Origin of the sequence: Blautia obeum ATCC 29174 (assembly GCF_025147765.1) — a bacterium.
In the GTDB taxonomy this organism is placed as follows: Bacteria; Bacillota; Clostridia; order Lachnospirales; family Lachnospiraceae; genus Blautia_A; species Blautia_A obeum.
The window spans coordinates 1480343-2403088 of sequence record NZ_CP102265.1 but is presented as its reverse complement, the minus strand read 5'-3'; the positions used below and the strand labels follow the sequence as shown (position 1 = coordinate 2403088).

Annotated in this window: 914 protein-coding genes, 5 tRNA genes, 3 other RNA genes, 14 pseudogenes, 2 riboswitches and 3 other annotated features; of the genes and pseudogenes, 477 read left to right on the top strand and 459 right to left on the bottom strand. The window is 41.3% G+C overall.

Annotated elements, in window-relative coordinates:
- Positions 1-30: 30 nt before the first annotated feature.
- Positions 31-1101 carry a 3D domain-containing protein gene (locus tag NQ503_RS11660; RefSeq protein WP_044926096.1) on the top strand — a complete coding sequence of 357 codons (1071 nt, stop codon included), beginning with the start codon at positions 31-33 and terminating at the stop codon, positions 1099-1101.
- Between the two features lie 73 nt (positions 1102-1174).
- Here the strand turns inward: NQ503_RS11660 and NQ503_RS11655 are convergent, their stop codons facing one another.
- Positions 1175-2359, bottom strand: coding sequence for an iron-containing alcohol dehydrogenase (locus NQ503_RS11655; RefSeq protein WP_005427292.1), 1185 nt, complete (start codon positions 2357-2359; stop codon positions 1175-1177).
- A gap of 257 nt (positions 2360-2616) precedes the next feature.
- Here NQ503_RS11655 and NQ503_RS11650 point away from each other — a divergent pair, with 257 nt between their 5' ends.
- From NQ503_RS11650 to trmL, 5 genes are all read left to right on the top strand, one after another.
- On the top strand, positions 2617-3522 hold the full coding sequence (locus tag NQ503_RS11650; RefSeq protein WP_044926097.1) for an NAD(P)/FAD-dependent oxidoreductase: 906 nt from the start codon (positions 2617-2619) through the stop codon (positions 3520-3522).
- A gap of 72 nt (positions 3523-3594) precedes the next feature.
- Positions 3595-3897, top strand: a complete 303-nt coding sequence (trxA, locus tag NQ503_RS11645) for a thioredoxin (RefSeq protein WP_005427296.1) — start codon at positions 3595-3597, stop codon at positions 3895-3897.
- 24 nt (positions 3898-3921) lie between these two features.
- Positions 3922-5568, top strand: coding sequence for a B12-binding domain-containing radical SAM protein (locus NQ503_RS11640; protein WP_055066565.1), 1647 nt, complete (start codon positions 3922-3924; stop codon positions 5566-5568).
- A gap of 255 nt (positions 5569-5823) precedes the next feature.
- Entirely contained in the window at positions 5824-6438 is a 615-nt protein-coding gene (locus NQ503_RS11635) for an AIR synthase-related protein (RefSeq protein ID WP_005427307.1), read from the top strand.
- A complete protein-coding gene (gene trmL / locus NQ503_RS11630; protein WP_005427313.1) occupies positions 6425-6925 on the top strand; it encodes a tRNA (uridine(34)/cytosine(34)/5-carboxymethylaminomethyluridine(34)-2'-O)-methyltransferase TrmL in 501 nt (166 codons plus the stop codon). Before NQ503_RS11635 ends, trmL begins: the two co-directional genes overlap by 14 nt.
- Positions 6926-6965: 40 nt before the next feature.
- On the opposite strand, the gene NQ503_RS11625 is transcribed toward trmL, so the two are convergent.
- Genes NQ503_RS11625 through NQ503_RS11615 form a run of 3 tightly spaced genes read right to left on the bottom strand, consistent with a single transcriptional unit; the run spans position 6966 to position 11471 of the window.
- On the bottom strand, positions 6966-8375 hold the full coding sequence (locus NQ503_RS11625) for a sensor histidine kinase (RefSeq protein WP_005427315.1): 1410 nt from the start codon (positions 8373-8375) through the stop codon (positions 6966-6968).
- Positions 8372-9073: a response regulator transcription factor gene (locus NQ503_RS11620; RefSeq protein WP_005427317.1), complete on the bottom strand. Its 702-nt coding sequence runs from the start codon at positions 9071-9073 to the stop codon at positions 8372-8374. The genes NQ503_RS11625 and NQ503_RS11620 overlap by 4 nt, the downstream gene beginning before the upstream one ends.
- 16 nt (positions 9074-9089) lie before the next feature.
- The gene (locus tag NQ503_RS11615) at positions 9090-11471 is read right to left on the bottom strand and encodes an endonuclease MutS2 (protein ID WP_005427319.1); all 2382 of its coding nucleotides are present in this window, start codon (positions 11469-11471) and stop codon (positions 9090-9092) included.
- 306 nt (positions 11472-11777) lie between these two features.
- On the opposite strand from NQ503_RS11615, the gene NQ503_RS11610 reads away from it, so the two are divergent.
- From NQ503_RS11610 to NQ503_RS11580, 7 genes are all read left to right on the top strand, one after another.
- On the top strand, positions 11778-12062 hold the full coding sequence (locus NQ503_RS11610) for a DUF7724 family protein (RefSeq protein WP_005427327.1): 285 nt from the start codon (positions 11778-11780) through the stop codon (positions 12060-12062).
- The gene (locus tag NQ503_RS11605) at positions 12052-12273 is read left to right on the top strand and encodes a DUF7723 family protein (RefSeq protein ID WP_005427329.1); all 222 of its coding nucleotides are present in this window, start codon (positions 12052-12054) and stop codon (positions 12271-12273) included. Before NQ503_RS11610 ends, NQ503_RS11605 begins: the two co-directional genes overlap by 11 nt.
- A gap of 2 nt (positions 12274-12275) precedes the next feature.
- Entirely contained in the window at positions 12276-12557 is a 282-nt protein-coding gene (locus NQ503_RS11600; protein WP_005427331.1) for a DUF4160 domain-containing protein, read from the top strand.
- Entirely contained in the window at positions 12544-12924 is a 381-nt protein-coding gene (locus tag NQ503_RS11595) for a nucleotidyltransferase domain-containing protein (RefSeq protein WP_005427333.1), read from the top strand. Before NQ503_RS11600 ends, NQ503_RS11595 begins: the two co-directional genes overlap by 14 nt.
- Before the next feature lie 317 nt (positions 12925-13241).
- Entirely contained in the window at positions 13242-13700 is a 459-nt protein-coding gene (locus NQ503_RS11590) for a Panacea domain-containing protein (protein WP_005427335.1), read from the top strand.
- Positions 13697-14023, top strand: a complete 327-nt coding sequence (locus NQ503_RS11585; protein WP_055066564.1) for a hypothetical protein — start codon at positions 13697-13699, stop codon at positions 14021-14023. The genes NQ503_RS11590 and NQ503_RS11585 overlap by 4 nt, the downstream gene beginning before the upstream one ends.
- A 231-nt stretch (positions 14024-14254) precedes the next feature.
- The gene (locus tag NQ503_RS11580; RefSeq protein WP_005427338.1) at positions 14255-14734 is read left to right on the top strand and encodes a hypothetical protein; all 480 of its coding nucleotides are present in this window, start codon (positions 14255-14257) and stop codon (positions 14732-14734) included.
- A gap of 150 nt (positions 14735-14884) precedes the next feature.
- Here NQ503_RS11580 and NQ503_RS11575 read toward each other — a convergent pair whose 3' ends face one another.
- The gene (locus NQ503_RS11575; protein ID WP_005427339.1) at positions 14885-15526 is read right to left on the bottom strand and encodes a hypothetical protein; all 642 of its coding nucleotides are present in this window, start codon (positions 15524-15526) and stop codon (positions 14885-14887) included.
- Between the two features lie 127 nt (positions 15527-15653).
- Positions 15654-16034, bottom strand: coding sequence for a helix-turn-helix transcriptional regulator (locus tag NQ503_RS11570; protein ID WP_005427340.1), 381 nt, complete (start codon positions 16032-16034; stop codon positions 15654-15656).
- A gap of 131 nt (positions 16035-16165) precedes the next feature.
- Between NQ503_RS11570 and NQ503_RS11565 the strand changes: the two genes are divergently transcribed.
- The 15 genes from NQ503_RS11565 to NQ503_RS11495 all read left to right on the top strand — a co-directional run bounded on the left by NQ503_RS11565 (position 16166) and on the right by NQ503_RS11495 (position 28110).
- Positions 16166-16357: a helix-turn-helix domain-containing protein gene (locus tag NQ503_RS11565; RefSeq protein WP_005427342.1), complete on the top strand. Its 192-nt coding sequence runs from the start codon at positions 16166-16168 to the stop codon at positions 16355-16357.
- 18 nt (positions 16358-16375) lie between these two features.
- Entirely contained in the window at positions 16376-16570 is a 195-nt protein-coding gene (locus NQ503_RS11560; protein ID WP_005427344.1) for a DUF6462 family protein, read from the top strand.
- Positions 16571-16583: 13 nt separating this feature from the next.
- Entirely contained in the window at positions 16584-18860 is a 2277-nt protein-coding gene (locus tag NQ503_RS11555; RefSeq protein ID WP_081017312.1) for a phage/plasmid primase, P4 family, read from the top strand.
- Positions 18861-19018: 158 nt separating this feature from the next.
- Positions 19019-19219, top strand: a complete 201-nt coding sequence (locus NQ503_RS11550) for a hypothetical protein (RefSeq protein WP_154648358.1) — start codon at positions 19019-19021, stop codon at positions 19217-19219.
- Between the two features lie 3 nt (positions 19220-19222).
- Entirely contained in the window at positions 19223-19474 is a 252-nt protein-coding gene (locus NQ503_RS11545) for a hypothetical protein (RefSeq protein ID WP_005427349.1), read from the top strand.
- A gap of 222 nt (positions 19475-19696) precedes the next feature.
- On the top strand, positions 19697-19960 hold the full coding sequence (locus NQ503_RS11540) for a hypothetical protein (RefSeq protein ID WP_154648359.1): 264 nt from the start codon (positions 19697-19699) through the stop codon (positions 19958-19960).
- Positions 19960-20373 carry a hypothetical protein gene (locus tag NQ503_RS11535; protein WP_005427351.1) on the top strand — a complete coding sequence of 138 codons (414 nt, stop codon included), beginning with the start codon at positions 19960-19962 and terminating at the stop codon, positions 20371-20373. Before NQ503_RS11540 ends, NQ503_RS11535 begins: the two co-directional genes overlap by 1 nt.
- Positions 20370-20942, top strand: coding sequence for a Gp15 family bacteriophage protein (locus tag NQ503_RS11530; protein ID WP_005427352.1), 573 nt, complete (start codon positions 20370-20372; stop codon positions 20940-20942). The genes NQ503_RS11535 and NQ503_RS11530 overlap by 4 nt, the downstream gene beginning before the upstream one ends.
- Before the next feature lie 18 nt (positions 20943-20960).
- Entirely contained in the window at positions 20961-24878 is a 3918-nt protein-coding gene (locus tag NQ503_RS11525; protein WP_005427353.1) for a hypothetical protein, read from the top strand.
- Positions 24879-24932: 54 nt separating this feature from the next.
- Positions 24933-25235: a hypothetical protein gene (locus tag NQ503_RS11520; RefSeq protein WP_005427354.1), complete on the top strand. Its 303-nt coding sequence runs from the start codon at positions 24933-24935 to the stop codon at positions 25233-25235.
- Between the two features lie 77 nt (positions 25236-25312).
- A complete protein-coding gene (locus NQ503_RS11515) occupies positions 25313-25723 on the top strand; it encodes a hypothetical protein (RefSeq protein WP_005427355.1) in 411 nt (136 codons plus the stop codon).
- Positions 25723-25977: a hypothetical protein gene (locus tag NQ503_RS11510; RefSeq protein ID WP_005427356.1), complete on the top strand. Its 255-nt coding sequence runs from the start codon at positions 25723-25725 to the stop codon at positions 25975-25977. Before NQ503_RS11515 ends, NQ503_RS11510 begins: the two co-directional genes overlap by 1 nt.
- Before the next feature lie 148 nt (positions 25978-26125).
- Positions 26126-26608 (top strand): hypothetical protein, encoded by a 483-nt coding sequence (locus tag NQ503_RS11505; RefSeq protein ID WP_005427358.1) that lies wholly within the window; start codon positions 26126-26128, stop codon positions 26606-26608.
- 194 nt (positions 26609-26802) lie between these two features.
- Positions 26803-27087, top strand: a complete 285-nt coding sequence (locus NQ503_RS11500; protein ID WP_005427359.1) for a hypothetical protein — start codon at positions 26803-26805, stop codon at positions 27085-27087.
- Between the two features lie 351 nt (positions 27088-27438).
- Positions 27439-28110, top strand: coding sequence for a Rha family transcriptional regulator (locus NQ503_RS11495; protein ID WP_005427360.1), 672 nt, complete (start codon positions 27439-27441; stop codon positions 28108-28110).
- A gap of 345 nt (positions 28111-28455) precedes the next feature.
- Here NQ503_RS11495 and NQ503_RS11490 read toward each other — a convergent pair whose 3' ends face one another.
- From NQ503_RS11490 to NQ503_RS11480, 3 genes are read right to left on the bottom strand one after another with little or no spacing between them, the layout of a single operon-like run.
- Positions 28456-29169 (bottom strand): hypothetical protein, encoded by a 714-nt coding sequence (locus tag NQ503_RS11490; RefSeq protein ID WP_005427367.1) that lies wholly within the window; start codon positions 29167-29169, stop codon positions 28456-28458.
- Between the two features lie 45 nt (positions 29170-29214).
- On the bottom strand, positions 29215-29400 hold the full coding sequence (locus NQ503_RS11485; RefSeq protein WP_005427369.1) for a hypothetical protein: 186 nt from the start codon (positions 29398-29400) through the stop codon (positions 29215-29217).
- Between the two features lie 30 nt (positions 29401-29430).
- On the bottom strand, positions 29431-29619 hold the full coding sequence (locus NQ503_RS11480; RefSeq protein WP_005427370.1) for a hypothetical protein: 189 nt from the start codon (positions 29617-29619) through the stop codon (positions 29431-29433).
- Between the two features lie 320 nt (positions 29620-29939).
- On the opposite strand from NQ503_RS11480, the gene NQ503_RS11475 reads away from it, so the two are divergent.
- From NQ503_RS11475 to NQ503_RS11425, 11 genes are all read left to right on the top strand, one after another.
- A complete protein-coding gene (locus tag NQ503_RS11475) occupies positions 29940-30263 on the top strand; it encodes a hypothetical protein (RefSeq protein ID WP_005427371.1) in 324 nt (107 codons plus the stop codon).
- 229 nt (positions 30264-30492) lie between these two features.
- Complete coding sequence (locus NQ503_RS11470) at positions 30493-30840, top strand: hypothetical protein (protein ID WP_005427372.1); 348 nt, start codon at positions 30493-30495, stop codon at positions 30838-30840.
- Entirely contained in the window at positions 30827-31123 is a 297-nt protein-coding gene (locus NQ503_RS11465) for a hypothetical protein (protein WP_005427373.1), read from the top strand. The genes NQ503_RS11470 and NQ503_RS11465 overlap by 14 nt, the downstream gene beginning before the upstream one ends.
- A 269-nt stretch (positions 31124-31392) precedes the next feature.
- On the top strand, positions 31393-32616 hold the full coding sequence (locus NQ503_RS11460; RefSeq protein ID WP_005427376.1) for a tyrosine-type recombinase/integrase: 1224 nt from the start codon (positions 31393-31395) through the stop codon (positions 32614-32616).
- A gap of 266 nt (positions 32617-32882) precedes the next feature.
- On the top strand, positions 32883-34175 hold the full coding sequence (locus NQ503_RS11455; protein WP_005427377.1) for a S1C family serine protease: 1293 nt from the start codon (positions 32883-32885) through the stop codon (positions 34173-34175).
- A 20-nt stretch (positions 34176-34195) separates the two neighbouring features.
- Positions 34196-35143, top strand: a complete 948-nt coding sequence (locus NQ503_RS11450) for a 3'-5' exoribonuclease YhaM family protein (RefSeq protein WP_005427378.1) — start codon at positions 34196-34198, stop codon at positions 35141-35143.
- A gap of 5 nt (positions 35144-35148) precedes the next feature.
- Positions 35149-36519: a 23S rRNA (uracil(1939)-C(5))-methyltransferase RlmD gene (rlmD, locus tag NQ503_RS11445; RefSeq protein ID WP_005427379.1), complete on the top strand. Its 1371-nt coding sequence runs from the start codon at positions 35149-35151 to the stop codon at positions 36517-36519.
- A 282-nt stretch (positions 36520-36801) separates the two neighbouring features.
- Positions 36802-36987, top strand: a complete 186-nt coding sequence (locus NQ503_RS11440) for a MerR family transcriptional regulator (protein WP_044926134.1) — start codon at positions 36802-36804, stop codon at positions 36985-36987.
- 98 nt (positions 36988-37085) lie between these two features.
- Entirely contained in the window at positions 37086-37505 is a 420-nt protein-coding gene (locus NQ503_RS11435; protein ID WP_005427382.1) for a hypothetical protein, read from the top strand.
- Positions 37506-37901: 396 nt separating this feature from the next.
- Positions 37902-41408, top strand: a complete 3507-nt coding sequence (locus tag NQ503_RS11430) for a hypothetical protein (RefSeq protein ID WP_044926137.1) — start codon at positions 37902-37904, stop codon at positions 41406-41408.
- Positions 41405-43444, top strand: a complete 2040-nt coding sequence (locus NQ503_RS11425; RefSeq protein WP_005427393.1) for a hypothetical protein — start codon at positions 41405-41407, stop codon at positions 43442-43444. The genes NQ503_RS11430 and NQ503_RS11425 overlap by 4 nt, the downstream gene beginning before the upstream one ends.
- Here NQ503_RS11425 and NQ503_RS17770 read toward each other — a convergent pair.
- Positions 43433-43540, bottom strand: a pseudogene (locus tag NQ503_RS17770) (Crp/Fnr family transcriptional regulator); the annotation flags it as partial. The gene NQ503_RS11425 and the pseudogene NQ503_RS17770 sit on opposite strands and share 12 nt — an antisense overlap.
- A gap of 144 nt (positions 43541-43684) precedes the next feature.
- Between NQ503_RS17770 and NQ503_RS11420 the strand changes: the two are divergent.
- A complete protein-coding gene (locus NQ503_RS11420) occupies positions 43685-43990 on the top strand; it encodes a type II toxin-antitoxin system RelB/DinJ family antitoxin (protein WP_005427397.1) in 306 nt (101 codons plus the stop codon).
- Positions 43987-44316 (top strand): type II toxin-antitoxin system RelE/ParE family toxin, encoded by a 330-nt coding sequence (locus NQ503_RS11415; RefSeq protein ID WP_005427399.1) that lies wholly within the window; start codon positions 43987-43989, stop codon positions 44314-44316. Before NQ503_RS11420 ends, NQ503_RS11415 begins: the two co-directional genes overlap by 4 nt.
- A 41-nt stretch (positions 44317-44357) precedes the next feature.
- Here NQ503_RS11415 and NQ503_RS11410 read toward each other — a convergent pair.
- Positions 44358-44547, bottom strand: a pseudogene (locus tag NQ503_RS11410) (terminase large subunit); the annotation flags it as partial.
- Positions 44548-45070: 523 nt separating this feature from the next.
- On the opposite strand from NQ503_RS11410, the gene NQ503_RS11405 reads away from it, so the two are divergent.
- The 7 genes from NQ503_RS11405 (at position 45071) to NQ503_RS11375 (ending at position 53337) form a co-directional block, all read left to right on the top strand.
- Positions 45071-45793 (top strand): alpha/beta hydrolase, encoded by a 723-nt coding sequence (locus NQ503_RS11405; protein ID WP_005427406.1) that lies wholly within the window; start codon positions 45071-45073, stop codon positions 45791-45793.
- Positions 45794-46023: 230 nt separating this feature from the next.
- On the top strand, positions 46024-48945 hold the full coding sequence (locus tag NQ503_RS11400; RefSeq protein WP_005427408.1) for a leucine-rich repeat domain-containing protein: 2922 nt from the start codon (positions 46024-46026) through the stop codon (positions 48943-48945).
- Positions 48946-49098: 153 nt separating this feature from the next.
- Entirely contained in the window at positions 49099-49266 is a 168-nt protein-coding gene (locus NQ503_RS11395; protein ID WP_005427410.1) for a hypothetical protein, read from the top strand.
- A gap of 176 nt (positions 49267-49442) precedes the next feature.
- The gene (locus NQ503_RS11390) at positions 49443-50102 is read left to right on the top strand and encodes an SDR family NAD(P)-dependent oxidoreductase (protein ID WP_005427413.1); all 660 of its coding nucleotides are present in this window, start codon (positions 49443-49445) and stop codon (positions 50100-50102) included.
- A gap of 36 nt (positions 50103-50138) precedes the next feature.
- A complete protein-coding gene (locus NQ503_RS11385) occupies positions 50139-50747 on the top strand; it encodes an NUDIX hydrolase (RefSeq protein WP_005427424.1) in 609 nt (202 codons plus the stop codon).
- Positions 50728-52092 (top strand): MATE family efflux transporter, encoded by a 1365-nt coding sequence (locus NQ503_RS11380; RefSeq protein ID WP_044926140.1) that lies wholly within the window; start codon positions 50728-50730, stop codon positions 52090-52092. Before NQ503_RS11385 ends, NQ503_RS11380 begins: the two co-directional genes overlap by 20 nt.
- A 159-nt stretch (positions 52093-52251) precedes the next feature.
- A complete protein-coding gene (locus tag NQ503_RS11375) occupies positions 52252-53337 on the top strand; it encodes an NAD(P)H-dependent flavin oxidoreductase (protein WP_055065525.1) in 1086 nt (361 codons plus the stop codon).
- Here the strand turns inward: NQ503_RS11375 and NQ503_RS11370 are convergent.
- Complete coding sequence (locus NQ503_RS11370) at positions 53319-53990, bottom strand: restriction endonuclease (protein ID WP_055065524.1); 672 nt, start codon at positions 53988-53990, stop codon at positions 53319-53321. The genes NQ503_RS11375 and NQ503_RS11370 overlap by 19 nt on opposite strands.
- 145 nt (positions 53991-54135) lie before the next feature.
- Between NQ503_RS11370 and NQ503_RS11365 the strand changes: the two genes are divergently transcribed.
- The gene (locus tag NQ503_RS11365) at positions 54136-55125 is read left to right on the top strand and encodes a nucleotidyltransferase family protein (RefSeq protein WP_005427434.1); all 990 of its coding nucleotides are present in this window, start codon (positions 54136-54138) and stop codon (positions 55123-55125) included.
- Between the two features lie 22 nt (positions 55126-55147).
- Here the strand turns inward: NQ503_RS11365 and ilvN are convergent, their stop codons facing one another.
- Together ilvN and ilvB (NQ503_RS11355) are read right to left on the bottom strand one after the other, a co-directional pair.
- Entirely contained in the window at positions 55148-55657 is a 510-nt protein-coding gene (gene ilvN / locus NQ503_RS11360; RefSeq protein ID WP_005427439.1) for an acetolactate synthase small subunit, read from the bottom strand.
- Positions 55658-55669: 12 nt separating this feature from the next.
- Positions 55670-57388: a biosynthetic-type acetolactate synthase large subunit gene (ilvB, locus tag NQ503_RS11355; RefSeq protein ID WP_044926103.1), complete on the bottom strand. Its 1719-nt coding sequence runs from the start codon at positions 57386-57388 to the stop codon at positions 55670-55672.
- Between the two features lie 316 nt (positions 57389-57704).
- Here ilvB (NQ503_RS11355) and NQ503_RS11350 point away from each other — a divergent pair, with 316 nt between their 5' ends.
- The 4 genes from NQ503_RS11350 (at position 57705) to NQ503_RS11335 (ending at position 61731) form a co-directional block, all read left to right on the top strand.
- The gene (locus NQ503_RS11350) at positions 57705-58622 is read left to right on the top strand and encodes a radical SAM protein (protein WP_005427443.1); all 918 of its coding nucleotides are present in this window, start codon (positions 57705-57707) and stop codon (positions 58620-58622) included.
- On the top strand, positions 58623-59915 hold the full coding sequence (gene rlmD / locus NQ503_RS11345; protein WP_259892545.1) for a 23S rRNA (uracil(1939)-C(5))-methyltransferase RlmD: 1293 nt from the start codon (positions 58623-58625) through the stop codon (positions 59913-59915).
- A 164-nt stretch (positions 59916-60079) separates the two neighbouring features.
- Positions 60080-60859, top strand: a complete 780-nt coding sequence (locus tag NQ503_RS11340; protein ID WP_005427446.1) for a hypothetical protein — start codon at positions 60080-60082, stop codon at positions 60857-60859.
- Between the two features lie 35 nt (positions 60860-60894).
- Positions 60895-61731 (top strand): hypothetical protein, encoded by an 837-nt coding sequence (locus tag NQ503_RS11335; RefSeq protein WP_005427447.1) that lies wholly within the window; start codon positions 60895-60897, stop codon positions 61729-61731.
- Positions 61732-62157: 426 nt separating this feature from the next.
- Here the strand turns inward: NQ503_RS11335 and NQ503_RS11330 are convergent, their stop codons facing one another.
- The 4 genes from NQ503_RS11330 to NQ503_RS11315 are packed head-to-tail and all read right to left on the bottom strand — an operon-like array spanning position 62158 to position 65433.
- Positions 62158-62676, bottom strand: a complete 519-nt coding sequence (locus tag NQ503_RS11330; RefSeq protein ID WP_227234964.1) for a nucleoside-triphosphatase — start codon at positions 62674-62676, stop codon at positions 62158-62160.
- Positions 62677-62690: 14 nt separating this feature from the next.
- Complete coding sequence (locus NQ503_RS11325) at positions 62691-63575, bottom strand: class I SAM-dependent methyltransferase (RefSeq protein ID WP_005427450.1); 885 nt, start codon at positions 63573-63575, stop codon at positions 62691-62693.
- A gap of 12 nt (positions 63576-63587) precedes the next feature.
- The gene (locus NQ503_RS11320) at positions 63588-64385 is read right to left on the bottom strand and encodes an ABC transporter ATP-binding protein (protein ID WP_005427454.1); all 798 of its coding nucleotides are present in this window, start codon (positions 64383-64385) and stop codon (positions 63588-63590) included.
- A gap of 4 nt (positions 64386-64389) precedes the next feature.
- Entirely contained in the window at positions 64390-65433 is a 1044-nt protein-coding gene (locus NQ503_RS11315; protein WP_005427456.1) for a FecCD family ABC transporter permease, read from the bottom strand.
- Between the two features lie 169 nt (positions 65434-65602).
- Here NQ503_RS11315 and NQ503_RS11310 point away from each other — a divergent pair, with 169 nt between their 5' ends.
- On the top strand, positions 65603-66727 hold the full coding sequence (locus tag NQ503_RS11310) for an ABC transporter substrate-binding protein (protein ID WP_044926106.1): 1125 nt from the start codon (positions 65603-65605) through the stop codon (positions 66725-66727).
- 90 nt (positions 66728-66817) lie between these two features.
- Here NQ503_RS11310 and NQ503_RS11305 read toward each other — a convergent pair whose 3' ends face one another.
- From NQ503_RS11305 to NQ503_RS11290, 4 genes are read right to left on the bottom strand one after another with little or no spacing between them, the layout of a single operon-like run.
- Positions 66818-67678: a TylF/MycF/NovP-related O-methyltransferase gene (locus NQ503_RS11305; protein ID WP_005427460.1), complete on the bottom strand. Its 861-nt coding sequence runs from the start codon at positions 67676-67678 to the stop codon at positions 66818-66820.
- The gene (locus NQ503_RS11300; protein ID WP_005427463.1) at positions 67675-68700 is read right to left on the bottom strand and encodes an XdhC family protein; all 1026 of its coding nucleotides are present in this window, start codon (positions 68698-68700) and stop codon (positions 67675-67677) included. Before NQ503_RS11300 ends, NQ503_RS11305 begins: the two co-directional genes overlap by 4 nt.
- 27 nt (positions 68701-68727) lie before the next feature.
- Positions 68728-69801, bottom strand: a complete 1074-nt coding sequence (locus NQ503_RS11295; protein ID WP_055056401.1) for a histidine phosphatase family protein — start codon at positions 69799-69801, stop codon at positions 68728-68730.
- Complete coding sequence (locus tag NQ503_RS11290) at positions 69794-70723, bottom strand: NTP transferase domain-containing protein (protein WP_005427467.1); 930 nt, start codon at positions 70721-70723, stop codon at positions 69794-69796. The genes NQ503_RS11295 and NQ503_RS11290 overlap by 8 nt, the downstream gene beginning before the upstream one ends.
- 168 nt (positions 70724-70891) lie before the next feature.
- On the opposite strand from NQ503_RS11290, the gene NQ503_RS11285 reads away from it, so the two are divergent.
- From NQ503_RS11285 to NQ503_RS11250, 8 genes are all read left to right on the top strand, one after another.
- The gene (locus NQ503_RS11285) at positions 70892-71152 is read left to right on the top strand and encodes a hypothetical protein (RefSeq protein ID WP_005427469.1); all 261 of its coding nucleotides are present in this window, start codon (positions 70892-70894) and stop codon (positions 71150-71152) included.
- A gap of 36 nt (positions 71153-71188) precedes the next feature.
- Positions 71189-73951, top strand: coding sequence for a molybdopterin-dependent aldehyde oxidoreductase (locus NQ503_RS11280; RefSeq protein ID WP_118036952.1), 2763 nt, complete (start codon positions 71189-71191; stop codon positions 73949-73951).
- 109 nt (positions 73952-74060) lie between these two features.
- Positions 74061-76355, top strand: coding sequence for a pyridine nucleotide-disulfide oxidoreductase/dicluster-binding protein (locus tag NQ503_RS11275; RefSeq protein ID WP_044926109.1), 2295 nt, complete (start codon positions 74061-74063; stop codon positions 76353-76355).
- On the top strand, positions 76355-76576 hold the full coding sequence (locus NQ503_RS11270) for a DVU_1557 family redox protein (protein WP_005427475.1): 222 nt from the start codon (positions 76355-76357) through the stop codon (positions 76574-76576). The genes NQ503_RS11275 and NQ503_RS11270 overlap by 1 nt, the downstream gene beginning before the upstream one ends.
- Positions 76577-77110: a class I SAM-dependent methyltransferase gene (locus NQ503_RS11265; protein WP_005427477.1), complete on the top strand. Its 534-nt coding sequence runs from the start codon at positions 76577-76579 to the stop codon at positions 77108-77110.
- A 3-nt stretch (positions 77111-77113) separates the two neighbouring features.
- Entirely contained in the window at positions 77114-77548 is a 435-nt protein-coding gene (locus tag NQ503_RS11260; protein ID WP_005427480.1) for a DVU_1555 family C-GCAxxG-C-C protein, read from the top strand.
- A complete protein-coding gene (trsS, locus tag NQ503_RS11255) occupies positions 77545-78870 on the top strand; it encodes a radical SAM (seleno)protein TrsS (RefSeq protein WP_005427481.1) in 1326 nt (441 codons plus the stop codon). The genes NQ503_RS11260 and trsS overlap by 4 nt, the downstream gene beginning before the upstream one ends.
- Positions 78867-80066 (top strand): DVU_1553 family AMP-dependent CoA ligase, encoded by a 1200-nt coding sequence (locus NQ503_RS11250; protein ID WP_227234966.1) that lies wholly within the window; start codon positions 78867-78869, stop codon positions 80064-80066. The genes trsS and NQ503_RS11250 overlap by 4 nt, the downstream gene beginning before the upstream one ends.
- Positions 80067-80099: 33 nt before the next feature.
- Here the strand turns inward: NQ503_RS11250 and NQ503_RS11245 are convergent, their stop codons facing one another.
- Positions 80100-80831, bottom strand: a complete 732-nt coding sequence (locus NQ503_RS11245) for a DUF5714 domain-containing protein (protein WP_044926112.1) — start codon at positions 80829-80831, stop codon at positions 80100-80102.
- 333 nt (positions 80832-81164) lie between these two features.
- On the opposite strand from NQ503_RS11245, the gene NQ503_RS11240 reads away from it, so the two are divergent.
- The 4 genes and pseudogenes from NQ503_RS11240 to NQ503_RS17765 all read left to right on the top strand — a co-directional run.
- On the top strand, positions 81165-83786 hold the full coding sequence (locus NQ503_RS11240) for a cation-translocating P-type ATPase (RefSeq protein WP_005427485.1): 2622 nt from the start codon (positions 81165-81167) through the stop codon (positions 83784-83786).
- Complete coding sequence (locus NQ503_RS11235; protein ID WP_243007180.1) at positions 83786-84997, top strand: AI-2E family transporter; 1212 nt, start codon at positions 83786-83788, stop codon at positions 84995-84997. The genes NQ503_RS11240 and NQ503_RS11235 overlap by 1 nt, the downstream gene beginning before the upstream one ends.
- A 62-nt stretch (positions 84998-85059) precedes the next feature.
- On the top strand, positions 85060-85473 hold the full coding sequence (locus NQ503_RS11230; protein ID WP_005427490.1) for an EamA family transporter: 414 nt from the start codon (positions 85060-85062) through the stop codon (positions 85471-85473).
- A 142-nt stretch (positions 85474-85615) separates the two neighbouring features.
- Positions 85616-86590 (top strand): annotated as a pseudogene (locus NQ503_RS17765) (5'-nucleotidase C-terminal domain-containing protein); the annotation flags it as partial.
- 221 nt (positions 86591-86811) lie between these two features.
- Here the strand turns inward: NQ503_RS17765 and NQ503_RS11220 are convergent.
- Together NQ503_RS11220 and NQ503_RS11215 are read right to left on the bottom strand one after the other, a co-directional pair.
- On the bottom strand, positions 86812-87006 hold the full coding sequence (locus NQ503_RS11220) for a mobility-associated LCxxNW protein (protein ID WP_005427493.1): 195 nt from the start codon (positions 87004-87006) through the stop codon (positions 86812-86814).
- A gap of 12 nt (positions 87007-87018) precedes the next feature.
- Positions 87019-87243 carry a transposase gene (locus NQ503_RS11215; RefSeq protein ID WP_005427494.1) on the bottom strand — a complete coding sequence of 75 codons (225 nt, stop codon included), beginning with the start codon at positions 87241-87243 and terminating at the stop codon, positions 87019-87021.
- Between NQ503_RS11215 and NQ503_RS11210 the strand changes: the two genes are divergently transcribed.
- The 7 genes from NQ503_RS11210 (at position 87242) to NQ503_RS11180 (ending at position 94994) form a co-directional block, all read left to right on the top strand.
- On the top strand, positions 87242-87889 hold the full coding sequence (locus NQ503_RS11210) for a DUF6040 family protein (RefSeq protein ID WP_005427495.1): 648 nt from the start codon (positions 87242-87244) through the stop codon (positions 87887-87889). The two genes, NQ503_RS11215 and NQ503_RS11210, sit on opposite strands and share 2 nt — an antisense overlap.
- An 82-nt stretch (positions 87890-87971) precedes the next feature.
- The gene (locus NQ503_RS11205) at positions 87972-88565 is read left to right on the top strand and encodes a type IV toxin-antitoxin system AbiEi family antitoxin domain-containing protein (RefSeq protein WP_005427496.1); all 594 of its coding nucleotides are present in this window, start codon (positions 87972-87974) and stop codon (positions 88563-88565) included.
- Positions 88566-89363 carry a nucleotidyl transferase AbiEii/AbiGii toxin family protein gene (locus NQ503_RS11200; RefSeq protein ID WP_005427497.1) on the top strand — a complete coding sequence of 266 codons (798 nt, stop codon included), beginning with the start codon at positions 88566-88568 and terminating at the stop codon, positions 89361-89363. It begins immediately after the preceding gene.
- 407 nt (positions 89364-89770) lie between these two features.
- Positions 89771-90460 (top strand): response regulator transcription factor, encoded by a 690-nt coding sequence (locus NQ503_RS11195; protein WP_005427500.1) that lies wholly within the window; start codon positions 89771-89773, stop codon positions 90458-90460.
- Positions 90436-91701, top strand: coding sequence for a sensor histidine kinase (locus NQ503_RS11190; protein ID WP_005427502.1), 1266 nt, complete (start codon positions 90436-90438; stop codon positions 91699-91701). The genes NQ503_RS11195 and NQ503_RS11190 overlap by 25 nt, the downstream gene beginning before the upstream one ends.
- A 177-nt stretch (positions 91702-91878) precedes the next feature.
- Entirely contained in the window at positions 91879-92553 is a 675-nt protein-coding gene (locus NQ503_RS11185) for an ABC transporter ATP-binding protein (protein WP_006426335.1), read from the top strand.
- Positions 92550-94994, top strand: coding sequence for an ABC transporter permease (locus NQ503_RS11180; protein WP_005427504.1), 2445 nt, complete (start codon positions 92550-92552; stop codon positions 94992-94994). Before NQ503_RS11185 ends, NQ503_RS11180 begins: the two co-directional genes overlap by 4 nt.
- A 594-nt stretch (positions 94995-95588) precedes the next feature.
- Here the strand turns inward: NQ503_RS11180 and NQ503_RS11175 are convergent.
- A complete protein-coding gene (locus tag NQ503_RS11175; protein WP_005427505.1) occupies positions 95589-96026 on the bottom strand; it encodes an Rrf2 family transcriptional regulator in 438 nt (145 codons plus the stop codon).
- Between the two features lie 154 nt (positions 96027-96180).
- On the opposite strand from NQ503_RS11175, the gene NQ503_RS11170 reads away from it, so the two are divergent.
- Genes NQ503_RS11170 through NQ503_RS11160 form a run of 3 tightly spaced genes read left to right on the top strand, consistent with a single transcriptional unit; the run spans position 96181 to position 98924 of the window.
- Positions 96181-97050 (top strand): SIR2 family NAD-dependent protein deacylase, encoded by an 870-nt coding sequence (locus NQ503_RS11170; protein ID WP_005427514.1) that lies wholly within the window; start codon positions 96181-96183, stop codon positions 97048-97050.
- A 5-nt stretch (positions 97051-97055) separates the two neighbouring features.
- Positions 97056-97898: an SIR2 family NAD-dependent protein deacylase gene (locus tag NQ503_RS11165; protein WP_233435773.1), complete on the top strand. Its 843-nt coding sequence runs from the start codon at positions 97056-97058 to the stop codon at positions 97896-97898.
- Between the two features lie 48 nt (positions 97899-97946).
- Complete coding sequence (locus tag NQ503_RS11160; RefSeq protein WP_233435774.1) at positions 97947-98924, top strand: SIR2 family NAD-dependent protein deacylase; 978 nt, start codon at positions 97947-97949, stop codon at positions 98922-98924.
- Between the two features lie 100 nt (positions 98925-99024).
- Here NQ503_RS11160 and NQ503_RS11155 read toward each other — a convergent pair whose 3' ends face one another.
- Together NQ503_RS11155 and NQ503_RS11150 are read right to left on the bottom strand one after the other, a co-directional pair.
- Positions 99025-100023: a helix-turn-helix domain-containing protein gene (locus tag NQ503_RS11155; RefSeq protein WP_005427519.1), complete on the bottom strand. Its 999-nt coding sequence runs from the start codon at positions 100021-100023 to the stop codon at positions 99025-99027.
- Positions 100004-100402, bottom strand: coding sequence for an ArsR/SmtB family transcription factor (locus NQ503_RS11150; RefSeq protein ID WP_005427521.1), 399 nt, complete (start codon positions 100400-100402; stop codon positions 100004-100006). Before NQ503_RS11150 ends, NQ503_RS11155 begins: the two co-directional genes overlap by 20 nt.
- 34 nt (positions 100403-100436) lie before the next feature.
- On the opposite strand from NQ503_RS11150, the pseudogene NQ503_RS17760 reads away from it, so the two are divergent.
- The 3 genes and pseudogenes from NQ503_RS17760 to NQ503_RS11135 all read left to right on the top strand — a co-directional run.
- Positions 100437-100571: pseudogene (locus NQ503_RS17760) on the top strand (heavy-metal-associated domain-containing protein); the annotation flags it as partial.
- A gap of 338 nt (positions 100572-100909) precedes the next feature.
- Positions 100910-101398, top strand: coding sequence for a DNA-deoxyinosine glycosylase (locus NQ503_RS11140; protein WP_005427530.1), 489 nt, complete (start codon positions 100910-100912; stop codon positions 101396-101398).
- Complete coding sequence (locus NQ503_RS11135; protein ID WP_117638637.1) at positions 101365-101523, top strand: diguanylate cyclase domain-containing protein; 159 nt, start codon at positions 101365-101367, stop codon at positions 101521-101523. The genes NQ503_RS11140 and NQ503_RS11135 overlap by 34 nt, the downstream gene beginning before the upstream one ends.
- Before the next feature lie 44 nt (positions 101524-101567).
- Here NQ503_RS11135 and NQ503_RS11130 read toward each other — a convergent pair whose 3' ends face one another.
- The 3 genes from NQ503_RS11130 to NQ503_RS11120 form a co-directional block, all read right to left on the bottom strand.
- On the bottom strand, positions 101568-102869 hold the full coding sequence (locus tag NQ503_RS11130; RefSeq protein ID WP_070100232.1) for an HlyC/CorC family transporter: 1302 nt from the start codon (positions 102867-102869) through the stop codon (positions 101568-101570).
- Between the two features lie 27 nt (positions 102870-102896).
- Positions 102897-103769 (bottom strand): phosphoribosylaminoimidazolesuccinocarboxamide synthase, encoded by an 873-nt coding sequence (locus NQ503_RS11125; protein WP_022388390.1) that lies wholly within the window; start codon positions 103767-103769, stop codon positions 102897-102899.
- 135 nt (positions 103770-103904) lie between these two features.
- A complete protein-coding gene (locus NQ503_RS11120; protein WP_005427538.1) occupies positions 103905-105641 on the bottom strand; it encodes a putative bifunctional diguanylate cyclase/phosphodiesterase in 1737 nt (578 codons plus the stop codon).
- Positions 105642-105805: 164 nt separating this feature from the next.
- Here NQ503_RS11120 and NQ503_RS11115 point away from each other — a divergent pair, with 164 nt between their 5' ends.
- Positions 105806-106225: a C-GCAxxG-C-C family protein gene (locus NQ503_RS11115; protein WP_005427539.1), complete on the top strand. Its 420-nt coding sequence runs from the start codon at positions 105806-105808 to the stop codon at positions 106223-106225.
- A 101-nt stretch (positions 106226-106326) separates the two neighbouring features.
- Here NQ503_RS11115 and NQ503_RS11110 read toward each other — a convergent pair whose 3' ends face one another.
- On the bottom strand, positions 106327-108090 hold the full coding sequence (locus NQ503_RS11110) for an ABC transporter ATP-binding protein (protein ID WP_005427540.1): 1764 nt from the start codon (positions 108088-108090) through the stop codon (positions 106327-106329).
- Positions 108087-109868, bottom strand: coding sequence for an ABC transporter ATP-binding protein (locus NQ503_RS11105; protein ID WP_022388388.1), 1782 nt, complete (start codon positions 109866-109868; stop codon positions 108087-108089). Before NQ503_RS11105 ends, NQ503_RS11110 begins: the two co-directional genes overlap by 4 nt.
- 143 nt (positions 109869-110011) lie before the next feature.
- Here NQ503_RS11105 and NQ503_RS11100 point away from each other — a divergent pair, with 143 nt between their 5' ends.
- Positions 110012-110683, top strand: a complete 672-nt coding sequence (locus NQ503_RS11100; RefSeq protein ID WP_055065505.1) for a YkgJ family cysteine cluster protein — start codon at positions 110012-110014, stop codon at positions 110681-110683.
- A 33-nt stretch (positions 110684-110716) separates the two neighbouring features.
- Here the strand turns inward: NQ503_RS11100 and folK are convergent, their stop codons facing one another.
- Genes folK through folE form a run of 4 tightly spaced genes read right to left on the bottom strand, consistent with a single transcriptional unit; the run spans position 110717 to position 113426 of the window.
- A complete protein-coding gene (gene folK / locus NQ503_RS11095; RefSeq protein WP_005427543.1) occupies positions 110717-111544 on the bottom strand; it encodes a 2-amino-4-hydroxy-6-hydroxymethyldihydropteridine diphosphokinase in 828 nt (275 codons plus the stop codon).
- The gene (folP, locus tag NQ503_RS11090) at positions 111545-112360 is read right to left on the bottom strand and encodes a dihydropteroate synthase (protein WP_005427544.1); all 816 of its coding nucleotides are present in this window, start codon (positions 112358-112360) and stop codon (positions 111545-111547) included.
- A gap of 17 nt (positions 112361-112377) precedes the next feature.
- Positions 112378-112857 carry an HD domain-containing protein gene (locus tag NQ503_RS11085; protein WP_044926148.1) on the bottom strand — a complete coding sequence of 160 codons (480 nt, stop codon included), beginning with the start codon at positions 112855-112857 and terminating at the stop codon, positions 112378-112380.
- Between the two features lie 11 nt (positions 112858-112868).
- On the bottom strand, positions 112869-113426 hold the full coding sequence (gene folE / locus NQ503_RS11080) for a GTP cyclohydrolase I FolE (protein WP_005427546.1): 558 nt from the start codon (positions 113424-113426) through the stop codon (positions 112869-112871).
- A gap of 163 nt (positions 113427-113589) precedes the next feature.
- A riboswitch (THF riboswitch) is annotated at positions 113590-113686 on the bottom strand.
- A 259-nt stretch (positions 113687-113945) separates the two neighbouring features.
- Between folE and NQ503_RS11075 the strand changes: the two genes are divergently transcribed.
- The 6 genes from NQ503_RS11075 (at position 113946) to pap (ending at position 122109) form a co-directional block, all read left to right on the top strand.
- On the top strand, positions 113946-114533 hold the full coding sequence (locus tag NQ503_RS11075) for an anthranilate synthase component II (RefSeq protein ID WP_005427547.1): 588 nt from the start codon (positions 113946-113948) through the stop codon (positions 114531-114533).
- A gap of 68 nt (positions 114534-114601) precedes the next feature.
- Positions 114602-115966 carry an aminodeoxychorismate synthase component I gene (pabB, locus tag NQ503_RS11070; RefSeq protein WP_005427550.1) on the top strand — a complete coding sequence of 455 codons (1365 nt, stop codon included), beginning with the start codon at positions 114602-114604 and terminating at the stop codon, positions 115964-115966.
- Between the two features lie 21 nt (positions 115967-115987).
- Positions 115988-116734, top strand: a complete 747-nt coding sequence (locus NQ503_RS11065; protein WP_005427551.1) for an aminotransferase class IV — start codon at positions 115988-115990, stop codon at positions 116732-116734.
- A 128-nt stretch (positions 116735-116862) separates the two neighbouring features.
- Positions 116863-118596 carry an ABC transporter ATP-binding protein gene (locus tag NQ503_RS11060; protein WP_005427552.1) on the top strand — a complete coding sequence of 578 codons (1734 nt, stop codon included), beginning with the start codon at positions 116863-116865 and terminating at the stop codon, positions 118594-118596.
- Positions 118589-120478 (top strand): ABC transporter ATP-binding protein, encoded by a 1890-nt coding sequence (locus NQ503_RS11055; protein WP_005427553.1) that lies wholly within the window; start codon positions 118589-118591, stop codon positions 120476-120478. The genes NQ503_RS11060 and NQ503_RS11055 overlap by 8 nt, the downstream gene beginning before the upstream one ends.
- A 158-nt stretch (positions 120479-120636) precedes the next feature.
- Positions 120637-122109, top strand: a complete 1473-nt coding sequence (gene pap, locus NQ503_RS11050) for a polyphosphate:AMP phosphotransferase (protein ID WP_044926118.1) — start codon at positions 120637-120639, stop codon at positions 122107-122109.
- A 60-nt stretch (positions 122110-122169) separates the two neighbouring features.
- Here the strand turns inward: pap and sigG are convergent, their stop codons facing one another.
- Together sigG and NQ503_RS17755 are read right to left on the bottom strand one after the other, a co-directional pair.
- A complete protein-coding gene (sigG, locus tag NQ503_RS11045) occupies positions 122170-122949 on the bottom strand; it encodes an RNA polymerase sporulation sigma factor SigG (protein WP_005427557.1) in 780 nt (259 codons plus the stop codon).
- A 108-nt stretch (positions 122950-123057) separates the two neighbouring features.
- Positions 123058-123321 carry a PRC-barrel domain-containing protein gene (locus NQ503_RS17755; protein ID WP_081017183.1) on the bottom strand — a complete coding sequence of 88 codons (264 nt, stop codon included), beginning with the start codon at positions 123319-123321 and terminating at the stop codon, positions 123058-123060.
- Between the two features lie 124 nt (positions 123322-123445).
- Between NQ503_RS17755 and nrdR the strand changes: the two genes are divergently transcribed.
- Positions 123446-123898 carry a transcriptional regulator NrdR gene (gene nrdR, locus NQ503_RS11035; RefSeq protein WP_022388378.1) on the top strand — a complete coding sequence of 151 codons (453 nt, stop codon included), beginning with the start codon at positions 123446-123448 and terminating at the stop codon, positions 123896-123898.
- An 82-nt stretch (positions 123899-123980) separates the two neighbouring features.
- Here the strand turns inward: nrdR and gdhA are convergent, their stop codons facing one another.
- Complete coding sequence (gene gdhA, locus NQ503_RS11030; protein WP_005427562.1) at positions 123981-125315, bottom strand: NADP-specific glutamate dehydrogenase; 1335 nt, start codon at positions 125313-125315, stop codon at positions 123981-123983.
- 291 nt (positions 125316-125606) lie between these two features.
- On the opposite strand from gdhA, the gene NQ503_RS11025 reads away from it, so the two are divergent.
- The 10 genes from NQ503_RS11025 (at position 125607) to NQ503_RS10980 (ending at position 133914) form a co-directional block, all read left to right on the top strand.
- Entirely contained in the window at positions 125607-126824 is a 1218-nt protein-coding gene (locus tag NQ503_RS11025) for an aminotransferase class I/II-fold pyridoxal phosphate-dependent enzyme (RefSeq protein WP_022388376.1), read from the top strand.
- Positions 126825-126927: 103 nt separating this feature from the next.
- Positions 126928-128289, top strand: a complete 1362-nt coding sequence (locus tag NQ503_RS11020; protein WP_005427564.1) for a citrate/2-methylcitrate synthase — start codon at positions 126928-126930, stop codon at positions 128287-128289.
- Between the two features lie 24 nt (positions 128290-128313).
- Positions 128314-128817 carry a YqeG family HAD IIIA-type phosphatase gene (locus NQ503_RS11015; protein WP_005427565.1) on the top strand — a complete coding sequence of 168 codons (504 nt, stop codon included), beginning with the start codon at positions 128314-128316 and terminating at the stop codon, positions 128815-128817.
- Positions 128814-129335, top strand: coding sequence for a shikimate kinase (locus NQ503_RS11010; RefSeq protein ID WP_005427566.1), 522 nt, complete (start codon positions 128814-128816; stop codon positions 129333-129335). The genes NQ503_RS11015 and NQ503_RS11010 overlap by 4 nt, the downstream gene beginning before the upstream one ends.
- A 66-nt stretch (positions 129336-129401) precedes the next feature.
- Positions 129402-129959, top strand: coding sequence for an elongation factor P (gene efp, locus NQ503_RS11005; RefSeq protein WP_005427567.1), 558 nt, complete (start codon positions 129402-129404; stop codon positions 129957-129959).
- 180 nt (positions 129960-130139) lie between these two features.
- Positions 130140-131147 carry an aldo/keto reductase gene (locus NQ503_RS11000; RefSeq protein WP_005427568.1) on the top strand — a complete coding sequence of 336 codons (1008 nt, stop codon included), beginning with the start codon at positions 130140-130142 and terminating at the stop codon, positions 131145-131147.
- A 2-nt stretch (positions 131148-131149) separates the two neighbouring features.
- Positions 131150-131731: a nitroreductase family protein gene (locus NQ503_RS10995; protein WP_005427569.1), complete on the top strand. Its 582-nt coding sequence runs from the start codon at positions 131150-131152 to the stop codon at positions 131729-131731.
- A gap of 425 nt (positions 131732-132156) precedes the next feature.
- Complete coding sequence (gene tnpA / locus NQ503_RS10990; protein ID WP_005423698.1) at positions 132157-132627, top strand: IS200/IS605 family transposase; 471 nt, start codon at positions 132157-132159, stop codon at positions 132625-132627.
- Positions 132628-132866: 239 nt separating this feature from the next.
- Entirely contained in the window at positions 132867-133229 is a 363-nt protein-coding gene (locus NQ503_RS10985) for a CidA/LrgA family protein (protein ID WP_022388372.1), read from the top strand.
- The gene (locus NQ503_RS10980) at positions 133222-133914 is read left to right on the top strand and encodes an LrgB family protein (protein ID WP_005426018.1); all 693 of its coding nucleotides are present in this window, start codon (positions 133222-133224) and stop codon (positions 133912-133914) included. The genes NQ503_RS10985 and NQ503_RS10980 overlap by 8 nt, the downstream gene beginning before the upstream one ends.
- Before the next feature lie 94 nt (positions 133915-134008).
- Positions 134009-134089, bottom strand: a riboswitch (cyclic di-GMP riboswitch).
- A gap of 67 nt (positions 134090-134156) precedes the next feature.
- Here NQ503_RS10980 and NQ503_RS10975 read toward each other — a convergent pair.
- The gene (locus NQ503_RS10975; RefSeq protein ID WP_022388371.1) at positions 134157-134477 is read right to left on the bottom strand and encodes a hypothetical protein; all 321 of its coding nucleotides are present in this window, start codon (positions 134475-134477) and stop codon (positions 134157-134159) included.
- Positions 134478-134790: 313 nt separating this feature from the next.
- On the opposite strand from NQ503_RS10975, the gene putP reads away from it, so the two are divergent.
- A complete protein-coding gene (putP, locus tag NQ503_RS10970; RefSeq protein WP_044925860.1) occupies positions 134791-136332 on the top strand; it encodes a sodium/proline symporter PutP in 1542 nt (513 codons plus the stop codon).
- Positions 136333-136430: 98 nt separating this feature from the next.
- Here the strand turns inward: putP and ssrA are convergent.
- Positions 136431-136779, bottom strand: a transfer-messenger RNA (tmRNA) gene (ssrA, locus tag NQ503_RS10965).
- Between the two features lie 251 nt (positions 136780-137030).
- Here ssrA and NQ503_RS10960 point away from each other — a divergent pair.
- The 12 genes from NQ503_RS10960 to NQ503_RS10905 all read left to right on the top strand — a co-directional run bounded on the left by NQ503_RS10960 (position 137031) and on the right by NQ503_RS10905 (position 152006).
- Positions 137031-137513 (top strand): transcriptional repressor, encoded by a 483-nt coding sequence (locus NQ503_RS10960; protein WP_022388369.1) that lies wholly within the window; start codon positions 137031-137033, stop codon positions 137511-137513.
- A gap of 161 nt (positions 137514-137674) precedes the next feature.
- A complete protein-coding gene (locus tag NQ503_RS10955) occupies positions 137675-137980 on the top strand; it encodes a DUF6110 family protein (RefSeq protein ID WP_005422135.1) in 306 nt (101 codons plus the stop codon).
- A 60-nt stretch (positions 137981-138040) separates the two neighbouring features.
- Complete coding sequence (locus NQ503_RS10950; RefSeq protein WP_005422136.1) at positions 138041-140113, top strand: heavy metal translocating P-type ATPase; 2073 nt, start codon at positions 138041-138043, stop codon at positions 140111-140113.
- Between the two features lie 174 nt (positions 140114-140287).
- Entirely contained in the window at positions 140288-140839 is a 552-nt protein-coding gene (locus NQ503_RS10945; protein WP_005422137.1) for a DUF3793 family protein, read from the top strand.
- A gap of 24 nt (positions 140840-140863) precedes the next feature.
- Positions 140864-141286, top strand: coding sequence for a flavodoxin (locus tag NQ503_RS10940; protein ID WP_005422138.1), 423 nt, complete (start codon positions 140864-140866; stop codon positions 141284-141286).
- A 195-nt stretch (positions 141287-141481) separates the two neighbouring features.
- Positions 141482-142165: a response regulator transcription factor gene (locus tag NQ503_RS10935; RefSeq protein WP_005422140.1), complete on the top strand. Its 684-nt coding sequence runs from the start codon at positions 141482-141484 to the stop codon at positions 142163-142165.
- Positions 142162-143694: a sensor histidine kinase gene (locus NQ503_RS10930; RefSeq protein ID WP_005422142.1), complete on the top strand. Its 1533-nt coding sequence runs from the start codon at positions 142162-142164 to the stop codon at positions 143692-143694. Before NQ503_RS10935 ends, NQ503_RS10930 begins: the two co-directional genes overlap by 4 nt.
- Positions 143695-143794: 100 nt before the next feature.
- Complete coding sequence (gene hisH, locus NQ503_RS10925) at positions 143795-144415, top strand: imidazole glycerol phosphate synthase subunit HisH (protein ID WP_022388827.1); 621 nt, start codon at positions 143795-143797, stop codon at positions 144413-144415.
- A gap of 1 nt (position 144416) precedes the next feature.
- Positions 144417-145175: an imidazole glycerol phosphate synthase subunit HisF gene (gene hisF, locus NQ503_RS10920; RefSeq protein ID WP_022388826.1), complete on the top strand. Its 759-nt coding sequence runs from the start codon at positions 144417-144419 to the stop codon at positions 145173-145175.
- Between the two features lie 14 nt (positions 145176-145189).
- Entirely contained in the window at positions 145190-145885 is a 696-nt protein-coding gene (gene ung, locus NQ503_RS10915; protein WP_055055142.1) for a uracil-DNA glycosylase, read from the top strand.
- A gap of 2 nt (positions 145886-145887) precedes the next feature.
- Positions 145888-147504, top strand: coding sequence for a putative polysaccharide biosynthesis protein (locus NQ503_RS10910; RefSeq protein WP_055055143.1), 1617 nt, complete (start codon positions 145888-145890; stop codon positions 147502-147504).
- Positions 147505-147773: 269 nt separating this feature from the next.
- Complete coding sequence (locus NQ503_RS10905; protein ID WP_022388823.1) at positions 147774-152006, top strand: 2-hydroxyacyl-CoA dehydratase; 4233 nt, start codon at positions 147774-147776, stop codon at positions 152004-152006.
- A gap of 265 nt (positions 152007-152271) precedes the next feature.
- Here the strand turns inward: NQ503_RS10905 and NQ503_RS10900 are convergent, their stop codons facing one another.
- The 3 genes from NQ503_RS10900 to NQ503_RS10890 all read right to left on the bottom strand — a co-directional run bounded on the left by NQ503_RS10900 (position 152272) and on the right by NQ503_RS10890 (position 153308).
- A complete protein-coding gene (locus NQ503_RS10900; RefSeq protein WP_005422163.1) occupies positions 152272-152553 on the bottom strand; it encodes a type II toxin-antitoxin system YafQ family toxin in 282 nt (93 codons plus the stop codon).
- Complete coding sequence (locus NQ503_RS10895; RefSeq protein WP_005422165.1) at positions 152550-152819, bottom strand: type II toxin-antitoxin system RelB/DinJ family antitoxin; 270 nt, start codon at positions 152817-152819, stop codon at positions 152550-152552. The genes NQ503_RS10900 and NQ503_RS10895 overlap by 4 nt, the downstream gene beginning before the upstream one ends.
- Positions 152820-152981: 162 nt before the next feature.
- The gene (locus NQ503_RS10890) at positions 152982-153308 is read right to left on the bottom strand and encodes a helix-turn-helix domain-containing protein (RefSeq protein ID WP_044924801.1); all 327 of its coding nucleotides are present in this window, start codon (positions 153306-153308) and stop codon (positions 152982-152984) included.
- Between the two features lie 135 nt (positions 153309-153443).
- On the opposite strand from NQ503_RS10890, the gene NQ503_RS10885 reads away from it, so the two are divergent.
- From NQ503_RS10885 to NQ503_RS10835, 11 genes are all read left to right on the top strand, one after another.
- Complete coding sequence (locus NQ503_RS10885; protein WP_005422168.1) at positions 153444-154592, top strand: permease-like cell division protein FtsX; 1149 nt, start codon at positions 153444-153446, stop codon at positions 154590-154592.
- A gap of 44 nt (positions 154593-154636) precedes the next feature.
- Positions 154637-154963 carry a hypothetical protein gene (locus tag NQ503_RS10880; RefSeq protein ID WP_005422170.1) on the top strand — a complete coding sequence of 109 codons (327 nt, stop codon included), beginning with the start codon at positions 154637-154639 and terminating at the stop codon, positions 154961-154963.
- Positions 154964-154987: 24 nt separating this feature from the next.
- Complete coding sequence (locus NQ503_RS10875) at positions 154988-156751, top strand: YARHG domain-containing protein (protein ID WP_005422171.1); 1764 nt, start codon at positions 154988-154990, stop codon at positions 156749-156751.
- A 21-nt stretch (positions 156752-156772) separates the two neighbouring features.
- Entirely contained in the window at positions 156773-157678 is a 906-nt protein-coding gene (locus NQ503_RS10870) for a hypothetical protein (protein ID WP_005422173.1), read from the top strand.
- A 90-nt stretch (positions 157679-157768) separates the two neighbouring features.
- A complete protein-coding gene (tgt, locus tag NQ503_RS10865; protein WP_055065497.1) occupies positions 157769-158905 on the top strand; it encodes a tRNA guanosine(34) transglycosylase Tgt in 1137 nt (378 codons plus the stop codon).
- A 143-nt stretch (positions 158906-159048) separates the two neighbouring features.
- Entirely contained in the window at positions 159049-159345 is a 297-nt protein-coding gene (yajC, locus tag NQ503_RS10860; RefSeq protein WP_005422177.1) for a preprotein translocase subunit YajC, read from the top strand.
- A 220-nt stretch (positions 159346-159565) separates the two neighbouring features.
- Positions 159566-160651: a 3-isopropylmalate dehydrogenase gene (leuB, locus tag NQ503_RS10855; protein WP_005422179.1), complete on the top strand. Its 1086-nt coding sequence runs from the start codon at positions 159566-159568 to the stop codon at positions 160649-160651.
- 60 nt (positions 160652-160711) lie between these two features.
- Complete coding sequence (gene ilvD / locus NQ503_RS10850) at positions 160712-162385, top strand: dihydroxy-acid dehydratase (protein WP_005422180.1); 1674 nt, start codon at positions 160712-160714, stop codon at positions 162383-162385.
- A gap of 40 nt (positions 162386-162425) precedes the next feature.
- Positions 162426-164117, top strand: a complete 1692-nt coding sequence (ilvB, locus tag NQ503_RS10845) for a biosynthetic-type acetolactate synthase large subunit (protein WP_005422181.1) — start codon at positions 162426-162428, stop codon at positions 164115-164117.
- Positions 164101-165183: a 3-phosphoserine/phosphohydroxythreonine transaminase gene (serC, locus tag NQ503_RS10840; protein ID WP_005422182.1), complete on the top strand. Its 1083-nt coding sequence runs from the start codon at positions 164101-164103 to the stop codon at positions 165181-165183. Before ilvB (NQ503_RS10845) ends, serC begins: the two co-directional genes overlap by 17 nt.
- A complete protein-coding gene (locus tag NQ503_RS10835) occupies positions 165183-166346 on the top strand; it encodes a phosphoglycerate dehydrogenase (RefSeq protein WP_005422183.1) in 1164 nt (387 codons plus the stop codon). The genes serC and NQ503_RS10835 overlap by 1 nt, the downstream gene beginning before the upstream one ends.
- A gap of 79 nt (positions 166347-166425) precedes the next feature.
- Here NQ503_RS10835 and NQ503_RS10830 read toward each other — a convergent pair whose 3' ends face one another.
- Positions 166426-167397: a carbohydrate kinase family protein gene (locus NQ503_RS10830; protein ID WP_005422194.1), complete on the bottom strand. Its 972-nt coding sequence runs from the start codon at positions 167395-167397 to the stop codon at positions 166426-166428.
- 171 nt (positions 167398-167568) lie between these two features.
- On the opposite strand from NQ503_RS10830, the gene glgB reads away from it, so the two are divergent.
- On the top strand, positions 167569-169854 hold the full coding sequence (gene glgB, locus NQ503_RS10825) for a 1,4-alpha-glucan branching enzyme (RefSeq protein WP_055065496.1): 2286 nt from the start codon (positions 167569-167571) through the stop codon (positions 169852-169854).
- Between the two features lie 51 nt (positions 169855-169905).
- On the opposite strand, the gene NQ503_RS10820 is transcribed toward glgB, so the two are convergent.
- Positions 169906-169978 (bottom strand) — tRNA-Thr (locus tag NQ503_RS10820).
- Between the two features lie 227 nt (positions 169979-170205).
- On the opposite strand from NQ503_RS10820, the gene NQ503_RS10815 reads away from it, so the two are divergent.
- The 7 genes from NQ503_RS10815 to NQ503_RS10785 all read left to right on the top strand — a co-directional run bounded on the left by NQ503_RS10815 (position 170206) and on the right by NQ503_RS10785 (position 178273).
- Positions 170206-171507 (top strand): M20 family metallopeptidase, encoded by a 1302-nt coding sequence (locus NQ503_RS10815; RefSeq protein WP_154648299.1) that lies wholly within the window; start codon positions 170206-170208, stop codon positions 171505-171507.
- 62 nt (positions 171508-171569) lie between these two features.
- On the top strand, positions 171570-172667 hold the full coding sequence (locus tag NQ503_RS10810) for an ABC transporter ATP-binding protein (RefSeq protein ID WP_005422198.1): 1098 nt from the start codon (positions 171570-171572) through the stop codon (positions 172665-172667).
- Positions 172664-173518 carry an ABC transporter permease gene (locus tag NQ503_RS10805; RefSeq protein ID WP_055055150.1) on the top strand — a complete coding sequence of 285 codons (855 nt, stop codon included), beginning with the start codon at positions 172664-172666 and terminating at the stop codon, positions 173516-173518. Before NQ503_RS10810 ends, NQ503_RS10805 begins: the two co-directional genes overlap by 4 nt.
- On the top strand, positions 173515-174303 hold the full coding sequence (locus NQ503_RS10800) for an ABC transporter permease (RefSeq protein ID WP_055055151.1): 789 nt from the start codon (positions 173515-173517) through the stop codon (positions 174301-174303). The genes NQ503_RS10805 and NQ503_RS10800 overlap by 4 nt, the downstream gene beginning before the upstream one ends.
- A 129-nt stretch (positions 174304-174432) precedes the next feature.
- Positions 174433-175464 carry a polyamine ABC transporter substrate-binding protein gene (locus NQ503_RS10795; RefSeq protein ID WP_005422203.1) on the top strand — a complete coding sequence of 344 codons (1032 nt, stop codon included), beginning with the start codon at positions 174433-174435 and terminating at the stop codon, positions 175462-175464.
- A 20-nt stretch (positions 175465-175484) separates the two neighbouring features.
- Positions 175485-177125, top strand: a complete 1641-nt coding sequence (gene ptsP, locus NQ503_RS10790; protein WP_005422205.1) for a phosphoenolpyruvate--protein phosphotransferase — start codon at positions 175485-175487, stop codon at positions 177123-177125.
- 8 nt (positions 177126-177133) lie between these two features.
- Positions 177134-178273: a DUF362 domain-containing protein gene (locus NQ503_RS10785; protein WP_055065493.1), complete on the top strand. Its 1140-nt coding sequence runs from the start codon at positions 177134-177136 to the stop codon at positions 178271-178273.
- Between the two features lie 165 nt (positions 178274-178438).
- Here NQ503_RS10785 and NQ503_RS10780 read toward each other — a convergent pair whose 3' ends face one another.
- Positions 178439-179308, bottom strand: a complete 870-nt coding sequence (locus NQ503_RS10780) for a homocysteine S-methyltransferase family protein (RefSeq protein ID WP_005422212.1) — start codon at positions 179306-179308, stop codon at positions 178439-178441.
- 364 nt (positions 179309-179672) lie between these two features.
- Here NQ503_RS10780 and NQ503_RS10775 point away from each other — a divergent pair, with 364 nt between their 5' ends.
- The 6 genes from NQ503_RS10775 (at position 179673) to NQ503_RS10750 (ending at position 187025) form a co-directional block, all read left to right on the top strand.
- Entirely contained in the window at positions 179673-180413 is a 741-nt protein-coding gene (locus NQ503_RS10775; RefSeq protein ID WP_044924808.1) for a DUF3825 domain-containing protein, read from the top strand.
- 174 nt (positions 180414-180587) lie between these two features.
- Entirely contained in the window at positions 180588-181661 is a 1074-nt protein-coding gene (locus NQ503_RS10770; RefSeq protein ID WP_005422216.1) for an ABC transporter ATP-binding protein, read from the top strand.
- The gene (locus NQ503_RS10765; protein WP_044924810.1) at positions 181651-182466 is read left to right on the top strand and encodes an ABC transporter permease; all 816 of its coding nucleotides are present in this window, start codon (positions 181651-181653) and stop codon (positions 182464-182466) included. Before NQ503_RS10770 ends, NQ503_RS10765 begins: the two co-directional genes overlap by 11 nt.
- Positions 182463-184346, top strand: a complete 1884-nt coding sequence (locus tag NQ503_RS10760; protein WP_044924812.1) for an extracellular solute-binding protein — start codon at positions 182463-182465, stop codon at positions 184344-184346. The genes NQ503_RS10765 and NQ503_RS10760 overlap by 4 nt, the downstream gene beginning before the upstream one ends.
- A gap of 125 nt (positions 184347-184471) precedes the next feature.
- The gene (locus tag NQ503_RS10755; RefSeq protein WP_044924815.1) at positions 184472-184711 is read left to right on the top strand and encodes a hypothetical protein; all 240 of its coding nucleotides are present in this window, start codon (positions 184472-184474) and stop codon (positions 184709-184711) included.
- Between the two features lie 64 nt (positions 184712-184775).
- Positions 184776-187025, top strand: a complete 2250-nt coding sequence (locus NQ503_RS10750; RefSeq protein WP_044924817.1) for a glycoside hydrolase family 95 protein — start codon at positions 184776-184778, stop codon at positions 187023-187025.
- Here NQ503_RS10750 and NQ503_RS10745 read toward each other — a convergent pair.
- Positions 187013-187846 carry a helix-turn-helix transcriptional regulator gene (locus NQ503_RS10745; protein ID WP_005422221.1) on the bottom strand — a complete coding sequence of 278 codons (834 nt, stop codon included), beginning with the start codon at positions 187844-187846 and terminating at the stop codon, positions 187013-187015. The genes NQ503_RS10750 and NQ503_RS10745 overlap by 13 nt on opposite strands.
- Positions 187847-188038: 192 nt before the next feature.
- On the opposite strand from NQ503_RS10745, the gene gnpA reads away from it, so the two are divergent.
- Positions 188039-190201: a 1,3-beta-galactosyl-N-acetylhexosamine phosphorylase gene (gnpA, locus tag NQ503_RS10740; RefSeq protein ID WP_005422239.1), complete on the top strand. Its 2163-nt coding sequence runs from the start codon at positions 188039-188041 to the stop codon at positions 190199-190201.
- A 96-nt stretch (positions 190202-190297) separates the two neighbouring features.
- On the opposite strand, the gene NQ503_RS10735 is transcribed toward gnpA, so the two are convergent.
- Positions 190298-191476, bottom strand: coding sequence for a response regulator transcription factor (locus NQ503_RS10735; RefSeq protein WP_005422240.1), 1179 nt, complete (start codon positions 191474-191476; stop codon positions 190298-190300).
- 24 nt (positions 191477-191500) lie between these two features.
- On the bottom strand, positions 191501-193285 hold the full coding sequence (locus NQ503_RS10730) for a cache domain-containing sensor histidine kinase (protein WP_005422242.1): 1785 nt from the start codon (positions 193283-193285) through the stop codon (positions 191501-191503).
- 233 nt (positions 193286-193518) lie between these two features.
- Here NQ503_RS10730 and NQ503_RS10725 point away from each other — a divergent pair, with 233 nt between their 5' ends.
- The 4 genes from NQ503_RS10725 (at position 193519) to NQ503_RS10710 (ending at position 198089) form a co-directional block, all read left to right on the top strand.
- Positions 193519-194865, top strand: coding sequence for a carbohydrate ABC transporter substrate-binding protein (locus NQ503_RS10725; protein WP_005422245.1), 1347 nt, complete (start codon positions 193519-193521; stop codon positions 194863-194865).
- A gap of 126 nt (positions 194866-194991) precedes the next feature.
- Positions 194992-195873 (top strand): carbohydrate ABC transporter permease, encoded by an 882-nt coding sequence (locus NQ503_RS10720; protein ID WP_044924820.1) that lies wholly within the window; start codon positions 194992-194994, stop codon positions 195871-195873.
- Positions 195874-195884: 11 nt separating this feature from the next.
- Positions 195885-196712: a carbohydrate ABC transporter permease gene (locus tag NQ503_RS10715; RefSeq protein ID WP_044924823.1), complete on the top strand. Its 828-nt coding sequence runs from the start codon at positions 195885-195887 to the stop codon at positions 196710-196712.
- A 30-nt stretch (positions 196713-196742) separates the two neighbouring features.
- Positions 196743-198089, top strand: a complete 1347-nt coding sequence (locus tag NQ503_RS10710) for an alpha-L-fucosidase (RefSeq protein WP_005422251.1) — start codon at positions 196743-196745, stop codon at positions 198087-198089.
- A gap of 22 nt (positions 198090-198111) precedes the next feature.
- On the opposite strand, the gene NQ503_RS10705 is transcribed toward NQ503_RS10710, so the two are convergent.
- Together NQ503_RS10705 and NQ503_RS10700 are read right to left on the bottom strand one after the other, a co-directional pair.
- Complete coding sequence (locus NQ503_RS10705) at positions 198112-198906, bottom strand: ABC transporter permease (RefSeq protein ID WP_005422252.1); 795 nt, start codon at positions 198904-198906, stop codon at positions 198112-198114.
- Positions 198899-199666, bottom strand: coding sequence for an ABC transporter ATP-binding protein (locus NQ503_RS10700; RefSeq protein WP_044924826.1), 768 nt, complete (start codon positions 199664-199666; stop codon positions 198899-198901). The genes NQ503_RS10705 and NQ503_RS10700 overlap by 8 nt, the downstream gene beginning before the upstream one ends.
- A gap of 180 nt (positions 199667-199846) precedes the next feature.
- Here NQ503_RS10700 and NQ503_RS10695 point away from each other — a divergent pair, with 180 nt between their 5' ends.
- From NQ503_RS10695 to NQ503_RS10665, 7 genes are all read left to right on the top strand, one after another.
- Positions 199847-200506: an epoxyqueuosine reductase QueH gene (locus tag NQ503_RS10695; protein ID WP_044924828.1), complete on the top strand. Its 660-nt coding sequence runs from the start codon at positions 199847-199849 to the stop codon at positions 200504-200506.
- A 99-nt stretch (positions 200507-200605) separates the two neighbouring features.
- Positions 200606-201985, top strand: coding sequence for an argininosuccinate lyase (argH, locus tag NQ503_RS10690; protein ID WP_044924829.1), 1380 nt, complete (start codon positions 200606-200608; stop codon positions 201983-201985).
- A gap of 105 nt (positions 201986-202090) precedes the next feature.
- The gene (gene asd / locus NQ503_RS10685) at positions 202091-203176 is read left to right on the top strand and encodes an aspartate-semialdehyde dehydrogenase (protein WP_005422257.1); all 1086 of its coding nucleotides are present in this window, start codon (positions 202091-202093) and stop codon (positions 203174-203176) included.
- Between the two features lie 163 nt (positions 203177-203339).
- On the top strand, positions 203340-204371 hold the full coding sequence (gene selD / locus NQ503_RS10680) for a selenide, water dikinase SelD (protein ID WP_005422259.1): 1032 nt from the start codon (positions 203340-203342) through the stop codon (positions 204369-204371).
- 166 nt (positions 204372-204537) lie between these two features.
- Positions 204538-205296 carry a formate/nitrite transporter family protein gene (locus NQ503_RS10675; RefSeq protein WP_005422262.1) on the top strand — a complete coding sequence of 253 codons (759 nt, stop codon included), beginning with the start codon at positions 204538-204540 and terminating at the stop codon, positions 205294-205296.
- 1 nt (position 205297) lies between these two features.
- Positions 205298-207346 carry a DNA topoisomerase gene (locus tag NQ503_RS10670; RefSeq protein ID WP_117627737.1) on the top strand — a complete coding sequence of 683 codons (2049 nt, stop codon included), beginning with the start codon at positions 205298-205300 and terminating at the stop codon, positions 207344-207346.
- 2 nt (positions 207347-207348) lie between these two features.
- Positions 207349-208017, top strand: coding sequence for an acyltransferase (locus tag NQ503_RS10665; RefSeq protein ID WP_005422268.1), 669 nt, complete (start codon positions 207349-207351; stop codon positions 208015-208017).
- An 18-nt stretch (positions 208018-208035) separates the two neighbouring features.
- Here the strand turns inward: NQ503_RS10665 and NQ503_RS10660 are convergent, their stop codons facing one another.
- Positions 208036-208776: a TraX family protein gene (locus tag NQ503_RS10660; RefSeq protein ID WP_005422270.1), complete on the bottom strand. Its 741-nt coding sequence runs from the start codon at positions 208774-208776 to the stop codon at positions 208036-208038.
- A gap of 203 nt (positions 208777-208979) precedes the next feature.
- Here NQ503_RS10660 and NQ503_RS10655 point away from each other — a divergent pair, with 203 nt between their 5' ends.
- The gene (locus tag NQ503_RS10655) at positions 208980-209672 is read left to right on the top strand and encodes an iron-sulfur cluster assembly scaffold protein (RefSeq protein ID WP_005422272.1); all 693 of its coding nucleotides are present in this window, start codon (positions 208980-208982) and stop codon (positions 209670-209672) included.
- Between the two features lie 33 nt (positions 209673-209705).
- Entirely contained in the window at positions 209706-210716 is a 1011-nt protein-coding gene (locus tag NQ503_RS10650) for a GGGtGRT protein (protein ID WP_005422274.1), read from the top strand.
- Positions 210717-210787: 71 nt separating this feature from the next.
- Here NQ503_RS10650 and NQ503_RS10645 read toward each other — a convergent pair whose 3' ends face one another.
- Positions 210788-212269 (bottom strand): nucleotide sugar dehydrogenase, encoded by a 1482-nt coding sequence (locus NQ503_RS10645; protein ID WP_005422276.1) that lies wholly within the window; start codon positions 212267-212269, stop codon positions 210788-210790.
- Between the two features lie 145 nt (positions 212270-212414).
- The gene (locus NQ503_RS10640; protein ID WP_416795041.1) at positions 212415-213980 is read right to left on the bottom strand and encodes a glycosyltransferase family 2 protein; all 1566 of its coding nucleotides are present in this window, start codon (positions 213978-213980) and stop codon (positions 212415-212417) included.
- Positions 213981-214188: 208 nt separating this feature from the next.
- On the opposite strand from NQ503_RS10640, the gene NQ503_RS10635 reads away from it, so the two are divergent.
- The 14 genes from NQ503_RS10635 to NQ503_RS10570 all read left to right on the top strand — a co-directional run bounded on the left by NQ503_RS10635 (position 214189) and on the right by NQ503_RS10570 (position 230248).
- Positions 214189-214902, top strand: coding sequence for a glycosyltransferase family A protein (locus NQ503_RS10635; protein WP_022389364.1), 714 nt, complete (start codon positions 214189-214191; stop codon positions 214900-214902).
- Between the two features lie 23 nt (positions 214903-214925).
- A complete protein-coding gene (locus NQ503_RS10630; RefSeq protein ID WP_044924834.1) occupies positions 214926-216068 on the top strand; it encodes a glycosyltransferase family 2 protein in 1143 nt (380 codons plus the stop codon).
- Between the two features lie 16 nt (positions 216069-216084).
- Positions 216085-217074, top strand: a complete 990-nt coding sequence (locus tag NQ503_RS10625; RefSeq protein WP_005422288.1) for a glycosyltransferase family 2 protein — start codon at positions 216085-216087, stop codon at positions 217072-217074.
- A gap of 130 nt (positions 217075-217204) precedes the next feature.
- Positions 217205-218647 carry a L,D-transpeptidase family protein gene (locus NQ503_RS10620; protein WP_005422289.1) on the top strand — a complete coding sequence of 481 codons (1443 nt, stop codon included), beginning with the start codon at positions 217205-217207 and terminating at the stop codon, positions 218645-218647.
- Between the two features lie 173 nt (positions 218648-218820).
- Positions 218821-219984, top strand: coding sequence for a cobalt-precorrin-5B (C(1))-methyltransferase CbiD (gene cbiD / locus NQ503_RS10615; RefSeq protein ID WP_044924837.1), 1164 nt, complete (start codon positions 218821-218823; stop codon positions 219982-219984).
- A 39-nt stretch (positions 219985-220023) separates the two neighbouring features.
- Positions 220024-220782, top strand: coding sequence for a precorrin-4 C(11)-methyltransferase (gene cobM, locus NQ503_RS10610; protein ID WP_005422295.1), 759 nt, complete (start codon positions 220024-220026; stop codon positions 220780-220782).
- 42 nt (positions 220783-220824) lie between these two features.
- A complete protein-coding gene (locus NQ503_RS10605; protein ID WP_044924841.1) occupies positions 220825-221868 on the top strand; it encodes a cobalt-precorrin 5A hydrolase in 1044 nt (347 codons plus the stop codon).
- Entirely contained in the window at positions 221861-222592 is a 732-nt protein-coding gene (cobJ, locus tag NQ503_RS10600) for a precorrin-3B C(17)-methyltransferase (RefSeq protein ID WP_044924844.1), read from the top strand. Before NQ503_RS10605 ends, cobJ begins: the two co-directional genes overlap by 8 nt.
- Positions 222585-224579: a bifunctional cobalt-precorrin-7 (C(5))-methyltransferase/cobalt-precorrin-6B (C(15))-methyltransferase gene (locus NQ503_RS10595; RefSeq protein WP_005422298.1), complete on the top strand. Its 1995-nt coding sequence runs from the start codon at positions 222585-222587 to the stop codon at positions 224577-224579. Before cobJ ends, NQ503_RS10595 begins: the two co-directional genes overlap by 8 nt.
- Positions 224576-225949 (top strand): cobyrinic acid a,c-diamide synthase CobB, encoded by a 1374-nt coding sequence (locus tag NQ503_RS10590; protein WP_005422299.1) that lies wholly within the window; start codon positions 224576-224578, stop codon positions 225947-225949. The genes NQ503_RS10595 and NQ503_RS10590 overlap by 4 nt, the downstream gene beginning before the upstream one ends.
- Positions 225946-226920: an adenosylcobinamide-phosphate synthase CbiB gene (gene cbiB / locus NQ503_RS10585; protein WP_330368350.1), complete on the top strand. Its 975-nt coding sequence runs from the start codon at positions 225946-225948 to the stop codon at positions 226918-226920. Before NQ503_RS10590 ends, cbiB begins: the two co-directional genes overlap by 4 nt.
- Positions 226921-226944: 24 nt before the next feature.
- Positions 226945-228033, top strand: coding sequence for a threonine-phosphate decarboxylase CobD (gene cobD / locus NQ503_RS10580; RefSeq protein WP_055055179.1), 1089 nt, complete (start codon positions 226945-226947; stop codon positions 228031-228033).
- A gap of 23 nt (positions 228034-228056) precedes the next feature.
- Complete coding sequence (locus NQ503_RS10575; protein WP_005422302.1) at positions 228057-229610, top strand: cobyric acid synthase; 1554 nt, start codon at positions 228057-228059, stop codon at positions 229608-229610.
- Complete coding sequence (locus NQ503_RS10570; protein ID WP_005422303.1) at positions 229607-230248, top strand: precorrin-8X methylmutase; 642 nt, start codon at positions 229607-229609, stop codon at positions 230246-230248. Before NQ503_RS10575 ends, NQ503_RS10570 begins: the two co-directional genes overlap by 4 nt.
- Before the next feature lie 48 nt (positions 230249-230296).
- Here NQ503_RS10570 and pdxR read toward each other — a convergent pair whose 3' ends face one another.
- Positions 230297-231607, bottom strand: a complete 1311-nt coding sequence (pdxR, locus tag NQ503_RS10565) for a MocR-like pyridoxine biosynthesis transcription factor PdxR (protein WP_005422304.1) — start codon at positions 231605-231607, stop codon at positions 230297-230299.
- Between the two features lie 104 nt (positions 231608-231711).
- Here pdxR and NQ503_RS10560 point away from each other — a divergent pair, with 104 nt between their 5' ends.
- Positions 231712-232581, top strand: a complete 870-nt coding sequence (locus NQ503_RS10560; protein ID WP_044924845.1) for a pyridoxamine kinase — start codon at positions 231712-231714, stop codon at positions 232579-232581.
- 266 nt (positions 232582-232847) lie between these two features.
- Here NQ503_RS10560 and NQ503_RS10555 read toward each other — a convergent pair whose 3' ends face one another.
- From NQ503_RS10555 to cobI, 3 genes are read right to left on the bottom strand one after another with little or no spacing between them, the layout of a single operon-like run.
- Positions 232848-233579, bottom strand: coding sequence for an ABC transporter permease (locus NQ503_RS10555; RefSeq protein WP_005422310.1), 732 nt, complete (start codon positions 233577-233579; stop codon positions 232848-232850).
- A gap of 14 nt (positions 233580-233593) precedes the next feature.
- Entirely contained in the window at positions 233594-234436 is an 843-nt protein-coding gene (locus NQ503_RS10550) for an ABC transporter ATP-binding protein (protein ID WP_005422312.1), read from the bottom strand.
- Positions 234433-235119, bottom strand: a complete 687-nt coding sequence (gene cobI, locus NQ503_RS10545) for a precorrin-2 C(20)-methyltransferase (RefSeq protein WP_005422314.1) — start codon at positions 235117-235119, stop codon at positions 234433-234435. Before cobI ends, NQ503_RS10550 begins: the two co-directional genes overlap by 4 nt.
- A gap of 192 nt (positions 235120-235311) precedes the next feature.
- On the opposite strand from cobI, the gene NQ503_RS10540 reads away from it, so the two are divergent.
- Positions 235312-235833, top strand: a complete 522-nt coding sequence (locus NQ503_RS10540; RefSeq protein ID WP_005422318.1) for a hypothetical protein — start codon at positions 235312-235314, stop codon at positions 235831-235833.
- Between the two features lie 37 nt (positions 235834-235870).
- Here NQ503_RS10540 and bioA read toward each other — a convergent pair whose 3' ends face one another.
- From bioA to NQ503_RS10520, 4 genes are read right to left on the bottom strand one after another with little or no spacing between them, the layout of a single operon-like run.
- Positions 235871-237055: an adenosylmethionine--8-amino-7-oxononanoate transaminase gene (bioA, locus tag NQ503_RS10535; protein ID WP_005422319.1), complete on the bottom strand. Its 1185-nt coding sequence runs from the start codon at positions 237053-237055 to the stop codon at positions 235871-235873.
- A complete protein-coding gene (bioD, locus tag NQ503_RS10530) occupies positions 237052-237750 on the bottom strand; it encodes a dethiobiotin synthase (protein WP_005422321.1) in 699 nt (232 codons plus the stop codon). Before bioD ends, bioA begins: the two co-directional genes overlap by 4 nt.
- Positions 237751-237757: 7 nt before the next feature.
- A complete protein-coding gene (gene bioB / locus NQ503_RS10525; protein ID WP_005422323.1) occupies positions 237758-238741 on the bottom strand; it encodes a biotin synthase BioB in 984 nt (327 codons plus the stop codon).
- Positions 238738-239328, bottom strand: coding sequence for a biotin transporter BioY (locus NQ503_RS10520; RefSeq protein ID WP_005422324.1), 591 nt, complete (start codon positions 239326-239328; stop codon positions 238738-238740). Before NQ503_RS10520 ends, bioB begins: the two co-directional genes overlap by 4 nt.
- A gap of 115 nt (positions 239329-239443) precedes the next feature.
- On the opposite strand from NQ503_RS10520, the pseudogene NQ503_RS10515 reads away from it, so the two are divergent.
- Positions 239444-239935 (top strand): annotated as a pseudogene (locus NQ503_RS10515) (hypothetical protein); the annotation flags it as partial.
- 157 nt (positions 239936-240092) lie between these two features.
- Here the strand turns inward: NQ503_RS10515 and NQ503_RS10510 are convergent.
- A complete protein-coding gene (locus NQ503_RS10510) occupies positions 240093-240890 on the bottom strand; it encodes a sirohydrochlorin cobaltochelatase (protein ID WP_005422332.1) in 798 nt (265 codons plus the stop codon).
- 193 nt (positions 240891-241083) lie between these two features.
- On the opposite strand from NQ503_RS10510, the gene cysK reads away from it, so the two are divergent.
- From cysK to NQ503_RS10345, 33 genes are all read left to right on the top strand, one after another.
- Positions 241084-242016, top strand: coding sequence for a cysteine synthase A (gene cysK, locus NQ503_RS10505; protein ID WP_022389383.1), 933 nt, complete (start codon positions 241084-241086; stop codon positions 242014-242016).
- 217 nt (positions 242017-242233) lie between these two features.
- Positions 242234-243544, top strand: a complete 1311-nt coding sequence (locus tag NQ503_RS10500; RefSeq protein ID WP_005422338.1) for an O-acetylhomoserine aminocarboxypropyltransferase/cysteine synthase family protein — start codon at positions 242234-242236, stop codon at positions 243542-243544.
- A complete protein-coding gene (locus NQ503_RS10495; protein WP_005422340.1) occupies positions 243545-243988 on the top strand; it encodes an RrF2 family transcriptional regulator in 444 nt (147 codons plus the stop codon). It begins immediately after the preceding gene.
- 93 nt (positions 243989-244081) lie between these two features.
- Entirely contained in the window at positions 244082-245158 is a 1077-nt protein-coding gene (locus NQ503_RS10490) for a LacI family DNA-binding transcriptional regulator (protein WP_005422341.1), read from the top strand.
- A 22-nt stretch (positions 245159-245180) separates the two neighbouring features.
- Positions 245181-246332 (top strand): PP-loop family protein, encoded by a 1152-nt coding sequence (locus NQ503_RS10485; RefSeq protein WP_022389385.1) that lies wholly within the window; start codon positions 245181-245183, stop codon positions 246330-246332.
- A gap of 178 nt (positions 246333-246510) precedes the next feature.
- Positions 246511-247533, top strand: a complete 1023-nt coding sequence (locus tag NQ503_RS10480) for a sulfate ABC transporter substrate-binding protein (RefSeq protein WP_005422347.1) — start codon at positions 246511-246513, stop codon at positions 247531-247533.
- A 19-nt stretch (positions 247534-247552) separates the two neighbouring features.
- A complete protein-coding gene (cysT, locus tag NQ503_RS10475; protein ID WP_022389386.1) occupies positions 247553-248389 on the top strand; it encodes a sulfate ABC transporter permease subunit CysT in 837 nt (278 codons plus the stop codon).
- Positions 248389-249213, top strand: coding sequence for a sulfate ABC transporter permease subunit CysW (gene cysW, locus NQ503_RS10470; protein ID WP_117627725.1), 825 nt, complete (start codon positions 248389-248391; stop codon positions 249211-249213). Before cysT ends, cysW begins: the two co-directional genes overlap by 1 nt.
- The gene (locus NQ503_RS10465) at positions 249213-250271 is read left to right on the top strand and encodes a sulfate/molybdate ABC transporter ATP-binding protein (protein WP_005425532.1); all 1059 of its coding nucleotides are present in this window, start codon (positions 249213-249215) and stop codon (positions 250269-250271) included. The genes cysW and NQ503_RS10465 overlap by 1 nt, the downstream gene beginning before the upstream one ends.
- Positions 250272-250330: 59 nt before the next feature.
- Positions 250331-250762, top strand: a complete 432-nt coding sequence (locus NQ503_RS10460) for an RrF2 family transcriptional regulator (RefSeq protein WP_005425531.1) — start codon at positions 250331-250333, stop codon at positions 250760-250762.
- A 226-nt stretch (positions 250763-250988) separates the two neighbouring features.
- Positions 250989-252242 (top strand): O-acetylhomoserine aminocarboxypropyltransferase/cysteine synthase family protein, encoded by a 1254-nt coding sequence (locus tag NQ503_RS10455; RefSeq protein WP_005425528.1) that lies wholly within the window; start codon positions 250989-250991, stop codon positions 252240-252242.
- The gene (locus NQ503_RS10450; RefSeq protein WP_022389389.1) at positions 252229-253092 is read left to right on the top strand and encodes a 4Fe-4S binding protein; all 864 of its coding nucleotides are present in this window, start codon (positions 252229-252231) and stop codon (positions 253090-253092) included. Before NQ503_RS10455 ends, NQ503_RS10450 begins: the two co-directional genes overlap by 14 nt.
- Positions 253085-253333: a sulfurtransferase TusA family protein gene (locus tag NQ503_RS10445; RefSeq protein WP_044925765.1), complete on the top strand. Its 249-nt coding sequence runs from the start codon at positions 253085-253087 to the stop codon at positions 253331-253333. The genes NQ503_RS10450 and NQ503_RS10445 overlap by 8 nt, the downstream gene beginning before the upstream one ends.
- A gap of 1 nt (position 253334) precedes the next feature.
- Positions 253335-253652 (top strand): thioredoxin family protein, encoded by a 318-nt coding sequence (locus NQ503_RS10440; protein ID WP_022389391.1) that lies wholly within the window; start codon positions 253335-253337, stop codon positions 253650-253652.
- Between the two features lie 60 nt (positions 253653-253712).
- Positions 253713-253922, top strand: coding sequence for a sulfur carrier protein ThiS (gene thiS, locus NQ503_RS10435; RefSeq protein WP_005425524.1), 210 nt, complete (start codon positions 253713-253715; stop codon positions 253920-253922).
- Positions 253922-254728 carry a HesA/MoeB/ThiF family protein gene (locus tag NQ503_RS10430; RefSeq protein ID WP_005425523.1) on the top strand — a complete coding sequence of 269 codons (807 nt, stop codon included), beginning with the start codon at positions 253922-253924 and terminating at the stop codon, positions 254726-254728. Before thiS ends, NQ503_RS10430 begins: the two co-directional genes overlap by 1 nt.
- A gap of 459 nt (positions 254729-255187) precedes the next feature.
- A complete protein-coding gene (locus tag NQ503_RS10425) occupies positions 255188-255607 on the top strand; it encodes a M67 family metallopeptidase (RefSeq protein ID WP_005425522.1) in 420 nt (139 codons plus the stop codon).
- Positions 255608-255625: 18 nt separating this feature from the next.
- Positions 255626-257320, top strand: a complete 1695-nt coding sequence (locus tag NQ503_RS10420; protein WP_005425521.1) for an adenylyl-sulfate reductase subunit alpha — start codon at positions 255626-255628, stop codon at positions 257318-257320.
- The gene (locus tag NQ503_RS10415) at positions 257301-257612 is read left to right on the top strand and encodes a 4Fe-4S dicluster domain-containing protein (protein WP_005425520.1); all 312 of its coding nucleotides are present in this window, start codon (positions 257301-257303) and stop codon (positions 257610-257612) included. Before NQ503_RS10420 ends, NQ503_RS10415 begins: the two co-directional genes overlap by 20 nt.
- 28 nt (positions 257613-257640) lie before the next feature.
- Complete coding sequence (gene cysD / locus NQ503_RS10410; protein WP_005425519.1) at positions 257641-258543, top strand: sulfate adenylyltransferase subunit CysD; 903 nt, start codon at positions 257641-257643, stop codon at positions 258541-258543.
- 1 nt (position 258544) lies between these two features.
- Positions 258545-260236: a sulfate adenylyltransferase subunit 1 gene (locus NQ503_RS10405; RefSeq protein ID WP_005425518.1), complete on the top strand. Its 1692-nt coding sequence runs from the start codon at positions 258545-258547 to the stop codon at positions 260234-260236.
- A 256-nt stretch (positions 260237-260492) separates the two neighbouring features.
- Complete coding sequence (locus tag NQ503_RS10400; RefSeq protein ID WP_005425515.1) at positions 260493-261062, top strand: glycerol-3-phosphate responsive antiterminator; 570 nt, start codon at positions 260493-260495, stop codon at positions 261060-261062.
- Positions 261063-261094: 32 nt separating this feature from the next.
- Positions 261095-262597 (top strand): glycerol kinase GlpK, encoded by a 1503-nt coding sequence (glpK, locus tag NQ503_RS10395; RefSeq protein ID WP_005425514.1) that lies wholly within the window; start codon positions 261095-261097, stop codon positions 262595-262597.
- A gap of 122 nt (positions 262598-262719) precedes the next feature.
- Complete coding sequence (locus NQ503_RS10390; protein ID WP_154648336.1) at positions 262720-264180, top strand: NAD(P)/FAD-dependent oxidoreductase; 1461 nt, start codon at positions 262720-262722, stop codon at positions 264178-264180.
- A complete protein-coding gene (locus NQ503_RS10385) occupies positions 264177-265454 on the top strand; it encodes an NAD(P)/FAD-dependent oxidoreductase (RefSeq protein WP_005425512.1) in 1278 nt (425 codons plus the stop codon). Before NQ503_RS10390 ends, NQ503_RS10385 begins: the two co-directional genes overlap by 4 nt.
- Positions 265455-265457: 3 nt before the next feature.
- Entirely contained in the window at positions 265458-265817 is a 360-nt protein-coding gene (locus tag NQ503_RS10380; RefSeq protein WP_044925762.1) for a DUF1667 domain-containing protein, read from the top strand.
- Positions 265818-265955: 138 nt separating this feature from the next.
- The gene (hemA, locus tag NQ503_RS10375) at positions 265956-267185 is read left to right on the top strand and encodes a glutamyl-tRNA reductase (RefSeq protein WP_129796101.1); all 1230 of its coding nucleotides are present in this window, start codon (positions 265956-265958) and stop codon (positions 267183-267185) included.
- Complete coding sequence (locus NQ503_RS10370; RefSeq protein WP_005425427.1) at positions 267175-267660, top strand: precorrin-2 dehydrogenase/sirohydrochlorin ferrochelatase family protein; 486 nt, start codon at positions 267175-267177, stop codon at positions 267658-267660. The genes hemA and NQ503_RS10370 overlap by 11 nt, the downstream gene beginning before the upstream one ends.
- Complete coding sequence (gene hemC, locus NQ503_RS10365; protein WP_005425429.1) at positions 267635-268573, top strand: hydroxymethylbilane synthase; 939 nt, start codon at positions 267635-267637, stop codon at positions 268571-268573. Before NQ503_RS10370 ends, hemC begins: the two co-directional genes overlap by 26 nt.
- On the top strand, positions 268570-270072 hold the full coding sequence (gene cobA, locus NQ503_RS10360) for a uroporphyrinogen-III C-methyltransferase (RefSeq protein ID WP_005425431.1): 1503 nt from the start codon (positions 268570-268572) through the stop codon (positions 270070-270072). The genes hemC and cobA overlap by 4 nt, the downstream gene beginning before the upstream one ends.
- A 30-nt stretch (positions 270073-270102) precedes the next feature.
- The gene (gene hemB, locus NQ503_RS10355) at positions 270103-271086 is read left to right on the top strand and encodes a porphobilinogen synthase (protein ID WP_055055201.1); all 984 of its coding nucleotides are present in this window, start codon (positions 270103-270105) and stop codon (positions 271084-271086) included.
- On the top strand, positions 271086-272360 hold the full coding sequence (gene hemL / locus NQ503_RS10350) for a glutamate-1-semialdehyde 2,1-aminomutase (RefSeq protein ID WP_005425435.1): 1275 nt from the start codon (positions 271086-271088) through the stop codon (positions 272358-272360). Before hemB ends, hemL begins: the two co-directional genes overlap by 1 nt.
- 129 nt (positions 272361-272489) lie before the next feature.
- Positions 272490-273602: a lactonase family protein gene (locus NQ503_RS10345; RefSeq protein ID WP_044925751.1), complete on the top strand. Its 1113-nt coding sequence runs from the start codon at positions 272490-272492 to the stop codon at positions 273600-273602.
- 87 nt (positions 273603-273689) lie between these two features.
- Here the strand turns inward: NQ503_RS10345 and aroC are convergent, their stop codons facing one another.
- The gene (aroC, locus tag NQ503_RS10340; RefSeq protein ID WP_044925752.1) at positions 273690-274784 is read right to left on the bottom strand and encodes a chorismate synthase; all 1095 of its coding nucleotides are present in this window, start codon (positions 274782-274784) and stop codon (positions 273690-273692) included.
- Positions 274785-274987: 203 nt separating this feature from the next.
- Between aroC and NQ503_RS10335 the strand changes: the two genes are divergently transcribed.
- From NQ503_RS10335 to NQ503_RS10255, 17 genes are all read left to right on the top strand, one after another.
- Entirely contained in the window at positions 274988-275929 is a 942-nt protein-coding gene (locus NQ503_RS10335; protein ID WP_044925753.1) for a magnesium transporter CorA family protein, read from the top strand.
- Between the two features lie 63 nt (positions 275930-275992).
- Positions 275993-276874, top strand: a complete 882-nt coding sequence (locus tag NQ503_RS10330) for a rhomboid family intramembrane serine protease (RefSeq protein ID WP_005425441.1) — start codon at positions 275993-275995, stop codon at positions 276872-276874.
- 26 nt (positions 276875-276900) lie between these two features.
- Entirely contained in the window at positions 276901-278193 is a 1293-nt protein-coding gene (locus NQ503_RS10325) for a diaminopimelate decarboxylase (protein WP_005425443.1), read from the top strand.
- Positions 278194-278275: 82 nt separating this feature from the next.
- A tRNA-Leu gene (locus NQ503_RS10320) sits at positions 278276-278355 on the top strand.
- Between the two features lie 202 nt (positions 278356-278557).
- Positions 278558-280450, top strand: a complete 1893-nt coding sequence (gene ftsH / locus NQ503_RS10315; protein WP_005425447.1) for an ATP-dependent zinc metalloprotease FtsH — start codon at positions 278558-278560, stop codon at positions 280448-280450.
- Positions 280451-280592: 142 nt separating this feature from the next.
- Complete coding sequence (locus NQ503_RS10310) at positions 280593-280949, top strand: anti-sigma factor family protein (protein WP_022389410.1); 357 nt, start codon at positions 280593-280595, stop codon at positions 280947-280949.
- Between the two features lie 22 nt (positions 280950-280971).
- Positions 280972-283611, top strand: a complete 2640-nt coding sequence (gene polA, locus NQ503_RS10305; protein ID WP_055065414.1) for a DNA polymerase I — start codon at positions 280972-280974, stop codon at positions 283609-283611.
- 13 nt (positions 283612-283624) lie between these two features.
- Positions 283625-284215, top strand: a complete 591-nt coding sequence (coaE, locus tag NQ503_RS10300) for a dephospho-CoA kinase (RefSeq protein ID WP_005425454.1) — start codon at positions 283625-283627, stop codon at positions 284213-284215.
- Positions 284212-285009, top strand: coding sequence for an MBL fold metallo-hydrolase (locus tag NQ503_RS10295; RefSeq protein ID WP_005425456.1), 798 nt, complete (start codon positions 284212-284214; stop codon positions 285007-285009). Before coaE ends, NQ503_RS10295 begins: the two co-directional genes overlap by 4 nt.
- A gap of 17 nt (positions 285010-285026) precedes the next feature.
- Positions 285027-285299 carry an ACT domain-containing protein gene (locus NQ503_RS10290; protein ID WP_005425458.1) on the top strand — a complete coding sequence of 91 codons (273 nt, stop codon included), beginning with the start codon at positions 285027-285029 and terminating at the stop codon, positions 285297-285299.
- A 28-nt stretch (positions 285300-285327) separates the two neighbouring features.
- On the top strand, positions 285328-286692 hold the full coding sequence (locus NQ503_RS10285; RefSeq protein WP_005425460.1) for a PFL family protein: 1365 nt from the start codon (positions 285328-285330) through the stop codon (positions 286690-286692).
- Between the two features lie 220 nt (positions 286693-286912).
- Positions 286913-287851 carry a hypothetical protein gene (locus NQ503_RS10280; protein ID WP_005425461.1) on the top strand — a complete coding sequence of 313 codons (939 nt, stop codon included), beginning with the start codon at positions 286913-286915 and terminating at the stop codon, positions 287849-287851.
- Between the two features lie 33 nt (positions 287852-287884).
- Positions 287885-288132, top strand: a binding site (T-box leader).
- A gap of 208 nt (positions 288133-288340) precedes the next feature.
- Positions 288341-288811, top strand: a complete 471-nt coding sequence (gene tnpA, locus NQ503_RS10275) for an IS200/IS605 family transposase (RefSeq protein ID WP_005423698.1) — start codon at positions 288341-288343, stop codon at positions 288809-288811.
- Positions 288812-289007: 196 nt separating this feature from the next.
- Positions 289008-290033 carry an ABC transporter substrate-binding protein gene (locus NQ503_RS10270; protein ID WP_005425396.1) on the top strand — a complete coding sequence of 342 codons (1026 nt, stop codon included), beginning with the start codon at positions 289008-289010 and terminating at the stop codon, positions 290031-290033.
- A 37-nt stretch (positions 290034-290070) separates the two neighbouring features.
- Positions 290071-290982, top strand: coding sequence for an ABC transporter permease (locus NQ503_RS10265; protein ID WP_005425398.1), 912 nt, complete (start codon positions 290071-290073; stop codon positions 290980-290982).
- Positions 290983-290985: 3 nt separating this feature from the next.
- On the top strand, positions 290986-291774 hold the full coding sequence (locus NQ503_RS10260; RefSeq protein WP_005425401.1) for an ABC transporter ATP-binding protein: 789 nt from the start codon (positions 290986-290988) through the stop codon (positions 291772-291774).
- A 7-nt stretch (positions 291775-291781) separates the two neighbouring features.
- Positions 291782-292321 (top strand): hypothetical protein, encoded by a 540-nt coding sequence (locus NQ503_RS10255; RefSeq protein WP_005425402.1) that lies wholly within the window; start codon positions 291782-291784, stop codon positions 292319-292321.
- Between the two features lie 54 nt (positions 292322-292375).
- On the opposite strand, the gene NQ503_RS10250 is transcribed toward NQ503_RS10255, so the two are convergent.
- Complete coding sequence (locus tag NQ503_RS10250) at positions 292376-293659, bottom strand: nucleotidyltransferase (RefSeq protein ID WP_044925748.1); 1284 nt, start codon at positions 293657-293659, stop codon at positions 292376-292378.
- A gap of 272 nt (positions 293660-293931) precedes the next feature.
- Here NQ503_RS10250 and pta point away from each other — a divergent pair, with 272 nt between their 5' ends.
- The 28 genes from pta to queA all read left to right on the top strand — a co-directional run bounded on the left by pta (position 293932) and on the right by queA (position 323688).
- Positions 293932-294939: a phosphate acetyltransferase gene (pta, locus tag NQ503_RS10245; RefSeq protein WP_022389420.1), complete on the top strand. Its 1008-nt coding sequence runs from the start codon at positions 293932-293934 to the stop codon at positions 294937-294939.
- A gap of 42 nt (positions 294940-294981) precedes the next feature.
- Positions 294982-296172, top strand: coding sequence for an acetate kinase (locus NQ503_RS10240; protein WP_005425411.1), 1191 nt, complete (start codon positions 294982-294984; stop codon positions 296170-296172).
- A gap of 248 nt (positions 296173-296420) precedes the next feature.
- Positions 296421-297449 (top strand): LacI family DNA-binding transcriptional regulator, encoded by a 1029-nt coding sequence (locus tag NQ503_RS10235; protein ID WP_005425412.1) that lies wholly within the window; start codon positions 296421-296423, stop codon positions 297447-297449.
- A gap of 199 nt (positions 297450-297648) precedes the next feature.
- Entirely contained in the window at positions 297649-298698 is a 1050-nt protein-coding gene (locus NQ503_RS10230; protein ID WP_005425413.1) for an autoinducer 2 ABC transporter substrate-binding protein, read from the top strand.
- A gap of 111 nt (positions 298699-298809) precedes the next feature.
- The gene (locus NQ503_RS10225) at positions 298810-300294 is read left to right on the top strand and encodes a sugar ABC transporter ATP-binding protein (protein ID WP_005425414.1); all 1485 of its coding nucleotides are present in this window, start codon (positions 298810-298812) and stop codon (positions 300292-300294) included.
- Positions 300295-300305: 11 nt separating this feature from the next.
- Positions 300306-301328 (top strand): ABC transporter permease, encoded by a 1023-nt coding sequence (locus NQ503_RS10220; protein ID WP_005425415.1) that lies wholly within the window; start codon positions 300306-300308, stop codon positions 301326-301328.
- A complete protein-coding gene (locus NQ503_RS10215; RefSeq protein ID WP_022389422.1) occupies positions 301328-302320 on the top strand; it encodes an ABC transporter permease in 993 nt (330 codons plus the stop codon). The genes NQ503_RS10220 and NQ503_RS10215 overlap by 1 nt, the downstream gene beginning before the upstream one ends.
- 15 nt (positions 302321-302335) lie before the next feature.
- Positions 302336-303079, top strand: a complete 744-nt coding sequence (locus NQ503_RS10210) for a glutamine amidotransferase (RefSeq protein WP_005425417.1) — start codon at positions 302336-302338, stop codon at positions 303077-303079.
- A 53-nt stretch (positions 303080-303132) separates the two neighbouring features.
- Complete coding sequence (locus NQ503_RS10205; protein WP_005425418.1) at positions 303133-303720, top strand: RpiB/LacA/LacB family sugar-phosphate isomerase; 588 nt, start codon at positions 303133-303135, stop codon at positions 303718-303720.
- Between the two features lie 67 nt (positions 303721-303787).
- The gene (locus NQ503_RS10200) at positions 303788-304684 is read left to right on the top strand and encodes a ribokinase (RefSeq protein WP_005425419.1); all 897 of its coding nucleotides are present in this window, start codon (positions 303788-303790) and stop codon (positions 304682-304684) included.
- Between the two features lie 75 nt (positions 304685-304759).
- Complete coding sequence (locus NQ503_RS10195; protein WP_005425420.1) at positions 304760-305287, top strand: YceD family protein; 528 nt, start codon at positions 304760-304762, stop codon at positions 305285-305287.
- 3 nt (positions 305288-305290) lie between these two features.
- A complete protein-coding gene (gene rpmF / locus NQ503_RS10190; protein WP_005425421.1) occupies positions 305291-305473 on the top strand; it encodes a 50S ribosomal protein L32 in 183 nt (60 codons plus the stop codon).
- Positions 305474-305547: 74 nt separating this feature from the next.
- On the top strand, positions 305548-306897 hold the full coding sequence (locus NQ503_RS10185) for an MATE family efflux transporter (protein ID WP_055065413.1): 1350 nt from the start codon (positions 305548-305550) through the stop codon (positions 306895-306897).
- Positions 306898-306908: 11 nt separating this feature from the next.
- Positions 306909-308753, top strand: coding sequence for an ABC-F family ATP-binding cassette domain-containing protein (locus NQ503_RS10180; RefSeq protein WP_117638569.1), 1845 nt, complete (start codon positions 306909-306911; stop codon positions 308751-308753).
- A gap of 106 nt (positions 308754-308859) precedes the next feature.
- On the top strand, positions 308860-309894 hold the full coding sequence (gene plsX / locus NQ503_RS10175; protein ID WP_005424334.1) for a phosphate acyltransferase PlsX: 1035 nt from the start codon (positions 308860-308862) through the stop codon (positions 309892-309894).
- Between the two features lie 20 nt (positions 309895-309914).
- Positions 309915-310586, top strand: a complete 672-nt coding sequence (gene rnc, locus NQ503_RS10170; protein ID WP_005424335.1) for a ribonuclease III — start codon at positions 309915-309917, stop codon at positions 310584-310586.
- Positions 310587-310631: 45 nt separating this feature from the next.
- Positions 310632-314192, top strand: coding sequence for a chromosome segregation protein SMC (gene smc, locus NQ503_RS10165; protein WP_005424336.1), 3561 nt, complete (start codon positions 310632-310634; stop codon positions 314190-314192).
- 50 nt (positions 314193-314242) lie between these two features.
- Entirely contained in the window at positions 314243-315196 is a 954-nt protein-coding gene (gene ftsY / locus NQ503_RS10160) for a signal recognition particle-docking protein FtsY (RefSeq protein ID WP_022389428.1), read from the top strand.
- A gap of 15 nt (positions 315197-315211) precedes the next feature.
- Positions 315212-316423, top strand: coding sequence for a threonine ammonia-lyase (gene ilvA, locus NQ503_RS10155; RefSeq protein ID WP_005424339.1), 1212 nt, complete (start codon positions 315212-315214; stop codon positions 316421-316423).
- Between the two features lie 49 nt (positions 316424-316472).
- On the top strand, positions 316473-318401 hold the full coding sequence (locus tag NQ503_RS10150; RefSeq protein ID WP_005424340.1) for a BMP family ABC transporter substrate-binding protein: 1929 nt from the start codon (positions 316473-316475) through the stop codon (positions 318399-318401).
- 9 nt (positions 318402-318410) lie between these two features.
- Entirely contained in the window at positions 318411-319031 is a 621-nt protein-coding gene (locus NQ503_RS10145) for a metallophosphoesterase family protein (RefSeq protein ID WP_005424341.1), read from the top strand.
- 75 nt (positions 319032-319106) lie between these two features.
- Positions 319107-319430: a YlxM family DNA-binding protein gene (ylxM, locus tag NQ503_RS10140; RefSeq protein WP_005424342.1), complete on the top strand. Its 324-nt coding sequence runs from the start codon at positions 319107-319109 to the stop codon at positions 319428-319430.
- A gap of 3 nt (positions 319431-319433) precedes the next feature.
- Positions 319434-320780, top strand: coding sequence for a signal recognition particle protein (gene ffh, locus NQ503_RS10135; protein WP_005424343.1), 1347 nt, complete (start codon positions 319434-319436; stop codon positions 320778-320780).
- A 47-nt stretch (positions 320781-320827) separates the two neighbouring features.
- Positions 320828-321073: a 30S ribosomal protein S16 gene (rpsP, locus tag NQ503_RS10130; RefSeq protein ID WP_005424344.1), complete on the top strand. Its 246-nt coding sequence runs from the start codon at positions 320828-320830 to the stop codon at positions 321071-321073.
- Positions 321074-321097: 24 nt separating this feature from the next.
- A complete protein-coding gene (locus tag NQ503_RS10125; protein WP_005424345.1) occupies positions 321098-321328 on the top strand; it encodes a KH domain-containing protein in 231 nt (76 codons plus the stop codon).
- A gap of 51 nt (positions 321329-321379) precedes the next feature.
- Positions 321380-321886 carry a ribosome maturation factor RimM gene (gene rimM, locus NQ503_RS10120; protein ID WP_005424346.1) on the top strand — a complete coding sequence of 169 codons (507 nt, stop codon included), beginning with the start codon at positions 321380-321382 and terminating at the stop codon, positions 321884-321886.
- Positions 321887-322651 (top strand): tRNA (guanosine(37)-N1)-methyltransferase TrmD, encoded by a 765-nt coding sequence (gene trmD / locus NQ503_RS10115; protein WP_005424347.1) that lies wholly within the window; start codon positions 321887-321889, stop codon positions 322649-322651.
- An 11-nt stretch (positions 322652-322662) separates the two neighbouring features.
- Entirely contained in the window at positions 322663-323688 is a 1026-nt protein-coding gene (gene queA, locus NQ503_RS10110; RefSeq protein WP_005424348.1) for a tRNA preQ1(34) S-adenosylmethionine ribosyltransferase-isomerase QueA, read from the top strand.
- A 109-nt stretch (positions 323689-323797) separates the two neighbouring features.
- Here the strand turns inward: queA and NQ503_RS10105 are convergent, their stop codons facing one another.
- The 3 genes from NQ503_RS10105 to NQ503_RS10095 all read right to left on the bottom strand — a co-directional run bounded on the left by NQ503_RS10105 (position 323798) and on the right by NQ503_RS10095 (position 326174).
- On the bottom strand, positions 323798-325540 hold the full coding sequence (locus tag NQ503_RS10105; protein ID WP_005424349.1) for a recombinase family protein: 1743 nt from the start codon (positions 325538-325540) through the stop codon (positions 323798-323800).
- A gap of 54 nt (positions 325541-325594) precedes the next feature.
- Positions 325595-325759, bottom strand: coding sequence for a hypothetical protein (locus tag NQ503_RS10100; protein ID WP_005424350.1), 165 nt, complete (start codon positions 325757-325759; stop codon positions 325595-325597).
- A gap of 61 nt (positions 325760-325820) precedes the next feature.
- Positions 325821-326174 carry a transcriptional regulator gene (locus NQ503_RS10095; protein ID WP_005424351.1) on the bottom strand — a complete coding sequence of 118 codons (354 nt, stop codon included), beginning with the start codon at positions 326172-326174 and terminating at the stop codon, positions 325821-325823.
- A gap of 184 nt (positions 326175-326358) precedes the next feature.
- Between NQ503_RS10095 and NQ503_RS10090 the strand changes: the two genes are divergently transcribed.
- From NQ503_RS10090 to NQ503_RS09795, 60 genes are all read left to right on the top strand, one after another.
- A complete protein-coding gene (locus tag NQ503_RS10090) occupies positions 326359-326568 on the top strand; it encodes a helix-turn-helix domain-containing protein (protein ID WP_005424354.1) in 210 nt (69 codons plus the stop codon).
- 38 nt (positions 326569-326606) lie between these two features.
- On the top strand, positions 326607-327095 hold the full coding sequence (locus tag NQ503_RS10085; RefSeq protein ID WP_044925494.1) for a helix-turn-helix domain-containing protein: 489 nt from the start codon (positions 326607-326609) through the stop codon (positions 327093-327095).
- 19 nt (positions 327096-327114) lie between these two features.
- Positions 327115-327267 carry a hypothetical protein gene (locus tag NQ503_RS10080; RefSeq protein WP_005424357.1) on the top strand — a complete coding sequence of 51 codons (153 nt, stop codon included), beginning with the start codon at positions 327115-327117 and terminating at the stop codon, positions 327265-327267.
- Positions 327260-327847 (top strand): cell wall hydrolase, encoded by a 588-nt coding sequence (locus NQ503_RS10075; RefSeq protein ID WP_049940401.1) that lies wholly within the window; start codon positions 327260-327262, stop codon positions 327845-327847. Before NQ503_RS10080 ends, NQ503_RS10075 begins: the two co-directional genes overlap by 8 nt.
- 9 nt (positions 327848-327856) lie before the next feature.
- Positions 327857-328066, top strand: a complete 210-nt coding sequence (locus NQ503_RS10070) for a hypothetical protein (RefSeq protein ID WP_005424359.1) — start codon at positions 327857-327859, stop codon at positions 328064-328066.
- On the top strand, positions 328045-328263 hold the full coding sequence (locus NQ503_RS10065) for a hypothetical protein (RefSeq protein WP_005424360.1): 219 nt from the start codon (positions 328045-328047) through the stop codon (positions 328261-328263). The genes NQ503_RS10070 and NQ503_RS10065 overlap by 22 nt, the downstream gene beginning before the upstream one ends.
- A gap of 20 nt (positions 328264-328283) precedes the next feature.
- Entirely contained in the window at positions 328284-329168 is an 885-nt protein-coding gene (locus NQ503_RS10060) for a hypothetical protein (protein ID WP_005424361.1), read from the top strand.
- Positions 329165-329902, top strand: coding sequence for a PD-(D/E)XK nuclease-like domain-containing protein (locus NQ503_RS10055; RefSeq protein WP_005424362.1), 738 nt, complete (start codon positions 329165-329167; stop codon positions 329900-329902). Before NQ503_RS10060 ends, NQ503_RS10055 begins: the two co-directional genes overlap by 4 nt.
- Before the next feature lie 4 nt (positions 329903-329906).
- Entirely contained in the window at positions 329907-331466 is a 1560-nt protein-coding gene (locus NQ503_RS10050) for an ATP-binding protein (RefSeq protein ID WP_044925495.1), read from the top strand.
- Positions 331467-331476: 10 nt separating this feature from the next.
- Positions 331477-331935 (top strand): hypothetical protein, encoded by a 459-nt coding sequence (locus tag NQ503_RS10045; protein ID WP_044925496.1) that lies wholly within the window; start codon positions 331477-331479, stop codon positions 331933-331935.
- Between the two features lie 6 nt (positions 331936-331941).
- Entirely contained in the window at positions 331942-332679 is a 738-nt protein-coding gene (locus NQ503_RS10040; protein ID WP_005424365.1) for a hypothetical protein, read from the top strand.
- Between the two features lie 15 nt (positions 332680-332694).
- Positions 332695-333549, top strand: coding sequence for an ATP-binding protein (locus NQ503_RS10035; RefSeq protein WP_005424366.1), 855 nt, complete (start codon positions 332695-332697; stop codon positions 333547-333549).
- Positions 333550-333568: 19 nt separating this feature from the next.
- On the top strand, positions 333569-333982 hold the full coding sequence (locus NQ503_RS10030) for a helix-turn-helix domain-containing protein (protein WP_005424367.1): 414 nt from the start codon (positions 333569-333571) through the stop codon (positions 333980-333982).
- Positions 333983-333999: 17 nt separating this feature from the next.
- A complete protein-coding gene (locus NQ503_RS10025; protein ID WP_044925499.1) occupies positions 334000-334278 on the top strand; it encodes a hypothetical protein in 279 nt (92 codons plus the stop codon).
- A 4-nt stretch (positions 334279-334282) separates the two neighbouring features.
- Positions 334283-334714 carry a RusA family crossover junction endodeoxyribonuclease gene (locus NQ503_RS10020; protein ID WP_005424369.1) on the top strand — a complete coding sequence of 144 codons (432 nt, stop codon included), beginning with the start codon at positions 334283-334285 and terminating at the stop codon, positions 334712-334714.
- A 22-nt stretch (positions 334715-334736) separates the two neighbouring features.
- The gene (locus NQ503_RS10015; RefSeq protein WP_044925501.1) at positions 334737-335330 is read left to right on the top strand and encodes a hypothetical protein; all 594 of its coding nucleotides are present in this window, start codon (positions 334737-334739) and stop codon (positions 335328-335330) included.
- A gap of 15 nt (positions 335331-335345) precedes the next feature.
- Positions 335346-335624, top strand: a complete 279-nt coding sequence (locus NQ503_RS10010) for a hypothetical protein (RefSeq protein WP_005424372.1) — start codon at positions 335346-335348, stop codon at positions 335622-335624.
- A 14-nt stretch (positions 335625-335638) separates the two neighbouring features.
- Positions 335639-335971 carry a nucleoside triphosphate pyrophosphohydrolase family protein gene (locus NQ503_RS10005; RefSeq protein WP_005424373.1) on the top strand — a complete coding sequence of 111 codons (333 nt, stop codon included), beginning with the start codon at positions 335639-335641 and terminating at the stop codon, positions 335969-335971.
- 112 nt (positions 335972-336083) lie between these two features.
- Entirely contained in the window at positions 336084-336536 is a 453-nt protein-coding gene (locus tag NQ503_RS10000) for a hypothetical protein (protein ID WP_005424374.1), read from the top strand.
- A gap of 346 nt (positions 336537-336882) precedes the next feature.
- On the top strand, positions 336883-337635 hold the full coding sequence (locus tag NQ503_RS09995; RefSeq protein ID WP_005424375.1) for a ParB N-terminal domain-containing protein: 753 nt from the start codon (positions 336883-336885) through the stop codon (positions 337633-337635).
- Entirely contained in the window at positions 337628-338470 is an 843-nt protein-coding gene (locus NQ503_RS09990) for a GREB1-related protein (RefSeq protein WP_049940403.1), read from the top strand. The genes NQ503_RS09995 and NQ503_RS09990 overlap by 8 nt, the downstream gene beginning before the upstream one ends.
- Positions 338460-339317, top strand: a complete 858-nt coding sequence (locus tag NQ503_RS09985) for a GREB1-related protein (RefSeq protein ID WP_022389448.1) — start codon at positions 338460-338462, stop codon at positions 339315-339317. Before NQ503_RS09990 ends, NQ503_RS09985 begins: the two co-directional genes overlap by 11 nt.
- Before the next feature lies 1 nt (position 339318).
- Positions 339319-340278 (top strand): radical SAM protein, encoded by a 960-nt coding sequence (locus tag NQ503_RS09980; RefSeq protein WP_044925514.1) that lies wholly within the window; start codon positions 339319-339321, stop codon positions 340276-340278.
- 37 nt (positions 340279-340315) lie between these two features.
- The gene (locus NQ503_RS09975) at positions 340316-340810 is read left to right on the top strand and encodes a hypothetical protein (protein WP_044925519.1); all 495 of its coding nucleotides are present in this window, start codon (positions 340316-340318) and stop codon (positions 340808-340810) included.
- Positions 340797-342206 (top strand): hypothetical protein, encoded by a 1410-nt coding sequence (locus NQ503_RS09970; RefSeq protein ID WP_005424380.1) that lies wholly within the window; start codon positions 340797-340799, stop codon positions 342204-342206. Before NQ503_RS09975 ends, NQ503_RS09970 begins: the two co-directional genes overlap by 14 nt.
- Before the next feature lie 3 nt (positions 342207-342209).
- Complete coding sequence (locus NQ503_RS09965; protein ID WP_005424381.1) at positions 342210-343793, top strand: phage portal protein; 1584 nt, start codon at positions 342210-342212, stop codon at positions 343791-343793.
- Complete coding sequence (locus tag NQ503_RS09960; protein WP_005424382.1) at positions 343783-344820, top strand: hypothetical protein; 1038 nt, start codon at positions 343783-343785, stop codon at positions 344818-344820. The genes NQ503_RS09965 and NQ503_RS09960 overlap by 11 nt, the downstream gene beginning before the upstream one ends.
- Entirely contained in the window at positions 344817-346244 is a 1428-nt protein-coding gene (locus NQ503_RS09955) for an XkdF-like putative serine protease domain-containing protein (RefSeq protein WP_005424383.1), read from the top strand. Before NQ503_RS09960 ends, NQ503_RS09955 begins: the two co-directional genes overlap by 4 nt.
- 23 nt (positions 346245-346267) lie before the next feature.
- Positions 346268-347206 carry a hypothetical protein gene (locus NQ503_RS09950; protein WP_005424384.1) on the top strand — a complete coding sequence of 313 codons (939 nt, stop codon included), beginning with the start codon at positions 346268-346270 and terminating at the stop codon, positions 347204-347206.
- 15 nt (positions 347207-347221) lie between these two features.
- Positions 347222-347629, top strand: coding sequence for a hypothetical protein (locus NQ503_RS09945; RefSeq protein WP_044925520.1), 408 nt, complete (start codon positions 347222-347224; stop codon positions 347627-347629).
- 15 nt (positions 347630-347644) lie between these two features.
- Positions 347645-348037, top strand: coding sequence for a hypothetical protein (locus tag NQ503_RS09940; RefSeq protein WP_005424387.1), 393 nt, complete (start codon positions 347645-347647; stop codon positions 348035-348037).
- Between the two features lie 19 nt (positions 348038-348056).
- On the top strand, positions 348057-348446 hold the full coding sequence (gene yqbG, locus NQ503_RS09935; RefSeq protein ID WP_005424388.1) for a protein YqbG: 390 nt from the start codon (positions 348057-348059) through the stop codon (positions 348444-348446).
- A gap of 10 nt (positions 348447-348456) precedes the next feature.
- A complete protein-coding gene (locus NQ503_RS09930; RefSeq protein WP_005424389.1) occupies positions 348457-348816 on the top strand; it encodes a DUF3599 family protein in 360 nt (119 codons plus the stop codon).
- A complete protein-coding gene (locus NQ503_RS09925; RefSeq protein WP_005424390.1) occupies positions 348816-349301 on the top strand; it encodes an HK97 gp10 family phage protein in 486 nt (161 codons plus the stop codon). The genes NQ503_RS09930 and NQ503_RS09925 overlap by 1 nt, the downstream gene beginning before the upstream one ends.
- 202 nt (positions 349302-349503) lie before the next feature.
- Entirely contained in the window at positions 349504-349986 is a 483-nt protein-coding gene (locus tag NQ503_RS09920; RefSeq protein WP_005424392.1) for a hypothetical protein, read from the top strand.
- Position 349987: 1 nt separating this feature from the next.
- A complete protein-coding gene (locus tag NQ503_RS09915; RefSeq protein WP_005424393.1) occupies positions 349988-350236 on the top strand; it encodes a YqzN/YkzM domain-containing protein in 249 nt (82 codons plus the stop codon).
- On the top strand, positions 350236-351582 hold the full coding sequence (locus NQ503_RS09910; protein ID WP_005424394.1) for a phage tail sheath family protein: 1347 nt from the start codon (positions 350236-350238) through the stop codon (positions 351580-351582). Before NQ503_RS09915 ends, NQ503_RS09910 begins: the two co-directional genes overlap by 1 nt.
- An 18-nt stretch (positions 351583-351600) precedes the next feature.
- Complete coding sequence (locus NQ503_RS09905; protein WP_005424395.1) at positions 351601-352038, top strand: phage tail tube protein; 438 nt, start codon at positions 351601-351603, stop codon at positions 352036-352038.
- A gap of 80 nt (positions 352039-352118) precedes the next feature.
- The gene (locus NQ503_RS09900; protein ID WP_022389465.1) at positions 352119-352595 is read left to right on the top strand and encodes a phage tail assembly chaperone; all 477 of its coding nucleotides are present in this window, start codon (positions 352119-352121) and stop codon (positions 352593-352595) included.
- Complete coding sequence (locus NQ503_RS09895; RefSeq protein WP_259892477.1) at positions 352592-352798, top strand: hypothetical protein; 207 nt, start codon at positions 352592-352594, stop codon at positions 352796-352798. Before NQ503_RS09900 ends, NQ503_RS09895 begins: the two co-directional genes overlap by 4 nt.
- Positions 352799-352815: 17 nt before the next feature.
- On the top strand, positions 352816-357453 hold the full coding sequence (locus NQ503_RS09890; protein ID WP_005424397.1) for a phage tail tape measure protein: 4638 nt from the start codon (positions 352816-352818) through the stop codon (positions 357451-357453).
- Positions 357443-358171 carry an SH3 domain-containing protein gene (locus NQ503_RS09885; RefSeq protein WP_005424398.1) on the top strand — a complete coding sequence of 243 codons (729 nt, stop codon included), beginning with the start codon at positions 357443-357445 and terminating at the stop codon, positions 358169-358171. Before NQ503_RS09890 ends, NQ503_RS09885 begins: the two co-directional genes overlap by 11 nt.
- 13 nt (positions 358172-358184) lie before the next feature.
- Entirely contained in the window at positions 358185-359153 is a 969-nt protein-coding gene (locus NQ503_RS09880; protein ID WP_005424399.1) for an XkdQ/YqbQ family protein, read from the top strand.
- Positions 359154-359174: 21 nt separating this feature from the next.
- Positions 359175-359417, top strand: coding sequence for a hypothetical protein (locus NQ503_RS09875; RefSeq protein WP_005424400.1), 243 nt, complete (start codon positions 359175-359177; stop codon positions 359415-359417).
- Positions 359418-359433: 16 nt separating this feature from the next.
- Entirely contained in the window at positions 359434-359859 is a 426-nt protein-coding gene (locus NQ503_RS09870; protein WP_005424401.1) for a DUF2634 domain-containing protein, read from the top strand.
- Complete coding sequence (locus tag NQ503_RS09865; RefSeq protein WP_005424402.1) at positions 359852-361054, top strand: baseplate J/gp47 family protein; 1203 nt, start codon at positions 359852-359854, stop codon at positions 361052-361054. The genes NQ503_RS09870 and NQ503_RS09865 overlap by 8 nt, the downstream gene beginning before the upstream one ends.
- Entirely contained in the window at positions 361038-361817 is a 780-nt protein-coding gene (locus NQ503_RS09860; protein ID WP_005424403.1) for a putative phage tail protein, read from the top strand. Before NQ503_RS09865 ends, NQ503_RS09860 begins: the two co-directional genes overlap by 17 nt.
- A gap of 18 nt (positions 361818-361835) precedes the next feature.
- Positions 361836-362156 (top strand): hypothetical protein, encoded by a 321-nt coding sequence (locus NQ503_RS09855; protein WP_005424404.1) that lies wholly within the window; start codon positions 361836-361838, stop codon positions 362154-362156.
- An 18-nt stretch (positions 362157-362174) separates the two neighbouring features.
- Positions 362175-362663, top strand: coding sequence for a hypothetical protein (locus NQ503_RS09850; RefSeq protein WP_005424405.1), 489 nt, complete (start codon positions 362175-362177; stop codon positions 362661-362663).
- A 1-nt stretch (position 362664) separates the two neighbouring features.
- The gene (locus NQ503_RS09845; protein WP_005424406.1) at positions 362665-362835 is read left to right on the top strand and encodes a hypothetical protein; all 171 of its coding nucleotides are present in this window, start codon (positions 362665-362667) and stop codon (positions 362833-362835) included.
- Entirely contained in the window at positions 362835-363200 is a 366-nt protein-coding gene (locus NQ503_RS09840) for a hypothetical protein (RefSeq protein ID WP_005424407.1), read from the top strand. Before NQ503_RS09845 ends, NQ503_RS09840 begins: the two co-directional genes overlap by 1 nt.
- Before the next feature lie 3 nt (positions 363201-363203).
- Complete coding sequence (locus NQ503_RS09835; RefSeq protein WP_005424408.1) at positions 363204-364250, top strand: SUMF1/EgtB/PvdO family nonheme iron enzyme; 1047 nt, start codon at positions 363204-363206, stop codon at positions 364248-364250.
- Between the two features lie 67 nt (positions 364251-364317).
- Positions 364318-364770: a four helix bundle protein gene (locus tag NQ503_RS09830; RefSeq protein ID WP_005424409.1), complete on the top strand. Its 453-nt coding sequence runs from the start codon at positions 364318-364320 to the stop codon at positions 364768-364770.
- Between the two features lie 349 nt (positions 364771-365119).
- A complete protein-coding gene (locus NQ503_RS09825) occupies positions 365120-366259 on the top strand; it encodes an RNA-directed DNA polymerase (RefSeq protein WP_005424412.1) in 1140 nt (379 codons plus the stop codon).
- Positions 366216-366419, top strand: coding sequence for a hypothetical protein (locus NQ503_RS09820; protein ID WP_044925527.1), 204 nt, complete (start codon positions 366216-366218; stop codon positions 366417-366419). The genes NQ503_RS09825 and NQ503_RS09820 overlap by 44 nt, the downstream gene beginning before the upstream one ends.
- Positions 366412-366720 (top strand): hypothetical protein, encoded by a 309-nt coding sequence (locus NQ503_RS09815; RefSeq protein ID WP_044925529.1) that lies wholly within the window; start codon positions 366412-366414, stop codon positions 366718-366720. Before NQ503_RS09820 ends, NQ503_RS09815 begins: the two co-directional genes overlap by 8 nt.
- Positions 366721-366907: 187 nt before the next feature.
- Positions 366908-367252 (top strand): hypothetical protein, encoded by a 345-nt coding sequence (locus NQ503_RS09810; protein WP_049940404.1) that lies wholly within the window; start codon positions 366908-366910, stop codon positions 367250-367252.
- Positions 367249-367563: a hypothetical protein gene (locus NQ503_RS09805; RefSeq protein ID WP_005424415.1), complete on the top strand. Its 315-nt coding sequence runs from the start codon at positions 367249-367251 to the stop codon at positions 367561-367563. Before NQ503_RS09810 ends, NQ503_RS09805 begins: the two co-directional genes overlap by 4 nt.
- A 54-nt stretch (positions 367564-367617) precedes the next feature.
- Positions 367618-367773, top strand: a complete 156-nt coding sequence (locus NQ503_RS09800; RefSeq protein WP_022389478.1) for a hypothetical protein — start codon at positions 367618-367620, stop codon at positions 367771-367773.
- Positions 367770-369275 carry a peptidoglycan-binding domain-containing protein gene (locus NQ503_RS09795; protein ID WP_005424417.1) on the top strand — a complete coding sequence of 502 codons (1506 nt, stop codon included), beginning with the start codon at positions 367770-367772 and terminating at the stop codon, positions 369273-369275. Before NQ503_RS09800 ends, NQ503_RS09795 begins: the two co-directional genes overlap by 4 nt.
- Before the next feature lie 703 nt (positions 369276-369978).
- Here the strand turns inward: NQ503_RS09795 and NQ503_RS09790 are convergent.
- Positions 369979-371004 carry a hypothetical protein gene (locus NQ503_RS09790; RefSeq protein ID WP_259892476.1) on the bottom strand — a complete coding sequence of 342 codons (1026 nt, stop codon included), beginning with the start codon at positions 371002-371004 and terminating at the stop codon, positions 369979-369981.
- Positions 371005-371208: 204 nt separating this feature from the next.
- Here NQ503_RS09790 and NQ503_RS09785 point away from each other — a divergent pair, with 204 nt between their 5' ends.
- The 44 genes from NQ503_RS09785 (at position 371209) to NQ503_RS09570 (ending at position 407343) form a co-directional block, all read left to right on the top strand.
- Positions 371209-371505 carry a hypothetical protein gene (locus NQ503_RS09785; protein WP_195656514.1) on the top strand — a complete coding sequence of 99 codons (297 nt, stop codon included), beginning with the start codon at positions 371209-371211 and terminating at the stop codon, positions 371503-371505.
- A 97-nt stretch (positions 371506-371602) separates the two neighbouring features.
- Positions 371603-371669: hammerhead ribozyme type II (locus NQ503_RS09780), an RNA gene on the top strand.
- Positions 371670-371986: 317 nt separating this feature from the next.
- Positions 371987-372238: a hypothetical protein gene (locus tag NQ503_RS09775; RefSeq protein ID WP_022389482.1), complete on the top strand. Its 252-nt coding sequence runs from the start codon at positions 371987-371989 to the stop codon at positions 372236-372238.
- Between the two features lie 20 nt (positions 372239-372258).
- Positions 372259-372744: a transposase gene (locus NQ503_RS09770; protein WP_022389483.1), complete on the top strand. Its 486-nt coding sequence runs from the start codon at positions 372259-372261 to the stop codon at positions 372742-372744.
- Complete coding sequence (locus tag NQ503_RS09765; protein ID WP_005424429.1) at positions 372741-373130, top strand: beta barrel domain-containing protein; 390 nt, start codon at positions 372741-372743, stop codon at positions 373128-373130. The genes NQ503_RS09770 and NQ503_RS09765 overlap by 4 nt, the downstream gene beginning before the upstream one ends.
- Positions 373127-373384: a hypothetical protein gene (locus NQ503_RS09760; protein ID WP_005424430.1), complete on the top strand. Its 258-nt coding sequence runs from the start codon at positions 373127-373129 to the stop codon at positions 373382-373384. The genes NQ503_RS09765 and NQ503_RS09760 overlap by 4 nt, the downstream gene beginning before the upstream one ends.
- Before the next feature lie 164 nt (positions 373385-373548).
- On the top strand, positions 373549-373791 hold the full coding sequence (locus NQ503_RS09755) for a hypothetical protein (protein WP_005424431.1): 243 nt from the start codon (positions 373549-373551) through the stop codon (positions 373789-373791).
- 2 nt (positions 373792-373793) lie between these two features.
- Positions 373794-373934: a hypothetical protein gene (locus NQ503_RS09750; protein WP_005424432.1), complete on the top strand. Its 141-nt coding sequence runs from the start codon at positions 373794-373796 to the stop codon at positions 373932-373934.
- A gap of 19 nt (positions 373935-373953) precedes the next feature.
- A complete protein-coding gene (locus tag NQ503_RS09745) occupies positions 373954-374469 on the top strand; it encodes a hypothetical protein (RefSeq protein ID WP_044925532.1) in 516 nt (171 codons plus the stop codon).
- A gap of 59 nt (positions 374470-374528) precedes the next feature.
- Positions 374529-374975 carry a defense against restriction DarA-related protein gene (locus NQ503_RS09740; RefSeq protein ID WP_207635531.1) on the top strand — a complete coding sequence of 149 codons (447 nt, stop codon included), beginning with the start codon at positions 374529-374531 and terminating at the stop codon, positions 374973-374975.
- Positions 374968-375147: a hypothetical protein gene (locus NQ503_RS09735; RefSeq protein WP_005424436.1), complete on the top strand. Its 180-nt coding sequence runs from the start codon at positions 374968-374970 to the stop codon at positions 375145-375147. The genes NQ503_RS09740 and NQ503_RS09735 overlap by 8 nt, the downstream gene beginning before the upstream one ends.
- Before the next feature lie 21 nt (positions 375148-375168).
- Complete coding sequence (locus tag NQ503_RS09730) at positions 375169-375465, top strand: hypothetical protein (protein ID WP_259892474.1); 297 nt, start codon at positions 375169-375171, stop codon at positions 375463-375465.
- Between the two features lie 8 nt (positions 375466-375473).
- Positions 375474-375839, top strand: coding sequence for a helix-turn-helix domain-containing protein (locus NQ503_RS09725; RefSeq protein WP_005424438.1), 366 nt, complete (start codon positions 375474-375476; stop codon positions 375837-375839).
- Between the two features lie 76 nt (positions 375840-375915).
- Positions 375916-376071 carry a hypothetical protein gene (locus NQ503_RS09720; RefSeq protein ID WP_022389492.1) on the top strand — a complete coding sequence of 52 codons (156 nt, stop codon included), beginning with the start codon at positions 375916-375918 and terminating at the stop codon, positions 376069-376071.
- Positions 376072-376192: 121 nt separating this feature from the next.
- Positions 376193-376417, top strand: a complete 225-nt coding sequence (locus NQ503_RS09715) for a hypothetical protein (protein WP_044925536.1) — start codon at positions 376193-376195, stop codon at positions 376415-376417.
- Entirely contained in the window at positions 376399-377529 is a 1131-nt protein-coding gene (locus NQ503_RS09710; protein ID WP_005424441.1) for a hypothetical protein, read from the top strand. The genes NQ503_RS09715 and NQ503_RS09710 overlap by 19 nt, the downstream gene beginning before the upstream one ends.
- A complete protein-coding gene (locus tag NQ503_RS09705; RefSeq protein ID WP_005424442.1) occupies positions 377526-378434 on the top strand; it encodes a V-type ATP synthase subunit I domain-containing protein in 909 nt (302 codons plus the stop codon). Before NQ503_RS09710 ends, NQ503_RS09705 begins: the two co-directional genes overlap by 4 nt.
- 1 nt (position 378435) lies before the next feature.
- A complete protein-coding gene (locus NQ503_RS09700; protein WP_005424443.1) occupies positions 378436-378639 on the top strand; it encodes a hypothetical protein in 204 nt (67 codons plus the stop codon).
- Between the two features lie 2 nt (positions 378640-378641).
- Positions 378642-378950: a hypothetical protein gene (locus tag NQ503_RS09695; protein ID WP_005424444.1), complete on the top strand. Its 309-nt coding sequence runs from the start codon at positions 378642-378644 to the stop codon at positions 378948-378950.
- Complete coding sequence (locus NQ503_RS09690; protein WP_005424445.1) at positions 378910-379467, top strand: hypothetical protein; 558 nt, start codon at positions 378910-378912, stop codon at positions 379465-379467. Before NQ503_RS09695 ends, NQ503_RS09690 begins: the two co-directional genes overlap by 41 nt.
- Before the next feature lie 20 nt (positions 379468-379487).
- Entirely contained in the window at positions 379488-379802 is a 315-nt protein-coding gene (locus NQ503_RS09685) for a hypothetical protein (RefSeq protein WP_005424446.1), read from the top strand.
- 15 nt (positions 379803-379817) lie between these two features.
- Positions 379818-380093 (top strand): hypothetical protein, encoded by a 276-nt coding sequence (locus tag NQ503_RS09680; RefSeq protein WP_005424447.1) that lies wholly within the window; start codon positions 379818-379820, stop codon positions 380091-380093.
- 14 nt (positions 380094-380107) lie between these two features.
- Complete coding sequence (locus NQ503_RS09675) at positions 380108-381268, top strand: SUMF1/EgtB/PvdO family nonheme iron enzyme (RefSeq protein ID WP_005424448.1); 1161 nt, start codon at positions 380108-380110, stop codon at positions 381266-381268.
- Between the two features lie 45 nt (positions 381269-381313).
- Entirely contained in the window at positions 381314-381955 is a 642-nt protein-coding gene (locus NQ503_RS09670; RefSeq protein ID WP_005424449.1) for a hypothetical protein, read from the top strand.
- 208 nt (positions 381956-382163) lie between these two features.
- Positions 382164-382613 carry a single-stranded DNA-binding protein gene (locus NQ503_RS09665; RefSeq protein WP_005424452.1) on the top strand — a complete coding sequence of 150 codons (450 nt, stop codon included), beginning with the start codon at positions 382164-382166 and terminating at the stop codon, positions 382611-382613.
- Positions 382614-382843: 230 nt separating this feature from the next.
- The gene (locus NQ503_RS09660) at positions 382844-383422 is read left to right on the top strand and encodes a DUF6553 family protein (protein ID WP_005424454.1); all 579 of its coding nucleotides are present in this window, start codon (positions 382844-382846) and stop codon (positions 383420-383422) included.
- Positions 383423-383446: 24 nt separating this feature from the next.
- The gene (locus NQ503_RS09655) at positions 383447-386398 is read left to right on the top strand and encodes an insulinase family protein (protein WP_005424455.1); all 2952 of its coding nucleotides are present in this window, start codon (positions 383447-383449) and stop codon (positions 386396-386398) included.
- A gap of 41 nt (positions 386399-386439) precedes the next feature.
- Positions 386440-387348: a GTPase Era gene (gene era, locus NQ503_RS09650; protein WP_005424456.1), complete on the top strand. Its 909-nt coding sequence runs from the start codon at positions 386440-386442 to the stop codon at positions 387346-387348.
- Positions 387349-387366: 18 nt separating this feature from the next.
- A complete protein-coding gene (gene recO / locus NQ503_RS09645) occupies positions 387367-388119 on the top strand; it encodes a DNA repair protein RecO (protein WP_005424457.1) in 753 nt (250 codons plus the stop codon).
- Positions 388120-388240: 121 nt separating this feature from the next.
- Positions 388241-389635, top strand: coding sequence for a glycine--tRNA ligase (locus NQ503_RS09640; RefSeq protein ID WP_005424458.1), 1395 nt, complete (start codon positions 388241-388243; stop codon positions 389633-389635).
- A gap of 828 nt (positions 389636-390463) precedes the next feature.
- The gene (locus NQ503_RS09635; protein ID WP_022389504.1) at positions 390464-391714 is read left to right on the top strand and encodes a 6-phosphofructokinase; all 1251 of its coding nucleotides are present in this window, start codon (positions 390464-390466) and stop codon (positions 391712-391714) included.
- A 154-nt stretch (positions 391715-391868) separates the two neighbouring features.
- Complete coding sequence (gene ppdK, locus NQ503_RS09630; RefSeq protein WP_055055221.1) at positions 391869-394499, top strand: pyruvate, phosphate dikinase; 2631 nt, start codon at positions 391869-391871, stop codon at positions 394497-394499.
- A 159-nt stretch (positions 394500-394658) separates the two neighbouring features.
- Positions 394659-396059 carry an MATE family efflux transporter gene (locus NQ503_RS09625; protein WP_005424463.1) on the top strand — a complete coding sequence of 467 codons (1401 nt, stop codon included), beginning with the start codon at positions 394659-394661 and terminating at the stop codon, positions 396057-396059.
- A 23-nt stretch (positions 396060-396082) separates the two neighbouring features.
- Positions 396083-397015 carry an AEC family transporter gene (locus NQ503_RS09620; protein WP_005424464.1) on the top strand — a complete coding sequence of 311 codons (933 nt, stop codon included), beginning with the start codon at positions 396083-396085 and terminating at the stop codon, positions 397013-397015.
- Between the two features lie 37 nt (positions 397016-397052).
- On the top strand, positions 397053-398264 hold the full coding sequence (locus tag NQ503_RS09615) for a PucR family transcriptional regulator (RefSeq protein ID WP_005424465.1): 1212 nt from the start codon (positions 397053-397055) through the stop codon (positions 398262-398264).
- 199 nt (positions 398265-398463) lie between these two features.
- A complete protein-coding gene (locus tag NQ503_RS09610; RefSeq protein WP_005424467.1) occupies positions 398464-400140 on the top strand; it encodes an OPT/YSL family transporter in 1677 nt (558 codons plus the stop codon).
- A gap of 51 nt (positions 400141-400191) precedes the next feature.
- Complete coding sequence (locus NQ503_RS09605) at positions 400192-401274, top strand: S-methyl thiohydantoin desulfurase domain-containing protein (RefSeq protein ID WP_044925541.1); 1083 nt, start codon at positions 400192-400194, stop codon at positions 401272-401274.
- A gap of 18 nt (positions 401275-401292) precedes the next feature.
- Positions 401293-402231: a DUF1177 domain-containing protein gene (locus NQ503_RS09600; RefSeq protein WP_005424469.1), complete on the top strand. Its 939-nt coding sequence runs from the start codon at positions 401293-401295 to the stop codon at positions 402229-402231.
- Between the two features lie 15 nt (positions 402232-402246).
- Entirely contained in the window at positions 402247-402921 is a 675-nt protein-coding gene (locus NQ503_RS09595) for an AroM family protein (protein ID WP_005424470.1), read from the top strand.
- A gap of 107 nt (positions 402922-403028) precedes the next feature.
- Complete coding sequence (locus NQ503_RS09590; protein ID WP_005424471.1) at positions 403029-403973, top strand: aminopeptidase; 945 nt, start codon at positions 403029-403031, stop codon at positions 403971-403973.
- Between the two features lie 40 nt (positions 403974-404013).
- Positions 404014-404667 carry an aspartate/glutamate racemase family protein gene (locus NQ503_RS09585; protein WP_154648330.1) on the top strand — a complete coding sequence of 218 codons (654 nt, stop codon included), beginning with the start codon at positions 404014-404016 and terminating at the stop codon, positions 404665-404667.
- Between the two features lie 54 nt (positions 404668-404721).
- On the top strand, positions 404722-405264 hold the full coding sequence (locus NQ503_RS09580; RefSeq protein WP_022388787.1) for a nitroreductase family protein: 543 nt from the start codon (positions 404722-404724) through the stop codon (positions 405262-405264).
- A complete protein-coding gene (locus tag NQ503_RS09575) occupies positions 405257-405523 on the top strand; it encodes a DUF6092 family protein (protein WP_005424475.1) in 267 nt (88 codons plus the stop codon). Before NQ503_RS09580 ends, NQ503_RS09575 begins: the two co-directional genes overlap by 8 nt.
- Before the next feature lie 143 nt (positions 405524-405666).
- On the top strand, positions 405667-407343 hold the full coding sequence (locus NQ503_RS09570; RefSeq protein ID WP_227190231.1) for a hypothetical protein: 1677 nt from the start codon (positions 405667-405669) through the stop codon (positions 407341-407343).
- Between the two features lie 60 nt (positions 407344-407403).
- Here the strand turns inward: NQ503_RS09570 and NQ503_RS09565 are convergent, their stop codons facing one another.
- A complete protein-coding gene (locus NQ503_RS09565; RefSeq protein ID WP_044925543.1) occupies positions 407404-408090 on the bottom strand; it encodes a YoaK family protein in 687 nt (228 codons plus the stop codon).
- Positions 408091-408220: 130 nt separating this feature from the next.
- Between NQ503_RS09565 and NQ503_RS09560 the strand changes: the two genes are divergently transcribed.
- On the top strand, positions 408221-409135 hold the full coding sequence (locus tag NQ503_RS09560) for a LysR family transcriptional regulator (RefSeq protein ID WP_005424478.1): 915 nt from the start codon (positions 408221-408223) through the stop codon (positions 409133-409135).
- Here the strand turns inward: NQ503_RS09560 and NQ503_RS09555 are convergent.
- Complete coding sequence (locus NQ503_RS09555) at positions 409098-410360, bottom strand: CapA family protein (RefSeq protein ID WP_005424479.1); 1263 nt, start codon at positions 410358-410360, stop codon at positions 409098-409100. The two genes, NQ503_RS09560 and NQ503_RS09555, sit on opposite strands and share 38 nt — an antisense overlap.
- A gap of 172 nt (positions 410361-410532) precedes the next feature.
- Here NQ503_RS09555 and NQ503_RS09550 point away from each other — a divergent pair, with 172 nt between their 5' ends.
- Complete coding sequence (locus NQ503_RS09550; RefSeq protein WP_005424480.1) at positions 410533-411372, top strand: deoxyribonuclease IV; 840 nt, start codon at positions 410533-410535, stop codon at positions 411370-411372.
- On the opposite strand, the gene NQ503_RS09545 is transcribed toward NQ503_RS09550, so the two are convergent.
- The 3 genes from NQ503_RS09545 to NQ503_RS09535 form a co-directional block, all read right to left on the bottom strand.
- Entirely contained in the window at positions 411363-412349 is a 987-nt protein-coding gene (locus NQ503_RS09545) for a 2-hydroxyacid dehydrogenase (protein ID WP_022388792.1), read from the bottom strand. The two genes, NQ503_RS09550 and NQ503_RS09545, sit on opposite strands and share 10 nt — an antisense overlap.
- A 165-nt stretch (positions 412350-412514) precedes the next feature.
- On the bottom strand, positions 412515-413792 hold the full coding sequence (gene aroA, locus NQ503_RS09540) for a 3-phosphoshikimate 1-carboxyvinyltransferase (RefSeq protein WP_005424483.1): 1278 nt from the start codon (positions 413790-413792) through the stop codon (positions 412515-412517).
- Between the two features lie 8 nt (positions 413793-413800).
- Positions 413801-414892 (bottom strand): prephenate dehydrogenase, encoded by a 1092-nt coding sequence (locus NQ503_RS09535; protein ID WP_005424484.1) that lies wholly within the window; start codon positions 414890-414892, stop codon positions 413801-413803.
- Positions 414893-415100: 208 nt separating this feature from the next.
- On the opposite strand from NQ503_RS09535, the gene NQ503_RS09530 reads away from it, so the two are divergent.
- The 3 genes from NQ503_RS09530 (at position 415101) to leuS (ending at position 419941) form a co-directional block, all read left to right on the top strand.
- Entirely contained in the window at positions 415101-417188 is a 2088-nt protein-coding gene (locus NQ503_RS09530; protein WP_005424485.1) for an elongation factor G, read from the top strand.
- A gap of 92 nt (positions 417189-417280) precedes the next feature.
- Entirely contained in the window at positions 417281-417499 is a 219-nt protein-coding gene (locus NQ503_RS09525; protein ID WP_005424487.1) for a helix-turn-helix transcriptional regulator, read from the top strand.
- 39 nt (positions 417500-417538) lie between these two features.
- Positions 417539-419941: a leucine--tRNA ligase gene (gene leuS, locus NQ503_RS09520; protein WP_005424488.1), complete on the top strand. Its 2403-nt coding sequence runs from the start codon at positions 417539-417541 to the stop codon at positions 419939-419941.
- A gap of 33 nt (positions 419942-419974) precedes the next feature.
- Here the strand turns inward: leuS and NQ503_RS09515 are convergent, their stop codons facing one another.
- The gene (locus tag NQ503_RS09515) at positions 419975-421729 is read right to left on the bottom strand and encodes an Rqc2 family fibronectin-binding protein (RefSeq protein ID WP_005424489.1); all 1755 of its coding nucleotides are present in this window, start codon (positions 421727-421729) and stop codon (positions 419975-419977) included.
- 36 nt (positions 421730-421765) lie between these two features.
- Positions 421766-422608 carry a YitT family protein gene (locus NQ503_RS09510; protein ID WP_005424490.1) on the bottom strand — a complete coding sequence of 281 codons (843 nt, stop codon included), beginning with the start codon at positions 422606-422608 and terminating at the stop codon, positions 421766-421768.
- Positions 422609-422791: 183 nt separating this feature from the next.
- On the opposite strand from NQ503_RS09510, the gene NQ503_RS09505 reads away from it, so the two are divergent.
- The 6 genes from NQ503_RS09505 to pgsA are packed head-to-tail and all read left to right on the top strand — an operon-like array spanning position 422792 to position 426823.
- Entirely contained in the window at positions 422792-423670 is an 879-nt protein-coding gene (locus tag NQ503_RS09505; RefSeq protein WP_005424491.1) for a YicC/YloC family endoribonuclease, read from the top strand.
- Between the two features lie 18 nt (positions 423671-423688).
- On the top strand, positions 423689-423961 hold the full coding sequence (locus NQ503_RS09500; RefSeq protein ID WP_022388800.1) for an extracellular matrix/biofilm biosynthesis regulator RemA family protein: 273 nt from the start codon (positions 423689-423691) through the stop codon (positions 423959-423961).
- Positions 423954-424586, top strand: a complete 633-nt coding sequence (gmk, locus tag NQ503_RS09495; protein ID WP_005424494.1) for a guanylate kinase — start codon at positions 423954-423956, stop codon at positions 424584-424586. Before NQ503_RS09500 ends, gmk begins: the two co-directional genes overlap by 8 nt.
- 1 nt (position 424587) lies before the next feature.
- A complete protein-coding gene (rpoZ, locus tag NQ503_RS09490; RefSeq protein ID WP_005424495.1) occupies positions 424588-424908 on the top strand; it encodes a DNA-directed RNA polymerase subunit omega in 321 nt (106 codons plus the stop codon).
- Between the two features lie 54 nt (positions 424909-424962).
- A complete protein-coding gene (gene rimO / locus NQ503_RS09485; RefSeq protein ID WP_005424496.1) occupies positions 424963-426300 on the top strand; it encodes a 30S ribosomal protein S12 methylthiotransferase RimO in 1338 nt (445 codons plus the stop codon).
- Positions 426284-426823, top strand: a complete 540-nt coding sequence (pgsA, locus tag NQ503_RS09480; protein ID WP_005424497.1) for a CDP-diacylglycerol--glycerol-3-phosphate 3-phosphatidyltransferase — start codon at positions 426284-426286, stop codon at positions 426821-426823. The genes rimO and pgsA overlap by 17 nt, the downstream gene beginning before the upstream one ends.
- Before the next feature lie 56 nt (positions 426824-426879).
- Here the strand turns inward: pgsA and NQ503_RS09475 are convergent, their stop codons facing one another.
- The 3 genes from NQ503_RS09475 to NQ503_RS09465 all read right to left on the bottom strand — a co-directional run bounded on the left by NQ503_RS09475 (position 426880) and on the right by NQ503_RS09465 (position 428054).
- Positions 426880-427158, bottom strand: a complete 279-nt coding sequence (locus NQ503_RS09475) for a hypothetical protein (protein ID WP_005424498.1) — start codon at positions 427156-427158, stop codon at positions 426880-426882.
- A 24-nt stretch (positions 427159-427182) separates the two neighbouring features.
- A complete protein-coding gene (locus tag NQ503_RS09470) occupies positions 427183-427509 on the bottom strand; it encodes a hypothetical protein (RefSeq protein ID WP_005424499.1) in 327 nt (108 codons plus the stop codon).
- Positions 427510-427790: 281 nt separating this feature from the next.
- Positions 427791-428054 (bottom strand): hypothetical protein, encoded by a 264-nt coding sequence (locus tag NQ503_RS09465; protein WP_005424503.1) that lies wholly within the window; start codon positions 428052-428054, stop codon positions 427791-427793.
- A gap of 216 nt (positions 428055-428270) precedes the next feature.
- On the opposite strand from NQ503_RS09465, the gene NQ503_RS09460 reads away from it, so the two are divergent.
- The 25 genes from NQ503_RS09460 to rpsA all read left to right on the top strand — a co-directional run bounded on the left by NQ503_RS09460 (position 428271) and on the right by rpsA (position 455315).
- Positions 428271-429014 carry a CpsB/CapC family capsule biosynthesis tyrosine phosphatase gene (locus tag NQ503_RS09460; protein ID WP_005424504.1) on the top strand — a complete coding sequence of 248 codons (744 nt, stop codon included), beginning with the start codon at positions 428271-428273 and terminating at the stop codon, positions 429012-429014.
- Between the two features lies 1 nt (position 429015).
- Positions 429016-429765 carry a YveK family protein gene (locus NQ503_RS09455; protein WP_044925546.1) on the top strand — a complete coding sequence of 250 codons (750 nt, stop codon included), beginning with the start codon at positions 429016-429018 and terminating at the stop codon, positions 429763-429765.
- A gap of 2 nt (positions 429766-429767) precedes the next feature.
- Entirely contained in the window at positions 429768-430472 is a 705-nt protein-coding gene (locus NQ503_RS09450; RefSeq protein WP_173908052.1) for a polysaccharide biosynthesis tyrosine autokinase, read from the top strand.
- A gap of 16 nt (positions 430473-430488) precedes the next feature.
- Positions 430489-431298, top strand: a complete 810-nt coding sequence (locus NQ503_RS09445; RefSeq protein WP_005424508.1) for an immunoglobulin-like domain-containing protein — start codon at positions 430489-430491, stop codon at positions 431296-431298.
- A gap of 19 nt (positions 431299-431317) precedes the next feature.
- Positions 431318-432844, top strand: coding sequence for an LCP family protein (locus NQ503_RS09440; protein ID WP_005424509.1), 1527 nt, complete (start codon positions 431318-431320; stop codon positions 432842-432844).
- A gap of 88 nt (positions 432845-432932) precedes the next feature.
- Positions 432933-433150: a binding site (T-box leader), on the top strand.
- Between the two features lie 88 nt (positions 433151-433238).
- Positions 433239-434468: a tyrosine--tRNA ligase gene (tyrS, locus tag NQ503_RS09435; protein WP_005424510.1), complete on the top strand. Its 1230-nt coding sequence runs from the start codon at positions 433239-433241 to the stop codon at positions 434466-434468.
- 37 nt (positions 434469-434505) lie between these two features.
- Positions 434506-437145 (top strand): alanine--tRNA ligase, encoded by a 2640-nt coding sequence (gene alaS, locus NQ503_RS09430; protein WP_173908054.1) that lies wholly within the window; start codon positions 434506-434508, stop codon positions 437143-437145.
- Between the two features lie 160 nt (positions 437146-437305).
- On the top strand, positions 437306-437482 hold the full coding sequence (rpsU, locus tag NQ503_RS09425; RefSeq protein ID WP_004222305.1) for a 30S ribosomal protein S21: 177 nt from the start codon (positions 437306-437308) through the stop codon (positions 437480-437482).
- Positions 437483-437583: 101 nt separating this feature from the next.
- Positions 437584-439146, top strand: coding sequence for a cardiolipin synthase (cls, locus tag NQ503_RS09420; RefSeq protein WP_005424515.1), 1563 nt, complete (start codon positions 437584-437586; stop codon positions 439144-439146).
- A 143-nt stretch (positions 439147-439289) separates the two neighbouring features.
- On the top strand, positions 439290-440489 hold the full coding sequence (locus NQ503_RS09415; RefSeq protein ID WP_207635533.1) for a D-alanyl-D-alanine carboxypeptidase family protein: 1200 nt from the start codon (positions 439290-439292) through the stop codon (positions 440487-440489).
- 124 nt (positions 440490-440613) lie between these two features.
- Positions 440614-441642, top strand: a complete 1029-nt coding sequence (locus tag NQ503_RS09410; RefSeq protein WP_044925549.1) for a molybdopterin-binding protein — start codon at positions 440614-440616, stop codon at positions 441640-441642.
- 21 nt (positions 441643-441663) lie between these two features.
- Entirely contained in the window at positions 441664-442482 is an 819-nt protein-coding gene (locus tag NQ503_RS09405; RefSeq protein ID WP_005424518.1) for a metallophosphoesterase, read from the top strand.
- Positions 442483-442484: 2 nt separating this feature from the next.
- Positions 442485-443270 carry a segregation and condensation protein A gene (locus NQ503_RS09400; protein WP_005424519.1) on the top strand — a complete coding sequence of 262 codons (786 nt, stop codon included), beginning with the start codon at positions 442485-442487 and terminating at the stop codon, positions 443268-443270.
- Between the two features lie 42 nt (positions 443271-443312).
- Positions 443313-443882: an SMC-Scp complex subunit ScpB gene (scpB, locus tag NQ503_RS09395; protein WP_005424520.1), complete on the top strand. Its 570-nt coding sequence runs from the start codon at positions 443313-443315 to the stop codon at positions 443880-443882.
- An 18-nt stretch (positions 443883-443900) separates the two neighbouring features.
- Positions 443901-444695, top strand: coding sequence for a zinc dependent phospholipase C family protein (locus NQ503_RS09390; protein WP_005424521.1), 795 nt, complete (start codon positions 443901-443903; stop codon positions 444693-444695).
- Positions 444696-444753: 58 nt separating this feature from the next.
- Complete coding sequence (locus NQ503_RS09385) at positions 444754-445947, top strand: D-alanyl-D-alanine carboxypeptidase family protein (RefSeq protein ID WP_055065384.1); 1194 nt, start codon at positions 444754-444756, stop codon at positions 445945-445947.
- A 235-nt stretch (positions 445948-446182) separates the two neighbouring features.
- Positions 446183-447619 (top strand): acyl-CoA carboxylase subunit beta, encoded by a 1437-nt coding sequence (locus NQ503_RS09380; protein ID WP_005424523.1) that lies wholly within the window; start codon positions 446183-446185, stop codon positions 447617-447619.
- 13 nt (positions 447620-447632) lie between these two features.
- Entirely contained in the window at positions 447633-448379 is a 747-nt protein-coding gene (locus NQ503_RS09375; RefSeq protein ID WP_259892452.1) for an OadG family transporter subunit, read from the top strand.
- Between the two features lie 22 nt (positions 448380-448401).
- Positions 448402-448770, top strand: coding sequence for a biotin/lipoyl-containing protein (locus NQ503_RS09370; RefSeq protein WP_005424526.1), 369 nt, complete (start codon positions 448402-448404; stop codon positions 448768-448770).
- A gap of 16 nt (positions 448771-448786) precedes the next feature.
- Positions 448787-449935, top strand: coding sequence for a sodium ion-translocating decarboxylase subunit beta (locus NQ503_RS09365; RefSeq protein ID WP_005424527.1), 1149 nt, complete (start codon positions 448787-448789; stop codon positions 449933-449935).
- A 50-nt stretch (positions 449936-449985) separates the two neighbouring features.
- Positions 449986-451398, top strand: coding sequence for an oxaloacetate decarboxylase subunit alpha (locus tag NQ503_RS09360; RefSeq protein WP_005424528.1), 1413 nt, complete (start codon positions 449986-449988; stop codon positions 451396-451398).
- 58 nt (positions 451399-451456) lie between these two features.
- On the top strand, positions 451457-452710 hold the full coding sequence (locus NQ503_RS09355) for a BaiN/RdsA family NAD(P)/FAD-dependent oxidoreductase (protein ID WP_022389291.1): 1254 nt from the start codon (positions 451457-451459) through the stop codon (positions 452708-452710).
- Complete coding sequence (cmk, locus tag NQ503_RS09350; protein ID WP_005424534.1) at positions 452710-453399, top strand: (d)CMP kinase; 690 nt, start codon at positions 452710-452712, stop codon at positions 453397-453399. Before NQ503_RS09355 ends, cmk begins: the two co-directional genes overlap by 1 nt.
- On the top strand, positions 453389-454255 hold the full coding sequence (gene ispH, locus NQ503_RS09345) for a 4-hydroxy-3-methylbut-2-enyl diphosphate reductase (protein WP_005424541.1): 867 nt from the start codon (positions 453389-453391) through the stop codon (positions 454253-454255). Before cmk ends, ispH begins: the two co-directional genes overlap by 11 nt.
- Positions 454236-455315, top strand: coding sequence for a 30S ribosomal protein S1 (gene rpsA, locus NQ503_RS09340; RefSeq protein ID WP_005424543.1), 1080 nt, complete (start codon positions 454236-454238; stop codon positions 455313-455315). Before ispH ends, rpsA begins: the two co-directional genes overlap by 20 nt.
- 91 nt (positions 455316-455406) lie before the next feature.
- On the opposite strand, the gene NQ503_RS09335 is transcribed toward rpsA, so the two are convergent.
- Complete coding sequence (locus NQ503_RS09335) at positions 455407-456429, bottom strand: ribonuclease H-like domain-containing protein (protein WP_044925551.1); 1023 nt, start codon at positions 456427-456429, stop codon at positions 455407-455409.
- Positions 456430-456667: 238 nt separating this feature from the next.
- Between NQ503_RS09335 and rsxC the strand changes: the two genes are divergently transcribed.
- The 17 genes from rsxC (at position 456668) to NQ503_RS09250 (ending at position 471652) form a co-directional block, all read left to right on the top strand.
- On the top strand, positions 456668-457990 hold the full coding sequence (rsxC, locus tag NQ503_RS09330) for an electron transport complex subunit RsxC (RefSeq protein WP_005424546.1): 1323 nt from the start codon (positions 456668-456670) through the stop codon (positions 457988-457990).
- A 14-nt stretch (positions 457991-458004) separates the two neighbouring features.
- Positions 458005-458985 (top strand): RnfABCDGE type electron transport complex subunit D, encoded by a 981-nt coding sequence (locus tag NQ503_RS09325; protein WP_117738784.1) that lies wholly within the window; start codon positions 458005-458007, stop codon positions 458983-458985.
- Positions 458982-459602, top strand: a complete 621-nt coding sequence (locus NQ503_RS09320) for an RnfABCDGE type electron transport complex subunit G (RefSeq protein ID WP_005424550.1) — start codon at positions 458982-458984, stop codon at positions 459600-459602. The genes NQ503_RS09325 and NQ503_RS09320 overlap by 4 nt, the downstream gene beginning before the upstream one ends.
- The gene (rsxE, locus tag NQ503_RS09315) at positions 459599-460309 is read left to right on the top strand and encodes an electron transport complex subunit RsxE (protein ID WP_005424551.1); all 711 of its coding nucleotides are present in this window, start codon (positions 459599-459601) and stop codon (positions 460307-460309) included. Before NQ503_RS09320 ends, rsxE begins: the two co-directional genes overlap by 4 nt.
- Entirely contained in the window at positions 460306-460881 is a 576-nt protein-coding gene (gene rsxA, locus NQ503_RS09310; RefSeq protein WP_005424554.1) for an electron transport complex subunit RsxA, read from the top strand. Before rsxE ends, rsxA begins: the two co-directional genes overlap by 4 nt.
- Before the next feature lie 12 nt (positions 460882-460893).
- Positions 460894-461685, top strand: coding sequence for an RnfABCDGE type electron transport complex subunit B (locus NQ503_RS09305; RefSeq protein ID WP_005424562.1), 792 nt, complete (start codon positions 460894-460896; stop codon positions 461683-461685).
- 193 nt (positions 461686-461878) lie between these two features.
- Positions 461879-462490, top strand: a complete 612-nt coding sequence (ruvA, locus tag NQ503_RS09300) for a Holliday junction branch migration protein RuvA (RefSeq protein WP_005424571.1) — start codon at positions 461879-461881, stop codon at positions 462488-462490.
- A 19-nt stretch (positions 462491-462509) separates the two neighbouring features.
- Complete coding sequence (gene ruvB / locus NQ503_RS09295; RefSeq protein WP_005424574.1) at positions 462510-463508, top strand: Holliday junction branch migration DNA helicase RuvB; 999 nt, start codon at positions 462510-462512, stop codon at positions 463506-463508.
- A gap of 90 nt (positions 463509-463598) precedes the next feature.
- Positions 463599-464006: a cell division protein ZapA gene (locus NQ503_RS09290; protein WP_022389301.1), complete on the top strand. Its 408-nt coding sequence runs from the start codon at positions 463599-463601 to the stop codon at positions 464004-464006.
- A gap of 78 nt (positions 464007-464084) precedes the next feature.
- On the top strand, positions 464085-466253 hold the full coding sequence (locus NQ503_RS09285; RefSeq protein ID WP_049940405.1) for a U32 family peptidase: 2169 nt from the start codon (positions 464085-464087) through the stop codon (positions 466251-466253).
- A 6-nt stretch (positions 466254-466259) separates the two neighbouring features.
- The gene (locus tag NQ503_RS09280) at positions 466260-467630 is read left to right on the top strand and encodes an FtsW/RodA/SpoVE family cell cycle protein (protein WP_005424583.1); all 1371 of its coding nucleotides are present in this window, start codon (positions 466260-466262) and stop codon (positions 467628-467630) included.
- Positions 467631-467691: 61 nt separating this feature from the next.
- Positions 467692-469035 carry a peptidoglycan D,D-transpeptidase FtsI family protein gene (locus NQ503_RS09275; RefSeq protein ID WP_005424589.1) on the top strand — a complete coding sequence of 448 codons (1344 nt, stop codon included), beginning with the start codon at positions 467692-467694 and terminating at the stop codon, positions 469033-469035.
- Between the two features lie 132 nt (positions 469036-469167).
- Positions 469168-469620 carry an NUDIX hydrolase gene (locus NQ503_RS09270; protein WP_005424591.1) on the top strand — a complete coding sequence of 151 codons (453 nt, stop codon included), beginning with the start codon at positions 469168-469170 and terminating at the stop codon, positions 469618-469620.
- Positions 469621-469735: 115 nt separating this feature from the next.
- Entirely contained in the window at positions 469736-470047 is a 312-nt protein-coding gene (locus NQ503_RS09265) for a hypothetical protein (RefSeq protein ID WP_005424593.1), read from the top strand.
- 4 nt (positions 470048-470051) lie between these two features.
- Positions 470052-471032, top strand: coding sequence for a DUF2953 domain-containing protein (locus tag NQ503_RS09260; protein WP_005424595.1), 981 nt, complete (start codon positions 470052-470054; stop codon positions 471030-471032).
- A 12-nt stretch (positions 471033-471044) separates the two neighbouring features.
- The gene (locus NQ503_RS09255) at positions 471045-471419 is read left to right on the top strand and encodes a GerW family sporulation protein (RefSeq protein ID WP_022389304.1); all 375 of its coding nucleotides are present in this window, start codon (positions 471045-471047) and stop codon (positions 471417-471419) included.
- A 95-nt stretch (positions 471420-471514) separates the two neighbouring features.
- The gene (locus tag NQ503_RS09250; protein ID WP_154648331.1) at positions 471515-471652 is read left to right on the top strand and encodes a hypothetical protein; all 138 of its coding nucleotides are present in this window, start codon (positions 471515-471517) and stop codon (positions 471650-471652) included.
- Between the two features lie 96 nt (positions 471653-471748).
- Here NQ503_RS09250 and rpmB read toward each other — a convergent pair whose 3' ends face one another.
- The gene (gene rpmB / locus NQ503_RS09245) at positions 471749-471937 is read right to left on the bottom strand and encodes a 50S ribosomal protein L28 (RefSeq protein ID WP_015542684.1); all 189 of its coding nucleotides are present in this window, start codon (positions 471935-471937) and stop codon (positions 471749-471751) included.
- A 155-nt stretch (positions 471938-472092) separates the two neighbouring features.
- Here rpmB and NQ503_RS09240 point away from each other — a divergent pair, with 155 nt between their 5' ends.
- From NQ503_RS09240 to NQ503_RS09195, 10 genes are all read left to right on the top strand, one after another.
- The gene (locus NQ503_RS09240) at positions 472093-472452 is read left to right on the top strand and encodes an Asp23/Gls24 family envelope stress response protein (protein ID WP_005424603.1); all 360 of its coding nucleotides are present in this window, start codon (positions 472093-472095) and stop codon (positions 472450-472452) included.
- A gap of 21 nt (positions 472453-472473) precedes the next feature.
- Positions 472474-474138 carry a DAK2 domain-containing protein gene (locus NQ503_RS09235; protein ID WP_044925558.1) on the top strand — a complete coding sequence of 555 codons (1665 nt, stop codon included), beginning with the start codon at positions 472474-472476 and terminating at the stop codon, positions 474136-474138.
- Between the two features lie 4 nt (positions 474139-474142).
- Positions 474143-476194: an ATP-dependent DNA helicase RecG gene (gene recG / locus NQ503_RS09230; RefSeq protein ID WP_259892449.1), complete on the top strand. Its 2052-nt coding sequence runs from the start codon at positions 474143-474145 to the stop codon at positions 476192-476194.
- A gap of 101 nt (positions 476195-476295) precedes the next feature.
- Positions 476296-476667, top strand: coding sequence for a DUF6465 family protein (locus NQ503_RS09225; protein ID WP_005424611.1), 372 nt, complete (start codon positions 476296-476298; stop codon positions 476665-476667).
- A gap of 188 nt (positions 476668-476855) precedes the next feature.
- Entirely contained in the window at positions 476856-478259 is a 1404-nt protein-coding gene (locus NQ503_RS09220; RefSeq protein WP_005424614.1) for an alanine/glycine:cation symporter family protein, read from the top strand.
- 127 nt (positions 478260-478386) lie between these two features.
- A complete protein-coding gene (locus NQ503_RS09215; protein ID WP_005424616.1) occupies positions 478387-478614 on the top strand; it encodes an alpha/beta-type small acid-soluble spore protein in 228 nt (75 codons plus the stop codon).
- 287 nt (positions 478615-478901) lie between these two features.
- Positions 478902-479297, top strand: a complete 396-nt coding sequence (locus tag NQ503_RS09210; protein WP_022389309.1) for a methylglyoxal synthase — start codon at positions 478902-478904, stop codon at positions 479295-479297.
- Positions 479294-479848 carry a 16S rRNA (guanine(966)-N(2))-methyltransferase RsmD gene (gene rsmD / locus NQ503_RS09205; protein ID WP_005424619.1) on the top strand — a complete coding sequence of 185 codons (555 nt, stop codon included), beginning with the start codon at positions 479294-479296 and terminating at the stop codon, positions 479846-479848. Before NQ503_RS09210 ends, rsmD begins: the two co-directional genes overlap by 4 nt.
- 8 nt (positions 479849-479856) lie before the next feature.
- Positions 479857-480366 carry a pantetheine-phosphate adenylyltransferase gene (gene coaD, locus NQ503_RS09200; protein WP_005424620.1) on the top strand — a complete coding sequence of 170 codons (510 nt, stop codon included), beginning with the start codon at positions 479857-479859 and terminating at the stop codon, positions 480364-480366.
- Entirely contained in the window at positions 480363-480995 is a 633-nt protein-coding gene (locus NQ503_RS09195) for a hypothetical protein (protein ID WP_005424621.1), read from the top strand. Before coaD ends, NQ503_RS09195 begins: the two co-directional genes overlap by 4 nt.
- Here the strand turns inward: NQ503_RS09195 and NQ503_RS09190 are convergent.
- Positions 480972-481805: a hypothetical protein gene (locus NQ503_RS09190; protein ID WP_154648332.1), complete on the bottom strand. Its 834-nt coding sequence runs from the start codon at positions 481803-481805 to the stop codon at positions 480972-480974. The genes NQ503_RS09195 and NQ503_RS09190 overlap by 24 nt on opposite strands.
- A gap of 205 nt (positions 481806-482010) precedes the next feature.
- Between NQ503_RS09190 and NQ503_RS09185 the strand changes: the two genes are divergently transcribed.
- From NQ503_RS09185 to mgtE, 31 genes are all read left to right on the top strand, one after another.
- A complete protein-coding gene (locus tag NQ503_RS09185; protein ID WP_044925560.1) occupies positions 482011-483462 on the top strand; it encodes an aminoacyl-histidine dipeptidase in 1452 nt (483 codons plus the stop codon).
- 278 nt (positions 483463-483740) lie between these two features.
- Positions 483741-484385: a M23 family metallopeptidase gene (locus NQ503_RS09180; protein ID WP_233435655.1), complete on the top strand. Its 645-nt coding sequence runs from the start codon at positions 483741-483743 to the stop codon at positions 484383-484385.
- A gap of 99 nt (positions 484386-484484) precedes the next feature.
- Positions 484485-485291, top strand: a complete 807-nt coding sequence (locus tag NQ503_RS09175) for a GTP pyrophosphokinase (RefSeq protein WP_005424627.1) — start codon at positions 484485-484487, stop codon at positions 485289-485291.
- A gap of 9 nt (positions 485292-485300) precedes the next feature.
- A complete protein-coding gene (locus tag NQ503_RS09170) occupies positions 485301-487196 on the top strand; it encodes a YgiQ family radical SAM protein (protein WP_005424628.1) in 1896 nt (631 codons plus the stop codon).
- A 20-nt stretch (positions 487197-487216) separates the two neighbouring features.
- Positions 487217-487840: a hypothetical protein gene (locus NQ503_RS09165; RefSeq protein WP_005424629.1), complete on the top strand. Its 624-nt coding sequence runs from the start codon at positions 487217-487219 to the stop codon at positions 487838-487840.
- Between the two features lie 9 nt (positions 487841-487849).
- Complete coding sequence (locus NQ503_RS09160) at positions 487850-488842, top strand: RluA family pseudouridine synthase (RefSeq protein WP_022389314.1); 993 nt, start codon at positions 487850-487852, stop codon at positions 488840-488842.
- Positions 488826-489383 (top strand): signal peptidase I, encoded by a 558-nt coding sequence (gene lepB / locus NQ503_RS09155; protein ID WP_005424631.1) that lies wholly within the window; start codon positions 488826-488828, stop codon positions 489381-489383. The genes NQ503_RS09160 and lepB (NQ503_RS09155) overlap by 17 nt, the downstream gene beginning before the upstream one ends.
- A 14-nt stretch (positions 489384-489397) precedes the next feature.
- Entirely contained in the window at positions 489398-489931 is a 534-nt protein-coding gene (locus tag NQ503_RS09150) for a Holliday junction resolvase RecU (RefSeq protein ID WP_022389315.1), read from the top strand.
- Positions 489932-490023: 92 nt separating this feature from the next.
- On the top strand, positions 490024-491142 hold the full coding sequence (hisZ, locus tag NQ503_RS09145; RefSeq protein ID WP_005424634.1) for an ATP phosphoribosyltransferase regulatory subunit: 1119 nt from the start codon (positions 490024-490026) through the stop codon (positions 491140-491142).
- Between the two features lies 1 nt (position 491143).
- Entirely contained in the window at positions 491144-491785 is a 642-nt protein-coding gene (gene hisG, locus NQ503_RS09140) for an ATP phosphoribosyltransferase (RefSeq protein ID WP_005424635.1), read from the top strand.
- 24 nt (positions 491786-491809) lie between these two features.
- Complete coding sequence (gene hisD, locus NQ503_RS09135; RefSeq protein WP_044925566.1) at positions 491810-493111, top strand: histidinol dehydrogenase; 1302 nt, start codon at positions 491810-491812, stop codon at positions 493109-493111.
- Positions 493112-493123: 12 nt separating this feature from the next.
- Positions 493124-493714 (top strand): imidazoleglycerol-phosphate dehydratase HisB, encoded by a 591-nt coding sequence (gene hisB / locus NQ503_RS09130; RefSeq protein WP_005424637.1) that lies wholly within the window; start codon positions 493124-493126, stop codon positions 493712-493714.
- A gap of 12 nt (positions 493715-493726) precedes the next feature.
- Positions 493727-495010: a bifunctional phosphoribosyl-AMP cyclohydrolase/phosphoribosyl-ATP diphosphatase HisIE gene (gene hisIE / locus NQ503_RS09125; protein WP_005424638.1), complete on the top strand. Its 1284-nt coding sequence runs from the start codon at positions 493727-493729 to the stop codon at positions 495008-495010.
- A 35-nt stretch (positions 495011-495045) separates the two neighbouring features.
- The gene (locus NQ503_RS09120; RefSeq protein ID WP_044925568.1) at positions 495046-495777 is read left to right on the top strand and encodes a glycosyltransferase family 2 protein; all 732 of its coding nucleotides are present in this window, start codon (positions 495046-495048) and stop codon (positions 495775-495777) included.
- 166 nt (positions 495778-495943) lie between these two features.
- Positions 495944-497518 carry an Ig-like domain-containing protein gene (locus NQ503_RS09115; protein WP_005424640.1) on the top strand — a complete coding sequence of 525 codons (1575 nt, stop codon included), beginning with the start codon at positions 495944-495946 and terminating at the stop codon, positions 497516-497518.
- Positions 497519-497571: 53 nt separating this feature from the next.
- Positions 497572-497961: a PH domain-containing protein gene (locus NQ503_RS09110; protein WP_005424641.1), complete on the top strand. Its 390-nt coding sequence runs from the start codon at positions 497572-497574 to the stop codon at positions 497959-497961.
- Positions 497962-498045: 84 nt separating this feature from the next.
- Complete coding sequence (locus tag NQ503_RS09105; protein WP_005424642.1) at positions 498046-498198, top strand: hypothetical protein; 153 nt, start codon at positions 498046-498048, stop codon at positions 498196-498198.
- The gene (locus NQ503_RS09100) at positions 498199-498669 is read left to right on the top strand and encodes a nucleotidyltransferase family protein (RefSeq protein ID WP_242650148.1); all 471 of its coding nucleotides are present in this window, start codon (positions 498199-498201) and stop codon (positions 498667-498669) included.
- Positions 498641-498871, top strand: coding sequence for a DUF6718 family protein (locus NQ503_RS09095; protein WP_044925569.1), 231 nt, complete (start codon positions 498641-498643; stop codon positions 498869-498871). The genes NQ503_RS09100 and NQ503_RS09095 overlap by 29 nt, the downstream gene beginning before the upstream one ends.
- 205 nt (positions 498872-499076) lie before the next feature.
- A complete protein-coding gene (locus NQ503_RS09090) occupies positions 499077-499922 on the top strand; it encodes a hypothetical protein (RefSeq protein ID WP_129795702.1) in 846 nt (281 codons plus the stop codon).
- A gap of 36 nt (positions 499923-499958) precedes the next feature.
- The gene (locus NQ503_RS09085) at positions 499959-500885 is read left to right on the top strand and encodes a DUF4428 domain-containing protein (RefSeq protein ID WP_005424647.1); all 927 of its coding nucleotides are present in this window, start codon (positions 499959-499961) and stop codon (positions 500883-500885) included.
- Between the two features lie 42 nt (positions 500886-500927).
- Positions 500928-502025, top strand: a complete 1098-nt coding sequence (locus NQ503_RS09080) for a TFIIB-type zinc ribbon-containing protein (RefSeq protein ID WP_044925570.1) — start codon at positions 500928-500930, stop codon at positions 502023-502025.
- An 18-nt stretch (positions 502026-502043) separates the two neighbouring features.
- On the top strand, positions 502044-502955 hold the full coding sequence (locus NQ503_RS09075; RefSeq protein ID WP_005424651.1) for a TPM domain-containing protein: 912 nt from the start codon (positions 502044-502046) through the stop codon (positions 502953-502955).
- A 705-nt stretch (positions 502956-503660) separates the two neighbouring features.
- Entirely contained in the window at positions 503661-504740 is a 1080-nt protein-coding gene (locus NQ503_RS09070) for a hypothetical protein (protein WP_422666788.1), read from the top strand.
- Complete coding sequence (locus tag NQ503_RS09065) at positions 504713-506014, top strand: sensor histidine kinase (protein ID WP_129795700.1); 1302 nt, start codon at positions 504713-504715, stop codon at positions 506012-506014. Before NQ503_RS09070 ends, NQ503_RS09065 begins: the two co-directional genes overlap by 28 nt.
- A gap of 25 nt (positions 506015-506039) precedes the next feature.
- On the top strand, positions 506040-506666 hold the full coding sequence (locus NQ503_RS09060) for a response regulator transcription factor (RefSeq protein ID WP_022389326.1): 627 nt from the start codon (positions 506040-506042) through the stop codon (positions 506664-506666).
- Positions 506667-506688: 22 nt separating this feature from the next.
- Entirely contained in the window at positions 506689-507591 is a 903-nt protein-coding gene (locus NQ503_RS09055; RefSeq protein ID WP_005424661.1) for a hypothetical protein, read from the top strand.
- A 199-nt stretch (positions 507592-507790) separates the two neighbouring features.
- Positions 507791-509662: a TIGR03960 family B12-binding radical SAM protein gene (locus NQ503_RS09050; RefSeq protein WP_005424665.1), complete on the top strand. Its 1872-nt coding sequence runs from the start codon at positions 507791-507793 to the stop codon at positions 509660-509662.
- Entirely contained in the window at positions 509646-510353 is a 708-nt protein-coding gene (locus NQ503_RS09045) for a TIGR03936 family radical SAM-associated protein (RefSeq protein ID WP_044925576.1), read from the top strand. The genes NQ503_RS09050 and NQ503_RS09045 overlap by 17 nt, the downstream gene beginning before the upstream one ends.
- Positions 510337-511560, top strand: a complete 1224-nt coding sequence (locus NQ503_RS09040) for a ribonuclease E/G (RefSeq protein ID WP_044925579.1) — start codon at positions 510337-510339, stop codon at positions 511558-511560. Before NQ503_RS09045 ends, NQ503_RS09040 begins: the two co-directional genes overlap by 17 nt.
- A 420-nt stretch (positions 511561-511980) precedes the next feature.
- On the top strand, positions 511981-513375 hold the full coding sequence (mgtE, locus tag NQ503_RS09035; RefSeq protein WP_005424668.1) for a magnesium transporter: 1395 nt from the start codon (positions 511981-511983) through the stop codon (positions 513373-513375).
- A gap of 57 nt (positions 513376-513432) precedes the next feature.
- Here mgtE and NQ503_RS09030 read toward each other — a convergent pair whose 3' ends face one another.
- From NQ503_RS09030 to NQ503_RS08980, 11 genes are all read right to left on the bottom strand, one after another.
- Entirely contained in the window at positions 513433-514491 is a 1059-nt protein-coding gene (locus NQ503_RS09030; protein WP_022389331.1) for a tyrosine-type recombinase/integrase, read from the bottom strand.
- Positions 514492-514719: 228 nt separating this feature from the next.
- Complete coding sequence (locus NQ503_RS09025; RefSeq protein WP_005424681.1) at positions 514720-514950, bottom strand: hypothetical protein; 231 nt, start codon at positions 514948-514950, stop codon at positions 514720-514722.
- Between the two features lie 40 nt (positions 514951-514990).
- Positions 514991-515437 carry a D-aminoacyl-tRNA deacylase gene (gene dtd / locus NQ503_RS09020; protein WP_005424683.1) on the bottom strand — a complete coding sequence of 149 codons (447 nt, stop codon included), beginning with the start codon at positions 515435-515437 and terminating at the stop codon, positions 514991-514993.
- Positions 515438-515566: 129 nt separating this feature from the next.
- Positions 515567-516208, bottom strand: coding sequence for a cytidylate kinase-like family protein (locus tag NQ503_RS09015; protein ID WP_005424685.1), 642 nt, complete (start codon positions 516206-516208; stop codon positions 515567-515569).
- A gap of 63 nt (positions 516209-516271) precedes the next feature.
- Positions 516272-517186 carry an RluA family pseudouridine synthase gene (locus NQ503_RS09010; protein WP_005424689.1) on the bottom strand — a complete coding sequence of 305 codons (915 nt, stop codon included), beginning with the start codon at positions 517184-517186 and terminating at the stop codon, positions 516272-516274.
- 10 nt (positions 517187-517196) lie between these two features.
- Complete coding sequence (lspA, locus tag NQ503_RS09005) at positions 517197-517703, bottom strand: signal peptidase II (protein ID WP_022389334.1); 507 nt, start codon at positions 517701-517703, stop codon at positions 517197-517199.
- Positions 517700-518791 (bottom strand): 3-dehydroquinate synthase, encoded by a 1092-nt coding sequence (gene aroB, locus NQ503_RS09000; RefSeq protein ID WP_005424703.1) that lies wholly within the window; start codon positions 518789-518791, stop codon positions 517700-517702. Before aroB ends, lspA begins: the two co-directional genes overlap by 4 nt.
- Before the next feature lie 19 nt (positions 518792-518810).
- On the bottom strand, positions 518811-519563 hold the full coding sequence (locus NQ503_RS08995) for a YlmH family RNA-binding protein (protein ID WP_044925583.1): 753 nt from the start codon (positions 519561-519563) through the stop codon (positions 518811-518813).
- 23 nt (positions 519564-519586) lie between these two features.
- Positions 519587-520216, bottom strand: a complete 630-nt coding sequence (locus NQ503_RS08990; RefSeq protein ID WP_005424705.1) for a cell division protein SepF — start codon at positions 520214-520216, stop codon at positions 519587-519589.
- Between the two features lie 30 nt (positions 520217-520246).
- Complete coding sequence (locus NQ503_RS08985) at positions 520247-520939, bottom strand: YggS family pyridoxal phosphate-dependent enzyme (protein ID WP_005424706.1); 693 nt, start codon at positions 520937-520939, stop codon at positions 520247-520249.
- Between the two features lie 52 nt (positions 520940-520991).
- Positions 520992-522407, bottom strand: a complete 1416-nt coding sequence (locus tag NQ503_RS08980; protein WP_022389338.1) for a biotin/lipoyl attachment domain-containing protein — start codon at positions 522405-522407, stop codon at positions 520992-520994.
- Positions 522408-522597: 190 nt separating this feature from the next.
- Here NQ503_RS08980 and lexA point away from each other — a divergent pair, with 190 nt between their 5' ends.
- Complete coding sequence (gene lexA / locus NQ503_RS08975) at positions 522598-523233, top strand: transcriptional repressor LexA (protein ID WP_044925585.1); 636 nt, start codon at positions 522598-522600, stop codon at positions 523231-523233.
- Between the two features lie 117 nt (positions 523234-523350).
- On the opposite strand, the gene tnpA (NQ503_RS08970) is transcribed toward lexA, so the two are convergent.
- From tnpA (NQ503_RS08970) to NQ503_RS08855, 24 genes are all read right to left on the bottom strand, one after another.
- Positions 523351-523821 carry an IS200/IS605 family transposase gene (gene tnpA, locus NQ503_RS08970; protein ID WP_005423698.1) on the bottom strand — a complete coding sequence of 157 codons (471 nt, stop codon included), beginning with the start codon at positions 523819-523821 and terminating at the stop codon, positions 523351-523353.
- Positions 523822-524094: 273 nt separating this feature from the next.
- Positions 524095-524451, bottom strand: coding sequence for a ribosome silencing factor (gene rsfS, locus NQ503_RS08965; RefSeq protein WP_022389340.1), 357 nt, complete (start codon positions 524449-524451; stop codon positions 524095-524097).
- A gap of 20 nt (positions 524452-524471) precedes the next feature.
- The gene (yqeK, locus tag NQ503_RS08960; RefSeq protein ID WP_005422786.1) at positions 524472-525077 is read right to left on the bottom strand and encodes a bis(5'-nucleosyl)-tetraphosphatase (symmetrical) YqeK; all 606 of its coding nucleotides are present in this window, start codon (positions 525075-525077) and stop codon (positions 524472-524474) included.
- Positions 525070-525717 carry a nicotinate-nucleotide adenylyltransferase gene (nadD, locus tag NQ503_RS08955; RefSeq protein ID WP_005422787.1) on the bottom strand — a complete coding sequence of 216 codons (648 nt, stop codon included), beginning with the start codon at positions 525715-525717 and terminating at the stop codon, positions 525070-525072. The genes yqeK and nadD overlap by 8 nt, the downstream gene beginning before the upstream one ends.
- A 23-nt stretch (positions 525718-525740) precedes the next feature.
- Positions 525741-526031: a ribosome assembly RNA-binding protein YhbY gene (yhbY, locus tag NQ503_RS08950; protein WP_005422788.1), complete on the bottom strand. Its 291-nt coding sequence runs from the start codon at positions 526029-526031 to the stop codon at positions 525741-525743.
- A gap of 14 nt (positions 526032-526045) precedes the next feature.
- Positions 526046-527338 (bottom strand): GTPase ObgE, encoded by a 1293-nt coding sequence (obgE, locus tag NQ503_RS08945; RefSeq protein WP_005422789.1) that lies wholly within the window; start codon positions 527336-527338, stop codon positions 526046-526048.
- Positions 527339-527413: 75 nt separating this feature from the next.
- On the bottom strand, positions 527414-527701 hold the full coding sequence (rpmA, locus tag NQ503_RS08940; RefSeq protein ID WP_005422790.1) for a 50S ribosomal protein L27: 288 nt from the start codon (positions 527699-527701) through the stop codon (positions 527414-527416).
- A gap of 4 nt (positions 527702-527705) precedes the next feature.
- The gene (locus NQ503_RS08935; RefSeq protein ID WP_005422791.1) at positions 527706-528026 is read right to left on the bottom strand and encodes a ribosomal-processing cysteine protease Prp; all 321 of its coding nucleotides are present in this window, start codon (positions 528024-528026) and stop codon (positions 527706-527708) included.
- 12 nt (positions 528027-528038) lie between these two features.
- Positions 528039-528344 carry a 50S ribosomal protein L21 gene (gene rplU / locus NQ503_RS08930; RefSeq protein WP_005422792.1) on the bottom strand — a complete coding sequence of 102 codons (306 nt, stop codon included), beginning with the start codon at positions 528342-528344 and terminating at the stop codon, positions 528039-528041.
- A gap of 276 nt (positions 528345-528620) precedes the next feature.
- Positions 528621-529040 carry a hypothetical protein gene (locus tag NQ503_RS08925; protein ID WP_005422793.1) on the bottom strand — a complete coding sequence of 140 codons (420 nt, stop codon included), beginning with the start codon at positions 529038-529040 and terminating at the stop codon, positions 528621-528623.
- 145 nt (positions 529041-529185) lie between these two features.
- The gene (locus tag NQ503_RS08920) at positions 529186-530319 is read right to left on the bottom strand and encodes a D-alanyl-D-alanine carboxypeptidase family protein (protein WP_118050906.1); all 1134 of its coding nucleotides are present in this window, start codon (positions 530317-530319) and stop codon (positions 529186-529188) included.
- On the bottom strand, positions 530316-531476 hold the full coding sequence (locus tag NQ503_RS08915; RefSeq protein ID WP_022389345.1) for an FtsW/RodA/SpoVE family cell cycle protein: 1161 nt from the start codon (positions 531474-531476) through the stop codon (positions 530316-530318). Before NQ503_RS08915 ends, NQ503_RS08920 begins: the two co-directional genes overlap by 4 nt.
- A complete protein-coding gene (minE, locus tag NQ503_RS08910) occupies positions 531470-531724 on the bottom strand; it encodes a cell division topological specificity factor MinE (RefSeq protein WP_005422796.1) in 255 nt (84 codons plus the stop codon). The genes NQ503_RS08915 and minE overlap by 7 nt, the downstream gene beginning before the upstream one ends.
- A 33-nt stretch (positions 531725-531757) precedes the next feature.
- Positions 531758-532546 carry a septum site-determining protein MinD gene (minD, locus tag NQ503_RS08905; protein ID WP_005422798.1) on the bottom strand — a complete coding sequence of 263 codons (789 nt, stop codon included), beginning with the start codon at positions 532544-532546 and terminating at the stop codon, positions 531758-531760.
- An 88-nt stretch (positions 532547-532634) separates the two neighbouring features.
- Entirely contained in the window at positions 532635-535544 is a 2910-nt protein-coding gene (locus NQ503_RS08900; protein WP_044924996.1) for a penicillin-binding transpeptidase domain-containing protein, read from the bottom strand.
- Complete coding sequence (mreD, locus tag NQ503_RS08895) at positions 535529-536056, bottom strand: rod shape-determining protein MreD (RefSeq protein WP_005422801.1); 528 nt, start codon at positions 536054-536056, stop codon at positions 535529-535531. Before mreD ends, NQ503_RS08900 begins: the two co-directional genes overlap by 16 nt.
- Entirely contained in the window at positions 536053-536937 is an 885-nt protein-coding gene (gene mreC, locus NQ503_RS08890) for a rod shape-determining protein MreC (protein WP_005422803.1), read from the bottom strand. Before mreC ends, mreD begins: the two co-directional genes overlap by 4 nt.
- Before the next feature lie 36 nt (positions 536938-536973).
- On the bottom strand, positions 536974-537987 hold the full coding sequence (locus NQ503_RS08885; RefSeq protein WP_005422804.1) for a rod shape-determining protein: 1014 nt from the start codon (positions 537985-537987) through the stop codon (positions 536974-536976).
- 12 nt (positions 537988-537999) lie between these two features.
- The gene (gene radC, locus NQ503_RS08880; protein WP_005422805.1) at positions 538000-538710 is read right to left on the bottom strand and encodes a RadC family protein; all 711 of its coding nucleotides are present in this window, start codon (positions 538708-538710) and stop codon (positions 538000-538002) included.
- A gap of 146 nt (positions 538711-538856) precedes the next feature.
- Positions 538857-539906 carry an IS30 family transposase gene (locus NQ503_RS08875; RefSeq protein WP_005422806.1) on the bottom strand — a complete coding sequence of 350 codons (1050 nt, stop codon included), beginning with the start codon at positions 539904-539906 and terminating at the stop codon, positions 538857-538859.
- A gap of 77 nt (positions 539907-539983) precedes the next feature.
- Positions 539984-540148, bottom strand: coding sequence for a helix-turn-helix domain-containing protein (locus NQ503_RS08870; RefSeq protein WP_005422807.1), 165 nt, complete (start codon positions 540146-540148; stop codon positions 539984-539986).
- A 13-nt stretch (positions 540149-540161) separates the two neighbouring features.
- On the bottom strand, positions 540162-540440 hold the full coding sequence (locus NQ503_RS08865) for a hypothetical protein (RefSeq protein WP_005422808.1): 279 nt from the start codon (positions 540438-540440) through the stop codon (positions 540162-540164).
- 113 nt (positions 540441-540553) lie between these two features.
- A complete protein-coding gene (locus NQ503_RS08860) occupies positions 540554-540685 on the bottom strand; it encodes a hypothetical protein (RefSeq protein ID WP_005422810.1) in 132 nt (43 codons plus the stop codon).
- Between the two features lie 111 nt (positions 540686-540796).
- Positions 540797-541054 carry a helix-turn-helix domain-containing protein gene (locus NQ503_RS08855; RefSeq protein ID WP_005422811.1) on the bottom strand — a complete coding sequence of 86 codons (258 nt, stop codon included), beginning with the start codon at positions 541052-541054 and terminating at the stop codon, positions 540797-540799.
- A 136-nt stretch (positions 541055-541190) separates the two neighbouring features.
- On the opposite strand from NQ503_RS08855, the gene NQ503_RS08850 reads away from it, so the two are divergent.
- Entirely contained in the window at positions 541191-541514 is a 324-nt protein-coding gene (locus NQ503_RS08850; protein ID WP_044924999.1) for a hypothetical protein, read from the top strand.
- A gap of 119 nt (positions 541515-541633) precedes the next feature.
- Here NQ503_RS08850 and NQ503_RS08845 read toward each other — a convergent pair whose 3' ends face one another.
- From NQ503_RS08845 to NQ503_RS08535, 63 genes are all read right to left on the bottom strand, one after another.
- Entirely contained in the window at positions 541634-541792 is a 159-nt protein-coding gene (locus NQ503_RS08845; protein WP_005422814.1) for a hypothetical protein, read from the bottom strand.
- Between the two features lie 2 nt (positions 541793-541794).
- Complete coding sequence (locus NQ503_RS08840) at positions 541795-542331, bottom strand: hypothetical protein (RefSeq protein WP_005422815.1); 537 nt, start codon at positions 542329-542331, stop codon at positions 541795-541797.
- A 15-nt stretch (positions 542332-542346) separates the two neighbouring features.
- On the bottom strand, positions 542347-543990 hold the full coding sequence (locus NQ503_RS08835; RefSeq protein WP_005422816.1) for a hypothetical protein: 1644 nt from the start codon (positions 543988-543990) through the stop codon (positions 542347-542349).
- Positions 543990-544421: a phage holin family protein gene (locus NQ503_RS08830; protein WP_005422817.1), complete on the bottom strand. Its 432-nt coding sequence runs from the start codon at positions 544419-544421 to the stop codon at positions 543990-543992. The genes NQ503_RS08835 and NQ503_RS08830 overlap by 1 nt, the downstream gene beginning before the upstream one ends.
- Position 544422: 1 nt before the next feature.
- On the bottom strand, positions 544423-544650 hold the full coding sequence (locus NQ503_RS08825; RefSeq protein WP_005422819.1) for a hypothetical protein: 228 nt from the start codon (positions 544648-544650) through the stop codon (positions 544423-544425).
- A 12-nt stretch (positions 544651-544662) separates the two neighbouring features.
- Positions 544663-544824, bottom strand: coding sequence for a hypothetical protein (locus NQ503_RS08820; protein ID WP_167531105.1), 162 nt, complete (start codon positions 544822-544824; stop codon positions 544663-544665).
- A gap of 52 nt (positions 544825-544876) precedes the next feature.
- The gene (locus tag NQ503_RS08815; RefSeq protein WP_005422823.1) at positions 544877-545143 is read right to left on the bottom strand and encodes a hypothetical protein; all 267 of its coding nucleotides are present in this window, start codon (positions 545141-545143) and stop codon (positions 544877-544879) included.
- Complete coding sequence (locus NQ503_RS08810) at positions 545130-546524, bottom strand: hypothetical protein (RefSeq protein ID WP_259892432.1); 1395 nt, start codon at positions 546522-546524, stop codon at positions 545130-545132. The genes NQ503_RS08815 and NQ503_RS08810 overlap by 14 nt, the downstream gene beginning before the upstream one ends.
- A gap of 417 nt (positions 546525-546941) precedes the next feature.
- Positions 546942-548651, bottom strand: coding sequence for a hypothetical protein (locus NQ503_RS08805; protein ID WP_005422828.1), 1710 nt, complete (start codon positions 548649-548651; stop codon positions 546942-546944).
- Between the two features lie 17 nt (positions 548652-548668).
- Entirely contained in the window at positions 548669-549475 is an 807-nt protein-coding gene (locus NQ503_RS08800; protein WP_044925002.1) for a BppU family phage baseplate upper protein, read from the bottom strand.
- A gap of 15 nt (positions 549476-549490) precedes the next feature.
- Positions 549491-551005: a DUF859 family phage minor structural protein gene (locus NQ503_RS08795; protein ID WP_005422834.1), complete on the bottom strand. Its 1515-nt coding sequence runs from the start codon at positions 551003-551005 to the stop codon at positions 549491-549493.
- On the bottom strand, positions 551002-552708 hold the full coding sequence (locus tag NQ503_RS08790) for a phage tail protein (protein ID WP_005422837.1): 1707 nt from the start codon (positions 552706-552708) through the stop codon (positions 551002-551004). Before NQ503_RS08790 ends, NQ503_RS08795 begins: the two co-directional genes overlap by 4 nt.
- Before the next feature lie 14 nt (positions 552709-552722).
- Positions 552723-553421, bottom strand: coding sequence for a phage distal tail protein (locus NQ503_RS08785; protein WP_005422839.1), 699 nt, complete (start codon positions 553419-553421; stop codon positions 552723-552725).
- A gap of 3 nt (positions 553422-553424) precedes the next feature.
- A complete protein-coding gene (locus NQ503_RS08780; protein ID WP_005422841.1) occupies positions 553425-557111 on the bottom strand; it encodes a phage tail tape measure protein in 3687 nt (1228 codons plus the stop codon).
- Positions 557112-557128: 17 nt separating this feature from the next.
- Positions 557129-557644 (bottom strand): hypothetical protein, encoded by a 516-nt coding sequence (locus tag NQ503_RS08775; RefSeq protein WP_005422843.1) that lies wholly within the window; start codon positions 557642-557644, stop codon positions 557129-557131.
- Entirely contained in the window at positions 557644-557994 is a 351-nt protein-coding gene (gpG, locus tag NQ503_RS08770) for a phage tail assembly chaperone G (protein WP_005422846.1), read from the bottom strand. The genes NQ503_RS08775 and gpG overlap by 1 nt, the downstream gene beginning before the upstream one ends.
- Positions 557995-558011: 17 nt before the next feature.
- Entirely contained in the window at positions 558012-558623 is a 612-nt protein-coding gene (locus NQ503_RS08765) for a major tail protein (protein WP_005422847.1), read from the bottom strand.
- Positions 558624-558625: 2 nt separating this feature from the next.
- Complete coding sequence (locus tag NQ503_RS08760; RefSeq protein ID WP_044925009.1) at positions 558626-558982, bottom strand: hypothetical protein; 357 nt, start codon at positions 558980-558982, stop codon at positions 558626-558628.
- 4 nt (positions 558983-558986) lie between these two features.
- Complete coding sequence (locus NQ503_RS08755; protein ID WP_005422849.1) at positions 558987-559418, bottom strand: HK97-gp10 family putative phage morphogenesis protein; 432 nt, start codon at positions 559416-559418, stop codon at positions 558987-558989.
- A 15-nt stretch (positions 559419-559433) separates the two neighbouring features.
- Positions 559434-559757 carry a phage head closure protein gene (locus NQ503_RS08750; RefSeq protein ID WP_005422850.1) on the bottom strand — a complete coding sequence of 108 codons (324 nt, stop codon included), beginning with the start codon at positions 559755-559757 and terminating at the stop codon, positions 559434-559436.
- Between the two features lies 1 nt (position 559758).
- Positions 559759-560046 (bottom strand): head-tail connector protein, encoded by a 288-nt coding sequence (locus NQ503_RS08745; protein WP_005422851.1) that lies wholly within the window; start codon positions 560044-560046, stop codon positions 559759-559761.
- A gap of 20 nt (positions 560047-560066) precedes the next feature.
- The gene (locus NQ503_RS08740) at positions 560067-561308 is read right to left on the bottom strand and encodes a phage major capsid protein (protein ID WP_005422852.1); all 1242 of its coding nucleotides are present in this window, start codon (positions 561306-561308) and stop codon (positions 560067-560069) included.
- 13 nt (positions 561309-561321) lie between these two features.
- A complete protein-coding gene (locus NQ503_RS08735; protein WP_005422853.1) occupies positions 561322-562080 on the bottom strand; it encodes a head maturation protease, ClpP-related in 759 nt (252 codons plus the stop codon).
- Positions 562070-563443, bottom strand: coding sequence for a phage portal protein (locus tag NQ503_RS08730; protein ID WP_005422854.1), 1374 nt, complete (start codon positions 563441-563443; stop codon positions 562070-562072). The genes NQ503_RS08735 and NQ503_RS08730 overlap by 11 nt, the downstream gene beginning before the upstream one ends.
- Positions 563444-563491: 48 nt before the next feature.
- Positions 563492-565246, bottom strand: a complete 1755-nt coding sequence (locus NQ503_RS08725) for a terminase large subunit (RefSeq protein WP_242650125.1) — start codon at positions 565244-565246, stop codon at positions 563492-563494.
- Positions 565239-565766 carry a phage terminase small subunit P27 family gene (locus tag NQ503_RS08720; protein ID WP_005422857.1) on the bottom strand — a complete coding sequence of 176 codons (528 nt, stop codon included), beginning with the start codon at positions 565764-565766 and terminating at the stop codon, positions 565239-565241. The genes NQ503_RS08725 and NQ503_RS08720 overlap by 8 nt, the downstream gene beginning before the upstream one ends.
- Positions 565767-565889: 123 nt before the next feature.
- Complete coding sequence (locus tag NQ503_RS08715) at positions 565890-566357, bottom strand: hypothetical protein (protein WP_022426993.1); 468 nt, start codon at positions 566355-566357, stop codon at positions 565890-565892.
- A 231-nt stretch (positions 566358-566588) separates the two neighbouring features.
- Positions 566589-567089: a hypothetical protein gene (locus NQ503_RS08710; protein WP_049940368.1), complete on the bottom strand. Its 501-nt coding sequence runs from the start codon at positions 567087-567089 to the stop codon at positions 566589-566591.
- Between the two features lie 15 nt (positions 567090-567104).
- The gene (locus NQ503_RS08705; protein WP_005422860.1) at positions 567105-567722 is read right to left on the bottom strand and encodes a hypothetical protein; all 618 of its coding nucleotides are present in this window, start codon (positions 567720-567722) and stop codon (positions 567105-567107) included.
- A gap of 23 nt (positions 567723-567745) precedes the next feature.
- Positions 567746-568180: a single-stranded DNA-binding protein gene (locus NQ503_RS08700; protein WP_005422861.1), complete on the bottom strand. Its 435-nt coding sequence runs from the start codon at positions 568178-568180 to the stop codon at positions 567746-567748.
- 108 nt (positions 568181-568288) lie between these two features.
- The gene (locus NQ503_RS08695; protein WP_259892426.1) at positions 568289-568834 is read right to left on the bottom strand and encodes a type II toxin-antitoxin system PemK/MazF family toxin; all 546 of its coding nucleotides are present in this window, start codon (positions 568832-568834) and stop codon (positions 568289-568291) included.
- Positions 568806-568997, bottom strand: coding sequence for a hypothetical protein (locus NQ503_RS08690; RefSeq protein ID WP_005422874.1), 192 nt, complete (start codon positions 568995-568997; stop codon positions 568806-568808). Before NQ503_RS08690 ends, NQ503_RS08695 begins: the two co-directional genes overlap by 29 nt.
- Positions 568994-569371: a hypothetical protein gene (locus NQ503_RS08685; protein ID WP_005422875.1), complete on the bottom strand. Its 378-nt coding sequence runs from the start codon at positions 569369-569371 to the stop codon at positions 568994-568996. The genes NQ503_RS08690 and NQ503_RS08685 overlap by 4 nt, the downstream gene beginning before the upstream one ends.
- Before the next feature lie 14 nt (positions 569372-569385).
- Positions 569386-569658, bottom strand: a complete 273-nt coding sequence (locus tag NQ503_RS08680; protein WP_005422876.1) for a hypothetical protein — start codon at positions 569656-569658, stop codon at positions 569386-569388.
- Positions 569658-571025, bottom strand: a complete 1368-nt coding sequence (locus tag NQ503_RS08675; protein WP_259892423.1) for a ParB/RepB/Spo0J family partition protein — start codon at positions 571023-571025, stop codon at positions 569658-569660. Before NQ503_RS08675 ends, NQ503_RS08680 begins: the two co-directional genes overlap by 1 nt.
- Before the next feature lie 2 nt (positions 571026-571027).
- On the bottom strand, positions 571028-571408 hold the full coding sequence (locus tag NQ503_RS08670) for a hypothetical protein (RefSeq protein ID WP_005422879.1): 381 nt from the start codon (positions 571406-571408) through the stop codon (positions 571028-571030).
- A 2-nt stretch (positions 571409-571410) separates the two neighbouring features.
- Positions 571411-572190: a ParA family protein gene (locus tag NQ503_RS08665; RefSeq protein WP_005422881.1), complete on the bottom strand. Its 780-nt coding sequence runs from the start codon at positions 572188-572190 to the stop codon at positions 571411-571413.
- A gap of 12 nt (positions 572191-572202) precedes the next feature.
- Positions 572203-572496 carry a hypothetical protein gene (locus tag NQ503_RS08660; RefSeq protein ID WP_226861596.1) on the bottom strand — a complete coding sequence of 98 codons (294 nt, stop codon included), beginning with the start codon at positions 572494-572496 and terminating at the stop codon, positions 572203-572205.
- The gene (locus NQ503_RS08655; protein ID WP_005422884.1) at positions 572432-572644 is read right to left on the bottom strand and encodes a hypothetical protein; all 213 of its coding nucleotides are present in this window, start codon (positions 572642-572644) and stop codon (positions 572432-572434) included. Before NQ503_RS08655 ends, NQ503_RS08660 begins: the two co-directional genes overlap by 65 nt.
- Positions 572623-573090 (bottom strand): VRR-NUC domain-containing protein, encoded by a 468-nt coding sequence (locus tag NQ503_RS08650; protein ID WP_242650126.1) that lies wholly within the window; start codon positions 573088-573090, stop codon positions 572623-572625. The genes NQ503_RS08655 and NQ503_RS08650 overlap by 22 nt, the downstream gene beginning before the upstream one ends.
- Positions 573091-573202: 112 nt before the next feature.
- Entirely contained in the window at positions 573203-574063 is an 861-nt protein-coding gene (locus tag NQ503_RS08645; protein ID WP_005422889.1) for a transglycosylase SLT domain-containing protein, read from the bottom strand.
- On the bottom strand, positions 574044-574952 hold the full coding sequence (locus tag NQ503_RS08640; RefSeq protein WP_005422891.1) for a rolling circle replication-associated protein: 909 nt from the start codon (positions 574950-574952) through the stop codon (positions 574044-574046). Before NQ503_RS08640 ends, NQ503_RS08645 begins: the two co-directional genes overlap by 20 nt.
- A 252-nt stretch (positions 574953-575204) precedes the next feature.
- Entirely contained in the window at positions 575205-575987 is a 783-nt protein-coding gene (locus tag NQ503_RS08635) for a hypothetical protein (protein ID WP_005422892.1), read from the bottom strand.
- A gap of 280 nt (positions 575988-576267) precedes the next feature.
- On the bottom strand, positions 576268-576624 hold the full coding sequence (locus NQ503_RS08630) for a hypothetical protein (RefSeq protein WP_005422894.1): 357 nt from the start codon (positions 576622-576624) through the stop codon (positions 576268-576270).
- Positions 576625-576636: 12 nt separating this feature from the next.
- Positions 576637-576840: a hypothetical protein gene (locus NQ503_RS08625; RefSeq protein WP_005422896.1), complete on the bottom strand. Its 204-nt coding sequence runs from the start codon at positions 576838-576840 to the stop codon at positions 576637-576639.
- A complete protein-coding gene (locus tag NQ503_RS08620) occupies positions 576837-577157 on the bottom strand; it encodes a hypothetical protein (protein ID WP_005422897.1) in 321 nt (106 codons plus the stop codon). The genes NQ503_RS08625 and NQ503_RS08620 overlap by 4 nt, the downstream gene beginning before the upstream one ends.
- Before the next feature lie 49 nt (positions 577158-577206).
- Positions 577207-577407, bottom strand: a complete 201-nt coding sequence (locus NQ503_RS08615; protein ID WP_022426977.1) for a helix-turn-helix domain-containing protein — start codon at positions 577405-577407, stop codon at positions 577207-577209.
- 100 nt (positions 577408-577507) lie between these two features.
- On the bottom strand, positions 577508-579127 hold the full coding sequence (locus tag NQ503_RS08610) for an NAD(P)/FAD-dependent oxidoreductase (RefSeq protein ID WP_005422899.1): 1620 nt from the start codon (positions 579125-579127) through the stop codon (positions 577508-577510).
- Entirely contained in the window at positions 579124-580311 is a 1188-nt protein-coding gene (locus NQ503_RS08605) for a BaiN/RdsA family NAD(P)/FAD-dependent oxidoreductase (RefSeq protein WP_005422900.1), read from the bottom strand. The genes NQ503_RS08610 and NQ503_RS08605 overlap by 4 nt, the downstream gene beginning before the upstream one ends.
- A gap of 48 nt (positions 580312-580359) precedes the next feature.
- Positions 580360-581637 carry a methionine gamma-lyase family protein gene (locus tag NQ503_RS08600; protein ID WP_005422901.1) on the bottom strand — a complete coding sequence of 426 codons (1278 nt, stop codon included), beginning with the start codon at positions 581635-581637 and terminating at the stop codon, positions 580360-580362.
- A gap of 54 nt (positions 581638-581691) precedes the next feature.
- Positions 581692-582639 carry a tRNA (adenosine(37)-N6)-dimethylallyltransferase MiaA gene (gene miaA, locus NQ503_RS08595; protein WP_005422902.1) on the bottom strand — a complete coding sequence of 316 codons (948 nt, stop codon included), beginning with the start codon at positions 582637-582639 and terminating at the stop codon, positions 581692-581694.
- Positions 582640-582658: 19 nt separating this feature from the next.
- Positions 582659-584728, bottom strand: a complete 2070-nt coding sequence (gene mutL, locus NQ503_RS08590) for a DNA mismatch repair endonuclease MutL (protein WP_044925020.1) — start codon at positions 584726-584728, stop codon at positions 582659-582661.
- A 36-nt stretch (positions 584729-584764) separates the two neighbouring features.
- Entirely contained in the window at positions 584765-587383 is a 2619-nt protein-coding gene (mutS, locus tag NQ503_RS08585; protein ID WP_005422904.1) for a DNA mismatch repair protein MutS, read from the bottom strand.
- A 168-nt stretch (positions 587384-587551) separates the two neighbouring features.
- On the bottom strand, positions 587552-588829 hold the full coding sequence (locus NQ503_RS08580) for a tyrosine-type recombinase/integrase (protein WP_005422907.1): 1278 nt from the start codon (positions 588827-588829) through the stop codon (positions 587552-587554).
- 70 nt (positions 588830-588899) lie between these two features.
- On the bottom strand, positions 588900-589097 hold the full coding sequence (locus tag NQ503_RS17905) for a helix-turn-helix domain-containing protein (protein ID WP_005422911.1): 198 nt from the start codon (positions 589095-589097) through the stop codon (positions 588900-588902).
- A 97-nt stretch (positions 589098-589194) separates the two neighbouring features.
- On the bottom strand, positions 589195-590754 hold the full coding sequence (locus tag NQ503_RS08570) for a hypothetical protein (protein WP_044925023.1): 1560 nt from the start codon (positions 590752-590754) through the stop codon (positions 589195-589197).
- 638 nt (positions 590755-591392) lie between these two features.
- The gene (locus NQ503_RS08565; protein ID WP_154648306.1) at positions 591393-593582 is read right to left on the bottom strand and encodes a PcfJ domain-containing protein; all 2190 of its coding nucleotides are present in this window, start codon (positions 593580-593582) and stop codon (positions 591393-591395) included.
- 102 nt (positions 593583-593684) lie between these two features.
- Positions 593685-595877 carry a PcfJ domain-containing protein gene (locus NQ503_RS08560; protein WP_005422921.1) on the bottom strand — a complete coding sequence of 731 codons (2193 nt, stop codon included), beginning with the start codon at positions 595875-595877 and terminating at the stop codon, positions 593685-593687.
- Positions 595874-596416 carry a DUF7666 domain-containing protein gene (locus NQ503_RS08555; protein ID WP_005422922.1) on the bottom strand — a complete coding sequence of 181 codons (543 nt, stop codon included), beginning with the start codon at positions 596414-596416 and terminating at the stop codon, positions 595874-595876. The genes NQ503_RS08560 and NQ503_RS08555 overlap by 4 nt, the downstream gene beginning before the upstream one ends.
- Before the next feature lie 11 nt (positions 596417-596427).
- The gene (locus NQ503_RS08550) at positions 596428-597147 is read right to left on the bottom strand and encodes a Cas9 inhibitor AcrIIA9 family protein (protein WP_022214981.1); all 720 of its coding nucleotides are present in this window, start codon (positions 597145-597147) and stop codon (positions 596428-596430) included.
- Between the two features lie 67 nt (positions 597148-597214).
- Positions 597215-597628, bottom strand: coding sequence for a hypothetical protein (locus tag NQ503_RS08545; protein WP_005422924.1), 414 nt, complete (start codon positions 597626-597628; stop codon positions 597215-597217).
- On the bottom strand, positions 597594-597929 hold the full coding sequence (locus NQ503_RS08540) for a hypothetical protein (protein ID WP_005422925.1): 336 nt from the start codon (positions 597927-597929) through the stop codon (positions 597594-597596). The genes NQ503_RS08545 and NQ503_RS08540 overlap by 35 nt, the downstream gene beginning before the upstream one ends.
- A gap of 45 nt (positions 597930-597974) precedes the next feature.
- Entirely contained in the window at positions 597975-598355 is a 381-nt protein-coding gene (locus NQ503_RS08535; protein WP_259893504.1) for a DUF4313 domain-containing protein, read from the bottom strand.
- A gap of 126 nt (positions 598356-598481) precedes the next feature.
- Between NQ503_RS08535 and tnpA (NQ503_RS08530) the strand changes: the two genes are divergently transcribed.
- From tnpA (NQ503_RS08530) to NQ503_RS08520, 3 genes are all read left to right on the top strand, one after another.
- The gene (gene tnpA / locus NQ503_RS08530) at positions 598482-598880 is read left to right on the top strand and encodes an IS66 family insertion sequence element accessory protein TnpA (RefSeq protein ID WP_005422927.1); all 399 of its coding nucleotides are present in this window, start codon (positions 598482-598484) and stop codon (positions 598878-598880) included.
- A gap of 14 nt (positions 598881-598894) precedes the next feature.
- The gene (gene tnpB, locus NQ503_RS08525; RefSeq protein WP_158526524.1) at positions 598895-599245 is read left to right on the top strand and encodes an IS66 family insertion sequence element accessory protein TnpB; all 351 of its coding nucleotides are present in this window, start codon (positions 598895-598897) and stop codon (positions 599243-599245) included.
- A gap of 66 nt (positions 599246-599311) precedes the next feature.
- Positions 599312-600847, top strand: a complete 1536-nt coding sequence (locus NQ503_RS08520) for an IS66-like element ISRob1 family transposase (protein WP_005422931.1) — start codon at positions 599312-599314, stop codon at positions 600845-600847.
- A 722-nt stretch (positions 600848-601569) separates the two neighbouring features.
- On the opposite strand, the gene NQ503_RS08515 is transcribed toward NQ503_RS08520, so the two are convergent.
- The gene (locus NQ503_RS08515) at positions 601570-602199 is read right to left on the bottom strand and encodes a site-specific integrase (protein WP_242650128.1); all 630 of its coding nucleotides are present in this window, start codon (positions 602197-602199) and stop codon (positions 601570-601572) included.
- Between the two features lie 295 nt (positions 602200-602494).
- Here NQ503_RS08515 and NQ503_RS08510 point away from each other — a divergent pair, with 295 nt between their 5' ends.
- Positions 602495-603067, top strand: coding sequence for a transposase (locus NQ503_RS08510; protein ID WP_005422936.1), 573 nt, complete (start codon positions 602495-602497; stop codon positions 603065-603067).
- The gene (locus tag NQ503_RS08505; RefSeq protein WP_227191367.1) at positions 603031-603885 is read left to right on the top strand and encodes an IS3 family transposase; all 855 of its coding nucleotides are present in this window, start codon (positions 603031-603033) and stop codon (positions 603883-603885) included. The genes NQ503_RS08510 and NQ503_RS08505 overlap by 37 nt, the downstream gene beginning before the upstream one ends.
- A 93-nt stretch (positions 603886-603978) precedes the next feature.
- Here the strand turns inward: NQ503_RS08505 and NQ503_RS08500 are convergent, their stop codons facing one another.
- From NQ503_RS08500 to NQ503_RS08465, 8 genes are all read right to left on the bottom strand, one after another.
- Positions 603979-604938 carry a D-alanyl-D-alanine carboxypeptidase family protein gene (locus NQ503_RS08500; protein ID WP_005422939.1) on the bottom strand — a complete coding sequence of 320 codons (960 nt, stop codon included), beginning with the start codon at positions 604936-604938 and terminating at the stop codon, positions 603979-603981.
- 44 nt (positions 604939-604982) lie between these two features.
- Positions 604983-605474 carry a hypothetical protein gene (locus NQ503_RS08495; protein ID WP_005422940.1) on the bottom strand — a complete coding sequence of 164 codons (492 nt, stop codon included), beginning with the start codon at positions 605472-605474 and terminating at the stop codon, positions 604983-604985.
- Positions 605475-605503: 29 nt separating this feature from the next.
- Entirely contained in the window at positions 605504-606691 is a 1188-nt protein-coding gene (locus NQ503_RS08490; protein ID WP_005422943.1) for an ABC transporter permease, read from the bottom strand.
- Positions 606681-607394 (bottom strand): ABC transporter ATP-binding protein, encoded by a 714-nt coding sequence (locus tag NQ503_RS08485; RefSeq protein WP_005422944.1) that lies wholly within the window; start codon positions 607392-607394, stop codon positions 606681-606683. Before NQ503_RS08485 ends, NQ503_RS08490 begins: the two co-directional genes overlap by 11 nt.
- A gap of 8 nt (positions 607395-607402) precedes the next feature.
- Entirely contained in the window at positions 607403-608239 is an 837-nt protein-coding gene (locus NQ503_RS08480) for an efflux RND transporter periplasmic adaptor subunit (RefSeq protein WP_005422947.1), read from the bottom strand.
- A gap of 146 nt (positions 608240-608385) precedes the next feature.
- A complete protein-coding gene (locus tag NQ503_RS08475; protein WP_005422949.1) occupies positions 608386-609474 on the bottom strand; it encodes a sensor histidine kinase in 1089 nt (362 codons plus the stop codon).
- The gene (gene vanR / locus NQ503_RS08470) at positions 609461-610159 is read right to left on the bottom strand and encodes a VanR-ABDEGLN family response regulator transcription factor (RefSeq protein WP_005422951.1); all 699 of its coding nucleotides are present in this window, start codon (positions 610157-610159) and stop codon (positions 609461-609463) included. The genes NQ503_RS08475 and vanR overlap by 14 nt, the downstream gene beginning before the upstream one ends.
- Positions 610152-610334: a helix-turn-helix domain-containing protein gene (locus NQ503_RS08465; protein ID WP_005422953.1), complete on the bottom strand. Its 183-nt coding sequence runs from the start codon at positions 610332-610334 to the stop codon at positions 610152-610154. Before NQ503_RS08465 ends, vanR begins: the two co-directional genes overlap by 8 nt.
- Positions 610335-610494: 160 nt before the next feature.
- Here NQ503_RS08465 and NQ503_RS08460 point away from each other — a divergent pair, with 160 nt between their 5' ends.
- From NQ503_RS08460 to NQ503_RS08450, 3 genes and pseudogenes are all read left to right on the top strand, one after another.
- Complete coding sequence (locus NQ503_RS08460) at positions 610495-610854, top strand: helix-turn-helix transcriptional regulator (RefSeq protein ID WP_173907081.1); 360 nt, start codon at positions 610495-610497, stop codon at positions 610852-610854.
- 244 nt (positions 610855-611098) lie between these two features.
- Positions 611099-611428: a plasmid mobilization protein gene (locus tag NQ503_RS08455; protein WP_005422959.1), complete on the top strand. Its 330-nt coding sequence runs from the start codon at positions 611099-611101 to the stop codon at positions 611426-611428.
- Positions 611389-611859, top strand: a pseudogene (locus tag NQ503_RS08450) (relaxase/mobilization nuclease domain-containing protein); the annotation flags it as partial. The gene NQ503_RS08455 and the pseudogene NQ503_RS08450, both read left to right, overlap by 40 nt.
- Here NQ503_RS08450 and NQ503_RS08445 read toward each other — a convergent pair.
- The 6 genes and pseudogenes from NQ503_RS08445 to NQ503_RS08420 all read right to left on the bottom strand — a co-directional run.
- Positions 611827-612252: pseudogene (locus tag NQ503_RS08445) on the bottom strand (PcfB family protein); the annotation flags it as partial. The pseudogenes NQ503_RS08450 and NQ503_RS08445 sit on opposite strands and share 33 nt — an antisense overlap.
- Positions 612253-612349: 97 nt before the next feature.
- Positions 612350-612568, bottom strand: coding sequence for a DUF5348 domain-containing protein (locus NQ503_RS08440; RefSeq protein ID WP_005422968.1), 219 nt, complete (start codon positions 612566-612568; stop codon positions 612350-612352).
- Positions 612569-612591: 23 nt separating this feature from the next.
- On the bottom strand, positions 612592-613575 hold the full coding sequence (locus NQ503_RS08435; protein ID WP_044925032.1) for a DUF6017 domain-containing protein: 984 nt from the start codon (positions 613573-613575) through the stop codon (positions 612592-612594).
- Positions 613576-613785: 210 nt separating this feature from the next.
- A complete protein-coding gene (locus tag NQ503_RS08430; protein ID WP_005422970.1) occupies positions 613786-614148 on the bottom strand; it encodes a hypothetical protein in 363 nt (120 codons plus the stop codon).
- A gap of 816 nt (positions 614149-614964) precedes the next feature.
- A complete protein-coding gene (locus tag NQ503_RS08425) occupies positions 614965-615816 on the bottom strand; it encodes an IS3 family transposase (RefSeq protein ID WP_227231694.1) in 852 nt (283 codons plus the stop codon).
- The gene (locus NQ503_RS08420; RefSeq protein ID WP_005422936.1) at positions 615783-616355 is read right to left on the bottom strand and encodes a transposase; all 573 of its coding nucleotides are present in this window, start codon (positions 616353-616355) and stop codon (positions 615783-615785) included. The genes NQ503_RS08425 and NQ503_RS08420 overlap by 34 nt, the downstream gene beginning before the upstream one ends.
- Before the next feature lie 243 nt (positions 616356-616598).
- On the opposite strand from NQ503_RS08420, the gene NQ503_RS08415 reads away from it, so the two are divergent.
- Complete coding sequence (locus NQ503_RS08415) at positions 616599-617708, top strand: adenosylcobinamide amidohydrolase (RefSeq protein WP_005422974.1); 1110 nt, start codon at positions 616599-616601, stop codon at positions 617706-617708.
- A gap of 90 nt (positions 617709-617798) precedes the next feature.
- Here NQ503_RS08415 and NQ503_RS08410 read toward each other — a convergent pair whose 3' ends face one another.
- The 54 genes and pseudogenes from NQ503_RS08410 to NQ503_RS08155 form a co-directional block, all read right to left on the bottom strand.
- A complete protein-coding gene (locus NQ503_RS08410) occupies positions 617799-617972 on the bottom strand; it encodes a hypothetical protein (RefSeq protein WP_005422976.1) in 174 nt (57 codons plus the stop codon).
- A 79-nt stretch (positions 617973-618051) separates the two neighbouring features.
- Positions 618052-621612: a trypsin-like peptidase domain-containing protein gene (locus tag NQ503_RS08405; protein ID WP_005422979.1), complete on the bottom strand. Its 3561-nt coding sequence runs from the start codon at positions 621610-621612 to the stop codon at positions 618052-618054.
- On the bottom strand, positions 621599-622735 hold the full coding sequence (locus NQ503_RS08400; protein WP_005422980.1) for an MBL fold metallo-hydrolase: 1137 nt from the start codon (positions 622733-622735) through the stop codon (positions 621599-621601). The genes NQ503_RS08405 and NQ503_RS08400 overlap by 14 nt, the downstream gene beginning before the upstream one ends.
- 639 nt (positions 622736-623374) lie before the next feature.
- Complete coding sequence (locus NQ503_RS08395; RefSeq protein WP_005422984.1) at positions 623375-624136, bottom strand: Rpn family recombination-promoting nuclease/putative transposase; 762 nt, start codon at positions 624134-624136, stop codon at positions 623375-623377.
- Between the two features lie 217 nt (positions 624137-624353).
- A complete protein-coding gene (locus NQ503_RS08390; protein ID WP_005422985.1) occupies positions 624354-624566 on the bottom strand; it encodes a hypothetical protein in 213 nt (70 codons plus the stop codon).
- Positions 624563-626995, bottom strand: coding sequence for a hypothetical protein (locus tag NQ503_RS08385; RefSeq protein ID WP_005422986.1), 2433 nt, complete (start codon positions 626993-626995; stop codon positions 624563-624565). Before NQ503_RS08385 ends, NQ503_RS08390 begins: the two co-directional genes overlap by 4 nt.
- Positions 626995-629133, bottom strand: coding sequence for a hypothetical protein (locus NQ503_RS08380; protein ID WP_005422989.1), 2139 nt, complete (start codon positions 629131-629133; stop codon positions 626995-626997). The genes NQ503_RS08385 and NQ503_RS08380 overlap by 1 nt, the downstream gene beginning before the upstream one ends.
- Positions 629134-629195: 62 nt before the next feature.
- The gene (locus NQ503_RS08375) at positions 629196-629666 is read right to left on the bottom strand and encodes a hypothetical protein (protein ID WP_005422991.1); all 471 of its coding nucleotides are present in this window, start codon (positions 629664-629666) and stop codon (positions 629196-629198) included.
- Positions 629656-630336 (bottom strand): hypothetical protein, encoded by a 681-nt coding sequence (locus NQ503_RS08370; RefSeq protein ID WP_005422993.1) that lies wholly within the window; start codon positions 630334-630336, stop codon positions 629656-629658. Before NQ503_RS08370 ends, NQ503_RS08375 begins: the two co-directional genes overlap by 11 nt.
- A gap of 2 nt (positions 630337-630338) precedes the next feature.
- Positions 630339-632153 carry a cobaltochelatase CobT-related protein gene (locus tag NQ503_RS08365; RefSeq protein ID WP_005422997.1) on the bottom strand — a complete coding sequence of 605 codons (1815 nt, stop codon included), beginning with the start codon at positions 632151-632153 and terminating at the stop codon, positions 630339-630341.
- Positions 632154-632337: 184 nt separating this feature from the next.
- On the bottom strand, positions 632338-632493 hold the full coding sequence (locus NQ503_RS08360; RefSeq protein ID WP_154648307.1) for a hypothetical protein: 156 nt from the start codon (positions 632491-632493) through the stop codon (positions 632338-632340).
- Positions 632494-632512: 19 nt separating this feature from the next.
- Positions 632513-633784, bottom strand: coding sequence for a P-loop NTPase family protein (locus NQ503_RS08355; protein WP_005423001.1), 1272 nt, complete (start codon positions 633782-633784; stop codon positions 632513-632515).
- Entirely contained in the window at positions 633769-634302 is a 534-nt protein-coding gene (locus NQ503_RS08350; protein WP_154648308.1) for a hypothetical protein, read from the bottom strand. Before NQ503_RS08350 ends, NQ503_RS08355 begins: the two co-directional genes overlap by 16 nt.
- Before the next feature lie 97 nt (positions 634303-634399).
- On the bottom strand, positions 634400-641320 hold the full coding sequence (gene recD2, locus NQ503_RS08345; RefSeq protein WP_242650133.1) for an SF1B family DNA helicase RecD2: 6921 nt from the start codon (positions 641318-641320) through the stop codon (positions 634400-634402).
- 388 nt (positions 641321-641708) lie between these two features.
- A complete protein-coding gene (locus NQ503_RS08340; protein WP_005423007.1) occupies positions 641709-642974 on the bottom strand; it encodes a DNA primase in 1266 nt (421 codons plus the stop codon).
- Between the two features lie 64 nt (positions 642975-643038).
- The gene (locus tag NQ503_RS08335) at positions 643039-644199 is read right to left on the bottom strand and encodes an ERF family protein (RefSeq protein ID WP_005423009.1); all 1161 of its coding nucleotides are present in this window, start codon (positions 644197-644199) and stop codon (positions 643039-643041) included.
- Between the two features lie 36 nt (positions 644200-644235).
- On the bottom strand, positions 644236-644949 hold the full coding sequence (locus NQ503_RS08330) for a hypothetical protein (protein WP_005423011.1): 714 nt from the start codon (positions 644947-644949) through the stop codon (positions 644236-644238).
- Positions 644950-644965: 16 nt separating this feature from the next.
- The gene (locus NQ503_RS08325) at positions 644966-645484 is read right to left on the bottom strand and encodes a hypothetical protein (protein WP_173903351.1); all 519 of its coding nucleotides are present in this window, start codon (positions 645482-645484) and stop codon (positions 644966-644968) included.
- A 56-nt stretch (positions 645485-645540) separates the two neighbouring features.
- Positions 645541-646653, bottom strand: coding sequence for a hypothetical protein (locus NQ503_RS08320; protein WP_005423018.1), 1113 nt, complete (start codon positions 646651-646653; stop codon positions 645541-645543).
- An 18-nt stretch (positions 646654-646671) separates the two neighbouring features.
- Complete coding sequence (locus tag NQ503_RS08315; protein WP_005423021.1) at positions 646672-646803, bottom strand: hypothetical protein; 132 nt, start codon at positions 646801-646803, stop codon at positions 646672-646674.
- A gap of 476 nt (positions 646804-647279) precedes the next feature.
- Entirely contained in the window at positions 647280-647507 is a 228-nt protein-coding gene (locus NQ503_RS08310; protein ID WP_005423033.1) for a cold-shock protein, read from the bottom strand.
- Between the two features lie 113 nt (positions 647508-647620).
- Positions 647621-648124 carry a hypothetical protein gene (locus NQ503_RS08305; RefSeq protein ID WP_049940373.1) on the bottom strand — a complete coding sequence of 168 codons (504 nt, stop codon included), beginning with the start codon at positions 648122-648124 and terminating at the stop codon, positions 647621-647623.
- Entirely contained in the window at positions 648084-648773 is a 690-nt protein-coding gene (locus NQ503_RS08300; protein WP_173772259.1) for a hypothetical protein, read from the bottom strand. Before NQ503_RS08300 ends, NQ503_RS08305 begins: the two co-directional genes overlap by 41 nt.
- A gap of 68 nt (positions 648774-648841) precedes the next feature.
- Positions 648842-649498, bottom strand: a complete 657-nt coding sequence (locus tag NQ503_RS08295; protein ID WP_259893497.1) for a hypothetical protein — start codon at positions 649496-649498, stop codon at positions 648842-648844.
- Positions 649499-649516: 18 nt separating this feature from the next.
- Entirely contained in the window at positions 649517-649969 is a 453-nt protein-coding gene (locus NQ503_RS08290; protein ID WP_118235520.1) for a zinc-finger-containing protein, read from the bottom strand.
- 91 nt (positions 649970-650060) lie between these two features.
- Positions 650061-651023 (bottom strand): S1 RNA-binding domain-containing protein, encoded by a 963-nt coding sequence (locus NQ503_RS08285; RefSeq protein ID WP_154648310.1) that lies wholly within the window; start codon positions 651021-651023, stop codon positions 650061-650063.
- A gap of 660 nt (positions 651024-651683) precedes the next feature.
- Positions 651684-652391 carry a hypothetical protein gene (locus tag NQ503_RS08280; RefSeq protein WP_242650129.1) on the bottom strand — a complete coding sequence of 236 codons (708 nt, stop codon included), beginning with the start codon at positions 652389-652391 and terminating at the stop codon, positions 651684-651686.
- Entirely contained in the window at positions 652388-653686 is a 1299-nt protein-coding gene (locus NQ503_RS08275) for a COG1361 family protein (RefSeq protein WP_005423053.1), read from the bottom strand. Before NQ503_RS08275 ends, NQ503_RS08280 begins: the two co-directional genes overlap by 4 nt.
- A gap of 2 nt (positions 653687-653688) precedes the next feature.
- On the bottom strand, positions 653689-654339 hold the full coding sequence (locus tag NQ503_RS08270; RefSeq protein WP_044925097.1) for an ATP-binding cassette domain-containing protein: 651 nt from the start codon (positions 654337-654339) through the stop codon (positions 653689-653691).
- Positions 654340-654382: 43 nt separating this feature from the next.
- A complete protein-coding gene (locus tag NQ503_RS08265; protein WP_242650130.1) occupies positions 654383-655111 on the bottom strand; it encodes an ABC transporter permease in 729 nt (242 codons plus the stop codon).
- Between the two features lie 18 nt (positions 655112-655129).
- The gene (locus NQ503_RS08260) at positions 655130-655903 is read right to left on the bottom strand and encodes a hypothetical protein (protein ID WP_242872571.1); all 774 of its coding nucleotides are present in this window, start codon (positions 655901-655903) and stop codon (positions 655130-655132) included.
- A 118-nt stretch (positions 655904-656021) separates the two neighbouring features.
- Positions 656022-657506 carry a DUF6034 family protein gene (locus NQ503_RS08255; RefSeq protein WP_005423060.1) on the bottom strand — a complete coding sequence of 495 codons (1485 nt, stop codon included), beginning with the start codon at positions 657504-657506 and terminating at the stop codon, positions 656022-656024.
- Positions 657507-657605: 99 nt separating this feature from the next.
- A complete protein-coding gene (locus NQ503_RS08250) occupies positions 657606-659027 on the bottom strand; it encodes a sensor histidine kinase (protein ID WP_005423063.1) in 1422 nt (473 codons plus the stop codon).
- Positions 659024-659689, bottom strand: coding sequence for a response regulator transcription factor (locus NQ503_RS08245; protein ID WP_005423065.1), 666 nt, complete (start codon positions 659687-659689; stop codon positions 659024-659026). The genes NQ503_RS08250 and NQ503_RS08245 overlap by 4 nt, the downstream gene beginning before the upstream one ends.
- Before the next feature lie 45 nt (positions 659690-659734).
- A pseudogene (locus NQ503_RS17900) lies at positions 659735-660030 on the bottom strand (hypothetical protein).
- Complete coding sequence (locus NQ503_RS08240; protein WP_005423073.1) at positions 660014-660490, bottom strand: family 20 glycosylhydrolase; 477 nt, start codon at positions 660488-660490, stop codon at positions 660014-660016. Before NQ503_RS08240 ends, NQ503_RS17900 begins: the two are co-directional and overlap by 17 nt.
- A 314-nt stretch (positions 660491-660804) precedes the next feature.
- On the bottom strand, positions 660805-661560 hold the full coding sequence (locus NQ503_RS08235) for an ATP-binding response regulator (protein ID WP_256147679.1): 756 nt from the start codon (positions 661558-661560) through the stop codon (positions 660805-660807).
- A 318-nt stretch (positions 661561-661878) separates the two neighbouring features.
- Positions 661879-663417, bottom strand: coding sequence for a L,D-transpeptidase family protein (locus NQ503_RS08230; protein ID WP_005423082.1), 1539 nt, complete (start codon positions 663415-663417; stop codon positions 661879-661881).
- A gap of 22 nt (positions 663418-663439) precedes the next feature.
- Positions 663440-664879: a DUF4179 domain-containing protein gene (locus NQ503_RS08225; protein WP_259893495.1), complete on the bottom strand. Its 1440-nt coding sequence runs from the start codon at positions 664877-664879 to the stop codon at positions 663440-663442.
- The gene (locus tag NQ503_RS08220; protein WP_005423085.1) at positions 664879-665397 is read right to left on the bottom strand and encodes an RNA polymerase sigma factor; all 519 of its coding nucleotides are present in this window, start codon (positions 665395-665397) and stop codon (positions 664879-664881) included. The genes NQ503_RS08225 and NQ503_RS08220 overlap by 1 nt, the downstream gene beginning before the upstream one ends.
- Before the next feature lie 288 nt (positions 665398-665685).
- The gene (locus NQ503_RS08215; protein WP_005423087.1) at positions 665686-666318 is read right to left on the bottom strand and encodes a PBECR4 domain-containing protein; all 633 of its coding nucleotides are present in this window, start codon (positions 666316-666318) and stop codon (positions 665686-665688) included.
- A gap of 398 nt (positions 666319-666716) precedes the next feature.
- Positions 666717-666884 (bottom strand): hypothetical protein, encoded by a 168-nt coding sequence (locus NQ503_RS08210; RefSeq protein WP_005423089.1) that lies wholly within the window; start codon positions 666882-666884, stop codon positions 666717-666719.
- Positions 666881-667144, bottom strand: a complete 264-nt coding sequence (locus NQ503_RS17895) for a glycosyl hydrolase family 95 catalytic domain-containing protein (RefSeq protein WP_005423091.1) — start codon at positions 667142-667144, stop codon at positions 666881-666883. Before NQ503_RS17895 ends, NQ503_RS08210 begins: the two co-directional genes overlap by 4 nt.
- 20 nt (positions 667145-667164) lie before the next feature.
- Positions 667165-667587, bottom strand: a complete 423-nt coding sequence (locus NQ503_RS17890; protein ID WP_005423092.1) for a group II intron maturase-specific domain-containing protein — start codon at positions 667585-667587, stop codon at positions 667165-667167.
- Between the two features lie 262 nt (positions 667588-667849).
- Positions 667850-669040: a tyrosine-type recombinase/integrase gene (locus NQ503_RS08200; protein ID WP_005423096.1), complete on the bottom strand. Its 1191-nt coding sequence runs from the start codon at positions 669038-669040 to the stop codon at positions 667850-667852.
- 78 nt (positions 669041-669118) lie between these two features.
- A complete protein-coding gene (locus NQ503_RS08195) occupies positions 669119-669322 on the bottom strand; it encodes an excisionase (protein WP_004613735.1) in 204 nt (67 codons plus the stop codon).
- A gap of 271 nt (positions 669323-669593) precedes the next feature.
- Positions 669594-670001 (bottom strand): annotated as a pseudogene (locus NQ503_RS08190) (ABC transporter ATP-binding protein); the annotation flags it as partial.
- Positions 669995-670264, bottom strand: a pseudogene (locus NQ503_RS08185) (hypothetical protein); the annotation flags it as partial. The pseudogenes NQ503_RS08190 and NQ503_RS08185, both read right to left, overlap by 7 nt.
- 285 nt (positions 670265-670549) lie before the next feature.
- Entirely contained in the window at positions 670550-671005 is a 456-nt protein-coding gene (locus tag NQ503_RS08180) for a hypothetical protein (RefSeq protein ID WP_005423102.1), read from the bottom strand.
- A gap of 21 nt (positions 671006-671026) precedes the next feature.
- The gene (locus tag NQ503_RS08175; protein WP_005423104.1) at positions 671027-671266 is read right to left on the bottom strand and encodes a hypothetical protein; all 240 of its coding nucleotides are present in this window, start codon (positions 671264-671266) and stop codon (positions 671027-671029) included.
- On the bottom strand, positions 671259-671675 hold the full coding sequence (locus tag NQ503_RS08170; RefSeq protein WP_022387879.1) for a hypothetical protein: 417 nt from the start codon (positions 671673-671675) through the stop codon (positions 671259-671261). Before NQ503_RS08170 ends, NQ503_RS08175 begins: the two co-directional genes overlap by 8 nt.
- A gap of 131 nt (positions 671676-671806) precedes the next feature.
- The gene (gene asnB / locus NQ503_RS08165) at positions 671807-673666 is read right to left on the bottom strand and encodes an asparagine synthase (glutamine-hydrolyzing) (RefSeq protein ID WP_055065704.1); all 1860 of its coding nucleotides are present in this window, start codon (positions 673664-673666) and stop codon (positions 671807-671809) included.
- Between the two features lie 521 nt (positions 673667-674187).
- Positions 674188-675294: a DUF4179 domain-containing protein gene (locus tag NQ503_RS08160; protein ID WP_055065703.1), complete on the bottom strand. Its 1107-nt coding sequence runs from the start codon at positions 675292-675294 to the stop codon at positions 674188-674190.
- A complete protein-coding gene (locus NQ503_RS08155) occupies positions 675288-675827 on the bottom strand; it encodes an RNA polymerase sigma factor (protein WP_005424137.1) in 540 nt (179 codons plus the stop codon). The genes NQ503_RS08160 and NQ503_RS08155 overlap by 7 nt, the downstream gene beginning before the upstream one ends.
- Before the next feature lie 543 nt (positions 675828-676370).
- Here NQ503_RS08155 and NQ503_RS08150 point away from each other — a divergent pair.
- A complete protein-coding gene (locus NQ503_RS08150; RefSeq protein WP_005424139.1) occupies positions 676371-677048 on the top strand; it encodes a hypothetical protein in 678 nt (225 codons plus the stop codon).
- Positions 677049-677259: 211 nt separating this feature from the next.
- On the opposite strand, the gene NQ503_RS08145 is transcribed toward NQ503_RS08150, so the two are convergent.
- The 3 genes and pseudogenes from NQ503_RS08145 to NQ503_RS08135 all read right to left on the bottom strand — a co-directional run.
- Complete coding sequence (locus NQ503_RS08145) at positions 677260-677478, bottom strand: helix-turn-helix domain-containing protein (protein WP_005424142.1); 219 nt, start codon at positions 677476-677478, stop codon at positions 677260-677262.
- A 354-nt stretch (positions 677479-677832) separates the two neighbouring features.
- A complete protein-coding gene (locus NQ503_RS08140; protein ID WP_005424144.1) occupies positions 677833-678474 on the bottom strand; it encodes a hypothetical protein in 642 nt (213 codons plus the stop codon).
- Positions 678475-679087: 613 nt separating this feature from the next.
- Positions 679088-680149 (bottom strand): annotated as a pseudogene (locus NQ503_RS08135) (IS110 family RNA-guided transposase); the annotation flags it as partial.
- Between the two features lie 58 nt (positions 680150-680207).
- Here NQ503_RS08135 and NQ503_RS08130 point away from each other — a divergent pair.
- Entirely contained in the window at positions 680208-681665 is a 1458-nt protein-coding gene (locus tag NQ503_RS08130; protein WP_005424145.1) for a DDE-type integrase/transposase/recombinase, read from the top strand.
- 467 nt (positions 681666-682132) lie between these two features.
- Here the strand turns inward: NQ503_RS08130 and NQ503_RS08125 are convergent, their stop codons facing one another.
- From NQ503_RS08125 to NQ503_RS08055, 15 genes are all read right to left on the bottom strand, one after another.
- A complete protein-coding gene (locus NQ503_RS08125) occupies positions 682133-682522 on the bottom strand; it encodes a HEPN domain-containing protein (RefSeq protein ID WP_022388711.1) in 390 nt (129 codons plus the stop codon).
- On the bottom strand, positions 682515-682856 hold the full coding sequence (locus NQ503_RS08120; RefSeq protein ID WP_022388712.1) for a nucleotidyltransferase domain-containing protein: 342 nt from the start codon (positions 682854-682856) through the stop codon (positions 682515-682517). Before NQ503_RS08120 ends, NQ503_RS08125 begins: the two co-directional genes overlap by 8 nt.
- Before the next feature lie 217 nt (positions 682857-683073).
- Positions 683074-683394, bottom strand: coding sequence for a hypothetical protein (locus tag NQ503_RS08115; RefSeq protein WP_005424155.1), 321 nt, complete (start codon positions 683392-683394; stop codon positions 683074-683076).
- A gap of 4 nt (positions 683395-683398) precedes the next feature.
- Positions 683399-685300 (bottom strand): VirD4-like conjugal transfer protein, CD1115 family, encoded by a 1902-nt coding sequence (locus NQ503_RS08110; RefSeq protein WP_227235201.1) that lies wholly within the window; start codon positions 685298-685300, stop codon positions 683399-683401.
- Positions 685297-686292 carry a DUF6017 domain-containing protein gene (locus NQ503_RS08105; protein ID WP_005424157.1) on the bottom strand — a complete coding sequence of 332 codons (996 nt, stop codon included), beginning with the start codon at positions 686290-686292 and terminating at the stop codon, positions 685297-685299. The genes NQ503_RS08110 and NQ503_RS08105 overlap by 4 nt, the downstream gene beginning before the upstream one ends.
- A 26-nt stretch (positions 686293-686318) precedes the next feature.
- Positions 686319-687389 (bottom strand): hypothetical protein, encoded by a 1071-nt coding sequence (locus NQ503_RS08100; RefSeq protein ID WP_207635526.1) that lies wholly within the window; start codon positions 687387-687389, stop codon positions 686319-686321.
- A 138-nt stretch (positions 687390-687527) separates the two neighbouring features.
- A complete protein-coding gene (locus NQ503_RS08095; RefSeq protein WP_259893492.1) occupies positions 687528-688274 on the bottom strand; it encodes a DUF6100 family protein in 747 nt (248 codons plus the stop codon).
- Positions 688237-688782 (bottom strand): DUF5697 family protein, encoded by a 546-nt coding sequence (locus NQ503_RS08090; protein ID WP_227222833.1) that lies wholly within the window; start codon positions 688780-688782, stop codon positions 688237-688239. Before NQ503_RS08090 ends, NQ503_RS08095 begins: the two co-directional genes overlap by 38 nt.
- Positions 688783-688975: 193 nt before the next feature.
- Positions 688976-691639 (bottom strand): VirB4 family type IV secretion system protein, encoded by a 2664-nt coding sequence (locus NQ503_RS08085; RefSeq protein WP_005424165.1) that lies wholly within the window; start codon positions 691637-691639, stop codon positions 688976-688978.
- Positions 691563-692186 (bottom strand): hypothetical protein, encoded by a 624-nt coding sequence (locus NQ503_RS08080; protein ID WP_005424166.1) that lies wholly within the window; start codon positions 692184-692186, stop codon positions 691563-691565. Before NQ503_RS08080 ends, NQ503_RS08085 begins: the two co-directional genes overlap by 77 nt.
- A 15-nt stretch (positions 692187-692201) precedes the next feature.
- Positions 692202-692993 carry a hypothetical protein gene (locus tag NQ503_RS08075; RefSeq protein ID WP_154648323.1) on the bottom strand — a complete coding sequence of 264 codons (792 nt, stop codon included), beginning with the start codon at positions 692991-692993 and terminating at the stop codon, positions 692202-692204.
- Between the two features lie 10 nt (positions 692994-693003).
- The gene (locus NQ503_RS08070; RefSeq protein ID WP_154648324.1) at positions 693004-695091 is read right to left on the bottom strand and encodes a transglycosylase SLT domain-containing protein; all 2088 of its coding nucleotides are present in this window, start codon (positions 695089-695091) and stop codon (positions 693004-693006) included.
- A 10-nt stretch (positions 695092-695101) separates the two neighbouring features.
- A complete protein-coding gene (locus tag NQ503_RS08065) occupies positions 695102-697228 on the bottom strand; it encodes a hypothetical protein (RefSeq protein WP_005424169.1) in 2127 nt (708 codons plus the stop codon).
- Between the two features lie 69 nt (positions 697229-697297).
- On the bottom strand, positions 697298-697693 hold the full coding sequence (locus NQ503_RS08060) for a hypothetical protein (RefSeq protein WP_226844683.1): 396 nt from the start codon (positions 697691-697693) through the stop codon (positions 697298-697300).
- A gap of 223 nt (positions 697694-697916) precedes the next feature.
- Positions 697917-698528, bottom strand: coding sequence for a hypothetical protein (locus tag NQ503_RS08055; protein WP_005424171.1), 612 nt, complete (start codon positions 698526-698528; stop codon positions 697917-697919).
- Positions 698529-698622: 94 nt separating this feature from the next.
- Between NQ503_RS08055 and NQ503_RS08050 the strand changes: the two genes are divergently transcribed.
- Positions 698623-698868, top strand: coding sequence for a helix-turn-helix domain-containing protein (locus NQ503_RS08050; RefSeq protein WP_015525038.1), 246 nt, complete (start codon positions 698623-698625; stop codon positions 698866-698868).
- A 311-nt stretch (positions 698869-699179) separates the two neighbouring features.
- Here the strand turns inward: NQ503_RS08050 and NQ503_RS08045 are convergent, their stop codons facing one another.
- The 10 genes from NQ503_RS08045 to NQ503_RS08000 all read right to left on the bottom strand — a co-directional run bounded on the left by NQ503_RS08045 (position 699180) and on the right by NQ503_RS08000 (position 705063).
- Positions 699180-699401 carry a hypothetical protein gene (locus NQ503_RS08045; RefSeq protein WP_005424177.1) on the bottom strand — a complete coding sequence of 74 codons (222 nt, stop codon included), beginning with the start codon at positions 699399-699401 and terminating at the stop codon, positions 699180-699182.
- Between the two features lie 255 nt (positions 699402-699656).
- On the bottom strand, positions 699657-699872 hold the full coding sequence (locus NQ503_RS08040; RefSeq protein WP_022388724.1) for a helix-turn-helix domain-containing protein: 216 nt from the start codon (positions 699870-699872) through the stop codon (positions 699657-699659).
- Entirely contained in the window at positions 699865-700305 is a 441-nt protein-coding gene (locus NQ503_RS08035) for a sigma-70 RNA polymerase sigma factor region 4 domain-containing protein (RefSeq protein WP_005424179.1), read from the bottom strand. Before NQ503_RS08035 ends, NQ503_RS08040 begins: the two co-directional genes overlap by 8 nt.
- 358 nt (positions 700306-700663) lie before the next feature.
- Entirely contained in the window at positions 700664-701065 is a 402-nt protein-coding gene (locus tag NQ503_RS08030; RefSeq protein WP_044925420.1) for a zinc ribbon domain-containing protein, read from the bottom strand.
- Positions 701066-701076: 11 nt separating this feature from the next.
- A complete protein-coding gene (locus NQ503_RS08025; protein ID WP_005424182.1) occupies positions 701077-701505 on the bottom strand; it encodes a hypothetical protein in 429 nt (142 codons plus the stop codon).
- A 2-nt stretch (positions 701506-701507) separates the two neighbouring features.
- Positions 701508-702455, bottom strand: a complete 948-nt coding sequence (locus NQ503_RS08020) for a ParM/StbA family protein (protein ID WP_005424183.1) — start codon at positions 702453-702455, stop codon at positions 701508-701510.
- 118 nt (positions 702456-702573) lie between these two features.
- Positions 702574-703137 (bottom strand): hypothetical protein, encoded by a 564-nt coding sequence (locus tag NQ503_RS08015; RefSeq protein WP_005424184.1) that lies wholly within the window; start codon positions 703135-703137, stop codon positions 702574-702576.
- Complete coding sequence (locus NQ503_RS08010) at positions 703110-703289, bottom strand: hypothetical protein (protein ID WP_226844680.1); 180 nt, start codon at positions 703287-703289, stop codon at positions 703110-703112. The genes NQ503_RS08015 and NQ503_RS08010 overlap by 28 nt, the downstream gene beginning before the upstream one ends.
- Before the next feature lie 375 nt (positions 703290-703664).
- Positions 703665-704027, bottom strand: a complete 363-nt coding sequence (locus NQ503_RS08005; protein WP_044925425.1) for a hypothetical protein — start codon at positions 704025-704027, stop codon at positions 703665-703667.
- 85 nt (positions 704028-704112) lie between these two features.
- Positions 704113-705063 carry a DUF1848 domain-containing protein gene (locus NQ503_RS08000; protein WP_005424189.1) on the bottom strand — a complete coding sequence of 317 codons (951 nt, stop codon included), beginning with the start codon at positions 705061-705063 and terminating at the stop codon, positions 704113-704115.
- Between the two features lie 577 nt (positions 705064-705640).
- Between NQ503_RS08000 and NQ503_RS07995 the strand changes: the two genes are divergently transcribed.
- On the top strand, positions 705641-706192 hold the full coding sequence (locus NQ503_RS07995) for a hypothetical protein (RefSeq protein ID WP_005424193.1): 552 nt from the start codon (positions 705641-705643) through the stop codon (positions 706190-706192).
- A 94-nt stretch (positions 706193-706286) separates the two neighbouring features.
- Here the strand turns inward: NQ503_RS07995 and NQ503_RS07990 are convergent, their stop codons facing one another.
- From NQ503_RS07990 to NQ503_RS07855, 28 genes are all read right to left on the bottom strand, one after another.
- Complete coding sequence (locus NQ503_RS07990; protein WP_005424194.1) at positions 706287-707237, bottom strand: tRNA dihydrouridine synthase; 951 nt, start codon at positions 707235-707237, stop codon at positions 706287-706289.
- 3 nt (positions 707238-707240) lie between these two features.
- A complete protein-coding gene (locus NQ503_RS07985) occupies positions 707241-707687 on the bottom strand; it encodes a DUF6465 family protein (RefSeq protein WP_022388731.1) in 447 nt (148 codons plus the stop codon).
- A 140-nt stretch (positions 707688-707827) separates the two neighbouring features.
- A complete protein-coding gene (gene miaB / locus NQ503_RS07980) occupies positions 707828-709258 on the bottom strand; it encodes a tRNA (N6-isopentenyl adenosine(37)-C2)-methylthiotransferase MiaB (RefSeq protein ID WP_117592276.1) in 1431 nt (476 codons plus the stop codon).
- A gap of 133 nt (positions 709259-709391) precedes the next feature.
- Positions 709392-710297, bottom strand: a complete 906-nt coding sequence (locus NQ503_RS07975) for a M14 family zinc carboxypeptidase (protein WP_005424201.1) — start codon at positions 710295-710297, stop codon at positions 709392-709394.
- Positions 710298-710414: 117 nt separating this feature from the next.
- On the bottom strand, positions 710415-712919 hold the full coding sequence (locus NQ503_RS07970) for an autotransporter adhesin family protein (protein ID WP_259893485.1): 2505 nt from the start codon (positions 712917-712919) through the stop codon (positions 710415-710417).
- A 364-nt stretch (positions 712920-713283) separates the two neighbouring features.
- Positions 713284-714534: a glutamate-5-semialdehyde dehydrogenase gene (locus tag NQ503_RS07965; RefSeq protein WP_171030258.1), complete on the bottom strand. Its 1251-nt coding sequence runs from the start codon at positions 714532-714534 to the stop codon at positions 713284-713286.
- A 58-nt stretch (positions 714535-714592) separates the two neighbouring features.
- Entirely contained in the window at positions 714593-715141 is a 549-nt protein-coding gene (locus NQ503_RS07960; RefSeq protein WP_259893484.1) for a 5-formyltetrahydrofolate cyclo-ligase, read from the bottom strand.
- Positions 715119-715340, bottom strand: a complete 222-nt coding sequence (locus NQ503_RS07955; protein ID WP_119199543.1) for a DUF896 domain-containing protein — start codon at positions 715338-715340, stop codon at positions 715119-715121. The genes NQ503_RS07960 and NQ503_RS07955 overlap by 23 nt, the downstream gene beginning before the upstream one ends.
- 16 nt (positions 715341-715356) lie before the next feature.
- Complete coding sequence (proB, locus tag NQ503_RS07950) at positions 715357-716211, bottom strand: glutamate 5-kinase (protein WP_117592269.1); 855 nt, start codon at positions 716209-716211, stop codon at positions 715357-715359.
- Positions 716212-716280: 69 nt separating this feature from the next.
- Positions 716281-717294: a DUF3048 domain-containing protein gene (locus tag NQ503_RS07945; RefSeq protein ID WP_005425995.1), complete on the bottom strand. Its 1014-nt coding sequence runs from the start codon at positions 717292-717294 to the stop codon at positions 716281-716283.
- A 27-nt stretch (positions 717295-717321) separates the two neighbouring features.
- Positions 717322-717816 (bottom strand): rRNA maturation RNase YbeY, encoded by a 495-nt coding sequence (gene ybeY / locus NQ503_RS07940; protein ID WP_259893483.1) that lies wholly within the window; start codon positions 717814-717816, stop codon positions 717322-717324.
- Positions 717800-718828, bottom strand: a complete 1029-nt coding sequence (locus tag NQ503_RS07935) for a PhoH family protein (protein WP_005423357.1) — start codon at positions 718826-718828, stop codon at positions 717800-717802. Before NQ503_RS07935 ends, ybeY begins: the two co-directional genes overlap by 17 nt.
- A complete protein-coding gene (locus NQ503_RS07930) occupies positions 718821-720047 on the bottom strand; it encodes a sporulation protein YqfD (protein WP_055065686.1) in 1227 nt (408 codons plus the stop codon). Before NQ503_RS07930 ends, NQ503_RS07935 begins: the two co-directional genes overlap by 8 nt.
- Positions 720048-720056: 9 nt before the next feature.
- Positions 720057-720332: a YabP/YqfC family sporulation protein gene (locus NQ503_RS07925; RefSeq protein WP_022388743.1), complete on the bottom strand. Its 276-nt coding sequence runs from the start codon at positions 720330-720332 to the stop codon at positions 720057-720059.
- A 66-nt stretch (positions 720333-720398) separates the two neighbouring features.
- Positions 720399-720947: a DUF2284 domain-containing protein gene (locus NQ503_RS07920; protein WP_005423366.1), complete on the bottom strand. Its 549-nt coding sequence runs from the start codon at positions 720945-720947 to the stop codon at positions 720399-720401.
- A gap of 19 nt (positions 720948-720966) precedes the next feature.
- Positions 720967-721293: a cupin domain-containing protein gene (locus tag NQ503_RS07915; protein WP_022388744.1), complete on the bottom strand. Its 327-nt coding sequence runs from the start codon at positions 721291-721293 to the stop codon at positions 720967-720969.
- 67 nt (positions 721294-721360) lie between these two features.
- A complete protein-coding gene (rlmH, locus tag NQ503_RS07910; RefSeq protein ID WP_005423370.1) occupies positions 721361-721840 on the bottom strand; it encodes a 23S rRNA (pseudouridine(1915)-N(3))-methyltransferase RlmH in 480 nt (159 codons plus the stop codon).
- Positions 721841-724510, bottom strand: a complete 2670-nt coding sequence (locus NQ503_RS07905; RefSeq protein WP_005423371.1) for an FtsK/SpoIIIE family DNA translocase — start codon at positions 724508-724510, stop codon at positions 721841-721843.
- Between the two features lie 268 nt (positions 724511-724778).
- Positions 724779-725654, bottom strand: a complete 876-nt coding sequence (locus NQ503_RS07900) for an undecaprenyl-diphosphate phosphatase (RefSeq protein ID WP_005423382.1) — start codon at positions 725652-725654, stop codon at positions 724779-724781.
- A gap of 201 nt (positions 725655-725855) precedes the next feature.
- Positions 725856-727250, bottom strand: a complete 1395-nt coding sequence (gene gltA / locus NQ503_RS07895; RefSeq protein ID WP_022388747.1) for an NADPH-dependent glutamate synthase — start codon at positions 727248-727250, stop codon at positions 725856-725858.
- Complete coding sequence (locus tag NQ503_RS07890; protein WP_005423392.1) at positions 727250-728137, bottom strand: sulfide/dihydroorotate dehydrogenase-like FAD/NAD-binding protein; 888 nt, start codon at positions 728135-728137, stop codon at positions 727250-727252. Before NQ503_RS07890 ends, gltA begins: the two co-directional genes overlap by 1 nt.
- Positions 728138-728254: 117 nt before the next feature.
- Positions 728255-728971 (bottom strand): ClpP family protease, encoded by a 717-nt coding sequence (locus tag NQ503_RS07885; protein WP_082246485.1) that lies wholly within the window; start codon positions 728969-728971, stop codon positions 728255-728257.
- 81 nt (positions 728972-729052) lie between these two features.
- Positions 729053-729796 (bottom strand): YebC/PmpR family DNA-binding transcriptional regulator, encoded by a 744-nt coding sequence (locus NQ503_RS07880; RefSeq protein WP_005423396.1) that lies wholly within the window; start codon positions 729794-729796, stop codon positions 729053-729055.
- Entirely contained in the window at positions 729766-730713 is a 948-nt protein-coding gene (locus tag NQ503_RS07875) for a hemolysin family protein (protein WP_005423398.1), read from the bottom strand. Before NQ503_RS07875 ends, NQ503_RS07880 begins: the two co-directional genes overlap by 31 nt.
- Positions 730714-730804: 91 nt before the next feature.
- The gene (locus tag NQ503_RS07870) at positions 730805-731197 is read right to left on the bottom strand and encodes a type II toxin-antitoxin system PemK/MazF family toxin (RefSeq protein ID WP_005423406.1); all 393 of its coding nucleotides are present in this window, start codon (positions 731195-731197) and stop codon (positions 730805-730807) included.
- A gap of 58 nt (positions 731198-731255) precedes the next feature.
- Positions 731256-732398 carry an alanine racemase gene (gene alr, locus NQ503_RS07865; RefSeq protein ID WP_005423408.1) on the bottom strand — a complete coding sequence of 381 codons (1143 nt, stop codon included), beginning with the start codon at positions 732396-732398 and terminating at the stop codon, positions 731256-731258.
- A 45-nt stretch (positions 732399-732443) separates the two neighbouring features.
- Positions 732444-733946: a bifunctional ADP-dependent NAD(P)H-hydrate dehydratase/NAD(P)H-hydrate epimerase gene (locus NQ503_RS07860; RefSeq protein WP_005423410.1), complete on the bottom strand. Its 1503-nt coding sequence runs from the start codon at positions 733944-733946 to the stop codon at positions 732444-732446.
- A gap of 113 nt (positions 733947-734059) precedes the next feature.
- Positions 734060-734713 carry a redox-sensing transcriptional repressor Rex gene (locus NQ503_RS07855; protein ID WP_022388755.1) on the bottom strand — a complete coding sequence of 218 codons (654 nt, stop codon included), beginning with the start codon at positions 734711-734713 and terminating at the stop codon, positions 734060-734062.
- 156 nt (positions 734714-734869) lie between these two features.
- Between NQ503_RS07855 and abc-f the strand changes: the two genes are divergently transcribed.
- Complete coding sequence (gene abc-f, locus NQ503_RS07850; protein WP_005423414.1) at positions 734870-736786, top strand: ribosomal protection-like ABC-F family protein; 1917 nt, start codon at positions 734870-734872, stop codon at positions 736784-736786.
- A gap of 71 nt (positions 736787-736857) precedes the next feature.
- Here the strand turns inward: abc-f and NQ503_RS07845 are convergent, their stop codons facing one another.
- Positions 736858-738066 carry an NADP-dependent isocitrate dehydrogenase gene (locus NQ503_RS07845; protein WP_044925189.1) on the bottom strand — a complete coding sequence of 403 codons (1209 nt, stop codon included), beginning with the start codon at positions 738064-738066 and terminating at the stop codon, positions 736858-736860.
- A gap of 176 nt (positions 738067-738242) precedes the next feature.
- Entirely contained in the window at positions 738243-739079 is an 837-nt protein-coding gene (locus tag NQ503_RS07840; RefSeq protein ID WP_005423417.1) for a S8 family peptidase, read from the bottom strand.
- A gap of 66 nt (positions 739080-739145) precedes the next feature.
- Between NQ503_RS07840 and NQ503_RS07835 the strand changes: the two genes are divergently transcribed.
- Entirely contained in the window at positions 739146-739304 is a 159-nt protein-coding gene (locus NQ503_RS07835) for a hypothetical protein (RefSeq protein ID WP_154648316.1), read from the top strand.
- Between the two features lie 56 nt (positions 739305-739360).
- On the opposite strand, the gene NQ503_RS07830 is transcribed toward NQ503_RS07835, so the two are convergent.
- From NQ503_RS07830 to NQ503_RS07790, 10 genes are all read right to left on the bottom strand, one after another.
- Positions 739361-739669 carry a hypothetical protein gene (locus NQ503_RS07830; RefSeq protein ID WP_005423419.1) on the bottom strand — a complete coding sequence of 103 codons (309 nt, stop codon included), beginning with the start codon at positions 739667-739669 and terminating at the stop codon, positions 739361-739363.
- Between the two features lie 17 nt (positions 739670-739686).
- Entirely contained in the window at positions 739687-739884 is a 198-nt protein-coding gene (locus tag NQ503_RS07825) for a hypothetical protein (RefSeq protein WP_005423421.1), read from the bottom strand.
- Between the two features lie 275 nt (positions 739885-740159).
- Positions 740160-742256 carry a YobI family P-loop NTPase gene (locus NQ503_RS07820; protein WP_044925192.1) on the bottom strand — a complete coding sequence of 699 codons (2097 nt, stop codon included), beginning with the start codon at positions 742254-742256 and terminating at the stop codon, positions 740160-740162.
- Positions 742257-742321: 65 nt separating this feature from the next.
- Positions 742322-742711 (bottom strand): PD-(D/E)XK nuclease domain-containing protein, encoded by a 390-nt coding sequence (locus NQ503_RS17620; protein WP_005423425.1) that lies wholly within the window; start codon positions 742709-742711, stop codon positions 742322-742324.
- Positions 742712-742723: 12 nt separating this feature from the next.
- Positions 742724-743800 carry an AAA family ATPase gene (locus NQ503_RS07815; RefSeq protein WP_330368375.1) on the bottom strand — a complete coding sequence of 359 codons (1077 nt, stop codon included), beginning with the start codon at positions 743798-743800 and terminating at the stop codon, positions 742724-742726.
- 247 nt (positions 743801-744047) lie between these two features.
- On the bottom strand, positions 744048-747356 hold the full coding sequence (locus tag NQ503_RS07810; protein ID WP_044925194.1) for a hypothetical protein: 3309 nt from the start codon (positions 747354-747356) through the stop codon (positions 744048-744050).
- A gap of 215 nt (positions 747357-747571) precedes the next feature.
- Positions 747572-748096: a hypothetical protein gene (locus NQ503_RS07805; protein WP_005423432.1), complete on the bottom strand. Its 525-nt coding sequence runs from the start codon at positions 748094-748096 to the stop codon at positions 747572-747574.
- Positions 748096-749460 (bottom strand): AAA family ATPase, encoded by a 1365-nt coding sequence (locus NQ503_RS07800; protein ID WP_044925197.1) that lies wholly within the window; start codon positions 749458-749460, stop codon positions 748096-748098. Before NQ503_RS07800 ends, NQ503_RS07805 begins: the two co-directional genes overlap by 1 nt.
- Positions 749461-749688: 228 nt before the next feature.
- Positions 749689-751527 (bottom strand): glutamine--fructose-6-phosphate transaminase (isomerizing), encoded by a 1839-nt coding sequence (gene glmS, locus NQ503_RS07795; protein ID WP_005423434.1) that lies wholly within the window; start codon positions 751525-751527, stop codon positions 749689-749691.
- A 161-nt stretch (positions 751528-751688) separates the two neighbouring features.
- Positions 751689-752699: a calcium/sodium antiporter gene (locus tag NQ503_RS07790; RefSeq protein WP_005423436.1), complete on the bottom strand. Its 1011-nt coding sequence runs from the start codon at positions 752697-752699 to the stop codon at positions 751689-751691.
- A gap of 86 nt (positions 752700-752785) precedes the next feature.
- On the opposite strand from NQ503_RS07790, the gene fliB reads away from it, so the two are divergent.
- Positions 752786-753979 carry a flagellin lysine-N-methylase gene (gene fliB, locus NQ503_RS07785; protein WP_005423437.1) on the top strand — a complete coding sequence of 398 codons (1194 nt, stop codon included), beginning with the start codon at positions 752786-752788 and terminating at the stop codon, positions 753977-753979.
- Positions 753980-754026: 47 nt separating this feature from the next.
- Here fliB and NQ503_RS07780 read toward each other — a convergent pair whose 3' ends face one another.
- From NQ503_RS07780 to NQ503_RS07700, 17 genes and pseudogenes are all read right to left on the bottom strand, one after another.
- Positions 754027-754269 carry a helix-turn-helix domain-containing protein gene (locus tag NQ503_RS07780; RefSeq protein ID WP_243007640.1) on the bottom strand — a complete coding sequence of 81 codons (243 nt, stop codon included), beginning with the start codon at positions 754267-754269 and terminating at the stop codon, positions 754027-754029.
- Between the two features lie 100 nt (positions 754270-754369).
- Positions 754370-755479, bottom strand: a pseudogene (locus tag NQ503_RS07775) (AAA family ATPase); the annotation flags it as partial.
- Between the two features lie 237 nt (positions 755480-755716).
- The gene (gene gloA2 / locus NQ503_RS07770) at positions 755717-756100 is read right to left on the bottom strand and encodes an SMU1112c/YaeR family gloxylase I-like metalloprotein (RefSeq protein ID WP_005423447.1); all 384 of its coding nucleotides are present in this window, start codon (positions 756098-756100) and stop codon (positions 755717-755719) included.
- Positions 756101-756449: 349 nt separating this feature from the next.
- On the bottom strand, positions 756450-757316 hold the full coding sequence (locus NQ503_RS07765; RefSeq protein WP_044925202.1) for an Rpn family recombination-promoting nuclease/putative transposase: 867 nt from the start codon (positions 757314-757316) through the stop codon (positions 756450-756452).
- Positions 757317-757541: 225 nt separating this feature from the next.
- Complete coding sequence (locus NQ503_RS07760; protein WP_005423451.1) at positions 757542-758444, bottom strand: sugar phosphate nucleotidyltransferase; 903 nt, start codon at positions 758442-758444, stop codon at positions 757542-757544.
- Between the two features lie 19 nt (positions 758445-758463).
- Positions 758464-759579 (bottom strand): UDP-galactopyranose mutase, encoded by a 1116-nt coding sequence (gene glf / locus NQ503_RS07755; RefSeq protein ID WP_330368376.1) that lies wholly within the window; start codon positions 759577-759579, stop codon positions 758464-758466.
- 111 nt (positions 759580-759690) lie between these two features.
- Positions 759691-760698 (bottom strand): NAD-dependent epimerase/dehydratase family protein, encoded by a 1008-nt coding sequence (locus NQ503_RS07750; RefSeq protein ID WP_005423454.1) that lies wholly within the window; start codon positions 760696-760698, stop codon positions 759691-759693.
- Entirely contained in the window at positions 760695-761414 is a 720-nt protein-coding gene (locus tag NQ503_RS07745; RefSeq protein ID WP_005423456.1) for an IspD/TarI family cytidylyltransferase, read from the bottom strand. Before NQ503_RS07745 ends, NQ503_RS07750 begins: the two co-directional genes overlap by 4 nt.
- A 41-nt stretch (positions 761415-761455) precedes the next feature.
- Positions 761456-762409 (bottom strand): LicD family protein, encoded by a 954-nt coding sequence (locus NQ503_RS07740; protein ID WP_005423458.1) that lies wholly within the window; start codon positions 762407-762409, stop codon positions 761456-761458.
- A 9-nt stretch (positions 762410-762418) separates the two neighbouring features.
- Positions 762419-763873, bottom strand: coding sequence for a flippase (locus tag NQ503_RS07735; protein WP_005423461.1), 1455 nt, complete (start codon positions 763871-763873; stop codon positions 762419-762421).
- A gap of 166 nt (positions 763874-764039) precedes the next feature.
- Entirely contained in the window at positions 764040-765206 is a 1167-nt protein-coding gene (locus tag NQ503_RS07730; RefSeq protein ID WP_005423465.1) for a hypothetical protein, read from the bottom strand.
- The gene (locus tag NQ503_RS07725) at positions 765203-766210 is read right to left on the bottom strand and encodes a glycosyltransferase family 2 protein (protein ID WP_049940383.1); all 1008 of its coding nucleotides are present in this window, start codon (positions 766208-766210) and stop codon (positions 765203-765205) included. The genes NQ503_RS07730 and NQ503_RS07725 overlap by 4 nt, the downstream gene beginning before the upstream one ends.
- Before the next feature lie 25 nt (positions 766211-766235).
- Positions 766236-767249, bottom strand: coding sequence for a glycosyltransferase family 2 protein (locus tag NQ503_RS07720; RefSeq protein WP_005423468.1), 1014 nt, complete (start codon positions 767247-767249; stop codon positions 766236-766238).
- Positions 767250-767271: 22 nt separating this feature from the next.
- On the bottom strand, positions 767272-767988 hold the full coding sequence (locus tag NQ503_RS07715) for a glycosyltransferase family 2 protein (protein WP_005423469.1): 717 nt from the start codon (positions 767986-767988) through the stop codon (positions 767272-767274).
- Positions 767989-767995: 7 nt separating this feature from the next.
- A complete protein-coding gene (locus tag NQ503_RS07710; RefSeq protein ID WP_005423471.1) occupies positions 767996-768496 on the bottom strand; it encodes a glycosyltransferase in 501 nt (166 codons plus the stop codon).
- A gap of 17 nt (positions 768497-768513) precedes the next feature.
- Entirely contained in the window at positions 768514-768963 is a 450-nt protein-coding gene (pssD, locus tag NQ503_RS07705) for a PssD/Cps14F family polysaccharide biosynthesis glycosyltransferase (RefSeq protein WP_082246487.1), read from the bottom strand.
- Between the two features lie 103 nt (positions 768964-769066).
- A pseudogene (locus NQ503_RS07700) lies at positions 769067-770053 on the bottom strand (sugar transferase); the annotation flags it as partial.
- 191 nt (positions 770054-770244) lie between these two features.
- Between NQ503_RS07700 and NQ503_RS07695 the strand changes: the two are divergent.
- Positions 770245-771564: an IS30 family transposase gene (locus tag NQ503_RS07695; protein ID WP_009243531.1), complete on the top strand. Its 1320-nt coding sequence runs from the start codon at positions 770245-770247 to the stop codon at positions 771562-771564.
- A 190-nt stretch (positions 771565-771754) separates the two neighbouring features.
- Here the strand turns inward: NQ503_RS07695 and NQ503_RS07690 are convergent, their stop codons facing one another.
- The 9 genes from NQ503_RS07690 to NQ503_RS07650 form a co-directional block, all read right to left on the bottom strand.
- A complete protein-coding gene (locus NQ503_RS07690; protein ID WP_044925209.1) occupies positions 771755-772258 on the bottom strand; it encodes a hypothetical protein in 504 nt (167 codons plus the stop codon).
- Positions 772259-772283: 25 nt separating this feature from the next.
- The gene (locus NQ503_RS07685) at positions 772284-772523 is read right to left on the bottom strand and encodes a hypothetical protein (protein ID WP_005423480.1); all 240 of its coding nucleotides are present in this window, start codon (positions 772521-772523) and stop codon (positions 772284-772286) included.
- Between the two features lie 86 nt (positions 772524-772609).
- Positions 772610-774709, bottom strand: a complete 2100-nt coding sequence (locus NQ503_RS07680; RefSeq protein ID WP_005423482.1) for a polysaccharide biosynthesis protein — start codon at positions 774707-774709, stop codon at positions 772610-772612.
- A 182-nt stretch (positions 774710-774891) separates the two neighbouring features.
- Positions 774892-776361 (bottom strand): stage IV sporulation protein A, encoded by a 1470-nt coding sequence (gene spoIVA / locus NQ503_RS07675; RefSeq protein WP_005423484.1) that lies wholly within the window; start codon positions 776359-776361, stop codon positions 774892-774894.
- A gap of 71 nt (positions 776362-776432) precedes the next feature.
- On the bottom strand, positions 776433-776999 hold the full coding sequence (locus tag NQ503_RS07670; RefSeq protein WP_005423485.1) for a Fe-S-containing hydro-lyase: 567 nt from the start codon (positions 776997-776999) through the stop codon (positions 776433-776435).
- A gap of 1 nt (position 777000) precedes the next feature.
- Positions 777001-777843 carry a fumarate hydratase gene (locus NQ503_RS07665; protein ID WP_005423488.1) on the bottom strand — a complete coding sequence of 281 codons (843 nt, stop codon included), beginning with the start codon at positions 777841-777843 and terminating at the stop codon, positions 777001-777003.
- Positions 777844-778234: 391 nt separating this feature from the next.
- Positions 778235-779923, bottom strand: a complete 1689-nt coding sequence (locus tag NQ503_RS07660; protein WP_005423490.1) for a [FeFe] hydrogenase, group A — start codon at positions 779921-779923, stop codon at positions 778235-778237.
- Positions 779924-779938: 15 nt separating this feature from the next.
- Positions 779939-781810 (bottom strand): NADH-quinone oxidoreductase subunit NuoF, encoded by a 1872-nt coding sequence (locus NQ503_RS07655; RefSeq protein WP_005423491.1) that lies wholly within the window; start codon positions 781808-781810, stop codon positions 779939-779941.
- Positions 781807-782286 (bottom strand): complex I 24 kDa subunit family protein, encoded by a 480-nt coding sequence (locus NQ503_RS07650; protein ID WP_005423493.1) that lies wholly within the window; start codon positions 782284-782286, stop codon positions 781807-781809. The genes NQ503_RS07655 and NQ503_RS07650 overlap by 4 nt, the downstream gene beginning before the upstream one ends.
- Before the next feature lie 432 nt (positions 782287-782718).
- Between NQ503_RS07650 and NQ503_RS07645 the strand changes: the two genes are divergently transcribed.
- Positions 782719-784224, top strand: a complete 1506-nt coding sequence (locus NQ503_RS07645; protein WP_005423498.1) for a 4Fe-4S dicluster domain-containing protein — start codon at positions 782719-782721, stop codon at positions 784222-784224.
- A 38-nt stretch (positions 784225-784262) separates the two neighbouring features.
- Here the strand turns inward: NQ503_RS07645 and NQ503_RS07640 are convergent, their stop codons facing one another.
- From NQ503_RS07640 to NQ503_RS07565, 16 genes are all read right to left on the bottom strand, one after another.
- Positions 784263-784994, bottom strand: a complete 732-nt coding sequence (locus NQ503_RS07640) for a glucosaminidase domain-containing protein (RefSeq protein WP_330368378.1) — start codon at positions 784992-784994, stop codon at positions 784263-784265.
- Between the two features lie 74 nt (positions 784995-785068).
- The gene (locus tag NQ503_RS07635; protein WP_005423502.1) at positions 785069-785923 is read right to left on the bottom strand and encodes a bifunctional 5,10-methylenetetrahydrofolate dehydrogenase/5,10-methenyltetrahydrofolate cyclohydrolase; all 855 of its coding nucleotides are present in this window, start codon (positions 785921-785923) and stop codon (positions 785069-785071) included.
- Between the two features lie 82 nt (positions 785924-786005).
- Positions 786006-786635: a cyclodeaminase/cyclohydrolase family protein gene (locus NQ503_RS07630; RefSeq protein WP_044925212.1), complete on the bottom strand. Its 630-nt coding sequence runs from the start codon at positions 786633-786635 to the stop codon at positions 786006-786008.
- A 470-nt stretch (positions 786636-787105) separates the two neighbouring features.
- Positions 787106-788791, bottom strand: a complete 1686-nt coding sequence (locus NQ503_RS07625; RefSeq protein WP_259893477.1) for a formate--tetrahydrofolate ligase — start codon at positions 788789-788791, stop codon at positions 787106-787108.
- Positions 788792-788818: 27 nt separating this feature from the next.
- Positions 788819-789523, bottom strand: coding sequence for a DUF3786 domain-containing protein (locus tag NQ503_RS07620; RefSeq protein ID WP_005425366.1), 705 nt, complete (start codon positions 789521-789523; stop codon positions 788819-788821).
- 79 nt (positions 789524-789602) lie between these two features.
- Positions 789603-791531, bottom strand: a complete 1929-nt coding sequence (gene acsV / locus NQ503_RS07615; protein WP_005425368.1) for a corrinoid activation/regeneration protein AcsV — start codon at positions 791529-791531, stop codon at positions 789603-789605.
- Positions 791532-791677: 146 nt separating this feature from the next.
- Positions 791678-792466: a carbon monoxide dehydrogenase/acetyl-CoA synthase methytransferase subunit gene (acsE, locus tag NQ503_RS07610; protein ID WP_005425370.1), complete on the bottom strand. Its 789-nt coding sequence runs from the start codon at positions 792464-792466 to the stop codon at positions 791678-791680.
- Between the two features lie 79 nt (positions 792467-792545).
- Positions 792546-793892, bottom strand: coding sequence for an acetyl-CoA decarbonylase/synthase complex subunit gamma (gene acsC, locus NQ503_RS07605; RefSeq protein WP_005425371.1), 1347 nt, complete (start codon positions 793890-793892; stop codon positions 792546-792548).
- Between the two features lie 22 nt (positions 793893-793914).
- Positions 793915-794856, bottom strand: coding sequence for an acetyl-CoA decarbonylase/synthase complex subunit delta (gene acsD / locus NQ503_RS07600; RefSeq protein WP_005425373.1), 942 nt, complete (start codon positions 794854-794856; stop codon positions 793915-793917).
- A 42-nt stretch (positions 794857-794898) separates the two neighbouring features.
- Positions 794899-797025 (bottom strand): acetyl-CoA decarbonylase/synthase complex subunit alpha/beta, encoded by a 2127-nt coding sequence (acsB, locus tag NQ503_RS07595; RefSeq protein ID WP_005425374.1) that lies wholly within the window; start codon positions 797023-797025, stop codon positions 794899-794901.
- Positions 797026-797225: 200 nt separating this feature from the next.
- Entirely contained in the window at positions 797226-799355 is a 2130-nt protein-coding gene (acsB, locus tag NQ503_RS07590; RefSeq protein ID WP_044925744.1) for an acetyl-CoA decarbonylase/synthase complex subunit alpha/beta, read from the bottom strand.
- 17 nt (positions 799356-799372) lie between these two features.
- Entirely contained in the window at positions 799373-800146 is a 774-nt protein-coding gene (locus NQ503_RS07585; RefSeq protein WP_005425376.1) for an ATP-binding protein, read from the bottom strand.
- A 44-nt stretch (positions 800147-800190) separates the two neighbouring features.
- Complete coding sequence (cooS, locus tag NQ503_RS07580; RefSeq protein WP_005425377.1) at positions 800191-802083, bottom strand: anaerobic carbon-monoxide dehydrogenase catalytic subunit; 1893 nt, start codon at positions 802081-802083, stop codon at positions 800191-800193.
- 173 nt (positions 802084-802256) lie between these two features.
- On the bottom strand, positions 802257-803027 hold the full coding sequence (locus NQ503_RS07575) for an ATP-binding protein (protein ID WP_005425378.1): 771 nt from the start codon (positions 803025-803027) through the stop codon (positions 802257-802259).
- Positions 803028-803107: 80 nt separating this feature from the next.
- On the bottom strand, positions 803108-803290 hold the full coding sequence (locus NQ503_RS07570) for a CooT family nickel-binding protein (RefSeq protein ID WP_005425379.1): 183 nt from the start codon (positions 803288-803290) through the stop codon (positions 803108-803110).
- Between the two features lie 39 nt (positions 803291-803329).
- Positions 803330-803713, bottom strand: coding sequence for a DUF8180 domain-containing protein (locus NQ503_RS07565; RefSeq protein WP_005425380.1), 384 nt, complete (start codon positions 803711-803713; stop codon positions 803330-803332).
- A 363-nt stretch (positions 803714-804076) separates the two neighbouring features.
- Here NQ503_RS07565 and NQ503_RS07560 point away from each other — a divergent pair, with 363 nt between their 5' ends.
- The gene (locus NQ503_RS07560; RefSeq protein WP_117638719.1) at positions 804077-804904 is read left to right on the top strand and encodes an aldo/keto reductase; all 828 of its coding nucleotides are present in this window, start codon (positions 804077-804079) and stop codon (positions 804902-804904) included.
- A 102-nt stretch (positions 804905-805006) separates the two neighbouring features.
- Here NQ503_RS07560 and NQ503_RS07555 read toward each other — a convergent pair whose 3' ends face one another.
- From NQ503_RS07555 to NQ503_RS07540, 4 genes are read right to left on the bottom strand one after another with little or no spacing between them, the layout of a single operon-like run.
- On the bottom strand, positions 805007-806014 hold the full coding sequence (locus NQ503_RS07555) for an NAD(P)H-dependent glycerol-3-phosphate dehydrogenase (protein WP_259893476.1): 1008 nt from the start codon (positions 806012-806014) through the stop codon (positions 805007-805009).
- A gap of 12 nt (positions 806015-806026) precedes the next feature.
- The gene (gene plsY / locus NQ503_RS07550) at positions 806027-806677 is read right to left on the bottom strand and encodes a glycerol-3-phosphate 1-O-acyltransferase PlsY (protein WP_005425007.1); all 651 of its coding nucleotides are present in this window, start codon (positions 806675-806677) and stop codon (positions 806027-806029) included.
- A 5-nt stretch (positions 806678-806682) separates the two neighbouring features.
- Positions 806683-808008: a ribosome biogenesis GTPase Der gene (der, locus tag NQ503_RS07545; protein WP_005425008.1), complete on the bottom strand. Its 1326-nt coding sequence runs from the start codon at positions 808006-808008 to the stop codon at positions 806683-806685.
- Positions 807971-809353, bottom strand: coding sequence for a radical SAM protein (locus NQ503_RS07540; RefSeq protein ID WP_044925696.1), 1383 nt, complete (start codon positions 809351-809353; stop codon positions 807971-807973). The genes der and NQ503_RS07540 overlap by 38 nt, the downstream gene beginning before the upstream one ends.
- A gap of 177 nt (positions 809354-809530) precedes the next feature.
- Between NQ503_RS07540 and NQ503_RS07535 the strand changes: the two genes are divergently transcribed.
- Complete coding sequence (locus tag NQ503_RS07535) at positions 809531-810703, top strand: ribose-phosphate pyrophosphokinase (protein ID WP_005425011.1); 1173 nt, start codon at positions 809531-809533, stop codon at positions 810701-810703.
- 62 nt (positions 810704-810765) lie between these two features.
- Here NQ503_RS07535 and pgeF read toward each other — a convergent pair whose 3' ends face one another.
- From pgeF to NQ503_RS07455, 16 genes are all read right to left on the bottom strand, one after another.
- Positions 810766-811623 (bottom strand): peptidoglycan editing factor PgeF, encoded by an 858-nt coding sequence (gene pgeF / locus NQ503_RS07530; RefSeq protein ID WP_044925697.1) that lies wholly within the window; start codon positions 811621-811623, stop codon positions 810766-810768.
- A gap of 18 nt (positions 811624-811641) precedes the next feature.
- Complete coding sequence (locus NQ503_RS07525; RefSeq protein WP_082246504.1) at positions 811642-811992, bottom strand: YraN family protein; 351 nt, start codon at positions 811990-811992, stop codon at positions 811642-811644.
- A gap of 51 nt (positions 811993-812043) precedes the next feature.
- Entirely contained in the window at positions 812044-812799 is a 756-nt protein-coding gene (locus NQ503_RS07520) for a ribonuclease HII (RefSeq protein WP_005425014.1), read from the bottom strand.
- Complete coding sequence (gene ylqF, locus NQ503_RS07515) at positions 812796-813653, bottom strand: ribosome biogenesis GTPase YlqF (RefSeq protein WP_005425017.1); 858 nt, start codon at positions 813651-813653, stop codon at positions 812796-812798. Before ylqF ends, NQ503_RS07520 begins: the two co-directional genes overlap by 4 nt.
- Before the next feature lie 7 nt (positions 813654-813660).
- Positions 813661-814254 carry a signal peptidase I gene (lepB, locus tag NQ503_RS07510; RefSeq protein ID WP_005425018.1) on the bottom strand — a complete coding sequence of 198 codons (594 nt, stop codon included), beginning with the start codon at positions 814252-814254 and terminating at the stop codon, positions 813661-813663.
- A gap of 77 nt (positions 814255-814331) precedes the next feature.
- Positions 814332-814679, bottom strand: a complete 348-nt coding sequence (gene rplS, locus NQ503_RS07505) for a 50S ribosomal protein L19 (protein ID WP_005425019.1) — start codon at positions 814677-814679, stop codon at positions 814332-814334.
- 118 nt (positions 814680-814797) lie between these two features.
- A complete protein-coding gene (locus NQ503_RS07500; RefSeq protein ID WP_005425020.1) occupies positions 814798-815805 on the bottom strand; it encodes an OmpA family protein in 1008 nt (335 codons plus the stop codon).
- A 12-nt stretch (positions 815806-815817) separates the two neighbouring features.
- A complete protein-coding gene (locus tag NQ503_RS07495; protein ID WP_005425021.1) occupies positions 815818-817449 on the bottom strand; it encodes a MotA/TolQ/ExbB proton channel family protein in 1632 nt (543 codons plus the stop codon).
- 154 nt (positions 817450-817603) lie between these two features.
- The gene (locus tag NQ503_RS07490; protein WP_005425023.1) at positions 817604-818218 is read right to left on the bottom strand and encodes a histidine phosphatase family protein; all 615 of its coding nucleotides are present in this window, start codon (positions 818216-818218) and stop codon (positions 817604-817606) included.
- Complete coding sequence (pheT, locus tag NQ503_RS07485) at positions 818218-820635, bottom strand: phenylalanine--tRNA ligase subunit beta (protein WP_044925702.1); 2418 nt, start codon at positions 820633-820635, stop codon at positions 818218-818220. Before pheT ends, NQ503_RS07490 begins: the two co-directional genes overlap by 1 nt.
- 156 nt (positions 820636-820791) lie before the next feature.
- On the bottom strand, positions 820792-821811 hold the full coding sequence (gene pheS / locus NQ503_RS07480; RefSeq protein ID WP_044925703.1) for a phenylalanine--tRNA ligase subunit alpha: 1020 nt from the start codon (positions 821809-821811) through the stop codon (positions 820792-820794).
- A gap of 47 nt (positions 821812-821858) precedes the next feature.
- Positions 821859-822086 (bottom strand) — a binding site (T-box leader).
- 40 nt (positions 822087-822126) lie between these two features.
- Entirely contained in the window at positions 822127-823026 is a 900-nt protein-coding gene (locus tag NQ503_RS07475; RefSeq protein ID WP_044925704.1) for a YihY/virulence factor BrkB family protein, read from the bottom strand.
- A gap of 59 nt (positions 823027-823085) precedes the next feature.
- Positions 823086-824231, bottom strand: coding sequence for a SpoIID/LytB domain-containing protein (locus tag NQ503_RS07470; RefSeq protein WP_242650154.1), 1146 nt, complete (start codon positions 824229-824231; stop codon positions 823086-823088).
- A 101-nt stretch (positions 824232-824332) separates the two neighbouring features.
- Positions 824333-825388 carry an aldose epimerase family protein gene (locus NQ503_RS07465; RefSeq protein WP_044925707.1) on the bottom strand — a complete coding sequence of 352 codons (1056 nt, stop codon included), beginning with the start codon at positions 825386-825388 and terminating at the stop codon, positions 824333-824335.
- 393 nt (positions 825389-825781) lie between these two features.
- Complete coding sequence (gene thrC, locus NQ503_RS07460) at positions 825782-827272, bottom strand: threonine synthase (protein ID WP_005425049.1); 1491 nt, start codon at positions 827270-827272, stop codon at positions 825782-825784.
- Positions 827273-827472: 200 nt separating this feature from the next.
- Positions 827473-828318 (bottom strand): cell wall hydrolase, encoded by an 846-nt coding sequence (locus NQ503_RS07455; RefSeq protein ID WP_005425050.1) that lies wholly within the window; start codon positions 828316-828318, stop codon positions 827473-827475.
- Between the two features lie 379 nt (positions 828319-828697).
- On the opposite strand from NQ503_RS07455, the gene NQ503_RS07450 reads away from it, so the two are divergent.
- A complete protein-coding gene (locus NQ503_RS07450; RefSeq protein WP_022388073.1) occupies positions 828698-829297 on the top strand; it encodes a cytidylate kinase-like family protein in 600 nt (199 codons plus the stop codon).
- 33 nt (positions 829298-829330) lie between these two features.
- Here NQ503_RS07450 and NQ503_RS07445 read toward each other — a convergent pair whose 3' ends face one another.
- The 7 genes from NQ503_RS07445 to NQ503_RS07415 all read right to left on the bottom strand — a co-directional run bounded on the left by NQ503_RS07445 (position 829331) and on the right by NQ503_RS07415 (position 835829).
- On the bottom strand, positions 829331-830422 hold the full coding sequence (locus NQ503_RS07445; protein ID WP_005425059.1) for a DUF362 domain-containing protein: 1092 nt from the start codon (positions 830420-830422) through the stop codon (positions 829331-829333).
- Positions 830423-830568: 146 nt separating this feature from the next.
- Positions 830569-831225, bottom strand: a complete 657-nt coding sequence (locus NQ503_RS07440) for an ABC-2 transporter permease (protein WP_005425061.1) — start codon at positions 831223-831225, stop codon at positions 830569-830571.
- Positions 831222-832073: an ABC transporter ATP-binding protein gene (locus NQ503_RS07435; protein ID WP_005425063.1), complete on the bottom strand. Its 852-nt coding sequence runs from the start codon at positions 832071-832073 to the stop codon at positions 831222-831224. Before NQ503_RS07435 ends, NQ503_RS07440 begins: the two co-directional genes overlap by 4 nt.
- The gene (locus NQ503_RS07430) at positions 832067-832447 is read right to left on the bottom strand and encodes a GntR family transcriptional regulator (protein WP_022388076.1); all 381 of its coding nucleotides are present in this window, start codon (positions 832445-832447) and stop codon (positions 832067-832069) included. The genes NQ503_RS07435 and NQ503_RS07430 overlap by 7 nt, the downstream gene beginning before the upstream one ends.
- Positions 832448-832636: 189 nt before the next feature.
- Positions 832637-833194, bottom strand: coding sequence for a DUF5662 family protein (locus tag NQ503_RS07425; protein WP_022388077.1), 558 nt, complete (start codon positions 833192-833194; stop codon positions 832637-832639).
- Positions 833154-835043, bottom strand: coding sequence for a hypothetical protein (locus tag NQ503_RS07420; RefSeq protein ID WP_005425067.1), 1890 nt, complete (start codon positions 835041-835043; stop codon positions 833154-833156). Before NQ503_RS07420 ends, NQ503_RS07425 begins: the two co-directional genes overlap by 41 nt.
- A gap of 27 nt (positions 835044-835070) precedes the next feature.
- Positions 835071-835829, bottom strand: coding sequence for an exodeoxyribonuclease III (locus tag NQ503_RS07415; protein ID WP_005425068.1), 759 nt, complete (start codon positions 835827-835829; stop codon positions 835071-835073).
- Positions 835830-835993: 164 nt separating this feature from the next.
- On the opposite strand from NQ503_RS07415, the gene NQ503_RS07410 reads away from it, so the two are divergent.
- Entirely contained in the window at positions 835994-836368 is a 375-nt protein-coding gene (locus NQ503_RS07410; RefSeq protein ID WP_005425069.1) for a DUF1292 domain-containing protein, read from the top strand.
- A 122-nt stretch (positions 836369-836490) separates the two neighbouring features.
- On the opposite strand, the gene NQ503_RS07405 is transcribed toward NQ503_RS07410, so the two are convergent.
- The 22 genes from NQ503_RS07405 to NQ503_RS07300 form a co-directional block, all read right to left on the bottom strand.
- Positions 836491-837009: a dCTP deaminase/dUTPase family protein gene (locus tag NQ503_RS07405; RefSeq protein WP_005425070.1), complete on the bottom strand. Its 519-nt coding sequence runs from the start codon at positions 837007-837009 to the stop codon at positions 836491-836493.
- 33 nt (positions 837010-837042) lie between these two features.
- Positions 837043-837537 (bottom strand): anaerobic ribonucleoside-triphosphate reductase activating protein, encoded by a 495-nt coding sequence (gene nrdG, locus NQ503_RS07400; RefSeq protein WP_005425071.1) that lies wholly within the window; start codon positions 837535-837537, stop codon positions 837043-837045.
- A 2-nt stretch (positions 837538-837539) separates the two neighbouring features.
- Positions 837540-839633 (bottom strand): polyribonucleotide nucleotidyltransferase, encoded by a 2094-nt coding sequence (locus tag NQ503_RS07395; protein ID WP_022388082.1) that lies wholly within the window; start codon positions 839631-839633, stop codon positions 837540-837542.
- A 207-nt stretch (positions 839634-839840) separates the two neighbouring features.
- Positions 839841-840107, bottom strand: coding sequence for a 30S ribosomal protein S15 (rpsO, locus tag NQ503_RS07390; RefSeq protein ID WP_015542977.1), 267 nt, complete (start codon positions 840105-840107; stop codon positions 839841-839843).
- A gap of 133 nt (positions 840108-840240) precedes the next feature.
- Positions 840241-841173 carry a bifunctional riboflavin kinase/FAD synthetase gene (locus tag NQ503_RS07385; protein ID WP_005425074.1) on the bottom strand — a complete coding sequence of 311 codons (933 nt, stop codon included), beginning with the start codon at positions 841171-841173 and terminating at the stop codon, positions 840241-840243.
- 40 nt (positions 841174-841213) lie between these two features.
- The gene (gene truB, locus NQ503_RS07380) at positions 841214-842098 is read right to left on the bottom strand and encodes a tRNA pseudouridine(55) synthase TruB (RefSeq protein WP_005425076.1); all 885 of its coding nucleotides are present in this window, start codon (positions 842096-842098) and stop codon (positions 841214-841216) included.
- Positions 842098-843063, bottom strand: coding sequence for a DHH family phosphoesterase (locus NQ503_RS07375; protein ID WP_005425082.1), 966 nt, complete (start codon positions 843061-843063; stop codon positions 842098-842100). The genes truB and NQ503_RS07375 overlap by 1 nt, the downstream gene beginning before the upstream one ends.
- Before the next feature lie 11 nt (positions 843064-843074).
- The gene (rbfA, locus tag NQ503_RS07370; RefSeq protein WP_005425083.1) at positions 843075-843458 is read right to left on the bottom strand and encodes a 30S ribosome-binding factor RbfA; all 384 of its coding nucleotides are present in this window, start codon (positions 843456-843458) and stop codon (positions 843075-843077) included.
- Positions 843459-843489: 31 nt separating this feature from the next.
- Positions 843490-846276 carry a translation initiation factor IF-2 gene (gene infB, locus NQ503_RS07365; protein WP_330368424.1) on the bottom strand — a complete coding sequence of 929 codons (2787 nt, stop codon included), beginning with the start codon at positions 846274-846276 and terminating at the stop codon, positions 843490-843492.
- 63 nt (positions 846277-846339) lie between these two features.
- Entirely contained in the window at positions 846340-846657 is a 318-nt protein-coding gene (locus NQ503_RS07360) for a L7Ae/L30e/S12e/Gadd45 family ribosomal protein (protein WP_022388945.1), read from the bottom strand.
- Positions 846641-846922 (bottom strand): RNase P modulator RnpM, encoded by a 282-nt coding sequence (gene rnpM, locus NQ503_RS07355; protein ID WP_005425089.1) that lies wholly within the window; start codon positions 846920-846922, stop codon positions 846641-846643. Before rnpM ends, NQ503_RS07360 begins: the two co-directional genes overlap by 17 nt.
- 3 nt (positions 846923-846925) lie before the next feature.
- Entirely contained in the window at positions 846926-848101 is a 1176-nt protein-coding gene (gene nusA / locus NQ503_RS07350) for a transcription termination factor NusA (RefSeq protein ID WP_022388946.1), read from the bottom strand.
- A gap of 45 nt (positions 848102-848146) precedes the next feature.
- Positions 848147-848611: a ribosome maturation factor RimP gene (locus NQ503_RS07345; protein WP_055055652.1), complete on the bottom strand. Its 465-nt coding sequence runs from the start codon at positions 848609-848611 to the stop codon at positions 848147-848149.
- Between the two features lie 127 nt (positions 848612-848738).
- Positions 848739-850985 (bottom strand): DNA gyrase/topoisomerase IV subunit A, encoded by a 2247-nt coding sequence (locus NQ503_RS07340; protein ID WP_005425094.1) that lies wholly within the window; start codon positions 850983-850985, stop codon positions 848739-848741.
- Between the two features lie 13 nt (positions 850986-850998).
- Complete coding sequence (locus tag NQ503_RS07335; RefSeq protein ID WP_044925709.1) at positions 850999-852924, bottom strand: DNA gyrase/topoisomerase IV subunit B; 1926 nt, start codon at positions 852922-852924, stop codon at positions 850999-851001.
- Between the two features lie 154 nt (positions 852925-853078).
- Positions 853079-853150 (bottom strand) — tRNA-Glu (locus tag NQ503_RS07330).
- A 103-nt stretch (positions 853151-853253) separates the two neighbouring features.
- Positions 853254-854390, bottom strand: coding sequence for a PTS sugar transporter subunit IIC (locus NQ503_RS07325; RefSeq protein ID WP_005425098.1), 1137 nt, complete (start codon positions 854388-854390; stop codon positions 853254-853256).
- A gap of 37 nt (positions 854391-854427) precedes the next feature.
- Complete coding sequence (locus tag NQ503_RS07320; RefSeq protein ID WP_005425104.1) at positions 854428-856581, bottom strand: RNA degradosome polyphosphate kinase; 2154 nt, start codon at positions 856579-856581, stop codon at positions 854428-854430.
- A 16-nt stretch (positions 856582-856597) separates the two neighbouring features.
- Positions 856598-858133, bottom strand: a complete 1536-nt coding sequence (locus NQ503_RS07315) for a Ppx/GppA phosphatase family protein (protein ID WP_005425106.1) — start codon at positions 858131-858133, stop codon at positions 856598-856600.
- Positions 858134-858170: 37 nt separating this feature from the next.
- On the bottom strand, positions 858171-859487 hold the full coding sequence (locus NQ503_RS07310; RefSeq protein WP_005425108.1) for an ATP-binding protein: 1317 nt from the start codon (positions 859485-859487) through the stop codon (positions 858171-858173).
- 1 nt (position 859488) lies between these two features.
- Positions 859489-860640, bottom strand: a complete 1152-nt coding sequence (gene pheA, locus NQ503_RS07305) for a prephenate dehydratase (protein ID WP_022388954.1) — start codon at positions 860638-860640, stop codon at positions 859489-859491.
- Positions 860637-861935 carry a bifunctional folylpolyglutamate synthase/dihydrofolate synthase gene (locus tag NQ503_RS07300; protein ID WP_055055614.1) on the bottom strand — a complete coding sequence of 433 codons (1299 nt, stop codon included), beginning with the start codon at positions 861933-861935 and terminating at the stop codon, positions 860637-860639. Before NQ503_RS07300 ends, pheA begins: the two co-directional genes overlap by 4 nt.
- 136 nt (positions 861936-862071) lie before the next feature.
- On the opposite strand from NQ503_RS07300, the gene NQ503_RS07295 reads away from it, so the two are divergent.
- The 3 genes from NQ503_RS07295 to NQ503_RS07285 all read left to right on the top strand — a co-directional run bounded on the left by NQ503_RS07295 (position 862072) and on the right by NQ503_RS07285 (position 863960).
- Positions 862072-862467: a putative ABC transporter permease gene (locus tag NQ503_RS07295; protein WP_005425118.1), complete on the top strand. Its 396-nt coding sequence runs from the start codon at positions 862072-862074 to the stop codon at positions 862465-862467.
- 135 nt (positions 862468-862602) lie between these two features.
- Entirely contained in the window at positions 862603-863523 is a 921-nt protein-coding gene (gene pyrB, locus NQ503_RS07290; RefSeq protein WP_022388956.1) for an aspartate carbamoyltransferase, read from the top strand.
- The gene (locus NQ503_RS07285; protein ID WP_005425617.1) at positions 863523-863960 is read left to right on the top strand and encodes an aspartate carbamoyltransferase regulatory subunit; all 438 of its coding nucleotides are present in this window, start codon (positions 863523-863525) and stop codon (positions 863958-863960) included. Before pyrB ends, NQ503_RS07285 begins: the two co-directional genes overlap by 1 nt.
- 42 nt (positions 863961-864002) lie before the next feature.
- Here NQ503_RS07285 and rnpB read toward each other — a convergent pair.
- The 21 genes from rnpB to eno form a co-directional block, all read right to left on the bottom strand.
- An RNA gene (rnpB, locus tag NQ503_RS07280) (RNase P RNA component class A) lies at positions 864003-864354 on the bottom strand.
- Between the two features lie 59 nt (positions 864355-864413).
- On the bottom strand, positions 864414-866084 hold the full coding sequence (locus NQ503_RS07275) for a nucleoside kinase (protein ID WP_005425619.1): 1671 nt from the start codon (positions 866082-866084) through the stop codon (positions 864414-864416).
- Between the two features lie 26 nt (positions 866085-866110).
- Entirely contained in the window at positions 866111-866893 is a 783-nt protein-coding gene (locus tag NQ503_RS07270; protein WP_005425621.1) for a Nif3-like dinuclear metal center hexameric protein, read from the bottom strand.
- Complete coding sequence (locus NQ503_RS07265) at positions 866862-867599, bottom strand: tRNA (adenine(22)-N(1))-methyltransferase (protein ID WP_005425623.1); 738 nt, start codon at positions 867597-867599, stop codon at positions 866862-866864. Before NQ503_RS07265 ends, NQ503_RS07270 begins: the two co-directional genes overlap by 32 nt.
- On the bottom strand, positions 867599-868723 hold the full coding sequence (gene rpoD, locus NQ503_RS07260) for an RNA polymerase sigma factor RpoD (RefSeq protein WP_022388323.1): 1125 nt from the start codon (positions 868721-868723) through the stop codon (positions 867599-867601). Before rpoD ends, NQ503_RS07265 begins: the two co-directional genes overlap by 1 nt.
- Positions 868724-868762: 39 nt before the next feature.
- Positions 868763-870559 (bottom strand): DNA primase, encoded by a 1797-nt coding sequence (gene dnaG / locus NQ503_RS07255; RefSeq protein WP_022388324.1) that lies wholly within the window; start codon positions 870557-870559, stop codon positions 868763-868765.
- Positions 870560-870617: 58 nt separating this feature from the next.
- Positions 870618-871625 carry a deoxyguanosinetriphosphate triphosphohydrolase gene (locus NQ503_RS07250; RefSeq protein ID WP_055055619.1) on the bottom strand — a complete coding sequence of 336 codons (1008 nt, stop codon included), beginning with the start codon at positions 871623-871625 and terminating at the stop codon, positions 870618-870620.
- A gap of 197 nt (positions 871626-871822) precedes the next feature.
- Positions 871823-871907: transfer RNA gene (locus NQ503_RS07245), tRNA-Leu, on the bottom strand.
- 88 nt (positions 871908-871995) lie between these two features.
- A tRNA-Leu gene (locus tag NQ503_RS07240) sits at positions 871996-872080 on the bottom strand.
- Positions 872081-872221: 141 nt separating this feature from the next.
- Positions 872222-873490 carry a peptidoglycan-binding protein gene (locus tag NQ503_RS07235; RefSeq protein WP_022389000.1) on the bottom strand — a complete coding sequence of 423 codons (1269 nt, stop codon included), beginning with the start codon at positions 873488-873490 and terminating at the stop codon, positions 872222-872224.
- Between the two features lie 118 nt (positions 873491-873608).
- Positions 873609-874958, bottom strand: a complete 1350-nt coding sequence (rseP, locus tag NQ503_RS07230; protein WP_242997926.1) for an RIP metalloprotease RseP — start codon at positions 874956-874958, stop codon at positions 873609-873611.
- Positions 874900-876042 carry a 1-deoxy-D-xylulose-5-phosphate reductoisomerase gene (gene dxr / locus NQ503_RS07225; RefSeq protein ID WP_005422557.1) on the bottom strand — a complete coding sequence of 381 codons (1143 nt, stop codon included), beginning with the start codon at positions 876040-876042 and terminating at the stop codon, positions 874900-874902. The genes rseP and dxr overlap by 59 nt, the downstream gene beginning before the upstream one ends.
- A 13-nt stretch (positions 876043-876055) precedes the next feature.
- A complete protein-coding gene (locus tag NQ503_RS07220) occupies positions 876056-876850 on the bottom strand; it encodes a phosphatidate cytidylyltransferase (RefSeq protein WP_005422555.1) in 795 nt (264 codons plus the stop codon).
- Between the two features lie 3 nt (positions 876851-876853).
- Positions 876854-877576, bottom strand: coding sequence for an isoprenyl transferase (locus tag NQ503_RS07215; protein ID WP_082246477.1), 723 nt, complete (start codon positions 877574-877576; stop codon positions 876854-876856).
- An 85-nt stretch (positions 877577-877661) separates the two neighbouring features.
- Positions 877662-878213 carry a ribosome recycling factor gene (gene frr / locus NQ503_RS07210; protein ID WP_005422551.1) on the bottom strand — a complete coding sequence of 184 codons (552 nt, stop codon included), beginning with the start codon at positions 878211-878213 and terminating at the stop codon, positions 877662-877664.
- Between the two features lie 47 nt (positions 878214-878260).
- Positions 878261-878956: a UMP kinase gene (gene pyrH / locus NQ503_RS07205; protein WP_005422549.1), complete on the bottom strand. Its 696-nt coding sequence runs from the start codon at positions 878954-878956 to the stop codon at positions 878261-878263.
- A gap of 43 nt (positions 878957-878999) precedes the next feature.
- Entirely contained in the window at positions 879000-879965 is a 966-nt protein-coding gene (locus NQ503_RS07200) for a hypothetical protein (protein ID WP_005422548.1), read from the bottom strand.
- Positions 879966-880109: 144 nt separating this feature from the next.
- On the bottom strand, positions 880110-880577 hold the full coding sequence (gene smpB / locus NQ503_RS07195) for an SsrA-binding protein SmpB (RefSeq protein ID WP_022389004.1): 468 nt from the start codon (positions 880575-880577) through the stop codon (positions 880110-880112).
- A 13-nt stretch (positions 880578-880590) separates the two neighbouring features.
- A complete protein-coding gene (gene rnr, locus NQ503_RS07190; RefSeq protein ID WP_259893474.1) occupies positions 880591-882648 on the bottom strand; it encodes a ribonuclease R in 2058 nt (685 codons plus the stop codon).
- Positions 882649-882718: 70 nt separating this feature from the next.
- Positions 882719-882958 carry a preprotein translocase subunit SecG gene (gene secG / locus NQ503_RS07185; RefSeq protein WP_022389006.1) on the bottom strand — a complete coding sequence of 80 codons (240 nt, stop codon included), beginning with the start codon at positions 882956-882958 and terminating at the stop codon, positions 882719-882721.
- A gap of 137 nt (positions 882959-883095) precedes the next feature.
- The gene (eno, locus tag NQ503_RS07180) at positions 883096-884424 is read right to left on the bottom strand and encodes a phosphopyruvate hydratase (protein ID WP_022389007.1); all 1329 of its coding nucleotides are present in this window, start codon (positions 884422-884424) and stop codon (positions 883096-883098) included.
- 536 nt (positions 884425-884960) lie between these two features.
- Here eno and NQ503_RS07175 point away from each other — a divergent pair.
- A complete protein-coding gene (locus NQ503_RS07175) occupies positions 884961-885785 on the top strand; it encodes a polysaccharide deacetylase family protein (protein WP_044924897.1) in 825 nt (274 codons plus the stop codon).
- Between the two features lie 15 nt (positions 885786-885800).
- Here the strand turns inward: NQ503_RS07175 and tagD are convergent, their stop codons facing one another.
- From tagD to NQ503_RS07070, 21 genes are all read right to left on the bottom strand, one after another.
- Entirely contained in the window at positions 885801-886211 is a 411-nt protein-coding gene (tagD, locus tag NQ503_RS07170) for a glycerol-3-phosphate cytidylyltransferase (protein WP_005422533.1), read from the bottom strand.
- A 27-nt stretch (positions 886212-886238) separates the two neighbouring features.
- Complete coding sequence (locus NQ503_RS07165) at positions 886239-887636, bottom strand: InlB B-repeat-containing protein (RefSeq protein WP_117593549.1); 1398 nt, start codon at positions 887634-887636, stop codon at positions 886239-886241.
- A gap of 161 nt (positions 887637-887797) precedes the next feature.
- Positions 887798-888922 carry a UDP-galactopyranose mutase gene (gene glf, locus NQ503_RS07160; protein ID WP_044924917.1) on the bottom strand — a complete coding sequence of 375 codons (1125 nt, stop codon included), beginning with the start codon at positions 888920-888922 and terminating at the stop codon, positions 887798-887800.
- A gap of 34 nt (positions 888923-888956) precedes the next feature.
- Positions 888957-890060 carry a glycosyltransferase gene (locus tag NQ503_RS07155; protein ID WP_005422530.1) on the bottom strand — a complete coding sequence of 368 codons (1104 nt, stop codon included), beginning with the start codon at positions 890058-890060 and terminating at the stop codon, positions 888957-888959.
- Positions 890061-890122: 62 nt separating this feature from the next.
- Positions 890123-891154: a hypothetical protein gene (locus tag NQ503_RS07150; RefSeq protein WP_005422529.1), complete on the bottom strand. Its 1032-nt coding sequence runs from the start codon at positions 891152-891154 to the stop codon at positions 890123-890125.
- Positions 891147-892298 (bottom strand): AAA family ATPase, encoded by a 1152-nt coding sequence (locus NQ503_RS07145; protein ID WP_005422528.1) that lies wholly within the window; start codon positions 892296-892298, stop codon positions 891147-891149. The genes NQ503_RS07150 and NQ503_RS07145 overlap by 8 nt, the downstream gene beginning before the upstream one ends.
- A gap of 172 nt (positions 892299-892470) precedes the next feature.
- Entirely contained in the window at positions 892471-893418 is a 948-nt protein-coding gene (locus tag NQ503_RS07140) for a glycosyltransferase family 2 protein (RefSeq protein WP_005422527.1), read from the bottom strand.
- Positions 893419-893450: 32 nt separating this feature from the next.
- The gene (locus tag NQ503_RS07135; RefSeq protein WP_044924895.1) at positions 893451-893948 is read right to left on the bottom strand and encodes a hypothetical protein; all 498 of its coding nucleotides are present in this window, start codon (positions 893946-893948) and stop codon (positions 893451-893453) included.
- Positions 893949-894389: 441 nt separating this feature from the next.
- Positions 894390-894725, bottom strand: a complete 336-nt coding sequence (locus NQ503_RS07130; protein WP_005422524.1) for an EamA family transporter — start codon at positions 894723-894725, stop codon at positions 894390-894392.
- Positions 894715-895056, bottom strand: coding sequence for an EamA family transporter (locus NQ503_RS07125; protein ID WP_154648301.1), 342 nt, complete (start codon positions 895054-895056; stop codon positions 894715-894717). Before NQ503_RS07125 ends, NQ503_RS07130 begins: the two co-directional genes overlap by 11 nt.
- Before the next feature lie 30 nt (positions 895057-895086).
- Entirely contained in the window at positions 895087-895620 is a 534-nt protein-coding gene (locus tag NQ503_RS07120) for a sulfatase-like hydrolase/transferase (RefSeq protein ID WP_044924893.1), read from the bottom strand.
- A 520-nt stretch (positions 895621-896140) separates the two neighbouring features.
- Positions 896141-896560, bottom strand: coding sequence for a hypothetical protein (locus NQ503_RS07115; RefSeq protein ID WP_005422518.1), 420 nt, complete (start codon positions 896558-896560; stop codon positions 896141-896143).
- A 202-nt stretch (positions 896561-896762) separates the two neighbouring features.
- Entirely contained in the window at positions 896763-897842 is a 1080-nt protein-coding gene (locus NQ503_RS07110) for a glycosyltransferase family 1 protein (protein WP_167531102.1), read from the bottom strand.
- Positions 897843-897867: 25 nt separating this feature from the next.
- On the bottom strand, positions 897868-898758 hold the full coding sequence (locus NQ503_RS07105) for a glycosyltransferase family 2 protein (RefSeq protein ID WP_005422514.1): 891 nt from the start codon (positions 898756-898758) through the stop codon (positions 897868-897870).
- 17 nt (positions 898759-898775) lie between these two features.
- Positions 898776-900221, bottom strand: coding sequence for a flippase (locus NQ503_RS07100; protein ID WP_005422513.1), 1446 nt, complete (start codon positions 900219-900221; stop codon positions 898776-898778).
- Positions 900222-900234: 13 nt separating this feature from the next.
- On the bottom strand, positions 900235-901293 hold the full coding sequence (locus tag NQ503_RS07095) for a glycosyltransferase (protein WP_005422511.1): 1059 nt from the start codon (positions 901291-901293) through the stop codon (positions 900235-900237).
- 27 nt (positions 901294-901320) lie between these two features.
- Complete coding sequence (locus tag NQ503_RS07090) at positions 901321-902445, bottom strand: glycosyltransferase family 4 protein (protein ID WP_005422509.1); 1125 nt, start codon at positions 902443-902445, stop codon at positions 901321-901323.
- Positions 902446-902823, bottom strand: a complete 378-nt coding sequence (locus NQ503_RS07085; protein WP_005422505.1) for a DUF2304 domain-containing protein — start codon at positions 902821-902823, stop codon at positions 902446-902448.
- A gap of 13 nt (positions 902824-902836) precedes the next feature.
- Positions 902837-903526 (bottom strand): glycosyltransferase family 2 protein, encoded by a 690-nt coding sequence (locus tag NQ503_RS07080; RefSeq protein ID WP_144369601.1) that lies wholly within the window; start codon positions 903524-903526, stop codon positions 902837-902839.
- A 35-nt stretch (positions 903527-903561) separates the two neighbouring features.
- Positions 903562-905469, bottom strand: a complete 1908-nt coding sequence (locus tag NQ503_RS07075; protein WP_044924887.1) for a DUF2142 domain-containing protein — start codon at positions 905467-905469, stop codon at positions 903562-903564.
- Positions 905466-906116: a hypothetical protein gene (locus NQ503_RS07070; RefSeq protein ID WP_044924886.1), complete on the bottom strand. Its 651-nt coding sequence runs from the start codon at positions 906114-906116 to the stop codon at positions 905466-905468. The genes NQ503_RS07075 and NQ503_RS07070 overlap by 4 nt, the downstream gene beginning before the upstream one ends.
- Positions 906117-906272: 156 nt before the next feature.
- Here NQ503_RS07070 and NQ503_RS07065 point away from each other — a divergent pair, with 156 nt between their 5' ends.
- On the top strand, positions 906273-907580 hold the full coding sequence (locus NQ503_RS07065) for an OB-fold nucleic acid binding domain-containing protein (RefSeq protein WP_005422497.1): 1308 nt from the start codon (positions 906273-906275) through the stop codon (positions 907578-907580).
- Between the two features lie 69 nt (positions 907581-907649).
- On the opposite strand, the gene NQ503_RS07060 is transcribed toward NQ503_RS07065, so the two are convergent.
- Positions 907650-909788, bottom strand: a complete 2139-nt coding sequence (locus NQ503_RS07060; RefSeq protein ID WP_244092403.1) for a glycosyltransferase — start codon at positions 909786-909788, stop codon at positions 907650-907652.
- Positions 909789-909975: 187 nt separating this feature from the next.
- On the opposite strand from NQ503_RS07060, the pseudogene NQ503_RS07055 reads away from it, so the two are divergent.
- The 3 genes and pseudogenes from NQ503_RS07055 to NQ503_RS07045 form a co-directional block, all read left to right on the top strand.
- Positions 909976-910891, top strand: a pseudogene (locus NQ503_RS07055) (YfhO family protein); the annotation flags it as partial.
- 12 nt (positions 910892-910903) lie between these two features.
- The gene (locus tag NQ503_RS07050; RefSeq protein WP_422666784.1) at positions 910904-912199 is read left to right on the top strand and encodes a YfhO family protein; all 1296 of its coding nucleotides are present in this window, start codon (positions 910904-910906) and stop codon (positions 912197-912199) included.
- Positions 912200-912223: 24 nt separating this feature from the next.
- Entirely contained in the window at positions 912224-913315 is a 1092-nt protein-coding gene (locus NQ503_RS07045) for an acyltransferase (protein ID WP_005422489.1), read from the top strand.
- Between the two features lie 31 nt (positions 913316-913346).
- Here the strand turns inward: NQ503_RS07045 and NQ503_RS07040 are convergent, their stop codons facing one another.
- Complete coding sequence (locus NQ503_RS07040; RefSeq protein ID WP_173904164.1) at positions 913347-915740, bottom strand: YfhO family protein; 2394 nt, start codon at positions 915738-915740, stop codon at positions 913347-913349.
- Between the two features lie 24 nt (positions 915741-915764).
- Positions 915765-917102, bottom strand: coding sequence for a PIG-L family deacetylase (locus NQ503_RS07035; RefSeq protein ID WP_167531101.1), 1338 nt, complete (start codon positions 917100-917102; stop codon positions 915765-915767).
- Positions 917103-917361: 259 nt separating this feature from the next.
- On the opposite strand from NQ503_RS07035, the gene NQ503_RS07030 reads away from it, so the two are divergent.
- Positions 917362-918243 carry an RluA family pseudouridine synthase gene (locus tag NQ503_RS07030; protein ID WP_005422479.1) on the top strand — a complete coding sequence of 294 codons (882 nt, stop codon included), beginning with the start codon at positions 917362-917364 and terminating at the stop codon, positions 918241-918243.
- A gap of 60 nt (positions 918244-918303) precedes the next feature.
- Here NQ503_RS07030 and NQ503_RS07025 read toward each other — a convergent pair whose 3' ends face one another.
- The 3 genes from NQ503_RS07025 to coaBC all read right to left on the bottom strand — a co-directional run bounded on the left by NQ503_RS07025 (position 918304) and on the right by coaBC (position 921042).
- Positions 918304-919071 (bottom strand): type III pantothenate kinase, encoded by a 768-nt coding sequence (locus tag NQ503_RS07025; protein WP_022388463.1) that lies wholly within the window; start codon positions 919069-919071, stop codon positions 918304-918306.
- A 26-nt stretch (positions 919072-919097) separates the two neighbouring features.
- Positions 919098-919736, bottom strand: a complete 639-nt coding sequence (locus NQ503_RS07020; protein WP_022388464.1) for an ECF transporter S component — start codon at positions 919734-919736, stop codon at positions 919098-919100.
- Positions 919737-919833: 97 nt separating this feature from the next.
- Complete coding sequence (gene coaBC / locus NQ503_RS07015) at positions 919834-921042, bottom strand: bifunctional phosphopantothenoylcysteine decarboxylase/phosphopantothenate--cysteine ligase CoaBC (protein ID WP_022388465.1); 1209 nt, start codon at positions 921040-921042, stop codon at positions 919834-919836.
- A 205-nt stretch (positions 921043-921247) separates the two neighbouring features.
- Here coaBC and mnmM point away from each other — a divergent pair, with 205 nt between their 5' ends.
- Positions 921248-921811 (top strand): tRNA 5-(aminomethyl)-2-thiouridylate-methyltransferase MnmM, encoded by a 564-nt coding sequence (gene mnmM, locus NQ503_RS07010; protein ID WP_005422465.1) that lies wholly within the window; start codon positions 921248-921250, stop codon positions 921809-921811.
- 96 nt (positions 921812-921907) lie between these two features.
- Here the strand turns inward: mnmM and NQ503_RS07005 are convergent, their stop codons facing one another.
- Positions 921908-922669 carry a peptidylprolyl isomerase gene (locus NQ503_RS07005; RefSeq protein WP_005422464.1) on the bottom strand — a complete coding sequence of 254 codons (762 nt, stop codon included), beginning with the start codon at positions 922667-922669 and terminating at the stop codon, positions 921908-921910.
- Positions 922670-922746 lie beyond the last annotated feature (77 nt).

The window sequence follows — 922746 nt, the reverse complement described above, 5'->3', positions numbered from 1 at the left end:
CGTAAAGTTATAGAGATGAGGTGAAAACCTGTGAAAAAAAAGGTATGTGCAGTTTTACTGGGGACTGCTTTGACATGTCATGTACCGCTGGTGTATGGTGCGGTACAGGATTATCAGGCAGTTACAGAAGCTGATAAGGAAGACAATAAAATTTTTCAGGCATTTTCAACAGAGGATGGAAGCGGCAATTCAGTTAATGTTGCAGCTATACAGGATACCGTGTATGTTGCAGCCAAAAATGCCGGGATCTATTCAAAACCAGGCGAATCCAGCGAAAAAATGGGGGACGTTGCACTGGGTGATACATTGGAGAGAAGTGCAGTCTGTGATAATGGATGGAGCAAAGTATCCTGTGAAGTAAATGAAAGCAAAGTTATTGGATACATTCAGAATCAGATGCTCAGTGATACGGATCAGATTCAGCCTGCAGATAAAGATGTTGAAGTAAAAAGTGATGCTACGGTACTGGATTATCCAAGCCGGAAAGATGGGGAAGAAGTAGGGGAAGTTCTTCAGCTGGATGAAGTGAAACAGACGGGAACAGTTAATGGAGTATGGAGCCGGATTACTTATCAGAATGATGATGGAACAGAGGCAGAAGGTTATATTCCAACAAGCTGTCTGGACCTTCCGGATGCGGTGACAGAAGAAGCAGATACAATTGATAAGGATAAAGATGCGGGAACACTCCATGAAAGCAGTGGAGAGGGCGTATTTGCAGATGCACTGGAGGATGTGGACCCAGGTGTTTCAGTAGAAAACGGAGTTCAGATCGGAACACCGGTTGCGGCATCTTCAGACGCAAATCTGCAGGATCTAGGCGTATTTAAGATTACACATTACTGTCCGTGCAGTATCTGTTGCGGACCATATTCCAATGGAATTACATCGACTGGCGTAACGGCAACTACCAATCATACGATTGCAGTAGATCCATCTGTGATTCCGTATGGAAGCAAAGTAGTGATCAACGGACAGGTTTATGTTGCAGAGGACTGTGGTGGTGCAATCAAGAAAAATCGTATCGATATTTATGTTGCAACGCATGCTGAGGGTGAGACTAAAGGTACATATGATACAGAAGTATATTTGATAAAATAAACAAAAGGCAGGAACCTGAAAATTCAGGATATCCTGCCTTTAATCATCTGGTGATCAGTAAAGGTAAAATCATTTATCTTGCCATGGCGTAAATTTTTTCCATGTCTTTCATGTTTAACTGTTTGAAAACGCCAATGGTACGTGTATCTTCAAAACTGCATTTGAAAGCCAGTTCATGAATCTGTTCGTCGGTCAGATCCAGACCTAGTTCATGAAGGCTGGTCGGCATATGGATTGAACGGAAAAAGTCTTCCATTGCTTCTATACCGGCGAGTGCTGTATTTTCATAATCAGCAAAACATGGAATATCGAAGATGTTGGTGGCAAATTGTGCGAAACGCTCCGGATTAGCATCATAAACATAACGTGCCCAGCTTCCCCAGAGTGCAGCAAGACCAGCACCATGAGTAACATCGTAAAGTCCGCCAAGTTCGTGTTCAAGCTGATGACAGGCCCAGTCACCACCACCAGTTCCACAGCCGGTCAATCCGTTATGAGAAAGACTTCCTGCCCACATGATCTCTGCTCTTGCATTGTAGTTACCAGGTTCGTTCAGCAGGATTCGTGCATTGTAAATAACGGTCTGCATCAGGGATTCACTGATACTGTCAGTGATCTCCATGGTTTCGATGTTGACAAAATAACGTTCCATGGTATGCAGAAGAATATCTACACAGCCACTTTCGGTCTGATATTCCGGCAGAGTATAGGTGAGTCGCGGGTTCATCAGAGTGAATTTCGGGCGACAGAGGTCACTGCGGGTGCTTCCACGTTTTAACCAACCATCTTCATTTGTAATGACACAGGAACCGCTCATTTCGCTTCCGGAAGCGGCAATCGTAGGGATAGCGCCGATTGGAAGACAGGCGTTTGGAATCTCTGTTTTGAGAAAAAAATTCCAGACATCGGTCCATGGATTGGCAACACCATAGCCAATGGCTTTTGCAGAATCAATAACACTTCCACCACCGACAGCCAGAATGAAATCCACAGATTCTTTCTGACAGAGTGAGATACCTTCTCGTACTTTGGAGAGACGTGGGTTTGGGACAACTCCGCCCAAAGTGACAAAGTCGATTCCTGCTTCAGTGAGACAATTACTGATTTCGTGAATCAGACCGGATTTTACAGCACTTTCGCTGCCATAATGAATCAGTACTTTGTGGCAGTTATAATCTTTTAATAATTCACCAATTTTTAGATGTGTATCTTTTCCAAAAATCACCTTTGTAGGTGTGTAATATTCAAAACTTCTCATGATGATTAAACTCCTTGTTTATAATCAAGCATAACATAGTAAAAATATATCATAATTGTAACAAAAATTACAGAAAAAACAGTAAAAAAATTAAGAAAACAGCAAAAACTATGTATCAAAAAAGTTATATAAGACAAATTCTCTTGAGAAAATAACAATAGTCCAGTATAATAGAAAGAGAAAAATGGAAGAATAAAAGCTGAAATTTTCAAAAGAATGGTGTATATTATAAAGCAATGGGAAATTCAGGTGATAAAATGGAAAATATAATTATTATCGGAGCAGGTCCGGCAGGCATATCTGCGGCACTGTATGCTGCCAGAGGTAATTTAACCCCACTGTTGCTCAACAATGGAATCGGAGCACTGGCAAAAGCAGAAAAAATTGAAAATTATTATGGCCTGGAACGACCACTCTCAGGAGAAGAACTTTATGAGAGAGGAGTTGCACAGGCAAAGGCTCTGAGCATTCGCATAATTGATGCACAGGTGCTTGGAATTAATGGATTTGATACATTTACAGTCCAGACGACTGCTGGAAACTTTGATACAGTAAGTGTGATTCTGGCAACAGGCGGAAAGCGGTCTGCACCGAATATTCCGGGAATTCGGGAATTTGAAGGCAAGGGTGTCAGTTACTGTGCGATCTGTGATGCGTTTTTCTACAGAAACCGCGATGTGGCGGTAATTGGAAACAGTGATTTTGCACTTCATGAGGCGGAAGAACTGCGAAATGTAACTTCATCAGTGACAATATATACAAATGGCAGAGAACCGGAGTTTTCAAGAGAACATCCGATTGCAGTGAACACAATGAAAATTCAGGCAATCGAGGGTGGAGATACCGTTTCGGGTATTCGGATGGAACATGATGTTGCTTCAATGGAAAATGAAGACAGGGAATCATTTTATCCGGCAGACGGGGTGTTTGTGGCACTGGGGACTGCCGGCAGTACTGAGATCGCACGACAGATGGGCGCGGAACTGACAGATAAAGGAAATGTCAGAGTCAATTCTGAGATGGAGACAACGATTCCGGGTCTGTTTGCGGCGGGGGACTGTACAGGCGGACTCCTGCAGGTATCCAAGGCAGTCTATGAGGGAAGTATGGCGGGAATCAATGCCGGTAAATATGTTCGTCAGAGAAAAAAGGCAGCAGACTGAAAAATAACAAAATGAATAAAATATCAAAGTAAAAATACTGAATAATAGTATATACAGAAAAGGAGAATTAGTATGGCAAAAACAATTACATCACAAAATTTTGAAGAAGAAGTTTTAAAATCAGAAAAACCAATCCTGCTTGATTTCTGGGCAACCTGGTGCGGACCTTGCATGCGTCAGGGCCCAATCGTGGAAGCACTGGCAGAAGAAGGTTATAATGTAGGCAAAATCGATGTGGACCAGGAAATGGGGCTTGCACAGCAGTTTAAGGTTATGAGCATTCCGACTCTTTTGATCTTTAAAGGCGGACAGGAAGTACATCGTCTGGTTGGACTGACATCCAAAGAAGACCTTAAGAAACTTCTGGATGAATAACAGCAGGAAGGGTTTAGTATATTCATGAAAATCTTACTTGCAGCATGCAATGCAAAATATATTCATTCAAATCTGGCTGTGTATGATTTGAAAGCATATTCATCTGATTATGATGAGCATGTGATCCTTAGGGAGTATACGATCAACCAGCCAAAGGATGAGATACTGAAAGATATTTACAGCAGTGGAGCAGACGTTGTCTGCTTCTCCTGCTATATCTGGAATATTTCTTTTGTACGGGAACTGATTCGTGATCTTGTTAAGATACTTCCAAAAACAGCTTTTTGGGCAGGCGGTCCGGAGGTCTCTTACGATGCTGAAAAATTCCTGACAGAAATGCCGGAGATGACCGGAGTTATGGTAGGAGAAGGCGAAAAAACATTTCATGATCTTCTGGAATTTTACATAGATGGGAAAGACAGCCTTGAAGAAATTTCGGGAATTGCATACAGAACTGGTGATAAGATCATTCATAACGGCTGGCGGGAACTGATGGATTTAAGTGCAATTCCATTTGTTTATGAGCATCTGGAGAAATTTGAGAACAGAATCATTTATTATGAGAGCAGCAGGGGATGCCCGTTTTCCTGTAGCTACTGTTTGTCTTCCATAGATAAGAAACTTCGTTTCCGGGATTTGGAACTGGTCAAAAAAGAATTGCAGTTTTTCCTAGATCACAGAGTTCCACAGGTGAAATTTGTGGACCGTACTTTTAACTGTAAACATGAACATGCTATGACAATCTGGAAATATATTCTGGAACATGATAATGGTGTGACAAACTTTCACTTTGAAATTTCCGCAGATCTCCTTCGAGAGGAAGAGATGGAGCTGATGTCACAGATGCGCCCTGGACTGATTCAGCTGGAAATCGGTGTGCAGTCAACAAATCCGGAGACGATTCGGGCTATTCACCGACATATGGATCTGAAAAAACTGGAACATTGTGTAAACAGAGTTCACAGTTTCCGAAATATTCATCAACACCTGGATCTGATTGCAGGGCTTCCGTATGAGGATTATGATACTTTTCATCAATCATTTAATGATGTATACCAGATGAAACCGGATCAGCTTCAGCTTGGATTCCTGAAAGTTCTGAAAGGTTCGCTGATGCAGAAAGAGGCCGAAGTCTACGGAATCGTTTATAAAGAAAAAGAACCATATGAAGTGCTTTCCACGAACTGGCTTACCTATGGAGAAGTTCTAAAATTAAAAATGGTGGAAAGTATGGTAGAAGTGTATTATAATAGTGGTCAGTTTTGGCATACACTGGAATATTTGGTACCGTTTGAAAAGGATGCTTTTACTTTTTACGAGAAACTGGGTTCTTTTTATGAGAAAAAAGGTTACAGTGAGATCTCGCATTCCAGGATGCGGCGTTATGAGATACTTTTGGAATATCTGCAAGAAGAAACAGATGTTCCGACAGAAGTAGCTGCACAGAAAATGTTGTATGATCTTTACCTGAGAGAAAAACTTAAGAAGCGCCCTGTATTTGCTCCGGATCAGAAACAGTATGAGACAGCAGTATGGAACTACCGGAAGAATAACCAGGTTTCCAAAACAGCACATATTGAAGTGTTTGAGAATGGAACGGTGATTCTGTTTGATTATGAGAAACGTGATCCATTGTCGAATAATGCATATACAGAGGTTGTTCAGTTATAAATGGCTGAGTGGAAAAAGTTGATTATATCAGATGTGAGATGACTCACACCTCTGCAGGTGGCGAGCAATAAAAATGCTGAGGCATTTTTGAAAATAGGAGAGGTGAGGACGAAGATGGGAATGTTTGACCCGAAAAAAAGAAAAATTATTACAGCGGTGATCGCAGTGATACTGGTTCTTGCGATGGTTGTACCAAGTGTTCTTTCTATTTTATTATAAAAGGAGAACTGGAAATTAGAACACTGGAGGAAGAGTATGAAACTAGGACAGCAGGCGTTAGAAGCACTGCAGGCGGAAATTACAGGAAGAATATATCCGGGAGATGACCTGGTGGTGGCAGGAGAGACAGGTATATCAGGTACGTTGGAACTGATCTGCCGGGAGTGGGATAAGCTCAGAACATATTTTTCAGAGAGTTTTCTCCGTATGGGGGTGGAAACACTGAAAAATTGTATGATTTCAGAAGAAGATGTATTTTGGAAAGAAGCTGGGTTTTCTACATTGTATTTTACAGAGAACGGTGGAATTTTAAGTGGTCTGTGGAAAATGGCAGAAGCTTCTGGAGTTGGTATGGATGTAGATCTTCGCAGAATTCCAATCCGGCAGGAGACGATAGAAGTCTGTGAACGGCTGGATGTGGATCCGTATAAACTGGAGGCGAAGGGATCTGTTCTGATTGGCACTGCGCAGGGAGATGCACTGGTGCGGGAATTAGAGGCACATGGAATCCATGCAGCTGTGATTGGATATGCAGACAGTGGAAACGACCGTCTGCTTCACAGTGGAGAAATTACCAGATATCTGGAACGTCCGAGACTCCATTTGACGGAAATTATACCTGGAAAGGACAGAAAAGATGGCAAAGCTTAATATTGTACTGCTGGAACCTGAAATTCCGGCAAATACAGGAAATATAGGAAGAACATGTGTTGCAACAGATACGAAACTACATCTGATCGAGCCTCTGGGATTCAGTCTCAGTGAGAAGGCACTCAAAAGAGCTGGTATGGATTACTGGAAAGATCTGGATGTAACGACATATCTGGACTACGAAGATTTTCTGGAAAAGAATCCAAATGCGAAAATTTATTATGCAACAACGAAGGCGTTGAAGACTTATACAGATGTGCAATACGAGGAAGATTGTTATATTATGTTTGGCAAGGAAAGTGCCGGAATCCCGGAAGAAATCCTGATGGAACATAAAGATAACTGCGTACGGATTCCAATGATCAATGAGATCCGTTCACTGAATCTGAGTAATTCAGTGGCAATCGTGCTTTATGAGGCACTGCGGCAGAATCATTTTGATCATATGCAGCTTCAGGGACAGCTTCATAACCATACGTGGGAATAAGAAATAATATAAACGATAAAAGGCAAAGTGGATGAATTCTCTACTTTGCCTTTTCCAATGTAAAAATAAATTCTGTTCCAACACCCTCTGTACTGATCACATTGATGTGTTGTCCATGTGCATGAAGAATCTCTTTGACGATTGCCAGACCAAGGCCGGTTCCTTTTTGATCCTTGCCTCGGGATCGGTCAATCTTATAAAATCGTTCCCAGATTTTCTGGAGACTTGCCTTTGGAATTCCAATGCCATGATCTTTAACAGAAACAAAGATCTTGCCGTTTTTTTCGGTAGTCTCAAGTGTAATCGTGGAATTGTCCGGGCTGAATTTGATCGCGTTGCTCAAAAGGTTATACAGCACCTGTTGGATCTGTTCCATATCTGCCTGTGCCATCAGTTCCTTTCCGGATAAAATCAGTTCCAGAAGAATATTGCGACTGGTACAGGAGCCTTCAAAGGATGCAGCTGTCGCTTTGATCACACTGTTGATATCAAAGGGCTGGATATGAAGCATACGTTTCTGGATATCCAGTTCATTCAGAGTCAGAAGCCCGCGGGTAAGTTTTTCCAGACGTTCTGCTTCGTATGAAATAATCTTTAAATATTTTTCCTGCATTTCCACTGGAATCGTTCCGTCGATCATCGCTTCCACGTAACCTTTGATCGAAGTAAGTGGTGAACGGAAATCATGTGAAATATTGGAAATAAACTGTCGTTGGTATTCACCGTTACGATTTAGTTTATCAGCCATATAATTCAGATTCTTGGCAAGATATCCCAGCTCATTTTCTGAATCGACAGGAATCTGGTAGGAGAGATTTCCGTTTGCAAATTCTGAAGCTCCCTTTGTGATTTCCTGAAATGGCCTGCGTATACAGCGGATATACAAGAAAAACAGTAAAGCTACACCGAGATAAGTGAGAATATACAAAATCTGAATGATCCAGAGCAGAGTGCTACGGTTCTGATACAAGTCACTCATCAGATAATGAATGGCAACGTATCCCCGCGTTGTCATATTCTCGGTGATTGGTGCAATCGTGCTGAGATGTGTCTCGGGAAAATATCCGTAGAAATCACCAATCTGATAGTAATTGCTGTCCCAGGAGGCTGGGTTGAAGCCTTCTAAGTTAATTGGATTATCCGGTGAGATATCTTTGCGTGTACTGAGGATGATCTGTCCGTTGCTGTTGATGATCCAGATGATCGTATCAGGATAGTTTGCAGCAAGGGAAAGATTGTTCCGAATCTCCTCCATATTAGAAGAAGTGATGTTGTGACTGACCAGATTATTTTCTGCAATGCGGTGAGCTGTCTGGTACATATCTGCACTTATGGATTTTTCCAGGCGATTTTCTAACAGGTGAGAACCGACATATGTTACCAGCAAAAAACCAAGGACACCAAGCAGTATATATGTGGTAAAAAACACTGTTGTCAGTTTCTTTTTCATTTGTTTTTGACCTCAAACTTGTATCCGATACCCCATACAGTAGAGAGGCTCCACTGAGGATGGTCTTTAATTTTTTCGCGCAGTCTTTTAATGTGGACATCTACGGTACGAGTGTCACCGATATATTCATATCCCCATATATGATCCAGTAATTGTTCGCGGGTAAATACCTGGTTTGGAGATGCGGCCAGAAAATAGAGAAGCTCCAGTTCTTTTGGCGGCATATCAATTTGTTTTCCCATATATGTGACAGAGTAATTTGTCAGATTGATTGTCAGATCTGGAAAGCTGACACATTTTTCATCCGGATTGCCAGCAGGCTGACGTACTTTGAATCGACGCAGGACTGCACGCACACGGGCAACCAGTTCTTTGGTATCAAACGGTTTGATAATATAGTCATCTGCCCCCAGTTCAAGACCAAGTACTTTATCGAAGGTTTCGCCTTTGGCAGAAAGCATGATGATCGGCACATCAGATGTGTGACGGATCTCTCGGCAGACCTGATAGCCGTCAATGCCAGGAAGCATCAGATCCAGGAGAATCAGATCTGGCTGAAAAGAAGCAAAGTCTTTCAGAGCCTGTTCACCGTCATTTACAATTCTGGTTTCAAAACATTCTTTTGTAAGATATAAAGAAATCAGTTCAGCAATGTTGTTGTCGTCATCTACGATTAAGATTTTCTGTTTTGTTACCATGGTATTCGCCTTTCACTTATTTTTTGAATTCTACAATTGTTACACCTGCATCACCCTCGCCGAATTCGCCGAGACGATAAGAGGCTACATGTTTCTGGCGCTTCAGGTAATTGTGAACGCCTTTGCGTAGTGCACCGGTTCCCTTGCCGTGAACGATTCGTACAGTTTTTAGATGCGCAATATAAGCATCATCCAGGTATTTGTCCAGTTCTGCAACTGCTTCATCGACTGTTTTTCCAAGAAGATTAATTTCCGTAGAGACACTGGCTGATTTGGACATACGGATTTTTCCGGCCCCGGTCTTGGAAAGAGACGGAGTGGTGATCACTGGTTCATCAATCAGCTCCAGATCAGAAATATGGACTTTGGAACGAATGATTCCCATCTGAACAAACAGATAACCTTTAGAATCCGGGCGGGTACTTACTGTACCTTTGAGATTCATGCTGAGAACACGGACAGTATCGCCCAGGTGGATATCTTTTGCTGTGAGCACTTTCTTTGGTTTCTTTTTGGGGGTTGGCTGAGCCATTTTCTGTTCTGCTTTGTTGAGACGTTGGCGAAGCTGCTGACGTTCACGTTCAACAGCAGCGGTGTCTACATATTCATTATGGAATTTATGGAAAAGCTTCATGGTCTGGTCAGCGTAATCCTTAGCATCCTGAAGAACTTTATGTGCCTCTTCGTTTGCCTGACGGATGATACGCTCTTTCTGAACATCCAGTTTTTCCTGTTTGTTTTCCAGCTGTTTCTTAAGCGTTTCAATTTCCAATTTGTACTGTGCAATCTCTGTGCGCTCGTTCTCAATTGTGATACGACTTTCTTCCAGCGAGGTCAGTACGTCTTCAAAAGATTCATCTTGTTCATTGATCTGTTCGCGTGCCTTTTCAATGATGGATTCAGGGATTCCGAGTTTGGAAGAAATTGCAAATGCATTACTTTTTCCAGGAATACCGATCAGTAGGCGATAAGTCGGACTCAATGTTTCTACATTAAATTCGCAGCAGGCATTTTCGATACCGGAAGCGGAAAGGGCAAAAACTTTCAGTTCACTGTAATGAGTAGTTGCCATGGTGCGGATTCCGCGTTCATGCAGATAAGAGAGAATCGAGATGGCCAGTGCAGCACCCTCCGTCGGGTCAGTTCCGGAGCAGAGTTCGTCAAACAGAACCAGGGAATGACGGTCTGCTTTTCCAAGAAAAGAGACGATATTTGTCATGTGGGAAGAAAAGGTACTTAATGACTGTTCAATACTCTGCTCATCACCGATGTCAGCATAAACTTCGTGGAAGAGAGCAAGTTCACTGCGGTCCAGAGTTGGAATGTGAAGACCGGATTGTCCCATGAGAGTGAGCAGACCGACTGTCTTCAGGGAAACAGTCTTGCCGCCGGTGTTTGGACCGGTGATAACAAGCAGATCAAATTCATCACCCAGACGGATATCGATTGGAACGACTTTCTTCTTGTTAATCAGGGGATGACGTGCTTTTTTGAGGTTGATGCGTCCTTCATCATTAAAGACAGGTTCGCTTGCATTCATTTCCATCGCAAGCGTTGCTCTTGCAAAAATAAAGTCCAACTGAACCATCAGTTCAAGATTGAGTGAAATTGCTTCCTGTTCAGTAGCAATCTGTTGGCTGAGATCAGCCAGAATCACTTCGATTTCTTTCTGCTCCTGAAGTTCCAGTTCGCGCATGTCATTGTTTAACTTGACTACGGACATTGGTTCGATAAAAAGTGTAGAGCCGGTAGAAGACTGATCGTGGATCATACCGGGAACCTGCCCTTTGTATTCGGCTTTGACAGGAATGCAATATCTGCCATTTCGCATAGTGATGACAGAGTCCTGTAGATAGGTGCGGGCACTGCCGTTTACCAGCCCTGCAAGCTGTGTATGGATACGATCGTTGGTGATCTTCATGTTTCTGCGGATCTGGCGGAGAGCAGGGCTTGCATCATCGCTGATTTCCTCCTCGGAGAGAATGCATCTGCGGATTTCTGTGGACAAAGGTGTGAGTGGAGAAAGTCCATCAAACATGCTGTCCAGAGAGTCACCAGGAAGATCGTTACGTTCTTTACGAGAGTAAGTTTTGACTCTGGAAGTGTTTTCAAGAAGTCCGCAGACTGCCAGAATTTCCTGAATACTAAGAGCACTGCCGATTTCCAGACGTTTCAGAGAACCACGGATATCTTTGACATTTCCAAAAGAAATGGATCCTTTTTGGAATAGTCTTGTCAAAGCATCTTTTGTCTGTACCTGCATCAGGCGGATCGTTTCCAGATCTGTAGATGGTTCCAGGTTTTTACAGAGCTGTTTTCCCATATAAGAAGACGCTTTTTCTGTAAGTTTTTCTATGATTTTTGGATATTCCAATGCATTTAATGCTTTTTGATTCATAATAACTCCTTGTTGCTTAAATTGGTTTAGTTCACCAGTCTCTATTCTACATGATTTTGACAGGAATGAAAAGAAAAATGTGAAATTTTGTTCATAAAAACTTCATAAAATCCGGGTATGATTTCCCCTAAGTATTGTATTTACAGGGCTTGCGGGAATAGGCAGTGAGCGGGGAATGAGGGTTTTGTGACATTGTTGTGACAAATGCCGGAGAAAATGCAAATTTATAGTGTCAGAAACCAGTAGAAAAGATATGACGGTTCGGTTATAATAAAGAAAAAGTATTGAGCGAAAGGTGTGGAGCAGATGAAAAAGACAGCAGATAACTGTGCCATATTAAAAAGCGACAGCCAGTATACGATATTCATTTTTAAAGACCAGGTTATCCGCTTTGCGACATCATCAAAACTGGAAAGATATACAGAAGTAAAAGAATGGGATAAAGGATATCTGGTTGTAATGGCGAAGTATAAGAACCTGAATGAGATGGAAGAGTATATTGATCTGATTCCGATTCTTCAGAACTTATATTATGATGTAGATGAATTCCTTGCACCAATAAAGGAGGTCCGGATTGATTATGCAGCTTGATATAAAAGATGTAGCAGATGCAGCAGACATGATTATTAATGGATATGCATATACGCAGGAGGGAAAATATATTCGGATACTTAATCTGAATAGACCAAACCATGCAGCAGTTATATACGATGATAAGATTGTGGAAACCAATATGGATGATATCGAAAATCAGATAGTCTTGGATTACTATTTGAACAATAAGCAGTTTATGGAGGACTAGCCATGCCGAAATACTATGAATTCAAAGTGTGCGGTTATTATCTGTATTATACTGCAAGCTGTGTGATCGAGGCCATGCATGTTCATGCCAGCGACAGAAAACTGACAGAAGCAGGATCAGCGAAGTTTTTTGTCAAAAATGATGGTGATACAACTTTGGAGAAACAAGGAAGTCTGACTGATCGTGAAGTAAGAAAAATCAGAGCGTTCATTAAGGAACATTATAAAGAAATGTATCTGAAATGGGTTGAGCTTGCTGACACAGGATTTTATGGCGAAAAATAAAAAAGATATCGAAGAAAAGAACAGCGTGCCGGTAACGATAAAAATGCTGTTAGATCAGTATACTGAAATATTACGGAAGATATATGGAAGTCATTTAAAGACAGTAATTTTATATGGATCCTATGCAAGAGGAGATTATAAGGCAGATTCTGATATCGATATAATGATTCTCCTGGACTTGTCAGACATAGATATTAAACAGTATCGTCATGAGCTGTCAGAAGAAACTTTTGACTTCAACATGGACCATGACCTTGACATTAAACCGATAGCAAAAAGCCAGCAGCACTTCCAGAATTGGGTTGATGTATACCCGTTTTATGCGAATGTGAAAAGAGAAGGGGTAAAATTATTTGATGCAGTTTAATGCAAAATTATTAAAAATTGGAAAGTAGGTATGCTGTCTTCTTATAGAAATAAATATGTTATGGTTGCCATTAGCAAAAAAATGGCTAGTCTCATGTGGACGAAAAAAGAAAGACCTTTGGTTGCTTGAATACAGGGGCTTTTCTTATATTTAGGAAATGTAGATATGCAAAGATATAGATAAGACCTTTATTGAAACAAGAATGATGTATTTAAAATTAAAAAGAACAAATGTTCGACAACGAGATTGACATTTTATATAATGGATGGTATATTATAAATATAGATAAAGATTGATAAAAGATAGGAGGCGATGATATGGTAACCGCATTAAATGTTGCAAACAATGTATTGGAGCGGGGATTTTCAGAAGATATTGATATTACTCCTATGAAATTACAAAAGCTTGTCTATTTAATTTACAAGAAATATTATCAGGATACAGATAAAATATTGTTTCAGGATAGATTTGAAGTGTGGAAATATGGCCCGGTAGTAAGGAGCATATATGATGAATTTAAGGAATTTGGCGGAAATGCTATAAAACGCTATTCTAAAGAAAAGAATGGGTCTGTTTTGATTGTAAATGAAAAAAAAGCAGCTGATTTCAGAGAGTGCATTAACGCGATATGGGATAAATATAAATTATATGATGGGATTCCATTATCGGCGATGACACATAAAAAGGGAACTGCTTGGTATAAAGCAGCAAAAAGACAAGAGCCTTATTTATCAATTGCGGATATTAAAGAGGAAGAGGTGTTTGTTTCGGCGTGAATACAGATGAGGATTTTTTATATGGAAAACCAACCGAAGAAATAGATGAACCTTTAGATGATTCCCCGGAAATAGATGAAGACCTAAAAGCGAAAAGACTGGCTGAGAAAGATAAGGATAGAAAAGAAAAAAGATACTTTTCGGCTTTTAAACTTATTGTTGGTTGTTTAGTTTTTTTGGGAATAATTTTTATAATAGATACAGTTGCTACAATTCTTTTTGGAAAGACAAGTGAGACGACCAATTCTATTATTGAAGTAATTAAGACTTTACTATTTACGTTAAGTGGATATTTATTTGCAAGAAAAGAAAATGGCGACTAGGGAGGTAGCTTTATTGTCTTTATTTAAATAGCTGGTTGCCACTTTCGATACAATAAGAGCTTTATGAGGGATGCTATAATGTCTTAAAATGGGCTGGAGCTGTAACAGGTTCCGGCTCTTTTTGCATGAAAGCGCGGCTTTGATGTGTCGAAAAATGTCGAATTATAATCTATTGTGTTATAGCAGAATTGGAAGTATGATGGAAGAAAATGTATACGGGAGGAATGAAAAATGAATGACATAGATAAAAAGAAAAGTATGGAAGGTGGAATGGAAATATTTGCAAGAGCATCAAATTATTTAGGTGATATTGCTAAAAGTGCTTTGGCAAATGACGGTTCAAAGGAAGAATGTGCAATGATTATACCATCTATTGTATTGAAAGGCCTTGCTTGTGAAATTGGACTAAAAACGTTGTTAAAAATTGAAGGAAAAAATATTGAACGAGAACATAAATTGAAAACTTTATACCAACAATTAGAAGAAGGTCATCGTTGTGAGATCTCTCAGGTTTTATTAGTTAGCATGACGAAAGTGGATGAAGATTATAATGAAGAAAAGTTAAATGAGGATTTAAATGAAATAAATAAGGCCTTTATAGATTGGCGTTATTTTTATGAGAAATCACAACATGTAGGGGTTACGTTTCTGGAGGAATTCTATAAGTCTATTCAAATGATTGTGTATAGTGCAATGCAGGAAAATGAATAATCAAAGCTTATTTTGATGTATCATGCAATACAAAACAAAATATCAAACATACAACAAAGCACTCAATGCCTTATGACATGATGCCTCTTAAGTAGACAAGGTAAATAACCGGATCTACTTAAGGGGAAGCAGGAGGTATTGGGTGCTTTTTTATTTTTCTTTCTTATAAATGGCTTTTATGCAGGAGATTAGGCCTTCACTTGCAGTAAAAAGAGCTAATCGGAAATCTTTTAATGCTTTAGTCCGCTCATGATCTGAAAGAGCTGGTTCTTCATATCGATGACGCTTAACACAGTAATCTGCAATTGGAAGTAAAACTTCATGCGAGAACCAGATATCTTCCTCCAACAAATCATTGATAGCACGCGTACAATTGCGCGCCCATGAATAATCTTGCCCTTTAAGGGAACCAATATGATGCCATTTTTCCAATATTTTAATTGCAGTAGAATTTAGACCAGTTACAGAGGCTATATCTGTCTCAATGTGACTGGGGTAATCAATATATCCAAATAGATAATCTGCACTACATTTAAAGTAATCGCAATAGGCCTTTAACCATTTACCTTCTATGCTGGTAGCAAAATCAGTTTTTCTGTGATTTTCAATTCGGCTTCGAGCACTTTCACAACTCTTTTTAAAATCACTGTTAACGTAAAAAGGGAGACATCCCTTTGATAACATATTTCTTGCAAGTTCAGCATTAGCTCCTTTTTTAGTGATTTCTATTCCCGATGCTTGCATGAGATATTCTAATCTCTGACCAAACGTGTTTTTAAAACCGTTACTCATACAAAACTCCTTTAAACGTGTATTGTTTAGGACTTATAAAACTGCAAAAGATAATGTACGATAATACCAGACGAAGATAATGGTTATAACACAAAACTAATATAGACAAATTTTCTACGATTTGTGACTATTTAAGATTTCGTTGCGATTTTAGAAAGGAGGCATAGTCTTGTATACTTTGAAGTTCCTGCATAGAGTATTCTTTTGAAGTAAAAATAATGGATGATATATCATCATTAGTTTTCCGTGAAGTTGCAAACTTTTCAGCAGCGTTAACAATATTGGTGATGTTAATTTCCTCTTTGTATGGGCTAAATATTTCAGATATTGGCATTTTAAAATAATCTGATATTTTTTGGGCTGCTTTAACAGAAGGGGTACGTTGACCATTCTCCCAATAGTTAATGGATGCTTGCGATACACCTAATTTTTGAGCTAACTGTTTTTGAGATAAATGAGCGTTTTGACGGAGTTGAGCTAATTTATTTGGATGTTTACAATATAACATTTTGTTCACCACCTTTTGATAGTACTATATCACATCAAAATGTGTTTGACAATCACTTTTGTTATTGACATTAAAACACATTAGTGATATTGTGTAAACACAATAGTGATTAAAGAAAGCGAGGTAGTTAAATGACGATTAATAAGATGAAATTCGAAATTGCTATGGCGAGAGAAGCAGTGACAAAGACGGAAATTTCAAAGAGGGCAGGAGTAAGTAGGGGAAGATTGAATGTGATTCTGAACAGCAAGAATGTGACTCCGATTGTAGCAGGACGTATTGCTACAGCTTTAAACACAGATATAACTGAAATTATTGATTGAACGGAAGGAGAATAATTTATGAATCCATTAAAATCTAATAATCCTCAGGGGAAATTTTTTACTTATCAGCAAATGGCAGAAGATAGTAATCTTGGGATCAATACAGTTATGCGGCTGGCAAAAGAGTCGAATTCAATAATCCGAATCGGGCGGACTGTGAGAGTAAATCCAGAGAAATTTTATAAGTACATTATCGCAGAGTATTCTGAATAAGGTGGTGGAATATTTGGCGGCAGAAGCGAAAAACATGAAGGAATGGGCATTGCATTATGCAGAAATGGGACTGGCAGTTTTCCCACTGGTTTGCAGAGATAAAGTGCCTGCAGTTGTAGGTGGTTGCAAAGTGGCGACAACAGAGAGAACAACGATAGAACGATGGTGGGACAAAAACCCCCAGTATAATATCGGCATCGCAACTGGGAACAAATCAAGCGGTTTAGTCGTAATTGATTTGGATGTTGACAAAAATAAAGGGATTGACGGGTATGATGTATTAAGAGATTGGCAAAATAAGCATGGGAAACTTCCAGAAACTTGGCAGAGCATAACGGGTAGAGGTGGCTACCATTATTTTTATAAAGACGCTATTGTACATTCTAATAGAGTAGGGCTTTACGAGGGGGTTGATATTAGGGGTGAAGGGGGATATATTGTAGCACCACCTAGTGTACACCCTAATGGCAATATTTATGAATGGGAACAAGGACCGGAAGAATATGAAATAGCGCAGGTAGATAATATAGTTAATGATTTTTTAAAAGGTGAAAAACAGAGAAGAGATTCTGAGCATAAAACAAACTTTAAAGTGCCAGAGCTAATTCCAGAGGGAAAAAGGGTAGATACTATAGTTAGACTAATTGCGAGTTTACGTACTAAAGGGCTTGATGATGATGCGATTAAGGCAGCAGTTAGAGTAGAGAATGAAAAACGTTGTAACCCTCCTTTAAAAGAGAAAGAACTTGAAAAAGCTGTTTTTCCGGCGCTTAAAAGAGATTGGCAAGTTAACAGTCATTACTATAATAACTTCAATGCCATGAATGAGAATGACAATAAGTATGTGAACGAAGTTTTGAAGAAATTAAACGAACTTAATGCAGTAGAGCGATTTCCAATGAACGACAGGGGGAGCGCCGATTTGTTCGCAACTGTGTTTATGGATGTTAGTCGTTATAATCCAACCAAAAAAGATTGGATGTATTATGACGGTACACGTTGGGTAGCCGATCAGGAAGGTATGAGAGCTAAAAGAAATGCTAAAACACTTGCAGACGCACTTGTACGTTATTCTGTTACGGTATCTTTGCCAGACGATAAGAGACAGTCCTATATCAAGTATGCCGCCGGAATGATGAATTATAGAAGTAGAAATGTAATGGTTACAGATGCAAAAGATTTGAATTTCTTTGATAACACGGAACTTGATAAAGATGATTTTCTTCTTAATTGCAAAAATTGCGTCCTCGATCTATCAGGAGATCAGCCAAAAGAGTTAGAGCATAAAGCGGATTTACTCTTATCGAAGATATGCAATGCAAATTACAATCCTGCTGCCACTTGTACGTTATGGGAAAAGACCGTTAATGAGATTATGCAGGGTGATAGCTCAAAAATCGAGTATCTTCAAAAAATGTCCGGCAGATTCTTGACAGGTGATACAAGCGAGGAAGAATTTTACATATTTTTTGGAGCTACTACACGAAATGGTAAAAGTACAATCACAGAATTATTGCTATATCTTCTTGGTGATTACGCAACTACCATTTCCCCGGAATCATTGGCGATCAAGGTAAATAAGGATAGCAGAACAGCTTCGCCAGATATCGCAAAACTGGCAGGAACAAGGTTTGTGGTAGCATCTGAACCACCACGGCGAATGCTATTTGATTCTTCGCTAGTGAAAACACTGACCGGTCGGGATACCGTATCTGCAAGGTTTTTACATGAGAACGAATTTCAATTTAAACCCAAATTTAAATTGATTTTGAACAGCAATTATTTACCAGTTATCAGTGATAAAACAGTATTTAGCAGTAATCGTGTTAAGGTTGTTCCATTTGAACGCCATTTCACAGAGAAAGAGCAAAACAAACATTTAAAGGAACAGTTACAGCAGGAGATAGATGGTATTTTGAACTGGTGCATACAGGGACTTTCATTATACCGTAAAGAGGGACTAGAGCCGCCTACAGCTGTGCAGATTGCTACGCATGAGTATAGCGAGGACTCAGACAAGATTGGAAAATTCATTTCAGAGTGTCTTGAAAAATCAGATCAGAATTTAGCGGCCAAGGATGTTTATGAGAAATACTCCCAGTGGTGCAATGACTGTGGACTGGGAGTTGACGGACGAACATCTTTTTACGAAGAATTAAAAACAAAGAATCTATTGAGTAAAACAGGAACCGTTACAGGAAAAACTGTTAAGAATGTTATTAAAGGTTATTCATTTGTAGATGAAACTTTTCATCCTGTTGATGGGAATTTTGATACACCATTTTCTTAATTTTATTAAAATGTGCAGTTTGTGCATTTAGTATGTGAAGGTAAAAAAAAATACTCTTATATATATTTACATTCTATTTGCACATTTTGCACATTTAGGATTTTAAATCTTTTGTAATGGATTTTATAGGCGGCTTACCGCCGGAAAGGACAATAATTATGAAAATCATGACACAGGATAAAACACGAATTTTAAATTTCAAAATGACGTATATCAGTTATGTAAGTAAGAACCGTATTTGTGAGGGTGAATTTGGTATTGCGGAATATGCAAGTCCAGAACGAGCAAAAGAAGTGTTGAATGATATGTTTCAAAAGTATGCAGCAGGAGAAAAAGCGTATATCATGCCGGAGGAGTAACCAGTGAACGATAAAGAAGAATTAAAGCATATATATGACATCTTCACGTGTTGCTGGAGGTTATACAAAAGGCTGTATCCTCCGGGCAGACCTGAAGATGGTACATACTGGCAGGGAATGATGAAAGAATTAGAAGTGTTACGGAAGAATTATCATCATTCTCGGTTGTGTGAGGACCTTCTTTGTGCTGTTGTCAGGGATTTAGAAACGAAATCCAAAAGAAGTAATCCTGCTGCCAGTATGAAAGAGCAATGAGGGCGGTCACCCTTGTGATGTATCATATCATGCCAGACTTAATGGTGCAAGATGGGGCAAACATGTACCACAACTGTGGTCAGGTTTGATGGTAAAATATATGTAACAGGTAATATTTCATTGTTTCGGAGGTGGTTTTTGTGGTAGTTATTGCACTTTTGTTATTTGTGATTGTATGTGAGCTGGCGGCTATTTATGACAGGCAGAACGGAGGAAAATGATATGGGAAGAAAGAAACAGATTTCAGATCAGAAACGCTTGCACATGGAAAGAATGCGATTGCAGAAGGGCGTGTTTAGCTCTCTGTCTAATGCGATTGGGAACATTGGAGAACTTTATGCGGATTTCGTGCAGAGCGATGAGGTACGTAATTCCATGAAAGCTACAGCGGATAAAGCAATTGAATGCATGGATAATATCAAAGAACTTAACGAGCTGGAAGAACAGCTGAAAGCAGAAGAACAGGAAAGCGAGGGTGAGGATTAATGGAAAAAGTAGTGGTTCAGACCGGTGCGAAGACATACCAGATTACTGATCAAGACGGAAATGATCTGGGCGTGTTCAGATTTATTCCGTCAGATGCCGGGATTTTAAAGAGATACAAAGAGGCAGCAGCTTTCTTTACTGGAATTAACGAAAGGATTAAGGACAAAGATTTTGAGGAAATTCTTCCAGATCTGGAAAAGGAAGCCGGGGAGAAGATTGACCTGTTGTTTGGTGCTCCTGTATCAGAGAGCTTCTTCAAGATTACCAGTCCGTTTACCATTCTCGACAGCGGAGAAATGTTCGCAGAACAGATTATTACTGTTATCGGTGGAATCATCGAAAAAGAACTGGATGCCAGAGAAAAGGCGCAGCAGGAGCGGATGAAAAAGTACACTGAAAAATATACTGGATGAGAGCTTATGAACTGCCCACCTCATTAAATATTAATGGGGTGGCTTACACTATCAGAACAGATTTTAGAGCAATTATTGACATTCTTATTGCTATGAATGATCCAGATTTAGATCAACAGGCAAAAACATTTATTATGTTACAGATCTTGTATGAAGAGTGGCAGAATATTCCTTTTGAAGATCTGACAGAAGCATGTCAGAAAGCCTGTGAATTTATTGACTGTGGACAGACTGATGATGCCCCGAACAGACCAAAGCCCCGTTTAATGGACTGGGAACAGGACGGAGATATGATTGTACCGGCTGTAAACAAGGTTGCCGGAAAAGAAATCAGAGCCGTTCCATACATGCACTGGTGGACGTTTTTCGGATATTTCATGGAATCCGGTGAATGCCTGTTCAATACAGTTGTTGGAATCCGGTCAAAAAAGGCAAAGGGCGAAAAGCTCGACAAATGGGAAAAGAAATTTTATCAAGAAAACAAGAATATTATTGACATAAAAACACGTCTCAGCGAAGAAGAGCAAGCGTACAAGGACACGCTGAATGAGATGCTTAACCTCAAATAGTTTGGAGGCAGATATAACATGGCAGATGGTTCAATTATCATTGATACCAGAATAGATACCGGCGGTGTGTCGAAAGGAATGAACGCTGTAAAGGCTGGAGTGACCAGAATATCCGCACAGGTATCGAAGATGGGCGATTCAGCAAAAAGTTCTTTCCAGAGGCAGATAACAGCGATAACAGACCTGTATCAGAACTACGAGAAGCAGGAACGTAAAGTATCAGAGCTAAAATCAAAGCTCGAAGAACTGAGCAAGGTCAAGATCGAGACAGAAGAATATAAAAAGCTCAAAGACGATATGAAAGCTCTGGAAGATGAGTTTGAAAAGATAGAAGCGAAACAGCGTGAATGGCTTGACATGGGCTTTTCGATAGATTCTGCACCGCTTAAGGAACTTGACAAACAGATGGACGGTATCTGGGCAGATATTGACCGGTTACAGCGGAAACAGAAAGAGATGCAGGCAACTGGAAGGGCCTATGTGGATCCTACATCAACAGATGCGTATAAGGATACAGCCGAGAAGTATAATACGGAGTCGCAGAAGCTGGAACGTATAAATGGAAGGCTGTATTTATCATACAATAATCTGAAAAACAAGGTTGAGGAATACCGACAGAAAAATAGCCGGCTGGCACATGCTATGCAGAATCTTCAAAAGGCTGCTGCCCGTGTAGGTATGGTTGTAAAAAATATGGGATCGGCATTGAGAAGTGCCAGTTCCTCGATTAAGAGCATGGTCTCAGCGATGAAAAAAGCTGTAGAGAACATGTTTAATCTGAACAAACAGACAAATCGGTCGAGAATGAGTCTTTCCCGAATGCTGGGAATGTCGTTGCTGTTTTCAGGGGTATTCCGGGCGATAAGTGCTGTCAGTGATGGTGTGAAGACCGGATTTGAAAATCTGGCACAGTATTCTAATAGTACCAATTCAGCAATCTCCTCTTTAATGTCCAGCATGACGAGGCTGAAAAACTCATTTGCTACAGCCTTTGCACCTGTTCTCACCGTGGTAGCTCCGATCATGTCAAGATTTATTGATATGATTTCCAGGGCAATCACTTATGTGGGAATGTTTGCAGTAGCATTAACCGGACAGGATACTTTTGTAAAAGCCGTTGGAGTGCAGGAAGATTATGCTGCAAGTCTTGATAAGACCTCGAAGAATGCGAAAAAGGCATCGAAGCAGACAAAAAGCTATCTTTCTTCGTTGGATGAGGTGCACAAAGCTTCAACCAGTGGGAGTGCAGGAACAGATGATTCCGGTGGATACAAAGCACCTACACCGGGACAGATGTTTGAAACGGTCCCGATTGCAAATAGTATTAAAGGAATTGCGGATAAAATCAAGAAGCTCATTAAATCGGAAGACTGGGAAGGTCTTGGAGCTTATATTGCCAGTGGAATAAATAAAGGACTTCAAAAAGTCTATGATGCTATCAACTGGAAAAAGGTTGGACCCAAAATAACAAAATTCTGTAATGCATTTACCAGAACATTTAACAGTCTGGTAAATCACATCGACTGGGATTTGATGGGGCGGACGGTTGGTGCCGGTATCAACACGATTGTAAATACGCTGAATCTCCTGATTACAGGAATCAACTGGAAAAACCTTGGTAAGAAATTTGCAACCGGAATCGCCGGCTTTGTTCGGGAAGTCAACTGGAACAATCTTGGACAGCTCATAGGAAACAGGTTCATGATTGCCTGGAATATCTTTAACGGAATGGTCCACAGCCTTCCGTATAAGGAAATTGGACAGGCGGTTGCGGATGGCCTGAATGGTGCTGTATCAAGCTTTTCCCTTTCAGAAATCGGAGATACACTGGCAACCGGATTAAATGGTGCATTCACATCATTGTACAGCTTTACAGAGCGTTTTGACTGGTCAGAGCTGGTAAATAACATTGCCGGTGGTATCAATACCTTTGTATCGGAATTTGACTGGAAAGCGAATGGACGTAAGTTGGAAGCCTTTCTGGACAATCTGTGTGGATCCCTAGTGGATATGGCAGAAAAGACAGACTGGGAGGCTTTTGGAAAAGGTGTCGGAGATATGCTGACACAAGTTGACTGGCTTGGACACCTGAAGCAGGTGATAAAAGCTGTTGTCAAATCGCTTGGAGGCCTGTTTGATGGCATGGAGGCGAGCGGAACAGCCGGTAAGATAGCTGCTTTTCTTGGTAAAGCGTTTATTGCAGTGAAGATTGCAGATATCACGGGAATCAGTGCCCTCGTAAAATTACTACTAAAGGCAATTGGAAAGAAACTGATCGGATCCGAAGCAATCGGAGAATTGTCCGGTAATCTGACTACTCTTTTAGGCAATGCAGTAAAAGGCGCGGCAGGAAGCTTTACTTCTCTTGCATCAGCCATTGCGCCACTGGTAGGCACTGCAGGATTGATTGCCGGTGTGGGTGTTGCGGCAGCCGCAGCTACTTCTGAACTGGCAAAAATGGTGGAGACCATGCAGGGTGGTAATGGTGTTGGTGGTACATTTGGAAATACCATGGACAATTTCATTCAGACATTACAGCGGCGTGGCGATATCATATCCGGTTCTGCAACAGAAATCTGGAATCTGAAAGAGTCTCTTGAGAAAGAGGGAATGACTGCTGAGGAAAAGTCCAGTGCAACGCAGAAACTTATTGATAAGCTGGGTGAAATGGGCGTGACATCTGAGCAGGCAACACAGGCATTCGAGACATTGAGACAGAAGGGGCTCATTACAGAGGATATGTTTGATATCCTGTCAGAATCCATTAAAACACTCGGCAGTGATACAACCAACATGGCAAGTCAGATTAATCTTGGAAGCCAGAGTGCTCAGAAATCTTACGATGATCTGAAACTTGTTATTGGAAATTTGACAAATCAGATGCATCTTGGAACGGATGAACAGGGACAGTTATTGAACGCACTGGAAAGAACAGTGGATTCTGGTGGTACTGCACAGGATGCATATAACAACGTCATGGCAGCAGTTAAGAATATGGGCGGAAATACTGAGACTGCTGCAAGAATTTTCTCAGAGGTCTTCCCGAATGCAGTACAGGCTACAAAGACCAGCGTAGACAAAAATATTGTTGGTGCGCAGCAGACAGTAACGACTTCTACGGGAAAGATGAAGACAGATGCAGAAACGAATCTGGCAGGACTCCAGAAAGCAGCAGAGGACGCTTCCGGCGGGGTGAACACAGCAACAGTGACAAACTGGGGCAATTCAGCAGCGGAGGTGGATAAGAACCTTGATCAGATGAAGCAGCATGCAAATCTGAAGCTTGGAGAGATGCAGAAGACAGTAGATAGCCATTTCTCCGGTCAGTACAATACCATGACCAATAAATGGAAATGGGCCGGTGAACGTATTGCACAGATAATTTCTGAGATGATCCGGAATACAGAAAGAAGCCTGGAAGGGCTAGCACGTGAGATGAAGTCTATCGGAACGAGGATGGGAAACAATCTGGCAAATGGAATTTCAAATGCAACCAGTGGAATCACAAGGACATTGAATAATGTTGTTGGAAAAGTAAACAGCACGATAGGAAATATTAATAGTTCTCTGTCTGGAATCGAAAGAGCATTCAGCTTTTCTTATGATGTAACGGGTCCTACAGGTAACCGGAGATGGGGCTATTACAATATGAGTTTGCCAAGGGTAAATACAATTCCGTATCTGGCTAAAGGTGCGGTCATTCCACCAAGAAGTGAATTTCTGGCTGTCCTTGGTGACCAGAAACAGGGCAATAACATTGAAACACCAGAAGCACTGCTCAGAAAGATTGTTCGAGAGGAATCTGGTGGACAGCAGAGTAGTGGAAATTATCGTTTTACTGCTCAGATTAATCGTAGAACAGTATTTGACGAAATTATTGAGGAAGCAAAATTAAGACGCAGCACAAGCGGAAGAAATCCGTTTGAATTGGCATAAAACAATTCCCTGTCATGCAGAAAGCGTGGCAGGGAGAATGCAGGGAGTGATTGAATGCTTACAAGAGAAGCAACTTATGAAGATTATGGATTTTCAGAGGAAGAAGATAAGAAATTTAATGAGTTTTGTCGAAAGCTTGAAATGAGGGACAAAATATTGTTGTTACAGTGCGCAGCAGAAGTGTATCCGAGTGTTTCTGATGAACTTTATTGTTGCATCGTAATTGGAATGAGCTATGACAGAATGGCTTACGGTAGAGTCATATCTCTTTGCCATAAAGATTTCTATGCATACCGGAAGAAAACACTGGCAGTGTTCCGGGCGGCATTAAAGGCATGTAATAGATATCCGTTCTAAAGGTTGGAATAGAACCTGTCAAAACCGTCTGTTTTTATGTATTGGAAAATATCATTGATTAGTTAGGGGTGATTACTATGGCAAAAGGTATATCAGCAGAAGCACGTGAGGACATATTAGTACAGGCATTTTTAACGTGTCCAAATATAAGTGAGATATCCAAAAAGACGAAGATTCCCAGACCTACAATTTATACTGTGATTCATTCAGACAGCTTCCAGCGTAAGTATTCTGAGGCAAGAAACGAGGCCGTAACAGGAGCGATTGCATACCTGCAGGGAAAACTTGGAGAATGTGCAGCAGTGTTGGTCAATACGGCTACTGATACGGAAGTGCCGGCACAGATCAGAGTGAACGCGGCTAATGCAGCATTGTCACAGTGCTCTCAGTGGACAAAGAATGTAGATATGATTGAACGTCTGGAAGCTATGGAAGAATTGATGTCACGAGTAGAACAGGAGCAGAAATCACAGCGGAGGCGGACATAATGAATATACAAGCAAGATTAAAGCAAGCAGAAGAACGGGCTATGCTATTGCAAAAGAAAGCAGATACTATTCACTTGATCATGGTAAAGCCTGTTCCCGGAAAGGAAAGACTTTATACAATATTGGGCGAAGATGGTATTTACAATGAGAAGAAATTGGCTGAATTTCAGCAGAAGCATAGCGTTGTAACGACCATCATTCTTAATATTCCACGTTTGCCAGAGGAAGGAGTATTAAATGCCGAGAAGAAATAAGCGTGTAACGATAAGGGCTACAAGCGTGCCGGAGTTGCATCAGTGGTTGAGAGCTTGCAAAAGGGAAAATGCCAGAAAGAAATCACAGGGGCATAATGGGACGAAGAAACAGACAAAGGATTTGCATATTTAAAGGTGGTGGTGAATCATGGGAAGTCCGTTGATTAAAAGGCTTGATGCTTTATACCAAAGAGCTCAGATGGTAATGGCGGTTCAGGCAGATCATGCTCCGTTTGTGTCCATTGCTCCATGGAGTTTTATGAAAGATGAATGTATCGTGAAATATTATCCAGAGGGAAATTATCAGGAACCAGAGCGGATAACAACTACACTTCATGATGCATTAATGATAGCTCAATATTATTACGAATGTGGGTTGCATGTTCAATTTACAATGAGCCTGTGTATAGAGTGGCTGTTCCTGTATGTGCGTGATGATCCACGGTATTCTCCGCCACAGCAGAAGTCATGGTATACAAAGAATGTTGAAGAATATCCAGAAATAAAAACTATGTTGGAGAGTGAACAGCGATTTGAAATTGTTGGAGTACTGCGAAGAATGCCTCAGAATTTTCTTTTTAAGGGATTACCTGATGATATTAAAGATGATTACAAATTGATGGATTTTTAAACAAAAAATGTCGGGAGTATGGGGATTCGTGGACGCGATTACGCACGCAAAGGAGTTTGTTGACACGATTACGCGCGTAGATATTCGGAGATTTCGGAGTCCCTAAAAGAGTAAAGTGCGTTAGAACGAAGCCCGAGCGAACCCCGAAAAATAAGACTGTAAATATTATCGAACAAAACGAAAAGGAGGTTTTTATGGATGGATGTAACGAAAATGTAATTGAATTTATGACCAACGGTACCAGAGCAACTTTATCATTCTCACAGGGCCGGTATAAGTCTGCAATCCGCAAGCTGGCAGAGAAGCACCCAGAAGATTGCCGGATCATTGCGGATAACGAGGACGGAAGCATTTGTGCTCATGTTCCAGTATCCTGGCTTCGGATTTCTCCGCCAAGGCAGTACACAGAGGACCAGCGGCAGCAGATGGGAGAAAGACTGAAACAGAACAGGTCTGAAAATACAGCAACACAAGGATAAAACAGGGCAAGAAACGATTGCAAAGTGCTTGAGGTAAAGTTGTAAGGGAGAGTAGATAAAAAGGCTAAATGAGCCGATAAAACAGTAGAAGCGGTGATGCTGGCATTTAATAAAAATCCTGCTGCCGAACCTACGGTTCAAGGAGCTATTTCACTATTTTAAGGAGTGTTGTTGAGAATGAAGCCGTGAGGAAGCAGTGAAGAACGGTCAAAAAGGCGGCGAGAACCGGGAGTGCTTGAACTGTCGATTAACATCGATATATTTGCTCGAAGCGGTGAGGAAGCGGTGAGAAATTAATAAATTGATGGAATAAGATGGTATTTTTGGATATAGCTAAAGAAAGGCGTACAGATGAATGAACTTGTGTATTTAAAGAACGATGAAGCTGTGTGTGATAGTTTGCAGGTGGCCGAGAAGTTTGGAAAGAGGCATGACAAGCTGATAGCCGAAATAAGAAGAATGTATGGAGAGTTGATAGGAAAAAGAGGTGTCCAAAATGGTGGAGCGAAATTTTTCTTCGAATCAACTTACGAGAATCGTGGAAAACGATATCCTATGTTTTTAATGACGAGAGATGGCTTTTCATTGTTGGTAATGGGTTTTACCGGGAAAGAAGCTCTTGAATGGAAATTGCAGTATATCCGGGCATTTAATCAGATGGAGAACTTTATCCGCGAGAAATCTACTCAAATGTGGATTGAAACCCGGAAGGCAGGAAAGTTTACCAGAAAGGCAGAGACGGATACGATTCAGAAACTTGTTGAGTATGCAAAGGGGCAGGGAAGCAGTCATGCAGAAATGCTTTATATGACTTATACCAGACTGGCAAATAAAATGGCAGGAATCAACAAAAGGGACGAAGCTACGGTGATGCAGCTTAATAACTTGTCTTTAATGGAAAATATCATTTTGCATGAGGTTGATCTGGGAATTATGCAAGGGAAACATTATCAGGAAATATACAGAGCTTGTAAGAAACGACTTGAAGCGGTGAAAGATTTGGCATACCTCGAAGCGGTATAAGAAGAAAATGGGGATAGTAAGAGATATGGGTGATTTGCAACGGGAAATTGACAAATTCCTGAAGCTGGCATATAATATACTTATCAAGACAGCCAGTAAGGGAAGTCAAGGTTCCCCGTCCTGGCAAATATGTTTAGCTAAGATTTAGCCGCCTATTCTTTACCAGAGAGCAGGGCGGCTATTTCTTATGTGTGTATGTAAGGATAGATACAATTAAGCTGGCTGTCGTCAGGATTATCATAAAAATCTCATAATCGCTCATAAGCATTCCCTCCTGTCAAGGCTCAGGATCAGGGAACCACAGCCGCTCTACTGGCTGCCTGGATAAATATACTATATTCAGTTTTAGCTTATTGAAATCCCATGTTTTATTGCTTGATCTTTAAGTTTGAGAAAATTTTTCGTTTGAGCATTTTTCATTCTGCTATAAGCACTAAAAGATTTGGGGGCTAGTTCAGGCAATTCATAAAAAATATGATAGTATTCTTTACGCATCAGATTTTTCTTATGAAATGTCTCCTGCTGTTTTATGTACTCAGGATTATCTTTTATATGATTGATCAATTGCTGATAATTTGCATCATGATCAAGTACAGAATATATATATTTCTCAGCCTTGTCAGCTTCGTCAAACATTCCCATTTCCACATGCCACTGTACTATTCGATAAAAATGACTTTCCTCCCAAGACAAAGGATGGGCGAGCATTAATTCGGTGCATTTCCATAAACAGGCAGAACACATTATTTTATCTTTGCGATTATAAAAGTTTCCAGCTTTCATTCTTAAAACATAATCTAAATTTCCAGTAACGCCATATCCCTCCATTATATTTTGATGTGGTGGGAATTTGGGTACAGGAATGCGCTTTAAATCATCCAGATTCTCCAGATCATATTTTACCCCATCTGAAACCAGATATCTGGCATCGTACCAGCTTTCTTTATCGGTGGGATATACTTTGTACATCTCTCCATTTTTGAAATAGATGGTTTGAGCATCAGGGACATCATCAGATGATGAATTGAAAACACTTTTAATTTTATTAAAAAGGCTCATGGAATCCTCCTATGCAAATGGAACAGTAAAATATCAGGTATTGTTTTATTTTTTAACGATAGAAAGACGATAGGTAACGTGATGCTCCTCAGATGGTGGATTCTGGAAAACTTCTTCGTCAATCTCTAAATCTGTAAAGTCATCTGTGTAAATTATTCCGTCAAGTAGCTCCACCCGGATAAAATCAGGCAGATTCATAATATCATCACAAGTATATAAGCGTTTGGTCATGGTAGCGCATCCTTTCGTGAATAATAATGATTATGCATTGTCGCGGTCCATTCGCTGATCTACAGCTTTTTTTATATATCCGTTTACGGATTCACCAGCAGCAGTTGCAGCGGCTTTGATTTCCTCGTATTTTTCCTTTTGGACATCTAAAGGAATACGTTTGAGATTTTTTTTAGCATAATTATACATACTTTCTTTTCTTTTGTCGCTGATAGCCATTAATAACCTCTTTTCTGGGAAAGGGAATAAATAAAAGACATACTTTCCCCATTTTCTTAAATTATAGCATATATTTCAAGATATGTACATATACAAAATAAATGAAAAGATATGTACATAATTAGCAATAATGCTAATTGAAAGATATGTACATATCCGATATAATATAATCAGTTCAAGGGAACAGACAACAGCCGGGAGAGCCGAAAGCCCCCAATACTTCAAGTCATATACCTGTGAGAATCGCAATAGGGCATATCAATAGTCAGGAAGATGCTTGAAGGACTGAGAAACCTTGAAAAGCAAAGGAGGAAAGCATAATGAAGTACAATCTCAGCAAGATCATGTTGAAAGCATGGAAAGTTTACCGCAAGACAAAGAATATCAGCTTTGCAGAAGCACTTCACAGAGCATGGTTATCTGCAAAGGCAGAAGAAATCAATGCAAAGAGAATCGAAGATGCGAAACATGCAGCAGGCATCACGGAGGAAACCAATACCTTTGCTAAGTGGAAAGAGCTTGGTTATAAGGTACAGCATGGAGCATCAGCATTATTTGGATGTTCTCTTATCTGGGGAAGCAGAGGAGATGGGGCAACATATAAAGCCAGTTTCTTCGGAAAGTCTCAGGTAGAAGCAATTTAATAAAAAAGCCCTTACCAGAGCGGCAACTCTGATAAAGGCAAAGTAACCCGACAAACGATCAAAATTGAGGGGCTGTGCGTATTATAACATACTCATTCCCCTCAGACAACAAAAGAAAGGAATGGACAGAATGATATCAGTAATGAACGTTCTTGTGATTTTCTTTGGTGGGTTTATATCCGCAAAGGTATGTGACAGTATTCGTGAGTTAGAGAGAGGAGAATGAGAAATGAGTAAAAAGGAAGTATTAAAGGCAGAAGAAGCAGTAGAAGTGATGCAGTCCACAGGTGTTCCGGCACAGGAGACAGAAGAAGTAAGTACAGCTCTTGCAACAGAGATTATCGCAGATCTCAAGAAACAGCTCGAGGAAGCAAAGGAAGAGGCGAAAGAATGGGAAGAAAGTTGGAATATGTGTCGTGAGCAGGTTCGAGCATTGTCCAGGCAGTCAGATATTATTAGTATGGTGTTAAGGATGGATGATGTAGAACTATTAGACTTAGCTTTTGGATTTGTTAGAGGATGCTATAACCAGCAGATTAAAAAGGAACAGGAGGCAGAAAACAATGGAGAAATGTAATTTAACTCAGGTTCCTTGCAGAAAGGCAATTATGGACGTTGTCCAGGCTAACAAAGATAGAAGATCATTACAGCACATCTATGAGCTGGCAGAACTCTTTCGGATAGCTTGTTCCGGCAATGAAGCCTTTATGGAATTATCAGAGGAAGATCAGGAGCGTTTCTGGCTGATTATAGATGCATTAATGATGAATGATCTGGAAGACCTTAAGAGAGTGCATAACCTTGCTAATTATCTGATGGTAAAGCGGATTAAAGATAATGTGAAAGTGGCGGAGGCATAACATGGATTATAAAAAAGAAACTGTTGAGATACTGCAGAAAATAAATGACGATAGTTTGCTTGAATTCTTCTATAGATTCATTGCCAGAGTAATAAAAAATAGAGGATATTAATATGGACTACAAAAAGAAACTCATAGAGATGTTAGAGAAAGCAGATTATGACCAAACATACACAATTTTCAGATTTGTGTGTAGCTTTCTGGGAATAAAATAGGACAATCATAGAAAGGGGCGGCAACTGCTGCCCTTTCCTTAAAGGAGTGACAGCATGGCGAGAGCTAAAAGAGTAGACAATAAAGGCCGTGTATTGCGTGTAGGTGAATCGCAGAACAAAGATGGCCGGTACTGCTATAAATGGACGGATAGTAACGGGAAACGCAGCACTGTATATGCACTTACCCTGGCAGAGCTGAGAAAAAAGGAAGAGCAGATAAAACGTGACCAGATGGATGGAATTTATACAAAGGGTGGCAATTTGACCTTAAATGAGTTCTTCCGGCTGTTCATGAGCACGAAGAAGAACATCAGAGACAGTACACGATGCAACTATAAATCGTACTGGAAAAACGCCATTGCTCCCAGTGCCTTGGGAATAATGAAGATTTCAGAAATAAAACAGATCCACGTAAAGAGACTGTATGCGGATTTACTGGAAAAGGGATATTCACCTGGAACGATCAGGGCATATCACATTATATTATCGGAATGCCTGCAGGCAGCAGTTGATTCTGATATGATCAGGAAGAATCCGGCAAAGGGAAGCAGAAAAGGAATTGATAAAGAAGTGAGCAGGAAAAGAGCCTTGACGATTGAGGAACAGGAAACCATGTTGGAGTTTACGAAAAACAGCAATTCGTATAAAATCCATTATCCACTGATTGTATTTGCGTTATCTACGGGGCTTCGTGTTGGTGAACTGGGTGGTCTGCTCTGGGATGATATCGACCTGGAAAAGAACATGATCCATGTACGTAGACAGTTGGTATATCGGAATCTGGACGGAACCGGCTGTAAGTTCCATATTCAGCCATTGAAGACAGAAGCAGGAGAAAGAGACATCCCATTAACGAAGACTGCTAAAAAGGCTCTGATGAAGCAGAGAGAGTATGATCTGTTACTGGGAAAGCGTGCGAAGGAACAGCCAGTAGCAGGCTTGAAGAACTTTGTTTTCCTCAATCACCAAGGTAATCAGCTTGCCCCACAGGTTCTTGACAGTGCTTTACGCAACATAATCAAGGCTTACAACAAGAAAGAGCTTAAACAGGCAGATAAGGAGCACGGAGAGCCTTTTCTACTGCCACATATCAGTGCGCATATATTAAGGCATACATTCTGCACCAGAGCAGCGGAAAGCGGTGTAGATGTCAAGAGCCTGCAATACATAATGGGACATGCGGACATAACCATGACGATGGAACGGTATAATCATGTTGATGAAGTCAGGGTACAAAATGAAATGAGCAAGACCGAAGGAATCGTGAAAATAGGATAGAATCAGAAAGCTGTTGTCTTTACCAGGCAATAGCTTTTTTCATTGTGACAATTTTTGTGACAAATTTTGTGACATTTAAAAGGAACGTGATGAACAAAGACGGAACGAAAAGACGAATAAAAAGTCCCGAAAAGCCCGTAAATACAAGGAAAAATGCACTTGATAAAACATGACGAAAAATGGAAAAGAATTGTTCATAAAAATTTCATAAAATTTTGCTAAAATATAACCCGAATTATCAGGTTGGAATTTATAGGAGAATTCTTATGGTAAAACGAAATGACAAAGAGCCATCTTCGGAGAATTACCCTTTCATAAAGGAAACAATAAAAGAGCGTCCAGCGGACAGGAAAATGTTGCTGCATAAGTTCCTGACAGCAGCAGTATGTGGAGTGATTTTTGGTGGCTGTGCGGCAGGCACTGCAGCACTGATTTTGCCAGAAGTAGCACCGTCTTTGAGAAAACATTCGGAACAGTATACCGATGTTACATTGGTGCCATCTGTTACAGCTGCTTCACGTGTGGATGAAGCAGAGGATGAAAACACTTCAACAGCACTGGCAAATACTAAACCTTCAACAGAGATAGATGCAGAGGATGAAAAGTCGGGTACATGGGCTGAACAGGTGAGAAAAGTATCTGAGACACCGCGCAGAGCACTTGTGCGAATAGCAGCACTCGGTACAGATTCAGATCTACTGGATGATTCGTTCTTGAAATACGGAGAAGAAGAAGGTTTTGTTTTCCTAAAAAATACGGAAGCTTTTTACATCATGACATATTCCGACAGAATGAATGATGCAGGAAATTTTCAGGTGACATTTTCAAATGGAGATATGGCAGATGCACAGCTGTGTAAGAAAGATGTCCGGACAGGCTTTTATGTGTTCCGCGTTCCATTCACAGAGTTAAACGATTCTACAAAAGATGAGATTTCTGAGGCTGTACTCGCCACGGAAGATAACATGGAGCAAATGGATGATGTTATTGCAATCGGTAGTCCAACTGGGGATTATGACTCACTGGTCAGTGGTATGGTTACTTCTGTAACGGGCAGCATGAAAATTGCGGATGAAGAATATGGAATGCTTACAACAAATATGGTAGGAAGTGAGGACGGAGGAGGAATTCTTCTGAATATGTCCGGTGAAGTTGTAGGAATCATCTGCAGTCAGGAAAATGAAAACAGCAGCGTGATTCGAGCTGTTGAAGCAGCACAGCTGCGTCCACTTCTGGAAGGTATGGCAAATGGTGAGGATATCTGCTATATTGGAATTCAGGGTACAACGATTTCAAAATATCAGTCTGAAAATCTGGACATTCCACGAGGCGTATATGTAGATGCGGTGGAAGAAGATTCACCGGCTATGACGGCAGGAGTACAGAATGCAGATATTGTTCATGCATTGAACGGAAAAGAAATCAGTTCCATGAATAGGTATTCGGCGATTCTTCAGAGTCTGGTCAAAGGATCAAGAGTCAAGCTTGAAGTATATCGTAAGAATCCCTATGGTACATATGTAAATGTAGAATTAAATGTATTGATCAAAGAAAAATAGAAAGAAAAGAGAAACAGTATATGCGTTTTATTAACGAATTACATGAGGGAGACCGTCTTAACGGAATCTACCTTTGCAAACAGAAACAGTCGGCAATGACAAAGAACGGAAAGCCATATGAGAATCTGATTTTACAGGACAAAACAGGGGTGTTGGATGGCAAAATCTGGGATCCGAATTCATTGGGAATCGATGATTTTGATGCATTGGATTATATTGATGTAGTCGGAGATGTGACAACTTTTGCAGGAGCTATGCAGTTGAACATTAAGAGAGTTCGAAAAGCACAGGAAGGTGAGTACGATCCGGCAGACTATCTTCCGGTCAGTGAAAACAGTACAGATGATATGTACGGACAGCTGTTGGCTATGATAAAAACAGTGAAGAACAGATACCTGTCAGCACTACTGAATAAACTTTTTGTAGAAGATAAAGAGTTTTTGAAATCTTTCCAAGAACATTCTGCGGCAAAAACTGTCCATCATGGATTTATCGGTGGATTGATGGAGCATACTTTAAGCGTAACAAAACTCTGTGACTATATGGCAAGTGCTTATCCGCTTCTTAAAAGAGATCTGCTTATTACAGCATCTCTGCTTCATGATGTCGGAAAGACAAAAGAACTCTCTTCTTTTCCACTGAATGATTATACTGATGAAGGACAGCTTCTTGGACATATTATCATTGGTGCTCAGATGATCCATGACCTGGCTAAAGAAATTCCAGATTTTCCGGTAACTCTTGAAAATCAGCTGGTTCATTGTATCCTGGCTCATCACGGTGAACTGGAATATGGTTCTCCAAAGAAGCCGGCACTTGCAGAGGCAGTAGCTCTGAACCTTGCAGATAATACAGATGCACGTATGGAAACACTTACGGAAATCTTTGCGGCGGACAAAGGTAAGAAAGAGTGGCTTGGATACAACAGACTTTTTGAATCTAATCTGAGAAGAACAGGAGACGTTTAATCCTTATGGAATTTCGTAAAAATGATATTGTTACGTTAGAAATAGTGGATTGCGGAACAGATGGTGAAGGCATTGGCAAAGCTGATGGCTTCACTGTTTTTGTAAAGGACGCAGTCATTGGAGATACTGTTACAGCCAAAATTATGAAGGCTAAGAAAAACTATGGTTATGGACGCCTGATGGAGATTCTCAATGCTTCACCATATCGCGTGGAGCCGGTGTGCCCGTCTGCCCGTCAATGTGGCGGATGCCAGCTTCAGGCAGTCTCATACGAAGAACAGAAAGTGTTTAAAGAGAAAAAATTAAGAGGTCATCTGGAACGTATTGGTGGGTTCACAAATCTTCCGATGGAACCATTGATTGGAATGGATGAACCTTATCATTATCGTAATAAGGCTCAGTTTCCGGTAGGCAGAAATAAAGAAGGAAAAATTGTCACTGGTTTTTATGCTGGACGTACACACGCTATTATTGAAAACCGTGACTGTGCGCTTGGAATCCCAGAGAATAAAGATGTACTTGACCGTGTGATTGCACATATGGAAAAGTACAACATCGCACCGTATGATGAAGCAACAGGCAAGGGTCTGGTACGCCATATTTTTGTCCGTTATGGATTTTTTACCGGCGAACTGATGGTTTGTCTGATTATCAATGGACAGGATCTTCCACATCAGAGGGAACTGGTTGAGAAACTTTGTGAGATTCCAGGAATGACCAGTATTTCTCTGAATATGAATAAAAAGCGAAGTAATGTGATCCTTGGTGACAAGGTCAAAACTATTTGGGGAGAAGATTATATCACAGATAAGATTGGCGATATCTCATATGAAATATCACCACTTTCTTTCTTCCAGGTAAATCCGAAACAGACATGGAAATTGTATTCCAAAGCATTGGAATATGCAGATCTTCACGGAGAAGAGACAGTCTGGGATCTGTATTGTGGAATTGGGACGATTTCTCTGTTCCTTGCGCAGAAGGCAAAGTTTGTCCGTGGTGTGGAGATTGTTCCGGCAGCAATTGAAGACGCAAGAAGAAATGCAAAACTCAACGATATCGGGAATGTGGAATTCTTTGTCGGAAAGGCAGAAGAAGTTCTTCCAGCTGAATACGAGAAAAATGGTGTTTACGCAGACGTGATCGTGGTGGACCCGCCTCGTAAAGGCTGCGATGAGATGTTGCTTAAAACAATTCTTAAGATGCAGCCAAAACGAGTGGTTTATGTAAGTTGCGACAGTGCGACACTTGCAAGGGATTTGAGATTCTTGTGTGATAATGGATATGAGTTAAAGAAAGTGTGTGGAGTTGACCAATTCCCTCAGACTGTGCATGTGGAGACGGTTTGTTTACTCTCTAAGAAATGCCCAGTTTAAGCGGGTTTGAGGGCTATTTTTAAGGAAACATATCATAGAAATTTTAAGAATAAAAATGTGCATGAAAAAATAAATTGAATATATGCACAAGGGTGAAGTACCTTTTGGCGAGAAAATACATCTGCTTGCTAAAAGGTATTTTTTATATAAATTTGTACGCGGTAGAGTATAGATTGTACGCGGATAAATAATATTGAAAATGATTGATATTCGGCGCTTGACCGCTTATAATATAGGAGGAGTATTTTATCGCTTTATAGAACAAAAATGGAGAGAAAATTTATGGAATTTATGACTGTAAAAGAAGCTGCCACAAAGTGGGGATTATCAGAGAGAAGACTTCAAACTATATGCAATGAAGGAATGGTTCCGGGGGTTATAAAATTTGGGCGATCATGGGCAATTCCAGTAAATGCGCAAAAACCTGTTGATAAAAGAATCAAGTCGGGAAAGTACGTGAAGTCCTGATTTTGGGACATTTGTTATGAGAAAATTATGTCTGGGTATCGAATACTGGTATAAATTATTGTGCACTTGGATTATGTCAAGAAGGAGGCTGATTTTATATGAATGCAGGTTTTTTAGAAATAATAAACCATGGTCAGGAAGAAAAGATCAGACTTTTGCAAAATAAAGTTGATCTATATAGTGCTAATTTAGAACAATATAAACAGAAGTCATATAATGAAACTCAGGTTAGAGTTGATTTTGTGAATTCCTTTTTTCAATTATTAGGTTGGGATGTGCTTAATGAAAATGGTCTGCCTCAACATTTGAGAGAGGTTACGCATGAGGCTAATGTAACTGTTGAAGAAGATGGGGAAAGTAAAAATAAAAAACCAGATTACGCATTCAGAATAGGTACAGAATTATTGTTTTATTTAGAGACGAAGAAACCAGCCGTGGATATCACATCAGATATTCTTCCAGCTTTTCAGTTAAGAAGATACGGATGGAGTGGTAATCTAAAGATAAGTGTTTTTTGAATGCACAAATTGAAAAGTATGGCTCCAATCATTTGATGGATGTTCTATATACAGTATATTTGTTTAATATTAGTGAGCTATTACCATAAATTTTGATCTCTATTAGTTCGTGCTTTACAAAAGCTATTAGAAATAATAAAGAACAGTTTGCAAAAGAGATAAAAGATTCACAAGTGATAGTTGATATGATTATCTTAAAATCCTTTATATTCTATAGCGATGAAATAAAAAAGGATGAGAAGCTGATTAATGCGTACGAGGACATACTATTAGCATTGACAGAAATAAGAAATGAGAAGGCTGCTGTACTATTAGATGAATTTCGAATTCATTGATTTGAGTTTGGATGATAGACAATTTAAAGGAGAAACGCACAATAAAAACTTGGAGGATGCTATGAAACAGGCGATTGTGAATTTTTGCAAGTCAATGGATACCGGATTGTTCTTGCTAGATATGCCGACCGGCTTTGGGAAAACATATAGTGTACTGGATTTTATGGTCGACAATTATGATGCGCCTGAATTCAAGGATAAGAAGATTTTCTTTGTTACAACCCTTAAGAAAAATTTGCCCGATAAAGAGTTGCGTGAACATTTTGCAAGGCGTGGTAAAGCAGATGATTATGATAAATATTGTTTGCGAATAGAAGCGAATGCAGATATGGTTGTGCAAAAATTGGACGCGCTATATCGTGCAAGAAAAATACCGCCGACAATTACCATGAAGCAAGAATTTAAAGATTTACATGGCTCTGTAAAATTATTAAACGAATACAGAGATAAAAAGCGTGAATTAAAAGGAACCAGTAAGGACATTATAAATGTTTTATGCAAGAGCGCAGAGGATGCAATTCGCAAGCAGCAGGAAGGTGCCTTTCGTAAGGTGATAGAAAGCGAGCTGAAGCAGTTCAGGACACCAAAGGAAAAGTTAAAGAATATTGCTAATAATCCTGATTATCATTGGATAGGAGAATTGTATCCAGCAGTATATACGAGAGAAAAACGGATATTTTTTATGTCTATGGACAAGTTTTTCTTGGGGAATACTACGATTATTGAGCCTACATATAGCTTTTACAATAATAATATTACAAAAAATGCAATTATTTTTATAGATGAGTTTGATGCAACAAGAGACAGGTTACTTAATCAGATTATAACAAGAGGCTTAGAAAATCATATTGATTATTTAGGTCTGTTTCATCGTGTATATGCATCTTTGAAGACTAGAGATTTTCCGGCAGAGCTTACTACTGCATCGAAGTTACAACAAACATATCTTGATGAACACAAAAACGCGAAAAATCCTATGGAAATTATAGAAAGATTTGGTGGTGTGTTTGATGAAACATATGACCGTTTTGCGATGCAATATAGCTTCAAAACAGAAGAAGATGGTAAGGGCGATAGAAGTCGTAATTTTATTTTCAATGACTTACAGTTTCATTCGGTATTTGAGGGAGAAAATGCTTTTATTGATATAGATACCGATATGAAGGCAAAACAGAACTGGTTGCGTTTTACAAAAAGAAGACCAACAGAGAAAGATGGTGGCGGATTAAGTTTGCTTGCCAGTGTTAAAGGCTGCTTGACTTATTTTCAGAACGGAGCTAGAAATCTTTCGTTTAATTATAAGCATCATAAGGATGAGGATAAAAGGCCGGGTGACGATGATTATACGTTTGAAAATGCAATTGAGTCAGTGCTGACAGAGTTTCATTTATCAAGAGAACAGATAAGGTATTTGAAGCCTATCGTAATGGGAGGCCAGGTAAAGTCGAAGAAAGATAAAAAAGACAGCAATGGAAAAATGTCGTTAAAGTATTTTGACCGCTCTGTCTATGATAGAGGATTTCGCTATTATGATTTTATAGATGATCCTAATCATAGTATGCGTTCGGAGATTCAGTTATTTGATTTTCAGGATTCACCAGAGCGTATTTTGCTTCACTTATCTGAAAAGGCCCAGATTATAGGCATTTCAGCTACAGCAACACTTGATACGGTTATTGGTAATTATGATTTGGAATATCTTCAAAGGATGTTGCAGGACAAATTTTATGTGATGCCAGAAGTAGATAAGTGTAGATTGCAGGAGTCTTTCCGGACGTTTGTAGCCAATTATGATAAAGTGAATATTCATGTGGAACCGGTTTGTTATAGTACGGATGATACAGCTGAATTAGCAGAGATATTTAACGGAAACGAAGCACTTATAAAGAAGTATGCGGAAAAATTATCAATATCATTTGAGCGCGTTGAATATGCAAAGAATAACTTTATTCGTGTTGTAAAGGTAATGAAGGCATTTGTCTTAAATGATTCGGTTAAATCCTTCTTGTGTCTTAATAATAAATTGCCACAGGAGAATAAGGGGCTTTTTGATATTAAATTATTAGAGGAATTTGCAGACGCTATTATTAAGCTTTATGGTATCAAGGGATTAAAAGGTAAAGACCTGTTATATAGTATAAATAGTGAAGATTATGATGCTAAGCGTGCGGAGTTTATACAGAGATTGTCAAAGGGAGAAAAACTCTTTGTCATATCTTCCTATAATACAGTTGGTGCGGGACAAAATTTGCAATATAAAGCACCGGGGAATGCTACTATCGTGGCAGTTAATGATTACGATAGAGGAGATATGGAAAAAGACTTTGACTGCATATATCTTGAGAAGCCAACAAATCTTCTGGTGAATGTGGATAGCAAAAAGGGGATTGAAGCTGAGAATTTAATTCGTTTTGTATATCAGATGGAATTCTTGATGGAAAGAGGAGAAGTTTCTCGTAAAGATGGTATTGCGGTAATCAAAGATGCTTTTATATGTTTCAGCGGTGGCTATACTTTTTCAGGAAAAAAGGGAGAACCATATAAAACAGATTCCGTAAATAATTATGCGCTTCGAACATTAATACAGGCGGTAGGAAGAATATGTAGAACCGGTCTCAAGAATCCGGATATATATATTTATGTGGATAATACCATTCTAACAGATTACGATTTGTCTATTGTGGAACAACGAATGTTGAATCCTGAATTTGCGGAATTAGTTAAAGTGGGTAAAATATATTATAATGGTCAGGCAAATGAAAATTTGGATATTGCCGTAATGGAAAATCGTGCCGGAACATTAGCACTGAAGGCAATGCAGATTATAAATGAGCTGAAACGCAATTGGACTGATGATAGCATAGACTATTGGAAAGCATTGCGTGAGCTATGTCTTATGAGGCCTACACTAAGCAGAAAAAACGTAGAACAGAATTCGCAATATCAGCTTGTATATATGTGTGCGCCGGGAGAAATTACAGCTTATTCTTATGAGCAAGAAGGAGACTATAATAAAAATATAAATATCAAGTTTGACGGTAGTCTTCCACAAAAGATGTCAGAGGATGAGGTGCATTTGAAAGAGATTATGCAAATCCCAGGAGTGAAAGCATTGTTTGAAAAGCATGGATATGCAACGAGCTTTGTTCCTAATGAGTTTATATTGACGCCACCTATGTTTAATAATATTTATAAAGGTGCCTTAGGCGAAGTTGTTGGTAAATATATTTTAGAACAATATGCAGGAGTAACGTTGCAGGAAATGCCGCCGGAGTTTTTTGAATTGTTTGATTATACCCTAGGTAATGGCGTGTATGTTGATTTCAAGTTATGGAAAGAAACCATGCTAATATCTGCGGAAGAAGAAAAGAAAAGCGTCCTGGAAAAGCTAGATAAGTGTGGAGGAAAGAGAACGGTAATAATCAATATTATGCTTGATCACAATATGCAAATTACGTCTAGTGATAGTGGTAGAATTATTGAGATACCATATTTATATCGGTTGGATAGAAAAGAAATAGGAACTGAAATTATAGCTAAAATAAATCGGGAGGGATATTTGCAATGAGTATAAAGAAACTTTATTCGAATGAACTCCTGGCTTCGTTTGAATATTCCAACATTGACAAAGATTATGATTTTTATTATGTTACAACATCGGATAAATATATAAAAGGTGGAGCTACTTTTCTGGATATTGATGATATAAAGATATCAGCTCTGCAATTTGAAAGTGGAAAGAGTTTTTGGGCTATGCTTCCTAAAAACGCTATTTCCAGAGCTGAGTTTGTACGTTTGTTGAATGCAAAAGAGGATGGAGATAGCTTGTCTATAAAATCTATGACAAGTAGCAGTATACCGGAGTATTTGTTGACACAATTATTTTTGAATGCGTTAACGAGTCCGGTTGATGAAATGATATCCTTTAATAATCTGTCTGGGAAATTATTATGTTTTCGACCTTCATGGCTGAATAAGGATAAGGAGAATTTTATTTGGGGTATGCAGTGCCTTGAGGTGAAAATCGGAGATGATATGTGTGTAAAATTGGTAGCACATAGGTTGACATCACTGGCACTTAAAAAGCAAATGAAATTTGAAAAAAGAAAGTTACAGGATTTTCCGCAATATGAGTTTAGTTATAACAATAATACTTTAAAACGAGTATCTAATGAAAATAAAGACCGTAGAGAAAACTTTATTATTAAACCCGTAGATGGTGAAAGGGGTAGCATTACATTCTTTGACTTTACGGATTATGAAACGTTTTCATGTACCAAGATGGGTGTTTTATATGATATTTTGAATGCCTTACATGATGAATTTGGTAAGTATATTCGTGTTAAATTTAAACAATATAGTATTGACGAAGTTTTGGAATATAAGCGTGCGTCATTGGAGTTATATAAGGATATTGTTAAAAAGGAAGTTTTGAATTCTGGAATTAATATAGTGGATGTTGTACACTCTGAAACTTCTGAAGATTATTTGCAGGATGTAGCGGATGGTATTAATAAAATTATTCCAGAGGCAAAATGTAGCGTTGGTAAAAGATTATCAAAGAAGAAGCTTAACGTACGATATATACATGATAAATCCTTCTATTCAGATTCGGAAGTGGATCCGCATCAAGAAAGCATGGAGGATTATGTTGTTCAGCATATTACAGTAGAGAATTTTAAACACCAATCATCAGCGGCAGTTTATAATATTCTGAAAGAGCTTGTAATTAAGAAGGACATTGCTACGGGTAAAATTACATTGGTGGATTGGAGTCAATACGGATATAAAGCAGACTGGTTATTTGGTGTGGTTGTAGACGGTACATATTACTTCATGACTATTCATCCGGACGGTTCATTTAAAATTGAAGCATTGAAACGAAATCTTTTTACCATGACAGAGTATGATAAATACATGGATTATTTCGGTTTGAATGAAGAGAATAAAAATGATTATAGAGGTGTTATAGGTTTAGTAAAAGATGCAGAGGGTAATATTAATCTTATAAAGGATACCAATATGTATTCTATGCCTGATTATACTGCGATGGGTGATGTGCTTAAGAATGTAGCTAGTGAAGGTAGATTTCCAGGAAAAGACGTAGTAACTTGGCTTCGTCTAGTAATGGATACAACAGATAAAATAAAAGTACACGCAGAATTGGATATAGTTATCCCGCATATCGACGTGAATGCAGAATACACGAAAGCCAATGTAATGGGATTATTCAAAGGAATTACAACAAAGAAAGAAGTTGTGCGCTATGTTTTTGAGAATACCGGTATTATGCTATATGCCTACCTGCGTGGAGAAGAAGAGAGACGCGAGTATCTTTCCGGAAATATAGACATTAATTATTTTGATTATGATGATACGCATGCAAAATATTCAGTTGGTGAAATTGGTAATGGAATGAAATACACAATTGAGAGAGCCAGCGTAGTGCGTGAGATACAGGCGGTAGAAGGCAGCAAGTTAATTTTTAAGAAAGTGTTGCCACTTATGGGAGTAGAGTTTGTAAGGTATGGAATGTTAACGGTTGTTCCGTTTCCGTTTAAGTATTTAAGGGAATATATTGTGAAAGAAGACCTGTGTGATTAAATTGTCTGAAATTATTTTTTTCTGTGCTGTATTTAAGTCGTTCCATAGTGGAAAACAATTTTCGAAGTTCATAACCGTTATCTCCTTTACGAACATAGTATACTTGCTTTTTGGCTGAACTGGAAGCTCGGATTCCAATTCAGCGGCGTATTAAATTCAAAGTTTCGTCATAAAATAATCTATGCAAATGCTTGCAATCGCAAGCAAAAATGAATATAATAAAAAAAAGGAGGCAATACTATGGCAAATACATCTGCTGTTTATGCAAGAATAGATACCAATCTCAAGGATAATGCTGAGAGTATTCTTTCTCAGCTTGGCATTTCTCCATCCAGTGCAATTCAGATGTTTTATAGTCAAATTGTACTGAAGAAGGGTATGCCGTTTGAACTGAAACTTCCTTCTTCTAAGCCATTAGCTGTTGGTGCAATGACCAAAGAACAGCTTGATGCAGAACTCCGGAAGGGTGTAGATTCCATCAAAGCAGGAAAGGTATATTCTGCGGATGAAGTCGATGCGGCACTTGCAAAGGAGTTTGGTATATGACAGATAGCTATAAAGTCGGCTATTCTGTAGATGCACTTGATGACTTACGTGAAATCTATTCGTACATTGCGAATGAACTCCTTGTTCCGGAGACTGCTTCTGCTCAGCTGAGCCGTATCCGAAAAGAGGTTCGTTCATTGGATTTCATGCCAGCTCGCTATGCGTTAGTTGACTGGGAGCCTTGGCATTCGATGAAAATGCATCAGCTTCCGGTAGACAACTTTATTGTGTATTATCTTGTCGATGATAAAGAGAGGACAGTTACAGTAGCACGAATATTCTACGGTGGTCGAGATATCGAAGAAATTATAAATTCAAATAAATAAACAGAAGTGGAGCTTTTTGTGTGAAAACAAGAGCTCCATTTTTATATGAATAAAATTCCTCTGTCATCATAGACAGAAGCGCCTGTATTATTTCCACAGCGGATCGCACGGTCAAGTCCCATGATGGTGGCAACAGCTCCGTCGATTTTTTTCTGTGGATTTTTCTTTGCCTGCCTTTATATTGCCAGCTGGATCAGTGCGGATATAGATGTTGTCCATCATCCAGCGAAGTGTTTTCATGAGATTGTTGTTTCTACAAAACAGGTAGCAGAGAAATTCCTGCCGCCTGCCGTGTTATTGTTTATCTTTATTGGATTTGTATTTAATGATGTCACGGCGGATGTGGTATACCGCATAGCGGATAAGATAGAGAATGATTTTCCCTACGTTATAAATGATGAAGCCATATACCGCTACAAAAAAGGTGTATGCAATGACGTTAGCAATAAATAGATTTAAGATAAGTTAGTGGATGGTCGTTACATGGATCGCACTAATACTGTCTATATTTATGATGGAAAAGATACATGGACAGATACGAATGGTGTGGAGTGGAACCGGGAAGTGAAGTAAAAAATGTGAGTGGGAGGGGGAGGAAAAAAGATGTTAAAGCGTTACAAGATGTATTATAACGAAGCTGTTGGAAAGATAGAAATGATTGGGGAACCAGATTATGATGTCGGGGATTTTAGAATTGGATAATATATAACAAGGATATAGGAAATTTTGTAAAATTAAGGGAGTATTTAAAGCAATGAACATAGCAAAAATTCATGTCTGGAAAGTGCCGGTCCTTTTATATGGAGATTTGGCAGATAGAGTATTGATATATATACATGGACAGGGTGGAAGAAAAGAAGAAGCAGAATCATTTGCTGAAATTGCAACAAATTATGGATGGCAGGTTATTAGTGTAGATCTCCCAGAGCATGGAGAAAGAAAGGATAAGGCAAGATTTGTACCTTGGGAAATTATACCAGAGTTACAGAAAATTATGAAAAGTGCCAAAGAAAACTGGAAAGTAATTGGGATATATGCATGTAGTATAGGTGCGTATTTTTCTATACAGGCGTTTCAGAATACAAAACCTGATATATGTTTATTGGTATCACCGGTTTTGGATATGGAAGATATGATTTCTAATATGATGTTACAGGCACAGGTGACAGAAGAGCAGTTAAAAGAGAGGCAGGAAATCAAAACAGAAACGGGAGTGGTTTTGTCCTGTAAGTATTTGTGCTGGGTGCGAGAACATCCAGTGAAGTCTATCTGCAAAGAAACAAATATTTTATATGGAACTCAGGATGAAATGATCCCGTATAAGATTGTAAAAAAATTTTCGGAAGAAAATAATTGCCGACTGAATTTTGTGGAAAATGGGCAGCCTTGGCTTCATACAGACAGGGAAGCAGTGGCTATGCGGAAGTGGGAACAGACCGTACTGGAAGAAAGCAGAAGTATAATTCCAAATAAATAAATGATTAAAAATATGAATGTGAAAGCCGGAAGGTAACAGCTAAAATGCGGTGTCTTACATTTGAAAAAATTAAACTTTTCTATACGAGAACTGAGTGGAAGCTTAATTAAGTCAAAGCCAGTAAAACCAGTTTTTACTGGCTTTTTTGATAGTGACACCCCCTCCTTTTTTATATATTCTGGTATTAGGAGAACTATTAATCCATACAAGAAGTGAAAGGAGGTAACAGGATGAAAGGTAAAATGCTATTAGGATTAACCGCAATATTGATGCTGACGGGAGCTGCTGTACCGGTAAAAGCAGATGATGTCTGGAAATTTGATGCCCAGCGTTTTGTATTGAAGGAGTACACAGGTACAGAGACGGATGTAGTGGTGTCGGACACTATGGATGAGGGCGTGCCGGTTAAAAGACTGGGAACTCAATTACTGGCTGGCTCAGAGACGCTTACTTCTGTAGTAGTGCCGGATAGCGTGACGATACTTGATGTTGGTGCGCTGAGTTATGATAATAATCTGTCGGAGATAACTTTATCTTCAAATTTGATCAATATCGGGTGGAATGCTATTTCCAGTAATGATGCGCTGACAGAACTCACCATACCGGCGTCGGTCTGTATTATAGACAGCTATGCAGTCAGCGGCTGCTATGCTCTGAAGAAAATCGTGTTTGAGGGTGCATGCCCATTGATAGGTTCAGAGGCTTTTGTAATGCTTTCAGATGATGTGGTAATTTATGTGCCGGATGACCAGATAGAAGAGTATAAGAAGGTTTTTGAAGAAAATAATAAAAATTTGAACATTCAGCCAAGTGGAAAGCCGGCTGTACTTTATTCAGCTGAAGACTATCTGGATACAGAGAATCTGACGTTTGATGCAGAAACGGGAAGCATCACAGGTTATAATGGAATGAATACCAGACTGACGATCCCGGAGAGTATTGATGGTGTGCCGGTAAAAGCAATTGGTAAAAGAGCTTTATGGGAAGATCCTCTTTTAGGGTATGTAACTCTTCCAGAGGGACTGGAATATGTTGGAGAAGATGCTTTTAGTATCACTGATACATTAAAATATGTGGAATTTCCGTCTACTCTGAAAACTATTGATAAGAAAGGTTTTTCATCTTATCGGGGATTCAGGCTGGATCTTCCGGATAGTCTGGAATATATCGGAGAAGAAGCGTTCAGCTATTTTTCGGTAGAAACAGACCTGATCATTCCTGAAGGCGTAAAAGAACTCGGCCCAGGTGCATTTTCAATGGCTTCGAGATTACAAAGAGTATTTCTTCCGGCAAGTTTAGAGAAGATAGGGGATAATTGCTTTAGAAATTCTCCTATTACTTATGTTTATATGGAGGGATTGGAGCTGCCGGAAATTTCGGATACCGCCTTTGATAAGTGCGAATACCTGAGAGACATAGATCTTAACGAAAAATGTACCAAGCAGCAGATGCTGGATGTACAGGCGCTCGTTGATGCACAGGGACTGGAGTGCCGGGTATGGCGAAACCAGAATACAGAGGTTGAATATGCACGCTTTTCTGTTGAAGAGCTTCCGGATGACCCGAGTAAGTTATACTTAACTGGATACGAAAAAGAAGCCGCGAAGGTGCGCAGCTATGATACTTATACAATAGGCGAGGAGGATAAAGGAGTAGTAGGAATCGCCGATGGTGCATTGAAGGGCGATCAGACGATAACCTACTTTGCGGTGCCTCATAACGATGAATTCGTTTACGTTGGAAAAGAAGCTTTTGCAGACAGTATTGTGGAGCATGTAGACCTGTTTGATTCTGTCACCAGTATTGGAGCGGAAGCCTTCCGCAACTGTGCGCAGCTTAAGGAGATCACAATCCCTGCTTCTGTGACGGAGATTGGAGAAAATGCTTTTGCGGGCTGCAGCGGACTGACAAGTGTTAATATTTTATGTGATGTTGGGCTGCTTCCGGAGGGAGCGTTTGCGGATTGCGCAAATCTTACCGAAGCAACTGTGGCAGCAGGAAGTATCCCGGCAAGACTTTTTGAAGGATCAGCACTCGCCTCACTGAATATGGGTGAGGGCGTAACTGAGATTGGTTCAAGAGCTTTTGCCGGAACTTCGCTGAGTGAGTTTGTGATACCTGCAAATATACCAGTCAATGGAGAGGCTCTTGAAGGGATTGAACTGAGTAATATCAGGCTCAGTGCAGATGCGACGGATGAACAGGTGGCTGAATGGAGTGCAGCACTGAATTATCCTTGGTATGACAGAATATGCAGAGTTGGTGAGGAATCCATGCTGGTGAAGATGCCGTATGAACCTCTGCCGGAAGACAATTTTGAATTTGATGAAGAGAGCAGAACGATCACAGCATATGTTGGAACAGCCGTGGATGTTATTATTCCGCGTACGATTGGCGGAGTGCCGGTAGAAAATATTTCTTATAATGCATTTGAAAATACCAGAGATTATGTACATTCAGATATGGAGACAAACCAGAAGGAAGGAGACTGGGTGCCGATGCGCTGCGTGATCCTGCCGGAGACACTGAAATCAATTGAGGACAGTGCATTTACGAACTGTCATGATCTGGAAACAGTGATCTGCTATGCACCTCTGGAAACTACAAATAATGGCTTGTTCTCGGAATGCCAGGGTCTGAAAAAAGTGGTGTTTGTAAACGGAGTACTGCATATGGATAACTATCTGTTTAACTTCTGTAAGAATCTGGAGACCGTATGGTGTAAGAATCAGGTAGACCGGATTGGAATTCAGACTTTTGGAGTAACTCCTATGGAAAGGCTCTGTGTGAATGCCAAAAATATTGATATAAGTGCATTTGCAGGAATGGAGTCTTTGAAAGAGATCCATATCCGTGGTGGAGTTGAGCATATGAGTCTGGGAGCATTTGCAATGCTGCCGTCAATCGAAACAATCTGTTTGGAAGGAATTGATCCAGATGTGATGGAAGATGACTGGGCAAATCTGGGGAACAGCAATCTTACGATTCTTGTACCGGAAGATACTTCAGATGAGCAGCTGGAGGCTATCGGACGGAAGTTCTTAAGCTCAATGATCATCACAGACGGTGCTCAGGTGAAGAGAGGTACCTGTTCAATGCCAGAGGATCCGATGCCGGATATCGCTGAGATGCTCAGTGCATATGGAATCTGATTTAAACCTTAAACACAGAAATGGTCGCCGATCTGGCGACCATTTTAAGTTCGACGGATAGAACTCTTGTGGTGTTTTTAGCTTCATAAAGGTCTTTGCCAACTTTATGTCCACGTTTTTCATACTAAAAATCCGGATCAGGCGTACGAAGAGATGGCAAGTGGTTTTGAAGAAGTAACAGCAGAAGATGTAGCCAGTGACGTAAAAGGTTTAAAATTCTTTGGAAAAGAAGACAATGAAAAATTGAATGATGAAAGCAACGCTGATTCCATTTATGTGATCAGTCAGAAAACAGGATCCTCTGAAGTAAGAAAATTTTGAGGATTCTGTTTTTTTGTGCAATTTTATTTTGAAAAACATGTATTATGATAAATCGACTTTTAATTTCCGATAGATTCTGATAAACTGATATGGCAAAATATTTTCAACTGTTGAAAAGAGAATGATGTATGGTGCTTTATGCATTTCGATGACAGAAAATACAGGAGGGTTAGGGCATGAAAGTACTGATAACAGGGACAAGTTCCGGAATAGGGAAAGGGATTGCAGATAAATTTCTAAGAGAAGGACATCATGTTACTGGAATTGATTGTAATAAGTCAGCTATTCAGCATACTGCTTACAGACATATCTGCATGGACATCCGTGATAAGATGCATTATCCGGAGTTAGGGCCTTTTGATATAGTGATTAATAATGCAGGCGTACAGAATAACAATGATATTGATGTGAATTTAAAGGGAACCATCGATATTACTGAGAAATACGGAATACACCCGGGGATTCGCGCAGTACTTATGATAGGATCGGCCAGTGGACACAACGGGTCAGAATTTCCGGAATATGTAGCAAGCAAAGGCGGGGTCCTTTCTTACACAAAGAACATTGCTCTCCGTATCGCAAAATATGGTGCAACATGCAACAGTCTTGATTTTGGAGGTGTTCTGACAGAACTGAATAAACCGGTTATGGAGGATAAAGTTCTGTGGAATGAGATTATGGAACAGACCCCCCTGAAGCGGTGGATGACAGTTGAGGAAGCGGCAGACTGGGCATATTTTATGACAGTTACCAATCGTTTCTGTACCGGACAGAATATTCTGATCGATGGTCTTGAAGCCGGAAATGCACATTTCGTATGGCCGGAAGAACAGTAGCAAGGTGGCATATATAGAATCAGGGAGATAGATATAATGACTTGTGAAGAACTGACAGAGCGGATAAAAAAATACAGACCTTTTAATGAACAGGAAGAAGCGGATAAGGTGTTGATTCTTGACTGGATCAGGAATAATAAAAATGCATTTTTTAGGGAAAATATGGTGGCACATATGACAGCATCCGCCTGGGTAGTAAATAAAGACAGAAGTAAGGTACTTATGATATATCATAATATATATAATTCCTGGTCATGGCTTGGCGGACATGCGGATGGAGAGACTGATCTTTTGGCTGTTGCCATTCGAGAGGTGCGTGAAGAAGCCGGCATTGCCCATGTGTATCCTGTGTTGGAAGAAATATTTTCTCTGGAATCACTGACTGTGGATGGCCATATCAAAAAGGGCAAATATGTATCCAGTCATTTGCATCTGAATATTACTTACCTTCTGGAGGCTGATCCTGAGGAACATCTTTCTATAAAAGAGGATGAAAATAGTGGTGTGGCATGGTTTACACCGGAAGAGGCACTTGAAAAGTCTACAGAGCCATGGTTTGTAGAACGAGTATATAAAAAACTGATAAAGAAGACAAATCTGCTAAACGGAGTGAGAGTGAATGAAAATGAAGTCAGCACAGAATGATATGACTGTTGGGAATCCTATGAAAATTATACTGAGTTTTACATTTCCAATTTTTCTTGGAAATGTGTTTCAGCAGTTTTACAATATGGCAGATGCTGTGATCGTTGGTAAGTTTGTGGGAAATAAGGCGCTGGCAGCGGTTGGAAGTACCGGAACGATCATGTTTCTGATCTATGGATTTGTAGTTGGAATGACCGCCGGGTTTACAGTTCTTACGGCTCAGAAGTTTGGAGCAGGTGATATGGAGGGAATGCGTAAGACGGTTGTCGGAGCAGGTGTTCTCTCGTTTGTGATAGGAACAATACTGACGATTTTGTTTATGGTATTTATGAAGCCACTTCTGATCCTTATGAATACGCCATCTGACATTTTTGCAGATTCATATGCATATATTATGATCGTCAGTGGAGGAATTCTTGCACAGATGCTTTATAATCTTTTGTCCAGTATTCTGAGAGCGCTTGGTAACAGCAAACTTCCTTTATACTTTCTGATCATCAGTGCACTTTTGAATATTATACTTGATCTGGTATTTATCATTAGATTTCAGATGGGAGCCAAAGGTGCGGCAGTGGCAACGGTGATCGCACAGGGAACATCCGGTGTACTCTGTCTGTTGTATATCATTGCAAAAGTACCGGTACTTCATATCAAAAGGGATGACCTTCAGGTGGGCGGTACGATTTATAGCAATCAGCTTCGGATTGGGATTCCGATGGCACTGCAGTATTCAATCACAGCAATTGGAACTATGATGGTACAGTCTTCATTGAATATTCTGGGATCTACACTGGTGGCAGCGTATACGGCAGCAGGTAAGATTGAACAGGTGGTCACCCAGGCCTATGGTGCAATGGGAACGACGATGGCAACATATGGAGCACAGAATATGGGAGCTGGCTCTGTGAAACGAATCCGGGAAGGTTTCAAAGCATGTACGATCGTTGGTGTGGTATATTCCATTGTAGCTGCAACGTTTATTATGACTGTCGGAAAATTCATGACCTATCTGTTTGTTTCTGAGGATGTGAAGGTGATCATGAGTTCTGTAGATATTTATCTGAAATGTATTGGGATTTTTTTTATTCCTCTTGCTGTGGTTAATATCTATCGAAATGGAATTCAGGGCCTGGGCTATGGATTGCTTCCGATGATGGCAGGTGTTGCAGAGTTGACCGGACGTGGAATAGTGGCTGTGATTGCTGGTAAAATGCGAAGTTATCCTGGAGTTTGTCTTGCAGGTCCGGCAGCATGGGTACTGGCAGGCGGTTTGTTGCTTGTTATGTATTTTTATATTATGAATGTACATATGAAGAAAGTTTTTGGGACAAATGGGAAAGACTGATGAGATCTTTCCCTTTTCTTTTTTATAGAGAATGTAGTAATGAAAACTACATGATAAAGAAAAAGAATCAAGAATACGTTGACAGGAATAATTAAACGGTTTATACTATCAAATAGTTTGATAATCAAAATAAATGCGGGATAACAGGAGGAAATACAAATGCATACAGATAGAAAAACGTTAAAGCCACTGAAAATAGGAGAATTGACAGTAGAGAAACCAATCATACAGGGAGGTATGGGAGTTGGTGTCAGTCGAAGCAGTCTTGCCGGAGCAGTGGCGGCAGAGGGAGGTATTGGTATTATTTCGACGGCTCAGATAGGATATGATGAAGAAGGTTTTGAAAAAGATCAGGCAGGATGCAATCGTATTGCAATAAGAAAGCATATTCACAGGGCAAAAGAAATAGCTGAGGGAAAAGGACTGGTTGGAGTAAATATCATGGTCGCACTGAAACACTATAAAGAACATGTACAGGAAGCGGTCCGGGCAGGTGCAGATGTGATCATCAGTGGAGCAGGACTTCCAATGGATCTCCCAAAACTGGTGGGAAACAATAAGACAAAGATAGCACCGATCGTTTCTTCCAGAAGAGCGACACAGCTTATTTTGAAAATGTGGGCACATCGTTATAACCGGACAGCAGATTTTATTGTGGTCGAGGGCCCAAAAGCAGGCGGACATCTGGGATTTTCCCGGGATCAGCTGGAGAATCTGGAGACTCTTGATTATGATCATGAAATCAGGGAAATCATTGCATGTAAAGCACTTTATGAAGAAAAATATGGAACAAAGATTCCGGTGATCGTTGCTGGTGGAATCTTTGACAGGGCAGATATTGATCATATGACAGAACTGGGTGCAGATGGGGTACAGATTGCCAGTAGATTTGTGGCAACAGAAGAATGTGATGCATCAGATGCCTATAAAAATGCATATATAAACGCGAAAAAGAAAGATATTCAAATTATCCAGAGTCCGGTAGGTATGCCGGGAAGAGCTCTTCGCAATGAATTTATCAAGGAACTTGAAATTGCAAGAAAGCCAATTACAAAATGCTATAACTGCTTGGAAAAATGTGAGCCACGATCAGTGCCATATTGCATTACAAAAGCACTGATCGATGCAGTCAGAGGCGATGTGGAAAATGGCCTTGTGTTTTGCGGGGAGAATGTAGACCGTATTCAAAAGATGACAACCGTACATGAACTGATGCAGGAACTCTGCTACGGGATAGGTTCCTGATTGCGGAATCTTGCATACAGCGCATGTCCAATCGTAATAAAAGCAGGCAGAAGCATCAGTATTCCATACCAATTGGAATCAGAAGTCAGAACCAGAGGGAGAATCGTCCAGAGAAAAATTCCAAAGTACAGCATTCCAGAGAGGATACATGGCAGAAAATGATTCCATCCAAACAGGGCGGATAATGAAGCAAGGATCAGCATCAATAGATTCATATAGGTACGGATCGTTCCTTCAGGGAAATTCAAAAGCCGGGCGGATGCACACATACAGAGTCCGATTGTTAGGAAAAAAAGATTAAATATACGCATGAGTCTGGATATCACAGATGAACTTCCGTTTGGAGAGCAGTGTTCCCAGAGTTCTACGCCAAGTTTGTCAGCCAGTTCTCTGGCCTGCCGCGTGAAGGTACTATTGGTCATGACCATTGCGACATCACAGTCATAGAAGTCTGCACCTGCATATGCTTCCTGAATTGCTTTATTGCCGACAGGATAAGAATAATATTTACACTGGATTCCATATTTTATTCCATTTTTCTGTGCGAGGATATCAACACCCTGATCACCGCTGCCTTTAGTGACAGCAACTTTATGGAAACCTCGATATCTCAATAATTCTGCACAGCGGTGTTCGAATTGCAGACCATCCATGGGTTAATAATCCTTTCTTATATCTGAGAGATTATCCTTTATTTTAACTGTGGGGCATACGAGATGTCAATAAAAGAATATTAGTGACATAATGCTTGATAATATAGGAGTTTCTGATACAATGTTGAGAAAGGAGTGATGGTTTATGATTACATTAAATGATTACCTTTATTCAGGTGATACGATTCTTCGTATCCTGCACAATTATATTCATGATCTGAGAGCAGAGGCCAAAAAGACACATAATGAGGTTGATATGATTCACTGTAATTTCCTGATCCTTATCAGAGAATTGTTGGAACATAACGATTTCCTTACTGCACAGTCTCAGCAGATCAGGGAATTTTATAAATATATGTCCAGGGAATATCCTTTTCTTGCATTTACATTTAAAGGACGAATCAAATCCCTGATACGTGCAGAAGAGAAATTTAACGGGTATGTAGTGGAATATATTTATGATTATTATACAGAGCATGGAGAATACCCACCACTGGCGGATTTAAAAAACAGATTAAGTTGTTTTCGAGATTTTATTGCGTATCGTATTGTGATTTCGATGCCGAGATGCCATCTGAAGAGTGAAGCAGACCGTGAGCAAGAAGAATTAAAATATCTGTATCAGATTGCAAATGTTCTTCCAGGTTTTCTTGAGGAAAGAGGATTTACAGCAGAATCGGCACATGGAGTCAGAAAAAGCGGCTCACCGCTTCTGAACGAGGATGTCAAACCTTATTACAGAGACTATATCCATGGAACAGATTCCGATGGATATCAGTCTTTACATATTACGTTTTATGATAACAGTTCCAGATCTTATATGGAAGTTCAGCTTCGTACAAAAATCATGGATGATATTGCAGAGATTGGAGCGGCCAATCATCTTGGATATGAGAAAAAACAGGAAAGTGAAAGAGCCAGAAGAGATGCAATTCCAAAAGGAGAATGCATTTATTTTGATGAAGCTTATGAGAGAGGAATGAAGCTTCTCGGACTGGAATTGTCCAAACTGGATGTGAATATGTTTTCTGCGGTTAATAACAGTCTGATCAATGACGGCTGCGGATTGTACCGCGGCCGTCTGATTCTTCCGTATGAACATCTTTCGAGATTTCAGAATGATCTGATCGACTGAATAAATGGTTGGAGAGAGGGCATCAGCGTTCCATCATGCTGATGGATTCGATGCCCACGCTTCCACCACGGACCACTTCTATATTTTTGAATTCTTCTTTGATCAGTTTGATAACTGCATCATTCTTGGTTGCTGTCTGAACAAATTCAAGGAGCAGACTGTCTTTGCCATAATCAATGACTCTGGCTTTGAAGGTTTCTGCAATCTGAAAAAGTTCTACTTTATCGGCAGCAGTACATTTCTTGACTTTGATATAAAGAATCTCTTTCATACGAACAAAAACGTCTGTAAAATCAATAACTTTAATGACTTCTACCATACGGTTGAGCTGCTTTTTTATCTGCTCAAAAGTTTCGTCATCACTGACAGTTGCGATGGTCATTCTTGATACGGTCGGATCCTCGGTGGTACCTACTGTAAGACTGTCCAGATTATAGGACTTTCCGGAAAAAAGACCGGAAATCTTGGATAGAACACCGACCTGGTTTTCAACGTAAAGAGAGATCCATCTAGTTTTCATACCTTTATCCATTTTTGATTCCTCCTAACAATCCATGATCAGATCAGCGAGTGTACCACCTGGCTTGACCATTGGATACACCATTTCTTCTGGATCAATGATAAATTCAATCACGGTAGGTACTTTGGTACTTTTGCGAGCTTCTTCAAAAGCTGCTGCGATTTCCTCACGTTTCGTTACACGGATTCCTTTGGCACCGTAACTTTCAGCAAGCTTAATAAAGTCCGGAGTATATTTCGGATATTCTTCCCCGTTAGTACGACGGGACAGTGCACCGGATCTTAAATTGGTCATGGAGTAGCGTTTTCCGTAGAAAAGTTTCTGCCACTGACGAACCATTCCAAGATAAGTATTATTAAAGATACAATTGATGATCGGCAGTTCTTCGAGTACTGCCGTTGCCAGCTCCTGAATATTCATCTGCATACCACCGTCGCCGGAGATTGAAATAACCGGAACACCCGGATTACCAATCTGAGCACCGATCGCACCCGGAAGGCCATAGCCCATGGTTCCAAGTCCACCGGACATGATAAGCTTGCGGTTTTCAGTAATATCAACGAACTGGGAGGTAAGCATCTGATGCTGTCCGACATCTGTAACGATGATTGCCTTGTCGAATTGTTTATTGATCTCATTGAAAATATCAAGAGGTCCCATCAGAGGACGATTTTTCATGGAAAGTGGATGTTCATTTTTCCATATGTCAATTTCTGTACGCCATTTTTTCGTATTGCATTCTGTTACATATTCGGCCATTTTAGTGATGGCTTCTTTTGCATCGGCAACAATCGGAACATCTACATGAATATTTCTGGAAATGGAAGCCGTATCAATGTCGATATGGACAATCTGTGCATTTGGAGCAAATTCATGAAGTTTACCTGTGATACGGTCGTTAAAACGTGTACCGATAGAGAAAAGCAGATCACAGTTGGTAACTGCCATATTTGCTGCATATGCACCGTGCATTCCGAGGTTTCCGATAAAAAGAGGATGCTTCGTAGAGATAGCACCGCGGCCCATGACTGTAGTTACGACAGGAACCTGAGTTTTTTCAACTACAGAAGTAAAAATTTCATTTGCATTTGCAATATTGACACCGCCACCTGCCAGGAACAGAGGCTTTTTTGCCTTTTGAAGCATCTTCAGGGCTTTTTTGAGCTGGCCCATATGTACACTGGTATTTGGTTTGTAGCCACGGATATTTACAGTTTTTGGATACTCGGCGCTGCCAAGTTCTGCCATAACATCTTTTGGAAGATCGATGAGGACAGGACCCGGACGACCGGCTCTTGCAATATAAAAAGCTTCTTTGATAATGCGACCGAGATCTTCACGATTACGGACGGTAACACCATATTTGGTAATGCTTCGTGTGATACCAACGATATCTACTTCCTGGAATGCATCATTTCCGATCAGATGTCTTGCAACCTGTCCGGTGAAACATACAAGGGGAACACTGTCATAGTTTGCAGTAGCCAGTCCGGTAACAAGGTTGGTAGCTCCGGGACCGCTGGTTACAAGACAGACACCGACTTTACCGGTCGTTCTTGCATAAGCATCAGCTTCATGCACCAGAGCCTGTTCGTGTCTTGGCAGGATGATATCGATCCCGCTCTGTCTGTATAATTCATCACTGATATCAATGGTACATGCACCTGGATAGCCAAATAAAGTAGTGACACCTTCTTCTTTTAAGGCTTTTACCAGTAATTTATTTCCTGAAATCTGTCTCAAATAGATTACCTCCTTGATCAAATTTAGTACGGTAAGACGGCAATTTTGCAGAGCAATTTGCTGCATAAAAAAATCCCAAGCATATAAATACTCAGGACGGAGATCCGCGGTACAATTATGTAAATAATTATAAAATAAGAAGATATATTTGTCAACGGATGGCAAATGGAATTCGGCGGGACCTGAATTTTTTATTTAAGTCAGAAGTGAAAGTGGAAAAGGAACGGAATTTATGGTATCCTTACAGTTCAGGATATGTGATACACTTAAGAATTTTCGATGTGAGGAAACTATGGACTATAGGAGATAAAACCGCATGGATGTAACAGATAAAATCAGACCATGGATGAAAGAATGCCGACTATGCCCACGTAACTGTGGTGCAGATCGTATGGCCGGTCAGAAGGGATTCTGTGGTACAGATACAGAGATCATGGTTGCAAGGGCTGCTCTCCATATGTGGGAGGAGCCCTGCATTTCCGGGAAAGAGGGATCAGGAGCTGTATTTTTTTCCGGATGTTCGCTGGGATGCAATTTCTGTCAGAACAGAAGAATATCCAGGGGCCAGAGGGGAAAGAAGATTACACAGGAACACCTGGTAGAACTTTTTTTTCAATTGCAGGAGCAGGGGGCAAATAATATTAATCTGGTAACGGCAGGACATTTTTTACCACAAGTTGCTGTTGCTTTGGAAATGGCGAAAGAACAGGGATTACATATTCCGGTTGTGTACAACAGCAGCGGTTATGAAAAAGCGAAGACTCTAAAAATGCTGGACGGGTTGGTAGATATTTATCTCCCAGATTTCAAATACATGGATGCAGTTTTGGCAAAAAAATATTCTCATGCGCAGGACTATCCGGAAATTGCAAAAGAAGCCCTGAGTGAAATGGTCCGACAGGTTGGGGAAGCAGAATTTGACAGTCGTGGTATGATGAAAAAAGGAGTAATCGTCCGTCAGTTGTTATTACCGGGCCATGTAAAAGATGCAAAGAATGTGTTAAAATATCTCTATGAGACTTATGGTGACAGGATCTATATCAGTATGATGAATCAGTATACGCCGATGCCAGCGATGAAGGATGATCCGCAGTTATCAAGAAAAGTAACGGACAGAGAGTATGAACGATTGATTGATTATGCGATTTCACTTGGACTGAAGAATGGATTTATGCAGGAAGGTGAAACAGCAAAAGAAAGTTTTATACCGGAATTTGATGGAGAGGGAGTATAAATGGCAGAGAAAAAAACAGGAAAAAAATTTGTTCAGAAACCGAAGTTTAGGAACGAGAAAAAATATAAAACAGATAAAACAGAAGTTAAGAAATATAACACTTTCGGGAAAAAAAAGGCAGAGAAAAAAATTGTTGTAAAATCAGAGAAATCACTTTGTCCGGTACATGGAAAATGTGGTGGATGTCAGCTTCTGGATATGCCATATGAGAAGCAGTTGAAACAGAAGCAGAAGCAGGTAAATAAACTTCTGAAGCCATACTGCAATACAGAGAAGATCATTGGAATGGAAAATCCGTTCCATTATAGAAATAAAGTACATGCAGTATTCGGACATCGGAAGGATGGTACTGTGATTTCCGGAATTTATCAGCAGGGAACACATTTTATTGTACCGGTAGATGAATGTCTGATTGAAGATAAACGTGCAGATGCGATCATCCGTGATATTCGTGATCTTTTGAAATCTTTTAAGATCAAAACGTATAATGAGGATACTGGCTATGGTTTGTTCCGCCATGTACTGGTGCGAACCGGACATCACAGTGGACAGGTGATGGTAGTGTTTGTAGTGGGATCACCAATCCTGCCATCCAAGAATAACTTTGTTAAGGCACTTCGGAAACTTCATCCAGAGATCACGACGATCATTCTGAACGTAAATAATCAGAAGACGAGCATGATCCTCGGAGAAAAAGAAACAGTACTGTATGGTAAAGGGTATATTGAAGATGAACTTTGTGGACATATATTCCGTATTTCATCCAAATCTTTCTATCAGGTAAATACAGCCCAGACAGAGAAACTTTATACAAAGGCAATCGAACTTGCTGGTCTTACAGGCAAAGAAAGAGTGATCGATGCATACTGTGGAATCGGAACAATTGGCTTGATTGCCAGTGATAAAGCGAAGGAAGTTATCAGTGTGGAACTGAATCCGGATGCAGTAAAAGATGCAATTGTGAATGCGAAACGTAATGGAATTAAAAATGTGCATTTTTATCAGAATGATGCTGGTGTATTTATGCGTCAGATGGCAGATGAGGGAGAAAGTGCAGATGTTGTATTTATGGATCCACCACGAAGCGGCAGTGATGAGAAGTTCCTGTCATCGGTTGTGACATTGAATCCCAAACGCGTTGTTTACGTATCCTGTGATCCGACCACGCTTGCCCGTGACCTTAAATATCTGACCAAACACGGATACAGCGCCGTTACTGCCGTACCGGTTGATATGTTCCCTGCGACGGAACATGTGGAGACGGTCTGCCTTCTGTCAAGAAAAGCCCAATAAATCAAAGGTTTCTGCGATTTTGGAAGAAAAATAGATGTGTGTTTCTGTTTCCGCAGAGTGATGATATAATCGGAGATTTACCCCAGGGGATAGACTTTGGAGAACGGGAAATATACATTTTAGCGAAAGAATACTTTTTCGCAAAAGTAAGTAGGAGGTGTCGTATGGAAGAACATAATGAGCTTGATGTTTTAAGTGAGACAAATTACATTGATGTATTAAAAGATATTCTTGAGACTTTTATGAACGAAGCAACAGATATTGCTGTGCAGGTGATGAATTCAGATATTGTGCAAGATGGAACAGAAATCTTATCACAGGTTGGTGAAGCGGTTTCTGGAGCCATTAAATCGCTAAAGGTTGCGCAGAAAATTGCAAGCATACCAACGGCTTTATATATGAAAAAGTTTGGGAGGTATTGTAAGGGGTTAACAACGATACCTCTGGAGAAAAGGCAAAAATATATGAAACTTCTTGGCAAAGAGAAGTTTAATAAAGAAAGTGTATTTGTGCTTAATGTAATAAATAGAATTGAGGAAAATGAGAAGATTCCTTTGTTTTTAAAGATTCTTAACGCCAAAATGGATGGCTTTATTGATGATAATGAGTACCATAGATTAATGATTTTGACAGATCGTACATTGTATAGCGATTTATTATATTTGAAGGATAATATTACAGAAGACCCTGTTAAATTGAATTCGGATTCTGACTATGGTCTTGCGTCAAGTGGTTTGCTGGTTGCTGCGGGGAATGAATGGGTTGAAGGCATGGATGATGCAGACAACGGTGTCCGATTTAATTATACCTTGGCGGCAAAGAAAATGGCATATATTTTCTTCGGTGTTGAGTGTGCTATGAAACCATCCAATAAAGGTATAACAATTTTAGTTGCAGCTTCGAACGAGGAAGTGGAAGAACAACTCAATGAGCTTTTTAAATAATAATTTTGAAGTATGGGAAGAAATGAGGAAATAAGATGACCACAGAGTTATTAGAGATAATGCAAAAAGATATAAAACGATGTGAAGATGCTCAAAGTTCAAATGAAGGTACGCGTCGTTTGTACCAAGCATTGATTGCAAAATATAATGGAATATTTGAAGGTTTTGAAAAGGACATACCAACCTCTGGAAAGGCAGCTTTTGGAGGTGGAGAGTTTAACTATAGACCAGAGCTGAATGCAATTAAAGAAAAATTAGAGTTACTCATTGTAACAGATAATGACAAAGATCCTCTGTTTAATTTTAAAGTTATGTATGAGGATGATTTGGAGTCGTTGAAAAAAGCTATTTCCGATGCTGAAAATAGAGAGACACCAGAATCAGCAAAATTACAGCTGTATAAAGATGTAACTGCAAAGTATCATCCGTATATACCTAAACTTAGCGATGGTCTATATGATTATATTCAGGCATATGCATTTTATGATGATGTGTCTGGAGAATCGTTATTTCATAATCTTAAGCAAGTATATAATAAAATGTTGTCTTTTAAAGCGTTGGGGTATCCTTCACTGAAAGAAACGGTTCCACAGAGCGTCCCAATGGTGCAGATAACAAATACAAACGAAAACAAAGTTGATGTCAATATTTCCTTTAGTGATGTAAGAAAAGAAATTGAGAATATGTCGGCATTGCCGGATGCTGAAATAGAGGAAATTTTGTATAAAATTAACGAATTAGAAAAAATTGTTAAATCTTCAGACCGCAAATCAAAAAAGTGGGAAAATGCAAAAGGAATTGTTAAATGGATTGCTGATAAAGGCGTTGATGTAGGAATTGCATTGTTGCCGTTGTTATTACAGATTAAATAAGCATACATGAATTATTGAGTGAAGCATCCAATGCGTTTGAATACTGGAGATATATTTATGAAAAGCAAGATGGCAGCATCAATATCAACTTTTTAAGAGACTTCCGATATATGTTAAGGAATGTATGCTGCCGAAAATTGTTTGGAAAGTCGTGGGATGAGTACAAGAGCAAAGGATAAACCGATTCCCTTATTTCTAAATGCACATGGCATACTTTCGTAATGTAGTCTCAATGTTAGATTACTACACCGAAAGGTGTGTCACTTGCTAAGTTGATTGAACCACCGTGTACCGAACGGTACGCACAGTGGTGTGAGAGGTCGAAATATCTCATTCACAAGATGAGATATTTCTCCTACTCGATTTACTTGACAAAGCTACTTGACCCTTTGGTTAGTTCCGAACGCATAGCCCCGGGAGTAATTATTAAGGAGATGAGATTTTATATTGAATGTGATTAAGTAAAGAGCAATCATTTCGATTGTCTTCAGAAATTATAATGATTTCTACCTTTGGGTGATTTACGATTTCAGGCCAGAAAGATTCTGCAGGTTCTTGCAATACCCCTAAAATGGGAGTCTGCCCATCCAAAAGGTTTAGGATTTTTCTCCGAAATAAAGCTGCGTCTGCTTCATGTGGACCAAGCTCATCCATAACAATTAAAGAGCAGTCAGAACACATGGAAAGAATATTGCATCCAAGGCGATCAAAGGTATCGGCAGTGTGTTCATCTGTTTTTCCGCATAAAAACAAAAGATTAGATTTGTTTGGGAGCTCCTTCTCTTTTAGATGGTACATATGAACTGAATACTGATCCTTCAGATAGTTTTTTGTGCGGACAGTCAGGAATCCATCAGAGGTTTTCTTATAATCATCTAATATCTTTTGGATCAATGTAGATTTTCCAATGTGTTTTTTACCAGTTAAAAATATATGTTGAGTCATAGTAAAGTCCCATTTCATTTTATAATAGTTCTATAGTCAGGGCGTATTGTTTTGTGTCGAACATCCCAGAGAATTCTTCCATAAGTGGAATCAGTTATTTCCTTGATCTGCCCATCTTTGTTTAAGTGAGATTGAATCCATTGCATGATTTTATTTGCATTTTCCTGTGTATATTCTTCAGAAGGAAGCATGTGCTCCATGAGGGAATCAATATATTGTTCATCCGGAGTTACCCAGGTTTCACGATGGAGTTTTTCATAGCTTGTTTCAGGATTATATCCAAGCAGAAATAATATATTGAAAAGAGAGAAAAACCATCGCCCATTCCATTGGGGTGCTGTTTGTTTGCCAAATACTTCCTGTAAGATCTGTTCCCTGAGTGAATTTCGTCTGTCAAGATGCGTGATATTACAGCACCATGCCCTGCTCATTTCCATAGATTTTATCAGTCCGTCCATATTGTGGATTGCAGGTGTCATGGAACTGAATACCAAATCAAATGCATGCGTATACCCCGATTTATCAATATCTAATGTCTGAAAATTACATGTATAGAGTATAGCGTTATTTAAGCCTTCATTTTGGATATGTTCCATTCCGTGTTTAACCATTTTATCAGAAATATCCAGCCCCACTACTTTGTGTACATATTTGGCAAATGCAGCAGCAAACCGTCCGGGACCGCATCCAATATCTGCGACATCATAATTTTTTTCAAGAAGTCCTTTGGAATCCAGGTAGTTTATTGCGCTGATGACACGTTCATCACCTTTTTCTTTCTTTTTGCGTGCGTCTTCCCAAAAGTCTGCACGTTTATTCCATCTTTCTATAGCCCGCTCAGGTAATTCTGCAGGCTCAGATTCCTGCAGAGAAATAAAATAATCCAATATAGAGTCCATGTATCATTTCTCCTAAAATGCTTTTGGTGAGCTATTTACCGGTAAACAGATAGTTCGTTCACGGCCATAGCGGTCGTGTGTAGTTATCACATCCATTTCAATATCGTAAACAGATTGTAAGGTTTCAGATGTAATGATTTCTTTGGGAGAGCCGAATCCCATAACCTTTCCGGATTTCATGAGAAGAACTTTGTTTCCCACGGAAAAGGGATGCTCAGGACTATGTGTTGACATAATAATGCAATAGCCCTGATTGGCCAGCCCTGAAATTACTTCCATGAGAAGCTGATGATTGGCATAATCCAGATTGGCGGCTGGCTCGTCCATGATGAAGATTTTTGCAGACTGACAGATTGCACGGGCAATTAAAACCAATTGCCTTTGTCCTCCGCTTAAGGAAGTATATTTCCTGTTGGCAAGAGGCAGGGCATTTACTTTCTCCAAGGCAGCAAAAGCTGCTTCCTGATCAGGCTCTTTTGGGGTTTCAAATGCGGAGAAATGAGAAGCACGCCCCATAATTACCATATCAAGAACTGTATAGGCAAATACAGGGGAATGATATTGGGGAATATATGCAATCATATTTGCCAGTGTTTTGGTTGTAAAGTCACTAATATTTTTTCCGGCTATCTTTATTTTTCCATTAGAAACAGGAAGGGAACCTAATATTATGCGGAACAGAGTGGTCTTTCCGCAACCATTAGGGCCAAGCAGACAAAGCACATCACCATAGTCTGCGCTGCAGCTGATACCCTTTAAAATATCACCATTGCCGTAACCGCCAAAAACATTTTCAATTTCCAGAAGCATATAATTACGCGCGCTCCTTTCGTTTGATGATAAGATAGATAAAGAAGGGGGCGCCCATGATACTTGTGACAACGCCAAGTGGAAGTTCCATGGACAAAAGGGAACGGGAAATATCATCAACAAGTATCAGGTATCCGCCGCCAAGGATCGTACTTGCAGGTATCAGCCTTCTGTAATCAACACCAACCAGTGCACGTGCCAGATGGGGGATCATCAGCCCGACCCATCCGATCAATCCTCCAAGACAGACTGCAGCGGCGCTGAGTAATGTGGAAGCGACTATAAAAATCAGACGATATTTACGCACATTGATTCCTAAACTTTTGGCTTCTTCTTCATCCAAAGTCAGCAGATTGATCTGCCATCGAAAAATAAAAATCAGACTTAATCCAATGATCATTGGAAGAACACTCCAGCAAAAGGATTTGGTTGTGGTTTTGGTTAAGCTGCCCATAAGCCAGAAAGTAATTTGCTGGAGAACATCATTGGGGTCTGCCACATATTTGATCATTGTGACACCGGCATTGCAGAGTGACATGATCATAGTTCCGGTCAGAACAAGACTGAGGGTCTGGGAATGTGCGGATTTTCGGCTGATAAGATAGGATGCGGCTACTGCGGCCACACCACCTGCAAAAGCAGAAAGCTGAATCATCCAGTTGGAAGCTCCGTTTAAAATTGCAAAAGCAGCTCCGAGACTTGCACCGGAAGAAACTCCAAGGATATCCGGAGATACCAGTGGATTGCGAAACATTCCCTGATAGGTTGCACCTGCTACCGAGAGGGAAGCACCAATAAATAAAGCAGACAGAATACGGGGCAGACGGATATTCCAGAATATAGTAACTGCCTGGGGTAAAATATCTCCTTTAAAACCAAATTTTGATAAAAATGCATTTAGTACCTGCACTGGTGTAAGCGGATAATATCCCACCCAGAATGAGAGTACTATAATGATAAACAAAAGTACCAGCATAACCGCCAACAGCAGAACATATCGTCTTTGTCGGGCAGCGGCGGCATTTTTTTCATTAGCTGTCAGATTCATAATCCTTCATCCTTGTAACTTGACTAATCAAATTTACGGTGTTATACTCAGAAAAAACGAATTGTTTTCAAAAACTATTCGCATATACATTATAATACTTAAAAAATGTATAGTCAATTTCAATAAGCGTCAATTATGAGTAATGCGGAGAAAAGAAAGGAGAGAGTCTATGAAAAAGCACAGACAACTTTTGGCTCTGTTTATATGTCTGGTGATGTCAGTCAGTCTTTTAACAGGATATTCTGAGACGAAAGCTGCTACTGAAGAGCCGACGCAGAGTGCGGAGCAGGATGCCACGCAGGAAACTGCTGAAACCCGTGAGATCACAGACATGGCAGGAAGAAAAGTAACTGTCCCAACAGCAGAAAATATTGAATCTGTTTTTTCAGCGGGTCCGGTAGCTGCAATTTTTCTGTATATGGTTGTACCGGATAAGCTTCTTGGGTGGAATTATGAACTGAATGATGTTGAGAAATCTATTATTCTGGACAAATATCAGGATCTTCCTAATTTTGGAATGGGTGATGCTGTCAATTATGAAGCAGTAATTGCTGCCAATCCTACAATTGCTATTAATAGTGGAAAGATTAATGATGCAATGGTTTCTGATTGCGATGCGTTATCAGAAAGCCTTGGAATTCCGGTTGTTGCAGTAGACAACGAGCTTAATAATTCTGCGGAAGCTTTTCGTTTTATGGGCGAACTTCTTGGTGTAGAAGATCATGCAGAAGAGCTTGCCCAGTATGCGGAGCAGGTATTTACTGATATTAATGTACTTTCAGATATTCCAGAAGAAAAGAAAGTCAGTGTATACTTCGGTAATGGAGAGGATTCACTGGAAACTGCACCCAGGGGATCCCAGCATGCACAGATTCTTGATGCCATCAATGCAGTCAATGTTGCAGATCTGGAATTGGGAGATGGATCTCGTGTTCAGATTTCAGCAGAACAGCTTCTTGCATGGGATCCGGATGTGATTGTTGTAAATGGTGAACCAAAGGCAGATAAAAGCGGAAGTTCTGCAGCAGAAGATATCCTGAGCAATCCTGATTATGCTTCATTAAAAGCAGTACAGGACCAAAAGGTTTATGGAACTCCGAATGCACCGTTTAGCTGGGTGGATCGTCCGGCAGGACCAAATCGTCTGATCGGTATGCGATGGTTCTCAGCATTGATTTATCCGGAATATATTAAATGTGATATCAATGAAGAAATACATAAATTTTTCGATCTTTTTTATCATGTTGATCTGTCCGATGAACAGTTGGAAAATGTTCTGAAAGGAACTTTATAAAGGTTAGGCATGGACGTGAAAAAGGGCTATACAATAAATAAACGAAAAAGAAACGCTGGTTCCGGTAAATACCGGTTCCGGCGTTTCTTTTTATAATTTTCGGATTATTGCGCTTCCATGCAGATCGCATACAGGATCTGCAAACAGATGGTTTTTCAGACAGAATTCCCCAACCGCTTTTCGGCATCCGGAAAACTGTGTACTGTACACATCGTGAACCAAGAGAACTCCTCCGATGGCCAGGCGTTCATAGAACAGAGGAAGTGCAGCAGCAGTTGGAGCATAGAGATCCGCGTCCAGAGATACAAAACAAAAAGTTTCATCTCTAACATCGGAAAAGGTATCTGGAAACCATCCTTTGTGGATCACAGTACGTGTAGGATCTGGCATAACATGAAGAACAGAGTCAATATCAGTAGAAGAAAAATCACCTGTTTTGGCGCGGGACAGATTACCGGAGGCTTCTATTGTGATATCCTTTTCTGAAAAGCCCTCAAAAGTATCAAAAAGATGGATTTTTCGGTCTGGAAAGGCTGCACTGATCAGGGAAGAAAATTCACCTCGGAAAACACCCAGTTCTGCAACATTTCCCGGAATATCCAATTGATAGATCTGCTCAGATAAAAGACGCATAACAGCAACCCGTGCGTCAAACATGCGAAGGACGGAGGGATCACGAAAAGGCCCGTGATAACCCAGGTTTTCCATCTGTTTTATCATAGAATTACGCCGTTCTTCATCCAGAACTCCCAGGATGACCAGATCCGGGAGAAGTGCTGCTGCAGCATCCGGAGAACAGACTGGAATATTCCCAATATATGATCCGTGTTTATGGGGGTCATTATCAGCAAAGCACAGGAGCTGGCAGGGACTGTTGAGAAGTCTTGCTGTCATTTGTCCAATTTGCCCGGCACCAAATATTACAGTTTTATATACTGATTTTGCCATCATTTTGATGTAGCCTTTCTGTCAGCACGAACCTGGATCATCTGTCCTGTAATGGAGATGGCAATTTCAGCCGGTGTTTCTGCTTTGATCTCCAGTCCTATAGGTGAGATGATACGGTTTAAATCTTGTTCATTAATGTTGTATTCTTCAATCAGACGGCGAAATACAGCAGCTTTTTTTGCGCGGCTTCCAATGACGCCTATATAGCATGCAGGTGTAGCGAGAAGCTGTGCCTGTACAATGGTATCATAGGAATGTCCGCGTGTCATGACGCAGCAATAATCAGCAGCTGTGATAGAAACATACTGTTCCAGATGGTTGAAATCACAAAGTATTGTTTCAACTGCTCCCGGGAAAAGAGCAGGATCTGTAAATTCCGGCCGGTCATCCAGGACAACACAGCGAAAATCAACGCTTGCAAGTATCGGTACAAGTTTCTGTGAAACATGGCCACCGCCAAATACATAGACAGTTCCGGAAGTTCCGATCTGCTCAGAAAACAGATCATAATCTTCACTGCGATAGCGGAATGGCTGTGCAGATAAGGATGATAATATGGAAGAAGGAACATCAGCATTTCCGATCAGACCATAACAAGGGCTGTAAAGACTCATGCCGGATGTTGCATGAAGATCGCAGATCAGCCAGAAATCCTTTCGTTCCTCATATGATTTTTCAGCAGTTTCCGCAATTTCCATAACAATCGGATCATTATGATCAAGATACTGGAAAAAGACGGTAACATCACCACCACAGATCATACCGATATTTTCGACATCCTTACGGTTCAGCCGGAATTCGTGTTCATCGGATTCCTTTTTTTCAAGAATATCCAGTGCCATAAGTTCAGCACGGTATTCCACGGCACCACCGCCGATAGTTCCGGTAATTCTGCCGTGTTTTCCGACCAGCATGCGGGAGCCGGCACCTCGTGGAGTCGACCCTGATGAAGCTGTTATGGAAGCAAGTACGAGGTCATTTTCCTCCAGAAACTGCTGTTTTATTGTCTGAAATAATGTTCTCATATAAAAATCCTCCTGTGATTTTGTATGTTAAAGTGTCGTATGACAGATCGATTGTATCATATCCTGCAGTGTGAGAGCCTGCTTTAATTGAAGCTTATGCGATTGCAGAGCTTCCGGACTTTTGCATTTATACAGATTGTCAGCAAATCTTTTTTCTATTGATACACGCTGCGTTTCCTCGATCAGCTTATCTGCAAGAAATACAATAGCTGCTTCATCCAGCTTTGTTTCCTTTAAACCATGATGTTGTGAGATGATCTGACAGATCTCGGGATAACCCAGTTGTAAAAAAAGTTCACCGCCTGTCTTGGTGTGATTTTTCTGAAGCCGGGCGATATCATGCAGAAGAGCACCGGAGCGAACAAGCTTCTGATCAAAGATATAACCATTGGATTCCAACATATTGCATAAACAACAGGCAAGTTCAGTAACAGCATCACTGTGAGCCTGTACATGACGGGGCAGAGAAACCGCATTGCGAAGCCTGAAGCATAGCCCGTCATTTAATTCAGGATGAGGCAGTATATAATTGGGATCAGAGAAAGAAATATTATTTCTTTCATTCACTTCCAGATGATAGTAAGAGCCACAGGGAAGACGAAACCGCTGCCTGCTGTACATACCGGAATGTAATGCATATATATAAGAAGAGATTACATCTGTATGAGCTACTACTGCAATATCACCTTCAGAAGCGCAAAGAATCTTATGAACTGCCTGCGAAAAGCGAAAACCAGATGCAGCAGGAGTTTCTGCTCCCGGGATCGGATGATCAGGGTTATTTTCACGGGCTTTATAAATGTCCGGCCATCTCTGGCGTATTTTATCAAAAGAAAGGCCATCCCATTCTCCCAGATTTCGTTCTGACAGATCAGAAACAATTATATGTGGAAGCTCAGGTGCCATATGGCCTGCTGTCTCAACAGCTCTTAACAAAGGACTGCAGTATATCCTTGATATTTTATCGGACAATTCTTCATTAAGAAGGACTGCCTGCAAGTGTCCAAGCATGGATAGAGAGAAATCTGTCTGTCCCACACAGTAAGAATGTTCATCCGGATACTGTGGTTTTCCATGCCGGACCAGATAAAGGCTACGCATTTAAAAATCCTCCGAAACATTCTTCAAATATTTTTTTTGAACAGGAACGTGTTTTTTCTGAAAAACGAGCATATCGTTTCAGAAATTCTTCACCATATGGAGTCAGTTCACTATGACTTCCATTTACACCACCCTGACTTCTGCTGATCAGCGGTTCATGAAGCTGTGATTCCAATGTACGGATAAGGTTCCAGCTGGTGGAGTAGGAAATATGCATGTGTTCACAGGCATCACGTACAGATCCTGTTTCCCGGATCAGTGTGAGAAGCGAATAAAGCTGCTCATCAAAGAATACTTTTTCCCGTGCCAGTTGAATGTGGATTTCTGAACGGATCAGACTCTCGTTGTGGGCACGAAGAAGTTCAGCATAATCTTCCGGTGTATCTGCATCATGAATGATTCCAGGATCATCTACATTCAGAAAGTACATGGGTGTGCCACAGTTTTCTACAGCACCTTCAAGGCCTGATCGGCCGTCATCACTTAAAATGGAATCAATAAGTGTGGAACGGATCAGAAGTGGATGGCCGGGACTGCCGTCACAGACCGGGGTTACAAGGGGATATTCCAGCGAGAGCATCTGCGTGACTGTCCGGGCTGTGAACAGTGGAACATCTACAGGCGTGAAGAGTACAGTATCAACCTTGTCTTTCAGATATTCCAGTCCGATCCGGACAGAATCAAACATGTGAGTTGTTGCATAGTTCTCGTTTCGGAGAAAGATCACATTGTTGGAAGCAAGGTGGCGCTCCAGAACGTCTGCCTTATATCCTGTCACTACAACTACTTTGGAGATCCCGGCCTGTCGAAAATTGTTGATCACGCGCTGCGCAATGGAAATAGATCCAAGTTGAAGCATGGGTTTAAAGTCTCCCATTCGTGAGGATTTTCCCGCAGCAACGATGAGAGCACCTGTCTGCATGACTGCCACCTCCTTAAAGAATATTGTGTAAAATTGATATTATTATATCATAAAATAAAGAAAAAAGTGTGAAAATGTCCAACTTTTAATTATTTGTAATTTGCATAATTGTGCAAAATTATGATAGTATGAATATATACATAATGACGTAAACAGGAGAACTTTTCTATGGATAAGATTTTTGAGATTACCGCAAAAGCAGTTACCATACAGGTAAAAGATGAGCGCACGGGAGTGGAATACAGCCGGACGCTTCCAATTGATTATTATGAAAATGCAAATGTCTTAAGACTCAGCGGTGAGAATCTGGACGGGAGCAGTTCTTCTATTGTTTTCTATTCCGCCAGAGGAATGGAACGACTCAAAGATCTGACAGGCAAAGGTGCGGATCATGATCCATGCGGAACACATAAGCCTAAAGATCAATAACATTGAAGCTTATATTTTCTATAGGAGGGATGCAGCATGATTAAAAAGACATTGAAGATCAATGGTGTTGAGAGGATCCTTATTCTTGATAAGGACGAGACACTGGCACAGGTTCTCCGTAATCATCTTCTTCTTACAGGATGTAAGATCGGCTGTGGTGAAGGCCATTGCGGAGCCTGTAATGTTATTATGAACGGAAAAGTTACAAGATCCTGTATCTACAAGATGAGCCGTGTTCCGGACAATGCAGAGATCACAACTATCGAGGGTGTGGGAACAATTTCTGACATGCATCCGATCCAGGTTGCATGGATGGCATATGGATGTGCACAGTGTGGTTTCTGTTCACCAGGTTTCATTATTTCAGCAAAAGTTCTTCTCGATAATAATCCGAGCCCTACCCGTGAAGAAGTGAGGGACTGGTTTAACAAGCAGCGTAATCTCTGCCGTTGTACAGGTTACAAGCCGCTCATTGATGCAACTATGGCGGCAGCAGCAGTTATGCGCGGCGAAATGACAAAAGAAGATCTCGTATTCAAACAGACAGGTGATTCTATTGTTGGTACAAACTATATCCGTCCATCAGCAGCACAGAAGGTAACAGGTACCTGGGATTTCGGTGCAGATGACGCATTAAAGATGCCGGAGGGAACACTTCGCCTTGCACTTACACAGGCCAGGGTTTCTCACGCAAATATCCTCAGTATTGACACAACAGAAGCAGAGAGCATGCCGGGTGTTGTTCGTGTTATTACAGCCAAAGACATTAAGGCAGCAGGAGGAACCAACAAGATCAATGGTCTTGTAATGCTTCCGAAACACAATAAGACAGACGGCTTTGAGCGTCCTGTACTCTGTGACGAAAAGATATTCCAGTTTGGTGATGCGATCGCGATCGTAGCTGCTGATACAGAAGAGCATGCGCGGGCAGCAGCAGATGCAGTTAAGGTGGAGATCAAAGAACTTCCGGCATATATGAACGCAATGGATGCGATCGCACCGGATGCAGCTGAGATCCATCCGGGTACTCCAAATGCATTCTTTGAGACAAACTGTATCAAGGGTCCTGATTTTGACTGGGACAGCATTCCGGATTCACAGCAGGTTGAGATCGAATCCTACTGTTCACGTCAGCCACATCTCCATCTTGAACCGGACTGTGGTTATGGCTACATTGATGAAGACGGCATGATAACTGTTCATTCCAAATCCATCGGTATCCATCTCCATATGCCGATGATCGCTGATGGTATCGGTGTTCCGCTGGAGAACCTGAGACTTGTTCAGAACCATGCCGGAGGAACCTTTGGTTACAAGTTCTCTCCTACAAATGAAGCCTTGATCGGTGCAGCTGTCAAGATCCTTGAACGTCCTGTATCGCTGGTATTCAATCAGTTCCAGAACATTACTTATACAGGAAAGAGATCTCCTGCATTTATGAATATCAAACTTGCAGCAGACGAAAACGGCAAACTCCTCGCACTCTGGGGTAACAACTATGTGGATCATGGTCCATACTCAGAATTTGGTGACCTGCTTACAATGAGACTTTCTCAGTTCACAGGCGCTGGTTACGGAATCAATTCCATCCGCAATAAATCAACAACAGTATTTACCAACCATGCATGGGGTTCAGCTTTCCGTGCATACGGTTCTCCTCAGTCTTACATGGGATCTGAGATTGCAATCGACGTTCTGGCAGCCAAAATGGGAATCGATCCTTTCGATATGCGTGAGATGAACTGCTACAAAGAATCAGAAGGAACTACGATCCCGACAGGTTATCCGCCGGAAGTATACTGTGAGGAAGATCTGTTCAAGACAGCTCGTCCGCTGTATGAAGCAGCCAAGAAACGTGTCGCTGAGAAGAATGCAGTTTCTGATGGCAAGATCAAATATGGTATCGGTGTATCTCTTGGTGTATACGGCTGCGGTCTTGATGGTGTTGATACATCAAATGCATTTGCAGAACTGAATCCGGATGGAACAGTTACAATGTATGCTGCATGGGAAGATCATGGACAGGGTGCCGACATGGGTGTTCTTGTATCATCTCATGAAACACTTCGTCAGGCCGGAATCAGACCGGAACAGATCAAACTTGTTATGAATGATACCAAGACCTGTCCGAATGCAGGTCCCGCAGGCGGATCACGTTCACAGGTTATGTCAGGCAATGCATGTCGTCTGGCAGCAGAGAATCTTGTTGCAGCAATGAAGAAAGAAGACGGAACCTTCCGTACATATGATGAGATGGTAGCTGAAGGTCTTGAAACAAAATACGAAGGTAACTGGGTAACAACATTCTGTGCAGATCATCCGATCGATCAGGATACAGCACAGGGAGATCCATTTGCAACTTATATGTATACAATCTTCCTTCCGGAAGTTGCTGTCAATACAGAAACAGGTAAGGTTACAGTTGAGAAGTTCACCTGTGTAGCGGATGTAGGAACGATCATGAACAGACTTCTTGTAGAGGGTAACTTCTACGGTGGTCTTGTACAGGGTGTCGGCCTTGCTCTAACAGAAGACTTTGAGGATCTGAACCATGATACTACTCTGAAGAACTGTGGTATCCCGTATCCTAAGGATGCTCCGGATGATATTGAACTTCATTTCAATGAAACCTATCGTCCAAGCGGCCCTTATGGAGCTGCCGGCTGTGGTGAGGCTCCACTGGATGCTCCTCATCCGGCAATCCTGAATGCAATCTACAACGCAACAGGTGCACGTATTACCCGCGTTCCGGCTCGTCCTGAAAGAGTTCTTGCAGCATTGAAGGAACTTGAGAATTAAATCATAAATCTAAATTTATCTTGTGATATAATGAGGGGAGACGGTATACTGTCTCCCCTTTTGAGATGAATAAAGTTTATAGTAAGCAGCAGTGAAAGGAGTGCAGGTTATGACATACATACAGGAGAGAGGTTCCACTCATGTTTATCACGTAAATCGAATGTCAAAAGAAGAAATGGATCATATGATCAGTCTCTGCGTTCATGATCAGCCGGCGTATTGTGTTGCAGCCTGTCCTTTTAAGGTAGATACAAAAGAAATGCTGTTTTATGCTTCAAAAGGAAACTTTAAGAAAGCACTGGCAATTTATGAGAAGATCACTCCATTTCCTATGATTCTTTGCGATGGATGTACAGCACCCTGCGAAGATAAATGCAAGCTCTGCGAACTGGGTGATGGTATCTCCATACGTGAAGTAGAGCGTGCGATTGTACGTTATGGGGAATCTTCAAAACGAAGCAGCGTGTTCCGCATGCGCAAGAAGAAAAAAGCAGCGATCTTCGGTTCAGGATTATTTGTGCTGTTTCTTGCCGGGGAACTGGAAAGAAAAATGTATCCTGCAACTGTTTACTGTCAGGAAGAAGATTATGCGGAGTATATTGCAGCCGCAGCCGCACATCTTTCTGAGGCAGACTGCAAAAATGAGGCAAAACGCCTGAAAGCCATGGACCTTACGTTTGAATTCGGCTGCAGTCTTGATCCTGTATTTATCAGAGAAAAAATGAAACTGGCAGATGTGGTCTGTGCTTCAGAAGAGATCGCACAAAAGCTTGCCCCGGAAGAAGCAGCAGATACAGAGATCATGCTGAGAGAGCAGGCAGGGATCGTCAGTGGAGTGACACAATCTGTTATGGATGCTGCTTTTGCCGCAAAGAGAGCTGCCCTGACAGTGGATCTTCTTGCACAGAATCTTTCACCACACGGCAACAGAGGCAGTGAAGGAGCAGTTACCACGAAGCTCTATACAAATACAGAAGGTATCAAAGGATCAGAAAGGATTCCTTGTGGTGCAGATGGATACTCAAAAGAAGAAGCTGTTGAAGAAGCAGAGAGATGTATTCAGTGCCATTGTGATGAGTGCATGAAAAGCTGTGTTTATTTAAGTGAATACAAAAAGCATCCGGGTCTTCTTGCACGTGAGATTTATAATAATACCCAGATCATTATGGGAGATCACCAGATGAATAAACCGATGAATTCCTGTTCGCTCTGCGGACAGTGCACTGTAACCTGTCCAAATGGGTTTGATATGAGCCAGGTCTGCAAATCTGCAAGAGAAAATATGGTATCTACAGACAAGATGCCTCTGGCACCTCATGAATTTGCACTGATGGATATGCTGTTCTCCAATTCGGAGGCTTTCTTATGCAGACCTCAGCCGGGATATGAAACTTGCAGATATGTATTTTTTCCGGGATGTCAGGCAGGAGCCATAGCGCCGGATGTTGTCACAGAGGCATATGAGGATCTTTGCAGGAGGACAGAGGGCGGTGTTGCTCTGATGCTGGGATGCTGTGGTGCTATCAGTGAATGGGCAGGACGCTATGAAATGACAGAAAAGGTAAATGAACAGCTGAAGCAGGAGCTTGCAAAGCTGGGAGATCCCATGATCATAGCAGGCTGTCCAAGCTGTATGAAACAGTTAAAAGAGAGTCTTGGTGTCAGAGTCACAGGAATCTGGGAGATCTTAAAGGAAATCGGACTTCCCGCACAGGCAAAAGGGCTGGAGATACCTGTTGCAATACATGATGCCTGCGGAGCCAGGGGTGATGCGCAGACACAGGACATAATAAGAGAGCTTCTTGCAGATATGGGGTGCACTGTTGTAAACACAGAATATTCCAGAGATCTGTCTCCCTGTTGCGGATACGGCGGATTGACTTCCTGCGCTAATAAAGAGATGGCAGATAAAATGACAGAAAAGTGTCTGGAACGATCCGATGCCCCATATATAACGTACTGCATGGCATGCAGGGACCGATTTGTCAGGGAAGGCAGGGAATCCAGATATATCCTTGAACTTCTGTATGGCACAAATGCCGTCAATATGCCGGATATCAGTGAAAAACGCTACAACCGGCTTGTGCTAAAAGAGAAGCTTTTAAAAAATATATGGAATGAGGAACTGATGATGGAGAAAAAAGATTATACCGTTGCATATACAGAAGATGCTATCAGTATGATGGATGAACGTATGATACTGAAAAGTGATGTGGAGCGTGTATTATCAGATTACAGAGAAAACCAGGAAGCGATTTTTGATGAAGAGACAAAAGAACTGGTGACAAGGAGCAGACTTGGAAATGTGACATTCTGGGTGCGATTTGTGGAAACTGAAGAAGGGTATCTGGTACGCAGAGCATACAGTCACAGAATGAATATTATGAAAAGGGTGGGACAGTAATGGCGGTAGAAAGAACATATTATACGATTGATCCGGAAGGAAAGCTGACCTGCATGAAATGTAAGGTTCCTCTTGTAAAAGGAAAAGCAAAATTTATGTATCTGGAAAATGGGTTTCCTGTGGAAATGCCTGTCTGTCCAAAGTGTGGATTTGTGTATGTTCCGGAAGAACTCGCACTTGGAAAAGTTCTTGCGGTGGAGCGTGCACTGGAGGATAAATAGATGAACAGGCATCCGGGAGGGGAAGCGCAGACGCTTTATCTTCTGGAGAACATAGAATGGAAAAAAGAAATGAAAGCACTGGATCTTGGAGCTGGAGAAGGAGACACGATACGAATCCTGAAATCACTTGGGATGGATGCACATGGTGTGGATCTTTTCCCACGGGGCAGTGATGTGGAAACAGGAGATTTTCTGCATTTGCAGTATCCATCAGACAGTATAGATCTTTGCATCAGCCAGTGTGCATTTTTTGTCAGCAGAGATCAGAAAAATGCACTATCTGAATGTTGGCGTGTTCTGAAAAAGGGAGGTTTTCTATTATTGTCAGATCTGGATACTGGAAATCTTTCAGAAATGGCAGAACAGACAGGATTTACCATTCTCCGGCAGGAGGATCAGACGTTACTTTGGCGTGAATATTATCTGGAAGCAATCTGGAATGATTCGTTCTGTTGCGAAGAGTATAAGATTCTGCAGAAAGAATATAAAGGAAAGAAGCTGCGCTATACCATGGTGGTTGGCAGAAAGGAGTAACATATGGATCTTTATGAAAGAATCATAGAACTTAGCAGTATGGGTTATCATTGTTCTCAGATGATTATGATTTTGACACTGGAAACGATAGGGGAAGAGAATCCACAGCTTGTAAAGGCTTTGGGCGGTCTTGGCGGCGGCATCGGTTACTGTGGAGATACATGTGGCTGTCTGACAGGAGGAGCCTGTGCGATAGGTTTGTTCCTTGGCAATCTGGCTCCGCAGGAGAAAGAAGATATACAGATGAAACCGGCTGTGCAGGAATTATATCAGTGGTTCCATAAGAAGACCGAAGAAGAGTTTGGTGCTTTTTATTGTAAGGACATCACTTCCAATCTGGATTGGGGAATTGTCATGGAGCAATGTCCTGCGTTGATTGCAGATACTTATACAAAAGTGATAGAAATACTGACAGAACGGGGAATATTGGAACTATGATTACGCTGGGTAAAACAAAAAGTGTATGTCCGATATGTATGAAAGTACTTACGGCTAAAAAATGTATTGGTGAAGATGGCATTTATCTGGTGAAAGAATGTGATATCCACGGAAAGTTTCAGACACTGATCTGGGAAGGAACGGCAGCAGAGTATCTTTCCTGGGGGAGAGAAAACCTGTCTGCGGAGACTCCTGTAAATCCAAAAATCAAAGAGAAATCTTGCCCGGATAATTGTGGACTTTGTGAGGAGCACGAACGAAAAGGATGTTGTATGATACTGGAAGTGACAAAGCGCTGCAATATGCACTGCCCGGTATGCTTTGCTTCGGCAGGAGAATGTCTGGAAAACGGTGATCTTTCAATTGATGAAATAGAAAAGCAATATGATTTTCTGATGGATCATGGGGGACCATTCAATATACAGCTCTCAGGAGGAGAACCAACCATGCGGGAGGATCTTCCGGAGATCATACATATGGGAAGAGAAAAAGGATTCACATTTTTTCAATTGAATACCAATGGAATCCGTCTTGCGCAGGAAGCAGGATATGCCAGAAAACTAAAAAAAGCAGGACTGAATACGGTATTTCTTCAATTTGACGGTGTCACAGATGACGTGTATCAGACATTGCGCGGACGCTCTATGATGGAACTGAAAGAAAAGGCTGTGTTAAACTGTTCGGAAGCGGAACTGGGAATTGCCCTGGTACCTGTCATTGCTCCAGGAGTAAATGATATGCAGGTTGGAGATATCCTGAAGTTTGCGATGGATCATATGCCATTTGTAAGAGGAGTACATTTCCAGCCGATCAGCTATTTTGGCAGATGTTCTCAGCAGCGTCCACAAGCTCCGATTACCATACCAAAGATGTTGAAGCTGATCGAGGAACAGACTGACGGGTTTATGAAAAGCGAGGATTTCGCTGGTGGTGGAGTAGAGAATCCATACTGTTCTTTTCATGCAAGTTATCTGAAAAAAGGTGAGAGGGAACTGAAACTTCTGGAAAAGAAATCAGGCAGAGGATGTTGTTGTACTACCAGCGATGATTCCAGGCAGTATGTGGAAAATCAGTGGAGCTATAGCACAAAAAAATTTGATGATGGAGAAATGACACAGACAGATGCGCTGGATGAATTCCTAATCCGGGTTCATAATGAAACCTTTGCGGTATCAGGGATGATTTTTCAGGATGCATGGAATCTGGATCTTGAACGTCTGAAAAGATGTTATATCTGCGAGGTGGATTCTGATTATGGAATGGTGCCGTTTTGTGCATATAATCTGACGAATTCGAAAGGAATATATTTATACAGAAAGTGAAACGATCAAATATAGATGCAATGATCTGTAAGCAGGAAGGCATTACAGAGATTACAAGAGATGAAATACACAGAATGCAGCTGGAGAAATTAAATATTGTACTGAAGAAAGAAAAAGAACGAGAGGGTTTTTATCGAGATTTGCCGGAAAGACTGGAGAGCCTGACAGATCTGAGAAGCCTTCCTTTTACAACAGAAACAGATCTGGCACGAGATGGAGGCAGGATGCTGCTTTGCTCCCAGGGGGAAGTACAGAAAGTGATATCAGAACAGACAAGCGGAACTACCGGTGCCGGTAAACGTGTATTCTATACAGAGGGAGACTGTGAACACACCATAGAACTTTTTATGGCAGGTCTGGGTGAATTTATTTATCCTGGTAGTATAACGATGGTGGCTATGCCATTTTCAGGTCCTTTTGGATTGGGAGAACTGATCGCGGAGGCAATCAGACGTCTGGGAGCAAAACCTCTTTCAACCGGAACAGGAAGAACTTATGGCGAACTAAACAGGATTCTGGAAGAGGAGCAGCCGGATACGTATGTGGGAATGCCGACTGCATTGCTTTCCATGCTTAGAATGTGCGGAAAAGGCAGTATAAAAAGAGCACTGGTATCCGGAGATGCCTGTCCGCAAACTGTCATGAAAGCAATCGAAGAAATTCTGCAAACACGACTTTGGCCACACTATGGTTCCAGAGAGATGGGGCTTGGAGGTGCCATTTGTTGCACGGCGCATGATGGCATGCATATGCGGGAAAACCATTGTATTACAGAGATTATAGATGAGAACGGAAATGTGCTGCCGGACGGTGAGTGGGGAGAACTGGTAATCACAACCATTGGAATGGAAGCACAGCCGTTGATTCGATATCGAACCGGTGACTGGACAAGGATCATTCCGGGAAGATGCCTCTGTGGAAGTGAAATAAAACGCCTGGACTTTGTAAAGCGGATGGATCCATTGGGAAGTATCAGAGAGATGGATGAATTGCTGTTTGAGATTCCGGAACTGGTAGATTATTGTGTGAAAATTGTAGATGGAAAAAAGGAAATTACAGCGCTTTTTACATCGGACAATGGAGAAGAACGAATCAGGAGTGTTTTGGAAGAGAAGGATATTCGTTCATGGAACTGCAGAAAAGTAAAGTGGGAAGATCTGGCACTGTATCCTGGCAAACGAGTTACAAGGCAGTGATTTCGTGGTATCATGGAATCACTGCCTTGTCTGTTATTCAGAATAGTATGGACAATCTTCCTGGATGCATTCGCGATTATCTTTGCAGTATTTACACGTTATAGAAGACAACGGAATGTTTACAGAACAAAACTGACTGTAAAAATGAACAGCTTCTTCAATGGCAATTCTGCTGGTTCGTTTGCAGCAGCGAGGTCCACCAACATCTGCCAGTCTAGATAAAATAATGGAAACAAGTTTTTGAGGAAACGGCCATGCATCTTTGTGAAGTGGACTGGATCCAGTCATAACGGACATGAAAATACCGGCTCCGGCAGCAGCTCCGCAGACACCCCAGTAACCACAGGTACCGCCCGGAACCTGCTTTGCTCTTTTACAGATCTCAGATAATGCAACATCGTAATCCATATGTTCTCCATTATTGCGAAACGCTGTCAGAAGAACGCATGGGACAATTGCATGATGCTCCGGTCCATGCATATGTACAGATGGAAGATCCATAATTTTTTCCAGAAGAAGCAAAGCATCTTTTTCTGTACTGTCCCTGAGTGTCGTGATTACCGGAGCATATGTGCCATAGCTATGACAGGCATCACAGATAAAGTGACCATTTTCACAGACCGCATTGGTTAATTGTTCTTTATGGCAGATGCTGCACGTCTGAATAGAGCTTTCAGCACGATACGTAATAGGAGCACCACAAATCAGACATCCGGAAAAATATTCTGCTTCACCACAACAACAGGAATTATTCATATGATCCATTTGATTCACCTCCGAAGAATTTATTTTAATAGTGTTAACGATGTAATAAGTATAACATAGAATGAAAAAGTAATGATATAGCATCTTGACAATCATGTTACTTTGGGTATATGATTTGATCCAATAAAGGGGAGTAACCTGCGCTTAACAATTTGCGTTTGTGATGTCGTCAGTACGGTGGAAGCATCCGGTATCATAAGGAAATGGTGAGACTTTTATTGCATTTTTATTATGCAATGAAGGTCTCCTTTTTTTATGTTTTTTTATCAAAGAGGTCTTTCATTGAATGAGAAATCCAGGTAGTAAATACTTAGAAACAAGGAGGCGAAAGTGATGAAGGAAATTTATCAGCAGACGGTAGAAGAGGTTCTTGAAAGGGTGAATGGGAAGAAATCTGGGCTTACGAGTGAACAGGTGAAAAGATCCAGAGAAAAATGTGGGTGGAATGAACTTACAGAAGGAAAGAAGAAAGGCATCCTGCAGATTTTCTTTGAACAGTATAAGGATTTTCTTGTATTGATTCTAATTGCATCAGCAATCATATCTGGTATGCTTGGAGATGTGGAAAGTGCGGCAGTTATCGTGACGGTTATTACGATCAATGCAATCTTGGGAACAATACAGACGGTAAAAGCAGAACAATCTCTGCAGAGTTTAAAGAATCTTTCTGGCCCGGAGGCAAAGGTATTGCGTGATGGTACAATCGTCCAGATTCCGGCAAGAGAACTGGTTGTTGGAGATGTGATACTGCTTGAAGCAGGAGATATGATTCCGGCTGATGGAAGACTGATTGAAAATGCAAGTCTTAAGATTGATGAGAGTGCTCTTACAGGAGAGAGTCTTGCAGTTGAGAAAAACATGGATACAATATTGACGGAAGCGCCACTTGGTGATCGGGCAAATATGCTGTTTTCCAGTAGTTTTGTAACGTATGGGCGTGGGAAAGCTATTGTAACGGATATAGGAATGCAGACAGAAGTTGGAAAGATTGCAGGACTTTTGAAGTCAACTTCGGAAAAACAGACACCACTCCAGGTGAGTTTGGAAGTCTTTGGAAAGAAGCTTTCCATTATGATTCTGATATTTTGCGGACTCTTATTTGCAATAAATGTGTTCCGCGGTGAAAAGATCAGCAGTGCATTTATGTTTGCAGTAGCACTTGCAGTGGCAGCAATTCCTGAAGCGTTAAGTTCTATCGTGACAATTGTACTTTCTTTCGGAACACAGAAGATGGCAAAAGAGCATGCAATCATTCGTAAACTACAGGCGGTAGAAGGGCTTGGAAGTGTTTCTATTATTTGTTCTGATAAGACAGGAACGCTCACACAGAATAAAATGACAGTTGAAGATTATTATATAGATGGAAAAAGAATTTCAGCAGAGGCAATTGATATATCAGATCAGGCACAAAAATGTCTTTTAAATTATAGTATTCTATGTAATGATTCGACAAATGAAAATGGAGTAGAAATTGGAGACCCAACAGAAACAGCATTGATTAATCTTGGAAGTCGATATGGAGTAGAGGCAGCAAGCATAAGAAAGCTTTATCCAAGAAATGGAGAACTGCCATTTGACAGTGATCGAAAGATGATGTCAACACTTCACCTGATAGATGGTAAAAATCAAATGATTGTAAAAGGTGCAGTCGACAAGCTCCTGGAACGTACAGAGCAAATCTGGACGAAAGAGGGAATTCGAAAAATTACTGAGGAAGATAAAGAAAAAATACAACGTCAAAATCAGAAATTCTCGATGGAAGGTTTAAGAGTACTGGCTTTTACCTATCGTGAAATTCCTAAGAATCACACATTAACGTCACAAGATGAGGATCACTTAGTATTTCTTGGTCTGATTGCGATGATGGATCCTCCGAGAGAAGAATCAAAAGCTGCGGTTGCGGAATGTATAAAAGCGGGAATTCGACCGGTTATGATCACAGGAGATCATAAAATCACAGCAGCAGCAATCGCAAAGAGAGTTGGTATATTACATGATTTGTCGGAAGCCTGTGAAGGTGCGGATATAGAAAATATGAGTGACGAGGAACTCAAAGAATTTGTCCCAAATATTTCTGTGTATGCAAGAGTGTCACCGGAACATAAAATCCGCATTGTTCGGGCCTGGCAGGAAAGAGGAATGATTGTGGCAATGACAGGAGACGGTGTCAATGATGCACCAGCATTAAAGCAGGCAGATATTGGCGTTGCGATGGGAATGACCGGAACGGAAGTTGCGAAAGATGCAGCAGCGATGGTACTTACAGATGATAACTTTGCAACAATCGTAAAAGCAGTGGAAAATGGGCGAAACTTATATCAGAATATCAAGTATGCGATACAGTTTCTTTTGTCAGGAAATTTTGGAGCAATTTTAACCGTTCTTTGTTCATCGGTTGCAGGACTTCCGGTGCCATTTGCACCAGTACATTTACTCTTCATTAATCTTTTGACGGATAGCTTACCGGCAATTGCGTTAGGCTTAGAGCCGGACAGAAGTGAAGTGATGAGTGAAAAACCGAGATTAGCAGATGAGTCGATATTGACAAAAGATTTTCTTAGCAAAATCGGTCTGGAAGGTTTGGTAATTGGAGCAATGACAATGATCAGTTTTTTGACAGGATACAACCAGAATGGTACATTGCTTGGAAGCACGTATGCTTTTGGAACTCTTTGTCTGGCACGTTTGTTTCATGGATATAATTGCAAATCAGATCATCCGGTCATTTTTACAAAAGGTCTCTTTCATAACAAGTGGCTTCAGGGAGCATTTGTGTTAGGTACAGTACTCATTACAACAGTACTGACGGTTCCTGGTTTCCATAACTTATTTAAAGTGGAAACTTTGAATCTGATGCAGCTTGGATGTGTATATTTATATGCTTTTGCAAGTCTTCCAATCATTCAGCTGCTTAAATGGATACGTATGAAATTAAGAAAAAGAGGAGAAAGATAGTGGATTTAAGCAAAATTGCTATAAAAAAAATCAGGGAACTTATTGTGTTTACAGCATTTCTTGTGGTTGTCCTGTGGAAATTTGATGTGGTGCTCGATGTGCTGAAAGCAATATGGGGGATCCTGTTTCCCTTTGTACTTGGCGGAGCAATCGCATTTGTGACCAACGTGCCAATGAGCTTTTTGGAAAAGAAAATTTTCGGAAGAGTAAAAAAAGAAAATAAGATAGTCGTAAAACTGGCAAGACCGATAAGTCTGCTCCTTACAATCATATTGGCGGTTGGTGTAATCGTACTGGTGATGTTCGGGGTGATTCCGCAGCTTACGCGGACAATGGGAACCCTGATGATGAGCATTGTAGATTTTATTCCGCAGATGCAAAGCTGGATCCGGGAATTCTCTCATAATAACCAGGAAATCATGAAGCTGGTAGATCAGGTACAGTTTAATCCGGACCAGGCGATCAAGTGGGGGATAAGTCTTCTTGGAAATGGTGCAGGAAATATGATGAATACCACAATGTCGGCAGTTGGTTCCATAGTCAGTGGATTAGCGACCTTTTTTATTGCTTTTTCGTTTGCCTGCTATGTTCTTTTTCAGAAAGAAAAACTGCATGTGCAGATCCGAAAAGTAGTTTTTGCCTTTCTTCCAAAGAAAAAGGCAGATGCTTTTCTTAAAATTTGTTCTCTGACTTATCGGACATTTGCGAATTTTCTTGCAGGTCAGTGTCTGGAAGCTGTGATCCTCGGATGCATGTTTGTGGTGATACTGAGTATTTTGGGGATGCCATATGCACTTTTGATCGGAGTTTTGATTGCGTTTACTGCATTGATTCCGATTTTCGGGGCCTTTATCGGATGTGCAGTGGGAAGTTTTTTGATCTTTATGGTAAATCCGAAACAGGCAATTTTATTTATTATAGTATTTCTGGTGCTGCAGCAGATCGAGGGAAATCTGATTTATCCTCATGTTGTGGGTGAATCTGTAGGGCTCCCGTCAATCTGGGTTCTTGCAGCAGTTACGATCGGTGGAAACCTTATGGGAATTGTGGGTATGCTTGTTTTTATTCCGCTGCTTTCCGTGTTCTATACTATTTTTCGGGAATTCGTATATCTGCGCCTGAAAAAAAAGCATATTAAACAGGTGACAAAGACAGAAATAGAGGAATATACGGTGGAGGAAATTGTAAATAGTGACATACCAGAAGGGTAATGATATGATGGACTTGTATTGGGATAGTTAAGAAAAAACTTATATTTAAGGGGGGAGTTACTATGTGGTTTGTGTTTGCCTTGCTGTCTGCTGTATTTGCGGCGCTGACCTCCATACTGGCCAAGGTAGGTATTACCGGTGTTAATTCGAATCTTGCAACAGCGATTCGAACGATGGTGGTGCTTGTCATGGCATGGGGAATGGTTTTCCTCACAAATACACAAGGTGGAATCACTGCGATCAGTAAAAAAAGCTGGCTGTTTCTGATACTTTCAGGTTTGGCAACAGGTGCCTCATGGTTATGTTATTATCGTGCTCTGCAGATAGGAGATGCATCTAGGGTTGTGCCGATAGACAAGCTGAGCGTTGTGATCACGCTGGTACTGGCATTTATTTTTTTACACGAGAAATTTACAGCAAAATCGCTGATCGGATGTATTTTGATTGGTATGGGAACATTATTGATGGTTTTGTAAAAAGGCATAAGAAAACTATACACAAAAGGAGAGGGCTATGAAAACACGAAAGAAAATTTCAGCAAGGCTTCTGGTAATCATGCTTGTTGCCACATTACTGCTTCCCTTTACATGGAATGTTCCGGTGGAAGCAGCCGAGACAAAACAGATCGATGCCCTGATGGATACGGTGGATAAGAATTATCTTGCTGATTTTGGCTATACAAGAGAAGAGGTTCTTGCTGAAAATGATGTTGAATTCAACAGTCTGGAAGAAATGGGTACGATGCACGAAGAGTTGAATCTTGGTGATATCATATCCGATGCATACATATATGCAGTGGAGAATTCCGAGTATTATGATGGTGATCCGGTTGATGTAGCCGTTGTTCCAAGCGGAACCGTGCGGGATACATACACAAAGGGCGATATCACAGTAGAGGATGTTTTTAATTCCTTTTCACTGGGGATCGGAAAGGACGGTGTTGCCGGATATCCGCTGATCAGTGCATACCTGACCGGAAAGGAGCTGAAGCTGGCAGCGGAGGTGGACGCTTCTGTATCGGATTTTATGACAACGGCAAGGTTATATTGCAGTGGATTGAATTTTGCATATAATCCACATCGGATGATTCTGAATAAGGTGACAGATTGTTATCTCACCAGGGCAGACGGAGAGTGGATCGAGATCCAGAATGACAAACTGTATCATGTTGTGACAGACCTGTATACCGGCCAGATGCTTGGTTCTGTGACGTAAATGTCCTATGGACTGCTGTCTCTTGAACCGAAGGACAGGGATGGGAATCCCATTGAAAATCTGGAAGATCAGGCGATCATGGAGGGTGACAGGGAATTAAAGGCCTGGGATGCGATCGCAAGATATATGCAGTCCTTTGAGGATACAGATGGCGACGGAATTGCCAATGTGCCGGAATATTATGAGACGACACATGGACGTAAGGTTGTGGAGGACAGCAGAAATATCATTGATCTGGTGAAGCAGCCGAATAAGTTTTCGGCAATGATCACAGGTATTTGTCTGATCTTTATAGTGATCATTGTGCTTGTGGTATTTCTGATCCGAAGGATGATCCGCAGGATCAAAGTCAGAAAAGGAAAGAAAAATTCAAAATAAATATACGGCTGAGAAGAAATCTGTCGCTTTAGCGGTTAATAGAGGATAATCAAAGTTCTTGAGGGTTTGCCAAACTTGTTGAGGGGCTTTCGTGAGGATTTCACTATAAAAACAAGCATAGTTGTTGAGGGTTCTTTGTGAGGGTCTTTTATGAGGGGCAAACTTGAGGGGCGAAAATGAGGGTCTGGCGGAAGCCAGACCCCTTTAATGTAAGAACGTTATTATTCGACGGGATATGGGATACCGTGATCGTTAAGTAATGCCTGTAGTAATTGAATGTATTCATTTTTTCGTTCAATTTCAATCCAGTTTGCCTGGCATAAAGAGCCGGCTTCTTCTAGTTCATATCTTGTGAGTTCATAATCAGTCCAGTTGAGGCATTTATGATTTTTACTGAATGCGCAATAGTTTTCCATGAAATTTTCCTCCTAAAATTCGTCGTTTTCAAGATAAGATACAGGGTTATAATCAGAAACACCGTTTAAGACAGGCAGAGCCCTTGTTGCATAAAGAAATCTGTTCCTAAAGTGCTCAAAATTGCGGAAACCACGCCCTAAGCGTTTTAAATCTTTGATTTTTCTGTTTAATGATTCAATGGGACCATTTGATAAACGGGTGTCATATATTTTTCCGTTTCCGATTTTTTCTACCATGATAAAAGAATTAATGATAGCTGTTGAGAAAAAAGTGCCTTATGAGAAATGTGAAAAATGTGACCGCACTGCTTACCAGAAAGCAAAAGAAAAATGCGATAACCGCAAAAGTCAGCTGGAAAAGAAATTTAAAAATATGACAACTGGTTATGAAAGTATCCTGTTCCTACTGGCATGGTACAGTATAACAATAACCCTGTTTACGGCTATTCTTTCGCCAGTTTTCCTTAACGACTGTATCACCTTTTTCGGTGTGTTAGGAAAAGGAATGGGAAGCTTGTTTCGGGAGTTTGTCATAGGTGCAGATTCTTTCGGACAGTTAAGCAGCGGAATACCTAACCGTATCCTTTCCGGGCTTATGTACTGGCTGATCGTAGCTATTGTTATGGGAATTTTATTTATAATAACCGGATTACTGATAGTTGGGATTGGCTATCAGGTTGGAAAAATCTACCGGAAATATTGCTGGGATATCCTCAGTATCATAGTGGCGATAACGAGTGCAGCTATTGTAATTTACTTTGGAGAATGGATTAAAAATGCTATTCCGATAAATCTCATGGTATTCCTATTACTATCACATGTTATTTATATTGGAATTCGATGTTATGTGAAAGGCTGGATGATAGAACGGGGATATTTTTAAAATCTAATTTGTTCATTGGCATTATTTATATTTACTTTCATACTAATATATATTATCATATTAGCATGAAAGGAGAATCTATATGACTCAATTTGAAAAATTAGATTTGTTATTGCGTGAATGTGGAGGGACAATTCAGACATTTCAAGTCCTAAATAATGGAATTAGTAAGTCTGTGTTTTATGCCTATGTGAAGGAACGAGGATTAGAGCAAGCTTCTCATGGTGTGTATGTATCACCTGATACGTGGACAGATGCGATGTTCCTTTTGCATTTGCGTTGTGGTCAAGCTGTATTTTCTCACGAAACTGCATTGTTTTTTCATGATTTAACGGACAGAGAGCCTTTGAAATACACCATAACAGTAAGAAATGGATATAATCCAAGCCGTTTGCAGGAAGACGGTTTTCAAGTGTATACAGTAAAAAAGGATTTACATGAAATAGGGATCACAACTATGCTGACATCATTTGGACATTCAGTTCCGGTTTATGATATGGAGAGAACGATTTGCGATCTGCTTCGCAGCAGGAAAAATATTGAAATGCAGGTATTCCAAGATGCATTAAAGCAATATGCGAAACGTAAGGATAAAAACTTACGAATGCTTATGAAATACGCAGCTATGTTCCATGTTGAAAAGATACTAAGACCATATTTGGAGGTGTTACTTTAGATGATAACAACGGCAAGACAATTAAAGGATTTGGTTCGTAATCTGTCAAAGAAAAAATCCGCAGATGCACAGATTTTGATGCGGAATTATATGATGGAACGTTTTTTAGAACGAATTTCTTTATCAGAGTATAAAAATCAGTTTATATTAAAAGGTGGGATGCTGGTGGCGGCAATGGTCGGTCTGGATGCCAGAGCTACTATGGATCTGGATGCTACCATAAAAGGCACTAATGTCAGTGTGGAGGATGTAGAGATGATTATATCCAAAATTATATCAATCCCTCTGAACGATGGTGTCTTGTTTCGGATCAAACGGATATCAGAAATCATGGAAGAAGCAGATTATCCGGGTGTTCGTGTAAGCATGGAAACAAAATTTGATGGAGTAATCACACCATTAAAGATTGATATTTCTACAGGAGATATCATTACACCAAGAGAAATCAAGTACAACTTTAATCTTATGCTTGAAAATCGCACAATCGAGGTATGGGCATATAATCTGGAAACGGTATTGGCTGAAAAACTGGAAACTGTTATTAGTCGAAACGTTACAAATACACGAATGAGAGATTTTTATGATATTTATATTTTACAAAAGTTGCATGGAAAACAACTCAAAAAGCAAGTTTTATGGAATGCACTTGTGGCAACTGCAAGAAAACGTGGAACATTGGAGCAGATAAACTCTGGGGATAGAAGAGAAATATTTGATGAAATAGAAATAAGTTCTGTTATGGAAAATTTATGGAAAACATATCAAAAAAATTATTCTTACGCTGCTGATATTTCATAGCATACAATTATGAAATCAATTTGTACATTATATGGAAGTATGTTAAAATGAAAGAAATTAAGTTAAAAGGGGAATAAGAAATATCCTTACAAGCGTATTCGGAATTTCTATAAAATATGAAGCAGGGAATCATCAGGATTCTTTGCCTGTTTATATTGCAGGGAGTTATGATTTTCACACAGCATATATTGGAAACAGACGCTGTATAATGCTTACTCCGACAGAAGAACTTGCCACACTTCCGGCATTGAAAAAGCAAAAGCATATTTGACGACTCCTTTCAGAGGATAACAGTGCTGACGATAGTTCCATTGTTTTATCTTTTGGAGATACAAACGATGAGAGAATTGAAGAAGCAGTACTCTGATATTAAATATATATAGTTAATAAAGAGAGGTGCATATGCTATGCCAGGTATACTTGTGGTTGAAGATGATGAAAATTTAAATCGTGGAATTACATTCTCACTGAAAAAATCCGGATATGAGGTTTTTTCAGCAGAATCAATGAAAAAAGCGAAAAGAATTGCAAGTGATAATAATGTGGATGTTACCATTTGTGATGTGAATCTTCCGGATGGGAATGGACTGGAATTTGTAAGGTGGATGAGATGCAATTATAATACATACATTATTTGTCTTACAGCACTAGATCAGGAGATGGATCAGGTCATGGGATATGAAGCAGGGGCAGATGATTATATTACAAAGCCGTTTAGTCTTTCGGTACTTCTTTTGAAAATAGAAGCACATTTCCGCCGCAGACAGGAGAAAACGGAAGCAGGAAAGATGATTTCGGGAGATATCGTATTTATCGCAGGAGAAATGAAAGTCCTGATAAAGAGTCGTGAAATCAGTCTGACAAAAACGGAGTTGAAAATGCTGACTTTTTTTCTTCAGAATCCGAAACAGATTCTTTCAAAAACACAAATATTGGAAAATGTGTTTGATCTGGAAGGGGATTTTGTGGATGAAAATACAATCGCTGTCAATATCAGAAGACTCCGTGAGAAAATCGAAGACAATCCGGCTGCACCGGTCTATATAAAGAATATCAGAGGTCTTGGGTATATATGGAATCAGGAGGTAAGGCAGTGACAAAGGGATATCGCAAGAAGATTACAGTAGTGCTCTCCTTGGTATTACCTGTCATATTATTGTTTGCAATATTAAATTGTTTTACCACGTATGTGTTTTATGAAGATTATAAATATAAAATGAATCTTATGACAGAGATTGTTGCAAAGGAAGAATTTTCCGGGCTGGATGCTGTTTCGGAATTGCTTAAGGATAAGGATATTGAAACTAACGAACAGGGAAGGCGATTATTGGAGCAATATGGATACTGGGGGAATAAAGGGAATGCATTTTATTCGCAATTCCGGCATCAGGTTATGGTGACCGGCGCTGTAAGCACTGTGATATGCGTGCTTTTTTTGACTTTTTTACTTTATTGGAAGAAAAAAGAAGATGCGTGTCATCAGAAAATTTTAGACCAGTTGGAAGAAATTCTGATCAGATTCCGTGAAAATAAATTTGATGATTTACTGAAAACGGAAAATCATGCAGAACTGGAAAAATTGAATGACCAGCTTGAAGCAATCGGACATCATATTCAGTTGATAAAGGAAGAAGCAAGGGCAGAAAAGGAGAACACGAAAGAAATGGTTTCTGATATTTCTCACCAGTTAAAGACACCGGTTGCAGCTTTGGATACATGTTTTAGTGTGCTGATGCAGAATGACTTAAGTGCCACAGAACAGGAGGAGTTTCGTATCCGTTGTCGGAGTGCTCTGGATGGACTGGAGACATTATTGCAATCGCTTCTTGAAATATCCAAGATGGAAACTGGACTGATTCAGATTAATAAGAAAAAACTTCCGCTTATGGATACTGTCATATCTGCTGTGAACCGCACTTATCCTAAAGCGGATGAGAAAGAAATTGAATTCGTTTTTGGCTATGAAAAAGAGCCGGAAACATGCACGATTATGCAGGATAAAAGGTGGCTTGGTGAAGCTGTGATCAACGTTCTGGATAATGCGGTCAAGTACAGTCCGTGTGGTTCAAAAATATTTATCCGGTTACAAAAAAGAAACTATCTTGTAAGAATGGAAATTGAGGATCAGGGAATTGGTATTCCGCAGAATGAGTATCACAAAATTTTTCAACGATTTTACAGAGGAAGTTCCAAGGAGGTCATGGAAAATAGTGGTACAGGAATCGGACTTTTTCTATCGAGAGAAATTATCGAAAAACATGCAGGTACGATTACGGTAACCTCCGGCAAAAAGAAAAAAGGAAGCACGTTTGTGATTCAATTACCATATGTTGGTTAAATTTTAAGTGAGCAGAAATCTTACAATTCTGTAAGATTTCTGCTCGTTTTTTGAAAGTGAAATGAAAGATTGTCCTGATACAATTTGGATGTAGGTTGAAAAATGACCAAATATATAAACAGGCAAAGAAAGCGTGCTGAAAAGGTACGCTTTACAGAATTGAAAAGGAGGCAACACATGAGTGTGATATTAGAAACCAAGCAGCTTTGTAAGTTTTATGGCGCAGGTGAGAATCAGGTCAAAGCGGTCAATCAGGTGGACATTCAGATTGAGCAGGGAGAATTTGTCGCAATTGTTGGAAAGTCAGGTTCCGGTAAAAGTACATTACTTCATATGCTTGGAGGGCTAGACACCCCGACAAAAGGCAGTGTTACTTTAGCAGGGAAAGATTTATACAGGATGAAGGAAGATGCCCTTGCTGTTTTCCGCAGAAGAAAAATTGGATTTGTTTTTCAGGCATTTAATCTGGTTTCATCTGTTAATGTCTGGGAAAATATTGTTCTGCCACTGGGGCTGGATGGAAGAAAAGTGGATGAAGCATATGTAAATGATATTATTGCAACTCTGGGGATTGAAAACCGGATTTATAATCTGCCAAATCAGTTATCCGGAGGACAGCAGCAGAGAGTAGCAATTGCAAGAGCACTGGTGAATCGTCCGGAAATTATATTTGCAGATGAGCCGACAGGAAATCTTGATTCTAAGACCAGTGATGAGGTAATCGCTCTGCTTAAGATGACAGCAAAAAAATATGGACAGACAATTGTAATGATTACCCATGATGACGAAATTGCACAGGTCGCTGACCGTATTCTGGTGATTGAGGACGGACAGGTGGTGGATTTCAGATGAAGACAATAAGCAGGATTGCATATAGCAATGACAAAAGGAACAGGACAAGAAGTATACTGATCATGATGGCAATCTGTCTGACCACGATGCTGCTTGTTATCATCAGTACTGTGGGAAATGGGGTAATTCATTTACAGAAAAGTCAGGCGGCAAGCTCATACGGAAGCAACTACGGCCTGTTTATCGCCGCAGACGGATTGCAGTTAAAAGAAGTAAACCGCCGTGCGGAAATAGATGCTACAGGCACTATGTGCACCGAAGGTATCATAAAAGGCAATGAAAAGGGCGGGTTTGTCTGCATGGATGAGACTGCAAGAAAAATGCTTCCTTATAATAAAGAATATGAGTTGAAGGAAGGAAAGTATCCGGAAAAAATGCAGGAAATTGCCGCAGGAAGAGCATTTTTTCGTGCAATGGGGTATGGTGATGTAAAGATCGGAGATACGGTTACACTGGATTACCGCGCAGGGATGCAGTCAGAATATAAGCCGGAAGAATTTGTTGTCAGCGGAATCCTATATGATCGGGATGAGTATACCATCGAGGCATCTTATGTTGCTTTCGGGTCACAGGAGTTTTATGATGAGCACGTCGCAGAGAATGACAGACAGTATAATATTTATTTTACTTTAAATGATTCTGCAAATGTATCTATGAATAATATTGATTCGGTTATAAAGCAGATTGCAGCAGCTTGTGGGATCGAAGAAAAAAACGTTATAGTCAATGATCTCTATTTGCAATGGGTCTTGCAGCCGAGTTATGAAACGATTGCGGTATGCGAAGTTTTGATTCTTGCAATTGTACTTTTCTCTGTTGTGGTCATTTATAATATTTTTCAGGTCGGTATTGCCAACAAGATACAGGAGTATGGAAAAATCAAGGCTCTGGGAGCGACAAAAAAGCAGATGAAACAACTGATCTTCAGAGAGGGTATGTTTTTGACAATTTCTTCAATACCAGTTGGATTGCTTCTTGGTTTTCTGATTGCAAAATGCGGTTTTAACTGGCTGGTAGAACAGGGAAACCTTGTATCAACCGGAACTGGCTCTATGGGAGTCCAAAATCAGCAGGTGCCTCTGTTTTCCCTGCCTGTTATGCTTCTCTGTATTTTCGTGTCATTTCTTACCGTTGCTTTGGCACTGCGTAAACCAATGAAAATTGTTTCACGGATTTCACCTATCGAGGCAACACGGTATTTAGAAAATGCAGAAACACAAAAAAAAGGAAAACGAAATGGCAGAAAAAATGTTACCGTGTTTTCTATGGCAATGGCAAATATAACGGGTAATCCAAAAAGAACTATTGGTACTATCCTCACACTGGGGCTTTCCTGCGCATTGTTTGTGATTATCTCTAATTATGTGGGAAATATTGACACGGAGCATGAAGCACGTCGTTACATAAATCATGGACAATTTGAACTGCAGCTTGACTATTCTGATGAGTATGATGAAAAATATCCGGAGAATAATCTGGATACGATTCTGACGGATAATCCATTGAATGATTCGCTGATTGAAGAAATCAAAAGCATTCCAGGAGTGACAGATGTCATGACGAGAGAGATTGTCTCTGTAAATCTGAACGGAACAAGATTTCCGGCTGATATTGTGAGTAAAAATGATTTTGATTTTATGCGCCAGGACGGGGATATTGGCTCTATGGACTATGATCAGGCGGTAAAGAATGGTGATATTTTCTTTGGCTGGTCAACGTGGATGGAACAAGATGGATATGCTCCGGGTGAATCCATTGCATTTGACTTTGAGAATGGAAGTGGAACCTATACCTATCAGGGAAAGATTGCAGGATCCTTTGCAAGTGCGGACACTTATCTTGTCATTCCGGAAGGTGTATACCGTTCCATGAATCCGAGAGGAACAGCCTATGGCTATCTGTGGGTGGACTGTGATAAAAAAGATGTGGCATCTGTAGAACAAAGTCTGAATACTTTGATTTCTAATACTTCGCATATAAAAATGGATACCTATCATGCGCAGTTACAATATGCAGAAGTCGCAGCCCGCATGATGAAGCTTGGCTGTTATCTGTTTATGGCGGTTGTAGGACTCATCGGTTTTATGAATATGGCAAACACCATGATTATGAATATTACGACAAAAAAGCAGGAATATGGTGTATTGCAGGCTGTGGGTATGACAAATAAACAATTAAATTTATGCCTGCAGTTACAGGGACTGATTTTTACGGTTGGCACCATATGCGTAGCTTTGATCATTGGTCTGCCGCTCGGCTATGCACTTTTTTCCTATGCAAAGCATAATGGAATATTTGGAATGAATGTCTATCATGTTCCAATTACACCAATTCTTGCTATGATTTTGCTGGTCGGTCTTTTGCAGATTGTGCTTTCCTGCGTTTTAAGCAGTAATCTGAAAAAGGAAACGCTGGTAGAAAGAATAAGGTATCAGGGATAGCAAGTAATATGTAATGAACTAGGTCTTAACGAAGAGGAGAAATAGATAACTTCCATTTTGTATGTATGATAAATCTAAACAGTATTTTAGCAACATTTCCTGAGTGGGGGCAGAAAGTGCCCCCACTTTCACTATTTGGGGGCGAAAAGCGCCACCATATATCATAAATGATGGGTTCAAGGGAAAAATCCCTTGCTAGAACAGCATTTGGATGGAGACATCTCTAATGCGTATCTAGCCGTCAACCTAAGAAGTATCAAGGCAGCCAAAACAGCAGATTAATCATGCAACATTTCCTACTGGTTAATTAAATTGAATTTGGTAGTGAGAATGTACTGCTCATCATCGCTGAGATAAAATTGCACCGGATTGGTGCGGTTTCTGTTTGCCATTGAGTCACGTCCTTCCTAAAAATGGGTACAAAAAAACTGCTGTAAAATGTTCGGTTTTTACAACAGTCTGTTTCGTGTTTAATTCAATTTTGGGTGTAACTACCCAAGGTTCCCTATGGAAATTTAACCACACAGACGATAGGAAAGTGTGGGGAATTTCGCCTGTGTCATGACACAGGCAGTGCTTGCTATTTTTGATTAGTTAAAGGTTTTTAACTTTCCTGATTTTAAAATAATACCGATCAATAATATCCTGTAATGTAATGGATTTCATTTTTTTATCTACCATATTTTGAATTTCATGATAGAAGTCCCCAATAGCGAATTGAATGTTGATACCGATTCCACAATCCGGATTGGTATCTGTGTCCAGGTGAAGCAGCGGCTTATCGCCCTCTACAGCTCGGTAGATGTCATACATATTGATTTTATCTGCCGATTTTGCAAGAGCGGCATTCGCATGACCTTGTGTGTTGACAATAATGCCTGCATTTTTCAGGGTTGCCATAAGCTGTCTGACATAAGCCGGGTTTGTCTTGATACTTTCTGCAATTTTTGTGCTGGAGAGTTGTTCGTCATCTCCAAGAGCAATAAATATAAGAATATGAATGGTGTCACTAAGCTTTGTGGAATATTTCATTTGTCACCTCGTATTTTCTCCTTGCAATTTTTAAAATTACATGATAATATGATTTTAATGCTTGATGTAAATTTAATTTTAACAAGTAAAAAAATAAAAGTCAAGCAAAATAAAAAGTGTGGAATCTGATATAAAAAAGGAGATAAGGTGGTGTATGCAAAAGGAGGAACAAGTCAGTTTTCTGGCAGAAAAAATCCGTCAGGCAGATGCCGTTTTAATAGGCGGTGGTTCTGGTCTTTCCAGTGCGGCGGGATATAACCATTATCATTGGCTACCCTATATGGAGGAATGTTTACAAGATTTCAAGGAGTGGTATGGACTGAAATCTCCTTTTGACGGTTTTTACTACTGTTATTCATCGCCGGAACAACAGTGGGCATATTATGCACGTTACATACAAAGTATGTGGGATGCACCTACAGGACAGCCATACTATGACCTGCGTGATATTGTGGCGGAAAAAGAAGTATTTGTTTTAACAACCAATATAGATATGCAGTTTGAACGGATTTTTCAGAAAGAAAGGATTTGCGATTATCAAGGTAACAGCGGCTATGTTCAATGCAGTCAGCCTTGCCATGACCAAATTTATTCCAATGTAGAAATGATTCGCAGGATGAACGAAAATATCCGGGAGCTGCGTGTTACTTCCGAGCTTCTGCCAAGATGTAATGAGTGCGGGAGAATTATGGTTCCCTGGGTAAGGGATGATACATTTTTGGAGGGGAAAGACTGGAGGGAAGGTGTAAGGCGATATGAGAATTTCCTAAAAAAATATCTCATGAATGGAACAGATAAGAATGTTGTACTGCTGGAGCTGGGGGTTGGTGAGATGACACCCAGTATTATTAAACTTCCATTTTGGGAAATGACATACAAAAATGAAAAGGTGTTTTATGCCTGTCTGAATCAGAAGAAATCCTCAACTCCAGAACATATAAAAGACAAAGGCATTTATATAGCAGGAGATTTGGCAGAAACCCTGCGGGATTTAAAAGAAAACATAGCGGGAAAGGAAATGTGATGAAGATGAATGTATATCAAGAGATAAGTCAAATCATCAAAGAAGCAGATGGTATTTTGATTGGAGCCAGTAATGGTTTGTCTATCGCAGAGGGATATAATATTTTTGCTGATGACGCATGGTTTCAGGAAAATATGGGCGATTTCAGAGAAAAATACGGACTGCGTTGTGTTTTACACGGATTTTCAGTGCCAATGAAGGTAGAAGAAAAGTGGGCGTTTGTAAGCAGACTTGTTAAGGCAAAAGCTATGCAGGATGAGCCGAGTGAGATTATGAAAAACATCTATGCCCTAGTAAAGGATAAAGAATATTTCGTAGTAACTTCCAATGCGGAGGATCATTTTGTGCCGGCAGGTTTTGAGGCAGACCGTGTTTTTGAAATGGAAGGGAAACTAACCCAGATGCGGTGCAAGAACAGATGTCATGACGAGGTCTATCCTAATCAAAAAGCAGTTCTCGCCATGACAGAAGAGGAAGTAAACGGAAGAGTACCCAAAGAGTTACTGCCGAAATGCCCAAAATGCGGTGGAGATATGGAAGTAAATTGGGGTGAGATGTCCTCGTTTACAGGAACGAAAAATTGGAAGGAAAAGGCTGCCCGCTATCAAGAATTTATTCAGAAGTTACATGGAAAGAAGCTGGTAATTCTGGAATTTGGCATTGGTTGGAGAAATCAGATGATTAAAGCTCCTTTGATGCATCTTGCAGCAGTAGAACCACAGGCAAGATATATCACATTTAACAAGGGCGAAATTTACATTCCAGAGGAAATCAAAGAAAAATCCATCGGTGTGGATGGTAATCTTATGGTAGCGTTAAAGGAAATCAGAAAAGGAAGGATAGACTAAGTAAAGTGGTTAAAGATATTACAGTTGTGAGATAGGAGAATGAAAAAAATGAGCTGTTACGAAAATTTGGTAATGAAAACACAAATGAACTATTCCAGACACTATAGTACCTATGCATCCGGCGGTACTGCTGTAGTGTTGAGCAAACAAAAACCACTTCCTTATGAGGAACAGATTCAGGAATTTGTTCGCAGAGTGCAGGAGGCAGAGTGTATCATAGTAGGCGGAGCATCCGGTTTATCAGCGGCTGGAGGTGGTGACTTTTATTATAGTGATACCCCTTCTTTTCGTGAACATTTTGGAAAATTTGCAGATAAGTATGGATTCAAAGGTGCTTTTAGCGGAATGATGCATCGGTTTTCTACAAGAAATGAACACTGGGGATATGTGGCAACCTTTTTAAATACTACACAAAATGCTCCTATCAGAGAGCCATATCTGGATTTGGATAGAATTTTGCAGGGAAAGGATTTTCATATCTTAACGACTAATCAGGATACACAATTTGTAAAGATTTATCCGGAAGAAAAGGTCAGTGAGATTCAGGGAGATCATCGTTTCTTCCAGTGTTCCCAGTGTTGTCAGGATGAAACATGGGATGCCGTACAACCTGTGGCAGATATGATTGCGGCTATGGGAGAGGGGACAATGGTGCCGGATGAACTGATTCCTCGCTGCCCTCATTGTGGTGCGGAAATGTTTCCGTGGGTAAGAGGATATGGGAATTTTCTGCAAGGGAAAAAATACGAAGAAGAATATGAGAAAATCTCAAAATACATTCAAAAGAACAAAGATAGAAAAATTCTCTTGATAGAACTTGGAGTAGGGCGCATGACACCGATGTTTATACAGGAACCGTTTTGGGAACTGACAAACAGCTTGAAAGATGCATATTATATCTCCGTAAATTCAGAATATCAGTTTTTGCCGGAATTCATTGAAGATAAGGGGATTGCTATTTTGGGAGATATAGGAACAGTGTTAAAAGATTTGCGGAAAGCAAAAGAGGAAAGTGCATTTGTATAGGATACTTGTTCTTGATATTCCACTTAATGGAGAAACATTAGAATATTGATTGACACAAAACTGCACTCAGGGATATTGTGGGTGCAGTTTTGCATTAAAATTATTGATTACGATACAGTTTCTGATATGCAGTAGGTAATATCTGAAATATATCTCGGAAAGCCGATGTAAATTTACTTTGGCTTTTATATCCCACAGCGGCGGCAATTTCCGAAATAGATTTATCTTCCTGCAACAGCATATTCGATGTCGACTTCATACGGTATTCTTTCATGTAAGAAGCGATGGGCATTCCATAGACTGCTTTGAAAACGGATTTCAAAGTAGTGGTGTTCATCAGGTACTGTTTTGACAACTCTTCAATAGTATAGTGGCGTTTTAGGTCGGATGTCATCAGACTGTGAATTTCTTTGATAGTTTCCACCTGCCCAGAAACATACTGGTTCAATCTTTTTGTATTTTCTAAATCCAGCATATCTAAAAACAACAGCAACTCTTGAACTTTTAATTTGAAATAAGGTAAGTACATTCTTTCTGGCAAATCATATAATTCTGAAAAAATATGTTCGATTTTCTCGCTGGCTGGTATAGCAGTATGCCCTGCTTGTTCACAAAATTTTGCGTAGAGGTTATTTCCGTTGATGCCTGCTTCAGAAAGAATGTCTGGTGGTGTAGCAGTTAGCGCATTCAAATCAATGAAGACGGATACACCTTGATAATATCCTAATGGCAGGTTCATGGCAGAATCCGCACATGAATGCAGTGTGTGGAGAGATAAATCTCCGGGGCCCAAATATATTGTGGATTGATCCTGCATTTTCCAGCCCATTCTTCCACTTCGGCAGTGATTGATCTGCATAGCAGAGTGGACAGGTCTATGCTGAAATTCAAAACAATTTGCATAGTAATAATTAAAAGAAAGTTCAATTCCGGGAAAAACAGAATAAGTATCTACTAGTCCCCTTCCATCGGAGCAATAGCGAAAATCCTTATTGAAAATAGTGTTTTCATGTGTACTGTTATGGCGGTTTATGATGATTTTTCCATTTGGAATATCTTTCAAAATATCTTCCGTATTTTTATCGTGTTTCCGTGTCATTTGATACCTCCGTTTGATGCTCTGTGGAATCGGATAAGGAAATTAATCTTTCAAGGCAGCTATGCAGAGTGTGAACCTGTGGGGTATCAGCAGGTTTATAATAGACTTCCTTTCCACTCCGATGGCTGACAATCAGCCGTCGGGTTTTTAATTGTCTTAGATGATGAGATACAGCAGGACTGCTCATACCAACAAGGGAAGACAGGTTGATTACGCATTCTTCATAGTGACATAAAATCCAAAAAATACGCAGTCTGCTTTCATCACTGAGTAATCCGAATAGTTCTGCAGATGTCTGAAATTCTTGTGGAGCAGGAAGCAGAGAAAACAGCTCATCAGCTGATTCGCCATGATTATGTGGCAATGTAATTTGTGTCATATGTTCTACCTCTTTTTCGATTATGATAATGTCTGCAGCAGCAACCGTAAACTTTATGACACAGAAGATGATTGTGGAGTTTGAGGAAGGAAAAGAGCCGGGAACCGTTATGAAAGATGTTTTAAAGGCTTGCAAGAAGGTAGAACCGGATTGTGAGATTGCTCTTTAATTTTTAGCTGACCAAGTAACCGGAAAAGCACTCTTGAAAAGCCTGGACAGTTTCGAGGGTGCTTTTTCATAATAAATATTAAACTATTAAGCAATAATTGAAAGAAGATAGAAATGGACAGTGTTATTTTTAACAGAAAAGATACATGGACAGATACGAATGGTGTGGAGTGGAACCAGAAAGTGAAGTAAAAAATATAACATGACATAATCGGATTGACTAAAAGAACACAGATATTTATAATGTAGGCAAAATAAGAATGCAGAACTTCGAGAGGAATAGATCACTTTACTAATGGCAGTAAAATGGTTCTAATGTGAGCGGAGAAAGAGGTTATTATGATAAAACACACAATAGCACCCATATATGACAAGAATTCCCGTATCCTGATACTGGGGAGTTTTCCATCTGTAAAATCGAGAGAACAGCAATTTTTTTATGGCCATAAGCAAAACCGTTTTTGGAAAGTACTTGCCGGGATTCTGGGATATGAAGTGCCTCAGACAATTGAGGAGAAGAAGGAGATGCTTCTGGCGAATCATATTGCTGTATGGGATGTGATTCAGAGCTGTGAGATTGAAGGCTCTTCAGATGCCAGTATTCATGAGGTGATTCCGAATGATCTGTCGGAAATTCTTGCGACGGCAGATATCCGGGCAATTTATACAAATGGTGGAAAAGCTTTTGAATTGTATGATAAATACATTTACCCGGTGAATGGAATCAAAGCACAGAAACTTCCGTCAACGAGTCCTGCCAATGCAGGATATTCACTGGAGCGGCTGAAGGAAGCATGGATGGAGATCGTGAAAACGCTTATTATGTGACTGTATCGGCAGGTATTTTTGTAATGTGCAGGGATAAAAAAATTTCCACGGAAGATACATTGTCCAGGGCAGATGAACGACTGTATGAAGCAAAGAAGCATAAAACACAAATGCTGATAAAATAAAAAAGGAAGCACTGTTCTGAAGAAATCAAAACAGTACTTCTTTTTTATGCTTCTTTTGAAGACTCAGAATCACCGGATTCTGTTTCCTCAGTTGCTTCAGGAAGAATCACACGTACACTTTCAATGCGGTTTTTATCCAGCTTCTCAACTACCAGGCGGATATGATCATCTGTAATAACCTGGTCACCTGCGACCGGAAGACGATCCAGATGTTCAATGATGAGACCACCCAGAGAATCGTAATCTTCAGAATCAAGATGAGTGCCGAGATGATCATTTACGTCATCAAGACTCATGGATCCTTCTACGATATATTCACGGTCGGAAAGCTTTTTGATCAGTTCATTTTCGCTTTCATCGTATTCATCATGAATTTCTCCAACGATTTCTTCGAGAATGTCCTCCAGGGTGATAAGTCCGGTCATTTCACCATATTCATCAAGAACAATGGCGATGTTGAAAGTAGATTCACGCATTTCGACCAGAAGTTCAGAAATATCCTTGTATTCATAAGTAAAATGTGGCTTGCGGAGATAATCACGGATATTAAAAGGCTTGGTTGAATCATACAAAAGAAGATCCTTCATGTTGATGATACCAACGATATTGTCTTGTGTATTTTCATAGACAGGAAGACGCGTAAAACGATCCTCACGGAAAATATCAATCAGTTCATCATAAGTAGAATCAACATCCGCAAAAGATACATTGACTCTTGGAACCATAATATCTTTGGCATCTGCATCTCCCAGATCGAATACATTGTAGATCATTTTCTTTTCGTCAGATTCGATAACACCATCTTCATGGCTGACATCTACGATCGTACGAAGTTCTTCTTCTGTCATAGCCTTATTAGCAGCATCCGGATCCACACGAAGCAATTTCATGAATACACGTGACACCATATTGATAATAAAAATAAATGGAGTCATGATCATCATAAAAAAACTAAGAATAGGAATGTAGCGCAGGGTGATTTTTTCTGCATTCAATGTAGCATAATTCTTAGGTGTGATTTCACCAAATATAAGGATGGCTACAGTAAGGGCAGCTGTGGCAATACTCACCATGTATCCGCCAAAACTGTATGCCAGTGAAGTGGCAAGAGAGGAGGCGGTGATATTAACAAGGTTATTTCCAATCAGAATAGCGCTGAGCATTTTGGGGGTATGATTCTCAACAATGTCCAGAACCTTTGCAGCACGTTTGTTGCCTTCATCGGCAAGGGCGCGCAGCCTTATTTTGTTGACTGCCATAAGAGCAGTTTCATTTGATGAAAAAAATGCGGATAACGCCAGTAATATGATCAGAATAATTAGCTGGTAAGTGTCACTTGCATCCACTCGTAAAATTCACTCCTTTAAGTTGTATTAGTCGAGATCTTTGCCTGTAAGCATTTTGTATGCCTGCAGATATTTTTCGATAGTTTTGTCTACGATTTCCTGTGGTAGTGTCCAGTCGTTTCCAGGATGAGAAGTCAGCCAGTCACGTGCAAACTGTTTGTCGAAAGAAGGCTGTCCATGGCCTGGTTCATATCCTTCTGCCGGCCAGAAACGGGAGCTGTCAGGTGTCAGCATTTCATCACCGATTACCATATTACCGTCTTCATCCAGGCCGAATTCAAATTTGGTATCTGCAATGATAATGCCTTTACTTAATGCATATTCAGCGCATTTTTTGTAAAGAGCAATCGTATTATCGCGAAGTTTTTCTGCAAGTTCGCGTCCTCTGCCAGGGAAATATTTTTCGAGATGGTCAATACTCTGCTCAAAAGAGATATTTTCATCATGATCACCAATCTCGGCTTTGGTTGACGGGGTGTAAATAGGCTCAGGAAGCTTGTCGGATTCTTTTAAGCCTTCAGGAAGAGTGATTCCGCAGACAGTGCCATTTTCCTGATAGCTCTTCCATCCGCTGCCTGTAATATAACCACGAACGATACATTCAATTGGAAGCATGTTCAGTTTGCGGCACATCATAGATTTTCCGGTATATTTCTCTTGCTGGAAAAATTCAGGCATGTCTTTTACATCAACAGAAATCATGTGGTTAGGCAGAATGTCCTCGGTCAGATCAAACCAGAACTTGGACATCTGTGTCAGTACAGTTCCTTTTTTGGTTACTTCATTGTTAAGGATAACATCAAAACAGCTGATACGGTCAGTTGCTACCATGATCAAACTGTCTCCGTTATCATAGATCTCACGTACTTTACCTTCTTTAATAGGTTTTAATTCCTGCATGTCTTTGCACCTCGTCATATGATTTTTAAAATTTCAAGGTTAAAATAGCACTTTTTACCGCGGACTGTCAAGATACAATTCTAATTGTACAGACAAATGCACAAAAAATCGGACAGGTTTTCAGATAATGTCGTCTCAGACTGTTTTTTCGCGAATGATAACAACAATCCATGGATTCTGTGCATCACATTTGTTGCCGGCGAGAAATTCCATAGTCGTAGAGATATAATCATTGTCCAAACAACGGCGGAACTGATAGGTGAGCTGTTTATGGCCACCAAAGAAAATGTCCTGCAGTGAAGAGAGTGTGATTCTTGAACGGTATAATTCTACGTCGTCGGGATGAATCAGGTTTTCGTTGAGAATACGACGATTGTATAATTCAAAATTATGCTCCAGTTCAAGTTCCTTGCCATGAAGCCGATAATCTCTTTTGAGGATTTCGTATTCTGCATTGCTGAGATTCAGTCTTGCAAGAAGCAGGAAATTTTCCGCAAGGATCTTAAAAATGGAATGTGTAACCGTTGTTTCATGAAGAAGTTCTACGGATGATTTTGGTTCTGTCACAGTAGTATCATCTGAAACAGCTTTGTGGGCATGATTATAGTGTTCATGAGGAACATTACTGAGAAGGTCCTCGGCATCTGCGACTGGCATTGGTTTGAAGAAAAAGTATCCCTGCGCATAAACACAGTTCATGGAATGAAGCATCTCAATCTGCTCCGGAGTTTCCACACCTTCTGCAATAATAGGAAGCTCCAGTTTGTGTGCCATGTTAACAACAGAATTAATGATCTGAATACCTTTCTGGCGGTTTTCTGGATTCATTTCAATAAATTTCATATCAAGTTTCAAAATATCGACATTGGCATCCTTGAGCATATTAAGAGAAGAGTAACCACTTCCAAAATCATCCATAAGAATACAGAAACCATACTGATGAAGCTGATCAATCGTTTTTCTTACAATGATATTATTTTCGGAAAATGCAGTCTCAGTAATCTCCACAAGGAGCATTTCGGGTGTCAGTCCATATTTTATGATAAGATCCTGAAGAAATTCAGGAACATTGATCGTTTCAATGTCAGCTACAGAGACATTGATGGAGATAGGAACAACATAAAGATGATCTTTTTTCCAATAGGCCAGAGTCTGGCAGACTGCATCCCAGATATAAGTATCCAGTGCAGTGATCATACCGTTATTCTCGAGAAATGGAATAAATTCTCCTGGAGAAACAAAACCACGGGAAGGACTGATCCAGCGGGAGAGAGCTTCCATACTGACGATTGCACCAGTGATACTGTTGCATTTGGGCTGCAGATAGAAAGTAAATTCTTTGTTTTCCAGACCGACTTTTACGTCGTGGAGCATCTGTTGTTCTTTTTCCAGCTGATCAATGATCTCATTTGTGAAATAACAGATCCGTTTATTAAAATTTCCCTTGATCTCGGAAGCAGCGAGCTGTGCATTGTTACACATGGTCGCTGTATCCGGATGCTTCTCTGTAATGGGGTAGATACCGATGATTGGAAGAAACCCCTCGTTCTGACTGTGGATGCCAATATAACTGCGAATTGTTTTGTAGATCAGATTGATCAGTTGCTCGTCATCAGGAATATACATAAAGAAATGATCTCCACCGAAATAGCCAGCCAGGTATCCTTTCATCTGCTGTACACGAAGCAGGTACTGACTGATATTCTGAAGCAGAATATCCCCTGCTTCCTGTCCGTACCAGTTATTAAATAATTTAAAACGTTCGATGTCGATGGAAATGATACACCAGCCAGATGATTCGCATGCATCAAGGAATTCTTGAGCTTTTTCAAGAAATTCCGATCGATTGTACAGCACATTTGTTATGCCCATAAGAATATGTCCTTTAACTATATGATTAAAAATAATTATACCATTTATAAAAATATTATTCAATATAATAAACAGTATGTTGTTATAAAAAATGTAGATATATTGTAATATTTCTGTTATGATAAAAAACAAACGAAAGTATAAAGTATGCAGGAGGAAAGAAAATGAGTACAAAAGCAGATATGGCAATTGCATTTCATGATAAGGGATATAACTGTGCACAGGCAGTTGCCTGTTCGTTTTGTCAGGAATTTGGTGTAGCGGAAGAAGAGATGTTCCGGATCGCAGAAGGCTTCGGACTTGGAATGGGAATGATGGAAGTATGTGGAGCACTTTCAGGAATGATGATGATCATCGGACTGGAAAACAGTGTCGGAGAACCGGAAAAAGGCAGACTGACAAAAGGTGATACCTACAGAAAGGTAAAAGAATATGTAAAGAAGTTCCAGGAACAGAATGGTTCTTATCTTTGCAGGGAACTGAAAGGTGTGGAAACAGGAAAAGTACTTCGCAGTTGTCCGGATTGTATTCGTGATGCAGTAGCACTGACTGAGGAATATCTGGCTGCACAGAAGCAGAACTGATCTTCAGAAAAGAAGATACTTGTAAATAAAAAAATCCGTCGATACAGAATGTATGAAAATTCATAAAACTGTTTCGACGGATTTTTATGTTTGAGAGAATATTATTCAGCTACTTTGACAAACTGACTGTTGTACAGATTTTGATAGAATCCGCCCTTTGCCATAAGTTCATCATGCGATCCCTGTTCGACGATACTTCCGGCTTTCATGACAAGAATCTCATCTGCATTTCGAATCGTAGAAAGACGATGCGCTACGATAAAGCTTGTACGTCCCTCCATAAGACGGTCAAAAGCTTCCTGAACCATCAGTTCAGTTCGGGTATCGATACTGGAAGTGGCTTCATCCAGTATCAGCATTGGAGGCAGACAGAGCATGACACGGGTGATACAAAGAAGCTGTTTTTCACCCTGGCTCAGACTGTCTTCTTTTAAGCGTGTGTCCAGGCCATTTGGAAGACGGCGGATAAATTCCCAGCTGTGAGAATGTCTGGCTGCTTCGATAATTTCTTCATCGGTTGCATCTGGCTTACCGATGTTGAGATTTTCGCGGACAGTGCCGTTTTTGATCCAGGTGTCCTGAAGCACCATGCCAAAGCTGCTACGCAGAGAATGACGGGAAATTTCATTGATCGGGTGACCATCAATCGAGATTGTACCGCTGGTCACATCATAGAATCGCATCAGCAGGTTGATAAAGGTTGTTTTTCCACAGCCAGTTGGTCCGACGATTGCGATATGCTTGCCTGGTTCTGCATGCAGGTTGAAATTTTCAATCAGTTTTTTGTCCGGAACGTAGCGGAAACAAACGTTATCGATGTTGACTTCACCTCTGACATCAGTGATGGTGTCCTTGGAATCAGCACTTTCCGGTTCTTCTTCCAGAAGAGCAAAGATTCTGGCCGCGCATGCAAGTGCACTCTGAAGCTCTGTGATGACAGAACTGATATCATTGAATGGTTTCATGTACTGATTTGCATAAGCAAGAAGTACGGACAGACCACCAACAGTTAGGGAACCGCCAGGAATCATGAAAGCACCGGCCAGGGCAACACCTGCATAAATGACATTATTGACAAAACGTGTGGACGGGTTGGTCAGGCTACTGTAAAAGACCGCTTTCTGACTGCATTCTTTTAATTCTTCATTGATCAGGGCAAAACGTCCAGATGATTTATCTTCGTATCCGAAGGCCTGTACGATCTTCTGATTTCCAATCATTTCTTCGATAAGTGCGGTCTGACGGCCACGTGCATCACTCTGCTTCCGGAACATATGGAAGGAACGTGAGGAAATAAATTTTGCAACAAAGAAACTGAGCGGAGTCAGAACAATGACCATCAAAGTGATCCAGATATTCTTAGAAAACATGAAAAGCAGAGTTCCGATGATCGTAACGATTCCTGAGAAAAGCTGTGTGAATCCAAGCAGAAGACCATCCGAAAGAATATCGGTATCAGCAATGACGCGGCTTATGATATCACCGGTGCTGTGGCTGTCCAGATAGGAGAGCGGAAGTACCTGAATATGACGGATCGCTTTTGCACGGATATCCTGTACCGTACGGAAGGTCATACGGTTGTTAATGATATTCATGATCCAGGTAGCAACACTGGAAACGATGATCATCACAAGAATCCGGCTGAGATAATACCACATCATACGGAAATTAACTTCACGTTTGGCAACTACCTGGTCAATCGCATTACCGAAAAGTACTGGTACATATAACTGCAGGATGACAGATACAGCTGCCAGAATAATGCTCAGGACCAGAAGAAAACGGTATTTTCCGATAAAGCGGAGTACTTTCCAGAGGGTTTCCATGCTGGTCGTATTTGTCTGCTGTTTGTTCTGTTTGCTCATAAGGTCACCTCCGAAGCATTAACGGATACGGCTGTATTTGATGTATTGTATTTTTCACGTTCTTCCGGGAACTGGGAGAAATAGATTTCGCGGTACGTATCGCAGGTGCGGATAAGGTCATCGTGAATGCCTTTTCCAACAAGCTCACCGTCATCCAGAACAAGGATCAGATCTGCCTGACGGATACTTGCAGCACGCTGGGACACCAGGAAGGTGGTAACATTTCCACTGAGCTGATGGAGAGATCTGCGAAGTGCAGCATCTGTTGCAAAATCCAGAGCACTGGCACTGTCGTCAAGAATCAGAAATTCCGGTTTCTTTACAACGGCACGTGCGATAGTAAGACGCTGACGCTGACCGCCGGAAAGATTTCGTCCATTCTGTTCCAATTTGAAATCAAGCTGTCCATCTTTGTTTTCTACAATTTCACGAGCCTGTGCGGTCGTGAGTGCATCCCAGATTTCTTCATCTGTTGCATTCTCACGTCCCCATTTCATGTTTTCGCGGATGGATCCTTTAAAAAGTACAGCGCGTTGTGGAACAACACCGATCTTTTCACGAAGGTCATGCTGGCTGTAGTTCTGGATATTTTGCCCGTCTATCTGTATAGTTCCGCTGGTCGCATCATAAAAACGGGCAATCAGGTTGACCAGGGTGGATTTACCGCTTCCGGTACCTCCGATGATTCCAACAGTCTGGCCTCTTTTGACAGAAAAGCTGATATTGGAAAGGCTGGGTGCGCCTGATTCTGCATAAGTAAAAGTAACATCATGGAATTCGACTGCGTTTTCGCCGCAAACTGCAGTGGAGGCAGTAGAAACCGGATGATTCATGGAAGATTTTACTTTGAGAATATCGGCAACACGGTTTGCACATGCGGCAGATTTGTTTAGTGTAATGATCAGAGAAGCAAGTTTAATGAGTTCAACGATCATCTGAGCCATATAGTTATAAAGAGCAACGACCTGTCCCTGCTGCATATTTCCGAGATTGACCTGGAGTCCTGCATTATTGATCAGAATGACTGTTGCGATATTGATCAGTACATAAGTTACCGGATTTAGAAGAGCAGACAGCTTTCCGACAAATTCGTTCAGCTTTGTAAGCTGAGCATTGCTGGCATCAAATTCACGGACGGCTTCTTCTTCGCGACAAAAAGCGCGGATGACACGTACACCGGTCAGGTTTTCACGGGTTAGTCCTGTAACTGCGTCCAGACGTGCCTGTACCTTGCCAAAAAGCGGAATACTCAGGTACATGATCACAAATACAACCAGGAAAAGCACCGGAATAGCAACAACAAAGATCAATGCACAACGTGTGTTGATCGTAAAGGCCATGACCATGGAACCCAATACGATAAAAGGACTTCGAAGAAGAAGGCGCAGGCCCATATTTACACCGTTCTGTACCTGATTGATATCATCTGTAAGACGGGTGATCAGAGTATCTGTTCCAAGAGTATCAAGTTCTGTGTAAGAAAGCTTCTGCACATGGTCGTAAACGGCCTGTCTCAGTTCTGTGGCAAATCCTACACTAGCCTTAGCTGCAAAAAACTGGGCGGTGATGCTGACTGCGAGTCCGGCAGCTGCCATGAGTACCAGAATAAAAAATCGCTCGATGATATACGGGCGATCATTTCCAGTGATACCTACATCAATGATCTGCGCAATGACTACCGGGACAAGCAGATCAAACACAACTTCCAGAAATTTGAAGAAAGGGGCAAGAATGCTTTCTTTCCTGTAATTTTTCAGATAGATTGCGAGAGATCGCATTTTTAGGTTTCCTCCGTTTTTTATTATATTATTGTGTTGCTGTTGGTTATTATTGGCAGCAACAGATTGACATTCCCTATTATAGTCCTGTATCATAAGAAATAGCAAGGGCATAAATACTATAAGTAAAAAGAGGAAAATCTATGAGAAGAGAAGTGACACTGGAAGAAATTTCAGATGGAAGATTATATGATGCGAATGATATGGTCAAAGCAGATTGTCAGGACTGCAAAGGCTGTCATGACTGCTGTACAGGGATGGGAGATTCTGTCCTTCTGGATCCGTATGATGTCTGTCGATTGAGCAGAGGTCTCCGGAAAATACCGGAAGAACTGATTGGGAGTGTGTTGGAACTTGGGATTTCTGATGGCAATGTTCTGCCACATCTGGCAATGCGCGGAACAGAAGAAAAATGCGTTTTCCTGAATCAGGAAGGCAGATGCTCCATACATGAGATTCGTCCTGGATTCTGCCGGTTGTTTCCACTGGGAAGATATTATACGGAAGATGGATTTAAATATATCATTCAGATCCATGAATGTGCAAAGAAAAACCGTTCCAAGATCAAGGTAAAAAAATGGATCGACACACCGGACCTCAGACAATACGAAAAATTTGTATGGGATTGGCATCAGTTTCTTCTGGATGTACAGGAAGTGTTTTACCAGACGGAAGATGCGGATCTGATCAAAAATCTGAATATGTATGTGCTCAGCCGTTTTTATACAAAATCATATGAAGAAAACAGAGATTTTTATGAGCAATTTTATGAACGTCTTGAAGAAGCAAAAAAACTTCTGAGCCTGGGAGTATGATCCCGGGACTCAGAAGTTTTTTTGAATGAAAAGTTACTGATTATCTTTTGCAAGGAGTTCATTAAGAAGCTGATGAATGGTCTTGTTTAATACAGGATGTCTGTAATAAGGAGCAATCTCATCCATTGGCTTCAGGACAAAATCACGATTTTCCATATCAATATGTGGAATATGAAGATCCGGAGTGTCTATGATCTCATTATCATAGAACAGAATATCCAGATCAAGAGTACGCGGTCCCCAGTGAATGATACGTTCTCTGTTTGCGGCCGCCTCCAGTTCGTGAAGACGGTCCAGAAGTTCTTCCGGCGTGAGCAGCGTACGGAGTTTCAGAACACCATTCAGAAATTCATCCTGTTCCACACCACCATAAGGTTCTGTAACTAAATATTCAGATACAGCTTCTACTTCACAGGAAGGAGTAGTACGGAGTCCCTGAATGCCATCATCCAGGAACTTCTTTTTGTCCCCAAGGTTGGAACCAAAGGCTACATAGGCAGTATGCCATCCGCGGGTGATCTCCACAGCAACCGTTTCGAGTGGGAGAGCGACCGGAGCCCATGGCTTTTCAACACGCAGAGTGATCATTTTGAGAAGCGGAAGCTCTTGAAGCAGCATTTGGCAGAGATTTTCTGCAAGTGCCTCCAGAAGTTTATAAGTATGCTCTTTTGTGAATTTGGTGATCATATGGCTGACTTCTCCATAATGAATAGAAGCAGTCAGTTCATCGGTCAGACCTGCTTTTCGGGTATCCGTGTAAAGAGTGGCAGAAATAACGAATTTCTGGCCGAGAACATTTTCCTCCGGGAAAACTCCATGGTTTGCAAAAATCTCCAGGTTTTTGATCTCAATCTTATCCATTTATTTTATATTCCTTCCAAGAATTGCTTCAGTCATAAGGATAGCACGTTTGTTTTCTTTGATATCATGTACGCGGACAAAAGCACAGCCTTTCATGACACCGATGACAGAAGTGGCAACAGTGCCTTCTACACGCTGATCAACCGGAAGATCCAGAGTAAGACCAATCATGGACTTACGGGAGGTTCCGAGCAGGACCGGGAATCCGAGATGCTGAAAAAGTTCCAGATGATTCATGGTTTCCAGATTCATTTCATATGTTTTGCCGAAACCAACGCCCGGATCAAGAATGATTCGTTCGTCTTTGATTCCGGCTCCTCGGGCAATATTGACACATTCCTGTGTTTCAGCAAGCATATCTATGAGAAAGTTATTGTATTCTGTGTTGGCTTTGTTGTGCATAAGACAGCAGGCTACATCATGTTTGGCGATGACACCGGCCATGTCCGGATCATATTTGAGCCCCCAGACATCGTTGACCAGATCGGCACCTGCCTGGACAGCTGCATCTGCAACACTTCCCTTGTAAGTATCTACAGAGATCGGTACATCAAAACGTTTGCGAAGTGCTTCGATGACCGGAACGACACGTGCTGCTTCTTCTTCTGCACTGACCGGAGTATGCCCCGGACGTGTGGATTCACCGCCGACATCCAGAATATCAGCACCGTCTTTGATCATAGCTTCTGCATGCATCAGAGCATGATCCATAGTATTCCATTTGCCACCATCAGAAAAAGAATCCGGGGTCACGTTCAGGATGCCCATAATATAAGTTCTGTTTTTTACATCAAATTCACGATTTCCGATTTTCATGATCTAAGATTCTCCTTTTAATATTGAATCATCATATTTTTTTTTGAAAGATCCCAGTAGCATTCTTTTTCTGCAGGACAGAGAAAACACATACGGGATTTTTTATCTGCTTCATAAAGAATCCGGCTCAGGGAAGAAGTTTCCTCTTTTGAGGAACGATGTTCCCCGATCGCGGTCAGAATCTGCTCTTTTTCTGCAGAAGAAAAAGCAAGATCAGATAAAATCTGTTCAGCAATCTGTACACCGGCTTCGTCATGCGGGGTACCATCCATATACTGTCTGACGCGACCAATATCATGGAGAAGTGCAGTGCAGTAGATCAGTTCACGGGAGCAGTCAAGTCCTCGTTCCAGTGCAAATATGTAAGCAAGTCTTGCGACATCCAGAAAATGTTCCGGTGTATGACGGCAGAAGATACGGTCAGCTTCAAGGTGTATAAGATCTTTCAGATTTTGCTGATAGAGAGGATGCTGCCAGATAGCATTTACTCTTGTCATATCGGTATGCATCAGTCTTTTACCATGGAGAGGAACTGTTTCTGAAGTTCACGGTCTGTCTTGAAATCACCACGGGTAACGGTAGTAATCGTTTTACTTCCTGGTTTTTTGATTCCACGCATGGTCATGCAGGTGTGTTCCGCTTCCAGCATTACCATAATCCCCTTAGGATTCAGAGTACGTTCCAGTGCATCGGCAATCTGTACAGTCAGGCGTTCCTGAATTTGCGGTCTTCTTGCATAGACATCAACAGTACGGGCAAGTTTACTGAGTCCGGTCACTTTGCCATTTGGAATATAAGCTACATGAGCTTTGCCATAAAAAGGCATCAGATGATGTTCACACATAGAATAGAAAGTAATATCTTTTTCCAGTACCATTTCGTTATTTTCTACTTCAAACTGTTTGGCAAGATGATGATCCGCTTCTTCATCCAGTCCACCATAAATTTCCATACACATACGTGCAATTCGGTCCGGAGTATCTTTGAGACCTTCACGTTCTGTGTCTTCACCGATTCCTTCAAGAAGGAGACGGATTGCCTGTTCTACTTTCTGTTTATCTACCATTAAAAAAACAACCTCCTGTTAAACATGATATCGTGTACTGTGGAGATTGTCTTTTTTTTGTCGAGCTGATAGTGTGTTAAAGTGAAAAAGATATCTCCAATTGTGATAGAACGTATGTCGAAAAACGTATCCCTACACAATATGAGATATCCTCTTATATTGTTGCAACGGGTGCGGATCATATACCGTAAGACGGACTTTTCGTTTCGGCGACAACTCCCCATTCGCTGAACACTTGACGCATATGATCCTATTTTGCATATCATTCATTTCCCGTACAGTATAGCATAGATGTATTCGATATAAAAGGGGTAATTTGTTGAAAAAAATATTCATTTCTAATATATATTGACGAGAATTGGCAGACATGATAGCATAGAGGTATCTTTCAAAAAGAAATATAAAAAACGATAAAGATTCACAGATTACGGACCGACAGGGATAACGACTGTGTGTATGGATACACACGCGAGTTATCTCTTTTTTTATACGTGTTTTGCACGGAGAGGGAGGAAAAACATGTTTTTGATGATCGATAATTATGATTCGTTTGTTTACAATCTGAAAGCGTATTTTGAGGAGTTGGGAAGGGAGATCATGGTCAGGAGAAGTGATCAGATTAATATAGAAGAAATAGAAAAGATGCAGCCGGAAGGAATCATTCTTTCGCCCGGACCGAAACGTCCATGGGATGCTGTGCGATGTGTAGAAACAGTGAAATGGTTTCAGGGAAAGATCCCGATCTTAGGTGTCTGTCTGGGACATCAGGTGTTGGGACATTGCTGTGGAGCTGTTGTAGAGAAAGGGAGCCGTCCAATGCATGGAAAGGTGACAGGGATCCGAAATAATGGAACGGGATTATTTGAAGGACTGCCGGAGAAATTTAAAGTAACCAGGTATCATTCACTGGTTGTGAGAGAAGACAGTATTCCGGAAGAATACCGGGTAGATGCTGTGGCTGAAGATGGAGCGGTAATGGGAATCTCGCACAGAGAAATCCCTCTTTATGGCGTACAGTTTCATCCGGAAGCAGTCCTGACGGAATATGGTCATGAGTTGTTAGAAAATTTCTGTTGTATTGCAGAGAAATTCAACAAAAATGAATAAAAAATCTATGAAATATATAAGAAAAATTTATAGAAATGTTTCGAAAAATGGACAGAGAGGAAAAATAGATGTATAATATAAACCGCGTGATAAAAAAATTGACTCCACACAGATCAGCAGCAGAACTGTTCAAATATTTTTCGGATGAAAAGGACTGTGTATTTCTGGATTCATCTCTTGTGAACGGGCTTGGAAGATATTCAATCATAGGAATGCGGCCATATCTCAAATTAGTAAAAGATGATCATGGATTTTTTATAAATGAGCAGAAGGTATCGGAACTCTCATTTGAGGAATATCTCAAAAAATATCTGTCTGAGCATAAAGATCAGAACAAAAGCGGGCTTCCAATGCTATCAGGGGCAATCGGATATTTTTCGTATGAATACGGGCGGAAATTAATGGAAATACCATCTCATAAGGAAAATCTGGTAACGATTCCGGATGCAGTACTTGTTTTTTATGACATGTATATCATAGAGGATTGTCATGAGAAGAAAACATTTCTGGTGGCCAATGGAGTTACAGAAGATGCAGAGAAACTGATCGAATCTGTTGAAAAGCGTCTGACAGAAGTATTATTAGAAAAAGAACAGGTCGCAGACGGATCATTTAATATAGAAATAACACCAAATTTTAAAAAAGAAGAATACAAACAGGCTGTTGATGAGATGATTCGATATATCATCGAAGGTGATATCTATATCACAAATATGACGCAGCAGCTTGAGGTAAAGAGCAACAAAAAACCACTGGATGTTTTTTATGATTTGAGAGAAAACAATCCGTCACCATTTGGCGGCTATATGGATTACGGTGATTTTCAGATTGTCTGTGCATCACCGGAGCGATTCCTTAAGATGAAGAAGGGACATGTGAATACACGTCCGATCAAGGGAACGCGAAAAAGAGGTGAGACTCTGGAAGAGGATCTCCTTATGAGAAATGAACTCAAAAATTCAGAGAAGGATAAGAGTGAACTTCTTATGATCGTTGATCTCGAGCGGAATGATCTGAACCGCGTGTGCAAACCTGGAAGTGTCAAAGTGACGGAACTTTTTACGGTGGAAGAATATGCAACAGTATTTCATCTGGTTTCTGACATCGAGGGAGTACTTCAGGAAAACAAAACGATAATGGATCTGCTTGAAGCAACGTTTCCTGGCGGTTCTATTACAGGAGCTCCGAAATATCGTGCGATGGAGATCATTGATGAACTGGAGAACAACCGCAGAAATCTGTACACAGGTTCCATCGGTTACCTGACATTAGATGGAGACTGTGATTTTAATATAGTGATCCGTACAGCATTGCACAAAGATGGAATGTATTATCTGGGAGTTGGCGGTGGCATCACTGCTGAATCAGATCTGGAATTTGAATATGAGGAGACCCTTCAGAAAGCGAAAGCGGTTCTGGAGGCTATGAAATAAAGTCTGGAGTGATAAAAAGATATGGATATTAGACTGGATGAGGGATTTTTGTTTGGAATGGGAGTATTTGAAACGGTTGCAGTGGAACAAGGCAGACCGTTACTTCTGGAACAACATCTGAACAGAATGCAGGGATCAGCTGATTTTTTGAAATTGGGTTCCTGTGCAGAACGTGGACTTACAAAAGAAAAAATCGCAGAATATCTGAGTACACAGGAAATGTCGGTGAAGATGCATGGAGCACTTAAGATCGTGATGTCAGCTGAGAATACCTTCTTTCAGATGAGAGAAAATCCATATATGGATGAAATCTATTCCAGAGGATTTATGACGGATCTAAGCAAAGTCAGACGAAACGAGACTTCTCCACTGGTTTATCATAAGACATTTAATTATGGTGACTGTGTTCTGGAAAAAAGAGCAGCCGCAGCAGCCGGTATCAATGAAAAGATATTTATCAACACCAAAGGACAGATCAGTGAAGGAACTGTCTGCAATGTCTTTTTTGTACGTAAAAATATGATCTATACACCGCAGCTTTCCTGCGGCCTGTTGCCGGGTATCCTGCGTGAATATATTATGGAAAGATTTCAGGTGACAGAAACGATCATTTATCCGGATGAGCTGATGTATTATGAGGAGTGTTTTGTGACAAACTCACTCATGGGTGTGATGCCGGTAAGACAGCTTGGAAATATCTGTTTTCCGCATCGTGCAAAAGCAGACGAAGTAAGAGAAGTATACGAAAAAGAAAAAATGTCCCTGTGAGGGGCATTTTTTTTGCCTGAATTGTGTCCAAAAAGTCACAAAAAAACGATTGACTTTCAAAGGCGAAATTTTGTATAATAGGAAAATTCGGAAATAGAAAAAGACAGATAAGGAGGCTGACAGAAAAGATGAATAAGACACTTTTTAAATCCATCCGGGAATATAAGAAACAGTCATTGCTGGCGCCGTTTCTCGTAATTCTGGAGGTCATGATGGAGGTTCTCATTCCTCTGGAAATGGCAAAGATCATAGATGTTGGAATAGCCAATGGTGATCTTGGTTATATTGTACAGCGCGGAATAATTCTTGTTGCAATGGCGATGCTGGCATTGTTTTTTGGTGTGCAGGCCGGTAATATGGCAGCCGTAGCGGCTGCTGGTTATGCGAAAAATCTTCGCCATGATATTTTCTATAAGGTGCAGGATTTTTCTTTCAAAAACATTGACCATTTCTCCACATCAGGTCTGGTCACACGAATGACAACAGATATTACAAACGTGCAGATGGCATATATGATGAGTATCCGTCTTCTGGCAAGAGCACCGATCATGATTCTTCTTTCCTGGATCATGACACTGCTGATCAATGTAAAGATTGCACTTCTGTTCCTGATCGTAATCCCGCTTCTTGGTGGAACACTGATGTTTATAGCAAAGAAAGCGCATCCACATTTTATCAGAGTATTTGACGAGTATGATGAACTGAACAATTCTGTGCAGGAAAATGTCAATGCATCACGTGTGGTAAAGGCATTTGTAAGAGAAGATTACGAGATAAACAAATTTCACGGTGTGTCCAATTATGTATATACCCTGTTTACAAAAGCAGAAAAAATCGTTGCATGGAACTCTCCGGTCCTGCAGTTCATGATGTACGCGGTTGTACTTCTGATCGCGCTGATCGGTGGACGAAGCATTGTATTTGGAACCATGGAGACTGGAGAACTGACAAGTGTGATCGTATATGCGATTCAGATTCTGATGTCTCTGAATATGGTGACTTTTGTATTTGTCATGATCATGATCGCAGGGGCTTCCACAGACCGTATCACGGAGGTGTTTAATGAGGTACCGGAGATGCAGGACAAAGCGGATGCGGTGAAAGAAGTCAGAAATGGCGAGATTACCTTTGAACATGTAGATTTCAGCTATGCGGGTGAAGGCGGAAACCTTTCCCTGAAAGATATCAACATTCATATTAAATCGGGACAGACAGTTGGCATCATTGGCGGTACCGGAAGTGCCAAATCTACACTGGTACAGATGATCCCGAGACTTTATGATGTCACTGGTGGTGCAGTAAAAGTAGCCGGAGTCGATGTACGTGACTATAATCTGGAAGTTCTGCGTGACCAGGTATCTATGGTTCTGCAGAAAAATGTATTATTTTCCGGTACGATCTACGATAATATTCGCTGGGGCAATGAAAAGGCCAGTGATGAGGAAGTTAAGAGAGTCTGCCGTCTGGCGCAGGCAGATGGATTTGTAAATGAGTTCCCGAATGGTTATGAGACCATGATCGTACAGGGCGGTAATAACGTTTCCGGTGGACAGAAACAGCGTCTATGTATTGCACGTGCACTGCTTAAGAAACCAAAGATCCTGATTCTGGATGATTCCACCAGTGCAGTAGATACCAAAACAGATGCATTGATCCGTAAAGCATTCCGGGAAGAGATCCCGGACACGACCAAGATCATCATTGCACAGAGAGTTTCTTCGATAGAAGATGCCGATCAGATCATTGTGCTGGATGATGGTAAGATCGCAGGTGTGGGAACATCGGAAGAACTGCTGCAGACAAATGAAATCTACAGGGAAGTATATGAATCTCAGGTGAAAGGAGGAGAAGAGGATGAATAAGAATAAAAAACCGAAAATGACAAAAAATGATTTAAAGACGGCAAAACGTCTGATGAAATATGTGACAGAGAAATATAAATTCCAGTTTATTCTTGTTTTCTTCTGTATCCTGATCAGTGCTGTGGCGACAACTGCAGTCTCTCTTTCTCTGAGATACCTTCTGGATGATTTTATCCTGCCGCTTGTTGGACAGAAAACCCCGGATTTTGCAGGACTTTATAAGGCCCTGACTGTTTTGGGCGTAATCTTTCTGGCAGGTGTCATTGCAACATTTATTTACACAAGAATGATGGTTTATATCGGACAGGGTGTACTCAAAAGAGTACGTGATGATATGTTTGAACATATGCAGACACTGCCAATCCGTTACTTCGACCAGAATACAAATGGTTCGATCATGAGTCTTTATACCAATGATACAGATACATTGAGACAGATGATCAGCCAGGCAATTCCACAGGCACTGATGGCATTGTTTACAATTGTTGTCACTTTTATTTCCATGCTGGTGCTGAGTCCGCTTCTTACGATACTTGCAGTACTGATCATTTTTGTGATGCTTGCTGTTACCGGCAGGATCGGAGCAAAGAGTGGAAAATACTTTGTACATCAGCAGATGTCTCTGGCAGATGTGACCGGATTCGTGGAAGAACGAATGAACGGACAGAGGGTAGTAAAGGTATTTAATCATGAGGCAAAATCAAAAGAAGAGTTTGATCAGCTCAATGAAGTTCTTTTTGAGAGCGCCTCACAGGCAAATAAATACGGTAATATGATGGGGCCAGTTATCGGAAATATCGGAAACCTGCAGTTTGTACTGACGGCGGTTCTCGGAGGAATCCTTTCTGTAGCAGGCATCGGAGGAATCACACTTGGTGTTATGGCTTCCTATCTGCAGTTCACCAAAAGCTTCACTCAGCCGTTCATGCAGGTGGCACAGCAGTTTAATTCCATCGTCATGGCACTTGCCGGTGCGGAAAGAATTTTCAATCTGATCGATGAGAAACCGGAAGAGGATGAGGGTTATGTAACACTTGTCAATGCAAGAAAAGATGAGAATGGCAACATTGTAGAATGCAAAGAGAGAACCGGCATGTGGGCATGGAAACATCCGCATTCTGCAGATGGCTCCGTATCCTATACAGAGCTGAAAGGTGATGTAAGATTTGAGGATGTAACCTTTGGATATAATGAAGACAAAACAATTCTTCACGATATCAGCCTGTATGCGAAGCCCGGACAGAAACTGGCATTCGTCGGCTCTACCGGAGCCGGTAAGACAACCATAACCAATCTGATCAATCGTTTTTATGATATCCAGGAAGGCAAGATCCGTTATGATGGAATCAATATTACCAAGATCAAAAAGGATGATCTGAGACATTCTCTTGGAATCGTTCTTCAGGACACACATTTGTTTACCGGTACGATTCGTGATAATATTCGTTATGGCAAGCTGGATGCAACGGATGAAGAAATCTATGCAGCAGCAAAACTGGCACATGCAGATCAGTTTATACAGATGCTCCCGAAAGGATACGATACGATGCTGAGCGGGGATGGTGAAGAACTCTCTCAGGGGCAGAGACAGCTTCTGTCCATTGCGCGGGCAGCAGTTGCAGACCCACCGGTACTGATTCTGGATGAAGCAACTTCCAGTATCGATACCCGTACAGAAAGTATCGTACAGAAAGGTATGGACAACCTGATGAAGGGCCGTACCGTGTTTGTGATCGCGCACAGACTTTCTACGATTCGAAACAGTGATGCGATTATTGTTCTGGAACATGGCAAGATCATTGAGAGAGGTGACCACAAAGACCTCATTAAACAGAAAGGAACTTATTATCAGCTGTATACTGGTAAACTGGAACTTTCATAAAAAATATTACAGAGACAGAATTTCCTGATAATCTGGAGTTCTGTCTCTTTGTATATTCGGTAATCTGTGAGAAAAAAATGGCGCAATATGTGCAACAATTAACTGTATTTTTATTCCAGACGTGGTATACTGTCAACAAAAAGAAATGGGGGCTCAATATGTTAAAATCATGGACACCGGGCGAAGAACCGGACAAAGATGAGATGAAAGTACAGCTTGAGAAAACCAGAAACAGACTTTATGATCTTCAGATGAAGATCAAGGAGCACAAGCTCCCGGTACTGGTCCTTTTTGAGGGGTGGAGTGCAGCAGGCAAAGGCAGTATGATCGGTAAGGTGATCAGGAATATTGATCCTCGTTTTTTCAAGGTTGCCACGATGTCAGCTCCGACAGAGGAAGAGGTACGCAGACCGTTTCTGTATCGTTATATGAAACAGATCCCGGAAGAAGGCAAATTTACATTCCTGGATTCCGGATGGATGGAACAGACGGTGAAGGAAGTATTGAATGGAGAACTCGAAGGAGATGCTTATGAGCGGTGTATCGAGAGCATCAGGCGTTTTGAAAGGCAGCTTACGGACAATGGATATCTGGTCCTGAAATTCTTTATGGAGATTGATAAGGACGAACAGGAAAAACGTATGAAGAAGCTGCTTTCCAAGGATGATACCAAGTGGCGTGTGACAGGATTCGATAAATGGCAGAACAAACATTATAAGAAGTGCGAGAATGTATTTGACCGTTATATGAAAGACACCAATATGTCCAGTTCGCCGTGGTATATCATTGATGCAAAGGATAAGAAGTGGGCAGAGCTGCAGGTGATGGATACATTGGTGAGCAGTATCGAAGTGGCATTGCAGAACCAGAGTCATTCGGTACCGATCCTTCAGAATGTCTTTCCACTGGTCAAGATGCCTAAGTTGAAAGACGTAGAGCTGGAAGGCAAGACAATTGACGAAGAAGAGTACCAGAAAGAATTGAAGAAGCTGCAGGCTAAACTGGGAGAACTGCATAATCGCCTGTACCGTAAGCGGGTTCCGGTGATCATTACCTATGAGGGATGGGATGCGGCCGGCAAAGGCGGCAATATCAAACGAATTGCAGGGGCATTGGATCCTAGAGGATATGAGGTACAGCCAATCGCCAGTCCGGAGCCACATGAGAAGGCTCGGCATTATCTCTGGAGATTCTGGACAAGACTTCCGAAGGATGGGCACATTGCAATCTTTGATCGTACGTGGTATGGCCGTGTCATGGTAGAACGGCTGGAAGGATTCTGCAGTGAAAATGACTGGAAACGTGCTTACAATGAGATGAATGAATTTGAAAAGGAACTCCACGACTGGGGTGCAGTGATCATCAAATTCTGGGTGCAGATTGATAAAGATACACAGCTGGAGCGTTTTAATGACCGCCAGAATAATCCGGAGAAACGCTGGAAGATCACAGACGAAGATTGGCGAAACCGTGAAAAATGGGATCAGTATGAAGAAGCAGTCGATGAGATGCTGAAGAAGACAAGTACAACGTTTGCACCGTGGCATATTCTGGAGTCCGTTGACAAGAAATATGCACGTATCAAAGCACTGAAGATTGTAATTGAAGAAATTGAGAAAGCACTGAAATAAAAAAGAACCTCTCTGTCGGCAATTGGTCCGGCAGGGAGGCTTTTTGCATATAAAGCAATTTCAGGATCTCAGATAATTTTTCATGGTCTTCAGAGCATTTTTTTCAAGGCGGCTGACCTGCGCCTGAGAGATGCCGATTTCATCAGCAACTTCCATCTGTGTCCGACCCTCATAGAAGCGCATTTCAATGATGTGCTTTTCTCTCTGGTTAAGCCGGTTCATGGCTTCCCGGAGAGATAGGTTTTCCAGCCAGTGGTCTTCTTTGTTTTTCTGATCGCTGATCTGATCCATGACATACAGCGTATCGCCACCCTCGGAGTATACCGGTTCAAACAAGCTGACAGGACTCTGGATCGCATCCAGGGCATATACGATCATTTCTTTTTCAATGCCGATCTCATCAGCAATTTCATCGATCGTTGGTTCCTTCAGATTCTTTTTGATCATATTTTCTTTGGTATAAATGGCTTTATAGGCAATGTCGCGCAGAGAACGGCTTACCCGGATACTGTTATAATCCCGTAGATAGCGGCGGATCTCACCGATGATCATCGGGACTGCATATGTCGAGAATTTGACATTCAGTGTATCGTCAAAATTATCGACGGCTTTCATAAGACCAATGCACCCGATCTGAAAAAGATCATCGGCATTTTCATTGCTGTTCTGAAATCGTTTGATAACACTTAACACAAGGCGGAGATTTCCTTTGATATATTGTTCGCGAGCTTCAGAATCTCCTTTTTTGATCTTTTGAAATAATGCTTCTTTTTCGTCCGACTTCAGGATCGGAAGACTGGATGTATTTACCCCGCAGATTTCTACTTTATTAAGTGCCATCAAAATATCCTCCTCATCTCTTATTTCTGGTACTAGAAATGATTCTCAGGGAGGACAGGAAATATTCTTTTCTGGGAAAAATATAAAAATTAATAGCCCTTGACAGTGTCAGAGAAGGTGGTCTTTGTGAAAACATTTTTCTTCTTTGACTTCGACGAGGATGATATCATCACCAATCTGGCAGATGCAGCACCAGGGAATGATGTATTCGCTTTCTCTGCCGGGAAAAAAACAGAATTTGCCGGGACCTGGAACGATGAGAGCAGTGATGGCTCCTGTTTTGCGGTCGAACTCCAGATCGACCGGGCAGCCAAGACTGCGACAGGTACAGGTATTGATGACTTCTTTCTGTCTAAGCTCACATAATCGCATGAATTTACCACTTTTTATAAAAGATATGCAAAATTTATCTGAAATATACAGGTGCATTTCTTGACATTGTTCGAAAAAATAAAGTATAATTATTTCATTAAAAGGGGAAAGAGGGGAAAATACTGTGAGATGCCCGTTTTGTAATCAGGATAACAGCAAGGTTGTAGACTCCCGACCGGTAGATGATACAAATTCAATCCGGAGACGGCGAATGTGTGAATCCTGTGGAAAAAGATTTACGACATACGAAAAAGTTGAAACTATTCCATTGAGTGTCATTAAGAAGGATCAGACACGTGAACAGTATGACCGTTCCAAGATTCAGGGCGGAATTCTGCGTGCCTGCTATAAGAGACCGATTCCGGTGGAAAAGATCGAGTCGCTGATGGATTCTATAGAGGGAGATATTTTTGACACAGCAGACAAAGAAATTTCCAGTACCCGCATTGGTGAGATTGTCATGGAACATCTGAAGGACCTGGATGCAGTTGCTTATGTTCGCTTTGCTTCTGTCTACAGAGAATTCAAGGATGTCAGTACATTTATGGATGAACTGAAGAAATTTATGGAACCATAAAGAAAACATGAAAATATAAAAAGGCGCTTCGGATCAGAAATCCGGAACGCCTTTTGGATTATACTTACGAATGAACAGGAGATTAAACAATACCCTGGGCCATCATTGCATCTACAACCTTTTCGAAACCTGCAATGTTAGCACCAACAACGAAGTTGTCCGGCATATCATAACGTTTTGCAGCATCGCTGATCTTAGCATAGATGTCAACCATGATCTGATGAAGTTTGGCATCAACTTCTTCGGATGTCCAGGAAAGTCTCTGAGAGTTCTGGCTCATTTCCAGTGCGGAAGTAGCAACACCACCTGCATTGGATGCTTTTCCAGGAAGGAAGAGAACACCGTTTGCCATAGCGTAGTCTGTAGCTTCTCTTGTAGTAGGCATGTTTGCACCTTCTACGATATATTTGCATCCGTTTGCAATCAGAGTTTTTACACCATCAAGGTCAAGTTCGTTCTGAGTTGCGCATGGAAGATATACATCACATTTGATGTTCCAGATGCCAACACCTTCTGTGTAAGTAGCACCTTCTACACGGTCAGCGTATTCTTTGATACGTCCACGTTTTACTTCTTTGATATCTTTGACAATGTCAAGGTTGATTCCGTTTGGATCATGGATATATCCGTTAGAGTCGCACATTGCAACAACCTTTGCACCAAGCTGAGTAGCTTTCTGCACTGCATAGATTGCAACATTACCGGAACCTGTAACAACAACAGTTTTTCCGTCAAGAGAATCGTTGTGGTCTTTCATCAGTTCGTTCAGAATATATACAACACCGTATCCGGTAGCTTCTGTACGGATCAGGGAACCACCATAGGTAAGTCCTTTACCTGTCAGAACGCCTTCATAAAGATCACGAACACGTTTGTACTGTCCGAAGAGATATCCAATCTCACGTCCGCCAACACCGATGTCACCAGCCGGTACGTCTGTGTCTGCGCCGATGTATTTGCAGAGTTCTGTCATAAAGCTCTGGCAGAATGCCATAACTTCTCTGTCAGATTTGCCCTTAGGATCGAAGTTGGAACCACCTTTACCGCCACCGATCGGGAGACCTGTAAGGGAGTTTTTGAAAACCTGTTCGAAGCCGAGAAATTTAAGAATGCTCTGGTTTACTGTCGGATGGAAACGAAGACCACCCTTGTAAGGTCCGATTGCACTGTTGAACTGTACACGGTATCCTTTGTTTACCTGTACTTTGCCGTTGTCATCTACCCACGGAACACGGAAAGAAATGATTCTTTCTGGCTCTACCAGACGTTCCAGAACGGAAAGACTGCGGTATTTTTCTTCATTTTTGTCGATAACAACTTTCAGAGAATCCAGTACTTCTTTGACTGCCTGATGGAATTCTGGTTCGCCAGGATTCTGTGCAACGACTCTTTCATAAACTTCTTCTGTGTAAGACATGTTGATTTCCTCCTCATTCGTTTTATGAATTATGTCTATCTGTCTAAGACATTTGTCCAGGGACTATTATACACAAAAGTGGTAAAGTTGAAAAGGGTATCATAAAAATTTTTTTCAAAAAATTTATTAAGACATACTAAAAAATAATTTATATGATTTTATGATACGAGTTGTGGAGAATTTTACCTTGCGAAATTGAGCGGAATGTGAGATTATAGTACAATACGAGTTACTGAATATAGGATTCCAGTGACCGATATGAATAAAAAATTCACGGAGAGGAGTGAAAAAATGAGAACATTTGACAAATCAACAAAGCTCGATAATGTACTGTATGATGTGAGAGGACCGGTGGTTGATGAGGCGGCCAGAATGGAAGAGGAAGGCAAAGAAATTCTGAAACTGAATATCGGAAACCCGTATCCGTTCGGATTCTCAGCTCCTCAGGAAGTGATTCTGGATATGCTGAGCAATATCCGTACATCTCAGGGATATTCCGATTCCAAGGGAATCTTTTCTGCACGTAAGGCAATCATGCAGTATGCGCAGCTTCGTAATATTCCAAATGTTTCCATGAATGATATATATACTGGAAATGGTGTAAGTGAGCTGATTAATCTCTGTATGCAGGCACTTCTGGATAATGGAGATGAGATTCTGATCCCGGCACCGGACTATCCGCTCTGGACGGCTACAGCTACACTGGCCGGGGGAAACGTTGTCCATTACGTCTGCGATGAACAGTCAGACTGGTATCCTGATATCGATGATATCAGAAGCAAGATCACAGATAAGACAAAAGCAATCGTCATCATCAATCCGAATAACCCGACAGGTGCAGTATATCCCAAAGAAATTCTTGAACAGATCGTTCAGATCGCAAGAGAAAAAGAACTGATCATTTTTTCGGATGAGATTTATGACCGCCTGGTTATGGACGGATATGAGCATACATCCATTGCCTCTCTGGCACCGGATGTTTTCTGTGTTACATTTTCCGGATTGTCCAAATCCCACATGATCGCTGGATTCCGTATCGGATGGATGATCTTAAGTGGAGCAAAGGACAAGGCAAAAGGCTATATAGAAGGAATCAAGATGCTTTCCTCTATGAGACTTTGTTCCAATGTGCCGGCACAGTCGATCGTGCAGACAGCACTTGGTGGATACCAGAGTGTCACAGAGTATATCAAACCGGGTGGAAGAGTTTATGAGCAGAGAGAGTGCATCTATAATGCACTGAAAGATATCCCGGGAATTTCTGTAGTAAAACCTCATGCTGCTTTCTATATCTTCCCGAAGATCGATACCGAGAAGTTCAATATTACAAATGATGAACAGTTTGCACTTGATTTCCTGCATGAGAAACAGGTACTGATCGTTCCGGGCAAAGGCTTTAACTGGATGAAACCAGATCATTTCAGAATTGTTTATCTTCCAAATATAAGACAGCTTGAGAAGTCAATGGAAAAACTTAGAGAATTTCTGCGCACATATCAGCAGAGATAACTGGACTGAAATGACAGGAAATGTTATACTTATTTTAGATTAGAGATTTATTTTGAGGAGGGCCTGCGGGAAAAAGAAGCATAAGTCGAAAGGAGTATCATGCATGACAGGATTTAACACAAAAGTAACACCGGAAATTGAAAATCTGACACAGATGTGCGTAGATCATTCCAGTATGGATGTGTCACTTTATGGAAAGTACGATGTAAAAAGAGGACTTCGAGACATCAATGGTAAAGGCGTTCTGGCCGGGTTGACACAGATATCCAATGTACAGGCGGTTAAAGTTATTGATGGGAAAGAAGTTCCCTGTGCAGGAAGTCTTTATTACCGAGGGTATAATATCAAAGATCTGACGGCGGGTTTTGTCAATGATAATCGGTTTGGATTTGAAGAGACGACCTACCTGCTTTTGTTTGGTAAACTTCCAAGTGCAAAAGAACTTGCAGATTTCCAGGCTTTGCTGGCAGCCCAGCGTTCATTACCAAGAAATTTTGTGCGTGATGTTATCATGAAAGCACCGGGACGTGATATTATGAATGCGCTTTCACGAAGCGTGCTTACTTTATATTCCTATGATAATAATCCAGATGATATTTCACTTCCGAATGTACTAAGACAGTGCCTGAACCTGATCAGTGAATTTCCGCTGCTTTCCGTATATGGATATCAGGCATACAGTCATTATGTGAGAGGTAAGAGTCTTTATATCCACAATCCGAAGAAAGAACTTTCTACAGCTGAGAATATTCTTCGGATGCTCAGACCAGATAAAAAATATACAGATTTGGAAGCGAAGATCCTTGATCTGGCATTGATACTTCATATGGAACATGGTGGTGGTAACAACTCTACATTTACAACACATGTTGTTTCATCATCCGGAACGGATACATATTCTGCAATTGCTGCTGCACTCGGCTCACTGAAAGGCCCGAAACATGGCGGTGCGAATATCAAGGTTATTCAGATGTTCCAGGATATGAAGAAAGAAGTCCGTGACTGGGAAGATGAAGAGGAAGTTCGTGCATATCTGAAACACCTTCTTCATAAAGAAGCATTTGACAGACGTGGCCTGATCTATGGTATGGGACATGCAATTTATTCTGTTTCCGATCCGAGAGCAGAAGTTCTTAAGGGATTTGTAGAAAGCCTCGCAAAAGAAAAAGGACGTATGAAAGATTATCGTCTGTATTCCATGGTTGAATGGATGGCTCCACAGGTGATTGCAGAAGAACGCCGTATTTATAAGGGTGTCAGCGCCAATGTTGATTTTTACAGTGGATTTGTATACAGCATGTTGGATCTTCCACTGGAACTCTATACACCGATGTTTGCCGTGGCACGTATTGTTGGATGGAGTGCGCATCGAATGGAAGAGTTGATCAATACAGATAAGATCATCCGCCCGGCATATAAGAATGTTCTGCCTGAGGCAGAATATATTCCTCTCAGCGAGAGATAAGATCAGACAACAGAGGAGAAAATAATGTTTCGATGTTTTTTTCCAGATGAATATCTGGATTCTGCGTATGTGATAGATTATGACCGCCTTTACCGCGAAGGGTACCGCGGTCTGATCTATGACATTGATAATACACTTGTGCCTCACGGGGCACCGGCAGATGAGCGGGCAATTGCACTTTTTGCACATTTGAGAGAACTTGGATTTGGCTATTGTCTGTTGTCAAACAATCAGATTGAGCGGGTTTCCTCATTTGCAGATGCGATTGGCGCACAGTTTATTGAGAATGCGCACAAGCCATCTGTACGTAATTATAAGAAAGCAATGGAACTTCTTGGAACAGACACAGGAAATACCATTTTTATAGGAGATCAGCTTTTCACAGATGTATATGGGGCCAAAAGAAGCGGCATCCGTAATATTCTGGTGAAGCCGATTCATCCAAAAGAAGAAATTCAGATTGTGCTCAAACGTTATCTGGAAAAAATAGTATTACATTTTTACAAAAAGGAGGAGGGGATTTCATGAACCACGTGGTGATCATTGGGTTTATGGGTTCGGGAAAAACGAGAGTTGGAAAGCAGCTTTCCAAAGACTTGGGATTACCATTTGTTGATCTGGAGAAGATCATTACAAAGAGGATGAATCTTTCTGCAAGAGAGATATTCGAGAGATTCGGAGAGCCGTATTACCGTGCATTGGAGACTCTGGCACTGAAACAGCTGATTCAGGATTCAGAGCGCAAGGTGATTTCACTTGGAGCAGGTCTTCCACTGCAGGAACAGAACGAAAAATATCTCAGAGAACTTGGTACAGTTGTTTATCTGAAAGGATCACTGGCAACGCTCAAGAAACGTCTGGAGGGATCCAAAAAAGATCCGATGCTGGATGGGGAAGACAGAGATGACAAGATCAAGAAACTTCTGAAACAGAGAGATCCGGTATATCAGAAGTTTGCTGATATTCAGGTAACGACAGGAGAAGTGCCTTTTGAGGAGCTTATTAAAGAAATTGAAGAGAAATTGGCTTCTTATGAAAAAAAGTAGTTGAAAAAACTTCCTGTATATTATAGAATAACTGGTAGCGAACACAAAACGAAGGAGGATAATAAAATGATTTCTGCAGGTGATTTCAGAAACGGTGTCACAATCGAAATTGAAGGAAACGTATGTCAGATCGTTGAATTCCAGCATGTAAAACCTGGAAAAGGCGCTGCGTTCGTAAGAACAAAATATAAAAACATTATCACAGGAGCTGTACTGGAAAAATCTTTCCGTCCTACAGAGAAATTCCCACAGGCTCGTATCGACCGTGTGGACATGAGTTATCTGTACAATGATGGAGACCTTTACAACTTCATGAATACAGAAACATATGATCAGGTTGCACTTACAAAAGAACAGGTTGGAGATTCTCTCAAATTCGTTAAAGAGAACGAAGTTGTTAAAGTTTGTTCCTGGAATGGAAATGTATATGCAATCGAGCCGCCTCTGTTTGTAGAACTTGAAGTTATCGAGACAGAGCCAGGATTTGCTGGAAACACAGCACAGGGTGCTACAAAACCTGCAACTGTTGAAACAGGTGCTCAGGTAATGGTTCCGCTGTTCGTTAACCAGGGAGATAAACTGAAAATCGATACAAGAACAGGTGAATATCTGTCTCGTGTATAATTAATAGGATGAATAGTTGCTGCGAACGTAGTGAGCAGTAGCAAGTTAAGATACCACCGGAGAGATTCGGTGGTATTTTTTTACTGTGCTGATTCGTGGAAAAGCAAAGAAAAAGAGCAAAAAGTGAGAAATCGTTGCCGAAAATAGAATTTTGGTTAAAATAGAAATGGAGGACATGATATGGAGTACAGAACACTTGGAAAAACAGGATTGAAGATTTCACGTATGGGATTCGGAGGCATTCCGATTCAGAAAATCGATGAAGAAGGGACAAAGAAGCTTCTTCATGCAATGGCAGAAAAAGGAATCAACTATATTGATTCCGCGAGAGGATACACAGTCAGTGAACGGTATATCGGTTATGGGCTGGAGGGAATTCGTGATAAATTTGTACTTGCGACAAAATCCATGGCAAGAACAAAAGAAGCAATGGCGGCAGATATTGAGACAAGTCTGAATAACTTCCGCACAGACTATATTGATCTGTATCAGGTACATAATCCAAGCATGGAACAGCTAGATCAGGTTATTGGAGAGGGCGGTGCACTGGAGGCGCTTATAGAAGCCAAAGCAGCTGGAAAAATCGGACACATTGGACTGACTGCGCATTCCACTGCTGTTTTTGAGCGTGCATTGGAGCTGGATTGGGTAGAAACAATTATGTTTCCATATAATATTGTAGAGCAGCAGGGCGCTGAACTGATTCGCAAATGTGCTGAAAAAAATATCGGATTTATTGATATGAAACCACTTGCCGGTGGCGCAATCGAAGATGGTACACTTGCACTTCGCTATGTCTGTTCCAATCCGGATGTGACTGTTGTGATTCCAGGAATGGCAGAGATCCGTGAACTGGACGAAAATATGGCAGCCTGCTCTGATTCTACACCTCTTACAGAGGAAGAACTCAAGAAGATGGAGGAGGTTCGCGCGCAGCTTGGAAATGATTTCTGTCGTCGCTGCAATTACTGTGCACCATGTACCGTAGGTATCAATATCCCAAGTGTATTTCTCTTTGCCGGTTATCTGCAGAGATATGATCTGGCAGACTGGGCGAAAGAACGCTACAGCACGCTGAAAGTAAAAGCTTCTGCATGCATTGGCTGTGGCAAATGTGAGCCAAGATGTCCATATCATCTGCCAATCAGAGAAAAATTAAAGGTATGCGCGAAAGATATGGGAGAATAAACATGTTCAAAGATATTGTAAAAGCAAGCAGAAGCTACAGAGGATATGATGAATCTTATCGCTTCAGCAGAGAAGAGTTGGAAGACTTCGTGGACTGCGCGCGTTTTGCACCGTCCAGCGTGAACGCCCAGCCATTTCGTTATTATCTGGCATGGGAGAATGAAGAAGTAGACCGAATCCAGAAACTGACAAACTGGGCGCGGGCGCTTCCGCAGATGCAGCTTCCTCATCCGGGCATGTGCCCGACAGGATTTATCATCATCTGCCAGGATCTGAACCTTGGAGCTTCCATCCCTAGATACCAGAAAGATGTCGGAATTGTGGCACAGACCATGCTTTTGGCGGCAGCTGAACGTGGACTTGGCGGTTGCATGATTGGAAACTACAATGCCGATTCCGTCAAAAAAGAACTGCACCTCGCCGAAAATCTCGCTCCGGTGCTGATCGTGGCATTTGGCAAGCCGGCAGAAAAAATTGTGATCAAAGAAATCGAGGAAGGCGAGAACATTGCCTATTACCGCGATGAGAACGATGTACATTACGTACCCAAAAGAAAACTGGAAGACATTATAATAAAGAAATAAAGAATTCCCAATACCATACTTTATTTCCTAAAGTGCGAAGCATGACTACACCCCATCAATTAAAACTGAAGAGAGAATCTGGATATAACCACTACGGGTACAGATGCATCTGCAAGAGTTCGTAGAAATACTTGGGATGTATCCTTAGTTATCAGAACCGCAAATAGCTAAAAATTGACATTAATCAAACATTTATATAAAAAACTGCTGTAATATCGGCAGTTTTTTGTACTTTATTTGTTAGGGCAAAGCCCTGTTTACCATTGTGTAGTTTTTCGTTGATCCGAAAAACGGAACTTTGGGAAACAAATAAACCACCTGCTATGCAGGTGAGTTAGGAATGCTTCAGCTTACAGTAAAAAACCTCCTGTGTTACAATAATGTTGGTTCGCCAACCGCATTAAAGGACAAAGGAGGTTATCCAAATGGATAGTAATAGTTTATCACATACAAAATGGAATTGTAAGTATCATATTGTATTTGCACCAAAATATAGAAGAAAAGTAGCATATGGAAAAATAAAGCAGGATATAGCGAATATTTTGAGTATGTTATGTAAGAGAAAAGGTGTAAAAATTGTAGAAGCGGAAATATGTCCAGATCATGTACACATGCTAGTAGAAATTCCACCGAGCATAAGTGTATCGTATTTTGTAGGGTACTTAAAAGGAAAAAGTACACTTATGATATTTGAAAGACATGCAAATTTAAAATATAAATATGGAAATAGACATTTCTGGTGTCGAGGATATTATGTAGATACGGTAGGGAAAAATGCAAAGAAAATACAGGAATATATAGCAAATCAGTTACAAGAAGATTTGGAATATGACCAGATGACACTGAAAGAGTATATTGACCCGTTCACGGGTGAGCCAGTAAAACCGAACAAATAAAAGAAGCCCTTTAGGGCTTAGTGGGTAAATGATGTTGCGCTTGGCGAACCTATTTCAGTGAGTCTTTAGACTCCAGTGCCGGTAATAGACCCTTATAGGGTCAAAGCAAGCCACCGGCTAAGCCGGTGGTCTTGACTGACTTGTTGAGACAAAATGCAGTGTGCTATAATAGAAAAAGTTTGTTACTCATAATAAAAGAACAAGGGTAATAAAAGATTTAAACTCAGGAGGCGAATAAAGTGAAATATTTAAGACAGTTTGGAATCATTCTGGCTGTGACCTGCGCGGGGGAGATTATGAAATATTTTATCCCGCTTCCAATACCGGGTAGTATTTATGGACTGATTCTGATGTTTGTGCTTCTGCTTGCAAAAGTGATCAAGGTAGAACACGTAAAAGAAACAGGAGAATTTCTGATTGAGATCATGCCGCTTATGTTTATCCCGGCAGGTGTAGGACTTGTTACGTCCTGGAGTCAGTTGCAGTCTTTCCTGGTGCCACTTCTTGTAATAACAGTAGTATCTACATTTGTAGTTATGATTGTGACAGGAAAAGTGACAGATTTCTTAATTTCAAGAAAAGGAGAGAAGAAGAATGGATAATCTGATTTTGAGTTCTGCAACAGTTGGAATCGTGATCAGCCTGCTGGCTTATGAGATCGGCCTGGCTGCTCAGCGCAAATGGAAACTGGCAGTTTTAAATCCATTGTTGATTTCCATCATACTTGTAATTGCGTTTCTGGTAGTATTTCATGTGGATTATGAAAGTTACAATATGAGTGCCAAATATCTGAGCTATCTTCTGACACCGGCAACGGTCTGTCTGGCTATACCTCTTTATCTTCAGCTGGATCTGTTGAAGAAAAATATAGTAGCGATTCTTGTTGGTGTATTTTCCGGAGTGCTCGCAAGTCTTGGAACCGTACTTGCAATGTCAGTCGTATTCGGTCTGAACCATAAAGAATATGTAACGATGCTTCCAAAATCTATTACTACAGCGATCGGTATGGGAGTATCTGAGGAACTTGGCGGATATGTGACAATTTCTGTTGCGGTGATCATCATTACAGGAGTACTTGGAAATATGGCAGCAGAATTTATCTGTAAGCTTTTCCGTATTAAGAGCCCGATTTCCAGAGGCCTTGCAATCGGCACGGCATCCCATGCAGTAGGAACTGCGAGAGCAATGGAACTGGGTGAAGTCGAGGGAGCAATGAGCAGTCTTGCTATCGTTGTGTGCGGTCTGTGCACAGTAATCGGAGCATCCATCTTTTCCTATCTGTGGTAAACGGAAATAAAAAATACAAAAAGTTGACGATTCATCCTGAAACCACGGATGGTCGTCAACTTTTTTTCTGTTCTAAAAGAGTTATATGTATCTCTCCTGCAACTGGCTGTCATACATTTGCTTAGACCCTATAGTTTTGCGCCACCGGATTTCCCCGGCTATGCCTTTTTTTAAAATAAATATAGTCTTTTATTGCATAAACGATAATATGTAGTATTGTATATTTGAATTCATTCCATGTTTTATTCAGCATTGATACTGAGCGGCTGTTCCTGATTATTTAACATTCCCATTTTTGTAAGTAATGATATTGCATCACCCATGCCTGCTACATAGGACATGTCTGCGTATCGTTCATCCCTTGATTCCAGGCATGCAATATAATCATCTACGACTCTTCTGATCACATAAGGTATTTTCAGACTGCTGTAGCGTTCTTCCAGATAATCCAGATCACCGTTGTCCTGCTGAATATACTCATCCGATTCAAATATTTTCTGTCTCCTTTCTCCCATCATTTTTTCGATGTAGTTTGCAATTACAGCTTCGTTTTTGTTTTCCAATTTTTAATCCTCCGTTTGTGCAATAACTATAGGTTTCGCCATTATTCTATAATTCAGGAAGGTATATCGTCAATATGATTCGTCAGACAATTTCTTAGATTTTTCGACAAATCATAGAATCTTCTTTGGTAGATTTTATGTTATTTTTAAAGCATTTCCGATGGTTTTTGTGTGTTTTGATTTTTTATAAAAACAGAGTCGTTTTTTGCTAAGAATTTTCTTTACTTTTCTGTAGTTTTCGAATAATATTGTAGGTATATGCATATCAGAATATGAATAAATATGCATTCCATTTCAGAAGGGAGAGGAACTTATGACAACTTCACACATCTGCATCATGATAGCAATCATTGTTTATCTGGGTGCAATGATCTATGTCGGCTACCTCTGTTCCAAGAAAAATAATGACACATCCGATTTTTATCTGGGTGGACGTAAACTTGGACCATTGGTTACGGCAATGAGTGCAGAGGCTTCCGATATGAGCAGCTGGCTTTTAATGGGACTTCCGGGTCTGGCGTATCTGTCTGGAATCGCTGATGCCGGATGGACTGCGATCGGACTTGCAATTGGAACGTATCTTAACTGGAAGATCGTTGCAAAGAGAATTCGTCTCTACACACATGTAGCAGGCAATTCGATTACATTGCCATCATTCTTCAGCAACCGTTTCAGAGACAACAGACATCTGTTACAGTCGATCGGAGCTATTTTTATCGTTATTTTCTTTATTCCGTATACGGCTTCCGGATTCGCAGCCTGTGGAAAACTTTTCTCCAGCCTTTTTGGAGTAAAATATCTCACAGCAATGATCATCAGTGCCCTTGTTATAGTTGGATATACGACTCTCGGAGGATTTCTTGCCGCATCAACAACGGATTTTATCCAGAGCATCATCATGTCTATTGCACTGATCATCGTATTTTGTTTTGGGGTATCTATAGCAGGAGGTCCTTCGGCGGTTATTGATCATGCGAAATCACTGCCGGGTTATCTGACCATGATGACAACTTATGATCCTGTAAGTGGAACGGAGTCTGCATATCCTGTTATAAATATTGTTTCCATGATGGCCTGGGGACTTGGCTATTTTGGTATGCCGCATATTCTTCTTCGATTTATGGCAATTGAAGATGAAAAGAAACTTTCCTTATCAAGAAGAGTAGCTACTACATGGGTAGTGATCTCACTTGCTGTAGCAGTACTGATCGGTGTGATCGGCCTTGGAATGACAGAAGCAGGCAAACTTGAAATGCTTCAGGGATCTAATTCAGAAACAATCATTGTTAAGATTGCAGATCTTTTGAGTACATATGGCGTTCTTCCGGCACTGCTTGGTGGTACGATCCTTGCGGGAATCCTTGCATCTACCATGTCTACTGCAGATTCACAGCTTCTGGCAGCTTCTTCAGCAGTATCTTCTGACCTTCTCGGAAATATCCTGAAGAAAAAAGCTGACAAGAATGAGAGTATGGTTGCTGACCGTGTTACATTGCTTTTGATCGCAGTCGTAGCGGTTATCATTGCACGTAATCCGGACAGCTCAGTATTTAACATCGTATCTTTTGCGTGGGCTGGATTTGGTGCTGTATTTGGACCGGTTGTATTGTTTGCTTTGTTCTGGAAACGTACGAACTGGCAGGGTGCACTGGCAGGAATGATTTCTGGTGGTGTTATGGTATTTGTATGGAAATACCTTGTACGTCCAAATGTATCTTTCCTGAATTTTTATGAATTACTTCCGGCATTTTTGGTTTCCTGTGCTATGATTGTCATTGTAAGCCTTGCAACAAAGGCTCCGTCAAAAGAGATCATTGATGAATTTGAAACAGTTCAGAAGAGAATGGCCGAGTAATATATAATCAGTTGAAAATATAACAGATAAATAAAAAATGTGAAGTCTTGATAATTAAGACTTCACATTTTTTATGTTTACGCTATCTGCCATATTAAAAATGGACCTGAGGGGAATCGAACCCCTGTCCGAAAGCCTATCCCTTGCGGTGTCTCCCATCACAGTCGCTGTTTTAACATTCCCTTGGCAATACGCCCATCGACAGGCTTATTGCTTCAGTAGCTTCATGATACATCTACCGGGGCAAAGCTTACCCGGCAAGGTTTCTCACATAGTCGACACCAGATTCCTGATGTGTGAGTGCATCAGGGCTGATGAGCAGCACTTAGGCTGCTAACGCGTACTGTTCGTCTGCGTTTATATTTAGTTTCCCGGTTGGTACGCAGTCCAGGAGTCTGCGGATGGCTGCCTCAACTTCAAAGCCCCCGTCGAAACCAGTACAAGCCCTGATCAGGTTCGGAAAGATCCGATATTACTGGTAAACAGACGATGCTTGTGTTTCTGACTTTTTCTATTATATGAAACTGTATATAGAGTTGTCAAGGGAAGAACTTGGTTTTTATAACCTTTTTATAAAATACTGAAAAAACTTGACAGTGACAGTTAGAAGATGTAAACTCATGATAGATATAGCGAACAGAAGTTGCTCGAAACAAATAGTAAGACAAAACAAACTGAACGGATCAGGAGGAACGAAAATGGAAGCACTGCGAGAGGAAATATATGATTATACATCAGATCCTGCTCAGGAATCCTTCCGTAATCAGCAGTATCAGAGAAGCAGCATGCAGCGGAGTGCTATTGTTGACAGACTTCGCCGGGAAGGCTGCAGGATTACAAAACAGAGAAAGATCATACTGGATATTATTTTGCAGGAAGAATGTACCTGTTGTAAGGAAATATATTTTCTGGCATCTAAAAAGGATCCAAATATTGGAATGGCGACAGTATACAGAATGATTAATCTTCTAGAAGAAATCGGTGCCCTGAAAAGGAAAAGCGCTTATCGCATCTGCGATGAACAGGGACAGGTACCTGTCTGCTGTGTACAACTGGATGATCAGACAAATATCCGGCTGGATAATGAAAAACTTTGCAAGATTATTGAAAAAGGAATGGAATCCTGCGGATATCTTCAGTCAAGGAGAGTACGACGCGTATCCGTTGAAAATAGCAACTAATGGACTCCCGGAAGAAAATACGCAAAAAACAGAAGTAAATTACTCTGTTTTTAGATGATAATGAGAAAATTTATCACTTTTGCAAGTTAGTCTGGACTTTTGTTTTGGAGATTTTATAATATGTGTAATGTTAAAAAAGAAATATACAGGAGGATATTACAATGATCAAACTTGATAAGAAACACAGCGGAGTATTCGCGGCAGGAGTATTATTCGGAACAGCAGGAATCAAACTTCTTTCCAGCAAAGATGCAAAAAAAGTTTATACGAACTGTACAGCAGCTGTTCTTCGTGCAAAAGACTGCGTAATGAAAATTGTATCCAAGGTTCAGGAGAACGCAGAAGATATTTATGCAGAAGCACAGCAGATCAACGAAGATCGCGCAGCAGCTGAGGAAGCATTTGAAGATACTGCTGAAGAAGAAACATTTAAAGAAACAGAAGAAACTGCAGCAGAAGAGGAATAAGAACAAAGCACCTGCGGAGAGAAACTGCAGGTGTTTTTCATAACTAAAGGTGATGACAATATGAGATTCAAAATAGAACATGAAATCAGAGGCAGAGTCAGACTTCATATCTGTCAGAAACGAATGACATGCAGACAGGCAGATCAGTTGGAATATTTTCTGACAAAACTGAATGGTGTAATCTCTGTCAAAGTAGTAGAGAGAAATCAAGACGTAGTGATCTGTTATTCTGATAACAGAGAAGAAATGCTGAGGGCAATTCAGAGATTTTCTTATGAAAAGGCTGAGGCACCGGAAAGTTATCTTCAGAATTCAGGAAGAGAAATGAATGGAGAATACTGGGAGAAGATGGTAAACCATGTTGTGCTCCATTATGGTAAGAAAATATTCCTGCCACTTCCGGTCCGGACATTTCTGACAACGCTGAAATCTGTGAAATATATCTGGAAAGGTGTGCGCACACTTGCAAAATGCAGAATTGAAGTTCCGGTACTGGATGCAACGGCGATCGGTGTATCCATGCTCAGAGGTGACTTCAGTACAGCTTCTTCCGTAATGTTCCTTCTTGGCTTTGGTGAGATTCTTGAAGACTGGACACACAAAAAGTCTGTGGATGATCTGGCACGAAGCATGTCCCTGAATGTGAGCAAGGTATGGCTGATAACAGAGGATTCTGAAGTTCAGGTAGGAACAGATGAAATTAAACCTGGTGACAGAGTCCGTATACATATGGGAACCGTAATTCCGTTTGACGGTATTGTTACAGAAGGCGAGGCTATGGTAAATGAGGCGTCTCTAACAGGGGAATCCATGCCGGTGGCAAAACATGAATCCAGTTATGTATATGCCGGAACGGTTATGGAGGAAGGTGAACTTACCATTCGCGTAAAAGAAACTTCTGGCTCTACCAAGTTTGAAAAGATCGTAACCATGATCGAAGAGACTGAAAAACTGAAATCGGCAGTGGAGAGCAAAGCAGAACATCTTGCAGACAGACTGGTTCCGTATACACTTGCTGGTACAGCTCTTACATATGCACTCACACGAAATGTGACCAAGGCATTGTCTATTCTTATGGTTGATTTTTCCTGTGCATTGAAACTTGCAATGCCAATTTCTGTTCTTGCAGCGATACGTGAGGCAAATGCACATCATATTACGGTGAAGGGTGGAAAATTTCTGGAAGCAGTTGCTGAGGCAGATACGATTGTGTTTGATAAGACAGGAACACTGACGAAGGCACAGCCGACAGTTGTTGATGTAGTTTCCTTTAACGGTGATTCAAAAGAAAATCTTCTCAGACTTGCTGCATGCATGGAAGAACATTTTCCACATTCCATGGCAAAAGCAGTTATGGATGCTGCAAAAGAACGTGGCCTGACTCATGAAGAAATGCATTCAAAAGTTGAATATATTGTAGCTCACGGAATTTCAACAATGGTAGATGGAAGAAAAGCAATTATAGGAAGCCATCATTTTGTATTTGAAGATGAAAAATGTACAATTCCGGTCGGAAAGGAAGAATTGTTCAGAAATCTTCCGGAAGAATATTCTCATCTGTATCTTGGAATTGAAGGGAAACTTGCCGCGGTGATCTGCATTGAAGATCCGCTTCGCCCGGAGGCACCGGAGGTTGTAAAGGCACTGCGAAAAGCGGGGTTCACACAGATCGTTATGATGACAGGTGACAGTGACCGCACAGCAAAAGCAATCGCAACCAGAGTTGGAGTCGATAAATATTATTCTGAAGTACTTCCGGAGGACAAAGCAAAATTCGTAGAAGAAGCTAAAGCACAGGGACGTAAAGTCCTGATGGTAGGTGATGGAATTAATGACTCTCCGGCGCTTTCTGCAGCAGATGTTGGTATTGCGATCAGTGATGGAGCAGAACTTGCAAGAGAAATTGCGGATATCACGATCGGGGCAGATGATCTGAGTGTCATGGTTACACTTAAGGAAATCAGCAATGGTCTGATGGATAAGATCCATAAGAATTACAGACGTATCGTTGGTATTAATGGAAGTCTGATCGCTCTTGGTGTAACAGGAGTGATTCAGCCGACTATGTCTGCATTGCTTCATAATACTTCAACTTTACTGATTGGTATGGACTCTATGAAATCTGTACTCTAAAGTCAGTGCAGGATATGAAAAGTTAATTAAAGAAAACTCTTGACAGCGAGTGAAAAGTATTGTACTATCATGTTAGTTAGAAGCAGCTAACAAATAAAAACTTACGGATATGGAAACATATCCGTAAATTTAAAACAATAGGTTAGACACAACTAATCAACGGGAGACTTAAGGATGTTAGAAGCTGAGATCATAGCACACTGTGCACCTACGCTAGCAGGAATCAAAACTGCAAATATGTTTACTTATACACCAATGAACAGAAATAAACTGTCCATGGAAATTGAAGAGGAAAACAGAAAACTGAATTGCAGAGGTGTTTTTGTGGAAGTGCTCAGAACAAGTGAATATAAGGCACTGGTCTATGTATACCGCAAAAAGAAACTGGAACAGGATCTGCAGTGTGAAGGTGCATGTGCTCTTTTGAAAGACTGCGGTTATGAATGTCAGGAGACAGATTGCTGTATTCGACAGCTTCAGGAGCGCTTTTTTGAAAAAGATGGTTTTCCACATGAAGTTGGGCTTTTTCTTGGGTATCCTCTTGATGACGTGACTGGATTTATTGAACAGAAAGGTAAAAATTATAAATGTTGCGGAATCTGGAAAGTATATGGAAATGAAAAGCAGACTCAGATGCTTTTCCGGAAACTGAAGAAATGTTCAGAAATCTACAGACGACTTTTTGCGGATGGAAGATCAATTCTTCAGCTGACTGTTGCAGCATAAACAGAAAGGATAAGGTAAATCAAGATGAGTAAAGTAGCAGTAGTATATTGGAGTTCAACAGGAAACACAGAAGCTATGGCAAATGCAGTAGCGGAAGGAGCAAAAGCAGCAGGTGCAGAAGTTATTTCTTTTGAATCAGCTGATTTTTCAGCAGATAAAGTAGATGAATTCGATGCGATCGCGTTTGGCTGCCCGGCAATGGGAGATGAAGTTCTGGAAGAAGATGAATTCGAACCGATGTTCAACTCCTGTGAGACAAAACTTTCCGGCAAAAAGGTTGGACTTTTCGGATCTTATGGATGGGGCGATGGAGAATGGATGCATAACTGGGAAGATAAATGCAAAGAAGACGGGGCTGTTCTTGTCGCTGACGGTGTGATCTGCCAGGAAGAACCGGATGATGATGCAGTAGAAAACTGCAAGGCGCTTGGTAAAGCACTTGCATAATTCCAGATCATTCATAAAGACAGCAAAAAATATGACAATGGAGAACCGGAGCCTGTTTCTATGGCTTCCGGTTTTTGTTTTATGAAAATTACTTCTAATTCTGTCCAAATTTCTGCCATCCGTTCACAAAACTTACATAAATCTCTGCTAAGATAAAACAAAATAGAAAGTAAATGTTTGATGGAGGAATGAAAAATGGAAGCCCCAAAGATTCTTGTAGTAGATGATGAAAGTCGTATGCGTAAGCTTGTGAAGGATTTCCTTGAAAAGAAAAATTTCCATGTACTGGAAGCCGGAGATGGTGAGGAGGCAATGGATATTTTTTATGAAGAAAAAGATATAGCACTGTTGATCCTGGATGTCATGATGCCTAAGATGGATGGCTGGGAAGTATGTCGTGAGATCCGCAAAAACTCAAAAGTACCGATCATCATGCTCACTGCCAGAGGAGATGAACGTGATGAACTTCTTGGTTTTGATCTTGGTGTAGATGAATATATTTCCAAACCATTCAGCCCGAAGATCCTGGTTGCCAGAGTAGAAGCAATCCTTCGAAGAACCGGACAGGATGCCGGAAACGATGTGCTTTCTGCTGGTGGCATCGTGATTGACAAATCTGCTCATCAGGCAAGTGTTGACGGCAAACCAATGGAACTGAGCTTTAAGGAATTTGAACTTCTTACGTATTTCCTTGAAAATCAGGGAATTGCATTATCCAGAGAAAAAATCCTGAATTCTGTATGGAATTATGATTATTTTGGGGATGCCAGAACCATTGATACACATGTCAAAAAACTCAGAAGCAAAATGGGAGACAAGGGCGAATATATCAGAACCGTCTGGGGTATGGGCTACAAATTTGAGGTAGATGAAGCATGAAACCAAAGAAGAAAACGGCAGGAAAGTCAGAAAAAAGGAAGTTTCATCCGCTGAGACAGCAGATTGAATTCTGGTTTATCGGACTATTCCTGCTCTCCATGGTGATCACAACCGTGATCAATGGACTTTTTCTGGAACATTATTATATCAGCAAAAAGACAGATGTATTACAGGAAGCTGTAAAAAATCTCGAGGCGCTGAAGATGACAACAGACTCAGATGGAAAATGCAGTGCAGATATTTCTGATGAAATGTTTAAAGACAGTTCAGAGAATAATCTTACCTGGGTAGTGATCACAGCAGATGGACAGACAGTATGTTCTGTCGGAAGCAATGAAGATCTTCTGGAGGCCCGGCTGGTCGGTTATGCTTATGATCTGGATCAGAAAAAGGATGATCATGCAAAAACACTCCAGCAAAATGAGAATTATGTTATACAGCAGGTGAGGGACCGCTTTGCCGGAATGGAATATGTGGAGAGTTGGGGAGAACTCAAAAATGGCTGCTATTTTCTGATCCGAACGCCACTGGAGAGCATACGTGAGAGCGTTTCCATATCGAATAAATTTTATTTCTATGTTGGCATTTTGATCATTGTGGTCAGTGGATTTGTGATCTGGTTTGTGACAAAGAGAATCACGCGTCCGATCAGTGAATTGACACTGCTTTCCACGAAGATGAGTGAACTGGATTTTGAGACCAAATATCAGAGCCATGCCGGAAATGAGATCGATGAGCTGGGAGAAAATTTCAACCGTATGTCTGAACAGTTGGAAAAGACGATTTCAGAGTTGAAATCTGCAAACAATGAATTACAGAAAGATATTGAGAATAAAGAACGAATCGATCAGATGAGACAGGAGTTCCTGAATAATGTTTCTCATGAGCTGAAAACTCCGATCGCGCTGGTTCAGGGATATGCAGAAGGACTGAAAGAAAATATTTCCGAAGATCCGGAAAGCCGGGAGTTTTACTGCGATGTTATCATGGATGAGGCATCCAAGATGAATAAGCTGGTTCGTAACCTTCTTACTTTGAATCAGCTGGAATCCGGAAGAGATGAAATGACCGTAGAACGCTTTGATATTGTCACTCTGATACGGGGGGTTCTGCAGTCTATGGATATCATGATCCAGCAAAAAGAGGCAAAGGTCAGCTTTGATGCAGAAAAGCCTGTCTATGTATGGGCAGATGAATTTAAAATTGAAGAAGTCGTGACAAATTATACAAGCAATGCATTGAATCATCTGGATGGAGAAAAAGAGATCGAGATCCGTGTTCTGACAGAGGAGAACCATGTGAAAGTAACGGTATTTAATACAGGTACACCGATACCGGAGGAAGATATCCCGAATCTCTGGAATAAATTCTACAAGGTAGATAAGGCGAGAACCAGAGAATATGGTGGCAGCGGTATTGGATTATCTATCGTTAAGGCGATTATGGAAGGCCTCCATCAGCAGTATGGAGTGCAGAACTATGATAATGGTGTGGAATTCTGGTTCACGTTAGACAGAAAGAATCAGTAAAACAGCACAAATCGAGACAGATGTAAAGAAATCGCTTTGCATCTGTCTTTTTTTGGGTTATACTGGAATAATATCAATGAAGACAGGATGTGAGAGACAAATGATAGGAATCATCGACTACGATGCGGGTAACATCAAAAGCGTAGAAAAAGCACTTGCATATATTGGGGAGGAGACGATCGTTTCCCGGGATCCAGAGGTGCTTTTAAAAGCAGATAAAGCGATCCTTCCGGGCGTTGGAAGCTTTGGACAGGCAATGGAGAATCTGCACAGATACAATCTGGTACCGGTCATTAAAGATATGGTAAAAAATAATACGCCGTTCCTTGGAATCTGTCTGGGACTGCAGCTGCTTTTTGAGAGCAGTGAAGAGACACCGGGAGTAGAGGGTATTGGTATTCTGAAAGGAAAAATTCTGAGAATTCCACCGGCAGAAGGACTTAAGATTCCACATATGGGATGGAATTCGCTGCATCTGCAGAATAACGGAAGACTGTTTCAGGGAATTCCAGAGGACACATATGTATATTTTGTACATTCCTATTATCTGCATGCAGAAGAACCGGAGATCGTAAAGGCAGTGACAGACTACAGCACAACAATCCATGCATCTGTTGAAAAGGGAAATGTATTTGCATGCCAGTTCCATCCGGAGAAGAGCAGCAGATACGGCCTCAAGATCCTGGAAAATTTTGCGAAACTGGAAAAGGAGGGGAACTGATATGTTTACCAAGAGAATCATTCCCTGTCTGGATGTCAATAAAGGCCGGGTGGTTAAGGGCGTTAATTTTGTGGACCTGAAAGATGCCGGTGATCCGGTTGAGATTGCAAAAGCATATGATGCAGCAGGAGCAGATGAGCTGGTTTTCCTGGATATCACAGCATCCTGTGAAGAACGTGATACGGTAGTTGATATGGTGCGTAAAGTAGCTGCCTGTGTATTTATTCCATTTACGGTTGGCGGAGGAATTCGTACCGTGGATGATTTTAAGAAGCTTCTCCGGGAGGGTGCAGATAAGATTTCTGTGAATTCTGCTGCAATAGACCGTCCGGAGCTGATTCGTGAAGCAGCAGAGAAATTCGGCAGTCAGTGTGTAGTGCTTGCTATAGATGCCAAGAGAAGACCGGGAGGTGGCTGGAATATCTACAAACATGGCGGACGTCTTGATACAGGATTGGATGCGATTGAATGGGCCAAAAAGGCAGAGGCACTGGGAGCAGGGGAAATCCTTCTTACCAGCATGGACTGTGATGGAACAAAATCGGGTTATGACATCGAACTGACACGTGCAATTTCAGATGCAGTCAGCATTCCGGTTATTGCCTCCGGTGGAGCCGGGACTCTGGAACATTTTTATGATGCTCTGACAGAGGGTGGCGCAGATGCAGCACTTGCAGCATCTTTATTCCATTATAAAGAACTGGAGATCAGTCAGGTGAAAGATTATCTGGCAGACAGAGGAATCTCCGTAAGAAGATAAGAGGTGAAAGAAACATGGCTCCTTTATCAGGAGAATGGCTGGAAGCATTGAAAGGCGAATTCCATCAGCCATATTATGCGAAACTATACAAAACAGTGATGCAGGAATATCAGACACACAAGATCTTTCCTCCGGCAGATGATATGTTTAATGCATTTCATTTCACACCACTAAGTCAGGTAAAAGTTGTGATTCTCGGACAGGATCCGTATCACAATGATGGACAGGCCCATGGGTTATGTTTCTCTGTAAAAAGAGATGTAGAGATCCCGCCATCGCTGGTTAATATCTATCAGGAACTCCATGATGATCTGGGATGCTATATCCCGGATAACGGTTATCTGGAAAAATGGGCCAGGCAGGGTGTTTTAATGCTTAACACGGTCCTGACTGTGCGGGCGCATCAGGCGAATTCTCACAGAGGTATTGGATGGGAGCAGTTTACCGATGCTGCAATTGGTATTCTGAATGAGCAGGATCGTCCAATTGTATTTCTCCTTTGGGGAAGACCGGCACAGATGAAAAAATCTATGCTGACTAATCCGAAACATCTGATTCTGGAAGCACCGCATCCGAGTCCGCTCTCTGCATACAGAGGATTTTTTGGATGCAGACATTTCAGCAAAACAAATGAATTTCTGATTCAGAATGGTTTGGAGTCGATCGACTGGCAGATTGAAAATAAAGAACAGCAGGAAATTAAGGAGTAAACATGAACCAGAAGAACAACTTAGTAAAAAATGCATCTTTCTTGATGGTTGCGGCAATGATCTCCAAGGTCATCGGTCTTCTTTATAAGAGCCCGCTTTCATCAATTGTAGGCAATATGGGAATGGGATATATCAGCCTTGCCCAGAATGCCTATATGATTCTTCTGATGATTGCATCCTTCAGCATTCCACAGGCAGTTTCCAAACTGATCTCAGAACGAATTGCTTTAAAAGATTACAAAAATGCCCAGAAGATTTTTCATGGATCTCTGATCTATGCGGCAATCGTAGGTGGAATCGTAGCACTGGTGTGTTTATTTGGGGCAAGATTTATTATTCCGAGCAATCAGCCGAATGCAGTACTGGCATTGCAGATCTTATCACCAACGATTTTCCTTTCTGGAATCCTGGGTGTATACAGAGGATATTTTCAGGCATACCGTAATATGATGCCAACTTCGATCTCGCAGATACTGGAACAAATTTTTAATGCGGCAGTCAGTCTGATCGCAGCCTGGATGTTCATTAAATATTTTGCCGATGGTACAGATGGAAGTGTGGCAAAATGGGGAGCCGCCGGGTCTACTGTTGGTACGACAGCAGGTGTCGTGATCGCACTGTTGTTTATGCTCTTGGTATATGGTGTTAATCGGAATGCGATCAAATGCAGAGTCAGACATGATCATTATCATGATGAGGAGTCTTATGGCGAGATTCTGAAGCTGATTATTCTGATCGTTTCTCCAATCATCCTGAGCTCATTTATCTATAATATTAATGGTTATCTGAATGGAGTTCTGTATTCTGAGATCATGGGCAAACATGGTGTAAATGCAGATATGATCAGTATGATGTATGCAGAATATGCGACCTACTTTATGAGTATTATCAATATTCCTTTGACGCTTTCAAGTGCAGCACCGACTTCAATGATCCCGGAGGTATCTGCACTGTATGCAACGGGAGATATTGATGAAACAAGGAGAAGAGTGGACCAGACCGTGCAGTTGTCCATGTTCATTTCTATTCCATGCGCGGTAGGACTGGCAGTGCTTGCACAGCCAATCGTATTACTGCTGTTTGGAGGAACAAATGGTGTGGCCGGAAAGCTTTTGATGCTTGGATCCTTTACGATACTTCTGAATGGAATGTCCAACATTTCCAATGGAGTACTTCAGGGAATTGGTAAACCGAAGATCCCTATGATCACAGCAGCAGTTGCGCTGGTTGTAGATGTGATTGTAGTTGTTGCGCTTCTGATGTTCACTGACCTGGGTATTTATGCATTGCTGGTTGCTATGATCGTGTATGCAATCGTTGTATGCGTGATGAATGATTTCTTTATGAAAAAATATCTGGAATATAAGAACCCATGGAAGGCGGCTTACGTAAGTCCGCTGATCGCTTCTGCAGTGATGGGTGTCGTGGCAGCTGGTGTTTATTATGGCTTTCATGCAATCTTACCATCTAATATCATCTGCCTGGGTGTATCGATCATTCTGGCAGCAGCAGCGTATTTCCTGGTTTATATCCTGGTTGATAAGACAGCATCCGAGCGGCTTTCCAGAATGCCTGGCGGGGCATATCTTGTTCGAATCGCACAGAGAATCAGAAGATAAGGGAAAACAAGTTTTTCAAATGATAAAATACGGAAAATACAGGATATCTGTTGGGTATTTCAACAGATATCCTTTTTTGTTATAAAATTTGACACTCAAATTAATTTGGGGAATGAATATGCGACAAATTGTGAAACTTGGTCATTGTCATTTGTAAAACTTTGTCGTATAATGTTACGGAATTCGATTTTGGAGAAATACTTTTAATAAGAAAGAACACGTTATATTCATATCTGTATATATACAGTTTTGACGAGGAGGTCGATTTATTGAATACATATACATTGGGAATTGATATCGGATCTACTACAGTAAAGATCGCGATTCTTGATGAAAATGACAGGCTTTTGTTTGCGGACTATGAACGTCATTTTGCGAACATTCAGGAGACACTGGCAGATCTTCTGGAAAAAGCAGAAAAGCAGCTTGGAGAAATGACATTATGTCCTGTAATTACAGGATCCGGTGGACTGACACTTGCGAATCATCTGGAGATTCCGTTTGTGCAGGAAGTTATTGCCGTGTCTACATCTCTTCAGAAGATGGCTCCGCAGACAGATGTTGCTATTGAGCTTGGCGGAGAAGATGCCAAGATCATTTATTTTGAAGGCGGTAATATTGAACAGCGAATGAACGGTATCTGTGCCGGCGGTACAGGTTCCTTTATTGACCAGATGGCATCCCTGCTTCAGACGGATGCACCTGGCCTGAATGAATATGCAAAGAATTATAAAGCTCTTTATCCGATCGCTGCCCGTTGTGGTGTGTTTGCGAAGACAGATATCCAGCCGCTGATCAACGAGGGTGCAACGAAGGAAGACCTGTCAGCATCTATTTTCCAGGCGGTTGTCAATCAGACAATCTCCGGACTGGCATGTGGTAAGCCGATCCGTGGACATGTAGCATTCCTTGGTGGTCCGCTGCATTTCCTTTCTGAATTAAAGAAAGCATTCATCCGTACACTGAAGCTGGATGATGAACATACGATTGTACCGGAGAATTCTCATCTGTTCGCAGCAATCGGTTCTGCACTGAATGCAAAGGAAGATGTTACTGTTTCGCTGACAGAACTGAAAGACAGACTCCGTCATTCCATTAAAATGGATTTCGAAGTAGAGCGTATGGATCCGTTGTTTGCAACAGAAGAGGACTATGAGGAGTTTAATAAACGCCAGTCATCTTATAAAGTTGCTACAGGTGATCTTGCTTCTTATAAGGGGAACTGTTATCTCGGTATCGATGCAGGTTCCACTACGACTAAGACAGCTCTGGTAGGCGAGGATGGAAGTCTTCTGTATTCTTTCTACAGTAATAATAACGGAAGCCCACTGAAAACAGCAATCCGCTCAATTCAGGAGATTTATTCAAAACTTCCGAAAGATGCCAGAATTGCTTATGCATGTTCTACCGGTTATGGCGAGGCACTGATCAAAGCAGCACTTCTTCTGGACGAGGGAGAAGTTGAGACGGTTTCTCATTATTATGCAGCAGCATTCTTTGATCCGGAAGTTGACTGTATTCTGGATATTGGTGGTCAGGATATGAAATGTATCAAGATCAAGAACCAGACGGTTGACAGTGTACAGCTGAATGAAGCTTGTTCTTCCGGTTGTGGATCTTTTATTGAAACATTTGCCAAATCTCTGAATTACAGTGTACAGGATTTTGCAAAAGCTGCGCTTTATGCAAAACATCCGATCGATCTTGGAACCCGTTGTACGGTATTTATGAACTCCAAGGTAAAACAGGCACAGAAGGAAGGAGCAGAGGTATCTGATATTTCTGCAGGTCTTGCATATTCGGTTATTAAGAATGCTCTTTACAAAGTTATCAAAGTTTCAGATGCGACAGAACTTGGTAAGCATATCGTTGTACAGGGTGGTACCTTCTATAATGATGCAGTTCTTCGAAGCTTTGAACGTATTGCCAACTGTGAAGCAATCCGTCCGGATATCGCCGGCATCATGGGGGCATTTGGTGCAGCATTGATCGCGCGCGAGCGTTATGAAGATGGCAAAGAAACAACCATGCTCTCTATTGACAAGATCAATGAACTGAAATATACAACTTCTATGGCGAATTGCCGTGGATGTACCAATAACTGTCGTCTGACGATCAACAAGTTTACCGGAGGACGTCAGTTTGTCAGTGGTAATCGTTGTGAGCGAGGAATTGGTAAAGAGAAGAACAAGGATCATGTTCCGAACCTTTATGAATATAAATATAAGAGACTGTTTTCTTATGAACCGTTAAGCCCGGATCAGGCAACAAGAGGACAGGTGGGAATTCCACGAGTCCTGAATATGTTTGAAAACTATCCGTTCTGGTATACATTCTTTACGAAACTGAAATACGAAGTGGTACTTTCACCGACTTCTACCAGAAAGATATATGAACTGGGTATTGAATCTATCCCGAGTGAATCAGAATGTTATCCGGCAAAACTGGCACATGGTCATATAAGCTGGCTGATCAAAAAAGGTGTGAAGTTTATTTTCTATCCATGTGTGCCATATGAGCGTAATGAATTTCCAGATGCAGTAAATCATTACAACTGCCCGATCGTTACATCCTATGCAGAAAATATCAAGAACAACGTGGATGAACTGAAAGATCCGAGCATTAAATTTATGAATCCGTTTATGGCATTTACGACAGAAGCAATTCTGACGGATCGCCTGGTTGAAGTGTTTAAGGATATTCCGGCAGAAGAGGTCAAAGCAGCGGCACATGCAGCATGGGAAGAACTTGCACAGGTGCGTAAGGATGTGCAGAAGAAGGGAGAAGAAACCCTTCGGTACCTGAAAGAGACGGGACGTAGAGGAATCGTCCTTGCCGGTCGTCCGTATCATATTGATCCGGAAATTCATCATGGCATTCCGGATCTGATCAACAGCTATGGAATTGCGGTATTAACAGAGGATTCTGTGTCTCATCTTGCAAAGGTAGAGAGACCGATTCGTGTTAATGACCAGTGGATGTATCATTCGCGTCTGTATGCGGCAGCGAACTTTGTAAAAACACAGGATAATCTGGATCTGATTCAGCTGAATTCCTTTGGATGTGGTCTGGATGCCGTTACGACAGATGAAGTTTATGAGATCCTGGATGGCAGCGGAAAGATTTATACCTGTCTCAAGATTGATGAGGTAAACAACCTTGGTGCGGCAAGAATCCGTGTGCGTTCTCTGATCGCTGCACTTCGTGCAAAAGAGGCGCAGCACAAGGAGCGTGAGATCAAACCGTCTTCTATTGAAAAGGTTGTATTTACAAAGCAGATGCGTAAGGATTATACGATCCTGTGCCCACAGATGTCACCGTTTCATTTTGGAATTTTACAGGCAGCCTTTAATACCTGTGGTTATCATCTGGAAGTTCTTCCGAATGATAATAAGCATGCTGTTGATGTTGGGCTGAAATATGTAAATAATGATGCATGCTATCCGTCTCTGATGGTAGTCGGACAGGTTATGGATGCTCTTCTTTCCGGTAAATATGACCTTAATAAGACGGCCGTTATTATGTCTCAGACAGGCGGTGGCTGTCGCGCATCCAACTATATTGCATTTATCCGCCGTGCCCTCAAGAAAGCAGGCATGGAGCAGGTGCCGGTTATTTCCATTAACTTAAGTGGGCTGGAGAGCAATCCGGGATTCAAACTGACACTTCCACTGATCAAACGTGTCTGCTATGGTGCAGTGTTTGGTGATATTCTGATGAAGTGCGTATACCGTATGCGCCCATATGAACTGGAGCCGGGAATCGTCAATCGCAAACACAAGATCTGGGAACAGAGAGTAATCTCATTCCTGGAAGGCAGCAGTGTCAGCCATGGACAGTTTAAGAAGATGTGTCGTGAGATGGTACATGAATTTGACCTGATTCCGATCAGCGATGAAAAGAAACCGCGAGTTGGTATCGTTGGAGAAATCCTTGTCAAATTCCTTCCGGCTGCAAACAATCATCTGGCAGAACTTCTGGAAGCAGAAGGCGCTGAGGCAGTCTGCCCGGATCTGATCGACTTTATCAATTACTGTTTCTATAACCAGAACTTCAAATGTGAATTCCTTGGATTTAAGAAAAATAAAGCAACGATCGCAAACTGGGGAATCAAAGCGATTGAATGGCTGCGTGGACCGGCGAACGAAGCTCTTGCACAGAGCCGTCACTTTACACCGGCTGCTAATGTTGCCGATCTGGCAAAGATGGCATCACCGATCGTATCTCCGGGTAATCAGACTGGTGAGGGATGGTTCCTGACCGGTGAGATGATGGAACTGATCCATGGCGGCGTACCGAATATTGTATGTATTCAGCCGTTTGCGTGTCTGCCGAACCATATTGTAGGTAAGGGTGTTATCAAAGCAATCCGCAGAGAACATCCGGAAGCCAATATCGTGGCAATCGATTATGATCCTGGAGCAAGTGAAGTAAACCAGCTGAACAGAATTAAGCTGATGCTGTCAACGGCACAGAAGAATCTCAACAGGGAACTGCCCTGATAGCCCATGCTTTTGAAAAAGCATAGAACTTTTTGGGGTTAAATTTTTGTTTTTTGATATTTGGGAAATATGAAAACCCCGAGGGGGAAGTATCTCACAGTCTGCGAAGGCCGAAGTTCCCCCTCGGACTCCCCCTTCTTGGCCACGCGGCTTTGGTGTGGGGATAGATGTTGGGGATGAAAAATGTATAAAAAGGCAAGGTATGCATAAGAGGCGTATACCTTGCCTTTTTTGCGTGAATCATGGAACAAAATAACAGGGGATTTTATTTGGAGAAGAGATCACTGTGGGAACCAGTTCTGGTTAGATAGAGATAAAGGTCTTTTTCGTAGATTTCGTAGATGAGAAGCCAATCCGGAGTAATATGACATTCTCGACATCCACAAAAGTTACCGATGAGGTTATGATCTCGGTACTTTAGTGGAAGGGACTCACCGTTAGATAGCTTTTTGATGACATCGGATAGAAGTGATAGATCATAACCTCTTTTTTGGATACGTTTTAGATCTTTTTGGAATTTGGAGGTTGGTTTAATTGAATATTTCATTTCAGTAAGTCCTCCATCATTGTATCAACATCATCAAATGATTTGCCAAGGGAAGGATTCCTTTTCATTTTTTCTACTTCCCGTAATGCTGCAAGAGTTTCACGATTTAAAGTTTCACGCGTAATTTCAAAAGGAATTCGTTGTTCACGTATAGACTGCTTTACAAAAATCGTGATAGCAGTGGTGAGATTCATTCCGAGGTCGGAGAAAAGTTCTTCGGCCTGTTGTTTTAATTTATCTTCCATACGGATAGAGATATTGGCCATATAAAAGAACCACCTTTCTTTATAATATATATACAGTATATTTGTAATATATTGATATGTCAATACAATGCAGAATATAAGATAAAAAATAGTAAATGATAAGTAATAAAAAAATAAGTAATAAAAATCTCTCCATCGAATTACAGATGGGGAGATTTTGTCTTACATATCTTGTTCTGATAACCATATTAAAAAATTATGTACCAAGTTTAATTGCTTAGAATTGAGCGGACGAAGTAATTCGGCGCTTTTCTTCCATTCTTCATCATTTGAATTTAAAGTACCTATTAGAAACTCATCGGGAGTTGTGTTTAAGACATAAGCTAATTTCATGATGACTTCTATAGAGGGAATGGAAATGCTACGTTCAATATTAGAGAGATATTTCTGACCAAGACCAGCTTTTTCTTCAACCTCAGATTGCTTTAAACCTAATGCTTTACGTCGCCTGGCAATTCGCTTACCTATTTCAGTATAGTCTATTGTCATAGTCACCTCCATTTCTTTGTTCTCATAGTATTCCAAAAAAAACACTCGATAAACAGACTACAAGATGGAGATACGATTTTACATGCGAATTATAAAAACGTATAATGAATTAAGTAGAAAAGGAGGGAAGACAATATGATAAAGAGAATATGGAAAGTAATAGTTTTATTTGGAAGTATGCTGTTAATTTGCGGGTGTGGTAAAGAAAAACTAAGTGAAGAGGATATTTTGCAGAAAATCAATACAACAGGGGAGTATGGAGAAAATCTGGAATGGCAACTATATGACGGGGCATTTGGAATAACCCTGGCAATCGGTGGAAGCGGACAAATGGATGATTATTCAGAAGGAACTGTTCCGTGGAAGTCAGGAAAAAAGTATATTCTGGATTTTGCTACGGGAGAAGGTGTAAGTAGCATTGGGGAAAATGCATTGAGTGGATGTGAAAAGTTAAAATGGGTTCGTTTATCGGAAGGTGTAGTTACGATTGGAAATAATGCTTTCGATAAATGTATGGATATATGGGACATAGATTTTCCGAGGAGCATACAAAGTATTGGCGATGAAGCGTTTAATGATTGCTATAAGCTCAGGCAAATCGAATTGCCGGAAAATTTGATATACCTTGGTAGCGGTGCATTTGACAATTGCACGGCACTCGAAGAAATCTTAATTCCATCAAGTGTGGAATATATTGGTGAAGATGTTTTTAAAGATTGCAAACAATTAAAATATATATCATACACAGGTTCGCAGGAAGAATGGGAACAGATAAAGATAGAAGAGAATAATGATGATTTAAAGGAGATTCCTGTAAAATATAATGTGACAGTTGAAAAAGAGAACGATATGGATACAAATGATGAAATGGATGAGGAAGTTGCTGCACTGACAGAAGACTCGATAAAAGAAACAGAATCAGCAGAAGAAAATACAGATATAGAGCCAGAAATGGATAATTATTCGGATGAAGTGCAGGAGTCAGAAAGAACTATAAAAGTTTATTTTTCTGAAGAAGCTTCTCAGAAAAATCTGGAACAGATAAAGAATGCAATAGAAAAGGAACCGGCAGTTGCTCATATTGAACAAGCAGGAAACGAAGAAGCCTGGCAGGAGTTTATAAATGATTATTTTCAAGGCTCGAATTCAGCAGATACGGAAAATCCTCTTTCAGACGATTATAGTTATTTTATTGTGTATCTGAAAGAAAATACAGATGGTGAAGCACTTGCACAGTATATAAAACAATTGCCATATGTATCGGGCTGTGCACTATCTGAATGAAATATCAATAAAATCTCATTTAAATAAAAACAGGAGGGAAAGGAATGAAGAAGACAAAAGTTTTAGCTGTTATCTGTGCAATCAGTATGTTTGTGGGAGGGTGTCAGTCGGATCCAAAGAAACAAATCATAGGGACATGGGAATTTGATGAGGGGTTTACGATAACATTTATGGATGATGGAACTTTTTTGGATGATGATGGTCGAATAATAACAGGAGTGTATTCATTTGCAGATGATAAGATTTGTTTGACATCGCAGATGGTATCGGGAATCAGGAGCACAAATACTGCTATGTATACATATGAAATAAATGGGGATGAGCTGACATTAGAAGATGATGATCAGGAAATGGTTGGAACAAAAGAATAAAAATTGTCAAGGAGGCTTATGTGTATGAAAAAAATTTGGATGGTTATGTTGTTTGGGATAATGTTGCTAATGGCAAAATCGAACAATGTTTATGCTGAAACATATGAAACCGATTTGTCGCAATATAATGTTGGAGACAATATACTTCAGACAACATTTGAAATAAATACAGATGAAGAATGTGAGTATGAAATTGTGGAAAGTGGAACGTTTCATAATGGACATGCAGTTGTAATGATGAAAGAAAGAAGTGATGAGGAAGCAGATGAAGAGTCTGGAGATGAGGAGTTATTTTTGGGATATATTAATGACAAGCTGGAACTCAGATGTAATCTGACGGAAATGTTTGGATGTGATACGGAACAAAATCAATGGTTTACATGGGATGATCTTGGAAATTGTTTGATAGGTTCTGATCTTCTTTTGCTTCGTGATGGTCAACATTACATAAAGTTATCGGAGAATGATTCAATCACGTATTCTAAAGACGGATATTATATATTTTCAATTTATAATAAGAGCGGATATCAACATAAAGAAAATGAATATGGATTATTTAATTATAATGGAAAAATTCTTATGAAAGGCACAGAAACTGAGTTGCCGTTGGCAATCAATGAATTTGAAAATAGTATGTCTGGATGGAGAAGCTATGGTTCGTTATTCAGATGTGATGGAGGTTTTTATAATGTAGAGACAGGACAGATTATCAGTCCAGATTTTCCACATGGTTTAGAATGGTTTGGAGAAGCGGATCATGCAAAATATTTGCTGGCCGGAGATGATGGTTGGAATTTGAGAGTCTATGATTCTGTGGGAAATAAAGTTTCGGAATTTGCAGTGAAGACTAATTTTGACAGGATTTTAGGTGCAAAATTTATAAGTACAGATCATGTTGCGACAGCGTATGCTGGAAAAGCTACGTTATATGATCTTAATGGAAATGTCATATTCTCAAATGCAGATACAGAAGAAATAATTGTTATGAATATCTCACCGCGAGATGATGGATATTCAGTTTGTTTGCTGAAGGGAACGGTATCAGAGGAAAATTATATAACGATTCTTGATAATCAGGGACAAATGTGTTTTGAGCCGATAGCATGTAATGTTGGAATAATGGATACCCCATCTAGTTATGATAATGATGCGGTGTATGAAGAATATATAGGTGATTTACTTTCAGATGATGGCATTATGACAGTTCCAAATGAGGAGGAGACAATCTGCGTCAATTTAAAAGGTGAAAAGGTATTATCAATAGAATATGAACTTGATGAAGCGTTTCGTGATGGATGGCTGTCTCTGGGAAGGGCATATAGTGATGAGGACGCAAATGTTTATCATTATATAGAAAAATATGCGACTTCCGAAAGTGATTGGGATGGACAGGATACAACTGAATATATAGAAGAAAGTTCTGCAGACACAAACATTCAAAATGGAGAAAATAATCAGGAAGAGACTAATACAACCACGCAAGATACAAATATTTCAACTGAAAATACCACCGAATATATATTACCAGACAGCGATAGCCGTTACATATCAGAAAACGAATTGGGAGGGATGTCTTCAGAACAGTTAAGACTTGCAAGAAACGAAATATTTGCACGCCATGGAAGAAAATTTAAAGATGCACAATTACAAGAATATTTTAATACAAAATCATGGTACTCACCGCAATATGATGCGGATTCTTTTGATGAGAATATGGAACAGATACTCAATCAGTATGAATTAAAAAATGCAGATGTAATTAAAACAAGAGAAAACGAAGTGCAATAATATATTATTAGGAGATTGGGTATGGATAACACAGGAAAAAATATGAAGGAGATTCTTAAAAAAGTATATTATTTAGAAAGAATCAATTATGAGCAAGGAAAAATGATAAATTGTTTATCGCAGCGTTGTCTGGAATTGGAGAGAGATAAGAAGAGAGAATTACCATTAGAGAATTATGTATCAGCATCGATAGATTCTGAAACTATTATCGGAATGGCTATGTTCGGAGCTGTAACAGGAGCAATCGTACTTGTTTGCTTAGGAATTTTTACAAGATTTAGTGTTAAGGGTTTTTTTGGTCCGCTATTATCAGCAAATTTAATAGGTGCATTAATAGGGGTAATCTTGGGGCTACTTGTTGAACAAATGAAGGCATGGGATGCAGATGATAAAAACAAACAAGTGACAAAACATAATGATCGTGTTGTTCGTGAGAATGCAAAGCGGGTTGAAAAAATTAGAAAACAAATAGACGAGGTAAGAAAGGAATACTTGATTGTTTGTGATAATCAAAAAGAGACTCAGCAAATTTTAAATAATTTTTATAGCAAAAATATCATTTATCCCAAATACCGGGGATTGGTTCCGATTGCGGCTTTTTACGAATATTTCAATTCTGGAAGATGTGATACGTTAACAGGTCATGAGGGTGCATATAACATATATGAAACAGAAATCAGAATGAATATTATAATAGCGAAACTTGATGATGTGATATATAGGCTTGATGAAATTCGAGATAGACAGTATGCATTATATGATGCGATTGAAAACGCAGATGTAGTAGTTAACAACATGAATAACACGATAAATGGCCTTGTTGGAAATATGAAATCTGTAGTCGATAATCAGAATGTTATTGCATATAATACAAGGATCGCTGCTGAAAATACCGCTTTTTTGTCCTGGATGGAAATGATAAAGTAAATATCATTTTTATATAACAGGACTTTACCATTTTCTTTCTGTCTGGTATACTTAGAACTAAATGCAAATCAAACAGAAAGAGGAATAATCATGGCAAAATATACATTAATGAAAACAGAGGGCCGAGCGAAGCGCGCACAGTTTGAGACTGTACACGGTACGATCCAGACTCCTGTATTCATGAACGTAGGAACGATCGGTGCAATAAAAGGTGCTGTTTCCACACAGGACCTTTATGATATTGGAACACAGGTGGAACTGTCTAATACATATCATTTGCATGTGCGTCCAGGTGACAAAGTAGTGAAGCAGCTTGGCGGACTTCACAAATTTATGAATTGGGAGCGTCCGATTCTGACAGACTCCGGCGGATTCCAGGTCTTTTCCCTTGCGAAACTCCGCAAGATCAAAGAAGAAGGTGTCCATTTCCAGTCACATATTGATGGACACAAGATTTTTATGGGACCGGAAGAAAGCATGCAGATTCAGTCCAATCTCGGTTCTACCATAGCTATGGCATTTGATGAGTGCCCGAGCAGCGTGGCAGACAGAGATTATGTACAGAAATCCGTAGAGCGTACCACACGCTGGCTGGCAAGATGTAAAACAGAGATGGCCCGTCTTAACAGCTTGCCGGATACCATCAATAAAGAACAGCTTTTGTTTGGCATCAACCAGGGGGCTGTTTACGAGGATATCCGTATCGGACATGCAAAAGAAATCGCAAAAATGGATCTCGACGGTTATGCAGTTGGCGGATTGGCAGTCGGTGAGACACATGAGGAAATGTACCGTATTCTTGATGCAGTTGTACCGTATCTTCCACAGGACAAACCAACCTATCTCATGGGAGTCGGAACACCGGCCAATATCCTTGAGGGTGTAGAACGTGGTATTGACTTTTTTGACTGTGTATATCCAAGCCGCAACGGACGTCATGGACATGTATACACCAATCATGGCAAAATGAACATGTTTAATGCGAAATATGAACTGGATACACGTCCGATCGAAGAAGGTTGTGGCTGTCCGGCATGCCGTCATTACAGCAGAGCTTATATCCGTCATCTTCTCAAAGCGAAAGAAATGCTTGGAATGCGTCTCTGTGTTCTGCACAATCTGTATTTCTACAATCATATGATGGAAGAGATTCGTGATGCACTGGATGAAGGCAGATTTGCAGATTACAAAAAGATGCGTCTGGAAGGATTTGCAGCCGGAGAGTAGAAATAATACAACAGTCTCTGAATTATAGACAGAAATAATACAAAATGCTGAAAAACACTTGAAGTAACAGGCATTTTTGTGTATGATAATGTATAGTGTTCCTGAAAAAGGGAATGTAAGTCAGTAAACAGGAGGAATCTTAAATGAACGAAAGTACCGCAAGCATGGGTATGATGATTTTATGGATGGTTGTAATCTTTGGAGTTATGTACTTCCTGATGATCCGTCCGCAGAAGAAAGAGCAGAAGAGACTTCAGGCAATGCTCAACAGCATGGAAGTCGGTGACAGCATTGTTACCACAGGTGGCTTCTATGGAGTGATCATCGACATGACTGAAGAAGATGTGATCGTAGAATTCGGCAATAACAAGAACTGCCGTATCCCAATGAGAAAACAGGCTATTGCAGAAGTGGAGAAGGCAGAGCAGGCATCCGCATAACTGCAAATAAGAAAGTAAGTGCTGCGTCAGATGCAGCACTTCTTTTTTTTGAAGATTTTATTTAAGGAAATGTGCTTATATCAATCTTATATCAATACGTTCTAACTTTTACGTAGTAAAGGGTTGAAAAGTATAAAAAAGTGCGTTATTATAATAACAATATTCGCAACGAAAGGACTCTGCTTAAGTTTCGTGTGATGCAGAGAGAGGAAATGAAGAAATGGAATACAAGATCGCATTGATTCCGGGAGATGGAATTGGACCGGAAATCGTCAGTGAAGCAAAAAAGGTTCTTGATAAAGTATGTGAAAAATATCATCATACATTTACTTATTCAGAGGTGCTCCTCGGTGGAGCTTCTATCGACGTTCACGGTGTCCCGCTCACAGATGAGGCAATTGCCACTGCAAAAGCTTCAGATGCAGTTCTGATGGGCTCCATCGGAGGTGACGCAAAGACATCTCCATGGTACAAACTGGAACCATCCAAACGTCCGGAGGCAGGACTTCTTGCGATTCGTAAGGCATTAAATCTCTTTGCAAACCTTCGTCCGGCATATCTTTATAAGGAACTGGAAGAAGCATGCCCGATCAAGAAAGAAGTGATCGGAGAGAACGGATTTGACATGATCATTGTTCGTGAACTGACTGGTGGTCTTTACTTTGGAGAAAGAAAAACAATCGAAGAAAACGGAGTAAAGAAAGCAATCGATACACTTTCCTATAATGAAAATGAAATTCGCCGTATTGCAATCAAAGCTTTTGACATTGCAATGAAGAGAAGAAAAAAAGTCACAAGTGTAGACAAAGCAAACGTTCTGGATTCTTCCAGACTCTGGAGAAAAGTTGTAGAAGAAGTTGCAAAGGACTATCCGGAAGTCACACTGGAGCATATGCTGGTTGATAACTGTGCAATGCAGCTGGTGCATGATCCGGCACAGTTTGATGTTATCCTGACAGAGAATATGTTCGGTGATATTTTGTCTGATGAAGCAAGTATGGTAACAGGTTCTATCGGAATGCTTTCTTCTGCAAGTCTTAACGAGACGAAATTCGGTCTGTATGAGCCAAGTCATGGATCTGCACCGGACATCGCAGGACAGAATAAAGCAAACCCGATCGCAACAATCCTTTCAGCAGCAATGCTGCTTCGTTATTCTCTGAATCTTGATGAAGAAGCAGATGCAGTAGAAGCAGCCGTACAGAAGGTACTGACAGACGGATACCGCACCGGTGATATTATGTCTGAAGGCTGCAAAAAAGTCGGAACAAAAGAAATGGGGGATCTGATCGCAGCAGCAGTATAATTGCTTTGTACAGAACAATCCGTAAGTATCGTACAGATTAAGTAAAGAGGAGATAAGAAAATGAGAAGTGACGCAGTAAAAACAGGCTCACAACAGGCACCTCATCGTTCCCTGTTTAATGCCCTTGGATTAACAAAAGAAGAAATGGAACGTCCGTTAGTCGGAATCGTAAGTTCTTATAATGAGATCGTACCTGGACATATGAATCTGGACAAGGTCGTAGCAGCTGTAAAACAGGGTGTTGCAATGGCTGGTGGTACACCAATCGTATTCCCGGCAATCGCTGTTTGTGACGGTATTGCAATGGGACATGTCGGAATGAAATATTCTCTGGTAACAAGAGATCTGATCGCAGATTCTACAGAAGCAATGGCAATGGCACATCAGTTTGATGCACTGGTCATGGTTCCGAACTGTGACAAAAACGTACCTGGACTTCTGATGGCAGCTGCCAGAATCAATGTTCCTACTGTATTTGTAAGTGGCGGTCCAATGATGGCAGGTCATATCCATGGACACAAGACAAGTCTTTCCAGTATGTTTGAAGCTGTCGGATCCTATGCAGCAGGCAAGATTTCAGAAGAAGAACTGACAGAATTTGAGAACAAAACATGTCCTACATGTGGATCCTGTTCCGGTATGTACACTGCAAACTCCATGAACTGCCTGACTGAGGTTCTCGGTATGGGACTTCGTGGAAACGGAACCATTCCGGCGGTATATTCCGAACGTATCCGTCTTGCAAAACATGCAGGTATGCAGGTTATGGAAATGTACCGCAGAAACATCCGTCCGAGAGATATTATGACAAAAGAAGCAATCCTGAATGCACTGACTGTAGATATGGCACTTGGATGCTCTACCAACAGTATGCTTCATCTTCCGGCAATTGCGCATGAAGTGGGAATGGATTTTGATATCAGCTTTGCAAATGAGATCAGTGAAAAAACCCCGAATCTCTGTCATCTTGCACCGGCAGGCCCGACATATATGGAAGACCTGAATGAAGCAGGCGGTGTTTATGCAGTAATGAATGAACTGAATAAGAAGGGCCTTCTTCATATAGAATGCATGACTGTAACAGGAAAAACAGTAGGCGAAAATATTAAAAACTGTGTAAATCTCAATCCGGAAGTTATCCGTCCAATCGACAATCCATACAGTCAGACAGGTGGACTTGCAGTACTGAAAGGAAATATCGCACCAGATGGTGGCGTTGTAAAACGTTCCGCAGTTGTAGAAGAAATGATGGTTCATGAGGGACCTGCGAGAGTGTTTGACAGCGAAGACGATGCGATCAAAGCTATCAAAGGTGGTAAGATCGTAGCCGGAGATGTGGTTGTTATCCGTTATGAAGGACCAAAAGGCGGCCCGGGAATGAGAGAGATGCTGAATCCTACTTCTGCAATTGCTGGTATGGGACTTGGTTCATCGGTTGCTCTGATCACAGACGGACGTTTCAGTGGTGCATCCAGAGGTGCCTCTATTGGACATGTCTCACCAGAAGCAGCTGTAGGTGGCCCGATTGCCCTGATCGAAGAAGGAGATATCATCAGTATCAATATTCCGGAACTGAAACTGGAAGTCAAAGTTTCTGATGAAGAGATGGCAGCAAGAAAAGCAAAATGGCAGCCGCGTGAACCAAAGATCACAACCGGATATCTTGCAAGATATGCTGCAATGGTTACCTCAGGCAACAGAGGAGCAATCCTTGAAGTGCCAAAAGCAAAATAAGAGAAAAGCGATTATTTGATAAACATTAGGAGGAAATACGATGCAGCTTACAGGTGCAGAGATCATCATTGAATGCCTGAAAGAACAGAAGGTAGATACTGTTTTTGGCTATCCGGGTGGGGCAATCCTTAACGTTTATGATGCTCTCTATAAACATAGTGATGAGATTCAGCATATTCTGACATCTCATGAACAGGGTGCTTCTCATGCGGCAGACGGTTATGCCCGTGCTACTGGAAAAGTCGGGGTATGCCTGGCAACTTCAGGACCTGGGGCTACGAATCTGGTTACAGGTATTGCTACAGCTTATATGGATTCCGTTCCGGTTGTGGCAATCACGGCGAATGTTGGCAAACCACTTCTTGGAAGAGATTCTTTCCAGGAAGTAGATATTGCAGGAATCGTTATGCCGATTACAAAACACAGCTTTATTGTAAAAGACATCACAATGCTGGCAGACACACTCCGCAAGGCATTTTACATTGCCAAGAGCGGACGTCCGGGTCCGGTACTGGTTGATGTGACAAAAGATGTGACAGCAGCTACTTATGAATATTCCGTACGCCGTCCGGCTACGATCAATCGTGAAGTTGAAACGATTCGTAAGGAAGATCTTGAAACTGCTGCACAGATGATCGAAGAAGCAAAGAAACCATATATTTTCGTCGGTGGTGGTTCTGTTATTTCCGGTGCTTCCAAAGAAATCAGTGAGCTGGCACATAAGATCCAGGCACCGGTTTGCGACAGTCTTATGGGAAAAGGTGCTTTTTCAGGGGAAGATCCATTGTATACCGGAATGCTTGGTATGCATGGAACAAAGACTTCCGACCTTGGTGTAACTCAGTGTGACCTGTTGATCGTATTGGGTGCACGCTTCAGCGACCGTGTTACAGGAAATGCAAAGACATTTGCGAAACAGGCAAAGATCCTGCAGATTGATGTGGATGCGGCCGAAATTAATAAGAATGTTTTGGTAGATGCGTCAGTAATCGGAGATGTAAGAGAAGTTCTTCGCAGACTTCTTGAAATGATCCCGGAAGAACAGCATCCGGAATGGATCGAACATATTCAGGAGATGAAAGCAAAATATCCTCTGACTTATGATCATTCCCAGCTTACCGGACCATATATTATAGAGAAACTCTATGAAATCACCAAAGGTGACGCAATTATTTCAACAGATGTCGGTCAGCATCAGATGTGGTCAGCGCAGTACTTCAAGTACAAAGAACCACGTACATTCCTGACTTCCGGTGGTCTCGGAACAATGGGATACGGACTTGGAGCTGCGATTGGTGCAAAGATGGGGAGACCGGACAAAACAGTTGTCAACATTGCCGGCGATGGCTGTTTCAGAATGAACATGAATGAAATCGCGACAGCAGTACGTTGCCATAAACAGCTTTTACAGATTGTTATGAACAATCATGTGCTGGGTATGGTACGTCAGTGGCAGACCTTATTCTATGACCACAGATATTCACACACCGTTCTTGACGATGCCGTGGATTTTGTGAAAATATCTGAGGGCATGGGAGCGAAAGCATTCCGTGTCACGAAGATGGAAGAAGTAGAGCCGGCGATCCGTAAGGCACTGGCTATGGACGAACCTGTAGTACTGGATTGCTGGATCGATCAGGATCTCAGTGTATTTCCTATGGTACCTGCAGGCGCAAGTCTGAATGAAGTTTTTGATGAGGAGGATATGAAGAACAATGAGCAGAGTGTATAATTTTTCTGCAGGACCGGCTGTACTGCCGGAACCTGTGCTGAAAGAAGTAGCAGACGAGATGATGGATTACCAGGGAACTGGAATGTCCGTCATGGAGATGAGCCACAGAAGCCCGGAGTTTCAGAAGATCATTGATGATGCAGAGCAGGATCTCAGAGATCTGATGAAGATACCGGACAATTACAAGGTATTATTCCTTCAGGGCGGTGCTTCTCAGCAGTTTGCCATGATTCCAATGAACCTGATGAAAAACAGAGTTGCTGACTATATTGTTACCGGTCAGTGGGCAAAAAAAGCATATCAGGAAGCACAGAAGTATGGAAAGGTAAATAAGATTGCATCTTCTGAGGACAAAACTTTCTCTTATATTCCGGATTGCAGCGACCTTCCGATCAGCCCGGATGCAGATTATGTATACATTTGTGAAAATAATACAATTTACGGAACAAAATTCAAAACACTTCCGAATACAAAAGGCAAAACTCTGGTAGCAGATGTTTCCTCCTGTTTCTTATCTGAGCCTGTAGATGTAAGTAAATATGGCATTATCTACGGCGGTGTTCAGAAAAATATCGGACCTGCAGGCATGGTTATTGCAATCATTCGTGAGGATCTTATTACAGAGGATGTTCTTCCGGGAACACCAACCATGCTTACATACAAAACACATGCAGATGCAGGATCTCTCTACAATACTCCGAATGCTTACTGCATTTATGTATGCGGCAAAGTTTTCAAATGGCTCAAAGCGATGGGCGGACTGGAAGAAATGCAGAAGAGAAACATCGAGAAAGCAAAGATCCTTTATGATTATCTGGATCAGAGCAAACTCTTCAAAGGTACTGTAGAGCCAAATTCCCGTTCTCTTATGAATGTTCCTTTTGTTACAGGTGACAAGGATATGGATGCCAAATTTGTAAAAGAAGCAAAAGCAGCAGGTCTTGTAAACCTTAAAGGACACAGAACTGTAGGCGGTATGCGTGCAAGTATCTACAATGCAATGCCAAAAGAAGGCGTAGAAGCCCTTGTTGCATTCATGAAAAAATTCGAGGAGGAAAATGTATAATGTTCCAGTATAAATGCCTCAACCCTATATCCCAGACAGGCCTTGGCCTGTTTGGTGAGGAGTACAAACAGACAGAAGAATTAAATGATGCTGATGCAGTTCTGGTAAGAAGTGCAAAGATGCATGATATGGAGCTTCCTGAGAACGTTAAGGTTATTGCCCGTGCAGGTGCAGGTGTTAATAATATTCCGGTTGAGCAGTGTGCAGAAAATGGTATCGTGGTATTTAATACTCCAGGTGCCAATGCAAATGGTGTGAAAGAGCTTGTTCTTGCCGGCATGCTTCTGGCTTCCCGTGATATCGTTGGAGGTATCGAATGGGTTGCTCATGAAGAGGACAAAGAACATATCGACAAACTGGCTGAAAAACAGAAAAAGCAGTTTGCCGGATGTGAGATCAGTGGAAAGAAACTTGGTATCATCGGTCTTGGTGCGATTGGAGCTATGGTTGCAAATTCTGCAACACATCTTGGCATGGAAGTTTACGGATATGACCCGTTTATTTCCATCGATGCAGCGTGGAATCTGTCAAGAACCATCAAACACAGCAAATCTCTGGATGAAATCTACAGCCAGTGTGATTATATCACGATCCATGTACCGCTGACAGATAATACGCGTAAGATGATCGACAAAGAAGCTTTCACAAAGATGAAAGAGGGTGTCGTTCTTCTGAACTTTGCAAGAGACCTTCTTGTTGATGAAGAAGCTTTGATCGAAGCTCTTGACAGTGGTAAGGTTAAGAAATATGTAACAGACTTTGCAAATCCGCTTGTGGCTGGAAGACCAGGAATCCTCGTTACACCACATCTTGGTGCATCCACAGCGGAATCTGAAGAAAACTGTGCAGTAATGGCTGTAAAAGAAGTCAGAGATTTCCTTGAAAACGGAAATATCAAAAATTCTGTAAACTTCCCAAACTGTGACATGGGAACATGTATAGCAGTTGGACGTATTACCATCTGTCACAAAAACATCCCGAATATGATCAGTCAGTTTACCAAGATCCTTGGAAGTGAAGGACTGAATATTGCAGATATGACAAATAAGAGTCGTGGAAGCTATGCATATACGATCATTGATCTGGAAAGTGCAGCATCTAAAGAAGCACTTGATGAATTAAAAGCAATTGAAGGTGTATCTAAGGTTCGCGTGATCAAATAAAAATCGAAAAAAGTCCCGGATGATTCAGATAAAATCGTCCGGGACCTTTTGTATATTCAGTTAGAAAAGTTTTGAAAAATTATTTGCGGCTTTCAATAAAAGCTTCGACTTCTTCGCGGGTTGGCATAACGCGAAGTGCACCCTTTCGTGTGGTAATGAGAGATGCAGCAGCATTTGCAAAAGTAAGAAGTTCTTTCAGATTTTCTTCTGTGAGATCATTGAGGCCGTGGTCAAGTACATAATTTAAAGTACTTGCACAGAAAGTATCTCCGGCACCGGTAGTCTCTATTGTATTTTCCTGAAGGAATGGAGCTGCTTCTACTCGCATATTTTTATAGTATGCACGGCTTCCATCCTTACCCAGTGTGATAAGGATGAGCGGAATGTTGTATTTCTCCTGGATCATAGCAGCACCTTTATCATAATCTGTTGTACCACACATGAATTCTACTTCATTATCGGAGATTTTGAGAACATCACATTTGGACATGCCGTATTCAATCTCAGCTCTGGCATCATCCAGGGATTTCCAGAGAGGTGGACGCAGGTTAGGGTCAAAGGTAATGATACATCCGGCTTCTTTGGCAAGTTCGATCGCATGGCGGGTAGCTTCACGTACACCTTCGTGAGTAGAAGAGAGTGTTCCGAAATGGAAGATGCGGGAGGATTCAATCAGTTCCTTTTGAACTTCGTCTTTAGTGAGCATCATATCTGCACCTGGATCTCGATAGAAAGAAAAATCACGGTCACCATCCGGATATGTATGAACAAAGGCAAGAGTGGTATGATATTTTTCGTCCAGAATTAGATTGCGTGTGTCGATACCGACCTCTTCAACCGCTGATTTTAACTGATTTCCGAACATATCTTTGCCGACTTTGCCGATAAAAGCAGTTTTTTTTCCAAGACGTTCCAGCATGGCAAGAACATTACATGGGGCTCCACCCGGATTGGCTTCCATAAGAGGGTTGCCCTGGGAACTGAAACCGTTTTCAGTGAAGTCAATAAGAAGCTCGCCAAGAGCTGTTACATCAAATTGTCTTTTTTCCATATCAATAAAGACCTCCTTGTTTCATATGTTCTTTGATATATTCAATTTATCGTAGAGAACTCTTTTTGTCAAACTAATTTCGGTATATTCTTTATTTTTATACAAAAAAATGATAAACTAAAACAAAGGAATGCAATTTGAGAATTGTATTTCAGAATGGAGGCATGAATTATGGAAAGCAAAGTATATAAATATATGGACTGGCCGGAGATTGAAGCAGTTGTTTATGCAGAAGAAGCATCGCCGAAAGATCTGATGGCGCCTCGGCTTACTGCAGATGGTATTCTGATCCAGGGATTTTTTCCGGATGCAGAGAAGGCAGAAGTTCTTGTAGATAAAAAGGCATATGAGATGGAGAAACAGGATGATGCCGGTTACTTTGCGGCAATGATTCCGGGAAGAAAGATCCCGGCATATCAGTATCGCATTACCAGAGGAAAAGAAACCAGGACATTTGCGGATCCTTATGCATTTCCGGGACAGATTACAGAAGCAGAAGAAAAAGCTTTCTGTGCAGGTGTTTTTTATCATGCATATGAGAAGCTTGGGGCTCATCCGATGGAAATTAATGGTGTGGAAGGAACTGCATTCGCAGTCTGGGCACCAAATGCACTCCGTGTCAGCGTAGTAGGTAATTTTAATAACTGGGATGGTCGCTGCCATATGATGCATCGTATGCCTATGTCTGGTATTTTTGAATTGTTTATTCCAGGTGTGAAAGCCGGTGAAATCTATAAATATGAAATAAAATTAAAAGGCGGTGCAGTACAGCTTAAATCGGATCCATATGCTGCCTGTACGGAGGTTCCTCCGGCATCGGCCTCTGTTGTTACAGATCTTCGTGGGTTTAAATGGGATGATGAAGCCTGGATGAAAGATCGTGAAAGATTCAGCGATCGTAAACAGCCGATTTCTATTTATGAGACCAGTCTTTCCAAATGGAAAAATGCTGCCGAGCTTGTTAAATATCTTAAAAATCTGAAATATACACATGTGGAACTTCATCCGGTAATGGAATATCTTGATGATGAAGCTGGAGAGTACAGTACATTTGCTTATTATGCACCAGACCGCAGATTTGGAACACCGGCAGATTTTCAGAATTTAGTAAATGAACTTCATAAAGAAAATATTGGTGTGATCCTGGATTGGACACCTTCGCATTTTCCAAGAACTGAGGGTGGATTAGAACAGTTTGATGGAACACCTTTATATGAAAATCCGGATCCATCAATGGCTATTCATCCGATGTGGGGAACTCTTTTATTCAATTTTGAAAGTCCGATGGTCAAAGATTTTCTTCTGGCAAATGCTTTTTACTGGCTGGAATTCTATCATGCAGATGGTTTAAGACTGGATGATGTGGATTCTATGCTGTATCTTGACTTTGGCAGAGAATATGGACAGTGGAGACCAAATATTTATGGAACCAATGAAAATCTTGCAGCTGTAGAATTGCTGAAACATCTTAATTCTATTTTGGCAAAGAAGCTTCCAGGAACGATTACGATCGCGCAGGAAGATGGTCTTTGGTCAGAACTTACTGGAAGTGTTGAGGATGACAATATTGGTTTCTCTTATAAATGGAATAACAACTGGGCTGGAGATTTTCTGAATTACCTTTCCAAAGATCCGATCGAGCGTCAGTATGTACATGATCAGTTGACACTTTCTATGCTGTACACTTACTGCGAACACTTTGTTCTTCCACTTGGAAGCAGAGAAACCGGTGATCAGAAGAGTTTTATGGCAAAACTTCCAGGTGATGAGTTACAGAAACTGAGCCAGATCCGGGCTGCATATTCCTACATGATGCTGCATCCAGGATGCAAAATGATGGCACCGGACAAAGAGCTTACGGATGAAATGAAGAGATTTATCCACGATCTGAATGAGATGTATGTCTCTCAGCCGGCATTGTCACTCATGGATAATGATTATGAAGGATTTGAATGGATCCAGCTTATGAAATATGAAGAAAATGTCCTGACATTCCTTCGCAAAACAGAAAATCCTGAAGAAACACTTCTTGCGGTATGTAATTTTGCTGCAGTTCCATATGAGAATTATCAGATGGGTGTTCCATTCTACGGAAAATACAAAGAAATCTTCAACAGTGACCGCAAAGAATATGGCGGACAGGGAATAGTAAACGTAAGGGCAAAAACCTGCAAACAGGCAGATTGTGATGAAAGAGAATATTCTGTTACCTTTAAGCTTCCTGCACTGGGTGTGGCTGTTTTTTCCTGCACACCGGGCAAAAAGCCGGAGAAACTGGCAGTAGCAGCGAAGAAACCGACAACTGCCAAAAAGACCGCCCGCAAGACAGCACCAAAGAAGGAAAGTGCAAAAAAGGTTGCTGCAGAAAAAGTAGCTGTAAAGAAAACAGTAGCGAAGAAAGCCGGTGAAAAAAAGACCGTTTCCAGAAAAACAGTAAAAAAAGATATTGCAGTATAATAGAAATGCCGTCAGAATAGAATCTGGCGGCATTTTTAGGCAAAAAAAGAAAGCTGAAAATGGGACTCGAACCCACGACCCCTTCATTACGAGTGAAGTGCTCTACCAACTGAGCTATTTCAGCTTGTGTTCAGACACAAAATATATTATAGCGTATTTTTGATAAAATGCAAGAAAAATTTTGTTTTCCCCTGCATTATTTTCAGTACTTGCAATGAGTGAGATTTATGTTATGATATGAGAATATGAATATAGTATTTGTATAACGCGTTAACTTGTTAAAGTGTCATTCTGTCAAGTTGTCTGAATGAAGCAGATAACATCCAGAAGTGGCAGAGGGAGATGAGTTTTATGATAGATGAAACCGGACAGCGTATTTTGCGGCTGATTGATGTACATAAAGATCAGATCATTGCATTTGCTGAGGATATTGCAGCGCATCCGGAACCTGGATATGAAGAATTTTGTACAGCCGGGAAGACTGCAGAAGTTCTGAAGAATTTAGGATATAAAGTGACAGAACATCTTGCCCGTACCGGTGTGAAGGGAACGAAAAGTATAAAAGAAGGTCCTTCCCTGACTGTGATCGGAGAACTGGATGCGATTGGATGTCATTCCCATCCCAATGCGAATCCGGTAACAGGCGTGGCACATGCCTGCGGTCATCATGCACAGATGGCGGCAATGATCGGATGTGCGATCGCAATGGCAGATCCGGATGTGCAGAAATGTCTTGCGGGAACTGTGAATTTTCTTGCAGTTCCTGCAGAGGAGTACATTGATGCAGACAAACGTACCAGATTAAAAAAAGAAGGCATTGAGTTCTGTTGCGGTAAAAGCGAGATGATTCGCACAGGTGTCTTCGACGATACGGACATTGCATTAACGACGCATGTGCATATGGTTCCTGTTGAAGAAGATTTTTATCTTGGGAATCCGGCCTGTAATGGCTACAGTGCGGAGCGTGTTACGGTGCGGGGAAAGGCTGCACATGGAGCTATTGACCCATGGAATGGTGTCAATGCTTTAAGTATAACGACAAGTGCAATTCAAATGATGGGACTGATGCGTGAGACTTTCCGTGAAGAAGATCATGTTCGACTTCATAATGTGATCCGGAAGGCCGGCGATGTGATCAACAGTGTGCCGGACGAGGCAATTGTTGAGACGAAGGTTCGTGCAGCATCGCTTGACAAGATTTGTGAGATTACAGATATGGTAAATCGTGCGTATGCCGGTTCAGCCTATGCTTTTGGTGGAAAAATAGAAATGGAGAAGCTTCAGGGTTATATGCCGATCATCCCGAGAGCAGCAGACAACGCACTGATCGAGGCGGCGGATGACCTTGGACTGAATTATCGTACAGTACAGAAAGGTGATTTTAATAATGCCTGCACGGATGTAGGAGATCTCAGCCATCTTGTTCCGGTTGTGAATTTTACATTCAAGGGTTTTGAAGGAAAACTTCATGGGGCAGATTTCAAGATCACAGATCCGGAAAAAGCCTATATTTTACCGGCGAAGCTTCTGGCACTGACTGTATATAAACTTCTTAAGAATGGCGGACAGGAAGCAAAAAAGATTACAAAAAGCTATACACCAGTATTCAATAAGGAAAGTTACATTCAGTATGTGAAGAATACGATAGAATAAAATGTAAGGAATTGCTGAATGCAGGAATACAATAAAACAGCAGGAGGAAAGACAAAAGACAAATGGCAGAAAAATGTTTGGAATTAAAAGATATCAGGAAGTCGTTTTCAAAAGATGAAGTGGTTCTGAAGGAAATCAGTCTCTCTATCGACAAGGGGGAGTTTATTACACTTCTGGGTTCCTCGGGATGTGGAAAGACGACAACTCTGCGTATCATAGCAGGTCTGGAGACACCGGATTCCGGCAAGGTATATCTGGAGGGAAAAGATGTCACAGCACTGGCACCGGAAGCACGTGATGTAAATACAGTATTTCAGAATTATGCGTTATTTCCACATATGACAGTGGCGGATAACATTGGATATGGACTGAAATTGAAAAAGATACCAAAAGCAGAGATTAAAAAACGAGTATCTGAGATGCTGGAACTGGTACAGCTTCTAGGATACGAGAAGAGAAAGCCGTCAGAACTTTCCGGTGGACAGAGACAGCGTGTGGCAATTGCCCGTTCGCTGGTCAATAATCCGAAGGTGCTGCTTCTGGATGAGCCGTTGGGAGCACTGGATCTGCAGCTGCGCCGTGCCATGCAGCTTGAACTGAAGAGGTTACAAAAAAAGCTTGGAATTACTTTTATTTATATTACGCATGACCAGGAAGAGGCAATTAACATGTCCGACCGTATTGCTGTCATGAATAAAGGAACCTTTGAACAGATTGGGACACCGGATGAGATCTATAATCATCCAAAAACCAGTTATGTGGCGACTTTTGTTGGAAATGCCAATATTTTAAAAGGTACTGCGCAGGAAACAGAAGCAGATATTCTCAAAGTTTCACTTGCAGGCAGTATTGTTTCTGCTGTGGCAGAAGGCAAAAAAATTGCTCCGGGTACACCAGTGACGCTGGCTGTCCGCAGTGAGAATATGATTTTTGATGAGACTTGCCAGAGTGGTATGGAAGCGGTTGTTGTTGAAAAAAGTTTTGCAGGCGGACTTCTTCGTGTTGTGTTGAAGCTTGCAGATGGAACAGAAGTTATTGCAAACAGACATGGAATTGATGCCGGTGTGCAGCCGGGACAGAAAGTCACCTGTCATTTTGATGCTGAGAATGCGGTTCTGGTTGATCTTCCGTCTGAGACAGAAAGCGGGGCGGCAGTATGAAGAAACATAAATCCGGCTCTGTCTGGATGATCCTGCCGTTGTATATCTTTACGATCATTTTTGTTGCAGGCCCGCTGCTTTATATGGTGGCATTAAGCTTTGCACAGCCAAAAGCAGGTCATGGTGTGGAGTGGGTATTTACACTCGCAAATTATAAAAAAATTCTTGATCCGGTCTATATGAAAACATTCACCGGTTCTTTCCAGCTTGCTGTGACCAGTACGATCATTATCTGTCTGATCGGTTATCCGTTTGGCTACTTTATGGCGAAGCTTTCTGAACAGTGGAAAAAACGTGCTATGATCTTTCTGATGCTGCCGTTCTGGGTCAATTCCTTGATTCGTCTGTATGGCTGGATGATCATTTTACAGACAAAGGGGCTTCTGAATCATGCCCTTAAGAGCCTTGGACTGATCGAGAAACCTTTGCGTATCTTGTACAGCTATCCGGCAATCGTGATCGGTATGACTTATGTGCTTCTTCCATTTATGATCCTGTCTGTATATTCCAGCGCAGAAAAATTGGACTGGTCACTGGTGGAAGCGGCAAGAGATCTTGGAGCAAGCCCCTTTAAAGCTTTCTGGACGGTTTCTTTTAAACTGACACTGCCGGGGCTGTTATCCGGTGTGATTCTGACATTTATTCCGTCCATGGGTTTGTTCTTTATTGCTGATATTCTTGGTGGAAATAAGATCGTTCTCGTCGGCAGCCTGATCCAGGAACAGATGACAAAAGGAAACAACTGGCCGTTTGCAGCGGCGCTGGCAGTTGCCCTGATGATCCTTACAACACTGATGATCATGTTGTATCGAAAAGTAACAAATGCAAAAGAATTGGAGGGTGTGGGATGAAAAAAAAGAATTCAAAGCTCTCCGGGTTTTATCTTGGACTGATTTTTGTACTGATGTATCTGCCAATCGCGGTGGTTATCGTATTTTCCTTTAATGAATCAAAGCTTCCTGTAAGATTTACCGGATTTTCTCTGAAATGGTATCAGGAACTGATTCATGATGATGCAATGATCGAGGCACTTGGAAACAGCCTCTTTCTGGGTGTGGTGAGCTGCCTGGTATCTGCTGTGATCGGCACCCTGGGTGCAGTAGGACTTTCCAGGATCCACTGGAAGACAAAAGGGATTCTGGAATATATTTCTATTTTACCGCTGATGATCCCTGAGATCATCCTTGGTATGGTACTGATGGCATTTTTCTATATGATGAATCTGCCATTTGGTATGCTGACATTACTGATCGGTCATACCGTTTTCTGTGTGCCATATATACTGATGGAAGTCAAGGCACGACTGGCGGGCATGGATCCGTCACTTGAGGAAGCAGCGAGAGACCTCGGAGCCGGTCCCTTCCGGGCATTCTGGGACATCATCTTACCGCTGATCATGCCGGCGGTGTTGTCCGGATCCCTTCTGGCGTTTGCAATGTCCATGGACGATGTCGTCATCAGTATCTTTATCAACGGACCACGTCTGGCAACTTTGCCGATTAAGGTCTATACCCAGATCAAGACCGGTGTTACGCCGGAGGTCAATGCTCTCTGCACGATCATGCTGGTGTTTACGCTGTTGATCCTTCTGGTTTATAATCTGATCGGAAAGCTGACAAAACATAGAACTAAATAATCAGGACCAAAAAAGTCAAAAATAGCAAAAACAATGAATAAACTCTTTTCAATGAAGTCAAAGTAGGCTATACTTAAATTCATAGGCTTCATGAAGAGTTTATAATAAAAGACAAGAGGAGAGAAGGCTATGAAAAAATTAGTAGTATGCGCATTATGTGCAGCAATGGTCATTCCGGCTATGAGCGTGTCTGTAAGTGCAGATTCCAAAGAGCTTGTACTCTACACATGGGAAAACATGTTCCCACAGGAAGTACTGGATGGTTTTGAAGAAGAAACTGGAATAAAAGTGGTATATTCCAATTTCGACACTGATGAAAACATGTTGGAAAAGCTTTCCATGGCAAAAGGTGGAGACTACGACGTTGTTGTTGCAGATGATTATATTATCGAAACCGCAATCCAGGAAGGTCTTGTAGAAAAACTTGATACATCCAAATTATCCGGATGGGATAACATCAACCCGCTGTATCAGGGACAGTTCTATGATCCGAACGATGAATATACTGCACCATATGGAGCAGGTATTCCGTTGATCGTATATGATCCGGATATGGTAGATATTGATATCAAGGGATATAATGATCTCTGGGATCCGTCACTTGAAGATAGCATTGCACTGACTGCAAACTATCGTGTTATCAATGGTATCACAAACCTTGTACTTGGTCAGGATTTCAATGATCAGGATACAGATGATATCGCTAAAACAGGTGAGAAACTTCTGGAGCTTGCACCGAATGTTCGTCTGATTCAGGATGACAATACACAGGATTCTCTTCTGAACGGAGAGGCAAGTGTTGCATTCCTGTACACTTCACAGGTAACAGCCGCCCTTCAGGAAAATCCGGACCTTAAAGTCGTATATCCGGAAGAAGGTCTTGGATTTGGTGTAATGGGAATGTTCATTCCGAGCCAGGCACCGGACAAGGATGAGGCATATCAGTTCATGGATTACATTCTTCAGCCGGAAAATGCAGCAAAATGTTTCGATTATATCGGATACTACAGCACAAACAAAGCAGCAGATTCCCTGCTTGAGAATCAGGACCTTGTAGTACCGGATTCCGTAACAGAGGGATCAGCAGTAGAAAATATCAGCGCAGAAGCAGAAGAAGCTTACAATAAGAACTGGACAGAGTTCAAAGCTGCCTGCGACTGATAAAATAAGGGGGAAGCAGGATGGAAATCTATAAAGGTACTGCTACCTTTTCAGGAATAGCCATCGGCAAGATACTGTATTACAGCAGAGGGGAATACCAGATACGTCAGTGTCTGGTCAGCAACATAAAAAAAGAAATCAGTAATTTTCAGGAAGCCCGGCTTCAGGCGGTTCAGAAACTTCATGAGCTGTATGAAGCCAACAGGCTTCTGAATGAACAGGAGGCCGGTGTTTTTCTTCGCCAGATTAAACTTCTGGAATCCGAAAGTTACCAGAATGCAATTGAAAGCAGCATTGCCAATGAAAAGGTAAATGCTGCTTATGCAGTTATGATCAACAGAGATGAACTGGTTGAGACATTCCGACATCTGGAAGAGCCGGTCATTCGAAGAAGAATCAATGATATGCAGGAGATTTCCAACCGTCTGATCCAGATACTGGGTGGTGCAGCCATCCGTATTAATCTTGGGGACGAACCTGTGATCCTGGTTGCGGAGGCATTGTCGCCGACTGAGATTATGGAAATGGACAAGGATAAACTTCTGGCTGTGGTCATGCATCATGGTTCAGCAGTATCTCATGCATCAATTATGGCGAAAACAATGGAAATTCCAACTTTGGTCGATGTTGCAGCTGATGATGAGTGGGATGGAAAGACAGCAATCGTAGATGGTTATACAGGAACTTTTTATCTTAACCCGGATGCGGAAATCCAGAAAGAATATGAGATTCGTCTGGAAGCGGATCGAAGAGAGAGAGAGGAACTTCTGAAACTGAAGGCGCAGAAAGATGAAACAAAGGATGGCAGCAATATTGGTCTTTATGCCAATATTGGAAATATGAGTGATCTGAGCAGTGTCCTTTTTTATGGCGCCAAGGGAATTGGGCTTCTGCGAAGTGAGTTCCAGTATCTTGGAAGAGAAAATTATCCGAGAGAAAATGAACTTTTCCGTGCATATAAAAAAGTAGCAGAGACAATGGGCGAGAGACTTGCGGTGATCCGTACTGCGGATCTCGGAGCAGACAAGCAGGCTCCGTATCTGGACATTCCGCAGGAAACCAATCCTATCATGGGCAACCGTGGGATTCGTCTCTGTCTTGACCGAAGAAGAATGTTTAAAGCACAACTTCGTGCAATTTATCGTGCCAGTGCGTATGGTAATCTCGCAATGATGTTCCCGATGATCGATTCTGAAGAAGAAATGGATGAGATATGGCAGATCATTGAGGAAGTAAAAGAAGGACTGCGCGAAAAAAACATTCCATTTAAAGAGATCATGACAGGAATCATGATCGAGACACCGGCAGCAGTCATGATCAGCCGGGAACTTGCAAAACATGTTGATTTCTTAAGTATTGGAACCAATGACCTGACACAGTATACGCTTGCGATGGATCGTCAGAATCCTCTTCTGAAAGACAAATACAACGATCATCATCCGGCAATTCTTCGTATGGTGCGTATGGTTGTGGATGCGGCACATCAGGAAGGCCGTAAGGTTGGCATCTGCGGAGAAATCGCAGCGGACACAGCACTGACGAAAAAATTTCTGGAGATGGGGGTTGATTTTCTGTCTGTTGTTCCGGCGTGTGTACTTCCGGTACGAAAAGCAATTCGTGAGACAGATCTTGGCGGAGAGAAAGTTTCTGCTGTTAAATGAGGATTATAATGAATAAAAAAAGTAAAGTCATTCTTCTTCCCTGTAATTCTTACAGGGAAGAAATTGTTTATGAGAATCTTGAAATCGGACTGGAGCTTCTGGGCGGAATCGAGAATATTGTCGGTAAAGAAGAGTCTGTATTGCTGAAGCCGAATCTTCTAAAGAAAGCGGAAGTTGATAAGGCAGTGATCACACATCCGACGGTTGTGGGAATGTTTGCCCGACTGATGAGAGAAAAAGGATATCAGGATATGGCACTTGCAGATTCCTGCGGAAATGGAACAACTTCTAAAGTGATCCATGGGACAGGAATGGATACGTATCTTGAGAAACTGGATATTCCGGCTATTGATTATACGACGGGAATCCATGTAGACTATCCGAAAGGAATACAGGCAAAAGAATTTATTTTGCCGAAAGAACTTCTGGAAAAAGACTGTGTGATCTCTCTTTGCAAAATGAAGACGCATGCACTGGAACGCATCACGGGAGCTGTGAAAAACAGCTATGGATTCGTTTATGGATTTCACAAAGCCAAAGGTCATACATTGTACCCAAGTGCAGACAGTTTTGCCCGTATGCTTGTCGATCTGAATCAGTATGTGAAGCCGCGGCTGTATATTATGGATGGAATTGTGGCCATGGAGGGGAACGGACCAGGTTCCGGAGATCCTGCTCCAATGAATGTGATGCTGATGTCACGGGATCCGGTTGCACTTGATAGTGTGTTCTGTAACCTGATCCATCTGAATCCGGAGATGGTTCCAACGAATTATCATGGAGAAAAAATGGGACTTGGTACCTGGCGTTCGGAAGAAATTGAAATTGTTACTCCGTCCGGTGAGATTTCAATGAAGGATGCAGTAGCACAGTATGGAAATCCGTATTTTGATGTGGACCGGAGAGTGGTACGTTCCGGTATGTGGGAACGTCTTGCGAAAGCCTTGAATATTTTTCAGAAGAAGCCTTATATTGAGCCGGAGCGTTGTATCCGGTGTGGGATTTGTGTGAAGAGCTGTCCGGTTCCGGACAAGGCCGTTGATTTCCGTAAAGGCAGAGAGAATCCACCAGTATATGATTATAAGAAATGTATCCGTTGTTTCTGCTGCCAGGAGATGTGCCCCGAAAAAGCAATCCAGGTGAAATGATTAGGCCGGAAATTCAATCATGCCTTAAATTGTTGCATGGAAAAGGAGCTTCTGCATTATAGATGAATATGTGTCTGTTTTGCAAAAGCTCCTTTAGATTGTTTGTTTATAAGTTGTGTCCGATCAAAATTTACAAACTGGATCAGTTCAAACAAAAATTATCGCTTATCTGATCGTGTCATGCAAAGCTTTGATGAATGAAGGAGTGGTACCGCAGCAACCACCAACAACAGAAGCACCGTTTTCAATCAGGACTTTCATATGATGGGCGAATTCTTCTGCATTCATGCTGTACACAGCATTTCCCTTTTCATCGATGACCGGCATACCGGCATTTGGTTTGGCGATAACTGGAATAGAAACATTTTCTTTAATGTTTCGAACAACAGATACCAGCTGATCAGGTCCCACTGAGCAGTTGATACCTACAGCATCTGCGCCGGCTGCTTCAAGAGAAACAGCTGCTTCCACAGCATTTCCACCACTGAAGATACTTCCATCAGCTTCAACAGTCATGGTACACATGATCGGAAGATCACATACAGAAGCGGCGGCATCTACAGCTGCAAGAGTTTCTTCAATATTGATCATTGTTTCGGCTGCAATCAGATCAATACCTGCATCTGCCAGAATACGGATCTGTTCCTGATACATATTATAAGCTTCTGTGTAAGTATAATCCCCATCAGCTGTGATAAAAGATCCGGAAGTAGTGATATCACCGGCTACATAGATACCGCTGCCGGCCAGCTCCTTAGAATAGCCGACCAGAGTACGGTTGATCTCTTCAATCTTATCTCTGAGTCCGTGTTTCTCAAGATTTATACTGTTTCCGCCAAAAGTAGGAGCATAGATTACCTGACTTCCTGCCTGAATATAGGCACGCTGCAGATCCTGGATAATATCTTTGTGATCGATAACCCAGGTTTCTGTACAGATACCGCGTGGCATACCACTTGCCATCAGGTTGGAGCCTGTGGCACCATCCAGAATCAGTATATTCTCAGTCAGTTTTCGAAATTCTTCTTTAGTCATATTAAGTTCGTTGCCTCCTTGAAAAATAAATATATAAGCAACTTACCTGTAAGCTCCGCATTTCCGTCGGAAAGTGCTTATTTCAGTTCCCTATTATAGCATGTACCATGTGGGATTACTATAGAAAAATCATTCAACCTTATTTATATACAAAGCAGATCTGGAGGTTATAAAACCAGTAGTGTTTACAGGCATAATCCCGCAAATAATAAAAAGAAGACATCTTTCGACAGAACTCGAAATTGTCTCAGAAGAAAAGTTGTGCTATTTTCTATATATATTCTTTACCGGCAGTTCTGTCGGAGATTTTCCCAAATACAATATTAATATAAGTAATGGAATCAAAATGCAGGAGGTAAAATAATTGAATCTGTTTGAGTACACGTACTGCGGGAACTACAACCGGCAGATACAGAATCTGGCCAGAATCGTCCCGGAAAAATGGAGTTTTGGAGGCAATGATGACAATGGAATCCTGAAAGGTTATCTGGAGCATACATTTCAGCGGGTATATGAAGAAGAAAAATTACTGGAGACAGAGGAATACGCAATTTTTAATACAGGACTTTTTAATATGTATTATCAGCCGGTCTACGCATATTTTATCCCAAATCTGGTGCCGGACAGGCAGAGATGGTTTCTGGACGGCTTCTACACAGAATATCATTTATTAAAATCAGGAATTGTCAATCTTCCGAAACGTGCAGCATATGTAACAGATCCGGCAGAACTTATTTTTGATACCGGACTGGATATCGTGCCTCAGTATGAACATATTTTTGAAGAAACGGAGAATTGTCAGAGACTTCCGGAGACGATTCGCGGTAGTGTAATGAAAGTACAACTGTTTGACGGAGCCTTGCGGCAGACAAAAAGAATGCTTGAGGCCGATTATCGGACAGCCATTCCGCAGTATTATAACCATGGAATCCAGTTTCTCATTCCTGTCTGTCTGCAAAATCCGGACAGAGCTGATCTGGCACTTGCCTGTGTAAAGACAGAGGATGGGAGCAAATATCTGGGCAGGACATGTCTGACATTAAAAATGGCATATCATAATGCAAGACTGCTGGCAAAAATCCACAGCAGCTGGCTTTATCCGTGAAGAGATGATCGCAGCAATAGAGAGTAATACAGGAAAACCTTCGGTGAAAATCAACTGTACAAAAATCTCGCAAAATCTATTGAAATCGTAACGCTTTTATGATACAAAAATAAAGTTGTTATTAATAAATTTTCTTATGAAAAAGAGGGGATACTTTTTAGGGAGGAACAACCAATGAGCAATAAGCTGATCGACTTGATCGACATTTCCAAATCCTACGGGATGCAGAAAGTTCTGGATGAACTGAATCTTTACATCAGGGAGAATGAATTCCTGACATTACTTGGTCCGAGTGGATGTGGAAAGACTACTACACTTCGTATTTTGGGAGGATTCGAGACACCGGATAAAGGGCGTGTGATCTTTGACGGGCAGGATATCACGAATTTTCCGGCGAATAAGCGTCAGCTGAATACCGTATTTCAGAAATATGCGTTGTTTACTCATATGAACATTGCGGATAACATTGCTTTTGGATTAAAGATAAAGAATAAAAGCAAACAGTATATTTATGACAAGATCAAATATGCATTGAAGCTTGTGAATCTGGATGGTTTTGAGAAACGCATGCCGGATTCTTTGAGTGGTGGACAGCAGCAGCGTATTGCAATCGCACGTGCAATCGTAAATGAGCCGAAGGTACTGCTTCTGGATGAGCCGCTCGGTGCGCTGGACCTGAAGCTTCGACAGGATATGCAGTATGAGCTGATCCGTCTCAAAAATGAGCTGGGGATCACCTTTCTGTATGTAACACATGATCAGGAAGAGGCACTTACCATGTCTGATACGATCGTGGTCATGAATCAGGGGTATATCCAACAGATCGGAACACCGGAAAAAATCTACAATGAGCCGGAGAATGCTTTTGTGGCGGACTTTATCGGTGAGAGTAATATCATTTCCGCGACAATGGTGCAGGATCGTCTTGTTAAGATACTGGGTGTTAATTTTCCATGTGTGGATGAAGGGTTCGGACAGAACCGACCGGTTGACGTTGTCATCCGTCCGGAAGATATCGATCTTCTGAAACCGGGGCAGGGAAGCATTGATGGTGTAGTCACACATATGATCTTCAAAGGTGTACATTATGAGATGGAAGTCATGGCGAACAACTATGAGTGGCTGGTGCACAGCACAGATATGTTCCCGGTTGGAACAGAAGTCAGCATTCATGTGGATCCGTTTGATATCCAGATCATGAAAAAACCGGAATCGGAAGATGAGGAGGCGGTAAACATTGAAGAATAAGCGTTTGCTTGCCGGTCCGTATCTGTTCTGGTCCGTGTCCTTTGTAGTGATTCCGCTGTTGGTGATCGTGTATTATGCATTTACCAGTGATGAGGGTAGTTTTACATTTTCCAATCTGGCACAGATCACGACACCGGAGAATCTGAAGGCACTTGGCATGTCCATTCTTCTGTCATTTTTGAGTACGGCAATATGCTTGATTCTGGCATATCCGCTGGCGATGATCCTGAGCCAGAAACAGGTAAACCAGACAAGTTTTATTGTGCTGATCTTTATTCTGCCAATGTGGATGAACTTTCTTCTCCGTACACTGGCATGGCAGACATTGCTTGAAAAGAATGGCGTCATCAACAGTGTTTTAAGTTTCCTGCATTTACCGGCGCTGGAGATCATTAATACACCATATGCCATCATTCTTGGAATGGTATACAATTTTCTGCCATTTATGGTGCTTCCAATCTATAATGTACTGATCAAGATTGACAGAAATGTCATCAATGCAGCACGTGATCTGGGAGCCAATTCCGTACAGACTTTCTGGAAGGTCATTTTTCCACTGAGTATTCCGGGTGTGATCAGCGGTATTACGATGGTGTTTGTACCGGCGCTGACAACCTTCGTTATTTCTGACCTTCTTGGGGGCGGAAAGATCCTTCTGATCGGTAATGTCATTGAGCAGTCATTCAAACAGAACAGCAACTGGCATGTTGGAAGTGGTCTGTCCCTGGTACTGATGGTATTTATCATTGCAAGTATGGCACTTGTGGCAAAATACGATAATGAGGACGGGGGTGCGGCATTTTGATCAGAAAATATTTACAGAAGATATACCTGGCCCTTATTTTTATTTTATTATATGCCCCGATCGTAACGTTGATCGTTCTGTCTTTTAACCAGTCTAAGACAAGAGCAAAATGGGGTGGATTTACACTGAAATGGTATAAAGAACTTCTCAAAAATGAACAGATCATGAGCGCGTTTTATACCACACTTATCATAGCGTTTGTTTCGGCTGCAATCGCAACGGTCATTGGCACGGCCGCTGCAATCGCGATTCAGGGAATGAAGCAGAAGTGGAAGACCATGTATATGGGACTTACCAATATCCCGATGATGAATGCGGAGATCGTGATGGGTGTGTCTTTAATGCTTCTTTTTATTGCATTTCATATGACACTTGGCTTCGGAACGATCCTGATCGCACATATTACGTTCAATATTCCGTATGTGATCTTAAGCGTATTACCGAAGCTGAAGCAGACGAATCGTTATACATATGAGGCTGCGCTGGATCTTGGTGCATCACCGGTCAAAGCGTTTTTTAAAGTTGTTTTTCCGGACATTGTACCGGGAGTACTTTCTGGATTTATGCTTGCATTTACCATGTCTCTGGATGATTTTGTAATCACGCATTTTACAAAAGGACCTGGAATTGATACACTTTCCACAAAAATCTATACAGAAGTTCGTAAAGGGATCAAACCGGAGATCTATGCACTTTCCACGATCATGTTTGTGACAGTTCTGGTGCTGCTCCTTTTGATCAACTATTCACCGAAGGAAGAAGAGGAAACTGTGGTCAGAAAGAAAAAAGTCCGCAAGCCTTCCAGAGTGAAAAAGATCCTGATTCAGCGTGTAGTTCCTGTTACAATCTGTATTGTCTTTATTGGTGGTGGTTTCTATTATGCAAAAGAAAACGATGTCATGAATGGAGAGAAACTGGTTGTATACAACTGGGGCGAATATATTGATCCGGAAGTCCTGACGATGTTTGAAGAAGAAACGGGAATTGATATTGTTTATGAAGAATTTGAAACAAATGAGATTCTGTATCCAAAGATCAGTTCCGGTGCGATCGCATACGATGTGATCTGCCCGAGTGATTATATGATTCAGCGAATGATTGAAAATGATCTGCTTTCCGAGATTAATTTTGATAACATTCCAAATCTTAAAAATATCGGGAAACAGTACTTGGAGCAGTCAAGGCAGTTTGATCCGGAGAATAAATATTCCGTGCCGTACTGCTGGGGAACGGTCGGCATTCTGTATAACAAGATGATGGTAGATGAGCCGGTGGACAGCTGGTCTATTCTCTGGGATCCGAAATACAAGGATAATATTCTGATGCAGGATTCAGTCCGTGATGCATTTGGCGTGACACTGAAATATCTTGGCTATTCTCTGAATTCCATAGATTTGGACGAGCTGACTGAGGCAAAAAATCTGTTGATTGAACAGAAACCGTTGGTTCAGGCATATGTGATCGACCAGGTGCGTGATAAAATGATCGGAAATGAAGCTGCACTTGGTGTAATCTATTCCGGTGAGGCAATTTATACACAGAAAGAAAACCCAAATCTGGAGTATGTGATCCCGAAGGAAGGATCCAATATCTGGATCGATTCCTGGGTAATCCCGAAAAATGCAGAACATAAAGAAAATGCAGAAAAATTTATCAATTTCCTCTGCAGACCGGATATTGCGTTGATGAACTTTGAATACATTACGTATTCTACGCCGAATGAAGCTGCGAGAGAACTGATCGAGGATGAATCTATCCGAAACAGTGAGATCGCATTCCCGGACCTTTCCAAATATGATAATCTGGAAACATTCCAGTATCTTGGAACAGAGGCTGACCAGGTGTATGGCGATCTCTGGAATAAAGTAAAATCCTCATAAAGCATAAAACAAAGAAAAGACTTTCTATGGAAAATGAATTTCTGTAGAAGGTCTTTTTTCTTGCGGAAAAATGTCTGACAGAGGTATAATACAGAAAAAGAAAAGTCATATGAGGAGGGTGTACTGTGGCAGAGGAAAGAACATCCAATTATATCAAACTCTGTGATGAGTGGGCAGAGAAATTCCTGCAGATGGAAAAAAAGGAATTGATGAATCGGCTTCCGGAATTGAAGGAAGAGGATGGCTATCTGAAAATCACACATTTTGGTGTGCCATTCGGAATTCGGCTGGACAATGGAAGAATTGACCGGCTGGCAGAAGTGGCAGGACTGCCTCTGAAGGGAAAAGCTTTTGAAATGAGCTGATTGTGAAAACGATGGAACTGAAAATACGTTCAGAGATAAATCTGATTCAATGAGGGAAAATGGAATGGATTATTTAACACTGGCTTTTGACAGACCGGCAGAAGCATGGAATGAGGCACTTCCTCTGGGGAACGGCTCTATGGGAGCGATGTCATATGGACGGCTTCGAGAGGAAAAGATCGAGCTGAATCTGGATACACTCTGGTCTGGAACCGGAAGAAGCAAAGAAAACAAAAATACAGATGTGGACTGGGATTTTTTGCGCCAGAAGATCTTTGACGGAGAGTATGAAGAAGCGGAAGCCTATTGTAAAGAAAACATCCTTGGTGATTGGACAGAGAGCTACCTTCCGGCAGGAAATCTGCATATTGATGCAAATATACCTGAATTAAAAGAGCATGGATCATACCAGAGACAGCTTTCGATTAAAGATGCGCTGGAACAGGTTGTATATCGTCAGGACGGACAGGGATATCTAAGAGAATTTTTTGTAAGTATGTCAGAACCGGTCATGGCACTTCATTATAGAGCAGATGCAGGCAGCAGTCTGGAACTGCGTATTTCTCTGGACAGCCAGATAAGACATGTCTGTTCTGGTTATGGGACAAGTGAACTTGTGCTTGAGGGACAGGCTCCGGTCTATGCGGCACCGTTGTATTATTCCTGTGAGCAGCCGATCGTCTATGAAGAAGGAAAAGGAACACGGTTTGCAATCGGTATTTCCGTGCAGGCACCGAAAGGCTGTATCCGCCAAAAAGACAACACACTTCTTGTAACTGCAGACGGTGATGTGTATATTTATCTGTCCGGGATAACGGATTTTCAGGCACAGGACTCCTACTTATCCAGAAAGAAACAGATGCTGGAACAGATCTGTGACCTTTCATATCCACAATTAAAGGAAGCTCATAAGAAGGCATATGCAGCATATTTTGACCGGATGGATCTTACGTTGGATCCTGGCATACAGAATGATCTTATAACAAAAATGTTTCACTATGCCCGTTATCTTATGATCTCTTCCTCTAAGCCTGGCACACAGTGTGCAAACCTGCAGGGAATCTGGAACCATAACTTGAGAGCTCCGTGGAGCAGCAACTATACGGTAAATATCAATACAGAAATGAATTATTGGATGGCAGAGAAGGCGAATTTAAGCGACTGCCATGAGTCGCTGTTCGATCTGATTGAACGGACTGCCTCGCATGGAAAAAAGACAGCAAAAGAAGTCTATCATCTGAATGGATGGGTGAGCCATCATAATGTGGATATCTGGGGACATTCCAGCCCGGTCGGATATTTCGGGCAGGATGAAAATCCCTGTACCTACTCTATGTGGCCGATGAGCTCCGGGTGGCTCTGCAGTCATCTGTGGGAGCATTACCGTTATACACTGGACAGAGAGTTTTTGAGAAAAAAAGCCTTTCCGCTTATCCGGGGAGCAGTGGAATTTTATCTGGGATATCTGGTGCCTTATGACGGATACCTCGTCACTGCTCCATCCACGTCGCCGGAAAATACATTTACAGCCTCGGATCACAGTGTCCATAGTGTGACCTTTGGTTCGACAATGGATTGCAGTATTCTGAAGGAATTGTTTGGAAATTATCTGAAAGCCTGCGAGATCCTTGATATCACCGACCTTATGGATGAAGTAAAAGCTGCACTCAAAAAACTGCTGCCATTTAAGATCGGGAAAGAAGGACAGCTTCAGGAGTGGTACCTGGACTATCCTGAGGTGGATATGCACCACAGACATGTTTCACAGCTATACGGCCTTTATCCAGGAAATCTGATCCACAGAGAAGATAAAGAACTTCTGGCTGCCTGCCGCGTAGCTCTGGACAGAAGAGGGAACGAGGGAACCGGCTGGTGCATGGCATGGAAGGCGTGTCTCTGGGCGCGGCTCGGAGATGGAGAGCGTGCGTTGAAGCTCTTGAAAAATCAGCTTCACGTTACAAAAGAAGAAAACTGCAGTCTGGTTGGCGGCGGGACCTACCCGAATATGCTCTGTGCACATCCGCCATTTCAGATCGACGGGAATTTCGGGTTTGCGGCTGCTGTGCTGGAAATGCTGGTACAGTATCAGGATGACAGGATCTTCTTTCTTCCGGCGCTTCCGGAGGAATGGAAGGATGGAAAGATAAGCGGCCTTAGGGCACCGGGCGGCATTACCATTGACTTTGCATGGAAAGACAGATGCATTACAGAATGCAGTCTGCAATCACAGACAGATATGGTACGCATACTTTTGTACAACGGAATTGAGAAGAAAATAATGCTGAAAGCAGATACCATCTGTCATATCGTTTGATTTTTTTTGCTGCGGCGGTACTCTCCGGCAGTCATGCCACAGTATTTCCGGAAACTCTGAGCCAGATAACTCTGCGAGGAAAATCCGGCAAGATGAGCGATATCCGAGATTTCATGGTCTGTATTCTCCAGGAGATTTTTGCATACTTCGATCCGGCGGTGGGTCAGATAGCTGATCGGAGAGATTCCGTAGTAGCGCGTGAATTCGTGACTCAGATAATATTTATTCAGATGGCTTAAGCTGGCAAGCTGTTCCAGATTGATGTCATCGCTGTAGTGGGAATCCAGATATCGCTTGACAAGGGCGCATTCTTTGCTTGGATGAAAGGATGGAAACAACTGAAAATCAGAGACAGCAAAACGACGGAGCTGAGAGATCAGAATGGCCAGCGTGTGTTTGCAGATCTCTTCATAACCATCATTTTTTTCATCCAGTTCCTGAAAAAGAGAATGAAAATAAAATAAAAGGTCGGCGTGCTTCTGGTGGTAGTGAAAGATCTGGAATTCCTTCTGGTCATGAAAGGAAAAACTGATCCCGTCCACACCGACCGTATAATAAGAAAGTGGCGAGGCACTTAAGGAAATTTCCGTGTGCTGAATATGAGGGTTGACGATGATCAGGTCGTCTTTTTTAATAGAAAAATGCTGGTTTTCAATCAGGAATTCTCCACTTCCCTCACTGACGTAAAAGAGTTCCGTGAAGGCATGGGTATGTGGGATGCTGGGCCAGTCTTCCTCATAATGAGAAGAAGAGGCGTTCACCAGGACTGCTTCTGTTGAAAAAGGCGTATCATCTGAAAAAGAAAAAAACTGTGTGCTCATATGTACCTCCCAGGACCGAAAAGTTTTTCAACTGTCAGGATAGCACAAAAGATAAAATACCGCAAGATTTCTAAAAAGTATAGCAAGAACAACGTTGAAAAACAGACAAAAACAACGTATTCTGATAGTATCTGAAATAAAACAAAAACAGATGATAAAAGAAATCCATAAATATAAAACGGAGGTACACCTATGAGTCAGAACAAAGGCAGAGTTACGATCCCGACAAACCTGGATGTGGTAAAAGAAACACTGGATATCGTAGAGGAATGGGGCGCAGATGCGATTCGTGACTGCGATGGAACAGAGTTCCCGGCAGAACTCAAAGACACAGGTGCAAAGATCTACGCTACTTATTATACAACAAGAAAAGATAATGCATGGGCAAAGGCAAACCCGGATGAGATCCAGCAGATGTACATCATGAGTTCTTTCCATACAGCAACGGAGGAGAAACTTGAGATCAACCTTATGGACCATCTCTACCCGGACATGTTGAAAGTAAATACCCGTGATGATATCACCAGATGGTGGGAAGTCATTGACCGTACCACAGGCGAAGTCGTTCCGACAGATCGGTGGTCTTATGACGAAGAGAGTGGAAATGTCGTGATCGCACCGGCGAAACTTTTTCATGAATATACGGTCAGCTTTCTGGCATATATCATGTGGGACCCGGTTCATATGTATAATGCTGTCGTAAATGACTGGAAGGACGTAGAGCCGCAGATCACTTTTGATGTGCGTCAGCCGAAGACAAGAGCACATTCCCTGGAGCGTCTCCGTCGTTTCCTTGATACGCATCAATATGTGGATGTAGTACGTTTTACGACATTTTTCCATCAGTTTACCCTGATCTTTGATGAGTTTGCGAGAGAAAAATATGTAGACTGGTTCGGTTACTCCGCATCTGTCAGTCCGTATATCCTTGAACAATTCGAAAAAGAAGTGGGATATGCGTTCCGCCCGGAATATATTATCGATCAGGGTTACATGAATAATACATACCGTATTCCATCCAAAGAATTCAAGGACTTCCAGGCTTTCCAGAGAAGAGAAGTTGCGAAGCTTGCCAAAGAGATGGTAGACATTGTCCATGAATGCGGCAAAGAAGCTATGATGTTCATGGGCGATCACTGGATCGGTATGGAGCCGTTTATGGACGAGTTTGCTTCAATCGGACTGGATGCTGTCGTTGGAAGTGTCGGAAACGGTGCGACCTTGCGCCTGTTCAGCGATATCAAGAATGTAAAATATACAGAAGGACGTTTCCTTCCGTACTTTTTCCCGGATACCTTCCATGAGGGCGGCGATCCGGTCAAGGAAGCCAAAGTAAACTGGGTAACAGCAAGGCGTGCGATCCTTCGAAGCCCGATCCAGAGAATCGGTTACGGCGGATACCTGAAACTTGCCCTGGAATTCCCGGATTTTGTACAGTATATCAAAGAGGTATGCCAGGAATTCCGTACACTCTATGATAACATCCAGGGTGTGACCCCATACTGTGTGAAGCGTGTAGCGGTCCTGAACTGCTGGGGTAAAATGCGCTCCTGGGGCAACCACATGGTACATCACGCAATTTATTATAAACAGAATTATTCTTATTTCGGGATCATCGAGGCTTTGAGCGGCGCACCGTTTGATGTTTCCTTCATCAGCTTTGATGATATCCTGGAAAATAAGGATCTGCTGAAAAACTTTGATGTTGTGATCAACGTAGGCGATGCAGATACTGCACAAAGCGGCGGCGAGTACTGGGTAAACGAAACGATCATCACTGCAGTAAAAGAATTTGTCTACAATGGCGGCGGCTTCATCGGAGTCGGCGAACCGGCAGCCCATCAGTGGCAGGGACATTATTTCCAGCTTGACGATGTACTTGGAGTAGAAGAAGAAAACGGCTTCAACCTGAACAAAGACAAATACAACTGGGAAGAACATAGAGATCACTTTATCCTGTCAGACAGTGACGGAGACGTTGATTTCGGTGAAGGAAAGAAAAATATTTATGCACTTGACGGAACTGAGATTCTGATCCAGAAAGACCAGGAAGTGCAGATGGCAGTGAAGAACTTCGGAAAAGGCCGTGGTGTCTATATCAGCGGACTTCCGTACAGCTTCAAGAACAGCCGTGTCCTCTACCGTGCAGTCCTCTGGTCCGCATCTGCAGAGGAAGAACTGAACTGCTGGTATTCCACAAATTACAATGTAGAAGTCCACGCCTATGTAAAGAACGGCAAATACTGTGTCGTAAACAACACCTACGAGCCGCAGGATACTGTTGTATACAAAGGCGATGGAAGCTGCTTCGAACTTCACATGGAAGCAAATGAGATCAAGTGGTATCAGATCTGAGAAGCGAAAATATCTAAGAAATAGAAGAATGATGTGATAAGAAAAAAGGTATGAGATCATAGAAGCTAAATCTGTGGTTTCATACCTTTTTGAGATTTACTGATGAAATCGTTTCCCGTATTCCGAGGGAGAAATTCCCATACATTTCTTAAACAGCCTGCTGAAATAGAGCTGGTCATTGATTCCTACCATTGTGGAGATCTCCTTGAGAGAAAGCCTGTTGTCTTTGATCATGGTGGCGGCTTTTCGTATTCGGAGATTGTTCAGATAACTGGTGATGCTTGTTCCTACCTCCGATTTAAAAACACGGCACAGATAGCTGGAACTTAAGCTGACATTTGCGGAAATGGAGGACAATGTGAGCCGGTGCATGTAATTTCCTTCGATATATGCGAGGGTTTTAGCAATATCGTCTGTATAATGCCCTTCATTTATGGTAAAGGTCTGATAGATGTTTCTGGCTTCTTCATAGTCTGGAAGATTTTCCTGATATGGCATATCCGGGGCAAAGGACTGGTACATGGTGAAGCGGTTGTACAGCTTTTTTACGAGCTGATCGACTTTCATCTGACCTGCATCCAGTTCTTTCTGGGAAAAGACTACCAGTGCACTGTAATCGTTCAGTACAAGGATATATGGCTGAAGTACGCCCTGTACTGCGTCCAGGATCATATCACGCAGAAGTTTCCCCGAGATAGAAAAGGCTTCATTGGACAGAAACTTTTCAAAGGTCACATAGCAGACGGCGCATGGTTCCTGCATAAAGCGCAGGTCTGTGCCGGCGTTTTGACCTGTAAAGGAGGAAAGGGAAGTCTCTCCCTCAAAAAAGGAGAGGAGTAGGCGGGTTCTGTTCTCGGATACAGTTTCGGCTGGAACAGGAACTTTCCTGTCGGCTTTTTCCTGCAGTTTTTCGGTCGTTTTGTTCAGGCAGGCGAGAAGGGTGTCCGGACTGATCTTGACTTTTAGCAGATAGTCTGCTGCACCCAGAAGGAGCGCGCTCCGCACAGAATCAAAATCCTCATAATTGCTGAGGACAAGGATCTCTCCGGGATAATTTTTTTCTTTCAAAGTACGGATCAGTTCCAGTCCGTCCATTTCCGGCATTTTGAGGTCGGTGATGATTACATCCGGCTGATGCTTCTCAATGAGAGACATGGCTTCCAGACCGTTTGAAGCGGTCCCGCAAATGGAAAAACCGTGTTCTTCCCAGGGGAGGATCGAACGGAGGGCGATTTTTACAATGGGTTCATCATCTATAATAAGTATACTGTACATTTGAGTCCTTTCTGAGCGGCTTGTCTATTCTTCAGGCTGTTGTGACAGGGTATCAGCATAAAGCTTTGGCAGTGTCAGGGTACAGGTGGTGCCTTCGCACGGGTGACTGTCAATCTTTAATCCGTATTCCCGTCCGAAGTTCAGCTGGATCCGGTCATTTACATTTGCTACGCCGATTTTTTTGCGGTCCTTGTGCGGGTTCAGATCAGTCCGGGTTATCTCGAATCCTTTTCCGTCATCCTGAAGTTCCAGGATCATATGTCCGTCTTCCTTCCAGCAGGTAATATGGATCTCCATGACAGAACCGTCATCGGAAGAACCATGCATTACAGAATTTTCGGCGAGCGGCTGCAGGATCAGCTTGGGAACGAGACAGGAGAGCAGCTCTTCATCCTCCACATGGAAAGAATATTCGAAACTTCCTGCATACCGGATGCGGAGAATGGCAAAATAATTTTCCAAATTTTCAAGTTCTTCCTGCACGGTGATATATTCATTCTTATTCGTGAGCGTGTTCTGAAGAAGACTGCTGAGTGCCTGGATCCCATCGCTGACGATCTGATCATTGTGCATGGCTGCTACAAAGCGTAGGCTGTTTAAGGTGTTAAAAAGAAAATGAGGATTGAGCTGATACTGGAGCATCTGAAGTTCAAGCTCTCTCTTTTTCTTTTCCTGTTCTTTTTGCTGTTCGAGCAGATTCTGGATGGTATCTGCCATGTGGTTCATGCTGCCGGACAGGTCTGAAAGTTCGTCTTTGTGGTTATCCTGAATACGGACATCCAGGTTTCCGTGGGATAATTCTTTACAGAAATCCAGCATGCTTCTGATCGGGGAGGTGATTCCCGGATATACCATTGCGACGATCCCGATGCACGTGAGGACCAGGATCACTGCCACGATCAGGATTCGGCGAAGCATGGTATAAACTTCGGAATTGATATAATGATAAGGCATGGTGTACACAAAAAGCTGGTTAAGCTTTTTGTTGAAAATATAAGTGACCAGCTGTTCTTCGCCATCTTTGTGGATGCTGAAGGAATCGGTTCTGGAAGGAAGCTTCTGCTGGATGTTTTTGAGAAATTCGCTGTCAACCTTTTCACCGAGTGCGATATTTCGGTCCCAAGAGGAAAGAACAGTACCGTCCATATTCATATACATAATATTAGAAGAATCTGCCAGCCCTACCGGTTCGAGCACGGTCTTGGAAAAAATCTTCTCATCGATGGAAATCAGGGTGTAACCGATGACGCGGCTTTCACTGTACTGCTCATAGATTCTTCTTCCAAGGACCAGGATATCTCTGTCGCGGTAGGTGTGCACATACGCCCATACATCCTGATTTTCCTGGCGCAGCCGGTCAAGGAGCATATCCACATCATTCTGATAGAAACCGTCATAGCCAAGGTCATAAAAAATATTTCCGTCGGTATCGTATACCGTGATATTTTTGGCCTGCGCCGGATAGATGATCTTGGTACGGATCATGCTCTGGATCTCATTGATCGCCTGATTTTTCTCAATATCTGACATATCTTTGTTCAGAAGCCCGTCCTTGATCTCTTCGCTGATGCAGATAGAGCCGCACAGATACTGATATTTTTCGATTTCACTTACCATATTCAGATTGATCATTGATAAAGTCTGGGAAATGGAAGCAGAAAGTTTTTCCCGAAGTGCTACGGAAAAGATATGAAAGGAATAGCCACTGATTCCTGCCAATGGTATAATCGATATCAGCAAAAGGGCAATGACAAGCCTTGTTTTGATACTGAATTTACGAAATCCCTGATAACCTTGTTTTTTATTCATTTTTCCCCCACCTTTTTATCCATTATACTAAAAAAAGTCAGGATAATCCATCCAAAACGTAAATAGACAAAGATTGTACATATTTATCACAAGAAAATCCATATCGTATAATTTTTACAAGAGAAAGTTCCATAAGTAGGGGCGTTTTGTTAATTTACTACAAAAATATTTTGCCGTATACTGTCATCATAAGGCGAACGTAAAAAAGCCAACATGAAGGAGGAAACAAACATATGAAGAAAAGATTTGCAGCTTCTACTATGATTCTTGCGATGAGCGCGGCTACCGTACTCTCACCGATCACTGCATTTGCAGACGCAGAAGAACAGGAACTGAACATCGCGATCTTCCAGGGTGGATACGGAGATGCTTACTGGAATCAGATGGTAGAACTTTTTGAGGAAAGCCATGAGGGTGTGAAAGTGAACATGACCATCAGCCCTACCATCGGTGATATCATCCGTCCACAAATCGTTGCCGGAAATGTACCGGATTTTATCTGTCTGAATGATGGCGGTGAGGACGGCGTGATCCTTTCTCTGATCAAAGAACATGCACTTCTGAACCTGAATGATGTCTTTGATGGCGAGAACTATGCAGGAACCGGTACACTTCGTGATGATATCACAGATGGAATCCTTGCAAGCAGTAAATGTGCCCCATATGGAGATGGTGATATCTATCTCGCACCTTTTAACAGCGGTCCGCAGGGACTGATCTACAACAAGACATTCTTCGATGAAAATAATCTGGAAGTTCCGAAGACCTGGGATGAGTTCTTTGCACTTGGCGATACAGTCAAAGATATCGACGGACGTTCTCTCTTCACTTATCAGGGAATCTATCCGGGATACATGGAAGAAATGCTCTGGCCGGCAATCGCAAATGAGTGCGGCGAAGAAGCACTCACAAAGATTGCAAATTATGAAGAAGGTTCTTTCAATAACGAAGGCGTGCTGAAAGCCCTCACTCATATCAAAGAGATCGCAGACAAGGGATATCTTCTGGAAGGTACGGTAGGTATGAACCATACAGAATCCCAGACAGAGATGATGCTTGGAAAAGCTGCTTTTATCACAAACGGAACCTGGATGGAAAATGAGATGCAGGATGCTCCGAGAGAAGACGGATTTGAGTTTGCCATGGCGCCGATCCCGACAGAGAATGCAGACGATGTCCACTATGTATTTGACAGCTGTGAGCAGTTCTCTATTCCGGCAGCTGCAAAGAATCAGGAACTTGCAAAAGAATTCCTCCGTTTCCTGTACAGCGATGAATCTGTATCTGCATTTGCAGAAGCTTCCGGTGCCCTTTATGCAACAAAGAGTGCCCGTGAAGTAGCAAAAGATAAACTTTCTACAGCAATCTACAATATGTACGGAATCTATGATGAAGCAAATGCATCTTCTCTGATCATGAGCTTCTCAGCAGTTCCGGCTGACTGCAAGATCAATCCAAAAGATGAGATCTTCAACCCGATCACTTCTGTTATGAACGATGAAATGACAGTAGAAGAGTGGGCACAGAACGTAGAAGATGCTTTTGCACAGGTTCGTGCAGATCAGGAAGCTGCCAAATAAATATCTTATCTGTTATTTACAGAATGAATGTTGTCCAATTAAGCGAAAAGGCTGCTGCACAAATGTATGCGGCAGCCTTTTTTTACCCCAAATTGATTTGAAATCTGAAAAAAGGAGTGACCAGACGTGGTAAAAAAGCCGAAATTATTTATAGCTTTGTGTACGCTTCCCGCGCTGATTCTTACGATCGTTTTTATGATTGTACCGATGCTGAATGCCATCTATCTGTCGTTTACCAGTTCCACTGCGCTCAGTGTTGGATTCAACAGTAAGTTTGTATTCCTGGATAATTATATTTATATGTTCAAAGACAAGGACTTTGTACAGGCACTTTTTAATACGTTTAAACTGATGCTTGTGATTCCGGCACTGACGATCTTTCTGAGCCTGGTATTTGCTTTCATCCTTACACAGGGAGAACTCCGGGAGAAATCTTTTTATCGTACGGTATTCTTTTTTCCAAGTGTTGTCTCTATGACCGTTGTCGGAATCGTGTGGTCTTTTGTATTTAATCCGACAAGAGGAATCCTCAATCATATGCTGGATCTTTTTAACATTTCTTCCTGGAAGCATGCCTGGCTCGGAGAGGGAAAAACAGCGCTCTGGTGTATCGGTGCTGCACTGGTATGGCAGGCGATCGGTTATTATATGGTAATGCATGTGGCTTCAATCGACGGGATCTCTCAGGAAATTTACGAAGCTGCCTCGATCGATGGAGCGACCGGAGCCCAGAAGTTTTTCAAGATCACGATCCCGCTTCTTCGTAGGTCCATCGGAACGACTTATATCCTTGCTCTGTCAGGAACGATCAATCTGAGTTTTACCCTGTCCAATGTCATGACGGGAGGAGGTCCGAACGGTGCTTCCAGTGTCCTTCTGCAGTATATGTACACGCAGGGTATGCGGAATGCAAACTTTGGCTATGCGATGGCGATCGCCATGTTTACGCTTATGCTTGCAATCGTGCTTGCGATGATCTCACGAAAACTGTCAGCTGAGAAAGAATAGGAGGGACACTGATGAAAACTGTAAGAACCTGGTGTATCAGGATCCTGATGATTCTGTTTACGATTATTTTTCTTTATCCGCTTTTCTGGAATTTGATGTCTGCGTTCAAGACGAATGCGGAATATCTGACAGATCCTTATGCGCTACCGGTATCATTGAATCTGGATAATTTTGTCGCTGCATGGCAGAAGGCAAATATTGCGGCGTATTTTGGAAATTCTGTGTTTGTGACAGTGTTGTCTACGGCATTGCTTCTGCTGTTTGTCATACCGATTTCTTATGTACTGGCAAGATACCGTTTTGCCGGAAGCAAACTGATCTCGACGATCTATATGGCATGTATTTTCCTCCAGGCAACGTATATCATGATCCCGCTGTTTCTGGAATTACAGGCGATCAACGGGCTGAATAATCTGCCGGTACTCTGCCTGGTCTATGCAGTCATGCAGTTCCCGTTCTGCATCTTTACTCTGCAGGGCTTTATGTCTGCGGTGCCGAAAGATTTTGAAGAATCTGCACGGATCGATGGCGCCACAAACCTTCAGCTTCTTCTGAAAGTTATGGTTCCGCTTGCAAAACCGGGAATTGCAACGATCACAATGTTGAGCGCGATGGGATTCTGGAATGAATATCCGCTGGCACTAGTCCTCCTGACCGATGATGCCCAAAAGACCCTTCCGATCGGAATGGCAAATTTGTTTGAAGTACAGAAGTATGCGACAGACTGGGGCGCACTGTTTGCGGGACTTGTGATCATTATGATTCCAACCATGATCATTTATCTGATCGGGCAGAGATATCTGCTGCAGGGAATCGGTGCAGGCGGATTGAAAGGGTGAATTGGATTTTTTTGAAGAAGGAGAAGAGATATGCCGACAGACCAGGAATTGATTAAGATTGTTCCGTCGAAGCGTCAGCTTAAGTATCAGGAAACGGAATTTTATGCATTTTTTCACTTTGGGATGAATACGTACACGAACCGGGAATGGGGAGACGGTACGGAAGATCCCGGAATTTTTAATCCGCAGGAATTCGATGCCGGGCAATGGGTATCGGCGGTGAAGGCGGCAGGAATGAAAGGCGTGATCCTTACCTGTAAGCATCATGACGGATTTTGCCTGTGGCCGACGAAATATACACAGCACAGTGTCGCTTCAAGTCCATGGAAGGATGGGGCAGGAGATGTAGTACAGGAAGTCTCGGATGCCTGCTGTCGTTATGGATTGAAGTTTGGAATCTATCTTTCTCCGTGGGACCGGAATCAGCCATGTTATGGAAGCGGGAAAGAATATGACGACTATTATATTGCACAGTTGACGGAACTTCTGACCGGGTATGGAGAAATCTTCAGTGTCTGGCTGGACGGGGCCTGTGGGGAAGGTCCGAATGGAAAGAAGCAGGTTTATAACTGGGAGAGATATTATGCATGTGTACGGAACTATCAGCCAGAGGCCTGCATCTGCGTCTGCGGACCGGACATCCGGTGGTGTGGAAATGAAGCCGGCGATGTAAGAAAATCTGAGTGGAGTGTAGTTCCTGCGAGGACAGCCCTGGCAGAAAGTGTTCAAGAAAGAAGCCAGCAGTCGGATGATGAAGAATTCCGCCAGAGGAAGATCACCAGTGATATGGAAGACCTTGGAAGCCGTGCCGTCCTTGAAGGCGAACATGCCCTGATCTGGTATCCGGCAGAGGTAAATACCTCGATCCGGCCGGGATGGTTTTATCATTCGGAAGAGGATGATCAGGTAAAAAGCCTGGAGGAACTGGTCCATATTTATCTGGGTTCTGTTGGTGGAAATGCAACATTTCTTCTGAATATCCCGCCGATGCCGAACGGGCTTTTGCATGAGAATGATGTGGAACGATTGAAGGAACTGGGAGAATGGCAGAAGGGAAGCTTTTCTCGTAATTTGCTGGAAGAATCCCATAGGCCGGTGGAACTTGTCTTCGCACTGGATGAAGCAGAAGATGCCGGGTATCTGGTATTAAAAGAAGAAATCCGGTACAGCCAGAGAGTAGAGGCTTTTGAAGTATTTGTAAGGGATCAGGGAGAGTGGGAGAAAGTCTATACCGGAACCGTGATCGGTTACAAAAAAATCATTCCGATTTTTAAAGAAAACGTGAGAGAAATCAGAATCGTACTAAACGATTACAGAGTTCTGCCGCAGATTTCCTTTGTTGGAGTGTATCCGAGAAACTACTACCAATGTCCTTGACACGGTAGTAGTTTAAGGAAAGTTACCATTTCTGTGCACGTTTTTCAATAAAATCCAGAATAGCGTACAGCCCCATTGCAATCACGCACAGGATTACGATGGACATCAGTACCCACGTCAGCTTAAACGTCTGGGAACCGTAGATGATCAGGTATCCAAGTCCCTGGCGGGCGCCAATGAATTCTCCGATGATCACGCCGACAAGGCACAACCCAATATTGACTTTCATCACACTTAAGATGAGGGGCACAGAAGACGGAAGGACAATCTTTGTCAGTTCGTCTTTTTTTGTGCCGCCGAGGGTGCGGATGAGCTTGAGTTTCTCTGGGTCAGCTTCGCGGAAGCCAGTGTAGAGATTGATGATCGAGCCAAAGATCGCCACAGACATTCCTGCGACAATGATTGTGCGTATATTTGCACCCAGCCATACGATCAGGAGTGGGGCAAGGGCGGATTTTGGCAGACTGTTTAGGACGACGAGGTAAGGCTCCAGGATCCGCGAAAGTTTCGGACAGCACCACAGAAGAACTGCTGTGCCAATCCCGAGAAAAACAGTAAACACAAAACTGACCAGTGTTTCTGTCAGGGTGATCCCGATATGTGTAAACAGGGACTGATCCTGGATCATTGTAAAAAATGTCTGCCAGATTTCAGACGGACTGCTGAAGATAAAAGAATCAATCCATCTCCGTCTGGCAGACACTTCCCATAAAAACAGAAAGCCCAGGAACAAAAGTATCCTGGACACGTGAATCATATATTTTTTCCGCCGGACACGAAGAAGGTACTGTTTTTGTGCAGGAGAATGTTCAGGCATACTGGTTCAGCTCCTTCCATATAAGATTAAAATAGGATTTAAATTCCGGTGCACCGCGTGCAGCGAGCGGTGTCTTCTCATCCAGTGAAAGCCGGATTGGGACAATGCGTGCAACATGGGCAGGACGTTTGGTCAGAATTATCACACGGTCTGCCATACTGATCGCCTCGGAAATATCATGAGTGACCAAGATTGCCGGCTTATTTTCCTTTTTCAGGATACGTCCGATGTCATCGCTGACATTCAGTCGTGTCTGATAGTCCAGAGCAGAAAAAGGTTCATCAAGCAGGAGCAGGTCTGGTTTTAATGCTAGTGTGCGGATGAGAGCTGCACGCTGTCGCATCCCGCCGGATAACTGAGAAGGACGGGCAGTACGGAATTTGTCAAGTCCGTAAGTGTCTAGCATTTCTTCGATATAAGCAAGCTTTTCTGGCGTTTTTTCATTGCGGATCTCAAGTCCAAGAATTACGTTCTGATAGATGGTTCGCCATTCCAGAAGATGATCTTTCTGGAGCATATATCCGATGCGCGGGTCGCCGGAGGACGGAGGAATGCCGTTCATAAGAATCGTGCCCTCCTCTGCCAGGAGCATGCCGCAGATTAGGTTCAGAAGTGTGGATTTTCCACAGCCGGACGGACCGACAACAGCAAGAAATTCACTTGGCATTAGGTTAAACGATATATTTGAAAGAGCTTTTGTTTCTCCGGATACGGTATGATAAGAAAGAGAAACATTTCTGATTTCCAGAAGGGGTTTCATAAAAATACCTCCACAAGATACATGCGTAAAATTTTGCATACGGATTTCAGATCTGTATACAGGAATCTATATTTTAAGATATGCGAAAAACATTTCATGTGATATGATATGTTGTATCGGGATCGTAAAATAGTTTACAGCAGACGATCCATATATAGATAGAAAAAGAAGGTAACAGGATTGAATAAACGAAATTATCAGAGAGAGCTCGATCAGCTCCTTGAACATACCCAAAAAGAAGAAAAAGTGCCGCGTCTTTTTTTGCACAGCTGTTGTGCACCATGCAGCAGTTATGTTCTAGAATACCTGTCGCAGTATTTTGAGATCACGGTATTTTTTTATAATCCAAATATCTCACTGGAGGAAGAGTATCGAAAGAGAGTGGCAGAGATCCAACGGCTTGTCGCAGAGATGTCGTTTACCCATCCGGTTCATATTATGGAGGGAACTTATGATCCGCAGATATTTTATGAGATGGCCCGTGGGCTGGAAAGGGTTCCGGAAGGTGGGAAACGCTGTTTTAAATGTTATCGGCTACGCATGGAGAAAGCTGCAAAACTTGCAAAAGAGGGAAACTACGATTACTTTACGACGACCTTGTCAATCAGTCCTCTGAAAAATGCAGAGAAGATCAATGAAATTGGGGAAGCACTGGCAGAAATCTATGGAGTAAAGCATCTGCCATCTGATTTCAAAAAGAAAAACGGTTATAAACGTTCTATTGAACTGTCACACGACTATGGTCTTTATCGTCAGAATTATTGTGGATGTGTCTTTTCAAAGCGTGAGCAGGAAGAAAAAATGAAACAAAAACAAATTTCAGAGGGTTCGGTTCTTTGACTTTTTCACTGGAATGTAGTAAACTGGTAAGAAATTATGCACTGTCCTGCGATGATATGGACGGACAGTGCAAAAATAGCGAATTATAAGGAGGAAATTATGGCACAGTTATGGGGAGGACGTTTCACGAAAGAAACGGACAAACTTGTATACAATTTCAATGCTTCAATTTCATTTGACCAGAAATTTTATAAACAGGATATCCGCGGAAGTAAAGCTCATGTCAGAATGCTGGCCAAGCAGGGCATCCTGACAGAAGAAGAAAGAGATCAGATCCTTGGCGGTCTGGACAGTATTCTTGCAGATGTAGAATCCGGAAAACTGGAGATTACATCTGAATATGAAGATATTCACAGTTTTGTAGAGGCAAATCTGATTGACCGTATCGGAGATCCGGGTAAGAAGCTTCATACAGGAAGAAGTCGTAATGACCAGGTCGCTCTTGATATGAAATTGTATGTGCGTGATGAGATCGAAGAGATCGATGCAGAACTGAAGAAACTTCTGGAAGCTCTTCAGGTGATCATGGAGAATAATGTGCACACATATATGCCTGGATTTACGCATTTGCAGAAAGCACAGCCGGTTACACTGGCACATCATGTAGGGGCATATTTTGAGATGTTCCGCAGGGACAGAAGCCGTATGGCTGATATTCGTAAACGTATGAATACCTGTCCGCTTGGAGCAGGTGCGCTTGCAGGAACCACTTATCCGCTGGACAGATTTTATACTGCAGAGCTGCTGGGCTTTGACGGACCGACCAGAAACAGTATGGATTCCGTATCTGACAGAGATTATGTGATCGAACTTCTTTCTGCCATGTCCACAGTTATGATGCATCTGAGCCGTTTCTGCGAGGAAATCATTCTCTGGAATTCCAATGAATACCGCTTTGTGGAGATTGATGACGCATACAGCACCGGAAGCAGTATTATGCCGCAGAAAAAGAATCCGGATATTGCAGAACTTGTAAGAGGTAAGACGGGACGTGTCTATGGTGCACTGACTTCTATTCTTACAACGATGAAGGGAATTCCGCTTGCATATAACAAAGACATGCAGGAAGACAAAGAACTTACCTTTGATGCTATTGATACCGTGAAGGGCTGCATCGCATTATTTACCGGTATGGTCTCTACCATGGAATTCCGCAAAGACGTAATGGAAGCGAGTGCAAAGAATGGATTTACCAATGCTACAGATGCTGCAGACTATCTGGTAAATCATGGAGTTCCGTTCCGTGATGCACATGGTATTGTAGGCCGCCTGGTACTGACCTGTATTGATAAGGGAATCTCTCTTGATGAACTTCCGCTTGAAGAATACAAAGAAATCTCACCTGTATTTGAACAGGATATTTATGAGGCGATCAGCATGAAGACATGTGTGGAAAAACGTGAGACATATGGTGCTCCGGGACCGAAAGTGATGGAGCAGATTATTGCAGAGAACAAAGAATATCTGAAAAATAATTAAAAACCACTTGCATTTTTGATTAAAGTGGTATAGTATGTACAAAGAAAACAGATGTGTGCCGTACAAAGACACATGCGAAATAAACGAGTGAGGAGAACGATTGTTATGAGTGAAAAACTGAGAGTCGGTATTTTAGGTGCTACAGGTATGGTAGGACAGAGATTTATTTCTCTTCTGGAAAACCATCCGTGGTTTGAGGTCGTTACTCTGGCAGCAAGCCCGAGAAGCGCTGGAAAGACATATGAGGAAGCTGTTGGCGGCAGATGGAAAATGGATACTCCAATGCCGGAAGCAGTAAAGAATATCGTAGTTATGAATGTTAATGAAGTAGAAAAAGTTGCTTCTACTGTTGACTTTGTGTTTTCCGCAGTTGACATGTCCAAAGATGAGATCAAAGCGATTGAAGAAGAATACGCAAAGACAGAGACTCCTGTTGTTTCCAACAACAGTGCACATCGCTGGACACCGGATGTGCCGATGGTAGTGCCGGAAATCAACCCGGAACATTTTGATGTGATCCAGTATCAGAAGAAACGCCTTGGTACTACTAAGGGATTCATCGCTGTTAAACCAAACTGCTCCATTCAGAGCTATGCACCGGTACTTACTGCTTGGAAAGAATTTGAACCATATGAAGTAGTTGCTACTACATATCAGGCAATTTCCGGAGCAGGAAAGACATTTAAAGACTGGCCGGAAATGGAACACAATATCATTCCATATATCGGTGGAGAAGAAGAAAAGAGCGAGAAAGAGCCGTTGAGACTGTGGGGTAAGATTGAAGACGGAGTGATCGTACCGGCTACAGAACCAGTCATCACATGCCAGTGCCTGCGTGTTCCGGTACTGAACGGACATACAGCTGCAGTATTCGTTAAATTCCGTAAGAAACCTACAAAAGAACAGCTGATCGAAGCACTTAGGAATTTCAGGGGACTTCCTCAGGAACTGGAACTTCCGAGTGCACCGAAACATTTCATCCAGTATCTGGAAGAAGACAACCGTCCGCAGGTAAGCGAGGATGTCAACTACGAACACGGAATGGGTGTATCTGTTGGACGTCTCCGTGAAGATACCGTTTACGACTATAAATTCGTCGGACTTTCCCATAACACCGTAAGAGGAGCTGCCGGTGGAGCTGTACTCTGTGCAGAAACTCTGAAAGCAAAAGGCTATATTACAAAGAAATAAAAATCATTTCAAATAATGATATTTAACCAGAACTGTCCTGACAGGAAATAAAATCTGCCAGGGCAGTTTTTCGCGTTTTTCTGTCAAAAAAAGACATGGAGAAAACGGAAGATTTATGTTATCATAGACGAATAAGGTCAAGACAGAAAGGAAATTGAGCAAAATGGAGAAGGTATATCTTACAAAGCTCGCCCCCAATTGTGGATGTGCAGCGAAAGTAGGTCCGGGAACGCTGGCAGGTGTACTTTGTGGACTGCCGAAATTTCAGGATCCGAATCTTCTTGTTGGAACAGAAACATCTGATGATGCGGCTGTTTACAGAATTTCGGATGAACTGGCAATGATTCAGACACTGGATTTTTTTACACCGGTTGCAGATGATCCATATGATTTTGGGCAGATCGCAGCGGCGAATGCACTGAGTGATGTCTATGCTATGGGTGGTGAGCCGAAAACCGCATTGAATATTGTTGCTTTCCCGAAGGATATGGATACAGCAATCCTTGGTGAGATTCTGAAGGGCGGAGCGGACAAAGTAATGGAAGCGGGAGCTGTACTTGCCGGCGGGCATACGATCCAGGATGATACACCGAAGTATGGCCTGAGCGTAACAGGCTTTGTACATCCAGAGAAGTTCTGGAAGAATTACGGAGCTCAGACAGGTGACAGGCTGATCCTTACAAAACCGCTTGGAACGGGTATTGTGAATACGGCTATCAAAGCCGATATGGTATCTGAAGAGGCACGGGAAGCAGCTTTGAAATCTATGAAGACGCTAAACAGATATGCCCGTGACGTATTAAAAAGACATACTGTTCATGCCTGTACAGATGTGACAGGGTTTGGGCTTGGAGGACATGGAACGGAAATGGCGGACGGTAGCAAGAAGACACTTGTGATCGATACAAAAGCGCTTCCGATTCTTCCAGATGTAGAAGAATACGCCTCTATGGGCCTGATTCCGGGAGGCGCATATCGCAACCGGGAATTTGCAGCAAAATCTGGTTACATAAGCACAGCAGAACTCTGGCGGGAGGATCTGGTCTTTGATCCACAGACGTCCGGCGGACTTCTTGTGGCGGTTCCGGCAGATGAAGCAGAAGAGATACTTCTGGAATTGAGTGAATCTGCTCTTTCCTGTGCGATGATCGGTGAAGTGACTGACCGGGAAAATTATGCACTGGAGATTCGATAACTGACAGTTATCGAAAATAAATGAAAATTTGTTATAAAAATATCAAACTTTGCGGTATATATATTGAGAATTTATATCAAAAATGCTATAATGCAAGAATACAATATGTGGAGGGAACAAAAGAGTTTATAAGATACTCTGTTCCTTGGAAAGGGAGGTATTTTTTATGAATCAAGAGGATGTACAGAAACTATCAAATGCAGCAAACGCGAAGATTACCCTGCTGAAAAATGACTTTTTCAAGTATTTCATGCGGGCGATCATGGCAGGGTTCTTTATTGTAGTTGCAATGATCTTTTCCAATGTTGTGGGAAATGTGTTCTCAGGGGCCGAAGAATCGGCATGGGGGAAATTCCTGGGGGCACTCGTGTTCTCGATTGCGGTATTGCTGATTTCGCTGGTAGGCGGCGAGCTTTTTACCGGAAATAATCTGGTGATGGCATTTGGAGCATTTGACAAGAAGATCAGCTGGGGCGATGCGGCTAAAGTATGGGTAGTCAGCTATATCGGTAACTTTGTTGGCTGTCTGATTCTTTCTCTGATTTTTGTATGGGCGGGAGCATCCGGAACAGCAGATTATTTTGCCGGATTTATCGGAAATAAACTTGCAATTCCGGCAGGTCAGATGTTTTTCCGTGCAGTTTTGTGTAACTTCTTTGTATGTCTTGGGGTTCTTTGTGGCATTAAGCTTAAGAGCGAAGCTGCAAAGTTTTTGATGATCGTTATGTGTATTTCTGGATTTGTTGTCAGCGGATTTGAGCACTGTGTGGCAAATATGGGTATCTTTGTAACAGCAGGATGTCTGGTACCGGGAGTTTCCATTGGAGCAATGGTTAAGAGCATGATAATCGTCACTTTGGGAAATATGGCAGGCGGTGCGCTTCTTCTTGCATGGCCTCTCAGAAAGATGAGTGCAGATAAATAATATGGGTAAATCCTTATACATAGCTGAGAAACCAAGTGTTGCTCAGGAATTTGCGAAAGCATTAAAAATTAACGGACAGAGAAAGGATGGCTATCTGGAATCAGAAGATTCTGTAGTGACCTGGTGTGTTGGGCACCTGGTCACTATGAGCTATCCTGAAAAATATGATATCAAGTATAAAAGGTGGAGTTTGGATACCCTGCCTTTTTTACCGCGTGAATTTAAGTATGAAGTGATTCCGGGGGTGCAGAAACAGTTTAACATTGTTAAGGGGCTTCTGAACCGTCCGGATGTAGAGACGATTTATGTGTGTACCGACTCCGGGCGTGAGGGAGAATATATCTATCGTCTGGTGGCACAGATGGCGGGTGTGAAAGATAAAGAGCAGCGTAGAGTATGGATCGATTCCCAGACAGAGGAAGAAATCCTTAGAGGAATCCGCGAGGCAAAAGAACTGTCAGTCTATGACAATCTGGCAGATTCTGCCTATTTGCGGGCAAAGGAAGATTATCTGATGGGAATCAATTTTTCCAGAGTCCTGACTTTGCGTTATGGCAACAGTGTTTCTAATTACCTGAACAGTAAATATCAGGCAATCTCCGTAGGCAGAGTCATGACATGTGTGCTTGGAATGGTTGTGCGTCGCGAACGGGAGATCCGATCTTTTGTAAAAACCCCGTTTTACCGTGTCCTTTCCAGTATTGCACTGGAAGGAGAACACTTTGATGGAGAATGGAGAGCAGTAGAAGGAAGCAGATATTTCCAGTCGCCGTACCTTTATAAGGAGAATGGCTTCAAAGAAAAGAAACATGCCGAGGAACTGATTCGGATGTTGGAGTCGGAACAACCCTTGTCCTGCCGCGTAGAAAAGGTGGAACGCAAAAAAGAAAACAAAAATCCGCCACTTTTATTTAACCTGGCAGAGCTTCAGAATGTCTGCTCCAAACTGTTCAAGATCAGTCCGGACGAGACACTTCGTATTACACAGGAATTGTATGAGAAAAAACTGGTGACTTATCCCAGAACTGATGCCAGAGTGCTGTCGAGTGCGGTTGCAAAAGAAATTTATAAAAATATTTCAGGACTGCGTCGATATCTGATGATCGACAATGCAGCAGATGAGATTTTACAGATGGGTTCTTACAAAACAATCGCAAAAACCAGATATGTCAATGATAAACAGATTACAGATCATTATGCGATCATCCCGACAGGTCAGGGATTAAATGTTCTGAAAAGTCTTTCTCAGACATCACAGAGAGTTTATGAGACGATCGTACGACGTTTCCTCTGTATTTTCTGTCCGCCGGCAGTTTATCAGAAAGTCAATCTGGTGACAGAGATGCAGAAAGAAAAGTTCTTTTCCGGTTTCAAGGTGCTGCAGGAAGAAGGATACCTGAAATATGCGACGAATTCTTTTGCCAGAAAATCAGCAGCAGACAGATCACAGGAGTCCGGCAAAGAAGACAGTGAGGAGGCATCCTGTGACGTGCAGCTTTTGAATGCGTTGCAGCGACTGAAAAAGAATGATATACTGACCGTAGATGCTCTGAACATTAAAGAGGGAGAAACGTCTCCGCCCAAACGGTATAATTCAGGTTCTATGATTCTGGCAATGGAAAATGCAGGTCAGCTGATCGAAGATGAGGAACTGAGAGCACAGATCAAGGGAAGCGGAATCGGAACCAGTGCAACAAGAGCAGAGATTCTTAAGAAACTTGTTTCTATCAAATACTTGTCATTAAATAAAAAGACACAGGTAATCACACCAACGCTTCTTGGAGAGATGATATTTGATGTTGTAAACTGTTCGATTCGTCAGCTTCTGAATCCTGAACTGACAGCAAGCTGGGAAAAGGGCCTTACATATGTGGCAGAGGGAAGTATTACTTCACAGGAGTACATGGACAAACTGGAACATTTTGTGCGTGTGCGTACCGCTCAGGTGGAACAGAGTAATTATCAGTATGCACTGCGGCAGTTTTTTGACGCAGCCGCTGCGAATTATAAATCGAAGCCAATGGCTTCCAGACGAGGAGGAAAATCATAATCATGTTAAAAGATTTTACAGTTGCAAATCTTCTGGATTTGAATGAAACAATAGCTGCAGAGTTGTTTGAAGGAAAGACATATCCGTGGGAAGTTCTCCCGGAAATCAGTGATTTTATTATGAAACTTGGTCCGACACTCAATCCGTCTGAGTATGAGTGTAAGGATGGCAATGTATGGATCGCAAAATCTGCCAAAATAGCTCCAACTGCTTATATCAATGGGCCGGCTATTATCGGTAAGGATGTGGAAGTCCGCCATTGTGCATTTATCCGTGGAAATGTAATTGTGGGAGAAGGAGCAGTTGTCGGAAATTCCACAGAACTCAAAAATGCAGTCCTTTTTAATAAAGTACAGGTTCCGCATTATAACTATGTAGGAGATGCTGTTCTTGGATACAAATCCCACATGGGCGCAGGTTCTATCTGCTCCAACGTTAAGTCAGACAAGAAACTGGTCGTTGTCAAAGATGGTGATGAGAAGATAGAGACAGGACTGAAGAAATTTGGTGCCATGCTTGGTGACCATGTAGAAGTTGGATGTGGCTCTGTGCTGAACCCTGGAACTGTGATCGGCAGAAATACGAATATATATCCGCTTTCACCGGTAAGAGGCTGCATTCCGGCAGACAGTATCTACAAAAACGCAGCCGAGATCATCAAAAAGAATTAAGGCCGGCCAAAACAGTCTTTAAAGAAAAAAGAGATTCCGGATGATCACAAGGATTGTGATATGTACGGGATAGAATAAATAAAAGAAATACTTCGCGGCTTTTCCTCGGATAAAGCCGCGTTTTCCATTGTACATATTAATGGAAATAAAGGCAAAACAGGCTTTCCATTCATAACTCAGCCAGCAGCTTCCAACGATCGCCTGGGATACTTTCTCATTTCGGAGAAGATACATCAGAACGAGAAAGATGAAACCACGCCATCCGTAATCTGCATGCAGCAGGATAGAGATACCGAGGAGAGCAAGCAGAGAGAAAAGCTGCATCCACGGTGCTTCCCAGAAGTATTCAAGAGCACAGAAGGCAAGATATCCAAGAAAGAGAGTAAAAAAAACATTCTGTTTATCAGCATAATGCCAGGTGTTTGCAAACATAAAATTCCACGGAATTTCGGAAATTAGCGCAAACAGCAGCAGATTCCGGCCATATTTTCTGCGGTCATGCGTATGAAGGAATCCTTCGACGATCAGGAAACAGAAAATAGGAAAAGCACATCGTCCGATATCGCGGACAATACGATAGAAAGTAATTCCTTTTCCATTGATATAAAAGAGCTCCGTGAGAGCCGGCGGATAGTGGCTGAGTATGATTGCACCTGTATGATCGATCAGCATGGCAATACAGGCAAGCAATTTCAGCATGCTGCCACTTAGAATCTGAAAGCGTGCCGGAAAAATGCTTGGAGGGAGTTTGTCAGACATAGAATTTTCTCCTTGTTTTTTAATGAATTTTATCACATTTATACAAGAACGGCAATTATATGATATCCATATAGAAAAGTTCGTATTTTTTGACATAAGTTTGACTGGACTAACGGTAGTGATTTGTGAGAAAATACATTCAGGTTGTTAGTCTATCTTTTAACAACATCATAAGTAAATCTATACTTGAAAGGAGTTTTAACATGATTTATTCACGCGAAGTAGAAGAAATGTGCCCAGTTGCACAGGGTGTCCATCACGGCGCCGCTCCAATCCCGGAAGAAGCAAAATGGGTTCAGGCTAAGGAAGTGAAGGACATTTCCGGTTTCACACATGGTGTAGGCTGGTGTGCTCCTCAGCAGGGTGCCTGTAAGCTGTCCCTGAACGTAAAAGAAGGTATCATCCAGGAAGCACTGGTTGAGACAATCGGATGCTCAGGTATGACTCATTCCGCAGCTATGGCATCTGAGATTCTTCCAGGACTGACTGTTATGGAAGCTCTGAATACAGACCTTGTTTGTGATGCTATCAACACAGCTATGAGAGAACTTTTCCTTCAGATCGTATACGGACGTTCCCAGTCTGCATTCTCTGAAGACGGACTTGCAGTAGGTGCTGGTCTGGAAGACCTTGGTAAAGGACTTCGTTCTCAGGTTGGTACAATGTACGGAACACTTAAAAAAGGTCCTCGTTACCTGGAAATGGCAGAAGGCTATGTTACAGGTATCGCTCTTGACGAAGATAATGAAATTATCGGTTATCAGTTCGTAAGCCTTGGCAAAATGACTGACTTCATCAAAAAAGGTGATGACCCGAACACAGCATGGGAAAAAGCAAAAGGTCAGTACGGCCGTGTTGCAGATGCTGTTAAGATCATCGACCCACGTAAAGAATAATTATACCGATTATAATTTCAGGAGGATAAGTAAATGGCTTTATTTGAATCATATGAGAGACGAATTGACAAAATCAATTCAGTTTTAAACAGCTATGGAATCGCTTCTATCGAAGAAGCAGAGAAAATCACTAAAGATGCAGGCCTTAACGTATACGATCAGATCAAAGGCATCCAGCCGATCTGCTTCGAGAACGCTTGCTGGGCATACATCGTAGGTGCAGCTATCGCAATCAAAAAAGACTGCAGAAGAGCAGCTGACGCAGCAGCAGCTATTGGTGAAGGACTTCAGGCTTTCTGTATTCCTGGCTCCGTTGCTGATACACGTAAAGTAGGTCTTGGACATGGTAACCTTGGTAAAATGCTTCTGGAAGAAGAAACAGACTGCTTCTGCTTCCTGGCTGGACATGAGTCCTTTGCAGCAGCTGAGGGTGCTATCGGTATCGCAGAAAAAGCAAACAAAGTTCGTAAAAAACCTCTTCGTGTTATCCTGAACGGTCTTGGAAAAGACGCTGCTCAGATCATCTCCCGTATCAACGGATTTACATATGTAGAGACAGAGTATGATCCATACAAGAACGAAGTTAAAGAAGTATTCCGTAAATCTTATTCTGAAGGACTTCGTGCAAAAGTTAACTGCTACGGCGCTAACAGCGTTCCGGAAGGTGTTGCCATCATGTGGAAAGAAGGCGTTGACGTTTCTATCACAGGTAACTCCACAAACCCGACTCGTTTCCAGCATCCGGTTGCAGGTACTTACAAGAAAGAATGCAACGAAAAAGGAAAGAAATACTTCTCCGTTGCATCCGGTGGTGGTACAGGACGTACACTTCATCCAGACAACATGGCAGCAGGTCCTGCTTCCTACGGTATGACTGATACACTTGGACGTATGCATTCTGACGCTCAGTTCGCAGGATCTTCTTCTGTACCGGCTCACGTAGAAATGATGGGTCTGATCGGCGCTGGTAACAACCCGATGGTTGGTATGACAGTTGCTGTAGCAGTAGCCGTACAGGAAGCTGCAGACGCTGGCAAGTTCTAATATTTGTATAGAATATTAAACGTTTATAGCAAAAAATCCCCTCCACGTAAGTGGAAGGGATTTTTTTATCTCTAATCTCTCTGGAAAAGATCTCGGGTATATACTTTATCTTTTACATCATCCAGGATCTGACTGTAACGGTTTGCGATGATACAGTCGCTCAGATTTTTAAATTTATCAAGATCATTGACAACTTTGCTTCCAAAGAAGGTAGATCCGTCCTTCAGGGTTGGTTCATAGATGATCACGGAAGCACCCTTGGCTTTGATTCGCTTCATGACTCCCTGAATAGAAGACTGACGGAAGTTGTCAGAGTTGGATTTCATAGTCAGACGATAAACGCCTACAGTGACTGATTTTTCCATGGAAGAATTGTAAGTATTTTCTTCATCATAACCGTAATAACCGGCTTTCTGTAATACACGGTCTGCAATGAAATCTTTACGCGTACGATTACTTTCAACGATCGCACTCATCATATTCTGTGGAACATCGTTATAGTTGGCGAGAAGCTGCTTGGTATCTTTTGGAAGACAGTATCCACCGTAACCGAAGGAAGGATTGTTGTAATGTGTTCCAATACGAGGATCCAGGCAGACACCCTGAATAATGTTCTGCGTATTCAGACCTTTCATTTCAGCGTAAGTATCCAGCTCGTTAAAGTAGGAAACACGAAGTGCAAGGTAGGTGTTTGCAAACAGTTTTACAGCCTCTGCTTCAGTAAATCCCATAAATAATGTATCAATGTTTTCTTTCAGAGCACCTTCCTGGAGAAGAACTGCAAAATTGTGGGACGCCTGTACCAGTTTCGGATCATCCGGATCTGTAGCAACGATAATGCGGCTTGGATACAGGTTATCGTACAGTGCTTTGGATTCACGAAGAAATTCCGGACTGAAAATGATATTTGCTGTATTGTATTTCTTTCTGACAGATTCTGTATAGCCGACCGGAATCGTGGATTTGATGACCATGATCGCATGTGGATTTACTTTGAGGACAAGTTCGATCACAGCTTCAACGGCAGATGTATCAAAATAGTTTTTCTGACTGTCGTAGTTTGTCGGTGCCGCAATGACTATATAGTCAGCATTTGTGTAAGCAGCTTCGCCATCCAGTGTAGCTGTCAGGTCAAGCTCTTTTTCTGCAAGATATTTTTCGATATATTCGTCCTGAATCGGAGATTTGCGTTTGTTGATCAGATCAACTTTCTCAGGAATGATATCAACAGCAGTAACATGATTGTGCTGTGCAAGTAATGTTGCAATGGAAAGACCGACATAACCTGTGCCTGCGACAGCAATGTTCAAAGGAGAAGGAGATGGCAACCGGGAAGCGGACTGTTCAGTAAATGCTTCATCCGGATCAAATCCAAGGCATTCTCCAAGACTTTCCAGTTGTGGAATTGATGGAATAAAATCTTTTTTCTCCAGACGGGATAACAGAGAACGATTGATGCCGGTAGCATCAGCCAGCTCCTGTTGAGTCATGGATTTTTCTTTTCGCTTGCCGGAAACAAGTTCGGCAAGTCGTGTCATAGATAATTTTTTCATTGAGAATCTTTTTACCTTTCATAAAATGTTATTTTAAATAACAACATATAGCATATAAATTAATTCTGTTTAATTGAATGCTACCATATTGGCAAAAAGATTGCAATACAAAGAAAACAGGAAAATAAGAAAAATATTTTGAATGTTATTTTAAATAACAAATCTTCCGAATCCTTCGAAGCACAGAATGTGTATGATTTTTCAGTTTTGATACTGGAGTGGCTTCTTCAAATGTAAGCATCTGCGAAGAAAGTGTAGCATAATAGGATTTTTTGTTCAGAAGAAGCTTTTGCTGTCCATATGCAAGAGGAAATTCCGACATACGGTGTAAACTGTGATAACAGATCGTATGCCCATCGCAATCCCAGCAAAATTCGATATGTGTAATACCAGAAAACATTTCGTATGGAATGACTGCTGTAAATTTCAGAAATACAGCAAGTTTCTGTCCATTAAAACGAAAAACGTGTTCCGGATCTTCGCGGAAACAGCATTTTACCATATGTGTAGTATGACCGGTTGTGATTCGAAGAAACAGATTGGCTGGATATGGAAAACGCAGATAGATCTTAGCTGCACCCTCCAGCAGGATATCATGTTTCATAAGTTCCATGGAAGTCAGACGAAGCTGATAAGATGAAGCGTGACCGGTACTCAGATCGGGATATTGAAACCAGGCATCTTCGCTCTTGTCGTCAAACTGCAAAGTTCCGGAATCTGGTGCTTTTTTTATGCTCATGATATAGTCCTTCAGTTCCATGGATAGATTTTTTTGCTCAAGAATGATGTGGTCGTCAATCTGAAAAACAGCATCGAACAGCATTTTCAAAAAAATAGTTTTTTCATGAGGCGTCAATACGGTTTCTGGAATTTCATCAACTTTGAAGCGTCCCTGCAGATCGTACATGACATTGTACTGTACATAATCCGGAATGGCTCCGAAACGGGATTTCGCCTCATCCAATGCCCAGAATATGTAGTTCTTGAGGCAGTCAATGTACCATTCTCTGTGCGATTTGGAACCGTTCAGGGCAGAATTCATGGATGTACGGGCACGATACAGGTAGCGCCCCTGTGGGACAATGCCATATTGGGGATTCTCTAAAAGTAGTTCCATGATCGCCTTGGAATCTTCTGCATAACGAAGAGAGGTATCGAATGTATGATCGTTCAGAGCTTCTCTTTTGAAAAAAGCAGATGCTGATGACATCTGTACATAAGAATAATGCGTGGTCAGATCAATGACCTGCGCTTTGTCGGAAGCATATTTGTAATTCAGGCGATGTGGTTCGTTTTTTTGTTCGAAGTAAAAAATAGGAACAGAAACAAGATCCACCTCTTTATCATGCTCAATAAAAAAGTCATAGACGGAAGAAAGTGTATCAGGAGTCAGTTTATCGTCAGAATCCATGAAATTAACGTATCTTCCACGGGCCACAGCGATACCTGCATTTCGTGCGCTGGCAACGCCACCGTTGGGTTTGTGTATTACGACGATGTTTTCCGGATATTTATGCTGATATTCATCGCAGATAGCTCCGGAAGCATCGGTGGATCCGTCATCGACAAGAATAAGCTCCACGGATTCGAGAAAACCTATATCCTGTGAAAGGATACTGTCAATTGCCTCGGAAAGGTAAGGCGCTACATTATAGACAGCTGTTACAATGGAAAATTTAAAAAGGTAATTGGTATTTGTCGGTTTCAACACAATCTTCTCCTTCATTTCATAATAAAATTATCCTATCACAAAATTGCTGTCCGGTGTAAAAATTATGGGTTTGTGACAGAAAATTAATATTTGGGGCAGTTATTCGACAGAGGACTGAAAAAATATCATGGAAAATGATTGCAATTAAATAGTAAACAAAGTATGCTATAAATATTGAAAAAACGAAATGGTGTATGAGATTAGGATTATGAAAAAAATTACGGTAATTATTTCTGCAGGTGATACAGATAAATATATGGAAGAAACGCTGGATTCACTTTCAGCGCAGTCAATCGTAAATGATATCGAGATAATCGATCAGACAAAGCCCGGCCAGATAACACGCGGGGACGAAGTATTAAATAAAGCAGAGGGGAAATATCTGTATTTTATGAATAGTGGGGATTTGCTCACTTCATTTGCTTTGGAAGAGTTGTGGAATATATGTGAGACGAAACATCTGGATATTCTGCTGTTTTCCGGGGCAGTTTTTTATGAAAATACAAAACTCGCGAAACGATATAAAAATCTTTCAGATGAATTTTACAGATGCGGCTCTTACGCGCAGGTAATAACAGGGAAAGAAATGCGAAATCAGCTGAAAAAGAATAAGGATATATTACCGCCCGTATCCATGCAGATTTTGAAAAAAGATTTACTTATCGGGGAAAAAACGGACTTTCATAATAGAATAGATACAGATAGATGCTTTGTAAAACGTATTCTGTTGAAGGCTGAAAGAGTTTTTTGCGTAAATGATATTTATCTTTATAAGAGAATAACAGAACCATCCGGTGTGGGCAAAATGCTGCAGGTATTAACGACACCGGGGTATTTGGTGAAAAAGATATTCAGGTATATGAGAAAAAACGGAATAAAATGTACAGGCATAGCAATCATTCGAAAGCTTCGTGCAAGATAATGACAGATCAGGAGGAATGGAAGATGGCAAAAGTATCCATACTAATGCCGGCATGCAATGTTGAAAAATTTTTAAAAGAATGCATGGACAGTGTAGTAAATCAGACTTTAAAGGACATAGAGATTATTTGCATAGATGATGGATCCAGAGATTCAACAGGGAATATTCTGGATGAATATGCGCAGAAAGACAATCGTATCAAAGTGATCCATAAAGCGAATTCGGGGTACGGACATAGTATGAATGTTGGACTTCAAAATGCGACAGGAGAATATATAGGCATTATTGAAACGGATGATTTTGCAGATCTTAATATGTTTGATGAATTATATAAAGCAGCAAAAGAAAATCATGCAGATGTTGTGAAATCAAACTATTATTCTTATGTATCGCAGCCGGAACCTCAGAGCACATATTATGAAGTGCTAAAAGAATATGATCTGTATGATAGGGTGTTCAGACCGGTGGAACATCCGGAAATCTTTCGTGTGAGACCATGTATCTGGAGCGGGATTTATCGGAGAGAATGGCTGTTGGAAAATCATGTATCTTTTGCGGAAACACCGGGTGCTTCCTATCAGGATACAGGGTTTGCGTTTAAAGTATGGGCAAGTGCGGAAAGAGCATTGCTGGTTCGTGATGCCTACCTTCATTATCGCACAGATAATGCAAATTCATCGGTAAAAGCGGCTGCCAAAATATATTGTATCTGTGATGAATTTAAATCTATTGAAGAATTTCTTGAAAAACGACCGGAGCTAAAAGAAGAACTGGAGAAACCGGTTATATCTTTGAAATATATATCTTATCGGTGGAATCTGTTCAGACTTACAATGGAATTCAAATATGCTTTTTTGGAGAGGATGCATAAAGAACTTTCAGAGGCGAAGAACAGGGGACTTTTTGACAAAAAATATTTTACGGAAAAAGAATGGACAGATATCAATCGATTAGTAGATGATATGGATGCTTTTTTTGATGAAACATTTCGAAAAGAACTACTCAGGTTTGGAAACGAAGCAGAACTGGCGAAGGCATTGAAAAAAAGCGAAAACAAGGTGACAAAGCTTCAGAAAAAAATAGATGACATGGAAAATTCTTCATCTTTAAAAATTGGAAGAGCAATTACCTTTGTTCCGCGAAAGCTGAAAAAAATGTTGCATTAATCAAAGGGGAATAGATATGAGTAATGATATACCTGCGGTTTCGGTGATAATTCCGGTATACAATGCGGCAGAATTCTTAAAAGACGGATTAAACAGCCTGCTGAAGCAGACTCTGAGAGAGATTGAAATTATCTGTGTGGATGATGGGTCAACAGATGGATCACTGGTAATTCTGAAAGAATTCGAAAAAGCAGATGCCAGGATCAGAGTCATTCATCAGGAAAATCAGGGAGCAGGAGCAGCCAGAAATAATGGAATGGATGTTGCAAGAGGAAAATACCTGGCTTTTCTGGATGCAGATGATTTCTTTGAGAAAAATATGCTGAAAGCCGCATATGACAGAGCGGAAGAAACAGAGGCAGAAGTATGTGTGTTTAATGCAGACCTCTATGATCATACAGAGAAAGTATACAAAAAATGCACATGGGCATTTCGGAAGCAGTATTTTCCGGAAAAAGAGCCGTTTGCAGCAACTGATGAAAATGTAAGAAATAATATTTTTAGAATGTTTAATGGCTGGCCATGGGATAAATTATACCAGAGGGAGTATGTCAGGAGATTGGGAATCAAGTATCAGAATCTTCGAACAACAAATGATATGCTCTTTGTTTTTATTGCGCTTGCCTGTGCTTCCAGAATTTCTACAGTAGATGAGGTCTTGATCCATCAGAGAGTCAATGTCAGAACATCTCTGTCGCGTACAAGAGAGAAATCATGGGATTGTTTCTATATTGCGCTTTTGGCTATGCAAAAGGAGCTAAAAGACAGAGGTTTATACGATACCTTAGAAAGGGCATTTGTTAATTGGGCGCTTAATTTTTCACTGTGGCAGTTAAATACAATGACAGGAAGTGCATATGAAAAGACATACAGACTGCTCAAAAGAAAGGGTTTTGACTGCCTTGATATCAGCCGTCATAACAGAAGATATTTTTACAGTAACAAAGAATATGATAAATTCCTGAAAATCTATACAACACCTTATGAGAAGAGTTCTGGTTATTAAAAGGTAAAATAATTTATTTCCAGAGATAAACAGAAATCTCAGATTACAGAAGTCCATTTTTCTTTGTAATATAATAAGAATCAGAATATGTGCATAAATTGACAATACAGCAGATAAGAGGAAAGAGATTATGGCAGACAAATTTAAGCTCAGCAGAAAAGTAAAGAAAATCATATTGGGCGCATGTATCGGAGGTGTGGTTGTTCTTACGGCGGGGCTTTTTACTTACATACATATTGCAGATACCAATACACTTGGAAGAAAAATATCTATTTACGGGATGGATGTTTCCACGCTGACGGCAGATAAGGCAGAACAGAAGCTTCTGGATGCTTTTCGCAGCCGTAAGGTACAGTTCAAAGAAGGTGGCTCGGATGTCTATCAGACAACGGTGAGTGAACTTGGATATGATCTGGATGAGTCAGCACTTAAAAGTGAGCTTACAGAATTGCAGACAACGCGGGAAGCAAACAGAAAGATCTTTGCCACGCAGGAAGATTACAAGATCGCATATCAGATCCAGAAGGATGAAGAACAGGAAAAGAAAGCTCTTGCGTCTTCTAATTTTGGAGGTAAAGAGCGTACGGCATCCGTGGATGCAGCGGTTCAGTATGACGAACAGCAGAAGCAGTTTGTTCTGGTCAATGATGTGCAGGGAAATAAAATTGATGAGACCAGACTTCAAAGCTATGTAGATCAGATGCTGGATGATAATTTTCGGCTGAAGCTTCTTGGTGGGGATATTCAGATCACATTGGATACAAATGTTTATCAGCAGCCGTCTGTAACGGTTTCTGATGAAATGCAGAATAAAGTTACAGGACTGAATGATCAGTTGAATAAATATCGCAGTACTACAGTTACATATACATTGGGAAGTACGACGGAAGTAATTGATGCAGGAACAATCGAGACATGGCTGCAGATTACAGATGACAGCCTGAATATTGATCAGGAAGCAGTGAAGTCTTATGTACAGAATCTTGCAGCGAAGTATAATACCATCTATGTTCCACGTACATTCCACACATCCTATGGAAATGATGTCACGGTATCCGATAATGAATATGGATTTCAGATTGATCAGGATGGAGAAGTGCAGCAGTTGCTGACAGATCTTGCGAGTGGTACTGCAGTTACACGAGATCCGGTATACAGCATCAGTGGCATGCAGCGTAACGGTGCAGATGATCTGAACGGAAGCTATATAGAAGTAAGTCTGGATAACCAGCATCTGTGGCTGTACAAAGATGGAGCACTTGTGACAGAAACAGATATCGTCAGTGGAGCACCAAAAGCCGGCAGGGAGACATACAGAGGAGCATGGCCGATTGCCTACAAGGCAAGTCCATATAACCTGAGCAGTCAGGAATATGGATACAACGTAAAAGTAAATTACTGGATGCCATTTGTATATGGGCAGGGGCTTCATGATGCATCCTGGCAGTCTTCTTTCGGAGGAAACCGATATAAAAGTGGCGCCGGAAGTCATGGCTGTATCAACCTTCCGACAGATCAGGCAGCACTGATCTATAATACGATTGACGGAGGATATCCGATCATTATTTATTAAAAAGATACATAAAATGCAAAAGACCAGTCCGAAAGTGGGCTGGTTTTTTTGTGCAGAAATATTTTAAAAGGTATTCCGGATAAATGAGGAATGTAAGATTAATTAAAGGGTGTTTCATTGACATTTTTTTGGCAAAATAATATAATAAAATGACATATGTGAAGGAGGAAGTTATGGCACATAAAACAGGACTGGAAGATTATTATGTAATTAAAAATCAAAAGAAACTTCATTTCGGCTATACGACCGGATCCTGTGCAGCGGGAGCTGCAAAAGGTGCCACGGAAATGCTTCTCGGAGGTCAGAAACAGAACGAGACAGATCTTATGACACCAAAGGGAATTCTTCTCCATCTGGAATTGCATGACGTCTGTATGGAAAAAGATACAGTGATCTGCGCAGTACGTAAAGATGCGGGGGATGATCCGGATACGACGAATGGAATTCTGGTCTATGCCAGAGTGGAAAAATGTCCGAAATCCTCTGAGATTACGGTCGATGGAGGGAAAGGTGTCGGAAGAGTGACGCGTCCGGGACTTTCACAGAAAGTGGGAGAAGCAGCAATCAATCCTGTACCAAAGGCCATGATCCTGAAAGCAGTGGAGGATGCAGCAGATCGATACCACTATGAGGGTGGCCTGAAAGTAACGATTTCTGTTCCAGAAGGTGAAAAGATCGCGAAAAAGACTTTTAATCCCCGTCTGGGAATCCAGGGTGGCATCTCTATTCTTGGAACGTCCGGTATCGTAGAACCTATGAGTGAGAAAGCCTTGATTCAGAGTATTCAGGTAGAAATGAAACAGCATTTTTCACAGGGGGAACAGTATCTGATCGTGACTCCGGGAAATTATGGGGCAGATTACCTTCGGGAGCATATGGATCTTCCTTTTGAAAAAAACATCAAGTGCAGTAATTATGTAGGTGAAACCATTGATATGGCAGTGAACATGGGAGTAAAGGGGATTCTTTTTATTTCGCATATTGGCAAATTTGTCAAAGTTGCTGCCGGAATCATGAATACACATTCACACAGCGCAGACGGACGTATGGAGGTTCTGTGTGCGGCAGCAATACGCTCCGGAGCAGATCTGGAATGTGCCAGAGAGATTCTGGCATGCAACACGACGGATGAGGCCCTGCATGTGCTTGATCGTTATCATATTTTACAGAAAGCGATGGAGGATGTGACCCGACATATCCAGTTTTATCTGGATCATCGTTCTTATCAGCAGATCCTTCTGGGTGCAGTGATCTTTTCCAATGAATTTGGATATCTTGGCCAGACAGAGCATGCAGAAGAACTGATCCGTAAAATAAATTCAGCTGAGAGTAAATGACAAATTAAACAATTATATATAAAAAAGGAGAATAAAAACATGGTACATTTTGTTGGAGCAGGACCGGGATCACCGGATCTTATCACAGTCAGAGGTAAACAGTATCTGGAGGAGGCAGATGTGATCATCTATGCAGGTTCGCTGGTAAATCCGCAGCTGCTGGAATACAGCAAGGATGTTTGTACGATTCATAACAGTGCGAAGATGACACTGGAAGAAGTCATCTCCGTTATGGAGAGAGCAGAAGCAGAAGGGAAGATGACTGTGCGTCTTCATACAGGTGATCCTTGTATTTACGGTGCAATCCGTGAGCAGATGGATATTCTGGATGAGAAGGGCATTATGTATGACTATTGTCCTGGTGTCAGTGCGTTCTGCGGTGCGGCAAGTGCCCTGAATCTGGAATATACTCTGCCGGATATCTCACAGAGTGTGATCATCACAAGAATGGAAGGCCGTACACCGGTTCCATCCAAAGAAAGCATTCAGTCATTTGCAGCTCATCAGGCAACGATGGTCGTTTTCTTAAGCACCGGTATGCTGGAAGAACTCAGCCGCAGACTGATCGAAGGCGGATATACAGCTGATACGCCGGCGGCAATTGTATACAAGGCAACCTGGCCGGATGAGAAGAAATTTGTCTGCACAGTAGGCACGCTTGCACAGACTGCTGCAGAAAACAATATCACAAAGACTGCACTGATGATCATCGGGGATTCTGTAAAAGCAGCTCACTATGATCGCTCAAAACTGTATGATCCGGGATTCACTACCGAATTCCGTGAAGCAACAGAGTGAGAACGCGCAGTAAATAATCCGATCTAAATGGAGAATTAAATAATGCGTATTTCAATCATTTGTTTCAGTCTTACAGGATATATGACTGCGGAAGACCTGCAAAAAGACCTTCAGGGCAAAGGTTATACGGCAGAAATTTATAAGAAAAGTAAATATCTCGATGATTCGATTGCGGAAAGTACAGGAATCTGGGCAGGCCGCCATTTTGAGACAGATGATGCGATTATTTTTGTCGGAGCCTGTGGAATCGCGGTGCGCAGCATTGCACCTTACGTAGCAAGTAAGAAGTCTGATCCGGCGGTACTGGTGATCGATGAATGTGGAAAGTTTGTGATATCTCTGTTATCAGGACATCTTGGCGGTGCGAATGAACTGACTCTGGAAGTTGCGGAGCTTCTGGGTGCAGTTCCAGTCGTAACGACAGCGACAGATCTTCATCATCGCTTTGCAGTGGATGTCTTTGCAAAAAAGAATTGCTGTGGAATTCAGAATATGAAAGCGGCAAAGGAGGTTTCGGCAGCCTTGCTTGCGGGAGAACCTGTCGGATTTTACAGTGAATTTCCATGGACAGGAAAGTTGCCGGAAGGCCTGGAAGAGTCTTCGGAAGACACGCAGGATAAACCGGAGATTGGAATTGCAGTAACCATTCATCCAACCTGTAAGCCGTTTACATCCACGGTGCAGATCATTCCCAGGGTGGTGACACTGGGAATGGGCTGCCGCAGGAATAAAGAAGCAGATGTAATTGAAAAAGAAGCTAGTGTCTGTCTGGCGGACGCGGATATATACAGCCAGGCAGTAGAGAAGCTGACAAGCATTTCCATCAAAAAAGACGAAGTGGGGCTTCAAAAACTTGCAGAAGACTGGAGAATCCCGTTTATCACATTTGAGGAAGAAGAGCTGAGTCATGCAGAGGGGGAATTTACCCCTTCCGAATTTGTAAAAAAGATCACAGGCGTGAATAATGTCTGTGAGCGAAGTGCAGTCCTGGGTGCGGAGCAGGGCCGCCTGATCAAAAATAAGACAGGGAGAAATGGCGTGACAACCGCGCTTGCACTCCGGAACTGGGAGGTTCATTTTGAATAAAATATATGTAGTTGGAATCGGACCGGGAGGCTGTGATCAGATGACCGGTATTGCAATGAATGCTTTGAAAGACAGTGATACGATCATTGGATATACGGTATATGTGGATCTTGTCAAAGATACATTTCCAGATAAAGAATATCTGACCACACCAATGAAAAAAGAAGTGGACAGATGTGTGCTGGCTTTTGAAGAGGCTATGAAAGGCAAAAGGGTTTCCATGATCTGCAGTGGTGATGCCGGAGTCTATGGTATGGCCGGACTGATGTATGAAGTAGGAGAAAAATATCCGGAAGTAGAACTGGAGATCGTTCCGGGAGTAACAGCCGCACTTGGCGGAGCGGCAGTCCTTGGTGCACCGCTGATCCATGATTTCTGCCTGATCAGCTTAAGTGACCTTCTGACTCCATGGGAAAAGATTGAAGCAAGACTTCTTGGTGCATCTCAGGCGGATTTTGTAATCTGTCTCTATAACCCCTCCAGTAAAAAACGCCATGATTATTTACAGAAAGCCTGCGATCTGATGATGCAGTACAAATCTCCGGAAACAGTTTGCGGAACAGTATGCAATATCGGAAGAGAAGGGGAAGAATATCAGGTTATGACATTGAAAGAACTTCGAGATAGACAGGTTGATATGTTCACCACAGTATTTATCGGAAATTCCCAGACAAAAGAAATAAATGGCAAAATGGTAACTCCAAGAGGATATCGGAATGTATAAAGCAATTGTTTTTGCTGGTACTACAGAAGGCTATGAAATCAGCCGGTTTCTGAGTGAAAATAAAGTATCTGTACTTGCCTGTGTCGCGACGGAATATGGATCCAGATCTCTTGAAGAAAATGAATTTTTATCGATTCGTGCAGAACGCCTTGACAAAGAACAGATGCAGGAGCTTTTTGCAGCAGAAAGACCGGAACTGGTTTTGGATGCAACACATCCATATGCGGCAGAAGTGACAGTAAATATCCGTGAGGCCTGTGAAAACACAGCCGTTTCTTATGTGAGAGTCCTTCGTGAAGGAGGCGTTCACAAAGATGCAGTTTATGTAGAAAATACAGAGGCAGCAGTAGATTATCTGAAACATGTATCGGGAAATGTTCTGCTTACGACGGGCAGTAAGGAACTTTCTGCTTATACAGAAATTCCGGGTTATCAGGAAAGAATGTTTGCAAGAGTCCTTTCCATTCAGAATGTGATCGAAACCTGTCGCATGCTGGGATTCGAGGGCAAAAATCTGATTGCCATGCAGGGCCCTTTTTCGAAAGAATTGAATGCTGCCATGCTGCGTCAGTATGACTGCAGATATCTGGTAACAAAAGATTCCGGAAAAGCAGGCGGATTTGAAGAAAAGATTCAGGCTGCCACAGAATGTGGCGCAATTCCTGTGATCATTGGCCGTCCGGTGCAGGAAAAGGGAATTTCTGTAAAAGAATGCAAACGTATGCTGCCAGAGAAATTTGGATTCCAGCCGACACCACATGTAGTTCTCCTGGGAATTGGAATGGGAAGCAAGGAAACATTGACGATTCAGGGCAATGAGGCAGTGGAACAGGCGGATCTGATCATAGGCGCCAAAAGGATGGCAGATGCAGTGGCGCTTCCGGGACAGGATGTCTTTTATGAATACAGAAGTGCTGAGATTGCAGAGTATATTAAGAAACATCCGGAATATGAAAAAGTTGTGATCGCACTATCCGGTGATGTCGGTTTTTACAGTGGGGCAAAAGGACTTTTGAAAGCTTTGGACGGAAATGCCGAAATCATCTGCGGTATATCCTCTGTTGTTTATTTTATGTCAAAAATTGGTCTTTCATGGGATGATGCAAAGATTGTCAGTGCACATGGAAGAGTATGCAATCTGGTATCCCTGATTCGAACAAATCAGAAGGTTTTTGCAATTCTTGGCACTTCAGATGGAACCGCACATCTTGCACAGAAACTGACGGATTATGGAATGGGTGAAGTGCAGCTTTATGTCGGGGAGAATCTGTCTTATGAGGATGAGAAAATATTTGTAAAACAGGCGAGGGAACTTACAGATTACAGAGGAGATGCCTTGAGTGTGATTTGTGCCTGGAATCCGGATGCAAAAACAGCATTGACCACACATGGACTTCCAGATGATGCATTTACCCGTGGAAAAGTACCGATGACCAAGACAGAGGTACGAACAGTTTCGCTGGCAAAGTTATGTCTTAAAGAGGATTCGGTCTGCTATGATATCGGGGCCGGAACTGGTTCTGTATCTGTGGAGATGGGACTTCGTGCAAGTCAGGGAAGCGTATATTCCATTGAGAAAAAAGAGGATGCACTTGTGCTTCTCGAGGAAAATAAAAAGAAATTTGCGCTAGATCATATGAGGATCATAGCAGGAACGGCCCCTGAAGCAATGGAAGAACTTCCGGCTCCTACCCATGCTTTTATTGGTGGATCTTCCGGAAATATGAAAGAAATTGTGGAACTTCTTCTTGAAAAAAATCCACAGGTTCGTATGGTCATAAATTGTATTACACTTGAAACGGTCGGAGAAACTTTGGCCTGCATAAAGGAAATGCAGACAGAACGCAGCGAGTGGAAGTGGGAGAGTGAAGTTGTGCAGCTTGGTGTGTCCAGATCCAAAGAAATCGGTAGATATCATATGATGATGGGAGAAAATCCTATTTATATTATTACCATACAGGCGCATAAAAAGGAGAATTTTGTATGAAAGCGGCAAGAATTCTCCTGGCAGCAGGAGCCAGTGGAAGCGGAAAAACGCTGATCACATGTGGACTTTTGCAGGCACTGGTGAATCGTGGCCTGAAAACAGCATCTTTTAAATGTGGGCCGGACTATATTGATCCGATGTTCCATAGTCGTGTCATAGGCGCAAAATCAAGAAATCTGGATACCTTTTTTACAGACAGTGAAACTACAAAATATCTCTTCTGTGAAAATGCGGTGGACTGTGATATTTCTGTTATGGAAGGAGTAATGGGATTTTATGACGGTGTTGCAGGGACAACAACGAAAGCAAGTGCTTACGATCTGGCGTCTGTTACAGATACGCCTGTGATTCTGATCGTAAACAGCAGAGGTATGAGTGTTTCTCTTGCAGCATATGTGAAAGGCTTTATGGAATACAGGAAGGACAGTCATATACAGGGTGTGATCTTTAATCAGATGTCACCAATGCTCTATCCAAGAATGAAAGAACTTCTGGAGAAAGAACTGAATATAAAAGTTCTTGGATATGTTCCCAAAATGGATGATTGTGTGATCGAGAGCCGGCATCTGGGGTTAGTGCTTCCGGATGAGATCCCTGAGTTAAAAGAAAACCTTCACCGACTGGCTAAGGTTCTGGAAAAAACTCTGGATATTGATGCAATCCTGCAGCTTGCAGAAAGTGCACGAGAATTATCTGCGAAAGAACCTCGGATAGATTTCTGTCTGAAACATCCCCTTCGGATTGGTGTGGCGGACGATGAAGCATTTTGCTTTTTCTATGAAGATAATTTCCGGCTTTTGCGAAAGATGGGGGCAGAGCTTGTACACTTTTCTCCGATCAGAGATAAGAAATTACCGGCTGGACTGGATGGATTGCTTTTATATGGAGGTTATCCGGAATTAAATGGAAAAGAACTGGAAAAAAATACATCTATGAGAGAAGAAATACAAAAAGCACTTAGCGGTGGTATGCCATGTATGGCAGAATGCGGAGGCTTTATGTATCTTCATGAAGAAATGGAAGCAATGGATAAAAAATTTTACCACATGGCAGGCGTGCTTCCGGGCAGGGCATATCGTACACCACGTCTGAATCGCTTTGGCTATGTGACATTAATACAGAATCATTCAGTTTTGGGATGTGAGACATTAGGAGAGATCCCTGCTCATGAATTTCATTATTTTGATTCTGAAAACTGCGGGAAAGCATTTCATGCAGCAAAACCGGAAAGTATGAGAAACTGGGAGTGTATTCATGGCACAGAAACTATGCTGGCTGGATTTCCACATCTTTATTATTATGGAAATCCAAAAGTTGCAGAGGCTTTTCTTAAAGAATGCATGAAATACCACAGCAGACGGGGAGAGTGACAGAGTTGATATATACATACCATACAATTGCCCTGGCAGCAGGGTTTATCTTAGATTTGATATTTGGAGATCCCAGATGGTTGTACCATCCGGTGTGCCTGATCGGGAAGCTGATCTCCAGTTTTGAGAAGGGAATCAGAAAAGTATTTCCCAAAACAGAAAAAGGTGAACTGGCTGGAGGACTGGTTGAAGTAATACTGATCTGTGTCATTACATTACTGGTTCCGGCATTTGTTTTGTATTTTCTGTATATTCATCTTCCGGCCTTGGGTGTGCTTTTGGAAACCTTTTGGTGCTATCAGCTGCTTGCTACCAGATCATTGCGTGATGAGAGCATGAAGGTTTATGATGCACTCAAAAAGGGAACAATTGAGGATGCACGTCATGCGGTTTCTATGATCGTGGGACGTGATACGGCGGAGCTGACGGAAGAGGGTGTGACCAAAGCAGCGGTGGAGACTGTGGCAGAAAATACTTCTGATGGTGTGATCGCACCGATGATCTATATGGCAATCGGTGGTGTACCTTTAATGTTTTTGTATAAGGGAATCAATACCATGGATTCCATGCTCGGGTATAAAAATGATAAATATCTGTATTTTGGAAGATGTGCGGCGAAACTGGATGATGCAGCCAATTATCTTCCATCCAGAATTTCCGGCTGGCTGATGGTTGCCGGAGCTTTTGTGATCGGACTTGACAGCAGAAACGCATCCCGTATTTTCAAAAGGGACAGCAGAAATCATGCGAGTCCGAATTCGGCACAGACAGAAGCTGTAATGGCTGGTGCACTGGATGTACAGCTCGCGGGAAATGCATATTATTTTGGAAAATTATATGAGAAACCTACAATTGGAGACGCGATTCGGGAAATAGAGACAGAAGATATTCGTTATGCGAATCGCCTGATGTATGCAACGGCGATTCTGGGCGTGATCATCTGTGTTTTGTTCCGCGTTGTGTTTCTGTAACGGGACACAAAAAGGAGAAAAAGAATGACGAAGCACGTACATGGCGGTAATATCTATACTTATAAGAACTGTCTGGATTTTTCGGCAAACTGTAATCCACTGGGAACGCCGGAAAGTGTAAAGCAGGCGGTACGTGACAGTCTTGAATATATGAAAGATTATCCGCAGGTCGGATATGCACCTTTGAAAAAAGCAATTGCCGAATATGAAGGTGTGGCATCCGAATCTGTGATCTGTGGAAATGGAGCGGCGGAACTGGTATTTTCTCTGTGTCAGGCAGTAAAACCGAAGAAAGCACTGATTCCGGTTCCTACTTTTGCAGAATATGAGCAGGCGCTTACGAGCTGTGGCTGTGAGGTAGAACATGTACTTCTCAGAGAAGAAGAGGGATTCAGTCTGCAGGACAGTTTTATCAACTGGCTGCACAGAGACCTTGATATGGTATTTCTCTGCAATCCGAATAATCCAACGGGAATTTCGATAGATAGAGAATTCCTTTTCCGGGTTTTACGTGTGTGCAGAGAAATGGATATCCTTCTGGTCGTAGATGAATGTTTTCTTGATTTTATGGAGGAACCGGGCAGATACACACTGAAAGCACAGTTATCCAGATATCACAATCTGTTTCTTTTGAAGGCATTTACCAAGCGTTACGCGATGGCGGGAATCCGACTGGGATATGGTATTACTGAGAATACGGAACTTCTTGATGCGATGACGCAGGTGACACAGCCATGGAATATTTCTGTTATGGCACAGGCGGCAGGTATTGCTGCACTGAAAGAAACTGCATATGTGGAAGAGGGGCGACAGATGGTATTCCGGGAAGCAAAATATCTCAAAGAAGAACTGCAGCGTCTTGGCATGGAAGTCTTTCCGTCAGAAGCGAATTATATTTTCTTCCATGGACCGGAAAATTTATTTGAAATATGTGTGGAACAGGGGGTTTTGATCCGTGACTGCAGCAATTACTCTGGTTTGCGAAAAGGATATTACCGTGTGGCCGTCCGAACACACGAGGAAAATCAGGAATTGATCCGTGCAATGCGGGATGGCACCACAAAAGCGGCAGTGGCACATGCAGAGGTACTGAAACAAGAGGAACAGGCATAAGTCTGATACGAAAGGGAACAGATATGGCAAAGACGATCATGATACAGGGAACCATGTCCAATGCAGGAAAGAGTCTTCTTGCTGCCGGACTTTGCAGGATATTTCATCAGGATGGATACCGTGTGGCACCATTCAAATCGCAGAATATGGCACTGAACTCTTTTATAACCAGTGAAGGCCTTGAAATGGGCAGAGCACAGGTTATGCAGGCAGAAGCGGCAGGTATAGAACCATCGGTCCTGATGAATCCGATTCTTCTGAAACCGACAAATGATATTGGCTCTCAGGTCATTGTAAATGGGGAAGTTCTTGGTACCATGAGTGCCAGAGACTATTTTAAATATAAGAAAAAACTGGTGCCTGACATTATGAAGGCATTTCATAAGCTGGCAGAAGAAAATGATATCATTGTGATTGAGGGGGCTGGAAGCCCGGCGGAAATCAATCTGAAGAGCGAAGATATTGTTAATATGGGAATGGCAAAGATGGCGAAAGCGCCGGTGCTTCTTGCCGGTGATATCGATCGTGGCGGTGTGTTTGCACAGCTGTATGGAACGGTGGAACTTCTGGAAGAAGATGAGAGAAAAATGATCAAGGGTCTGATCATCAATAAATTCCGAGGTGACAAATCAATTCTGGATCCGGGTGTGGCAATGCTGGAAGAGAAATGTAAGATTCCGGTCGTTGGTGTTGCACCATATATGAACATTCAGGTAGAAGATGAAGACAGTCTGACAGAACGCTTTGACCGTCACCAGGAAGTTGGAGTGATCGATATGGCGGTTATTCGTGTACCACGTATTTCCAACTTTACAGACTTTAATCCGTTTGAAAGTATTCCGGGGGTTTCGCTGCGTTATGTACAGCATCCGTCAGATTTGAAGCAGCCGGATGTGATCTTTCTTCCGGGAACCAAGAATACGATGGATGATCTGAAATGGCTGCGTGAAAGTGGCATGGAAGCACTGATCCTTAAGGCAGCGGCATCCGGTACACTGATCTTTGGTATCTGTGGCGGCTATCAGATGCTGGGAGAAAATTTAAGTGATCCACATGGTGTGGAAGCAGGCGGTACGATGCGTGGAATTGGTCTTCTTCCGGTAGATACCGTGTTTGCAGAACATAAGACACGTACGCAGGTCTGCGGAAAATTCCTGGAGCTGGATGAAGAGTTTGCACCTCTTAAAAACATAGAATTTACAGGATATGAGATTCATATGGGTGAGAGTACCTGGAAAAATGGGGCTGTAGCAAGTACTTCTACATGTGATACTGTGACAGGGACAGAGAAGACAGAAGGAACATTTTATCACAATGTATGCGGAACTTATGTTCATGGCATTTTTGATAAAGAAGAGGTTGCACTTGGTCTTGTTCGTGCAGTAGGCATAAGAAAAGGTATTGATGTGTCAGAGATGGAAGGCGTGGATTTTGCTGCATTCAAAGAAACACAGTATGATATCCTGGCATCGGAACTTCGGAAACATCTGGATATGAAGAAAATCTATGAGATCCTTGAGCAAGGTGTGGAGGATATTCTGGAAGAAAGTGAAGCAGAAGGAGAAGCAGAGAAATGAAAGTAGAGCTTGAAAATGTAAAACCAATGGAGATTGAAAAAAGAAGTTTTGAGATTATTACAGAGGAACTTGGTAATAAACAGCTGCTTCCCGGAACAGAACTTATTGTCAAACGTTGTATTCATACAAGCGCAGATTTTGATTATGCGGATAACCTCTGTTTTTCGCCGGATGTAGTAGAGCGTGCAATGAAAGCAATCAAAGAGGGCGCCTGTATTGTTACGGATACGCAGATGGCAAAGGCGGGAATCAATAAACGTGCACTGGCCCGTTATGGTGGAGAAGTCTATTGTTTCATGTCCGATGAGGATGTGGCAAAGATTGCAAAAGAGAACGGAACCACAAGGGCGACAGCAAGCATGGACAAAGCTGCTACTCTCGATAAAAAACTGATTTTTGCAATCGGAAACGCGCCGACTGCACTGGTGAGACTCTATGAACTGATCGAAGATGGAAAACTGAATCCGGAACTGATCATTGGAGTTCCGGTTGGATTTGTGAATGTTGTACAATCGAAAGAACTGATCATGGATTCGGGAGCACCTTATATAGTTGCGAGAGGACGTAAAGGCGGAAGTAATATTGCAGCCTGTATCTGTAACGCATTGCTTTATATGATCGATAATCGAAGAGATTAAATACTGACACCTGCCTGGATGATGAAATGCCGGACAGGTGTTTTGTGATTATTTATTAAGAAGTCGGGACAGAAGCTGACAGGCAGGGGCAAAATCGTCTGTCGTAATGGAAGAACAGGAGAGCAGAATGGTGATCGTAGCTGCATTTTCTTCAAGAATCAGAAGAGACATTCCATGCATGCGGGCTTCTTTTTTTAGCTCAAGACCTGTTCTGGCATAAGGAATGGTCAATGCCAGACTTGTTCCTGCGGCACCGGTCTGGATCGTGCAGTTGCTGCCGAATGTATTTCGCACCTCGTTTTCAAGAGCCTTCAGCTTCTGAGCATACAGCTTTTTTAATTTTTTTGTCTGTGAAGTCAGATGACCGTCACGGATAAACTGACAGAGTGCAATCTGTTCGGCTTTGGAAGCAGTCTGGCTGTAGCGTTCTGCAACAGCTGCATATTTTCTGGAAAGAGAAGGCGGCAAGACCATGAAGCTTAAGCGAATCGATGGAAGCAGCAGACGGGAAAAAGAACCAATATAGACAACGCCATGTCCTCCGGCAAGATTAAAGAGGGAAGGTGTTGGACGTTGAAAATAAACGAATTCATTCTCAAAATCGTCTTCGATGATCAGACTGCCTTTCGCTGCAGCGTAATGTACCAGTTCCATACGACGGCTGACGGGCATGATCTCTCCCCATTTCGTCATATGTGCAGGAGAAACATAGATTACGTCACAGTCTTTGTTGCGGTATTGAACTTCAAAACCATAATCAGAAAAAATAGTACTTCCCTGCACAAAAGAAGCGTTTGGAAAAGAAACGGTTTTTCGGTCATGGATCAGAGGACAAAGAAGATTCAGAATACTCTGAACTCCGGCCCCGATCACAATATCGTCAGCAGAACAGTTGACGTTTCTTCGCTGACGGATGTAGTCAGCAAGTACCTGACGAAGATCGGCTTCACCCTGGGGTTCTCCATAGGAGAGAAGACGGTCACTCTGACGAAGTGCGCTTTTGATATAACGCTGCCAGAGGTCAAAACGGAAACTTTCATGATCGACACCGTTGGAAGCAAAGTCATATTGTATTGAAGGCAGATTCGCATGCCAGGAGGTAGTGGAGACTGGCTTTTGCTCTGCAATATTAGTTACATAATAGCCGCTTTGTGCACGGGCAACAATGTAGCCGTCTGCGGCCAATTGCAGATAGGCATTTTCAATAGTTGTACGGCTGAGCTTCAGTTCTGCAGAACATTTGCGAAGAGATGGCATGCGGCTTCCGGCAGGAATTCGCCGTTCCATGATCAGATTTTTGTAATGTTCATATACCTGAAGATACAGGCATTCTTTATTGGAATGAAAAGATAAACTCATAAACTGTCCTCTGAAAAATGAATAAAAGTGGTTATTTTTATAAATACACTTAGATGCTATTCTAAATCAGATAATGAGAAAATGCAAGACGAGGAGATAACAGATTGAAAAAGATCGCGGTATTAAATGATTTATCAGGAATGGGAAAATGTTCTCTTACTGCAGCAATTCCGGTGATTTCCGTTATGGGAATCCAGGCATGTCCGCTTCCGACAGCGGTATTAAGTGCGCAGACGGGTTTCCCTTCTTATTATTGTGATGATTATACGGATCGTATGGATGCGATTATGGAAGAGTGGAAGAAGATGGATTTTTATCCGGATGGAATCTATACAGGATTTTTGGCAGACGCACGTCAGGCCGATAAAGCAGTTGAATTTATTGAACAGTTTGCAAAAGAAGACACAAAGATACTTATAGATCCTGTTATGGGGGATAATGGAGAAGAGTACCCGATTTATACGGAGGCACTCTGTGAAAAAATGCGTTTTCTGGTCAGAAGAGCGACGGTGATAACACCAAATCTGACAGAAGCGCTATTGTTATTATATGGCGCACAGCGTGCACATGTATTGTGGAAGGAGCTATCACTTATGGATGAGGAGAGATTGCTGAAATTCACAGAAAGTACAGGGAAGGAACTTTCAAAAGAGTTTGATACGGAAGTGGTTATTACAGGAATTGATCTTCCTGCGAGGGAGAATCATCAGGAGATAGGAAACCTGATCTGTCAGGATGGCAATACGACCTGGGTGACTGCAGCAAAAGAGGGTGGCAGTTATTCCGGTACAGGTGATCTGTTTGCATCGGTTTTGAGTGCCGGTATGGTGAAAGGAATCGACACGGTGGATTCTGTGCACAGGGCCGTGAAGTTTCTGGCGAAGGGGATTCATGATGCGGTAGTTGAAGGCACCGACCGGAATGAAGGAATTTGTTTTGAAAGATATCTTTCTGAATTAGCTACTGAAAATTAGAACTTTAGAATCACATTTATATAATTCACGAAAAGCTTCCTGATCTGTTCAGTCACAAGGCTTCGGAGTCCGGAAGTACTAAGATATAACCTGCCTGCAAAAAGCATTCGCAAAAATTGCTAACTCGCCGATGGCTCAGACAAGTGTTATTTTTGCTATCTACCTAAAAGATGGTAATTTCAGCAGTAAGTTCAGAGAAAGGACAGCTTTGGCGCAGAAACTGTCCTTTCTTCGGAATATTTACTGTGTGAATTCCCAGTTATCTTTTAAAGATTCTTTTTCTTATAGATAAACCATGATGCAATCGCTGTAAAAACGATCAGATATGTCATAAGTATCGCAATTCCCGACATTGCAAATCCCTCTCCTGCAGAGATGCTTCGGATCATATGACTTGTCTGGGAAAGCGGCAGTGCAGAGATAAATTTTCCAAGAAAACCAGGAAGCTTTTCTGTAGAGAAAAATGTATTGCACAGATATGCCATTGGCATGATGATGTAGTTCGAAAAACGCGGTACATCTGCATGGTTTTTGGCAAGGAATGAAACGACAACACCGATTGCAGAAAAAACAGCTCCATTCAGGAACATGACAAGGAAAGACCAGCCGTTAAAGATCAGTCCGGTGTCGATCGGCATTGTCAGAACCAGAATAACGCCACCTGCATAAAAACCACGAAGGCTTCCGCCGATGATCTGACCGGCAATAAACTGCCATAACGGTGTAGGAGAGATCAGTACCTGATCGAAAGCCTTCTCATAAAGTCGCTGCACATTCAGATTCTGTGCAATGGCATTAAAGCTTCCATTCATTGTCGTCAGTGAAACAACACCCGGGATCAGAAAGTTCAGATAAGGTTCTCCATGTGAGATTGTCTGGATTCCCATTCCAAATACGACCAGATACATCAGTGGGGCAATCATTGCCGCCAGCGTGATCTTGTAGAAATCTCTTCGAAATTCGACCCATTTTTCCCATAAAATTGTAATAATTCCCATAACCAGCTCCTCCCTTATGATGGCATCAGATGTCGTCCGGCACGTTCAACAAACACATCTTCCAGCGTTGTTTCGCGTAGAGAAGCCTGTCCGGAAAGACCGGAGAGATAGGCAATTGCTTCTTCACGACTGTGAAAATAATGACTATGAGTTTCGTCTCCGGCAAATTCATCAACGGTGTAATTTCCAAGACTGTCGATCAGTCCGGCCGGAGTATTGACTTCCTCTAGTTTACCGTGGTCCATCAGAGCTACACGGCTGCAGAGATTCTGAGCTTCCTCCATATAATGAGTAGTCAGAAGAATGGTCAGGTTTTTGCCGTTTAATTTGCGGAGCAGATTCCACATCTGACGACGGGAAAGCGCATCCATACCGGCGGTCGGTTCATCCAGAAGCAGGATCTCAGGATCTGTCAGGAGGGCCCGACATACCATCAGTTTCCGCTTCATGCCGCCGGAAAGCTTACGGACTGTTCGTTTACGAAACTTGATCAGATCACAGAACTCCAGAAGTTCTTCTGTACGACGTTTGATTTCTTTGCGTGGCATGAAATAAAGACGTCCCTGATATTCCATGATCTCGTCCATATTCATGTCCTGGCGCATGGAGTACTCCTGTGTGATTACACTGATCTTACGCTTGAGATCCGGTCGGTTTCGTGTCAGCTTCTGTCCATCGATCAGGATTTCTCCTTTAGTCGGAAGAAGAAGCGTAGAAAGAAGACTGATCGTCGTAGTCTTTCCGGCACCATTCGGTCCAAGAAGACCGAAGAATTCTCCGGTCTCAATTTTGAGATCCAGAGAATCCACAGCAGTAAAATTATCAAATGTTTTTGTCAGATTCTTTGTTTCGATCATTTGTGCTCCTTCGCAATGATCAGAGAATAGTAGCCGGCATCATCCGGAATTTCCTCAACTCCATGATAGATATGTTCCTCTGGCATGCCACAGTTTTCAACCATGAGGACATCACGGCCGCTTTTGGCGAGAATTTCCTTTACCTGATTCATTTTCTTTCCTGATTTCATCAGAATGTAGTTTCCGGATTCTGTCAGTTCACTGTCAAGACGATGGACAGCAGGAACGATATGAAGCTGTTCGTTCCATTCAGACAGAGAAATGTTCAGTCGTGCAGCTGCAGCACAGAAAGAAGTGATTCCGCTTACCAGCTCTGTGTGATATCCGTCTGCCTCTACGCGATGCTGCAGATAGGAAAAAGTAGAATATACACATGGATCACCAAGAGTCAGGAAAACAACATTTTTTCCCTGATCAAGACAGGCTTCCAGAGTTTTTGCGCCTTTTGCATGATTTTCTTCAAGTTCCTTTGCATCATGTGTCATCGGCATGTAGATTGGAAGAAGTTCTTTTTCTTCCAGCTCCGGAACTGCCTGTACTGCAATTTTATAGGCAACGGTTTCTTTAACGTCTGCACCAGGTACAGCGATGATCTCATTTTCACGGATCATGCGAACTGCCTTTAATGTCATTAATTCCGGATCCCCAGGTCCGACGCCAACTCCATATAATGTACCTTTCATAGCTAAAAACCTCCTGAATTCATTTTTGAAATGATCTTAAATTTACATTATGCTGTGAAGTCTCATTCACAGACATATCTTTTTTATTATACTAGAATTGTATAGTGTTTGCAATGTAGGATTTGCTGTGTTATCATAGTTTCTATAGATAAAATTTGGCAATATTTAAAAAGAAAAAAATGGAGTAGAGAAATGAAAAGAAAACTTTCAAATCTGATTGCTGCTGTATTTATCGGCATTGGAGCTTTTTCCTGCATCTGTCAGGCGGCAGGCATGGATATTGACAAAGAGGATGGAGAATATTCCATTCAGGTGGATCTTGAGGGCGGAAGCGGAAAGGCAAGTGTGACATCGCCGACAATTCTGACTGTGAAGGATGGTCAGGCTTACGCACAGATCCAGTGGAGCAGTTCAAATTATGATTATATGATCGTAGACGGAGAGAAATATCTTCCGACCAATGAAGAAGGTATGAATTCTGTTTTTGAGATTCCGGTGCTCAGTATGGATGAAGGAATGCCGGTGATCGCAGATACAACAGCAATGGGAGCACCTCATGAGATTGACTATACGCTGACCTTTTATTCGGATTCTATTGGTTCAAAGAGCCAGCTTCCACAGGAAGCAGCCAAGAGAGTCGTGGCAGTTGCCGTTGTGATCATTGTTGGTGGGGGAATCCTGAATTATTTTGTTAATAAAAGAAATCGCTGTTAGATATGTTGAATAGAATTGAGGAGAAGAAGGGCTGGTTTCAGTGAAACCAGTCCTTCATTACGTCAAAAATCTGAATGAGTTCCTCGTCGGAGATCACATAAGGAACCATGGAATACATATAGTTTAAGAAAGGTCTGCAGAAGACCCCGCGTTCATAGGCAAACTGCTGGAAACCTTCCAGCGTCTTTGAATCATGGACTTCGACGCAGGTACAGCCGCCCATGATACGGACTTCTTTGATGCGCGGGTCAGAGAAATTTTCCATTTCCTGACGGGAAATCTGTTCGATATGTCGGATCTTGCTCATATAATCGTCTCGTTCAAAGATCTCGATTCCCTTAAGTGCAACGGCACAGGCAAGTGGATTTCCCATAAAGGTCGGACCGTGCATCAGGGCAAGGCGGTCATCGTCACTATAAAAAGTGTCAAAGACTTTGTGGTTTGCAACGGTGACAGCATGTCCGATATAACCGCCGGTCAGGGCTTTTCCGAGAACCAGGATGTCCGGAAGGACAAGGTCGGATACAAAGCGGTTTCCGGTACGTCCGAATCCTGTTGCAACCTCATCAAAAATCAGAAGCACATCATATTGATTGCACAGTTCTCTGGCACGTTTCAGGAAAGAAATATCATACATCCGCATGCCGCCGGCGCCCTGGAGCAGCGGCTCTACGATAAAGCAGTTCAGCCGGTCATGATACAGTTCAAATGCATCCTCAAGCGCCGGAATCTCTGTCGGGATATGAACGACGCCTTCTTTTTTGTCAAAAGCGAAATGATAATCTTCGTCATCTCCGACTTCCATTGCCTTGAAAGTGTCTCCGTGGTAGGCATGTTCCAGAGCCAGCACCAGAGGGCGTTTCCTTCCCTGATTGGTGTTGTACTGGAGTGCCATCTTAAGAGAGACTTCTACTGCGACACTTCCTGAGTCAGAAAAGAAGCAGTAGTCCAGGTCACCCGGAAGAAATTCCTGAAGCTTATCAGAAAGTTTTTCTACCGGTTCATGGGTGAGACCGCCGAGCATTACATGGCAGAAACGGTCAGCCTGTTCTTTGATGGCGGCGGTCAGCTCCGGATGTTTGTAGCCGTGGATCATGCACCACCAGGAAGAAATTGAATCGATCAGCTTCTGGTCTTTGGTGTAGAGATGCACGCCTTCTGCATCCAGAATCCTGTAAGGCTCTTTCATTGTTTTCATCTGTTCATAAGGATACCATATCATCTGATCTTCACCTCGTCATAAAGTGCACTCAGCACATCTGCATCTGTTTCAAGTTCTGTGGCATTGTCCTGTACCTTCGCAAGCACAGGAAGCCCTGTCATATGTTCACACATAAAAATATTATCTTCTTCCATGATGTTCCCCGGATGGTAATGATTAAAAATGATACCCTTAAGCGGAAGGTTGTGTGCCTTCATATATTCGAAAGTCAGGACAACACTGTTGATCGTGCCAAGACCGGCATCGGCGATAAGGATACTGGAAAGATTAAATTCCCGGATCACATCTTCAAGCTGGATCTTATGCTCATCAAAACAGAGAGGGCAGAGGATTCCGCCGCTTCCTTCCATGGTGATGTAGTCATAGTTCTCAGCGACTTTCGCAAAACCTTCGCGGACAACAGCGAGGTCAACAGGATTTCCTTCCACGCGGGATGCAAGGTGTGGCGACCAGGCATTTTCATATACATAAGGGCACATTTCGTCAAGCGGCTGTGAGATACCGGACATCTGTCGCACAAAAAGTGCATCGCCCGGGATTAGGCTTTCGTCTGACCGGCGGTCATTTCCGCTCATGGCTGCTTTGTAGTAAGCTGGATTTTTGCCTGCCTGTGCAAGTTTTTTTACGATTAGTCCGGCAATAAAGGTTTTGCCGATATCTGTTCCGGTTCCGGTGAGAAAAATTGCTTTGCTCATTTTTATTTTACACTTCCTTCCAGTATTCAGGAGTTACGTCACGTCCCATGTCAGCGAGCATCTTGCGGTCGCTTCGGATCGTCGCACATGCAACGGTGGTCAGCATGTTTCCGGTGATGGAAGCGGAAGCTCCGGCTTTGAAAGCAGTTTCTCCGTCGTTGGTGAGAAGTGCGCGTCCGGCAGCGAGACGGATGTTTGCCTCCGGGTTGATATAGCGGAAGAAGGCGATCGTACGCAGGATATCCGGCTCAGAAAGTTCCGGTAGATGTTCCAGAGGTGTTCCTGGGATCGGCATCAGAGCATTGATCGGGATGGAATCGATGCCAAGTTCAGCAAGGCTGATCGCCATATCCAGACGGTCTTCCCAGGTCTCACCCATGCCGATGATACCGCCGGAGCAGGCACACATGCCTTCAGCTTTGACTTTTTTGAGGGTCTCGATCTTCATGTCGTAGGTGTGTGTGGTACAGATATTCGGGAAATTTCTACGGGAGGTTTCGATGTTGTGGTGGTAGCTGGTCACACCTGCCTCGTGAAGACGGTGAAGTTGTTCGGCAGAAATAAATCCCATGGAAGCGCAGAGGTCAATCTTGCATTCTCTGTGCATGGTTTCGTAAGCATGGATTGCCTGGTCGAATTCTTTTCCTGTCAGAGCTTTTCCGGCGGTGACGATGGAAAAACGGTCGACACCTTCGGACTCATTCATCTTACAGGCTTCAAGGATCTTTTCCTCCGGAAGAAAATTGTAAACTTCGCAGGAAGTGTGGTGGTGTGCGGACTGTGCACAGTATTTACAGTCTTCCGGACATCTGCCGCTGCGTCCGTTGATGATTGAGCAGAGGTCTACTTTATCTCCGATACAGGCTTCTCGAATGCGGTCTGCACCTTCACATAATTCATCCAGATCGCAGGTGAGAAAGAAGGAAAGATCATCCTCTCTTGTGATCCTGCGTCCGTCAATAATTTCCTGGGCTAAAGTAAGTGGGTTCATTTTGCTGTCTCCTCCGTATGTAATAAAGTTGTATTGGAATCAGAAAGGTACTGGATCACGACCGGACGAACACGTCTGGCAATGATGGCCCCAAGGATGCTTAAAGCGATGTCACCAGGTACTGCAAGAAGAAAGCAGTAGAGGATGAGCGGCCAGATTCCGATTGGTGTGTCGATCACATAATTGCAGATCACATAGTAGTAGATCATGCCGCAGGCATAGACGATCATAAGTCCAGCCAGGTTTGCGAGCAGGTAGCGGAAGATCGTCTTTTTCTTCAGATGTTCTGCGATACGTCCTGTCACGTAAGTTCCGAGGCAGAATCCAATGATATAGCCAAAACTCGGCTTAAAGACATACCAGAGACCGCCGCCCTCAGAGAAGATCGGAAGCCCTGCAAGCCCCAGAAGCATGTAGGCAACGACAGAGATTGTTCCACGTTTAGAACCAAGCAGCAGCCCTGCAAGCATCGTAAACAGATACTGCAAAGTAAAAGGAACCACCGGCACCGGGATCTTGATAAAAGCCCCCGCTGCAATCAGCGCAGTAAAAAGACTGCAGTAGATTAAAGTTTTTGTCTTTGACATTTGTAAACCTCCAAAATCTTTATGGTTTACAATTTTAAAAGAAAGAAAAGATAATGTCAACTAAAAAAATAGAAAAGTTTACAATTGCATTTAGATTTAAAACAAGACCGTTTAATGCTGGGGACATGTGGGAGTGGTACTGATCTCTACGATTTTCTTCAGCACTTTTGGAATAGAAAACTGGAAAATCCTTGCACGCATCTGGGCGGTCATTCCGGTACTTAATGGAATCGTATTTCTGACTTCCCCGATCTATTCCCTGCATGAAGAAGGAGAGAAAGGACTTTCTATTAAAGGACTCTGCTCCATGAAGATATTCTGGGTCGTTATGCTGATGATGACCTGTGCAGTCTGTGGATTTTCTGTTGGAATTATGTGGCCGGGAACATTCAGCATTGCATCGGCATCCATCAGAGGTGGAGGTACGGCAATGTTTGCATTGCTTGCTCTTGCAGGAGACCTTGGCTGCTCCGGTGGTCCGACACTTGCAGGTTTTGTATCCAGCAGTGTGGGGAATAATCTGAGAATGGGAATTCTTGCGGCAATCGTATTCCCAGTGCTTTTACTTATGGGAATTCAGATATGTAAAAAGAGGCAGGAGAACTGAATAAAAGAGAAGCGTACATTATAAATGAATATGGAAAAAGGTCTGGACCTTTGAGAATGATACAGTTCCATGCTGCGTAAACAGGCAGAGAAAAACTGTAAATATTCCCGATGGGTACAGACCTTTTTGCTTTATAGGACATTACTGCATAGATATATTATTTCATGGAATCAATGGCTTTTTGTGCATGCTCCACATACATCCTGCGTATTCCAGGATATTCACCCAGTCCTTTGATGATCGGACAGACTTCAAATCCGGCATTTTCAAACTGACATACCCAGGAATCCGGAGAATCACCAGCCATATCATTGTGTGCATGATCGCCTGCTACGATCATAAAAGGTGTTACATAGATTTTGGATGGCTGGAAAGATGTTACCTCTTTTACCAGATCATGGATGGTTGGATCAACTTCGACGGTTCCGATAAAAACATTGGCGTGGGCGGACTCTTTGAATTTCTGATCAAGTCCTGCATACACGGTGTTTACCTGATGGGTTGTTCCATGTCCCATGAATACAAGAGCTTCTGTTTCTTTCAGATCAGAAAATTCTGTTGTTACTGCGTTGATTGCCTGTGATTCATCTTTCGAATCTGCAAGAAGAGGAGTTCCAAATGCGATTTTGTCAAAAGATTCTTTATAAGAAAGAACTTCTTCTTTCATAATATTATTCTCGATACCGTCCAGGATATGGGTCGGCTGAACAACCACCTCCCGGATCCCGTCTGTGATCATTTGTTTAAGAGCTTCCTTTACAGTCGGAACCGTATAGTTATCTCTTTTTTTCAGAATTGAGATGATAAATTTACTGGTCCATGCACGATAGATCCGATGATCCTGAAAAGCGTTTCTAATGTCCTGCTCAATCTTCTCTATAGTGGCTTTTCGGGATGCTTCATAGCTGGTTCCGAAGCTCACGACCAGAATCGCTTTATCTGTCTGCTGATTCATAAAAAGTATTCTCCTAAGTATTTATTTTTCGCGTATAAATGAATTATACAATACTGCGAAAAAAAGTTCAAATTTTTTCCAAAAACCTATTGACATTTCGGGTAAAAAGGAATAACATACTAAACATATCAAAGAGGTATGTTAATAAAAAACAGACACGAATAAATAAGTAAAAAGAAAGGCGGTAAACACCATGGCAAACATTTATAAAGGAACACTTGGACTGATCGGAAACACTCCACTTGTAGAAGTAACAAATGTAGAGAAGGAACTTGGACTGGAAGCAACAATACTTGTGAAACTGGAATATTTCAATCCGGCAGGAAGTGTAAAAGACAGAATTGCAAAAGCAATGATCGAAGATGCAGAAGCCAGGGGACTTCTGAAAGAAGGAGCCGTAATCATTGAGCCTACATCTGGAAATACAGGTATTGGTCTTGCTTCTATCGCGGCAGCCAAAGGCTACAGAATCATTCTTACCATGCCAGAGACTATGAGCATTGAACGTAGAAACATCCTGAAAGCTTATGGTGCTGAACTGGTTCTGACAGAAGGTGCAAAAGGAATGAAGGGTGCTATCGCAAAAGCAGATGAACTTGCAAAAGAAATTCCAAACAGCTACATCCCGGGACAGTTTGTAAATCCGGCAAACCCGGCTGCACATAAAGCTACTACAGGTCCTGAGATTTGGAAGGATACAGACGGAAAGGTAGACATCTTCGTAGCTGGTGTCGGCACAGGCGGAACACTTACAGGAACAGGAGAATACCTGAAAGAGCAGAACCCGGATATTAAGATCGTAGCAGTAGAACCTGCAACTTCCCCGGTTCTTTCCGAAGGAAAAGGCGGCCCGCATAAGATTCAGGGTATCGGAGCAGGATTCGTTCCGGAAGTCCTGAACACACAGATTTATGACGAGATCATGCCAATCGACAATGAAGTATGCTTCACAACAGCAAAACTTCTTGCCAAGAAAGAAGGCGTTCTCGTGGGTATTTCTTCAGGAGCAGCTCTTTATGCAGCAATTGAACTTGCAAAACGTCCGGAAAACAAAGGAAAGACTATCGTAGCACTTCTTCCGGATACTGGTGACAGATATTACTCAACAGCGTTATTTACAGAATAAAGGAACACCAGGGTTAAAAACTGCAAAAGACGTTCGTGCTTGCACGATAAGGCTTTTGAGTTTGGAACCCGCCAAATATGAGAAAGTAGCGATTTACGATAGTAAATCAGCGGATTTCGAATATTTGCAGGAGTGTGGGAGTAGCTTGCTACGGAACACTCCGTGGTACATAATATAGCAACAAAAATTCAAAAAAACAGAAAAGAGGATCAGATTCATGGGTGAAAAAATCACAAGAGAAAACAGAAAATTCAAATTTGAAACACTTCAGCTTCACGTAGGACAGGAACAGCCGGATCCGGTTACTGACGCAAGAGCCGTTCCAATCTACCAGACTTCTTCTTATGTATTCCGTAACTGCGATCATGCAGCAGCTCGTTTCGGACTGGCAGATGCAGGTAACATCTATGGTCGTCTGACAAACCCGACAGAAGATGTTTTTGAAAAAAGAATTGCAGCTCTTGAAGGTGGTACAGCTGCACTTGCAGTAGCTTCCGGTGCAGCAGCAATTACATATACAATCGAAAACCTTGCACAGAATGGAGATCATATCGTAGCAGCAAAGAATATCTACGGTGGAACAACAAACCTTCTGGAGCATACACTTCCGGCATACGGAATCACAACAACATTTGTTGATATCTTCAATCTTGAAGAGGTAGAGAATGCAATCCAGGACAACACCAAAGCACTTTACATCGAGACTCTTGGAAATCCGAACTCTGACGTTGTTGACGTTGAGGCATGCGCTGAGATTGCACACAGACATCAGATTCCGCTTGTTGTAGATAATACATTTGCAACACCATACCTTGTAAGACCGATTGAATACGGTGCTGATATCGTTGTTCATTCTGCAACAAAATTCATCGGTGGACATGGAACAACAATCGGTGGTGTCATCGTTGAAGGTGGTAAATTTGACTGGGAAGCTTCCGGTAAGTTCCCGTCTCTGACAGAGCCAAACCCGAGTTATCATGGAATCAGCTTTACAAAAGCATGCGGACCGGCTGCATTTGTTACAAAGATCCGTGCAATCCTTCTTCGTGATACAGGAGCAACTATTTCTCCAGTAAGCTCATTCATCTTCCTGCAGGGACTTGAAACACTGTCTCTCCGTGTAGAACGTCATGTTGAGAATGCACTGAAAGTTGTTCAGTATCTGAATAATCATCCGCAGGTAGAAAAAGTTCATCATCCGTCTGTAACAGATGATGAAAGCCAGAAGGCACTGTATGCAAAATACTTCCCGAATGGTGGTGGATCTATCTTCACATTCGAAATCAAGGGAGATGCACAGACAGCCAAAGACTTCATCGATAATCTGGAACTGTTTTCACTCCTTGCAAACGTAGCAGATGTTAAATCACTGGTTATCCATCCTGCAACCACCACACACAGCCAGTGCACAGAAGAAGAGCTTCTGGATCAGGGTATCAAACCGAACACAATCCGTCTTTCCATCGGAACAGAAAACATCGATGATATCATTCAGGATCTGGACGAAGCTTTCAAAGCAATCCAGTAATTGAAATTCTGTAAAAAAACCAGATATGGTCTCACTGCGTTGGTGGATCTGGCTGCTCAGCCGTCCACCACACCGGTAGCCCTGAAAACCATTGCTGAGAGAAATGACATTTCTCTCCAGTTTCTGGAACACATATTTGCCTCGTTCCGCAGAACAGGCATAGTAAAAAGTGTCAAAGGCTCCCAGGGAGGATATAATCTGGCAAAAGCTGCTGACGAGATTACGGTTGCATCTGTGGTGGAAGTACTGGAAGGCAGTTACCACCTTGAAGATGAGGATGTTCTGGCGGAAAACAGTTATAAAGGAATCTCTGACACGATTCAGAAACTGGTGGTGGATTCCGTCAACCAGGAACTCGATCAGATTCTGTCAAATTTAACTTTGGCACAAATGAGCGGATATTATTCCGATCACTATGATAAACAGGAAATGTACTATATCTGAATATTACCGGGGGTTAGAGACACAGGGCTGTCCTGACTTCCGGTTCTTTTTTTACTGAGATCTGTCGAAGGAAGGCAGAGAGAGGAAATACATATGTCAATCAAAAAGATCGCAGAAAAAGCAGGAGTATCTATATCAACCGTATCACGTATCCTGAACCGGCCGGATTACAAATGTTCAGTGCCTGGCCTCAGAGAAAAAGTCTGGTCAATTGCCATGGAAATGAATTATGTTCCAAATGAGGCGGCACGTAACCTGAAAAAGGGAACACAGGCAAAAGAAAGCAAAATCTGGTATATCAATGTCCTTATGACACGTACAGATGAATCCAGAACAGATCCTTTTTTTACAGAATTGCTCAGGGTTGTAGAAAGTGAGATACATGAACATAACTGTATTTTATCAAAAGTCTGGTATATGCCGCTTTTTTCTGATGATCGAAAATGCAGAAGAGAAAATCTTGACCAGATCATTCAGCGAATGTATACTGAGACAGAAGAAAATAAAGATGGACTGATCATCATTGGACGCTGTAATCCGCTTGCTTTGAAGAAACTGAATCAGAAATACAGAAGTGTTGTATCTGTTAATCGAAATTCTACAAATTATGAAGTTGATGAGGTTTTGTGCGATGGAAAGAAAATTGCACAGATGGCAGTTGAACATTTGATCTCGCTTGGTCATAGAAACATCGGATATGTAGGCGGCTGCAGAAATGAAGATCGTTATGTTGGTTATCTGGATACGTTGAAGAAAAATAACCTGGATGTCATACCGGAGTATGTAGTAGAAACAGATCAGACAGAGAGAGAAGGCTATGAGGCAATGGAGAAGCTTTTGAAATCTGAGGACTGCCCGACTGGCATTTACTGCGCAAATGATATCACGGCTGTGGGTATACTGAAATATCTCAGAAAGTGCAGAAATCTGTATTTTACTCCATCCATTATAGCCAGTGACGATATTGAAGAAGCGCAATTTACCAAACCAATGCTGACGACAGTTGGTCTTCCAAAAGAAGAAATGGGACGATTTGCCCTGTATCTGCTTCTGGACAGAATGAAAGGCGGCCATTCGGGAGTAGTCCGAATGGAACTATCCGGGAAACTGCTGGTAAGAAACAGCTGCTCTCATGTTTCGGAGAGCTTCTGGAGTGATTACTGTATATAAGAAAAGTATAAGGAAGATTGATATGTGTATTAGAACAATTGAAGAGTTACAGGAAGATACAAGAGAAAAGCAGATCATAGATATCCGTGATGCCGCGGATTTTGAGAAGGAGACTTATCCTGGTGCGGTCAATATTTACTGGGAGGAATTGGCAGCGCATATGGATGAAATACGTAAAGACTGTCCGGTTTACCTGCTCTGTTATACCGGTCAGAAGAGTGAAGAAATCGCAGAAGAGCTGACAGAACAGGGATATGAAATTTACAGCATCAAAAATGGCTATCGTGCATGGCTTAAGATGAAGCTCAGCAAAATGATGGCTGATCACAATGCGGCGGAACAGCGTACAAAGGACATTGAACGAAGCATTATCAAGAAATTCCGCAAACCTATCTGGAGACGGTTTACGAAGGCAATCAGAGAATATGAACTGGTGCAGGATGGTGATAAAATTGCAGTCTGCATTTCTGGTGGAAAAGATTCCATGTTGATGGCAAAGTTGTTTCAGGAGCTTTCCCGTCATGGAAAAAAGAATTTTGAAGTTGTCTTTCTTGTAATGAATCCGGGATACAATGAGATCAACTATCAGACGATCAAAGATAATGCACAGATCCTGAATGTTCCGATCACAGTATTTGAGTCGGATATCTTTAATATTGTAGCATCTGAGGAACAGTCACCGTGTTATCTCTGTGCTCGTATGAGAAGAGGTTATCTATACAGCAAAGCAAAGGAACTTGGCTGCAATAAGATTGCGTTAGGGCATCATTATGACGATGTTATTGAAACGATCCTGATGGGAATGCTTTACGGTGCGCAGGTACAGACGATGATGCCGAAGCTTCACAGTACAAACTTTGAGGGAATGGAACTGATTCGCCCGCTGTATCTGATCCGTGAGGCGGATATCATTCACTGGGCGAACTACAATGATCTTCATTTTATTCAGTGTGCGTGTCGTTTTACGGAGCATTGTGCTTCCTGTGGTGGTACGGAAAAAGGTTCCAAGCGTGCAGAGATCAAGGAATTGATTCACGAACTCGCTCAGAAAGATCCGGTAATTGAGTATAATATTTTCCGAAGTGTTGAGAATGTAAATCTGAATACAGTCATTGGGTATAAACAGGATGGTGTGAGACATAATTTCCTTGATACTTACGATGATGTGAAATAGCTTCCGGCAGGATTGCAGCTGTTATCATAAATGATGGCAGCTGCTTTTTTATATGCCTGTGCAAACGTTTTCTTATAAACATATTTAAAAACTATGTTTATTGGTATATAATGCCATTAACGTAAAACATACCAATCACATATGTTAACGAAATGATCATCCAACGGGAGTGGAATAAATGATAAAAAAGAAATTCAGAAACATCTGCCTGGTATCAGTACTTGGAATAGCTGCATTTGCCGGCGTCTGTTCTTACGATGCCGGTGCAGGTTCAAACATACATATCATCAATGTTTCTTATGATCCGACAAGAGAACTTTACGAGTCCTATAATGAGATTTTTAAGGAACACTGGAAAGAAAAAACAGGACAGGATGTTGATGTGATCCAGTCACATGGAGGCTCCGGCAAACAGGCACTGGAAGTGATCAACGGCCTGCAGGCAGATGTAGTGACACTTGCACTTGATTATGATATTGATGCAATCGAAAATGCCGGCATGATTCAGAGTGGATGGAAGGAAGAACTTCCTGATGACAGTGCTCCGTACACATCTACGATCGTATTTCTGGTACGGAAAGGAAATCCAAAGAATATCCAGGACTGGGATGACCTCATCCGAGATGATGTCGATGTGATCACTCCAAACCCGAAGACATCCGGCGGTGCACGATGGAATTATCTGGCAGCCTGGGCTTATGCTCAGAAAATATATAATAATGATGAAGAGAAGATGGAAGCATTTATAAAGAAATTATACCAGAATGTTCTGGTACTGGATTCCGGAGCAAGAAGTGCTACGACCTCTTTTGTAGAAAACGGGCAGGGAGATGTGCTGATTGCCTGGGAAAATGAAGCATTTCTTTCTGTAAAAGATGATCCGGATGAATTTGAGATCATTGCTCCGAGTATCAGTGTTCTGGCTCAACCGTCGGTAGCTGTTGTGGATGAGGTCGCAGAGAATCGTGGTACAGAAGAAGTTTCCAGGGAATATCTGAATTATCTGTATTCTGATGACGCACAGAGAATTGCAGCTGAGAATTATTATCGTCCGGTCAATCAGGAAATTTTGGAGGAATACAGTGATGTTTTTGATCTGAATATGGAACTGAAGACGATTGATGATTTTGGCGGCTGGCAGGAAGTGCAGCGGAAACATTTTGCAGATGGAGGAGTTTTTGACAGAATCTATGGAAACTAGAAGATGAGGAGTGGATATTATGAAAAAAAGCAAAAAAAGAGTGATACCGGGATTTGGACTGACGATGGGTGTGACAATCACTATGCTGAGCATTGTTGTTCTGATTCCGCTGGCGTCACTTGTAATCTATTCTTCCCAACTTGGGTTTAATGAATTTATTGAGGTTATAACCCGTAAAAGAATTTTATCCAGTTTTTATGTGAGTTTTATTACGGCTCTTGGAGCTTCTTTTGTAAATGCAGTGATGGGGCTGATCCTGGCATGGGTGCTGGTACGTTATGAATTTCCGGGAAAAAGGATCATGGATGGAATGATTGAACTTCCATTTGCGCTTCCAACAGCAGTAGCAGGCATTTCTCTGACTTCCCTTACTTCGGATCAGGGACTGATCGGAAGCTTTTTTGCAAAGTTTGGAATTAAGATTGCCTATACAAAGCTTGGAATTACATTTGCACTGATCTTTGTGGGGATTCCTTTTGTAGCGAGAGCTGTTCAGCCGGTTCTTGAGAAACTGGATGGTTCTTATGAAGAAGCGGCAAGAGTTATGGGCGCAAAGCCAGCCTATATTTTTCGAAGAGTGATTCTTCCGGAACTTTTACCGCCGCTTTTGACTGGAACCGGACTTGCATTTGGACGATGCCTGGGAGAATATGGAAGCGTAGTATTTATTGCAGGAAACAGACCGTATGAAACAGAGATCACACCATTGATCATTATGTCTGAATTACAGGAATTTGATTATAAAAGTGCCACATCCATTGCACTGGTTATGCTGGTGGCTTCATTCCTGATTCTGTTTCTGATGAATCTGATGCAGGCACGCAATTCAAAAAGACTGAGAGGAGGCAATGCGTGATGGGTAAGAAAAAAGAATCAAAGCTGGTCAAATATCTGCTGATCGGAATCAGCATTCTCTTTCTTTTTGTTATGCTGGTGCTTCCTTTGATTGTAGTTGTAACGGAGGCATTGAAAAAAGGATGGCAGGTTTATGTGGAAGCGGTGACAGATTCTTTTACGATCGCTGCACTGATGCTGACGTTAAAAGCAACAGTCACTGCGGTATTATGTAACACTGTTTTGGGCTTATGTGCAGCCTGGGCAGTGACGCGATTTCAGTTTAAAGGGAAAAAATTTCTGACGACTCTGATCGATGTACCAGTCACGGTTTCGCCAATCATTGCAGGTCTGATCTATCTTCTTGTATTTGGAAAACAGAGCATTCTTTACCCGTATCTGCAAAAAGCAAATATCCAGATTGTATTTGCTGTTCCGGGAATCATTCTGGCGACTGTATTTGTAACATTTCCATTTGTTTTTCGTGAATTGCTTCCGGTACTGGAGTCGATTGGAACGGATGAGGAAGAAGCAGCAGCACTTATGGGAGCAAAAGGATGGACGATTTTTTCAAAAATAACATTTCCACATATCAAATGGGCGCTGTTGTATGGAATCGTACTCTGTACTGCAAGAGCCATGGGGGAATTTGGCGCAGTATCTGTACTGTCAGGTCATCTCAGGGGACTGACGAATACATTGCCGCTGCATGTAGAAATTTTATTTAATGAATTCCAGTATGTTTCGGCATTTGCTGTATCATCAATTCTGGTAATCATGGCAATTATTCTTCTGGTCATTCGAAGCATCATGGAGTATAAAGGCAAAAAAGAGGAGGAAGCATAATGTACGTGGAATTAAAAGATATCAATAAAACCTTTGGGGGCTATAAAGCTTCAGATCATGTTTCCTTCGGAATTGAGAAAGGAAAACTGATCGGTCTGCTTGGACCAAGTGGAAGTGGAAAAACGACAATACTACGTATGATTGCGGGACTGGAACAGCCAGACAGCGGGGAGATCATTATTGACGGAAAAGTAGTGAATGATATACCGGCAAGCGAACGTGGAATAGGATTTGTATTTCAAAGTTATGCGTTATTTCGTTACATGACAGTTTATGACAATATTGCATTTGGTCTGAAAGTACAGAAAGCGGATAAAACCTATATTAAAAAAAGAGTAACGGAATTGATTGAACTGATCGGACTGAAAGGACTTGAAAAAAGATATCCAAGTCAACTTTCCGGTGGTCAGAGACAGAGAGTGGCTTTTGCGAGAGCTCTTGCACCAAATCCGCAGCTTCTTCTGTTGGATGAGCCGTTTGCAGCGATTGATGCAAAAATCCGACAGGAACTTCGTACGTGGTTGAAGGATATGATTGAAAAACTTGGGATCACCAGTATTTTTGTTACGCATGACCAGGATGAGGCAATTGAAGTGGCAGATGAGATCATTATTACAAACCGGGGACATATTGAACAGAAAGGCAGCCCGGTAGAGGTATATCAGAGTCCTGAAACTGCTTTTAGTGCGTCTTTTTTTGGACAGGCGGCTACAGTCAGGGATTATCATGTCTTCAATTACTTTGAAGATATTCCGGGTGCAGAATATGCAATTGTACGTCCTGAGTTTGTAAAGGTGACCAGAAAAAATGAAGTACAGAAATACAAAAGTTCTGCATCGGAAGCAGATGTTGAACGTGTGGCTTTCAGAGGCAGTTATTTTGAACTTCAGCTGAAACTTGGAGAAGTTGTGCTGTCTGCAAGAAGAGGACTGGATGAACCCCTGGTCCGTCAGGGAGAAAAAGTGGATGTGTTTGTACAGCGGCTTTTTGTAATAAAAGAAAACAAAGTATATGCACTGGAGAACAGCTCTGCAAGAGAAGATTATCTTGTAATCTGATGATTGACACTTGTTTTCCCTATAACCTTGTGGTATAATAGGTTTATGGAGGGGATTTCATGAAGATATCAACGAGAGGACGTTATGCGATCCGCGTTATGCTGGATCTTGCAGAACATAATAATGGAGAGTATATTCCATTAATGGACATTGCGAAAAGACAGGAGATTTCTGAGAAATATCTCGAGTCCATTGTTTCTGTCTTGAGCAAACAGAAATTTGTCAAAGCGCTTCGAGGAAAAGGTGGAGGGTATCGCCTGGTCAGGACTCCTGCTGAATATACGATCGGAAGTATCCTGCGTATCACGGAAGGTTCAATGGCACCGGTTGCCTGTCTGGATGATCATCCGAATCAGTGCGAGAGAGCGTCATCCTGCAAAACACTGCAGATGTGGGAAGGTTTCTATAAGCTGCTCAATGAATATTTTGACGGAATTACTTTGGAAGACCTTCTGGAGCAGAGCACAGATACAGGAGACTATGTAATCTGATGAATAGCGCGGAACAAAGGGCAGATCAGAATAAGTAAAATAGCTGTCGGATCAAGAGAACAGAACTGTCAGAAGTACAGTGGCTGTTCTTTTTTTCTGCGTAATAAAGTTTAAAATTGTAAATTTATAGAAAAAATGGAAAAAAGCATACATTACCTATTGACATGGTATGTTTATAGGTATATAGTAATACCAACACAAATGAAAAGAAAAAAGGAGCACAGGAATGAAAGAATACGGTTTTAATACAACTTTGCTTCATGGGACAGAGGGTAACAATCCTCACGGTGCGACACAGGTACCGATCTACCAGTCCAGTGCATTCCGTCATGATACAGCTGAGGAACTTGAGAAAATCTTTTCAAATAAAATGGCTGGGTATTCTTACACAAGAATCAACAACCCGACGATAGAATCTTTTGAAAAAAGGATGGCAAAGCTTGAAGGCGGGATTGGAAGTGTGGCGTGTTCTTCCGGCATGGCGGCACTTAGCATGGCTCTTATGAATGTCCTTCAGAGAGGAGACCATGTTGTTGCAGCAGCTGGCTTATATGGAGGAACTGTGGAACTTCTGGATGAGCTGAAAGTATATGGTGTTACGACAACTTATGTAAAAGTCAATACACCGCAGGCTTTTGAGGCGGAAATCACCCCTGAGACCAGAGCTGTTTTTGCTGAGACAATCGGAAATCCGAAACTGGATGTCACGGATATTCAGGGAGTTGCAGAAATTGCACATAAATATGGAATTCCATTTCTTGTGGATAATACAGTAGCGACACCTTATCTGATCAATCCATTGAAACTTGGAGCAGATGTAGTTATTCATTCCTCTTCTAAATATATCAATGGAAGCAGTGATGCAATCAGTGGTATACTGATAAGCGGCGGAAAGTTTAAATGGGATGCAGATAAATATCCAGGAATGAAAGAATTCAAAAAGTTTGGACCTTTTGCTTATCTTGCTAAATTGCGAAACGGATTGTTTCGAAGCATGGGAGCCTGTCTGGCACCACAGAATGCTTTTCTCAATAATCTGGGACTTGAGACACTTGGTCTTCGAATGCAGCGCCACTGTAGTAACGCCATGGAGCTGGCGGAGTTTCTGAATGGATTAGGACACGGCATTACGGTTTCCTATCCGGGACTTAAGGAACATCCATATCATGAGATTGCGGCAAAACAGTTCCATGGTGGATTTGGAGCAATCATTACATTAAGAACAGAAAGCAAAGAAAGAGCTTTTCAGATATTAAATGAATTGAAAATTCCATGGCTGGTTTCCAATATTGGAGATACCAAGACACTAGTGATTCATCCATCGAGTACGATAGCAGCTCATTTGTCACAGGAGGAAAAAGAACTCTCAGGAGTTTATGATGATATGATTCGAATCAGTGTCGGAATTGAAGATATAGAAGATTTGAAAGAAGATTTCAAAAGAGTAATAGAAGGAGATGACGAAAATGGCAAAAGTTGATTACGCAACCTTAAAAAAAGGCGGATTTATGCGCCAGAAACAGAAAAATAATTTTTCACTCAGACTTGCCTGCGTTGGTGGAGCTCTTACGGCAGAGAACCTCAAAAAGATTGCGGAAGTTGCAGAAAAATACGGAGATGGATATGTTCATCTGACTTCCAGACAGGGAGTTGAGATTCCTTTTATTAAATTAGACGATATTGATGATGTAACAGCAGATCTTGCCAAAGGTGGATGTCGTCCGGGTGTCTGTGGACCGAGAGTCCGCACAGTAACAGCCTGTCAGGGCAATGCAGTCTGTCCAAGTGGAAATATCAACAGCTATGACATCGCAGTAAAATTAAACGAAAGATATTTTGGACGAGAACTTCCTCACAAGTTTAAATTTGGTGTGACGGGATGTCAGAACAACTGCCTCAAAGCAGAAGAAAATGATGTTGGAATCAAGGGAGCAGCACAGATCAGCTGGAAAGAAGATACCTGTATTCATTGTGGTGTCTGCGAAAAGGCATGTCGTGAAGAAGCAATTTCTTTCCAGGATGATAAACTGATCATCGATAATGAAAAATGCAACTATTGTGGCAGATGTGCAAAATCCTGTCCGGTAGATGCATGGGATGTAAATGAGGCATTTCTTGTATCATTTGGTGGTACTTTTGGAAATCATATCAGTAAGGGAAGAGAATTCCTTCCACTGATCACTTCTGAAGAGCAGCTGTTCCGTGTGACAGATGCAGCCATCCAGTTTTTTGCAGATCATGCAAATGCAGGAGAGCGATTCAAATTTACAATTGATCGAGTTGGAGAAGAAAAACTGTACGAAGTACTGAAAGGAGCTTATGATGGCTGATTATAAAATTGATGATACCGTAGATATTACGGATGTTGTATGTCCGGTAACATTTGTAAAAGCAAAGGTTGCGCTGGAGGAACTTGATGACGGACAGATTCTTGCTGTTCGTATGAATAATGGAGAACCGGTACAGAATGTTCCGAGAAGTATTAAAGAAGAAGGACATCAGATTCTGAAACTGGAAGACAATGGGGATGATACATTTACCCTGATCGTTAAGAAAGTAGAGGATGAATGATATGGCACTCAGAATCAATGCAGAGAATTTCGAAGAAAAAGTGTTAAAAGCAGATAAGCCGGTCCTCGTTGATTTTTACTCTGATACCTGTATTCCATGCAAACAGATGGCAGGAATACTTGGGGATATCGAAGATGAACATGAGGATACTGTTTATATTTACAAAGTGAACGTAAATTATGATAAGGCACTTGCTGAGCAATATAAGGTTATGTCTGTTCCGACGGTGATCTGTTTTGTGAACGGAGAACAGAAGGGGAAAGTAGTCGGACTGAAAGAACAGGAAGAAGTAGAAGCACTGTTTGAAGAATATCTTTGATAAGTTTATTTAATAAGTTTATGTGTGCGTGATCAAATATATAAAAGGAGAATAATCATTATGTTTATCAAAGTAGCAGGAGAAAAGAAAGAATATCCGGAAGGACTTACAGTTAAAGAACTGATTGAGAAAGAGGATGTAGAAACACCACAGTATGTTACAGTAACTATCAATGATGAATTCGTAGAAAGTGGAGCTTTTGAATCCACAGAAGTGAAAGACGGTGATGAAATCGAATTCCTGTACTTCATGGGAGGAGGAGCAAGATAATGGCATTTACGAATGAACAGTTAGAGCGTTATTCCCGTCATATCATCCTCAAAGAGGTTGGTGCCAAAGGACAGAAAAAACTCCTGAACGCCAGTGTACTGATTATTGGGGCAGGTGGACTTGGAGCACCGGCAGCTATGTATCTGGCGGCAGCAGGTGTAGGAACGATCGGAATTGCCGATGCGGATGAAGTTGATCTTTCCAATCTTCAGAGACAGGTTATCCATACAACAGCAGACCTTGGAAAAGCAAAAGTAAAGTCGGCAAAAGAAACCATGCAGGCAATCAATCCGGATGTCAAAGTAAATACATACCGCAAGTTCATCACATCCGAGAATATCATGGATATCATCAAAGACTACGACTTTATTATTGACGGAACCGATAACTTTCCGGCAAAATTCCTGATCAATGATGCCTGTGTCATGGCACAGAAACCATTCTCTCATGCAGGAATCATCCGTTTCAAAGGCCAGCTTATGACCTATGTTCCAGGAGAAGGACCATGTTATAGATGTGTATTTAAAGATCCGCCGCCGAAGGACGCAGTACCAACTTGTAAACAGGCCGGCGTTATCGGAGCTATGGGTGGAGTCATCGGAAGCCTTCAGGCAATGGAAGCAATCAAATACATTATCGGCAAAGGAGAACTTCTCACAGGAAGACTTCTTACCTATGATGCACTGTCTATGACTTTCCGTACCATTAAACTTCCAAAGAACCATGACTGCCCGGTATGCGGTGATCATCCGACGATCACCAAATTGATCGATTACGAGCAGGCAGAATGCGACATGCATATGTAATATGGATTATAGATTATAGACTATAGCCTTACGTGTGCGAGATCAAATATTTCATCGAAGATACGCTCTCGCTGCCTTCGACTGGCAGCGGATACTAAGGGATTAAAAAACAATCCCTAAGTACCGGCCGTCTCAGAGCATCTTCTCTCGAAATATTTATCCGCACACTGTGAATACGCAGAGATAACAATTATACTAAGACAAATTGCACTAAAAGATATATTACAATGCCTTCGGCACAGAATTTTGGTAGCCATTAGCTGAAACTGGCGAAGCTGACCGTGTGGAGCTAAATTCAAGTGTACAGATAAACAAATTCATAAGAAGATGCTCTGAGATGGTCGGTACTTAGTGACCGTATTGTGGTCACTTATGTACCGCTACCAATCGAAGGCAGCGAGAGCGTATCTTCGGTGAATTGTTTATCATGTACACGTAGTTATTAGAGGAACTTTTATTATGAAATTATATTTAAAAAAATCACACTATAATACCATCCTGACGCACTGCACCGCCGGCCTCCCAAATGAATCCTGCGGCCTCCTTGCAGGAACAGAAGAAGACGAAGAGATCACCGTCACGAAGGTCTATCTCCTCACAAATGTGGATGCCAGCAGAGAACATTTTTCCATGGATCCCAAAGAGCAGCTTGCAGCCCTCAAAGATGCCAGAGCAAACGGATACAAGATCATCGGAAACTTCCATTCCCATCCGGAATCCCCATCCCGCCCATCCGAAGAAGACAAACGCCTGGCATTTGACCCGACCATTGAATACCTTATCCTCTCCCTTATGGAAGAAGGAAATCCGGTACTCAAAGCATTCGGAATCGACAAAGAAAAAAATGTCACGATCCACGAGATCGAGATCACAGAATAAAGTAAGGAAGAAAAAACCATGAGCAAACCCTTACAGGTAAAACACTTACATACAGATGTCCTGATCATAGGCGGCGGAACTGCAGGCTGTTATGCCGCACTCACAATCAGCAGAAACTCTGGACTTAACATTCTTGTTGCAGAAAAGGCAAATATCAAACGAAGCGGCTGTCTTGCAGCAGGTGTCAACGCGATCAACGCCTATATTGTAAAAGGCCGCCGACCACAGGACTACGTAGATTACGCAACTAAAGATGCGGCAGGAATCGTCAGAAACGACCTCCTTCTGACAGCCGCAGAAGAATTTAACGAAGTAACGGCAGATATGGAAAAACTTGGTCTCGTGATCCTTAAAGATGAAAACGGAGACTATGTGGCAAGAGGAAACCGTAACATTAAGATCAATGGCGAAAACTTCAAACCACTTCTTGCGGATGCCGTATATAAAAGTGAAAACGTAGATGTTCTCAACTACGTAAACATCACAGACCTTCTTACGGAAAATGGAAGAGTCTACGGAGCTGTCGGTTTTTCCATCATGGAAGAAACTGCCTATGTGATCCATGCGAAAGCTGTTCTGATCGCAACAGGCGGAGCTGCCGGTCTCTACAAACCAAACAATCCGGGATTTTCCAGACATAAAATGTGGTATCCGCCATTCAATACAGGAGCCGGATACGCAATGGGAATCCGTTCCGGTGCAGAAATGACAACCTTTGAGATGCGTTTTATCGCACTTCGCTGTAAAGATACGATTGCTCCGACAGGAACCATCGCACAGGGCGTGCAGGCAAAGCAGGTCAACTCCAAAGGCGAAGTCTACGAGCATATTTATGGTCTGACTACCAGCCAGCGTGTGTATGGAACCGTCAAAGAAAACCAGCTTGGTCATGGCCCGTGTTACCTTAAGACTTCCGGTATCACATCCGAACAGGATCAGGATCTTCTCAAAGCATACCTGAACATGGCACCGAGCCAGACCCTCAAATGGATCGAGAGCGGCAAGATGCCGAGCGAACAGGACGTAGAGATCCAGGGAACAGAACCGTACATCGTAGGTGGTCATACAGCCAGTGGATTCTGGGTAGATACCAGAAGAGAGACTACCATCCACGGACTTTATGCAGCCGGTGATGTGGCAGGCGGATGTCCTCAGAAATATGTAACCGGTGCTCTGGCAGAGGGCAAGATCGCCTCTCTCGCAATCATCGAACAGTTAAAAGACGATCACAGTGAAGAAACATCCGAAATCGAAAAACAGGCACAGATGATCCTTGCTGACTACGAAAAGATTCGCAATGGAGAAAACGGACTGTTTACCATCGACGAACTGGAAGAAGCCATGCAGAAAGTCATGGACGAATATGCAGGTGGAATCGCCAGCAACTATCAGTTCAATGAGAAACAGTTAAATCTTGCAGAAGAAAAAATTACAAGATTAAGTGAACTGGCAGATCAGGTCGGTGCAGAAGATATGCATGAACTTCTTTTTGCATACGAATTAAAAGAAAGACTTCTTGTCTGTCAGGTGCTGATCGAGCATCTTAAGAATAGAAAAGAAACCAGATGGCATTCTTTCAATGAGAATCTAGATCATCCGGAAACAGACCAGAAGTTTGAAAAATATGTAAATTCCAGAATGGAAGACGGAAAGATCCGTATTCTGTTCCGGGATCTGGTAAAGGGGGATACTTATGAGCATACGAATTCGTGAAGAGCGATGTGTCGGCTGCGGTAAATGCCAGGAAGTATGTCCTGGTACCCTGATTCAGATCATAGGCAGAAAAGCAGTCATGAAATACCCGAAAAACTGCTGGGGCTGCGTTTCCTGCGTAAAAGAATGTAAGGCAGGAGCCATTGAATTTTATCTTGGCGCAGATATCGGTGGTATGGGTGGAACCATGAATGTTACCCAGAAAGGTGATCTCCTCAACTGGAACATCACCAGATCTGACGGCAGTGAACTGGTCATCAGCGTTGACCGGCGAAATTCCAATAAATATTAGTACAAAATATTAGCACAGGAGTAGAACTATGAGCGGATTATCACATTTAGATGAACTGGAAGCAGAAGCAATATATATTATCCGGGAAGTGGCAGCAGAATGCGAAAAACCTGTTATGCTTTATTCCATTGGAAAAGACAGCTCAGTGATGCTTCATCTCGCACTGAAAGCCTTTTATCCGGAAAAACCACCTTTCCCGTTTTTACATGTAAATACAACCTGGAAATTCAAGGAAATGATCGAGTTTCGTGACAAGACAGCAAAAGATCTTGGAATCGAAATGCTGGAATATATCAATGAGGACGGTGTGAAGCAGGGAATCAACCCATTTGACAACGGATCCGCTTATACTGATATCATGAAAACACAGGCTTTGAAGCAGGCCCTCAACAAATACGGATTTACCGCAGCATTCGGAGGCGGCCGTCGTGATGAGGAAAAGAGCCGTGCCAAAGAGAGGATCTTTTCTTTTCGTAATGAAAACCACGCCTGGGATCCGAAGAACCAGAGACCGGAGATGTGGAAACTTTACAATACAGAGATCAACAAAGGCGAGAGTATCCGTGTTTTCCCAATCTCCAACTGGACAGAGAAAGATATCTGGCAGTACATAAAAAGAGAAAATATTCCGATCGTGCCTCTTTACTTTGCAAAAGAGCGTCCGGTAGTATATCGTGACGGAAACATCATTATGGTGGATGATGACCGTATGCGTCTCAAACCTGGCGAGAAACCGGAAATGAAAAAAGTCCGTTTCCGTACTCTGGGCTGTTATCCACTGACCGGTGGTATCCTTTCTGATGCAGATACTCTTGATGCGATCATCGACGAGACATTAAGTTCTGTAGAATCTGAAAGAACCAGTCGAATCATTGATTCTGACGGCGGTGCAGCCAGCATGGAAAAGAGAAAGAGAGAGGGGTACTTTTAGAATGAGCGGTTTACTGAAATTTATTACCTGCGGAAGTGTGGATGATGGAAAATCTACACTGATCGGACATATACTTTACGATTCTAAGCTGCTTTATGCAGACCAGGAAAAAGCCCTGATCCTTGACAGTAAGGTAGGATCCAGAGGCGGTGCAATCGACTATTCACTTCTTCTGGATGGTCTGATGGCAGAGAGAGAACAGGGTATCACCATTGATGTTGCCTATCGTTATTTTACAACAGATAAGAGAAGCTTCATCGTTGCAGATACACCGGGACATGAAGAATATACAAGAAACATGGCAGTTGGTGCTTCTTTTGCACAGCTTGCAATCATCCTTGTCGATGCAAAACAGGGTGTTCTGGTACAGACAAGACGCCACAGCCGTATCTGTGCCCTGATGGGAATCCATCATTTTGTATTTGCTGTCAATAAGATGGACCTCGTAGATTATAGCGAAGAAAGATTCAATAAGATTGTAAAAGACATCAATGAACTTTCAGAAAATCTTGGACTTCAGGATGTTGTGATCATTCCGGTCAGTGCGACAGAAGGAGACAATGTAACTGTAAAATCTGAGAACATGCCTTGGTATACAGGCAAAACACTTTTGAATCATCTGGAAACAGTCGATGTGACAGAGACAGAGAGCGAAGCAGGATTCTACATGCCGGTTCAGAGAGTCTGCCGTCCTAACCACGAATTCCGTGGTTTTCAGGGACAGATTGAAAGTGGTAAGATCAAAGTCGGACAGACTATCACCACACTTCCAAGCAATGAGGCTGCAACGGTAAAATCTCTTCTGAACGGAAGTACTTCCGTAGAGGAAGCAGTGACAGGACAGGCAGTAACGATCCAGCTTGATAAAGAAGTAGATGTCAGCCGAGGCTGCGTACTCACTGACCAGGCCCGGCTCTCCGTAGCAAAAAGCTTTACTGCAACACTTCTCTGGATGGATGACAGTAAGCTGACACTTGGAAAAGAGTATCTGGTCAAACTGGGAACCAAGAGAATTCCTGGATTCATCCGTAGCATTAAATATAAAATCGATGTCAATACAGGTGAACATATCTCAGCAGATCATATTGAGAAAAATGAGATTGCTCTGTGTGAGATCGAACTGGCTGAGAAGATCGTTCTTGACGAGTTTAAGAAACACAAGACACTTGGCGAGATGATTTTGATCGACCGCGTAAGCCATATGACATCTGCCTGTGGTGTGCTTGAAACAGTAGAAAATGACGGAGAGAAACCATATTTCCAGAAAGATGACATCAAAGTCGGTGGTTATGTATTTGAAGAATTTTATTTTAATCTTGAAAATGTGATGATGTCCAAAGCTGGTTCTGATAAGAAGACTTATCATGTCGGTGACGAAGTGCCGGCTGTTGGGGACAGCTTCAAATATCCAGAATATTTTGATATTCTTTCTGTAGAGGATGGCGCAGCAGTTTTGATCCGCGATGGCAAGGTGGAAGATATTCAGAAGATTGAAGACTATCGTTATGCGGGACTTCCTGTTGTAGATGAGAGAGGAATGGCATTGCTTGTGAAGAGCAGAGCGGATCTTGAAAAATTCCTTGCGGAAGCAAAAGAGGTTACGGTAGAGAAACGCTCTGAGGTACACAATAAATGGTTTAGATTTGAAACATACAGGAAGGTTGTTTGTACGGACAACTTTTGGGTAATTTAAGGGTACTTCCTTAATAGGTTTGTGTATTAAAAATTATAATAATACATAACGGTATAATAAACAGAATGATAATTTTGTAAAAACACAATAAAAAAGATTTAACCTCTTTTTTATTGTGTTTTTTGATTATCTGTGGTATATTTATTTCAGATAAAAAATAATTCATGCCGAGACAGGAGAGCATATTGGAAACAGTGGATCGCTGTTTTACTTGTGCTCATTTTTTTTGCAAAGAACAGTGGGGAAGGAACTTAAGATGGAACGTATATTCTGGGAGGCAGTAGAAGAAAACCCAATCATAGCAGCAGTGAAAAATATGGAAGATCTGGAGAAGTGTTGCAGCCTTTCAGATATACATGTGGTGTTTATTTTATTTGGAGATATCTGTTCTATTGCCGACATTGTACAAAAGGTTAAAGAAGCGGGTAAGATTGCGATGATCCATGTTGACCTGATCGGAGGATTAAGTACGAGAGAAATTGCTGTTGAATTTCTAAAGAATAATACAGAAGCTGATGGAATCATTACGACAAAGCCGGCATTGGTCCGAAAGGCCAGAGAACTTTCTATGTATACGGTACTTCGTTATTTCCTTTTGGATTCGATGGCATACGAGAATATTCTTTCACAGCAGCACAGTGTACATCCTGATTTCATTGAAGTTCTTCCAGGTGCAATGCCAAAAGTTATACATAGACTGTGTGCTGAAATCAAAGTGCCTGTGATCGCCGGAGGTCTGATCACTGACAAAGAATCCGTGATGGGAGCCCTCACTGCCGGAGCGACAGCCGTCTCTTCAACCAATCATAAAGTGTGGAATTTGTAATTCCAGTACACTTTTAAAAGGGAGGTTTTTATATGAACAAATATATTATGGCGCTGGATGCGGGGACAACCAGCAATCGTTGTATCTTATTTAACGAAAAAGGAGAAATGTGCAGCGTGACACAGCGTGAATTTCACCAGTATTTTCCGAAGCCAGGCTGGGTAGAGCATGATGCGGATGAAATCTGGGCAAGCATGCTTGGTGTAGCAGTTGAAGCGATGAATATGATTGGAGCAGAGGCATGCGATATTGCGGCAATTGGTATTACGAATCAGCGTGAAACTGCAATTGTCTGGGATAAAAACACCGGTGATCCAATCTATCATGCAATCGTATGGCAGTGCCGCAGGACATCTGAGTATTGTGATTCTCTGAAAGCAAAGGGACTCACCGATAAATTCCGTATGAAGACCGGGCTGGTGATCGATGCGTATTTTTCAGCAACTAAGGTAAAATGGATTTTGGATAATGTACCGGGAGCCAGAGAAAAAGCAGAACGTGGAGACCTTCTTTTTGGAACAGTCGAAACCTGGCTGATCTGGAAACTGACCAAGGGTGCAGTACATATTACAGATTATTCCAACGCATCCCGAACAATGTTGTTTAATATCAATACGCTGCAGTGGGATGATGAAATACTTGAAGAACTGAATATCCCCAAATCTATGCTTCCGACACCAAAACCGTCCAGTTGTATTTATGGTACGGCAGATCCTTCTTTCCTGGGAGGACCAATTCCGATTGCAGGAGCTGCAGGAGACCAGCAGTCTGCATTGTTCGGACAGACTTGTTTCCAGCCAGGCGAAGCAAAAAATACATATGGTACCGGCTGCTTTCTTCTGATGAATACGGGTGAGAAACCTGTTTTTTCCGAAAATGGCCTGGTTACGACAATTGCCTGGGGCCTGGATGGCAAAGTGAATTATGCGTTGGAAGGTTCGATTTTTGTTGCAGGAGCTGCAATCCAGTGGCTTCGAGATGAAATGCGTCTGATTGATTCTGCTGAGGATTCGGAATATATGGCAAAGAAAGTCAAAGATACAAATGGTTGTTATGTTGTGCCAGCTTTTACCGGGTTGGGAGCTCCACACTGGGATCAGTATGCGAGGGGGACGATCGTTGGAATTACCCGTGGGGTAAATAAATATCACATCATCCGTGCGACGCTGGACTCTCTTGCATATCAGGTAAATGATGTGCTACAGTCCATGAGAGCAGATTCCGGTATTCAACTGGCTTCACTTAAGGTAGATGGAGGAGCCAGTGCGAATGACTTTTTGATGCAGACGCAGGCAGATATCATTAACGCTCCGGTCAATCGTCCACGATGCGTAGAGACAACGGCCATGGGTGCTGCTTATCTGGCAGGGCTTGCTGTCAAATACTGGACCAGCAAGGAAGAAGTCCTTCAGAATTGGACAATTGATAAGACCTTTATCCCAGAGATCACAGATGAAGCGCGAAGTAAACGCATTCGTGGATGGGAGAAAGCAGTCAAATATGCCTACGGATGGGCACGTGATGAAGAAAACTGATTACAAAAATAAAAATATATGATGGCATGAGAGAAGAGAGCCTGACATTAGATCCATGATACATGGGTTTATTTGTCGGGCTTTTTCTTATATAGAATTCAACAATGAGGAGGAAAATAAAAATGGAAAAATATGATGTGATCATTATTGGTGCTGGAGTTACCGGTACGGCAGTTGCAAGAGAACTGTCCCGTTATCAGATAAAAACCTGTGTACTGGAAAGAGAGGAAGATGTATGTTGTGGAACTTCCAAAGCAAACAGTGCGATCATCCATGCCGGTTACGATGCAGAACCGGGAACTTTGAAAGCAAAATTAAATGTAAGAGGAAATCTGCTGATTGGAGAACTGGCTGAAAAACTGGATTTTCCATTTAAACGGAATGGTTCACTTGTGCTATGTCTGGACGAAAAAGACTATCCAAATCTACAGAAGCTTTATGAAAAAGGAATTACAAATGGGGTAAAGAAGCTTCGGATTTTGAATCATGATGAAGTGCTGGAGATGGAACCAAATGTGTCTGAAAATGTGTACGCAGCTCTGTACGCGCCAACCGGTGGAATTGTGTGTCCGTTTAATATGACGATTGCTTTTGCGGAAAATGCCTGTGTCAATGGAGTGGAGTTTCGTTTTGATACAGAAGTATTAAACATTTCACGGATTTCTTCTGGTACAGAGAACTGGAAAATTGAAACAACTAGTGGTACTTATGAAACAAAATGTATTATTAATGCAGCTGGAGTCTATGCTGATCGTTTTCATAATATGGTCAGCGAAAAGAAAATTCATATTATACCACGTAAAGGTGAATACTGTCTCCTTGACAAAAGTGCGGGCAGCCATGTGAGTCATACAGTTTTTGCACTCCCGGGAAAATTTGGCAAAGGTGTTCTGGTTACGCCTACTGTTCATGGAAATCTGCTGATTGGTCCAACTGCACAGGATATTGAAAATAAAGAAGGAACAAATACAACAAGAGATGGGCTGGATCAGGTACTTATCAAATCCTCCAACAGCGTCAGAAATATTCCGACAAGACAGGTGATCACATCTTTTGCAGGTCTTCGAGCCCATGAAGACGGAGATGATTTTATTATTGGAGAAACGGAAAAAGATTTTATAGACTGTGCCGGAATTGAATCCCCGGGATTATCCAGTGCACCGGCAATCGGAGAAATGGTTGCAGATATTCTTAAGAAAAAATATGACCTGAAAGAAAAAGTAAACTTTGTATCAACAAGAAAAGGTATTGCTGACCTGAATGCAATGTCGCTTGAAGAGAGAAACGAATATATTCGTCGCAATCCGGCTTATGGAAATATTATTTGCCGATGTGAAATGGTAAGCGAAGGGGAAATTATTGATGCGATCAAAAGACCTGTTGGAGCCAGATCCCTTGATGGTGTCAAACGACGTACCAGAGCAGGCATGGGACGATGTCAGGCAGGCTTCTGTTCACCGAGAACAATGGGGATTCTTGCGAGAGAACTTGAAACTCCAATTGGAAAAATTACAAAATGTGGCGGAGATTCCAGAATCATTGAAGGCGTAAATAAAGATTCATTTCAGGAGGGAAACAAATGAAAACATATGATATTGTAATCATTGGTGGTGGCCCGGCAGGATTGTCGGCAGCTGTTGCAGCACGAAAGAATGGAACAGAAAGTATTTTGATTCTTGAAAGAGACAAGGAACTCGGAGGAATTCTGAATCAGTGTATTCACAATGGATTTGGTCTTCATACATTTCAGGAAGAACTGACAGGACCGGAATATGCTGGACGTTTTATCACACAGGTTATTGAATTGGGAATAAAGTATAAATTACACACTATGGTCATGGATATCAGTGCTGACAAGGTTATAACAGCGATAAACCGTGAAGATGGAATGTTTCAGATCCAGGCAAAAGCAGTGATTCTTGCAATGGGATGCAGAGAACGTTCCCGGGGAGCACTTAATATTCCGGGATACCGTCCGGCAGGCATTTTTTCGGCAGGAACTGCACAGCGTCTTGTTAACATTGAGGGATATCTTCCAGGACGCAAAGTTGTGATTCTTGGATCAGGTGATATTGGTCTGATCATGGCAAGAAGAATGACTCTGGAAGGTGCAGAAGTACAAGTTGTTGCAGAACTGATGCCATATTCCGGCGGATTGAAGCGAAATATTGTACAGTGTCTGGATGATTTTGGAATTCCGCTGAAACTTAGCCATACTGTAATCGATATAAAAGGAAAAGAAAGAGTGGAGGGTATTACTCTTGCAGAAGTAGACAAGTCAGGTAAGCCAATTCCTGGAACAGAGGAAGAATATGAATGTGATACGCTGCTTCTTTCGGTTGGTTTGATTCCGGAAAATGAAATTTCACGTGGAATGGGAGTTGAACTGAATCCGGTCACTTCAGGCCCAAGGGTAAATGAAAGCCTGGAAACAAACATGGAAGGTGTTTTTGCATGTGGAAATGTGCTTCATGTTCATGATCTGGTGGATTTTGTATCGGAAGAGGCTGCAGCTGCCGGACGGAATGCATCCATGTATGTTCGGAGAAAAGAGAATGCAGGTGAATCCTATAAAGATGCACGAGAAATACTTTTGGTGCCAGAAGCAGGAGTAAGATATACGGTTCCTTCCGTGATTCGCATAGAACATATGGCAAAAGAGCTGACAGTTCGTTTCCGCGTCGGCGGAGTATATAAAAACTGTTATATTAGCTGTTATTTAGGTAAAGAGAGAATTATCCACAGAAAACGTCCGGTAGTGGCACCTGGTGAGATGGAACAGATCAAACTGACAAAAGAACAGCTGCTGGGATATCCATATGCAGATAAAATCACACTTAAAATTGAGGAGGAATAGAGTATGGAGACGAGAAATCTGACATGCATTGGCTGTCCAATGGGCTGCCCGCTTACAGTGAAAATAGAAAATGGAACCGTATTAAGTGTAGAAGGAAATACCTGTAAAAGAGGTGCAATATATGGAAAGAAGGAGGTAACAGATCCGACTCGTATTGTAACAACAACCGTTCACGTATCTGGTGGTGTTGAAAATATGGTATCTGTCAAAACACAGAGCGATATTCCAAAAGATAAAATTTTTGACTGTATTCATGCACTTAAAAATATTACTGTTTCTGCACCTGTGCATATCGGAGATGTGATTCTTAAAGATATTGCGCATACAGGTGTCGCCATCATCGCAACTAAAAATGTCGAGTAAATCCATTCAATTCCATTGACAATCCAGCATGAAAAGTCTATCATAAAAACGGTATGTTTTCCTGAAAATCCACCTCAGACAGGGGTGGATTTCGTTCAGGAAAGGGTATTATACATCAACAAAGGAGAATTACATATCATGACAATATCCATGATAGGCATCGATCATGACAGAGCGCCCGTAGATATCCGGGCTTTGTTTGCGTTTACAAAGAAAAATGCCGGTGAAGCAATGGAAAAACTCAAAGAGACAGCAGGAATCCATGGCTGTATCATACTTTCAACCTGCAATCGTCTTGAAATTTGGGCAAGCCACGAAGACGACCAGGAACTTTCTCTTTACCAGTGCCTTTGCCAGCTTAAAAATATACAGGATGATTCTTATGAATCTTATTTTGTTTCAAGAACAGACCGTGAGGCTGCAGAACATCTTTTTTATCTGGCAGGAGGACTGAAATCTCAGATTCTGGGTGAAGATCAGATCCTGACGCAGATTAAAGATGCACTGAACCTTGCAAGGGAACATTTTACGACAGATAGTATACTGGAAGTCCTTTTTCGCATGGCTGTTACAGCCGGAAAGAAAATCAAGACAGAAGCACCACTTGCACATGGAAATCCATCGGTTATCCATCAGGCGGTCAGTCACCTGAAAGAGCAGGGATATGATATGCATGGAAAAATCTGCATGGTGATCGGAAATGGTGAAATGGGAAAAGTTGCAGCACAGACTTTGCGGGATGCAGGGGCAAATGTAACGGTAACTGTCCGTCAGTACCGCAGTGGTATGGTGAGTATTCCGATAGGATGCAGCCGCATTCATTATGGAGAACGCATGAACTTTTTGCCAAACTGCGATATTGTAGTCAGTGCGACCGCCAGCCCGAATTTTACTTTGCGGGAAGAATTGTTCCGGGACATTACGATCCGGAAGCCACTTTTGCTTTTGGATCTTGCGGTTCCGAGAGACATTGAACCATCTCTGGGCAGAAAAGAAAATATTACGCTTTATGATATGGACAGCTTCCATACAGAAAAACTGTCACCGGAAGCCAATGAGAGTCTGGTCAGGGCAGCTGCAATCGTAGAAGAACAGATGGCTGAATTTTTTCAGTGGCTGGATGGAAGAGATGTAATTCCGAGAATTCAGGAGATTAAGGCAGAGGCTGTTCAGGATCTGAATCTCCGTATTGAAAAGATACTCAAAAAGACACCTATGCAGGAAGAAGACAGAGTGCAGCTTCTCGAGGCAGTGGATACCGCAGCGGGAAAAGTTGTCAATAAAATGATCTTTGGGCTCAGAGACAGCCTGAATCAGGAAGCTTTTCTGGAATGTGTGGCAGGATTGGAGAAAGTATATGAAGAATAAACGATATTTTCCGATGTTTATTGATCTGTCCGATAAAAAGATCGTTGTAGTTGGTGGCGGAAATATTGCGACCAGGAGAATAAGGACATTGCTGCAGTTTACAAGAAATATTACGGCAATTGCACCGAAATCGACTATGGAGCTGCAGGAACTTGGCAAAACCGGTTATGTCAATCTGATTACACGTCCGGTAAAAAGGTCAGATTTTGATATGGCATATATGGTGATCGCAGCTACAAACGACTGGAAATTAAACGATGAGATATACCGCGTCTGTAAAGAAGAGGGAATTTATGTCAATGTTGCAGACGATAAGAGTAAATGCGATTTCTATTTCCCGGGTATTTATATGAAAGATGAAGTTGTGATCGGAATTACCGCCAGTGGCCTGGATCACAGCAGAGCCAAAAAAGTCCGCTTGGCAATTCAGGAAGCAATGGAGGCATCAGATGATACAGACAACAGCGAAGAATAAAGTTATTATCGGAAGCAGAGAGAGCCGTCTTGCTGTTTTACAGAGTGAGATGGTACGTGATTACATAAAAGAACAGCATCCGGGACTGGATGTTGAAATTCTTACAATGAAAACAACTGGAGACAAAATCCTTGACCGGACACTTGACAAAGTTGGCGGAAAAGGCCTTTTTGTAAAAGAACTGGACAAGGCATTGCTGGAAGGCAGAACAATGCTGTCTGTGCACAGTCTGAAAGACATGCCGATGGAAGTTCCGGAAGACCTGCCACTGCTTGCTTTTTCCAGAAGAGAGGATCCGAGAGATGTTCTGGTGCTGCCGGAGGGTGCAGCCAGCCTGGATCCTTTGAAACCTCTGGGCTGTTCCAGTCTTCGTCGCACTTTGCAGCTGCAAACAATTTATCCGGATATGAAAGTGAAAAGTATCAGGGGAAATCTTCAGACAAGACTGCGTAAGCTGGATGCAGGAGAATATGCGGGGCTGATCCTTGCGGCAGCAGGCCTGAAGCGTCTGGGCCTGGAAAAAAGAATTCATCGTTATTTTTCAGCAGATGAGATTCTTCCGGCAGCCGGACAGGGGATTCTTGCCGTACAGGGACATAAAGGCCTGAAATATGAATATCTGAGTGGATATAAGGACGAGGATGCATGGATAGCAGGCACTGCAGAAAGAGCTTTTGTCAGATATCTGGACGGAGGCTGTTCCTCACCGGTTGCTGCATTTGGTATTGTGGAAGGTGAGGAGCTGTTTCTTCGAGGACTTTATTACAGGGAAAAAGATGGCAGATATTTTAAAGACAGTATCCGAGGACCAAAGACAGAAGCGGCCCGCCTGGGTATGTGTCTGGCCGAACAAATGAAGCGTGAGCATGAAGAACAGGAGAACGACAAATATACAGGAGGAGAGCCAGTATGAAAAAAGGAAAAGTGTGGCTTGTGGGAGCCGGACCGGGTGATATCGGGCTTTTCACACTGAAAGGTATGGAAGTGCTTCAGCAGGCGGAGGTCGTGGTATATGACAGCCTGGTGGGGCAGGGGGTCCTTGCAAAAGTGCCGACCACGGCTCGTCTGATCGATGTAGGAAAACGTGCTGATAAGCATACGATGCCACAGGAACAGATCAATCAGGTATTGCTTGAAGAAGCGCAGAAAGGTCAGCGCGTGGTTCGCTTGAAAGGAGGAGACCCGTTTCTTTTTGGAAGGGGCGGAGAAGAACTGGAACTTCTGACTGTAAATGGTATTCCCTATGAAATCGTTCCAGGTGTGACTTCATCCATTGCAGTTCCTGCATATAATGGAATTCCGGTAACGCACAGGGATTTTTGCTCTTCTGTGCATATTATTACCGGACACAGACGTGCCGGAAAGGAATACGATATAGATTTTAAAGCTCTGGTCAATACAAAGGGAACTCTGGTATTTCTGATGGGTATTGCGGCACTGTCAGATATTTGTTTTGGTTTACTTGAAGCTGGAATGGATCCGGCTATGCCGGCGGCCGTTCTCCAAAAGGGAACTACGGCAGATCAAAAGAGGGTGGTGGCAACCGTAGCAACTCTGAAGGAGGAAGTAGACCGTCAGGGAATAGAAACACCGGCGATCATTGTTGTCGGAAAGGTATGCAGACTTGCAGATGAATTTGGCTGGTATGAAAAACTTCCTCTTGCAGGATGGAAAGTTCTTGTAACCCGTCCAAAGGGGCGTAGTTCACGAACCGCGGAGGAATTGCGCAGAAGGGGCGCGGAAGTTCTGGAACTTCCATCAATTCGAACAGTTCCGCTTGAAGATCAGAGTACACTTGTTCATGCATTTGAGGAAATTTCCTCTTACCAGTGGATCGTATTTACCAGTCCGACCGGGGTGGAAATCTTTTTTGATGAGCTGAAAAAAGCACATAAAGATATTCGCAGTCTGGCAGGAGCACAGATTGCTGCAATTGGTCAGGGCACGGCAAAAGTTCTGGAAGACAGGGGCATTCTTGTTGATCTGATTCCGGAAGTTTATGATGGCGAATCACTTGGCGAAGCACTGGCAGTGAAACTTCAAGGAGGAGAGAAGATTCTCCTGCCGAGGGCGAGAAGAGGCAATCAGAAGCTTGTAAAGATTCTTAAGGAACAAGGTGGACAGGTCAGTGATATTCCAACCTATGATACAGTATATGAGAAAAGCAGTCTGATTCATATTGACAGGGAAATTGAAAGTGATTCCATAGATTGTGTAGTATTTACAAGCGCATCTACTGTAAAAGGATTTGTAGAGAGTACCGGGCTTTTGGATTACTCCAAAGTTACTGCGGCATGCATTGGAAAACAGACAAAAGCTGCGGCAGACGATTATGGAATGCAGACATATATGTCAGAAAAAGCAACCATTGATTCGCTTGTAGAACTGGTTGTTAAAATAAAAAACAGATAAGGTAAACAAATAAGGAAGAGGTGCATTAAAATGGATCTGATTCAGAGACCAAGAAGACTTCGTGGAAGTGAAACATTACGTAAAATGGTAAGAGAAACAAGAATTGATAAATCATCGCTGATCTATCCGCTTTTTGTAAAAGAAGGTACTGGAATTGAAGAGGAAATTCCGTCTATGGAGGGACAGTACCGTTACAGTGTGGATCGTCTTCCATATGAACTGGAACGTCTGCAGAAAGCAGGAGTCAGCAGCATCATGCTTTTCGGTATTCCAGATCATAAAGATGAAGTGGGCAGTGGCGCATATGATGAATACGGAATTGTTCAGAAAGCACTGAGAGAGGCCAGAAGACAGTTCCCGGATCTTTACTATATTACAGATGTATGTATGTGTGAATATACTTCTCATGGCCATTGTGGTGTGCTCTGCGGACATGAGGTTGAAAATGATGCGACGTTAGATCTGCTTGCAAAGACAGCACTCTCTCATGTAGAGGCAGGTGCTGATATGGTGGCGCCTTCCGATATGATGGATGGCCGTGTGCGTGCAATCCGTGAGTGCTTGGATAAAGCAGGACATAAAGAAACACCAATCATGTCTTATGCAGTCAAATATGCATCGGCTTTTTATGGCCCGTTTCGTGATGCGGCAGGTTCTGCACCATCTTTTGGAGACCGTAAAAGTTACCAGATGGATTACCATAATCGTCGTGAAGGAATGAAAGAGGCACTGACAGATATTGAAGAAGGTGCAGATATTATTATGATCAAGCCGGCAATGTCTTATCTTGATATGGTTTCAGAAGTATCAAAAGCAACCAATGTACCGATCGCAGCGTACAGTGTCAGCGGTGAATATGCCATGGTCAAGGCTGCCGCTAAAATGGGCTGGATCGATGAAGAAAAAATCGTCTGCGAAATGGCAGCAAGTGCATACAGAGCAGGTGTGAATATATATCTTACCTATTATGCAAAAGAACTTGCACGTTTTATTGATGAAGGGAGAATTGGATAATGGGAAGATCAGAAGAATTATTTGAACGGGCGGTCAAAAGAATTCCGGGAGGGGTTAACAGTCCGGTAAGAGCTTATGGTGCAATTGGAATGGCACCGAGATTTATCAAACGTGCGGATGGATGCCATATTTATGATGTAGATGATAACTGTTATGTTGATTATATTGACTCCTGGGGACCAATGATCCTTGGACATAATTTTCCAGAAATCCGGGAGGCAGTGGTAAAAGCATGTGCGGAAGGCTTGAGCTTTGGATGTGCTACAGAGATTGAAGTGGAAATGGCAGAATTTATCTGTGAGCATCTTCCACATGTGGAAATGGTACGTATGGTAAATTCCGGTACAGAAGCAGTTATGAGTGCGATCCGTGCAGCCAGAGGCTATACAGGAAGGGACAAAATCATTAAATTTGCCGGATGTTACCATGGACACAGTGATGCGCTGCTGGTAAGTGCCGGTTCTGGTGTGATGACGAGTGGGGTACCAGACAGCGCCGGTGTACCAAAGGGATGTACCCAGGATACGATGACCGCGGTCTATAATGATCTTGACAGTGTAAAAGCTCTTTTGGAGCAGGCAAAAGGACAGGTTGCAGCGGTGATTGTTGAACCGGTAGCTGCCAACATGGGTGTGGTTGCTCCGAAAAAAGGTTTTCTGGAAGGCCTTCGTACTTTGTGCGATCAGCATGGAACACTGTTGATCTTTGATGAGGTTATTACAGGATTTCGTCTGGCATTTGGCGGTGCCGCTGAATATTTTGGCGTAACACCGGATATGGTGACTTACGGCAAGATCATAGGTGCGGGTATGCCGGTGGGAGCATATGGCGGAAGAAGAGAAATCATGGAAATGGTTTCTCCTGCAGGTCCGGTATATCAGGCTGGTACTTTAAGTGGAAATCCGATTGCAATGGCAGCAGGACTTACACAGCTGAAATATCTGTATGAACATCAGGAAGTATATAAGGAGCTGGAAGAAAAAGGCCAGAAACTGTATGGAGGAATTGAAGAAATCCTGAAAGAGGCAGGAAGTGAATATCATGTAAATCATGTTTCTTCTCTGGGAAGCCTGTTTTTTGCAAAAGAAGAAGTGGTGGATTATACTTCAGCCAAGTCTTCTGATACAAAAGCATTTGCAGATTATTTCCTAGCCATGCTGAAACAGGGAATCCATCTGGCACCTTCTCAATTTGAAGCAATGTTCCTTTCAACAGCGCATTCCGATGAAGTACTTGAAGATACACTTACCAAGATCCGAAATTACTTTATGTAAAGTACGTAAGAAAATACACATTCAACAGAGAATGTCAACTTGTTCTTGCAAATGAATTGTGCTATAATTAGGACACCAAATGCGGATAGAGCTTTCGCACATATTCATCGAATTTTAGGAGGCAGTATAATGGGGAACAAGAAATATGTGGCCTATGTGGGTACATACACTTATGGTACCAGTAAGGGCATTCAGGTTTATGATGTAGATGTGGAGAATGGTAAACTGATCGAACGAAGCGAAGTTAACGTCAGCAATGCATCTCACACAGCAGTTTCCAAAAACGGTAAGTATCTGTATTCTATTGAGGACGAGGGTGTTGCGGTATTCAAACGTGACGAGAACGGAGACCTTGTTCGAATTAACAGTGTAGGAATTGACGGCATGAGAGGCTGTTTCCTTGCTACAGATGTGGACGGTCGTTATCTTTATGTTGCGGGATATCACGATGGCAAAGTAACGGTTGTACATACACATAAAGATGGAAGTCTTGGCCGTATTATGGATGGGGTATTTCATAAAGGACTTGGAAGTGTCGCAGAGCGTAACTTCCGTCCACATGTAAACTGTGTACGTCCGACACCGGATAATAAATATCTTTGTGCAGTTGACAATGGAATTGATCAGGTTAAGATCTATCGGATCAACAAAAGACGCCATAAACTGGAATTAGTAGATATTCTTCGCTGCCCGAGAGAGAGTGGACCAAGAATCATTCGTTTCAGTGCTGATGGAAAGTATGCATATATTCTGTTCGAATTAAGTAATGAGATTAAAGTTTACAGTTATGATGGAAGTGGAAACAATCCGGAATTTGAACTTCTGCAGAGTGTTTCTACATTGAGTAAGCAACATGACAAGGATGCGATTCACAATGCGGCTTCCGGTCTGGCACTTGCTCCTGATGGCAAACATCTTTTCTGCACAACAGCTGGTGAAAACACAGTCTCCATGTATGAGATTGATGCAGAAACCGGACTTCTGGAGAAAAAGTTCACTCTGCCGATCAGCGGTGATTATCCGAAGGATATAGTAATCTTCCCTGACAATCAGCATATTGCTGTTGCGAACCATGCAAGTAATACAATCACAACATTCAAAGTGGATTATGAGAAGAATATTATTGTGATGAATGATAAACCACATAAAATTGAAACTCCAAACAGTATTCATATGTGGCCGGTACCACAGGACTTTGATGCTGTCGAACCTTTAGCTGATGCAGAAGATGAGCAGGAGTGATTTTTCTCATATATATTTGTAAATGTAAAGATCCCGCAGTTATGACTGCAGGATCTTTTTTGCGTTATAGAAGCGACTCTGTCTGATTTATTTTGTGTAAAATTTCTGAATATAGTCCAGACGGGAAGTCATATTGGCAAAAAGTGCATCTGTAATTGCAAGCGCACACATAGATTCAATAACGACAACTGCCCTTGGTACGATGACTGGATCGTGACGTCCATGAATTTCAAGAGAAATATTTTTGCCGTTGCATGTAGTTGTTTCCTGTGGCTGGCTAATGGAAGGGGTTGGTTTGATATAAGCACGGAGAATGATCTCGCTTCCATCACTGATACCACCCATGATGCCACCGGCGTGATTGCTTGTTTTGCTGATTTGCCCGTTTTCAAAATGAAATCCATCATTATCATCGGAACCGTTCATATGTGCAACTTCTGTACCGTCACCGATTTCGACAGCTTTAACAGCACCGACAGACATAACTGCCTGGGCAAGTACTGCATCAAGTTTTTCGAAGACAGGGCTTCCAAGACCTGCTGGGACACCTGTGATACGACACTCTACAACACCACCGGCACTGTCCTGGCTTTTCATACATTTCTCCAGATATGCACCTGCCCTGGCAGCGGCATCCGCATCTGGCATATAAAATGCATTATTGTTGATTTCTTCTGAATCAAATTTTTTGATGGAAACAGGTCCGATGGATTTTGTATAAGTACAGAAAGAAATCCCTAAAGTTTCCAGAATTTTGGAGGCAATTGCACCTGATGCCACACGCCCGATAGTTTCCCGACCGGAAGAGCGGCCGCCGCCTCGATAATCACGAAAACCGTATTTGGCATCAAAAGTATAATCTGCGTGTCCGGGACGATAGGAAAGCGCAATATTGCCGTAATCTCTGGAACGCTGGTCAGTGTTGCGGACTATTAATGAAATTGGGGTACCGGTAGTTTTTCCCTCAAAAATGCCGGAAAGGATTTCGACAAGATCGCCCTCTTTACGTGCAGTTGTGTAGCGGCTCTGACCGGGTTTGCGTCTGTCGAGAAATTTTTGGATGTCTTCTTCACAGAGAGAAAGTCCTGCCGGGCAGCCGTCCACAACAGCACCAAGCGCTTTTCCATGAGATTCCCCCCAGGTAGTTACAGTGAAATGTGTACCAAAGCTGGATTTATTCATAAGTCTTATTGAGTCCTCCCTTATTACTGTAGTCCATCTTAACATATTAAATAAAGAAAGTCTACAATTTACACTATACCACTTTAAAACATAAATTGAGTAAATTTTTTGTGAATACAATTCCGTTGGAATTGACAAAAATCCTGTCACATTTTATAATATATCCATATGACCTAAAATGAGAGTGGAAGGGGAGTGTAATCGTGGTTAGGATGTTTCGTACATCAGACGGAGCAATTCATGAAATTCAGGAACCTCAGGATGGCTGCTGGGTTGCCCTTACAAATCCTACGGCAACAGAAATCTTTGAGATATCCGAGCAGTTTCAGATAGAGGTCGATGATCTGAGAGCTCCTCTGGATGAGGAGGAACGGTCACGTATTGAGGTGGAGGATAATTACACTCTGATCCTGGTTGATGTTCCTATGATCGAGGAACGAAATGACAAGGACTGGTATGGTACGATTCCGCTGGGTATTATAGTCACAGATAAGATGATTTTTACGATATGTCTGGAAGATACACAGGTTCTTACCAGATTTATGGAGGGACGTGTGCGTAATTTCTTTACTTATATGAAGACACGTTTTATTCTTCAGATACTGTATCGTAATTCCAGCATGTATCTGCGTTATCTGCGTATTATTGACAAGAAAAGTGAACAGGTTGAGGAAAAACTTCATTTTTCTCCGCGAAATCAGGAACTGATCGAGCTTTTGGAACTGGAAAAATCTCTGGTGTATTTTACTACTTCACTGAGATCAAATGAAGCGGTGCTTGAGAAGCTGATCAAGCTGGAGAGCATTAAGAAATATCCTGAAGATACAGAACTTCTTGAAGATGTTATCATTGAGAATACACAGGCGATTGAGATGGCGAATATATACAGCGGTATCCTGCAGAGTATGATGGATGCGTTTGCATCTGTTATATCCAATAACCTGAATGATGTTATGAAAATTTTGTCTGTGATCACGATCGTTATGAGTATTCCGACGATCATCTTTAGTGCATATGGAATGAATCTGGCACCGTCCGGAATGCCTTTCTCCAGTACGATTTGGGGATTTCTGATCGTAATTCTGGTCTCTATTGCGGCCAGTATCATTGCAGCACTTTTCCTGTCAAAAAAGAAATATTTTTGATAAGGCAGGTATTCATCTTTCCGAACAGTACTTATTAACTGAAAAAGGAGAAGAAGTGATTTTATGAATTGGATCGATAAACTGGAACGCAAATTTGGAAGACATGGTGGAATACAGAATCTGACAGTGTATATTATTATCTGTTATGTGATAGGGTATTTGCTCACTTATATGAATCCATCGCTGCTCAATATGATGAGTCTGGATGTTTCCAAGATTCTGCAGGGACAGATCTGGCGTCTGGTCACCTGGGTGATCTATCCACCAAGCACCGGTAATTTCCTATTGTTTGCGATTTCTATTCTGTTCTTTTATTATCCGATCGGTACCTCTCTTGAGCGTACCTGGGGAAGCTTCCGGTATACATTGTATATATTTTCCGGGCTTCTCTTTGTTTTGATCGCAGCGTTTATCACTTATTTTGTGACAGGTGGTTTTGTTGTGATCGATGGAATGACTTATATGATCGGTGGAAGTGTTTTTACGACCTATTATGTCAGTCTTTCTGTATTTCTTGCTTATGCGGCATGCTATCCGGATATGCAGATCCTTCTGTGGTTTGTGATCCCGATCAAAATGAAATGGATGGCATGGGTATATGGCGCAATCATTGTTTATAATATGATTTCATATGTAAGAGTTGGTCTGTGGGTTATGGCTGTTCCGATCCTTGCATCTCTCTTGAATTTTGTTCTGTTCTTTTTCAGTAACAGAAACATGCATCGGTATAATCCTAAAGAGGTACACCGACGCAGAGAGTTTAAGAAGGCAATGGCACAGAGCAGAGTAAATCCGGCAACAGGTGGCATTACCAAACATAAATGTGCAATTTGTGGTCGTACAGAGAAGGATGATCCGAATCTGGAATTTCGTTTCTGTTCCAAATGCAATGGTAATTATGAGTACTGCCAGGATCATCTGTTTACACACCAGCATGTGAAATAATGCCAATATAACGAGGAGATAAAAATATGAAAAAAAAGCCGTTTGTAACTTTGGAAAAGCTTCAGGAAATCACTGAAAAATATCCGACACCTTTTCATCTTTATGACGAAAAAGGAATTCGCGAAAATGCAAAAGCATTGAAAGAAGCTTTTGCATGGAATAAAGGATTTAAAGAATTTTTTGCAGTAAAAGCAACTCCGAATCCGTATTTGATTCAGATTCTTCAGGAATATGGCTGTGGATGTGACTGTTCTTCTATGACAGAACTGATGCTGTCCAAAGCAATCGGCTGCAAAAAAGGTGATATCATGTTTTCTTCTAATGATACACCAGAAGCAGAATTCCGTTATGCAAATGAAATCGGTGGCATTATCAATCTGGATGATATTACCCATATTAAAGCAGTTGAAAAAGCGGTCGGATATATTCCGAAGACGATCAGTTGCCGTTATAATCCAGGCGGAGTCTTTAAAATCAGCAATGATATTATGGATAACCCGGGAGATGCTAAATATGGAATGACAACGGAGCAGATTTTTGAAGCATTTCGCACTCTGAAAGCAAAAGGAGCAGAGAATTTCGGTATTCATGCATTTCTTGCCAGCAATACAGTAACGAATGAATATTATCCGATGCTCGCCAAAGTCATGTTTGAACTTGCAGTAAAGCTTCAGAAAGAAACAGGAGCACATATCGGATTTATTAACCTTTCCGGTGGAATCGGTATTCCATACAGACCGGACCAGACACCGAATGACATTCGTGTGATTGGAGAGGGCGTTCGTAAAGTATACGAAGAGGTTCTTGTTCCGGCAGGAATGGGAGATGTTGCTATCTATACGGAACTTGGGCGTTTCATGATGGGACCTTATGGATGCCTTGTTACAAAAGCAATTCATGAGAAACATACACACAAAGAATACATCGGTGTAGATGCATGTGCGGTAAACCTTATGCGTCCGGCAATGTATGGTGCTTATCATCATATTACAGTTATGGGCAAGGAAGATCAGCCATGTGATCGTCTTTATGATATTACAGGTTCTCTTTGTGAGAATAATGATAAATTTGCAATTGACCGTTATCTTCCAAAGATTGATATGGGAGATCTTCTTGTTATCCATGATACAGGTGCACATGGATTTGCCATGGGATATAACTACAATGGCAAACTGAAATCTGCGGAAATTCTTCTTCATGAAGATGGAACTTTTGATATGATCCGTCGTGCGGAAACTCCAAGAGATTATTTTGCGACATTTGACTGTTTCCCGATTTATGAAAAAATACTTGAAGATGAAGACAGACTTTACAAATAAAAACAAATAAAAATATTTGTATTTCTATCTAAAATGCTTGCAATGGACTGAGAATTATGATATTATATTTTTCGGTTCATTTGCCGCTGTGGCGGAATTGGCAGACGCACTTGACTCAAAATCAAGCGGGAAACCGTGTCGGTTCGAGTCCGGCCAGCGGCATTTAACTTAGGCTCTCTGATAATCAGAGAGCTTTTTTTGATTATCAACATTGTAGCTTTTTTATGAAAAGTTTATAAAATTTCATAGAATGGACATTGAATCTTGGAAAGAAAAATGATATGGTACATGACATAAATGATTTTGAAAGAATCCGGAGATACTAAATACCGGGACTTTCGAAGATTTGGAGGACAAAAGATAAATGAAGTTTGGGAACAAAAAACCAGAGAAAATACCTATGTATGTATATTATATCATTGCAGGTGTTATCATCGTTCTTCTGAATATGCTGGTTGTTCCGGCCGTACAGGAACGAAGCGTGCAGAAGACGGACTATTCTACGTTTATTGAAAATGTTGAAGATGGGAATGTAACAAAGGCTACAGTAGAAGAAAATTATATATATTATGAGATGAAAGACAGTAATTCCGGGAATATGGTTCTGTGTAAAACTGTCAAGATGGATGACTCTGATCTGGTTAATCGCCTGTTGGATGCAGGGGTAACAATGGATGAAGTTCTTCCGGAAAGTCCTTCTATACTGATGACACTGCTTCTCAGCTATGTAGTACCAATCGTGATCTTTATTTTTATTGGTCGCTGGCTGAGTAAGAAGATAATGTCATCTATGGGTGGCGGTCCTGGTGGGGCAATGTCTTTTGGCAAAAGTAATGCCAAGGTATACGTGAAATCTTCTACAGGAATTAAATTTTCTGATGTTGCAGGTGAAGATGAGGCAAAAGATCTTCTGACGGAGATCGTTGATTATTTGCATAATCCGCAGAAGTATACAGAAATTGGGGCGTCTATGCCAAAGGGTGCACTGCTTGTGGGTCCTCCTGGAACAGGTAAGACTCTTCTTGCCAAGGCAGTTGCAGGTGAAGCTGAAGTTCCGTTTTTCTCTATTTCGGGATCTGAGTTTGTAGAAATGTTTGTTGGTATGGGCGCGGCCAAAGTACGTGATCTTTTTAAACAGGCAAATGAAAAAGCACCATGTATTGTATTTATTGATGAGATTGATACAATTGGTAAGAAACGTGATGGAGCTGGATTTACAGGTGGCAATGATGAACGTGAACAGACTTTGAATCAGCTCCTTACAGAAATGGATGGCTTTGATGGATCCAAAGGCGTGGTAATTCTTGCAGCAACAAACCGTCCGGATTCTCTTGACCCTGCACTTCTTCGTCCGGGACGTTTTGACAGACGAATTCCGGTAGAACTTCCGGATCTTCAGGGCCGTGAGGAGATTTTGAAGGTACATGCAAAGAAAATCAAGATTGCAGATACCGTTCGTTTTGATGATATAGCGAAGGCTGCTGCCGGCGCTTCCGGAGCTGAACTTGCCAATATTGTCAATGAAGCGGCGCTTCGTGCAGTACGTGATGGACGTAAATTTGCCACACAGGCAGATTTTGAAGAAAGTATTGAAGTTGTAATTGCCGGATATCAAAAGAAAAACCGTGTTCTTTCTAATAAAGAAAAACTGATCGTATCTTATCATGAAATCGGACACGCTTTGGTAGCAGCTAAACAGACAGAATCTGCACCGGTACACAAAATTACGATTATACCACGTACTTCCGGTGCTCTTGGATATACGATGCAGGTAGATGATGGAGAACATTATCTGATGAGTAAAGAAGAACTGGAAAATAAGATAGCAACATTTACGGGCGGTCGTGCTGCAGAGGAACTGATTTTTCATTCGATCACAACAGGTGCTTCCAATGACATTGAGCAGGCAACAAAGATTGCCAGAGCCATGATCTCGCGTTATGGCATGAGTGATGATTTTGATATGGTTGCGATGGAAAGTGTCAGCAATCAATATCTGGGTGGTGATTCCAGCCTGACATGCTCTTTTGAAACACAGACAATGCTGGATAAAAAAGTTGTGGAACTTGTTCGCAAACAGCATGAAAAAGCGCTGAAGATTCTTCAGGATAATATCGGCAAACTCCATGAACTTGCGCAGTATCTGTATGAGCATGAGACGATTACCGGAGAAGAATTTATGAAGATTCTCGAAACTCCAACACCAGTGGTAGAAGATACTTTGAAAACTTCCGAAGAGGAAACCGATAAGATATAATATTGCCATGTGAATTACTATGAACGGCAGCTGTACGAAAGAGACGTTTCTCATTGTGAAACGTCTCTTTTTGTGTTATACTACAAAACAGTGAAATTATAATCTTTTCAGTAATATGATATTGAAAAAAGGAGGAAGAACGTTGTCAGGTATTGACTGCAGACAGGCAGAAACACTGGTTGCCAGATATATAAAGCATACATTGTCCACAGACGAACTGGAAGAATTTCTGGATCATATAGAGCATTGTTCTTCCTGTTATGATGAGTTGGAGACATATTTTATCGTTCATGAGGCAATTCAGCAGCTGGATGAGAAGGAAGATGGTACGGTCCTTGATTTTCGGGAACTTCTGGAACAGGATATCCGTCGATCACGCAGATATATCCGCCAGAAAAGATGGCTGCATTTTTTGTCTGTGATTTTTTTTATGGCAGTAGTGATCGCGGCTGCATCATTTGTTGTATTTCTTGTGATGGAAGTAACGCACTTTTTATAACATGATACAGGAGGATATTATTTTGAGTGAAAAGATATTATTGATAGACGGACACAGTATTCTGAACCGCGCTTTTTATGGACTTCCGGATCTGACCAATGCAGAGGGAAAACATACAGGTGCGGTTTATGGCTTTTTAAATATCCTTTTTCGTATCCTGGAGGAGGAGAAACCGCAGTATCTGACAGTTGCTTTTGATCTTCATGAGCCTACCTTCCGCCATAAGATGTACGAAGCATATAAGGGAACACGTAAACCAATGCCGGAGGAACTTAGAGAGCAGGTTCCGTTGATGAAGGAAATGCTTACGGCAATGGGAATAAAAATTGTTTCAAAAGCAGGATATGAGGCAGATGACCTTTTGGGAACTCTGGCTGTCAGAAGTGAAAAAGAAGGAATGGATGTTACAATCCTGTCAGGTGATAGAGATCTTCTTCAGCTGGCAACAGAAAAAGTTATGATTCGTCTGCCAAAAACCTCAAGAGGAAAGACAACTATCGAAAATTTTCATGCAGCAGAAGTCCTTGAAAAATATCAGGTAACACCGCCACAGATTATAGAATTAAAGGCTTTGATGGGAGATTCGGCAGATAATATTCCGGGAATTCCAGGCGTTGGTGAAAAGACGGCAACCAAAATGATCGTTGAGTTTGGAACAATTGAAAATGCCTATGTACATCTGGAAGAAATAAAACCAAATAAAGCCCGGGAATCGTTGAGAGAGCATTATGATCTTGCAGAACTTAGCAAGGCACTTGCTACGATCAATACAGAAAGTCCGCTGGAATATGTATATGAAGAGGCGAGACTTGGGAATCTTTATACTCCGGAAGCGTATCAGCTCTGTAAACAGCTGGAATTTAAAAATCTTCTTGGAAGATTTGATACTTCAGCTGTACCGGAGAACACGATTGAGCAGAATTTTTTTACCTGCAGTGATCTTGGAGGCGCAGAAGCACTGTTTAAGAAAGCTGCTGAGAAAAATTATATCGGTGTGGCATTGCTTTCTGATAAAGAAGGCGTATATGGCCTTGGAATAGCTCTTACCAAAGGAGAAATTTATTATGTTCCGGTTGAGGGATTGCTTACCGGTGATTATATTTGTGCAGCATTGAAGGAAATCGCTGACAGTACAATTCTCTGTTCCATAGATGTAAAATCTATGTTGAAACACGTTGGACTCGAGGATGCAGACCATGTATTTGATACAGGTGTGGCAGTATATCTTCTGAATCCATTAAAATCTTCTTATACATTTGACGATATTGCAAGAGAATATCTTGATGGAGCCTTACTTCCGACGCGAACGGATCTGCTCGGCAAAGATTCTCTAAAGGCAGCCTGGGAAAAATCCTCTGATGGATTGATGTCTTATGCGTGTCATTTGGCTTATACGGCATATGCAACCAGAGAACCGATTGAAAATGCCTTAAAAGAAACAGAAATGTGGAATGTTTACAGAGAAATTGAACTTCCATTAATCTTTACACTGGATTCTATGGAAAAATGGGGGATTCGTGTCAAAGGCGAGGAACTTAAATCTTATGGAGAGAAACTTCAAGTTCGTATCGCAGAACTTGAAAAGCTGATCTATGAACAGGCTGGAGAAGAGTTTAATATCAATTCTCCTAAACAACTTGGCGTGATTCTTTTTGAAAAAATGGGTATCCCTGGTGGAAGAAAAACAAAGACGGGCTATTCTACAGCTGCTGATATTTTGGAAAAACTTGCGCCAGAGCAGCCAATCGTTAATGATATTCTGGAATACAGACAGCTTACCAAGCTGAAATCTACTTATGCAGATGGTCTAAGTGCAGTGATTGAAGCGGATGGCAGAATTCATTCTACTTTTAATCAGACGATTACAGCGACCGGGCGTATCAGCAGCACAGAACCGAACCTGCAGAATATTCCAGTGCGTATGGAGCTTGGACGTCTGATCCGCAAAGTTTTTGTGCCGGAAGATGGGTATGTATTTCTGGATGCAGATTATTCACAGATCGAACTTCGTGTGTTGGCACATATGTCAGGCGATGAGAAACTGATTCAGGCATACAGAGAGGCGGAAGATATCCACAGACTGACTGCATCACAAGTATTTCATGTACCGTTTGATGAGGTTACAGATCTGCAGCGAAGAAATGCCAAAGCAGTTAACTTCGGAATCGTGTATGGCATCAGCTCTTTTGGCCTGAGTCAGGATCTGAGTATCACACGAAAAGAAGCTGCTGAATATATCGAAAAATATTTTGAAACTTATCCAAAGATCAAAGGATTTCTTGATGGACTTGTAGCGGATGGAAAAGAAAAGGGGTATGTTTCTACAATGCTTGGACGCCGCAGACCGATTCCGGAACTGAAATCCGGTAACTTTATGCAGAGATCTTTTGGAGAGCGTGTGGCGATGAATTCGCCGATTCAGGGCACAGCCGCTGATATTATCAAAATCGCGATGAATCGGGTATATCAGCGCCTGAAAGAAGAAGGGCTGCAGTCCAGACTGGTTCTTCAGGTGCATGATGAGCTTCTGATCGAAACAAAGAAGGAGGAAGTGGAAACAGTATCCCGCATCCTTGAAGAGGAAATGAAGGGAGCTGTACATCTTTCTGTAGAACTGGATGTCGATATGCATGAAGGAAACAGTTGGTATGAAGCAAAATAATGAGGCGTAACAAATGAAAATCATAGGAATTACCGGCGGTGTGGGCGCCGGCAAAAGTACGATTCTGGATTACTTAAGTCAGAAATATGATGCGTATGTGATTCAGGCAGATAAGATTGGACATCTGGTTATGGAACCAGGTGGACTCTGCTATGAGCATGTAATTGCATTATTTGGCAGACAAATAATAAAAAACGATAAAACTATTGACCGAAAGCAGGTTTCTGATGTAGTATTTGGTAATGAGTTAATGCGTCAAAGTCTTGATGCTATTATTCATCCTGCCGTCAAAACATATATTTTAGAGGAAATCCGAAAACAGAGACAGGCAGGTTGCAGATTGCTTGTGATAGAGGCAGCACTTCTTCTGGAAGAACATTATGAGGAATTTTGTAACAATGTCTGGTATATTCATACGGATGCAGAAATCCGTATTCAGCGTTTGATGGACAGCCGTGGCTATACAAAAGAAAAAGCTGAGAGTATCATCGCCCGACAGGGCTCTGAAGAATTTTTCAGGAAACATTCGGATTATGTTATTATAAATAATGGAGATCTGAAGACAACCTGGAAACAGATAGAAGAGGGGATTAAATTATTATGAGATTTTGCAGTATTGCCAGTGGCAGCAGCGGAAACTGTATTTATGTAGGATCTGACAATACACATGTACTGGTAGATATCGGGATCAGCGGTAAGAAAATGGAAACTGGCTTGAATAGTCTGGAGCTTACCGGACGTGACCTTGATGGCATTTTGATCACACATGAACATTCGGATCATATTAAAGGGCTTGGCGTGATCTCAAGAAAATACGGCATTCCAATCTATGCTACTGCCGGAACCGTGGATGCCATGGTGCGTACCAATGCACTTGGAAAGATTCCAGAGGGGATTTTTCATGAAATTCAGGAAGACGAACCATTTATGATCAATGATCTGAAGGTAAACCCATTTACGATTCCACATGATGCGGCTCAGCCGGTTGGTTATCGGCTGGAACATGAGGGACATTCTGTGGGAATTGCGACGGATCTTGGAAAATATAATGATTATATTATTGAGAATCTGCAGGGACTGGATGCGCTTCTTCTGGAAGCAAATCATGATATTCGTATGTTGCAGGTGGGTAAATATCCATATTATCTGAAACAGCGTATTCTGGGAGACAGAGGGCATTTGTCCAATGAAAATGCAGGCAGATTGTTGTGCAGGCTGCTGCATGATAATCTGAAAGCAATTTTTCTGGGACATCTAAGCAGAGAAAACAACTATGAAGAACTGGCTTATGAAACTGTTTGTTCAGAGGTAACACTGGGAGACAACCCTTACAAATCAAAAGATTTCAGAATTCAGGTGGCGAAACGGGACTTTGTTTCGGATGTAGTTACCGTATAACAGAAAGGAAAAAAGTCATGAAAAAAACAATCATTACAGTAGTAGGAAATGACACCGTAGGAATTATTGCAAAAGTATGTACATATCTTGCAGACAACAATGTAAACATTCTGGATATTTCCCAGACTATCGTACAGGGGTATTTTAACATGATGATGGTTGCAGATACCAGTAAATCTGACAAAGATGCCGCGGCTCTCTCTAAAGAACTTTCTGAAATCGGCGATAAGATCGGCGTAGTGATCCGCTGTCAGCACGAAGATATCTTCAATGTAATGCATCGTATTTAATTGTATCTTACCGAAAAGGAGAGTTGACATGATCAATATTTTTGAAGTTAATGAGACAAACAAAATGATTGAGCAGGAAAATCTGGATGTGCGTACCATTACCATGGGAATCAGCCTTCTGGACTGCATTGACAGCGACCTGGATACTATGAATGAAAAAATCTACAATAAGATTACAACGAAAGCAAAAGATCTGGTTGCTACAGGTGATAAGATTGCAGCAGAATTTGGTATTCCGGTTGTAAATAAACGAGTTTCTGTCACACCAATTGCACTGGTTGGTGGAGTTGCATGCCATTCTACAGAAGATTTTGTCTCTGTTGCAAAGACTTTGGATAAGGCAGCAAAGACTATTGGTGTAAATTTTATTGGAGGTTATTCAGCCCTTGTCAGCAAGGGGATGACTCCGGCAGAAGAACTTTTGATCCGTTCCATTCCACAGGCTCTGGCAGTAACAGAACGTGTCTGCAGCTCTGTAAATGTTGGTTCTACCAAGACTGGTATTAATATGGATGCGGTGAAACTGATGGGTGAGATTGTCCTGGAAACTGCAGAGGCATCCAAAGAACAGGATTCCCTTGGATGTGCGAAACTTGTTGTGTTCTGTAATGCGCCAGATGATAACCCGTTTATGGCTGGTGCTTTCCATGGAGTTACAGAAGCTGACTGCATCATTAATGTAGGCGTAAGTGGTCCGGGAGTTGTAAAAACAGCTTTGGAATCCGTACGTGGTGCTGATTTCCAGACTTTATGCGAAATGATTAAACGTACTGCATTTAAAGTTACCCGTGTAGGTCAGCTGGTAGCACAGGAAGCATCTAAACGCCTGGGTGTACCGTTTGGAATTGTTGATCTCTCTCTTGCACCGACACCGGCAATTGGCGACAGCGTAGCAGAGATCCTTGAAGAAATCGGGCTTGAAAGAGTAGGAGCACCAGGAACAACTGCAGCACTTGCGCTTTTGAACGATCAGGTTAAAAAAGGCGGTGTTATGGCGGCACAGGCAGTTGGAGGTTTAAGCGGTGCATTTATTCCGGTCAGTGAAGACCAGGGAATGATTGATTCGGTAAATTTTGGTGCTCTGACACTGGAAAAACTGGAAGCTATGACTTGTGTCTGCTCTGTAGGACTTGACATGATTGCTATACCGGGTGACACAAAAGCATCTACTATTGCAGGAATTATTGCAGATGAATCTGCAATCGGTATGATCAATCAGAAGACAACAGCTGTCAGACTGATTCCTGTAATTGGTAAGGGAGTAGGCGAGACAGTAGAGTTTGGCGGACTGCTGGGATATGCACCGATCATGCCAGTGAATCAGTTCTCCTGTAATGCATTTGTAGAACGTGGCGGACGTATTCCGGCACCAATCCATAGCTTTAAGAACTGATTTTAAAACGTATTTCCCTGGGGAGAAGCAGAGCCCCGGGGATTTTTTGTCTTATCATCCTTTGATGTAATTCTAAACGTTTTTTTATTGAAAGTTTAGAAGATTACTGAAAATACTTTATTTAACATAATAATTATGTTATAACATAATATATGATAAAAATGAAAAATAATGTTATATTGACTTTAAAGGATATAAAGGAGACTTCACTAATAAGAAAATGAATGAACAAATAAAAAGCTATATAGAAAAAATACTGGGAATATCGGTGCAGTTTCACCACTGGAAAGGTGAACTGGAACTGCCGTTTTATATTACAGAGCGCTACGATATGCGACTTGCGGAGCTTGATGATATTCGCTGTATTTTTCTCAGTCCGAAGAAAAAGCTGAATCAGATTGGTTCGCTTAAAAAGCAGATCCGGCGAATTCAGATGGAGGAATCACTGCCGGTTGTGTTTGTTTTTGATAAGATGGATTGTTATCACAGAGATGCTTTTATTCATGCACATCTTCCCTTTATTGTAGTAGGAATCCAGCTTTATCTGCCGTTTATGGGAATATATCTTCAGGAAAAATATATAAAGGAAATCAAGACTTCGGATACGTTTCAGCCCTTTACACAGCTACTGCTCTTCTACTGGTATTATCAGCAGGAAAATTGTCTTTACATGAATGATATGGTAAAAATACTTGGCTGTTCAGCGATGACTGTAACGCGTGCGTTTCGCCAGCTGGAGGAGACTGGTTTGTTTGAAACCGGCAAAACCGGTGTGCAGAAATATCTGAAAGGAACAGAAGAACGAAATGTGATCCTGCAGCAGCTGGAAGATGCTTTGAGTACTCCTGTAGCAGAAACTGTATTTATAAGTAAAAAGGAACTGGAAGAGGGAACAGATATTTCAGAGCGTTTCCTTTCGGGCAATTCGGCACTTATCCGTATCGGAAAAGACGCGGAAGAAGAAGTTCCGTGCTATGCAGTGAATAAAAAAACATTTCATCTATCGGGAAGTAAAGAACTTCTGAATGCAGAAACACAGGCAGAAGTGCAGCTGTGGAAATATGATCCTTCTATATTAGCGAAAAATGGTTTCATAGATCCTCTTTCCCTGGCATTGAGTTTTCAGAAACCAGCGGATACTTTTCTAAAAAATGATTGACAGCAACGATTTCCTGTGGTAAAGTATAAAACATCAAAACCGATGAGGAAGAAGAGTAAATAATTTCGTATCATTCCAGAGAGCAGGTGTTGGTGTAAGCCTGTATGAAACAGATTATTGAATGGCCTTCCGAGGGCAGCCCGAAATTTTAATCTGAAGAGTAGGCGCTGACGGGAACCGAACCCGTTACCAATCAGGAGTGTATGTTTGTACATGAGAAAGTGGACGATACGTCAATTTGAGTGGCACCGCGATAATAAGAAATTATTACCGTCTCAAGCATAGCTTGGGACGGTTCTTTTTGTTAGGGCAAAGCCCTGTTTACCATTGTGTAGTTTTTCGTTGATCCGAAAAACGGAACTTTGGGAAACAAATAAACCACCTGCTATGCAGGTGAGTTAGGAATGCTTCAGCTTACAGTAAAAAACCTCCTGTGTTACAATAATGTTGGTTCGCCAACCGCATTAAAGGACAAAGGAGGTTATCCAAATGGATAGTAATAGTTTATCACATACAAAATGGAATTGTAAGTATCATATTGTATTTGCACCAAAATATAGAAGAAAAGTAGCATATGGAAAAATAAAGCAGGATATAGCGAATATTTTGAGTATGTTATGTAAGAGAAAAGGTGTAAAAATTGTAGAAGCGGAAATATGTCCAGATCATGTACACATGCTAGTAGAAATTCCACCGAGCATAAGTGTATCGTATTTTGTAGGGTACTTAAAAGGAAAAAGTACACTTATGATATTTGAAAGACATGCAAATTTAAAATATAAATATGGAAATAGACATTTCTGGTGTCGAGGATATTATGTAGATACGGTAGGGAAAAATGCAAAGAAAATACAGGAATATATAGCAAATCAGTTACAAGAAGATTTGGAATATGACCAGATGACACTGAAAGAGTATATTGACCCGTTCACGGGTGAGCCAGTAAAACCGAACAAATAAAAGAAGCCCTTTAGGGCTTAGTGGGTAAATGATGTTGCGCTTGGCGAACCTATTTCAGTGAGTCTTTAGACTCCAGTGCCGGTAATAGACCCTTATAGGGTCAAAGCAAGCCACCGGCTAAGCCGGTGGTCTTGACTTTCTCATGGAACATGAAATGTAGAAACACATAAAATGCAGAAAAGAGAGGAAAAAGACTATGAAAAAAAGAATGTTAGTAATCGCAGCAGCAGTAACAGCAACTATGATGATGACCTGTCCGGTAATGGCAGATGATTTTAAAGTAGGTATCTGTAATTATGTGGATGATGCTTCCTTAAATCAGATTGTAGATAATATTCAGTCCCGCCTGGAAGAAATCGGTGAAGAAAAAGGGGTTACATTTGACGTATCTTATGATAACTGTAATGCAGATGCCAGCGTTATGGAACAGATCATTTCTGATTTTCAGGCTGACAATGTAGATCTGATGGTAGGCGTGGCTACACCGGTGGCAATGCGTATGCAGTCTGCAACAGAAGGAACTGACACACCGGTTGTTTTCTCCGCAGTATCTGATCCGGTTGGTTCCGGACTTGTAGATTCTCTGGAAGCTCCTGGTGCAAACATCACAGGAACCAGTGATTATCTGGATACTTCTTCTATTATGAAACTGATCCAGGCGCAGAACCCGGATGTAAAAAAAATCGGTCTTCTGTATGATGTTGGACAGGATTCATCCACAACAGCGATCCAGGAAGCAAAAGATTACCTGGATGAACAGGGAATTGAATATGTAGAGCGTACCGGAACGACAACAGACGAAGTACAGCTTGCAGCAGAAGCACTGATTGCTGATGGCGTAGATGCCGTATTTACACCTACTGACAATACGATCATGACAGCAGAACTTTCTATTTATGAGAAATTCATCGAAGCCGGAATTCCGCACTATACAGGAGCTGACTCCTTTGCGCTGAACGGAGCATTTGTGGGATATGGTGTTGACTATGCGAATCTTGGACAGAAAACAGCTGATATGATTGCTGATATTCTGGTAGATGGAGCAAAACCATCAGAAACTGCAGTTGAAACATTTGACAATGGTACTGCAACAGTAAACACAGAAACATGTGAAGCTCTCGGTCTTGATTTTGATACTGTAAAGAAAGCATTTGAGCCTCTCTGCACACAGGTAAATGAAATCACAACTGCTGAAAGCTTTGATGATGTAGAAGCAAAATAAACATTAACTGGAGGAATTTACTGTGACGATTGCAACTATGCTCTCCCTTGGAGAGACTGCTCTGAAGCTTGGACTGATCTGTTCTTTGACAGTTCTTGCTCTGTTTCTTAGTTATTCTATGCTGAATGTCTGCGATCTTTCTACAGACGGCTGCTTTACTTTTGGCGCTGCTGTAGGAGCCGTAGTAGCTGTGAGTGGGCATCCTTTTCTGTCTATTATAGCTGCTATGGCGGCAGGTATTATATCAGGATTTGTAACGGCGATCCTGCAGACAAAGCTCGGTGTAGACAGTCTGCTTGCCGGAATCATTGTTAACACTGCACTGTATTCGGTGAATATTGCAGTGATGGGAGGTTCTTCTCTTATTAATATGAACCGGACGACCACCGTGTTTACCATGATGAAAGATACACTTGCAGGCACTCCGCTGAAAGGAAGAGAAGATATCATTATTGCAGCGATCGCAGTGATCCTCGTGATCATATTTCTGGTATTTTTCCTGAAAACAAGACTTGGTCTTGCAATCAGGGCAACTGGAAATAATTCAGATATGGTAAAATCATCTTCGATCAATCCGGTGTTTACAACAGTAATTGGTCTTTGCGTAGCAAATGCATTTACAGCACTTTCCGGATGTCTTTTGTCCCAGTCACAGAAATCTGTAGATATCAATATTGGCCAGGGTATGGTAACGATTGCACTGGCATCTCTGCTGATCGGAGGTACGATTCTGGGACATGGTGGAATCTTTGTAAGAGCAGTGGGAATGGTTCTTGGTTCATTTATCTTCCGCCTTGTATATACGATTGCACTTCGGTTTAATATGCCGGCATTTATGTTGAAACTGGTATCCTCTGTCATTGTTGTTCTTGCAATATCTGGTCCATATCTTAAGAAACAGTGGCCACAGATTCGAAGAAGAATGACACATACAAAAGGAGGCAGATGATTCATGTTAAAAATCAGCCATATTTCCAAGACATTTAATCCGGGAACAGTAAACGAGAAAAAAGCAATTGAGGATTTATCTCTGGAACTGAAACAGGGAGATTTTGCAACGATCATTGGCTCCAATGGCGCTGGAAAGTCCACGTTATTCAATGCAATCTGCGGAGATTTCCTGACCGATACAGGCTCGATCGAACTGGATAACAAAGATATCACATTTATGCCGCAGCATGCACGGGCAAGAAGCATTGGACGGCTTTATCAGGATCCGATGCGTGGAACTGCACCGGGCATGACGATTGAAGAAAATCTTGCGCTTGCAGCAGGTAAGGGAGGATGGCTTTCACATACGACTCGTCAGGAAAAAGAACGCTTTCGTGAAGAATTGAAGAAACTGGATATTGGTCTTGAAGAACGGATGAGCCATCCGGTAGGGCTTCTTTCCGGTGGACAGAGACAGGCACTGACACTTCTGATGGCGACAATGAATCCGCCGAAACTTCTTCTTTTGGATGAACATACAGCAGCACTTGATCCTGGCACAGCAGAAAAAGTTCTGAATCTTACCAGACGGATCGTAGAAGAACATCAGCTTACCTGTCTGATGATCACACACAATATGCAGTCTGCGATTGAACTTGGTAACCGTATCCTGATGATGGACTCCGGTAATATTGTGCTTGATATCGGAGGCGAAGAAAAGAAAAATATGACAGTAGAGGGACTTCTGGAGAAATTCAGAAGTGGCGCTGGTAAAGCACTCGATAATGACCGTATCCTGCTGTCCGATTAAAGGCTTTATGATTAAGCAGAATGTGAGAGAAAGACTTTTCGACTATTCGTTGGAAGGTCTTTTTTTCTTGCAGTTTTTTGCAGATTTATGGCATGACGGCCCGCAGGCAGGTGTAAAATACTATTACTATGTAGTTGCATGCAAGAATGGCACAACATACAACTGGAAACCATCAGATAATAAATATGATGACGATGAATATGATGTAATCACAAGTGGATGCAGCGCAGCAGCAACAGCATCTGTTTCCAACACAACGATCGGCAAGACTAAGATTACATCCGGCAAGAGCTCTAAAGGTAAAGTAAACCTGAAGTGGCAGAAAGTAAATGGTGCAGCAGGATATGTTGTTTATCGTTCTACAAAGAAAGGTTCCAGATATACTAAGATTGCTGAGATTACAAAAGGATCTACTGTAAAATATACAGATAAAACTGCTAAGAAAGGCAAAAAATACTACTACAAAGTTCGTGCCGTAAAAGCAAATGAAGCTGGTGTAGACGTATTCTCCGCTTATTCTGCAGCTAAAGCAGTCAAAGTGAAATAATGTTTTGGATTTAAGATAAAATCTGATTCTGTCAGAATAAAAGGACAGCTGGCCCTATAAAAGGACCAGCTGTTTTTGATATTCATGAACAAAAGGACGCCCTGTTTTCTGAGCCAGAATACTTTCATAGATATTGGAAGCTCTCAGATTATCATTCCATATTTTCTGTCCGTCTGCTGAAAGAATTCCCGAGGCATCGGCAGCTTTCGTGATGACAGGGATAGTTGTATGCTGCTTGATTTCTTTAAGCAGAGGGGAAGAAGATTTTCTGAATCCCAGGACACGTGCATATGGTATTCCTTTTGGTTGTTCCCTTATCTTCAGGATGGTATGGAGCAAAGCGCGCTGAATTCTGGTATAAGTCAGTTCTTTGGTTTTCAGAAGTTCTGTGAACTGTGTGAAATTTTCAAAATGATTGATCTGATTGCAAATTCTGGCAGCAAGATCTTTTGACATATCAGTATAGCTGATAAGTGATTCAGGAGTTTCGTTTAACAGACAATACTGCAACAGAAGAGAAAAGTCATCTTCCAGCAGAAATTCATTTTTATTAACAGCAGTTTCCAGAACCAATGCGGCATTGTCCGGAAGTTCCCCTAGAATTTCATTGGTGCCAAAACCTGATTTTAAAGCATTTCGGATCGCGGAAGCAGAAGCAAAATTTAATGATGATGAAGCGGTCTGTTGATCCGGAAACGTTTCATGGTATCCCATTCCCTGGCGTTTCAAAGTGACCGGCCGGATGGAACTATCTAAACGGAGCAATGCTTTACAGTATTCGATGCCAAGGATGTTGTTTGGTAAATTTAAAATCTGTACGATTTGAGTGAGAAGTGGCGTCAGAATACCATCAAAATCGTCTCCCTCAAAATGATGAGGATCTTTGAAATATTCGATCAGCGCCTGGCTTCTGGCAGCGGGGAAAGACAGCCCTTCGCTCAAAAAAGTTTTCAGAAGTACACGGTATTCTTTGGGTTCTTTTACAAGGACAGCAGCAAGTTCCTGCAGTGCAGAAACTTCACCATATTCACTTCCAAAACAGAGCTGTTCAACGACATGCAGATTGTCCAGTATGGAAACACCGGCCATGGCAAATGTCTCTGCACTGGCAGTACTTACGGACACCGGCATTTCAAGTACAAGATCGGCACCGCATCGAAGTGCCATTTCTGCACGCAGATGTTTGGGAAGGAGAGCAGGAGCACCGCGCTGGACGAAATCACCGCTCATGGCGATGATCACGTAGTCTGATTTCAGCTTTTCCCTGCAATAATCAATCTGATATCTGTGCCCTCTGTGGAAAGGATTGTATTCTGCAATAATTCCGGTTACTTTCAAAAAAACACCTGCCTGTTCTTAAAGAATTTACAGATATTGTACCATCTGACAGAAAAATTATAAAGAAAAACCGAAAATCATTTTGGAACAACAGCAGAGTATGGGCAGAAATGATGAAATTGCACTTCAAAAAATACCACTCTTTGGAAGAATCTGACGGACAACTACTTGAAAAGCGCCAGAACTGGGGGTATAATGAACCTAGCTGTGAGGTCATATTTTGGACGCTCACACGGTCTGATGACCGAAATAACGAAAGGAGCCATTTAATCATGGGATTTGTTGATTTACTCAAAGAAAGAGCAAAAAAAAGCATCAAAACTATCGTACTGCCAGAGACAGAGGATATGAGAACTATCGAGGCAACAGATAAGATTCTGAAAGAGGGAGTTGCTAAGATTATCCTCATCGGTAACGAAGAAGAAATCAATAAGAAAGCTGCAGAAGGCGGATTCGATATCTCCGGAGCAACCATCGTTGATCCTGAGACATCTGACAGAACTCAGGCATACATTGATAAATTTGTAGAACTGAGAGCTAAAAAAGGTATGACACCTGAAAAAGCAAAAGAAATCCTTCATACTCAGTACCCATACTATGGTGTAATGATGGTAAAAATGGGTGATGCAGACGGTATGGTATCCGGTGCATGCCATTCTACAGCAGACACACTTCGTCCATGTCTGCAGATCCTGAAAACCAAACCGGGAACAAAACTTGTATCCGCATTTTTCCTGATCGTAGTTCCGGATTGCGAATATGGTGCAAACGGTGCATTTGTATTTGCTGACTCTGGTCTGAACCAGAATCCGACTCCGGAAGAACTTTCTGCAATCGCAGCATCTTCAGCAGAATCCTTCCAGCTTCTTGTTCAGGAAGAACCAGTCGTTGCAATGCTTTCACACTCTACAAAGGGAAGTGCAAAACATCCGGACGTAGATAAGATGGTAGAAGCTACAAGAATCGCAAAAGAAGAACATCCGGAACTCAAACTGGATGGAGAGTTCCAGCTTGACGCAGCAATCGTACCTAGCGTTGGTGCTTCTAAAGCTCCGGGAAGTGAAGTTGCAGGTAAAGCAAACGTTCTTGTATTCCCTGACCTTGATGCAGGAAACATCGGATATAAACTTGCTCAGCGTCTTGGAAAAGCAGAAGCTTACGGACCTGTTACACAGGGTATCGCAAAACCAGTCAATGACCTCTCCAGAGGATGCTCTGCAGATGATATCGTTGGTGTTGTTGCTATCACAGCTGTACAGTGCCAGGCTGAAGACAAATAAGAATTACATATTTTGAAACTTATTGAATAGGAGAATATTAAGATGAATGTATTGGTAATTAACTGCGGAAGTTCCTCCCTGAAATATCAGCTCATCAACTCTGATACAGAGGATGTTCTGGCAAAGGGTCTTTGCGAGAGAATCGGAATCGACGGAAGACTGGTTTATCAGAAAGCCGGACTTGATAAAGAAATCACAGAGTGTGCAATGCCTACACACAAAGAAGCTATCCAGTTTGTACTGGATGCTCTTACAAACGAAAAAACAGGCGCTATCAAGAGCCTGAAAGAAGTAGATGCAATCGGACATCGTGTCGTACATGGTGGAGAAAAATTTGCAGCTTCTGCAGTGATCACAGATGAAATGATCGCAGCAGTAAAAGAGTGTAACGATCTTGCACCACTTCATAACCCGGCAAACCTGATCGGTATTGATGTCTGCTCTGAGCTTATGCCAGGTGTACCGCAGGTTGGTGTATTTGATACAGCTTTCCATCAGACAATGCCTGCAAAAGCATATCTGTACGGACTTCCGATCGAATACTACAAAAAATACAAAGTAAGAAGATATGGTTTCCACGGAACTTCACACAGCTTTGTATCCAAACGTGCTGTAGAATTCCTTGGACTTGACAAAGACAACTCCAAAGTTATTGTTTGCCATCTTGGAAACGGATCTTCCATCAGTGCTGTTCAGAACGGCAAATGTGTAGATACAACTATGGGACTTACACCACTTGAGGGCGTTGTTATGGGAACTCGTTCCGGTAATATTGATCCGGCAATTGTTGAATTCATTGCAAAGAAAGAAAACCTTGACATCGCAGGTGTTATGAATGTGCTGAACAAGAAATCCGGTCTTCAGGGTATGTCCGGAGTCGGCAGTGATATGCGTGACATCAGAGCTGCTATCGCAGATGGAAACGAAGATGCTAAGAATGCTTATGATGTACTTTGCTATGGTATCGCTAAATTTGTTGGCGGTTATGTAGCAGCTATGAACGGTGTAGATGCAATTGTATTTACAGCTGGTATTGGTGAGAATGTAGGCCAGCTTCGTAAAGATGTCTGCAATTATTTCGGATATCTTGGCGTTGAAATCGATGACAAAGCAAATGATACATTTAGCGAAGAAATTGTTATCTCTACTCCAAATTCAAAAGTTAAAGTTGCAGTTATTCCTACAAACGAAGAACTTGCAATCTGCAGAGATACAGTAGCGCTGGTTAAATAATTTGTTATAAAACAACTTCGAAGGGGGCTTGCCGTTGGCAGGTCCTTTTCTTTTGCGTATTTTCATATTATGACTTCCTTTTGTTGTAGCTATTACACAAAAATATTGTGCAATATTTGCAGAAAAGTACTGAAAATAGATTTTCGATTATGCAATTTATAACGATTATATTGACATGCTTAAATTATGAATGTATAATTGCCATATTGAAACGTTTCAAATGTGGCCTTGTATAGAGGAAATGATGAATGGATAAATCTACGAAGAAAAGAGCCACAATTACACAGGTGGCAAAACATGCAGGTGTATCTGTTGGGACGGTTTCGAATTATTTAAACGGTACGGCAGGTGTGTCGCACGACAGGGCAGCGCGGATACAGCAGGCAATTGATGTGTTGGATTATATCCCGGATACTCTGGCGAGTTCCCTTCGAAGAAAGGACAGCACAGCGATACATGTTTTAACACCGCATCTGGATAGTGCTTTTTATACAAATACGATCAGTGCACTGATGCACGATGCATATGAGGCTGGGTACACCGTTCATATCTCTGGTTATGAATATTCGTCAGAGATAGAAAGGCAGCAGCTGAGAGCACTGGAGAGCAGCAAACCAGGCACATCAATCATTATTTTTAATGGGTTTGATGATCTCACAGAGATTAAACGGCTGGCGAAGAAACAAATACATGTGATTATGGCAGACAGGCGAGAGATACCGGGTTATACATCAAGTGTTATATTTGATAATCGTCGGGTACCATTTGAAATAATATGTCTGTTAAAAAACAGAAATTACAAACGAATAGGACTTTTTACAGAACCTACAAAACTTCAAAATATCCGTGAAAGAGTAGAGGGATTTCTGGAAGCAATGAAATATTTTGGATATCCGGATCCGGAAAAAAATATTTATTCCCGCCCAGATCTTTCGCTGGATAAATTGAAAAACAGTTATCTTTATATGATGGAGATTCTTGAGTCATCAAAGCGCGAAGAACTTCCGGATGCCTGGCTGGCAACTTCGGATTATCTGGCATTTGGTATGATGAGGGCCATCAATGAGAAGGGATATTCCATACCGGAAGATTTTGCTATTGTCGGTTATGATAATATTGAAATATCGGGATATGTCAATCCGAGACTTACAACTGTGGAACAGGATCAGAAATTATTCGGAAGAACTTTATGGTCAGTAATTACAGAATACAATAAGACCGGAAAATATCAGAGTATAGAATTACCGCAGAAAATAAAGATGAGAGGATCTTGCTAAAATTAATAGTTGTATACTGAAATAAGTATACAATTATTTTTAGAAAATATTGAAACGTTTCAAACGGCATAAAAAGTATATTGGGGTACAAATATCTGAACGAGAGAAGGGAGGAGAAAGGTGTTCGGATCATATGGGTAAATAAAATATGAGATGCCGCGTAAATGTTTCACAAGCCAATTAAAAGGAGGAATTTAAAATGAAAAAAGCAATCGTTATGACTTTATGTGCAGCTATGGCAGTTGGGATGATCGGATCAGTTTCTACAGTATATGCTGCGGATGCAGATATTGCATCTGATGATGCTATTAAAAAAGCGGCTGACGAAGGTTGGGAAATTGCTGTTGTACCGAAGGATTCCACCAATCCATGGTTCGTTCGCATGGACACCGGCGTTAAGGAAGTAGCTGACGAAACAGGAGTTAACTGCTACCAGATTGATACAGGTACAATTGATGCTACAAAACAGGCTCAGCTGGTTGAGGACCTGATTGCTCAGGGCGTAGATGCAATCTGTGTAGTTCCAGTTGATATGGAATCCATGGACTCTACATTAAAGAAAGCAAAAGATGCAGGTATTGTAGTTATTACCCATGAAGGCGCAGATCTTAAAAATGTAGACTACGATATCGAAGCATTCTCTAATGAAGGCTATGGTGCTTTCATCATGCAGAACCTTGCTGAAGCAATGGGGGAAGAAGGCGTTTATACGACAATGGTAGCTTCCCTTACAAATGGTTCTCATAATGAATGGGCAGATGCAGCCGTTGAATACCAGAAAGAGCATTATCCGAACATGACACTTCTGGAAGATAATCCGCGTGTAGAGTCTGATGATAACGGTGATACCGCATATAATGTTGCAAAAGAACTGATCAAAACATATCCGGATCTGAAAGGTATCATGGGAACTTCTTCTTTCGATGCACCTGGTGTTGCACGTGCGATTCAGGAACTTGGCCTTGTTGACAAATTCTTTACATCCGGTACAGGAATGCCGGCAGACAATGCTGAACTGCTGAAATCCGGTGTTATCAAATCCCTTACTCTGTGGGATCCTGCAAAATCCGGTGAAGCAATGGTTGACCTTGCATGCAAAGTACTTGCAGGTGAGGAGATTGGTGCTCCTGTAAATCTTAACGTTGATGGTTATACAGAAATGAACTTCCGTGAAGGATCTGAAACAGTTCTTGAAGGACAGGGCTGGATTACAATCGATGCAGACAACGTTGATGATTTTGGATTCTAAACAACACAAAAATTTATAAGCTTTAATGATCAATCCGTCGGTTCTCCCGGCGGATTGATTTCCAAAAGACCTGAACAATCACAGGTGTCGTAAGGCGGAGAGGAGGAAGCTATGTCTCAGAGTTTATTGAAAGCAGAGCATATAAAGATTTCCTTTGGAAATGTACATGCCCTTAGAGATGTATCTTTGGAGATTTTACCTGGTGAGATACACTGTCTTGCCGGAGAGAATGGTTGCGGAAAATCAACTATTATCAAAATTATATCCGGTGTCTATCAGAGAGATGGCGGAACAATTGAATTTAACGGACAGAAAATCGATAAGATTTCCCCGATTGATGCGATCAATCTTGGAATTCAGGTTATTTATCAGGATTTTGCACTTTTCCCTAATCTGACAGTTGCAGAAAATCTGGCACTTAATACAGAACTTGCATCACGTAAGAAAACAGTAAGTTGGAAAAATGTAAGAAAGATTGCTGAAGAAGCAGTATCCAAAATTAATTTCCAGGTTGATCTGGATGAAAAAGTAGAAAAACTTACGGTAGCTCAGAAACAGATGGTCGCAATCAGCCGCGCATTGATGTCAAATGCAAAGCTGATTATCATGGATGAGCCGACAACAGCGCTGACCAAAAAAGAAGTAAGCGCATTGTTTAAAATTATTTTGAAATTAAAGGAACAGGGAATTGCAATCCTGTTTATCAGTCATAAATTGGATGAGGTATTTGAAATTTCTGATCGATTCACAATTTTCAGGGATGGTGAATTGGTTGCTACAGGCAGTACAAAAGAACTGGATGATAAGAAATTCACCTATTACATGACAGGAAGAGAGTTTTCCGACAATATATTTGTTCCGAAAAATGTCTCCGACAAGCCGGTTTTTGAACTGAAACATCTTACTCTGAATGGCTCTTTTTCAGATATTAACCTCAGTCTTCGAAGAGGAGAGATTCTTGGAATTACAGGACTTTTGGATTCTGGTCGTACTGAATTGGGCCTGTCTATGTTTGGTCTGAAGCCTGCGGATTCCGGTCAGATCATAAAAGATGGAAAAGAAATTAAGCTTACCAGCCCAAGAGAGGCTATTGCCAATAGTATTGGATATGTTCCTGAGGACCGACTGTCAGAAGGCCTTTTTCTTACCCAGTCGATTGGTGACAACATCATCATTTCTGAGATTGACAAACTGAAAAAGAAAAATGGACAGTTTGATCTGAAGAAGAGAGATGAAGAAATTGAAAAATGGGTTAAAGAACTGGAGATCAAGACAAAAAATCCAAACAATCCGGCAACAACTCTTTCAGGAGGTAACCAGCAGCGAATCGTACTTGCAAAATGGCTTGCATGTAATCTGGATGTGCTCATCCTGAATGGCCCGACAGTAGGTGTGGATATCGGTTCCAAACATGATATTCATATGGTTCTGCAGCGACTTGCCAACCAGGGGCTTGGTGTTATTATCATTTCTGATGATCTTCCGGAAGTTATACAGAACTGTTCCAGAGTTCTTGTTATCAAGAATGGAAAGATCAAATCCGAATATGATACCCAGAATGTCAGTGAACAGATGATCATTGACGATATGATGTAGGAGGCGGTCATATGAATAAAAAAGTAAAGAAAATATTTCAGTCAAATGAACCGTATATTTTTCTTATCATAATTCTTCTCGGAATTGTGGTACAGATCCGTTCCGGACAGTTTTTTACAGCAAATAATATCGTTGACCTTCTGAGTGCGATGATCGTACCGGGACTTTTTGCAATCGCAGAATTCATGGCACTGATCGCAGGTGGAATCGATGTTTCTTTCCCGGCACTGGCATCTCTTTCTGCCTATGCCACAACAAAGTTCCTTCTTGACAAGAATTACGAAGGAAATGTTCTTCTGGCATTTGTGATCGCAATCGCAATTGGTGCAGTACTTGGCGCATTCAATGGATATTTTATTGGCTATCTGAATCTGAATGCAATGATCGTGACTCTCGGTTCCGCAAGTATCTTCCAGGGCATCATGCAGGGTACTTTAAGAGCAAATCAGCTTTCTGTCATTCCGCCTGGAATGAAAAGCTTTGGTACCGCTGCATTCCTGACAGCAACTAATAAGGCGAATGGACTGACTTCCATTCTTCCTTATACCTTCATTATTCTGGTTCTTGTATGTGCAGTTATGCATTTTGTACTGCATTATACGATCTTTGGACGTGGTATTTACGCAATCGGCGGAAATCCACAGAGTGCACACACAGCTGGATTTAATGTAAAAAGAACAAAATTTATCATGTATATTATTATAGGTATGATTGCATCTGCGAGTGGTATCTGTCGTGTCTGCATGATGCAGCAGATGCATCCGACGAATATGCTTGGAATGGAAATGAACATCATCGCAGGTGTCGTTCTTGGCGGCGTTGCTCTTACCGGTGGTGCCGGTACACTGACAGGCTGTATTCTTGGTACTTTCCTGATCATCCTGGTACAGAACTCCATGATCCTTCTTGGAATTCCGACAACCTGGAGTGATGTATTCGTAGGACTTGTAATCGTGATTGGAGTATCCCTGACCGCATGGCAGTCAACCCGAACCTCTAAAAGCAAAAAGAAAGCAGTAAAGGAGGGCGCATGATGAACAAGATCAAAAGTATATATAAGAAAAATGAAGAAGTGACCCGCCTGTTGGTCATCATGGCAGTCTGGCTGATCTTCATGGCATTTACACAGGCCAGAAAATTTTATACAGGAATGAACTTTCTTACCATGGCGGGACAGTTCCCGGAATACGGCCTTATGGCTCTGGGCGGTATGTTATGCATGATCACAGGAGGTATTGACCTTTCTGTAGTTGGTACAGCCAATATGGCTTCTATCCTTACGGTATTTACACTGACCAGATTGTTTGGAGCAGACGGAACTATGCCACTTGCTTTTTCTGTTGTGATCTTCCTGATCGCAATTGTAACAGGTATTGTTGTTGGAAGTCTGAACGCCTTTTTGATCTCAAAACTTGGGGTTCCGCCGATTCTTGCAACGCTTGGTGTAAATGAGCTCTTAACAGGTCTCTGTGTGGTTATGACAAACGGTTCTGCAATTTCCTCTTTCCCGAAGCAGTACTGTGATTTCTTTTCAGGAAATCTCTTTGGTTTTATCCCACGAAGACTTCTGGTATTTATCGTAGTCGCAATCATTATCTGGTTTATGCTGGAGCATTGTACTTACGGAACTAAACTTCGTCTTTACGGAACGAATGCACATGTTGCAAAATTTTCCGGAATCAATACAACAAGCCTGCTGTTCAGAACGCATATTACTTCATCCATTTGTGCTGCACTTGGCGGATTGATGATGCTTGCAACCTATTCATCTGCAAGAGCTGATTATGGAACAAACTATACCATGCAGTCTATCCTTCTCGTCGTTCTCGGCGGTGTCAGCCCGAATGGTGGTAAAGGAAAAATTTCCGGTGTTATCACAGCTATCGTACTTTTGAAGATGATTGAATCCGGCATTAACCGTTTCAGGAGTGTATCTACATATTATGTAACACTGATCTGGGGAGCTGTTCTGATCCTTGCACTCGTGATTGATTATGTCAGCCAGAAACCGAAACATGCAAAATAAACAAAAGGAGCCTGTATGAAAAAAGTACTTTTTGTTGGTGAATCCTGGAGTGCTACTCTGATGGAAGTAAAAGGATTCAACAGTTTTTTATCATCTAAATATGAAACAGGACTTGGCTGGATCGACAAAGCGATCGAAAAAGCCGGCTATGAATTTGTATATATGCCGAATCATATTGCAAATGATCATTTTCCATTTACTCTGGAAGAGCTGAATGAATATTCCTGTATCATTCTGTCAGATGTGGGAGCAGACACGCTGCTGATTCCATCAGCTACATTTGGAGCAAGCAAAATTCTTCCCAATCGCTGCCAGCTACTCAAAGATTATGTACTTGGTGGCGGAGGCCTTCTGATGATTGGAGGCTATCTTACCTTTAATGGTGTTGGAGCTCAGGGAAAATGGTGGGCAACACCGGTACAGGATGTCCTTCCGGTAGAAATTCTTCCATACGATGACCGTATGGAACACTGTGAGGGTGTCCATGCAGAAGTGACACTCCCGGATCATCCGGCATTTGCGGGAATCGAAGGAGAGTGGCCGCCTGTACTTGGTTATAATAAGAGCACCATAAAACCGGAAGCAGAACTTGCCGCCACAGTCTGCGGAGATCCGTTTATTGCGTTTGGCAGTTACGGAGAGGGAAAATCTGCTGTTTTCTCCAGTGACTGTTCACCGCACTGGGCACCACCGGAATTCTGCAACTGGAAATATTATGATGTGTTATTTAAGAACATCCTGGATTATATTGCAAAATAATCAGAATCACAGGAAATGTGATTCAAAAGTTAAAAATACAAGGAGGTATTGACATGAAGACGATTAAAGACAAACAGATTCTTGTAGGTGCTGATTTTGCGGGATACCCGTTAAAAGAAGCAGTAGTGGCTCATCTGAAAGAATATGGATGGACAGTAACTGATGTTGGTGTCAGATCACCGGAGGACACAGATACAGATCTGATGTTTCACAGAATCGGCCTTCGCGTGGGTTCTATGATCTCGGAAGGTGAATTTGAACGTGCTCTGATCTTTTGCGGAACCGGAATGGGTATCCATATTGCGGCAAGCAAATGCCCGGGTGTTTCTGCAGGCGTTGTAGAAAGCGTGCCGGCTGCTCTTCGTGCAATTACCGGAAATGGCGTCAACGTTTTGGCTATGGGTGCGTTTTATGTAGCTCCGAAAATGGGCTGTGATATAGCAGATGCTTATCTGAGCCATAATCTTGGAGATGGATATGAATACTGGCCAAACTTTTATGAATTCCATAAACTTGCCTGTGATGAATTAAATGCATTTAATTATGAAGAATATAAGGCAAATGGATTTAAAGTAAAACATCTTGGAGACTATCCGCTTGATCTTGTAGATGATCCGACTCTTTTTGGGGGTAAAAAATAAATAATAATTGCAAGAATCATCTAACTGCCATATAATTGATGAAAAATATTTTTTAGAGGTTTGAAACATGAAAGTATTAAATTTTGGTTCTCTCAATCTGGACTATGTGTACCAGGTGGAATCTATTTTGATTCCCGGAGAAACACAGGCATCAAAAAGCAGGCAGATCTTTTGTGGTGGTAAAGGCCTGAACCAGTCTATTGCACTGGCAAAGGCCGGGATTCCTGTATATCATGCCGGTCTGATCGGAGAGGGCGGGGAACCGCTTCTCGAAGTTTGTAAGGAAAATGGGGTGAATACAGAGTTCATCAGACAGATCCCGGGACCATGCGGACATACAGTTATTCAGGTGGATGAAAATGGACAGAACTGTATCCTTCTTTTTGGAGGCTCCAATAGAAGTATGACAAAGGAGTTTGTTGATACTGTGTTGGATTCTTTTGAAGAGGGAGACATCATTCTTTTGCAGAATGAGATCAATGAACTGGATTATATCATTGACCGTGCATACGAAAAACATATGATGATCATTTTGAATCCTTCTCCTTTTGACAATGCATTGGAAAACTGTGATCTGTCGAAAATCAGTCTCTTCCTGATGAATGAGATTGAAGGTTTTCAGATTACCGGCGAAAAAGAACCAGATAAAATTCTCACAAAAGTGAAAGCACTTTATCCAAAAGCAAAAGTAGTTCTGACACTCGGCGGAGATGGTTCTGTATATCAGGATGAAACGGGGATCTACCGCCAGGGAATCTTTAAAGTAAAGGCTGTTGATACAACCGCCGCAGGTGATACGTTTACAGGATATTTTATTTCTTCTATTATTGATGGGCTACCTGTACAGGACGGACTGGAGCTTGCAGCAAAAGCATCCGCAATTGCAGTTTCCAGACCTGGCGCAACTGCATCCATTCCTCTTCGCAGCGAAGTAGTAAAAGAAAAAAGTAACGGAAAAATATAGAAATAAAAGTAAAAATGTCGTTGACAAACGGGTACCTCCTATGTATAATTGATAAAGTGTGAATAGGAGAGAACTATGCAGATTCATTTATCAGATATTACAGACAGTGAAGGAAAAATCATACAGTTCAGTTCTGAGGTGGAGTTAGATAAGATTTCATTTCAGATGGGAGAGTTTCCGATATTGGACAGATCTCCGGTAGAACTACGGATTGCAAATACAGGCAATAAAGTTCTTGAACTGACAGGAAAAGGCAGTTTAACTGTCGGCATTCCTTGTGACCGTTGTCTGGAGCAGGTGTCTGTTACTATCCCATACGATATCGATCGTAAGTTGGATATGAAACAGACTGATAAAGAGCGAGTTGAGAATCTGGATGAGAATGACTATCTCACTGGTATGGACCTGGATGTGGACCGGTTGGTCTATCTTGAGGTACTGATGAGTTGGCCTTTGAAAGTTCTTTGTAAAGAAGATTGCAAAGGAATATGCAGCCGGTGTGGGAAGAATCTGAATGAGGGACCCTGTGGATGTGCAGAGGAACCGAAGGATCCCCGTATGGCGGCCATCAGTGATATATTTAGTAAATTTAAGGAGGTGTAACCTATGTCCATATGTCCAAAAAACAAATCATCTAAAGCTAGACGTGATAAAAGACGTGCAAACTGGAAAATGAGTGCTCCGAATCTGGTAAAATGCAGCAAATGCGGCGCCCTGATGATGCCTCACAGAGTTTGTAAAGAATGCGGAAGCTACAATAAGAAAGAAATCGTGAAAGTTGAAGACTAATCACAACGAATGAAACAGAATCCTTTTTCGGGATTCTGTTTTTTTCAATCAAATTCTATGTCTTGGAGGGAAAGATGGAGCAGAAGAATCGGATTACGGAAGGGGTAATCTGGAAACAGCTTTTAATATTCTTTTTTCCGATTGTAATAGGCACTTTTTTTCAGCAGGTGTATAATACGGCCGACAGTATTGTTGTCGGTCGTTTTGTAGGTAAAGAAGCTTTGGCTGCGGTAAGTGGATCAGTGAATCAGATCGTTACACTGATTGTGGAAGTTTTTGTCGGACTGACTTCGGGTGCTTCCGTGATCATTGCACAGTTTTATGGGGCAAAAGATCATAAAAATCTAAACAGAACGTTGCATACAGCATATGCCTTTGCAATCGTTACAGGAGCCATAGTGGGACTGATTGGCTTTTGGATCACAGAAAAAGTTCTTATAGCGATGAAGACACCTTCAGAGTTGATGGCTGATTCTGTTATATATCTGCATATCTATTTCTGCGGTATGATCTTTAATATCGTTTATAATATGGGAGCTTCTATTCTTCGCGCAGTTGGGGATTCCAGAAGACCGTTGTATGTGCTGATCATGACCTGTGGCTTGAATATTTTTTTTGATATCATGCTTGTTGTATTCCTTAAAATGGGTGTAATGGGAGTTGCAATTGCGACTGTTTCCTGTCAGGGAATCAGTGCATGCATGGTAACGTGGATTTTAATAAAGGGAAATTCTTTATTCCGGTTAAAGATCAGGGAGATTCGTTTTTATATGGCATCCCTGCAGTCGGTACTTCGCATTGGAATTCCAGCAGCATTGGAAGCAACTATGTATACTATTGCAAATCTGATCATTCAGATATTTGTGAATGGCCTGGGAACAGATACCGTTGCTGCATGGGGAACATTTGCGAAAATTGATGCTATTTATTGGATGGTTGTCAATTCGTTTGGTATTGCTATCACAACATTTGTCGGCCAGAATTATGGTGCGGGGAAAATACAGAGAATGCGAAAAAGCGTCAAAGTATGTCTGCTTATGTCTTATGGAGCTGCAATTCTGGTAAGTGCAGCACTGTATGGTTTTGCAGAACCGTTATATAGATTGTTTACAACGGACAGCAATGTTGTCCGCATTGGCGCAGACATGATGCATTTTCTTCTTCCGTCATATTTTATGTATGTAGTGATCGGAATATTGTCCGGAGCGCTGAGAGGCGCGGGAAGAGTATTGGTACCAATGCTGTTGACCTGCGGTGGGGTATGCCTGATCAGAATTGCCTGGATGTTTGGGGTATTTCCTGTTTATTCAGGAATTAAGACGATCATGCTGAGTTACCCGGTATCCTGGGGAATTACAGCAGTTTTATTTATTATATATTACTTCAAAAAATTTCCTAAAACGGAAGAACAGATTTTACAGTAAGGAGCATATAGATGAACGTATTAAATCTGGAACATATCAGTAAAACTTATGGCGAAAAAGTGATTTTTGACGATATCTCCTGTGGCATCCATCAGGGTGACAAAATTGGAATCATCGGTATCAATGGAACAGGAAAGACCACGTTTCTTCGAATACTGGCAGGTTTCGAGGAAACCGATGAAGGACAGGTGGTTATGCAGAATGGCCTTCGTATCACATATCTGCCGCAGCATCCTGAATTTCCAGAGGGCGCAACCATTCTTTCTTACGTGATACAGGGACAGAAAGAACAGAGCTGGAATTCCGAGACAGAGGCTCATATGGTGCTTAATAAACTTGGTATTGAAGACCATGAAGAGGAAATCGCACATCTTTCCGGAGGACAGAAAAAACGCGTGGCACTTGCAGCCGTTCTCGTGAATCCGGCTGATGTTCTGATCCTGGATGAGCCGACCAACCATCTGGACAACGAAATGGCTTCCTGGCTGGAAGATTATCTGAATCGTTTTAAAGGCGTTGTTATTATGGTAACACATGATCGTTATTTCCTTGACCGTGTAACAAATAAGATTCTGGAGATCAGTCATGGTAAGATCTATACTTACGAAGCAAAATATTCTGATTTTCTGGAAATGAAAGCGCAGCGAGAAGAAATGGAAATGGCTTCAGAACGTAAAAAACAGAGTATTCTTCGTATGGAGGTCGAATGGGCAAAAAGAGGATGCCGGGCAAGAAGTACAAAGCAGAGAGCCCGTCTGGACCGTCTGGAGGCTATGAAGAATTCCGCAGCGCCTGTGCGGGACAAAAATGTAGAGATTGATTCTGTAGAGACCAGAATGGGCAAAAAGACGATTGAACTGCATCATATTTCCAAACGTTTTGGTGAGCGGGTATGTATTCGTGATTTTGACTATATTGTTCTGAAAAATCAGAGACTAGGAATCATAGGTCCAAATGGCTGCGGCAAATCTACGCTGCTTAAGATCATAGCAGGTATCCTTGAACCGGACAGCGGAAGTGTTGAAATTGGGGATACCATTAAGATTGGCTATTTTTCACAGGAAATCGAAGACATGAATTCCAGTCAGAGAGTGATCGACTATATTAAAGCTGTAGCAGAATTTATTCCGACAAAGGACGGACTCATCAGTGCATCCAAACTTCTCGAGCAGTTTTTATTTGAGCCGGCCATGCAGTATTCACCAATCGAAAAACTTTCCGGTGGTGAGAAAAAAAGATTATATCTTCTGAAAGTACTTGCTGCAGCACCAAATGTACTTTTGCTGGACGAGATTACGAATGATATTGATATTCCAACACTGACGATCCTGGAAGATTACCTGGATTCTTTTGCCGGAATAGTCATTGCTGTTTCTCACGACAGATATTTCCTGGACAATCTGGCAGACCGTATCTTTGAATTTGACAGAGAGGGAAATCTGACTCAATATGAAGGTGGCTATACTGACTATCTCGAAGCAAAAAAACGTCGGGAAGGTATGAATATTGATGAATCCGTAGAGATAAAAGCTTCTTCTGTCGGAAAGAACATGATAGAAGAACCTCAGGAAGAAAAATCTTCTGTAAAGACATGGAAACAGAATCGTTCTTCAAAACTGAAATTCAGTTATAAAGAACAACGGGAATACGAAACAATTGATGATGATATTGCTGGGTTGGAAGAAAAAATTGAAAAGCTGGATAATGATATCATGGCGAATGCTACAAATTCCGGTAAACTTAACGAACTTACAAAGGAAAAAGAGACTGCAGAAGCACTTCTGGAAGAAAAAATGGATCGCTGGGTTTATCTGAATGACCTGGCAGAACAGATCGAAGCTCAGAATAATAAATAGATGACGTGGGAACACTCTTGATTTTCTGATAATTCTTTAGTATGATAAAGTTTGAAGTTTTTTTGATAACAATATGGATTTAAAATAGATATACAGGAGGATTAATATGGCAGAATTGGTAAAAGTTGTTGTAGATGCCATGGGTGGTGATCTCGCACCGGTGGAACCTGTAAAAGCAGCTGTAGAAGCAGTAAAAGAAAGAAAAGATATCCTGGTCATTCTTACCGGTCAGGAAGAAGTGATTCATTCAGAGCTTAAGAAATATCAGGATTATCCGACAGACAGAATCCAGGTGGTAAATGCAACAGAAGTAATTGAGACTGCAGAACCTCCTGTTTTTGCAATTCGAAAGAAAAAAGATTCTTCAATCGTTGTAGGACTTAAAATGGTAAAAGAACAGAAGGCCGATGCATTTGTTTCTTCCGGAAGCACGGGTGCGGTCCTTGTCGGCGGTCAGGTTCTTGTTGGCAGAAGCAAAGGTGTGGAACGTCCGCCTCTGGCTCCGTTGATTCCCACAGCTAAAGGAGTTTCTCTTCTGATTGACTGTGGCGCAAATGTTGACGCCAGACCATCTCATCTGGTACAGTTTGCAAAAATGGGATCTATTTATATGGAACATGTAGTCGGCATCAAAAATCCGCGTGTTGCGATTGTAAATAACGGTGCAGAGGAAGAAAAGGGAAATGCTCTGGTTAAGGAAACTTTTCCTCTTCTCAAAGAAGCAGAAGGGATCAATTTTATCGGAAGCATTGAGGCACGAGATATTCCGGCAGGTTATGCGGATGTTATCGTATGCGAAGCTTTTGTCGGAAATGTTATTCTCAAACTTTATGAGGGAGTCAGTTCTGAACTGATTCACAAAATCAAAGATGGAATGATGAGTACTTTAAAAAGTAAGATAGGAGCACTTCTTGTCAAACCGGCGCTGAAACAGACACTCAAAAGTTTTGATGCGACAGAATATGGTGGAGCTCCGCTCCTTGGATTAAAAGGCCTTGTTGTCAAAACGCATGGAAGTGCCAAAGCTATCGAAATTAAGCATGCAATTTTCCAGTGCGTACAGTTCAAACAACAGAGGATCAACGAAAAAATTGCGGAAAAAATCCAGCCGGCGCAATTTCCGGCCCCAGATAAGGAATAACAGAAAAGAAGGCAGATAAAATGGAACAATTGGAACAGATCATAGGATATACATTTCAAAATAAAAAACTTCTGAAACAGGCATTGACACACAGTTCATATGCAAATGAAAAAAAGTTGGGAAAACTGGGCTGTAATGAACGTCTGGAGTTCCTTGGCGATGCAGTTCTTGAACTGATCAGCAGTGATTTCCTTTATGCAAAATTCACACAGGTTCCGGAGGGGGAACTGACCAAAAAACGTGCAAGCCTGGTCTGTGAACCTAGCCTTGCGTACTGCGCGCGGCAGTTTGGACTTCCACAGTATCTTCTCCTTGGCAAAGGCGAGAATATGACGGGTGGACGTAATAGGGATTCTATCGTTTCAGATGCAACAGAAGCTCTTCTTGGAGCCATTTATCTGGATGGCGGTTTTGAACCTGCAAAGGATTTTGTCCTGAAATTTATCTTAAACGATATTGAACATAAACAGCTTTTTTATGACAGCAAGACAATTCTGCAGGAAATAGTCCAGGAAAAAGGAATTCAGCCGGTAGAATATATTCTGACCGGAGAGAGCGGACCGGATCATGACAAGCAATTTACGGTAAGTGTTCAGGTGAATGGACAGGTTGTCGGAAATGGAACCGGTCATACAAAGAAAGCTGCCGAACAGGCAGCAGCATATCAGGCAATTCAGGAAAAGAAATTCTGATTTTATGCGTGATACATGAGGAAAAGAAAAACTGGCAGGTGAACTATGTATTTAAAGAATATTGAAGTATATGGCTTCAAATCCTTTGCACAGAAAATCAATTTTGAATTTCATAACGGAATTACCGGTATTGTCGGACCAAATGGAAGTGGAAAAAGTAATGTTGGAGATGCTGTCCGCTGGGTACTTGGTGAACAGAGCGCCAAACAGCTTCGAGGCGGTAACATGCAGGACGTTATTTTTTCAGGAACAGAGAATCGAAAGCCATTAAGTTTTGCTTCTGTATCTATTACGCTGGATAACAGTGATCATAAACTTCCGGTAGATTACAATGAAGTTACTGTAACGAGGCGGCTGTATCGTTCGGGAGAAAGTGAATATCTGATCAATGGCAGTGGATGCCGTCTGAAAGACATTCAGGAAATGTTTTATGATACCGGTATCGGTAAAGAAGGGTATTCCATCATTGGACAGGGGCAGATTGATAAAATCTTAAGTGGTAAACCTGAAGAACGGCGAGAGCTTTTCGATGAGGCGGCAGGAATCGTCAAATTTAAACGAAGAAAAGCTACCACTCTGAAAAAGCTGGATGAAGAGCGGCAGAATCTGGTCCGTGTAACGGATATTTTAAGCGAGCTGACCAAACAGCTTGGACCATTGGAAAAGCAGTCTGAAACAGCGCGTATATATCTGGCCAAAAGAGAGGAATTGAAAGAACTTGATGTGAATCTGTTTCTTCTTGATCATCAGAGAACCGGTGAACTTCTGAAAGAACTGGAAGAAAAACTTGAACAGGCGCAGAGAGAACTAAATGAAGCTCAGGCAGCATATGATCAGACCAAAATAGAGTATGACCGTCTGGAACAGGAACTGGAAGATTTAAATCACAGGCTCGATACGTTGAAAGAAGAGCAGCAGCAGAATGCGCTTCTGAAACAGCAGTATGAAGGCCAGGTGCAGGTTCTTGAAGAACAGATCTCTTCGGGAAAACAGAACAGTGAGCATTATCAGAACCGTCTGACAGCTTTAGGGGAAGATCTGGACCGGAGAACGCAGGAAAAAGAAAAACTGGCAGAAGACAAACTGGAACTGCAGAGCAGACTGAAAGAAATTCGGGCCAGTCTTTCAAAGGAAACAGAGGCTCTGGAAAACATCGTTTCAAACGTAGAAGAATGTACACAGGCTGTAGAAGACGGCAAAAACGAGATCATTGAGATCTTGAACAGCCGTGCAACGACCAAAGGAAAAGTACAACGTTTTGATGCGATGCTGGAGCAGCTGAATATCCGTAAAGCAGAGATCAGTCAGCGAATTCTTCGCCTGAAAAGCGAAGAAGAGGTTCTGGAGAAAGAACGTCTTAATGCACAGAAACAATATGATGCAGTAACGGCTGTGATCCATTCGACAAATGAAGAATGTGTACGTCTGGACGGAGAGGTGCAGAAGTTACAGGATGAATTGAAAAAACAGAATTCTCAGATGGAAATCGGTCAGACAGCATACCATCGTGAGGCTTCCCGCCTGGAATCTCTTAAAAACATTACAGAACGTTATGATGGATATGGAAACAGTATCCGTCGTGTAATGGAACAGAAAAACCGTGAACCCGGTATTAAAGGTGTTGTGGCTGATATCATTCATGTGCAGAAAGACTATGAGGTTGCGATTGAAACTGCACTGGGCGGAAGTATTCAGAATATCGTCACAGATAATGAACAGACAGCTAAACGTATGATTGGTTTTCTGAAGAAAAACCGCTTTGGCCGTGCTACATTTCTTCCTTTGTCTAATATCAGCGGAAGAGGTGGACTGAATCAGAGGGATGTGTTGAGTGAACCGGGAGTTGTGGGTACTGCCAATACTCTTGTAAATGCGGATAAAGAATACAGTGAACTGGTCATGTATCTTCTGGGCCGTGTCCTTGTTGTAGATAATATTGATCATGCAATTGCAATCGGAAAAAAATATCGTCACAGTCTGCGTATGGTTACGATTGAAGGAGAGTCTTTAAGTCCCGGTGGTTCCATGACCGGTGGTGCGTTTAAAAATAACAGCAATCTTCTCGGAAGACGCCGTGAAATTGAAGAACTGGAAAGAAGTGTAGGAATTCTCAGGAAAGAACTGGAAGAAACGCAGAAATCAATAGGTGAAAACCGTAGCAGGCGAAATGTGCTTCGCGATACGATCGCCGATTTTCAGCAGAAACTCCGTCAACAGTATGTTGAACAGAATACTGCAAAGATGAATCTTGAACAGCTCAAAGAAAAAGAAGGCGAAATTCAGAACAGCTATCGGCAGATTGATCGTGAACAGGAAGAACTCCGCCATCAGGCAGGTGAGATCAGACAGGATCATAGCAGCATTGCCAGAGAACTGGAGGATTCGCAGAAGGACGAAAAGGAACTGGAAACCTTTATTGAGACCAAACAGAAAGAACTAGAGGAATGGAAGGCAGAAGAAACAGAGAAGACACATGAACTGGAAAAAATCCGGCTGGAAGAATCTTCTCTTGAACAGCAGAATCAATTCCTGCAGGAAAACCTGAGTCGTCTGAATTCTGAGATTGCTGCATTTCAGAAGGAATCACAGGAAATTACAGAAAATCTTGTACAGAGTCGTGAAGAGATACATAAAAAAGAAGAAGGTATCCAGGAGCTGAAAAATGCGGCACAGGAATGCCTTTTAAAAGAAGAACAGTATGGCAGCCAGAGAGCACAGTGGCAGGAAGAAAAAGAAAAACGAAGTGCCAGCCACAAAACATTTTTTGAAAAAAGAGATCATCTTTCAGAAAAGACTTCTCTTCTGGATAAAGAATGCTTCCGTCTGAGAAGTCAGACAGAAAAAATTGAGGAGCAGAGGGAAGGTCAGATTTCCTATATGTGGGAAGAATATGAGATCACGCCAAACAATGCACTTCAGTATCGAAAAGAAGAACTTACCGACCGACAGGCAATCAAAGCGGATGTTACACGCATAAAGGATGAGATCCGTAAACTTGGTTCTGTTAATGTAAATGCGATTGAAGATTATAAAGAGCTTCTGGAACGTCATACATTCCTGTCCGGTCAATACGATGATATCGTTAAGGCTGAGGAAACGCTGGAAGGAATTATTCTGGAATTGGATGAAGGAATGCGAAAACAGTTTACCGAGAAATTTCGTGATATCCAGAGAGAATTTGATAAGGCATTTAAGGAACTGTTCGGCGGAGGAAAGGGAACTCTTGAACTTGCAGAAGATGAAGATATCCTTGAGGCCGGAATACGAATCATTTCTCAACCACCTGGCAAAAAACTCCAAAATATGATGCAGCTTTCTGGTGGAGAAAAAGCTTTGACTGCGATCGCTCTTCTTTTTGCAATCCAGAACCTGAAACCATCTCCATTCTGTCTTCTGGATGAGATAGAGGCTGCACTCGATGATTCAAATGTTGGACGTTTTGCATCGTATTTACAGAAGTTGACGAAAAATACACAGTTTATTATAATAACGCATAGACGTGGCACTATGAATGCTGCGGATCGCTTATATGGTATCACCATGCAGGAAAAGGGTGTTTCAACTCTTGTATCTGTTGATCTGGTAGAAAACCAGCTGAGCAAATAAGTTGCTGGTAACAGAGTGAACAGCAATGTAACTATCGAGGAGGACATAGTATGTCAGAAGAAAAAAAAGGCTTTTTTAAACGTCTGGTCAGTGGTTTGACCAAAACACGCGATAATATCGTGGCTGGCTTTGATTCTATTTTCAGTGGCTACTCCAGTATTGATGAAGATTTTTATGAAGAACTGGAAGAAATTCTGATCATGGGTGATATAGGTATTAATGCGACTTCTGCAATCATAGAACATCTGAAAGAACAGGTGGCAGAGAAACATATCAAAAATCCTATGGAATGCAAACAGCTTCTGATCAACAGTATTAAGGAACAGATGCGTGTAGACAGTACAGAATATGAATTTGAGAACCGTAAATCTGTAATTCTTGTAATCGGAGTAAATGGTGTAGGGAAGACGACTTCTGTCGGAAAACTTGCTGGAAAATTAAAGGATCAGGGTAAGAAGGTTATTCTTGCTGCAGCAGATACTTTTCGTGCAGCAGCGGGAGAACAGCTTGCACAGTGGGCAAATCGTGCAGGTGTGGATCTGATCGGTGGTCAGGAAGGCGCTGATCCGGCATCCATCGTATATGATGCAGTTGCAGCGGCCAAGGCAAGAAATGCAGATGTGCTGATTTGTGATACAGCTGGACGATTGCATAACAAAAAAAATCTTATGGAAGAACTTCGTAAGATCTACCGTATCCTGGAAAGAGAATATCCGGAAGCATATCTGGAAACACTGGTCGTTCTGGATGGTACTACAGGACAGAATGCCCTGGCACAGGCCAAACAATTTGCAGAAGTCGCAAATGTAAATGGCATCATTCTTACAAAACTGGATGGAACTGCAAAAGGTGGAATCGCTGTTGCGATTCAGTCGGAACTGGATATTCCGGTAAAATATATCGGTGTTGGTGAAACAATCGACGATCTACAGAAATTTGATGCCGATGCTTTTGTTAATGCACTGTTTGACATTGACGAAAAAGACTTACACACAGAAGAATAAACAGGGGGATACAGTATGCTTACATTAGAGAGCTTTGAACAGGCAGCAGAAATCGTAAAACAGGTAACTCAGGAGACAAAACTGATCAAAAGCAGTTATTTTTCAGATCTCACGGGAAACAAAGTATATCTGAAGCCAGAAAACATGCAGCGTACAGGAGCCTATAAGGTTCGCGGTGCATACTATAAGATCAGCACGCTTACAGAAGAAGAGCGTGCAAAAGGTCTGATCGCAGCATCTGCTGGAAATCATGCACAGGGTGTTGCTTATGCTGCGCATAAATTTGGTGCAAAAGCAGTGATCGTTATGCCGACAACAACACCTCTGATCAAAGTAGAACGTACCAAGAGTTACGGTGCAGACGTAATTCTGAAAGGAGATGTATATGATGAGGCATGTGCTTATGCACTGGAACTTGCTGAGAAAGAAGGGTATACATTTATCCATCCGTTTGATGATCCGGCAGTAGCAACCGGCCAGGGTACGATTGCTATGGAAATCGTACAGGAGCTTCCTCTTGTAGATTATATTCTTGTTCCAATCGGAGGAGGCGGACTTGCAACAGGTGTATCCACACTTGCAAAACTTCTGAATCCGCATATTAAAGTCATTGGTGTAGAGCCGTCCGGTGCGGCATGTATGAAGGCATCTCTTGAACAAGGTGAAGTAGTTACTCTGCCACATGTAAATACAATCGCCGACGGTACTGCTGTACAGACTCCTGGTGAACATATCTTTCCATATCTGCAGGAAAACCTGGACGATGTGATTACCATCGACGATGATGAACTGATCGTTGCTTTTCTTGATATGGTAGAAAATCACAAAATGATCGTTGAAAATTCAGGCCTTCTGACAGTAGCAGCACTCCGTCATTTGAATTTCACCGGTAAGAAAGTGGTTTCTATCTTAAGTGGTGGTAATATGGACGTGATCACAATGTCTTCTGTGGTACAGCATGGACTGATTCAGAGAGATCGTATTTTCACGGTATCTGTGCTGATTCCGGACAAACCGGGTGAACTTGTTCGTGTAGCTTCTATCATTGCCGAGAATCAGGGAAATGTTATCAAGCTGGATCATAACCAGTTTATAAGTACCAATCGTTATGCTGCAGTAGAGCTTAAAGTTACACTGGAAGCATATGGTACAGATCATAAAAAGAAAATTGTAAAGGCACTGGAAGAGGCTGGATGTAAACCAAAGATCATTCGTGCGAATCTGTAACTTTTAAACCGTTATTTTCTGCTTCAGACAGAAAGTGAGGAAGAGGACCATGGCACCATATATAATGGAAGAATATATAAAAGCCTGCAAAGCTGGTAAGAGAGATTATCAGGCCAGAATGATGAAAGGGCAACTGCCTACACTTCAGGTTCTGGATGAGATACTGCCCCCAAAGGGGTCCTATTCGGAGGTCCCGCTCGGACTTGTACAGATACCGATCGACCAGATCGTCGGAACCAAAAGCGGTGGAAGAAGCAATGCATTCGCCGGGAACTTTATGCCTATTCTCAGAGAAAACACAGAATTTGCATATAAGTGGGCAACTTTAAGTCAGAGTCATATTAATGAAGGTATCCGCGATCCGATCAAAGCATATGAATATATGAACAAATTCTATGTAGAAGAGGGAAATAAGCGTGTCAGTGTACTGAAGTATTTTGATGCGGTTTCGGTTCCGGGATATGTGACCAGAATTCTGCCACAGCGTACGGAACAGAAAGAAAATAAAATCTATTATGAATATGTGGATTTTTACGCCCTGAGTCAGATCAACTATATCTGGTTTTCACGTCTTGGAAGCTTTGTCAGACTTCAGAAAGCAGTAGGAAAAGGGGCAAAGGATATCTGGTCAGATGATGATAAACTGACTTTCAGTTCTGTTTATTCAAGGTTTGCAGCAGAATATGAATCCTTAGGCGGAAAGAAACTTTCCATAACAACAGGGGATGCATTCCTTGCATTTCTTATGATTTATGATTATAAAGATATCTGCCAGAAAACAGTTAATGAATTAAAGGAACTGGTTGGTAAAAGCTGGGAAGAATTTAAACTTCTGGAACATGATCAGGAAATTGAACTGAAGATGAATCCTACGAGTGAAAAAAAATCTCTCCTGGACCGTCTGCTTCCGGTAAGTACACCAAAACTAAAGATTGCTTTTCTGTACGCAAAGACACCGGCTACTTCTGCCTGGACGTATGCGCATGAGCTTGGTCGTCTTCACCTGGAACAGACGTTCCCTGAAGAAGTTACTACAGAATGCTATGAAAACCTTACGCGAGATCTTGCGGAAAAAGCAATTGCCGATGCGATTCAAAAAGGATGCAATATTATCTTTACAACAACACCGGAATTTGTGCAGGCAAGTGTACAGGCTGCTATTGCACATCCGGAGGTAAAGATCCTTAACTGTTCCTTGAATACATCTCACAGATATATTCGTACTTATTATGCCCGGATGTATGAAGCCAAATTTCTTATGGGGGCCATTGCCGGAGCTATGGCAGAAAACGGTCAGCTTGCATATATTGCTGACTACCCGATTTTTGGAACGATTGCCAATATCAATGCATTTGCTTTAGGTGCCAAAATGGTTAATCCGAGAGCACAGATATATCTGGAATGGTCTACGCTGAAAGATGTCGATCTTGGAATCGCTATGGACAATGTTATCAAAAAAGGTGTTACGGTTGTATCCGGACGGGATATGGTGATTCCGGAAGATGCATCGCGCTATTTTGGACTGTATCACATAGAAAAAGAAGGACCTCGTAATCTTGCTATGCCATTGTGGCACTGGGGAAAATTTTATGAACAGTTGATCAGGACGATCATGGATGGAACATGGAAATATGATGATAACAAAGATGAAACAAAGGCCATCAATTATTGGTGGGGACTGTCAGCGGAAGTGATCGATGTTATCTATTCGCAGAATCTTCCGATTGGCACACAGAAGCTGCTGACAATGCTCAAACGTGCGATTGCAACCGGGGAATATCATCCATTTTCAGGAATCCTTTATTCACAGAATGGAATGATTCAGTCGGATCCGGATAAAATTCTTTCTCCGGAAGAAATTATTACGATGGACTGGCTTGCAGATAATGTGATCGGAACAATTCCGAAATCACGTGAGCTTAAAGAACAGGCAAAACCGGTTACTTTACAGTCCGGTGTGGAAAGTCAGAAGGGATAATACAGTTTTATGAAAATACTTGCCATAGCAGATGTGGAATCAAAATATCTGTGGGATTATTTCGAGAAAAGTAAACTGGAGGGGATCGATCTTATCATATCATGTGGGGATCTTGATCCCCGCTATCTTTCTTTTCTGGCGACATTTACATCAGCGCCTGTTTTATATGTCCATGGAAACCATGACGATAAATATGAAAGGATTCCACCGGAAGGCTGCATCTGCATTGACGATAAAATATATGTGCATGAAGGAGTACGCATCTTGGGACTTGGCGGTTCCATGCGATATAAACCGGGAGAACATCAATATACAGAGTGGGAAATGAGACGAAGAGTCTTTAAACTTTTTCCAAAACTTGCGTGGAGAAGAGGCTTTGATATACTTGTCACGCATGCCCCGGCATATCAGTTAAATGATGCCCGGGATCTTCCGCATCAGGGATTTAAAATTTTTCTGCAGCTGATTGAGAAATATCATCCTAAATTTTTCCTGCATGGTCATGTTCATATGTCGTATGGAAGACAACACAAACGATACGATAAATATATGGATACATATGTGATCAATGCTTTTGATCGATGTGTCTTTGAATTTGAAACAGAAGATCCGGAAAAAGACGGACAATAAATAAAAATATATCTGTCAAGAAAAAACACTTGACACAATGATATAAATCATGTATGATAGCCAAGGTGGTTACAAATGGAAAAGTTTGTCGAACAGACATTGTTATATGATTTTTATGGGGAACTGCTTACAGAGAGACAGCAGCAGGTTTATGAAAGCGTTGTTCTGGAAGATTATTCCCTGAGTGAGGTAGCAGAAGATCTGGGAATCAGCCGTCAGGGCGTACATGACATGATCAAACGCTGTAATCATACACTGGAAGAATATGAATCCAGACTTCATCTGGTTGAGAAATTTCTCTGTATCCGCAAACAGGTTCAGAAGATCAAGGAACTTGCAGTAGGATATAATGCCGGTGAGATTACAGAGATTTCCAATAAGATATTAGAGGAGTTATAACGCATGGCATTTGAAAGCTTGACTGATAAATTACAGAATGTGTTCAAAAAGCTGAGAGGCAAAGGACGCCTGACAGAAGAGGATGTTAAGATTGCTCTGAAAGAGGTCAAGATGGCTCTTCTTGAAGCAGATGTTAACTTCCGGGTTGTTAAACAGTTTACCAAGTCTGTGCAGGAACGTGCAGTAGGACAGGATGTCATGAATGGTCTGAATCCAGGACAGATGGTAATCAAGATCGTAAATGAAGAGCTGGTTAATCTGATGGGAAGTGAAACAACCGATCTTCCTTTGAAACCAGGCAATGATATCACAGTCCTGATGATGGCTGGACTTCAGGGTGCAGGTAAGACGACCACAGTTGCGAAACTTGCAGGTAAGCTGAAATCCAAAGGAAAAAGACCACTTCTCGTTGCCTGTGACGTATATCGTCCGGCTGCGATCACACAGCTGCAGGTAAACGGTGAGAAACAGGGAGTAGAAGTTTTCTCCATGGGAGATAAACAGAATCCTGTAGATATCGCCAAAGCTGCGATCGAACATGCAAAAGCAAACCAACAGAACGTTGTTCTTATTGATACGGCTGGCCGCCTTCATGTGGACGAAGATATGATGCAGGAACTTGCGGATATCAAAGCCAATGTGAATGTTGACTGTACGATTTTGACAGTTGACGCAATGACAGGCCAGGATGCAGTAAATGTTGCAAAGACTTTTGCCGAAAAAGTAGGCATTGATGGTGTCATCCTTACCAAAATGGATGGTGATACCCGAGGTGGTGCTGCACTTTCCATTAAAGCAGTTACCGGAAAACCAATTCTTTTTGTGGGAATGGGTGAGAAACTTTCAGATCTCGAACAGTTTTATCCGGAACGCATGGCTTCCAGAATTCTTGGAATGGGAGATGTAATGAGTCTTATTGAGAAGGCTGAGGCAGCTCTTGACCAGGATCAGGCAGCAGAGATGCAGAAAAAACTCAAAAAAATGGATTTCGATTTCAATGATTATCTGACCAGTATGGAACAGATGAATAAAATGGGTGGAATCGGAAGTATCCTGAATATGCTTCCAGGTGTTGGTGCAAAAGCGAAAGATCTGGAAGACATGATTGATGAAAAGGCTCTTGACAGAACAAAGGCGATTATCCTTTCTATGACACAGAAGGAGCGAAGCAATCCGGGAATCCTGAATATTTCCCGCAAGAATCGTATCGCCAAAGGTGCCGGTGTGGATATCGCAGAAGTCAATCGTCTGGTCAAACAGTTTGAACAGAGCAAGAAATTAATGAAACAGATGCCTGGAATGATGGGCGGTAAAATGGGAAAAAGAGGCGGCTTTAAGCTTCCTTTTTAAATAAAAAACAATATAAATAAAAGATAGTATAATGGAGGAAAACAGAAATGGCAGTTAAAATCAGATTAAGAAGAATGGGACAGAAGAAAGCACCTTTTTATAGAATCGTAGTTGCAGATTCCCGCAGCAAACGTGATGGAAAATGCATCGCTGAGATCGGAACATATGATCCGAACATCGAGCCAAGCGCATACAAAGTAAACGAAGAAGAAGCTAAAAAATGGCTTGCTGCAGGTGCTCAGCCAACAGATGTTGTTGCAAGAATCTTCAAAGAGGCTGGAATCGAAAAATAATAAATCCTTTGCGGGAGGTATGTGATGAAAGAATTAGTTGAAGTAATTGCAAAATCTCTTGTTGAACATCCGGATGAGGTGGTTGTCACCGAAAACGAAAAAGAAGATGCAGTTATCATCGAACTGAAAGTAGGGCCTTCCGATATGGGTAAGGTCATTGGAAGACAGGGACGAATTGCAAAAGCAATCCGTACTGTAGTTAAAGCGGCTTCTTCAAAGAGCAGCAAAAAGGTGATTGTAGATATTCTGCAATAATAACGAAACGGAGCTGTGGAGACATAGCTCCTTTTTTAAAGGGAGTTTTTTATGGAAGATTTATTAAAAGTTGGCGTGATCACCACGACACACGGTGTACGTGGCGAAGTCAAAGTTTACCCTACCACAGATGAACCGGAGCGATTCCTTGATCTGGAGTATGTATTGCTGGATACCGGAAAAGAACTTCGAAGACTGGACATAAAAAATGTCCGTTTTTTCAAAAATCTTGTTATCTTGAAATTTGATGGAATTGATAATATAAATGATATTGAAAAATATAAGGGCCGCGATCTGTGGATTCCACGTGAGGAAGCACAGGAACTGGATGAAGATGAATATTATATAGCAGATCTTCTTGGAATGAAAGTGCTTCTGGAAGACGGATCAGAATTTGGAACATTAAAAAATGTCATGGAAACCGGAGCAAATGATGTTTATATTGTAGATTCCGTTGAACATGGAGAGGTATTGCTTCCTGCAATCAAAGAATGTATTCTTGATGTGGATATTGAAACAAACACAATGACTGTACATTTAATGAAGGGGCTTTTATAAATGAATTTTCATGTTTTGACACTTTTTCCGGAAATGATCGAACAGGGAATGCATACTAGCATCATCGGGCGTGCCATAGCAGGAGGCTACCTTTCTATTGATGCGATCAATATTCGTGATTATGCATTTAACAAACATCAGAAGGTAGATGATTATCCATACGGTGGGGGAGCGGGAATGCTGATGCAGGCAGAACCTGTCTATCTTGCATATGAATCGGTTCAGAAAAAGCTGGGATATCGACCGCGGGTTGTTTATCTTACTCCACAGGGAGAAGTATTTCATCAGACCATGGCAAAGGAACTGGCAAAGGAGAAAGATCTTGTTTTTCTTTGTGGCCACTATGAAGGAATTGATGAGCGTGTTCTTGATGAAATTGTTACCGATTATGTATCTATCGGAGATTATGTACTTACCGGAGGAGAACTCCCGGCCATGGTAATGATGGATTCTATTTCGCGAATGGTTCCAGGAGTTTTAAGTAATCAGGAATCCGGAGAAACTGAATCTTTTGCCGAAAATCTTCTGGAATATCCTCAGTACAGCCGCCCGGAAGAATGGCATGGACAGAAAGTTCCACCAGTTCTTCTCTCCGGACATCACGCAAATATTGAAGCATGGAGACGGGAACAGTCCATTTTGCGTACAGCAAAGCGTCGCCCGGATCTTTTGAAAAAAGCAGATCTGACAAACAAAGAATGGAGTCAGGTCCGACAGTGGAAGAAAGAATGGAAGGCCGCAGAAACTGAGGCCTCTGATAAATAAAGGAGCAGTTTATGAAAACATCAGATTTTTACTATGATCTGCCGAAAGAACTGATTGCTCAGGATCCGTTGGAAGACAGAAGTTCCTCCAGACTTCTGCACCTTTCCATGCAAGATGGATCTTTTGAACACAGACATTTTACAGATATTCTGGACTATCTTCATAAAGGAGATTGCCTGGTCATCAACGATACAAAAGTTATACCGGCTCGTTTATATGGCCATAAGGAAGAAACGGGTGCTGTGATCGAGATACTTCTTCTGAAACGAAGAGAAAATGATATATGGGAGTGTCTTGTAAAACCTGGCAAGAAAGCACGTCCGGGAGCAAAGATTACGTTTGGAGACGGAATTTTAAAAGGAGAGATCATCGATGTTGTTGATGAAGGCAATCGACTGATCCAGTTTCATTACGATGGTATTTTTGAAGAAATTCTCGATCAGCTTGGGGAAATGCCGCTTCCTCCGTACATTACCCATAAATTAAAAGATAAGAACCGTTATCAGACTGTTTATGCCAAAAATGACGGTTCAGCTGCGGCTCCTACAGCCGGTCTGCACTTTACCCGAGAACTTCTGAAACAAGTGGAAGATATGGGAGTTAAAATTGCCCATGTTACGCTTCATGTTGGTCTGGGAACCTTCCGGCCGGTAAAGGTGGATGATGTCGAACAGCATCATATGCATTCTGAATTTTACATGGTAGAAGAAGATCAGGCAAAACTGATCAATGATACAAAGAAAAACGGCGGAAGAGTGATTTCTGTTGGAACCACGAGCTGTCGTACACTGGAATCAGCTACTGATGAGAATGGAATCCTTCAGGCAGGAAGTGGCTGGACAGAAATTTTTATTTATCCGGGATATCATTTTAAAATGATTGATGGACTGATCACGAATTTTCATCTTCCGGAATCTACGCTTCTTATGCTGGTATCTGCACTGGCAGGAAAAGAACATATCATGGCAGCTTATGAGGAGGCAGTAAAGGAACGGTATCGTTTCTTTTCGTTTGGGGATGCCATGCTTATCATTTAACATCCATTTCTAACATTTGTTGGATGGAGAAAAAACACAGAAAATATAAGAATAACCAGGAGGTACGAATACTTCCTGGTTATTTTTGTGCCCGACATTTATGTCGGTGTCAATTTTTATAGATGAATTTGTGCGTAAGACCATTTTTAAAGACAATGGAACTTATACGACCATCAATAATATACATGGAATCAAGAATCGTTTCCATGTACGTCCTGAGAATTTCCGGATCCACTGAGGTTGCAAGATTTTTGTAATAGATATATTTTCTGCCTTTTAATTCTTTCTGTATGAGAAGATGACTGGCCTGTTTTATAAACTCCTCATCGGATAGCAGAGAATCCGGATTTTGAGTAATAAGGCCAAGCTGAGCATTAATGTCTTTTAAACGATCAGATATTTCAGATTTTCGGAGAATGAAGTCTTTTTCCGACATAGATTTGTCTGAATACAAATATAAGTCTTGCAATCGCTGTAAAGCACGTTCCTGCTTTTCTTTTTCCTTCCGGAGAGCAGCAAGTTCAGGATTAACAGACGCTTTTTTCCTTCGGGGAGTTTTTATTGCAAAAACATAAGAATTATCTGAACCATACCTGGATAAAAGATTGAAGAAATCATTTAGCCCATCTTCCTCAATGGAGGAAATATCAGAAAATGTGGAACCGGTCAGCAAATGCCGCTGCAATTCTTCGGGAGTGTCGATATTGGAAAATGTTTTCTTTGCATTGAGCATATTCAAAATATAATTGATGGCAAATTCTCCAACGATCATATCATTCACAGTGGCATTGTCGCATTTTTTACTTCTACGATGCAGGGGGCAACTATAATTTGATGGCCGGTACCCGTCAGCGTGTTTCTTTCCGGGAGTGGAAACCATTTTGTTTCCGCATTTGCCACAATAGGCAATTCCCTGAAATATATGGATATTGGCAGTAGCGTGCGGTTTTCCAACTGGATTATCAACGTATCTGGCATTTGTTTTTAATGAGGACTTCATTGCTTCGTGTTCTTCCAAAGTAAAAATAGCAGGATGATGCTCTGGAATCATTACCCATTCTTCCTCTGGATTGAGAGTTCTGTTCTCTGTTCCCTTATACCGGTTATAGCGATAAATGCCGGCGTAAAATGGACTGGATGCAATAATCCATACCGCAGTAGGTGTCCAGTCCGCACCTGCCCTGGTTTTATAACCGTCTGCATTCAGAGCCCTTGCAGTATAGACGAGGGATTTATTGTCCAGATATAGGTCTTTTAGCCTGCGGCATACTACGGCCTCGTCTTCCCTGATAGAGAAAGTAGATGTTCCAGAATCGTAGGAATAACCAAAAGGAATCCTCCCCCCGTTCCATTGCCCATTGTTGGCTCTGGATATCATCGTTGCTGTGACACGCTCCGAGGTCATGTTTCTTTCCAACTCAGCAAATACCAAAACAATTTTTAACATAGCTTCGCCAATAGCAGTGGAGGTATCAAACTGCTCATTTTTACTTACGAAGGTAACACGCAGTGATTGAAGTTCTTCGTACATTTCTGCAAAGTCCAGAAGATTTCTGGATATTCTATCAATTTTCCAAACAAGAACATGAGTGAACTCACCCTTCCGGATCCTTCCCATCATATCTTGGAAAGCTGGACGATCAGTGTTTTTTCCTGAGTAACCAGCATCTTCAAAAATCTCATAATTATCAGTGCCAAGAATAAGCTGACAATACGCTATGAGGTCCTTCTTCTGCATAGGTATGGAATCTTTGTCTACCTGGTGTATGGTAGAAACTCTGATGTATATTGCTACTTTAGTTATGCGAGTGGACGCAGATACGCCCCTTAAAGCGGTTTTTCTTCTTACCATAATATTTCTCCCAAGTGCATAAAGAAAGCCCCTGCATGGGGCTATCCTTTGATTTTAAACAATATGTGGTACATATTTGTTGAGCACAGACCACACAATTTCCCTGTCTCTTTGATCTGCCAGTTGATAGCAGGCGAGGAGGCGTTGAAGTTCCAAGACAAAAGCGTCTTTTTCTGGAACAAGTGGTGCTTGTGGCTGAATAGTAATCTTTTTATTCATAAGAAAACCTCCTGTTATTTGTTTCTGTTATTCCGATACCATTCAAAATAGTCAGGAGATATTACGCCCTCTTATTATCAGCGTATTTCTTTGGAGTAGAAACCATATGAGTACGTAGAAAATCCTTGCAAAGCTGTTGGCGATCCTCTGGTATCTGAGAGATGATATCTCCCCACTCACTGCTTAACTCACAATTCTGAGTTTGTCCGGAATATGGAGCTTGACCTAACCCATAAACCAATTCATCAATGCTGATTTGAAGATGTTCTGCAATTTCCATAACAATGTCCAATCGTGGGAATTTCCCCATTTTCCAACCACCAGTATTGCCACTTGCTCTGCCTATATCCGCTAAAACAGCTGTTATAGTGGTGCCTTTTCGTTCACAAGCAGCCTTAAAATTATCGTAGAACATAGTACCTCCTTGATAAAAACTCAATAAAATGAGCAAAAGGTATTGACCTACTCATTATTACGAGTTAATATAACAAATGTAAGATGATTTTGAAGATGATTTTAGAGTTCATTTTAAAGATAAAATCAATCTTCATTATAAAGAAAAATGCAACAAAAGTAAAGAAAAGAAAGGAGCAAAACATATGGCGGAAAAGTTGTCTCCTTGGTGCAAAAAAGCCAAGATTGCCATGATTCAGAAAGATATCGGAGTTTCTGATATGGCAGAGAGGCTCGGCAACAATCGCTCATACATTTCGTCAGTTTTAAATGGTCGTGTGGTATCACCTCCAATCAGAAAAAGAATAAGTGATTATTTGAATATTACTGATGATGATTCTTGCTCGGATGATTGAGCATGAACTCATTATAAAAGATGAGAGGTGAAAACAGAATGGAGTTTGATTGTACGAAAGAAGGCAAGAACATTTATTTTGCTTGTAGAGTAAAGGCTGCAAAATACAATGATCTTCTAAACAGTAGAGAAAGAGCTGCTGAGTTATTGGGTATCTCAACATCAACTCTGGCAAATCATGAGCTGGGAGTAACCAAAAACGTACCACCAGATACAGTAGTGATGATGTCTGATCTGTATAAGACACCGGAATTACGCAGTTATTATTGCAAACATGAATGCCCGATAGGACGGAATCTTCCTTTGGCGACACAGGTAAGCGGTTTGCAAGGAATTACTGTAAAAATTCTGAACAGCCTGGATGAAGATGGTGTTCGAAGCATGAAGAAACAACTGCTTAGTATTGCGGAAGATGGAGAAATTACAGCAGATGAGCAGGAAGAATTTGACGGAATAGTGAAAGAGCTGGAAATTTTGGCAACAGCAATTTCGGAGTTGCGGATGCTGGCCGAGAAATTTCAGAAGTAGATGAAAGAGGCTGATACGAATGGAACTGAAAGAAAAGCTGAGACAGATTTTGAAGGAACGATACGGAATAGAGAACGATGCAGAAATTATAAAAGAGGCAAGAGCCTTACAGGGAATTGATCTTGGCATATTTGTAAATCCGTATGAGAAAGATGAGGTAAAAAGTGCGTAAGAGTACACGAAGAAAATTAAAAGTATATGCGGTAGATGCGGCAATGATACTTTTGGCAGCTCAGGTAACAGTCGTATTGAAAGCCGACAATAAAGCAGAAGCATCTACATACACAACAATACAGGCCATTCAGGATGAACAGGCAGAAACCGGATCCGATGCAGAAACACTGGAAAACGATACGAAATATATTTCTGCATCAGAAGATGAGCTGAACTGGAACAATAAAGATTCCGATATCCTTTTGAAGATTGCAATGGCAGAAGCAGAGGGAGAAGGGACCGAGGGGAAAGCACTTGTAATGAAAGTGGTTCTGAATCGAGTTGAGAACAAAGAATTTCCAAATAGTGTAGAGGGCGTTGTGTTTCAGCAGGGACAATTCGAACCAGTCTTAGACGATGGCAGATATTGGAATGTTGAACCAGATGCAGAATGCTACAAGGCTTTGTATATGGTCCAGTGTGAAAACTGGGACGATACAGAGGGAGCGTTATATTTCTGCAGAACTGGTAGTTCGCCTTGGATGGAGAACAATACAGAATATCTTTTCACTATGGGAAATCATTCCTTTTATAGATAGGAGGCAAGAATGCTGGAACGATGGATTGTAAAACATTGGATTGCATTAAGCGCAGGCTGCTTATTAATGGCGGCGGCAGTGAGAATGGCATATGCTCAGCGTGGATATGCAGCAATCGGTGGTGAATGGGCAATCATTCCGATTGTGTTCCTGATCGAATGGTTTATTAAAGCCAGACGCAGGGAGGCACGAAGAAAATGCAGGAATACGAGAGCGTAAAACAGCAATTAGAGAAAGACGGTTACAAAATATCAAATGCAGAGTTTTCCTGTTTGGTGGAATACGCCAAAAGAAAAGTAAAGATTGCAGGAAAAGATGAAAGCTATATTCCAATATTACTTCCAGATATGGTAAAAGAATACTTTTTCCGAATGGGAGTGAACTTGGAAACTATGTCAAAAATGATGAAGGAATAATAACAAGGAGGCACAACACAATGAATGAAGTTCAGGTTAATTCACAGGGAAATGTCCAGTCAGTAGATTTTACCAGCCAGGAGCCAATACAGCCGCAGAGATCATCTCAAACAGAAATGATGGTAACCAGACAGGCACAGGAAGTACAGGTCGCAATGTTGGCAGCAAAGAAGTTCCCACGAGATCAGGTTGTGGCATATAACAACATTATGAGAGCTTGTCAGAGGAGAAAACTGGCAGAAAGTTCTATGTATGAGTTTCCAAGAGGAAATGAAAAAATCACAGGTCCTTCAATAAGACTTGCAGAGGCTATTGCGCAGAACTGGGGGAATATTGATTTTGGATTTATGGAACTGGAACAGAGAAACGGAGCCAGCCAGGTTATGGCGTACGCATGGGACCTTGAAACCAATTCCAGACAGACAAAATTATTTAGCGTTCCTCATATTAGACACACCAGAAAAGGCGATTATCCGCTTACAGACCCAAGAGATATTTACGAAGCAGTAGCGAACCAGGCAGCACGAAGGGTAAGAGCTTGTATTCTTGGAATTATTCCGAGTGATGTTGTGGAGGCAGCAGTGGATAGATGTAATAAAACATTGCGAGAAGGATATGAAGAGCCTTTAGTGGATCGTGTTAGAAAGATGGCAGAAGTATTTGAAAAGGAATTTTCTGTAAATATCTCAATGATTGAAAAGTATCTGGGCTGTAAGAGCGATGCTTTTTCCGAAAATGACTTTGTAAGATTGAAAAAAGTGTACCGCACATTACGTGATGGAATGGCAAAGAGGGAAGATTACTTCGAAATTGGATTACCGGTAACTGATAACAGTGAGATCAGCGATCCTTTCAGCGGAGGAGAAAAGAAACAGGAAGCAGGCAAAGAGGGTGACAAGAAATGATTTTGAATAATGAAAATTATTACAGCCCGGAAGCGAATCAGGAATACATGAGCGTATCGCAGTACAAAGCATTTATGAATTGTGAGGCAGCGGCTATGGCCAGTATCTCAGGAAGATATGAAAGGCCAACAACTAGGGCATTATTGGTAGGCTCATTCGTAGACAGATACTTTGAAGGTACACTCGATGAGTTCCTGAAAGAGAATCCAACCCTTTACACAAGAAAGCATGAGCTGAGAGCAGAGTTCAAGAGAGCAAACCAGATCATAGAAGCTGTGAAAACGGATCCGAAATTCATGGATGCCATGAGTGGAGAAAAACAGCGGATTTTCACCTTTGATTTATTTGGGGTGAAGTGGAAAGCGAAGCTGGACAGCTATAATCCGGGAAAAGCGATCACAGATTTAAAGGTCGTGGCAAGAATGGATAAGTTGCCTATGTGGAGATATGACATTCAGGGTGCTGTTTACCAGAAAGGTGTGGAAATCGTTACGGGCGAAAAGCTACCGTTTTATCTTGCTGTAGTAACAAAAGAGAGGGTAATGGATAGAGATATCTGGCAGATACCGCAATCTACCCTTGATATGGCATTGCGACAGGTGGAGGAAAACATCGGAAGATATGCAGATATTAAAGCCGGTTTGCTGGAACCTGTTCATTGCGGAAGGTGTGATTATTGCAAAAGCATAAAGCAGGCTGCTGTAAGAAACTACAATGAATTGTTGGAGGCGTAAGGGCATGAAACTTGTAAAAATTTTAAGCGATAAGGTTCAAATTAGATCGGACTACAAAGAATTTGACGATGCGCGGATCAATGATCTGATTGCTGTATCAGATGGAGAAGTGGAACTGGTTACCATGGTAAACACATTGACAGATATTGACACAGAGAATGAGGAGGAAATCGGAGAAAACGATTATATTTTGGAACATAGCAGTACAAAGATGTTGGAATGCTCCATTATCGGAACTGTAAAAGATGGAACATTCCAGAAGGCAATAGACAAATATCCAACCATGAAAGTAAGTGCACATCGAATTTCCAAAGAAGAATTTGCTTCTATGCTGAGCAGGTATACAGAAGGATTCTGCATCGGAGAATATTCAGCCTATGAGTTTCCGGCATATGTAGATGGAAACAAATTCTTCCAGAGACATGCTTGTATTGTTGGAAACACCGGCGCAGGAAAATCCGAGACAGTGGCGAAAATTTTGGAGCAGACAAGCAAATTACCTGGGGCGAATGTGATTGTATTTGATATTCATGGCGAATACAAAGAATTGTCATATGCCAGAAATATTCAGATTGGTGGTGACAGACCATTCCCTATATGGATGTTTGGCTTTACGGATATGATCTCCAATATTTTAAAAATCAAAGAGGAATCAGCAACCGTAGCCATGACAGCTCTCCGGAAGTGTTACTACAATGTATGCCCGAAAGGGAAAGAAAACAGACCGGTATATTTCAACTATGTAGAGTTTGTTAAACTGATGAAATTTCTTGATGAAGAAATGATCGGAACAGGAGAGACTTATAAATCAGGCGCACAGGCTGGAAAAGAGAAAATCGTAAAAGGTGATTACAACGGGAAGCTCACCAATATTGTGAATCTCCTTGTTGATAAGGCAAGAGACAGCAAATATCAGTTTTTATTTGAGGATATGCCGCAGCAGTATTTATATGATTTTATGAAAGATGTGCTGAACAATGATGTTCCAGTAAAGAATATTGATCTGTCCGAGGTACCACACGATGTTGCTATTCCGATTATTGGAGTGATTACGAAATTAGTATATGAGATTCAGAGAACATACAAGAGTAAAGACGTAAATCCGGTCACCTTGGTATGCGATGAGGCTCATGTATATATTCCAAATGACTTCTCATTATCTGCCTCTCAGCGGCGTATGGTGGAGATATTTGAGAACATTGCGAAGGAAGGTAGAAAGTTCGGTGTGACATTATTTCCTGCAAGCCAGAGGCCGTCAGAGCTTAACAAGACAATCATGGCACAGTGCGCAAACTTCATTGTAGGAAAAATGAATAACGAAAATGACAAGGCAATGATTAAAGGAATGATGCCAGAAGGAAGCGAAAGCGTGATTGATGAAACGTCAATGTTTTCTCCAGGCGATGTGTTTGTGATCGGAGATGCAGTACCAATTCCATTAAAAATCCATGTTGCACTTGCAGAAGAAAGACCACAGTCCAGAACGATTGCCTTTTGGGATAGATGGAAAAATGCAGGAACGATTGATGTTACAAACGCAACCACAAAATATATTACCGGATGAGGTGGCAAGGATGAGACTGATACGTTGCAGAAAATGCGGAGCAGCTCTTGTAACAGAAGATGCACTCATTGAAAGAATGAACGATACGATACATGAACTGAATGAAAAGGCCAGACATTCAAAAAATGGGAAGATCGCGAAATCATATCTTGCAGAGGCAGCAAGTGTTACAAAGATGATGAAAGGCATTCTTCATAATACAGCACAGATGGAAGCTAGGAAAAGCGGAAGCAGTTATGAGTTATCCGAAATTGTCCATTATATCAGAGAAAATGATCTTATTTCCGATGAAAAACTGGACGAGTTAAGAAAAACTGCAAGGGAAAGAGCGAAAATCCGTAATGAGGAAAATCAAAAAGAAATCGATCGGATATATGGCAAATATAGAGGGGGATATATTCCGAGCAACAATACAAAATCTGATAAAACAGCAGAAAAAGCCATAAAGAATGTTGGGAAGAAGGGATAACAAAGGATGGCTCAGAAAAGAATGTTCACAATGAAAATAGTTGACAGTGATGCGTTCCTGGATATGCCAATGTCAGCCCAGTGCCTGTATTTCCATCTGAATATGAGGGCTGATGATGATGGATTCATAGGGAATCCAAAAAGAATCATGCGTACAGTGGGTGCCAGGGATGATGATATGCGGATCCTGATATCGAAGAGATTTGTCCTGACATTTGATAATGGCGTGATCGTCATAAAGCATTGGAGGATGCACAACTGCATTTCTCAGAACAGATACCATGAAACTCAGTATACAGACGAAAAAAGAACATTGCTTCTCAAGGATAATAAATCATATTCAACTACTCATGGTGTGCCTATGGATGATTCAAAGATGATAGAGGCACAGGAAGGTATACCTGCAGTGCTGGAAGATCAGGAGATGAATACAGAAAAGCCAAAGAGAAACGACTATCCAGATGATTTTGAGGCGTTCTGGGCTGAATATCCCAAAAAAGCAGATAAAGGAATGGCATATAAGAAATATCAGGCTCGTATAAAGAGTGGATTTTCACCAGAAGAATTGAGACTTGCAGCCAGAAATTATCGGATGGAGTGCGAGAGAAGGCATACTGATTCTCAATACATCAAACATGCCAAAACATTCCTGGGGGATGCAACACCATTTATGGATTACATAGAAAAAGAGAAACCACAGGAACCGGATTCAAATGGCAGTGCAGATTTTGATAAATACTTATAAGGAGGTGGCGAGATTATGGATGCAGCACAGTTTCTTCCTACGGAACCTTCATCTGAGGTTACTCAGATTCATGAAGGGGATTACAAAGACGCAGACGGATTATGGCATTGCGGAGTGTGCGGAAAGGCAAGGCAGAAAAAGATAAACAGTCCGTATTTCCATAAAACAGTCTGGTGCATTTGCGATTGCAGGGCAAGAGAATTGGAGGAACGGAGAAGGAAAGAGGAATACGAGGAAGAAATGCATCGTGTCCAGAGATTGAAAGATGCTTCTATGATGGCTAGTAAATTCAGAGATGCGGAATTTTCCGTATATCAGAAAAGAAAGGAAAATCAGAGGGCATATGATGTGTCCAGAAAATATGTAGCTCAGTTCAGACAGATGATTACAGAGGGAAACCCAAAAACCGGAGAAAGAAACATAGGACTTGTATTTTATGGTCCATGTGGAACCGGAAAGAGTTTCACAGCAGCTTGTATTGCAAATGAACTGATAGAGCAGAACATATCTGTGGTAATGACATCGTTCGTGAAGATATTGCAGGACATTCAGGGGCAGGACGAGGCGGCATACATTGGAATGCTGAATGCGTGTAGTTTACTTATCATTGATGATCTGGGGGCAGAAAGAAACACAGATTATGCACTGGAAAAAGTTTATAACGTCATAGACAGCAGAGTAAGGGCTGATAAGCCTATGATTCTGACTACGAATCTTACATTTGATGAAATGATGAGGAATCCAGATATCCGTTATCGGAGGATCTATGACAGAATTTTTGAACACTGTTTTCCGGTGGAGATTCCTGGAAAATCATTCAGAATCATAAAAGCAGCACAGAGGCAGAAGGAACTTGCTGATTATTTTTAAATGATGGGAGAAAGAAAAAATGGAAATGAGCGCAACACAGAAAGTAGGACAGGAAATTAAGAAAGTCAGATATCGCATGGGAATGACACAGAAAGAATTAGGAAAACTCATTGGAAAGAGCGAGAGCCAGATTGGAGCATATGAAAACGCATCTGCAAGTATTACACTGGATGTTCTTTTCAAAATTGCGGAGGTTACTAAAACCAAACCGGAAGAGCTGATTACTGGTCCAGCAAAGAAAGAGGTAAAAACAGGATGGGATGCAGAACTCAGAATATATGGTCTGGAAGATCGAAAAACGGTTATGACAATCCTGGCGGTGAATGGTTACGATGTAGGGCAGCACAAAAAGCAGGTGACGCCCACCGGAAAGGCAGTTGCATATTATGTACACGCCACTGACAGGAAAGAGAATGCGGACACCTCAAAATGATGAGGAAACAAAGAAATATGAAATATAAAAGAAAAGTTCCTACCGTAGAAGCGTTCCAGCTTAACAGGGATGCAGAAATAAATGCTCCGGGATGGTTTGCAAGAGATGTCAAAAAAGAGATGATCTATTTCGATAGATGTATTACCGATGGAGCAATCTTCATATATGGATGCACGATCAACACCGGATGTGGAAAGCTGAGAGCAAAGATCGGTGATTATATTGTGAAGGAAAGTTCAGGAGAAATCCGTCCGTATAAATCAAAGGACTTTGCAAGAATATTCGAGAGGATGTAGGAACATGGAACTAAAATTTACAGTACATGGGGAACCAAAGGGAAAAGGCAGACCAAGATTCAATACCAAAACAGGTCATGCTATTACACCAAAAGATACAGTGATTTATGAAAATCTGGTTCGTATGGAATATTTGAACCAGTGCGGAGAAACCAAGTTTCCGGATGATGCCATGCTGGATATGAGAATAAAAGCATACTATACAATTCCACCGAGCAGACCGAAAAAGAAAAAAGAGCTTATGCGAGCTGGGATTATCAGACCAACCAAAAAACCTGATATGGACAACTGCATTAAGATCATTGCGGATGCTCTGAATAAAATTGCATACCATGATGATACTCAAATTGTAGATTGCCAGGTAAGAAAATTTTATTCTGACGATCCCAGAGTGGAGGTCCGGATTTTGGATATAAAGTCACCAGTTAACAAATAATTGAATGAGGAGGAAAACAACAATGGAAATTATGAACTGGCAGGAAATCACAATGGAGAGCGAAACATTCTCGAAGATCAGAGAATCATTCAATCTGTTGCTTCAAAGATTGTTCCAGAAAATGGAACAGAATCATTCTGACGAAGGAGCAATTACCTTAAAGGTAAATCTATCAATCAGTAAAGACTTTATTCCTGATGGAAACGGAAGTTCCAGAGAAGTACATAAGCCGATATTGAAATACAAGATTGACACGCAGGTACCAGTGAAAGATGGATTCGATGGAAAGAATGATACAGGAATGGAACTGGTCTATGATGATGAATTGAAACGCTATGTTCTGAGATACGTTTCGGAAGGAGGACAGCAGAGCATTTTCGATCCTGAATATGCAAATGTAGTAAATGGAGAGGCGACCATTGTTGATGAGCAGCCGGCACTTCCGATGAATGCACCACTGCTGGAATGCTCCGAACAGGATGCCACAGAAACAGATAATAGCAGTTCTGACAGCGAGAATACTTCTAATGAGGAAATTATAGACCAGGACGATACAAACGGTGCAAGCGGCGATACAGAATCCTCAGACGATGATTATGAGTACGATGAGGAATAGGAGAACAGAGAAAAAATGAGATTAAAAAATTCATTTGGAAATTGCTCAAAATGCGGTAAGCAGATCATGTGGATAAAAACAAAAGCTGGTAAAAGTATGCCTTGCAATCCAAGTTTTGTATACTACAAAGAGCAGAAAGGAGGCAAGGACAGAATTGTCCTTACCAATGGAGAAGTGGCTGTAGGTACAGTACAGGATTATCCAGAACATGCAACAGGATTTGGATATATCTCACACTTTGCAACATGTGAAGCAGCACAGATGTTCAGAAAGAAGAAAAAGGCAGCAGTTTAGGAGGATCAGGAACAATGGGAAAGATTAATGATATGGTAAAAGATGTACATGAAACAGCGGTACAGCATGGATGGTGGGACAAACCTCCGGAGTTTGGAACATTGATCGCATTGTGTCACAGTGAATTGTCAGAAGCATTGGAGGAATACCGAAAAGGTAAGGAACCAACTGAAACATATTACAGAGAAGACGGAAAGCCAGAGGGAATCCCATCAGAGCTGGCAGATACAGTAATCAGAATCATGGATATGTGCGGATATTACGGAATCGACCTGGAAGCAATGCTGATGGAAAAAGCAGAATTTAACAAAAGCAGATCATACAGACATGGGGGAAAGAAAATCTAAATAAAAAAGTAAGCCCCTGCCAGATACCTAAGACAAGAGCCCACAAACGGATAGCCTGATTATACATCGGGTGTGGAGTATTAGTCAAATAAAGTTTCTGGAGGGGCATTTTATGACGGCGAAAGAATATTTAGAACAGGTGCGACACAAACAGGCAGAGATTGGAAATCTAAAAAGAGATAAAGAGGCAGTAAAAGATATGCTGTATTCATTAGGGGGAGGCGGCGAAGGCGAAAGAGTACAAAGCAGCAGAAACAATGATAAGTTCGGGACATTGTTTAGCCGGATTGATGAGATGGAAAGAAAAATTGATGATAAGATCATAGATTTGATGCAGTTCCGGATGAAGGTATCAGAACAAATAAATGCTCTGGATAATGTAAGTTATATCACAATATTGAATTGCAGATATATCCACTTTCAATCATGGGAGAAAATAGCCAGATCAGCATTTGATGAGGAAAGAAACGTGCGGAGTGTCCAGAAATTGAATGGGCTGGCGTTACAGGAATTCGAGAAAAAATATGCGGTCATGCTGGCAGAATTGACATTAGAGGCAATATAAAAACAGTTAGCGTTCGCTAATTGCCGCTATTTGTACATAAAATGCCGCCTGATGTACATATAAGGTCATGAAGCGTACGTGAAATGCCACAAAATGCCTCTCGAAGTGTACTAGAAGTGCATAGAGGAATGTGCTAGAGTATAAACTGCAACAAGCGGATGTGAAACATGCCCTCACAAATACTTGTTGCCGGCTGTGTTGTGCCGATTCTTTCTCATTTAGCCCTGCCTTACGAGGCGGGGCGTTTTAAAGAAAGATGAAACAATGGAATAAATGAGAAAAGCAGGGACGATGTGTAAAAGCATGGTCCTTTTATTATGTGCAAAATGAGAAAGGAGCAAGCGGAATGGGTAGAATGCAGATTGTATATAGGAGTATTAAAGACATACTTCCTTATGAGAAAAATCCAAGAATCAATGACGAAGCAGTACCAGTAGTAAAGGAGAGTATCAAGGAATTTGGCTTTAGAATCCCTATTGTTATTGATGTTAATGATGTAATTGTCGCAGGCCATACGAGAGTAAAGGCGGCGAAAGAGCTGGGAATGGAAGAAGTTCCTTGTACTATTGCTGATGATTTGACAGAAGAACAGATTAAGGCGTTCCGACTGATAGATAATAAATCTGCTGAGATCGCCACATGGGATGAGGAATTGTTACAACAGGAATTGTCAGAAATTCTTGATATTGATATGTCGATGTTTGGTTTCGAGGAAGGCGAGACAGATTTTGCTGATGAGATAGAGGACAATACCTACACAATGAAAACCAACATTCCACAGTATGAGATTGCTGGAGAATGTCCTACAATTTCAGAAATGCTGGATAAAGAAAAAAGCAGAGAACTGATTGCAGAGATTGAAAAAGCAGAAGGGATTACGGAGGAAGAAAGACAGTTCCTGAAGGATGCTGCTGGCAGGCACAATGTTTTCAATTACAGAAATATTGCAGAGTATTATGCTCATGCAACACCGGAGATGCAGAGACTGATGGAAAAGTCAGCCCTTGTAATCATAGACATAAATAATGCAATCGCAAATGGCTATGCAAGTTTATTTGCTGATGTCTTAGATACTATGGAGGATGAGGAAGATGCGTGACGATTTTGTAGTATTCATTATTACACATAAGCGTCCGGATAATCAGATTACATATAAGACATTGAAGCGTGGAAAGTATACAGGAAAGATAATCTTTGTTCTTGATGATGGAGACGATACCATAGATGCGTATTGCGAAAAATATGGTAAAGAAAATATACAGGTTTTTCACAAATACGAGGATTTTGATATTGGAGATAACTTGACAGATCATAAAGGCGTTCCTGTATATGCAAGAAATATTTGCTTCAAAATTGCCAGGGAAAAAGGATATAAATATTTCGTGCAGTTGGATGATGACTATCCGAAGATAGATTACCGTTACGTGAAGGATGGAAAGTTAAAAGCAAAGCCGGTATCAGATTTTGACAAATTGTTTGAGGCTATGTGTAAATTTATGGAACCAGAAGCAATAAGCTGTGTGGCATTTGCTGTCGCCGGTGACTACATTGGTGGGGCAAATGGAAGATACAGGGATGGATTATACAGAAACGCAAGAAACTCATTCTTTTGCAGGACGGACAGACCTTTTGAATTTTTAGGTCGTATAAATGAAGATGTTACCACACCTGCTGTTAATAATATGCTTGGAAGATTATTCTTTACTTTCATGGGTGTGCAAGTTACGCTATACGACCATGAAAAGAACAAAGGAGGATCCACCGAACAATATCGGGAAGTAAATCTGTACTGGAATTACTTCTATCCGGTTCTTTATGTTCCGAGTGCAATAAGCGTTGCTTATGGGAAAACAGGATTTATAAAACGTGTGCGGTGGAACAATTTGCTGCCTCAGATTATAAATGAAAAATGGAGAAAAGGCTATGAGAAGTGATTTTGCTGTTTTTATATTGACGCATGGCCGAGCTGATAATGTGGCAACAATGGGAGCCCTGAAAAAAGGTGGATATACAGGAAAATGGTATATGATCATTGATGATGAGGACGAGACAGCAGAACAGTATCGTAAAAACTTCGGACCTGAGCATGTAATAATGTTCGATAAGCAGGAAGCGTATGATCGAGCAGACACAATGGATAATTTCAATGAGCATAGAGCAATTATTTATGCCAGGAATGAAACGTTCAGGATAGCAAAAGAACTGGGACTGAAATATTTCCTGATGCTGGACGATGATTACAAAGAAATAGATTTTCGATATGTAAACGGAAATAAGTTGTCAGCAAAACCGGCAAGGCAGATGGACAGGATTTTTGAAGATATGCTTCGTTTTCTGGATGTGTCTGGTGCAGCTACAGTAGCATTTGCGCAGGGTGGTGATTTCGTAGGTGGTCTGGATGGAGGAAACTTCAAGAAAGGATTGCTTAGAAAAGCTATGAACAGTCTGTTTTGCAGAACTGACAGGCCAATAGATTTCAGAGGTACGATGAATGAGGATGTTACAACATATACCACATTAGGAAGCAGAGGAAGATTATTCTTCACATTATGCAATATGTGTGTAATCCAGATTCCTACGCAGTCCCTTGATGGAGGAATGACAGAATCATACTTGGAGACAGGAACGTATGTAAAGACATTTTATTCTGTAATGGCAATGCCGAGTTGTATCAAAGTCAGTATGATGTATACGAAGCATAAGCGGATTCATCATAGGATAGACTGGGAATGCTGTGTTCCGAAGATCATAAATGAAAAATACCGGAAGGAGGTGCGGTAGTGTGGAAAATATTGCAGGGGATAAGATGTTTGCTCATGTGGAAAGAGCATTGAACGATCGCAGGCCGATAACAGCAGATATATTCCTAACAAATTATTGTAATAATAAATGTCCATATTGCACCTACAGACGGTGGGAGCTGGAAGCAGGCGCATATTCGATGAGGTATGAGGAATTTGTTAGGTATGCGAAAAGGCTGCTTGAACTTGGCGTGAGAGGCTTTATTCTGACAGGTGGAGGCGAGCCTACATTGTGCAGGGATTTTAAAAAGATTACAGACTGGTTGGAGGCACACAATATTCACTATGGAATTAATACAAATTTCAATGAGGTGCAATACATAAGACCAGACTATTTGAAAGTTTCCCTTGATGGATGGGATGAGGACAGCTACGAAAAAAGTCGAGGTGTAAGAGCATATAAAAAGGTCAGAAATAATATTCAGGCATATGCGGAATGGAAAAGAAGGGAAAGCCCGGAAACAACATTCGGTATTCAGAGAGTGGTGAGCTGGCCAGACGATGTATATAAGTTCTATAAAGCAAATTGTGATCTTGACGTTGATTATATGAGCTTCCGTCCGATAGAAAGCACAGGGGGTATAGCATACCTGGACGAATATTCAGATACTCATATCAAAGAGATCGTATACACGATTGAAGAACTGTCAAAGAAAGACAGCAGGGTAAAGCTGAATTTCAAATGGAATATGATTGATGAGCAGGAAAGTACCTGTATAGCACAGTGGGCGCAAATTGCAGTAAATGAGCATGGACAAGTGATGTATTGCTGTCATAAGCCATATGAGATCATAGGCCATGTGCTGGACAGTAACATCCTGGAGGCTAAAGCAAAAGCCAGAACAGATATGGCAAGATGCGATATTCCATGCAGAATGACGGCACCGAATATGTTTATGGCACAGATGGAGAAAGAGAGAAAAGACCCATATTTTATCTGATTTTCTCAAATAATGACAGAACAGAGAGGTGGTGACGGTGCCGAATGAGGAAAACTTAAAAAAAGGTGAGCCATATCGCTTCCGAACAGGGGAACAACAGGTGGAAACAGCCCGAAAAGGCGGCATCGCATCAGGTGAAGCACGCCGCAGGAAGAAAGCCATGCGAGATACCGCTAAAATGCTGCTTGATATGCAGGTTCCGAAGGCTGCGAAAGAGTTGAAACAAAAGCTGGCAGTCATGGGAATATCTGAGGAAGATTTTACATATCAGACAGCGGTAATGGTGGGAGTTATCAATCAGGCAATGAAAGGCAACACAAAAGCAGCTGCATTCCTACGTGACACTGTTGGAGAAAACCCGGCACATGAACTCAGGGAAAGAGAGCTCGATCAGAAGATTGCAGAATTTGAATACCATAGACAGCAGGAGGAAGCACAGAGGAAAGAAAACGAGAGTACATCTTCATTAGCTGATGCAATAGAGGAGGCGTACAGGAACAGGATGGAGGCCGAGAAAGATGCTGAGCAATGAGGCTATTTTATATTATGCCAACCATCCGGTGGAATTTGTACAGGATATATTAAAGGCAGACCCGGATCCTGAACAGAAAAAGATATTGCGAAGCCTTGTTGAAAATCAAATGACAAGTGTTCGCTCTGGACATGGTATCGGTAAATCGGCAGTAGAAGCATGGTCCGTAATATGGTTCATGTGTACTCACCCATACCCGAAGATACCATGCACAGCCCCGACACAGCATCAGTTGTTCGATATCCTTTGGGCTGAGATCAGTAAATGGAAGCGTAACAATAAAACGCTAGATTCAGAATTGATATGGACAAAAGAAAAGTTGTATATGAAAGGCCATGCCGAAGAATGGTTTGCAGTAGCACGTACCGCAAGTACGCCAGATGCTTTGCAGGGCTTCCATGCGGAACATATGCTTTATATCATAGATGAGGCAAGCGGTGTTGAAGATAAAATATTCGAACCGGTTCTTGGTGCTCTTTCGACACCAGGAGCAAAATTACTTATGTGTGGAAACCCGACCCAGTTGTCGGGATTTTTTTATGATAGTCACAATAAGAACCGAGAACAGTATTCGACATTCCATATTGATGGTAGAAACAGCACGAGAGTATCACAAGAATTTGTGCAGACGATCATCAATATGTATGGTGAGGATAGCGATGTATTCCGAGTACGTGTTGCTGGTGATTTTCCATTGGCAGAGGATGATATTTATATACCGCTTCCGCTGGTTGAAAAAAGCATTGCAACAGAATACTTCCCAAGAAGGCATCCGCAGATCATACATATTGGTTGTGATGTCGCGAGGTTTGGTACGGACAAAACAGTTATTGGTTATCGTACCGATGAGAAGGTACAGTTCTTCAAGAAACGTGTAGGCCAGGACACAATGAAAACCGCAGACGATATTGTTTCGTTGGGAATGCTGCTTGTATACCAGTATGGATTAAAACCAGACATAGATGAGCCTATACCGATAAAGATTGATGATGGAGGCGTAGGCGGTGGAGTAGTTGACAGACTGAGACAGATCAAGAGGAATAATCCAGAGCGTTTCTGGTGGATGGAAGTATATCCAGTTAAGTTCGGACAGAAGATCAGACACAAGTTCTTTGATGATAGCACAACATATATGATGTCTGTTCTCAAAAAGCTATTGCAGCCGTTTGATGATAACGGGCTTCCAAAAGATGTTGAAATTATCCTTCCTGATGATGATGCTCTTGTGGCTCAGATATCTGGAAGAAAGTACGAAATGACAGAAAACTCAAAGATCAGAGTTGAAAGCAAAAAGGTTATGAAGGCCAGAGGAGTACAGTCACCCGATGAAGCAGACTGCATATTGCTGGTATGCCTACCGGTTAAGAGGCCGAAGAAAAAGAAAGGGGCAACATAAAACATGAGTGGAAAGACAAAAGGACAGGTCAAGGCAACAGTGATAAAAGCTGCGGATCCTGTAATATCAGCACCGGTTAAAAAATCCGATGCACCATCTCAGGTTACGGTAGAGGAAGCGGTCAATGCTGGTGATTGGATAGAACCGCCAATGATGCTGGAAGGCCTGAAAAATATGGTAACAGAAAGTTCTATATTGCCACAGTGTATAAGGGCTTATAAAAATAATATTGCCGGTTTCGGAATTGGAATCCGATATACAGTAGATCAGGAGGAAACGCCAGAAATGAAGACAGAGTTCGATGCCATCACAGAGGTTGTAGAACTCCTGAATGTAGACCAGGACACAAAACAAGTATTTGAGAACATAGTGGAAGCCAGAGAGACATATGGAATCGCATATCTCGAAGTTATCCGGAATCTTGACAAAGAGGTTCAGCAGATAGAATTTATCAAAGATACTCCGAGCGTGAGAAAGTCAAGACCGATGGAACCATACGTTGAAATACCGTACTTCCATCATGGGAAAGAGACAAAACGCAGAAAGAAATTCAGGAAGTATAAACAGGAAATATGTGGACGGACAGTTTATTTCAAAGAGTTTGGCGATCCTAGAATCATGGATTTAAGAGATGGCAGATACGTTCCAGAAGGCGCAGGCTTGGAGCTTAGATATCAGGCCAATGAAATATTAGAGTTCGCCATCGGACCGCAGCCATACGGAGAAATACGTTGGATAGGACAGATTCTTGGCGTAGATGGAAGCCGCATGGCAGAGGGATTGAATAATAATTATTTCTACAATGGTAGGCACACGCCACTTATGATCATGATTCGTAACGGTACTTTGACAGATGATAGTTACAGTCATCTCAAAGAGTACATGAACGATATCAAAGGGGAAAACGGTCAGCATGGATTCCTGCTGTTAGAGACAGAAAGTGTGGATGGACGTTCTGATTTTGATGATGATAAGAAACCAGAAATTGAAGTAAAGGACCTGGCAAGTATCTTGCAGAAAGACGAACTGTTTCAGGAATATCTTGACAATAACCGAAAGCGTGTTCAGTCGGCATTTCTGTTACCGGATTTATATGTTGGATATACCACAGACTTCAATCGTGCAACAGCACAGACAGCGCAGGAGGTAACAGAACAGCAGGTGTTTCAGCCTGAGAGAACATCTCTGGCATGGGTTATCAATAATAAATTGTTGAACTGTTATCGTTTTCAATATGTGGAGGCTTACTTCCTAGCTCCGGATATCAGCAATCCAGATGATATGTATAAACTCCTGAATGTGACAAACAATGCAGGAGGCATCACACCGAATATGGCAAAAGAAGTCATTTGTGATGCTTTAGGAAGGACTTGTGAACCGTACACAGATGAGTGGGGCGATGTACCGCTTACAATCTGGAAGGATAAAGCAGCACAGACGGATATCAGTGGACTGATGGGACAGCTTACAAAGCAGATTGAGAAAGCACAGGGAAAGAATGAACCAGATCAGGTTGTTGCAGTAATGAAAGAAGTCAAAAAGTTGCTTGCGAAGATACAGAAGCAGGAGGAGAATCATGCAGCTTGATACGAAACCATTGATAGATGCAATAAACAGGCTGATTGAAAAAGCAGATGATGATCTGAAAGATTCTTTAGAAGCAGAGGGTTATGTAGCAGCCAGTGAACTTGTAAAGAATATCAACAAGTTAGAGGATGCCATAGACGATGCATTGGATGTAGATTCTTTGGAGTTCCTGGAAAAGATTGAGGAGGCAACAGGAGTAACCGACTTTATAACTGATATCTGGCCAGGAATAAAAGGCGCTGACGATCTGGAAAAGGCACTGAGAGAGATATTCAGGAAACAGTTTGACGATATGTTCAGGGAATTTACGTATCAGTGGGTTCTTGCCGAAGACCCAGTGCTTGCAACAGAGGTGGAGGAAATCACAAAGCCTGCAGAAGCATTCATTCAGGGATGGTCAGGAGAACTTGCCCGGATTATGAATCTGAATACCAAAGATGCTATGGAGCGATTACTGTTGAAAGCGCAGGAAAAGAAATGGTCCATAGATGAATTATCCGAAGCTATTGGAAACAGTGGTATTCGGGAGCATGGCTACCGTAGTCGGCGTGTTGCGTTGACTGAATCGCTCAGGGTAGAAAGCTACGCACAGCAGGAAAGCATGATTCAGAATCCGCTTGCGTACAAGAAGAAATGGAAACATGTTATGTCTGCTCATCCAAGAGAGAATCACATGGCAATGGACGGACAGGAAGTGTTCAAAAGGGAAATGTTCACTCTGACCGGTAAGAATGGTGCAACGTATATGGTGCTTTGTCCGAGAGATACCAGCCTTCCGGTGGAGGAAACGGCAAACTGTCATTGCCTTATGGAAACTATTGCAGATGAAAATGCACTTGGAATGACAGCGGAAGAAAGAGTTGCAGCACGAAAAAAATATATGGATGAGGTTAATGCGGAATACGATGCTTGGGAAAAGAAATTCAAAGAGGACACAGGCATTGAGGAACCGAGGGACGATCCTTCCGTTACATGGAAAATTTATAATTCATATTACGAAGCATACCGAAAGGGTGAAATAGCATGAAGCGTAGGCGTTGGCATGGCACAAGGGCACCATGCTTTTTTAATGCCCTGAAATCGAAGATACAGAAATTTATGAAAGGAGCAAAAGAAGTGCCAAAGGGTAATATTGTGAAGTCTTATGCCATTAGTGATGCAAAAATCGGATTTGTTTCACTGGTGGATAAGGCAGCAAACAAGCATAAATTTTTGATCACCAAATCAGAAGGTGATACTGCTACGATTCAGATTTATGGCCGGATTGTAAAAGCGGATGAAGATAAGCATTACGTTACCGGAATTGTGTACGAACCTATGACTGAGGACACAGACGGAAATTACATGACGGAGGAGGAAATCACAAAGGCCGCCCACTGGTTTATGAAGAACTCTGGCAAGCCAGACATTCAGCATTGCTTTGAAAAAGCAGACAATGTGGAGATCGTAGAATCTTATGTTGCAAAGAGTGACATGGAGATTGAAGGCCAGCAGATAAAAAAGGGAACTTGGCTTATGACGATGGAAGTCGCAGACGATGATGTTTGGGGCAAGATCGAAAAGGGCGAAATTACCGGTTTTTCTATGGGAGGCACAGGAAATTACAGTACAGAGGATGTAGTCCTTTCGGATCCTGATAATTCCATTGAGAAAACGCAGAAAAAAGGAATCATGAAGGCAGTCGTTGATGCTGTGTCAAAAGCACTGCATTTAGATTCAACCGATGTGATCGAAAAAGGCGCAGTAAAAGATTCATACAATAAACGTATCGTTCGGGATAATTTCTGGACAGCGTATTATTCCCTTTCAGATTACTTGCTGGAAACGTATAACCCACAAACAGGATGTTACGAGCCGATACACGATGAAACCACAATCAGGGAAGCATTAGAGGATTTCAACTCAATCGTAGTAGATTTGCTGGCTGATAAAGATGGAGTATTCAAATCTATTGAGAAAGCTGGCAAGAAAATAAGCACACAGAACATGGAAACCTTAAAAGGAATTCATGAAAGCATGGGTGCCTTTCTTGAAAAGTTCAAAGAAGAGGAGGACGAAGAAGTGAACAAAGCAGAAATTGAAAAGACCGTAACAGAGGCGATTGCAAAAGCAATGTCCAATCTTACCGTAACACCGGCTATTTCAGCCCCGAATGCAGAAGGTAATGTGACTAAGGGTGAAACCAATCAGACAGCCGCACCGGGCAATAGCGGAGCCTCAGAAGCATTCACAGCCGCAGATATCGAAAAGATGGTAGGCGAGGCAATTCAGAAGGCAATGCAGCCGAAAGAAGAACCAGTAACCAAAGAATCTGTAGAACAGATGATTCAGGATGCTGTTGCAAAAGCAATGGAACCGGTCATGAAAAGCGTAGGCGTTCCGAGTAGTCTGAACGATGCAAACCTGCAGAAGGGTGCAGACGAAGAACATTATCTGCATGGTTTTCTTTAAGAAAATAAGGGAGGAAAAACAGAATGAATACAAATAAAGCGATTGTGAATAAGGCAGGGGCGATCACCACTTCCGTAGTAAGTAGTGGATTACTCCAGCCATATCAGGCAAAGAAATTTTTACAGCAGACTTTTGATGCCACACCACTGATGCAGGCTATCCGTCATGAGGTCCGTACAGAAAAGTCCGGCGAGATTGACAAGATTGGCATCGGTAAAAGAAAACTGAGAGGAAAGATAGAGAATGTAGACGATGGCTACAGAGCTGGCGTTGAATTTGGTTCCATTAAGTACGAAACTACCGCTGTACGTCTTCCGTGGGAAATTACAGAGGAAACCATTCGCCAGAATATTGAAGGTGAAAATCTCGAAAATGTTATCACCAATCTTATGACAAAACAGGTTGGTGTTGATAGTGAGGACCTGCTTATCAATGGCGATGAGAACGTAAGCAAAGACAATCCGGATTATGATTTCCTGAAACTGAATACTGGTATCAAGAAGATGATTCAGGACGGAGGACATGTTGTTGATGTATCTGGTACCGGTGGCATGGATCTTGAAATGTTTTATAAGGCTGTGGCATCTATCCCGAACCGTTTCAACAATGGTAACCTCCGCTGGCTGATGAGCCCAACCAGAGCGCAGCAGTGGGAATTATTCCTTCTGGAAAAGATTACTGAAAAAGGTGGAGCTGTTCCACAGGAACTTTATAAGAGCCCTGTTGCGATTCCATCTATGCAGGTTCCAGGTCTTTCAAACGATGCGATTATCCTCGCAGAACCAAAGAACCTTATCGAAGTAAATACTTACAGCATGAAACTCCGCAAGGATGCTACATCCAAAGATGCAATCATGCAGGATAAGAGATTCTATGTAATTCACTTTGATTTTGATGCACTGATCGAGGAGATGGAAGCAACTGCAATCATTACAGGACTTCCGGAGTATGTATTTTCTTGATAAGGAGGGCTAGAAATGTTTCATTTGAGATTATGTAAAGGCCTTTCATATATGGGAATTGTCAGAGCAACAAAGGCTGAACCAGATGTTTATGTTCCGGAGGAAGAAAAGGCAAAAGCTCTTGTTGCGTCCGGCTATTTCGAGATGGTAACCAGTGAGGCTGAGAAGATTCAGCCTTTAACTGGTGATACCGAAAAAGCAGAATCCGCAGCGGATATGTTTGAGGAAGAATCCGAAGACGAGGCACAGGGCAATCCTGAGCTGATGGAATTGCAGAAAAAGAACAAGGCTGAACTGATCGAGTATGCCGGTCAGAATGGTATTGATATCACCGGTTGCAAGACAAAGGATGATATCTACCAGAAAATTGTTGAGGCTATTGCAAGAGCAGCAGCTTCAAGGGCAGCACTCAGGGAAGAATAGAAGGAGGAGAAAAGCATGTTACTGAATGGTTATGATTTAGGCAAGTGTGGAATCGAGCAGGTGTTATGTGCTGGAAAAGTATCATTCGACACAAAGGATGTCAGTAAGGGCATTGTGCTGATTGAACTTCCCCAAAATATTATTATCACCAAAGCGGTTGCAGTGGTGAACACAGCATTTAATGCAGCAACAACCAATGTACTTACTGTCGGAACAAATGATTCTGCGGATGATTTGCTTGGTGCTGATGATGTGACGGAAGGAACTACTGGTACATATCAGAAGAACCTGTTCAAAATCATCAAGGGAGAGAAACCGAAGATCAAGGCTAAATTTACATCTACCGGGGCAGCGGCAACAGCAGGCGAAGCCGAAATCTATCTGAATGTTGTGAGAATCCCGGAATAAGTGAAAAGGGGTACGAAGCATGGCAGTAAAAAGACCTTGGGTTCTCCCGAATGATGTGAAAAGCTATACAAGCCACAAGGAAGTTTCCGAAAGATCAGATGAAAAGCTGACTTTTGATATTGCCAGAGCGGAGATGAAGATCATTCACATCACAAATAATAAATTTGCTGAATATGATGAGATTCCGGAACCGGTGAGGATGGCAGTCATACTCGTTGCGGAAGCATATGCAAAGAATGATATTGAATCAGCAAAGAAGAAAATCAAAAGCGAAACTTTTGATGATTATTCTTATACCGTAGAAGCAGGCACAATTAGTCTTGATAGTCTTGATCTTGAGGAATTACTGGCTGATTACATCATTACGGATGGAATTGGAAAAACAGTAATGAGGCTTAGAAGTTTGTAAGGGGTGTCATATGTTTGAAGAATTTTTAAACCACAGATGTAGCATATACCGCCCTGAACAGGTGGAAACAAAAATAAAATACGGTATAAAAGCCGCTCAATCTGAAATGTGTAAGGCCACTCCTGATCTGGAAGATGTGCCTTGCCATTTTTATGTAAATTCATCCTTGGCGATAAAGCAAAATGAGCCTTTTGCATCTATTGAGGGAGAGGCAAAGCTGGCACTGCCATACGGTACCGATATCAGGGAAAATGACTTCGTAAAAAGTAGAGGCTATTTGTTCAGGGCTGGAATCCCAAAGGCGGTGCATGGCAATCATCATATTGTTGTCACTATACGCCGGGAGGATGGCATAAAGGGGGCGATTTAATGATTGATGCAAGCCAGTTGGAAGCATTTGCAAGGAAAGTGGAGGCTGCCAGCACAGACCTAAAACCGTATATGGGAAAGACCTTGCAAGAAGTTGGAGAAGAATTTCTTACGATAGTGCAGGAAGCCATAGAAGGTGCAGGAAATGTAGACACAGGAAAATTACTTTCCTCATTCACGAAGGGAGGCTCCGGAAATGTTTGGAACCTTGATCTTGGAGGACTGACACTGGAAATCGGATCCACTCTTGATTACGCAAAGTACGTGAATGATGGACACAGACAGCAGCCTGGGCGTTTTGTTCCTGGATACTGGGAAGGAAATCATTTCAGGTACAGTCCTGGTTCAAAATCAGGAATGGTATTAAAAGCCTCGTTTGTTGCCGGTTCACATTTTTTTGACAGGTCAGTGCAAACTCTTGAACGAATGTTTCCAGAAATGGCAGACAAAGCATTTGAGCAGTTTTTCAGACGATATTTTGGATAAATGAGGAGGACGTACAATGATAGCAATTTTATGTTTATTTTATCTTTTATACAATGGATGCAAGGCTTTCAAAAAGTGCAAAGATCAGGATGTTGCAGGGACAATTTTCTACTGCACGATGTTTATTGTATGGGTGATGGCTATTTGCAATTTTGATATTTTACCCAGCTTATGCTACTGGAATGTATGAAGGTGAAATTATATGAATGTCAACCTAGAACAGAGCCTTGCGGCTGTAGTGAGGTTTATACAGGACAATTCAGAAGAGGGGACACAGTTGTACTTCGATGAGATACCGGAGAACTTCTATGTTCCCTCAGTTTATTTCCAGATACCGTATTCCGCAGGAAGAAAAGCAACCCTGAGTTCCTATTGTACGACTATGACAATGAATATCTGGTTCATGGCACATTTGGACTGGGATGCACAGGTCGTGGCAGCAAGTATGAGAGATGAAATCATGCTGAATGATTGCCAGGTCCCGATCGTGGATGAGGATGGAAAAGTAACTGGCAAGGCATTAAGGGTAACGCCCCCAACAACCAGAAAGGTTGATGAAGGAATTGTGCAGTTATCCCTATCGTTTGACGTGTATTTCCAACCAGAAGCACAGAGAACGAAGATGCAGAAATTTTATCTTGCTTGGCAAAATGCTAAACAAGAAATACAGAACAGGAGGTTATGAAATGGCTACAAGAAAAAGCACTGAGGCCGCTGATTCTGCTGAAACTACAGTGGAAAAGCCAGCTAATGTTGCAAAAAACGAGCCAACGTATGCCGTAGGAAAACTCCGGGAGAAAAGCATTCTCCTGTTTGGAGTATCTCAGAGCACCTTTGATGGTGCGATGTATGGACATACTGAGGAGGAGTACACCAAAAAAGAGGTTGAAGCCATCATCAATGAATGGCTTTACGGAAAGGAAGGTAAAAAATAATGGCAGGTGGAACATTTAAATTATCACAGCCGAAGGTAAGACCAGGCGTATATGCCAATCTGAAAAACGGAAGGCAGCCAACAGCTTCCGGATCCGCCAGAGGAACAGCGAGCATTCCATTGATTGGTTATGACTGGGGACCAAGAGGGAAATGGATTATCATTTCAGCCGATTCTCCGGATGGTCATGTAGCAGAGCTGGGACGTAGCATTTACGATGAGACTAACTCATCTATGATTATGTTACAGCTTTTACTTCTTAATGCCGCTACAGTATATGTATATATCCCAGATGGAGGAGCAGCAGCTAAAAAGACTATTACTGTAGGTTCTGGAAGTCTGACAGTAACCGCAAAATATAAAGGAACTCTTGGAAACACAGTGAAGATCGTATCAGTTGCAAATCCTGTAGATGGATTTGACGTTTCTGTTGTTATTAATGGCTCGGAGGTTGAATTATTCGAAGGCATTAAAACTATGGATGAACTGAGAGGCGTATCCGAGTATGTTGATTTTTCCGGTACAGGCGATATGGCAGCGTTCGCATCCGCAACACTGGAAGGCGGAACCGATACTGTAGACGGCTCTGGAAATTCAGGTATCTCCGATTTCCTGGATAAGTCAGAGAAAGTACGTTTCAACTGTATGTGCTTCCCAAGCACAGAGAGTTCCTTGCAGACAGCACTTCTCACTAAGATCAAGTATATTCGTGAGAGTATCGGTTGGAAATGCCAGGCAGTAGCTCCGAATTTTGCAGCAGATTATGAAGGAATCATTAATCTGGTGAACTCTTTTCTGTATGGAGACAGATCACTGACAACTGCAGAAGCGTGTGCATGGCTGGCAGGAGCTACTGCAGGGGCAGATTATGTAACCTCTCTTACATATGCCCAGGTGACAAATGCTACATCCGTAGTTGGAGAAATGAACAACGAAGCTTCAATCGCAGCCATTGAAGCTGGACAGACATTTTTCAGTGTGGACGATGAAGGAAATGTCATCCTTGAATATGACATTAATAGCAAAGTCCATATTGATTCTGAAACACCACAGGACATCAAAAAGAACCGTCCACTTCGTGTATATGATTCTTTTGAAAATGACTGCCTGATTACATTCCGTCCTGGAAAGTTTGATAATGACGAAGATGGATGGGCTGTAGTGGAAGGCCTTGGACGTTCCATGCTTCAGAATTACTCTGACGATGGAGCACTCACAAACGTAGTTCTTGACGAGGATTTCCTGGTTGATACCGGTAGGTCTGTTGGGGATAGTATGTATCTGAATATAGGATTACAGGCAGTAGATAGTGCTGAAAAATTCTATATTAGCATCGTAGCACGATAGGAAGGAGGATAAAATACTATGGCAAATGAACGTGTAAACAGAAGCCCCTTATCTGCAAGAGAAGGTAAGGTATATCTGGATGGAGCGCTGATTGCTGACACTTGCAAATTCCAGGTTGTATTTAAGCCGGATGTATGGTCGGGAAAACAGCTTTCTGAGCCAGGAACCAACCGTCGCTGGATTGGTTACGATATTGAGGTCACCATTGAGGAATGGAAAACAACCAGAAGATATCGCAATATGATCGATTCCTACTTAAAGGACGGAAAAACACCTGAGTTGACTATTCAGGGAGTTCAGACAGACAAAAACTCTGATTTCTATGCAACGAATAAGAGTGAGACAGTCACATGTGTTGGATGCGTACCGACTGATGATATCAACCTTATTGACATGGATACTGATGGTGATGTAGTTAAAGAATCCATTAAATTTGGCGCAAAGAGATTAGCGTAAAAGTACAAAACAAACAAATGACTGAATAAATGGGAGGGGACAACCCTCCCTATAATTTTGAAAAAATGGAGGAAAAAAGAATGGGTATCGACATGAAAGCGTTTATGAAACCGGAACTGAAAGATCGTGGAACAATGGAGTTTCCAGGCATTGAAAGATACAAGGATGCCAAAGGGAATGTTATTCCTTTTATCATCAAAAGACTTTCCATGAAGGAAATTAAAGAGATCAGAAACAACTACAAGACCAAAGAAGTATATCGAGACAAAAGAAATGGTGATCGCCCGATTATTGGAAACAACGGTCAGGTTGCAGTTATTAATGATTATGATGGAGATTCTGCAGGTCTTGAGATTATGGTGGAAGCATTCGTACAGCCGAAGCTGGACGATCCTGAACTGATGGAATATTACGGAGTGCACGATCGTCTGGATATGCCGAACATTATCTTCCCGGATAAGGACGATTTCAAGTATGCTGATGATTGTCTGATGGAAGCGTGTGGACTTGCTTCAAAGAAAAATGATAAAGAGACGGTTGAAGAATTAAAAAAATGATGTCCGGGGAAGGCGATGACGAAAATTCCTTTGACTGGATGTGGGCTCATGTTCTATGGCAGAAGAAAGGACTTCGCATGGAGGAATACGCCATGATGGAAAGGAATGTTCGTCTTGCCTATATTGCCTCGGAAGAACTGGCAATAAAAGCACCTTTAAATGCCGATGAAAGATTGGCACGAGGATTTTTAAAAAAGAAATGAAAGGACGGTGATGGAAAATGAGCGATGTGTCTGTAAGAATGACGTTGCAGGATGATGTAAGTGCGAAAATGCAAAGGATAACTGCTTCTGCAAGAACAGCAGCTACGCAGTTCAGTAATGCCGGTAGAGCTATGGACAGTGCTTTTCGTTCCAGTGCCGCCACTTCATTTGCAAGTCAGGCAGGAAGTGCCTTCAATTCAGTTGAAAGTGATGCGGAGGCACTTGGAAATGCCATTGATGATGCTGTAAGCGGTCTTGAAAGTTTTTCAGCAGGAGATACCAGAGGGATGGGCTCTGCTTTTTCCGAAGCGGCAGACAATGCAGATGATTTATCTGACAGTGCATCCAGGGCTTCTGAAAGCGTAGATGATCTTGCTGATGCCACTGGTGATCTGGGAGATGGTGCCGATGGTATGGATTCGCTTGCAGGGCAGGTTGATGATGCAGGGAGTTCTATGGAGGAAGCATCATCGAAAGCTATAAATCTCAGTGGAGCTTTAAAAACATTGTTTGCTGTTGTTTCAGCAGCAGCGATTATTGGACAGGTAAAAGATTTTACGGCAGATTCCATAGAACTTGGAAAAAATTATACATCTGTAATGTCAGAAGTAGCTGCTATTTCAGGCGCATCATCCAGTGATCTTGCGATGATGGAAGATACTGCAAGACAATATGGTGCAACCACAGTTTTCAGTGCATCAGAGGCAGCCGAAGCATTGAAATATATGAGTTTGGCAGGATGGGATGCACAGCAGTCTACGGATGCTTTGGGCGGCGTCCTGAACCTTGCCGCGGCATCTAGCATGGGATTAGGTGAAGCATCAGACATGGTTACAGATTATTTGTCTGCATTTGGCATGGAGGCAAATAAATCTACATATTTTGCTGATATGTTGGCGTACGCTCAGTCTAACAGTAATACCACAGCGGCACAGTTGGGAGAAGCATATAAAAACTCAGCTGCGAATATGCACGCCGCAGGGCAAGACGTTGAGACAACCACATCTCTGTTGGAGGCTATGGCAAATCAAGGTCGAAAGGGTTCTGAAGCTGGTACGACATTGGGAGCTATGATGCGAGACATTACAGCCAAAATGGACGATGGAGCAATTAAGATTGGCGAAACGTCTATTGCTGTCCAAGACGCTTCTGGAAACTTCCGAGATATGACAGATATCTTAATGGAAGTAGGAGAAGCTACAGAAGGAATGGGAAGTGCTCAGAGAGCCGCTGCATTAAGCTCTGTATTTACCGATGATTCCATTAAGGGCGTAAATATGGTTCTAGCCGAAGGAATGGACAAGGTTGCTGGATATGAGGAAGCTCTGAGAAGCGCCACCGGAGCATCAGAAGATATGGCAGAAACGATGAATGACAATCTTTCTGGTGATATGGCAAATATGAATAGCGCCTATGAAGAAATGCAGTTACAGGCATTTGAAGCAATGGAAGGACCGTTGCGAGAAGGTGCGCAGTGGATTACCAGTGATATTATTCCAACACTTACATCCTGGGTTCCTGATGCATTTGGAACCTTGGCGAGTGGAATCTCCAAAGTAGGAAATGCACTGTCTCCGATGATCAAGACTGTATTGCAGAATCCAAAAGCTGTCGCAAGTGCGTTTGCATCTATCGGTGCTGGGTTTGCGGCAATGAAAACTGTAAACACTGGTATAAAAATTGCAGGAATGGTTTCAGAAGCCGGTGGAATGGCGAGTGCATTAGGAAAATTAGGTACAAGTTTATTCGGTTCACCATGGGCAGCAGGAGCAGCGGCGGCTGTAGCAGCGATAACAGCCGTAGGCTTGGCCGTAAAGAAATATAATGATATTCAGGTAGAAGACAGCCTAAGTGCGCATTTTGGCAGCGTAGAGCTGGATGATTCTCAAATTGAGGATTTCGCATCACGTGTAATAGATGCACAATGGCTTGTGAATATCAATGCGGCAATAGGTCATTTTGAGAATGCAGAAGAATTTAATCAGCAGGCAGAAGAAGCCCTTGCTGCAAACGATGCTCTGGAATGGAAAGCACGTGTCGGCATTCAGCTTACTGAGGATGAACAGTCCTCATATATGCAGAATATAGAGACATTCAAAGAGAATATTGAACAGGCTCTTACGGAACAAACTCTTGCCGCAAAAATGACGGTAAATGAGTTCGACATAAAAATGGCTGATGGTTCCAGCCTTGGCTCTCAGATTGAGAAATGGGCTGAACAGGATCTGGGTGAGATGCAATCTTTGTCGGCAGGTCTCACAAACTTGGTTCAGACTGCATTGGAAGATGGCATCATAGATGTTGATGAACAGGCAGCGATTGACCAGTTGCAGGGTAAGATCAATAACATTATGGAAGGCTGGCAGGAAGCGGAAGCACAAGCTCAGATGGATGTTCTGACGCAGAAATATGGCAGACTTTCAGGAAAAGATCTGACAGCAGATACATTTACAAAGGTAGTGGAGGAACTTGGCGAACAGAGAGAAACTGCTACTGCGGCATTGGAAACATCAGAAAAGAAGCTGTACACTACATTGAATGCTCTGAACAAAGCTGATGAAAATGGAGTGCAGAGAATTTCAGATGAAGAACTTGTTAATTATAAGCAGCAGGCAGGATATGCCGTAAGGAATGATCAGGCCAGTATGCTTGGAAATAGCCTGGAATTTGAAAAAAATACTCTTTCAGATGCTTACGGAGAAAAACTTGATTCAAATTATTCTGCAATTCAGGAACAGACAGGAAATTTCCTGAATAATGCCAATTCATATCTGGCAAACCAGGATTATATGTCCTTAGTCAATTCAATGCAGAGCGGATTTTCCAGTGCTATGACTGGTACGAGCATATTCAGTGACAAAGACCAGAAAGCATTGTCAAAAATTTATGATTCAATGAAGCCTGACGTAGAAAGCATGGCAGGTCTTATTGATGAGTACAGAGAAATGGGGCAGGCAGTTCCGCAGGATGTAATGACTGCCTTTAATGATGCTGTGCAGGTAGGAGCTGCGGCTGGAGATGCCGATGCTGCATGGCAGGTGTTTGCAAATCAGATGATTGCTGATCCTGCGAGTGAAGCGTTGGTACAGGCAATTCAGGATGGAACCGTAAGCGTTCCGGAAGAATTAAAAACCGCCATTGATAGAGCAACGACAGATATAGACCCGGATCCAGTAACTATTGAAGGCATGCAGGCCGAAGTAGATGATGTTGAGGTAAATCAGGACCATGTAGATCAGCTTATTCAGGATGCCCTTGGTGATCTTGGAACCGTAGAGGGCGAAGTGGATGGAGACATTCAGATCAAAGTTGAAAAAGGTAACTGCCTTTCACAGATCGGAGAAGCCCTTGGAATAGACTGGCATGAAATAGCTGAGTATAACGGTATCGAAGACCCATACACAATTTATCCTGATATGGAATTAAAGATTCCAAAAGAAAAGGTTGATACAGATGCTTCCGGTGTGGGAGAAGCAGCTGAGGAAGCGGCAAAAAGTGAGACAGGGGAAACCATAGAAACTGAGCAGGGAGTAAAGACTACACTTACGGATGAAGGCGTAGACGGTTCTCAGACTGCACAGGCAGCTGAGGAGGAAGCAAAGAGCCAAACAGCAGAGACCGTAGAAAGAGAACAGCCGGTAAAAACAAACATGACAAATGCTGGTGTAGATGATTCTCAGGTAACGCAGGCTGCACAGGAGCAGGAAACACAGGCAGAGCCGAAAGAAACTGATGTTCCAACAACCATTAAATTTGAGGTTGCGAGCCTGGATGATAGTGAACTTGCATCTGCAATTTCTGAGAAATTACAGCAGGGTGAAGCTGTTCCGGTTGAGGTTCCAGCGAATGTAACTATTAAAGCTGGTGCGATTGATGATACTCAGTTATCATCTGAGATTACCGGAAAGCTAGGAGAACAGAGTGCAGTTCCTGTAAATGTCCCAGCGAATATAACGCTGACAGCAGGAAATGTTGATTCATCTCAAGCTGTAGCAACTACACAGAGTGATGTGATCAGTGCGTTTTCAGCAGCCCTTCCTGCCGATGGTACAGTAGATGTTACCCTGGCAAAAGGTAACGACAACATTGCGTCTGTATATGATTATGTAGGAGGACTTGTTCGCAGTGCGTGGGCGAATCCGTATTCTGCATCTGGCACTGTACACGTAACACTGACAGCGAATTATTCTTTGGCAAATCCAACAAAGACAATTAGCTTTGGTGGAGGAGCAACCGGATCCGCAACAGTAACAGCTGCTCTTCATGCGGCTGGCGGTATTTTCGATGAGCCTCATCTTGGTATGGTTGCAGAAGCAGGACCAGAGGCAATTATTCCGTTGGATGGTTCTGGAAATGCTATGGAATTATGGCAGGAAGCAGGAAAACGTCTTGGAGCATTGGAAGATGGGCCTATTCAGATAGCACCGTCAATGTATTCCGGAGGAAAGAATACTGACGGAAATGGACAGGAAACAAAAGCAAGCAGTAACCGGACCATTGATATCAATATCAATGGAAATGGTAGCATTACTGCCGGCAAGGGCGTTTCCAAAGATGATATCGTGCAGGTACTTATGGAAAAGGTGCGAGATGTATTTGTAAATATTGTTACAGAGGAAGCTCTGGTAGGAGGTGACGCATCGTATGAGTTCTAATATGTTCAAGCAAAATGTGAACAATCCAACAAAATACCGAATGTTTTTCAATTATGATAATGACAAAAAGGTATATGTTGCTCCGATGCTTCCGGCAAAGATTGCCCTCACAGTTAATGGAAAACTGACTTCCGTAGATATTGATACTTTTGGAGAAATACTGCATAGAGGGAAAAGAGATGCTATAACCATTGAATTTGAATCTATTTTCCCTTCGCAGTATGGAAAAAACTACTGTGCTTGTATGCAGAAAGAGTTTAAAAAGCCTTCCGTATGGCACAAGTGGATGCTGGCTCTTACGAATGCAAAGAACCCATTTCATTTTGTACTGGTGGGAGGCCCGTTTGCAATAAATATGTATGCTGATCTTGCATCATATGTTCCATATGAACAGGGTGGAGATGTTGGAACAGTCTATTATAAAGTGAAGATAAGAGAACACCGAAAAGTCTCTGTCAGTACATACAAGAAAAAAGCAAACAAAAAGCCCAAAAAGACAAGTACAGGTAAGCGACCAAGCAATAAAAAAACTATTAAATATAAAGTCACCGCAAAAAGTGGCCTGCATTTAAGAAAAGGACCAAATTCAACAATACTGGGACTAATGCCATATGGCAAAACGGTTACTTCGGATGGAAAAAAGAAGGGAAACTGGTATCATGTGAAGTATGGTAGCAAGTGGGGATATGCTTATAATACATGGCTAAAGAAAATGTAATGGAGGTGCCGAAATGAACAAAATCACGTTAAAAATCGGGAAGAATGGCACATATAAGAATATCTCAGAATTAATACAGAAAGTTTCTGTTACTGGTCGGAGAGGTGATGCTCCAAGAACGTTGAGCGCCACCCTTTTTGATTCGGAACAGTTTGCAAGAGCATCTGCAAATTCTGGTGAAGGACAGCAGGTGTTTTTTTATTGTGACAAAAGCGAAATATTTCGTGGCCTGCTTATGACAGATAGCAGAAGTAGTAAAAGAACATTGACCATAAAGGCATATGATAACTGTGTTTATCTTTGCAATAACAAAGGCAGTTTTTCTTTTAAGAAGAAATCTGCAACATATATTTTTAAGTATTGCTTAAAGAAGCTGGGACTTCCTTTAGGTTCAGCGGTAAATACCGGTCACATCATAGGGGAACTGGTAAAGAAAAACACAACATATTGGGATGTGATTGAGGATGCATTGAGCCAGACATATTACGCTACTGGAATACGCTATTATGTTTCGTCCGAGAAGGGAAAAATATATCTGAGGAAACGGCAGGAACAAACGTCCATGCCGATATTATCCTTAGATAGCAATATCCAAAGCTACGATATGTCCAGATCAATTTATAAGACGAGAACCAGACTGATATTGGTTACTTCAAAAAATGCCAAGAAAGGCAGCTTTGTCAATTCTTCCCTTGAAAAGAAGATAGGCAAATTTGCAGATATTCAGACGGTAGATGAGGACGTTACGAAAACAGAACTTAACCAGAAAATATCTACGTTCAAAAAAGATACCAGTATTGTAGATCAGGAGTTAAGCGTTACCGCTACCGGTGACACGAGGTGCGTATCTGGAAAATGCGCCTATGTTCAAATTTCACCTATTGGAGCTAAAAGGATTATGTTCATTGAGGAAGATACACATACTTTTGAAAATGGACATCATAAAATGAACCTGAAACTCAGCTATGAAAAAATTAAATAAATGAGGACAGAGGGGTGAAATATGGCACAAAACATTACAGAAATCATAAGAGCGATTGCAGAGCAGAGTATGCCCCATATCGTTATTGGATATATACAAACAGTGGAACCGCTGGAAGTTATACTCATTGATGATATAAACATTAGTCTGTCAGATCAGTCTGTTATTGTTCCTTCCGGAAAACAGCCGTTGCAAGCAGGCGATCAGTGGTACCTGCTGGCAGTGAATAGAAACAAAATATACTATTTCCTAGACAAAATATGAAGGGAGGACATGAAACATGGATGAAGACGAAAATGTTGATTTTGTTTCCAATGAGGAAGATGATCTGGAAGAAAGCATAATATATCGAACATACCGAATGGATTTTCAGAATAAGCGGATCATCGGTATGATTGATGGATTAGAAGCCGCCGGTCAGGGAATGTTTAAGGCATTGCAGACGAGAAGATATGCCTATGAAATATACGATGATCAATATGGCAGTGACATTATGAATAAATTAGGCAACATTGATTTATCTCCTGATTATCTGGAAGCTGATATGCCAGTAATGATATCAGATGCCTTTTTGAACATGGAGGAAATCTTAGAAATTGACGATTTACAGTTTGAAATATTAGATGTGGATTCCATCTATGTTTCATTTGCAGCATCGACCATATTTGGCGATACCATAATAGAGGGGGATATAAGCAATGGCTGATACGATGGAGAAAAAAATACAGGATTTTAAAACAGCGATGGCAGCAATGCTTGCAAATGCCCCGTTGGAAGTTGATACAGAACTCGTGCAGAAGCTGAAAAACATTGAAGATTTACCTTTGAATGAGATCACACAGGATGTTCTGATTGAACAGTTCTATGACATGGGAGAATATCTGAATGTAGACACGAGACAGGGAAGCATTTACTGGGATGCATCTATGGGAAGCATTATCCGAACCAGTACATTCCTTGAACAGTTGAAAATGGTAAAAGAGATCATATCTATTTTCACATGTACAGGTGATGTACTAGATGAAAAAATGATGGAGCGAGGATTGACGAGGAATCCAGCGAATCCTACGCCAGCTACATATTACGTCTCATTTGTTGGCATGGTTCCAGAAATGGATTCTAAAATGTCAGTAGACGATTATTTTTTTACCTTATCCAGTGATTCAGAGGGAAGATACATTCTTATATCCGAAGATATGGGAACCGACATGAATAATCTGGTATCTGGAACTAAGGTTATTCCTGAACTGGATGTAGACGGACTTATCAGCGCAACCCTCGGAGAGCTGGCTATTCCTGCAATTGATGCAGAAAGTGATGATTCGGCAAGGGAACGTTTAATAAACCGAATCTCAGGGCCAGACGAGAATGGAAATAAATCTCAGGTGCGTACATGGTGCGAATCTGTGGAAGGTGTAGGAGCAGCACGAATCATTCCCTTATGGAAAGGACCATATACAGTAAAGGGCGTTATCATTTCAGCGGTTGGAGGAGTACCATCACAGACAGTTATAGATAATGTCCAGAATTATATCGATCCTGGATGTACAGGAATGGGTGAAGGAGTTGCAAATATAGGACAGTTCTTTACTGCCGTAGCTGTTGAAGCAGTGAAGATTGACATTACAGTTTCTGTGTTGAAAAAAAGTGATGCGACATATTCAGGAATACAGGAAGCGTTCAAAAACCTTTTACAGAAATATTTTGTCGAAATGTCACTGGAAGAATATACAAACGGTATGGCAATCCGATACGCACATGTTGGCTCCATACTTGAAAATATGGACGAGGTTATTGATTATGACGAACTGAAACTGAATGGGAACTCAGCAAATATTACCTTTTCTATTTTGCAGATTCCTATACTGGGGGAGGTGACTGTCGATGGAAATATTTTATAATTCATCTTCACCTGGATATGAAGAAATTGTCAGCTACGGTCCAAAGTGGTGGACAGAGTACAGAGAAATGAATGCCGTCTATATGTTTGAAGGGTGGCTTCTGGATATTCTGGCAAAGAAGATGGAGCAGGAGGTTAAGAACCTGTTTCCTTCACAGGCCGATCTTCCAACTTTACTTGCGTATGAAAGGATGCTTGGAATTGAACACGATGCAGAGCTTACCATTGAAGAACGGCGAAGAATAGTTGAAATATATTATTCTGGAACCGGTCATTTGAGTGGCAGCGTTATTTTGCAGCTCATCAAGGCATATACCGGACACGAAGGAAAAGTGTACTGGGATGGAGACACTCTGTGTGTTGAATTTAACAACAACGATAGTGGCTTTATTTCTTTAGGAATACTGCAGAAAATCATCAGTAGGAGAATACCGGCACACATTCCTTTCCAGACGAAATGCACATGTAAAGTAAGTCTTGGGTTAAGCATAGAAACAGAAGCGTGGGAGAAACGTTTTATACAGGCAGGCTTGCTTCCAGACGTAAATATGGGATTAGGCATAGCCTATGACGGAATTACTGTAAAAACAGCGGTACAGGCTGTAAAAACAGTATACCCAGTAGCCGGTGATTCTGGAAATGCCGGTATATATCCAATAATTAGTACCGAATTGCAGACAGCAGGAGGAAATGTACTTCCGAAGGTAAAAACCGAAAGCTGGAAAGTGGTATATCCTATCTGCGGTGATGCATTAGGAATATAAAAAGAAGGAGGTTCCAGAATGGCATTACTTACAAGTGCAGCTATTCAGGGGTATCGTGATTATACGAAACGCCGGATTGCATACGCAAAGTACAAAGTAGGCTCAACCTATTACAAGGTGCCGATTGAATCGGTAACAACTACTTCCGATGGAATGCTGGAGATAGCTTTCAAGATTGAGTTATCTTCCGGATCCGGTGAAGTGTCAGAAGTGCAGCTGTATGATACAGATAACCAGTTATGGCTCTCTAAGGCAGAACGATTGAAAATGGATTCTGTTGCAGAGGGCTTTTCTTATATCGTGCAGTTGGAAATATCAGAAGTCCTGAAAACATCATAACGGAAAGAAGGTGAGAAAATGAGAAGTCTTGTAAACTGGAAAGACATGGTATGCGAATTTCCAAATAGATTCGCACAGACTGTTGAGGGGGACAAGGTTACCTTGCAGAGATCACCTGGAACAGTAAGAACACAGGGAACTCCGCAGAATGCAACAAATTTCAATATTATGGATTTGGCAGCACTGGAAGCTATGCTGATGTCTTCCGAAGCAATGAGAATGTTGCTGAGACAGAATGAGGAGCTGAAAGGAATTACTGGAGAGGTAATCGAAGCCACTCTGACGAACAGCCAGGTATATCCACATAACAATTCCATCAAAACCTTACAGATTGTTACTCCAAGAAATACCAAGGATTATACGATCACTGTTGAGGTTGTAAGCGTTACCGGTGGTGCGGCTGGTGAATTTGAAATCAGCGACAAATTACTGAATGGATTCAAAATCAAATATACCGGTTCTGCTTCAAGCGTTGCAGTTCGGTGTTATGTGAGAGGAGGCATCTAAAATGGCGAATGTGATCATTCCGAATCAGGAAAGAAGAGCGGATGCAGAATTTATCATGAAATCTTACGGTGTGGATAGAAATAATTCTGCAATGAGAGAAGCTGCGGAAGTGGCAGCGGCAAGAACTAACGAAGCAGTCAGATCAGCAGAGAACAGGAGGAAGTATTACTGATGAAAGTTATCAAATTACCTGAAAACGGTACAAATTTTGTAGATTATGAAATCAGTGGAAAATCCATTGATTTTGGTGATGGAGAAATGTCTTTCCGGGTTGACAAAAAAGAAAGAGACTACGAAGTGACTATTGATATCTGCCAGGATTATACCGGTGGTCTTGTGATGGGAGCCAGCGCCGGTGACAAATATGTAGCTCAGCTTACTATCCCGGCAAGGGAATATACAGAAACAGAGAAAGAAAATCCGAATTATAATCCGGATGCAGAAGTGGGAACCGAACAGCCAACCATTATGGAACGCAAACCGGTTCCTTTTTCTATGGACAAATGCATACTGACATTATGGGAAATGGAGGAGTAAACAATGCCGAATTTTGACGATTTAAAGTTATCTATTGAAGCACTGTCCGGTGGGAAAAACACCGTATTATTTGATGATCTGGGAATGCCTTCTGTAATGGTTCCATTCCCGAAACTGAAAATGTCTGACCTGATTGCAGGAGGAAGTGAAAACATTCACCCGGCATTCAGTGTGGACGGAGTAGAAAAGAGCGTTATCTATGTTTCAAAATATCAGAACATTGTCCTGAATGAACGTGGATATTCCCTCCCGATGCGTGACCCAAGAGCAAGCCTTAATTTCGATCAGGCAGTTACATATTGTCGAAATAAAGGGAAAGGATGGAGCCTTACACCTTATTCCCTGTGGTCTGCTATTGCTTTATGGTGTCGTAAAAACGGAACCATGCCGAGAGGCAATAACAATTACGGAGCCGATCACGCATATGGACATGAAAAAGGCGTTCCGACTTATTACGAGAGTGGGAAAATTGCCAGATGCGCAACCGGATCCGGACCGAATACATGGAACCATAACTGGATGCCTGATGGAATTGCAGACCTGAACGGTAATGTTTGGGAATGGTGTGCAGGTATGCGACTGATGAATGGGGAAATCCAGATCATTCCATATGCAAACTGCATGGCCGCTGATGCAAGCATGGGTGCAAGCTCCACCCTTTGGAAAGCCATTGCAGCAGATGGCACACTGGTTGAGCCTGGAACTGCCGGTACTCTGAAATATAACTATGTGAGCGGACATATCCAGCTTACATCTGGTGATATTACGCCAGAAGACACTTGGAGAGGTGACACATATCAGAATATGACACTTGATTCTGCATTAACGGTTCCTGAGATTGCTAAAGCTTTGTTAATTTATCCTGATGAACCGGGTGGTGATTACGGTGGTGATGGTCATTATATGAATAACTCTGGCGAGCGTTTGCCGATCTGTGGTGGCCGCTGGCTCAGCACCTCGAGTGCTGGTGTGTTCAGCGTGTACCTGGGCAATCCGCGTTCCAGCTCGGACGCGAGCATCGGCTTCCGCTCCGCTTACTGTGAACTGTAAAACTGAGAACTGTGTACTGTTCTGCCCTACGGTAGTAGGGCAGTAGAAAAATGGAGGCTGCGAAAGTATGGAGGAAAGCCAGAACACCGGAACTGTCACAAAAGATGATTCCTTCCAGATTCTTCAGAAGGTCGAAGACATGATAGACTATGCATATCCGCTTATAAAGAAATGGAGCATTGCAGATAAATACGCCATCGGAAACGATCTGATGGATTGCATGAAGAAATTGCTTCGATTATCAGTAGATATCAGGGAGAAATACTACAAGAAAACCACTCTTGGAGATTTTGACAGAGAGAATAAAACTCTGCAAGAATTTATCAAAGTAGCATATGATCTGAATATTCTGAAAGGACTGTCCAGCTACAAAGAATGGACTAGACGTTCAGAAGAAATAGGCAGAATGATAGGTGGTTTTATTAATACGGTGAATGGAGCAAACTCTGATGCTGACAATACGGCTACTCAGCAGCAGAAATCCTCCAGATATGGAAACAGTCGATATAAAAGACATTGAGTATTTTCGTAGGGAATGGGTTATAGCGTTTGCCGATCTGTGGTGGCAACTGGAACAACACCTCGAATGCTGGTGTGTTCAACGTGAACCTGAACAATCCACGTTCCAACTCGAACACGAACATCGGCTTCCGCTCCGCTCTACCCTCATATGCCAGAATCGGAAACTCCAAGGACTACCGACAGTGCGAGGGGATAAAGGAACCTGTTTCCACTCCGGCTGAAAAGCAGGAGAAAAATGGTGCTATGTTGATGGCGTTCTGCAGATGTGGCATCGGTTGTGGAGGCTGCCAGTACCTATGAGAAAACCGCCAAACACAACGAAATAATGAAAAACAGAGGGAAAATCAATGAAAATCAAGCATGTTTTTGACTTGATATTCTCTGACGACAATCTGTATGAGGCAATCCAAGATGCGTCAAAAGGCAGAAGATACAACAAAGATGTTCTTCGCGTCCAGCACGATATTTGGAATGTCATTGAACAGATACAACAGGATGTACGCTCTGGTAAATACACGATTGATAAGTATTATATCTTTTATGTTTATGAACCTAAAAAGAGAATGATCATGTCAATCACGTTTTATCACCGCATTGTGCAATGGGCGATATATCGTGTCATAAATCCCCTGTTGGTAAAAGGATATATCAAAGATACTTACGGCTGTATTCCAGGAAGAGGTTCGCTTGCTGCCATGCAAAGACTGCGATATTGGATAAAATCCGTAGAACATAAGCCTGGCACATGGTATTACCTTAAACTGGATATCAGCAAATATTTTTACCGGATATCTCACGAAGTATTGAAGGAGATTCTGGCAAGGAAAATCAAAGATCAACAGCTTTTGCAAGTCCTGTATAACATTATAGATTGCCAGTATACGCCATTTGGATTACCGCCTGGTAAAGGTCCTGGAGAGGTGCCTTTGGAGGAAAGGCTTTACGATGTAGGTATGCCGGTAGGAAATCTGCTATCGCAGGTATTTGCAAATATTTACTTGGATGCACTGGATCAGTTCTGTAAAAGGACACTGTGCATCCATTTTTATGTCAGATACATGGATGATATTATCATTCTGTCGGACAGCAAAGAGCAGCTTCACATGTGGAAAGATGAAATCCAGAAGTTTGTGGAAACAACGTTACGGTTATCTCTGAACCAAAAGACTTGCATACGCCCGATATCGCAGGGCATAGAGTTCGTAGGCTATCGGATATGGCCGCATTATGTAACTATCAGGAAAAGCACCACATTGGAGATGAAGCGCCATCTCAGAAGAAAAGTAGAGGAATACAACGCCGGACTGATCGAGATGGAAGTGGTAACTGCCACATTAAAATCTTATTTGGGCATGCTGGATCACTGCGATTGCAAAGAGTTCCGAAAAGAACTGATAGATTCAGTGGTTCTTGATAGAAACAAGGTTGTAGGAGAAATAGCCTATGAAGTTGAAAATTATAGCGAAGCTATGGTCTGCGGTTTATGACCTCCTGTTCTATATTGACGGAAAATCAAACAAAAGTCTTGACCAGATACACAATGATCTGGATGTCATAGAGGCCATGTGCCGCCCGTATGCAGATGCAGACGATGTGGAATGGCAAGAAGAAACGTCAGGATGGGAAGGAGGTGAGAACAATGGATGAGTATATCACTCGTGCCGAACATGCAGAGTTCTGTGCCAGATTAGATGCTGAAAACAATCGGCAGAATCGTAGGATTGAAATTCTGGAGGGCACGACAAAACAAATTTCAGAGCTGACAACTTCCGTACAGAAACTTGCAATGTCAGTTGAAAACATGGTAAAGGAACAAGGCCGTCAGGGTGACAGATTGGAAGCCTTGGAAAACCGAGACGGAGAAATGTGGAGGAAGGTTACAGGATACGTCCTGACAACTATCATAGGAATTGCAATCGGATTCCTGGCAAAGCAGATTGGCTTTTAAAGTTTTCCACATTTTTATCCACAAACTCACATAAATGAGTTAAAAATAAATAAGGCTCGTTTATTTGCTGTTTTAACGGATTTTTATTCTTATGTGAGGAAATGTTTATCAAAGCATTTTGAAGCTGCGCCTGAGCCTGTCAGAATGATTATACGGCGTGTTAAGAGGTAGGGAGGAAGTAAAGAAGTTGAGCAGAAGAAATTCTCACCGCAAAAGGCAGAAAAAAAGAAAAGTGCAAGAGCTGATTAAAAAGCTTGGTACATTGAACATTGTGCTTATATGTGTATTCATTTACATGATGTATATAAACTGGAAAATGCTTGCAGTATTCTCCCAGTGTGGTTCCGCTCCGGAATCCGCGTGGTGTGCTTTAATTGCAGCACTGCTGGGTGAATGTGGCATCTGTGGATGGATTAAGACCAGTAAGGAAAAGCACAGGAGAAAACAAGATTATAATGAGCCGGCTGATCCTGGTGGAGAATATCAGGGGGATGCAGGCGATAATGAAGAAATGGAGGACGAAGAACAATGATGAATTTTGAAACATTTTTACTGTTACTGATGATCGTGTCTGTACTGACCGGGCTAGTGACGGAAGGAATCAAGAAGCTACTGGACGAGGCAAAGAAACCGTATCGGTCAAATCTACTTGCTGGTGTTGTTGCGGTGATTCTGTCCATTGCAGTAGATACCGGATATATGATTCTGACTGAAACACTTATGAATGAAAAAATGGCAGTGATTTTAATTGCGTTAGTGTTGTTGTCATGGCTGTGTGCAATGGTCGGATATGATAAAGTGATTCAGGCAATTTCTCAGTTCAAAGTGCATACTTCCGAATAGTTATCCCGGAGGTAAGGCGCTTTTTTATTTTACAAGATGGGAGGGCTTGTCAAAATGACAATTAAAAGTATTGCGATTACTGTTGCAGGCGTTGCAGCGTTTGGGGGCGTTTGCTTTCTGGTTGCACTGGCAAGAGAAACCGGAAGATGGTTTGAAGATGTCTGCGGTTTTATGGATGAATTGGACGAGACCGGAGGTGATTGGAGATGAAACAGCAAAACATTACTGTATTGAGAAAAATTCTATATGCTGTGGAAAGTGGCGGTCAGGTATATGGCCGCCAAAATTATTCTGCATTTGCAGGAGTAGGAGCAAATACTCCAAATGAAAAAGCAATCACGATTGGAGCCGGTCAGTGGTATGCAGGCGAAGCGAGACTGCTATTGCAGAATATCCAGAAGAAATATCCGAAGGATTTTTCCAAACTTGACACTGCCGGTATTGCTGCTGATCTGAAAAAGAGCTGGGACAGATATGGAGTATCTTCCGCATCAGCCAAAGGGAAATGCATCATTGCAATTATTTCCTCGGCGGTTGGTATTAAATGTCAGGATGAATTGATGGAAACGCAGATCAAAGAATATGCTGTCAGCCTTGGCAAGATGTACGGAGCCATGCCAGATGCAGCTATGATGGAGTGCATTAACATCTATCATCAAGGCGGTGCATCCGCATTAAAACGGATTCTGGCAAAAACAGCAAAACCATACACGGCAAAAGGAATTTATGCAGCATTGAATACGGATCCTGCCGACCCGAAGCCGAATCAGGTCGGGGATTACACTACACGCCAGAAAAAAGTGTATGAGTTTATTACAAAATATGCTGATGGAGGCACAGAACAGAAGGGAGGAACTACAGTGGCAGTAAGAATGTCAAATTGTGGGCATGACGAAAACGGGAGATATGCAGGAGGAAAAGCAGGGGACCAGACCGGAACAGAATGGTATCTGCGCTCCTGGTATGCATATCCAACTGGTGGATGGAATTATATTCTTCGATGGAAGGATGAAAGTCTTGGAAATCTGTTTGCTGATCTGGCCATCGAAGCAGCACTGAATGATATGATCGGTTACGACCAGGGAACAGCAGGAAATTCCACTGATCGTTATACGTTCCGACAGCAGATGAAAGCGGTAGGGTATCGCCCTTCCAAAATCGCAAAGCCTTGCGAATGCGATTGTAGCGAGGAAACAATTGTACTTATTCAGGCGGTAGGGCACCTGAAAGGCATCAAAGAGTTGCAGGAATGTAATGCTACATATACCGGTAACATGATGGATTATTTCAATTCTGCAAAGGGAAAGAAATATTTTACAGTTCTGCAGGGACGGTACCTGAAAGATTCAAGCCTTGCAAAGAGAGGAGATATCAACCTGAACACAGGACACCATGTAAACGTAACTGTTGATAATGGTTCCAATACAGGAAAAGGAAGCACGACAAATACCACCACAACAACGACAGGAGGCAGCGGATATATGTTTAGCGTAGGAAACGTTCAGAACGGAAGCAAAGGAAACGATGTTAAGCTATTACAGAGATTACTGAAAAGTAATGGATTCAAAGGGAAGGACGGAAAGAACCTGACCATTGATGGAGAATGCGGAACCAATACAGTATATGCGATCAAGACATACCAGACCAAGAAAGGCCTGAGTGTAGATGGATGCGCAGGGCCAGCAACTTGGAAAAGCATTCTGCTCAGATGAAAAATCTGATTGTAGAAATATGTGTAATGTGATAACATAATTTTGCTGCGCACCTCCGGCAGGAAGGAGGTGAAACCTAATGCAAGATTTATTCATCAGTTTGCTTGTCTCTATCGTAGCAGGTGTAATTAGCTACTACATTTGCAAATGGCTGGATGGAGATGAATAAGCAGCGCAGACAGCCTAAAGGCATAAGCCACCTTACATAAACGGAATAGAAAACCCCTGAAAGTCTGGACCACTTTCAGGGGTTTTCATTTTGCCTAATGCAATTTCATCAGCTTGCTTAGCTGTTATTATCATATGCTGTTGCGAGTAAAATGTCAACTTCAAAATATTGAGTTTACTACCCTTCCCCGATGCCTGATGGTGTCGGGATTTTTTTTATTTGTCCCGGGATAATCCCGGTGCAAACAGAGCATATGTAATAACTATATTTATATACTCAAATACTAAGCTTAAATCTCGTCAAGCCGCTTGTAAGCCAATTTGTCCCTGACATTGTTGGAGGAAAAGCTGGTGCAAATGAGCATATATCTTTATCTTTTCTCTTAATCTTATTCTAAACCTAAGTCTCAGTCAGCCAAAGGCTGAAAAGCGGCTGACAAATTAAAGCCAACAAATGTTGGAAAATCGGCTCATTTTCGTGAGATATTTATAAAACCCAGACTTAAATTTTGTGAAAATCCAATAAAAAGAAAAATTATTGTCGTGGTGTATACGTGTATGAGTTTGTATTAAAATCCCATGTAATATCACCATATCCGTCTGTAATTGCTCCATCTGTATCTAATTTTCCGTATGAAGGATAGTAGATATCTGATCCAGAAAAACAGATACCAGTTCCATCTTCACAGATGATGGAGAACCAGTTATAACCACTGTTATCAACCACTGTTTGTGCAAATTCAGTGAATTGTTCTAAAGTAACCGTTTTTAAAATGTCCTTAGCAATGCTGATATATGCATAGGTTCCAAGCGTTTTAGAATTATCTCCACTTTTTACCGGAGCAGTAACAACTTGCGCATTCAGTAGGGGGTTGGAAGAATCAGAAGCCGATTCTGAAAGTCCATCCAAGTTATTATATTTTTTTATTTCTGACACGAGATCAACGTCATGAAATTCGATAAATTGATCATTTAAAAATTCAAGGCAAGGACTGTCTGCCTCAAAAAAAGTAATACCAAGCATTTCTGATAATGTTATTACATCCTTGGAATCATCAATCCAGATGGATAATTTTCCCCAACCAGTAGATTCCTTTTCAAGATAAGGCTTTTCATATGTTTGAGCGATTTTTTTTGATAAATCATCAAATGCCGTATCATCAATGTCAAGATCGTAGCTTCCAGCAATGAGCTTATTATCTGAAAAAAGATAGGAGGAAGAAACATCTGAATAGCCTGCAACTTCTTGATGTAGAAGCGTTAATGCAGAAATATCATTAGATTCATCACATTGATAATCAACAGTCTCTTTCATGTCTGAGGTTATTTGATCTGAATAAATATCATCGTAGGAAGTACCCCAAGAGTAATCCGAAAAAGAAGAAATCTGAGCAGCTTTTTCAGATGTAGACGTTTGTTCTTGCGCAGTGACATTGGAGCAGCCTAAAGAAATAAGTCCGATTATGGCACAGGAAGATAAACAAAGAATCTTACGAAAAGAAGTGACTACTAAATTGTCAGATTTTTTCGGGGGGGGGGTAAAAAATGTTCTCTTTTTCATAGAAAAATCTCCTTTTTTATTTTAATGATACCACTGTTAATAAAAGGCAACAACCACAATAAAATGAGTTATGAGCTTCACTAAGAAAAAACTCAAATTATGTAAAATAGGGTATTGACACCTACCTACTACGTGTTATATTAAACTCAATAAAACGAGTTTGAAAAAATAGAAAACTCAACATAACGAAAAAGGAGAAAAAGAATGGCAAGCAGAAACTATAAATACTATCAGCCTAATGACAAAGATTTAAAAGATCAGTACGGTGATTGTGTAGTAAGAGCATTGACAAAAGTTATGAGCAAAACTTGGATGCAGGTATTTGATGATCTTATTTCATATGCAAAAAAACTTCAATGCATGCCAAACGGAAAGCAATGCTATGAAAGCTATTTAAAAGAAAATGGTTTTACATATCATGGAATCAGCAATAAAAAGGGTTCAAAACGTCCAACTGTTGATCGATTTGCAAAAGATCATAAAAGTGGAATATTTTTTTGAATGTTGCTAACCACTGTATAGCAGTTGTGGATGGATATTACTACGATACTTGGGAATCTGGATCTTGCTGTCTGTATGGATATTGGGAAAAAGAATAAGCCGAAACGGTCAGAAATGACCGTCCACCAGGAATGACCGCCTGGTGCTGATGATGGTAGGTCAATGCGGTTGGTATTGGACAACAAGTTTTACTGATTTTTAAGGTGAAAATCAGGGGCGGTAAGCAAGACAGAGCAGAAAACGCCTGAAAATGCTCAATGGCAGATAACAAGTTTGCTGATTTTAAAGTGAAATTAGATACGGGAGTGGAAGCACCGGAGAAGCACTGCACAGGTTGTAAAGTATGAGGCAGCCATATAAATTCACATACCCAATCGCCTATTTTTATGGCACGAAAGAAAGCACTTCGTAGATTGAAACCTACGCCCTGGGCGGTACAGGGAAATGCCAGAACTGAGAAAGAATGAAAAAGGGGCATAGAATGATGGACGGTTATGTAACGATTGCAGATTTTGGAGAATGGTCAATTGTGGAAGAATACGGAAGCGAGAGGACCATTCAGGAATCAGAAAGAATATTAAGATACTGCAATGAAAGAGAAAGAAGAAACCGCAAAATAGAGGCGAAGAGAAAAGAGGAAATTGAATCGAATATCACCGCTGCGCTTCTTGGAGCAATTTCTGTAGGAGTTCCAGGAATTATGTTTATTTTGTGGCTTCTGGAAATTATATGATTCAAGGAGGGGCATGGACAATGAATAAAGAGTACAGAAAAAGATTATTCGCTCTTATGGATGAGATTGATGATCTTGCAAAAATGGGAATCCATTTAGAGAAAGAGGAAGTCACAGGCGAGGTGGAAATGCTGCAGGAGCCAGAAAAAGCACAGCCTAAAATCGAAGTGAAGAAAAGCAAAATAGATGATATTCCAGAGGAGCCTACCGGTCCGAACCATGATACAACCAGACGGTATAGTGCAAATTTCAAGAAATTTATTGTAAATATGCATAAAATTCATGGAATGACCTTCGATGAAATTACACAGCGGTATGGCGTAGCAAAAGCTACTGTTACAAAATGGTGTACTGATGCAAGGTACGTTGACGGGATCAATCTGGAGGCGATGAAGTCCAAAACAGAGGCATTGGAGAAAGAGAACGAAAAGCTGAGAGAAGAAAATGCGAGATTACAGAAAATGATTGCTCTTGCATTCGGACATGGATTGGAGGCTAAAGGATGAAAATAAAAGATTTTACAGTGGGACAAGTTGTATATGCGTTTTCGTATGAGGATATAGCGTTACTAAAAGGATTGAAGCCCAAAAAGTATACCGTTGCGAAAATTGGGCGGAAATACCTGTATGCAGCTAGAGGGGAAGAAGTAAACATCAAAACTGTGCCAGACTATTTGCTGATAGGATTTAAAGAACCAGATTATACGGATGATTTTTTAGAAGAAAATATTGATTATGGATATAAGGCAATATTATTTCCAGATATGGAAATAGCAAAAGATTATTACCATAAAAGAAAACTTGTAAGATTTCTTGCATCAGGTGTGAAATGGGAAAGCTACACATTGGATGAATTAAAAGAAATACAAAAAATCCTGGGGGTACAAGTATGACAGCATTACAGCAGATATTCCAAGGCTATTACGAAAACCGGATTGAGAGCGATGAACCGGATCCGGAAAGAATGGCAGTTACATATAAAAAAGTTATCAGCGTTCTAAATGAGATGCAAATCGGGAATGGTGGTATAGATGATATTATGTTATGGGTAAGTCAGTACGGAGCGGCAGCGGAGGAAACAGGATTCTACGCAGGGTTCAAGATGGCATGGGAATTATTGAAGAATATGCAGGAGGGCACAGAATAAAGCTAAAAGGGGATGGCTCAATAAAATGAGCTGTCCTTAAATTTTTTTCTCATTTTTTGTAAAAGAGGGTATTGACACTACTAACCTACGTGTTATATTAAACTCATAAGAACGAGTTGTGAATAGTGGAATCACATTAAAATGAGTTATAGGAGAAAAAGCAGATGAAACAGGGAAAATTAGAAGGCATGATCAAAAGCGTAAAAATGAGAATCGAATGGGAGCAGGAAAACATCGAAAGATGCATGAAAGAGATTAAGGAGAAGGCACAGAACGGCGATCCAAGAAACATTGCAATGTTCATGCCTGGAAAAGTAAAAGAGCTGCAGGAGGCTATTGACAGGAAGGATAAGTATTCTGAACAGCTTGATATGTTAAAGTGCCTGATGAGAAATGAGGAGGAATAGAAGTGGAGCGATACGAACTGGCAAATGGAAAAGTGTACGAGATTAGCAGATGGAGTGATACCTGTACAGTAGCATATCAGGGTAAGGTAGTTTATACCGGTTCTTATGCAGGATGCAGAAAATACATTAACAGTCAGAAATGAGAAAGAGAGGGCAAATGGCATGGCACAGATCATTCGGTTTCCAGTAAAAGCGCAGGCAGCCAGCAGTGGTTATGATAATCTTTCCAGACTGATTGCTGTTGCAGCTACAAAAGAGGTTCTCAATTTTTATGTTGAGAGTATAGAGCAGTTGGAGAAATCAGGAAAGCTTCTGGACGGCGAGGCACAAAAACTGACAGAGCAAGGACGAGAAAAACGGCTGGAGATGGCAAAACCGGATCCGATAGAAAAAGAAGTTGCTGAGGCTCCTGGAGTGTATTGCTATACGCCAGAAATGGGAGGCCAGAAACCAGAATGCCAGATGGAGGCATCCAGAGGATATTACGGGAAACACTGGTTCATTGACACACCACTGGAACTTAAAGGCAGAGGCATTGAGCTTATAAAAAAATATCAGGAAAAGGACTTCTGTTCAAAAGATCATAGAGTTGGTTGGAATGAATACCGGGTAACAAACAGAGCTTTTGAAAAGCTGAAAGAGAAATACAGCATCTCGCAGGAATGCCTGCTTGATTAATAAAGTGATCTGCCTCAGAAACCTGGGGCAGAAAAAAATAAGAGGAGGAAGCAAAAACAATGAAATATCGTTATTACAGCACACAGCGTCCAGTTATGCCGGGAGGATACCCGAAGCCCCAAAATAACGAAGTCTTGGAGATTGAGAATTTTGACAATAAAAAATTTGTTGAGGAAGTAGGCTGCCAGGCATGGGGCTACATTGAATACGAAAAGCCGCTCGGACATTTTGATGTTGTTGGTTATGAACTGGTTGCGGTAAAAATTAAAACACTGCATCTGAAATATATCGGCAGGGACGACTGGGGACGGTATGTATACGAGGACGAAAATGGAAAGCTTTGGAAGAACACAGACTGTTGCAGCCCGAGAGAGTGCTGTGAGGAAAGAGGAGATACGCTCAACTCAGCTGCAGGAAATAAATTTGATGGAGAACCCGATTGTTTCATGGCGGCTCACATTAAAGTTGAGTATTTACCAGAAGAGGGAGGCGAGCAAGATGGATAAGGCAAACACCGGAGAACAGCCGGCAAGGCTGTACCGGAATAAAGAAACCGGAGAATTGTTTACATATCGGGAAATGCTGGAAGAATGGCGAGAGAGGTATGAAGGCATCGATCCGGTGACAGGGTTGTATCAGTATCATTGGCATACCAGATATGAATATATACCAAAATGATTTGAGGGGAGGCGAGACATCATGTGTGGACTACCTAGTGAAGATGAATACTGGGAACGCCGCCGAGAAGAATGGGAAAACCCAAGGGCATTCAGAAAAAAAAGTGCATGGGATGAGGACGAACCAATCTACGAAAATGGCAATTTGTTCCTGGATGGTGAAATCAAGGAGATTGAAAAGGAAAGGGGCTATCCGATGGAAGAACTGTACGAAGGCGATCTGCTTGAGATAGTGGAGGAACAGAAAGGAATCATGGCTGATTCGGCAGAATGGAACGGTAACTGGGAGTGCATTGAATACAGATATCGAGTGGCATAGGAGGAAAAATGCAGAACATTGTAGAATTTATCAAAGAGGAAATGTCAAACAGAGGAATGACATACGATTTATTGGCAGAAAAGGCGGGAACAACCCGGCAGAATCTTTGGACGAAGCTGAATAAGAATACCAGACCCAATTTCGAGACAGTAAGAAAGATTCTTGCAGCATTGGACTATGATCTGGTAGTTGAGAAAAAGAAAGGTGCAGCGGATCCGGGAGAAAAAGAAATTGCAGATTTCTTTGCAAGCACAGATGAAGAACAGGTCAGCTATGAATGTGTTCAGGCATTGTTTTCAACAATGGGATATTCACTGGAATTAAAAACTCACAAAAATGAGGAAAATGTAAAACAGGGTATTGACAACTACTAACTGCGTGTTAAATTATAATTACAAACTCAATTAAATGAGTTTGAGAAAGGCAGGTGAGAAAATGGAGGAGTTTGAAATGCCAACTAAAAATACAGGGGACATGGTTGTGAGAGCAATGCGATGGGCTTTAGCACATGGACATACAGCAGAAGAAGCATACGACTTAGCAACTTATATGACAGGAAATGAACTTCCAGAAAAAGAAGCAGAGAAGAAAGAGAAAAAAGAATAAGGCTCCGGAGCCTACCTGAGAAATAGAACCGGAGCCAAAATCCAAATGAACCGGGGCGGTTTTCACCTGCCGCCGCCTCGGTTTGATATTAACACAGGGGCAGGAAGAAAACAAGGGGGGCATGACATTGAATGATGAAATTGTGATCTGCAAAGAATGCAAGAAACCTGAATACTGGGGCGAAATGAGATGGCTCAGTGGTCGGTGCGTATGTCGAGACTGCTACAAAGCAAATTATGAGCAGGAAACTAAAGAGCCTTATACATGGGATGATCTGGACGGGAAACGTCCAACAATGAATGAGTACAGAGAACAGGAGAGAAGAAAATGCGAAAATATGAATTGAGTATCAGTGCGGATTATGTCCCGGGATGGGGCGTAACAGAAGCAGTGAGAGAGTTCTTCCAGAACTCCATTGATGAGGAAACCAGAGACAGCAGCAACAAAATGTTATTTGAATATGACGAGGCAGAAGAAAAACTGATAATCGGAAACAAGCATAGCGAGCTGGATATTAAGACACTTCTGTTCGGAACGACCACTAAAAATGATGATGATGCAATGATCGGGAATCATGGAGAAGGGTACAAAATTGCAACGGTTGTTCTTCTGCGATTGGGCAAAACAGTTGTATTCAACAATTACTGCAGGCGTGAAGTCTGGAGACCGAGACTGGTAAAATCCAGAAAATATGATGGTGCTTTAGTACCTACATTTTTTGTAGAAACTGCGGCAGTATGGGAGAAAGTACCAGATCATAGCCTTATGATTGAAATTTCCGGAATTTCGCCAGAAGAATATGAGAAAGTCACAAATTCCAATCTCCATTTGCAGGGAGATTATCAGAAAATCGAAACAATGTATGGAGATATTCTGGAAAGCCCAGAACATAAAGGAAAGATATTTGTTGGAGGATTATATATCTGCGAAGAACCAAGACTTGACATTGGAGTAGACTTCAAACCATGTTACGTGAGATTGGAAAGAGACAGAAACATGGTAAATTCATTCGATGTTTGCTGGTATGCTTCCAAAATGGTTGAAAATGCTCAGAATGCAGAACTGTTGAAAAAATCTATTGATTCATACAGTGGTCAGTACATTATGTGTGAGTGTGTACCGGAAGACCTCAAAAATGAGATCGCAGAAGATTTTATCAATGAATATGGTGCGAAGGCAGCACCGGTTACAGATCAGAAAGATATGGAAGCCTTAAAAAAGCGAGGTTATAAGCCGGTCATTGTTTCTGAGGCGAAGAAGAAAGTCATTCTTGCCTCTACATATTTTGAGGACGTGGAGGAAGAAAACAAAAAGATCAGAGAATCCCAGAAACCATTATGTGAAAGATTTTGCGATTTTGCAGAAAGAATAGAATCTAAGCTGAATGAGGACGAAATCATTGAGCTGTACGGATTCTTGGATGAATTATCAGACGAAGAGGAGGAAAAAGAAGAATGAGAGAACGAATCTATTACGAGATCAATGAGCAGTCCGCAAGGTCTGCTCATGAGATGATGTCATTCCGGGATTATAAGGAAGGCAGCCTGACAGCAGAATACAAAGGATATGTTGACGAAGCGTATGATCTGGCAGACAAGGTTGCTGAGAGCAGACCAAAGGAAGCTGACAGGGTATACGGTATTGCAGATAGATATTCCAAAAAGATGGCAGCCAATTTGAATGATCGAAGCCGCATTGGTTGTATGTGTCCATCAGTTATGATCTGTGGACCAGCGAACTTTCCAGTAAAGAAGAAAGAAAAACAGAATGCTGCATCTGATAGAAACTATCAAGAATTTCAGGAAATCCAGAAGATGCTTAACCGGATCCGGAGCATTGGAAACGGGAAGGGCATTATTAAATCTGGTGATGTGGATGCAGTAGAACGTTTGGAAAAGAAGCTGAACGGATTAAAGGAATTGCAGGAGAAGATGAAAGCTGCAAATGCCTACTACAGAAAGAATAAAACATTAGATGGATGCCCTGTATTGACACAGGAACAGATCGATAGCCTGAAAGAGAAAATGCAGAAGGACTGGCATTATGAGGACAAGCCTTTTGCCACATACCAGCTTTCAAACAATAATGCAGAGATTCACCGGATAGAAGGCAGACTCAAGAAGCTCAGAGCGGCTAAAACGGAAGGAAATACAGAAAGTGAAAATGAGTATTTCCGCATCGTAGAAAATACGGAAATCATGCGTTTACAGCTTTTCTTTGATGGTAAACCGGAAGCGGAAGTAAGAGATATTCTTAAAAAGAATGGCTTTAGATGGAGCCGGAAAAATAATTGCTGGCAGAGACAGCTTACAGATAATGCCAGATATTCACTGGAAAGAGTAAAAAAGAGTTGGAGGAGTTGAAATGACAAATGCTGATAAAATCCGGAATTTATCTGACGAGGAACTTGTTGATCTGCTGGCGTGGGGCGAGGTCTACGCAGAAGGATTGAAAGTACCGAGTTGCGATGAAGGATGCGAGGACTATGAAAGCGGTTGCGCTGCTGAGTGTCCGATAGAAAAGAGAGAAAAGAACGTCAGAGAATGGCTACAAGCACAGGAGGAGTAATAATGGCGAAAAGATGCATGGGAGGGTACACAACCACTAGAGAGGTGTATAAGACAGTAAAGAAATATGATCATCAGCAGTTTGATGCGTTTTGCACACGTGTTTATACAAACGGTTTCAATGATGGTAAAAAATCAGTAACAGAAAAACCGGTCAGAACAATTACAGATGAACAGCTTATGGAAGTGATCGGAGAGGTCAAAGGCGTAGGACCGGCGCTGAGAGGAAAGATCAAAGAGGCAATCGAAGCGAAGTTTGGGAGCATAGGAAATGGCAAAAAGGCAGAGGAACAGAAAGGAACAGCTTGCTGAGGTTATCAGGGAATCTCATGAACAATGGAAAAGGCTCCGGGAAAACGGAGGCAACGATCCATTTTGGACTGATGGAGTAAACCTGAACCTGGTAAGGAATCACATCATATATGGACGTAGGCTGTGCGAGGAAGAACTGCAGGAAGGGGATTACCCGGAAGAATACTATTTGCCGCTTCCAGAAAAGGTACCACCAAATTACATGGTAAAAGGCGATGAGATCAGGCGAAAGACATCTGAGCTTATGCGAAATATAAAGGAAAATCCGGATTACATAGGATTATTCGGAAAAAGCGAAAAGAGCCAGAAAGAAGTAGAAATAATCAAATACATTTCTGGATATAGCCAGAGTATTTCAGAAGATGATCTTGTTGCAATGCGAAGATTTATACATTGGGATTTTTCAGGAATGATGCAATCCATAAAAGAAGAACTGAGAGATATTACACCGGTTGCAGAAATAGAGAAGTCTTTACCAGAAGGGCAATTATCAATATTTGATTTATTCAATATTTAGAGAACAGGAGAAATTAGAAGATGATAAAAGGCAAAGCAAAAATGGAATTTGGTTCAGGAGATATCAGAATGACAGGAGCCTTAAGCAATGGCGTTGGGGCACTATGTTGTATTACGCAGGAGCCACATGAAATAGGTGAAAAAGTTCCTGTCGAAGATGAATGGGATCCAGTTCAGGCAGAAGTTATTCTGACATTCTCAAAAGCAGATAGCATAGATGCTCTTATCGCAGAATTGCAAGATGTAAAAGCAATGATGGATGGTAGCTATCCGTTTGAGAAAGGAAGAACCAGAGAAAAAGATCTGGATTTTGATGCATTTATGTACAGACCATAAGTGGAAGGCGACGAAATGAGCAAATCAATATTAGTGATAGATACACCAAAACACTGTTCGGAATGTCCCTTACTTAACGGTTCAGACGAATGTACAGTACAGGATGATGATGCAAACTTTAATGCTTCGGATTCGTGGGATGAGTTAATGAAAGGGTGCCCGTTAAGAGAATTGCCGAAAAAAATGAAAGTAACAGGAAGATACAATCAGGAATACTTTCAAAAAGGAGGCAAGATGCCGAGTTATAAAGTCGGCTGGAACGATTGTGTTGATGAACTTACAAGAAAATAGAGGAGGAAACAAAAATGGCAAAAGCAGTTTTTAAAGCAAGGGAATTTACAGTAAAAGCGAAAGGCTCTAAGGAATTTGTTTCAGAAGAAATGGTGAGAGCAAAGCTGTTTGCTGCAAGAAAAAAGAAAGAAGCGGAATCTATGTCTGTATTTGCTGCGGTTATTAAACCGAAAAAAAGTGGTACAGAAGAACAGATAACACCAACAGATCAGGTGGAGAATGGCGTGGAGCATGAAGTTGTAGCAATTTACGATAACGCAGGAATCCCATCATTTATGCACCGGTTCCGTAAAGTGACAAATAAAGAATTATTCGGTGGAAGTGATAAAGTCCATCCGGCATTTATTGTTGGAGGAAAAGAGTACGATTCGATTTATATTTCAGTTTACCCAAACTGCGAGATCAACGGTAAACCATATAGCCTTCCATACCAGAAACCTTGGACAAACATTACGAATGATGAAGCAGCAGAGGTTTGCTTCTCTAAAGGTGAAGGCTGGCACATGATGACAAGGGCTGAATGGGGACTGCTTGCAAATCTCAGCCTGAGAGATGGAACCTTGCCACATGGAAATACGAATTACGGAAAGTACCATGCAGATTTGGAAGAAAAAGGCGAACCGATTGAAGAGAGCGGAAAAACAAAGACAGGATCAGGGCCGGCAACATGGACACATAATCATAAAGTAACCGGAGTGCATGACCTTTGCGGTAACGTATGGGAAATGGTAAGAGGATTGCGAATCAGAAATGGTGTACTGGAGACGGCAAAGAATAATGATGCTGCTATGGATATTGACCTGACGCTGGAAGGGGACTGCTGGGAAGCAATCAGAGATGATGAGGGAAAAATCATCAGAATTTCAGTTGATGATGATAACATCTGCATTACAACGGATCCAGAGATTGAACAGGATTATACTGGAACACGATGGAGCGATGTACAGATTAACTGCAATAGCGAGCAGCTCAAAGAATTGGCATTATTCGCAGGGGAACCAGATGCGTATTGTTATATGGATTGTACAGACGGAGAATATTTGCCGATCTGTGGTGGCTACTGGAACGACACCTCGGGTGCTGGTGTGTTCGGCGTGAACCTGGGCGATCCACGTTCCTACTCGTCCACGAGCATCGGCTTCCGCTCCGCTTATTATGGGAAACTGGATAACTGATAAACTGTATTGCCCTGTGGAAACAGGGCAGAAAGGATAAAAAAAATGACCGAAGAAAAGTATGTTACATACAGACACTTGAAGAAAGACCAAGAAATATCTGGAGCCAAGCAGGGAAATTCTTGGCATAGTTTTAAAGGATATGTAAAAGAGGTGAATGCGGCTTATGTAATTCTCAAATTATGGAATCCAGGAGGACCAGAAGAACGGTTTCCATCGGAAGAAACACTGTTCGGAATAGAAATGACAGAGGAAGAGATCAAAGAAAAATACAACCAAATGGCAGGAACAGTTGTGAAAGCAATCCAGAATCGCCTTGAAAATTACGAAATTGGTTATCACGAGATGTTTAATTCTTGGTTATCATCTGATCCATGGGAAATGGCACAGGCATGTGTGAAGAAAAATCTGACAATTATTGGAAGCTGCTATGACATTCCCAAGAAACACGCAATGTTTTCAGGTGAATTGCTGGACGTGGGAATTTGTGCAGAAGATGAGGATGGAGACAGATTCTGGTGTCATTTCAAGAGCGATAGTGTAGAAGTTATGAAAAGAAGATATGAACGCTATCAAGAACAGAAAAAAAGAAAGCGAATGAAACGATCAACGGAAAGGAGAAGACCTTTAGGAGAGCAAGGGCCGATTAGATATGGAGCTGAATACGAAGATGATTGGACACTGTAAATTAGATTGCACAGAAGGTCTGGACTATTGCTGCATATGCTGTCCGAAGAAAGAAGAATGCAAAACACAATGTGGCGATCTGGATAAGTATGAGTACACCGAAAATTGCCCGGATTATTCAGGTACAAAAGTTATTGAATGAAAGGCAGAATATAATAATTCTGCGGAATATGAAGCAAAACAAAGGTTTTGAGGAGGAATCAATTCTATGAATAAAGTTATTTTAATGGGCCGCCTTACACGTGACCCAGAAGTGCGATATTCTCAGGGAGAAAACGCAACAGCTGTTGCCAGATTTACACTTGCTGTAGATAGGAGAATCAAGCGAGACAACGAAGCATCCGTAGATTATATTAATTGCGTATCATTTGGAAGATCAGCAGAGTTCGCAGAAAAGTATTTCCATAAAGGTACAAAGATTGCAATTGCTGGAAGGATTCAAACAGGAAGCTATACGAATAAAGATGGACAGAAGGTATATACAACAGATATAGTGATCGAGGAACAGGATTTTGCAGAGAGCAAAGCTGCCAGTCAGCAGAATAATTCAGGAAATGCTCAGAATGCTTCAAACAACCAGCAGGCACAGCAGCCCAAACCACAGACAAGTCCTGATGGCTTTATGAGCGCTGATGATGAAGGATTACCATTTCATTAAGGAAAAATCAAATTACTTCCTATATAAATACCCAACAAATGTTGGATTTTGGTTACAATTCATAAATATCCGGGATGCCATGCTGATTCTCTGATGTGTCCGCTTTGATGAATATAAAACAGGACTACCCTTTTTCTTTTTGATTTGCTATAATAGGCATATTGAAGAGAAAAAGGGTTTTTTATTTATTTTTGTTTTCAAAAGATAATATATCAAAAGGAGAAGGATATATGGATACACCAATCATTGCCCAGTATTATAGAGAGACAGAACCGGAAAAACGTAAGGAACTGCTGGAGCAGGCAATTGCATCCGGAGAAGATCAGGAAGCAAATAAGATCCGTAAAGAAATCTGGGAAGCACGTTACAAAGGAACGACAAACGAAGGGGGCATTGCCGACGGTTATCTGAAATTCTGGATGGCATTGGAATTTAATCGAAATGCAGGTCACAAAGTATTTGGCTCTGGAAGAGCACAGAAGGAAATACGCAAAGAACTGGATGATGTAAAATTCCGGGAAATCCGTGCAAAAAGTGCTCTTCATGAAGAACTTCTTCACAGAGAGTGCCAGCATCTTGTCAGATTTTATATGGATCTTTGTGAAAAAGACAAAAACTATAACAGTGTACTTTGCGGACTTATCACGATAAAAAAAGACAGTGCAAAAGCAAAACTGCAGAGAGACATTTATGAAACTGCCATATTGCTTCCACAGGAGATTGGCCTTGAAGAGGATTTGGACCTTCTGACAAAAGCTGCCCGTGAAATGTATGAACTGCAGTTTCCGGGAGAAAGACTTCCGGAATAAATATGGCATATCAGGAAATACTATATGTACTATGCAAAAACGGAGGCAACAATGAATTTAGATGATTTAAAAGCATATAAACTTGTCAGAAAAGAAAACCTGAGTGATATCCGCTCAACAGGCTACCTGCTTCGCCACATCAAAACAGGAGCAAGAATAATGGTAATCGAAAACGATGATGACAATAAAGTATTCAACATCGCTTTTCGTACTCCGCCAAAGAACAGCACCGGTGTTGCACACATTCTGGAACACAGTGTACTTTGCGGATCCAGAGATTTTCCTTTAAAAGATCCATTTGTAGAACTGGTAAAAGGTTCTTTGAATACATTTTTAAATGCAATGACTTATCCGGATAAAACCTGTTATCCGGTAGCAAGTTGCAATGAGCAGGATTTTCAGAATCTGATGCATGTGTATCTGGATGCTGTATTTTATCCAAATATTTACAAAAAAGAAGAAATCTTCCGTCAGGAAGGATGGAGCTACCATCTGGAGAAGCCAGAAGGTCCATTGACTTATAATGGTGTTGTTTACAATGAGATGAAAGGGGCATTTTCTTCTCCTGATGATGTGCTGGAAAGAGATATCATGAACTCCCTGTTTCCGGATATCACCTATGGTTGTGAGTCCGGTGGTGATCCGGATAATATTCCGGAGCTGTCCTATGAAGAGTTCCTGGAATTCCACAGAACTTATTACCATCCGTCCAACAGCTATATTTACCTGTATGGAAATATGGATATGACAGCAAAACTTGATTTTATTGATCGGAATTATCTTTCTGCATTTGACAGTCTGGATGTGGATTCGGAGATTCGTGAACAGCAGCCCTTTGATAAAATGCATGATCTGGTCATGGAGTATCCGGTTGCAGAGAGTGAGAGTGAAGAAAATAATTCGTATCTGGCATACAGTGTTGTGACAGGAACTGCCATGGATACTTTAAAATGTACTGCTTTTGATATATTGGATTATGCTCTCTTAAGTACTCCGGGAGCACCTCTTAAGAAAGCACTTCTGGATGCCGGAATCGGATCGGATGTGTATGGTTCCTATGAGGATGGTATCCGACAGACGTATTTTGATGTTGTTGCCAAAGGTGCTGATCCTGGCAGAAAAGAAGAATTTGTTTCCATTATCCGCAAAGTTCTGACAGACACGGTCGAAAACGGAATCGATCCAAAAGCACTGGAAGCAGGAATCAATTATATGGAATTCCGCTATAGAGAAGCTGACTTTTCCTCTTACCCGAAGGGACTGATCTACGGTCTGGATATTCTGGACAACTGGCTTTATGATGATGAACATCCATTCGCGCAGGTTCAGTTGATTCCTGTCTTCGACAAATTAAAAGAATTAAAGAATCAGGGTTATTTTGAAGATCTGATTCAGAGATATCTTCTGGATAATCCTCACGGTTCTGTTCTGACATTGAATCCATCCAGAGGCCTGACTGCCAGAAAAGCCAAAGCACTGGAAGACAAACTGGACGCATATCTTTCTTCTCTATCTGAAGAGGAAAAAACAGAACTTGTTAAAAAGACTGCGAATCTGGAACAGTATCAGGAAGCACCGGAGGATCCGGAAGCGGCTAAATGTATACCTATGTTGAAGAGAGAAGATATTCGTAAAGAAATCACACCTTTTACGAATGAAGCTCTGGATATAGATGGAAGCCTTTTCCTGTATCATGAAGTTCCAACAAATGGAATCGGTTATCTGGATCTGATGTTTGATCTGAAAGACCTTGCAGATGAAAAAATACCATATCTTGGTCTTTTAAAATCTGTACTTGGATATGTAGATACAGCTCATTATACTTATGGGGAGCTGACAAATGAGATCAATGCACAGACAGGTGGTATTATGTGCGGGGTAGAAGTATTTGATCATGCAGATTCTGTAGATGCATTCCGTGCTTTCTTTTCTGTAAGAGGAAAAGCCATGTATCCAAAAACAGATGTTCTGTTTAAAATGATCCGTGAGATCATCAATACCTCTAGTCTGAAAGACACCAAACGTCTTCATGAGATCATTGCACAGGTGAAGTCAAGAGCACAGTCCAGTCTGGTAAGTGCGGGCCATTCAACAGCAGTACTGCGTGCAGCTTCCTATACATCACCAATGGCCGCATTTCAGGACAAAATGGCAGGTATTGCGTATTACCAATTTATTGAAAAACTGGACAAAGAATTTGAAGAACGTAAAGATGATCTTGTAAAAGAACTTTCTCATCTTATGCAGGAAATTCTCCGACCGGAATATCTGTGTGTCAGCTATACAGGTGAAAGGGATTCTCTTATGGATGTACAGAAGCAGGTAAAAGCTCTGAAACAGACACTGCATAAGGAAGCGGTCAGTGTACAGCATCAGAATATGACATGTGTAAAGGAAAACGAAGGCTTCACAACTTCCGGACAGGTACAGTATGTGGCTCAGACAGGTAATTTCCGAAAAAAAGGTTATGAATATACAGGTGCACTGAATATTCTGAAAGTTGCCCTGAGCTACGATTACCTCTGGACGAATATCCGTGTCAAGGGCGGTGCATATGGCTGTATGAGCGGGTTCAAACGCAGTGGTGAGAGTTTCTTTGTTTCTTACCGTGATCCACATCTGAGACGTACTCTGGATGTATTCAAGGGCATTCCGGAATATGTACGTTCTTTTAAGGCGGATGAAAGGGAAATGACAAAATACATTATTGGTACAATCAGTGGCAAAGATGTACCACGTACCCCAAAGATGCAGGGAGCAATCTCCAGAAGTGCGTGGTTCTGTGGAATTACTGAAGAAATGGCACAGAAAGAACGAGATGAGATTCTAAAAGCAAGTGAGACAGATATTCAGGAACTTGCGCCACTGATCGAGGCAATTCTTGACAATGATGCGGTCTGCGTTGTCGGAAGTGAACCGGCAATTGAAAAAGAAAAAGAACTGTTTGATACAGTCCTTCCTCTGATCAGCTGTTGAGAAAGAAAACAGTATATAAAAATATACAGGAGTTATCGTAAATGAAAGAAAATTTTAAATCAGGTTTTACTGCGATCATTGGCCGTCCAAATGTTGGTAAATCTACATTGATGAATCATCTGATCGGTCAGAAGATTGCAATCACATCAAAAAAACCGCAGACTACCCGTAACCGTATCCAGACGGTCTATACCTGCGAAGATGGTCAGATTGTTTTTCTGGATACACCGGGCATCCATAAAGCCAAGAATAAACTTGGCGAATATATGGTACAGGTAGCAGAACGTACACTGAAGGATGTTGATGTGATTCTGTGGCTTGTGGAACCAACAACCTTCATTGGTGCAGGTGAACGCCATATTGCAGAACAGTTGAAGGGCCTGCATCTGCCGGTCATTCTTGTGATTAATAAAGTCGATACGGTTGATAAAGATGAAATTCTGAAGGCCATCGATACTTATCGTAAGCTGTATGATTTTGATGAGATCATTCCGTGTTCTGCACTTCGTAATCAGAATACAGAAGATATTATTCCATGTATTCTGAAATATCTGCCATATGGTCCGATGTTTTATGATGAAGACACTGTGACAGATCAGCCACAGAGACAGATTGCCGCAGAGATCATCCGTGAAAAAGCGCTTCACGCACTTGATGCGGAAATTCCACATGGAATTGCCGTTGCAATTGATACCATGAAGGAACGACCGGGCAAACGTCAGCTTGTAGATATTGAAGCTACGATTATCTGTGAGCGTGACTCTCATAAGGGAATCATTATCGGTAAGCAGGGTGCCATGCTCAAAAAGATTGGAAGCAATGCACGCTATGAACTCGAACAGATGTTGGATGCAAAAGTTAACCTGAAGCTCTGGGTAAAAGTACGTAAGGACTGGCGTGACAGTGACTTTATGATCAAAAACTTTGGTTACGATAAAAAAGAGATTTGATAAAAGGAAAGCTGATGAATGAGTGATCTGATCACAGTGCAGGGAGTTGTGATCTCTGCTATGCCTGTGGGTGAATATGACAAAAGAATTGTACTTCTTACAAGAGAACGGGGAAAGATTTCGGCATTTGCAAAAGGTGCCCGACGTTTGAACAGTCCGTTTATGGCTGCGGCTGATCCGTTTGTATTTGGAAATTTTACATTGTATGAAGGTCGGACAAGTTACAATTTGAATCAGGTTTCGGTTACTCATCATTTTGTTGAACTTGCGACTATGCAGCCAGGAGTTTATTACGGCTATTATTTCCTCGAACTGGCAGATTATTTCGGGCGAGAGGGGACGGACGAAAAAGAGATGATGAATCTTCTCTATGTAACTGTGAAGGCACTTCTGAATTCCCGGATGGATAATCGACTGATTCGTTGTATCTATGAGCTTCGTACGATGACAGAACAGGGCTTGTGTCCACAGTTATTTCAGTGTGCCGGATGTGGCTGCGAAATTACTGGTGAAGAGAGTTGTTTCTTCTCTCAGGAACTGCATGGGATCCTTTGTGAATCCTGTGCAAGGGGCAAAAGAGAAGCCCGACGGATTTCCCCTTCTGCATTATATGCCATGAGATACATAGCAACAGCTTCCCTGGGAAAATTATATACTTTCTGTGTTGATCCGGATGTACTTCTGGAACTGGAGCAGATCATTCATCTCTATACAGCAAGAAATACCGATAGAAAATTCAAAAGTCTCCAGATTCTGGAGGTTATGAAATAGCTTTTGGGGATAAGAATAATTTTATCAATTTAGTCTGCAAAAATAAAAAAGTTGAAATATCTCTGAAATGCGGTATAATGATGAGAAAACGTAACGAATTAAAACGAAGAGGAGAATTATCATGGAAAAGACAATGGAAAAAATTGTTGCCCTGGCCAAAGCCAGAGGATTTGTTTATCCAGGTTCCGAAATCTACGGCGGTCTGGCAAACACATGGGATTATGGTAATCTTGGTGTTGAACTGAAAAATAACGTAAAACGTGCGTGGTGGCAGAAATTCGTTCAGGAATCTCCGTACAATGTAGGTGTTGACTGTGCAATCTTGATGAATCCACAGACATGGGTTGCTTCCGGCCACCTTGGTGGATTTTCTGATCCGCTGATGGACTGTAAAGAATGTCATGAGCGTTTCCGTGCGGACAAACTGATTGAAGATTTTTGCGCCGAGCATGATATTGCAATCGAAGGAAGCGTAGATGCGTGGTCTCAGGAACAGATGATGAATTTCATCAAAGAACATGAAGTTCCGTGTCCGTCCTGCGGCAAACATAATTTTACAGATATCCGTCAGTTTAACCTGATGTTCAAAACTTTCCAGGGTGTAACGGAAGACGCAAAAAATACAGTTTATTTAAGACCAGAAACAGCACAGGGTATCTTTGTAAACTTCAAAAATGTCCAGAGAACTTCCCGTAAAAAGATTCCATTTGGTATTGGACAGATTGGTAAATCTTTCCGTAATGAGATCACACCGGGTAATTTCACTTTCCGTACACGTGAATTTGAGCAGATGGAACTTGAATTCTTCTGTGAACCGGATACAGACCTTGAATGGTTCGCGTACTGGAAGAAATTCTGTCTTGACTGGTTGAGCTCTCTTGGTCTCAAGGATGATGAAGTACGTTATCGTGATCATGACAAAGAAGAACTGAGCTTCTACAGTAAAGCAACCACAGATGTAGAATTCCTTTTCCCATTTGGATGGGGCGAACTGTGGGGAATCGCAGACAGAACAGATTATGACCTGACTCAGCACCAGAATGTATCCGGACAGGATCTGACATACTTTGATGATGAGAAAAAGCAGAAATATATCCCATATGTAATTGAACCATCACTGGGTGCTGACCGTATGGTACTTGCATTCCTTTGCAGTGCATATGATGAAGAAGTTCTGGACGCAGAAAAGAATGATGTTCGTACAGTTCTTCATTTCCATCCGGTTCTGGCTCCGGTTAAGATTGGTGTGCTTCCTCTGTCAAAGAAGCTGAACGAGGGCGCTGAAAAGATTTTCCAGAAGCTCAGCAAGAAATATAACTGTGAATTTGATGACCGTGGAAATATCGGTAAACGTTACAGAAGACAGGATGAGATCGGTACACCGTTCTGCATCACATACGACTTTGAATCCGAAAACGACGGAGCTGTCACTGTCCGTGACCGTGACACCATGGAACAGGTTCGTGTGAAGATTGAAGAACTTGAGGCATATTTCGCTGATAAGTTTACATTCTAAGTAAATAAAGATATATATAAATTCACCCGTATGATATATATGATACCGGCAAACAGGCTTCGGAAATCGTCATTTCTAAGATGTGAATTGCATCGTTAAAACCGTCTGTAAAAATCATAAACTCGCTTCGCTCAAACAGTATGATTTTTACAGACAACACGATTTATTCCCATCTAAGAACTGTCAAATTTCCCGCAGAAGGTTTGCTGTATCATATAATATCTACGGGTGTTTTGCGTTTTTCATGTAATTACTTAGATGGCAAACGACTCAGCGAAGCTATGCCGGGGATGACGCTGGCGGCGGTTTTGTCCGCCGCCGCCAATCCACCGAAATCTATGCTGCATCAGAAACAGGAAATATATGTGTTGAGGATTCTGCGAGCCTGAGATACTTCGTGAATATACTTAACAGGTAGAAATATACGTTGCCGTGAGAAATGACATTGTTTGAGCGTAAGCGAGTTATGTCATTTCTCATGGCGTTTTTAGTATATTGATAGCTGTTCTAGTATATTAGAAGTCTCTCACATGAGGAGAATACCAACACATATATAGCCTGTTTCGTGAAGTAAGCATAAGAGAGAAAATCTCCAACACATATATAGCCTGTTTCATGAAGTGAAGATGAGTGAAGTGAATATAAATGGGCAGAATTACAAGTTATATTCCGAGATATTTTGTCAAATATAAACATAATTTCTATAAATATAGATATTTATGAAACTTAAACAATACATATTGCACAAAATAACTTGACTAATCAAATAACTTTTGGTAATATTATACATTATATGTAATGCATAAATGCACAAAAGGAGATGACAGCATGGCAAAAAAACGTAATATCATTGTAGGACAGTCCGGAGGACCTACATCAGTAATCAATTCCAGTCTGGCAGGAGTATACAAGAACGCTATCGAACGTGGTTTCGACAAAGTATACGGCATGCTTCACGGAATCCAGGGCCTTCTGGATGAACAATATATCGATCTCTCTACACAGATTCATTCCGAGCTTGATATCGAATTGCTAAAACGTACTCCATCGGCATTTCTGGGATCATGTCGTTTCAAACTTCCGGAGATTCACGAAGATAAAGCAATTTATGAGAAAATCTTTGAAATCCTGAACCGCCTGGATATTGATGCGTTTATCTACATTGGCGGAAACGATTCTATGGATACCATAAAGAAACTTTCTGATTATGCGATTCTTACTGGCCAGAAGCAGAAATTCCTTGGTGTTCCAAAGACCATTGATAATGACCTTGCACTGACTGATCATACACCAGGTTTCGGAAGTGCAGCCAAATACATTGGCGCGTCTACCAAAGAAGTCATCCGTGATGCACAGGGCCTTACCTATAAGAAGAGTATGATCACGATCATGGAGATCATGGGACGTAATGCAGGATGGCTGACCGGTGCGACAGCACTTGCACGTACAGAAGACTGTGATGGACCAGATCTTATCTATCTGCCGGAAGTTCCGTTTGATATTGATAAATTCCTTGTCAAAGTCAAAGATCTCCTCAAGAAAAAATCCTCTGTTGTGATTGCAGTGTCTGAAGGAATCCGTCTTGCAGATGGGCGTTATGTATGCGAACTTGGAAGTTCTGGAGATTATGTTGATGCATTTGGCCATAAACAGCTGGCCGGAACTGCAACTTATCTTGCAAATTTCCTTGCAGCAGAATGTGGCTGTAAGACAAGAGCTGTAGAGCTTTCTACGTTACAGAGAAGCGCTTCTCATATGGCATCCAGAGTAGATATTGATGAAGCATTTATGGTAGGCGGAGCAGCAGTAAAAGCAGCCGACGAAGGTGATACCGGCAAAATGATCGTTATTGACCGTGTTTCAGATGATCCTTATATGGCTAAGACCGGTATTTATGATGTACACCGTATAGCAAATGAAGAAAAAGTTGTTCCACGTAACTGGATGAATAAAGATGCCTCCTATGTAACAAAAGATTTTGTTGATTATATCAGTCCTCTGATTCAGGGAGATTATCAGCCAATCATGGTAAATGGTCTTCCGAGACATCTTGTACTTAATTTAAAAAAGAAACGATAAGTCAATATATGATTTGGGGAAAACTTACAAAGTTTTCCCCATTTTTTGACAGTTTAACCTTGACTATTTGTACTAAACTCTATACAATAATTATGTGCGTATAAAACATAGGTTTTATGTGAAAAGAACAAAATAATTAGGAGGAAAATGTAAAATGGCAAAATGGGTTTACATGTTTACAGAAGGTAACGCTAATATGAGAAACCTTCTGGGTGGTAAAGGTGCCAACCTTGCTGAAATGACTAACCTTGGTCTTCCTGTACCGCAGGGCTTCACAATCACAACAGAAGCTTGTACTCAGTACTATGAAGACGGAAGACAGATCAATGATGAGATCATGGCTCAGATCATGGAAGCAATCACTAAAATGGAAGGAGTTACCGGTAAGAAATTCGGTGACAAAGAAAATCCTCTGCTTGTTTCCGTTCGTTCTGGTGCCAGAGCTTCCATGCCTGGTATGATGGATACTATCCTGAACCTTGGTTTAAATGAAGAAGTAGTTAATACTCTTGCAGAAAAATCCAACAACCCACGTTGGGCTTGGGACTGCTACAGAAGATTCATTCAGATGTACTCTGACGTAGTTATGGAAGTTGGTAAGAAATATTTCGAAGAGCTGATCGACGAAATGAAAACTAAGAGAGGCGTTAAACAGGACGTTGAACTTACAGCTGAAGACCTTAAAGAACTTGCAGAACAGTTCAAAGCTGAATATAAAGAAAAAATCGGTGCTGATTTCCCAACTGATCCGAAGGAACAGTTAATGGGTGCTATCAAAGCCGTATTCCGTTCTTGGGACAACCCGCGTGCAAACGTTTATCGTCGTGACAACGATATTCCATATTCCTGGGGTACCGCTGTAAACGTACAGATGATGGCATTCGGTAACATGGGAGATGACTGTGGTACAGGTGTTGCCTTCACACGTGACCCTGCTACAGGAGCTAATGGTCTGTTCGGCGAATTCCTGACAAATGCTCAGGGTGAAGACGTTGTTGCTGGTGTTCGTACACCTATGCATATCACTGAAATGGAACAGAAATTCCCAGAAGCATTCGTACAGTTCAAACAGGTTTGCAAAACTCTGGAAGATCACTACAGAGATATGCAGGACATGGAGTTCACTGTAGAACATGGTAAACTGTACATGCTGCAGACACGTAATGGTAAGAGAACTGCTCAGGCTGCTCTGAAGATCGCTTGTGACCTTGTAGATGAGGGAATGAGAACAGAAGAAGAAGCTGTAGCAATGATCGATCCACGTAACCTTGACACTCTGCTTCATCCGCAGTTCGATGCAGCTGCTCTGAAAGCCGCTACACCGATGGGCAAAGGTCTTGGAGCTTCTCCAGGAGCTGCTTGCGGTAAGATCGTATTCACAGCTGATGACGCTGTTGAATGGGCAGAAAGAGGAGAAAAAGTTGTTCTGGTTCGTCTTGAGACATCTCCAGAAGATATCACAGGTATGAAATCTGCTCAGGGTATCCTGACAGTTCGTGGTGGTATGACTTCTCACGCTGCAGTAGTTGCCCGTGGTATGGGTGAGTGCTGTGTATCCGGATGCGGTGATATCGCTATGGATGAAGAAAACAAGAAATTCACACTGGCTGGAAAAGAATTCCACGAAGGAGACTTCATCTCCATCGATGGTACAACAGGTAACATCTACGACGGAATCATTCCGACTGTAGACGCTACAATCGCTGGTGAGTTCGGCCGTATCATGGCTTGGGCTGACAAATACAGAACTATGAAAGTTCGTACAAATGCAGATACACCGGCTGACGCTAAGAAAGCAGTTGAGCTTGGTGCAGAAGGTATCGGTCTTTGCCGTACAGAGCATATGTTCTTCGGTGAGGGACGTATCGATGCATTCCGTGAAATGATCTGCTCTACAACAGTTGAAGAAAGAGAAAAAGCTCTTGCAAAAGTTCTTCCATATCAGCAGGGAGACTTCGAAGGACTGTTTGAAGCTCTGGAAGGTAACCCGGTTACTATCCGTTTCCTGGATCCGCCGCTTCATGAGTTCGTTCCTACAGAAGAAGCTGACATCAAGAAACTTGCAGATGCTCAGGGCAAAACTGTTGAAGAAATCAAGACAATCATTGATTCTCTCCATGAATTCAACCCGATGATGGGCCATCGTGGATGCCGTCTTGCAGTTACTTATCCAGAAATTGCTAAGATGCAGACAACAGCTGTTATCCGTGCAGCAATCAAAGTTAAAAATGCTCATCCGGATTGGGCAATCAAACCGGAAATCATGATTCCGCTTGTTGGCGATATCAAAGAGCTTAAATATGTTAAGAAATTCGTAGTAGAAACTGCAGACGCTGAGATCAAAGCAGCTGGTTCCGACCTTCAGTATGAAGTTGGTACTATGATCGAGATCCCGAGAGCAGCTCTTACTGCTGATGAAATCGCTAAAGAAGCTGACTTCTTCTGCTTCGGTACAAACGACCTTACACAGATGACATATGGCTTCTCTCGTGATGATGCAGGTAAATTCCTGAACGCATACTATGATGCTAAGATCTTCGAGAATGATCCATTTGCTAAACTTGATCAGGTTGGCGTTGGCAAACTGATGAAGATGGCAATCGAACTTGGAAGACCGGTTAACCCGAATCTTCATGTAGGTATCTGTGGAGAACACGGTGGAGATCCGTCCTCTGTAGAGTTCTGCCATAAGATCGGTCTTAACTATGTATCCTGCTCACCATTCCGTGTACCGATCGCTCGTCTTGCAGCAGCACAGGCAGCAATCGCTGAGAAGAATGCATAAGTTGATGTTGTTATAAGGCAAACTAAAATAGCCTAATATTTGTGTCCCAACAGAGTAATACCGACCCTCACTTTACAGGAAACTGTATCGTGAGGGTTTTTTTGTCGGTTTGTTCTGCTTATGGCTTGAAAAAGAAAATTCATACCTGTATAATGGCATATGGAAATTGATAGTATTAGAAACTTAGGGGGAGTAGTTTTGAAAAATAACAAATATGAAATTGATATGTGCAACGGCACGATCATGGACAAACTGGTTTCATTTTCCTTGCCATTGATGCTTTCTGGAATCCTGCAGTTAATGTTCAATGCAGTGGATATCATCGTCGTCGGTCAGTTTACAGGAAGCGAAGCACTTGCGGCAGTTGGTTCAACGACTGCGCTGATTGCTGTTTTTACGAACTTATTTATTGGAATATCCCTTGGTGCCAATGTGCTTGCTGCACGTTTTTATGCTTCGGGAAAAAACAAAGAAATGTCGGAAACGGTACATACAGCCATTGCCCTGGCATTCGTAAGCGGTATGATCATGGCAGTTGTAGGACTTCTTTTTTCACGGCTTGCATTGGAAATTATGGGTACTCCGGATAATGTTATTGACCAGTCCACACTCTATATGCGAATTTATTTTCTGGGAATGCCATTTTTTATGCTTTATAACTATGGTGCAGCTATTCTGAGAGCAGTAGGAGATACGAAACGTCCGTTGATCTTTTTGATCATATCTGGTCTTGCGAATGCAGGTCTGAATATGCTCCTTGTCGTTGCTTTTAACATGGGTGTAGCCGGAGTTGCTATCGGAACAATTGTTTCTCAGTGCATCTCCTGTATTCTGGTATTACGATGTCTTTACCGTTCAGAAGGAAGCTATCAGCTCAGATTCTCAAAACTCACGATAAAAAGCTTTTATCTGAAACAAATTTTTCAAGTGGGCATTCCGGCGGGTATTCAGAGTACCGTCATCAACCTGTCAAATGCTTTGTTGCAATCTTCTGTGAACTCTTTTGGTTCGATTGCAATGGCAGGATATACTGCAGCAAATAATATTTTTGGATTTCTGTATGTATCTGTAAACTCTGTTACACAATCCTGTATGAGCTTTACCAGTCAGAATTATGGAGTACGGAAAACAAAACGTATGGACAAAGTGCTTCTTGACTGTATTATCCTATCCTTTGCATTTTCTTTTACATTGGGATGTGGAGCTTATTTTTTTGGTAATGAATTGTTGCGTCTGTATACCAGTGATCCGGACGTTATCCAGTGTGGGATTGAAATTCTTGCCTATACAACCGTACCGTATTTCTGTTGCGGAATCATGGATCTGATTCCCGGTGCACTTCGTGGAATGGGACATTCTGGTGTACCAATGATTTTGTCTATCATAGGTACCGTTGGAACACGAATCGTATGGATCTTTGGATTGTTTCCTCATAATAGATCCCTTTCTTTCCTTTTCATTTCATATCCTGTGTCCTGGATTCTGACAATTCTTATGCAGGTAATCTGTTTCTATTTTGTCAGACGCAAAGTTCACAGAAACATCCTGACACAGGGCTGAAGGGATGACTCGAGGAGATTATTATGAATTATATGATAGCAATCCTTCCCAAAATGGCAGGATTTCTTTTACTTGTACTTATCGGCTTTACCGCATCACGTATTGGTGTGATCAAAAAAGAGGCCATGTCATCTATTTCCGGTTTCCTTTTGAAGATTGTGTTGCCGGCATTGACAATTTCGCTGATCTGGGAAAATCAGACTACCTTTTATACAATGGCCCGTTATGGCAGAATGGTCATTGCACAGATTCTCATGTACTTCATCATGGCAGCAGGAGGTATCCTTGGAAGCAGAATCTGCCACTTAAGCGGAACAACATCTAATGTACACCGTGGTTGTTCTGTTGGCGGTAATTATGGATTTCTTGTGATTCCTCTGATCATGACTCTGTTCGGCGATCAGGGCGGTAATGTTTATATCCCGATTTGTTCGGTCATTGATACTACTTTGGTCTGGACTCTTGGATTTACATTATTTACGAATGGAGTAGGACAGAAAGAAAATCCGTGGAAAAAAATCATCATGAATCCGATTTTCATTTCTATCATACTTGGATTATGTCTGACCAGTTTTCACATTCCAGTTCCTGATATGATCATGAACACCATAGATTCTGTTGGAAACACCTGTTACAGCTGGGGACTGATTTATCTGGGATGCAGTCTTGGATTTATGAAGCTCACAAATATTTTTAAATACAGATCTATCCTTGTACTTGTGTTTACAAAGATACTCGTGATTCCACTGATTGTTTATTTTATTTCCCATCATTTTCTCACAAATGTTGAAAGTATGATTCTTATGTTGATCAGTGCAGCTCCATCCATGACAACTTCCAGTATGATTGCGGAACAGTATCATCTGGATGAGGAATATGCTTCCACGGCAGTAGTAACAACAACTTTATTCTGTATGCTCATCATTCCATTACTTTTTGGTCTGATTTCACTTTAAAATAACGTTTCTTCAGGAGGATAGTGAGAATATATAAATGAAATTACGTGTTAAAGATATTGTAAAAATATGGAATAATGGTGCTGCTTCCCTGGTAGCAGGTCAGGAAGGACTCATGCGCAGGATAGAGGTATTTGATATGATGGAACAGCCTAATATCAAACCATGGCTCAGGGAACACCTGCTCCTGATCACTACCGGATATGTGATTCGAAATGACAAAGAAGCTCTGCTGAACCTGATCCGCGATATGAATGAGGTGAATGCATCTGCGCTTGCCATCAAAACCCGTTTTTTTGAGGATTTTCCCAAAGAAGCACTTCAACTGGCGGATGAACTGAAGCTTCCGTTATTTTTTCTCGATAATAATGCTGGCTTTGTGGAACTTGTTTTTCCTGTCATGACAGCAATCGTAGAATCCAGAAGCAATATTGAACTGGATACTCGTTATCAGATTGGAAAAGAAAACAAATCAGAACTTGATAACAGACTATTCTTTGATCTTATCAACCGTAAGATCACACAGCCAGAGGAGGCAGAATATCGTACAGCCTCTTTACAATGGCCATCAGAACCAGTGCGTATGATTGCGCTGTCTCTGGAAACTGAGAAAAATTCTTTTCTTCTTGAAATGAAAAAAGAACAACAGACAAAAGCAATTTCCAGAATTCTTGAAAAAAATCATATACGAAATGCTGTAATATGTAGCAAAGAAATGTGCTTTGCGCTCATGGGAATATCCATAAATGATACACTCCTTGATACAATTGCAAATGATATGATTCAAAAAACTGTCGAAATTAATAATTGCGCATGTTCTGCAATTATCAGCAACCCTCTGTCAGATTATCTTAAACTGGCGGATACTTATCAAAAACTCAAAGAAGGTTTTCATATTCGCGTGATCCGAAAGCAGCAGTGGCAGTGTATTTTCTTGGATGAACTTCAATATGATCGTATTATGCTGCATATATCTGAAGACACGGAAGTACACCAATTTATCAGGTGTAAGCTTGGCCCATTAGTGGAATATGACCGTGCTCATGATACGCAGCTGCTCGAGACACTTGAAGCACTCATTCAGAATCATAATTCCCGCAAATTTGCTGCGGAATCCCTTTTTTTACATAGAAATACTATGGTACATCGTATCAACAAGATCGAAGAAGTGTTGCATTGCAGCCTGGATGATACAGAAATAATGGAACAGCTGGAATTTGCTATAAAAATGAAAATGTATGCACATTAAAAACAAATGTGCATCGTGCACAATATTTTGCTGAAAAAAAGTGATTTCAAGCCGATGATTTTATCAATGTAAAGTGATATTATCTTAAATCATGAATGTGAAGCCGATGTGGGCATTCCTACATCGGCTGATTTTGTATTCTGGCCCGCTGTTATCCGGAATATGAGCACATGAACTTTTTACGAATGGAGGAGATAATATGGCTAGTAACACAAACAAGGATTACACACAGATGCATATTAAAGCATCTGATCATCCAAAAGCGTATGCACCACATATTCTTATTTTGAACATCGTGATGAGCATACTTGGTGCAATTATCGGACTTGAACTGATCGTACGTACCGGTGTTGCACCAAACACATCTATCGTAGGAGCGTTATTTGCAATTATCATTTCACGTTTACCTATCGCATTTTTAAAGAAATACCAGAGTATCCACTGTCAGAACATGATTCAGACATCTATCTCAGGTGCAACATTTTCAGCAGCAAACTGCTTCCTGCTTCCAATCGGTGTTCCGGTTATCATGGGCAGAATGGATCTTATGTATCCTATGCTTGTTGGTGCATTTCTTGCAACCATCATTGATGCAACAATTCTTTATAAAACATTTGACAGCGAAATGTTTCCGGCAGAAGGAGCGTGGCCTCCTGGAGTTGCATCTGCAGAATCTATCCTCGCAGTTGTAGAAAAAGGAAAGAAAGCCCTTCTTCTTATTGTAGGTATGGTTATTGGTATCGGTGGTAAGATGATCGGTATTCCTACAGACCTTCTCGGCGTATCATGGTTCGGTGATTTCGCAGCTATGACAGCTCTTGGTGTAGGATCAATTGTAATCGGTATCATTAAGACAAATGGATTTATCATTGATATCTTCGGACACAGCTTCCCGGTCATTACCAATATCTTTGGTGAAGGTGCAGACTTGATGGCTTCAAACATGTTCAAATACATGCCTCACGGTATTATGATTGGTGCCGGCCTTGTATCTCTTATCCAGTGTGGCCGTATGCTGTTCAAGAAGAGTGACGGAGACAGTGCAGCTGGTAAATTTACATCCAGTATGGCAAACATGAAAAAAGCCTTAGGCGGTGGATATGTTGCATACCTGGTAGTAGCAGTCCTTCTGGCAGTGATCACAGGTATCTGGTCAGAAATGGGAGTTGTTCAGCTGGTCATCTGGGTGATCTTCTCAGCTTTTGCAGCAATTGCTTCCGAACTTATTGTGGGTATTTCTGCAATGTATTCAGGATGGTTCCCTGGATTTGCAACAGCGCTTATTTTCCTTATCGTAGGTATGTTGATTGGATTCCCGTCACTTCCACTTGGAATTCTTGTTGCTTATACTTCCGCAACAGGTCCTGCTTTCTCTGATATGGCATATGACCTCAAATGCGGTTACATCCTTCGCGGATGCGGAAAAGATCAGGAACTTGAGCTTGAAGGAAGAAAACAGCAGTATATCAGTGAGATTATTGGCTTTATAGTGGCATTTATACTTGTAGCTATTATGGCAAAACAGTACTTCAATCAGGGGATGTTTGCTCCGGTTGATGCTACTTTTGCAGCTACGATTGAAGCAGGTGCCGGCGGAGATGTTGCCAAATGGCTGCTTATTTGGGCTATTCCGGGTGCTATTATCCAGTTCCTTGGCGGTTCCAGACAGGTTGGTATCCTTTTTGCAACAGGTCTTCTTGTTGGATCTACTATCAACGGTCTGACAATCCTGATTGCTTTACTTATTCGTTATATTCTTGTTAAGAAGAACAAAGAAAACGAGCAGACCCTCAATATCCTGGGTGCTGGTTCACTTGCCGGAGCTGCTCTGTACAGTTTCTTTACAGCTACACTATCACTTGGTAAAAAGAAATAATATTTTAAGACAGGTATTTTAATTTTTTTATTGCAGGAGATGAGTATTAAAATGAAAACAAAAGGAATTCGTCTTACAAAAGATGTCCTTGATGCTGCGCTCGCCGGGGGTACGATCCTCGGCGGTGGTGGTGGCGGTGATCCGAAAAAGGGCAGAAAATATGCAGAGATTGCAGTGGATTATACAGACCTTCGTCTGATCACAATCGATGATCTGGATGAAGATGATGTACTGTTAACCGCCTCTCTGGTCGGCGCACCGAATGCAGCGAATCAGTATATGACTCCAAAGGATATCGCTAAAACAGTTGAGATTCTTCAGAAAAACTGTGATTTTCATATTGGCGGCATCATCACAAATGAGCAGGGTGGAGAAGCTACTGTAAATGGCTGGCTTCAGGCTGCCGTTACAGGACTTCCGGTTGTGGATGCACCATGTAACGGACGTGCGCATCCGACAGGAGTAATGGGAAGTATGAATCTTCACGAAATCCCAGATTATACCACCGTTCAGGCATGTGTCGGCGGCAATCCGGATACAGGAAATCATATTGAATGCTTCTTTGAAGGAAATATCGATCATACTTCTAAAATGGTGCGTCTTGCATCTATCGAAGCCGGCGGTCTGGTTGCAGTAGCCAGAAATCCGGTCAAAGTATCCTATGCCAGACAAAATTGTGCCATTGGTGGTGTCAGCTTTGCAATTGAAACAGGAAAAGCATTCTTAAAAGGACTTGAAACTTCCGTAGAAGAGGGTGTAAACAGTCTCTGTACTTTCCTGAATGGACGCATACTTGCCAGAGGTCCGGTACAGAATTTCTCAATTGAGACAACTGGAGGTTTTGATGTAGGTTATGCAACCGTAGGCGGCTGTGATATGACTTTCTGGAATGAATACGCAACTGTAGAAAAAGATGGTGAACGACTTGCTACTTTCCCTGACCTTATCATGACGATCAACGCAAAAACAGGTGAACCTGTAACAACAGCCATGATGGAAGAGGGCCTTGATGTCTACGTGATCACCACAGACAAGAAGAATCTGAAACTTTCGCCGACCATGTATGCGCCGGAATTGCTGAAAGCAACAGAAGATGTAATCAAAAAAGACTTAATCAGTTATTTGGATAAGTAATCAGGAGGAAATAATAACATGTTAATGAAACAGATCATTGATGCTTACGAAGTACTTGACAGTTCATTCGTAACAGGAGAAGCAGTAAAAGAATATCTTCTCGGAATTAAAGCGGATGCCAACGTTGAGGTTTATGAACTGGTTGGACCTAAGGGAAGCACAGATATGCTTAAAGTTCGTATTCCTGGCAAAAATGGTAAAACAAACGGTGGAGATGCTCCAACAATCGGTCTTCTTGGAAGACTTGGTGGAATCGGTGCACGTCCGGAACGTATCGGATTCGTATCAGATGGTGACGGTGCTCTCTGTGCAGTAGCTCTTGCAGCAAAGCTGCTTGATATGCAGAACAAGGGAGATTATCTTGATGGTGATGTATTTATCTCAACACATATCTGCCCACATGCTCCGACAGCCCCTCATGATCCGGTTCCATTCATGGGATCTCCAGTTGAAATGGCACAGGTAAATAAAGAAGAAGTTTCTCCTGACCTGGATGCACTGCTTGTTGTAGACACAACAAAAGGAAACCGTGTAATCAATACAAGAGGATTTGCGATTTCTCCTACAGTAAAAGAAGGATATGTATTAAGAACTTCTGAAGATCTTCTTGATCTGATGCAGATCACTACAGGACGCCTTCCATATGTATTCCCTCTTGCAACACAGGATATCACACCATATGGAAATGATGTTCATCATCTGAATAGTATCCTGCAGCCATGTACAGCAACAGATGCACCAGTTGTAGGTGTTGCGATCACAGCAGAAACTATGGTTCCTGGATGTGCTACAGGAGCAACACATGCTGCTGATGTTGAAGAGGCTGCAAGATTTATGTTGGAAGTTGCCAAAGCATATGGAAGAAAGCAGTGTAGCTTCTATGATGCAGATGAATATGCACGTCTTCAGAAATTGTATGGAAGCATGAAACATCTTCAGACTCTCGGAAATGAATAATAAGGGGGATTTCACATGAAAATAGGAGCAATTACAATTGGACAGGCACCACGTACAGATGTGACCGCAGATATCTTACATATCTTTGATGATTCACTGGAACTTGTTCAGGCCGGCGGTCTCGACGGTCTCACAAAAGAACAGATTGCAGAATTTGCTCCAGGCAAGGATGATTATGTTCTGGTATCCAGATTAACAGACGGAAGTTCTGTAACATTTGCAGAGCGTCATATTCTGCCAAGACTTCAAGATGCAATTAACCGTATGGAAGATGAGGGATGCAGTCTTATCATGATGTTCTGTACAGGCAGTTTCCCTGAAACACTTTCTACCAGAAAAATCCCTATGATATATCCATGTGAACTACTGAACCGTCTTGTTCCGCTAATGACCAAAAAATCCGATATTATCTGTATGACACCATCACCACTTCAGACTGAACAGTGTGAAAACAAATGGAAAAAATATGTGGATCATGTCAAAGCAGTTTCCGCTTCACCATATGGTGAATGGGATGCTCTTGAAAAAGCAGCAGAAGAAATTAAGAATTCTGAAGCAGATCTGATCGTTCTTGACTGCATTGGATATACACAGGAAATGAAGAAGATGTTTGCAGAAAAGACAGGTAAAAAGGTTGTTCTTCCACGAACCCTTCTTGCCAGAGTTGTTTCTGAACTTACAGATATCTGAATTAGCAGCTTTTATATAAAGGCAATATTTTACCGGGCATTTCGCAGGGTACTTCATAAGTCCGGCGAAATGTCCGAAATTATTTTTATGAAAAGAGGAAATCAACAATGGAGAATTTAGTGAAAATTGCAGAAGATGTTTTGACTTCCTGTCTTGCAGTGAAAACAGGAGAAGAAGTGCTGATCATCACAGATGACAGCCGTAAGGAGATTGGTGAAGCTATTTATGAAGCAGCTGGAAATCTTGGCTGCGAAAAACTGCTTATGGTAATGAAAGAACGCGAAGTAAGCGGGCAGGAACCGCCAAAAGCGATTGCAGCAGCTATGAAAGCAGCTGATGTCGTGCTCGTTCCGACTGCACAGTCTCTGACCCATACGAATGCCCGTATTGAAGCAGCCAAAGCAGGTACTCGTGTGGCTACTATGCCTGGTATCACAAAAGAAATGTTTTCACGCGGTGCAATGACTGCTGATTACAATGAAGTTGAAAAATTAACTGCAAAAGTAACAGAAATGCTGACCAGAGCATCCCGTGCCCGCATTGAAAAAGACGGTTATGTGTTAAACATCAATATTAGTGGAAGAAATGGTGTTCCAAGCCCTGGTGTATACAGAGAAGCCGGAAAGTGCGGAAACCTTCCTTCAGGTGAAGCCTATATTGCACCGCTCGAAGACGGTTCTGATGGAGAAATGATCATTGACGGTTCCATGGTAGGCATTGGTAAGCTTGAAAGTCCGCTTCACATGACGATTTCCGGCGGAAAACTACGTTCCGTAACAGGAGAGAAGAGCGAAAATCTTGATATTCTCCTAAAAAATGAAATCAACGGAACAGTCTGTGAACTTGGAATCGGAACAAATGAAGCTGCAATTCTGAACGGTATCATCCTTGAAGATGAAAAAGTATATGGAACTGTTCATATCGCCTTTGGTACCAACACTTCTTTTGGTGGAACAAACAAAGCAGAATGCCATATGGATGGAATCATCCTGCGTCCGACTTTATATCTGGATGATACAAAAGTAATCGAAAACGGAGTTTTTCTTATCTGATTTACTTCAGACAGATAAAAATATGACAGGAGGAACTGATATGAATAAAAAGTTTAAAGTTGGTCTGATCCGTGTACTCACAACCGAAGATGAAGAAGTGCTTCAGTCACATGGAAAACAGATCATGGAATATTTTCCTGAACTGGAGGTAGTAACCAAATGCATTCCGGATCAGTATGAAGGAATACACAGCCCTGAGCTCGGTGAAATTGCCCTTCCCAAAATTGTTGAAACAGCACGTTCCTTTACGGATGTAGATATGATCATCGTAAGCTGTGCAGATGATCCGGGTGTTGCAGAAATCCGTAAAGTTCTCCCGGACATTCCTGTTACCGGCGGCGGTGAGACAACTGTAGCACTGGCTCTCAAATACGGAAGCAGGATAGGTGTACTTGGAATTACAGACTATGCACCTCAGGCATACATGAGAATGATCCCTGATCAGATGATTCTCGGCAGACCAGAAGGTGTACACAGCACACTGGATCTGATGACTCCGGAAGGAAAAGCAAGTGTACTGAAACTGGGTATGAAATTAAAAGAACAGGGTGCAGAAGTAATTGCTCTTGCCTGCACCGGACTTGCAACAATCGGCATTGCCAAAGATCTTGAAAAAGAGACTGGACTTCCAGTTATTGACCCGGTTATGGCAGAAGGTATGTTTGCTTATTTTGAATATCTCAGAAAAAAATAATATAGCTCAGACTTATAATAACCGGCCATATGCTGCCAGAAAGGTAATAAAGATATGTTGTTAAACGAAGCTATTATGGGCCGTCACAGCATCCGGTCTTTTCGTCCTGATCCTGTAGAAAAATCCTTACTGCTTACTCTGGCTGATGCGGCTCAGCAGGCGCCTTCAGCCAGCAATCTGCAGGCGTGGAGATTTCTGTTCATCACTGATCAGCAGCTCAAAGAAAAAGTTGATCTCTTTAGTCCTGGACTTTCAGGCAAGCCTCCGGTCATCCTTGTGATTTGTTCAGATATGCATAAAGCAGCCAGAAAGGGTGGTAAAAATTCAGAAGTATACGGTTGTCTGATGGATGCTTCCATGGCTGCTGAAAATCTTATGCTCAAAGCTGTTGAATTAGGGCTCGGGACATGTGCAATCAAATCCTATAATGATTCTGCGATACGTAAGATTCTGAACATCCCTGAACGATATCGTATTGAAATGCTCATGTCGATTGGATATCCCCAGGGTGAACCACGTTGCCCCAAACGTCCTCCGTTAGAAGAGATATGTTTTTTTGATCATATTACAGAATCAGAGAAGGAGAATCATGAATAATCCAGAATTTGAATTACTTGTCTATCTGATCACAAGTGCAAAAGCACTTCCGGAAGAACCTGCATGTTATGGTTCAATCAGACTGACAGAGGCTGCATCCAGACTTTGCAAGATTATCTGTGAAAAATATCCGGAAAATGATGCTTACCGTGCACTGCTTGGATGTATTGACGCAGACAAAGGAAAGGCATTGACAGAACCGGAAGGTTTCGCCAAAATGTTGGAAAAAGCATCTGAGATGCTTGTGGACTGTCTTTAACAAAAGCTCCGGAAATTCCTGAAATAACAGGAATTTCCGGAGCTTTTTCTGAAAACAAAGCGGATATATGATTGTATATTCGACAGAATCATGGTAATATGTTTATATATCTACATAAATCACAAAATGGAAGGAGATTTATCATGAATCGAACCAGACAGATTTTAAAAAAATCAGCTGCAGCAGTCTTATGTGCATCCCTGATTCTCTCAGGAAGCAGTACAGCATTTGCAGCAGGTTCCTATCAGGAAACAGAAAAGGCTGCCCTTAACAAACTCACAGACGGTATTCCGGAAACCTGGGATACTTATCTCGAAAATTACAAGAAATCTGCCGCCGGAAGTAAAAGCAACATGACACTTAAAGTAGAGGATACCGGACGTGCTTTGATTGGTGCACTTATGGGTGGAACGGATGTTTCCTGGCTACAGAGCATCAGCCTAGACAGTAATATTTCCATCAAAGATGGTGTCGAAGCAATCGTGTCTTCTGTTCTTCTGAATGATAACAAACTTTGTGATTTTAACGTATATATGGATCTTGCAAATATGATGGAATATATTCAGATTCCGGAATTGTCAGATTCCTATATGAAAGCTCCTGTTTCTTCAGATTCTGAAGAAAATTCAGAAGAAGCGCAGCAGTTCCTAAACACTTATATGACGACACTTTCAGATCTTACTTCTGTGCTTCCGGATTCCAAAACACTTTCTACATTGCTGGATCGTTATGGAAACATTATAATTGACAGTTTTGAAGAAGGTTCTTCTGTAGAAGAAAGTGTATCTGTAGATGGCATCAGCGAAGAATGCACAGCATATGAAGGTATTATTTCTGAAAAATCAGCGTATACAATTGTCGAAAAAGTACTGACAACAGCCAAAGATGATGAAGAGATCAAGGCACTTTTTGACCAATGGTCAGATGATGCATCAAATGAGGAAAACCAGTACAAAGATTTCCAGAATTTAATCACAGATGCACTGGATGATATGAACAGAGATGACGAAGGATCCACTGAGAATGAAGCATTTTCCTCCAAAGTGTGGGTGAACGGAGATGGTAAGATCGTAGGTCGTCAGTTTGGTATAACGGATGGTACTGATACAACGCCTGTCTTTACCTGGAAAGCACCTTCTGAGGGAGAAGATTCTGCATTACTGCTTGAGCTTGCAGCGGATGATTCCTCTTTCACGTTTACAGGAAGTGGCAAAACAGCAGATGGTCTTCTGAATGGAGATTATATCCTTGCGGTAAACGGTACAGAAACTGTTGATATCAATGTAGAAAATCTGGAAACGAAACCTGCAAAAGCAGGATATTATAACGGAACCTTTAATATTTCCTTCCCTGCAGCAGAAACAGATAGCAGCGATTCAGAAGCAGGAGAAAGCACAGAAGATGATACAGATACCTCGGCAACAGATATGCTGGCTGGATTTGGTGCAGTTATTAAACTTACATCTGATGCGGATGCAGATACGTCTACATTGGATCTGACAGTGACAACATCTGGTGCAGCACTGGCAACATTGTCTATCACAGGTTCCTATGGTGAAGGTGTTGAAATTCCGGATTTTGCATCTCTTGATAAAACTTACGATGCAACAGATGATGAAGCTATGACCGAATATCTCACAGAAATAAACTGGGATACTTTCCTTGCTAATGTCAAGGCAGCAGGTGTTCCGGATGAGCTGGCTACTCAGCTTGAAGATGTATTAAAAGCAGCGGTTGAAAGCGCTTCACAGCCAGCAGAAGAGGAAAATGCGGATACTGAAACAGACACAGATACTACCGCAGAAGATGATGCAGCATAACATAACAGCTGATAGCAGAAGCGTGATAATTGAGTCTTAATTTAAAAAGAGGATATCCTCTCAGGCAGAAGCCTTGAGGATATCCTCTTTTTTTACTTTACACCTTCCATATTCTACATTACATAATAGAAACGCAGAAACAGTTGGAAGAATTCCAATCCAGGAAGCCTTCAGATCCAAGATCTGTGTTGCCAGGAAGGAAACGGCAACGCCCCCATAAAAACTGAGCAGTACTTTTCCAAAATAAATTCCTCTGTGAAGAGACTGTTCATCTTTGCTGCACAGATATTCTGTAAATCCTGTTACGCACTGACGAAGATTGTTGCTACAAAAAATACTGGAGCTTGCAAAACCATCTGCTCCTTTAAATGAACACCACTGAAAAGCTGTAGCAAAAAAGATTGGAAACAGAGCAACAAATGGATTCATTTCCGCCGGATAAAAACCAATGATCAGCAAAACAGCTCCATCTATCAGAATACTGAGTCTTTTTTGACTCATCTTTGAGATCTTATGAGAGAGGATCACAGTCAACGATACTGATGCAACATAAATTATCAACGCTATGATACGGAAAAACCACTCCTCATCTGCATGTCCTACGGCATCCATAGCCAACGAAACCATATTTCCAGTCTGTGCAGATCCAAGTATATCATGGCGATTTATAACACCATATCCAACCATAAACCCACCAATCAGAGTCATATTCAGATGCAGCCTTCTTTCCAGCGTTGCTTCATCCATGAAAATCATTCCTTTTCTTATTTTGTCATTTTTTATTATAATCTCGCTCATATATATTGTAAAATTGATATTTTGTCTATATAATATAAATTATGTTTATATTTATGTTTTTACATATGGAGGAAAATACATGACATATCAGGATATACACACGTTTCTTACCATAGCATCCAGTTCTTCTCTTTCCAAAGCAGCAGAAAGTCTTTTTGTATCACAGCCGGCATTAAGTCATCGTCTGTCAGCACTGGAAGAGGAGCTGGGGACAGAGCTGATCATACGTCGCAAAGGATCCCGTACACTGGAGCTTACCGATGCGGGCCAGCGTTTTGTCCCAATTGCCAGAAAATGGGAACAGCTGTGGATTGAAACCGGAAAGATTAAGTTCGAGCGGCCATCCACACAGCTTCGAATTGTAAATGTAGACAGCCTTAATTTTTATTTTATGCCACAGGTAATTGAGAATTTTCTGGAGAGTCATCCAAAATGTAGTCTGCATATCAACACCATGCAGTCAAATCTTTCTTATAAATCTATCGAAAATAAAGAAGCAGATCTTGGCCTGATCACCAATCCCCATTTCTTCAAAAAGGTTCAGACAATCCCACTTTTTGAAGAACAGCTTGTATTTGTGTGCCACAAAAGTGCTTCCTATCAGGATGGGATTCTCCCGTCTCAGTTAAACAGCACCGATGAGATCTATATTCCATGGAGCAATACTTTTCTTATGTGGCATGATTACTGGTTTGGAAATGATCCTGAAGTCAAAGTTATGCTGGATAATATGGCATTATTGCGTCAGCTGCTTGATCTGAAAGATGCTTGGGCAATCATGCCGGCAACTCTTGGACATAAATTAGCCGAAAACGAAAACTGCCGGATCGTTTCTCTTGAAAACGGTCCGGAGTATCGTACATGCTATGCAATTATGAATGACCAGCGAAATGCACATCCTCTGGTCACGGAATTTCTGCAGGAGCTTCTGAATACAGTAAGCAAAATTCCTGAAATCAGGCTTCTGGATCCTCAGTATCATCAGAATCTGTAAACGCATCTGAATTTTCATCATATTCTTCATCTGATTCTGTAGCTGTTTCAGAATCACTTACTGTACCGTCCTTGATCCAGGAACTTCTTTTCTGGATCTTTTGCATGATTCGAGTAGCTTCTTCGCCCTCAGCAGGAGTTGGCTGGTAGTTATTATAATCAGAATCAGATGAGATGGAACATGGAATGATATTGGTTACATTGTCATCTTTTACACCATTCTGATCAATCGTGAATGTCTGCTGGAAAATTATAGTGTCCATATCACTTGGATATGCATTTCCACCAAAGCAGAAATTTCCAAGGCTGTATACGATATTCTTACCTTTATATTCTTCGATTCCCTGCAGAACATGTGGATGATGGCCGCAGACAAGATCTGCCCCCTCATCAATTGCCAGATGTCCAAGTGTTTTCTGGTTTTCATCCGGAACTTCCTCTTTTTCATTTCCCCAGTGAAAGATAACAACGATCAGCTGTGCACCATCTTGTTTTACTTTGGCAATATTCTGTTTCAGCTGTTCTTCCCGGCCAAGATGATCATTCAGCTCATAGATTCCTACCAGCCCTACTTTGACACCCTTTACTTCTGTAACAGCAGTCTCATCATAGCCAAAATGAAGGATATTCGCTGTATCCAGAGCCTTCAATGTATCATTGAAACTTTCCTCACCATAGTCATGGCTGTGATTATTTGCTGTATTAACAGCTTCTACAGAGCCTGCTGTAAGTATATTTGCGTAGGAAGCGGGTGCCTTAAAGGCAAATTGCTTGTCTTCTCGTTCCGTAGATTCTGTAAGAGTTCCTTCAAAATTTGCAATTGTCAGGTCATCCTTAGAAAAAATACTTTTTACATTTGCCATAAAATAGTCCGCGCCATAATTTTCGTAATATGCATTCAGGCTGGTATCATAATCGAAGTATTCGTCAGTTCCCAATGTACAGTCGCCGACAACACTGAGTGTTAACGATACCGGATCCATCTTTGGTTCTGGTGTGACAGTGAGTGATCCTGTCTGACTGATGTTTTCTGCTTTACTGGAAGAAGCCGCTTTTGATTTTCGAGAACTGCATCCTTTTACTGCAAAACTTAAGATTAGAATAAGTAGTAATATGCCTGCACCAATTCCGATATATAAAATTCGCAATTGACGTTCACGATAGTATCTCGATTTCTTTACCATTTTTCTTTTACGTTTTTTTGAATGTCTGCCGGTCTGATTCATTATATACTCCCTTTCCTGTCTGGAATTATTTGCAAAATTCGACAAAAAATTCTATTTAAAAAGAGTATAAGAAGTTTGACAGATTCCGTCAATCATTTTAAGATAAAGAATATAAAAAGATAAAAAAAAGAATTACTGCGAACGGAGTGGACAGTAACGAAGGAGAAGTAATATGACTGTTTTATATATTGGAAACCACACTTCATCATCTAAGGGGTATGCCGCAATGGCAAGGCAGATTATAAAAAATGGAGGAAATACGTTTGCATTTTTCACAAGAAATCCCCGTGGAGGTAAAGCAAAAGCTATTGATGAAACAGATATTCAGAATTTTCTTGTACTTGCACAGGAAAATCATTTTGGAAAGATCGTTGCGCATGCACCATATACGTTAAATGCGTGCGCTGCAAAAGAAGAACTTCGAACTTTTGCGCGTGAAACATTTGCAGATGATCTTCGACGAATGGAATATACACCGGGAAATTATTATAATTTTCATCCGGGAAGTCATGTAGGTCAGGGCAGCGAAATTGGTATTCAGAAAATTGCTGAAATTCTTAACGATGTTCTTACCGAAGAACAGACAACCACTGTTTTACTGGAGACAATGTCCGGTAAAGGAACGGAAGTTGGAAGAAATTTTGAAGAACTCAGAAAAATATTGAATCTCGTAGAAAAGAAAAGCAAAATGGGAATTTGCCTGGATACCTGTCATGTCTGGGATGGAGGATATGATATTGTACATGATTTAGATGGCGTTTTAAATGATTTTGATCATATCATTGGTCTGGAGCGTTTAAAAGCCATTCATCTTAATGACAGTCTGAATGACTGCGGAAGCCACAAGGACCGCCATGCCAGAATAGGAGAGGGAAAAATTGGCATGGAGGCTCTTGCCCGTATAATAAAACATCCGGCTTTGCGGGAAATCCCTTTTATCCTCGAAACCCCAAATGACGATTCTGGATGGACAGAAGAGATCCATGTTCTGAAAGAAGCTTTTTATAAATAGATTTCGTTTTTTAATTCCATTCCTGTCCGAAAAGCTTCTGCATTTTGCAAGGTTGTTTCTGCAATATTGGTCAGAGCTTCTTCGGTAAAAAATCCCTGATGTGATGTCAGCGCAACATTTGGAAAAGAGAGCAGCCGCTGTACAGTGGAAGTTTTTAAAATATATTCGGACATATCTTCATACACAAAATCAGATTCTTCTTCGTAAACATCAAGCCCTACTGCCCAGAATTTATGATCACGGATACCGGTGATCAGATCTTCTGTACAGATCAGTCCTCCGCGTGATGTATTTACGAGAATTACGCCATCCTTCATCCGGGAAATCGATTTTTTATTTATCATATGATGCGTTTCCGGTGTAAGAGGACAGTGCAGACTGATCAGATCACTGATTGCCAGCAGTCTGTCCAGAGAAACATATTCCAGTCCGGAGCTTTCGTTTGGATAAAGATCATAAGCAACGATTTTCATCCCAAATCCCTGACAGATTCGTGCCATTGCAAGACCAATCTTTCCAGTACCTACGATCCCGGCTGTTTTTCCATACAGATTAACTCCCATGAGCCCATTCAGTGAGAAGTTATTTTCTCTGCATTTGATATATGCTTTATGGGTATGGCGATTTGCGGTAAGTACCAGCGCCATAGCGTGTTCGGCAACTGCCTCGGGGGAATATCCGGGAACACGAAGAACTTTTATGCCACATTCTGCAGTTTTGTTCAGGTCTACATTATTATATCCTGCACAGCGCATCAATATCAGTCGTATTCCCTGATGTCTCAGTTCTTCAATGACTTCTGCTCCGAGATCTGCATTTACAAACGCACAGATTCCATCGTATCCTGCGGCCAGAGATGCAGTTTCTTTATATAAGTTTGATTCAAGAAATGTAAATTCAATATCTGGATATTCTGGCTTTAACCTGTCGAAAAATATCTGATCATAATCTCTGGTTCCATAGAATAAAATTTTCATAAAGACCTCCTGTAAATTCATCTGAATCTGCATATATAGCTCAGACTCTGTTTACTGATAGAATGTCTCACCAGATAAAAACGTATACATTTGTTCATAAAAAAACCTGCCTTTTCCATTTTTATGTAAAGACAGGTTTTCTTATCTATATTTGTGATTGGATATTTATTTGTCTCCCAGGCTGTAAAGATCCTGATAAAAATTCGGATAAGAAATCTTTACACAGTCACCATGCAAAATCTCCATCGGATCGTCACAAATCGTTCCTGCAACAGCAAAAGACATCGCTACTCTGTGATCCAAATGAGAATCAATGGTAGCTCCATGCAATGGTTTTCCTCCATGAATGATCATACCATCATCTGTTCCCTCTATATCAGCACCCATACGCTTCAGATTTTCAACCATAACTGTAATACGGTCAGATTCTTTAACTTTGAGTTCCTGTGCATCACGGATAACAGTTGTTCCATCAGCAAAAGCTGCCATAACCGCAATCATTGGAATTTCATCGATCAGTGTAGGAATAACAGCTCCCTCAACCGTGGTTCCCTTAAGGTTGCTGGTGCGAATCAGAAGATCGGCAGTCGGTTCACCTTCTGTACTCTGATTCAGAAGGGTGATGTCAGCGCCCATATCCATACACACCTTAAGCATTCCGGCTCTTGTTGGATTGATCCCGACATTTTTCAGCAGAATTTCGCTTCCCGGAGTCAGAAGTCCGGCTGCGATAAAATATGCTGCTGATGAAATGTCACCAGGTACTTTTACAGCTCTGCCTTCCAGTACAGGTTCCGGAAGAATAGAAGCAGTTGTTCCCTCGGATGTTACATTTGCACCAAAATAATTCAGCATGATCTCTGTATGGTTACGGGATAAAAACGGCTCTGTAACACTGGTTACCCCATCTGCATACATACCGGCAAGAAGGACGCAGGATTTGACCTGCGCAGAAGCCACCGGAGAATCATAATGAACTGCGTGAAGTTCCTTACCATGGATCAGAAGAGGAACACAGCCATTGCCTCTTTTGCTTGTGATATCGGCACCCATGGAAGCAAGCGGTGTCATGATACGTTTCATCGGACGAGTACGGATGGAGTCATCCCCATCAAGTTCTGAAATAAATTTCTGCCCCGCAAGGATACCTGAAATCAGGCGGGTGGTTGTTCCGCTGTTACCGACATCCAGCAGCGCCTCCGGAGCGGAAAGACCGTGAAGTCCCTTTCCGTGAACCAGAATCTCAGACTTCCTGCATTCTATTGAAATCCCCATTTTGCGAAAGCAGGAGATCGTAGAAAGGCAGTCTGCACCCTCAAGGAAATGAGAGATGCATGTAGTTCCCTTTGCAAGAGAGCCAAACATAACTGCTCTGTGTGAAATGGATTTATCTCCCGGTACTGTTAAAGTACCTCTTAAATTTGTCTGTTTTTTGATTTCCATATGACTACCTACCGTTCATATACTATGTAGTTGCGTTTTTTCAGAAGCGCACAGCCTTTTTCCAGTGCATTCTGCTCATAGAATTCTATTTTTAGAACGCCTTGTTCGAATTCGCGGTTATGAATAATACCAATATTTTTGATACTGATTCCTTCCATTGCAAGAATTGTAGCAATCGTAGCGATTCCACCTGCCTCATCTACAATATCAATATAAAGCATATATGTTTTGTTGATCAGACCGGAAGACGAAGCGTCGATAGAATCTCGGTAATCTCTGGATTTGGCGAACATATCGTAAAGGTATGAAGCTTCCTGATTGTCGATAGAACAGCGAATTTGAATCAACATGCGGATATACTCATCAAGTACTGATGAAATATTTTCATGATTTTCAATACAAATCTGTTCCCACATAACAGGTGAAGAGGAAGCGATTCTGGTAATATCACGAAAACCACCTGCTGCGATCGTCTTCATATATTCTGCTTCATTATCTAGCTTGTTTATCAGATTAACAAGAGAAGAAGCAATGATATGAGGCAGATGACTGACACCTGCGGTAATAAAATCATGTTCTTCAGCAGTCAGAACCATAGGGATAGAGCCCAGTGAATCAATCAGTTCTGAGAATTCCGTAAGCTTTTCAAGCGGCACCTGACCACCCGGAGTCAGAATATAATATGCATTTTCAAGCAGATGATCTGAGGAATGCTCAAATCCGGACTGTTCAGATCCGGCCATCGGATGTCCGCCAATAAAACAGTGATCCATACCAAGTTCTTCAACAGCTTTATGGATTGGTCCTTTGACACTTCCTGCATCTGTGATGATACAGTCATCAGAAATTACATTTTTCAGATATTTCAGATATTCTATATTGTATTCTACCGGTGCACAGAGAAAGATATAATCGCAGGTATGGTATCGCTCATCCTTTTCTTCCAGTACAGCATCGATCGCATTACAGTTTAATGCAGCTGCCAGAGTTTCTTTATGTTTTGCATATGCCAGAATATGATAGTCTGGATGAAATTTGCGGATCGTTTTTGCGATAGATCCTCCGATCAGGCCAAGCCCGATAAAACCAATGGTTTTCATGATGTTTGATATCCTTTCCAAGTTAAACTATGCTTTTATTTTAAAAGAATATACTATAAATGTCAAATAGAGCCATAAAATCGGTAAATTCGTTAATAATTTACACAATTCGAACAAAAAATGTTGTTAAAATTATATAAAATACTTGAAAAGTGCGAGAAATTTTAGTAGAATATGAACATATTAGACATACAGGGAGGTATTACATATGGACGTTTATAGAACTGACCGAATTCGCAATGTGGTTCTTTTAGGACATGGGGGATCCGGAAAGACTACATTAGCAGAAGCAATGGCTTATCTGGCAGGAATGACTAACCGCCTTGGCAGAGTAGAAGATGGAAATACCGTCAGTGATTTTGATAAAGAAGAGATCAAAAGACATTTTTCTATTTCTACTACACTGATTCCGGTACCGTGGGATAAGGTAAAGATCAATGTACTTGATACACCGGGATATTTTGATTTTGTGGGTGAAGTAGAGGAAGCTGTCAGCGCAGCTGATGCAGCAATTATCGTTGTTTCAGGTAAAGCAGGTGTACAGGTAGGTACACAGAAAGCCTGGAATCTCTGCGAGAAATATAAACTGCCACGTATGTTCTTTGTAACAGACATGGATGTAGATGATGTCAGCTATCGAAAAGTCGTGGAAGAACTGACAGAGTTATATGGCAAAAAAATCGCACCACTCCATTTCCCAATCCGTGAAAATGGTAAATTCGTAGGATATGTCAATGTTGTCAAACAGGCCGGTCGTAAATATATTGACAAAGCAGGTAAAGAACCATGTGATATTCCAGAGTATCTGAATGAATATCTGGAAAAATATCATGATATCCTGATGGAATCTGTAGCAGAGACCAGCGAAGAGTTTATGGATCGTTATTTTGAGGGTGATGAGTTCTCTGTAACTGAAGTTTCCGCAGCACTTGCAACAAATGTACAGGATGCAAGTATTGTTCCGGTATGTATGGGATCTCCGATCAATCTTCGCGGTGTATCCAATCTTCTTGATGACATCTGTGGATATTTCCCAAGTCCGGACAAACGTTCCTGCAATGGTATTTCACAGAAGACCAATGAGATCTTTGAAGCAAATTACGATTTTGCAAAAACAAAATCCGCATATGTGTGGAAGACAATCGTAGATCCGTTCCTCGGCAAATATTCTCTGATCAAAGTTGCATCTGGTGTTATCAAATCAGATGATACACTTCTCAATGTAGAAAAAGGAGAAGAAGAACGACTCAATAAATTATATGTTCTGGAAGGTTCCAAACCTCTCGAAGTTCCGGAACTTCATGCAGGTGATATCGGTGCCATTGCAAAACTCGCAAGCGTACAGACAGGTGACAGCCTTGCAGCCAAGGCAAGTCCGGTCCTTTATCCGAAAGCTGTAATTTCTACCCCTTATACCTATAAGAGATACAAAGCGGTTAAGAAAGGTGATGAAGACAAGATTGCACAGGCACTTGCAAAAATGGCAAGTGAAGACAAGACGCTCCGTGTTGTAAATGATTCTGCCAACAGACAGACGCTCCTTTACGGAATGGGAGATCAGCATCTTGATATTATAGTCAGCAAACTGAAAGAGCGCTACAAAGTAGACATCGAACTTTCCAAACCAAAGGTTGCTTTCCGTGAAACTATCCGCAAGAATTCTGATGTGGAAGGTAAACATAAGAAACAGTCCGGTGGACACGGACAGTATGGTCACGTTAAGATGCGTTTTGAGCCATCCGGTGATCTGGAAACTCCATATGTATTTGAACAGGTTGTTGTTGGTGGTGCTGTACCGAAGAACTACTTCCCGGCAGTTGAAAAAGGTCTGCAGGAATGCGTTCAGAAAGGACCTCTGGCTGCCTATCCTGTAGTTGGTGTCAAAGCTACACTTTACGATGGTTCTTATCATCCGGTAGACTCCTCTGAAATGGCATTTAAGATGGCAACGATACTTGCATTCAAAAAAGGATTTATGGATGCATCCCCAGTTCTTCTTGAGCCAATCGTATCCATGAAAGTTATTGTTCCGGATAAATATACCGGTGATGTAATGGGCGATCTTAATAAACGCCGCGGACGTGTCCTTGGAATGAATCCTGATCATGCGGGTAACACCATTATCGAAGCAGATGTTCCACAGCTTGAGATCTATGGCTACTCTACAACACTTCGTTCTATGACAGGCGGAAGCGGAGACTTCTCTTATGAATTTGCACGCTATGAACAGGCTCCGAATGATATTCAGGCCAAAGAGATCGAAGCAAGAGCAAGCAAATTAGATACTACTGAATAATTTCTTTTTCTGATTCTGATAATAAGACACATAAAAAACCCTCACTTCAGATTAATGAAGTGAGGGTTTTTCTGAAAAAACAATTGTTCTAAATGAATATCAACCAAACACCTCTTGAATATGTTATGGAATATCGTCTGAATACAGCAAAGCAGCTGTTGGACGACACCAAAATGTCCATTACAGATATCAGTTATCACTGTGGCTTTTCATCAAATGCATATTTTGGTAAGATTTTTCGCGAAAAATATGGCATGACACCGCTTCAGTACCGTAATAGAAATATTGACAAACAGGACGTATTGAATTAAAATTATTTTTTAGATAACAATGTTGGAGGAACCATAGAAATGAAATACAATTTTAAAAAGATTGAGCCTAAGTGGCAGGCAAAGTGGGAAGAAAGCAAAGTCTTCGAAGCCAAGGACAACAGTGACAAGCCGAAGTTCTATGGCCTGGTAGAGTTTCCATATCCAAGCGGTGCAGGTATGCATGTCGGACACATCAAAGCATACTCAAGCCTTGAGGTTATTTCCAGAAAACGTCGTATGGAAGGATATAATGTGCTTTTTCCGATCGGATTTGATGCATTCGGTCTTCCTACCGAGAACTATGCAGTAAAGACAGGAACACATCCACGTATCATCACAGATGAAAACATCAAGAAATTTTCCAACCAGTTAAAGAAAGTTGGCTTTTCTTTTGACTGGAACCGTGTGATCGATACAACAGATGAGGACTACTACAAATGGACACAGTGGATCTTCCTCAAAATGTTTGAGAAAGGTCTTGTATTCAGAGACAGAACTCTTGTAAATTACTGTCCACATTGTAAAGTTGTTCTTTCCAACGAAGACAGTCAGGGTGGTAAATGCGACATTTGTCATAGCGAAGTCGTACAGAAATCCAAAGATGTATGGTATCTGAGAATCACTCAGTATGCGGATAAACTTCTTGAAGGTCTTAAGGATGTAGACTATCCGGATAATGTAAAACAGCAGCAGATCCACTGGATTGGTAAATCAAAAGGTGCATTTGTAAACTTTGATATTGATGGAATTGATGAAAAACTTGAAATCTACACAACCAGACCGGATACCCTGTTTGGTGTTACCTTCATGGTAATCGCACCGGAGCATCCGATCATTGATAAATACAAAGACAAAGTCACAAACATGGACGAGATCACTGCATATCGTAATGAATGTGCCAAGAAAACAGAGTTCGAGAGAACTCAGCTTGTTAAAGACAAGACAGGTGTACGCATTCAGGGACTTGAGGGAGTTAACCCTGTAAACGGCAAGAAGATCCCAATCTACATTGCAGACTACGTAATGATGGGCTATGGTACAGGTGCGATCATGGCAGTACCGGCTCATGACCAGCGTGACTATGATTTTGCAAAGAAATTCGGCATCGACATCATTGAAGTCATTAAAGGTGGAGATATTTCCAAAGAAGCCTATACAGGTGATGGCGAAATGATCAACTCCGAATTTCTCAACGGCTATACCAAGAAAAAAGATTCTATCGAGCGTATGCTGGAAGAACTTGAAAAGAAAGGCATTGGTAAAGCCGGCGTTCAGTATAAGATGAAAGACTGGGCATTCAATCGTCAGAGATACTGGGGTGAGCCAATCCCGCTTATCCATTGCCCGAACTGTGGTGTTGTAGCTGTTCCGGAAGATGAGCTTCCTCTTCGCCTGCCGGATGTTAAAGATTTCGAACCGGGCGAAGACGGACAGTCACCACTTGCAAAGATTGATTCTTTTGTAAACTGCACTTGCCCGAAATGTGGTGCTGCAGCAAAACGTGAAACTGATACCATGCCTCAGTGGGCAGGATCTTCCTGGTATTTCCTGAGATATACAGATCCGCACAACACTCATGCGCTTGCTGATATGGATAAACTGAAATACTGGATGCCGGTTGACTGGTATAATGGTGGTATGGAACATGTTACCAGACATATGATCTACTCCAGATTCTGGCATCATTTCCTGTATGATCTTGGCGTTGTAAACACTCCGGAGCCATATGCAAAACGTTCTATCCAGGGACTGATTCTCGGACCGGATGGCGATAAAATGAGTAAATCCAAAGGAAATGTTGTGGATCCACTTGATATCGTAGAAGAATATGGTGCTGATACCCTTCGTACTTATGTACTGTTCATGGGTGATTATGGCGCTGCAACTCCTTGGAGTGACAGCTCCGTTAAAGGATGCAAGAAATTCCTTGATCGTGTGGCAGGCCTGACAGATATTCTTTCTGAAGAACCTGTTTCTGAAGAACTGGAAATGAAGATTCACCGCACTATCAAAAAAGTTTCTTCTGATATTGAAAACCTGAAATTCAATACTGCAATTGCCAGCCTGATGACTTTGATCAACGAAATTACCGCGGAAGGACATATCGGAAAAGAAGATTTAAGCATCTTTATCAAACTCTTAAGTCCATTTGCGCCACATCTCTGCGAAGAGATCTGGGAATTCCTTGGTGGAGAAGGTCTGCTTGCAGTTGCTCCGTGGCCGGTATATGATGAAGGTAAGACAGTTGCCAAGACTGTAGAAATCGGTGTACAGGTAAATGGTAAGGTAAGAGGAACTGTAGTTCTTCCTAATGGATGCGATAAGGAAAAAGCTTTCGAAATCGCAAAAGCAGATGAGAGAATTGCTTCCTTCCTTGAAGGAAAGAATCTGATCAAAGAAATCTATGTTCCAAACAAGATCGTTAATTTTGTTGCAAAATAAAAATTATATATACGCACAAGAAAAGCCCTCCAGTTAAGACTGGGGGGCTTCTTTAATGCCTGTGATGTCCGGAGCAGCCATGAGAGAGTAGTTTGTATAATAAACAACAAATCCCGGTTTTGCACCACCTGGCTTTTTGACGTGCTTTTTCTGAATATAATCAATTTCTACTTTTGGAGCAGTTCTGCCTTTGGAATAATAAGCCGCAAGCCGGCCTGCTTCTTCAAAGGTACGGTCTGGAATTTCACCGTCCGGTGTTTTTACAATAACATGGGAGCCTGCCATTTTTTTAGCATGGAACCACCAGTCATTACCTGTTGCCATCTTAAAAGTCAATTCATCATTCTGAAAATTATTTTTTCCAACATAAATATCAAAGCCATCACTGGAAATGTAGTGGAACGGTTTCGATTTCGCCTGTGCTTTCTGACCTTTTTTGTTCGAATAGTGCTTTTTGATATATCCATATTCTGTCAGTTCTTCTTTGATCTGGCTCAGGTCATTTTCTGCACGTGCGATGTCCAGAGCATTTGAGATAGATTCCAGATGCTCTATCTCAGCTTCTGTATCAGCGATCTGCTCGGTCAGAGCTTCTTCTGTTCGTTTCAATTTTCCGTAACGGTCAAAGTATTTCTTGGAATTTTCACCTGGTGTCATAGCTGGATCCATTGGAATCGTGATTTCTTCATTCGTATAATAATTCAGCGCTTTAAAGGATTTACAACCGTCTTCAAGGCCATATCCATATGTATTGATAAGCTCACCATATACTTTATATTTATCTTTTTTTGCAGTATCTTTCATTTGTTTCTGTTGAAGGATCAGTTTTTTGCGATTACGTTCCAGGGCTGTCTGTACGATTCTTCGAAGATCTGAAGACTTCTGGCGGATTCTGGTCAGAATTTCTTTGGATGCATAATAAGTCTCCAGCATTTCTGATACAGACTCAAATGTTTCACTGTGATAATCCGGTCCATACTGTGTAAGCGGAACTACTGCATATTCAACAGGTTCTTCACCGTGATAAATGATGTTCGGAGAAAATTTTTCCTCCTGTACCTGTTCAATCAGTCTTTTAAATGTATGATACAGATGTACAGAGGCATTTTCATCCAGGGACTGTGCGGCATCATTTCCATCAATCGAAGCACGATAACAGATTTCTTCGGCAATCAGCGGACTGATACCTGTCAGGGTTGTATAGATCGCTTTTGCAATATTACATGGCTTTTTGCATACAACATTTCGGAAATCTTTTTCTGCGATCGTCAGTGGGTCATATTTTTCCTGAGTCTGTGGCAGGAAATAATCCCTTCCCGGCAGAACTTCACGGATTGAACTCATATGTGAAGACACATGTTTGATACTGTCAAGAATCATCCGGTTTTCATCGCAGAAAATAATATTGCTGTATTTTCCCATCAGTTCGACAATAAGATATTTCTTACATGGATCGCCAAGTTCATTCAGATGTTCCAGCTCAAATTCTACAACACGCTCCAGGCCAGGCTGAGATATACTTCCAATTCGCGCACTGCTCAGATGCTTGCGAAGAAGCATACAAAAATTGGGTGCTGTCAGTGGATTGGGTTTATTTTTGCCGGTAAAATAAATAAGAGGAAGAGAGGGACTGGCGGATATAAATAAACGACATTGTCCATTCGCACCTTTTCCTGTAATCATCAATGCATCCGACTCTGGCTGCGCAATTTTATTAAAACGACCATTGTCAAGATTTTTATGTAATTCCTGTACCATTGCTGCAATGGTAATACCATCAAATGCCATTCTATTTCTCCTTTAATAAAATTTCTTTCATAAGAATCAGATGCTGTGAAAACCCTTTCCGATAATCTCGCTGGTATTGGATATCAGCATAAATGCGCTCGGCTGATTTTCTTTAATATAGTTACGAAGACGTACTGCCTGAGGCCGGCTGAGAACAGTAAATACAATATATTTGTCCTTTCCGGAAAAAGCCCCCTGTGCATGAACGACCGTTGCACTTCTGTTGAGTTCATGCACAAGAAAATTACAGATTGCTTCCGGTTCATCACAGACCACATTAAAATATTTGGACAGATTAAATCCTTCAATAAAGTTATCAATCATAAAGGAACGAATCGTCAGTCCAAGGAATGAGTAAAGACCGGTCTGGATATCAAAAACAAAGCATCCAGCAACTGTGATCAGTATATCCGTCACAAGAAGAGCTTTACCAATATCGAAACTGCTGTATCTTTTAAGAATCATTGCAATGATATCTGTTCCACCACTGGATGAACCAATATTAAACAAAATCGCAGATCCGAGTGCCGGAAGAGCTATTGCAAAGCAAAGTTCCAGCATAGTCTGGTCAGTCAATGGATGATCCATCGGACATACTCGTTCCAATGTAGAAAGAACAACTGACAAAAGGATACTGCAATACGCTGTTTTGGCAGCAAATTTTTTTCCCAGTACAATAAATCCCAATATAAGCAGCAGCATATTTACAATAAAAGAAAAGTCACTGGCTGAAATGGATGTTTTATCAGCAACCAAAACTGCAAGGCCTGTAATTCCGCCAAATGTAAAATTATTCGTAAACTTGAAAAAATATGTACCTACTGCCATGATCAGAGTACTGACGGTAAGCAGCGAAAAGTGTTTGATTTTTTCTTTCATAATATATATGATTCCCCCTTATATTTCATCCGAATCATTGTAACGCGGGCAGTATGGAAATGTCAACGTGGGTATTTGACTGTTTATAAAATATTTTATAGAAAAAACGAATTGACTAGATTTTTAGAATGCTCTATAATAAATCTGTATGTAAAAAAAGAGACTTGCAAAGTGAGAGAGCTTATGATAAAAAGTATGACAGGCTTCGGCCACGCAGAAAAAGTAACCAGTCAGTGTAAGATTACGGTTGAACTGAAATCAGTCAATCACCGATATCTTGATCTGAACATCAAAATGCCACGGCGTTTCAATATGCTGGAAGGTCAGGTCAGAAATCTTTTAAAGCAATACATGCAGCGCGGCAAAGTAGACGTATTTATCACTTATGAAGACTATATTTCCAGTGATTATACTCTGAAATATAACAAAGATCTGGCTGCAGAATACCTCCATTATCTGAATCAGATGGCCGAAGAATTTCATCTGGAAAATGATATTCGAGTAACAGCTTTATCCAGATATCCGGAAGTTCTGAGCATGGAAGAACAGTCTGTAGACGAGGAAGAACTATGGAAATTGCTTTCAGATCCATTAAAAGAGGCTTGTACCAAATTCGTAGAAACACGTACCAGAGAGGGAAATCATCTGAAAGAAGATCTGCTTGCCAAGCTTGAAGGTCTTGATCAGAAAGTATCTCTGGTTGAAGAACGGTCCCCGCAGGTGGTTCTGGCATATCGGGAGAAACTGGAACAGAAGGTACATGAACTCCTGGAAGATTCTCAGATTGATGATAATCGTATCGCAGCAGAAGTTATTTTGTTTTCAGACAAGATCTGTAATGATGAAGAAACCGTAAGACTGCACAGTCATATTCATGGCATGCAGAAGATTCTTCAGGAATCAGAAGGTGTTGGCCGCAAAATGGACTTTATGGCACAGGAAATGAACCGCGAAGCAAATACGATCCTTTCCAAGTCAAATGATCTGGAAGTTTCCAATATCGCGATCGATCTTAAGACAGAGATTGAAAAAATCCGTGAACAGATCCAGAATATAGAATAACGGAGGCAGAATACAGCTTTGGCAAAATTAATCAACATCGGCTTTGGAAACGTAGTTAATTCCCGCAAGATCGTTGCAGTTGTCAGTCCTGATGCAGCACCGGTAAAGAGAATGATCCAGAGCATCAAGGGAACCCGTTCTCTGATTGATGCAACACAGGGCCGTAAAACAAAAGCAGTTATTGTAACCTCTGATGATTATCTTGTTTTATCCGCACTTCAACCGGAAACGATTGCCCGGCGTTTTGCGGAAGCTAATAATTATGAAGAAAAGGAAGAGGAACATGAGTAAAGGTGTTTTAACAGTTGTTTCCGGCTTTTCAGGTGCCGGCAAAGGTACGGTAATGAAACGTCTTCTGGAAAAATATGAAAATTATGCGCTTTCAATTTCTGTAACAACGCGGAAACCTCGTGAAGGTGAAAGAGATGGTATTGAATATTTTTTCAGAACACGAGAAGAAGTAGAAGCTATGATTCAGGAAGATCAGCTTCTCGAACATGCTGAATACGTGGGTAATTATTACGGAACTCCTCGGTTTTATGTAGAAGATATGCTTTCTCAGGGGAAAAACGTAATCCTTGAAATAGAAATTCAGGGTGCAATGAAGATCAAAGAAAAAATTCCGGAAGCAGTTCTGGTATTTGTAACCCCACCTACGATTGAAGAACTTCGCAGCCGTCTGATAGGCCGTGGTACAGAAACGGCTGATGTGATTGCATCTCGTCTCAGACGTGCGGCAGAAGAATCGGAGGGAATGAATAATTATGATTACATTCTGATCAATGATCAGGTTGAAGACTGTGTCGATCAGCTTCATCAGATCATTTTGAGCGAACGCTGTCGAGCACAGCGCAACGAAGAACTTATCAACACGATCCAGGAAGAAGCCCGGATCTTTATGAAAGGAGATAAATAATATGATACATCCATCATATTCTGAACTTATTCAGGCAATCAACAACAATGTAGAGGAAGACGACAACACAATGATGCTGAACAGCCGTTACTCACTGGTTCTTGCAACCAGCAAAAGAGCAAGACAGCTGATTGCAGGCGCAGAACCGCTGGTACCTAACACTGCTGGTAAAAAACCTCTTTCTATAGCGATTGATGAGCTCTACAAGGGCGAAGTTAAGATCGTAGCTGCTTCAGAAGCGGAAGAAGATACAACAAAAACACAGACGGTTGCAGAAGAGACTGTTGAAAATATCGAAGAAACAACCGAAAATAACCAGTAAACCAGAGTAATCAGAAGACTTTATGTCTTCTGATTACGTCTATCAGGAGAATATATGAAAATATTATTTATATCACTGGGCTGCGATAAAAATCTTGCAGATTCCGAAGAAATGCTTGGACTGCTTACCGGAAATGGTCATGAAATCGTAGACTCTGAAGAAGAAGCAGATGCGATTGTCATCAATACATGCTGCTTTATTCATGATGCCAAAGAAGAAAGCGTTAATACGATTCTTGAAATGGCAGAATACAAAAAAACCGGGCCATGCAAAATACTGATCGTAACTGGTTGCATGGCTCAACGCTACAAAGAAGAAATCACAGAGGAAATTCCGGAAGTAGATGCTGTTCTTGGAACTACTTCTTATGGAGATATCGTCAAAGCATTAAATGAAGCAGAAGCCGGTCATGTTTTTCAGGAATTCAAAGATATTAATGCTCTCCCGGAAGATTCCGGTCGCAGAGTCATTACAACTGGTGGACATTTCGGATATCTTAAGATTGCTGAAGGCTGTGATAAGCATTGTACCTACTGTATCATTCCTTCGCTGAGAGGTAAATTCCGCAGTGTTCCTGAAGAGCGTCTTCTGAAGCAGGCCGAGTATATGGCTTCCCAGGGAGTCAGGGAATTGATTCTCGTTGCACAGGAAACAACCGTCTATGGTACTGATCTTTACGGCAAAAAAACTCTGCATATCCTTCTTAAGAAACTTTGCCAGATTAAAGGAATCCGTTGGATCCGTGTTCTTTACTGTTATCCGGAAGAAATTTATGATGAACTGATCCAGGTCATGAAAGAGGAAAAGAAGATCTGCCACTATCTTGACCTTCCAATCCAGCATGCAAGCGACCGTATTTTGAAACGTATGGGCCGCCGCACTTCCAAAGCACAACTTGTAGGAATCATTACCAAGCTGCGCAGAGAAATCCCGGATATCGTTCTCAGGACATCCCTTATCACAGGCTTTCCGGGCGAAACAGAAGAAGACCATCAGGAACTGATGGAATTTGTAGATGAAATGGAATTCGACCGTCTTGGAGTTTTCACGTATTCACCGGAAGAGGGAACACCTGCCGAAACAATGGAAGAACAGGTACCAGAAGAACTTAAAGAAGAACGCCGTGATGAGATCATGGAACTGCAGCAGGAAATTTCCCTGGAAAAAGGAAATGACCGTATCGGTCAGGAATTACTTGTTATGATCGAAGGAAAGGTTTCCGGCGAAAGTGCCTATATCGGACGTACCTACGGAGATGCTCCGAAGGTAGATGGATATATGTTTGTTCAAACAGGAGAACTGCTTGTTACAGGCGATTTTGCAAAAGTAAAAGTAACAGGCGCAATGGAATACGATTTGATAGGAGAGTTGGCTGATGAATACACCGAATAAACTTACAATTGCAAGAATGATCATTGTTCCTTTTCTTGTAATATTTCTTCTGACCGGATGGGGCGGAGAAGCCAATCGTTACATTTCTCTGACTCTGTTTGTGGTCGCAAGCGTTACAGACTGGTTTGACGGATATCTTGCCCGTAAAAACAATCTTGTTACAAACTTTGGTAAATTTATGGATCCTCTGGCGGATAAATTGCTTGTATGTTCTGCAATGATCTGTATGATCGATCTCAAACGTCTTCCTGCATGGTTCGTCATCATTATCATTGCCCGCGAATTTATTATCAGTGGTTTCCGCCTTATTGCTGCCGAAAATGGTATTGTAATTGCTGCAAACTACTGGGGAAAATTTAAAACAGCTTCCCAGATGATCATGATCATTTTGCTGATACTTCATTTTGATGGTATCTTTGTTATACTTGAACAGATTTTTATCTGGCTTTCCCTTGCATTGACCATCATTTCTCTGATCACCTACATCTGGCAGAACCGAACCGTTCTGTCCATGCAGGAATAATATACAGATAACGGAATTCCCCCGGACGTTATATATGATCGTTCGGGGGATATTTATTAGTGTATCATGCGCATCAGATTTACAATACGGTCAATTTTGGACGCTTCCTGTGGAGTTTTTCCTGCTTTCATCACTTCAAGGACCGCTGAAATTTCATTTTGTGAAAAATGCAGTCCATTCTTTTTTCCGGAAGCAGCAGCACTCATTAAATATGGCATCATGTCTGACACGCTTTTTCCATTGCCCTTTTCTGCAAGGTTCTGCAGCATATCTAATTTGGTTTTGTCAATTTCTTTCAGCTTCGGATCATTTTTCCAGTCATCATTCATCGCCATCTGATCACCTCCCCAGAAAACTGTTTATTCATTTATTGTCATCAACATCTCTAGCATTGCAAACATATTTACTGCTTGGTCCAGCTTTCTTCTGTTTTCTCCATAACTGAATTTTCGGATATCATTTAACAGTTCCATTGGGTTCATTGGCCTGGAACTGCAGATCTGCATATCGTTCTGTGGCCTGGAAAATAACTGAAGTGTGTTACACAGTTCCTGTGTTTTGGCGTATGCAGCCAGTATTCTCTGACCTGAAAAAGACAAATAGGGAATCAGTGCTTTCAGCATCTGAGAATTTTCATCGGTGACTAGCTGATCCAACATGGTCTGTGCAATGGTTTCCTGTTCCATACAGCCACTCCTTTCTAACGATTATATGCTTTTGCTAATTATTTTATGACAGTGCAATAAGATTTGACATACTATAAATTATCTCAACAAATAAAAGGATTTTCTGAATATGAAAAAAGAAAAACTTATTATAAATGGAAATGCATTTTATGAAATCGATCTCGAGTGTTTTGAAAAGAAGAAAAAAGACACGAAACATTTTCCTGACAAAAAAGCAGGCATACATTCTTCACAGCATACACAGAAAAGGCAGAGGAAATAACCTCTGCCTCCCAAAGATATCAGCAGCCACAACCGTTATTGCCACATCCACCACAGAGCAGGAGCAGTACGATAATGATCCAGCAGGAATCATTGCCATTGCTGCAGCCGCATCCGTTTCCATACCCATTGTTTCCGCACAGACACATCAGACAGATGATCCAGAGAATACAATTACAGGAGTTATCTCCAAAAAGACTGTTTCCATTGCCACAGCCACAGTTGTTATTACATCCGCATCTTTCATCACCGCATCCACAATTTGTAGCAGCTAAATCACTCATAGTAAATCCTCCAGGTTTTGTTTACACTTCATATTATGCAGTGAAAGCTTTATGCGTTACTTACAATTATCTGAGAAGAGAAACAATTTTTATTTCCACATAATTTTTGTTCGCATATATATGAAAATTCTGTTGAAAAGGGAATTGAAATGAGCTATAATTCGAATGTTAATATTGCTTATAAAAGCAAAAAGCAGGAAAAGGAGAGGATAGAATATGCCTGATAAGGGACTGTTTGACATACATTGTCACATTGTTCCTTCGGTTGATGACGGAGCTTCGAGCGCAGAAGAAGCATACAAAATGCTTCAGATGGAATACAGACAGGGTGTACGCAATATTATTGCAACTCCCCATTACAGGCTTCAGATGTTTGAAACTCCCATTGAAACAGTGGAGCACCAGTTTTTGGTATTAAAACAGCTGGCTAGAAAAGTTGCACCTGATCTTCACGTATATCTCGGATGCGAATTTCATTCTAATATGGAAATGGTAGAGATGCTTCGCAGCGGAGAAGTACACACAATGGCCGGTTCCCGTTATGTTCTTACAGAATTTTCGGGAAGCACAAAAGCAAGCTATATCCGAGAACGTTTATATTCATTGCTTTCTCATGGTTACAAACCAATTGTAGCACATATCGAACGTTATGAATGTATGCGAAAAGATATCGGATTTGTTGAAGAAATGGCAGATCTCGGTGCGCTTATGCAGGTGAATGCCGACAGTATCATTGGAAAAGACGGATTTGGTACCAGACGATACTGTAAAAAGCTTATGAAACAGGATCTGCTCAGTTTTGTTGGTTCTGACTGTCATGGAACCAAAGAACGGATATCACGAATTGGTGAAGCTTATGATTATGTTTCAAAAAAAGAAGGAGATTCTTATGCAAACCAGCTTTTCATAAGAAATCCACAAAAAATAATTGCGGATGCACAGCGTAGGAAGGGAAGATAAAATGGAACAGCAGAATTTACAAGACAATACCGATATTGAAATTGATGTGTTAGAATTATTCCATGTATTATTAAACAAGTTCTGGATCATTCTTCTGGCAGGAATCATTGCAGGACTTGCTTTTATTGGTGGAACAATTCTTTTTATTACGCCACAATATGAATCTACTACAAAAATGTACGTGTTAAGTAAGCAGGACAACAATACACTTACTCAGCAGGATATGCAGACAAGTTTGTCTCTGACAAAAGACTATGCAGAACTGATCAAAAGCCGTACAGTTACTGAAGGTGTGATCGCGCAGTTAAATCTTGATCTCACACATGAAGAACTTCTGAAAAAAATGACAGTAGATTCTGCAACAGATACTCGTATTCTTTCAATCACTGTAACAGATGCAGACCCTTATGAAGCATGCAAGATTGCCAATGCTATCAGAGATGTTGCTGCAAACCATATTAAAAATGTAATGGATATTGATGCCGTAAATGTTGTTGAAACAGCGAACATTCCGGATCAGCAGTCAAGTCCAAGTATCAGTAAAAATGGTATTATCGGTGTACTCCTTGGCGTACTCTTGTCTGTTGCGATCATCTTGATCGCATATATTTCCAACGATACTGTGAAGACACAGGAAGATGTCGAAAAATATCTTGGTCTCAGTGTTCTGGGTACGATCCCGTTAACTGAAACAGATCGTAAAAAGAAAAAGAAAAAACAGAAACAGAAAAGAGCCAGAGGGAGAAGATAATCATGAAAGAAGTTAATATTTATCGTCAGGAACTGGATTACAGTGCAAACGAATCCTATAAATCATTACGTACAAACCTTTTATTCTGTGGTGAAGACAAAAAAGTGATCGCAGTTACAAGCTGTACACCAAATGAAGGAAAAAGTACAGTCTCTCTGAATCTTGCTTTATCTCTGGCAGATTCAGGAAAAAAAGTTCTTTTTATTGATGCTGACCTTCGTAAATCTGTGCTTATGGGACGTACAGAAGTAGAAGGAGAGGAGATCAAGGGACTGTCACATCTTCTTTCCCATCAGGAAACGATTGAAAATGTTATTTGTGCTACAAATGTTCCACGTTTTCATATTATTTATGCAGGAACTGTTCCGCCGAACCCGGCAGAACTTCTCGGTAGCAAATATTTCAAACGATTTTTATCTGCGATCAGAAAAGTTTATGACTATGTGATCATTGATACACCGCCACTTGGAAGTGTTATTGACAGTGCAGTCATTGCAGATGAATGTGACGGATCCATTATAGTCATGGAATCCGGTGTGATCAGTTATCGTTTCGCTCAGGATGTAAAAGGCCAGCTTGAAAAATGTAACTGCCCAATACTTGGTGTAATATTAAATAAGGTTGACATGAGCAAGCAGGGGTATTATGGTAAGTATTATGGTAAGTATTATGGCAAGTACGGTGACAAGAAAACCGAAAAGAAATAAGGAGCATTGATAGATTATGTCCAAAAAATGGGTTGCACTTCTGCTCGTTGTATGTATTGGTCTCGCCGGAGGCGTAGGCTTTATGCGAATGAATGCAGATACAGAAGGACCAGAAATTGTATTTACCTCTGAAGCACCTTCTGTATATCGTTCTGATATGAGTAATGAAGAACTTCTGACCGGAGTGACTGCAACTGACCGGAAAGATGGAGACGTTTCATCTTCTCTAACAGTAGAATCCGTGTATGAGATTGATGACTCACATGTCGCTGTTACTTATACTGCAAAAGACAATTCCAATAACATCACCAAGCAGAAATATGAGATGGAAATGGATCCATCCGATGCCGGCAAAGCTTCTGAAGATACATCTGCTTTTGGAGAAAAAACCGATAATGCAGATTCTGCGGCGACAACTGGTGTAGATGCTGAGCAGAGTAAAAATCCAGAGGCTGCTGATCATGCAGAAGAGAATGCAGATGTTGCTGCTGTTGAGGAAACGCCAACTCCTACACCGGAAGTTGATGAGGCTGCAGCAGAAAAAGAAAAACAAGAAGCGGAAGCAAATGCTATGTCTGATCAGAATCCTAGAATTTATCTCAAGGATTATCTGATCAAGGTCCCTGTGGGAACCTCTGTAGATCTGTTGTCCTATGTCAGTGAGATCAAAGATGATTCCGATGATGTATATACGCTCTGGCGGAAGGTACAGATCACAGGTGAAGTTAATTCTGCAGTTCCGGGGACATACAAATGTACTTACTATGTAATCGACTCACAAAATAACATTTCCAACAATGCAGTACTGACTGTAATTGTTGAATAATCAAACAGGATGTGAAAAAATGAGAATAACCAAAAAACAGGATCGCATGCCAGGAATCATCTTAACTATTTTACTATTTGTTGCAGAAATAGCGTTTACTGTATTGCTGCTCTATACAAACCTGCTTTCTGCCAAGTACATTGGTATCGTATTTGCAGTATTACTTGTTTTACTTCTGATCGATCATCTTCTGATTCGAAAATTCCGTAAACAGATTCGTTTCTGGATTGGAATCATATTGATGGTTATCATTCTTGCCGTTCTTGGAATTGCAAGTTTTTATATTTATAAAACAGTATCTGCACTTGATGATATTACAGGTGTTAATAAAGAGATCACCGAAATCAATGTATATGTCAAACAGGATGATGCAGCCCAGAGCCTTATGGATGCAGCCAGTTATTCATTTGGTATTCTGGCAGATCTCGATCGAGAAAACACAGACACTGCATTACAACAGATGGCAAGTGAGACCGGTGGGGAAGTAAGTACCAAAGAATACAGCAGCCTTACAGAACTTGCCGATGGACTTCTGAAAGGCGACTGTCAGGCAATCGTTCTTAACAGAGCATATCTGGATGTTTTTGATGAAATTGACAATTATGCAAGCTTTTCTTCTCAGATCCGTGAAATTGCATCTGAACAGGTAGAAAAACTGGTAGAACGTAATACTCCGGCACCGGTTCAGACAGATGTACAGGCAGAGGATTCTTCAGACACAACCCAGGATGCAGCTGTAACAGATCAGATTTATACGATTTTTGTCAGTGGTATCGATACACGGGGCGATATTACAGCTTCAAGTCGAAGTGATGTAAATATCGTCCTTACAGTCAATGCGCGGACCAAACAGGTATTGATGATTTCCACCCCACGAGATTATTATGTACCACTTTCTATTTCCAATGGAGTACCGGATAAACTTACACATGCAGGAATCTATGGTATCAACGTATGTATGGATACGCTGAATATGCTTTATGATACAGATATCAATTATTATTTCCGCCTGAATTTTGCCGGATTTGTGCAGATCATTGATGCACTTGGCGGAATTACCGTTGATTCTGATTATGATTTTACGACACAGAACAGTTCCGGTTATCATTTTACTAAAGGTCCTAATCAGGTAAATGGTGATCAGGCTCTTGCTTTCTGCCGCGAAAGATATGCATTTTCTGCCGGTGACCGTCAGCGAGGCAAAGACCAGATGAAAGTAATTCAGGGTGTTATCAATAAGGCAACCTCTCCGGATATCCTGAAAAATTATCTTTCACTTCTGGACAGCCTTTCCGGATGTTTTGAAACAAATATTCCATATGACGTTATTACCTCTCTGGTAAAACAGCAGCTCGATGAGGGCGGCAGCTGGCAGGTTCTTTCCTACAGTGTAGACGGTACAGGGGATACACAGAAGCCATATTCCATGAGTCAGAAAGCTTATGTTATGGTTCCTGATCAGACAACTGTTGACAAAGCCAAAACACTTATGCAGAAAGTTCGTCAGGGCTTCATGCTTTCTGAGGCAGATGTTTCTGCTCAGTAGAAATGTTTTGTCACTTTAAGTTGTTAAAAGAGCAGCAAAACGCTCTTGACAAATTTTTTATCAATTTGTATACTTTTAGAAGTATATTATAACGGCTTTGAAGGGAAGAAGTAGCCTAAGGAAAGCAGACAGAGAGTAGCCGGCTGGTGAGAGGCACATGCAGAACTTATGTGAATACATCCTGGAGCTTCGTACCGAAAATTTCAGTAGGCTACGACGGATTGGCACTCGTTATCGTGCTCAATGAGGCGGGAACTTTTCCTGCGAATTTAGGTGGTATCACGGGACCCGGTTCTCGTCCTAAACGGACAGGAACCGGGCTTTTTTAATACCATAGCATGCAGAATATACTGTGCCAAAACTTTTCTGCATTTCATTACAGGAGGAATTTATTATGACAGTATGGGAAGAATTGAAGGCCAGAGGCCTGATTGCCCAGGTAACAGATGAAGATGAAATCAAAGAAATGGTAAACAATGGAAAAGCAACATTTTATATCGGCTTTGACCCTACCGCTGATAGTCTTCATGTAGGACATTTTATGGCTCTTTGCCTGATGAAACGTCTGCAGATGGCAGGCAATCGTCCGATCGCACTTCTCGGTGGAGGTACCGGTATGATCGGAGATCCATCAGGAAGAACCGATATGCGTCAGATGATGACAAAAGAAACCATCCAGCACAATATTGACTGCTTCAAGAAACAGATGTCTCGTTTTATTGATTTTTCTGACGGAAAGGCACTGATGGTTAACAATGCGGACTGGCTTCTGAATCTGAATTATGTAGATCTGCTTCGTGATGTAGGCGCACATTTCTCAGTAAACCGTATGCTTACTGCTGAATGCTACAAACAGCGTATGGAAAGAGGACTTAGCTTCCTTGAATTCAACTACATGATCATGCAGAGTTATGACTTCTATATGTTATATCAGAAATACGGCTGCAACATGCAGTTTGGCGGTGATGATCAGTGGAGCAACATGCTCGGCGGTACAGAACTGATCCGTCGTAAACTTGGCAAAGATGCATACGCTATGACCATCACACTTCTTCTGAACTCAGAAGGCAAGAAGATGGGTAAGACACAGTCTGGTGCTGTATGGCTTGATCCGAACAAGACATCTCCATTTGATTTCTATCAGTATTGGAGAAATGTGGATGATGCAGACGTTATCAAATGCATGCGTCTTCTTACATTCCTTCCGCTTGAGCAGATCGACGAGATGGCAACATGGGAAGGAAGTCAGTTAAACAAAGCCAAAGAAATCCTTGCATATGAACTGACCAACCTGGTTCATGGTGAAGAAGAAGCCAAGAAAGCACAGGAAGGCGCAAGAGCACTTTTCTCTGGCGGAGCTGACACTGCACATATGCCGACCACAGAACTGACTGATGAAGACTTCGTAGAAGAAGGAACCATTGACCTTATTACCATGCTGATCAAAGCAGGTCTTGTTCCGACACGTTCTGAGGGGCGTCGTGCAATCGAGCAGGGTGGTGTTTCCATTGATGGTGAGAAGATCACAGACATCAAACACACGGTTTCCAAAGATACCCTTACAGGTGATGGAGTTGTCCTCAAGCGAGGCAAAAAGAAATTTAACAGAGTTTATGCCAAATAATAAGTATTTATATACTTTCTTTTAGGAGGAAAGAATCATGAAGAAATACGGAGTAAACGAACTTCGTCAGATGTTCCTTGATTTCATGGAGAGTAAAGGACATCTCGTAATGAAAAGCTTTTCCCTGGTACCACAGGGAGACAAGAGCCTCCTGCTGATCAATGCAGGTATGGCTCCACTGAAACCATATTTCACAGGTGCAGAGAAACCACCTAGAACAAGAGTCTCCACATGTCAGAAATGTATTCGTACCGGTGATATCGAAAATGTTGGAAAAACAGCACGTCATGGTACATTCTTTGAGATGCTTGGTAATTTCTCTTTTGGAGATTACTTCAAAACAGAAGCAATCCACTGGTCCTGGGAATTTCTGACAGAAGTTGTCGGTCTGGATGCAAACAGACTTTATCCATCTGTGTATCAGGACGATGATGAGGCTTTTGATATCTGGAATAAAGAAATCGGAATCCCGGCAGACAGAATTTTCCGTTTTGGTAAAGAAGATAATTTCTGGGAACATGGTGCAGGTCCATGTGGCCCATGTTCTGAAATCTATTATGACCGTGGGGAAAAATACGGTTGTGGCAAACCTGGCTGCACCGTAGGTTGTGACTGCGACCGTTACATGGAAGTATGGAACAATGTATTCACTCAGTTCGAAAACGATGGCAACGGAAATTATACAACTCTGAAACAGAAAAATATTGATACAGGTATGGGCCTTGAACGTCTGGCTGTTGTTGTACAGGATGTTGATTCTATCTTTGACGTAGATACCATCTGTGCACTTCGTAACCTGGTATGTGAGATTGCCGGCAAAGAATATGGGAAAAACTATCAGGATGATGTATCCATCCGTCTGATCACAGACCATATCCGCTCTGCTACATTTATGATCTCTGATGGTATCATGCCGACTAATGAGGGACGTGGATACGTACTCCGCCGTCTGATCCGTCGTGCAGCACGTCATGGACGTCTTCTGGGAATCGAGGGAAGCTTCCTCGCAAAACTCAGTGCAGAAGTGATCAATGGTTCCAAGGCCGGATATCCGGAACTGGAAGAAAAGAAAGAATTCATCTTTAAAGTTCTGACTAACGAAGAAAATCAGTTCAACAAAACTATCGATCAGGGACTTCGCATCCTCGGCGACATGGAGGAAGAGATAAAGGCTGCCGGAGAAAAAACTCTTTCCGGAGAAAATGCATTCAAACTGTATGATACTTACGGATTTCCACTTGACCTTACCAAAGAGATCCTTGAAGAAAAAGGCTATGGAATCGACGAAGAAGGCTTCCAGAAAGCAATGGAAGAACAGAGAGTCAAAGCACGTACCGCACGTGAAGTAACCAACTATATGGGAGCTGACGCCACTGTATATGATGAGATCGATGTTAACGTAACCACTAAATTCGAGGGATATGATCATCTTACTTATGATTCCGAGATTACAGTTCTCACAACTGAAAAAGAAATCGTAACTTCTCTGGTGGAAGGTCAAAAAGGTACTGTATTTGTAAAAGAGACACCATTCTACGCTACCATGGGTGGACAGGAAGGTGATTGCGGTGTAATTGAAACAGCAAACGGTAAATTTGTAGTAGAAGATACCATCAAACTTCGTGGTGGTAAATTCGGTCATGTCGGACGTATGGAATCCGGAATGCTTTCCACAGGAGAGACTGTAACCCTTAAGGTTAACGAGCAGGCCCGCCGTGACACAGAGAAAAACCACAGTGCAACACATCTTCTTCAGAAAGCACTCAAGACTGTTCTTGGTTCTCACGTGGAACAGAAAGGTTCTCTGGTAACTCCGGACAGACTCCGTTTTGACTTTGCTCACTTCCAGGCAATGACTCCAGAGGAAATTGCGCAGACAGAAACACTTGTAAACAAAGAGATTCAGGCTGCTCTTCCTGTAGTAACAGACGTTATGGATATTGAAGAAGCAAAGAAATCCGGTGCAATGGCTCTGTTCGGTGAAAAATACGATCAGAAAGTACGTGTTGTATCCATGGGTGATTTCTCAAAAGAACTCTGTGGTGGTACACATGTTAAAAACACGAGTTCCATCATGCTCTTCAAAATCGTATCTGAGGCAGGTATTGCAGCAGGGGTGCGTCGTATTGAGGCGTTGACAGGAAACGGCGTTATTGAATACTATAAAAAACAGGAGACTATGCTTCAGGAAGTTGCCAAAGCACTCAAAGCACAGCCTGCAGAAATTACTGAGAAGATCACACATCTTCAGGCAGAAGTAAAATCTCTCCAGAGCGAGAATGAATCTCTCAAGAGCAAACTGGCTCAGGGATCTCTCGGTGATGTTATGAACCAGATCGTTGATGTTAAAGGCGTAAAACTCCTTGCAGCCAAGGTTGAGGGCGTTGATATGAACGGACTTCGTGATCTTGGAGATCAGCTCAAAGAAAAGATCGGAGAAGGTGTTGTTGTTCTTGCAGCTGTAAACGGAGGTAAAGTAAACCTTCTTGCTATGGCTACAGATGCAGCTCAGAAAGCAGGAGCGCACGCTGGAAATCTTATTAAAGGTGTCGCAGCGATCGTAGGTGGTGGCGGCGGCGGTCGTCCAAACATGGCTCAGGCTGGTGGAAAAAATCCGGAAAAGGCAGACGAAGCAGTAAAAGCAGCAGCTGGAATTCTGGAACAGCAGCTCCACTAATAAGAACTGTTTTTTGATGAAATAATTTTTTTCTAAATTTAGCCAAAAAATGTTGACGAATGTTACAGCTATGTTATATAATAACATTCGTGCAAGAAAAATACCCAGACAGTTGTATTTTAGCACAATCTACAACTGGAGGGAGGTTAGGTGTGAGTCTATGTCAAACGTTATCGTAAAAGAAAACGAGACTTTAGATAGCGCTCTTCGCAGATTCAAGAGAAGCTGTGCAAAAGCAGGTATCCAGCAGGAAATCCGCAAAAGAGAGCATTACGAGAAACCAAGCGTTCGTCGTAAGAAAAAATCTGAAGCCGCAAGAAAACGTAAATATAATTAATTGTGCGCAAAAATCCCTGACGACAATTCCGTCAGGGATTTTTAAGATTTATGAATCGTCACTAAATTAACAATGCTGTAAAACAATAAAAAGGGACATTTATGCATCGTATCATTCATACCTTCAAGAAAATCTTACAGTTATTATTTAATCGAATTTTTTATGTTGCAGTTGCGCTGATGCTTCAGCTTACATGGTTGTTGATCACCGCATGGAGACTGGCAGCATATTCAAAATATATTTCGCATGTAATCAGTATGATCAGCATCCTGGTCGTACTCTGGATCGTAAACAAAAAGATCAATCCGTCTTATAAACTCGGATGGACGATTCTGATTCTCTGTCTCCCTGTTTTAGGAGTTATGTTGTATATACTTTTTGGTAAATCCAGAATTGCACAGGCAATCCAGAATAAATATGCACAGGTTCAGGAGGAAAGCTTTTCCTATATGAAACAGGATCCTGATGTCGCCAGAAGTCTTGAGGAATCCTCTCAATCTGCGGCAGTCCAGTCCAGATATATTCATCAATACTCCAGTTTCCCGGTTCACACTAATACAACTGCTGAATATTTCCAGGTAGGAGATGATATGTTCCCTGTGCTTGTTCGTGAACTGGAGCAGGCAGAACATTATATCTACATCGAATATTTTATTATCAATGATGGCGTGATGTGGCGAACGATTCTGGATATTCTTGAACGAAAAGCAACCGAAGGAGTTGACGTCCGCCTGATTTATGATGGTTTTGGATGCCTCACAACACTTCCCTATCATTATGAACGCTTTCTTCGCGAAAAAGGCATTCAATGCCAGGTTTTTAATCCATTTCGTCCGCTTCTGAATATCGTTCAAAATAATCGTGATCATCGTAAAATCTGTGTTATTGATGGTAAAACAGGATTCACCGGCGGAATTAACCTTGCTGATGAATATATTAATCAGAAGCGTCGTTTTGGTCACTGGAAAGATACGGCAGTCATGCTGAAAGGAGAAGCTGTCTGGAATATGACCGTTATGTTCCTGCACATGTGGAATGTAATTGCCAATTCATCCGAGCCAATTGACCATGAACTGCATCTGCCACATCATTTTCATCCAGACTCATTTGAAAGTGACGGATATGTACAGCCCTACAGTGATACACCTCTTGATGGAGAAATTGTTGGTGAAAATGTTTACCTCAACATCATTAACCGTGCCCGCAAATATGTATATATCTGCACGCCTTATCTGATCATTGATAATGAAATGATGACGGCTCTCTGTCTGGCAGCCAAAAGTGGCGTTGATGTCCGTATTATGACACCAGGGATTCCTGATAAAAAAATGGTCTTCTTATTGACACAGTCTTATTATGAACAACTTCTGGAGGCAGGTGTTCATATTTATGAATACCAGCCAGGTTTCCTTCATGCAAAGTCTTTCGTCTGCGATGATGAAATCGCCGTCGTTGGGACAATCAACCTGGATTACCGCAGTCTGTATCTGCATTTTGAAAATGGTGTATGGTTTTATAAAAACAAAGTTATCCAGGACATCTTGTCTGACTTTCAGGAAACACTCAATTACTGTGATCCGATCAGTATTGATTTCTGTCGGAACCGAAACATTGTCATACGGGCTTTTCAGAGTATTCTTCGCCTGTTTGCACCTTTACTCTGACATCCATTTGGATGAAGCTTTTTTACAGAAACAGTATCCTCCGCGGATTTTAACTGCGGAAAGATACTGTTTTTATGTTTCTTAGGTATATTTTTATGATTGTCCGCTACAATAATACTAAAGTGCCTGACAGGAAAATTTTTATGAGAAATAACAAAATCCTCCGCAAAAAATATCTTCTCCTTCCGTTATGTTTCTTTTTTCTGCTTTTACATATCTGTATGATCTCTGTCTATGCCGGACAGGAAAATTCCACATCCGGTCCCGAACTTTCTGCTCCCAGCGCTGTTCTTATGGAGGCTGAAACCGGACAGTTCGTATATGCCAAGGATAAAGATACTCGCAGAAGTCCGGCAAGTGTCACAAAGATTATGACATTGATACTTATTTTTGACCATTTACATGCTGGGGACATTTCCCTGACTGATCCAGTCACAACAAGCGCACATGCAAAATCCATGGGCGGATCACAGGTTTTTCTTGAAGAAGGAGAGATACAGACAGTAGAAACGCTTATAAAATGTATCGTCATTGCCTCAGGTAATGATGCCAGTGTGGCAATGGCCGAGTTTATCTCCGGTTCAGAACAGGAATTTGTAGCACAGATGAACCTGCGTGCTGACCGTCTGGGAATGAAAAATACTCACTTTATTGACTGCTGTGGTCTGACGGATTCTGACGAGCATTACACAACCGCAAATGATATTGCGATCATGAGTCGGGAACTCATCGTAAAATATCCGAAAATTCTTGATTATTCTTCTATATGGATGGAAACAATTATCCATGAAACAAGTCAGGGAATCAAAGAATTCGGACTCACCAATACCAATCGACTGATTCGGACTTATCCCGGATGCAGAGGACTCAAAACGGGGAGTACTAGTAAAGCAGGATTTTGTCTCTCAGCAACAGCAGAGAGAAATAGCCTGAAACTGATATCTGTGGTAATGGCTGCTCCTGATTATAAAGCAAGATTAAAAGATGCCGCAGCTCTTCTGGATTACGGATTTTCCAGATGTAGCATCTATGAAGATAACACTCCGGAGTCACTCCCTGCTATCCCTGTAAAAAGAGGACTTCACAGATCAGCAGCTGTTCAATATGGAAAAACTTTTCGCTATTTAAGTACCGATGGAACAAAGATTACGACGGTAAACAAAAAATACATTCATCCTGCCTCTGTGAACGCCCCTGTAAAAAAAGGAGAAAAGGCTGGAGAAATCATATATTTTTCCGGTCAGAAGGAGCTTGGTCGCATACCGGTCATATATTCTGAATCAATAAGAATCAGAAAATATACCGATTGTCTGAAAGATACCCTCTGTACTTTCTGGTGTTAACAATTATTTTGACAATTTCCTTCTGTTCGAGGTATAATAAAATCTAAATGGTTGCTGTAGACGAAATAAACAGCAATTCCAGAGTGATTTCGACAGAATTTCGCAGGAACAGGAGATGGATGCAATGAAAGAGATTCGTACAGAAGATGCTGTCGGGCATGTGCTTTGCCATGATATAACACAAATTATAAAGGATGAAAAAAAGGGTGTTCTCTTTAAAAAAGGTCACATCGTTCGCGAAGAAGATATTCCGGCACTTCTTTCCGTCGGAAAAGAACATCTTTATGTTTGGGAAAAACAGGAGGGTATTCTTCACGAAAATGAAGCGGCAGAAATTCTCTACCGTATATCCGCTGATATTCATATGCACGGCAGTGATATCAAAGAAGGAAAGATCGAATTGATTGCCGACTGTGATGGCGTACTCAAAATCCGCCGAGATGCATTGCTTGCAGTCAACAGCTTGGGTGAAATGATGATTGCTTCCAGACATGGTGATTTTCCTGTAAAAAAAGGAGATAAAATTGCCGGAACGAGAATCATTCCTCTGGTTATCGAAAAATCCAAAATGGATAAGGCAGAGAAAGTGGCCGGAACAAAACCGATTTTTTCCATCCTTCCGTACCGTTCTAAAAAAGTTGGAATCATTACGACCGGAAGCGAAGTACAAAAAGGACTGATCAAAGATACTTTCACTCCAGTCTTGAAAGAAAAACTTGACGAATTCTCATGTCAGATTTTGGGGCAGACACTGCCTGGGGATGAGCGCAGCCAGATTACCTCAGATATTCTGAGCTTTATAGATCAGGGTGCCGATATGGTGATCTGCAGCGGAGGAATGAGTGTAGACCCTGATGATCGTACCCCCGGTGCTATCAAAGATACCGGTGCAGAAATTGTCACATATGGAGCACCGGTTCTTCCTGGTGCCATGCTTCTTCTTTCCTATTACCAAAATAATGATAAAATCATTCCTATCCTTGGTCTTCCAGGCTGTGTCATGTATGCCAGACGGACTGTATTCGATCTTATTCTTCCCCGTATTATGGCCGATGACCGGATTTGCGCAGATGAAATTGCATCATATGGTGAGGGAGGACTTTGTCTGAACTGTGATGTCTGTACTTTTCCAAACTGTGGCTTTGGCAAATAATCCGTATTATAAAGGAGTATAATGAAAAGTTTTAAGATAAGTACTTATAACATTTCCAGCACCAGGCTTACCGGCAAACAAAAAGTTACTTTCGCCATTCTTGCAGATCTGCATGGCCTTGTATTTGGAAAGAATCACCAGACTTTATACAAAGCAATTATTTCCAGTCAGCCTGATGCAGTTCTGGTCTGCGGTGATCTGGTTGTAAGCAGAGACACAGAAACTCTGGAAGCGGCAGCTAGTCTGCTGCTCCGGATCTGTGATCAGATTCCTGTTTTTTATGCACTTGGAAATCACGAATACAAAATGCTCCTCAATCCAGAGACTGAGATTTTCTATTCAAACTATGAAAAACTGCTTACATCTGCCGGCATTTGTTTTCTTCACAATGAACATACATCTGTTCAGTTGAAGGGAAATGATTTTGTATTTCATGGACTTGAACTTCCAGTCGAATATTATCACAAACCGAATTCACCGGCTTTGAGTCTGACAGCAATGGAAGAGATGATCGGTACACCTTCCCAACCGGGATTTCATGTATTACTGGCACATAATCCCAAATATGGAAATACTTATTTTTCCTGGGGAGCTGATCTGATTCTTTCAGGGCATTATCACGGAGGAGTTTTGCGTCTGGATCAAAACCATGGTCTCACCTGTCCTCAGTACCTGCTCTTTCCACCATTCTGTTGTGGGGAATTTAAAAAAGGAAAGCAGCATATGATCGTAAGTGCCGGTCTTGGCGAGCATACCATTCCTGTCCGTATCCATAATCCAAGGGAACTTGTTCTTATAAACCTGTATCCCCAATCTACAAAATCAGTAAAGGAACACTGAAGATGGCAATACCTGTTAAAATTAATGTATTCGAAGGTCCTCTTGACCTTCTTCTCCATCTGATTGAAAAAAACAAAATAGACATTTACGATATTCCAATCGTAGAGATCACAGATCAGTATATGGAATATCTGCATTCCATGGAGCAGGAAGACTTGGGAACAATGAGCGAATTCATGGTCATGGCGGCCACACTTCTGGATATCAAATGTAAGATGCTACTTCCAAAAGAAGTAAATGAAGAGGGCGAAGAAGAAGATCCCCGCGAGGAACTTGTACAGAAACTTCTGGAATACAAAATGTATAAATACATGTCCTATGAACTGAAGGATTACATGGATAATGCTGCCGGCGTTTTTTATAAAAACCCCAGCATTCCTGATGAAGTATTGAAATATCGTGAACCGGTTGATCCGGCAGAACTTCTCGCCGGACTGACTCTGGAGAAACTCAACAATATCTATCAGTCTATCCTGAAAAAGCAGGAGTCAAAGATTGATCCGATCCGAAGCAAATTTGGAACAATTGAAAAAGAAGAAGTCAGTCTTTCTGACAAAATGCTGGCAATGAAAAGCTATGCAGCCGAACACCGGAAATTCAGTTTTCGTCAGCTACTCACCAGCCAGTCATCCAGAGTTCAGGTTATCGTAACCTTTCTATCTATCCTGGAGTTAATGAAAATGGGCTATATTCATGTACAACAGGACGAGCTGTTTGATGATATTCAGGTCGATGTCACACAGGATCCGGAAACCTGGACACATTTGACAGAATTCGCAGATGAATAATGATAATTCCGTAACGAAATATAAAACCTGAGGAAATTATATATGGAAATAAAAAAATTAGAAGCTGCAATTGAAGCAATTTTGTTTACAATGGGTGAATCGGTAGAACTGTCGCAGATTGCAGATGCTATTCAACAGGATAAAGAAACCACTCGTAAGATCATTCAAAATATGATGGACAAATACCAGAAAAAAGATCGTGGTATCCAGATCATTGAACTGGAACAGTCTTATCAGCTTTGCAGCAAAAAAGAATACTATGAATGTCTTATCCGGCTTGCGATGCATCCCAAAAAGCCGGCACTTACAGATGTTATGCTGGAAACGCTTTCCATCATTGCATATAAACAGCCGGTAACCAAAGCAGAAATCGAAAAAATTCGAGGCGTCAAATGTGACCACGCCATCAATAAATTAGTAGAATATGAACTTGTCAGAGAGCTGGGACGTTTGGACGCTCCGGGTCGCCCGATTCTTTTTGGAACAACAGAAGAATTTCTCCGATGCTTTGGTGTTCAGGGCCTCGAAGAGCTGCCTTCTGTTGATCCGGTGCGTCTGGAAGATTTTAAAGCAGAAGCTGAAGAGGAGATTCAGTTGAAGCTAGATATTTAGGAAAGTGAGGTGCCCCGGATGCCAACTACTTATGCACATGATCTGTTTGGTAAAAAAATATATGCAAAACTTCCTGCCGAAATTCAGAAAGTGATTCGCAGAAATACAAACCTATATCGAATTGGTCTTCATGGACCGGATATTCTCTTCTATGATATGCTAAAACCTAAAGTTACGGAAACCGGTATCGCCATGCACAGAGAATGTGCAGCACCATTCTTTGAAAGAGGAATGACACTCGTAAGAACAACTCATGACGAAAAATTACTTGCTTATCTGCTCGGATTTGGATGTCACTATCTTCTTGACAGTGCCTGTCATCCATTCGTTTACGAGATGGCTGAACGCAATGTCATCTCACATACCCTGCTTGAAAAAGAATTTGACAGAACGCTGATGCTTGAAACTCACAAAGATCCATATCATTATTACCCGGCCTGTGGCATTGTTCCCCGCGTTACGTATGCACGAGTGATTCACAGAGCTATTCCCAGAATACGGACGAAGGAAATAATGTCTTCTCTAAGGTTGATAAAACTGATTACCAACTGCCTTGTATACGATAATCATGGACGCCGGAAAAAATTCCTGATGTTCCTGTCACGAGTTGCTGGAAAAAAACTTTCTTCTGAAATGATGGAATATTTTATGGAAAAAGACCCGGTTCCAGGAAGTGCAGTGCCTGTACACACACTTCACGGATTATACGATCATGCTCTGGCACAGGCACCTCAGGAACTGACGGAATTATTCCAATTGTCAAAAAAAGAATTTCCTCTGTCAGAAAGATGGTTTCTGACATACAATGGATGATCGGAATGATTGCTTTTCTGTCTGCATAAAATAGTTCTATATGAATTAAGGAGGGACTATGAATAGCAGACAAAATATTTTTATCTTTTCATTGATCATAATTTTACTGACACCCGGTTGGTCTGTATTTGCATCAGAAAAGTCTCCCGGTAATCTTTATGCATTGTCAGCAGTATTGATGGATGGTGATTCCGGACGAGTTCTCTATCAGAAATCAGGTAATACGCCTCGTCCGAACGCGAGCACTACCAAAGTAATGACCTGCATTCTTGCTCTTGAAAACGGAAAGGGCGATGACTATGTCAAAGTTTCTGCAAATGCTGTCAGTCAACCGGAAGTACGCCTTGGTCTTTCAATCGGAGAACAATATTATCTGGAAGACCTTCTTTATTCCCTGATGTTGCAGAGTCATAATGATTCTGCCGTTGCGATTGCTGAATGTATCGGTGGATCTGTAGATAATTTTTCAGCTATGATGAATGCAAAGGCAAAAGAAATCGGATGTAAAAACACACACTTTGTCACTCCGAATGGACTGGATGCAGAAAATTCTGGTGGAACACATCACACAACTGCAGAAGATCTGGCTCTGATCATGCGTTATGCAATCCACAATGATGTCTTTCTGAAGATTACACAGACAGAAGAGTATTCTTTTTCTGATTTAAGTAAAAAACGACACTTTTCGGTCCATAACACTAATGCACTACTTCATATGACGGACGGTGTACTTGCCGGGAAAACCGGATATACCGGTGATGCCGGATATTGTTATGTTTGTGCCTGTCAGAAAGATAACAAAACTTTTATCATTGCCCTTCTTGGTGCCGGCTGGCCTGACCATAAAAACTACAAATGGCATGATACTTTGGAACTTCTTAATTATGGAAACAGCAACTATGAATACCGGAGTTTCTGGCAAGAGCCGGAGCTTTCCTATATTCCCGTTGAAAATGGTATTCTGAATGATTTCGGTGCAGGAAGTTCTGTATATACAGGAGGTCAGATTTCTGTTTCGGATAACGAAAAAAACAGACAGATTCTGATTGGCTCAGATGACCGGCTGCAATATCAGATCCGTTTAAAAGAACATCTAAGTGCTCCTGTCAGAAGAGGCGAACAGATTGGACAGATCATTTATCTTCTTAATGATAACAATTTTTTTTCCTGTCCAATATTGGCAACAGAAAACATTCAGAAAAATACATTCACCCATTGCGCAGAGCTTGTATTTAAGAATTTTTTTCATTAACAGACCTGACTTCTCCTGTTGCGGGAGAAGTTTTTGCGTTTTAGGAAATTACTCTGTAATATTCCAATAACATATCGACATATCAGAACCCTACTGTAAAAAAAACGACATGGGAGTTAAACTTTTAACAAAAAAACAGGAAATCTATTGAAAAAATATTGAAAACAGGTTACAATTACAATCGGCTAAAATTTTGGTTATATTTAAAATTTTATAAAATGGAGGGCAAGAAAGAATGAGTAATGCAACACAAAGCTTAGCAGGCACAAGAATCACTTCTTTGCTTGACGCAAACAGTTTTGTTGAAATCGGAAAAAGCGTAACAGCCAGATCCACAGATTTCAATTTAACTGAAACAAAAGCGCCTTCAGACGGTGTTATCACCGGATATGGTGTGATCGACGGAAATCTTGTATATGTATACAGCCAGGATGCTTCCGTATTAAACGGAACTGTTGGTGAAATGCATGCCAGAAAGATTACCGCTCTGTATGACCTTGCAATGAAGACTGGAGCTCCTGTGATCGGTCTTGTTGACTGTGCAGGTATGCGTCTTCAGGAGGCTACTGATGCTCTTGAAGCATTTGGATCCATCTATCTGAAACAGACACTGGCTTCCGGAATGATTCCACAGATTACAGCTGTATTCGGTACATGCGGTGGTGGAATGGCAATTATTCCGGCTCTGACAGATTTCACATTTATTGAATCCCAAAAAGGCAAAATGTTCGTAAACAGCCCGAATGCACTGGATGGCAATTACACAGAAAAATGCGATACATCAGCTGCTGCATTCCAGAGCGAGGAAACAGGTCTTGTAGACGGAACAGGCTCCGAAGAAGAAATTCTTGGACAGATCCGTCAGTTGATCGGACTTCTTCCTTCTAATTTTGAAGATAATGATTCCTTCGTAGAATGTACAGATGATCTGAACCGCACCTGTGACGATATCACAGCATGTGCAGGCGATACATCCATCGCACTTTCCAGAATCGCTGACAACGGCATTTTCTTCGAAACAAAGAAAGATTACGGCAAAGATATTGTGACTGGTTTCCTGCGTCTGAACGGAGCTACTGTCGGTGCTGTAGCCAACAGAACAGAAGTATATGATGCTGAGGGAAATAAAGCTGAAGAATTCGATGGTACTATTTCTGCAAGAGGTGCAAGAAAAGCAGCTGGCTTCGTTAAATTCTGTGACGCATTCGATATCCCGGTTCTGACACTTACCAATGTAACCGGATTCAAAGCAACTCTCTGCAGTGAAAAAATGATTGCCAAAGCAGTTGGAGAAATGATCCATGCATTTGCAGATGCAACTGTTCCGAAGGTAAACGTTGTAATCGGTAAAGCATATGGAACTGCTTACGTTGCAATGAACAGCAAATCCGTAGGTGCGGATCTTGTATACGCATGGGATAATGCAGAAATCGGTATGATGGATGCCTCTCTTGCAGCCAAGATCATGTATCCTGGTGAAGAAGCTGCAGTTCTTAATGAAAAAGCAGCTGTATACAGAGAACTCCAGTCCAATGTAGAATCCGCAGCAGCAAGAGGATATGTTGATACTGTGATTGCTCCAGCTGATACACGTAAATATGTAATCGGAGCTTTTGAAATGCTTTTCACAAAGAGAGAAGACCGTCCATCCAAAAAACATGGCACAGTCTAAGTGAGGTGAGCATATGAATCAGATGTTAAAAAAAGCTTCCTCCGTCTTTACAGCAATTGTATGCGCCGCATCTATTACATTCTCCGGTGCATCACTGGTTTTGGCAGACGGTGAAATTGATGAGCAGACAAAGACAACGATCGAAACAACTGCCGAAGGGCTGACCAATACGATCATTCCGCTGACAGAAGATGAGATTGCAGCATATATGGAATCCGGAGATGCTTTCACTGAAAATGCCATGACAGCATGGGATAGTGCAAGAGAAGAACTCGGTGATCTGAAAAAAGCCGGATCTGCTGAAATTGAATATTCCAATGATGAATATACAGCAACTGTACCTGTTGAATTCGAAAAAGAAGATGCTGAATTCATTTATGTATTCGACAAAAATCTTACTCCGACTTCGCTGTCAGTAGATGTGAAATATTCCTTTGCTACAACCATGAAAAATGCAGCACTGAATACTATAATGGGACTCGGAACTGTATTCGTAATTCTTATCATGCTGATCTTCCTGATCTCTCTGTTCCAGTTCATTCCTGGTTCCGGAGCACAGGAAGCAAAAGCAAAGAAAAAAGCAGCAGAAGAAGCAGCTTTTGCACCGACACCGGCTCCGGTTGCCGCAGCTCCTGTACAGGAAGCTGACAATTCCGAGCTGATTGCTGTAATCGCAGCAGCTATCGCAGCATCCGAAGGAACTTCAACAGACGGATTTGTTGTTCGTTCCATCCGCAAAATCAATCGTAAAAAAAGGTAATTGACCATTAGGAGGATTTAAAATGAAAAGTTATACAATCACTGTAAACGGAACAGCATATGAAGTTACTGTAGAAGAAACAGGAAGCGTTTCCGCTCCAACAGCAGCACCGGTTGCAGCTCCGAAAGCGGCTCCGGCAGCAGCTCCAAAAGCAGCAGCTCCGGCAGCAGGCGCAGGCGCTGTTAAAGTTAGCGCTTCTGTACCAGGTAAGGTTCTCAAAGTTGTTGCTTCTGTAGGACAGGCAGTAAAAGCCGGTGACAACATCATTATCCTGGAATCCATGAAAATGGAGATCCCGGTAGTTGCTCCGCAGGATGGTACAGTAGCCAGCATCGATACATCCGAAGGCGCATCCGTAGAAAACGGAGATACTCTGGCTACAATGAACTAGGACGGGAGGTAATCAAATGTCTTATGTAACAGAAACCTTGTCCAACCTGATCCATCAGACAGCATTCTTTAATCTTACATGGGGAAACTATCTGATGATCGCGGTGGCGTGTGTATTCTTATTCCTTGCTATCAAAAAAGGATTTGAACCGCTTCTTCTGGTTCCGATTGCTTTTGGTATGCTTCTGGTAAATATCTACCCGGACATTATGGCAAATCCGGAAGACATGTCCAACGGTGTTGGTGGTCTTCTGCATTACTTCTATCTGCTTGATGAATGGAGTATTCTTCCATCCCTGATCTTCATGGGCGTTGGTGCGATGACAGACTTTGGTCCGCTGATTGCCAATCCGAAGAGTTTCCTTCTTGGAGCAGCTGCACAGCTTGGTATCTATGTTGCATATTTCCTTGCAATCTTTCTTGGATTCAACGGAAAAGCAGCAGCAGCCATTTCCATCATCGGTGGAGCAGATGGCCCTACCTCTATTTTCCTCGCTGGAAAACTTGGACAGACTACTTTAATGGGACCGATTGCAGTGGCGGCATATTCCTATATGTCTCTGGTTCCGATCATTCAGCCGCCAATCATGAAACTCTGTACGACTGAAAAAGAACGTAAGATCAAAATGGATCAGCTTCGTCCGGTAAGTAAACTGGAAAAGATTCTTTTCCCGATCGTTATCACAATCGTTGTATGCTTACTTCTTCCTACAACAGCTCCGCTGGTAGGTATGCTGATGCTCGGTAACCTGTTCCGTGAATCAGGTGTCGTTAAACAGCTGACAGAAACTGCATCCAATGCCCTGATGTACATCGTAGTTATCCTGCTTGGTACATCTGTAGGTGCTTCTACAAGTGCAGAAGCATTCCTTAATGTTGATACTCTGAAAATCGTTGTTCTCGGACTTGTCGCATTTGCATTCGGTACATTCGGCGGATGTATGCTTGGTAAACTGATGTGCAAACTCTCCGGTGGAAAGATCAATCCTCTGATCGGTTCCGCAGGTGTATCTGCCGTTCCTATGGCAGCGCGAGTTTCCCAGAAGGTCGGTGCAGAAGCAGATCCTACAAACTTCCTGCTGATGCATGCAATGGGACCTAACGTAGCCGGTGTAATCGGAACAGCCGTTGCAGCTGGAACATTCATGGCTATCTTCGGAGTTTAATTTCACCTGGTGAATCGAACTTCCTTATAAAAAATACAAGGAGAATTAATATGGCTGAATTAGAAAAAAAACCTGTAAAAATCGTGGAAACTGTTCTCCGTGATGCTCATCAGTCTCTGATTGCAACAAGACTTACCACAGAACAGATGCTCCCGATCGTTGATAAAATGGACAAAGTCGGCTACCACGCAGTAGAGTGCTGGGGTGGAGCTACTTTCGATGCTTCCCTTCGTTTCCTGAAAGAAGACCCATGGGAAAGACTCCGTAAATTACGTGACGGTTTCAAAAACACAAAACTTCAGATGCTGTTCCGTGGACAGAATATCCTTGGATATCGTCCATACGCAGATGACGTAGTAGAATACTTCGTACAGAAATCTGCTGCTAACGGAATCGACATTATCCGTATTTTTGACTGCCTTAACGATATGCGTAACCTTCAGACAGCAGTAAAAGCTGCCAACAAAGAAAAAGCACATGCACAGGTTGCTCTTTCTTACACATTAGGTGATGCATACACTCTTGAGTACTGGGTAAATATTGCAAAACGTATCGAAGAGATGGGTGCAGATTCCATCTGTATCAAAGATATGGCCGGTCTGCTTCTTCCATATAAAGCAACTGAGCTTGTTGGAGCACTGAAAGATGCTGTCAGCATTCCGATCGACCTCCATACTCACTATACTTCCGGTGTTGCTTCTATGACATACCTGAAAGCAGTAGAAGCAGGTGTTGATATTATTGATACTGCAATGTCTCCATTTGCTCTGGGAACTTCCCAGCCGGCAACAGAGGTTATGGTAGAAACCTTCAAAGGCACACCATATGATACTGGATTTGATCAGAAACTCCTGGCTGAGATTGCTGATTACTTCCGTCCGATCCGTGACGAAGCTCTTGACAGCGGACTTCTTAATCCTAAGAACCTTGGTGTTAACATCAAGACTCTTCTGTATCAGGTACCAGGCGGAATGCTTTCCAACCTGACATCTCAGCTGAAAGAACAGCACGCAGAAGATAAGTTCTACGATGTTCTTGAAGAAGTTCCGAAGGTTCGTAAAGACCTCGGTGAGCCGCCGCTCGTTACACCATCTTCCCAGATTGTTGGTACACAGGCTGTATTCAATGTTCTTATGGGCGAAAGATACAAGATGGTTACAAAAGAAACAAAAGATATCCTGTTAGGAAAATACGGTGCAACTGTAAAACCTTTCAACCAGGAAGTACAGAAGAAGTGTATCGGCGATGCTAAACCGATCACCTGTCGTCCAGCAGACCTGCTTGAAAACGAAATGGACAAACTTGAAAAAGAAGTTGCTCCATACAAAGAGCAGGATGAGGACGTTCTGTCCTATGCACTGTTCCCTCAGGTAGCTACTGATTTCTTCAAATACCGTCAGGCACAGGAGAAAAAAGTAGACGAAAAAGCAGCAGATACAAAGAACGGAGCATATCCGGTATAAAACAAAGGTGCAGGCCTGTCAGATTATCTGGCGGGCCTGCTTTGCAGAAAGGGAACCTATGAACAAAGTGATTATTGTCGGTGGCGGAGCTGCGGGAATGCTTGCTTCTGTCATTGCAGCACGAAATGGTTGTGAAGTCTTATTATTCGAAAAGAATGAAAAACTCGGAAAGAAAGTATATATTACAGGCAAGGGACGCTGTAATGTTACAAATAACTGTGATCCGGAAGAACTTCTTCAGGCAGTTATGAGCAATCCAAAATTTCTTTACAGTGCATTTTATTCTTTCACGAGTCAGGATATGATGCATCTGCTGGAAGAAGCCGGTGTTCCACTTAAGACAGAGCGTGGCAACCGTGTTTTTCCAGTATCAGACCACTCCTCTGATATCATTCATGGTCTTGAAAGACTGATGAAAAAATATCATGTACAGATTCGGCTTCATTGTGAGGTTTTAGAAATTCTAACAGAAAATGGTATAGCAAGCGGTGTAAAGTTAAAAGATCATACTGTATACACCTCTGATTCTGTAATCGTTGCTACCGGAGGACTGTCTTATCCGACAACCGGTTCTACCGGAGATGGATATCGCTTTGCTACCGAAACAGGCCATAAAGTCACCGAATGTATTCCGTCTCTCGTTCCACTTACAACCAGAGAAGATTACATTCCTCTCATGAAGGGACTCTCTCTGCGAAATGTAGAACTGACGATTAAACGAGGCAAAAAAACTGTTTATCAGGATTTTGGTGAAATGATGTTCACTCATTTTGGTATCACCGGCCCCCTGGTTTTGTCTGCCAGTGCCAAAATAGGAAAGTTTCTCCAGAAGGGAGAAGAACTGAACGCCTTTCTTGACCTCAAACCTGCTTTATCCCACGAACAGTTGGATGATCGCATTCTCCGGGAATTTTCCGCTGCTCAGAATAAACAGTTCAAAAATGTGATTGGTGTGCTTTTTCCATCTTCGCTGACTCCTGTGATTATCGGCATCGGACCGATTTCGGGCGATAAAATCATTCATGATATTTCACGAGAGTCCCGTCTTGCATTCGGTTCTCTGGTAAAGGCCTTTCCATTTACCATTACAGGACTTGGCGGTTTTTCTGAAGCAGTTATTACCCGGGGTGGTGTATCCGTAAAAGATATCCAACCCGGAAGCATGGAATCAAAACTTATAAAAAATCTGTATTTTATTGGAGAAGTACTCGACCTTGATGCTGTGACCGGTGGATACAATCTTCAGATTGCATGGTCAACCGCATATCTCGCAGCAACAGATGTATGTCGGAATAAAGAGGAGGATATATAATGATCTACAATATTGCAATTGATGGACCGGCGGGTGCCGGTAAAAGCACGATCGCAAGACGTGTAGCCAAAGAATTATCATTTATTTATGTCGATACAGGAGCAATGTATCGTGCCATGGCACTTTACCTTCTCCATAAAAATGTAGACCGAACCAACACAGAACAGATCGGCGAAGTTTGCCAGAATGCTGAAATCTCTATTGAATATCAGAACGGTGAACAGATTGTCCTTTTGAATGGAGAAAATGTAAATGCCTATCTTCGCACAGAAGAGGTTGGAAATATGGCGTCTGTAAGTTCTGCCGTGCCGCGTGTCCGCGAAAAACTGCTCAGTCTTCAGCGCAAACTTGCAAAAGATATGAGTGTAGTTATGGATGGGCGTGATATTGGCACAACAATCCTTCCTGATGCCGATGTAAAAATCTACCTTACTGCAAGTTCTCTTACCCGCGCCAAAAGACGTTATCTGGAACTTCAGGAAAAAGGTACTGTCTGTGATCTGGATAATATCCAGAAGGATATTGAAGAGCGTGACCAGCGTGATATGAATCGTGAAATTTCCCCTCTTCGACAGGCCGAAGATGCAGTACTTGTGGATTCTTCTGATCTTACGATAGAACAGGTCGTTGACCGTATTCTTGAAATCTTCAGAGCCAGAACAGAAGAAGGAGCTTCTCATGAAAGTTAAAGTTGCCGAAACCGCCGGATTCTGCTTTGGTGTAAAACGTGCAGTAGATAAAGTTTATCAGTTGATTGAAGAAGGCACTCATCCTATTTATACATTGGGGCCGATCATCCATAACGAAGAAGTGGTTACTGATCTTGCTGCCAAAGGAGTACAGGTAATTGAAGAAAAAGACCTGGCATCTCTTACAGAAGGAACTGTTGTCATTCGTTCCCACGGTGTTGGTAAGGCAATCTATCAGGAATTAAAAGAGAATCATCTGAACTATGTAGATGTCACCTGTCCTTTCGTGCTGAAAATACACCGCATTGTAGAAAAACAGAGTCATGCAGGAAAACACGTTGTTATTTTTGGCGATCCTGATCATCCTGAAGTCAAAGGAATCTGCGGCTGGTGTCAGGGTTCTTACACTGTTTTGAAGGGCAGAAAAGATACTGAACAGTTTACACCACCGAATGGAAAAGATATATGCGTTGTATCACAGACGACATTTAATTACAACAAATTTAAAGAATTAGTTGAAATTCTCTGCAAAAAGAGGTATGATAATAGTGTTTTAAATATGGGCGATATTTTAAACACTATTTGTAATGCTACTGAAGAACGGCAGAAAGAAGCGCAAAACATAGCCGGAGAGGTAGACACTATGCTTGTCATTGGCGGCAGACATAGTTCCAATACTCAAAAGCTGTTTGAAATATGCAAAGAGGAATGTGGAAATACTTACTATATACAAACACCTGTAGACTTGGATTCTGAAATGTTCCATCACAGTAGTTATGTAGGTATCACAGCAGGGGCATCCACCCCAAAGAAAATTATTGAGGAGGTTCAAGAACATGTCAGAATTGAGTTTTGAACAGATGCTGGAGGATTCCGTAAAAACAATCAGAAATGGAGAGATCGTACAGGGTACAGTCATTGATGTAAAAGATGATGAGATCATCCTGAATATCGGTTATAAAGCAGACGGTATTATCACTAAGAGTGAATATTCCAATGATGCTTCACTTGTACTCACAGATGCAGTTCATGTTGGCGACAGCATGGAAGCAAAAGTACTGAAAGTCAATGACGGTGAAGGACAGGTTATCCTGACTTACAAGAGACTTGCTGCAGAAAAAGGCAACAAACGTCTGGAGGCTGCTTTCGAATCTCAGGAAGTGCTGAAAGCTCCTGTAACACAGGTACTTGACGGTGGTCTTTGTGTAAATGTAGAAGAGGCTAGAGTATTTATTCCTGCAAGCCTTGTTTCCGACACATACGAAAAAGATCTTTCAAAATATGCAGATAAAGAAATCGAATTTGTTATCACTGAATTCAATCCAAGAAGAAGACGTATCATTGGTAACCGTAAACAGCTTCTTCTTGCTGAAAAAGCAGAGAAACAGAAAGAACTTATGGAGAAAATCCATGTTGGCGATACTGTAACAGGTACCGTTAAAAATGTTACAGATTTTGGTGCTTTCATCGATCTTGGTGGAGCGGATGGACTTCTTCATATCTCCGAGATGTCTTGGGGCAGAGTTGAAAACCCGAAAAAGGTCTTCAATGTAGGTGATGAAGTTAGAGTTCTGATCAAAGAGATCAATGGAGATAAGATTGCTCTTTCCATGAAATTCCCAGAAGAGAATCCATGGCTTTCTGCAGCAGAAGATTTTGCTGTAGGTAACGTAGTAACTGGTAAAGTTGCACGTATGACAGATTTTGGTGCTTTTGTTGAACTTGCACCTGGAATTGATGCACTTCTTCATGTATCCCAGATTTCCAAAGAGCACGTTGCTAAACCATCTGATGTACTTTCTATCGGACAGGAAATTCAGGCTAAAGTTGTTGATTTCAACGGAGATGACAAGAAGATCAGCCTTAGCATGAAAGCTCTGGAAGCTCCGGCAGCTGAAGAAGCTACAGAAGAATAATTTCAGAATATTAAAAGACCTGGCATTAAACTGTCAGGTCTTTTTTTGCTCTAATATGTTTTAAACCTATCTATCTCTCAGATATCATGTTCTATTTATTCAGATTATCCAGAAAAAACGGAAGTGTATGTGTCAGATATTGCATCTGTTTCTTTTCATTATTCAAAAAATCCTCATCGCAATTAAACCAGGTATAGCAAGTTTGAGGAGTTGTCGCGATTTTAAGGCTTTTATCCATATATCTGGTAATGGACTTTGGCATTGCAGTGTCTTCCCCCGGAATAAACTCATAATCTTTATAATTTCTGTAATATTGACGGAGTTTACCTTCTTTAAGGTGTACCAGCATTCTTGCTTCGTATCCATTTACACTCAGATAAAAATCTGAATTTCCACAAGATACATTCACCGGAGCAGCAGCAGAAAGTTCTATGACAATCTTTAATTCCTGCTCTAAAATCACGCATTGTTTCGGATGATATTCTCCATCATAAAGTTTTTTGTATGCAAGTAATGAAAAAATTGTCCCAAGTCCCAACAAATCTTCTTCATTATGTCCCATCACGATATTTGCTGCTTCCGGATCTTTTTTCTTCATAAAAGTTTTATATAATCGAATACATTGTCCACCGTCGCAGTACTTTCTGTTATGTATTCCGACAAAATTTTCCAAATCCGGCTGTTTCATTTTGCTCAGTTTAAACAAACTCTGACATGGTTTTAACAACTGATATAGATCAAGGGATAAAATTTCTTTAAATGGAGTATCCATTTTGTGTTTTCGATAACGTTCTTCCAGAAAAGGCTGGTCAAATCGATTTCCATTATACTGAATCGTACAATCAGCATTTGTCAAAAAGCTTGCAAATTCCTGTAAAACAAGAGCCTCCTCGTTTTCATCTTCCCGCATCCACTGATAAAGCATCCATTGATTTTCTTCGAATCTGACTGCGCCGATCAGATACACAAATGCAGTATATCTTGATAATCCAGTTGTCTCAATATCGTAAAAAATCGGATTATATTCTGACAATTCATTTTTTGTATTCGATAAATATTTAACGGTTTCAAGTGCCGGAAACCCTTGTAAAATAGGTATTTTTTTAACAATCATCATCATTTCTCCCTTTCATGATTGTATTTAATTATACACAATATTTTGAAAATTTGGTAGTGAATTTTTTGCTAAAAAGAGGTATAGTATAAGCAGAGTTACTGTTAATATAAACAAAGCATGCAGTAACCGGACGGTCGCATGCGTAAATAAAAAACACTGTTTTTATTGTACGTATCATGAAAAAGAAAAAGAATATAAGCAGCACTGATGCTTATAAAATAAGGAGGAATAATATATGGGAAAACTGACCTTTAGGGGCGGAATCCATCCTTACGAAGGTAAGGAACTATCCAAAGACCATCCGATTGAGAAGTATCTCCCAAAAGGAGATCTGGTTTATCCACTCTCTCAGCACATCGGAGCACCATCTGTTCCCTGCGTAAAAAAAGGTGACACAGTTCTTGCAGGACAGAAGATTGCCGATGCAGGCGGATTTGTTTCTGTACCGCTTCATGCATCTGTTTCCGGTACCGTTAAGGGTATCGAAAAAAGGCTGAACGCTACCGGTTCTATGGTTGACTGTATTGTTATCGAAAATGACCAGCAGTACCAGGAAACCGAATTTCAGGAAGCCCGCCTGGAAGACCTTACAAAAGAAGAAATCCTGAACCGTATCAAAGAGGGCGGGGTAGTAGGTATGGGTGGAGCAGGATTTCCAACCCATGTAAAACTTGCGCCAAAGGATCCTTCCAAGATTGAATATATTCTTGTAAACGGTGCTGAATGCGAACCTTATATCACAAGCGACTATCGCCGTATGATCGAAGAACCGGAAAAAGTTGTAAAAGGTCTTCAGGTCATTCTGACTCTTTTTGATTCTGCAAAAGGATACATCTGTATCGAGGACAACAAACCAGACTGTATCGCCAAAATGAAAGAACTGGTCAAAGATATCGATCGTATCGAAGTAAAAGAAATGATGACCAAATATCCACAGGGTGGTGAGCGTACTCTGATCTATGCTGCAACCGGACGTGAGATCAATTCTTCAATGCTTCCTGCTGATGTAGGATGTGTCGTTGACAATGTAGAGACTGTAATTTCCGTATACAAAGCAGTTATTCTCGGCAGACCGGTCAACAGTCGTGTAGTTACCGTTACCGGTGATGGCATCAAAGAACCAAAGAACCTTCTTGTTCTTGCAGGTACTGACATGTCTGAACTGGTAGATGCCGCTGGTGGACTGAAAGGCAAGATTGCAAAAGCAATTTCCGGTGGTCCTATGATGGGATTTGCATTATATGATCTTCACGTACCGTGCACAAAAACAACTTCTGCATTCCTGTTCCTTGAACATGATGCCGTATCTGAAGCCCAGGAAATACAGACCGCCTGCATCAACTGCGGACGCTGTGTGAGCGTCTGTCCAGGCCACGTTCTTCCTGCACGTCTTGCCAAACTGGCAGAACGTGGTGATATGGCAGGCTTTGAAGCATTAGACGGTATGGAATGCTGCGAATGCGGATGCTGCAGTTATATCTGTCCTGCAAAGAGACCGCTTACACAGAGTATCAAGTCCATGCGTAAAATGGTTCTTGCCAGCCGCAGGAAGAAATAAGGGGAGGAAAAGAAATGGAAGAAATGTATAATGTATCATCTAATCCCCATGTCAGGGACAAAATGACAACCAGCCGGATCATGCAGCTCGTTGTGATCGCGTTGCTTCCTGCTACCTTATTCGGTATCTGGAATTTCGGCTTTCATGCACTCCTTGTAGTGCTCGTAACAGTGATTTCCAGTGTGTTTTTTGAATGGCTGTATGACAGACTCATGCACAAAAAAAATACAATTACTGATTTCAGTGCAGTGGTAACAGGCCTTTTGCTCGCGCTGAATATGCCTCCGCAGATTCCACTGTGGATGCCAGTTCTGGGCAGTGCATTCGCTATCATTGTCGTAAAACAACTTTTTGGCGGACTCGGTCAGAACTTTATGAACCCGGCACTTGCCGGAAGATGTTTCCTTATGATTTCTTTTGCTGCGAAAATGACAGATTTTTCCGTATCTGACAGCTATCGTGGAGTTCTGGATACCGTAACAGGCGCAACCCCTCTGGCAGCATTGAAAAAACAGGGATTTGTAGCAGCATCTTCAATTCCGGTAAAAGATCTCTTTATCGGTAATATTCAGGGAACCATTGGTGAAACTTCCGCACTTGCAATCCTGATTGGTGCAGTAATTCTTCTTGCATTCAAGGTTATTGACCTTAAAGTACCACTTACATATATCGGAAGCTTTACAGTATTTGTAATTTTTTATATGCTTGGTTCAGGAATGGGATTTGATGGCAATTATCTGCTCAGTCATCTGTTTGGCGGTGGTCTGATGCTGGGTGCATGGTTTATGGCAACAGATTACGTTACCACACCAATCACTCCTAAAGGGCAGCTTATTTATGGATGTTGTCTCGGTATTCTGACTGCAATTTTCCGTCTCTTCGGTGGATCAGCAGAAGGTGTTTCCTACGCAATCATTTTCTGCAACCTTCTGGTTCCGATCATTGAAAAAGTAACCAAACCGGTTGCCTTTGGAAAAGGAGGTAAAAAAGCATGAATACAATCTTAAAAAACACCATTTCCATCACAGTGATCACTCTGGTTGCAGGTCTTGCGCTTGGCGTAGTTCAAGATATCACAGCTGGTCCGATTGCCACACAGGCCGAAAAATCCAAAGAAGAAGCATATAAAGCTGTTTTTGAAGATGCTTCCAGTTTCAGTGAGTATTCACTCGATGACACCAATCAGGCCGAAGATCTTGTTGCTTACCTTAATGATAATGGTTTCACAGCACAGACAATTGATGAAATTATGGTAGCAGAAGATGCTTCCGGTGAAACGCTTGGATATACTTTCACAGTCACTGATTCCGAAGGTTACGGTGGAGACATCCAGTTTGCAATGGGTGTTCAAAATGACGGAACCCTGAATGGTATCTCCATTTTATCTATCAGTGAAACTGCCGGCCTTGGTATGAAAGCAACTACTGACAGCTTCAAAGATCAGTTTAAAAACAAAAACGTAGAAAAATTTACATACACAAAAACAGGTTCCACATCTGATGACCAAATTGATGCCATCAGCGGTGCAACCATTACAACAAATGCCATGACAAACGGTGTCAATGCCGGACTTTGTGCATTTCGGTATGTGGAAGGAGGGGCAGAGTCATGAAAGCAAACACACCTGCTGAACGTCTTGTAAACGGTATTATTAAAGAAAATCCGACTTTCGTGCTGGTGCTGGGTATGTGTCCTACACTGGCTGTTACAACATCTGCTATTAATGGTATTGGAATGGGGCTGACAACTACAGTTGTCCTTGCAATGTCCAACCTGATGATTTCTCTTCTGAGAAAATTCATCCCGGACGGCGTACGTATGCCTGCATTTATCGTAGTCGTAGCATCCTTCGTTACCATCGTACAGATGCTTTTACAAGGATTTATACCAAGCCTGTATTCCGCACTTGGTATTTACATTCCTCTGATCGTAGTAAACTGTATCATCCTTGGTCGTGCAGAAGCATATGCTTCCAAAAATCCACCAATCCCGTCTCTCTTTGATGGTATCGGAATGGGCCTTGGTTTTACTTTAAGTATCACCTGTATCGGTGCAGTCCGTGAACTGCTTGGCGCAGGTCAGCTCTTCGGACAGCAGATTCTTCCACTTGCTGCTGACGGCAAGATGGGCTACGAACCGATCACAATCTTTATCCTTGCTCCTGGTGCATTCTTTGTCCTTGCAATGCTTGCAGCACTTCAGAATAAGTTCAAAATCGGTGCTGCCAAACGCAGAATAGACCCGAGTGAAGGATGCAATTGCTGCTCAGGCTGTGATTCCTGCAGCAATACTATGTGTAAAGGAGGCAAACAGGCATGAAAGAATTATTAATTATCCTTGTCAGCTCTGCCATTGTCCATAACGTAGTACTGAGCCAGTTCCTTGGTCTCTGCCCTTTCTTTGGTGTTTCCAAAAAGACGGAGACAGCAGTCGGTATGGGCGGTGCTCTTGTATTCGTTATTACATTATCATCCTTTGTTACAGGACTGATCTACAAATTTATCCTTGTTCCTTCAGGCATGGAATATTTACAGACAATCGTATTTATCCTGATCATTGCAGCACTGGTTCAGTTTGTAGAAATGTTTCTTAAAAAATGTGTTCCTTCCCTGTATCAGGCACTTGGTGTATACCTTCCTCTGATCACAACAAACTGTGCAGTTCTTGGTGTTGCACTCACAAATGTGCAGGATGAATACAATATTCTTCAGGGTACGATCAACGGATTTGCCACAGCAGTAGGTTTCACGATTTCTATTACACTGATGGCTGGTATCCGTGAAAAAATTCAGTACAATGATATTCCGGATGCTTTCAAAGGATTCCCTACTGTACTTCTTACAGCAGGTCTGATGGCAATTGCATTCTTCGGATTTTCAGGATTAATTTAAGGAGGCGACATTATGAATATTGGAGCAATTATTACAGCAACCGTAGTTGTTGCAGCTGTCGGTCTCTTTATTGGTATTTTCCTGAGTATTGCCGGCAAAAAATTTGCTGTCGAAACAGATGAACGTGAAGTTGCAGTCCGCGAAGCACTTCCTGGAAACAACTGTGGTGGTTGCGGTTATCCTGGATGTGATGGTCTTGCTGCTGCAATCGCAAAAGGCGAAGCACCGGTCAATGCCTGTCCGGTAGGCGGAGAAGCAGTAGGCAAAGTAATTGCCGGAATCATGGGACAGGAAGTAGTTGAATCTGCTCGTATGGCTGCCTTTGTAAAATGTACAGGAACCTGCGAAAAAACAAAAGACAATTATAACTATACTGGTGTAGAAGACTGTGAAATGATGGCATTCATTCCAGGCGGCGGATCCAAAGCATGCAATTATGGATGTATGGGATTTGGAAGCTGTGTAAAAGCTTGTCCGTTTGATGCAATTCATATTGTAAACGGAGTAGCAGTTGTTGACCGTGAAGCCTGTAAGGCCTGCGGTAAATGTATTGCAAAATGTCCGCATCATCTGATTGAACTTGCACCATATGATCAAAAAACATTTGTTGGCTGTAGCTCTCATGCAAAGGGAAAAGCCGTTACAACTGCATGTGAACTCGGATGTATCGGATGTAAGAAATGTGAAAAAACATGTCCGAACGGTGCAATCACTGTTACAGATTTCTGCGCTCACATTGATTACGAAAAATGTACAAACTGTGGTGCATGCAAAGAAGCATGTCCGCGACACGTTATTCTTTAAAAGAAATACTCATTCTTTCCATATGTTTAATTTTATCCCGGCTGAGAAATTTTCCAGCCGGGATTTTTATTTCACACTCGAATAGATGTTTGCTTTTTGCAGATTGATATGTTATCATTGTGAAAGTAAGTTTTGATTACAGAAATCTGTTGCAACTATTTTCGCTGCAGCAAATAACAGCAGGAGATTATATATGATTTCATTTATTCGAGGTCTTGTGGCTGATACTACAGAAAACGCCGTCATCCTGGAAAATAACGGCATCGGTTATGAGATTTTTATGACAGGCAGTTCAATTGAGCAGGTATCCCGCATAGATGGAGAAGTCAAAATCCATACTTATTTTCAGGTACGAGAAGATGCCATGCAGTTATATGGTTTTCTTTCCAAAGATGATCTGGAAATGTTTCGCCTTCTTCTAAATGTAAACGGAATCGGGCCTAAGGCCGCGCTTGGAGTTCTTGCAGGACTGACTGCAGATGAATTGCGTTTTGCCGTTCTTTCTGACGATATCAAAACCATTTCCAAAGCACCAGGAATCGGTAAAAAAACTGCACAGAAACTTATTCTCGAATTAAAAGACAAACTGAAACTTGAAGATGCATTTGAGAAGAAACTTGCCCATGAACAGGAGGCTGCCTCTGTTTCTGGATTCTTGATCCACGACGGACGTCAGGAAGCAGCAGAAGCACTGATCGCACTTGGTTACAGCAGTACTGATGCCATGAAAGCCGTTCGTAAAGTCACTGATGTTTCACCAGACGACGTGGAGGCCCTGCTCAAAGCTGCATTAAAACAGTTATAAATTGGAGAAACGTATTTAAATGGAAAAAAGAATGATCACCACAGATGTTACAGAAGAGGATCTTCCCCTTGAGGGAAGTCTTCGTCCACAGACACTGGATGAATATATCGGTCAGGAAAAGACAAAAAAAACACTAAAAATATATATAGAAGCGGCCAAACAACGACATGACGCGCTGGATCATGTCCTGTTTTATGGGCCACCCGGTCTTGGTAAAACAACGTTATCCGGAATCATTGCCAATGAAATGGGGACACACATGAAAGTCACCTCCGGACCTGCGATTGAAAAACCCGGTGAAATGGCTGCAATCCTTAACAACTTACAGGAAGGAGACATTCTGTTTGTTGATGAAATCCATCGTCTGAACCGACAAGTAGAAGAAGTTCTCTATCCTGCCATGGAAGACTTCGCCATTGATATTATGATCGGAAAGGGCGCTTCTGCCAGATCGATCCGTCTTGATCTTCCGAAATTTACACTGGTTGGTGCTACCACAAGAGCTGGGCTTTTGTCTGCTCCGTTGCGCGACCGTTTCGGTGTTATGCACCACCTGGAATTCTATAATCATAAAGAACTACAGACAATTGTGCTGCGCTCTGCACAGGTGTTGGGAGTCGAAATTGATGCAAAAGGTGCTGCGGAAATTGCCAAACGTTCCCGTGGAACACCTCGTCTTGCAAATCGCCTTCTCAAAAGAGTACGTGATTTTGCCCAGGTAAAATATGATGGCCGTATTACTTACGATGTAGCTTCTTTTGCACTTGATCTTCTGGAAGTTGACCAATATGGACTTGACAAAATTGACCGTCGTATCCTCCAGACTCTGATCGTCAATTTCCAGGGAGGACCAGTTGGACTGGAGACACTGGCTGCAGCAATCGGCGAAGATGCCGGCACACTGGAAGATGTTTATGAACCTTATCTTCTTCAGAATGGTTTTCTGAACCGGACTCCACGCGGCAGAACAGCATCTTCCCTTGCTTATGAGCACCTTGGTTTTGAAAAAAATTCGTAGTTCTGAAAAGATTTCGTAAAAATTCCTATACATTTCTACAAATTTCGATTATAATAAATGAAAGAAACTACAATTTACGGGAGGCTTGTTATGGCAGTCAAAAATACGGCACAAGTAGTAATCGGAGGAAAAATCATCACTCTGGGTGGTTACGAATCTGAAGAATATTTTCAGAAAGTGGCGTCTTATATAAATAATAAAATAGCTGAATTGAGCGAAATGCCGGGATATACCCGTCAGCCTGTAGAAACCAAGCATACGCTCTTAAGTTTAAATGTTACAGATGATTATTTTAAGGCAAAAAAACAGGCAGAGATTTTCGAACAGGATCTTCAGCAGAAAGATCAGGAAATGTATGAGCTGAAACATGAACTGATCGCTCTTCGTATGAAAATCGAAGAAACGGAAAAAAATGCCCAGGAAGCTCAGCAGCAGAAAGAGCTTCTTGAAGGCAAAGTTAAGGAACTTAACGATGAGATAGACAAATTACTCAAATAAAAAAAGCAGGAAGGGGATTGCTTCGGTAGTCCTCTTTATTTGTTTCATACTCATAATTCAGAAAAGGAATGAATACACTTGAAAGTAGATCATAATGTAGAACTTCTGGCTCCCGCCGGATCTTATGAAGCTTTTGAAGCTGCTCTGGGAGCAGGAGCAGATGCTGTTTATGTCGGCGGTCCCGAATTCGGTGCCCGGGCATATGCACACAATTTCACACAGGATGAACTTTTACAGGCAATTGATACCGTTCATATTCATGGCAAAAAATTATATCTGACAGTAAATACACTTCTGAAAAACCGTGAATTGCAGGACAGACTGTATGATGCGCTGCGACCACTGTACGAAAACGGTCTTGATGCTGTTATCATACAGGATCTCGGTGTATTCCAGTTTATACGCCAGAATTTTCCGGGACTGCATCTTCATGCAAGTACACAGATGACAGTAACCGGCCCCGAAGGAATGAAATTTCTTGAGGAACAGGGCGCATCACGTGTAGTTGCTGCCAGAGAACTTTCTCTTCAGGAGCTGTCAGCCATGCATCAGGCAAGTCCGATCGAAATAGAGGCCTTTATCCATGGTGCCCTCTGTTACAGTTTTTCTGGTCAATGTCTCATGAGCAGCATACTCGGCGGCAGAAGCGGCAATCGTGGAAGATGTGCACAGCCTTGTCGCCTTCCCTATCAGGTTCGGCAGGAGAATGGCAGTTATTCATTCAGACAACAGGATTTCTGTCCACTCAGTCTGAAAGACATGTGCAGTGTAGACCTTCTCCCCGACATTCTGGAGGCCGGCGTTACCTCTTTGAAAATTGAAGGACGAATGAAACAACCTGGATATACTGCTGCTGTTACCGGAATGTATCGTAAATATCTGGACATCCTTCTTAGCAGTGACATGACTTATCAGGTTAATGACCGCGACCGGCAGTATCTTCTGGATATATTTAGCCGTGGAGGTTCCTGTCAGGGTTATTATAAACAGCATAATGGTCCATCTATGATGGCCTTTACAAACGAGAAAAAGACAAACGGAATTCCGGAAAATCTTCCTCGAAAAAAAGAACCCATTTCCGGTACGCTGGTTCTTTATCCGGAATGTCCGGCTTTTCTGGAACTTTCATGCCATGATATACATGTAACTTTCTCAACCGGTGAAGTACAGTTTGCCAGAGAACATCCTATGTCTGAAGATCGCATTCGTAAACAGATGGATAAACTTGGAAATACGGAATTTGAATGGGATGAACTGGATATACAGATGGGAGAGCAGATTTTTCTTCCGGTCAAAACATTAAATGAACTCCGCCGCGAAGCGATTGCCCTGTTGGAACAGGAACTATGTGCACCCTACAGACGTTCTGCCACTGATACTCCTGTTATGGCCACAGCGGACAAACCGGCAGATACAAATTCCAGCCTTTCAATCCTTGTATCCTGCGAAACTGTAGATCAGGCATTACTTTTATATAAAAATCCTGAGATTTCCGGTATGTATCTTTATTACGATGCAATGAGCCTCTGCATGTCAAAGGGATTACAATATCAGAAGGACTTGTATCTGACACTCCCATATATCACCCGTGGTTCAGCACCAGAAGGCTTTTTCGAAACCTGCAGCCAATGGCTTGAGAATGGAATGAAGGGATTTCTTGTACGAAATCTTGAAAGTTATGGAATGCTTCGACATCTTGGATGGCAAAAATACTGTGTTCTTGATACTTCCATCTATACCTGGAATAACGAATCTGTCTCTTTCTGGAAGAAAGAAGGCATACTTCGAAATACAGTTCCTTATGAATTAAATGAAAAAGAAATCGCACACCGAAACAATTCCAACAGTGAGATGATCATATACGGAAACATTCCGTTAATGCTTTCTGCGCAGTGTGTAAGAAAAAACACGCTGAAATGTGACTGCAACGAAAGAAAAATGATTTTGAAGGACCGTTATGAAAAAGAGTTTTCCTGTTGTTGTGTATGTCACCCATGGAAAACAGGAACTACAGAAAAAGAAGAATACTGTTATAATATTCTTTATAACAGTATTTCCTTCGGACTTCTGAAAGAATCTCAGAAAGTCCGAAATCTTGGTGTCAACTGTCTGCGACTGAATTTTACGACCGAATCACCGGAACAATCTGCCGACATACTGCAGGAATTTTTAAATGTATATCTGCACGGCAAAACACCCGGTAATCAGGAGTACACCAAAGGACATTTTAAAAGAGGAGCCGAGTAAAGGCATATGATTAATGTAATTGTAGAATTATCCAAATACATCATCCTGACACTGATGATCGTATATACCTTTCACTGTTTTTATACTGTACGGCAGTCTGATGAAGAGGATCGCAACGAATTGCTCCGGCAACAGCTTTTGCTGATTTTTTTCATTGATTTCACTGCATTTCTTGTTCTCTATCTTAAAACATTCAATTTTAAGATAGTTGAATTTTATGCAGAAATGCTTCTGTTTTTTGCTGCCATTCAGATTTTATACCGAATGCTATACAAAAAAGCATCTATTTTGCTTCTGAACAATATGTGTATGCTGTTGAGTGTTGGCTTTATTATGCTCTGCCGCCTGGATATATCTTCAGCACAGAAACAACTTCTGATCGCAGCCGGCGTCAGTGCTATTGCTCTGGTCATTCCTGTCATGATCCGGAAGATGCGTTTTCTTCGCAGACTTACATGGGTATATGCCGGAATCGGTATTATTCTTCTTGCTGCAGTCTTTGCTCTTGCAAGAACGAGTTATGGAGCTAAACTTTCACTGCTGGGTGTACAGCCATCCGAAGCGATCAAGATTACTTTTGTGTTCTTTATGGCATCTTTTCTATCCAGAGATACCAGTTTCAAGGCAATCGTTCAGGTTACAGTCGTTGCAGCACTTCACGTGGGTATTCTGGTTCTCTCAAAGGACCTTGGAAGTGCAGTGATCTTCTTTGTCGCATATCTCGTTATGGTATATGTTGCAACACGAAATGTTGGTTATCTTGCACTTGGAATCGGCGGTGGTTCAGCTGCAGCAGTTGTTGCATATCATCTGTTCGGTCATGTCCGCCAGCGAGTCAGCGCATGGAAAGATCCTATGGCAGTCTATCAGAATGAGGGATATCAGATTGTGCAGTCACTCTTTGCCATTGGTACCGGGGGCTGGTTCGGCATGGGATTATACCAGGGTTCTCCAGAATCTATCCCTGTTGTCAAGAACGATTTTATCTTCAGTGCAATCTGTGAGGAATTAGGTGGTATTTTTGCCATTTGTCTGATTCTCGTGTGCATGAGCTTTTTCCTTATGATCGTTAATATTGCTTTACGTATCATTAATCCATTCTACAAGCTTATTGCACTGGGACTTGGAGTAGAATATGCCTTCCAGGTATTTCTAACGATCGGTGGTGCTACCAAATTCATCCCTATGACAGGTGTAACACTTCCCCTTGTAAGTTATGGTGGAAGTTCTCTTTTATGTACAATTTTAATGCTTGCAATTATCCAGGGACTTTATATTCTAAGAGAAGACGAGGACGAGGAATTTGAAAAACGAAAACAGGAAGCAATACAGAGACTCCGGGCAGGAGAAACAATTAACAGAACGCGCCAGATCTAAAAAAAGGCGTCGTCGAAACAAAGGTTATACCGGAGTTTCATTCTTTTTTATCATTATATTTATGGGACTGATCGGTTATCTCATCTATTTTAATACCATAAAAAGCGATGATTTTATCAACAGTCCCTATAATACACGTCAGGATACTTTTGCCGATCGCGTTGTCCGTGGAAAAATCATGTCTTCTGATGGAGAAGTACTTGCTCAGACAAATGTATCCGAAGATGGAACCGAAGAGCGTTCCTATCCATATAATAATGTTTTTGCACATGTCGTAGGTTACGATTCAAACGGAAAAAGCGGACTTGAATCCGAAGCTAACTTTCAGCTTTTGTCTTCTCATGAATTCTTTTTAAATCAGATCCGTAACGAATTTATGGGAACCAAAAACACAGGGGATACCGTTGTCTCTACTTTGAATGCCGACCTGCAGACCACTGCATATAATTCTCTTGGTGACAGAAAAGGAGCGGTTGTTGCTCTGGAACCATCCACAGGAAAAATCCTGGCCCTGGTCAGTAAACCAGATTTTGATCCAAATACAATTTCCGAAAACTGGGATACACTTGTCAATGATGAAACAAACAGCAGTCTTTTGAACCGTGCAACTATGGGGCAGTATCCTCCGGGATCTACTTTTAAAGTTGTCACAGCTCTGGATTATTTTCGTACCAGAGGAAGTTTCAATGGTTTTTCATTTGACTGCCAGGGTAGTATCACAAAAGAAAATCATACTATTCAGTGCTATAATGGCAAAGTACATGGTACAGAAGATTTTTATACTGCATTCGCAAACTCCTGTAACTGTGCTTTTGCAGAAATTGGAACTGAACTTGGGGGAGCCTCTCTGCTCAAAACAAGCGAAGATCTTCTTTTTAACAAAAAACTTCCACTGACTTCTTATCGCAAAAGTTCTTTTACTCTGAACGGAAGTTCTGGAATTCCACTGATCATGCAGACTGCAATCGGGCAGGGAAACACCCTTGTATCCCCTATGCATATGGCACTGATTACAAGTGCCATTGCCAACGATGGTCTACTGATGAAGCCTTATCTGATAGACAAAGTCACAAATGCCGGTGGTGATACGATCCGTACAACAGAACCCACTGATTATAAACGATTAATGACCAGCAATGAAGCAGCACTGCTTGGAAAACTAATGGAGGGTGTTGTTCAGAACGGAACAGCATCTGCTCTGAATGGACGTGGATACACAGTTGCCGGAAAAACAGGCTCTGCCGAATATGACGAAAATGGATCCAGTCATTCCTGGTTTATTGGTTATTCCAATGTAGACAAACCAGACCTTGTTGTTGCGATCATCGTAGAAGGCGGCGGCACAGGAAGTGAAGCAGCTGTTCCAATTGCTGCTGATCTGTTTGATGCATATTACTTTGATTAAATGTTACTGTTCACTCCGTTCACGGCAACTTGGGCAAACAGTAAGTTATAGTTGCCAGTTAATTAAAAAAGAGTTATACTATAACCAGTTCGAGATATAAAACTCACACGCAGTACAGGAGGAAATTGCAAAATGATAGAAGCAACGAGCTGTGGCGGTGTGGTAATTTATCGTGGTAAAATACTGGCACTGTACAAGTCTTATAAGAATCGTTATGAGGGCTGGGTGCTGCCGAAAGGAACCGTGGAGCAGGGCGAAACACATATCCAGACTGCTTTACGAGAGGTGCGTGAAGAAGCAGGAGTCAAAGCTTCCGTAGTGAAATATATTGGCAAAAGTCATTATAATTTTACAGTACCCGAAGATATCGTTACAAAAGAAGTACACTGGTATCTGATGACGGCTGATAATTATCATAGCAGACCTCAGAGAGAAGAATTTTTCGTAGATTCCGGTTATTACAAATTTCATGAAATCTATCATCTTCTCCGTTTCTCTAATGAGAAACAGATTGTAGAAAAAGCATATCAGGAATATCTGGAAATGCGGAGTCAAGGACTCTGGGGAAAACAGCACAGAGTATAAGCTCTGCAGAAAATGTATCCATAACAGGGCTGCGTATCCTACGCAGTCCTGTTTAAATTCTAAAAAAAAGGGAAATATAATATAAAGATATTCCCCTAAAGGAGCAGTGAAACAGATGCTGAAGTGGCACAAGAATTACTATAGAGGAGCGAGTATAAAAAATATCAGCAAAATTCGGTTGAAACTCATTCAGGGGAAACCTGTACCTGGCATCTATCTGATCACATTATCAGAAAATCCTCATAACCAACTGGAAATTCTGCCGGCTCTAACACTTGTTCAGGAAACAGCAGCACGTATCTGTCCTGAGATCGTAGGTATTGCCAAAGGCAAAGAAGAGGCTCTGGAACTTATTACAGATATGGTTCAGACTATCTATGAAGAAACCGGAGAACTTAATATAAAAGAATATTGGAAGAACAGGTGAACGCATGCTACATATTCTATGGACATTACTCAAGTTTATATTGATCCTTCTGGGAATCCTTTTAGGTCTCATACTAGTGGCAGTGCTACTCATTCTGTTCTGTCCGGTCCGTTACAGGGCTTCCGGCACTAAGGAAACAGATTCTTTCCGGGATATTTCTGCACGGGCACGTGTCAGCTGGCTTTTTGGCGTTGTTTCTTTCCAGCTGCAATACCAAAACGGTACATCAGCTTTTGATTTTCGTTTATTCGGAATCCCAATCATGAAACTGATCCAGAAATTTCGAAACAGAAGCCATCCTGCCGAAAAAAAGCCTCAGAACGGTCATGCAGATTCTTTGCCAGCTAATACAGAAAAAAGTACAAATTCAACAGATTTCAAAGATGTCTCAACAGCAGATTCCTGTCGTTCCACAAATGAGGCTTCCGATCTCACTGAAGAAACCGTAGCTTCTGAAAGAGATACAGATCTTGAATATGCACGAACAAAGATTGGACATCTCTTTTATAGACTCGGCATATTTTTTCGGAATCTTTGGAACAGACTTAGCAGATTATGGCAGAAAATTTGCCGTATTCCTTCCTCTGTAGAAAATTTTACTTTAACAATCCAGAATATCTGTGCTAAAATAGAATCATATCAGAAATTTCTGGAACATCCCAGAACAAAAGCTGCGTTTTCTCTCATAAAGGACAGGTTTTTCCGGTTGCTTCGGCATGTATTTCCAACTAGAATACAGGGCACACTTACTTTTGGAAGCTCAGATCCATCTGTTACAGGAGCCGTACTTGCAATTCTGGGAATGACGATACCTCTTCACAAAAATTGCATTGCTGTAACACCTTTATTTGAAGACCGGAATGTTATACTGGGAAATATTCAGATAAAAGGCAGAATATACGGAGTCGTTTTATTAAAAACTGCTCTGGAATTATATTTTAACAAAAATATCAAGTACATCATCAGACGATGGAAGCATAAATAAGGAGGACTGATTATGTCAGGCGAAAACAATTTCAAAGACACTGTAAACTCTCTTTTCAAAGGGCTGGATGCCTTCATTTCCGCCAAAACAGTTGTAGGAGAAGCAATCCATGTAGGAGATACGATCATTCTTCCTCTAGTAGATGTATCCTTTGGTGTTGGTGCTGGTGCATTTGAAGGTGACAAAAAAAGTAACGGCGGTGGCGGTATGACCGGAAAACTCACCCCTAGCGCTGTCCTTGTTATTCAGAACGGAACTACCAAACTGGTAAATATCAAAAATCAGGATGGACTTACAAAGGTTCTTGATATGGTTCCGGATTTTGTAGATCGTTTTTCATCCGGTTTTGGGAAAAACACTTCTTCAGATGATGGAAACGATGAATAAAAATAGAAAAAGAACACTCACAAAAAGACTTTCGTGATTCTCCCGAAAGTCTTTTTTGCATATAATAATATAACCTCAAAAGACGGAGGTCGGATGTGGGAAGACTTTTGGGATTAATGTTGTTCTGCATTGGCATCGGAATGGTGATCGGCATGCTCGTTACAGAAAATGTGATCATTATTATCTCAGCCGGCCTTTGCCTGCTATGTGGATATCACATGTTCTGCAGATGATATTATTGACAACAAGCAGCAGAAGTGATTATAACACGAACAAAGGCACGGGATACATCCCGTGCCTCTTCTTATTCGTTCATTTTAATGAAATGATTATGCTCTTTCTACTTTTCCGGATCTCAGACAAGAAGTACATACATACATCTTCTGTGCACCGCCAGCAGCGGTTTTAACTCTAACGGATTTCACGTTAGATTTCCACATTTTATTAGATCTTCTATGTGAATGACTTACATTATTTCCGAAATAAGCACCTTTTTCACAAACTGCGCATTTAGCCATGATAGCACCTCCTTGACGCTTTTTTTCAACAGGTCTTATTTTAACAGATGAATTTGCCTTTTGCAAGTAAAAAAACAGAAATTCTAAAAATAATATTCCTTTTTCGTAAAAAAAAGGTTATAATACATGCATACTAAAAAATTGGAGGTACCTATATGAATGGACGTATAGATTCCGGATTAGGACAAATCGTCATTGATACAGACGTAATTGCTACCTATGCAGGAAGTGTTGCTGTAGAATGTTTCGGTATTGTTGGAATGGCAGCTGTCAGTATGAAGGACGGACTGGTAAAACTTCTTCGCAAAGACAGCCTGAAACACGGCATCAGCGTAACAATCACTGAAGACAACAGGATCCGCCTGAATTTTCATGTAATTGTTGCCTATGGAGTTAACATCAGTACAATTGCAGATAACCTTGTCAGCAATGTAAAATATAAAGTTGAAGATTTCACCGGTATGGAAATCGAAAAGATCAACATCTATGTGGAAGGCGTACGCGCCATCGATTAATAATCAGAGGAGGAACTTGTGGTGAACATAAAGACCATAGATGCCAAAGTACTTTCCAGAATGTTTCTGGCCGGCGCCAAGAACCTGGAAGCAAAAAAAGAATGGATCAATGAATTAAATGTATTTCCTGTTCCAGATGGAGATACAGGTACAAATATGACTATGACGATCATGTCTGCAGCTGCAGAAGTAAGTGCGCTGACAGAGCCGGATATGGAAACGCTGGCAAAAGCCATTTCTTCCGGTTCTCTTCGTGGTGCCCGTGGAAACTCTGGTGTAATTCTTTCCCAGTTACTTCGCGGATTCACCAGGGGAGTCAGAAAATCCAACGAACTGGATGCCATTACAATCGCTGCTGCCATGGAACGTGCAGTAGAAACAGCATACAAAGCTGTTATGAAACCAAAAGAAGGAACCATCCTTACTGTAGCAAAAGAAGCCTCTCTCAAAGCTGCAGAAATTGCTCCGGAAGCAGAAGAACTGGAACCTTTTTTCAAAGAAATATTTGAACATGCAGAATATACTCTTTCCCGCACACCGGAAATGCTTCCGGTATTAAAAGAAGCTGGTGTCGTTGATTCAGGTGGACAGGGACTCCTTGAAATACTGCGTGGTGCAATTGACGGCTTTCTCGGCAAAGAAGTTGATTACTCTGAATTCGAGAAACCTGCAGGTGCTGCAGTAACTAAGATTTCTCCACAGGCAGAAGCAGATATCAAATTCGGATATTGTACAGAATTCATCATTCTTCTGAATAAGCCAATGCCAATTGAAGAAGAGCATTCTTTCAAGGAATTTCTTACTTCTATCGGTGATTCTATCGTTCTTGTTGCAGATGATGAAATTGTCAAAGTCCATGTACACACAAACCATCCGGGACAGGCAATCGAACGTGCTTTAACATATGGTTCTCTTTCTCGTATGAAAATTGATAACATGCGTGAAGAGCATCAGGAAAAACTGATTAAAGATGCAGAGAAACTTGCCAAACAGCAGGCAGAGGAAGAAAAACAGCAGACTCCTCCAAAAGAAACCGGTTTCATCGCTGTATCTGCCGGCGCCGGTCTTACAGATATTTTCAGAGAACTTGGAGTTGATTACCTGATTGAAGGCGGTCAGACAATGAACCCAAGTACAGAGGATATGTTAAATGCAATTGACAAAGTCAATGCAAAAACGATCTATATCCTTCCGAATAATAAAAATATCATTCTCGCTGCTAATCAGGCTCGCGATCTTACCGAAGATAAAGAGATCATCGTCATCCCTACCAAGACAATTCCACAGGGTGTGACCGCACTGATCAGCTTTGTCCCAGAAAAAACAGCTGAAGAAAACACAGCTGAAATGATAGATGCCATTTCCCGCGTACACACTGGTCAGATCACCTATGCAGTGCGTGATACCCGCATAGAAGATAAGGAAATACACGAAGGTGACATTATGGGTATTGGTGACAAGGGTATTCTTGCAGTAGGCAGCGGCAAAGAAAATGTTGCTGTTGCAACCGTAAATGCCATGATGACTGATGATGCAGAAGTAATCAGTATTTATTATGGTTGTGATACTTCTGAAGAAAAAGCAGAAGCTCTTGCTGCAGTATTGGAAGAAAAATATCCAGACTGTGAAGTAGAAGTAAATAACGGTGGTCAGCCGATTTACTACTATATTATATCTGTAGAATAAACCAATGGGTGACAGTTTACGAACATTAAAGGGTGTTGGAGATAAAACAGAAAAACTTTTTTTTAAACTTGGCATCTATGATACAGACGATCTCCTTCACTATTATCCAAGAAATTATGACGCATTTGAAGCGCCGGTAGATATCGCAGATTTGGAAGAGGGGACGGTAAAAGCCGTCTCCGCTGCGGTATGTTCCGGCGTTTACGTTACTTCTGCAAAAGGCAGGCAGATCATTACTGCATCCATAAATGATTCCTCTGGCAAACTTTCAGTCATATGGTTCAATATGCCATATCTTCGAACTGTGTTGAAGCGAGACAGTCAGTTTGTCTTCCGTGGACGAATCGTACGAAAGCAGTCCCACCTTGAAATGGAACACCCGGAGGTTTTTACTCCTGCCGCTTATGGAGAAATACTGCACAGTTTACAACCTGTGTACGGGCTGACCGGTGGTCTGTCTAACAAAACTGTTACTAAAATGATTCACCAGCTCCTGAAAAATCTTCCAATGTACAGTGAATTTCTACCTGAAGAAATACGGGAACGTTATCAGCTTGCAGACATCAACTATGCTTTGCGCACCATCCATTTTCCAGGAAATATGGAGGAGCTTCTTTTATCACGAAAACGTCTTGTTTTTGATGAATTTCTGCTGTTCATTCTTTCTGTCCAAATGTTGAAAGAGAAAAGTGAGGAAACACCTAATTATTTTCCAATCAATAAAACATGGACTACCGAACAGATCATAGAAAATCTTCCATATTCTCTGACAGGTGCTCAGCTAAACACCTGGCATGAAATCGAACGTGATATGTCCGGACAGGCTTTAATGTCCCGCCTGGTTCAGGGAGATGTAGGAAGTGGCAAAACAATCATCGCTTTTCTTGCCATGATACTGGCCTGTGAAAATGGTTATCAGGCAGCACTCATGGCACCGACAGAAGTACTTGCCAGACAACATTACGATGGCTTTCTCAGATTACAGGAGGAACAAGGACTGAATTTCCATGTTGTATTGCTGACAGGTTCCAATACTGCCAGAGAAAAAAGAGAAATTTACCAGCATATTGCTTCAGGAGAGGCTCAGATCATTATTGGTACCCATGCACTGATTCAGGAAAAAGTTGAATATCATGATCTTGCTTTGGTTGTAACCGATGAACAGCATCGTTTCGGTGTCAAACAAAGAGAAGCTCTCACAACCCGCGGAAATCCACCAAACATTCTTGTTATGAGTGCCACACCAATTCCACGTACATTGGCGATCATCCTATACGGCGACTTGGATATTTCCATCATCGATGAATTACCAGCCAAAAGACTTCCTATCAAAAACTGTGTAGTCAATACTTCCTATCGCCCCAAAGCATATGCCTTTATCCAACGTCAGGTACGGGAAGGCAGACAGGCATATATCATTTGCCCAATGGTGGAAGAGAGCGAGGGACTGGATGCTGAAAATGTACTGGATTACACCAGAAAATTAAAAGGAATCTTTCCTTCGGATATCAATGTATCTTTCCTTCATGGAAAAATGAAACCAAAAGAAAAAAATGAGATCATGGAAAAGTTTGCCGCAAATGAAATTCAAGTTCTTGTATCCACTACGGTAGTTGAAGTTGGTGTCAATGTTCCGAACGCAACTGTCATGATGGTTGAAAATGCCGAACGCTTTGGTCTGGCTCAGCTCCATCAGCTTCGTGGGCGTGTTGGAAGAGGAGAATATCAGTCCTACTGTATTTTTATACAGGGTTCTGATGAAGAAACCACCTCAAAACGACTGGATATTCTAAATAAATCAAATGACGGTTTCTATATCGCAGGAGAAGATCTGAAGCTGCGTGGACCTGGTGATCTCTTTGGCATTCGCCAGAGCGGCGATATGGAATTCAGAATCGGAGATATCTACAACGATTCTGCAATCCTGAAATCGGCAAGTGAAGCTGCTGCTGAGATTTTGTCTCTTGATCCTGATCTTTCACTCGAACAGCATCGGGCACTTAAACATTATCTTTTGAAGCGCCAGGAAAACGCCTCCGACGGTCTGGGACTTTGATTCTGGCTCCATGAGCATAGCCAGAAAAGCCATTGCAAATTGTGAAAAAACGTAGTATCCTAGTACCGTATCAATTATATCTACCTTGTGAGGAGGCTATTATGGCTACAAGAACAATTACAAAAAAAGCAGAACTCAAGACATCTACTGCAAAACCGGCTACCGAAAAAGAGGCTCCTGCAAAAAAAACAGTAACAAAAAAAGTAACAGAAAAAGCTGCAACAGTTAAAAAGACCGCTGTCAGAAAAACATCTTCCAGAAAAACTGTTTCTTTAAATACAGAAGTATATGTACAGTGGCTTGGAAAAGAAGTCTATGAAAGAGACATCATAGAAAACATCAAAAAGGTCTGGACGGAAGAAATGGGCAAAAAAGAATCCGAACTTGTTGATCTGAAAATATATATCAAACCAGAAGATAATGGTGCACATTATGTGATCAACGGTGACATTACAGGATTTATCGAATTATAATCTTATTTTGCAAACATATAAAAACAGATGATCCGAAACGATCATCTGTTTTTTTCTTCAAATCAACCGTTTTGTATCATTTTCTGTACATTTTTTCAATTTCATGTTATTATAAGGAGAATCTGTCTGCTTTGGCACGACATTTGTTTTTGCAAAGCACCCAAAATAAATAGAGAGGAACAAAATGAATGTTATCGGTTATTGAAACAATCAACACTACAGTAAACAATTTTATCTGGGGTGTTCCGGCTATGATCTGTATTATCGGAGTCGGCCTTTATCTCAGCATCCGTACAGGATTTCTTCAGATCAGGAAATTCCCTTACGCTATGAAAACAACCGTTGGCCGCATGCTCCGAAAACGTGAGGCATCTGACGGAAGAATGACACCTTTTCAGGCTGTCTGTACTGCACTTGCAGCCACAGTCGGAACCGGAAATATTGCCGGAGTCGCAGGCGCCATTGCCATTGGAGGTCCTGGTGCTGTATTCTGGATGTGGATTTCTGCACTCCTTGGCATGTGTACCAAATTTTCCGAAGTAACTCTGGCCGTACACTTTCGTGAAACTAACGAAAACGGTGAACTTGTCGGTGGACCAATGTATTATATCAAAAATGGCCTGAAGAAACACTGGCACTGGCTTGCATACCTCTTTTCCGCTTTTGGTGTACTGACTGTATTTGGTACCGGAAATGCTACACAGGTTAATACGATCACAGCTGCTGTTAATTCTGCACTTATAAATTACAATCTGATTTCCTCCGATAGCATCTCTACTGCCAATCTGATCATGGGAATTATCATTGCTTCACTTGTAGCACTTGTGCTCCTGGGTGGAATCAAAAGAATCGGTCAGGTAGCAGAAAAACTGGTTCCATTTATGGCTGTGTTTTATATCATTCTTGCTCTTGGCGTTGTTTTCCTTAATTTCAGCCGCATTCCATATGTATTTTCTTCTATTTTTAAAGGAGCGTTTACCCCGGCTTCTGTTACAGGCGGAGCAGTAGGAAGCTTCTTTATGAGCATGAAAAAAGGTGTATCCCGAGGTATCTTCTCTAATGAAGCAGGTCTTGGTACCGGTTCGATCGCACATGCTTGCGCAGATACACGTAAACCTGTCAAACAGGGATTTTTTGGGATCTTTGAAGTATTTACAGACACCATCGTCATCTGTACTCTTACCGCACTCGTAATCCTTTGCAGTGGAATTCCTGTTTCATATGGCGCAGCAGCAGGAGCAGAGCTTACTATTCTCGGATTTACTTCTACATACGGAAGCTGGGTTTCTGTCTTCACAGCTGTAGCAATGTGCTGTTTTGCATTTTCTACGATCATCGGATGGGGACTTTATGGTGCAAGATGCTGTGAATTCCTCTTCAGCAGTTCCAGGACAACCAAACCATTCATGGTCCTGTATTCTCTGGTAGCAATTCTTGGCGCAACTGTAGATCTTGGACTTTTATGGAATATTGCCGAAACCTTCAACGGTCTGATGGCTATTCCAAACCTTATTGCTGTATTCCTTCTGTCCGGTGTAGTTGTAAAACTTGTAAAAGAGTATTTTACAACAGGCGATGGAAAAGATGCCTGACCTTCTATATAAAAATTTATTTTAGTTTCTTCCATTTCGTGCAGAATGTTCCAGTGTATTTCTTGCTTCATTCCATATACTAGCACTGTAACATCCAAATTAAACGAAAACCAAGGAGGAAATTATCATGACAAAAAACAGTTCTTCTAACAGAGCAGTTGTACCTGAAGCCAAAGGAGCCCTGGATCGTTTTAAATTCGAAGTTGCAAATGAACTGGGCGTTCCGCTTACCGATGGCTACAACGGAAACCTGACATCCAAACAGAACGGAAGTGTCGGCGGATATATGGTCAAAAAAATGATTGAACAGCAGGAAAGACAGATGTCCGGCAATTCTCAGAATGAACAGTACTGATTCATTTCCAAGAACTGATCTGAGCGAAATCTGATCCGACTCTGAACAGACAGTGTTGTTTTATAACTGTATGCAGCTATGAAACAACACTGTTTCTTTTTGCGTACAATGGTTTACTTTTTCTAAAAAATAGGGTAAACTTGTATAAAATATTAATTTTCTATGAATTTTGTATAAGTTTACAATAATTAATTGCCAATTTTTTGTTGACTTGTTATAATATATGAGAATAGCTGTATTATAACAAAAAAGCCAGTAATGTATTGGTGAAAATGGAGAGATGAACGATGAATTTAGGAATCATTGCACACAACAGCAAAAAAGTACTTATAGAAGATTTCTGTATCGCCTACAAGAATATACTCGCCAAACATGAGGTCTATGCCACAGGAACTACCGGTCGAAGAATAGAAGAAGCCACGAACCTTCATGTGCATAAATTTCTTGCAGGGAGCATTGGCGGAGACAAACAGTTCATGGAAATGGTAGAGCGTCAGGATCTTGATATGGTTATCCTTTTTTATAATCCGGTTATGATTGATCCGAAAGAACCGGATATCACAGCGATCGTTATGCGTTGTGATCAGTATAACATACCGGTTGCCACCAACATTGCAACAGCCGAACTTCTGATTCTCGGACTGGCACGTGGTGACCTGGATTGGAGATTAAATCTGAAATGAGAGTAATAGCAGGAAAAGCCAGGCGTCTTGCCCTCAAGACTGTACCTGGTATGGAAACCCGTCCTACTACGGACCGTATAAAAGAAACACTTTTTAATATTCTGCAGCCTGAAATACCGGACTGCCGCTTTCTTGATCTGTTCAGCGGCAGCGGTGGTATTGGAATCGAAGCTTTAAGCCGCGGTGCAGAATCTGCTGTTTTTGTAGAAAAGAATCCCAAAGCATGTGCCTGCATCAGGGAGAATCTTACATTTACAAAACTTGCCGAACATGGTAAACTGCTGAACATGGATGTTTTACAGGCTCTTCGCTCTCTCGAAGGTGAAGAGGCTTTTGACTGTATTTTTATGGATCCACCATATAATAAAGATCTGGAGCGTCAGGTTCTCGAATATCTGAAAGACAGTTCTCTGGCAAATACCGATACCCTGATTGTTACAGAAGCCGATCTTCATACGGATTTTTCTTATGTGGAAGAATTAGGATATGAATTATCCCGTTCCAAAGAATACAAAACAAACAAACATATATTTTTGCATAAAAGAAAGTGAGAATACCTATGGTAACAGCAGTCTATCCGGGAAGTTTTGATCCGGCAACCTATGGTCATCTGGATGTTATCCGACGTGCAAGCGTCTCCTTTGACAGAGTTGTAGTCGGTGTTTTGCAGAATTCTGCAAAAAGTCCGTTGTTTTCTGTAGAAGAACGTGTTAATATATTGGAAAAGGCAACAAAGGACATTCCTAATGTGGTAATCAGACCATTTGACGGACTTTCTGTGAATTTTGCCAGAGAGAATCATGCGCAGGTAATCGTACGCGGTCTTCGCGCCGTTACTGATTTTGAGTATGAGCTTCAGATGGCACAGACCAATCGTGTTCTGGCTCCGGATGTTGATACTGTATTCCTTACCACTACATTGGAGTACGCTTATGTCAGCTCCACCATCATGAAAGAAGTTGCCCGTTTCGGTGGTGATCTATCCAGTTTTGCACCGCCGGAGATCATACAGGCATTATGTAAAAAAATGCAGGAAGAGAAAGAAAAAAACAAGGAGAATATACTATGAGCAGCAGAATCGAACAGATTATTGACGAAATTGATGAATTTATAGAAAGCTGTAAATTTCAGCCATTGTCCGCAACCAAAATTATTGTAAATAAAGAAGAGATTGAAGAACTTTTAAGAGAACTTCGTCTCAAAACACCTGATGAAATCAAACGTTATCAGAAGATCATCAGTAATAAGGATGCAATCCTTGAAGACGCTCAGTCCAAAGCAGATGCTATTATCGCAGATGCTCAGGCCAAAGCACAGGAGCTCGTTACACAGCATGAGATCATGCAGAAAGCATATGCTCAGGCTAATGATACAATTAACGCAGCTAATAAACAGGCACAGGAAATCCTTGATTCCGCTACACAGGATGCAAACAGCATTCGTTTAAGTGCTATCACATACACTGATGACATGATGGCAAATATCGGTTCCGTCCTGAACCAGACTCTTGAAGACGCAGGTGGTAAATACAAAGGATTTATCGATGCTCTCCAGAGTTGTCTTGATGTTGTTAATCATAACCGTCAGGAACTTGCTCCTCAGACAGCACAGGCAGCAGCTATGACCGGATCTTATCATGAAGAACCGGCAGACGCACCGGAAGAAGACAGTCTGTTAGATGATCTTGGAGAAGAATAAGGCGAATAACACGGTTGTAATTCCATTCAGAAGTTTTGCTGTTATATAAGGAAGCATTGATAGTTTCCGTGTAACCAGGCTTCTTGTCTGAAATGTTATACAGATTCCGCCAAAAGCTGTCAGAAATAATGTCAACAGATATTTCCATTGCATATGAATATTGGCATTTTGAAGACGGCAAAGTCCTGTTGTCAGTTCCAATATACCGGATAATGTATATCCGATGAGATTTTTCATATTCCAAAAATGACTGATACAGGCAGACAGAATGGAAAACATAAGAATGTATCCGCCCAGGCGGGTAACTGTTTCAAACCCATTCATAATGGAGACATCCAGAAAAGCTCCTGATGAGCTTGAGACGGATGTCTTTTTTTTCTTATCTGCTGATAAAAACTGGATTTTATTTCGATAAACTACAAATCGAAATAAAAGCATAATTGTAAGATCAGACAATGCAAATATTCCAAACACTGTTCGTGCAGGAATCTGATCTTTGAGACAGATATGACACAGATATGTACGTACAAACACAGGGCTTGCATGATTTGTAAATGTAAGAAGATATTTTGCCTCTGACTCACTGATCTGATGATTTTCATACAGATCGGATGTTATTTTGGCACCAACCGGATAGCCGCAGAGTGCTCCGACAATGACTGCATAAGCACCTGCTGCTGAGACACCCAGTACTTTATTCCAGATCACTTCCACAGGCTGCAGTAGTTTTCCTGCCATATTTGTATGAATCAATATTCCTGTCAATATCAGAAATGGCAGCAAAACAGGCAGAAGAACATTCAACCACAATTGCATCCCTTCTTTTGAAGCTGCAAGTGCTTCCTGTGGATACAACAACAAAAAACATATTTGTGAAATACTGAAAACGGTATAAAATATTTTTCTCATAAATACAGCTTTTTATATTTTTATTCTTTACTTTATGCTGCATATCAGACAGATATGTCGATAAAATAAATATACACGCAACAATTCATTAATGGAGGAAATCAATATGAGAGTATTAGAAAACTGCGAACCAAAGCAGGTATTTTATTATTTTGAGGAAATCTGCAAAATCCCACACGGTTCCAGAAACACCAAACAGATCAGCGATTATCTGGTAGCTTTTGCAAAAGAACATGGTTTTGACTACGTGCAGGATGAAATGAACAATGTAATCATTTATAAACCAGCAACACCCGGCTATGAGAATGCACCAACTGTTATTCTGCAAGGTCATATGGACATGGTTTGCGAGAAAAGGCCCGATGTACAGCATGACTTCGAAAAAGACGGACTGAATCTTTCTGTAAAAGATGGATATGTCACAGCCAACGGAACTACTCTTGGTGGTGATGACGGTATTGCAGTAGCGTATGCACTGGCACTTCTTGACAGTACAGATCTGCCACATCCGGCACTGGAAGTGCTGATCACTGTAGATGAAGAAATCGGTCTTCTTGGTGCTGTAGGGCTTGACTGCAGTGTACTCAAGGGTAAACGTATGATCAATATGGACTCAGAAGCAGAGGGCAGCCTCTGGATCAGTTGTGCCGGTGGACTTTCTGCTGTCAGCCATATCCCGGTTGCACGCGTAGACGCAGAAGGAGAAAAACTTCAGATAAAAGTATGCGGCCTGATGGGTGGTCATTCCGGTTCTGAGATTGACAAAAAACGAGCAAATGCCAATGTAGTAATGGGGCGTTTTCTGTATGGACTCAAAAGAGAAGCAGATTATGAGATTATTTCCATGACTGGTGGACAGAAAGATAATGCCATTACACGAGAAGCAGTCTGCGATATTCTTGTATCCAAAGAAGAAATGGACGCCGTCAAAGCATATGCCTCCAAGGTTGAAAAAGGTCTTCGCGAAGAATATGACGGAAGTGATAAGGGTATTTCTATCCAAATCACAGAAGCAGGCCATGAATCTGCAAAAGTCCTTCACCCGACAAGCCGCGAAAAAGTTCTGTTCTATCTGATGGAGGTTCCTTTCGGTATCCAGAAAATGAGTGCAAATATCGAAGGCCTTGTAGAAACCTCTACCAATATTGGTATTGTATCTCTCTCTGAAGATGAATTTTTTGCAAGTTCAGGTGTCAGAAGTTCCGTAGAAGCAGCACGCAATGCTCTTTCCGATAAGATTCAGTATCTGACAGAATTCCTTGGCGGAGAATATGAAATTCAGGGCGCTTACCCTGCATGGGAGTATCGCAAAGAATCTCCACTTCGCGACAAAATGGTTGAAGTATATGAAACCATGTACGGTCAGAAACCAGAAGTTGTAGCTATTCATGCCGGTCTTGAATGTGGTCTGTTTTATAAAAAAATCGATGGCCTTGACTGTGTATCTCTCGGACCGGATATGAAAGACATCCATACTTCCGAAGAAGTGCTTGACATTGCTTCTACAGAACGTGTATGGAAATATCTTGTAAAAGTTCTTGAAGAGTTAAAAGACTGAGCTTAAGCAGTCAAAATTCTATTATAAATTCAATTACTCAAAAAGGCTTCGCAGATATGCGGAGTCTTTTTTGCATATAATAATCTGAAAACCACTCAGAAAGTATAACATCTATGTCACGTTCTTCTTTTTTCTTTGTATTTTTCATTCTGATACTGTCTAACAGCATACTGTCCTACATTTCATTCAGTCGAAGCACTGTCTCTGTTCTAAAAAAAGACTGTGCCGCCTCTGCTGAGTTCCGACAACAGAATCTGTCCCCGGAACTTTATCGTCAATTGACAGAATCCGGTCTTTATCCTTCAGACTGGTGTGATCTTCTTACCACAACCATGTTAAACAGTCATTTTCATCCTCAACATATTTCTCCTGATAATACCTTTTATCTGTTGTACAAAAAAAGCTGCTATCTGCAGCTAAAAAATTATTATGAAGCAATCTGGGGAAATCTGCAGTATTTTCCTGTTGCCTCTGATGACATCAGCTATGAAGACAGTTGGATGGACTCACGTACATACGGTGGAAATCGCCATCATGAAGGAACCGATCTCTTTGGTCCCGTCAGTCAATCCGGCTATTATCCCATCATCAGCATCACAGACGGCATTGTTGAACAAAAAGGCTGGCTGCCTCTTGGCGGATACCGAATTGGTATCCGTTCTGACTCTGGCGGATATTTTTATTATGCGCATCTTTCCTCCTATGAGGAAGATTTTACTCCCGGTGATAGAGTGCAGGCCGGAGAAATTCTTGGTTTCATGGGAAATACCGGATATGGACAGGAGGGCACTTCCGAAAGGTTTCCGGTGCACCTTCACCTTGGCATCTATATCACCACCCCAGAAGGACAGGATATCAGCGTAAATCCATACCATGTTTTACAATGTCTCCGAAAAAAAATCAGAAAGTATACATATTACTAACAAAAATTGTACAAATTGTGTTATACTGTATGGGAAGTTTTGTCTTTTCGTATTTCAGGTCTTAACTTCAAAGCAACAATCCTGCAAGGAGCGATATTTATGGAAATACAGTTATGGAGAAGTATTTTATGTCCATATGAACTTGCTGTCAAAGAACTGATGGTAAAGTTTGAACATATTATAGATGAACACAAGCAAAATGACCTGTATTCCCCGATTGAACAGGTCAGTGGGCGTGTCAAGAGTCTTCCAAGTATCCTGGAGAAAATGCAGCGCAAACATATCCCCATGGAAAAGATGGAAGAAGAGATTGAAGACATTGCCGGTATCCGCATCATCTGTCAGTTTGAAGAAGATATTGATACCGTAGCCTCTATTATCCGTAGCCGCAGTGATATGACCATCAAAAGTGAAAAAAACTATCTGAAACATATCAAGCAGAGTGGTTACCGGAGTTATCATCTGATCATTTATTATACTGTAGATACGATCAATGGGCCAAAACGCCTTCAGGCCGAAATTCAGATTCGTACAATGGCTATGAACTTCTGGGCTACGATCGAACATTCTCTGCAGTATAAGTACAAAGGCGAGATGCCTTTACATGTAGCCGAGCGACTGAGCAACGCAGCTGATGCAATCATTGCACTGGACCGTGAAATGTCATCTGTTCGTGATGAGATTATGGATGCGCAGAATTCTTCACAGACACAGTCCAATCTGGTAAAAGACATTTTGCTCAGCATTGAAAACCTGTACAAGATTTCCAACAAAAGAGAAGTTGAAAAAATCCAGGATGAATTTCTACGGGTATTCCGCACAAAAGATCTTCAGCAGCTTGCCCGTTTTCATCGTCAGCTCGACATTATTGCGGAGGGTTATAGAGCCCAGTCCGTTTCATTTTAGGAGTATATAATGCAAAACTTTTTACCCGTAACAAAGCAGGAAATGCAGCAGCGCGGATGGGATCAGGTCGATTTTGTATATATCACAGGAGATGCCTATGTAGATCATCCTTCTTTCGGTTCTGCCATTATCAGCCGTCTCCTTGAGAGTCGTGGATACCGTGTGGGAATCATCCCACAGCCGGACTGGCGTCATAAAGAAAGCATTCAGACTTTTGGTGAACCGCGCCTTGGTTTCCTTGTAACAGCCGGAAATATGGATTCCATGGTCAATCATTACACAGTCTCAAGGAAACATCGCCAGAAAGATTCTTATTCTCCGGGCGGCGAGATGGGACTTCGGCCGGATATGCCAACGGTCGTATACAGCAACCTGATTCGTCAGACATATAAACATACTCCAATTATCCTTGGCGGTATTGAGGCAAGCCTCAGACGTCTTGCTCATTACGATTACTGGGATAACCGCGTGCGTAGAAGTGTCCTTATGGATTCCGGTGCGGATCTGATTTCTTACGGAATGGGAGAGCATTCAATTCTTCAGATTGCCGAAGCACTACAGAGTGGACTGCCAGTTGAAGAGATCACTTACATTCCTGGTACTGTGTACAAGTGCAAAGATCTGTCCCGTGCATTCGAACCAATCGTTCTCCCTTCCTATGAGGAAGTTTCGTCTAACAAACACACTTATGCTGACAGTTTCGCAGTTCAATACCGTAATACAGATCCTTTTACCGCCAAACCACTTGCTGAGAGTTATGGAACCAGAGGCTATATTATTCAGAATCCTCCGGCACATCCGCTTTCACAGCAGGAAATGGATGATGTCTATGATCTGCCATATACTGACACCTGGCATCCGATGTATAATGCCAAAGGCGGTATTCCGGCACTGGAGGAAATTAAATTCAGTCTCACCAGCAACCGAGGCTGTTTCGGTGGATGTAATTTCTGTGCACTGACATTTCATCAGGGCAGAATCCTTCAGACCCGAAGCCATGAATCGATTCTGAAAGAAGCCATCAAAATGACAAAGGATCCTGATTTTAAGGGTTATATTCATGATGTAGGCGGTCCGACCGCAGATTTCAGACAACCATCCTGTCAGAAACAGCTGACAAAAGGAGTCTGTCAGAATCGCCAGTGTCTTTTTCCGAAGCCATGTGGAAACCTTCAGGTAGATCACACAGACTATGTTTCCCTTCTTCGAAAACTGCGCAAAGTACCCGGTGTCAAAAAAGTCTTTATCCGTTCTGGTGTACGTTTTGATTATGTTGTCGCAGATAAAAGTCCTGTATTTATGCAGGAACTGGTCAAATATCATATCAGTGGACAGCTTCGTGTTGCACCGGAACATGTTTCAGACCAGGTACTTCACTATATGGGTAAACCATCTCATCAGATCTATCAGACGTTTCTCAGAGAATATGACAAAGCAAATGAAGCTACCGGCAAGAAACAGTATGCTGTTCCATACTTTATGTCTTCTCATCCAGGATGTACGATCAAAGATGCCGTAAAACTCGCTGAATATGTGCGTGATCTTGGCTTCACCCCGGAACAGGTGCAGGACTTTTATCCAACACCATCCACACTTTCTACCTGTATGTATTATACCGGTATCAATCCACTGGACGGAAAATCGGTTTATGTACCGAAAGATCCTCATGAAAAAGCGATACAACGTGCGTTGATGCAGTACAAGAATCCAGCCAACCGTAAGCTGGTTCTGGAAGGACTGCAGCGTGCCGGACGCATGGATCTGGTCGGTTTTGGTCCGAAATGCCTAATTCGTCCGGAAAAGAAAAACAGTTTTTCTCCAGGAAACAAAAACTCTGGTTCATCACGCAGACCAGCTCACAGAACCACCATCCGCAATACACATAAGAAAAAAACGAAGAAATAAAACATTTAAAGGAGCATTACATGAGTAAAACAAAAAAACGTAATTCTTCCAGAAAGGGAGATTATGGATATCTTGCCTCCGAAAAGAAACGGCGGATTCTTATTACAGCTGTTTTATTTGCAGTACCTTTGCTGATTTTTTTCTCAGCAATGCTATATTTTCATACAAGACTGACTATCTGGACTGTGATAGCTGTTGTCGGCTGCCTTCCAGCCTGCAAATCTCTGGTCAGCCTGATCATGATCTTTCGCGCCAGACAAGTAGAAACATCTGTATACCGTAGGATTCATGAACATGCCGGCGAACTTACCATGTCTTATGAAATGTACATGACTTTCTATGAGAAAAGTGCAAACATTGACGCATTTGCAATTTGTGGAAACACTGTTGTCGGATATAGCAGTGATCCTAAAATTGACGTAGCTTTCATGGAGCGGGAATGTCAGAAGATTCTCAGAGGAAACAGTTTCAAAGCAACCGTCAAGATTTTTACCCGACTGGATCCGTTTCTGGAACGTCTTGATTCCATGAATGCACACAAAGAATCTCTGGAGGAGGGAATTAAATTCCGCCCGGACGAAAAATATCCGGAACTTTCCAGAAATGAACTGATCAAACACACTATTCTGGCAATCTGTCTGTAAAGGAGCTTTATGAAAGAATTCCAAATCACCGAAAACGAGGCCGGACAGCGCTTTGACAAATATCTTGCAAAACTACTCCGGAATGCACCCAAAAGCTTTTTTTATAAAATGCTTCGCAAAAAAAACATCACATTAAATGGCAGAAAAGCAACTGGAAACGAAAAGCTCAACACCGGAGACCAGATCAGACTGTTTCTCAGTGATGAAACTTTTTCAAAATTCAGTCAGCAGGAACAGACAGCAAGGGCCGTAACTGATCTGGATATCATCTATGAAGACACTGATATTCTTCTGATCAACAAACCGGCAGGTATGCTTTCTCAGCCAGATGATACCAAAGAACCTTCCATGGTAGAATACCTGATTGGATATCTTCTTCAAAATGGTTCACTGACAGAAGAAAATCTGCGGACCTTTCATCCTTCCGTATGCAACCGTCTGGACAAAAATACAAGCGGTGTTATCGCAGCCGGAAAATCTCTTGCAGGACTGCAGGAACTGTCAACGTTATTTCATGACCGTACCGTTCATAAAGACTATTTATGCATCGTTAAGGGAAAGCTTACCCGCTCGCGGCATATCCGTGGATATCTGCATAAAGATGCAAACCTGAATAAAGTAAGTGTTTCACCGACAAAAGAAAAAGATGCCCAGCCAATCGAAACACAGTACACACCTATCTGCAATAATGAGCATGCAACTCTTTTGAAAGTACGACTGATCACGGGCCGTACACATCAGATTCGTGCGCATCTGGCATCTGAGGGACATCCTCTGGCCGGTGATGCAAAATACGGCAGCCAGGAATTCAATCGATATTTCCGTGATCATTATGGGCTGAAACATCAGCTTCTCCATGCTTATCGCCTGACTTTTCCTGAACTTGAAGGAAAATTGCATAACCTGTCCGAAAAACATTTTGAGGCAGTTTTACCAGTGCAATTTCAACATATATTAAAAGAAGAACATTTAGAGGAGTGTAGTTATGAAAATCTGGAATGAAATCTGGGATTATGTAAAAATGATCATCATTGTTGTAGTAGTAGTTCTTGTTGTAAATAATGTTGTTCTCATCAACGCCAAAATTCCGTCTGAATCCATGGAAAATACGATTATGACCGGTGACCGTATCTTCGGTTTCCGCATGGCATATGGTCTGAACTTTGATTTCTTCGGCAAACACATTTCCTACAAAACCAAAGATCCGGAACGCTTTGATATCATCATCTTCAAATTCCCGGATGATGAAAGCCAGCTGTTCATCAAACGTCTGATCGGACTTCCTGGTGAAACCGTAGAAATCCGTGACGGTAAAGTATACATAAATGGCTCTGATGAACCATTGGATGACAGCTTCGTACCGGAGGTTCCGACTGGAAATTATGGTCCCTATAAGGTACCGGAAAACAGTTACTTTATGCTCGGTGACAACCGCGAATATTCCAGAGACTCAAGATTCTGGAAAAACACCTTTGTATCCTTTGATGAGATCGTCGGAAAAGCCATCGTACGCTATTATCCATCTATCAAACTTCTGAACTGAGAGGATTTTCCAATATGGCAACCTGGAACAGCAGAGGCCTCCGGGGTTCAACCCTGGAGGATCTCGTGAACCGAACCAATGAACAATATGCAGAAAAAAACCTTGCTCTGATTCAGAAAATTCCAACGCCGATCACACCAGTCCGCATGGACAAAGAAAACCGTCATATCACACTCGCATACTTTGAGCAACGCAGTACAGTCGATTATATCGGTGCTGTTCAGGGAATCCCGGTCTGCTTTGATGCTAAAGAATGCAGTGTTGATACTTTTCCGTTAAGCAATATCCACCCGCATCAGGTCGAATTCATGAACGCCTTTGAGCAGCAGGGCGGAATTGCTTTTTTTCTTATTTTTTTCAGTCATGCAGATCTGTTTTATTACCTTCCGCTCCGTGACCTGATGAAGTTCTGGAATCGCATGCAGTCCGGAGGGCGCAAAAGCTTTCGGCGCGAAGAATTGAATTCCATTTACTATTTACAGAAAAAAAATGGATTTCTTGTTCCCTATCTGGATGGAATCCAGACAGATCTGAAATTGCGGGATTGACATTTTCTATTTTTTCTACTATAATTTTCTTGTTTTACATAGTAACATGGTAGCACGTTAAAGTGCTTATCTGTAATGAGGAGGAAACGACTATGCAGCGAATTTTTCATACACCTGAAGGTGTTCGCGATATTTATAATGGAGAGTGCAGCCAGAAGCATCATCTTCAGACAGAAATCCGCAAAGTATTTGATTCCTATGGATATGAGGAGATTGAAACTCCTTCCTTTGAATATTTTGAAGTATTCAGCAGAGAAGTAGGTACAATTCCTTCCAAGGATCTGTATAAATTTTTTGACCGTGAAGGAAATACCCTGGTATTACGCCCGGACTTCACACCATCCGTATCAAGAGCCTGCGCTACTTATTTTAATCCGGAGCACCAGGTTATAACACTTTCTTATACAGGAAACACTTTTATCAATAATTCCAGCTATCAGGGCCGACTCAAAGAGACCACTCAGATGGGTGTAGAACGTATCGGTGATGATTCTGCCGAAGCAGATGCAGAACTTCTCGCCATGACAGTTGAATGCCTTTTAAAAGCCGGATTAAAAGAATTTCAGGTCAGTGTCGGACAGGTTGACTATTTCAAATCTCTTCTTCAGGATGCCAATCTGGATATCGAAGAAGAAGAAAATCTCCGTTCCCTGATCTCCCAGAAAAACTATTTTGGTGTAGAAGATCTTGTACGCAGCCAGAATATTCCGGAATCTCTGGAAAAAGCTTTTCTGGAACTTCCACACCTGTTCGGCTCTTCAGAAATTCTTCAGAAAGCACGCAGTCTGACAGACAATATCTGTGCAATCAAAGCGGTAGAACGGCTGGAAGAAATCTATGAAATTCTCAAAATTTACGGATATGAAAAGTATGTCAGCTTTGATTTCGGTATGCTCAGCAAATTCCAGTATTATACAGGAATCATTTTCCAGGCATATACTTATGGAACCGGTGAACCAGTCGTAAAAGGAGGACGTTACAACAATCTTCTGAAACATTTCGGCAAACCTGCTGCCTCCATTGGTTTTGGCATCACTGTCGATAATCTCCTTATGGCTCTGTCCAGACAGAAGATTTCACTTCCGGAGAAAAAAGCACCAGTCATTCTTACCTATACAGAAGCTAATCGCCGCGAAGCCATTCTGGAAGCGCAGAAATTGAGAAATGAAGGAACGGCTGTAGCTCTTCGCCGTGAAAAGGAGGACTGCTGATATGAGATATCTTACCGTTGCCCTTACGAAGGGAAGACTTGCACAGAAAACGCTGGATATGTTTGAACAGATTGGAATCACCTGCGAAGAAATGCGTGACAAAGATACCCGCAAACTGATCTTTGTCAATGAAGATCTGAAATTACGTTTTTTCCTCGCCAAAGGACCTGATGTACCAACTTACGTTGAATACGGTGCTGCCGATATCGGCGTCACTGGCAAGGATATCATTCTTGAAGAAGGACGTAAGCTTTATGAAGTAATGGACCTCGGATTCGGGAAATGTCGTATGTGTGTCTGTGGACCGGAAAGTGCCCGTGAACTGCTTCAGAACAACCAGTTGATCCGCGTTGCAACCAAATATCCAAACATTGCCAAAGACTATTTTTATAATAAGAAACATCAGACAGTAGAGATCATTAAGCTGAACGGTTCCATCGAACTGGCTCCGATCGTCGGACTTTCCGAAGTGATCGTAGATATTGTTGAAACCGGAAGCACCCTGCGTGAAAACGGTCTAAATGTTCTTGAAGAAGTCTGCCCACTTTCTGCAAGAATGGTCGTAAACCAGGTCAGCATGAAAATGGAAGATGAACGAATCCGTAACCTGATCCGTGATCTCAGAAATGTGATCAGTAAATAATAACCAACAGAAGGGATGAACATAATGCGTACAGTAGCACTTACAAAAGAAAGTACAAAAGATATTCTGGAAAATCTCCTGAAACGAAGCCCAAACAACTATGGCAAATTTGAAGCAGCAGTTGACGAAATTCTGAACAAAGTAAAAACAGAAGGCGATGCCGCTCTTTTTGCCTATACAAAAGAGTTCGACAAAACAGAGATCAGTGCAGATACGATCAAAGTAACTGAAGAAGAAATAAAAGAAGCTTATGAGGCAGTCGATCCGGCTCTGATCGATGTTATCCGCAAAGCACTTGTTAATATCAGAAGCTATCACGAAAAACAGCGCCAGAACAGCTGGTTCACCAGTGAAACAAATGGTACCATGCTTGGACAGAAAGTAACTGCCCTTGAACGTGTTGGTGTTTATGTTCCGGGCGGAAAGGCTGTTTATCCTTCTTCCGTACTGATGAACATCGTTCCTGCCAAAGTAGCTGGAGTAGACCAGATCGTTATGACAACTCCTCCGGGAAAAGACGGTAAAGTCAATCCATCCACTCTGGTTGCAGCCAAAGAAGCCGGTGCAGATGAAATTTACAAAGTCGGCGGAGCACAGGCAATCGGTGCACTTGCTTACGGTACAGAAAGTATCCCAAAAGTTGACAAAATTGTAGGACCTGGAAACATCTTTGTAGCGCTTGCCAAAAAAGCGGTCTATGGCTATGTCAGCATTGACTCCATTGCCGGCCCAAGTGAGATTCTGGTTCTTGCCGATGAAACAGCCAATCCAAGATATGTAGCTGCCGACCTTCTTTCACAAGCAGAACATGACGAGCTTGCTTCTGCCATCCTGATCACGACAAGTAAGGAACTTGCAGCAAAAGTCAGCGAAGAAGTTGACGGTTTTGTCAAAGTCCTTTCCCGTAAAGAGATCATCCAGAAGTCCCTCGATAACTTTGGTTATATTTTAATTGCAGAAGACATGGATGAAGCCATTGAAGCAGCCAACGCCATTGCTTCTGAACATATGGAGATTGTAACTGCCAACCCATTTGAAGTAATGATGAAAGTAAGAAATGCCGGAGCAATCTTTATCGGTGAAAACAGCTCTGAACCACTCGGCGATTATTTTGCCGGACCAAACCATGTTCTTCCGACAAATGGAACAGCAAAATTCTTCTCCGCACTTTCTGTCGATGATTTTGTAAAAAAATCCAGTATCGTGTACTATTCGAGAGAAGCTCTGCGTAAAATTCATAAAGACATTGAACAGTTTGCAACTTCAGAACAGCTGACTGCACATGCCAACTCTATTGCTGTCCGTTTTGAAGACGAAGAACAGTAGGAGGAAACAGATATGGCAAGAGAAGCATCTGTAGAACGTAATACAAAAGAAACAGAGATCAAACTCAAACTGACTCTGGATGGAACTGGTTATTCTGATATTGAAACCGGCGTCGGTTTCTTTAACCATATGCTTGACGGTTTTACAAGACATGGCCTTTTTGATCTCTGCGTTCGTGTCCATGGCGATCTGGAGGTAGATGACCATCATACAATTGAAGATACCGGTATTGTCCTTGGTACTGCGATCAAAGAAGCAATTGGAGACAAGAAAGGAATCCGCCGCTACGGAAGCTGTATCCTCCCAATGGATGAAGTTCTTGTACTCTGTGCAATCGACCTTTCCGGCCGGCCATATTTTTCATGGGATGCAGAGTTTACTTCCGAAAAGATCGGAGATATGTCCACTGAAATGGTAAAAGAGTTTTTCTATGCTATTTCTTATTCCTGTGGCATGAACCTGCATATCAAAGTACTTACCAGTGGCAACAGCCATCATGTTGCCGAAGCAATGTTCAAAAGCTTTTCCAAAGCATTGGATCAGGCTGTTTCCTATGATCCACGCATTACAGATGTACTCTCTACCAAGGGAAGTCTTGCATAAGGAGGAATACACATGGCAGATAAACTACTGATTCCATGCCTGTATCTGCAATCAGGAAAGGCAGTTACCGGATTTGGTCAACGAAATCTCTTTGGAGAAGGAAATATAGAAGATCTTGTGCGTTTTTACCGAGATAACGGAGCAGATGAACTGCTGGTTTTTGACTTTTCGTCTGGAGATAAAGAGCATGATCAGGCTATTGCAAATATCAAACAGATTTGTGCGATTGCTGAAATTCCTGTTATGGCAGCTGGAAATATCAATCGCATGGAAGATGTCAAAAAGCTTCTTTATGCCGGATGTGCCAAAGTTGTTCTGAATTTTTCCAAAGAAAGTAATATTTTACTTCTTGAGGAAGTATCCAAACGTTTCGGTAAAGAAAAAATGGTCATCAGTATTTCTTCTATGGAAGAATTTGCAGATAACCAAAAACTGATTGAAAAGTATGCAGATGAAATTCTTGCATTGGATACGATTCAGGACGAAATCGCAACGAGTTCTGATATGAAGGTTATTCTTCATACAGAAGAGAGTAAAACAGATGCCCTGAAAGATCTTCTCAAAAAAGAATCTGTACATGCTTTAAGCGGTGCTTATATCAGTTCTCTTGAGGTGAAACTTATTAATTTCAAAGAAGACTGCAAAGCTTCCGGAATTCCGGTCATTACTTTCGAAAGTGCTATCAGCTGGTCTGATTTCAAACTCAACAATGACGGATTGATTCCGGTGGTAGTTCAGGATTACAAAAACGACCAGGTACTTATGGTAGCATATATGAATGAAGAGGCCTTCCAAAATACTCTGAAAACTGGTAAAATGACTTACTGGAGCCGCAGTCGTCAGGAACTCTGGCTCAAGGGTCTTACTTCCGGTCACTTTCAGTATGTAAAATCACTTGCGCTGGACTGCGACAATGATACAATCCTCGCTAAAGTCGATCAGATCGGAGCAGCTTGCCACACTGGCAGCCGCAGCTGCTTCTTTAAACCTCTGGTTCAGAAGGATTATAATGACACAAACCCGCTTCATGTTTTCCAGGATGTATACGACGTGATCGCAGATCGCAAAATTCATCCTAAAGAAGGCTCTTATACAAATTATCTTTTTGATAAGGGTATTGATAAGATTCTCAAAAAAGTCGGTGAAGAGTGTTCAGAGATCATCATTGCGGCCAAAAATCCTGACAAAGAAGAAATTAAATATGAAATTTCGGATTTTCTGTATCATGCCATGGTTCTGATGGTAGAAAAGGGAGTTACCTGGGAAGAGATTACCAGTGAACTTGCCAGAAGGTAACCCATGTCTGCAGAATATCCCACAGGAGAATTATCTTGGAAACAAAGACAGATAGACTTTTTATAATCATACCGGCATATAACGAACGAGAAAATATCCGACAAGTACTTGATGACTGGTATCCTGTCATTCAGGCGCATTCCGGAAACGGTGAATCCCGCCTGGTTGTGATTGATGACGGAAGCAAGGATGATACATACATAATAATGCAGGAATATGCAAAAGAACACCCTTTGTTCAGCCCTATCACGAAAACAAACAGTGGACATGGTGCAACTGTTTTATATGGATATCATTATGCACTTGATCATGGTGCAGATTTTGTTTTTCAGACTGATTCAGATGGTCAGACACTTCCCTCTGAATTTGAACAGTTTTGGGATCAGAGGGAAGCATGGGATATGGTCATTGGGTGGCGAAACAACCGTCAGGATGGCGGCAGTCGTATCTTTGTTACTCGTATTCTACGCCTTGTGATTCGTATCTGTTTCGGTGTTTCCGTCAAAGATGCCAACACGCCATTCCGTCTGATGAAGGCAGATACTCTACGCAGATATATTGACCTGATCCCTAATGATTTTAATCTGTCCAATGTGGTCTTGTCAGTAATCTATGCAAAAAAGGGATGCCGCGTCAAATATCTGCCAATCACTTTCCGTCCAAGACAGGGCGGTATCAACTCGATTAATATGAAAAAGATCTTCAAGATCGGTCGCCAGGCACTGAAAGATTTCCGGCAAATCAATCGTGTACTGAACCGAAAATAGCAAATTTAAACTAATCTTCAAAAAGGATTGTAATGTTACTTTTACAATCCTTTTTAGTTTTGCCTCGAGATATTGTCTGAAACCTTGTTTAATAACGAAGAATTTTGTGATATACTTCTATATAGATTACAGCTATTGCACGTCTGTATAAAACAAGGAGGCTCCTATGAAAAAGAAAATACTTGCATTAACATTATCTGTTGCAATGCTCACTACTGGAGCATTGACATCTGTACCTGCTGCAGAGTTTGAAGATACTTCTATTTGTGCTACCGAAGTTTCTTCTGATGCTATCGAAGACTTTGATTCCCTTGACACAAGAGAGGATACAGAAGTTGAATTTGACAATACTGATAGTAATTTTAGCAGTGAAGAGAATATAGATTATTCCTATGAAGGTATTGATTCTTCAGACTCAGAATTTATATCTGATGAGACAGAAGTCTTTACTGAAGATGTTGGAATTGATGATGATATAAATCCAGAGAATTCTTCTGTTTCGGAAACTCCTTCGCGAGAGCCATTAAAACCTGCTGTCACTGAAAGTATTGTAACCGGTCTTGAAAAACCTTTAAAATTCTATCCAGGCAAGTTTTATGATTTTACTGTAACAGGTGCTGGAATGGATAATACTGATCCAATAGAAAATGATGAGAGATGGGAACCATTATATTGGAGTACAAAAAATAATCCTTCAACTATTCAAGTTAACACTCGATGGAGAATCGGCTCATCAAAAGGCATTATGGAATCCAATACATATTCTATGTATATTTTCTTTAAAAAACAGTTTTTTGATTGTAAACATGGATGGGAATACACAGAGGATATTCAATCTTTACGGATTACTTTTGAGTCTGATTCTATTACAACATCAGAATTAGACAGTTGGATTAATTCTGATAAGGATGAATATGGTAATCCTATTCCTACCGAACCACCTACAGTAACGCCAACACCACCTACAGTAACGCCAACACCACCTACAGTAACGCCAACACCACCTACATTACAAATGAGGGTAAACACTCATTCCATCACACTACGCACAGGACAGTCAACTTCATCTGTCAAGGTTACAAACGCTACCCCTTATTTTCGTGTAGTTGCGTGGTATTCTGATAATACTTCTATTGCAAAAGTTAACCCTTATGGAAAGATTACTGCCGGCAAAAAGCCAGGCAAAACTTATATTACAATAGTAATGTCAACTGGCGAAGCTGCTAAAATAAAAGTAACTGTACAAAAAGGAAAAATAAAAACAAAATCCATTTCTGGTCTTAAAAAGAAAGTATCTGTAAATAAAGGGAAAACTTTAAAATTAACTCCTGTGTTATCACCACAGACATCACAGGAAAAGATCAGCTATAGTTCTTCTAATAAAAAAGTTGCTACAGTGTCTTCCAAGGGTATAATAAAAGGAATAAAAGCCGGAACTACAAAGATCACAGTAAAATCCGGAACAAAAAAATTTGTTGTAACTGTAACTGTGCCTAAAACAACCACAAAGAAAATCACTGGTATTAAATCCGCGATTAAACTAAAAAAGGGCAAAACTTATAAACTGAAACCTAAAAAAGTACCAGCAAACAGCGATTATAAAATATCTTACAACAGTTCTAATAAAAAAGTTGCCACAGTTAGTTCCAAAGGCGTTATCACCGCCAGAAAAAAAGGTTCTACAACAATAACAATTAAATCTGGTAAAATCAGCGTTAAGTGCAAAGTCACAGTAAAATAAAAAGCGAAATCACTATAAAATATTTGACAAGAAGTTGAAAGGAGATTTGAATTATGACTTACAAAGAAAAAAAGCGTTCTATGTTTCTTGGTCTGCCATGGACCTTTACTACTTATACCGTAACTGATGAGTTCATATCAATCGATTCTGGTTTGCTCAACAAAGTGGAGAATGACTGTTACATGTACAAAGTAATTGATGTCCGTCTGGAAACCACTCTGATGGAACGAATCCTTGGTATCGGTACCATTCACTGCTTCACTGGAGATGTAACGGATCCTGATCTTAAATTACAGCACATAAAAAATGCCAAAGAAATTAAAGATTTTATCCTGAAACAATCCGAACAGGAAAGACTAAAAAGAAAGACCTTAAATATGCAGCATCTGGATGGTAATCCGGAAGTCAGCAGAATGGCCGCAACGGACAGCTGCAGATCATAAATAAACGGATAATCTAATGTATTGATAATATAGAATACCTGTGGTAGCATAAGTAATATATCCTGATAAGCAGGAGGTAGGCTTGTGAATGAACAATTACTGAAAATGAATGGCTTATCGGTGGAAATTCTGAATGCGTTGTCATTTGAATCACACCTGGGAATTTCATTGAAGAAGAATTTGCATTATTTTGATAAGGATTTATTAATTGCCGAACTGATGACAATGACAGATTAGTTGGATGAACAGGAAGTTCTTTCAGATATCGCGTTAGATTATAGAGTCAAGAGTTTAGATGCCATACTTTTGAAGTATGATCGTTATTATCCCAATCATCAAACGCGAAAAGTGTTTAATGATATTTTAGGATTCCGGGCTTTTTGCGATAGCTATGACCAAGCATTAAAAGAAGAAGCTTCGGGCTTCCGAATTGCTGATATGTCAAATGGAAAGTCATTGGATGACGGATATAGGGGTGTTCATGTGTACTATCAAAAGAGCGGAAAACATTATCCGATAGAAATCCAGTTCAATACACTGTTTGATAGACAACTGAATAACTGGCTTCACGATTACTTGTATAAAAAAAACTATCCAATAGATATAGGAAAAATAATGCGTAAGAAATATGAACATGGATTGATTCGGAATGAGCATGAATTTAAGGAGGTGCTGAATAATGTGTTATCTAGTAGCGAAAGATCGTGATGCACATGGTTGTTTTGCTTTAAAAATGACTCATGGAAAGCATCTGGTGGAATTGAAAAGAGAATTGAATAAAGCAGTTGGATATAAAGGTATACAACTTGTAACAATCAGTAGACCAACAGCGTATGGCGAATACGCACCGTATCACTTTGTGGATACAGAGCAAGAGTTTCAGACTCTTGTAAAAGGACTTCGACCATAAATCAGAGATTATCTAATATACCCTTGCTGGAGTAATCTAGCTGGGGTATTTTTATATCAATTTTCCTGATATTTTCATTTTTTTTGAAATCACTAGCAGAAGTGTTAGTGATTATCTGAAATATGTCCGTATAATAATAATTACAGATAGTATTTGCAGAAAAATCTGACAACATTTTATTCCAAAGATGAAAGGAGAATCAGGTATGAGTAAAAAAATGAAAATCTTTACAGCAGGTGCGTTAGGAATTATGATGGCAGGTCTTGTTTGTACAAATGTTTACGCATTAGACAACAAAGATGTAGTTGGTACATGGTACGCAAACAGTCTTTCTATGGACGGTATGAATGAATTTCATCCAAATGCGATCATGATGGAAATGTCAATGGAAATCAGTGAAGACGGCAACGGTAAAGTAACAACATCTTCCGAATCAGAAGAAGCAGACGTTAATGATTTTGAATGGAAGATTGACGGAGATAACATTATCATAACCTCAGATGATGAAGTTATGGAAGGCACCTATGAAGATGGAAAAATCACAATCAGCATGGATGGAATGACCGTAACTCTTGGACAGGAAAAAGAAGAATATAAACCTTATGAACCTGGAAAAGCACTCACAGACACCAAACTTGAAGATTTTGATGGTGAATGGAGCAGTTCCATAATGTCTGCGTTTGGAATGCAGGTTCCAACCGGAACACTCTTTGATATGCAGTTTAATCTTACAATCGATGGCGGTAAAGCAACACTTGTAACAATTGAAAGCGGAACGGAAACCACCACTGAGCTTGAAGGCAATCTGGACACAAATGCCCTCGTATTAAAATCAACAGAAGAAAAAACCGAAGAAGACGCCGAAGACTATTCATTATTCGACACAGATACCATGAGATTATATCTTCTTGATGATGGCAAATTATGTTTCACATCTGCTGACAGTATGGATGATCCAGAAGAAACACAAGAAGCTGCAGACGGTGAAGACAGTGAAGATTCCATGGATTGGACTGTAAAAGTATTCTTTGACAAATTGGAGAAAAAATAACATAAATTCTCTTACTCTTTGAAGGAGGTTTAAATAATGGGATTATTTGATAAAAAGAACTGTGATATCTGCGGTGAAAAAATTGGACTTTTAGGAAACCGCAAACTGGACGATGGAAATCTGTGTAAGAACTGTGCCAGCAAGCTTTCTCCTTGGTTTGAAGAAAGACGCCACAGCACCGTAGAAGATATCAAAAGGCAGCTGGAATACAGAGAAAAAAACAAAAATGCTGTTCGCAGTTTCAGTATCACTCGTGAATTTTCTGCAGACAGATATCATGTGTTTATCGACGATAACAAAGGATTGTTCGCCGTAGCATTTAATATGAGCGAACAGGATAATCCGGATATCGTACCTCTGTCTGCAATAACCTCCTGTCGTTTAGACATCGATGAACAGCGAGTAGAAGAAGAATACAAAGATCAGGATGGTGAATCCAGATCTTATGTGCCACCAAGATACAACTATTCTTATGATTACAAGATAAAACTTGGCGTTAACACACCTTGGTTTGATGATATGGACTTTAAGCTTAATACCTTCTCTGTAAAAGATCACGAACGAGCTAAAATGATGAATTATGAACAGCTTGCAAGCCAGATCATAACTGCACTTACCGGCGCACCGGCACCCGCACCGGTTTATAGCAATGGCATGATGAACCAGGGTTACCCGCAGCAGGGCAACATGATGAATCAGGGCTACCCACAGCAGGGCGGCATGATGAATCAGGGCTACCCGCAACAGGGCAATATGATGAACCAGGGCTACCCGCAACAGGGTAACATGATGAACCAGGGCTACCCGCAGCAGGGCAATATGATGAATCAAAATGCGCCACAACATGGTACTATGATGAATCAGAATGCACTACAGCAGACTTCTGGTGATACATGGGTATGTGCATGCGGTGCTACAAACACAGGTGCTTTCTGTGAATACTGTGGATCACCAAAACCGTGATACTGAATTAATACTACTGAATTAAAAGGAGGAATACGGAATATGTCTGATGTAATAGAATATAAGTGTCCATCCTGTAATGCCTCGATGGTATTTGATTCTAAATCTCAGCACATGAAATGTCCGTACTGCGATACGGAAATGACGGTCGAAGAGTTTCAGCGCACGCAGAAATCCGAAGATACACAGACGACCGGAAAATCAATTTCAAACGACAACTGGTACTCAATGAGCACCGGTCAGTGGCAGAATGATGAACTGAACGGCATGCGCGTCTACAGCTGCCAGTCCTGTGGAAGTGAGATCGTAGCTGAGGAAACAACAGGAGCAACGACCTGTCCGTTCTGCAATAATAAAATAACTATGAAAGGTCAGTTTTCAGGTGACCTGAAACCAGATTATATCATCCCATTTAAACTGGATAAAAAAGCTGCCAAAGAAAACTATTATAAGCATCTGAAAGGTAAAAAATATCTTCCCAAGGTATTCAAGAAAGAAAACCATGTGGACGAAATCAAAGGCGTATATATCCCATTTTGGCTGTTTGATGTAGATGCAGATGCTCAGATTACATATGAGGCAGAAAAAGTCCACTCTCATACATCTGGTGATACGGAATATACAACACGTGAAATCTATAGTGTCTATCGTGAAGGAAGCATAAGCTTCGATCATGTTCCCGCAGATGGTTCCAGAAAAATGGATGATACACTGATGGAAGCCATTGAACCATATAATTTCCAGGAAGCAGTACCGTTTCAGCAGGCTTATCTGGCAGGTTACCTGGCTGACCGTTATGATGTCAACGTAAATGAACGTATAGACAGAGCCCGTGACAGAATTCGTGTATGTACTGAGAGAGCTTTTCGTAAAACCGTCAGAGGTTATAACGGTGGTGCCTCAGTTAAAGACAGTAATGTACAGATTCATAATGCCAGTTACTGGTATGCCATGTATCCGGTATGGCTTTTAAACACCACCTGGCACGGTCAGAAATTCACATTTGCTATGAACGGTCAGACCGGAAAAATGGTTGGAGATCTTCCGATTGACAAATCAAAATTCTGGAAATCCGTAGGAATTCGCACCGTCCTTATCTGGGGAGTGCTGTACGGTCTGAAATGTTTATTTTTAATGTAGCAGGAAGGAACAGATAATATGAAGATAAAAAAGAAAATATGGGGCTGCCTGCTTTCTCTTCTCTGTATATTTATGCTGGTACTTCCGGTAATGGCTTCTGAAAGCCCGGAAACAGATTCTGAGGTTTCTGCAGTGACTTCCGAAGAGTCTGCAGTACCTACTGAGATTCCTGCAATTCCGGAAGAACGTCAGAAACCACTTCTTGTGGATGATGCTGGTCTTTTAACCGAAGAAGAGAGCAGTGCATTATTAAATAAACTTGAGGACATCAGCCAGAAATATGAAAATGAGGTCGGCATCGTTACCGTCAACTCTCTGGAAGGTAAAACAGCCGAGGCATATGCTGATGACTACTATGATTACAATGGCTACGGATATGGAGAAAACGATGATGGTCTGCTTCTTCTGATCAGCATGGGCGAAAGAGAATGGGCAATCTCTACTTATGGATATAGTCATACGGTAGCTTTTACAGACGCTGGTCTTGAATTCATCAGCGGTGAATTCAAGAGCAAGCTTTCCAGCGGAAACTATGCAGATGCATTCAATTGTTTTGCTGATCAGTGTGATGATTTTCTGAGACAGGCAGCAACCGGAGAACCATATGATGTTGACAATATGCCTTCAAAAGGGAAGGTTCATCCATTCTGGCTCGTTACCGATTTAGTTGTCGCTTTTCTGATTTCCTTTAGACTCGTTAAATCTAAATCAAGGAATCTTAAATCCGTAAAAAAACAGGAATCCGCAGAAGCTTATGAGCGTAAAGGTTCCATGTCGCTTCGAAGATCAACTGACAGTTTTGTCAACAGGATCGTCACTCAAAGAACTATCAGAAATGAAAAAGACAGTTCTTCCAGTTCCTCTGGCGGAAGCTCATCACATACAAGTTCTTCCGGCCGTTCCCACGGCGGAGCCAGCGGCAAATTCTGACAACGGATAGCAAATCCGAAAAACTTTGTCATTGCTCAATATTCAGGCATTATAGTATAATGTAGTTAACAGGTTACCGCTCAATATCCGACCGGTAACCTGCATACTTTAGATACTTTTTTCTGGAAAGGGATCGTAATGCCATATCATAAGAAAAGGTTTTTATCATATACGATTGTTATATTATGCTTTTTGACAGCGTATACATGCAGGCTAATTCACACCAATAATTCTTTAATACAAGCTTTAGTTGATCAGAGCCGTACCAGTATTTATCTTGGAATGTATTGTGCATGGGTCATTTATCTGAACAAACATGTTGTATATAAAAGAATGCGTCAGTGCCTGACGGTCATTGGCTGTTTAATGGTATTCTGGTTTTTTCTGCGCACTGTAAAATACCATATTTTTCAGGATCCTCTTAGCACACACATTTGTTGGTATCTGTATTATTTTCCAATGATCCTGATTCCCACTTTAGGTTTAAATGCTTCCTTTCTTTTGGAAGAAGAACATGACAAAGTAAAAAAGAGAAGTATCTTCTTACTATTCTCGGCTATGTTGCTGATCATATCCGTATTTACAAATGATCTGCATCAGCAGGTCTTTCATTTTTATCTGAATCCACCTTATTCAGACAAAAATTACAGCTATGGATTTCTCTTTTTTATAATACAGGGATGGATTATATTTTGTCTCATTGCTATGGACATAATTCTTGTTCGCAAAAGCAGAATTGCAGGTAAAAAACGTTTCTGGCTTCCGGTAATACCTGGCATTATACTTCTGGCATGGAACATTGCAAATATTCTCCGGGTACCTATAATCAGCACCATTGCGGGCGATCTGACTGCAATCTGCTGTCTTTGTATAGCCGCCATCTTCCAAAGCTGCATCCTTTGTGGTCTGATTCCTACCAACAGCCGCTACTTTGAATTATTCCAGTCAAATGGCAGTCTGGATGCAGAGATTACAGATAACACTTTTCATCGATATTATTATTCCGGAAACTTTCCAAAACTTACCGAGGAATTGCGTGAATGTGTGATTGCCAATTCTTCAATACAAGAGAATGGAGTTTTGATCAAACATATTCCTGTTAAAGGCGGGCATTTATTCTGGACAGAAGATATTTCTGTACTTCTGGATCAGTACCAGGATATTGAAGAACAGCAGGAAGAATTAACCGAACGAAACCAGCTTTTACAGATGACTTATCAAAAAGAAGCTGCGAGAAAAAAACTAGAAGAAAAGAACCGACTTTTAAATATGATTCAGGATCAGACATACAAACAGTATGAGCTGCTTTCCTCATATATGAAAAAGCTTGAACAAACTGAATCCAGAGAAGAATATGATATGCTCCTGAGTAAGATTGTAGTCGTAGGAACATATTTGAAAAGAAGAAAAAATCTTGTACTTACCGGATACAGTTCACAAGGAGATTCTCTTACTATGGCCGATCTGAAGCAGAGTCTTGCAGAATCCTGCGAAAATCTGAAACTATGCAGGATCCGTGCAGCTTATTATGTACAGGATAAAGAAAAGCAGCTTCAAGCAGATGATATTCTGAACTGCTATGACTTTTTTGAATGGCTGATTGAACAGCTTTTTGATGTTATAAATTCAGTCTTTTTCCGTGTAACCCAGATTGACGAAAAACTACAGATTTCTGTCCATGTTATGAGTTCAACAGATATTCATAATTTTCTGAAAGAACGACCTGAACTTTTAATACAGCAGGAGGAGGAACAGGAATGGTTTATTCGATGTCCGCTCTCATAAATGATACCATAAAATTACAAAATGTTCTTATGATCCTTATGGAAATATGTCTGATTCTTGAATTTATCCTACTATTTTCAAGAATTATGCGTGCTGTTGAAAAATGGAAGATAGCTGTTTCCGCATCATGGCTGATCATTTCTTTTCTTATTATGGCCGGACTTTTGAATGACCATCGACACAGACTGGATAAACCTCCGCATAAACCTATCTTTTATTCATTTCCGGCATATGCATTGGTGATCATAATTGTTCTGCTGACTGTTTATCTTATTCTGGCAATTTGCAAAGAGATCAAAGAATACAATAATACACTTTCTCCCTGGTCTGTTTATGAAGCGGTAAACAATGTTCCCTGCGGTGTCTGCTTTTCAGATTCTCTCGGACGTATTATCTTAAGCAACTCCAAAATGCAGGAGTTGTGCAGAATGCTTACTGGAAACTATCTTCAGAATTTTGATTCTTTCCGTTATGCCATAAATTCCGAGCCAGTACAGGATAATGTGATCAAATTAAACTCTGATAACAATGTATTCTATTTTCAGGATGGTTCCGTCTGGATGTTTCAGGAATATCACCTTACAGAACCCTCACTGAAAGGCTATGTACAAACTGTCGCACTCGATGTTTCCGAAATATATTACAACAGTGAAGAGATTAAGAGGAACAATGAAAAACTGGCAAAACTAAATCAAAAGCTGGAAGAAATGTATGAACGAATCGGTGATGAAATACGCGAACAGGAAACTCTATCCATGAAAATGCAGGTACATGATAACTTCGGAAGGAGCCTTCTCTCTATACGAAGAATCTTAGAAGACAAAGAATCACCAGAAAATATGAAGGAACAGTTGGAAACTTTAAAGCAACAGGTTTATATCCTTACCAATACAACCGTCGCTAATAAAGAAAACCAATATGAGGATACCGAAAGACATGCAGAAGAACTTGGTATTTCCATTCAGATCCAGGGCAGCTATCCAGATACTCCCGCATACCGGTGCCTTACAGATCGCGCTATTCGTGAATGCGTAACAAACTGTGCCCGACATGCACATGGAAATACTGTTTTTGTTATTATGAAAAGGAAACGCAACGAATATCAGATTCAGATCACCAATGATGGTGAATTGCCGTCAAAGGATGCCAAAGAGGGTGGTGGACTGTCTGCTCTGCGAAAAGCAGTTGAAGCAGAGGGTGGCTCTATGAACACTTTTTTCGAACCTGCTTTTTATCTGTTGCTGAATTTACCTCTGTTTGATGAAGAATACTAATTCAATTTTGGAAGGAAATGATTCTATGGCACGCATACTCATTGTAGAAGATCAGAAGATCATGCAGAAATATTTCGAGTTTATTATTTTACAGGATCCGGATTTAAAGCTCGTAGATACTATTTCAGATGCCCGTGAAGCCGTAAAGATCTGCAATTATTCTGTCATCGATCTGGTTCTGATGGATGTGCAGACCTTCCATAACCATGACGGCCTGTCTGCCGGAAAGGCAATCAGAGAAGAGCATCCTGGAACCAAAGTACTCATTGTAACTTCTCTGATCGATCCTAAAGTTCTGGAAAGAGCTAAGACCGGATGCGCAGACAGTCTCTGGTACAAAGATCATGGTGAAGATGAAATACGTGATGTGATACACAGGACTCTTAATGGAGAACATGTTTTTCCGGATGTGACCCCGGACGTAGAACTGAACTGGATCACCAGCGGTGAGATCAGTCCACGACAGTTAGAAATGCTCCGGCTATATATCTGTGGTATGTCCTATTCCGAAATTGCAAAAGAAATGAACTGTACCACTTCCGGAGTACGCTGGAACTTTCAGGAAATGATTGCAAAAGCCGGATACAACTGTAAAGAGGATCTGATTGCTGCTGCACTAGAAAGTAAATTAATAGTTACCACGCTAAAATAAACCAAAGAGAGGAGATGACATCATGAAGAAAAAATTAATTGCAATATGCCTCAGTGCTTTGATACTTACTTCTGTTACCTCCGTAAACTGTATGGCGAAAAATCCATACCCTGATGAAGAATCTTACAGCGAATCCAGTTTTGCTATTTTACAGGATATGCTTCGAGAAAATGACTGTCAGACAGGAATTGCTTTTCTGGGTTATATCGGATACGATGCCACAACCGAAGAAATTCTGGATTATACAAACCAAGAGGATTATGTTGCATCTTATCCGTTTCTTAAAAATGGTACCATCGTGGATGCGGGTGGTTATGAAGTCTTTGCGATCGTTCCGGCTTCGGACTGGTCGATCAGCGTATACGCCTCTGAGATGACCGAAGATGCCGTCTACAAAGATTATCTGGATTTCCCGTTATATGAGGGTTCACCTGATGAAGTGATCATTCTCCGATGCAACCTGAGTGAGATTTATTCAAACACAATGGTCACATCCAAAGAAGGCAATATGAGCGTTTCCTACCGTCCTTCCATTTCTTTGAAAGACGGCCACCTGGCAGAAGAACAGCGTTGCTACGATTTTTCAATCTACTATGATTTCGACTATGGACATAATGGTTCTGACAACTGTATGGAAAGCAATCTTCCTGAAGATTATTATGAGGATTATTACAGTGATACAGTACAAAACGCTTATGAACTTCTCTGTTCAACTGATGAGGTCAGCTACTATCTGGGGCTGGGATTCTTTGTATGGTATACCGGAAACAAAGATATGATCGATGACAAAGAATGCAGAGTATTCGTTCTCGGAAAAGACCTGGACGATCATATCGAAGTCAAAAATCATTACGCAGTCAGTGATAATCAGGTATATTACCTTGATGTGATTGAAAATACCTGGAATATTCTTGGATCCGGATAATGTAATTCCTACTTCACAATACCATAATGCTTCCTGATTCTTGAGTTTATACATTCTTGAGTTTGTACCCTTTTTGGCTTGAATTCCTTTTGTAAAGCATATATAATAGGAATACTGTGAAGAAATGTCGCTGCGATAAATTTTGTTGCGAAATTTTCTTCATGTAACCAGTTATATAACAACCTTCGAAAGGAAAACTATGAGAAAATTAGCATTGCGCGATGAAATACTTCTGCAGATTGATAAAGCTGCCCGTTACATCGGTGGTGAAGTCAATGCAGTTATGAAAAACAAAGAGGATGTCGATATCCGTTTTGCAATGGCATTCCCGGATGTCTATGAGATTGGTATGTCCAACCTCGGAATGATGATCTTATATGATATGTTCAACAAAAGAGACGACGTATGGTGCGAGCGTCTCTTTTCACCGTGGACAGACCTTGATAAGATCATGCGTGAAGAGCACATTCCATTATTTACTCTGGAATCTCAGGATCCGGTAAAGGAATTTGATTTCCTTGGTATCACTCTCGGATATGAAATGTGCTATACAAACGTTCTCCAGTTACTGGATCTCAGTGGAATCCCACTTCTTGCAAAAGAACGTACAGAGGATGATCCGCTGGTGATCGGCGGAGGCGCGTGTGCATACAATCCTGAGCCACTTGCACCGTTCTTTGACCTTTTCTATATCGGAGAGGGTGAAATGGTCTATGGAGCCCTTTTTGACGCTTACAAGGCAAACCAGAAGGCCGGTGGCAGCAGACAGGATTTCCTTCTGAAAGCAGCACAGATTCCTGGTATTTATGTACCTTCTCTCTATGAAGTTACCTATAAAGAAGATGGTACCATTAAATCCTTCCAGCCTAAATATGAAAATGTACCGGAAAAGGTTGAAAAACAGCTCGTTATCGATATGGATAAAGATTACAATAAACTGGAAGCTCCGGTCGTTCCTCATATCAAGGCAACACAGGATCGTGTTACTCTGGAAATCCAGCGTGGCTGTATCCGCGGATGCCGTTTCTGCCAGGCTGGCATGATCTACCGTCCGACTAGAGAACGTGATATCGAGACATTAAAAGAATCTGCAAGAATCATGCTTCAGAAGACAGGTCATGAAGAAATATCTTTAAGTTCGTTAAGTTCCAGTGACTACAGTCACCTGAAAGAGATCGTGAACTTCCTGATTGATGAATTCCGTGATGAGGCAGTCAATATTTCTCTGCCTTCTCTTAGAATCGATGCATTTGCTCTCGATGTTATGAGTAAAGTTCAGGATGTCAAAAAAAGCAGCCTCACTTTTGCTCCGGAAGCAGGTTCTCAGCGTCTTCGTAATGTTATTAATAAAGGACTTACGGAAGAAGATATCCTGCACGGCGCCGGTGAAGCTTTCAAGGGCGGATGGAATCAGGTTAAGCTTTATTTCATGCTTGGACTTCCTACTGAAACAGAAGATGATATGAATGGCATCGCACATCTTGCCCAGAAGATTGCCGAAACCTATTATGAAGTTGTTCCAAAGGAGCAGCGTAAAGGAAAAGTACAGATCAATGTCAGCACTTCTTTCTTTGTGCCAAAACCGTTCACCCCGTTCCAGTGGGCACCAATGTTCCGTGAAGAAGACTTTATCGAAAAAGCTAAAGTTGTTAAGAATGAGATTCGTTCTCAGTTGAACCAGCGAAGCATCCGTTATAACTGGCATGAACCTGATGTAACCGTACTGGAAGGTTTCCTTGCAAGAGGTGACCGCCGCTGTGCAGATGTCATCCTTAAAGCATATGAAAAGGGTGCTCTTTATGACGCATGGTCTGAAAGCTTCCACTATGACATCTGGAAAGAAGCCTTTAAAGAAACCGGTGTGGATATTGAGTTCTATACACTCCGTGAACGCAGCACGGATGAGATTCTTCCATGGGATTTCATTGATGCAGGTGTTACCAAAAAATTCCTGATCCGTGAATGGAAACAGGCGAAAGCAGAAACTGTTACACCAAACTGCCGTCAGAAATGCTCTGGCTGTGGTGTACTTAAATACAAAGGAGGTGTGTGCTGTGAAAGTAAGAATTAAGTTTGCCAAAGCCGGGCATATGAAATTTGTCGGCCATCTGGACACTATGCGTTATTTCCAGAAAGCCATCCGCCGTGCTGAGCTTCCGGTTGCATTCTCCGGTGGCTACAGTCCGCATATGATCATGTCTTTTGCGGCACCACTTGGTGTTGGCACAACCAGTCTTGGTGAGTACTTTGATATGGAACTAACTGAAACAGTTCCAACAAAAGAGATTGAAAACCGCCTGAATGCTGTTATGGCAGAGGGTGTTTCTATCTGCTCTGCTCGTCAGGTAGAAGACGGTAAGGCAAGTACCGCTATGGCTCTGGTAGCTGCTGCCGATTATTTTATACAGTTCCGCGAAGGAAAAGAACCTGCTGCAGACTGGCGTGCCGGACTGGATGATTTTCTTTCCCAGAAAGAGATCATTGTAACCAAGAAAACTAAACGCAGTGAAAAAACGGTAGACATCCGTCCATATATTTATGAAATGCATTTAGACGGTGAAGGTGTTTTCATGCAGCTTGCTTCTGCAAGTTCCAACTACACCAAACCGGAACTTGTCATGGACACTTTCCTTCGTTGGATGGATGAGGAACCGCTTCCATTTGCATACATGATCGAACGTCGTGAGATTTATGCCAACAAAGGTGATGAAGAACATCTGAAACTCGTTTCTATGGAATCATTAGGTGAAGAAGTTGAATAAGCTGATCATTACAGAAATGCTTCTTAACGAAGTTCCCTGTACCGTCTGTGCAATCGTCCAGGACCAGAAGGTAATTGAACTTCGTCTGGAGCCTTCCGGGAAAAAAAATACTCTTAACAATATTTATGTAGGACAAGTTGAAAACATTGCCGCCAATATTCAGGCGGCTTTTGTCCGTTTAAGCGATTCCGTAAATGGCTATCTGCCTCTGAATCAGTGTACGAATGCCATTTACACAGATGGTCGAAAAACAGATCAGCCCCTGCGTCCTGGAGACCAGCTTCTGGTCCAGATCAACCGTGAAGCCATGAAAGGGAAACTTCCTGCACTGACCGCAAATCTGAATTTTTCGGGAAAATATCTTGTTCTGACTACAGGAAATCGAAAAATAGGTTTTTCCAACAAACTTTCCAAGGAAGAGAGCAGTCTTCTGAATAAATGGCTGGAAGAAGAACGTAGCCTACCGGAACGTGAGTATGGCATCATTGCCCGTACAAATGCTGCAGAAGCTTCCAAAGAAGAATTTTTTCATGAATTGGAAATGCTGAAAAAACAATATGAAAAAGTTGCCGTTCATGGACGGAACCGTACCTGTTACAGTCTTCTATATGAAGCAGAACCATTTTATCTGGCAGCAGTTCGCGATGTCTATACCAGAGATCTGGATGAGATTGTTACTGATATTCCTGAAATACATGAAAAGATCTTCGCTTATCTCAGCGAATTTCAGCCGGATAAACTGGAGATTCTTAAGCTGTATCAGGATAAATTACTTCCACTATATAAGCTTTACAGTCTGGAGGGTGCGATCGATGAAGTATGCCATGAAAAGATCTGGCTGAAAAGTGGAGGTTTTCTTGTTATCCAGCAGACGGAGGCGTTTGTTTCCATTGATGTCAACAGTGGCAAATATACTGGAAAGAAAAAAGCAGAAGAGACTTACCGTAAAATAAATCTCGAAGCCGCTGCTGAAATTGCCCGTCAGATTCGACTTCGAAATCTCTCCGGGATCATTCTGGTTGATTTTATCAATATGGAAAACCCGGATCATCAGGATGAACTTTTTCATGTTCTTCAGAAATATCTCCGCAAAGACCCGGTCAAATGCAAAGCAATTGATATCACGCCACTTCATATCCTTGAAATGACCCGTCAAAAGGTTCGGCGCCCATTGATTGAAGATCTGAGGGAATTAAGTGCGAAATAAATTAGATATAATCTTAACTATTTTTTAACACTAGTTTCATTGACTTTTGGTCATATTTGAGGTTATAATGTTTGTCGGCTAAGTAATTGACTAATAAAGAGCCATTACATTGATTTAAAAATTATAGTATAAAGGCAGGTGAACAGAATGGATAATTGTGATTCTCACGGGCGAAGTTGTCGCACAGGACGAAAGAGCTGCATAGGATGTGATGGAATCATTTTTTATCACATTCTGTTTTAATTTGTCTATTTTTCTTTTCTATTTCTTATAGATCTGATTTTTATTCAGATACTCTTTTATCCTGTTAACAGATCCCATGAACACAATTAATAAAACCCAATATGACATGTTGTTTTTAACTTAAAAAGGCATGCCTTATTTGTGTTCGGTTAAATAAAAGAACAGGAGGGATACTGCATGGAAAAAAGAGTGCAGGACTACACCAGTGAGATTCTGGAAGTAGTAAAAAGCAATGCGTCACCGGCAGTTCTGTGTCAGCGTCTTCAGGATTATCATGAAAATGATATTGCTGATATATTAGAAAAGCTGAGCCCGGCAGAACGCTGCAAGTTATATAGAATTCTGGATATGGATACTATTTCCGATATTTTTGAATATACGGAAGAAGCAGATGTTGTTAAATATCTGGAGGAAATGAATATCCGAAAAGCCGCTGCAATTTTATCAAAAATGGATACAAATGTATTATCCGATGTTTTGCAGCAGTTTGATCGTTCAAAACGAAAGATCTTTATTGAATTACTGGATGACGAAGTTCGTCACGACATCGAAATGATCAATTCTTTCGATGAAGATGAAATCGGTAGCCGTATGACAACAAATTATATTGTCATCCACGAGAATCTTACTGTCAAAGAAGCCATGACTGAACTGGTTTCTCAGGCTGCTAAAAATGACAATATTTCTACTATTTTTGTTATTACTGCATCTGAAGAGTTTTATGGTGCCATTGATCTGAAAGATCTGATCATTGCACGCCGCGATCACCCTCTTGAAGAACTGATCGTAACTTCTTATCCTTATGTGTATGGTACTGATCTGATTGATGAATGTATCGAGGATCTGAAAGATTATTCCGAAGATTCTATCCCGGTACTTGACAACGACAATCGTCTGCTTGGTGTTATCACCTCTGCTAACATCGTAGATCTTGTCGATGATGAAATGGGCGATGACTACGCAAAGCTGGCTGGTCTGACAGCGGAAGAGGATCTTAATGAACCGCTCAGGGAAAGTATGAAAAAAAGAATGCCATGGCTGGTCATTCTTCTTGCTCTCGGTATGATCGTATCTTCAGTTGTTGGTATATTTGAAAAGGTTGTTACCAATCTGCCGATCATCATGTGTTTCCAGTCTCTGATCCTGGATATGGCCGGTAACGTTGGTACACAGTCCCTGGCGGTAACGATCCGTGTTCTTATGGACGAATCCCTGACAGCCAAACAGAAATTTGAACTTGTATTTAAAGAAATGAAGATTGGTCTCTGCAATGGTGGTGTACTTGGTTTAATGTCATTTGCACTGATTGGTCTGTACATTTATATTATCAAAGGCAAAACCCTTATATTTGCATATGCAGTATCTGGATGCATTGGTTTATCCCTGCTTCTCGCAATGCTGATTTCCAGCGCCGTAGGTACCTGCATTCCATTGTTTTTCAAAAAAATCCATATTGACCCGGCAGTTGCTTCCGGTCCGCTGATCACAACCATCAATGACCTTGTAGCTGTAATTTCCTATTATGGATTAAGCTGGATCTTCCTGATCGAAGTCCTTCATCTTGCCGGATAAACACCATTGGGGACGGAGTTAGTGGCTATTTAAAGCCACTAACTCCGTCCCCAATCTTTATTCTTCTCTTAATTTAACTGCAGTTGCCGCCTGACGCCGTCTGGCATCGTCTAAGGCTGCGTAATGCTTCTTAGTAGTATTGACATCCTTATGTCCCAGAACGTCCGCTACAAGGTAAATATCGCCCGTTTCCTGGTACAGTGCGGTACCATAGGTGCTTCGAAGTTTATGTGGTGTAATTTTCTTGGTTGTCGTAATCTGTCTGGAATATTTTTTTACCATATTCTCAACCGCCTGTACGCCCATACGTTTGCGCTGGGCAGAATAGAAGAGAGCGTGCTCATGACCGGCAAGGGGAGTGATTCCCTCACGGACCTCCAGGTATCTTTTGAGTGCTTTTTCTACCTCAGGCCCAAAATAAACAACCATTTCATTTCCACCTTTTCGGGTGACTTTGATTCCATTATTCTTAAAATCTACATCTTCAATATCCAGTCCGACACATTCAGAAACACGGATTCCGGTTCCAAGAAGCAATGTAACGATTGCCAGATCGCGTTCTTTTGTTTTTTCATAAAACACACGTTTCTGGCCGGTAAGTGTATCGCCACAGTGTTCTATATAATCCAAAAGCATGGCAACTTCATCAGTATCCAGACGAATAATGCTTTTTTCATGGATTTTCGGTACATCAATAAGCACTGTAGGATTCGTATGGATCATTTCACGTTTGTAATAATAGGCATAAAAACTCCTCAAAGCGGAGATTTTTCTTTTCAGGCCACGTTCACCATTTGTTTCTGTTTTATCACCTGACTGATATAATTTCAGATATTCCTGGTATTCCTCAAGATCGACAGCTTTAATCTGATCGAGAACATCAACCGTAAAATCAGTCATGGCATGATCTTTGAATGCAGGATTTTCATCCAGAAGAAACTGGAAAAAAATTCGAATGTCATATGCATAAGAAATTCTTGTTTTGGCAGTTGTGGTCGTGTCAATTGCCCGGAAATAATCTTTACAGAATGGAGGCAGCGTTGCCAGAACCTGACGAAGCTTTAATGTATTTTCCATATCTGTATGTTCACGGTAAGTTGTTTTTTTATCGCTCATAAAATTAAATTTCCCCTTCAATATAAAAGAAACTATAAGAACTATAAAAATGGATTTACAAAGGGATTAATTATGGCATTTATCGAAAGAGCCCTCCTTATCTATATGAAAAACTCGGGTTTGTCGTATAGATATAGATAACTCTTTCAAATGCCATATTCAGGGATTTTTCTGATTTTTCCATATCTGACATTTGTAAAACATTTTCGTTTATAATTTTCAGTTCTTTTATTCCTCAAATTCCGCTGTTACAATAAATCCTCTTGGCGTATGTTCGATATTTTTTATGATTCCATGTGTTGACTTGATTCGTTCTGAATTTTTATAACATCCTGACATGGCCACAGCCGGTTCGATAATATAACTGTAATTCATATATGATTGAAACTCCGAGATTTCAACTTCATCACCAATATGAATCAGTCCCTGGCGTTCCATTTTAAACTTTTCCTGACGCATTAAAATTCTTCTTTCTGTCTAATTATTTTAACTGAAAAATTTATAATATTTTTTCATCCAATATAATCGTAAAAGGTCCATCATTGATCAATGATACCTTCATGTCCGCTCCAAAAATCCCATGTTCTACAACAGGTACTGATTTTTTCGCCTCCTGAATCATATATTCATATAATTCCTCCGCCATATGTGGTTCACCTGCTTCAATAAAACTTGGTCTGTTTCCCTTCTTGCAGTTTGCATACAGCGTAAATTGTGAAACCATCAAAAGTTCTCCATTTACATCTTTTAAGGACAGATTAGTCTTTCCATTTTCATCTTCAAAAATACGCAGTCCAAGCAGTTTTTTTAAATATTTATCCGCCACCTCTCTGGAATCTTCATGACCTGCTCCCACAAAGACAAGCAAACCTTTATTTATCTTTCCTACCGTATTTTCATCTACCTGTACCTCTGCCTGAAGTACACGTTGTATTACAAGACGCATTTTCTTCCTCCCGGATCTATATTTATATATCAATTGTATTATACCATCTACAACCAGCTAAGAAAAGCCCTGTACAGGACAGCTCATTTCTGTAGAACTCCTGTAACAGGGCTTAAAATATCCTGTTTATTATTTGGATATTTTGGTTCTGTCAAAAATTTTAATGGATTCAATTATTGCCTCAGTTGCATAATCAATACCAAGCTTACCGCTGTCTATGCAAAGATTATAGCTCCGTGCAGCTCCCCATTTCTTATTGGTATAGTAATTATAATAACTGGCTCTGCTCTTGTCAGTTTTTGTAATCATATCTTTTGCTTCTTTTGGAGTTTTTCCATGTTTGGATGCAATTCTGTTGATTCTCCAGTCAAGATCCGCATGCACAAAAATACTGAAACAATCATTCCAGTCTGCCAGTGCATAATCTGCACAACGTCCTACCATTACACAAGGTCCCTCACCTGCCAGTTTCTTAATTGCATCAAACTGTGCCAGAAAAATTTTGTGATTCATTGGCATATCTGAGAATCCGGATGAAGAATATCCAAAAGAATATGTATCCATTACAAGAGAATACAGAAAACTATTGGTTGGTTTTTCATCATGGTGTTCAAACAGCTCTTTGCAGATTCCGCTGTCATTGGCAGCGTGTTCCAGAAGTTCCTTATCATAACATTTAATTCCGAAGTATTTAGCAACCTCCTGTCCAATCTGTCTTCCGCCACTTCCATATTCACGTCCGATTGTAATAATTGAGCTTGTACTGTTCATAATATACACTCCCTTCTGCAAAAATCATGTTACTATTATACAATATTTTCAAAAGAATTCCAACTATTTTCTCAATTTATCCAAAAGTTTTGAAAAATATTCCGGAATCGGAGCCTCAAACTCCATATATTCTCCGGTTACCGGATGTATAAATCCAAGAATCATTGCATGAAGTGCCTGTCCCTGAAGATGATAAGGATTTTTGGAAGATCCATAGACCGTATCTCCAAGGAGTGGATGTCCCAGACTTGCCATATGTACACGAATCTGATGCGTACGACCTGTTTCCAGACGACATTCAATATACGTAGTCTGACCGAAACGCTCCAGGACTTTATAATGTGTAACTGCCTCTTTTCCATTTTTATGGTTGATCGCCATCTTCTTACGATCGATCGGATGACGCCCGATCGGTGCGTCTACAGTCCCTTCATCTTCTTTGATATTTCCCTGAACAATTGCACGATATCGTCTTTTAATACTGTGTTCCTTAAGCTGTTCTGCAAGGTTTCTGTGCACCATATCATCCTTACAGATCAAAAGAGCCCCCGTAGTGTCTTTATCGATACGATGAACGATACCAGGACGCATAACTCCATTGATTCCGGAGAGATTATCTCCACAATGTGCCATTACAGCATTAACCAGCGTTCCCTCCATATGTCCTGCACTTGGATGTACGACCATGTCTTTAGGCTTATTTACAACCATAAGCCATTGATCCTCATACAGAATATCCAACGGAATGTTCTCCGGCTTTATATCCGGTGTCTGCAGATCCGGGATATTTAAAATAACATGATCTCCTGGCTGTGTTTTATAATTTGCCTTAACAATACGGGTATTCACAGAAACCGCTCCATCTTTCAGCAGCTTCTGCAGATAAGAACGCGAAAGATCCGGACAGCACTCTGCCAGATACTTATCGATTCTGACGTTTTTTTCTGAAGAATCTATATTAAATTCTAGTTTTTCCATAAGTCATCCTTTATTTTTTAATAAAATCAAAATCCTCATCTCTGTAGTGGAAAAGAACGAGTATCACCAATGCAATGCCTCCACATACAACATAGATATCTGCAAGATTAAATATCGGAAAATCGATCAAAGAAACATAAATAAAATCTACAACATATCCTCGAAATGCCCGGTCAATAAAATTTCCTGCCGCACCTCCTGTCAGAATACCACCTGCCAGAATCAATGGAATGTAATATCCTGTTTTGGGAATTCTGAAGAAAAGCCACAACATTACAGCACAAAAAGCTATGCACAGTACAAGAAAAAGCATCTGACGTCCCTGAAGCATGCCAAATGCCATTCCTCTGTTTTCCAGATACTGCAACTCCAGCACACCCGTAATAAGCGTCATCCCGGATGTGCCCTTTAATTTTGATACTGCCCAGTATTTTGCTGCCTGATCTGCCACTATGAGTAATATAATTCCAGTAAACCACACCAAAAAACAGATAAAAGAAGCTTTCTTTTTATTCATCGAAGAATCTCCTGAATTCCCTCCAGCAATTCCTGATCTGTCACGGTACGATCAATAAAACTGCCTCCAAGGCCCTTCATAAGAACAAATTTAATCTGTCCCTGTTCCATTTTCTTGTCCTTTTTAGTCGCAGCAAGAATATCTCCCGCATGCAATCCCTCGATGTACGTTGGAAGCCGATAAGACTCACAGCCCTGTATGATCTGCTGATATTCTTTTTCTGTAAGCAGTCCTCTATTCAGAGAAATCTTTGCAGCTGCAATAAGCCCGATCGCAACACACTGGCCATGCAAGAGTTTAAAATCCATGAGTTTTTCTACTGCATGGCCAATCGTATGACCAAGATTAAGCAATGCACGTTCTTCCTGCTCTTTTGGATCACTTTCTACAACACCTGCTTTGATCTCACAGCAGCGACGAATCATTTTCTTCAGAAGTTCTGTATCCAACTGCTGTATTTTTTCCTGCTCCGCACACACAAACTGATAAAAATCTCCGTCGCAGATAAGCCCTGTCTTCAAGACTTCTCCCATGCCACAGGCAAACTGCTCTGCCGGAAGAGAACGCAATGTGTGAAGGTTCATATAAACAAGACGAGGCTGATGGAAAGCACCTACCATGTTTTTATACTGCTCCAGATCTACTCCTGTCTTACCTCCAACACTGCTGTCCACCTGAGAAAGAAGTGTTGTAGGAACCTGAATAAAATCGATACCGCGAAGATATGTTGCCGCACCAAATCCTGCAAGATCACCTACCACACCGCCTCCAAGCGCAATGATCAGACTCTTACGGTCCAGTTTTTCCTCGATCAGTACTTTATAAAGCTGTTGTACTGTATTCAGATTTTTGCTTTTTTCACCTGCTTCAAATGTAAACACAGATATTTTGGAAGCTACTGGTGAAAGAACTTTCTGTACCTCTGCCGCATAAAGCGGTGCCACATTCGTATCTGTTACAATACAAAAATTTCTGTTCTCCAGTCCCTCTGTCCGAATTGCGTCTGCAAGTTTCTCAAACCCATCCTCAAAATAGATCGGATAGTAAAAATCTCCGTTTCTTCTGACCTGTAATGCATCTGTGCCCATATCTTAGTCCTCCTGATCCTTACTGGTAACGCAACAGCTTCACACTGTTCCGTCCTTTTTTTGTCTGTCTGGAAACGCCCTCATACCGAAATCGCCCCTTACCACGTACCGAAATAATATCTCCATCTTTTGGCTCATATCCATTCGATGTAATTAATTTTCCATTTACAAATACCTGACCGCCTTCTATGAAAGGAACCATACTGTTTCTTGAAGTCTGAAAAGCCAGTCCAATCAGTGCATCCAGACGTACGGAAGCACATGTGCCATTGATCTCCTGAAATTCCGGCTCCGGTATATGTTCCAGATTATCCACCATAGAAAGTTTCATAGTCGTATGGCGTACTCTGGTCAGATTTTCTATGATATAATCTGCAATTTTTTCGTGACAGAATATCCATGCAGTATGTTTCTGTACAAGAATATCTCCTATCACAGCACGCTCGATTCCCAAATTGAGAACTGCTCCCAGAAAATCACGATGCGTCAGGTCCTCTGAAAATTTCGCAGCAAGTGGTTCTGCCTTCAGACATTTAATAGGATACTTCCATGGAAATAAAAGAGCATCAGGATGAAATGCTACCATCTGACGCTCTGCCTGTTCGTAACCGCCAAAACATTCCATAACTACGCCTGGCATTTGATTTTTACGGTCATTTATGATATTTTGTTCATTTAAATTAAGAAAATCCGAAAAAGTGACAATATCTCTCTGATAAGAGAGATTTGCCAGTTCCCGGATTCTCTTGATAAAGAATTCGTCTTTTTCCATTGTTAATCAATACCCTGTGTTAATCAATATCCTGCTCTTACAGACGGTACCGGATTACTTCCAAGAATATTCTGAAGATCACCAGTAATATCCACATTGTAAGGTCCAAGAATGAAGATATAGCTGGATACCTTCTGCAGGCTTCCACCCAGAGAATAACATGCACCGGATGTAAAATCGATAATCCTCTGTGCAAGTTCCATATCAAGTCCTTCAAGATTCAATACAACTGTAGAATTGTCTACTAATGTATCTGCAATTTCACGAGTATCTTCCATCGATGTAGGTCTGATTACACATACTTCCATATTTGCTGCCTGTGATCCCTTTCTGCTGCTTCGCATTGGAGTGATCTTGGATGAAGTACTTCGTGCCGGCTTGTCCTGTTTGACAGATACTTTTGGTATGGAAACAGTTTTGACTGGCTGTTTCGGTGCAGCTGCAACCGGTTCTTCATCATCAAAATCATCAACCTCTTCGTCATCAGCTTTTTTAGAGAATTTCTGGAAAAATTTCTTTACAGGCTTATCCTCCTGATCATCATCCAGGAAATCATCGTCATCACTGTCAAGAAGATCATCATCTAAATAATCATCTTCATCATAATCATCATTAAGTTTTACGGCATCCAAAAGTTTATCTAAAACGCTCATTTTAATCTCCAATCCTATTTGTCTTATGGCTCAATGCGAATAGTCTCTTTCACCGAAAATACCCGTTCCAACCCGAACCATCGTAGCGCCCTCCTGCACGGCAACCTGATAATCTCCGGTCATACCCATGCTCAAAACACTCATATTAACATTATTAATGTTTTTGGCTGCAATGTCAACACTTAATTTCTTCAATTGGCGGAAAATCCCACGATTCTCCTCCGGATCTTCGACATATGGAGCAATCGTCATCAGGCCCTTTATATTTATATGCGGCAATGCTGCCACAGATTCCACAAGTGAAAGAACTTCTTCTGTTTTCAGGCCGAATTTACTCTCCTCCTGTGCTACATTTACTTCAATAAGTATCGGAACTGTCACATTATGTTTTGCAGCTTCATTTTCAATTGTTTCTGCAAGTCTCAGAGAATCTACAGAATGAATCAGTGCAACCTTGTCTACAATATATTTTACTTTATTTCTCTGCAGATGTCCGATCATATGCCAGCGAATATCTGACGGGAGCTGTGGATATTTATCCATGATCTCCTGAACCTTATTTTCTCCAAAGTCTCTTGAACCTGCATCATACGCTTCCTGAAGCATAGACACCGGTTTCGTCTTACTTACAGAAATCAATGTCACTTCTCCCGGATCACGATTTACTGCCCTGCATGCTTCCTCAATGTTTTTGCGAACCTGTTCAAGATTTTCTGTTATCATAATTTATAAGCCTCCTGATTCGTATAAAATTCTTTATTAATCATTTTACCTTTTAATATAAAATTTCTTCCTCATCTACTTTATCAGCATTTCGTACAATATGATCATACCTCGCCAGACCATATGCTGTATTTTTTGAAACGATCGCATATTCTTCATTCTGATCCAGTATCTCTATTCTGCGAAATACGGCATACCCCTGGTTGATACAATATACACCCTCAAGTACACCGACATCACTGACTACATAGCGGCTCTGATCTTTCTGGCTGATGATCACGTCACCTTCTTTAAATGACTTCTGATCAACATAATACAGATATTTTTTCTTACTTTCATCCTCTGTATCCTGGCTTCCATCCTCTATGCTTGCATAAATAGACGGATTTACAAATGTACGTGTCTCGTTTCCGCTTTTATCTTTGCCAAGGACCATGAAACCTGTTTCCTGACTGTCTTCATTTGTTGTCGCATAATCAGAAGGTATCAGGTAAAATTCCTTTGTAACAATTGATGACAATGGAATTTTCAATCCAGTGACTGTATTTGTTACAAGTTCTATTTCCAGGAAACGATCTGAGGCATAGCGAATCACACCCTTGTTAAAATCAATCTTGCCATACTTAGCTCCATCAATCTCAACAATACTGAAATCTCCACTCTGAGTCATATCATCTTTCAGAAATTTCACACGCACAACCGTACGGTCAGCGAGCTTTGCCGCCTGCTTCTCACTCAACGGAATCATCAGGCTCCAGTTCTCATCCGAAACCAACGTATAAAGACTGTCCCCAGCTGAAACAGCATCGTGTGTCTTAAGATCTGTTTCATGATAAGAATTCTGGTCAAAGTCTTCTGCCGTAAGGGTATCCGCTGTTTTATTTTCGTATCCATCTGTCGAATACAAAATAATTCCATCCTGTTCTGCTTTGCTGAGTGTCTGCCCTCCATAGCTTACAACCCCGGAATCCGATGAAGTACCACTTACCCCCGCATACTGTAAGATACTTCCCTCAAGATTATATTTAAAGCTGTATGTATTATTAAATTTGCTCGGGTTATATCCCTTTGAAAAGCTCAACATCTGACTGCGAATTGCAGAAAGATCATCTGAACTCAGTTCAGCAGACGATTCTGTCTTCTGTGAACTGCTGATACCATATACCACGCCGTTGGCATTAATCTTGCTACCTTCCCGGGCATAATAACTGACATATCCCCCTGTCTCTGCCTTATATACTTTCTCTGTCCGTATCGCAAGTCCCGTATAGGTTTCATTTCTGGAAAGAGGTCCGGCAATGACCAGATATGATTCAATGTTGGAAGATGTCAGATACAAAACAACGCTGAACAGCATATAGAGAAACAGAGCTCCAAACAGCATTGTACCAATATTCAACCCCAACACACTTTTGATCTTCTTTAATATTCCTGCATTATCTGCAAAATGTTTATCCTTATCAGGCAAAAAAATGCCTCCTTTATTCTTTTAACTAAATTACATACTAAGGTATTGTACCATTTTCACCTTCATCTGACAAGAAAAAGGGGAAATTATTCAGTGCGAACATATTTTCCGAATATTTGTTTGCTATTACGAAAAAGGTATGTTATACTTTTTATTAATCAGAATGATCGTGAATCAGGAGGTATTTTCTATGGCATACGGCAGAATCAGCAAGAAACAGCAGGAGATTCTGGATTATATAAAAAATGAGATTCTTAACAGAGGATTTCCCCCAGCAGTCAGGGAGATTTGTGAGGCAGTTAATCTGAAGTCTACTTCTTCTGTTCACTCTCACCTGGAAGCTCTCGAAAAAAACGGTTATATACGCAGAGATGCCACGAAACCACGTGCAATTGAAATCATTGATGATAATTTTAACCTTGTCCGCAGAGAAGTTGTAAATGTACCTCTGGTAGGAACCGTTGCAGCCGGTCAGCCTATGCTTGCCGTTGAAAACATCGAAGGATATTTTCCGGTTCCTGCAGAATATATGCCAAATGCGCAGAGCTTCATGCTTAAAGTAAAAGGTGACAGCATGATCAATGCCGGCATCTTTGACGGTGATCAGGTTCTGGTCAGACAACAGAGTTCTGCTTCTAACGGAGATATTGTAGTTGCACTGGTAGAAGATTCTGCCACGGTTAAGACTTTTTACAAAGAAGACGGCTATTATCGCCTGCAGCCGGAGAATGATTCAATGGAACCGATTCTTGTACATGATAATCTCAAAATTCTTGGTAAAGTATTTGGTGTTTTTCGTTTATACGAGTCAAGACCACCGGCTTAGCCGGTGGCTTGCTTTGACCCTATAAGGGTCTATTACCGGCACTGGAGTCTAAAGACTCACTGAAATAGGTTCGCCAAGCGCAACATCATTTACCCACTAAGCCCTAAAGGGCTTCTTTTATTTGTTCGGTTTTACTGGCTCACCCGTGAACGGGTCAATATACTCTTTCAGTGTCATCTGGTCATATTCCAAATCTTCTTGTAACTGATTTGCTATATATTCCTGTATTTTCTTTGCATTTTTCCCTACCGTATCTACATAATATCCTCGACACCAGAAATGTCTATTTCCATATTTATATTTTAAATTTGCATGTCTTTCAAATATCATAAGTGTACTTTTTCCTTTTAAGTACCCTACAAAATACGATACACTTATGCTCGGTGGAATTTCTACTAGCATGTGTACATGATCTGGACATATTTCCGCTTCTACAATTTTTACACCTTTTCTCTTACATAACATACTCAAAATATTCGCTATATCCTGCTTTATTTTTCCATATGCTACTTTTCTTCTATATTTTGGTGCAAATACAATATGATACTTACAATTCCATTTTGTATGTGATAAACTATTACTATCCATTTGGATAACCTCCTTTGTCCTTTAATGCGGTTGGCGAACCAACATTATTGTAACACAGGAGGTTTTTTACTGTAAGCTGAAGCATTCCTAACTCACCTGCATAGCAGGTGGTTTATTTGTTTCCCAAAGTTCCGTTTTTCGGATCAACGAAAAACTACACAATGGTAAACAGGGCTTTGCCCTAACAATAAAAAACAGGAGTATATCAGATTATTTTCCGATATACTCCTGTTTTTCGCCATCTATGGTTTACATATTTTTTTTACAGTTAACTTATTTCAAAAATTCTGAAACATCCAGTTCTTTTCCATCTCTCCAGATTCTTTCAAGATCGTAAAAAAGACGATTTTCTTCATCAAACACATGAATAATAAGATCACCATAATCCATAAGAATCCAGTTTGAATTTCTTGTTCCTTCAATCTGTTTTGGTTCAAACCCAGCTCTTCCAAGCTGTTCCTCAACATTATCTACAATTGCCTGCACCTGGTTCAGATTGCTTCCGCTTGTAATCACAAAATAATCCGCGATCACAGAAACCTCTCGGATATCAATTACCTTTATGTCCAGTGCTTTTTTATCATCAATTGCTTTGCAGGCAATGCTTACCATTTCCTGTTCTCTGTTCATAAACATGTTTCCTTTCCGGATCAGGCCTGTTTTCGAATTTTCAGCCTGTCCTCATGTAGCATTGTATAATAAGCATACGCATCTTTAGTTGCTGAATCTACATCATTTGGATTTTCATCCAGATAAGACAACGTATCTTTCAGAATCTGATACATACACTCATCCAGATCTTCAAATGCCAGTCTGCGGATTTCTGTAAGCCTTGGCGCTTTATTTCGTGCCGGCTCGATATAATCTGCAATATAAACAATTTTTTCCAGCATAGTCATATCCGGTTTACCTGTTGTATGATATGTGATTGCAGAAAGAATCTCCTTATCTGTGACATTATATTTTGCCTTTGCAATATATGCCCCCAGTTTAGCATGAAGAAGAAACGGATGTTCTTTTTCAAAATCACTAACCGGAATATGGTGTTCTGCACATATCTTTAACTTTTTTTTATTTGGAATACATTTTGCACTGTCATGAAGCAGGCCGGCCACCTGAGCATTTTTCAGGTCATATCCGTGTACCATCGCAAGAGAAGCACAGGTAAACATAACTCCTAAAGTATGTTCATAGCGGTTTTCATCAAGATATTTGGCAAGTTTTTTTTGCATTTTTATGAAATCGTAATCAGACATTGTTGTGGCCAACTCCCTCTGTTATGTGATAAATGTGATTTTTATCTATATAATCAGCTACTGCATCTGGCACATAATACCGGAGACTCTTACCCTCCTGATGCCACTTGCGCAGCAGTTGACTTGAAATATCTATATTCAGTGTATTCAGGCTGATAAATCGGCCATTATACCGTTCAGACAAATATGTCATCTGTTCATTAAGTTTCTCAACCGGCACATGATCACGTACTGCTACAACAATCGTACAGGCTTTACATATTCTTGCCGGCTCTCTCCATGAGGAAAAATCGTACAGAGAATCCGCTCCGATAATAAAATAATAATCGGTGTCCGGATTTTGTTCTTTCAGTGTTTCCAGTGTATGGTAGGTATATGTGAATCCTTTATCATTCATTTCGGTCAACGAAAGTTCAAAATGTGGATTTCCGGAAATTGCTTTTTCTACCATAGATACTCTCTGAGCATCTGTGGCCCGTCCAATCCGGTTCTGTTTATGAGGAGGATTTCCGGCCGGCATAAATAATATCTTATCCAGGCCAAGCTGTTCATATGTTTTCTCCCCCAGTATCAGATGACCGATGTGGATCGGATCAAATGTCCCTCCCATAATACCAATTTTTTTACGTCTGGTTTCCATTGTTCTCTGTACTCCTTCTCGTATTACGGAAGAATGATTTTTTTCTTGTTGTCTTTTCCTTCACGGTAAAGAACGATTTTTCTTCCAATCACCTGAACAACCTGTGAATGTGTTCTCTCTGCCAGAACTTCTGCCATCTGACGCGGATCATCCAGGCAATTTTGAAGTACACTGATTTTGATCAGTTCACGTGCTGCAAGTGCCTCATCAACAGCCGCTGTATTTTCCGGTGTGACAGAACCCTTACCAAGCTGCATGATCGGTTCCATTTTCATTGCAAGACCTTTCAGGTATGCTCTCTGTTTGCTTGTCATAGTTTCAGACCTTTCTATTTATAATAATCAAAGTCAAATCCGTACATACGGACAGTATTTCCCTCTTCAATACCTGCTTTTTCCAGTTCCTCCAGGATACCGCCTTCTTTCAGGAAACGCTGGAAGAAAGCAAAGCCTTTTTCAGAATCCAGATTGGTATATCCAAGCATTTTTTCAATCTTAGGTCCTTCCACAACAAAGATATCCGGATCTTCAGGATGTCTCTCAACTGTAAACGGAAGATTTTCGGTAAATAATTCATCCTCTGGGAAGAATTCCTGTTCAAATACGATACGCTCTGCCGGAACACTGTCCAGAAGTTCCTTGATTCCGTAGAGAAGTTCTTTCAGTCCCTGACCTGTTACTGCCGAAATCGGATAAACCTTGATTCCCTTTGGTTCAAACTCTGCCTTAAGACGGTCAATAGGATTCTCCTCACCGTCATCAAAAATACAATCGATCTTATTTGCAGCAATCAGCTGAGGTCTTGCCGCAATGTCCGGATTATATGCTTCCAGTTCTTTGTTGATCTTATGAATATCGTCTACCGGATCACGTCCTTCGGTAGATGCTGCATCCACAATATGAACAAGAACACGGGTACGTTCGATATGTCTCAGGAATTCATGGCCCAGACCAATTCCCTCGGATGCACCTTCGATCAGTCCCGGAATATCAGCAATAACAAAGCCACCATTTGCTGTATCCACTACACCGAGGTTCGGACTTAATGTTGTAAAGTGGTAATTGGCAATTTTCGGCTGGGCATTTGTTACTCTGGAAAGGAATGTGGATTTTCCAACATTTGGAAAACCAACAAGTCCAACATCTGCGATCACTTTCAGCTCCAGAAGGACTTCCAGCTCCTGCGCCGGCTGGCCCGGCTGTGCAAATTTAGGAACCTGCATGGTAGGAGTTGCATAATGCTGGTTTCCTTTTCCACCACGTCCGCCCTTCAAAACGATCTGACGGCGGTTCTCTCCGGACATATCTGCAATCACCTTGCGTGACTGTGCTTCCATAATTACAGTTCCTTCCGGGACTTTCAGAACAATGTCATCACCATCAGCTCCATGGCAGCGTTTTTTCCCGCCTTCCTGACCGTCCTGTGCTTTAAATTTGTGTTTATGGCGATACTCGCCAAGCGTATTCTGACCTTCATCCACTTCAAAGATCACATCTCCGCCTCTTCCGCCGTCTCCGCCGTCAGGACCGCCATTCGGTACATACAGCTCTCGGCGGAAGCTTACATGTCCATCTCCGCCCTTTCCTGAACGGATGATGATTTTTGCTCTGTCTGCAAACATATGTCGCTCCTTTTTATTTTAAATCTAAAGAAAGGCTCCAAACCTGAACGATTTGAAGCCTCACGCTGAACTTGATTATTCTGCCTCTACAGGAACGATAGAAACCTGTTTCTTATCGCGTCCTTTTCTGGTGAATCTTACTACACCATCTGTCAGTGCAAATAATGTATAATCTTTACCACAGCCTACATTTTCACCTGGGTGAATCTTTGTTCCACGCTGTCTGTAAAGGATGTTTCCAGCTTTAACAAACTGTCCGTCTGCTCTTTTGGCACCTAATCTCTTGGATTCGGAGTCACGGCCGTTCTTTGTAGAACCAACACCTTTTTTATGTGCGAATAACTGAAGGTTCATTTTCATCATGTCGTTACACCTCCCTGACTTTTACTTTTAAATAACGTTTAGAATAACTATTCTCAATTTCTGTCAGTCCGAGAACAAGAGAATCCATCAAAAGAGTTCCCTCTTTTGTAACAGGTTTCATGAAAGAGAAAGAAACAAATCCATCACTCTCTTCTGCCTGAATCTGATCTCCTGTCAGCTGTTCCAGGGAATTCACCGTATTGATTATCAGAGCAGAGACAGCGGCACATATAATGTCGTATCCCTCTTCTGCATATCCGGCATGCCCTTTGGATGTAAAACTGACATATGAATTGTTCTTCTTACTGACTGTCACTGTAATCATGCAAACACCAGATTAAGCGTTGATCTTTTCGATTTTAACTTTTGTAAACTGCTGTCTGTGACCGTTTTTCTTGTGATATCCAGTTTTTCTTTTGTATTTGTAAACGATAACTTTTTTAGCCTTTCCGTTTTCAACTACAGAAGCGGTAACACTGGCATTAGCTACGTCAGCTCCAACTTTTAAACCTTCATTGCTAACTGCAAGAACGTTATCAAAAGTAACGGTTTCACCAGCTTCAACACCGAGCTTTTCAACTCTGATTACGTCGCCCTCGGCAACTTTGTACTGTTTACCACCTGTTGCAATAATTGCGTACATCTGTGGCACCTCCTATAAACTTTACTCGCCAGATATGGTGGAATGAGTTCCAACTCATGCTCTTAAACCTCTCTGTGCGGCATCTGCTATATAGTAGCATGGTTTTTTGTACTCGTCAAGAGAAATAAAATATTTTTTAAAAATTTTATATGTTTTATGAAGGTTTCCCTACAAAAAGGGATTCTGTCCCCCAACAGAATCCCTTGATTACCCCATCTTATGTAATTCTTGTCCAAATTAGTCCAAAAAGACTGATCCCAGATTCTTTTTTACTTTTTATAAAGCAGTTACGATCTTATCCTGTAAGGATTCCGGAATCTCTTCTTTATCCAGGGACATACTAACGACAAATTTAACATTAAATTTCTCACCTACAGCATTCAGCTGCTCCAGTGTACCTGTAACGTCTTTGCCTTCCAGTTTGGCCGTTGTAAGAAAACTGTCAAGATAAACCTGCTCAAGGTCATGATCCTGTGAAATAATACCACATACAAATCCAACAAACTCATCTGCATTCTTAATCGGATATACAGATACATCGATCAGACGAACTTTGTTGTTCAGTTCATACATATGTTTTGTGCTTTTGTCTAAGTAAACAATGCTGCCATTTGCCTCTTTAATTGCGCCGTTCACTTTGTCTAACAGTACTTTTGTTTTGCCTTTGCCTTTCTTTCCTACGATCAGTTCAACCATGCTGTTTTCCTCCTTAGACACAATATATAATTTTTGAATAAAAACGATGTTGAATATGGTTAATATTATAGTGCAACTTGTTTTAAAATTCAAGAGTAATTTGGATTTTTTTGTCACTTTTTCCAAACAGTCTGAACATTCTCGCTTATACTGTGTTTATATTTTCAAGGAGGGATGTCATCTGCTGATAAAGAAGTTCTTTTGTAGAAGCCCCCATAACAATTGAAACATATGGTTCCCCATATGAATTCTGACAGAGCAATGCCAGACAGTTTCCTGCGCTGCTTGTCGTTCCGGTCTTTCCGCCAAGAACCGTTACTCCTTTTGGAGCATTTGCCTCACCTGTCAGATAATGATCCGTCGCAGTAAGTGACACACTATCTTCAGAGCCGTCACTGTGCTGGAATGTAACTGTATAACTCGGAAGCTGTGTAATTTCCGTGAATTCCGGATATTTCAATGCTTCTTTCAACATGAGATAGATATCGTACGGTGTTGTATAATGATTTTCGTCCTGCAGACCATGTGGATTTGTAAAATGTGTTCCTGTACATCCAAGCTGCGCTGCATATTCATTCATCATTGCAACAAAGTTTTCTGTAGAGCCACCCACATGAGTCGCAATCGCAGATGCCGCATCATTTCCGGAATAAACCAGAAGGCAGTGCACAAGCTGATCCATCGTCACCTGATCACCCACCTGAAAACCAACTACCTGTGATCCTTCCTCAAGAGTGATATTTTCCTGTGTGATCGTTACAACATCATCCATATTACTGTTTTTGAAAGCAAGAAGCGCAGTTATAATTTTCGTAATACTTGCAGGATAAACTTTATCATAGGCTCCCTTGGCATATAAAACGGATTTATCTTTAAGATCCAGCAGAACTCCCTTCTGAGCCTGTTCCAGCGAAACAGAATCCAGTGTCTGATCACCAGTCACCACACAAAGATCAGCTGCAAATGCATCTGCTCTCTGACTTATTCCTGAAATCTTCTGATGCTGAAACTCTCTGTCTGTACTGTAAGCCATTACCGGTTCGGAACCTATTCCGCCCCGCAGCATATAAAACAGTCCTCCTGCACCACATACCAGAATCAGCAGCAATGCAATCAGAAGAATTGTATTTTTCATTCTCTTTTTACGCATACGTCGTATTCTCGCTGAACTTTTTGATGAACGTTTCTGTGAATGCTGTCGGGAAGCATGCATCTGTTCCGGACGTGCCGACCTTCTCTGCTGACCTGCAGATGTTTTACCTTTTTGTTGTTTTGTCATAAATAGTCCTCTTTCTGGTCAATTGCTTTTCTTCGGATTTCTTTATTGTATGCGCTGCTCTGAAGTCCGACATTCAATACCATACCCATCCCGATATAAAGACTGATCAGTGACGTAAGTCCATAACTGACAAATGGAAGCGGTGTACCGGTATTTGGCGCGATTCCCGTAGCCACGCATATATTCAGGAAGCTCTGCAACGATATGATACTTGCCATACCACAACATATGATCTTTCCGGACAAGTCTTTTGCCCGCAGGCTCATCCGGATACATTCCACAGAAATCGCCAGTAACAGGATTACAATACTACAGCATCCCATAAATCCGTATTCCTCACCGGCTACCGCAAAAATAAAGTCTGTCTGATTTTCAGACACAAAATTACCATCATTTACAGATGCAACTTCTTTATCACCAGACAGTTTTTTTCCTATCAGTTCTCCCGAAGCAATTGCTGTTTTGGAGTTATTTTGCTGTTCAATATCATCACTGTACTCTTCATTCTCAGGATACAAAAATGCCATGATACGTTTTCTCTGATAGTCTTTGATCAGTTTCTGATCCGGCTGTACCACGATCGATACAAAAATAATTGCCAATGGAATAATGATCAGAAACATTCCTCCGATGATCTTATAACTGAGCCCTGCAATATAAATCAGGATGCAAAATACAGCCAGAAGCATAAGTGTGTTTTTCATATCCGGCTGTTCATAAATCAGAAACAGCGGAATTGCCAGAAGAATCACTGATTTTGCCAGTGTTTTGAATGTATTCAGATCTTCTTCATGATCCATAAAGAACCTGGCAAAAAATAGTATGATAATAATTTTCGACAGCTCCGTCGGCTGAAAACGGATAAATCCAAAATCAATCCAACGTGCCGCACCATTGGCAGAATCACCAAAAAGTCGTACGATCAGCAAAAGCACAATATTTGCGCCATACATGATCCACTGGAAATTTGAAATCCAGGAATAATCCATCAATGACAGAATAACCATAATGATCAGACCAAGAATCACACCCACAAGCTGTTTGGATTTCAGATCTTCCCTCGCACTTCCCACAAGAACGATTCCGATCACACTGATCGCCAGAAGAAAAATTACCAGTCTGAAATTATAAAATCGTAATTTATACTGTTTTAACATTTTGTCCTTTGTTCCTTTTTGGAGCATACGGGTATCTTCGCATGGATAACCGGTGGTTCCTGTGTGATCTGCACAGTCACCTGTTTTTCATCTATGGAGATATATTTTTTTACCGTATGAATCAAATCATTTTTCAACATGCTTATCATTTGCGGAGAGCAGTCGATACGTTCGGATACCAGTAGAAGTTTTATTCTGTTTCTGGCATATTCCGCAGACCGACCTTTTATCTGACTAAAAGATTTCACTGAAATCCCCTCCTTTAACAGAAAAAAATCCTGTTATTTATGAAAAATCTCACTTAATCTTTTCAGCATGCCTTTCTTTTGCTGCAGTTCCACAAACGGAACTTCCTCACCAAGAAGGCGCCGGCAGATATTACGGTACTCTTCTTCTGCCTGCGATTTCTGACCGGAAAGGGGTTCACCCTGATTGGCCGCAATCACAATCTGCTCATCATCCAGAATCGTACCAAGGAGATTTACCGCAAGAATTTCCGTCACATCATCCACTGACATCATATCGCCCCTGGCAATCATATCCGGTCGCAGGCGATTGATGATCAGATGAATATCTCTCAAATCAGAAGCTTCAAGAAGCCCTATGATACGATCCGCATCGCGAATTGCAGAAACTTCCGGAGTTGTGACAACGATTGCCTTATCAGCTCCGGCAATCGCATTGCGGAACCCCTGTTCAATTCCCGCAGGGCAATCCAGCAATACATAATCGAATTCTTCTCTGAGCTCATCTGTGAGTTTGATCATCTGCTCAGGAGACACTGCCGATTTATCTTTGGTCTGTGCCGAAGGCAGAAGAAAAAGATCCGGATAACGTCTGTCCTTGATCAATGCCTGTTTCATTCTGCAGCTTCCATTGATAACATCCACCAGATTATACACAATCCGGTTCTCCAGGCCAAGGATCACATCCAGATTACGAAGGCCTATATCCGTATCCACTACAACTGTTTTTTTGTTAAGCATCGCAAGTCCCGTTCCGATATTGGCAACTGTGGTTGTTTTACCCACACCTCCTTTTCCGGATGTTACTACAATGACTTCTCCCATTTTATTTTCCTCCTCATAGATATTTCCAGACTTCTGGTATTCTCTTATGTGGTTTTGCTATACAGCAGCCAGAGACTGCTGTATATGGTTAGTCGTTCGAGGTATTACTGGTATCACTGGAGGCATAGCCAGTCAGAATGGTATCTTCATCTGCCAGATTATAAATGTATTTCAGAATATCATTTGCTGTCAGGCATGCATTTCCCGAAGTGTATCCATTTGCAATTCGCACTGCAATAGAATACTCCGGCTCAGATGTATCTGAAGATGTCGTATATCCAATGAAAAGGCCATGGTTCGGGTGATAAATATCCAGCTCGGCGGTACCTGTTTTTCCTGAAAGTGTAACTCCCAGTCCATTAAACTGCTCATGAGTCAGAACCACCCGTCGCATACCTTCATGAATATCATTCCATACATTATCCGGAACATCACTCATCTGATTTACAACAGATGAACCGTATTCCTTCAATGTCTTACCCTGTGAATCAGTAACTTTATCCAGAAGTGAAAGATCATAGACTGTTCCAGATGTAGCAAGTGCTGTCGCATAACGTGCCAGTTGACTGGTTGTAAACAAATGATTACCCTGTCCAATATAAGAAGGAACCGCTTTGCTGTCCGAAACATGCGGACTTGCCTCTGAAATCTCTATTCCGGTTTTCTTATCAAGGTTAAATTCCGAAGCATATTTCTGCAGCTTGGTAAGACTGAGATTTTCTGAGAAATCTCCATCTGAATTTTTACCAGCAAGGAAACCAACCATATTGAAGAAATAGTTACAGGATTGTTCAATCGCTCCGGTTATCTCCAGCGATCCATGTCCCTGCTTGTTCCAACAGAAAATCGACGGAGTTACAAGATCAAATTCACCGGTACAATCAAAATAAGTATCATCATCGATCACGCCTTCCATCATACCGGTAACCGCCGAAAGAAGCTTCAGCGTAGAACCAGGTGCTGTCGTCTGCTGTGTTGCCTTATTAAAGAAAGGACTGGACTTGTCCAATGCAAGCTTCGTATAATAGCTGGTATCCATATTATTGCTAAGACGATTATTGTCATATCCCGGATAGGATACACAGGCAAGTACCTTTCCTGTTTTTGCGTCGGTAATGACTGCCGATGCAGAACAAGGTGCAAGTGCCAGCTGTGCCGGTTCAATTTCCAGATTGGAAATCTTATTGATCATAAAATCATAAGCAGACATGGCACCCGATGCAAGATTTGCATAACAATCATCTTCTTTTGACAGTACTCCCTGCTCATAAAGGACCAGACAGATATCCTGTCCTGTAATCTGATCATTCATGAGAAGATATTTATAAAGAAGTTTTGAAAATCCTGTATCTGTTTTCAGATAATCTGTAATATAGGAAGTCAGTGCCTGATATATTTCTTCTGAATCAAGATACTCTCCCTTTGGAGAAATGACAGAAATATCGATCCAGTTCTGACTGGCTGCATAATTCAGATAATCCTTCAGACTAATGCTCTGATCATTTGCCCAGGCCTGATAAGTGGCATCTGATGTATCCACCTCATTCTTATCGATCACACCAAGCGTATCCCGGAGCACTGTATCGCAAATATATGTAAGATACTCCTGCACCTCAGTACTTTCGTCTTTGTAAGCCGGCGGATCAGAACTTGTAAGCCTGTTAGTTATTGTATCAAAAACTTCCTGCTGCTTTTGTTGAAATTTGGCATAAAGATTTTTTTCTGTATCCGAAGCTTCTTCTCTGCTGAATTTATCAATATCGATGACGCTGTTTGCTATCAGTGCATTATATACATCATAAATCGGAATGATAATCCTACTTGCATCATTTTCGCCTTTATAATCGTATTCTTTCACAGCTTCAATCTTATTCAGAAGAATACCAGCCACACGCTGTTTCAGGATCTGATAAATCGCACTCTGCCAGTCTGCATCTACTGAAAGATAAACATCATTTCCGGCAACCGGTTCTACTGTTGTGTTATCATCGATTTTCAGTACTTTTCCAAGATTATCAACGGTTACCGTTTCCTGACCATCTTTTCCCTGAAGTTCCAGCTCCATATACTGTTCAATACCGGCTTTACCTACAATTGCATCATTGGAATAATCCGGATTTTCTTTCTTAAGACTTTCCAACTCTTCTGATGATGCCCGTCCGGTATAACCGAGAAGCGGTCCCATGCTCTCGTCATCAACATACTGACGTACAGAATCCTCCAGAACATCGATTCCCTGGAGTTCATTCTGGTTTTCCATAACTGCTGCAACTGTACTTTCACTAACGTTCGTTGCAATCGTAACCGCCATATATTTCTGGAAGCTGTTCGTACTCAGCTCATACCGCATGATTGCAATATCAAGAACTTCCTGTTTGGTAAGTTCCTTCGGAAGCCCATATTTTTTTAATTCTTCATCTGTATAAGCATCGTCTCCATAAAGTACGATAGAAAATCCCTTATTTCCACTGAGATAAGCAACCATATCTTCTGCCGTTGCCGCCGCCTCATCTTCTGTCAGGTCATCGATCAGTGCATGTCCATAGATATCCGCCTTAAAACGACTCAGTGTAAATCCTTCCTCTACGTCAAACGCATAGTTTCCATCCTTATCCAGCTTAATATGGAAAGAATTCGACAGCTGATCGCCGTTTTCTGCAAGGATCTTCAGGACTTTATAAGCCACCCCGTTCAGCGTCAGATTTTTCTGCCGGGTACTGTCATAAGTTCCATTATCCTCAAACGTAAGAGAATAAGATAACACATTCGATGCGATCAGCTTATTGTTTTTGTCATATATATTTCCTCTTGTACTCTTAAGCACACGCGTTTTCGTTGTTCGTGTCTGAAATTCATTTATATAGTTCTCACCCTGGATGATCTGCAGGTCAAACAGCTGTCTCACAAGAACAAACGCCATGAGAATAAATACAAGTAACAGTACTGTTGTTCTCTTTAACTGAATTTTTTTGATGATTTTTTTTATTTTAATACCCAAATAGACTCACTTTCTTTCCTGGTTGGACTCATAAAATGATAATTAATATAATGAAATACTCTGTATACGATCATTGTCAGAAAAACAGTATAAAAAATTTCCGGAACAATAATACGGGTAAAATATACCCCCAGACCCAGTCTGCCCCTCAGCAGGAACTGAAGTGCATAAACCGCCAGATTATACAGAAAATCCATAATCGCAGTCAGCAGCATCGGTACTTTTATATCATCATCATAATAAATACGAAATGCATAACCGCTCAGGAATCCCGCATACATATAGATCAGTGCATAAAACCCAAAAACGGATCCATAAAACAGATCCACAAGCAGACCACAGAAAAAGCCTGTCCACAATCCGCTCTTACGTCCACGCATAAGCCCCATAGATACGCAAAGGATCAGTAACAGGTTCGGTGTGATCGAGCCAATAGAGATCAGATGCAGCACTGTTGACTGCATCAGAAAACAGACAATGATCGTAAAAAACAGAACGATCTTACTTTTCATTCCTCGGCCCCTTCCTCTGTGGAATCTTTCTTGTTGACAGTAATTACAAATACATCCTTCAAGTGCTGAAAATCTACAGGTGTAACGATTGTTCCTGATTTCGTCAGATTGTTGGTATCTAATTGAATATCGCTGACATATCCGATAAACAGACCTTCTACGTATTTTTCACTGATATTTGAAGTAACAACCTGCTCACCTACTGTTACTTTATCTTCTTTGTCATACAGCTGTGTAAAACGCAGTTTCCCTTCATCGATCAACTCCAGGTCACCTTCCACCACACAATTGTCATCTGTACCGACTGTCATGGCACTGACATTACTACTGTCATCAATAATGGAACGAACAGTTGCCCAGTTACTGCCCACCTCGGTAACAATGCCGACAAGTCCCTTGCCTGCAATTACATTGTTATCTACACGGATGCCGTCTTTGCTTCCTTTATTGATCATGAATGTATCATACCAGTTACCCGGATCTTTGGATATAATTCTGGCTGCGACCTTCGGATAATCCGAATATTCCGCATCCAGATCATAGAGTTCCTGCAGTCTGGAAAGCTCGGACTGATTCTGAATAAGAATATTGTTCTGTTCTGTTAAAGTATCTACAGTATTTTTCAGTTCCTCATTCTGATCTATAAGATCCTGTTTTTCCTGAAAAGATTTATTGATATCAGTAAGCCAGAGTCCGATTGTTGTGATACTTTTTTCAAAAGGAACAACGATCATTCCTGCCGCTTCCTGAAGCGGAGCTGATGTAATCCCGGAGGCAAGTGTGGCAACCACAGCACTTCCACAGAAAAATGTCATGATCACAAGAAGATGTTTACTTTTTAAATGTATTCGAAATCGAAACTTCTTTTTCAGGTTTTTCATGTATTATCATACCCCTAAAGAATTATAATTGTGTCTTTATAATTTGCGTTGTTTGACAGGCTGCGCCCATTTCATCAGTTCATGGTCACGGATGATTTTTTCCAGTCCTGCAACTGTCGCTTTTTCATATAATGGAGATAAGTTAAAAGATACCCCCGTATAACTCGCAAGATAATTATCTATGTAAGGAATCTTGGTACTTCCCCCGGCAAGGTAGATTCCTTCTCTTGAAATATGGTAAGAAATCTGCGGTGGAATTCTCTCCAAAAAAGTTTTCATTTCTGCCGCAATCTCATTTACGCAGTTCATAATTCCGGCATTTACCACATATCCGGATATGATTTCTTCTCTCGGCAGTCCTGATATTCCATCAATTCCAACCACCTTACGTGCTTCTCTGCGCTGATCATTGAGCCGTCCCATGGCTATCTTCAGACGTTTTCCGGTACGCGTGCCAATCTGCAGATTGTAACGTTTCCTGATCTCACTGCAGATAGCTTCATTCATCTGACGTCCACCGATCGGAATTTTTTTCGCAATGATGATTTTCCCATCCGTGATGATTGAGAACTGTGTACTCTGTGCTCCAATATTTACGATCATACTTCCAGCATTTCGGTTTAGGTCCACACCCATGGCAATTGCGTCTGCAATTGGAGCCTCTACCATATATACCCGGTTCTGCCTGAGCCAATGGCCATTTGCGACATGGTAATATGCCCGTTTCTCTACTGCAGTCATATCCAGCGGAACAGAAAAAAACATATCTGATCCGATTCCCAGAAAATGATCAATCTTTTTCATCATACTGTACAACGCAATCTCCTGCAGTTCAAGATTGGCTATCATACCAAAAGCCATCGGCGAATTCACCACGATATTGGCAGGAGCCTTTTCAAACATATCGTATGCTTCATTGCCCACGGCGATGATCCTGCGCCCTTTTGACGCTATCATGTTCTTTTCCATATAACTTTTGTTTTTAAAAAACGAATAAACCTTGATACTGCTGCTTCCAAGATCTATTCCATATGTTTTTCTTAAAAGCATAAAAATTTCCCTTCATTCCGGATACGCTCCCATCAGTCCCTCTTCCCGGAAACTGATATATCTGTGATCGCCTATGATGATATGATCAAGCAGATTAATTCCCAGCATTTCGCCGGCCTGACAGATTCGTTCAGTAATTTCTTTATCGCATTTACTGGGAGCCGGATTTCCTCCCGGATGATTATGAATCAGTATCAGATTGACCGCATGGTATCGAAGTGCTTCCAAATATACTTCCCGCGGTGTGATCAGCGTTGCATTTACGGTTCCTTTTGACAGCATGGTATCTCCGAGCAGATGATTCTGATTATCCAGCATCATGCAGATCATAATCTCCTGTTCCTGATGCCGCAGCTGTTCCATATAATATGCTGCAATAGAATCCGGACTGTTAAAGTCAAGCGAAATCCTTGCAGCCGTACTGGCAATCCTTTTGGATAATTCTCCGATGCACTTCAGCTGAACTGCCTTGACCGTTCCTATCCCATGTATCTTTTTCAGATCTGATACTGAACAGTGAAGCAGTCCCAGAAGTCCTGGATAGGGTGACTGCTCCATATGACTTAAAATATCGTTTGCCAGGGTCAGAGAATTCATTCCCCTGGTACCACACCGGAGTATCACTGCAAGGAGCTCACTGTCACTTAAAGTGTTCTCACCCTCTCGAATACATTTCTCATAAGGCCGCTGTGATTCCGGTATTTCTTTCATAGTATGGTTCATTTTGTTTACCTGTCGCTCTCTGTGACAGAACCCCAAAAGAATCAGAAATTATTTTAGCATAAAAAGAGGGAGATGTACACTCCCTCCTAAAAATTTCTAAATTTTTAAAAATGTCAATATTAAATGCGACACTTTTTTAACTTTTTTCAACTGATTTTCCGGATCTCCTCTTCAAACAGTTCGCCCGCTGAATGATAGCCGTGGATCTTACGCGGATAATTATTCACCCAGCTTTCAATCGCAGATATTTCTTCATCCGTTTTTTCATCGAAGTTTGTTCCTTTTGGAATATGTCTTCTGATCATTTTATTTGTCACTTCGTTGCTTCCTCTTTCATAGCTGCTGTACGGATGACAATAATATGTCTTTGTCCTGCTGCCTGCTCCCAGTGCTGACCGTTCAATTCCTTCACAGTCTGCAAATTCACTTCCGTTATCCATCGTAATCGTTTTAAATACTTGTTTGAACATATCGCCCCACTTTCTTTCGATCACATCCAGCGCGTTGACAACTGCTGCCGCCGTATGCTCTGGCAACTTCATCACAATTTCATCGCGTGTTTTTCTTTCAGTCAACACAAGAAGACTGTTCTTTGATTTCCCGCGCTTTCCTTTTACTGTGTCCATCTCCCAGTGTCCAAACTCTTCGCGTGTTTCAATTTCTTCCGGTCTTTTTTCTATACTTTCACCCGCTGACGCTCTTGCCTGCGTTTTCTTGACCTTTTTGTATGTGCGTTTCTTATTCTTTTTAACCGGAAGATTTTTATTTGTCAGGTGTAGAAAGATCCCTTTATCAATATAACTGTACAGTGTTGTTGTGCAGATCATCACGCTGAATTCGCTTTCTTTTTGTTGTGCCTTAATTTCCCCCAGTACCGCCGCCGGACTGTAATCTTCTTTCACGATCTTTTCTTCAATATAATTTGCCAGTTTGATGTCATTCCCGATCTTCAGACTGCCCCCTTTGCTTTTCAGATTTTCTTCATATTTATCATGTGCAATATCAGGGCTGTATCTTTCTTCCGTTGTCAGATCTGAATTAAGCGCAGTAAAACGTCCTCTTTTTAACTCTCTGTATATCGTGCTTCTATGCACATGTAGCATGTCCGCGATCTCTTTGATTTTTACTCCCGCTTTTATCAATGCTTCAATTCTGATCCGGTCTGCTTTTGTCAAATGTTTGAACGTTCTTTCCATCTCCGCTTTCTCCTTCTATAAAAGAAGCCGCAGGCGATGATCATGATCGTCTGCGGTTCCTTGTAATTTATACAGCCTTATTTATCCCTTAATATTTTTTCGACAATTAGTTTTTCAATATAGTCAGGGCAACTTCTTTCCCCATTTTCCCAGTTTGTCAGCGTTCTATATGGAATTTCTAGCCACTCTGACAATTCTTTTCTGCTCATATTTTTCTGTTTGCGTGCTTCTTCTATTTTCATTCTATCCGCTTCCTTATATTCTGCATCCTTTTTCAATCATTTCATTGATAATGTTTCCGTCATAACCGCTTCCGTAATATTTGAAGATAACGCTTCCATCGTCAAATACTATCCAGTCACAATTAGTATCATTTAAAATTCCATCAAGTGCAACATTGGTCGGCACCTCATGCCCGAACATTGAAAAATAACCAGCAGCTTCATCTATTGATGCAAAACTAAAAACTTCCCCGCCTTCTTCTTTGCATATCATGGTATAATCATGCTTTGTGTATCCTTTTACAGCTTTCATTTTCTTTGCACCTCTTGTCTTTTATTTTTTTCCTGCTATAATCTAATTAAGCACTTGGGGCGGTTAGCAGGAATGTTTAGGTATCCGCCCCCTGTGTGATCCCTTATTCTATTTTATTTTCTTATTTCTTCAAGTATTTTATCAATATGTTCCACGGTATGTATTTCTCCGTTTGTCCTTGCTACTTCTCTAATTGATACCAACATCGCTATTAAATCGGCTTTGCTCATTTCTTCGTTCTCCATTGTTTTCTCCTTTCCTGCTGTTCCCTTGTTACAATTATATTATATACCCATTGAGCCTATATGTCAATCTTTTTTTACTCATTGAGCTACTTTTTTGCAAAGAAAAAAACACTATGATTCCATAGTGTCATCTTCTTCCAGCAGATCATCAACCGTCACATTCAGAACCTTTGCAAATAGCTTCAATTCGTAATCGGTCACAAACCTTGTCCCTATTTCAATTCTACTTATACTGTCGCGTTCCAGTGTTATCCCTTGCAACTGAATTTTCGCAGCCAGTTCCATCTGCGTCATTCGCTTTTTCAATCGTTCAATCCGAATCCTGTCACCGCATAGATTCTTTTTGCCTTTATAGGTGTATATCTTCATCCTTCATTCTCAATCCCTTGTGTTAATGTTCAGCATCATTCTTGACATTAGCACTTTTTTCACCTATATTTGTGTTAATGATCAGAATTACGGAAAACTGATCAAATATTATTATATAACAAAGGGGGCTTTTCCTATGTTTGGTAAAAAAGCAGATGACAAAATCGCCAAGAAACAGGCGGAGCAGGAAGCAAAAGACAAGGCGGCTATGGAAAAATTCGGTGTTGATTTCGACAGTTACACTTCGGACGACATCAAAGAAAAGAATGTCGCATCCCTTAAAGAAATCGCATCCAGTCTTGCAGGTTCAAAAATGTATTCTTTCGGAAGTCTTTTAAGCGGAAATTCAAATGAAACTTTCGCACTTGAAATGTCACGCGCACAGGTTGAACAGAATTTCATTCTTATGCGTCAGAATGAAGAAATTATCCGCCTGTTGAAACAGATCACAGAAAAATAATTTTCTTCTTTTTTTGTACATATTGTCATCGCATAGATCCCGATCAGTATCATGTATTTGATCTGTTTTCGTGATATTGCACAAAAGGCAGCGACCGTTCTTTGATCGCTGCCTTTTCATTATTCCATTTTCTTACCTTTTAGATACTCACAAAACAGCTTGTCTTCCTCTTCGTCCGCTTTCTTTGCTGCCGCTGTTATTGATAACATAAAAATAGTTGTCACAGATCCAAACGCCGCAGACACGATCGCTGTGACGATGTACGATACCGGAACCATCGTTATTCCTCCGGAATAAATTCTGTGTGTTCTGGATCTCCTGAAATCCAGTACCCGTCTGTCGTCTTGTAAAGTACCCTGTCACCGATCTTTGCTTTCTTCTCGACATTCTTTTCATCAAACATCGTCACGCCACAAATTGCATCGTCTTCAAGCGAAGGTCTTCTGCGAAGGCGAAGCCTTCCATCAAACACTCTGCGGATCGTTCCATGTACTTCTTCTTCGCTTCTTGCTGCTGCCGCCGCTGCTTCAATGTCTTCTGCTGTGATTTCATCCATTATTTCTTTCACTTCTTCAGCCGGAACTTCGCCAACTTTTTCCCCGTTTTCATCATATGCATTCACAGATCCATCCGGTTTTTCTTCCAATGCCGCATCATCAGGAACGTCATCTGTCACTTCAACTTTCAACGGATACAGCTTTACACCTTCTTCATCCCATACTGACAAGCCATTCTTTTCTGCTTCCTTTTTTGCGTTCTTGATTGTTTTGTATCCCTTATTTACTTTTTTATCGAAAGTGTTTCCAACATAAAACATCTGTTTCCCTCCTTCCTATTTTGCTTTCAGGTAACTGATTGAACTGAATCCGATATACTCCACTCCATCAAGCGTCACAGTAATGTATAACCATTTCGTTCCATTCGATGTATTATAATAGCCGTAATTATGCACTGTGGTTCCTTTCGGAATGCAGCACAAAGCCTTTTTGTTCTTTCCAGCGTCGTTTCTGCAATACAGATCAGCTGTTGTGACGTAGGATCCCGCCAGCTTCTTGTCGTACTCTCTCGCATAGCATGTTGACTTGACTGTTTTGCTGATGGTCTGATCTGCTGGCTGTGGCTTCGCAGTTGTTGCCGCTGATCCATTCAGAATTCTGTTTACTTCTTTCTGAATAGTATCCGGATCATAACCGCTTGCCGAAAGTGCTTTTCTTCTTGCTTCTCCGTTCCCCCACTGTCCCGCAATTACTTCATGCGCTACGGTTGACACGCTCTTTCCCGGCGTATTTACTGGCTTGCTTTCCGCCTGATCACTGTCATATCTTGGTGTGATAAATCCTCGAATATATCTTCCATTCAGTGATACAGTTCTTTTCTTCACGCTGTCGCTGTAATTGCCTTCGGTAACGACAAAATATCCTGCTGCTTGATTAACGTATGTAACCGTTCCAACATGACGCGGTGTTCCGGTATTGTCGCCCACACCGTTATCCTGCCAATCATACAGCGTCGCTTCGCCCAGCTTCGGAACGTGTGCGTCATTTTCTTCCCATACGCCCATCTGCTTCGCTCTTTCAATCAGATAATAGCAGCTGATTTCAATCGGCATAATTGCCGTATATTTTAACGCAACGGCAAGCGCCGACCAAGTGCAAGCGCACCACTCCCATTCATACGCCATTTTTGTCCCGCGTGGGAATGCACCTGTGAAACTATTGTAAATATCAATAATTGATTTATATGATCCATCCGCTTCATTTTTTCCGATCCAGCTTTCTACCAGATTCACAACTGCTTGTCTTGAATACATTTTTACACCTTCTTCCCCTGATTTATCCACATTGTCCACAACATACTGTTTAATCCACCGCACGCAACACTGATGTCTGCTTTCAAACTTTTTATCCCCCACCTGATTATCATTGCTTGTATCCTTCTGATCCAAGATCAACGATGCATACACTGTATCAGGTGTATATGGCTTTTTCGCTCTCGCAAAAATTCGTTTTACTGGTTTCAAACCACCAAGATGTTCTACTTCGCACCACATCATCTGCGCCTGTATATTATCAACGCCATATGCTTCAGCTTCAGCGATGTATTTTTCCATCAGTTCCTTGAATAAATCATCCTGACACTTCTTTCCTGCATCCGTTGTGATAATCGCAATCAATGCAGCCTTTTCTTTTGCTGTCGGATTCCATCTTGTAGCTTCCCAGTCTACTGACAGTTTCTTTTCGATTCCTGCTGTATCAGCAGTCCTGAAGGCTTTCGGATCTGCCTTCAGGATCATCTGACACAATCTTCTGCCTTCATTCCCATAATTTTGCGCCCAGCCTAATGTACACGTTTTTTCATTGTCTGCATTTGCTGCTTTTCCGGCATACGCACCATATTTTCTTTTTCCGTATGTCTGCCCGCCAGATTCCACGCCGCCGATAATGTTGGTCAAAATTGTCAGATATTCTTTTTTCATTACTGTTCACCATCCTTTGACACAGATGCTTTTCGTGTCAAAACTTCGATTGCATTCTGGATCACTGTCGGAAGTGGAATTCCCATCAGTCCGGCATTTTCCGTGATGCTGATCAATTCATTTGCCATGAATCCAATGATCACTGCATTGCGAATATAATTTACACCCAACGCAAGATCCAGACGGTATGCGATCAACACAAACAGCAATGTCACACCTTTTCTGCACAGCCCCTTCCATCCGGCTCTGCTTTCCAACGCTCCGTTTTCTGTTTTTCTGCTGTTGTGAAAAATTCCCGCAACAATCAGCCCCGATAAATAATCAATCACCATAAAGATCACCAACGTCACAAGTGCCTGATCCCATCCACCGAAAGCAGCTGCAATCGCGCTTCCCACTACTCCAACAGCAGTGCAGATTCCTTCTTTCATGTCATATCCTCCTTAGTTTCATTTCGATCCTGTCAAGATCATCTTCTGCCTGTTTTCTTTCTTCCGAAAGATCGGCAGGGAAGACCGCGCCCGCGATCCTCTCCTGCTCGATCAGGACAGCCTGTTTTCTGACGATGTCTGCCAGCTTTTCCGTTACGCCGCACATCATGTCGACGACTTCCAGCAGGCTTCCGGTTCCGCCTTCATACGGTTCCTTCACTTCGCCCATGTCTGCCCCTCCTTACTGTTCTTCGCTCTCTTTGATCAGATCTTCGCATCCACTTTCGATCAGGATCTGTTCGACCTTGTCTTTCAGAAGGCGCGGCACTCTTTTGTACAGTGCAATCGCTTCTTCTTTTGTTTCCGCATACATGATCTTCTGCGCCCATAACATAGCCATCATCGTTTCGCCCTCCTTTCCGAATAAAATTTTGTATATTGAATGCCTAACAAAATTAAGCATATACAAGCTCCGACATTTCCAGCAGACAGGATTCCAGCATTTCATTCTTTTCCTGAAGCTTCTGAATTTCAACGGTCATTTCTGCCCGCGTCATTCCCCCACTTTCCGGATCCGGTTCATCATCTTTCATGTCTTCGTCTTTTCCAGCCTGATCAGTCTTCCCGTACTCCCAGTATTTTTCAAAGTCATCTTCGATCTGTTTTGTCGTGATCGTGCTGTCCGCCGGAAGTTCAAACACTACTTCATCAAAACGGTACATCTTCCGATCCTTTGCGTCTTCCTGACGGTATTCCTTGATATTGTCCGCCATCCTGACGGTCATTGCGCCACCCGGAAGATTTTCCATCATTACCTTTTCCGGCTTCTGATCTGCATCTACGTTCAAGTAAATCATGCAATTCCTCCATTCTTTTCTGATATTCCAGTTGTCCATAGAATCCATTTACGCGATATGCCACCTGAAGCAGTTCTTCCGTGTGGTATCTTTCTTGTAAATGGAATGAATCAGATTGTTCAATATAGCTGTTATACGATATTATCTTCTGCGCCCGTTCACGGCGCAGTGTTCCATCACGCTTCAGCTTTCTATATCCACGGATCAGCTGTCGTCTTGCCCTTTTGAATACACGACGCCGGATCGTGATGTGTGTTCTGCTGATTCTGTATCCTGCCATGTCCAGCATCGGTACGCCCCTTTGCCCCGGACGTGGCAGGTTCCGCCTTCGCTTTTCTTCTTCAATCGGCAACAGCTTGACAATTCCTGTCGTTTCTTTTATTTGCAAGTGCTGATTCTTTGTCATCCACTTGTCCAATGCTTTCACTGCCCGCTGTTCTCCTTTTATGGATCCGGATCCTATCGAAAAATCATCCATAAATGTTCCGCAGCGTATAACATATGGTATCTTTTTCCCTCTTCGCGTCGATCCCAGTGTATACAGATAGCGGATCGCATACGACATCGTAAAATTAAAGAGCCATGCATCAAGATACCCGCCGATGATCAGATGTCCGCCCGGTGCGACGCTCTTTAAATATTTCAGCAGTCCGATCGCATATCTTGCTTTCGGGATTTCCATCATCACCAGATCTATACATACATCATATTGAAGTGAAGCATATGCATGTACAACATCTGTTTTTCTCACATATTCTATTCCCAGCGATTCCTTCAGGAAATAACGCAACATCTGATCTTTCAGCATTGTCTGCCCGTGTCCCGGAATGCTTGCGTGTTGCGTCGGAAGCAATCGTGCCTGAATCAATGGTTCTATCATCAATTTCGTAATATGACCGATCAGCTGATGCATAATGCACAACAGTGCAATGTCCCTGATCTTTCCTGTCATTCCATCCGGACGCTGCCGGATCGTCACTGGTTCCATATCATCCGGTTCTATTCCGTGATCGACCAGATCTTCCACAATCCCAAGCATTGCCAAGTCAACCGCTTCAACAGCTTCATTTTTATACTTCCACGATCCGGATAAATCATCTATTTTTATATCGTCGCGTGGAATTCCTGCATACTTTTCAATAAACGTCAGTACATCGTTTCTTCTCCATTTTCCTTTGAAACATTCAACAACTGCCTGTTCGCACAGCTGCCTGCTTAACTTTTTATATCTCTTTTTATGTGCCATCTTATTTTTACTTTATGTGTGAAGCGACTTTCGGTTGCGACAGATCCTTGAATCAGGATTCGTCTTGTTACTACTTGCCGCACGCATAACCCACGGTTATACATGCCAGTTTCCCGGCTTCCGGTTTTACTGATTTTCGCTTATGCGCGGATATACAGACGCATTTTAGCAAGTTTTCACCTGCCTTCATAAATACATAAATTCGCGGACGACTGTTCCAGTTCGAGTTACCCGGCGCATTGTTGCCATTCTCCGCAGCCAGACCAGCATTCCCGCCATTGTTCAAGTTCGCAAAACGCCACGGGCAGCGAACCCCGGCGGAGTTGGTACCGTAGAAAGCCGATCCCGCGCCTGCATACCCTTTTTATTTTCTTTTCCTGTTAGGTGTGTATGAGTGGTCTTGCCCCTCTGGTCTGCTTACGCAGACCATTCACCCCGCTTTTTACCCGCGCCACAAAGCCGCGGACGACCGTACCAGTCCGAGGAACCCGGCGCATTGTCGCCAGTCTCCGCAGCCAGACCAGCATGCCCGCCAGAGTTCAAGTACGCAAAACGCCACGGGCAGCGAACCCCGGCGGAGTGGGCACCGTAGAAAGCCGACTTAAAATAAGTCGTTGAAGATCCGCCGATCAGCTTCGGAAACAGCACACCCAACTTTGACTTGATAAATGCTTTCACATAGTTCCATCCGGACGGCATACCGGAATATACAATGCCTGTATCTTCATAGTCCACTGTGATTGATCCTGACAGTTTCTGACTGTCGCGGCACTGATACACAGTATAATCAAATCCTCCTGCTTCGTTTGCAGTCGTGTCATACAGTGGATCCAGCCCGATCGTATATGATCCATCCAAAACTTCTACACCAGCAACACGAAGCGGTGTCTTTCCTGCTGTCAGGCTGAATGTGCATCCGTCTTTATGTCCCGGCAATGCTTCTGTTGCGCCCGAATGCCACGGCATAGTTGAAATACACGTTGTTGCTGTCGTTGTGATCGTTCCGCTGATGTCAAGATTGATCGCTGTGTATTCCGTTCCGTTTACTGTTACTTTTTCGATTGAAGATACTTTCACCAGATCCGCAAGGTTACGCATCCATGCATTCCATCTGTCTTTATTCGACTGTGCGCCCATATCACCAACCGATACCGTGGATCCGACAATGAATCCTGCTGCCTGGCTTGCAGACAGAAGAACCCTTTTCACATTTTCTTCCGGCAACGCCGCCATGTACTGATAGTTGTAATTTGTGCATCCTTCGGCAATGTTTGAGTTTTCCAGATCAAAATGCCTTAACTGCCACATACGAAGAATCCATCTTGTATCGCAGTCATTCCACAGTCCTTCATAAATTGTTTTCTGTCGTGCCTTCTGGACCCCTGCCGTTGCTGATGCGAAGTTATATGCCTTGATCCCTGCGCCGGATGTCAACGCGCCTTTGCTGTCCAGACCACCGGGGAATGTTGCGTGCCATGTGATCAGTCGCTTTTTATTTTTCGGATCCACATCCCCCGCATCCGGATAATAGCCGGATCCCCTTGTTGTTCTGAATGAAATATAATCGTATGCACCGTCATTCCATTCTTTAATCCATAATGCAAGCGCAAATGTATATACTGGTGCATCTTCACCAGTGATGTCAAAACCGTCTTCGCCTTCAAAATATGTGATGTTCATGGTTCCGTCTTCCAGTGACAGCGCGTTTGCTCTGATATACCATGTCATCGGATCTTCATCCGCCCAGTCCTCGACCGCTTCAGTATTTTCTGTACATAGCTGTGCTGCCGCTTTATCTGCCAGATCATCCATCGGTGTCATTTTTGTTATTCCTGATACTGACGGATCATAGCTTCGCAGTGTATATGTCTTTCCATTCCATGCCTGCGCTGCTGCTGTTGCAAATCGTGAAAGCAATTTATACTTGTCTGTTTCTCCTGCTGCCAGCGCACGCGGATACCATGACCAGAAAACCCGTGTTGTATTTGTTCCGTCAAGTAATTGTCTGCACGCAGCGTCAAGTGCTTCCGCCGAATTCTGTCCGCCATTCAGTGCAATCGCTTCCAGTGCCGCCGCCATTCTCTCATGCTGTGCATAAGACGGAAATGATAAATCAATTCCTTCCATTCTTCTTTTCCTCCTGTTTACTCATTGATCGGTGTTAATGCCAGATGCGGGATCCCCCGTTCTGTATAAATTGCATATGCATATTTGATATTTTCATCTTTATCCAACATATATGATGCTTCATTGATCTGCCCCGCAATTTTTACAGCTTCATTTGCCTTATCCAGAACTTCATTCGCCTGCTTCTGTCTTTCCTGTTCTGCCGTGACGCGATCACTTTCTGCTGACACTCTGCTTTTTTCCGCGTTCACACGACCTGTTTCTGCCTGCACTCTGGCTTCCTCTGCCTTCACGCGACCTGTTTCTGCCTGCACTCTGGCTTCCTCTGCCTTCACGCGACCTGTTTCTGCCTGCACTCTGGCTTCTTCTGCGTTCACACGTTTCGTTTCCTGATCAGCATACTGTTTCATTGTCTTATCGAAGATAGAAAGTTCATCGCCCGAAACGATCGCATCTTCATCTTTCACCTTTGCTTCAATCTCTATTTCAAAAGTGACCGATGTTACCACCTGCATCAGATCTGAAGATTTCACTTCCACTTCACACAATGCCGTTCCCGCTGCTGCCAGTGCCTGACTGTCCAATTCCACCATCACAACATTGTCCGTGAATTCACACGGTGTATATACCCTGTGTCTATCTGGTTTTCTGATGAAAGCTGTGACGCTGGATCCTGCCGGGATCGTGTACGGTTCCCCATGATTCAGTAGTACGGTTTCGACATATCTTGTTGCCCGATCTCCCTGTTTTGCAGACACCATATACTGTTTTGTCCCACCCGACATTTCGATTTCAATTCGCTGAATTACTTTTCCAAGTGCCACTGTCTTCCCTCCTTTCTATAATCCGAGTTTGTTCAGGATCTGCTGCATTGTCACTTCGGATCCATCTGATTTTATGAATTTCACCCCATGCCTGAATATCGCATCAAAAGTAAAATCCACTGCGTTTTCCACGGTTGCCTTCGATCCAAAAGCCACACCGCGCCCACCATGCAAAAAATGCATTGCATATACCGCTGTTGATACGAAGTCAATGACGGTCACTGTATTGAATGTATCTTTCAGCACATAACGAACATCATATGAAAATTCTGTATTCAGATCCCCGCCGCAAACAGTTGTCGCTTCCCCGATCGGAAGTTCTTTTACTGCTGACGTATATGCGCCCTGACTTGAAAGTTTATACTGCATCTGAAGTGTTGCTTTATTCTTTCCGTTGCAGGTTGAATATGTGCTGTCTGTCGTCGCTAAAAAATATACGCCTTCATTTTCCAGTGTTCCATCCTGTCCGCACCTCATAGAATCCACCTGAATCGTCGGCGGATTATATTCCACGACTGTCACTTTTGCAGTTTTTTCTGCCGTCCGTCCTCTTGTATCACGGATCTTCACTGTCACGTCCATGATCCCATAGTCTTCCAACATATATGACTGTGGCAATGCAGGAGGCGTTCCATAATATGTCCTGTCATTCAGTTCCATATTGACTGATACAATATCCGCACCGTATGACTTTGTGATATTCGCTGCTGTAATGGCTATATTGCTGTTATGTTCCACGAACATCCCCCACGCCGCAGGGACGCGCCCTTTTGTATCCGCGATGGATATGGAATTGATCACCGGGACACAATCATCCGGGACTGTCGCCCTCACCGCAGTATCCCTTGATTGATATACCTGCGATCCAAACAGTACCTGAACTGAAAGTGTACAGGAACCCGCTGTACTGTTTTTTATCTCTTCATTCCAGCTTTTCGGTATAGTATAGCTTGTATTGATCCTTGTCGCTCCGGACGTTTTTTTGTCCAGCGTATACGACTTTGATCCAATCGCCCACTTGAATCTGTACGTTGCATCAGATGACAGTTTCACAGAAAACAGTGAATCTTCATCTGCATTTTCTATATTGATAGGAACTGCCGTCTTTCCATCAATTTCAAATTCCGAAGCCCCCGGATCAAATCCGTATGGCACAAATGATCCCAGATCGTAAAATGAAAAGGTCATTTCTGTTCCTTCTTGTGTCGGATTCTGACCGTATACAATTTTGAAGAATGGTTTTCTGATCGTCAGCTTTGTTCCAATGTTCAGTGTTGCTTTTTTTACCCATGTTCCTTGTGCTACGATGGTATTTAATGTAAAGTAGGAATGCACTGTCCATCTGTATTGTTTTCCATCAATGATCATGACTGATGGCATATCTTCTTTTTTTACGCCCAGCAGCCAGTCGTCTTCATTTTGCGTGAACGTTACGGATGTGATTGTTGTCACATCTCCGCTGACGTTCCCAGTGAAGACAGCCTTTGCATATATACTTGTGACTGGTACTTCTCTTCTTGTCGTACTCATACTTTTACTACCTCGAATATTCCATCATCGTCGATCAGCTGTTTGTATTCCTGTTTCTGTTTTTGCCTTTTGACGCTCTGTGTTGCCGTTTCTTCCACCTGCTCCGCTTCTCTCCATTTCACGCCCATCCCGTACTGTGTAGATATGAAATCAAAGTATCCTCCGTCGTCTGCTGCTCCGACTGACCATCTTCGCACCGCTTCGACATTTTCAATGTGCAGCTTGTTGTACTGCACATATGCCACCGGAACGCCTTCCTGTCTGAATTCCAGTCTTTTGTTAGATAGCAATGTTGAAAACGGCAACACCCCGCCATCCTGCTTTTTTCCGATTTCCATTCCATCATCCGTGTAATGGAAATATGTTTCATTCTCTTTTCTGAATTCTTCCAGTTCGTCGCCCTGCGATGTCACAGTTTCTTCGACCGACTTAATAGACATATCAAATGAATTTGCAGTCTGATTCAGCGCTGTTGAATATTCATTTGTCATTCTTTCAATGGTCTTTTCATTCAGCTGTGAAGCATAGTCTTTCGCTTCCTGTTCTGCTGCATAGGTCAGATCCCTTTGTTCTGTTCTAACCTGTTGAACTGATGTCATGATTCCGCTTTCTGAAGATTTAATTGCAGCCTGTGCCTGTTCGATTGTCCAGTATCCTTCATTCAGCGTTTTCCTTGTCCTTGCCTGTGCCTGATCCACTGCATCGGACTTCATTTTTTCTTCTGTTTCTTCCTGAAGCTGTGCAAAACTCTTTGTCGCATTAGAAAGTTCACAGGTGTTTTTATCCGGATGTTGCGGATATTCCGTCATCTTCACGATCCGCTGTTTTTCTTTTGTAGCTTCCGTTTTTGAAATCAGATGCACTGTATCACCGATGTCATATTCCAGAATGCTGTATTCCTTTTTCTGTGATGCTAGATCCGCAACGTCAGCAGTATATGCTGTATACGGCTTCGATGCTGTGTCCAGCTTCGCAGTCGCATCTTCGATCAGATTTTCAGTGATGGTGTATCGTTCATCTTTCCAATAGCGCGGAATCACTTTATCTGAATACTGATGATTGTCAATATACGGAACCCCCAGCATAATTTCCGGTGTGATCCCATCTTTTCCCACTGGATAAATCCTTGTATAGAAATCATATGTATCTGATTTCAGTGTCAATTTCCGCAGGTTTAATCCTTCTATGAAATACGCTCCGCGATCCATTCCGATCGCTTCATATAGGTCTATTCTCTTCTGGATGTTGTCGATCTTGCATTCGCATCTGTATGTGTCCATAACCTCCTGAAGTACATCCCAAGCATTGCACGTTTCATCAATGCTGACTGTTCTTCGCTTTGTTACTGTACAAATTCCAACCGTCCAACCCGTTCCATCAAAAGCGAATTCCAAGCAGGCGCGCGCCGTCTGTGTTACACTCTCAAATCCGTACAGAAATTCCTGTGATTCCAGTTCTTCTATATTCAGCTGTGCTACATAACTGTTTTTATTTTCTCCTGTGTTTATTTCCTTCAGAACATATTCATCATCTTTTGTCCTGATATAATATTCAGCCCGCAAATTTTCAATTTCTGATCCTGTTTTCGGATAACTGAATGAAATCTGCTTATCTCCGGATGATAATGTTTTTTCAATTTTTAGATCATCCGGATCATCTATTCCTGCAATTCTCCTGTGCTGATCATCATATATCTGAAGCATATATCATCCCCCCTTTATAACCACATCGGGGAATACCTAACTGTTACCCTTGCGCCATTCGTTGAAAACGCAAGGTCATTTCTTCCCGTTTTCAGTTTAGGGAACGCCCACAGATCCACGGATCCGAAAGCGTTATCCCCTTCCTTTGTTATTTTTCCGGTCTTCCCGTTAATCACAATCGTTTCGCCATCCATCAGGCTTTCAATAGTGTACGGTTCCCCGTTTAGTGTTATCTTATAGTTTGTCAGATCCGCTTTTGCTGTCACTTCAATAATGCAAGGTGTATCCCGGCTTCCTTCTGCGTACAGCTTTCCTTCCAGTTCCTGATCAAATATCCCTTCTGCTTCATCGTCAAAAAAGAATCCATCAAATTCTAATGTCAGAATTCTTTTTTCCTTTTCAAGCGTTTTTTCGTAATCATCGCCAGCCAGAAAACCTTTGTATTTTCCTTTGAATCCTCTGATTTCTTCCATAATGCAGGATGACCTGAAATTCTGCATAAAAGATGACATTGTTCTTTCCAGTGTCGCCCTGTTCTTTCCCCTGAAGTATATGGTCATTGTCATAGAACCCAGTGGAATATCTGTGTCGTACTCTGTCGGAAGAAGTGCTTTTGACATCATTTCATAGTTTGCCGTCATCTTCGGGGGCTTTGTTTCTGCCGTCAGTAATGTCGCCCCGTATCTTCTGACGTCAATCCCGTTTATGATCATGCTTTACCTCCTCCGTTTTATTTCATCTGTGAATTTTTCTTCCACTTTTGAATATACTTTCGTTGCCACGACTTCGCCGTCCATTGTTACATAGACATATACCGTTGTTCCTGTCATAATTGCATCCAACTTTTTATCCAGCATGTCGCCCAGCCTGTCATAGAACTGTTTCAATGGAAGGATTGCTTCTGCTCCCGCTTCTCCTCCTGCCAGCAATGTGTCGCCTGCCGCCCCGAATGCGGTCGGTTTCGTCATAATACCGCCGTTCTTATACCAGCTAATGCTGAAATGTGGAACTGATGGCGGATTCAAGCTGAATGATCCGCTGATAGACGGATGAGGCAGTCTCAAATGCGGTAATGACCAGCTGAAGTTGAATTTTGATCGGATCGCACTGATCGCATTTCCTACCGCAGTTTTTGCAGCATTGATCGGTGTTGTGATCGCTCTCTTGATTGCATTCCATGTCGAAGACGTTGCTGATTTCACGCTATTCCATACAGAACTTATCGTTGACTTAATCCCGTTAATCGCAGATGTCACTGCTGACTTTGCGGCATTGATCGGTGTTGTCACCGCAGTCTTCACTGCATTCCATGCCGTCGATGTTCCTGTTTTGATCGCATTCCAGATTGTTGTCACTGTTGTCTTTACTGCGTTGAATACAGTCTGCACCGTCGTTTTGATCGCATTTACGACAGTCTGCACCGCCGTTTTGATCGCATTCCACACTGTTGTGATGACTGTTTTTATTCCGTTCATTACTGGCGTGATCACGCTGTTTTTCATGAAATTCCATGCCGTCTGTACCGCGGACTTTATTGCATTTATCACTGTCGTGAATGTTGTTTTAATGGTGTTCCACACCGTCGAGATCGTTGTGCTGATCGCATTCATCACTGGTGTGACCACATTATCCTTCATGAAATTCCATGCCGTCTGTACCGCAGACTTTATTGCATTTATCACTGTCGTGAATGTCGTCTGAATCGCATTCCATACCGTCGTGATCGTTGCGCTGATCGCATTCATCACTGGCGTGATGATATTATCTTTCACAAAATTGATTGCTGTCTGTACCGCGCTTTTGATTGTTTCCCATACGCTTATGATCGTATCTCGACAATTTTCCCAGATAAACCGGAACGGTACGGTTATCAATTCAAATGCTGCTTTGACAACTTCCACTATGAACATGATCGCAACCTGAACCACATTCTTTATTGTTTCCCACACATTAGACACGACATCTTTCACAGCATTAAAGATTGTGCTGATCGTATCGTGTACGGTCGTGCAGAACGCCGTCACGTTTGTAACAATTCCATTCCACACCGTTGTGCAGAATGTTGAAATCCCATTCCAGATTCCTTCAAAAAACGAAGAAATTCCGTTCCAGATTCCTTCAAAAAAGGTTTTCACTCCATTCCAGACAGTTTCCCAGTTAGTTCCAAACCATCCAAGAAAAACATCCGCTACACCTTTGACTGCTCCGATTATTGTTGAAAAATATTCTTTCAGACCATCCCAGATGCTTGAAAAAATTCCTTTTATAGCTTCCCACGCACCAGACCAGTCGCCACTGAATACAGCAGAAAATACATCCCATATTCCAAGAATGACATTGAAAGCTGTTTGTAATGCGATTGCAATCGTACTGAAGGCAGCTTCCAACACTGGTGCAAGCAAATTACAGAATCCGTCCCAGATTGTTTTTATTGCTGACGTCACGTCGCTGAATGTAATTCCTAACGCTGACAGTCTTTCACTGATTCCTGCTGCAAATGTTGTGAATGCATCTTTGATTTTCTGCCAGATCGCCGTGATCGTATTTCTGAAATCCTCATTCGTATTCCATAAATGAATAATGACTGCTGTAATTGCTGCAATCACTCCCACTACAATCGCCGCTGGTGATGTAATCAATCCCAGTGCTTTCGTGAATACTCCTGAAAATCCGCCTGCTTTTACAAGTCCGGCTGACAGCGTTCCAAGTGCGCGTGATACATTTGCGCTGAACGTGATCACTTTCCCCAATCCCATCAGCATCGGTGCAAGTGCTGCCACAAACATTCCGATGCGAAGAATTGTTTCTTTTTGTCCTTCGTCCATTGCATTCAGTTTGTCCACAAAGTTCTGAATATGTGTCACAATATCACGGATTTTTGGCATCAGAATTTCCCCGAAGCTGATAGCAAGTTCCTGAAGCTGTGACATCAGGATCGTGATCTGTCCCTGAAGATTGTCATTCATTGTGTTTGCCATCTTTTCAGATGATCCATCGCAGTTGTCGATCGCTCCTGCCAGCTTCTCAAAATCTTTATCTGATCCGTTTATGATCGCCAGCATTCCGGACATTGCTTCCTTTCCGAATAATGCCGCTGCTGCCTGTGCCTGTTCCGCTTCTGACAGTCCACCCAGCTTCTGCCGCAGCTGTTCCATCAGTTCACGCAGCGAAAGCATCTTACCGGAACTATCTGTCAATGATATTCCATACTTATCCATCGCAGCCGCGACAGTATCTGTTGGCTTCGCAAGGTTCGTGATGGCTCCTCGCAAAGTTGTTCCCGCCTGGCTGGACTTGATACCTGCATTTGCCATCAATCCGATCGCAAGCGCAGCATCTTCTGCTGTGTATCCTAACGATCCGAGAACCGGGGCTGCGTATTTAAACGTTTCACCCATCATCGACACGTTGGTATTTGCATTCGATGATGCTGCCGCCAAAATATCAGAAAAATGACTGGAATCTTTTGCCGAAAGTCCGAAGGCGGTCAGGGCATCTGTTACGATGTCGGATGTCGATGCAAGATCTTCTCCTGATGCTGCCGCAAGATTCATGATGCCCTCCAAGCCGTCCATCATGTCCTGCGTCTTCCATCCAGCCATCGCCATGTACTGCATCCCCTGTGCAGCTTCTGATGCGCTGAACTTTGTTTTTGCGCCCATTTCACGGGCTTTTCCTCGCAGTTTATCAAGATCCGTTCCTGTTGCTCCGGAAATTGCTGATACTTTCGACATTTCACTGTCAAAATCCGCTGTCGTCTTAACAGCCGCAACTCCAAGCCCTGCAATACCGGTCGATAACGGAAGAAGTTTCTGCCCCACACTCGTTAATGTGCCGCCAACCTTTTCTGCTTTTGCTGCATATTCATCAAACGGCGCACGCGCAAGTTCTGCGTTCACATTTTTCAATTCCGCTTCCATTTCAGTCAGTGCAGCTTTCGACTGATTCACTGCCGCTTCCTGCTTCGTGATCGCTGTTTCTGTTTTTGTGATCTGGCTTTCACTGGTGGACAGCTGCGAAGACAACTTTTCATATTCTGCCTTCAGCTTCTGTGTTTCTTCGCTGTCTTCGCCTGTCGCTTTCGCACTATCTTCATATGCTTTTTTTGCCGCTTCAACCTTTGTCTTCAGCTGATCGTGCGCTGTTTTTTGCAGTTCCAACTTCTGTTTTAAGTTGTCATACTGTTGTCCATTCTGTTGCACGATCCCCTTTTGAACATCTATCTTCGATGTCAGTTCGGTCACTCTTGCACGCAGGGCGTCCTGCGCGGATCCGCTTAACTTTGCTTGTGCCGCAGCCAGCGAATGCTGTGCTGTCAGGTTTTTCATCTCTGCTGCTGCCTGACGCATCGCCTGCTGATACTGCGACGTTTCTGCCCTAATCTCAATTAAGGTCTTAGCCATGTTTCGCGTTCCTTTCTTTACTTCTCATCGACCGTCCTAATCTCGAATGCCGCATGATCTAAAAGGCTCATGATGTCCGCTTCTATGCACTGCTGATATGAGTTTTTCATAAGATTGATACAGATCTTCACTATCCGATCCACATTTTCCCTGCATATCTTCCACAGGTTTTCACCCGGATCTTCATCGTTATATCCATTTTCTTCGTCATATTCGTCGAAAGCAGATTTTTCTTTCTGTATCTTTTCAGGATGTTCTGGATTAAGATCCAGAAATTTCTTCGTGATCACATCCTGCATCATGAAATGGATTTCTTTCACAGCTGACAATACATCTTCCGGATCGGCTTCTTCCACCTCCCGCTGTCTTGCTCCGAATACTGTCATTAAGATCTTCGTATTCGCTTCAAAAGCATCACTGATCGAATCACTGTCATTCCGTTCCATGATTTCCGTATATCTGCGATACATTTCCACTGAAATCGTCGTGCAGACATATTCTTTGTGTCCACACGACAAGATCAGTTCCGGCATCACTTGCCATTTGTAAAATTTTTCGCGAAGTCTTCCGTTCTTTTATCAACCTTTTCACCCACTGATACATCCATCAATGCAAATTCCATCACGATCGAATCCGGTGTCATTCCGGTTTCAGCATCCAGCATGTCATCTGTTGTGAACTGGTTTCCGTACATTTCAACAATAACGTCCATCATATCCATGAACTGCTGTCTTGTGTACAACGCCTGTTTCGCTTCTGTGTCCATAATGCTGTCGCGCACTTCCAGATAGCGCAAATATGCCATCGTGGACATCTTCTGCGGCATCGTATATTCTTTGTTGCCGATGATAATTGATCTTTTCTTTGTTTTAGCTGCTGCCATTTCTTTTCCCTCCTGTTTTATGCTGCATCCGGTTTTTCCTGAACTTTTGAAAACCAGTCTTTGATCGCTGCCGCTGCTTCTGTATGTTCCGCAAGAAGATTGCTTTCATCAACGCTGCATTCATATCTTCCATCCATCTGACGGGCATAAAAATCGCCCTTCAATGTTGCTGTCTGCGTTGTTTTTGTTTCCCCTTCTGTTTCGTAATTATCTTCAAATCCCTGACCGAATCTTCCACAGTACAGCCATTTGAATTCATACTTGCCATTCAGCTTCTTCGCACGCCATCCAAGCGCAAGTTCCGGTGCTTTGTCATCCTTCGTCTTAATCAGGAAGCCTTTTTCATACAGATGCCCGAACACCTGCGACTTATCCTGCGGTGCCAAACTGTTCACTTCCAGTTCCACGCTTGTCCCTTTATATGACATGTTTACATCTTCAACCGAATCATCACTGTAAATTTTTTCAGTTTCAAATTCATCGCTGATCTTTCCCGTGATCGCGCGTGCCAGCTTTGACGGTGTTTCTGCCGTGTATTCTGTTTCTGTATTCGTTGTAACTTTTGCGATATGAATATCTCTGAACGATACAGTCCTGCTTCGCACGATCTTTTCTTTTTCTCCTGCCATGTTTATTCCTCCGTTTCCTCTGCTTCTTTCAAAATCAAAAATCGCATCGCATTGATAAAGATCCCCGTATCTGTTTCAGTCTGATCATTTCCTTCCTGAAATAGAAATCCGTTTTTCTTCATCAGTCTTTTTATTCTTTTCACAAGCGTCTGCTGATCGCTCCGCGACCAGATATTCACTTGTATGCTTGCTGCTTCAATTTCACATTCATCATCTGAATGTGCATCTTCTGTGTCTCGTAGCTTCCACAGTGTCACATGAAGCCGTTTCAGGCTTTCGTCATACCATCCTTGCTGTACGATTGTTCCTTCATCCGAAATCGGCTTCAATGCTTCCGCTGCCAATCCAATAACATCCACTGTTTTATCCTCCCAGTTTTTCGTTTAATGCTTTCTGGTACTCTTGATCAGCTATCATGTGATATTCACTTTCACACTCCGATTTCGTATTGTTCAGGAAGTCCCGCGGCGGCATTTTCGATGTCCCCCACTCCACAAACTTCATGTAAAACCAGTTTTGCGCGTCGCCATTCAATTCCCATCCGACTTCGCCTTTTTTGGTCGTTACCTTCTTAGGAATGTTGTCCCGCGCATGTCCCGGCGGTCTGTATCCATTCCGTCCTGACTTCGAATTGTCAGCAGATCTTGCCATGTGTGCCTTCATCTTCGGTTCTGTAATATCGGCGGATCTCTGAAATATTTTTTTATTGATCGCTCCGATTTCAGCACTTGACGACAGGGCTTCCACACCACGCTGTACTTCCTCAAATCCTTCAAATCGGAACGATATTTCCATCTCTATTTCCTCCTGTCAGTCGTGTCTGTTGGCTTTCAGTTGCACATACTGCCTGTCATTTTGTTTGAAATCCGTTGCATAAATGTCATATCTGTCGCCTTCAAATTCGATCAAGAAATCTTTTGCATGTACTTTAATCTCTTTTATACGTCTGCAATATCTCACTTCAAATACGATTGCATTTTCCAGCCTGACATCCAGTGCTTCGTACAATTCCTGCCCGTAAAGGTTTCTGATCTCACACCATGCTTCATAAAACAGTGTCGGTTCTTTTTCCTGCTGCCGTCCGTTTTCCAGACTTTTGTTTCGCTTATAAAATTTGATCCTTGCTGTTGCCATGCTATCCCCTTAACGTTTCTTTCAGCATCATTGACTGAATCGCGTACCTGATGCGTTCCGTTGAATCAGATGTGATTTTCCCGTTGTTGTACATTCGATCCCTGTGATCGTATAATTCCTTCACATACGAACAGATCAGTATTTTCTGCCTATTTGTTGGCTTTTCCGGATCGAATGACGGAATCAGTTCCTTCATTTCGTCGATGACAGCATCATGCATTAGTTCGATCATGCTGTCATCGTCTGTATAATCGACGCGCAGATACTGTTTCAATTCCTTTAGGCTCATATCATCACGCCCCTTTTTTGTTAGCCAGCCACAGCAACGCTGATTTCTCCTTTAACAACCGCAGTTTCATCGACAGGCTGAACGTCAAATCTGTCACGAACCTTGATTCCCGTCAGATCCTTCGCCCACAGATCTCCCGCTTCAGTAGAAAGTTCGATCGTCATTTTCTCACGGTCAAACAAGGTAACAGCTTCCTTCAGATCTCCCATGTATACCGGATATTTGTAGCCAGTCACATCGTTTTTGTCAGATCCTGTTCCGCCTTTTAATACATTTGTGCTTTTCAGTGTCTTATTGCTCACAACCTTTACCGGATACTTGCCAAAAAGAAGTGTCTTTGTTGCATCTGCCGGATCCGGCTGCATGATGTACTTGCCATCCTTATCCTTCAGCTTGTCCATGTAGTTAAAGCCATCCTGATTCGTCAATACAATAGAACTTACTGCAATCGCCGGATCCAGCTTCACGTTGAATACATCTTTGAAATCATCAAAAGTCGCAACCGCAACTTCTTTTCCTTTTGTGATTGTGTTAATCACATTCAGAATTGCAGCATTTCTTGTCGCTCTTGACTTCTTTGCGATCCACTTATTCAGATATGCAAGGATATTCGTAGCAGTGTCCTGAAGCAGTTCGCGTGTTGTCTTCAGAATTCCGCCCTTTTTCTTGATTGCATACTTGATCTGTTTCAGGTTCGGTGTTTCTTCCTCTCCGAATTCTCCACCTTCATCCACGTCGCCCCAAGGTGTACTGTCTGCATCAACTTCGATCACACGGGATCCACTCATTGTCGCTACCTTTTCGACATTGACGTACTGTTCCAGATCGTTTTCTGTACGGCGCAGTTCAATGATGTCTGTGCTTACATCCTCCGGAACCGTAAAACCTCCATCCTCGTCTACGCCTTCCTTCATCATGTTTTTGAAGCTGTCCATGATCTCCTGATCTTCTTCCGGCATAGCACGTTTACGAAGACCACATACGATCCTGTTTACAAACGCTTTGCACACCTGCGCTTTGCTGTACTTTTTAGACTTCTGACCATCTTCAATTTCCTTCACCTTCCCATTGTGCAAAGAATCCTTGATACCATCGTCATCGTCTTCTTCCATTTCCATCAGCATGTCGAATTCTTCCTGCATCTCACGAAGTTCCGCCATCTGATCCTTCATTTCCTGTGTTTTTCCCTGCCCCTGAAGACCTCTGATCGCATTTTTCTTGTCATTGATCTTCTTCAGCAATGCCCTTGCTGCTTTGCTCATTCTGTTTTCCTCCTTAGATTCCGAAAAGTTCCATTTCTTCGATGATTGCTTCTTCTTCGGCTGTAATCTTCGCCGTCACATCATCTGCGCTTTGTGTTTTAATGCCTTCTGGTGCTTTTTTGAAATTCTCCATCATCCAGCCAACACAGGCGGCGACCGCTGGACGTTCTTCGATCTGCACATCGAAGATTTCCTTTGCTTCCTCTGCCGTCATCCATGTTTCGGCATTGATCAGATCTGTGACTTGTTCTTCTGTCACGCCTTCTTTCACTCGTCCCATATATATGTCCGTGATGCTTTTCTGACATTTATCCAGTTCACTGATCAGCCGCTGAAAATCATCCGCATTTCCATATGCCCATGACAGCGGTTTGTGAATCATGATCTGCGCTCCCGATGACATTACAATCGAATCACAAGCCATCAGGATCACGGATGCGATCGACGCAGCCATTCCGTCCACGATGCCTGTTTTATGTCCGGTATGCCGTGATAAAATGCTGTGAATCGCTATCCCGGCAAATACGTCACCACCGCCACTGTTGATGTACACCGTCAGTTCAGCCCCCGGTTCAATCTGATTCATAAAATCCGATATATCCTGCGGGCATGTATCTTCATCGCACCATGCTTCCCATGTTGAAGAAACAATGTCACCGTATATATACAGGTCTGCTGCATTATTCGATACATTTCTGAATTCCATAAATCCAGTATTTTCAATCTTCTTTGTTTTTGGATTTCTCCGTGAAAAATTGAATTTATTCTTCATCGTTTTTCCCTCCTTCCTGCGATTCTTTTTCATCAGGTTCTGTTCCGGTCGTGTCTGCCTGATCTCCTTCTTCCAGATCCTTCTGCGTTTTCTGATCCGTTTCCGGCTGTATAGGAAGCACGCTTTGCTGCTGTGCATTTCCCGCTTTTTCGTACTGCTTTCCAACTTCTGTGATCGGAATATAATTTCCGTTCACGATCAGCTGATCACCGCCTTCTGCATCCATCAGATCCAGTTTTCGTCGGCATTCATTCACTTTTTGAATTCCATTCTGGACACCTGTTGCGAAAATCTCCATCTGTGTCTTGCTGTCAGTTCTTAGCAGAACTTTTTCATTCAGTTTGTAATATTTTCCTTCGCTGAAGGCTTCTTCATCTGTCAATAACTTATAATTGACCTCTTCTTCGTACTGCTTTAATACAAAAAGCATCGTGTCTGTTAGGAATGACAACTGCTGCATTTCGCTGTTGCTGTACGAAGATTTTGTGTAATCATTGATCTGATTCGGCTTGATTCCGAATGCAGCTGCGATCTGAAGTGCTGAATATTTCTTTAGTTCGATGAACTGACTGTCCGAAAGTTTAATATCCAGTGGCGTCAGCTTCATCCCAAGCGGAACCGGAATGATTTTTCCTGCATTTTTTGCGCCTGATCCGAATTCTTCAAATGCCTGCACCAGTTTTTCTTTTAAATCTTTGTTCAGATCTCCTGTGTATTCCAGTGTTGCTTTCCCAGTCAGTCCGCTTTCATATAAGCTGTTCAGATAGTCCTGTGATGCCGCTGCGCCCTCCACAGTCGTCTTCAATATCGCCTGCACAGGAAGCCCCGTAATACCATCCAAGCTGTGTGATGTCTTGAAATGCAGAACTTCATCTGTCCCGAACACATATTGCTGCCCGCTGTATTTATCGTTGTAGACATACCAGATCTTTCCTCTTCCTCCGAAGTATCCTTCATCATCCACTACAATCTGCACGCAGTTCGACGGCATAATCCACAAGTCCATGACTTTGTATTCTCCGCCGTATTTTTTTCTTTTGAACTTCGACCTGACATATACATACGCATTTCCGAAGTGATTTCGGTTCATTTCCACGGCATTCCAGAAAGCTGTGGGCGTCATAAACGGATTCGGTCTGTTTTTCAGCAGTTTCGCAACATCCGACAGTTCTGGTTCAATGATCCCTTTTTCAGTTTTTTGATAATATTTCCACGGTATTTTTGCCAGCGTTTCAGACATCATTTTCAAACATGTGAAGTACGTTACTTCCGCCATCACATCCTTGTTTTTTCTTTTCACACCAAGCCATTCAAGAAATGATTCTTCCTTCATCGCTGGTGATGTTTCCACGGTGAAGTTCATTTTTTTTGCAATCCATCCTTTGAACTTCTGCCATACATTCAACCCGCATCACCCCCTCGCCTGTTTTTTCTTACTTGCTTCATATAGTTTCAGCCATTCTTCGACCGATTCTGCTGTATTCTGTTTCACTTCGCCTTTCATTGCAGCTGTCCATGCGTCAATGATCGCATCTATCACGTCGATTCGTTCTGTCTGATACTCTTTGTCGATCTTGATTTCTCCGAAACTGTTGGAAGTTGTCTTTGCATTCGCGATCGACCATTTGATCATCGCGTTTCCATCGTGTTCCACATTTCCTGATTCAATTTCAAGTCTGAAGTCAACCGTTGCATCATTCAGTGCTTTTGCTGACTGTGTTACAGCCACGCTGTCGAATCCCAACGCTTCCAGATCCGTCAAGAAAGCTGACGCATTATGCGGATCGTAAAGAATAAATTGCACATCCAGTTCATAATCGGTGATGATTTTTTCCAAGTAGGTTAAAATATACCGATAGTCAGTTTTTACCCCGCCCATCGTTTCTGTTACCGTCACAAGTCCGTCGCGGATCCATAAGTCATATTCCGTCCGGTCTGTTTTGATATGTTCTTCAACCCTTCTTTTCGGTATGAAACTGTGTGCATGAACAAAATATTTTCTGACATCATCTTTCAAGAATGGAAATACGATCGCCAGTGATGTCAAATCTCCACCAGCAGAAAGATCCAGCCCCACATAGCACTTCTGTCCCCGAAAATCCTCTAGTGTCTTCTTTGTCGCGCCATTTTGCCACAATTCCATGTCTTTCAGATAGACATCATTCGTCCATTGAATCCACATGTTCAGCTGTTTCACAATGAAATCGCGCAAACTGGATCCGCCCATTTCTTTCGCTGTTTCAGCAATCGGAATCATGTTTTCAAGTGCTTCCAGATCATATTGCAGGATCGGATTCGCCTTGATCCAGTTCTTCGGCGTCCACATGTCGTCTGTTTCATCCATTTGTGCGATGTATATGAACTGTGAATCATTGTGTGCAATGCCTTTCAGCACCTTCACGCAATATTCATACAATGCATAACATGGTGACTTCAGATCGAACCCTGCTGTCGTGATCACACTGATCAGCGCAGATTTCATCTTCTTGATTCCGCCTTCCAGAAGTTTGTACATCTGGTCGTTTTTGTGTGCATGGTATTCATCGACAATTCCAAGATACGGGCGGAATCCGTCGATTGACTTCGTATCTCCTGAAAGCGCCTTTATTTTGCTATGTGTCAGTAAACAATCTATTGTGCTGTTGTGTTCGTGTATGTTGAAACACTCATCCAGATCATGATCCGACCGGATAAACTTCACAATTTCATTGAATACGATCAGCGACTGATCTTTTTTCGTTGCTGTGCAGTATATCTGACCGTATTTGTACTTCTCAAAATTTCCGTAATATGCAGCCAGAATTCCATTCAGAAAAGATTTACCGTTCTGTCTTCCAAGTTGCACATATGATGTTCGGAATCTTCTGTGTCCGCCTGTTTTTGTCCGCCATCCGTTCAGATTTCCGAGAATAAAACACTGGAATGCGTAACATTCGACCTGTTCTTCCTCTTCGCCTTCTGCGATGGTCAATGTTTCAGCGAATTCAATGATTCTTTCCGCCTGCTCCACATCAAAATAGTATTTATATGGCGCAGCCTTTGACTTTTCGATGTCGTCCAGATGACGCTTGCAGGCAAGTTTTACCAGATCCCCGGCAATTATTTTTCCCGCAAGGACATCCGCAGCGTACTGTGTCGTTCTGTCCTGCATCGCATCATCACGCAAACTTGTCTTTAAATTTGTTTGTCTTCGGTGCTTCCGGTGCTTTTGGAATAATCAGGCGGCATCTTGACGATACTGTCAGTCCAAAATCTGCTGCACCCTGTCGGCACTGTTTGAAATACCTGTCCTGAATGATCGCCAGACGTTCCACCTGACTGTTCACAACCTCATGTTCTGCCATGATCGGATAGCCTTCTGCATCTTTTTTCCCTGTGTCGTATGCCACAGTTACCATCAGTGGCTGCTTTGCGATCGTTTCTGTCACTTCTCTGTATTTCTCCTGTGCGATCACTAACCGCGCCAGTGCTTCCACGTCCAAGTTTGAAATCAGGTCGATCGCCCGCAGTTCTTTCACCGTTTTTCTGAATGCCTTTTTCTGCGTAGCTGTCAGGTATGACGGCGGCGTCACTCTGTCCGACGGTGCTTTCACTTCCGTCTGTTCTCTTTCTGCGATCTCTGCCTTTGTCAGATGTTTCTTCCCTTTTGCTTGTACCAGCGCGATCGGCTGTCGTTGTCCTGCCATTATATCGACCTCCTTTCCCGCTGCTTTTCCTTGCGGATTGTGTCAGAATCTGACACATGACCGTTTGCCCTTATATCTGAAATTTCCGTGGGGAGTTTTCTCCACAGAATAGAGGGGGCGCGACTAATCCAGCCCGGTCAAAACTTTTTCGATACCCCCTACCCCTTTCCAGTGCTGCTGGATAATGTTCCGCAGCAACTCCTGTGTCTGTCTTTTCGTTGCTTCATCCTTCTTGTACAGCGCACTGATGATCCCGTGGTTTCCATTGCTTAACGGGAATAGGTTTTCCACGTTCAAGCGTTGTGTCCAGTCTTCTTCTATCTCCGTGATGTGGTGTACCATGTCAGCCACAACAATCTTGTGTTGAACATAGTACGCATACATGTCCAAGCTGTCATATAAAGACAGTGCAAACGCCCGTACTTTGCGCCATTCCGCCGACACATAGAAAGCCGCTGCTTTCTTATTTCTTCGGCGCAGATTGTATTCCATATGCCTTGACATCTTGTCGCTTTCCTTTGCTTCACAGTCCGGACACAGGCGTAATTCCTGCGGTATCAATGCCCCGCATTTACATCTGTGTAATAGCACTATGTATCACCTTCTTTCGTGCTATATACACACTGCACGCAGGCATCTTTGCAGATGCCCGTCGCAGTGTTCAGAAGGGTGTGGAAATGGCAATAAAAAAGCGACTGCACATTTCTGTACAATCGCTTCTTGCAACTTTCCACGCTATCAGTTTACATCTTTCATCCCACCATTAAAACCCCAGCTTTTCCCCAACTTTTCCCCAAAAAGAAAAGCAAAAAGGATTTCTTTTTAATATTTTTCAACGCCATCTATCCCGAATAACTTCACTGACATTTTCCTGATCAATTCTTTTGACCATCTGGACGGTGTGTTCTTTCCGCAGTTCTGGATGTCTGCAATCTCTTCATACGATGCCCCATCAATATAATGCATCTTAAAGGCATCGTATTTGTATGTCATTTCTTTCGTTTCATATTCTGCCCGCAGTTCTTCCATTGCTCTGTCAATATTCGCAATCATCATCGCTGTCTTCATTTTTGATCTGCGAACACTTCCAAGATGTGCGCCTTCTCCTCTGAATATATCATACTGTTCTTCCTTCAGTTCTTCTTCCTCTGATACTGCGCTTTCAATATGTCTTTTCATTTCGATGTATTCTTCCATCAGCATCCGTGTGTTGTGTAGTACCTGCTGCCTGCGGATCTGTCTTTCCGCTTCCAGTGCTGTCTGCACCACCTTCTTCACGAAGGTTTCTTCATTCTTTTCCTTTTCCTGCTCCATATTTGCCACACCATCCTTCCTTTATTATCCTTTTGTCGTCTTCTTTTTCGGCGGTCTATACTGCTGCCGTTTTGGTCGTTTTACCATCGGTATTCCTCGCCTTCTGCGCTCATTGTTTGACATCCGGCTTTTCTCCTCATAATATCGCCGCCATAATTCTCTTTTTCTGATCTGTGTTTCTGTCATCGTATTATTTTCATGTATACGTCTGAAAACCTCTGATATTTTGTCAGCCACCCGCCGTATATTCTCCATCATTTCTGCAAATGCCATATTCAGCTTCACGGCTGCATCACTGATCATTTTCAATGTTTCTGCCGCCTTATCTGGCGACAGATTCCATTCTGCTTCCGTTTTTCTGATCACTTTTTCCACTTCCTCCGGTTCAACCTGCATTTTAGCCGCAATATAAAATTTTCTGTCTTCATATGCCGGAAGATCTTCGATTTTTCGGATTTCTGCATCTTCTGTTTCCCTTTTTTCTTCCGGTAGCGGAATATCATTTATAGGAATTACCATTTCCGGCTTCTGGTCTTTTTCTTCGACCTGAATTCCGCCTTTTTTGTATTTTTTCATTCCGATCTTCATTTTTGTTTCTTCGATCACCTGTCCCACTTTTCTAAACGCTTCTTTCAGCCCCATATCGTCACATCCTTCCTTTTTGCCTAATTGAAAGGCAATTCTTCGTCGATGCCTTCCGGTATATTCATAAATCCATCGTTTTCCGTCTGCTCCGGTTTTTGATGTCCTCCTGCTCCGCCGGATCCCTCTGCTGCCGCTTTGCTTTCTGCGAATTCAATGTCTTCCGCGATCACTTCCGTCGTGTATACTTTGATATTGTCTTTATTTGTGTAGCTTCCCGTCTGGATCCGCCCAGTCAATACAATCTTCGTTCCCTGATGCACATACTTTTCCACAAATTCCGCACTTTTCCCAAAAGCAACGCAAGAAGGAAAGTCAACATCTTGCTGACCTTCCTGTTTTCTTCCTCTTCTATCGACCGCAAGTGTAAACCTTGCAATCGCCATTGAATCCTGCCCCTGTGTGTATCTCACCTGCGGATCCCGTGTTAAACGTCCCATTAAAATCACTTTGTTCATGCTTTTCTTCCTCCTGCTTTATGCATCCCACCGGAATTAGTATTCTTCTTTCTCCTTTGTCTTCAACGTCGTATACTTCCCCTGTCGCAAGTACAATCTGTGTTTTGCTCATTCTCGCCTTTCTAACAGCCTTTCGGTCATCTGTTCATACAGCTTCTTGAATATATCTCTTTCCGTCCTTGCCTTGATCAGTTCTTCGTTTGTTTCCATCTGGACTTTCGTTTCCGTCTTTTTCTCCTCTGCTTTTTTCTCTTCTTTCTGATCAGCGACAACTGTTTTGTCCTTTGTCGCCCCCCCATCGCCTAAACCGATCGAGATCATCAGCCCTATGTCGATGTTCTGCATCTCCTGCGCTGTACACACTCCGATGTATTTCCCAATGTGTTCCACAGCGACTGTGTGGATCTGTTCACACAAAACAGTGCTGACGCGCCCTGTTGATCGAATCGTGCAATGTGTCGGAAGTTCATTCTTCGGCTGCGTTGTCAAATATACAACTTCCAATGTCTGACTATTTTTATTATTTTTATCATTACTGACGATCACGCCCGGTCTGTCTGCCTGCTGTTCGCTTCCTGTGTTGTATCCTCCCCGGCTTATATAATAGATTTCTCCTCTTTTTACATCATCTTTCGGAAGTGTTGTTATCTGCATCTTTCCTTTCTCCTTTCCTGTCCATATCTTTAATACCCTGACTGATTGCCTTTGCTGCAATTATGATCAGACCTGCAAGAATCACTGCTGCCAGTATCATCACAAGCCAGATCAGCAACGATCCTGTTGCATTTATCATTCTTTCGATGTTCATCTGCATCATGATCCGATTTCCTCCTTGTATTGTTCCTTCAGCATAATCATTCTTTCTTCCTGCTGCTTCTTGATCTTTTCAATCTTTGTGACCAGACGCTGGATCGTCTGCGCCCGACTTCGGATCTGTCTATGCAGTTTGATCTGTCGTTCCACCTGCTGCCGCTTCTGAATCAAGAACTGCATTTCATGATCTACAATCAGCACTGTGTATTTCTTCCCGCATTCCTGGCAGGCAAAATACTGTTCTGTCACGTTAAATCCTTCCGCCTGTCTTGCGATGATCCTTGCTTTCACATTTATGTGTTTAATTACAGATCCGCAGGCGTCGCAAACAACTTCTGATCCGTTTCTGTACACTTCTTCATTGAATTTCTTTTCCATGTCGTTCTCCTTTCCTATGTTGCAGGCATCAGGATATCTTGACTGTTTTCCTGATCCGGCTGCGCGTGTGCAGGCATCACCCCGCACATATGCGCCATCATTGCAGCGATCGCTGTGTCAAATTCCGGTTCCAGCTTTTCGTACTGATCATCCGGCATCGTTTCCCATAGCTTTGTCTGAATTTCTCTGATACCGATCATGGCATTCATCAATCTATCCTGTGTCAACAGCTTCTTCGCGCTGTATTTCTTTAATTCCGGTTTTACAAATTTGTTTTTATCTGCCATCAGTCTTCATCCTCCAAGTCAATCAGCCCCAATGCTTCCGCATCGTAGACATCCATAATCCCGATGACAGCATATCCTTCAATGATCGCACTGGATGTCTGTGCATCGTCGGCGCATGTGATGCATACACGCATCTGTTCACCTGTTGATCTTCCATCACGGAATGCAAGCAGTGTCAAAATGTCCTTTTCTTTGTATCCTGCCTGATCCTCTTTCACAATCATGTGGCGGATCTTTCCTTCTTTGATGTCTTTTAATAATTCCGCTGACACTCGCATCATCCGCGCTTTCTTTTCATCCGAAGGCAGGTTCTGCATCTTTTCTTCCTGCTCCATTTCAGTCAGCTTTTTCGCCGTTTTCCTGTCGATTGCCGCCTGTTCCTCGTCATATCGCTGTTCCGGCGTCTTTTCAGCTTCCGCCTTATCAACATAACGATCACAGTCCTGACATGTCCCTGTTTTCACGTTGCATTCTGAATATCGCTGGCATGAATAGCAAAGTGATGTGATGCTTTCCGGATGTGCCTGCTGCCATTCTTCTTCCTGCTCCTCTTCTGCTTCCTCCTGCTCCCATTCCTCCGGATCTTCCGGCAAATTCATCTGTCCCGGAATTTCTGCTTTCTCTGCTGCTTCTTCGATCTCTTTCTTTGCCTGTTTCACTTCTTTTAATGACAGTCCGCCTTCTTTGTACTTTTCCAGCAGTTCCATCTGCTTATCCTCTGCCATTCCGCTAATTTCATATGCTGCTGAGAAGGTCAGGCGACCTTCTTTCAGTTCTGCCGAAAATTCCGGAATCAAATGCTTGTTAATACTTTCAATCTGTGCAATCTTCGTTCCTGTCGTGTTCATGATTGAAGCGATCACATCACGCAGACGTCCGCTGTCCAGTTTGTACCCCTGAAGCGTCAATCCATTATCTTTCATGTACTGAAGCGATTCCTTCAGGCGTTTTTCCTCTTCCAACATGTCCACGATCGTCTTGTCACGATACGCATTCGCAATGATCAGCTGTACCATTTCTTCATTCTCTTCAGCTGCGCTTTTGATCTGGCATGTCACCGTTTCAAAATCTTCATATCCCTTTTCCAGTAACAAATTCAATGCGCGCCATCTTCTTTCCCCGGCGATGATCTTATATTCTCCGCGTTCACACGGTGCATATGCCACTGTCATATTTTCCATCAGACCAACCGCCAAGATCTCCTGTGCCAGCTGTTCAATTCCCGGCATCGAATAAAAATTTCTGTCATTGCTGTAAATCTTCCGGATGCTAATGTCCCGTGTCCGGAATCTTGCTTTCGGTTTCTCTTCTGCTGCTGCCTTGCTGTTTTTATTTAAGGCATCCATTACGCTCCATCCTGCTGCCATGTTTATTCCTCCTCTGCTTTCATCGTGATCGTTATCTGTTCCAGCACATTCCGGCTTGCGTTCTTCACATCCGCGTGTGAATCACTTCTGTCTTTTTCTATGTACTTCTGAATCAAACGCTTTGTCTTCTCCGGATCCAGAATGATCCTAAACTTCGCAATCGCTTCATCGAACCTTTTCTGTATCTGTTTATCCGTCATATTACTATCATCAATTTCACGAAAGATCGGTTCCGCTTCCGATTCGTCAATCTGATCAATAATGTCTGTGATCTCCTCTTGCAGATCCTGCATTTTCTTTTTCAGTTCGTCCGCCTGCTTTGCCCTGTTCTGAAGCTGGTTAAATGTCTTCAGGCTGATCGTTACCTGTCCATCAATTTCCATGTCTATCCCTCCATATCTTTCAGCAGTTCCGTCACAACGTTTCGATAGTCCTGCGTAACAATGCAATTTTTAGAAAACTTCGGAAGCGGCACGCGCTGCATGGTTGCCTTTTCCGCAATGATGGATCTTCTAACAGCCGTCACGAAGCAATCCTGTCCAGATGATTCTTTCAGCCACGCTTCCACCTGAAGGCTTGTCTGGTTCTTCTGCCGCATAGTCATTAAAATCTTCATGCGAATCCTGTTATTCAGGCTTCGCAGATCTTCCAGCTGTTCATCCATGTTTGCGATTGCTTCAATTTCAAATCCGCCGATCTTAACCGGAAGGATCACAAGATCTGTCGCCACCAGAACATTCGTCACGGTCATATCCAGCAGCAACCCACAATCAACCACGCAATAATCATATACATCCTGTACTTCCAGCATTGCAGCCGCAAAGCGAAGGATCTGATCTTCTTTTTCGTTCAGCAACAGGTTCATGTTAGTCCGCATCAAATACCCATTCGCTGTGATGATGTCAACATTGTGATACGGTGTTGTCTGGATCAGATCTGTTGTCTTGTAAGATCCCCCTACGCTTCTGTGTCTTTCCAGTAATTCGGACATCCCGATCCCTTCCGGTTTGTATCTGTCATACAACATTGATACATTGCCCTGCTGATCCGCATCAACCAACAGCACCTTCTTTCCCTGTTCTTCTCCCAGCAGGTAGGCGATCGAAGCCGCCGTCATTGTTTTGCCGATTCCGCCCTTCTGGTTCATAATTGCGATTGTTTTCATGATGTGTACCTCCTATTTCACAATTTTGAATTTTTTTCTGTTTCTTTTTGCCTGTTCCTCCGTGATGATATATTCATCGCATTCCTGTTTCCATTTATCCGGATTCTTCGTATCTCCGTCATACCATCTGCACCACTCGCAGGCATCGCAAAATATCTTTGCTTCCCCTGCCGTTTTATCTTCGCTGTATAAATTGTTCGCGCAGTGATTGCAGATGCAGCCGCCGCAAGGAAAAGCATAATCACTTCGCTTCATAGTATTCGTTATACTGGCAACGCTTGCACTTCCGATCCAGCGTTCCGTCATCCGGATTTCTGCACCCGGTACATTCTCCGCGGCTGCTGATCACTGCTTCCTTGAATCCGAATTTTTTCTGCCTTTGTGCCAGTTCGCAGTTCTTCAGTGCTTTCCTTGCCTGTTTTGATCTTTCTTCTACTCTTTGAAAATAATACATTTCACTTTCCCGTTCTTTCTGACCATCAAGTTCTGTTCTGACATTGTATCTTCTCTGTTTCCAGTATCAATTTTCTTCAGGTTGATATATTCTTGCAGCACCCGGATCGCTTCTTCTGCCCCATAACAAACTGTGCAGTAATGTCCTGCTGCCGCCAGTGCCTTCAGCATCTTCTTCTGGCTGTCTTCCAGTCTTCCGGCGTCGTATTTCATTTCAATATACAAACCGCTGTACATCCCCATCGGAACCGGAAGACATAGATCCGGAATTCCAGTTTTCACGCCCATCTGTTTCAACTTCACTGCTTCCGCTTTGTTGCGGCTCCCCCCATTCGGACAATGATGCAGCAGTTCCAGTTCCGGATGCGCGTTTTGATTCCATCGCGCCCAGTCCATGACGCTCATCTGCTCTGTATCCTCGCTTCTTCTTGCATATCTTCGATTCACTCTTCTTCCTCCTTGCATATGTTCCAATATTTGCAGAACAGGCAGCAGTGATGACATTGCCGGATCATGATCATACGGATCATGTGCCTGATCTTCTTCGTGATGTTCCTGATCATCCGCATCCCTCCTCTGCTTTCTTTTTCTCTTCCTTCAGCTGCTGCGCTCGATCCATAATCTTCGTGTTGTATGTATACTTCACAACGCCCTGATCCCACAGATTCGCTTTTGCGCCCTGCTTCCCGTAGTTGTAAACTGCCAGTGTATAGTACGGAAGATCTTCATCTGGTACTGTTCCACGAAGATCGTTCTGGATTTCTGACAGATAATTCACGCCAACCAGCACATTCTGATATGGATTCTTCAAGTCATACGCTCCCAGTTCTTCCATCCTTTGCATATGCCATTTTTCCGACACCTGCATCAAACCGATTGACGTTCCATTGTCGCCTTCAGCGTCCCATCTGCATCGGGATTCCTGTTCGATCAATGCAAAAACCATTTCATAATCGACGCCATTCTGTTCGCATACAATGTATGTGTATACCTGAATGATCGTCGGTAACTCTCCGCCTGCCGCCTTGCATTCTTCAGATATTTCATGATAGTAAAATCCTGTCACTTGATCGCTCCCCCAGTCCTGCGACATTGTATTCCACGGAAAATCATATGTACCGTACAGACTTTTGCATCCATATACATCCGTCATGTCTGTCTGCTCCACTGGATCCTGCCGATCATACAATTCTTCGATCTGTTCCTGCTGCTGCCGGATCTCCTGATCCCACGCCTGCACCTGCTTTTCAAATTCGTGCATTTGTATTGTCAACACCAGCAGGAAAATGATCAGCGGCATCGCAAGCATTGCCGGATGCCTTGCAATGAAATCCCATACAGCACATACGATCTTCAAAGTCTTCCTGATCAGTCTTTTGATCTTTCTTCGTGCCGTTCTCCTACTTCTTGCCCTTGTCATGTGCCGTTCCTTTCCTCAACCGCATCCGCCCGTATATGTAGAACCTGCCGTTGAACGTGTTATATTTCACTTCTGCTTCAGCAAAATCATATTTATCGCCATACCATTTCATCAAATAATCGCAGACGTTCAGATCTCCTTTTACGATCCTGTCCACATCCTTCTGTTTTGTTTTGTAATGATTGACTTTTTCTTTCGGTTTCCGCAGTCCCTTTGATGCACACCATGTCTTTTGATACTTGCCTTTCTTGCTTTTCTCTTTCGTGATGTACCTTGCCATTCCGACCAGACCGTTTTCATCCCTCTGAAGCCTTCTGATTTCATTTCTTTTTCCAAGATTCCAGACCGCTTCAACCGTGTCCATATCCACATCGCCATCCATAACGATGTGATGATGCCAGCGTCCTTTTTCACTGCATTCTGTGACATACACATATCTTGCATTACTCAATCCCTGCTTCTTCCGCTGATAATTCAGTCGCCTGATATAGTTCTGCATGTTCTTCGTTGCCACTTCCATCGAAGCAGGCATATTGTCATCCGTGTATGTGAATGTCGCCCATATATCTCTATCTGTGAAGTTCTCACCGATCACCCTTTCGCACATCTTTTTACTGTTTTTATCATTCAGATTCTTCTGTGCTTGTCTTTGTCTTTTTCTCTTCCCTTCATCCGGGATCTGATCTTTCTGTCCCTTTGTAAATTCTGGATAGATTTCCACTTCCAGCTGATCACCTGATCGGATCTCCTTCGTTGCATAGATGCTTTTCACCTTGCCTTCCTTCAGGATCCTTTCTTCGTTTGCTTCCTCCATCTTATCCAGACTATTCATGTATGCTGCTTCATAGTCGTAAGGGACATATACAGCCTTCCTTCTTTTCTTTCTCATTCCCTTTACTTCCTTTAGTTGAATTGTTAGTATCCATTACAAGGTCGTTTTAGGAAGTCCAGAAAAGCGCGGATTCATTGACTTTTCAGGCTGTCCGGTGTACAATATTTTTGATGTGTACTATGGTTTTCGGGCATCGTCCTGAAGCCACTGTGAAGCCTTCTGGTGCCGCCAAGCATACCAGAGGGCTTTTTATATTACCCTACTTTTCTAACGTCCTGCATCGCCTTCCTGACGCTCACTGTCATGTCATTACTCCTTGATAAATTGTTCTGTTTTGAATCTGTCACCCATGTCCATAAAGTATCCGTACAAAAATTCTTTTTGTCTTTTGGTCAAACTTTTCATATTTGTCACGATATACCCTCCGCATCCTGTGGGGTTATGAATCAAGCAGTATCCTTTTACTTCCGATAAAAAATCGCGCATCAAATGTCCGATTTCGTTATCTCCATTTTCTTTTACCCATTTCCAGTATTCATCGACAAAGCCTTTTCTTTCGCATATCATTTCCGCTGACTCTTCATGCGTTCCGAATGGTGATTCTGTAAAGGTTCCTTCAGGCGATAGCCACCCGAATTCCTTATGTTGTACTTTGCTTTCCCTCTGCTTGCTTTGATCTTCTCCTTGCCCCGGCATTATTCCAGCATTAAAGTCTGCAAGATGTTTTCTGAATTTCTCCATGTCGATTTCCCGTTTAACAATTTCTTCGTAATTCAACGGTTTCCCTTCTTCTCCATCTTTCAGAAGTAGCATTCGACATGTTCCCCATTCCATTTCAGAAAATCCCAACCCATAACATTCCATCACATAATACATGCCTATCTTCAGATCTGGTTTTTGTTTCACTTCTATTGCATCAATAAAATTTTTGTTTCCCAATGCATTCCATACAATGTGAAAATAATATGCAAACCCTTTTTCAAATGACTGACACTTTCCTGCTTCATCAAGTACAATACAAGTGTCACGCTTCCCGTCATAAACATGATGTTTGCATGATTTGTTATTGCATTCGATTTTTCTTTTTCCCATTCTTAAATCCTTTCTATGTACTGCCTTCCGGTATAATCAAATCTGCGCCCATCCAGCGCAGTCATATATATCACCACATCCCTTCCGGCAACATCTGACGCTGCGTTGATGCTTTTCACATTAAAAAGCATCTGAAAACCTGTTGAACATCCGCATAGAATTCTGGCAGTCTATGCCCGCCGCTATTTTTCCACAGTGTTCATCGGACGGCTATCAGCTTGCCATCGTCAGCGATCACGTTGCCATCGTGACCGGACGGGGCTTGCACCCCGTTTCGGCTTTACTCCCCGTTGAACATTTCTTTCAGAAGATCTTCGATGCCTGCTGCCACTTCCTGCCCCGCTTCCGCAAGCTGTTTGATCAGATCTTTTTGTTTTTCCATTTCTTCCTGTGTCGGAATCTCTACTGCCTTGCTATCCTGTTCCATTCCCTTAAAGATTGCATATATCACCAGCATACAATCTTCTTTCGTTTTGAACTCCGCGATCTCCTCTGCACATCCGTCAAACACCTGAATCGTATGTCTGATATTTTCAGTTTTTCTTTGCTTGTAGTCTTTTGATTCTTCGTATCCGATTCCTTCTATGTGACCGGACATGTTATAAATCCGTGTTTTGTCCTGTGATAAAATGTACATCCCTTCACCTTCTTAATAGTCATAATCAATATTTTCATCTGCTTCTGTGTAATATTCCCCGTCATAGCCTTTCGCCATTAGCTGATCGTAGCAGTCCCGGCAAACCAGTCTGAACGTGATCCCGTTGCAGTCCCGTGTGAACTGCATGTCACTTCGTTTCACCGGATGTCTGCACACGGGACATGTCCGGATGTCAGTCGATCTTTTCTTTGTCACTGTCGTTCCTCCTCTCTGTTCTCTTTCATCAGCCAGATAGTTTCATCATCGTTGCAAATTCCGAAGTATTCATCTGTCCGTGTAAAGTTGAATTCAATTCCATAAAACTGTCTGATTGCTAACTTGAAAACTTCCCATCTGTCCTGACAGCTTTTACAGGTACGATCCCAGTATCCGAAGCCCAGCCCCTGATCTGGATCGCCAATTCCCGGCGTCGCTTTTCTTCTTTCTTCCAGTGCCTGATCCCACGCTTTGATCGTTTCTTCCAGTTCTCCGCCCATTTCTGTCATCATAAATTTTTTAATATTCAGCTTCATATTCTTCCGCCTTTCATATGTACTTCCCCGATCCTTTTCGGGGAATAAATTATATTGCCTTCTGTGCCATGTCTGCGCTGTACTGCTTTCGGTTTCCATTTTCTGCGCCACCCCTTTTCAGTTCGTGGTAGATGGTGGCTCTGTGAACGTCCATTGCTTCCGCTATCTCTTCTGCACGCTTTCCCTGTTTGCACATCGCTTCAATGGCTTTTCGGTCTTCATAATTCAATCTTTTATATTTCCTTGCCACGTTCTCATTCTCCTTTCCTTTGTAAATAAAAAATGCGGTAAGAGTTTTTAAGCTCTACCGCATTCTGCTTTTTGTGTAAAAAAATAAATGCGGCAGAGGTTTAATACCTCTTATCGCATTTAATTTTAAAACTTATAAAATTTCTAAATTTTTCACATATAAACTCAGCCGTTTTGATACCATCCATAGCAGCTGACGTGATGCCTCCTGCATACCCTGCACCTTCCCCGCACGGATATATTCCCTCTATATTAGAATATCCCTCACGATTTCGTACGATTCTTACCGGCGAAGAAGTACGGCTCTCCACACCACTCAGAATCGCGTCGTTCCGGTCAAATCCCTTCAGTTTCTTTCCAAATGCAAGAACACCTTCTTCAATCGAATCACCGATTTCTTTCGGCAGGATTGAGCGTACATCAGCAAATACATGAGCACCTTTCATCTGAGGTTCGATTTCTCCAAATGCAGAACTCTTCTGATGTAACTTGTAATCGCCAAATAACTGAACCGGAATTTTTCCTTTTCCAATTTCCCATGCTCTCTTTTCCAGGTTTCTCTGAAATGCAATCCCTCCAAGTGGACCTTCTTCCGGGAAATCCTCTGGAGTGACCGTTACGATCAGCGCACTGTTTGCATTTTTGCTGTCACGCGCCTGATAACTCATTCCATTGACTGCCAGCATTCCCTGTTCAGAGGATGCGTTAACCACATAACCGCCCGGACACATGCAGAATGAATAAACGCCTCTGCCATTTTCACAGGTATGTGTCACTTTATAACTTGCAGCTCCCAGAAATTCATTTTCCTCTTCTCCATAAAGATCGTAATTGATCATTTTCTGTGGATGTTCCATACGAAGTCCGACCGCAAAAGATTTCGGTTCCATATAAACACCACGTCTGTGAAGCATATCAAACGTATCCCGGGCACTATGTCCCAGTGCAAGCACACAGGCATCTGCCGGTATCTTTTCTTCATTATTGACTTCAACTGCAGTCAGATGACCGTTTTCGATGCAAAGATCTGTCACCTTTGTTTCAAAGCAAAAAGAACCTCCCATCTCTTCAATCTGATGACGCATCGTTTCAACAATGCCAATCAGTACATCTGTTCCAAGATGCGGTTTCTGTTGATAAACGATTTCCTCCGGTGCGCCTGCCTCTACAAAACGTTTCAGAACCTCATGGTTACGTCCATTCGGATCTTTTACCAGTGTGTTAAGCTTTCCATCTGAAAAAGTTCCGGCACCGCCTTCCCCGAACTGCACGTTGGAATCCAGATCCAGCACTCCATCTTTCCAGAAGCGATCTACTGTTTCTTTACGTTTCTGCGCCTCCTGACCGCGTTCCAGAACCAGTGGACGATAACCGGCTCTTGCCAGATACCAGGCGCAGAAAAGTCCTGCCGGTCCACTTCCAACAATAACCGGCACATGCTCCAGTTTCTCTGTTCCCGGCAAAGGAAACTGATAATCCTTTTTATTGATTGACATAATGTTATTATTGTGAACTCTTCGCAAAATTTTTTGTTCAGCAGCTGTTTTCACATCTACTGTATAAACAAATTTTTTGTCATCCTTATGTCTTGCATCCAGAGACTGACGGACAATCTCATAGGAAAATGTATCTTCCGCACATTTAAGTGTCTTTGCAATTTTCTTCTTCAGCTGTTCCGGAGTGTGCTCCACCGGAAGCTTCAACTGTGTAATTCGTATCATAAATTCTCCTTTGCGCTGCTGCGCCCTGCCACAACACCGCTTGACCATGCCCATTGAAGATTATAACCTCCACAGGGACCATCTATATCCAACAGCTCTCCGGCAAAATAGAGTCCCTTATGCAATACGGACTCCAGTGTTTCTGGATTGACCTGTGAAGTATCCACCCCTCCGGAGCAGACCTGTGCCTGTTCAAATCCGGAACTGTCCTTTACTTCCAGCTCATATGACGTAATCGTGTCACAAAGATCTTTTTTTTGTTTTCGGAACATTTTGATCAGTTTATCAGGCAGCAGTCCCAAAAGCAGCTCTGCAGCTGACTGATATGGACAGATTTCCTGCCTTTTTTTCAAATATTCCTGTAAAGAAGCTTTTGTATATTCCGGAAGAAAGTTCACAGACAGCGTTACTTTTTTTCCTTCATCCAGTGCACGGATTGCATAGCTGCTCAACTGAAACACCGGTATGCCGGAAATTCCATAATCCGTCAGCTGTACTTCCCCACTCTCTTCTACAAATCTCTTTCCATCAATCAATAATGTAACTTTTGCGTCCGTACGAACACCTGCCCATGCAGAAAAAACATTTCCTTTACATCGAAGTCCTGTAAGTGCAGGCAGGGGGCGGATAATATGATGTCCGAGATTTGCTGCAAGCTCATAGCCGCTGCCATCCGAGCCTGGGACCTGTGAAGCTTTAGAGCCATTGGCAAGGATTACCTTATCTCCTTCATAAGTCCATCCGGAAGTCTCTACCTTCCATCGTCCATTCTCCCATGAAACAGATTCTGCATGTTCCCTTGTTTTGATTTTGACCTTTAAAGCTCTTGCTTTCAATATCAAGAGTTCCGGAATACATTTCGCCTGATTGCTTCTGGGATACAGCCATCCATTACGTTCTGTAAAAGCCACCCCAAGTTTTTCAAAAAAAGCAAGTGTATCCTCCAGCGTAAACTGTGCCAGAATTTCTTCCACAAATTCCGGATGCTGGCCTCTGAAAATATCGGGACGCATGTCTCTGTTCGTAAGATTACATCTGCCATTCCCTGTCACACAGATTTTCCGGCCCGGATTCTCATTCTGTTCAAGGAGCGTAACTGCCGCACCATTCTCTGCCGCTGCAATTGCAGCGGCCAGTCCGGAAGCACCTCCCCCTACAACGATCACCTGTGTTTTTTCACCCATATCGTCTCCTTCATCTGCTGCCGCCTGCAACAATTCTTCCTTCTATCTTTACGGAAGTGTCACAATATTCGCATCTACCAGTTTCTGCAAAGACATCAGTACGCCCAGTTTTGCGTGCTCCCATGTAAGACCTCCCTGAAAATATACCGCATATGGTGGTTTTACCGGACCATCTGCCGAAAGTTCAATAGATGAGCCCTGTACAAAAGCCCCCGCCGCCATGATAACCTGGCTGTCATATCCCGGCATGTCCCACGGTTCTGGATCCACATAACTGTCCACCGGCGCCGCTGCCTGGATTCCCTTACAAAATGCGATCAGCCCCTCCGGAGTTCCAAGTGTCACAGCCTGAATAATATCCTGACGTGGCTCGCTGCCATTCGGAACAACAGAAAAACCAAGTTTTTCATAAATATTTGCTGCAAAAACAGCTCCTTTTAATGCGCCTTTGGTCACCATTGGTGCAAGGAAAAAGCCCTGATAGAACGAACGGTTTACACCAAGGGAGGCACCGACCTCCATGCCAAGTCCCGGACATGTCATACGCGTTGCCGCATTTTCGACACATTCCTTCGTACCCGCAATATAACCGCCAATCGGTGCAAGTCCGCCACCCGGATTCTTGATCAGAGATCCGACGATCATATCTGCTCCGACATCACTTGGTTCTATCGTATCTACAAACTCTCCGTAACAGTTATCCACCATACAGATAACGTCCGGTTTGATGCTCTTGACAAATGCGATCAGTTCTCCAATCTGTTTTACAGAATAGGAAGGTCTGGTCTGATATCCCTTAGAACGCTGAATCTCAACAAGTTTCGTTTTTTCATTGATTGCCGCACGAATCGCATCATAATCAAAGGTTCCGTCTTCTTTGAGATCTACCTGTCTGTAAGTTACTCCATATTCTGCCAGAGAGCCTCTGGACGGGCGGATACCAATTACTTCTTCAAGTGTATCGTATGGCTTTCCTGCCGGTGCAAGAAGCTCATCTCCCGGACGAAGATTTCCAAATAAAGCAATTGCCAGTGCATGAGTTCCGCAGGTGATCTGGGAACGAATCAGACATGCCTCCGTATGAAAAGTATCTGCATATACTTTTTCCAGAGTATCTCGTCCAAAATCATCATAGCCGTAGCCTGATGATGACTGGAAACATTCTGCACTTACTTTGTTTTTCTGCATGGCCATCAGTACTTTAAGCTGGTTATATTCCGCAGTCTTGTCAAACTGTTCAAATCGTTCCTTCAGAGATGCTTCGATCTCTGCTCCAAAATCATAGACTTTGGATGAGATTCCAAGCTGTTCATATAATTCCTTCATGGTTATTTTATGATCCTTTCCAATTGTATCTGATTTATTGCGTCTTCTAACTGACTATCCCAAAATATCATGTTCTTTAAGAACACTCAGCATATATTCCAGAATTTCTTTTTCATCCCAATGAAATTTGTCTTTATCAACCCAGATCACATCCGACTCCCGTCGAAACCAGGTCAGCTGCCGCTTTGCAAAATGTCTGGTATCTCGTTTCAGGATACGTACCGCCTCTTCCAGTGGATATTCCCCCTCCAGATAAGCCAGGATTTCCTTATATCCCAGTCCCTGCATGGATACCATACCACGATGGCAGCCCTCACGTTTCAGTCCTTCCACCTCTTTTACCAGTCCCTCTTCCAGCATCTGATCCACTCGTTTGTCTATCCGCTCATAGAGAATATCTCTTGGCGCATTTAAAACAAAATATGCCAGATTATACGGACTTGTCTGTTTTTTCTGTTCTTCATTATGTGCAGATATAGGCGTACCATTCTGATGATAAAATTCCAGTGCACGGATCACACGTTTTACATTGTTTGCATGGATTGTATCCGCACTTGCCGGATCTACTTCTTTCAGCCTATCATGAAGATACTCAGCACCTTCTGTTTCCGCCAGTTTTTCCAGCTCTGCACGGTAAGTGTTTTCCTGCTGCGCCTCTGTAAAATCAATATCTCTGGTTACCGCCTGAATATAAAATCCGGTTCCTCCGACCAGAATCGGTATCTTTCTTTTTTCATAGATTTCCTCCATAGCTTCTTTTGCCATCTGCTGGAATTTTACGATATGAAATTCTTCTTCCGGTTCCAGAACATCCACCAGATAATGCTTTACTCCCTGCATTTCCTCCGGACGGATCTTCGCAGAACCGATATCCATTTTTTTATATACCTGCATGGAATCTGCAGAAATAATCTCACCGTTTACCGCCTTTGCCAATGAAATAGAAAGACTTGTTTTGCCAACTGCTGTCGGCCCGGTAAGAACGATCAAAGGTCTTTTCATAATCACTCCTGTATAATTCTTACACGATTCGTTTAAACTTCTTTTCCAGTTCTGTTCTGGTCATTGCAATGATCGTCGGGCGTCCATGCGGACAATGATACGGATTTTCCAGAGTCAGAAGTTCATCGATCAGTTTTTCTGCCTCCTGCTGCGACATAGCATGGTTTCCCTTAACTGCCGCTTTGCATGCCATCGTTGCAAGTCTGGCAGCAAAAATATCCAATGTATCTTTACTGTTATTAGATGCCAGATTATCCAACATTTCCAGAAACAGTTCTTCCTCTGTCAGTCCGTACAGATTCGATGGTACCGCACTGATGCGGTATTCTCTGCCGCCGAAATTCTCGATCTCAAAGCCAAACTGTTCAAAATAATTCATATTTGCTTTCAGTACTTCTTCTTCCTGCATGCTCAATGCCACGATCAATGGAGGATTCAGATACTGTGAATCAATCGAATGTTCCCGGAACTGTTTTACCATACGCTCATAATATACCTTTTCGTGTGCAGCATGCTGATCGATTATATAAAAATTGTCCTCAAACTGTACCAGCCAGTACGTATCAAAGATCTGTCCGATCAGGTCAATCCGACTTCTGGATTCTGGTGCAAGCAGTTTCTCCTCAAAGAGTTCAAGCTGCTGTGGTGGAGTCTGTTTTTCAGTCTCTCTCGATACTGCTTCCTGTATTTTTAGTTCTTCTGCTTCCGTTTTCTGCACATAGTCTTGTTCATAATCTTGTACAGACTTCTGTACAATTTTCTGTTTAACCTGTGTATCAACCTTCTCAGGCACAGTATTTGTTTTCTTCGAAGAATTCTGAAATGACTCTGGCACTGTCTGCCTCTCTGTCAGTTTCTTCACTTCGTCCAGTTTCTGATTCTCTCGCAGTGTACCACTGAACATTTCTTCTTCATCTTTTGAAAATGCCGGACGATAAGATGCTGCCGGCTCTCGTACAACAGAATAGACTGGTTTTTGTGCTCCGTACAGTTCTTCACGACGTTTCTGCTCAAATGGTTCCGGTACAGCTGCACGCGTAACTTTTTCTTCTTTATCCTCTTTAACAGAAGAACTGTCTACAGATACTTTCGGAATCATTTCTCTTCTGGTCAGGGCTGCACGTACAGTATCATAAACTGCATCGTAAACTTCCTGTTCTCTCGCAAATCGTACCTCTCTTTTTGCCGGGTGCACATTAACATCCAGATCGTTCCCCTCCATTTCCATACGAAGAGAAACAAATGGAAATTTATGCTGCATCAGGAAACCCCTGTAAGCATTTTCGATTGCTTTTGTAATAATATTATTTTTAACATATCGTCCATTGATATAATAGTTCTCAAAAGAACGATTGCCTCTGGCAATTTCCGGTTTACCAACAAATCCCTCAATTTTCATAAAGGAATTTTCCTGTGATACCTCCAGAAGTGCTCTGGCGATCTCTCTGCCATACACGCTGTAAATAACATCCTTCACACTGTAGTTCCCGGATGTATGCAGTTTCACCTGCTTATTCTGAATATATTTAAAAGAAATCTCCGGATGGGACAGTGCAAGCTGCTCCATCAGCGTATGAATATAATTCGCCTCAGTCATATCCGACTTCAGGAACTTGCTTCTCGCCGGTGTGTTATAAAAAAGGTTCCGAACAAGAAATGTAGTTCCCTCCGGTGCTCCCAGTTCTTCCAATGAATGCTCCTGTCCACCTTCGATCACATAACGGGAGCCGCTGACAGAAGACGGAGTTTTTGTGATCAGTTCTACCTGAGAAACAGCAGCGATACTGGAAAGTGCCTCACCACGAAATCCAAGAGAAGCAATATGTTCCAGATCTTCCACCTTTTCAATCTTACTTGTTGCATGACGGAGAAATGCAAGCGGAATCTGCTCTGCTTCCATTCCTGATCCATTATCCGTAATTCGGATCAGTTTCTTACCACCATCTGTAATTTCTACTGTTACCGCAGTTGCTCCTGCGTCTATCGCATTTTCCACAAGCTCTTTTACGACAGAAGAAGGTCTTTCTACAACCTCTCCGGCTGCAATCTTATCAATTGTGTTCTGGTCTAAAACTGCAATTTTTCTCAAAGCAACCTCCCATTACCAAACCACGTTTTATCATTTTTACCAGCGGTTTTTAATCTTGTTCTGCAAATTATACAAAATATTCATAGCTTCCATCGGTGTCAAATGGGTCATATCCAGATCACGGATCTCGTCCACGATATCATTGTCCTGTACCGTATCAAAAAGAGACATCTGAGCCATATCCACCTGATCATAAACAATTTTCTGTTTTTTCTTCGGAGCCGTCAGATCCTTGACCGCAGCCGTGATATCTGCATCACTGAGTTCTTCTACCAGTTCCTTTGCACGATTAATAACGGAATCCGGCACACCGGCAAGTTTGGCAACCTGAATACCATAGCTCTTGTCTGCACCGCCCTTGACAATCTTACGAAGAAATACAATATCATCGCCTTTTTCTTTAACCGCGATACAATAATTATTGACTCCCGGAATCTTACCTTCCAGCTCTGTAAGTTCATGATAATGTGTGGCAAATAAAGTCTTTGCGCCACAGAGTTTCGTATTACTGATATGTTCGATCACGGACCATGCAATTGCAAGTCCGTCAAAGGTACTTGTGCCTCGTCCAATCTCATCCAGAATCAACAGGCTCCTGGATGTGGCATTTCGAAGAATATTTGCTACTTCTGTCATTTCCACCATGAAAGTACTCTGTCCGCTTGCAAGGTCATCGGATGCACCGACACGTGTAAAGATTCGATCCACAATGCCAATATTTGCTTTCTCTGCCGGAACAAAACTTCCGATCTGCGCCATCAGAACGATCAATGCTGTCTGACGCATATAAGTGGATTTACCAGCCATATTCGGACCGGTGATAATGGAAACTCTTTTTTTCTGATTGTCCAGATATGTATCATTTGCAATAAACATATCGTTTTCAATCATCTGCTCTACAACCGGATGACGACCATTTTTGATATCCAGAACACCATTTTCATTGATCTTCGGTCTTACAAAATTGTTTCGTTCTGCCACAAGCGCAAGAGAGGCAAACACATCCAGTGCTGCAATCGCCTTGGCAGTTTTCTGGATACGTACGACTTCTTTGCCAACTTTGTCACGGACATCTGCAAACAATTCATATTCCAGCGCATACAGACGATCTTCAGCTCCAAGGATCAGATCCTCAAGATCCTTCAGCTCCTGTGTAATATAACGTTCGGCATTGGTCAGTGTCTGTTTGCGAACATAATTATCCGGAACCTGATCTTTGAAAGAATTCGTCACTTCCAGTGCATAACCAAATACACGACTGTATTTGATCTTCAGTGTCTTAATGCCGGTACGTTCTTTTTCTCTTGCTTCCAGTTCAGCAAGCCACTTTTTGCCATCAGTTCTTGAGTGACGATATTTATCGACATCTGCGTTGTAACCTTCGCGGATGATTCCGCCGTCTTTCTGTGCAAGCGGTGGCTCATCTGTGATCGCACGTTTGATCAGATCCGTCACATCTTCCAGCGGATCCATATCCTCAAAAATCTGTTTCAGGATCGGTGCTTCAAATTCCTGAAGGATCTGTCGGATATATGGAATCATCTCCAGTGAAGATGCAAATGCAACCATATCTCTCGGATTCGCTGACTGATAGCTGATACGGCTGATCAGACGTTCCAGATCATAGATTGGATTCAGATACTCTCGGATCTCATCACGAAGCATCGGCTTCTGAGTCAGTTCTTCTACTGCTCCCAGTCTGAGATTGATCTCTTCTGCATCGATCAGGGGCTGTTCCACATAACCTCGAAGTGTACGTGCACCCATTGCTGTCTTTGTCTTATCCAATACCCAGAGAAGAGAACCTCGTTTCTGTTTTTCACGGAGTGTTTCGACCAGTTCCAGATTACGACGACTGGAACTGTCAATCAACATAAATTTATCTGCTGTGTAGGGATGAATCGTTGCCATATGAGACAAAGCTGTTTTCTGAGTTTCATTCAAATATTGAAAAAGTGCTCCTGCTGCGATCACTCCACTGTCATAGTCCTGAAGTCCAAGACCTTCCAATGTATTTACATGAAAATGTTCCTTCAAAGTGCGTTGGCAGAGACTGTCATCAAAATACCAGTTATCTAATGGAAAAATGCATATCCGCAGACGGTCCTTCAAATCTTCTGTATCAACTCCGCTCATAAAAAAAGCGTCATTACAGATAATTTCCGCAGGGACAAATTTATTGATCTCATCCAGAAGTTTCTGAGGTTTATCTACTTCTGTAAGAAAACAGTCACCTGTGGTGATATCTGCAATGGCACATCCAAAATGATCCTCCAGAGAAACAATCGACATCAGATAATTGTTTCTGGATTCATCCAAAGATGTGGCATCCAGAGTTGTTCCCGGTGTAACTACACGGATAACTTCTCTCTTAACAAGACCTTTTGCTTTCTTAGGGTCTTCCACCTGCTCACAGATTGCCACTTTGTGGCCTTTCTCGATCAGTCGTTTGATATATGTCTCGGCTGCATGAAATGGAATTCCGCACATCGGAGCACGTTCTTCCAATCCGCAGTCCTTACCGGTAAGCGTCAGTTCCAGTTCTTTGGATACAAGGATTGCATCATCAAAAAACATCTCATAAAAGTCGCCAAGTCGATAGAACAGGATGCAGTCCTTGTAATTTTCTTTTGTTTTACAATATTCCCTCATCATCGGTGATAATACACTAATATCCTCCGGAAACCCAGTATTTATGCGGCTTTTAGAAGTCCCAGATGTTGATTTGACCACATTATTACGATAGTTTTTTCCCTCGTTAGTGTTTTTGTCTATACTCAAGTATTTAAACCTCTCTTTAAAATTTTATCTCCATTTGCAAAATCAGGTTTCTGTTCCGTATTTTTGAATATACAGTTCGTATTCGTCATCTATATGTTCTTCTTCAATGTGTGTATAATAATTAGTCATTTTTTCATCAGAGTGTCCAGCTATTTTCTTTACTGTAGCGGCATCCATTCCCGATTGAATGCATCTTGTTACAAAAGTATGACGGAAAATATGAGGATGAACATCCATTAAATTCGGGTCTCTGTTCTCTTTTTCTGCCAGAGCAATTTCATGTTTATTAACAATCCCAACAATCCGCCTGCATTCTGTTTGAGCTGATGATGGAAGATAACTTCTTCCTGAAGATGTTGTAAAAATCAGACCGGGATATTTTTTTAAAAGTATATTTGGTTTTCCCCAGTTTTTCCCCAGTTTTTCTTTATCACGATCCTGTTTTTCCTTCCAGCTCATAAAAGCAGCAATCACTGCATCCGTTAATGGAACCTTTCTATTGCTGGCACTTTTCTTTGGTGTTGTAATCTGAATAGTAGAATACCTTTCAGGAAGTTCATTTCCTTTCAAATCATAATATTTTGTAACTCTGTTTAAGGTTTTATATACACGAAGCTTTTCATGCTTAAAGTCAAGATCACACCATTCTAGGGCAAGTGCTTCCCCTATACGTAATCCTGTATGAAGAAGAATAAAAAAGAGTTCATAATACCGGGTATTCTTGCAGCTCTCAAGGAAACGATGAGTGTCATATATACTAAGACATTTTTCATCTTCTTGTTCCTGCATTATCTTCTCATCAGGTATTTCACCCGGTTCTTCTTTAGGCAGTTTAATATCGGCTACGGGATCTATGGGTATCATTTTTCCACCATATGCCTTTTTGAAAAGCTGACGGACTACACTTAATGATTGTATTACCGTTGTACGTGCATATCCTTCTTCTTCGAGTCCCTTTATCATGTCAAGAATATGTGTTGGACGGACCTCTATTAACCTCATGTAACCAATATATTCTCTTACTCGCTCAAAACCATTTACATAGTTACTTAAAGTGGTTGCTTTAACAGAATGCACCACATAAATAAGCATCCATTTTTCATACCACTTTGAAACAGAAATTCTAGGATCATATCCTGCAATTCCGGGGGAAACATTAGCAAGGTAGGCATTTCTTTCTTTTTTTAGATGTTGTAAATTTGTACCATAAATTGAAAACGTTTTTCCTGTACCGCGAACGAAAATTCTGGCCTCATATCGTCCATCTTTTCTTTGATATAATCCTTTTCCTAATTCTTTACCCTTTAAGTTTTTGCCCATAACACCACCATCCTTTCTGATGATAATGCATGGCACTGGATATATATTTTAGCACAACAAAAAAAAGCTTTCAAGACTGCCGATCTATCCATTTTTGAAATTTTTTCTTATCAATCAGTGTTCTGCGCCCAATCCGTACCATGAAACAGTTTTCATTCATCAATGATCTCATTGTTTTCTCAGAAAGTCCTGTAAGCTCACAGGCTTCTTTAACGGATATAAGAATTTTATCGTTGTTTGCTTCCGGCTGTGTTTTTTTTCGCAACATATATAACCGGTCAATATCTGCAGGCAGATGATATTGACCGTTCCTCCTCTCTACTATTATATAAATTCTAAAAAAGGCTGCCTGCTGGCCTTATAGATTAATCCAATGTTCTACGTTCCTGTTGGCTGACATAATACTCCACTGCTTCCTGTAAACTGCATCCGGCCCTATGGCTTCGACTTATTACACTGCTTTTATTTATTCCTAATTCCTCACAGCATACTTTAAGCGATGGATAAACAGTTCCATGATATTCAAATTCCGGGTTACTTAACATTTTTTTCCTTTTTCTCGTCATAAAATGTGTAAACGATTCTTCAAGAGAACAATTCTTATCTCGTGCTCTTTGTCTCACACATATATCATCAATACCATATTTTTGACAACATGCCCGGAGACTTCGATATTCTATTCCTTTAAATGTAAATTTTTGTATTCTTTCGGCAATCATATCTTTATTTTCAATAAAATGCTCCAATGATTCTTCCATAGTACAATTCAATCTATATTTTCTTGAAGATACACTGTCAGCGTTGACTCCATATTCCAGACAGCATTCTTCCAAAGACCTATAGGTTTTGTCTCTAAAAATAAATACCGACGGCTGTGTTTCCATTCTGACTTTCTTTATGAAATGATCCAAAGATTCTTCAATGCTGCATTCTGTTGTTTTGGCACGGTTACGCACACTGGAAGCATTAACGCCGTATTCAGCACAACATGCTGAAACACTTTTATACCTTTTCCCTTTATAAAAGAATTGCATTTTCGGTGTTTCTGTTTCCTTTTTTTGAATATAATATTTCACAGCTTCTTCCCATGTACACTTTTTTCGCCAAGTTCTACTGCGTACACTAGATTCATTAATTCCATAGAATTCACAACATTGTCCAAGTGAGATATATTTATTTCCCTCATAAAAAAAAGCCTCTTTCGCACGATGCCTTTCTTTAGACATCACCTGATTTTCAGGAATTTCTTCTTTTTTCGTTACTTCTTTTGGCACACAGCCTTCCATATGAGAGATAATTTCTTCCATAACATCCGCGTGAGGACGTTTCGCTTTAAATACTGCTGAACTTACTGACTTTGGCTTTAATCCATACGCAAGACAACATTCCGTAAAATTTTTGTATTCTTTTCCACGGAATTCAAAGGCTCTTTTCTCTTTAGATTTGATATAATGTGTAATCGCACGTGTAGAAGAAACCCCATTTTTTTCCATATACAAACGTACTGATATAGGATTTATCTCCAGGTCTTCACAACATTGAGGCAGTGATGGGTATTTCACACCATGATATGTGATTTCATGTGCCTTTTTCCATTCTATTGCCCGTTCAATCGCTTCCTGTGGTGTGCATTTTCGATTCCACATATCGGTCTTGACAGAATCTTCGTTTAAATCATAAAATTCGCAGCAGGTCTTAATGCTGGCCCATTTTCGATTTCGGAATATGATCTCTTTACTTTTTTTCAATTCAATAAAATGTGTAATCGCTTCTTCAGTTCTACATTTATATTGATTCTGATACGCCATTACACTACGGTAACATATTCCATAAAAATTACAGCATTTATGCTTACTTTCAAAAGTTCTGCCATTGTACACAAATTTGAATTTCTCCATGTAATTTGATCTGATTTTACGTGGCATAAAAACTTCTTTCCTCCTTTTATCGTGATTGGATCTGATACATGTCAAAACATTTTGCCAAACAAAAAAAGACACTCCAAGAGTCCATTTTACTCTTTTTGTGTCTTTATCGGTTGATCCGCAGACGCGGTATAAAGTATAAAATTCTGACCTCGTATCAGAATAAAATTTGTGCAATCTGCCTTGCAAAATGTTCAATTTTATCGTATCATTCCAGATACTTAATGTCAATTTCACTACAGGCTTTAAACAGTAGCAGCTGGGTAGTATTTTACTCGTATTCCTGCGAATACATGCATAAACTGTTGCATACATGCAAATGCCCCTCCGGTCTTTTCACCGGAAAAGGGCACTTACAGAAGGCTTTTTGTATTCATGTCATACAAAAAATCACATAAATCAAGATTGGAAATGAAACAAACATGAGCCCAAAATCAACAAAGATCAATATCAGCCAAAGCAACTTTAATTTTTCCTCCAAACCTCATCCTCCGTTTCGAGTATATTTAAGGAATTCCATAAAATCCCTTATACTTAAATAAAAGAGAATTTCAGAGCTGTTTCTGTAAATATCCCCAAATTTTCACAGGAATTTCATTTTATTGTTAAAGTTACTTTTGTGATATATCAATCTGCTATTATGCGGCCTGTTCTTCCAGTTCTCGATTCCCAGCCTCCATTAAATCTTCCTCCAGAATTTCAGCAAGCAATTTGTTGCAATACCCAATACCGTTTACACGAACGCCTTTGTTGCGGAGCTCGTCAATCTCTTTTTTCCTGAGACTCTGACTTTTTACAGCCAGTTTATAATCTTCTTTTGCCAGTTTCTTTTTTAATTGTTTCTGCCATTTTATAAGAAAATCCCTTGCAAGCTCAATATCTTCATTCTGCTGGTTATAAAAAGTACGTGTCTGCCTTATGGTCCCATCCGGTTCCACTTCAAGCGTATAGTACGCCTCCGTTGGTTGTTCTGCCTTTCTCAAAAACAGGATATAGGATTCCTGCTGGCTCATTCGTTCATAATAGGTTTCTGTATTATTTACGCAGTGATGCATCAGTTTTGCTTCATACAAAATGTCATCCACTTTTTCCGGCACAACGATCTGATACTCTTTGTCCGCATATTCATATTTTTTCAAATCCCTGCATATACGATTCAGACCCGGATACTTCTTTTCCAGCTCTCCGGCTCTTAAAATCAAATCTTTTGCTTCTATCTCTTTTATCATTTCATTATGTCTCTGCATGAGCTTTCGTGCACGGTAGATAACAGAATCCTGCACATTCACTCCGACCCGAATTGCCATATTAAGATAATCCTTCCATGTTTTGATCAGGTCTTTCACGGATTCCCCACTTTCTGCTGCCTGCTTTTCCAGATAATTTTTGATCTGTAAAGGGGCCATACGATCCATAATGAACATAAGATCCGCTGGTTTAAACTTTTCCCGGCACATCCACGAAATCACATCGTCACGGATCAACTTGTTTTGGGCTTTTTCAAGTAATAGCCATTGAAGAAAAATCTCTCCCCCATTGTTTGTACGCAGCCTTTTTAAGCGGAACCTGTCAATTCCCAGTGCTTTTCCAAGGTCTCCGGAATCTTCACAATAGATCTGTGCTTTATTATCCATAATGTCCTCTGCCAGATGATAAAGTCCTGCTTTAATGAGCCGTTCCAGGTAGGGCCTTTCTCTAACCATTTCAAAAAAACTTACCGGATCTAAAAACCTTTTGGCTTTTGCATATTCGTAGAATCCTGTCCTACGGAATGTCCTGTTTTTAATGCCATACAGTGATTTTCCATAAATATTTCCCATATTATATTTTTCATATGTCATATAGCCACCGTAACCTGGATACAGTGGAACCTGTAATTTACCCTGGATCCATCGGTTTTCTTTTGTCCAATGATGACGGCCGAAATAATATTCTTTCGTATTTAATTCTTCATCATACAGGATTCTCCGGCGCTCAAAGAAAGAATATACTGGTTTTTTATATGAGCTGCTTACTATGAGCATCTGAAGCTGGAATTCTCTCAAAACAAACTCATTATTTCCACAGGTCTGAAGCAGGTATGCAGTCTCTTTTTGGGTTTCTATATTTTTGGCCCGGCCTAATGCTTTATATTGAATCTGATGTCTGCATTTTGGGCAATGCCCCACTGTATTATGGTGAGGATGGCTGATTGGAACTTCGCTTTCACACCAACTACAATATCCTGTCTGATCTTTCCTGCGGCTGTAATGATAAAAAATAAAATTCTGGGTAATTCCAACTTTTTTCTGCCATCTCAGCCAGTCTTTCGGAATTTTTGGAAGTCTATCCATACACTGATCCCAGCTTGTCAGAATTTTTTCATATTTCATTCCCAGTCTCCGGTGTCTCTGCTCACGTTGATATACATACAGTGCATAAAAAGCATCGTCATATTCACTTTCAAGATACTTTTGGATCAACGCTGTATCTGCCTCTTTCATATAAGAATTTTCCTGATATAACCATTTGGAGAAAATGGTCTTATCCAGCATACTATCTGACCATTTCTTTGTCCGGTAATCATACCCTTTAAAAACATCGTTCTTTTTATCAATATATAATGTATATACAGGTTTCCGACACTCCATGGAAAGATATTCTGCCAGATAAAATGCTACTTTTAAAATATTGTTTTCTACTTCTGCACGTAAATATAGCCCCCTCTGATAAATCAGCTGCTCCGTATAGTATCCTTTATCTCTTACTGGCACATCTTCTTTTGCAAGTTTTATCAGTTCATCCGTAGCTTCCAGCAATTTCATGTTATGCAATTCTTTTTTATTCATTTCCGTCCTCTCCTTCATTTTCTGCTGCATATAATGTCATTTTCTCTTTTCTGCTCAAATGCAGCAGGGGAACTCCCTGCCGCATCCACTTTATCCTTTTATTTACGCCGCTATTTCAGTAGGGCTTTCTTCGTTTTCTGCCGATTCCATTGGTAGGTCCATTAAGTCTTTCTCTAAAAGATCAGCCAGAAGTTCCCCAGCAAATGTTCCGCCATGGACAACTACATGCTTATCACGTATCTCCTGATAGTTCTGCTGCCTGAGCTTCCTGCTTTCTTCTGTGCTCTTACGATCTTTTTGGGTTAATCGTTTCTGAATTTCCTTCTGCCACAATGTTAAAAAAGAAGTCACCTTATCAATGTCCTTATTTTGACGATTAAATTCCGCACGTTTTTGCCGGATAGTTCCATCTGGTTCAACTTCCAGTGTATAAAACGGTACTTTCGGATTCTCTTTTTCCCGCAAAAACAGGATATAGCTTTCCTTTGAAACGATCCGGTCAAAATAAGTATCCGTCTTATTTACACAGTGATGAAGCGTATCACCTTCATATAGAATGTCATCGATACTCTTTGGCGCAATAACCTGATATTCACCGTCACTGAACTCATATTTTTCTTTCAAATCAATGAGATGTTTCTGAAATCCGACATACTTTTCTTCCAGCTCCCTGCGTCGGATTCCGCGTTTCATTTCTTCTATCTTCAAAACCGCCTCTTTATGGCGCAGTTGAAGATCTCTGGTACGGTAAATAATGGAATCATGTATATCCATTCCCAGTCTTTTTGCCATAGAAAGATAATCGTTCCACACCTGCAGCACATGGCTGATATCATCCCCGGATTTTTCTGATTGTTTCACAAGATAATGTCGAATCTGGCAGATGCTCATCTGGTCCAGAACAAACTTCAGGTCGTTTGGTTCAAATCCTTCTTTTACCATCCAGCATATTTCTTCATCCCCGATTGTTTTTCCTGTACTCTTTTCAAGTTGCAGCCATTTAAGTTCTTTTACCCCGCCATTCATATCTCGGAGCCTTCGAAACTCTTTCTTATTCACGGATAGGAATTCTGTTGGTTTTCTACCTTTTCTTTTTATTGCATTTGTTGCCCTGTGGTCCAGTACATCATCAACTAACTGAAAAAGCCCTGTCTTTACAATCTGTTCCAGTACCGGAGACGTCTTCCACAGGTAAAGATATTTTCCAGGATCTATCTTTTTCTGACCAAGGGCGTACTCACGCAGACCTGTTTCTTTTAATTCATGCCTGGACAGATCCGACAGGGTGTAAGGATAGACCATCCCTTTATACTGAATACCGCAGCAAGTATAATACCAAGGTTCCCCATATGAAATCCATCGCATTTCCCGCTGTTTAAACAGGCCATAAACAAAATTTGAAATTTCCTTTCCATTTGCAGAGAAGATTCTTCTCTGCTCTTCATGGCAGGTAGTTTCGCAATCTGTATAGCCGCCCTTTTTATACCACGTTCTGGCATGAAAGATCCGGAGCACAAAACCAGAAGTTTTGCGTCTCCTCTGGATAAGATAGACTCTGTACCACTTTGTACAAAATCTTCCAGACTTTCCCACAGAACGAAAAGTAATCGGTTGTCCACACACATTGCACTGTCCTTTCTGGTTATATTTGGGTGAGCGGATTGGAACATATTTTTTGCAATATGTACAATATCCTTCTGTAGCACCATTTTTCTGATACTTGTAGAAGATATAGTGTTCCGTAATTCCATATTTTGAAACCCATCCGATCCAGTTCTTAGGCAGTCCAGATACAGTTTTCATCACCTGGTCCCATGAATCTGTAAGTTTTTTATCATGACGTATCCTTTGTTCTTTACGGATATTCGCCTGAAACTCTTCCAGTGACCGGATTGCAGGCTGCATTGTCTTTAAATATTTTTGGATGACCTTTGTATCACAGTCATTTACATAGATGTTGCCAAGATTAATCCTTACATCCCATAAGATACTTTCAAGAAGTGCCTTTTTCCATTTTTTTAATTTTTCATCATAGGTTATAAACCGTCTCTCTTTTCTGCTGATAAACAGACGGTACCTTGGAAAGTTTATATTCTCCTCAATATCCGTTACGGCAAACAGATACACTTTTAAAATTCCTTTTTCTACTGCTGCCCGACAATACATCCGATATTTTCCGGGTTCACCCCTTTGATTCTCCAGTGTACTCAAAGATATTTCCGTTTTCTTTGCATCGGCGATATGTCTGTTCATCACTTTTAATGGTTTTAATTCCATCAACCCCTTTTTTCTCATAACTCCACCAGCTTTCCAGTCACATCAATCCATGCTTCCTCCGGATATTTCTGACCATCGATACAGATGACCCCAATTTCCAGGATCTGGCTGTTGCCAGGCTGCTCCTTTAAAAGTAACAGTAAATCGCCCTTTTGTCCTTTGGCTTTGGGGGCTTTTCCACGTACAATACAAAATCCGTTGCAGCTGGTCCCGCTTTCTTTTGCAACATGGGAGTTCCATTTTCGGTTTGGATATTTCGCCATGTAAGCAGCTCCATGTAATAACAGGCTTCTCAATTCAATTTTCTTTAATAGGCGCATCTTTGTGCAGGAGATTTTTGAATCTTCTCCATCTTCATCCAAATCCCCTGATGCATCTACTATGTAATACACGGAATTTTTCCAATTCGGATAATAGCAGAGACAATCCAGTGGGTTTTCTGCACAATGAAATCCATTTTGTCTACAGTTTGCTTTTTCCGTTTCATTTATGCCATACTCCTGAAACTGAAAGCCCCGACATTTCAAATCCTTTTGAAATCCTTTATATGCGATCATATCCTTCTCCTTTAACTCTCTTTCTGCTGCATCATGTCAAACAAGGACATCTGCCCGGAATCTTTTGATTTTTTCTTGCTAATATACTTTTCTTCCTGCTCCGCTGCTTCTTTGGGATGCACCTCGGAATCTTTCTTTGTCCCCTGGTTTTTCGGTATTGTTTTCGTTCTCTTATTTACCGAATCCCATTCCTTTTGAATCTTTTTCTTTTCTTCCTGCTCTTTTTCTGCTATTTCTTTTTCATCATCTTTCGCATAATATTCAAGTACCCAAGGAAAAACCTGGTCGCCGGAGAGTGCCAGGCCTGTATTGGCTCGAATGCCGTTCTCTCCCTTTTTTTTCGCTCCCTCCAGTGCAATGTTGTAGGCTTTTTGCGTCACGTAATCCAAACATCTCTGAAGCATCTTATGTTTTTTTAACACCTGTGCATCTAAAGCAGAATCCGTTTTGGCAAGATTTACGAGATACTGTCCTATGATGTCTGCAAAGCCTGCATCCTTTAAGGCAAACATTTCTGCACGCAGTTTTTCAGACGCATTCGCAAACGTTCTTTCCTCAATCGGTATATCAACCAGCCGGTAGCGGCTGCCCTGAATAAATTCCTCTGTCTGTTTTTTGGAAACTGCATGTGCTTTGGCAAGTTCCCGCACACCATCCATATTCCCGCTCTGGCGGTAATACAATGCTGCTGTATTTAATTCTTCTGCAGTTTTTATGATCTCATTTAACATAATCGATCCCTTCTTTCCTGATAAAAACATGAGGCAGAAGAAAAAATCTCCTGCCTCTGCCTGCTTTTTATGCCGCATTCATTTTCTGTTCAGCCGCTTCCATTTCTTTTTCTACTTCCAATGCAATCCTGCGTCTCTCTGCATCATCAGAATCTAAAAGGCTGATCATTTCCAGTACAATACGGCGAACCCATTCATTTTCCTCCCATCCTGCACAGATCTGACGGGCTTTTTCCGTCAGTTCCTTCCAATCAGCATCTTCCAGATCCCTGCCACGATATTCTTTATAGAAAGAATAGATTTCTTTCATGGCTTTCGGTGCCTGAATCTTTGCCGCTTCATCCAAATTGGAGAGGAGTCCCATCAGCATGGGATGGTTTTTATATTTTTCAATCAAAGGACGGATACCGGTCTGAATTTTACCCGTATAAAGTCCTAAAAAATCATTAAATATTCCTGCAATCAATTTCTGATCTGTCATTCGTTTCCTTCCTTTCTGTTAATTTTCTTACTCTGCGCCTGACCGTAGATGGAAAACACTGAAATGCTTCCGATACTGCATCCTGGCTGTATCCCTGATCAAGAAGAGCCTTCATAGCCGCTGCCATTTCTGATTCCTTGAGCTTTTTTATGGACGGTTTCCGAACTTTCTTTTTCAGGATTTTCCGGCAAAGCGGATGATCTGGTCCGTATTCGTACATTGTGCTGGCTTCCGCTGCATTCAAATTGCACAGGATTGCAATCAGCAGACAGTAATATCCCTTATATTCGTCGTCTTTCATGCCGCACCACCTTTATTGCCTGGTTTTCAAATGTACCTCTTTACCCTAATCTGCTTTAAATTCTTTTTGATCAAGACCATTTTCGAGCAGATATCTTTCCGTACCTTCTGGATCGAGCTGTGCAAGTCGTGCAAGATTAAACTCTGCAACATAATAGCTGCCATAATTGATTTTCCTCTTACCTACAACTTTTCCGAGTTTATACTTCTCAATAAACGCAACCTTTGCTTTTGCTCCGCAATCCGAGATTATTGCCTGCCCCGGTCTTAGGAATCCCATAACTCCAATTGTAAGGTCTCCGAATAATTCCAGCTTTTTCTCACATTCCTTTTGCTTTTGCCATAATCCGACATACAGGGATCCGTTGTAGTACATATTCACTCTGACATATAATTCCTCATGTCCACATTCCCAGTCATATCCCAATGGTTTTTCATCGTAAGCGTCCAATAAGAGGGTGTATCGAAATTTCTGGCTGTTGCATGTAAACTATTGATTAGAGTTTTGGGAGTTGACTCTAAAAACTCTAAATCTAATCTAAGGAGCAGGCTTATGGATCTTTCTTCTTTGACTCCAGACAAACAGGTGAAACTTCAATACTGGCTGGATGTAATACGGCAATGCAGGGCCTCCGGACTGACAAATCAGATCTGGTGTGAACAACACGATATCTCTTTGAAAAGTTATTATTACTGGCTTTCCAAAATTCGAAAGCTTGCCCTGGAAGAACTGCCCCGCAAGAAAAACGGCATCCACATGTGTACAGACCAACAGTCAACTGCTTTAACGGAATCCCCGGCTGAGTTTGCGGAGCTTTCACTTCCGGACAGAAACATTTCCCGTTCCACTCCTGCAGCCATACTTCATATCGGATCCATAACAGTGGAACTTTATGAAGGCACATCTGCCCAGATGCTGGAAAACATTCTGAAAGCCGTGCAGTCATGTTAGGAGATCTTTCCCATGTGGAGAAAATCTATATCCGATGCGGCTACACCGATATGAGGAAGCAGCTCAATGGCTTGCTGGATATCATCCAGTACAACTTCAAACTGGATCCTTACAGCAATTCCTTATTCCTGTTCTGTGGAAAGAGGGCTGACCGGATCAAAGCAGTCCATTACGAGGGAGACGGTTTCTGCCTTTTATACAAACGGTACGAAAACGGACGTCTCCAATGGCCGCGGACCGGCGAAGAAGCAAAACAGATTTCTGATCAGCAGCTGCGCTGGCTTCTGGAAGGTTTGAACCCGGAGCAGCCAAAGGCGGTTCAGAAATGGCTCCCGCATAAGTCTGAAAATACTGAAAATCCTTAGAAATGCTGGGAAATCTGACGATTCTATGGTATAATAATCCTATCGAAACGAAAGGGTTTTCAGGTTATGTCAGCTACGGAACAGGAGTATAAAAATCATATCAAAGAACTGGAACAGCAGGTCCGGCTCCTGAAAGAGCAGGTTGATTTCCTGACCCGTAAACTTTATGGAACAAAATCCGAGAAGACATCTACTCTCGAAATCGAGGGGCAGGTGTCTCTTTTTAATGAAATCGAAACCTGTGCGGATCCTGATGCACACGAACCGGAGCTTGTTGAGATAGAGAAGCACCTACGTAAAAGGAAGTACACCGGTCAGCGGGAAGAACTGGTAAAAAATCTCCCTCACAGCAAAGTACTCCATACCATAGATGAAAGGGAACAGATATGCGATAACTGCGGGAGTACGATGGTGAAAGTAGGGGAAGAATTCGTCCGCACGGAAGTACAGTTTATCCCTGCAAAACTCAAGGTGATTGACCATTACCGGGAAACGTATGAATGCAGGTCGTGCCGGAAAAACGGAACTCCTTATATGGAGAAGGCTCCGGTGCCATATCCTCCCGTCCTGCATTCTCTGGCATCTGCATCTACCATCACCTGGCTCATCCACCAGAAGTTTGAATTAAGCATCCCGCTGTACAGACAGGAAAAAGAATGGGAGGCTTTGGGATTACGTTTAAGCAGAGCGACTATGTCAAACTGGCTTCTGATTGTCTATCGGGACTGGCTTGTACACATCGTCCACCGTCTGAAGCTGGAACTTCTGAAACAGAGATACCTTCATATCGATGAAACACATGTACAGGTGCTGAAAGAACCGGGACGGAAAAATACGTCCGATTCCTATATGTGGGTTTACTGCAGCATCAGAGATGCTGTAAATCCCATCCGCTACTTCGAGTACCAGCCGGGACGAAGCGGGAAATATCCGGAAGCGTTTCTGAGGGAATATGAAGGTTATATCCATACAGACGCTTACTCCGGATACAATGCAGTTTCAGGAGTAAAAAGATGTCTTTGCTATACGCATCTGCGCCGGGCTTTCGTGGATGCGCTCCCAAAAGACATCCATAATTCGGAAGCATCAAAACCTGCGGAAGCAATCCTCCGTCTGAATCAACTCTTTAACATAGAGTCAGAGTTGGAGGCGCTCCCTCCTGATCAGAAGAAAAAAGAACGTCTTATCCGCGAGAAACCGCTTCTCGAGGCTTTTTGGTCATGGGCAGAAAAAAGTGCCATCGGAGAGCTGCCGAAATCCAAACTTTCAAAAGCTTTTCATTACGCCTTAAATAACCGTGAAGGTTTTTGGAATTATCTGGAAGACGGGAATTGTTCCATCAGTAATTCGCTTGCGGAAAACTGTATCCGTCCCTTTGTGATCGGCAGAAAGAACTGGCTGTTCTCCGGCAGTCCGAAAGGGGCGGAAGCCAGTGCAGGAATCCATACACTGGTAGAGACAGCGAAAGCGAATGGGCTTGCCCCGATGAAATATATAAAATATATCCTGTCCGACATGCCGGGGAGTGCTTTTCTTGAACATCCTGAATATCTGGATGATTATCTGCCTTGGAATCCTCTTGTAAAAGAATTCTGTCGATAACCGTTGACCTTTTAGTATAAAAGGCTGACGGTTATTTTTCTATACACTGTTTTATTTGACGCTTACTTTTCATCTTTTCGAATGCATATATCCTGTCCCATATTCTGCCTCCTTTTTTGATTTTCCTGTTCATCTTTTATGGATTATTTTATATTTCCTCCCTTCCTGTTTTTTGTACACCCCACATTTCGTTTTTGGGCAACAAAAAAAGACACCAAAAATCTTCTTTTGATTTTTGATGTCTTCCTATTGATAAAAGGCCTTCGCCTAAATGTTGCTCCCGGAACAGCATATCCGGAACAAAAAACTTTACTGCGTGGCAAACCATGCATAAAAAATAATCCATTTATATGGTAACACAATATATTGAATTCGTCAATAAAATACAGCGCATAGAATGCTATATCTTGTTATTCTGCCATTTTTCAAGTACGCTTACCATTTTTACTTCTCTGTCATTTCTACGTTCATCAGGAAAATTTCCAAGGAGTCATATATTGAAATATACTATAAAAAATAGTAGAATTTTTCTCTCTCGCACAAGATGAATAGAAGCCCGTTAAGGGATAGGAAAACGCCGAAAACCCGCATGAACACTACGTTTTTGTGAGTTGTCGGCGTTTCTTTTACCCTCTGTTTTCATGGTGCTTTTTCCGTAAATGGTGCCCAAATTCCACGCGGGCATATAAAAGGTTGTAAAGAGCAGTAAAGAGATACAGCGGTTAAAGGTCTATTTCGCTGTGTTTTTTCTTTGCTGCCCGTTTTCCTTTTTTCGGCTCGGCTTCCTTTGGTTTCTCCGGGGCTGCTTTTTCCACCGCGCTATGGTAAGCGTCCAAAACTTCTTTTTTTCGTTCAAGCCGCACGTCCACATAACGGGCGGTAACAGCTTCAAAGTTCATGGAAAGCCCAAGCGACGCGCCGATACCCGCAAGCGTATGCCCCAAGACTTCGCCAACCGTATAGAAGTCGCCTGTCAGTTGGTGCATATTGGTCGCTGCCGTATGTCGTAAATCGTGAAAACGAATGTGCGGCATATCCAAATCTTCAAGCAGCTTTCCAAATTGAGAGGACACCCACGACGCGGCGATAGGTGCGCCGTCCGGCTTTGCTACAACAAGGTCATTGTCATAGTAAGGCTTTCCGTCTTTTGCTGCCTGTTCTTTCTGTACTTCCTGCATGGCAAGCTGTTTGAGGAAGAACGGGCGGGCAAGCTCCGTAATGGGTAGCTTTCTGCCGTTGGATTTCGGCGGTGCCATTTCTTCAATGACTTTTGTTTTTGGCGGTACCTTGAAAGGTAGCTGCTCGGTAACATCAAAGGTGTTGTTCTCCAAATCCACATTGCGCCAACGCAAACATAAAAAGTATTTAGATGATGTGATTGTTCATCTTTATGCCCGAAATACCCCGTTGCAGGGGATAGACTTTTTTTGATAATTGGGGGAATGTCGATTTGTGTCGATAAGTTGATAAGTGCATGGCGGCTACCTCCTAAAGCCGCCATGCCTTTACATGGTAGAGGGTCGTCGTTGGAATTTAGATGGATAAAAAGAAACGGCGGCTCTGATAATCAAAGCCGCCGAAATAGAGTAGGCGCGTGAAAATGATATGTACCCCTTTTACTGGACATCCAGTGAAAGGGGTATTTTTATGCGTTATACTTACGAATTTAAGAAAAAAGCTGTTGAATTGTATCGCCAAGGAAAATGGATTGATGCACCCAATGATATAATAAATCTAAAAAATTTTCATGACATGATTGTCAGATGGCATCATTTGGAAGAATCAAATACTTCTGATTGTTTAAAACACTATGGTACAAATAAAAAGTGGTCTCCAGAGGAAAAATATGAACTTGTTGCACGAGTTATAGCTGGAGATACTATTACTTCAGTTGCTTATACTGTGGGTATAAACAGTGGATTACTTGCTCAATGGATTCGCAAATATAAAATATGGGGTTATAATGGACTTGTAGGCCGAAGAAAAGGGCGAAAACCAAAGGAGTCCGCAATGAAAAAAATGAACATAAATAATCCACGTAAATTAAATGAGTCTGAATATGAAGAACTGATTCGTTTACGAGCTGAAATTACTTATATTAAAGCAGAAAATGAAGCAATAAAAAAAGAGATCGCCTTGAGAGAAGAAAGGGAAGCTGCGCTACTCAAGGCGAAAAAGCAGCAATCATCAAAGAACTCAAAGAAAAAGGATATCTGTTAAAACACTTGTTAAAGGCTATGAATATGGCGCGTTCTACATACTATTTTGAAATTAATAAAACAGATCCAGTTGCTATACGAAATGAAGAATTACTTCTAGTTATTAAAAAAATATTCGTAGAAAACAAAGGCAGATATGGGGTACGCAGAGTTTATATGGAATTAAAAAATCGTGGCTACAACGTAAATCATAAGAGAGTTCAACGTCTTATGCATGACGCTGGATTATTTGGAAAACGTCCAAAAGAAAAATATCATTCTTATAAAGGTGAAGTTGGGAAAGTAGCCGACAATGTAATTAATAGAAATTTTTCAACTACTTTACCTCTGCAAAAGTGGACAACAGATGTATCCCAATTTAATTTTTCGTGGGGAAAATGCTATCTTTCTCCTATTTTGGATATGAATACAAATGAGATTATTTCATATGATTTAGCGCTAAGTCCTAATTTAGAACAAATAAAAAGAATGCTTGATAAAGCCTTTGATAAGTATTCTTCTGTAAACGGTTTAATTTTGCACTCTGATCAAGGATGGCAATATCAACATGCTTATTATCGAAATCGTTTGAAAGAACATGGAATAATTCAATCTATGTCTAGAAAGGGGAATTGCTACGATAATTGCATCATGGAAACATTCTTTGGAAGAATAAAAACAGAACTGTATTATGGTTTTGAAAAAGATTATACATCATTTGAAGAATTTGCAATTGCTATTGATGAATATATTGATTACTATAATAGCAAACGAATCCAGGCAAAAACAAAATGGATGCCTCCTGTAAAATACAGAGAAGCATCCATGATGTCCGCCTAACTTATAAATATGTGTCCAGAATTCTGGGTACATATCAAAATGTGTCTGCTCTGCGACGGCTTTTTTTCTTTTGCCGTCGTCCGGCAGATGAAATCATTTAGTTAAATAGTCAGATTCATCTATTGTTTTAAGAATATAATTCACATCATCATATCTTGAAGAATCCGATTGAGAGCCTAAACTACATATTAAAAATTCCTTTCCATGTTGTTGATAAAGAACAACTAAATTATAGTCATTAGATAAGGAACCTGTCTTGATACCTTTAACATTTTCATTGTAATATTCTGATGTTTGGTCAAGAAAAGTATTAGTATTCCTCCATGTCTGCGTACTTCCGTCAGGTAAAGTAGCTGTATAATTACTCTTTGAAACAATATCTCTAAACCATTGCTTCTCTAAAAGGTGAGTAGATACTGATTTTAGGTCTGAAACGGTAGTGAGAGCATTGACATCATATCCGCTTGGGTCATATAAAATTGTGTTTTCATACCCTTGATTTTGTAAGTAATTATTTAGATGTTCCATAAAAACATTAATACGTTCTTGACTATTCTTAGCTTGTGGTGAAAGAATAGAACCACAATAATCCGCGACTACATAAGCAGCGTCATTTCCAGATGGAACCAACATGGCAGCAAACAAATTGTGGAGAAAATATTTTTTCGCGTCTATATTCGCAACAGATGAACCAGGTTTAGTTAATTGGATTGCTTCATAATTTGCAGGAACAATACTATCTAAATCCGCAAGTGTTGCTGCGTATTCAATGACAAATAATTTGGCTAAGCTGGCAGGAAGCTGTTGCTCGTTTTCTCGCTTTGAAATAAATATATTGTCATTAGAAAGGTCAACTAATATGAGGGATTTTGCATTATAAAAATCTTGAAAGAAAATTCCATTCAGCCAAGAGTTGATTTTATTCTTCTCATTGCGAAAATTGTCAGGTTTCATTGCCCACGGTATGAAAAATACACCTGCTATCGTTACAGCAGTAAGGAAAACAAAAAATATTCCGAAACGAGACGTCCTTCTCTTGTATTTTCTTTTCATAAATTGCACCTCCGACAGTAATCAGTCAGATTTAATAGGTAAATCTAATTGGCATAATTTGCTCTTATACTTTCTGTAAATCCAGAGGGGTCACCTAATTTTGCTTTATCTATATTTTCGCGCAAATAATTACGAGTTGCGTCATCACACCGGTCTATTCCCATATATGGCATGTCGAAGGCTTTTTCCAATTCTTCTAATGCTTTTTCGGCTCGCTCTGGATCTGTATTATAAGTATCAAGCCATTCTTTCATCCATGAATATTCCCACAAATAAGAAGCTCTCGTTTCTCCATAACCAACCTGAAAGGAAGCTCCTGTATCTTCATCTTCCAGTTTATCAGGAAGTGTAATGCCATCAGGCCAATTCAAACTGTCAATGGTTGCAAGATATTCTTCTTCAATGTGTGCAAAATCCGTGAGTCCTCTTGAAGTAGAATTTGTTTCAGAATTTGAACAACCTGTAAACATCAGACATACCAATAAAGAAAGCATTGCTCCTAAAAAAATCGTTGTTTTCATAGATAATATTTTCATGTTTTTCCTCCAATTTTATAAAATTTATTTTATCTAAGCGCCAATGCAGGTTCAAGCTTTGCAGCTTTTAACGCTGGCAATAGTCCTCCAAGCAACGCTACAACAACGGATGTTATAACAGCTACCACTGCCGAAAGAATAGGATATTCCAGTGCCGCTACGGGAGAATCCACAGGCAGAAATAACCCCATGCCTTGAACCAAGAAAAAGGATATCAGGATTGAAACAATACAAACAAACACTGATATAGTTAATTGTGCGCCTAACACTAAAGTAACAATATTCGCACGAGAAGCGCCAATCGCCCGTCTAATTAGTAATTCGTGAGTACGTTGTTCCAAGGATGATAACCCTATGTTAATTTGTCCTAATACAGAAACAAATAACAATAAAAATGATGTTACCAAAAGTCCTAATTGAAGTACAGAAAGTACGGAATTATAAGTATCTCCAATATCACTTTTCCCTATGATATCCAAATTTCCTCCTATTGTATCTTCTAAAATGTCATGTAATGACGAATACATCTGTCTCATGGTAATTCCCGCTTCTGAATGCCAATGAACAGTTGCATTTTTTACTTTCCACATATTCGGAACAAGTAGTTCTATTGAATGGGCGTCAAGATATACAGTTGGTATATCTGTCCCGTCATTCACAGTACCTACCACATTAAATGGTGTTAATGAAAGACTACTTTCTACATTTCCAACAGCATATGAAGTATCAAAATAATTCTGTGCTGCTTTATTTACTACCATGCACAGAGTTTTATTTATTTCCGAAGAATCAAACCAATCCCCTGATGACATAGGCAAATTATAGATTTTGTTATATGTGCTTGTAGTAAAAACAACATCTACGGGTACAGTCTTTTTGTAAACAGTGTCACTTATGTCTTGTAGAGAAGAGACAGACGCTACTGGAGCAACTGTTATCTCTTCCAGCATGGAAAAGGTAACAGCCACAAAATGATCAGTATTGTAAATTTCTCGAAAAAAATTCTCCATTTTAATGGTATCTTGAAAATCTGATCCTGTAATTGAAAAAGAATATGTAGGACTCCATCCATACATCTGTGCATTGACAGAAATCAAATATTCTTTACCAAGCGTTCCCACCAAGACAGAACTAATCATTGCAATAATTCCTACAAACATCGATATACCTGTTAAGATATTTCTTAGAGGAGAAATACGAAGGTCTTTAAGAATCATATTTAACACATTGAAGCCTCCCTCCGTCCATTTCAAAAATTGTATTACAAGTCTTTGCAATATCGAGGTCATGAGTTACTATTAAAAGCATAATGCCATTTTTAAGCACAACTTGATGTAAAAGGTCCATAATTTGTTTTCCGGTTTTTTTATCTAAAGCACCAGTAGGTTCATCACATAAAATGGCTTCCGGCGATACTGCAAGTGCGCGGGCAATCGCCACTCTTTGTTGTTCGCCTCCTGATAAATTAGATGGATAATCATTTTCTTTTCCTTCTAATCCAACACTTTGCAAAAGATTTCGTATTGCTTCTTTCCGCTGTCTTGTATTCATTTTCTTTTTGGAATAAAGTAAAGGAAGCTCAATATTTTCCCAAACTCTTAAATGTTTAATTAAAGAATAGTTTTGAAAAACAAAACCGATATTACTTGCTCGAAGCATAGATAGCTGGCTATCTGTTAAAGTGGAAACAGACATACCATTATAAAGAAATTCGCCTTGATATGAGTGGTTGAGTAAACCTATAATTGATATAAGGCTTGTTTTTCCTGAACCCGATTTGCCTACAATAGCATAGCTGTTTCCTCGCTTTAGTTCCATATTTGCTTTGTTTACAGTTACTAAGGTATCACCATTATTCAAATTAACAGTCGCTACCAAGTTTTTTATTTGAATTAAATTTCCTCCATTCGTTTTTTCCATGTTACAAATTACTCCTTACTCCTTGGGTCAAGGTTTGGGGGAATAGAAGAAATTGTATCGCCCTCATTTACACCCGACAATATTTCTATATATGCACCATCAGTTGCACCCAGCATAACTTCTGTTTGAATTTGTTTTCCGTCATTTATTACGGTTACCATTCCCTTACCTTGTCTGCCCGCAATGACTGAAAGTGGTAACAAAAGCACATCTTTTCTAGTTTCGGCTGTTATGACAACGGTAGCACTTTGTCCGGGTTTTACATCAATATCTTTTCCAATTAAACATTGCAATGTGCTTTCTGCATTTTCTGATACTGGTACTACAACTGCAATCGCTTCCGTAGGTCCCACACCATCAACTACTTGAAACTTTGCTTTTAATGCTGCATTTTCCGGCAATATTTTCAAAAAATTTTCAGCTTCAATATTGAGAGCAAAACCTGTGTACTTAGCTGTTGCTAAGGGATAATTTTTGGGAACACTCTCATTAGATGAGATAATAGAAAGAATCGTTGCGTCAACTGGGGATTTTATTTCTTCTTCAGATACTTTCCCAATCACACCACCCTCAGTAATTTTGTTGCCGGCTGAGGAACAGGCTTCAAAAGTACCCTCAACAGAAGAACATAAAACAAAATCCAAAGCCGGAATAATAGTTGTGTGAGCAGATACCGTTGGAGTAAGATTACCGCGAGTAACGGATACCGTTTCAACGGATTGTACTTTTGGATTTACGTTACTGGTTTCATTTTTCTGCTCGTCAAAACAACAGGCAGATAACACAATTATTATCATACATAGCATAGGTAACGCCATAATTCGATTTTGGTATTTCACCAACATACCTCCTTGTTATTGTATATTATATTTCGTTTAAAGATAAAAGGCTTTCACCTTGATACAATAATTATATCAAAATAAAAGCCTTAATTTTGATGATTGTTCGCAAGAAAATCCTCTTTTTTGCTACGGAATTTCTTACGATTTTCCTACGAAAGTGGAAGTGTAACTATAAATTTTATACACTCGTCTTTACTATGAGCAACAATAGTCCCCTTATGTAGTTCTACAATATGTTTCGCAATCGCAAGTCCCAATCCGGCACCACCACTTGTAGTATTTCTTGATGTGTCAACTCGGTAAAACTGCTCAAATATTAGTTTTAGTTTTTCTTCTGCGATAGGATTCCCAAAATTTTCAAAAGTAATTACAATAGTGTTCTCTTGAAGTTCTGTGGTTATTGCAACTTCTGTATCTGTATAACTGTAAATTACCGCATTACGCAAGAGATTATCGAACACACGTTGTATTTTGTTTGCGTCGCAATGTAGCATAATGTCGCTTGTACTATTGAGAGTACATTTCAAATTTTTTTCCTTTAATATGGGCTTAAATTCATAGATAAGTTGTTCTAATAAACGGGTCAAATTTATGTTGCTGTATTGTAATGTTATGTTAGATAAGTTAAATCGTGTGATTTCAAAAAACTCGTTTATCAAATCTTCAAGACGTTCTGCTTTATCAAGAGAAATAGAAAGATACTTTTCTCTTAACTCCTGTGATATTTGTTGTTCATCATCATGCAGTAGTGTTAGATAGCCAATGACGGAAGAAAGCGGCGTTTTCAAATCATGTGCAAGGTACATAATCAAATCATTCTTGCGCTGTTCATTTTCCTGTGCAAGTCGCGCATTGTTTTCTGCTTCTTGCTTTAAGCGATTTATGTTGATAGCAATTTCGCTTAGTTCCGGTGAGAGTTCAATATAATCTACTGATTTATCAAATAGTTTTCCTGTTGCAGCTTGTAACTCGTAGACATAATTAACAACCTTTTTCAAAAGTTTATAAGTCAAATACAAAATGCAAACTACCCATAATATAAGCCCTACCATATAAACATAAAGTCCCCTATATATCAGGTAGTAATGTTCCACATATCTATCCAGTACCCAAGTAAGTCCCATATCTAACGAAACCGTACACACTAAGATAATTCCCGAACAAATTACACTCTGTAAGATATAACTTTTAAACAGGATTGTAAGCAGATAATTTTGTTCATTTTTATTCAATTTCATAACCTACCCCCCAAACTGTTTTGATAAATTTTGGATTTTTGGCGGGTTCATTTAATTTTTCTCTAAGCCGCCCTATATGTGCCATTACGGTGTTGTTATTATCTAAATATTTTTCTTTCCAGATATTTTCAAATAGTTCCTCAGTTGAAACAACTTTGCCTTGATGTTCACATAAATACCAAAGGATTGAAAACTCGATAGGAGTTAAAGATATTTCTTTTCCGAACAAAAAGCATTTATGCGTGTCCTTATTGATAATCAATCCTCTAATGTCATATTCACTTTTTGGAAAAAACTGCTTTTTTGTTGGATTGTTGTACTTCTGATAGCGTCTTAACTGTGTTTTCACTCTTGCAATGACTTCAAGGGGATTAAAAGGTTTTGTTATATAATCATCGGCACCTATTGTTAGCCCCATTATTTTATCGCCATCATCAATTTTAGCTGTAAGCATAATAACAGGGAAATAATAATTTTCTCTAATTTTTTGGCAAATACGGAATCCGTCTATATCAGGAAGCATAACGTCCAATATCGCCAAATCAATTTCCGTTTTCTGAATACATTCCAATGCTTCAATTCCATTGTAATATTTGTGTACTATATAATTATCGTTTTTAAGATAAACTTCAAGTAAATCTGCTATCTCTTTTTCATCATCTACAACTAAAATTTTTTCATTCATTGTCTACACTCCTTTTTATCCTTTTATCAAATGGTTTTACTGCGCTCTTGGGTATCAACCACATATAACCGATTTTTGAAACACCAGGTATTCGATTTTCTTTACAAAGTATCTGCACACGCCGTTCAGAAATACCCCATTTTTCCGCTGCTTCGGGACAAGACATATATTCCATATCGTAACCGTCCTTTCTTCAAACATTATCAATATAATTATACTCGGATAACCGAATAATAGCAAGTACATGATATGCTCTATTTCTATCCATACTATGATGTGTGTAATCATATCTTGAAAGAGAGATGAAATATACAATGTAGTTGGGTGAAATGATTATGAAGCAGAGCAAAGAAAAGTTTGATTTTAAGGCTTTCGGACAGGCTATCAAAGCGGCAAGAAAAGCAAAGGGAATTTCCCGCAACCAGTTAGCGGATAAGCTGAACATTGCGCCGCGATATATCGCGTCCATTGAAAACAGCGGGCAGCACCCAAGTTTGCAGATTTTGTATGAGCTTGTAACCCTGCTTGACGTATCGGTAGACCAGTTCTTTTTCCCGGAACGGGAACAGGAAAAGTCCACACGCCGCCGTCAGCTTGATACCATGCTCAACGGCATGAGCGAAAAGGATTTGAAAATCCTGTCAGCTACCGCAAAAGGGATTGAGGAAGCCAACAACGAAATAACGGGGGAATAAAGTTCCCTCGTTTCTTCATAGAAAAAGCAGTTTGAAACGTCGCAGTTTGCGGCGTTTTTCTTTTGTCCTGCTTTGGCAAAATCAGATTTTCCATGTAGTAGGGATAAAGGGAGAAAGTTTCTTAGCAAGCATAGGAAAGGGGTACCCTTTCCGTATTTTCGCCCTCCTGCGCTGCGGCGCGTCGGTTGAAAATTGCTTGTTGGGAAGTGTCCCAAACCCTCGGAATGGAAAGGAGTGTGAGCCGATGAACGGCAGGAAACGGACAGTACAAATTAAATTCAGAGTAACAGAGGAAGAACGGGCGTTCATTGAACAGAAAATGCAGCTCGTCCCTACCCGGAACATGGAAGCCTACTTGCGGAAAATGGCAATCGACGGGTATATCATTCAGATAGACCATGCCGACATAAAAGCTATGACAGCGGAGATACAGAAAATCGGGGTCAATGTCAATCAGATTGCAAAGCGCGTCAATGCGACGGGCAGCGTCTACCAAGAGGATATAGAAGAAATCAAGGAGGTGCTTGCGGAGATATGGCGGTTACAAAGATTAAGCCTATTAAAAGCACGTTAAAAAAAGCCCTTGACTATATCCAAAACCCGGACAAGACGGACGGGAAAATGCTGGTGTCCTCGTTCGGGTGCAGCTATGAAACGGCAGATATTGAGTTCGGATTTACATTGTCGCAAGCTCTTGACAGAGGAAACAACCTCGCACACCATTTGATACAATCTTTTGAGCCGGGGGAAGTCGATTATGAGAAAGCCCATGAAATCGGAAAACAGCTTGCCGACGCGGTAACAAAGGGGCAATATGAATACGTCCTTACCACTCACATAGATAAAGGGCATATCCATAACCACATCATTTTTTGTGCGGTAAACTTTGTAGACTACCACAAGTATGTTTCCAACAAGCGCACCTATTACGGAATACGCAACATCAGCGACAGGCTGTGCCGGGAAAACGGCTTGTCCGTCCTTGTGCCGGAGAAAGGCGGCAAGTGCCTTTCGGATAGAGGGCTTTTGCTCCTGTGTCAGCTTCTTTGCGGAAAACTCCTTAAAGGCTGCGGTCAGAGCGTCCGCGTCCCGCCCCTTGAAAAATACAAGATAACGGGGCGGCGTTTCGGTGCTGTCTTTCTTTAGGGCAAAGTCGATACCGTATTTTTTTGCCGTCTGCTCAAAGGCTTTGATATTGCCCTCAGTTATCTCAATGTTGGAAAGCCCCGCGTTCTGCTTCGCAAGCTGCTTTAGCGTCTGCTTCCCGTGGGGCTGTTTTTCCTGCTACTTTTTTGCCTGTGCAAGCATGGCTTTGATTGCCTTTTGCAGCATTTCAGCGGTCAGCTTTGCTCCCTTGACCGAGAGCGCAACCACTTTTTCGTTGATTTCGTCCTGCAATGTTTACCGTCCTCCTTTCCCGGTAGTAATGATAGTGTTAGGGTGGTACGCCGCTTTTGGGCGTGAAAAAAGGGCGTCCGTTGTTCACGCCGCCCCGTTAAATCCTCACCCGCAGCCCGTTCAAGTCCTCGGCGCGAATACCTACAAGATACCAGTTGTCCCCGTACTCAATCCGGGTCGGCTTCCATTTGCCGCCTGTGAATACGTCCATGCACTCGCCGCAATGCAAGCCGCCGTAATAGTCGGCAATGTCAAAGCGAATGTCGTAGCGGTCAGCGGTTTCATCAAAAATCAAAGCTCCTGTTTTCTGTGCCATGTGGTAAATCCTCCTTTTTTCGTTTACAGGCTTTCGCCCTCGTTGTAGGTGTAATAGTCCAGGTCGCCGTACTTTGGCTTTCTCGGTGCAAGCGCGCCGCTTGCCATATCGTGAGCGACAAGGGAAGTATAGTAGCTGTCAATGGTAGACGGGGCATTGAAAAGCACCGCCTTTAGGTACTGCTTGATGTTGCGGATTTTCGTGGTGTTCTCCTGCATACAGTCAAGCACAAAGCGGATATGTTCGCTGTTCAGCTTCATAAACTTTGACTTCACAAGCTCGGCGGGGTAATCGTCCCCGGCAATACGGATTTTCTTTCTTGCCGTACAGACGGTTTCAAGCATGAGGTCAACAATTTCATTCAGACGGTCGCGGTCAAGGCTTCTGTCCTGTAAGAGAATGTCATAGGCGATATTGTCTTTGATAATTTCCTCATACACTCTGTAAGCGTCGTTCCTTTCCGTTCTTTTCCGTTCCGGCGGCTGTGCCGTTTCGTCCTCGCCATAAGGCAAGGGATTTAGGGAATGGATAGGAATGGAATGGGTACTTGATAAATCCGTATTTGATTTTTCTTTTTTTGGTAAGTTAGTTCTTTGTATATCTTTATTTAATTGCGTTGGATTTTCCGACGTCGGATTATCCGTTGTCGGATTTTCCAATATCGGGTTATCCGCTGTTGGATTTTCCAATACCGGGCAATCCAATTCCGGCGGCTGCGGCTGTTCGTAAATGGTGTACTCGATAGCGGTCATTTTGCCTTTCTCGTCGCGTCCCTGCCGCCTTGTGATATATCCGGCTTTTTCAAGCTCCCAAACGGCGGTACGGATAGCGTCGATACTTTCCCGGTTGATGTAGGACAGCCCCGAAAGGGTATAATCCCAATCCTCCGGCAGGGACAGCATTTGAGATAACAGCCCCTTTGCCTTTAAGGAAAGCTCCTTATTGCGTAAGTGGTGGTTGCTCATTACGGTGTAGCCTGTGTTGCGTTCCACACGGAAAACTGCCATAGCTTCATCACTCCTTTGCTTTAGATTTGTTGCGCAGTAGAACGCGGATTTTGAGGGGTAAGGTATCTTTTCCTTGCTTCCTCTGTTTTGCGTTCTGTAAGCCCGATAAATCAAGGCTTTTTTTGCCCCTACTGCGTAACATGAGGGCATAAAAATAGCGGCGTTCCTGTTCTCCCAGTGAGAGAGTGAGAAACGCCGCTGTGCGGGTCGCTATTTCATTTCTTCTGCTATCAGTTCTTGCATGACTTCTCCAAAGTCTGCCATGAAAGAAAAGATGAAGTATTCCAAAACGTCGGGGTCTGCGTCCATAGGCTCGGCTTCCTCTGAAAAAGGCAAGCCCATTAGCCCATAAAGCAGTTTGATGATTTTGAACAGCTTGCCCCGGTCGGTGGGGTTGTTCATGGTTACAAGTACGTTGGTAAGGCGGTTGATTGTTTCCATGTCGCCGCCTGTCGTTACCCATACCATTTCCGCGAACGGCTGCGTGATTGCCCCGGCGACAAGGTTTATCTTATCCTTGCCGATTTCGCCGGACGGAAGTATAATACCCTTAGTCAAAAGTTCGTTTTTCATGTCGTCCTCCTTATATTCTGTGGTGCTAAAATGGTGCCCGGTCTTACAAAAACACCTTATGCGGAGATATGACAAGAAAAATGAAGATATGCGGAAAACCTTGATTTTAAGCCATTTTCACATTGGTTTATAAACATTTGTGAGGACTTATAAAAGGTTTGGCGTCTATCAAATCAATAAAAAATAAGATCCATAAACGCACAAGGACGCTCTACCGAGGATATGCAGAGCGTCACTCTCTTATGGGCTAAGATTTGTGCAAATTATAATAATACGTCCTAAAAAGGAAGGAGACCGATACTTTCGTACCGGCATATGAAAAAGAAAAATATCTAAAAATGAGATACCTTAATTAGCATCTGCAATTATTAATGTACAGTATATTTATGACGATACTATGGTATAAATTTTAAGAATTTGTAAAAATTATATTTTCCTGTAGAAAAGCTTCTAAAACTCTCGATAATTTATAGTTCTCTTTTAATTATGCACTGCCTACTTCATAATATTTTTATTTCTTTTGAGCTTTAACAAGCAACATCATTGGCCGACGAAGTTCATCTTTCATTTTCTTAATTCATTCATTGTTATTTCATCTATCATATTAAAATCCTTTATAATTAAAAATGATTTACGACCTAAAAACTTATACTGTTTGTAGATATTGGGCATTCATATTTTTATATAATAACACAAAAACAGATTAATTCATATTTTTTCATATACATTAATCTGTTCAGTTTCGATATCTTTAGATTATGAAAATAAAAGTATTGTTTTGATATGTACCCAGAATTCTGGACACATATTTATAAGTTAGGCGGACATCATGGATGCTTCTCTGTATTTTACAGGAGGCATCCATTTTGTTTTTGCCTGGATTCGTTTGCTATTATAGTAATCAATATATTCATCAATAGCAATTGCAAATTCTTCAAATGATGTATAATCTTTTTCAAAACCATAATACAGTTCTGTTTTTATTCTTCCAAAGAATGTTTCCATGATGCAATTATCGTAGCAATTCCCCTTTCTAGACATAGATTGAATTATTCCATGTTCTTTCAAACGATTTCGATAATAAGCATGTTGATATTGCCATCCTTGATCAGAGTGCAAAATTAAACCGTTTACAGAAGAATACTTATCAAAGGCTTTATCAAGCATTCTTTTTATTTGTTCTAAATTAGGACTTAGCGCTAAATCATATGAAATAATCTCATTTGTATTCATATCCAAAATAGGAGAAAGATAGCATTTTCCCCACGAAAAATTAAATTGGGATACATCTGTTGTCCACTTTTGCAGAGGTAAAGTAGTTGAAAAATTTCTATTAATTACATTGTCGGCTACTTTCCCAACTTCACCTTTATAAGAATGATATTTTTCTTTTGGACGTTTTCCAAATAATCCAGCGTCATGCATAAGACGTTGAACTCTCTTATGATTTACGTTGTAGCCACGATTTTTTAATTCCATATAAACTCTGCGTACCCCATATCTGCCTTTGTTTTCTACGAATATTTTTTTAATAACTAGAAGTAATTCTTCATTTCGTATAGCAACTGGATCTGTTTTATTAATTTCAAAATAGTATGTAGAACGCGCCATATTCATAGCCTTTAACAAGTGTTTTAACAGATATCCTTTTTCTTTGAGTTCTTTGATGATTGCTGCTTTTTCGCCTTGAGTAGCGCAGCTTCCCTTTCTTCTCTCAAGGCGATCTCTTTTTTTATTGCTTCATTTTCTGCTTTAATATAAGTAATTTCAGCTCGTAAACGAATCAGTTCTTCATATTCAGACTCATTTAATTTACGTGGATTATTTATGTTCATTTTTTTCATTGCGGACTCCTTTGGTTTTCGCCCTTTTCTTCGGCCTACAAGTCCATTATAACCCCATATTTTATATTTGCGAATCCATTGAGCAAGTAATCCACTGTTTATACCCACAGTATAAGCAACTGAAGTAATAGTATCTCCAGCTATAACTCGTGCAACAAGTTCATATTTTTCCTCTGGAGACCACTTTTTATTTGTACCATAGTGTTTTAAACAATCAGAAGTATTTGATTCTTCCAAATGATGCCATCTGACAATCATGTCATGAAAATTTTTTAGATTTATTATATCATTGGGTGCATCAATCCATTTTCCTTGGCGATACAATTCAACAGCTTTTTTCTTAAATTCGTAAGTATAACGCATAAAAATACCCCTTTCACTGGATGTCCAGTAAAAGGGGTACATATCATTTTATAGCGACAATTTCTCACCTTTTGTACATACATTTTTTATATCTGATTTTCATTAAATATTCTATCAACCTCCCTTTTCATCCAGTCAATATCCTTTGATGCCCGAAAGTATATAGAAGATAACACTTTTAATTGACGTAATCAAAAGATATTAATAAAATAAATAAAAAAACATACACAAGAAGGAAACGTAATGAATACATTTTTTACCTGCGAGCAAAAATTGGGGAATACCATCTTCACTTTTTCACAAAAAGCAAAAGTTCTTAGCACAAGTCCTTTAAACGGAGGCCTTACAAGGCACCTTTCTCATGCTGTAAATATCAATTGTATGAATGGTTCTTATGAATGTAAAATGCTTGGAGATACTTATGAAAAAGATCTAGCTGCACATGTCCACGCCCTTGGTCTTTCACCCTCCTGCACTACTGCCTTAAGTACCGCAGCCTGGACTGAATTACGTGCTATAGAAGAAGTATGCTTCCGGGATCTTACGGTAACTGCTGTTGTGACCGGTGGAATTGACTCCAATGGCATACATCCCAGCGATCCTGCTTCTTACTACGAAGAGGACGGAAATTATGAAATGCCTCTTCCTGGAACGATCAATATTTTTCTGTTCATTAATCAGAATTTGACTGATACAGCAATGTCCAGAGCACTGATGCTTTGTGGAGAATCGAAAGCTGCTGCTGTTTCTCAGTTATTACTGGGAAGCTGCTATTCCGAAGAAATCGCAACAGGTTCTGGGACTGATGGAATTGTAATCGCTTCTAATCTTTGTGGTACCAGAACTCTTACGGATGCTTCTGGACATTCCAAACTTGGTGAACTGATTGGAAAATCCGTGAAATCTGCCGTAAAACAAGCTCTTCTTAAGCAAACAGCGGCCTCTGGCCCGAGGCAATTTCTTTTATCTGCACGTACTGCAAGATATAAAATCACACCTGCTACTTTATGGGAGTTTTATATAGAATACAGAGAAATTTTTAATGATTTTAAGATTTCTTTTGAAATGCCTTCATTATTAGAACAGAAGTTTCTCGCACACAATCGTACCAGTAACCTGGTTCTATGTGTATCACTTTATCTTCACCTTATGGATCAGGTTCGTTGGGAATTGATTATGGAGCCGGAAGCTATCCGGGAAGGGAAACGTCTTCTGATTTATGGACTCTATTGGAAAGATGGAGACTTTTTTGAAAAAGCATATCCGGCAAAAGCATGGGAGCAGCCCGGATTGCTGCATTTTTCATTAAAAGAACAGCTTATGTATTTGCTTTTATTGTATATTGCTATTTAGAATTATTGGACATAGTGCTAAAAATTTCTAACTTTTAATTATAAATGGGTAAGTCGAAAACCGACTTACCCACTATAATATGATTTTTATTTACTTCGCCACACACATGTTTTCATCAATCCATTTCTGGATATCGTCTTCGCTTACTTTAACCAGGCGGGCAATTTTCTTAACATCCATCCCCTCTTCTGCCATAGAAAGAGCTGTTTCTTTTGCTTTTTTTAGTTCGCCGCTTTCCATTCCTTCGCTATAAATTTTTTCCATTTCATGGCACATAAGCGGTGGCCCCTTTCTGTGTCTCTTTCAATTCATGTACCCTTTTCCCGACAATTCATTTACATATTTACAGTTCAGGAAGTAACCAACAATTTTTTACTTCAGCAAATTCATTTTCTGCTTTCTCACCAGTGCATATATTTTTCCATTCTTCTACTTCGGGGCAATGTTGGCCTTCATAAAATGTATTTTCAAAACGATATACCAAGAATGCAAGAGTAGCACATTGCTTTCTAACTTTAATATTTTCTTTAAACTCTTCTTGCGTCGAAATTTGAAAATTGATTCGCGTATATTTTTCTACTAACCTAAGTACTTGTGAAACTCCTTTCATGATTTTGGATGGAAAACGCGAATTTGTTCGGTAAAAAATATTATGTATAATCATCAAGAAATACTCCAATCCGGGTTCTTTTCGTGCTTTAATTAAATTAAACAATTCCAGCAGGGTATTTTCTTTTAATTGCTTATCCATAATTGTTTCCAGACACTTTTCAACTGCCATTGTAGCTGAAAATACCATATCTGATTCAGTTTCATACATTAGTTCCAACATTTCGTTCATAAAGGCTGGAACTTTTTCATCTGCAAGAAACATTGCTTCCACTTCCCATGAATAAATTCCTTCGTCATAGAATTCTTTTAGCAGAGTACATAGTTTTTTTGACTGAACCGGATTAACTCCCTTCCATCCATTTCTGCCAAAAGATGCAATCGCACGAATCATCATTTTCATATGCCATTTTGAAAAAGTAAATTGAAAATCGAATTTGCTTTCTTTCCAATATTTTACCATATCTGAACAACAGCCGATGAACAGTTCCAAAAACCATTCTTTTTCTTTCGCAGACCATTCATCTACATAGTACCTATTCCAAACCGCCAGTTGTTCCCAATATGATATTTCAGTAAAATTCCTGCCTCTTATATCCTCTTTCCATTTTGAAGATACTTTTTCACTGATAAAACTCTTTTTTATTCTTTCTAAGGGATCTATTTCTTCTGGATGTGGCCATTTCATAAATACAAAAAAATAATATTGCTCTAGATCTGGCAACTGCGTATCTTCATTAAGTTTACTCCATAATAATTCTCCAAAGGCAACTTCTTGTTCTTTGGTTAATTTTCCCCATGTATATAACTGCCCCATTCTGGCCAATACGGAGGTTCGATTTATTTTCTGTTGTTTTCCTATATTAAATATTGCTTTAATAATTTTGGGTTCAAGATGAGCTTTTCTATATAATGGATTTGATAATTCATACTCTGTAAACACATCAAAAGGATCAAGCTGTACTACTCCAAGTATATTTTCTCTCTCTTTCATTGAGCAGGTTAATAATGCATTTATTTTAGTTCTTTTAATATAATCTGCGGTTTGATTCATAACAGAGGAAATGAATTTATTTAATAATCTTTGATCTTTCACCGCATTTTCTTCGATCAATCGGATCATCAAGTCTATCATTTTTCCCTGCTGCACAGAATCCAATACGGCACACATTCTTTCTAATATCGGAATTCCGGATGCTACAATAGAGGTATAAACATTTTGATCATACCATGGATCATATTTCTGAAATTTTCCTATATTATTCATTATCGCATTATATACATATTCAAAAAGTTCATCGATTTCTTTTCTATTCTCGGATCGTAAATATTCTCTTGTAATACATTTTTTTACCACATCTGTTTTTCCAAGACGAAGTAAAAGCTGCCATGTATATTGAGGATAGTAAGATAGCAAGCTTTTTACTAAAATATCCTGCTGATTATTCAGTAAACTTTTACTTCGAAGATATAATGGAAATCCACTATATTCAATGCTTTTAAAAACAGAATATGCCTCCCAACAATTGTTCTCAGATCTAACCAAAGTAATGGATTCCCGATTTAACTCAAATTCCGGTTCTGGAGATTCCTTTTTTAACCAGGTTAATGCACCGTCTGTAAACAGAATTTTTTCTTTATCCCAGTTATAATACTTTTTATATTTAGAAATCTCATTATTAATTTCATTGCATTTTTTTCTGGTTTCTTCCTTATATGGATTCATACAAAATAGTAAATGTTCTTTTAAATACAATGCACATACCAGCAGAGACTTCAAATATACGTTTTGGGGGCTGCTCTCTGCTATTTCATTATTATTCTTTTGTATATCGTTGGTAAGTTCTTCTACTGCTTTCAGTGCTTCCTCATTAAGACCACATTCAGTCATTACGCCAATGAATCTTAAGCGTACCTCATAAGGCATTTCTTCTAAAGAGCATGATACCAGTTCTAGCTGAACTTTTTCCAGATCCATTTTGAATAAATTCATAAGAATTTCTTCAAGTTTCAAATAATATTTGCCATCAACTATAAAATTTGTGCAAGGTTTAAGCTGGTCACAAATGCTGTTCCACTTTTCTTCATCCATATTTTGTCTATAGTTTTCAAGTAAATATAACCCTACTGTAAACCATTTATTCTTGTTTTTCTCTTTCCAATCCGAGTGAGAATTTAAAGTATCCCATATTTTATATAAGTTATTCTCAATATTTTTATCTAAAGGCAAACAAGATTTTTTATATCTCCTTGTATATTCATAAGCAAAATCCAGTAATTCATTACAGTAGTCAAAATTAGATTCTAATTCTTTTTCGCTACATTGTAAAAGTTCTTTTCCATTGGTATAACTTTTTACCTGTTGCCTGAAATCTGCTGGAACTATAAGCCATCCGGGATACTGCTCAAATTCTTTGGCCCATTGCTTGGTTAACTCTTTTCTTTCTTTTCTACGTTTATTAGTATTTCCCAATAACCCTTCTATCCTTGTATATTTAATATTCCAATTATAATCTTCAGAATATACATTACTCATATTTAGTAAAGGATTTGTATTCTCTTCAATGTTTCTTGAATTAGTATCGTTTTCTAGTTGTTTATTTTTTAAATATACATTTTGATCAATACCATTTTGAAAAGCTTTTGCTTTTGTAGCCTTACAATGTGCATTTAATAATGCTGCCCGATCATATACTGGAATATTATTATTTTCAAAAAACTTTTTTCGATTTTTTACGCTAATTCCCAGTAAAGAATTAGCTTTTCCTTTTTCCGTATTTTGCATGTTTGCAATTCCCACAATACAATTATTATAATCAGCTATGAGACTTCCAGAAAAACCTTCATAATCCATGGCAGCAGAATCTATTGTATCTAAGATCATATTTTTATTAGTTTTTTTTAAAAGATTAGTATTTTTTAATTGTATCCACCTTTTTTCAAAGCCAAAACTTTTACCATATCCAACCATTTGTAATTCGTCAAAAACATCTAGTTCTGCACTAAACAAATAAAGAGGCTGAACATCAATACTCTCTTCGCATCGTAATACAACCAAATCCTCTGAGCTGTCATTGTCCTCAGAAATTACGGTTGCTTTGACTGTTTTTTCCTCATCTTTTACAGAGAAGTGTAAAACAGCATTTTTTGCATAAGTTTCAGGTTTTTCAATTAATAGACAATGTTTTACTGTTATTGCGGTTTCTTTATCTATTAAGAACACGGTTCCAATTTCTTCTCCACATTCTATTTGACCTGTATTTTCATCTAATCTATCTCTATCAATCTTCTGCATCTAATTTTCCCAATCCTTTAAGAAATTTAATTTCGTAGTTTTTAATAAGTTCTGTATTATTGCCTGTATTTTTTATTATATTTGCGATTACTGCTTTTCCGGGATGATCAATATATCGCTTTCCATCAGTTGACAGCAAATAATATTTTACCTTTGTATTTTTTATAAATTCCAGGGAAATGTTCTTAGCTGAACCATGATGGGGAAGTTTTATGACATCAAGTATCTTAGGCAATTCATTTTCAAAAAGCTGAATTGGACTATCTCCCGGAAAAAGCATTTTTATATCTTTATAGTCAATCAAAATTGCAATGGAGGAACAGTTTGTTATTTTAGAATCCATTTCTATGTCTTTATATTCCGCATATTTATCCAACCAATCCAAATCCTCGCTGGAATACGAAATATTTTCCTGTTTAAACTCTATATTTTTTTCATTATTTAATAAAAACCCCTCAAAGGCAGCATCAAACAATGGGTCTCTAGTGATTTCTATATTATTTGAGTTTATTTGTTTTAAATGATAAAGCCATTTTTTACCCATCTTAGTTAATGTTTCGATACCTGGATTTAATATTGTGATTTTTAGATCTCCAAATTGGACAATTTGTCCCTTACTCACTAAATTATTTACAACTGATGCATTCCAACGGTATCCTCCGGCTTGAATGAGCTCTGCGAGATTTTTTCCGTTGGTATAACTTATATTTTGCTTTTTATATTCACATTCAAAATCAATGTCTGTTGAACACATACTTTTTAAAATGATTTTGACTGCAAAGGACATCCCTTGTTCTGCGTTTCGAGACGTAATACATTGATTCAAACTGTTAAACCAGATTTCATCAATCTCTATGATTTTAGGGTTTCTCGAATCCCCGTTCTCTTTCAATAATGCCCTAATTCCACTGATATGATCATCATCTATATGAGTGACTACGATTAAATTTAATCGTTTTCCTTCGGCAGCCAGTTTGAGCAAAAATTTTTTCAAGTACTTTTGATAGGTTTTGGCATAACCTCCATCAATCAACATTCTAAAATCGGAATCTGGAAATTCCAAATATATACAGTCTCCTGAAGCAGCAGGGAGCATCTGTATGGTAACTCCGTTTATTTTCATTGTTCCCCTCCCATTTTTGAAAGGTAGTGTCAAATACTACCTGTTTTTGTTTCAAAATCCTATAAAAACCTTGATTTTTAGGGAAATATATCAATTCATTAAATGAATGCAGTTTATTTTGCAGGTATTCAGTTAAAAATAATTGATCTTTTGTAAAATTTTTTATTGTAAAAGCAGCTATATTACCATTCTTATGGCAACGAATACGATATTGTTGCAATTTTTTTCAACGGAATGGACTGTGAGTTCATTGGCTGAAACAACTATTTTTTTCCAATTCTTCTTCATGTAACGCTTCATTATCTATACTTTTGATTGAATATGGGGCAATGTAAGGACTTTGCAATAAAGATAGACATTTTTCTTTTTTTGATGATCATATGCATATATTCTCCTTCTAATTTTGGGCTAGAACTATTTTGTTACAATTAGAGCTTGAATTTTAAATACACAATTTTAACTCTTAAAAAATAATACGAAATAAAACAACAAAAATCACAAATTATAGACAAAGAAAGTATTTATTCGAACAGATCTTTTTCCCATATTTGCTCCTTCATCTTTTTTGAAAAAACTAAATATACTGTATTGCAAAAAGGCAAGTCTAATCAGACCTGCCCTTTTATAATGATTTTTCAATTATTTTGTTACACACAAAGTTTCGTCAATCCACTTCTGGACGTCTTTCACATTATGGTTTACAGCTTTTGCGATTTTTTCAACAGGTAATCCCATTTCAGCAAGTGAAAGGGCTGTTTCCTTTTTAGCCTTTAATTCACCGCGCTTTTCGCCGCTTTCCATTCCCTCGCTATAAATTTTCTCCATTTCATGGCACATAAGCTCAACCCCTTTCTGCGTGTCTTTTAATTCATGTACCCTCTTTGCAAGAACTGGACTGTGCATTTCATCCGCATTCTTACAATGCAGATCATGCATAAGTCTCCCAAGTTCTGTGTCTTCCTGTTTTCTGGAATTCACATATATAATATGTGCTTCGTCCTGAAAGCTATCATCGGCTTCTTTGATATGCCTGTCAATATGGTAAATAGGAAAGCCATACCCAAGGATGTCATCCCTGGTAATAAAGATCACATAGCTTTCCGGTAATTCATCAAAATCCTGACCCGGATTTAAAGTGTTCATGTCCATCAAACCACTATGGTAACGTGCCCTCTTAGGTGATGCACCTTCATTATCCTGCTGGATCTCCACGTCAAACTGTTTGCCTTCGGAATCTCTGGCAACACAGTCCATGATTGCGGATCGTCCCTGCAGATTCTTATAATCCTTCTGGATGATCTGATCAATTACTTTCAGATCCTGTTTTTCCATAATGACCTGCAGAACATATTCCAAGCATTCTCTCTGTTTGAAAACATTTCTCATAAATATGTCACTCATGAGTGTAAAATTCTTAATAATACCTTTATATCTTTCGTAACGTACTTCCAATCCGTTCTCTGGCACAATTTTTTCATCTGCCACGTTCGCTGTCACCTCCCTCTTTATTCTTTTTATGTTATGAAGAAATTTTCGAAAAAGCTTTTGTTTATTTTATCTTAGCATCAATGAATGACCTTTACAAGACACTTTTTCCCCGAATTGCATCGGGTGTTTTTTAACCTACCCGTTCCACATAGCATACACTGTTTCCCTTGCACTCAAATTCCGGACAAAGAGACAGCCATAATCTTTCCAGATCATTGATGTTCATGGCGTCCAATTCTGTTTCATCTTCTTCACCATAAATATTTACAAAACCGATCCGATATATGCCATACTCTTTATGTAGGTTTTTTACTACTTTTCTTCCTGCTCTTCGTATATTCATAAGCTCTCTTCTCTCCTCTCTTCTGCTTCCAGCAAAAATGTATTGCAGGTGTAGCTTCCGGAAGCACTGACACCAGCGGCCCCTCCAAGGCTGTCCAGATACTGGCTTCCATTTTTAGATGCAGAAATGTACATATAAAAGTTTGTCAAAACATAGTTTTTATTTTCCAGAACATTCTTATAACTGCTGCTAAGTACAAGCCTTGCTCCAAGTTTTTCTGCTTTTTCTTTTACCAGCATAGCAGTTAAATTTACTGCTTTTCGTATTTCCTGTTCGCTAAGTCCGCTTTGATAATAACGTTCCAAAAACAAAACCAGTTCTTCTGCTTTATTTTCATGTGGTTCGCTTTTGGCAGTCACATCAACAAACTCAAGCGTCTTCCTTTCATCCGCAGCTACAAAAGAACCTTTTGTCAGACGGAGAATTGCACGAAATACAATTTTACCATTGTGTTTGATAAATATGATTTTTTTATTTGCATCAAAACAGGATAACAGACAATCACAATTTGGACCATTCCGATAGGAAATGCAGCTGCGCAGCGGTACTTCTCCTATCTGCATAACCGGAAGCAGGCTGTCCTCTTCCCAGATTTCCCATCCACAATCCACGCGCAACAGCTTTTCTTTCCAGATTTCTTCTGTATCTCTTTTTATTGGAAAAGCAATTTCCCGTCCCAGATCTCCTTCATGGTATTTCAGCTCCATGAATTTTCCTAATAACTCAGCATTTACGATTCTTCGGATTTCTTCCTTCTTTTTCGGCTGCCTGTTCAGAAAGGAAGTCATGATCTCTGCGCCGCCTTCATAAATGAACTTCTGGATATTGGATTTATTTTCCTCGACAAAAGCATCCGAAATATTCAATTCTGTCTTTAAATTCTTCCAGGAAGGATCCTGGGCCAGCAGTTTGTCCATCAATGCAGGTAATCCGGAACAGCCATTTAAAAGATTCTGATTATGCAAAAGGAAGTAAACCTGATTATCCTTTGTAAGATCCTTTAAAAGTTCCGGGAAATCCATTAAAAAAATCAAAATCCATATGGCTGTTTCATGCCGGAGATCCAGAATGTTTTTTAAATTCTCCTGCATCCATCTGGAAAGCGGCTTTTTTGACAAAGCTTCTGCCAATCGCTCAACCTGATTTTCCTCTAATGCATCTGTCAGGCAGTCTCTTTTTATCAACTCACGGATCACCCGAAGACGATCATCACTTTTGGAGTATGCTAAACGATCATACAGGTCTATATAGACTGCTTTCACATTGTACAGGACTTTCAATTCTTCAAATACACGAGGCTTCGAAAACAGTGATTCTTCACTCTTTCTCCAGGGAACTACCATATATTCACAATCCCTTAAATTTTGCTCGTTTAAAGTATTTAGATTCAGGCATCTTTTATAAACCTCTTCATCCAGAATCAACGAATTCCTGTCAAGGTTTATAAGCCAGTCTCCATTCTTTCGCAAAAGTTCCAGGAAATGTTTCTTCCGTTTCGTAATGGCATACAGGATAAGCTCTGTCTTTTCCAAAGTGAGCTCATAAAGATCCATATCTGGAAGCGGATTTCCATACAGAGTGTTCACATAGGCTGCCTTTCCATTTGAAATCTTTTCAAAATCTGCATCCGGACCTGTCAAAAATCTTATCAGCTTTGGAATGTCTGCATATAATGATTCGTTCCAGAGCCACAAGTGAAGAAAAGAGGCCTGCCATTCTTTTGGTATCTGAGTGAGAATCACTTCCAGTCCATTCCGGATTTCTTTTGGATGCCGGCTCAATTCTTCCAGCTGCTTCTTATGTAAGCTTTCCGTTTCTTCACAAAACTCGGATAAATAATTTACAAGTTCCATCAGATCCTGCTTCAAAAGTAATGCCAATGATTCCTCATCCTTGAGCAGCTCATAAAGAAGCTCCGTTGAAAAAGCCGGATTTATCAAAAGCATGCGTATCTTTATTCCCGCACAGGCAACATCAAACTCACCAATGCAGGTCTCAAGACTTGCTACTAGCTGTTTCTTTAACTCTTCTTTCGGTTCCAGAAAAGCATAATATTTCAGATAAACATATACGATCCGGTCCGGGATTTCTTTATCTGCCAGTACTTTCTCAATCTTTTCATAGGGAAATTCGGACAGCTTTTCATTTCCCGCACATTCTATGACCATTCTGATGCGGTCTGGTTCTAAAATAGAAAAATCCTTTTTGTTCATTTTACCCAAATAGCTGAGTATTTCCGGATCGTCCATCAAAGAAGAAATCGTCTCCTCATTTAACCCCTCCATCAGACTGGAAAGTTCCTGCTGATTTACCAGTCTGGCCGCATTCATACAGGAATCTTCCCCTTTCTTTCCTATCAGGTTCAGGGGAATTGCTGCTTTTTTCATTTCCCTGTAAATATTCATGTGCTTTAAGATTCTTTCGATCATCACGCTACCTCTGCCCTTTCTATTAATTCAGTAATCTCCGGTAACTCCATGCATTCGTCCTGGTACATATTTTCTGCCAGTTTAAGAAGATACAGAGCTTCCTTTTTGGCCATCGGCTTTTTCGCTGTTCCTGCAAAATTATCTTTTAAATACGAGGAAACGATCTTACAGTAGAGCTTTTTATGGCCATATGAATAACGACCATTCTTGTAAAACTCATAAATAGACTGAATCTCCTTATCCGTTTTTCTGTTTTCCCGTAATATCTGATTAAACTGCTGTTTGATGTTTTTTTCTGTTTTCCAGTGATCTATCCGTTTTTTCTGTTCCTTTAGCCATTCTTTCCGTTCCTGATATCTTTTCCGATCCTCTTCTGTCATATATTTCTGATACAGGGTTTCTCTTCGATAAGAATCACTTATAAATGGAAGAAGCAATTTGGAAAGCTCATATGCTTCGGACTGTTCCAGCCAAAGTGCTGTACTTTCCTTTAAAAGTAAGGCCGTCAGGTATTCTGGATAAATATCCGGATATTCATAAAAGAATTTCTTTTCTACCATTGAAAACAGTTCCCGGTGTTCCTTTTTTCCCAGAACTGGCGAAAAAAATTCGCACTCTCTATGTTGGATAGCATAGTATCCCAAGGAGAAAGTTTCCTTTAAAATCCTCCAGGGGCTTAAGAATTCGCATCCATCCATTCCAATCTCATTGATCAGAAATTTCAGCATAGGATAGGAATGCTCATTACAAAGACCCTTTATTTCACTTTTTAAATATCCTGCCATAAATTCCCATTTCTTTTCCAAATCTGGCTCTTCATTTTTATAATCCTTTACAAACTCTTCCAGATACTTTTTTCCATCCAAAATCCCATGCAGGATCAGCCGGTTGAAAACCGCGTAAAGTTCCGGCTCACTCTTTTTCCAGAAAACATCCTGGTATCTACTTCCTGTAAAGTTTTCATAACGTTCCAGATACTTCAGCAAACTTTTCGTACTGTATGTTTTGCCTTTCAGAGTATCTGTAACACACGCTTCAAATTCTTCCGAAGAGAGTTCTTTTACCAGAGGATCCCATTTTTCTTCTGTCAGATCAATGTAATGCCACTCTTCCGGTTCATTACTTCTAAATGGAAACAGCGTAAGAAACGTTTTTACATTTTCCACCCTGAACGTTTCATTCATGCATTTTTCCAGCCGTTCTTTACCGTCGATACGGACAGAAAGTTTCCCATATGTTCTTAAAATCCGTGAACAAAGTACATAAGCCTCTTCTGGATATGTCTCTTTTCCAGGCAAAAATGCCTCTAATACATTCAGACCAATTTTTTCTGCTGTCAACCCGGAAAGGCTTATCCGATCGGGTCTCTCTACAAAATACATCAGTACAAAATTTAAAAAAGCGGTCTCTTTGTCGGAATATCCAAACATACGCATACGTTTTTCCAAAACGGCATCCGCGTTTTTAGCATTTGTGCCTGTTAACTTTACCAGCAGTTTCAGGATATCCAGATCCTTTTTGCGATACCCTTTAAGCTTTGTCATTACTTTGCCTACCATCCACACGAAAAGATTCCATTCAGTAAATACGGATATCTTCCGGTTCTTTGAAAAGCTGTCAGCAAGTTTCTGTTTTATGCCTTCCCACAGTGTTTCATCATCCGGAAGGATGGACATGGCAAACAACATTTCTTCTGCTCGCTCAAATGGATACGCATGCATGGCCTGTTTCCACCGATTCTTTTCCTTTTCCTCACAGATATAACTGATACTGATCAAAAACAGGTCTTTCTCTCCAAGAATCTGTTTCATCTTTTTCCAAAACAGGTTCTTTTGAGTTCCATTGAACATACAGGTCTCCTGTAAAGGCATCATCCTCGCCAGGGCAAGTCCGAGGGCACGGTATGTCCGCTTTGTCCAGGTCAGATCTTCTCCAATACGCTCCAGGACTTCTCCCGGATAGTGCAGTCCATAAGCGGTTTCCATGTCTACTTTCGGCTTTTCCAGAAACATATCATTTTCTTTTAATTGCATATAAATTTTATATTTTTCCTCATTAGATGACAGCTTATAGATCAGGTTCGTCATCTGCCGGTACAGGGTAATATCAAGCCATTCTTCATAAATCTTCCATTCCATCCAATTTCCTCCTGTTTTCCCATATAAAAAGGGGACTGTTCGCCAGTCCCCCAAAATTGTTCTTATGCTGCCAGGATAATCTTCTTTTTCCGGCTTGCATAAGTGATCGCCATTGTAGAATGTTCCATGCCTCGCTGTTTCTGGTATTGCTTTACATCTGCATAATTTGCAAACGAAAGGATCTTACCATTTTCCTCTAACAAGTTATCTTCCATATTTTCACTCTCGCAGGAAGCCAGCGTCCAGTTTACATGGCAGATATAACAGGTCATGCCTGCAAATCCCAGATACTTATGTACATACTCTTCCGCTGCCTCAGCACTCGGAAAATAACGTGCATACTCCAGGGAACGGCAAACGATCCGGCCTTTGTACCATCCGGCAAAATACCGGTCCTTTTTCAGTTCAAGTACATACCCTGTCAGATAAATCTTCTGTAAAGCATTTTCTTCCTCGTCCATCATATCAAGAAGCTGTTCCGCATAGATTTTTTTCCATTTTAATGTGTTCTTCTTTATTATTTTACGCAGCATTATCTTTTTCCTCCTCAGTTCCCACAATGAGTTTTTCTACCATTCTGTACAAGTTCTGGAAATTTCCAGCCTGTCTGCGGCGTGTCATGCAGTCCTGTTCAAATGCCCGGATCACAGCAGAAGTTCTTGCAAACAGTGTGAAGATTTCCTCATCTTTCAGCTGTATGGTAACCTCTTTTTCTTTCCGGTAGCTGTCTTTTTTACAATACTGCCCGCCATTGGCATTATGCATCGCTATACCGGTGCCATTCTGTATCCTGACAACCCACGGATAATTTAAAACTTCTCCTTTGTTGTTGCGAACCTTCCTCTGTATGGAAAATACTGTAACTCTTCCCGTGTTGGAATTTTTATCCTCGCAAAAGATCTTTTGCTGGAAGAATTTAAATTCCTGTACATTATTCCATATACGGGAATACACGTATTTTATGATTTCCGGACTCAGATTTGCATAAACGCTGATGCTGTCTTCTTTGCTGTAGTCAACCATAACAGCCCGGATCCTGGAATAATCGCTGGCAAAGTCTTCGTGAAGATGCCAGAAATCCTTTGGTTCTGCCATCCGCAAAAAGCTATTAAATTCCAGTAACGTATTCTGTGTCTTATGAACACAGATCTGCTTTGATACATCCGTATTCTGTTCTTTTTCTTTCCTGTTTTTCCTGTTCATCCTTACCTCCTGATAAAACGCAGCAGTTTCTTTGTCAGAAGAGCCGGAAGCTGTTCAAGATCCGTAATATCCAGAAAAGATTCCTCATAAATTTCCTGAATTGCTTCCTTGTCGCTTCCGATCGCAGCCGCCTGAAAGAATACTCCCTGCTGCAGCAGCTTTTTCCGAATCTTCTGAAGGTCCCTTTTTGCCCCTGTGCCTCCATACTGGTTTGCATTAGGTGCACCATCACTGATCACAAACAGCAGTTTCTGCTTTTCCGGTCGTTCCAAAAGACGGCTGCCAGCATACCACAATGCAGTTCCATCCCGGTTGCTTCCATAAGGCTGCATACCAGCGATCCGGAACCGATCCTTTTCATCCGTTTCAAAATCTGCGCAGCAATGCAGATACACCGTTTCGTCTTTCAGGTTCTCATGCCGGTATCCATCTGTATGATGTCCGCACACCAAAACCGGTATTTCTGATTCCATACAAAAATCATACAGGCAAAGTGCTGCAAGAATGGCATGATCCATCCGTTCCCCACACATGGAAAAAGAATTATCGACCAGCACAGCCACACAGATATCCAGCTTTTTTCCTGGCTGTTGTTTCTTAAATACTGCCCCAGACGGTGCAGCTATGTTTCGAAGATCTACCCGACGTCCAAGAAAAAGCTTATGTTCCGTGCGTTCTTTCTGATTTTTCAATATAGGAAGCAGTTTCAGGCGAAGTCTCTTTTTTACCTGTTCAAGCTGCCCCTCATACTTTTCTGTCAGTAATTTTAAAAAATCTGATATCTCGGTCTTACGGCAAAGTTTTTTCTGTACCAGGTCATGGCCTTCTTCAAACGGTATCTCCATCAATTCCTTTTGAAGATGTTCGAAAATTTCTTTCTGTATCTTTTCATCAAGCGTCTCTTTCGCCATTTCATAAAGGATTTTTTGTAAGGCATTATCACTGGATGCTTCCGTTTCTGAGGCAGGGATGCCACATTCATTCTGTTTGTCTTCGAAGCCACCAGACTCCCTGACACATTTCGGAAGATTTTCACACAGCTGCTGCAGAAATTTCTGAAGCTCTGCAGTGCGCCCGTTTTCAGGGTCTTCCGTTTCCTGATCCTTTCCGTTTCTTTCTGTTTTGTCTTCTGTTTCCGACTCCTGTTCCGTATCCTCTTTTCTGATCTTATCTTCATTTTGCTCAGTCTGTGACCCTGTGTTACCCTGCTTTTCTTCCTCCGGTTCTTCTTCGGATTCATTCGGGTTTTCCTCTTGCCCTTCACGCTCTTCCTGTTCTGGCTTTTGCTCTTCATTTTCTGTACTGTTCTTCTCTATTTCATCTATGATTTCCGCAAAATATTTCCAGATCATCAGAAGGATATGGTTGGTGGCAAGATATCTCTCCATGTCATCTGCTGCCTTTCCCGCTTCATCAATGACCGGCATAAGCAGTTTTAGTGTATCAATAAGCTCGTAATCCGCACCATCCCAGGCATTGACCCTTGAAGACAAGGCATACTGTGCACACAGGTTCATAAGAATAGATAACCTGTCTTTCTCCGTTTCCAGCATTTCCCTAAGTGTTGGAAGCCATTCCACATTTCGGTCACGATTCATAAGGATTCCCCTGCGGATGCTTCCCGGAAAAAGGGCGCACATCTTCTCTTCTATGTACATATCATTCAAAAGATTGCTGAGATAAGATGCTGTCTGCAGAAAGATAGAAAGGATTGCTTTATCTTTTCTTTCAAAGTAGACATTCATCGCATCCAATGCCTCTTTTTCCTGTGCATTTTCCGGTACTGGCTCCTTTGGATACCAGCTACCATTTAACATATGCTCGGCATACCTTTTTCTAAGTGCAGAATCCGTATACCGGTAATGTCCGCATTCATGTCCCAGAATCCCGATCAGGCTGTCACTTTTTAATTCCAGTGTCAGAAAACTTGACGTAATCTGGTTTCCAAGATTTACGGCAACTGTTTCTCCCTGATTCCATCCTGCAATCCCCGAATTTTTATCATCGTATAACCCGTAATGTAGTCAACTTTCCACCCGTGATTTCATGCCCGATCGAGGTCAAAAGATCACGATACTGCGGCGTATGAAATACTTTTTCCGGTGTCAGTTTTTCTTTCTCTGCACATATCCGTTTCCGGTATAAAGCCTTTTTCATTCGTTTCCTCCATCCGTTTTTAATCCACATCACAATGAGGAAGAAGAAAGATGCGTTCCATAGTTCCCTGTTCTTCCCTGTCCATGGATGCTTTGCTGAGCAGTGCTGTCCATGCTGACCTCCTGAGATCATTGGAAACCATGTAACTTAACACCCAGTTTTCCAATTCCCGGTATCCGCATACGCCATCCGTAATGTCCTGTTCAATCAAATATTCATGGATCTTGCAGACCGTGGCAGCCATAAAGGACAGAAGTTCTTTGTTTTTAAACCCGGTTCTTTTCATTGCCCTTTTTGCCATTTCCTCTTCTGTCAGGGCTTCCTTTGGCTGAATCAGGTTCATTCGGGAAAGAACTGACTGGTTGAAGTTCTGACAGCCAACATAATCCAGATTAGTGGTCATGATCACAATCGTATCCGGATTTCTCCGTATCTGTTCTCCATTTACCAGATCGGTTACAGCTCCATCGTCAAACAGGGAGTTTAATCTCGTAAGTGTCCCAGGTTTTTCAATCATGGCCGGCTCCTGAATTTCAATCACAGATGGTTCCCTGCATGCCTTTACGATTTCTGACTCTTTTAATAGGAAGTCTTTTTCATTTTTCGACTTTTCATAGCCTTTTTCATAAACTGCTTTCAGGATCTCCTGAAAAGCTTTTTCCCGGCTGATCCCCTCTTCATAAATGCCATTTACCGTTGCAAGAGCTGAAGCCGGATCCATTTCAATGTCTTCCAGACGTGGCAATTCCATTTCCAGATGCGCTGTTCCTCCCATATTTGGTACGGTGGTCGCTAAAAGTTCCAGTTCATCCGTTCCGGGTCCACAGGTGAACACATAATATGGAAGCCCTAAGATCTGGGCGATCATTCTGGCATCCGTTGTCTTTCCAGTACCGGCATCGCCTGTCATCATAAACAGCCTTGCCGGTGTCTTATCCACCATCTGCAGGATTTCTTCAGCTTCCTTACTTACCAGATAGTCTTCTGGAAGCGAAGGGATCCTTTCTTTTGTCCTTTCATTTACATCCCATCTGCCAGAGTAGATCTGTTTTAATTCAAAAAGTGTTCTTTTTGTCTTCTCATTTACAGGCAAAAGCACATGAAACTTTCCATAGATTTCATCGTTTGGTGCATATACCCCGGCCGCAATTTTATATTCCGGAAGCACATCCTCCAGTTCCTCTGCACGGAACTGGCTCTTTTCCAGCGGGACCGCCTGCTGCGGATTTGCTATTACTTCGCAGTACATGGCATCGCAACAGATAAATGCCGCCCTCAGTGCAGCTTCCATGTCTTCCCATTCCTTTTTTTCCTGTTCTTCAAGTATGTAGAAATTTTTTTGGAACTCTTCGTTAAATAAAGGATTATCCGGGACCAGATTGGCATAAGCCAAAAGGGCCAGGTACTGCTCGCCTGTGTTTTTGCCCTCCCGGATTCCCGGAAGCTTCTCGTTTTTTCTTCTGTCTTTAAAATCCCACTGAAACGTCCGTTTTTCGAATTATAAGTCATTACATACTTTCCCTGATTTCCAGGATATTCCATGCAGAAATAATTTATGGCATCCCTGCCCCTTTGTATACCGGCAGCACCAGAGTCTTTTTCTTTCCGGATCTGAATCAGTGTCAGAAGAGCATGTAACGTAGGCCCATGAAGGCGGGAGACTTTTCCCTGCTTCCTGATATTTCGCATGGAACAATCCGCTTCATCATAGCTGATCCGTTTTTTCCCTGCTTTTTCCAACATCATCCGAAATGGGTCCGGAATGGGTTCTTTCATAATCCATGGTGCATAAAAACAAAGATCTGGCATTTTGTTCCCTCCTCTTTCATTATGTAATTTTCTGCATACGAAGGAAAGAAACAGGCAGAGCATTGGATTTTTCCAACGTCTGCCTGTCATTCATTCTTTATGCGCTCTTTTCCTGTTCCAGGATTGCTTCATATATTTTTCGGATACGGTACCCAAACATGGTGTTTCGCCGGCTGATGTAATCCGTCCGGATAGCCTGTGCGATTGCACGTTTGCTTCCCACAATTATAAACCTTTCTCTGGCTCTTGTTACTGCTGTATAGAAAATGTTTCTGCGAAGCATCCACCGGAAACATGGAAGCATTGGAAGGATTGCCATCGGATATTCACTGCCCTGAGCCTTATGTACCGTAATCGCATATGCCAGTGTCAGCGGCCAATAGTCTTCCTCCTGATATTCCATGACCCGGCCATCCCCAAAATCTACACGCATGACCATTTTTTGATCTTTCCGAAAAATCCCTATGACTTCTCCAATGTCGCCATTTGCTACTTCATCGTTGTTTTTTGTCTGCATGACCCGGTCACCTTCCCGGTAAGTATTCCTGCCATTTGTGATTTCCGGATAACCGAAACGCTTTGGATTCGCAATGTCACGCAATACCAGATTCAATGCATCCGTACCTGCTTCCGTATCTTTTCGAAGCGGTGACATCACCTGCACTTCTTCCAGAGAACCGTTTCTCTGCAGTACTTCTTTTCGATAGATTTTCTGTATCTTTCGCGAAGCCTCCTCCGGTGTGGAAGCCGGAATAAACTGAAAGGTATCATCAAACACCAGATCCAGCTGATTCTTATTGATCTTAATGGCATTCTGGCTGATGGTGGAATTCCCTTCCTGTCGGAAACATTCATCTAAGACAGTTACCGGAAATACGCCGGAATCAATGATCTCCTGAAATACTTTTCCAGGCCCTACGGATTCGATCTGATCTTTATCACCCACCAGGACCAGTCTGGCACCGGATTTAATACTGGAAAACAGTTTATCCGCCAGATACATATCGACCATGCTGAACTCATCTGCTATGATCAGGTCATCTGGAATTGGCTGCTCGTTCTTCCATTCTTCCTCTCCAGCTTCTCCAGTAAGCCCTATGGATTTATGGATCGTCAGAGCTGGATACTCTGTACATTCCCGCATTCGCCTTCTGGCGATGCCTGTAGGTGCACATAAAAGGATCACCGCATTTTTATCCAATGCTTCCTGTACAGCAATGATGAAACGGATCACCGTAGTCTTTCCTCTGCCGGGTCCTCCTGTAATGATGGATATCGGGTTTTCAAAGACATTTTTTACTGCCACCTGCTGTTTCGCATTCAAAATAATATCCTGTTCTTTCTGGATCTTTCTTAAAATACGGTCAACATTTACAGCCATTCCCGTCTGCATATGGAGCCTGACTAATGCGGCAGCAGCTCCCAGTTCGGCCTGGAAGCTTTTGCGTGTATAAAACCCTCCATCGTGGCAGACCAGGCTTCCATCTGTATGGATCATATCATTGCCTGTATCCCGGATTGCCCGTTCAGAGACCGGTGAAACATCTTTGTTGTGATTTAAAAGTTTTTCGACACGTTCTATAATGTCCTCTCTTTTTAAATACAAATGTCCTTCGCCTTCTGCTTCTGACATAATATGCAAAATAGCAGCCTTAATGCGAAGGGGATCATCTGCACGGAAATGTTTTGCCTTTACTGCAATCTGGTCAACAGTCAGAAATCCAAATCCATGAACCTCACAGAGCCGGAAAGGCTCCTCTTTCACGATCATAACTGCAGCAGGACCAAATTTCTCCTGTATTTTTGAAGCTTTTGCAGGAGTCACCCCAAAAGGGGACAAATACATCATCAGTTCCCGGATGGAACTGCTTTTTTGATATCCTTCCAGAATATCATCTAAGCGTTTCTGCGTAATTCCTTTTACCTGAAGGAGTTTCTCCGGGCTGTCATTAAAAACATTCAGTGTGTCTTCCCCAAACGTTTCTACGATGCGGGCTGCCATTGCCGGTCCGATCCCTTTGATCAGGGATGACGACAAATAAGTCCGAATACCTTCTTTTGTGGTTGGCATGGTTACTGAAAAATTGCTCACACTATACTGCATTCCATATTTTGTGGGTTTCCAGTCTCCAGTCAGTTCCACATCCAGGCCTTCGTTTGTCGGAAGTTCGGTTCCAAATGCCTGAAATATTCCATAATTTCCATTCTTTTGTTTTTTTACTTCCTCCGGTAAATCTTCATTGGTCATGTAGGAAGCTACCGTATATCCACTTCCTGCATTATAATAGATCTGCCGGATGGCTTCTGCCGCGTAAACATTGAAGGTTACATCAGTCAGGTTTCCGGTCACATAGTTGAACAGGTGCTCGATCATGCCTTTTGCATTGTCAAGAAGGGATACGCTGTCTAAGAATTCCCCTTTCTTGTTTACCAGAAGTCTTGCTACCGGGACTTCATCCTCCATTTTGACTTTCTGTACTTCTGCAGTATCAGAGATCGTAAACTCTACGTCTGTTGCACGTAAGTAACCGTATGGTGCAAGCTCCTCACGCAGAATGTAAGTTTTTCCAACCTGAAGTCGCTTGATCACATGTGGGGAATCTTTTACGGATGTCCAGGAATCGATCACGTTGCCATCCTTATCCAGTACACTCATGGAAGCCCCGTCAAGTTCTGTTCCGGTCGTGATATCTGCTTTTGTTACTTCTACCGTTGTCGGCTGGTTTTTCTTCACGGATTTTAATTTGATCGTTTTTACGTCCTGGCCCTGGTATGTGGCATCAAATTCCAGGATCTCATCGGAAGATACATAACCCGCCGGCGCCTGCAGTTCTTTCACATAGTATCTGCCAAGCGGAAGATCCAGCGTAAACGCTGCCTTACCTTTTTCGTTGCTTGTGATCTCCTGAAGCAGTGTATCTGCTTTTACGATTACCTTGTCGCCGGAAGAAATTGCTTCTTTATTGTATAATCCAAAGGTTGCACCTTTTAAAGTCTTTCCGGTCTCGGCATCCTGTTTTTCCACACTCAGCTCTACTTTCTGGCGTTCATTGGAAAATTCCAGTTTTTCTTCGATCTCCGGTGTGTTCTGATCCTTATAGATAAAGGATACTTCCTGACTGTCTGGATTTAAGACAAATCCGGCCGGTGTTTTTGTTTCTTTCACACGGTATTTTCCAAGCGGAAGATCTTTGATAACAGCTTCCCCATTTTTATCAGTGGTCACTGTTTTTACCAGGGTATCCTTTGCATAAATCACGTGACGGTTTCCCTGCTCGTCCACCTGATGATCCGGTGTGAAAATATCTTCTGCTGCGTAGATTTCAAATTCTGCCCCTTCCAGGGAAGTTTCTTCGTATACAAAATCCTTTTTAAAGGATTTTAAGGTTTCACCGGATTTATGGATCACCAGTTTACCTTTGACCGGATGGTTTTCATAGGTCACGGTAATGATGGCATCCCCGCTGACAGAATCCATCTGATAAGCTGTATTCTTGTCAACTTTGATCTCCACATACTGGGTATTCTGGGTGTAGCCATCCGGCGCGCTCACTTCCTCGATCCTGTAATTTCCGCATTTTAAGGATTCCGGAAGGATCAGGTAACCATTTTCGTCCGTAAAATAGGATTTATGGACAACCGTATTTGGATAGGTCGTTACCTGTTCCACATACTTTTTCGCATCCAGGTCATACACTTTGAATTCTGTATTGGCAAGGAGGACCGGCTGTTTGGTCTCATCATCCTGTTTCACGATCTTAAGCTTTGCTTTGAACTCATCGTCCAAAAGGACTCTCCATACCTGCGGTGTGCTGCTGTTCTCGGTTACGGTTACGATAAAATCATCTACCGGCATAAAATTATGCGGTGTTGTAGTCTCACGGACAATGTAGCGTCCATAAGGAATCGGGATGCTGCACGCATAGCCGCGTTCATCGGTAAACATTTCTGTTTTTCCGTCTTCCGTAAGAACGGTCGGGGTCGCATTTGTAAAGTCATAGCTTCCATCGTCCTTTACAGTCAGGCTGCTGATCAGATAAGCAGAGAATCCGGCACCTTTTAAAAGATCCGCATCGGTCTTATCATTATCCGCTGCTTTGATCAACTGGAATGGCTGTTTGATCACGTTTTCTTTGGAAACGGTATTTCGTTTTACCGTCTCTACCTGGTCTCCTTCGTAGTTACAGTTTACATCATGCTCCTCTTCGTCCAGAAGATAACCTACTGGAGGCGTGATCTCCTTCAAATAATACTTTCCAAGATACAGGTTGCTTACGCTTGCTTTTCCCGCTTTATCGGTCGTCAGGGTAGCTACCTGCTCGTCCTTTTTATAAAGGACTCCGCTCCTGCCATCCGGATGGTTAATGTCTTCCCTTGCATAGAGCCCGTAAATGGCTCCTTCAAATACGGCATCTCCCTGTGCGCTGTTTCCTGTCTCGCTGTCTTCTTTTACCAGGTCGATCGTTGCATTTACACGCTTATTTGTAAAGGTATGGCTAAAGTTTACCTTTTCTTCCTTATCATTGGTAAACTTAAAAGTGAAGGTGTAAGTATCCTCACTGTTTCTAAGGTAAAGTTCCGGTGCCTGGATCTCCCGGATGCTGTAGCTGTAATTGATCGGAAGTTCCGCTTTATAAGAAGCTTTTCCATCGGCTCCGGTCGTTGCTTTTTCAATCAGTGTTCCTTTGGGAACAACGGTCTTACCATCAACTTTGATATCTTCTGCTGCATACAGCCCGTAAATACCTCCAGAGAGCGGATTTTTGGTCTCTTCGTCCTGTTTTTCCACACGGACTGCTGCCTTCTGGCGTTCATTTAAAAATGTTGCACTGCCAGTCTGCACTTCTACGGTCTGGCCTGCATACACAAGCTCAACAGTCTTGGACTCTCCTTTGCATACATAATTATCCGGAGCCTTCGTCTCGGTTACTGTGTAGGTGCCAAGATAGAGATCTTTTAACGTAACGCTTCCGTCATCTCCGGTAACCAGATTATCCTTGACAAGCGCACCTTTTTTATAGATGAGGGTGCCATCTGCCGCCTTGATATCTGCACCTGCATAAACACTGTAAACGGCTCCTTTCAATTTCCGTTTTTCGTAGGTAAATGTCACACCATTTTCCGTGACGGCAGCTCCGGTGAGCACTTCTCCTTCTTTATAAATGGTGAGTGCACCCTTTTGCTCTTTATCCGTTAAGTTCTTGGAAGCGGTCTGCCCCACGACCAGCTTTACCCCATAGGCTTTGGTATCCAGCACATATCCGGACGGGCCTGAAATCTCACGAAGGTAAACGGTATCCTGTGTTTTGGTGATCTTTACTTCGGATTCCCCTTTTGCATTTGTTGCCGGCATTTTTTTGATAAGTTTCGTGCAGGCTTCATCTGCATAGATGCCGTAAACGGCACCTGCAAGGAGCGCGTTGCTTCCCTTATCTTTTTTGATGATCTTGACCGTTGCTTCATCCGGCCAGTCTACCTCCAGGTTCAGCTCCAGTGTATCGGTATAATATCCAAAGCCGATATCCTGGCTGTTCGCCAGCTTTAAGAGCATGGCATGGAAATTAAGCGGATAGTTGGATGTGATCGCATATTTTCCTTTCAGGCTTCCAATATTCTGGGTGGTTGCTTCCAGATGGAATTTTTCACCGCCCTTTACGCTCACATTTCCGGTCCCGGTTTTTCCTGTCGTCTCATTTACAAGGGAGACCCCGTTTTCCAGATGGATTGTGATCACAAAAGCTGCGTTTGCCTTCCATGTGAAGGTCGGGCTCTGGTTTCCATTTGCAGAAGCACTGAGCCCAGGTGTCAGCTCCATGGTCGTTGGATCCGGCATCTTTGCAAGGGCTGCCTTGATCTCTTTTAACATGTTTTTGGCAGTTGTCGAAAGGGAGCCGCCAAATCCGGATTCCCCGTCATATAAATAATCGACCAGATAATGCTGCATTGCACGGGTCTCGGAGGAACAGCCGTATTTTTCCATGATGGATTTGATATTATAGCCGTTGAATGTGCCGCCCCATCCGGGACCGCCATATCCGTAAAACATGGCCTTCCTTAAATAACGGTCATCGCCGCCTTCATCCAGTTCGACCATATTTTTATAAGTCGTTCCACTTGGCGGGGACTGTTTACTGTGCTGCATGCAGTATGCATAGACGGTATAAGTCTTTCCGCCTGCTTTGTAACGGATATACTTATAGGAATCATTTCCGCCCTGTCCCATAACAGAATCAAAAGGATGCAGTTTTCCATCTGAATAATAGTAATAGGTATTAGCTTCAATGTCTGTTGAATCATCCCACAAGTCTCCATCGGAAGCTGCCACGGTACTAATACCGCCCTCAGCCTGGTCATATAGCACATTTAATGCAACATCATCTTCCGGCATCTCAAAGCTGAAGGAATTTGTTCCCTCATCGTAGCTTACTTCTGCATACAGAAGATCTTCGGTATTCTCTGTCTGGTTTGCTTCGACAAGACTTGTTCCCACTGCGATCAGGCTTCCCTGCGGGATATCACCGGAAAAGTTGACCGTCTCCCCCGTCTGGTAACGTCCGTCCTCGTGGTCCAGTTCAATATTGAATTCATTTCCCTGTACGATGTCAACCTGATGGCTTCCATCCTCTGTTTTCTCATCGGAAAATCCTTCTGCTTCCTCTTCTTCTGGCTCCTCCGTTTCTTCCGGCTCTTCCAGAGTTTCCGGGGCATCTTCCGGGCTTATAGTCGGGAGGACGGGGTCTGCCTCCGGTTCGTCATCGCCGCTTTCCTGTTCCTGGCCGCCATTGGATCCATCTGTTTCTGCTTCCCTTGGTGTCACAGTAATGTTTCTGGCAACCAGATAGGCTTCCCCCGATGCGGGCGTAACAAGATATACGCATTTATAGGTCCCCGCATGGTTATAATCAAATACAGTCCCGTCTTCCATTGCTGCTTTTTTCAGTTCCACATGGTCTCCGTCAGAGAGTTTCAGTCCTGTAAAATCATTCTGGATATCAAAGGCTTCCCCTTCGGTAACCATAAGCGCAAGTTCCGGATCAGCAACGGTTTCCTCGATCAGTTCCTCCTCGCTTTTCTCCGTCTGCGTTTCTGTCTGTGTTTCTGTCTGTACCTCGATCTGCGTCTCGCTCTGTGCGGAAACGCCTCCCACCTCAGCGGCGGATACTGCAGAAGCTCCCGTCTGCAAGAGCGTAGTGCAGCACAGAGCAAAAGCCATCGCACCCGCCATCCATCTTTTCTTCCAGTTTTTTTCCAAGTGCACGTTCTCCTTTCATGATCGCTTTTTTCCCTGCAGTTTTCTTTTGGTCCGTCTCTTATCTGCATCGCTTTCTCCTTTCTTCCGGCTTTTTCAGCCAGATAAAAAGGAAACTGAAAAAAATTCCAGTTTCCCTTTTATCTGACCAAACATTTTATGCCGTCTTCCAGTTTCCTTTTTCCTCTTTTCGAAGGATCCAGTCATCCACGCCTTTGTAGTGTTCCATCCAGGTACCGGATGCATCGGTATCCCATGTGACTCTTTTGCAGGATACATTCAGTTCCTCACAGATCTCATATAGTTTTATACAGCCTTTTCGGATCATGTCCCGCTTTCTGCGCTTTTTGGGGCATTCTCCATGATACAGATAGATTCCATGTTCACATTGCCGGCACGCACTTTTTTCATCGTGCTTACAGGACAATTCCATCATTTTATCCATGTCGTAACATTCGTAAACTCTTTTCAACCCCTGCTCTTTCAGTTTTCGCAAGACAGTTTCCAGTCCTTTATGATTGGAAACTCCAGGGACTCCGATATAAGGATTTCCTGTACACATCCATGCGATCTCTGCCTTTAAGATCCCTTCCGTTACGTAAACCGTGCCATCCTTTATCTTCCCAAACATTCCTGCCGGGCTGCCGCTTGATGTGCCTTTTTCTAAGCCGCTGCTGGTAAACCAGAGGTACTTCCGTTCTTTTAAAGGAACATCCAGCCGGATCTGGAATCCTATGATCCGTTCCTTCCCATCCCGGACCGGGCAAAGATACCCGTTATTCTTCTTATAAAAAGCAGCTTCCCAGTCACCATCCCGGTTGATGAAAAATCCAGGAACCCCATCCAGGCGAAATCCCTTTTTTAAGAGCTTTCTGGCAATGGCCACGGAATTCTCCTCATCCGTACTTAAAAAACCTCGTTCTTCCATCTGTCGGACCTCATTTAACGTCAGCCCACGCAGGAGAAGGTTCCTCCGGTGTGTTTCCTTAAGCTTAAGAAAAGTGAGCATTTCCTTATATACATGGTCCCGGTAATCCCATTCCTCTTCCGTAAGGGAAATGCGTTTCTTTTTAGGAACGATAGAAACGAACCCATTTCGTGTCGTGGACTGCTGACTTTTATCCGTTCCAGAAAAAGAAAGTGCCTGCTTTATCTCCCGGTAGGCTTCTTTATACCGGTTTCTCCCGTAAATGCCGGATAGTTCCGCATACAGTGTCAGCATGTTTCCGGATGCTCCGCAATGATAGCAATGGTAAACATTTTTCAGTTCTCCATTTTTGTGGATGCAAAAACTGCATTTTCCTCTTAAATCCCCGCAAAAAGGACATTCCACCGGAAATTCGTCCTGGTAAGAATCACTCAGTCTTCGGATTGACAAAAGATCTGCTACTTCTGCGATCGTAAACGATTCTCTGGCATACATGCCTTCCTCCTTTTCATAAAAGATGGCCCCGTTCCCGGAGCCACCTCAAACTATTTCTCTGTTTTCAGGCTGCTTTTTGCATTTCCTTTTCATGATCCAAAAGAATCTTCGCAGCTTTCTGTATTTCCTGATTCTGGCCTTTGTAACGCTGTACCAGCCATTTGATCGTCTGGTAACCTCTGGCATCCTGCATCATTTCCCCAAGAGGGGTTCCGGCATAGACACCAAAATTGCAGATAACCTTTTCTGCCCATTTCACTTCATCCTCTTCATCCTCTTCGTGAGCCATATCCTCCAACACTTCCTCAGCAGTCTCTTCTGGTGTTTCTTCCTCTTCTTCTGCATCAAAAGAAATCTCATCATCTTCATCAAATGGAACTTCATCCGTTTCTTCTACTGCACGGAAACCGTCTGCACCCGTCTCGGCAGTAATTTCCTCATCTACGGAGATTTCCTCGGTCTGAACCGGATCTTCCGCTTTGGTTTCTTCATCGGAAAATTCTTCCAGTCCGCTTTCACTTTCTTCCATTCCAAAAGTCATCTGTCCAGGAAGGTTTTCTTCTGTATCCGTCACTGCATATTCCACTTTTACAGTACCTTCTGATATGGCATTTCCATCACGCAGTTTTTTACGGTCCGTTTTCTTTTCCCTGACCGGTTCCGTTTGCTCCTGCTTTGCTGCGGTTTCTTTTCTTTCTGCCTTTTCCTGTTTCTTTTTCGGTTTTTCCGGTTTTACGGAAGCTTCCTGCTTCGGCATTTCTTCTTTTTCCGTCCCACGCATGTCCGGATCGTCTATTCCAGATGCCTGCATGATGTTGAATTTATTTAAGAAGTAATACTTCAGGCCATACGTCCATGCCGCACCTTTTGCTTTATCCGGTGCTTCATTGGTTCCAATGACATGCAAAAAGCTCCGTACCTTGTCTCCCGGACGGTCTGCATTGGTCCAGCACAGCTCCAGGTCAGCCTCATATCTCCAGAGTGCTCCCATTTCCTTTAAAAACACGGAATTGCCCTGTTCGTCCACCTGTGTCGGCCTTTCACTTAAGATGTCAAAATCGACCCCGTATTTATTAAGGGCCGGTGTCAGGCATTCATAAATATCATCCAGTTTTACAAAATCATAAGTAACGTCCTCACTGTACCGTTTGCGGATCAGCTTCGGCACTTTCTTCCGGATCCTGATCATCTTCTGGTTCAGATTCATGTAATTGTATTTACCCATATTATTCGTTTCCTCCTGATTTTTTCATTTTTTATACTAAGCAGAACGCGGAAGGCTTGCCTCCGGCCCTGTCCCAGTCTTTTTTAACATTTCTTCCATTTCCTCCCGGATACATCCGATACAAATCTTCTTTTTTGAGATCTCCGGAAGTTTTTCAAGCAGCCACTTCTGGGCGAAAAGCTCTGCTGCCCGCTGTGGGTTGCTTAAATATTCCAGAAACATCCAGTCAGAAAATTCCCACTTCATATCCGCAAAATGAAACTGCGGCTGATAGATCAGATCCTCCGGCCGCTTTCCTTTTTTAATAAAACGGTCTGCATTTAGCTGGATATAAACCCTGCTGATCTCCGGGATCATCTGTGCAGCTGCATACCCGCCTTTTAACAAAAGTTCATCCCATTGTTCCCGGATAAGTTTCTTTCCAATGCGGCTTATCTGTGTTTCCAGTTTCGGAATCAGATCTTCACGCACAGGAAAGCCAAAATCATCCGGTATCCCGATCGGCTTCAGAAAAAGATCTTCTGCTTCATAAAGGGAATACTCCGGCATGTGGAGCACGGCACACCAGTTCCGGTCTGTTTTTCTGTTTTCCTTTAAACAGTCAAAGAAAAAGAAACAGTTTCCATATCTTGCCTTTATAAACAGCTGTCCGGAAAATTCTTTTACTTCACAATCCGGCGATTTCAGCCATGCGATCAGTTTTTCTGCCTCCCTGCTCTCTTTTAACCAGTCCGGAAGTTTTCTATCCATCACATACCTCCGTAATTTAGATATATGGCAGGGAATACCTGGAATACACCATCTTTGCCCGTTTTAAAAATGCAGAGCCTTTTTCTGCTTTTGCAAACCATTCCACAAAAAACCGTGTCAGGTTCTGCTGCAGTGTCCTGTGGGTATCAAGGGCATAATCCACAAATTCCCCATATCCGTCCATACTTCCTGCAAGCAGGTAGCAGGTAAACATTTTTGCCATCTGCTCTTCATCTGAAGGATTGATCTCCATTTCCTCTACACCTTCATACACCAGGCACACCCTTTCTGGCTGTTCCTTTACATGCAGACACAGATCATCGGCCATCAGTTTCGATGCTTCGTTTCGAAGATCGTAATATCTGACCTCTGAAAGACCTTTTAGCCAGGCAAACCCAAGATAAGTGTAATTGTCTTTTATTTCCTGCTGCTCTTTTGCCATGGACTCCATAAATTTTTTGTGTCCGGTGGGATGGCAGTTCAAGTATTCATCTACCAGCAGCCTTGCCACATCTTTTCCATTCGTAACCTTCATGTTTTCCTCCCATCAAAAAAAGACAGTCCATGCTGTCTCCATTCTTTTAAATCCTGTTAGTATTTTACAGTGCCAGGAATATCATATTCATGCCAGCGTTTTGACACACAGCCGGCAATTTTTTCTTCCAGAGCTAAAAGTCCTCTCTCATTCGTCTTTTCCTGCCTTGCAATGGTAATGGATTCACAGATCCCGCAGTAGATCTCGTATGCGCTACATGGCTCATCCCCGGTAGTAGCCTTAAACTGCTCCACGGTTTCTGCAAGCAGTTTTTTGCCAAATCCCGCCTGCTTCATGATCCCTGCCATGGCATTTGCCGGATGCTCGATCCAGATATCACACAGCCGCATGACCCCTTTTAAGACTTCCCGGTAGTAATCGAAGATCGACTCTATGTTTTCCGTGAAATCTTCCATTCCTTTACAGTTTTTGTGCGTAACCTTCAGGGCATTGCCAAGGATCACATTTCTTGTCGGCTCCTGCAGGGAATAGAAAATATTCGCTCCGGACACACCAACGTCTGACGTAGTGATCCGTACAACTGCTTTTATGTCCTTATCGGTCTTTCTTCCATAATTCTGCATCAGTTCCTTATAAACATCTGTAAGTTTCGTATCTTCCAGCTGCCAGGACGCCGTAACAGAATAATGGTCTGCATAGCCGTTTAAAAACGTTGCCTTCTCATAGTCCCCATGGATATATGCCGAGGTAACCATGTACATATCCGGCATGGATATGATGGCATAATCTTTTTCATCACCGGACAGGACTGCCCTTATTTTTCCTTCACAGAAACGGATCAGTGCTCTTCCTCTTGCAACCTTCAGGCATTTATTCAAGATCTCTGCCAGTGTTTTCTTATCGACATCTGCCAGGGCTTTGCCATCAATCCTGGCCCGTCCTTTCAACGATTTGATTGCTGAATTTCCTATATAACAGATCCTCTCGGGCAGGATAAGAACCAGCCTGGAATGAGATAAGGTATCTTTTTCCAGTGCTTCCAGGGAAATGCCCGGAACCTCTGTACAGGTTTCCTCTCCTGCAGCTGCCACCTTTAATTTCTTACTGGTGACCCGGATCCATTCTGCCCGGCTGTCTATCTCTTCCAGACACTCGCACAGTTCCTTTTCTGTCCGGAACTCCTTATAAAAGTCATCTTTATAATACATAATGTCCGCCTTTCCACGCTAGCTGAAAATCCGGACTTCAACAGCCTGTATCTTTCCATCTTCGATGCAAAATACATAGCCGTCTTCTGCCATCTCCATAAGCATTCCAATTTCCAGTGCATTTGCGTTTTCCCATTTAATTGTCTCCATAATCGACCCTCCTGATTTTACAATGTGTTTTCTTTTTTTGATGTTCTTAAGGTATTTCTTTTTGCAGTTTCTTTAACTGACAGTTTCATTCGTGCTCCTCCTTTCTGCTTTTTATGCAATAAAAAAAGACACAAAAAGAATCTTCTTTCCTTCTTGCATCTTCCTTATATTTTGCATATCCATTTTTTCTCATTAAGGGCAAGACCGCCCCAAAGTGTTTCTTCCGGAATGTCCGGAACTAAAGAATAACCACAGTCTTTTATAGACTGTTAAATTATTTTTCATTTAAAGACTACCACAACATTTTGTGGTTGTCAATTAATTTTAACTATATATTGTGTTATTGCGTGAGTTATCTTTATTATTCTGCTACATGTTGTGACAGGCGGCATGATACCGCCTGTCTTTTCATCCGTCTGCATAAATGCATGTATCTGAGGGGAATAGGTAATCTGTACATGCACTATGAAAACGTCTTACTCAGCGTTTGGATCCGCCGGGGAAATATTTTTGGCAAGGCTTCGCCCGTTGGCATCCGTCCCTGCTTCAAAAAGGACCGGCTGGCCACCGCTTAATTTCCGGTATCCATCCATCTGGATCTCCGAAAAGTGGGCGAAATAATCAATCCCGTCTTCACCGGTGATAAAACCGTATCCTTTCTGTGCGCTGAACCATTTCACGGTTCCCTGTAGTGTTTCTGACATATCCTTCTCTCCTTTGCTGTATTTCCCGCAATAATCTTTTGCGGAAACAGGGCAGCATGGAATCGAACCATGCCTGGTGCTCCCCTCCCTGCTATAAAAGGAATCTCTTCCTCTTATATTTCTTCGTTTCCCAAAAAAGTCCCGTTATTGAGCGCTGCATCCACCCGGCGGATTCCTACCAGCTTCTTTTCATTTATGCCAAAATAAAACCGATAGCGTTTTCCCTCCAAAACTTTTACGTTTTTATCCAGCAAAAGTTCACTCTGCCGTCCGGTCGGATCACTTACCCGGATCTTCCGTAATCTTGCAAAGGGATTTTTCCCGTCTATCCCGGTTACCAGCCCTTCCACGATTTCATAGGTCTTTTTATCCGCGGTGCGGAAAATAAGATATGTTCTTATAAACCCGATAATCCCAAGCAGAAAAGACCAGAAAATAAAAGTTTTATCTTTCATCCATGTTCCCATAAATGATCCGAAAAGCAGGATAAAAAGAGACAGGATACCATATCGCTGGATCCTGTCCTTAAAAAAATCCGGTATATTCTGATAACGTGTTCCAAAATCTTCCAAGCATCTATACAGCCTGTGCCAATACGGATGTTCCGTTTGCTTCAAGGCAGTCCTCCCTTCTTATGTAGTCGATCACAAGCTGTTTCTTATAGTAAAGCTGCGCTACGCGGATTATAAATTCCCTCTGTATCTGCTCCTGGAGGGAATCTGCCAAATTGGGTTCCCTGCTTTTTGCCTTTTCTTTTAAGCATTTCAGATGATAGGAAACATCCCCTTCTCTCTGAAGATTGGAAAGTATCTGGTATTCCTCTTCTGTAAGCAGCGGCTTTTTAAAAGCCCTCAGTGAAAACTTCAGTCCTTTTCCCATGGAAAGGGCTTCCATAAAATGCTTCATGCGTTCTGTCCGTGAAAAGGCCATGGGAGACATGACTGACCGGCTGATAATGCTGTATACAGCTTCCTCTCTGGTACATCCTTCTGTCAGCACAACCAGGCCCCGCTTTACCAGACGGTTCAGGCAAAACTGAAAATCCTCTTTGTCCGCCCATTCCTGTGCCTGTTTTTCTCCAAGGCTAAATACAAGAAGACGATGCATCTGGGAATGGACCTTATCCTCTTCACAGAAAGACCAGGTGAGCGCAGCCCACAAAATAGTTTCCATTTCTGTAAGTACTTTTTCTTCCCCATCTACCCAGACACAAAACCTTCCATCTGCATCATCTTTTTTCATTCCGATTGCTGTATACCATCTCATGACATTTCCTCCTTGTCATTTTCACTCTTTCTAATCTCTGCTTCTGATCTGTTTTCTTTCATAACTTGTTACCCATACATCATCATTTCCAGGAGTTTTGGAAGTACATACCCCAAAAGCATGCCTGCTGCCGTACAGATTCCGATATTCGGCCGTCGCAGTTTCCATACTTCCTGTGTTTTGGTCCCGATAATCCTTGTTCTTCCCGGTACGATCCACCTGAGTTTCCGATAAAACTCCATGAATCCCTGATTGTCAAAGCCAAAGGATCGTACACAGAAAACATCCCGTTCCTGTTCTTCTTCATCCAAAAGGAAAAAGCTTTTCTGTTCTTTCCCTTCTTTTCGGATCACGATATAAAATTCCGGAACTCCCCGTCTGGATCCTTCTACGATCTTATCCATCTCATCGTAAAAGATCCTGCAGGACTCATATTTTCCGTTTTTTTCCGGCTGGCAGACTGCCAGGCTGTCCTCTTCAAGTGCCATATAACAGTTTTCTGCCTCCATGATCCTCCAGCTGATTTTTATGGCCTGACGAAGAAGCAGGATTATCGCAAGCGCCAGTGCAGTACACAAATATACAAGATCCCAGCATCTTTTCTGGTATATGAAAAAGTATGCGCTGATTCCCTCTGCCACACTGCATATTGCTGTCATAATAAAATACTGTTCTTTAAGGTCCATCAGATGATATACATCATCTTCTGTCGCCTGTAGTCTCAAGGGCATCCATCCTTTCCGTCATGCCACGCTTATTTTATCCGGGGATTTCTTTTTTTCCTCTCGGCTTTTTATATAGTCTGTACATTCCCGGATGGTTTGTTCACACAGGTAATAAGAAAATTTCCCGATATGTGTGTCCTTTTCCCGGAGATTTAAACGGTTCTGAAGCCAGATATATGTGCTGTGTTTGGTCATATAACCATTTTTCCAGATTGCATCCAAAGCTCTGTGTGCTTCGATCCGCTTATTACGCAGATCGCTGTCAGCCATGGTTCCCATGGGACGCATACTCTTTTTGTGTGCCCCAATGTATGAATCACAGGAAGGATAGCCGCTGCATACATACAGGTATTTCTCCGGATCCAGGTTATTATCTCCATAGACATAAGCTGCAGGCCTAAGTACCCCGGGTCTTTTGCAATATGGACAGTACAAGGTTTCCCGCATCTGTTTTTTCTTCTTTTTTGCCATCTGACGTCACTCCTTTCCATCTTTATCTCCGATGTTAAAGAAATCCCTTTTTCTGTGTCAACAGAATTCTTTGAAAATCATAAAAACATTTTCAGGAAGCGCTTTTGATAAGCCTTGTGATAATACCTTCTGCCACTTCATAGTTGTCGTTGATGCGGGTCACCACAAATCCGATCTTATCTTTCTTTCCCGGAAGTGCGGACATATTGCAGGAATGTGCCACGGCATTGACTCCGATATCAAGGCGGATAAAATAGGTTCCCTTATAGACTTCCGTAATAATCCCTGTATATTTTCCCTGTTTATGGCATTTCCGGAGGTTATCTTTATTGATATTGGCTGTCGGACTCTTTGCATCCACTTCTATAATGATCTGGTCAACAGAGCTTGCTTCCACCTTATTGACCATGACCAGCACCAGATCACCTACCTGGAATTTTTCTCCGGCATCTACCATCCACTCCCAGGCCATGTCTCTGGCCCGGACAGATACTTCTACACCAAAGACTTCCAGGCGGACTGCTTTGGGAGCTACCGCGATCACCCTTGCTTCTACGATCCTGCCTTCATAGAGCATTGGTTTTTCTGTATCTTCCCCAAGGTAAAAAGTCTGTCTCTTTTTAAGCATTGCATCTTTTCTGGATGCTACAACGCTCCGGCTCTTGTTATCCAGATCTTTGATGATGAAATCAATATCACAGCCGAGCATGTTGTTAGCAATACGGACCTGACGGTTTAAGGTATCCGCGTTTTCACGCCCGTCTCCCTGAAGGTTGATCATCATTTCATTCATTGGGATAATGATCCGGAAACCATTAAAGTATGTAACAGCAACCATCCATCCACTCTCCAGTTTTTCAATGCCCCCAAGCTGGCCCGTCAGGATCTTTCTGGTACGATGTGCATTCAAAAGCTGATGCCATCTGGCTTCTTCCTGTTCCTCCATGCTTTCAACCTGCGCGTCTACATCGATTGTCAAAACACCATCGTAGACCGCACGCGGAACATCTTTTTCCCCGTTTCCCGCCAAAACTGTTTTTCTGGTATCCTCCATATACTTCCTCCTGTTCTTATTTATTTTTGTCTTCTCTGCTCCATCCAGAAAACTCCTTTTCCTCTGGTACTCAGGAAAGATAAAAGAAGACACAAAAAAAGCAGCCCGTTTAAAGCTGCTTTCTTCATGCCTTCTTTTTACAGATACCATTCTATAATACATGGAATTCTATGTCAATATTACCTCGATTGCAATAGTGTCGCATATTGATTCCTTTTATGAAATTCCGAAAATTATTATTGCAACAATAGCGGCAACTATCATATATGAGTAAGCAGAGTTCAACATTGCAGATATTTCCGGTCCATTTTCAAAATATCGAAGCGGTAAGGGCTACCGCGTTTTGGCGTACCACTATCAAGGTAGTCGCGTTTCACGACACCCTTTTGCGTACAGAAAAACCGCCATACAGGTTTCCCCATACGGCGGCAGAATGTTTATTTGCCGAACAAGTCGCTGTGTGTGCCGGTGCGGGCCAGCGTCAGCACCAGAACATTTGGAGCAAAACCGGAATTTAAGTTTTCATTTAAGTTCATTTATGTTATCAACTGATACTATTATACCATGAACTGCAGCATCAAACAAGTGTTCTTTTTTGCTTTTACAATTCATTGCACATCTGCAGAGGAAGGAGAATTCTTGCTATATATTAATATTATGTTAAATTCCTGAAAGTATTTTCTTTGCATTCTCCAGGTTATTTTTTCCATTTATTTTTAGATATACTTTACTGATCTCAGAAGGCTCTCCTATTTCTCTGCAGAGATCCTGTGCCTGGGAAATGGGTATGTAGATTTCGTTGCCTTCTATTACTACAGCGGCTTTACAGGGCATATATGAGGTTTGCGGTCCTCTTGCGGAATTGCTGGATAAGGTAGTAAGATCATCTGTGGCTTTGGAAGTATTCTTCTCTTTTTCATCCAGGGAATAAAAAATATTCAGGTTTTCACCCATCTCTAAAAATTTTTCCTGTTGTTTTTTTGAAATGGCATGATTATTATAGTCTTTCATATCCCGTAGGGAACCATTTCCCAGCAATAACAACGGCATCTTCCCCAGTTCATTCTGAGTTGGATTTTTTCCAAACGCATTCATATCAATTCCTGAAAAAGTCGTTGTTTCCGTATAATCTTCAATTTTGATGACAACCGGGACTTCTATGACTGGCCAGATTTCTTTTATACCTTTTATCTTCTTCGCTTTCTGCAAAAAATCTTCATCATAAGCCAGATCTCCAAGTGGGAGCAGCACAGTAAATTGCCGTTTTTCTTCTTTCATGCCTGCCAGCAGCATTACTAATAATGTAAGTGTCAATGTCAGCAGAAGTATGACAAATAAGGTAAAGCTGTCTATTTTTTTTCTTTTCAATGAGAAGCCGCCTTTCTCACTTCTTCGAGAAGGATATTTTTCTTATGAAGCTTTCTGACCAGAATCAGGATTATGGAAATAAGCAGTACTGCAACAACTGCAGCTATGGAATACCACCAGTTATTGGTTTTCTCCTGGTCATCTTCAACCTTTAAAGACTTTATCTGGGTTTCTTTGATTTCAGAATCAAATTTCATTTCTTCCTCGTATGATTTGCCATCTGCATCCTCATACGTAAGAATTAATTGACCTGCACATTTTCCTGTTTTTCCTTTTACATATATGCGAAGACTTCCCTGGGATAAATCTCCGACCTCTATGGTCCCTAAGAATGCAGTATCGTTTGAGCTTAATTCATCAGCCTTTAAGCTGACACTTGCATTGTAAATTTTGTCTCTTCCGAGATTCATCGCTTTTACCGGGATCTCTACTGTATCCATAGTGTACAAAACAGATGGAATATCTGAAGCTTCCAGCTTAACACGAACCGGTTGGATGATCTGAAAAGACAGTAATTCTGTACCGGTAGTTGCCGTTGCTTTCGAATCTTCATAATCCAGAGAAAAAGTAATGACAGCCTGGCCAGGATCACAGTTTTCTGTTATAGTAATCATCTGTTCCAAAGTAATTGCTTCACCAGGAGCCAGGACTTGTACATAAAAAGAGTTTTTCTCAAATTCGATTCCTTTGTTCTCTGTAGAAAGGGAAATTTTTAAACCAAATACATTTTGACTGCAGCTTTTATTTCGAAATGTCAGCGACATTTCTGTTGTAGAACCAGCCTCCAATCGTCCACCTGAAAGATTGCTGTCTTCTAATAATACCTGCGGTTTATGTAATATTTTTTCACTTGATGAGTCTGATGTTGAATTACCTCCTCCCCCACCGCCCGAATACCCTCCGTTGTCTATAACCGGATCTGTTATCTGCGGGGCGTCACCGTCTTCCGGATTATCACTGTCTATTACAACATGAAAAGGATTCGATTTAGAACCATCACCAAAGTCATCTCCTGATGTAAAAATATCCGGATCCGGATTTTCTTTATCGGTATCAGCTTTATCAGGAGTCTTTTCATCCTCTGCCGGAGGTTCGGTACTCGTAGAATCATCCTCTTTTTCATCAAGGGTTAACGAGTTGTCATTCTCATAAGATACGGACGGATCTGAGTCCGTAAATCCTTCTTCAGCAGATGTAATCTCCGTGTTTTGAGGCTCTGTGGCAAAAACGGTAGCTGGAAGAAATATTATTGTCGTACACAATACTAATGCCGTTTTTACAAATAAATTTCTCATTATCAGGCAGTCCTTTCTCTTAAGATTCCTCCATCCATTTCATATACGTGGTCACATAAGATTCTGATGTCCTCTTCATTATGGCTTGCCAGCAAAATGGTTTTTCCTGCTGCTTTTAAATCCAGCAGCAGTTCTCTTATTTCTTCCACGCCATGTTTATCCAGTCCATTAAACGGCTCATCCAGGATCAAAAACAGAGGATCTTCCATAATGGCCTGTGCAATACCAAGGCGTTGACGCATTCCAAGGGAATATTTTCCGACTGGTTTCTTCATGTCCGGATCCAATCCTACCCTTTTTAAGACTATGCGGATATCGGCCTTCGAAATCCGGCCATTCATGTCTGCCAGGATCTCCAGATTTTTAAAGCCCGTATATTGTGTAAGAAAACCGGGAGTCTCGATAATAACTCCAAGACTTTCAGGAAAATCCACATCATGGCCTATTTTTTTTCCAAATACAAAAATAGTGCCCGTAGTTACAGGGAGAAACCCACAGATGCATTTCATAAGAACGGTCTTTCCGGAACCGTTATTTCCAACAATCCCATAGACGTTCCCTGTTTTCAAGGAAAGATTTACTTCCTGTAACACGATGTCTTCACCGAAACGTTTGGTCACGTGTTCTATTTTTACGCAGGTGTTCTGCATCATTCCACTTGCTCTTTGCGGATCACAGGCCAGATTAAATGTCCCTTCAGATTTCTTCCAATCTTCCATATAAAACACCTCCCAGAATTCCCAGCATTACTAATAAAAACAACAGTAGAAATAGCCAAAGTCCTATTTTGTCCGGTCCCCAATTTTTATCAGCCAGTATCCATTCTACTGGATAAAACCATATCTGATTTTTAAAATAGCGGTCATGAAGAATAATTCCGAAATAGAAGCTTACAAAAGGGATTCCATATACCATGTAAGCAGAATCCCATAAAATCCCGCAGCTTCCACCGAAAGTACTTATGATACTTCCGATAAGTCCTGTCCGGAATGCCTTCATGAGCAAGTCCAGAAGTGCTTCTTTCTGAATAGCACCCTGTATCTCCAGCGGATAGAACACAATAAAATTGATAAAAAGTACCGTTAGTATAGCTAATGTCCAGACCATAAAACCAGACATCATAATAGAAAAGACTTTACCTTCGACATACTGTCTGCGGGTCGTTCTGGGAAGTATCTCCTTTAAAAATCCACTTTTATATTCTTGCAGAATGGAATCACTCCATGGCAATACGGCCGCTACCGGAATGGCAAAAGATACTGCCTGACTTTTTAAGGAACCTTCCAGTATACTGATAAAAGTACCACATGCCAGTGCTTTTTTTAAGCTGGGATAAGTCTGGCCAATGGCGATGGAGATGCAGGCTATCAGCCATGCTGCCAGAAAATTCTTATTAAATAACATACGTTTTGTTTCACCCCACACAGGTATTCCCCCTCCCGATCATGTCTTTTCTCCAAGAAATTCAAAGGTATATTTTTTCATCCGGTTAATTGCAAAAACTGCAAGAAGAACTAAAATACCCAGAAAAAACATGTAGGAATGCGTGATTTTCGGAAGCAATGGGTCATAACCTAAGTTATGTTTTCCGTATACTGCCTGGTTCAGAGGACTGATCCAGCAGATTAATACATTTACCTGATACATTTCGTATTTTTCTTTATGTAAAATTGCAGCCAGTACTTTCGGGTCCAATAAAAAACCAAAAACACTGTAAAGAAGGCCAAAAATCATCCCCTTAGTCTTCCCTTTATAGAGATTTCCTACAAGGATTACAAAGCTTAAGGTCAGCGAATAACAAAACAGAAGGAAGAAAACCTGCAGCATACAGCCATAGGGTGAGATACTTTCCATGACCCTTACTGTAGAAGGGACCTGCAGGTTTTTTCCTAATTCTGAATAGCCAAGCATGGCCGCAGTTTCGCTCCACAGGTTACCTGGATAACTCTTTTTCATACACAGCACGGCCGTAAATAACAGCATCAAAACCGTATATAAAACAGTTACAAGAATAACATAAATGAATTGACCTAAAAGCCATTTCCTCTTGGTTGTCCGGGTCAGCTGGTATGGAGTAATAGGTGTCATCTTCGGCAGGTCAGAAAACATAAGAAGCAAGAGCAGCGAACTGGACAGTACTGCTATCCCATCCCCAAATGTCCAGATAAATGGCTCAATGGCCTGTACCGGTGTATCGTAGGTCTCCATTACAACCATGATTCTGCCTGTAAGTAGAAAACTAAGTACAAATTCTAACAGAAATATAAAAATAACTTTGGGATTGCGTAAAAATCCGAAGAAATTGTACCGTACAATTCCAAATACCTGCCTCATGTCAGTAACCCAAATTTCGGTCTATAATACTGCCATCCACAGCATTAATGGTAAGGAAACTTTCATTCGGAGTTTTTATGGTATTTGATTCTGTTTCTCCGTTATATTCACTTTCTGAAGTCATGCTGCCGAAAAAATCCCAGACAGGGATCATAATACCTGTGTGTGCGTCAGTAGACGGCTCATATATTCTGGCATAACCAAGAACGATCCGATCAATATTATAGACCCTGGAATTTTCATATTGCATATTATCAGCGTTTGTTACCACCATCATTTTTTCATAAATTTTCATAACCTCGCTGAACGAAAGAAGATTTAAATTCTCTGTCTTTATTTTACCAATTGTGTAGGGATTTGAATAAGTCATGCTTTCTATGCCATCTTTATCGACATAGAAACAGAGACTTTCATAAGACCATGTTTCCATTGTGCTGTCCATATCTTCCAATGCCCCACCGTCTGCAATTGTCTGAGTTACCGGCACACCATTTATGGTACGTGCATAATCAATTCTATATCCATTTCCAAAATTACCTGAACTATTATCGCCTTCAAAACTTTTGCACACCGCGTAATTCCAGTTAGAAAACTGCAAATCTGTGATGCCCATTTTTTCAACTTTTTCCTTTACAAGTTTTTTTGCTTCATCCAGGGACAGCCCGATAGATTCTTCTGTGGGTTTTTCTTCCTCTTCAGAATATCCGTAATCACACCACATTGCATCCTCCGGTATTTTTTCCCCGCCCTTGTTTGCTGCTTTCTTGATCTTGACTGACAAGGTATCGGAGCCATCGGAAGATATCATATAGTAGTATTGTGAATCGTCTGGCATTTGTGCAATACAACTGAAATAATTTCCGGCAACAGGTTTTGCCTCTGTCAGGGTTTTCTTTTCCGGAGCAGTTTCGTATTCCTGTTCCCATGTCTCAATATCTTCATAGATATCATAGACATAATTCCCATCATCGTCTGTTCCATAGTTATACGGATCCAGGTTTCCGTTTGCAACGTCTTCTTTTAGTTCATCCAGAGTTTTTTTAATTTCATCCTTTGTCTTCACATAATAACTATCCATGGTATAAAGTTTTGCCTCTGAGAAGAATGCGTTTGTAATACGGTCGAGAAGTTCCTGGGTAACTTCTGCCGCGGTGACAGAAATAGCAGATATCTTTTCCACTTCCGGAATTTCTACGCTTGCATCTGTATTTACCACGAGCTTGGCACTGTCATCTTCCACATGGCTTTTATAATTTTGAGGAGCATCGATGAGATTCCTGATGGTTATCTTTGACTCTGAACCGTCATCGTTCTTGCTTTCAGATGCTTCTCCTTTAGAACCGCTAACATCATCCGCTTCCGTATAAGCATCTACAGCCTTGCTCCCCTTCGGCTTTACCAAAGAAGAATCCGGGGTCTGTGCGCATCCTGTAAACATTCCAATACAAAGCACTATTCCTGCAAACTTTTTTATGTTTTTTCTCATTTCTGGTAAAATCTCCTTTCTAAGGTTGTTATAAGTATATCATCGAGCATTACACCAAATCTTTCGCGATTTGTAACTGATATGTAAACGTTAGTGTGATTACCAGAAAACAGAGACGGTAGTTCCTTTTCCCGGATTGCTTTCAATCTTCAGTTGGAAATCGTGCAGTTCTATAATTTTCTGACATAAAGAAAGACCGAGCCCTACACTTCCTTTTGCCCTGGAACGAGATTTGTCTACCATATAAAATGGTTCCGTCACCATTTCCAGATCCTCTTTCGGTATTCCCTTTCCAAAATCCTGAACCATCAGATGGTCTGGGGTTGCCTCAAGCACAATTTTAGATTCTTTTCTGGAAGCTTTGACTGCATTATCAATTAGATTTGTCACTACACTTATCATTAAGTCCTGATCAAACTTCTTTACCAATTCTTTTGGTTCACAAAATACATCAAGAGAGATGTTTTTTTCTTGAAGCCTGCAATCAATGAGTTCTTTTACTTCTTTCAGGAAATTATCCACCTGTATTTCAGCTGGATTGAATGAGTCTTCCGAAGCTTCGTAGAGTCCGGTTAATTCCAGCATTTTCATAGAAAGTCTTGAAAGCCTGCGACATTCATTTTCAATATAAATCAGAGCCTTCTCCTGCCTTTCCGGGGTTAGGCGCACAGTAAGCAATGTATCTGCATAGCCTATGATTGCAGTCATTGGGGTCTTCAGCTCATGAGCCAGACTTCCAATAAGCTGTTTTTGTGTCCGGTTTATGTTAGAAAGACTTTCAATTTGTTCTTTTATTTTACCTGTCATAAAATTAAAGGTTGCACCTACCTGCGCAAGTTCTGTATTTCCCTCTGACGGTACTTTAAAATCATAAATACCTTCAGAAACAAGAAGCGTAGCTTCTCTTAGGCTTGTAAGCGGTGCTGTGATTTTTCGAAGGCTCAAATAAAGGATAATTCCCATCACCACGATCAAAGATAAAGTAAATCCACCCGTCTGAAAAAACAGCAGATGACTTTTTTCTATTACATCTGTTATATCTTTATAAGTAACAATCTGATATCCCATATTTACATTTCCATAGTAAAATAACAAAAGTGTCCTTCCATTTATCTGACTGATCATAGGGCCATGACCGTCACTGTTGCTGTCATGATCCACCATGTTTGCCTTACTTGCACATAATTCTCTTAACTTTTTTACATCGAATTCATAAACAGTTCCATTATAGATCATTTTTCCATCAAGATATAAAACCGCGCTGTCATGAAAAACCTGCCGAAAAGCATAAGTAACTATTTGGGGGCGCATTTCGTTGTCGGCATTCTGTTTCTGATTGTCAGAAAGGCTTGTTTTATTTTCAAACTGTAAGATGTTTGTTCTAAATATACTGCTTTCATAACTGTTGATATTCTGTATACTCTGATTTTTCCAACAATAAGTGGTATAGAGAAAGATCCCTGACGATACCAACAAAATGATACATGTAGTCTGAGAAAAGATCTTTATTAAGAGTTTCATAAATCCACCTCAAGTCTGTAACCGATTCTGGGAATTGTTTTAATCTTATCCTGCCAGCCAAGCTTTTTCCTGATACGACCCACATGTGCATCCACAGTTCTTGTTTCTCCGCAGAACTCTTCATTCCACAGTTCCTGCAGAATCTGATTCCTGGTCAGTGCTTTATTCGGATTTTTGGCAAACACCATGAGGCAGTTATATTCCATTGGCTTTAAATAGATTTCCATGCCCATTTTTGTAACAGTACGACTAGCAGTATCAATGATGACATCACCAATTTGAATCTGTTCTTGTACAGTGCCATTACGTTCCAGTACTTTTTCAAGACGGACCATCACTTCCAGCATTTCAAATGGTTTTACAATATAATCTTCTGCACCGTCTTTTAATCCCTTTATCTTGCTCGCGATATCTCCCTTTGCGGTAAGAAATATTACGGGAATTTCATACTGCTTCAGTTTCGGTAACAGGCTATATCCGTCTCTTCCGGGAAGCATGATATCTACAAGTGCACACTGAAACGCATGATCTTGAATAATTGCTTCATATGCCTCATTTCCATCCAGATATCCTACTGTTTCATACCCTGCAATCTCCAGATTCATACATAGCAGGTCATTGATTGACATTTCGTCTTCTATCACAAGAATTCTTGCCTTCATAATTATTACCTCACATGTTTTTTTAACTATCTTTTCACAGGTTAATTATACATTAAATTCTATAATGCAGTTGTAACTGATTTGTAACAGCAAAAAAGAAAACCAAAACCATTCTGTGAGAATAGTTCTGATTTCCTGTATAAACCGATATGCTGATTTTATACACATGCCCAAATCGGCTTTATCAGCTAATACCGCCGCCAGTTTTTCATAAAACGAGAATAAAAGCTGATATTTTCCTGTTTTTTTGCACATTCCTTCATACATTTCTGTATGTTTTGGTAGTAAGATTTTGTATTGACACCTGATTCTTTCACATGATAATCAAAAATGCCTGACATTGGATCCTGGAAAAATAACGTTATCCGAAAGCTGCGCATGGATATCCAGCATTTTTTCATAGGTTCTGGTATCAGCATGATAATAGTCCCAATATACTAATCCTAGATCTTTTTTCGGTTTTTCCCATTTGGAGCAGTCCGTGTTTTCGGGCAGATCATAGTATCCGCCTGTAGAATTTGCTGTAATGTACATGTCACTCCATATCATAGGCTTTAATTCTAATTTTCTGCAAATATCTACGACCCTGTTACAATGTTCCTCGATTATCAGTGACCCTTTTTTATATCCATTTTCTTTTAGATAATTTCCAAGTCCCAGCATGACAGCCTCATCCATTCCAATATGTACCCTGTTGGTAGAAAAATTCTCCTTTACTGAGCTGAGCAGCTTTTCAATAAACTGATAAGTTTCCTCTTTTTCAGGCTGGAGAATGTCCGCAGAATCACGAATCTTATCCATTCAGACATGCTCTTGATATTGAAATTCATCTTCTTCCATATGATGTATGGCATAATTAAGTGCGCGGTAATAATGAGATATTTCCCGGCAGATGATATGAATCTGGTTTTTTCTTTTATTGATCAATATTTCTGGTCTGTCCTGAAATTTAACAAACAATTATATATTTTGGTTGAAACCGTCATTTTCAGCCAGCAGTATTTCAGTACCTTTTTTAATAGTATTATATTCTTTCTTATCAGATGAAAAAACAATGTTCATACGTATTCCTCTTTCTTTAGGAATTATTCTTTTTATCATATCTTTCCGGTATCTCATAAGAATCTACTTAAGGCACGAATCAGTTTTTCTGACTCCAGTGGTTTTGTAAGATAATCGTCCATTCCGGCTTTCAACGCTTTACTCTTGTCTTCTGCAAAGGCATTTGCTGTCATGGCTATAATCACCACAGCAGATGCATCACTTCTGTTCATTGTACGTATTTCTCTAGTAGCTTCCAGGCCATCCATAACTGGCATCATAATATCCATCAGAATTACATTGACCTCACCAACACCTGATTTTGCAAATGCTTCAACAGCCTCCTTACCGTTTGAAGCCCTTATAATTTCTGCTCCTGCATTTGTCAGAAGGAATTCTGCAATTTCCATGTTCAATTCATTGTCTTCGGCCAAAAGGATTCTCATGCCTTCAATTGATACATCGTCTTCCTGGCTTTCTGCCTGCTTCATATCAGCAGAAATAAGGAATGGGAGCTGTACCATGAATGTGGTTCCTACATTTTTCTCGCTTTCAAATTTAATCGTACCGCCCATTTTCTCTATTAGTTTTTTTGTAATTGGCATACCAAGACCTGTTCCTCCATAAACAGATCTTGCACCGCCTGTTTCCTGAGTAAATGGTTCAAAAATATGGTTCTGAAATTCTTTACTCATTCCAACTCCGGTATCCTTGCAGTGAAACTCAAACAGTATATGCCTGTCATCCACCTGTGTTTCATAATAGCTAAGCAGTATTACTCCTTTTTCTTTATTGTATTTGACAGCATTACTTATGATATTCATAAGGATTCTTTTTAAACTTTAATCACAGCACTTTTGCATGCTCTGTCAATGTGTTTATTTCCATAAATAAATTTTTCTTTGTACCCATTATATGGTTCCAGTATTGATACGTCAATCCCATTAATGTGCCTTCTCTTCTTCACTCTTTGTGAAAGGAAGAGATTGCTAGCTTTTACCAATCGCTCTTCCACTTCCACATCAAGTCTGCTTTGTTCTGGATTACCGAAATGGTGATCATACGTCAGGCTGATACTGTTGACAATGAAAAACAGGAGCCAGCTGCATTACAACTTAGCTCCTGTCCTGTACATCTTGAATATAGAATTAGTAAAAACAGATTATCGGGACATCATACTGAATAAGACTATAAAGCTGTCCGGCATTTTCTGGTGGAAGATTGATACATCCATGAGAACCACCTGTAAGATATCTGTCACCACCAAAGTACGGCTGCCAGTCTGCATCATGAAAGCCAATTCCTCCATTGAATGGCATCCAGTACGTTACCGGCTGTTCATAAGAATAGGTTCCATTTGCTGTCATTTCACCTCGCAGCACGGACGGACTGCTCTTTGAATTCAATGTGAATATTCCAGGGGGTGTTTTTCTATCCGGATCGCTTGGCAGTCCGGATACGATTTCTGATTGGAAAATAATATTTCCATTCTGATAATACCACATATACTGCTCTGTAAGATCTACCTCTATATATGTATCTCCGAGATCATTGATCCCGTGTGCATTTGCCCTCATAGAATACACCGGTTCCCTGGTTGTCTGGGTTCCTGACTGAATTTCCTGCATGAGCTGTGCTACTTCCTTGTCCTGATCAATCTTCCACCCATAGGCAGAACCATATACATACACAGTCCTTCCGCTCGTGGTCTGAAATTGTCTTTCAGTGCCAACTGTATCATGATCTGCTGCAAGCTGTGCCACATAATCCACTACGTGCTGCCGGAAGGCTTCATCATTCTGGAGCAGCTGCCCTTTCTCGTCAAACTGCAGCCAGTTTTTGATGGTATTCCCATCGAGTGTTACCGTTTCGTCTCCAAATGTATATGTGATATTTGCTTTTGTCAGGTTCTTATATGTATTTACCATATTCTGAAGTTCTGAACTTTCTTTCGTCACATCTGCTTTCTTATAAGCCTTTGGATCACTTTCCAGATTTACCTCTGCCGCATCGTTATCGATTGCCCTGCATATCATCTGATAAGCTTCTTTGGTATTTAATTCGTTGCCTTCCGTTTCTGGCACAATAGTGAATTCTGAGTTAACAAAACTTACATACGCATTTTCCGGTGCTATCTGATTCTCTTTTTTCGCACAATTTAATGAATTTACCTGTTCTTCCAGTTTCTCCCGGCTGAAAAAAGTCTCTTCTTGAACCATATAGTTTTTTGTTTCAAAAAGACTGCCGATCCATTCCCATGATTTCTGAGTTTTCAGCAGCTGGAGAACCGCACCGCTGGATACGTATTTATAATCAATGTCTTTTCCTGTAATGGCCTGCGGGTCCTGCATTCTTGCCCTTACCTGAATAGTATAGTTATCCTTTTTCCCAGCAATCTCCTGCTCAACCTCATATGCTGTCTTATTTGAACTGTCAATCCCATTGATGGTCGTCCCATAAAAGAAGTGATATGAGTAATAATAAGATATACCTGCATACATACAACAGCCTATAACAAAAATCATCAATATAATCAATATTACAATTTTCTTAATTTTATTTTTCTTCTTTTCTGAAAATATAATAGATCTGAATTCCGATTTATCCATCGGCACATAAACAACTGAACCTGGTCTTGCCGATTTTGTGGTTCTCATTGACTGCCCTATCACTTCTTTTTGTCTCATATCCTACTTATCTTTCTTTGAATCACTTAGTTTTTTGCACTGTCTCACTGTCATTATCAAAATGTAATGTCTTATGATATTTCGCATTCTCCTCCAGAAGTTTTTTCCATTTCTGTCCGTCTTCTTTCGTAGGATTATCAAAATTCTGCTGCCCCTTCAGTTCATCCATATACTGGATATAATCCAGGAAATAAATATCTACTGTCGAAATATCCCTGTCCTGAATTGCGAAGTTATTACAGTTTCCAGTAGACTCATTATATGGAAGTGTGTTTCCGTTGGCATCAAGAGCTACCATGAAGCAGTCACTGTTGGATCCTTCCTTATAAAGTTCATTTACCGTCAGTTCATACGGAGAACGAATTACGGATTTGAGTCCGATACCAGCATCGTTTGTATCATTCAGTTCCAATACTTCTGTCCGGGAATCATCTACTGTAACCGGGATATCGAAACTCCAGTCACCTTCATATTTGTAGTAGCCGGCATCCCTTCCATAGTTTTCATCATCCGCTTCTGACCACTCATAGTCTGCTTCCAGCCCTCTTACCTTCGAGATATCCAGATGCAGATTAAAAGTATCCGGAATCTCAATATCTTTAATATATTTCTGATATGCTCCACCACGCTCAGATACTTTATTGATAAACTCTTCCAGCAGTGCATAACCTTCATCCGTCTGATCATCTAAGTCCGCCTGAGTTATTCCCATCTCATCCATTACCTGCTGTGTCATTTCATTGTATTTCTCATTATATTCCGTATAGTCTTTTGCCGCCTGAGCAAGATCATAACGGAAAATGCATGCATAGGTGTTGTCATCCAGAAACTGTCCTTCCACATGACCGTCGATCACCCGACTAGCTTCTGAATCAAAGTCCACACCTCCAGTCATATCCAGATCAATGACCGGTGTTCCACTTTCCGCCCTGGTTGACGTTTCTGGAAATGGCTTATCACTCTTAAACCGCATAGTTATATAGACTGCCTGGCTGTTGGCATATACCTCAGAACATGTAATTGTCAGCCCATCTACTGTTTTAATGTAAGCATTCTCACTAGTGGCATTACCTGTCTTGTCCCCATCTGCTTCACTGCCATCTGCCGTTGTTCCATCAACGGATTCCAAGGTTGTTGCATAATCCGAAAAATCACCAAAGAAACTTACATTATCCTGCAAGATTTCAAAAAGCCCTCCTACAACCGGAATATTCTTTGCCATTACTGGATTGGTTGCACAGAATATAAATCCGACTGCCAGTACCGCTGCCATACCTCCTGCTACCCTGCCTCCAATTTTCATCCAGTGATATGGATCCTTTGGTGCTTTTTTCTGTAACACAGCATTATTTTCAATCAATCGATATGCCTGATTGATACGTTCATGCACGATTGCCGGCATTTCTGTATCCTTTTGAAGTTTTTCCTGGAAGTCTTTCTCATTATTATTTAAAGTCATCATTAAACACGTCCCTCCTTAACCTTATATCCATACATCTCTGCAATCTGTTTTCTACCACGATGAAGACGAGATTTCACAGTGCTTTCCTTCATATCCAGAGCGTCACTGATCTCCCGGACACTAAATCCTTCCATATAGTACAAAAGAACAACCAAACGATATTTGCTATCCAATGTTTCTAATACTTGTGCCCATTCCATCGCCGCATATTCTTCTTCGTGAAAAGGTGTTTCCGGCATCTGATCCGTATAAGTAACCAGCTTTTTCTTCTGTATCATGTCCTTACACTTGTTGATCAAGATTCGAATCATCCAAGTTTTAAAATATCTGTTCTGTTTCAGACTTTTCAGATTTTCATAACAGGAAAGAATCGTATCCTGTATTGCATCCGCAACATCTTCATCATTTTTCAGATATGCTGCCGCAATCTTATACATACTCTGTACATTCTCATCCATAAGTCGGCAGAAAGCATCTTTGTCGCCTTTCTTCGCTTTTCGTATCAAAACCTCATTCATTGTAATTCCGGCTCTCCTATCTCAGACTAGTCATCCGTAGTATACTATAGAAGCTTCATTTATGTGCTTCTACTTATTAGACGTGCGAATCCCTAAAAAGGTTGCAAATATTTTTAAAAAAATTATCTCAGATAAAAACACCCCCGAAATCGTTCAAATTTTATGATCATCAGGTCCTATTAGGGTATAAAAACAGCCGTACCATGTGCGTTTTACATGATACGGCTGTCAATAATTCTCATACCCTCAGGATAGATTAATTGAATCGCCAACTAAGACTCTCCATTTTTATTTATGTAATAAAGTTTGATCCAGCATGTTTTTAATTTCATCCGGAAGACTGTCTATCATTGCATTTTCATCCAAAAACAGTAAAGTTGTATATTTTTTCGCATCATTCGGTGCTGAGAAAATATGAGTTACTGTATATGCTGTTGTACTTTTAGAAAAACAATCTTCATCTCGCAGTGATTCTACTACAAAGCAATCGCCTTTTTGCTGTCCCTGATCATCATACTCTTTATTTAAGCATAGAGTAAAATTAAGATCTGTTGTGCCAAACTTATAAGTTCTCGTATCTGTAACAATCTCTTCCAACATAAAACCTTCTGAGCCAGCCAGCATTGCAATCTGTCCGATATGCTTAATTTTACGCTTACACAATGAAAAAGGGTGCTGCGGTGTAAAAAATATCTGCGAAGCCTGAAGCAGTTTTTTTGCTGCATAACTATAAAACTTTTTTGCGGAAAGGTTTGTGGCCACACCTGTTAAGTGCCTGAAATTGGCAGCTTTATAAAGCACCTCAATATATCTGCCTTCAAATACATATAGAAATCTTTTACCTACTAAATGCTTCCTATACAGATCGGCAGCTATTTTAATCTCCTGTACGATTTTCTCTCTATCCTGTTGTTTTCCCATCTATCTTTTCCCAATCATCACTATAATATAAAAACAGCACCGGACAACTTTTTGTTATCCAGTGCCCATAATCTTAAAAAGCGGTTTTATGCTGGCTGTCAGCCGCGACATCCTTCCGAACGTCTAAAATGTCGCCGGTATCATTAAGTCCCCGGCGCGGACTCACCGTATCTCCCTGGTGTGGGCGTAATACCCTTCCGAGTATCAAATAGTCCCAGTAATTACCCTGCCCGGGCACAGTACAGCTTTTACGTGCCGCTACACGAAACCTTTTGGTTTAACTATATTATATGCGATACCCTAAGAAATATCAATAGTTTCTGGCAAAATCGATTGGCTGTATTTTATTGTACCCCATTACTTACCACTGTCTATGATTTCCAGGCCCTCAGGACAGATCAATCAAAAATCATATTCTCTGTCCCATCAGGTTTTAAAAATACTGTTTTCGAAATTCCATTGCATTCCAGCGTTACTTTCTGCTCACGGGAAGAACAGAGGCGAACCCTGTGTATCCTGCCCTCTCTCCATTCAAAATCAACTGTGATGTCACCCTGTGCCTTCATTCCCCGACTTTTCCGTCTTTCCACTCATCCGGAAGTGCCGGAAGCAACAGGAAATGCCCTTTCCTGCTCTGGATAAGCATCTCTGCAACTGCAGCTGCAAAGCCAAAATTCCCATCGATCTGGAACGGAGGGTGTGCACACAACATGTTGGGATAAATGCCGCCTCCCACACAGGAGATATTTTCCTCCCTGGTATAACGGAGCTGGTTTGATCGAGTAGGAGACGGCTTTTGCCGCCGACCTCTCACACCACCGGACATGCGGTTCCGCATCCGGCGGTTCAGTTAACTTGACATCTCGCTTTACAAAGATATTCCTCGGCTGAGAGTAAACCAAATTTCTTCAAACGTGCATTTGACATCGCATAACAAACAGTTTTTGTACGGCACACTCGGGCATATCCATGAAATCCCGCCGCACACCTTGCATTCTTTTTACTAATACCCAGTTTTACCAAATTTTTATATCTGGTTTTTGGATTTTTCCAGTGTTTCCATATGCACATCCTGAATCTATACCTGATTACTGTATCAAGTTTTCGGCTTACTGTAAGAATTGAGCCAATTTTAAAGTAATTAATCCATCCTCTTACTACCTCTGCTATCTTTTTCGCTTTGTATGAATTACTCACGCTCCACTTGCGGCTCGTAAGTTTCCTGACTTTCTTCTTTACTTTATCCAATGACTTTTTCGGAACTTTCATCCTATATTTCTTTTCCTAAAATTGATAATAAAAAGCAAATCCCAGATATTTTGCTTTTGTCGTACTATCATTATACTTTTTTGACATAAAAACTTACTAAATTTCTGATTATCTTTTCATAAGTTGGTAAATGCCGATATATCCCGTATTTTAGGGCTTTATCGGTATTTTCTTTTTGGAAGATACCTTGCATAAGCTGGCATTTACCAGCATGAAAATGCAACCAAAAGTAGTAAATGAGTAGTAAATATAAGCTCCGATATTAACAAGCCAGCCTTTCCAGCTCCGCTTTTGCAGATTGAAATGTACCGTGTGCGTAATAACCAAGTGTCATGGTTATGTTAGCGTGTCCCATGAGATATTGCAGAGTGTTAGGGTTCATTCCTCTGTTTGCCATATTCGTACAATAAGTATGTCGGAATGAATGTGGTGTGATGTTCGGTAACTTGTCCGTGTGATATTTGTTATACTTCTTAATCAATCCTCGCACCATGCCCTCATAGTTTCCTGCAACTTTAGGCAAGCCCTCACGGTTTAAGAATAGGAAATTGCTGTAACCACCTACAATCAGCGGTTGTGCTTTTCCTCTGCTCTTTAGTATTCTTTGGATTGCTTGATAAGCCCGTTCTGTCAATGGAAGTTCCCGTTTTCCGTTTTTGGTCTTAGGCGTTTCAATATAGTAGCCGATTTCGCTGTCTTTCAATAACTGGTGGTCTATATTGAGTATTCTGTTCTGCATATCAATATGCATCGTTAGTCCGCAAAATTCAGAAATACGAAGTCCCGTTTCCAGCAGAAGCACAACCTCATCATAATACTTGCTGTAAATCTTGTCCTTTTCCATAAAGGCAAGCAGGCGTTCTTCCTGCTCTGGTGTAAGGATAACTTTCTGCTCCGTATCATCTTCCAGAACATCACTTAGCTTAAAGTCAAATGGGTTCTTTCTGATACAGTCGTCTTGTATCGCCATGTAAAATGACGCTTTCAAGGAACGCTTATAGTTATCAATCGTTTTATAGGCATATCCTTTTTCACTCATTCTGATAGCCCATTCTTTAGCGTCCGACTGCTTCACAGTATCAATCGCCCTCATACCCAATGGGTCGTTTTTCAGAGCATTCATAAGATACTGTCGTCCCTTTTCAGTAGCCCTTTTGATGTTCTTTCTTTGGCTGTTTTTCTTGTCGTAGAGCTGGCAGACTGTCATTTTACCACCGACTGTGTCGATACCGTCGTTAAGGTCTTTTTTTATCTGTGCTTCTTTTTCCCTCAACGATATATCATCACGCTTTCCAGCAGGTGTCTTGTCTGTCGGTACAAGTTTCCAAGAATAGATAAATTGTGGCTTTCCGTATATATCGGTATATTTATAAACGTATCTTCCGTCTTTTCGCTGGCTCTCTCCATTACGCAAATTGCGATTTTTACTGTCTTTTCGTTTTACATTAGACATAGTGTAAAGCTCCTTTCCGTCATGGAATGAGCCGTGATACGCTATACCTTATTATACCATATCTACGGCTCAATGACATTAGATTTCGTCCAATGTATCTATGATTTTTTCAAATTGTTTTCGCTTAATCTGAATACGATTACCGTTCACGATAACCCAGCCAGCGTCAATATTTTCTTCGGCTAATTTACGCAATTTCTTTTCGCCAATGCGGAAGTATTTAGACGCTTCTTCAATCGTCAGAGTATATTTTTCCCAGATAGGCACATCAGTATTGTTCATAATCTATGCACCTCCTTTACTGTGTGTCATTTTTTACAAGCAGGCAGACGGCTTTGGAAAGCTCCGTTAGTATCTCAACTATTCCCATTCTTGTGGGCAGAACCGCACCATGCGGACGTATCATTATTCTGTGAGGATAGGTCGTGGCAAAGCGACTTTTCCAACGGTCGCTCTCGGATCACTGCGTGGGTCGCTCGCTTTCTTTTGGAAAGGTCATGGCGTACAGTCCCCGTGGCTTGCTATGACAGCTCCTTTACGGCACTATTCTTGTTTATTCAGACAGAAAAGAAATTGCACCGTTTTTAATTTCTAAGATTTCGTCGGCTTCTTCTGCCAAATGCTTACTATGTGTAACGACAACAACACATTTTCCTAATTCATGTGCAGTCTTTTTCAGCAAAGCAATGATTTCATCAGCGGTAGTTTCATCAAGATTTCCCGTCGGTTCATCTGCCAAAAGTACATGAGCGTCGCTGGCTAAAGCTCTTGCAATCGCCACACGCTGTTGTTGTCCACCAGATAGTTGCAATACATTTCTCTGCCAGTATTCTTTTCCAATGCCGACTTCTTCCAATAATTTTTCAGCATTTCCACTACCACCTAATTTGACATTTTCAACCGTTGTCAAATAATCAATCAGATTATAATTTTGAAATACCAATGAGATATTATGCTTGCGTCAGCTCTGGTCTTGTAACCATTCTTAAAGTCTGTGTTAATGTCAATACAGTAAGCGTCCTCGCCCTCAACGGTTAAATGTCCCTCATTAAAGGTAGAACCAATCGAACCGTCATTCATTACTTTTTCAACGATACCGACACGCTCTTTTGACTCCGTCCAGTATTGCTTACTTTCTGCATGAACGGGTGTAGTCGGTAAAGCAGTAACGACAGTCGCAAGAGCTAAAAAGCCCGTACACAATCGTTTCCATGTCTTTTTCATAGTTTAATGCTCCTTTCATTTTTGGTAATAAAATAGCCGTCCAATAAGAACGGCTGGAAATAGAAAAGGAACGTCATTTTAGGCGTTCCATAGTCTATAAGTTATTCAATTTTTTCTTGTTTCAATACTGATGTGCTGTACCATATCTTTGCATATCTAGGAAAACTTGCGTATCAAGGCTCATTCGTTAGTAGTAAATAAGTAGTAAATTGATGTGTTTGTTTCCTTGAAAATGCTGATAGATACTGTGTTTTAGCGGATAATCAGATTTTTATTGTGTTTTTATTATAAAAAAATACATAAACAACATTCGCCAAAACATGCACAAAATGTTATACTTTTACATAATAGCCAACTATTTTTTAACAATATTTTGTAGAATCGTAAAATTGCATAAATGCGCTCTCTTAAATTATGCCGCAGATTGTATGCAAGCCAGTCTGCCGTATCAAAAAAAGCACGATATTCATGTCCATATGCTTTCTCAAGATTTCCTTTGATATAAGAATAGTAATCGTATCCTTCCGGCACTTTTTTGGTTGTGCTAGCAAAAATCCTTACAATATGATCATATGCATCCCGGTGCTCTTTTAATGGCTGAATCAATGCATCCCCATTTTCTGATATTTCTTCGGCTGTAAGTAGATAAATTTTGGTTTTTTGATGTAATTGATATATCTTTTTCCACAACAGTCCAATCTCATCGTTTTGCATTAGATTAAAAACATTTTGTTCAGCCATTTAAAATACCCCGCTATTGAATTAATGAATTTTTAACTTTGACTCCTTTTCCCTCATTACCAGAAACGATTTTTCATCTAGAATACGGTCACCAAAAATCCGCCAGGATCCACGTCGCTTTATTCGGTACGCTTTAATAGTGGAGATTTGTCCGTTTTCACAGTTTCTTGAAAAATTTTTCCTATATTTAAAAGTTTCTACTATCCCCCATAGAGTTCCTGCAACTATAAAAAAAAGAAGTACTGCTACAGCTTCAATCATAATTATTCTCCTTATCATCCCAGTTGCATGCATCGTCACAATCGGACTGCATCCCAAGGTCTTTTGGTTCAATCACATTTCTTACACTACTACCTGCACTATATTTTTCTCTTCTGTAAATTATGCTAAGATGAACAAATATTTCTCTGTAAAGTAACAAAAGAATAAATCCAACAAATATACAGGATAGTAATATAACTCCTTTCCTAGATGCCACAGATTGCAATTGTGGATTTCCAAGGAAGCAAACTGCTGAAATCAAATCAATCAATGCAAGCCAAAACGTAATTCCCTGCAATAAATTCACTTGAAATACCTGTTTTTTCTTTGCAATCGAACACCCAGCATCATACATATTGTTAATTGCCTGCAATAATATCGTAATATAAAATGGTTTTATATCTGTCATGCTAAACTCTTCCTCCAATAATCCGAAAGTTTCTATACAAACAAATAGAGTTTTATCTATAAAAGCCCCAAATACCATTGTCAACGAATTTTTCGTATATTTATATTTTTACCGTCTCATAACCAACTCTCTCACTTCGAACATGTAGCAAAAAATCTATCATACCAGATAAGGAATGTCAAAACTGTCCAGATTTTACGGCTGTTATCTGCCTTTTTCTCTTTGTGCTCTTTCAGAAGTAAAAGAAGCTTATCTGTATGAAAAAACTCTTCTGCTTCTTTCGAGGTAAATAACTCCTTTACCATCTGATACCAGTCATCCTGCCGCAGCCACACACGGATTGGAATTGGAAAACCAAGTTTCTTACGTTCATCGGTTTCCTGTGGTATGAATTGAGAAACAGCTTTACGGAAAATATATTTGGTTGTACCCGCTGCAATCTTGGCTTCTTTTGGAAGCTTTGCTGCAAAGTCAAAAACTTCTTTATCCAGAAATGGTACTCTGACTTCCAATGAATGTGCCATGCTCATTTTATCTGCTTTCTGCAAAATATCGCCAGGAAGCCAGTAGCTCAGATCTACAGACTGCATTTTTTCCATGTCTTGAAGTGATCCTCTGTTTTCTGACTCAAGTTCTTCAAAAAATGGTCTTAAATATTCCTGTGTGGAAGGTCCTGTTACTTTATTTTTCAAAATCTGCGTTTTCTCTTTTTCACGGTAAATATATGCATTTCCGATGAAACGTTCTTCCACTTTCATTCCTGCACGGATAAGGAAATCCCGTCCCTTCACATCCGGCAGCTTTGCAGCCAGTTTTCCAATTACACGTCTGACACCAAATGGAATCCAGGCAATTTTTTTCAATGATTCCGGTTCTCTGTAAATATTATATCCACCGAAAAGCTCGTCTGCTCCTTCTCCGGAAAGAACAACCTTGACATGACCTGCAGCCTCTTTTGAGAGAAAATAGAGTGCAACGGCGGAAGCATCCCCAAGGGGCTCATCCATATGATACATAACATCTGGAAGGGCATCCCAGAATTCCTGCTTGGATATGATTTTCACATGGTGTTTCAAACCTGCTTTTTCTGCCACTTTGGCAGCTTTGTTTACTTCACTATATCGGTCTCCCTCATCGAATCCCACTGTAAATGCCTGATCTGCGCCAGAGGAAGAAGCCAGATAACCGGAATCCACTCCCCCGGATAAAAACGCGCCGACTTCCACATCACTTAACATATGGTGCTCCACTGAATCCTTTAAATTCTCTGCAAGCTGATTCTGCAGCTGCTCCATATTCGTCTTACGGTCCCATTGGCCTGGTGCAAGCTTTGTTTTGAAATAAGTCTTTATCTCATAGTTTCCGTTTTTATATAAAAGCATATGACCTGGCATAAGCTTATAAATCCCCCTGAAAAAAGTTTCTTCCAGAGGGGAATATTGAAATGACAAATACTGCTCCAGTGCCTTCTGATTTACTTTCCTTTCATAGCCTGGAAATGCAAGGATACTCTTAATTTCAGAAGCAAATACAAAGTGTCCATCTATTTCGGCATAGTACACAGGCTTAATTCCAAAGAAATCCCTTGCAAGCATCAAACTCTGCTCCTGTTCATTCCATACAGCAAACCCAAACATTCCCCTGAGCTTATCCAGTGCCTTCTCCCCATACTGCTGAATAGTATTTATCAGAACCTCCGTGTCAGAATGAGTACAGAAAGAAATGCCGAAAGCCTCAAGTTCTGCCCGCAGTTCCTTATAATCATAGATTTCTCCATTAAAAACAATATGAAGGTTTCCGTCCGCACTTTCCATAGGCTGCTGCCCATCTTCTAAATCAATAATACTAAGTCTTCGAAAGCCCAGCGTGATCTTCTCCCTGCAAAAAGAGCCCTCACTATCCGGGCCCCTATGCTCAATGGCTTTCATCATCCTTTCAATTACTGTCTTCTGATCCTGTCTGTAACCTGTAAATCCACAGATTCCGCACATTTTATCCTCCGTATCTATTTGATGTAGTTTATATGCTGCAACAACTTTTTTACCACAAGTGAATCCCACATGGTCACATCGTAATCATAGTGGTCTGTGAGTCTGCGCCTCAGCTTGTGTTTTCCCTTCTTTTTCTACTTTTGTAGAAATCATCTCTAATTCTACATCTGTAGAATTAGAAAGTCAATCTTATTTTCTACAATTGCAGAATCTATGTCATATATTTGATTACCCGTCATGACATACCCCAATGACTCAGATCTTACAGATTTTCAAACGGTGTGAATGCCTCACTACTGATAAAATGAAAAGCCGGAAAAACGGTCTTTTGTTACAGAGCCATTTTTCCGACTGTATGGTTACCTATATTTAGTCAACTACCCATCACCTAAAGGTAATGGGCTTGGCAGACTTGGCCAAAAAGAACCGATATCAGTCTTGCAAAGACCTTGTATCGGTTCTTTTTGTATTTTCTCATTATCTAATTATGGGAGGATTTTTCTGTATCACCGAAAAAACTTTTATTCCCGCACTTCAAGCCACTGGTCAATGTTCCCAAAATGTACTGCCTGCAGGTTATCTACATCAACCAGTTGCGGGAAGCTGTTTCTGATGATCATGACACCATTTTCCTTATCCTGTTTTTCTCCACCGCCAGCGATGCCTCCCATGGTCCTATCAAGTGTTAAAACCGTTCCATCTTTATAACGCACCTGGTCAATACTAGTTCTGGCATAAAGATCCATGCCATAATCCGTACCTGTGTACTCAAACTTGTTTTTCTCATCTTCATACACCTTCATAGCTTCATCATAATCAAGATATAATGACCATAAAAGGGGCGTTACTTCCATTTTTTTCACTGTGATTTCATAACCTCCAAAATCACATTTCCGGTTCACTTCCAGAGTTGTCGGAGGCTTTACTGCACCCAGGGTCCATTTAAAATCCCATGTTCCATCTGTAATAACAGTCGTATCATAATCTCCTTCCTCCGTAAGATTCTTTAATGTGATTTCTACTGTTTTATTACTCAGATCATAATCACCGTCATAAGATATACAGGCGTTAAAATATTTAAGATGTGCAGAATTTTGATCTGTTTTCAGTAACACATCCTGTCCTACCCCAGTATTGAAACTTCCAAATCTGTTATCGTCCACTGCATATACTTCCTTTCCATCGATCTTAAAATGTGTCATCTCCTCAAAAGAAGTATGATCAGTCATAGAAATACTGTCATCTGTTTTCACTTCAAAAAAAGCATACAGGAATCCCTGATCCTGAATAGAATCTGTCAGGGTAACCGTCACACCATTTTGTGTTACAGACTGGTCTATATTCTGAATATAGGTTGATTCCTGCAGTGTCTTCTGCTGTTCTTCCGATGGCTCCAGTCTTTTCACCAGGTAATTATTCCATTTAAAGAACTCTTTTGCAGCCACAGTAACAGCCATACCAGTACAGATTACTGCTGCTGCAATCAATAATCGGCCACTGATTTTTTTTCTTTTGTATTTTTTATCAGCTGAATCCGCCTGTTCAATCTGTTTTAGTGTATCTTCAAATTTATTATGAAAATCCTGTGGTACTTCCGGTGCGATATTATTCCATTTGTTCTCTAACATGACATTTTCCCCTTTCCTGTTATTCTTTTTAATTGCTTGCTGTTTTTCCCAGTTGCCGGTCTTTTCTCTTCTTCGGATAACTGCTCTTTCAAAAACTCTCTTGCACGTGAAAGTCTGCTTTTGATCGTTCCTTCCGGAATATCCAGAGCCTCACTGATCTCTTTCAATGAAAATCCTTCTAAATAATACAATGTGACCAAAACCCTCAGATCCTCCGGAAGTTCCATAATCGCCATGTACAACTGACTGTATCTGTCCTCCTCAGTCATTTTCATATTGTCCATATATTCTTCATATGGAATAACATTTTTTCTTTTCCGAAGAATCCCTTTGCATTCGTTGATCAATATCCTTGTGATCCATGTTCGGAAATATTTTTCTTTCTTTAAAGTGGAAAGTTTTTCATATGCCTTAAGAATTGTTTCCTGCACAGCATCCCCACAATCAGAGTCATTCTTCAGAATGGACTTTGATATATGATACAGCATGGCTTCTGCATCCCGAACCTCCTTAATAAATACATCTTTTGTCATAACTTTGTCTTCTCCTTTTGTCCAGCCGGATTACTACTCATGTTTACTTTTACACTTATTAGATGCATCGGAAAGGAAATCGGTTCTCATAAAAGTATTTTTTTCCGTTGGCTCTTCTATTGCCAACGAAATATCCGATTTTTTAATCTCTGTTCTGTTTGTGTTTATATTTTTTATGTAATTCCGTAATATATTCCTCAAGCTTCTCTTTGTCTTGCTCTCCACAAGCAACTAAACCAAAATACTGCTTAGATCGATCCTATATGCTTTCGCTGTTTTCTGACCCAGTTTCTCTGTATATGTGCAATAATTCCAGAAACGGTGCTATTTTATCCGGTAGTCTCATTTTTCGTTCTCCCCTACGTTTGCGGTAATCCCTGTTACCATTGTTCTTAGCAAACTCTAGTATACAGGTAAATCCACGTTGCTACAAATGTGGGGTCACTTCATATTATCTAAAACATATTTCGATAAGTCAAAATTACAATTTTCACACTTTAATTGATATAATATTCAATAACTAAACAAGGAGGCCATTTAACCATGAATAATGTAAAAATTCTATGTATCGCAGGCAGTATCGTACTCGGTAGTATATTGCTATCCGGACAAGCTTTTGGCAAAGCCCCCTCAGATCTAATCACCCTTTCCGCCCCTAAGGAGCCTGAGGGGCAATATGTATCTTATGATATAGATGGTTCCGGCTCTTATTATGATAGTGATTCAGATATAACTTACTATTTTGTCAAGGGGATTGTCACTTCTTATTCTAATCATGCAAAAACCTTTTCGCTGACTTCTGACGCCGGTGAAACTTATGAGTTACCGGCAGATACGGATATTAATATAACCGACTATCTCAACACAGAAGCACATATATGGTACTCAGAAGACTCTCAAAAAAACTTAAAATTACTTGCGTTCTCTCCTCAAATTTTTTGGGAACATATTAATGAGCTGGAATCAGATGAACAAATTCTGGATGGTGCCACAGAAATTGATGGGACTCTTTCAAAATATATCTCTTTCTGGTTAACAGAAGATAAAATAGATGTTACTCTCTTATTTGTTGAGGACAACGATGGAAACACTCATATATATGCAGAGGATAACACCAAAACAATCGAAGACTATATCAAGTTATATGAAGATATGCATTTAAATTCTCAAGTATATGATGATTTTAATGTTGCATATCTTATATCAGAAGCATCATCTTGACTTACCCAAATGTCTGGTTGAGAACCTGATGTTTTTTACATCAAACATATCATATATTTTAAATGCCGCAGCCAATATTTTCAAAGGCTGCGGCATTTTTGACTTAATTTTTCTTTCAAACATGTTGCTTCTTCTTTTGACTGCTGCAAATATGTTTATGTCACAAATTCAAGCAATAATTCAGCACTTACTATTTATGTAAAAAATCATTTCAGAAATTGATATATTTTTTCTTTTCTCTGTTTACATATTGACGGCTAAAGTGTAAGAAAGATGCGATTTCACTATCTGACCACCCTAAAATCAAGTATTTTAAAATATCCCTTTGGTTTGAAGTCATTTTTAAGGTTATATTTTTCAGATCAAATGCTAATTCCACAGATGAATAATCCGCTCTATAGCTTTCTTGTAAATCACCTTCATTATCCATATATGCACATTCGTATTTTTCTTTTTTTAAGTTTTTTTTGCATATGATTTTACTAAAGGTTCCATTATGCAAAGTAAGCTTTGCATATATTTTGAATCATTTTTCGCCTGTATAACCAAATCTTTATATTCCTGCATCATATACCCTTTTATTTTTTAAAGAGTATCTGGGCATAAAAATGTAAACTTATTTTTTGTTCAGAATCAAAGGTTTCTTATATCTATAAAAAAAGGAATATTGTATTTAAACAATATTCCCCAGACTGTAGACAAACTTGGTGTTGGGTGTTATACCCAGCACCAAGTTTGTCTACAGTCTGAGGCGCTGCATATGCAGTGCCTTTTCCGAGAAAATCTAATATTCACTGGGAGGGGTATCTTCAAAATCTTCGTTTTCCGATTCACTCACATCAGGTACATATTCGTCGGCCATTTTCTGCGCTTCCTCTAATGTACTGGAAGGTAAATATTCCTCCCCATCACTCGTAAGCATGATTACTATATTAACGTTATTCTGACTATAATACTCCAGGTCAACATTCAGTCCGGATCGTACAGCACTCCCATTAGCTATATTCAGGACGGCGTTTTCTATATTAAAAACCATATTATAATAATTTCCTGATTCGCCCACTTCTACTGTTATCGTATTTTCATCGGAATACAGAATATTACCAGTGATATATTGGGTATCATAAGTTTCTTCCTGTGCAGATTCCTGATCTGCGGGATCTCCCTGGCTTTGGTAAATTTCCGCTTCTGCGTTATTTCCAGACTGTTGATTCTGCACACTGTCTCCTGGATTTGCTGCCACAGCTGTGGGCGTTGGCTTCCTGGTAACAGCCGTAGTAAGATTTGGAATAAACTTTACAGCATCCTTACCACTTTCGCTTTCCGTTTGCGCGGATTCGTTGCTTCCTGACAATTCACATCCTGTCAGGGTCACCGTGATACCTGTCAATATCACAAAAAACACTTTCAGAATCTTTTTTCTCATTTTTTTATCCTTTCTTTTTTACTGGTAGTGTCAAATTACTACCTGATTTTTATTGTTTAAACCTTGATTTTATGGGAGTTCGCAATAAAAAGAGCAATGACCTCCCTATATAGTCAAGTCTTTTTTCCTTGAAAATCAAGGATTTTTTAGTGTTTCATCAATAAATATCTCAGAAGAAGGAGCCATAGGAATGGACATTTCTCTGTATCTGGTACGAAAATAGTGGATTTTGGGTGCACGAAGTAAAACGTCTTCTTATTTCGTTTTACATGGCCTTGTGTGTACCCATCCATCTACGGCAGCGAACCTCCCATGTCTACCAGGATCATCAGTCTATGCCGAGTCCTAACTTCTCTCGTCCCGCCTGTCCATAACCAGGGTGTCAGCTCAGCTCCTTTACAGGGTCTTGCCCTCTGGAATATATTCCTGCCGACTACTGGCTCATTCTTTGTTTGTTGTATTACTGACTTCTTTCCTGTAACAGCACCTTCCGGTGGACGCTTTCCTGTTACATTCCATTTACTTCTTAATTCCAGCTATCATGGCTGGTCTCAGCCTTCCAGCTCCCTCTCTGAAGGGCTCAGACCGGCCATGATACACTGTTTCTTTCTCTTTATGCTGCTGGCTGTATTTCTGGTCTTACGATGTCATTCAGCATCTTCCGACCATCATAATCCGCACCTTTGGTTAGTATCATATAAAATATCCGGATCAGCTTACATGCCACCGCTATCACTGACTGCATCTTTTTCAGTGGATTTTTCTCCCTTGTCCGGTAATAACTATGAATCTCTTTAAACTCCTTGTTTTTTCCGATCACGGATATCGCAGCTTCATATAATGTATATCTCAAACGCTTTCTTCCTCTGTGACTGATCCGGCTTTCTCCGTTGTGTTTTCCAGAGCTGTCCGCAACAATCGCATAACCGGCAAGCTTCTGCACCTGTTTCGGATTATCAAAACGTCCAATGTCTCCTACTTCTGCAATAAAGCAGCTCACTGTCTTTATCCCTATCCCAGTGATCTCCATCAGCTTATCTATATAGGGAATCTCAGAAAGCGTTTTCTCTATCTCTTCCATAAGTTCATCCATCCGTTTCTTATATCCTTCGTAATCTTCCAACAGGTTTCGGATCTCTTTTCTGGCACTTCTTGGGGCTTCTGTATTTCCGATGCTGTGCTCCGCTGCTGCTACCAGGGTCGTTGCCCTCTTAAGCCCAGCGCCTTTCAGCCTTGCATCTCTCCATATCTTGTTTACACCTTCCACTCCAAGTTCCCTGATATCACAGGGCAGCGCTGCCTGTTTGATTACCATCAGTCCGCTTACTGCATCCGGATTCCTGTAAACGTCTTTGATCTCCGGAAAATAAATGCTGAACCAGCGGGCCATCCTGTTTTTGACTCTTGTGATCTCTTCCTGTGTCTGAATTCGAAGGTTAGACAGATTTCTGATCTCTGCATAGATCCCGGTTGGAATATATGGATATGAGAATCTTCCTTCATTTACCAGACCTGCAATTGTTTTTGGATCTTTACGGTCATTTTTACTTGGATTATTGTCATCCAGCTCTTTGGATTTCTTGACATGATGCGGATTCACATGTACCGGCTTCATTCCCTGTGCCTGCAGGTACGCTCCAAGGTTCAGCCAATAGTGACCTGTTGGCTCCATTCCTCCCTTTTTTGGTATAATGCAATCACCACAATCAACACTACCAAAGGAGACATTGCTCATGGACATTATACTCTATTTACTTCAATTCATTCAATACCAACATAAACAAATTTGCTGGCTTATTAACCTTATCTGTAGATATATCCCTCTTAAGCAGTGGGCTTTCGATGATTCCCATTCTCCAAAGTACCAGAAGTTTAAGATTGATGAACTTCCCAAAGTCATATCCTATCAGCAGGACTGGAACTGGAAAGACCTTATCTCTTACTACCAGCAACGCTACCACAAGACCATTCGCCCTGTATTTCGTCGAGTTGAGTGCGATATACCCAAACACTGCACTTGCCCTGCCTGTGATGTGCCTGTGGACTATCTGATGTGGAACGATGGCAGGAAGAAAAGTCAGGTTCTATGCAAGGTCTGCCAAACGCTTTTTTCTCCAACCAAAGATAATCGTTTTTCCAAAAACACCGTCTTGAGATGTCCTCATTGCAACCACAGCCTGGTGCATAAGAAAGACCGTAAACACTTTATCATCCACAAATGTGTGAATCCCAAATGCCCTTACTATCTCCACAACTTGAAGAAAGTGGATAAGAAACATCTGGACGAAGACTATGGTAAAAACAAATACAAACTCCACTATATCTACCGTGAATTTACGATAGATTTCTTTAAACTGGACTTAAACTCCCTGACGAAGAACGCTTCTTCCCTAAAATTCACCAAGTTTGATTCCAACACCATGTCCTTATGCCTGACTCTTCACGTAAATCTTGGTCTATCTCTTAGAAAAACGAAACAGGCTCTCAAAGATCTGTACAACATCGATATCTCACACCAGAGCAGTGCTAACTACTGCAAATCCGCCGCTATGTGTATCAAACCCTTTGTTGACAACTATGACTACGGAACTGGCAAGGTATTTACTGCTGATGAAACCTACATCAAAATCCGTGGTGTAAAAGCTTATATCTGGTTCATCATGGATGCTGCCAAACGTTCCATCATTGGCTATCAAGTCTCTGATAACCGCGGCGTTGGTCCCTGCATTCTAGCCATGCGAATGGCTTTCCGGCACTTGAAAAAGCTTCCTGAAAACTTCCACTTTATTGCAGATGGTTACAGCGCCTATCCATTAGCTGCACAACAGTTTTTCCGTGAGTTCGGTGATAAGTTTAAGTTTGATATCACTCAAGTAATTGGACTTACCAACGACGATGAAGTATCAAGAGTATTCCGACCATACAAACAGATGATCGAAAGATTAAACCGTACATACAAGGTTTCTTACAGACCTACAAACGGCTTTGATAACATCGACGGTGCCAACTATGACCTGGCTCTATGGGTCGCCTACTACAACTTTCTCAGACCTCACAAGCACGCAGGATGCAAAGTTCTAAATAAAGTAGAGATGTTGGAAGGTGCAGAAAATATGCCAGGTAAATGGCAACTGTTGATTTTCCTTGGTCAGCAAACTATCTTAAATCTACAAAATCAGGCATCTGCATAACTGGAGCGGAACCGTTGTCAGGAGAACCGTGGAATACCGCAGCACCTGTGGTGCGAGGATATGCCGCGAAAGTCTCTTGACATAAGGTTCACGGATTATCCTATTTCAGCAGAAAAGGGGGCAACTGCGCCCTTTTCCTGCCTTCCGGCGAGGATGGGTTCGGGCAAAGCCCGAATCTGGGTCAAGGGACGAGTCCCTTGCGGGTACTTAGGGCAGCGCCCTAAGCCCTCGGAGAGCTTATTGTTATCAATATCTACAATTTTCAAGGTTCGTTTGAGCCTTATTTTTGGGCTCAGTTTTTTCATAAATCATTTGACACTATCACGTTTTTTAATTCTCCGTATCATACTACTATTTCACCAGAATATTTTCAGAAATTTTATATACAAAAAAGACAGGGTATAGAAATATAACTTACCCCGTCTGTAGTTGCTTCATGAAATATTTTATTTGTTCTCACCAATATTTTATGCTTTTAAAAACTCTTCTATCGCCGTTAAAAACTCCTTTGCCCTATCAGCCTGTTCACGGGCATCTTCAAATGATACTACAAAAAAATCGGCATAGTCCGTATTGTTTCTAATCTGAAATGCCTGACTCAAATATTTTGAATATTTCTTTTCGAATTTTTGTGTTTTAATATACTCTCGCTGGAAATAGGAAATTACTCCTGCATGTTTTGAATAATCAACGCCATCTTTTGCAAGCAATGCGCGAACTGCAGTAAACATGGCATAATAAGATCTTCCGATAGAATCTTTATAACTTTTCGATGCAAGCAATACTTCTGCTGAATTTAAACGCTCTCTTGCACTTTCCAGTCGATATTTTATCAGTTCCCTTCGATTATCAGGCACTAATTACCACTCCTTCCTGTGAAATGTTACGATAATATGGAAGAATTGTCTGGTATTGTTTAAACTCTTCATACGGAATTACGGTCGGAGAAAGAATTGTATCGTACTCTAACTCCAGCTCGCAAGAGAAATCCCATACCTTTTTCAACTGCTGCTGCAATGTTTTCCTGTCACCATGCACGATTGCAACAACATCTACATCTGAATCCGTATGATAATCTCCTCTTGCATAAGAGCCGTATAAAATTACCTGAACAAGATTTTCTCCATATACTGAGCGATAAATCTGTGTCAACTTTTGTAAAATACTATTCAGTTCATTTTTTGTGCACATATCATCCCTCCTGTTTTCTGGCATCTTTTTGCCTACAAGAATCAAAGCACTTGTCATCCATCATTTCAATGTTTCTATAATAATTTTAACTCAAATAAGCGAAAATCACAAGCAAATGTCCTATTTTTGCTTTTGGCTTTTTACAATAAAAAAAGGCAGTAACACCCTTTTGGCCAGGATATTACCGCCCTTTCACACTTTAAATACTGCGTATTCTCTAATTGAAGCCCTGCTTCATTCCCCGCAATCCATTTTCATACTGTATTCTTGAAAAATACCAGATTTTACCCTGGATTTTTCTGCAAATATGATTTTCAAACAAATAGCATTCACTGCACAATTCTGGATTGTCCCGTCTCCATCCGCTTTTTTCCAGAAATTCCTCTACATTTTCATATATTTCAATGCAGCTTTCTGCAAGCAGTATTTTTTCCACCTCCTGCTCCTTCAGATAAAGTCCAAATTCTTTGGCAAGCAGAACTCTGAATCCATAGCGAACCAGCGAATTACTTCTTATTTCATTTAAATTAATTTCCAAACCTTCACCCCTTTGATTTTTTTACAAAAAGATCATCTACTTTCATGACCGTATTACCATTACCTGTCCGCTTTTTATTCTTTGGTTTTTGAACAGCCCCATTTACAGTCAGTGGTTCTTGCACATCATTTTCTTTTATCGGATTCTCATTTTTTTCCAATGGATCCGAAGCTTCATATACCTGCTCATCCAGTATCTGAAATTCCTGCTGCTGTTTTTCCCACTTTCGATACCAGTTCGGAATATGATCCACAACCTTTTCCATCTTCAGTTTTCCGGCATCTGCATGTTCCGTATAATCCATTTTTTTAAACCGAAGCACATTGTGTCCTCGGATGATCAGGATTCCCTGATCCAGCGGATAACGAAGGATCTCATCTGGCAAAAGGAGCTGCCGTTTTCCAATGGAACGTGATTCCGAATATTCCGGCACATAATCTGTGGCACGGATCGTAAAAAAGTTCTTTCGGATAGAAGCAACTGAAACTGTAATCTCACCGGTCCGGTCACTGTAGTAGGTAGCGGTTGTCATATCATTACAGCCAAGAAAGATCGAGAAATCACAGCCGCCAAGGATCTCTTCCCACTGGTTATCCGGATAACGGTTCTGAAGCTGTGGAATATTCTGAAACAGGATGCTCATGCCTATCCGCCGGGATCTGGCCGTAGCCAGTTTCTTTTTAAAGTCTGGAACAACACCGATATTTGGAAATTCATCCAGTATAAAACTTACCGGTACTGGTAGGACACGTTCTTCCGTTCTGTCAGCCAGGCGAACCAGCTTGATACTTAAAAATGATGTAAACAGTGTAGCAAGCATATCGTATGTAGAATCCTGATCCGAAGTAATACAAAAATACGCGCACTTTTGCTTTCCCGGCAGTGACAGGTCTATATCTGTATGGCTCGTAATCTGCTGCACCATCTTATTCTGCAAAATCTGCAGACGGGTTCCAAGTCCAAGCACAGCATTTCCTTTTACTTTTTCTGCCTTCGAAAATAACTGATATGGACCTTTTGCCGGATGATCCGTTGGAAGCCTTTCAAAAATGGAATCCAGCATTTCCACACTTTTGTTCAGCAATAATTTATAAGCTTCCGGAAAAGTTTTCTGCTCTTGTGGATACTCTTCAAAAACATATAAGCACAGAGCTTTTAAGAGATCCATTTCCACATTGTCATAAAAATGATCAAACTTATCCGTTGTGTTACGAATCACTACATCACAGAACACATCAATCAGCTCCCCGTCTTCAATCTCTGCGAGACAGTTCCATGCATCTGAATGGGTAAGCTGAATCAGATTCAGCTGCTTTACAACATATCCCTCTTCTTTGAGATACGCACAAAGATCCTCATAAAGTTCTGATTTTGGATCCGTAATATACATACTCTCACCCCTGCGTACACACTGTAATGCCATCACTCTTGCGAAAGCCCTGGATTTCATGGAACCTTGCGAACCGCATACCGCGATATTTCGGTTCAGTCTTGAATCCACCGGAAGACTTAATATATTTCCATTAGACAACTCCCTTCCAAAAATAATCCCTTTTATTTGTTCCATTCCACGGTCTGCCTGAAGTATCTCTTTTTGTTCCTGTGTTCCCATAAATCCTGCCGTTCCATAAGTTCCCTGATCCGAAATCTCAAAATTACGTTCATCATGCAATGGATTGTCTTTTCCACGCCAAATTACCAGTACCGTTAAAGCCAAAAGCAGTACCACGGCTGCCATTGACCATTTTCTTCCTGACGAAGTACCACACCCTGCATACAGACATTGCAGAGGATTTAAGCATACTTCTGATCTTAAAAACAAGATTTCAAAAAAGCCTCCCACATATGCTGCTAACAAAACCATTCCGCATCCGGCCACGATTTTTTTCCAGTTTTCTGTTCTCAATCCGTTTCCTCCATTTCTCTTCTGGTTTCTTCTGCCAGATGGAAATGATAGCGGTTCCCGTAGTAGCTGTTTATTGTATTGACAGAATTGTATAATGCAGTCAGGAGCACCGCCCGGATATTTCTGGCCTTTGTGCTGGTATCATCCATACTCTGAAGCACGAATTCGACATGATCCTTCGTAAGCTTCGCAAACTGTGCTTTCACAATCTCTATATCTTTTTCCTCACGGTTAATCCGAAGTTTAGGTGCTGTAGAAACCATTACATCCAGAATAAGTCCCAGGATTTCTTCAACTCTTCTGTCATATGGATGATCGTTTTTTAACGCATCATAAGAAATCTGTATCCGAATCGCACGCTCCACAGCCTGATAGGAACAGAGTGGATACTCTATGTCTGTATTCTCTTCCGTAATCTCTGTATTTGTATCCCCTTCAAAAGAGAGATATGCCTCATTTGACTGTGATATCCTGTCACATCCTGATGTGGCACCTCTCTCTTTGTATGGTGACAGCTCTCCCTTTAAGAAGTGATACCCTGCATCTGACAGGTTTTCCGGATAAGTCAGTTGTATCAGGACATCTACATTCAGCTCCAGAAACAGCACGTTTGAGTTCCGCATTCCTCCTTTCCTGACAGTTCGAAAAACTCTTTTCACAACTCCTATTTTTTCCAGTTCAACTACCGCGTTCACAGCTTCTCTTTTGGAGATTCCAAACTGATCTGCAAGCTGCTGGTAATTTCTCTGTAAAATGTCTGCTTTGAATTTCTTTTTGAATCCACATAATTGTCCCGTTAATTCATCTCGGATTTCCACCGGCCGATACCAATACACAACATCTGACAAAATAATGATTGCTGTCAGATTGGGTTTTCCATTATCTCTGATAATTGTACGATACCACGCTGCCGGGATTACATTTCCGGTAAACTGCAGCCGACACATCCGGTCCACAATCGGACTGCCTGTTGAATGAAAAGGATTCGCCATATTGCAGCCACCTCCATCGACCAGGATTATTCTCCTATGTCATTTATAAGGTATTTCATTACATTTTCTGTATTGAGCTCATAAATGATCACCTTCTCTCCCAAATATTCTCTTATTATTTCCGCCTGATAATCCATACAAACAATACTTACTGACGGCCTCCATAAGAGTTCCTGTTTAATACGGCATAATTGACGCATTTCTAAATCATAGCCTAAATATACAGGGTTCCCAATTTCATCGCACACAGCATAGACAGCATATTCTTTTTCTTTCCTTATGGGAAATCTTGAAAGCAAAAACTGCTTTAGCTTTTCTCTTTTCTGCTTCTCTGTCAGCAGGATAATCTGCAATATTCCCTCTTGGCACATGGGAATATAATAATATTGATCATAAATATCATCCGGCCGAAACAGATCCTTTTTTATGCCTCCATCACTTTCCAGAAGCTTTAACAATACTTTTATGTTTTGTCCTACAATAAGCGCATCCGCTCTGCTGTTATATCCGCCCTTTAAGAGCATTCGCTCTGTCCAGGTACGCATGGAACATTCCATTTTTTTCGCCCATTTCATATTTCGATCCATGGTATTGTAAACAACTAACACAGTATCCCCGGATAAAAGCACCCCACATGATCTGGAACCCCTGATTGCTTCCGACATTCCTTTAAATTCCAGACTGCCATAATAAAACGCTTTTCCCCGATCTCTCACGAACCCTTTATCCATATCTGGTTTATGGTTCCGCAAGATCTCTATACCCGCCTTCCAGAAGAAGACCCATACCTCGCTCATTCGATACAGCCGCATTCTTTTTTCTGGTTCACTTTTCACATGCCCCGTCTGCCCGGAACCGGAAATAAAAAAAGAGAGTTCTTTTTCATATTCTGAAAGAAGATAATTTCTGCCTTTTTCTAATAAAACGTATCCTCTATATCCATCCTTGCATCTCAAAGAAATATATCTTTCTTTTTTTAATCTTGTAATCAGGGCAGCAGTATATGAAATCGAGCCAGTCACGTATTGTCCTAAATAAGTCGGCATTTCACCCGACATCGCTATAATAATCAATAATTTATCCTGTTGTCTTTTCAATTATTTTCCCCTCGTTGAAAAAGCAAAAATACCCTATCTGTTGAATACCTGGGTACATAACCTGGCAATTTTGTTCAGATTTTTGCTTATTTTATGCCTTATCAGATATTCTTTTCCCATGTAGAATCCCCATGCAATTTACTCATGATTTTTTTCGATACCTGTTTCTTTGCCAAAATCAGAAATCCACGCTGGAAATTTGCTGCTGTCCATCACATATAACAGTGTACGGTCTTCCTCGCCCATACGTGTCACATGACAGGTATTCGTGTATAATCCACTATCTGACCGCAGGAAAAAATTTGTAATAATATCCTGCACATGTTTTTCTTCATAATTGTCATGATCTCTCACTCTTGCAAGCGGAAGTGTTTCATCATAAACATGTACAAAACAAATCGTACAATTTGTATATGTCGGAATTTCCAGCTTCTCCTCCGCTCTCTGCATGCACCAATTTCGAAAAGCGGTATGCAATGGTTTATAAAGATAATCCGTATAACAATCTTTCCGGTGAGGGATCAGGACGGAAGCAGATACCCGAAGAATCTCATCCTTATACTCCAGTTCAATTCCGTGTATCAGTACCAGATCTTCTTTGTATTTCTCATATTCTTTGGGATTTACTACTATTTCAAGTGTCAGGCGTCTTAATTTATCTGTCAAACGTTCTGAAGTTTTCGCAGTCTCCTGAATCATATCTCCCAAATAAGCATATTGGAACTCTGACTGCCGCCGGATACAGGACTGCAATACCCCTCTTGCTTCCACTATATACTGTTCCATCCTTCCCATTAGTTTTTGAGCATCTTCTAACTGTTCTTTTAATTTAAAAAATGAATCATTTTCATCCATCCGCATTTCTGTAATATTCGATTTCTCCACCTTCTTTCACTGTACAAAATCCAAGCACGTCCGGTATCCTGATTTCATGTATGTACCCGGGCTTTTCCACAATAACGATATGCCCGCAATCATCTGTCATCTTCCGGGTAAACAAATTGTTGGTAACCTGTACCTCATTCTCTGACACATACAAAATGTCATAGATTTCTCCTTCACCGCATAACACAATGCGAACAGGATATTCCTCTTTTGATGCAAGGAAGTGCTGGTCTACCTCTTTTTGATCCATAATATCCAGAAGAACCCAAAATGCCTGCAAAGTTCCTACATTTCTGGCTTTAAATGCCTCTTCATTTATTGCTGCCATTTCCAGATCCTGATGAATATAAATCTGTTTTTCTTTTTCCAGCGTCTTAAATGCACGTCCTACAAAATGATCTCTTTGGGTTTTTGCGAAATATGCATAAATCTGAGATTTTAAGAGCACATTATATGTCTGAATTAACTGTCTGGTTTCACGTTCCACGGGTTTTTGTTTGTTTTCCATCTGGTCTATCCTTTCCATGATAAACATATGCCACATAAATGACGTTTTTTATGTGGCATATAATGTGTTTTTTCATGTCTTTTTCAAAAGACATCTGTTACACGTCATCACAAAACGTTTTTTATGACATATAATTAATTTCATTCCTCTTATACGTCCTTTGTAACGTTTTTAATGCCGTTTCTTATTCACACTATTTCCTGCCATAAGCATCTGTACCATATTTTCGGATTCTGTCTTTCAATTCCTGAAGATCTTTGCGGTCAGTGGTAATCAGATCTTTTTCCAGAGCACTTGCTTTAAATTCAACAATCAAATTATTATTATTTGTGGAAATCAGACCATTTCCTCTTTCAAAATGAATAATAGAATTGGTTTCGGCTTCTGAAAGATCCAACTCCTCCTGAATCCGTTCTGCTTCTGAAACTTCCATGTTCAGAACAATTTTTGTTTTTGAGTTGCTTAATATACCGCGTCCAAGTTTTCCATCTCTTACCGCAAAACAGTCTGCCAGATCCTGTGTGGCACAAATAGCCGATCCACCATAAGCTCTGATTGTTTTGAATATTTCAATCAGATATTCTCCTGCCAAATCATTAGACATCAGAAGTTTCCATGCTTCATCTACAAAAACCGCTTTTTCTACTGTCCGGTCTTCCTTTGTTTTTGTCCAGACAAAATCCAGTGCCACAAACATTCCAAGGAGCAGGTCACCGGAAAGTTCTGAAATATCCAACACAACATATTTATTTTCCAGATCCACATTTGTCTGCTGATTAAAGCTGGATGCCGATCCACTCACCAGACGATTTAATATATTCGCCATACGTCTGCATTCTTCTTTACGCATAAGCACTTCATGCAGATCACCAAGAATCGGCATCTTTTTGTATTTTCCTGGATGTTCCGGATCCGTCAGACTCAGATTATCATGTGTGATTCCCTTTTCCTGATAGCAAGTAACCATTGCACCATCTAAAAGCTGTTTTTCTTCATGTGACATATCTGGAATCAGAAGGCTGAAAAAAATATGTAAGCTTTGAATTTTGCTTGCAAGTTCTGACCTTTCAGATGTATACCCATCCAATAAATCGCGAGTTTCCATATCTGTAGGCCGTATTTCCATTATGTTGATGCAGTTCGACGATGAAGGAGAAATCTGTATAAATTCTCCACCAATGTTGTTACAGGCTCTTGCAAATTCATGTCCTTTATCCGGAGCAATAATAAATACCTGTATGTTTTTTTGTCTCATACGTAGTGCCATAAGCTGCATCAAAAATGTTTTTCCTGAGCCAGATGTTCCAAATATTGCTATGTTTGCATTTTTGTATTTTAACGAATTAAAAATATCTATGATGACAAGCGAACTGTTTGCTTTATTTACTCCGATCATGATGCCATCTTTATCAGACATTTCATATGAAGCAAATGGATAACATGCTGCTACACCGGATGTAAGTACATTCCGTTTGGACTTCTCATAAATATTTTTGTCTATCTGTAAAAATGGCAGAGAAGATAAAAAAGCCTGTTCTTCTCTGAAAATGCAGCTACCTGTGCCAATGTCCTGAGAGCTTAACAGCTTTGTCATTTCCTTTGAACGCCATTCTACTTCCTGTTCACTATGTCCAGTTATCGTAACCAGAATGCTCATGTAGTAGAATTCTTCACTGCCGCTCAGCCCCCTTTTCAGGTAATAACCAGCCTGAATGGATTCACTCAGACTGTCAAAGTCGCTGTTTGAATCATAAGTATCCTTGATTTTTGAACGGTTCAAGCGTATTCTGCGTCCAATTCGCTCCACACAGCGGTTTTTATCCTGCTTGAAGAAAAAAACGTCTATATCTATTCCTTCACCTGCATTGATCAACAGAGACAGCCATCCGGCCGGGACTCTTGAACGGTATTTTTGAACATACAGATATGTATAATACAATCCATCTACAACCACATAGTTCCAGTTCCTGAAATCAATGGTTCTCGGAGCGACCAGTTCTGTTACAGGAATATATCGTATACTTTCTGGACCGTTTTCTTCTGTATAGTACTTCCGAACTTCTTTTATCCGATCATTCAGAGATTCTGTCAGGCATGTTTGACGATTTAACAGCTGGTATAAGATTTCCACGCAGAAGCGCGTCTCATTCTCATGCTCCAAAACTATATTTCCGCACATGGCAAGATATTTTTTTGCAGTCTGCACAGCAGAACGCATATAAAGATGTACATCTCTTTCGTCTGGATTCTTACTCCCACTACGGGAAGGATATTCAAAAATCAAAAAGAAGCGACGTGTAATCGCTTCCTTCATACCCAGGGATTTAATCAGTTCTGCATAATCTTCCTGCAGAATTTTACAACGTTCATCTGTTTCTTTTTCAGCCTCTTCATCAATCTTATCAATATACTCCTGAATGTCTGCCTTTCTGGAGAGCACTTTAAGCTGGATATTGGGCGGTGCGATTTTCAGGTATGACATAAAAGAGAGAATGATACTTCTCTGTTCTGAAGATGACCGTAATAAGAAATTGATTGGCAATACTTCAACAATTTTAACAAAACGATTGTCGGAAGTTTGGATAATACCATTTTTTACTTGTTTTAATGGTATATAAGAGGCTGTCCAGCTCATTGGCAGAAGATCCGGTACTTCCTGGACTTTCTCACTTTTCTCTTCTTTTCGAGAAAGTTCTTTCTTTGGCGGTCGCACTGGCCGTTCTTCTTTTTCTACATTCTGAACAAGCTGATTCCTCAGATTACGTTCTTCTGCCTCTTGCTCACGGATCTGCCTGAAATTCTCCCTGGCCTGCTCTTTCTGTTTCTGTGCGTCTTTTTTCTGCTGTTCCTTCTGCATCTGGCGATTTTCTTTCTCCTGCTTCCTGGACATCGCCTTGTCTTCTCTCTGCTGTTGCTTCTGCTCCCGCCGTTCTCGTTTCTCGGCAAGCTGAGCTTCTTTCAGCTTTTGCTTCAATTCTGCGACTTCGCTTCCGATCTTTTACACCGCCTTCCTGCTGCCTTTTCTTCTTTTTTCTCTCCTGTTTCTGTTGTTTCTTTTGCTGTCTCCTAATACGACGGTTTCTCTTTAATCTATACTGTCCATCGGGTACAGTCACTACCCGCCTTCTTGTTACAAAGCGTATAAACTGAATAATGAAAGAAAGCAAACTTTCCCCGTTAACACCGACTACCGCCAGTATTGTTAAAGGCAGGATTACAATTATACCAATATAGATTCTTAGCTTTATTGAAACATCTATAAAAAACAGTATCCTAAAAAGTACTATAAAAAGGACAGCTGCCTCAAAAGCATTCCTGCCTTCAATTCTCCCTGAAAACAGGGTTCCCTCTTTTGCAAAATTGGGTGGAATGATATAAACATCGGATCGTTCTCTCTGCATCATTCTGTACCTCCCGAATTATTTTTTACGATGAAATTTCCGATATGATAACCACATTGCCGCACCCAGAAAACTCAAACCGCCAATAATGATTCCTGTTTTCTGTCCTGTTTTTTTCACAGTTGTCACCACCTCCGTATTTTTAATTCCTGAATCCGATTTTTCTGGATTTTGAATGTTATTTTGTTGATCTGTCTTGTTCTGCTTTTTCTCCGTCTGAACAGCTTCCACAAGCTCATTTTTCACTTTAATTTTCATTATAATAAGACCCTGTTCCGGAAGATTTTTATAGTTGTTATCAAATTCTGCAACATATTTCTGGTCATTCTGTGTTGCTTCCACAGATTTCAAGCGATAATTTCCGCTATTCACGGACAGGTTCCATTCAAAAAAAACAGAGGAATCCAAATCAATTTCTCTTTGAACTCCTCCATTTTCTTCTATTGTCACATGAACCTTTCCAGTGAATCCTTCAAAAATCTCTGCCCGCACTGCAATATTTGCTGGCTCAAGTTCTGTCCCAGAATACTCATCCTCCGCATTTACAGGATCCATCGTTTCAGTTCGAAGCTGCACCATGCCATTTTCATCAAACAATACATATTTCCCAGCCGGGTTCACTGTATCATACCCCCAGCCATCAGCAATAAATGTCCCATCTGACTGATAACCTTTGCCATCCTGCCAGGAAACAATCTGCGGCAAGTTCTCTGCCTTTTGTGCATATGCCACTTGGAAGGTTTCCAGGAAATATGTGAACAGCAGTATTGCCAATACCAGTATTTGCTCTGTGCTCCTAATCTTTTTCACTGTATTTCCCTCATTTTTTTCCAACAATCCAGAACGCTCCTTCGCTAAGATCACGTCCGTAGGATTTGATAGTTTCCACACTGTACACTTTTCCGGTTCGTTCTCTGCTTGCACAATCCGCTATCGTGATATAACCATCTCTGGTCACACCAGTCAATACGATAAAATGTCCGCTTCCACTTCCTGTAATCGTATAGGCTTCACAGATTTCTACAACCATCTTGCCTTCTTTAAGGGACTGCACGACATAATTCATACGGTCCTTTCCGACTCTTTCACAAGTAAGTCCCCAGTGATAGGCAGCATTCGTCGGAAATGAATGAGACGTTCCCATGCCTGGAACATATTCTCCATTTGCAATGGAATAAGCACATGTCATCTGAGGTGTTACCGTCTGTCCAGTTAACGTTGAAATTATAATTGCCATAGATGTAGGTCCACAACCGGACGCACCGATCGTACTGGAGCCATAAGACATGCCTTTCCACGGTTCCTCTGTCTGATTAAAATAAACTACTTTTTTTACGCCTTTTCCGACTGTATCATATGTAATGATATCCCCTGAAGCATCTATATTTCCTGCAACAAAAGAATCTCCACTGCTCCCACCAGTAACAAAATCTGTCCAATGAAAAATCGTGGAAAGTGCATTTTTAACAGCATCTACGCCTTTTTGTAAATATTCCAACAATTTGATCACAATATCAAAGGTTGTCTTGTTTGTGACAAATTTATACTGATACCCGCTTCCGCCTGTAATCTGTGCATTCAAAAGCAACGCTAATGTATATTCTACTTTCTTGGATACTACTGTCCGGTTTTCCTGCCATGCATTTCCACCCTGTGCCAGAATCTGCTCATAGGTTGTTCGATCTATCTCACCTCTTTTCCCATTCACTTCCATACAATAAATGGTCTCCGTTGCTTCGCCTTTTCGCTCATCTGTAACTGACCAGTCAAAAAAACTATCCAGATGCTTTTCAACCGACTCTTTTAAAAGTTCATAGGATGTTTGTAATTTTTCAGTATCTGCATCCGATTTTTGAGCATCCTTTGCAGAACTTGAAGAAGTGGATGTTTGATGTTGCTGAATTTCAACATAGCCTAATACTTTTTTTACATATGCCTGCGTTTCCGCATATGGAGGAATCTGATATCCATATTTCATAACTGCTCCGGGCCCTGCGTTGTACCCTGCGATTGCCAGTTCCAATCCATTTGAATAGCCTTTAAACTGCTCAATCAGCTGGGAAACATACTTTGCTCCGCCCATAATATTCTCTCTGGGATCAAAAACATTAGATACCCCTAGAGATGCTGCTGTAGATGGCATAAGCTGCATAATACCAGATGCCCCTGCACCAGAAACAACATTTGGATTAAAGTCTGATTCTACTTTACCCATTGCGATCAACAACGCTGCCGGCACATTGTACGTCTGTGCCGCTTCATAAAAAAATGAGTCGTATGGGCTGGACAAGTTTGTGGACATATCAATCCCCAAACTATTTGCATAACCTAAAAAAGAAAAAACCGTACTGTTATCTTCGTTTTCCATCATCAGTACGGCAAGGTAATATCCAAGATTCCTTTTCAGCTTCGTTTCATATTCATCCACCACAACCAGCTCATGGCCTGCATATTTTTCTGCTTTGTCCTGGTCAATTTCTTTTAAAACAGCCTTGTGCTTTTGGTTTATTATTTTCAAGATTTCTTTTTTGTAATCTTCCTGCTGCAGAACTTCTTCAACCCGGTCACGTATATTCGTAAGCTGCGTAGATTGAGCTTCATTCGCATACGAATCTGCATTTGCAAACCCAAGATAACTAAAAATAATTCCTATCATATTTGCAATAATAAACATCCAGAGAAAGCAAAACAGGAAAATAGAAACGAGTATTTTCCAAACAGTTTTATTTGATACCAATGCCCCGATCACAGTTCCAAGAGGACCTGCAAGGGCTGTTCCTGCTGCCATTCCTGCTGCTGTTCCTCCAGCTGCTACTGCCGCTGTTGTTGCATATGCAGTTTGAGCAGTATGTGCAATAATTTCTGTGCCTTCATCCAGAGGGGACGAATTTTTATCTTCTTCTGCCATTTTCATCCCCCTATCTGAGTCTGTCCGAACCTTTTTCTTTTAATTCTGCTCTCGATTTTGGAACTTCACGTATTCTACGGGTATCTGGTCTGCTTCTTTTTAAGGAAATATCTCCTGTTGGAATGGATCCCGAAACATTCATAAATCCATCAGCTGCCATACCTGTTTCATCAGCTACAGGCTGAATATCATCTTCATTTTGCATACCAGGATCACTCAATTTCGTGTTTTCAGCCTTTAGCGGATTTCCTGCTGTATCTACCAAAATACCCATTGCCGATTTCGCATAAAAATCGGCCTCATCTGTTTCTTCATCCAGATCTTCTCCTGTATCCATAATTCCATCTGACTGTATTCCATTTTCAGACATGGATTCCATTCCTGTCGGCATAGAATTTTCATTATAATTCATCCCTGCTCGTGGTGCAGCATCAAACCCAAACACAGACGAAGTACCAACTTCATCCAGGATACCTTTCTCCTGGTTCACAGAAGATACCCCATTCCCCTGAAGTGCAGACATTATTTCTGATCCCAGCCCTTCTCCTGCATTCGAAACCTCACCAGATACAGAAGAATTATACGCTGTTCCTGTTTTTCCATAGGACATACTTTCCTGGCCAGTCATTTCAATGCTTCCGCTTTCCAGATCCATTTCTGAATCAAAATCACTCATTTCCTCTTCAACCGGATAATCGCCCATCTCTCCAAGAATGCCGTGCTCACTTCCACTTTCGCTGAATCCGTTGGCGGATACATTGCTCGCAGCCGGAATTGCAAGATCCTGTTCACCTCCGGAAACGTCCAAAAGAGTCTCTCCTTCAGAATTACTCTCTGAAACAGCTCCCGCAAATGCTTCTGCATCATCTTTCACACTCATAGCATTAATTCCAGACATAGTTTCTGATGTAGCAGACATAGAATCTATATTGCCATTTACATGATCTCCAGATCCGAAATCCATCTCTGCCGTATCGCTGCTTCCCGTTGTCATGCCAAGTTCCTCAAAAACAGTCTTATTTGCCGGAGAAACTTCATTTTGTTGATTTCCTGGACCAGGCGGACTTTCTTTATCAAAATCTCCATCTGAAGTCATATCATTTATATCCATTGCATTTCCGCCATTAGGAGTCATTGGGATTGGCCCAGTAAAATTGGTTGTCATTCCATCCGACGATCCCATATCTGTTCTGGTTCCACCGACATCTCCTGTTCCACCAGAGCCAGAAGCTGTCCTTGCTGCCTGAGAGATGATCCTGCTCGCTGCAAGCATTGCTCCTGCTGCTCCCATTCCAGGAGCCGGACGGCCAAGGTTCACTCCAAGCGATGCCATATAGGAATCAAGTTTAAATGTGATCTTACAAAATCCTACCAGACAAAGTGTAGCTGCGAAGAATTTCGTAAACCCATAACTGCTTGCCATCATATTTCCGTAACCAGATAAAAACATCTTCATGCACCAGGCATTTAATATAACAAGCACTACTTGCCCTCCAAACATCTTGCTCCATGAAGCCAGGATATTATTTGTTGCTTTAGAACCACCGGTTGCAAATGCAAGAGGTGCTGTGTAGGAAAATACACCAAGCAATACATAACGTTCAGCAATGACCATTAACATCTTAAAATAGTTCCATGCTACAACAAACTGCATGATCAGCATCAAAACCGAAATGCTAAGGCTGCTGATTCCAAGTGTATCTGTAACACCTTCCAGAGTTGATACATAGCCTGAAAAGCTAGCGACCTTGACCTTTGTTCCTACAACCCATTGATATGGCGTTCCCGCAATTCTCAAAATGTAGTCAACCAATGGTTTCGATCCGGCAAGAAGAAATAAAGAAATGGCCGACCGACAGATAAGTTCTATTGGTTCTTCTGCATTTACCCCTGCTTTTCCACCAAACATGGACTTAAAAAGCTGCCATACAAGAATCATCAAGAGGATTGCAATTCCTGTAGGAACAATCACATTTTTGTATAGGCTCCCCACTACTGAAAACAATTCTTCAAATAATGAAAGATTACAGGACAGAAGTTCTGTAAACATATTTGTGATCAGTTCCATCATATCCACGATAAACTGACTGCACATTTCGCGAATGGCATCTACCAACAGCTCCAAAAGCCAGCTCATGTTTTATTCATATCCATAAGAGATACCCTCCTTTCAAAAACCGGGAGAGCACCGGTAAGAAATCATACATCAGCCCGTAAACATACTTTTCGGAATAATTTTTTCCAAATATGTTACAATGGCACCCAGGGTCATAAGTGCAGCCCAGCATACAACAATACGTTTCAGCCAGGATCTTGACTCATCCACGGTTCTGCCCGATTTGGAAAAATTCATTAAAAACAGGCACACCGCAGCACATACCACCGCTGCTACAGTAGCAATACCGGCCACATCTGTATATACTGTCTGCATTGCATTTTTTGCTGTTGCAAAGATATCTGACGCATAAACCGGAATGCCTGTCAGTGCAATTACATTAATTCCCAGATACGACATAAAGAAAATACGGGGAATCATCTTTCTTTTCAGATTTCCCGGTGACAGATAAACCTTCTGTTTTTCTTTTTTTAATTTTCCTGCCATAAAAATCCCCCTTTCCTGATAGGCTCCGAAGTCACACTTCAAGGATCAAGTTTTCGGGCAAAAAAAGACAGCCGTTATAAAAACAGCTGTCTTTAATATAAAATTCTATGGCTCTCCATGCATGATACGCATGCACAGAACTTTACGCTAACATTGTATAAATTCTAAAATCAGATGTCAATATCAGTGCTGTTGCAATACAGATGCAATACTGTCGCATCCATTATTTCCTGTATTCATCAACCATTTCTTCCAACAAATATTCCCTCACCTTTTCTTGATTATCTTCAAGCTGTTTCTTCAATGCTTCGATTTCTTTTGAATGATCCGCTATTTTTTCTTTTTCATACAGATTAAAAATAAAATTAATTTTTATAAGATCATTGTGTGCAGAAAAAAAACATTGTTCTGAAAATTCCATCGCCTGTGAAAGAAAATTTTCGAGTGTTCCATCGTCCCCTTCAGTTTTTATAAGAAACCGTCCACAACATCCCAATGTTGCAGTATGCTCTTCTTCATCAATGTTCAAAATCATATCCCAGCCCTGTGCATATGCTACCTTCTCAGCCATAGGATACAATTCCGAAAGCAGGTAACAATAAGCTTCATTACTCCTCGATTTTACATATTGCGATTCTTCCAGTTCCCTTTGTTTATTCGTAATATCCAGGATCTCACTGTCCCACTCTGATTTACCTGGTTTCCAAAAATCTTCATTCTCAAGTAGTGCATCTAACTCTTTTTCCGAATCATCAAGATACAACGCTTTACGTTTCATTCTTCCTCCTCTTTCACACCCTAATACCAACTCAATTACTATATCATTTTTTCTCATTCTTGATCAGTATAGCGGACAATATTATATCGCGTTTTTTCATACAATAACATCAGCATTTGACACCTATACTGGTCAATGGAGGATGACTTTTATGGAGCAAAAATTAAAATGTGACGTATATATTGGTAAAAATCTTCGCCGTCTTCGCGAAAAATTTGGATTATCCCAAGAAAAGCTCTGTGCAGAATTACAGTGCAGAAATTGCGACATTGGTCGCTCTACTTATGCCAAATATGAAAACGGTGAATTAAATATCCGAATCAGCGTCCTTATGGAATTAAAAAAGATCTATAACTGTTCTTATGATGAATTTTTTGATGATCTTGATTCCCATTAAACACAAAAATCAATAGTTTCTGGATCACAGTTCCAAAAACTATTGATTATATTATACTTCTTTTATTCGTATTTGCATACCTAATTCTGTAGTGCACTTATTTAATCTGCAATCAGGAGCATTTCTTCTCTTCTACTTTATTTTCCGCTAATCCTGCAATTCCATCTGGCCTGCTTGTTTCCATGTTTTGGTTGGAATTCCACATTTCTCCAGTTCATCCTCATATCTGATACCATTTTTTCTTTCAGAGAGACCAAAAAAGTACTGACTGACGCCAATACTTTTTTGATCCAGGATTATATGCTCCTTTGTCATGCCACCAATGCTAGAACATTGGCTTCTCTTCCATAGTGATCAATACAATACCGTACTGAATCTGTTTCGAATTTTACATAGTCTTCTGTCTGTTCAATAATTTGCCGTACTCTTCCTGTGGTTTTCCAGATACCATTCTGACAATATCTTGCTTTTTGTCCTACCGTTAATGGAAGAATTAGGTTCCCATGTGCCATGATCATCGGCTTCGTCTTCATTCGTGCTCCTCCTTTCTTTGAGATTTACCTTGTCAGAAATATTCCTCCTTTCCTCCAAAACGCAAAAAAAGACACTGACTATTCATAAAAATAATCAATGTCTTTCTGCTTTTTCGATAACCGAATATACTTCAGTTTAAATTATCCTTCCAGCAAAAAGCCGGAACAAAAGTTATATATTTCCGCAACCAGCAGAAATAAATGTTATACATTTATATCATAACCACATCCTATCACTGTGTCAATACTCATTACTTAATCCAGATCATTTTCTGCATTCCATTTTTCAAACGGAAATTTAAAAATACAACTAATCACACAACATACAAATTCCTGGTACAAATCATCATCAAAACCAGTATTCAAATTAGCATATTTAAGCATCAGGGGACGATACATTTCTACAATCAGCTGTATAGCTTCCCTTTCGCTCATTCTCGCTCTACATAAAACCCCTACAAAATCATCCAAAGTTATCTCCCATCTGTTTTCGTATTTTTCTGATTGCATTGTAATAGCTGTTTTCAGCCTGTTTTGCTGTCATATTCAAAATACCTCCAATATCATCGAATGATTTTACATATACTATACGGAGCATTAATACTTTCTGCTGCAGTTCCTTCAACGAACACAGAGAAACATAAAGAACAGGATCATTGATTTGATCCAGAAAAGAATTTACATTGATTTCATCACTCAGAACCATATCTACATTTAAATCCATCTTATCAAACAGGTCTTCTGTCTGCTTTTGTAAGATTTCATCTATTCCTTCATCATCCATGGCTATTTCATTATCCAGAATCTTGCCTTTTTTTATTAAGTACTGCTTTTGTGTATTCTTAATTGCAGTCTTCACATAAGCACTAAATTCCTTTTTCAGTTCTTTCTCTGTTTTTGTCATATCCGCATTCCTCCAAAATGATCTAGTGTATACAGTAATCTCTGAAGGAGGTGGTCTTGCAATACAGACATAAAACAGGACTGCCGGAAAATTACTCCAGCAGCCCACGCAAATCAAGTAATTTATACCCTTTCTAATTTTAATACCGATGCCCTTCCAATCTTTGAGCCCGGTTTAATTAGTATGGTAAATTATTTCACCCCGGGAAGTCGGTTCTAATCCATCATTTAAAGTCAGCTTTATGAATTATACTATTTTTCGCAATCTATTTCTTACTTTTCACTGTATTTTCACAATCACATATGAATTTTTATGCATCTGAATATATTTACAAGCTATTCTCTTATTTTCTCTGTTTTTATTCCTGTAAAAAATCATTTATATCACCATCAAAAGAATCTATCTCATCTGCGGCAATATTATCTGTTTTTTCAAATGCGCGATCAATTTGTTCCGAACTCATTTCTTTTTCCTGCTCCTGTTCAATGTATCCCGTCAGCTGTTCTTCTGACAGTCCCTGCTGAAAAAGATAACCGCATTCCGGACATATCCTGACTTTTTTTGATATCTCAGAATCACACTCAGGGCATTTTTTTCTGCCCTTTTCCTGAATTGCCAGATATACAATATCCAACATAAGGAAAACACTTCCTGCAAACCCTATCCAAATATCTGTTTTAAATCCTGCAGCCCGACATGCATAACCAATCAGCTGCACTCCACATATACCGCTTAAAATTTGCACTTGTTTACTACGCACCCACATACCTCCTATTCCAGATCTTCAAACATCTTGTAATTATTTTTTATCAGAAGAACTTCTGCTTCGTCTGCTTTACAATCACCTTCCAGATTTACAAAATGATCTTCCTGCAAACTCTTTTCCAACAGCTGCTGCTCTGAATGATCTTTCTGTATATATGTCCCGTTATCATTTCCAGCATCACTTGCTTTTGCTACAACTGCTGTTTTTTTATCATTTTCTGGCTTTGCTTCTGGTAACAGCTGTTCAGCATCTATTTCCGGAAACACATACGAAAGCAAACTTTTGCCGGACATTTTCCAATATGCCAAAAATGCCCGTACAATGTATTTTGCTTTATTATGCCCACAGGAATTTAAATACTTTACAACCAGCCTGTGCATTTCATCTGTTTCATCAAACCGAAGATTAAAACGATATTCGTCTTTCTTTCCCATTTTTAATCCTCCCGTTCTTTAGCTTCTATCTGAAACTGCAATTTGTATCCTTTAGCATTTGCCTTAGGATCATTAATAATAAAATACTCCCCTTTGAAGCGTTCCCAGACTACCTTGATAATTTCAGACACCAGAATGGCTCCTCCACCCATGAATACAGTCTGTGTTGTTCGAAAGTCAATGCCAAGCTCACGGAACGTTCCGAGCAATTCCGTTACATATCCAATCGTTACCTCCCGGACTCGTTCTTTAAGTTCCTGCATATATCCTGTGTTTTTTCCAAGAATGATGTTATCAATATCTTCTTCATCAAGTGCAATGCTGTATTTTTGGCGTATAGCAGCCCGAATTCTGCCATACAGACATATCACGCCACTTTCCAGAGAATCAACGTGTTCCTTCTCCAATCTTCCGTATCGGAGGATCATATAATCCACCGTAAACCCACCAATATCAATAACAAGAACTTTCGGAAGTTCGGTCAAATGACGTCTTGCTGCCAGCACACAATATGCAGCATAGGCCTGCACATACACTTTCACCTCATGAATCAAAATCTGATAAGAGGTACCGCCATACTTAAAGCCAACCACTTTGCCATCTCTTTGGAAATACTGCTGAAACTTTTTTCGGTACTTTCCGTAATGTGCCGGTGGTAATCCTACCAGAAGTTCTATCTCGATCAGCTCATTAGGTGCTAAAACCGCCTCTTTTTTCATCGTATCCAATTCTTTTGCAATGGCAATCAATGTAAGAATGTAATAGCGATCATCTTCTGTCTTGTCTTCCATGTAAGATATCCTTCGGTTTGTTGTCCTGTAATATTTTCCACCAAATTCAATCACTTCATCGTTTTCTCCAGGAATCGTATCCAATACATCTATTCCTGAATTAAATTCATAATGTTCTGTTTTAATCATCTTATTACCGGTGTCAACTGATATAACCATATCTGTTCTCCTTTCAAAATTCCGAATTTTTATGCGTCTTTTTGTACGTCTTTTCAGCTTCAATATAATTTTTTCGGAATTTCTGTGTCAACAGAATCGCAGAAAAATTTTTTGTACCTCATATTTCCTGAAACTCTTCGCTAAACTGCTTCATCATTTTTTCACATTCACCTTCACAGCCCCAAAGTATACTTCCAACTGCCTCGAATGCCTGATCTCTCCACCGGAAATAAGTAGTTCTGTGAACCCGTGTAAGCTGAGGACAATGTGGTTCCAGTTTATCAAGGATTTCCTCTACATTTTCTGCTTTGTAAGCCGACATATAACTGTAATAGAGCACCCAATAATATCTCTCGCCCTGCGGATGATATTTTCTCATCAGATCAACGGACTCATCCATCAGTTTTAGAAATTTATTGGAATGATTAATCGACTCCACCCGTTCCTTTTCACTTGCAAGATCCGTATCTACATCCATGCCCGCCTGATATAAACTGTCCAAAAATTTATCTACATCGGTTCCATACTCTAACTGAAAATGTCTTTTGACCTGATTAATCTTAATCTGCATTTTCCAATTTACCGAACGATAAATTTTAAACAATTTCTCCACGTCATGATATGCCGTATTTTCTTTTCCCTTAAATTCCTCTGTTATAATGCCTGATCTTCCTTTTGGCATTTCTTTCCACCTTTCTTTCCATATTTTTCATTATAGAACCTCTCCAGTTCAGCATCTGCCTCACTCGCCTTGACCAGACAGCAATATAACCCCGTAATAACACATGCCAATACTACCAAAATCACTAAAACTATTTTCCAGATAATAAGCATCCTCCTCATCAATTATTTTCCCCTCTGTATAGAAAGAATAAAAAAAAGTACCATTTTCTGTAAAAAATAAAATTTTTTTGCAACTTTTTTAAGATTTTTTTGGAATCACACAAAAAACTGCTGTTATCTATGATTTTCACCTATAGATAGCAGCAGTTTTAAACAATTTGATTCTTTTCCCAATAGTCTCAATGCCAACAATCATATGAATTTTTCTAAACTTTATGCTCTGGAGCCTGACTAATACTTTTGACAGTTTTCCAAGACGTAAGAAGTAAGTGATATGCTTTAAAGTACAATCCGACGCCGTTATCTTTAAAACACACAATATACAATTCTCCATTACATCTGAGAATTTCTACCTCATGAACAAATCTATTTGATTCCACAAGATAGGCCGTATCTCCCGCTTTCATCTTCTCTCGCTCCTACACTTAGTATTTCATTCATTCTTTCTAAAATCAGAAGACCTTTATGATCCACAAACGTTTTATCAGAGGCATTTTCAGGAATTTCTTCCTTTACAAGCATTGTAAGCAATGCCGTACAGAGCTCATAATCAGCTTCCGGAACACGTTTCAATTCTTCCACCAAATCAATCGGTTCTGTGATCAGATAGTCCGTATAATTGCTTTTCCAGTCTCCTGTTGCAGCTAATAATCTCTCATACTGGTCCTCATACAGATTTTTCTGATTCAGCAATAATTGAATTTTCTTTAGTTTTTCACTTTTTCTCAATTTACTACACCGCCCCATTTTTCGAATGTATGTTCTTTCTTAATCTTATCACATTCTCTTTCAATAAGCCAGCTCTAATTTATTTTCATATAAAGAACCCATTCAAACTAATCTGTCCATTTATCCAGCTTTTCTGCACTGCTTTATGAACCTTGTCATTTGGCATATCATCACCTATCAAAAATGCTGATTTCGGATTATGATTTATACGATTAAGGCGCACACTTTTTTCATCATAATTTGCATAACAATACTTGCACATATGCGGACAACTATTATAAGCACCAATATCATTTCCCAAATAACATGCACACTCTTTTCTAAGGAATTGTTTTTTCGGCATGTCAAGTGACATATGAATGGCATTTTCATAAATCTGCTGTGTCATACAGCCATTACAGTCTGCTCCAAATGCAGCAAGTTCCGTTCCCTCCCCACAAGGCCGCAAAATCATTTTGTGCTCTGTGGCAATACGTGTCATACGTTCCCCAAGATATTTTCTCTGCTCTTTGGATACCATTTTCACTTCTGGAAAATTCCTTTTTACTTTCTGGTATAAATCAAGAAAACTTATCACGCAATTTTTTGTATACCCTTGTAAAGCCGCAGATATGCCCTCAAACTGTTCCAAATGATACTTGACAGTATATTTGTCATCGATAAAAATCGGATCGTATCTCCAGCCAATATGCTCTTCTCCTACAATTTCTGATATCTGCAGAAATGCTTCAATGATTTTTCTTTTACTTACAATTGTTTTAAATAATCCTGGTTCGATGTCTGCTTCATATGGAGTGATTGTGATATACCAGTATGTCCTGTAAGATTTCAGCAAATCCATATACTTCAACATAGGGACTGGATTTTTTGAACAGAATACAATCAAATCAACGACTTCAGGATCAAGGCTATATTCTGTAACCTGTAAAGGATCATAGGGATTTCTCACTCGAACATACCCTTCACGGATTCTATTTGTAAACCATTCGGAATAAAATGCAGGTATATCGGTTCTCATGCTTGCATGTATAATCATCCTGCGCTCTCCTCTCGCGGAAGGTAAATATTACAATATTATTACAAAAAATCTTTTATGAAGCAGACATTATTTCCGTCTGAAGCATAAAAGATTTTTTTAATGGTTGTATTAAATTTAACTTCCTGTTACTTAAAAAATAGATAATTGCAAATTCGCTTCCCAGTGCCATGCAAATTTAAAAAAAAATGTTTAGGTTGTTTTCCGACGATAATTTTGACCACAGTCTTGTTTCTACTCAGGCATATTTCTTACCACTGAGTACCACTTATCGTTAAATGCTCATAAGTTCAAAATTCTTATAAAGCCTGTATTTATGCGGTTTTTCAACAATACCGAAATTTCACTAATGCATCATCGGTGACATTGCCATCGTTTTATAATTCTCCTCTACTGTTCACTCTATTATCAGTCATAGTCAATTAACTATAATAGCATGTTTAAAGTTTTGATGCAAGACGACGTATTCCGAGATTTTGAGAAAATTCCTCCTCTGGTAGAATTTTCTTTACAAAAAAGTCGAAACTCATGCTATACTTATAAAAAATGATCACAACACATAAAAGAGGTAATTTCTATGAAATACAGAGACGAAATTCATATCGCACTCATGGCACTTGTCTTTTCCTGTGCCATGTTTGCAGTCTATGCAGTTGTCCCAAAAGATGCTGCTGTTGCTGCCAAGGCAAAGGCTACCGTTAAAGAGGCACCAGAGACAGCTGCAGAAGCAGAGGCTCTTCGTTCCAGCCAGGATGAAGATGCCGGATTTAACATCTATACAGAAGACAACAACTATGACGATAGTTCCGATTCTTCCGACAGCTCCGATTCCTCCGACAGCTCCGATTCCTCCGATCAGGCTACTTATAATCCTGGAACTGATTATTCCGGTGACACCGGCAACGGTGACGTTGCAGATGAAGGCTCTTCCGATCAGGGCGGTTATGATTCTTCAGATCAGATCGATTATCCATCTGATGACGGATCTGAAGACACCTCAACTGATAACAGTTATGATGATTCCTCGCAGGATAGTGGGGATTCTTCTACCGATACCAGCAGCAGCGATACTTCTGACACCACAGACAGTGCCCCTTTTGATATTGCCACTGAAGACAGCAATTATTAAAAAGTAAAAAGAAAGGCAATGAGTACATGAACAAAATACTCAAAGCCTTTCTTTTTTATAGAATTTCTGTTTTTTATAATCAAAGTGATTCCATTTACTTACTCTGTGTTCCTGTAAATCTGCAATTTGCAAACAGTTCATTTACTGCACTCTCATATACCACACATCTCTCGCTTTTTTTAATCTTTTTGGCATATTTCTTACTGTCCGCAAACATTGGTGCCAGATAAAACCAGATTTCTTTCATTTTGAAAAGAACATTTCTATCCCCAGACACTTCCTCACGGTATGTATGATACAGAAGATCGTGAAATCTACGGATATCCGACTGATCTGCTGCCTTTCCGCCCCTGATTTCACGGGCAAGTGACGGATCTGCAAGAACACCTCTTCCCATCATAAAGCATTCTACATCCGGAAACTGTGACTGGATTCTTTTAAAATCATCTGTTGAAAAAATATCTCCATTATAACATACAGGGTTCTTACTGATGGCAAGTGCTTCACCAAATGCCTCCAGATTCGGAGTATTATTGTAAAAATCCTTCTGTACTCTCGGATGAATGATCAGTTCTTCCATGGGAAAACGATTGTAAATTTCCATCAGCCGTGGAAATTCCTCTGCATCCTCCATCCCCAAACGAGTCTTCACCGAGATCTTCATATCTGTTTTGCTGAAAATCCTGTCCAGAAACTGTTCCAGTTCCTCCGGTCTGGCCAAAAATCCTGCTCCGCAGCCCTTTGTCACTACTGTTTTGGATGGACACCCAAGATTCAGATTCACTTCCTGATATCCATACTCTTTCAGTTGATTCGCTGTACGTAGAAAATCATCTGCATTTCGGGTCAATATCTGAGGGACTGCATACATCCCGGAATTATTTTCCGGAGAAATGTCTTTCTTTTCTCTCCCGCTGAAATTCAGGTTCTGTTTTGCTCTGATAAATGGAATAAAATATTTATCAAATCCATCAAAACACTGATACAGTGCTTTTCGATAAATATAACTGGTGATTCCTTCCAGCGGTGCAAGGTATAATTTCATGGATTATAAGTTACCAAGATCTACTTTATATTCGTCAGAACCTTCCTGATTTACTGTATAATATGCAGCTCTTCTTTCTGCATTGATATAAATACAGATATCACCTGTCAGTCCTTTTTCTGCAACATCTTTCTTAACTGCTTTCTCTACATCTTTCAGAGATACATTCGTTTCGAAAATTTCAAGAGATACTTCTTTTACTCTTGCACCAGCAGCTTTGCGTACTGCTTTTGTTGCAGTCTTGGTTGCAGTTTTTACAGTTTTCTCTGCCTTCTGAACTGCTTCCGGAGCTTTGTTAACTACTTCTTTCACAACTTCTGCTGTTTTTTCAGCCGGTGCAGACTCCTCTACCTTTTTTGCTGCTGCTTTTACAGTTTCTTTTACTTTTGCTGCTGTCTCTGTGATTGCTTCTGTTGATTTAGCTGTTGTTTTTACACTCTTTTTTCTCATAATATTTTCCTCCTGTAAACAATTACAACTACTGTTTGTTGTGCCGCTTCTTCGTAACAGTACCACAAAACATTACAACCTGTCAAATTTATCCATTTTTACGGTTTCTCCGTTACCATATCCACAATCCGTCATGTCGATTATTCTTCCACCAGAGACCCCATATAATAGAATCCATGACATTCATCCAGGCTTACCTTTACATATTTTCCAAGAAGATCTGCTGTTCCCGGGAAATGTACAAGAAGATTATATTCTGTTCTTCCTGTAAATATTCCTTTTTCCCTGCTCTCTTCTTCTACCAGAACTTCCTGCACAGAACCTTCAAATCTGGAAGAACGAATACGTCCCTCCTGCTGTACCAGCGCAAGCAGGCGGTTAAAACGTTCCTTTGCAACATCCTGCGGTATCTGTTCCATTTCGGCAGCAGGTGTTCCGCTTCTTCTGGAATATAAAAATGTAAATGCCGTGTCATAGCCACATTTAGATACAACATCCAGAGTTTCTTCAAAATCCTCTTCTGTCTCTCCCGGGAACCCGACAATGATATCTGTTGTCAGAGAAATATCCGGAATCGCTGTACGGATCTTATCAACCAGATTCAGATATTTTTCTTTATCATAGCGTCTATTCATAGCTTTAAGGATACGGCTGCTTCCTGACTGCAATGGCAAATGCAGATGATGACAGATTTTTTTACTCTTTGCCATTGTTTCGATCAGTTCATCCGAAAGATCTTTCGGGTGTGAAGTCATAAAGCGAATACGCTTCAGACCTTCCACATCTTCCAGCATTTCCAGCAGCTGAGCAAATGTTACCGGATGTTCCAGTGTCTTTCCATAAGAGTTTACATTCTGTCCCAGAAGCATAACCTCAGATACTCCATCTGCAACCAGACGTTTTACTTCTTTTACGATTGCCTCCGGCTCACGGCTTCGCTCACGTCCACGCACATATGGGACAATGCAGTAACTGCAGAAATTGTTGCAGCCAAACATAATATTGACGCCTGATTTAAATGTATAATTTCTTTCTGTCGGAAGATCTTCCACGATCTGATCGGTTCCTTCCCAGATATCTACGATCTGCTGCTCAGACTGGAGCATCTCATAAAAAAGTTCCGCATATTTAAAAATATTATGTGTTCCAAATACCAGATTGACAAATGGATAGGATTTCTTAATCTTATCTACTACATGCTGTTCCTGCATCATACATCCAAAAAGAATGATCTTCATATCCGGATTGTGATCCTTCAGACTGTGCAGGTGTCCCAGTCTTCCGTATACCTTCAGGTTCGCGTTTTCACGAACAGTGCAGGTATTATAGATCACAACATCTGCTTCTTCATTGTCCTGTCTGTGATACCCGATCTCATCCATAATACCGGCCACTGCCTCTGACTGTTTTTCATTCATCTGACATCCAAATGTTGTCAGGCAGTATGTCAATGGACGTCCAAGAGTATTGGATTTCTGCGCCGTCAGTGCCTGCGCAAGTTCTATGAATGAACGCTGACGCAACGTTTCTTCTGCACTCGTATTCTGTCCTTTAGAGGATTCGTTTGTCATTTTGTATAACTCCTTTGTTTTATAAACATATTAATCACTACCAATTTCTTTTTTAAGCACTATTCTTTAATATACAGGAATTTTTTGTCCAACGCAAGCGTTATAATGCCGTCCGGGATACATTCCTGAAAAATCAGAGTGAAAAAAGATATTCCAGCGGTAATGTATGTATTTCCTCATATTCTGCCGGATCAGGAACCATCTCATTTTCTCCGCTTCTGCGTGGTATCTCAATTCTGAACGCTGGCTGTCTGCATATTTCTGCATAAAACTGTTCCGGAGAACCATACCCTCGTTTTCCTGTTGGTTCTACATCGTCCAGATGATATTTTGCTTTATCTGCATTCAGTCCTGCCTGTTTTTGCAAATGTCTTGCAAGGCGATAGCTTTTTTGATTTGCAGCAAATGACTGCGATTGTCTGAAATAAACAATTTGTCTCTCAGAGTAGCCAAAGGACAAAAGTCCTCTTCCTGTATTTTCCTGAAAAACTTTTATAAGTGCTTTTGTTTCATTTTCACTCGCCGGCTGACTGTGAATTTGTTTTCTTCTGTAGTACTGTGTCGGGAAATTTTTTCGCAGATTTACCCCTCTGCTGTTACAGATAAATTCTTTGCATGGAATCTCCTGCATTCTCAGCATCTGTCGATAAATCGGATTCCGGATCGCATAGAAATCTTTCTCATAAATTTCATATCCATCCGGATTCAAAAGTGGAATAAAACAGATTTTCCAGTCTTCCAGTAATGCCCGAAGGTCGTACAGACTCTCCAATTTCCATCGACATTCCCATGCTTTGACATATTCTTTCAGCATATGCATAAGATATACCGGCATACATCGATCCCGTCCACTTAAACCTGCAATACAGAAAACAGTCTCCGCACCTTTTCCAATCTGCACCATTGGAATCATCCTGTCATCATGACTTTGGCCAATTACCTGAAACTGCGCGATTTCTGTATACCGCCCTGCTATTTCCCACATTTCATAATAAATATTCTCATATGTACAGAATGTCTTGTCCGTATTGATCATCATCTTTCCCTCTGCATGTATAAATAAAAATCATTTTACGGGTTCCTGTACTATTATATGAAAAGAGACAGGCCAAAATGACCTGTCTCTCAAATTTTTTTGTATTTAACCAGAGTTAAATTACTGTTCTTCTTTTTTACGTTTGCGAACAACGATATATCCGCCTGCCAGTAAGGAGAGTGCTGCCAGTGCAGACATTGTTCCGATCGGTGATTCATCGGCTGTAGATACCGCAGATTTGGATTTGGAACCTGCATCTTTCTCAGATGCTGCAGCAGTTGCTGTCAGTTCTGCATCCGCATCATCACCGGAGCCGGAGCCATTCTCATAACCCGGAATTTCCGTTCCATTTTCTTTCGCTTCTTCAAGATATTCCTTCAGTTCTTCGTCTGTATAGCCTGCCGATGAGAACTCTGTAGATATAGATTCAGGAGAACCTTTCTTTACCCAATCAGTTCCATTAAATCTGTATTTCTGGAAGAACAAATACATCTTGTAGGTATTCGCATCTGGAATTCCCTTTAAAGACATAATTACTTTCTTTGCTTGAGGATTCTTTCCTGATGGACTTATACTCCAATAAAGGAATGCATATCTTTCATCCCCTACTACATATGGTGCTTCATCAGACATACCAGCTTCTGTTACAGTAAATTCGTATTTCTTGCTAGGGAAAAATTTCAACGGATTTTCTAACCCAGTTACTTTATTATCGGTTACACTATAAGTTTTAGCTTTCCTAGTTGCTGTTGAAGATTTTGCCGGACGATTGCTAAATGTAATTTTACAGGTTTTAATTGCATTATCCTGAGTAGATCTCGCAAGAATCGCAATCGCATAACCGTCTCCGTCTGGAACATCCTTTACATCAATATGAACCACATCACCAGCTTTTGCTGTATATATTGCCTTACTGTCAGAATAACTTACTGACTTCGCATCAGATTTTATAATCTGATAATAATATTTACAATCATGTGAAGCAGTAAAATATACTGTCACATTATTATAATCATCCCATTCATCTTTTGTATTTGATGCTTTTGAGATTTTAAACGTAGTTGCCGGGCGATTGTTTAAAACAATCTTTAAAGCCTGCACTGTACCATCCGTCTGAGATTTTGCATAAACAGCAATTGCCCAATTACCTGTCGGAATATTCTTTACATTAACCGGAACATCTCCTGCGCTTGCACTGTTTATTGCTTTACTCTCATTAAAACCAACTGTACTTACAGTAGCATCTTCTTTAACCCGTTCATAATACCACTTACAATCATTAGTTGTATTAAAATACGCTGTTGCAGTTGTATAATCAGGCCAACTAACGCTTCCCGTTTCTTTTATCACAAATGCAACCGGATCTGGTTCTGGATCTGGCTTTGAATCCACAGCTTTTAATGTTACAGTATCTGCTCCATCAGTCAACTCTGCAAATACAAATTTTTCACTATCGTCGTAAGTAAACTTAGATACTGCTGTTTTAAATTCATCCGCACTTACAAGAGAATTATCTGATGTATCTTTGCCAATTGTTATAATTTTTTTATCAATTGCTGGAGAAGCATCTGTATATCCAATAGATGCTGTATCTGCAAGCGCTCCCGTTATTTTGACAGGAACTTCTGATGCATCAGAAAGCTCTACATATAAATTCACAGTTGCATCTTGCCCATTTTTATTATCTGCTACTTTTATATCACTTTTCGCACCAGTACTGTAGGACACCCCTATACAAACTGTTGTATTACTATAAATACCACCCTTAGCACCACTATTTCCTGTTACAGTACCTCCTACAAGATAAAGTTTACCACCATCATTCGTAATTGCTCCACCATTATCGTCTGTCTTATTATTTGTAAGAACTACACCATTGTAAACTTCAAATGCCCCAGAATCACTTACTGAAACAAGCGTTTTAGTTGTATTCGTTGCTGTACCGTCAAGCGAAAGACTTGCACTTTCACCTTCTACATCTAATGCAAGTTCACTATCATTTCCATAAACTTTAAAAATTTCATCAGTAAAACCATCTGCTCTTGTGATATTGACCGCAGCTGTAGCTGTAATACAAACACGCTTTCCCGATTCAACTGTAATTGAGGTAGAAATACTCTGGTCTTTCGTTACCTCAATTACAGGAATCTGCACTTTTCCATTTTCATCTGTTGTCGGTGCTGGTGCATTATTTATCGCATCCTGAATATCTTTATAAGCTGTTGTAACTCTATCTACTGTAATCATAACACCTGATGCAGTTTCTCCGGCTTCCGGTGCTTCTGTTGTCTCTGCCGCGGGTGTTTCCTGTACAGCCGGTGCCTCTTCTGTAGTCTGCTGTGTCTGCTCTGCCGGTGCTGCTTCCTGAGCCGGCGCCTCTGTAGCCGCTGCAGCTTCCTGCGCCGGTGCCTGTTCTGCCGGTGCCTCTGTAGCTGCTGTAGTATCTGCCGGTGTTTCTTCTGCCGGTGCTTCTGTAGCTGCTGCAGTCTCTCCATCAACCGGATTTTCTTCTGATGTCTCCGCTGTAGCTGCCACATCTCCTTCTGCAGCAAATACAGCCGCTGGTGCACTGCTTGCTGCAAGTGCTCCTGCTAAAATAATCGCATATAACTGTTTTCGTCTCAATTTAAATCCTCCCATGGTGAGTATGTAAATCTTACCTTCGGCATGTACTTAAAACTTTTCGCTTTATTGGATCATTACGAAATAATTTCTTATAAAGCCCAAAAGTTTACATGTCTAAACTGTAAATTATTATACACACGCATCCAGTAATTGTCAAATCATAGATACTGTTCACTTTGTTCACAGTATCTATGGTCAAAATGCATTCCAAATCACCTTCGGTGATGGCATTTTGCCCTGTATGTCTCGGGATTTTGCCATATTCATGCCAAAACACCTCGCGGAATATTACCTGTGAATAGTGACTCATGTATCGCGTGTTCTGTGCAAAGCTTATCGACAAATATCGATCTGCCATTCCCTGTTACTGACGGATCTGTCCATTTCCATAGATGATATATTTGGTAGTTGTCAGTGCAAGCAGTCCCATCGGTCCTCTGGCGTGAAGTTTCTGGGTACTGATACCGATCTCTGCCCCATATCCGAATTCAAATCCATCGGTAAATCTGGTAGAAGCATTGACATATACCGCCGCTGCATCCACTTCATCCAGGAATTTCTGGGCATTGGTATAATCATTGGTGATGATTGCCTCAGAATGTCCTGTATTGTACCGGTTGATATGTGCAATAGCCTCGTCTACAGAATACACTACTTTGATTGATAATATGTAATCCAGATATTCCGTTCCCCAGTCTTCCTCTGTGGCTGCAACAGCCCCCGGCATCAGCGTCATGGCTTCTTTATCTGCGCGCATCTGTACATGCTTTTCTTTCAGACGGTTTGCAAGAACCGGCAGCAATACATCTTTGATATTCGCATTTACCAGAAGTGATTCGCAGGCATTGCAAACTCCAACTCTCTGTGTCTTGGCATTCATAATAATATCAACCGCCATATTCAGATCAGCACTCTCATCTACATATATATGGCAGTTTCCTGTGCCGGTCTCGATGACCGGAATCGTACTCTGATTAACAACTGCTTTGATCAGTCCCTTGCCGCCTCGTGGAATCAGCACATCCACATATTCATTCATTTTCATAAATTCTGCAGCAGTCTCACGGGAAGTATCCTGGATCAGCTGAATTGCGTTCTCTGTTATGTCATTGGCTTTCAGGGTTTCCCGAATACACTTCACGATAGCTTCATTTGAATGGATTGCATCACTGCCACCCTTCAAGATCACTACATTTCCGGTCTTAAAGCAAAGGCCAAAAGCATCCGCCGTTACATTCGGACGTGCTTCATAAATGATTCCGATCACGCCAAGCGGTACCCGTTTCTGTCCGATGAGCAGTCCATTCGGACGTTTTTTCATCCCGGTTACCTCACCGATCGGATCCTCCAGCGCTACCAGCTGCTGCAGACCTTCTGCCATTCCCTGAATTCTTTCCGGTGTAAGAAGAAGTCTGTCTACCAGTCCTTCCGGCATATTGTTCTTTTTTCCATTCTCCACATCAACAGCATTGGCTTTGATCAGCTCATCTGTACATTCCACAAGATGTTCCGCAACTGCCGCAAGCACCTGGTTCTTTTTGTTTGTGGTTATGGTCCGCAGCATATTTTCTGCTTCTTTTGCATTTTGTCCAAGCTCTAACAGCATTTCATTCATAGCATAACCTCCCCGGGACATTTCCTGTCCCTTTAAATAATAAAACCTAAAAAAATGCTTATTTATAAATTTCTTTTTCTGTAACAATGATCTCCGGTGAAATGTCTGTAGGCTCCACCGGTACCTCTGACATCATCTGAAATTCAAATGCAACTGCAACCCTTGTGATATATGGATGTTTTTCCAGGAAGCGGTCATAAAAACCACCGCCATAACCAACTCTGTGATTCTGCCTGTCAAACGCGACTCCCGGCATGATCATCAGAGCCTCTTCCCACTGAACGATCTCACCTCTTGCCGGCTCCGGAATACCAAAATATCCCTTTTCAAGCTGTGCAAAATCTGTCAGTTTATAAAATACCATATCCTGTCCAACTACTTTAGGAACCGCAACTTCTTTGCCATCATTCCATGCCGCTTCTATAATATACTTTGTCATAACTTCGTGATTATAATCCGCATAAGCAAGAATTCTCCGGCTGTTGCTGTATTCCGGAAGTGCCGTAACTGTTTCAGCAATTTTTCTGCTCCAGTCATCGATCTGCTGATCGGTGTGTGCTTTTCGCGCTGCAAAAACCTTTTTTCTAATTACCTTTTTTTCTTCCATATTTTTCACCCAGATTTACAATAGAACCATCTTTTTCCTGAATATCAATATTATTTAACTGTGCCCTGAGATTTTTGCGCACGGCAGCCAGATATTCCTGTCTGAGTTCCGCCTGTTCCTTTTTTTCTTCTTCTGTAAGACCAACACTTTTGGCTTTGTGTGCCAGTGTGTTAATACGATCAATCTTTATATTATCCATCATAATTAATTTCCTCCTAAAGAAGTTTTTCTATATAATCGATCAGGAAAAACTCTTCTTTTTTGTTTCCTGCAAATAAGGTACCATATTTTCTGCCTTCCATGATCTTGTGGATCACATGAAAATCCCGGCCATTCGCGATCACCATATCCGCACCTGCAGCCGTTGCTATCTCGGCAGCAGTCAGTTTTGTAGCCATTCCCCCGGTTCCGACCTTGCTCTTCGGTCCTTTTCCCATACTCAGCAATTTCTCATCCAATACTTCGACAGTATCAATGAATTCTGCATCTGGATTCGTATTCGGGTCATCGGTAAAAAGTCCGTCGATATCAGAAAGCAGGATCAGAAGATCCGCCCCGATCAATCCCGCGATAACTGCTGACAATGTATCATTATCACCAAAAGATTCCAGCATCTCCAGCTCGTAGCTTGAAATGGAGTCATTTTCATTAACAACCGGAATTGCCCCGAGCTCCAGCAACTCTTCAAATGTATTCCGTGCATTTCTGCGGTTCAGGTTATTGACCATCGTATTCTTTGTCATCAGAATCTGCGCCGCCATCTGGTTGTACTCTGAAAAAAGTTTCTGATAGATCATCATCAGACGCGCCTGTCCAACTGCGGAGCATGCCTGTTTTTTCTTAAGTTCTGTCGGCTTCTCATGCATGCCAAATGCAGATGCACCAACTGCCACTGCACCTGAAGTAACCAGGACAACATCTTTGCCCTGGTTATGAAGATCACTCAGTTCCCTTACAAGCACTTCCAGTTTACGAAGATCCAGTTTATTTGTTTCCTTGTGGATCAAAGAAGAAGAACCAACTTTGATCACAACACGTTTTTTGTCTTTTAGTAACTCACGATAATTCATGGTATTTATTCTCCAGTAATTTCTTCTGCGATCTGTTTCAGGTCATCACCTGTAAACAGTCTCTGTTCTCTATTGATAGCTGATATCATCCACTCTGTCATCCTGTACGATCTCCACCCAGGTCGTTCCCGGATTCAGCTGAACTTCCTGATTATCATCTGTAATATAATGAGTCACACCCCATGGGGAATCTTTCTGCCAGGTGACATCGATTGCTTTCCCTCTTGTGATATATTTGCCTCGTCCACCGGAATTTCCGTCACGATCGGTAATCGTCTCAATATCCTTATAGCTTGTTCCCTCATACGTAGTCACATAAGAGTACTGGATCAGGATATTGTCACAGGTCAGTTGCTCTCCGGTAAGATCATCGATCTGTGCCGCACCATACTGGAAACGGCTGTATTTTTTTGTATTTTCATCATAAACAAACCATGGATGATTCACTGTAAAATTATCAAAATGTATCTCCTGTGCGGATGTACCCTGCGGAAGTGTGTTTTCAGTTCCATCAGGTACAAACACATAGTGTCCATCATAATCTTCTTTGTATTCTCTGCGGTATCCCATCTTGTCTATACCCTGCTGAAGCAGGTCATATGTTGTATAAGCATTGTGCGGAGCCTTACGGTCAGTACTCCTGAAATAACAGATTTTTCCCAGTTTCACGCCATTCAGATTGTCGATCAGATGCTGTTCAAAATATGGAAGTGCAAAAGCAGACTGTCCATAATGTGCATAAATTGCATCAAATTCATTCGCATAAAAGATATAATAATCTCTGCAGCTTCTGACGGAACCAATCCGTTCCAGATCTTTATAATCCTCAAAAATTCCCATCAGTCTTGTGATATCGCCCTCTACAGGTGCCTCATACACAACACCGGCATTCGCGATTCCACTCTGTGGGCATCCCTGCTTAATATTATTCAGCATAACCGCTACCGGGCGGACCCGGCCTTCCGATTCGGGAACATCCAGTCCTGTAAGGTAGCTTTTCACCATAGTATCAGCAAATACACCAACAGGTGTCGTTCCTATCATAACCAATGCCATAACTGCTGCCAGAAATTTCTTCTTCATAGATGTTCTCCTTTCAGATGGTGATCATCACCTGGTAATTCCCAGATTCTCCAGTGCCTTTGCCTGCTTGGTCTCCATTACCGCTGCCTCATCCGGTTCCATATGATCATAGCCGAGCAGATGCAGCATACTGTGTGCAAACAGGAAACTGAATTCCCGCTCTGTGCTGTGTCCATATTCTTCTGCCTGCGCATAGACCTTATCTACAGAAATCATAACGTCCCCAAGGATCAGTTCATCTGTATCAAGATCAAAATAGCTGTCATCGCCCTCGATCACTGAATAATCTGCCGGTGTCTTAAACGGGATCATCGGGAAAGAAAGTACATCTGTCGGTGCCCCGATTGAGCGAAATTCCGTATTTACCCGTTTGATTTCTTCGTTGTCAGTAATCACAAGATTTACGCAGACATCATAAGGACAGTTCTCTGTCTCAAGAATCTGCTCAGCGACTTCTGATGCCAGTTTTTCATAATCAATATCCAGTTTACGTTCTGCTTCATAATTAATTTGTATGGTCATTCTTTTTCCTCCGGACTGTCCTTGTACCACCGGTACTTCTGGACGGTTTCTGTTTCTTTTCGTAATCTTCATATGCCTGTACGATCTGCTGTACCAGCGGATGACGTACAACATCTTTGCTGGTAAGCTGGCAAAATCCAATATCATCTATCTTCTTAAGGACCTTTGCCGCCACATCAAGACCAGATACTGCATCTCTCGGAAGGTCTTTCTGAGACGCATCACCGGTAACAACCACTTTGGAGCCAAAACCAATACGGGTCAGAAACATCTTCATCTGTGCCGGTGTTGTATTCTGTGCCTCATCCAGAATAATAAATGCATTATCCAGTGTACGTCCTCGCATATAAGCAAGCGGAGCCACTTCGATCAGCCCTCGTTCCATATTTTTTGCGAAACTGTCAGCTCCCATGATCTGATATAATGCATCATACAATGGGCGCAGATACGGATCTACTTTACTCTGAAGATCACCCGGAAGGAATCCAAGTTTCTCCCCTGCTTCGATCGCCGGTCTGGTCAGAATGATACGGCTGACTTCTTCATTTCGAAATGCGGTAACTGCCATTGCCATAGCAAGGTAAGTCTTACCGGTTCCTGCAGGTCCGATTCCAAATACGATCATTTTCTTTCGGATCTGTTCTACATATTCCTGCTGTCCTAATGTTTTGGGTTTGATTGGTCTTCCCTGTATCGTATTACAGATAAAATCTTTATCTATTTCCGTGAGTACCTGATTTCGTTTCTCCATGGCAAGAGACAGTGCATAACTTACGTTCTGCCGTGTTATAGTATTGCCTCTTCCTGCAAGCGTCACCAGTTCCTCTATCAGTTTTTTTGCCTGAGTTGCACTCTGTTCGGTACCCAGGATCTTCAGCATGCCATCTCTGGATATCAGTGTTACATTTAACGTCCGTTCAATCAGCTTCAGGTGTTCGTCAAACTGACCGAACACATTTCCCTCCAGATCTGCAGGCACCTGCGTATATAGCTCGATAATGCTGTTAGCCATCCTCTGTTGTCCTTTCTGCAGGCTGCTCCGGTATTTCTACAGGAGTCTCCTCTCCGATTTTTTCTATAATTTCCAAAAAACCTTTGCTTACACAGGTCTTGTGGTCAATTTCTATTTTAACATTATTTGCAGATATTTGAACCCCTTTTTGCATTAATTTTTCTTCATACCTCTGCAAAGTATGCCATGCAAGTTTTTTTACTTCTTCCCTTGTATACTCTTTTTTTATCTTTCTGTACTGGTTTTGGGTAATATACCCTATTGAGCACGGCAACTGAAAACTTTTGGTCAGATACATTTTCTGTTCTTCTGCAATCTGATACCAGCCATTTTTTGTCCTGTCTGCAATTTCCAAATAAAATCTGCCTGCTTTCAGATAGATACCCTTTTTCTTTTTACCGGTCCATTCATATGTCTCATAGATCATTGGAATCTCATGATAATATGCCTTCTGTCTTTTTATATAAATATCTGCATCTGCATGAACCGCTTCATACTTTACAACCTCCTGACTGTCATCCTTTAATTCCAGTATTCCCGATACCAGGATTTCACCTTTTTTACATAAATCCCCGACCTTTTTCCGGGGCAGTCCGCTTCTGGTTATCATTTTTATGATCTCACCATCGCGTTCTGCCATAATATCACAGGCAGATTTGTCCTTTTCTTCTGTAGTCTGTATAAATATCCCTTCTCTGACTGTAAGGAGCAGTCTGGTTCCCTCCAGTTTTGCTGATACCCACGTAATATCCGGATATTTTTTACGGATCTCAGCTGCAATCTCACTGCAGCTGAGCCTTTCTTTTGCCATTCCATGCCTGATTCCTTTTTGTTCCAGAAAATCCAGTATCTCAGGTGTGCTGTTTCTGACATTTCCCTCTACATCAATTTCCCACAACCGTCCGGACAGGAACAAAAGCAGTCCTGCACATAAAAGTAATCCAAGAAAAAAAGCCTTTCTCTTTTTACTTCGGTAAAAAAAGAAAGGAAGTCCATGCTTTTCCAGAATATGAATTTTTACTTTTGTTTTTCTATGTATTGGAGCGAGTCTGAAAAAATCTCTGATCTGCAGACATCCTGTCAGACTCAGTTCTGATTCTCTTCTGAGATCACTGATTCGAATTTCACGAGCTCTGCACAGATTCAGAAAACGTTCTGTCTGTTCCCCATATATTCTCACACGAACATATCCATTTCGAAACCCGGCATACTTTTTCATAATCTCCTCCTAACCTTCCAGGATAATCTCCGTAATCACACCTTCAATATACATTTCTTCAGGTGTATACATCGGGATCTTCAGTCTTTTTCCCTGTATTCGAAGTTTCCCCTGAAAAGTCAGTAATATTATTTCTTCTTTCTCATACCGCAAAACACTTCGATAGTTGCAGACTACTGCCTGATGTTTTCCTGTAACAGTAAACACCGTTTCTTTCATTGCCAGATCTCTCGGTATTTCCAGCGAGGTAACAAGATTTTCTTTCCATTGTCCCATCTTTTTCATAACAAAAACCTCCCTGGCGCTCATTATAAATGTACGCCGGAGAGGTCTTGTTTATTCTCTGATATTTTATTTAAAAAGCACCATGGAAAACCAGAGTATCGTATTTCCGCCCAGATTATACTCCATCTGCTGTTTCTCTACGATCTCACTTACTACCACGCCATGGCTTTCCAGGCAGGGATGCATTCGGTCCGGATGTCTGCACGGTTTGCCATGTGGATATGCACAGTCCTCACAGATATCACAGGATTCCGTTGAAAGTGTAAACGTCTCAAATCCCTGTTCTTTCAAAAAACGGGCAACTTCCGTTGTCAGTTCTTCGTGTGCAGCTCTTGTTTGCAGCATTTCCTGCATATTCATAAGATCAGAAACTTCTGCCACACTGGAAAAGAAAACAGCCTGTCCAAACTTGCGGATTCTTTCCTCGCATTCTTTCAGAGTACCCACAGCCGGCGGACATGCCCAGGTCGATCCATACCGTTCACATTCCTGCTGACAGACGATCCTTACTCTCTCCTCGACAGACAGATCTCCGGTATTCAGGATACGATATTCAAAGATCGGATACTGCGCAATAAAATCTTCAAATTTATCAATATTCAGTTCTGCCGTCATCAGGGTTCCTCCATTTTAATTAATCCAGAATAATCAGCGCCATGAATACAAGGTCTTCATCGCCGCTGTTTGTAAGTCCATGTCCTTTGCCGTCCGGAGTAAATGTCACATCACCGGCCTGCACCATACGGAGTGTTCCATTATCGCTATAAATACCTTTTCCTGAAAGAATATAATACGTTTCACTCTCATTATGATGTTCATGATATCCCAGAGAACATCCCGGTTCCAGAGTTACCTGCGCATATAATTTGCATTTTCCGTTTAACTGCTTCTCATCAAGGAGACGTTTCACCAATGTATGTCCCTGTCCACCTGCCATATGTTCTACTCGTTCTGTTGTCATATCACTATATCCTCCTTTTTTGGAAATCATTTATTGCAAGCCGGAGTTATTTCCGGTTTGTGTCTTTTTATTTATGATAAGGTTCATGGTTCAGGATCCTGTAGCCACGATAGATCTGCTCCAGAAGAATCATCTGCATCAGCTGATGAGGAAATGTCATTCTGGAAAAGCTCAGTTTATAATCTGCTCTTTTCAGAACTTCATTGCCAAGACCTAACGAGCCTCCGATCACAAATGCGACAGAACTTTTGCCTTCTACACCCAGACGTCCGATTTTTTCGGATAACTCAACGGAATCCAGCATTTTACCATCAATCGCAAGCGCAATTACATAATCCTGTTCCCGGATATGCTTCATCAGACGTTCCGCTTCTGTATTCTTAATCTGCTCGTTCAGTGCATCAGATGCTTTATCCGGTGTCTTTTCATCCGGAACCTGGCAAAATGTCAGTTTGCAGTAACGGCTCAGACGCTTCGCATACTCGGCAATTCCATCATTCAGATATTTTTCTTTAATTTTCCCTACAGTTATGATCTTAATTTCCATTTACAGGTATTCCTCTATATAATTTTCAAATTCTTCTGCAGACATCAGTACCTTACGAGGTTTCGTTCCTTCCTCCGGTCCGACAACCCCTGCATCACATAACTGATCCATGATTCTTGCAGCTCTGTTGAAACCGATTTTGAACATTCTCTGGAGCATACCGATCGATGCCTTTTCTTTTTCAATAATGAATTTACCGGCCTCCACAAAATAAGCATCCCTGTCGTCAGCCGAAGAACCACCGGTGCCACCGGACATGCCTGCCGTATTTACCTGCTGTTCAATCTGGGAATTGTACTGCATTCCCGGATTCTTTTCTGCCAGGAAGTCAACAATACTGCTGACTTCTTCATCGGATACAAAAGCCCCCTGCAATCTGGCCGGTTTCTGATATCCCTGCGGATAAAACAGCATATCACCCTTTCCAAGAAGCTTCTCTGCTCCATTCATGTCAAGGATCGTCCTTGAATCAACACCAGAAGATACAGAGAATGCAATTCGTGACGGCATATTTGCCTTGATCAGACCGGTGATAACATTTACAGACGGTCGCTGTGTTGCAATGATCAGATGAATACCTGCAGCACGTGCAAGCTGTGCCAGACGACAGATTGCATCCTCCACTTCTCCAGGAGCAACCATCATAAGGTCTGCAAGCTCATCTACAATAATTACGATCTGCGGCATCTTCTCAGGGCGCTCTTCACCTTCCGGAATACGCATTCCCTCAACTTTGCGGTTATATTCCTGAAGATTTCGAACACTGTATTCTGCAAACGTATTGTAACGATTCATCATCTCTGTTACTGCCCAGTTCAATGCACCGGCAGCTTTTTTCGGATCCGTGACAACCGGAATGAACAGATGTGGAATACCGTTATAAACACTCAGTTCCACTACCTTCGGGTCAATCATGATCAATTTGACATCTTCCGGAGATGCTTTGTACAGGATACTTACGATCAGGGTATTGATACAGACAGATTTACCGGAACCTGTAGCACCCGCGATCAGAAGATGTGGCATCTTGGCAATATCCGTAACAACCGGTTTTCCTGCAATATCTTTACCAACTGCAAAAGACAGCCTGGACTTTGCACTCTGAAATTCCTGTGACTGAAGGATCTCTCTCAGCATAACAGCATGATTTTCTTTGTTCGGTACTTCAATACCAACAGCCGCTTTGCCCGGAATCGGTGCCTCAATACGAATGTCCGGCGTTGCAAGGTTTAATTTGATATCATCTGCCAGATTGACGATCTTACTTACTTTAACGCCCATTTCCGGCTGCAATTCATATCTGGTGACAGTTGGTCCGCAGCTTACATTCGTCACAGTTACATTCACACCAAAATTATGCAATGTATCCTGTAGCTTCTTCGCAGTCTTGCGAAGATGTTCATCGGAGTCTCCCTGTGATTTGCCATCTCCACGCTTCAGAAGTTTCAGCGGCGGATAATGATACTCACGCTTAACCACTTCATTCTGCTGTGTAATCTCTTTCTGGATATTTTGAATTCCACTTTCAATCTCCTGTTTGGAAGACTTCGGATTTTTGACTGACTGTGAAGCAGGTCTTGTCTCCGGCTGCGGCACAGATTCCGGAACATTCTCAGACACCGGCTCCTGCACCTGCTGTACTTCCGCATATGTTTCTACCGGCTCCGGTTCAGAATAGCATTCTGATAATTCCGGTACATCCTGCTCTGCCGTTGGCTGCACATAGCTATCTGATGGTTCCTGATAAAATTCTTCCGGCTCTGCACGGTGAATCTCAAACATCGGAGTCTGTGGTGAAGCCATCGCCATCGTGTTCTCCACAGGCATATTCTCAGGCATCTCATCCTTCTGGTCCTGCCTCACAGTTTCCCCGTGTTCTGCATTTCCTGCAAAATCTGAAGTCATATCTGAAACTACAGCTACGGAATCTGTATCTGTGGCAGTATCATTTTTTATGCCTTCTGCAGTCTTCTTATGATCTCTGAGCACTGTCTTACGATTCTTTTTCTTCTTTGCTTCCGGTGGAACAAGCAGCGTCCCTTCAAGAAATCCTGTAGATTTCTTCTCTTTAGCCGCAGACTCTTCTCCATCATTGTTTTCCTGTGCCAGAGCCTCTTCCAGTTCGCGCACACGTTGCGCCTGCCGTTCTTCTCTCCTCTGTCTGCGTTCCTGCACACGAAGCTCTTTGCGAAGATCTCGCTCCGGCTGTCCCTCCATATACATGTCATGTCCATCTCTGGCAAGTGCACAGACTGCATCCCAGATACGGAATACAAAACCAAAAAATGATTTCTGCGTGATCAATATCAGAGAGATCAGAAGTACAAGAATAATAATCACATATCCCCCCGCAACACCAAATGCGGAAGTCGTAGAAATGCAGATAGCTCCACCAAGCACACCACCACCCGTTCTATATGTAGAACAGGTCGAATAATACTCCGACATTGTAGTACTGGACATATATCCCTCTGTCAACAGCTGAACCAGGCCGCACAGAAAAACAAAAAACACAAGCGCAGCAAGTGCTTTTTTGTATGCAAGAGGATTCTTACTGTTCGATACAAGAAATGCAGCACCAACAAAGATCAATACCGGAAAAACATACGCAAGCAATCCCATAATCCCGAAAGATGCCTTACTGATCGCAGCACCGACCACTCCACCCATGCCAAGATTACTGATGATCAATATGATCGAAGCCGCCAGAATTGTCAGCAAAATGATCTCTGTCTGGAATCCGCTGGTAACTCCCTGCTTTTTCACCTGTTTTCTGGTCTGTTTTTTTCTCGTATTTTTACGTCCGGAAGTGGTTTTTGCGGTTCCTCTTCGGTTACTCTGTTTCTTTGCTGCTGCCATTCAGGCACCCCTCCTAATGATTCTTCATAAAAATCCGCCGGAAAATCAGAAAATCCTCCGGCAGAAAAAATATTCCCAACTATGCAAAATTTGCTACAAGCGCAATAATTCCCGCAATAAAACAATAGTATGCAAAAAAGCGGAATTTTCCGTTGTGTACAAGTCTCAGGCATGCCCGGATTGCCAGACTTCCAACAACTGCTGCAATGATCATTCCAAATACATAAGAAAAGCCAAGCCCTAGTGTCATATCTGCAGAGCCAAACTGCCCAAGTTCCATGATCAGTGCACCGATAATTGCCGGAATCGACAAAATATAAGAATACTTCACTGCAAATGTACGGCTGAATCCGCTCATCAACCCGGCACTGATCGTCATTCCACTTCTGGAAAATCCCGGAAATACCGAAAGGCCCTGACAGATTCCGATCCACATGGCATTGGAAAAGCTTGCATCCTTAGCTGCTTTTGTACCGCCTACCTGACTCAGATCAATTACCAGAAGAATAATCCCCGTGATCAGAATCCCAACACCCGGAAGAAGTTTTGAAGCTGCAGACATTGCAACAAGTCTGCGTGCTGTATATCCCAGAAACATCGTCGGAATCATGGAAACCATCAGTAGAACTGCAAATTTACGGTAAATATTGCTTATAATCTTTGCATAATGAAGCTCATCCCCGGTACGTCTGTTATGTATATAGAGATTTGCATTTCCGATCACATCCATAAACATTTCAATGGATTCCACTGCCAGTCTGCGAATATCCTTCTGAAAAGTCATAAAGATCGCAGCCAGTGTTCCGACATGAAGCATAACCTCCATGAGTACTCCGGGTCCATGTTCCATACCAAGTATATTCTGAACAAAACAAAGATGTCCAAAACTGCTGACCGGAAGAAATTCTGTAATTCCCTGCACTATAGCCAGTAAAATAATATAAAGAACTATCATATTTTTATCCTTTTCTTTCAACTAATCTGTACCATATTATCCGGTAAATTTCTCATAACCGCCTATAAAGGCATATTAACAGTGGATAGTATAACATATTCCCGAAAAACTTACAAGACAGCAAAAAAGAACTTGTGTTCTTATTCCATTCAAAAAAAGACCTTCCGACACATTTCTGTACCGGAAGGCCCCTGATTCATTTTATTTATTTTTCAGATATTCATCGATACCTTTGGCTCCGGCTTTACCAGCTCCCATAGCAAGGATAACGGTAGCCGCACCTGTAACAGCATCTCCACCGGCGTAAACGCCATCTTTGGAAGTCTTACCTGTTTCTTCTTCAGCAACGATACATCTTCTCTTGTTGATCTCAAGTCCTTTAGTAGTGGAAGAAATCAGCGGGTTCGGAGAAGTACCAAGTGACATGATAACGGTATCAACATCCATATCATATTCAGAACCTGGAATCTCAACAGGACGTCTTCTTCCGGATGCATCCGGCTCGCCCAGTTCCATCTTAACAACCTTCATACCGCTTACATGTCCGTTCTCGTCAACAAGGATTTCCTTCGGATTTGTAAGAAGATCAAAGATGATTCCTTCTTCTTTAGCATGATGAACTTCTTCTGCTCGTGCAGGAAGCTCTGCTTCACTTCTTCTGTATACGATATGTACTTCAGCACCAAGTCTGAGAGCAGTTCTTGCAGCATCCATAGCTACGTTACCACCGCCGACAACAGCAACTTTCTTACCTGCTGCGATCGGTGTATCATAAGAGTCATCGAATGCTTTCATCAGGTTGCTTCTTGTCAGGTACTCGTTTGCAGAGAATACACCGCTTGCGTTTTCACCCGGGATTCCCATAAACATCGGAAGACCTGCACCGGAACCGATAAATACAGCTTCAAATCCTTCATCTTCGATCAGCTGATCGATTGTTGTGGATTTACCGATAACAACGTTTGTTTCAAATTTAACACCGAGTTCTTTAACTTTCTCGATCTCTTTCTTAACAACTTTCTGTTTTGGAAGACGGAATTCCGGAATACCATAAACAAGAACTCCACCAAGTTCATGAAGAGCTTCAAATACGGTTACATCATATCCGGCCTTTGCAAGATCACCTGCGCAGGTAAGTCCGGACGGACCAGAACCGATAACAGCAACTTTATGTCCGTTCTTAACTTCTGCTCCGACTGGTTTAATATCATGTTCCAGAGCATAGTCAGCAACGAATCTTTCCAGTTTACCGATAGAAACAGCTTCACCCTTCTTACCACGGATACACTGTCCTTCACACTGAGATTCCTGAGGACATACACGTCCACAGATAGCCGGAAGTGCGGAAGATAATCCGATCACTTTATATGCTTCTTCAATGTTTCCTTCTTTGATCTGCTCGATAAATCCAGGAATATTGATGGACACCGGACATCCTTCTACGCATTTCGGTTTTTTACAGCCCAGACATCTCTGTGCCTCTTCCATTGCTTCTTCCTGATTATATCCAAGACAAACTTCTTCAAAGTTTGTAGCACGTACCTTCGGATCCTGTTCTCTTACCGGTACTTTATTTAACATTTTTGCATCTGCCATTACTTGTCACCTCCGCACTGTCCGCATCCACCGTGGTGGGTATCGCCTTCCTGAAGCTTCAGTAATGCACGTCCTTCTTCAGTCTTGTACATCTGGCTTCTCTTCATAGCCTGATCAAAATCAACGAGATGTCCGTCGAATTCCGGTCCGTCTACGCAGGCAAATTTAATTTCATCGCCAACCTGGAGACGACATGCTCCACACATACCAGTTCCGTCAACCATGATCGGGTTCATGCTGACGATTGTGTGGATACCAAGCTTCTTAGTAAGAAGACAGACAAATTTCATCATGATCATCGGTCCGATTGCAACACAGACATCATAGCTCTTTCCTTCGTTAGTAACGAGATCTTCCAGAGTCTTTGTTACCATACCGGAACGTCCATAAGATCCGTCATCTGTTGTAACATAAAGGTTGGAAACAGCTGCAAGTTCTTTTTCAAGAATAACCATATCCTTTGTTTTGGAACCAAGGATTACGTCTGCAGTAATACCATGCTCGTGAAGCCATTTTACCTGCGGATAAACAGGTGCTGTACCAACACCTCCGGCTACGAATACCATTTTCTTTTTCTTAAGTTCTTCGATGTCTTCATGAACAAATTCAGAAGGACATCCCAGAGGTCCTACGAAATCACGGAAAGAATCTCCAGCCTTTAATTCGGACATCTTAATTGTAGATGCTCCAACTTCCTGGAACACGATTGTAATAGTTCCTTCTTTGCGGTCATAGTCGCAAATTGTAAGCGGGATTCTCTCGCCCTTTTCATCCATTTTTACGATGATAAATTGTCCTGGCTGACAGTGGCTTGCAACACGCGGTGCATGTACAACCATAAGATGGATCTTAGCTGCCAGTGTCTCAGCTTTTAAAATCTTATACATTGTTTCCCTCCTAGCATATTTTCACTCAATCCTCTAATAATAATACGCTAAAATCTGCTATATGACAAGGAAAACATTTATAAAGATGCATAAAAATGTCTTTTTTTTCACAATTTTTTATATTTTATTATTTTTCGCGTCAATCATCTCATGCAGTTTTGCAAGTGCCTCACGAATTCCTCCAATCTCATCAATCAGCCCTTCTTTTACTGCCTCCTCACCTTCCAGAAGCGTTCCGACATCTTTGACCAGCTGACTGGTATCCAGCATCAGTTCTTCCAGTCGTTCCTGCGAAGCTCTGGAATGTGCCGCAATAAAGCCTGTGATACGATCCTGAATTTTTTCCATATTCCGATAAGTCTGAGCAACACCTATAAACATCCCACTCGAACGCACCGGATGAATTACCATCGTGGCACTTGGCACAGCAAAAGAATAATCTGCTGACACAGCCATCGGCACACCGATTGAATGACCGCCGCCAAGAACCAGAGATACCGTTGGAATACTCAAAGAAGCAATCATCTCTGCAATAGCAAGTCCTGCCTCCACATCACCGCCAACCGTATTCAAAAGAATCAGAAGTCCTTCCACGTTTTCATCGTCTTCGATCATTGCAAGTTTTGGCAGAACATGTTCATATTTTGTTGTTTTACTCTGCGACGGTGCAGCATCATGGCCTTCTACTTCACCAATGATCGTCAGAAGTTCGATCCGGTGTCTCTTCACATTCTGGTCAAGTGTCAACTCACCCATTTCCCTGATCTGCTCATTTTCTTTTTCTTCTTTATCCAAAGCCTGCTGTTTGTCATTCTCGATTTCTTTTTCAGACATAAAAAATACCTCCATGAAGATTCATGAAGGTATTTTGCGTCAAACTACGCTCTGTTATACATCAGATCATATATTTGAAAATCATTCGTTCCAGTTTGTCCAAACATCTGTAACATCATCATCCTCATCGAGAAGATCCAGTGTTCTCTGCAGGTTCTTGACATCCTTTTCATCTGTCAAATCCACATATGTCTGCGGAACCATAGCAACCTGAGCTTCTACCATCGGGATACCAGCTTTTTCCAGAGCCTCACGCACGGCACTGAAATCATCCGGAGCTGTCAGGATCTCAAAGCTGTCTTCTTCTTCGTTGAAATCCTCTGCGCCTGCATCAAGTGCTGTCATCATAAGCTCGTCTGCATCCATCTCACCACATTCGTCTTCCAGTTCTTCTTTATCAATGATGATCTGACCTTTCTGATCAAACATAAAGGATACACATCCCTGAGTTCCGATGCTTCCATAACCTTTTGTAAATGCATTTCTTACATTACTTGCTGTACGGTTTTTGTTGTCAGTCAGAGTCTCAACGATGATTGCAACACCATTCGGACCATATCCTTCATATGTAGCACGTTCATAACTGTCAGCAGAATCTGCACCGGCTGCTTTTTTGATACCACGTTCAATTGTATCATTCGGCATGTTGTTTGCTTTTGCTTTTGCGATAACGTCACGAAGTTTGCTGTTGTTGTTCGGGTCCGCACCGCCGGCTTTGACTGCCATAACGATCTCACGGCCGATTACAGTAAATACTTTACCTTTTTTTGCGTCATTTTTTTCCTTTTTGTGCTTTATGTTTGCGAATTTTGAATGTCCTGACATTTTTCACTCTCTCCTTTTGTTTCTTTGTCATTTATTTTTTCGGCTCTTACTCTTCCGATGGTTCTGTTTCCAAGTGAAAGAATCTTAAATCTGTAGCCGTTTGCAACAATTTCTTTGTCCAGATCCTCCCTGGACGGAATATGTCCCAGAAGCTCTGTCAGATAACCGTTCAGCGTTTCCATTTCTACATCACCGAATTCAATATCCAGTTCCTGCTCCACATCATCCAGACTGGCAAGTCCATCAATAATGATACTGTTATCTACCTGTGTCCGAAATGTATCCCTGCTCTCATCGTATTCATCAAAAATATCCCCGACGATTTCCTCAATGAGGTCTTCCATCGTTACGATTCCTGCCGTCTGACCATACTCATCCACGACAACTGCCATATGTACCTGTCTGGCCTGCATGGTACGGAAAAGCTGTCCGATATGTCTGGTCTCAGGAACAAAAGTCGCTTTCCTGATAAGCCCCGGAAGCTCTTTCAGTGGTTTGAACTTCGCCCATGGATTCTGTGTAAAGAATTTCAGTGCATCTTTGTAATGGATCAGTCCCCGGATATCATCCATATCTTCCCCGCAGACCGGATATCGGGAATTTTCCTCTTCCATCATATGATTCACAACATCCTTGAGCAGATCATCCATCGCAAAAGCAGCCACACTGCTTCTGTGAGTCATAACCACACCCACTTCTTTATCTTCAAAAGCAAAAATATTCTGGATCATCTCTGCTTCATCTTTCTGGAGGACACCTTTCTCATGTGCCTCATCCACCATAGAGATGATTTCTTTTTCCGTAACAGAATCTTCCTGTTCCCCTTTAAAGAAATGAAAAACTCTGAAAAAAAGGCCCTGGATCCAGTCTATAACCTTCGCCGGCCCCCTGCGGGGCAATCGACTGCCATCGTCCATTTTGTATCTATTCCTTCCGTAATTTGTTTAAAATCAGCACAATTACTGCTAAAATATAGCACTTTAGCTTCTGTTCGTCAAGGATAACAGCCTAAAAAGTAAGTTCAAGGCTGATTTCAAGGGCATGATTCACTCGATCCAGCATTGTCTGGTCAAGATGGCATACCTTATCCTTCAGCCTTTTTTTATCGATCGTACGCAGCTGTTCCAACAAGATCACCGAGTCCTTCTCAATTCCATAAGAAGAAGCATCGATCTCAATATGCGTCGGCAGCTTTGCCTTATTCATCTTAGAAGTAATCGCAGCACAGATGACCGTGGGACTGTGTCGGTTGCCCACATCATTCTGAATGATCAGAACCGGGCGGACACCACCCTGTTCACTCCCAACTACCGGCCTTAAATCTGCATAAAAAATATCCCCTCTTTTAATTACCACACAATCACACTCCGATTCTTTTTTCTCTGGAATTAGTATTTCCATTTTTCTTCTGTGTATACATGCGTGGTGCTGCAGTTTATTCGAAGAAGGTCAGATCTCCCTATTCTCTGCCGTCTTTTATATAGACTCTCGGGACACGTTTACTGATATCGCAGGCAAATTCATAAGAAAATCTGCCGGACATATCGCCGAAAGTCTCAATGCTGATAAATTCGTCTCCGTCCCTGCCGATCAATGTTACCTCATCTCCATGTTTCACATCCGGAATATGTGTAACATCCACCATGAACTGGTCCATACAGACTCTGCCAAGGATCGGTGCTTTCTGTCCATGTATCAGAACCCATCCTTTATTAGACAGAGTTCTCGGATACCCATCCGCATAGCCAACCGGAATCGTTGCAACACGAAGATCGTTTTCGGAAGCAAATGTTCCGCCATAACTGATCGCCGTTCCTGCCGGAAGATCCTTCACATAAGCCACATGACTCTTCAGCTCCATCGCCGGCTTCAGTTTCACAATGTCCCTCTCCACTTCATCGGACGGATAAATACCATAGATCGTAATTCCCGCACGGACCAGGTTCAGGTTTGCCTCTGGCATACGAATGATTCCCGCACTGTTCGAGCAATGCTTCAGCGGAATCTGTACTCCCGCCTTTTCCAGAAGGTCAGCAAACGTAAGATAACGTTTCAGCTGTTCTACTGCCGGAGCTTTATCCGTCTCATCTGCCCGCGCGAAGTGTGTAAACATACCTTCAATCTCAACATTTGGAAGTGCGGCGATCTTTTTGATCTCCTCAACGCTTTCCGGCTTATCTGCAAATCCAATACGGCTCATTCCGGTATCCAGTGCAATGTGGATATGCACCTGTCTGCCCTGGCGGACTGCCTCATCAGAAAGGATTTTTGCCACATCATACTCACAGACCGTCAGGCGCACATCTTTTCTGATCAGTTCCTGGAAATACTCTTCAAAAACAAGTCCGAGAATCAATACCGGTTTCTCAATCCCGGCATCTTTCAACTGAATCGCTTCCTCTGCTGTCGCGGTCGCAAATCCCCAGATGTACTCATAGTCTTCTATAAGACGCGAAATCGCTTCTGCACCATGTCCATAACCATCGGCCTTGATAACAGCTACGATCCTGGTACCATCTGCAATGTTTTTCTTCATTTCCTCAAAGTTATGAGCAATGGCATCCAGTGATACTACTGCTTTAACTCTCTCAAATTTTTTCATAATACCCTCCTCTTCCTGCCTGATCTGCTCAGATATTTCGGTATTCTATTTATTTTTCAAAACTTCTGAAGCTCCTCGTACAATATCTCCGGCCTTCATACCTGCTGTTCCTTTTTCTTTCGCTGCCAGATCTCCTGCCATACCATGAAGCAGTACTCCCAACGCAGCCTGTCTGCCTGTATCCGGCAGTTCCGTCCTTTTATTCAGGAACATTGCCAGCACACCTGCAAGAATTCCGGTCAGAACATCTCCACTTCCCGCAGTCGCCATTCCAGGATTTCCCGCCAGACTGATCCAGGTATTTCCATCCGGTGCTGCCGTCACGGTACATGCATCTTTCAGCACACAAACCGCACCGGTCTCTGCCGCCAGCTCCCTCGCTGCTGCAATACGGTCTTTTTGAAGTTCACTGACCTTTTTTCCTGTCAGCCGTCCCATCTCACCCATATGTGGTGTCATGACCACGTGGCTCGTAAGATACTGTTTCCATTCCGGATGCTGTGCCAGCAGATTCAGCCCATCTGCATCCAGTATGACTGGTTTAGCAGCTCCTGATGCTGCCTCCAGAAACCACTGTACTTTTTCGGCAGCCTGGTACGTAGTTCCAATTCCCGGGCCGATCACCACAATATCGCACCAGTCAAGATCTTTTGCAAAATCATCGCCACAGTCAAGCATCGCCTCCGGCAGCATTGTCTGCAGTGGAATCCGATTCTCTTCTGCCGTAACGATTTTCACCATTCCGATGCCCACTGCAAAAGCTCCCGACGCACTGAGGTAAGCCGCCCCACACATGCCCGGACTTCCGGCAACGACCAGAATCTTTCCAAAAGTTCCTTTGTTTCCATCAACAATTTTATCCGGCAGAAAATGAATATCTGTTTTTTCTGTCTGCCATAAATATGGTTTCACCTTATCACTCGCGTAGATGCCAACATCCGCAACGATCACTTTACCGGCAAATTTCCTGCCCGGATACAGGCAAAGGCCTGCTTTCCGAAATGCAAATGTCACTGTCAGATCTGCATGAAAAGCAACTCCAAGTTCTGCTCCTGTATCGCCATTTACTCCGGACGGAATATCAACAGCCACTTTCCAGGCATTCAACTGATTCAGTGCCATGATCACATCTCTGTAACTGCCCTCGACCGGACGACTCAGCCCAACGCCGAAAATGGCATCTACTATAGTAGTATATTCCTCTGTTTCCAGGTTATTCACAACCGGCACCTGACAGGCAGCTGCAATATCCAGCTGACGCTGCATTTCCACAGTCCTGTGGTCCGGATTCCCCACCAGATACAGACTTGTACGATAACCATGCAGTTTCAGAATACGGGCAACAGCCACGCCATCTCCTCCGTTGTTCCCGTTTCCGCAGACACAGAGAATCCGTTCTTCCTGTTTTTTGTCTGCCAGCGTCCGTTCCAGTTCTTCTGCGACTTTCAGAGCTGCCCGTTCCATCAGGACACAGGACGGAATCCCGATTCCCTCAATCATATTTCCATCAAGAGCTTTCATTTCTTTACAGGTCACAATCTGTTTCATTCTTTTTCCTCACCTGCCATAATTAGCATAAAAGGCCATTACGCAGCCTCCTTGCCATAAGGAGCCGGGTAACAGCCTGTCTGTCCGTCCTGCCATCACTTTATAAGTGCTGCTTATTTCTCATCGTCTATATGTTCCTGACGATACTGACTGAGATTATAGGATAATGTCATAAGACTCTCTGAAAGATGAACATTCTCCACGATCACATCATCCGGAGTATCCAGATCGATATGTGCAAAATTCCAGATAGCTTTGATTCCGTTCTCGATCAGAATCTCCGCCATATCACGTGCCTTATTCTTCGGCAATGTCAGAATTGCGATCTCAATATTGTTTTCTTTCATAAAGAAAGGAAGATCACTGATCATCTGAATCTCAATCCCACGAACCGCAATTCCCTCAAGTACCGGATTTACATCAAAAATACCGACCAGCTTGAATCCTCTCTTCTCAAACTCAACATAATTGGCAAGTGCCTGCCCCAGATTACCAGCTCCTACAATGATCATCGGATGCACGATATCCAGCCCCAGGATCTTACCGATCTCTGTATAAAGATATTTTACATTATAACCGTATCCCTGCTGTCCAAATCCCCCGAAATTATTCAGATCCTGACGTATCTGAGACGCTGTAACACGCATTTTTTTACTAAGATCATTGGAAGAGATTCTCTCTACATTGTCTTCCAGAAGTTCACCAAGGTATCTATAGTAACGTGGCAGTCTCTTAATCACAGCTTTTGAAATCTGTTTTGCTTCCACCGTTGTCCCTCCTTACACTTTCTCGTTAATTATAACGAATTGACATTTTGTTGTCAATCAATGTTGTCAAATATGTACAATTTTCATTGATTTTCCTTTACAAAGGCCATTTTTGCTTTTATAATCATACCGTATATTTACTTCGGAGGAATAACTATGATTTTATCATGTCAGGGTATCTCCAAATCCTTCGGTGAAAAAGTGATTCTGGAAGATGCCTCTTTTCATATAGAAGAACGCGAAAAAGCTGCTCTGATCGGTAATAACGGTGCCGGCAAAACCACACTTCTTCGCATTATAATGGAAGAGATCCATGCAGATGCCGGACAGGTAGTTCTTGCCAAGGACAAACGCATCGGTTACCTCGCCCAGTATCAGGATGTGCAGGGACACCTTTCTGTATATGAAGAACTCTTAAGCACCAAACAGTATATCATCGATATGGAAGAACGCCTTCGTGCCATGGAAGTCCAGATGAAAAATGCTTCCGGCGAAGAACTTGACCGCCTGATGAACTCCTACACCCGCCTGACTCATGAATTTGAACTGGAGAATGGCTATGCCTACAAAAGCGAACTTATGGGTGTTCTGAATGGTCTCGGATTTACAGAAGAGGATTTTACCAAACAGGTGGCGACTCTTTCCGGCGGTCAGAAAACACGTGTTGCCCTCGGTAAACTGCTGATTTCCAAACCAGATATCCTTCTGCTCGATGAGCCTACCAACCACCTGGATATGGAAAGCATTGCCTGGCTGGAAACTTATCTTCTCAATTATCCTGGTGCTGTTTTCATTGTATCTCATGACCGCTATTTTCTGGACAAAGTTGTCACAAAAGTCATCGAGATCGATGCCGGACAGGTTCGTATGTATGCCGGTAATTACTCCGCTTATGCAGAGAAAAAAGCACAGCTTCGTGATGCCCAGTACAAGGCATATCTCAACCAGCAGCGCGAGATCAAGCATCAGGAAGCCGTTATCGTCAAGCTGAAATCTTTCAACAGAGAAAAATCCATCAAACGTGCAGAGAGCCGTGAAAAGATGCTGAATAAGATTCAGCGGATCGACAAACCGATCGAAGTCCAGAGCCAGATGCGTCTTTCTCTTGAGCCACGCGTGGTCAGTGGAAACGATGTCCTTACCGTAGAAGATCTCGCCAAAAGTTTCCCACAGCAGAAACTTTTTTCCAATATTTCTTTCCAGATCAAACGAGGCGAGCGCGTAGCACTGATCGGAAACAACGGAACCGGCAAAACTACAATGCTCAAGATTCTCAACGGACTTCTGGATGCAGACACCGGAAGCTTCTCTCTGGGTGCCAAAGTGCAGATTGGTTACTATGATCAGGAGCATCATGTACTTCATGCAGAAAAAACAATTTTTGAGGAAATTTCAGACACATATCCGACACTGACCGAGACACAGATCCGTAATATGCTGGCAGCATTTCTCTTTACCGGAGACGATGTATTCAAAGTGATCTCCTCTCTTTCCGGTGGCGAACGAGGCCGTGTTTCTCTTGCAAAACTGATGCTCTCAGAAGCAAACTTTCTGATTCTCGATGAGCCTACCAACCACCTGGATATCGCATCCAAAGAAATCCTGGAGGAAGCCCTGAACAGCTACACCGGAACGGTACTGTACGTTTCTCATGACCGTTATTTCATCAACCAGACTGCAACCCGCATTCTTGATCTGACAAATCAGTCAGTTGTCAACTATATCGGTGATTACGACTACTATCTGGAGAAAAAAGAAGAACTGACTGAGAAATATGCTCCGACTGCACAGGAAGCCACCGAAGAAGTTAATGAAGAAACACCTTCTGAGGGAAAACTCACCTGGCAGCAGCAAAAAGAAGAACAGGCTCGCAAGCGTAAACAGGAAAACGAACTTAAAAAAGTCGAAAAACGCATCGAGGAACTTGAAACACGAGATAAAGAGATCGACGACACTCTCGTTCTTCCGGATGTCTGTACGAATGTAGGACGCTGTGCGGAACTGAGCCGCGAAAAAGACAAGATTCAGGCAGAACTTGAAGAATTATATGAAAAATGGGAGGAACTTGCATAACTGCAATTTTCTCTCCCATATTACAAGAGCCACTGTATCGCAATTGATACAATGGCTCTTTTGTGCGTATATTAAAGCATTTTTTCCAGAGATTCTCTGATTGCAAGGATGAAATCACGGCTGTTCAGTACAGTCGGATTCTCAATCGTTGTAATCAGTGCAAGGTCTTTGGTCATCTTGCCACTTTCAATCGTGGAAAGGGTAGCTTTTTCCAGTTTATCTGCAAACTCTTCCAGTTTCTGATTGCCATCCAATTCTCCACGTTTACGAAGAGCTCCTGTCCATGCAAAAATCGTTGCCACAGAGTTGGTAGAAGTTTCTTTTCCTTCCAGATGACGATAATAATGTCTCTGTACTGTTCCATGCGCTGCTTCATATTCGTAATATCCCTGAGGAGAAACAAGTACTGATGTCATCATTGCAAGAGAACCGAATGCAGAAGAAACCATATCGCTCATAACATCTCCGTCATAGTTCTTGCATGCCCAGATAAATCCGCCTTCTGCCTTCATAACACGCGCTACGATATCATCGATCAGACTGTAGAAATAAGTAAGTCCTGCTTCTTCGAATCTGTCCTTAAATTCTGTGTCAAATACCGTCTGGAATACTTCTTTGAATTTCGCATCGTATGTCTTGGAGATTGTATCTTTCGCACCAAACCATACATCCTGCTTCGTATCCAGTGCATAGTTAAAACAGCTTCTTGCAAAGCTTTCAATGGATGCAGTCATGTTGTGCATGCCCATCGCAACTCCCGGTGCTTTGAACTCCTGTACAAGGGAGCGTTTCTCTTCACCGTCTTCTGAAGTGTAAACCAGCTCAACCTTACCTGGTTTGTCAATGTACATCTCTGTATTCTTGTAAATATCTCCATATGCATGACGCGCAAGTGTGATCGGTTTCTTCCAGTTGCGTACACATGGCTCAATTCCCTTTACAACGATCGGTGCACGGAATACTGTTCCATCAAGGATTGCACGGATCGTACCATTCGGGCTCTTGTACATCTTCTTGAGATCATATTCGTCCATACGTGCATGATTTGGTGTGATCGTCGCACATTTTACTGCAACACCATATTTCTTAGTTGCTTCGGCAGCATCGATCGTAACCTGGTCATCTGTTTCATTACGATAATTTAACCCAAGATCATAATACTCTGTGTTCAGATCAATAAACGGAAGAAGAAGTTCATCTTTGATCATTTTCCAGAGGATTCTGGTCATCTCATCTCCGTCCATCTCTACCAACGGTGTCGTCATTTGAATTTTTTCCATAATACGTCTCCCTTGTCTGATATCTGATTTTCTGTCACTGGTCATTCTCTTTATAATTATCTGTAAACAATGACCAATTTCCTATTATTCTATCCGAAAAAAGGATTTCCGTCAATACTTTCGGCCTTTACTATGGTAAAATCATGCATTTTTGTTTATACAATAATGTAGTTTTCCTATAATGCCAAAAACTTTTTGCAGTTGAACTTTCCCCATCCCTGCTGGTTTCTCGGCAGTCCCATATCATCGCAGCTGTCTCGCAGCATCATTTTAATCTCTACATTGGAAAGCAGAGAATCTTTTTCCAGTGCCAGCGCAATCGCACCGGACACCAGCGGTGTTGACATGGATGTGCCGCTTTTCATGCTGTACAGGTTTCCAGCTCCCGGCGTACATGCCATAATCTGCCGTCCCGGTGCCACCAGATCCGGTTTACACACGCATTCAAATGTTGGTCCGCGCCCGGATACTGCCCGCTTTCCCGAGAGCATATCACTGGATCCCACCGTAATGATCTTTTTGCTGCATCCAGGTGCCGTCACGCTCCCCGGCTTTGGTCCCTGATTTCCTGCCGCCGCAACCACCACCAGGCCTTCATCCCATAATTTCTCCACACCCTGCACCAGTACATCCTGCTCGTTTCGTGTGCGATAAGTCGTTCCCACAGAAATATTAACAATTCGAAGCTTGTATCGTTCCCTGTTCTGTAAAATCCAGCGAAAAGCCTGCAGGACATCTTCTTTATTTCCATTTCCAAACCGATCAAGTACTTTCAGCGCTGCTATCCTGCTGCCTGGTGCCATCCCTTTATATTTTCCCATGGAGGCCCTGCCACTCCCGGCCAGAATTCCGGCTACACAGGTTCCATGTCCATTGTCGTCATATGGAACTTTTTTATGTGCAATAAAATCCGCAAAAGCACAGATTCTGCTGTCAAAATCTATATGCGGATAGATTCCCGTGTCAAGAATTGCCACTCCGATTCCCTTTCCTGTATAAAATGACTCGTTCATGCATATACTCCAGATAAAGGTTTCTATATTAATATATTCCAGTTTCAGTGAAAGGGGGTGCGGAATTTGATCATTGTAGCACTTATTGTGTTTTTCTGCCTGCAGGCATTTGTGCTCTTCTGCTGCCTCGCCGCCGGAAATGACCCCGGATCACAGGAAATATCCGACCAGGAACAGATGGAATATATCCAGATGTGGATGAAAGATAAAAAGCGGAAAACCTGAAAAAAAAGAGAAAGCCTCTCGACTTTCTCTTATCATAAATAATCATTCACCAACAGCTATTCCGTTTTATCCTCTGCCGGGGTCTGCTCACTGCCTTCTTCTGAACCGTCTTCTCCGGTATTGTCTTCTGTATTTCTGACTACCGCATCCTCCGGTGCATCGGTTGGCTTTGTAATTGTAATATTTCCAAGATCTTCTACCGTCTCCTGTTTTGAAAGAGTCGCCTTATAATCATCACGCTCAGCTCTTTTGGATCTGTTTACCTTCACCATCATTGCCAGGCATACAATCAGAATGACAACCAGAATATAATATCCTGCCGAAGACAAAAAGCTCTTTCTATGTCTGTGTTTATGCTGTGACATACAAGTATCCCTTCACATTATTCTGCAGCTGTTTCAGTATCTGCAGCTCCTGCATCTGTAGTCTGTGTTTCAATTTCATTTTCATCTACAGCGCTTTTATCAAGAAGTGTGATTGCTCCAAGGAATGGAAGTATAACTTTAAGTTCACCTGTTACAGGGTCAATTTCATCAATTGTGATAAATACAACTTTTCCTGTTTCCGGATCAACCAGCATCAGAAGCAGATCTTCTGCTTTCTTTTCTTTTGCAGCATCAATCTTAACTTTTACTTCAAGATCTCCATTAGTCTTATAGGTAATTTCATCACCGATCTGCTTAAATTACTGCATTTTCTTCGCCAATCCCATTTTGTTATATCCCATAGTAACCAAAATGTCATCCAAAGAATTTAACAAAGAGTCTCTTGCCATTGGAACTAATATGCTATCTGCAATATCATTGTAATTATCTGGTAATTCATTTAATTCAAATATAACATCTGAAAGTAATTCTATGCTGTTATATTTGGAACAACTTTCTGGATTTTTCTCTGACGTATACTCTCCTCCAAGTCAATCACCATCGGCTTTCCATCGAAATCTTTTGCATGTAAACGAATCCCTTTATATTTTTCAGTATCGTTAGTTCCATAGACGAAGATTTCAATTTCTTTTTCGGTCCAGTCAGTTCTGGTTGCAATAAATTCGACATTCAAACAATTTTTAAATACATCAAATATATCACCTGCTTCCGGATCCAACAACCAATAAACCTCATTTTTAACCTTATTTATATATTCACACCATTCCTCTTCATCTAAAAAAGTTAACGTTCTTAAACATAAATGAATATCTCTTTTATCTAACACCCTACTTTCAAAAACTCTATCACATCTCACATAATATCGTACAATCTCTGCCAACAATCTTGAAATTTCCTCAATGTTACTGTCAGTTTCATTTTTGGGTATTTCCAAATCCACAAACTCATTAATTGCCGCAACATGCACTTCATCACCCGGAAATGAACTTATCACCTCAATCTGATTGCGATATACTTTTCCTCCCTTAATATAGTTCGTTATATTATAAATCAATTTGTCTCGGCTGTATCCTAAATAACACAAATTTTCATATGTCAAAAATTGATATCGTGAGTCAACCAGTACTTCCGCAAGTTTTTTATTTTTTGCCACATTAGTAGGAAAAAGTTCAATGCTTTCTCCCGATGTTACCTTTCCATAATACTGAGGCCAAATATTTTTATATATAGCTAATGCTAATATCTGTTCAGCCATATCCTTAAATTTACTTACTTTAAGCCTTTTAATATTATTTTTATAATATAATCCAAAGAATAAACCATAGTCATTCAAAATCGCATATTGCATACGATAGTCTTTTATATATGGGGCTGCCATATAAACCAGACTTTTTTCTGCCGAACGTTCAGTATAAAACAAAATTGTATTAATAAGTATCTCCCCATAAGCTTCCTCATAAGCTTCTCCGTAAAGCTCTCTAAGTTTTTTATTTACTTTCTTAAGATTTTCCCGGAAGATATCTTCGGAGCTTCTTTTATTCATTCCTGGAACTATTGGAAGAATATAATCAAAAAACTTCGCATGCTGCAGCTCATTCAGAACCTCATCCTTAATCACATATATAAAACGAACATATTTTTCCCCCTGTAGTCTCTGATTGAGCATATAATTGATTTCCCTTAAACGTGAGAAAATCTCTATACAGTCCTTCTGGTTCAAACGGTCCATATCCTCAAACACTACTGTTCGGTCTACTTTATCCGCAATTTGTTCCAGACAGTAAATAAGTTCCGTCGCATATAGATCCAGATAATCCTCACATGCACTTCTTTCGATATCAATTTCTGTGTTGTCTGATTTCACAGCTATATTTTTCAGGCGCATCTGTGTCAGCATATAATAAATCAAATGTCGGCCAATCACTACGACTGCTACAAATACAATCAGATAGAGGAAAATATGAATTTGAGTTTTCCATTTTAATAACAGACAACTTTTGCCCACAACTGATTTTATCAAACTTCCCAAAGGCTGGTAAAAGATTAGTAACAATATCATTAATATCAGCAATCCGCCCAGATTGGCGTTAAGCCTTCCAAAGCAACTCGGCTCCTGAATCATATCAAATCTTCCTGCTTCAATATCTCTCTTATGAAAGCGAGCATAAATCTGAAGAAGAATCCGTCGTTCGATAATATTCTTCTCTTCTGATTCTTTCTCAGTGTCATCATTTATGTATTTTCCCAGCGAAACATATAAAAAATGAGGCTCTGTCTGTTTTTGCCGTTTATGTTTTTTACATTTTCTCAAAACCGGTATTTTGAAAATCCATTTTTCAAAAGCATTCTTCTCTTCGTCCCGTCTTTGCTGTCGTTTCTTATCATACGAATGCAAAATACTACTCTTACCGATTCCATGACTGCCAGATACCGCCATGTTGCATATACGCGGCTCAGCAAATGCTTCATCCAAATATTGATAGTATATTTTTAAATCGTCCGTTTCTTTCAAATCCGCATCATAAGATAGCGGAAACAAAAGTTTGTCTGTATTTTTCTCTTCCATCTTTTGTTCTCCTGTAAAACACCACCTGTCAGTCATCTCCATACGCTGACTAACCGGTGGTATTTTTATATCATCTCATACTTTTCTATCACACAACTGTATTTTTTCGTTTTTCTATCATAATTAATTCCCGCGAGGAGCAGGTTTCCGTGATACTCTTTCAATGCTTCTGCGTATCGTTTCTCTTTTATCTGTGCAATAGCTCCTTCTGCATCTTTGTCCCATTTTAACTCGATTACCGCTGCCGGTTTATCTGCATGAAGTTTTCTTGGCACAAAACAGATATCCTCAAATCCTTTTCCTGTTGGCAATTCTCTTATAATTGTGTAATATTCCCTTGCAAAATAAAAGGCAAGGTTAATCGTACAACTCAGAGAATTTTCATCATTATACTGTAATATTGAAATTTCTCGATGTGCCCGGTCTATTCCATCTGCAACAGCATCCGCATTCATACTCCATAAATCCTAAAGCAATTTTCTGGAAGCTTCTACTGAATGAATAACCTCATTCCAATCCATCGTACTGATAGCATTGACATATTCCTGAGATACTTCCTTATTAGGAATTGCGACTATTTTATCCGGCCAATGATAACTGAGATATCCTAAATGCACAAGCAAAGTCAATATATCATCTCTGCTTTGAAATGATGTCATATCATTTGAAAACGTACCTGTATTGATCTGTACCCGATCACCTGCCAATATTTTTATAACAGAGTCTTTGAGTCCATCAAAATTCATACATATATATGCCTTTAATGCTTCGTACGTCTCTGTCTGGTTCCAATAATTGTCAAAAATCCCACTGAGCATGGCATCTACTACAGATTTTGGATTATACATCGCATAAACTTTTAGTTTCTGTGCTTCCACAACAGATAACTCATATCCATTATACCATGCTTTTGTTTCCTCAAAACTTCTGTCATATTTGCTGCAAAGCTCCTGAACTTCTTTTTCCGTAAATCCGAAAAACTCTGCCATTTCACGTGGGTTAAGCATAGAGTACTCAGAAAACATATTTAATGCAGAATGTGAACCATATTTCTTAATCGGAAGGATTCCTGTCATATAAGCAAGCGCAACATATTCTTTATTCTTCAGCCACATTCTGAGAAAGTCCAGATATTTTTTCTGTACTTCTTTATCCTGCTTATATTCTCGAAAAAGGCAGTCCCATTCGTCAATCAATATAACAAACTGACATTTTGTCTCTGCAAAAACATCCTGCATGGCAAATATAAGACGGTCACTGCTGACAACCTCCGGATAAGCACTTTTTAAATCTTTAATCAATCTCATTTGCAGAATACTCAACATATCCTCAACGCTCTCACTCATGCTCAAAAATTCCTGCATATTAATTTTAATCACATCATATTTATTTAAATGTTTCTGGTATGATTGTTCCTGACTGATTTTCAATTTTTCGAATAAAACTGATGTATCTTCATTTCGCCCGTAGTATGCTGCCAGCATGTCTGCCGCTGTTGATTTACCAAATCTTCTCGGACGACTCACACACATATATCGCTGCATCGTGCGCGCATATCTGTTTGGTCACCGCAATTAAAGCACTTTTGTCAACAAAAATCTCCGATTCCAAAATCATCTGGAATGCCTGACTCCCCGGATTCAGGTAATTTCCCATTCACATCTCACCTCTTACACCTGTGAAAATATATTTCTTATATCTTACTATATATCCTTTCAAAAATCCAACATATTATGTTTCTCAATAATTTTAATAATAATTTTTATTTTAATCTTTCTTTTCTCCTTTCATTCAATACCAATTGTTTTTCACCTCTGAAAATTCAACACAGGATTTTTCACCTCGACATATCTCTTTCCAGATTAATGCACCTTTTGAATGTTCAATATTTTCTCCTTCTTCATATAAATATAGTTGATTAGCAAGGCCTGCACTATTCTTTCTGATATCAATAATATTTTTTATTTTTTCTTCCACATCTTCATCGAGATTTGAATAATCTGACCACTCCGCCAACTCGGTCAACGCAGCGCTCATCAATTTTATTGTTTTTTTATTTAATTTCAATTTATGAAGATACATTGTATTATATAATGCAATCAAGTAGTCTGATAATCCTGGTTCCTTTCGAAATCTACAAAGTATAAGCATTTCATTACATATCTGATTTATATATTTTTCTTCTACATCCGACATTAGGAGAACTCTAACCGCACACATTGCAGATGTTTCAATATCTGAATGTGCAGATTTAAATCCTTCTATTATACTTTCTACTATATTTTTTATTTCATCATCCGGAGCAGCTAATACATGCAATTCAATACAGGGAATATCATATTTTTCCATCTCATCAATCATTTGAAATATTTTCTTTTTTTCCACTTCATCTAGTCTCTGCATCGCATTCCTTTCAAAAGAAGAAAATACATTTATTAATGCTCTTGTTTCCTCTTTAAATTCATCTTCATAAAAACTTTTGTGCGATTTTATTTCATATTCATTTTTCAATGTTATCCAGCATTTCCTTAATTCCTTTATCAAAAATTTCAATTCCGTCTCTTTCCAGAAATCTGTCCGTTCATCATTGATATTTCTGATTTCCCAAAACATTCTATTTACATCTGGTATAATAGATAATAATGTTTCTTTTCTTATTTTCTCAAAAGCTGCTTCTGACAAAATGCTTTTCTTTATTCTTGCTTCTAAATCTATATTTTCAGGATATGGCCATTTTAAATATGTACATAAATAATATGTGTCTTTTAACGGAAAATCATTTTTTCCCATATTCTCCCATAAAACCTCACCAAATTTTTTACTTTGTTCTGATGTCAGCATCCCAACTTCGGCAAGTTTTCCCAATCTTGGTATATAATGCATTCTTTGCTGTTCATCACTTAGACAACTATCCAACATAGAATTTACCCAGCATGGCTCTAATTCTATTTTTTGGTAATCATTTATTGCTACCGTTTTACATGTAAACACATCAAACGGATCTACTTCAGGTTCATTATGCCACGTCGCTCTTTTTCTTCCCGAACATTGTAATAATTCATTCAGCATAGAAATTTTCACACGTTCATCAAGCACATTCATAACTTGTCTTATCCAGTCATTAAGTACTCTGAATCTCCTAACCACATCTGCATCAATAATCTTTATCATCAATACTACTAATTTCTTCTGTTCAGTTATATTTGCTATTGACGCAAATCTACGTAAAATCTCCAATCCATTTAAAAGTATATGTTCATATGCAGTTCCAAAAATACTATCTGCTTTTTCTTGGATATTACCAACAGTTATATCCACAGCTTTATATACATAAGAAAATATGTTTCGTGCATAACTTCCATCTTTTCTAATAATTTCTATACATTCTCTCCGCGTTAATGTTGCTTTTGTTGTGTCACTCTCACCCAATCTAAGCAACATATACCATCCAATATATGGATGATCATCTATTAAATTCAGTATAAAATCCGACTCATCTGCATCAAGCAATCGAACCCATCTCATATGCAGGGGTATCGCTGTTCGATCCAACATTCTATAAAACTGATATCCACTTCCCGGCACCCTACCTCCTTGACAAATTATCCTATTTATTCTTCCTAATTCGAAAGGCGTTTTTTTTCGCATTTTCTTCTGTTCTCTAAATAAATCCTTATAAAATTCATCTCTTTCTTTCTCATAATCGAAGTACTGCTGATATAACATAACCTTATTCGTTAGTTTGTTAAATGTTTCATCACGTGTTTGTAGATTTATTGCCTGATATATAAATCTGTGTAAAAAATAACTACAAGCTAAAATAGAAGAATAATAGACCATTCCTGCCTTTTGTTTAGAATTTTTTTTCTCTTTCTCTATCTCTGTTTCCAGTGCACTCTCCAAAAAATTCAATTCTTTCACCGCATCATCTAACATTCCGCATTCAGCTTTTAATCCAACTATCTGCATTCGCACACTATAAGATTTTTCATTGATTCTAGATCTATCATTTAATAATATGCACACTTCTGATATGTTCATTTTCATAAATGAATACTTGATTTTTTCAAGGTACAATTCATCCCTACCTGTATCTATATATCCAGAACATTTTTCTAACTTTTCATATATCAAATGCCATAATTCATCCATCATGTTTTCTCTATACATACGCAAAAGTACTTGTCCTATAAAAAAATACTTTCCTTTTACTTCTGTATTATTCAAAAAATCATTCTTTTCACTGGCACACATCCAAATCTCATGTATTCTATTCTGCATTTTCATAGAATATTTCATAAACCCCATTTCAAATCGCCATATCACTTCATGCGCAAATTCAAATAATTCTCTAAAAGAAAGAATATCTTCATTATAAATATATTCATATTCTCGTGTATATAATTCCAGTTCCTTTCTCTTATTTTTAGGAATCACATACCACCCAGGAACAGCTTGTCGTTCTTTTTTCCATAAAACAGTTAAATACTTTACTCTTTCCTTTATATTATCCTTAGAATCATCTCTCTTCGGATGAATCAATTTCCATTCCAGCAAGTTTTGTTCTTCATTGTTCAGCATTTCCCTGTTATCAGGCAATGGAATTTGCGCATTATTGTATGAATCCTTATTCATCGACACAAACAATAAATCTACTTTACTATTAAGAAGATCTATCCTTTCACGTGCAATTGCAAAATTCTGATTCATATCCACTCTAAAATCTGCCGAAAAAATTTCCTGTGCTAATGTTCTATCATTTCTATAAATGCAATCTTTAAACATATTTATAAACTGTTCAATAAAATAATCCCTGCCCTCTACTTGATATTCCTCACATAGTTTTTCAAGAAATAGTTTCAATTTTTCAATATATTCATATCCATTTACCCCTTTCAATTTTCTATAAATTACTTGTAAATTTTCTCTCGAGAATGTTTCTAAAAGCGCATTGTCAAAAGAATTCTCGTACGTTCCTATAAAATCTCCACATTCTAGAAATTCTTTTTCCATTTTTTTATTTGTGACAATATTTTTTAAATCTTCTTTAATTACAGTTTCCAGATTATTACCAATTACATTAAGCACCTTTTCTCTCATACTTTTCCTCCCGACAAAGAATTTCATATGTATTAATTATTTTATAAAGCATATCACTAATCTATGTTATATTCCATTAAATATATTCCATCATGTTGAAACTTTATATCGATATTCTGAATGTATTTCAATTATAGAAAAACTCTCCTATACTCTGAATCTCCAGCATCTATCAGATGCTCCGTTCAAAATATAAGAGAGCTTATCACTTCATCTCACCTCTTCATATCCAAATACTGCTCCAAAATCCTTAATATATTACTTGTATTCTCCTGATATTCTGCTGCTGACAGTTTATCCACTTTCACTTCAGAAATTTGTTTCTTTTTCTTAAATTCCTCCGATTTCTTCTTTTTATCAACAGCATTTACTTTTTTGCCCGTATAAACACGCTCGATATCTTTACAAAACCAGACAAAATCATATTTTTGCTCTGCACAATACTGTCTCACTTTTTCCAAAAAAAAGGCATCCTCCTGTTTTGTATTGTAATCGTCACAATCAAAACAATAGATTACTTTCGTCTGTCGTCCTTTTCCTCCCGCCTTATATGCAGCAATATTTTTTGAAATTTCTTTTTCTTTATTTTTGTATTTTCCCTTTCCATCCATATAGACTGGAGTGAGTTTAATTGCTGTTCGATCATACTCAAAAAAATAATCAATCGTATCTTTGATATAAATCCAGTCCGATTTACATGTTTTATTTGTTTCAACAACAAAAATCAGTTGGAGGCTCATTATTCATCCTCCTCACCCGAATCAAATACACCAATAAAATCTATAGAATCCACATTAAATGGAGATCCTTCAATCATTCCATTTCTGTACAGTTTTGCAGGTGAATAATTTCCATTTGCTGTCCATGGATATATTTTATGATTTTCAGATAAAAAATCAATAGACTTTTTGCGTCGTCTCAGGACATCCATTGGCCCAACATTATGTGTTGTAAAGCATAACTGTCCCTTACCATGCTCCATCAGATATTCCAGAATCGCACACAAATAAACATCATGCAGATTTGAATCGAATTCATCAATGAAAACAATTTCTCCGCGAACCATCTTCTGCAGATAGGTAAATAAACGAATAAGTTTTTTAATACCCGTACTTTCAAATTCTGCATGCACTTTGTAATCATCATAAACCATAATCAAATCACATAACCAAAAGTCTTTGTTTTCTTTCCTGTCAATCTCTATATTTTTCAGGTCAGACTTAAATATGTGCAAAAATTCATATAGCTCTCCTACAGCTTTCGAAAATTGTTTATAGGCTTTTTTTAATACATAATTCTTTGAACCTTTCAAATCACACAATCCATCTATACTCATGATCAAATATTGTAATTGCTTTGTTTGTATATCATACTCACAATATTTTTCCGGATTTTCTATCAAATATTCCTTATGATAATCATATTGATCCATATATGCATGAAGATTCAATCCAAACACCCCAACAGAAACCAACTTGAAAAAAAGCTCTTTTTTATAGATTGTTTTATCTTCTATCACGATATTTCTAAACAACTTGTTCATAAACAAACACGCCATAGAAGAATTTTCCAAAAGGTTCATAGTTTTGTTAAAGAGCAGTTCAGTGAACTCTTTATCTTCCTCTTTTCTTTCAATATAAACAATCTTTCCATTTTGAATTTCAAAAATTGTTGTCATTTTTTCACTTTTTGACGTAGCATTTTTTGATGTCAGTTTCTCATATGAAACAACATATTTACCCGAAACAGTTCTGGATACTATCACATTATAGTAGAACTGAAGTAATTGTCCATTATCATATTTGTATAGATAATCAGCCTCTATAAACAATTCATTTGTTTTCTTATTGATCAGTTCACCCAGTTTTTTCTGCACTAATGGATTCGTTAAATATTCTTCATTAACAAGCAAATTTTTCAGTATCTCAACCGAGCATACAATCGCAGATTTACCCGTACCATTCATACCATAAATCGCTTTTATATTATATTCCTGTGTATCTGGATTTTTAGGAATTATTTTTTTATAAAAAGATAAGGAAACTAACTCGTCCAATGTTTTTATACCTTTAACAGAATACTTGAGCAAATATATGTTTTTCATGTTGAAAATCCCTCCTGCCCTTACTATACCATGATTGATTTGAAAACGAAATACATTTTGTATTATTTTATCCATTTATATTTATTATAATTCACTTATATTCATATTTAATAACCTTAAATATTATTCCATAAATGCAAAAACACCACCCGTTAGTCTCTGCGACCATCCAGGTGATGCTTCCTAATTTACATATTCAACTTCTCACACCATTATAGTGTATTTTCTTTATTCAACCGTTACGCTCTTTGCAAGGTTTCTCGGCTTATCTACATCAAGACCCTTGGCAACACTTACATAGTATCCCAGCAACTGCAGTGGAATGACTGCAAGGGATGTTGCAAAATGCGGATCTGTCTTCGGCATATATACAGTGAAGTCCGCAGTATCTTCGATATTATAATTTCCAAATGTAGTCAGGCCCATCAGGTAAGCGCCACGGCTCTTGCACTCTACCATGTTGCTGACTGTTTTTTCATAAAGAGCCGGCTGAGTGAGAACGCCGATCACCAGTGTACCGTCTTCGATCAAGGAGATAGTTCCGTGTTTCAGCTCACCTGCTGCATATGCCTCAGAATGAATGTAACTGATTTCTTTCATCTTCAAGCTGCCTTCCAGACAGATTGCATAATCAATGCCACGACCGATGAAGAATACATCTTTTGCATTCGCCTGTTTAGATGCGAACCACTGAATACGCTCCTTGTCATCAATGATCCTCTGAATCTTGTCCGGCAGAGTTTCAAGTTCTTTAATATATGCCGCGTACTGTTCCTCGGAAATCGTACCTTTTACTTTTGCAAACTGGATAGCCAGCGCATAGGACGCAATCAGCTGTGTGCTGTATGCTTTTGTTGTTGCAACAGAGATCTCCGGACCTGCAAGTGTATAGAAGACATTGTCTGCTTCACGCGCAATAGAGGAACCAACCACATTTACAATGCCAAGTGTACGGATGTTGTTTTCTTTGCAGAGACGCAGTGCTGCAAGACTGTCTGCAGTCTCACCGGACTGGCTGATAATGATTGCCAGCGCTTTCGGATTCAAAATCGGATTTCTGTAACGGAATTCGGATGCCAGCTCAACACGAACTGGAACACGAACCATATCTTCAAATACATACTGTGCAGCCATTCCCACATGATATGCAGAACCACATGCGATAATATAAATCTGGTCAATGTCCTGAATATTTTCATCTGTAAGTCCGATTTCAGAAAGATCGATCTGTCCGTCTTTCACAACAGAACTCAAAGTGTCCTGAACTGCTTTCGGCTGCTCGTGGATCTCTTTCATCATGAAATGCTCGAAACCGGCTTTTTCTGCTGCTTCTGCATCCCACTCGATTGTTTTCATCTGTTTCTGGATTTCTTCGCCATCCAGGTTATAGAATGTGATCTCACCTTTACGAACGCGGGCCATCTCCAGGTTTCCGATATAATATACATTTCTTGTATATTTCAGAATAGCCGGAACATCAGATGCAACGTAAGACTCTCCATCAGAAACACCCAGAATCATCGGGCTGTCTTTACGAGCTACATAGATTTCTTCCGGATAATCTTTAAACATGATTGCAAGTGCATAAGAACCACGGATACGGACCATTGCATGATTGATCGCATCGACCGGTGTTCCCTCGTATTTCTTGTAATAATAATCCACCAGTTTAACAGCAACTTCTGTATCGGTCTCAGAATAAAATGCATAACCTTTGCGAAGAAGTTTATCCTTCAGCTCCTGATAGTTCTCAATGATTCCGTTATGAACTGCAACAACATTTCCATCATCACTTACATGTGGGTGTGCATTGTTCTCAGATGGTTCGCCGTGAGTTGCCCATCTGGTATGTCCGATACCACATGTACCCGGAACAGATTCTCCGTCATTTGTCTTCTCGGATAAAACCTTCAGACGTCCTTTCGCCTTGATGACTTCTGTCTCACCTTCGCCATCACGAACCGCAATACCCGCGGAATCATATCCACGATATTCCAGCTTAGAAAGGCCATCCAGAAGGATCGGGGCTGCCTGATGGCATCCTGTAAAACCAACTATTCCACACATAAATATTTCTCCTCTTCTCTTCTTAACTTTATATAAAGCAAACTATAATGTAAAAAATAAGCATAATTTTATAAAAGCCAAATTTTGATCTATCATAACACAAAAACTGCAGGAGTTCAAGTTTATCTGCAAATGCCTGCAATTACCATATCGAATGGCAGTCATCTCATAATAATATATGCCGTGTAGATCAGATACATTGCCACCATGGCAATACCCTCGTTTCTTGTGATCTTCCTGTCACTTCTGGCAAAAAACCAGACTACGACAGAAAAGCCGACAAGGACCAGAATATCGATCACATTTTCACTGATCAGCGACATCGGACTGATAGCAGATGCAATACCAAGGACCATCAGAATATTAAATATATTCGAACCGACTGCATTTCCCACTGCCATATCAACTTCATTTTTGCGTGCCGCAACCACAGAAGTAACCAGTTCAGGAAGTGACGTTCCAATTGAAACGATCGTCAATCCCACAAGTGTCTGGCTCATTCCCAGATCTATTGCGATCCTGCTTGCCGCATCAACTGTCATATCCCCACCAAATGCAATTGCCACTGCACCACCAACAATGCAGAGAATACTCTTTGGATAAGACAACAGTTTCAGTTCTCCATCTTCCAGCTCCTCAACTGCTTCGATCTCGACTTTTTTCCCTTCGGTTCTTGCTTTCATTGCAGTTCGGATCATATAGAAAATATATCCCGCAAATGCGCCCAGAAAAACAGCTCCGTCCAAATGTCCCAATATCATTCCGTGTACATCTCCCAGTGCAAGATATCCCAGTCCCAGAAGAAGCAGCGCACAGATAACAGATAGTGGAATATCCCTCACGATCGTATCCTTCTGCACCATGATCGGTGTCATTATCGCACAAACACCGATCACAAACATCAGATTAAAAATATTAGATCCGACTACATTACTGACTGCAAGTTCATTATTGTGCACCAATGATGCAGTCACACTGACTGCAGTTTCCGGAAGGGATGTTCCCATTGCAACGATCGTTAGACCGATGATGATTGAAGGAACTTTCAGCTTCTTTGCAATGCTGGAACTTCCCTCAACAAAAAAATCTGCTCCTTTGATCAGGAACACAAAACCTATAATCAAAAACATGATTACCAATGCAAACGGTGCATTATTTATATATTGCTCCATGAATGGCTCCTTTCATTGTAGTTTACACTACAAAATGTTATACTTTTGCTGAACATTATCGCACATAAAGTTAAGGAGAACAAGACATGCAGATAACAAAACCTACTTTTTATAAAGAATTTTCCTGTATCGCAGGTGCCTGTCCCGATACCTGCTGTGCCGGATGGCAGATCATGATCGATGAAAAAAGCCTCCAGAAATACCGTAGATTCAAAGGTCCTTTTCGAAACAGACTTCACAATGACATCGACTGGAAAGAACATTCTTTCTGTCAGTATGACAAACGCTGTGCATTTCTGAATGAAGACAATCTCTGCGATATCTACAGTGAAGCCGGTAAAGATATGTTATGCGACACCTGCCAAAAATATCCACGTCACATTGAAGAATTTGAAGGGCTACGTGAATACTCCCTGTCCCTCTCCTGCCCGGAAGCCGCGAGAATTTTTTTGTCCCACAAAGAAAAAATCACATTCTTCACCAGAGAAGTCGCAGCACCGGAAGAAACTTTCGATGACTTCGATTATTTTCTTTTTACCGCTTTGATGGACACTAGAGATTATCTTTTCTCCGTGATTCAGGATCGCTCCATACCGGTCAGATTGCGTCGTCAGAAACTTCTGGCATGTGCGCATGATTTCCAGCTCAGTCTGGACAAAAATGAGCTGTTCCAGTGGGAAGATATCTGCGGTCGGCATCAAAAATCCGGATATAGCGAGAAATTTCTGAATAAGATCCAGAAATGGAATAACGATCGTCCGGTATCTTCTGAACAGCCCTGCAAAGATTCTACCTCTGATACAGTCTCCCTGCTTGCTCTATGCAAACAGATCTGGCGCACAGTTATCCCACAGATGGAGGTTCTTCGCCCAGGCTGGCATACATATCTTCGGAAAACGCTCGTTCCACTCTATGGCTCCTGCCAAAATGATACGGAACTCACAGAAATTTATGCCGCCTTCGCACACGATTATTCCGACTGGGCCATTCACGAAGAACAGCTTCTCCTCTACTGGATCTACACCTACTTCTGTGGAGCCATTTATGATGATCAGATATTTGCCAAAGCCAAAATGGCTGTCATCTGCACCTTCATGATCCACGAACTTGCCGTAGGAACCTGGTTAAAAAATGGTCGCCATTTTACCTTTGAAGATATGATTTCCATCTGCTATCGATTCTCAAGAGAACTTGAACACTCCGATCCGAATCTCAATGAAATGGAACGCCTGATGGATGAAGAAGATGTGTTTGATTTCAGAAATTTACTCACAATATAAAAGATAAGCAGGCGGCCGTAAAGGTCTCCTGCTTATCTTTTATGGAATTATTCTCCCAAAAACTGCTCAACTACCTGTCTGATCAGAGTCCTCTGTTCAGGTGTAAGCTTCTCAATCTTCTCCATCAACTCCCGCACTTCCCGCGGAGCTTCTGAATCCTCATTAAAAAAATCACCCGGTGTGATCTGCAGATACTCACAGATACTGAAAAATCCCTGCATCGATGGCAGTGCTTTGCCATTTTCAATCCGATTAATATAACTCGGGTTCTGTCCCAGCGCAAGGCTCATTTCACGAGCTGAGTTTTGCCCCCCCCGATTCGTAAATCACTTATTCTCTTACCAAAATTTACCTTTGTAATCATTTGTTTCTCCATCAACCCAACATCACTTCGATGCTGCTGTCCAGTTCATTATATGTCAATTCCTGATGAATTTCCTTCAAGATCTCATCGCCGGCGATCAGCCGCTCAATCTCATCACGAGTCTGAGTATCCGCCTTATCAATAAATCTGCGCACCATTGCATTTCCACTTGTGTTAGACCAGTAATCCTGTGGCAGCGCATTCGGATCTGCTCTTAAAAGATCACAGTAATTGATCACATCCCACGGACAATACACTTCCACATTTCCAAAGCGATATCCGTCATACCATTCCTTCACTTCTGCATAATGTCCAGATAATCCATAGTATTCCAGCATGCCTTTTACTTCTGTATCCGTAAATCCAAAATATTCATCAAATCTCACATCCGTAAGCGTCAGCACTTTCAGATTATTAAGACCAGTAAAGATACTTTCCTTCGAAATTCTCAGACATCCTGTCAGCACAGCAAAATACAGATTCGGATTCGTCTTTAATGCATTACCAAACATATTTCTGAGCAAAGACACCATCTCATCATAATATCCATACTGAAATGCCTTATCCAGAGGCACATCGTATTCATCAATCAGAAGAATAACCTGCTTGTCATAATGTTTATGAAGCAACAATGATAATCTCAGAAGAGCTTTCTCCATTGCCGTATCAGACATCAGAAAATCTCCTGTTTCACCAACCCTGAGCAGTGCTTTATAAGATTCTATTTCTTCATTTGTAAGCTTACTGCTTTGTGTAAGGAAATAAAATCTGCCAGCCTCTTCGCCCAAAATATCCTTCAAGGCTTTTTTCGCTGCTTCAAAATCCAGTCCTTCCACACTCTTTAAACTGATAGAAATCACTGGGAACTGTCCCATATATTTCTCACAAAGTTCTTTCCTCTCCGAAATCTTCAAGCCTTTGAACAATGCAGGACTAGCGCCAATTTCAAAAAAAGCCTTCATCATACTCATATTTAAGGATTTACCAAAACGCCTCGGACGGGTAAAAAGATTCACTTCACTCCTGTTCTGTATCAGATCTTCGATCATCCCAGTTTTATCCACATAATAGAATTCTTCCCTGTCCATTTTTTCAAAAATATCTATTCCTATTGGCAGTTTTTTCTTTCCCGTCATTCCAGCACCTCCACAAGCCAAGAAAAAAAGTTCCACGTAACCATCATTTATAAAAATAATGATATCATGAAACCATTTTTACGTAAAGCGAGTTTTCCCGTTCTGTATTTTCTATTTCTGCCAGGCGCCCTTCTTCATACATCAACTGATCATGTTCAAAACTCTTCATATACCTTACCATTGACTCTATTAAAATCCTCTTTTTCGGCCTTGCAAAATATCATTTTGTCCACCTTTTTACTCATGCAACTCCAACGGCAATCCGTCCGGGTCATGAAAGAAAGTCATCTTCTTGCCGGTATAATCATCAACCCGAATCGGCTCACATTCTATGCCTAATTCCCTCAGCTCTTTCACTGTCTGTTCCACACTGTCTACGCAGAACGCAAGATGGCGTAGACCACAGGCTTCTGGATAGTTCACACGCTTCGGAGGATTTTCCTCAGCGAAAATCTCCAGTTCTGTATATTCATTGACACGAAGATCCAGCTTCCAATCCTTACGCTCTGGGCGGTAGTTTTCTCTGATGACAGAGAAGCCCAGCTTGTTCACATAGAAATCCTTAGCAACTTTGTAGTCAGATACGATAATTGCAATATGATGTATTTTTAATAAGTTCATCTTCCCTTCACTCCGTTTCTTTTATTTTCGTTATAAACTATATAGCAGCCCTCAAAATATACCGTGTGAACTCCTGAAGTTCAGTTTGTCCACACGGCATTATATCCCTCAGCATATGGATGACAAAGATCTCAGGTTTATTGATGATCTTCTTCCATGGTCGCCCAGAATCCAGAAAGAATGTCCAAGCCGATACAAAAAAACTTGATTTTTCAATGTGCATATCTATTCTGTAAAATATGCTCAATCCCCGTTAAAATGCGGGGATTTTTGATACCCAGTACTCATGTTTAAGGATTTACGTAATAGCCACAGTTTCCCATGGCTATCTACTTTGTTACAGCTTATCCTACACCGTAGTTTTTTTCCTATATTTCTTCAGTTCTGCCTCTAATTCCTTAATCCGGCTCTGCGCCATATCAGCACGCTTCTTTTCACGTTCTGTGTTTTTTATTTCTGCCAGACGCCCTGCTCTAAGTCCATCTTCACGTCCAGCAGCTTCACCCTGCGCATACATCAACTGATCATGTTCAAAACTCTTCATATACTGTAATGACACCTCCCCGTCTCGCTTGACTACATCCACCATTTTCTGGATGTCCTTCAAATCTTCATTCACTGCATTATTCTGGTCCGTATTCTCCATGTAATTCAAAAACTGTCTGAGTCCTTCTGATATCGTTCCCTTTGTTCCTTTTGTATACAACACAATAGTTTCAGCACCATCATCATAATTCATCTCTGGTTCTTCCAGACACCGGTTCTTTATCGTATACAATACTCTGTCATAACCAAACGGATCATAATTACAGATAAAGATGACGTATACCTGCTTCAGCTTACCAAAATCTTCTCCAGATTTCAGGCTCCTGCTGTCAATGATTGCATGACAGAATCTTGACCGCCTTGGAAACGCCGCAATATCTTTTGCCTTATTGTTCTGATCCGGTTCCACATCATATACCGAAGGGATCTCATCACCTTCAATGCTTACACAATCTCCTTCAATACAGACATCTAACCTTGCACCTCGCAAATCTGTATTCATCCCTGCATAAACCTTCTGTACACTTACCCTCAGATTTTTGAACTCACGATTAAATAACAGCTTCAGAATCTTATTGGTAAACTTCTCTCCTGTTTCCGGATGAGTCAGCATTGCATTAAACAGGAAATCATCCATCAGACTCAATTCTTCCAGTTTTCTTCTCTGCATCCACATTCTCCCTTCTTATGATGGCAAAGAAGAATGCCGATATCTTACATGTCCCGCCTTATCCTCTCCGCCATATTTTCTTATTTTTTCATATGGGGATTAGATAACCGAACGGTTAAAGAACTTTCCCAGATATGTAATTTTAATATAACAAAATGGGCTAAGAATGTCAATTGAGTTTTTGCCAGATAGCACAATAGCCACGGTTTCCCGTGGCTACATGCCTTACAGATCAGAGAATAAATCTCCCTTATATGTACCGTTCTCCAGCATCTTACTGAAGCTTTCTTTTACTGCTGCAACATCTTCTTTGTAAGTCATTCCATACCAGGTGTCATTGGTGCGCAGCGCCTTCACAGATATCTTTCCTTCTGACAACAATTCTCCGATAAATGTCGGAATCAGATATTCTGCTTTCAGCGGATTTGCCGGAACTTCTTTTTCAAAAAATTCTTTAAATCCCTCTTCCAGCGTTTTCAGGAAATCCGGAGTAAGTCCCCACATATTCATGGAAACCAGCGAATCAATATCTAATTTCATTCCATCTGCTTCCGCACCTTCTGTGGTTTTAATAATGTTCTTTGTTTCTACAACTTCCGTCAGGTTGTTCTCCGCATCCATTTTGCAGATACCACGGGTAACTCCACCATTATCAGACAAAGTATTCTTCAGAACAAATCCAGCCATACAGGACTGACCACCATTTACCAGATATTCATGAACCGCACGGAATCCTTCTTTTCCATAATAGTCATCCGCATTGATCACGATAAACGGAGTGGTCAGCACATCCTTCGCCGCAAGAACAGCCTGTCCCGTTCCCCACGGTTTCGTTCTGCCTTCCGGCAAAACGCCCGGAATATCATTGATATCCTGAAAAGCATAATCTACAGTCACATTATGCTCGCTGCAGATACCTGCAATTCTGTCACCAATGACTTCTTTGAATTCATTCTCAATATCCTTACGGATAATAAAAACCACCTTGTTAAATCCGGCTTCGATTGCATCATGAATCGAATAATCCATAATGATATGTCCAGTTTCATCTACCGGCTCTAACTGTTTAATTCCACCGCCGAATCGTGATCCAATACCGGCTGCCATGATAAGTAATGTTGTTTGCATGGAGATTCTCCTTCTTTTGTTACTGTAATTCCTTCTCACACATATCCAATGCAGACGCAATAACTGCATCCATATCATAATACTTATATTCGCCAAGTCGACCGCCAAAGATTACTTTTTCTTCAGCACCAGCAAGTTTCTTATACTCTGCATAAAGTGCACCATTCTTTTCGTCATTTACCGGATAATACGGCTCATCTCCCGTTTTCCACTCAGAACTGAATTCACGACTGATGACTGTTTTCGGAAGTTCATTACCATCTTCATCTTTACCAAATTCAAACCATTTATGCTCTATGATTCTTGTCCATGGTGTTTCTCGATCTGTATAATTAACTGCCGCATTTCCCTGGAAATTCGGTTTATCAAGTGTTTCAGTTTCAAAGCGAACAGAACGGTATTCCAATGTTCCCAGCTTATAATCAAAGTATGCATCAATAGCACCTGTATATACAACTTTATCTGCCAGTGCATCCAGCTCTGCTTTATTATCCAGATAATCCATATTCAAACGTACTTCAATGCCATCCAGAAGATTTGCTACCATCTTAGTATAACCACCTACCGGAATTCCCTGATACAGTGCGTTAAAATAGTTATTATCAAATGTCAAACGTACCGGGAGACGTTTAATAATAAAAGACGGTAGATCTTTACAGTCACGCCCCCACTGTTTTTCTGTATAACCTTTGATCAACTTTTCATAAATATCACGACCTACCAAAGAAATTGCCTGCTCTTCCAGATTCTTTGGCTCTGTAATACCAGCTTCTTTACGCTGCTCTTCAATCTTTACTGAAGCTTCCTCTGGTGTTACAACTCCCCACATCTTATTGAAAGTATACATATTAAAAGGAAGGCTATATAATTCACCCTTATAATTAGCAACAGGACTATTCGTAAATCTGTTGAATTCCGCAAACTGCGTAATGTATTCCCATACTCTCTTGTTATTTGTATGGAAAATATGTGCACCATACTTATGTACATTAATTCCTTCAATTTTCTCTGTATAAATATTTCCGGCAATGTTTGGACGTTTGTCAATCACCAGCACTGATTTTCCTGCTTTTTTAGCTTCATGAGCAAAGATTGCGCCATAAAGGCCAGAGCCAACTACTAAATAATTGTACACAATAAATACACTCCTCTAATTCTATTTCTAGTTCAAGCATTCTGCTCAATTATAACATAGACTTTTTTATTCTAGATTTAAATTAACTGATATCTTTATTCTGACTTCAAATTAATCCACATTAGTAAGTTGTTCTTTTTTAATCATATAAGTTCGTTTCAGCCCATCCTTAACACTGTATTGAGGCTTCCATCCTATGTTCTTAATCTTATGGGTATCCAAAAGTGCAAAAGTCGCTTTAGATACACTTTCATTGTTTTCTATTTCATAGCGCACTTTTAAATTAGCCAATGATGCAATATATTCTGCATATTCACCTAATGTTAGCCCATCATCGTCATTAGAAATATTATATGCTTCACCGTCTTGTCCATCCAACAGTAATTTAAGTAGTCCACTTACAGCATCTGCAATATAGCAATACGAATATCTTTGCTGTCCTTTACTTTTTAAAATAATGTCTTCTCCAAGAACCGCTTTATCCATGAATTGACTCATAGCCTTTGTATCATGTTTTTTGTCTGCCCCAAACACTCTAGCAAATCTTGCAATTACAGCATTAACTCCAAAGACACTACGATAAGACTGAGTTAACGCCTCACAAGTTCTTTTGGCTTCATTATATCCTGATCTCGCAAGGTTACAATCAATATATCCACAATATTCTTCATTCATAGGAATTGCTGTACCTTGTCCATAAATCTCTACACTAGACGCTAAAAGAAAACGTGCCTTTTTCTCTACTGCTAACTTCAACAAATTGTCGCATCCATATATGTTTGTCATAATTGTTCCAATAGGATCTTCTGCGTATTGTTTTGGGTGAGTGTTAGAAGCCAAATGTATAATATAGTCTATTTTCCCTTCATAATGTAACGGTTGCTTGACATTTGCCTTTATACATTCAAGATATTCACTTGATTCGCCGCCTCTTCTTGAAAAAGAAATTACCTTTATGTTCTCATTATATTTTTGATTTCGATATTTAATAACATCAACAAATGCTGTGCCTATAAAACCAGTTCCACCTGATACTAGAATTGTTTTATCTTTAATTTTTTCCCAACTATATGGAAGCTCAGCTATTACTTTTATTTCTTCTGTTTTCAAATTCATCATTTTTTTATCCACTCGTCATTTTTTGCACTTAGCAATGCTTTAAAAATTTCAATGTCCTCTACTGTTGTGATTTTTATGTTTTTTTCTGAACCTTTGGAAAAATAAGTGGTATAACCATATTTCTGCATCAACAAACATGATGCTGCCATATTGATAACCCCATCTTCAATCGCTTGATTATGAACAGTCCATAATTCATCAAATCTGTACGAATGAGGCGTTTGAGTTCTCCAAAGTTCTTCTCTATTCAGTGCTACATTAGATTCTTCTCCATCTTTTGACACAAATACAACTTCAGTAGTCGGAATCACTGTAACAGCGGACCCAAACAATTTTTGTTTTACAAGATTATCTGTAATAACATCCTGTGGCAACATAGGTCTATTACCATCATGAATTATTACTACAATATCTTTTGTTTCTTCATTATCTTCTTTAATTGCCTTCAATCCATTATAAATAGATTCCTGACCTGTTGCGCCACCTGTAACAATTCTCTTGAGTTTTGTAATATTAAACTGCTTTGCATATGCTTCAAGTACAGCACTCCATCCATCAAGACATGAAACATATATTTCATCAATACTTGGATGCTGTTGAAATGCTTCAAGTGTATATATGAGAATTGGCTTATTTTCAACTGTTAAGAATTGTTTTGGAAGATCTTGGTGTGCTCTACTTCCAATACCACCTGCTGTTAAAACTGCAACATTCATTTTGTTTTCTCCTATACATTCTCTTATAAAATGTCAAAATATCATCTACGTTTTTCAAGGTACCATTTATATGACTTATCAGTATCTAGAATCAATCCGCCATGTTCACTATTTGTATTAACAGGTTTCATATAATCATTGCCATATAACATTCTCAGATTACGATCGTAGTTTACAAAAACAGGAATTTTGAGAAATTCAAAATCAACTTCTTTCAAATTGTCAAAATCTGACCGAAATCGTCTAATCCGATTAAGTGATAATGGCATACACAAATCTGCTACATATTTAGAATCATCGATAGTGTCATACTTTGTAATTTCATTTATAAATTGATTGTATATTGGTACATAAGAATCTTTTAACAACTTATGCTTAAAATGCCGCAATACTTTTTTTAGATTAAAATGTCTTTTTCCCGACTCATCAATCCATGGCTTAAAGCAAAAGAAATCATCTGAATCCAATGTTTCTCTGTATTTTGTAAGTAATTTCATTCTTTTTAAATCTTGTTCAGCTAGCTTTTCCTCAGAATCTATAACTGTATCAAATGGAAATATATCAATAAAGATTCCCTGATTAAAGTTATTGTTTCTTTGATGTTCGTATTCATTTTTAATAATACCTGTTGTATCTGAATTTCTTAACTGTGCATGTCCTCTAGCTGATCCTTTATCAGTTTCTTCTGTCTGCCAGAAATACGGTTTTTTAAATTCCGCTGGTGCAACTTCATTTAGTTTTTCAAAATCCTTTCTAAGCATAGCGATATCCAGGTCATCATCCCAAGGAATAAATCCTTGATGCCTAATTGCACCGAGTAATGTTCCTCCATCTGCACAATATTTTAAATCATATTTATTGCAAACACGTTTGAATTCTTTCAGCAAATCCAATTCCACTGCCCAAACTTCTTTCATCTTTCGTGTAACAGTATATCCACACCGAACTTCTTCCTCAAGAAATCCCTTCGGTAATTCTATGTTCAAATCAACCATTTTAATTAGTCATTCCCTTCTTTTTATCGTTCTAAATGCGTCATATATGACTTTATCCTTGAGTACAATTAACATGATTCCATATATCACTGCACCTAGCACGACCTGAACCATGGAAATTATTATATTTCCCTGATATCCTTTTCCCAAAAACAACACTCCCAAAAACATCACAAAACCAGCAATCAGTTTTTTATAAAGAGCATTCCATATCTGGTGCCAGTTTATAAATTCTTTGCTCATGTGAACATAAACAACGCTAATTACACATTCAGCAGCAAGGCTAGCAATTGTAGCACCGTTTGCACCAAATTTATGTATCAATATTAAATTCAATATAAAATTTGTTATAGCACCTACAATAATTCCTTTAGAGCTCCTAGCACGTTGCCCCGAAGGGGTTAAATATTGAGATCCCATGATGTTACTGATACAAATCACCAATGGTAATGGACTCATAAGGTACAAAAGCATAACTACAGGCTTGTAACCATTACCAAAAAACCAAGGAACAAAATTTTCTGCTACTCCCCAAATTCCAAACATAAATGGCACTGCAAGTGCAAAAAGGAATTCAAAACTCTTATCAATTTTTTCCTTAATTTCATCAGTCTTTCCCTCTGCAAAAAGATAAGACTGTCTCGAAACCATTACCGTATTCAACGAAAAAAGCAGACTCTCTACCATACGAATAATTTTCGTTGCCTGTTCATAATATCCATTCAGTTCTTCTGAATTTGTAATTGCACCAATCATTGTTTTATCCAGAACAGTGTATACCGATGTCGCAATAGTAGGTATAAAGTATAAGAAAGTCTGTTTTAAATGCACTTTAAATGGGTGAAGTGTCTTAAAATCTACTTTGGACAACAATTTTGGCAGATAAGTCCACATCGAAATATTACCGATTAATCCTGTTGCCGCCATAATACATACATATAAAAGGATATCTGTCTCCTTTTTTACAAATAGAAAAAGTAATGCAATTCCTGTAATCTTTACCACTGTATTTCGAATAACAATATACTTGAACTTTTCAAACCCACCAAAATACCAAGATATATCAAAGGCAACCGCTAAAACTGATAATGTTAGCACGCCATAAACAGCTGTATACTGTGTTGATACGCAAATCCAAATCAGCCAAATTATTAAAGAAACCGCTGTTGTTGTAATTGATAGAAATTCAATCTCCCAAAATAACTTAGACGATGCTTTCGAATCATTCCGGTGCATTGCTATTTCTCGCTGCCCATAGGAAGCTGTTCCCAAAGCTGCAAATAATGTAAAATATGTCACGATTGAGTTTGTATAACTATAAATCCCAACACCACTTGATCCTAAAACTCTAGATATGTATGGAGCTGTGATCAATGGCGTTATTAATGAAAGCACCTGATATATTGTATTATATATATAGTTCTTTTTTATACTTGTCTGTGCTATTTTTTTACTATTTGACATATATACTAATTCCTTATAACATTTTTAAATTTATCACCAAAAATCAAAGTTATGTTTTCTGCTTTCCCCATGTCTCATTTTCATCTAACTCAAATCTTTTATAATTAATATTACAAATTACCTTAGTTTATCAATCAACATAGACATTACCTGTTTTAATCGATTTTTATTCCAATCTAACTTTTGTTTTTTTTCCTGCATTCCACTTAGTAAACGCATCTAAAGCTAAAATAGGAAGTGGATTAATTGAAATTTTTAACATAATATTATTAATCACAGAAAAAATACATATTACAAGACACCAAATTGCTAATTTAAACTCATTATCTCTAACAGCTTTTTGAAACAGGAAGGAATATAAAAATATCAAAATAATGAAAAAAATTATTCCATAACTAATTAAAGTATATACGTAACCACTATCCACATAAAAATAATGATTTACATAATCTGCATCAAATCCACCATTTGAAGTTATAATTTTTTGCCCTCCGATACTAATATTATACATACGAAAAGCTCTTGCATTAAACTCAAGTCTATTATTAAGCAATTTATTTAAAGTCATAAAGAAACTATTTTTAGTGTAATAAATTGATATCAAAAATGTAATTATAGCAGCACACGGAAACATAATCGCAGAAAAAAATATTAACACTTTATGCTTTTTATTTGTATTTAATAATCTTGATAATAAAACCGCTACCATAAACACACAATATATCCCTAAAACCAATCTTGTAGTACTTACTTTATATATCAATATCTGAATTGGTATACTAGTTATCAATACAATTTTTTCCTTTTTTTGCGAATTTGCCAACCAAAATAATGCTAATGTAACTACCAACACCATATAAGGGATATTTGAATAATATGAAAATCCTAATGCATACGCTTTTTTTCCTTCATGTATATAAATATCATTGGGTATGATTCCAATTAAGGCTGGTAAAACTACACTTACAATAAAACATATATTACTAATCACATTAAATCTTACTATTCTTTTTGAATCAATATTTAAAGATGCTATGATTGCCAAAGAATACACACCAAATTCCGTACTACGTAAATTAATTGTAATAAAAATGACGATGATACCAATTAATCCACGCACTATTAAATCTCTTAATTTGTATTTTCCTGTGCATAGTGCTACTATAAACAATATGCACGATATATACTGTACAAACACACAAATATCATATCTGTTTTCGCCAAACAAATATGAATTAGCAATTACAACATTCGAAAATGCCATTAGAAAATATGCAATAAAATATGGGATCTCCTTTTTTTTAAAATAATATACTTTTTTTCTGTCATTCATATTTTTGGCTCCAAATGCATAATTTTCAGTATTCTTATAATTGGGGCATAAAACATAAATCGCGTTGCACGATTAAGGTATATTATTTTCATAAATCTTCCTTGTGCACCTGTATATAATTCTGGAAATTGTTTCAACCACATATCAAATTTTTTAACTTCTGCAATGCTTTCTTTTGGTTCCATATTAGCATATATTTTATATTGACTTAAAATAGCTGAATGAATTCTATTTAGAATTATTTCTTGTACCGGCTCCTTTAATGTTCTCTTTTTATCTGAATAATAATTGATAATTCGTGTCACTACTTTTAAGTGCTGATTTCTTCTTTTAATCATATTTTTAATATTCATACTTTGCTCATCAGTTCCTAAGAGATACTGATATACAATATAATCTAAACATACGAAATTCTTTATATAATACAGTGGAAATATTGTATACTCTAAATCAACATAAAAACAATTTTCGTCTATAATTGGCCCCATTCTCTTTATTACTTCTTTTTTAAATGTTGTTGAATGCATATAGACTATAATATTAGATTTTTTCTCTATATTAGTGATTTTTTTTATTTCCATCATTGCATCATAAGGATATATTAATTCAAAATCTTCTATTTTATCAGCGTTTACGCACTTATAAGGAGTAAGCACTAAATCCGCATCATTGTTTCTTAACCAAAAAACTAATTTTTCCAATTCCTCTGGATCTATCCAATCATCCGAGTCAACAATTTTATAGTATTTTCCAGTTGCCTCTTTTATGCTAGCATTAATAGTTGATCCATGTCCTCCATTTTTTTTATCAATTACCTTAATAATTCCTGGATATTTTTTTTCGTATTGCTTCGCAACATTCAATGTATTATCTTTCGATCCATCATTAACTACAATAAGTTCTAATTCCTCAAGTACATTAGTACTTATAAATGAGTCCAAGCATCTTTTAATATCGAGTTCAGCATTATATGCAGCAATACTGATTGTTAATATCTTCTCCATCATTCACCTCTTAAGAACATTATATTCATACTTTATTTCTCAAATATAAAAAAAACCATAAAAGCGTATATTGTTTTTTAATAAATAATGTTAATAAAAATATGTATTGTCTTTTTAAGTTCTTTCTAATTTTATAAAAATTTGATATATATTTCTGTACCTCTGAATCATTCCTAATTTTTTTTAAATATTGTATATTCTCATTCTTATTATAATCTAGTTTATATCTACTCTGGGTAATTGCTCTTGCAACTATTTCCCATAATTTTTCGCTATACAAATCTTCAAAATTATCAATTTCTAACAATAAGTTATTTTTTTTCATTTCCAATAAAACTTGCTTAAATTGCCAGTAATAATCTTCTCTAAACTTATATGTCATACCATTTTGTACTCTATAATTGTACAAGCACTCATTAAGATAAACAATATTTTGCGCATTAGAATAGACTTCAACCGATTGTAGTGTATCCTCTCCATAATTAAGATTAGAAAATAATGAGTAATCTTTTTCTAATTCTAAACACGATCTTTTAAAAGCCTTACAACATAAGCTAGTTACATCATAAGACTTAAACAGCTCTTTAATGCAATCAGCTTTTAAGATAGTCTTTTTCCTTTTACATCCAAATACATTCTTCGTATAAAAAGACTTTCTTCCCTCTTGATACTTATACATGTTGTAAATTATGACATCATTTATTCCATCCAGAAACGGACTTAAACTCGATAGCAAATTTGTCTCTACGAAATCATCTGAATCACAATTAATTATATACATTCCACGTGATACTTTATATCCATACCGCCTTGTCATAAGAAGTCCTTCATTTTTTTTGTGGAATGATTTAATAATATTAGGATATTTTTTCATTAGTTCATCACATAAACGACCACTTTTATCAGTTGATCCATCATCAACCAATATTATTTCTACATCACCTCTTTTATTATTATCAATTTGCATTATGAATGACATCACACATTGTTCTAAGTATTTTTCAACATTATATACTGGTATTATTATACTAATTAGCATATAAACTCCTAATTTTTGTCCTTCATGGATTATTTTTTATATATTCTTCAACATTTTCATACATTTCTCTCCAATTTTTCCATTCCTGAAGAAACTGAAGAAACTTCTTTCCATGCGAATGCATCACTAATAAATTTGGCACACTTGCTATATAAAATCCACTTTTAATTATTCTATATGCAACTTCAACATCTTCTCCTCCATGCCCTAACTTCTCTGAAAAAGGATATTTTCTTAGAAGTTCTCTTCGCGCCAATGCATTACTGCAACTAAAAATACCCGGATGTATTTCCTGTTCTAATTTGATTCTAGGCATCATTATTCTACTCTTTATGTATCCCAGTCCATTAAACATTTTCTCAGAAAAGCTCCCATCTGGAAGTGCTATAACTTCTCCATAACAACCACCAATTCTTTCGTCCTGGAATACTTTATTTGCAAGTTCTAAGTAATTGTTTCTTTTAGGAACAGAATGTCCACTCAAAAAACACACAATTTCACCAGTTGCGTATTCTACACATTTATTACTGGCAAAACTATAATTAAACTCTTTTTTCTCAATCTGTTCTATTCTAACATCATAATTTTGTGCAATTTTTATTGTATTATCAGTTGATTGTGAATCTAAAATAATAACCTCAAAATTAGAATATGTTTGTTTATTCAAACTTTTCAGCACTTCACCAATATGTTTTTCTTCATTATATGTTCTAATAACTACGCTAATTTTATAATCCATATTAAATTTACCTAACCACTAATTCGTCCACAATTTTTTCTAGTTTCTTATTAAATTTCGCATTATTACTACTCATTTCATGTTCCATTCCAGCAACAATCTGATCATAATTAATTATAAGATCTTTCAACTTATCTACATCTTCAACAGGTATAATTGTTCCCATTCTTTCAGCTACATTTCTAGCAAATTCCACCTGGTGATTATTAACATGTTCATTAAACTGCTGTTGACGAGGTACAACAATCGGAGTCTTGCCAAGCTGTAATGGCATGATAAAACTTGCAGGTCCACCGTGCGTAATTACTATCCGAGCATCTTCTACATTTTTAAGCATCTGTTGATATGGAATCAACTTACTCCATTTGCAATACTTAGGCTCATAAGTACTAAATCCAGTCTGAATGATAACTTCTTCGGTAATCACACCATCTCTTTTCAACTCATCTATTTTCTTTACAAGCCTATTAAATGGCTGTTCATGCGTTCCTACTGTCACAAAAATCATTTTGACATCCTCACTTTTTAAAAAATACTACCTAAATTAATGGCTTTTGGATATACTTTTTTCTGTTCCTCCCACTGAACTATAAATCTATCTGTGACTGGATAAACCATTTTTCCAGTCACAGTTGGCTTATCAATTCTATCAAAAACTTCAATATAAACAAGTTTTGCTCCAAATAATTTACCCAGATAAAAGAATGGAACTGCAACTGCTGCACCACAAGAAATAATCAAATCTGGCTTTTCTTTTTGCAAAATCTCCCATGCAATTTTAGTATTTTTGAGCAATGCTTTTAAGCTACGATTAGTAGGATAATAACACGGATACATTTTTTCCTTATCCAATAAACTTCTTGCATCTTCTTTATCAAATGTAACCCAAAATCTATCTTTATTTTCCCAAAAAGGTTTTAACATATATAAGTGAGTTAAATGTCCTCCTGAAGAACCTACAAGGCATACTTTCATTGTTTATCCTCTCTTTAGAAATATATTTCACACAACTACGCCGGCCTTTTGGCCAGCGTAAATGGCTGTTACTTATTTGTTTCATTTCTGAGTAATCTATTTCTCACACCGATCCCTCACTCTTCACTACCGACCTAACCGTCTTCAACAAAATCCTGCAGTCCAACCCAATCGACCAGTTCTCGATATACTCTGTATCCAGTTTCACGACTTCTTCAAAATCGGTAATATCACTCCTGCCGCTTGCCTGCCACATTCCGGTGATTCCCGGTTTGATCGACATACGGCTTCTGTGGTGAAGTTCATACTTTTCCCATTCATCAACTGTCGGTGGTCTTGTTCCCACCAGGCTCATATCGCCTTTCAGGACGTTCCAGAACTGTGGGAACTCATCCAGGGATGTCTTACGGATAAAGTTTCCGATTCCTTTTGGATTACCGTTTTTATCTTTCTTCTCGCTGCCGATGATTCGTGGATCGTAGTCCATCTTGAACATCAGGCCTTCCATCTTGTTCTGGCTCATCAGTTCTGCTTTTCTCTCTTCGGCATCCATGTACATGCTGCGGAATTTATAGATTTTGAACTTCTTTCCGTTCTTGCCGATACGCACCTGAGAGAAGAAAATCGGTCCCGGGGATTTGATGTAGATCATCGGTCCTATGACAATGATCAGGATCACAGTAAGCAGGCAGCCGACAATTCCTCCGGCAATATCCATCAGCCTCTTGTAGAGCAGCTGTTTCGGTGATGCGGTATTGATACTGGATGTAATTACCGAATAGCCGCCGATTTTTTCTATAAAATTCTTTCCGCTGAGTGATTTTTCCATCTCACCCAGGCTGAGATGTACGGTCAGTCCCATGGTGATGATCTCATCGATCAGCTTCTGTGGATATGGTTCTGTCTCGCTGATCTTGACAAAGACTTCGTCAACCCATTCATGACAGAGATATTCACTGATCGTGTCCATATTTCCGACAACCGGTATTCCTGCGATTTCTTTTACACCCGGATTGTCATCAATGAGCGCGAGCCCATTGATGGAAAAGTTCTGGATCGGACCGCTCAGGATCTTTTCAATCGTCTCTTTTGCTTCGGCGAGACTTACCCTTAAATGAAAAACTAACTTCCACCTTTAGTCTGTTTTGCTCTACATTAGGAACTGGGGGTGGAAGTTAGTCTTGCAATCGTTTATTCTATAAGAAATACCAGGGCTCCTCCCTGGTCATATCCTCCAACTACCGGAAATGGGATATTTTTATTGTATAGGAGGATTCATTTATGTCTACTAAAGCTACTGGAAACAAAAAACACCTTACCCTTGCTGATCGTGCTGCCATTGAACATGGTATCAGCCGTGGGGAAAATTTCACGCAGATTGCCTGCAGAATCAACAAGGATTCTTCTACCATTTCCAAGGAGATTCGGCGTCACCTTTTCCGGGTTCCTCATTTTCAAAACGAAACCCAGCGGAAGCGCTCAGAATGCGAGCATTTTCAGAACTGTGTAAAGCAGCATATCTGCGGGAATCAGACTTGTAATTCCTTATGCTGGAAATGCCGCCCTAAGCGCTGTTCCATGTATTGTCCTGACTTTACTCCCAGACTCTGCGAAAAGTTAAAAAAGCCCCCCTACGTGTGTAATGACTGCCCTCAGATACGCAACTGTTCCCACGACTTCTATTTCTACAGGGCCAATTATGCCAACGATATTTACAGTGAAACAAAATCTTCTTCACGGTCTGGGATTAACCAGACTCCTGAGTCCCTGGAACAGCTGGACCGTCTGGTTTCCCCTCTGCTTCTGCAGGGACAGCCTTTGTCCCATATCTTTGCTTCTAATCAGGAATCCGTCCCTTGTTCTATAAGGACCCTCTACAACTATATAGACCAGGGATACTTCACTGCAATCAACCTCGACCTTCCCCGGAAGGTCCGCTACAAAAAACGTCGGCAGGTCCGCAGAGAACCTGACAACACTGGATATAGAAAAGACAGATCCTATCAGGATTTTGAGAGATATCTGGAAAAGTTTCCAGATACAAATGTGGTGGAATTAGATGTGGTGGAAGGTGCCGGGGGAAAATCAGAACAAGTACTGTTGACCATGCTTTTCCGTAATTGTAGCCTTATGCTTATTTTTCTTATGGAGGCTGACAGGAAGGACAACGTACAAGATGTGTTTCAGCGAATATATACCCATCTGGGAGCAGAGCTATATCGAAAACTCTTTCCGGTCATTCTTACAGACAATGGTGCCTCATTCAAAGATCCAGCTATTTTTGAACGGCCTGAAGGTGAACTTCTATCCCGTGTCTTTTACTGCGATCCCATGGCTTCCTGGCAGAAGGGACGTCTGGAAAAAAATCATGAATTCATCCGTTATATTATCCCCAAAGGTACGACATTCGCAGGCTTGGACCAGGAGCAGGTAACTCTGATCACCAACCACATCAATAGCGTAGCAAGAGCCAGTTTAAACGGCTGCACCCCGTTTGAACTGGCTCTGCTGCTGATAGACAGAAAACTGCTGGACCTCTGCCAGCTGGAAAGGATTCCCGCCAACCAGGTGATCCTTAAACCATCACTCTTGAAAAAGTAACTGCAAGATCCATTTCCGGTGCTGGTTTCATAATCAGGCCGGTGGAAGTTAATTTTTCAAAAGTACTTTCAGTGGTCCCAAAATCATGCCCATCTTCCAGAAAAAGCTTTGTTTTCTGCCCTTATTATATGTTAATTTTTACGAATAATCCAGAACTATATGGATGTTAGTCCTGCAAAAAGGTCTTATTTTACCTGTGCCAATGTATGGTGGAAGTTACTTTTTCATTCAACCCGGCGAGACTTACCACAACGACCATGGACTTTTCTTTCTTTTTGGTCGCATTCTTTTTCAGGACATTTTCTTTGTGCCATACCCTGCCGACGTAGTCAAAGCATAAATACAAAAATGCGGTATAGAACAACGTTAATCTGGAATAGCTGACTGCCTGCTGTGTTGCAAAGAGATACAGGACAGACAGCAGCATGACCATCAATACATGCTTGGCTGTCTTGGTAAATTCTATGTAATAGCCTCGTTTCAGGATATCCTGATAGGACTGTCCCAGAAACATGACCACGATCTGGCACAGCATAAATACAAAGGCTACTGTGCGGTAAATCTGATCACTGTACGGGTTTTCCAACCCCTGTCGTACTAAGTATGCAACTACAAAGGCAAGCTGAAGGCAGAAAATATCCAGAAGGATAAAATCCCAGTGTTTCAGCCACCCCTGTGGTGATTTCTTATACATACGCTTCCCCCTTACAAAAATCTTTCTATATTTTACAGATTTCGGATTCTGCTGTAGTCCCGAGATCATCGCTGCCATACAGTTCCCTGCAGCAGTCTCTGCACAGCTGTCCGGCTCCCGGAATATAACATTTCCGTTCACTGACCGGCATCTGCACCGGTACATCAGTAACGACACCACAGAGCACGCATCTCTCGAACGAATTCTCTTCAGAATCCATCTGTAATTTTTTCTCTTTTCTGTCGAAGAAAAATTTCTTTTTCATATTCTTTCCTTATATTTATAACTTATCTAATATGTAACAAATTTAAAATCTGAATGATTTCAGATCTTAAATTTGCTGCATATTATTTACCTGTGTTCTGTTTCGTGAATTTCTCTCTGGAATTCTTCCACAGACATATTTTCATTGCCGGTCGGCTTATTCCCTACCGGATGGAAAGTCGGTACGATTTCCTCCACCATCTCAACGATGTGCGGATTGTTCTCGTAACTTGCCTGTGCCAGCTCTGTCAGCTGACCAAGGAATTTACTGATGTCAAACGGAATCGGCTTACCAATGTGAATCAAGTCATTGTCTGTCTTCTTCATTCCCTCTTCTGCCATCAGCTTCTCTTCGTAAAGCTTCTCACCAGGACGCAATCCTGAATAAACGATTGGAATTTCCACATCCGGTTCATATCCGGAAAGTTTGATCAGGTTTCTCGCAAGACTGTCGATCTTGACCGGTTCACCCATATCCAGAACGAAGATTTCACCGCCCCAGGCATAGGTTCCTGCCTGAAGTACCAGGCTGACTGCCTCCGGGATCGTCATGAAGTATCTCACGATATCCGGATGTGTAACTGTCACCGGGCCGCCCGCTTCAATCTGTTTCTTAAAGAGTGGAATAACCGATCCGTTGCTTCCAAGAACATTTCCAAATCGAACTGCCACAAACTGTGTTCCCTGTCGGTCTTTGTTCTTGACGCTCTCGATATGTACGCTGGAACGCTCTTCCGGCCGGCTCTTCATGGCCGCCGTCGTCCTGTCTCCCGGAATCTGATCCTCGAAGTATTTATCCATGTGTGCATGAAGAAGTGGAAGGACATCCATTCTGCCGGCCTTGCTCACTGCATCCATACTCTGGATGACCATTTCGCAGAGACGTTTGCTTGCGCCCATGATGTTGGTCGGATTTACTGCCTTATCCGTACTGATCAGGATAAATCTTGATGCACCGTGCTTCAGTGCCGCATACGCTGTTTTGTATGTACCGATCACATTGTTCTTGATGGACTCGTTCGGGCTTGTCTCCATAAGCGGCACATGTTTGTGTGCTGCTGCATGATATACGATTTCCGGCTTGTATTTCTCGAACACCATATTGATTCTTCGGCTGTCTCTGACAGATCCGATCAGCACAACGAGGTTGAGGTTTTTGTACTTACGTCTCAGTTCCTGTTCGATATCGTATGCATTATTCTCATAGATATCAAAAATGATCAGCTGTTTCGGTTCATGACCTGCGATCTGCCGGCAAAGCTCACTTCCAATAGAGCCACCGCCGCCGGTAACAAGGATTGTTTTTCCTTTAATGTACTGGAAGATCTCTTCCATGTTTACTTTGATCGGATCTCTTCCAAGCAGATCTTCGACTGCTACTGCTTTCATCTTGCTTAAGGAAACCTGTCCGTTTGCCAGCTGGAATACTCCCGGCAAAGTCTTGAGTTCACATTTTGTTTCCTTACAGATATTGAGGATATCTCTTCTGTCCTCCACCCGTGCGGTAGGGATTGCAAAAAGGATCTGGTCAATGTTGTATTTCTCGACGTTTGCCATGATGCTGTCACGTCCGCCGACGATAGGAACTCCTTCTGTCAGACGTCCCCATTTGTTCGGGTTGTCATCGATCACACAGCATGGCTTAGCAGTTGCCTTGACGGATGTTTTCAGCTCCCTCAGGATCATCTGCCCGGCTGCACCGGCACCAATGATCATAGTTCTGTGTGTTGCCATCGCATCCTTTTCGCGTTTGGCACGCTCCAGTGTGATATAACGATACATAAAGCGGACTGCCACGGTTAGGATAAACTGTGAAATGCATCCTACGATATAATAGGAACCGGGCATTCGCTCATAAAATGTCGTGATCCCGACTACCTGAAATACTGTTGTGACCACCGTTGCCACAAAAATGCGGTTCAACTCGGTAAAGCTGGCGAAACGCCATACGCTGTTATACATATGTGCCACATAAAACACGATCAGTGAAAATGCCGTATAAAAAGGCGCAAACCTCAGGAATGCACTTAAATAATTCTCTGGTATGCTGGAATAGGCCAGATCAAATCTCAGTAAGAGGCCAAAAAAATACGAAAAGTTGATTGCGACAATGTCGTAGATGATCAGATAAAATGCGATAATTTTCCAATGTTCGATTGGTTTTCTTTTTCTTACGCTGTTGCTCATTTTCTTCCCCCGTCTGTTTTATAAACATCTGCATTTTATCACATAAACATATTTCTGTAAACCCCTTGGGATCTGGTTTTACCCCCCCCCGATGCGAAAATTTCTCGAAAAATCACGGAGTTTTTATGCCAAAAAACAAAGAAGATCAGGAACTCCATGCCGGTTCCTGACCTTCCTAGTTTTTATATAATAATACACACCATGCCGCCTTTGCTGTCGTTGACGATCTTCTGCATGGTGTCCTGCAGTTTGGACTGGCTCTCTTCTCCAATGGAAGTCAGTTTGCTTCGGATGCCGTCCTGCACCAGCTGTTCTATGGATTTTCCAAATATATTCGTTTCCCAGATGCTTTCGCCGCGCTGTCCGCTTTCGCCGATATACTGGATCAGATCCTTTGCCTGCTGCTCAGTTCCCACGATCGGAGCGATTTCTGTTTCTATGTTAGCTTTGATCATGTGGATAGAAGGGCTCTTGGATTTTATCCGGACACCGTACTTGCTGCCCTGCCGTATGACGGACGGTTCCTCAATCTGGATCTCGCCAAGTTCTGGCACTACCACACCGTAGCCGCTTTCTCTCACAGACTCCAACGCCGCCTGCACTTTGACGTATTGTTCTTTCATTGCCGCGAGTTCTTTCATCGTATGGATCAGATCATATTCTGTTTCCATCTGGATACCGCTCATTTCACTTAACATACGATAATAATATTCGTCCCTGATCTGAATTCGTATACGCACTTTTCCACTAGACAGACTGACCTCCTCCAACAGGACATCCTGCACAAAAGGAGCTGTCAGCTGAACAGATTCCCGGGTTATATTTTTAATATGAAGTAATTTTTTCATCTGTTCGCGTATCTGCTCCAGCAGCTTCAATTTCAGCTCATGATCATTCGGCAGCATTTCCACCCATTTTGGTACGAAGAACTGAATCTCACTTACCGGAAATTCATACAGTATATTGGAAAGGATTCTGGTGACATCTTCTTTTCGCAGCTGCTCGCAGTTGGCTGCCATAGTCGTTACACCATATTTATTCTGCAGATTTCTGACAAGTTCCTGCGTTTCTTCTTTATATGGCATCTGGGAGTTTACAAGAATCAGAAATGGTTTGCCCTGTTTTTTCAGAAGGTTTATAGTCAGTGCCTCTGCATCAGCGAAATTTTCTCTTGGAAGTTCGCCGAAGCTTCCATCTGTCGTAACCACCAGTCCGATCGTTGCATGTTCCTGAATGACTTTGCGTGTGCCAGTCTCTGCTGCTTCATGAAAAGGAATCGCTTTTTCAAACCATGGAGTTTTTACCATGCGTTCTCTTCCGTCTTCAATGTGGCCGCTCGCATCTTTTACGAGAAATCCTACGCAGTCAATCAGACGGATCCGTACTTTCTGATCATCCCCTAAATTTACATTCACTGCTTCTTTTGGGATAAATTTGGGTTCTACGGTTGTGATGAGCTTCCCGGAACCGCTTAAAGGGAGCTGATCACGCACTTCCGCCTGTTTTGCCGGTTCCATATCCGGCAGTGCCACCAGCTCCATAAATCTCCGGATAAATGTGGATTTTCCTGTACGGACTGGGCCAACAACGCCTATGTATATGTCACCGCCGGTACGTGCCTGAATATCCCGGTAAACCTGAAAATTTTCCATATAAAAAAGCCCCCTTGCATATATTCACACAATCCCATGTATTGTTATAATATATGTCCTGGGGGCTTTGGTTATGATTTTTTATTATGCTCTTTGAGATAGGCTTCTCTTCCCTGCTCATAAAGGTTGTTACCTTCACAGTCAATGATGACCACCAGCGGCATCTCTTCTACATAAAGTCTGCGGAGTGCTTCGGACTGAAGGTCTTCGTAGGCAACAAGTTCTGCTTTCTTGATGCATTTCGCAAGAAGTGCTCCTGCCCCGCCGATCGCTCCGAAATAAACGCCACTGTATTTCTTCATAGCCTCTACGACTTCCGGAAGACGGGCGCCTTTTCCGATCATGCCACGGGCTCCTACAGACATCATGGTTGGTGCATAAGCATCCATACGGCCGCTGGTAGTTGGGCCTGCGGAACCGATGACCTGACCCGGTTTTGCAGGGGTCGGGCCTACATAATAGATTGTGGCATCCTTTGGATCAAACGGAAGTTCTTCTCCTCTGGCAAGTGCTTCGCACATTCTCTTGTGACCGGCATCACGGGAGGTATAGATTGTTCCTGTCAGATAAACGGTGTCACCTGCATGGAGTGTCCTCGCAAGTTCTTCGGTAAGTGGTAATGTAATATGACGTTCCATCTTAGATCACCTCCGTTTTGTGCCGTGTTACGTGGCAGCTGATGTTGATCGCACATGGCATACCGGCAATGTGAGTCGGCATTGTTTCGATGTTCAGACCGATTGCAGTCGTCTTTCCGCCAAATCCCTGTGGACCGATCCCAAGCTGGTTGATCTTCTCGAGCATTTCTTTCTCGAGGTCTGCATAATATGGATCTTCGTTCTCGGAATCTACCGGGCGCATCAGGGCTTTCTTAGCAAGAAGGGCAGCTTTATCAAAAGTTCCTCCGATTCCAACGCCAACAACCATCGGTGGACATGGGTTCGGTCCGGCTGTTTCGACTGTTTCAAGGATAAAATCCTTGATTCCCTCGATGCCGGCAGACGGCTTAAACATACGGATAGCACTCATGTTTTCGCTTCCGAAGCCTTTGGGGCCAACTGTGATCTTGATGTTTTCGCCTGGTACGATTTCTGTATAAAGCATCGCCGGAGTGTTGTCTCCGGTATTTCCTCTGCGGACCGGATCCTTCACTACGGATTTGCGGAGGTAGCCGTTGGTGTATCCTCTGCGGACGCCTTCATTAACTGCTTCGGTGAGGTCTCCGCCTGCAATATGTACGTCCTGTCCGATTTCGAGGAATACACATGCCATTCCGGTATCCTGACAGATTGGCACCTGTTCATTCTCTGCAATCTGGTAGTTCTCGATGATGTTGTCGAGTATTCCACAGGCAATCTGTCCGTCCTCGCTCGCACGACAGGCCTGGATAGATTTCTTGATGTCGTCCGGAAGCACCTGATTGGCTTCGATACAAAGCCGCTCGATGGTGTCCGTGATCACTGATGCTTGTATTTCACGCATATCCTTGCACCTCTTTATATTTTTTCTTTATATTTTATTGTATCGTATCGGGAATTATTGTGCAAGGGAGAGTTTACTACCCGGAGCTCCTAATGAAATGCGGCATAATGAATCTATTTGTTTTTTTGAGGGTATGTTTAATAGAACTATATATGTAAAAACAGCCGGGAGCTACGAGATTTGAGCATAGTAACCTCACGAGGCTTCCAGGAATTCTTTCGTTCTAGTGATAACTGCGTTGCTCTGTCTGAGCAAAGCGAGTTTGCAAAAGCAGTTATCCATAGGCGAACGAAAGAATTTCGGAAACGCAAGTGGGTTACAATTGATCAAAATCGTAACTCCCAGCGTATTATCTCTATATTACTCTCTCATCATACCCTCAAGTTAAAAATCAATAAAACTCATTATGAAGCAGTTCATGCTCCTTGCCTTTGAGAAGTCCCTGGTAAAGTTCGAGTACCATCGGGTTCTCATCGGATTTCTTAATAATCGTTGTATTATCCGCATTGTACAGACCTCTGGCTCTGGCAGCTTTTGTTCTGTCACCGGATCTTGTCGGCTGGCCACCACCCATGATACAGCCACGACGACATGCCATAACTTCGATCAGATGATACTCTGCTTCGCCGTTCTTTACACGATCCATAACGATTCTTGCATTGGCAAGTCCGCTGGCTACGCAGATCTTGATTTCCATTCCTTTGTATGGTACAGAGAATTCCTTGATTCCCTCGTCTCCACGTACACCACACTCGGAGATTTCTCTCATTGTTTCTTTACTGTGATCCGGAGTCAGACGACGAAGAACTGCCTCTGTAACACCACCGGTAACACCAAAGATAACTCCACCGCCGGAACCGAATCCAAACGGCATATCACATGCTTCTGGCTCAAGTCCTGCAAAGTCAAGGCCAAAGTTGTCGATCATACGAAGAAGCTCTGTGGTTGTGATAACGATATCGGTATCTTTCTCACCATGTGTATAGCTGTTCGGACGAACGGCTTCTGCCTTCTTAGCCGTACATGGCATAATGGAAACCATTACAGTCTTCTTTCCCTGAGCATGTTCCGGATCACGGAAGTATTCCTTAATAACAGCAGAAAGCATTCCCTGTGGGGATCTGCAGGTAGAAATATTCGGAATATAATCCTTATACTGATCTGTAATAAATTTCACCCATGCCGGACAGCAGGATGTCAGGAGCGGAAGTTTCTCACCTTTTTCAATACGGTTAAGGAATTCTGCACTTTCTTCCATAATCGTAAGGTCAGCACTGAATGTGGTATCATAAACTTCATCAAATCCCATGCGATGAAGCGCATTGACGATCTTACCCATTACACTGCGGCCCTTCTGGAGTCCGTAATGATCGCCCACTGCAACACGTACCGCAGGTGCAATCTGCGCAACTACACGGATATCCGGATCTGCAAGTGCCTTAAAGACTTTGTCTGTATTCGTGTGGATGGAAATAGCTCCTGTCGGACAGAATGCACGACACTGTCCACAGTTTACGCACTGTGTCTCTGCAATCTTTTTATTGAATGCAGGCATAACCATTGCTTCTGTTCCACGGAATGCAAATCCAAGTGCACCGATTCCCTGAATTTCCTCGCAGGCACGTACACAGTTTCCGCAGAGGATACATTTATTCGGATCGCGAACGATAGACGGAGAACTGAAATCCAGCTCATGCTGCTCTCTTGTGTTCTGGAAACGTACGGTTCTTACGCCGAGACGATGTGCCAGTTCCTGAAGGACACACTCACCACTCTTGATACAGGTTGTACAGTCACGGCAGTGTGCTGCAAGGAGCAGTTCCACGATCAGTTTACGATAGTTTCTTAATTTATTTGTGTTAGTATGAATAACCATACCATCGCGCGGTACTTCTGAACAGGAAGCAAAGGTTTTGCCTCTGTCGTCCTCTACTGTACATAAACGGCATGCTCCAAATGTAGAGAGCTCTGAATGATAGCACAGTGTCGGAATATCAATGCCTGCGTTACGGATAACGGTCAGGACGTTTTTTTCATCGGTAAATTCAACTTTTCTACCGTCAATTGTCATTGTACCCATAATTCAGCCTCCTTCCTATGCTTCCACATAAACCGCATCAAAGTTACAGTTATCTTTACAGGAACCGCATTTGATACATACGTCATTGTTGATGTGATACGGAGATTTGATCTTTCCGCTGATTGCACCTGCCGGGCAGTTCTTCGCGCACTTACCGCAGCCAATACAGAATTCCGGATTAATGTGGAATTTACGAAGTGCTGTACAGACTTTTGCACGGCATTTCTTATCCTTAATATGTTCCTCGTATTCATCACGGAAGCGTTTCAGAGTACTGATAACCGGAAGCGGTGCACTCTTGCCAAGTCCGCAGAGAGCCATGCTCTGTACCATAGTAGCAAGCTCTTCCAGTTCATCAAGGTCTGACATTTCACCTTTACCATCTACGATTCTCTCGAGAATCTCCAACATACGCTTTGTTCCTTCACGACACGGAACGCATTTACCACAGCTCTCACGCTGTGTAAAGTTCATAAAGAATCTGGCAACCTCAACCATACAAGTATTTTCATCCATAACTACCAGGCCACCGGAACCCATGATCGCATCGAGTGATTTAACGGAGTCAAAGTCAAGCGGACGGTCGATCTGATCTTCGATCAGACATCCACCGGATGGTCCACCGATCTGTACACCTTTGAAAGCAGCTCCGCTCTTCAGGCCACCACCGATATCATAAATGATATGACGAAGACTGGTACCCATTGGTACTTCGATCAGACCTGTGTTTTCGATTGCACCGGTCAGGGAGAAGGTCTTGGTTCCCGGGCTTCCTTCTGTTCCAATGGTACGGAACCAGTCAGCACCCTGAAGAATGATCTTCGGAACGTTTGCATAAGTTTCTACGTTATTCAGAACGGTAGGTTTCTCCCAGAGACCTTTTTCTACTGTACGCGGTGGTTTGACACGCGGCATGCCTCGCTTACCTTCGATGGATGCAGTGAGGGCAGAACCTTCACCACAAACAAAGGCACCTGCACCACGATTGATATGTAAATGGAAATTCACACCGGAACCAAGGATATTGTCACCAAGCAGTCCATAAGCTTCAGCCTGTTCGATAGCCATACGGAGACGTTTAACGGAAAGCGGATATTCTGCACGAACATAAATGTATCCGTTCTCTGCGCCAACTGCGTATGCGGCAATGGTCATACCTTCGATCATCTTATATGGATCACCTTCCATTACGGAACCATCCATGAATGCACCCGGGTCACCTTCATCACCATTACATACTACATAACGAACTTTTTCTTTCTGACGAGCAACCTGAGACCATTTTTTACCAGCCGGGAAACCAGCTCCGCCTCGTCCGCGAAGTCCGGATTTTGTTACTTCATCGATAACATCCTGTGGGGACATATCGAAGAAAGCTTTTGCCATAGCCTGAAAACCGCCAACAGCAATATATTCATCAATGGATTCTGCATTAATATTACCACAGTTCTCAAGAACGATTCTTGTCTGCTGATTCAGGAAAGGAATGTCAGAAGGATGTGGACAGGCGGTATCATGATCACGATAAAACAGTCTGCTTACCGGCTCTCCTTCCATAACAGTACGCTCTACGATCTCTTTACAGTCTTCTACCTGTACATGAACATACTGATAATCATAAGGTTCAATCTTCATCAGAGGTCCTAATTCACAAAGGCCCTGACATCCTGTCTTAACAACACCGACATGCGGAACATCTTTTTGCATTTCCACGCTTACCCAGTCAAGATTCTCGCACAGTTTCGCCATCTCGTCATAAATCTTCTGTGCGCCGGAAGCGATACATCCGGTACCGGAACAGACAAGCACACGACAGGTAAAAGATTCCAGGGTATTTTTTGCTTCAGCCTGCTTATTGAGCAGATCTTCTTTACTCACAATACTCATACCGTCTCACCTCTCAATTCATTTAACAGATCGATTGCCTTTTCTGGTGTCATTTTCGGATGTACTTCGTCGTTTACTGTAAGGGTTGGCGCCAATCCGCATGCACCAAGGCAGGATACAGTTTCTACCGTAAAGAGCATATCATCCGTTGTATGCTTCTTGTTACTGAGTCCAAGTTCCTTCATAAGAGCTTCTTTAACCGGCATGGATTTACGCACATGACAGGCTGTTCCATCACAGACTTTGATGACGTATTTTCCTTTTGGCTCAAAGGAAAAGTTCTCATAGAAAGTGGCTACACTGTAAGCCTTTGCTTCTGTAACTCCAATCTTGGATGCAACATACGTCAGAAGCTCTCCAGGAAGATAACGGTACTCCGCCTGGATATCCTGCATGATTGGGATCAATGATGCAGGTTTCGGTCCGTAATGCTCGATGATCTCATCTGTCTTCGCGTAATAAGACTGATCTAACATTCAATTCCCTCCTTGTTTAAAAATAAATTTTCCTGTGCTAATTGTTTTTGTCTATTTTACACAGCTTTGCTATATTTGATTATACATTAAATATATATTTTAAACAAGAAAAATATCGAAAATTTGAATTAATTTATTTAATTTTTTTATTTTTCGCAACTATTTCGTGATTTTTTTAACATGTTGCATAATTTTTTATCAATCTTGTTTTTAGTTCTCCTTCGTTTTATTGTCATATAATCTTCTGTGCATCCGTCTGTTTTGTGCCTGCAAAAATACATGATCTTAGTTGATTTTAGAATTTCTTTCCTATATTATAATGTCAGGTAGATAAAAATATTTTTCAGTTATCCGGTTTATGGCAGTTCATTCTGTTTTTCCATGTAATACTGTCAGCTGAATAACTGCAATACGATAGAAGGAGATATACATATGCGAAATTATGACACACCTGTCAGAGCAATCCGCCACAAGGTTTATGTCGAAGTAGCCAAAGCCGGATTTGAATCCACTGACGAAACCCTGATTCATGATATTGAAGCTATTCCTTATAATATCGTAGAGGAAAAAGCCAAATACCGTGAAAGTATTTACAGAGAACGTGCCGTTGCCAGCGAGCGGGTTCGTCTTGCAATGGGCCTCTCTCTTCGCCCGGAAAACAAAGCTGTCCATCTGACCGACGGTCTGGCAGCCAGCAACATCGATGAGAAATATTACGAGCCGCCTCTTATGCAGGTCATTCCATCTGCATGCGCAGCCTGTCCGCCAAACAAATATATTGTCAGCAATATGTGCCGCGGCTGTGTCGCTCATCCATGTATGCAGGCCTGTCCAAAGGGTGCGATTTCCATGAAAGATGGAAAATCTTATATTGATCAGGACAAATGTATCAAGTGTGGCAAATGTAAAGCCGCCTGTCCTTATGATGCTATCTCTCACAATATCCGTCCATGTGAACAGGCCTGTGGTGTCAAGGCAATCGGAAGTGATGAGCAGGGACGTGCAAGTATCCTGGAGGACAAATGCGTTTCCTGTGGTATGTGTATGGTAAGCTGTCCATTCGGTGCGATTTCTGATAAATCTCAGATTTTCCAGCTGGCTCATGCACTTCGTGGTGGTGAAAAAATCATTGCCATCATCGCTCCGGCTTATATCAGCCAGTTCGGTGATGATGTGACTCCTGGCAAATTCAAGACAGCTCTGCAGGTTCTTGGTTTTTCTGATGTCCATGAGGTTGCATTCGGTGCTGATGTCGGAGCAATTGCAGAGGCGCATCATTATGCCGAAAAGGTTGCCACCGGAGAACTTCCATTTCTCCTGACTTCCTGCTGTCCTTCCTGGTCCATGATGGCAAAGAAATTCTTCCCGACCATGATCGACAATATTTCTCAGGAACTGACACCGATGGTTGCCACTGCCCGCAAGGTAAAACAGGAGCAGCCAGATGCAAAGGTTGTATTTGTTGGTCCATGTGCATCCAAGAAGCTGGAAGCTATGCGCCGCACCGTCCGCAGTGATGTTGATTTTGTCCTTACATTCGAGGAACTGGATGCCATGTTTGATGCACGCGAAATCGATCCTGCTTCTTTCGAAGAGGATGGTTCTCTTCATGATGCGACTGCTGCAGGACGTGGTTATGCTGTTGCAGGTGGTGTTGCAGGTGCGATCGAAGCCTGCCTTAAGGAATATTATCCGGATGTACCGGTTCATATCGAACATGCAGAGAGTCTTGCTGAATGTAAAAAAGTCCTCGCGCTTGCCAAAGCAGGCAAACTCAAGGGCTGTATGATCGAAGGTATGGCCTGTCCGGGCGGATGTATGGGTGGTGCCGGAACAAATGTACCAGTTGCCAAATCATCCAAAGAACTGAAGAAGTTCCTGGCCGGATGTACGAAGAAGCTTCCGCCAAAGGAACTTGTAGATATTGAACTGAAGTGAAAAAGAGTGGGGCCATGTGCCTCACTCTTTTTCGTTGCTCACTCCGCTTTCAGATCACTGAGCAATTTTCTGAGTTTTTCTCCATAGTTAGGTCCGGCGGCCCAGCCTCCCCCATTCGGGTTCTCCTGCTGCCCCAGCCATTCTACATATGGAGCACTCCCTCTGGTCACCATGTCAAATCGAGTATCCACAAGGTCCTGATTCAGTGCATCTTCGCATGCATAAGCTTTGAGATGCTGTACCTGTGCGCGGATCCCGGTCCGCACATCCGGGTAAGATACTCCGGCAACGCCCCCGCCGGTCGTTCCAATGCCAGCGAAATTATATTGAGATATTCCGGAATCACCACCGTACTGCAGCCATCCGGTCTCTAGCATCGCCTGTTCAAAAACGACTTCTCCACGGACGCCTTCTGCATTCGCTTCTTCCAGGATGATCGTACAAAAATCATCTATGGTCGCTGCGCCACCATCTTTTAATGAAGCTGAAGGATATTCTGCTCCATGTTCTTCATACTGCGAAGTCATCTGTGCAAGAGAAACGGTCGTATCTCCCATGATCGTATAATATCCATAAGTGTTATCTGTAGAATCATCTACAAAATCCGGATCAGAAGTAAAATCCGGTACCTCCAGACTGGACGGCTTGTGAATCTGTCCCTCACCGGAATGATCGACTTCCTCACTGTCTGCTGTAGTGGCTGAACTCCCGAAAACACTCCCGGATGTTCCATCCTCTTCGGCCACCTCAATCTCTGCCCCAGATGCCAAACAAGGTGCCCCAGTTATAAGGGCACCCGTCAGTATTATCTGAGAACAAAAGAGCATCGCTTTTTTGTTTCTGATCATCCATTAACCTTTCTCATTGCTGCTTCTACTACATGTCCTACCAGAACAGATGTTGTAACGCTTCCAACACCGCCCGGTACCGGAGTGATCGCATCAACGATCGGCTCAACTGCTGCATAGTCAACATCGCCGCAAAGTTTGCCTTCTGCATTTACGTTGATTCCTACATCGATGATCGTCTGTCCTTCTCTGACATATTCAGCACCTACAACACCTGCGCGTCCTGCAGCTACGATCACGATATCAGCTTCTTTTGCTACAGATGGCATATCTACTGTTTTTGTATGGCAGATAGTTACTGTTGCGTTTTTCTTAACCAGCATCATTGCTGCCGGTTTACCAACTACAAGGCTTCTTCCGATAACAACGGCTTTTTTACCTGTGCAGTCGATTCCGTAATGATCCAGGATTTCCATGCATGCCTGCGGTGTACATGGCGGGAAACCGATTTTCTTTCCTGTATAAACGCCAGACATGGAAAGGTCTGTCATACAGTCAACGTCTTTTTCTGCTGCAAGTGCATTTTCGATCACTGCCTGATCCAGATGTTTCGGCAGCGGACGGAACAGAAGAACGCCATGAATATGGTCATCTTTATTTACTTTGTCAATTGTTGCAAGAAGTTCTTCCTGTGATACATCTCCTGGAAGAAGGATTTTTTCACATGCTACCCCAAGTGTTTCGCAACGTTTTGTTGCACCTTTTTCGTAAGAAATATCACTTGGATTTTCACCTACACGAATGATGCACAGAGTCGGGTTAACACCTTTTCCCTGTAACTCAGCTACATTGGCTTTGATTCTTTCATTCAGTGCTGCTGTTACTTCTTTACCTAATAACTGCTTTGCCATTTTAACTATTTCCTCCGCTCATTATTTGTTGCTTCACAAATGTGAATTACTCTGCAATACACGCTTAGCGCAATCCGTATTTCTATTTAAGGCGTCCGAGAACGCTTTCGAATGTTTCATCTGCAATCTTTGTGTATTTTTCAAGCATTGCATCTGCTTTTTTGTTGAGTTCTTCAGCATATTCTCTGTTTGCCATAGATTTCGTATTGATGTATACGTTCAGGCTTGCACCCTGTAATGCTGCTTTGCAGAAAGCTGCACCAACACCGGCATCGCTGATCGCCAGTTTGGATCCTTTGGCAGCAAACTCTACGATCAGATCAATTGCTTCACAGCATTTTTCCATGATTTCCATCGGAACAGAGCATGCATCTTTCAGAACGATTTCCATAACATGTGCTTTTTCTGCTTTTTCTTCCTCTGTTTCTCTTGGCATGCCATATGCTTTGGAAAGTGGTTCAAAAACTTCTGCATCTCTTTCAATCAGACTCAGAAAATCTTTCTGAAGCTGGTCGCATTTTGCTTTCAGCTCCCACATTTCATCTTCTACATCTGCATATTTCTTTTTGCCTACCGTAAGGCTGCCTACCATGTTGCCAAGTGCAGTTCCGACTGCACCAACCAGTGCAGAAGCTCCGCCGCCACCCGGTACCGGGGCTTTTGAAGCAAGCACTTCAACAAACTCTGTACATGTACTTGTTGAGAATCCCATTTTTTCTCCTCCTAGAAAAAACATTTTTAAGATGGATATCTTAATATTCTTTTCTTCTTTTCTTATAATAATATTTTTAGGATGAATCCTAAGACCTGTTCATATTTGGAAATATGAGAAAACCTACGAGGGGAGTCGCTCAGAGTTGCGGAGGCCGCTCTCCCCTCGCGCACCCCACCGGGCCACGCAATCAGGAAATATACTGCATTGGCAGTCAACGTTACCTGTCGATACCAACACCACATACTCCCTGACTCCTGCTACAACAAGCTTTTAAACATAGCCGATAGGATACTCACTTCTCCTAAACGACATGTTTTTCAGCGTGGCCAAGCAGGGGGAGTCTGAGGGGGACCTTCGGCCTTCGCAACTGTGAGATGGGCCCCCTCAGAGGTTTTCTTATTTTACAAAATATAATTTACCTTGCTTTATAAAGCAAAATTTATACTTTTAGATATGAGACTTAATTCCTAGAAAAGTCCAGTGATCTTTCCGTTCTCATCTACATCAATTCTCTCTGCAGCCGGTACTTTTGGCAGTCCTGGCATAGTCATGATCTCACCTGTCAGAGCCACGATGAAACCTGCACCTGCGGAGATCTTCAGGTTACGTACAGTAACTTCGAAGTCTGTTGGTGCACCGAGTTTGGTCTGGTCATCTGTCAGACTATACTGTGTCTTAGCTACACAGATCGGGCAGTTGCCAAAGCCAAGAGCTTCGAGCTGTTTTGCCTGTTTCTGAGCATTTGCTGTCAGGACAACTCTCTTACCACCGTATACTTTCTGTACGATCTGGTTCAGTTTGTCTTCGATAGAGCCTTCCAGTTCATATGCATAGGAGAAGTCGTTCGGTTCTTCTACCAGACGAAGAACTTCTTCTGCAAGTTTCACTCCACCTTCGCCGCCTTTTGCCCATACTTCAGAAAGTGCAACGTTTACGCCGAGTTCTTTACATTTTGTTTCTACAAGGTCAAGTTCTGCCTTTGTATCTGTCGGGAATGCATTGATAGCAACTACGCAAGGAAGTTTGTATACATTCTTGATATTGCTTACATGTTTCAGAAGGTTTGGAAGTCCTTTTTCCAGTGCTTCCAGGTTTTCATTATTAAGGTCTGCTTTTGCTACACCGCCATTATATTTCAGAGCACGTACAGTAGCTACGATAACAACTGCGCTTGGGTGCAGACCTGCCATACGGCACTTGATATCCAGGAATTTTTCTGCTCCAAGGTCAGCGCCGAATCCAGCCTCTGTAATTGTGTAATCAGCAAGTTTCATACACATTTTTGTAGCTGTTACAGAGTTACATCCATGAGCAATGTTTGCGAATGGTCCGCCATGAACGATTGCCGGAACATGTTCCAGTGTCTGAACGAGGTTTGGTTTCAGGGCATCTTTCAGAAGTGCAGTCATTGCACCTTCTGCATGAAGATCGCCAGCTGTTACCGGTTTCTGTTCGGAAACTTTACCATATGTATATCCGATGATGATCTTGGAAAGTCTTTCTTTCAGGTCTGTAATATCGCTTGCAAGGCAAAGGACTGCCATGATCTCGGATGCAACTGTGATGTCGTATCCGTCTTCACGAGGCATACCGTTTGTTCTTCCGCCAAGTCCGTCTACTACGTTACGAAGCTGACGGTCGTTCATATCCACACATCTCTTCCATGTGATCTTTCTCGGGTCGATGTTCAGAGCATTGCCCTGGAAGATATGGTTGTCGATCATTGCTGCAAGAAGGTTGTTTGCTGCACCGATGGCATGGAAGTCACCTGTGAAATGAAGGTTGATATCTTCCATCGGAACTACCTGTGCATAGCCGCCGCCTGCTGCACCACCTTTGACACCGAATACCGGTCCGAGAGATGGCTCACGAAGAGCAACCATAACACTCTTTCCAAGCTTCTGCATTGCATCTGCAAGACCTACGGTTGTAGTAGTCTTTCCTTCACCGGCCGGTGTCGGGTTGATTGCTGTCATAAGGATCAGCTTACCGTCTTTTCTGTCACTTTCTTTCAGAAGATTATAATCAATTTTTGCTTTGTATTTTCCGTACTGCTCCAGATATTTATCATCAATACCTGCTTTTTCTGCAATCTTTGTGATTGGCAGCATTTCGCACTCCTGTGCAATTTCGATGTCACTTTTGAATCCCATAAAAGTTACCTCCTTTTTATATACATTTTATATACATTTCGCAAAGGACTTCAGTGATCCGATGATCACATCGCCCATAACAGCCATATCTTCTGCCTGAAAAGATATCGGAAAATTATCCGAAAACAGAATCTGTGAGGATGGCGGAAATTCATCGTCTCCTTCCCACAGGATCATCTGTACCAGATAATCTGGAAAGATCTCCAGCTTATAAGCAATGTCTCCATGCTTCACCGGAACACAGTGCATGTGTTCCATGATTGCCTGAAAATCTTTGATACGGTTTCCATAGGAGAATGCCAGCCGCTTGATACAGCGTCCGTCAAACTGTCGAAGGTATACTTCACCCCACGGCATTTCTCTGTAGGTTTTGAATTTCCCGGTACCTGATGCTTCCGCACCATTCAGCAGAAAACGAATCGTCAGAGTTCTGGCATAGGTCATGGTTTCCAGAGGATAAAATCCCATATCATCCGCTTCGTGGCTGACCTGAAAATCCGGCCAGGAAATCTGATAAACCGTCCCAAGAAATTTCAGAGTAAAATACTTCTGTTCTTCATCATAGGAAATGCCAAGTCTTGCAGCAATTTCCTTTGGATCTGATTCCTGATACTGGCTCAGATAATGTTCCCATGGGAGACGCTCTTTGCTGTCTTTTCCATATCCCAGTTTATCTCCTACAGATTCTGTTTCTGCCGGACTAAATGTTGTTGTTTTTACGTCAGAACTCATAACACACCTCTTCTAAGTTATTAAACAAATGCTTTATCCTGCAAGCATGAACAGCATTTGTATTTTTCACACTTGGATATTATCTTTGATGCACATTCGGAAACATAGATGCATCGGTATGTGGGATAAAACATGCTCCCACGAATTCATCCATGTAAGTCGGAACTGTCGAAAGCTCCATATATGTCATATTTGATGCAAGTTCATAGGTCTTTTTCTCGGCCTGTGTGGAAAGAAGCATCAGATAAGCACCTGTCAGTGATGAGTTACCAATATAATGGAATTTCTCAAGCGGAACATCCGGGAACATTCCGATATTAACTGCATTCTGCATGTTGATTCCACTTCCGATACCACCGGCAACGTAAACATCATCAATCATGGATACATCAAAATCAAGCGAAGACAGCATCGTGCGGATTGCAGAGAAAATAGCTCCTTTTGCACGGATGAAGTTGTCGATATCTACTTCTGTGATCTCAACATCTTTTACAGATCCTGCCTCTTCCTCAAATGCGATCACATAGCTGCCCATTCCATAATGGTCATGGCGGACACGCTTACCTTCACGGACAAATTTGCCCTTCGGGTTGATGATTCCGGTCATAAACAGTTCACTGATCACATCAATGATTCCGGAACCGCAAAGACCGACCGGTTTGGTTCCAGGTTCACCGACTACTTTGTATGTCGGTTCCATGGTTTCTTTATCAATGGTACATGCTTCGATTGCTCCATCTGTCGCACGCATACCGCAGCTGATATCTCCACCTTCGAATGCCGGTCCGGCAGAGCAGGCACAGCTCATCATAAAATCAGAGTTTCCAAAAACGAGCTCACCGTTGGTACCAAGGTCGATAAACAGTGAAAATTCCGGTCTGTTCCAGATCATACTTACCAGTGTACCTGCTGTGATATCGCCACCCACATAGCTTCCGATGTTCGGTGCCATAATAATATGGGCATCTCCATTGATCTCAATTCCGACATCTGATGCAAACAGCGAATTTGTTTTAAAGAAAGCCGGAATATATGGTTCTGTACGCAGGTAATCTGCATTAATTCCTGCGAACAGATGGTTCATTGTCGTATTGGATGCCACACACATACGATAAATCTGGTTCTCCGGAAGGTGAATGCTTCTGCACATCTCATGAATCATCGGGTTGATCGTTTCTTTGATCACTGCATCCTGCAGTTTTTTGATTCCACCAGGTTTCGTTGTCTCAATGATACGGTTGATAACATCCGCACCATAACGGATCTGTCCGTTACCGGAGGAACTCTTGGCAAGGATTTCACCCGTAGCCATATTGATGATGACAGCAGAAACGGTTGTTGTACCAATATCTACTGCGAGTCCACCCATGATCACGTCTTCTTTTGCATCAAAAATATCATAGACAAACATATCATCCGGTGTTACGCGGACCACACATTTCACTGAAAATTTACTTGCACGGAGCACATCCGGAAGTTTACGGAGAACTGCATACGGAACTCTGATCCGTTTCAGATTCATAAATTTGCGAAGTGCTCTTGTCAGTCTCTCAACATCCGGCATGGTATCATCCAGTGTTGGTTCAGTCATCTGGAGTTCTACAACTTCCAGACTATTTCTTAACTGAATTCCGGTCTCTTCGACCTGATTTTTTGCTTTTTCAAAAATTGCGATTTCTTCTTTAGAACTTAAGTCTGCCACTTTCATTCTGCTTTTGTAAGCAGATGCGATGTCCGGCACAAGTACTTCCACATCCGCGCAGATTTTGCTCATGCATGCCAGACGCCATCCTTTTTCAAATTCCTCATCAGAAATATGAAGAGTTTTCTTTGAGTCCAGTTCTCCGCCTTTTAACTGCACCCGACACTTTCCGCAGGCTCCGTTTCCGGAACATGGTGCATCAATTGCCACGTTCGCACCACGTGCAACCTCCAGCAGATTATCCCCCGCATTGGCAAATGCTTCTACCTCACTGCCATTTTCAAATGCAAATGTCACCTTAAACATGCGGTAACCACCTTTCTCGCCTCGTGAATATTCTTGTCTTTCAGCTGTGGCGTTGGGCGTCAGACTTATTGATATTTATAAAAAAGGCCAGAGGCCGCGAAGCCTCCAGCCTTTTTTTATCTACAGCCGTAAAAAAGTCAGACTGATTAGATTTCCAGATAGGAATCTGCGTACAGGTAATTATTTTTGATGATATCACAGGATTTGATTGTTTCCATCAGACGCAGGTCGTTAGGGTTAACGATTGCGGATGTAAGTCCCTGCATCATAGCCATAGCTACCATAGCGGAGTCCATGATCGGACGGATATGTTTCGGCATACCGTTGGAGTTGTTAGAAAGACCACCGGTGCTCTTCATTCCCATATCAGAGATCATTTTGATGAATTCAAGAACTTCCATCTGTTTGTCCTGCATTCCTTTGATAACCAGGAATAACGGATCGAACCACATATCGTTCTCAACGTCCATACCATGTTCCATACCTCTCTCCATCAGAGTCTGCATGTACATCATACGTTCATCATTGTCTTTTGCAATTCCTTCACCGTTGCAAAGAGCGATAACGATTGCATCGTTAGCAGCTGCAACATCAACATAACCGATTCTTCCTGCAGCATCAGCGGAGTTTACGATCGGTTTTCCTTTGGAACGATTGTATACAGAAATACCAGCTTCGATAGCTGCAACGTTGGAAGTATCCAGTGCAAGCGGAACATTGTCAAAGTTGCTCTGCAGAAGCTCTACAGCCCATTTCATCAGTTCCGGTCCATCGTTCTCTGCTGGTCCGATATTTACATCGAGGTATGTAGCACCTGCATCGAGCTGCTGTTTTGCTCTTTTGAGGATCGGCTCAGGATCTCTCTCTGTAAATGCTTTATTAACTGCTGGTGCTGTTGTGGAAAGTCTCTCTCCAATAGTAACAAATTTTGCCATACCTGTGTTCTCCTTTACATGGTTTTTAATGTCTCAGGGAGTTTCCTCCTCCCTGAGAAAAATTATATTTTATGCCGACTTATGCCTGCATATCTTTTAAGAATTTCACAAGCTGAACTGCTTCTCTAGGTCCTACAATGATCTCCCATCCCGGAAGTTTTGCTTCAAGGTCGCCCTTAAGAACAGCTACTTTACCAGGGATAACGAGTTTACGGCATTTTACTTTCGGCTCAACTTCTGTCTTGATGTACTCAGAAATGCTGGTGCTGGAGAATTTACCAGCTGCCCAGGATGTCAGTACGGAAAGTCCGCCTGCATCGTTGATAACCAGATTAAGCGGTACACCGGAACGTTCCAGTTCACCAGAAACTACGAAGTATGTAAGAGCAAAGTCTACGGTTGTAACAACGAGAGAATTCTCATCTGCACCGTTGAGTGGGTAGATACCCGGCTCTACTTTCATCGGTTTCTGTGGATCAGTATAAACGTTCTGACGAAGACCAAACAGTGGAAGAGCCTCTGCATATGTCATCTGTTCCATAACGATGATGGAACCATATTTCATTGTAAATACGGAAGCAAGTGCTGCCTGTAAATGATGATCACCTTTGGCAAGTTTAACCAGGTTAACGATGGATGGATATCCAAATGTTCTGTCCTGATCTTTCAGAGCTGCACGACGAACCATTACAGTATTTGCAAATGTTTCTTTGATGTCAGCACCTGTTGTATCAAGAACAAGGTTTTTGTTGCCAAGTTTTTCAAGAGCTGCTACGGTATCGTAAAGCTCGTTGATGTCTTTTCCGGATACTCCAAGAACTACTCCTGCTTCTGTTGCAACAGCATTCATTGCTTCATAGTTGGAAGCGTTTGCTCCGTTAAGAACCGGTTTGCCATCTTTGCATACTTCAAGAGCTGCTTTTGCGATTTCAGGATCTGTGCATCCAAGAATCAGAGTTCTTCCCAGACCTTTTGCTTTTTCTACAAGTGCTGTATATTTGGCAGCATCTGCTTCTGCATCGCAGTTCACGTATACAAGTTCTACATGCATTCTTTCACCGATACGGTCATAGTCTACATGTGGGATTTCTGCAAGTTTAGCCTCAACTTCTGCATCATCCATGCATGTGCAGAGAGATACAGCATATCTTGGTTTGCTTACAAATGTTTTTTCATGTCTGAACAGAACAGTTTCTCCACCGAGTGTGAACTCTGCATCGCCTGTTCCGATCTTGATTGTCTTCATCGGCGGAGCAGTTGCCTCAGAAAGGGAAGCCAGTGCTTCGTCAGACATATGTGGACACTGTTCAATTTTCATTGCGCCCTGTGCAACTTTCATGGAGAAAGCCATACATGTCGGACATCCACATTCCTTACAGTTTTTCTTTGGTGTTAATTTAAAAATCTGAATACCATTCAGTGCCATAGCTAATTATTCCTCCTATTATTTACACAAGTGCTTTGATCATTTTGGAAATAGTCTTAATTGATTCCGGATGTCTTAAGATTACGGCATCAGAACCAGCTGCAAGGTCAGCTGCAGCAGTCATAACTTCCATATCGATTCCACGCTCATCTGCTGATCCCCATTCAGGCATATCAGCTTCAGAAGCTGTTGCTTCTTTAACTGCCCATGTCTCTGCGGATACAGGTGTAATAATAGGCATCTGCAGCATATTGTCGTTCTGTCCTAATGCTGCACCTTTGATACGGTCCATAGTAGATACTACGTACTCATATCCGTAACCAGCTGCTGCACTACCGATGTTCATAACGATCTTCTTCGCATCAACACCAAGCTGTGTAGTAACAACGTTCAGCTGTTTTGCAAGGTTGATATCAACGGCTGATTCAGCACCAACGATCTGATTATAAGCAAGACCTGCTGCTGCACCGATTGCTTTGTAGTTTTCTTCTTTTTCGGAAAGAAGAAGTGCATTTCTTCCCTGAAGTACTTCTGCAACTTTCGGGAGAAGTTCCGCATCCTTCTCTACGTTCTTGCAGCCTTCTACAACCAGTGGACAGTCGATAGCATCTGCTACTTCTTTAACAACCCCGATAAGTTCTTCAACAGATTTGTTTGCTCCATTCGGGTCTCCACCATCCAGAATCAGGGCAACAAAATCTGCACCTTCTATAGCTGCTGCTTTTTTAGCGATATCAGCCATAGTAGTTGCACCTTCATAGTAAGCTTTTACGCCTTCGGAAAATTCGTCCAGTCCAAGGTCAGAAATCTCAACACCGATCTTCGGTGCGTTTTCTGTTGGTGCATCAAAGCTATAAAATGGGAAGGAGTTTTCTCCTCCGATAGTCACAGTCTTGTCTCCGTTACCGATTGTGACAGAGTTGATCTTTGCGTTAAATTTCTGTGGTTTCTGATTAAACGGCATTTCTCATAAGCCTCCTCTTAATTAATAAACGTATATATTATACTACATCATTGGGTCCATTGACAAGGCTGGATGGCCTTTTTCTGTTAAAAATTCTACAAGCGCTTCCGGATCTGTTGCAACTGTCTCATCACCGATCATATCTGTGAAGTTTTCAATTCCGTAAAGTTCCTGTGCTGTCTTGTTCAGACGTTCTGCTACAGTATCTTTCAGCTCCTTCGGCATCCATACGATACGCTCAATACCGCCTTCAGCCTTCATGAATTTCTTGGAAGAAATGAAATGTTTTCCATGGCCCATAAATCCAGGTGTCTGAACACCACCACCTGTCATGGATGCCATCTCCGGGAATGTCATTCCGAGCGGTGTCATACCTGCATACTCACGGTTTGCAATAACAACGCCGTTAGAGAACGGCTCAATTCCGCAGATACATTCGAAACATCCACAGGATGTCATAGGATCCTGCATGATAGAATACAGTGTAACATGTTCCAGAGCTCCCTGTGAGAATTTCTGAACTGCTTCATCTACATCTTCATAAGAGCCAAGATTCTCGTCGATCGGACGTTCTTTTGTGATCACCTGGCATGGTCCGTTCGGATCCAGTTCATGTGTTGCTTTTGCATCCAGCCATGAAACGGCACCGCAAAGTCCAAGTCTTTCTGGTGTTACTACACATACATGACTTGGAGAAAATGCCTGACAGAGGATACAGCTGTAATATACATCTACAGATTCATCTGTCAGAGTATCCAGACGTTCGTCTCGTCTGTCAAATGTCGGGATTGCAACTTCATGACGGATTCTGGTACATTCTGCAGGATCTGTGTAAATTGTAACCGCACATTTATCAACAACTGCTTCAAATTCATTTTTGACCTGTGCATAAAGCACTTCACCAAAATGTTTTGCACGGAATCCGGCATTGAATGCATCTTTGCTGATTCGGATACGGAACATATCCCTCTGGCCGGTGTGATAAACTCCCTCAATACAGTTAATGTAGTTGTGGAATTTACGTTCGATAACCGGTTCAAAGTCAGGCTGCATCTTCTTACCTGCAACTTCAACTACATAAGCAAGGCTGTGTTTACTGCCTTCTTCAAAAGTATCTACCTCAGGACCTACAACTGTGATCTTGTGGTCTTCTACTTCATCCATATTCTTTGTCTGTACAAGTTCTGCACAGTCTACACGTGAACCATCAAACTCAACCTGCATATCTTTACGACGGATGATCTCACCTTCAAATGCAGATGCAAATGCAACCGGAATATCAATATCTGTAATTTTGATCTTGATACCCCTTGCTTCAAGTGAAACCTTATTGAAATCAGCCACATCCGGGCATGCGATCAATGCGCCCGGAACTTCTACGATATTCTCATCTTCATTGGAAATAACCGGGAAGCCGAGTTTGATTGCGCCTGCACCTGCCGCAAGAATGACATCATCAATTGGTTTGAAAGCATTTACAAAAGCCGGAACTCTGTCCTTTGTATATGTAAGCAATGCGCCGGCATCTCCAGGTGTTACATTACCAAAGATCAGTGCTGCACGGATTGCCACAGATACTACATGAATAACAGATGTTACATCTTTGCCAAGTGGTACGATTCTTACATTATACCCCATCTTCAGTCCAAGTTCTGTTGCCTGATCGATAATACCACCAACCAGTGTTACAAGAATACCCTGTTTCTGATAACTCTTGATCAGATCAACACCTTCCTGTGCAGTCGGAGCTGATCCAAGGATAACAGCAACGCCAGGGATATCACCCGTTACAAGCGGTACTCCAAGCTCACGGATAATTGAATCTGCAAGATGTCCATAACACGGCTCGCTGTATGGTTCCGCTCCATCCAGATATTTCAGAGCTTCAATAAATTCTGCGCAGAGTGCGGTTGCTACCCCTGACATCAGTGCGTCGTCCAGCTCATGATTTCTGGTCATGAGTGTCTTTACAACGCCCAGGGCCTCTTTTAATTCTCCCAATGTTTTGACCTTTACGCCTGTTACTGCGTAATAACATGGCAGGCAATATGCCGTATGGGGAAAGCCCACTGGTTTGTCTGCGCCATGTTCTTTGACTGCTTCGTCCACAGCATTGACGGTCAGGCCATATACTGCATCATTTCCATTAAAGATTCTGTTGATTAACATGTGCACATCTCCACTCTTTGATTTATTAAACCTGAAATGTTTACAAAGCCGCGTTCCCTGCGAAGCATTTCATGTTTGCGTAAGTTACAAACCCTGAATTTTTCCGCAACCCGCTGTTTGCAACAGCTTTACGTCGCAGTTCAAAACTCAGGGTTAACTCCCCAGGAAATGAATGCGAGCATTCATTTCCTTTGCGGGAGTTACATCATCGGATCCATAGCCAGTGCCGGATGTCCTTTTTCTGTAAGGTATTCAACCAGTGCTTCCGGATCTGTTGCTACTGTTTCATCACCGATCATATCTGTGAAGTTTTCAATTCCGTAAAGTTCCTGAGCTGTCTTGTTCAGACGTTCAGCAACGAATTCTTTCAGTTCTTTTGGCATCCATACGATACGCTCGATACCGCCTTCAGCCTTCATGAATTTCTTGGAAGAAATGAAATGTTTTCCATGTCCCATGAATCCAGGTGTCTGAACACCGCCGCCTGTCATGGATGCCATTTCCGGGAATGTCATTCCAAGAGGAGTCATGCCTGCATACTCACGGTTTGCAATAACAACACCGTTGGAGAATGGTTCGATACCACAGATACACTCGAAGCATCCGCATGATGTCATAGGATCCTGCATGATGGAGTACAGTGTAACGTGTTCCAGAGCACCCTGTGAGAATTTCTGAACTGCTTCATCAACGTCTTCGTAAGAACCAAGGTTCTCATCGATCGGACGTTCTTTTGTGATTACCTGGCAAGGTCCGTTAGGATCCAGCTGATGTGTTGCTTTTGCATCCAGCCATGAAACGGCACCACAGAGTCCAAGTCTTTCTGGTGTTACTACACATACGTGGCTTGGAGAGAATGCCTGACAGAGGATACAGCTGTAATATACATCTACAGATTCATCTGTCAGAGTATCAAGACGCTCATCACGTTTGTCGAAGATCGGGATTGCAACTTCGTGACGTACTCTTGTACATTCTGCCGGATCTGTATAAATAACAACTTCACATTTATCAACAACTGCGTCAAATTCATTTTTCACAGATGCGTAAAGAACTTCACCAATGTGTTTGATCTTGAATCCTGCATTGAATGCATCAATGCTGATACGGATACGCTGCATATCACGCTGTCCTGTATGATATACACCTTCGATACAGTTAATGTAGTTGTGGAATTTACGCTCGATAACCGGCTCAAAGTCAGGCTGCATGTTCTTGCCTGCAACTTTAACAACATATGCAATGCTGTTCTTGCTTCCGAGTTCCATGTCGTCTACTTCCGGTCCTACTACTGTGATCTTGTGATCTTCTACTTCAGAAGCGTCACATGTCTGTACAAGCTCTGCACAGTCTACACGGGAACCATCGAATTCAACCTGCATATCTTTACGACGGATGATCTCACCTTCGAATGCAGATGCGAATGCAACCGGAATATCGATATTTGTGATCTTGATCTTAATGTCACGTGCTTCAAGAGATGTAGCATTGAATTTGCTTACGTCTTCCTGAACGATCAGGCTCTTTGGTACACGGAAGATATTTTCTGTTTCGTTTGTAACAACCGGGAATCCAAGTGCGATAGCACCTGCACCACAGGCTACGATAACATCATCCAGAGGTTTGAATGCGTTAACGAATGCCGGTACACGATCCATTGTGTATTTCATCAGTGTGCCTGCATCTCCAGGTGTTACGTTACCGAAGATCAGAGCTGCACGAAGAGCTACAGATACTACATGGATAACTGCTGTAACGTCTTTTCCAAGCGGAATAACACGTACGTTTGCACCTGTCTTCATTCCTGCTTCTGCAACCTGGTCGATGATTCCGCCAACCAGTGTTACCAGGATACCCTGTGCCTGATAACTCTTAACAAGAGCAACGCCTTCTTCTACTGTAGGAGCAGATCCAAGGATTACTGCTACACCAGGGATATCGCCTGTTACAAGCGGTACACCAAGTTCACGGATAACTGCATCTGCAAGATGTCCGTAGCATGGTTCTTCGTATGGTGTTGCACCATCGATATATTTCAGAACTTCGATGAATTCTGCGCAGAGTGCTGTAGCAACACCTGACATAAATGCATCATTTAATCTTTTTTCTCTTGTCATAAGTGTTTTAACAACACCAAGAGCTTCTTTTAATTCTTTTAAAGTTGTAACTTTTGTTCCTGTTACAGCGTAGTAACATGGAAGGCTGTATGCGGTATTCGGGAAGCTGACAGCTTTGTCTTCGCCGTACTGAGCGATTGCTCCGTCGATAGCGCCCTCTGTTAAACCAAATACAGCATCATTTCCGCTAAAAACTCTATCAAATAAAGTCACCTTAATACCTCCTGTTTTTACAGATTTGAATTCTGATCAATCTTTTCTTTTATTTTTGTGATCTCAGCTGTTACGGTCTGACTGAAATCATAAGGGGATTTTCCCTGACGGTCAGCATCTATAACCTCCGTGTTGTAATGGAGCATGCCAAGAAGGTCTTCTGCCGGGATTCTGGAACGGATAAATTCCTCATCCTCCTCATTTCTTACCTTGTTTGCCACAACCTTGACCTGAGCAACACCCAGATCACTGGCAAGACGTTTGACATTTTTGTATGTCTGTACGCTTCTTGCACCTGGTTCGATCACTACGATAAATGCGTCAACTCCCTCTGTGGTTCCTCTGCCGAGATGTTCCAGGCCGGCCTCCATATCAAGAATTACCACATCTTCTCTTCTCAGTACCAGATTGTTGATAATACGTTTCAACATTACATGTTCCGGACATACGCATCCGCCGCCGCCTGTCTCGACAGTTCCCAGGACAAGGAGTCGCACGCCATTGCAGACCTTACCATATTTATCCGGAATATCATCTACTTTCGGATTCAGATGATAGAACTGATTTCCTGCTGTCGCACCTGTACGTTCCTCCACAAGCTTACGCATTTTGGAGATTGGTACGATGGAATCCAGCGTTTCCTCGTCAAATCCCAGCGCCAGGCCAAGATTTGCATCCGGATCCACATCTGCTGCAAGTACCGGTCTGCCCTCTGCTGCATACAACCTCGCGAGCGTTGCTGCAAAAGTAGTTTTGCCTACGCCGCCTTTTCCTGTAACTGCTATTTTCATTTTATGTCATCCACCTTTTATTACATTTTTAAGATCACAACGGATTAGATTCCTAATGCTGTTCTCTTTTCTTCAATTCTTTCGATCATCAGATCAACTAATTTCTCAATATCTGTTTCTACTGTGTAAGCTGCGCCTGTCCATTTTCTTGTTCCTTCTGTAAGAAGTTCGCACATCTCTGAAGAACCGGAAACGTATGGATCAACACCAAGGAATGTATCAATACCAGTAGCTACTACGTAGTTACCGATAGATACAGCTTTTTCAGACATCCACTCAGGAGCACATCCAACTACCGGAAGCTGGTTGATCTGAAGTCCTGAATCTTTTGCAAGTTCAGCAGCCAGAAGCATCATACGAGAAATATCTACGCATGATCCCATATGTAATACAGGCGGGATATCAGCCAGTTCACATACACGTTTCAGACCTGCACCGCAGAGTTCTCTTGCGGATTTGTCCATCAGACCAGCCTTTGCAGCTGCCTGTGCGGAACATCCGGAAGCGATGATAACGATATCGTTTGCGATACATTTCTTCATCAGTTCGATATGTGCATAGTCAGGACGGATTTTCGGGTTGTTACATCCAACCATAGCAACAGCACCACGGATAACACCGGAAGTGATACACTCAAGTAATGGTTTTGTTGTTCCTGTTACATCAACCTGAGAGTTTGTAACACCATCAAGAACTTTTACAATTGCTTCCAGAGAGTAACCAACGGTAGCTTTCTGTTTCAGCTGCGGGATATGTACAAGTTCTGGTTTTCTGTTCTTGAAGTTATCGATAGCCATCTTAACGATTGCTTTTGCATTTTCTCCAGCTGTTTCAGCGTTGAATCTGATGAATTCAGAATCTGGCATCTGAGCGATCGGAGAAGTTGTAACGAATTTTGTATGGAAGCATTTGCTCAGAGGTCCTAATGCAGGGAAGATACACTGAACATCAACTACGATTGCTTCGCAGGCGCCTGTCAGAACAACGTTTTCCTGCTGCAGGAAGTTACCTGCCATTGGAATACCACGACGCATTGCTACTTCGTTTGAAGTACAGCATACACCGGAAACAGTGATTCCTTTTGCTCCTACGGATTTTGCATAATCGATCATTTCTTTGCTGTCTGCATATTCACAGATCATTTCAGAAAGACTCGGGTCATGTCCGTGTACAACGATGTTTACGTTTTCTTCAACCATAACACCAAGGTTTGCTTCTGTGTCGATCGGCTTCGGAGTTCCGAAAAGTACGTCAGAGAACTCTGTTCCCATCATGGAACCGCCCCATCCATCTGCAAGGCCGCAGCGGAGAGACTGTTTTACAAGTGCTTCCGGAAGAGAAGAACATCCCATATGAGTCATATGCAGAGAACTTGCAACTTCACGGTCGATCGCACGTGGTGCGATTTCATTTTCGATAAGTTTTTCTTTCTGTCCAGCCGGCATTCTGTCGAGGAATCTCTGGTATCCGAACGGTTTACCATATTCCATAAGGCCAAGTTCAGCCATCTCGTGAGCCAGATCATAAATGTCTTTTCCTTCTGTTTCTACGCCCCATTCTTTAGCGATGCGGAGCAGCTTTTCAGGATCTTTTACCTGATAGTTTCCGCCTTCTTTTGCGCAGTACAGTGTGTGGCAGATTTCACGACCGTGATCAGAGTGAGTAGCTGCACCACCAGCTGTGAATTTCAGGAAGTTTCTTCCTACGATACCGTGTGCATCGCATCCGCAAACTCCTCTTGGAGCCTTAGGTGTAATACGACATGGTCCCATAGCACAGATTCGGCAACAGATACCCTGCTCACCGAACTTACAGTGTGGAGTCTGATTCTTTACTCGAAACTGCCATGCGTCCGCGCCTACCTTCGCGCCTGTCTCTAACAGTCTTTCGGTAGCAGCTTCAAATTCTTCCACTGTAGTTAATTTGAATTCACTCATTATAGACCTCCTTTAATTTGTACATGAATGAGTTCATGTATTTATAGTGTTTTCTATATAATAACCCTCGAGACAGAACCCATCCCCGCCCATGGGTTATTTTCGTGTTAAAAAATATGCCTTTTTCCAGCACAAATACCCCTGCTGTCTGCAAAAGACAGCAAGGGTCCTTTTTAAAGATTTAATTTTTTTACAATTTCTTTCAGTGCAACCTTAACCGGATTATCCTCCGGCAGAGCTGCTGTCGGACGGCCTTCGCAGTCATACTCATAAACAGTTTCATCCTGCGGTACCACACCGAGAAGATGAAGTCCCTGTTTTTCTATTTCTTCTTTGATTCCATCGTTCAGTTCACCTTTCGGTGCACGGTTAACGATCAGACCGACTGTTTCCGGATGCATATTACATTCATCGATCAGCTTTGCAATTCTGCCAACTGCCTGAATTCCTCTTCTGGAGCAGTCACTGACAAGGATTGCCGTCTGCATGGACGGAAGAACGCCTCTGCTGATATGTTCCATACCAGCCTCATTGTCTACCACAATATAAGGATAATGATTCTGATATTTTGCAAGCTGTGCCTGAAGAAGACCATTGACATAGCAATAGCAGCCTTTTCCCTGTGTTCTGCCCATAACCAGCAGATCAAAATCATCTTCTTCTGTCAAAGCATCTTCAAAACGCATCTCCGCATAATCTGCCTTGGACATTCCCTTAGGAATCGGACTTTCTTTGACAAGTTCTGCCTGTGCGATTTCTTCTCTTACGTCGCCGAGAGTGGTCTCAACCTCAACTCCGAGGACTTCATTAAGATTAGAGTTTGCATCTGCATCCACTGCAAGGATTGGTCCTTTGCCCTGTTCGCAGAGATACTGGATCAGCATTCCGCATAAAGTAGTTTTACCAACGCCGCCTTTTCCGGCGACAGCAATTACGTGTGCCATAATAATAGAGTGCCTCCTACTCTAATTCCGCATTTATGAAATTTATAAATCCGCAATTTAGTAATTCTGATTTGAAAAAATTATTCACAGCTGAGTTTTACAATGCTGTTTGCCAGGTCTACCATAAGAATACGTCCTTCGACTACCCTCTCATCTCCCATAATATCTCTGAGCACAAGTTTATTTCCATCTACATCGATTCTGGATACATTTTTGAATATCACAGAATCATCACTTTCTTTATATACTGTTGCAAGACACATAATTTTGCCTCCTAGTTATGTCATTTGAAATCTGGTATATCATTTCATTTCTTCTTTTACCAAAGTAAGTGCCAGTCCAAGGCGCATATTTCCCTTCTGGAAATCAGCCACTGCTTCTTTGATCGTTTTTGCCGAATTATCAAGTCCCATTTTCTGAAGATTGTCAGCCATCTGATCAAGTTCGGCTGCATGGTGTTCATTGTGCTGCAGCATATAGGTGAGCAGTGCAATCGTTTCTTTCTTGCAGTCACCGCCTTCGCAGGATCCACAGTCTCCATGAGAATGTGTATGATCTCCGTCGCCATGTGTATGAGCATGTGTATGTGTCACGCCATCTGCGTGTGTGTGTTCATGTGAATGTTCCGGTGTATGTTCATGTCCATGCTGGACAAGATTTCCGTTCTCATCCTTAATAAGATGCATATAAAGCTCCTTTCTCCGGTTCTACCTCCGGGGCACCTGAAAACAGGCGCACTTATGACAAGAATTTATCAATTAAATCCATTATACATCTTTTGTTCCGGTTTATCAAGGATATAATAAGAAAAAATAGACAAAAGGGTTCGAGATTTCTTCCTGTTTTTTTATACTTTTTCATGGTAAAGTGCACTTCTCCAGTTTTCTATGCTGTTAGATAAATAACGCATTTGTTTTTTAATTAACAAGCTGTGTATTTCCTTTTTTGCCTCTCTTGTATTATTTTTTTAACAAATTTGATTTTCTTCTTTCACAATTATATGGTATAATAAACAAAAATTGTGAGTTTACAGGCAAGGAGGATTCATTTTGACAACTTCCGTATTTTTAAACAACGACAGAACCATGCCTCTTCTGGGCCTTGGCCTTTATAAAACAACTGACGCAGTCGAAGCCGAAGATGCGATTGCCGCCGCTGTACAGAATGGATATCGCCTTTTGGATACCGCTTCTGCATATAAGAACGAAGAATTCGTCGGATGTGGAATTGCCAAATGCGGTGTTCCAAGAAAAGATCTTTTTATCACAACCAAGATCTGGAACAACGCTCAGCGTCTTGGTGATGTAGAAGGAGCTTTTCAGCGCAGTCTGGATCGTCTCGGTCTTGATTATATCGATCTGTATCTGATTCACTGGCCGGTACCTGGCTGCTTTCTGAACACCTGGAAAGATATGGAAAAGATTCTTGAATCAGGACGAGCTTTATCTATTGGTGTCAGTAATTTTGAAATTCGCCATCTGGAAGAGCTCCGGAGAGTTTCCGGCATCGTACCCGCTGTCAATCAGATAGAATGTCATCCACTCTGTTATCCAAAAGAGCTTATTGAATACTGTCAGGCAAACGACATTCAGGTACAGGCATATGCTCCATTGGCCAGAGGCGCTTATTTGGACAATGATGTCTTATGTGTACTTGGCACCAAATATGCACACACGCCAGCACAGATAGGTCTTCGCTGGGCTGTACAGAAGGGAATCTCTGTCATTCCCAAATCCGTTCATCCAGAGCGTATTGCTTCTAATGCAAGGATTTTTGATTTTACGATCGATCAGGAGGATATGGATCTTCTGGATACTCTGAATCAGAATTACCACAGTTCATCTATTCCAGAAGATCTGAGAGATATTGTTTTTTAGATTTGCTTTTCAGCCAACAAAAACCGGCCGGTCCGTATGCAGACGGATCAGCCGGTTTTATATTTGTCTGATATTTTTTCGATTTCTTTAGTCTGTGCCATTCTACCACGGAAGCATCGGAGTCTCTACTTTTTTGTCACGGACCATCAGGTCTCGCACCGCATCCGCTGCTGACTTATCTTCAAAAAGGACCTTGTTCACTTCCATAATAATCGGCATTTCCACATCGTATTTTTCCGCCAGACTCTTGGCCGCTTTCGCAGAGTAAACACCCTCTACTACCATTTTGACTTCATTCATCGCCTGCTGCATAGTATAGCCTTTGCCCATCAGGTAACCAGCCTTGCGGTTACGGCTGTGAACACTTGCACAGGTAACGATCAGATCCCCCATCCCGGACAATCCATAGAACGTCTCCATATGTGCGCCCATTTTTGTTCCCAGACGTGCAATTTCCGCAATTCCTCTGGTAATAAGAGCTGCTTTTGTATTATCACCATAGCCAAGTCCATCTGCTGTACCGGCAGCAAGAGCAATGACATTTTTCAGAGAACCACCCAGCTCTACGCCAAGTGTATCCGGTGTTGTATACACACGAAATACAGGGCTCATAAAAATCCCCTGAATGTATTCTGCTGTCTCTCTCTTCGGTCCGCTGATCACACAGGTCGTCGGAATCCCTCTTCCCACTTCCTCCGCATGGCTTGGTCCTGAAAGCACATAAACACCCGCTGCCGGAATCTCTTCGCTGATGATATCTGTCATGGTCATCAGAGTTTTTTCTTCAATTCCTTTTGCGACATTGACAATAATCTGCTCATCTTTTACATAAGGTGCCATTAATTCAGCTGTACCTCTGACATAAGGGGACGGCACAGCCAGAACAATCACCTCAGCCGTCTCCACGCAGTTCTTCACGTCTGCAGTAAGATCAATGTTTTCCGGAATATGAACCCCCGGAAGTTTGGAAGTAAGCTCTCTTGTTTGTTTCAGAGTATCTACTTCTTCCTGAAATCTGGACCAGAGACGCACTTCATGCCCATTATTATTCAAAAGAACGGAAAGTGCGGTTCCCCAGCTTCCGGCTCCCAACACACTGATTTTTGCCATATTACGCTACCTTTAACCTTTCTTTGTTTTTCCAAGGAAAACTTTGTTTTCTGTTCCATTTGCAAGGCGGACAATATTTGCCCTGTGTCTCCAGAAAGCCAGCACCGTCAGGAATCCCATTACTATGTACATTTCTGTCGTATGACTTCTGTCCATGCCATAGCCGCCCATCTCTCCACGCACGATCATTGCGATCAGTGCCACCAGATAACAGCTCAGAGAACATAAAGAAACATAATGTGTACCCAAAAATAATACAAAAAATACGATTGCACAGAGAACAAACAGTCTCCAGTCAAATGCGATCAGAAATCCTACCGATGCAGCAATCCCCTTGCCACCGCGGAACCCAAGCGTTACCGGAAAATTATGTCCAAGCACGCATCCCGCAGCTGCATAAATAGAGAGCAGCGGCAGGATATCCGCACTTTTTTCTTTAAAAATCAGTCGTACCGCAACAATTGCAAACACGCATTTCAGGCAGTCTCCCAGAAGTGTCATTGCTCCGGCTTTTTTTCCAAAGGTACGCAGCGCATTCGTTGTGCCCGCATTTCCGCTTCCATGCTCACGGATATCTGTTTTGTGTATTTTTCCAATAATGTACGAAGTCTGAAACAGGCCAAAAACATAGCCTATCAGAATACAGATCAAACGTTCCAACATTTCACTCAGCTCTTTTCCCCGCGTTCACGGATAATAAATTTCAGAGAAGTTCCGCGGAATCCAAACGCATCGCGAACTTTATTCTCAATATATCTTGTATATGAAAAATGCATCAGTTCTTTGTCATTTACAAAAATCACAAATGTAGGCGGCTTAACCCCCACCTGTGTCATATAGAAAATCTTGAGACGTTTTCCTCTGTCTGACGGTGGCTGCTGCATAGCCACTGCCTCGGACAGAATCTCATTCAGTACACCTGTCTGGATACGAAGTGTCTGGTTTTCAATAACTGCATCAATGGTTTCAAAAAGTTTTGGAAGTCTCTGACCTGATTTTGCAGAAATAAATACAAGCTCCGCATAAGGCATATATGCCAGCACTTCACGGATACGGTTTGTGTGTTTGTAGATGGTTTTATCATCCTTTTCAACTGCATCCCATTTATTGACAGCTATGATAACACCCTTGCCGCGCTCATGTGCGATTCCGGCGATCTTTGCATCCTGCTCGGTTACACCTTCGGTTGCATCGATCACTACAACGACCACATCTGCCCGTTCAACTGCTGTTACGGTACGAATCACGCTGTAACGCTCAATTTCTTCTTTGATCTTACCTTTACGGCGAAGTCCTGCTGTGTCAATAAAAATGTATTCCCTGTCTTTCCATTTTACTTTGGCATCGACTGCATCTCTGGTAGTTCCTGCGATATCAGAAACAATCACTCGGTCTTCGCCCAGAAGTTTGTTGATCAGAGAAGATTTACCTACGTTTGGTTTACCAACCACTGCAACCTTCGGGATATCGTCATCTTCTTCTGCATCCAGATCTTCCGGGAATTCCTTAATGATCTCATCCAGCATATCACCGATACCGGTACGGTTGGCCGCAGAAATTGCTACCGGCTCTCCGATTCCAAGATTATAAAATTCATAAACGTCCATCATATATTTTTGAACGCTGTCAACTTTATTTACAACAAGAACGACCGGTTTCTGGCTTCTACGAAGCATATCTGCCACTTTTGCATCGGAATCAACAAGCCCCTGCTGCACGTCTGTGATAAACACAATGACATCCGCAGTATCGATCGCGATCTGTGCCTGTTCTCTCATCTGTGATAAAATAATATCTCCGCTGTCCGGCTCAATACCACCTGTATCGATCAGTGTGAAAGACTTATCCAGCCATGTCACATCTGCGTAGATTCTGTCACGGGTAACCCCCGGTGTATCTTTTACAATGGATATCATCTCACCTGCCAGCGCATTAAATAACGTGGATTTGCCTACATTAGGCCTTCCCACTATTGCAACTACTGGTTTGCTCATACATTTGTCTCCTTATCTGTTTTTTATGTTCAACCGGATCCAGCACTGCCGAAACAAGGTCCGCTCCGCCAGGATCCACTACTATGATTTCTTTTCCAAGTTTTTCGGAAAGTTCTGTTATTGTAATATCATCGAGAAATACATCTTCTCCGCTTCGAAGCATGTTACACGGAATCAGAAGCCTGTCTCCCAGTTTCCGTCCGGAAAGCTGTTCTATAAGATCCTGCCCTGTAATAAGTCCGGAAACAGTGATCTTCTCTCCAAAGAAGTTATTTTTGATTGCAATTACCTCTGATGTGATGTTCGGATATTTTTCCCTGATCACATCCATACATCCTGCTATATAAGGAGCTGCAAGTCTTCCTGTCGCAACGGTGACCGAAAGTTTCCTGTCATCTCCATCTCTTTCCGCAACTGCCTGCCGAACCTCTGCATCCAGAAGCCGCAGCATGCCCACACCGTTTTCCAGCTGCAGATAGCCATCATAGCGATCTTCTTCCGGGAGTTCCTCCCCCGCCAGAATATACCATTCATCAGAGGCATGGATAAAGTGGATACCATATCTCTCATACATGATCTTCTGCCAGCGATGGATCTGTTCCAAAACCGCCTTCGCATCTTCTTTTGTAAAAGGTTCCAGTGGATAGAGTCCTTTGCGGAACTTCGTCAACCCTACCGGAACAACAGATACGCTCTGAAGTACCGGTGCATATTCAGACATTTTCTGAAGGCTGTATTCCAGTTCTTCTCCATCATTCACACCCTTGCACAGAACAATCTGCCCATTCATGGTAATTCCCGCTTCATAAAGCTGATCTACCTTTTTCAGTGCATCTCCTGCAAAACGATTATGCAGCATTTTGCAGCGAAGCTGCGGATTCATTGCCTGAAAAGACACATTGATAGGCGAAAGGTGATATTTGATCACACGTTCAATATCTTCCTGACTCATATTCGTCAGTGTAACATAATTTCCCTGCAGAAAAGAAAGCCTGGAATCATCATCCTTGAAATACAGTGTTTCTCTCATGCCTGGCGGCATCTGATCGATAAAGCAGAACATACAGTGATTGCTGCAGGAACGGTAATCATCCATCAGGCCATTCTCGAATTCGATTCCAAGATCTTCATCGTAATCCTTCTCAACTTCAAGTTCCCAGAGTTCACCATTGGCTTTTTCTATCAGAAGTTCTATATATTCATCATTCATGAGATAACGATAGTCAAAGACATCCTCCACCAGCTGGTGATTGATCTCTGCCAGTATATCTCCCGGTTCCAGTTCCAGTTCCTCACCGATACTTCCCGGAAGAACCCTGGAAATCACATGTTTCTTTTTCTTCATATAAATCCTTTCTAACCTTACCATATCTGTGTTTGCACCAAAGAACGCAAAATACCCCAGATAACATTACTATAACAATTCTGTAGTGAAAAATCAATAAATTCCTTGACGGGATTTAGGGCAAATGTTATAAATGTATTAGGACTCAGTTTGAAAACTATACCTAGGAGGAATATTATGCCAAATATAGAGTTACTTGAAAAATCAACTCCTGTTGCGCCTGTTCGCATTGCAGCACTTGCAGGATGTCAGGATCTCGCCAATGAGGTTGACAAGAAACTTGTAAAATTCCGTAAAGAACTTGTTGCCAAAAAGAAACCAAGCCAGATTCCACAGGGTTACAGCCTTCCATCTTTTCTGGTTGATTCCGAGATCATCCGTTTTGGTACCGGTGAGGGCAAAGGTCACATCAAAGAATCTGTTCGTGGTGCCGACCTTTTTATTATGGTAGATATCACCAATTACAGCCTTACCTACAAAGTGTGCGGACACGAGAACCACATGTCCCCGGATAATCATTTTCAGGATCTGAAACGTATCATCTCTGCTGCAACAGGCAAAGCACATCGAATCAATGTTATCATGCCGTTTCTGTATGAAGGTCGTCAGCACCGTCGTACCAAACGTGAATCCATGGACTGCGCACTGATGCTTCAGGAATTAAGGGATATGGGTGTTTCCAACTTCATCACTTTTGATGCACATGACCCACGTGTTCAGAACGCAATTCCTCTGAATGGTTTCGACAACTTCTTCCCGACCTATCAGTTCCTGAAAGCTCTGGTAAAAGAAGTCAAAGATTTCAAACTGGACAATGACCATCTGATGATCATCAGCCCAGATGAAGGTGCTATGTCAAGAGCCGTATACTTTTCCAATATTCTTGGCGTAGATATGGGTATGTTCTACAAACGCCGCGACTACTCCACTGTTGTCAACGGCAAAAACCCGATCGTTGCTCACGAATTCCTCGGTGATTCCGTAGAGGGCAAAGATGTTGTTATCATTGATGACATGATCGCATCCGGAGAAAGTATGCTGGATGTTGCCAAACAGATCAAGGAACGAAAAGCCAAACGAGTATTTATCTGTACTACTTATGGTCTTTTCACAGAGGGACTTGCCAAATTTGATGAATATTATGAGAAGGGTTGGATTGACAGAGTCATCACCACAAACCTGAACTACCGTCTTCCGGAGCTCCTCACAAAAGAATATTATATTGAAGCAAACATGAGCAAATATCTTGCAAGTATCATCGATATCATCAACCATGATGTTTCAGTAGAAAAAGTTCGTTCCAACAACGAAAAGATTATGGAACTGATGGAAAAAGTCAATAAACGATAAACCAAAACGGGAGCTTCCTTTCACAGGAGCTCCCGCTTTTATTATAATGTATTTTATATATATTATTTTCTACGTATTCCAAGAAATGCTCCCAGATTTCCTCTTTTTCCATGTGATGCACGATGCGAAAAAAGAAACTCCGGGTTACAGCAGGTGCAGATTCCCGGCATGGAAATATGTTCTTCCTTTATTCCAGCTTCTAACATAATAAGCCTGTTTGCCTCCCAGAGGTTCAGCTGATATTTTCCATTCTCTTTTATATAAAACAGTGAATCCCAGTACTTTTTTTCAAATGACTTCTGAAATTCCAGAATCACATCTTCACTCACTTCATAACATTTCTGACAGATAGAGGGCCCGATCGCACTGTAAATATCTTTTGGATCTGTTCCGTATTCCTCATTCATTTTCTCGACCGTTACTTTTCCGATCTTCGCAGCAGTTCCTCTCCACCCTGAATGCGACAGTCCGATTGCACGATGTACCGGATCCACAAAATACAACGGCACGCAGTCCGCATAAAATGTTGCCAGTACAAGTCCGGGAACATTTGTAACCATTCCATCTACATCCGTATACGGCCTTGGCTTCGTAATGCCGTTTCCTCTGTCTTCTTCTGTTATTACACGAACATTCGCAGTATGTGTCTGGTCAGAAGTCACGATATCTTCTGCCGAAAATCCCACTGCCTCTGCAAGCCTGCGATAATTTTCATGAACAGCCGCATCCTCATCCCCTCTCGTAAAACTAAGGTTCATCGAAGAATAGACTCCCTGACTTACTCCGCCAAGTCTGGTGCTGAACGCATGTACGATATCCGGAAACTGTTCAAATGCCTGATAGCTCAGCCAGGTAACCCCTTTATTTTCTTTTATCCTCATATGAGGTTTTCCTTCCTCATACCATCTGATTTCTGTCATCTTCTGCTCCTTTATCATTCATCCACAATAATCAAATGCATTTTTGATCCATTGAATCTGTTCACCGTCAATCGCAACTACATCAAACCGACACGGCGGTTCTCCATAGCCATATCGCAGCAAAAAGAACTGTGCAGCCTGGCTGATACGCTTCTGTTTGCGATAATCTACTGCTGCAGATGCATATCCGCTTTCTTTATTGCTTCGATACTTCACTTCTACAAATACCAGATATTTTCCATCTCGAACGATCAGGTCAATTTCTCCGCTTTTGCAGCGAAAATTCTTTGTTACAATAAAAAGGCCCTGTTTTTTCAGAAAGGCAGCCGCCTCTTCTTCATGGCAGCTGCCTATTTTACGTCTATTAATGCTCAGATTTGTTCTCTCATTTCTTATTTATGTGTAGGTATCTTATGTAATTTATACGAAATGTGTAATAAAACTTGCCCTGTGGATCGGTGTTGGTCCATATTTCTGAAGAGCCGCAATATGTTCTGCAGAGCCATACCCTTTATTAGATGCAAAACCATATTCCGGCATAGTCTTGTCATATTCCACCATCAGACGGTCTCTCGTAACTTTTGCTACAATACTTGCAGCCGCAATAGATGCGCTCTTGGCATCTCCCTTAATGATCGGCACCTGCGGAATTTCAATTCCCGGAATCGTAACCGCATCATTCAGAAGAAGCTGCGGCATAACCGCAAGTTTACTTACCGCCTGTCGCATTGCCTCATAGGTTGCCTGCAGAATGTTGATTTCATCAATTCTTGCCGGACTTGCCATTCCCAGTCCTACTGCAACTGCTTCTCGCATGATCACATCATACAGTTCCTCTCTTTTATGTGCAGTCAGTTTCTTGGAATCATTCAGATACAGAATAGGGTGATCTTTCGGAAGAATCACAGCGCAGGCTACTACCGGCCCTGCAAGCGGTCCTCTTCCCACTTCATCAATTCCACAGAGATATCCAAGATGCTCATATTTATGTTCAAACTGCATCATCTGTTCCATACGAAGCTTTTCTTTTTCCAGCGCATCCAGTTTTTTTCGATATTGCTGTACCAGTTTCTGCACGCCGCTCCGAAGATCTGTTTCATACATCTGACAGATAGCATTCCAGTCCGCTTCCCGTGCTACTGAAAACTCTTCTTTTATCTCACCGATCGTTTTCATTCACTTTTCTCCTGCTCTGCCCATTCCAGAGTCACACGTCCAATCTTACCACCACGGAAATCATCAAAGAGAAGTCCTGAAGCCTTTACATAATCCAGTTCTTCTCCCTTTTTGAGGCATCCACGTGCTCTGGCAATTTTCCCAAGGATTTCAACAGCCGTTCCTTCCTCCGAAATCCCATAACGTTTCTCAAGAAGCCCACTGTAATTTGTTCTCAGATGTTCAATCAGCCAAAGTGCAAGTTCTTCCATATTCAGGATATCATCTTTGATCGAACCGACACAGGCCAGCCGGATTCCCACCTGCTGATCCTCAAATTTCGGCCAGAGAATTCCAGGTGTGTCCAGAAGCTCTACATTTTTGTTCAGGCGGATCCATTGTTTTCCCTTGGTCACACCAGGTCTGTTTCCGGTCTTTGCACATGCTTTTCCCGCAAATGTATTAATAAACGTAGATTTTCCAACATTCGGGATTCCAGCCACCATTGCACGGATTGGACGGTTTTTAATTCCACGGCGGCGGTCACGTTCAATTTTTTCCTTACAGGCCTCCTGTATAACATTCTGAATGGTCTTCATTCCAGATCCATTTCTGGAATCCACTTTTACAACATGAAAACCTCTCTTCTGAAAATATTCTTTCCATGCTTCATTTTGTCTTTCATCCGCCAGATCTGCTTTGTTCAGAAGAATCAGTCTTGATTTATTCTGTCCAAGCTGGTCAATATCCGGATTTCTACTGGAAAGAGGCACTCTGGCATCTACCAGTTCTATAATCAGATCGATCAGTTTCAGATCTTCCTGCATTTGTCTTTTTGCCTTGGTCATATGACCAGGATACCACTGTACGTTCATATATTACCTACCCTTTCGTAAATCCCAGTTTTTCAAACGGAGAACATGTGAACCAGATCTTACCTACAATATATCTCTTGCGGACCATACCGATATCTGCATACCGACTGTCCTCACTGTTGTTTCTGTTATCTCCGAGGACAAAGTATTCTCCAGATTCAAGCGTAACCGCAGTTGCAGCAAGGCCTGGATTGGTTATCATTGGAAAATCTTTGCCTTCATTATATACCTCTCCATTGATCAGGATTCTTCCTCCTGTTATCTGTACTGTTTCTCCCGGCAGCCCTATCACACGTCGGATATGAAGAGCCGCATCATCACTTGCACTTGTACGGAATACGATCATATCTCCCCTCTGCGGAGAAGAAAATTTATATACTGCTCTATTTATAAAAAAACGGTCTCCGACAGAAATCGTCGGTTCCATGGAGCTTTCCTGCATCGTAACTGTCTGAAACATCATGATCGCAACAACAGCTGCAAACACCAGTGTTACCATGATTTGAAATACCCAGCGCATGGAACTGCGGACTTTTTCATTTTCAAATTTTTCTTTTACTTCCTGTACTTTGGGATATTCTTTCCAGTTTTTTATTTCCATAATTATTCTCCCATAATGGAAAAAGAGGGACAATAGCTGTCGTTATTGTCCCTTCTTTTGAAACCTTTGAAATTTTCTTATCTAACGCGTTCTTTAACTTTAGCAGCTTTACCAACGCGGTCTCTCAGGTAGTTCAGCTTAGCACGGCGAACTTTACCCTGACGGATAACTTCTACTTTAACAACGTGTGGGGAGTGAATCGGCCATGTCTTCTCGACGCCAACACCATTGGAGCTCTTTCTTACTGTGAAAGTTTCTCTGGTGCTTCCACCCTGTCTTTTAAGAACTGTTCCCTCGAAGATCTGAATTCTTTCGCGGTTTCCTTCTTTGATCAGTGCGTGTACTCTTACTGTGTCACCTACACGGAATTCCGGTACTTCTGCTTTTAACTGAGCAGACTCGATGTTTTTAATGATGTCGTTCATTTTATTTTCTCCTATTCTTATCTGGATGTTCTTAATACATTGAACTGTAACAGAGGACCATCTTTTTTTACAACGGTATTGATTATACTATACATTCTGGTCCATTGCAAGCAGTTTTTTAGTTGTTTTCCGTGTTTTCTGCAGTCGTTGTATCCGTAGATGCACTGTTATCCACAGTAGTATCATCATTACTGCTAAGAAGCTGATTCAGTTCATCGATCATTTCTTCATCTTTCAGCCGGAATTTAACCTCCACTCGTCTGGAAGCATCCTTATCTACATTTCCGTTTGCATCAAGAACCGGATTTGCCATGGAATGCCCATTGACTGTGAGATATTTTTCCAGATTCTGTGACTGCGTGGTATCCAGAAAGTTTCCCTGAATGTCAAGAAGGTACTGAGCCACTGCCAGTGATCTCTGCTGGGAAAGCTGCAGGTTATAGCTGTAGTCACCATCTGTATCTGTATATCCATCAATGATGATCTCTGCAAGATATTTCATATAATCATCCTGAAGAAGTACCTTACAGTAAATCGGAAGGATCTGCTCCAGAGCCTGTTTACCGGCATCTGTCAGTTCTGCCTGATCATAGTCAAACATAACACTTGCTTCCAGTGTCAGCGCGCCAGTCTGTGCATCAATATCTACATTAATATTATTTTTGGAAAATTCATTTTTCAGTGCCTCAATTACGTCTGCCTTCACACCGATGATCTGGTCGATCTGCGCCTGCTGATCTTTTAACTGCGCGGTCTTTTCGTCCAATGCCGACTGCTGTGCATTCAGTGTAGATTCCTGCTCTTTCAGTTTGGCAGCGAGTGCTGCAAGCTGTTGTTCCTGCTCTGCAAGTTTTTCATCCTGGGTTTTTAACTGAGCATCCTGATTCTGCAGTGTCTCATCTTTTTTGTCCAGCGCATTCTGTTTATCCAGCAGTTCCTGTGTGTATTCTTCCTGAAGAGCGATTTTTTCATCTCTTTCCTGAAGACTTTCATTATAGCTTTTCTGCGCCTGAAAAAGAGTCACACACATGATCAGCACAAAAAGCAGAAGCACACCTGCCATCATATCGGAATAAGAACGCCAGACATTAAATCCATTGTTCTCTGATTTTTTCTTTCTGCGCATCTGTTTCTCCTCTTACCTAAACAAACCGAATTTGCCTTTCTGAACTCCTTTGGAAAGTTCTCTGATGTTTTTGGAGATTTCTTCCAGAAGTTCCTGCTGCATCTCGCTCTGTGTCTGCATGGTTTCCTGAAGCTTCTCAAGTGATTCTTTCTGTAAATTGCGTCCTGCTGTCAGCTGAACCCGGTCACTGCTTCCCGCTGCTGAAATGTCCGTCAGAAGACGACGAACCTGTTCCATTGTCTTACAGGATAACTTCTGATACTGAGCAAACTCCTGAAGTTTCTGATCAAATTCTTCTACTACCTGACGGTTTGCAGCCGCAACATCTGCATTGCTCTTTCCGGCCGCAGAAATACGTTCCATTCCCTGTGCCGCAGCTTCAACATATTTCTGCATAGTCTGGTTACATGCAACCCAGAACTTGGCAGATGACATCTCTGCTTCTTTGAGATAATCTGCAAGATGCTGATAATCTGCCTGCTGCTGTTTCTGAATCGTCTGGTTGTCCAGCAGGATACGGTTCGCAGCCGTAATGTATTCTTTCTGAAGACCAGTGGATTCTTCGATCATTTTTTTCATTGTCTGCTCATGCTCCACATATGCGTCACTGAGCTGTTTACTCATCGCCTGATACAGATTTGTCGTATAATTGGTATTATCTGTCTGTGCATCTTTCAGCTGTGTAAGTGCCTTTCCAAAATCTGCGAACTGTATTTCAAAAGATGTGTTCATCTCTTTCAGAAAAGCATCCAGAATTTCTTTAACTGCATCTTCCTGACATTTCGTCACAGAAGAGACCAGTGTATCCAAAGAGTCATTCATCTTCTTGAACGTCGGAGTAATGACTTTTTCAAAACTGTCTGCCATTTTTACAGAAAACTGTTCTGCCATCTGGTTCATGGCAGCAGTCTGATTCTTCTGACTTGCAACCAGAAGATTCATGGATTCTGTCTCTGCACTTGGCATCACATATGTATGGAATTTATCCAGAAACAGTTGAAGATTCTCCGTAAGAGCGGAATATTCGCTCTTCATTCCCGAAGTATAAACAATAGAAAATGCAATACCATAGATTGAAGTAAGAAACGCAACCTTAATACCATCTACCAGCGAAGAAACTGAACTGGTCATTGCTTCGTAGTTCGCCGGCTGAAAATCTTTGAGTCCCCATACCAGACCCACGAATGTGCCAAGAATACCGATACTGGTAAAAAGGTCCGGTGCCATTTCCAGAAGTTTCTTGTGGATATGAAGATCCAGGTCTTCTTCATTGATATATTCCTCGATGTCCACAATTCCTTCCTGGCTCTTCGCAATCCCATCTGTAAATGCCTTCATTTTTGCATCCAGATAGTGGTTATGGAAAATCCCGTTCATGGATTCAATCTTGTCCGGAGCAACTCTTCCCGGCATCTTGAACATATCTTCCAGTTCCTGTGCCGCATCTCCAAGCGACTGTGCAAGTCTGTTCATCCGGAACATTCCTCCGAACAGTCCGACGACATAAACCACTGCTATAATACCAAGAAAAACAAAGTTATAGAGCAATACGCTCATCGCATTGTTTCCTACATAAAAAGTCATTCCAAGTGCTGCCGCAAGCACAGCCAGAAACAATACAACATTCACGATTTTTTTCTTCATAGCCGACCTCCTTAGAGTATTTTTGCCTGTTTTTATGATATCATATCATATTTTTGCGAACAAGCTGTTTTCTCCACTTTACCCGCCCTTCACAAAGAATTCATAAACACAAAAACAGACAGCTCCTGTAAAGGAACTGCCTGTCATCTGTTTCTTATGCATATACTTTATCATCTTCCAGAAGAACGGCCTGTCCGTCTGTCACCTCAACCACATTCACACTGCAGTTCGGGGGTACAAAACCATGCCAGAAATCCTCATGGTCTTTGTACACATTATGAAGGAGTGCCCTTACTGCACATCCATGAGATGCGATCAGGATCGTCTTGTCCTGAAGTTTTGGGTTATGGATGAGCTCCTCCCAGAACTCTTTTGTCCGTGCAAGAACATCCCTAATACTTTCACCATCCTTTGGGCGGTCAAAATTCCATGGATCTGTAAAAAACTTCTTCATCTGCGGATCCAGATATTCGCGTGCATCGTTCATGCACACAACGCCTTCCAACACACCGAAATTAATTTCCCGGATCCTTATATCCTCTTTTACAGGTACTTTATGCGCCTGTTTTGCAAGGATTAATTCTGCAGTCTTTCTGGCTCTCACCAGCGGACTGGTAATGCAGAGATCAAAGGAAACATTTTTTAATGCTTCCCCTGTCTTCTCTGCAAGAAGGATTCCATTTTCAGCAAGCGGGATATCCGCCACGCCCTGTACCTTATGATGCCTGTTCCACACGGTCTCGCCGTGTCTCACAATATATAATTTCATCAGCTTCTCAGCTCGATTCCCAGTGCTGTTAGACCATTCAGGATTTTCTTCATGGTCGCTGTGATTTCAGCCTCTTCCAGAGTTTTTTCATGATCACGGAATACAACAGAATAAGCCATGGATTTGTATCCTGGTTTGATCTGAGCACCCTCATAGATATCAAAGAGCTGATAAGACTCCAGGATCCTGCCGCCTCTCTGCTCCAGAACATCTTCAATCTGTCCTGCAAGAATATGTTTCGGAACAACCATACTTAAGTCACGGGTAACTGCCGGATATTTTGCAATTCCTGTAAATTTATGGTTGAATCCGCAGAATTCAAGGATATCCTGAATATCAATCACTGCAACATAAGTTCTCTCTCCGATTCCATAATTACCCGCAACAAGTGGATGCACTTCCCCGAGATATCCGACTACTTTGCCTTCATAGCTGATATTCGCCTGTCTGCCCGGGTGCAGATAAGTTTTGTTGCTGTCTGGTGTATAGTGAACTTTTTTCTTCATTCCGGATTTTTCGAAAAATTCTTCGATCACACCCTTCATATCAAAGAAATCGCCTGCTCCGTACATACCAAGTGTAAAGTGTGTTCTCTCATCTGGAAGCTCTGTCAGCGGAAGTGCCTTTGGCAGATATACTTTACCGATTTCATACAGACGGACTGCTTTATTTCTTCTGTTATAGTTTGTTGCCAGAGAAGAAAGCATACCGTTCAGAGTCGTTGTACGCATGATGCTGTAATCCTCGCCAAGCGGGTTACTGATCGTGATCACTTTACGGAGATCACTGTTCTCTGGAATGCGAAGTTTATCAAACACCTTCGGGCTTTCGAAAGAATATGTCATTCCTTCTGAGAATCCACAGTATTCAGCAATATCTCTTGCCACGTTCTCAATACGAAGTTTGAATGGAAGTTTACCTGTCGTAGCTTCTCCATTCGGAAGTGTGGTAGGAATCTTATCATATCCAAAGAATCTTGCAACTTCCTCTGCAACATCTGCCATGCAATGGATATCCTGGCGGAAAGTAGGAGCTACGATCTCATTTGTTTCCGGATCAAGAGTAAGCTCTACTTTTGCAAGGTATGCAAGCATTTCTTCTTTTGTAAGATCTGTTCCCAGAAGTGCATTGATGCGTTCCGGCTCAAATGGTACTCTGGAAGGTTCTCTTACTTCATTGCAGATATCTACACATCCTCCTACAACTTCACCTGCTCCCAGTTCTTCCATCAGCTGGCATGCACGGTCAATTGCTGCTTTTGCATTATTCGGATCAAGCCCTTTTTCAAATTTACCGGATGCATCTGTACGAAGTCCGATTCTCTTGGAAGAAAGACGAATGTTCGTTCCGTTGAAGCATGCTGCTTCAAAAAGTACTGTGTGTACATTATCAGTGATCATGGAGTTTTCTCCACCCATGATCCCGGCGATGCCGACTGCTTTCTTTCCGTCACAGATCATCAGAACCTGATCATCCATTTCACGTTCCTGGTCATCCAGTGTTACAAATTTTTCTCCGGCTTTTGCACGACGTACAACAATTTCTCTTCCTTCGATAGTATCCAGATCATATGCGTGCATTGGCTGACCGTATTCTTCCATAACATAGTTTGTGATATCAACAAGGTTGTTGATCGGGCGGATTCCGTTGGAAGCCAGACATCTCTGCATCCATTTCGGGGATGGTCCGATCTTGACGTTTTTGACAACTCTTGCTGTGTATCTCGGACAAAGTTCCGGATCTTCTACGGTTACTTTGACATAATCGGATGCTTTTTCATCATTTCCTGTCTCTTTGATTACAGGAGGAACGAATTTCTTGTCAAAAGTAGCTGCTGCTTCTCTCGCGATTCCCAGCACACCATAGCAGTCTACACGGTTGGATGTGATCTCATATTCAATCACAACATCATCAAGACCGAGTGCTTTGATCGCACTCTCTCCTACAACCGCATCTTCCGGGAAAATATAGATACCGTATTCTGGTGCTTCCGGGTACATTTCTCTTGTGCTTCCAAGTTCTTCGATGGAGCACATCATACCGAAGGATTCTACACCTCTGAGTTTTCCTTTTTTGATTTTGATCCCACCAGGAGTCTTCTGTCCGTCATGTCCTCCGGCAACACGTCCGCCGTCCAGAACGACCGGTACTTTATCTCCTTCTTTGACATTCGGCGCACCTGTGACGATCTGTACAGTTTCTGTTCCGATGTTTACCTGGCAAATGATAAGTTTATCTGCATCAGGATGTTTTTCTATTTTTTCAATCTGTCCAATTACGATCTTGTCGAGATCTGCGTCCAGTTTTTCGAAGCCTTCCACTTTTGTTCCTGACAGTGTCATGGCATCTGTGTATTCCTGGGCTGTTACATCCAGATCCGGCACATACATTTTAATCCAGGACATTGATGTATTCATGTTTTATATCCACCTTTCGAATAAAGTTCATTTAAATTAATCAACCTGCACAGAAAGTAAATGCTCACTTCGTTCGCGCATCCTTTCTGCTGTGCAGAAATTTCGGAAATTCCCCGATATTCTATCAGGGAAGCTGTTCAATTCTGTTGAATTGAACTAGAATTGTTTCAAAAATCTGACGTCGTTCTCATAAAGAAGTCTCATATCATCGATCTCATATTTGAGAAGTGCAATACGCTCAAGGCCAACACCAAATGCGAATCCTGTGTATTCATCCGGATCGATACCGCACATTCTCAGTACGTTTGGATGCACCGTACCACATCCGAGGATTTCTATCCAACCAGAACCTTTACAGAAACGACATCCTTTACCACCACATTTGAAGCAGGAAACATCTACCTCTGCACTTGGTTCTGTAAACGGGAAGTGATGCGGTCTGAATTTTGTCTTTGTCTCAGGACCGAACAGTTCCTGTGCAAACTCCTGAAGAGTTCCTTTAAGATCTGCGAAAGTAATATTTTTATCGATGACCAGACCTTCGATCTGATGGAAGGACGGAGAATGTGTCGCATCTACTTCGTCTGAACGGAATACACGTCCCGGTGCGATCATACGGATCGGCAGATTGCCTTTTTCCATGGTACGTGCCTGTACCGGAGAAGTCTGAGAACGAAGAAGGATAGAATCATTGATAAAGAAAGTATCCTGTTCATCTCTTGCTGGATGATCTTCCGGAATATTCAGTTTTGTAAAGTTATAATCTGCATATTCTACTTCCGGACCTTCTACTACTTCATAGCCCATTCCGATAAAGATACGCTCTACTTCTTCCAGTGCAATGCTGTTCGGATGACGATGTCCGATCTTTGCTTTCTTTGCCGGAAGTGTAACATCGATCACTTCTGATTTCATTTTTTCTTCACGAAGAGCTTCTTCCAGTTTCTTTCTGGTCGCTTCCAGATGTTCTTCGATCTTTGCTCTTGTCTCATTTACCATCTGACCGACTTTTGGACGGTCTTCCGGAGCAACATCTTTCATACTTTTTAAGATTGCCGTCAATTCACCTTTTTTTCCAAGGTACGCAACTTTTACTTCGTTCAGTTTATCCGGACCATCTGATTCCTCGATCCGTTTTCTGGCTGCTTCTGCCAGTTCCTGAAGTCTTTCCTTCATATCCATGGTTTTACTCTCCTTTTTTTAACATAAAAAATCCGCCCCTGAAAAGGGACGGAATAATAACCGCGGTACCACCCTGTTTCCCGTGAACACTGATTCACAGGCACTTGAGTCATGCTTAACGCGCATCAACGTCACTTCCTACTGTATACTTTCAGAAATGAAGCTCTGGCGGGAAATTAAGATAATGTCTGAACTTAAGGGGGCTTACAGCCGATGACTCCCTCTCTCTGTAAGAAAACATTCTCCTGAAACGCCTTCACAGCTTATACCTTATAGCATCTACTCATTCTGCTGAGCAGTCACTTTCTTCTATCTACTATGCCACAGTGCAAAAAAACTGTCAAGAAGTTTTTTTATCCCCTGCCACAAAGACATCTGCGCCTGACGAAATTCTTTCTCGAAATATGCATTGATCTCAGCACCATACAGAAGCAAATTCATACACACATACAGCCACAGCATAACCATGATCAATGCAGACAGACTGCCATACATATTGCTGAAATTCGGAAAGAATGTAAAATACAATGAAAAGAAATAGGAAAACAATGACCATGCAACTGCGATAATAAATGCCCCCGGTACCTGACTTTTCAGTGATGCCTTTCTGTTTGGAAGATATCTGTACAAAACGAGAAATACCAGAAACAACACAACAAACACCAGAAAGGTCTTTGCACTCAGCAGTCGTCCAAGCATTCTTCCAAGAAGAGGCGCATGAATGACGAGTGCCGCATGGATACGGTTACCCATAACCAGAAGAAGAAGGCTTATGATGATTGCGAGCACAAACAGAAACATATACAGCATAGAATACAATCTGTTTGTCAGCCAGTTTCGGGTTTCTTTTACATGATAGATCACATTGAGCCCCGCGATCAGTGACTGCATGCCTTTTCCCGATGACCACAATGCAAACAATCCGGAAATCGGTACAACTGCAGCGCTTTTGGTAAATACTTCTGCAATGATCTTAAGAACAAAATCCTGTAAATTCAATGGAACAAATCCCAGGATTGCCTGTCTGAGCATACGATATGTCAATGGTGTATACTGAACCAGTGCCGTAAGCACCAGCACAAAAGGAATAAACGACATGATCAAAAAATATGCCGCCTGTGCAGCGTAAGCACCAATATGGTCTTCCTGCATTCGTTTTACAAATCCCAGGATCAGGCCAACCGTACTTTTATCTGTTTTTTTTCCCATATTTTTTCTCCCGATAGTTACTACATTTCTGTCTATTTTACCATGAAATGTGTTCTGTGTCATCCCAGATTTTCTACCGTAATATTTCTGAAAAAATAGTCCAGTATTTCTCTGTAATCATACCCCTGCTCTGCCATCTTATCTGCTCCGGTCTGACTCATTCCGACACCATGTCCATATCCTTTTCCTCTGACCTGGAGATTTCCATTCTGCGTTCTCTCCAGTTCAAAATAAGCACTTGGAAGAAGACTTCCTCCTGCTGTTTCTGTTCCATCTTTTTCCGTGATCATACAATTTACAGGTGCCAGAAATTTACGAATCTCATATTCATTTTCTATTATGCAGGAATCTTTGTCTGACACAGCCTCGAGTGCTGTAGCTGCCCCGCTCTCACTGCGTCTGGTTACAGTAACCGATCTGAGTACTGTACCTTCCCCTTTCTCACGTATCCTGTCCTCCAGCATCTTCCACGGAAGTTCTACTATCCAGCTGCTCCATGGTTCTTCTTCATCAAATTTACACGGAACGCTCCTGAGATAAGGAGCTGCTTCATCGCTTCCCCATATCTCGTCTGTACTGGTCACACCTGCCGATGTGGAAAAATAATATGCCTCCACAGCTTCTCCATTCTGACACAGAATCTGTCCTTCCGTTTCTCTCACCGCTTCTGTCGCAGCTTTCTGTGGCTCCATATTCCCATATACCTGGAAGTTCACAGTATCATCTACGTCTGCTTCCAGTTCATGAAGACGTTGTTCCTGAATCTGTTTCCAGGCATATGTTCTTGCACACACAGCCTGTGCTTTCAGTGCCTCTTTTTCATAAGTTGCCGGCATCTCACTCGGGACTACTCTGGTCAGATATTTTTCAAGAAAAAGTTCATTTACTATTATCAGCCCTTCTTCTTTCGGAATAATTTCAATACTTCCGTCGTAGACCGGAGTTCCGGACTGCCTTTGTATGGACAGAATCCTGATTCCATCTTTTTGTGCAGGAATGCGGACCTTATCCCCCTGTTTTTTCACTTCTTCCGCCGTATATGTAATCTCTTTTCCATCATAAGATACTGTGATCTCCTGATGATATCTGGAGTTGAAATCCGTTGTTGTCAAAATGACACGTATCACCGGGTCTGCTGCTGATGCTTTCTCAGGCTGCATGCACCACATACCTGCCATCATTATGACGATCAGCACTTTCATCATCCGTTGCCTGCGACAATCATTATTCTTTTCTTCAAAACAAAAAAATCCGACTCTCTTCATACTGCATTATATGAAAAGAATCGGATTCATAACCACATTATTTATTTCTTCACAGAGAAACGATAGATTGTTTCGGAGTAATAACGCTCGCCCGCCTCCAGAATAGGAGAATGGAAATTTTCAACATTCACTGCATTCGGCTCAACCTGCGTCTCCAGACAGAATGCCTCACGTTTATTATAAACATGACCGTTTTTGCCATGTTCCTGATCAACAAAATTAGCAGCATAAAACTGTACACAAGGACAGTCGGTAAGTACATTCATCTGGATTCCAGTCTTCTCAGACCATGCCTCTGCGATTTCACGGATACTTGCTTTATTGTATCCATCCGTCACATAGTTATGGTCATATCCACCTGTGATCCTGAGCTGTTCAAAATCAGCCTCAATCTCATCCCCGATCTTGTGGGCCTTACGGAAATCCATCGGAGTTCCCTCTACCGCTGCATTCTCTCCCAGAGGAATAGATCCTTCACCAACCGGTGTATACTGTTCTGCATGAATCGTTAAATACTGATCCATCGCACTGCCGCTTCCTTCTCCTGCAAGGTTGAAATATGAATGATTTGTCATATTTGCTATTGTTGTCTGATCACAGACACCACCATAGACAATACGCAATTCGTTTTCTTCCGTCATTTCATATGTAACAGAAACATTAAATTCTCCCGGAAAACCATTCTCTCCATCCGGGCTGATCCTTGAAAAAGTAACTGCATTCTTGTCTTCGGAAATCTCTGAAGCTGTCCACATTTTTTTCTCAAATCCATCCGGACCGCTGTGAAGATTGTTCGCCCCCTCATTCGGTGTCAAGACTATTTCCTTACCGTCAAGTGTAAATCTGGACTGTGCAATGCGGTTTCCGCTTCTTCCGATCGTTGCCCCGAAAAAGCATCCATTGACCTCATATCCAGCCAGATCATCATATCCCAAAACAACGTCTGTAAGTCTGCCGTCTCTGTCCGGCACGCAAAGCTTTACAAGAATTGCACCAAACTGCAGAACCTCTGCGAACGCCCCTGATTTGTTTTCCAGATGATAGATCTGAACTTCTTCCCCCGATGGCAATGTACCAAATGTTCTCTGTGTTACCATGTTTCTTCCTCCAATACCTGAACTCTTATATTCCTTCAAAAAAAGAGCCATATCTCTATGACTCATTTCTTTTTTTACAGGTCCCGGGATGCCGTTCCCTTCCATTTGACGCCTAGCCGCAGCCAGGTTGGGTATCCGCAACTACAGATCTGCCTACCACAACGAGAGGTCTGACATCACTGCAGCGATGATAGGATTCCCTATTTGTCAATGTAGGTTCAAATTATGAAGGGGCCTCGCACATTCCAGGAGTTATCCCGTACGTTTTTTCTATCTTTATTTTACTCTATTGTATGTGATTTTTCAATACATAATACTGGAAAAAATATCAAGTTACTGTTCACTTCGTTCACAGCAACTTGGTCAAAATCCATTCCAATTACTGTTTATAAATCATTTGATTCCGAGGATTTTCTTTACAGTGTCCGGCATATCCGGGGCATCAACAACCGTATCATGCAGTACCGGTGCTGTACGGATTTCTTCTACTGCCTTCGGCACTTTAACACCGGAAATTTCTGAAAGTCTGTCTGCCAGTGCAAAATCATCCATATCTTCTGTATTTTCTGCAACTGCATCCATGACACTTCTCGTAAATTTGTACGGACTTGCTGTAGATGCAATTACGGTTGGCGTATGGTCATCCGTATCTGCAAGATATTTCTTATAAACACCTGCCGCAACCGCCGTATGAGGATCGATCACATAATCACTGCTCTTGTATGTTGCATGAATAGCTTCATTTGTTTCCTCTTCACTGCAGTAATTACCATAGAAATCAGCAAGACCTTTTTTCATATCCTCTGTGATCGTATATTCTCCGCCATCACTTAAAGCCTGCATCAGTTCTGCACATTTCTGTGCATCTTCGCCAGTAAGACGATAGATCAGACGTTCCAGATTGCTGGAAATCAGAATATCCATGGATGGAGAAGTTGTCAGAATAAAATCTCTCTTTCTGTCGTAGGTTCCTGTACGGAAGAAGTCAAACAGAACTTTATTCTCATTGGACGCACAGATCAGTTTATTGATTGGAAGTCCCATCTGTTTTGCATAATATGCTGCAAGAATATTACCAAAGTTTCCTGTCGGTACAACTACATTGATCTTTTCACCGGCTTTAACTGTTCCATTTCCAACAAGTCTTGAATATGCGTATACGTAATATACGATCTGTGGCACCAGTCTTCCGATATTGATAGAGTTTGCAGATGAAAACTGGAAGCCCGCCGCATTAAGTTCTGCAGACAGTTCACGATCATTGAACATTTTCTTAACTGCTGTCTGGGCATCATCGAAGTTTCCTGTGATTCCTACTACATAAGTATTATCACCTTTCTGTGTAACCATCTGTTTTTCCTGAATCGGACTTACTCCGTGTTTCGGATAGAATACGATGATCTTTGTACCCGGTACATCTGCAAAACCTGCCAGAGCAGCTTTACCTGTATCTCCGGATGTAGCAGTAAGAATCACAATGTCATTGCTGACCTGATTCTTTCTGGCTGCTGTCGTCATCAGATGTGGGAGGATAGAAAGTGCCATATCCTTGAATGCAATCGTTGCGCCGTGGAAAAGTTCCAGGAAATATTCACCATCTGCCTCATGAAGCGGTGCAATCTCTTTTGTGTCAAATTTTTCATCATATGCATTCGCAATACAGTTTTTCAGTTCATCTTCTGTAAAATCTGTAAGGAAACGACTCATAACTTCATATGCAGTCTCCTGATATGTCATCTGTGCAAGCTTCTCTACCGGCACATCCAGCTTCGGAATCTCAGTCGGGACAAACAGTCCTCCATCTTCAGAAAGTCCTTTTAAAATTGCCATGGAAGCAGTTACTGTCTCACCTTTTCCTCTTGTGCTTTTATATAATACCTGCATGTATCCTTCCTGCCTTTCTTGGGGTTTTCTTAGGTTTTACTCACATTTTGCCTGCAGTCACCATTTTGCGTCATAGTATACCACGTTACCGTGTAAAATTCCATACCCAATTATACAAAAATCCCGAAGGAACTTTCTGATCCTTCGGGCTCTTTATAAATATCTAAACAATAACATAATTTTGAAGTTGCTTACATCTGCTACTGTTGTGCAGCCTCCGGATAAGTGTAAAATTCATGTACACCGTGCTTGAATAATTTTTTAAGATTTTTGTCAAACCACTGAATATTATTCTTCGCTGCCGCAGATCTCTGGATAAAGAACAGTGCTCCATCTGAATAATCCACGCCTTCCAGTGCCTGTTTCACTGCTTCTTTCGTCTCATCCGACGGAACTACTTCCGAAATCCTTCCATCCGCGATTGGAGAAAACTGTGCCACACCATCTATGTACTGCCAGATAACATCTGTTGCATTGTCCGGAAATTCCGGATATTTCACACGATTCATGATAACATTTGCAACCAGGATCCTTCCCTTCAGATCTTCTGTGCCCGCTTCTGCCTCTACAATCTGAAGTAGATTCTCATAATCCTCATCCGACATCAGTTTTGCGGAAGACGATGCAGAAACAACTTTTGCATCAAATGTATCCACAGTCGTCGCCATAGATTCACTGACATTCATTTCTACGGCACTGCTTGTAACTTTTCGCACACGCTGACCAACAATTACGTCATCGCAGGAAATTCCGATACGGTTTACGGTCGAACCTGCTGCCGGCGTTGCATTGACTCCGGAAACCACACCCGCAATCCCTGACGGAAGGTCATAATCCGCATCTTCACTGTACAGGCTGCTGCTTTCGTTCTCTGAAGCGGCATATACTTTATGTTTCTCAGTTCCTGCCAGCTTGCATCCACCTGTTACGGCGATCACTGTCAGGGCACAGACACTCAGAGAAACAAAGCTATGAAAAGACGAATTGTGTTCTCTGCCGCTTTTATCCTTATCGTTATGGGTTCCTGTCAATCTTGTTTTTCTCATACTTAAACATTCCTTGCATTTTCATTATGTCTTTTTTTCATAATTTATTTTTTTGTAACATTTCTGTAATGCATAAGCAAATTATATTTAATATGCGTAGATATGTCAAGTAATTTTTTCCAGTACTGTTTTTACTGACAGGAATATTATAGCTTTTTGCCATCTTTTCAGTCAAGAAAATTCGTTCGACCGTTTTCCACTGTAAATGTTCTTTCTCGACAGAAACTATATTTTATCCTGTATAACGAAGTGCCTCGATTGATATGTTAATATTATATATATTATTTTTATTTTATTTAATATTTTTATTGAAATTATCCAAAAATTGTACTATGATAGAGACAAATAAAAAATGTATATTTCGAGAGGAGGAACCTGTATGAATAAACGTATTATCACAATCAATCGTATGTATGGAAGCAATGGACGAATCATCGGAAAAGCCCTTGCTAATGAAATGGGAATTGGTTTTTATGACAGGGAACTGATCGAAATGGCCAGCAATAAGAAAAATGTTCCTCTCGATCAGTTTGCAGAAGTTGATGAAAAGCGTCCGAGCCCGTGGGGATTTCCAATTGACAACGAACTTCAGATTGGGGTCGATCGCTACCCTATTCCGATGAATGACGTTCTTTTTGGTATTCAAAGAGAGATCATTCTTTCGCTGAGTGACAGAGAAGATTGTGTCATTGTCGGCCGGTGTGCAAATCACATTCTGACAGGCGATGATACACTCCATATTTTTATCTATGCGCCATTTGAAACGCGTGTAAAAACCATCATGGAACGTCTTGACCGTGAAGAAAAGAGTGCACGGAAACTGGTAAAAAGGATGGATAAAGAACGTCGTGCTTATTATGAATTCTTTACCGATCAGAAATGGATGGACATGGGACAGTACGATCTGTGTATCGACAGCAGTAAATTCAGCCAGGATGCAATTATACAGATTATCAAGGAGGCCGCTGCGAAGAAATAGCAAAGTGGGGGAACGCACATTCCCCCACTTGTTTTATTTAGAGATATATTCTTTCAGGAATTCGTAGATTTGGTTTTCGGTTGGTGGACAGCCTTCTGCGTGGTGTTTGAAGTTTCTGGTGCAGTTGCCGACGCCGAGTTCGCCTGCCTTTCCTCTATATCCCTGGCCGATACAGATTTTTTCGTGAAGTTTTTCGAGGAGTCCCTCCTGTTTCAGCATATCGAGTGCCGGAATGAGATAGCCATAACATGCGCTGCAGGAATCAACTTCTTCTACCGCATCTGCCACTTCTACCACTTTTCGTCTCTCTGGAATGTTCTGCTGAATGTCTTCTCCCAGTACACGAATATCTGCTTTAGTAATATCAGAGCAACCAACGCCAAGCTCACCGGCAAGTTTTACATATGGAACATCAGATACTTTGTAATGGAGTTGCTGACAGACATACGCATCTACCAGCACCGGGTCCATGGCAGTCCAGATACGGTTCATCACCACCGGATTTCCACCATCCTCAAAATCCAGGTCACCACAAATATTGTCAACTACAATAAAATCCTGATGGATACCAACATTTAAGTGCGCGATCGGTTTGTGTAGTCCCATAGAGTGAAAATGGCGTTTTTCTGTGTTCGGAATCAATCCCTTCATATTCTTAAGGGCACAGGTAATCTTTGTCTGACAATGTCCTTTCATGACTGGCACATTGATCAGGAAATCTACTTTTTTCACGCTCTCACAGATTTTCAGTTCCAGACCGCAGCAGTCTTTTGTATAGCTTTTGTCTTTCTGCGTATCATAAAACTCCACATCATAGTCCTCACAAAGCTGCCGGTAACCGCACACTTCGAATGCATCTGCAGTACGGTCGCCTACCCAGGAACCCTCGAGGATCATACTGTTTTTGAAACCGTTTTCTTTCAGATATTCCAGGATTCCCGCCACGATTTCCGGATGTGTTGTTCCTCCATTTGCCGGATCTGATGGGGATACCAGATTAGGTTTGATACCTACCATTTTATTCTTATCACCAATCAGTTCTGCGAGATTGCTCTCTTCCAGAAGTTCCCTGGTCATTTTTTTGTATTTTGTACCAGTTTTTATAAAAATCTGATTTTTTTCCATAAGCGATCCTCCTGTTTCTTATATATCACAGATATAAATTCTCTTTTTACAGGATAACGCATTTAAACGAAATGTTCCAGTTAATTATTTTAAGAGCGGAATTAGTTTTTCTTCTAAAGTATCCAAAAATCAATGTTTATAGTGTCTCAAAACTCCTTCTTCTCCATAATCCTCTCGCTGGCCTTCACGGACACGGCCAGACAAATCATCATAACTACAATCAGTCCAACCGCTATCTGCCATCCGGAAAGGGTATTCAGAAACCGCAAGCCTTTCCCAAAGCTCTTCTGATACACATCATATAGTTCCTTACATGCAGCAGCCACCAGAAAGATTACTACTACCACCGCCACCATAACAATCCTGCTTTTCTCGGCTTCGTATTTCAAGCGAAGCGGAATCATTCCGCAAAGTATTATACAGGAAATAACGAGTGCAGTGCCTGCGCTTATCAAAAGGTCCTCTGCTTCCTGTTTTCCGGAAATCTGTATTCTTATCATCCCCAAAAGCAGGCTGATAACACTGACCAGTACTGCAAAACCAAAGCTGAGCAGATACTTTGACTGTACATATTGCTTTTTTGTGACCGGCAATGTCATTAGAAATTTCATTCCATGATGGTAACCATCATAGGAAATTGTTCCGACAGAGACACTAATACTCACAAAGATCGCATAAGCTACAAAAAATGTACTTCCGTTCTCCTGTGCAACCAGATAAATAATGCCTATCAGAAAAACTGCCAGATACATTTTCATATTTATTTTAATCAATTCCAGATCCTTCATCAATAATCCCCTCATAACAGTTCTCCCTTCACCAGCATGGAAATGACTTCATCTACACTTCCTTTTTCGACTATGATCCCCGGATAATTTTCCAGATAATAATTCTTCTGGTTTGTCAGACAGCTATAGCCGAAGGACTCTTTTCTCACACGCAGAAGATATTCTTTGTCAAGGGCTTCGTATTCCTGCTCTGATACCTTGAGGAATCCATATTCCTCAAGAATACGGTCCGTTTCTTCGTGAAGGACGATTTTGCCTTCATGGATCATATACAGGTCATCACAGAAATGTTCCAGATCACCGGAAATATGAGAGCTAATCACAATAGATCGTCCCGGGATCTCCATATATTCCCGCAGCAGATCAAGGATTTCTTCTCTTGCAACCACATCCAGCCCCGCCGTTGGCTCGTCAAGAATCAGTAATCTGCTGTCGTGGCTGAGTGCAAGAAGTACATTCAGCTTTGCTTTCATTCCGGTAGAAAACTCCTTGATCTGTTTATTCAGCGGAATCTTAAATCTCTCACATCTTCCACGAAACTCTTCTTCCTGAAAATCCGGATAAAAACGGCTCATGATTGGAATAAGCTGCTGTACTTTCAAATATTCGGAAAATCCGCTGTCGGAGAATGCGGCTCCAATCTTCTGTTTATCCTCTGCACCCATTTCCGCAGCATTTCTTCCAAATATCTCCACATTTCCTTCATCCGGACGGATAAGTCCAAGCATCAGTTTAAATGTCGTACTCTTTCCCGCTCCATTCGCCCCGATCAATCCGGTCACCTGATTCTCTGGAATCTCCATATTCAGTTCCAGTGCAAAACTGCCATATTTCTTCATTACACGATCCAGTTGTACTAACATACCTCATCCTCCATTATGATCTCAAATGACTCCCGGATTTCTTTCGCCGTCAATCCCCCGGTACGGGCTTTCTGTACAGCAGCTTCCAGTTCTTTCTCCAATTCCTTGCGCCGCTCTTCCATCAGAAGCTCCTGATTTGCTGCCGCAATAAAGCTTCCCTTTCCATGGACAGTCACAATCAATCCTTCTTCTTCCAAATTGTCATAGGCTTTTTTTACTGTCAGCGCACTGATCTTCAGCTCTCTTGAAAGTGCCCTCACCGATGGAAGCGCATCTCCGGCCGTCATTCTTCCTTCAATCACTTCTGCCTTGATCTGTGCTACAATCTGCTCATAGATTGGTTCCATGGAAGTATGATTTATAATAAGGTTCAACTTCATCCCTCCTTCTGCAAACAGTATATAACAGTGTATCACTGTTGTCAACTGTTATATACTGTTTATCTGCATTGTTTATTCATATCATTTCTTTATTTCACATTTCACTCTCAAAATTATAAAAAGCCGTTATCCTGTCAGAATATCTCTAACACAAGATAACGGCTTTTGCTCATTTCTCTTATTTCAATAACGAATCTTTCTGGTCTCACCCTTCAGGTATCTATATTTAATATAATGAAGCAGCTTTTCTTCACCATGATCATTCAAAATCCTGAGAAGTGCTTCCAGTTCTTTATTGGTCTGAGGATGAATAAACCAAAGTTTTTCCTTACTCTTCAGAAAATACTCCAATGGCTGGCTGTCATTGTACGCATCCCCAAGATAGTTCCTGGATGCACTGATCCGGTCCATGACCATTTCTGCCACATATTTGCGCGGCATCTGCGCTCCCATGATCACATGCTCGCCATCATTTACAGAATAATCTACCCAATGCTCAAAATGATGTTTATTTCTCCCTTTGTGATGGAGCCATGAAGTTGATACTCCAATGTCTTCTCTCTCTGCATTATTCGGGCTTCTCGTCCCCTGATAGTATTTACAGCCAACCAGAAATTCTGTCGGTGAATATTTTGACAGGTCATGAAGCAGGCCCTGTTTGTAAAGTCCTATGCGAAAACAATATTTCATTACCAGCAGTTTATGCCTCGTTATTGTCTTGAAGTGCAGCCATGGATGCATGCCCTGATTCCTCCCGCTTTGCGATCAGTACCACGATCGTACGTGGATTGATCTTAATTGATTTTTTATATGTTTCTTCATATTCTCCAAACCACTGCTCTGGTGTCTGCCCGGAAGTATCCGCAACCTTTTTCCAGCCCAGTCCGTCAGGAAGGTTCGGAAGTGCAATATTTCGTTTTTCCCAGTGAAAATTCATTCCTATATAAATAAAATCATCTGCATTTCCATTTTCATTCTCTGCATAAGAGCCGCAGTACATCACGCCCAGAAGGCGGCTGGTATTATCACGGTTAAGAAACCATGCACGTTCCCCATGTACAGAAATATCCGGAAATCCCTTCGCCATGTAATCCACTCCACGCATTTCCTGTGGCATATGAAGGATTGGATGTTTTTTTCGGAAAGCAATTGCTTCCTTTACAAAAGAGGAAAGATTCTCCTGCTTCTTCGCATTTTTCCAGTCCGTCCATCCTACTGCATTATCCTGACACCATGCATTGTTGTTTCCCGCCTGTGAATTGGCAAATTCATCACCACCATAGATCATTGGCGTCCCCTGACTCAAAAGCAGCATCAGAAACGCATTCCTCATCTGCTGCTCACGCATTTTGCGAATTACCTGTTTGCGTGTTGCTCCCTCAATGCCACAGTTCCAGGAATAATTAAATTCACTGCCATCACGATTGTCCTCGCCATTCGCTTCGTTATGGCGATAATTATATGCCACTGTATCATACAGCGTAAACCCATCCTGATTTGCCATATAATTGATAGTTCCAAAAGAGCCCGTATTCCTTCGCACATGAAATTCTGCCCCTGAGATCATGCCTTCATCACTCTTAAGAAATCTTCTCATATCCTGCTTAAATCCTGCATTATATTCTGCAAGCATATTTTCCGTATCTGCATTGCCCGCGATCTCAGAAAACATTTTCTTTGTCCCATAAAGAATCGGATCCTGTTCAAGGACTTTCTGATGAACGCCATCTCCCATAAGATGAAATCCATCCACATGATAAAACAGTTTCCACATCCAGAGGGAACGCACTACCTGCAATGACGGCGTATTCTCCGGGAAATACATCTCCATGATACACTCGATTCCTGCCTGATGCAGTGCATGGACCATATCACGAAACTCCCGATCCGGTTCCCTGGTCGCACAGTAAGATGCTTTCGGCGCAAAATAAAATCCCTGTGCATATCCCCAGTAATTTATCCTGTCATCTTTTTTTGAACGGACTGCCATAATGCCCACCGTCTCTTTGCGTGTACATTCCTGAAACTCATATGCCGGCATCAGTTCGATTGCATTGATTCCCATCTCTTTCCAATAAGGAATCATCTCCACAAGTCCTGCAAAAGTACCTTTTTTTCTAGGCGAAAGTTTCGCCTGCTTTGTGTACCCACGTACATGAACTTTGTATAAGATCATTTCATTATATGGGATTTGCGGTGCAGTATCTTCCTTCCAGTCATACTCTTTTTCCGAAAGGAACCCACAGCGTACAGCATGTTCATCCTCTGATACCGGTGCTCCAAATTTCTCACGTCCGCGTATTACCCTGGCAAAAGGGTCCTGCATGATTTTTCCGGCCGCCCGGAAATTATATTCATATTTATCTGGTTTTAATCCAGATATCAGTATTGCGCACATTCTGCCTGTCCGGTGTTCTTCTGTAAAAGGAATTTCCACCTCCGGCAGCGCAGCACCCTTGCGATATAACACCAGTGACGCGGATATGCCACAGGGGATCTCCACTGCAAAATTTATTCCTGCGGTTTTCCTACTGACACCAGGATTTACAGGATCTCCCTTGTATGCACGTATTCTGTTCTGTTTTTCCATTTCCGATTCTCCTTGTAACTTTTGTATTTACTTCAAATCAATATCCAATTCGATCGGACAATGGTCTGATCCCATGATTTCCGTGTGAATTGCTGCTCCCTGCAGCTTTTCTTTCAAAGATGGAGAAGTTATAAAATAATCAATCCTCCATCCGGCATTCTTTTCACGTGCTTTAAACCGATAGGACCACCAGGAATAAATTCCCTCTTTATCCGGATAAAAGTAGCGGAATGTATCTATAAATCCACTCTCAAGCACTTTTGTAAAACATGCACGTTCCTCGTCTGTAAATCCGGCATTCTTTCGGTTTGTTTTTGGATTTTTTAAATCAATCTCCTCATGTGCCACATTCAGATCACCACAACAGATCACCGGCTTGCTCTCCTGTAATTTCAGAAGATATGCAAGAAAATCCCTTTCCCATTCCATACGGTACTCCAGACGTCTTAATTCACTCTGAGAATTTGGAGTATACACAGTTACAAAATAAAACTCCTTAAATTCCAGTGTGATCACACGTCCTTCCTTATCATGTTCTTCAATTCCGATACCATTTTTCACAGAGATCGGCTCTTTCTTTGTAAATACCGCAGTTCCTGAATAGCCACGTCTGTTTGCATAATTCCAGTACTGATGATAGCCCGGAAGTTCCAGTTCCACCTGACCCTGCTGGCATTTCGTCTCCTGAAGGCAGAAAATGTCCGCATCCAGTTCTCTAAATCTATCTTCAAATCCTTTTGTGATACAGGCTCTGATTCCATTTACATTCCATGAAATACATTTCATTGTCTCATTTACTCCTTCAAATCGATCAAATGTCTGATATTTCTATTATACATGATTCATGAATCAGTTTAAACACATTTTTTTATTTTCGAGCTTTTTCGTTGTATTCACTGCTATTATCTGTTAAAATGGAATGACAACGAATACAAAGTGAGGATTATCAAATGAGTGATGAATTCAAAAACGGAACCTGTGCACCCAGCGACTGTGCTTCCTGCGGACTGGACTGCGGAAACACTTCTCCGGAAAGTCACAACACCATTACACTGACGCTGGACGATGACACTGAGATCGAATGTGCAATTCTGACCGTATTTCCAGTAGAAAAGCAGGAATACATTGCGCTGTTGCCGCTGGACGAAAATGGCCAGAATCAGAGTGGAGAGGTATATCTTTATAAATTCTCCCGTACAGAAACAGGAGATCCAATTCTTGCCAACATCGAAAGTGATGATGAATATGCAAAAGCTGCAGAGGCTTTTGACGTTGTTCTTGACAATGCACGTAAGGCAGAAGCCGCCGGAGAACCTCTGGAATAAAGATTTCCATAAACAATCAAATTTTTCTGCAAAATAAGCAAAACAAAATGGAGATTTAAGCCATATCGGCCTGAATCTCCATTTCATTTTGCTTATTTTATCTCTATAACAATTACTAATTCTTATTTTTTCTCGGTAGTACTTCCAAATCCGCCATTACGGATTCCGGTAGCTTCATCATCTACAGTAATACCATACTCAACAAAAATTCCCTGCATAAAACCTGTTCCGGCCTGAATATTCACAGTTTTACCTTCATTACTGTCATTGGTAATCTTCGCAAAGATATGACCTTCATTATCAGAATAAAAATAATCACTGTCAATGATACCTACTGTGTTATTCAGCTGCAGACGGAATTTAAATCCCAGTCCACTTCTCGGGTAGCATTTCAATACCCAGTCCTGCTCCATTTCCACACGGACTCCCGTTGGAATCTTGGCTGTTTCACCCGGATTCAGTACAATATCCGCAGGTGCAAAGAAATCATATCCTGCACTTCCGGCTGTTGCCCTTACAGGAAGAGAAATTTTCTCATAAGTGTCCTGTATTTCTTTATCATCCGCTGCCGGGAATGTATCTTTCCAGTCCTTTGCAAACTGCTCCGGACTTACTTTATGAAATTTTGCAATTCGTTTCATGCTGCCTCCTGTTTATTCGCCTGTTCCTGCTCTTTAATTATCACAATGCAGAACGACTTTGCCTTCACGAAGTGTAGAAGGAACATCTATCACACGCTGATTGGATGAGCCCTTCCAGCGAAGAGAAGTATCTCTTTTATCAATCTGAAATTCACCGTCCACACAGACATCCAAATACTGTACAATCTCTTCATTACAGATTTCTTCCCATAAGGAACCTGTATACAGCCAGATCGTCTTATTTGGATATTTCTCACGAATTTTTTTTGCGAAAGCAGTAACCGTAGAAATATTGGATGGATGCAGCGGATCACCTCCCGAAAAAGTGATGCCGCCGATATAATCCTTATCCAGTTCTGTAAAGATCTCTGCTTCTTCTGCTTCCGTAAACGGAAGGCCTCCGTTTGGATCCCAGGTGATCGGATTCTGGCATTCCCGACAGCAGTGATTGCAGCCGGCAACCCAGAGTACTACCCGAAGTCCGTCTCCGTTCAGCATATCATCCTTGGTTATATTATGATATCTCATAGTTATACTTCTTCCGGTACATCCTTAATACTGAAGCTCATTCTTCCCATCTTGTCTTTACCCATGCAGATAACTTTTACCTTATCGCCAAGCGTCAGAACATCTTCTACACGATTGATTCTGTGATCACTGATCTTGGAAATATGAACCATTCCTTCTTTGCCAGGAGCAAACTCAACAAATGCACCAAATTCTTTAATGCTGACAACTGTACCTTCAAAGATCTGTCCTGCTTCAAAATCAGTTGCAATTGTTTTGATCATTTTCTTTGCTTCATCCATACCATGCTGGTCAACGCCACAGATAGATACTGCACCTTCATCTGTGATGTCGATCTGAACACCTGTACGTTCGATGATTGCATTGATCGTTTTTCCTCTCTGTCCGACTACATCACCGATTTTCTGAGGGTCGATCTGAATCTGTACGATCTTCGGCGCATATTTGTTGACATGATCACGAGGAGCTGCAATGCATTTCTCCATAACTTCTGTAAGAATATATTCTCTTGCTTCTTTTGTTCTGCGGATAGCTTCTTCTACGATCTGTCTTGTCAGACCATGAATCTTGATATCCATCTGAATTGCAGTGATACCATCATGTGTACCTGCAACCTTAAAGTCCATATCTCCAAAGAAATCTTCCAGGCCCTGAATATCTGTCAGAACGATGTAGTCATCATCTGTAGCGCCTGTTACCAGACCACAGGAAATACCTGCTACCGGTTTACGGATCGGCACACCTGCTGCCATCAGAGACATCGTAGATGCACAGATACTTGCCTGAGAAGTGGAACCATTGGATTCAAAAGTCTCAGATACTGTACGGATCGCATATGGGAACTCTTCTGCTGACGGAAGTACTGGAACAAGAGCTCTCTCTGCAAGTGCACCATGACCGATCTCACGACGTCCCGGTCCTCTGGATGGTTTTGTCTCACCTACAGAATAAGACGGGAAGTTGTAATGATGCATATATCTCTTGGATGTTTCAAACTCATCAAGTCCGTCAATTCTCTGAGCCTCAGAAAGAGGAGCCAGAGTTGTCATTGTGCAGATCTGAGTCTGTCCACGTGTAAACATGGCAGAGCCATGTACTCTTGGGATGATATCAACTTCTGCAGCCAGCGGACGAATCTGCGTGATCTGACGTCCATCCGGACGTTTGTGATCTTTAAGGATCATCTTACGAACAGTCTTCTTCTGATACTGATATACGGCTTCGCCAAGAACAGCCAGCCATTCTTCATTATCTGCAAATGCATCCTGAAGTCTTGCTGTGATCTCACGGATATTTTCTTCTCTTGTCTGCTTGTCATCTGTAAAAACAGCTTCTTCCATTTCTTCCGGAGGCACAATCTTCTTAATTGCTTCAAACAGTTCTTCCGGAACTGCACAGGAAGCATACAGATGTTTTTCTTTACCACATTCAGCTACGATCTTGTCGATAAAACGGATGATCTCCTGGTTTACATCATGTGCCTTATAGATTGCTTCAATCATAGTATCTTCCGGAACTTCATTTGCACCGGCTTCGATCATGATGACTTTTTCTCTTGTGGAAGCAACTGTCAGCTGAAGATCAGAAAGTTCTTTCTGAGCCAGAGACGGGTTGATAACGAATTCACCGTCGATCAGACCTACCTGTGTAGTTGCACACGGTCCGTCAAACGGAATATCAGAAATGCAGGTTGCAATAGAGGAACCAAGCATAGCCGGAATCTCCGGATTGCATTCCGGATCTACAGACATAACCATGTTGACCAGAGTTACATCATTTCTGTAATCCTTCGGGAACAGAGGACGCATCGGACGGTCAATAACACGGGAAGTCAGGATTGCATGCTCACTTGCCTTTCCTTCTCTCTTGTTGAATCCTCCCGGGATTTTGCCTACGGCATACATTTTTTCTTCGTATTCAACGCTCAGGGGGAAGAAATCGATTCCTTCTCTTGGCTCTTTGGATGCTGTTGCTGTGGAAAGTACAGTTGTGTCACCATAATGCATCAGGGCTGCACCATTTGCCTGCTTTGCAACACGACCAATATCTACAGTCAGTGTTCTGCCGGCTAATTCCATAGAATAACTTTTGTACATATTTTTTCTCCTTTAAATTCTGTGTTGATTATTACTGTTCACAGCAACCAGGTCATTCAGAAGCCCGAAACAACTGAAAAAGCCATTGCAATCAATGGACTTTTCAGTAGTCTCGGAAATAACTTCTTTTTTCCTGTCGCTATAAACCTATAAAACTGCAACATGTAAAAATGGGGCGGATGGTTATCCGCCCCGTCCGCATACTAATTATTTTCTTAAACCTAATTTTTCAATCAGTGCACGGTATCTTTCGATGTCTGTTTTCTTCAGGTATGCCAGAAGTCCACGTCTCTGACCAACCATTTTCAGCAGACCACGTCTGGAATGATGATCTTTGTGATGTGTCTGTAAATGCTCTGTCAGTTCCTGAATTCTTGCTGTAAGAACTGCAACCTGTACTTCCGGTGATCCTGTGTCACCCTCGCATCTTGCATATTCTTTCATGATCGCCTGTTTTTTTTCTTTTGAAATCATTGTGATTTCCTCCTTAAATATAATAATTAATGAACCGCCACATATTAAGAAACGGTTGGAGATTCCAATCTCTGAATATGGGCTGAATTACACCTCGACTAGTATAGCATAAAACATGCAGCATTGTAAACAACTATTTTTTGCCAAATGATAAAGTTTTTACCAGCTCTTTTTCTTCCTGAAACCAGTTCTTTCCGGACTCAATATCTCTGCGGATCTGTGCCTTCAGAGCCTCAAAAGAAGTGAACTTCTGTTCCGGACGAATATATTTATAAAAATCAACTCTACATTTCTGCCCATAAAGATCCAGATCACAGTCAAACAGATTTGTTTCTACTCCAAGGAAATTCTCTCCGACTGTTGGTTTATATCCCACATTCGTGATTCCCGGATAATCTCCATCCTCAAGATGCGATACTGTCACATAGACCCCATTCGGAGGCATCAGCTTCGACTTCGGTGGAATGATATTCGCTGTTGGAAAAAAATCCCGATGCCCCATTCCTCTTCCATGTTCAATGACCCCTGCCGTGAAAAACGGACTTCCCAGAAGATCTGCAATCTTTTCCATATTTCCTTTTTTCAGTTCTTCACGGATATAAGTACTGCTGATCTTACGGTTGCCTTCCATTTCTTTTGCAATCACAATTGTTTCGTAATCGTATTTTTCTCCATATTTTTCCAGAAGCTCCGGAGATCCCTTGCGCTCATGACCAAAACGGAAATCTTCTCCCACAACCACACAGGAAGCCTGAAGATCCCCTTTGAGTATCTGTCGGATAAAAACATCTGCTTTCATATGCTTTATCTGATCATTCAGAGGACATTCCAACAGTATGTCCACGCCCATTTTTTCCAGAAGTATACGACGTTCTTCTGAAGTAAGGATCGTCTGTCTGTCGGAAACAAACGCCATGACCACTGCCAGTTCTCCATATTCTTTTTTTCTGTTCAGGATCGTCTGAATCAGTTTCCTGTGACCACGATGGATTCCATCGAATTTTCCAAGTGTTACCGCACAGTGGCTGAACTTTGGAAACTGTCCTTCAATCTTTACGTATTCCATATTGTGCTGTTACTCCTGACTTTTATAGCTCACCCGGAGCCTATAAAAACATTTTCTGTGGCTGATAGCGTTTTTTCACCTCATCCCACTGGTAAATTCCCTTGAATCCACCCTGGCTGTCACACATACGCACCCAGCCTTCTTTGTGCTCTCCTCTGACAAATCTCTCAGCAAGCGCATTTCCATTTTCCAGAAGGCGGTCGCCTTCCCGTGTACAAAAAATTTCCGGATAATCCTTCAGGGCCTGCCCGATACTGATCACCCGGTCTCCAATTGTACCATTTCTTACCGCTTCCTCAACCTGCGCAAGTGTCATACTATCTTCCCAGACAAAATTCCCGGATCTGGTGCGGAGCAATTCTTCCATACAGCCGCCACATCCGAGTTTCTGTCCGATGTCATGACATAATGTACGGATATATGTTCCCTTACTACAGGTCACAGAAAATCGCACATATGGAAGCTCTATCTTTTTAATCTCAATCTCATAAAACTGTACAGCACGCGGCTTTCGCTCTACTGTCTTACCTTCACGGGCCAGTTCATAGAGTTTCTTCCCGTCTACTTTCAGAGCAGAATACATCGGTGGAATCTGCTGCTGTTCCCCCAGGAAACTCCTGATCACCGTACGTACCTCTTCTTCTGTTACTTCGACAGGCTTTTCTTCAAGAACCGTTCCTGTCATATCCTGGGTATCTGTTTCCAGCCCCAGATGAAGAAGTGCCTCGTATGTTTTCTGTTTTTCCGTCAGAAGATCAACCAGCTTCGTTGCCTTTCCGAGAACGACCGGAAGCACACCTTCTGCTTCCGGATCCAGTGTCCCGGTATGTCCGATTTTCTTCATATGAAGGATTCCACGGAGTTTTGCAACAACATCAAAAGAAGTATATCCTTTTTCCTTACGGATATTCAATACGCCATCCATTATGCGTTCTCCTCTTCTGTCAGCTGTTTTTCAATTTCTGCTGTAATATTATTGATCACATCATACATAGAGCCCTGCAGGTCACAGCCCGCTGCTCTGGTGTGTCCACCGCCTCCAAAGAAGACTGCCACCTTGCTCACATCTACCCTGCCATTGGAGCGAAGGGATACTTTGAATGACTGTGTCTCCAGCTCATAAATAAAGATTGCTACTTCCACGCCTCGGGTAAGTCGGAGCTGACTGACAATGCCATCCAGATCGCTTCCTGTCACGCCATAAAAATCCATATCTTTCTTTCGAAGATATCCGATGATGCATGTACCGTTCTGAAGAAGAATACTTTCTGCAAGAACTCTTCCCATAACCTGATTCTGGATATATGTTTTCTGATAAAAAGATTCATCTATGATCCTGCTGAACGGAATTCCCGTCTTCATCAGTTCTCCTGCAATCCTCATGGTTTCCGGTGATGTAGAAGAATACTGAAAAACGCCTGTATCATGGATCATTCCTGTATAAACAGCCGTTGCAACCGCAAGATCCACTTTATCCGGATCCAGAATTCCATACAGTACTTCACAGCAGGAGCTAACCTCTCCACGGATATGATTCACATCTGCAAATCCCGAATTGCTCACATGATGATCGATGCATACTGTTTTCTTTGCATGCTCAAACAGATTGTCAGCAAGTGCCAGACGGTCTCTGGCACTTACATCACAGGTAATAAAAAGATCGAAGATTCTTTCTTCTTCCACTTCTGTTTTTATTTCATCGATAGATTCAATATGTCCGAAGATCGGCTTCGGATGGTCCAGATAAACATTCACATCAATATCCGGAAAATATTTTCTGATATACAGATACAGAGCCATACAGGAGCCGACACAGTCGCCATCCGGACGGATATGTCCACCGATTCCGACAGTTTTCACACCTTCCAGTACTTCTGCTATATTTTTCATGAACACACCTCTTACTCTTCCTCAGTCTTCCCTAAAGAAGCATCTCTTCTGGCAACATCATCAATCAGTTTTGACATATTCACACCATACTCAATCGATTCATCAAGAATGAAACGTATCTCCGGTGTATTTCTCAGATTGAGATTTTTTGCAAGTTGTCTTCTGATATATCCCTCTGCCTTATTCAGGCCCTGGATCGTTGCGTCCTTTGCTTCTTTGTTGCCCAGGACACTGATAAATGCCTTGCAGGTCTTAAGATCAGGCGCAACTTCCACAGCCATGACTGAAGTCATTGGATGAATGCGAGGATCTTTGACTTCATTTCTGATGATCGTACTGAGTTCTTTCTGAACCTCACCATTGATCCTTGTATTCTTAATACTGTTTTTTCTCATTTATGATTCACTCCTATCTCGGTATTTCCAATTACCTTGGCACTTCTACCATGATATAAGCTTCTACTTTATCTTCTTCTTTCACATCGTTGAATCCGTCAAATACAAGACCACATTCGTATCCTGCTTTTACTTCTTTAACATCATCCTTGAAGCGCTTCAGAGAAGCAAGTTCACCTTCGAATACCTGCTCGCCTTCACGTGTAATACGTACCTTGCAGTTTCTCTGGAAAATACCATCCAGAACATAACTTCCTGCAATTGTACCGACACCTGAAGCTTTGAACAGCTGACGAACCTCTGCATGGCCGATAACTTTTTCCTCGTATACCGGATCAAGCATACCTTTCATAGCAGCTTCCACATCTTCGATTGCCTGATAAATAACTTTGTAAAGACGAAGATCTACGCCCTCCTGATCAGCCAGCTGTTTTGCCATAGCATCCGGACGAACATTGAATCCGATAATGATCGCATTGGATGTAGCTGCCAGAGATACATCAGACTCATTGACAGCTCCAACACCGCCGTGGATCACACGAACAACAACTTCTTCATTGGACAGCTTGGTCAGACTCTGTTTAACAGCCTCGACAGAACCCTGTACGTCTGCTTTAACGATGATCGGAAGCTCTTTGAGGTCACTTGCCTGGATCTGATCAAACAGGTTATCCAGAGAAAGTTTGCCTTTTGTTTCTTCAAGCAGATGTTTCTTGTTTTCAGTAACGAATGTAGCTGCAAAGCTCTTGGCTTCCTTATCGCTCGGGAATGCCATCAGGATCTCACCTGCATTCGGAACATCACTGAGGCCAAGGATCTCAACCGGTGTAGAAGGACCTGCTTCTTTGACACGTCTGCCTCTGTCATCCATCATTGCACGCACTTTACCACTGCATGCGCCTGCTGCAATAAAGTCGCCTACATGAAGTGTACCTTTCTGTACAAGAATTGTGGCAACCGGTCCCTTACCTTTATCAAGCTGAGCCTCAATAACAAGACCTCTTGCCGCACGATTCGGATTTGCCTTGAGTTCCAGTACCTCTGCAGAAAGAAGGATCATTTCAAGCAGTGTATCGATTCCCTCTCCTGTATGGGCAGATACCGGTACAAAAATAGTACTTCCACCCCAGTCTTCCGGAATCAGTTCATATTCGGAAAGTTCCTGTTTTACTCTTTCCACATTTGCACTTGGTTTATCGATCTTGTTGATTGCAACAATGATCTCAACACCCGCTGCTTTCGCATGGCTGATTGCCTCAACAGTCTGTGGCATAACACCATCATCTGCTGCAACAACAAGTACTGCGATATCTGTGGAGTTTGCACCACGCATACGCATTGCAGTAAATGCTTCATGTCCCGGTGTATCCAGGAATGTGATCTTCTGTCCATTGATCTCAACTACAGATGCACCAATGTGCTGTGTGATTCCACCTGCTTCCCCTCTGGTTACATGTGTATCACGGATTGCATCCAGAAGAGATGTTTTACCATGGTCAACGTGACCCATGACACAGACTACCGGCGGTCTCGAAACCATATCCGCTTCATCTTCTTCGTCTTCTTTCAGAAGTTCTTCGATAACGTCTACTTTCTCTTCCGGCTCTACGATAATATCATAATCCAGTGCGATCTCCTGTGCTTTTTCAAAGTCGATCTCATGGTTTACCGTTACCATAGTTCCTTCCAGGAACAGTTTTTTAACGATTACAGACGGCTGCATCTTCATAGCTTCTGCGAGCTCACGGATTGTCATTTTCTCCGGAAGTGTGATTTCTTTTACTTCTGGTTTCTTCTCTTCCTGTTTTGGCTGAGGAGTCGGTTTCTGAAGAGCTTTCGGAATTCTAGAAAGATTTCTTCTTCCACCCTGGTTCGGTCTGTTATGACCTGCACCGGATTTCTCAAAGTCTTTCTTTTTGTTCTTATTCTCTCTGTCACGCTCTCTCTTGCTGTCTTTGGATGTTTTTGTCAGTTCTGGTGTAAATACAGCGTCATTCTCTCTTCTTCCGCCGCCATTTCTCTGTCCGCCACGGTTGTTTCCGCCAAAGCGTCCTTCACCTCTGTTATCCGGTCTTCCGTTTCCGCCCTGTCCTGGTCTTCCCTGGCCACCCTGCTGCGGGCGTCCACCCTGACCTCTCATCGGACGGCCATTTCCATCACCCTGACGTGCCGGACGACCTTCACCCTGTGGTCTGGCCGGACGATTTCCGTCACGATTCGGACGACCCTGTCCATTATTTCCATTGCGATCAGAAAATCTTTTTTCTCCGCCACGGAAATCACGGTTTCCTCTGTTATCTCCACCACGATTGTCACGGCCTGAATCTCTTCCGTCACGATTATTCTGGCGGTTCTGTCCTCTGTTATTATTGTAACCGGACTGTTCCTGTCTTTGCGGTCTTGCAGAATTGTTCTGTACCGGTGCTGCCTGTCTGATCTCTGTCGGTTTCTTTGTCTCCGGAGTCTCAGACGGTGCCGCTGCCTGCGGTTTCTTTGGTGCTGCTTCTGCAGCCGGTTTCTGCTGTACCGGTTCAGCCGGTTTTACAGCCTGTGGTTTCTGCTGCGGTCTTGCAGCCGGTTTTTTATCTGATGCCGGACGTTTCGGTCTGTTTTTGCCACCGTCACTTGCATTCTGTGCGTGATATACACGAATAATATTTTTTTTCTTTTTGGGAGCCTCTGTCTTCTCTGCTTCCGGTTTAGTTGTTACCATTTTTTCATCTGTTCTGGAATTATCCACGTTGGTAATCTGCTCCTTTCCCCTTTGTGATAAATGTTCTTTTATTCTGGCAGGTTCATGCTCTCTGCTCTTCGGCACATTGATTCCTCCTTCACGTCAATGACTTCGGATCTTGCTGATTCTGGATCACACTGTTTACATTTACTGTTCCATCTTCTCAAGTTCTTTCAGCATTGCTTTCGCAAAGTTCTCATCCTGTACCGCCAGACTGGCACGAAATTCCTTGCCGCAGAATTTTCCCAGTTCCTCTTTATCCGCGAGGAAATATACCGGTACTTCGTAAAACTCACACATATTACGGAATTTTTTCTTTGTATTTTCGGATGCGTCTGCCGCAACCAGTACCAGAAAACCTTTTCCGCTCTTCACAGATTTCTCTGTGGAGAATTCTCCGCTGGCTATCTTACCTGCTTTTGTGGCAAGCCCCAGCAGTGATAAAACTTTATTGTTGTTTTTCAATATCGTTTAACTCCTTTTTCAGGTCTTCATAGACCTCATCCGGTATTGCGGTCTTCAGTGACCGTTCCAGTCCCCGGGTTTTTACGGCTTTTTCCAGACATTCCTGGGAAAGACATACGTACGCACCTCTTCCGTTTTTTCTGCCTGTTGCATCAAGCACGATCTCATTCTCCGGAGTTCTCAGTACACGGATCATTTCTTTCTTACTTTTCATTTCTCTGCAGCCGGTACACTGGCGCAGAGGTGTTTTATTCTTTGTCTTCATAGATTATTCTTCAACAGTAGTTTCTTCTGAAACTTCCTCTGTTTCTTCAGTCTCTGTTTCTTCTGACTCTACAGCACCTTCTTCACTGTACTCCTCTTCGTCGTAGTACTCATCCTCGTCATCATAGTCATACAGTTCTCCAGACTCTCTTGCCTGAGTCTCACTCTTGATATCGATCTTAAATCCGGTCAGACGAGCCGCAAGACGTGCATTCTGTCCTTCTTTACCAATTGCAAGAGACAACTGATAATCTGGAACGACTACCAGTGCAGTCTTTTCATCCGGATCCGCCATAACAGCGATAACCTTTGCCGGACTCAGTGCATTTTCAATCAAGATTGCCGGGTTTTCATCCCAGTTGATGATGTCGATCTTCTCACCACGCAGTTCCTCTACGATGGAATTGACTCTTGCACCGTTCATACCAACGCATGCACCTACCGGATCTACATCAGGATCATTGCTCCATACAGCAATCTTGGTACGGGAACCTGCTTCTCTGGCAATACTCTTGATCTCAACAGTTCCGTCTTTCACTTCGGCAACTTCAGATTCAAACAGACGTTTTACAAGTCCCGGATGTGTTCTGGACAGAAGGATACGAGGTCCTTTCGGTGTATCTTTGACTTCAAGGATATAAACCTTGATTCTTTCTGTAGGCTCAAATTCCTCACCTTTCACCTGCTCGTTCTCACTCAAGATACCGTCTGCCTTGCCAAGATTTACACTGACATTTTTGCCCATTACACGCTGTACGATACCTGTGACAACTTCTTTTTCCATTCCATAATACTGATCATAAAGGACTTTACGTTCTTCCTCACGGATTTTCTGAAGAATTACGTTCTTTGCATTCTGCGTTGCAATACGGCCGAATTCTTTAGAATGGATCTCAACTTTGATCATATCTCCCAGTTCTGCATTTGTATTGATTTTCTGTGCATCCACCAGGGAAATTTCCAGTGCCGGATCATCTACGAATTCCTTTACTTCACGTTCTGCGTAAACGCTGAAATCACATGTTTCCGGATTGATCGTCACATGCACATTATCTGCTTTACCAAAATGGTTTTTGCAAGCCTGGATCAGGGACTGCTCAATCGCACCCAGTAATGTATCCTTGCTGATGTTTTTTTCTTTTTCCAGGATATCCAGGGCTTCCATTAACTCTTTGTTCATTTTTGTTATTTCCTCCTATTTTATCAAAGCATATCTGAATCGTATTTAAAACTCAATTGCCAGACGGATCAGGGCAATATCCTTTTTGTCAAATGTGCGTAACTGCCCGTCCTCATCGATCGTCACACTGCTTTCATCATATGCATTTAAAATCCCACAGAATTCTTTCTGCTTTTCGATTGGACGATAGGTCCGGATCTCTACCAGTTTACCCATGCTTCTGGCAAAATCCTTCTCCTTTTTCAGTGGTCTGTCAAGACCCGGCGAACTGATTTCCATGATATAGCTGTCTTCAATAAAATCGTTCTCATCCAGTTTATCACTGAACGCTCTGCTGACTGCTTCACAATCGTTAACAGTAATTCCACCCGGCTTGTCGATATATCCACGAAGATACCAGTTTCCTGCTTCCTTCACATATTCTACATCTACCAGTTCGAATCCCTGGCCCTCAACGATCGGTGCCAGCAATGCTTCTGCTTTCTGTTCATATTCATCCCGTCTGCTCATATTTCCACCTGCCTTTCGCACATCCGGAGCATCTCGCAAAAAGAGTGGACCGAAGTCCACTCTCTTGTTGTCCGTTATCATGTTAAGTTCATTCTAGCACCTTACTTCCGGAAAAGCAAGGTTTTTTTTATATCCTCGGCTTTATGCCCTTCGTATCCCGCTTTGCAAGCCGCACTTTATTCAGTGCATATTCTTTATCATGATAGGAAATCGTATATTCCTGATGACCTGCCAGAAGGTATGCATGCTCCAGATAATCATCGTCTGCCAGTTTCATGCCCCGCACACCAAGTGCAGTTTTCTTCATTGTCGAAACTTCTTGTGCCAGGAATCGCAGGAAGCAGCCTCCATGGCTCTGGAGCACAATCTGCTCCATCTCGGAAGCACTGCCAATAAAGATCAGTTCATCTTCATCCGCCAGCTTTGTTGACGCGATCGTTCGTTTAGCCACATCAAATTCCGCACCTTCTACCAGTTTGCACATAGAAGTCTTTGTCACAAACAGCAACCTGTCTGAACGCAGTTGTCCTACCGGTGCCACATAAAGCATGCGTTCCTGGGAACTGTCATAATTACTGAGATTGTCCACCGGTGTTCCCTTGTCGCGGAAACGGCCAAGCGGTATATCAACGGCTTTGATCGTATGCATCTTGCCTGTATCTGTAAATATACAGATCTTGTCTGTATTCATACAGTTGAATACATATTTATTTTCATTATGAACAGCTTCTTTGTTTCGCTCATAAGCATTTTTATCTATAAGCTTCATATAACCAAAGCGATCCATCAGGAAGCAGACTTCCATCTCTTCCATCTTCTTCTCTTCATAGACAGCTTCTTCTGCATTTTCAATCGCTGTACGGCGTTTTCTTCCGTATTCTTTCTTGATGGCGTCCATGTCTTTGATGATCACGGCCGCCATGGAATCATAATTGTCCAGGATATCTTTATAAAGAGCAATGTTTTTCATTGTCTCTTCATGCTCAGCCTGCAGTGCTTCAATTTCCAGACCGATCAGTTTATACAGACGCATATCCAGAATGGCATTTGCCTGACGTTCTGTAAAAAGAAGTTTTGCAGCAGCCTTCTCACTGGCTTTTGACTTGAATTTAATTCCCTCTGTAATTCCTTCTACCAGACATTTCTTGACCTGTTCACGATTCTTACTGCCACGGAGGATCTCAATGATCAGGTCGATCACATCACACGCTTTGATCAGACCTTCCTGAACTTCCTGTTTTTCCAGTTCTTTGTCCAGCAGTGTGTGATATTTACGTGTTGTGATCTCAAACACAAAATCAACGTGATATTCAATAATCTGCTTCAGGCTTAATGTTTCCGGTCTGCCGTCAGCAACTGCCAGCATATTTACGCCAAACGTATCTTCCAGACGCGTTTTCTTATACAGCATATTGGTCAGATTTTCCACATCGGTATCTTTCTTAAGTTCCAGTACGATACGGATGCCTTCCTTGGAAGACTGATTGGAGATATCTACGATATCTGTTGTCTTCTTTGTTTCTATAAGAGATGCCACGTCATTCAGGAACTTGCCAATGTTTGCTCCCAGCATGGTATATGGAATCTCCGTAATGACAAGCTGTTTTCTTCCGCCTTTGAGTTTCTCTACTTCTACTTTTCCACGCAGGCGGATTTTGCCGCTCCCTGTCTCATAGATCTTATGGAGATCATCTTTATTGACCACAATACCTCCGGTCGGAAAATCCGGCCCTTTGATATATCGCATCAGTCCTTTGACACTGATCGTGTTATCTTTCATATATGCTTTGACAGCATCGATGACTTCCCCTAGATTGTGTGGTGGAATACTGGTTGCCATGCCGACCGCAATACCATCTGCACCATTTACCAGAATGTTCGGGATGCGCACCGGAAGTACCGATGGTTCTTTTTCCGTCTCATCGAAGTTCGGAACAAAGTCCACTACATTCTTATCAAGATCACTCAAAAATACATCCTGTGTCAGTTTTTCCAGTCGTGCCTCTGTATAACGCATGGCAGCTGCGCCATCACCCTCGATTGAACCGAAGTTACCATGTCCGTCTACAAGTGTTCTGCCTTTTTTGAAATCCTGTGCCATAACAACAAGTGCGTCATAAATGGAACTGTCACCATGTGGATGATATTTACCCATGGTATCACCGACAATACGTGCACATTTACGATACGGACGGTCATAGCGGATTCCCAGTTCATACATATCATACAACGTTCTTCTCTGTACTGGTTTCAGACCGTCACGCACATCCGGAAGAGCACGGGAAATGATAACACTCATTGCATAATCGATGTATGATTTCTGCATAATTTCCGAATAATCGGTACGAATTACATTTTCCTGTTTTGTTTCCATATCTTATCCCACCTTATACATCAAGTTCTGCATCGGCTGCATGCTCGTAAATAAATGCCTTACGCGGCGGAACTTCACTGCCCATCAGAACTTCTGTCACACTGGATGCAAGACGTGCATCTTCTATCTCCACGCGTTTCATTCTTCGAGTCTCAGGATTCAGCGTGGTCTCCCACAGCTGTTCTGCATCCATCTCTCCAAGACCTTTGTATCTCTGCAAAGTAAAGCTTCCCGGTTTATGTGTCTTACGATATTTTTCAAGTGCTTTATCATCATACAGATATTCTTCCGGTCCCTTTTTCGGCATTGCCTTATAGAGTGGCGGCATCGCAATATATACATGGCCTTCATAGATCAGTTCCGGCATAAAACGATAGAACAATGTCAGAAGCAGTGTGGAAATATGCGCACCGTCAACATCGGCATCCGCCATGATCACGATCTTGTCATAGCGAAGTTTGCTTATATCGAAATCATTTCCATATCCTTCAGAAAATCCGCATCCAAATGCATTGATCATAGTCTTGATCTCCGCATTGGCAAGCACTTTGTCAATGGTTGCTTTTTCAACATTCAGAATCTTGCCCCTGATTGGAAGGATTGCCTGATAATTACGGTTACGGGCTGTTTTTGCAGAACCGCCTGCGGAATCTCCCTCTACGATAAAGATCTCACACTGTGACGGATCCTTTTTCTCGCAGTTGGCAAGTTTTCCATTGGAATCAAATGAATATTTCTGTTTTGTAAGAAGATTCGTTTTGGCACGTTCCTCTGTCTTACGGATCTTCGCTGCCTTTTCCGCACAGGAAAGAATCATTTTCAATGTTTCAAGATTACGGTCAAAATACAGGACCAGCTGCTCTCCCAGTACTTTTCCTGTTGCCTTGGCTGCATCCTGGTTATCCAGCTTTGTCTTTGTCTGACCCTCAAAGCGAGGTGCCGGATGCTTGATTGATACGACTGCCGTCATTCCATTACGGATATCCGCACCGGTAAAATTCGGATCTTTATCTTTGAGAATACCGATTTCTCTGGCATACGTGTTCATAACTGTTGTAAATGTTGTCTTAAATCCGGTCAGGTGTGTACCACCTTCTGCATTGTAGATATTATTACAGAATCCAAGAACATTCTCACGGAATTCATTTGTATACTGAAAAGCAACTTCCACCTGAATCCCATCTGCTTCTCCTTTGAGATAAACAGGTTCATGAAGCGCCTCTGTACTGTGATTCATGTCACGGATATAGCCCACAATACCCTCCGGCTCATGGTACTCTTCTTTGACCGGCTCTGTTCCACGCAGATCTTCAAAAATGATCGTCAGCTCCGGATTCAGATAAGCAGTCTCATGAAGACGGCTCTTAACATCTGTAGCAGAAAAACGTGTTTTCTCAAAGATTTCCGGATCCGGCAGGAAATTGATGCAGGTTCCGGTCTCTTTTGTCCTGCCAAGTTTCGGAAGAAGTCCGTTCTCCAGTTCGATCGTAGGAATTCCACGTTCATAGTGGTCATGATGTACATATCCATCACGGCTTACCTTGATATCCAGATAAGTAGAAAGTGCATTCACAACGGAAGATCCGACTCCATGGAGCCCACCGCTTGTTTTATAAGCAGAATTGTCAAATTTACCACCTGCATGAAGTGTCGTAAATACCAGACGTTCCGCAGACATCCCTTTCTCATGCATATCCACCGGAATTCCCCGGCCATTATCTGTTACGGTACAGGAACCATCTTTTTCCAGCACCACATGGATCTGACTGCAGTATCCTGCCAGATGCTCATCCACTGCGTTATCAACAATCTCATAAATCAGATGATTCAGTCCTTTTCGAGAGACACTTCCGATATACATACCAGGACGTTTGCGGACTGCTTCCAGTCCTTCCAGAACAGATATGCTCCCCGCATCATAAGTTTCCTTTTTTGCCATGGCTCTTTTCCTTTCTTTCATATTTCCATCTTCAAACATTTGTTCTATATCATACATGATTTGTCCGTAAAAAGTCAAATACTATTCTTTTATGATTTTCGGGCAAAAAAATAACCCGAACCACCGTTCGAGTCATCTTATTGTATATTTAGAGCAGCCAGTACGGGAATCGAACCCGTGTTTTCGCCGTGAGAGGGCGACGTCTTAACCCCTTGACCAACTGGCCTTGCGTCAACCGACTTGCTTAGTATATATCAGCTTATCGGAAAATGCAAGCCTTTTTTTTAATTTTTTTTAAAAATTTCAAAAAAGCAGTTTTTTCGCTTATTTTAGCCCAGGTCTATCTTGAGATCACCCGGCTTGATAATTCCTCTGGCACGAAAAATCTTGCCGATCACCCATGTGATCAGAAGCGGAAGTACAAAGCAGATCAAAATCATGCCAATCCACTCAAACGCTCCTGTCTGGTATCCTTCCGGCATCTGTGTCCATCCGGTAACAACCCCGATTGGTCCTACCAGTCCGGAAGTACCCATTCCGGAAGAAATTGCCGGTCCGTTGTTTCTCATATGGAACACGCAGGTGGCAATCGGCCCTGTAATCGCAGAAGTGATCACCGGTGGCAGCCACAGGACAGGTTTCTTCATAAGGTTCGGAACCTGGAGCATGGAAGTTCCAAGTCCCTGTGCCACAAATCCGCCAACTCCATTATCCGGAAAGCTTAAGATTGCAAAGCCAAGCATATGTGCACAACATCCTGCTGTCGCAGCTCCACCTGCAAGTGCCAGACCATTCCAGACTTCCATTGTCACACTGCCGTCAGCAAGTCCTGCAAGCACTGCCCCTCCACTGATTCCTACCGCAGCGCAGATTGCCGCTGAGCTGATTGGAAGTGTCAGCACGATTCCAACGACCACAGAGATGATCATTCCCATCCAGAACGGACGAAGATCTGTTGCCCATCCGATAAATGCTCCAAGTGCATCACAGATATTTTTGCAGACCGGTGCAAGAAGCATCGCAAGAACCACTCCAACGATCACAGTCACTGCCGGCGTCACTATGATATCTATTTTTGTTTCCTTAGATACCAGTTTACCGATCTCACATGTGATCACTGCGACAAAAAACACCGCCAACGGACCACCAGAACCACCAATTGCATTACAGGCAGCTCCGACCGCACACAGCGAATACATAACCAATGGTGGTGCCTGAAGTGCATGCCCAATAGCAAGTGCCATTGCCGCACCGGTCACACTGGTCGCATAACCGCCAATCTCCAACAGCTTTTCTGACACAAAACTTCCCGGACACACATTCTGTCCGATTGTATTTATGATCGTACCGATCAGAAGTGACGCAAAAAGGCCCAATGCCATAGAGCCCATTGCATCAATGCCATACCTTTTGAAGGATATGATCACGTTCTTTCTTTTCAGAAAGCTTTCTTTTTCGTTATTCATTTTTTCTCTTTCCTCTCATTCATTTCTGATTCGAAAATCATTCTTCCGGATCAGCCACAGGTTCTGCCGGAATAAATACACGAGCATGTTTTTTCTCTTCATGCTTCTGTTTTTTGGCTTTTGCCTGTGCTTCCTTACAGAATTCCATCTGGGAATTCACAAGAACCTTTCCTCTCTTGTCCTGTTTTTCATAAGTGCCGTCCGGCTGCAGAATATGCGCCTTTACATTATCACGGAATTCCAGATCCAGTACATGCAGGATTTCTTTCTTAATACTTTCATCTTCTACCGGAAATACAATTTCCACACGGCGGTCAAGATTTCGTGGCATCCAGTCAGCGCTTCCCATATAGATTTCATCAATTCCATTATTTTTGAAATAGAAAATACGGCTGTGTTCCAGAAATTCTCCAACGATCGAACGTACGTGGATATTTTCACTGATACCTGGTATACCGGTTCTCAGGCAGCAGATACCCCGAACAAGCAGATTGATCTGTACTCCACAGGAAGATGCATAATAGAGTGCCGCAATGATTGCAGGATCACACAGAGAATTCATCTTCGCCGTGATCTCCGCTGGTTTACCCTGTTTTGCATGTTCTGCTTCCCGTTCAATCAGCTGCAGAAAACGGTTTTTCATCCAGATTGGTGCAACAATCAGACGATTCCATTTCTTCGGCTCCGAATATCCGGAAAGCATATTAAATACAGCCGTTGCATCTTCTCCAAAACGTTCATCACAGGTAAAAATACCACAGTCTGTATATAGTTTTGCTGTAGAATCATTATAGTTACCAGTTGCCAGATGTACATATCTTCGGATTCCTGTCTCTTCTCTGCGTACCACCAGTGTGATCTTACTGTGCGTCTTTAAGCCAACCAGTCCATAAATAACATGGCATCCTGCCTTTTCCAGCATTTTGGCCCAGACAATATTATTCTCTTCGTCAAATCTTGCTTTCAGTTCCACCAGAACAGAAACCTGTTTGCCATTTTCCGCCGCCTGCGCCAACGCTGCAATGATCGGAGAATGTCCACTAACTCGATACAGAGTCTGTTTGATTGCAAGTACACCCGGATCTTTTGCTGCCTGCCGTACAAAATCTACAACCGGATCAAAGCTCATATATGGATGATGCAAAAATACATCTCCTTCTCGGATCACCTGGAAAATATCTTTATCATTCTGAAATTCCGGAACCGGAGCCGGTGTATATTTCGGACTCTTGTATTCATCAAAGCCCTCCATTCCGTAAACCTTCATCAGCATAGTCAAATCCAGCGGACCCGGAATATTATAAATGTCTGTATCCTTAATCTCAAACTCTTCTTTAAGAATACCCAGAAGACGTTTATCCATCTTTTCTTCCGCTTCCAGGCGAATCACTTCACCCCACTGACGCTTTTTCAGCTGTTTCTGGATCTCAACCAGCAGATCTTCTGCTTCATCCTCGTCAATCGTCAGATCTGCATTTCTCATAATTCTGTATGGATGCGCACAGACTACATCATTACTCAGAAACAGCTTACCAATATTGCGCTCAATGATCTCTTCCAGAAGGATCACGGTTCTCTCACCGTTCTTTTCAGAAGGGATCTCTACGATTCTCGGCAGCACAGACGGTACCTGGACTGTTGCAAATTCCAGTTCTTTGGCATGCTTTTTGTTACTTTTCTTGGCGATCAGCGCACCGATATTCAATGTCTTGTTGCGGATCAGTGGGAATGGTCTGGAAGAATCCATTGCCATCGGTGTCAGCACAGGATATACGTTATCTTCAAAATAGCGATCCACGAATTCTGCCTGTTTCACTGTCAGGTCTTCATGTTCTGCTACAAGATGAAGGCCCACTTTTTCCAGTGCCGGAAGTACAGAACGGTTAAACGTGCTGTATTGCACACGTACAAGCTCATGTGTCTGGCTGCTGATTTCCTTCAGCTGTTCCTCCGAAGACATGCCCGCAATGTCTTTTTTCTTATAGCCTGCATGTACCTGATCTTTCAGTGATGCCACACGCACCATAAAGAATTCATCCAGATTGGAAGATGTAATGCTTAAAAATTTCAGCCGTTCAAATAATGGCAGACTTTTATCACGTGCTTCACTCAGAACACGCTCATCAAATTTCAGCCAGCTCAGTTCACGGTTCACATAGTATTCCGGTTTTTCATATCTGCTAAGATCCATATTTATCCTCCTCCGCTTACGCTCTGCGTTTCCGTTTTAAAACAAGGCGAATTCCAAAGACTTCTTCAAAGAACTTCACTTTATCACGAAGCAAACCAAGCTCCAGTGAAATATCACGGCTGGAATCTATGATCATCTGCAGTTCTCTGTCCTTCAGTACCACTCTCAACGATTCCACCTTCTGATAATGGCTGCGGTCCATGGCATTTGCAAGACGAAGGATCGCAGTCAGTTTCGCAACCAAAAGGTATCTTTCCCGGTCAATTTCCGGCCCTTCATCATAATTTCCATAATAGACAAACTCTGTCGTGTTGTATCTTACCGCACTGGCAATGACTTTGCGTTCTTCCGTTGAAAGTCCAATGATCTCGGTTGCCATAATGATCCGATACGAACATTCAGCAACATCTGCCATACTGATGTATTTTCCACAGTCATGAAGCTGTACCGCAATCTGCAGAAGCAGCCGTTCTCTTGCGCCCATACCATGAACTTTTTTCATACTGTCAAAAATTGTAAGCGCAATATCTGTCGTTCCTTTAATATGGTCTTTACCAGTAGAATATCTTTTTGCAATATTTTTGGATGCTACCAGAATGTCATTTTCAAAATTATGCACACTCTTGATAAATTTCTTCTTTTCACCGTAATCATATGCAATTCCATCCAGAAGAGATACACCTGGAACCCACACAGACTCTGCCTGAAAGATTTCCAGAAAATTCTTGCAGATGACCATCGTCGGAATTACCAATGATGCATATTCCGGATCAATATCCATCTCCTGGGCAAGTGCCTGTTCTGTCTTGTAGATTGTCTTTTCGTAGCGCTTGGTAAATTCATCGCTGGTTATGATATGATCTCCCAGCTCTTCACGAAAAATAGTATCTGTCAGGAAATCCCCCATCAGGATCACATTTTTGATATCACGGTCTTTCAGATACAGTCTCTGAAATGCAGTCAGATCATTTCGGATAAATTCCTTGATCAACTGGCCATAATGCGTTGTTGTTTTTTCCAGTTCCTTCAGTCTTTCACGAATACGCATGCTTCCCATCTTAAAGCTCTGCGTTGTTACCAGCGCATCTTTATCAAACAGCGAAACCTGCAGATTACCACCGCCAACATCCAGAATTGCTGTTCCTTTCTGAATGATCTTCTTGAAGCCGGATTCAATAGCAGCTATGGATTTATATCCCAGAAAATGCTGTTCCGCATTACTCAGAATCTCAATCCGGATACCGGTCCGCTGATAGATCTGCTCCTGAACGATCACCGGATTTACGATTTCACGAAAAGCACTTGTGGCACACGCACGATACTCGGATACTCCAAATTCCTGCATCATGTTGCTGAAATCTTTCAGAATGACACATATGTCATCTACCATCTCAGGCTCCAGCCGTCCTCTTGAATATGCACCTTTTCCAATTTCCAAGCGATATCTTACATCATTCAGCTCTCGAAATCCGATTTTCTTTGAAAATTCAAAGATTTTCATGCTGATCTCATATGAGCCAATATCAATCGCAGCAAAAGTTGTTACTGCCATACCCCCAGCTCCTTCCCGTTTGTATTATGCGTTGTTACTACGCTTCCTGTGTTTCTTCCTTTCCAAGAAGATGATCAATAAACTGCTGTGCAGTACGTCCTGTAAGCCCACCATGAGAAATTTCCCATTTGCCAGCCTCCAGAAGAAGCTCATCCTCCGGCATTGTAATTCCGTTACGCTGTGCCAGCGTCTTAACGATAGTATGGAATTCTTTTCTGTCTGGTGCGCCGAAATAGATACGTACTCCGAAACGATATACAAGAGAAAGTTTCTCCTGTACGGTATCAGAGGAATGAATATCATCATCTGCTCCGACTTCCAGTTTATCTCCGGCTCTTTCTCTTACCAGATGGCGACGGTTGCTTGTTGCATAGATCAGGATATTTTCCGGTTTACGTTCCAGTCCGCCTTCGATAACAGCCTTCAGATATTTATATTCTATTTCGAACTCTTCAAAAGAAAGATCGTCCATATAAATGATAAATTTATAATTACGGTCTTTGATCTGTGCGATGATCTGGTTCAGATCTACAAACTGATGTTTATACACTTCTATGATTCGCAGGCCTTCATCATAATATTTATTCAAAATTCCCTTAATACTGGAAGATTTACCGGTTCCCGCATCTCCAAAGAGCAGACAGTTGTTCGCCTTTCTGCCTCTGACAAAGGCTTCTGTATTCTCAACCAGTTTCTGTTTTGGAATCTCATATCCAACCAGATCCTCCAGCTGTACATGTGCAATTCTTGTTACCGGTACGATCACTGCTCTGCCGTTCTGGTCATGATCAATACGGAAAGCCTTGTGAAGTCCGAGCTTACCTACACCAAAATCCTTGTAAAACTGTACCATGTCCGCCATAAATTCATTGGTGTCTTTGGCTACTGCCAGCGTCTTGCTCATATCACAGATTCTGTCACGGATACGTTTGTTGAACATTTTTCCCGTATCCTGCGGTGCCTCATAATTACAGAGAATGCTGCAGCAGGAAGTATGGAATAATTTATCCAGTACTGTCAGGTCAAAATCATACAGTTCTTTAAAAATTGCGAAATCATGAAGTGCCAGCTGATTGATGCTTCCCTCGATCGCACCGCGGATCTCGCTTGCCATACTGAATGCATTCTCATGATTTACAAGAAGCAGTGTCAGATAGTCATGCCACAGGTTTCCTGTAAATCCATAAGATCCTGCAATTTCGATCAATCCATTTACACATTCATAAAACTCTTCTTCCATTTCGCTTGCATTGACTGCTGATCTCTCACTTGCATCCATCAGTGCAGTCATTTTATCTAAAATATCTCCGTGCTCAAAACCTCTGTAAAGCACACATTCTTTTACTCTCGTCATCTTACTGTTCCTCCTGCTGTCCATAATTGCCAAGCACTCTCATCCGATTGGCTTCCGCTTCTAATCCTCGCAGGGCATTTTTAACTGCCGGTTCTTCCAGATTTCCTTCAAAATCCACAAAAAATCTGTATTCCCACTTTTTACCTGTGATTGGGCGAGATTCAATTTTTGTCATACTCAGTCCATTGTAAATAAAATGAGAAAGCATATTATACAAAGTTCCGCTTTCGTGTGGAAGTTCGAAACAAACACTTACCTTAGCCGCACTTTTCTCATAGACCGGATGCGCACTGACAATGATAAATCTGGTCACGTTCTGGTCATTGTAGCAGATATTCTCTGCCATTACAGAAAGTCCGTAAAGCTCTCCTGCCGCCCGGCTCGCAATTGCTGCCTGTGACCGATTCATCTCTTCATGAACTTTTTTGGCAGCTCCCGCGGTGTTCTCCGTCTTTACGATTTTCCAGTCCGGATGGCTTTCCAGATATTTTTTACACTGTGCCAACGCCTGTGGGTGAGAATAGACTGTTTTAATCTCATCCAGAGAAGTCTCCGGAATTCCAAGCAGAACATGCTCCACTTTCACGCCCTGTTCCCCGACGATATACAACTGATATTCCGTCAGAAGATCGTAAATATCCGTCACAATACCCTCTGTAGAGTTTTCGATCGGCAGTACTGCATAATCTGCTTTTCCCGATGCAACTTCTTCCATAGCATCTCGGAATGTTTTTACATGGTAACTATTGACCGCATCAGAAAAATACGCACGCATGGCAGCATAACTGTAAGCACCTTCTACTCCCTGAAAAACAACATTCACCCCTGTCATAGGAAGTGCATCTACCATCTTATAATCTTTTGTATCGTTTTCAACTCCATTTTTGGTCAGTAACTGATACTGTCTCTTTCTGCTGATCGCCATGATCTGCTGAAAAAGCTCCTGTGCCCCAAGTTCATTGAATTCCCCATGAGCAGATTCTTTCAGGACTTCTATTTTGTCCTGCTCGCGTTTTGGATCCAGAACCTTTTTTCCTGTATGTATCTTGTATTCTGCAACATCTTCGCAGACTTTCATTCTTTTTTCAAAAAGTCGCAAGATTTCTTTGTCTATCACATCAATTTCCTTACGACATTCCAGTAAATCTGTCATGAATTCTTTTCCTCCTGAGTTTTGACAATTGTTGTAATTTCCCCGATAAAAGACAGGGACCCAAAAGAAAGGATGACATCCTCCCGTCCTGCCATTGCAAATATTTTATCTACCGCATCCGGAATGCTGTCCGCGGCCTGCACGTGCGGATTACATTTTTTTACTTCTTCCGCAAGTTCCTGCGCCGGCAGGGCACGTGGATTATCCGGTGTCTCAATCGTAATGATCTGCTCTGCATAGGGGCAGAGTTTCCGAATAATATAAGGATAATCCTTATCACGAAAAACTCCCATGATAAAGAACAGTTTGCGTCCTTTAAAATACTTCCGCACAGAATCCTCCAACATATCTGCCGCAGCCGGATTATGTGCTCCGTCCACAATAAACAAAGGCTCTCTGTGAATGATTGTCAGACGTCCATTCCATTTCGTATCCTTCAGACCTTTTTTTCGCTGTTCAACTGTTGTCGGATATCCGACTCGTCCCAACACCTCAAGTGCCTCCAGTGCAAGTGCTGCATTCTCCGTCTGATAAGATCCTGCCAGTGCCAACTCATAGTTTTCTCCCCGGTACTCCAGCGTCTGTCCCGCAAAATCTTCTTTCACTGCTTTTGCTTCATGCAGGTCTGCCTCTGTCAGATCTGCACCGTTTTCACGGCACACTCGCTCTATTACAGCCATAGTCTCCGGCTGTTGGCCGACCGTTACAACACTGCATCCAGGTTTGATGATTCCTGCCTTCTTTTCTGCAATTTCAGAAAGCGTGTTTCCAAGAAATGCCTGATGATCCATACTGATCGGAACGAGCACTGCAAGAACTGTATTTCGAATGATGTTTGTTGCATCCAGATTTCCACCCATTCCAACTTCCAGAATTACCAGATCACATTTTTCTTCGGCAAAAAATAAAAAAGCCACCGCCGTTTCTATTTCAAATGGGGTGGGATGTGCAAGACCTTCTGTAGTCATTTCTTTAATTGCTGCAGCAACCCTGGTCACATATCCCGCAAATTGTTCTCTGCTCACCGCACTGCCGGCCACTTCCATCTTCTCACGATAAGAATATACGGATGGGGAAATATATCTTCCGACACGATATCCAGCTTCCGAAAGTGTAGTATACAGATAAGCAATTACGGATCCCTTGCCATTGGTTCCTGCTACGTGAACATATTTTAACTGATCCTGGGGATTTCCCAGTCGTTTCATCAGCTCTTTTATATTTGTAAGATCCAGAGCACCGCCCGCATAACGGTCCGCGTCTTTTACATATGCTCTGCTTTGTTGATAGTCCATTTGCTATGTCTCCTGTGTTTCATAAATAATTGTGTATTTATACAAATATAGCATTTACGTATGTTTTTTTCAAGACTGGGAGATACTTATTTACGTATTCTTAACACGTTTTTATCAGGAATCAGGAGTAGCTGCCATGAATCAGAATATCTCAAATTTTTTACTGTGCGGTTCTGCCGGATGGTGCATGGAGATTTTCTGGACCGGTCTTCATTCACTTTTTACCGGTCAGAAGACTCTTACAGGAAAGACTTCTCTTTTGATGTTTCCCATCTACGGCTGTGCCGCTGTTATTGCTCCACTGTCCGTAAAATTATCTTCCTTCCCATTCTTTTACCGTGGAATCCTGTATACTGCCGGATTCTATCTTGTGGAATTCATCAGTGGAAGCTTCCTGAAGCAGTTCGGAATGTGTCCCTGGGATTACAGCGGTGTACCATTGCAATGTCATGGTGTCATCCGTCTGGACTATGCGCCACTGTGGTTTACTGCCGGACTGATTTTCGAAAAAATTCTGACCGTCCATCGCTGATATTTTATTATGAATATGGCAAAATCATCTTGAAAAATCAATTCTACTAGTATATGATTGTGCAAGAGAGAATTTTCGTAACTATTCACAGTACTACGAATTTTCCGTACCACAAGTCAATAAGGGAGGTTTCACATGAGACATTTAATGAGCCCGCTGGATCTTTCTAAAGAAGAGCTTGATGATCTTCTTACTCTGGCCAGCGACATTGAAAAAAATCCAAAAAAATACGCGCATGTCTGCGATGATAAGCGACTTGCCACCTGTTTTTACGAACCAAGTACACGTACACGTTTAAGTTTTGAAGCAGCCATGATGAATCTTGGCGGCAAGGTTTTAGGTTTCTCTTCAGCCGGTTCCAGTTCCGCTGCCAAAGGCGAAAGTGTTGCCGATACAATTCGTGTTGTTTCCTGTTATGCTGATATCTGTGCTATGCGTCATCCAAAAGAAGGTGCTCCGCTCGTAGCTTCTATGGCTTCTTCTATTCCTGTTATCAACGCCGGTGACGGTGGTCATCAGCATCCTACTCAGACCCTCACTGATCTTCTTACTATTCGTTCCCTTAAAGGAAGACTTGACAATCTTACGATCGGTCTGTGCGGCGATCTGAAATTCGGACGTACCGTTCATTCTCTGATTGAAGCTCTGGTACTCCGTTATTCCAATGTAAAATTTGTTCTGATCTCACCGGAAGAGCTTCGTGTACCAAGCTACATCCGCGAAGATATCCTTGAGAAAAACAATGTAGAATTTGAAGAAGTAGAACGTCTGGAGGATGCTCTTCCAAAACTTGACATCCTCTACATGACTCGTGTACAGAAAGAACGTTTCTTCAACGAAGAAGACTATGTCCGTATGAAAGATTTCTACATACTTGACAAACAGAAAATGGAACTTGCTCCAAAGGACATGTATATTCTTCATCCGCTTCCTCGTGTAAACGAAATTGCTGTTGAAGTTGACGATGATCCTCGTGCAGCATATTTTAAACAGGCTCAGTACGGTGTATATGTCCGTATGGCACTGATTCTCAGACTACTGGAGGTAGAAGTATAATGTTAAATGTTGGAGCACTTCACGAAGGTTTCGTACTCGACCACATCAAAGCAGGCAAAGCCATGACCATCTATCATGACCTGAAGCTTGATAAGCTGGACTGCACCGTTGCGATTATCAAAAATGCCAAAAGTAATAAAATGGGCGTTAAAGATATCATCAAAGTAGAATGCCCTATTGAAAACCTCGATCTGGATATCCTTGGTTTTATCGATCACAACATCACAGTCAACATTATCAAAGATGAAAAAATTGTTGAAAAAAGGATTCTGAAACTTCCAAAACAGATCACAAACGTTATCAAATGCAAAAACCCTCGTTGCATTACTTCCATTGAGCAGGGGCTCGATCAGGTATTTATCCTTGCTGACCCGGAAAAAGAAGTTTACAGATGTAAATACTGTGAAGAGAAATACAGAGGAAAACGCAATAAATAATTACATAAAAAAAGAAACGTCCACAAAAGACGTTTCTTTTTTTATGCAAGCAGACCGATAAGCCGGGTTATGTCGTTGAGTGATCATCTGTCTAGGCCATCCGTTGCCAGATGGCTCAAGCGACCCACCTGAAAGCACGACGGGCAGCCGTATTGCTTTCGTTTCGGTCTTGCTTCGAATGGAGTTTACATGTGCCCGTTCTGTTACCACAACGGCGGTAGTCTCTTACACTGCCTTTCCACCCTTACCTTCCATAAAGAAGGCGGTTTATTTCTGTTGCACTGGTCTGGGAGTCACCTCCACCGGACGTTATCCGGCATCCTGCCCTTTGAAGCCCGGACTTTCCTCGTCTGCACCCTTTCGTCTGTACAGCCGCGATCACCTGACCTGCTTGCACGAGTGTTATTCTAACACGAATATATTTTTAAGTAAAGAAAAAAATCATCAAGATTTCTATACATCAAAACAACTTCCGCCGACGAATTCCCTTAACAGTGAATTATGTGGAATATCCTCACTTGGAACAGAAATGAAATAATCCAGAAATTTCAAAAGGCGTTTTGCCTCCAGATACTCCGGTTCGCTCTTATCAATGCCAAATAACAGTGGCTCTGCATATACTTTAAGGCATGCCAGCTCATACACAAGTGCTGAATTAAACATGACATCTGCCTGCTCCTGATATGGAAAGATGTTCGCTTCTTCTCCACGACGTACAGACGGCCATCTGGCAATCGTATCTTTTGCCGAAGTTCCTCTGGTTCTTGCATCACGTACAATCCGTCGGAGCAGCCTGCCGTCCGTAGTCGGAATGCGGTTATGTTCATCAATATTCAGCTGAGTCAGTGCGCTGATATAAATCTTGAATTTACTTTCTGCCGGAAGTGCATAGCTCAGTTTATCATTCAGACCATGAATTCCCTCTATAACCAACACATCCTCCGGACCAAGCTGGAGAAAATCGCCTTTATACTCTCTGTGTCCTGTCTTAAAATTAAACACTGGCAATTCAATACGTTCTCCACGCAAAAGAGCAAGCATATCTTTGTTGAACTGCTCTACATCAATTGCTTCAAGACATTCATAATTTTTTTCTCCATATTCATCCAGCGGAGTCTCTTCTCTGTTCTTGAAATAATTATCAACTCCGATCGGATGCGGCTTCATTCCGTGCGCCAGAAGCTGAATAGACAAACGATGCGAAAAAGAAGTCTTTCCCGATGAAGACGGTCCCGCGATCATAATAAACTTCTTATTGCCTTCCAAGACAATTCTCTGTGCAATATCAGAAATCTTGGCTTCCTGAAGTGCCTCCTGAACCAGAAGAATATTGCTGATACCTTCTTTTGTAATGTGATTATTCAGATCTCCGACATAAGAGATATCCATCTTCTCTGCCCACTCCTGAGATTCTTTCTGCACCTGAAAGATTTTTCCTTCCGGGCGAAACGGTGAAATCACAGACGGATTTTTTCTTGTTGGAAGTTCCAGAACAAAACCTTCATCGTAAAGTTTCAGATCAAAGTATTTTACATACCCTGCATGATCTGCCATATAACCATAAAAATAATCTTCATAGTAACCAATATTATAAATATTCACCTTGGATACCCGACGGAAACGAAACAGTTTTTCTTTGTCATACATTCTATGATGATGAAAAAGTGAAACTGCATCATCTGTATTTACAGAACGTTTTCCAATCGGTGTACACATATCTGCCAGTTCCTGCATCCGTGTTTTTACATTGTCAAGGAAATGCTGATCAAGAACTGCTTTGCCGGCCATGGTAAAATAATAGCCATTTCCGACGGAATAGTGGATCATGACTTTTTCTATATTTTCTTTTCCTGCCACATCATAGATTGCTCTCAGCAGTACCAGACAAACCGTTCTTTTATAGGTTTCGAATCCTATATGATCTTTTGTCGTTACAAATTCCAGTGTACAGTCACCTTTCAGTTTCTTCTGGAGTTCACGTAATTTTCCATCTGCCATTACCAGAATGACAGGCGCTTCTGCCACTTCTTCCTGATACTCATCCACGATTTCTCTGTATGTCGTACCAATTGCATATTCATGCTCTTTCCCGTCAATCGTAACTTTAACCATTTCCTGATTCATAAAACAGCCCTCCTGTTACTATCCTGCTACAGTATCATATATGGACTTTTCACTTTCGCACATGTTATCTGAAGTGATGGATATTTTTCTTCCAGAATTTTACGCATTGCCTTCATAAAGATATATTCCGTACCATAATGTCCGGCATCTATGATCGGAAGTCCACTGGCAACAGCATCAATTCCCGTATGATGATCAATATCACCCGTCACATAGACATCCGCTCCTTTGGCAAGGACATCCGAAATCATGCTTTTGCCGCTTCCGGTGCAGATGGCAGCTTTTTCTACCATTGTATCCGGATCTCCGTAAATCCTGACATCATTCAGCGCCAGCGCCTCTTTTACAAATTCTCCGCATTCTTTCAGAGTCATCTTATACGGGAGGCAGCCAACCCGTCCAAATCCCTCTTCACCCTGCTCTGTATGAGCAGTTACCGAGAGGACTTCTCTATCTGTAAGTTTCAGATAGTCTGCACTGAGTTCTGCCATACCAAGCACGTCGTAATTGGTATGCATCGCATAATACTGAATCCTGTTTCTGATCAGTTTCAGAATTCTGCGCCCTGTAAAAGAATGATTATTTATTTTTTTCTGTCCTTCAAAGATCATCGGATGATGCGTAATGATCATGTCTGCTCCTGCAGAAATTGCTTCATCCAGCGTTTTCTCCGTAAGATCCAGTGCCAAAAGCACATGATGCACCTCCGCTTCATCATCACCGACCAGAAGACCTACATTGTCCCAGTGTTCTGCCATGTCAGCCGGATAACGACCATCAAGCCAGTTTGTCAGTTCCTTTACCTTCATATCTCTGTAAAGCAGCCAAAATCAACCGCTTTTCCTCCTCTACTTCATCCAGGCGTTTCTTTGCGCCCTCTCCTGCTGCATTTTTCAATTGTCCGGAAATTTCTTCTCTGATTCGCAGTTCGCGTTGCAGATACTTATAAAGAACCGGATGCAGACGCTCCAACAGCAGTTTTCCAAACATTTCCTCTTCTCTCGTCCAGATTTCTCCTGGTGTTCTGCCTGAAACTGCTTTCATCATCGGATAATATTTCCCATCTTCCAGAATCATTTCTTCCTGAATAATACAGAATCCATGTTCCATAAGGAAATGACGAAAATGAGGAATATCCGACTGCGGTTGAAGAATCAGTTCCCGAAAGCCCGGCAATGCAGCCTTACCTTCTGTAAGGATTTTCTCCATCAAAGGGCCGCCCATCCCGGCAATAACCAATGTATCACCTTCTCCGGTGCGGACGCCCTGCAGTCCGTCACAGAGTCTCGCCTCTATGTATTTGCTCATCCCATACTCTGCAATATGTTCCTGTGCCCTGGCCAGCGGTCCTTTTCCTACATCGGTCGCGATCGCACCCGGAATCTTATGATTCAGCATAAGGTATACCGGCAGATATCCATGATCACATCCCACATCTACCAGCCGGTTTCCCTCCGTCACCATGTCTGCAATAGCTTTGAGGCGTCTGGACAGCTGTACATGATTCCCTGCCATTAATCCAGATAATCCTTCAGCTTGCGGCTGCGGCTCGGATGGCGGAGTTTACGAAGTGCCTTTGCTTCGATCTGACGAATACGCTCTCTCGTAACGTTGAATTCTTTACCAACTTCTTCCAGTGTACGTGCACGTCCGTCATCCAGGCCAAAACGAAGACGAAGTACCTTCTGTTCTCTTTCTGTCAGTGTTCCCAGCACTTCGATCAGCTGTTCTTTCAAAAGCGTAAATGCAGCTGCATCTGCCGGAACCGGAACATTATCATCCTGAATAAAGTCACCAAGATGGCTGTCTTCCTCTTCACCGATCGGAGTTTCCAGTGATACCGGTTCCTGTGAGATCTTAAGGATTTCACGAACACGATCTACCGGCATTTTCATTTCTTCTGCAATTTCTTCCGGAGTAGGTTCGCGTCCTAACTCCTGAAGCAGCTGACGGGAAACTCGAATCAGTTTGTTGATCGTTTCTACCATATGCACCGGAATACGAATGGTACGTGCCTGATCGGCAATCGCACGTGTAATTGCCTGACGAATCCACCAGGTAGCATACGTACTGAATTTGTATCCTTTACGATAATCAAATTTCTCCACTGCTTTGATCAGGCCAAGATTTCCTTCCTGAATGAGGTCAAGGAACAGCATTCCCCTTCCGACATATCTCTTGGCAATGCTTACAACCAGACGAAGATTCGCCTCTGCAAGACGTTTCTTTGCCTCTTCATCACCCTGTTCCATACGTTTTGCCAGTTCGATTTCTTCATCTGCTGTCAGAAGACTTACTTTACCGATCTCTTTCAGGTACATACGAACCGGATCTTCAATGCTGACACCTTCCGGCACAGACAGATCGATCTTATCCAGTTCAATTTCTTCCTCATCATCCATTTTTTCGATGTCTGCATCGTCATCCAGAATCAGCTCTTCATCATTTCCTGAAATACGAAGCACATCAACTCCACTGGCTTCCAGAAAATCCAGAACCTTTTCCATCTGTTCAACTTCCAGAGACTGGTCTTTAAAGAAATCGCTGATTTCCTGATATTCCAGTACATTTTTCTTCTTTTTTGCAAGCTCCAGAAGCTCTACCAGTTTCTCGCTGAATTTGCCCATATTCATTTCCATAGGTGCTCATTCCCTCCATATAGTGTTTATATTTTAACCTTATTCAAAAGAAATATGCAGTTCCCGGCGTTTTCGCCCAAGTTCTTCCAATTCTTTTTTTGCTTTGACTATCTGCTGCAATCCTGCCATATCCGTAGGATCCCAGTTACGGTTCCGTTCCGCAAGGCTTTCGGATTTTATCCTGAGAAGTGTATCTGCAAACGCCTGATCCTGTTCCTGTTGATTTTCCAGATGGATCGTCGCATTAAAAAGTGATGCCACTTCCCGCTGTTCTTCACTGTCTGTAAAACTATTCAGAAGTTTCGCAGGATTAACCTGTCCCTCTTCCCTCTGCTGAAACAGCATCTGCGCCACTTCTCTGTATAATGGGACCACAAAGTCCTCCGGTGTCAGATACTGTGCAACTTTATCAAAAACATTCGGATACGTTACCAGCCAGGTCAGCATCAGTTTCTGTGCCTGCTCTGAAGCGGTCTCTTTTTTCTTTTTATTCTGACTGCCACTCTTTGGCTGTATCCGATTTTCGGCCGGTGTTCCTTTAAGCGCCAGCGTATTCACCCGCTTACGCAGATCTTCTGTGCTGACACCGTATTGTCCCCGATACTTCTTGACAATCGCTTCTATATAAAGATTTCTTTCCAGTTCATCTTTCAGTTCCAGAAGCATTTCTGCACATCGCTCGAAGAAACGATTCTGCCCCTGTGGTTCCTCCATCGGAAACTCGCTTTCTGCAATACTCACACGAAACATAAAGCTGTCGGATGCCTGGTTCAGTCGTTCTTCAAATGCCTCTGCACCCATGTTTTTGATAAACTCATCCGGGTCTTTGTAGGGTTTCAGATCAACAACTCTTGAATTCACTCCCGCTTCCCGAAGAATCGGAATTCCACGAAGTGCCGCCCGAATGCCAGCCTCATCACTGTCATACAGAAGCAATACTTCCTGGGTATACCGTTTCAAAAGACTGGCATGGCCTGATGTCAGTGCAGTTCCAAGCGACGCCACCGCATTGGTAAATCCCGCCTGATGCATGGAGATCACATCCATGTATCCCTCACACAGGATCAGATATTTCTTTCTTGTCGTTCTGGCAATATTCAATCCATATAAATTCCGGCTTTTATCAAAAATCTTCGTCTCCGGTGAGTTCAGATATTTGGGCTTGCCGTCTCCCATAACACGGCCGCCAAAACCGATCACACGATTATTGACATCCATGATCGGAAAAATAACCCTGTTCCAGAACTTATCATACATTCCATGCCGTTCATCCACGTTGAACAGTCCCGATTCACGGAGCCGCTCATCACTGTATCCTTTGGATTTGAGGTATTTATACAGGCCGCTGCCAAACTTGTCCGAATAACCAAGCCCAAATTTCCGCATCGTCTCTTCACTCAGTTGACGCCCTGCGAGGTATTCATGTCCCTGCCTGCCGCCTTCTGTACGGAGCTGATAATAATAATACTGCGCCGCCTGCTTATTGATTTCCAGAAGTTCTGCCTTCTGCTCTGCTTTTTCTCTCACTTCTCTGGAATATTCAATCTTTGGAAGTTCTACTCCCGCTCTGTCCGCAAGATGCTTTAACGCTTCTCCGAACGAATAATTTTCATATTCCATAATAAAATTAAATACATTTCCTCCTGCACCACAGCCAAAGCAATAATACATCTGCTTGCCGGGTGTTACAGAAAAAGAAGGAGTTTTCTCATTATGAAAAGGGCACAGTCCAAAATAGGAACTTCCCTTTCTTGTCAGTTTCACGTATTGCGATACTACATCTACAATATCATTTTTCTGTCGGACTTCCTCAATGATATCGTCCGAATAACGCATACCCATCCTCCTCTGTCATTACTGTTCACTCCGTTCACAGTAATCCTCTATCATTTTATCAGTAAACTTCCCATGCTTTTGGTATATAGATCTTTCGAAACTTTGCCATGGAATACTGGTCTGTCATACCGGCCAGATAATCGCAGACCACTTGTGTCTTCGATTCTCCTTTTTTCATCAGCTGCCGGTATTCTGCTGACATCTCATCTGGATTTTCTATATAATATGTATAAAGCTTTTTCAGCATTTTGATTGCTTTTTTTTCTTCTTTTTTTGCCTCCGGATGATCATAGACATTTTGAAACATGATCTTCCTGAGATCCATCATTGCCTCATAAATCTCCGAAGACATTTCAATATGATTCTTCTCCATGCTGCTCTCTATGATATCATGTACAAATGTATTCAAACGTTCTCTCGTTGTATACCCCAGCAGCATTCGAAGTGTCACCGGTATATCGTCTTCTGTAATAATGCCGGCTCTTTGCGCATCATCCATATCATGATGGATATAAGCAAGCTTATCCGCCAGGCGGACCACCTGTCCTTCCATCGTAGACGGATTTCCACTGATCCGGTGATTCAGGATCCCATCCCTTACTTCCCATGTAAGATTCAGTCCTTCACCATTCTTCTCCAGCACCTGCACTACACGGATGCTTTGTCGATAATGTGCAAAACCTCCCGGATGGATCTCATCCAGTGCCTTCTCCCCGGCATGTCCGAACGGAGTATGCCCCAGGTCATGCCCCAGTGCGATTGCTTCCACCAGATCTTCATTCAGGCGCAATGCCTTCGCAATCGTCCTTGCAATCTGAGATACCTCAAGCGTATGTGTAAGACGGTTTCTGTAATGGTCTCCCTGTGGTGCAAGAAAAACCTGTGTCTTGTCCTTCATTCTCCGAAATGCCTTACAGTGCAAAATTCTGTCCCGGTCTCTCTGATAGACTGTGCGGACATCACATTCTTCCTCCTGCCGTTCTCTGCCTCTGGAATGACCACTGTGTGCCGCATAAGGACTTAAAAGTTCCAGTTCTCTCTGTTCCATACTTTCTCTGATATTCATAGGCACGCCCTCCACAGAATGACAAAATACCTCTTATTAATTATATTCTGTGTCAAGCAGCAAATTCCTCTTTTTTTCAAAAAAAACATGCAGATAAATTTTTTCGACATTCGCAAACACAATTCGAGATGTGCACATAAAACAAAAAGCCCTGTACGGGCAAAAAGAAAAGCCCTTGAATCATCAAGGGCTCTGCATGCGGAAGATGGGACTTGAACCCACACGAGCGCAATGCTCACAAGATCCTTAGTCTTGCTCGTCTGCCAGTTCCGACACTTCCGCATATCGCATTTCGTGGAAATCGACTTCCTCGCGATAACAGATATTATACCCAAAGACTTGACATCTGTCAATACCTTTTTTTGTATTATGCGGAAGATGGGACTTGAACCCACACGAGCGCAATGCTCACAAGATCCTTAGTCTTGCTCGTCTGCCAGTTCCGACACTTCCGCATATTCTGTTTCGCAGGAGTTAACTCCTCGCGACAAATGATATAATATCAGAGTCCATTCACAAAGTCAACACCTTTTTTGAAGTTTTTTATATATTTTATATTTTTCATTCAATTTGGTGATTTTATGGTCGGATATTTTCTAATTCAGTTCCGCGATTCTGCTCACTGCAACATAGATTTCCTGTATTTTATACCAGGTTGGGTAATCTGTGATTCCGGTTTCCGGAAGGCCAAAAACATTTTGAAATTTACGTACAGATTCACTGGTCCGTTCCCCATAAATCCCATCTTCACCCACTTTCGGAATTGCCGGATATGCTCCCGCGATCACATTAAGCTGTTCCTGAAGCTGTCTGACCTTCTCTCCTGTAGCTCCAATATTCAGATCATATCCCGGCCAGGAAGACGGAATACCGGAAATTTCTTCTGCTACATTGATATACATATCATTGCCATAAAAATACCTCAGGATCTCGATTGGTGAATATCCCTGATCTCCCAGTGATTTGCTTCCCCACTGTGTCATCCACCCTCTATTCCTGCACTGCACCCTTCTTCCATCACAATACTGTGTCAGAATTGGCTGACGCACATTCGGTCTGGACAGATAGTTTTCAAAAAGTTCGTCTGTGATTCTCGATATGCTGTCAAATACATTTCTTCCACGAATCCATTTGTGATCATATGCAGTCGAAGATGTAATAGTAAAATCTTTTCCTTTATTCCGGTACCATTCTGTGTAGACCCTGTTTAAGGTAAATGACATGATTGCCAGTATATTTGCTCGAATCGTATCATCCGGCCAGGTAGCGTAAATTTCACTGCTCGCAACATTTTTTATATAATCTTTGTACCGTTCATAATAATCCGGCGCTGTTGTATCATTTACCGATCCATCATGAACCACGATATATTCCGGTATGACTACTCTGCTCAAAACGATCTCTCCACTTTCATTCACCGGCTTTATCTCAGCTTCTTCTATCTTTGGCGGATATTCTGCAAATAACGTATGGGGTCCGATCACAAGTCTTTCAAAAGATGCTTCTGCCTGAAATGCCATTTTTATCGATTGCTGCGCCACCACGCCTGGTAATACCTGTGTTCCTGCAATTTCTGTATTTTCAAATCCTTCCGCCTGCACCTGAATCGTATACTCCGCATAAGGCTGTTCTTCCACTGGTTCCATACTATATTCCAGAGGTGGTGTTTTTAACTCAAGAGTCGGTGTCTGCCCGGATGAATCCGTACGTACTTCTTCCACCGTCTGTCCACTCTCTCCGGTATAAGAGATCCTCACCAATGCATTTTCCACCGGTCGCGTACCATCTTCCGTAAAAACACTTACCTTCAGCTCGCCCTGATCCGGCTGATCCTGCTGACTTTTTACTTTATTATAAAATTCCACCTGCTTCTCCTGCCAAGAGCTCTCCGTATATTCTATGCATCATGTATCCCGTATAACACAAAAAGACAGATGCATATTCGCATCCGTCCTTCTGTCTGCCATCTGCTACTTTCTATTTTCAGAAGATTTTCAGAATATCATTGTACATAACTACTACCATCAGCACCATAAGTGCCATCAGCCCTGCAAAATGAATCCTGCCCTCAATTTCTCGATTGATCGGTTTCTTCCGAATTGCCTCAATGATCAGAAAAACAAGTCTTCCGCCATCCAGTGCCGGAAGAGGAAGCAGATTCATAACACCAAGGTTTGCCGACAACAGTACTGCCATATTCAGCATGTTCATCCAGAGCATCAGAGTACCTTCACTCTTACTTTCTTCATAAGTTGTACCAATCGCATCTACGACACCTACCGGGCCGCTGAGATTCTGGAATCCAAGCTGTCCCGTAACCAGTTCTTTCAGACTCAGCAGAGTCGTCCTGATCATATATTTTATTTCCAGTGCACCGTATTTCAGTATCCGCAGGCCGGAGGTCTTTGTATAACCAAGGTTATAAGAAAATCCAAGCTGTGGTGTACGATACTCTTTCGGAGTAATTGTCGCTGTATAATCCAGGCCATCTCTGTCATACGTAATCTCTACCGATTCACTCGAAAGCGGATGTTCTGCAAGATATGCATCATATGCCTCACCGTCCGCAATCTCCACACCATTGATTGCCGTGATCGTATCCCCCGGCTGCAATCCTGCCTCCTGGAGTGGCATTCCGTCAATCAGAGATTCCACTGTCATAGAAGATGCATCTGATCTGTTAAATCCCAGCAGGTATCTTACCGATACATCAGGTGTGTATGAAATCGTTTCTGTCCTGCCATCTCTTCTGACCTTCAGGGTAACTGTGTCGCCCTCCTTCAGATCATTCAGATACATATATACATACAGATCTTTTGCAAGATCCACATGATATCCGTCATATTCTGTAATAATGTCTCCATTCTGAAGCCCTGCCTCTGCAGCTGCTGAATTTTTATCCACTTCCAGCACTTCAGCCGGATCATATCCCACAAAACCTACAATGATCACTGCAAGCACAAACGCCAGAATAAAGTTAAATATCGGACCGGCCGCAACGACAGAAATCCTGCCCCATACAGATGCCGCATTAAAGGAGCCCGGAATTTCCTCCTCGGCAGTATCTTCACCCACCATGGCACATGAGCCGCCAAGCGGAAGCAATTTCAATGAATATCTGGTCTCTCCCTTCTGAAAACTCCACAGTCTCGGTCCCATTCCAAGAGAAAACTCAGTTACACTGATTCCGTTTAATTTGGCAAATAAAAAATGTCCAAATTCATGAAACAATATGATTGCACTGAAAATAATAATCGCAATCAGAATCTTCAATCTACCACCTGCTTTCAATCCATTGATATGTATCACTCTCTGTTTCCAGTATTTCTTCAAGTCCAGGATTCTCAATAACTTTATGGCGTTCCATAGACTGTCCTATAATGTCATAAATATCCAGGAAACGAATTTTTTTGTGAAGGAATTTACTTACTGCAAGTTCATTTGCCGCATTAAATACTGTCGGCATGGAACCGCCTGCTTTTGCCGCCTGAATTGCCATCGGAAGACCCAGGAACGTATCCATATCCGGTTCTTCAAAGGTAATCTGACCCAATTTGGCAAAGTCAAGTCTGTCTCCATTCAGATATCTTCTGTGCGGATAATACAGTGCATACTGAATTGGAAGCCGCATATCCGGTGTTCCAAGCTGTGCAATGATCCCTCCATCTTTAAATTCCACCATGGAATGTATCACACTTTGTGGCTGTACAACAACCTGGATCTGATCCAGGCTCACATCAAACAGCCATCTGGCCTCCATCACTTCAAGGCCTTTATTCACCAGTGTCGCAGAATCCACGGTAATCTTCTGTCCCATCACCCAGTTCGGGTGTTTCAAAGTATCTTCCAGCGTCACTGACTCCAGGTCTTTTCTTGTTTTTCCGCGAAAAGGTCCACCCGATGCAGTGATCAGCAGCTTATGGACTTCTTCTTTATGTTCTCCATTCAAGGATTGAAAAACAGCACTGTGTTCACTGTCTACAGGAAGAATCTTTACTCCATATTCTTTTGCCATTGGAATGATCAGATGCCCTGCAGTTACCAGAGTTTCCTTATTGGCAAGTGCAATGTCCTTTCCTGCACGGATCGCCTCGATCGTCGGGCGAATCCCAAGCATTCCCACGATTGCAGTAACCAGAATTTCTGTATCCGGCATGGCAGCCAGCTCCAGAAGGCCATCCATTCCTGCGACAACCTTCGTATCCGTATCCTGAATCTTCTGTGCAAGTTCCTGTGCCGCATTCTCATCCCAGACAGCAACCAGACGTGGAGAAAATTCTCTTACCTGTTCTTCCAGTTTCTGAATATTTTTTCCTGCACTGATTCCAAGAACCTCAATATCACCATTGGCACGCACAACATCCAGTGTCTGTGTTCCGATAGATCCTGTGGATCCTAATATTGCAATTTTTTTCATGCCCTTCTCCTTTTTAGAGACCAAGAATCATTTTTGCCAGATAATAAATGACCGGTGCCGTAAAGATTACGCTGTCAAAACGGTCAAGAATTCCACCATGCCCCGGAATCAGCTTTCCATAATCCTTGATTCCCTGATTTCTTTTGATTGCAGAAGCAGCAAGATCCCCAACCATTGAGATCAGTGCTCCAACGCCGCAAATAACTGCATATTCAAGCATTGCTCCATGTGTTGCTACCGCATAGATCACGCCAAGAAGTGCAGCACCGACAACGCCTCCCACAGCTCCCTCTATTGATTTCTTCGGGCTGAGCACCGGTGCCATCTTATGTTTGCCGATCAGCATACCCACACAATATGCACAGGTATCGCATCCCCAGGAACAGAGGAAGATCAGCCATACGATAAATTTACCATCCGGAAGATTTCTTGTCAGAAGAATAAAAGAAAGCATTACCGCTACATAAACTACTCCGAAAAATGTTGCCATGACCTGATTTGCATTGTATTTCGGATACGAAAAAACATACACAAACATGATCAGGATCAGAGCGATCAGAATCGCCATCGTTCCATAACGTTCAAATCCCAGCAACAGAGATACATAATACAGAATCGCACCAAGATATCCCGCCAGTTCCAGAAATTCCGTCTGATCTTTATGTACCCCCATTGCCTTATAAAGTTCCTGCATTCCAAGCAGAGAAACGCAGAGCAATGTCACAAACAGCACATAGTTTCCGCTTATGATCGTAAGAAGCGCAGCGATTACAAGCAGAATGCCACTTATGAGTCGTGTCTTAAACATATTTTATTCCTCCTTCACGCCTCCATAGCGGCGGTCTCTTCCATTGTATTTTTCGATTGCTCTGATCAGATCTTCTTTATGAAAATCCGGCCATGCAACATCTGTAAAATAAAACTCTGTATATGCCAGCTGCCACATAAGGAAATTGGACAGTCTCTGTTCTCCGCTGGTTCTGATCAACAGATCCGGGTCCGGAACACCTGCTGTATCCAGATACCCCGAAATCGTGTCCTCCGTAATTTCCTGCGGATTCAATCTTCCATCAGCTGCATCCTGTGCAAGTTTACGCATTCCACGGGTGATCTCATCGCGGCTTCCATAATTCAATGCAATCTGAAAATATAATTCATCGTAATCTTTTGAAAATTCTTCGAGTTTCCTGATCTTGTCCTGTATATCCTGATCAAACGCAGTCGGATCTCCGATGATTTTCACTCGCATATGATTTTTTTCCGCACTCTTCATACATTTTTTGAGATAACTGCGGAACAATTTCATCAGTCCTTCTACTTCTTCTCTGGAGCGTTTCCAGTTTTCTGTTGAAAAAGCATATACCGTAAGATATTTCACACCAAGATCTTTGATATCATAACAGATTTGTTCAAGATTTGCACAACCCTTGATATGTCCATATCCTCGCGGCATTCCTTTGGCCTTTGCCCATCTGCCATTTCCATCGAGAATAATCGCAATATGATTCGGAACTTTCATATTTTCCATATTTATGTTTCTCCTCTCATCCTGCAGAGCGAACAGAAAGAGAGCCCTTTCCGGCTCTCCCTCTCCCTCCAATCTGACAATTGCACAATTCTTATACTGTCAGGATTTCTTTTGATTTCACCTCAACCGCAGCATCAATCTTCTTGATGAACTTATCTGTAAGCTTCTGTACTGCATCTTCCAGATCTTTTACTTCATCTTCAGAAACATCCTGTTTGGTCAGCTTCTTAAATGCATCATTTGCATCACGGCGAATATTACGAACAGCAACCTTGGCTGCTTCTCCTTTTTTCTTTACGTCTTTTACAAGATCTTTACGACGTTCTTCCGTCAGTTCCGGAAGAACCAGGCGCACGATCTTACCATCGTTGCTCGGATTCAGTCCAAGATCTGAAGTAAGGATCGCTTTCTCAATGCCTTTGATCAGGCTGGATTCCCATGGCTGGATCTGAATCATTCTTGCTTCCGGTACAGTAATGTTCGCAACCTGCTGAAGTGGTGTCGGGCTGCCATAATAATCTACTGTGATCTTGTCAAGGATATGCGGATTTGCACGTCCTGCACGAATCGTAGTCAGCTCTGCCTCAAAGCCATCCAGTGTTTTTGTCATTTTCTGCTCATATTTCTGAACTCTTTCATCCATTTGTCGAATTCTCCTTCTCCGGTTATATTTTATTTTTTAGAATTCTCTTATACAGTTACTTTTGTTCCTGTAAATTTACCATGTACAGCATTTACAATACTGTTTTCTTCTTCAAGGCCAAATACCAGCATCGGCATCTTCTGTTCAAGGCACATAATAGATGCAGTAAGATCCATTGCTGCAAGTTTTTTATCAACAACTTCTTCAATAGAAATCTCATCGTATTTCACAGCATTCGGATTCAGTTTTGGATCGCTGTCATAAATACCGTCTACTGCCTTTGCAAGAAGGATTGCTTCTGCTTCGATCTCAACAGCACGCAGAACTGTAGCTGTATCTGTTGAGAAATACGGATGGCCTGTTCCTCCTGCAAAGAAAAGAATCTTGCCTTCTGCAAATGCCTCTTCTACTGCATCTTTTGAGTAAAGTTTTGTGAATGCGCCACATACAAATGGTGTAAAGATTTCTGTCTTAAGTCCCAGATATCTGCAGATATCAGATACATAAATACAATTCATCACAGTAGCAAGCATGCCGATCTGGTCTGCTTTGTTACGATTGATCGTCTCGCTTGTACGACCTCTCCAGAAGTTGCCTCCACCGATCACAATACCAATCTGTGTTCCTTCTTCCGCAACCGCACGGATCTGTTTTGCAACAGCAATAACCGTTGCCTCGTCAAATCCTTTTTTTTCGGCTCCGGCAAGAGCTTCTCCACTTAATTTCAGTAATATTCTTTTCATAGATCATTTATCCTTTCCCGCAATGCCACAGCATTGTTTATCTCTACCAAACTCCTGTAACGATTTCATTTCCTTCTTCATCTACGGATGTGGAAACTGTGAAATCCGGATAATAGTAATATCCAGTTGTTCCGGTAGCAGAGTCATCGTCATACTCGGAAGACTGGGAATCCCCTACGGCTCCGACAAGGTCATCAATAGACATACCGATATATTTCTCTGCTGTCTGAATCGTGGAATTTGTAGGATCATCGCTGCTTGGATTATTATTGCTGCTGTTGCCATTGTTATCCGATGGTGCCGTCGTCGGATCCGGATTATCTGTATTGGAATTATTAGAATTATTGGAATCATCCGGTGCCTCTGTCGGAGTCGGTGTCACAGAATCACTGTCCTCATCTGTTTCCAGACCGAGTCTCTTCTTAACATCATTCAGTGTTGAGATTTCCTTCGTACTGTTTGCCGTCATATAGGTTGCATACGGAATCGCATCTTCATCTTTTCCATCCATACGAAGTGTGATCTGTTTAATCGTTGTAAGCGGCAGTTTTCTGAAGAAACATTCATTTTTTTCTTCATCTGTGTACGTAATTCTGATATCATATATGGTTGACGCTGACTGTGGTTTTTCATAATAATAAACTGCATTGTCTCCACTCTTCAGTGTAAACATACCGTTTACCAGATCATCACCCCACTCATCTGCGGTGTCTTCATCTGCGTCATCAGACGGAGTCTCTCTGATATAGATCGCTGCAATCTCAGATCCTGTCTGATTTACAATAGTCACCTTTGATGCTGTGGATGTCTTCTCACCCATGATATTCTTTTCAACAGTTTCTTCCATATTTACCATCTCCGGCGTCGGAGTCGGGGATACTGAAGTTTCTTCGGTCGGAGTTGGTGTTGCCTGTACTACAGAACCTGCATCATTTTTCTTACCGCATCCTGCTGCCACAACAGCCAGTGTCAACAGTCCGGCTGCTGCCAGATATCTTTTCCTGATCATATATATTTCCTCCTAATTCTAGTCACGGAATAGGTTACTGTTCACTCCGTTCACAGTAACCAGAATAGTCATCTTTTAGTTTAATTATACAGAGTATCAAATTCTTGTCAACTAATTGTCTGCGAATTCATACTTTTTTTAAAGTTACAGATTTTTGACTTTGAATTCTCTTTCTGCCTCTCTCCGCTGATCTTTCTTCGCAATATCCTGTCTCTTGTCATACAACTTTTTACCGCGTGCAACTCCTATTTCAAGTTTCACAAGACTGTCCTTGAAATATACTTTCAGTGGTACAAGAGTCAGGCCTTTTTCCTGAAGACTTCCTTCGATTTTGTTGATCTCATATCTGTGAAGAAGTAATTTACGGACTCTCATGGGATCTTTGTTAAAAATGTTTCCCTTCTCATAAGGACTGATATGCATCCCGTAAATGTATACTTCCCCGTTTTCCACACGAATAAACGATTCCTTCACACTGCATTTACCTGCTCTGAGCGACTTCACCTCAGTGCCGACAAGTGCGATCCCTGCTTCATAAGTATCCTCTATAAAATAGTCATGAAAAGCTTTTTTATTATTTGCGATCAATTTCATCCCGGATTTTTTTGCCATAAAAACACCTCCTTTATTCGTTCAGACTCATCTCATCTACAGTGTTTTCAACTACTGAAAAATCCACCGTTCGTTTCAGTGCATCTGCATCAGCCACTCTGACCGTAACTTTCTGCCCCAGATGGTAAACTTTCTTCGTAAGCTCTCCACGAAGTTCATAGTTTTCCTCATCGAATTCATAATAATCATCTGACAGTGCCGTAATATGAACGAGGCCTTCCACTGTATTCGGAAGTTCCACATAAAATCCATAAGCAGTAACTCCCGAAATAATTCCCTCGAAAACTTCTCCCAGATGATAGGACATATACTCTGCTTTTTTCAGACGGTCAGACTCTCTCTCCGCCTCCTGTGCACGTCTTTCGCATACGCTGGACTGTTCTGCCACATGTTCCAGTATTTCCCTGTAATGTTCTGTTTTTCCTTCTCGCTGTAATCTGCCTCTTATATTATCACGAATGATACGGTGGATCTGTAAATCCGGATATCTTCTGATCGGAGAGGTAAAATGACAGTAATATTTCGCCGCAAGCCCAAAGTGTCCGCTGCACTCTGTTGTATATCGTGCCTGTTTCATCGTTCTCAACATCAGTCTGCTGATCATCATTTCATTCGGCATTCCCTGAATCTGCTCAAGAATCTCCTGAATTTCCTTTGGTGTGATTTCCTCACATGCTTTCTGCACCTGAATCCCCTGGTGTCTCAGAAGCGTAAGAAGGCTTTCCACTCTTTCCGGATCCGGATTGTCATGCGTACGGTAAACAAACGGATATTCTCCCTGGCAGTATTCTTTTGCCACTGTTTCATTTGCCATCAGCATAAAATCTTCTATGATCTGTGTAGCAACATTCTGTTCGTATGGCTTCACATCGATTGCCCGTCCTGCCCCGTTCAGAATGATCTTGCTTTCAGGAAAATCGAAATCAATAGAACCTCTGTTATGTCTCTTGCTTCTCAAAAGTGCCGATAATTCTTTCATAAGGAAAAACATTGGCACAAATTCCTTATACTCTCTGCTTGTCTCAGTGTCTCCATCTTCAAGAATACATCTGACCTGATTATAACTCATACGACGATCCACTCGAATAACCGTCTCTGCAATCCGATGAGCAACTACTGTACCATTCTCATCAATATCCATAAGGCAGCTTAAAGTCAGGCGGTCCTGCCCCTGATTCAATGAACAGATTCCGTTAGACAGCCGTTCCGGAAGCATTGGAATGACTCTGTCAGCAAGATATACACTGGTGCCCCTTTTCAGTGCTTCTTTGTCCAGTGCACTTCCTCCCTGTACATAATTACTCACATCTGCAATATGCACACCCAGATGATATATATTTCCCTCTTTTGTAAGAGAAACTGCATCATCCAGATCTTTTGCATCTTCACCATCGATTGTAACTGTCATAAGCTGTGTCAGATCCGTTCTGCCATCCCGGTCAGCCTCCTGCACATGATCCGGTACCCGCATGGCCTGATTCATAACTTTTACAGGAAACTCTGACGGAATATTGAAGCTTTTAACGATTGCAAGAATGTCCGTTCCCGGTGCATTCATACTTCCAAGATTCTCTGCGATCTTACCTTCCGGTTTTCTCCTGTCGTTCCCATAATCTATAATCTCTGCAACAACTTTGTCTCCATCGCGAACCCCTTTGGAATTCTTAGGCGAAATGTAGATATCCTTTGAGAACTTCTGATTATCGCACAGAATAAAACCGTAATCCCTCTCCCTCTGGAATGTACCAACGATTTCTTTATTTACACGTTCCAGAATCTCTATTACAGTACCTTCTCTGCGTTTCCCTGTTTTGGCTTCATTTTTGAGGAGTACCCGGACACGGTCCATATGCATTGCAGTCCCTGTATGATCTGCCGGGATAAAGATATCATCTTCCTCCTCTTCCAGTTCTACAAAACCAAAGCCCTTATGATTACCGATAAAAGTTCCTTCTTTGATCAGTCCCAGCTTACTGAGGGCTTTTATATCCCTTTTCTTTGGTTTTACAGATATTTTCTCTTTGGAAAATTTTTTCTTTTTTTTCTTTTCCCAGATTTTCTTCTTACTCACGTATACTCCTTTGCTATGAGAAAAAAAAGCACTCTTGTGTTTATACAAGAGTGTTTCCTTCTGACAATTCTTAAAAATTCATATTCAAAACTGCTGCCAGTACAAAAAATAACACTGCCATAATTGTGGTAGCTTTCACAAGTCCACCCTCCATAGAACGACCTTTGTTCTTTCCCCAGTAGGAATCCGCTGCTCCGGAAATCGCTCCACCAAGTCCCTGCTGCTTTCCTTCCTGCATAAGTACAACAACGGTAAGCGCAATACAATCTATGGCAAAAATAACAGTGAGAATAGTTCTTAAAATCTGCACTTCGGTTACACCTCCTAATCAACTAGAATTCATTCTATCATAACCATTCTTCGATTTCAACTGTTTTTAGTCATTTCCATTTCAAATTTCCATTTCAAAAAAACAATTTGCGGGCTGCATGTAAACAGCCCGCTCTTTCACCCTTCCCTGCCAAATGGATTCTCATAAACTGCCTGTTTTTCAAGCTGTTCTGCAATCCTGAGCAGTTGATTGTATTTTGCATTTCGATCCGATCTGCAGGGTGCTCCGGTTTTGATCTGGCCTGCACCGGTTGCAACTGCCAGATCTGCGATAAATGCATCTTCTGTCTCACCGGATCTGTGTGAGATTACTGCACGATAGCCTGCATTCTGTGCCATTTCTACTGCATCCATAGCTTCACTCAACGTGCCGATCTGGTTCACCTTGACAAGAATTGCATTCGCCGCATGAAGCTGTATCCCACATTTCAGTCGTTTGATATTTGTAACAAAAAGATCATCCCCTACAAGCTGTACCGTTTTTCCCAGCCGTTCGGTCATCTCTTTCCAGCCTTCCCAGTCATCCTCATGAAGTCCGTCTTCAATGGAGATTATCGGGAATTTTCTGACAAGTTCTTCATAATATGCAATCATTTCACCGCTGTCTCTTAAAACCTCTTTTCCTTTCATCTGGCTCTCACCCGGAAAATAATAGCAGTTCAGATTCTCGTCATACAATTCACTTGCCGCTGCATCTATCGCAATCAGAATATCTTCTCCCGGTTTATATCCTGCTTTTTCCACAGCCTGGACAATTAATGCCAGAACCTCCTGACTGTCTGCCAGATCCGGTGCAAATCCGCCTTCATCTCCTACCGCAGTAGACAGGAACCTTTCTTTCAAAATAATTCGCAGTATCTGGTAGATCTCCACACACATGCGAATTCCCTCCTCAAACTTTTCCGCGCCCACCGGCATGATCATAAATTCCTGAAGGTCTACTGTATTATCTGCATGTTTTCCCCCATTCAGAATATTCATCATCGGTACCGGCATTTTTTTACTATGGCAGCCTCCCAGATACTGATAAAGCGGAATTCTGAGTGCCATCGCAGCCGCTCTTGCAACCGCCATCGAAACACCAAGTGCTGCATTTGCTCCTACATTGCTCTTATTATCTGTGCCATCCGTGTCAATCAGAATCTGATCGATCCGATTCTGATCCAGTGCATTTTCTCCAATAACTGCTTCTGCCAGTTTCGTATTTACATTTTCTACCGCCTTCTCCACACTCAAACCTGTATAATAGCCTTTTTTTCCATCGCGAAGTTCCACTGCCTCAAATTTCCCGGTCGATGCACCTGACGGCACTATTGCTCTCGCTGTATATCCATTTATCCCAACAATTCCTTCTCCTACAGTAACTTCTACCTCTACGGTCGGGTTTCCTCTGGAATCCAACACTTGTCTTGCTTGAATCTTTCGAACAGGCAGATAACGAAACATGCACTTACCTCCTTCATATTTGATTATTGTTATCATTACTCAGTATCTTCACACCAACTGATACTCTTTATTTTCTCCCTTTTGTCTGTTTCTATACCATACTTCCTTTTTCATTATTTTCTGTAAATTATATATTTTTATATAACTTTACAATTTATTATTTGTTTTTCTTATTTTTTTCAATTTTCTCATTGACATATCTCTTATTATCTGTTATAGTAAATTCATAAAACAAAAGGAACTACAAAATAAATAAAAGGAGCGTGAAACCACCGAAAACATAAGTGATTTCCCATAATTCAGGAAAGCGAGGTACAGACCACCAGAAACGAAATGAATTTCCTTTATAATTTATGAAAGAGAGGTACGGACCACCAAGAACGTAATCATTTAATTCCAAATGTTTTAAAACAACTCAGGAGGTAAGTTCCATTGGACACTGAACATTAAAAGAGCCACCAGAAAATAATCATCTGATGGCTCTAAATTTTTGCCTTTTCGCATATATTCTTTCAAGATCTTCTATTGGAGATACTATGTCTTCTTCTCATAATTATCCACTCATTCCCAGATTACTCTTCCTTCTTGCCGGCGCCTTTATTCTGGGTGGGCAGGCAGGTAAATTGCATTCCTGGCAGAAAACTCAGGCAACATCCGCTTCTCTCTTATCTGAATCCACCAGTTGGGGACTCAGTTTCCAAAAGGAGGGCGAACGTCCTGTCGGGAATGCCACGATCAACGCTCTTGGCAAGTATCATGCCTACTATGCGGAAGATACCAACGAAAGAAAAATCTACCTCACTTTTGATGCCGGATATGAAAACGGAAATACTCCACGTATCCTCGATGCTCTGAAAAAACATCAGGCCCCTGCCACATTTTTTGTTGTAGGTAATTTCATTTCAGACAATCCTGATCTGATCCGGCGCATGGTTTCTGAAGGGCATACAGTTGGCAATCACACAATGACGCACCCTGATATGTCAGGCATTTCTTCAAAAGATGATTTCTTAAAACAACTGAATGGCGTGGAAGAACTCTACGAATCTGTCACCGGTGAAAAAATGTCAAAATTCTACCGACCGCCTCAGGGAATCTACAGTACCTCAAACCTGGCCATGGCCCAAGAACTGGGATATTCCACCTTTTTCTGGAGCCTTGCATATGTAGACTGGATTCAGAATCAGCAGCCTTCCAGGGAAGAAGCCTTTCAAAAACTTCTCGGGCGCATTCATCCTGGTGCCATTGTCCTTCTGCACAATACTTCCTCTACAAATGGCCTGATCCTGGATGACCTGCTTACAAAATGGGAAGAAATGGGCTATCGTTTTTGCTCATTAAAAGAACTGACCGGGGCTTAATCCCCGGCCAGTTTATCAATCGTTTTTACTTTCTTTTGTATGGAGATCTTCTTTAATCTGTGAGCTAGAAATCTCCGGAGTACGTGGCAGATATACCACCTCGCATCCTTCTTCTTTCAGAAAATCAAATTTTCCCTTCCAGTCATCTCCCATTACAAAAGTATCCACATGATACTCTTTCACATCCGTTCTCTTCTGCTCCCAGTTCTCCTCAGGAATAACAAGATCTACATAACGAATTGCCTCCAGCAGCTGTTTTCTTTTTTCATAAGAAAAATAACATTTCTTCTGTTTCTCATTCCAGTTAAACTCATCCGTTGAAAGACCTACAATAAGATAATCCCCCAGCTGTCGTGCTCTTCTCAGTAAATTGATATGTCCATAGTGGAGCAGATCAAAAGTTCCATATGTGATAACACGTTTCATTTACGCCGTTCCTCTCTTTTCCTGTTCTTAGCGATTCAGATATCTCATGCAGTAATCGAATATTCTAAGATATGTTGCATTTGAATAATGCAGACCATCATAAATACCCATATCATGTCTGTTGCTTATCCAGCCTTTCATCTGAAGGTTTGTGCAGGAATTAATATACGTAAATGATTTATTCTTTCCTGAACACAAATTTTTGTAAATGGTTCTGTTAAATGATGCAATCTGAGCTTCTGATCTTGCTTTTCCTCCAACACTTTTAATCATTGCACTATTTACAGGATTTACAGAAAGATAATACATCTTACAATTATACTTCCTCAGATTTGCTGCAACCTTCTTCATATAAGTTACATAAGCCCTACCATTATTCAGATCATTGACACCAAGATTAATGATCACTGCTTTTTTCGAATTCTTTGGCTGTTTTGATACAGAACTAAGAAGCTGTCTGTATCCGGTACTCTTGAACCAGTAAAGGCCTTCTCCCCACTTGGCTATAAATTCCACATTTGAAGGTACAGCTACTCCCAGAGCCATTTTTGTATCTGCTGTTCTGGAATCTCCAACACAGTATACCTTATCAAACTTTGTTGCTTTTGTGATCACAGATGGAGCACGATCCATAGACATCCCAAAAATGACCATGTAATACTTACCATTCTTGGTTGGAATACGATCTCCTGCCTTATAATCAGAAGAAGACAATGTATTCTTTCCCTGTGTCTTTGACCATCCAAGAACCATATTTCCCGTTCCCAGACTTACTGCCGGAAAAGTTGCCTTACCATTTGTATTGCTGACAGTCTTCCAATAGGTTCCATCATATTTGTATAATTTTACACCTGATGTTGAAACCTTCTGCTGAACCACATAAAACTTCAGATTACTTTTCACCTTTACAGTAGCGCCCTTTTTCTTAGAGACACTTCCGCCGACTTTGGTTGCCCATCCGGCAAACTTGTAGTTTCCATTTGAATTACCAGTTGGCATCTTGATTCTGCTGCCCGCTACAACCGTCTTGCGAAGACTTGTATATTCATTTCTGCCATTTGCCGTGTAGAATCGGACCGTATATTCTTTATATAAATTCAGGCAGAACTTTGTTGTCTGATTGATCGTCACTTTCTGTCCGGCTTTATATTTATATTCTTTTCCTTCAATCTTTGTTACCCAGTAAGCCTGATATCCATCCCTGTTTATCTCCGGAAGCTGAATTACTGTTCCTTCCTCAACAGTTTTGGCAAGATTATGATAAAAACCTGCAGTCTGTCCTTTTGCATTTGCAAAAATCACTTTGCAGGTCGTTTCACTGTAAGATGCAGCTGATACTTTCTGTGTATTCCCCAAAAGACAGACAGCTGACAATATCACGATCAGAAGAAAGGTATGTTTCCAGATTGCTGTAATTCTTTTCATAAAGACACTCCTCGTATTTAAACTCTCCATTTTGTTTCTGCATAATAACAACTCACAGAGCACAAACGCTCTGTGAGTCCACTATAACAGTTTTCCTCCTGCAATGCAATGTATTTTTAAATTAAATTTTACATTTTTGTCACATTTTGGCAAATCAATCCTTAGCCAAGTTCCTTTTCGCGCATGTCCAGTGCTGATGCGATCACCGCATCCATGTCATAATACTTATACTCTCCCAGACGGCCGCCAAATACAACCTTTTTCTCTTTTTGGGCAAGCTCTCTGTATTTGCTGTAAAGAGCACCGTTCTTCTCATCATTCACCGGATAATACGGTTCATCTCCCGGTTTCCACTCAGAACTATACTCACGGCTGATCACTGTCTTCGGAAGATCATTTCCTTCATCATCTTTTCCAAATTCAAACCATTTATGCTCAATGATCCTTGTCCATGGAGTCTCTCTGTCTGTATAATTGACTGCTGCATTTCCCTGGAAATTCGGCTTATCCAGAAGTTCTGTCTCAAAACGTACCGAACGATACTCCAGATATCCCATCTGGTAATCAAAATATGCATCGATCGGACCCGTATAGATCACTTTTTCAGCAAGTGCATCGTATTCTGCTTTTTTCTCCAGATAATCCTCTCCAAGGCGAACTTCTACTCCGTCCAGCATATTGGCAACCATTTTGGTATATCCGCCAACCGGAATTCCCTGATACAATGCGTTAAAATAATTGTTATCAAATGTAAGACGGACCGGAAGTCTCTTGATGATAAAAGCCGGGAGATCTTTGCAGTCACGACCCCATTGCTTTTCTGTATAACCCTTGATCAGCTTTTCAAAAATATCTCTTCCTACCAGGGAAATTGCCTGTTCTTCCAGATTCTTCGGCTCTGTGATACCAGCCTCTTTTTTCTGTTCTTCAATCTTGGCTGCCGCTTCTTCCGGAGTTACTACTCCCCACATCTTATTGAATGTATACATATTAAATGGCAGAGAATATAACTCACCATGATAATTTGCAACCGGGCTGTTTGTGAAGCGGTTAAACTCTGCAAAGCGAGTAATATAATTCCATACTTTTTTATTATTTGTATGGAAAATATGCGCGCCGTATTTATGCACATGAATTCCCTCTACATCCTCTGTAAACACATTTCCAGCAATATTCGGGCGTTTATCAATCACCAGCACTGACTTTCCGGCTTCTTTTGCTTCATGCGCAAATACTGCTCCGTATAAACCTGCACCAACTACCAGATAATCATATTTTTTACTCATAATGACTCCTTTATCTTTCTGTTCTTTACTCATTTTATTTTTTCTTAAAAAGCTTTTTTATCTTTAACGGAATAAACATGATTGCACGCCCAACCTTCATAGTTGTGGAATTCTCCAATGATGCTACTTTCTTTTCCAGAGAACGGATCTGCTTATTCTTCAGACATATCTTGAAGTAGTAAGCATCCGGATCTTGGATCAGCAGCATCATATCATCCCATTCAACAGGATAGAACGCTCCCTGTTTCAATTCTCCGTTTTCTTTTGCTCTTTTGAATTCCTGACTGATTCTCTGAACATATTCCCTCTTAAACTGCTCTCCAATCCGCTGCAGCGTAAAATTATAAGTATGAAATTTCTTCAAAGAATACATATATTTAAAGCGGCTCCAGATTTCCGGATCTTTCATCAATATCTCACGGATATAATCATACTCTACATTACAGCAGTAGACTTTTTCCCTGTTATTGACAGAGGAATTCGGATTATCACGACGATTCATATAGTACGGCTTATCCACGATCATCGCACGCTTTGCATAAACAAAAGTCTGGAAATAAAAACCATTGTCCTGGAAAGATGCTCCAGGAGTTTCGTTATGTCTGATGTGATGCTGCTCCAAAAACTCTCTTTTGTAAATACCACTCCAGGTATTCATGATAAAACGTAATGTCTCCGGTTCTTCACTAGGATCAAAGAGCTTTCCGTACCATTTCCCTGTTAAATCCAGATGGTTATATACCAGATTCATATTCCCATTTTCAGGATTTCTTGTAAAACGGTAAAAATCTGCCTTCACCATATCAAGATCGTTCTCTTTTGCTATCTTGTAAAGATCCTCATACATCGCAAGCGGTACATAATCATCCGGTTCCACAATACCGATATATTCTCCCGTAGCTTTGTCCAGACCGACATTCATAGCCTTTCCATAACCGCCGTTTTCCTTGTCAACGATCACAAAACGTGGATCATTCTCCGCATATTTTTTAATGATTTCCAGAGAATGATCTGTCGATCCATCGTTCACACAGATAATCTCTATATCCTGCAATGTCTGACGCTGAATACTTTCCAGACATTCATCCAGAAACATTTCCACATTATATGTCGGTATGATAATTGATACTTTTGCCATTTTCTTTCCTCGCTTTTGACTTTTGATAACATCATTCTATATGATTTCGCATTTCAGATTATCTAAGCAATTAATCTGAAATTATAATCAGGAATTAAAAATATACATGTATTCAGCACCCATATGAATCCATTTTCCATATCTTGACTTACCTCATTTTGAACATTTAATATCTGAGACAAATCAACCTGTTCAAATTGTTCTTTCAATTTTCTGTCATTACTATCATTTCTGTCTTCATGTTGGATGACATATGCCTTTTCTATATTATGACACACTATTTCTCCAATAACTTCTCGCATATGTTTCCAATAAGTCCTATTTTCATGTGTATATCCCACTTTTTCAATCCAGTCTTTCAACTGATATTTTAAAGTTCTTGCTTTTTTATCATCATCTACAACCCGCAGGATTTCTTCTAATGATCTTTCCATCTCGCTATCATTTGAAATATTCAATATTTTATCACAACATATCTGTCGCTTATCTGCATCCTCTATCCGATATCTTGTTCCTGCCAATAAATCCTCAATTCTGTGCGGAAAATCTACTGCTTTTTCAATGACACTCTCATTTCTGACCAGTTCTTTATATTTACTTCCTGGCTGCAATGAAACAGAAATCTTTCGGTTAATATACTCTTCATCCGGTAAACTTTTTAAATGTTGATAAGATTCTATCATAGGATAATTCAAATACAATTTCCCCATATCTGCTGCATCACTGAAATAATTTTGTAAACGTAAAATTTTATCAGCTGAAAACTGTGGATCATGACGTTCATAATCAAAAACAAGTATAATATTTGTAAAATCATTTTTGTAACAAAGATTTTCCAAATTTTTCTTTTTACTGATTACAAACGGAAGGTCAATATCTGTCCATTCATTTTCCCAGTCATCCCCATATTCTCTTATGATATCTTCATATAACATATAAATATTCGTCCCATAAATCCATATGTTCTCCATATCGACATGCAATTCCGGGTAACATTTGAAAACAAGCCAAAACAGCTCATTTTTCTCATGATCTCCCTCCACAACCAGCAAACTTCGGCCTCTTCTTCTGGCTTCTGTCGCATAATTATTCATAACGTTCAAACTCCCCGCTGATATACATCTTTTCGAGATTATGTCCTTCTCTCAATTCCCGTTCTGTTGCATTGCAAAGAGACGTTAATGTTCCCCTACTCGACAAAATAAGCAAACAATCCGGACGCATAATTCTGTTCGTCATCAGATTAGTATTATGTGATGTCATAATCATCTGACATTTTGGATATTTTCTTTTGAAAAATCCAATCACTTTTTCTGCCATTTCATAATGATAAAACGCATCGAATTCATCTAAATAAACGAATGACGAACCCCCAATTTTCACAATCAGTCTACGATACAGATCAAACAGCGCCAATGTACCACTTGACGCATTCTCATAAAAAGGGACCATCTGTTTATGAACAAAATATAATTCTTTCTGTCCATCCGGCAATTCTTTTAAAGCCAGACTGCATTCAATTCCCATTACATTCAAAAATTCTTCAAGGTCTGTTAGCAAAGCTCTTTTTTCTAATAATTCATAAAAAAACTGGTTCGATCTTCCTGCAAGAAATCTCATTCCACTACCAACAGTAATCATCTGCATTCTTTCAACATAATTAGACAATGAAATTAAAACTGAATTATTTTTAAATACAGCATTGCTAAGCAACCAACGTAAAAAGGGAATTTTCGTATTGCTGATTTCTATATCGTCATCTATCCCTGAAGATTGCAAATACCGCTCAACATTTATAGTTTCTGCCTCAATATAATTCAAATTGTCAAAATTATAGTTTTCTTTTGAAAAATCACAGAAAAAAATTCTGATGCCATTTACAAATAATGCTTCATCCTGCAGTTTCTCATCCGACACTCGCGAATACTTATATGACACATCTGTACCATTAAACTCAAACTCATAACTAAATGTTGCTACATTCTCTGTCGAATCTGCATTAAGAAAAACCTCGTTTCTTGTATATCTCCGTCTTCCAAACATCGTTGCAACAATATCAAGCAATGCATTTCCCAAATTTGTCTTTCCTGTTGCATTACGTCCATATATCAACATTTTTCCAATTGTCCCTTCATACAGACAATCCATATTAAATTGATAACCGGCAATATTTTCAAAATCTATACTTATTTCATTTTTAAAATTCTTATAATTCCTCAATGTGAATTTTTTTAGCATATAATATACCGTCCTCTCAAAGAGTAATTAACATCTCAATTATTTCTTACAGTATAACCAGTTTTATATTTTTCCGCAACAATATGCTGTAAAAAAATTACGGCATATATCGACAAACAGGAGAATTTTACACGCGATTTGCAAAATTCTCCTGCTTTATTGTCTATTTTCCTTATTTAAGTTTCACCGCATCTTCATCGTTTGTTTCTGAAATAATAAAATGCGGTCTCTGCTTCGTCTCCAAATACATCTTTGCAATATAATGTCCGATCACGCCCAGACAAAACAGCTGCAGACCACCAATAAATATGATCACACAGATCGTTGATGCCCATCCGGCAACAGGATCACCGTAAATCAGTTTACGTCCGACGACCACAACTAACATCAAAAAAGAAACAACTGTCATCAGCACTCCAAAGCCCGAAACAGCACTCAACGGTGCCTGAGAGAAATTAATGATTCCATCAATCGCATATTTTGTAAGCTTCCAGAAATTCCATTTGGTTTCACCTGCCACACGTTCAATATTATCATAGGATAACCAATATGTTTTGAACCCGATCCAGCCAAAAATTCCTTTGGAAAATCGATTGTATTCTGTCATGCTGACAATCGCTTCCACCATTTCCCTTTTCATCAGGCGAAAATCCCTTGCACCATCAACGATATCTGCATCCGATATTTTATTGATGATCTCATAAAATCTGTGTGCAAACCAGCTTCTGATCGGTGGTTCCCCTTCACGGTTCTTTCTTCTGGTAGCCACCGAATCATAATCCTGTGTATGTAAGATCTCCAGCATTTCAGGCAACAGACTCGGTGGGTCCTGCATGTCTGCATCCATTACACAGACATAGTCCGCATTTGCATTGCAAAATCCCGCATACATGGCTGCCTCTTTACCAAAATTCCTGGAAAAAGACAAGTATTTTACATGCTCATCCTTCTCCGCAATTGATTTCATAATACTCAGTGTATTATCTTTCGATCCGTCATTGATCAAAAGAAGCTTATAGTCATAGTCCAGTTTTTCCAGAACTTTTGATGCTTCTTTATAAAACAATGGCAGCGCTTCCTGTTCATTGTAACACGGTACAATAATTGCTAAAGTTTCCATCTTTTGCTCCTTATCAGGTATTTAATATACTCTTAATCATTTCTAAGCCAAATATTATACCCTGCTTTCTCATTATTATTTGAAAACCTATAATAATATTCTTCTAATTGAGTAACAAAAGCCGGTGCATAATGTGTATACACCCATGCATCTTCCTCCTCATCATAAACCACCACTTTGGGATTATAAGTAAACAAATCATCGATTTCATCTTTTTCATACCAATCCATATACCAAGGTAACATATATACCGCTCGATTAATCGCATATCTTCCCTTATACTCATAATATAATGACGGTGAAACATATAAATCCAGGTAAATACCTTTGTTATTCTCATTTTCAGTTAACTCAATATCTTTGCTTTCAGTTTTAGATACACTTTCCTGTGTATACAGTAAATTATCTCCAACCGAAATTATGTATGTACTCAATAAAACAATTGCGCAAAGTCCTAAAACTGGCTTACTGATTTTTTGTAGTTTTTCTTCAATCAGCCCAATATATAAACAAACAATCAATATTGCCACATACCACGCTGCTATTCCATGAAAATCATATCCTCTTGTTGCCGAAAAAATACTGTACTCCGTTTATAAACGGTTGTGCAAGATTTTCTCCCATTACGTAATACTTAGGATACACTTCTCGATTAAATCTATAAAACTGATCAAACGCTATTTTTAAAGCATGATTAAATTTAAAGTAAGCTACTGCTATTAAAACAGGTACTGTAACTGATATTATCAATTTATAGTATCTTTCTATAGCCCTTTTTATTTTGAATCCATTTTTATGTCATTCACAAATTTCGTGTATCAAAACACCAAATGCAACCCCAATCAAAGCATATGCGGATACAAAAACAACACCAAAGCTTCCTCATATACATCCTGATGCAATTATACATCTAGGCCATCTAAGTTCTTTCTCTTTAATATGCATGAAGCTCCTTTTATCTTGTTAACTTCTCAAAGAGATACACATATCGCACCAATCAAAATCAGAATAACTCCACCAATTTTTTTCTTTGTTATTTTTTCCTTCAATATAAAATAAGATAACACCATCGTCCATATATACGTCAGCGAAGTAAGAGGCAATACTACTGAATATTCCAAAACTCTTAAGATCCATATATTCAAAACTGCTGAAAATAAATATAGGTCTCCACCTATATATAAATACGGATTTTTAATCAGTGCAAGTAACCCTTCTGTTCCTGATGCCTTTTTCAGAAACAACGAAGCAACTGAACCAAAAAAGTCATAATCATCAGGATGATAAAATAAATTGTCATTCTTCATCACCTCCTACAATCATTATGACTCCACCGATAATTATCAGAACCCCAATACATTTTACGAGTGAAACTTTCTCTTTTAGTACAATCGCAGCAAGCACAATGCTAAGCACATAATTTAGGCTCAGCATCGGCTGAAGAACTGAAAGTTTTCCAAATTTGTACGACATAATCATCACCAATGCTCCCACTCCATAAAAACAAAATCCAAGAAGCATCGCTACAATCCCCTGTTTTGCTGAAATTTTCCACAGGAGCTGCTCAACGCATACGCATATTGACGATACCACCATCAATGAAATACCTTTTTTATTTTTACGAAAAGATTCTGTCACTTATGTCCACCACCTAACCATGCAATTTATTTATGAAAATATACCCTTACATATATTTTTCCTATCTTTTATTTTATTATATTGTAATATCTTATAATTATTAATAAGCTCTGCATATTTTTGTGGAAGACTATTCATATCAAACCATTTACCATTATTGTCTTCAATTGCCCCCATGCCTATAATAGGAATTTCTTTTTTCAATTGCAATAAAAATTTATCATATTTAGACATTGAAAGTCCTGCTTTCTCCAATATATATGCACCCAAATAATTTGCACTCATGTTTTCTTGTACTGATTCACTTTCATAATTTGTCCATATAATATATGGGGTCTGATCTCTCAATTGTGTTTCTTCCAAATCAAGATCTTCTATTTTTTTGCCGTATAATTCCTCGTAAAATGCTTCTTCAACATTAGGATAATGATCTCCAAATATAATCAGCATTGTTGGTTGATCCAGTTGTTGCAGATAATATATTAATGTCTCTAAAGCCCTATCAGATTCATTAATCAAAGATAAATAGGTTTCTGCCTTTGGATATTCTTTATTATAATTCAATTTTACATTAGATTCATATGCACCTAATGTATCTTCTGTCTAAACTCAAGGACATAATACTCTACCAATCCTAATATAGTAAACCCCATACAAAAAATTATTCCTGCAGCTCTTGAATCTCCACACAGAAACAGGAAAAAACATATATAACTTCAAGAATAATTATATTGAGCACCGCATATCCCAAGCTTACCGTAAATAGGTTTCCTAAAATTTTTTCATAAAGCACATATACACATATTGGTAATAAAATAATTGTGCAATTTCTAATTGTTTTTTTACAATATTTTTTTCTTGTTTTTTTCAGTATATATGTCACACTGTTCAATACAATAATGCCACATAAATATTTAATAATTCCTATTATATCATAATATTGATAATTATAAATTACATCCGCACTGGCTTCCAATTTTGTATTATTAAAAAAGCAGTCTTTATTTTCTTCCAAGTCAGAATTAACCAACACACATTTTGCTGATATCCATGTGTCATCTACATATCGAGCATTTTCCTTTAATCAAATATTCAGTGCATAGATCTCATCTGTTTTTAATTCTTTCTTAACATCTAAATCCACATAAATAAAATTCTTTACTGTAGTTAATGGAATTTCTTTTTCCCATAGTTCCGTATCATTTGTATCAGTTATATTTACAATTATTACATCATTTGATTCATATAGCTCTGTAAATGTTGAAAATCCTACTCTAACTTCAATTGTATTTACATATTTATATTTTGGAGTAAAATACTGTGTAAATATATCTTCTTTTTCTACTAATGGATCTGTTGCCTCTAGTTCTAAATCATCATTATACTCTATTCCCGATGTTCTTGTCTTCGGAACTATCAGCAATGTATATATCAATCCTATGCTTATGACTATCTGAATTCCAACAAACAATGACCAAAATATTCCTATTTTTATTTTTTTCATATTTTATCTACTAATTTCACTTATTCAAAGATAATTTACCTATACCTCTAAACAGTTTTTCACCTTCCTTGCAAATAATATCCAATATTATAGACAAACACATAGAACATAAGAAAATCACAGGTACAATTACAAAATAGCATTTCCATCTGTCTGAAACCTCTGTAACTTTCTCCTACAACAAATTATTAATCAAATTTATCTAATCAAAAAGCCATGTTGCGCACTCACATACATCATACCCTGCATTTTGTATCGTTCCTAAATAATCTGACCGTTTTATAAGCAAGCTCTGTTCAATATCATCAACCCAATTTTCCAAAGGTGCATCAAGGCTTTCATATTTTATTAAATCTGTAATTTGAGCCTGCTTTGTTATTTTATCAGAAATCACACAGGGAAGTCCTGCCGCCTGTGCCTCTATCAAAGTCACCGGAAGCCCCTCAAATAATGATGGAAACAAAAGTACATCCATTGCCTGCATTAAATCATTAACATCACTTCTATTTCCTAAAAACAATACATTTCCTTCGATGCCTTCACGATGAACTAACTGTTTAATTTCATCCATTAGATTTCCGGTTCCAACAAGCAGCAATATACTGTTAGATTTTTTCTCTAAAAATTTTTTATATATTTTTATCAATTGTGTATGATTCTTTTGAAAATGAAATCGCCCCACATGTCCAACTACAATCTTGTTACTGAGTTGCATCTTTTCTCTAATCTGTTCTCTGATTTCCGGTGTAAATCTATATTTAGACGCTTCAATTGCATTAGGAATAATTTTGTAATCTTTTGATTCAACGATCTCCCTGCCAAACATAAACTCACCTGCAAAATCTGAACATGCATAAAATTTATTCGCATACTGAATAATTTTTTTCTTGTTCATTAGATGAGTAGCCATTACAAGGAAACTCCCCATATTCTCAGAGTTATGGCTATGTGCAATTCGAATTGGAACATCATATTTTTGAGCGCTCTTTAAAACTTGAATGTCTGTAAGAGTACAAAAATTCGCCCATATAATATCATATCCACCTGTTTTCACAATTTTATCCATACTTTTTACATATGCTACATAATTTCTAACACGATTGGGTACAATTCTAATATCCACATTACGCAAAAGTTTATCATCAAGATACTCTGGTTTTCTTTCTGTAACAACCAAATCGACAGCATACTCATTTTCATCTAAATGATTTACATAATTCAATATCAGAGCTTCTACGCCAGCATACAAAGAACTCAATCCAAATATCAGTACTTTTTTCACTTTTCCCCTCATCTCTTCCATTTGACTACTTAATTTTACATGTATTCCTCAAATAAATAAGAACCATTCTTTTCTGTATTTCGCATAAACAATAATAAGTTTTTGCCAAAATACCGCTTTTTATTCCAAACATAAACTTTTCGCGCATATCTAATCTTTTTTTATAGTATCGCAAATATTTCTTCTCAATTAAACCGCTTTGAACTAACAGCGTAATTACTTTACGTTCTGATCGTATCGTTTGTTTCTCATCCGATGAAAAATTATTTCCTGTAGCCACATGTGTATATAAAAATTCTGAATTTATAACTATTCTTTTTTTCTCGCCAAGCATCAACATCCATAAATACATATCATCAGCACAATTTTCTGACAATATATTTTTCAACCAAAATACAGGAACCGCATTTTTCCTAATCAGACATTGTCCAGGAGATGCTATAACATTTCCGATTGCTACATATGGTGCTAATGTTGTAGCATCTTTATGCCATCTTATATTTTTAAAAATCGGATGCTTCTTATCTCCTATCTTTCGCACTCCATTCGCAATAATTAAATCTGCATTTTCTTTCATTGCTTTTTCGTATTGACTCTCAAAATAATTTTCAGAAATTTTATCATCCTGATCCAAAAGTAAAATATAATCGCATGAAGCAATATTTATTCCATTTACTCTTGATTGATGAATGCCACTATTTTTTTTATTAACAACGATTTTATAACTTTGCTTTATAGCACTCAATTTACTTTCATCAATAGTACTCCATGGACTATCATTCACTAAAATAACTTCTACCTCTACATTTTTTAAGTCAGATTTAAAATTATTAATATTTTTTTTTAATTGTTCTGCCATCGTTTCCAAATAACTATTTCCACAATAAAATGGAATAACTACTGATATTCCCTGCATATTTTCCTCTCAAACTATTATTTTCGTTTAATTCTTGCTTTCAGCATATCAATTACAACAAATGCAATCTTAGCTTTTAAAATCATCAACACTCCAAAATAACATATAATACATATAACAACTGTTACCAGTATCTTCAAGATCAGACCTAAACCTAATGCCGCAATCCCTAATCCCACTATAAACATGCAGATACCTGCAACCAGATATTTCCATACTTCTTTAAATAATGTCTTATCCTGATAAAACTTCTTCATATAATACATCAGAATAATAAAAACACTAATTTCTGCCAGAACTGTTGCAACTGCTGCTCCTCTGGTTCCAAACGTTATTATAAAAATAGAATTTAATACCACATTCAAAATGGCGCCCACAAATGTTGCAATACATGTATATAATTCTTTTCCAAATGGTATAAAAATCTGGTATGCCAAGAATCCATTCATCACTGCAAAAATAATGTTTGGAGACAATATACGCATAATCGGTGCAGCGCCCTCAAATCCTTTTCCACTAAACAAAAATATACATTCTGAACTTAATAGTGCACCGCCAAAAGCACATGGGATAGAAAGTGATAGAATATAATTAACTGTTGTATTAACAATATTTCTATATTCCTTTTCCATTTTCATCTTAATATAATACGAAAGACGTGGAATTAGTACTGCACATGCAGAAGAAATCAGTGTTCCTAATGTTCGATTTATTTTTATAGCAGCTGAATACAATCCCACATCATAATCACTTTTCAAGAGTCCCAACATCGTTGTATCTATATTTAAGTATATCTGTGATGCAATTCCGATTCCAAAAATGATAAAAATAGGCTTCAAATGTTTCTTTAAATTAAGTTTACTACATTTAAAAAAGCTAACATATTTTCTTCCATAAAAAATATTAAAAATATTTGCTCCTGCATTTGCAAAAACGATTAAGCCAGCGTATATTAGATAATCTTCCGGTGTCTGTACAAATACAAATAAAAGCACAAGTGAAATTATTTGAAACGCAAGAGTCCTAACTGTTATATAAATATAGTCTTCAAAAATGTTGAACAGCCAATTAACACCTATTAAATCAAAAATCATAATTGTGCCATTTAACAAAATTAATTCTTGATAATTTTTAAATACAGGTAACGAAGAACAAATAAAAAGGCATATATATGCAACAACAGTAGAAATAGAATTGATAACAAAAATTTCTGTCACCAGCTGATCTAGTTTTTTCTTGTCATCTCTGACTTTTGCCCCTTCTCTGATCGTATAAGTCGCAATTCCCAAGCTTGCAAACAAAATAAAGTAATTTGAAATAGAATTCGCATAATCAACTTTTCCTATGCCTGTTGCTCCTAATACTCTAGATGCATACGGAAATGTTATTAACGGAAAAATAATACCTAAAATCGTTTTTATCAAATTCACAACTGAATTAAACTTTAAAGATCTAACTTTCATATTTTCCTTTCAATTATTTTCCAGATACTTTTTTATAAACATCCAATATTTTATTTTTGTATTTCTCGCGAGAATTCATTTTTATACTATTCTCACTCGCATATGTTGACATTTGCTCTTTTAAAAACGGATTATTCAAAATATCTATAATTTTATCTGCCAGCTCTTTATTCGACCTTCTTAAAAAACCATTTTTTCCATCTTCAATAATCTCGCAAAGTCCACCCGTAGGTGTACTTACTACCGGCACGCCTAAAGCCATTGCCTCTAATGCACACATTCCAAGTCCTTCCCATCTGGAAGTCATAATCATAACTTGTGAATTTTTTAGTATCTTATAAGGATTTTTTCTAAATCCCCAAAAATCAACATTTTTTTCTAATTGATTATCTTTTACAAAATTTCTCAATTCATTCTCTAATTCACCAGCACCAACCATAGCAACTTTGATATCATCCTTCTGATTTTTTAATATCTTTGTCACCTCTAATACACGCTGCGGATTTTTTGCATATGTAAGTCTTCCGAGAAAAATAAGATCATATTGATATTTCTCAGGATCTATTTTGATACTATTATTTAGCTCCTCAATATTAATTACATTATACAAGACAGAACTTTTTGATGAGCATATTTTTTTATATCTAAATCCATTATAAGCTGCTTCTGATACCCAAAATATATGTTTAGCCCTTCTTGCCGCAATGCAATATGCTAAAGACGTTACAAAAGGACCCACTCCTTTAAATCCAAAATTATTATTATGAATATGTGATACTATAGGAATATTCCGAACACAAAACGTCGCAAATAGGCTTGCAAGCATATCATGTGCATGAATAATATCTGGTTGCTCTATTCTTACAATTCGTTTGAGATCAATGCCATTAAGATATTTTACCGGTACATAACGTATATTTTTTTCTTTTAAAGTCTCTCTTATTGGTCCTTCCGGGCTAACATATAAATGTTCTACTTCGCTATCCCCATCAAATGCTGTAATAATCTGGCAAACAACATTTTCTGCTCCCGAAAACCGGTCACTTGACAACAAATGTAGTACTTTCAACATAATACACACTCCTAGATATAAGCTATTTTATATTTCAAAAATATCTTCTACTTTTGCCGCAACTGCATCCCAAGTGAATTTTTCTTTCAATCGAACATAACATTTTTCAGATGCCTCTATTCGACTTTCTTTATGATCAATAATTGCACGCAAAGCTTCTTCAATAGATTTAGAAGAATTATCCTTCATAATTGTTCCTAACTGGCTGTTTGTAATTAGCTCTTTCGAGCCACCAGCAGTTGTTGTTATTACATAACATTTACAGGCAACCGCCTCCAGTACGGATGTCGGAAATCCCTCCGTCTCAGATGGCAGGCAAAATGTATCCACTGAACTGAGTAAAGAAATAACATCTGAATATGGAATTCTTCCCAACAATGTTATATATGGAGTTTTATGTTTTACCAGTTCTTTCATGTATGGTCCATCTCCAGCAACCACCAAATAAACATTTGAATATTCCTTTCTGATTTCATTTACCGCAGATGTCAGCTCTAATAATCCCTTTCCTCCCACTATTCGTCCTACATATGTTATTATAAAATCATTCTCTGTGAGTCCTAATTTTTTTCTGTAATCAAATTTATTCATTAACTCAATTTCATCCAGATTCATCGCATTATATAATGTTCCCTCTGCCTGAATATTAAAATGCTTGATCCATTCACAGGCATCTTTTGATACTCCAAAATATCGCATTGGATATTTTTTAATTAACATAGTCATCGCATGCTCATAAAACCTGACAAAAATATCCAAATATTTATTGTTAAATGTTAAATGCGATGAACCATGTTCAATTAGAATAGCACTTTTTTTCTCTGCATAAGCAAACTTTGCCGCCCATAACGATAATGAATAAAATCGCGTATTAATTATAAAATAATCAATATTTTCTGTTTTTAGAATATTTTCTAATCCCTTAAATTTACTTCCAGGTTTAATGATTGGCAACCTACCATTTAAAAGCAAAAAAGAAGGAAGATAATATACTTTTATTCCACCTTCTTCTTTTACCTTCCCTGCTCCAGACGTAATTACAATTACTCTGTTTCCATGTTCTGTCAATTTTTTAGCCAAATTATATGAGTAACGTTCTACCCCACCAACATGTGGTGGAAATAACGATGCTACAATCGCATATGTTTTCATTTATTCGTCCATCTCTTCTTCAGATTTATTTTCTTTTGTTTCATTAAAATCCTTTTCATCAATTGCAATTTTCTGCGATAATTCTTTAATCTTATATTCCAGATTGGATATTTCTATTGTATTAAAAAACAGTTTAATAATTACCGCAAACAGAATTACTAAAAAAATAAAATTTGTTGATGAATATATTCCCAATAAACTGGCGAGTGAAATAGATAATTCAGGAAAAACACTAAAAATAAGCAGGCATGCCGAAAAGAGAATCCAAAAAATAGCATAATTAATCTGTACTTTGGATTGACGGATTTTTCGTATTATAAATATAGCTGTAAACAAAGAACAAAGAATCAAAACAACTCTAAACACTAATGAAATCATATCCTGCTCTCCTCTATTTTTTTCTATTTCTAAAATTCTGTAATATGATTATAGAAACAAACATTTTAGTCATATAAACAATTGATCGCGATAAATTGAGATAGCTCTCACCAGCCTCTCGCTCTTTCATTTCAACTTGAACCTCGGCCACTTTAACGCCCTGTTTAATCAAAAAAGAAACTGTATCCGGTTCTGGTTCATAATTAATATTTTCTGCAAACTCTCTAATTAAAGTTTTATTAAATAATCTCATGCCCGATGTAGGATCCGCAATATGCACACCTGTCGTTATTTTTATTGCAGTTGATATAACACGACTTCCCAACATACGCAAAGAACGCGGTTTCGGTTTTTCCACAAATCTGGAACCAATAACCATATCATAGCCTTCTTCTATTTTATCTACCATAGCTGGTATATATTCAGGCAAATGTTGTCCATCTGCATCAAATTGAATTGCATAATCATATCCTTTTTTATATGCATATTTTAAGCCAGTCTGAAATGCTCCTGTTAATCCAAGATTTACCGGAAGATCTATAATTTTATATTTGTTTTTATGGCAAATTTCAGATGTGTGGTCATGTGATCCATCGTTAATTATCACATAGTCATATTGGGAATAGTTTTGTTTCAAATTATTTATCACTTTTTCAATGCTTTCCTCTTCATTATAAGCCGGAATAATAATCAATACTTTCATATTTTCTACCTCATTCAGTCTCATCTCTATTACATTTATATAATTCTGCCCTGCAGCATTCCCTGGTACATAAGTGCAAATCCTAAAAGTGTAGCTGCTGAATAAGTCAATTTAGTAATAGTTTCTTCAGACCAGTTTATTGTTACTTTCCTTCCTGTAAATAACAATGCTCCTAAATATAATAGTGGTAAATAATACCTTGCCTGAACTCCTGCAATATATTCCGCACCTACCGGAGTAAAATCCAAATATAAAGCAAGCCATACCAAAAATATCGTGCCAGCAACAGCAATCAAAACTATAAATTTATTCAACATGCTCATAGAATGTCTGCCACGTACTGTTTCTGATGGTGTTTTGTACAACAATAATATTATACATATTGGGAGCAGTATAGCACTCCACTTATCTGACAATATACCATTATGAGCAAAATTCAAACACATCAAATTTCCAAAGAAAAAATTATCAGCTGTATCATAACCTAAATTTCTAAAATTATCAAATTTAAAAACGCTAACAAGCATTAGCTTCACACTCGCCCACGGATGTTTTATCATGGAAACGATTTGTCTAACAACTCCTGTATCGCCTCCTCGCGAATCTCCGCCAAATGTGATATTACCCGCAGCAGCATTCGATAACGTTGGCAAAACAAATGTTAGCATCACCAACATTAAAATAATAATAATTCCACTCCATAAAATCACTTTCTTTTTAGGTTTCTTTTTTTCAACATATGGAATAACCAGGAACAAAAGAATCATAGGAATATATACTGCTTTTGATGCACAGCCAATTACAAACAGCAAAGCAGTTAAAATATATGTCCATGAACTGTATTCTCTTTCGGGATAAAAAATCATGTTAGCCCATAAAACACATGCTAACGTTAAAAAGCTAAACACCACAGTATCATAAGTATATGACGATGCCAAATACAAAGCTGTGGGTGTTACCGCCAAAAAACTCAGAAACATTTTTTTTGTTTGTGCCATATGAATTGCCCAAAACATAACAAAAATGTATAACAGCAAATTACCCAATTTTCCGACAGCGTACATAGTCGAAAATGACAAGTTCAATATCATCCCCAATCTTATGAATATTGCTTGCGGAATATATGCGAGTTTAGTATAAGATGGAAGAATCGTTTCTTTACTTTCAGCATAAACTGTCTCAATTCCTTTTCCATTCAAATAGGCACGCAATTCAGCAAATTCTTCTTTGGTATTACAGCTTACTATCTGTCCATTTTTCACAAATAGTGCGGCCTCTGTCCATTCCACATGTTTACCAAAAGCCATCGTATACGCATTTCCAAAATGTATTGATTCATCCCAGGAATTTTTAATCGGTTGCCCATATACAACTAACAATAGTCCAAAAATAAAAGCATATATAGCAAAAAAGCATTCAATTTTTTTATACACTTTTTTCTCAAAAAACAGGCAATATATCAACGAAAACAATGCCAAAAAGAAAAGAATCCGATATTTATTAACTTCAAATCTGTTTGAGCAGGACACTGCTGTCAGTTCTGCGTCTTCTACTTTATTCAGGGTAATTTCTATGGAAGTTACTTTCTTGTTCAGGTTTGTATAAAAATCTGAGAACCATGAATTCACTGTGTCAGAATAATACTCTTCGGATTCTTTGTCAAAGGAATTATATTCCTTTGTTTTTATTGTATAAGAATATTCTTTTGGAAAGCTTCCTGATAATTTTAATTCTTTTATATAAAATTTCTGCGATGAGGAATAGCTGATCACATATTTTTCCTTATTCCCCTCTTTTTCTACAGTAATATACTTTGTCAGATCAAGATTATCATACCCACCTCTGATTGCCGGTAAATTACACACAAGCTCTATTACCGCAGTCAAAATAAGGATTACAACCGCTGCTACAATTCGTTTATGTTTCTTTATTGCTCCAATCACTGTTTTTTCTCCTTCAGATCACTGTAAATAAGGTAGCTGAATAACAAACTCATAGATAAAATCATTGCCGCCATCCATATATATGGATGCTGTGGTTCCATCACTTCCAGGGAATAAAAAATATCTGCGACATTATCTGAATTGGCATTTACATAACTCAGCATATGATCTGCATTTCTGCTTCCGTATAAAGCCACTCTTGTTTCCGGTGATATATTTTTTCCCTGCAACAATAATGTATATTTACCAGATTGCTTCTCACTCGTTTTCAAATATAACTCTGTTTCATTGATTGACGCATTGCTCTGCATTGATATCAATTCCCTGATTGTTACAGTATCTTCAGCCACAACCTGATCATCTAATTTCAATGTGCACTTAATTTCTCCCTCTTCATCTGTTCCATCTACACAAAAATACAGACCGATCCCATATATTTGTTTATCATATAAATCAAATCGAATCTCCGCATCACGAGAATCTGTAATCGCACCAAGTTTCGGAATCATATATTTCTTATCATATATACTCGCATCAGTGCTGGAATACAAGGTATCTTTCCGTTCAACCGGTACAAACAGCGCCGCCAGAAAACATAATACAAATATCAGATTTATGCATATCAAAATATTTCTTATTTTTTTCACACTCTATAACCTCGACTTATTTTTACTCATTACATTTTATGATAACAAATCCTCTCTATAAAAACAAGTCATATTTCCATCCCACTCATATTCCCCATTTGACGAACTACGTAGCATATAGTATGATAATATAAGTTTATAAGGAGAATATAAAACATGAAAAATAAATTTTTTAAGTTTCTGGCACTCTCATTGGCCGCAACCCTTTTGCCAGGCACAACTGTCTGCGCAGATGATTCATCTGACTATGTGCACGTAGATGTCTTTGGAAGTGTATATTATGGCACACTGACTACTGCAAAGGATGGCAAAAATTCTGTTTTTACTACTGTTCCGGAAAGCGATAATCAATTTACAATCACAGGGAAATGGGATACCAATACATCTGCATTTACTCAGGACTGTACAATTGCTTATTCCGATGGTTCCTCTCAGTCCATTGAATATAACAAAAAAGGACTGATTCAGGGCGATATCCGAACTGATTTTCCAGATAGCTCTTATCAGACTTTCTCAGCTGCATCCGGAAAACCGTATAAAGCTCTACGCACTTTTTCATCCTCTGATGAATTGACTGCTATTGACTGGTACTACAAATGTACACTTATGAGTACCTGGAAATCAGACGCTGATACCGTGGATTATGATACTCTTATGGAAACGCCTTACGAATATATAGACCTTCCTTTTACTGTAAAAGGAACTGTGGAGGCTATTTATGAAGATTCCAATAATCATACCGATATAAAACTCAAAGATGATGATGGAAATGTTTACCTTTTTTATTATCAGTCAGAAGATGTCAATAATTTTGCATCTGCCAATATACCTTCTCTTTCTGAAGGTGACAGACTGAGCATCACCGGAATCTTCTCCAACATACAAAATCCTGAAGATTCTACCCTGCATCTGTATGAACATATGTCCGGTTCTGATTACAACCTTGATTCGTTAAAAAAAGATATCCAAAACAATGATTTTATTGAAACAATGGATAAACTCAGCCAAAAGGATACCGAAAACGATGAGGCCCTCTCTGCTCTTCTGAAAATGAGCGAAGTTAATGATCCTGATCTTGAAAAGATATTTCCAATTTTCAACTCCGTTACTGCGGATGTAATCGGAAATGACTGTGACCCAATGAATCTCCAGAATACTTATCAGGAGATCTGCGACAATCCCTTCTATTATATAGATACTGATATCTCTTTAGACGGAACTGTTGTTTACGAAAACTTTGATGCGGATAGCTCTAAATTGACGCTCCTCGTTAATGAAAAAGGTACTTCTAATGTTTATGCAGTTACTTACAAAGCAGAGAATTTTAATTCCATTCTCAACAAAGAACTACATATTACAGGGAAACTGAGCAACACCCATCGTGTTCCCTATTATAACGATGAAACAAAGAGCCTTGGTTATGTTATCTACCCGTTGATCTCCGCTACAGAAGTTACAGAATAAAAAAGATCCTCACCATCCACCGTATGATATGCATACCACTCACGGTTTGGTGAGGAATTTTTAATTACTTTATTTTTTATATTTCTCCGCAATCTCCAGCAGTTCTTCTACTCTTCTCTCGAAGGAGTATTCTTTTTTGATCATATCATACTGCTCCAGAGCTTTGGCTTTTACGGCCTCATAATCGTTTTCTACTTTTTTGATGCAGGCATCGAATTCTTCTTTTGTATCATAATAGAGTACCGCATCCGGGAAGATTTCTTTCATTTCATCACAGCCATCGGAAATCACAGGCAAACCACACGCAAGCGCATCAAAAATACGATTGTTGATAATTTGATTATCCAGCATATCCTTCCAGTGATCATTGAGGGTGACTTTTGCCGAACGATACAGTGCTGGAAGTTTGTCATTCGGCATAAATGTACCATCTACCACATCTTTGTGCTCCGGCATCATCTCATACCAGCCGCTTCCCCATACATGAAGTGGAACACCAGCATCTGCTGCCCAGTATACGCAATCTCTCATAACCCCTCTGGTACTGCCAATAAAGATATACTGTCCATTATACTGTTTCTTTGTCTCTCCTTCCGGACAAAAGATTTCTGTATCGGTACACTGCAGGAGCGGCACGACCGGAACACTGATCTTATCTTTCAGTTCTTCTGCCATATGTCTGGATCCGACACATACAACATCGTACAGTTCATATTCTGCTTTTGAAATCATATCCGGATGGCTGATATTCCACATAATATAGAGACATTTCTCATTCCTTCTATCCGGATGATAGAAATATTTTCCTCTCAACACAAGAACCACATCTGCCTCTTCATCACAGCCCCAGTCCTGACGATTATCGATAATTGCATAGATATTCTGACGTTCCAGATATTTCTGCAATGCAACTGCATAATAGTAGTCGCCCCAGAAAAATTTTGCTTCGCCTTCCGTAGCAGGACACTTGATCACCCATACCTTGCGACCGTCTGCTGCACGTTTTATCTCTGCTGGCATCTTTGCCCAGTTTTCTCTCCGTACAAATTCCTGTTCAATATACTCTTTCAGATTTTTCTGCATCTCCTGCATATTTTTCTGCTGGAGTTTGATGAGCTTCTCCTGCTCTTTCAGTTGTTTTTTAATATATTTTTCCTGATCTTTAAATTTTTTATCTATATATGTGCGTCCAGCCGGAACAATTTTACGTAAAAATCTTTTTAATTTCTGTTTGAATCCCATCGTTTCATTTTCCTTTTTCATATTTCCCATAATCTTTTGGCACTGTTCAAATTCCTGTTTGTTATAAAAATAATCTTTACTCTTTCCTTCTACACCGAGTTCTCTGAACCATTCTCCTCTCAGCTTGTCTTTCAGTTTTGTTTTTGTCGGTTCTGACAGGGTGTTGTAATTCCACAGTGAAAAATGCAGTGCATAATTGATATAGTCTCTTTCCAGTTCTTCGTACAGGCCCTCCTCTCTGAGTCTGTCCCGAAGTGCCATCAGAGCACGATAGAAACAATCCCAGGAATACTCTCTTGTTTTTGACAGAGAATCCTTGGCATCGCGTCGCTGATGAGCAAGAACCATCGGTACAACGGATATTTTTTTTGCCAGAACTACTGCACTGAACACAAAAAGCAAATCATTGCTGGTCCGCTGCTCCTGAAATGTCAGATGGTATTTATCCACAAATTCTTTGAGGAAGAGTTTGTCCCATGCCCATCCGACAAACACTTTGAACACATTGCCTGTCATCTGCCTGTGATTAAATGGATGATACGGTGGAATCTCATTCTCATGGATCACCCAGTCTGCTGAAACAAACTGTTTCTTCTCTGTATGATACTGGTCTGATTTGTATGCTACAAAATCTGCCTGATCTTTTTCTGCCAGATCATATGCCTTTTCCAGCATTCTCGGCTCAAAAAAATCATCTGAATCCAGGAAGGACAGATACTTGCCTGTCGCATGACGCATACCATTATTTCGGGCCGCCCCGGCTCCGGCATTCTTCTGCTCTATGATCTGGATACGGTTGTCCTCTGCTGCATACTCTCTCAATATATCAAGCGAACCATCTGTTGAACCATCGTCCACACAGATGATCTCAATATCTTTCAATGTCTGTCCAACTACACTGTCCATACACTGTTTCAGATATGGTTCGACATTATATACGGGTATGATTACTGATACTTTTACCATTATCGATTGGTCTCCCACTATACTCATTTAATTGCTTTCCTGCCTGTCCATTATATCGTTTCTGTAATATTTCGTCCATAGCTTTTTCTATTTCAGCTCTCCCCTCTATCATTTACTACATTTTTCTTGAAAAGCTGTATGTGAAATAATATACTATAACTTAACAACTTATGAATGAGGATCTATCATGAAAAATAGTCAAAAACTTTTGAAAGCAATTTCTGCTTTTACTCTTACATCTGTACTTTTAATACTTGTATACTATATTGGAGCAATTTATCCTTTTGGTGATCATGCTTTATTTAAATGGGATATGGAACTGCAATATATTGATTTCTTTCATTGGTGGCATCGCGTACTTCATGGACAGGCAAGCATGAGCTATTCCCTTTCCAAATCACTGGGGGACAATGCAATCGGCCTGACAGCTTATTACCTTTCCAGTCCATTTAACCTGCTTTTGTACTTCACAGACAATATACCTCTTTTTGTCTCTATTGCCACCGTCTTAAAACTGGCATCTGCCAGTCTGACTGTTTCTGTATTTTTATCGTATCGTTTTTGCGATATGAAATATATATGGAATCTGCTGTTATCTGTTTCCTATGGATTAATGGGATACAATTTATGTCAGGCAAGCAACATCATGTGGCTGGATGGTGTCATATGGCTGCCGATTCTGATGCTGGGCATATGGAAGCTTCTGTCCGAACGCAGAACTCTCCTGCTTTATTATTTATTGCATCACTGCTGTTTCCAGTGTACTGACTACTATGTTCTTCTTTCTTCCCGTCATCAAAAATCTGCTTCAGGGAAAAGGAATTGACACTTCCGGAGGCTGGTTTATTGGATTTCATGCAGGACTGAAGGATATTTTCAAAGGGTGCTTTTTCCTGACTGTACCATATACCGGTCAGGGGCTGACACTATTTTGTGGTTCGCTCACACTGATCGCACTAATCGGTTTCTTTATCAGTCGTAAGCAAAATTTAAAGGCCAAATTGTGGACGCTCGGCTATTTGTTATTTTTTATTTTGTGTGCCACATTTGTACCACTGGAAAATATCTGGAATGGTTTCCGCACTGTTTCTTCCTATTACTGTCGTTTCTCATTCGTGATAAGCTTTTTTATCCTTTATATTGCGGCTGTATTTCTTTCATCTTTTGTCCTGAAGAAGTATTATTTAAATAACATTGTAGCTGTTTTATGCATGATCTTTACTTGTTCAGAACTTTTTTACGGAGCTTATCAGACTTTCGTAAACGGATATTATGTGAGTGCTACAGCCTATAATCGGTATGCCACTACCCAGGAGCAGGCTGTCCAGGATCTCCATACGCTTGACGATTCGCTCTTTTATCGGACCGAACAGACATCCAGCTGGCGGACCAATGCTGATCATTTCCAAGGAAATTTTAACGAAGGACTGGCATACGGTTATATGCCGTTATCTTCTTACAGTTCTACATACAATAGTAATATCATGGCCTTTTATAACAAATGTGGCTACAGTGTATACCGTCTCCTGATCACCTGGTGTGAACCTATCTTATCCTCCGATTCGCTCCTGGGAATCAAGTATATTCTTGGTGACTTCACGCAAAGCGGATATGAAAAAGTGAATGACACAGGTTACAATAATAAAAACATTTACAAAAATCCCTATGCATTAGAACTAGGCTACAAAACCTCTGACGATATATCATCGGAGATTCACGCAGACAATATATTCGAATATCAGAATGCACTGCTTTCCCGGATTGTGGGACATCTTGTTCAATGCTATAAGACATGTACGGCAGAAAAAACGAAAAATAATGATGGCTACAGTTGGACCGTTACTTCTCCTGAACAGGATTCCGTATTATATGGATACTGCAATTATACCTCAGGAAATGACCTGAAGCTTTATATTGACGGAAATCTCCGCACCAAGTATTCCATCTGGTCAGCCTATAAAACTTTTCAGGTTGGTGACGGAAACACTCCTGCGCATATTGTTCAGCTAAAAGGAACTCTTCAACGCTCTCGGGAAATCGATGGGGTTTTCTATTATCTCGATATGCAGGAATTTCGTGATGTAATGAGGGAAATCTCTCAAAATCAGGTTACTACCTTTGACCTCCAGGATAAATATATCAAGTGTGAATATACTGCCCAGAGCGATGAACTACTTCTTCTCACCATCCCGTATGATGATGGATGGACTGCTTATGTAAATGGAGAAAAAGTCGAAGCATATAAACTGCAGGATATTTTTACAGGCATCCGTGTTACATCTGGTATCAATACAATTGAAATGAAATATACACTTCCGGGATTCAAAATTGGTGTGATTTTCTCCTGTCTGGGTGTTATAGTTTATTCTCTGACCTGCTTTTTCCTTTTCAAAAAGCAACGTCACTTTTAATATCATAAAAAAGGAGACTTTTTAATGACTAAATCTCGAAAAATATGGCTGGACGTTGTCCGTGCCACTGCAATTTTATGCGTCGTGCTTTGTCACTCTGTAGAAGCATTTTACCATCCTGTACTCCTTGGCCAGCTCCAGGTATCTTTTCCTCTCTGGAATATTGAAAACCTGCTTTTTACAATTGGACGAATAGGCGTTCCGTTGTTTCTGGCTACTACTGGTGCGCTTATGCTGCCCCGGGATTATCCTGATGTTTCTGCCTTTTATAAGAAATCACTGTTCCCACTATTCCTTACTACGGAAATATGGATTTTTTTCAATTACATTTTTTGCTGTGTGATTGAACACCAAACATTCAATATCTCCAGATTGCTTCTGGAAATGCTGTTTCTGAAATCCTCCTCCCTTTCACACATGTGGTATATGCCCGTGATCTTAGGATGCTACATTGCACTCCCTTTTCTTTCCCGGTTATTGCAGACATCCACAAACCTCCGGCAGTATTCACTGCTGTATGTTCTTGGAATCATCATCTTTTTTATAATTCCAACAGCAAATGTTTTTTTCAAAGAGGCAATCACTGTTATTCCCGTATTTCGTTCACAGCTTGATACTGGTTTGTGGGGCAGCTACTACAGTTTTTATATTATTACAGGATATCTGATCAGCAAACACCAGATGCTTGACCGCTTCAAAAGTCAGTCACTGCTGTTTGGAATCATTCTCGCCTTTGTTTTAAATTCAACCGGACAGTACTATTTATACAGCCATCATTATTATCAATCCGCATTTCTGTACTGGTATTCAGATTTTGCAATATTTCTGATCGGCATCTTCACCTTTGAACTGCTGAGACGAAGATATCACAACAAAGCAATCATTAAATTTGCACCAGTCATTGAATATATTTCCCGCTGCAGTTTCGGTATCTATATTATACATAAACCCATTTTAGTAGTTCTCCAGAAATACTTCAACCATTTTACGACCGCATCTGTACATATCCAGATGCCAGCATTATTTTTTGCCAGTCTGTTCGGCAGCCTGATTCTGCTCTATCCATTTAAATCTGTCTGGAAAAAAGCCGGTGTTCTTCTTTTTCATATCAAGTAAATACAAAAACAGAAAACGAGGAGGTCATCTGTCAGATATGCACCTCCCCACAAAATTTCATCATTCTTTTCTTTTCTGCTCTTTGCCATATAACAAAGAGCAGAATTGCCAATAACGAAATTATCGCACCTTCTCTGAACCCGGGTGATATATATTTCATTGTAATTTTATTTTCACCCTTATTCATTGTCAGTACAGTAAAAGTTCTGTCTGCATCTGCAGTTACTGTCTTTCCATTACATTCTATTCTCCATCCCTTATCATATGGTATCGTGAGCATCAGTTTCTCATTATCTTCTGTTGCAGTATACGTTCCTGTAACGCTTCCTTCTGTATAATCTTCAATCTGAAACATTTCCGTCTTTAGTTTTTCAATAGCAGCACGAAATTCCCTCATATCGAGATAATAAAAGACACCTTCCAGTTCGTCTTTATTCGGTATATTTCCTTTTAATGTTACTGTTGCAATATCTGACTGTTCCGGATCATCAATTTGAAATGTTTTATAAGAAGTTACTCTGGAATAAGTCGTTCGCGCTTTTCCGTTTATAAAGATAACTGTCTGCGCTGCATTTTTTATCACATGATCTATATACCCATATAAAATATGTTCCTGTTCAGGTACTTTTATCTGAAATTCATCGCCATCTTCCAGAACTGTTTTCTGTGAATCTACTTTTTTGAAACATTGAATATTTTCACCCAATAATGTAGACAACAACATGTTCTGATATTCAAATGCATTTTCAGCCTCTATATTTTCGATATCTGCATCCTGTACACGATACCCAAGATTCAGCGCATATGGATTCAGATACACGCTTTTATCATTTATAACACCTGCATCTATATCTTTTTTACAACCTTCTATGTCATGATCACTTATAATATATTTGATACCCCATAATGAATCTGTTAACAAAAGTGGTTCGTTATACTGCATAAATTTATAATAATCATGATAACCACATTTATGATACAGTTCTGTCAGTGCACTGTTGATCGTTGAAGTATATGTTGCAAATGAATGATATCCAAATTGCAAACCTTCATTAAATACGCCCAGATAATTTGCACCTTTATCTTCACCTGCTACAGAAGCCTGTTCTGTTCTGTAAAAGTCATCGTCTGAACCTTCCAAGCTATTAAATCGTTCTTGCTGCTGTTCATCATACTCACTGTATTTATGTCCCTCAACCGGAGCAAAAGATTTCACAATGCTGTAACCATTAAACAGCAATTCCACACTTATCCAGACACATACAACTGATTTAAACCATTTTTTGTGAATGAATTTTGCACCTTTTTCAAGATAAGCTGCCGTCAGATAAATGATAAAAAAAACGATAATAAAAGAAAATCTACAATAATACGAATTTGCTTTTCTGAATCCATTCCAGACATTTTCCAATGGAATAAACGTTGCCGACACAACCAGAAAAATCATCAATACCGCAGACAGTACTTTTTCTTTCAGATTTCTTTTTGATAAAAAATAAGCTACAACACAAAAAAGAACGAATGTCCCACAAAAGAGCATTATTCCCTGTGATTCTGTTCCAAAGGATTTCTGCATCCATACTCCCGGAAGAAGACCCTTTATCAAAGTCTTTATTCCTATATGAAATCCTGGCGTATAATCTGTTGTACTTTCAATTCCCTTTCCCTGAAGTAAATTCATTGCTGTCGGTAAAAACAGAACCATAGATCCCATCACCGCAAGCAGCATTGTTACCCCATATTGAACAATCGATACAACATATTTTTTCTTCTCTCCTGCACAGAATAATTCGAAAAAAAAGTATAACACTGAAAACAGGCAACACATATATGCCATATACCAGTTACAAATAATCATCACCAAAACTGCTGCAAATAAATATTTTTTTTTCTTTTGTGTTACAAATCGATATACCCCAATACATATAAGAGGCAGCATAATCAGTGCATCCAGCCACATGAGATTACATTTCTGTGAAATTCCATATGACATCATGCCGTAACAGGTTGCCAGAACAATCGTCCATACATTATCAACAGCCGGGAATCTGTTTCTAATGAAAAAGGCACTCGCAGATGCTGCAAGTGCCAGTTTTAATATAGTAAGAACAAGCACAAATATCTGAATGTCATCAAAAAACAAAATCAGGAGATTCAGCGGACTGGCCAGATAATACGCATACAATCCAATCATGTTGCTTCCCATACCCGCATTAAACGAATAGAAAAGATCACCTCGGCCAGTCAATACCTGCTTAAACCAGGAAAAGAACTGAATGTACTGCCATCTCAGGTCCCAAATCAGCAAACTTTTCTCTCCAAACGGATATATACCTGCCTTATAAAAGATAACCAGCAACATTGCTGCTGTAATCAAAAAAGGAATACTATATACCCACACTTTTTTCCTGGTATTACTCAACATCTAAAAATCTCCATTCTGTTTTATTTACCACTCACTTGCTCTTATCCAATCCTCATATGATGCCAGATGTATATGTTCATCAACCACATGACTCTGAGATTTATAAATTTTCAGCAATTCTACTTTTTTGTCAACACTGCTCTGTGGAACTTTTCTCAGTGAAGCTTCCACACCCGGAAGTCTTCTTGCACTGTAATATCTTTCGAAATAATATAAGTTATTTCCCCAGCAATTTTTATAATAACTCTCAGTCATTAATCTACTTGTCATCTTGTGATGGATATGTCCATATTCACCATCCGGATTATGTGTTGCAACCATTCCCCAGTGCTTATATTTCATAAGGAGATCCAGATCTTTCGCAATCTGTGGTTTTGAAGTTGCCCAGTCAGATCTCTTTCCTCCCACCAGATCCGGATATTTCAAAATCAATCCAACATTTCCTGACTCTTTTATCACCTCATAAAACTCATTCTTCCGCACTTCATTATAACCGTTTGTCAGACATACAACAAACCAGCCGCCTTCTGTCAGATGTGCGCCACCCCACAGAGTCTCATCGTCCGGATGTGCAACCACCATAAGTTTCGTACAGTTGGACAGAGGAAGTTCATCCAGCATTTCTTTGGTGACCTGGCCTTCTGTTGTCTCAGAATCATATTTTGTCGCATTCTTTTCCAGCTGACCTTTGTTGTTAAAGTACTGTCCGTTATACCAGCAGTTCTTCTTCATACGCCCGCTGGCATCCACATAGTAAGTCTGTCCACTGGTCTGTATATATTTATTTGTGACCATTTTGCCATCTGCGCCAAAATAATACTTATTGCTGCCAACAGTTGCCCATCCTGTCACAAACCGGCCTTTATTCAAATAGTACGTGTTATTTTTCCATTTATGAATGCCGCTTTTTCTGGAAAGCACTCCGTTATTTTCAAACCAGTACCATTTGCCTTTTATTTTTACCAGTCCGGTTGCCAGGCTTCCGTTTTTATTGATATAAACCTGTGTTTTTCCATATTTGTAAAGGCCTTTTTTCTTTACAAGTCTGCCATCTTTGCCAAAGATATAAAGTTTGTTATTGACTGCTTTCTTTCCTGTATAGGCACGTGCAGTCTTCCTGTCAAAATAATATCTGTCCTTCTTGTACTTCACCCAGCCGGTTTTGCGGACACCCTTCTTATCGAAGTAGTAATAATACTTCTTTATCTTTTTTACTTCATTCTTTACATAGGTATTGTTTACTTTATACTTATAAGTCGTTCCCTTGCGAACCCAGCCGGTCTTTCCGGCAGCCTGTACAGACAGTGCTGACATCGCAAACAATACACAAATGATCAATGTTACAAATAGACTTTTTTTCATTTTACTTTTCATTTTATTCACGCTTTCAAATTTCATTTGCATTCATATGCTGGCAAAGCAACTGCCAGCATTATGGTAAAAAAGTTACTATAAAATTCCACATTTATAGCATACTTTGTTTAATCTGTAATTGCAATCACTTTCCTTGAGTTTTTTACATAATCTATTGCTTTTTGGGGACAATTTCATATTTGACAGACCATCCTTCCTGTGATAGGCTTCCAGTAAAATATATCTTACATGATTGTGGAGTTATATAATGGAACGTATTCTGAATTATACTATTTCTGCTGCCGATGAAGGCATGATCGTTCTGGATTTTCTGCGTAAACAGGGATTTTCCAGACATATACTCACAGCAATGAAAGCTGACAGAGAAGCACTTTCTCTAAATGGACAGAAAGCCGGCGGACGGACAGTTCTTTCCTGCGGTGATCATTTTCGAGTCCGTCTTCTCGAAACCGTTCCCGCCGACGGCATCCTCCCAACGCCTCTGAACATTCCCGTACTCTATGAAGACGAAGATATTCTGGTAGTAAACAAACCCGCCGATATGCCGGTTCATCCTTCCCTTGGCAATTATACCAACACACTTGCCAACGGAGTTGCCGCTTATCTGGAAACAAAAGGAGAATCTTGTCCTTTTCGTTGTATCAACCGGCTTGACCGTGATACCTCCGGTGCACTGATCCTGGCAAAAAATGCACTCAGTGCCGCGATTCTTTCTGTTCAGATGCGAAATCGTCAGATAAGCCGTACCTATCTGGCCGTTGTTGAAGGAATTCCCCGCCAGAGCGGAACGATTTCTGCACCAATCAGCCGCGCAGCTGATTCTGTAATCGAACGTCGTATTGATTTTGAGAATGGGGAATCGGCCATCACACATTATCAGCTGCTGGAAGTAAAAAATAATCATTCACTTCTTGAAATCCATCTCGAAACCGGACGTACACATCAGATTCGTGTACACATGGGTTATATTGGACATCCACTCCCCGCTGATTATCTGTATAATCCTGTATACGATACTTTCAAACGCCAGCCTCTGCATTCTCTGCAGTTGAAATTTTGCCATCCGATCACAGGAACTCCCATGTGCCTTATGGCACCTGTTCCCGAAGATATGAGCAATGCTTTTTAGCAAAAAGCAGCTGTTTTCCCTGGAAACCACAAGGTTTCTTTCAGAAAAACAGCTGCTTTATTATGCTTTATTTTTTTCGTAAACAATCTGCAGACCTTTCAGGAGAAGATCTCCATCCAGAATCATCTTTCGTTTACAGTGCGGAATGATTTTTCTGGACATGCCTCCGGTTGCGATCACGGTAACCTTCTGTCCGAGTTCTTCCTCGATTCTGTCAATGATACCGTCCACTGCTGCCGCATTGCCATAAAGAATTCCACTCTTCATACAGTCTACTGTATTCTTGCCGATGATCTTCTTTGGTTCTTCAATACTGATTCCACTCAGCTGAGAAGCTCTTGTTGTCAGCGCATCCAGTGAAATCTGCACACCTGGCATGATCATACCGCCAATATAATGTTTCTTATCATCCACTACAGAAATTGTAGTTGCTGTTCCCATATCAATGATGACCAGCGGAACCGGATACTGTGCCAGTGCCGCAACTGCATCTGCAACACGATCCGCTCCCATTTCTCCCGGATTGTCCAACATGATATTCAGTCCGGTCTTCACTCCTGGTCCAAGAATCATTGCATCCTTTTTGAGAATTTTCTGTACAGCCAGTCTGGCTGCTGATGTAATCTGAGGAACAACAGAAGAGATAATTGCCCCTTCAATATCCGCACGGTTGATATGATGGATATCAAGAATTGTTTTGATATCAATCGCATATTCCAGTTCTGTTTTCGTCCGTATCGTGGATATACGTTCTGTAAAATATATTTTTTCTTTATCAATACAGCCAACAACTATGTTGGTATTTCCAATATCAATGGCTAAAATCATATTTCTCATTCCTGTCTGTAGGATTTTTATGCTGCAGTATCTGTTTTTACAATCTGGACTGCCGGAATCAGGTGTGCTTTGGAAAGCGCGGTTCCTACAGCTGCAGTGATGATTGTAGAAGAAACCATCTCACTGATTGCATTAACGCCAACCATAAGACAGCATCCAACAATAATATTGTGACCTCCCATCAGATTCCTGATCAGCTCTGTATTTCCAAACATCACAATCAGCGCAGTCATAAAGAACAGTGTATTCAAAAATGCAGAAAAGAATCCGGTAACAGCACAGGATACATACGTATTTGCCTTTTTGTGAACAGCTCTGTAAATGAATCCAATACAGATACCATCAAGAATACGCGGTCCAAAACACTGTACCGCCGTCATAAACGGATTGATCTGAAACAGAGCAGATCCAAGGGCACTTACACCGCCGATTCCTATTGCCTGCATAAAACTGGTCAGTCCAAAAACGGCTCCTGCGATTGCGCCGCCTGTCGGTCCAAGTACAATGGCGCAGACTGCAACTGGAATTACGTTAAAAGTTACTGCCAGTGGTCCGATATTCAGATATCCCAGTGGTGTATAAGCCATCAGAAAAAGGATTCCTGCCATAAGGCCCAGAATGGTCAGCTGTGATGTGGTAAATTTCTTTGTTTTCATGTTTTCCTCCTTGTTATCGTTCCCTTACACGGGATACAATACGGTGCGGAATTGCGGGCATATGAAGTTTTTATTTACCCGCTTCCTGGTGAACGGGTTACTGTTCCTCCCTTTCTTTCTGAATAGAGAGAATTTTATCCAGGATGACATTGGCTGCATCCTCCTTGCTCATAAGCTGGAGTGATACGTCTTCATCCTGTGTAATCAGAGTCAGAACATTGGTATCCCCCTGGAATCCGGCACCTGCCACCTTCAGATTATTGGCAGCAACCATATCCAGATGTTTTTTTCCAAGTTTTGCTCTGGAATTACCAAGCATATTCTGGGTTTCCATTGAAAATCCACACAGAAACTGTCCCGGCAGACGATGTTCTCCCAGATATCCCAGGATATCGTCTGTCTTTTCCAGTTTTATACTCATCTGTTCCTCATGCTTCTTTACCTTGTCCTCATAGACATTGGCCGGACGATAGTCAGCGACTGCTGCTGCTTTAATGATAATGTCCTGCTCAAAGCTTACAGAAGTAACTGCATCAAACATTTCCTTTGCCGTCACTACCGGAACAAGCTTTACAAACGGTGGCGGTTCGATTGCACATGGTCCGCTGACCAGTGTTACATCCGCCCCACGGAGCATAGCTGCTTTTGCCAGTGCATATCCCATCTTTCCGGAAGAATGATTCGTAATATAGCGTACAGGATCGATTGCCTCCTGTGTCGGTCCGGCAGTCACAAGGACTTTACGGCCAAGGAGATCTTTTTCTTTTGCAATTTCTCTCAGGATATAGTCCAGAAGCATCTCCGGTTCCGGCATCTTTCCGGCTCCTGTATCGCCACATGCCAGATAACCACTGGCCGGCTCGATCACTTCATAACCATAATGCTGCAAAATAGCGAGATTATCCTGAACGATCGGGTTTTCGTACATATTTGTATTCATAGCAGGTGAAACGATCTTTTTACATTTACACGCCATGATCGTAGTCGTCAGCATATCATCTGCAATTCCATGCGCCAGTTTGCCGATCACATTTGCGCTTGCCGGTGCGATCATCACCACATCCGCCTGCTTTGCGATGGAAACATGTTCTACACTGAACTGAAAATTTCTGTCAAAGGTATCTACCAGACATTTATTTCCGGTAAGAGTTTCAAAAGTAATTGGATTGATAAAATTCGTAGCATTCTGCGTCATCAGTACATGTACCTGCGCGTGAAGCTTCTTCAGTGCGCTTGCAAGATACGCAATCTTATATGCCGCAATACTTCCGGTCACTCCCAGAAGAACTGTTTTGCCTTTTAACATATCGTACTCCTCCTCTGGCAGACAATGCTGTGCCTGCATCTGTTTTATTATAACAGTCTCTTCTGTAATTGCAACGTATTTTTCCAGTGTTTGACTTTTTGTACAGCATTTTGTTGAACCCTATGAAAATCTGTACTATAGTAATCTGTAATAAAAAGAATTTTTTATTTTCCACAAAAAGGCCATAAAAGGATAGGAGGTCAATATGAAAGCAGTTCAAATCACAGGATGGTGTGCACGTTTTATCAGAGAACAGGTCCAGCCCGGAGATATCTGTATAGATGCAACCATGGGAAATGGGAATGATACGCTTCTTCTCAGTTCTCTCTGTGGAAAAGACGGACATGTTTTTGCTTTTGATATTCAGGAAGAGGCACTTATCAATACACGTAAAAGGCTCATGGAAGCAGATGCACCCCAGAATTATACCCTTCTTCTGGAATCGCACACCAATATAGAGCACTATGTCGATCCGGGTACTGTCAGCTGCATTACCTTTAATCTTGGATATCTGCCGGGTGGGGACCACACCAAAGCAACCCACGCCGATACCAGCATTGCCGCACTTTCCAAAAGCCTGGACCTTCTGCAAAAAGGCGGGCTGATCTCACTCTGCATCTACAGTGGTGGTGATTCCGGTTTTGAGGAACGTAATGCTGTCCTTGCCTGGTTAAAAGAACTGAATCCACATAAATATCTGGTCATCCGCAGTGACTATTATAACCGTCCGAACAACCCGCCAATTCCGGTTCTGATCATTCGTCAGTAAAACAGGTCCGCTATGTTTTATTGCAAAGTAAAAGACCGATGTCGCACACCTCACGCTGCATCGGTCTTTTTTACGTTACATAAAATTTTTATTTTATCAGTCTGTGATCTGAATGCTGTCGATCACCGGCTGTTCGTCTGCTTTGATTGTTCCATTATCATCCGTTGGGTTGGCATTTTTGCAGATTTCATCAACGATATCCATACCTTCTGTCACTTTACCAAATGCTGCGTAATCGCCATCCAGGAAAGTACTGTCTGACTGGACGATAAAAAACTGTGAACTTGCGCTGTCCGGATCCGTAGATCTTGCCATGGAAATGGTTCCTCTCACATGAGAAATATCATTCTTTACACCATTACTTGAGAATTCTCCCTTAATAGTCTCTCCGGATCCTCCGGTACCATTTCCTTTCGGGTCCCCACCCTGCATCATAAAGCCATCCATAATACGCCAGAACGTAAGTCCGTCATAAAAACCTTCCTGTGCCAGTTTCACGAAATTGGTAACGGTGACCGGTGCTGTATCGGCATCGAGTTCCACTTTAATGTCCCCATAATCACGGATGCTGATATCCGCATGGTGGATTCCTGTCAGCTCCTGGCTGGTATCAAGCACTGTATTTTCCACAGTCGCACCATCTGTATCAGTACCGTCACTGAAGCCGGCCTCTTCCGCTTCTTCTTCGCTTGCCACATTTACATCTTTCGTATCTTCATCAGAAGAAGCTTTATCTTCTGATTTTTCATCTGTAGTTTCTGTTTTTGTATCATCTGCTTTCTTGCTGCTGCCACATCCTGCAAGTGTACCTGCTGTCAGCACAACGGCAAAAAGCACTGCCAGAATTCTGGATTTCATGTTCTGTTCCTCCTGTCTTTTTGTTACTGTTCACTTCGTTCCCAGCAACATCTTTTTTCTGATAGTATTCACAGTGT

What these genes read in the sequence shown, in the direction of transcription:
- NQ503_RS11655 (WP_005427292.1), bottom strand. Translation starts at nt 2,359, where the DNA reads ATGAGAAGTTTTGAATATTACACACCTACAAAGGTGATTTTTGGAAAA.
- NQ503_RS11650 (WP_044926097.1), top strand. Translation starts at nt 2,617, where the DNA reads ATGGAAAATATAATTATTATCGGAGCAGGTCCGGCAGGCATATCTGCG.
- trxA (WP_005427296.1), top strand. Translation starts at nt 3,595, where the DNA reads ATGGCAAAAACAATTACATCACAAAATTTTGAAGAAGAAGTTTTAAAA.
- NQ503_RS11640 (WP_055066565.1), top strand. Translation starts at nt 3,922, where the DNA reads ATGAAAATCTTACTTGCAGCATGCAATGCAAAATATATTCATTCAAAT.
- NQ503_RS11635 (WP_005427307.1), top strand. Translation starts at nt 5,824, where the DNA reads ATGAAACTAGGACAGCAGGCGTTAGAAGCACTGCAGGCGGAAATTACA.
- trmL (WP_005427313.1), top strand. Translation starts at nt 6,425, where the DNA reads ATGGCAAAGCTTAATATTGTACTGCTGGAACCTGAAATTCCGGCAAAT.
- NQ503_RS11625 (WP_005427315.1), bottom strand. Translation starts at nt 8,375, where the DNA reads ATGAAAAAGAAACTGACAACAGTGTTTTTTACCACATATATACTGCTT.
- NQ503_RS11620 (WP_005427317.1), bottom strand. Translation starts at nt 9,073, where the DNA reads ATGGTAACAAAACAGAAAATCTTAATCGTAGATGACGACAACAACATT.
- NQ503_RS11615 (WP_005427319.1), bottom strand. Translation starts at nt 11,471, where the DNA reads ATGAATCAAAAAGCATTAAATGCATTGGAATATCCAAAAATCATAGAA.
- NQ503_RS11610 (WP_005427327.1), top strand. Translation starts at nt 11,778, where the DNA reads ATGAAAAAGACAGCAGATAACTGTGCCATATTAAAAAGCGACAGCCAG.
- NQ503_RS11605 (WP_005427329.1), top strand. Translation starts at nt 12,052, where the DNA reads ATGCAGCTTGATATAAAAGATGTAGCAGATGCAGCAGACATGATTATT.
- NQ503_RS11600 (WP_005427331.1), top strand. Translation starts at nt 12,276, where the DNA reads ATGCCGAAATACTATGAATTCAAAGTGTGCGGTTATTATCTGTATTAT.
- NQ503_RS11595 (WP_005427333.1), top strand. Translation starts at nt 12,544, where the DNA reads ATGGCGAAAAATAAAAAAGATATCGAAGAAAAGAACAGCGTGCCGGTA.
- NQ503_RS11590 (WP_005427335.1), top strand. Translation starts at nt 13,242, where the DNA reads ATGGTAACCGCATTAAATGTTGCAAACAATGTATTGGAGCGGGGATTT.
- NQ503_RS11580 (WP_005427338.1), top strand. Translation starts at nt 14,255, where the DNA reads ATGAATGACATAGATAAAAAGAAAAGTATGGAAGGTGGAATGGAAATA.
- NQ503_RS11575 (WP_005427339.1), bottom strand. Translation starts at nt 15,526, where the DNA reads ATGAGTAACGGTTTTAAAAACACGTTTGGTCAGAGATTAGAATATCTC.
- NQ503_RS11570 (WP_005427340.1), bottom strand. Translation starts at nt 16,034, where the DNA reads ATGTTATATTGTAAACATCCAAATAAATTAGCTCAACTCCGTCAAAAC.
- NQ503_RS11565 (WP_005427342.1), top strand. Translation starts at nt 16,166, where the DNA reads ATGACGATTAATAAGATGAAATTCGAAATTGCTATGGCGAGAGAAGCA.
- NQ503_RS11560 (WP_005427344.1), top strand. Translation starts at nt 16,376, where the DNA reads ATGAATCCATTAAAATCTAATAATCCTCAGGGGAAATTTTTTACTTAT.
- NQ503_RS11550 (WP_154648358.1), top strand. Translation starts at nt 19,019, where the DNA reads ATGAAAATCATGACACAGGATAAAACACGAATTTTAAATTTCAAAATG.
- NQ503_RS11540 (WP_154648359.1), top strand. Translation starts at nt 19,697, where the DNA reads ATGGGAAGAAAGAAACAGATTTCAGATCAGAAACGCTTGCACATGGAA.
- NQ503_RS11535 (WP_005427351.1), top strand. Translation starts at nt 19,960, where the DNA reads ATGGAAAAAGTAGTGGTTCAGACCGGTGCGAAGACATACCAGATTACT.
- NQ503_RS11530 (WP_005427352.1), top strand. Translation starts at nt 20,370, where the DNA reads ATGAGAGCTTATGAACTGCCCACCTCATTAAATATTAATGGGGTGGCT.
- NQ503_RS11525 (WP_005427353.1), top strand. Translation starts at nt 20,961, where the DNA reads ATGGCAGATGGTTCAATTATCATTGATACCAGAATAGATACCGGCGGT.
- NQ503_RS11520 (WP_005427354.1), top strand. Translation starts at nt 24,933, where the DNA reads ATGCTTACAAGAGAAGCAACTTATGAAGATTATGGATTTTCAGAGGAA.
- NQ503_RS11515 (WP_005427355.1), top strand. Translation starts at nt 25,313, where the DNA reads ATGGCAAAAGGTATATCAGCAGAAGCACGTGAGGACATATTAGTACAG.
- NQ503_RS11510 (WP_005427356.1), top strand. Translation starts at nt 25,723, where the DNA reads ATGAATATACAAGCAAGATTAAAGCAAGCAGAAGAACGGGCTATGCTA.
- NQ503_RS11505 (WP_005427358.1), top strand. Translation starts at nt 26,126, where the DNA reads ATGGGAAGTCCGTTGATTAAAAGGCTTGATGCTTTATACCAAAGAGCT.
- NQ503_RS11500 (WP_005427359.1), top strand. Translation starts at nt 26,803, where the DNA reads ATGGATGGATGTAACGAAAATGTAATTGAATTTATGACCAACGGTACC.
- NQ503_RS11495 (WP_005427360.1), top strand. Translation starts at nt 27,439, where the DNA reads ATGAATGAACTTGTGTATTTAAAGAACGATGAAGCTGTGTGTGATAGT.
- NQ503_RS11490 (WP_005427367.1), bottom strand. Translation starts at nt 29,169, where the DNA reads ATGAGCCTTTTTAATAAAATTAAAAGTGTTTTCAATTCATCATCTGAT.
- NQ503_RS11485 (WP_005427369.1), bottom strand. Translation starts at nt 29,400, where the DNA reads ATGACCAAACGCTTATATACTTGTGATGATATTATGAATCTGCCTGAT.
- NQ503_RS11480 (WP_005427370.1), bottom strand. Translation starts at nt 29,619, where the DNA reads ATGGCTATCAGCGACAAAAGAAAAGAAAGTATGTATAATTATGCTAAA.
- NQ503_RS11475 (WP_005427371.1), top strand. Translation starts at nt 29,940, where the DNA reads ATGAAGTACAATCTCAGCAAGATCATGTTGAAAGCATGGAAAGTTTAC.
- NQ503_RS11470 (WP_005427372.1), top strand. Translation starts at nt 30,493, where the DNA reads ATGAGTAAAAAGGAAGTATTAAAGGCAGAAGAAGCAGTAGAAGTGATG.
- NQ503_RS11465 (WP_005427373.1), top strand. Translation starts at nt 30,827, where the DNA reads ATGGAGAAATGTAATTTAACTCAGGTTCCTTGCAGAAAGGCAATTATG.
- NQ503_RS11460 (WP_005427376.1), top strand. Translation starts at nt 31,393, where the DNA reads ATGGCGAGAGCTAAAAGAGTAGACAATAAAGGCCGTGTATTGCGTGTA.
- NQ503_RS11455 (WP_005427377.1), top strand. Translation starts at nt 32,883, where the DNA reads ATGGTAAAACGAAATGACAAAGAGCCATCTTCGGAGAATTACCCTTTC.
- NQ503_RS11450 (WP_005427378.1), top strand. Translation starts at nt 34,196, where the DNA reads ATGCGTTTTATTAACGAATTACATGAGGGAGACCGTCTTAACGGAATC.
- rlmD (WP_005427379.1), top strand. Translation starts at nt 35,149, where the DNA reads ATGGAATTTCGTAAAAATGATATTGTTACGTTAGAAATAGTGGATTGC.
- NQ503_RS11440 (WP_044926134.1), top strand. Translation starts at nt 36,802, where the DNA reads ATGGAATTTATGACTGTAAAAGAAGCTGCCACAAAGTGGGGATTATCA.
- NQ503_RS11435 (WP_005427382.1), top strand. Translation starts at nt 37,086, where the DNA reads ATGAATGCAGGTTTTTTAGAAATAATAAACCATGGTCAGGAAGAAAAG.
- NQ503_RS11430 (WP_044926137.1), top strand. Translation starts at nt 37,902, where the DNA reads ATGAAACAGGCGATTGTGAATTTTTGCAAGTCAATGGATACCGGATTG.
- NQ503_RS11425 (WP_005427393.1), top strand. Translation starts at nt 41,405, where the DNA reads ATGAGTATAAAGAAACTTTATTCGAATGAACTCCTGGCTTCGTTTGAA.
- NQ503_RS11420 (WP_005427397.1), top strand. Translation starts at nt 43,685, where the DNA reads ATGGCAAATACATCTGCTGTTTATGCAAGAATAGATACCAATCTCAAG.
- NQ503_RS11415 (WP_005427399.1), top strand. Translation starts at nt 43,987, where the DNA reads ATGACAGATAGCTATAAAGTCGGCTATTCTGTAGATGCACTTGATGAC.
- NQ503_RS11405 (WP_005427406.1), top strand. Translation starts at nt 45,071, where the DNA reads ATGAACATAGCAAAAATTCATGTCTGGAAAGTGCCGGTCCTTTTATAT.
- NQ503_RS11400 (WP_005427408.1), top strand. Translation starts at nt 46,024, where the DNA reads ATGAAAGGTAAAATGCTATTAGGATTAACCGCAATATTGATGCTGACG.
- NQ503_RS11395 (WP_005427410.1), top strand. Translation starts at nt 49,099, where the DNA reads ATGGCAAGTGGTTTTGAAGAAGTAACAGCAGAAGATGTAGCCAGTGAC.
- NQ503_RS11390 (WP_005427413.1), top strand. Translation starts at nt 49,443, where the DNA reads ATGAAAGTACTGATAACAGGGACAAGTTCCGGAATAGGGAAAGGGATT.
- NQ503_RS11385 (WP_005427424.1), top strand. Translation starts at nt 50,139, where the DNA reads ATGACTTGTGAAGAACTGACAGAGCGGATAAAAAAATACAGACCTTTT.
- NQ503_RS11380 (WP_044926140.1), top strand. Translation starts at nt 50,728, where the DNA reads ATGAAGTCAGCACAGAATGATATGACTGTTGGGAATCCTATGAAAATT.
- NQ503_RS11375 (WP_055065525.1), top strand. Translation starts at nt 52,252, where the DNA reads ATGCATACAGATAGAAAAACGTTAAAGCCACTGAAAATAGGAGAATTG.
- NQ503_RS11370 (WP_055065524.1), bottom strand. Translation starts at nt 53,990, where the DNA reads ATGGATGGTCTGCAATTCGAACACCGCTGTGCAGAATTATTGAGATAT.
- NQ503_RS11365 (WP_005427434.1), top strand. Translation starts at nt 54,136, where the DNA reads ATGATTACATTAAATGATTACCTTTATTCAGGTGATACGATTCTTCGT.
- ilvN (WP_005427439.1), bottom strand. Translation starts at nt 55,657, where the DNA reads ATGGATAAAGGTATGAAAACTAGATGGATCTCTCTTTACGTTGAAAAC.
- NQ503_RS11350 (WP_005427443.1), top strand. Translation starts at nt 57,705, where the DNA reads ATGGATGTAACAGATAAAATCAGACCATGGATGAAAGAATGCCGACTA.
- rlmD (WP_259892545.1), top strand. Translation starts at nt 58,623, where the DNA reads ATGGCAGAGAAAAAAACAGGAAAAAAATTTGTTCAGAAACCGAAGTTT.
- NQ503_RS11340 (WP_005427446.1), top strand. Translation starts at nt 60,080, where the DNA reads ATGGAAGAACATAATGAGCTTGATGTTTTAAGTGAGACAAATTACATT.
- NQ503_RS11335 (WP_005427447.1), top strand. Translation starts at nt 60,895, where the DNA reads ATGACCACAGAGTTATTAGAGATAATGCAAAAAGATATAAAACGATGT.
- NQ503_RS11330 (WP_227234964.1), bottom strand. Translation starts at nt 62,676, where the DNA reads ATGACTCAACATATATTTTTAACTGGTAAAAAACACATTGGAAAATCT.
- NQ503_RS11325 (WP_005427450.1), bottom strand. Translation starts at nt 63,575, where the DNA reads ATGGACTCTATATTGGATTATTTTATTTCTCTGCAGGAATCTGAGCCT.
- NQ503_RS11320 (WP_005427454.1), bottom strand. Translation starts at nt 64,385, where the DNA reads ATGCTTCTGGAAATTGAAAATGTTTTTGGCGGTTACGGCAATGGTGAT.
- NQ503_RS11315 (WP_005427456.1), bottom strand. Translation starts at nt 65,433, where the DNA reads ATGAATCTGACAGCTAATGAAAAAAATGCCGCCGCTGCCCGACAAAGA.
- NQ503_RS11310 (WP_044926106.1), top strand. Translation starts at nt 65,603, where the DNA reads ATGAAAAAGCACAGACAACTTTTGGCTCTGTTTATATGTCTGGTGATG.
- NQ503_RS11305 (WP_005427460.1), bottom strand. Translation starts at nt 67,678, where the DNA reads ATGATGGCAAAATCAGTATATAAAACTGTAATATTTGGTGCCGGGCAA.
- NQ503_RS11300 (WP_005427463.1), bottom strand. Translation starts at nt 68,700, where the DNA reads ATGAGAACATTATTTCAGACAATAAAACAGCAGTTTCTGGAGGAAAAT.
- NQ503_RS11295 (WP_055056401.1), bottom strand. Translation starts at nt 69,801, where the DNA reads ATGCGTAGCCTTTATCTGGTCCGGCATGGAAAACCACAGTATCCGGAT.
- NQ503_RS11290 (WP_005427467.1), bottom strand. Translation starts at nt 70,723, where the DNA reads ATGCAGACAGGTGCTCTCATCGTTGCTGCGGGAAAATCCTCACGAATG.
- NQ503_RS11285 (WP_005427469.1), top strand. Translation starts at nt 70,892, where the DNA reads ATGGATAAGATTTTTGAGATTACCGCAAAAGCAGTTACCATACAGGTA.
- NQ503_RS11280 (WP_118036952.1), top strand. Translation starts at nt 71,189, where the DNA reads ATGATTAAAAAGACATTGAAGATCAATGGTGTTGAGAGGATCCTTATT.
- NQ503_RS11275 (WP_044926109.1), top strand. Translation starts at nt 74,061, where the DNA reads ATGACATACATACAGGAGAGAGGTTCCACTCATGTTTATCACGTAAAT.
- NQ503_RS11270 (WP_005427475.1), top strand. Translation starts at nt 76,355, where the DNA reads ATGGCGGTAGAAAGAACATATTATACGATTGATCCGGAAGGAAAGCTG.
- NQ503_RS11265 (WP_005427477.1), top strand. Translation starts at nt 76,577, where the DNA reads ATGAACAGGCATCCGGGAGGGGAAGCGCAGACGCTTTATCTTCTGGAG.
- NQ503_RS11260 (WP_005427480.1), top strand. Translation starts at nt 77,114, where the DNA reads ATGGATCTTTATGAAAGAATCATAGAACTTAGCAGTATGGGTTATCAT.
- trsS (WP_005427481.1), top strand. Translation starts at nt 77,545, where the DNA reads ATGATTACGCTGGGTAAAACAAAAAGTGTATGTCCGATATGTATGAAA.
- NQ503_RS11245 (WP_044926112.1), bottom strand. Translation starts at nt 80,831, where the DNA reads ATGGATCATATGAATAATTCCTGTTGTTGTGGTGAAGCAGAATATTTT.
- NQ503_RS11240 (WP_005427485.1), top strand. Translation starts at nt 81,165, where the DNA reads ATGAAGGAAATTTATCAGCAGACGGTAGAAGAGGTTCTTGAAAGGGTG.
- NQ503_RS11230 (WP_005427490.1), top strand. Translation starts at nt 85,060, where the DNA reads ATGTGGTTTGTGTTTGCCTTGCTGTCTGCTGTATTTGCGGCGCTGACC.
- NQ503_RS11220 (WP_005427493.1), bottom strand. Translation starts at nt 87,006, where the DNA reads ATGGAAAACTATTGCGCATTCAGTAAAAATCATAAATGCCTCAACTGG.
- NQ503_RS11210 (WP_005427495.1), top strand. Translation starts at nt 87,242, where the DNA reads ATGATAAAAGAATTAATGATAGCTGTTGAGAAAAAAGTGCCTTATGAG.
- NQ503_RS11215 (WP_005427494.1), bottom strand. Translation starts at nt 87,243, where the DNA reads ATGGTAGAAAAAATCGGAAACGGAAAAATATATGACACCCGTTTATCA.
- NQ503_RS11205 (WP_005427496.1), top strand. Translation starts at nt 87,972, where the DNA reads ATGACTCAATTTGAAAAATTAGATTTGTTATTGCGTGAATGTGGAGGG.
- NQ503_RS11200 (WP_005427497.1), top strand. Translation starts at nt 88,566, where the DNA reads ATGATAACAACGGCAAGACAATTAAAGGATTTGGTTCGTAATCTGTCA.
- NQ503_RS11195 (WP_005427500.1), top strand. Translation starts at nt 89,771, where the DNA reads ATGCCAGGTATACTTGTGGTTGAAGATGATGAAAATTTAAATCGTGGA.
- NQ503_RS11190 (WP_005427502.1), top strand. Translation starts at nt 90,436, where the DNA reads ATGGAATCAGGAGGTAAGGCAGTGACAAAGGGATATCGCAAGAAGATT.
- NQ503_RS11185 (WP_006426335.1), top strand. Translation starts at nt 91,879, where the DNA reads ATGAGTGTGATATTAGAAACCAAGCAGCTTTGTAAGTTTTATGGCGCA.
- NQ503_RS11180 (WP_005427504.1), top strand. Translation starts at nt 92,550, where the DNA reads ATGAAGACAATAAGCAGGATTGCATATAGCAATGACAAAAGGAACAGG.
- NQ503_RS11175 (WP_005427505.1), bottom strand. Translation starts at nt 96,026, where the DNA reads ATGAAATATTCCACAAAGCTTAGTGACACCATTCATATTCTTATATTT.
- NQ503_RS11170 (WP_005427514.1), top strand. Translation starts at nt 96,181, where the DNA reads ATGCAAAAGGAGGAACAAGTCAGTTTTCTGGCAGAAAAAATCCGTCAG.
- NQ503_RS11165 (WP_233435773.1), top strand. Translation starts at nt 97,056, where the DNA reads ATGAATGTATATCAAGAGATAAGTCAAATCATCAAAGAAGCAGATGGT.
- NQ503_RS11160 (WP_233435774.1), top strand. Translation starts at nt 97,947, where the DNA reads ATGAGCTGTTACGAAAATTTGGTAATGAAAACACAAATGAACTATTCC.
- NQ503_RS11155 (WP_005427519.1), bottom strand. Translation starts at nt 100,023, where the DNA reads ATGACACGGAAACACGATAAAAATACGGAAGATATTTTGAAAGATATT.
- NQ503_RS11150 (WP_005427521.1), bottom strand. Translation starts at nt 100,402, where the DNA reads ATGACACAAATTACATTGCCACATAATCATGGCGAATCAGCTGATGAG.
- NQ503_RS11140 (WP_005427530.1), top strand. Translation starts at nt 100,910, where the DNA reads ATGATAAAACACACAATAGCACCCATATATGACAAGAATTCCCGTATC.
- NQ503_RS11135 (WP_117638637.1), top strand. Translation starts at nt 101,365, where the DNA reads ATGGATGGAGATCGTGAAAACGCTTATTATGTGACTGTATCGGCAGGT.
- NQ503_RS11125 (WP_022388390.1), bottom strand. Translation starts at nt 103,769, where the DNA reads ATGCAGGAATTAAAACCTATTAAAGAAGGTAAAGTACGTGAGATCTAT.
- NQ503_RS11120 (WP_005427538.1), bottom strand. Translation starts at nt 105,641, where the DNA reads ATGGGCATAACAAATGTGCTGTACAATCGATCGGAATTTCTTGAAAAA.
- NQ503_RS11115 (WP_005427539.1), top strand. Translation starts at nt 105,806, where the DNA reads ATGAGTACAAAAGCAGATATGGCAATTGCATTTCATGATAAGGGATAT.
- NQ503_RS11110 (WP_005427540.1), bottom strand. Translation starts at nt 108,090, where the DNA reads ATGAGCAAACAGAACAAACAGCAGACAAATACGACCAGCATGGAAACC.
- NQ503_RS11105 (WP_022388388.1), bottom strand. Translation starts at nt 109,868, where the DNA reads ATGCGATCTCTCGCAATCTATCTGAAAAATTACAGGAAAGAAAGCATT.
- NQ503_RS11100 (WP_055065505.1), top strand. Translation starts at nt 110,012, where the DNA reads ATGAGAAGAGAAGTGACACTGGAAGAAATTTCAGATGGAAGATTATAT.
- folK (WP_005427543.1), bottom strand. Translation starts at nt 111,544, where the DNA reads ATGGATAAGATTGAGATCAAAAACCTGGAGATTTTTGCAAACCATGGA.
- folP (WP_005427544.1), bottom strand. Translation starts at nt 112,360, where the DNA reads ATGAAAATCGGAAATCGTGAATTTGATGTAAAAAACAGAACTTATATT.
- NQ503_RS11085 (WP_044926148.1), bottom strand. Translation starts at nt 112,857, where the DNA reads ATGACAAGAGTAAATGCTATCTGGCAGCATCCTCTCTATCAGCAAAAT.
- folE (WP_005427546.1), bottom strand. Translation starts at nt 113,426, where the DNA reads ATGGTAGATAAACAGAAAGTAGAACAGGCAATCCGTCTCCTTCTTGAA.
- NQ503_RS11075 (WP_005427547.1), top strand. Translation starts at nt 113,946, where the DNA reads ATGTTTTTGATGATCGATAATTATGATTCGTTTGTTTACAATCTGAAA.
- pabB (WP_005427550.1), top strand. Translation starts at nt 114,602, where the DNA reads ATGTATAATATAAACCGCGTGATAAAAAAATTGACTCCACACAGATCA.
- NQ503_RS11065 (WP_005427551.1), top strand. Translation starts at nt 115,988, where the DNA reads ATGGATATTAGACTGGATGAGGGATTTTTGTTTGGAATGGGAGTATTT.
- NQ503_RS11060 (WP_005427552.1), top strand. Translation starts at nt 116,863, where the DNA reads ATGAATAAGACACTTTTTAAATCCATCCGGGAATATAAGAAACAGTCA.
- NQ503_RS11055 (WP_005427553.1), top strand. Translation starts at nt 118,589, where the DNA reads ATGAATAAGAATAAAAAACCGAAAATGACAAAAAATGATTTAAAGACG.
- pap (WP_044926118.1), top strand. Translation starts at nt 120,637, where the DNA reads ATGTTAAAATCATGGACACCGGGCGAAGAACCGGACAAAGATGAGATG.
- sigG (WP_005427557.1), bottom strand. Translation starts at nt 122,949, where the DNA reads ATGGCACTTAATAAAGTAGAAATCTGCGGGGTAAATACATCCAGTCTT.
- NQ503_RS17755 (WP_081017183.1), bottom strand. Translation starts at nt 123,321, where the DNA reads ATGCGATTATGTGAGCTTAGACAGAAAGAAGTCATCAATACCTGTACC.
- gdhA (WP_005427562.1), bottom strand. Translation starts at nt 125,315, where the DNA reads ATGTCTTACACAGAAGAAGTTTATGAAAGAGTCGTTGCACAGAATCCT.
- NQ503_RS11025 (WP_022388376.1), top strand. Translation starts at nt 125,607, where the DNA reads ATGAGAACATTTGACAAATCAACAAAGCTCGATAATGTACTGTATGAT.
- NQ503_RS11020 (WP_005427564.1), top strand. Translation starts at nt 126,928, where the DNA reads ATGACAGGATTTAACACAAAAGTAACACCGGAAATTGAAAATCTGACA.
- NQ503_RS11015 (WP_005427565.1), top strand. Translation starts at nt 128,314, where the DNA reads ATGTTTCGATGTTTTTTTCCAGATGAATATCTGGATTCTGCGTATGTG.
- NQ503_RS11010 (WP_005427566.1), top strand. Translation starts at nt 128,814, where the DNA reads ATGAACCACGTGGTGATCATTGGGTTTATGGGTTCGGGAAAAACGAGA.
- efp (WP_005427567.1), top strand. Translation starts at nt 129,402, where the DNA reads ATGATTTCTGCAGGTGATTTCAGAAACGGTGTCACAATCGAAATTGAA.
- NQ503_RS11000 (WP_005427568.1), top strand. Translation starts at nt 130,140, where the DNA reads ATGGAGTACAGAACACTTGGAAAAACAGGATTGAAGATTTCACGTATG.
- NQ503_RS10995 (WP_005427569.1), top strand. Translation starts at nt 131,150, where the DNA reads ATGTTCAAAGATATTGTAAAAGCAAGCAGAAGCTACAGAGGATATGAT.
- tnpA (WP_005423698.1), top strand. Translation starts at nt 132,157, where the DNA reads ATGGATAGTAATAGTTTATCACATACAAAATGGAATTGTAAGTATCAT.
- NQ503_RS10980 (WP_005426018.1), top strand. Translation starts at nt 133,222, where the DNA reads ATGGATAATCTGATTTTGAGTTCTGCAACAGTTGGAATCGTGATCAGC.
- putP (WP_044925860.1), top strand. Translation starts at nt 134,791, where the DNA reads ATGACAACTTCACACATCTGCATCATGATAGCAATCATTGTTTATCTG.
- NQ503_RS10960 (WP_022388369.1), top strand. Translation starts at nt 137,031, where the DNA reads ATGGAAGCACTGCGAGAGGAAATATATGATTATACATCAGATCCTGCT.
- NQ503_RS10955 (WP_005422135.1), top strand. Translation starts at nt 137,675, where the DNA reads ATGATCAAACTTGATAAGAAACACAGCGGAGTATTCGCGGCAGGAGTA.
- NQ503_RS10950 (WP_005422136.1), top strand. Translation starts at nt 138,041, where the DNA reads ATGAGATTCAAAATAGAACATGAAATCAGAGGCAGAGTCAGACTTCAT.
- NQ503_RS10945 (WP_005422137.1), top strand. Translation starts at nt 140,288, where the DNA reads ATGTTAGAAGCTGAGATCATAGCACACTGTGCACCTACGCTAGCAGGA.
- NQ503_RS10940 (WP_005422138.1), top strand. Translation starts at nt 140,864, where the DNA reads ATGAGTAAAGTAGCAGTAGTATATTGGAGTTCAACAGGAAACACAGAA.
- NQ503_RS10935 (WP_005422140.1), top strand. Translation starts at nt 141,482, where the DNA reads ATGGAAGCCCCAAAGATTCTTGTAGTAGATGATGAAAGTCGTATGCGT.
- NQ503_RS10930 (WP_005422142.1), top strand. Translation starts at nt 142,162, where the DNA reads ATGAAACCAAAGAAGAAAACGGCAGGAAAGTCAGAAAAAAGGAAGTTT.
- hisH (WP_022388827.1), top strand. Translation starts at nt 143,795, where the DNA reads ATGATAGGAATCATCGACTACGATGCGGGTAACATCAAAAGCGTAGAA.
- hisF (WP_022388826.1), top strand. Translation starts at nt 144,417, where the DNA reads ATGTTTACCAAGAGAATCATTCCCTGTCTGGATGTCAATAAAGGCCGG.
- ung (WP_055055142.1), top strand. Translation starts at nt 145,190, where the DNA reads ATGGCTCCTTTATCAGGAGAATGGCTGGAAGCATTGAAAGGCGAATTC.
- NQ503_RS10910 (WP_055055143.1), top strand. Translation starts at nt 145,888, where the DNA reads ATGAACCAGAAGAACAACTTAGTAAAAAATGCATCTTTCTTGATGGTT.
- NQ503_RS10900 (WP_005422163.1), bottom strand. Translation starts at nt 152,553, where the DNA reads ATGAAATATTCAATTAAACCAACCTCCAAATTCCAAAAAGATCTAAAA.
- NQ503_RS10895 (WP_005422165.1), bottom strand. Translation starts at nt 152,819, where the DNA reads ATGGCCAATATCTCTATCCGTATGGAAGATAAATTAAAACAACAGGCC.
- NQ503_RS10890 (WP_044924801.1), bottom strand. Translation starts at nt 153,308, where the DNA reads ATGACAATAGACTATACTGAAATAGGTAAGCGAATTGCCAGGCGACGT.
- NQ503_RS10885 (WP_005422168.1), top strand. Translation starts at nt 153,444, where the DNA reads ATGATAAAGAGAATATGGAAAGTAATAGTTTTATTTGGAAGTATGCTG.
- NQ503_RS10880 (WP_005422170.1), top strand. Translation starts at nt 154,637, where the DNA reads ATGAAGAAGACAAAAGTTTTAGCTGTTATCTGTGCAATCAGTATGTTT.
- NQ503_RS10875 (WP_005422171.1), top strand. Translation starts at nt 154,988, where the DNA reads ATGAAAAAAATTTGGATGGTTATGTTGTTTGGGATAATGTTGCTAATG.
- NQ503_RS10870 (WP_005422173.1), top strand. Translation starts at nt 156,773, where the DNA reads ATGGATAACACAGGAAAAAATATGAAGGAGATTCTTAAAAAAGTATAT.
- tgt (WP_055065497.1), top strand. Translation starts at nt 157,769, where the DNA reads ATGGCAAAATATACATTAATGAAAACAGAGGGCCGAGCGAAGCGCGCA.
- yajC (WP_005422177.1), top strand. Translation starts at nt 159,049, where the DNA reads ATGAACGAAAGTACCGCAAGCATGGGTATGATGATTTTATGGATGGTT.
- leuB (WP_005422179.1), top strand. Translation starts at nt 159,566, where the DNA reads ATGGAATACAAGATCGCATTGATTCCGGGAGATGGAATTGGACCGGAA.
- ilvD (WP_005422180.1), top strand. Translation starts at nt 160,712, where the DNA reads ATGAGAAGTGACGCAGTAAAAACAGGCTCACAACAGGCACCTCATCGT.
- ilvB (WP_005422181.1), top strand. Translation starts at nt 162,426, where the DNA reads ATGCAGCTTACAGGTGCAGAGATCATCATTGAATGCCTGAAAGAACAG.
- serC (WP_005422182.1), top strand. Translation starts at nt 164,101, where the DNA reads ATGAGCAGAGTGTATAATTTTTCTGCAGGACCGGCTGTACTGCCGGAA.
- NQ503_RS10835 (WP_005422183.1), top strand. Translation starts at nt 165,183, where the DNA reads ATGTTCCAGTATAAATGCCTCAACCCTATATCCCAGACAGGCCTTGGC.
- NQ503_RS10830 (WP_005422194.1), bottom strand. Translation starts at nt 167,397, where the DNA reads ATGGAAAAAAGACAATTTGATGTAACAGCTCTTGGCGAGCTTCTTATT.
- glgB (WP_055065496.1), top strand. Translation starts at nt 167,569, where the DNA reads ATGGAAAGCAAAGTATATAAATATATGGACTGGCCGGAGATTGAAGCA.
- NQ503_RS10815 (WP_154648299.1), top strand. Translation starts at nt 170,206, where the DNA reads ATGATAGATGAAACCGGACAGCGTATTTTGCGGCTGATTGATGTACAT.
- NQ503_RS10810 (WP_005422198.1), top strand. Translation starts at nt 171,570, where the DNA reads ATGGCAGAAAAATGTTTGGAATTAAAAGATATCAGGAAGTCGTTTTCA.
- NQ503_RS10805 (WP_055055150.1), top strand. Translation starts at nt 172,664, where the DNA reads ATGAAGAAACATAAATCCGGCTCTGTCTGGATGATCCTGCCGTTGTAT.
- NQ503_RS10800 (WP_055055151.1), top strand. Translation starts at nt 173,515, where the DNA reads ATGAAAAAAAAGAATTCAAAGCTCTCCGGGTTTTATCTTGGACTGATT.
- NQ503_RS10795 (WP_005422203.1), top strand. Translation starts at nt 174,433, where the DNA reads ATGAAAAAATTAGTAGTATGCGCATTATGTGCAGCAATGGTCATTCCG.
- ptsP (WP_005422205.1), top strand. Translation starts at nt 175,485, where the DNA reads ATGGAAATCTATAAAGGTACTGCTACCTTTTCAGGAATAGCCATCGGC.
- NQ503_RS10785 (WP_055065493.1), top strand. Translation starts at nt 177,134, where the DNA reads ATGAATAAAAAAAGTAAAGTCATTCTTCTTCCCTGTAATTCTTACAGG.
- NQ503_RS10780 (WP_005422212.1), bottom strand. Translation starts at nt 179,308, where the DNA reads ATGACTAAAGAAGAATTTCGAAAACTGACTGAGAATATACTGATTCTG.
- NQ503_RS10770 (WP_005422216.1), top strand. Translation starts at nt 180,588, where the DNA reads ATGAGCAATAAGCTGATCGACTTGATCGACATTTCCAAATCCTACGGG.
- NQ503_RS10750 (WP_044924817.1), top strand. Translation starts at nt 184,776, where the DNA reads ATGGATTATTTAACACTGGCTTTTGACAGACCGGCAGAAGCATGGAAT.
- NQ503_RS10745 (WP_005422221.1), bottom strand. Translation starts at nt 187,846, where the DNA reads ATGAGCACACAGTTTTTTTCTTTTTCAGATGATACGCCTTTTTCAACA.
- gnpA (WP_005422239.1), top strand. Translation starts at nt 188,039, where the DNA reads ATGAGTCAGAACAAAGGCAGAGTTACGATCCCGACAAACCTGGATGTG.
- NQ503_RS10735 (WP_005422240.1), bottom strand. Translation starts at nt 191,476, where the DNA reads ATGTACAGTATACTTATTATAGATGATGAACCCATTGTAAAAATCGCC.
- NQ503_RS10730 (WP_005422242.1), bottom strand. Translation starts at nt 193,285, where the DNA reads ATGAATAAAAAACAAGGTTATCAGGGATTTCGTAAATTCAGTATCAAA.
- NQ503_RS10725 (WP_005422245.1), top strand. Translation starts at nt 193,519, where the DNA reads ATGAAGAAAAGATTTGCAGCTTCTACTATGATTCTTGCGATGAGCGCG.
- NQ503_RS10715 (WP_044924823.1), top strand. Translation starts at nt 195,885, where the DNA reads ATGAAAACTGTAAGAACCTGGTGTATCAGGATCCTGATGATTCTGTTT.
- NQ503_RS10710 (WP_005422251.1), top strand. Translation starts at nt 196,743, where the DNA reads ATGCCGACAGACCAGGAATTGATTAAGATTGTTCCGTCGAAGCGTCAG.
- NQ503_RS10705 (WP_005422252.1), bottom strand. Translation starts at nt 198,906, where the DNA reads ATGCCTGAACATTCTCCTGCACAAAAACAGTACCTTCTTCGTGTCCGG.
- NQ503_RS10700 (WP_044924826.1), bottom strand. Translation starts at nt 199,666, where the DNA reads ATGAAACCCCTTCTGGAAATCAGAAATGTTTCTCTTTCTTATCATACC.
- argH (WP_044924829.1), top strand. Translation starts at nt 200,606, where the DNA reads ATGGCACAGTTATGGGGAGGACGTTTCACGAAAGAAACGGACAAACTT.
- asd (WP_005422257.1), top strand. Translation starts at nt 202,091, where the DNA reads ATGAGTGAAAAACTGAGAGTCGGTATTTTAGGTGCTACAGGTATGGTA.
- selD (WP_005422259.1), top strand. Translation starts at nt 203,340, where the DNA reads ATGGAGAAGGTATATCTTACAAAGCTCGCCCCCAATTGTGGATGTGCA.
- NQ503_RS10675 (WP_005422262.1), top strand. Translation starts at nt 204,538, where the DNA reads ATGAATCAAGAGGATGTACAGAAACTATCAAATGCAGCAAACGCGAAG.
- NQ503_RS10670 (WP_117627737.1), top strand. Translation starts at nt 205,298, where the DNA reads ATGGGTAAATCCTTATACATAGCTGAGAAACCAAGTGTTGCTCAGGAA.
- NQ503_RS10665 (WP_005422268.1), top strand. Translation starts at nt 207,349, where the DNA reads ATGTTAAAAGATTTTACAGTTGCAAATCTTCTGGATTTGAATGAAACA.
- NQ503_RS10660 (WP_005422270.1), bottom strand. Translation starts at nt 208,776, where the DNA reads ATGTCTGACAAACTCCCTCCAAGCATTTTTCCGGCACGCTTTCAGATT.
- NQ503_RS10655 (WP_005422272.1), top strand. Translation starts at nt 208,980, where the DNA reads ATGATTTATTCACGCGAAGTAGAAGAAATGTGCCCAGTTGCACAGGGT.
- NQ503_RS10650 (WP_005422274.1), top strand. Translation starts at nt 209,706, where the DNA reads ATGGCTTTATTTGAATCATATGAGAGACGAATTGACAAAATCAATTCA.
- NQ503_RS10645 (WP_005422276.1), bottom strand. Translation starts at nt 212,269, where the DNA reads ATGAAAAAATTATCTATGACACGACTTGCCGAACTTGTTTCCGGCAAG.
- NQ503_RS10635 (WP_022389364.1), top strand. Translation starts at nt 214,189, where the DNA reads ATGAAAAAAATTACGGTAATTATTTCTGCAGGTGATACAGATAAATAT.
- NQ503_RS10630 (WP_044924834.1), top strand. Translation starts at nt 214,926, where the DNA reads ATGGCAAAAGTATCCATACTAATGCCGGCATGCAATGTTGAAAAATTT.
- NQ503_RS10625 (WP_005422288.1), top strand. Translation starts at nt 216,085, where the DNA reads ATGAGTAATGATATACCTGCGGTTTCGGTGATAATTCCGGTATACAAT.
- NQ503_RS10620 (WP_005422289.1), top strand. Translation starts at nt 217,205, where the DNA reads ATGGCAGACAAATTTAAGCTCAGCAGAAAAGTAAAGAAAATCATATTG.
- cbiD (WP_044924837.1), top strand. Translation starts at nt 218,821, where the DNA reads ATGGCACATAAAACAGGACTGGAAGATTATTATGTAATTAAAAATCAA.
- cobM (WP_005422295.1), top strand. Translation starts at nt 220,024, where the DNA reads ATGGTACATTTTGTTGGAGCAGGACCGGGATCACCGGATCTTATCACA.
- NQ503_RS10605 (WP_044924841.1), top strand. Translation starts at nt 220,825, where the DNA reads ATGCGTATTTCAATCATTTGTTTCAGTCTTACAGGATATATGACTGCG.
- NQ503_RS10595 (WP_005422298.1), top strand. Translation starts at nt 222,585, where the DNA reads ATGTATAAAGCAATTGTTTTTGCTGGTACTACAGAAGGCTATGAAATC.
- NQ503_RS10590 (WP_005422299.1), top strand. Translation starts at nt 224,576, where the DNA reads ATGAAAGCGGCAAGAATTCTCCTGGCAGCAGGAGCCAGTGGAAGCGGA.
- cobD (WP_055055179.1), top strand. Translation starts at nt 226,945, where the DNA reads ATGACGAAGCACGTACATGGCGGTAATATCTATACTTATAAGAACTGT.
- NQ503_RS10575 (WP_005422302.1), top strand. Translation starts at nt 228,057, where the DNA reads ATGGCAAAGACGATCATGATACAGGGAACCATGTCCAATGCAGGAAAG.
- NQ503_RS10570 (WP_005422303.1), top strand. Translation starts at nt 229,607, where the DNA reads ATGAAAGTAGAGCTTGAAAATGTAAAACCAATGGAGATTGAAAAAAGA.
- pdxR (WP_005422304.1), bottom strand. Translation starts at nt 231,607, where the DNA reads ATGAGTTTATCTTTTCATTCCAATAAAGAATGCCTGTATCTTCAGGTA.
- NQ503_RS10555 (WP_005422310.1), bottom strand. Translation starts at nt 233,579, where the DNA reads ATGGGAATTATTACAATTTTATGGGAAAAATGGGTCGAATTTCGAAGA.
- NQ503_RS10550 (WP_005422312.1), bottom strand. Translation starts at nt 234,436, where the DNA reads ATGATCGAAACAAAGAATCTGACAAAAACATTTGATAATTTTACTGCT.
- cobI (WP_005422314.1), bottom strand. Translation starts at nt 235,119, where the DNA reads ATGAAAGGTACATTATATGGAGTTGGCGTCGGACCTGGGGATCCGGAA.
- NQ503_RS10540 (WP_005422318.1), top strand. Translation starts at nt 235,312, where the DNA reads ATGAAAAGAAAACTTTCAAATCTGATTGCTGCTGTATTTATCGGCATT.
- bioA (WP_005422319.1), bottom strand. Translation starts at nt 237,055, where the DNA reads ATGATATGGTATCCTTATGAACAGATGAAAACAATGAAAGAGCCTTAC.
- bioD (WP_005422321.1), bottom strand. Translation starts at nt 237,750, where the DNA reads ATGAGCAAAGCAATTTTTCTCACCGGAACCGGAACAGATATCGGCAAA.
- bioB (WP_005422323.1), bottom strand. Translation starts at nt 238,741, where the DNA reads ATGAACCCACTTACTTTAGCCCAGGAAATTATTGACGGACGCAGGATC.
- NQ503_RS10520 (WP_005422324.1), bottom strand. Translation starts at nt 239,328, where the DNA reads ATGTCAAAGACAAAAACTTTAATCTACTGCAGTCTTTTTACTGCGCTG.
- NQ503_RS10510 (WP_005422332.1), bottom strand. Translation starts at nt 240,890, where the DNA reads ATGAATCAGCAGACAGATAAAGCGATTCTGGTCGTGAGCTTCGGAACC.
- cysK (WP_022389383.1), top strand. Translation starts at nt 241,084, where the DNA reads ATGGCAAACATTTATAAAGGAACACTTGGACTGATCGGAAACACTCCA.
- NQ503_RS10500 (WP_005422338.1), top strand. Translation starts at nt 242,234, where the DNA reads ATGGGTGAAAAAATCACAAGAGAAAACAGAAAATTCAAATTTGAAACA.
- NQ503_RS10490 (WP_005422341.1), top strand. Translation starts at nt 244,082, where the DNA reads ATGTCAATCAAAAAGATCGCAGAAAAAGCAGGAGTATCTATATCAACC.
- NQ503_RS10485 (WP_022389385.1), top strand. Translation starts at nt 245,181, where the DNA reads ATGTGTATTAGAACAATTGAAGAGTTACAGGAAGATACAAGAGAAAAG.
- NQ503_RS10480 (WP_005422347.1), top strand. Translation starts at nt 246,511, where the DNA reads ATGATAAAAAAGAAATTCAGAAACATCTGCCTGGTATCAGTACTTGGA.
- cysT (WP_022389386.1), top strand. Translation starts at nt 247,553, where the DNA reads ATGAAAAAAAGCAAAAAAAGAGTGATACCGGGATTTGGACTGACGATG.
- cysW (WP_117627725.1), top strand. Translation starts at nt 248,389, where the DNA reads ATGGGTAAGAAAAAAGAATCAAAGCTGGTCAAATATCTGCTGATCGGA.
- NQ503_RS10465 (WP_005425532.1), top strand. Translation starts at nt 249,213, where the DNA reads ATGTACGTGGAATTAAAAGATATCAATAAAACCTTTGGGGGCTATAAA.
- NQ503_RS10460 (WP_005425531.1), top strand. Translation starts at nt 250,331, where the DNA reads ATGAAGATATCAACGAGAGGACGTTATGCGATCCGCGTTATGCTGGAT.
- NQ503_RS10455 (WP_005425528.1), top strand. Translation starts at nt 250,989, where the DNA reads ATGAAAGAATACGGTTTTAATACAACTTTGCTTCATGGGACAGAGGGT.
- NQ503_RS10450 (WP_022389389.1), top strand. Translation starts at nt 252,229, where the DNA reads ATGGCAAAAGTTGATTACGCAACCTTAAAAAAAGGCGGATTTATGCGC.
- NQ503_RS10445 (WP_044925765.1), top strand. Translation starts at nt 253,085, where the DNA reads ATGGCTGATTATAAAATTGATGATACCGTAGATATTACGGATGTTGTA.
- NQ503_RS10440 (WP_022389391.1), top strand. Translation starts at nt 253,335, where the DNA reads ATGGCACTCAGAATCAATGCAGAGAATTTCGAAGAAAAAGTGTTAAAA.
- thiS (WP_005425524.1), top strand. Translation starts at nt 253,713, where the DNA reads ATGTTTATCAAAGTAGCAGGAGAAAAGAAAGAATATCCGGAAGGACTT.
- NQ503_RS10430 (WP_005425523.1), top strand. Translation starts at nt 253,922, where the DNA reads ATGGCATTTACGAATGAACAGTTAGAGCGTTATTCCCGTCATATCATC.
- NQ503_RS10425 (WP_005425522.1), top strand. Translation starts at nt 255,188, where the DNA reads ATGAAATTATATTTAAAAAAATCACACTATAATACCATCCTGACGCAC.
- NQ503_RS10420 (WP_005425521.1), top strand. Translation starts at nt 255,626, where the DNA reads ATGAGCAAACCCTTACAGGTAAAACACTTACATACAGATGTCCTGATC.
- NQ503_RS10415 (WP_005425520.1), top strand. Translation starts at nt 257,301, where the DNA reads ATGAGCATACGAATTCGTGAAGAGCGATGTGTCGGCTGCGGTAAATGC.
- cysD (WP_005425519.1), top strand. Translation starts at nt 257,641, where the DNA reads ATGAGCGGATTATCACATTTAGATGAACTGGAAGCAGAAGCAATATAT.
- NQ503_RS10405 (WP_005425518.1), top strand. Translation starts at nt 258,545, where the DNA reads ATGAGCGGTTTACTGAAATTTATTACCTGCGGAAGTGTGGATGATGGA.
- NQ503_RS10400 (WP_005425515.1), top strand. Translation starts at nt 260,493, where the DNA reads ATGGAACGTATATTCTGGGAGGCAGTAGAAGAAAACCCAATCATAGCA.
- glpK (WP_005425514.1), top strand. Translation starts at nt 261,095, where the DNA reads ATGAACAAATATATTATGGCGCTGGATGCGGGGACAACCAGCAATCGT.
- NQ503_RS10390 (WP_154648336.1), top strand. Translation starts at nt 262,720, where the DNA reads ATGGAAAAATATGATGTGATCATTATTGGTGCTGGAGTTACCGGTACG.
- NQ503_RS10385 (WP_005425512.1), top strand. Translation starts at nt 264,177, where the DNA reads ATGAAAACATATGATATTGTAATCATTGGTGGTGGCCCGGCAGGATTG.
- NQ503_RS10380 (WP_044925762.1), top strand. Translation starts at nt 265,458, where the DNA reads ATGGAGACGAGAAATCTGACATGCATTGGCTGTCCAATGGGCTGCCCG.
- hemA (WP_129796101.1), top strand. Translation starts at nt 265,956, where the DNA reads ATGACAATATCCATGATAGGCATCGATCATGACAGAGCGCCCGTAGAT.
- NQ503_RS10370 (WP_005425427.1), top strand. Translation starts at nt 267,175, where the DNA reads ATGAAGAATAAACGATATTTTCCGATGTTTATTGATCTGTCCGATAAA.
- hemC (WP_005425429.1), top strand. Translation starts at nt 267,635, where the DNA reads ATGATACAGACAACAGCGAAGAATAAAGTTATTATCGGAAGCAGAGAG.
- cobA (WP_005425431.1), top strand. Translation starts at nt 268,570, where the DNA reads ATGAAAAAAGGAAAAGTGTGGCTTGTGGGAGCCGGACCGGGTGATATC.
- hemB (WP_055055201.1), top strand. Translation starts at nt 270,103, where the DNA reads ATGGATCTGATTCAGAGACCAAGAAGACTTCGTGGAAGTGAAACATTA.
- hemL (WP_005425435.1), top strand. Translation starts at nt 271,086, where the DNA reads ATGGGAAGATCAGAAGAATTATTTGAACGGGCGGTCAAAAGAATTCCG.
- NQ503_RS10345 (WP_044925751.1), top strand. Translation starts at nt 272,490, where the DNA reads ATGGGGAACAAGAAATATGTGGCCTATGTGGGTACATACACTTATGGT.
- aroC (WP_044925752.1), bottom strand. Translation starts at nt 274,784, where the DNA reads ATGAATAAATCCAGCTTTGGTACACATTTCACTGTAACTACCTGGGGG.
- NQ503_RS10330 (WP_005425441.1), top strand. Translation starts at nt 275,993, where the DNA reads ATGAATTGGATCGATAAACTGGAACGCAAATTTGGAAGACATGGTGGA.
- NQ503_RS10325 (WP_005425443.1), top strand. Translation starts at nt 276,901, where the DNA reads ATGAAAAAAAAGCCGTTTGTAACTTTGGAAAAGCTTCAGGAAATCACT.
- ftsH (WP_005425447.1), top strand. Translation starts at nt 278,558, where the DNA reads ATGAAGTTTGGGAACAAAAAACCAGAGAAAATACCTATGTATGTATAT.
- coaE (WP_005425454.1), top strand. Translation starts at nt 283,625, where the DNA reads ATGAAAATCATAGGAATTACCGGCGGTGTGGGCGCCGGCAAAAGTACG.
- NQ503_RS10295 (WP_005425456.1), top strand. Translation starts at nt 284,212, where the DNA reads ATGAGATTTTGCAGTATTGCCAGTGGCAGCAGCGGAAACTGTATTTAT.
- NQ503_RS10290 (WP_005425458.1), top strand. Translation starts at nt 285,027, where the DNA reads ATGAAAAAAACAATCATTACAGTAGTAGGAAATGACACCGTAGGAATT.
- NQ503_RS10285 (WP_005425460.1), top strand. Translation starts at nt 285,328, where the DNA reads ATGATCAATATTTTTGAAGTTAATGAGACAAACAAAATGATTGAGCAG.
- NQ503_RS10280 (WP_005425461.1), top strand. Translation starts at nt 286,913, where the DNA reads ATGAATGAACAAATAAAAAGCTATATAGAAAAAATACTGGGAATATCG.
- tnpA (WP_005423698.1), top strand. Translation starts at nt 288,341, where the DNA reads ATGGATAGTAATAGTTTATCACATACAAAATGGAATTGTAAGTATCAT.
- NQ503_RS10270 (WP_005425396.1), top strand. Translation starts at nt 289,008, where the DNA reads ATGAAAAAAAGAATGTTAGTAATCGCAGCAGCAGTAACAGCAACTATG.
- NQ503_RS10265 (WP_005425398.1), top strand. Translation starts at nt 290,071, where the DNA reads ATGCTCTCCCTTGGAGAGACTGCTCTGAAGCTTGGACTGATCTGTTCT.
- NQ503_RS10260 (WP_005425401.1), top strand. Translation starts at nt 290,986, where the DNA reads ATGTTAAAAATCAGCCATATTTCCAAGACATTTAATCCGGGAACAGTA.
- NQ503_RS10255 (WP_005425402.1), top strand. Translation starts at nt 291,782, where the DNA reads ATGATTAAGCAGAATGTGAGAGAAAGACTTTTCGACTATTCGTTGGAA.
- pta (WP_022389420.1), top strand. Translation starts at nt 293,932, where the DNA reads ATGGGATTTGTTGATTTACTCAAAGAAAGAGCAAAAAAAAGCATCAAA.
- NQ503_RS10240 (WP_005425411.1), top strand. Translation starts at nt 294,982, where the DNA reads ATGAATGTATTGGTAATTAACTGCGGAAGTTCCTCCCTGAAATATCAG.
- NQ503_RS10235 (WP_005425412.1), top strand. Translation starts at nt 296,421, where the DNA reads ATGGATAAATCTACGAAGAAAAGAGCCACAATTACACAGGTGGCAAAA.
- NQ503_RS10230 (WP_005425413.1), top strand. Translation starts at nt 297,649, where the DNA reads ATGAAAAAAGCAATCGTTATGACTTTATGTGCAGCTATGGCAGTTGGG.
- NQ503_RS10225 (WP_005425414.1), top strand. Translation starts at nt 298,810, where the DNA reads ATGTCTCAGAGTTTATTGAAAGCAGAGCATATAAAGATTTCCTTTGGA.
- NQ503_RS10220 (WP_005425415.1), top strand. Translation starts at nt 300,306, where the DNA reads ATGAATAAAAAAGTAAAGAAAATATTTCAGTCAAATGAACCGTATATT.
- NQ503_RS10215 (WP_022389422.1), top strand. Translation starts at nt 301,328, where the DNA reads ATGAACAAGATCAAAAGTATATATAAGAAAAATGAAGAAGTGACCCGC.
- NQ503_RS10210 (WP_005425417.1), top strand. Translation starts at nt 302,336, where the DNA reads ATGAAAAAAGTACTTTTTGTTGGTGAATCCTGGAGTGCTACTCTGATG.
- NQ503_RS10205 (WP_005425418.1), top strand. Translation starts at nt 303,133, where the DNA reads ATGAAGACGATTAAAGACAAACAGATTCTTGTAGGTGCTGATTTTGCG.
- NQ503_RS10200 (WP_005425419.1), top strand. Translation starts at nt 303,788, where the DNA reads ATGAAAGTATTAAATTTTGGTTCTCTCAATCTGGACTATGTGTACCAG.
- NQ503_RS10195 (WP_005425420.1), top strand. Translation starts at nt 304,760, where the DNA reads ATGCAGATTCATTTATCAGATATTACAGACAGTGAAGGAAAAATCATA.
- rpmF (WP_005425421.1), top strand. Translation starts at nt 305,291, where the DNA reads ATGTCCATATGTCCAAAAAACAAATCATCTAAAGCTAGACGTGATAAA.
- NQ503_RS10185 (WP_055065413.1), top strand. Translation starts at nt 305,548, where the DNA reads ATGGAGCAGAAGAATCGGATTACGGAAGGGGTAATCTGGAAACAGCTT.
- NQ503_RS10180 (WP_117638569.1), top strand. Translation starts at nt 306,909, where the DNA reads ATGAACGTATTAAATCTGGAACATATCAGTAAAACTTATGGCGAAAAA.
- plsX (WP_005424334.1), top strand. Translation starts at nt 308,860, where the DNA reads ATGGCAGAATTGGTAAAAGTTGTTGTAGATGCCATGGGTGGTGATCTC.
- rnc (WP_005424335.1), top strand. Translation starts at nt 309,915, where the DNA reads ATGGAACAATTGGAACAGATCATAGGATATACATTTCAAAATAAAAAA.
- smc (WP_005424336.1), top strand. Translation starts at nt 310,632, where the DNA reads ATGTATTTAAAGAATATTGAAGTATATGGCTTCAAATCCTTTGCACAG.
- ftsY (WP_022389428.1), top strand. Translation starts at nt 314,243, where the DNA reads ATGTCAGAAGAAAAAAAAGGCTTTTTTAAACGTCTGGTCAGTGGTTTG.
- ilvA (WP_005424339.1), top strand. Translation starts at nt 315,212, where the DNA reads ATGCTTACATTAGAGAGCTTTGAACAGGCAGCAGAAATCGTAAAACAG.
- NQ503_RS10150 (WP_005424340.1), top strand. Translation starts at nt 316,473, where the DNA reads ATGGCACCATATATAATGGAAGAATATATAAAAGCCTGCAAAGCTGGT.
- NQ503_RS10145 (WP_005424341.1), top strand. Translation starts at nt 318,411, where the DNA reads ATGAAAATACTTGCCATAGCAGATGTGGAATCAAAATATCTGTGGGAT.
- ylxM (WP_005424342.1), top strand. Translation starts at nt 319,107, where the DNA reads ATGGAAAAGTTTGTCGAACAGACATTGTTATATGATTTTTATGGGGAA.
- ffh (WP_005424343.1), top strand. Translation starts at nt 319,434, where the DNA reads ATGGCATTTGAAAGCTTGACTGATAAATTACAGAATGTGTTCAAAAAG.
- rpsP (WP_005424344.1), top strand. Translation starts at nt 320,828, where the DNA reads ATGGCAGTTAAAATCAGATTAAGAAGAATGGGACAGAAGAAAGCACCT.
- NQ503_RS10125 (WP_005424345.1), top strand. Translation starts at nt 321,098, where the DNA reads ATGAAAGAATTAGTTGAAGTAATTGCAAAATCTCTTGTTGAACATCCG.
- rimM (WP_005424346.1), top strand. Translation starts at nt 321,380, where the DNA reads ATGGAAGATTTATTAAAAGTTGGCGTGATCACCACGACACACGGTGTA.
- trmD (WP_005424347.1), top strand. Translation starts at nt 321,887, where the DNA reads ATGAATTTTCATGTTTTGACACTTTTTCCGGAAATGATCGAACAGGGA.
- queA (WP_005424348.1), top strand. Translation starts at nt 322,663, where the DNA reads ATGAAAACATCAGATTTTTACTATGATCTGCCGAAAGAACTGATTGCT.
- NQ503_RS10105 (WP_005424349.1), bottom strand. Translation starts at nt 325,540, where the DNA reads ATGGTAAGAAGAAAAACCGCTTTAAGGGGCGTATCTGCGTCCACTCGC.
- NQ503_RS10100 (WP_005424350.1), bottom strand. Translation starts at nt 325,759, where the DNA reads ATGAATAAAAAGATTACTATTCAGCCACAAGCACCACTTGTTCCAGAA.
- NQ503_RS10095 (WP_005424351.1), bottom strand. Translation starts at nt 326,174, where the DNA reads ATGTTCTACGATAATTTTAAGGCTGCTTGTGAACGAAAAGGCACCACT.
- NQ503_RS10090 (WP_005424354.1), top strand. Translation starts at nt 326,359, where the DNA reads ATGGCGGAAAAGTTGTCTCCTTGGTGCAAAAAAGCCAAGATTGCCATG.
- NQ503_RS10085 (WP_044925494.1), top strand. Translation starts at nt 326,607, where the DNA reads ATGGAGTTTGATTGTACGAAAGAAGGCAAGAACATTTATTTTGCTTGT.
- NQ503_RS10080 (WP_005424357.1), top strand. Translation starts at nt 327,115, where the DNA reads ATGGAACTGAAAGAAAAGCTGAGACAGATTTTGAAGGAACGATACGGA.
- NQ503_RS10070 (WP_005424359.1), top strand. Translation starts at nt 327,857, where the DNA reads ATGCTGGAACGATGGATTGTAAAACATTGGATTGCATTAAGCGCAGGC.
- NQ503_RS10065 (WP_005424360.1), top strand. Translation starts at nt 328,045, where the DNA reads ATGCAGGAATACGAGAGCGTAAAACAGCAATTAGAGAAAGACGGTTAC.
- NQ503_RS10060 (WP_005424361.1), top strand. Translation starts at nt 328,284, where the DNA reads ATGAATGAAGTTCAGGTTAATTCACAGGGAAATGTCCAGTCAGTAGAT.
- NQ503_RS10055 (WP_005424362.1), top strand. Translation starts at nt 329,165, where the DNA reads ATGATTTTGAATAATGAAAATTATTACAGCCCGGAAGCGAATCAGGAA.
- NQ503_RS10050 (WP_044925495.1), top strand. Translation starts at nt 329,907, where the DNA reads ATGAAACTTGTAAAAATTTTAAGCGATAAGGTTCAAATTAGATCGGAC.
- NQ503_RS10045 (WP_044925496.1), top strand. Translation starts at nt 331,477, where the DNA reads ATGAGACTGATACGTTGCAGAAAATGCGGAGCAGCTCTTGTAACAGAA.
- NQ503_RS10040 (WP_005424365.1), top strand. Translation starts at nt 331,942, where the DNA reads ATGGCTCAGAAAAGAATGTTCACAATGAAAATAGTTGACAGTGATGCG.
- NQ503_RS10035 (WP_005424366.1), top strand. Translation starts at nt 332,695, where the DNA reads ATGGATGCAGCACAGTTTCTTCCTACGGAACCTTCATCTGAGGTTACT.
- NQ503_RS10030 (WP_005424367.1), top strand. Translation starts at nt 333,569, where the DNA reads ATGGAAATGAGCGCAACACAGAAAGTAGGACAGGAAATTAAGAAAGTC.
- NQ503_RS10025 (WP_044925499.1), top strand. Translation starts at nt 334,000, where the DNA reads ATGAAATATAAAAGAAAAGTTCCTACCGTAGAAGCGTTCCAGCTTAAC.
- NQ503_RS10020 (WP_005424369.1), top strand. Translation starts at nt 334,283, where the DNA reads ATGGAACTAAAATTTACAGTACATGGGGAACCAAAGGGAAAAGGCAGA.
- NQ503_RS10015 (WP_044925501.1), top strand. Translation starts at nt 334,737, where the DNA reads ATGGAAATTATGAACTGGCAGGAAATCACAATGGAGAGCGAAACATTC.
- NQ503_RS10010 (WP_005424372.1), top strand. Translation starts at nt 335,346, where the DNA reads ATGAGATTAAAAAATTCATTTGGAAATTGCTCAAAATGCGGTAAGCAG.
- NQ503_RS10005 (WP_005424373.1), top strand. Translation starts at nt 335,639, where the DNA reads ATGGGAAAGATTAATGATATGGTAAAAGATGTACATGAAACAGCGGTA.
- NQ503_RS10000 (WP_005424374.1), top strand. Translation starts at nt 336,084, where the DNA reads ATGACGGCGAAAGAATATTTAGAACAGGTGCGACACAAACAGGCAGAG.
- NQ503_RS09995 (WP_005424375.1), top strand. Translation starts at nt 336,883, where the DNA reads ATGGGTAGAATGCAGATTGTATATAGGAGTATTAAAGACATACTTCCT.
- NQ503_RS09990 (WP_049940403.1), top strand. Translation starts at nt 337,628, where the DNA reads ATGCGTGACGATTTTGTAGTATTCATTATTACACATAAGCGTCCGGAT.
- NQ503_RS09985 (WP_022389448.1), top strand. Translation starts at nt 338,460, where the DNA reads ATGAGAAGTGATTTTGCTGTTTTTATATTGACGCATGGCCGAGCTGAT.
- NQ503_RS09970 (WP_005424380.1), top strand. Translation starts at nt 340,797, where the DNA reads ATGCTGAGCAATGAGGCTATTTTATATTATGCCAACCATCCGGTGGAA.
- NQ503_RS09965 (WP_005424381.1), top strand. Translation starts at nt 342,210, where the DNA reads ATGAGTGGAAAGACAAAAGGACAGGTCAAGGCAACAGTGATAAAAGCT.
- NQ503_RS09960 (WP_005424382.1), top strand. Translation starts at nt 343,783, where the DNA reads ATGCAGCTTGATACGAAACCATTGATAGATGCAATAAACAGGCTGATT.
- NQ503_RS09955 (WP_005424383.1), top strand. Translation starts at nt 344,817, where the DNA reads ATGAAGCGTAGGCGTTGGCATGGCACAAGGGCACCATGCTTTTTTAAT.
- NQ503_RS09950 (WP_005424384.1), top strand. Translation starts at nt 346,268, where the DNA reads ATGAATACAAATAAAGCGATTGTGAATAAGGCAGGGGCGATCACCACT.
- NQ503_RS09945 (WP_044925520.1), top strand. Translation starts at nt 347,222, where the DNA reads ATGTTTCATTTGAGATTATGTAAAGGCCTTTCATATATGGGAATTGTC.
- NQ503_RS09940 (WP_005424387.1), top strand. Translation starts at nt 347,645, where the DNA reads ATGTTACTGAATGGTTATGATTTAGGCAAGTGTGGAATCGAGCAGGTG.
- yqbG (WP_005424388.1), top strand. Translation starts at nt 348,057, where the DNA reads ATGGCAGTAAAAAGACCTTGGGTTCTCCCGAATGATGTGAAAAGCTAT.
- NQ503_RS09930 (WP_005424389.1), top strand. Translation starts at nt 348,457, where the DNA reads ATGTTTGAAGAATTTTTAAACCACAGATGTAGCATATACCGCCCTGAA.
- NQ503_RS09925 (WP_005424390.1), top strand. Translation starts at nt 348,816, where the DNA reads ATGATTGATGCAAGCCAGTTGGAAGCATTTGCAAGGAAAGTGGAGGCT.
- NQ503_RS09920 (WP_005424392.1), top strand. Translation starts at nt 349,504, where the DNA reads ATGAATGTCAACCTAGAACAGAGCCTTGCGGCTGTAGTGAGGTTTATA.
- NQ503_RS09915 (WP_005424393.1), top strand. Translation starts at nt 349,988, where the DNA reads ATGGCTACAAGAAAAAGCACTGAGGCCGCTGATTCTGCTGAAACTACA.
- NQ503_RS09910 (WP_005424394.1), top strand. Translation starts at nt 350,236, where the DNA reads ATGGCAGGTGGAACATTTAAATTATCACAGCCGAAGGTAAGACCAGGC.
- NQ503_RS09905 (WP_005424395.1), top strand. Translation starts at nt 351,601, where the DNA reads ATGGCAAATGAACGTGTAAACAGAAGCCCCTTATCTGCAAGAGAAGGT.
- NQ503_RS09900 (WP_022389465.1), top strand. Translation starts at nt 352,119, where the DNA reads ATGGGTATCGACATGAAAGCGTTTATGAAACCGGAACTGAAAGATCGT.
- NQ503_RS09895 (WP_259892477.1), top strand. Translation starts at nt 352,592, where the DNA reads ATGATGTCCGGGGAAGGCGATGACGAAAATTCCTTTGACTGGATGTGG.
- NQ503_RS09890 (WP_005424397.1), top strand. Translation starts at nt 352,816, where the DNA reads ATGAGCGATGTGTCTGTAAGAATGACGTTGCAGGATGATGTAAGTGCG.
- NQ503_RS09885 (WP_005424398.1), top strand. Translation starts at nt 357,443, where the DNA reads ATGAGTTCTAATATGTTCAAGCAAAATGTGAACAATCCAACAAAATAC.
- NQ503_RS09880 (WP_005424399.1), top strand. Translation starts at nt 358,185, where the DNA reads ATGAACAAAATCACGTTAAAAATCGGGAAGAATGGCACATATAAGAAT.
- NQ503_RS09875 (WP_005424400.1), top strand. Translation starts at nt 359,175, where the DNA reads ATGGCACAAAACATTACAGAAATCATAAGAGCGATTGCAGAGCAGAGT.
- NQ503_RS09870 (WP_005424401.1), top strand. Translation starts at nt 359,434, where the DNA reads ATGGATGAAGACGAAAATGTTGATTTTGTTTCCAATGAGGAAGATGAT.
- NQ503_RS09865 (WP_005424402.1), top strand. Translation starts at nt 359,852, where the DNA reads ATGGCTGATACGATGGAGAAAAAAATACAGGATTTTAAAACAGCGATG.
- NQ503_RS09860 (WP_005424403.1), top strand. Translation starts at nt 361,038, where the DNA reads ATGGAAATATTTTATAATTCATCTTCACCTGGATATGAAGAAATTGTC.
- NQ503_RS09855 (WP_005424404.1), top strand. Translation starts at nt 361,836, where the DNA reads ATGGCATTACTTACAAGTGCAGCTATTCAGGGGTATCGTGATTATACG.
- NQ503_RS09850 (WP_005424405.1), top strand. Translation starts at nt 362,175, where the DNA reads ATGAGAAGTCTTGTAAACTGGAAAGACATGGTATGCGAATTTCCAAAT.
- NQ503_RS09845 (WP_005424406.1), top strand. Translation starts at nt 362,665, where the DNA reads ATGGCGAATGTGATCATTCCGAATCAGGAAAGAAGAGCGGATGCAGAA.
- NQ503_RS09840 (WP_005424407.1), top strand. Translation starts at nt 362,835, where the DNA reads ATGAAAGTTATCAAATTACCTGAAAACGGTACAAATTTTGTAGATTAT.
- NQ503_RS09835 (WP_005424408.1), top strand. Translation starts at nt 363,204, where the DNA reads ATGCCGAATTTTGACGATTTAAAGTTATCTATTGAAGCACTGTCCGGT.
- NQ503_RS09830 (WP_005424409.1), top strand. Translation starts at nt 364,318, where the DNA reads ATGGAGGAAAGCCAGAACACCGGAACTGTCACAAAAGATGATTCCTTC.
- NQ503_RS09825 (WP_005424412.1), top strand. Translation starts at nt 365,120, where the DNA reads ATGAAAATCAAGCATGTTTTTGACTTGATATTCTCTGACGACAATCTG.
- NQ503_RS09820 (WP_044925527.1), top strand. Translation starts at nt 366,216, where the DNA reads ATGAAGTTGAAAATTATAGCGAAGCTATGGTCTGCGGTTTATGACCTC.
- NQ503_RS09815 (WP_044925529.1), top strand. Translation starts at nt 366,412, where the DNA reads ATGGATGAGTATATCACTCGTGCCGAACATGCAGAGTTCTGTGCCAGA.
- NQ503_RS09805 (WP_005424415.1), top strand. Translation starts at nt 367,249, where the DNA reads ATGATGAATTTTGAAACATTTTTACTGTTACTGATGATCGTGTCTGTA.
- NQ503_RS09800 (WP_022389478.1), top strand. Translation starts at nt 367,618, where the DNA reads ATGACAATTAAAAGTATTGCGATTACTGTTGCAGGCGTTGCAGCGTTT.
- NQ503_RS09795 (WP_005424417.1), top strand. Translation starts at nt 367,770, where the DNA reads ATGAAACAGCAAAACATTACTGTATTGAGAAAAATTCTATATGCTGTG.
- NQ503_RS09790 (WP_259892476.1), bottom strand. Translation starts at nt 371,004, where the DNA reads ATGAAAAAGAGAACATTTTTTACCCCCCCCCCGAAAAAATCTGACAAT.
- NQ503_RS09785 (WP_195656514.1), top strand. Translation starts at nt 371,209, where the DNA reads ATGGCAAGCAGAAACTATAAATACTATCAGCCTAATGACAAAGATTTA.
- NQ503_RS09775 (WP_022389482.1), top strand. Translation starts at nt 371,987, where the DNA reads ATGATGGACGGTTATGTAACGATTGCAGATTTTGGAGAATGGTCAATT.
- NQ503_RS09770 (WP_022389483.1), top strand. Translation starts at nt 372,259, where the DNA reads ATGAATAAAGAGTACAGAAAAAGATTATTCGCTCTTATGGATGAGATT.
- NQ503_RS09765 (WP_005424429.1), top strand. Translation starts at nt 372,741, where the DNA reads ATGAAAATAAAAGATTTTACAGTGGGACAAGTTGTATATGCGTTTTCG.
- NQ503_RS09760 (WP_005424430.1), top strand. Translation starts at nt 373,127, where the DNA reads ATGACAGCATTACAGCAGATATTCCAAGGCTATTACGAAAACCGGATT.
- NQ503_RS09755 (WP_005424431.1), top strand. Translation starts at nt 373,549, where the DNA reads ATGAAACAGGGAAAATTAGAAGGCATGATCAAAAGCGTAAAAATGAGA.
- NQ503_RS09745 (WP_044925532.1), top strand. Translation starts at nt 373,954, where the DNA reads ATGGCACAGATCATTCGGTTTCCAGTAAAAGCGCAGGCAGCCAGCAGT.
- NQ503_RS09740 (WP_207635531.1), top strand. Translation starts at nt 374,529, where the DNA reads ATGAAATATCGTTATTACAGCACACAGCGTCCAGTTATGCCGGGAGGA.
- NQ503_RS09735 (WP_005424436.1), top strand. Translation starts at nt 374,968, where the DNA reads ATGGATAAGGCAAACACCGGAGAACAGCCGGCAAGGCTGTACCGGAAT.
- NQ503_RS09730 (WP_259892474.1), top strand. Translation starts at nt 375,169, where the DNA reads ATGTGTGGACTACCTAGTGAAGATGAATACTGGGAACGCCGCCGAGAA.
- NQ503_RS09725 (WP_005424438.1), top strand. Translation starts at nt 375,474, where the DNA reads ATGCAGAACATTGTAGAATTTATCAAAGAGGAAATGTCAAACAGAGGA.
- NQ503_RS09720 (WP_022389492.1), top strand. Translation starts at nt 375,916, where the DNA reads ATGCCAACTAAAAATACAGGGGACATGGTTGTGAGAGCAATGCGATGG.
- NQ503_RS09715 (WP_044925536.1), top strand. Translation starts at nt 376,193, where the DNA reads ATGACATTGAATGATGAAATTGTGATCTGCAAAGAATGCAAGAAACCT.
- NQ503_RS09710 (WP_005424441.1), top strand. Translation starts at nt 376,399, where the DNA reads ATGCGAAAATATGAATTGAGTATCAGTGCGGATTATGTCCCGGGATGG.
- NQ503_RS09705 (WP_005424442.1), top strand. Translation starts at nt 377,526, where the DNA reads ATGAGAGAACGAATCTATTACGAGATCAATGAGCAGTCCGCAAGGTCT.
- NQ503_RS09700 (WP_005424443.1), top strand. Translation starts at nt 378,436, where the DNA reads ATGACAAATGCTGATAAAATCCGGAATTTATCTGACGAGGAACTTGTT.
- NQ503_RS09695 (WP_005424444.1), top strand. Translation starts at nt 378,642, where the DNA reads ATGGCGAAAAGATGCATGGGAGGGTACACAACCACTAGAGAGGTGTAT.
- NQ503_RS09690 (WP_005424445.1), top strand. Translation starts at nt 378,910, where the DNA reads ATGGCAAAAAGGCAGAGGAACAGAAAGGAACAGCTTGCTGAGGTTATC.
- NQ503_RS09685 (WP_005424446.1), top strand. Translation starts at nt 379,488, where the DNA reads ATGATAAAAGGCAAAGCAAAAATGGAATTTGGTTCAGGAGATATCAGA.
- NQ503_RS09680 (WP_005424447.1), top strand. Translation starts at nt 379,818, where the DNA reads ATGAGCAAATCAATATTAGTGATAGATACACCAAAACACTGTTCGGAA.
- NQ503_RS09675 (WP_005424448.1), top strand. Translation starts at nt 380,108, where the DNA reads ATGGCAAAAGCAGTTTTTAAAGCAAGGGAATTTACAGTAAAAGCGAAA.
- NQ503_RS09670 (WP_005424449.1), top strand. Translation starts at nt 381,314, where the DNA reads ATGACCGAAGAAAAGTATGTTACATACAGACACTTGAAGAAAGACCAA.
- NQ503_RS09665 (WP_005424452.1), top strand. Translation starts at nt 382,164, where the DNA reads ATGAATAAAGTTATTTTAATGGGCCGCCTTACACGTGACCCAGAAGTG.
- NQ503_RS09660 (WP_005424454.1), top strand. Translation starts at nt 382,844, where the DNA reads ATGGATACACCAATCATTGCCCAGTATTATAGAGAGACAGAACCGGAA.
- NQ503_RS09655 (WP_005424455.1), top strand. Translation starts at nt 383,447, where the DNA reads ATGTACTATGCAAAAACGGAGGCAACAATGAATTTAGATGATTTAAAA.
- era (WP_005424456.1), top strand. Translation starts at nt 386,440, where the DNA reads ATGAAAGAAAATTTTAAATCAGGTTTTACTGCGATCATTGGCCGTCCA.
- recO (WP_005424457.1), top strand. Translation starts at nt 387,367, where the DNA reads ATGAGTGATCTGATCACAGTGCAGGGAGTTGTGATCTCTGCTATGCCT.
- NQ503_RS09640 (WP_005424458.1), top strand. Translation starts at nt 388,241, where the DNA reads ATGGAAAAGACAATGGAAAAAATTGTTGCCCTGGCCAAAGCCAGAGGA.
- NQ503_RS09635 (WP_022389504.1), top strand. Translation starts at nt 390,464, where the DNA reads ATGGCAAAAAAACGTAATATCATTGTAGGACAGTCCGGAGGACCTACA.
- ppdK (WP_055055221.1), top strand. Translation starts at nt 391,869, where the DNA reads ATGGCAAAATGGGTTTACATGTTTACAGAAGGTAACGCTAATATGAGA.
- NQ503_RS09625 (WP_005424463.1), top strand. Translation starts at nt 394,659, where the DNA reads ATGGAAATTGATAGTATTAGAAACTTAGGGGGAGTAGTTTTGAAAAAT.
- NQ503_RS09620 (WP_005424464.1), top strand. Translation starts at nt 396,083, where the DNA reads ATGAATTATATGATAGCAATCCTTCCCAAAATGGCAGGATTTCTTTTA.
- NQ503_RS09615 (WP_005424465.1), top strand. Translation starts at nt 397,053, where the DNA reads ATGAAATTACGTGTTAAAGATATTGTAAAAATATGGAATAATGGTGCT.
- NQ503_RS09610 (WP_005424467.1), top strand. Translation starts at nt 398,464, where the DNA reads ATGGCTAGTAACACAAACAAGGATTACACACAGATGCATATTAAAGCA.
- NQ503_RS09605 (WP_044925541.1), top strand. Translation starts at nt 400,192, where the DNA reads ATGAAAACAAAAGGAATTCGTCTTACAAAAGATGTCCTTGATGCTGCG.
- NQ503_RS09600 (WP_005424469.1), top strand. Translation starts at nt 401,293, where the DNA reads ATGTTAATGAAACAGATCATTGATGCTTACGAAGTACTTGACAGTTCA.
- NQ503_RS09595 (WP_005424470.1), top strand. Translation starts at nt 402,247, where the DNA reads ATGAAAATAGGAGCAATTACAATTGGACAGGCACCACGTACAGATGTG.
- NQ503_RS09590 (WP_005424471.1), top strand. Translation starts at nt 403,029, where the DNA reads ATGGAGAATTTAGTGAAAATTGCAGAAGATGTTTTGACTTCCTGTCTT.
- NQ503_RS09585 (WP_154648330.1), top strand. Translation starts at nt 404,014, where the DNA reads ATGAATAAAAAGTTTAAAGTTGGTCTGATCCGTGTACTCACAACCGAA.
- NQ503_RS09580 (WP_022388787.1), top strand. Translation starts at nt 404,722, where the DNA reads ATGTTGTTAAACGAAGCTATTATGGGCCGTCACAGCATCCGGTCTTTT.
- NQ503_RS09575 (WP_005424475.1), top strand. Translation starts at nt 405,257, where the DNA reads ATGAATAATCCAGAATTTGAATTACTTGTCTATCTGATCACAAGTGCA.
- NQ503_RS09570 (WP_227190231.1), top strand. Translation starts at nt 405,667, where the DNA reads ATGAATCGAACCAGACAGATTTTAAAAAAATCAGCTGCAGCAGTCTTA.
- NQ503_RS09565 (WP_044925543.1), bottom strand. Translation starts at nt 408,090, where the DNA reads ATGGATGAAGCAACGCTGGAAAGAAGGCTGCATCTGAATATGACTCTG.
- NQ503_RS09560 (WP_005424478.1), top strand. Translation starts at nt 408,221, where the DNA reads ATGACATATCAGGATATACACACGTTTCTTACCATAGCATCCAGTTCT.
- NQ503_RS09555 (WP_005424479.1), bottom strand. Translation starts at nt 410,360, where the DNA reads ATGAATCAGACCGGCAGACATTCAAAAAAACGTAAAAGAAAAATGGTA.
- NQ503_RS09550 (WP_005424480.1), top strand. Translation starts at nt 410,533, where the DNA reads ATGACTGTTTTATATATTGGAAACCACACTTCATCATCTAAGGGGTAT.
- NQ503_RS09545 (WP_022388792.1), bottom strand. Translation starts at nt 412,349, where the DNA reads ATGAAAATTTTATTCTATGGAACCAGAGATTATGATCAGATATTTTTC.
- aroA (WP_005424483.1), bottom strand. Translation starts at nt 413,792, where the DNA reads ATGGAAATCAAAAAACAGACAAATTTAAGAGGTACTTTAACAGTACCG.
- NQ503_RS09535 (WP_005424484.1), bottom strand. Translation starts at nt 414,892, where the DNA reads ATGAAAACCATTGGTTTTATCGGGCTTGGCCTGATCGGAGGATCTATC.
- NQ503_RS09530 (WP_005424485.1), top strand. Translation starts at nt 415,101, where the DNA reads ATGGACGTTTATAGAACTGACCGAATTCGCAATGTGGTTCTTTTAGGA.
- NQ503_RS09525 (WP_005424487.1), top strand. Translation starts at nt 417,281, where the DNA reads ATGAATATCAACCAAACACCTCTTGAATATGTTATGGAATATCGTCTG.
- leuS (WP_005424488.1), top strand. Translation starts at nt 417,539, where the DNA reads ATGAAATACAATTTTAAAAAGATTGAGCCTAAGTGGCAGGCAAAGTGG.
- NQ503_RS09515 (WP_005424489.1), bottom strand. Translation starts at nt 421,729, where the DNA reads ATGGCATTTGATGGTATTACCATTGCAGCAATGGTACAGGAATTACAT.
- NQ503_RS09510 (WP_005424490.1), bottom strand. Translation starts at nt 422,608, where the DNA reads ATGAAAGAAAAAATCAAACACTTTTCGCTGCTTACCGTCAGTACTCTG.
- NQ503_RS09505 (WP_005424491.1), top strand. Translation starts at nt 422,792, where the DNA reads ATGATAAAAAGTATGACAGGCTTCGGCCACGCAGAAAAAGTAACCAGT.
- gmk (WP_005424494.1), top strand. Translation starts at nt 423,954, where the DNA reads ATGAGTAAAGGTGTTTTAACAGTTGTTTCCGGCTTTTCAGGTGCCGGC.
- rpoZ (WP_005424495.1), top strand. Translation starts at nt 424,588, where the DNA reads ATGATACATCCATCATATTCTGAACTTATTCAGGCAATCAACAACAAT.
- rimO (WP_005424496.1), top strand. Translation starts at nt 424,963, where the DNA reads ATGAAAATATTATTTATATCACTGGGCTGCGATAAAAATCTTGCAGAT.
- pgsA (WP_005424497.1), top strand. Translation starts at nt 426,284, where the DNA reads ATGAATACACCGAATAAACTTACAATTGCAAGAATGATCATTGTTCCT.
- NQ503_RS09475 (WP_005424498.1), bottom strand. Translation starts at nt 427,158, where the DNA reads ATGGCGATGAATGATGACTGGAAAAATGATCCGAAGCTGAAAGAAATT.
- NQ503_RS09470 (WP_005424499.1), bottom strand. Translation starts at nt 427,509, where the DNA reads ATGGAACAGGAAACCATTGCACAGACCATGTTGGATCAGCTAGTCACC.
- NQ503_RS09465 (WP_005424503.1), bottom strand. Translation starts at nt 428,054, where the DNA reads ATGAGTGATTTAGCTGCTACAAATTGTGGATGCGGTGATGAAAGATGC.
- NQ503_RS09460 (WP_005424504.1), top strand. Translation starts at nt 428,271, where the DNA reads ATGCCTGATAAGGGACTGTTTGACATACATTGTCACATTGTTCCTTCG.
- NQ503_RS09455 (WP_044925546.1), top strand. Translation starts at nt 429,016, where the DNA reads ATGGAACAGCAGAATTTACAAGACAATACCGATATTGAAATTGATGTG.
- NQ503_RS09450 (WP_173908052.1), top strand. Translation starts at nt 429,768, where the DNA reads ATGAAAGAAGTTAATATTTATCGTCAGGAACTGGATTACAGTGCAAAC.
- NQ503_RS09445 (WP_005424508.1), top strand. Translation starts at nt 430,489, where the DNA reads ATGTCCAAAAAATGGGTTGCACTTCTGCTCGTTGTATGTATTGGTCTC.
- NQ503_RS09440 (WP_005424509.1), top strand. Translation starts at nt 431,318, where the DNA reads ATGAGAATAACCAAAAAACAGGATCGCATGCCAGGAATCATCTTAACT.
- tyrS (WP_005424510.1), top strand. Translation starts at nt 433,239, where the DNA reads ATGACAGTATGGGAAGAATTGAAGGCCAGAGGCCTGATTGCCCAGGTA.
- alaS (WP_173908054.1), top strand. Translation starts at nt 434,506, where the DNA reads ATGAAGAAATACGGAGTAAACGAACTTCGTCAGATGTTCCTTGATTTC.
- rpsU (WP_004222305.1), top strand. Translation starts at nt 437,306, where the DNA reads ATGTCAAACGTTATCGTAAAAGAAAACGAGACTTTAGATAGCGCTCTT.
- cls (WP_005424515.1), top strand. Translation starts at nt 437,584, where the DNA reads ATGCATCGTATCATTCATACCTTCAAGAAAATCTTACAGTTATTATTT.
- NQ503_RS09415 (WP_207635533.1), top strand. Translation starts at nt 439,290, where the DNA reads ATGAGAAATAACAAAATCCTCCGCAAAAAATATCTTCTCCTTCCGTTA.
- NQ503_RS09410 (WP_044925549.1), top strand. Translation starts at nt 440,614, where the DNA reads ATGAAAGAGATTCGTACAGAAGATGCTGTCGGGCATGTGCTTTGCCAT.
- NQ503_RS09405 (WP_005424518.1), top strand. Translation starts at nt 441,664, where the DNA reads ATGAAAAGTTTTAAGATAAGTACTTATAACATTTCCAGCACCAGGCTT.
- NQ503_RS09400 (WP_005424519.1), top strand. Translation starts at nt 442,485, where the DNA reads ATGGCAATACCTGTTAAAATTAATGTATTCGAAGGTCCTCTTGACCTT.
- scpB (WP_005424520.1), top strand. Translation starts at nt 443,313, where the DNA reads ATGGAAATAAAAAAATTAGAAGCTGCAATTGAAGCAATTTTGTTTACA.
- NQ503_RS09390 (WP_005424521.1), top strand. Translation starts at nt 443,901, where the DNA reads ATGCCAACTACTTATGCACATGATCTGTTTGGTAAAAAAATATATGCA.
- NQ503_RS09385 (WP_055065384.1), top strand. Translation starts at nt 444,754, where the DNA reads ATGAATAGCAGACAAAATATTTTTATCTTTTCATTGATCATAATTTTA.
- NQ503_RS09380 (WP_005424523.1), top strand. Translation starts at nt 446,183, where the DNA reads ATGAGTAATGCAACACAAAGCTTAGCAGGCACAAGAATCACTTCTTTG.
- NQ503_RS09375 (WP_259892452.1), top strand. Translation starts at nt 447,633, where the DNA reads ATGAATCAGATGTTAAAAAAAGCTTCCTCCGTCTTTACAGCAATTGTA.
- NQ503_RS09370 (WP_005424526.1), top strand. Translation starts at nt 448,402, where the DNA reads ATGAAAAGTTATACAATCACTGTAAACGGAACAGCATATGAAGTTACT.
- NQ503_RS09365 (WP_005424527.1), top strand. Translation starts at nt 448,787, where the DNA reads ATGTCTTATGTAACAGAAACCTTGTCCAACCTGATCCATCAGACAGCA.
- NQ503_RS09360 (WP_005424528.1), top strand. Translation starts at nt 449,986, where the DNA reads ATGGCTGAATTAGAAAAAAAACCTGTAAAAATCGTGGAAACTGTTCTC.
- NQ503_RS09355 (WP_022389291.1), top strand. Translation starts at nt 451,457, where the DNA reads ATGAACAAAGTGATTATTGTCGGTGGCGGAGCTGCGGGAATGCTTGCT.
- cmk (WP_005424534.1), top strand. Translation starts at nt 452,710, where the DNA reads ATGATCTACAATATTGCAATTGATGGACCGGCGGGTGCCGGTAAAAGC.
- ispH (WP_005424541.1), top strand. Translation starts at nt 453,389, where the DNA reads ATGAAAGTTAAAGTTGCCGAAACCGCCGGATTCTGCTTTGGTGTAAAA.
- rpsA (WP_005424543.1), top strand. Translation starts at nt 454,236, where the DNA reads ATGTCAGAATTGAGTTTTGAACAGATGCTGGAGGATTCCGTAAAAACA.
- NQ503_RS09335 (WP_044925551.1), bottom strand. Translation starts at nt 456,429, where the DNA reads ATGATTGTTAAAAAAATACCTATTTTACAAGGGTTTCCGGCACTTGAA.
- rsxC (WP_005424546.1), top strand. Translation starts at nt 456,668, where the DNA reads ATGGGAAAACTGACCTTTAGGGGCGGAATCCATCCTTACGAAGGTAAG.
- NQ503_RS09325 (WP_117738784.1), top strand. Translation starts at nt 458,005, where the DNA reads ATGGAAGAAATGTATAATGTATCATCTAATCCCCATGTCAGGGACAAA.
- NQ503_RS09320 (WP_005424550.1), top strand. Translation starts at nt 458,982, where the DNA reads ATGAATACAATCTTAAAAAACACCATTTCCATCACAGTGATCACTCTG.
- rsxE (WP_005424551.1), top strand. Translation starts at nt 459,599, where the DNA reads ATGAAAGCAAACACACCTGCTGAACGTCTTGTAAACGGTATTATTAAA.
- rsxA (WP_005424554.1), top strand. Translation starts at nt 460,306, where the DNA reads ATGAAAGAATTATTAATTATCCTTGTCAGCTCTGCCATTGTCCATAAC.
- NQ503_RS09305 (WP_005424562.1), top strand. Translation starts at nt 460,894, where the DNA reads ATGAATATTGGAGCAATTATTACAGCAACCGTAGTTGTTGCAGCTGTC.
- ruvA (WP_005424571.1), top strand. Translation starts at nt 461,879, where the DNA reads ATGATTTCATTTATTCGAGGTCTTGTGGCTGATACTACAGAAAACGCC.
- ruvB (WP_005424574.1), top strand. Translation starts at nt 462,510, where the DNA reads ATGGAAAAAAGAATGATCACCACAGATGTTACAGAAGAGGATCTTCCC.
- NQ503_RS09290 (WP_022389301.1), top strand. Translation starts at nt 463,599, where the DNA reads ATGGCAGTCAAAAATACGGCACAAGTAGTAATCGGAGGAAAAATCATC.
- NQ503_RS09280 (WP_005424583.1), top strand. Translation starts at nt 466,260, where the DNA reads ATGATTAATGTAATTGTAGAATTATCCAAATACATCATCCTGACACTG.
- NQ503_RS09275 (WP_005424589.1), top strand. Translation starts at nt 467,692, where the DNA reads ATGGGACTGATCGGTTATCTCATCTATTTTAATACCATAAAAAGCGAT.
- NQ503_RS09270 (WP_005424591.1), top strand. Translation starts at nt 469,168, where the DNA reads ATGATAGAAGCAACGAGCTGTGGCGGTGTGGTAATTTATCGTGGTAAA.
- NQ503_RS09265 (WP_005424593.1), top strand. Translation starts at nt 469,736, where the DNA reads ATGCTGAAGTGGCACAAGAATTACTATAGAGGAGCGAGTATAAAAAAT.
- NQ503_RS09260 (WP_005424595.1), top strand. Translation starts at nt 470,052, where the DNA reads ATGCTACATATTCTATGGACATTACTCAAGTTTATATTGATCCTTCTG.
- NQ503_RS09255 (WP_022389304.1), top strand. Translation starts at nt 471,045, where the DNA reads ATGTCAGGCGAAAACAATTTCAAAGACACTGTAAACTCTCTTTTCAAA.
- rpmB (WP_015542684.1), bottom strand. Translation starts at nt 471,937, where the DNA reads ATGGCTAAATGCGCAGTTTGTGAAAAAGGTGCTTATTTCGGAAATAAT.
- NQ503_RS09240 (WP_005424603.1), top strand. Translation starts at nt 472,093, where the DNA reads ATGAATGGACGTATAGATTCCGGATTAGGACAAATCGTCATTGATACA.
- recG (WP_259892449.1), top strand. Translation starts at nt 474,143, where the DNA reads ATGGGTGACAGTTTACGAACATTAAAGGGTGTTGGAGATAAAACAGAA.
- NQ503_RS09225 (WP_005424611.1), top strand. Translation starts at nt 476,296, where the DNA reads ATGGCTACAAGAACAATTACAAAAAAAGCAGAACTCAAGACATCTACT.
- NQ503_RS09220 (WP_005424614.1), top strand. Translation starts at nt 476,856, where the DNA reads ATGTTATCGGTTATTGAAACAATCAACACTACAGTAAACAATTTTATC.
- NQ503_RS09215 (WP_005424616.1), top strand. Translation starts at nt 478,387, where the DNA reads ATGACAAAAAACAGTTCTTCTAACAGAGCAGTTGTACCTGAAGCCAAA.
- NQ503_RS09210 (WP_022389309.1), top strand. Translation starts at nt 478,902, where the DNA reads ATGAATTTAGGAATCATTGCACACAACAGCAAAAAAGTACTTATAGAA.
- rsmD (WP_005424619.1), top strand. Translation starts at nt 479,294, where the DNA reads ATGAGAGTAATAGCAGGAAAAGCCAGGCGTCTTGCCCTCAAGACTGTA.
- coaD (WP_005424620.1), top strand. Translation starts at nt 479,857, where the DNA reads ATGGTAACAGCAGTCTATCCGGGAAGTTTTGATCCGGCAACCTATGGT.
- NQ503_RS09195 (WP_005424621.1), top strand. Translation starts at nt 480,363, where the DNA reads ATGAGCAGCAGAATCGAACAGATTATTGACGAAATTGATGAATTTATA.
- NQ503_RS09185 (WP_044925560.1), top strand. Translation starts at nt 482,011, where the DNA reads ATGAGAGTATTAGAAAACTGCGAACCAAAGCAGGTATTTTATTATTTT.
- NQ503_RS09175 (WP_005424627.1), top strand. Translation starts at nt 484,485, where the DNA reads ATGGAAATACAGTTATGGAGAAGTATTTTATGTCCATATGAACTTGCT.
- NQ503_RS09170 (WP_005424628.1), top strand. Translation starts at nt 485,301, where the DNA reads ATGCAAAACTTTTTACCCGTAACAAAGCAGGAAATGCAGCAGCGCGGA.
- NQ503_RS09165 (WP_005424629.1), top strand. Translation starts at nt 487,217, where the DNA reads ATGAGTAAAACAAAAAAACGTAATTCTTCCAGAAAGGGAGATTATGGA.
- NQ503_RS09160 (WP_022389314.1), top strand. Translation starts at nt 487,850, where the DNA reads ATGAAAGAATTCCAAATCACCGAAAACGAGGCCGGACAGCGCTTTGAC.
- lepB (WP_005424631.1), top strand. Translation starts at nt 488,826, where the DNA reads ATGAAAATCTGGAATGAAATCTGGGATTATGTAAAAATGATCATCATT.
- NQ503_RS09150 (WP_022389315.1), top strand. Translation starts at nt 489,398, where the DNA reads ATGGCAACCTGGAACAGCAGAGGCCTCCGGGGTTCAACCCTGGAGGAT.
- hisZ (WP_005424634.1), top strand. Translation starts at nt 490,024, where the DNA reads ATGCAGCGAATTTTTCATACACCTGAAGGTGTTCGCGATATTTATAAT.
- hisG (WP_005424635.1), top strand. Translation starts at nt 491,144, where the DNA reads ATGAGATATCTTACCGTTGCCCTTACGAAGGGAAGACTTGCACAGAAA.
- hisD (WP_044925566.1), top strand. Translation starts at nt 491,810, where the DNA reads ATGCGTACAGTAGCACTTACAAAAGAAAGTACAAAAGATATTCTGGAA.
- hisB (WP_005424637.1), top strand. Translation starts at nt 493,124, where the DNA reads ATGGCAAGAGAAGCATCTGTAGAACGTAATACAAAAGAAACAGAGATC.
- hisIE (WP_005424638.1), top strand. Translation starts at nt 493,727, where the DNA reads ATGGCAGATAAACTACTGATTCCATGCCTGTATCTGCAATCAGGAAAG.
- NQ503_RS09115 (WP_005424640.1), top strand. Translation starts at nt 495,944, where the DNA reads ATGAAAAAGAAAATACTTGCATTAACATTATCTGTTGCAATGCTCACT.
- NQ503_RS09110 (WP_005424641.1), top strand. Translation starts at nt 497,572, where the DNA reads ATGACTTACAAAGAAAAAAAGCGTTCTATGTTTCTTGGTCTGCCATGG.
- NQ503_RS09095 (WP_044925569.1), top strand. Translation starts at nt 498,641, where the DNA reads ATGTGTTATCTAGTAGCGAAAGATCGTGATGCACATGGTTGTTTTGCT.
- NQ503_RS09090 (WP_129795702.1), top strand. Translation starts at nt 499,077, where the DNA reads ATGAGTAAAAAAATGAAAATCTTTACAGCAGGTGCGTTAGGAATTATG.
- NQ503_RS09085 (WP_005424647.1), top strand. Translation starts at nt 499,959, where the DNA reads ATGGGATTATTTGATAAAAAGAACTGTGATATCTGCGGTGAAAAAATT.
- NQ503_RS09080 (WP_044925570.1), top strand. Translation starts at nt 500,928, where the DNA reads ATGTCTGATGTAATAGAATATAAGTGTCCATCCTGTAATGCCTCGATG.
- NQ503_RS09075 (WP_005424651.1), top strand. Translation starts at nt 502,044, where the DNA reads ATGAAGATAAAAAAGAAAATATGGGGCTGCCTGCTTTCTCTTCTCTGT.
- NQ503_RS09070 (WP_422666788.1), top strand. Translation starts at nt 503,661, where the DNA reads ATGGACATAATTCTTGTTCGCAAAAGCAGAATTGCAGGTAAAAAACGT.
- NQ503_RS09065 (WP_129795700.1), top strand. Translation starts at nt 504,713, where the DNA reads ATGGTTTATTCGATGTCCGCTCTCATAAATGATACCATAAAATTACAA.
- NQ503_RS09060 (WP_022389326.1), top strand. Translation starts at nt 506,040, where the DNA reads ATGGCACGCATACTCATTGTAGAAGATCAGAAGATCATGCAGAAATAT.
- NQ503_RS09055 (WP_005424661.1), top strand. Translation starts at nt 506,689, where the DNA reads ATGAAGAAAAAATTAATTGCAATATGCCTCAGTGCTTTGATACTTACT.
- NQ503_RS09050 (WP_005424665.1), top strand. Translation starts at nt 507,791, where the DNA reads ATGAGAAAATTAGCATTGCGCGATGAAATACTTCTGCAGATTGATAAA.
- mgtE (WP_005424668.1), top strand. Translation starts at nt 511,981, where the DNA reads ATGGAAAAAAGAGTGCAGGACTACACCAGTGAGATTCTGGAAGTAGTA.
- NQ503_RS09030 (WP_022389331.1), bottom strand. Translation starts at nt 514,491, where the DNA reads ATGAGCGATAAAAAAACAACTTACCGTGAACATACAGATATGGAAAAT.
- NQ503_RS09025 (WP_005424681.1), bottom strand. Translation starts at nt 514,950, where the DNA reads ATGCGTCAGGAAAAGTTTAAAATGGAACGCCAGGGACTGATTCATATT.
- dtd (WP_005424683.1), bottom strand. Translation starts at nt 515,437, where the DNA reads ATGCGTCTTGTAATACAACGTGTACTTCAGGCAGAGGTACAGGTAGAT.
- NQ503_RS09015 (WP_005424685.1), bottom strand. Translation starts at nt 516,208, where the DNA reads ATGAACAGTACAAGCTCAATTATTACAATCGGACGTGAATATGGAAGT.
- NQ503_RS09010 (WP_005424689.1), bottom strand. Translation starts at nt 517,186, where the DNA reads ATGGAAAAACTAGAATTTAATATAGATTCTTCAGAAAAAAACGTCAGA.
- lspA (WP_022389334.1), bottom strand. Translation starts at nt 517,703, where the DNA reads ATGAATAAAAAGAAAGCTTCTTTTATCTGTTTTTTGGTGTGGTTTACT.
- aroB (WP_005424703.1), bottom strand. Translation starts at nt 518,791, where the DNA reads ATGGGCACAGATGCATTACAGGTCAGAAGAAACGGAGATTTTTACTAT.
- NQ503_RS08995 (WP_044925583.1), bottom strand. Translation starts at nt 519,563, where the DNA reads ATGGAAAAAGACGAATTCTTTATCAAGAGAATCCGGGAACTGGCAAAT.
- NQ503_RS08990 (WP_005424705.1), bottom strand. Translation starts at nt 520,216, where the DNA reads ATGAGCGTTTTAGATAAACTTTTGGATGCCGTAAAACTTAATGATGAT.
- NQ503_RS08985 (WP_005424706.1), bottom strand. Translation starts at nt 520,939, where the DNA reads ATGATAACAGAAAATCTTGAACAGGTTCGCAAAAACATTGAGGAAGCA.
- lexA (WP_044925585.1), top strand. Translation starts at nt 522,598, where the DNA reads ATGGCATACGGCAGAATCAGCAAGAAACAGCAGGAGATTCTGGATTAT.
- tnpA (WP_005423698.1), bottom strand. Translation starts at nt 523,821, where the DNA reads ATGGATAGTAATAGTTTATCACATACAAAATGGAATTGTAAGTATCAT.
- rsfS (WP_022389340.1), bottom strand. Translation starts at nt 524,451, where the DNA reads ATGAACAGAGAACAGGAAATGGTAAGCATTGCCTGCAAAGCAATTGAT.
- yqeK (WP_005422786.1), bottom strand. Translation starts at nt 525,077, where the DNA reads ATGTCTGATTACGATTTCATAAAAATGCAAAAAAAACTTGCCAAATAT.
- nadD (WP_005422787.1), bottom strand. Translation starts at nt 525,717, where the DNA reads ATGGAAACCAGACGTAAAAAAATTGGTATTATGGGAGGGACATTTGAT.
- yhbY (WP_005422788.1), bottom strand. Translation starts at nt 526,031, where the DNA reads ATGACAAGCAAACAGAGAGCATACCTGAAAGGTCTTGCAATGAAAATG.
- obgE (WP_005422789.1), bottom strand. Translation starts at nt 527,338, where the DNA reads ATGTTTGCAGACAGAGCAAAAATCATCATCCGTTCAGGAAAGGGCGGA.
- rpmA (WP_005422790.1), bottom strand. Translation starts at nt 527,701, where the DNA reads ATGATGAAAATGAACCTTCAGTTATTCGCACATAAAAAAGGTGTTGGT.
- NQ503_RS08935 (WP_005422791.1), bottom strand. Translation starts at nt 528,026, where the DNA reads ATGATTACAGTGACAGTCAGTAAGAAGAACAATTCATATGTCAGTTTT.
- rplU (WP_005422792.1), bottom strand. Translation starts at nt 528,344, where the DNA reads ATGTACGCAATTATTGCAACAGGTGGTAAACAGTACAAAGTTGCCGAG.
- NQ503_RS08925 (WP_005422793.1), bottom strand. Translation starts at nt 529,040, where the DNA reads ATGGTTGAACTGATCGTAGGAAAGAAAGGCAAAGGCAAAACAAAAGTA.
- NQ503_RS08920 (WP_118050906.1), bottom strand. Translation starts at nt 530,319, where the DNA reads ATGACAAAACAACAAAAAGGTAAAACATCTGCAGGTCAGCAGAGAAGG.
- NQ503_RS08915 (WP_022389345.1), bottom strand. Translation starts at nt 531,476, where the DNA reads ATGTTAAAACAGTATAAATTACGATTTTATAATTTCAGACTGGTAATT.
- minD (WP_005422798.1), bottom strand. Translation starts at nt 532,546, where the DNA reads ATGGGAGAAGTCATTGTAGTAACATCCGGAAAAGGAGGTGTGGGTAAA.
- mreD (WP_005422801.1), bottom strand. Translation starts at nt 536,056, where the DNA reads ATGAAAAGTAAGATCGTTCTGTTTTTTACGATCATTGTCTGTTTTCTG.
- mreC (WP_005422803.1), bottom strand. Translation starts at nt 536,937, where the DNA reads ATGAAAAACCTGAAAAAGAAGTTTCGATTTCGAATACATTTAAAAAGT.
- NQ503_RS08885 (WP_005422804.1), bottom strand. Translation starts at nt 537,987, where the DNA reads ATGCTTTTAAGAAAAACATATGGAATAGATCTTGGAAGCAGCAGTATC.
- radC (WP_005422805.1), bottom strand. Translation starts at nt 538,710, where the DNA reads ATGAACCATACTATGAAAGAAATACCGGAATCACAGCGGCCTTATGAG.
- NQ503_RS08875 (WP_005422806.1), bottom strand. Translation starts at nt 539,906, where the DNA reads ATGGAAAGAACGTTCAAACATTTGACAAAAGCAGACCGGATCAGAATT.
- NQ503_RS08870 (WP_005422807.1), bottom strand. Translation starts at nt 540,148, where the DNA reads ATGAAAATAGAAGAAGCACGCAAACAGAAAAATATGAGCAGAAAAGAA.
- NQ503_RS08865 (WP_005422808.1), bottom strand. Translation starts at nt 540,440, where the DNA reads ATGAAAGCTGTAAAAGGATACACAAAGCATGATTATACCATGATATGC.
- NQ503_RS08860 (WP_005422810.1), bottom strand. Translation starts at nt 540,685, where the DNA reads ATGGAGAACGAAGAAATGAGCAAAGCCGATTTAATAGCGATGTTGGTA.
- NQ503_RS08855 (WP_005422811.1), bottom strand. Translation starts at nt 541,054, where the DNA reads ATGAAGATATACACCTATAAAGGCAAAAAGAATCTATGCGGTGACAGG.
- NQ503_RS08850 (WP_044924999.1), top strand. Translation starts at nt 541,191, where the DNA reads ATGTTTGGTAAAAAAGCAGATGACAAAATCGCCAAGAAACAGGCGGAG.
- NQ503_RS08845 (WP_005422814.1), bottom strand. Translation starts at nt 541,792, where the DNA reads ATGGTTCCGGTATCGTACATCGTCACAGCGATCGTGTCTGCGGCGTTT.
- NQ503_RS08840 (WP_005422815.1), bottom strand. Translation starts at nt 542,331, where the DNA reads ATGTTTTATGTTGGAAACACTTTCGATAAAAAAGTAAATAAGGGATAC.
- NQ503_RS08835 (WP_005422816.1), bottom strand. Translation starts at nt 543,990, where the DNA reads ATGAAAAAAGAATATCTGACAATTTTGACCAACATTATCGGCGGCGTG.
- NQ503_RS08830 (WP_005422817.1), bottom strand. Translation starts at nt 544,421, where the DNA reads ATGAAAGAAGGAATCTGCACTGCTGTTGGAGTAGTGGGAAGCGCGATT.
- NQ503_RS08825 (WP_005422819.1), bottom strand. Translation starts at nt 544,650, where the DNA reads ATGGGCGAAGTGAAGGAACCGTATGAAGGCGGAACCGGAAGCCTGCTG.
- NQ503_RS08820 (WP_167531105.1), bottom strand. Translation starts at nt 544,824, where the DNA reads ATGATGGCTATGTTATGGGCGCAGAAGATCATGTATGCGGAAACAAAA.
- NQ503_RS08815 (WP_005422823.1), bottom strand. Translation starts at nt 545,143, where the DNA reads ATGTACCGTTTTGATGAAGTAGTGTTTGAACTTCCGGCGGACAGCACG.
- NQ503_RS08810 (WP_259892432.1), bottom strand. Translation starts at nt 546,524, where the DNA reads ATGGCACATAAAAAGAGATATAAAAAGTTAAGCAGGCAGCTGTGCGAA.
- NQ503_RS08805 (WP_005422828.1), bottom strand. Translation starts at nt 548,651, where the DNA reads ATGGAAGGAATTGATTTATCATTTCCGTCTTATGCACAGCATGAGAGA.
- NQ503_RS08795 (WP_005422834.1), bottom strand. Translation starts at nt 551,005, where the DNA reads ATGAGTACGACAAGAAGAGAAGTACCAGTCACAAGTATATATGCAAAG.
- NQ503_RS08790 (WP_005422837.1), bottom strand. Translation starts at nt 552,708, where the DNA reads ATGCTTCAGATATATGATGATCAGCACAGGAGAATTGCAGGAATAGAT.
- NQ503_RS08785 (WP_005422839.1), bottom strand. Translation starts at nt 553,421, where the DNA reads ATGATCATAAACGGGATTGACGTCAGAAGATACGGGGCGACATTACTG.
- NQ503_RS08780 (WP_005422841.1), bottom strand. Translation starts at nt 557,111, where the DNA reads ATGGCTAAGACCTTAATTGAGATTAGGGCAGAAACGTCGCAGTATCAG.
- NQ503_RS08775 (WP_005422843.1), bottom strand. Translation starts at nt 557,644, where the DNA reads ATGCCGGAACTGATCTTGTCGTGTGGACACAAAGAATATGTCTGCACG.
- gpG (WP_005422846.1), bottom strand. Translation starts at nt 557,994, where the DNA reads ATGGCAGCAGCTAAAACAAAGAAAAGATCAATTATCATCGGCAACAAA.
- NQ503_RS08765 (WP_005422847.1), bottom strand. Translation starts at nt 558,623, where the DNA reads ATGGCAGGAGAAAAAGAAAAGATCGTGCGAAGCAGGACTGTATCGTTC.
- NQ503_RS08755 (WP_005422849.1), bottom strand. Translation starts at nt 559,418, where the DNA reads ATGGAAATATCGTTCCGATTTGAAGGATTTGAGGAAGTACAGCGTGGT.
- NQ503_RS08750 (WP_005422850.1), bottom strand. Translation starts at nt 559,757, where the DNA reads ATGGCAACAGCAAGGATCAAATTTTATAAGCGAAACAAAAGTCTGGAA.
- NQ503_RS08745 (WP_005422851.1), bottom strand. Translation starts at nt 560,046, where the DNA reads ATGAGCCTAAAGGAATTGAAACAGTATCTGCGCGTCGATTATACAGAC.
- NQ503_RS08740 (WP_005422852.1), bottom strand. Translation starts at nt 561,308, where the DNA reads ATGAGCAAAGCAGCAAGGGCATTGCTGAAGAAGATCAATGACAAGAAA.
- NQ503_RS08735 (WP_005422853.1), bottom strand. Translation starts at nt 562,080, where the DNA reads ATGAAGAATAAATTCAATTTTTCACGGAGAAATCCAAAAACAAAGAAG.
- NQ503_RS08730 (WP_005422854.1), bottom strand. Translation starts at nt 563,443, where the DNA reads ATGAACTTCACCGTGGAAACATCACCAGCGATGAAGGAAGAATCATTT.
- NQ503_RS08720 (WP_005422857.1), bottom strand. Translation starts at nt 565,766, where the DNA reads ATGGCAGGACAACGACAGCCGATCGCGCTGGTACAAGCAAAAGGGAAG.
- NQ503_RS08705 (WP_005422860.1), bottom strand. Translation starts at nt 567,722, where the DNA reads ATGGGGCTGAAAGAAGCGTTTAGAAAAGTGGGACAGGTGATCGAAGAA.
- NQ503_RS08700 (WP_005422861.1), bottom strand. Translation starts at nt 568,180, where the DNA reads ATGAACAAAGTGATTTTAATGGGACGTTTAACACGGGATCCGCAGGTG.
- NQ503_RS08695 (WP_259892426.1), bottom strand. Translation starts at nt 568,834, where the DNA reads ATGCAGATAACAACACTTCCGAAAGATGATGTAAAAAGAGGAGAAATC.
- NQ503_RS08690 (WP_005422874.1), bottom strand. Translation starts at nt 568,997, where the DNA reads ATGATGCAGATGAACATCGAAAGAATGATAAATGCAACAGGATCGTTG.
- NQ503_RS08685 (WP_005422875.1), bottom strand. Translation starts at nt 569,371, where the DNA reads ATGGAAAAGAAATTCAATGAAGAAGTGTACAGAAACGGATCAGAAGTT.
- NQ503_RS08680 (WP_005422876.1), bottom strand. Translation starts at nt 569,658, where the DNA reads ATGGCAGATAAAAACAAATTTGTAAAACCGGAATTAAAGAAATACAGC.
- NQ503_RS08675 (WP_259892423.1), bottom strand. Translation starts at nt 571,025, where the DNA reads ATGGCAGCAGGATGGAGCGTAATGGATGCCTTAAATAAAAACAGCAAG.
- NQ503_RS08670 (WP_005422879.1), bottom strand. Translation starts at nt 571,408, where the DNA reads ATGGAAATTGATGGACAGGTAACGATCAGCCTGAAGACATTTAACCAG.
- NQ503_RS08665 (WP_005422881.1), bottom strand. Translation starts at nt 572,190, where the DNA reads ATGAAAACAATCGCAATTATGAACCAGAAGGGCGGAATCGGCAAAACA.
- NQ503_RS08660 (WP_226861596.1), bottom strand. Translation starts at nt 572,496, where the DNA reads ATGACGGAACGCTGGATCGGAAGTGCAAGCGTTGCCAGTATAACGAAT.
- NQ503_RS08655 (WP_005422884.1), bottom strand. Translation starts at nt 572,644, where the DNA reads ATGTATTATTTTCAAAGAGTAGAAGAAAGATCAAAACAGGCAAGGAAA.
- NQ503_RS08645 (WP_005422889.1), bottom strand. Translation starts at nt 574,063, where the DNA reads ATGACAAGGGCAAGAAGTAGGAGAACGGCACGAAGAAAGATCAAAAGA.
- NQ503_RS08640 (WP_005422891.1), bottom strand. Translation starts at nt 574,952, where the DNA reads ATGAGAAAGAAAAGAAGGAAGGCTGTATATGTCCCTTACGACTATGAA.
- NQ503_RS08635 (WP_005422892.1), bottom strand. Translation starts at nt 575,987, where the DNA reads ATGGGAAAAAGAAAAATCGAATGCAATAACAAATCATGCAAACATCAT.
- NQ503_RS08630 (WP_005422894.1), bottom strand. Translation starts at nt 576,624, where the DNA reads ATGTACATTTTATCACAGGACAAAACACGGATTTATAACATGTCCGGT.
- NQ503_RS08620 (WP_005422897.1), bottom strand. Translation starts at nt 577,157, where the DNA reads ATGAAGCTGAATATTAAAAAATTTATGATGACAGAAATGGGCGGAGAA.
- NQ503_RS08610 (WP_005422899.1), bottom strand. Translation starts at nt 579,127, where the DNA reads ATGATACGAATTACACAGTTGAAGCTTCCGGTGGAGCACACTCCGGAA.
- NQ503_RS08605 (WP_005422900.1), bottom strand. Translation starts at nt 580,311, where the DNA reads ATGGGTGAAAAAACACAGGTGATCGTTGTAGGGGGAGGTGCTTCCGGA.
- NQ503_RS08600 (WP_005422901.1), bottom strand. Translation starts at nt 581,637, where the DNA reads ATGAAGGAATTATATGAACAGCTTGGAATCTCATCCAAAGTCTATGAT.
- miaA (WP_005422902.1), bottom strand. Translation starts at nt 582,639, where the DNA reads ATGAAAAGACCTTTGATCGTTCTTACCGGGCCGACAGCAGTTGGCAAA.
- mutS (WP_005422904.1), bottom strand. Translation starts at nt 587,383, where the DNA reads ATGATGAGGGAATATTGTAAAACAAAAGAAAATTACAAGGACTGCATC.
- NQ503_RS08580 (WP_005422907.1), bottom strand. Translation starts at nt 588,829, where the DNA reads ATGGGCAAAAACTTAAAGGGTAAAGAATTAGGAAAAGGATTATATCAA.
- NQ503_RS17905 (WP_005422911.1), bottom strand. Translation starts at nt 589,097, where the DNA reads ATGTTGCGAAAAAAAACACAGCCGGAAGCAAACAACGATAAAATTCTT.
- NQ503_RS08570 (WP_044925023.1), bottom strand. Translation starts at nt 590,754, where the DNA reads ATGCCACGTAAAATCAGATCAAATTACATGGAGAAATTCAAATTTGTG.
- NQ503_RS08565 (WP_154648306.1), bottom strand. Translation starts at nt 593,582, where the DNA reads ATGAATAAAAAAGAATTGCATAACATGAAATTGCTGGAAGCTACGGAT.
- NQ503_RS08560 (WP_005422921.1), bottom strand. Translation starts at nt 595,877, where the DNA reads ATGAGAAAAAAGGGGTTGATGGAATTAAAACCATTAAAAGTGATGAAC.
- NQ503_RS08555 (WP_005422922.1), bottom strand. Translation starts at nt 596,416, where the DNA reads ATGATCGCATATAAAGGATTTCAAAAGGATTTGAAATGTCGGGGCTTT.
- NQ503_RS08550 (WP_022214981.1), bottom strand. Translation starts at nt 597,147, where the DNA reads ATGTTAAATGAGATCATAAAAACTGCAGAAGAATTAAATACAGCAGCA.
- NQ503_RS08545 (WP_005422924.1), bottom strand. Translation starts at nt 597,628, where the DNA reads ATGACAGATCAGAAATTGATTGCAGGAATATTTAATGATTTTTTAGGA.
- NQ503_RS08540 (WP_005422925.1), bottom strand. Translation starts at nt 597,929, where the DNA reads ATGAAAGACGACGAATATAAGGGATATTACTGTCTGCTGATTGCAATC.
- tnpA (WP_005422927.1), top strand. Translation starts at nt 598,482, where the DNA reads ATGGATCTTTCTTCTTTGACTCCAGACAAACAGGTGAAACTTCAATAC.
- NQ503_RS08520 (WP_005422931.1), top strand. Translation starts at nt 599,312, where the DNA reads ATGTCAGCTACGGAACAGGAGTATAAAAATCATATCAAAGAACTGGAA.
- NQ503_RS08510 (WP_005422936.1), top strand. Translation starts at nt 602,495, where the DNA reads ATGCGTTATACTTACGAATTTAAGAAAAAAGCTGTTGAATTGTATCGC.
- NQ503_RS08500 (WP_005422939.1), bottom strand. Translation starts at nt 604,938, where the DNA reads ATGAAAAGAAAATACAAGAGAAGGACGTCTCGTTTCGGAATATTTTTT.
- NQ503_RS08495 (WP_005422940.1), bottom strand. Translation starts at nt 605,474, where the DNA reads ATGAAAATATTATCTATGAAAACAACGATTTTTTTAGGAGCAATGCTT.
- NQ503_RS08490 (WP_005422943.1), bottom strand. Translation starts at nt 606,691, where the DNA reads ATGATTCTTAAAGACCTTCGTATTTCTCCTCTAAGAAATATCTTAACA.
- NQ503_RS08485 (WP_005422944.1), bottom strand. Translation starts at nt 607,394, where the DNA reads ATGGAAAAAACGAATGGAGGAAATTTAATTCAAATAAAAAACTTGGTA.
- NQ503_RS08480 (WP_005422947.1), bottom strand. Translation starts at nt 608,239, where the DNA reads ATGTTGGTGAAATACCAAAATCGAATTATGGCGTTACCTATGCTATGT.
- NQ503_RS08475 (WP_005422949.1), bottom strand. Translation starts at nt 609,474, where the DNA reads ATGAAATTGAATAAAAATGAACAAAATTATCTGCTTACAATCCTGTTT.
- vanR (WP_005422951.1), bottom strand. Translation starts at nt 610,159, where the DNA reads ATGAATGAAAAAATTTTAGTTGTAGATGATGAAAAAGAGATAGCAGAT.
- NQ503_RS08465 (WP_005422953.1), bottom strand. Translation starts at nt 610,334, where the DNA reads ATGGAATATATGTCTTGTCCCGAAGCAGCGGAAAAATGGGGTATTTCT.
- NQ503_RS08460 (WP_173907081.1), top strand. Translation starts at nt 610,495, where the DNA reads ATGAAGCAGAGCAAAGAAAAGTTTGATTTTAAGGCTTTCGGACAGGCT.
- NQ503_RS08455 (WP_005422959.1), top strand. Translation starts at nt 611,099, where the DNA reads ATGAACGGCAGGAAACGGACAGTACAAATTAAATTCAGAGTAACAGAG.
- NQ503_RS08440 (WP_005422968.1), bottom strand. Translation starts at nt 612,568, where the DNA reads ATGGCACAGAAAACAGGAGCTTTGATTTTTGATGAAACCGCTGACCGC.
- NQ503_RS08435 (WP_044925032.1), bottom strand. Translation starts at nt 613,575, where the DNA reads ATGGCAGTTTTCCGTGTGGAACGCAACACAGGCTACACCGTAATGAGC.
- NQ503_RS08430 (WP_005422970.1), bottom strand. Translation starts at nt 614,148, where the DNA reads ATGAAAAACGAACTTTTGACTAAGGGTATTATACTTCCGTCCGGCGAA.
- NQ503_RS08420 (WP_005422936.1), bottom strand. Translation starts at nt 616,355, where the DNA reads ATGCGTTATACTTACGAATTTAAGAAAAAAGCTGTTGAATTGTATCGC.
- NQ503_RS08415 (WP_005422974.1), top strand. Translation starts at nt 616,599, where the DNA reads ATGAATACATTTTTTACCTGCGAGCAAAAATTGGGGAATACCATCTTC.
- NQ503_RS08410 (WP_005422976.1), bottom strand. Translation starts at nt 617,972, where the DNA reads ATGGAAAAAATTTATAGCGAAGGAATGGAAAGCGGCGAACTAAAAAAA.
- NQ503_RS08405 (WP_005422979.1), bottom strand. Translation starts at nt 621,612, where the DNA reads ATGCAGAAGATTGATAGAGATAGATTAGATGAAAATACAGGTCAAATA.
- NQ503_RS08400 (WP_005422980.1), bottom strand. Translation starts at nt 622,735, where the DNA reads ATGAAAATAAACGGAGTTACCATACAGATGCTCCCTGCTGCTTCAGGA.
- NQ503_RS08395 (WP_005422984.1), bottom strand. Translation starts at nt 624,136, where the DNA reads ATGAGTGACATATTTATGAGAAATGTTTTCAAACAGAGAGAATGCTTG.
- NQ503_RS08390 (WP_005422985.1), bottom strand. Translation starts at nt 624,566, where the DNA reads ATGAATATACGAAGAGCAGGAAGAAAAGTAGTAAAAAACCTACATAAA.
- NQ503_RS08385 (WP_005422986.1), bottom strand. Translation starts at nt 626,995, where the DNA reads ATGATCGAAAGAATCTTAAAGCACATGAATATTTACAGGGAAATGAAA.
- NQ503_RS08380 (WP_005422989.1), bottom strand. Translation starts at nt 629,133, where the DNA reads ATGGAATGGAAGATTTATGAAGAATGGCTTGATATTACCCTGTACCGG.
- NQ503_RS08375 (WP_005422991.1), bottom strand. Translation starts at nt 629,666, where the DNA reads ATGCTGCGTAAAATAATAAAGAAGAACACATTAAAATGGAAAAAAATC.
- NQ503_RS08370 (WP_005422993.1), bottom strand. Translation starts at nt 630,336, where the DNA reads ATGAACAGGAAAAACAGGAAAGAAAAAGAACAGAATACGGATGTATCA.
- NQ503_RS08365 (WP_005422997.1), bottom strand. Translation starts at nt 632,153, where the DNA reads ATGTTAAATGGTAGCTGGTATCCAAAGGAGCCAGTACCGGAAAATGCA.
- NQ503_RS08360 (WP_154648307.1), bottom strand. Translation starts at nt 632,493, where the DNA reads ATGAAAAAGGCTTTATACCGGAAACGGATATGTGCAGAGAAAGAAAAA.
- NQ503_RS08355 (WP_005423001.1), bottom strand. Translation starts at nt 633,784, where the DNA reads ATGGAAGCTGCACTGAGGGCGGCATTTATCTGTTGCGATGCCATGTAC.
- NQ503_RS08350 (WP_154648308.1), bottom strand. Translation starts at nt 634,302, where the DNA reads ATGCCAGATCTTTGTTTTTATGCACCATGGATTATGAAAGAACCCATT.
- recD2 (WP_242650133.1), bottom strand. Translation starts at nt 641,320, where the DNA reads ATGGTTACCGAAGGGGAAGCCTTTGATATCCAGAATGATTTTACAGGA.
- NQ503_RS08340 (WP_005423007.1), bottom strand. Translation starts at nt 642,974, where the DNA reads ATGTATGCCAGAGAATCGTTTACGATCGCAGAAGTAGCAGATCTTTTG.
- NQ503_RS08335 (WP_005423009.1), bottom strand. Translation starts at nt 644,199, where the DNA reads ATGGGTAAATACAATTACATGAATCTGAACCAGAAGATGATCAGGATC.
- NQ503_RS08330 (WP_005423011.1), bottom strand. Translation starts at nt 644,949, where the DNA reads ATGGATAGAAAACTTCCGGACTGGTTAAAAGAGAGCAGGGAGGCAGAA.
- NQ503_RS08325 (WP_173903351.1), bottom strand. Translation starts at nt 645,484, where the DNA reads ATGAAGGTTACGAATGGAAAAGATGTGGCAAGGCTGCTGGTAGATGAA.
- NQ503_RS08320 (WP_005423018.1), bottom strand. Translation starts at nt 646,653, where the DNA reads ATGTATTATAAAGATGACTTTTATAAGGAGTTCCGGACAGAAAAGGAA.
- NQ503_RS08315 (WP_005423021.1), bottom strand. Translation starts at nt 646,803, where the DNA reads ATGGAGACAATTAAATGGGAAAACGCAAATGCACTGGAAATTGGAATG.
- NQ503_RS08310 (WP_005423033.1), bottom strand. Translation starts at nt 647,507, where the DNA reads ATGTCAGAAACACTACAGGGAACCGTGAAATGGTTCAGCGCACAGAAA.
- NQ503_RS08300 (WP_173772259.1), bottom strand. Translation starts at nt 648,773, where the DNA reads ATGAGATGGTATACAGCAATCGGAATGAAAAAAGATGATGCAGATGGA.
- NQ503_RS08290 (WP_118235520.1), bottom strand. Translation starts at nt 649,969, where the DNA reads ATGGCAAAAAAGAAGAAAAAACAGATGCGGGAAACCTTGTACTGTCCA.
- NQ503_RS08285 (WP_154648310.1), bottom strand. Translation starts at nt 651,023, where the DNA reads ATGGAGGATACCAGAAAAACAGTTTTGGCGGGAAACGGGGAAAAAGAT.
- NQ503_RS08275 (WP_005423053.1), bottom strand. Translation starts at nt 653,686, where the DNA reads ATGAGAAATTTATTTGTAAAAACGGCATTAGTATTGTGTACGACAATA.
- NQ503_RS08270 (WP_044925097.1), bottom strand. Translation starts at nt 654,339, where the DNA reads ATGATGCAGAACACCTGCGTAAAAATAGAACACGTGACCAAACGTTTC.
- NQ503_RS08260 (WP_242872571.1), bottom strand. Translation starts at nt 655,903, where the DNA reads ATGGTTGTAATGGAGACCTACGATACACCGGTACAGGCCATTGAGCCA.
- NQ503_RS08255 (WP_005423060.1), bottom strand. Translation starts at nt 657,506, where the DNA reads ATGAGAAAAAACATAAAAAAGTTTGCAGGAATAGTGCTTTGTATTGGA.
- NQ503_RS08250 (WP_005423063.1), bottom strand. Translation starts at nt 659,027, where the DNA reads ATGAAACTCTTAATAAAGATCTTTTCTCAGACTACATGTATCATTTTG.
- NQ503_RS08245 (WP_005423065.1), bottom strand. Translation starts at nt 659,689, where the DNA reads ATGAAGGCAAGAATTCTTGTGATAGAAGACGAAATGTCAATCAATGAC.
- NQ503_RS08240 (WP_005423073.1), bottom strand. Translation starts at nt 660,490, where the DNA reads ATGGATAAGATTCGTGATTCTGCGGACATTCTCCAGCCTGAAAAAGAG.
- NQ503_RS08230 (WP_005423082.1), bottom strand. Translation starts at nt 663,417, where the DNA reads ATGAGACAAAAAGAAGTGATAGGGCAGTCAATGAGAACCACAAAATCG.
- NQ503_RS08225 (WP_259893495.1), bottom strand. Translation starts at nt 664,879, where the DNA reads ATGATGACTTTAAATAATAATGAGAAAGACTTCCAGGAAAAACTTCAA.
- NQ503_RS08220 (WP_005423085.1), bottom strand. Translation starts at nt 665,397, where the DNA reads ATGAATGAGGTTTTGATACGAAAAGCGAAGAAAGGCGACAAAGATGCT.
- NQ503_RS08215 (WP_005423087.1), bottom strand. Translation starts at nt 666,318, where the DNA reads ATGGGAAAACAACAGGATAGAGAGAAAATCGTACAGGAGATTAAAATA.
- NQ503_RS08210 (WP_005423089.1), bottom strand. Translation starts at nt 666,884, where the DNA reads ATGAAGGCACAGGGTGACATCACAGTTGATTTTGAATGGAGAGAGGGC.
- NQ503_RS17895 (WP_005423091.1), bottom strand. Translation starts at nt 667,144, where the DNA reads ATGTCCGGTGGTGTGAGAGGTCGGCGGCAAAAGCCGTCTCCTACTCGA.
- NQ503_RS17890 (WP_005423092.1), bottom strand. Translation starts at nt 667,587, where the DNA reads ATGAAAGTTCCGAAAAAGTCATTGGATAAAGTAAAGAAGAAAGTCAGG.
- NQ503_RS08200 (WP_005423096.1), bottom strand. Translation starts at nt 669,040, where the DNA reads ATGTCTAATGTAAAACGAAAAGACAGTAAAAATCGCAATTTGCGTAAT.
- NQ503_RS08195 (WP_004613735.1), bottom strand. Translation starts at nt 669,322, where the DNA reads ATGAACAATACTGATGTGCCTATCTGGGAAAAATATACTCTGACGATT.
- NQ503_RS08180 (WP_005423102.1), bottom strand. Translation starts at nt 671,005, where the DNA reads ATGGCTGAACAAAATGTTTTTAATCTAATGCAAAACGATGAGATTGGA.
- NQ503_RS08175 (WP_005423104.1), bottom strand. Translation starts at nt 671,266, where the DNA reads ATGATTGAAGCTGTAGCAGTACTTCTTTTTTTTATAGTTGCAGGAACT.
- NQ503_RS08170 (WP_022387879.1), bottom strand. Translation starts at nt 671,675, where the DNA reads ATGACAGATATAAAACCATTTTATATTACGATATTATTGCAGGCAATT.
- asnB (WP_055065704.1), bottom strand. Translation starts at nt 673,666, where the DNA reads ATGTGCGGAATCTGTGGATTTACAGGTTACAGACAGGATCAGAAGACA.
- NQ503_RS08160 (WP_055065703.1), bottom strand. Translation starts at nt 675,294, where the DNA reads ATGTTAGAGAACAAATGGAATAATATCGCACCGGAAGTACCACAGGAT.
- NQ503_RS08155 (WP_005424137.1), bottom strand. Translation starts at nt 675,827, where the DNA reads ATGACAAAAGATGTATTTATTAAGGAGGTTCGGGATGCAGAAGCCATG.
- NQ503_RS08150 (WP_005424139.1), top strand. Translation starts at nt 676,371, where the DNA reads ATGAATAATGTAAAAATTCTATGTATCGCAGGCAGTATCGTACTCGGT.
- NQ503_RS08145 (WP_005424142.1), bottom strand. Translation starts at nt 677,478, where the DNA reads ATGGATAATGAAGGTGATTTACAAGAAAGCTATAGAGCGGATTATTCA.
- NQ503_RS08140 (WP_005424144.1), bottom strand. Translation starts at nt 678,474, where the DNA reads ATGAGAAAAAAGATTCTGAAAGTGTTTTTTGTGATATTGACAGGTATC.
- NQ503_RS08130 (WP_005424145.1), top strand. Translation starts at nt 680,208, where the DNA reads ATGGACATTATACTCTATTTACTTCAATTCATTCAATACCAACATAAA.
- NQ503_RS08120 (WP_022388712.1), bottom strand. Translation starts at nt 682,856, where the DNA reads ATGTGCACAAAAAATGAACTGAATAGTATTTTACAAAAGTTGACACAG.
- NQ503_RS08105 (WP_005424157.1), bottom strand. Translation starts at nt 686,292, where the DNA reads ATGGCGAATCCTTTTCATTCAACAGGCAGTCCGATTGTGGACCGGATG.
- NQ503_RS08090 (WP_227222833.1), bottom strand. Translation starts at nt 688,782, where the DNA reads ATGGAAAACAAACAAAAACCCGTGGAACGTGAAACCAGACAGTTAATT.
- NQ503_RS08085 (WP_005424165.1), bottom strand. Translation starts at nt 691,639, where the DNA reads ATGCAGAAGGAACAGCAGAAAAAAGACGCACAGAAACAGAAAGAGCAG.
- NQ503_RS08080 (WP_005424166.1), bottom strand. Translation starts at nt 692,186, where the DNA reads ATGATGCAGAGAGAACGATCCGATGTTTATATCATTCCACCCAATTTT.
- NQ503_RS08070 (WP_154648324.1), bottom strand. Translation starts at nt 695,091, where the DNA reads ATGGCAGAAGAAGATAAAAATTCGTCCCCTCTGGATGAAGGCACAGAA.
- NQ503_RS08065 (WP_005424169.1), bottom strand. Translation starts at nt 697,228, where the DNA reads ATGAGCTGGCTTTTGGAGCTGTTGGTAGATGCCATTCGCGAAATGTGC.
- NQ503_RS08060 (WP_226844683.1), bottom strand. Translation starts at nt 697,693, where the DNA reads ATGGCAGGAAAATTAAAAAAAGAAAAACAGAAGGTTTATCTGTCACCG.
- NQ503_RS08055 (WP_005424171.1), bottom strand. Translation starts at nt 698,528, where the DNA reads ATGAGAAAAAATGATATAGTAATTGAGTTGGTATTAGGGTGTGAAAGA.
- NQ503_RS08050 (WP_015525038.1), top strand. Translation starts at nt 698,623, where the DNA reads ATGGAGCAAAAATTAAAATGTGACGTATATATTGGTAAAAATCTTCGC.
- NQ503_RS08045 (WP_005424177.1), bottom strand. Translation starts at nt 699,401, where the DNA reads ATGAAGACGAAGCCGATGATCATGGCACATGGGAACCTAATTCTTCCA.
- NQ503_RS08035 (WP_005424179.1), bottom strand. Translation starts at nt 700,305, where the DNA reads ATGACAAAAACAGAGAAAGAACTGAAAAAGGAATTTAGTGCTTATGTG.
- NQ503_RS08025 (WP_005424182.1), bottom strand. Translation starts at nt 701,505, where the DNA reads ATGGGAAAGAAAGACGAATATCGTTTTAATCTTCGGTTTGATGAAACA.
- NQ503_RS08020 (WP_005424183.1), bottom strand. Translation starts at nt 702,455, where the DNA reads ATGGTTATATCAGTTGACACCGGTAATAAGATGATTAAAACAGAACAT.
- NQ503_RS08015 (WP_005424184.1), bottom strand. Translation starts at nt 703,137, where the DNA reads ATGCCAAAAGGAAGATCAGGCATTATAACAGAGGAATTTAAGGGAAAA.
- NQ503_RS08010 (WP_226844680.1), bottom strand. Translation starts at nt 703,289, where the DNA reads ATGCTTATTATCTGGAAAATAGTTTTAGTGATTTTGGTAGTATTGGCA.
- NQ503_RS08000 (WP_005424189.1), bottom strand. Translation starts at nt 705,063, where the DNA reads ATGATTATACATGCAAGCATGAGAACCGATATACCTGCATTTTATTCC.
- NQ503_RS07995 (WP_005424193.1), top strand. Translation starts at nt 705,641, where the DNA reads ATGAAATACAGAGACGAAATTCATATCGCACTCATGGCACTTGTCTTT.
- NQ503_RS07990 (WP_005424194.1), bottom strand. Translation starts at nt 707,237, where the DNA reads ATGAAATTATACCTTGCACCGCTGGAAGGAATCACCAGTTATATTTAT.
- NQ503_RS07985 (WP_022388731.1), bottom strand. Translation starts at nt 707,687, where the DNA reads ATGAGAAAAAAGAGTGTAAAAACAACAGCTAAATCAACAGAAGCAATC.
- miaB (WP_117592276.1), bottom strand. Translation starts at nt 709,258, where the DNA reads ATGACAAACGAATCCTCTAAAGGACAGAATACGAGTGCAGAAGAAACG.
- NQ503_RS07975 (WP_005424201.1), bottom strand. Translation starts at nt 710,297, where the DNA reads ATGATGATCAATACGGACAAGACATTCTGTACATATGAGAATATTTAT.
- NQ503_RS07965 (WP_171030258.1), bottom strand. Translation starts at nt 714,534, where the DNA reads ATGAATGAAATGCTGTTAGAGCTTGGACAAAATGCAAAAGAAGCAGAA.
- NQ503_RS07960 (WP_259893484.1), bottom strand. Translation starts at nt 715,141, where the DNA reads ATGGAAGAAAAAAAGGTAATTAGAAAAAAGGTTTTTGCAGCGCGAAAA.
- NQ503_RS07955 (WP_119199543.1), bottom strand. Translation starts at nt 715,340, where the DNA reads ATGGATAATATAAAGATTGATCGTATTAACACACTGGCACACAAAGCC.
- proB (WP_117592269.1), bottom strand. Translation starts at nt 716,211, where the DNA reads ATGAATTATCGTGAGTTACTAAAAGACAAAAAACGTGTTGTGATCAAA.
- NQ503_RS07945 (WP_005425995.1), bottom strand. Translation starts at nt 717,294, where the DNA reads ATGAAGAAGAAATTTCTGGCAGCAGTTATGGCATTGGTTATGATAGGA.
- ybeY (WP_259893483.1), bottom strand. Translation starts at nt 717,816, where the DNA reads ATGACCATACAAATTAATTATGAAGCAGAACGTAAACTGGATATTGAT.
- NQ503_RS07935 (WP_005423357.1), bottom strand. Translation starts at nt 718,828, where the DNA reads ATGGCTAACAGCATTATCGAGCTATATACGCAGGTGCCTGCAGATCTG.
- NQ503_RS07930 (WP_055065686.1), bottom strand. Translation starts at nt 720,047, where the DNA reads ATGAAAAAGTATGCCGGGTTTCGAAATGGATATGTTCGTGTGAGAATA.
- NQ503_RS07925 (WP_022388743.1), bottom strand. Translation starts at nt 720,332, where the DNA reads ATGAAAAAGATGGGACAATGGAAAGAAAATCTTGTTACCTCGCTGGAA.
- NQ503_RS07920 (WP_005423366.1), bottom strand. Translation starts at nt 720,947, where the DNA reads ATGACGGCAGAACTGAATATTGATAAATTTGAAGATTTTATTGCGCAG.
- NQ503_RS07915 (WP_022388744.1), bottom strand. Translation starts at nt 721,293, where the DNA reads ATGACAACAGAACGAGTAGAACATATGGCAGGTGGACAGGGACATACA.
- rlmH (WP_005423370.1), bottom strand. Translation starts at nt 721,840, where the DNA reads ATGGAAATTAAGATCATAACTGTAGGGAAAATTAAAGAAAAATATCTG.
- NQ503_RS07905 (WP_005423371.1), bottom strand. Translation starts at nt 724,510, where the DNA reads ATGGGTGGAGTGGTCGGTGCTGCGATCAGTAAGGCATCTTTCGGGATT.
- NQ503_RS07900 (WP_005423382.1), bottom strand. Translation starts at nt 725,654, where the DNA reads ATGATAGTTCTTTATATTATTTTACTGGCTATAGTGCAGGGAATTACA.
- gltA (WP_022388747.1), bottom strand. Translation starts at nt 727,250, where the DNA reads ATGGCAGATGCAAAAATGTTAAATAAAGTACCGGTAAGAGAACAGGAT.
- NQ503_RS07890 (WP_005423392.1), bottom strand. Translation starts at nt 728,137, where the DNA reads ATGTATAAGATTTTAAAAGCTGAGACACTGGCAGCTAAGATCCATCTT.
- NQ503_RS07885 (WP_082246485.1), bottom strand. Translation starts at nt 728,971, where the DNA reads ATGTCTGAAAAAGAAATCGAGAATGACAAACAGCAGGCTTTGGATAAA.
- NQ503_RS07880 (WP_005423396.1), bottom strand. Translation starts at nt 729,796, where the DNA reads ATGTCAGGACATTCAAAATTCGCAAACATAAAGCACAAAAAGGAAAAA.
- NQ503_RS07875 (WP_005423398.1), bottom strand. Translation starts at nt 730,713, where the DNA reads ATGGACGATGGCAGTCGATTGCCCCGCAGGGGGCCGGCGAAGGTTATA.
- NQ503_RS07870 (WP_005423406.1), bottom strand. Translation starts at nt 731,197, where the DNA reads ATGGAAATACTAATTCCAGAGAAAAAAGAATCGGAGTGTGATTGTGTG.
- alr (WP_005423408.1), bottom strand. Translation starts at nt 732,398, where the DNA reads ATGAAAAAATTTGAGAGAGTTAAAGCAGTAGTATCACTGGATGCCATT.
- NQ503_RS07860 (WP_005423410.1), bottom strand. Translation starts at nt 733,946, where the DNA reads ATGAAACAGATTGTGACCTGTAAAGAAATGAAAGCTCTTGATGGAAAT.
- abc-f (WP_005423414.1), top strand. Translation starts at nt 734,870, where the DNA reads ATGATTTTATCATGTCAGGGTATCTCCAAATCCTTCGGTGAAAAAGTG.
- NQ503_RS07845 (WP_044925189.1), bottom strand. Translation starts at nt 738,066, where the DNA reads ATGGAAAAAATTCAAATGACGACACCGTTGGTAGAGATGGACGGAGAT.
- NQ503_RS07840 (WP_005423417.1), bottom strand. Translation starts at nt 739,079, where the DNA reads ATGAACGAGTCATTTTATACAGGAAAGGGAATCGGAGTGGCAATTCTT.
- NQ503_RS07830 (WP_005423419.1), bottom strand. Translation starts at nt 739,669, where the DNA reads ATGTCACAGCATAAACACAGACATAGAAAGAGCTTTTTGTCTTCGGCA.
- NQ503_RS07825 (WP_005423421.1), bottom strand. Translation starts at nt 739,884, where the DNA reads ATGCTGGTTGATCCGGAAACAGGAAAAGTTGTATTTATCACAATTGAT.
- NQ503_RS07820 (WP_044925192.1), bottom strand. Translation starts at nt 742,256, where the DNA reads ATGGAAGAGAAAAATACAGACAAACTTTTGTTTCCGCTATCTTATGAT.
- NQ503_RS17620 (WP_005423425.1), bottom strand. Translation starts at nt 742,711, where the DNA reads ATGAATGCGGATGCTGTTGCAGATGGAATAGACCGGGCACATCGAGAA.
- NQ503_RS07815 (WP_330368375.1), bottom strand. Translation starts at nt 743,800, where the DNA reads ATGCAGCGATATATGTGTGTGAGTCGTCCGAGAAGATTTGGTAAATCA.
- NQ503_RS07810 (WP_044925194.1), bottom strand. Translation starts at nt 747,356, where the DNA reads ATGAGAGAAAAGGTGCTTAATGTAATTGGTAATAATCTGGAAACTGTA.
- NQ503_RS07805 (WP_005423432.1), bottom strand. Translation starts at nt 748,096, where the DNA reads ATGAGCCTCCAACTGATTTTTGTTGTTGAAACAAATAAAACATGTAAA.
- NQ503_RS07800 (WP_044925197.1), bottom strand. Translation starts at nt 749,460, where the DNA reads ATGAAAAACATATATTTGCTCAAGTATTCTGTTAAAGGTATAAAAACA.
- glmS (WP_005423434.1), bottom strand. Translation starts at nt 751,527, where the DNA reads ATGTGTGGAATAGTTGGTTTTACAGGATGCCATCAGGCAGCCCCGATC.
- NQ503_RS07790 (WP_005423436.1), bottom strand. Translation starts at nt 752,699, where the DNA reads ATGGAGCAATATATAAATAATGCACCGTTTGCATTGGTAATCATGTTT.
- fliB (WP_005423437.1), top strand. Translation starts at nt 752,786, where the DNA reads ATGCAGATAACAAAACCTACTTTTTATAAAGAATTTTCCTGTATCGCA.
- NQ503_RS07780 (WP_243007640.1), bottom strand. Translation starts at nt 754,269, where the DNA reads ATGAGCCTTGCGCTGGGACAGAACCCGAGTTATATTAATCGGATTGAA.
- gloA2 (WP_005423447.1), bottom strand. Translation starts at nt 756,100, where the DNA reads ATGAACTTATTAAAAATACATCATATTGCAATTATCGTATCTGACTAC.
- NQ503_RS07765 (WP_044925202.1), bottom strand. Translation starts at nt 757,316, where the DNA reads ATGCAGAGAAGAAAACTGGAAGAATTGAGTCTGATGGATGATTTCCTG.
- NQ503_RS07760 (WP_005423451.1), bottom strand. Translation starts at nt 758,444, where the DNA reads ATGCAAACAACATTACTTATCATGGCAGCCGGTATTGGATCACGATTC.
- NQ503_RS07750 (WP_005423454.1), bottom strand. Translation starts at nt 760,698, where the DNA reads ATGATGAATTTGAAAACAGAAGAAATAAAAGTAATAGCTGAGCTTCCA.
- NQ503_RS07745 (WP_005423456.1), bottom strand. Translation starts at nt 761,414, where the DNA reads ATGAATGTTGCAGTTTTAACAGCAGGTGGTATTGGAAGTAGAGCACAC.
- NQ503_RS07740 (WP_005423458.1), bottom strand. Translation starts at nt 762,409, where the DNA reads ATGGTTGATTTGAACATAGAATTACCGAAGGGATTTCTTGAGGAAGAA.
- NQ503_RS07735 (WP_005423461.1), bottom strand. Translation starts at nt 763,873, where the DNA reads ATGTCAAATAGTAAAAAAATAGCACAGACAAGTATAAAAAAGAACTAT.
- NQ503_RS07730 (WP_005423465.1), bottom strand. Translation starts at nt 765,206, where the DNA reads ATGAATGACAGAAAAAAAGTATATTATTTTAAAAAAAAGGAGATCCCA.
- NQ503_RS07725 (WP_049940383.1), bottom strand. Translation starts at nt 766,210, where the DNA reads ATGGAGAAGATATTAACAATCAGTATTGCTGCATATAATGCTGAACTC.
- NQ503_RS07720 (WP_005423468.1), bottom strand. Translation starts at nt 767,249, where the DNA reads ATGCTAATTAGTATAATAATACCAGTATATAATGTTGAAAAATACTTA.
- NQ503_RS07715 (WP_005423469.1), bottom strand. Translation starts at nt 767,988, where the DNA reads ATGGATTATAAAATTAGCGTAGTTATTAGAACATATAATGAAGAAAAA.
- NQ503_RS07710 (WP_005423471.1), bottom strand. Translation starts at nt 768,496, where the DNA reads ATGATTTTTGTGACAGTAGGAACGCATGAACAGCCATTTAATAGGCTT.
- pssD (WP_082246487.1), bottom strand. Translation starts at nt 768,963, where the DNA reads ATGAAAGTATGCCTTGTAGGTTCTTCAGGAGGACATTTAACTCACTTA.
- NQ503_RS07695 (WP_009243531.1), top strand. Translation starts at nt 770,245, where the DNA reads ATGTCTACTAAAGCTACTGGAAACAAAAAACACCTTACCCTTGCTGAT.
- NQ503_RS07690 (WP_044925209.1), bottom strand. Translation starts at nt 772,258, where the DNA reads ATGTATAAGAAATCACCACAGGGGTGGCTGAAACACTGGGATTTTATC.
- NQ503_RS07685 (WP_005423480.1), bottom strand. Translation starts at nt 772,523, where the DNA reads ATGAAAAAGAAATTTTTCTTCGACAGAAAAGAGAAAAAATTACAGATG.
- NQ503_RS07680 (WP_005423482.1), bottom strand. Translation starts at nt 774,709, where the DNA reads ATGAGCAACAGCGTAAGAAAAAGAAAACCAATCGAACATTGGAAAATT.
- spoIVA (WP_005423484.1), bottom strand. Translation starts at nt 776,361, where the DNA reads ATGGAAAATTTTCAGGTTTACCGGGATATTCAGGCACGTACCGGCGGT.
- NQ503_RS07670 (WP_005423485.1), bottom strand. Translation starts at nt 776,999, where the DNA reads ATGGAACGTCATATTACATTACCACTTACCGAAGAACTTGCGAGGACA.
- NQ503_RS07665 (WP_005423488.1), bottom strand. Translation starts at nt 777,843, where the DNA reads ATGCGTGAAATACAAGCATCAGTGATCACGGACACCATCGAGCGGCTT.
- NQ503_RS07660 (WP_005423490.1), bottom strand. Translation starts at nt 779,923, where the DNA reads ATGGGTACAATGACAATTGACGGTAGAAAAGTTGAATTTACCGATGAA.
- NQ503_RS07655 (WP_005423491.1), bottom strand. Translation starts at nt 781,810, where the DNA reads ATGAGTATTGTGAGTAAAGAAGATCTGCTCAATAAGCAGGCTGAAGCA.
- NQ503_RS07650 (WP_005423493.1), bottom strand. Translation starts at nt 782,286, where the DNA reads ATGTTAGATCAGTCTTATTACGCGAAGACAGATGAGATCATCGAGCAT.
- NQ503_RS07645 (WP_005423498.1), top strand. Translation starts at nt 782,719, where the DNA reads ATGCGAAATTATGACACACCTGTCAGAGCAATCCGCCACAAGGTTTAT.
- NQ503_RS07635 (WP_005423502.1), bottom strand. Translation starts at nt 785,923, where the DNA reads ATGGCAAAGCAGTTATTAGGTAAAGAAGTAACAGCAGCACTGAATGAA.
- NQ503_RS07630 (WP_044925212.1), bottom strand. Translation starts at nt 786,635, where the DNA reads ATGGGATTCTCAACAAGTACATGTACAGAGTTTGTTGAAGTGCTTGCT.
- NQ503_RS07625 (WP_259893477.1), bottom strand. Translation starts at nt 788,791, where the DNA reads ATGGGATTCAAAAGTGACATCGAAATTGCACAGGAGTGCGAAATGCTG.
- NQ503_RS07620 (WP_005425366.1), bottom strand. Translation starts at nt 789,523, where the DNA reads ATGAGTTCTGACGTAAAAACAACAACATTTAGTCCGGCAGAAACAGAA.
- acsV (WP_005425368.1), bottom strand. Translation starts at nt 791,531, where the DNA reads ATGTTTAAGGTGACATTTGCATTTGAAAATGGCAGTGAGGTAGAAGCA.
- acsE (WP_005425370.1), bottom strand. Translation starts at nt 792,466, where the DNA reads ATGGCAAAATTTGTTACTATTGGAGAGAGACTTTCCACAACAGCACCA.
- acsC (WP_005425371.1), bottom strand. Translation starts at nt 793,892, where the DNA reads ATGGCACTGAATGGTATTCAGATTTTTAAATTAACACCAAAGAAAAAC.
- acsD (WP_005425373.1), bottom strand. Translation starts at nt 794,856, where the DNA reads ATGCCGTTTAATCAGAAACCACAGAAATTTAACGCAAAGATCAACTCT.
- acsB (WP_005425374.1), bottom strand. Translation starts at nt 797,025, where the DNA reads ATGTTAATCAACAGAATCTTTAATGGAAATGATGCAGTATATGGCCTG.
- NQ503_RS07585 (WP_005425376.1), bottom strand. Translation starts at nt 800,146, where the DNA reads ATGAAAATAGCAGTTACAGGAAAAGGCGGCGTAGGCAAAACTACTTTT.
- cooS (WP_005425377.1), bottom strand. Translation starts at nt 802,083, where the DNA reads ATGAGTGAATTCAAATTAACTACAGTGGAAGAATTTGAAGCTGCTACC.
- NQ503_RS07575 (WP_005425378.1), bottom strand. Translation starts at nt 803,027, where the DNA reads ATGGCACACGTAATTGCTGTCGCCGGAAAAGGCGGCGTTGGTAAAACT.
- NQ503_RS07570 (WP_005425379.1), bottom strand. Translation starts at nt 803,290, where the DNA reads ATGTGTCTTGCAACAGTATATAAAGAAAGTGATGATTCTGTGATATTC.
- NQ503_RS07565 (WP_005425380.1), bottom strand. Translation starts at nt 803,713, where the DNA reads ATGCATCTTATTAAGGATGAGAACGGAAATCTTGTCCAGCATGGACAT.
- NQ503_RS07555 (WP_259893476.1), bottom strand. Translation starts at nt 806,014, where the DNA reads ATGGCAAAAATCAGTGTGTTGGGAGCCGGAAGCTGGGGAACCGCACTT.
- plsY (WP_005425007.1), bottom strand. Translation starts at nt 806,677, where the DNA reads ATGTTGGAACGTTTGATCTGTATTCTGATAGGCTATGTTTTTGGCCTG.
- der (WP_005425008.1), bottom strand. Translation starts at nt 808,008, where the DNA reads ATGAGCAAACCAGTAGTTGCAATAGTGGGAAGGCCTAATGTAGGCAAA.
- NQ503_RS07540 (WP_044925696.1), bottom strand. Translation starts at nt 809,353, where the DNA reads ATGAAGAAAAAGAAACATGTGATTTCCAGGGTTCTTCCGGGAAGTATC.
- NQ503_RS07535 (WP_005425011.1), top strand. Translation starts at nt 809,531, where the DNA reads ATGCCAAATATAGAGTTACTTGAAAAATCAACTCCTGTTGCGCCTGTT.
- pgeF (WP_044925697.1), bottom strand. Translation starts at nt 811,623, where the DNA reads ATGACAGAAATCAGATGGTATGAGGAAGGAAAACCTCATATGAGGATA.
- NQ503_RS07520 (WP_005425014.1), bottom strand. Translation starts at nt 812,799, where the DNA reads ATGAAAACGATCGGTGAGATAAAAGAAGAGTTTTCAGTAGCACGGGAA.
- ylqF (WP_005425017.1), bottom strand. Translation starts at nt 813,653, where the DNA reads ATGAACGTACAGTGGTATCCTGGTCATATGACCAAGGCAAAAAGACAA.
- lepB (WP_005425018.1), bottom strand. Translation starts at nt 814,254, where the DNA reads ATGGAAATAAAAAACTGGAAAGAATATCCCAAAGTACAGGAAGTAAAA.
- rplS (WP_005425019.1), bottom strand. Translation starts at nt 814,679, where the DNA reads ATGAACGACATCATTAAAAACATCGAGTCTGCTCAGTTAAAAGCAGAA.
- NQ503_RS07500 (WP_005425020.1), bottom strand. Translation starts at nt 815,805, where the DNA reads ATGCGCAGAAAGAAAAAATCAGAGAACAATGGATTTAATGTCTGGCGT.
- NQ503_RS07495 (WP_005425021.1), bottom strand. Translation starts at nt 817,449, where the DNA reads ATGAAGAAAAAAATCGTGAATGTTGTATTGTTTCTGGCTGTGCTTGCG.
- NQ503_RS07490 (WP_005425023.1), bottom strand. Translation starts at nt 818,218, where the DNA reads ATGAAATTATATATTGTGAGACACGGCGAGACCGTGTGGAACAGGCAT.
- pheT (WP_044925702.1), bottom strand. Translation starts at nt 820,635, where the DNA reads ATGAATACATCAATGTCCTGGATTAAAATGTATGTGCCGGATCTGGAT.
- pheS (WP_044925703.1), bottom strand. Translation starts at nt 821,811, where the DNA reads ATGAAGGAAAGACTTCAGGAACTGGCAGAAGCAGCCAGAAAACGGATC.
- NQ503_RS07475 (WP_044925704.1), bottom strand. Translation starts at nt 823,026, where the DNA reads ATGGGAAAAAAAACAGATAAAAGTACGGTTGGCCTGATCCTGGGATTT.
- NQ503_RS07470 (WP_242650154.1), bottom strand. Translation starts at nt 824,231, where the DNA reads ATGATGAAAGTGCTGATCGTCATAATGATGGCAGGTATGTGGTGCATG.
- NQ503_RS07465 (WP_044925707.1), bottom strand. Translation starts at nt 825,388, where the DNA reads ATGGTAACACAGAGAACATTTGGTACATTGCCATCGGGGGAAGAAGTT.
- thrC (WP_005425049.1), bottom strand. Translation starts at nt 827,272, where the DNA reads ATGCAGGTATTATATAAAAGCACAAGAGGAAAAGGTGAGACAGTAACT.
- NQ503_RS07455 (WP_005425050.1), bottom strand. Translation starts at nt 828,318, where the DNA reads ATGAGAAAAACAAGATTGACAGGAACCCATAACGATAAGGATAAAAGC.
- NQ503_RS07450 (WP_022388073.1), top strand. Translation starts at nt 828,698, where the DNA reads ATGAATAAACGTATTATCACAATCAATCGTATGTATGGAAGCAATGGA.
- NQ503_RS07445 (WP_005425059.1), bottom strand. Translation starts at nt 830,422, where the DNA reads ATGGAAAAAAATCAGATTTTTATAAAAACTGGTACAAAATACAAAAAA.
- NQ503_RS07440 (WP_005425061.1), bottom strand. Translation starts at nt 831,225, where the DNA reads ATGAGGGGATTATTGATGAAGGATCTGGAATTGATTAAAATAAATATG.
- NQ503_RS07435 (WP_005425063.1), bottom strand. Translation starts at nt 832,073, where the DNA reads ATGTTAGTACAACTGGATCGTGTAATGAAGAAATATGGCAGTTTTGCA.
- NQ503_RS07425 (WP_022388077.1), bottom strand. Translation starts at nt 833,194, where the DNA reads ATGCATCCATGGCTGCACTTCAAGACAATAACGAGGCATAAACTGCTG.
- NQ503_RS07420 (WP_005425067.1), bottom strand. Translation starts at nt 835,043, where the DNA reads ATGGAAAAACAGAACAGAATACGTGCATACAAGGGAGATCCTGTAAAT.
- NQ503_RS07415 (WP_005425068.1), bottom strand. Translation starts at nt 835,829, where the DNA reads ATGAAATGTATTTCATGGAATGTAAATGGAATCAGAGCCTGTATCACA.
- NQ503_RS07410 (WP_005425069.1), top strand. Translation starts at nt 835,994, where the DNA reads ATGAGTGATGAATTCAAAAACGGAACCTGTGCACCCAGCGACTGTGCT.
- NQ503_RS07405 (WP_005425070.1), bottom strand. Translation starts at nt 837,009, where the DNA reads ATGAAACGAATTGCAAAATTTCATAAAGTAAGTCCGGAGCAGTTTGCA.
- nrdG (WP_005425071.1), bottom strand. Translation starts at nt 837,537, where the DNA reads ATGAGATATCATAATATAACCAAGGATGATATGCTGAACGGAGACGGA.
- NQ503_RS07395 (WP_022388082.1), bottom strand. Translation starts at nt 839,633, where the DNA reads ATGTACAAAAGTTATTCTATGGAATTAGCCGGCAGAACACTGACTGTA.
- rpsO (WP_015542977.1), bottom strand. Translation starts at nt 840,107, where the DNA reads ATGATTTCAAAAGAAAAAAAACAGGCGATCATGAAAGAATATGCAAGA.
- NQ503_RS07385 (WP_005425074.1), bottom strand. Translation starts at nt 841,173, where the DNA reads ATGGAATACGTAAAGATTGAAGGACAGTTTCCAAAGTTCAGCCACTGT.
- truB (WP_005425076.1), bottom strand. Translation starts at nt 842,098, where the DNA reads ATGGATGGCGTATTGAATATCCGTAAGGAAAAAGGATATACTTCTTTT.
- NQ503_RS07375 (WP_005425082.1), bottom strand. Translation starts at nt 843,063, where the DNA reads ATGAAAAATATAGCAGAAGTACTGGAAGGTGTGAAAACTGTCGGAATC.
- rbfA (WP_005425083.1), bottom strand. Translation starts at nt 843,458, where the DNA reads ATGAGAAAAAACAGTATTAAGAATACAAGGATCAATGGTGAGGTTCAG.
- rnpM (WP_005425089.1), bottom strand. Translation starts at nt 846,922, where the DNA reads ATGAAGACAAAGAATAAAACACCTCTGCGCCAGTGTACCGGCTGCAGA.
- nusA (WP_022388946.1), bottom strand. Translation starts at nt 848,101, where the DNA reads ATGAACAAAGAGTTAATGGAAGCCCTGGATATCCTGGAAAAAGAAAAA.
- NQ503_RS07345 (WP_055055652.1), bottom strand. Translation starts at nt 848,611, where the DNA reads ATGAGCAGACGGGATGAATATGAACAGAAAGCAGAAGCATTGCTGGCA.
- NQ503_RS07340 (WP_005425094.1), bottom strand. Translation starts at nt 850,985, where the DNA reads ATGGAAACAAAACAGGAAAATGTAATTCGTACCGATTATTCGGAAATT.
- NQ503_RS07335 (WP_044925709.1), bottom strand. Translation starts at nt 852,924, where the DNA reads ATGGCAAAAAAGGAAACTTATGATGCGGGGAGCATATCTGTTCTGGAA.
- NQ503_RS07325 (WP_005425098.1), bottom strand. Translation starts at nt 854,390, where the DNA reads ATGAATAACGAAAAAGAAAGCTTTCTGAAAAGAAAGAACGTGATCATA.
- NQ503_RS07320 (WP_005425104.1), bottom strand. Translation starts at nt 856,581, where the DNA reads ATGGATCTTAGCAGATATGAAAAACCGGAATACTATGTGAACCGTGAA.
- NQ503_RS07315 (WP_005425106.1), bottom strand. Translation starts at nt 858,133, where the DNA reads ATGGCAGTAACAACTTTTGCTGCGATTGATATTGGCTCATATGAGATC.
- NQ503_RS07310 (WP_005425108.1), bottom strand. Translation starts at nt 859,487, where the DNA reads ATGACGAGAGTAAAAGAATGTGTGCTTTACAGAGGTTTTGAGCACGGA.
- pheA (WP_022388954.1), bottom strand. Translation starts at nt 860,640, where the DNA reads ATGACAGATTTACTGGAATGTCGTAAGGAAATTGATGTGATAGACAAA.
- NQ503_RS07300 (WP_055055614.1), bottom strand. Translation starts at nt 861,935, where the DNA reads ATGGACTATCAACAAAGCAGAGCATATGTAAAAGACGCGGACCGTTAT.
- NQ503_RS07295 (WP_005425118.1), top strand. Translation starts at nt 862,072, where the DNA reads ATGAATCAGAATATCTCAAATTTTTTACTGTGCGGTTCTGCCGGATGG.
- pyrB (WP_022388956.1), top strand. Translation starts at nt 862,603, where the DNA reads ATGAGACATTTAATGAGCCCGCTGGATCTTTCTAAAGAAGAGCTTGAT.
- NQ503_RS07285 (WP_005425617.1), top strand. Translation starts at nt 863,523, where the DNA reads ATGTTAAATGTTGGAGCACTTCACGAAGGTTTCGTACTCGACCACATC.
- NQ503_RS07275 (WP_005425619.1), bottom strand. Translation starts at nt 866,084, where the DNA reads ATGAATCAGGAAATGGTTAAAGTTACGATTGACGGGAAAGAGCATGAA.
- NQ503_RS07270 (WP_005425621.1), bottom strand. Translation starts at nt 866,893, where the DNA reads ATGAAGGTAAAGGAACTGACAAACTGGCTTGATGGTCGTTATCCGGCT.
- NQ503_RS07265 (WP_005425623.1), bottom strand. Translation starts at nt 867,599, where the DNA reads ATGGCAGGGAATCATGTACAGCTGTCCAGACGCCTCAAAGCTATTGCA.
- rpoD (WP_022388323.1), bottom strand. Translation starts at nt 868,723, where the DNA reads ATGGAAATGAATATGGGCAAATTCAGCGAGAAACTGGTAGAGCTTCTG.
- dnaG (WP_022388324.1), bottom strand. Translation starts at nt 870,559, where the DNA reads ATGCGTTATTCGGACGATATCATTGAGGAAGTCCGACAGAAAAATGAT.
- NQ503_RS07250 (WP_055055619.1), bottom strand. Translation starts at nt 871,625, where the DNA reads ATGAATATCAGAGAAAGTATGGAACAGAGAGAACTGGAACTTTTAAGT.
- dxr (WP_005422557.1), bottom strand. Translation starts at nt 876,042, where the DNA reads ATGAAAAAAATTGCAATATTAGGATCCACAGGATCTATCGGAACACAG.
- NQ503_RS07220 (WP_005422555.1), bottom strand. Translation starts at nt 876,850, where the DNA reads ATGTTTAAGACACGACTCATAAGTGGCATTCTGCTTGTAATCGCTGCG.
- frr (WP_005422551.1), bottom strand. Translation starts at nt 878,213, where the DNA reads ATGGATGAAAGAGTTCAGAAATATGAGCAGAAAATGACAAAAACACTG.
- pyrH (WP_005422549.1), bottom strand. Translation starts at nt 878,956, where the DNA reads ATGAAAAGAATATTACTGAAATTAAGTGGAGAAGCTCTTGCCGGAGCC.
- NQ503_RS07200 (WP_005422548.1), bottom strand. Translation starts at nt 879,965, where the DNA reads ATGATCAGGAAAAGATATCTGGCAGCAGCCGGACTGTTGACACTGGCT.
- smpB (WP_022389004.1), bottom strand. Translation starts at nt 880,577, where the DNA reads ATGGCAAAAAAATCCGGGATGAAATTGATCGCAAATAATAAAAAAGCT.
- eno (WP_022389007.1), bottom strand. Translation starts at nt 884,424, where the DNA reads ATGTTTCGTTATCTGCCTGTTCGAAAGATTCAAGCAAGACAAGTGTTG.
- NQ503_RS07175 (WP_044924897.1), top strand. Translation starts at nt 884,961, where the DNA reads ATGTCTTCTTCTCATAATTATCCACTCATTCCCAGATTACTCTTCCTT.
- tagD (WP_005422533.1), bottom strand. Translation starts at nt 886,211, where the DNA reads ATGAAACGTGTTATCACATATGGAACTTTTGATCTGCTCCACTATGGA.
- NQ503_RS07165 (WP_117593549.1), bottom strand. Translation starts at nt 887,636, where the DNA reads ATGAAAAGAATTACAGCAATCTGGAAACATACCTTTCTTCTGATCGTG.
- glf (WP_044924917.1), bottom strand. Translation starts at nt 888,922, where the DNA reads ATGAGTAAAAAATATGATTATCTGGTAGTTGGTGCAGGTTTATACGGA.
- NQ503_RS07155 (WP_005422530.1), bottom strand. Translation starts at nt 890,060, where the DNA reads ATGGCAAAAGTATCAATTATCATACCGACATATAATGTGGAAATGTTT.
- NQ503_RS07150 (WP_005422529.1), bottom strand. Translation starts at nt 891,154, where the DNA reads ATGAATAATTATGCGACAGAAGCCAGAAGAAGAGGCCGAAGTTTGCTG.
- NQ503_RS07145 (WP_005422528.1), bottom strand. Translation starts at nt 892,298, where the DNA reads ATGCTAAAAAAATTCACATTGAGGAATTATAAGAATTTTAAAAATGAA.
- NQ503_RS07140 (WP_005422527.1), bottom strand. Translation starts at nt 893,418, where the DNA reads ATGGAAACTTTAGCAATTATTGTACCGTGTTACAATGAACAGGAAGCG.
- NQ503_RS07130 (WP_005422524.1), bottom strand. Translation starts at nt 894,725, where the DNA reads ATGAAGAATGACAATTTATTTTATCATCCTGATGATTATGACTTTTTT.
- NQ503_RS07115 (WP_005422518.1), bottom strand. Translation starts at nt 896,560, where the DNA reads ATGAAAAAAATAAAAATAGGAATATTTTGGTCATTGTTTGTTGGAATT.
- NQ503_RS07105 (WP_005422514.1), bottom strand. Translation starts at nt 898,758, where the DNA reads ATGCAGGGAATATCAGTAGTTATTCCATTTTATTGTGGAAATAGTTAT.
- NQ503_RS07100 (WP_005422513.1), bottom strand. Translation starts at nt 900,221, where the DNA reads ATGAAAGTTAGATCTTTAAAGTTTAATTCAGTTGTGAATTTGATAAAA.
- NQ503_RS07095 (WP_005422511.1), bottom strand. Translation starts at nt 901,293, where the DNA reads ATGTTGAAAGTACTACATTTGTTGTCAAGTGACCGGTTTTCGGGAGCA.
- NQ503_RS07090 (WP_005422509.1), bottom strand. Translation starts at nt 902,445, where the DNA reads ATGAAAACATATGCGATTGTAGCATCGTTATTTCCACCACATGTTGGT.
- NQ503_RS07085 (WP_005422505.1), bottom strand. Translation starts at nt 902,823, where the DNA reads ATGATTTCATTAGTGTTTAGAGTTGTTTTGATTCTTTGTTCTTTGTTT.
- NQ503_RS07080 (WP_144369601.1), bottom strand. Translation starts at nt 903,526, where the DNA reads ATGAAAGTATTGATTATTATTCCGGCTTATAATGAAGAGGAAAGCATT.
- NQ503_RS07065 (WP_005422497.1), top strand. Translation starts at nt 906,273, where the DNA reads ATGAAAAATAAATTTTTTAAGTTTCTGGCACTCTCATTGGCCGCAACC.
- NQ503_RS07060 (WP_244092403.1), bottom strand. Translation starts at nt 909,788, where the DNA reads ATGGTAAAAGTATCAGTAATCATACCCGTATATAATGTCGAACCATAT.
- NQ503_RS07045 (WP_005422489.1), top strand. Translation starts at nt 912,224, where the DNA reads ATGACTAAATCTCGAAAAATATGGCTGGACGTTGTCCGTGCCACTGCA.
- NQ503_RS07040 (WP_173904164.1), bottom strand. Translation starts at nt 915,740, where the DNA reads ATGTTGAGTAATACCAGGAAAAAAGTGTGGGTATATAGTATTCCTTTT.
- NQ503_RS07035 (WP_167531101.1), bottom strand. Translation starts at nt 917,102, where the DNA reads ATGAAAAAAAGTCTATTTGTAACATTGATCATTTGTGTATTGTTTGCG.
- NQ503_RS07030 (WP_005422479.1), top strand. Translation starts at nt 917,362, where the DNA reads ATGGAACGTATTCTGAATTATACTATTTCTGCTGCCGATGAAGGCATG.
- NQ503_RS07025 (WP_022388463.1), bottom strand. Translation starts at nt 919,071, where the DNA reads ATGATTTTAGCCATTGATATTGGAAATACCAACATAGTTGTTGGCTGT.
- NQ503_RS07020 (WP_022388464.1), bottom strand. Translation starts at nt 919,736, where the DNA reads ATGAAAACAAAGAAATTTACCACATCACAGCTGACCATTCTGGGCCTT.
- coaBC (WP_022388465.1), bottom strand. Translation starts at nt 921,042, where the DNA reads ATGTTAAAAGGCAAAACAGTTCTTCTGGGAGTGACCGGAAGTATTGCG.
- mnmM (WP_005422465.1), top strand. Translation starts at nt 921,248, where the DNA reads ATGAAAGCAGTTCAAATCACAGGATGGTGTGCACGTTTTATCAGAGAA.
- NQ503_RS07005 (WP_005422464.1), bottom strand. Translation starts at nt 922,669, where the DNA reads ATGAAATCCAGAATTCTGGCAGTGCTTTTTGCCGTTGTGCTGACAGCA.